Here is an 891317-nt window from a genome sequence, read left to right on the forward strand (position 1 = left end):
AATCACGGCGATCTCGGCATGATTACCCAGGATGATGTCATCATTGCCATCTCCTGGGGCGGCGAGAGCGCCGAGCTGCGCGGCATCATCAGTTATTCCCGCCGTTTCTCGATCCCGATGATCGCGATCACCGCCGGCGAGACTTCTACGCTGGCGCGTGAATCGGATGTTGTGCTGCTGCTCCCCAAGGAGCAGGAAGCCTGCCCGCATGGTCTGGCGCCAACGACATCGACGCTGCTGCAGCTTGCGATCGGCGATGCGCTGACCGTTGCTCTTCTGGAAGCACGCGGCTTTACGGCCGAGGATTTCCGCACCTTCCATCCGGGCGGCAAACTCGGCGCCAGCCTCTCGCATGTGGCCGATATCATGCACAAGGGCGACCGTGTGCCGCTCGTCAAGCTCGGAACCGGTATGCAGGAAGCGGCGATGACGCTATCGAAGATGCGGTTCGGCTGCGTCGGCGTGGTCGATGATGACGGTTGCCTGTGCGGCATCGTCACCGATGGCGATATCGCCCGCAATCTCGGCACCAGCCTCGCGGAGAAGCTGGTGGACGAGGTGATGACCCCCAATCCGAAGACGGTGAAGGAAACGACGCTGGCGACGAGCGCCATGGCCGTGCTCAATCGTCATAATATTTCCGCGCTGATCGTTGTCGACAACGAGCGGCGTCCGATCGGTCTGGTGCACTTCCACGATCTGCTGCGGATCGGCGTTGCCTGATCAGACAGGCTCGACGGTGAGCTCGCGGCCGTTGCTGGCGACCACTTTGACGCGGGTGCCGACCGGCAAGTCCGGTCCGTTGACCGTCCAATAAGTGTCATTGAGGCGAATGCGCCCACGGCCTTCGGCTATCGGCTGGTCGAGCGTTGCCGTGCGCCCGACAAGGCTGGCACCGCGCTGGTTCAGGAACGGCTCGTCGGTCACCTGGTTGTTGTTATAGAGATAGCGGCGGCCGAGCAGGGTGACGATAACAGCCATGGCGGCGAAGACCAGCCCTTGAACCTGCCAGACCCAGAAGCTGCCTTCCCAAAACAGAAGCGACAAGGCGCCGACGATGATCGCGGCGAGCCCGATCCATACCAAGAAGAAGCCGGGCAAGACGAGTTCGGCGGCAAGCAGCGCCAGACCGGCGAGCCACCAGCTCCAGGGGCCGAGTTCGACGATGAGATTGTCGAACATCTCAGCTCTCCTTCGGTGGCAGCGGATTGATCGTTGGCGTTGTACGGACGGGGCCGGAGCGTGGCCGGGCCGGTTGCGTCGCGCCATTGCCATCGCCATTGTCGCCGAAGACTTCGCGCGCGATAGCGCCGATACCGCCAAGAGAGCCGATGATCGAGCTCGCCTCCATCGGCATGAGGACAATCTTCGAATTGCTGGCTGAGCCGATCGCGCTCAGGGCTTCGGTGTATTTCTGGGCAACGAAGTAGTTGATCGCCTGCACGTTACCCTCGGCAATCGCTTCGGATACGACGCGGGTCGCCTTGGCTTCGGCCTCGGCCAGGCGCTCGCGCGCCTCGGCGTTGCGGAAGGCAGCCTCGCGCTGGCCTTCGGCTTGCAACACGGCTGCCTGCTTTGCACCCTCAGCGCGGAGGATCTGCGCGTTGCGCAGGCCTTCCGCCTCCAGGACCTGGGCGCGCTTTTCGCGTTCGGCCTTCATCTGTCGGCCCATGGCGTCAACCAAGTCTTTCGGCGGCTGGATATCCTTGATTTCGACGCGTGTTACCTTGATGCCCCAGGGCTCTACCGCCTCATCGACCACGCGCAGCAGTCGTTCGTTGATGGCATCGCGATTGGACAGAAGCTCGTCCAGATCCATAGAGCCCATGACGGAGCGGATATTGGTCTTGGTGAGATTGAGGATCGCGGTTTCCAGATTGGTGATCTGATAGGCGGCCTGCGCCGCATTCAGCACCTGGAAGAAAGCGACTGCATCAGCGGATACGCTCGCATTGTCCTTGGTGATGACCTCCTGCGTCGGCACGGCCAGCACCTGCTCCATCACGTTCATCCGCACCCCGATTGTTTCGATGAAGGGCACGATCAGGTTGAGTCCCGGTTCCAGCGTCCGGATGTAGCGGCCGAAGCGCTGAACTGTGTACCGATAGCCCTGAGGTACGGTCTTGATGCCCGCAAACAGCACCAGAATGACGAAGACCACCAAGGCAATCACAACGATGCTGAAACCACCCACTACCATCGAACTCCTCCATGGACGCGGCTGTCTGAGCAGGCTCGCGTCGCCTAAACCGCTACTGTTTGGCCTCGCTATGCTCGGTCGAGCTCACGAGGCGGCAGCTCAATCTTATGTGGTGGGTTAGCATGTTCTCAGCAAGTGAGGAATGGGGCTACAGCAGGCGTTTTGCTATGAGGCAGGTCAACCAATCACCGTCTGGGTCTTGCGTCCGGCGATTGATATTCATACTTTATATGGAGATTTCCAGCTCCGCTGCCACGCAGCTTTTCGGGCCAGCCTTAGCGCATTATCAGGGTGAAGCTATGAACTTAGATAGGACCTTGCGGTCGGTTGTGGCCGTGCACGCCTCAATTCCGGAAGACGCCTTCACGGCGGCAACCCTCGGCACACGCAGGGAAGGTAGCGGCGTCGTCATCCGCGGAAACGGCCTGGTATTGACGATCGGCTATCTCATCACCGAAGCCGACGAGGTCTGGCTCACGACCAATAGCGGCCGTGTCGTGCCCGGTCATGCGCTTGCCTACGATCAGGAAACGGGTTTTGGCCTCGTGCAGGCGCTCGGGCCTCTCGATGTGCCCGCCCTCGAATTCGGTGATACCGACAAGGCTGAGATCGGTGATGAAGTCGTCATCGCTGACGGGATCGGCCAGTTTGTCGAGGCGAAGATCGTCGCAAAGCAGGAATTCGCCGGCTATTGGGAATATCTGCTCGACGAGGCGATCTTCACGGCACCCGCCCATCCATCCTGGGGAGGTGCGGCTCTTATCGACGCGGACGGCAAGCTTCTCGGCATCGGCTCGCTGCATCTGCAGATGGCGACCCAGAACGGCGACAGCGCCGATATCAACATGATCGTGCCGATCAACCTTTTGATGCCGATCCTGGACGATCTGATCAAGCGCGGCCGCGTCAACAAGCCGCCGCGGCCTTGGCTCGGTGCCTTCTCGGCCGAAAACAATGGCGAAGTCGTCGTCATGAGCGTCACCGAGGGTGGTCCGGCCGCCAAGGCTGGCTTGCGCCGCGGCGATGTCATTTCCGAAATCCGGGATGGCGAAGTCGATGGGCTCGCGGATTTCTACCGCAAGATCTGGGAGAGCGGTCCGGCTGGTTCCGAGATCCCCATGCGTGTGTTGCGCGATGGCCGCGAGGCTTGGCTGCGCGTCAAATCCGCCGACCGCGGCAGCTTCCTCAAAAAGCCGCAGCTTCAGTAGGCACGTGTCGCCGGGATCAATCCCGGCGATCTCGTCACACCCAGCCGAGCAACTCCCGCCGCACGACCTTTTCCAGCACGTTCATGCCGTCTTCGCTGTCGTTGAGACAGGGAATGTGGGTGAATTTGTCGCCGCCGTTGTGATGGAAGGATTCGGCCGCCTGTTCCGCGATCTCTTCCAGCGTCTCAAGGCAGTCGGAGACGAAGCCGGGATTGAGCACCGCGATACGCTTGGTGCCGTTCCTGGCAAGCTCTTCCACCGTCTTGTCCGTATAGGGCTGCAGCCATTCCTCAGGGCCGAAACGCGATTGGAACGTGACCATGAACTGATCTTCGGAAAGACCCAGTTTCTCGCGCAGCAGGCGACCGGTCTTCTGACAGAAGCAGTAATAGGGATCGCCCAGCTTGAAGTAGGACATGGGAATGCCGTGGAAGGAGGCGATGATCTTTTCAGGCTGCCAGTCCAGCGTCGCGAGGTGACGGGTGACGGAATTGGCAAGCGCCTCGATATAGGTCCCGTCGTCGTGATATTGCGGCACGGTGCGGATCGCCGGCTGCCAGCGCATCTTCTGCAGTTTCTCGAAGGCCTTGTCGTTGACGGTCGCCGTCGTTGCCGCCGCATATTGCGGATAGAGCGGAAAGAGCACGATGCGCTCGCAGCCATCGTCCTTCAGCGCCTGGATGCGATCGGCGATCGAGGGTTCGCCGTACCGCATGGCCCAGTCAACCTTGACGTTGGGCAGGTCGCGCAGCCGCTCGGCCATCAGGTCGGATTGGTTGCGCGTATAGGTGCGCAGGAAGCTCTCGTTCTTGTCCTTGTTCCAGATCGTCTCATAGGCCTTGCCGACCTTTTGCGGCCGGGTGTTGAGCACGATGCCGAACAGGATCGGATACCATTTCCAACGCGACCACTCGATGACGCGCCGGTCTGTCAGGAATTCGCGGAGGTAGCGGCGCATCGAGGAGTAGTCGGTGCCGTCAGGCGTTCCGAGATTGATGAGCAGCACGCCGACCTTGCCGTATTTCACGCTAGGGTGATCGGGCGGAAGCGTGGTCAGGGCTGCTGTCATCGATTGAATTCCTCTCAAGATATGAAGCACTTCACATAAGAACAAAAGCCGGTCCGGGAAAGCCCGGACCGGCTGGAGCAAGCGAGACAAATCGTCTTACTTGGCCGGAATCTTCAACTTTTCGCCAACCACCAGATGATGCGGCTTGATATTGCGATTGGCGGCCACGAGTTTGTGCCATTGTTTGGCATTGCCGTAATAAGTCTTGGCAAGATCCCAGAACGTGTCGCCGGCGACGACGATGTGGGTTGTCGGCGTCTTTGGCGGCTCGTTGACCTTGGCCTCCGGCGTTGCTGTTGCCGGAGCCGTGGTCGCGGGTGAAGACGCAGCCGGCGTTTCAGCCGCTGGAGCTGAGGTGGCGGGTGTCGAGGCTGCCGGATCCGATTTTGCCGGGGCAGACGGCGTAGCCGTCGGGTTTGCCGGCATGGTGGTGCTTGGCGTTGTCACCGTGGGAGGCGAGGAGGCCGGAGGGGTTGTCGTGGACGACGCGCCACCGCTATCTCCAGCGGCCGGTGCGGGCGTCTGCGCTGGTGCTGCCTGCTGGGTGGTGTCCGCCGGCTTTGCGGGTTCCGGCTGCGCAGCTGGCGCCGCCGAGGCTATCTGGGTTATGCGGCCGTCCGTGTAAGGCTTGTACGGATTGTGTGCGCCAAGATAATCGGCGACCACCGATTCCAGATTGGGGCCGAAGTCATAGGCGTTCTTGCCGTCCTTGGCGAAGACGGCGTAGCCGTCGCCGCCGGCGCGCATGTAGTTGTTGCTGACAACGCCGTAGGTCTTTTCGGGATCGATCGGCTTGAACTCGCTGCCTTCCTGTACGTCGACGGAGACGAGGCGACTGCCCGGCGGCTTCGATTTGTCGAAGCTGTATTTGAGGCCGGCGACCTGCGGGAAGCGGCCCGCCCCGTCATCGATCTGGCTAAGGCCGTTTTCGAGTGCCGCCTTCACGTCGGCTCCGGTCAGCTGGAAGGTTGCAACCGTGTTCTGGAAAGGCAGTACGGTCAGCACGTCGCCCATGCTGACATCGCCTGCGGCGATCGAGGCACGCAGGCCGCCGCCGTTCTGGATGGCGATGGAAATGCCCTGCGTCCTGGTGCGGTCAAGCATCGCATCGGCGACAAGATTGCCCATCGAGCATTCCCGAACGCGGCAGACTTCACGCGCGCCTTCGATCGGCCCCTGCGAATTACCGATGACCTTCTTGCGCAGTTCCTCGATCGGCTTTGCCATCTCCTGCACGCGTGACAGGATCGTCGGATCCGGCTTAATGGAGGAATCGAGCAGGATCGGATCGCCTTTGGCGTCCTTGACGGCGCCATTGTCATCGAAGGTGACGACGACGTCGCCGAGATATTTGCTGTAGGACGCGGCCTGTACAACGGGGACCTTATAGCCGGCCGGATTGTCGACCATGGTCGGATAGGGGCCGGCTGCCTTCGGGTCGGTATTCGACAGGAGCGTATGCGAGTGGCCGCCGACAACGACGCTGACGCCGGCGATCTTGGCGATCTTCTCGACATCACGGGGATAGCCAACATGGGTGAGCGCAATGATCTTGTTGACCCCCTGCGATTTCAGCGCGTCGACTTCGGCGCTGATTGCGGCGGCATCGTCGGTGATCTTCACATGCGGGCCGGGGGAGGCGAGTTCAGGCGTTTCGGTGGTCACCGCACCGACGATGCCGATCTTCTGGCCGCCGATATCGAGCACGATCGACTTCTTGATGCGGTTGCCGAGCTTCGATTGGTCGTCGACTACCAGATTGGCCGTTACAACGGGGAACTGCGCCTTGTCGAGGAAGGCGGCCAACGGGCCTTCGCCATCGTCGAATTCGTGATTGCCGACCGTCATGGCGTCGATCTTCATGTCGTTCAGGAATTCGACTTCGGCCGCACCCTTGTAGGTCGTATAGAACAGGGAGCCCTGGAAATTGTCGCCGGCATCGAGGACGACTACGTTCTGGCCGGCAAGGGCGGCACGCCGCTGGTCGATGGCGGCTTTCAGCCGTGCCGCACCGCCGAAGCACTCGTTCTTGGCTTCTTCGGCTGCAGAGCAGGTGGCGTCGAATTTGTTGATCGATTCGACGCGCGAATGGAAATCGTTGAAGTGCAGGATGTTGAGCTGATAGTCCGCGAAGGCGGCGCCGGTACTCAGCGCCAGCAGCGTGGCGGCCAAAAGACCCACTCCGAAGGGCTGCTTCATCTGTCTCTCCTGTTGGTCATTGCAATCCGGCCCGCCAATGCCCCAAGGCGGTCCCCCACAGCGATGTTTTCATCCCGGCGGAGCGAGCGCAAGCAAAAGCTGTTGGCGTTATTAGGATTTTTACAAAGCGGCGAAATGCGCTGCCGGATCAGGCGCATGCCTCGACGGAGGCGGATCCATAGGATTCCCGCAATGCCGCAACGGCATTCCAGCCGACAGAGCAGAAGACGAGCACACAGCAGAGGGCGGTGACAAGATGAAGGCGTCGATTCCGCTTTCGATAGAGCAGAATAGCGCTGGCGCCGTAAATGAGCAAAGCCGGTACGGCGAAAAGGAGGACGCTCGCCGGGCCATCGCAATCAAGGGCGTCGATGCCCTGGGCTTGATAGCTATTTGCAGGGAGGACCGCCGCCAGAATAGCGACGGGCAATGCTGCGATCAGTAACAGATGGAGGATCAGCATTCCGCGCATGATGCCTTGTCCGTCCATCGGGCCTTTATCAGCCCTGGCGATTGAGCGAGAAGTGTCCGCCGGTTTCGGAGGTGCAGTTGAGCTGGCTGGGATTGGCCAGGAAGCAATTGACCTTCGACGAGGTGCGCTTGATGTTCGAATAGAGGTTGATCTGGATCATGCCCGACGGATCGGTCGTGTAGGTTCCAGAGGCCATCTGCTGGTTCGTGCCATCCGTCGTGTGCGTTTCGAACCGGCCGCCGTTAAAGGTCGAATTCAGGCCATTGGAATCGGCCCAGCTGCCTTCCACGGAATTCGTGCGCGGCTGGCCGCCGCCCGGATTCATCGCCATCGGCGGCGGTCTGGAGCCGCCAAAATCCACGCAGGCAGATAAAGCTGCCGCAGCAGCGAGGAGGGCAAGAACGGTTCTCATCTTCATAAATATCTCCCGCGAATAGAGGCGGTCTAAAGGCGTATCGGTTGCAAGGAAGATGGCGCGGCCATCGAGCTAAAGCAAGACTTCACAGGCGATCTGCTTGATTTATCTGGCTTGCGTAACAAAAATGCCCGCACGACCTGTGCGGGCATTCCCTCTTGCATCAAGCTGACACTATACTCTTAGCGAACCAGAATGTTCCGGAACTGCCAGGGATCCTTGGTGTCGATGTCTTCCGGGAAGAGGCCTGGGCGACCATCGAGCGGGGTCCAGTCGGTATAGTGACCTTCGACCGGGCCGAGATAGGGCAGCTGTACTTCGAGGCAGCGCTTGTAGTCGATCTCGTCGGCTTCGACGATGCCGGCCTTCGGATTCTCCAGCGCCCAGACCATGCCGGCGAGAACGGCTGAGGTCACCTGCAGGCCGGTGGCGTTCTGATAGGGGGCAATGCGGCGGGTCTCTTCGAGAGACAGGCGCGAGCCGTACCAGTAGGCGTTCTTGGCATGGCCGTAGAGCAGCACGCCGAGTTCGTCGATGCCGTCTTCCAGCTCGTCCTCGTCGAGAACGTGATGAACCGGCTGCGGCGTGCCGCCATTGCCGAACATTTCGTGCAGCGAAAGCACGGCGTCGTTGGCCGGATGATAGGCGTAGTGGCAGGTCGGACGGAAGGTGACCTCGCCGTCCTTGTCGCGGACGGTGAAATAGTCGGCGATCGAGATCGACTCGTTATGGGTCACCAGGAAGCCGTATTGCGGGCCGGGGGTCGGGCACCAGGTGCGCACACGGGTGTTGGCGCCCGGCTGCTCCAGATAGATGGCGGCCTTGCAGCCCTTCTTGTGCTTCTTGGCGTTCTTCGGCATCCAGTTTTCATGGGTGCCCCAGCCGAGTTCTGCCGGCTGCATGCCTTCGGAGATGAAGCCTTCGACCGACCAGGTGTTCCAGAAGACGTTGAGCGGCTTCGGATGCTTGGTGCGCTGGGTGTCGCGCTCGGCGATGTGAACGCCCTTGACACCGACCTTCTTCATCAGCTTGGCCCAGCCTTCGCGATCGTGCTGATCCGGCTCTTCGAACTTCAGGCCAATATCCTTGGCGAGGTTGACGAGCGCCTGCTTGACGAACCAGGAGACCATGCCCGGATTGGCGCCGCAGGTGGAAACGGCCGTCGTGCCGCCAGGGTTCTTTTCCTTCTCCTTGCGCATGGTTTCGCGCAGCGCATAGTTGGTGCGGTCTGCGTTCTTCAGGCCCTTGTCGAAGTAGAAGCCGAGCCAGGGCTCGACGACGGTGTCGATATAGAGCACGTCGAGCTTGCGGCACAGCTTGACCAGATCGAGCGAGCCGGTGTCGACCGAGAGGTTGATGCAGAAGCCCTGGCCGCCGCCTTCCGTGAGAAGCGGCTTCAGGAGATCCTTGTAATTGTCCTTGGTGACATGGGCCTGGATATGGCGGACGCCATGCTTTTCCAGGATCGCCAAGTGCTCGGCATCCATCTGCGGGTCGATGACGACCATCCGGCTCTTGTCGAATTTGAAATGGCGCTCGATCAGGGGCAGGGTGCCACGGCCAATGGAGCCAAAGCCGATCATTACGATCGGACCGGTAATTTCGGCATATACCGGATAGTTTTGTTTCGTCATTCTTTTCTCCTTCGAAAGGCAGGGCGCCGTTCGGTTCACGAAATCTAGTTAGAGTTGGCGCGAAAGCGCTGGCAGAGTTTGCGCGAAAACGCGAGGTGAGCGGCTCTAATCATAATTTGATGTCACAATAAAGAGCTGTTGAGGGTTAGCCGGGCAAAGTCAAGTCGAGGCCAACATACACGCCATATGCGACGAGTTTGTTGCCCTCAAGGTTGGTTTTCGCTGACATAAACGGAATGCTGCGGAAGGCAAGCGTCTTCCGCCGCTTAGGCCTTCAGGCCTTCCAATCCGTCGACGACGGTGGTGAGGGCGATTTCCTGGACTTCATAAGCGGCGACACCGTGGATCGTGAAGGGGTCTGCGGCGACATAGGCCTCCAGTTCCGCTCGCTCGCCGCGGGCGAAGATGATGCCGCCTGTGCGCGGCACCTTGCGGCCGGAAGCGAGGAACCAGCCCCTGGCATAGCCTTCCTTCACCCAGGCCATGTGCTGCTCCATGTGCTTATCGGCTTCGTCATTGCCCTTGAGATAGGTAAGCGACAGAATGAACATTCAATCAATTCCATAGGAGTTGCGCGCGGATCAGGCCGCGCAGTGAGTTTCCGACATAAAGGGGGCGATCTCTTAGGTCGTCGAGCCGGATGCGGCCGACACGGGCCTTGCGCTGGCAGATGAGTTCGGTGCGCAGGACGCCTGCAAGTAGACCGGATGATATGGGAGGAGTGCGGAGCAGGTCCGCGCTATCCTCGAGGAAGACAGAGGTGATCGTCCCCTCGCAAACCTCATCCTTCTCATTGAGCAGCAGCACTTCGTCTGCCTCGTCTGGCCGGTATTCCGCTCGGGCTGCTTCATAAATGCCTCGTCGCGTGGTTTTGAAACGCAGCAGCTTATCGGAGGAATCGAGCCGGGTCGCAGCGACGCGCAAGCGCCAGACGGTGTCAGGCAAAAGCGGGACGAAGGGAGCGGTCGCCACCTCCGTTTTGCCTTCGCGGTCCAGTGTCAGCCGAACCCTCAAAGGCGCAGCAGTACCGGCCACCGCCTGTTCCAGTTTTCCCAGTACGTTCTTTGGAGCTGAAAAGCCGAGGCGGCGGGCGGATCGTTGTAGGCGGGCAAGATGCAGGCGCAGGCGAACGAAGCCGGTTTCCGGCTCGTAGCGCAATGTCTCGATCAGGGAAAAGTCCTCTACCGGTCGATCCATCGGCCCCCCACGGCGAAGCGCGCCTTAAGGAGGCATTCTTCATATTCCGCTTCCGCCGTCGAATCGAAGACGATGCCTCCGCCGACATTGAACACCGCGCGACCGTCTTCGAAAAGCGTGATCGTGCGGATCGCCACGGAAAAACGCATGGCACCACCAGGCGAGATCATGCCGATCGCGCCGCAATAGGCGTCGCGCGGGCCGTCTTCCAATTCATGCAGGATTTCCATCGCCCGCATTTTCGGCGCACCGGTGATCGAGCCGCAGGGGAAGAGTGCTGCAAGGATATCGCGGATCGATATGCCTGGCAGCAGCTTGGCCTGCACATGGCTGACCATCTGGTGCAGGGTCGGGTAGGTCTCGATCTCGAAGAGTTTCGGCACATCCAGCGTGCCGACCTCAGTGATGCGGGAGATATCGTTGCGAAGCAAGTCGACGATCATGCGGTTTTCGGCCTGCGCCTTCTCGTCGGCGAGCATGGCGGCGATGATGCGGTCGTCCTCGGCAGCATTTGCGCCGCGCCTGGCCGTGCCCTTCATCGGATGCGTCTCGATCCAACCGTCCTCGTCCGTACGGAAGAAAAGCTCCGGTGAACGAGAGAGGATGATCGGGCCGCCGAGATCGACCAACGCGCCGTATTTCACCGGCTGCCGTTCGATCAGAGACCAGAAGGCGGCGCGGGGATCGCCGTTCCATCGCGAATGGATCGGCATGGTCAGGTTTGCCTGATAGCAGTCGCCCTGGCGCAGATGCCGATGCAGCCTGTCAAAGCGCTCCTTATATATCTCGAAACTCCAAGCGGCCTTCGGCTCCGTGAGAAACTCTCGGTTTTCCAGGCGCTGTACCGGCTGGCCCAGCAGATGGCCATCAGCGGCAGGAGCATCGAAAACGCCGAAGCAGAGCAGGGGCGTTTCCCTGTTTTCCTCGGCGAAAGGTGCGAGTTTTTCCTCGAAGAGATGGCCGGCCTCATAGGCCATGTAGCCGGCAAGCCATTGTCCCTGCCGCTTGGCTTTTTCCATCCGATCGAGGGCATCGAAAAATTGCGCACGCGTATGGGCGACAATGATCTCGGCCGGCTCGGCGAAGATCATCATCTGTCCTGTGCTGTCGTCCCTGAAAAGGACGTAGGGTACGGCATCGGCCATGCGCGGATTTCGATCCAGTCTTGATTCAATGATCCCCAGGCATGATTGCATATGCCGTTGCGCTTGGCCCCTCACCCTAGCCCTCTCCCCGCCCGCGGGGAGAGGGGACTGTTTCTGCGTCCACCGCATCATTCTCTGCAAACAACGGTGCAGCAGTTGCGATCGCTCCCTCTCCCCGCATAGGCGAGGAGAGGGTTGGGGTGAGGGGCCATGCGCGAAGCTGCGGCAATGGCGAAGGTGCCTGACCTGCTTCTCCTCAAAGCAGGACCGAGATCTCAGTTCTTATCTAATGCTTCCAGCTCGTCGATCAGCCCTTCGATCATCGACAGGCCCTTGCTCCAGAACGACGGATCAGTTGCGTCGAGGCCGAAAGGCTTCAGGAGTTCGGAATGATGCTTGGTGCCGCCGGCCTTCAGGAGTTCGAAATATTTCTCCTGGAAGCCCTTTTCGGCGTTTTGGTAAACGGCATAGAGCGAGTTTACCAGGCAATCGCCGAAGGCATAGGCATAAACGTAGAAGGGCGAGTGGATGAAATGGGGGATATAGGCCCAATAGGTCTCGTAGCCCTCGGAAATCTTGATCGCGGGACCTAGGCTCTCCTCCTGTACCGAGAGCCACAGTTCGCCGATATTGTCCGATGTCAGCTCGCCATTCTTGCGGGCGGTATGCACCTTGCGCTCGAATTCGTAGAAGGCGATCTGGCGCACGACCGTATTGATCATGTCCTCGACCTTCTGCGCGAGCATCGCCTTGCGTTCGCGCTTGTCGGTGGTCTTGTCGAGGAGCGCGCGGAAGGTCAGCATCTCGCCGAAAACGGAGGCTGTCTCCGCCAGAGTCAAAGGCGTCTGGCACATCAGTGCGCCCTGGCCTCCGGCCAGCACCTGATGCACGCCGTGACCGAGCTCATGCGCCAGCGTCATGACATCGCGCGGCTTGCCCATGTAGTTGACCAGTACGTAAGGATGAGCCGACGGCACGGTCGGATGGGCGAAGGCGCCCGGCGCCTTGCCGGGGCGCACCGGCGCATCGATCCATTCCTCGTCAAAGAAGCGCTTGGCGATATCAGCCATTTCGGGGGCGAAATTACCATAAGCCGATAGAACCGTATCCTTCGCATCGGTCCAGGGGATCAGCGCGTTGGGCGTTTCCGGCAGCGGCGCATTGCGGTCCCAGAAGTTCATCTGGTCCATGCCGAGCCACTTGGCCTTCATCTTGTAATAGCGATGCGAAAGCCGCGGATAGGCCTCTCGCACAGCGGCCGCCAGCGCATCCACTACCTCGCGCTCGACGCGGTTGGCGAGATGCCTGCTGTCGGCAATATCCTCGAAGCCCCGCCAGCGGTCGGCGATTTCCTTGTCCTTGGCGAGCGTATTGGTAATCAGCGTAAAGGTGCGCAGATTGGCCTTGAAGGTTTCGGCAAGCGCCATGGCTGCCTTGCGGCGCACTTCCGGGTCCTGCTCCTGCAGCATGTTCAAGGCGACTTCCAGCGGCTGCTTCTCGCCGTCGATCTCGAAGCGCAGCTCAGCCATCGTCTCGTCGAACAAGCGGTTGAATGCGGCGGCGCTCGTCATGGATTTTTCCAGGAACAGCTGCTCCAGCCTGTCGTCGAGCTGATGCGGCTTGTCCTTGCGCAGGTCGACGATCCAGGGACGATAATGGCCGGCGGCGGGGTCGTTCGTCATGCAGGCGTCCATCATCGTATCGTCGATGCGGTTCAGCTCCAGCGGGAAGAACAAAAGGTGAGAGGAATAGTCCGTGAGCTTTGCCTGGACGTCGCCATAGAGCTTGCCGTTGTTCGGATCGATGGTATTGGAGAAGTAGGTGAGCCCGGCGAATGAGCCGAGACGGCCCATGATATCGTCAAGCGCTTCATACTCCTTGATGGCTGCGCCGATGCCGGCGTCGCCTGTCTTGGCGGCGGCATCGGTAAGCTTCCCCTTCCACTTTTCCTCGAAGGCAATGGCCATCTTGCCGGCCTTTTCCAGATCCCCGACGAACTCGGGGGACGTGGAGGAAGGATAGAGATCGCTTAGCTTCCAGGCTGGCAGGTCTCCAAGCGCCTGGCCGGCTGCCGGGCTTGCCGAGAATTTAATGGCCGAGAAATTAATGAGGGGGTGGAGCGAGGTCGGGCTCATGGGCGAAATTTCCTCTGCTTTTATTTTTCGGATCGTCCGATCCGTATGGTGTCTATTCGGCTGGAAAGCCCGCTGCAAGGCCTGATTTTCCTGCACCGAAGGTTGAATCATAAGCGCTTTTACATTCGTCATAATGATTAAAATGCGATGCTTTGGCAAAACTTCATGTTCAAGCCTTTCTGCGATCTTCGCCTCAGGTTTCGCATGAAGTGAGGCACCAATGACCGTTTACAATAGCGCCAAGGGGGGCGCGCAGATTCTCGTTGTTGAGGATGATCCGATTCAACGCCGTCTGCTGAAGAATGCCATCGAGCGGCACGGACACGTTGCCCATTTGGCAGAAAATGGCCGTCTCGGCCTTGAGTTCCTGAAGCGTGGCAACGATCAGATCAACGTGATCGTGCTCGATCTCATGATGCCGGAAATGAACGGCATCGAGTTCCTGGGCGCGCTGAACGATATGGGCATCGACCTGCCCGTCATCGTGCAGACGGGGCAGGGCGGCATCGATACCGTGGTGCAGGCAATGCGCGCCGGCGCCTTCGATTTCGTCGTCAAGCCGGTATCGCCGGAGCGTATCGCGGCATCGATCGCCAATGCTTTGAAGCTCGACCAGCGCGAGGCGAAGGCCCGCGCCGGGCGCAAGTCGCGCTCGAGCAGCATCACCTTCGACGACATCGTCTCGGCAAGCCCGGCGATGATGCGGGTGATCGATCTCGCCCATCGCGCGGCGCAATCGAACATTCCAGTCGTGCTGGAAGGCGAATCCGGTGTTGGCAAGGAACTGGTGGCCCGTGCCATCCAGGCCGCCAGCGACCGCGCCGGCAAGCCGTTCGTGACCGTCAACTGTGGTGCGATCCCGCACAATCTCGTCGAAAGCATCCTGTTCGGACATGAGAAGGGTGCGTTCACGGGTGCAACCGAGCGCCATGTCGGCAAATTCATGGAAGCCGATGGCGGCACCTTGTTCCTCGACGAAATCGGCGACCTGCCGCTGGAAGTCCAGGTCAAGCTTTTGCGCGCCGTGCAGCAGGGCGAAATCGAGACCGTCGGCGCGCGCGTCGCGCAGAAGGTCAATGTCCGGCTGATTTCGGCGACCAACAAGGATCTGATCGAAGAGGTCAAGGCTGGGCGCTTCCGCGAGGATCTCTATTATCGCTTGAACGTCTTTCCGATCACCATGCCGGCACTGCGTCGCCGCAAGGAAGACATCCCGCATCTTGCACGCGCTTTTGCCGACCGGTTTGCGCTGGAGCAGAAGCTCGATCATCCGCTCGGGATCAGCAACGACGCGCTTGCACTGCTGACCGCCTATGACTGGCCGGGCAATATCCGCCAGCTCGAAAACGCTGTTTTCCGCGCGGTCGTCCTGTCCGAGGGACCAGAGCTGCTCGACACGGATTTTCCGCAGATCGCCGCACAGCTGCCCGGCTATTTCGCTGCCGAGCATCCAACCTTGGTTGTGGATAATTCGCATGCCTCTTCGGCCGAGCTTCTGGCGGCTGAACGAAGCGAACGGGTCCCTTACGGGGTTTCGCACGGATCGGCTGCAACCACTCCGCTTGCCTCAGCCGATGCGTCGGCCGGTACTTCCGACAATGTCATCGTCAGCACAAATACCTCGGGAGATGTCAGGAAACTGGCTGATGTCGAGGAAGAATTGATCCGATTTGCCCTCAAATTCTATCGTGGGCAGATGAGTCAAGTCGCGAGAAAGCTCGGCATCGGCCGCTCAACTCTCTACCGAAAGTTGAAAGATTACGGCATAGACCCGGATGACCCGCAAAAAAACGCAGCATGAAGTAAAGCTTAACGTTTAGGCAAGCATATTTTGTTACCCGTCGTAAAGCACTTGTTAGTGCATCGTTCACCATGTATGAAGGGGTCGACCATGTGTGGCATTTTTGCCATCGTGTCACCGCAATTGACAGCCATTTGGAACACGATGCGACATTGTCTGTCGGACGGGGATCGAATTGCCGAATTTGAGTGCAAATACCAAGCCTAATAGCTTGAGCTGGCATTCTGCGTGCTCTAACCTATTTAGCAAGGTGGCCAAGGTTGTAGCCGTTGGCCTCCTTGCTTTGTCCGTTTCTACCCCTGTTTTCGTCGGCACTCCCTCTCAGGCAGGCGGTGAAACCCGTAGCCTCAAGATTTACTACGTCCATACCGGCGAGAAGGCCGTCATCACCTACAAGCGCAACGGCAAGTTCGATCCGGACGGCCTGGAGAAGCTGAATCGCATTCTGCGCGACTGGCGCAAGAATCAGCCGACCAAGATGAACCCGCGCCTGTTCGACCTGATCTGGGAAGTCTACCGCGAAAGCGGTTCACACGAATTCATCTATGTGATCTGCGGTTTCCGTTCGCCGGGCACCAACGAGATGCTGCGCACGCGCTCCGCCCATACCGGCGTTGCCAAGAAGAGCCAGCACATGCTCGGCAACGCGATGGATTTCTATATTCCTGACGTCAAGCTCACCAAGCTGCGCGAAATCGGCATGAAGCTGCAGGTGGGCGGCGTCGGCTACTATCCGACCTCCGGCTCGCCCTTCGTGCATATGGATGTCGGCGGCGTGCGCGCATGGCCGCGCATGGATCGCCAGGATCTCGTCCGCCTCTTCCCGGATGGCAAGACGATGCATATTCCGGCGGACGGCCGGCCGTTGCCGGGCTACCAGCAGGCAGTCGCCGATTACAAGCGCCGTATGTCGTCCGACGATATCCAGATCGCCAGCTCCTCTTCGCCGCGTCGCGGCTTCTTTGCCCGCCTGTTCGGTGGTGGCGGTGCCGATGAGGAAGAGGATAATGCAGATAGCGGAACGACGGCGGCACCGGTGGCTGTCGCCTCAGCTGCCCGCAAGGGCCAGCCGGCTCCGGCTGCCAGTGATGATGGTGACGAGGGCGCCGCTCCGGCTCCGGCCCAGGTTCAAGTTGCCAGCGTAAACGCGCCCGTTCCGCAGGTTCGCCCGGCATTCGGCAATCAGCCTGCCGGCAGCGATGTGGCTTCCGCTCTCGTCTCACCGTCGCGTAACGCGGCGCAGGATGCTCTTGCCGCCGCCATGCCGGATACGGGCGACCAGCCGCAATATGCCGACCTTCGCTCCTATCATGTGCCCGTGCCGTCCCTGCTTGACCGTCGTTCACCCGGGGATGCCGAAGTGGCATCGGCCGAGGCTGACATGAAAGGCCAGCTGGCTGCCGTTCCGGTGCCGGCGCAGCGTCCGGAATTGGCCGAAAGCCTGCTGGCATCAGCCGATGCCGATCAGGAGGCCGCCGACGACCAAGCTGACGCAAGTGCACTTTCGCCTTCGGTCATTGCGGCTCTCGAGCAAAGCCGTCCTGATCGATCGGACGCCAACAATGCGGTTGCGGTGATGCAGCCGTCGAACAACGTCGCGTCCAAGGATCAACTGGCACCCGCCGGCAACGGCATGGCTGCCGGTAACGATGCGGCGCAGGCAATTGCCGCCGTCCTGCCGCAGCAGAGACCGGCACAGCAAATGCCGATGCAGGTGGCCGCGCTTGCACCGGTCCGCAACGAGGTGAAGGCCAGCAGCCGTCGCTTCAACGACGGGTTCGAGCCGACTACGCCACAGGAACGTCCGATTGCCGCCGGTATCGCGACCAAGGGCGGCCGGCCGAACAAGCAGGACGCCGTGGTGGCCGATTCGGGCCGCGCAACGGTGACGACTGCGCCGACGCTGACGGAGAAGATGATCTCGCAATGGGCGATCGCAAAGGCCCGGGTTGAGATTGTAAACCGCCCGGTCAAGGCGCCGCGCTTCGTGAGCCCGACGCTCCGTGCCCAACCGACTGCCGTTTACACGGATGGTTTCAAGGTACAGACGGCTTCGATCGATCCCGAACGCTTCAGCGGAAGTGCAGTGAATTTCCTTCAGGTGAAGAAGTTCAATTCGGTCGAATAGGCTGCATCCACTTCAGCGTGATTTCAAGGGGCCCGTTTGGGCTCCTTTCTGATTCGGCAGGGTGCTATCCATTTATGATCGCGATCGGGTTTGCGTGGCCTGCGGGCGGCATGCAAATCTGAGCTGAGCCCGGTTTTCAGGCACTGCTGTTGCTCGTAGGTGACATTGCGACGGCTTTCAGGTTCGTGTCAGGATTTATGCATCCTTCCCCGATCCGCCATTCAGTTTGGCTTCATTCGGCTCCGTTAGGTCGGCGACTTCGGACCTGATGGATATTCATATTTGACCCGCAAGACGGCAATCATCATTGGCAATGGCAAGCTGCAGCGTGACCTCTCTGAGGTCGTGGACAATGCAGAATTTGCGATGCGTTTCAACGAGCCGAAGGCTTCGATCGGCATGAGCGGTTCACGCACCGATATTCTCATGCTTGCAGCTTCCAGCAAGCCTATGCAGCGCCGATTGACGGACCCGACCTTCCTGACCAGCGCGACGTTCACGGCAGCCAAGGAGGTCGTGCTTGCCTATCATCCCGATATCATCCGCAAGTATCACCCCAAGCCCAATCTGCTCTCACGCCTGAAGGGCCGAAGAAGCGATTGGACGATGCGGACGATCGAATTGGTCGGTGCTGCCGGCAAGGAAATCCGCATCATGCCGCCGCAGTTTTACATCGAGGGCTGCGAGGAACTCGGTGTGAGCCAATGCCGGATGCATCAGCTCTTTCCGAGCACCGGCTTCTTCGGCATCCGATATGTGCTGTCACGATTGCCTGCAGACGAGTGGGAGGTGAAGCTGTGCGGTTTCAGCTGGGAAGGGTGGAAACGCCATGCCTGGCTGGATGAACGCCGCTGGGTTGAAGACAAGATGGCGAGCGGTCGCATCAGCATGCTCGTCTAGCTTCCTTCAGTTGTTCAGATCCGTTGAAAACAACCATTTTCAGTTTCGCCTCAGGTTTGCCTAAGCTCGCTTTCATTCAGGGTTGCTAGAGCCTCGCGAAATATGACCCCGAGGTATCCCTTCATGCAAGCCCACGAATTCAACCCGTCTTCGGCGATGCCGCTCGAAAGATCTCATACGGGATTCGAGTTCGCTCCAGCGTCCAATTCGGTCGGTACTGTTCTGGACACGCCCGGCCAACCTGTCATTCGTGGCTTCATCATCCATCTGGATCGCGCCCGTGACCGCATGCCGCAGGTCGAAAGGCTTGCTGCAAAGCTTCCGGTGCAAAGCGAGATCGTCGAGGCAGTCGATGGCCGCACTCTGAGTGCCGTCGAGATCGACAGTGTCTATCGTCCGCGGTTGCAGAAGCCTTATTATCCGTTTGCCATGAGCACGGGCGAAATCGCCTGCTTTCTGTCGCATCGCAAGGCTTGGGCTGCCATTGTCGAGCAGGGCATCGATGCTGGTCTTGTCTTTGAGGACGATGTCGAGATCGACGACGCGTTCCACGCAGCCTTTGCTGCTGCCAAGGCCTGCCTGAAGCCAGGTTCTTTCATTCGCTTCCCGTTTCGCATGGGCAAGGAGCATGGCAGATCTGTTCTTTCCCAAGGGGAGACCGATGTCATTCAACCGAAGAGGATAGGTCTCGGCATGGTGGCCCAGCTCGTCAGCCGAGATGCCGCCATCCGCCTACTGGAAGCGACCTCCGTCTTCGACCGGCCCGTCGATACCACCGTGCAGATGAGCTGGTTTACGCGCGTATCGCCGCTCTCGGTCCTGCCTGGCGGCGTGCGTGAAATTTCCCCTCAGCTCGGCGGCAGTACGATCAAGAGTCGCAAGACACTGGCAGAGAGGCTCTCCAGAGAGGTGTTGCGGCCGCTCTATCGCGCCAAGATCGCGCTTCGCTCGCGCCGCATCATCTGAGACGATCCATCGTGGCTGTTCCAATCCTCGCATATCATCAGATTGCGGTGCCGCCGTCGCGCAAGGCGCCGTTCAGAAGCATGGTCGTCCATCCCGAAGCCTTCCGCCGTCAGATGGAATGGCTGAAAAAGCTTGGAATTCAGGGTGTGTCGCTGCGTGAGGCAATGCCTTACATCCGCGGCGAGAAGGCCGGCAAAGTCGCTGCCATCACCTTCGATGACAGTTATGCCAATGTCCATGAGAATGCCTTGCCCGTGCTGCAGGAGTTTGGCTTCACTGCCACGAATTTCGTTGTGGCGAACCAGATCGGCGGCAGCAATGTCTGGGATGTCCCCCTTGGCGTGGCTCAGGCGCCCTGCATGTCGGTCGAACAGCTGAAGCATTGGCACAGCCTCGGGCATGAGGTGGGATCGCATACGCTCGATCACGTTCGCCTGCCGCAATTGCCGATGGAAGAGGCGCGCCGTCAGATCACCCATTCGCGCGAGTTGCTCGAGGATTTGCTCGACGAAGGCGTTTCGTCCTTCTGCTTTCCCTATGGCGACGAAACGCCGCTCGATCGCGTGCTTGCCTATGAAGCCGGTTACAGCGCCGCCACGACGACACGCCGCGGTCGGGCGCGGCCGGGCGACGATCCGTTCGGCCTGCCGCGCGCGACCATCCGGCGCAACGACAGCTGGCTGCATTTCGTCAAGAAGTGCGTCGTCGGATAGTCAGCCCTGTAACTAGGATGCCGCCGTAAAGCTGTAGTTGCCCTTGGTCCTGTGGCCGCCGGCGGAAGGGCCTGCCATTTGATGGTCTATTTGTCAGGTGCGAGCTTATCGCTCACGGGCATGGCCAGCGTTTTTTCGCTATCGGTCGGTGTGGCCGCGGCTACAGCTATGGCTGCTTTTTCGGCGCGGGATCGGCAATCGGACGGCCATTACCGTCGCTGAGTGTGACAGCTCCGCCGACATGGTTCTGTGTTGTCGCCGCCGGCGGCATGAGGGTCCAGGTGAAATAGGCGATGAGTCCGCAGACGCCGAGCAGGAAGACACTGAGGATCGCGGGGATAGACCACTCCTTCGTGAACATCGGTGTTTCCGAATGCGATTTGAAAGAGGCGCGACGTGTGGCCGCCGTCTTATTGAGCTGTGTTGGCACAAGCGCCTCCAATACTACGCGTCGCGGTCGAGAGTGTTGTTCCGAAGGTCCGTTTCCGCACGATCTTCCTCACTATCTGTCTGGATGAAGCACGTACGACATTCGCGGTTTCAGCTCAATGCGGCAATTTGGTATCCCGTCGTCGCGCCCGTTTACAGGCCGCGCCGAGGTCGGCTACACATGATCGACAGGGTTCGCGCCGGCGGATTGGCGAGCCTCATATCACCAAGTCGCGCGGCTGGTTTGTTCTCCAGCGCTTGCGCGAAGAGGAATTGGAATGCCCATCGAATCCTGGAGAGGCGGCGAGATTGACGTTGCCGTGATTGGTGCCGGAGCGGCAGGAGTAAGTGCTGCCCGACAGCTGCAATTGCTTCGGCCGGATCTCTCGATCATCTTGCTCGAAGCGTCCGATCGCGTCGGTGGCCGTGCCCGCTCGATCCATCCATTCGGCACCGATGCCGCCGCGCTCGATCTCGGCTGCGGCTGGCTGCATGGCGCGCGCACCAACGCCTGGACTGATATTGCCGAGGAAATGGGCCTGACCGTCGATCGCACGCCCGCGCCCTGGAGCGACGGCGGCCATCGGTTAGAACAGAACGATCCCGATGCCAAGGCTGCGGCTGCCGCCGTCAACGCCTTCTTCGAGCGGGTCTATGAGTACGAGGGAGATGCAGACGCCGATCTCTCGGCCATGTTGTTGCCTGATGATCCGTGGAATGAAAGGATTTACGCCGTCGGCGCCTTCATGACCGGAGGAGAGCTCGACAAGTCCTCGGTGATCGATCTTGGCCGCTACGATCCCGGCCCTGGTCCTGACTGGCGCGTGCGGCAGGGTTACGGCACTTTGGTTGCGACCTACGGCTTGCCGGTGCCGACCATTCTCGGCGCCGAGGTCAGCCGCATCGACCATAGCGGCGCTGGCCATGTCGTGCTTTCCACGAGCAAGGGCGAGCTGCGGGCGAGGGCCGTCGTCGTCACTGTTTCCACCAATGTGCTTGCGGCTGGACGTATCGCCTTCTGGCCGCCTCTGCCGGAGAAGATCGAAGCAGCTTCCCGCCTGCCGCTCGGTCTGGCAAACAAACTCTTTCTTCGCACAGCCGAACCTCGGATGTTTCCGGAGGATGCGCATGTGATGGGATCGCAGCATAGCCGCCGAACGGGGGCCTATCAGCTGAAGCCGTTCGGTGCTCCGGTTATCGAGGCCTATTTCGCCGCCGACCTTGCGCTCGATCTGGAGAGGCATGGCATCGATGCGATGTTTGATTTTTCGGTGGAACAGTTGAAGCGCGTCTTCGGCGCCGATGTCGGCAAGACGCTGTCGCCGCTGGCGGCGTCGGCCTGGGCGGGAGAGTCCTTCTTTGGCGGCTCCTATTCCTATGCGACACCCGGTGCGTCCGACCTGCGCAGCGTCCTCGCGGCTCCCCATAACGGACGTTTGTTCTTCGCCGGAGAAGCCTGTTCGAAGACGCGTTATTCTACTGCGCACGGTGCCTATGAAACCGGCGTTGTCGCTGCTGAAGCCGTTGCGGAAGCGCTCTGATGGAAAGCCGATGAAACCGATAGCCAGCTTGCAAGCGAGAAATAGCGATTCGCCTCATAATTTTATGCAAATCGCTCTTAAACTTGCGTGAGAACAGGCGTAAACGCAATCAAATACCACCCGATTTGATTTACACCATCCTTCGGGAGATGGGCGGCGAAAGCCGCGACACAAGAAGCATTGGAGGAGCCATGAGCACCGGCGAAAAATTAACCTTCGACATCCAGAAAAACCCTAATCCCGCGACGGCGAGCGAGCGGGAAGCGCTGCTGCAGAACCCGGGATTCGGCCGCATCTTCACCGACCACATGGTGACGATCCGCTATTCGCAGGATCGCGGCTGGCACAGCGCCAAGATCGAGCCGCGCAAGGCGCTTGCTCTCGATCCCGCGACCGTGGTGCTTCACTATGCGCAGGAAATCTTCGAAGGCATGAAGGCTTATCATCTGCCGGACGGCGGTGCGGCCCTTTTCCGCCCGAGCGCCAATGCGCGCCGTTTCCAGAATTCGGCGGAGCGGTTGGCGATGCCGCGCTTGCCGGAAGAGCTCTTCGTCGAGTCTGTCCGCGAGCTGGTCAAGATCGATCGCGAATGGATCCCGACCGCCGAAGGGGCGTCGCTCTATCTCCGGCCGTTCCTGATCGGTACGGAGGTCGCTCTCGGCACAAAGCCGTCGGCGGAATACATCTACTGCGTTATTGCTTCCCCGGTCGCCTCCTTTTTCAAGGGCGGCGGATCTGCCGTCACGCTCTGGGTTTCCGAGAATTTCACCCGCGCCGCTCCGGGCGGCACCGGTGCTGCCAAGTGTGGCGGCAATTATGCCGCAAGCCTCTCAGCGCTTGCCGAAGGCCAGCGTGAAGGCTGCGATCAGGTGGTCTTCCTCGATGCCGTCGAAAAGCGTTGGATCGAGGAGCTTGGCGGCATGAACGTCTTCTTCGTCTTCGACGACGGATCGCTGCAGACACCGCCGCTCACCGGCACGATTCTGCCGGGCATCACCCGCGATTCGCTGATCAAACTCGGGCGCGACATGGGCCTGACGGTGCGCGAGGAACCCTATTCGATCGAGCAGTGGCAGGCGGATGCCGAGAGCGGGCGCCTGCGCGAATCCTTCGCCTGCGGCACGGCGGCCGTCGTGACGCCGATCGGCAAGGTGAAGGGCCGCAAGCACAGCTTCACCATCGGCGACGGCAATGCCGGCGCTACGACGCAACGCCTAAAGGCAGCCCTGACCGACATCCAGTTCGGCCGCGCGCCGGACAAGAACGAGTGGCTGGACCGCCTGTTCTAAGCGAACCGTGAACCCATACCCGGCGGGAAAGGTATATGAGCTCTCGCGCCGGCTCTGACACAAGAAATCGCATAGTCACCCGAACCATCGGAGTTGTTGTGATGACCAGCGTCAGCGAACGTCCCGGCGGCGAGCCGGGCGCGGAGATCGGTTTTATCGGTCTTGGCGTCATGGGCCAGCCGATGGCCCTTAATCTCGCAAAGGCAGGCACCAGGCTGGTGGTCTGGAACCGCTCTGCGGCAGCAGCCGATCCGTTGCGCGAGGCGGGTGCCACGGTGGCGGCGAGCGTCGAGGAGGTGTTTGCGCGCACACGCATCGTCATCCTGATGCTGGTCAACGAAACGGTGCTGGACGAGGTGTTGCGGCGGGGTACTCCGGACTTCGCCAAGCTGGTGTCCGGACATATCGTCGTGTCGATGGGCTCCAATCCGCCCGGATATTCGCGCGGGCTTGCCGCCGATATTCTTAGCGCCGGCGGGCAATATGTCGAAGCCCCGGTTTCGGGGTCGAGGAAGCCTGCCGAGACGGCGCAACTCGTCGCGCTGCTCGGCGGCGATGCGGAGGCGGTTGCCGAGGTGCGGCCGCTGCTTGCGCCTATGTGTCGCGAAACGATCCTGTGCGGCCCGGTCGGCAATGCGCTGCTCATGAAACTGACCGTCAATCTCTATCTTTGCACGATGCTTGCGGGGCTTGCCGAAGCTGCACATTTTGCTGAGAGCAACGGGCTCGATCTTGAAACTTTTCAGGCGGCTATCAATTCCGGTCCTATGGCCAGCGATTTGACACGCGTGAAAATTCCAAAGCTTGTTGCGCGGGATTTTTCGGTGCAGGCGGCGACGGCCGATGCGTTCAACAGCACGAAACTGATTGCGGAGGCAGCTCGCGCCGCGGACATGGCATCGCCCGTCCTCGATCTCTGCCGCACTCTCTATGGTGAAAGCGTCGAACTCGGCAATGGCCGGCTCGACATGGTGTCGGTGATCAAGGCGATCGAGGCCCGCACCGAAGCGCTTGGTCGCTCCTAGTAACTCATCGCGCAACCCCAATGTTGGGTTAAGACTTGGGCAGGTATTTCCGGAAGGACGGTCCTATGGACAGCAATCTTTTTCAACAGCTGGGCTTGAAGTATCCATTGATCGTTGCACCGATGGCCGGTGGTCCTTCGTCGGTAGAACTCGTGGCTGCGGCTTCCGCTGCCGGTGCCCTCGGTGCTATGGGTGGCGCCTATTTAAATGCCGCGACGATCGAAACCTTTACAGCTCAGGTTCGCCAGCGAACCGACAAGCCGTTTTCGATCAATCTCTTCATTCCGCATTCGATCCCGGAGGTTGGCACCGATCGGCTTGAGCGCGCCGTGGCTGCGACCGCAGGATATCGCCAGGAGTTGAAACTGCCGTCGCCGCAGCTTTCTCCTCCCTATGAAGAGGATTTCGATGCACAGTTCGAAGCTGTCTTGCGCATCAAGCCGGCCTGCTTCAGCTTCGTCTTCGGCCTGTTGCCGGCCGACCATGGACGAGAGGCGAAAAAGGCTGGTATCCCGCTGATCGGCACGGCAACGACACTCGACGAGGCGAAGGCGCTGGAAGAGAGCGGCGTGGATGCGATCGTGCTGCAAGGCTTCGAAGCGGGCGGTCATCGCGGCATTTTCGATGCGAGGGCAGTGGATCCGGAAATAGGGATGCGCGACCTCCTGGCGCGATGCGTCGGCACCATTCGCGTGCCGCTGATCGCAGCCGGCGGCATCATGAGCCCAAGCGATATCCGGGCGGCACTGCAGGCGGGTGCACAGGCCGTGCAGATGGGCACGGCTTTCCTTGCCTGCGCTGAAGCCGGGACATCGGCACCCTATCGTAAAAAGCTGCTCGAAACGCCGGAGCGAAAGACGCGAACGACGCGCGCTTTCTCAGGTCGCTTTGCGCGCGGGATCGAGAACCGCTTCATGGACGAGATGGATGGGAAGCCTGACGCCATCCTTCCCTTTCCGGCGCAGAACAAGTTCACGCGGGACATACGCGCTGCGTCGACAGCGAAGGGATCTCCGGATTTCCTGTCTCTCTGGTCGGGAACCGGCAAGGGCGAGCTGTGGCAGGGGAGTGCCGCCGAATTGATCGGTCGTCTTTTTGCAGAGCGACGCTCAAAAAGAAAGGAGCCGGCAAGCCGGCTCCCGATCACCTTTCAAGACTGATAAAGTCTCGATTATTCCATGCCGAGTGCGGCCATGTAGGTCTGCAGGATGGATTCTTCTTCCAGGCGCTCGTTTGCGTCCTTCTTGCGAAGGCGAATGATGGTGCGGATCGCCTTGGTGTCGTAGCCGCGGCCTTTGGCTTCGCCCATGACATCCTTGATGTCGGACTGGATGGCGGCCTTTTCTTCCTCGAGGCGCTCGATGCGCTCGATGAATTGACGCAGTTCCGCCGCGGCCACGTTCTCGACGCTGTTCTCTTCCATGCACTTCTCCTAAAGGGTCTCAAAGGGGTCGCTTGCAGCCCGTCGCAGATGAGATCGGTCGGTCACCGATACGGCACATCGCTTCATGGCTTGCGCGGGATTTCGAATTCGATCGGGCAGTTGACGTGCCGCGAATGGCGCGCAAGGTCAAGCCGAATTGATGAAGGGAGCGTTAATCTTTCGGCTTGTTCTGCTCGAAAGCGGCTTTTTGCACAGGAGAGGCTTCTTTCTGGTGCAGGTTCTTCCAATCCTCGTAGGGCATGCCGTAGATCACCTCGCGCGACTCATCCTTGCTGACCGGCAGCCCGGCCTCTTCGGCCGCTTCGCGATACCAGTTGGAAAGGCAGTTGCGGCAGAAGCCGGCAAGATTCATCAGGTCGATATTCTGAACGTCGCTACGTTCGCGCAAATGCGCAACGAGACGGCGGAAGGCGGCAGCCTCGAGCTCGATCTCTTGTTCCTTGATGAGCGTGGTCATCTCTTTCTCCTCAATTCGCTTGTCGCTTCACGCCTCATAAGGGCCGGTGCGCGAAGGACAGCGCTTATATTCATGGAGCGCCGGATCGGCATTGATCTCTGCGAAGATCGGTGCGAGGCGATCGGCCCATTCGACAATGCCGGCCTCGTCGCCGATCAGATCCTGCCGAACTTCCAGCAGCGCATGCGCAATGCCTTTCATCATGCAATGGCGGAACATGGTGTCGTTGCGCAGGGCACCGTCATAAGGCTCGTTGTCTCCGATAACGAGATCGGTATCGGCGCCGAGCTTTGCAAGGAGCGGCACGACCGCTCGGTCGTCGCTGTCCCAGAGCACGCTGGCATGCCAGGGTCGCGGCACGCCTTTCCATGCCGGGGTGAATGAGTGCATCGAGAAAACCAGGGGCGCCTTGCCCGTCGCCTCGGCTACGGCGGAAATCGTCTCATCCACCGCCTTGTGATAGGGCCGATGGAAGGCTTCTATGCGGTAACTCCATTCCTCATCCGTAATCGGATGATTGCCCGGTATGATGGCTCCGTCCGAGATCTTCATGATGAGCGTCGGATCATCCTCGCCGCGGTTCGGATCGATCAGAAGACGGGAAAAGCCGCCCAGCACGCAGGGCACGCCCAGCCGCGCGCAGAGATGACGGCACAGGCCTTCGATGCCAATGTCATAGGCGATGTGGCGGGAAAAGGCAGTCTCCGGCAGGCCAAGGCTGCCGTAACGCTCGGGCAGGCGCCGCATGGCGTGATCGCCGAGAATGACCATGCCTTTGTCACGATTGCCGGGTATGAATTCAAACGGTCTGAAATCGGTCATGCGGATTGTCGATTATTGAAATTTTCAACTCTTTGTTTGATTGCATGTGCGGATGGAAGGTGCAAGGTTTGCAGCTTCGATCGGATGGAGAGCGGCGCATGGTGCCGTCACCATCCCGTGAAGAAAATATAATCGATTAGAGTTGCGTTGACATTCATGGGATGGCGGCGCAAGAAGACGCAACAACGAATAACCGGGAGCCAATTGGAAGCCGTGTCCAGCCAAGTCGCGCCACGTTTCGTTAAGCGGTCAGGCCCGCTCGCCCGAATCGCCTTCCTCATCCTTGCTGCGGCCGCGCCGTTCTTCTTCATGCCGAATGCCGCCCATGCCGATTTCCGAACGTGCAATGGTACGCAGAACCTTGTCGGCGTTGCGATCGGCTATCGCGCGAAGGACGGCTGGGTGACGGAGGGCTGGTGGCAGATTCCGGCCAATACCTGCGCGACTTTGATCGAGGGGCCGCTTCAATCCCGCTATTATTACCTCTACGCAGAAGACGCGGCCCGCGGCGGCCGCTGGACGGGCGACGTCGAAATGTGCGTGGCGGAAAACGAATTCAAAATCCCAGGCGTCAAGGATTGCTACGCGCGTGGCTACCAGAAGATGGGATTCAAGGAATACGACACCGGGCGCCAGGCGAGCTGGATGGTTCAGCTTTCCGAGCCCTCGGGCAGCCAAGAAAGCCAGAATTGATGAGACGAAACCGAAAAGTCAAAATCCTCGCAACGCTCGGTCCGGCCTCCTCTTCGGAGGAAATGATCCAGAAGCTTCACGAGGCCGGGGCGGATCTGTTCCGCATCAACATGAGCCATGCCAGCCATGATGTGATGCGCACGCTGATCCAGCGCATCCGCGCCGTCGAAGCTCGTTGCGGTCGTCCGATCGGCATTCTCGCTGACTTGCAGGGTCCCAAGCTGCGCGTCGGCAAGTTTGCTGACACCAAGGTCGACCTCAAGCCCGGCCAGACCTTTACGCTCGACAATCAGGATATCCCCGGCGACAACACGCGTGTCTACCTGCCGCACCCGGAAATCCTGGAATCGGTTCAGCCCGGCCACCGCCTGCTGATCGATGACGGCAAGCTGGCGCTGCGCGCCGAAAAGTGCGACGGCAAGAGTATCGTGACAACGGTCATTTCGGGCACGAAGATTTCCGACCGCAAGGGCGTCAGCCTGCCCGATACGCTGCTCGGCGTCGGCGCGCTGACCGACAAGGACCGCGCCGACCTCGACGCCGTTCTCGCGACCAATGAAGTCGACTGGGTTGCGCTCTCCTTCATCCAGCGCCCGGAAGATCTGACGGAAGTCCGCAAGATCTCGCATGGGCGCGTCGGCTTGATGTCGAAGATCGAAAAGCCGCAGGCTGTCGAGCGCATCGAGGAAATCATTGAGCTTTCCGACGCACTGATGGTGGCCCGCGGCGACCTTGGCGTGGAAATGCCGCTGGAAGCCGTTCCCGGCATTCAGAAGCAGCTGATCCGCGCCTGCCGCCGTTCCGGCAAACCGGTGGTCGTTGCTACGCAGATGCTGGAATCGATGATCTCCGCGCCGGTCCCGACCCGCGCCGAAGTCTCAGACGTCGCGACCGCCGTCTTCGAAGGCGCCGATGCCGTTATGCTTTCTGCAGAATCTGCATCCGGCGACTATCCGGTCGAAGCCGTTTCCATGATGGCCTCGATTGCCGGCACCATCGAGCGCGAGCCGCATTATCCGGGCATCATCTATGCCCAGCGCGCGCTGCCTGAGGCAACCGGCGCCGATGCGATCTCGCTCGCCGCCCGCCAGATCGCCGAGACGCTGAAGCTTGCCGCCATCGTCTGCTACACGTCCTCCGGCACCACCGGTCTGCGCGCTTCGCGAGAACGCCCGCAGGTTCCGATCCTGGCGCTATCGCCGATCATTCAGACGGCACGCCGCCTGTCCGTCGTCTGGGGCATGCACTGCGTTGTTACCCACGACGCGACCGACCTCGACGACATGGTCAACAATGCCTGCCGCATCGTTGCCGAGGAAGGCTTCGGCAAGCCGGGCGACCGCATCATCATTTCGGCGGGCGTTCCGCTCGGCACGCCGGGCGCCACCAACATGCTGCGTATTGCCTATATCGGTTCGGACGGTCAGTCCGGCGTGTGATTGCCGACATCTGATTGCGGCAGCACCTGAAACACCCGAAACCCGCTGTCGAAAGACGGCGGGTTTTTTCTTGAAACCGAAGCGTCTGCGATCCCCAAGCAGGCGGATTGAGAAGGAGATATTCCAATGAAAGTCGGATTTATCGGATTGGGCCAGATGGGCAGCGCCATGGCCGTCAATCTCATCAAGGCCGGGCATGAGGTGACTGTGTATAATCGGTCGCGCGACAAGGCCGGGGCTCTGGCCGGCGAGGGCGCCAAGGTTGCCGCGACCGTAGCGGATGCGTGCGGCGGTGAGGCTGTCTTCACCATGCTCGCACATGACGATGCGCTATCGGCCGTCGTCCATGGCGATGGCGGCGTTCTGGCAAGCCTTGGCAAGGGTGCAGTTCATATTTCCGCCAGCACGATCAGCGTCGCCATGTCCGAACGCTTGACCCAGGATCATGCCGCCAAAGGCCAGCGCTTCGTTGCTGCCCCCGTCTTTGGTCGTCCGGAAGCGGCGGCTGCGGCGAAGCTTTTCGTTGCTGCGGCGGGTGCACCCGATGCGATCCAAACGGTCACGCCGCTGTTCGAGGCCATCGGTCAGCGCACCTTCGTCCTCGGCGAAGAGCCGAAGGCGGCCAATCTCGTCAAGCTCAGCGGCAATTTCCTGATCGCCTCGGTCATCGAGTCGCTCGGCGAGGCCATGGCGCTGGTCGAGAAGGGTGGCGTCGACCGGCATGCCTACCTCGATCTCTTGACCTCGACGCTGTTCAACGCGCCTGTCTACAAGACCTATGGCGGGCTGATCGCGGATCGCAAGTTCCAACCAGCCGGTTTCACCGCACCGCTCGGCCAGAAGGATATCCGGCTGGCATTGGCTGCCGGCGAGGCGCTGAACGTGCCGCTGCCGTTGGCGAGCCTGCTGCGCGATCGGTTCCTCAACCTGCTGGCGCATGGCGGCGAGGAGCTGGACTGGTCGGCGATTGGCGCGTTGGCGGCAAAGGATGCGGGGTTGGTAGGATAATTGGCTGACCTTGGGGGTGTCGTCGCCGACGATTGAGTTCGTGGAGGGTGTGCACCCCCTCTGTCACTTCGTGACATCTCCCCGCCGGCGGCAGGGCTATCGCATATGGAGGCGGACGAGCGCCATAAGCTCCTTCTTCCCTTGGGGAGAAGGTGGCCCGAAGGGTCGGATGAGGGGGTTATCGATTTGAATTCATGGATTTTTGTGGTCTTGGCGGGCACCCCGTCATCCGCCTGGCGGCACCTTCTCCCCGCTGGGGAGAAGGGGGACAGCGGCGATATCCGCTCATATGCGATACCCCTGCCCACAAGGGGGGAGATCGTAGGGAGCTTGCTGCTCTTCCTTTCGAACCGACGAATTGCAGTTTCTGCAGATACGATGTGCCTTGGGCTCATGGGTGCCGCCCCAATCTCCCCCCTTGTGGGGGAGATGTACCGAAAGGGACAGAGGGGGGTATCACAGGTGCGGCAAACTGGTGGAAGCCAGGCGAACGAAGCGACCCCTTGCTAACCACCTTCCCACATGCAACCTTCCTCTCTTCAAGAGGAGGGACACCATGCATCTCACCACGCTGCTCGCCTTCGCCGCCGTTTCCTTCATCGGTATTGCAACGCCGGGGCCGACTGTGCTTCTGGCGCTGACCAATGGTTCGCGCTTCGGCGTCAGGCGGGCCCTGCCGGGCATGATCGGTGCCGTTCTTTCTGACGCCGTACTGATCAGCGCTGTTGCCATCGGGCTTGGCGCCCTGCTGGCGGCTTCCGAATTCTGGTTTTCGGTTCTGAAATGGGTCGGCGCGGCCTATCTTGCCTTTCTCGGCATCATGATGCTGCGCTCCAAGGGAAGCATCGACGGCGCTTTGCAGGCGAGCGCGGGCCAGACGAAAGGAACCGCTTTCTCGATTGGGCTGAAGAGCTTCATGGTCGCTGTCACCAATCCGAAGGGTTATCTCTTCTTCTCGGCCTTCCTGCCGCAGTTCATCGATCCCTCGGCGCCGCAGATGCAGCAATATATCGTGCTCGGCGCGATCTTCGCCGCGCTCGATTTCATGATCATGTTCGGCTATGCGGTCTTCGGTTCGCAGGCCGTGCGTGTGCTGAAGTCGGAAGGGGCGAAATGGCTCGAGCGCGCCTGTGGCGGCGCGCTGCTGGCTCTTGCCGGATCGCTGGCGCTCTATCGGCGCGCCGTGAATTAAAGGCCTAGTGGCGGCTTAACGCCGTCTCGAAGACTTCCCTGTCGACATTGCCGCCCGACGTGACCGCGATCACCGTATCGCCGTCGATGTGCTTGCCGTGGAAGAGTGCTGCAGCAAGCGCGACGGCGCCGCCCGGCTCCACCACGATCTTCAAACGGGTGAAGGCAAGCGCCATGGCCTTCTGTGCTTCCTCATCCGTCACGACGAGGCCGAGGCCGCAGAGGCGCTTGAGGATCGGAAAAGTGATGTTGCCGGGCTGCGGTGTGATGATGGCGTCGCAGATCGAGCCCTGCAGTGCGGCATTGCGCTCGATCTTACCCGAGGCCAGCGAGCGCGTGGTGTCATCAAAATTTTCCGGCTCGCATGGATGCACCTTCAGGCCCGGAGCGCGGGATTCGAGCGCCAGTGCAATCCCCGAAGTCAGGCCTCCTCCGCCGCAGGGAACAAGGACGCTGGCCGTCTCGATGCCTTCCTCGGCGGCCTGTTCGGCAATTTCCAGCCCGGTCGTTCCCTGGCCGGCGATCACCTGCGGTTCGTCGAACGGTTTGATGAGCGTCAGACCGCGCTCGCTTGAAATACGTGCGCCGATCTCATCGCGATCTTCCTTTACGCGATCGTAGAGCACAACCTCGGCACCGAAGGCACGGGTATTGGCGATCTTCAGCTTCGGCGCGTCGGTCGGCATGATGATGACAGAGGGAATGCCGTGCAGCTTTGCCGCCAATGCCACGCCCTGGGCATGGTTGCCGGAGGAGAAGGCGATCACGCCTCTGGCCCGCACGTTTGGCTCCAGCGCTGAAACAGCCGACCAGCCGCCGCGAAACTTGAAGGAGCCGGAATGCTGCAGGCATTCGGCTTTCACGAACAGGCGGCGCCCGGCGATTTCATCGAGAAAGGGCGAGGAGAGGAGCGGCGTGCGGCGCGCCCGGCCGCCGAGGCGAGTGCGGGCGGCTTCGATCATTGCGATATCGACCATGGAGGGATCACTCTTCGGATTCAGAAAGACTTCCCTCCATAAAGCGCCCGTCTTTCCTTTAAAACAACGAGATTGTCTCCGTGACACTTCAAGTGACGTCAGGCAGCGAAAGATGCCCAACATCGTAGGTCTGGACCCCTGGCCGGACCGGATCTTTAGGTGGCTCTGCCAAGAGGCGGAAGCGCACCAACGTCCAGTGTGTCGGCTCGAAGGCGGTGACCGAGGCGAGCGCTTCGTCGTTCGAGATGACTTGCGCTGCTGCTTCAATCTCCTTCGCGCGGAGTTCGGCAAGCGATGTCTCGGCATCGATTGCGACCACCTCGCGTGTCGCGAATTTGGTGCGGCGAATATCCCTGGACGTATCGGCGTGCCAGACGATCCAGGTATTGACCTGGGGGCGACCGAAATTCTCCGTCAAGGCTTGGAAGCCTGGGCCGCAGACGAAGTCGCTGAGACCTTCTTCCTGCTGCCAGACGTAGAAGGGCGAGTAGAAATTCTGCCGGCTTTCGGTGACGGCATCGCCCTTTCTCGCCGTCAGGTAGGCCTTGAATTTCAGGCCTGGAAGATTATCGAGCAGCGGACCTTTTTCGCGGATACGGCGATCGATGATCGCCATGTCATAATCCGCTGGGAGGGGAAAGTTATATTGCATGGCGATCATTGGTCATTCCTCCAGCCAGGTCACGGCGCTTCCATTCTGCGCCGCCTGGATACTGATATAGGAGAAGGCGTTCTCCGGCCCCGCGCCGTGCCGGTGGCGCTCGTTCGGGGCGAAGCTGATGCAATCGCCGGCGCGCAGCTCTTCAGCCGGGCCGCCGAAGCGTTCGGCAAGTCCGACGCCGGACAGAACATAGAGGATCTGTCCGTGCGGATGCGTATGCCAGCGTGTCATGACGCCGGGTTCGAGTTCGCAGCGCATGGCTGTGAGGCCGCCGTTTTCGGCGTTCTCCACCAGCGACTCCACCAGGAAGGAGGCCGTGGCGATGCCCTCGGGCGACGGCCGCATATTCGTGCCGGCGCGGTGGATGGCGGGCGATTGCGAAGATGTCGTCTGAGGCATCGCTCTTAGACCTGCTCGATCATCTGCGCGCGGCCGTCAGAGAAGGACCAATCTTCGCGCGTCGCGGTGGTGATGGTAATCATGATGTCTTCGGGGCGGACGCCAGGCGCATCGCCAAGGAGTTCAGCGACGCGTCGATAGAACGCTTTCTTGACCTCCGTGCTGCGCGGCTTGCCGATCGTGACATCGAAAAAGACGTAATCATCCGAGCGCGGCTTGCTGGCGAAATAGGTCCGATCGAAGACGAGTTCATGCGGCTCCAGCTGATGAATGGACTGGAAGCGGTCGGTCGGCGGTACCTCGAAGGCTTCGACCAGAGCGCGGTGGAAATTATCCGAAAGTGCCTTGAGATATTCCGGCGACTTGCCGCGCAGAAGGGTGATGCGGGTGAATGGCATGGGATTGCTCCTGTTTCCGTGTCACTTGACGATCATAGAATGCCAGCGGATAATCATCCTGAAAATCAGATAATTCCGAATAAATAGTCCCGAAAATATGGATGGTTATTCATGCGAAAGGTCATCTTCGATCTCGATGTGCTGCGCAGCTTCGTCACTGGCATGGATCTCGGCAGTTATGCCAAGGCGGCCGACAGGCTGGGGCGTTCGACCTCGGCGATCAGTGCCCAGCTGAAGAAGCTGGAAGAGCAGGCAGGCATGCCGATTTTCCGCAAGGCGGGTAGAGGGTTGGCGTTGACGGAAGCCGGCGAGACGATGCTTGGCTATGCCCGGCGGCTGCTTGATCTCAACGACGAGGCGGCCACGGCGCTGCATGGGACGGAGCTTGAGGGCTGGGTGCGGCTCGGCTTGCAGGAGGATTTCGGCGAGACACTGCTGCCGGACGTATTGGGTCGCTTCGCCCGTGCCAATCCGAAAGTGCGCATCGAGGCGCGTGTCGTGCGCAATGCGGAACTTGTGGAGCGGGTGACATCAGGCAAGCTCGACCTGGCGCTTGCCTGGAGCGACGGCTTTCGCACGGCCTACACAGACCGTATTGCCGAAGTGCCACTGTGCTGGGTCGGTCCGGCAAATGGCGCTGTGCATTGGCATGCCGACAGCGGTGAGGTCATGCCGTTGGCTTCGCTTGAGGCGCCATGCCTGCTGCGCAACATCGCCACGAAGACGCTCGATCGCGCCGGTATCGGCTGGCGGATATCCTTCGTCAGCCCCAGCCTCGGCGGCCTTTGGGCTGCGACGGCGGCGGGTCTCGGCCTGACACTGCGCACGCCGCTCGGCTTGCCGCCAAAGGTGCGGCAATTGACGCCTGGCGAGGCGGGCCTGCCGGCGTTGCCGACGCTCGATCTCGTCCTGCATCGTGCCGAGGCGGAGGGAAGCCCGGCGACGGAGCGGCTGGCATCCATCATGTTGCAGGCAGTGCGGCAGACCATCGAGACCGTGCCGCAGAGCCGCATATTCGAGGATGCGCCTAGTCACGATGTCGTCATGGCCTGAGATACGGCAGCGGATTCCGAAGATTCCTCCGTCAGGCTGGCGATGCGGATTTCAGCCTGTGCGGCAAGCACTTGCAGATCGCGCGGCTGGCCCGCCAGCCTTTCCATGGCGGCGATCGCGACATCCGTCGTTACATAATCCGGCTTGTGGCCGAGATTGCGGATGGTGATGAGTTCGGCGCCTGCGATATCGCGGGCGAGCCCGCGCGAATGCAATTCCTCCAGCACGACATCATCACTGTCGCCGGTGATGATGATGGTGGGCGCCTTGATCTCGCTGTAGCGCGGCGCGTGAGCGGAGACATAGGCAAAGAGATTGACCACGTCGATTGCGTTGTTGCGGAAGGTCTGGGGCCGCAACACCAGTTCCGGTGCCGTCTTCATGATGTAGTCCGCTGGTCGCGCATTTGGGCGGAAGATGCTGAGCGTGCCGGTCTCGACCCGGCGCAAGCCGAGCGGGATGACGAAAAGCTGAGTGAAGAGCCAGCCAAAGACGGGGGTGGCGGCAAGCGTATAATACCAGTCGACGCCGCCCGACCAGGGGTGCGTCGCCGGGGAGAGGAAGAGCAGCCCCTCGGTCTTCTCCGGATGTCGCATGCCGAAAGCGGCCGCGATCGCACCGCCGAAGGAGTGGCCGATGATGATGGCGCTTCTGATGCCGCGCTTCTCCATGAGCTTTGCAATGGCATCGGCCTGACCGGAGGGAAGGGCGTTTTCGGCAGGCCCGCGTTCGGAATAGCCGTGACCGGGGCGGTCGACGAACAGCATTTCAGCGCGGCCGGCCAAAGGTGCGGCAAAGGCTTCGAACTGGTCGCGCAGATTGCCGCTCGCCCCATGGATAAAGACCAAGGCCGGCAGATCAGCTGTTGCCGGGCGTGGCAAATGTACGGCATTGAGGCGATAGCCGCCGATATCGGTAAGCTCGCCAATATTGGGATAGGCCTGCTCGATGGCACGGGTTTTGTAGGCGGAAAAGCCTGCGGCGAAAACGATAAGGATAACGATGACGGCGAACAAAGAATCGATCATTGCGGCACGGATCAAATATCTTAAGACGCTAATCTAGCGCGATATTGCGGCTTTTCATCCCTCCAAATGCGATTTCCGCCGGGAGACCGCCGCATGCAATCAGGTGCGGCTGCCGGCAAGTTTTTCCGAGAGCTTGCCTGCTTCTTCCTGGGCCGATCGATTCGCCGGGTAGACCTCCAGAAAGCGGTCCCAGATCTTCAGGGCCTGTGCGTCGTTGCCGCGCTCGGTCAGCATCGCCGCCATGCCGGCCAGCGCGCCGAAATGGCGCGGCTCGATGCGCAGGACCTGATTTATGTCTTCCATCGACTTGCGATAGTCGCCGATCGCAAAATTGAGCGTGGCGCGTCGGTTCCAGCCTTCGACATAGTCGGGCTTCAGCGAGATCACCTGATCGAGATAATCCATCGCGGCGGCATTACGCTTTTCCTGAATCGCCTTGTCGGCCCATTGCATCAGGAGATTGATGGTGGCGCTGCCGGAATCGCTGAGCTCGGCACTGATCTGATCTGCAATCAAGCTTGCCTGGTCGGGATCGCGCTGCCGCCTGAGCGCTGTGAACAGATTGTCGAGCTGCTGCTTGGGCGACAGGGTGCCGGAGGAATTGCCCTGGTTCTGCTTTTCCACAGGGTTTGGTTCATCAGCCGGCGCCGCATGGGGTGCAGAGGCAGTCAGAGCAAACAGAATCGGCAGGGCTAGATATGACAAAGCAAAAACGCGCATGGCGGGCATAGTAGCCCGCCAATGTCGAAGATCAAAAACAAATTTGATGCGATCAACTAAAACTGAGGCCCGATCCATGGATCGGAGCCGCGCGCTGTATCAGCCCTGACGAGCCTTGTAGCGCGGGTTCAGCTTGTTGATGATGTAGATGCGGCCCTTGCGGCGGACGAGACGGTTGTCACGGTGGCGCGCCTTGAGCGACTTGAGCGAATTCTTGATCTTCATTTTTCTGATCCGCGATCTCTGAGGGGGAATGTCACATTCGCCCGGGTCTTTTAACAATCAAAAGCGCGCTCGGGGCGCGCTCTTTAGGGTGGGGAGCAAATACCCTGTCATACCGGGCCTGTCAACCATGTCAGGGCTTTTTCCCGCTGCTCTTAGCGGAGAAGCTGTGTGACATGGCCCATCTTGCGGCCCGGCCGGGCTTCGGTCTTGCCGTAGAGATGCACGAGCGTGTCGTCAAGGCGCAGCCATTGCGGCAATGCCAGGATGTCGTCGCCGATCAGATTTGTCATGACACAATCCGAATGGCGCTGAGGATTTCCGAGCGGCAGGCCGGCGACGGCGCGGATGTGCTGCTCGAATTGCGAGATGACGCAGGCGGCTTCCGTCCAATGGCCGGAATTATGGACGCGCGGCGCCATTTCATTGGCGATCAGGCTGCCATCGGCAAGTACGAAGAACTCGATACCGATGACGCCGACATAACCAAGCGCCGTCAATATCTTCTCGGCAGCGTCGCGCGCAGCCGCGGCCGTCTCCTGCGAAATGCTCGCCGGCAGCGTCGAGGTGTGGAGAATGCCGTTGCGATGAACGTTCTCCGCCGGATCGTAGCAGGCGACTTTCCCGTCGCTTCCGCGAGCAGCGATGATCGAGATTTCGCGCTCGAAGGATACGAAGCTTTCCAGAATCAGCGGCACGCTGCCCAAGGCTGCATAACCGCCTTCGGCGCTGTCGGCGGCGGAGCGATAAACGCGCTGGCCTTTGCCGTCATAGCCGAGACGGCGCGTCTTTAGCACGCCCTGACCGCCGAAATCGGCGAGTGCCTTTTCGAGATCGTCCTGGCTATCGACGGCATGAAAACGGGCCGTCGGAATGCCGCAACCATTGATGAAGCTCTTTTCGGTCAGCCGGTCCTGCGCCATTTCAAGCGCCTTGGGCGGCGGATAGACCGTTACCTGCAAGGCAAGATCCTCAGCGGCGGTCACGGGCACATTCTCGAATTCATAGGTCACGACATCGCAGCGCTTCGCCAGCTCGGCAAGCGCTGCCGCATCGTCATAGGCGGCCGCTATCTGCGCGTTGGCGACATGGGCGGCCGGGCAATCCGCCTGCGGCTCGAGGATGATGGTGCGAAAATTCAGGCGTGCGGCCGCCATGGCCAGCATGCGGCCGAGCTGGCCACCGCCGATGATGCCGATCGTCTTCGCGTTCATAGGTCGTCCATCGGATATTCGGCGACCGCCGCGCTCTGGCGTGCCCGCCATTCGTCGAGCCGGTCGGCGATCTCTTCATCGCCAAGCGCCAGCACGGCGGCGGCAAGAAGGGCGGCATTGACCGCGCCGGCCTTCCCGATCGCAAGCGTGCCGACGGGAATGCCGGCCGGCATCTGCACGATCGAGAGAAGACTGTCCTGCCCGGAGAGCGCGCGGGATTGCACCGGCACGCCGAAGACCGGCAGCGGCGTCATGGAAGCCGCCATGCCCGGCAGGTGTGCTGCGCCGCCGGCGCCGGCGATGATGACCTTGAAGCCCTCGTCCTTTGCGCCCTTGGCGAAGTTCACCAGCCTGTCCGGCGTACGATGAGCGGAAATGATGCGCGCATCATAGGTGATTTCAAGCGCTTCCAAGGTGTCCGCGGCATTCTTCATGGTTTCCCAGTCGGACTGGCTTCCCATGATGATGGCGACAGGCGGTCTTTCGGTCAGCATCGTTGCGTTGTGCTCCTCAGGCGATGATATCGGGTATGATCTGATCTTCCAGCTTGGTCAGCTTGTCCTTGATGACGAGCTTCTTCTTTTTCATGCGCTGGATACGAAGGGCGTCGCAGCCCGTTTCAATCATGGCATTGATTGCGGCATCATAATCCTCGTGTTCCTGGCGCAAACGCGCCACGATCAGCCTGATTTCCGCCTGTTCCTGATCGGCCATGTTCATTTCCCCAGCATATCGCGGAATCGCATTCGTTCCGCCTCCTGAATTCCGCAAGCTCCTATCACCAAATGACGATAACGGGAAGTTATCCTTCATCACGAATTTGCCGCCTATAGGCCACGTTTTCGCCTTCGACAAAGGCTCGATCTTATGGCACAGTGGGAGGGTTGACACCTAGAGCCTTGGCGAATGGATGGTCAGGGCTCTTAAGAGGAAGGAAGGGTCATATGACTGTTCAAGCTCATCTTGAATCGCTCGAAAAGAAACATGTCGCGCTTGAGGAGGCGCTCCATGCGGCAATGTCATCTCCCTCTAGCAATGATACGGAAATAGCGGACATCAAACGCAGGAAACTGCGCGTCAAGGACGAAATCCAACGTCTGCGTTCCTCAGTCCACTGAGGCAACGTTCCAAAGTTTAAAAGCCATCGATCTTGAGGGCAAGAGAGGCGGATCGAAAGGTCTTAAGGCAAATTCCCAGTCAGGATCGATGAGCATTTCCGTTTAACGGATGCGCCAACTTCATAGCGTCGGAGGTAGGGGTTGGCGCAATTTTCCTGTTTTACGCAGCAACGCTGCCAACGATTATTTTAACTGGAGTAGATTTTGGGTGGTGCCATTGCAACACCTATGTAGACTGCCAGCGCCATATTTCCTTGTCCTGCCAATAGCTCGCAACTGCGTAAATATTGAAGCCTTTGATGGTGCAAATAATTACCCCCGCGAGCGTGTACGCTATTGGCCCCAGGGAATAAAGCTGAATGTATGCCGTCAGAATTTCCCAGAAAATCACGGCTACATAAATGGAGTAGGCAGCCACAAATAACTTCCAAAAGTGTCTTGAGCCAAATGGCAGTCTTAATGAAAACAATAATACAACGATACACTCCGGAAACGAAATCAACCATGGATATATGTCGAGGAATTCCAGAGTAACACCGTCAGTATAGGCGTAATATATGTATGCTGCTTGCAGAAGCAGCGTAAATACTGTTACCGCAATCCACTTGAGCTGGATTGGGGGCTTTTGGGAGTTCTTAAGCTCAGATCGCCTCACCGCGGGCGGGTGGGTGGCGGTCTGCGAAAAACGCGGCGATCCCATTTATGACTCCGAGTTTCATCATGCTGCCCCACGGCGAGTCCCGCAGAGATATTCGCGTATTACGCGTGAATCTTTACTTTCGCGTGAAATTGTTGAAGTGTTTTTTAAAAATCACAGGAGGCTTTGCCGCAATGTCCGCCATTGGTGCATGATGACGCTATTGGTTCCCTTAATTTTCCAGAAGCGGCTAAGCAAAGGTCTCTCTTCAGGACCAGAACTGATCCAGCCACAAATTCAGCTTGTCGAAGCCGCGGCTGTTGACCGCATAGATGCGTTTCGTGCCTTCGTTGGTGACGGAAACGAGGTTGCTGTCGAGCAGCGCCTTGAGATGCTGTGAGACGGCCGGGCGGCTGATCGGCAGGCCCTGCGCCAGTTCGTTGACCGTCTTGGGTGCGCGGCGCAATTCCTCCAGCAGATGACGCCGGTTCGGATCCGCGATGGCTGCGAAAGGGTCCATGGTCGACATGGGCGAAAGCTACGTCAAACACCAAAGGGCGGCAAGTTAATTGTGCGCTGCATGATATATTGTGAGAATGGTCGCTTGCGAAGGTTCGCGTCGTAAGTGTCCTCTGCTGCGAATTGCCGGTTTCGGCCGCTGCCCCTTGTCAGAGAGAGCTAACGGATTTACTCACGATTATCGAACCGGTGCGCCGTCGCTGACGATGGAAGCCGAAACCATGGAAGCTCGCATGACCGTGCCCGAAGATCGTTGCCGCCTTGTTCTCATCGTTCCCGATATTGCCGATATCGAGCAGCGGGCGAAGGCGGTGGCCGATGCCTTGAGGGGCGGAGACGTCGCCTCGGTGATCATTCCTCAATATGGTCTCGATGACAGCACCTTCCAGAAACATGCGGAAAAGCTGGTGCCGGTCATCCAGGCCGCCGGTGCGGCAGCGCTCATCGCCGGGGACAGCCGCGTCGCGGGCCGTGCCAAGGCCGACGGGCTGCACATCGCTGGCAACATTGCCGAGCTTACGGAAGCCGTCGAAAAATTCGTGCCGAAGCTGATCGTTGGCGGTGGCAGCGCGGCCGACAGGCATAGCGCGCTGGAGGTCGGCGAGCTCAGGCCGGACTATATCTTCTTCGGCAAGCTTGACGGCGACATCAAGCCGGAGGCGCATCCGAAGAACCTGGCACTCGGCGAATGGTGGGCCTCGATGATCGAAATTCCCTGCATCGTCATGGGTGGCACCGATCCGAAGTCGGCGCTGGACGTAGCCCTGACGGGTGCCGAGTTCGTCGCGCTGCATCAGGCGGTTTTTGCCGACCCTGCGGCAGCCCCCTCCATCGTCGCGGAAGTGAATGCGCTTCTGGACGAAAAAGCGCCACGGTTTGAGGATTGATAGCGATTCATGTCGTCAGCGCCTCGATTCCGCCATCGATCCTTCCTTGCCGTGCTTGCAGCCGGGCTCGCGGCATTTCCGTTGCTGGCCGCAGCGCAATCAGGCAACAGTGATACGTCGCTGCCCGGTGTTTCGCAGCCGGCGGAGAAGGGCGCGCGTCCCGATGACAACGCACAAACCGACGACGACACAACTGTGCCGGCTGCACCGCAGCATAACGACAATGTCATGACGCGGCCTTTGGGCGCCGATGCCGGCACCTTCAAGACCGAAAAGATTCAGCCGGGCGCGGAGCCGAAAGCTGACAGCGACATCAAGCCATCCCAGGGTGTCGGGGTTTTCGAGCGCATGGGGGCAAACTTGCCCGACCTGCCGCCGGAAAAGCCCTTCACCGGCAAGGTGGACGATGCTTATGGCGCCTTCCAGCGCGGCTATTACCTGACCGCCTTCCAAAAAGCATTGCCGCGGGCGCAGCTTGGCGATCCGGCCGCACAGACCTTGATCGCGGAGCTGATGGCACAGGGCCTGGGCGTTAAACGCGACACGAAGGACGCCGCCTTCTGGTACGGCAAGGCGGCCGAGGGCGGCGATCCCACGGCGATGTTCAAATACGCGCTGATCCTGATGGAAGGGCGCGATGTGCCCCGCGATCAGAAGAAGGCCGACGACTGGATGAAGAAGGCGGCCGATGCGGGTCAGCCTTCGGCGGAATTCAACGTAGCCCAGATGCTGACGGCCGAAAATCCTGGCCCCAAGGGCCTGCAGATGGCGCTTCCCTATTATGAGAAATCTGCCGAGCAGGGCATCGCCGACGCGCAATATGCCGTGTCGCAGCTCTATCTCAACCTTCCCGACCTGCCGCCGGAAAAGAAAGCGCGTGCGCGGGAATGGCTGTCGCGTGCCGCCAATGCCGGCTTCGATACCGCACAGCTCGACATGGGCATCTGGCTGATCAACGGCACCGGCGGCGCACAGGATCTCGAAAACGGCTTCAACTGGATGAGGGTTGCAGCCTATCGCGGCAACGTCGTTGCGCAGAACAAGCTGGCGCATCTTTATATCAACGCCATCGGCACGAAGCAGGATCCGGTGGCGGCCGCTACCTGGTATGTCATTTCCCGCCGTGCCGGCCTGAAAGACCCCGAGCTCGAGGATTTCTATCAAGGAATCGAGGACTATCAGCAGAAGGCAGCCATCGACGCAGCCAACAAGTATCGGCGCGCGCGATAATAAAGGTGTCGGATTGAGCCCTGGTGGGGCTGATCTGAGATCAGTTTGCGTCTGCCATGGTCTCGCCACTTGAAATTCCCCCGATTTTATGGTCTTGAGGCCGCCAATCTTTATTTCCGCTGACGCTCCCGCTCCGTCGGGGCCTGCTTTCAGGCCCGATCAGCGCTTTCTGCATTACCCAAGGAAACCCGATGGCCCGTTCTGCTCTTCTCAATGTCATGGTTCAGGCTGCCCTCAAGGCAGGCAAGTCGCTCAGCCGCGATTTCGGCGAAGTGCAGAACCTGCAGGTTTCGGTGAAGGGACCGGGCGATTTCGTCAGCCAGGCGGATCTGAAGGCGCAGAAGATCATCCGCGACGAGCTGTTGAAGGCACGCCCGACCTACGGTTTCCTCGGCGAGGAAGGTGAAGAGGTCAAGGGCACCGACGGCGCTCATCGCTGGATCGTCGATCCACTCGACGGTACCACCAATTTCCTGCACGGCATTCCGATGTTTGCCGTCTCGATCGCGCTCGAGCGCAACGACGAGATCGTCGCCGGCGTCATCTTCAATCCGGCGACCGACGAACTCTATACGACCGAACGCGGCGGCGGCGCATTCCTCAACGATCGTCGCCTGCGCGTCGCCTCGCGCCGTGTGCTGTCGGACAGCGTCATCGGCTGCGGCGTTCCGCATCTCGGCCGCGGCAATCACGGCAAGTTCCTAGTCGAGCTGCGCCATGTGATGGGCGAAGTCGCGGGCGTGCGCCGTCTCGGTTCCGCATCGCTCGATCTTGCCTATGTCGCTGCCGGCCGCTTCGACGGCTTCTGGGAAACCGGCCTGTCTCCCTGGGATATTGCAGCCGGCATTCTGCTGATCCGCGAAGCCGGCGGTTTCGTCTCGGATTTCCATGGCGGCACGGACATGCTCGGCACCAATTCGATCATCTGCGGCAACGAGCATATCCAGAAAGCACTCGCCGAAGTGGTTAAGCGACCGATCCCGACGAAGTAAGCCATTCCTCCGTTCGCTTTTTCGAATGACAAAACAGTCTGTTGCCAACGGACTGTTTTGTGCTTTCCGTCTCTTCAATTCGGCACAATGTTGCTCTAGTCTCCGCCTGCGGAAGATGCGGTGTCGGAGCGTGTGATGGAAAATGTGAATCTGTCGGATCTCGGATCGACCGACAACGTATCGGGAAATTACGCCTACAAGCTTTCCAGCCCGATGGCTTTCTTCTGGACGATGGTTCTTTTCCTGGTCATCGTCGGCTTCATCGTGGCGATCCTTTTCCGCCAGGCGCAGGTCGCCTTCCTGCATAATCCCGGCCTCAATGGCCTGATCGTCGGCGTTCTGGTCGTCGGCATCCTCCTTGTCTTCAACCATGTGCTAATGCTGAGGCCGGAGGTTCGCTGGTTCAATCATTTCCGTGCCGTCGGCAATGCGGACAAGGTCGGCCGCAATCCGCGGCTGCTGGCGCCGATGCGGGCGCTGCTTGGCAACCGCCGGGCGATGCAGCTCTCCACCGCGACGCTGCGCTCGATCCTTGATTCGATCGCCACACGTCTCGACGAATCGCGCGATACCTCGCGCTATCTCATCGGTCTGCTCGTCTTTCTCGGCCTTCTCGGTACTTTCTGGGGTCTGATCGGCACGATCGGCTCGATCAACGACGTCATCCAGGGCCTCGATGCCGGCACCGGCGACACCGGCGATATTCTGAGCGCCCTGAAGACCGGGCTTTCCGGCCCGCTGGTGGGCATGGGTACGGCCTTCTCGTCGTCCCTGCTCGGTCTTTCCGGCTCGCTGATCCTCGGCTTCCTCGACCTGCAGGCGGGCCGCGCGCAGAACCGTTTCTATACCGAGCTCGAAAACTGGCTTTCCTCCGTCACCGATGTCGGTTCCGACCTCACGCCTGTCATCGAAAGCGCGGCCGGTGCTTCCTCGGAAGATGTGCGGGCGCTGTCGGACTATCTGCGCAAGATCGCGGAGGAGGGCGGCGGCCAGCGTTCGGTGACCGCCATGGCAAACCTTGCCGAAGGCATTCAGGGCCTGGTCAAGAACATGCGCAACGAGCAGCAGATGCTGCGCGATTGGATCGAGGCGCAGCAGGAAGAGGCGAAATCGATGCGCCGCACGCTCGATCGCCTCGCAGACCGGATCAGCCATACCGAGAAGACCGGGAGCAAGTAGGCCATGGCGCTCGCCCGCAACCGACGCCATCAGAGAAGCGTCGACTACTGGCCAGGCTTCGTCGACGCGTTGTCCACGCTGCTGATGGCGATCATGTTCCTGCTGACGGTATTCGTCGTTGGCCAGTTCATCCTCAGCCGTGAGATTTCGGGGCGCGACGAGGTGCTCAATCGTCTCAACAGCCGCATCAACGATCTGGTACAGCAGCTGGCGCTGGAGAAGGGCAGCAAGCAGGATCTGGAGGATGCCGTCGCCAATCTGCAGGCGTCGCTGTCCTCTGCGGAGACAGAGCGCTCGCGGCTGCAGGCCCTGCTTGCAGCAGGCTCGGGCAGCAGCCAGGCCGCGGAAAAGCGGGCCGGATCGCTTTCGCAGGAGCTTGACGAGCAGAAGCAGGTGAGCGCGCGGGCAATGAGCCAGGTCGATCTGCTCAACCAACAGATTGCCGCCCTGCGCAGCCAGATCGCCGCTATCGAAGCTGCCCTTCAGGCATCGGAAGCCAAGGATCAGTCATCGCAGGTGAAGATTGCCGATCTCGGCCGGCGGCTGAATGTGGCACTGGCGCAACGTGTGCAGGAGCTGAACCGCTATCGTTCCGACTTCTTTGGGCGCCTGCGTGAAATCCTTTCCGACCGGGATAATATTCGCATCGTCGGCGACCGCTTTGTGTTCCAATCCGAAGTGCTGTTCCCATCGGGTTCTGCCGATCTCAATCCGGCCGGCCAAACGGAGATGACCAAACTTGCAGCGGCTCTCATCGATCTTTCCAAGGAAATTCCGCCCGAGATCAATTGGGTACTGCGCGTCGATGGCCACACCGACAATGTGCCGCTTTCAGGCAATGGGCGTTATCCGGACAACTGGGCTTTGTCATCCGCGCGCGCCATCGCTGTCGTCAAGTTCCTGATCTCGCAGGGCGTTCCCGCCGACAGGCTGGTCGCGGCGGGCTTCGGCGAGTTCCAGCCGATCGCCCCTGGCGATACGCCGGATGCCCGTGCCACCAACCGCCGCATCGAGCTGAAGCTGACGGAGAAATAATCGGTCATCGCTCCGGCGATGCGACACTATCGAGGCGTGCCTGCAGGAATTGCCGCACGGCTTCGCTGTCACTGAGGCCGATTGCGGTGCGATATGCGTGGGAGGCGTTTTCCATATCGCCAGTCTCGGTCAGCAGATGAGCGCGTACGGCCCAGTAAGGCTGATAGTTGACGATGTCGCGCCCGGCCATTCGGTCAAGAAGAGCCAAGCCCGCAGCAGGGCCTTCCACTCTGCCCGTCACAGCGGCGTGGCTGACGCACGCGCCGGTCGTCGGCTTCATGATCACAAGCGCTTCATAGAGTCTGGCAAGAGCGGCCCAGTCGGTCATGCCCGAGCGTCGCCGATCGGCATGCACGGACTGGATCGCAGCCTGACATTGGAATGGACCGAAACGCCCGAATGCACCGGCCCTTCGCAACAGATTGTCGGCTTCCACGATCATTTCGGCATCCCAAAGGGCCATGTCCTGCTTGTCGAGAGGGACATATCGTCCATTCGCGTCGCGCCGTGCCGCGCGACGGGATTGGCTGTAGAGCATCAACGACAACAAGCCCGCAGCCTCCGGTTCCTCGGGCAAGGTCGCAAGCAGAGTGCGGCCAAGCCAGATCGCCTCATCCGCTAGGGATCCTTGCTTGCCGATCTCTCCGTCGACCCCGTCCCAGCCGAGGCCATAGGCGGCATATATCGCCGAGAGCACGCTTTCCAATCGGTCCGGCAACACGGACCGTTCCGGAACGATAAAAGGAATATGTGCGTCGCGAATCTTGATTTTTGCCCGTACCAGCCGCTGGCTCATGGCTTGCGGCGAAACGAGGAAGGCCTTGGCGATGGTCGCGGCGTCGACGGCCAGCACGGATTGCAGCATCAGCGGGGTGTGAGCCGAGCGATCCAAAGCCGGATGGGCGCAGACGAAGAGGAGTTTCAGACGCTCATCCGGAAAGGCGGAATTGTCGGCATTCATGCGTTCCTCCGCTTCTTCGAAGGCCATCATGATCCTGTCACGCGCTCCGGCCCTGACGCTTTCGTGCCTGACCCGGCGAAGGAGGTTACGCTTGGCTACAACCAGCAGCCAGGCTTCCGGATTGTCGGGAATGCCACGTTCCGGCCAAGTACTCAGCGCTGCAGCGATCGCATCGGACAAAGCATCCTCGGCCGCCGGCACGTCGCGGAAGCGTGTGGCGAGAAAGGCAATCAGCTTGCCGTAGGATTGACGCGCCGTTTGCTCGGCGGCGCGTCCGGCATCCAACGTCATGTGATGGCTACATCTGCAGTCGCGGCCGTATCTCAACCGAACCTTGCTGGGAGATCGGTACGCGTAGCGCCCATTCCAGCGCGGCATCGAGATCCGGCACATCGATCAAATAGAAGCCGCCAAGCTGCTCCTTACCGTCAGGGAAGGGGCCATCCTTTACCTCGTGGTCCTCGCCCTGGCGACGGACGACCGTTGCCGTTTCCGGCGCCGTCAATCCCGCGCCCCCCGTCATGATGCCGGCCTGAATAAGGGCCTGCGTATAGGCGACCCAGCCGTTCTTATAGGTCGGATCGGCACGACGCCCAAAATCCTCGGCTGATTCACGAATAATCAAAGCATATTGCATGAGAAAAGTCTCCCATTTGCAGTTTTGACGATGGCCGGGCGGTGTACGCCGGAAAGCTGAATGCCGGAATATACAACACCGCTGGCAAAACGGCTTCCTGCCGCTTCGATACAATGAGCCGTGAGCCCGCGTGAATTCGACACTCGCGGAAAGATTTTTTGAAATTTGTGGCCGAAAAATCAAACGGCCGGCATGCCCGAAGGGCAGCCAGCCGTTGATGGCTTTGCAGCGAGTGCGTGACGCGAGAATTATGCGGTGGCGGTGGTCTGGTCGTCGATGACGGCGCCGCCGACGTGGGCCTTGATCGATTCGATGGCATGCAGGGCCGAGGCCTTCGCCTTATAGCCTTCCGAACCGAACATGGTTTCGCCGTTCGAGGCCTTGAAGCGGAAGCGAAACTCGCCAGCCTTGTCCTTGTAGACTTCAAATTTATACATGGTTCTCGTCTCCTAGAATCGCGTCAGCGCGGGATAACGCCGAAAATCTAGCTCAACTTTGAAACTATTTCTACAAGGTTGTATTTGGCACGACTTGCCCGATTATCGCTATTTCGCAATGAGCATATGTTCCTCGATGCCGGCATCGAATTGCAGGCGGGCGAGCTTCGCATAGATGCCGCCGTGGCGGATTAGGCTCTGGTGCGTGCCTTCCTCGACGATACGGCCCTGATCCAGCACCAGAATGCGGTCGGCCTTGAGGACGGTCGCTAAGCGATGAGCGATGACGAGGGTCGTGCGCCCCTCCATCAAGCCCTCCAGCGCCTTCTGAACGAGCGTCTCGCTTTCGGCATCGAGAGCGGAGGTTGCTTCATCGAGCAGCAGGATTGGCGCATTCTTCAGGATGGCGCGGGCAATGGCAACGCGCTGGCGCTGGCCGCCTGAAAGGGTGACACCGCGCTCGCCGACCTGCGTATCATAGCCTTGTTCAAGGCGTGAAATGAACTCGTCCGCCTGAGCGGCGATGGCGGCGGCGCGCACCTCGTCGCGCGAGGCGCCAGGGCGGCCGAAGGCGATGTTGTCATGAATGGAGGCTGCGAAGATGGTGGTGTCCTGAGGGACAATTGCGATGCGCTCACGCAGGGCATCTGGCAGCACATCGCGCGCATCGACACCATCCAGGGCGACGCGGCCCTTTTGTGGATCGTAAAAGCGCAGCAGCAGCGAAAAGATGGTGCTTTTGCCGGCACCCGACGCGCCGACGATCGCGACCGTCTCCCCCGGCTTCACGGAGAAGGAGAGCCCATGCAGCGCCGATCTGTTCGGTCGTGACGGGTAGGAGAAGTGGACGTCGGAAAATTCCACGCGACCCTGCGGCGGTTGCGGCAAGGGTAGGGGATTGGCGGGGGCGGCAATGGGAGACACTTCGGCAAGCAACTCGCCCAGGCGATCGGCAGCACCTGCGGCCTGGGAGAGCTCGCCCCAGACTTCCGACAGCGAGCCCAGCGAAGAGCCAGCGATGACGGAATAGAGCAGGAACTGGCCGAGCGTGCCGGCCGACATCGTGCCGGCGAGCACATTCTGCGCACCGACCCAGAGAACCGCGACGATGCTGCCGAAGACCATGGTAATGGCAAAGCCCGTCAGCAGCGAGCGGGATTTGATCGCCGCACGTGCCGCTTGATAGGCATCCTCAACGGCGCTGCCGTAGCGCAGAGCGGCGGCGTTCTCGCCGTTGTAGGCCTGAATGGTGCGGTTGGCCGCGATGGTCTCGTTGGCATAGGCGGATGCCTGCGCCAGTGTCTCCTGCGCGGCTCGCGAGCGCTTGCGCACCGAACGGCCGAAACTGACCAGCGGTAGAACGATGATCGGGATCGCGATCAGCACGATGCTCGAGAGCTTCGGACTGGTGACGATCATCATGATCACGGCCCCGAGACAGAGAATGAGATTGCGCAGCGCGACGGAGGCGGTGGCGCCGACGGCGGACTTGATCTGCGTCGTATCCGCCGTCAGCCGCGAGACGATCTCGCCGGATTGATTGACGTCGAAGAAGGAGGGCGACAGCCGCGTTACGTGGTCGAAGACTTCGCGGCGCATATCGGAGACGATGCGCTCGCCGATGGAGATGACGAAGTAATAGCGCAGCGCGCTTGCAGCCGCGAGCAACAGGGCCATGATCATGATCGCTACGAAGTAGCTGTCGATCAGACCGCGATCGGCCTGATCGAAGCCGTGATCGATCATGCGGCGGACGGCGACCGGCAAGGCGAGCGAGGTAACGGCGGCGATGACGAGCGATATGATCGCGCCTGCCACCATGCCCCGATATCGCCTGAGGTATGGCGTCAGTCGCCCAAGAGGACGGATCGAACGGTTTTTCTTTTCCTCAGCCTGGCCAGTCTCTGACAAGTCGTCTCCAATCCCCATATCAGCAAGGGACTCGACGTTTTCGCCCCTTGTTATCGCCGCTGCCTTCATGTATAGGCACGCCATCTTAATTGGAAGCCGTGGCCTTTAACGGACTGCGGCTTCATTTATTCAATCGGTTCGGTTGCCGCAATGCCTTGCGACAAATGGACCCTGGCATGACAGGAAGATTGTTATGAAGGCCAACATCCATCCCGACTACCACACCATCAAGGTGGTCATGACCGACGGCACCGAATATGAAACCCGCTCGACCTGGGGTTCTGAAGGCGCTGTCATGAACCTCGAAATCGACTCCAAGTCCCATCCGGCTTGGACCGGCGGCAACCAGCAGATGATGGACCGTGCCGGCCGCGTTTCGAAGTTCAACAAGCGCTTCGGCGGTCTCGGCATCTAATCGCATTGCGATTTGCCGCTTGAAAAGAGCCCGGCTTGGCCGGGCTTTTTTGCGTTGATACAGAGCCTCGCACCCTCATCGCACACGTCGCAGGTAATCCGCGCGATCGAACGGATTTGCCGCTGCGCGCTCCCGTACACGGTGCGGACCCGATAAGGGCATATGGTGATCGAAGGCGTGCTCCAGGACGCCGGCTCCGCCCGACAATCCCGGCAATTGCCTTTGGATCGTGTGGATCATCGATGATGCCACCGTGCCCTCCAGTCGTGCGATACCATCGTCGATCAGCGATCTTCTCATCGATGCGCCGGATTTCGCGAGCAGGCTGTGCACGCCAGCCAACGCCGTTGCCGGTATCTCGACGTGAAAATGCTCGATAGGCTCGCATAGGATCGTCTGTGCGGATGAAAGCGCGGATGCGAGCACCAGCGGCGTCAGCTTGCGGAAGTCGACCCCCGTGCTCGCCGGCGAACTTTGCCGCGCCGCCGTCATGGCGACGTGGCAGTCGATGATCTGCCAGCCGAAAAGACCTTCCTTCAACGTCTCGAACGTAGCTTCCTCGACCGCCCGATAGAAGCTTGCCGGCATCTGGCCGACATCCACCTCGAGGGCAAAGCTGTTTCCGCTGCCTTCCGGCCGTGGCTCGACGCGCAATCCGACGGTTGCGAGAAACGGATTGGGCTCCTTGAATATGTGCTCAACCGCGCTTCCCGTTCCAGCCGGCCTTTCGACATAGATGACGGTGCTTTCCTCGAAGGCGATGTCGAGGCCGAACTCGGTCGAGAGGGTTGCCTGGATGACCTCCTTCTGCACTTCGCCATAGAGCGAGACATATATGTCGCCTGTTTCCTCATTGGCGCGCAGGTTGATGAGCGGATCCTGCTCTGCAAGTTGCCCCAGAGCCAGCCAGAGTGCTGCGTTTTCAGACGGGCGCAGGGCGCGAATGCGAGTTTCCAAGGTCGGCGGCGCGAAGTGGCGAAGCGTGCCGGGCGGCCCTTCGATGCCGATCCAATCTCCGATACGGGCATTTGCGAGCCCGCCGACCTTGGCGATCTGCCCCGCGTGAACCTGCGAAACCTTGTCCGCTTTGCCATCGCGGAAAAGCTGAAGACTGCCGATCTTCGCCGAGCCGCGAGGAGTTTCGATATCATCTCGAAGGTTGATCGTGCCCGATGCCAGATAGAGGTAGGCGAGCTTCTCGCCGCCCCACCCGCGTTCAATCTTGAAGATCGTCCCGGAAACCGGGTCGTCATGGTTCGGCTGCCGGCTCGGCAGCAGGGTTTCGATTGCCGAGATCAAGGCAGAGATCCCGAGACCCCGCGTCGCCGCACCGGCAAATGCCGGATGGATAGAGGACTTCGCTACCTGATCGGCCAAGGCTTGTTCCAGCCTCTGTCGTGTCAGGCGCTCGGGAGCCAGAACATAATCTTCCAGCAAAGCCTCGTCGTTGATTGAAAGTGCTTCGCACAGGCGCGAGAAATGCGGATCGCCGCCGAGATCGGCAGCTTCCACAGTGGCGAGCCTGCTGCCGGCAGCATGGACGATCGACATTGCGATGGGGCGGACCGCCAGCTGGGTCGCCATATCCTCAAGCACCTCATCATAGCGTGCGCCGAGGCGGTCGACCTTGTTGACGAAGAATATGAAGGGTATCCCGAGGCGTCGCAATGCTTTCACAAGCACGCGCGTCTGTGGCTGCACGCCCTCGACTGCCGACACGACGACCACGGCCGCATCGAGCAGCTGCAGCACCCGTTCGATCTCGGCAATGAAGTCGGGATGGCCCGGCGTGTCGATGAGGTTCACCATCACATCACCGATGGTAAAGGAAACCACCGCCGCAGCGATGGTGATGCCGCGTTGTCTTTCGAGTTCGAGACTATCGGTCTGCGTGCTGCCGGCGTCGACGCTGCCGAGTTTGTCGATTATGCCGGTGTCAAAAAGGAGCCGTTCCGTAAGGCTAGTCTTGCCCGCGTCTACATGGGCGAGGATGCCCAGATTCAATGTGCGCATGGTTCATCATCTTCTCAGAATTTCGGATTTGATTTTCGTGAGAAGTGAGTCGGCGCATTGGGTCCTCCACGCACATTCGATATCGGCCTGCTCCTCCCTTGAGAGAAGCACGCACTCTTTTTTACAGAGGTTTCACGGAATCCGTCAAGTTAGGCCCAGCTTCAACTTCAGGCCTAACTCTGCGCACGGCTTTTCGGAGCGCTGGATGATTGCTCAAAACAAAACCGGCCACGTCAGGCACGGCCGGTTTGAAATCATTGCGGATTGTCTGAAGCTCAGTTGCCGCCAAATGCGGTCTGCAGCAGGGTTAGCTGTGCCTTGACGCTGTTCTGGTTGTCCGGAACGATAGCAGCTTCCGTCGGGCGGTAGATTTCGCGATCGAGAATGGCAACGCGGTTCTGCAGGCGCAGCGAACGCTCCACGAGGTCACGGAAGGATTCCGGCAGGTCATCCCAGCCCGGCGCGTTGCGGTCGACGTTGAAGCCGTCGAGGCGAACCTTGTTCTTTTCGGCCAATACCTGATCGCGGGACATTTCGCCATTGTTGACGGCGCGCTGGAGGAGCAGCCAGGAGGCCATCTGCATCAGACGGGTGGTCAGTCGCATGGATTCGGCTGCATAAAGCACGGAAGCCATGCGCGGCAGAACCTTCGAAGCGGCGCGGCCCTGGCCGTCGAGATAACCGGCGGTTTCTTCGACCAGCGACATGCCTTCAGAATAAAGCGCCCTGAACTGCGCCGACGATGCGGCGTGGCCAGCAAAGCTGATCGTGTTCAACCCAAGTTCCGACATCGAATAAATCCCTGCGTCACGCAACACTTTTGTTCAGGAAAAGCCGGTCAAGTCCCTAAGAGCTTTCGGCATCCGCTTTTATGACTTTAAGATGGTTGTTTTAACTGAAATTCGCAAGGCGATTCTTAAGAAAGGGTTAATCTCCACAGTTTCGGCGAGGTCCGCGATACAGGACAAAAAAGAAGAGCCGCAAAAGCGGCTCTCAAGGTAAAACAGGGAGAAAAATCAGACCAATTCGCCAAGTGGAGGAACTGTCTGAGTCCAGAGCGAATCTGGATGGTCATAGTAATATGTCGTAAAGCTTAATATTGAGTTGACCATGCCTTGATCCTGGACTCCCCGCACGGATTTCGTGCTATGGCAAGCCACCTTGGAACGGTGCGTCAGAAGCGGAAAAGACTATCCGCCGCCTTTCGGCCGGAGGTCTTGGTGGCGATTTCCTCTTCCAGCCGGGCGATCTCGCCCTGGAGCAATGCGACGCGGCTTTTCAGCTCGTCCACCGACAGTAACGACAGGTCACTACCGATCTCGTGGGCGGACGGCTGCTTGGGACGATCATCATCGAATAGGCTCATTTCGGCTCCTCCTTTCCCTTGTCAGGGGATCAGGTGCCGTAATTTACAGTTATATCGTCCTTTTTTGAAGTCTCGCTGCGTGCGAGCGCCATGCTCTCCGGCGTGATCATCTGCGCATTGGCCGACGGCATGGTCGTATAGGCGTCACGATCGCCCGCCGGCTTTGCGGCACGCATGCGGCTGCGGAAGATCGAATAGGAGGTAATCAGCACATGGGCGATGGCGGTGACGAAGAACAGCGAGTAGGGGCCGATGGAGGACATGACCGGGCCGCTCAGCGTCGGGCCGATGATTGTGCCGATGCCATAGAGCAGTAGCAGGCCGCCCGAAACCTTGACGAAATCCTCCGGCGCGGCGAAGTCGTTGCCATGGGCGACGGCAATCGGATAGAGGGTGTTGGCGACGGCGCCGTAGATGACGACCATGCTGATGAGGAAAGCTGGGCTGCCGGGCTTCAACAGGAAGAGCAGCAGGCCGTCGAGAGCTGCGATTGCAGCCATTCCCGCAAGCACGTAGCGGCGGTCGACGCGATCGGACAGGCGGCCGGCCGGCAGCTGCATGACGGCGCCGGCAAAGATGGTCGAGCTCATCATCAGCGCGATATCGCCTTCAGAAAGGCCGGCCTTGGCGCCGAAGACGGCGCCGAGCGTGCCGTATGCGCCATTGGCGATGCCGACGAGCAGGATGCCGATCGAGGCGACGGGCGAGTTGCGGTAGAGCGCCCTCAGGTCGAGGCTGACGGCCTTCAGCGGCTGCGGCGAGGCGGCGGTCGACAGCGTGGTCGGCAGCATGGCGATACAATAGCAGATGCCGCACACCATGAAGAGGATGGGCGTATGGACATCGGCGAAGGGCACCATCATCTGGCCGGCGACGGCGCCGATGAGGGTGATGCCGATATAGAGCGAGAAGATCGCACCACGGCTTTCATTGGTGGCGCGTTCGTTGAGCCAGCTTTCGATGATCATCGAAGTGCCGGCCGTGCAGAAGCCGGTCACCGCGCGTAGCGCCACCCACCAGATGGGGTCGACGATAATGCCGGTCAAAAGCGCGATAATGGCGATGACGGAGATGAAGCCCGAAAAGGCACGCACATGGCCTATGCGCCGGACCAGTTTCGGCGCCGTCAGGCAGCCGAGCACGAAGCCCGTAGCCCAGGTGGTGCCGAGCAGGCCGAGCGTCGTCGTCGCATAGCCTTCGGCCGTGCCGCGCACGGGCAGCAGCAGGCTGTGCAGACCATTGCCCGTAAACAGGAACAGCGTGCCGAACAGCAGAGCGAGTACCGGCAATATGTTTCTTTTCATGCTCCCCACCTTCATGCCGCTCCTTTTAAGGAGCCGAAAGACAGGATCGCGCCCTGCCTGCATTCGCTATTGATTGTGTCCCGGATTGCCGCTATCGGCCTGTAGAAACAGTCTGTTGGCGCGGAAAAATGTCCGTCCTATGACGATTAGAGCATGATCGCGAAAGGCGTGCAGCGGTTTTTGGTCGCGGCTGCCCTCACTCTTGCATAAACGGGGAAAAATAGCGTGACAAAAGCCATAGCGATGCTGCTTCTGCTCGCCATGGCGGTGCACATCATCAAGCCTTTGGGGCTACCGGGCTTGAGGCGCAGGGCCGATTTCTGGAAGATCGCTATCTTCGCCTTTGCCGTCTGGACGGTGGCGCTTGTCATCAACGAGGTGTTTTAGCGCATTTTAGGCTGGATTCAGGGCTTCAGTGCCGCCACGTGCGGCTGCCTAAAGTTGGATCTCTCCGCGCATGAGGGAGACGCAGCTGCCCGACAGCAAGACTTCGTTTACCGTGCCGGCAGATTTCCTGACATCAACGCCGATAAGGCTGCGTCTTCCCATCTCCACGCCCTGTTCGATGGTGATTTTTATCTCCGCATCCTGTGCCGGCAGCAGGGAAGTCAGATAGGCGCCGATCGCGGCAGAGGCGCTGCCGGTCGCCGGGTCTTCCGTGACGTTGTCGAGCGGGGCAAACATGCGGGCGCGAATAGCCCACGGATTTTCTGCCGAGCGCACATAGAGAAAGAGCGAAAAGCCGGTCTTGTCTTCCTTGTGGCGTGCGGCCGCTTCAGCAAAAACGGCGGCGTTCGGCCATGCCTTGGCGAGCGTTTCGAGGCTATCCAGCTCTGCGAAGGCGAAAGGTAAGCCGACGGACGCGAAAGTCGGCGCATGGGTTGCGTGGCGGATCGTTTGCGGATCGATCTGCACGCAAGCGGCAATCAGTTCGTCGGCAATGGTTTCGCCGATCATAAGCCTGCCCGGTGCGCGAATGCTTGCGCCGGAGACGCTGCCACCGTTGCGCAACAACGTTACCTCGACAAGCCCGGCATCCTCTTCGAAGATCAGCCTGTCGCTTATGGGTTTTCCGAAGATCGCTTGCTGCTGGCCGAGGACGAAGGCGGTGCCGACATTGGGATGGCCGGCAAAAGGGATTTCGGCCGTGGGCGTGAAGATGCGGACGCGGGCCGTATGCTCCGGGTTTTCCGCCGGCAGCACGAAGGTCGTTTCCGAATAGCAGAATTCGGCTGCGATCTTCTGCATGGCGCCGCTGTCGAGACCGCGGGCATCGGGAATGACGGCCAGGGGATTGCCGACGAAGCGTTCGGATGTGAAGACGTCGACGGTGACATAGGCAACGGTGTTCATGACGACTCCCGGCAGCTTTGGTGGAACTGCCAGGATTTAGCCGCTGCTCGGGCAAGCTTGAAAGCCGGAACTTGTGTCCGTGACAAGTTGGCTAACGGTTCTGGCGAAGATAGCCTCTTATCCCAACCCCTTCTCCTCAACGGGAGAACGGGTTTTCTGCAGCACGCGTGAAGATCGCTTCAATTGCTCTGGAACTGTTTGAGCACGCCGGACCAGAGTTCGACGAGCTCGGCACTGCCGACATCGCCGGGCTTCGCACGGACCGCGGTGTGTACGAGAACCAGATGTGTCGTCGGGTCGACCAGGATGCGCTGGCCGGCTTTGCCGTCCAGGAAAAACGTTCGGCGCGGACCGGGCATCAGCCAGGTCTGATAGCCGTAGCCCCAGGGGTTCGTTTCGTGATTGACCGCCAGGAACGAGCCTTGCTTGACCGGCTCCGTGGCATCCAACAGCCATTGGCGGGGTATTATTTGCCGGCCGTTCAAGGCGCCGTCATGCGCGAGCAGCAGGCCAAAGCGGGCATAATCGCGAAGTGTCGCGCTGAAGCAGCAGTAGCCGACCTCTTGGCCGGTGCTGTCGACCTGCCAGTTCGCGCTGGCTTCCGCACCCATCGGCTGCCAGATGCGGGTCTGGAGATAATCCGCCATGCTCATATGGGTGGCGTGGGTCAGGACCAGGCTCAGCCCTTCGGTGTCAAGATTGCTATAGTGCCACACCGTATCGGGAGGAGCGACCCGCTTGTTGAACCGCGATACGGCCGTAATGGGGTCGAGTTTTTCCGGGCCGAGCAATGAATTGCTGAGATGAACGTTGTCGTCGGGGTTGCCGAAGTTTTCGGTGAAGGCAATGCCGGAGGCCATATGCAGCAATGCGCGGATCGGCGTAACGCCCATCTCTGTGCCTTTCAGCTCCGGCACATAGGTCTCAACAGTATCGTCGATCGAATGGATGGCACCCTCGGAAATCGCAATTCCGATCATCATGGCGGTCAAGGTTTTCGCCATGGATTGCGAGACAAGCCGGTCGCGGTCGGTGCGGCCATATTGGTAATGTTCGAACAGAATCGTGTCGTTGTGGGCAATCAGCAGGCCGGTGGTGGGATTGGTGTCGAGATATTTCGACAAAGAGCCGGTTTCCGTGCCGAACGTGAACTTGACCGAAATCTCGGACGGCGCGCGTAAGAGGGGTAGCGGATGCTCGGCGGCGGCGATCATATGCGTTGGCGCAAGCTTATCGGCGTGACTGAAATTGCCGATCATGTTCCGTTGTTCGCTCAGCGGCAGGCCGACGGGATAGCCGAGTTTCTCACCGTAAGCCTCTGCATCCGGTCCTGTCGCGGAAAAGACGGGAACGGCCGTCTGCAATTGTTGGGCGCGAGCAATGTCTATTGGTGCAACTAAGAATACAGAAAGAACAGCAACAAAACTGCGCCAGGCAAGCATATGGCAACCCCTCTATTCGGCCCCTTTTATTATAAGTGGGACAATCCAGTGCCGTGTTTTCGTAACATCCATTTGACACGGATTGTTTTCCGATATCACGGCAAGCCTATTCTTGTCATTGTGACAGATGTGACTTGCTCTGTTCTGAACGCCGAGCTGGCTATTCCCCGAAAGCAAAAAGGCCTCGGTCGCATCGCGACCGAGGCTTTTCGTTCATTCGAATACTCAAGTGGTTCAGCTTTTCACAGCGTCATCGAACCGCTCTATCCCTTTGTTTCCACGCAATTCCGAGGAGATTGCAGTACCCTTTTCCCGGAATTGCTCCAGCTGACATCAGGCAGCCTGTTCGCGATCCTTCGTCCAGCTACCCTTGGCGGCGAGATAGTTCATCTCGGCACGATGGGTGAAAGCACGTTGGCCGGCGGCAACGTTTTCCGGCTTGCCGCCCCATGCCTTCAGCGCGCTGTCCTGCAGGGCGCGACCATAGGAGAAGGTCACTTTCCAGGGCAGTTCATAACCGGAGTTGATGGCGGAGAGATGGGCCGTCGCCTCTTCGGTGGACTGGCCGCCGGAGAGGAAGGCGATGCCGGGAACGGCCGACGGAACGGTTTCCTTCAAAACCTTGACGGTGCGTTCGGCGACCTGCTCGACCGAGGCCTTGCGGACCTTCTTGCCGTCGATGACCATGCTCGGCTTGAGGATCATGCCTTCGAGCTTGATGCGGGCTTCTGCGAGTTCCTGGAAGACGATCTGCAGCGTCCAGCGGGTGACTTCCTCGCTGCGATCGAGGCTCTGCGTGCCGGGTTCGCCATCCATCAGCACTTCCGGTTCAACGATCGGGACGATCTTGGCCTGCTGGCAGAGGGCGGCATAACGGGCAAGCGCGTGGGCGTTGGCCTTGATGGCGCCATAGGTCGGCAGCGTATCGGAAACGGCGATCACGCCACGCCACTTGGCGAAGCGAGCGCCGGCGTCATAATATTTCGCCAGACGATCCGCGAGGCCGTCCAGGCCTTCGGTAACGGTTTCGCCGGGGAAGGCGGCGAGCGGCTTGGCGCCGACATCGACCTTGATGCCGGGAATGCTGTCGGCAGCCTTGATGATATCGACAAAGGGGGTGCCGTCGGCGGCCTTCTGGAAGAGGGTTTCCTCATAGAGGATGACGCCGGAGATGTACTTCTTCATTGCGTCGTCGGAGCGGAAGAGCATTTCGCGATAGTCGCGGCGGCTCTCTTCCGTTGATACGAGAGAGATGGCGTCGAAGCGCTTCTTGATCGTGGCGGTGGATTCATCCGCCGCCAGGAGGCCCTTGCCACCAGCAACCATCTTTACGGCAATGTCTTCAATTCGTTCGCTCATTTTGTTTCTCCAAGGCGATTTCATTCGGCGACAAGAACAATATAGATCGGCGATAACAGAAGTGTAGAAGGAGGGAAATGGCAGGCTAACTAATTGAAACGATTGAAATGATTTCAACCGTTTGAAAGTCTTTCCTGTAATCCTAGCACTCATGGAAAAGCCGCGAAAGCTTTAGCTTTCGCGGCCCGTATCATTCGCGGCGATAAGGCTTGCTGTTTACTTGCCGGCCTGCAGAACTGCGACACCCGGCAGGACCTTGCCTTCCATCCATTCGAGGAAGGCACCGCCCGCCGTCGAGACATAGGTGAAGTCGTCGGCAACGCCCGCATGGTTCAGCGCCGAAACCGTATCGCCGCCGCCGGCGACGGAGGTCAGCTTGCCAGCTTTCGTGCATTCAGCAGCGTATTTGGCGACTGCGACAGTTGCGGCATCGAAGGGCGTGATTTCGAAGGCGCCGAGCGGGCCGTTCCAGACCAACGTCGTCGCGCGGCCGATCCAGTTCTTGACCGCTTCGACCGATTTCGGGCCGACATCGAGCACCATGGCATCGGCGGGGATCGCTTCGATCGCGACGACTTCGTTGTCGGCACCGGCCTTGAACTCACGGGCGACAACGCCGTCTTCCGGCAGCACGATCGCGCAGCCGGAGGCAGCGGCCTCGATCATGATCTGCTTTGCGGTATCGGCGAGATCATGTTCGCAGAGCGACTTGCCGACATTGGTGCCGCGGGCGGCGATAAAGGTGTTGGCCATGCCGCCGCCGATGACAAGCGCATCGACCTTCTTCACGAGGTTCATCAGAAGGTCGATCTTGGTGGAGACCTTGGCACCGCCGACAATGGCGACGACAGGGCGGACCGGATTGCCGAGGCCCTTTTCTAGGGCTTCAAGCTCTGCCTGCATTGTGCGGCCCGCATAGGCCGGCAGCAGGTGGGCAAGGCCTTCCGTGGAAGAGTGGGCGCGATGCGCGGCCGAGAAGGCGTCGTTGACGTAGATATCGCCATTGGCGGCAAGCGCCTTGGTGAAGGCTGCGTCGTTCTTTTCCTCTTCCTTATGGAAGCGAGTGTTTTCCAGCAGCAGGATGTCGCCGTTGTTCATCTTGGCAACGGCGTCGGCCGCCGGAGCGCCGATGCAATCGGAGGCGAAGAGAACGGCATGATCCAGAACTTCTTCGACGGCCGGCACGATGAGACCGAGGGAGAGATCCGGGGAGGGGCCATCCTTCGGGCGGCCGAAATGGGCAAGCAGGATGACCTTGGCGCCCTTTTCGGACAATTCGAGAATCGTCGGGGCGACACGCTCGATGCGCGTCGCATCGGTGACCTTGCCATCCTTGACCGGCACGTTGAGGTCGACGCGCACCAATACGCGCTTGCCGGAGATGTCGGTGAGATCGTCGAGAGTTTTGAAGGCTGCCATGGGAGGATCCAATATTGTTGGTGGCGAAAAGCGCGCCGACCATACTACGGATGATCGCAGACGCAAGGCGTTCAGACGTCGTTTTTGCCCGTCGACGAATCGCTTGAAACAGCTTCATGCGCGCGCTCGCGGCGCTTCTGCAGATAGGCGCGTGCGCTCTTCAAAATATCATGGAGATTGATGAAGATCGGCATGATGACGGGCGGTTCCACCGCCTCGAGCGACATTCCGACGGATTGGATATGATCGTTCTCGTCGAGATCGCGGACGATGAGGATAATCTCGCCCAGACGAACGCGATCCGCATAGTCGGCCTTGCCACCGAGGCGATGGCGCATGAGCTCCGCTATGGTCAGTCCCTTCTCCTGCTCACTCAGCAGGCCCGGCCCATAGGCAGCATCGAGATCGGCGGCAGGGCGAAGCGGTGAGATCGAGAAGGCGCCGAAGAATTCGGCATCCTCAGGATCGACCGGCGCGCGGCTAGCGAAGAGGCGGTCGAGCAGGCGTGAATAATTGGGGGAGACGAAAAGATAGACGATATCGTTTTCGCGCAGGCGGCCGGCATATTGATAGCGCATGGACTTGCCGTCGCGAACGATCAGCGATGGTGTCGCCCAGCGCGGAATGCGCTCGCCGCGCAGGACCGGACTGTCCTTCACGACACGATAGGAGAGGAGTTCGTGGTTGACCGTGCCCGGCAGGTCGACCTCGACCTTGTCGATCGCCCCCATGCGCGGGGGAATGATGAGGCCAAGCCGGCGCGCCATCGGCTTGATGGTCCAGCCTTGTACGAGCAGCGACACCAGCACGACGATGAAGGCGACGTTGAAATAGGTTTGGCCAGCCTGCAGGCCGCCGAGGATCGGCATGATGGCTAGAAGAATGGAGACGGCACCGCGCAGACCGACCCAGGCGACGAAGCCGGTTTCCCGCTGCGTATAATCGAACGGCAGCACACAGAGCCAGACGGCAATCGGCCGGGCAACGAAGATCAGGAATAGTGCCAGCGCGATGGCGGGGATGGCGATCGCCGGAAATTCCGAGGGCGTGGCGAGCAGACCGAGCACGAGGAACATGATGATCTGCGCCAGCCAGGTCATGCCGTCCTGGAAACGCTTGATCGAGGCGGATGCGGGCAGCTTGCGGTTGCCGGCATAGATGCCTGCGACATAGACGGCCAGGAAGCCGCTGCCGCCGACAGCGCCGGTAAACGAGAAGACGAGGAGCGCGAGCGCCAGCACGAAGATGGGCGTCAGGCCGCGATCCGTTTCCAGGCGGCTGACAATGAGGACGATCATCATGCCGCCGAGCAGGCCGAGTATGACACCCAGCCCCATCTGCTGGACAAAGGTGGCAAGCATGGCGAGGTTGATGCCGGCATAGCCTTCGCCATTTGCCAGGAGTTCGACCAAGGCAAGCGTCAGAAAGATCGCCATCGGATCGTTGGTGCCGGATTCGACTTCCAGTGTTGAGCGCACCTTGTCACGGATATTGATGCCGCCAATGCGCAGAAGGAAGAAGACCGCGGCCGCATCCGTCGAGGCGACGATGGAGCCGAGCAGCAGGCCCTGCAGCCAGGTGAAGCCGAGCAGCCAGGTGGCGGCAAGGCCGAACAATGCCGCCGTTACGATGACGCCGACGGAGGCGATGGTCAACGCGGGTGCCGCGGCAAGCTTGAAGGCCTGGATCGGTGTGCCGTAGCCGGAATCGAAGAGGATGATGGCTAGCGCCAGAGAGCCGAGAATATAGGCGAGATAATTGTTGGAGAATTCGATGCCGAGGCCGTCTGTGCCGGCGGCAAGGCCGATCATCAGGAAGAGTAGCAGCAGGGGGGCGCCGAAACGGAAAGCAAGAAGGCTGGAGAAAGCCGCGATGAGAATGAGAACCGTGCTGATCAGCACGATGACGTAAAATGCCTCCACCTTTTCTTCCCCTTTTCCGTGCGCCGCTGCTGGGGCCAAAAAGCCCGGAATGCGGAAATCCCTTCGTCATCCCATCATGCAGTCCTGCCGGCCATATTGGCAAATATGGCCTTAATCAGAGGAGAGCTTTACGACTGAGCCCGCCCTGACGATTGCAACAGCATGGTGTGATGCGCTTTTGCCAGAACGGCGAAGCGGCTTGGAATACACTGGGAGACTTCCTACCCAAAATTTATTGGTAAATCTGGACCATAGCAGGGCAGGGAGAGCAAAGATTGGGGCTTTTGAAGGGCAGTTGCGATGGGGGCTGCTGAGACCTCAGAGTTATCCTACCGTTCGAAACCGAAGGACTTGTGTGGATCCTCGGCTTGATCCGGGGATCCAAGCACAAGCGCGCATGATTTCATGCAAGGCATAAATGGGTGGGAGCCGTCAGCATGGGCGAAGCTCAAACATCCACACGCCTGAAATAGATCGGATAGTCGATCACCAGCCCATCTTCGTCGACCGGAAGATCGACGGTGAAATCACGGTCTTCGGCCGCATAGCGGTAGAGCTTCTCCGGCACGATGCAGGTATAATGCTGTCTGTCGCGCACCGGCTCGAAGGTGTCGAACGGGATATAGAGCATGGAGAGCTTGGCGGTTCCGTCTCGCGGCGTCATTTCCAGCCGGCGGATCGGCAGGCTGTTGGTGAAGGGCGAGCCATAGAGATCGATATCGACGCAACCATCGAATTGCGGCAGGGGCTCGCTATCCTCGGTGCGCCAATGTCCCTTGCCGTCCGAGATCAGCGCGAGGCGGCGTCCGTCGGTGGTTTCGACCGAGAAGGAAAGAACGGCCCAGTCTGCGGAGCAATCGATGCGATAGGAAACGCCATAAGGCGTGCCTCCGCGGGCACCAATGATAATGCCGGCAGCACGGATGGCCGTGCTGCCGGCATTATCGAGAGGGGTGATCGTCAGGTGCTCCAGCCCGTCTCCTTCCAAGGGACGCCAGCGGACTGTCGTCGGAAGGAGCGGGCGGAAGGCCATGATCAGATCGTCTTGGCGAAGGCGACTGCCGTGTCCGACATGCGGCTCGAGAAGCCCCATTCGTTGTCGTACCACGACAGGACGCGCACGAAGTTGCCTTCCATGACCTTGGTCTGGTCGGTCGCGAAGATCGACGAGTGGCTATCATGGTTGAAGTCGCGGGAAACCAGCGGCTCGTCGGTATAGCCGAGGATGCCCTTCAGCTTGCCGTTCGATGCAGCCTTGATGGCTTCGTTGATTTCGCCGACCGTCGTTGCCTTCTTGGCCACGAACTTGAAGTCGACGACCGAGACGTTCGGCGTGGGAACGCGGATCGACGTGCCGTCGAGCTTGCCCTTGAGGTGCGGCAGAACGAGGCCGACAGCCTTTGCGGCGCCCGTCGACGTCGGGATCATGGACAGGGCTGCGGCACGGGCGCGGTACAGGTCCTTGTGCATGGTGTCGAGCGTCGGCTGGTCGCCGGTGTAGGAGTGAATGGTCGTCATGAAGCCGTGGTCGATGCCAACGGCGTCATCGAGAACCTTAACCACCGGAACCAGGCAGTTCGTGGTGCAGGATGCATTGGAGATGACCAGATGCTCCTTGGTGAGCTGGTCATGGTTGACGCCGAAAACGACGGTCAGGTCGGCGCCGTCGGCAGGAGCCGAAACGATGACGCGCTTGGCGCCGGCCGTCAGGTGAGCGGCGGCCTTGTCGCGGGCCGTGAAGATGCCTGTGCATTCCATCGCGATATCGACGCCGAGATCGCGGTGCGGCAGGGTTGCTGGGTCCTTGATCGCCGTGACCTTGATCGGCTTGCCGCCGCCAACGATGATCGTGTCGCCTTCGACCTTCACTTCGGCGGGGAACTTGCCGTGGATGGAATCGTAACGCAGCAGGTGGGCGTTGGTCTCGACCGGCCCAAGGTCGTTGATGGCAACGATCTCGATGTCGGTGCGGCCGGATTCGACGATCGCGCGCAGAACGTTACGGCCGATACGGCCAAAGCCGTTGATAGCAACTTTTACAGTCATTGAATGTCACTCCCGTTCACTCAGGGTGTTTATCTATTGGATTTGAGAGCGCTTGTCAGCGCCCTCAGGAAAGCTTTGCCTCAGCGGCGGCGACAACGGCCTCCGTCGTGATGCCGAAATGCTTGTAGACGTCCTTGTAGGGAGCGGAAGCGCCGAAGCTCTTCATGCCGATGAACGCGCCTTCCGGTCCGATGAAGGCATCCCAGCCTTCGCGAACGCCGGCTTCGACGGCAACCTTGACCGGCGAGTTGCCGATGACTTCCTTGCGGTAGGCGTCCGGCTGCTCGAAGAAGAGTTCGGTGCAGGGAACGGAAACGACGCGCGTGGAGACGCCCTTGCCTTCCAGGACCGCGCGGGCAGCAACGGCGAGTTCAACTTCGGAGCCCGAAGCGAAGATCGTGACCTTGGCGTCGGCATTGCCGGCCAGCGTGTAGGCGCCGAGTTCGCAGAGGTTCTTCTCGCTATATTCCGTACGAGCGGCCAGCAGGTTCTGACGGGTCAGGGCAAGGCCGGACGGGCGGTTGGTCGTCTTGATGGCGATCTGCCAGCATTCGGCCGTTTCCGTTGCGTCTGCCGGGCGGAAGAGCTGGAAGTTCGGGATGGCGCGCAGGCTGGCGACCTGCTCGACCGGCTGGTGGGTCGGGCCATCTTCGCCGACGCCGATGGAATCATGCGTCAGGACGTGGATGGCGCGAATGCCCATCAGGGCAGCGAGGCGGAGCGGCGGGCGGCAATAATCCGAGAAGATCAGGAAGCCGCCGCTATAGGGGATGAGACCGCCGTGGAGCGCGATGCCGTTCATGGCAGCAGCCATGCCGTGTTCGCGGATACCCCAATGCATGTAACGGCCGGAGAAATCGGTCGGGGTGATCGACTTCATCTGGCTGGTCTTGGTGTTGTTCGACGGCGTAAGGTCGGCCGAACCGCCGAGCGTTTCCGGAATGAAGCCGTTGATGACTTCGAGCGCGTCTTCCGAAGCCTTGCGAGTTGCGACGGTCGGCTTGGTTTCCGCGAGCTTCTTCTTGTAGTCGCTGATGGCGGCGTCGAATCCATCAGGCAGCTTGTGATCGAAGCGGCGGGTGAATTCAGCCTTCTTGGCCGGGTCGGCTGCGGCAAGGCGGCCTTCCCAGGCTTCGCGGGTGCCGATGGAGCGTTCGCCGGCAGCGCGCCATTCACCGAGGATGTCGTTCGGGATGACGAAGGGCTCGTAGGGCCAGTTGAGCGCGACGCGGGTCGCGGCGATTTCCTCGGCGCCGAGCGGCGAGCCGTGGACCTTGTGGGTGCCCTGCTTGTTGGGAGCGCCGAAGCCGATGATCGTCTTGCAGGCGATCAGCGTCGGGCGGTCGGACTTGTGGGCGGCTTCGATGGCGGCAGCGATGGCGGCCTGGTCGTGACCGTCGATTTCGATCGTGTTCCAGTGAACAGCCTTGAAGCGAGCGACCTGATCGGTCGAGTCCGAAAGCGAAACGGCACCGTCGATGGTGATGGAATTGTTGTCCCAGAACAGGATCAGCTTGTTGAGCTTGAGGTGGCCGGCCAGCGCGATCGCTTCATGGCTGATACCTTCCATCAGGCAGCCGTCGCCGCACATGACGTAGGTGTAGTGATCCTGAAGCTCGGAGCCGAATTCCTCGCGCAGCTTGCGCTCAGCGATCGCCATGCCGACGGCATTGGCAATGCCCTGGCCGAGCGGGCCGGTCGTCGTTTCGATGCCGGTGGCGTGACCATATTCCGGATGGCCGGCGGTCTTGGAGCCGAGTTGGCGGAAGCGTGTGAGCTCATCGACCGTCATGTCCGGATAGCCGGTGAGGTAGAGAACCGAATAAAGCAGCATCGAGCCGTGGCCAGCCGACAGGACGAAGCGGTCGCGGTCCGGCCACAACGGGTTCTTCGGATCGAAGCGCAGATATTTGCTAAAGAGAACGGTGGCAACATCAGCCATCCCCATCGGCAAACCGGGGTGACCGGAATTGGCCTTCTCGACAGCATCCATGGCAAGGAAACGGATCGCATTCGCCATCCGGTCGTGTTGTTCGCGAGAGTTCATGGGTTTTTCCGCAGTGTTCCGGGTTCGGGGGATGGCCACACGCTTGGGAGGGAGGGCCATCGGTTGAAAGGCGGGTGAAGGGGAGGCGCTCTTCCGAACGCCATTTCCAACGTCGCCTCAGGCGGTCGAGACATAGCAGTTAGGGCGAGCAAGTCAATAAATCGAGGGCTCAATACGAGGCTCTCGGGGCAATTTTTTGACATTTGCCCGTTCACTTTTACAAAAGACGACAATCATGCGACAAGGCCTGTGTAAGCGGCAAAGGCGGCATTCATCCACAGAATAGGGGGGCTGCCACATGACAGCCTTTATTGACGTGCTGTTGCCGAGTTGAATATTGTTGCGAAATCAGACAAGTGGCCGGATGTTTTGATTCGGGCCTTGCGCGGAGATGCGAAGGGTATGACACCTTCAGGCAAAACGGTGGATGCGGCGCTCGCCCAATTGCGCCAGGCGCTTTCGACTTTGGAAAGTGCCGTCGACGGACGGTTCGAGCGGGAACGGGCGCAGAGCGATATAGAAGGCGAGGTCCGTAGGGTTCACGCCGATCGATCCCGCCTTGCCCAGGAACTGGATCAGGCCGAGTTCCGCGCGAACCGGCTGGAAGAGGTCAATCGCGAAGTGTCGCGCCGGCTCGTGACGGCGATGGAAACCATAAGAGCCGTGCTGGACCGCTGATCCCTCGGGAGGCAGCCGTCGCAGTGCGGCAGTGATCGGAAAGTCGAATGGCACAAGTAACGGTAACGATCGACGGCAAAGCCTACCGGATGGCCTGCGAAGAGGGCCAGGAAGACCATCTGACGGATCTCGCCAATCGCTTCGACCGTTATGTCATGCATTTGAAGAGCCAGTTCGGTGAGATCGGCGATCTCCGGGTGACCGTCATGGCCGGCATCATGATCATGGATGAGGTGAGCGAATTGACCCGGCGCGTGTCTTCGCTGGAGGCTGAGCTGGAAACCCTGACCAGCACCCGGGATACGACCGTGGCAGCCAATGCGCGGGCCGAGGAGACGCTGGCAAGCGTCATCGACGAGGTGACGACGCGCATTCACGGCATCACCGAGAAGCTTTTAGAGCGGCCGGGCGTCGAGCAGGCTTGAGTTATTTCTGGGGCTGCCCGTCGCAGCCCTCTGGTAGAAAGCTTCAAAGCTCTTTATATAGTTTAGGCGGTCTGCGCTTCCCGACAGGAACCACAATCCCTGGGGCCATACTCGATCCAAAGGGAGCTGTCCCTGACCAGGCCCGTGGGCCTGGACACACGGTGCCCACCTACGTTTGTAGGCACCCAGGATCGTAAACATCCATCGGTCGTCGTGGATCGCTCTTCAATTTTCGGGCCAATGGCCAAGGAAGGCGTCGCGCAGTTCTTTCGCCGCGCTGACGCCACACCTCCTCTCACTTAACTGCTCGACTGCAGAATGCCGCCGCGCTCGATCTCGGCGCGGCTGACTGAGATTCTCAAGCATCTGCGGGGCATCCAAAACAGCTGAGGACGCCATCGCGTCGTCAGTCGCGATGGCATTTTTCGCAATGGGAAGAAGGCGCAGAGGTTCTGGAAATCATTGACCGAGACGGATGCCGCCGTCGCAGATCAGCGTGTGACCGCTGGTGAAGCCGTTACCGATCAGGAAGGCGATGGCTTCGGCGATCTCCTCAGGGCGGCCGACGCGGCCAACGGGCGTGCGGGCTGCAAATCCGGCGAAGGTCTGCTCCCTCTGCTCCTTGGTGAAATCCCACCAGGGAGTATCGACGACGCCGGGCGACACACAATTTACCCGGATCGGCTTGAGCTCGACCGCGAGGATCGGCGCGAGGGCGGCTATGGCGGCATTGATGGCTCCGAGTCCTGCGGTTCCGGGCATCGCCGCCTGTGCCGAGACGGCAGAGACGAAGGTGATGCTGCCTTGCTTCGAAAGATGCGGAAGGCAAGCCTGGGCACAGGCGAAATGCGCCATGGTCTTCTGTTCGAAGCCTTTCCTGAGATCGGCGAGGTCTACCGTGGCGAAAGGGCCGGCGCCATTGCCGCCACCCAATGTCAGGACGAGATGATCGACCGGTCCGATTGCCTGGAAGACCTCGGCGAGGCCGGCAAAGTCGGCAGCATCCATGGTCACGGTGGCAATATCGCCGGTGAGGCTTTGCCCGGCTGCCTGAAGTTTGGCGGCATCGCGACCCGTGATGGTGACACGATAGCCTTTTTCGAGAAGATGGGCGGCGGTCGCAAGACCGATGCCGGAGGAGCCGCCGATAATAGCGACGTGTTGAGACGACATGCGTGTCTCCTTTCGAGGACAGAGAGTGGTGGGAGTGTGTGGTTCAGGCGAGGCCGGAAAGGCTTTGGCTGAGTGTTCGCAGGCGCTGTCGCGCCGTTGCGTCATAGGCTTGAGCAGAGGCGCGGGATGGACGCAGTCCGTCGTAATAGTGGCCGGAGTGTCCCTCCAGGGCGCCGCCGGCGGCCAGATTGAGGATGGCATCCGCCCCTTGCTCGACGGAGCTTATCGGTGAAACGCCTGCCTGGCGCACCATGGTCGTGTCCATATAGGTCGCGGGGTGCAGGCAGTTGGCGGTGATGCCGGAGCCGGCAAGCTCCTCGGCGAGATCGAAGGTGAACATGATCTGCGCCAGCTTGCTCTGGCAATAGGCGCGCACTCCGCTATAGCCGCGCGTCAGCATGACATCGGAGAAGTCGATCGCCTGCTGGCCAACAGAGGATACATTGACGATGCGGGCGGGAGCACTTGCCTTCAACAGAGGTAGGAGCCGGTGCGTCAGCAGGAAGCCCGCGAGATAATTCACCGCGAAGCGCAGCTCGTATCCGTCTTGGCTTACCTGGCGTCCGCCGCCGCTGGTACCGATGCCCGCATTGTTGATCAGAACATCGAGGCGATCGATGTCGCGCTCGATGGCGTCGGCGAGGATGCGAACCTCTTCCAGCGAGGAAAGGTCGGCGAGATAATAGGTCGCTTTGCCGCCCTTATCCTGGATGCGGGAGACCAATTCTTCCGCGCGGCTCCCGTCGCGGCCGTGAACGATCACCGTCGCACCTGCCGCTGCGAGTCGTTCCGCAACTCGGCGCCCGACACCATCCGTCGAGCCTGTAATCAGGACCGTCTTGCCGCTCATATCCATAGCAACCGCCTTCTCGTTGTCTGCATGATGATATGTGGCAGCTTGTGGACGCGGCAAACAGTTCTGACTTTATCCTAGTATTGATCCTGCTATGATGGGGCATGACCATCAATCAGAGCCAGACCATCCTCGAAGCCAGGCGTCGCGAGTTCGGCGCCTTTCTGCGCTCGCGTCGGGAAAAGCTGACGCCCGCCGGCGTTGGACTTCCGGAAGGGTTCCGGCGGCGCACGCCGGGGCTCAGGCGCGAAGAAGTGGCGCTTCTGGCCGGTGTCGGCACCACCTGGTACACATGGCTGGAACAGGGCCGGGACGTCCGCCCTTCTGCAGAGGTTCTATCGGCGCTGGCCGATGCGCTGCGGCTCGATCCGGTCGAGCGGCGGCATCTCTTCACCCTCAGCGATCGGCCGTCTATTGATATTCCGTCGCGCGGGCCTGAGGAGGTACCGGCCGCGCTGGTTCGCATGCTTGCGAGCCTTACCGGCCAACCGGCCTATGTTCTTGGCAGGCGTTGGGACGTGCTCGCCTGGAATGCGGCCGCCGTCGCGCTTTTCGGCGATTATGCCTTGTTGCAGGGGGATGCGCGCAACAGCGTCCATCGGGTGTTCACCGATCCTGCGCATCGGCAGCTTCTTGTCGATTGGGAGATCGTGGCGGCGAATTCGCTGGCGATGTTTCGCGCCGACAGTGCCCGTTATGCCGGCGATCCCGATTTCGAACGGCTGATCGCCACCTTGACGCAGGCAAGCCCCGAATTTCGTGCGTGGTGGCCGAGACAGGATGTGTTGCGGCCGCTGACAGGTCACAAGCGGCTGCGCCATCCGGAGGGCGGCTTGATGACATTCGAATATACCGCGCTTGCCGTCATGGACCGTGCCGACATGAAGCTGGTGGTTTACACACCGCTCGAGGAGGACGGGACGAGCGACAAGCTGAAACGACTGTTGGGGCCGCGCCGGCGCAGCCTAAATCCAGCTTCCTCCGAACCCAACCATTTCTCTTAGCCTTCCAGATCGTTCTTCAGCCGATCGAGAATGGAGAGGGCATGGCCGGCATAAGCGCTGATCCAGCGATCATGGATTTGCTTGATCGGCAAGCTGTTCAGATGGTTCCAGCGCTCGCGTCCTTCTTTCCTGGCAATCACGAGGTCTGCATCCTCAAGCACTTTCAGGTGCTGCATCACGGTGCAGCGGTCCATATCCGTGAAAGCCTCGCAGAGCATGCCTGTCGTGCGTGGCGCATCCTTGAGCATGTCCAGGATTTCGCGCCGGCGACGATGCGCAAGGGCCTTGAAAATGAGGTCGCTATCCGATTCGTTTGACATGTTATATTTTTATAACATAATAGAGCCATTCGCAATGGAGCGATAACGACAGACAAACAGTGGAGGAGATGCCATGACATTGAATGTTCGGATTTCAGGACGGATCGGCCGCAAGGTGGATGAAGTCTTCGATGCTGTCGTCAACCCGAAGAAGCTTTCGAGCTATTTCACTACCGTCGGCGGGGCCAGCGCGCCCCTGGTGGCGGGAACGACCGTCATCTGGTGGAAGAACGCCCCCGTCGAGGTCAATGAAGTGGAGGCCAACAAGCGCATCGTCCTGCACTGGGAAGGCGGCACCGGCGAGGATGGCGTCCGTTACAGAACCAAGGTGGAGATGACCTTCGACGCGCTTGACGATGGCGGCACGCTTGTCATCATCGAGGAATCGGGCTGGCGGGAGGACGAGGCCGGCCGCCGCGGCACCTATCTGAACTGCGAGGGCTGGACGCAGATGCTCTGCTGCATGAAGGCCTTCGTCGAATACGGCATCAATCTGCGCGAGGGGTTCTTCCTCAGCGAGATGCGCGGCGAACCGGCGGAAGCGCCCGATCGCTGAGTTCCGGCAAATCCTTATCGACGGTCACCGCCGTTCCGATCCCTTTCGCGGCTATCAGTCAGTGGCCCGGTGCCGATTTTGGCGCCGGGCCTATCTGTTTCCGGATTCAGCCACTCGGAAATACGGTTGACGGCATGCGATGGATATCCATCTCACGTTGTAGTAGGCTTCGGATAATCGGAAGAAGGGCAGCGGCGGCGGCGAGGGCGCTCAGGACGCGATGGGAAGATCACTTTTGTGTGTGGATAAGCTCAAAAGCCGAGTGAATGACAAAATCCTTTAAATAATAACAGATTCATTGCAGCAGGGACGGGGCCTGCGCCAAAATTGCCTAAATTCAGAAGGATGGGAGCGCGCGTCACAACGGGCTTGTCGAAAGAAGTGTATACGGCAATTCGAAGACGCGTCGTCGATATTACTGAATATCCGAACAGTCGGAACCGGCGAAGATCACTAAAAACAGGTAGAGCATGTCGAGCCCAATCGATCTGGAAAATGCCGATGAGGAATTGGAAGAACGTGGCGGTATCGTCGGTCTGTTGAACCGCTACCGGGCGCTGATCGTCGCTCTCCTCACTGTGGCCGTCTTCTGCATCGCCGCCTATGCGATCTACGACCTGACGACCGAGGTGCGTTATGATGACGTCGTCCACGCCCTGACGACGACGAAGATCTCCTCGGTGCTGCTGGCGCTGCTGTTTACCGGTCTGAGCTTCGCCTCCCTGATCTTCTACGACCAGAATGCGCTCGAGTATATCGGCAAGCGGCTGCCGTTTCCGCATGTGGCGCTGACCTCCTTCAGCGCCTACGCGGTCGGCAACACGGCTGGTTTCGGCGCGCTCAGCGCCGGTGCGATCCGCTATCGCGCCTATACCCGGCTCGGGCTGTCGCCCGACGACATTACCCGCGTCATTGCTTTCGTCACGCTTGCCTTTGGTCTTGGCCTGGCTGCCGTCGGTGCTATCGCGCTTCTGGTCATCGCCGATGAGATCGGCCCGCTGATCAGCGTCGATGGCCTGTGGCTGCGGTTGATCGCCATCGCCATTCTCGCGGCGCTCGCCTTCGTGATCTATGCCGGCCGCAACGGCCGCGAGGTGCGCATCGGGCCGGTCGAAGTTCGGCTGCCGGATTCGCGCACTTGGTCGCGGCAGTTTCTAGTCACCGCATTCGATATCGCGGCCTCGGCCTCCGTGCTCTATGTGCTGCTGCCGGAAACCTCTATCGGATGGCCCGGCTTCTTCGCCATCTATGCCATCGCTGTCGGCCTCGGCGTGCTCAGCCACGTTCCGGCCGGCTTCGGTGTGTTCGAGACGATCATCATCGCTTGGCTCGGCAGTTCCGTGAATGAGGACGCCGTTTTGAGCTCGCTGGTTCTTTATCGCGTCATTTACAACGTCATCCCGCTCGTTATCGCGATCGCCGCGATCTCGGTGGCGGAGCTGCGTCGTTTCGTCGATCATCCGGTGGCTTCCAGCATGCGCCGCATCGGCGCGCGCGTCATGCCGCAGCTCTTGTCGGCCTTCGCGCTGTTGCTCGGCATGATGCTGGTCTTCTCGAGCGTCACGCCGACGCCGGATCAGAACCTGATCGTGCTGTCCGACTATCTGCCGCTATCGCTGGTCGAGAGCGCGCATTTCCTCTCGAGTCTTCTCGGGCTGACGATCATCGTGGCCGCGCGCGGTCTCAGCCAGCGCCTGGACGGCGCCTGGTGGGTGTCGAGCTTTTCGGCGCTGCTTGCTCTGTTCCTGTCGCTGCTGAAGGCCATCGCCATCGTCGAAGCGGGATTGCTGGCCTTCTTTGTCTTCAGCCTCGTCGTCAGCCGCCGTCTGTTCAAGCGGCCGGCCTCGCTGCTCAACCAGACGCTGACGGCCGGATGGCTGACGGCCATTGCCGTCATCTGCATCGGCGCGATCGTGGTGCTGTTCTTCGTCTATCGCGATGTCGGATACAGCAATCAGCTCTGGTGGCAATTCGAATTTGCCGATGAGGCACCGCGCGGACTTCGCGCGGCTCTCGGTATTTCCATCCTGTCCTCGGCGATCGCGATCTTCAGCCTTCTGCGCCCGGCGACGAAGCGCCTGGAGCCCGTTACGGACGATGCGGTAACGCGTGCCGTCGAAATCGTCCGCAAGCAAGGCGTGGCCGATGCCAATCTGGTGCGCATGGGCGACAAGAACATCATGTTCTCGGAAAAGGGCGATGCCTTCATCATGTACGGCAAGCAGGGCCGTTCGTGGATCGCGTTGTTCGATCCGGTCGGCCCACGTCAGGCGTTGCCCGATCTGATCTGGCGTTTCGTGGAGGCCGCACGCGCGGCAGGTTGCCGCTCGGTGTTCTACCAGATCTCGCCCGCACTTCTGTCCTATTGCGCCGATGCGGGCCTGCGTGCCTACAAGCTCGGTGAATTGGCCGTGGTCAATCTTGCCAATTTCGAGCTCAAGGGCGGCAAATGGGCGAACCTCAGACAGACGGCGAGTCGCGCGGTTCGCGACGGACTAGAATTTGCCGTTATCGAACCTCAAGATATACCTGAAGTCATGGATCAGCTTGCCCATGTGTCCGACACATGGCTTGCCGATCACAATGCCAAGGAAAAGAGCTTCTCGCTTGGCGCGTTCGATCCGGACTACGTGTGCTCGCAGCCGATCGGCGTGTTGAAAAAGGATGGTAATATCGTCGCTTTTGCGAATATCCTGATGACGGAGACCAAGGAGGAGGGATCCGTCGACCTGATGCGTTTTTCGCCCGATGCCCCGAAGGGTTCGATGGATTTTCTGTTCGTGCAGATCCTCGAATACCTCAAAAGCCAGGGCTTTCAGCGTTTCAACCTCGGCATGGCACCGCTATCGGGCATGTCGAGACGGGAATCGGCGCCGGTTTGGGATAGGGTCGGGGGGACTGTCTTCGAACACGGCGAGCGGTTTTATAATTTCAAAGGGCTTCGTGCCTTCAAATCCAAGTTCCATCCCGAATGGCAGCCGCGCTACCTGGCTGTTTCGGGAGGTGTAAGTCCAATAATCGCGTTGATGGATGCCACATTCCTCATCGGGGGCGGACTTAAGGGGGTCGTGAGGAAATGATCTTGAAATACGCAATGTCATTGGCTTTCGCATGCATGGTGTCGATGGGCCTGCTGGTGTCGGGTCCGGCACGCGCGGAAGCCGACGATGCCAAATACGATCTCGGCATGATCCCGGCTCCGCATATCATGCGCCCGCAGGGCAAGGTTTCGAACGAAGTCGTGCTGATTTCCGATCTCGCCGGCTGGGGCGACAAGGAAAAAGCGGTCGCCGACAAGCTGGTCGCCAACGGTTCGCTTGTGATCGGTATCGACTATCCGTCCTTCCTGGCTTCGCTCAACAAATACGATGTCAGCCAGAATGACGGCTGTATCTATATCGTCTCGGATCTGGAGTCGCTCAGCCAGCAGGTGCAGCGGTCCTTTGCCGACAGCACCTACCAGCTGCCTATCATCGCCGGTGTCGGCGCCGGTGGTGCCATGGCGTTGACGATTGCCGCCCAGACGCCGGATGCGACAGTTGCCGGTACGCTGGCCGTCGATCCGACCGCGGGCATCGCGCTGAAGCAGGAGCTTTGCACGCCGGCCGAGAAGAAAACCGATGGCGACATGGTGTCCTTCGGCCTGCAGGAAGGCGCCTTGCCGAACCCGATCCTCGTGACGTTCACGGCCAATGCGCCGAAGGACGGGCGCGACCATGTCGAGGAGATCCAGAAGGACCATCCCGAAGTCCAAACCACGAATTCGGATAATGCCGATACCTATACGACGCTTGAGGCATCGCTCGCCGATCTGATGAAGACGATCGACAGCTCCAAGTCGCCGCTTGGGCTGCCCGTCGACATCATGGAAACGACGCCGACCGAAGACACGCTTGCAATCGTCTATTCGGGCGATGGCGGCTGGCGCGACATCGACAAGGAAGTGGGCAGCTATCTGCAGGACCAGGGCATTCCGGTCGTAGGCGTCGATACCCTGCATTATTTCTGGACCGAGAAGGACCCGCAGCAGACTGCGAACGACCTCGGCCGGATCATCGATTTCTACACCAAGCGCTTCAAGGTCAAGCATGTGGTGCTGGTCGGCTATTCCTTTGGCGCCGATGTGCTGCCGGCGAGCTACAATCGCCTGCCACAGTCTGAAAAAGACAAGATCGTACAGATGTCGCTGCTGTCCCTGTCGCAGAAGGTCGACTACGTGATCTCGGTCATGGGCTGGCTTGGTGCTTCGAGCGAGGGTAAGGGCGGCAATCCCGTCAACGACCTCAAGTCGATCAATCCGAAAATGGTGCAATGCGTCTATGGTAAGGATGACGACGAAGATGTTGCCTGCCCGCTGCTGAAGGGCACTGGCGCGGAAGTCATCGCCATGGATGGCGGTCACCATTTCGACGACGACTATGAGGCGCTGGCGAACCACATCATCAATGGACTGAAGAGCCGCCTCGGCGAGTAATTGCAAGCGGCGCGCGGCATGTATCATTGCCGCGCGCCCTTTCTCATCTTTCCCCACCGTCTCCAGCCGACTTTCTCGAGCGTCCTGCGCAGCATTTATTTGCTTCTTTCGACGGCTGCCGTTAGTCGAGAAGGGCATATCATGAGCGTCGCGTTTGCCGCAGGTGCTCACCGTCTCATCCAGAAAGGTCCGCCCTTGTCCGCCGCAACGAATTCTGCCTTCACCAAGACCTTTTCCGGCTTCCTGTTCGACATGGACGGCACGATCATCAATTCGATTGCCGCCGCCGAGCGCGTCTGGGGCAACTGGGCTCGCGCTCAGGGTCTTGATGTCGAGAAGTTCATGCCGACAATGCATGGCAAGCGCGGTGTCGATACGATCGGCCAGTTGAACCTGCCTGGTGTCGATCCGGTCGCAGAAGCGCTGAAGATCACCGAAGCCGAGATTGCCGATGTCGAGGGCGTGATCGCACTGCCAGGCGCCGTCGATTTTCTTGCATCGCTGCCGCCGGAGCGCTGGGCAATCGTTACTTCGTCGCCCTATCGGCTGGCGCTGGCGCGGCTGGACGCGGCCGGGATCCCGGTTCCACGCTTCATGGTCACCGCCGAAGACGTGAAGGTCGGCAAGCCTGATCCGCAGGGCTATATTCTTGGCGCCCAGCGCCTTGGCCTCAGCCCTTCGGAATGCCTGGTGTTTGAAGACGTCTTGGCCGGTGTCAAGGCTGGCGAAGCGGCCGGTGCCGACGTGGTGGTCATCACTGCGACGCATTCGCATCCGATCGAAACCGATCACACGATGCTGCGAAATTACGAAAATGTCCGCGTGCATGTGGATGGCGACGGAAAATTGTCGATCATCCGCAAGGATTGAAAGAGCGGACTTCCTTCTGCGACGGCTGGATGTCGCTTTCGCGCTTTGCAACGGGCGGTCGGCTCATTATGTTTTCGTGATATCATAGATATTTGCGAAGATCCGATGAGCCTCAAAGAGCTGAAAGCCCAATATCGCAGCGAGCGCCTGGCGGCGCGAGATGCTATTCCAGCGGAAGATCGCATCGAAAAGGCCCTCGCGATGGCGACGCATGGTGGCCAGGCAATCGATGTCGGGCCGGCGGAGATCATCTCCGGTTTCCTGCCGATACGCTCCGAAGTGGATATAAGGCCGTTGATGGCGCGGTTGCGCGAGCGCGGCGCGCGGCTTTGTGTGCCTGTCATTCTTGATCGCAACACCATCGTCTTTCGCGAGCTTGTTGCAGGCGCGCCCTTGGTTCCGGTCGGATTCGGAACTTTTGGACCGGGGCCTGAAGCGGCTGAGCTGGACCCCGATGTCATGCTGGTGCCGCTTTCCGCTTTCGACAGGACCGGTCATCGTATCGGCTACGGAGCGGGTCACTACGACCGCGCAATCGAGCGTTTGCATCAAAAAGGCCTGAATCCGCGGCTGATCGGCATTGCATTCGATTGCCAAGAAGTGCCATCAGTGCCGGCTGAGCCGCATGACGTCCGTCTTGACGCGATTTTGACCGAGAGCGGACTCAATTTCGTTTCGGAAGTGATTGGATAGCGAATGCGGCTGCTTTTTCTGGGAGATATGGTCGGCAAGACGGGACGGACCGCGGTGTGGGAGCGCCTGCCGGGCCTCGTATCCGACCTGAAGCTCGATTTCGTCATCGTCAATGGCGAAAACGCCGCCGGCGGCTTCGGTATCACCGAGGATATCTTCCTGGAAACGATCAATGCCGGCGCCGATGTCGTGACGACCGGCAACCATGTCTGGGACCAGAAGGAAGCTGTCGTTTTCTGCGAGCGCCACGACCAGTTCCTGCGCCCCGCCAACTATCCGGCCGGCACGCCCGGCCGCGGCTCCGGCCTCTATTATGCGCGCAACGGCGCTCGCGTTCTTGTCGCGAACATCATGGGTCGCGTCTTCATGCATCCGGAGCTGGACGATCCCTTCAAGTCGGCCGAGGCCATCCTCGATGCCTGTCCGCTGAAGGAACAGGCCGATGCCATCGTCTTCGATTTCCATGCGGAGGCGACGAGCGAAAAGCAGTGTTTCGGCCACTTCGTCGATGGCCGTGCGAGCTTCGTCGTCGGCACACATACGCATGTGCCGACTGCGGACGCGCAGATCCTGAACGGCGGCACCGCCTATATGTCGGATGCCGGCATGTGCGGCGATTACGATTCATCGCTCGGCATGGAGAAGGAAGAGCCGCTCAACCGCTTCATCTCAAAGATGCCGAAGGGACGTTTCGAGGCGGCTTCGGGGCCCGCCACCATCTGCGGCGTCGGCGTGGAAATTTCCGACGCGACGGGCCTGGCCGAAAAGATCGCACCGCTCCGGCTTGGCCCAAGGCTTGCGGAGACCATTCCGGACTTCTGGCGCTGATCGCTGCACTAGAGCCGGATGATTTTAGGTCAGGTCGACCTAAATCTGAATCCGCTCTAGAATCAAACAAGTAGAGCGTGATGTCGTCCGAAAACCGCATACACTTTTCGGCATCACGCTCTATAATTCATCATCACCATATGATGACGCGATTGTGAGCAATCCTGGCTGATTGCCGCTGGACCTGTTTCCGGTCATGCCGCATCCTTCGGCCACTATCTGGCTTGAGGGGATGGCATGTTACAGCGATTTCCTGTCTTTGCCGCGTTTTTCCTGGCGCTGATTTTTTACTGGAGCGCGGCTGACGCCCAGCAAAAGCCTTCTCGTCCGCAACCCAGCCAATGCCAGGCGATCGCGCAATCTCTTTCGGGAGCAACTTTCGCCAGCTTTTCTTCTCCCGGTCCGACGCTCGCCGATGATCCCGTTGATGGCGAGGTGAAGATCACCTTCCTTGGCCATGCCACGCTCTTCATCGAAACGCCAGGCGGCGTTTCTATCGCCACGGATTATAGCGGCGCCTATCCGCCGCCTTATACGCCTGAGGTCGTGACGATGAACAAGGCGCATCCGAGCCACTACACGCTGACGCCGGACCCGGCGATCAAATATGTGCTGCACGGCTGGAGCGACACGCCGGGGGAGCCGGCAAAGATCCGCATGACCGTTGGCGATACATTGATCCGCAATGTCGTCACCGACATTCGCTCCTGGGGCGGCGGCATCGAAGCCAATGGCAATTCGATCTTCATCTTCGAGGTGGCTGGTCTCTGTATCGGCCATCTTGGGCATCTGCATTTCGAACTCACCGACCAGCAATATGCGGAGATCGGTCGGCTCGACGTGGTGATGGTGCCGGTCGATGGCGGCCTGACCATGGGGGCCGACAGCATGAGCCGCGTGGTGAAAAGGCTGCGTTCCTCGCTGATCCTGCCCATGCATCGCTGGGGTCCACCGGTTGATCAGTTTCTCGCCCTGTTCGGTCCCGATTTCGACGTCGCCTATGCTCCGACCCCGAGCGTCACGGTCTCGGTGAAGAGCTTGCCGCACAAGCCGCTGATCTATGTGCTCAAGGGGCTTTGACCATCGCGATCACTTTTGAGATCTTCTCGATCGCGACCGCTCTCCATCCCCATTATCCGGCTTTTCACTTGAATGAAGGCCGCTTCGCTCTTATAAGGCGGCCATTCCCAACAAAAGACGTGAACAGGGGTGCCATGGCTGGCCATTCACAGTTTAAAAACATCATGCACCGCAAGGGCCGTCAGGACGCGGTGCGCTCGAAAATGTTCTCGAAGCTGGCGCGCGAAATCACGGTCGCTGCCAAGACGGGTCTGCCCGATCCGGCCATGAACGCGAGCCTGCGTCTGGCGATCCAGAACGCCAAGGCGCAGTCGATGCCGAAGGACAACATCGATCGTGCCATCAAGAAGGCTTCCGGTGCCGACACCGAGAATTACGATGCGATCCGTTACGAGGGCTACGGTCCGGGCGGCACCGCGATCATCGTCGAAGCACTGACCGACAACCGCAACCGCACGGCGTCCAACGTCCGCTCGATCTTCACGAAGGCCGGCGGTGCGCTGGGCGAAACCGGTTCGGTTTCCTTCTCCTTCGACCATGTCGGCGAAATCACCTACAAGCCTTCCGCCGGCGATGCCGATAAGGTCATGGAAGCAGCGATCGAAGCGGGTGCCGATGACGTCGAAAGCGACGAAGAAGGCCATGTGATCATCTGCGCCTTCGAATCCCTCGGCGAAGTCGCAAAGGCGCTCGAAGCGACGCTCGGCGAAGCCGAAACCGTCAAGGCGATCTGGCGCGCGCAGAACAACGTGCCGGTCGACGAAGAAAAGGCCCAGTCGCTGATGAAGCTCATCGAAAACCTGGAAGACGATGACGACGTCCAGAACGTCTATTCGAATTTCGAAGTTTCGGACGAAGTTCTGGCCAAGCTCTCAGCCTGATCCTTTGTAGTTATTCAAAAAAGCCGGCTGCAGCGATGCGGCCGGCTTTCTGCGTTATGGGGCTGTCGCGCGGATAAAATCGTCGCGGAAGGTGGAGAGATCCAATGCGGCGACATCGGAGACCGCCCAGAAGACCAGCCCATCCGCATGCCATTCGGCGAAATTATAACCATCCTTCTCGGCATTGGTTTTGGCTCCCGCAGCACCGGGCCAGATGAAGAGATTGATGACATGGCCATGCCGGCGATAGATCAGTGCCGCCACCACCCGCCCGTCGAGATAATCCACCCTGCCGCCCACGAGAGGGAAGCCCTGTGCCGCCAGATCGACCACCGGCGGGGAGAAATCGATCTTGCCGTTGAACCACGGTTTGACCGTGTGCTGGTCTGAGGTCAGCACGTCGGTGAGGTGATCGGCGAGCATCGAGCGCACGTGGCTTGCGAGAAGCTGATCCTCGATCGTCTGGCTCTGCTGCGGCACGTTCAGAACCAGCATGAGGCTGGCGGCGAGAACGGCAAGCGAGGGCACGAAGCTCCATTCGCGCACGAGCCGCCAGACATGCTGCCACGGGCTCTCCGTGTGGCTCGCGGCTCCGGTTGCACGCCTCATCATGGATTGCTCCAGCGTGAGTGCCGCCTGCACGCGGGCATGGACGGTATCAGGCGCTTGCCATTTCACACCCTCGCGCGCGGAAAGACGCTTGACCATCATGGCATTCTCCAACTCGCCCGCGCAGTCCCGGCAGGTCGCCAGATGTGCCTCGAAGCGCGCGGCATTGGCCGCGTCAAGTTCGCCGTCGATGAAGCCGTGCAGCAGGTCGTTCCATTCGCCGTGATCATTATGGTCTCCGCCGCTCATCGTGCCGCCTCCGGTCCTTCGAGGCTACGCCAGACCTCGCCGAAATCGTGGCGGGCGCGGGCAAGGCGCGACATGACGGTGCCGATCGGCGCGTCGATGATCTCGGCGATTTCCTTGTAGGAGAGATCCTCGAGTTCGCGCAGAACCAGAACCTCGCGCATGGCATCAGGCAACCGGTTGATGACCTCGCGCACCCGCTGCGTTTCCGATTTACGTACGAAGGCGGCCTCGGGCGTGTCCTCTTCGGAGGCAGGATCAGGAGAGGACAAGCCCTCATCCGAATCCCGTTCGTCCGTCATCGGCTGCTCATAGCGGCTCTTGCGCCGCCCCTCCTGCAGCCAGGCGTGATAGCAGTTGCGGACGATGGTGAAGGTCCAGGCGCGGGCATCGCCATCGCGAAAGCCGCCAAAGCCGCGATAGGCGCGCAGATATGCCTCCTGCACGATATCCTGCGCGGCATCGGCGTCGCGGCTCAGGAAACGCGCAAAATTATAGGCGGCGTCGAGATGCGGGATGATCGTTTGTTGGAAGCGGCGCATGCTCTCGTCAGGCGAGACGATCACACGTTTCAATGGCGCCGCGCCGGCAGTGGATTGAGCGACCGCCATCTGGACGGCGTGATTGCCGGGCTTCGCCTCGGCAATGAAACGACGCAGGCGAGCCAGAAATCGCGCAAACCTGCTGATCGCGGTGTTTTGCGGCGAGTGCCATGTCCATGGGTGGAGCTGGCCGCCGAGCGTTATCGAACTCACAAGTCGGGCGTCTGTCATCATGATCCCCGCGAAACGCCGATACCGACTGTAAGCTTCGGATAAGGCGCTTGCAATGTTGCCTGAGAGGCTAGATCGCGCTCGCGCGGGTTTTATTCCCGGTCGGATGAAAAAATTCAACGCGAGGGAATGCGGAGTGTCCATCATCCCATCCGTCAATCTCCCGCCGCTAAAATAATCGAATGGATTTCAACGGCTTGCAAGAAATCTTCGGTCGAGGGGGAATAAGCGCTCATCACCATCGATCTTCTTCCTCAGCGGACGGCCGCAGTCGCTTGCGACCTCCGCCTGGCCCGAAAAGCCATAACCCTGAGGAGATATTGCGATGTTTGATATGACCCGCCGCGCCGTGCTCGGCACGGCTGCAGCTGCGGCAGCCTTCGGGCTGTCGTCGAAGCTCGAATTCATACCGCAAGCCTTTGCCGCCACGCCGCTGGAGCCGACGGTCGGCTTCTACAAATACAAGGTCGGTTCGATCGAGGTCACGGCCATCTATGACGGCATCTGGCGCAAGCCGCACGATCCGGCCTTCATCAAGAACGCCTCCGTCGAAGACACCAAGGAAGCGCTTTCCAAGGCCGGTCTCACTACAGACTTCATGCCCATTCCGCTGACCGTCGTCGTTCTCGATATCGGTGGCCGCAAGATCATGATGGATGCCGGCTCCGGTGTCGGACAGTGGCAGACCAATGCCACGCATCTGCCGGCCAACATGGCTGCCGCCGGCATCGACTACAAGAAGATCGATACGATCATGATCTCGCATTTCCATCCCGACCACGTCTGGGGCCTGATGGAAAAGGGAACGAATGCGGCCGTCTTCCCGAATGCCGAGCTGATCGTCAATGCGGCCGAATACAACTGGTGGACCGATCCCGGCCGTGTCGACAAGCTGGCGGAGGGCCGCAAGGAAGCCGGCCGGCGCATCGCCTCCGTCTTTCCGACCTGGAAGAACTGGAAACTGGTCGACGACAATGCCGAAGTCGCGCCCGGCGTGCATATGCTCGCCGCTTATGGTCACACACCCGGCCATTCGGTCTTCCTCATCGACGGCGGCAGCGAACAGCTGATGGTCTCGGCCGACATCATGTATGTGCCGGCGCTGCTTGCACCTCATCCGGAATGGGAAGGCGCCTACGACCAGGACGGCCCGATGGCCGTCGCCACTCGCCGCAGGCTGATCGACCGCGTCATTGCCGACAAGATCAGGATTTGCGGCTCGCACTTCCCATTCCCGGGCTCCGGCACCTTCGTCAAGGACAGCAATGCGTACGGCTTCACCCCCACCATCCAGGCCTGAGCGGCCAGAAAGAGGAGCAACTACCATGTTCAGACATGCCATTTTCGGGATCGCCGGCCTGTGTGCCGTTGCCATTCTTCCGGCCGCAACGGCAAGCGTTGCCTTTGCCGTCGATAATATGGAATCGACCGATGCACCGGACCTGACCTCCGTGCGTGCCAAGATCGACGCGAAGGACTATGCCGGCGCGCTTGCCGAGCTTCGCGATATCGCCGAAGAGCATCAGCAGGCTGATGTCTACAATCTGATGGGCTTCACCCTGCGCAAGACCGGCGACTTCAAGACGTCGCTCACCTACTACACCAAGGCTCTCGAGTTGCAGCCTGATCACAAGGGCGCGCACGAATATCTCGGGGAACTCTATGTCGAGACCGGCGACATGCCCAAGGCTCGCGAGCAGCTGGCAACGTTGACCAAGCTTTGCCCTAGTGGATGCGAGGAGCTTGAGGACCTGACCAAGGCGATATTAGCCAAGGCCAACAACTGAAGCCTGATCTCCATCGTTCCGGCGGCATTTCCCTTTGACCATGTCTTGGAGGTGCTGCCGGGGATGATCGGAGCTTCGGTGAACTTATCACGGGAAGGAGAAAGGTCATGGAATTCGAAGAGGAGAATGCCATTCTGGTCAACTTCGCCGATATGGCGCTGCTGTTCGGCCGTATCCTCTTATCGCTGCTCTTTCTGGAAGAGGGTATCGAACTTGCCAGCAATTTTGACGTTGCATTGGAGGCCATGGCCAAGCTTGGCGTCACGGCTCCCATCGCGATTGCCACCATCATGCTGCAACTTGGCGCCGGGTTTGCCATTGCGTTCGGGTTGATGACCCGCCTGGCGGCATTCGGTTTGGGCCTGTTCTGCTTGTTGACGGCAATGCTCTTTCACACGAATTTCGCCAGCCACAACGAATTGCTGCATTTCGAAAAGGATCTGGCGATCGCGGGCGGTATGTTTGCCCTGATCGTCGCCGGCGCCGGCAAGCTGTCGCTCGACATGCTCATCCGGCGTCATTGGAAGGCGAGGCTCGTGGCTTGAGCGCGTCGATTATCCGGTGAGCCGAACAAAGGGATTTGGCTCACCGGCTGAACTGTTTTCCCCGGAAATCAGGAGACCTTCTTGAAGCTCGGAAGCGTTGCAAAGAGTTCCACGGATTTCAGCCGTGCTTCGATGTCATGGATCGGCATCGAAATGATCACTTCATCGGCTTCGGTGTCCTTAATGAACTGCGAAATCTTCTTTTCGGCCGTCTCAGGCGAACCGACGACGGCATAGCGCAGCGTATTTTCCACATTCAGTTTTTCCATCGGCGTCCAGAAATCGTCCATGTCGCTGCGTGGGCGCGGGAAGGGGCCACGCACGTTGCGGCGGAGATTGACGAATTGCTGCTGTGCGGAGGTGAAGTGATATTGCGCCTCGTCATCCGTATCCGCCACAGCACCCATCGCGCCGACCATGACATAGGGCTTGTCCAATGTGGCCGAAGGCGTGAAGCGCTCGCGATAGATGGCGATGGCGTCCATCAAGGCTTCCGGTGCAAAATGCGAGGCGAAGGCGTAGGGGAGACCGAGCATGGCGGCGAGATGGGCGCTGTAGAGGCTGGAGCCGAGCAGCCAGATGGGGATATTGGCGCCATGGCCGGGAACGGCAAGAATGATCTGGTTGTCGTCGGCTGGACTGAAGAGATGCTGCAGCTCGACGATATCCTGAGGGAAGCTCTGCGCACCGGCCTCGATATTCCGCCGAAGGGCTTGCGCGGTGCGCATGTCGGTGCCCGGTGCGCGCCCAAGGCCGAGATCGACGCGACCGGGGAACAATGCTTCCAGCGTGCCGAACTGTTCGGCAATGACGAGCGGCGAATGGTTCGGCAGCATGACGCCGCCCGAACCGATGCGGATGCGCGAGGTTGCCGCGCCGACATGGCCGATGACGACCGATGTCGCGGCGCTGGCGACACCCGGCATGCCGTGATGCTCGGCTAGCCAGAATCGATTGTAACCAAGTTCTTCCGCCTTCTGCGCCATGCGCTTCGAACTCTCGAAGGACTGGCTGATGGTGCTGCCTTCGGCAACGGGCGAAAGATCGAGGATGGAAAAGGGGACCATGGCAAGAAACCTGCGTGGTGGAAGGGAGGGTCGCTAGCACATGTAGGAGCGCGACTTCCTCATTCCAAACCCTGACGCCGCAATTTCGTCACGATGTTTTCAGCGCGGCTCCGGCAACCCAATCCAGGCCTTGTTTTTGTTTTGTTCACATTTTGCTGGCACATGTGAGGCCTGAAAGATAGGGTGACCCATGCAGAATACGATTCGCATCATCGGCATCGATCCGGGCTTGCGCCGCACCGGCTGGGGTATCATCGATACGCTTGGTAATTCCCTGCGCTTCGTGGCGTCGGGGACCGTGACCTCGGATGGCGATATGGATCTCGCATCCCGCCTTTGCCAGCTTCATGACGGGCTCGCTGATGTCGTTCACAGCTACAAGCCGGACGAGGCTGCCGTCGAACAGACTTTCGTCAACAAGGATGCGGTGGCGACGCTGAAGCTCGGCCAAGCGCGTGGCGTCGTCATGCTGGTGCCGGCACGCGCCGGCCTGCCGGTGTCGGAATATGCGCCAAATGCGGTCAAGAAGGCCGTCATCGGCGTCGGCCACGGTGAGAAGCAGCAGATCCACATGATGCTGAAGATCCTGATGCCCAAGGTCGAGTTCAAGGGTAATGACGCCGCGGATGCGCTCGCCATTGCTGTCTGTCATGCCCACAACCGCAGTGCCAGCCGGCTGCGGCAGGCGGCGTTGGCAGGATAGTTTGTTCTTGACTTGTTCCTATGGTAATGATAATTCTTACTCTGTAATGGGAGAGTAAGAATGCGTGTGACATCCAAAGGACAGGTGACCATCCCCCGCGACTTGCGTCAGTTGGCTGGCATAGAGCTCAATAGCGAGGTCATATTCTCCATCGAGGATGGAAAGCTGGTTGTTTCGCCCAAGAACGGCAAGCGAGAGATCGAGGATCGGCAGCGGCTCGATCGGTTCATGGCAACCCTCAAGCGCCTGGAAGGCACCGGTGATCAGGATATTGACGCCGAAGCGCTGATGTCGATGACGCGTGACCGGTAGGCATGGTCACCATCGTCGACACAAATGTGTTGGTTGACCTGGCGATATCTGGTTCAGCCTGGCACGGCTGGTCCAGTGGGCAGGTTCTTTCCGCTTTCAAGCGAGGACCGGTGGTTATCAATCCCATCATCTATGCGGAATTCTCGGTGCGTTATAGCAGCATGGATCAAGTGGATGAGCTGCTGCCGCAAAGTGAATTTCGCCGTGAAAGCCTTCCCTGGCCAGCAGCATTCGCCGCAGCGGCGGCTTTTAGGGTCTATCGCCAGGCTGGCGGTGGGAAAGAGCACATTCTTCCAGACTTTCTGATCGGAGCACACGCTGCAGTGCGGGGCTACTCTATATTGACGCGAGATCCCAAGGGCTACCGCTCCTACTTCCCCTCCCTCGACCTCATCACCCCAGAAACCCATCCCTGACGGACGTTATCCATGATCGGCAAGCTGAAAGGCACAATCGAAGAGATCGGCGAGGACTATGTGCTCGTGGACGTGCACGGCGTCTGCTACGTCGCCTATTGCTCGGCCCGGACGCTGTCGAAGCTCGGTTCCGTCGGCGAGGCCTGCATTCTCTTCATCGAGACCTATGTGCGCGAAGACCAGATCCGCCTTTTCGGCTTTATGACGGCGCTGGAACGCGAGTGGTTCAATATCGTGCAGACGGTTCAGGGTGTGGGCGCGAAAGTGGCGCTGGCGCTGCTGTCGACGCTGACGCCGGCCGAGCTTGCCAATGCGATCGCCTTGCAGGATCGCGCCGCCGTTTCGCGGGCGCCGGGTGTCGGTCCGAAGGTTGCTATGCGCATCGTGACGGAACTGAAGAACAAGGCTCCGGCTTTTGCCGGTGATGCCGCCAATATCGGGCTCAAGCAGGAGCTTGGGGAGGGTGTTGCCGCAGCACCGGTAGCCGATGCGGTTTCGGCGCTGACCAATCTCGGCTATTCCCGCGATCAGGCAGCCAACGCCATTGCCGCGGCGATGAAAACGGCCGGTGAGGGCGCCGACAGCGCAAAGCTGATCCGCCTCGGCTTGAAGGAACTGTCGCGGTGAGGCTTTGCACCTTCCGCAATCCTGACTATTGTCGCAAAGTCGGGAGATCGACATGGGGTGCTTTGTTGTCGAAGACTATTTTGAGTGCGGCAGAACGAATGCTGCCTTCGGCGCGGGACCTGCGAAACGCATACCGGGAATGGAACCTCTGACATGAGTGAAGCCGCACGTCTGATATCGCCGGAAAAGCGGGGCGAAGACATCGATGCGACGCTCAGGCCGCAATCGCTGGACGAGTTTACCGGCCAGGCGGAAGCGCGCGCCAATCTGAAGGTCTTCATCGAAGCGGCCAAGGGCCGCGGTGAGGCGCTGGATCATGTCCTGTTCGTCGGCCCGCCCGGCCTTGGCAAGACGACGCTGGCGCAGATCATGGCAAAGGAACTCGGCGTCAATTTCCGCTCGACATCCGGCCCGGTCATCGCCAAAGCGGGCGATCTGGCGGCGCTGCTGACCAATCTCGAAGAGCGCGACGTGCTCTTCATCGACGAAATCCATCGTCTCAATCCGGCCGTCGAGGAAATCCTCTATCCGGCCATGGAGGATTTCCAGCTCGATCTGATCATCGGCGAGGGGCCGGCGGCGCGTTCGGTGAAGATCGATCTCGCCAAGTTCACGCTGGTTGCGGCCACGACCCGCCTCGGCCTGCTGACAACGCCGCTGCGCGACCGTTTCGGCATTCCGGTTCGGCTGAGCTTCTATACGGTGGAGGAGCTTGAGCTGATCGTTCGGCGCGGTGCCAGGCTGATGGGCCTCGGCATGACGGATGAAGGCGCGCGGGAAATTGCGCGACGGGCCCGCGGTACGCCGCGCATCGCCGGCCGCCTGCTGCGTCGCGTGCGCGATTTCGCCGAAGTCGCCAAGGTCGAAGCGGTGACGCGCGAGATTGCCGACGAGGCCTTGACACGGCTTCTCGTTGATAATGTTGGTTTCGACCAGCTCGACAAGCGCTACCTCAATATGATCGCGGTCAATTTCGGCGGCGGGCCTGTGGGTATCGAAACTATTGCAGCCGGGCTTTCCGAGCCGCGGGATGCCATCGAGGATATTATCGAGCCCTATATGATCCAGCAGGGCTTTATTCAGCGTACGCCGCGCGGCCGTGTTTTGACCGCGATTGCCTGGAAACATCTCGGCATGCAGCCGCCCAAGGATCTGGAGGCCGCGCAGTTCGGGTTGTTCCGGGAGGAAGATTGAATGCTCGGCCGTCGTGCCTTCCTGAAGCTTTTCGGCGGCAGCATATTCGGATTGATGGCACTCGAGGGATATGCCCTCGGATACGAGCCGGTCGTTCGTCTCAACGTCACCCGCTATGCGCTGACCCCACCGGGATGGACCTCCGGATTGAAACTCAGAATCGTTGCACTCGCCGATTTCCATGCGTGCGAGCCGTGGATGAATGCCGAGCGCATCGCGTCGATCTGTGCCCATGCCAACGAACTCGGTGGCGACATCATCGTGCTGCTCGGCGATTACACGTCAGGAACAGATCTCATTACCAGCCGTGTCGATCATCGCGTCTGGGCGGCAGAGCTTGCGAAGCTGAAGGCGCCGCTCGGTGTCCATGCTATCATCGGTAATCACGACTGGTGGCATGATTCGACTGCGCAAAGAACCGGTCATGGCCCGACATTCAGCCATCGGGCATTGGAAGCTGTCGGTATTGAAGTCTATTCCAATCGCGCGGCGCGCCTGGAGAAGAATGGACAAGGCTTCTGGCTTGCTGGCGTCGAGGACCAGTTGGCCTTGCGTCGCAGCATGCGCTGGAAGAGGCCGCTTACCAAGGGTCTGGACGATCTCGGCGGCACGATGGCGCAGATCGGCGACGACGCGCCGGTGATCCTTATGGCCCATGAGCCCGATATCTTTCCTGCTGTTCCCCAGCGTGTCTCGCTCACTTTGTCAGGACACACCCATGGCGGGCAGGTAAGAATTTTCGGCTGGTCGCCTTATTCGCCCTCGCGTTACGGTGACCGGTATGTTTATGGCCATATCGTCGAGGAGGAGCGCCATATTATCGTGTCCGGCGGCCTTGGCTGCTCCATCGCGCCGGTACGCTTCGGCGTGCCGCCTGAAATCGTCGTGATCGACGTGGGATAGGGATCATGTCGAAACGCAAGCTCATCAGATTGAATGCCGGTTCCCAGCGCTTCCAGATGCGCATCGCGGGGCTTGGATTTCGCGACGGCCATGTCCTGGTGCATCGCGCCGTGCATGAGACGTTCTGGACCTTTCCCGGCGGTCGGGCGGAGATCGGCGAGACCTCGGAGGAGACCCTGCGGCGTGAGATGATGGAAGAGATCGGCGTTAACGTTACGGTCGGGCGTCTGCTCTGGTCGGTCGAGAATTTCTTCCATTACGAAGAGATGGATTGGCATGAGCTCGGCCTCTACTACCTGATGGAGATTCCGGCGGATTTTCCCTTCGATCCTGCGAAGATCGTGCATCGGATCCAGGATGGCGCTGATGAGCTGGAGTTCAAATGGGTGCGAGCGACACGGGAAGCGCTGGTGGCGCTCGATATCCCACCCTACTTCATCGCCGAAGAAATCGAAAACCTGCCGCTGATGTCTCGCCATCTTGTCTGGCGGGATGGTGATCTCGACAAGGCTTGAAGAGGAGGCTTTATGTCCGCTTTCGATCCGGTTCGCAGCTTTCGCAAGCTTGCCTATAACAGCGCATTGGCGAATGTCCGACTGCATCGTGCCTGTGCGGCCCTGCGGCCCGGCGAATTTGAGGCCAAGCGCGTGAGCTTCTTTCCGTCGATCAAGGCAACCCTCAATCATATTCTGACGGTGGACTGGTTCTATGTCGATGCGCTGGAAGGCGGGACTCTGGGCCTCAAAGCTTTTGACATCGAGGAGCCCTATGATCGGCTGGACGAGCTGAGCCAGGAACAGGCCGATGTCGATCGCAGGCTGGTCGCGTTCTGCGAGGCGCTGACGCCGGAGACTGCGATGCGGATCATCGATATCCAACGCGACGGCCGCATCCAGCGCGAGAGGGCGGACGATGTGCTGAACCATCTGTTCCAGCATCAGACGCATCATCGCGGTCAGGTGCATGCGATGCTCGCTGGAACCAGCGTCGCGCCGCCGCAGCTCGACGAGTTCATCGTTTCAGACGATGCGCGCTTCAGGGGCGATGAATTGGCAGCGCTTGGTTGGGACGAAACGAAGCTGATGCGCTGAGATCGACTTGTGGCGACATCGTCTTCGCCAGCGTTTCGATCGTCGGCTGTAGCAACGCCTTTCCGCCGCCCTTCCATCCGAGCGCGCGGATCTTCGACGTATTCATGGCATTGGCTTCGTATGCTGTAGGCGCTGGCAGCGCGTGCGGACAGCCGGTTGCGCTTTGAAGATACCCCAGGATTTCGCGCGTGTCGGTGAGTATATCGGAGAGATTGAAGGCTTGGCCGTCAATGCGGGCAGCTTCCGTCTCCAGCAAAAGACGGATAGCGCGGCCTAGATCGCGGCCATGAACCTCGGTTCCAGAGCGCGCGGGAACCGGCCTGCCGCTCAGATAGTCGTCGAACAACGCGCCCCATTTGTTCGGTCGCAGGTCGCCATAGACGCCTGTCGCTCTCAGGCTCGTGGTCGCAAAGCCAGGCGTGGACAGAGAAAAAAGTGCGTGTTCAGCGTCGCGCTTCACCTCACCGTAGAGCGTGTTTGGCATCGGCTTGATCGCCTCGGTCAGCTCCTCTCCGGAAATCCCGTCTCCATAGACAGCACGGGAGGAGAGAAAGATGCAGCGACGAATGCCGGCCTTCCGCGCCGTCTCGAACAACTTAACCGTCCCATTGAGATTGAGCCGGCGAAAGCCTTCCGGATCTTCCCCTTCGCCACCGCGATATTTACCGGCGACATGGCTAAAGGCGGCGTGCACAAAAAAATAGGCATCGTCGAAAGCGCTGCTCTGATTTCCCGTCGGATCAAGGCTTAAGGGGACAAAAGAGACAGGCTGCGAAAAGAGGCCCGAGGGAGGCGGATTGCGCCCGCCGATCGCAACCTTGTATCCGGCTGATAGCAGCTCTTCGGCGATGTATCGGCCGACGAGGCCTGTTCCGCCCGAGATGAGGACCTTCATGCCGCGGCCTGCGGATTTGTAAGTGTGGCGATATCGGGCAGGTTCCGGCCGGTATGGAAGCTATGCCACAGCTCGATCAGCGGTCTCAGCTGTTCGGCTTTGGGATGGTTTTCCTCCCAGGGCTTTTCATATTGATAGTGCAGGATCGAGACGCTGTTCCAGTTCCAGAGGTCAGGCATGCTGAACCAGACATATTGCAGCATGTTCATGAAGATTGGCAGTCCGTGCCAATCCGGGAAGAAGGCTTCGAGGAAGGTCTGATCCGTGCGGCGCCAGAAGACGTCGGGGCGATCGAGCCGTTCCAGCATGTGCCGAAAGGTCGCAAGCGACGGCTTGGCGACGAAGACGCCGGAATTCAACCGATGGAAATCCGCAAGGCTTTCGTAGACATTCGGTGCTGCCGAAAATTCCGGATAGTCGAAGAGCCTATCGACATTGCGCAGCACCAGCGCGTCTGCATCGATGAAGACACAGGTGTCGTATTCGATCAGCTGCCAGAGCCGCAGTTTGCAGAAATTGTCGAGCGGCGTGTGGAAGGAAGGCTTGCGACCTTTGGTAAAGGGAGCCGCGGTGTGCAGATTGCCGCGGGCATGCCGCTCGTTGAAGGCTTCCGACAAGGGAAGATGCTCGACTTCCACCAGCCGGCAGTCGAATGCTGCCAATGGGGCGAGGTCGTTTTCGCCAACCCCTTCAGTATGCAGCACGACGATATCGGCCTTGGTGCCGCTGTGGACGATCGAGCGCGCCAGCGCAACGGCACCCATGGCATAATCAGCATTCGTGACGAGCGTCACAAACGCCTGGCCGGCGCGGGGCCGGGTTTGCGGGCGCAATCCCTGCAGCATTTCGCTACCCGGCATCATGACACGGATTTCAACCTCTTGCCCTCGGGATCATGGTTGACCGTCGCGGCGAGATCCTTGGTCCAGGCGGAGATGGCCGGGACGCGCGAGCGGTCGACGCGATAGGCATATTTCCTGGCGACATCGACGATTTCGCCGAGAAGACCCGCCTCGAGTGTAATCGGCGCCAGGCCGAGATCGAGGAATTTGTCGTTCTTGACGATCAGCTCGTTCTCCGGAGCCTCCTTGCGCGGATTGGGTAGGCGCACGATTTCCGCGCCGCTCATCTTGGCGATCATCTCGGCGAGATCGCGCACGCGATGCGTTTCCGTCATCTGGTTGAAGATTTCCACGCGGGCGCCGCGGGCCGGCGGGTTCTTTAGCGCCAGTTCGATGCAACGCACCGAGTCCTGGATATGGATGAAGGCGCGGGTCTGGCCGCCGGTGCCGTGTACGGTCAAGGGATAGCCGATCGCCGCCTGGATGAGGAAGCGGTTGAGCACGGTGCCATAGTCGCCGTCATAGTCGAAACGGTTGATCAATTGTTCGTGACGGCGCGTCTGTTCCGTGTGCGTGCCCCAGACGATGCCCTGATGCAGGTCGGTAATCCTCAGCCCGTCATTCTTGGCATAAAACTGAAACAGCAGCTGATCGAGGCACTTCGTCATGTGGTAGATCGAGCCAGGATTGGCCGGATAGAGGATCTCCTGGCTGACGGTGCGGCCATCGGTCGTCTCGATGCCGACGGGTAGATAGCCTTCGGGGATAGCGGCGCCGATCGTCGAATAGCCATAGACGCCCATCGTGCCGAGATGCACGAGATGCGCGTCGAGATTGAGGTCCACCAGCGCGTTCAGAAGGTTATGGGTGGCGTTGACGTTGTTGTTGACCGTGTAGTTCTTGTGGCGGTCGCTCTTCATCGAGTAGGGGGCGGCGCGCTGCTCGGCGAAATGTACGACCGCGTCGGGGCGATGCTCGGCCAGCCACTTCTTCAGGAGCTCATAGTCCTTGGCCAAATCGATCAGGTGGAAATGGATCCGGCGGCCAGTTTCGGCGTGCCATATGCGGGTGCGTTCCTGAATCGAATCCATCGGCGTCAGCGACTGGACACCCAGCTCGGTATCGATCCATCGGCGGGAAAGATTGTCGAGGATATGGATCTCATGACCGGCGTCGGAGAGGTGAAGAGAGGTTGGCCAACCGATGAATCCGTCACCGCCCATAACCGCAATTTTCATAGGATCTTCCTTCTATGCCGATCCGCTAGCCGGTGCGTTCCGGATAGTCGGAGTTTATGACAATTGTTCAAAGCTTGCTTGATGGCAGAACTTCGGCCAAAGAGGTGCCGGACATTCAAGGAGATGCGGCAACGATGAACAGCCCCTTTCTGATTGCTGGGGAACTGGAAGCCGGAAGCCACCGGCTAGTGCAGCGAGTCTACTATGAGGATACGGATTTTTCCGGGCTCGTCTATCACGCGCGCTACCTTCATTTCCTCGAGCGGGGACGCACGGATTATCTGCGTTGTCTCGGCGTGGAACAGCGTGAACTCCTGAATGCCGACGAGGAGGGGCTGGTTTTCGTCGTCCATCGCATGGAGATCGATTTCAAGGGGCCGGCGCGCATGGATGACGTGCTGACGATCCGGACCGTCACCGAAAAGGCTGGCGGCGCCAAGATGGTACTGTCCCAGGAGATCCGGCGCGACGATATGCTGCTGATAGCAGCCAAGGTCATCATCGCTGTCATCAACGCCAAGGGGCGCCCGCGCCGGCTGCCGGAAAAGCTGGCGGCACAGATGCTGACCGCATCGGAAAGTGCCGGTTGAACTCAAGTTCTCCTCGATCGGTGACGACGGTCTCGTCGAGGGCCGACGGTGATTGGCAACTGGCAGCTTGCAATAACTTGAGTTTTATGTGAAGGAATTCGCCGCGCAAGATTTGTCTGCGTTTGCCGCCGGTTTCGTCCGGTCAGTTCTTCCCTGGAGCTAGAATAACCTTCGCCGCCGTTAAATCCTTCATGTTTCGACGCTAACATTCTTTTAACCATAATAGTGTCTTACTGGTTATGTCGGAGTTTGTGCGGTGCACGCCTTCCTTTGACCAAATTTGACGGCAAGAAGGCAGTTGTAAGCTTGGAAGGCTTGACCAGGGCGTTCAGCGGCGGCTGCCAAACAATTCTTGTGAGATCACTTTTAGCCGCCCGGTCTAGCGCCGGGCGTTTGGATTCGGGGATTTTGGATCAATGGAACAAGTAGCACTGGCAGCGGCCACCACACCGGACATCACCCTCTGGTCGCTCTTCATGCAGGCGGGCCTGGTGGTCAAGCTCGTTATGATCGGCCTGCTGGCAGCGTCCGTATGGACCTGGGCGATCGTCATCGACAAATATCTGAGCTACGCGCGGGCACGCCGGCAGTTCGATCATTTCGAGCAGGTCTTCTGGTCTGGCCAGTCGCTCGAAGAACTCTACCGCACGCTTTCGGAGCGCAACAATACGGGCCTCAGCGCCATCTTCGTCGCAGCGATGCGCGAATGGAAGAAATCCTTCGAGCGCGGCGCCCGCTCGCCGATCGGCCTGCAGATGCGTATCGACCGCGCCATGGACGTGACGCTGGCGCGTGAATCGGAACATCTCACGGCCCGTCTCGGGTCCCTTGCGACCATCGGCTCCGCCGGTCCGTTCATCGGTCTCTTCGGTACGGTCGTCGGTATCATGACCTCGTTCCAGGCGATTGCCGGTTCGAAGTCGACCAACCTTGCGGTTGTCGCGCCGGGTATTGCCGAAGCGCTGCTGGCAACAGCGATCGGCCTGGTCGCCGCTATCCCGGCTGTTATCGCCTACAACAAGTTCTCCGGCGATGCCGGCAAGCTTTCGGCGCGTATGGAAGGCTTTGCGGATGAATTCTCTGCCATCCTTTCGCGCCAGATCGATGAGAAGCTGCAGCCGCGCCAGGCTGCGCAGTAAGTCGCGGACAGAACCGGAGTAACTCACATGGCAATGTCTGTTGGAGGCAAGGGCGGCGGCGGTGGCCGCCGTGGCGGTCGTCGCGGCGGAGGCCGAGGTGGCCCGATCGCCGATATCAACGTAACGCCGCTGGTCGACGTCATGCTCGTGCTGCTGATCATCTTCATGGTAGCGGCGCCGATGATGACATCTGGCGTGCCGATCGACCTGCCGCAAACGCAGGCCGGCGCGCTGAACGCCCAGACCCAGCCCATCACCATTTCGATCAAGGCCGACGGTCAGGTCTTCCTGCAGGAGACGCAGATTAACGTGGCCGAGATCGCCGACAAGCTGAAGGCGATCGCGACGACTGGCTATAACGAGCGCATTTTCGTGCGTGGTGACGGCAAGGCGCCTTACGGCGTCATCGCTGATGTCATGTCGCGTATTCAGGAAGCCGGTTACAAGAATATCGGTCTGGTCACGCAGCAGATAACGGATCACTGACGAACCGACATGAAGCGCAGTCTTGCTACATCTGCTGTCATTCACATCCTGGTGCTGATCGGCGCCATGGTGACGCTGAGTGCGCCGGCGCCGTTGGAGACGCCGGAAAGCACGGCAATGGATGTCGATATCGTGCAGGCTGACCAGCTTCAGCAGGGCGAGAAGAAGGCACCGGTGACGGATCACGCCGCGCGCAAGCCGACGACCAAGCAGGATCAGGTCGCCAACGCCCAGAATACCGGCGAGAACAAAGTCGACATCAAGAACCCGGTCGTGCCGACGCAAAGGCCGGAGAGCGAGACTGCGGCCCTGGCGCCGAAGAAGGTGGATGCGCCCGTTCCGCAGGACGATCCGAAGCCGAACGACGTCAAGACGATCGAACAGAAGGATACCGAAGCCGCGCCCAAGGAAGTGGCCGCCATTCCGCAGCAGAAGCCGGATGTAGTGCCGACGCCGAAGCCCGATCCCACGCCGCCGACCCCGAAGGCCGACGCCACGCCGACCCCGCCGACGCCGCAGCCGACGGAACAAGCTGAAATTCAGCTGCCAAACAACGTTCCCGTGCCGGATGTGAAGCCGCAGCCGACGCCGCCGAAGGCTGCCGAGCCGAAGCCGGAAGTAAAGCCGACGCCGAAGCCGGACGTGAAGGTCGCCGACGCCAAGCCGACGGACAAGACGACGACGCAGAGCACAAGCAAGACCACCTCGGCAGACGACGGCAAGAAGGACGCCGACAAGAAGCGCCAGACGCCAAAGGCCTCCAGCAAGGGCCTTGACGATGGTCTCGCCGATCAGATCAACGATCTTCTCAACAACACCTCGTCGAAAGGCGGCGCGAAGCGCTCATCGCAGCAGGCTTCCGCAGGCGCCGATACCCAGGTCGCTTCGCTTGGCGGCAAGAAGTCGCTTGGCGCCGGAAAGCTCAGCCAGAGCCAGCAGGACGGTTTGCGCGATCTGATCCAGAAATACTGGAACCTCCCACCCGGCCTTGAAGGCGCTGGCGACGTGCGAATTAAGGTGCACTTCAAGCTCGATAAATCCGGACAGATCGTCGGTCAGCCGGAAGCCACGACGAATGGCGGACCGGCTTCGACACAAGGTGCCATGCAATCTGCCGCTGTACGCGCGGTTCTTCGCGCGCAATCGGAGTTCATGACGATTCTTCCGGCGGACAAATATGAGGATTGGCAGGAAGTCGTCGTCAACTTCAGCGCAGCGGATCTGGGGATGTGATGCGGGGAGTGCGGCTTTTGACGAACCACTGTCCCCGTCTCGGCATGAGCTTGCTTGCGGCTTTGGGGATGATGTTGGCTAGTTCCATGTCGGTGCAGGCTGCAAGCCCTACGCGGCAGCATGAAAATTCGACCAGGGACAGTATCCGCTACGCTGTCGCGAGAAACTGGAACGTCGCTCCCGGCCTGGAGGGTGTGAAGCATGTCCGCGTCCATGTGCATCTCAAGCTCAGCCGAAGCGGAGAAATCGTGGGCGAGCCAAAGGTTACCGCAACCGGCGGTCCCAAGGCGACACAGCAAGCCATCGCGGCAAGCGCAATGCGAGCCGTGCTCCGGGCTGCCCCGTTCAAGAATCTGCCAACAGATCACTATGACGACTGGAAAGAAGTCACCCTCAACTTCGAACCGGCTCTCTGACGAATTAATGCTGAAAGGCTTGATACATATGATCAGAAACTCCCTCGTTCGTCTCCTGCTGGTGCTAGCAGGCCTGATGGCTGTGGCATCCACTCCGGCCTATGCCGTGGTCGAGCTCAACATCAACAAGGGCAACGTCCAGCCCATGCCGATCGCTATCACCGACCTTCTGTCGAATGATACGCTCGGCCCGCAGATCTCGAGCGTGATCGCCGCCGACCTGCAGCGCTCCGGACTGTTCGCTCCGATCAACAAGCAGGCCTTCATCGAGAAGATCACCAATCCGGATTCGACCCCGCGCTTCCAGGACTGGACCTCGATCAACGCGCAGGCTCTCGTGACCGGCCGCGTCACGCAGGAAGGCGGCCGCCTTCGCGCCGAATTCCGCCTCTGGGATACGTTCGGCAACAGCCAGATGATCGGCCAGCAGTTCTTCGCCCAGCCGGATAACTGGCGCCGTGTCGCGCATATCATCGCCGATGCGATCTATCAGAAGATCACCGGCGAAAAGGGCTATTTCGATACCCGCGTCGTTTTCGTCGCCGAAAGCGGTCCGAAGACGGCCCGCAAGACGCAGCTCGGCATCATGGATCAGGACGGCGCCAATGTGCGCATGCTGACCGACGGCAGTGACCTCGTGCTGACGCCACGCTTCTCGCCGAACCGGCAGGAAGTGACCTACATGTCTTTCGCCAACCAGCAGCCGCGCGTCTATCTGCTGCAGCTGCAGACGGGCCAGCGCGAACTGGTCGGCAACTTCCCCGGCATGACCTTCTCGCCGCGCTTCTCGCCGGACGGGCAGCGCGTGATCATGAGTCTGCAGCAGGAAGGCAATGCCAATATCTACACGATGGACCTGCGCTCGCGCACCACGACACGCCTGACCTCGACGGCCGCGATCGATACCTCGCCGTCCTATTCGCCGGATGGCACGCAGGTTGCCTTCGAAAGCGACCGCGGTGGACAGCCGCAGATCTATGTCATGAATGCCGATGGCTCCAACCAGCGCCGCATCTCGTTTGGTAACGGCTCCTACTCCACGCCGGTTTGGTCGCCGCGCGGCGATCTCATCGCCTTCACCAAGCGTGCCGGCGGCAACTTTTCCATCGGCGTCATGAAACCAGACGGTTCCGGTGAGCGAATCCTGACCTCCGGCTCCTACAGCGAGGGACCGACCTGGGCGCCAAACGGCCGCGTCATCATGTTCTTCCGCGCGCCGTCCGGCGCAAGCGGGCCGCAAATTTATTCGATCGACCTGACCGGTTATAACGAACAGAAGATCCCGACGCCGGGCTTCGCTTCTGACCCGGCATGGTCGCCGCTTCTCGAGTAATGAAGGGCTCGCCACTTTATCGCCGCAAAGTCCTGTGACTGGACCGTTTGGCGACAATTTTAGGACATCATTAACCATACTTGTTGGAATCGGATTAACCGAACCCGGTTACAGTCTGGCAACCCTGATAGAGACTTATAGGAGAGACCGGCCATGAGCCGTACCGCAACCCAGGCCGTCGGCCACATGCAAAACCTCGCACGCAACCCGATCATGATCGCGCTTTTCGTCGGCCTTTCTCTGGCTGGCTGCGCTTCCAAGAAGGGTCTGCCGAACGATGCCAACGGTCTTGGCCTGAACGGTGCCGGCAATGCTACTCCGGGCTCGCCGCAGGACTTCACGGTCAATGTCGGCGACCGCGTTTTCTTCGTTGTTGATAGCTCCTCCATCAGCTCCGAAGCTGCCCAGACGCTCGATCGTCAGGCCCAGTGGCTCGCCCGTTATCCGAACTACTCCATCACGGTCGAAGGTCATGCCGACGAGACCGGCACGCGCGAGTACAATCTTGCTCTTGGCGCACGTCGCGCAGCAGCTGCGAAAAACTACCTCGCTTCGCGCGGTGTTCCCGCGAACCGCATGAAGACGATTTCCTACGGCAAGGAGCGCCCGGTCGCTACTTGCGACAACGAATCCTGCTGGTCGCAGAATCGCCGCGCTGTCACCGTGCTCAACGGCGCCGGCTCCTGATAGGCGAAGAAAGACCGATCGAAATGCAAAAGGCGGCCTCCTGGCCGCCTTTACTTTTTTGACCACACTTTGGCCGAACTCCGTTGCTTTTTGAGAGCAATTGTAAAAATCTCCTGTTCGAGCCCTCCGGCCCGAAGAATCAATAGGACAGGAAGATCCATATGAAAAAACTTGTCGTGGCGAGCATGCTTTGTCTCGCTGCCGTCGTGGGCAGCGAACGCGATGCTTCTGCCTTGTCGTTGTTCGGAATCCATCTCGGGGGCCGCGAGGCTTCCGCGCAATCGGCTTCCGGCAATTCCCAAAGACAAGCACAATACGGCCAGGCGCCGGTCATCAACGTTCAAAACAGCGATGCCGAAGTTCGCCTGCAGCAGCTTGAGGACCAGATGCGCCAGCTGAATGGCCGTGTCGAGGAAATGAGCTATCAGCTGTTGCAGATGCAGGAAACAATCCGCAAGGCGCAGGAAGACAATGAATTCCGCTTCCAGCAGCTTGAAAAGCGCGGCGGCGGTGCTGCGCCGGCTGCCGGTGGGACGATGAAGAAGAGCGAGGCCGATGTGCCTGCCCAGAGCGGTGGCCAGCAGGACGATATTGCCGGCGTCATTACCGATTCGCAGAACGGCAATGCCGCGCCGCGCGGCGCCGGCGGTGGCAAGCCGCCGAGCCAGCTTGGCTCTATCCAGTTCGACCAGAGCGGCGATCAGATCGGTTCCTCGATGACGGGGGCCAACAATGGTTCGGGCGCGCCGCCAAGCGCGGGCTCCGGCTCGCAGACGGCTTCGCTCGGCAGCGAGAACGACCAATACAAGGCTGCCTACGGTCATGTCCTGTCCGGCGACTATAGCGTCGCCGAACAGGAGTTCCGTCAGTATCTCGACAGCTACCCGAGCAGCTCCCGGGCTGCGGATGCGAATTTCTGGCTCGGCGAAGCGCTTTATTCGCAAGGCAAGTATAACGAGGCCGCCAAGACTTTTCTGAATGCGCATCAGAAATATAGCACCTCCGAAAAGGCGCCCGAAATGCTGCTGAAGCTCGGCATGTCGCTTGCGGCGCTCGACAACAAGGACACGGCCTGCGCCACGCTTCGCGAAGTGACCAAGCGTTATCCCAAGGCCTCCAAGGCTGTGACCGGCAAGGTTGCCAGCGAAGAGAAGCGGCTTGCCTGCTGATTGCCATGCCCATTGACGCTGTGACCAGCGGTGCCACAGTCCTGATGCCCGAAGCCGCCGCGACGGAATTTCTTCATTCTCTTTCGAAGCCTGCTCATGTTCTGGTCGCCGTTTCCGGCGGCAGTGATTCCACCGGGCTTCTGATTGCCCTTGCCGAGCGGCTGAAATCTCATCCTCACAAAGATATTACTCTGAGCGCTGCGACCATCGATCATGGTCTGCGCGCCGCAGCAGCAGATGAGGCGCGCGAGGTCGCGGCATTCTGTGCTTCGCGCGGCATTCCGCATTTCGTCCGCCGCTGGGAGGGGGAAAAGCCCGAGACCGGCATCATGGCGGCTGCGCGTGAAGCGCGCTACGGATTGCTCGCAGACCTGGCCTCCGATATTTCGGCCAATGTGATCGTAACAGCCCATACGCTTGATGATCAGCGCGAGACGATGGCGATGCGCAGCGCGCGCCGCGGGCAGGGCGGTCATGGCACAGGCATTGCTGATGCGGTCTTGTTCGATCGGCGCATCTGGATCGTCAGGCCGTTTCTCGCCTGTCGGCGGGCGGATATCAGGACCTTTCTCGGGAGGCATGGCCTATCCTGGTTCGACGACCCAAGCAATGAGGATATAAAATACGAGCGTGTGCGTACGCGCAGAGATCTCCAAGCGGAGCCGATGGCAGGTGTGCCTGTGGATGGCGGCGCCGATCGCGCAGCTCTTTCCGAGAGAGCGGCTGCATGGCTCGATGATTGGGTCACAATTCACGCACAGGCGTCTTGTGTCATCGATCGAGCCGGACTTTCGGCGGATCGGGCAGCTGTCGCTTATGCGCTTTCCTATCTTGCCGCCGTCTTTGGCGGTAAGGCGTATGCGCCTGGACATGTGCAAATGGAGCGCGTTCTCGAATTTGTGAACAGTGCCAGCCCCGGTCGACGTACGGCCGGCGGCGTGGTGTTCGACCTCAGGCGCGATGGACTCTATCTTATGCGGGAAAGCCGCAATATCGCGCCGCTGAGGCTGTTGCCGGGCGCGAAAGGCATTTGGGACGGTCGTTTCGAGATCAGTAATTCGGGCAAGGCCCCGGCTCGGATCGTCGCAGCAGGCACGGAAAATATGATGATTTTTCCAGCGACTATCCCGAAGGGCGTGGTGCTGCGCGCCCGGGCGGCGATGCCGCTCGCGGCGACGGAAGGGGAGGCAAAGGCGGCAGCGGTGACGGTTGTGCCCTATCTTGCGCCCTTCGACCGCTTTTTGACACGATTTGACCTCACATTCGCCAATCGCCTTTCTGCGGCTTTTGGCCGCGAAGCCTATATGCGGCTGCCGCTTTCGGTCCTATAGACGGAAAAAACATGCGGCGATGCGGTTTGCCTTGGCAAGGGCTTGGCGCAACCCTATGTTAGGGATCAAGTAATGCCGTCGCTCAAGCGGCGGAAGTTTCAGTGCTGGGGAGTTCGATGAACCCTAATTTTCGTAATTTCGCTCTGTGGGCAATCATAGCTCTGCTGTTGATTGCCCTGTTCAGCATGTTTCAGAACGCGCCGGCACAAACAGGCTCCAGGGAAATACCGTATTCGCAGTTCCTCCGGGAAGTTGATTCCGGTCGTGTTCGTGACGTGACCGTCACGGGCAACCGCGTTGTCGGCAGCTATGTCGAAAACGGCACGCCCTTCCAGACCTATGCTCCGGTCGTGGATGACAGCCTGCTTGAACGCCTGCAAAGCAAGAACGTCAACATCGTCGGCCGTCCGGAATCGGATGGCTCCTCGAGCTTCCTGAGCTATCTCGGCACGCTGCTGCCGATGCTCCTGATCCTCGGCGTCTGGCTGTTCTTCATGCGGCAGATGCAGGGCGGCTCGCGCGGCGCCATGGGCTTTGGCAAGTCGAAGGCAAAGCTTCTGACGGAGGCGCATGGCCGCGTCACCTTCGATGACGTCGCCGGTGTCGACGAAGCCAAGCAGGATCTGGAAGAAATCGTCGAATTCCTGCGCGATCCGCAGAAGTTCCAGCGCCTCGGCGGTCGTATCCCGCGCGGCGTTCTGCTCGTCGGGCCTCCCGGTACCGGTAAGACGCTTCTGGCGCGCGCCATCGCCGGCGAAGCCAATGTGCCGTTCTTCACCATTTCCGGTTCCGACTTCGTCGAAATGTTCGTCGGCGTCGGTGCAAGCCGTGTCCGTGACATGTTTGAGCAGGCCAAGAAGAATGCGCCTTGCATCATCTTCATTGACGAAATCGATGCCGTCGGCCGTCATCGTGGTGCCGGTCTCGGCGGTGGCAACGACGAACGCGAACAAACGCTCAACCAGCTGCTGGTCGAGATGGACGGCTTCGAAGCCAATGAAGGCATCATCCTGATCGCCGCGACCAACCGTCCCGACGTTCTCGACCCCGCGCTGCTGCGTCCAGGCCGTTTCGACCGTCAGGTTGTGGTGCCGAACCCGGATATCGTCGGCCGCGAGCGCATCCTCAAGGTTCATGCCCGCAACGTGCCGCTGGCTCCGAATGTCGATCTCAAGACGCTCGCCCGCGGTACGCCCGGTTTCTCCGGTGCGGATCTGATGAACCTCGTCAACGAAGCCGCTCTTATGGCCGCCCGCCGCAACAAGCGACTGGTGACGATGCAGGAATTCGAAGACGCCAAGGACAAGATTATGATGGGCGCCGAGCGTCGCTCTTCGGCCATGACCGAGGCGGAAAAGAAGCTCACCGCCTATCACGAAGCCGGTCACGCGATTACGGCGCTCAATGTCGCTGTCGCAGATCCGCTGCACAAGGCGACGATCATTCCGCGCGGCCGTGCGCTTGGCATGGTCATGCAGCTCCCCGAGGGCGACCGCTACTCGATGAGCTACAAGTGGATGGTGTCGCGCCTCTGCATCATGATGGGCGGCCGCGTTGCCGAGGAGCTGACCTTCGGCAAGGAGAACATCACCTCCGGCGCATCCTCCGATATCGAGCAGGCGACCAAGCTTGCCCGTGCGATGGTCACGCAGTGGGGTTTCTCCGACGAGCTCGGCCAGGTCGCCTATGGCGAGAACCAGCAGGAAGTCTTCCTCGGCCACTCCGTTTCGCAATCCAAGAACGTTTCGGAAGCAACGGCTCAGAAGATCGATAACGAGGTTCGCCGTCTGATCGACCAAGCCTATCAGCAGGCCAAGGATATCCTCACCTCCAAGCACGATGAGTTCGTCGCACTGGCGGAAGGCCTGCTCGAATATGAGACGTTGACGGGCGAGGAAATCAAGGCGCTGATCCGCGGCGAAAAGCCGGCGCGCGACCTCGGTGACGATACGCCGCCGAGCCGTGGTTCGGCCGTCCCGAAGACCGGCGCCAAGAAGGACGGTTCAGTCGGTGCCAAGGGCGATGAACCCGAAGGCGGTTTCGAACCACAGCCGCGCTAAAGGCGCGAGGCGTTCAATCTCGGTTGAGAGGCCAGCCACCTGTTTCAGGTGACTGGCCTTTTGTTTCGGAGAGGGCAGAAAGGCGTAACGCTTCCGATGTTGATCAGCCCTTGTGGCAACTGGCGGGTGGGGCAAAGTAATGCGGAGGCAGTAGGCTGTGAATTGGACTATTGTCGGTCTCGACCTGGTACGGTTTTTTAGTGCTTATTAATGGTAACGCGTTGTAATAGGCGTTCTCGGTAATTTAAGTGCCGAGTTTTACAATCTGTGGCATGAGCCACAAGCATCGATGTTTGCAGTGTCGCTTGCTTTGGGGCGGCGATATCGATGCCGCTGCAGTCCCGATGAGGACGCGGCAACGACAGGAGTGCATATGAAACGTCGTTATTTCGGAACTGACGGAATTCGCGGTCAATCCAATATCTATCCGATGACGCCGGATCTTGCCATGCGCGTAGGTATCGCTGCCGGCACGATCTTCCATCGAGGCAGCCATCGCCATCGCGTCGTTATCGGCAAGGATACGCGCCTTTCCGGCTATATGCTGGAAAATGCCATGGTGGCGGGATTTACCGCGGCCGGTGTCGATGCCTTCGTTCTCGGCCCTATCCCGACACCCGCTGTCGCCATGCTGACGCGCTCGCTGCGCGCCGATATCGGCGTGATGATCTCTGCCTCGCACAATCCCTACGAGGATAACGGCATCAAGCTTTTCGGGCCGGATGGTTACAAGCTCTCCGATGATCTGGAAATGAGAATCGAGGAGATGCTCGACAAGGACATGTCGGAGCATCTTGCCAAGTCGGAGAATATCGGTCGCGCCAAGCGTATCGATGGCGTGCATGACCGTTATATCGAACATGCCAAGCGCACGCTGCCGCGCGATGTGACGCTGCAGGGTCTGCGGATCGCCATCGACTGTGCCAACGGCGCCGCCTACAAGGTCGCTCCGGCCGCTCTTTGGGAGCTCGGCGCCGACGTCGTCACCATCGGCAATGAGCCGAATGGCACGAATATCAATCTGAACTGCGGCTCCACCAGCCCCGTTGCCCTGCAGAAAAAGGTGGACGAAGTCCGCGCCGATATCGGTATCGCGCTCGATGGGGATGCCGACCGTGTCATCATCGTCGATGAGACCGGCACGATCATCGACGGCGACCAGCTGATGGCCGTCATTGCCGAAAGCTGGGCCGAGAGCCAGACGCTGCGCGGCAATGGTATTGTCGCAACCGTGATGTCCAATCTCGGCCTCGAGCGCTTCCTGGACGATCGTGGCATGTCGCTTGCGCGCACGGCCGTCGGCGACCGCTATGTCGTCGAGCATATGCGCCAGCACAATTACAATGTCGGCGGCGAGCAGTCCGGCCACATCGTATTGTCCGACTATGGCACGACGGGCGACGGCCTCGTGGCTGCGCTGCAGATCCTTGCTGCGGTGAAGCGCACGGGCAAGCCGGTCAGTGAAGTCTGTCGCCGTTTCGAACCGGTACCGCAGCTGCTGCGCAATGTCCGCATTTCCGGCGGCAAGCCACTGGAGGACATTCAGGTGCGCCAGGCAATTGCCGATGCGGAAAGCGAGCTTTCCCGCAACGGCCGTCTGGTGATCCGCCCTTCCGGCACCGAGCCCCTGATCCGCGTCATGGCGGAAGGCGACGATCGCGGCCAGATCGAACGTATCGTCGGCGGACTGATCGACGTGATCTCGAGTGTGCGTTCGGCCGCTTGAGCAAACGAAAGAAGTAATTCCGGAATAATACTATGGCCGCCTCGTCGAGGCGGCCATAGTATTTTCAGTTTCGGCATGATGGTCAGCCTACTGGAACATTTCTCCGGGATAGGCGCCCCAAAGCTTGTCCTGCCTGACATAGCCTCTGGCGGAATGCTCCCGGACCGAAACACGACACCAGGTCCCAGTGCAGGATTGCAGCGAGACCAGTACGCGCGGCTGCAGCTCCGCGATTGCCTTGGCGGCGGGATTCGGATCGGTGCGCAGCATGGCATTCTTCGTCAGCCACGGGGCGACTACGGCCGTCCGTGTTCCGGAGAGCAGGGCGCTGTGCATCCAGCCGGTCACTCCGGTATCATCGCGCACCTGTCGCCAATGGCCATATTCGTCGATGATTTCCAAGGGAAGACCCGGCTTCATATAGATCCATTTCGTGGCATAGATCGTCGAAGGCCCGACGCGCATGCGCGCCTTATGAGCTCGGAGCGAAACGTAGCGCGGGATCGGCAAGCCCGTCTCGCGCCCTTTGTTCCAAGCAGTGGCCGTGGCTGCCGCCGGCTTGACCGGCATCGTGCCTGCCAGTGTGACGGAGCTCAAGAAGATAAGAGCAAGGCCCAGGCCGGCCCATATTGTTCGACGGTAAGTCAGCGACTTCCTCCTGAATTATCTCCCGGCCGAAGCACTGTAATGGTTTGTTTCTTGCCAATTGGTTTAGAGGGTCGGGCCTGGCTTTGTGCCCGGACGCTGTGTTCCTGTGAGGAAATAGAGGAAGCGGGTAATCGTATCCCATTCTCTTTATTTAAAAATCAATGTTCTCTAATATATAAAATAGAGTATAATTTCTGAATAAACAGGGTAAATATTCGTAGTTAATCAGGTTTTAACTCCTTTTCATCATTATCCCTGTCATGTCTTTTCAATTGGCAAGCATTTGCTGCGCCAAGGGCAAGAAATTTGGAGCCAAAGCCATGATGAAAACCCTGATAGGGGCACTTGCCACTTTGCTTGTTGGCACGTCGGCCTTTTCTGCTGATCTCTATACACCGGAACCGGTTCAGCCGGCGCCGGAAGTGACCGTCGCCCAATCCAGCGGCTGGTATCTGCGCGGCGATGTCGGCTATGCCTTCACGAACCTGCGCGGTGCCAACTACTTCCAGGGCTCCAATTCCAGCCTGGTCGATTTCGATCGTGCGAAGCTGGACGGCAATGTCACGCTCGGCGGCGGTGTCGGTTACCAGATCAACAACTACCTGCGCACGGACTTGACGCTCGACTATCTCTTCAAGTCCGACTTCAAGGGCTCCACGAAGGGCGATTGCGGCGCCTGCGGCCCGGGCTTTACTCCGACCGCGGCGACCTCTCGCGATCTCGCTTCGCTGACGGCCTATAGCTTGCTTGCCAACGCTTATGTCGATCTCGGTACTTACGGCATCTTCACCCCCTATGTCGGTGGCGGTCTCGGCGGCACCTATGTCAAGTGGAGCAATCTGAAGAACACGTCGTGCTCGGACGCCAACCCGGATTCCTGCGACGGGTCTGTGACGCATAATGGCCGCGGCAGCTGGCGCTTCACCTATGCGCTGATGGCCGGTACATCCATCGACCTGAGCTGCAATCTCAAGGCCGATGTTGGCTATCGCTACCGTCACGTTCAGGGCGGCGACATGTTCGGCTACAACGAGAATGGCGGTCCCGGCTACGACAAGGGTCTGAACCTGCACGAAGCCCGCATCGGTGCCCGCTACACCTTCGGCGGCTGCCAGACCGCAAGCTACATGCCGCCGGCCGATATCCCGGTTCAGCCGTCGGTCTACAAGTAAGCAATATCCAATCCACGTTATTAAAAAGCCGTCCGGTTTCTTCCGGGCGGCTTTTTCTTTTTCCCATTCCGTTAAGTAATTCCGCGCTGTTTTAAAGCTTCATTAACCATGAATTCCCTATGGTTAATGAAATGAGAATGGCCGCCTTCCTGCATCGGATCCTCTTTTTGAGGATATTGCGAGGAAGCACAGGCCAGCCGATTCGACGCGCGGGCGTCGGCCCGAGGATGGAAGGCGAGGGGTAATGATCCGTTTTGACGCTTTGGCGCTGGCCGCAGCGATGGCAGGCGCATCGGCGGGTATTGCCTTTGCGGCCGATGCAGCACCACCGGAAATCAAGATGCCGGAGGTCAGCGTCAAGGATGCCAGAGGATGGTATGTGCGCGGCGATGTGGGCTATGCGGTCAACGCCAGCCGCACGGATACGAGACTTCGTGCCTATGATCCTGCGGGTGGCGATTACAGTTCGAGCAGCTTTGATTCCACCCGGTTCGGCGGGGATTTCTCCGGCGGCCTTGGTATCGGCTATCAATTCAACGATCTGTTTCGCGCCGACGTGTCAGGCGATTTCTTCAGCGGTGATTTCAATGGCCGCATTTCGAGCGATTCGCCGTGTTCCGGCGGGTCCGGCGGCACGGGATGCTCCACAAAGGCCCGTTCCTCCTTCAGGGCCGGCAGCCTCATGGTCAACGGCTATGTCGATCTCGGGACGCTTGCGGGTTTCACGCCCTATGTCGGCGCCGGTCTTGGTGCCACGCGGGTTTCCTGGAACAGCGTCAATGTCACCGGCTCCTGTCTTGATGGCGCATCGGGTTGTGGCGGTGCTGCGTCGGTCAGTGCTCGATATCCTGGCGAAAGTGACTGGCGCATGACCTATGCCTTGATGGCGGGTGTCGCCTATGAAGTCGCGCCGAATGTGAAGGTCGATCTCGGCTATCGCTTCTCCCATATCGCCGGCGGTGACATGTTTGGCGATTCTGCGGCCAGCGCCACCACAGGCCGCGACGGGGCATTGTCGCGTCACGAAATTCGTGTCGGCCTGCGGATCACCACTTGGTAAGGCTCATCGCCTATGGCGTCGTCAGCACATAGGCGATGCGGCGAAAGAAATCCAAGGTTCGAAAAATGTGCGCCGGAAAACGCCGCAGGGCAGAAGATTTGGCTGCTCGATAATCGCGGCGCCAGCCGATCATGGTCGTTCTCTGCAGCCGGCTGAAACCGGCAATATTCGCGCGCGTGCTGACGATGGATATATGCATGTCCCAGCCGCGCTCGACGGCTACATCCCAGGGGAGCGACATCACAGAGAGCGATTTCACGATCTTCTCGGCGCCGCGGCGCGTGACGAGATAGCAGGCGGTGGAACCCTGTGGACCGAACAGGCAACGCCCGACGATATCTCCCTTGAGGCTGCGCGCCATGGCGCGAAAGCCGTTCCAACGGTGATTGACAAGCTTGATGAGATCGGCGGCTGGCGCGGCTTCCCTGGCTGCCGCGGCACGTGCCAGAAACTCGGCATCCAAGGCGACATCGTCTTCGATGATGATGGCTATTTCGCCGCCATTTGCCAGAAACTGGCGCAGAGCCGTCAAGTGACTGCGGTAGCAGCCGTATTCGCCGGGCAGAATGGTCCGGCCATGTCGGCGCTGGAAACGGACATGGTCGACATCGATCCATTGGTCGCGCGGGACGAGCGCGCCATCGATGCCATCGATGCGTTCGAATCGGAAGCCGAATTCCTCGCTTTGCCGCTGGATCTCGGCCAACCGCTCTGCCGCGCGATCGATATTGATCAAATAGACCGGCATGGCCTGTACGGGCATCAAAGGGTTTTCGGCGAGTGCAGTTAGGGACATCGGGCACACTTGTTATTTCTATCGGCGCAAAATTGGCGCGCTCACCGTCTTATATGATTGCGCGTCTGCACGGAATCCAGCTTTTATGGAGCCAAATTTGGCTTATTTCCATTGCGCGTAACTTGCATGTCATCACACTTTCTGCACGACTTCGTGAGGGAGTGCCATCCATAATTTTTACTATTGCGCTTGCGGGCGGCTTCCAATATATCCGGCGGCGGGACACCCTTCCCCAACGAAGGGCTTTCTATCTGAGAGGATAGCATCATGACTAAGCTCGCCAAGCCGGACATCCGTCCGAATAATACCCATTTCTCTTCTGGTCCATGCTCGAAGCGTCCCGGTTGGACGCTTAGCGCTCTTTCCGACGCGGCTCTTGGCCGTTCGCACCGCGCGAAAGTCGGCAAGGCAAAGCTGAAGCAGGCCATTGATCTCACTCGCGAAATTCTGGAAGTGCCTGCGGATTACCGCATCGGCATCGTTCCCGCTTCCGACACCGGTGCCGTCGAGATGGCGCTCTGGTCGCTGCTCGGCGAACGCGGCGTCGACATGCTCGCCTGGGAAAGCTTCGGTGCCGGCTGGGTCACCGATGTCGTCAAGCAGCTGAAGCTCAAGGACGTCCGCAAGCTCGAAGCCGGCTATGGCGAGCTGCCCGATCTTTCCGCTGTCGATTTCGACCGCGACGTGGTCTTCACCTGGAACGGTACCACCTCGGGTGTTCGTGTTCCGAATGGCGATTTCATCCCCGCCGATCGCAAGGGCCTGACGATCTGCGACGCCACCTCGGCAGCCTTCGCTCAGAACCTCGATTTTGCCAAGCTCGATGTCGTCACCTTCTCCTGGCAGAAGGTACTTGGCGGCGAGGGCGCCCATGGCGTCATCATCCTGTCGCCGCGCGCCGTCGAGCGCCTGACGACCTATCAGCCGGCCTGGCCGCTGCCGAAGATCTTCCGCATGACCAGCGGTGGCAAGCTGATCGAAGGCATCTTCACCGGTGAGACGATCAATACGCCCTCGATGCTCTGCGTCGAAGACTATATCGATGCTCTCCTCTGGGCGAAGGATCTCGGCGGACTCAAGGCGCTGATCGGCCGCGCCGATGCCAACGCCAAGGTCATCCACGATTTCGTTGCCGCCAACGACTGGATCGCCAATCTCGCCGTCAAGGCCGAGACAGCATCCAACACCTCCGTCTGCCTGAAGATCGTCGACAAGGATGTCGTCGCTCTCGATGCCGATGGCCAGGCGAATTTTGCCAAGGGCCTGGTTGCACTCCTCGAAAAGGAAGGCGTCGCCTATGACGTCGGCCATTACCGCGACGCGCCGTCAGGCCTGCGCATCTGGGCCGGTGCGACGATCGAAGTTTCCGACATGCAGAAGCTGATGCCCTGGCTCGCCTGGGCTTTCGAAACGCAGAAGGCGACGCTCTCCCAGGCTGCTGCCTGAGGTTTGAAGCGTTTATGGCTCCGCCGGTGAGGCGGAGCCCAGCATTCCGAATTCTCATTGTTTTCATGCAATTCTGACCGGAAAGCCGTTTCGCATTTCGTGGGATTGCTCGTCTTAGCTGACTTTTCAGGAGGCCTCCATGGCACCTCGCGTTCTCGTATCCGACGAACTGTCGGAAACCGCCGTCCAGATCTTCCGCGATCGCGGCGTCGAAGTCGATTTCCAGCCGCAGCTTGGCAAGGACAAGGACAGGCTGTTCGAAATCATCGGCAATTACGATGGTCTTGCCATCCGTTCCGCCACCAAGGTGACGGAGAAGATCATCGAAGCGGCCAAGAACCTGAAGGTCGTCGGCCGCGCCGGTATCGGCGTCGACAATGTCGATATTCCTGCTGCCTCGCGCCGCGGTATCATCGTCATGAACACGCCGTTCGGCAATTCGATCACGACCGCCGAACACGCCATCGCACTGATGTTTGCCGTTGCCCGCCAGCTTCCGGCTGCCGATGCCTCGACACAGGCCGGCAAGTGGGAAAAGTCGAAGTTCATGGGTGTCGAAATCACCGGCAAGACCCTCGGCATCATCGGCGCCGGCAATATTGGCTCCATCGTGATTGCCCGCGCCCTCGGCCTGAAGATGCATGTCCTGGCCTACGACCCCTTCCTGTCGAAGGAACGCGCCGAGGAAATGGGCGTGACTAAGGTCGAGCTTGATGAGCTCTTCGCCGGCGCCGACTTCATCACGCTGCATGTGCCGCTGACCGACAAGACCCGCAACATCATCGACGCCTCTGCCATCGCCAAGATGAAGCAGGGCGTGCGCATCATCAACTGCGCCCGCGGTGGTCTCGTCGATGAGGCAGCCCTTGCTGCCGCCATCAAGTCCGGCCACGTCGCCGGTGCCGCTTTCGACGTCTTCGAAGTCGAGCCGGCCAAGGAAAGCCCGCTCTTCGGCCTTCCGAATGTCGTCTGCACGCCGCATCTCGGCGCTTCCACGACCGAAGCCCAGGAAAACGTCGCGCTTCAGGTCGCCGAACAGATGTCGGATTACCTGATGAAGGGTGCCGTCTCCAATGCCATCAACATGCCCTCGATCACGGCGGAAGAAGCGCCCATCCTGAAGCCGTTCATCAAGCTTGCCGATGTTCTCGGCGCTTTCGTCGGCCAGGTCACGGACGATCCGATCAAGGAAATCGAGATCCTTTACGACGGCGTCACCGCCAACATGAACACCAAGGCTCTGACGAGCGCGCTGCTCGCCGGCCTGATCCGCAATCAGGTTGCCGATGTGAACATGGTTTCGGCCCCGATCATGATCAAGGAAAAGGGAATCGTGCTTGCCGAAGTCAAGCGTGACAAGACCGGTGTCTATGACGGCTATATCAAGCTCACGGTGACCACCGACAGCATGACGCGTTCCGTCGCCGGTACCGTCTTCTCGGACGGCAAGCCGCGCTTCATCCAGATCAAGGGTATCAACCTCGATGCCGATGTCGGCAATCACATGGTCTATATCGCCAATACCGACGTTCCCGGCATGATCGGCTTCATCGGCACGACGCTCGGCTCCGCGGGCGTCAACATCGCCAACTTCCAGCTCGGCCGCGACAAGCAGGGTGGCGATGCCATCGCGCTTCTCTATGTCGACGGCCCGATCAGCGATGAGGTGCTCGGTAAGCTGACGGCGCATCAGGCGATCCGCCAGGCAAAGCCGCTGGTCTTCAACGTCGACTGAGCCTGCCCGCCCTGAAGAAGGGTGCAGCTACAGAGTTCGCTCCTCCCAAGAGCCAGTCTGAAAGCCCGGTGCGACGCGAGTTGCGCCGGGCTTTCTTTATGGTTGTGAGGGTTGTGGATAAGCCCGGTGCGCAGACTATCGGGGGCAAGGAAACGCGCCTATCTCTATATTATGGAGGCTTTGCGGAAGAACATCCTCGGGGAAGGAATGGGCACGCCGATCGAATGGCTGGCAAAGCCGGTCTCGGTGGCGATCGTGCTGTTTGCGCGCGCCATCACCGCCGTTCGGGCGATCTGGCCCGAGAGCGGCATGCAAACCCGCCGCTGCATCTATTTCGCCAATCATTCCAGCCATGGCGATTTCATTCTGATCTGGACTGTCCTGCCGCCACGATTGCGCCGACGCGTTCGCCCGGTAGCTGGCGCGGATTATTGGCTGAAATCCCCGCTGAACAGCTTCATCGGCCGGGATGTCTTCAACGCCGTGCTGATCGAGCGCGATCGCGAAGCGCGCAAGGAGGATCCGGTCACGCAGATGACGCAGGCGCTCGACGCCGGTTCCTCGCTGATCCTGTTTCCGGAAGGCACCCGCAATCTGACCGATCAGCCGTTGCAGCCTTTCAAGAGCGGGCTTTTCCATCTTGCCCAGGCTCGCCCCGATATCGATCTCGTGCCCGTCTGGATCGACAATCTTAATCGCGTCATGCCTAAGGGCGAGTTCGTGCCTATTCCGCTGATCTGCACCGTCACCTTCGGTGAGGCGCTGCATATCGGCGAGACCGAGGAAAAGGCGGAGTTCCTGGCAAGAGCCGAAGCGGCCTTATTGGCGCTGGCGCCCAAGCGGGCAGGAGACTGAGCATGAGTGCGGCAAGCGCCGATCTGATCCATCTCGTTCTCGGCATTTTCGGCGTCCTGATCGTCGCCTCCGTCATCGGCTACGTGCTGGAACAGCGCCTGTCGCCCGACGGGTCGAATGCGGCGATCGAAAACCTGAATGCGCGCATCAAGGCGTGGTGGGTGATGGTGGTGCTAATCGGCATTGCCTTCATTGCCGGGCGTGCCGGCGTCATCCTGCTGTTCGCCTTCTGCTCCTTTGCGGCACTGCGTGAATTCGTGACGCTGATCAACACGAAACGGGCGGATCATTGGGCGCTTGCCGCGGCCTTCTTCGTCGCCTTGCCGGTGCAATATTACCTGCTCTGGGCCGAGCAATACGGCATCTATTCGATCTTCATTCCCGTCTACGCCTTCCTCTTCATGCCGATCATCGCCGTGCTGCGTGGCGATACCGAGCGGTTTCTCGTGCGCATCGCCGAGGTGCAATGGGCGCTGATGATCTGCGTTTTCTGCGCCTCGCACGTGCCGGCGCTGCTGACCTTGCATATTCCCGGCTATGAGGGCCGCAATGTGCTGCTGATCGCCTTCCTCGTGATCGTCGTGCAGCTTAGCGACGTCCTGCAATATGTCTGGGGCAAGCTCTTCGGGAAAACCAAGATCGCGCCGCGGCTGTCGCCATCGAAGACGGTGGAGGGTTTTGTCGGCGGCGTCATCAGCGCCTCGTTGATCGGGGCGGCGCTCTGGTGGGTGACGCCATTTACGCCGCTGCAAGCCGGGCTTCTCGCCTTCATCATCACCATCATGGGCTTCTTCGGCGGGCTCGTGATGTCGGCGATCAAACGGGATCGCGGCGTCAAGGATTGGGGGCATCTCATCGAAGGGCATGGCGGGCTGATCGACCGGCTGGACTCGGTCGTCTTTTCCGCGCCGATCTTCTTCCATCTCGTGCGCTTCTGGTGGTCGCTGTCATGAGCGGAAAGGTGAAAGCGCTTGCCGGCAGCAGCATCGTGCACGTGCTTTTCGCCTTCCTTGCCATGGGTGGCTGGGCCGTCTTCGCCAATCGTATGCACCCGATGCCGAGGCCGCTGATTGCAGGCTTCGTGCAGGGCGCGCTTTCCGGCTGCCTGACGCTGTTCCTGAAGTCCGTGGTTGAAGCTTTGTCCGGCCGGTTCGGCGGCGTCACACGCCTTTGGGCGCCGCCGCTGATCGCTTGTTTGGGTTCTGCGACTATCCTGATCATCATCCATGCGCTGAGCGGCACGCCGGAGATCCTAAAGACCATCGCCGTGCCGCTGCTGGTCTCCTCCAGCTATGCGGCGATCTATAATTATTCGATATCGGGCGGGAGGCATCGAAGCCATGAAGGGTGAACGGCGATGACAGGCGAGGGGATAGGCGACAGGCGGCCGCTGGCGAGCCGCAACACGCGATGGGCTAAGGCGCTGGCGCGGCGCATGACCGCTCTATCTGTGACGCCGAACCAGATCTCGCAAGCAAGCATGCTCATGGCAGCGCTGGCAGGGGCTTCGTTCTGGCTCTCCGGCGCCGCGGAAAGCGTCGGGATGCGAGTGGTTCTGCTGATCCTTGCCGCCTTCTTCTGTCAGTTGCGTCTGCTCTGCAATCTGCTCGATGGCATGGTGGCGGTCGAGGGTGGGAAAGGCGAGGCCGACGGGCCGTTCTGGAACGAATTTCCGGATCGCATCGCCGATATCCTCATCTTCGTCGGCATCGGTTATGGCATCGGAGCGCCAGGCCTCGGCTGGGCTGCGGCCGCCTTCGCTGTCCTGACGGCCTATGTGCGCGAGCTTGGCCGCGCCACCGGCAACCCCAGCGATTTCGCCGGCCCGATGGCGAAGCAGCACCGCATGGCGGTCGCGACGGCTGCGGCTTTGCTCTCGCTCGTCGAGGCGCCGTGGAGCGGCGGCAGCTGGGTTTTGACCGTTGCGCTCTGGATCGTCGCCATCGGCTCGGCGGTCACGGTGTTGAGGCGCAGCCGCAATCTGATCCGGCATTTGAAGGCAAAGGGATGATCCGCGATTTCGCTCACCCCTTGCATGGGTTGGCAATCCTTTCTATATCCGTCCACAATTGAGGCAGGCTGCAAAGAGCGGCTGAAGGCCCTTGTGATGAAAATTCGCCGCTTTTGCATGGCATCCGGCGGCAAGAAGCATGATCCCGAAAAGTGTGCAGCGGTTTTTGGATCAGATCGTGCGAAATGAAATCGTGAGAGCGTGACGACGTTTCGAAGAAAGGTCATCCTGCTCGGCAGCATCGAAGATCGTTCAAGACTGGCGGCAACGACCGTGAATACACTGGATTTTGACAAGAGGCCGGAAGATACCCGCGTCGTCGTCGCCATGTCGGGCGGTGTCGACAGCTCCGTCGTTGCCGGCATTTTGAAGCGGCAGGGCTATGATGTGCTCGGCATCACGCTACAGCTCTATGACCATGGCGCCGCCGTGCATCGCGCCGGCTCCTGTTGCGCCGGCCAGGATATCGACGATGCGCGCCGCGTCTGCGAAACGCTCGCCATCCCGCATTACGTACTCGACTATGAAAAGCGCTTCCGCGAGACGGTGATCAATCCCTTTGCCGAGAGCTATGTGGCCGGCGAAACGCCGATCCCTTGCGTTGCCTGCAACCAGACCGTCAAGTTCGCCGATCTGCTGGCGACCGCGAAGGAACTCGGCGCCGATGCGCTGGCAACAGGGCATTATATCCGCTCGCGCCCGAACCCATCGCCAGAGCATCCGCATCGCCGCGCGCTCTATCGTCCGGCCGATGCCGATCGCGATCAGAGCTACTTCCTCTTCGCCACGACGCAGGAACAGATCGACTATCTGCGCTTTCCGCTCGGCGGCATGCCGAAGGCCGAGACCCGTGCGCTTGCCGAAGAGATGGGCTTGGTCGTCGCCAAGAAGGCCGATAGTCAGGACATCTGTTTCGTGCCGCAGGGCAAATATTCCGATGTCATCGCCAAGCTGAAGCCGAACGCGGCGCTTGCCGGCGAGATCGTCCATCTCGATGGCCGCGTACTCGGCCGGCACGAAGGCATCCTGCATTACACGATCGGCCAGCGCCGCGGCATCGGTGTTGCCACAGGCGAGCCGCTCTATGTCGTCTATCTCGACGCCCGCTCGCGCCGCGTCATCGTCGGCCCGAAGGAGGCGCTGGAAACGCATCGCGTCTACCTGCGGGATGTCAACTGGCTGGGCGACAAGCCGCTGATCGAGGCCGCTTCCGGTGAAGGCTTTGCCTGCTTCGCCAAGGTCCGCTCCACCCGCGCGCCGTCGCCGGCCGTGCTGCATGCCGATGCCAGCGGCATCTATGTCGACCTCACCGTCGGCGAGGCCGGCGTGGCTCCCGGCCAGGCTTGCGCGCTCTATTCGGCACCCGGCGACGACGCCCGCGTCTATGGCGGCGGCTTCATCGAACGCTCGGAGCGCGAGCCGATGGCGGAAGCTTCCCTGAAGGCGCTGCTCGCAAGCCCGGTCGCAGCTTGAACGATAGATAAGATCGGTTTGGAGAAACCACTGATTTTTCCAAATCATCCGCTTGACACCAAGCCGAGCCGCACCTTATAAGCCGCTCAACCGACGAGCCAGCGCTTTTCGAGCGGGCGGTTCGTTTGACCTTTGCGTTTGGTGTTCGACATCAAGCGCAGCGTGGCGGAGTAGCTCAGTAGGTCAGAGCAGAGGAATCATAATCCTTGTGTCGGGGGTTCAAATCCCTCCTCCGCTACCATACGTCCCCAACAATTCTGCACGGCTGTCTAAGAAAGCGCTCGTTTGTTATGAGCGCGAAAGCTAAACCCTTTCGACATTTGAAAGGGCCGAATTCAGGAGCCGGCCGCGCCAATCCCCTTGGGGCCATCGAGACGAGCGACTTCGTCATCCAAGGTTCGTACTGCCGCTGCCAAGGTTGCTAGTGCCGACATCATGAGGGCATGGTCTTGGCCTTCCTGGGATTGCGACTGGGCCAGAGCAAGAGCTCGATCATGAAGCTGCTGGCTGATGGTATCGAGCCGATCGATAGTGTCTTGGTTCATAGCCGTCTCCTTCACAAACCAATTCGGCAGAGCGCCATATGTTTGGGAATGCAGGCTGCGGCTTATTTGTTCCGGGCGAACCTGATCGGTAGGGCGGCAACTGCGATTTGGGATATCGTCGGCAACTCCATATCGATCAGATTTGGCTGATAGCTCTTCCGGTACCTATGTTTTGCAAGGCGGCCAGAGGCATTAGCCGCCGAGGGACGGCCTCATACAAATTCGACGCCCATGCTGTTGATTTTTCGCCAGCGCACTGCGCAGGCCAATAATCTCTCGTCCGAAAGTTGCAGTTTGAAGGCGTTGGGTGCGGCGAGTGGGTTTTCGATTTGGATCATGGCGCCGGTATCGGACAGATTTCGGACGAGGCAATCGAACACCGAGTAGCCGTCGTTAAATATGATTTTCGCGCCGAGAAGCGTTCGCTTTCGGGTGGCTACCCGGCCTTCGGGTGAGAATGCCGTCATCGCGCTGGCTCCTTCAGTCCTGTTTTTCACTAATATGGCATGTTCTAATATCGAAGATATTAATGGGAAGTCGCAAATTGAGCGCTTTCCGCCGTCAGATGCAGCGAAGGGGAGTGGCGGGCATTGGCAAGATGCCGGCTGGACGGGGCGGGCCCAGCCTGTGGCGCATCGGCACCGCCATATCTACGAGAGCCTGTCTCTCCGGTTTCATCGCAAGCGGAATATCTCAGCGATGTCGGATGAAGGCAGCCGCCGGCGAACAAGTTGCCGTCAATTGCGTTGTATTTTCAAACGGCCAATGGAAATCCATGCAACATCTCTTGCAAGACGAAACATGCTCTGGCACCGTGCCGCCATAGGGGATCGGGATTTTCAATGAGATTGTTTTTGGCAGCGGCCACCATGCTGGTGATCGCCAATTCCGCGATGGCTGCAGACGATGCCGTGAGCAATGCGTTCCGGGTCTGCAAGATGATCGACAATACCGGCTTGTTTACAGCACCTTGCCAAGTTTCCAGCCGGAGGTACGCCGTCATGGCGACCATAGATCTGCCGAACGCCGATGCCAGGAAGGCCTGCGCGCAGATCACCGGCGTGGTTTCGTCAAAGGGGCTCCATTTTCCCGGGGGAGAATGGACCGTGCAGATCAAGTCACCGACCAGCGGCGACAAATCCATCGCATTTTGCAGATTGCCGAAATAGAGCAACTCCAGGAAAACTGCGTAGCGGTTTTCCGTCCGGAACTGCGAAAAAACAAAGAGATAGAGCGTTCTCGCAATTCAAGGAAGCGGAGAGGCTCTAACGCCGTCAGGCCGAGGCATTCAGTTCCTCTTCGGCATAGGCAAGCTGCAGTTCCATCTGGACCGCATGCATGAAGAGGCCGGCTTGCCGCGAGATTTCGCCGTCTTCCACGCCCTGTTCGCGCAAGGCATTGGCAAAGAGCGCCATTTCCGAGCGCCAGAAGCGGTTTGCCGCCTCACCATGTAGCTGCTGAAGGGCTGTGGCACACCGCCTGACATCACTGGTACGCCTGTCGGCCGGGAATGGTAGAAGCGACATATTCTCTCCGTCATCGGCAGGGGCGAATCGCCTGCCTCTGTTGGCAAAGATCGCCGGCACTCGTTCATAAAAAGTGAATAATGTCAGAGAGATCCCGCGTGGTGCGGGAAGGATGGGTGATTCACTGCATTACGGATATGCCTGCTTCCCGAGCAGCCTTGATCAAGGCCTCTCTTACGGCTTCAGCAGGGACGGCGCCAAGCATAGCTTCGAGGCAGACCCGTACCGCTGCGACATAGTCTTCGCCATTTGCCACCGGCCAATGTTCCAGCAGCAGCTCTGCAACCTGATGCACCGAATTGACGCGGCGGGTTCCGCCATTCTCACCCATGACAAGCGTTACAGCTGGAAATGGTCGTAAAGTGTTTCGTTTCAAAACGCATTACCTCCGAAACGTTCATGCTTCGGTAACACAGCAAGAAGCGTTCCGATTCGGACGCTTTCCGGCCGACGTCAGTGAAACAGGTTCCGCTCTTTTGTATGTGGCGAGCAAATTCACTTCGTAAATTCTCGCAATGATTGTAGAAATGCGGCGAATTATCGTACCTTTCCGGCAGAACTGGATAGGTCTTGGGAGGGCTTGTGGTCATGCACGCATGGTGGCCGACGACCCTATGCCGAGATACCGCATGCAGAGCACGGAAGCTTGCGTACTCAAACACGGATCGGCAACAGGTTCAGTATCGCTATCTAGTCGAGCACGCCGGCTTCGATGCAGGCCTCGATGAACACCTTCCTGGCGTACTCGCAAAGAAAGGGGTCGGTCTCGGCTTCAAGGCAGAGGCTTCTGGCCGAATCGTATTTTTCGCCTCTGACGGTCGGCCAGCGGAAAAGAAGGTGATTGTGGGCTTCCTTCGGGCTTCGGATTGCTTCCGGCATGCCGTGGCCGATGCGCAGATATACGGGCTCAGGCCAGCGGCTTGCGCCGGCCCTAAAAGTCATTTTCATTTCCATGATGCTCCGACATTGCGAGTGAAACTCCCGCCACGGCAAAAAGTTTCGCAATTTCCGGAAAATCGGTCCGCACCATTTCTGTAAGAGCGGTGCGGCGCCCAACAGTGTGGCAACCTACCGGACTATGCGCCAATCAAACCTTGTGAAAACGGTGCGCAGCAGGTCTCGAAACAGGGCAGCAATTCCTACTGAATCACCGGCATCTCAAGGGGGACGCCAGCCTCCGATGCTGCAGCGACAAAGCTATTGCGGGCTTCCAGCGGTTGTCCCTGGCCTCTTTCGACATCGGCACAGACCTGCAGAGCCATCATGAAAGCCTTGCCCTCTGCGACAGGCCATGCGTTCAGCAGCATGTCCAGCGCTTCCTTGGTGTTCGCGACCGTATAGACTTTTCCGGTGCGCTTGCAGATGACCATGATGGGATAATTCCAGTCTTTATTGTTCATGGCAGGAGGCTCCGATCCGACGCCGCCGAAATTAACGCTACGGTGTGCGGAATCTCAAGTTAATTTCAAGACGATATCTGGAGCACTTCGGAACTGTTTCAATCGTCGGGAAATCAATTCGAATGCCGGTGTGATCAACTTTCAAGTCATAACTTTCGACGTCGTGTTTTTCACAGGAAATCATTGCGCGGAGATTACTTGCACTGGGCAATGAGATCATAAAAGACTTGACCCACAGCGTGGCCGACAGGAGAGGGTGATGGGAAGCTTTGCCGAGATCAGGGAGCGGGCCGAGAAGCGCAAGGGAGGCGCCGACGCGTTAAAGGCGCTGATGCCCAAGGCGCCGAACCATGAAGTGCTGCGTGCTCTGCCCGATGATCGGATCTTGTCGGAGATGACGCGCTACATCTTCTATGCGGGTTTTGTGCGCAACGTCATCGATTCGAAATGGGCTGGTTTCGAAACGGCATTCTCCGGCTTCGACCCCGCTTTTCTCAATCTGGCGCCGGATGATTACTGGCATGATCTGACCTCGGACGCACGGGTCATCCGCAACGGCGCCAAGATCATGTCGGTGCGGGCCAATGCACAGTTCATCCGCGCGATTGCAGATGAGCACGGCAGCGCCGGCCGTTTCTTCGCCGATTGGCCGCTGGAGGATCAGATCGGCCTGCTTGCTCTTCTGGACAAGCAGGCGAACCGGCTCGGCGGCATGACCGGGCAGTATCTCCTGCGGGCAATCGGCCGCGACAGCTTCGTCATGAGTCATGACGTTCTCGTCTGCCTGCGGCTTTCCGGCCTTCCTATCTCGGAGAATAAGCCCACCAAGAAGGATCTTCGGCTGATCCAAGGCCAGTTCAATGCCTGGCACGCCGAGACGGGTCTACCGATGACTTATCTCTCGCGCATCTGCGCCTTCTCCGTCGGAATGCCGGGAGAAGAGGATGAGGCCTGATTGATCTCATGCATCGAATGATGTTGGATCGCGCCGCGAGATTGGAGGAGCAGAATGACGAACGATAGCAGACCCTTGGCCATCAGCGCGCCAGAGCCGCGCTCGCTCGAGCTTATCTTCACCAAGGATGCACTGTCGCTCCTTCATTCGAAATATCGCATCGTCGAGGCGGATTCGGACGATATCGCCGGACTGGGCGACGAGGTGCTCGCTGAGGCGCGCTACATCATCGGCCAGCCGCCACTATTGAGGGAAACGCTGGACCGCATGCCGCAACTGCGCTGTATCCTGAATGTCGAGAGCAATCTCATCAACAACATGCCCTATGAAGTGCTTTTCGAGCGCGGCATCCACGTCGTGACCACTGGTCTCGTTTTTGCCGAGCCGGTCGCCGAGATCGGCCTGGGGTTTGCTCTGAGCCTGGCGCGCGGGATCGTCGATGCCGATGTCGATTTCCGCGAGGGCAGGGAACTCTGGGGTGGCGATGGCAATGCGAAGGCGCGGCTCGTTGCCGGCAGCGATGTCGGTATTGTCGGCTTCGGTGATCTCGGCAAGGCGCTGAACCGTGTGCTTTCCGGCTTCCGCGCCAATATCAGGGTGTTCGATCCCTGGATGCCGCCTTCGATCCTCAGAGAGTGCGGTGTGCAGCCGGCCGGGCTGGACGAGGTGCTGTCCACCAGCGACTTCGTATTCGTTGTTGCCGCAGTCACCAGCGAGAACAAGGGATTTCTGGGTGCCGAGGCTTTTGCCAGGATGCGCAAGGGCGCGGCCTTCATCCTGCTCAGCCGGGCCGATGTCGTCGATTTCGATGCACTGATGGCGGCTGTCGCCTCGGGCCATATCGTGGCGGCAAGCGATGTCTACCCCGAGGAGCCGCTCGGCTCCGATCACCCGGTACGCAAGCTCAAGGGCTTCCTCCGCTCCGCCCATCGTGCCGGTGCGCTCGACAGCGCCTTCAAGAAGATGGGCGACATGGTGCTGGAGGATATGGATCTGATGGATCGCGGCCTGCCGCCGATGCGCTGCAAGCGCGCCGAGCGGGAAACGGTATCGCGCATGCGCTCGAGGCCGGTGACGCGCAACTGATCTTTCGTCTTCACTCCCGGAGCAATGTCTTTCTGTACCGGGAGTGGATTCGTATCGACGAAGCTAGCGGCGATCGAGCCGATTGGCGAGGCGATCGCCCAGCCATTGCATGCCCCAGACCAGAATGATCAGGATGATGACAACGGCGATCATGACGCTCGTCTCGTAGCGTTGATAGCCATAGCGGATGGCAAGGTCACCGAGGCCGCCGCCGCCGATCGTGCCGGCCATGGCCGAAGCGCCGATCAGTGTGACCATAGTCACGGTGAAGCCGGCGACGATGCCGGGCATCGCTTCCGGTATCAGCACTTCGCGGACGATCGTCCAGCGATTGCCGCCCATGGCGCGCACGGCGTCGATCAGGCCGCGATCGACGTCGCGGAGCGAGACCTCTGCGACGCGCGCGTAATAGGGGATCGCGGCGATGGTCAACGGCACGATCGCGGCCGTCGTGCCGAGCGCTGTACCAACGATCAGGCGCGTCAGCGGGATCAGGGCGATAAGCAAAATGATGAAAGGCACGGCCCGGAAGCCGTCGACCAGGATGCCCAGGACGCGGTTGATCGCGCCCTGTTCAGCGATGCCGCCGCGGCTGGTTGCGACGAGAGCAAGGCCGAGCGGCAGGCCGATAATGAGGGAAAGAAAGCCGGAGGCGCCCGTCATCCAGACGGTTTGCCAGAAGGAGCGCCAAAGCAGGCCGAGGATTACATCAGTTGTCATAGCCTAGAACCTCCACCCGTGCGGAGCGGGCTTTCAAGAAATCACCGACTTGGGTCGGCAAGGTCGCGTCGCGCGTCGGCACCGCGACGAAGAAGCGGGCAACGGGCTGGTTCTGGATATGGTCGATGCCGCCATGGACCAGCCGGAAGGAGCGGGGAAGAGCGGCCGAGAGTTCGGCAAAGAGCGCACCCTGCGCGGCAGGGCCGGCAAGATCGACGCTGAGGATGGCTTCGGCACCCGATGTCGGGGAAAGGCGGGCGGCAATATGGTCTGGAAGCTGCGGGCGCGCGCCGCTGAGCAGGCTCGCGGTGATGTCCTGCTGGGGATTGGCGAAAACCGTCCATACCGAGCCCTCCTCGACGATCCGGCCGGCATCGATGACCGCGACGCGATCGGCGATCGAGCGGATCACTTCCATCTCGTGGGTGATGAGCAGGATCGTCAGGCCGAGCTTGCGGTTGATGTCCTTCAACAATGCCAGAATGGATCGGGTTGTTTCCGGGTCGAGCGCCGATGTGGCTTCGTCCGACAGGAGAATTGCGGGCCGGGCGGCAAGGGCGCGGGCAATGCCGACGCGCTGCTTCTGGCCGCCGGACAGGGCGGACGGGTAGGCCTTGGCCTTGTCGGCAAGGCCGACGAGTTCGAGCAGTTCGCGGGCGCGCTGTAATCGTTCCGCCTTGGCGACGCCCTCGATTTTCAGCGGCAGTGCGATGTTTTCCTCGACCGTCCTGGAGGACAGCAGATTGAAGTGCTGGAAGACCATGCCGATGCGCCGCCGCAGCGGTTGCAGCTCCTTCTCCGAAAGGCGGGCGATATCGCGGCCCTCGATGTGGATCTCGCCGCTATCGACACGCTCCAGCCCGTTCAGGCAGCGGATTAGCGTCGATTTGCCGGCGCCGCTGCGGCCGATGATGCCGACGATTTCGCCGCGGCGTGCGGTCAGCGATATGCCATCCAGCGCCGGCGTCGCGCCGAACCGGCGGCGGACATCGACCAGGCGGACGATCTCGTCGCCTGTCGCTTCAGGCGGTGCCTGTCCGTCGATCGATGTGGCTGGGGTGAAAGAATTCATAGTGCTTCTCTTTGTATAAAAGCGGCCTCCGAGTTCGTTGAGGCCATTGTACCCCCCTCTGTCACTTCGTGACATCTCCCCCACAAGGGGGGAGATCGTTGGGAGTTTGTTGCGCGCTTAGCAGAACAATCCGCAATGTGTCAGCAGATGCGATGCGTGTTTCTGGCAATGGCTTGCCAAATATTACCAATCTCCCCCCTTGTGGGGGAGATGTCCCGAAAGGGACAGAGGGGGTGCACACTCTCCACGAATTTCTCGGCCAATTTCAGTTACACTTCATCGCATCCTGCCGGGGAAAACATCAAAGGCGGCCCGGGCAAGATGCCCTGGCCGCCCGCCGTTCAGCGCTGTCCCCCGCGCCGTTCTGAGATCAATAGGCGCTCTGACCGGTGCCCTTGTAGACCTTGTCGAACTCGGCCTTGACGGTGTCGTTCTGATAGGAGGCGACCAGCGTTTTGACCCAAGCTTCATTCTCGCTGCCCTGCTTGACGGCGATGAAGTTGCGGTACGGATTGTTTTCGGTCTGCTCCTGCGCGATGCGGTCTTTCGCCGAGAGCCCTGCTTTCAGTGCCCAGTCGGTGTTGACGACGGCTGCATCGAGATCATCGATCGAACGGCCGACGATGCCGGCATCCAGCTCCTTGATGTCGACGTTCTTCGGGTTTTCAGCGATATCGGCAACCGTGGCGAGGATGCCGGTGCCTTCCTTGAGCTTGATGATGCCCTCATGCTGCAGAACGAGCAATGCGCGGCCTTCGTTGGACGGATCGTTTGGCACCCCGATGGCAGCACCCTTCGGAAGGTCGGCTACCGTCTTGTACTTCTTCGTGTAGAGGCCGATCGGCCAGATGCCCGTGTAGCCGGCAATCGCGATGTGATAGCCGTGCTGCTTGATCTGGTTGTCGAGGTAAGGCTTGTGCTGGAAGGCGTTGGCGTCGATTTCGCCGCGCTCGAGTGCTTCGTTGGGCTGGGTATAATCGTTGAAGACGACCGGCTCGACCTTCAGGCCCTTCTTGGCGGCCTCGGCGACCACGACGCGCCAGACATCCTCGTCCTCGCCGCTCATGATGCCGACCTTGATCGTCTTGTCTGCAGCGAAAGACGGCATGGCGGTTGCTGTCAGGCCGAAGACGGCGACAGCGGAAGCGAGGATGGCGGCAAGGCCGGCGCGGCGGGAAAGGCGCAGCGCAGCGAAACCTCTAGAAAGCTTTTCAGTCATGGGAAATCCCTGTTCCAGATGATCGAGATCGTTCTCTCGTTGACAGCAGGATCATTTCAGACGCGTGCTCAATCCGCGAAGCAGGATCATGCGTTGTGCACTGCGGTTCTGAAAAACTCTTTTCAGTGCAACGCAAAAGAGCAAACTTATTTTCTATAATTACTATAGATTACTTATGCGGCAAAATAGGCATTTGCTCAAAAATTGATCGCCTCAGCGATGGATTGGGTCCTTCCAGAGGACCTCTTCCGGCTTTTCGACCGGTTCGATATCCAGATTGACGACGACTGGCTCCTGCCCGGAGCGGACAAGCACGCATTCCAGCGTTTCGTCGCGGCTTGCATTGATCTCCTGGTGGGGCACATAAGGCGGCACGAAGATGAAATCGCCAGGCCCGGCTTCGGCGACGAATTCCAGGTTCTCGCCCCAGCGCATCCGCGCCCGGCCTTTGACCACATAAATGATGCTTTCGAGATCGCCGTGATGATGGGCGCCGGTCTTGGCATTGGCGTGGATCGTCACGGTTCCTGCCCAGATCTTTTCAGCGCCTGCGCGGGCATGATTGATTGCTGTTGCGCGGTTCATGCCCGGCGTCTGCGCCGTATTCGGGTCGAGGGCATTGCCCGGAATGATCTTGACGCCATGTTCACGCCAATCGACCTGTTGGTGGCTATGATCGTGCCCGTGTTGATGCTCGTGTTCATGATCGCCGCACATGGTCGCGTCCTTTCGGCCCTGAATGGAGATTCGCATGCCTTCCACAGATGCGCAGTCATTTCACTCTACGTGAAGCCATTCAAAAATAAAGAGAATTGCAGAAAGTTATCATTGAGGCTTTTCAAGTCGAGATTAATCTATAGACTTGATCAAGTTACATGACCGGTGGGAACATTTCGTGTGCGTCCCGCGTTGCGCCGGTCACAAGATGGTTTGCCGCGCCGCTCCCCCATTTAAGGCGCGCCAAACTGAAGAAGCAGCGCTTGGGTCTCGGAGGAGAGACCATCAACTTTCATATATGCGCCGGACTTCCAATTGAAAGGAGACAGACATGTCGAATGCCTTGCCGCCCCTTCATGAGGGTCATGCCCCCATTACCCTGCAGCAGCTCTTCCGCGAAGCGCTCTATGCCTTCGAGGAATGGGACAGCGAAGTAACCGAACCGATCGTGACGTTCGAGGGACGTATCCATCCCATTAGCGTCGTGTTCGAAGCTATGCGCGAATGCACTGATATCGTGCCCAACAATATCGTCTCGGCCGTGACCGAGCGGCTGACCAAGCCTTGGGAGGGCGAGGGTCCGCTCGACACGATGACCTTTTCGACCGCCGCCCGCGTGATGGGCGTTCTGGTTCGCAAAAGATTGCTGGTCGTGAACAACGGCGTCAACGTCGCTGCCATTGCGGCAGATACCCAGGCGGCGGAAACGTCGGATCGCTAACAGCGAAGATTGTTTATGGAAGGCCCGCCGACATGTGCCCGCGGGCCTTTTGCGTGTCATCGGCCGCCGACATCGAATTCCGGATCGACGGGGATCTGCATCGCCGTCACGAGATGATTGGTCTGTCCGGCAAGTCCGATAACCGCCAGCAGTTCCCCATGCTGGGCGTCAGTCATGCCCTTTGCTCTGGCGGCTGCGGTATGCGAATGGACGCAATAGGTGCAGCCGTTGGCCGTGGAGACGGCTATGTAGATCATCTCGCGCACGAGCGGATCAAGTGCGCCGTCCGCCACCATGACCGCTTTCAGGCCCTCCCAGGTGCGCTTAAGCAATGCAGGATCATTGGCGAGGCCGCGCCAGAAATTATTGACGAAATCGGATTTTCTCACCGCGCGAATGTCGTCGAACACAGCTTTGACCGCCGGAATTGGCTCGGCTTCCGCATCGTCGAGTAACTTGACCGTCGCCATTCCTTATCTCCCTTTCATTTCATCAGCTCTCATTATGTGGAACCATAATCTATTTCCTGACGACATGGGCGCGGGGGCTTCCATTATCCTTCCTCTTTTCGTTTGCAAAAATCATCCATATGTGAAAATACTATTCACATAAGAAGATTGAGGCTGGCGCAGGAACCGGTGACGAGGATAGTCCTTAAGGCGGAGAGGCGCTTTGGGCCGGGGTGATGTCGGGGAGCGGGAATATCAATGACACTGAAGAGGGACTTGCCGCTGGCCGGACTTGTCGTCGTCGACATGAGCCAGTTTCTGTCGGGTCCCTATTGCTCGCTGCGGCTGATGGATCTCGGCGCCAGGGTGATCAAGATCGAGCGTCCCGGTGGCGGCGATCTTTCGCGCGGGCTTTATCTCAGCGACGATGAAAGCGGTGATTCGACGATCTTCCACGCAATTAACCGCTCCAAGGAAAGCCTGGCGGTCGATCTGAAAAACGAGCGCGATATGAGCGCGCTGCGCAAGCTGATCTCCAAGGCCGATGTGCTTATTCAGAACTTTCGCCCCGGCGTGATCGAGCGTCTGGGGCTGGATTACGAGGCCGCAAGCAAGCTCAATCCGCGTCTCGTCTATTGCTCGATCAGCGGCTACGGCGAAGAGGGACCATGGGTCGGGCGGCCGGGGCAGGATCTTCTGGCGCAATCGCGTTCCGGCGTCATGTGGCTGAACGGCGACGAGGGACAGGGGCCCGTGCCTTTTGGTCTCGCGATCGGCGATATGCTGGCGGGTGCGGCTGCCGCCCAGGGTATTTTGGCGGCGCTGGTGCGGCGCGGCGTGACGGGCGAGGGTGGACTGGTGGAGACCAGCCTGCTGGAAGCCCTGGTCGATCTGCAGGTTGAGGTGCTGAGCGTTCACATGAATAATGGCTATAAGCTGCCCGAGCGCTCCCATGTTCGTAGCGCTCATGCCTATCTTTCCGCCCCCTATGGCGTCTATCCCGCCGCCGACGGCTATCTCGCCATCGCTATGACGCCGATTTCCAAACTTGCCGATCTGCTCGGGATAGACGAGCTTGCGGCCTATCGCGATCATGAGAAAAGCTGGTTCACGGCGCGCGATGAAATCAAGGCGCTGATCGCTGCGCGCATCGCCAGCCGCAACGTTGACGACTGGCTAGCGATCCTCGAACCTGCCGACATCTGGTGCGCAAAAGTGCTGAACTGGCCGGAGCTTCTGGGCAGTGAAGGTTTTCGCGTTCTTGACATGCTGCAGACGGTCGGGCGCGATGATGGCGTCAGCCTGCGTACCACCCGCTCGCCTATCCGTATCGATGGGCAGCGACCGAAATTCGAGCGTGCGGCCCCGCACGTTGGCGAGCATAATGCGGCACTCTGGGAGGAGTTCGACCTTGGCTAAAGGGGTCGAGAGGCCGCGATGGATTTAGAAGGAGTTTTCCAATGACGCGCATCACCAATCTTCGCGTTTTCGATTTGCGCTTCCCGACATCGCAGAGCCTCGACGGTTCGGACGCGATGAATCCGGATCCGGATTATTCGGCAGCCTATGTCATCCTCGATACCGACAAGCCGGGCCTTGCCGGTCACGGCCTGACCTTCACCATCGGCCGTGGCAACGACATCTGCTGCATGGCGATCGAGGCGATGCGGCATCTTGTCGTCGGCACGGAGCTTGCGACGGTTCTGGAAAACCCCGGCAAATACTGGCGGCATCTGACCAGCGATAGCCAGCTGCGCTGGATCGGCCCGGAAAAGGGCGCGATGCATCTGGCGACGGGCGCGGTCGTCAATGCTGTCTGGGATCTGCTTGCCAAGGAGGCCGGCAAGCCGGTCTGGCGGCTAGTTTCGGAGATGGATGCCGAGCAGATCGCCGATATCGTCGATTATCGTTACCTGACCGATGTGCTGACCCGCGACGAGGCCGTCGCTATCCTGAAGAAGGCGGAAGCCGGCAAGGCGGACCGCATCGCCACGCTCGAGCGCGAGGGCTATGCCTGCTACACGACATCTGCCGGCTGGCTCGGCTATGACGATGCCAAGCTGCGCCGCCTGTGCCAGGAGGCGATCGACGCCGGTTTCAACCATGTGAAGATGAAGGTCGGCCGCGATCTCGAAGACGATATCCGCCGCCTGACCATTGCCCGCGAAGTGATCGGCCCCGACCGTTATCTCATGATTGACGCCAACCAGGTCTGGGAAGTCAATCAGGCGATCGACTGGGTGAAGAAGCTCGCCTTCGCCAAACCCTTCTTCATCGAAGAACCCACAAGCCCGGATGATGTTGCGGGACACCGCAAGATCCGCCAGGCCATCGGGCCGGTGAAGGTCGCGACCGGCGAGATGTGCCAGAACCGCATCATGTTCAAGCAGTTCATCGCCGAGGGCGCGATCGATATCGTGCAGATCGATTCCTGCCGCATGGGCGGTCTCAACGAAGTGCTGGCGGTGCTGCTGATCGCCGCCAAGTATGGATTGCCGGTCTGGCCGCATGCCGGCGGCGTTGGCCTGTGTGAATATGTGCAGCACCTGTCGATGATCGATTATATCGCCGTCTCGGGCACCAAGGACGGCCGCGTGATCGAGTATGTCGATCATCTGCACGAGCATTTCATCGACCCCTGCATCATCCGCGACGCAGCCTATATGCCGCCGAGCCTGCCGGGTTTCTCGATCGAGATGAAGCCGGAATCGATCGCGGAATATACTTTCAAGGGTTGAAACTGCTGGCTTGCTCGAAGCAGAAGCCCGCCATCCGGCGGGCTTTTGTCGTTTACATTCGGAAGATCCGCCTCAGGCGGATTTGTTCAACCAAGCCTGAATGACGGGCACGTCCGCATCGTCAAACTCGTGACCGCCTGGAACTGTTGCAAGCTCAACCACGGCGCCGCCATTCCGCAGACGTTTGGCCAGCGGTTGAGTATAGGGACCATACAGATCCTTCTCTCCGGCAACCAACAGCACCTGGGCATCCGACATGTCCGCTGCAGGCGGATTTTCGAGGGCCGCCATGGAGCGCAGCAGCACCGCGCGGCGGATAAGGTGCGGGTGCAGCGACAGCATGGCGTTCAGCAGGTTGGCGCCGTTCGAATAGCCGATATAGACGATGCGGTCCGGATCAAGCCCGTAGGCATGGACCGCGCCATCAATGAAGGCGGCAAAGGCTTCGGCCTCGCTGGCGATATCGGCCTGATCGAAGGACATCGGCCCATTGCGGCGGAACCAGCGCGGGGCGCCTTCCTCGAGTGCACGGCCACGTACGCTGAGCAAGGTCGCGTCGGCATCGATCTTGTGACCGAGCGGCAGCATGGTTGTTTCGTTGGCACCCGAGCCGTGCAGCAGGACGAAGATGTTGCCGTTGGGCTCATCGGGCGTGAAGAAGCGATGGATGAAGGGCAGATCGCGATAGATGACGCGGGGCTCGCCGGGCATGGAGAACTGCGGCAGAATCACGTTCAGCTCGGCCAAAAGCTTCGGACTGTCGCCGGGAGCGAAGAGGCACGTGCCAAGCGTTGCCTCGTCCTCGTCAATCAACATGCCCGGCGCGTCCGTCGCGAGTTCGAACAGGATACGGCCGGGCTCGCGAACGTAAAGCGAGCGAAAATATTTGCGGTCATGCACCGTCGTCGGCCCGGAATCGATCGCCTGGAGTGCGGTGTGGACCGACTGCAATTCGGCATTGTCCGCGGCGCGAAAGGCGACGTGATCTACCGTGCCCGTGCCCGGGGCGCTTGCCCAGAAACCGCGGGCATCGCGGATATCGAGGATATCGCCGGGCTCCGAGACGAGCCGGCTGATCGCTCCGCTGGTGGCAAGCGGACGGTAGTCGAAGTAATCGACCAGCATGGCTCGCGTCTCCTCTGGCGTTTCGGTGAATAGCGTTGCGCCGCGGATGCGGGCAATCGCGTGCTCCTGCGGAATGGTGTCGCTCGTCCAAGGAGCTGCGGCCTGCAGCGTGTTCGTTCCCACCAGTTTGACGATGACGCCGTCCGGATCCTTCAGCCGAAGCACAGGCTCGCCGAATTCCTCTGAGGGACCCTCCGGCTTCAGACCGGCGCTCAGGGCGCGTGTCAGCCAGAAGCCGATGCTGGCCGGATCGATGGCGAGCGAGATTTCGCCGACCTGACCGACGCCGGCCCGGCCGGGAGAACCATCTTCCCAAACCAGAAAGGTGATCAGCGAGCCCGGGGAGCCCACGGCATCGCCATAGAGGAGATGAAGCTGCGTGGCATCCTCAAAACCGCCGGTGCGCTTGACGAGGCGCAGGCCGAGGAAGCCGACGTAGAAATCGACATTCGCCTGGACCTTACGTGTGATCAGCGTGATGTGGTGGATGCCGGCGACCATGGGATGCTCCAGACCGTTATTTCGTTCTGGTGGTATTTAGGCTGGCGTCATTGTTCAATGCAATGCGCCGTCCGTGGAGGCACTGTTCACAAAACAGGTTATTGCCTGGCTTGGCAGGCGGCGAGCATCAGTGCTCGCCGAGGCTGTCTTCGGGCGATCTGCGGCGGTGGCCGCTGATTTCCGAACCGGCTGTGCGCGAAAAGCTGGCGTTCCAGATGACTGCGAGAAGCGCAATGGCCGTGACGACAATGAAGGCGACGGAGAAGTCGATCATCTCGGGCTTGGCGTGGCCAAGGAACTGCGTCGAGCCATGCAGGGCAAGGGCGGCGACGCAAATGCCGAGGGACAGCATCAATTGCTGGAAGGTGGAGTAGAAACTCGTGGCAATGCTCATGCGGTCGCGCTCGATCTCGTCATAAGCGATCGTGTTGTAGGCCGTGAACTGGAACGACATGAAGAAGCCGCAGAAGAACAGGATCACGAAAATGACCGGTAGCGGCCAATCCGGCTTGAAGATGGCGCACATGCCGTAACCGAGCGTGCCGATCAGGCCGAAGATGATAAGGGCGGTGCGGAAGCCGAGCGTGCGAAGGATGCGGACCTGCAGCGGCTTCATCGCCATCGAGCCGAGCGCGGTCGCAATGGCGATCTGACCGGCTGCGGCTGCCGAAAGGCCGAAGCCGAGCTGCAGCATCAGCGGAATGAGGAAGGGATGAGCCCCCTGGCTGATACGCGTCAGCGAACCGGCGATGACGGAGGTGCGGAATGTCGGCACCTTCATCAAGGAGAAATCCATGATCGGTGAGGGGTGCTTGCGGGCATGGCGCAAATAGGCGATGCCGAAGAGCAGGCCGATGGAGATCAGGAAGACCGCGAGATAGCCTTCGCCCTCGCGGCTCGACATCTCGAAGCCGAAGAGCAGAGAGCCGAGCGAGATGCCCGAGAGGATGAAGCCCGAGAGATCGAAGCGGCCGGTGCGCGGGCCTTTCACCTCCTCGATGAACATCGTCACCAGGATGAAGCCGATAATGCCGATCGGCACGTTGATGTAGAAGATCCAGCGCCAGTCGAGATAGGTGACGAACATGCCGCCGATCGGCGGGCCGAGAATGGGGCCGACCAGCGCCGGGATCAGCAGCCAGGACATGGCGTTGACCATATCCTTGCGGGCGACGCTGCGCATCAGCACGAGGCGACCCACGGGCAGCATCATCGCGCCGCCGAGACCCTGAAGGAGGCGCGCAATCACGAGGAAGAACAGGTTCGGCGCCTGCGCGCAGAGAAGCGAGCCGACGACGAAGACGGCGATGGCGGATCGGAAGACGGTGCGCGACCCGAAGCGGTCTGCAATCGCGCCGCTGGCGGGAATGAAGATCGCGAGGCTGAGAAGGTATGAAGTCAGCGAGATGCTCATGGCCGGCGCGCTGACGCCGAAGTCTCTCGCCATGGTCGGAAGGGCTGTTGCGAGCACGGTCGCGTCAAGCTGTTCCATGAACATTGCGCTTGCTACGATAAGCGCTACTACACGAAAATTCGGTGCGGCCCGCCTGACGGGGGCGGCCTGGAATATCTGATCCGACATTGTCGGGGATCGCTCTCGATGGTGCGGTGGGGTCCTAAGACAGAACCGCAAGTCTGGTCATGGCGCGAAGGCCTATTTGAACGGCGGCTTGTATACTCCTGCTTGCACGCGATTGCTATATCAGAAATCGCAAATCCCATTCATGGGATGAAAAAAATGACGCACATGCAGGGGCAAACGGCATCAAATGAACGTGAGGTGAATGAATAGGCGCGATATCGCGCCGAAATGCTCACGCTTGGTTTGTTCGCGTAAGATAATGTGCTCGTTTGGCCGGATGCCATAGGCAAAAAGACCGGTGCCAGTTGGTGATGGCACCGATCCGAATCATCGTTTTCAGCAGGCACCGAGGCGATCAGTAGCCTTCGGCCAGCCCCGAGCCGGCGCGGCTGTCCATGGCGCCGTTGTAGCGGGCGCCACCGCCCTTGGCGATGTCGCTGAGGCTCTTGCCGCCCACGAGAATGCCCGCGGCCTGGCCCCAGATCGGCCAGCTATTGTCGACCTGAACCGTATAGCCCATGCCGGTCAAAAGCTTGATCGTATCGGGCGAAAGTGCGCGCGGCTCCATGTAGACTTTATCCGGCAGCCATTGGTGATGGATGCGCGGGGCGTCAATGGCTTCCTGAATGTTCATGCCGAAATCGATGACGTTGATGATCGCTTCCAGCGTGATGGTGATGATGCGCGAGCCGCCGGGGCTGCCGATCACCATGAAGGGCTTGCCGTCCTTGGTGACGATCGTCGGGCTCATGGACGATAGCGGCGTCTTCTTCGGCTGGATGGCATTGGCCTCACCCTGCACCAAGCCGTAAAGGTTGGGCACGCCGGGCTTGGAGGTGAAGTCGTCCATCTCGTTGTTCAAGAGGATGCCCGTGCCGGGCGCAACGACACCGGCGCCGAAGGAGCCGTTCAGCGTGTAGGTGACGGCGACGGCATTGCCGTCATTGTCGATGATCGAATAATGCGTCGTCTCGTGGCTTTCACCGAGGCCTTTCGGCATCAGATCCTTGGAGACGCCGGCCTTATAGGGGGAGATGCCATCGCGGATCTTCTGGGCATAGGCCTTGTCCAGCAGCTTGCTGACGGGGTTGTCGACGAAATCGGGATCGCCGAGCGCCGAGTTGCGATCGACATAGGCGTAGCGCATGGCTTCGACCATGTAATGGACCGTGTCGGCTGAGGCATAACCGGTATAGGAGAGCGGGTAGCCTTCCAGCACGTTGAGGATTTCGCAGATGATGACGCCGCCGGAGGAGGGCGGCGGCGAGGAGATGATCTCGTAGCCGCGATAATTGCACTTCACGGGCTCGAGTTCGCGGACCTTGTATTGTTCGAAATCCTGGTTTGCGAGAATGCCGCCCTTGTCCTGGCTTGCCTTGACGATGGCGTTGGCGACCGGCCCTTTATAGAAGCCATCCGGCCCCTGATCGGAAATGCCTGATAGGGCATTGGCGAGATCCGGCTGCACCAGCTTGTCGCCCGTGACAAAGGGTTTGCCGTCCGACTTGGTAAAGATCGCGGCGGTGGCCGGATCGCGCGACAGCCACTTCTTGCCCTCATTCAGTTCGGCGGCGTCGGCCTGGTTCAGCGTGAAGCCTTCCTTGGCATAGCGAATGGCCGGCGCGATCAGATCCTGGCGGGACTTTGTGCCGTATTTCTCGCGGGCGGTCTCGAAGCCCATGACCGAGCCGGGGACACCCACGGCGAGATAGCCATCCGTGCTGGCGCCTTTGACGATATTGCCCTTGTCGTCGAGATACATGCCTTTGGTCGCCGCCAGGGGTGCGCGTTCGCGAAAATCGAGAAAGGTCGTCTTGCCGTCGCGCATGCGGATGGTCATGAAGCCACCGCCGCCGATATTGCCGGCGGTCGGGTAGACCACCGCCAGCGCATAGCCGACTGCAACGGCGGCATCGACGGCATTGCCGCCATTTTTCAGCACCTCGACGCCAACATCGGTGGCGAGATGTTGAGCGGTGACCACCATGCCATGCTCCGCCTCGACCGGTGGCGGCGCGGCAGCTCTGGCGGTGACGGAAAAGAGAGCAAATGTGACCAGGGTTACCGACGAAATCGCCCGCTGGCGGAAGTGGCGCATGATGAGTATGCCTCCCATTATTATCTTGATGGAAAATCGCCAACGAATGACATGGTGCCACGTGTGAAAATGGCGATATCCGCTGTCACAATTTTTTAATGGAGCGGATCCCGCCATGGGCCGGAATCCGATCAGCTATGTCTTCCATGCACTACTACGGATAATTTTGGTCCTCCTGCCACGCAGAAAAACGCTTCGCACTTGCAATATTCTTTTATTAGTTGAATCTATTTTAGATTGTTGCTTGTCGAGGCGAGTGTTGCGTGGAGGGTAATCATGGCCGTGACGAAGCTCGAGCAAGGGAAGAGCGAGCGTAGGATCAAGAGCAGGCCATTCATCGTTGGCGAAAGGACGCATGTCGTGGAAATCGAATGCGACCATTGCAGCCGACATTTCCTTCGATGGGCATCGACGGCAGCCGCCTACTGGCGCTGTGACGATTGCACCGCACTTGTCTAAGCCATCAGTTCCGGTGGTTACGCGATCAGGATAGCACGGAAGTCGTTGACGTTCGTTCCGGTGGGGCCGGGGACGAAGAGATCACCGATCGCATTGAAAGCAGTCCAGGCATCATTGTTTGCCAGCATCTCGGCCGGTACCATTCCGGCTTTGCGCAAACGCGCCACCGTACCAGCATCGACAAAGGCGCCGGCATTGTCTTCGCTGCCGTCTATGCCGTCTGTATCGGCCGCCATGGCGTGAATGCCGGCGTGGCCGTCGATGTCGATCGCCAGCGACAGCAGGAACTCCGAATTTCGTCCGCCCTTGCCGTTGCCCTTCAAGGTCACCGTCGTTTCGCCGCCTGACAATAGTACGACCGGCTTGGTGAAGGGGCGGTTGCGGTGAAGTACTTCGCGGGCGATGGCAGCGTGGACGTGGGCCGCTTCGCGGGCCTCGCCCTCTATGGCGTCCGAGAGAATGGCGGCTTCAATGCCAGCGGCACGCGCTACCTCGGCGGCGGCTTCCAGCGAGACGCCGGCAGATGCGATAAGATGCACTTCATTGCCGGCAAAGCGCGGATCGTCCGGGCGCGGCGCATCCGCTTCAACTTTCTCGATATGGGCGAGAACGGCCGGCGGCAGGTCGATGCGGTAGAGACGGATGAGGTCGAGTGCGTCCGCGCGCGTGCCCGCGCCCGGTACGGTCGGGCCGGAGGCCACCAGGGCAGGGTCGTCGCCGGGAATGTCCGAGACGACAAGCGAGACGACTTTGGCGGGATGGGCCGCGGCAGCCAGCCGGCCGCCCTTGATGGTCGACAGATGCTTGCGAATGACATTCATCGCAGAGATTGGTGCGCCCGAGGCAAGCAGCGCCTTGTTGACTGCGACTTCATCGGCAAGGCTCAAGCCGCCAGCGGGCGAGGGCAGCAACGCCGAGCCGCCGCCTGATATCAGAGCGATTACCAGATCGTCCTCCGTGAGGCCCTCGACAAGTTTAAGAAGCCGACGAGAAGCGATGAGGCCCGCTTCATCCGGCACAGGATGGGCTGCTTCGACGATCTCGATCTGCCGGCACGGGGCAGAAAATCCGTATCGCGCCACGACAAGACCTTCCAGCGGGCCTTCCCAGCATTGCTCCAGCGCAGCCGCCATCTGGGCAGATCCCTTGCCGGCACCGATGACGATCGTCCGGCCCTTCGGCTTGGCCGGCAGATGCGCGCGAATGCCGGTCAGCGGATCGGCGGCGCGCACGGCTGCATCGAACAGCGAGGTCAGGAAGGCGCGGGGATCGGAAACGGTCATGTCGAACTGCCTGTCTGCGATGTACTTGTAACCATTTGGTGGCTTAACTGGAGGAAAGACGCAAGAGGCAGGAACCGCAATTGTGTCTTGCGCGACGAATCCCTATTTAGAAGGAAAGGGTTTCACGCTTTTATTTCAAGGATTTTCGATATGGCCGAATTGAAAGTGAAGACGAGGCAGACGGGCGCAACCGCTACGGTCGGCCGCACCGGCTTTCCGCATGTGACCTCGGTGACGGGCGGCGAAATCGACATCGTCACCTCGCCGTCGCAGCCCGGTTTCAATCCGCTCGATCTGCTTTACTCGTCGCTCTCGGCCTGCCTGGTCTTGAGCGCCCGCATGGCGGCAAGCAGCCTCGGCGTGCTCGACAAGCTCACCGAAGTCACCGCCGTCGTCACGGGTGAGAAGGCGACCGAAGGCCTCTCTCGCGTGGAGAAGTTCAATATCGCCTTCACCATCAAGGGTGATTTCAGCGATGAAATCCGCAACGCGATCGCGCATGCCGCCGAAGATGAGATTTGTACGGTGAGCAACACGATCCGCGGCAATCCGCAGTTTTCGACAACGATTTCGGGGTGAGTTTTAGCTCTATCCCGCCCCTGGCGGGCGGGAAAGCAAAATCAGCATTTAGCCGCAAGGCTAAGTGCTAGATTTTGCAAGGGAGGGGGTAGGCAGGTGCGTACCGGCTTTCCTAGTGCAATAGCAACAAGTAACGGACCCCCGCTCTTGCGATTTCAATGGCTTAGAAATTGCGCTATCATACTGAATATGTGTGACCTTCCGTGTCGCAATTCCTAAACCAATGAAATTGCTTTCTCGCCCGCCAAGGGCGAGAGGGTTCGGTGTCCGCCGTTGCCCCTCATTCCGCCGGAAACTCAAACCCTTCAAGATAAGGCCCAAGCTCCGGATCGATATCTACCTTTACCGCATTATTGTAGATCGCCGTCGCGATCATGATGCCGGCGAAGGCGACGAGGTTGGCGAGCGTCGGCTCGTCATAGCGCGCTTTCAACCGCGCCCAAATCTCTTCGGGAATGGCGTTGGAATCCTTGACGATCGCCTTGCCGAATTCGATCAGCAGCGCCTCGTCTTCGCTCGGTACGACCGTTTCCGGCGTCAGGCCGGCATTGATCAGCGCGCGCCGGAAGAAGCCGACGGGGATGATCGAGCGGCATTCGAGCGCTATGGCATGGCAGAGCAGCCAGACGGCACGATCGTCCAGCGCCGGGCGCAATTCCTCGCGCAAAGGAAACCATTCCGCATAGATGCGATGCGCCACCGGCGAGTGCAGCAATGTCCGCTTCATGTTCGTCATGCGGCCGCGCAGCTGCATTTCGCGATCATGCTCGGCGCGCACGGCCTCGGAAGCGGTCTCGTAATCGATCGGCGTGATATGACTCATGTTATTCTCTTGTGATGGGCTCTCTTACTGCGCGGCTTCGGCAGCAACTTTGAAGAAGCGGTTTTCCGGGCGCGGCAGGCCGAGGTGTTCGCGCAATGTCGTGCCTTCGTAGTCGCGGCGGAAGATGCCGCGGCGCTGCAGCTCTGGAACGACGCGCGTGGTCACGTCAAGCAGGCCTTGCGGCAGGAAGGGGAAGACGACGTTGAAACCGTCCGAGCCTTCCTCGTACAGCCATTGCTCCATCTCATCGGCGATGCTCTCAGGCGTGCCGACGAAGGCAAGGCCGGCATAGCCGCCGAGGCGCTGGGCAAGCTGGCGCACCGTGAGCTTTTCGGCTTCGGCAAGCGCAATAACGCGCTCTCGGCCGCTCTTGCTGGCATTGGTTTCCGGAATCTCCGGCAACGGGCCATCGGGATCAAACTTGGAAGCGTCATGCCCGAGCGCGATCGATAGGGATGCGATGGCGCTGTCGTAATGGACGAGGCTGTCGAGCTTTGCTCGCTTGGCCTTTGCCTCCTCGATCGTGTCGCCGACGACGATGAAGGCGGCGGGCAGGATCTTCAGATGATCCGGATTGCGGCCGATCGCCTTCATCCGGCCCTTGATATCGGCGAAGATCGACTTGCCGTCGACAAGGTTTCGGGGTGCTGCGAAGACGGCCTCAGCCGTTTCGGCGGCAAGCTGGCGGCCGGCATCCGATTGCCCGGCCTGGACGATGACGGGCCAGCCCTGCGGCGGGCGGGCGATGTTGAGCGGACCACGAACGCTCAGTTCCTCGCCCTTGTGCCCGAGGACATGCATCCGCTCGGGATCGAAGAAGATGCCGCTTTCGGGATCGCGGATGAAGGCGTCATCGGCGAAGCTGTCCCAGAGGCCGGTGACGACGTCGTAGAATTCGCGGGCGCGATGGTAGCGCTCGCCATGTTCCATATGCTCTTCGAGGCCGAAATTAAGGGCGGCATCGGGATTGGACGTGGTGACGATATTCCAGCCGGCGCGGCCGCCGCTGATGTGATCGAGCGAGGCGAAGCGGCGGGCGATGTGATAGGGCAGGTCGAAGGTGGTTGACGCAGTCGCAACGAGGCCGATCCTGTCGGTGACGGCGGCCAGCGCCGAAAGCAGGGTGAAGGGCTCGAACGAGGTAACCGTCTGGCTGCGCTTCAAAGCCTCGATCGGCATGTTGAGGACCGCGAGGTGATCAGCCATGAAGAAGGCGTCGAATTTCGCTTTCTCCAGTTCCTGCGCGAAGCTCTTGATGTGCTGGAAGTTGAAGTTGGCGTCCGGATAGGCGCCGGGATAACGCCAGGCACCGGTATGCAGGCTGACGGGGCGCATGAATGCCCCGAGCTTCAATTGCTTCTGTTCGGTCATCGGCTCTCTCTCGAAAATCGCCAGGCCGTCATGAAGTGGCGACGGCATTGCCCGTAGGGTAATGCACTACGACGTAGGCGTGCTGGCCGCGCATTCAAAGAGCCGATTTCATTTATTTGATCGCTTTCGCGGAATATTCATCCGGCCGCGACTTCGGGGTTGTTCTGTCCGGCAAAAACCTTGACCAGCCAATCTATGAAGACGCGAACTCGCGGCGAAAGCTGGCGGCTGCGTGGATAGAGCATCGAGACGGGCGTCCTTGTCGGTGGATAATCCTTCAGCACATGCAGCAGTTGACCTGATCGTAGGGCTTCCTCGGCGTGATAGCGCGGAACCTGGATCAGGCCGAGGCCGAGCTTTGCCGCGGCGAAATAGCTCTCGGCAGCGTTGACGGAGATGGTGGCCGGCAGGGTGATTTCGCGCACGGCGCCGTCGATCTGGAATTCCAGCGGCAGCAATCCGCCGGTTGCGGAGGAGCGGAAGCCGACCATGCGGTGGCCGTCGAGCTTCTCCGGATGGGCGGGCATGCCGAAGCGCTCAACATAGGCAGGTGCCGCAAGCGTCACTTCTTCCAGCATGGCGACGCGGCGGCCGATCATATCGCTATCCTGCAGCGTGCCAACGCGCAGCACGCAGTCTATCCCCTCGCGAATGAGATCGACGAACCGGTCGCCTTCGGTGATCTGCAATTCGATATCGGGGTAGGTTTCGAGAAAAGAGGGCAGGTTCGGCAGTACGAAGTGCCGCGCGAGCGTTCCATGTACGTCGACGCGCAGGACGCCCTTCGGCTTCACCCCGGCAAAAGCGCCTTCGGCATCCTCGATATCGGAGAGGATGCGCAGGCAGCGCTGGTAATAGGCCTCGCCATCGAGTGTCGGGCTGACATGCCGCGTCGTGCGCTGCAGCAGGCGCACGCCGAGACGCGCCTCGACCTGTTTGATCGCATCCGTCACCGTCGAGCGGGGCAGACCTGTGTCTTCGGCGGCCAGCGTGAAGCTGCGCCGTTCCACGACCCGGCAAAACACCCGCATGGCATCGAATCTGTCCATATTATTTGTTCGCTAAATTCGGATAGTGATGCCGATTAATGGCCGATTATCCGTAGTCTGAAAAGGGGCATCTTCTCCTCATCGAAACGCGCTGCGGCGCAAAGCAACGAAGGATGAGGAAAATGAGCAGCAATTCCAATAAGGTAGCGATCGTAACAGGCGCATCGCGCGGTATCGGCGCCGCGATCGCCGAGCGTCTGGCCGAGGATGGCTTCACTGTCGTCATCAACTATTCCGGCAGCGAGGCGGCAGCCGAGGAACTCGCCCGCAAGATCGAGGAAAAGGGTGGCAAGGCGCTGACCGCGAAAGCCGATGTCTCCGATGTCGAAGCCGTGCGCCGCATGTTCGACGCAGCCGAAGCCGCCTTCGGTGGTGTCGATGTCCTCGTCAACAATGCCGGCATCATGCAGCTTGCGAAGATCGCCGACGCGGACGACGCCCATTTCGACCGTCATATCGCTATCAACCTCAAGGGCACGTTCAATACGTTGCGCGAAGCCGGCAAGCGCCTGCGTGACGGCGGCCGCATCGTCAATTTCTCGACCAGCATCGTCGGCCTCAAGCTCGAAACCTACGGCGTCTACGCAGCAACCAAGGCCGGCGTCGAGCTTTTGACCGGCATCATGGCGAAGGAACTGCGTGGGCGCTCGATCACGGTCAATGCGGTCGCGCCCGGTCCGACGGCGACGGATCTCTTTTTGAACGGAAAGAGCGACGAGCTCATCGACCGCATGGCCAAGATGAACCCGCTGGAGCGCCTCGGCACGCCGCAGGATATCGCCGCCGCTGTTTCCTTCCTCGTCGGCCCGGATGGCGGCTGGATCAACGGTCAGACGCTGCGCGCCAATGGCGGCATGATCTGAGCCAATCAGGCGGCAGGCAATGCCTGCCGCCGGCCTCCCTCTCTCAATCAATCGTCAGCTACAGCCAATTCAGCAAAGGAACAGGACCATGAGCAAGCAGGTCATCGTAATCACTGGCGCATCGAGCGGCTTCGGGGCTCTGACAGCACGCGCGCTCGCTAAGGCAGGCCACACTGTCTATGCAGGCATCCGCGAAACCAAGGGGCGCAATGCGCCGCAGGTCGAAGCAGCTGCGGCATTCGCTGCGGAGAACGGCGTCGATCTCAGGACTGTCGAACTGGATGTCGCCTCGGATGCTTCAGTGGAAGTCGGCATCGCCGCTGTTATCGCCGAGCAGGGCCACATCGACACCATCATGCACAATGCCGGCCATATGTCCTTCGGCCCGGCGGAAGCCTTCACGCCTGAACAGTTCGCCGAGCTCTATGACATCAACGTACTCAGCACTCAGCGGGTCAATCGCGCCGTGCTGCCTCATATGCGCAGGCAAGGAAAGGGGCTGGTCGTTTGGGTCTCCTCGTCCAGCACGCGCGGCGGCACGCCGCCCTATCTCTCACCCTACTTCGCAGCCAAGGCGGCGATGGATTCGCTTGCGGTTTCCTACGCGTCGGAGCTGACACGCTGGGGCATCGAGACCGCCATCATCGTGCCAGGCGCTTTTACGAAGGGCACCAACCATTTTGCCCATTCCGGTTCGCCGGCAGACAAGGCTCGCGCTGCGGAATATGACAATGGTCCTTATGCTGGCGTTCCCGATCAGGCGCTGAAGGGTCTAGCCTCGCTGGAACCGGCGGATGCCGATGCGGCTTCGGTGGCGACGGCAATCGTTGATATTGTCGACATGCCGTTTGGAACGCGGCCGTTCCGTACCCATATAGATCCTTCAGAGGATGGTGCTGAGATCGTCAATGGTGTTGCCGATCGGGTTCGCGCGGAGCTTTTCCGGCGCATCGGTCTGGAAGACCTGCTGAAGCCGCATGCAAAGGCCTAAGGCCCGCAATCATCCTTGGAACGTGTCAAATCGCCGCTTCTGTGCCACAGAAGCGGCGATCTGTTGCGTGCATCGGGGCTATTTTGCGTTGTACAGCATTCCAAGCCTTAGAGTTTCGTACTAAAGCGAATCCTTCAGAGGGTCGGGAGATATCCATGGACGCGAAGGACATTGGCGAAATTGCCAGCTGGCTCATGCAAGCCGGTCTCAAGGGAATGACGGAAGTCGATATCCTCTCGGGTTTCTGCGAGCAGTGCCGTCAGCATGGTCTCAACATCGATCGGGCCATGGCGCTGATGGATACGCTGCATCCGGTCTATGAGGGTCGCGCGTTCCGCTGGGACGGCAATCAGATCATCGAGCGCGAGTTCGAATATGGCCCGACGCAACAGGGGATCGCCTCCGAGAATTGGCAGCGTTCCGCCTTCTATCATATGCTGACGACGGGCGGAGACGAGGTGCGCCGACGTATCGGCTTCGGTGATCCGGTCGATTTCTACGGGCTCGACACGCTGCTGGCCGATGGTCACACCGATTACATTGCCATGATCCACCGTTTTGAAGAGGGCGGCACGATCGGCGAGATGGATTGCTTCTATTCCAACTTCGCCACCGCCGCCGAAATGGGATTCCCGGAAGAGGATTTGCGCGTGCTACGCAAGCTGACACCGGCGCTTGCTCTCGCCATCAAATGCACCGGCATGAGCCGCATCGCCCGTACCATTGCCGAAGTCTATCTCGGCGAAGACGCCGCCCGGCATGTGCTTGAAGGCAAGATCACCCGAGGCAAGACGGAGCGGATTTCGGCGGCACTGTGGTTTTCCGATCTCGCCAACTACACGCGCATCTCCGATACGGCCGAGCCGGATGAAATCATCCCGATGCTGAATGCCTATGCCGATGCGGTTATCTCCTCGATCCATGAGGCGGGCGGCAACGTGCTGAAGCTGATCGGCGACGGCACGCTGGCGATCTTCAAGGCTCGCAATTCCGCTGACGCCTGCACCGCCGCGCTGATGGCGGAATCGCTGCTGCGCCAGCGGCTGCGCGATCTCAATTCGCAGCGGCAGATCGAAGGCCGTCCGGTCACGGACGTCTATCTCGGCTTGCATATAGGGGACGTGTTCTATGGCAATATCGGCAGCATGGACCGGCTGGACTTCACGGTCATCGGGCCGGCCGTCAACGAAGTCAGCCGTATCGCTTCGATGTGCCGATCGGCTGACCGTAACATCCTGATGTCGTCGAATTTCGTCGAGGCGCTGGCAGGCCAGCAAAGCAACGATCTCGTTTCCGTCGGCCGTTATGCACTGCGCGGCGTCAAGCGGCCGCAGGAATTGTTCACGCTGCTCTCTTCGGCGGCTTGATCCCTCTGCCGTGACTGCTTTCAGCGGCGGCCGGCCGCAAACATCGGGCCGCCCTTGCTTGCAGGGAAGCCATAGCCGTTGATCATCACGAGATCGATATCGCTGGCGCGGGCGGCGATGCCTTCCGCAAGCAACACCTCGCCTTCGGTGGCCATGGCTTTCAGCAGGCGCCCGACGATCTCTTCAGCGGTGAAGCTCCTAGGTACAATGCCTTTTTCGGCGCGAGCGGCTTCGATCATGACCGCTACCTCAGGATCAACAGTCCGTTTGCCGTCGGGATAGGCATACCAGCCGCGGCCGGTCTTCTGGCCGAAACGGCCGGCTTCGCAGAGCCGGTCGGCGATGACGACGTAGCGTTCCGCCGGATCGCGTGTTGCGGCCTGCCGCTTGCGGCGCGCCCAGGCGATTTCCAGACCCGCCATGTCGAAGACCGCGAACGGCCCCATCGGAAAGCCGTAGGCTTCCAGTGCCGCGTCGATCTCCTGCGGCGACGCGCCATCCTCGACCATGTATTCCGCTTCGCGGCGATAGGCGGAAAAGATACGGTTACCGATGAAGCCTTCGGTGACGCCCGATACGACAGGCAGTTTGCCGAGCCGCTTTGCCAGGGCAAGGGCTGTCGCCAGCACGTCAGGCGCCGTCTGCTTGCAGTGCACGACTTCGAGGAGCCGCATGATATGGGCGGGCGAGAAGAAGTGCAGTCCCACGACGCGCTCGGGCAGCTTAGTGGCCGAAGCGATCACATCGGGATCGAGATAGCTGGTATTGGTCGCAAGGATTGCATCGGCGCGGACGATGCCATCAAGGCGTTGGAAGAGCTCGGTCTTGACGGCGAGATCGTCGAAAATAGCTTCGATGACGATATCGGCCTGCGCCAGCTGCTGCATGTCCGCCGTCACGGTCAGCCGGCTGAGGCGATCTTCGCGGCCAGCTGTATCGAGGCGACCGGATTGCACGGCCTTGTCGAGTAGGCCGGCGATGCGCTCGCGCCCTTTGTCAGCCGCTTCGGTATTTTGCTCGACGCCGATGACGCGGTAGCCGCCGTTGAGAGCGGAGACCGCGATGCCCGAACCCATCAGGCCTGTGCCGACGATGCCGATGGTTTCGATCTTGCGAGCAGCGACGCCCTCCAGTCCCTCGACCTTGCCAGTGGCACGCTCCGCGAAGAAGACATGGCGCAATGCTGCCGCCTCTTCGCTCTCGCGGAGAGTAATAAAGGTGCGGCGTTCCTCGGCAAGCCCTTCCGATAAAGGGGCGGTCGCCGCCAGGCGCACGAGACGGACGGCTTCGGCCGGTGCACGCTGGCCGCGCGCCTTGCGCAATGCGTCCGATGCCGCCTTATCGATCACATCTGCAGCTTCCGGGGGAACGGTCAGCGATCCCGTGCGGCGTAACGATGCGACGTTGGCCGCCTTGGCGTCGGCGACAGCTTCGGCGATCAGTTCACCGTTGGCCACGCCGTCGACGATACCGAGCTTGAGCGCTTCGGCAGCCGATATAATGCGTGCATTGGCGATCATGTCGATGGCGGCAGCGATGCCGGTGAGGCGCGGCAGGCGCTGCGTGCCGCCGGCGCCGGGTATGATGCCGAGCTTGACTTCCGGCAGGCCGAGCTTCGCGGTCGGCGCGGCAAGGCGGTGATGGCAGGCGAGCGCCACTTCCAGCCCGCCGCCGAGGGCCACGCCATTGATCGCGGCGACAACGGGTTTGGCAAAGGCTTCGATGCGGGCGATGACATCAGGTAGATGCGGCTCGACCGGCGGCTTGCCGAATTCCTTGATATCGGCGCCGCCGATGAAGCTGTTGCCTGCACCGGTGAGCACGATGCCGGCAATATTGCCATCCTTCTCCGCATGGTCGAATGCAGCCATCAGGCCGACCCGGACATCGGCAGAGAGCGCGTTGACGGGCGCATTGTTGATGGTGACGACGAGAATCCCGTCGGTCAGCGCCGCTGAGATGGTGTCCGAAAAGCGCAATGCCGACATGATCTTGACCGCCTATATTATTCCGGAATGACTGCCGTTGCCTGGATCTCGATCTTGGCACGATCTTCGACGAGGGCGACAACCTGCACGGCGGCCATGGCCGGGAAGTGCCGGCCGATGATCTCGCGATAGGCCTGTCCGATCCCCTTCAGATTGCCGAGATATTCCTGCTTGTCGGTGAAATACCAGGTCATCGAGGTGATGTGCTTCGGCTCGGCGCCGCCTTCTGCAAGAATTGCAACGACATTCTTCAGCGTTTGGCGCACCTGCTCGACGAAATCGTCGCTTTCGAATTCGCAGGCGGCATTCCAGCCGACTTGACCGCCGACGAACACCATGCGGCCCGTGGCCGCCATGCCATTGGCATAGCCGATCGGCTTGGCCCAGCCCTCAGGTTGCAGGATGGTGTGCATCGGTCGTCTCCAGATGAGAGGTCAGTACGGCGCGGATATCCTCCGGCCATTCAAGGGATTTATGCGTATCGAGCGAAGTGGCGACGACGCGGTGCTTGGCCGTCCACAGCACATGGCCATTCGCCGAAACCTGATGTTCGAGATCGAGCGAGGAACGGCCGACGCCATGGACTGCAAGGACGAATTCGAGATCGTCACCCTGCAGGCCCGGCTTGATGAAGGTCAGATCGAGCCGCACGGTGGGGACACCGATGCGGCGGTCGTCGATCAGTTTTCGCCAGGAGAAGCCGATCGAGGCGAAATAATCCTCCAACACCCCGACGAGGATGTTCAGATAGGATGGGAAATAGGCGATCCCAGAGGGATCGCAATCTCCGAAGCGCAGGGGTCTGGTGGTTCTGAACGCCACGGCTGCCTCAGTTCGAAAAGGCGGCGATGCCGGTGATGGCGCGACCGAGAATGAGGGCGTGGATGTCGTGCGTACCCTCATAGGTGTTGACCACTTCGAGGTTAACGAGGTGGCGCGCGATGCCGAATTCGTCCGAGATGCCGTTACCTCCCAGCATGTCGCGGGCGGCGCGGGCGATATCCAGCGCCTTGCCACAGCTGTTGCGCTTGAGGATGGAGGTGAGTTCCACCGGCGGATGGCCTTCTTCCTTCATGCGGCCGAGACGCAGGCAGCCCTGCAGGCCGAGCGTGATTTCCGTCACCATGTCGGCAAGCTTCTTCTGTATCAGCTGGTTGGCGGCGAGGGGACGGCCGAACTGTTTGCGGTCGAGCACATATTGGCGTGCCCTGGCATAGCAATCCTCGGCGGCGCCGAGCGCACCCCAAGCGATGCCGAAGCGTGCCGAGTTGAGGCAGGTGAAGGGACCCTTGAGGCCGGATACATTCGGCATCAGGTTTTCCTCGGGCACGAACACATTATCCATCACGACTTCACCCGTTATGGAGGCGCGCAGGCCCACCTTGCCGTGGATGGCGGGTGCGGACAGGCCCTTCCAGCCCTTTTCAAGGATGAAGCCGCGGATAAGACCATCCTCGGTCTTCGCCCAGACGACGAAGACATCGGCGATCGGCGCGTTCGAAATCCAGGTCTTGGCGCCGGTCAGGCTATAGCCGCCATCGACCTTCTTTGCGCGTGTGACCATCGAGCCCGGATCGGAGCCATGGTTCGGCTCGGTGAGGCCGAAGCAGCCGATCCATTCGCCGGTCGCCAGCTTCGGCAGGTATTTCTGCTTCTGCGCTTCCGAACCAAAGGTCTCGATCGGCACCATGACGAGCGAGGACTGCACGCTCATCATCGAGCGGTAGCCGCTGTCGACGCGCTCGACCTCGCGAGCAATCAGGCCGTAGGCGACATAGCTGAGGCCGGCGCCGCCATATTCGGGAGAAATCGTCGGGCCAAGCAGGCCGAGCTCGCCCATTTCGCGGAAAATCGCCGGATCGGTCTTTTCATGGCGGAAGGCTTCGAGGACGCGGGGCGCGAGCTTTTCCTGCGCGTAGGAATGCGCGGTATCCAGCACCATGCGTTCGTCGTCGCTCAGCTGCTCCGTCAGCCGGAACGGGTCGGCCCAGTCGAAAATCTCGCGGCTCATGCTGGTATCTCCCATTAATTGGTCTTCAAAAGTTCGCGCGCGACGATGAGTTTCTGAACTTCTGTTGCACCTTCATAGATGCGAAGCGCGCGGATCTCCCGATAGAGTTTTTCCGTTATCTCGCCCGATTTCACGCCGCGCCCGCCAAAAAGCTGGACGGCGCGGTCGATGACATTTTGCGCGGTTTCCGTCGCCGTCATCTTGGCCATGGCGGCTTCGCGCGTCGTCGGCAAGCGCTGCACGTCGCGGCGCCAGGCCGCCCGGTAGGTAAGCAGTGCCGCCGCGTCGATGCCGGTGGCCATATCGCCGAGGGCGGCCTGCGTCAACTGAAGGTCGGCCAACGCCGCGCCGAACATCGGACGTGACCGCGCATGGGCAAGCGATTCATCGAGCGCGCGGCGGGCAAAACCGAGGCCGGCAGCGGCGACCGAGGCGCGGAAGATATCGAGCGTGCGCATGGCGATCTTGAAACCTTCGCCCGGTGCGCCGAGAAGGCGGGACGCGGGAATGCGGCAATTGTAGAAGCGGATCGTCGCCAGTGGATGCGGCGCGATCACTTCGATGCGTTCGGCAATCGAGAAGCCGGGATCGTCGGCAAAGACGACGAAGGCCGAGATGCCGCGGGTTCCCGGCGCTTCGCCGGTGCGCGCGAAGACGGTGTAAACGTCGGCAATGCCTCCATTGGAAATCCAGGTCTTCTCGCCGTCGAGGACATAGTGATCGCCATCGGGGCGGGCAGCGCAGCTCATCGCGGCTACATCGGAGCCGGCGTCCTTTTCCGACAGCGCAAAGGCGGCGAGCCATTCGCCGGAGCGCACCTTGGGCAAGACGGCTGAACGCAATTCAGGCGAACCGGAAAGGCCGATGGCGCCGGTGCCGAGCCCCTGCATGGCAAAGGCGAAATCGGCAAGGCCGTCATGCCAGGCGAGCGTTTCGCGGGCGAGGCAGACCATGCGGGAATCGATCAGCGGTTCGCTATCGGACGCGCCTGTCGCGGCAGCTAGAAGCCCGGCTTCGCCCAGCGCCTTGACCAGCGTGCGGCATGCGTCGTCGACATCGGCGTGATCGATGGAAGCCATGATGCCCGACCTCGCGAAGGCGTCGACCTCGGCGGCAAAACGGTGATGGCGCTCCTCGAAGAACGGCCAATCCAGATGATCGCGGGTCGGGCCGGGGAGGCTGCTTGCCGTGGACATCAGCTCAATCCCCCTGGAATTCCGGCCGGCGTTTTGCCGCGAAGGCTTCGAAAGCGCGGCGGAAATCTTGCGTCGCCATGCAGATCGCCTGCGCCTGCGCTTCGGATTCGATCATTTCGTCGATGCCCATCGCCCATTCCTGGTTCAGCATGGTCTTGGTCATGCCGTGCGCAAACCATGGGCCGTCGGCCAGCGAGCGGGCGAGTTTGAGCGCTTCGTTTTCGAGCTCGGCGCTAGCGTGCAGGCTGTTATAGAAGCCCCAGACTTGTCCTTCCGCAGATGTCATCGAGCGGCCGGTGAAGAGAAGCTCGGCGGCGCGGCCCTGGCCGATGATGCGGGGTAGGATGCCGCAAGCGCCCATATCGGCACCGGCAAGGCCGACGCGGGTGAAGAGGAAGGCAGTCTTGGCTTCCGGCGTCGCGAGCCTCAGATCAGAGGCCATGGCAAGGATGGCGCCGGCGCCGGCGCAGATGCCGTCGACTGCCGAGATGATCGGCTGCGGGCATTTGCGCATCGCTTTGACGAGATCGCCGGTCATACGTGTGAAGGCCAGAAGCTCGGGCATCGCCATGCGCGTCAGCGGCTCGATGATCTCGAAGACATCGCCACCGGAGGAGAAATTGCCACCCGCGCCTGTCAGCACGATGGCGCGGATATCCGAAGCGTAAACGAGGTCGCGGAACAGATCGCGCAGTTCGGCATAGCTATCGAAGGTCAGCGGGTTCTTACGTTCCGGACGATTCAGGCGGATGGTGGCGACGCGGCCATCTTCGCTGACATCCCAGAGGAAGTGCTCAGGCTTATAATCCTTGAAGGGCTTCAGGTGTCCCTTCATCGTCATGTCCCGATCGCTCATTCCTCAAATCTCCCCACCGGCAACCGCGATTGCCTGTCCATTGATCGATGCTGCGGCCGGCGAAGCCAGCCAGAGCACGGTATCGGCAACCTCTTCCGGCTTGACGAGTCGTCCCTGCGGATTGGATTTCGTGAATTCGCCGAGTGCCTGTTCGGCGGTGCGCCCGGTCTTGGCGACGATGGTTTCGATCGAGCGCTGGATGATCGGCGTGTCGGTGAAGCCGGGGCAGACGGCATTGACCGTGATGCCGGTCTTCGCCAGCTCCAGCGCCAGCGAGCGGGTCAGGCCGACCACGCCGTGCTTGGCGGCGACGTAAGCCGAGACGTACCCATATCCTTTCAAGCCGGCCGTCGAGGCGATGTTGATGATACGCGCGCCGGGACCGTAAGCCTTCAGGTCGGTAAGGGCTGCCTGCGTCACCACGAAGACGCCTGTCAGGTCAACCGAGAGGACGTGGTTCCAGGCCTCGAGGCTCGTCTTCTCGAAGGCTGCGCTCGGTGCCTCGCCGGCATTGTTGACAAGGATATCGACTGGGCCAAATTTTTCGCGGGTTTTGGCAAGGCCCTGGGAGACGGCTTCAGGGCTGGTGACATCGAAGCCATCGACCACGAATGCCTGGGCGCCGATTTCGGCGGCAACTGCTTGCAGCGGCTCGCGGCGGCGACCCGCGAGGCTGACGTGCGCGCCCTCGGCGGCAAGCGCCTTGGCGATCGCGGCACCGATGCCGCTGCCGGCCCCGGTGACGAGGGCGTGATGGCCGGCGAGCTTGCCCGAAATCGTCATTTCATCCTCATTTCGCCGGGGCTGCCGTGGCCGCACGGGCAAGGTTGGTTTCATACTGCGTCTTGCCGGAAAGATATTGCTTCGGCCAGGGAATGGAAGTCAGCCCGATCTTGGCAGCTTCATGCAGTGCCCAGGCCGGATCGGCCAGATGCGGGCGGGCGATGGCGCAGAGATCGGCGCGGCCGGCGGCGATGATCGAATTGGCGTGGTCAGCTTCCGAGATCGCGCCGACGGCGATCGTCGGGATGCCGATCTCGTTACGGATCTTGTCGGAGAAGGGCGTCTGGAACAGGCGGCCATAGACGGGCTTTTCCTGCTTCGACACTTGGCCCGAAGAGCAGTCGATCAGGTCGGCACCGGCTTCCTTGAACATGCGGGCGAAGATCGCCGCATCTTCCGGCGTGTTGCCGCCATCGGTCCAGTCATGGCAGGAGAGGCGAACGGAGATGGGCTTGTTCTCCGGCCAGATGGCGCGCATGGCATGGAAGATTTCTAGCGGATAGCGGGCGCGATTTTCATGGCTGCCGCCATACTCGTCGTCGCGTAGATTGGTCAGCGGCGACAGGAAGCTCGAGAGCAGATAGCCATGCGCGCAATGCAGTTCCAGCCAGTCCGCGCCTGTCTCAATGGCGAGCTCGGTCGAGCGGATGAAGTCGGCCTTGACGCGCTCCATATCGGCGCGATCCATGGCCTTCGGCACTTGGCTGTTCTTAAGGTAGGGGATTGCTGATGCCGAGATCAGCGGCCAGTCGCCTTCGGGGAGCGGCTGATCGATGCCTTCCCAGGCGAGCTTCGTCGCGCCCTTGCGGCCGGCGTGGCCGAGCTGGATGCCGACTTTGGCGGCGCTGTTCGTGTGCACGAAATCGACGAGGCGCTTCCACTGCGCCACCTGCTCGTTATTCCAGAGACCGAGGCAGCCGGGGGTGATGCGGGCGTCCGGTGTCACGCAGGTCATTTCCGCGAAGATCAGCCCTGCGCCTCCAAGCGCGCGAGAGCCGAGATGGACGATGTGGAAATCGTTCATCACGCCATTGTCAGCTGAGTACATCGCCATAGGAGACATGACGATGCGGTTGATAAGTTGGACATCGCGCAGTCGGTAGGGCGTGAACATCGGCGGCAGGCACCGATCGTTGCCGACGTCGAGGCCGGATTTTTCGGCGAACCAGCGCTCATAGCCTTCGAGCCAGGTCTTGTCGCGCAGCCGCAGATTTTCGTGGCTGATGCGCTGCGAGCGAGTCAGCATCGAATACATGAACTGCGGCGGCTCGAGCGTATCGGCATAGCGGCGGCCGACGACTTCGAACCATTCCATCGCATTGCGCGCGGCGTTCTGAATGCGGGCGACATCGACGCGGCGGATTTCCTCGTAGGTTTCGAGGACGGCCAGTATCTTGTCTTTGCCGTGCCCATGAATCTGGAACTGCCGGGTTAGCTCGATGGCATCGTCGATGGCGAGCTTCGTGCCGGAGCCGATGGCGAAATGCGCGGTGTGGGCGGCATCGCCCATCAACACGACGTGGGAATTGCCGTTGAAATGGCTCCACTTGCCGCAGATCAGGCGGTTGAAATTCAGCCAGGCCGAGCCGCGGATATGGCGGGCATTGGTCATCAGCGAAGCGCCTTCGAGCACTTCGGCGAACAGGTTTTCGCAGAAGGCGATGGAGCCGTCCTGGTCCATCTTGTCGAGGCCATGGGCAAGATAGGCCTCTTCCGTCGTCTCGACGATGAAGGTCGAGGTCTTGTCGTCGAACTTATAGATATGCGCCTGGAACCAGCCATGATCGGTGCGGCGGAAATCGAAGGTGAAGGCGTCGAAAAGCTTGTTGGTGCCGAGCCAGATATAGCGGTTCGGCCGGGTGATCATGTCAGGCTGGAAGACTTCCGGATAATGATTGCGGATCTTGGAATTGAGGCCGTCCGAGCCGATGATCAGATCGGCATCGGGATAGTCGAGGTCGGAATTGACCTCCGTCTCGAAGATCAGCTCGACTCCGAGCTCTTCGCAGCGGCGCTGCAGAATATTGAGCAGCTTCTTTCGCCCGATGCCGACAAAGCCGTGGCCGGAGGTGCGCTGGCGGGTGCCCTTGAACAGGACCTCGATATCGTCCCAATGGTTGAAGGCATCCTCAATCTCGGCAGCACTTTCCGGATCCCATTCCCGCATCGAAACCATGGTTGCGTCGGAGAAGACGACGCCCCAGCCGAAGGTGTCATAGGGGCGGTTGCGCTCGACGACGCGGATTGAATGTTCAGGATGGAGCTTCTTCATCAGAAGCGCGAAGTAGAGCCCTGCGGGGCCGCCGCCGATACAGACGATGCGCATCGCTTTCCCTCCTTGTTCGGCTGGAGCCGACCTCAAAATAATTTAAGTTTAAAATATCTTGTTGGAACCATTCGTCAAGGCTTTTCCTGCTCCAATATGCAGCCTGTAGGCACTCATAATAGCGGGAAAATCGAAAATAGCTTTTTTGAATCAACCAGAAGGCAAAAATAGTTTAGGCTTAAAATTTCTTACTTGAACATTGCAGCCTTCGGTGCGATCTTTTTTAGCAATGCCACATGCGCCGCGGGGAAACGGCTGTCGTGGCGATCGATCGATAAGAATGTGGGAGCAAGGCAATGCTGGGACCGACCGGTCATACCGATACATTCACGCGAGACAATCTGCCGCCTTTCGATGAATGGCCGGAACTGCGAATGGAGGGTTTCGACTATCCGGAATGGTTGAATGCCGGCTTCGAACTCAGCGACCGGATGGTCGAAAAGGGGTTCGCCGATCACGTGGCCCTGATCGGTAATGGCCGTCGTCGCACCTACAAGGAACTGGCGGATTGGACCAATCGCATCGCCCACGCGCTTGTCGAGGATTTCGGCGTCAAGCCGGGCAATCGCGTTCTCATCCGCTCCGGCAACAACCCAGCCATGATTGCTTGCTGGCTGGCGGTGACGAAGGTCGGTGCCGTCGCCGTCAATACCATGCCGATGCTGCGGGCCGGAGAGCTTTCGAAGATCATCGACAAGGCGGAGATCTCCTTTGCGCTTTGCGATACGAGGCTGCTGGAGGAACTCGTCACAGCCGCCAAGGACGGTCGGTTCCTGAAGCAGGTGGTCGGTTTCGACGGCACCGCCAACCATGATGCCGAACTCGACCGGATCGCGCTCAACAAGCCCGTTCGCTTCGAGCCGGTCAAAACCGGGCGTGACGATGTGGCGCTGCTCGGCTTCACCTCGGGCTCGACGGGTGTGCCGAAGGCCACCATGCACTTTCATCGGGATATCCTGATCATTGCCGACGCCTATGCCAAGGAAGTCCTGCAGGTGACGCCGGATGACGTCTTCATCGGCTCGCCGCCGATCGCCTTTACCTTCGGGCTCGGCGGACTGGTCGTCTTCCCCTTGCGCTTCGGCGCATCGACGGCGCTGCTCGAAAACGCCTCGCCGAAGAACATGGTCGAGATCATTCAGGAGTACGGCGCGACCATCAGCTTCACGGCGCCGACGGCCTATCGCGCCATGCTGGCAGCGATGGAAGAGGGGGCGGATCTATCTTCACTTCGTCTCGCCGTTTCGGCCGGCGAGACGCTGCCGGGGCCGATTTTCGAGGAATGGACGCGCAAGACCGGCAAGCCCATCCTCGACGGCATCGGCTCGACCGAGATGCTGCATATCTTCATTTCCAACCGCCTGTCCGACGCCAAGCCGAACTGCACGGGCAAGCCGCTGACGGGCTATGAGGCCCGCGTTGTCGATGACGATATGAACGAGGTTCCGCGTGGGGTCATCGGCAAGCTCGTCGTTCGCGGGCCGATCGGCTGCCGTTATCTCGCCGACCACAGACAGGCCGACTACGTGCGAGATGGCTGGAATCTGACGGGCGACAGCTTCATTCAGGATGAGGACGGCTATTTCCATTTTGCCGCCCGTTCCGACGACATCATTCTTTCGGCCGGTTACAATATTGCCGGACCGGAAGTAGAAGCAGCCCTTCTTTCGCATGCCGATGTGCTGGAATGTGCCGTCGTCGGTAAGCCCGACGAAGAAAGGGGCCATATCGTGCAGGCGCATGTCGTGCTGGCACCCGGCATCGTTGCCTCGGATCTGCAGGTTCGCAAGCTGCAGGATCATGTGAAGGCGGTCATCGCGCCCTACAAATATCCGCGTTCCATTATCTTCGTCGAAGCTCTGCCGAAGACGGAATCGGGCAAGATACAGCGTTTCCGCCTGCGCAACTGAACGTCCGAGTGCTTATCAGGCAGCGTTTTCCTGGCCCGTCTCGCGACCGAGCCAATGCGGATCGATTTCCGGCAGGGGAATGGCGTCGAGCAGCATTCGCGTATAGGCGGAAGCCGGCGCCGTGAAGACGCGCTCGCAATCGCCTTCCTCCTCGACACGGCCATGGCGCAGGACATAGACGCGGTCGCAGACGGCGCGGATGACGGAGAGATCGTGGCTGATGAACGCCATCGAGAGGCCGAGATCGCGCGAAAGCTCCTTCAGTAGATTCAGAACCTGGGCCTGGGTCGACACGTCGAGGCCGGAGACGATCTCGTCGGCGAGTACGAAATCCGGCTTCAGCAGAGCGGCACGCGCGATGCCGATGCGCTGGCGCTGGCCACCAGAGAGTTCATGCGGATTGCGGTCGAGGCATGCCTGAGGCAGCGTCACGCGTTCGAGAATTGCGGCAACCTGCCGCTCAGCTTCTTTCCGGTCCGAAGCCAGCCGATGTAGCAGTAACGGCTCGACGAGGATGCGGCGGATCGTGTGGCGCGGATTGAGCGAGGCCATCGGATCTTGAAAGATCATCTGCATGCGGCGGCGTAGCGGCCGCATCTCTGAATCGGGCAGATGCGCGATGTCTCGGCCATCGAAATGAATGCTGCCTGCCGTCACATCGACCAGCCGCAGCAGAGCGCGGCCGAGCGTTGTTTTGCCCGAACCGCTTTCGCCGACGATGCCGACGGTTTCGCCACGGCGGATATCGACATCGACGCCGTGCAGCACCTTGATGCCAAGGCCTGGCGGTCCGAAAAGATGTTTCTTGGCACCATAGGTGACCTCGATACCTTTGGCCGACAGCAGATGCTCGGAAACGCTCATCGACTTCCCTCCGGAATGCCGATCTCGCGGCGCAATTGTTCGAAAACGGCTTGCGGCACCGGCGTCAGCCCGGCATCCGGCCGGTCGTAGCGCGGCCCGGCCGATAGCAATGATTTCGTGTAGATATGCTTGGGATGCGTCAGCACGTCGCTCGTGCGTCCGTCTTCGATCACCTTGCCTGCGTAGAGCAGCGTCACGCTGTCGCAGATCTGGGCGACGACGCCGAGATCGTGGGTGACGAAGATGACGGCAGTGCCATGCGCTTCCTGCAGGCCGCGGATCAGCCGCAGGATCTGCTTCTGCACGGTGACGTCGAGCGCGGTGGTCGGCTCGTCGGCGACCACCAGTTTCGGCTCCAGCGCGAAGGCGGCGGCGATCAGGATGCGCTGCCGCATCCCTCCGGACAATTCGTGGGGATAGGCGCGCAGTACACGCTCGGGATCGCGGATATGCACTTCCTCCAACAGCTTTAGTGCCCGCAGTCGGGCGTCGCCCGATGATAGGCCCCGCTTCAACCGCAGGCCGTCGGTCAGTTGCGCCTCGATGCGCCGGCCGGGATTGAGGGCGGTTTGCGGGTCCTGCGGGATCAGCGAGATTTCGCTGCCCATGATGTCTCGCAATTCCCTGGCGGAGAGCGTGAGCAGGTCGCGGTTCTCGAACAATATCGAGCCGTTTGTGATGCGGACGCTGCGCGGCAGTATGCCGAGCAGGGCCTTGGCGATGGTGGATTTTCCGGCGCCGCTTTCGCCCACAAGACCGCGCACTTCGCCGCGCGTGAGCGTCAGGGAAACATCACGCAGGATCAGTGCGCTGCCGTCGCGGTCGGATATGGCGCTGAGGCCCGTCATGGAGAGAAGTGGAGATGTCATCGGCGCATCACCGGATCGAGGGCGCGGCGCAGACCGTCGCCGAGTTGATTGAAGGCAAGCACCGTTGCGAAGAGCGCGATCAGCGGTACGACCAGTACCCACCAGCCCTGATAGATCATCTGCCGCCCCTCGGCGATCATGCCGCCCCAGGTCGGCGTATCGGAGGCGACCGACAGGCCGACGAAGGACAGGATAGCTTCGACGATGACGGCAATGCCCATTTCCAGGCTGACGAGGGCGATCAGCACCGGCGTCACATTGGGCAGGATTTCGCTGAAGAGGATTCTGGCCCGCGAAAAGCCGATCGTGTGGGCGGCGGTCACATAATCCATCCGCGCCTGCGCCTGCGTTTCCGAGCGCACGACACGGCAGAAGCGCGTCCAGTCGATGATGACGATGGCCGCGATGACCGAGTGCACGCCGGAACCGAAGACCGCAACCAGCAGAATCGACAGCAGCACCGGCGGGAAGGCCATCCAGATATCGACGAGGCGGGAGATCGCCTTGTCGATCCAGCCGCCATACCAGCCGGCGAGAAGGCCGAGCAGCGTGCCGATCAGGGCCGCAAGCCCGGCCGCGACGAAGGCGACCGTGAGAGCGATGCGTGTGCCGAAGATGGCGCGCGACAGCACGTCGCGGCCGAGATCGTCGGTGCCGAATAGGAAGCCCGGATCGGAACCCTCGATCCATGCCGGCGGTAAGGTGCCGGACATCAGATCCTGCTCCAACGGGTCCTTCGGTGCGATATAGGGAGCAAAAATCGCGAGGATGAGGAGGATGAGGATGAAGCCGCCGCCAAAGATCACCTTTGGCTCGGCGAGCAGCGCGCGCAAACGTTTCGCCATTCTGAAGGGTGATTGCGGCATCGCGGGCGAGGTAACGTCAGCCATGAGCGAGCCTCGGATTGAAGGCCGCGACCAGCAGATCGACCGCCAGATTGACGAGAATGAAGAGGGCGCCGAAGACCAGCACCAGCCCCTGGATCAGCGGCAGGTCGCGGTTGATGACGGCATCGATCGCCATGTTGCCGATGCCGGGATAGGCGAAGATGCGCTCGACGATGACGGTACCGCCGATCAGGAAGGTGAATTGCACGCCGGTCAGCGCGATCGTCGGGCCGACGGCATTGCGCAGCGCCTCCTGCAGCACCAGCCGCAGCTCGGACATGCCCTTAAGTTTGGCAAGCAGAATATAGTCCTGCACCATGGCCTCGGAGAGAGCGGCCTTCAACACGCGGGCGATGATGGCGGCGAGCGGCAGGCCGAGCGCCAGGACCGGCATGACCATATGGGCGCAGATATCGGCGAAGATCGCAAACCGAAACGTTACGAGGCTTTCGATGAGATAGAAGGGCGTTGCGAATTGCGCGTCGATGCCCGGATCGATGCGTCCGGAGAGCGGGAAAAGCGGAAAAAGAACGCCGAGGACAAGGACCAGCGCCAGCGCCCAGACAAAATCCGGAACAGCCAGCAAAAGGCCGTTCAGGCTGTCGATCACGGGTTCGAAAATCGTGCGGCGGGCGAGCGTGCCGACAATGGCAACCGCGCCGCCGAGAAGAACCGCCAGGACGAGCGCGGCAAAGGCAAGCTCCAGCGTTGCGGGAAGGCGCTCGCCGAGCAGGGAGAGCACATCGCGCTTCAGGGAGATCGATGTCCCGAAATCGCCTATCAGGACCGATTTCAGCCAGAGCCAGAATTGCGTAGTCAGGCTCGCATCGAGCCCGTAATGGGCGCGCAGCGCGGCGATGTCGGCAGGGCTTGCGCCCGGCGAGATCATCATCGCGATCGGATCGCCCGGCACGACGCGCAGCAGGACGAAGACGATCACCGCCACTCCGAGGAGGGTGATCGCAGCCATGATCAGCCGGTTGAGAATGGAGACTGCTATCATGCGTTATGAGTTCCGATCCACGGCTATGGCGCTGAAGAGTCCTAAGCCCCTCATCCGCCCTCCTGTGCCTGTCGAAGGGCAGGCCCCTTCTCCCCGTATTGACGGGGAGAAGGGGAAAGAGGCACCTGCAGCCTACCCCTAACGACTTGTTCCGGCGAGGATACAAAGGTCGTTCCCTCTCCCCGCCCCTTCGACAAGCTCAGGACCGGGAGAGGGCTAGGGTGAGGGGCAAGGCTGCACGATCAAAGCTTGACGCATCAAGCCTTCGACACCAGCGTCGGCTGCAGGGCGCCGGAAACGTTTGGCGTAACCTTCAGGCTCGATTTATAGATGATCGGCTGGGCATATTGCAGCAACGGGATCACGTAGCCCTGCTCGGCGATATATTTGATCGCCGCTTTCCAGCCGGCGATGCGCTTGGACTCGTCCTTTTCCACCCAGAGCGGCCCCAGCATGTCGTCGACATCCTTGGTTTTCCAGGCTGAGTGCGGCGAGGGGCCGAACATGGCGAAGCCGGTCGAGGTGGTGGGATCGCCGATGGCGTTGCCCCAGTTGTAGAAGGCGGCTGGGCCGAGCTGGTGAGCGGCGCGCAGCTCATAATGCTTGGCGATTTCGTAAACTTCGATCTCAGCCTCGATACCGACCTTGCGCCACATGCCGACGATCGCCTGGATCATCTCGTAATCCTTCGGCTTGAAGCCGCGGGTCGTCTTGATGGTGAATTTCACCGGCTTTTCCGGCGAATAGCCGCTGGCGGCGAGAAGCTTCTTGGCCTGTTCCGGATCATAAGGGATTTTGACCGAGGCGTCGTAGGCTTCGTATTCCGGCGCTTCCAGTGTCGATAGCGGCTTGCCGTAGCCGCGCAGCAGCCGCTTGATGATCGCTTCCTTGTCGATCGCCATATTGGCGGCAAGGCGGACATTCTTGTCGAGCATCGGATCGACATTGCTGATGAAGATCATGCCGATATCGGAGATTGGGGTGGCGACGCCCGCAAGACCGGATTTCTTCTTCAGCCGGTCGAAATCCTCATAGGGGATTTCCAGCGTCACGTCGGACGAACCGGATTCGATTTCGGCGACACGGCTCGTCGTGTCCGGCACGAACTTGAAGATGACGGTATCGAAGGCGGGCTTGCCGCCGAAATAGTTGGGGTTCGCCTTCAGGCGCAGATAGGAATTGCCCTCATAGGCATCGACCATATAGGGGCCTGTGCCGATCGGCTTCTTTTCGAAGCCCTGCGCGCCCACCTTGGTGTAATAGTCCTTGGGCAAGACATAGCCGGTGAGAAAGGCCATCCATTTGAAATAGGTCGGCTCGAAACGGACGACATCGCCGGTGATGCGGTTGCCTTCCACTTTGTAATTGTTGGCGGTCGACCAGATGAACTGGATCGGGTTGCCGGTGTCCTGCTTGGCGGCGCGCTCCAGCGACCAGACGACGTCATCCGGTGTAAACTTGGAGCCGTCGTGCCAGGTCACACCTTCGCGAACGTCCATCCAGACTTTTGTCTTGTCATCGTTCCAGCCCCAGGCCGTCAAAAGGCCCGGCTGGAACTTCAGGTCCGGTCCCTGGCCGATATACTGGTCGAAGATCGAGCGATAGATCGCCTGGATCGTCGGATTAACGGCCGACGGGCCTGTCGTCGGATCGAAAGAGGGCAAATTGACGTTGAAAGCGATGGTCAGTGTGCCGGCTTCCGCTGCTTCCACAGGCGTTCTGCCGGCTAAAATCCCAGTCATGAATGCGGCTGCGCCGAGGCTCAGGGCCTCGCGCCGAGTAAGCGTTGTCATGGTCACTCCGTTCCCCTGTTAAGCGACAGAAAAGCATGACGCCCAACTGCCGCTGGCGATTTATTGTCGGAATGCTTTAATCTTAAAATACATATTTTGGAGCGGCAAGCGCTTTCTCTGGTGCTTCCGTAAAATCCCGGTCCGCAATTCTTACTCGGCTTCACATGTTCGCATAAATTTTATGCATACGCATATATTTGAGTGCAACGGAGATATCCGAGTCAACAATAACGGCTGGCGTCAGCATATTGCTGCCCAGCCGATATTGCAAAATGATGCGGCGATATCGCATAATTGTTCGTTGACAGTTCAAGGAAGTTCAAAATATGATTTTGCAAATGATTTAGAACAAGCCCACAAGGGCAAAGGGGTAACGTCATGGCCGAGCGATCGTTTGCGCGCGAGGTCGAGGATCTGAAGCTCGGGGAAGGCGACATCTTCCGCGGCGAGGGTATTCTCGCGATCACCAAGGCACTTTTGCAGTCCGGTGTTTCCTATGTGGGCGGCTATCAGGGCTCGCCGATCTCCCATCTCATGGACGTGCTGGCTGACGCCAAGGATGTGATGCAGGATCTGGGCGTCCATTTTGAGACCTCGGCCTCGGAGGCCGCCGCCGCCGCCATGCTCTCCGCCTCCGTCATGTATCCGGTGCGCGGCGCCGTCACCTGGAAATCAACGGCGGGCACCAATGTCGCCTCCGATGCGCTTTCCAACCTGTCTTCGGGCGGGGTGACTGGCGGCGCGCTCATCATTATCGGCGAGGATTATGGCGAGGGTTCCTCGATCATGCAGGAGCGCAGCCATGCCTATGCAATGAAATCGCAGATGTGGCTGCTCAATCCGCGCCCTAACCTGCCGTCGATCGTGCAGGCGGTGGAAGAGGGCTTCGAGCTTTCGGAAGTGTCGAACACGCCCGTCATGCTGCAGGTCGGGATCCGTAGCTGTCATGTCCATGGCCAGTTCGTCGCCAAGGACAACAAGCGGCCGGCCTATACGCTGAAGCAGGCGCTGGAAAATCCGGTTCGCGACGTCAACCGTATCGTCCTGCCGCCGGCCTCCTTCCTGCATGAGAAGGAAAAACTGGAGAAGCGCTGGCCGGCTGCCGTTGACTTCATCAAGAAACGCCAGCTCAACGAGTATTTCGGCCCCTCGGAGGGCGATGTCGGCATCATCCTGCTTGGCGGCATGTATAATGGCGTGCTGCGCGCGCTGCAGCAGCTCGGCCTTGCCGATGTCTACGGCAACTCCGCCGTGCCGCTTTATGTCTTGAATGTCGCCTATCCGCTTGTGGATGACCAGATCGCTGAGTTCTGCGCCAGCAAGAAGGCGGTGCTGATGGTGGAGGAGGGGGCGCCCGAATATATCGAGCAATCCCTAAATACCATCCTGCGCCGCCGCGATATCCAGACCAAGGTCGCTGGCAAGGACGTGCTGCCGATGGGCGGCGAATATACCGCGCCGGTGCTGATGAAGGGCATCAAGAACTTTCTGGAAGTTCACCAGCGTGTGCTGCTCGGCAACCAGCCGCCACTGCCGGATCCGACGCCTGTTCTTAACGACCCGAAGATCAAGGCGCTAGCCGAAGTCGTGCCGCCGCGGCCGCCCGGTTTCTGCATCGGCTGTCCGGAGCGGCCGATCTTCGCTGCCATGAAGATAGTCGAGGGCGAACTCGGCCAGCATCATATCTCCGGCGACATCGGCTGCCACCTCTTCTCGATCCTGCCGCCCTTCAATATCGGCAGCACGACCATGGGTTACGGGCTGGGACCGGCCGCGGCCTCAGCCTTCAATGTCGAAGCCGACAAGCGCGTGATCTCCGTCATGGGCGATGGTGGCTTCTGGCACAACGGGCTTGCGACCTCGGTCGGCAATGCCGTCTTCAACAAGCAGGATGGCGTCATCCTCGTCGTAGACAACTATTACTCGGCGGCGACCGGCGGGCAGGACATACCCTCTTCGCGCGCTCTCAATCCGCGCCGCAAGACCAACAATTCCATCGTCAATGCCGTCAAGGGCATCGGCGCGACCTGGGTGCGTCAGATCGATCGGACCTATGATGTCGCGAAGATGCGCGATACGCTGCGCGAGGCTCTGACCTCGAAGGAGCCGGGACCGAAGATCATCGTTGCCTCCTCGGAATGCATGCTCAACAAGCAGCGCCGCGTGAAGCCGCAATTCGCGAAGGCTGTCAAGGACGGCAAGCGCATGGTCAAGGAACGCTTCGGCGTGGACGAGGATGTCTGCACCGGCGATCACGCCTGCATCCGCCTTTCCGGCTGTCCTTCGCTGTCGGTCAAGCATACCGATGATCCGCTGAAGGACGATCCGGTGGCGGCGATCGACAATAATTGCGTGGGATGCGGCAATTGCGGCGAGGTCTCGGAGGCGGCGGTGCTCTGTCCCTCCTTCTACCGGGCCGACATCATTCACAACCCGACGGGTTGGGATCGGTTCGTCGCCCGCATGCGTTCCAGCATCATCGGCTGGCTGCAGGCGCGTCGCCGCGCTGGCCGCATCGTCTTTTCAGATTGAGAGGGCGAGATGAACGAACATGTGAGCATGAATGATCTCGGCGCTGCCAGGCTTTCTACGGATAAGCCGCTGTCGCTCGCCATTCTCGCCATGGGCGGGCAGGGCGGCGGCGTCCTGGCCGACTGGATCGTCGGCCTTGCCGAAGCCGAAGGCTGGATGGCGCAGACGACCTCTGTGCCCGGCGTTGCCCAGCGTACGGGCGCGACGATCTATTATATTGAAATGCTGCCGGCGAAGGATGGCCACGCGCCGATCTTCTCTCTGATGCCGACGCCGGGCGATGTCGATGTCGTCATGGCGGCCGAGTTGATGGAAGCCGGCCGCTCCGTGCTGCGCGGCTTAGTCACGCCGGACAAGACGCTACTGATCGCCTCGACGCATCGCTCCTTTGCGGTTGCCGAAAAGGAAAAGCCGGGCGATGGCATCGGCAATGCCGAGGTGGTGGTCGATGCCACGGATTTCGCCGCCAAGCGCACCATCGCCTTCGATATGGAAACGATGGCTGTCAGGAACGGCAGCGTGATTTCCGCTTCCATGTTCGGCGCATTGGCCGGCTCCGGTGCATTGCCGTTCGGCAAGCAGGCTTTCGAGGCGATGATCCGCGCCGGCGGCAAGGGTATCGAGTCCAGCCTCAAGGCGTTCAATGCCGCCTTCGACCGGGTCAAGGAGAAGCCGCGCGATGCGGTTTCCGCAACGCCGCCGAAGCATTTCGATGCACTGCCTGAAACCGCCGGTCATCCGGCCCTAGATCGCCTCGTCAATCGCATCCGCGCCGAATTTCCCGAAGTTGCCTGGCCGCTGCTCTTTGCCGGGGTCAAGAAGCTGACCGATTATCAGGATCCGGCCTATGCCGATGAGTATCTGAGCCGCGTCGCGGCACTCCAAGCGCTGGATCGCAAGGCCGGCGGCGCGACCAAGGACTTCGCCTTCACCGTACAGGCGGCGAAATATGTGGCCGTTGCCATGGCTTATGACGACGTCATACGCGTTGCCGATCTGAAGGTGCGTGGCTCGCGCTTCGAGCGCGTGCGCAAGGAAGTCGGCGCCAAGGACGACCAGATCGTCTACATGACCGAATACATGCATCCGCGCATGGATGAGGTCTGCGGCACGATGCCGAAGGGTATGGGACTCTGGATTGAAAGCCGGCCGCGCCTGTTTGCCCGGTTCGACCGCTTCATCAACAAGGGACGCCGGGTTCAGACCGCTACGCTGTTTTGGTTCCTCGGCCTCTACTTGGTCTCGGCGCTGCGGCGCTTCCGTCGCGGCACGCTGCGGCATGCGCGCGAGGTGGAGCATCGCGAGGCCTGGCTGGCAGCCGCATCCAATCTGCTGGCTGCGAATTACGATCTTGCCGTCGAGGTGCTCGGCAATCGCCGCCTCGTCAAAGGCTATTCCGATACGCATGCACGCGGTCTTTCCAAGTTCGATCGCGTCATGTCGGCGCTGCCGCTCCTGCGCGAGCGCGAGGATGGAGCCGCGTGGATGCGACGGCTGCGGCAGGCTGCACTTCTGGACGAAAAGGGTACGGCGCTCGACGGAGCGCTCAAAACGGTCGGGACGCTCTGACACGACCACGCCGGACGCAAATAATATCGGCCAAGACCGACAATTCCAAAAGGGAACAGTCGCATGGACACTCTTCGAAATGGCGCTGCGAAGGACCTTTCAAGTCCTCGCGGCGGTGAGATCTCGCATGCCAGAAGCCTCGTCGTCGTGCTCATTTGCTGGCTGGCGATCTTTGCGGAGGGCTACGATGTCGGCGTTCTCGGCGCCATTCTGCCGGCGCTGTCCACCGACAATGTTTGGCACCTCACGCCGCTCCAGCTCGGGGCTATGGGCAGCTACACCGTCTTCGGCATGCTTGTCGGTGGCATTGTCGTCGGTACGCTCAGCGATCTCTACGGCCGCAAGCCGATGTTTCTCGCCTGCCTTTCGCTATTCGCCGTCTGCACGGCTGTCACCGCATGGTCACCGACGCCGACATGGTTCGGTGTCAGCCGTTTTGCCGCCGGTCTTGGCCTCGGCGGCATCATTCCGTTGGCGGCGGCGCTGACCATCGAATATTCGCCGACCGCGAAGAAGAATCTCAATTACGGCATCATGTATTCCGGCTATTCGCTGGGCCTGTTTGCCGCCGCGCTCGTCGGTAGATGGTTATTGCCGGATTATGGATGGCGGCCGGTCGTTCTTATCGGCGCGCTCCCGGTATTGTTCGTGCCTATTATGGCATGGTTGCTGCCCGAGTCGCTTGATTTCCTCGTTGCGAAGGGGCGAGGCGAGAATGCGAGGCGGCTTGCTGCCCGGCTTGGCGTTCCCGTCCCTGCGGGAAGCGCGCCCAGGGAAACCGGCCTCGGCTGGCGCGCAGTGTTGGGCGAGATCTTTTCGCCGAGAAACGCCTTCGCCACCGCCTGCTTCTGGATCGCACTGTTCATGGGGTTGCTCCTCGTCTACGGGCTGGCCCAGTGGCTGCCGCAGATCATGCGCAAGAGTGGTTATGATCTCGGCGACAGCCTGCTCTTCCTCGCCGTCTTCAGCTTCACCTCCGCGATCGGCGGCATCGTGCTTGGCCAATGGGCGGATCGTTTTGGCGTGCGGTTGACCGTGACGCTATCCTATCTGCTTGGTGCCGTCGGTATAGCGCTTCTCGCTTTCAAGGGATCCATCTGGCTGAACTACACGGTCGTCGCCATTGCCGGTTTCGGCACGGTTTCGGCATCGCTGATCCTCACCGGCTATCTTGCCGCTTATCTGCAGCCTTTCGTGCGGGCAGCCGGCACCGGCTGGGCGCTGAGCTTTTCGCGCATCGGCGCGCTTTCCGGCCCCTTGATGGGTGGATACATCGCCAGCCTGAATGTCGGCCCGGAATGGAATTTCTATATTTTCGCCATTGTTGCCGCCATCGCGGCATTGGCAACGGCGCTGATACCGAACAGGCGGTGATCCGAACTGGAGCGGAATCTATCCGGCTGCTCAGATCTCGTGCTTCCTGATATTGTGCAGCACCTTATGCAGGGTCGAGATGAAGGTGCGGTATTCTGCTTCATCGACGCCGTCGAACATCTGCAGGAAGAGGTCGTACATGGTCGGCCACACCTTCTCGAAGGCGGCGCGGCCCTCCTCGGTGATGGAGACATCGCGGATGCGCATGTCTTCGGCGCGCGGCTGGCGGCGGATGTAGCCCTGCTGCTCGAGGGAATCCAAAGTGCGGCTCATCGTCGATTGTTCGGTCACCGCAAAGACGGAGAGCTCGTTGATGGTGACGCTGGACGAGACGCTGAGGACGGCAAGCGCGCGCATCTTGGCGGTCGTCATATCGTATTCACGCAGCTCTTCCGAAAGATTGGCGTTCCAGCGCGCCATCAGCCGGTTCATGAGATAAGGCGCGAAGTGATTGAGGCCGATTTCGCCCATGGTCGGGCGCTTCGCGTTCTCATCCCGCTTGCGCCTCAAAATGGTGCCTGAAAACCGTTCCTCCATCGACGAAACTCCTCCTCCGGAAACGTGTTACTTCAGCGATGATGCGAGCAGGAAGCCGGAGCCCCCACCAAGGCCCGCACCGGGATGCGCCGAAGCGCCGATGTGGTAGAGGCCCGATATGTGGGTGCGGTGGTTAACAGATGACTTGAAAGGACGCCAGATGAAAAGCTGGTCGATGCCGCAATAGCCGCCGTAGGGATCGCCGCCGACAAGGTTCATGTTCATCGCCTCCAGATCGCCAGGAGAATAGGCGCGGCGCGCGAGTTTTATGCCGGAGAAGTTCTCGATATGGCTGGATAGAAGCGCCTCAATACGGTCGGCATAGCGCTCGCGCACCTCTTCCGTCCAGCGGCCGTCCCCTGGTGTTTCGATCTCGCCGGCGGCATCTCCCTTGATGTGGCGCGGCGCTTCGGGAAGCTGCAGCCAGAGGATCGACTTTCCTTCCGGTGCGCGGCTGGGATCGAGCGCGACAGGCTGCCCGACGCAGACCGTAGGTTCGGCCGGCAGAAGCCCGCGCTCACATTCGTTGGCGGCGCGCGAGACGCCGTCGAGGCCGGGGGTGAGGTGCAGCAGTGCCACCTTGCCGAGTTCGGCATTGGCCTTCCAGCGCGGCGGCTCGGAAAGCGCATAGTGGATCTGCATATCGCCCTTGCCGTAGCGGTAGCTGGCAACGCCTGATTTGATCTCCGGCGGCAGCGGATCTGGCCAATCCTTCATCAGCCGCTCGTAAAGCTGATTGGGTGTGACCGAGCAGATCACGCCGGCCTTTGATCTCAAGGTTTCGCCATTCGCAAGACGTATGCCATCGGCACTGCGATTGGCGTCCGGAATGATGGCCTCGACATCGGCACTCACGCGAATCTCGCCGCCATTGTCGGTGATCAACCGTTCGAAGGCGGTCAGCAGTTTTTCGGCGCCACCCTTGACGATCGGCGCGCCGCCCAATTCCAATGCGAAGCCGATCACCTTCAGCATTTCGGCGGAATAGGCGCTTTCGGGCCCAAGGCCGCAATGAAGCACCCACGGCGCCCAGAGCGCATGGATATCCTCGGACCTGTAGCTGGTTTCGAGATAGCCGCGTGCCGGCGTCAAAGCATCGCCAAACCAGGCAGCGAGCTTGCGCAGGCCGCGGTTCCAGCCCTGCTTGCCGATGGTCTTGAGCATCGATCCCGACCACAATGCACCGCCGAGCAGCGAAAACAGGAATGGCGCATCTGCGGCCAGCGCATCCATTTCGCGCGCGAAGGTTTGCCCATCGCCGAGCGACAGTTCATCGAAGGTGGCGATATTGCGCCGCCGGTCCTTCGAAAAGATCACATGCGAACCATCAGGCCTGAGCACGCCCGTGGGGAGGTCGGCATGGGCGAATTCCAGGCCTCGTGCCTCGAGATCCTTACCGATGGCGCCATAGGCCGGTGAGGTGAGGAACAGCACCATGGTCGTTGCCATGACGTCGTGGATGAAGCCGGGCTCGGTGACCTCCTCGGTGCGCAGGCAACCGCCGATGCGGTCGTTGCGCTCAAGGACAAGAACCTTGTGGCCCTTTTTGCCGAGCATGGCGGCTGCGACGAGCGCATTTATGCCGCTGCCGACGATGATGTAGTCATGATCGCCCATTGCTGCCGCCCCTCACTGGCAAGATGAACAGAAAGGAGGAGCCTGCCCCAGGCTCCTGCCTCTCCAGCCTATCATGCAATCAATGCCAGTGCGCGAACCGGCGAGCCGGTGCCCTTGACGAACTTCAACGGCGCAGCGATGAGAACAGCGCCCTTAGCCGGAAGCTGGTCGAGGTTCGAGAGGCTGGCGAGGCCATAGCGATTGGCCTTGTGCATGAGGTTGTGCGCCGGGAAAGGCGGGTTCATGCCGCCGGCGGAACCGGCATCGGTGCCGATGGTCTCCTGGCCCCAGCCGATAATGCCCTTGGTGAGCAGATATTCGATCGCTTCGGCCGTCGGGCCGGGGGAATGCGGGCCGTTTTCATCGGCATTCAGGAAGGTCTCGGTTGAGCCGTTACGCTTGTACCAGTCGGTACGCAGCAGTACCCAGCTGCCGGCTTCGATCGCACCGTTCTGGGCTTCCCATTCCTTGATGCTGTCGACCGTCAGCAAATAATCGGGGTTGGCGGCGGCTTCCTTGGAGCGGTCGATGACATTGACCGGCGCCACAAAATTCTGCGGCGGAATGGTGTCCGTCGTGTTGTTCGGATGGTCCTTGCCGGTGATCCAGTGACAGGGCGCGTCGAAATGCGTGCCGGTATGCTCGCCGAGCTCCAGCCAGTTCCAGGCCCAGAAGGGGCCGTCCTGATTGTATTCGGAGATCGTATGGACCTTGACGTTCGGCGTGTTCTTGCCGAACTGTGGCGGCAGGTAGAGCACCGGAGTGTCCGGACCGAGCGGTGCGGTGAGATCGACGACCTTGACGGAGCCCGAAAGAAGGGCCGAGGCGAGGCTGGCGAGTGTGGTGGCTGTCATATTTTGCGTTCCCCTTGTTGTTGCATGATCCATGCAAAGAGCCTTTTTGTGGGTCTTTTGTTCAGGATCAGGCATGAAGTTGGTATCGCCAGGCGTGGGGTGCCTTTCCTCCTGGCACCGGCTCCGCGCGGCGGCGGAATAAGGAGAGCCTATGTCACAATATATGATATTGCAAGCATTCCGCTGGGGTTCGCGGAGCCAATTTTGACCTGAGATCAGCGGCCGTCATGAGTTTGTAAACTGCTGAAGTAAAACGGAATTCTTCTAGGTAATTCGGTAAAACACTATCATTGGTTGCTTTTGCCTCTTGTGGCTCGCGTCAACAGGTACTTGAAGCTTAAAACTCAAAATGTATGCATGTGATAATAATAATCACAAACCAAAAAGGGGCAGATGATGAGCTACGATGCGATCATAGTCGGGGCCGGCCACAATGGCCTGGCGGCGGCGGTGCATTTGGCCGCCAAGGGCTGGAAGGTTGCCGTTATCGAGGGAAATGCGGAGCCCGGCGGTGCCGTCAAGACTCGTGAGGTGACGCTGCCCGGCTTCCGGCATGATCTTTGTGCCATGAATCTTTCCATGTTCGCCGGCTCGGCCTTCTTTGCGCAATATAAGAACGAGCTTTCGGCCGAAGGGCTGGACTTCATACCTGCAGCGGATTGTTTCGCTAGCGTGTTTCGCGACAACACCTATCTCGGCGTCAGCACCGATCTGGAAAAGACCGCTGGCGCCATCGCCGATATCTCACCGCAGGATGCTGCAGCCTGGCGCAATATGCTCTCTACGTTCGGTGCGGATGCCCCGCATATTTTCGGCCTGCTCGGCTCGCCCATGCCATCCCTGGCCGTCGCCAGGGTTGTCTGGAAGGCTTGGCGCGAAAAGGGAATGGGCTGGATTTATGACACTGCGCGTATGCTCTTTGCCTCGCCGCGCGATTTTCTCGATGCCCGTTTCCAGAATACCAAGCTCAAGACGATGATGGCCGCCTGGGGTCTGCATCTCGACTTTGCGCCCGATGTCGCCGGCGGTGCGCTGTTTCCCTATCTCGAATCTATGGCCAATCAGGCCTTCGGCATGGTGATCGGCAAAGGCGGAGCCGATACGATCATCAAGGCGATGGCGGCCGTGCTGACGAGCAAGGGCGGCGAGTTGATGCTGGGCACGTGCGTCGACAAGATCGTCACGTCAGGCGGAAAGGCGACGGGTGTCGTGCTAGCCGATGGGCGCCGCTACGAGGCGAAGCGGGCCGTTATCGCCAATGTCCATCCGCAGATCCTGTTCGGTAAGCTTCTGGACCAGGACCCGTCACGCCGGGAGTTCGACGGCAAGGTGTCCCGCTTCCGGGCCGGACCCGGCACGATGATGATCCATCTGGCGCTGTCTGGCCTTCCGGATTGGACGGCAGGCCAGGCGCTGCAGAATTTCGCCTATGTGCATGTCGCGCCGGATCTCGAAATGATGTCGCGCGTCTATGCCGAGGCGATGGGCGGGCTTCTGCCGGCGGAGCCTGCGCTTGTGGTCGGGCAGCCGACGGCCATCGACCCGTCGCGCGCGCCGGCCGGACAGCATGTGCTCTGGATACAGGTGCGTGTCCTGCCGGCGGAATTCCGCGGCGATGCCGCCGGCGAGATCACCGGCACAAGCTGGAACGAGATCAAGGATGCTTATGCCGAGCGTGTCCTCGATATCATCGAGCGCTATGCCCCAGGCTTGCATGGCAAGATACTTGGCCGTTCAGTCTTTTCGCCCGTCGATCTCGAACGCGAGAACCCGAACCTCGTCGGCGGCGACAATCTCTCGGGCAGTCATCATCTCGACCAGAATTTCCTGTTCCGCCCCGTTGCCGGCTATTCGCGATACAGGACGCCCGTGGCATCGCTTTACATGTGCGGGGCTTCGACATGGCCGGGCGCCGGAACCGGCGCCGGCTCCGGCTTCATGCTGGGGAAAATGCTGGCAAAGTGACAGTTATGCGACTTGACGGCTAAACCTTTGACATTTCAAATATCGTCCCCTAGATCGCTTAGATTGATGATGCGGAATGATAGGCCGAGGCGACGTCATGACAGAGTCCGAGAGTGCAACCGTTGACCTGGAGATCATTGTTCAGGGAGCGCAGGAAGGCAAAAAACTGGAGCTGCGGCTCTGGCTGCGCATGCTTTCGACGACGAAGCTGATCTCGCAGGAAATCCGCCGCCGCCTGCGCAACGAGTTCGGCGCGACCTTGCCGCAATTCGACCTGATGGCGCAGCTTTATCGCGAGCGGGATGGTCTGCGGCTCGGGGAGCTTTCGAAGCGCACCATGGTCACCAACGGCAATGTCACCGGACTGGTCGAACGGCTGGAAGCGGATGGCCTCGTGCAGCGCGTGACGCCCGATGGCGATCGGCGCGTGACGGTCGCCAAGCTCACGGCGAAGGGCGAGACCCAATTCAGCGCCATGGCCGCCGCCCATGAAGGCTGGCTGCGCGACATGATGGCAGATGTGGAGCCCGCAATCGTTAGCGAGCTGTGGCGGGATATCGGTGCGGTGAAATCATCCGTCAGCAACCATCTTTCGGGTGTCGATTTCGATTGATGCTGGCCCTTATCTGGCACGTTCGCTCTTGAACTTCTTTTCAAGCACGCTGACGAGGCGGACCATCGGCCAGAGCAGGATGATGTAGATCAGCGCGGCCATGATCAGCGGCGATGGGTTGGCGTAGAAGCCTTGGGCGTTCTGCCCCTCTTTCAGCAGTTCCGGCAAAGCCACGGTCGAGGCGAGCGACGTATCCTTGAACATCGACACGCAATTGCTCGTCGTCGGTGGGATGACGATGCGGACCGCTTGCGGCAGCACGACCTTGTAGAGCGTGATCAGGAAGGGAATGCCGAGAGCGGCGGCCGCCTCGAACTGGCCGCGCGGCACGCTTTCGATTCCTGAGCGGAAGACTTCGGCCGAGTAGGCGGCCAGCACGATCGAGAAGCCGAGGATTGCCGACCACCATGCGGAAAAGCTGATGCCGACGAAGGGTAGCGCGTAATAGATCAGGATCAGCACGACCAGCATCGGCATGGCGCGCATGATGTCGATATAGGCGATCATCAGGAGCTGCAGCGGCTTGGGGGCATAGAGGCGCACCAGGCTGACGACGAGGCCGCCGGTTACCCCAATCAGGATGCTGACCACGCCCAGCGCGATGGTCATCCAAAGCCCGCGTAGCAGCTGCGGGAAGGCCGAGATCATGACGTCGGAATTGAAGAAGGTATCGACGAAAGACATTGGCACTCCCGCGTGCGAAACGAAGACGAGGTTTCCTGCATCCACGCCGGTCGTCGCGACCGGCGCAGTCTCATTTCAATAATGATCTTTTGATCACGCTTTGGGGATCGGCAGTTCGGTCACGGTGGAGGAGCCCGCAGGCGCCTTGCTGCCGAACCACTTCTCGTGGATCTTATCCAGCGTGCCGTCCTTCTTCATCGCGGTGATCGCATCGTTGATCTTGGCGACGAGCGGCGAATCCTTGGTCATCATCAGGCCGTATTGTTCGCCGGTCTTGATGCGATCCTTGATGGCGAAGCCCTTGGTCTTGACGAAGAGATACTGCATGCCCGGGATATCGCTGACGACGGCGTCGATGCGGCCTGCGCCGAGATCAAGGAACATGTCCTGCTGCGAATTGTAGCCCTTGACGTCGGCAAAGCCCTGAGCGGCCTTGTTGTCGTTGGCCCATTTTTCGCCCGTCGAACCCGACAGCACGCCGACGACGGTGCCCTTGAGATCGGCAAGCGATTTGATTTTGCTGCCTTCCTTCGTGGCGACGCCCATGTCGGAGTCGTAATAGGGCTGGGTGAAAGACTGCGACTTCAGGCGTTCCGGCGTAATCGTGATGGATGAGATCGCCACGTCGATGCGCTTGGAACTGGTTGCCGCAAACAGGGCCTGAAAGCCGTAGTCGGCGATATTCGTGGTCATACCGGCGCGCTTGGCCGCTTCGTTGACGATGTCGACCTCGAAGCCTTCGAAGCCGCCATTTGCGGTCTTGTATTCGAAGGGCGGGTTGTTGGGATAGGAGCCGACGTTCAGCACATCGGCGGCATAGGCGAAGTGGCTTCCGCCGGCCAGGCCGACGGCGGTCGCAAGGACCAGCAAACTGCGACGAGTAATGGGCATTTTCTTGGTCTCCCTCTGGTTATGGCCGCCGGCTTTTCCTCTCACCAGCGGTATTCCCCGTCCGCCCGATTGGCGGCCGTCTTATGTCATCGCGTTGACCATGCGGTCGAGCGCGATACGCATCTGTTCGGTTTCGCGGAATGTGCACATGCGCAGGAATGCGCGTGATGCCTCGCCGAAGTGATATCCAGGCGCCAGGCCGACGCGGGCCGTTTCAAGAATGCGCTCGCAAAGTGCCGTTGCGTCGGGCTCGCCCTGCAGCGCGAAGAAGGCATACATGCCGCCGCGCGGCTTTTCCGGCAGGATAATGCCGGGTATTTTCGGCAGCTTCTCATAGGCGAGGTCGAGCCCTGCCTTGATCCGGCCCCGGATTTCTGAAACCAGCGGCTCGCCTTCGCGCAGGGCGGCGGCGGCGCCTGCCTGGACCATGGCCGAGGTGCCGCTGTTGATATATTGCGTCATGGCGCCAAGCTGGTCGGCAACCGCAGACGGGTGTGTCAGCCAGCCGACGCGCCAGCCGGTCATCGCCCAGGCTTTCGAGAAGCTGTTGATCGCGATGACGCGATCGCCATCCTCGGCCACTTGCAGGATCGAAGGGGCAATGTCGCCATCGAAATAGAGGCGGGCATAGACCTCATCGGAAATGATCCAGATGCCGGTGCGGCGGCTGAAATCCAGCAGTGCCTGCATTTCCTCGCGCGACGCTGTCCAGCCCGTGGGGTTGGAGGGCGTCGACAGGAAGATGGCGCGGGTGCGGGCATCGCAGCGGGCAAAAAGCCTGTCGAGATCGAGGCGCCAATCGGTATCGAAATCGAGTGACACAGCGCGGGGCTCGCCGCCGATCAGATGGATGGCGTTATGGATGTTCGGCCATTGCGGCGCGACATAGACGACATTGGTGCCGACATCGACGAGCAGTTCAAGCGCCATGTAGAGCGCCTGCATGCCGCCGGGGGCGACCGTCGTGCGTTCGATCGGGATGGGGCGGCCGTGCCAATGCGTCTGATAGTCGGATAAGGCTTCGTTCAGCGTCGCCAACCCGCGCATATTCGGAACGTAGAAAGTTGCGCCGTCGTCGAGCGCTTTCTTCGCAGCATCGCGGATGAACTCCGGCGTCACGATATCGCCTTCGCCGAACCAGAGCGGAATGACGCCGCCGAGTTCGCGGGCGCGCTTGGCAAGCACGGCGATATTGTCGGTGCGCATGTCGCGGATCTGGGCGCGAATGCCTTCAAGAGCATCGCGGCCCGTCATCGCGTTCGGCAGGTTATGCTGCGATAGAGACAAGAAATTTCCCCTGGGAATTCTGTATTGAAGGGTTCAAACGGCTGCGGCAGCTTTCACTTGAGCAACCCCTCGATTTCGAATGGTTATCCAAAAGCCGACGTATTTCAAGGACAAATTTTAAGCTTAAAAAGTCTGGCCTCTTGCTCGATTTTCTATTGCCCCTCGAAGTGGTAACACTCTGAAAGAGATCATCTTTCTTTCGTCTCCTTCACATGCTTGACCTGTTTCGCGGCATCGACACCGGCGGCCAGACTGGCGCCGAGAAACATCGTGTCGCTCGCGAGAATGAAGAAGCTGATACCGGCTTCGAACCATGCGCCGATATCATCGGGCGAGGGGCGGAAGATGCCGACTGCGCGGCCGGCGGCCAAAGTGGTTTCGGTGATGGTTCTGATCGCCGCATCGAGCCTGTCCTTGCCGGTTGGTCCCATGGCGTCGATCGAAACGGAGAGATCGCCAGGGCCGATGAAGAGGAGATCGACGCCATCGACGGCGGCGATCTCGGCGATGTTGGTAAGCCCCTCGGCCGTCTCGACTTGGATGGCGAGCAGCAATTCATCATTCGCCTTGGCGAGGTAATCCGGGATACGGTAGCCATAGGCTGCGGCGCGGCCGGGGCCGACGCCACGGGCACCGAGCGGGGGATAGCGGGTGGCCTTGACGGCGGCGCGCGCCTGTTCCGCCGTCGAAACGCGCGGCACGAGAACGCCTGCGGCGCCGGCATCCAGGACGGTTGCAATATCCTCAGCCGTATGGCCGGGCACGCGGACCATGGCGGGAACGCGATGGACATCGGCGGCGCGGATCAGATCCTCGATGCGTTCGCGGCTGATCTGCGAATGCTCCCAGTCGATGCAGAGGAAATCGACGCCGGAGGCTGCCGTGACTTCGATGGCGACCGGATGCGGAATGGCCGCAAACGTACCGATCAGCAGCTTTTGCTCGATACAGTTCCGGCGGAAATCGCTCATCGTCATCCTCATTTTAGCGGTTTCCCGACGAGGGATAGACCGAAAGCTACAACTGCGAAACGGCAATCTGCTCTGCGTTCAGAACAGTTTTCCGTGCCATCAAGCAGCGGCACGGGGCATTGCGGTGGCGGAGTTGTTCGGGCGCCGCCACCGCTCCGAGGCACGGCTTACCTGCGCCGCGCTATGATCTCAGTCAGGACCGCGTCGAACCGCGCGATCTCCTCGACCTTGTTATAATGCACCAGCGACACGCGGATGGCACCCGTTTCCATCGAAAGGCCAAGGCGCTTCATCAGTCGCGGCGCGAACATGTGACCATCGCGCAGGCCGATGCGCTGCTTGCCCATTTCGTCGGCAAATTCCTGTGGCGTGATGCCAGGCATATTGAAGCAGATCGTGGGAACGCGCTGCTCCAGGCGGTTCTCGTCGGATATGCCGTAGATGATGGCGCTGTGGCGCTTCAGCACCGCGATCATCTCACGGGAGAGCATCAGCTCGTATTGGCGGATTGCGCCCATGGCGGCGGCGAGCGCCTCGCGGCGGCGATGGTCACCGGTCGGCAGGAAACGACGGCCAAGGCCTTCGAGATATTTGACCGCCGCGTTCATGCCAGCGACGTTCTCATAGGTGAAGGTGCCGACCTCGATCTTATAGGGCGGGACGTCTGGAATGAAGTCTTCCTTGAATGTGGGAAGCTTGACCAGCGCGTCGTAGCGGCCCCAGAGGAAGCCCATATGCGGCGAGAAATTCTTGTAGCCGGAGCAGACGAGATAGTCGCAACCCCAGGCCTGCACGTCGATCAGGCCATGCGGGCCGTAATGGACGCAATCGAGGAAGGTTTCGGCGCCGGCAGCTTGTGCCAGTTTGCAGACGGCTGCGACATCGACGATCGTGCCGATGGAATGCGCGGTGACGGTACAGGCGACGAGGCGGGTCTTGTCGTTCAGCAGCGGCTTCAGATCTTCCACATGCAGCGTGCCGTCCTCGCGCATGCGCCACCAGACGATCTTGGCGCCATCGGCTTCGAGTGCCATCCAGGTGGCGATGTTGGCATCATGATCCATGTCGGTGACGACGATCTCGTTGCGCTCCCCGAGCAGCTTGGCAATGCCGAGGCTCACAAGCCGGATGAAGGAGGTGGCGTTCTGGCCGAAGGAGATTTCTTCCGGGCGATAGGCATTGACCAGCATGGCGACACTTTCGCGGGCTTCTTCCAGATTGCGGTCGACACCCTGGCTGTGCTGGTATTTCGCCATGCGCTGCACGTTGAAATCGATGAGGTGATTGGCAACAGCATCGACGACAGACTGCGGCACCTGCGCGCCGCCCGCATTATCGAGAAAGACGAAATCGCCCGCCTTCCGGATGGCCGGGAACATGGCACGAACCTCGTCGACCGGGAAGCTGTTGTGACCGGCGAATTGCGATGCGGAAGCGGCGGAGCTCATGGGGATCTCGCTCTGGATGTTGGGATTGGAACCTCAATTTTGATCATTTGATCACAAAATACTTTAAGGTTCAACCAAATTTCTGAATCTCTTCTGGCAAGCTTAGCGGCGGCCGGAGCCGGAGCCTTTGCGCGGCTCGTCCTGCGTGGCCGGGCAATAATCCTGCAGGATTTCGTGCGTGCGTCTGATATCGGCGACGACGCCGTCGCGAGCTGCGGCGAAGTCTCCCGCCTTCAACGCCTTGACGATGGCAACATGCTCGCCGGCAGGGTCAAGCTCGCCGCTGCGCATCAAAGGTTCGACGGAGGCTGAGAGCATGCGCATATAGGGGCCGAAGCGCAGCCATAAGGTCTCGATCAGCTGCAGCAGTACCTCAGAGCCAGAGGCGCGGTAGATGGTGAAGTGGAACTGCTGGTTCTTGGCCATCAGGTCGTAGATGTTGGCGCCGAGGCCGATCACATGCTGCTCGCCGGCGATGCGTTCCAGTGCGGCGATATCTGTCGGGGTCAGGTTCGGGATGCCGAGCTCGGCGGCGAGCCCTTCCACGGCGATGCGGGCGCGGCAGAGATCGTCCAGGCGGGCAAGCGTGACGATGGGGATGCGGGCCGAGCCGTTGGCGGCAATCTCAAGCGCATTTTCGGCCGCCAGCCGGCGCAGGGCTTCGCGCACCGGCATATTGCTGGTGCCGAAGGTTTCGGCGAGCGAGGCGATGGTCAGCGTCTGGCCGGGATCGAAATTACCTGCCATGAGCGCGTTTCGCAGCTGCTGATAGACGCTCTCCTGGATCGTCGTTCTGGAGGACACCGGTTCCAGGGCTATGCGCACGCTTGTTTCCTCTCCGTCTTTCGGGACTCGTTCATGGTAGAACGAAGGGTGGGCGGAAGGAAAGGGTTCTCTGAGCGGCGGTCAGGCTTCCTCGGTCTCCCAGCCTTCGTCATCGGCCGGGCCATTCTTCGTCCGAGGCTTGTGTAAGCCGAGCCCAACGCCGATGAGGGCGAGTGCCCCGCCGATAGCGTGATAGGAATACAGTTGTTCTCCAAGCAGCGCCCAGGCCAGCACTGCAACGACGATTGGCAGGAGATTGATCAGCAGCGACGTCCGGCCTGCTCCGAGCCTCTGAATGCCGATCATCCAGCAGAGGGGCGCGAGGAGAGAGGTCGGGATCGCGGCATAGAGGATCAGCGGCAGGTTGGCCGTGGTGATCGGCGAGATATCGCCCATCAGGAAGATCGGGATCAGCAACAGGGTTGAAAAGCCGATCTGCCAGAAAAGCTGCTGCCACATCGGAAACGGCATCGCCCACCGTCTCAGCATCACGCCATAAAGCGCATTCGAAAGGACGGCAACGATCATCAGGCCATCGCCGATATGGAAGCCGCCATTCGCAAGACGCATCGGATCGCCCTGCGATGTCAAATAGACGAGTCCGATCAATGAAATGCTGCCGCCCAAAAGGCTTGTCGCAGTCAGTTTTTCAGCGGCCAGCAGGCTTGCGAAAAACGTCGACAGCAACGGCATCAGAGCAACGATGACGCCCATGTTGACGGCGGAGGTGGTCTTGGCGGCCTCGTAGGCAAGGCTCTGGTAGATCACCATGCCGAGTGCGCCGAGAATGGCAAGCTTCAGCCAGTACTCGCGTATCAGCGCGCGGTTGCGCCATGCTGCCCGGCCAACGAAGGGCAGGAGGACGATGAATGCGAGCAGCCAGCGGTAGAAAGAGATGGAACCTGGAGATATCACGCCGGCGGATGCCTTGGTGACAACGGTATTGCCGGACCAGATGAGCACCGTCAGCAGGGGCGCGAGCCCGGCGGTGCTTATTATGGATGTGGAAGCATTCTGCTCGGTGCTCATATGAATAGTCTCTGCGTCTTCTGGCTTCTGGCGAAACAAAGGAAGGCGGATAGGGCTCGCCGTCCCGAAGGTCTTGTACCGCTTGTCCGAATTCCGGTATATAACGAGATTAAGACAAACGGTAGTGAAATGAGGACATGTCCAGCAGGCCTCCACGCATTGAGGGCGACCCGCCGAATCCGGTTTCCTTCCGAACCGAGAATTATGAGGCGGGTACGGTTTTCCCCAAAAAGAGCCAGCCCTGGGGCGAGCTCAATTATGCGCTTATCGGCGTCTGCGAGTTCGATATTCAAGGCAGACGCTATCTGTCGCCGCCACATTATGCTATCTGGCTGCCACCGGACACGATGCATGGTGCTTATAACCAGCACGATCTGCGCTATGTGACCGTCTATATCGAACGCGCCCTTTGCGCCGATCTGCCGGACAAACCTTCCACGCTCAGCATCAGCTCGCTGTTGAAGGCGATCCTGGCGGATTTCGCGGCCCGCGAGGTCACCATACCGGAAACGGCCGAAGATCTCAGGCTTGCACAGGTTCTGGTCGATCAGATTCGCCTGGCGCCGCGCTGCGAGAGCTATCTGCCGCTCTCCGACGATCCGCTACTCGGTCCAGTCCTGAGCGCATTGCAGGCCGATCCCGGCGACCGGCATTCCCTAGCGGAATGGGCGCGCCGGATGGGGACGACCGAGCGTACGCTGTCGCGCCGGTGCCAGGTGGATCTAGGCCTCTCCTTCAATGAGTGGCGGCAGCGATTGAAGCTCGTCGCGGCGCTTTCGCTGATCGAAGCCGGTGAGCCTGTGCACTGGATTGCAACGCAGTTGGGCTACAGCAATGCATCGGCCTTCATCGCCATGTTTCGCAGGCTGACGGGTACGAGCCCGACTCAGATGCGCTAATTTCGGGTTTCAATCAAAACGATCTCCAGCTTGCGCAGTTCTTCCGGATCGGCCATCGCGTCGATGACGTTAATCATGCCATCTGCATTGAAGGTGCAACGAAGAGCGATGCGCAGCTGTCCGTCGATGACAACGATGGCACCCACCGCGCCGTTGATGACCGCCAGCCGCGCTCCCCGCGCACGGCCCTGGAAGGTCTTGGCTACGTCCACGCGCCCGCGGATTTCTCCTGCTGCCCCCATGCGGGCGGCAACGGCATCCGGCCGGAAGACGGCTTGGGGATCGAGGACGGCGAGCAGTGCCTGCAGATCGCCGTCGCGTGAGGCTGTGAAGAAGGCATCGACGACATGGCGCTGGCGGGTAAGGTCAGCCTCCGTCGTTGATGGCGTATCCTGCACACGGCGGCGGGCACGGCTCGCAAGCTGGCGCGTCGCGACCGGCGTGCGTCCCAGAACCGGGGCAATATCATCGAAAGGGACGTCGAACATATCGTGCAGGACGAAGGCAAGCCGTTCGGCGGGGTTCAGCTTTTCCAACACGACCAAAAGGGCGAGGCCGACGGAGTCCGCCAGCAAGGCATCCTGTTCCGGGTCGGTGCCGTTCCCAGCCTCATGCACCACCATCGGCTCGGGAACATGGATCGTCAGCTGCTCCTCGTGGCGGGATTTGCGAGCTCGCAGCAGATCGAGGCAGATACGCGCCGTGACTGTCGTCAGCCAGCCGCTCAGATTTTCGACGTCAGACCTATCGCTCCTCATCAGGCGCAGCCATGCTTCCTGCACTGCATCTTCGGCCTCCGTGCGCGAGCCGAGCATGCGGTAAGCGACGGCGCGCAGATGCGGCCGGTTCGCTTCGAATTTTTCGGCCTGCCACTTTTTTTCGTCCATCGGTCACATCTCCTCATTCTGCTCCGTCAAACCCATGACGAACGAAATCCCGCCGGTGTGACATCGGATCGGCGGGAAAATGCATCGTCGGAAGATGAGCCGCAACAGGGCTCTCACAATCAGAGGAAAGAATTATGCAAGCTCGTATGAAGAACCCAGTCCTCGTTCTGCCCGAAACCTTGCAGGCGCTCTTGGCCGTCAGCAATTCGATTAAAGATCGCGGCTTGTCGGAAAACATCATGGATCTCGTGCATCTGCGGGTCAGCCAGATCAATGGCTGCAGCGTCTGCACCGACATGGGCTTTCGCAAGCTGCAGAAAGATGGCGAGACCATGGAGCGCATCGTCGGTGTCTCCGCGTGGCGCGAAATGCCTTATTTTTCCGATGCCGAACGCGCGGCTCTGGCGCTCGGAGAAGCGGTCACCCGACTTGCCGACCGGCCGGATGCCGTCACCGATGAAATCTGGAACGAGGCCGCAAGACACTACGACGAAAAGGCGCTCTCTGCCCTCATCGTCGCGATTGCGATCGACAACGTCTGGAATCGCTTGAACTCAACGGTCCGCCAGCAGGCTGGTGCTTCCTGGAACTGATTGTTCGCAATCGGCGCCACCTTCTTCCGAAAGAGAGAAGAAGGTGGTCTGCCTCTCAAGCTTCGCCGACCCGCGAGGTTGCCAGCAATTTCGCCAGCCAGTCGACGAAAACGCGCACCTTGTTGCTCAGATGCCGGTTGGGCGGATAAACGATGTGCATGGGCAATGTCGGCCGAGTCCAGCCGGAGAGGACCGGCACGAGGTCGCCCTTGGCAAGGGCGTCCCGCGCCATGAAGCTTGGAACCTGCGCAATGCCGAGGCCGGTCATGGCTGCTTGCAAATAGCTGCGGCTGTCATTGACCGAGAGGATGTAGCGCGGAGTGATTTCCAGCGACTCATTGCCGCGCTCGAAGAGGAAAGGAATCGTGCGGCCGGTTTGCGCACGGAAATAGCTGACTGCGTAGTGACTGGTTTCCAGCTCCTCCGGCCGTTCCGGGATGCCGTGCTTCTCGATGTAAAGCGGAGCGGCGCAGGTGACGAGATGGATCTCGCCGACACGACGGGCGATCAGCGACTGGTCGCTCGGCATGCCGGCTCGCAATGCGCAATCGACATTCTCGGCCAGATAGTCGACCAATCGGTCGCCGACTCCGAGGTCTATATGAATATCCGGATATCGCTGGTGGAAATCGCAAAGCGCCGGCATGACGATCTTTTCGGCGAAGGCGCCGGCCATTTCCACGCGCAGGCGGCCGCTTGGCAGGCTCTGCGAATTGCTGATGCTGCCGTCCAGCTCCTCAATCTCGGAGAGGATCTGGATGGCGCGCTCGTAATAGAGTGCGCCATCCGTCGTCACCATGACGCGTCGGGTCGTACGGTTGAGGAGTTTCGCGTGCAAATGCGCCTCCAGCGACTGGATGAGCGTCGTCACCGTCGCTTTCGGCATGGAGAGGGCGGCTGCGGCGCGGGTAAAATTGCCCGTCTCCACCACACGCGCGAATGCCCGCATTGCTGATAACTGGTCCATTCCATGATGTCCCTCGACCCGATGAAAAAAAGAGGTCGATTGTTTGTAATGGTGAATAGTCTGATCGAATATAGGCTACTTATTCTCGAAGCGGAATAACAATATGTTGTTTCGTAAGTTGTTGCAATGCGGCATGGGGGCGCCAAAGACCGCATTTCGAGAATATGGTCGCAAAGCGTGGTAAACCGCTTTTTGGATTGGAACATATTCGCTCGAGCAGACAGGGATTTGGGTCGATGAGTGCGCCGTGGAAAGATGTTGTGCTGGAAAACGTGCCAACGGGGCCGGTGGAAGCGCGGATCTACAACGGTGAAGGTTTGAAGAAGGCGGCACCCCTTGTGCTCTATCTGCACGGCGGCGCTTTTCTTGATACCTGTCACGCGACCAACAGGCCGGTGGCGGCAAGCCTCGCTGAGGCTGGGGCCATCGTGGTTGCGGCGGATTATACCAGCTGCAATCAGAATGCTTTTCCGAAGGTGCTGGAATGCGCCTACGGGCTTCTCGCCTATCTCAGCAACAAGCGGAACATGCTTGCGCTGGGCGGGGCGAAAAAATCGCTGCTGTTTGTCGCCGGAGAGGAATCGGGTGGCAATGTTGCAGCGGGCGTCGCTTTAAAGGCGCGCGATCAAATACCCGGTTCGTTGGACGGACAGGTTTTGATATCGCCTTTGCTTGATCCCTTCATGGGGTCGAAATCTTTCCTCCAGGCGGAGGAAAGCGGCATGCGCGAGCGCTGGACGGAGGGTTGGAACCGTTACCTGGGTTTCCTGGGCGGTGTCTGTCACCCCTATGCAGCGCCTCGATACTGTTCGCGGCTTTCGGGCCTCGCGCCGGCATTGGTGCTCACGGCCGAGGACGACCCGCTCCGCGACGAGAGCATGGAATACGGCAGTCGGCTGAAAGCGGCTGGCGTCCGTGTTCGCCAGCAAGTCCTTCCCGCCGGGACAGGCTGGCCCACTCTCTATGGCGGGCAGTCGAAGGACAAGCCTTCATGGCAGCAGGATATCTGCTGTTGTTTCAAGGGTTTTGTCGAAGACGTGCAGGCTTGATCGACTAGGGTATGCGGTCCGCGAGGGATGAGCGCGGATTGGACTGATGTCGAAGGCATGAGACCGGAGCGATGGTCACGCGGATGCGCGGTGCTTCGGCCCCTGATTTTATTGAGACGATAGGAATTTGTGGTCCCGTGTCCCAAGCCGGGGCCAAAGGAGAGACTAACATGAAGTCCAACGGTAAGAGCTGGGCCCTGTGGGGCGCCGGCATGGGTATCGCTGCGGCTGTTGCAGGCGCAGCCTTCTATCTGGAGCTGCCGCGCGGCGCTCAGGCAACCGAGGCGGCGAGCCAGGCGGCACCGCCGGCTATCCCCGTTACGGTTGCTGCCGTCGAGCCGCGCGACGTCACATCCTGGCAGGAATTCTCCGGCCGGCTCGAAGCCATTGACCGCGTCGAGATCCGGCCGCGCGTGGCTGGGGCGATCCAGTCCGTGCATTTCCGCGAGGGCGCCTTGGTCAAGCAGGGTGACCTGCTTGTCACGATCGATCCCGCACCTTATGAGGCGGCCGTCGCCCAGGCTCAGGCGCAGGTCGGCGCGGCGAAAGCCACTCTCAACCTGACGAAAGTCGAAGTCGACCGCGGCCAGAAGCTCTTCGACAACAAGACGATCTCGCAGAGCGATATGGACACACGCGCCAGCAACTATGCTGCGGCGGAAGCCAATCTGAAGGCCGCGCAAGCAACCTTGCAGACAGCGCAGCTCAATCTCGACTACACGCAGGTCCGCGCCCCGATCGCTGGCCGCGTCGGCAAGATCGCCGTCACCGTCGGCAACCTCGTTGCAGCCGGCGCGTCCTCTTCAGTACTGACGACGCTCGTTTCGGTCGACCCGATCTATGCGAGCTTTAGTGCCAACGAACAGACCGTGACCCAGGCGCTGTCCGAACTGCCGGCTACCGGCGGCATCGTTCCGCCAGTCGAGCAGATCCCGGTTCAGATCGGTACGGCAAGCGACAACGGCACGCCGATCAAGGGCAAGTTGCAGTTGATCGACAACGAGGTCGATGCGGCGAGCGGCACCGTCAGCGTTCGAGCCGTCTTCGACAATCCGGGCGGCCGTCTCATCCCCGGCCAGTTCGTGCGGGTTCGCATGGGCCAACCGAAGGCCGAGAACAAGATCGTCATCGACGACCGTGCAGTCGGCACCGACCAGGATAAGAAGTTCGTCTTCGTCGTGGATGGCGAGAACAAGGTCAATTACCGGCAGGTCCAGCTCGGATCGGTGGTCGACGGTCAGCGAGTGATCGAGAACGGCCTGAAAGCCGGCGAAAAGATCGTCGTCAACGGGCTGCAGCGCATCCGTCCCGGTGCGGTCGTCGCGCCGCAGTTGGCAGAGAAGGTCGCGACCGCTCAGTAAGACTTCGCCTTCTGCCCGTGGGCAGAAGGCCGACATTCCAAAATCACATGATCCGCCGGCGGCTCTCAAATCGTCGGACGGGAATTTTGCATCCGTTCTTACCCCAGAGGGGGCTTTGATATGAACATCTCCAGATTCTTTGTCGACCGTCCGGTCTTTGCCGGTGTTCTTTCGGTCCTCATCGTGGTCGCCGGCCTGATCGGCCTCAGAGCGCTGCCGATCTCCGAATATCCAGAGGTCGTGCCCCCGTCGATTGTCGTGCGTGCCACCTATCCCGGTGCTAACCCGACCGTCATCGCCGAAACGGTGGCGACGCCGCTTGAAGAGCAGATCAACGGCGTCGAGGGCATGCTCTACATGTCCAGCCAAGCGACATCGGACGGCGTTCTTAATGTGACCGTCACCTTCAAGCTCGGCACCGATCCGGACAAGGCGCAGCAGCTCGTGCAGAATCGCGTTTCGCAGGCCGAGCCGCGCCTACCCACGGAAGTCCGTGCCCTCGGCATCACGACCGTCAAGAGCTCGCCCGACTTCATCATGGTCGTCAACCTCGTCTCGGACGGGGCCGATCACGACATCACCTATCTGCGAAACTATGCGACCCTGAACATCAAGGATCGGCTCGCCCGGATCGAGGGCGTCGGGCAGGTGCAGGTCTTCGGCGCCGGCGATTATTCCATGCGCGTGTGGATCGATCCGCAGAAGGCGGCCGAGCATAATCTTGCCGCCGGCGACATCAGCAATGCGATCAGCTCCCAGAACGTCCAGGCTGCGGCCGGCATCATCGGTGCCTCACCCAGCCGGCCGGGCGTGGATCTGCAGCTCAACGTCAATGCCCAGGGCCGCCTGCGCACGCCCGAGGAGTTCGGCAACATCATCGTCAAGACGGGCACCAATGGCGAGATCACCCGCCTTCGCGACGTCGCTCGCGTCGAGCTGGGTGCGGAAGACTATACGCTACGCTCGCTGCTCGACGGCAAGCCGGCGGTCGCCGTAGCGGTTCTCCAGGCGCCCGGTTCGAACGCGATCGAGATCGCGAACAACGTGCGCTCGACCATGGACGTGCTGCAGCAGGCCATGCCGGCGGGCGTCAAGTATGAGATCGTCTACGACACGACGAAATTCGTCCGCGCCTCGATCGAGAAGGTTATCGACACGCTGCTCGAAGCTATCGCGCTCGTTGTCCTGGTCGTCATTCTGTTCCTGCAGACATGGCGCGCCTCGATCATCCCGCTGATCGCCGTTCCGGTGTCGATCATCGGCACCTTTGCCGTGATGTATGTCTTCGGTTTCTCGATCAACGCGCTCAGCCTCTTCGGCCTGGTGCTGGCGATCGGTATCGTCGTGGACGACGCGATCGTGGTGGTGGAGAACGTCGAACGCAATATCGAGGCCGGGCTCAATCCGCGAGACGCCACCTACAAGGCCATGAAGGAAGTCTCCGGTCCGATCATCGCGATCGCGCTGGTCCTCGTCGCGGTTTTCGTGCCGCTCGCCTTCATCTCCGGCCTGTCCGGCCAGTTCTATCGCCAGTTCGCGCTGACGATCGCCATCTCGACCGTCATCTCGGCCTTCAATTCGCTCACCCTGTCTCCTGCGCTGGCATCCCTGCTCCTGAAGGGCCACCATGCGCCGAAGGATCGGTTGACGCGGATCATGGACGCGGTCTTCGGCTGGTTCTTCCGCGGCTTCAACCGGGCGTTCGGAGCCGGTTCGAAATATTACGGCAAGGGCGTCGGCCGCCTGGTGTCGCGCAAGAGCATCGTCATGGTGGTCTATCTCGCGCTGGTGGGCGCGACCTATAGCCTGTTCACAACGGTTCCAGGCGGTTTCGTGCCGTCGCAGGATAAGCAGTATCTGATCGGCTTTGCACAGTTGCCGGATGCTGCAAGCCTTGACCGTACGGAAAGCGTGATTAAGCGCATGACGGATATCGCGTTGAAGCAGCCTGGCGTTGCCAATGCGATCGCCTTCCCGGGTCTGTCGATCAACGGCTTCACCAATTCCTCGAATGCGGGCATCGTTTTCGTAACGCTGAAGGACTTCGACGAGCGCAAGACGCCGGACCTTTCGGGCGGGGCGATCGCCATGGCACTGAATCACAAGTTCGGCGCCATCCAGGATGCCTTCATCGCCATGTTCCCGCCGCCGCCGGTGAACGGCCTCGGTACGACAGGCGGCTTCAAGCTGCAGATCGAAGATCGCGCCGGCCTCGGCAACCAGGTGCTCGATCAGGCGGCCAAGGCAGTGATCGCCAAAGCCTACCAGACACCGGAACTCACCGGCATTTTCTCGAGCTTCCAGATCAACGTGCCGCAGCTCTTTGCTGATCTCGACCGCGCCAAGGCCGAGCAGCTCGGGGTCTCCGTCACCGACGTCTTCCAGGCACTGCAGATTTATCTCGGTTCGCTCTATGTGAACGACTTCAACGCCTTCGGCCGCACCTACAGCGTCCGTGTGCAGGCCGATGCCAAGTTCCGCGCACAGCCGGAAGATATCGGCCAGTTGAAGGTTCGTTCGGCATCGGGGCAGATGATCCCGCTTTCAGCCCTGCTGAAGGTGGATGCCACGACCGGTCCAGAACGCACGAACCGCTATAACGGCTTCCTGGCGGCTGACATCAATGGCGGCCCGGCGCCCGGTTTCTCGTCGGGCCAGGCACAGGCGGCGATCGAGAAGATCCTGCACGAGACGCTGCCGCCCGGCATCGACTTCGAATGGACTGATTTGACCTACCAGCAGATCCTGGCGGGCAATTCCAGCGTCGTCGTCTTCCCGCTGGCGCTGCTCCTGGTCTTCCTCGTATTGGCTGCCCAATATGAGAGCCTGACCTTGCCGCTCGCCATCATTATGATCGTGCCGATGGGCGTCTTGGCGGCGCTGACCGGCGTCTGGCTCACGGGTGGAGACAACAATATCTTCACCCAGATCGGCCTGGTGGTGCTGGTCGGCCTGTCGGCAAAGAACGCCATCCTGATCGTGGAATTCGCCCGCGAGCTGGAATTCGAGGGCCGCACGCCGGTCCAGGCCGCAATCGAAGCCAGCCGCCTGCGCCTTCGCCCGATCCTGATGACCTCCATGGCCTTCATCATGGGTGTCGTGCCGCTGGTCACCTCGACCGGTGCCGGTGCCGAAATGCGCGCTGCCATGGGTGTCGCGGTGTTTGCCGGCATGATCGGCGTGACCTTCTTCGGCATCTTCATGACGCCCGTGTTCTACGTGCTGACCCGCCGACTGACGGGCAACCGTCCGCTGAAGCAGCATCCGCACAATGACAACGAGCATTCGGCGGAGGTACTCCCGATCGCCGCCGAATAGGGGCCGTGCCGAACCGACCTCCAGTCCTCGACAGGCCAGGGGCGGGACCATAAGGTCCCGCCTTTTCTTATCTACCGGCCTATTGCGAATTCAGTGCCGAAGAATTTTCGGTCGGGCCACCGATTTTCTTTGCATGCTGGCACCATAGGTTTATCAAGCTCTTGGATGATTTGATTGACGTACATCGGGCATGAGGAGCGGCCCGTTGGCGCAAGGACCCAAAGGGCGATAGCATATAGTCTCGGGGCTGGTGCGCCGCATTCGGAGGATAGTTTATGGGCGGCAGGAAGATCGCTTTTCTCGGCACGGGATTGATGGGTGCGCCGATGGCGCGGCGTCTGCTGGCGGCCGGGTTTGCCGTGACCGTCTGGAATCGTGATCGCAGCAAGGCGGAACCTCTGGCTGCCGACGGCGCAACCGTCGCAGATACGGCGGTGGAGGCGGCGCGGGGCGCCGCGGTGCTTTTCACAATGCTGACGAATGGCGGAGCTGTCGGCGAAGTCCTGTTCGGCAGCGGCGTGGGCGATGTGCTGGAGGCTGGCGCGATCGTTATCGACAACAGCTCGATATCGCCGGCTGTTGCCCGCGAACATGCCTTCAAACTCGCCGAGCGCGGTATCCGACACATCGATGCGCCGGTCTCCGGTGGCGTGGTCGGGGCGGCCGCCGGAACGCTCGCGATCATGGCTGGTGGCGATGCCGGCGTCATCGACAGCGTGCGCGATATCATGGCGCCTCTCGGGCGCGTAACCCGTGTCGGTCCGAGCGGGACAGGCCAGCTCGCAAAACTCGGCAATCAGCAGATCGTTGCCGTGACCATCGGGGCCGTCGCGGAAGCGATGCTGCTGGTCGAGGCCGGCGGCGGTTCGCGCGAGGCGTTTCGTGACGCTATTCGCGGCGGGTTCGCCGAAAGCCGGATTCTGGAGCTGCATGGCCAGCGCATGATCGAGCGCAACTTCGAGCCTGGCGGCACCGCCCGCAACCAGCTGAAGGACCTCGATACGGTGCTGGCGGCGGCGCAGAACCTGTCGCTTCATCTGCCGCTGACCGAAGCCGTTCGAGCGGAGTTTGCCGAATTCGTCGAAAACGGCGGTGGCGAGCAGGATCACAGCGGCCTGCTGCAGCATCTGGAAGACAAGAATGCCCGAGGAAAGGCTTGAGGAAGAGATGAGCGATAAGGGTGCATCCAAGCGTCGTCTGCGTTCGCAGGACTGGTTCGACAATCCGGATCATATCGATATGACGGCGCTCTATCTCGAGCGCTTCATGAATTACGGCATCACGCCGGAGGAATTGCGGTCCGGCAAGCCGATCATCGGCATTGCCCAGAGCGGCAGCGATCTGACGCCCTGCAACCGCCATCACCTCGATCTTGCCAAGCGCGTGCGCGACGGGATTCGCGATGCCGGCGGTATTCCGATCGAATTTCCGACCCATCCGATCTTCGAGAACTGCAAGCGGCCGACGGCTGCGCTCGACCGCAATCTCGCCTATCTCGGCCTTGTCGAAGTGCTCTATGGCTATCCGCTCGATGGCGTCGTGCTGACGACCGGCTGCGACAAGACCACGCCATCGGCATTGATGGCGGCCTCGACAGTCAATATTCCGGCGATCGTTCTCTCCGGCGGTCCGATGCTCGATGGCTGGCATGAGGGTGAACTTGCCGGCTCCGGCACGGTGATCTGGCGTTCGCGCCGCAAACTGGCGGCAGGCGAGATCAACGAGGAGGAATTCATGGAGGCCTCGCTCGCCTCGGCGCCCTCGATCGGCCATTGCAACACCATGGGGACTGCCTCGACCATGAACGCTATGGCGGAAGCGCTGGGCATGTCGCTGACCGGCTGTGCCGCCATTCCCGGCGCCTATCGCGAGCGCGGCCAGATGGCCTATCGCACAGGCCGGAGGGCAGTCGAGCTGGTTCTCGCCGATATCAAGCCTTCGGACGTACTGACCCGCGAAGCTTTCCTCAATGCCATAAGGGTCAATTCAGCCATCGGCGGCTCGACCAATGCGCAGCCGCATCTCGCCGCTATGGCCAAGCACGCGGGTGTCGAGCTTTACCCCGACGACTGGCAGGTGCACGGCTTCGACATTCCGCTGCTCGCCAATGTCCAGCCGGCGGGCGCCTATCTCGGCGAGCGCTTCCATCGCGCCGGCGGTGTTCCGGCCATCATGTGGGAGCTGCTGCAGGCCGGCAAGCTGGATGGTAGCTGTCCGACAGTGACAGGCCGGACGATGGCGGAGAATTTGAAGGGCCGAGAGGCGACGGATCGCGAGGTCATCCGTCCCTTCGGCGAGCCGCTGAAGGAGCGCGCCGGCTTCCTGGTGCTCAAAGGCAATCTGTTCGATTTCGCCATCATGAAGATGAGCGTCGTCTCAGAGGAGTTCCGCAGCCGCTATTTGCAGGAGCCTGGCCACGAAGGCGTGTTCGAGGGCAGGGCAGTCGTTTTCGACGGCTCCGAGGATTATCACAAGCGCATCAACGATCCCGCTCTCGGCATCGATGAAAAGACCATTCTCGTCATTCGCGGCGCCGGGCCGATCGGCTGGCCGGGATCGGCCGAAGTTGTCAACATGCAGCCGCCAGATCATCTTCTTAAAAAGGGCATCAAGAGCTTGCCGACGATCGGCGACGGGCGTCAATCTGGCACGGCCGACAGTCCCTCCATTTTGAATGCCTCGCCGGAAAGTGCGGCCGGTGGCGGCCTTGCCTGGCTCAGGACCGGCGATATCATCCGCATTGATTTCAATCAGGGGCGCTGCGACATGCTGGTGGACGAGGCGGAGATTGCGCGTCGTAAAGGCGATGGCATTCCAGTGGTGCCGGCGGATGCGACGCCGTGGCAGCGCATCTATCGTCGTTCGGTCACGCAGCTTTCCGACGGAGCCGTGCTGGATGGCGCCGCCGATTTTCGCGACATCGCTGCCAATCCGCCGCGGCATAACCATTGACAGGCGCCGGCCGCTGGCAAGGATTGCAGTGCTGCTGTTAATTTGGGTAGCTTGCGCAGCCATTAAAGTTCGCGAAAGGGAGTAGTGCAACTATAATTGGCTGCGGTTAGTTAGTTTCTTCAGTTTCCGAACGGGGTGGTGCTCTTTGGCAGAGACGACATCAGGACGAAGCGAAGAAGAGTTCCAGGACCTTTTAAGGAGGCTGGAGCTGGCGCTCGAGGCGTCTCAAATCGGTGTCTGGCAGCATAATGTCAACGAGCAGGAACTGCTCTGGGACTCGCAGATGCACAAGCTCTACGGGACCGGACTTCACGAGCATAGGGTTTCCTCCGACGTCTGGATGAACGCGCTGCATCCGGAGGATATCGAAGGGGCCGTCCACGACTTCGATGTCGCGCTGGCCAGGAAGGGTTTCTATAATTCTCAGTTCCGCATCATCCTGCCCGGAGGCGAGGTGCGTCATCTGCGCTCGCGCGCACATTATTATGAGGATGCCGAAGGGGCGCCTTCTTTCATCGGCGCGGAATGGGACGTCACCGCCGACGTCCTGCTCAATCGCGAGCTGAGTGGTCAAAAAGCTATCGCCGAAGCGCGTGCCGTTGCATTGGAGCACAGTCGGGCGCGAATAGAACATGCTGCCGATCACGATTATCTCACGGGCCTTCCGAACCGCCGCTATTTCGACCGGCGTCTGGCCGAGTTGCGCAACGATGCGTCTATTGGGAATCTTGCAATCCTCCATATCGATCTCGATGGGTTCAAGGAGATCAACGACAAATGGGGCCATGCGGCCGGTGATGCCACATTGCAAAGCGCCGCCGCCCGCATTTCCGGAGCGATAACTGCCAATGACATTGTTGCCCGCATCGGCGGTGACGAGTTCGTGGCCGTGCTGGTCAATATCGCCAGTGTCGAAAGGCTTCAGGCGATCGCCGGCGATATTCTATCGCGATTGCGCCGCGAAGTGCGTTTCGGCAACGAGATGCTGAAGATCGGCGCGTCCATCGGCGTGGCGATGGGCCAGACGAGTGGCGCAGGCAATCTTCTGGCAGAATCCGATGTCGCCCTTTTTCAGGCCAAGAAACTCGGCCGCAACCGGGTGGAGTTCTTCACGCAGCAGCTCCAGTCCGATCTGCATGCAGAACGCCGCCTGGCCGATGAGCTGCGATTGGCGCCGGTGCTGCGGCAGATCGAGCCCTTCTATCAGATTCAAGTGGATGCGCAGAGCCGCCGCATCGTCGGATTGGAGGCGCTGGCACGCTGGCGTCATCCGGGAAGGGGATTGCTAAGCCCAGTAGCCTTCCTCAAGGTCGCCGATGAATATGGATTTACCGCGGAGATCGATGCGGCCGTGCTGAAGCGCGCACTGGCGGATCGGGCAGCCTGGGTTTCGCAGGGTCTTTCACCGCCGCGCATCGCTGTCAATATCTCCGGTCGCCGGCTTGCCGATCCCGACCTGATCGACGGATTGAGGGCGCTCAGAATACCGCGCCACGCCATCGCCTTCGAGCTGGTGGAGACCATTTTCCTGGATGAACCCGACGAGGCGGTGCTTGCCAATATCGCCGGCATCAAGGAGATGGGAATCGATATCGAGATCGACGATTTCGGTTCCGGTCATGCCTCGCTGATTGGCCTCGTCAAACTCAAACCGAAGCGGCTGAAGATAGATCGGCAATTGGTGACTGCGGTTACGGTGTCCGAGGAGCAGCGTCGTCTTGTCGGCTCTATCATCGAAATCGCACGCACATTGAATGTCGAGGTGGTCGCCGAAGGGGTCGAGACCGAGGATCACGCGCTCGTTCTGGCCGAGGTCGGCTGCGATGAACTTCAGGGCTATGCTATCGGCTATCCTTCTTCCGAAAGCGAGACTGCAGCATTGCTGAAATCGGCCGAGGCGTCGAGCTCGGGGCGGTCTTCAGCCAGCGTTGCCGCACATGCTACTGAAGCTGTAGGGCGAGGATCAGACCATAGCTGATGGCGCCCAGCGTCAACAGCGATAGTGTCGCTGCCGCGATCACCCGGCCGCCGGCATGGGCGACGGAGCGGATGCTAACCGACAGGCCCAGCGCTGCCATGGCGATGACGGTCAGAATACCGGAAACAGTTTCCATCGGTGTCACCAGCATATCCGGGATCAGCCCGAAGGAGCGTAGCGTCATCAATCCCAGGAAGCCGCAGATGAACCAGGGGACCAGAGAATGGTGATGGCCGCTGCTTTCATCGCTGCCTGAGGCTTCAGCCTTGGTGAGGATGCCGAGCAGGAAGATAACCGGGCCGAGCATCAGGACACGGACGAGCTTGACGAGCGTGCCGGTCTGGACAGCGAGCAGGCCAACGGGCGCAGTCGCCGCCAAGACCTGCGGCACGGCATAAACCGTCAGTCCAGCAAGTGTCCCGTATTGCGGTACGCTCATGCCGAAGTGGAAATAGAAAAGCGGCAGCAGGAACACGGCGACAATGCCGAGGACGGCGGTGAAGGCAAGTGCTGCGGCAATCTCCTGCGAGTCGGCCTCGATCACGGGCGCAACGGCCACGATCGCCGAATTGCCGCAGATCGAGTTGCCGCAGGCGATCAAGGTTGCGAGCTTCGGCGGCAGGCCGAGCGCCCGACCGATGAGATAGGTGGCGGCGATCGACAGCACGACGACGATGGCGATCCCGGCAATCAGCCAGACGCCGGCGCCGCGGATCGCCGAAAGGCTGATGGAGGCGCCGAGAAGGACGATGGCGATTTCCAGAAGGAACTTGGCGCTGAAATCGACGCCCGGCTTCATGGCCGGCTTCAGCGGCTTGATCGTGCAGACGGCGATGCCGAAGGCGATAGCAAGCACCAGGCTTTCGATCCACCGTCCGCCGAGGAGGCCTACTTCAACATGCTCCGCAGCATAGGCCACAATGGCTACAGCCGAGGTGAGGGCCAAGCCGGGAAGGATCTCGTTTGCGCGTTGAGCGATGGACATGGGTGCCGTCATTCGTGTCTTGTGATTTGGTGACGGCTGGAAAGTCTCATCTGTCGATGTCGACATCCATCGAATATTATCCTATGTTTTATTCGATAAATTAGAATGATTTCCCATGACCTTCGAACAGCTCGCCATTTTCGTCGCCGTCGCGGAGCGAGAGCATCTGACCCATGCCGCAGAAGCCATCAACCTGACACCTTCGGCCGTCAGCTCTGCGATCAAGAACCTTGAGGCCTATTACGGAGTGGAGCTGTTTCATCGCGTCGGCCGTCGGATCGAGCTGACGGAGACGGGACGATCCTTCCTCGGAGAAGCCAAGGCGACGCTCGCACGCGTACGTTCGGCGGAACTGATGCTGTCCGAACTTGGCGGGTTGCAGCGCGGTAGGCTCAGTCTCTGCGCAAGCCAGACCATCGCCAGCTATTGGCTACCGCCCTTGCTGATGCGGTTTCGCCGCGATTATCCCGGTATCGAGCTGGATCTGACGATAGGCAATACCCGTACCGTCACCGAGGCGGTTATCGATGGTGCGGCCGAGCTGGGTTTCATCGAGGGCGAAGTGGATGCCCCGGCGCTGTCGATGAAGATCGTCGCACAGGATGCGCTCGTCATCGTCGTGCCACCGCATCATCCGTGGGCCGACGGCCGGCGATTGTCGGCGGCCGATCTTGCTGCGGACACCTCCTGGGTGATGCGGGAGGAGGGCTCGGGTACGCGTTCCGAATTCGAGAATGCGGTTGCCAAGCTCGGGGCTTCGCCGCAAGCCCTCAGGGTGGCGCTGGTCCTTCCCTCGAATGAAGCTGTGCTGTCCGCAGTCTGCGCCGGGCAAAGTGCTGCCGCCGTTTCCAGTGCTGCGGCCAAAGCCTATCTCGGGCAGGGATTGCTGGTTCAGGCAAAATTCGATCTGCCCGCTCGCAGCTTCCGCCTGCTGCGCCACAAGGAGCGCCATGCGAGCAAAGCCGCGCAGACGCTTGAGGCGATGTGCAAGGGCTGAGAACCCGGCGAACTCGCTATCGCCGTTCATCCCGTTGCCGGTTGGCGATGACGAGCTCGATCTCGTTGCGCTCCAGCATGGCGCGAATGTCTGCCGGCGGCTGTTCGTCCGTAACCAGAACGTTGAAGTTTTCCGGTTCACTCAGAACGATCGGCGCGCTGCGCCCGAACTTGGCGCTGTCGGCAACGACGATGCGGTTTTCGGCGCGGCTAGCTGCCTCCCGCGAATATTCCGCTTCTTCCAGATCGTGCAGCATGAAGCCCGAGGCCGCGTTGATGGCGCCGACCGAAAGGATGGCGTGGCGTACATTGAAGCGCCGCAGGAAATTGGCCGCTTCCATGCCGAAGGCGCCGCCATCATGGCCGCGCAGTTCGCCGCCGGCGAAGAAGACGCGATTGCCGTTGCGGGTCGCGAGCGCATGGGCGACAGCGACCGCATTGGTGACGACGAAGAGGTTCTGATGCTTCTGCAGCGCGACGGCGATGAAGGCGGTGGTCGAGCCGACATCGAGGAAGAGCGCATCGCCATCCTCGATCATCGCGGCGACCGAGGCGGCTATCATCCGCTTGGCTTCGGCATTCTCGTTCATGCGCAGATGCAGCGGCGGCTCGATCATCGAGTCCTTGATATGGACCCCGCCATGCACCTTGGTCACAAGGCCGTTGGCCTCCAGGCTGCGGATGTTGCGGCGGATGGTTTCCTCTGAAACGCCGAGCCGTTCGGCCAGAAACTGGATGCGGCTTGCGCCGCCTGCCAGACGCAGCTCTTCCAGTATTTCGCGCTCGCGATGATTGGAGTGAAGCGGTGGCTGGGATATGCCCGACATGGTTCCTGATCCTGTTATGGGTATTGATCCCAAACTTGCGTGGCTTTCGACTGGCCGGTTCCGTTGCCGCCGGAGGCGTTAATGCACGCAACCTCAATCTGGTTGCTTCGCGCCTGAGTTTTTAAGACAAATCTCACCTACGGTGAAGCGCAGTCTTTGGGATATCCATAGCTCATCTGATTGGAGATGGCGCCTCAATTCCACAAAAAGCCAAATATTCGTTTCATTTTGTGGGGAAGTTCTTGACAGCTTTACGTTTGTGAGGAACTTTTCAGATCGGAAAGATGCTCAGCAGCAGGACCGGAGGGGGAATGACTGCGACGGCGGAAGACAGGATACATTCTCTCAGCATCTGGCGCGGGCCGATCGACATCGAACCGCTGGTGGGCGGCATTACCAATCGCAACTATCTGGTTGGCGATAATGGTCGCCGCTTCGTCGTGCGGCTTGGATCGGACATTCCGGTTCATCACATCAGCCGCACCAACGAGGTGGCCGCAAGCAGGGCGGCCCATGCAGCCGGTCTTTCACCTGCTGTGATCCATCATGAGCCCGGCATACTGGTGCTGGACTATATCGACGCAAGGCCGCTATCGGCCGATGATATAAGAGAGCCGACCACGATGAGCCGGGTCGTGCCGCTCGTCCAGTCCTGTCATCGGGAGGTTGCCAGGCATTTTCGCGGACCGGCGGCTATCTTCTGGGTCTTTCATGTGATCAGGGACTATGCGGCTCTCCTGGAGGCTGGCGGCAGTCGCCACAAGCCGAGGCTGCGTTCCTTTCTTGAGATCGCCGAGCGGCTCGAACGCGAAGCCGGTCCTTTCGAAATCGCCTTCGGACACAACGATCTGCTGGCGGCGAATTTTCTCGACGACGGCAAGCGGCTCTGGCTGATCGATTGGGATTATGCCGGCTTCAACACGCCGCTGTTCGATCTGGGTGGCCTTGCTTCCAACAATGAATTCTCCGAGACACAGGAAGAGGCGATGCTGGAGGCCTATTTCGAGGCTTCTGTCAGCGATGATCTGCGCCAGCGCTATCAGGCGATGAAATGCGCCTCACTCCTGCGCGAGACGATGTGGAGCATGGTTTCGGAAATCCATTCCGACATCGAATTCGATTATTCTTCCTATACAGCTGAAAACCTGCGGCGGTTCGAGAGCGCCTGGCAGGATTTTCGCAACTCCTGAGGTGACATGATGAAGGAACTGCCGGCTACAGCAAAGACCATCGTCATCGGCGGCGGCATCATCGGCTGCTCGACCGCCTACCATCTCGGCAAGCTCGGCTTCACCGATACCGTGCTTCTGGAGCGCAAGAAGCTGACCTCGGGCACGACCTTCCACGCCGCCGGCCTTGTCGGCCAGCTGCGCACCAGCGCCAATATCACGCAGATGCTCGGCTATTCCGTCGATCTCTATAAGAAGCTCGAGGCGGAGACGGGGCTTGCCACCGGCTGGAAGATGAATGGCGGGTTGCGGCTTGCCTGCAATGAGGAGCGCTGGACGGAGGTGAAGCGGCAGGCGACGACGGCGCAATCCTTCGGCCTGCAAATGCACCTGCTGACGCCGCAGGAGGCGCGCGATCTCTGGCCGCTGATGGATGTCGACGACCTCGTCGGCGCCGCCTTCCTGCCGACGGACGGACAGGCCAATCCCTCCGATATCACCCAGGCGCTGGCGAAGGGCGCCCGCATGAGCGGTGTGTCGATCTTCGAGGATACCGAAGTTCTCGATCTGGAGATGGACAAGGGCCGGATCCGTGCCGTCATCACCGAGAAAGGCCGCATCGAATGCGAGCGCGTCGTCGTCTGCGCCGGGCAGTGGACGCGGACCTTTGCCGGCCGCTTCGGCGTCAATGTGCCGCTGGTCTCCGTCGAACATCAATATCTCATCACCGAATCCTTCGGCGTGCCCTCCAACCTGCCGACGCTGCGCGATCCGGACCGGCTGACCTATTACAAGGAGGAGGTCGGCGGGCTTGTCATGGGCGGATATGAGCCTAATCCCATCCCCTGGGCGCTCGACGGCATCCCGAAAGATTTCCACTACACGCTGCTCGACAGCAATTTCGACCATTTTGAGCAGATCATGGAGCAGGCGCTGGTGCGCGTGCCGGCGCTGCAGACGGCCGGCGTCAAGCAGCTGCTATGCGGCCCGGAGAGCTTTACCCCGGACGGCAATTTCATTCTCGGCGAGGCACCGGAGCTGAGGAATTTCTTCGTTGGCGCCGGCTTCAACGCCTTCGGCATCGCTTCTGCCGGCGGGGCCGGCATGGCGCTTGCCGAATGGGTCGCCAAGGGCGAGCCACCTTACGATCTCTGGCCGGTTGATATCAGGCGCTTCGGCCGGCCGCATTTCGACACCGATTGGGTGCGTACCCGCACGCTGGAAGCCTATGGCAAGCATTACACCATGGCCTGGCCTTTCGAGGAGCATTCGAGCGGCCGCCCCTGCCGCAAGTCGCCGCTCTACGATCGGCTGAAGGCGCAGGGTGCCTGCTTCGGCGAAAAGCTCGGCTGGGAGCGGCCGAACTGGTTTGCCGATCTCTTTGCCGGCGAGGAGCCGAAGGATGAGTACACGTATGGACGGCAGAACTGGTTCGATGCCGTCGGCCGGGAGCACAGGGCAGTGCGCGAAGCGGCCGTCATCTTCGACCAGACCTCCTTCGCCAAATTCGTCCTGAAGGGCAGGGATGCCGAGGCGGCAATCTCATGGATCGCTTCCAATGATGTCGCCAAGCCTGTCGGCGCCCTGACCTATACTCAGATGTTGAACGACCGCGGCGGCATCGAATGCGACGTTACCGTTGCCCGCACCGCCGAGAACGAATTCTACATCACGACAGGCACCGGCTTCGCCACCCATGATTTCGATTGGATCGCCCGCAATATTCCATCCGAGATGCATGCGGAGCTGGTGGATGTGACCTCCGCCTATTCCGTGCTGTCGCTGATGGGGCCGAAGTCACGCGAGATATTGCAGGCCGTGACCTCGGCCGACGTTTCGAACGCCGCATTCCCCTTCGGCAAGGTGAAGACCGTCGGCATCGCCGGCTGCCCCGTCCGGGCGCTGCGCATCACCTATGTCGGCGAACTCGGCTATGAGCTGCATGTGCCGGTAGAATATGCCACCACCGTTTATGACGTGCTGATGGCGGCCGGGCGCGAGCACGGGCTTATCAATGCCGGCTATCGCGCTATCGAGAGCTGCCGATTGGAGAAGGGCTATCGCGCCTGGGGCTCGGATATCGGGCCGGATCATACGCCGATCGAAGCCGGGCTTACCTGGGCGGTGAAGACGAAAAAGGACATCGCATTCCGTGGGCGCGAGGCGATCGAGCGGCAGTTAGCCTATGGCGTCAAGAAGATGCTTGCCTGCTTCGTACCCAACGATCCCGAAATCGTGCTTCTCGGCCGCGAGACGATCTATCGCGACGGCCAGCGCGTCGGCTGGCTATCGAGTGGCGGCTATGGCTACACGATCGGCAAGGCGATCGGCTACGGCTATGTCCGCGATCCCATAGGGGTGACCGAGGATTTCGTGCTTTCGGGGCGCTATGAGCTCGATGTCGCGCAGAGCCGCGTGCCTTGCCAGGTGTCGCTGAAGCCGCTTTATGATCCGCAGATGGCGCGGGTTAAGGGGTGATTGATATGAGGCCTATCGCCTGCTCGGCAGATCCCACGCCTGATAAAGGTTATTCAGAGCCTCCGTCGTATGGCATTCTACCGTTGGCAACCCGGATTCCTGTAGGATTTTTGCGTATTTGGCGCCGCTGTTGCGGGTCTTCACGAGTATCCAGTGAATCATCTCCCATTTGATGCTGTCCTTGGCGCCTTCGAGATGCCCTGCTCGATCTGAGCGGTTGATCAGGGTCCGCTTGAGATAGCGGGAAAAGCGCAGCCAATGATTGGAGGTGATGAGGATGGCGCCGGTAGCGCGGGCGAAGCGCTGTGGCATGAGGCGCGTATAGTTGCCTTCCATGATCCACCGGTCGCCAAGAATTGCCGCGTCGTGAAGCGCAGCGAATTCCGCTTCAGGGCGCTGTTGCCAATCGGTATGAGGCAGATGATGGAGCTGATCCAGATGTACCGCCGGAAAACCCAACTTCTTGGAAAGGGAGACCGCCAGGGTTGATTTGCCGGCATTGGAAGGGCCGAGCACAACGATGCGCTCGCCAAGGGAATGCAAGGGAAGCATGAGACACCGGTCGGAAAATTGGGATGGCCTCCATTGGCGCAAGTGAGCGACCTTGTCAACGCTTGCGTGTCCTGCTGCTATTATACGTCATTTACGAGATAAGCCCGGAAGCAGGCTGCGCTATCTCCAAAACCTGTGATCTCTCCACCGCGGCGTCCGCCATTTTCTTGACACGCCGGCTCTTTCATCCTCAATCGACATGCTGACAACAGACGGAGGCCGGAAACGATGGCTGAGGCGAACATCAAGCTTGAGGAGAGCTGGAAAGAGGCGCTGTCGCAGGAGTTCGAAAGCCCCTATATGCAGCAGCTCAAATCTTTCCTCGTCGAGGAAAAGCAGCGCGGCAAGGTGATCTTTCCTCGTGGCAGCGAGTATTTCCGGGCTCTGGATCTGACCCCCCTCGACGAGGTGCAGGTGGTTATCCTCGGGCAGGATCCCTATCATGGTTTCGGGCAGGCGCATGGGCTCTGCTTCAGCGTGCGCCCCGGCGTGCGCATTCCGCCGTCGCTGGTCAATATCTACAAGGAACTGGAAACCGATCTCGGTATTCCGCCGGCTCGCCACGGCTTTCTGGAGAGCTGGGCGAAGCAGGGCGTGCTGCTGCTCAACAGTGTGCTGACGGTGGAGGAATCGCAGGCCGCCTCGCATCAGGGCAAGGGCTGGGAGCGTTTTACGGATGCGGTGATCCGCAGGGTCAACGACGAATGCGACGGCGTCGTCTTCATGCTCTGGGGTTCCTATGCGCAGAAGAAGGCCGCTTTCGTCGATACCGAGCGCCATCTGGTGCTGAAGGCGGCCCATCCGTCGCCGCTCTCGGCCCATAACGGCTTCCTCGGCTGCCGGCATTTCTCCAAGGCCAATGCCTATCTGGTCGCGCACGGCCGGGATCCGATCGATTGGGCGCTGCCGAGCAATCCGGATGCTCAGTAAGGCGTTTGATCCCAGGGGTTGACGATTGAAGCGCCGGTGTCGTCGAAATCGCCGATGTTGCGAGTAACGACGATAAGGTCATGAACGATCGCCGTTGCTGCGATGAGCCCATCGGCGTCACCACGCGGTCGTTGTGCTGCGATACGTCCCCATTCGACCGCAATCTGATCGGTAATGGGAAGAATGCGATTGCGGTGGTCGTGCCGGAGCTTGCGCAACCATTCCTCCAGATGAGTTGCGGTACGCGGGTCCGATCTTCGCTTGAGCGCAATCCCGCGCATGATCTCTCCAAGTGTGATGACACTCAGATAAATGGTGGAGGGATCGACTGAGCGCAGCCACGCAATCGCTTGGGAATTACCGCGCCGGATTTCCGAGACGACATTGGTATCCACGAGATACATCAGAAAAGAACATCCCGGCTTGGCGTTTTATCTCGCTTAGATACGGCTTCGGCCATTTCGTCGTCCCAAACCGGCCCTGACAGCAAGTCATCGGCAAGGCTCGGTTTGCCAGCCAGAAGTGCATCGTAGTCTTCGGCAGACAGAACGACCGCCGCGGGCTCGCCGCGCAAGGTGACGATTTGCGGCCCTTCGCTGCGTGCTTTCTGTACGACTTTGGAAAACTGGTTCTTTGCATCCTGCAATGGCCAATTCATCGAAATCCTCGCTAGCTAGACTGTCTAGCTTATGAGTAATGCTGCTCTTGTTTAGAATCAAGAGATGAGGGCGATATGGTCTTGGTGTGAACGATCAGAATTTATTGTTCACTCATTGAAGACAATCCGTTTGGCTATTCGGGGCTATCGAAACGCGGCCGACAAGACCATCTTCTGCCCATGAGAAACGCCTGCCGGTGCGGGCGAGCAAAGGGGTTAGAGATGCTCAACCAGATCAAAGGTCTTCACCACGTTACCTCGATGGCGGAAGACGCCCGGACCAACAACAAGTTCTTCACCGATACGCTCGGCCTTCGCCGGGTCAAGAAGACCGTGAATTTCGACGCTCCCGATGTCTATCACCTCTACTATGGTGACGAGATCGGCACGCCCGGTACGATCATGACCTACTTCCCGTTCCCGAAGATGGCGCGCGGTCGCCCGGGTACCGGCGAAGTCGGGAATACGGTCTATTCCATTCCCGAAGGTTCCATCGGCTACTGGACCGAACGGCTTGGCCAGCGCGGCGTCGAGGGCCTGAAGACCGACGAATCCTTCGGCCAGAAGCGCCTGCATTTTGCCGGTCCGGATGGCGATGGCTTCGCGCTTGTCGAGGTTAAGGATGACAAGCGTCAGCCCTGGACTCATGGCGGCGTCGATGCCGAGCATGCCATTCGAGGCTTCCACTCCGTCGCCATGCGGCTCAGGGACGACGGTGCCACGGCCGAGTTGTTGAAGTATATGGGCTACGAAGTCGTCGATACCCATGACGGCATCAAGCGGCTTGCCATTCCCGGCGGCAACGGCGCTGATTATGTCGACCTCGAAACCATGCCGAATATCAACCGGGCGCTGCCGGGTGCCGGCTCCGTCCACCATGTCGCCTTCGCGGTCGAAAACCGCGCAAAGCAGCTCGAAGTGCGCAAGGCGCTGATGGATACGGGTTATCAGGTGACGCCGGTCATCGACCGTGACTACTTCTGGGCGATCTATTTCCGCACACCGGGCGGCGTGCTGTTCGAAGTCGCCACCAATGAACCTGGCTTCGATCGTGACGAGGATACGGCACATCTCGGCGAAGCGCTGAAGCTGCCGGAACAGCATGCGCATCTGCGTGGGCTGATCGAGCAGCATCTCGAACCGCTGGAAGGCTAATCCAGGAGAGGACATCATGACGGATACGACTTATGTGCACCGGCTGAAGGCCGGTGCGCCCGGAAAGCCCATCTTCTTCACGTTCCACGGCACCGGCGGCGATGAGAACCAGTTCTTCGATTTCGCTGCCCGGCTGCTGCCGGAAGCCACCATCGTCTCGCCGCGCGGCGATGTCTCGGAATATGGCGCAGCGCGCTTCTTTCGCCGGACGGGCGAGGGCGTCTATGACATGGCCGATCTTACCCGCGCCACTGAAAAGATGGCGACCTATGTCTCGGAGCTGGCGGCGGAATACGGAGCATCGCAGGTACTTGGTCTGGGCTTTTCCAACGGTGCGAACATCCTTGCCAATGTGCTGATCGAGCATGGCGATCTCTTCGATGCGGCCGTGCTGATGCATCCGCTGATCCCGTTCCAGCCGCAGGACAATGCAAGGCTGGAGGGCAAGCGCGTGCTGATTACGGCAGGCGAGCGCGATCCGATCGCACCCGCTCCAGTCACCAAGGCACTCGCCGATTACTTTACGCGGCAGAATGCCGAGGTCACTCTGGATTGGCATCCAGGTGGCCACGATATCAGGCCCAACGAAATCGAGGCAATCCGCAGTTTCCTAGCGCCCTACGCTTAGGACCTGTGCAAAACACCGGCTGCGCGGCAGAGACTTTGCTGCGCAGCCTGCTATTTGCCGATCAGACGCATCATCGCCTTCGCTTGAGAGGCCGCCGCGAGTTTTCCCTTCTGGTCGATATAGTCCGTTCCGCAGAAGCGGTTGAGATTGGCAAAATCCATACTGCCCGGTTGGGCATGCCTTGTTTCGGCAATGACCATGCGCCAGGCGCAGCCGAGCATCCTGTCGGGTTGGATTGCCTGATCGCAGCCTGTGCTCAGGCATAAAGCGACATGTTTCTGTGCTCGGTACCCGCCCGCTATGGCTTCTTCGTAATCGGCCTTCCAGCTATCGCGTGTATGTTCGCAGCGGCCAGGATCGCTGCTCTGGCTGCATTGCACCGTCTTGTCGACATAGGTTTGCGCCGGCGGCCATAGCGGACCGTCGACCAGGCTGACGCAGCCGCACGCAAACAAGGTGGCCGACAGCAGGCGCAATTTGATTCTCCTTCGCCAAAGTCGTCAGAATCGTAGAACGATCGTGAGGATGTGCAAGATCGATATGATCCTACCAATACGAATGGGTAGGTAGATGTCTTTCGATTACGCCGGAGCATGTAGCGTGACCTTCCTGCAACCCTTGCCATCTTCCGGCGTCCGCGACACGCGACGGCGCAAGCTTTGCTTGTAGGCATCATTGCCGCCCGCTAATGCTCTGCCGCTATAGGGCGGGGGGATTCCATCGTGACGCTGGCGGAACAGCAGCAATACAGGCTGGGCGTGGCCTATGTGGCGCTTTCGGCGCTCGCCTGGTCGACGTCCGGTCTCTTCGTGCGGGCGATCCACGCCGATCTGATGACCATTCTCTTTTGCCGTGGCATCGTCTCTGGCCTCGGCGTCTTCGCGCTGTTTTTCTATATCGAGCGCCGCAACGCTTTTCGCATCCTGCGTTCCATGGGTGGTCCTTCGCTGGCGGCGACGATCTTTTCCACCGCATCCATGATCAGCGGCATCGGCTCGATCTATTACACGTCGGTCGCCGATGCCATGGTCATCTATGCAACCGTGCCCTTTGTAACCGCGGGCGTCGCCTTCCTCCTCATCCGCGAGCGTCCAAATTTGCGGACGCTGATTGCGAGTGGCGTTGCTTTTATCGGCGTGCTCGTCATGCTTTCCGGCCATGCGAGCGATGGCGGCAGCTGGCTCGGCAAGGGGCTTGCTGCCATCATGACGCTGACCGTCGCCTGCCTTGCCGTCGTCATGCGCCAGCATCGCGATGTGCCGATGCTACCGGCCATGGCGCTTTCCGCCTGGCTATGTTCCTCCATTACCTTCTGGTTCGCCTCGCCGCTTTCGATCTCCGGTCAGGATCTCGGCCTGATCATCGGGTTCGGCATTGTCCAGAACGCCATGGGCCTCAGCCTCTACACCTTCGGCTCGCGGCTGGTGCCGGCCTCGGATGCCGCCCTGCTGACAGCTCTCGAAGTGCCGCTGACGCCACTCTGGGTCTGGATGGTGTTCGCCGAGCGTCCTTCAACGGCGACGCTCATCGGCGGGCCGATCGTGCTTGCGGCACTTTTCGGACATATCCTGTTGGAAATACGGCGAAATCGAGCGGTGACATTGCCTCAGACCCACTGACCGACTTGCCCCTTCCATCACAAAATGCTGATATCGCTCCGGTCATCTGGAGTCGGAATCGATGAAAAAGGTCTTCAACCCCGCATCCGTCCGCCGCCCTTTCGGCAATTACAATCACGGCCTGCTGGTGCCGCCAGGCGCCAGCCTGCTGGTCACATCCGGCCAGCTCGGCATCGGTGCCGACGATCGCATTCCGCCTGACGTTACCGGTCAGGCCGAGCTGTGTTTCAAGGCGATTGGCGCTATCCTCGAGGAGGCGGGCATGGGGTTTGCCGACGTCATCCGCGTCGGTGGTTTCGTGACCACGCGCGAGGATTTTCCCGCCTACATGGCCGTGCGTGATCGCTATGTCCAAAATCCCGCGCCGGTCTCTACGCTGCTGATCGTCGGCGGATTTACGCGGTCCGAGTTCCTGGTCGAGGTCGAGGTCACGGCAGCCAAGGTGATGTGATGACGATCGGTCATCTCGAGCATTCGGCCGATCCATCAATCCCCCGCATTCTGGGACTTTACGAGACGCATCTAACGGTTGCCGATCTCCAGTGCTCCATCGCCTTCTATCGCGACGTTCTGAAGCTGGAGGTCGGGACCGTCATCGAGAGCAGGAATGTCGCCTTCCTTTGGATCGACGATAAACGGATGGGCATGTTGGGCCTTTGGGAAACGGGCTGCTCCCCGCTCAAGATGCGCCTTCATATTGCCTTCAGAACCTCTCTCGCCGATGTACTCGGCTCCGCAGCCGCATTGAAGGCTCGTGGCATTCAGCCGAAGGGGTTCAATGGCGAGCCGCTCGATGAACCCGTTGTTCTAGGTTGGATGCCGGCCGTCTCGCAATATTTTTCGGATCCCGACGGGCATTCGATCGAATTCATCCATGTGCTTGAGGAGGCGGCCGAACCAGATTTCGGTGTAAAGCCCTATTCGGAATGGTTGTCGCGACCGAAACCGTTAGCATGACAGGCGCTGAACGAGGCTTCCTCATCATCGGCTTCTGCCGGCTCCCTTGTTGTCTATGTGAAGAAATGCCACCGATATTGCCGATCCAAAGCATGTTGCGGAGAGGCAAGGAAGACAAATATGACACAAAATATCTACGACGATCCGGGCTTCTTCGAGGGCTATAGCCGCCTTCAGCGTTCCATCAACGGGTTGACGGGTGCGGCCGAATGGCCGGCGATCCGTGCCTTGATGCCGGACATGAAGGGCCTCGACGTCGTGGATCTCGGCTGTGGTTTCGGATGGTTCTGCCGTTGGGCCGCCGAGCAGGGAGCGGCCAGCGTATTGGGGCTCGATGTCTCGGAAAAAATGCTGGAACGCGCGCGAACGGAAACGGCGGATGCGCGGGTTCGCTACGATCGGGCCGATCTTGAAAGGCTAGAGCTTCCCAAGGCGAGCTTCGATCTGGTCTACAGCTCGCTCGCCTTCCACTATATCGAGGATTTCGCCGGCCTTTTGGCGACCATCCGCCAAGCACTCAAACCGGACGGGCGTCTGATCTTTTCGATCGAGCATCCAATCTATATGGCGCCGCGACGGCCGGAATGGCTCGATGATGCCGAGGGTGGCAAGATCTGGCCGCTCAATGCCTATCAGATCGAGGGACCGCGGGTGACGAACTGGCTCGCCGAGGGCGTCATCAAGCAGCATCGCACGATGGGCACGACGCTCAACCTCCTGATCAAGTCCGGCTTCATCATCGCCCATGTCGAAGAGTGGTCGCCGAGTGATGACGACCTCACCGCGCATCCCGATTGGGCAATCGAGCGCGAGCGGCCGATGTTTCTCCTGATCTCCACCCGGACCTGAGGCATGCTTCAGCATGCCGTGACGGCCTAGAAGGTTGAGCCGATCTATTTTTCTTTTTGTTGATAGATTTTATAGAAAATTAATTGCTCGCAGAGGACTGCTTCCGCAAAATGTCGTTTCTTGAGGCGCATCCTCCCCATCGATAATGTGAGGCTGTCGGCGCGATTTAGGGAAGAGTGCGATGAACATGAAAACGTCCGTGGCAATCGAGAAGGCGGTGCCTGTCGCCGATCCCGACATTGCGCGCACCGAGTTTCGCAATGCCATGGCGCGGATGGCGGCGGCGGTGAACATCGTCACGACCAATGGTCCGGCCGGGCTTGCCGGCTTCGCGGCGACCGCCGTCTGCAGCGTCACGGACAGCCCGCCGACCTTGCTCGTCTGCCTCAATCGCGGCGCTTCCGTTCATCCCGCCGTCACGCAAAACGGCGTGCTCTGTGTCAATGTCCTGTCGGAAGCACATCAGGATCTGTCGCGGCTTTTCGGCGGCAAGACCCCGGTTGCCGAACGCTTTGCTGCGGCCGCATGGTCGGAACTCTCGACCGGCGCTCCGGTGCTGGAAGATGCTCTTGTCTCGTTCGATTGTCGCATCGTCCGTCAGGCCGATGGCGGCACGCATGACATCCTGCTCTGCGAAGTCGATGCCATCCGTCAACGTGACGAGGGGCAGGGGCTTATCTATTTCGACCGGGCCTATCATCCTGCGGGTCAGGCTGAATAGGCTAGTTGTCCAAGCCTTTTCCGAAATTATCCACGCTGCCACGGTCTTCGTCGCCTTGCGGCGAACAGGACCGTTCATGCCAGAAAGTCTTCGATCGCCTTTAAGACCAGAGCAGGATGCTCTCGGTGCGGCACATGCCCGGTATCCGGCATGATATAGACCGGACCACGCCCGGCCGCGATGCGGCACGGATGGGCTTCGGAGCCATATTCGTCGCGGTCTCCATGAATGGCGAGCACCGGACAATAAAGCTTTTCAAGTGCCGGATCGAGCGACCAGCCGGCGCGTTCGGGAGCGAGCCAGGTGTCGATCCAGGCGTGCAGCACCCACTCGGCCTTGCTGTCGTGATATTTGGCAAGCCGGGCGAAGGTTTCGGCCGATTTGAATTCCTGCTGCGCGGTCCGGATGCCCTGAAGGGTCTTTTCCTCCACGAAGGCCTGCGCGGCGATGGTGATGACGGCACGACAACGTTGGCCAAACCTTGCCCCCGTCTCCACCGCCATACCGCCGCCGACGCTGTGTCCGCAGGCGACGAAGTCTCGAATGGACAACTGCTCGCAAAGAAGCGGTACGAAACGCTCGGCCTCCGATGCAATAAAATCCTGCGTCAGAAGATCGTCGCGAGCATCGGACCGGCCAAAGCCCAGCCGATCATAGGCGATGACCCGGCGACCAAGGGAATGGGCGAGTTGCTCCGGGAAATCCCGCCAGAGCGTGATGCATCCGAGGGAATCGTGAAACAGGATGATCGGTTGCTGCGATCTCAGGACGGTTGGCGTCCATGATTTGGCATAGAGGCGCCCGCCGGAGCTCTCGATCCAATGGTCCGTTTCAGCGATCTCTGCCATTTGGTCAGTAATTTTCCTGATACCACTCGACGAAGCGCTTTACGCCTTCATCGACTTCGATCTGCGGCTTGAATCCCGTCAGCGCCACCAAGAGATCCGGCACGGCATAGGTGTTGTGGACGTCTCCGGGCTGCATGGGCAGCATCTTGCGGATCGCCTTCTTGCTGAGCATCGTCTCGATCGTCTCGACGAATGTCATCAGCCCGACGGGCTGGCCGCCGCCGATATTGACGATCCGGAAAGGGGCATTCTTCGACAGGGTGTCGATGACCGTTTCCGACACGATCCGGTTTTCCTCTGACGGCACGACACCGATGAGACGCACGATGCCTTCGACGAGATCGTCGATATAGGTGAAATCGCGACTCATCTTGCCTTCGCCGTAGATCTCGATCGGCCTGTCGTTCCTGATGGCATCGACGAACTTGAACAGCGCCATGTCCGGGCGACCCCAGGGGCCGTAGACAGTGAAGAAGCGGAACGCGGTCGTGGGCACGTTGAAGAGATGGGCGTAGCTATGCGCCATCAGCTCCATGCTCTTCTTGGTCGCCGCATAGATCGTCATCTGCTCGTCGGCCTTGTCGCTTTCGGCAAAGGGGATCTTCTCGTTGGCGCCGTAGACGGAAGAGGTCGATGCCAACAGCAGGTGCTTCGGCTGCAGGTTTCTTGCCAGTTCCAGAATGTTGAACGAACCGACAAGATTGGAATCGACGTAGGAACGCGGATTTTCGAGGCTGTAGCGGACACCTGCCTGGGCGGCGAGGTGGACGATCACGTCGGGTTCGGCGAGTTCGGCGGCATGATCCAGCGCTGCCTTGTCCTCCAGCATGCCTGTCACGGCCTTGAAACCATTGGAACGCGCGAGGATGGCGGTGCGCTTCTCCTTGAGCCGAACATCGTAATAGGGCGTCATCCCGTCGAAGCCGACGACAAAATGGCCCTCGTCGAGCAGGCGCTTGGCAAGGTGGAATCCGATGAAGCCGGCAGTGCCGGTGATGAGATAACGCATGATCCCGCCCTCACTTACAATGTTGCGTCGCTGGAAGGTCTGCCGACACTCGTATAGGCGAAGCCGTGCTTTGTGACCTCGTCATGGCGATAGATGTTTCTAAGGTCGACGAGAACAGGTGCCTTCATGACGGATTTGAGCCGGGCAAAATCCAGCGCACGGAACTGGTTCCATTCCGTCACGATGACGAGCGCGTCGGCATCGCGCGCGGCGCTATAGGCATCTTCGGCATAGGCAATGTTGTCGATGACCAGGCGTGCGTTGTCCATGCCTTCGGGATCGTAGCCCGTCACGGTGGCGCCGGCATCCTGCAGCGTCTGGATGATCGAGATCGCCGGGCTGTCGCGCATATCGTCGGTGTTCGGCTTGAAGGTCAGGCCGAGGACCGCGATCGCCTTGCCCCTGATATCGCCGCCCATGGCCGCGATTACCTTGCGGCCCATGGCGCGCTTGCGGTTGTCGTTGATCGACACGGTGGTTTCGATCAGGCGCACGGGGCTATCGTAATCCTGCGCCGTCTTGGCAAGCGCCAGCGTATCCTTCGGGAAACACGAGCCGCCATAGCCGGGGCCGGCGTGCAGGAACTTCGAGCCGATGCGGCCATCGAGGCCGATGCCGCGCGAGACCTCTTGCACATTGGCGCCGACCTTTTCGCAGAGGTCGGCCATCTCGTTGATGAAGGTGATCTTCATGGCGAGAAAGGCGTTGGCCGCGTATTTGATCAGCTCGGACGTGCGGCGGGAGGTGAAGAGCAGCGGCGCCTGGTTGAGGTAGAGCGGCCGGTAGACTTCGGTCATGACGCCGCGGGCGCGCTCGTCATTGAGGCCGATGACAATGCGGTCGGGACGCTTGAAGTCCTCGATGGCGGCACCTTCGCGCAGAAATTCCGGATTGGAGACGATGGCGATATCTGCTTGCGGATTGGTTTCGCGCACGATGCGCTCCACTTCGTCGCCGGTGCCGACCGGTACGGTCGATTTGGTGACGATGACCGTGAAGCCCTTCACGTGCTCGGCGATCTCGCGGGCGGCGGCATAGACGTAGGAGAGGTCGGCATGGCCGTCGCCGCGCCGCGAAGGGGTGCCGACCGCGATGAAGACGACGTCGCTTGCAGCAACGCTCGCCTCCACTTCCGTCGTGAAGGAGAGACGTCCGGCGCGGACATTGTCTGCCACGAGCTGCTCCAGGCCCGGCTCGAAGATCGGTATTTCGCCGCGCCGCAGTGCCTCGATCTTGCTCGTGTCCTTGTCGACGCAAATGACATCATGGCCGAAATCGGCAAAGCAAACACCTGACACAAGCCCCACATACCCCGAGCCGATCATCGTGATGCGCATGAAATTTCAATCCTTTTGCTGGCGCCGGGCTTCGCATGAAAACGCAAAGGCGGCATGGGCGATTGTCTGCGCTTATACACAGGATCGCAGGTGACGCCTATATGCGATGCTGGGTTTAGGAGGATTGCGACAGAAGTGTCACAAAAGCTTGGTTGATTTCCCGCCGTCCTATTCGCGTAATCGCCTTGTTTTCCAAATGAAACGAAGCCTTTGCACTTTAAGCTTATCCTCCCATTGCTTGTGATTGGCAGCATGTTGTCACATGATGAATTGGGCGCGGTCGTTCCATAGGGGCGGCGGTGTAGTGGGCGGTTCGGGACTATTGCATGAAATCGACTTTTGCCGTGCGGACAATGCGGGCTGGCGAGCTGGAGCTTGCTCTGGAATGGGCACGGCAAGAAGGCTGGAATCCCGGTATTGACGATGCGCTCGCCTTCTGGGAGGCAGACCCTGCCGGTTTTCTGATCGGCGCCATTGGCGAGGTGCCCGTCGGTTGCATATCCGTCGTTCGTTATGGTGAGGCCTTCGCTTTTCTTGGTCTTTACATACTGCATCCGGATTTGCGTGGGCGGGGATACGGCAAGCAGCTCTGGAACAAGGGCATGATGCTCGCCGGCAATCGCATTGTCGGGCTGGATGGGGTCGTCGCGCAGCAGGAAAACTACCGGCGGCACGGTTTCGAGACGGCCTATCGGACGCTCCGCTATGGCGGCATCCCCAAAGTGCCTGAGGTGGACGAACAGCAGGCAAGGCAGGTGATGCCGGTCGTGCACGGCAAGCTTGAAGCGCTGGTGCATTATGATGCGGAAATTTTCCCCGGGCTGCGTCATTCCTTCATCCGGGCCTGGTGCGGTGCTCCCGAAAGGCGTGCATCCTTCATCGTCGGTGGGGGCAGCAGGGTTCGGGGCTACGGCACGATCCGCCGCTGTTTCGAGGGCTACAAGATCGGTCCGCTTTTCGCCAACAAGCCGGAGGTTGCGCTTGCGTTGATGAGCAAGCTGCTTGCCAAGACCAATGGGCAGCCCGTGTATCTTGATGTGCCGGTCGATAATGCCCAGGCGATCATGCTTGCGGAAGATTGCGGTCTGTCTCCGGTGTTCGAGACGGCGCGCATGTATCGCGGCAAGGCACCGGAAATCCCGCTCGATCGCGTGTTCGGTGTCACCACGCTCGAGCTCGGCTAGATCTGGCTCGTCCGACTGCTGGGAGCAGGCGGCAACATTAACGTTAACAAACGAATAACGGTCCCGCCGGAGGTTTAATCAACCTTAACGGCTGCTTCTTCGACCCAGCCGCTATATAAGTCCTGCGGGGGCGCCAAGGGGAAGTTGAACAATGATTGTTCATTTTCTGTTGGAGTCGGCTATGCATGTCATGGAAAGTATTAACCGGCAGACCTGGCGTAATCCCTGGGCCTTGCGCGACTATCGCCGCAGCAGCGGCTATCTCAACGAAGGCGAGCGTGCCGCCTTTGCTATCGCCGCACCGCAGGCGGGCAGAGGGCGCATTCTCGATATCGGTGTCGGCGGGGGCCGCACCGCGCAGCTATTGCGAGATGTTGCAAGCGACTACATAGGCATCGATTATACGCCGGAGATGGTCGCGCTTTGCCGAAAGAACCATCCAGACCTTCGGTTCGAGCATAGGGATGCACGCGATCTCTCGGCATTCCGAGATGCCAGTTTCGATATGGTCGTCTTCAGCTATAACGGCATCGATTCCGTCGATGCGGCAGGGAGGCTAGCCATCCTGAACGAGGTGGCGCGCGTTCTTGTTTCCGGCGGTGCTTTCGTCTTTTCGACGTTCCATCGCGACTGGGGTGGCTTCGATCATCGCATCGACTATCGCCGGCTGGAATGGACATCCAATCCGGTGCGGCTCGGTTTGCGAACCCTGCGCTATGTCGAGGGCCGCATTTCCGGCACGCTGCGCCAGCGTCGGCTCAGACCGCTCGAAGAGCGAGATGGCGAACATGCGATCCTGCTGCATGGCGCCCATGATTTCGGTGTCATGGTCTATGCGACGACGCCGGCGCAGGTCCAGTCGCAATTGGCAGAGGCCGGTTTTGCCATACCGGTGCTGCTCCTCGATCTCGATGGCAAACCGATCGGTGCGGTGGCGTCGTCAGAGCATGAATATTTCCATGTCATCGCTCACAAGCCGGGCCTTTGACAGGCAAGGCAATCGGCCAGATAAGGGTAATCTGGAGGCCCTGTCTGGCCGATGGCCGGGAAAATTCCTGTTGGAGGCGCTGATTCGTCATGCAAAAAGCCGAATCTCCTGAGACAACAGGGTCGCTTTCCCAAAAACAAAGCTTTATAGATGCGCGGGTTTGAGCAAGGCGCGCCGCCGCGCGCAGGAAGCGGGAATGGATAAATGACGAATGTTGTAGTGATCGGCTCGCAATGGGGTGACGAAGGCAAGGGCAAGATTGTCGACTGGCTTTCGGAACGCGCCGATGTGATTGTACGCTTTCAGGGCGGCCATAATGCCGGTCATACGCTTGTCGTCGATGGCGTCAGCTACAAGCTCGCGCTTTTGCCTTCCGGCCTCGTGCGCGGCAAGCTCAGCGTCATCGGCAACGGCGTCGTGGTCGATCCCCATCACTTCGTCGCCGAAGTGGAAAAACTGCGCGCCCAGGGCGTTGCCGTTACGCCTGACGTGCTGCGTATCGCTGAGAACGCGCCTTTGATCCTGTCGCTGCACCGCGATCTGGACGCCATGCGCGAAGATGCCGCTTCCAACAGCGGTACCAAGATCGGCACGACGCGCCGCGGCATCGGCCCGGCCTATGAGGACAAGGTCGGTCGCCGCGCCATTCGCGTCATCGACCTTGCCGAGCCGGAAACGCTGCCGGCCAAGATCGACCGGCTGCTGACGCATCACAATGCGCTGCGCCGCGGCATGGGCGTCGATGAAATCTCCTTCGATGCCTTGCACAACGAGCTGAGCTCTGTTGCCGAGCATATACTTCCCTATATCGACCAGGTTTGGCGCCTGCTCGACGAGCAGCGCAAGGCCGGCGCCCGCATCCTCTTCGAAGGTGCGCAGGGTGCATTGCTGGACAATGACCACGGCACTTATCCGTTCGTGACCTCGTCCAACACGGTTGCCGGCCAGGCGGCCGCCGGTTCGGGCCTCGGTCCGACGGCGCTCGGCTATGTGCTTGGCATCACCAAGGCCTATACGACCCGCGTCGGCGAGGGGCCGTTCCCCTGCGAATTGCATGACGAGATCGGCAAGCACCTGTCGACCGTCGGCCGCGAAGTGGGCGTCAATACCGGCCGTCCGCGCCGTTGCGGTTGGTTCGACGCCGTGCTGGTGCGCCAGACGGTGAAGACCTCGGGGATCACGGGGATTGCGCTCACCAAGCTCGACGTTCTCGATGGCTTGGACGAGCTGAAGATCTGCGTCGGCTACAAGCTCGACGGCAAGGAAATCGATTACCTGCCGGCAAGTCAGGCAGCGCAGGCCCGCGTTGAGCCGGTCTACATCATGCTCGAGGGCTGGAAGGAATCGACCGTCGGCGCTCGTAAGTGGGCCGATCTGCCGGCGCAGGCGATCAAATATGTGCGTCAGGTGGAAGAGCTGATCGGTGCGCCCGTGGCGCTGCTTTCGACCAGCCCGGAGCGCGAGGACACCATACTTGTGACTGACCCCTTTGAGGGCTAAAGTTGCGTATCTATGACGAATCCCGGCCCGGCTGCACACCGGGCATCATGAGAAAGTACTGATGGCGGATTTTGTAGCAGTTATTCGACGGGCCGTTGACGGCCTGACGGACAATACTCCCGAGATGCGGGTCAAGGTTTACGATCGAGCTCGTGGTGCCGTGCAACGGCAGCTCGAGAGCATGAAGCCGCGCCCGCCCGAGGAAATGCTGCGCCGCCAGCTCGACAAGCTTGAGGCAGCGATTGTCGAGGTCGAGGCCGAACATGCAGAGGCCCTGCCGGGCGGCGAGGAGCCGCCGGTTGCCGAAGCGCCCGTGCCGCACGAAGAGGCCGCTGCCGAGTCCGTTCAGGACCATCATGTGACCGAGGAAGTACATGCGGAGCCGCATGCAGAAGAGCCTGCACAGGCTCCTGCCGAGGTGCATGCCCCTGAAGAACCCAGCGTCGCGCAAGCCGAGCAGGAGCAGCATGCCTATGAGGAGCCGACCGCGCCTGCCGAGCCGGATCATGCGCATGAGCACCAGCCGGCAGAGGAATGGCGGGAACCGCATCACGAAGAGGAGCCCTATGCTCCGGCCGCTGAACATGCCGGCGTCGAACACCATGCCGAAGTTCACGAGGAGCCGGCTCCTGAGCCGGTTTATCATGAAGAGCCGAAGGGGCATGGCAACGAGCCCCAGCCAGAAGAGGCACCGGCAGTCACTGCCGAGCCTGCCCCCGCGCCGCGCGTGCCGCTGCCGGCTGACGATGTCATAAGCCAGGTTGAGCAGATCTGGGCGGAGGTGGATGCTCCGGCTTCCCATGCTGCGTCCCAGCCGTCCGCCTCCCGCTACAACGAGCCGGTCATGCCGGCCGCAGCCTTTGCGGAAGCACCCTTCGGTCAGCCCGTCGAGGGACCTGTCAATGCGAAGGCGGCAGCCACCAATACCGGCTTTGCCTGGGACGCGGATGTTTTCGAGGAAATGCAGCCCGCACCGGCTGCTCCCAAGCCGGCGCAGCAGTCGGCTCGGCAGATGCCGGAAAATGCCTTCGACGATGTCGATCTCTTTGCGGATGTGCATCCGTCCAGGAAGCCGGCGTCCGAGGCCGATGCCGCCAATGACGGCTGGCGCGAGCTCAAGGAGCTTGCGGGTTTCGACAAGCGTGCTGAAGACGAACGAGGCGGCGGCGCTGCTGTTTCGCCCGATCTCGATCAGGCGATGGCAGCGAAGCTACAGGGCCGCAGCTTCCGCATGGAGCCGAAGCGCCGTCGTATCAATGTCACCGGCATCATCGTCACGCTCGTCGGCCTCGCAGTCGTCGGAGGTGGCGGTTATGCAGCCTGGCTGAATCGCGATGCGCTCAACAACATGGTGACGAAGCTCGTCAGTTCCGCTCCGAAGAATGCGACACCTGCGACTTCGGATACGGCAAGCAGCAATGCACCGAGCAACGGCAAAGCTGCAGCTCCCGCCCAGCAGGCGGCTGCGCCGCAGCAGACCAACACGGCCGCTCAGCAGCCGGCAGGCGCCGGCAATACGGATGTTGCGGCTTTGGGCAGCGACCCGAATACGGTCAATACGAAGTTCACGCAGCGTCTTCTGGCCAATGGCACGGAAGAGGACGAAGGGCCGGCTCCGAACGGGCAGCCCGGCGTCGTGGAAGGCAAGTCCGTAGCCGAGCAGAATGTTGCCTCTGCAGCACCTGCCACCGCGGCAACGCAGCCGGCCGCCAACAATGCCGGCACCGCTGCTCCGCAGACCCAGGCGCCCGCAACTGCGGCGCCGAATACGCCATCCGCCTCGACGGATCAGCAGGCACCCGCTGCCAACCAGCAGCAACAGGCGACTGCCAACCAGCCGCCTCCCGTGACGCAGCAGACCGCTCCGGCAACCGATGGGCAGAAGGTTTTCCTTTATGAGGAGCGCCTCGGCCAGACGTCGCCCACGGCTTTCCAGGGCACGGTCATCTGGTCGCTGCAGGAAGGCAAGGGGTCTGACGGCCGGCCTGAGCCTTCGGTGCAGGGCCTCATCACAGTCCCGGATCGCGGCCTGACCGCGACGATCACGGTATCGCGGAATTCGGACTCCTCGCTTCCGGCGAGCCATCTGATCGAGCTTGCCTTCCAGGTGCCGCCGAATTTCGAAGGCGGGGCGATCGATAACGTCCAGCGCGTCGCATTGAAGGCGACCGAGCAGGATCGCGGCGATGCGTTGATCGCGGTACCGGCCAAAGTGACCGACGATGTCTACATGGTCGCGCTCAATGATTTCCCGGATGCACGCAAGACCAATCTCGATCTTTTGAAGAGCCGCAACTGGATCGATATTCCGGTGGTCTATCGCAATGGCCGTCGCGCGCTTCTGACCATGGAAAAGGGGCCGACCGGTACGGATGCCTTCAACAAGGCGATTGCGGAGTGGCAGGCTCTCGGCGGCGTTGCCTCAAGCGGCCAGTAAACCAACCGGACATCGATGATATGCAAAAGGCGGGCTCCAGGCCCGCCTTTTTTATCCGTCAAATCTTCTGAGCGGCAGCTGTTAAGCGGTCGCCTCGACGACACGCAACGCCTTGGCGCGTTCCAGCGCATCCTTCTGAACGGCTTCCTGCACCTTTTCGAAGGCGCGAACCTCGATCTGTCGCACGCGTTCGCGGCTGATGTCGAATTCGGACGACAGGTCCTCCAGCGTCACCGGCTCGTCGGCGAGGCGGCGTGCCTCGAAGATGCGGCGTTCGCGGTCGTTCAGGACGCCCATGGCGCGCGCCAGCATGCGGCGGCGCGTGTCGAGCTCATCCTGTTCGATCAGCACGTCTTCCTGGCTATCGTGGTCATCGACGAGCCAATCCTGCCACTGGCCGGAATCGCCTTCGGAAGCCTTGATCGGCGCGTTCAGCGAAGCGTCGCCGGAAAGGCGGCGGTTCATCGAAACGACTTCTTCTTCCGAAACGTTCAGCTTGGTGGCGATCTCGGTGACATGCTCGGGCTTCAGGTCGCCGTCGTCGATGGCCTGGATGCGGCCCTTCAGGCGGCGCAGGTTGAAGAACAAGCGCTTCTGGTTGGCGGTCGTGCCCATCTTTACGAGCGACCACGAGCGCAGGATATATTCCTGGATCGAGGCCTTGATCCACCACATGGCGTATGTTGCTAAACGGAAACCGCGTTCCGGGTCGAACTTCTTTACAGCCTGCATGAGGCCGACATTGCCTTCCGAGACGACTTCGCCGATCGGCAGGCCATAGCCGCGGTAACCCATGGCGATCTTCGCCACGAGGCGCAGATGGCTGGTAACGAGCTTGTGGGCCGCCTGACGGTCGGCATGTTCCGCATAGCGCTTGGCGAGCATGTACTCTTCCTGCGGTTCCAGCATGGGGAACTTGCGGATCTCGTCGAGATAACGATTGAGGCCGGCTTCTCCGGCAGCGATGGACGGTAAGGTATTACGGGCCATGATTGTGCACCCTCCTATTCGAGATTTGGTTCCTTCTGGGGGCGTATTTTGCGCGCCTTCTGCGAAGCGGACCAAGGCGTACGGGTCCTGCGACCCCGCACTTAACCAATGTAAAGATAAGTACGGCGAAACGGTGATTCAAGGATGCGGTCACGCAAGTGTTATATCGGCGTGACCGCAGGTCTCGCCGGAATATTGCCCTTGGGATTACCCTCCCGAATTGTCCGGTGCCATGTGGCGCGGCCATATCGACCTCCCAAACGCGGTCGCGTTTTCGGCCAGCACAGGCGCTCGGACTTCGGTCCTTCATACACGATATTATAGGGCGGGAGGCGGCAAGCGTCCAGTCATTGTGATGTTCGGCGCCTATTCCCTGAGCGCCGCCGCCAATTCTTCCATATCCTCAGGCAAAGGCGCCTCGAAACGCATGATTTCGCCGGTGCGGGGATGCTCGAATTGCAGCATATAGGCATGCAGTGCCTGGCGCGTGAAACGATGGACGGCCTGTTTTGCGGCTTCCGGCAGGAGATTGGCCTTGGTCTTGAAGCCGCCGCCGTAAACGGCGTCGCCCAGCAGCGGGTGGCCGATATGCGCCATGTGCACGCGGATCTGATGCGTTCGGCCGGTTTCCAGATGGCATTCGATCAGAGAGGCGAGGGCGGTTGCGTCCGGTGTCTCGTGAAAACGCTCCAGCACCTCGTAATGCGTGATTGCCTCGTCGGCATCCTGCGAATCCGGACGCTTGACGGCGCGGCGCGTGCGGTCGCTGCTCGATCGGCCGAGAGGGGCATCGATCGTGCCGACAAGCTGGCGGGGACGCCCCCAGACGATCGCCTGATAGGCGCGCTCCAGAGAGGTCGTGCGGCCATGATCGGCAAATTGCAGGGAGAGATGCCGGTGAGCCACATCGTTCTTGGCGACGACCATGACACCGGTCGTATCCTTGTCCAGCCGGTGCACGATGCCTGGGCGGCGAACGCCGCCGATGCCGGAAAGGCTGTTGCCGCAATGGTGGATCAGGGCATTGACCAGGGTTCCGGTCCAATTGCCGGCGGCGGGATGAACGACCAGTCCGGCCGGCTTGGAGATGACGATGACATCGTCGTCCTCGTAAAGCACGTCGAGCGGAATATCCTCGCCCTGAGGCGTCGGATCTTCCGGTTCGGGCAACATGATCTCATAGACGTCGCCGGGGCGCACCTTGCGCTTGGCGTCTGTTACCGCTGCGCCCTTGAGCGTAACGGCGCCGTCCTTGATGAGGCCTTGCACGCGGCTGCGGGAAAATTCCTCGCCGATCTCCGCTGTCAGCCATGAATCCAGCCGTCCTTCGGCATTTTCATCGGCGGTTAGGACTTTTCTATTGTCCGCGGCTTCTTTAAAGGGGTCGCTCAAACATATTCTCCGGCGCACAAAGCGCTCTACTGGAAGCAAGGACGCATCGATGACGAATCTCGAGCCAGATGATCAAGAGGAAAAGCCCCTCGATCCGGCCCTGGAGAAAGTCCGACGCAAGATGATCCGCCTGCAGATCGTCTCCGCGGCCGTCATGGTGGTGAGCCTTATGGCCGTCTTCGGCGCCGTTGTCTACAAGACGATGAAGCCAGCGGCGAAGCCCGCAGGTCAGACGGCTTCCAGCATTCCGTCCGATGCCCCGGTCGCCGTGACGGCATTGCTGCCCGCGGGATTTACCGTCCAATCCACGGCGCTCTCGGGCAATCAGGTGCTGTTCTATGGCACGCTTGCCGGCGGCCAGCGTCAGGCTATCGTCTTCGATTACGGTATCGGCCGCATCGTGGCGACCATAGCGCTGTCCAACTGACGGCATGACGATGACGAGCGCGCGGCTCATCGAGATAACGCATCCCGACGATCCGCGCATCGCCGAATTCCGCAATATCCGTGAACGCGATCTGACCGGTCGAGAGAACCGGTTTATCGCGGAGGGGACTGTCGTGCTGCGGCTTCTCGCCAGTGCGCATGCGGCAGCCGGGGATTTCCTCGCTGAGAAAGTGCTGTTGCTCAAAAACCGCGTGGCCGGGTTGAGCGATATCATCGACACCTTCCCAGCGGATGTCCCGATCTATGTCGCCGAAGCCGAGGTGCTCGATGCTATTGTCGGCTTCCATCTCCATCGCGGTGTTCTGGCGCTGGGGCGAAGAACAGCTGAAGACGGGACGAGCGGCCTATTCGACCGCCTCCCAAAGCAGTCGCTGGTGCTCGTCGGCTGCGGCATTTCCAATCATGACAATATGGGTTCGATGTTCCGCAATGCCGCAGCCTTCGGCGCGGCTGCGGTGCTGCTCGACGAAAGCTGTTGCGATCCGCTTTACCGCAAGGCGCTGCGGGTTTCGGTCGGATCGATCCTGACGGTGCCCTATCGCCGGCAATCAAGCGGCGTTCAGCTGCTTGCGAGGCTTGCCGAGCATGGCTTTGCGATCTGGAGTCTGTCGCCGCGAGGTGCGGTCGATATTCGCGATGTCCCGGTTTCGGAGCGCATGGCGCTCGTGGTCGGCACGGAAGGGGACGGCCTGCCCCAAAGCATTCTTTCCGCCTTCGGCAGCGTGCGGATTCCGCAGGCGCCGGGATTGGATAGCCTCAATGTCGCGACGGCGAGCGGCATCGCCCTTTTCGAGATGGCCGCGAAGAACGGGCGCATCTGAGCGGGTTGCTCCCTGGAGCTTACGGATGCTTCGGCAGTATGGCGGCGACGCGGTCGGCGAGGCTGATGCGCGCGCCGGGTTCGGCGGGCTCCTGATCTTTCGGCAGGAGATCGAAGATCGGCGAGCCGTCGCCTTCCTTGAGTGCCGTCAGCGCCACCATGCTGGCGGCGATCTTGGCAATCTCCTCGCGCATGGCATCGTCATGCGCTGGCGTGCGGGCCTTCAGCAGGCGGTCCGATAGGGCCGCCGCGCGATTGCGAACCTCTTCCGTCATCTGGGCGATTTCGTCTTCCACTTTTCGTTCCGGTTCCGCCATCTGCGGCGGCTCGCTTATGGTTCCTTGCTCACCGGCGCTGCCCGCAATTATCGATGCGGCAGCGAGTTTCGGCGTTCTTGTGGCCCTCTTCGGCGGTGTGAGGCCAGCGGCGCGCAGCGCCTTGCCGGCTTCCTTCGATTCCTTGATGGCAGCCTCCAGCCGCTCCCTCAGGCGAACGACATCCTGGGCGTGGCGTTCGATCGCGGTTTCCTTGTCGGCGCTGCCGGCAATTTCGCGGTTGAGGCGTTCCTCAAGCCGCTTGTTCTTGTCGCTTTCCTGGCGCAGCGATTGTTCGGCATCTGCGGCGCGCAGGCTTGCCGCATTCAGCTCCTGGCGCAGCGTATCGCGCTCGTCGCGTAATGTGTTGATGCGCAGCTTCAGACTCTCGATCTCGGTTTCGCGGGCTGCCAGATCGATCTTGAGATTGTCGGCATCGGCACCCATTTTCGTCATCCGTTTGCGCAGGCTGTCAATATCAGCCTCTTTCTCGGCGCTGGCCTGCTCGGCGGCGTGGATGCTCGATTTCAGCTGGCTGATATAGCTCTCTTCCTGGCGCAGACGCGAGCGCAGTTCGCCTGCCTCCACCTCCAGATCGTCGATGCGCGTCTGCAGCTCCCCGCTTGCGGCGGAGAGCCGGCTCGCTTCCTGCTGAAGTTTGCCATTCTGAATCTGCAGCGCAACGGTCTTGTCACGCTCCTGCGTCAGGGCATGTTCGGTCCGCGCGTTTTCGGCTGCGAAGAGCGCGCGCGCCATGTCTTTCTGCGCGCGCACTTCCTGCGGGCTCAAGGGCATGGTCGCCTTCAAGCGTTTCTCGGTGAACCAGACGATGCGACGATGGATTGCCGGCGCGATGAGAAAGACCAGTAGAGCGGCCGTCAGAAAGCCCAATCCGAACAAGAGAGCAAATTGAATCACGACGCAGCCAGTATTCTGGAGTTATGTTCGATATCGATAAAATGATTAATCATGGGTTAGCCATGCGGGCAAGCGTTTAACGCGGATATGGTTTATCGGCGCGGAGCCGGTTTGGCGGAAAGAAAAGGCCCGCAACTGAAGCGGGCCAAGGCGTGCGCTGCTTGGGAGATCGTATCAGAGGATTGGTTCAGAAAGGATTCCAGGTTGGGTTCGGCGTGACTTTGAGATAGCCCATGTTGATGCCAAGGCGTGCGCCAAGGCCGGTGCGGATCGGAACGAGCACGATGTTGTTGTTCTTCAGGACAGTCATGCCGAAGCCGGCAACCACGAATGCCTGGCCGCTGACGCCGCCGAAGCGGGTGTAGACGCTGTTGATGCTCGGCAGATCATAGACCAGCATCATGACGCGGGTGCCCTGGCCGCCGTAGTCGAAGCCGAGCGATGGTCCCTGCCAGTAGAGCGGATGCTCGCCGGCATTCTTGGTGTTGAGCTGGCCTTCGCCGTAGGTCAGGCCTGCGAGGAACGCGCCGGAACCTTCCTGACCGAGGATGTAGCCATTCGGCAGGCCATACTGCTGGAAGGCGCGCTCGACCACCTTGGCAAGGCCGCCGCTGGTGGAGCCGAAGAAGGAGTGGCCGGCATCGACGATTTCCTGAGCCGAATATTGATTGGTGGGCGCGGCAGCGGCCTGACGGGCCGGCAACGCGAAACTCACAAATGCGACAATGGCCAGAATCAGGCCGAGGCCGAGCGTTCTGGTGCCGGGGCTTGGCATTCTCTTCAGGAATTCATAGCGCATGGAAGTCTTCCGTTCATCATGGTCGGTGCAACAGGGACGAATAGGCGGCGCATTCGCCTGAATGCGCCATGCATGGCACGCCCCCATTTTTTCAGACCATTTCGCCCATCTCTCGCAGGACGAATCGCGTGCGAAAAAGTCTGATGGTGATGAATGCATTTTGCGTCGATGGTCTTAACAATCGGTTTACCAAATATGGTGTCATTATGGCGCGCGGTACACTGGCTGCGAAACCCTCGAGCAACCTTACCGTGGCAAGGTGGAACTACTCGCTTTGCCCTGTCAGCATTCAGGAGACAATGAATGTCGAAAAATCCCAATCTCACTCTGACCGGACCGGATCTGGCCGCGCTGCTGTGCAGCCGCGTCTGCCATGACGTGATCTCGCCGGTCGGGGCGATCAACAATGGCCTGGAGCTGCTCGACGAGGGTGGTGCCGACGCCGATGCGATGGATCTGATCCGCACCAGTGCGCTCAACGCTTCCGTCCGCCTCAAATTCGCGCGTCTTGCCTTTGGCGCGTCCGGTTCGGTCGGCGCGTCGATCGACACCGGCGAGGCGGAGCGGGCCGCCAAGGATTTCGCCGCCGCCGAGAAGAAGACCGAGGTTAGCTGGGTCGGTCCGCGCGCGATCATCGCCAAGAACCGCGTGAAGCTGCTGCTCAATCTCTTCCTCGTTGCCTATGGCGCCATTCCGCGCGGCGGCAATATCGAGGTGACACTCGAAAATCCCGAATTCGAGGCAAAGTTCACGATCACCGCCAAGGGTCGGCTGATGCGAATACCACCGAAGTTCGCCGAGATTTGCTCCGGCACGCTGGAGGAAGCCATCGATGCTCACTCGATCCAGCCCTATTACACGGTGCTGCTGGCCGAGGAGAGCGGCATGGAGCTCTCCTACAATGCGACTCCGGAGGAATTAACCTTCGTAGCGACCATGGCTGCCCAAGCCGCGGAGTAAGCGGGTCGATCCATTGATGTTTTAGCCCGCAGTCGGTCATCGGCTGCGGGCTTATCTTTTCGTGTATCGAAAATTCTGTGCAATCTTGGAGTTGTCCGCTCAATTGATAATGTAGCGGTAACGAATCCTTAGCTTGCTGCTCCTATCGTTTCAATTTGAAGCCGGCATCGATGATGGCGGCTGATGCCAGGGAGCTCACACATGCAGCGGTTCATGATAACGGATACATCGGATGTCGTACGCAAGGTCGGCAAACGAATCCTGTCCGAGCTGGATTTTCTCGTGAGCGAAGCCGGAGATGCGCGCGAAGCGCTGATGCGCTGCCAGGCCGAAATGCCAGATTATCTGATCGTCGATGCCGGCATGGAAGGGGCACTCGAGCTCATCGCCAGCATCCGCGCCATGCCCGATGGCAAGGACGTGAAGATCTATTACTGCGTCATCGAGGCCGACCTTCGCAAGCTGATGGCCGGAAAGCGCGCGGGCGCGACGGATTTTCTGCTGAAGCCATTCGATCGCAAGATCCTGACGGCCATCTTCGGCAATCGTGCCGCCGCCGCCTGATTTCAACGAGACACATAGAAACAGAGATAGCCGCCCTTCGAGGCGGCTATTATTTTGCGCTGCATTGAGGCTAACAAAAAATCCCGCCTCGAAAGACGGGATTTCTGTGTGTCGGCGGTAAAGGCGGGGAGGCGGCTCAGGCGCTTTCGGCGAAATCGCTGCTGTCGGGCTCGCGCAGCACATAGCCGCGGCCCCAGACCGTTTCGATGTAGTTGGCGCCGCCGGCGGCATTTGCCAGCTTCTTGCGGAGCTTGCAGATGAAGACGTCGATGATCTTCAGTTCCGGTTCGTCCATACCGCCATAGAGGTGGTTGAGGAACATTTCCTTGGTGAGCGTCGTGCCCTTGCGCAGCGAGAGCAGCTCCAGCATCTGATATTCCTTGCCGGTCAGATGCACGCGCTGACCGCCGACTTCGACGGTCTTCGCGTCGAGGTTGACGATGAGCTCGCCGGTCATGATCACCGACTGGGCATGGCCCTTGGAACGGCGGACAATGGCGTGGATGCGGGCGACCAGCTCATCCTTGTGGAAAGGCTTGGTCATATAGTCGTCGGCGCCGAAGCCGAGGCCGCGAACCTTGTCCTCGATGCCGGCCATGCCGGAGAGGATGAGGATCGGCGTCTTGACCTTCGAGAGGCGCAGCGTGCGCAGCACTTCGTAGCCGGACATGTCGGGAAGGTTGAGATCGAGAAGGATGATGTCGTAGTCGTAGAGCTTTCCGAGATCGACGCCTTCTTCACCGAGATCGGTGGTATAGACGTTGAAACTTTCGGATTTGAGCATCAGCTCGATGCTCTGCGCTGTCGCGCTATCGTCTTCAATGAGTAGAACCCGCATAATTGTCCCCTTTACCGCCGCCGAAAGGTCGTCAGCCCCTTAACGCGATACCGATCAAATCACTGCTTGATTTGGAAGCTGCCATGCAATGGTTAACAAATTCTGATTCACTCTGGCAAGTCGTATCGAATTTATTAAATAATTTTTCCATTGCACTGTTTTCCAACGACAATCAGTAAAATCGACTCCTAAAGTATTGCATTAACAACCAACGCCAAGTGATTCATCTGACTCACCAATGCCGACATGTCGAATTCCGACCACAACATTTACCGAGCCTTAAATCATTGCGCCTATCATTAACGATGCCCGTAAACGAAAGGTTACCAGCGGTAGGCTTTTATTAAGATCGCTGGAAATTTTTTTAACCAAGCCGTCTCAAAGCGGTTCGGCGAACGGGAATATCGAGAGCCGGGGTCTCGCATCACGGGAGTAATGCGTATGAAGTCACGTGAGAGCCTTGTTCGCCTGAAAGAGTTTCAGGTGAACGAAAAACGCCGTCAGCTGCAGCAGCTGCAGATGATGATGGCGGAATTTGACCGCATGACGAAGGAACTGGAAAGCCAGATCGTCGTCGAGGAGAAGAAGTCCGGCATTTCCGATCCGAGCCATTTTGCCTACCCGACCTTTGCCAAGGCTGCCCGCCAGCGTGCGGACAATCTGCAGGTGTCGATCCGGGAGCTGCAGGTTCAGGAAGAGGCGCTGGAAAATTCGCTTGAGGAAATGCAGGCCGAATATGCCAAGGCCGCAGCGCTTGAAGAGCGTGATGGTTCGGGTCCGGCGCGGGCACGCGCCTGAGATCGCAATTCCGTCTTCTCCTTCGGATCAAGCATGATTGCGTTCCGGTACGGAGCTTATCTTCGGAATGCGAAGAGTATGATGGAAGCGCATGAAGGCTGCGCATGACTGGCCGTGACGGGGCCGGCCATGCGCAGCTTTTGCGTTTTCGAAGATAATCCGACCGATTGGACGGATCTTGTCCCGCTTGGTCATGCAATGCGCGCGTGCGACGCGTGCTGCCGTGCTTAAAGCACCGCGTTTTAGAGATTAACGACGTCGCGCCAGTCATCATGACGTTGCGCCTGAGCCTTGAAGAAGGGACAGAGCGGGATGATTTTCCAGCCGCCACGGCGCGCCTCTTCGACGGCGTGAAGCGCCAGCGCCTGGCCGACTCCCTTGCCACGCAGGGCATCCGGCACGCCGGTATGATCGACGATGATCAGCTTGGGAGACGTGCGGGAAAAGGTCATCTCCGCCTCGTAGCCTTCGACCGTTGCAACATAACGGCCGCCGGATGCATTGTTTTCGTTGCGGATATCCATGATTTTCTCCCTTGTCGCATCTGATGCAACGAGGATTGCATGTGCTCCGGCGTCTGCCAACCATCGAGATTGTTAACGGACCGTCTCCGTTTAGGTTGATGTCGAAAATACGGACCGGCCAAGCCCTTTAGCGTAGGCGAGGCGAGCAATGCGCGGGCGCCTTTCAATAAAATAATTCGGGCCTCTTTCGCAAGAAAAGAGGCCCGAACACAAAATGGAATAAAGGTGGTGTTGTCGCTGCTGTCAGTGGCGATACTGCTGTATGCGGGTCGTCCGGAGGCCGGCAAGGCCATGGGTATTGATGGACGACTGCCAGGAGAGGAACTCTTCGACGGTCAACGTATAACGTTCGCAGGCTTCTTCCAAGCTGAGCAGACCACCACGCACGGCGGCGACAACCTCAGCTTTACGACGAATGACCCAGCGGCGCGTATTCGGCGGCGGAAGGTCTGCTATCGTCAGCGGGCTGCCATCGGGGCCGATGACATACTTCACTCGGGGACGTATCATTTCGGTCATTGGACTCTCTACACACACTCAAGACCACGTGTGGCACTCTAGCTTGCCACATTTAAAAATTGCCTAAGCACATGGTAAGACTTTGCTAATAATTTTAATCAATGTGGCGAAGTGCTGATTTGCATATGTTTCGCCTGAGAAAAATGCGCAAAAGCCCCTGTTATTTCAGGGAAAATCGCATTCATTCTATGATTTTTTGTCAGTAAAAACTTACGCTTTTGGGCCGAAATTAGCCGGTCCGCTCCGCTACTGGCGCGCTCAAGAAAAGCTGCAGGAATTGTTTTTACTTGCAAAAATAAACTTACGCCGAGACGCCGTGCTTCTGTCCGCCCCAGCAGATGAAGTGTGGATTGGCGAAGTCGGCGTCCGCGTACTGGTCGGTCTTGCCGTAGGTCAGAAGGCCACCCTCGACTGTGACGGTCTTGCCGCCCGCCGCCCGCAACACGGCATCGCCGGCTGCCGTATCCCATTCCATGGTCCGGCCGAAACGCGGATAGACATCTGCCTTGCCCTCGGCGAGCAGGCAGAATTTCAGCGACGAACCGATCGATGTACAGCCGGAGACCGCATTGTCGGTGAGAAAGCCTTCGGTTTTCGCATTGCTATTGCAGCGGCTGGCAAGCGCCGTCAGCTTGGCCGGCGGTTCACGCACCGCAATATTGACGCGGCTAGTAATGGCAAAATACTTGTCCACCATCAGCTTGCGCGCCCTGCCGGGCTCGCCAGTAAAGGCGACGCCGAGCGCCGGTGCGTAGACGATGCCGATGAGGGGAATACCGTCTTCGATATAGGCGATGTTGACGGTGAATTCATCGCGATGCTCGATGAACTCTCGGGTGCCATCGAGCGGGTCGACGAGAAAGAAGGCGCGGCCACGCACATCCGGAATCTTGCCGGCTGAAACCTGCTCTTCGGCAATGGCCGGGATATGCGGAAAATCGCGCTCGAGGTGTCTGAGAATGATGTGTTCGGCCCGCTCGTCGGCCAGTGTGACGGGGCTCATGTCCTGCTTTAACGCAACGGAATAGCCGGCACGATAGACCTCCAGGATGGCCTTTCCTGCCTCGAGTGCCGCCTTTTCAAATGTTGCAAGCATGTGCTTCTTCGTCTTCCGCGCGCTGTCCGCGCCTGAACTCTCCGGACATTATATACAAGAATATATAAGAAGTTGCGATTGCGAAGTTTAGACTTCCGATGCCCGGCTTTCCTGGCCATAGCGCTTGCGCGAGGGTTTAGCAACAGCGGCCCGGAAGGCAGGTCTTTTGGCAGGCCGGCCATGTATCCCTTCCGCAGCAGATACCGTCCATCACTGCGCATTCGGAAAAGATCATGTTCTGTTTGCGAAGCTTTTTCGCTCTTTCGGGACTTGTCGTTTTTATTGCATATGCGAATGTGCGGCCGGGTAGTGATCAGGATGAATGCATGCGTTATTCGGCTTATCAGCTTCTAAAACAGGCGGTTTCAGGCAATCGCCATTGGCAGCCGGTGTGGCGGACGCCGGAGCCGAAACCACATTATGACGTGATCATCGTCGGCGGCGGCGGACATGGCCTGGCAACTGCCTATTACCTCGCCAAGGAGTTCGGCATTACCAATGTCGCAGTGCTGGAAAAGAGCTATATTGGCTCCGGCAATGTCGGCCGCAACACGACGATCATCCGTTCCAATTATTTGCTGCCCGGCAACGAACCCTTCTACGAATTCTCGATGAAGCTGTGGGAAGGGCTTGAGCAGGATTTCAATTATAATGCCATGGTGTCCCAGCGCGGCATCGTCAATCTGTTCCATTCCGATGGCCAGCGCGATGCCTATGCCCGGCGCGGCAATGCCATGCGCATGCACGGCGTCGATGCGGAACTGCTCAATCGCGAGCAGGTCCGCCGGATGATGCCCTATCTGAATTTCGATCATGCCCGCTTTCCGATCCTCGGCGGCCTTTTGCAGCGCCGCGGCGGCACGGCGCGGCACGATGCGGTTGCCTGGGGCTATGCGCGCGGCGCCGACAGCCGCGGGGTCGATCTCATCCAGCAATGCGAGGTGATCGGCATTCGCCGCGACGAGGGCGGTGCTGTGACGGGGGTCGAAACCAACCGCGGCTTCATCGGCTGCAACAAGCTGGCGCTTGCGGCCGCAGGTCATACGTCGATTCTCGGCAATATGGCTGACCTGGAGCTGCCGATCGAAACGCATGTGCTGCAGGCTTTCGTTTCCGAAGGGCTGAAGCCTGTTATCGACAATGTCATCACCTATGGCGCGGGACACTTCTATATATCCCAGTCCGACAAGGGCGGGTTGGTCTTCGGCGCCGATATCGATTACTACAGCTCCTATGCGCAGCGCGGCAATCTTGCGACCGTCGAGCATACGATGGAGGAGGGGGTGGCGCTTATCCCCGGTCTGTCGCGCGTCCGTGTGCTGCGCACCTGGGGCGGCGTCATGGATATGAGCATGGACGGCTCGCCGATCATCGATCGCACGCCCATCGAAAATCTCTATCTGAACTGCGGCTGGAACTATGGTGGCTTCAAAGCGACGCCCGCCTCCGGCTTCTGCTTCGCGCATCTGATCGCGAGGGGCGAGAGCCACGATGTCAGCCGCCTTCTGCGGCTTGACCGTTTCGAGCGCGGCTTTGCGATCGACGAAGGCGGCAAGGGTCCGCAGCCGAACCTGCATTGAGGGCACAATACCAATGGCAAGCTTGATCAATTGCCCGCATTGCGGCGTGCGACCCAAGGAAGAATTCTCCATTCGCGGCTCGGCCTCCGTCGTCCGGCCGGTGCCGACCGCGCCGGATGAAGACTGGAACCGCTACGTCTTCATCCGAGACAACGAGCGCGGCCGGATTGAGGAATATTGGCATCATAGCGCCGGATGCCGCCGCTGGCTGGTCGTCGAGCGCAGCAATGTCACGCACGAGGTCTTTTCCGTTACCGATGCCGAGGACAAGGCAAAGGAGGCGGCGCGATGACCTCTTATCGTCTGTCGAGCGGCGGTCTCGTCAATCGCAGCCGCCCACTGTCCTTCCAGTTCGATGGCAAGGAAATGAAGGGTCTGGAAGGCGACACACTCGCCGCTGCCCTGCTTGCCAATGACCAGATACTGGTTGGCCGCAGCTTCAAATATCATCGACCGCGCGGCATCCTGACGGCCGGTTCGGCGGAGCCCAACGCGCTCGTCACCATCGGCAAGGATGGCCGGACCGAGCCGAATACGCGTGCTACCGTCGCCGAGCTCTATCAGGGCATGAGTGCGGTGAGCCAGAACCGCTGGCCGTCGCTGAAGTATGATTTTGGCGCGATCAATGGGTTGTTCTCGCCCTTCCTCGGCGCTGGCTTCTACTACAAGACCTTCATGTGGCCGGCTGCCTTCTGGGAAAAGGTCTACGAGCCGCTGATCCGACGTGCTGCCGGCCTCGGCAAGGCGGTCATGCAGGCCGATCCGGACCGTTACGAGAAGGCCTGGGCGCATTGCGACCTGCTCGTGATCGGCTCCGGTCCGGCGGGCCTGATGGCGGCTCTGACCGCCGCCCGCGCCGGCTTGCGTGTCGTATTGGCCGACGAAGGCTTTAGACTTGGCGGCTCGCTATTGTCGGAAAAGCTGACGATCGGCGGCGCTTCCGCTGACGTTTTCGTGCAGGCAACACTTGAGGAGCTGCAGAGCTTCGAGAACGTCACCTTGATGCCGCGCACCACGGTATTCGGCTGGTATGATGGCAATGTTTTCGGTGCCGTCGAAAAGGTGCAGAAGCATGTGGCGATGCCATCGCCCGACCTGCCGGTGGAGCGGCTCTGGCGCATCGCCGCCAAGCGCGCCATCCTTGCCTCGGGCGCCGAAGAGCGACCGCTGGTGTTCGGCGGCAATGATCGCCCGGGCGTGATGATGGCCAGTGCCATGCGCAGTTATCTCAATCGCTATGGCGTCGTTGCCGGGCAGAAGGTTGCCGTCTTCGCCAATGGCGGCTCCGGATACCGAACTGCCGCCGATCTCGCCGCTGCAGGCGTGGAGATTTCGGCAATCCTCGACACGCGAGCCGCGTCGGCCGATGTTGCTCCTCAAGGCGTGCGCGTGGTTCATGCGGCAAGCGTCCACGCGACCAAAGGCAAATATCGCATCAGTGGCGTCATTGCAGACCGCGGCGGGCTGGATGAGCTGATCGCCTGCGATGCGCTGGCCATGTCGGGTGGCTGGTCACCGATCATCCATCTTGCCTGCCAGCGGGGTGCCAAGCCGGTCTGGTCCGACGAGAAGCAGGCCTTCATCGCACCGATCATCTCTGGCGAGCTGGAGATTGCCGGTTCGGCTGCGGGTATCGAGAGCGTTTCCGGCTGCCTCGCCGATGGCGCGCAGAAGGCGCGAGGGGTCATCGAAAGCCTGGGCCGCACGGCTCATGCGGAAGATTTGCTTGAAGTTGATGGCGAGTACGATCCATCCTTCGCGGCGATCTGGCATGTGCCGGGCGCGAAAGACAAGGCATTCGTCGACTTCCAGAACGACGTCCATACCAAGGATCTTGGCCTCGCGCTGCGCGAAGGCTTCGGCCATGTGGAGCATGCCAAGCGCTATACGACAAGCGGCATGGCGACGGATCAGGGCAAGCTTGGCAATGTCAACGCCGCCGGCATCATCGCCGGCATGCGCGGCGTCAGCCCGGCCGCCGTCGGCACTACGACATTCAGGCCCTTCTACACGCCAGTGTCCTTCGGTGCGCTGGCGGGAACCGCACGCGACAAGCATGCGCAGCCGGTTCGGGAATCGCCGCTGCATGGATGGGCGAAGAAGAATGGCGCGAGCTTCGTCGAGGCCGGCCTCTGGTATCGTTCGTCCTGGTTTGCCCGACCGGGCGAGAAGGGCTGGCGCGACAGTGTGGACCGCGAAGTCCTAAACGTCCGCAACAATGTTGGGATCTGCGACGTGTCGACTCTCGGCAAGATCGAGATTTTCGGCAAGGATGCGGCTGAGTTCCTCAATCGCCTCTATTCCAACGCCTTCCTGAAACTACCGATCGGCAAGGCGCGCTATGGCTTGATGCTGCGCGAAGACGGCATGGTTTTCGATGACGGCACGACGAGCCGGCTGACGCCTGACCATTTCTTCATGACGACCACGACGGCGATGGCCGGCGAGGTGATGACGCATATGGAATTCTGCGCCCAGACGCTTTGGCCGCAGCTCGACGTTCGCTTCGTGTCCTCGTCCGATCAATGGGCGCAGATGGCGATTGCCGGCCCGAAGGCGCGGCTGGTACTGGAGCAGATCGTGGAAGACGATATCTCCGACGCGTTCTTCCCCTTCCTTGCTGCAGCCGAAATCATGCTGAAGGGTGGGCTCAGGGCACGCCTGTTCCGCATTTCTTTCTCGGGCGAGCTCGCCTATGAACTCGCGGTGCCGGCCGGCTATGGCGAGGCGGTGGCTGATGCCATCATGGAGGCCGGCAAGGCGCATGGCATCTGCCCCTATGGCGTCGAAGCGCTCAACGTGCTGCGTATCGAGAAGGGACATGTCACCCATAACGAACTCGATGGCCGCACCACGCCTGACGATGTCGGGCTTGGCCGCATGATGTCGACGCAGAAGCCGGATTTCATTGGCAAGCGGCTATCCACCCGCTTCGGCCTGACTGCCGCCGACCGCGGCCAGCTTGTGGGCTTGAAGCCGATTGACACGGCGAAGGAAATTCACGCCGGCGCGCATATTTTGAAGGAAGGCGCGAGACCTTCGACGGTGAACGATCAGGGGCATGTTTCCTCAGCGTGCTTCTCGCCGACGCTCGGCCATTCCATCGCGCTCGCTTTCCTGAAGTCGGGCCGGGAACGCATCGGCGAGCGCGTGGTCGTCTGGGACGGATTGCGGGGTGAGGAAGTGGCGGCGGAGGTTTGCAGCCCAATTTTCGTTGATCCCGACAACAAGAAGCTTTTGGGGTGATGGATTGATGAGCGTCGCGTTTCAGAACAGGCATGTGCTGGAAGATCATATTTCCGGCTTCGAAGCTGCCGCCAATCCGAATCATCTCGCCGTCGTGCGTCATCCGGCCATCTTCTCTGTGCTCGCCAGGGCCGGCGATCAAGACGGTATTCTGGCAAGCCTGAAGGCATTGAAGGATGTATCGGTTCGCGATGTCGGACCGAGGGAATGGTTCGTGGTATCGGAGACGCTCAGCGCCGATAGCGTCGCGCGGGATCTCTTCACGCTCGATCCCGCCCGGGCCTCTTTCTTCGAGCAGAGTGACGGTCGCGTCATGCTTCGCATTTCTGGTCCCAGCGTTCGCCGTATCCTTGCCAAATGCGTGGCGGTCGACTTGCATCCGCAGGTCTTTGCCGAGGGGCAGTCGGCCAACATGCTGTGCTGTCACGTCAGCGCCAATGTTGCCCGCACCGGTCCGGATCATTTCGAAATCATCGTGCCGCGCTCCTATGCCGGCAGTGTCTTCGAAGAGATTATGGAGATGGGGCGGGAGTTCGCGCTCACGGCCGGTTTCGCCGACTGAAAAGCCTCGTGGCGGCGGAGGTCGAGCGCCTTGCCGACCGGCCTTTGCCGTCGATAGCCGATGGCGCGATCCGAACAATTGCGATGGCGCAAACAGACATATTGGTTTCGCAGTTCGGGCTATTTGGCCTGTCGGATAGTCTCTAGGTTTCCTCTCAAATACGGTCGGTCGCGCGGGAAGACACCCGGCGGCTTCGTGCCGAAAACAGGGGATTCCCAATGAAAAGCCATGCCAAGGTCGTCGTCATCGGTGGCGGTGTCGTCGGATGTTCGGTGCTCTATCACCTGACGAAATTCGGCTGGACCGATGTCGTGCTGCTCGAGCGCTCCGAGCTGACATCCGGCTCGACCTGGCATGCTGCCGGCGGCATGCATACGATCAACGGCGATCCGAACGTTGCCAAGCTGCAGAAATATACGGTCGAGCTCTATAAGGAGATCGAGGAATATTCCGGCCAGGACATCGGCCTGCACCTCACCTCCGGCCTGATGCTGGCGGCCACCCCGCAGCGCTTCGACTGGCTGAAATCCATTCTCGCCAAGGGCCGCTACAATGGTCTGGAAGCGACGCTGCTGACGCCGAAGGAAGCGCATGAAATGATGCCGCTTCTCGATCCCAATCAGTTTGTCGGCGCGCTTTACGACCCCGTCGAAGGCCATCTCGACCCCTATGGCACCACGCATGCCTATGCTCGCTCGGCCAAGAAGAACGGTGCGGAAATCTACCTGCATACCAAGGTGGAAGAGCTGGTACAGCGCGAGGATGGTTCCTGGCGTGTCATCACCAACCAGGGCGAGATTATCGCCGAGCATGTCGTCAACGCCGCCGGTCTCTGGGCGCGCGAAGTCGGCCGTATGGTCGGGCTGGAGCTGCCGGTGCTCGCGATGGAGCATATGTATCTGATCACCGAGGACATGCCCGAGGTCATCGACTTCAACAAGACGACGGGCAAGGAGCTGATGCACTGCGTCGACTTCGACGGCGAGATCTATCTGCGCCAGGAGCGGCAGGGCATGCTGATGGGCACCTATGAAAAGGCCTGTCGCCCATGGTCGCCGGTAACGACGCCCTGGGATTTCGGTCACGAGCTGCTGGCCGAGGATATCGAGCGGATCACGCCGGAACTGGAAGTCGGCTTCCGCCATTTCCCGGCCTTCAACAATGCCGGCATCAAGAAGATCATCAACGGCCCCTTCACCTTTTCGCCTGATGGCAATCCGCTTGTCGGCCCCGTGCGTGGCTTGAGGAACTATTGGTCGGCCTGCGCCGTCATGGCCGGCTTCAGCCAGGGCGGCGGTGTGGGGCTCGCACTCGCCAACTGGATGATTTACGGCGATCCGGGCTTCGACGTCTTCGCCATGGACGTTTCGCGCTATGGCGACTACGCGACGCTCGCCTATACGAATGCCAAGGTACGCGAGAACTATGCTCGCCGCTTCTCGATCCGCTATCCCAACGAGGAGCTGCCGGCAGCACGTCCGCTGCTGACAACGCCGATCTACGACAAGCTGAAGCAGGCCGGCGGCGTATTCGGCGCTTATTATGGTCTCGAGCAGGCCCTGTGGTTCGCGCCGCAGGGCGAGGTCGACCAATTCTCCTGGCGCCGCTCCAACGACTTCGATGTCGTCGGGGCCGAAGCAAAGGCGGTGCGCGAGAGCGTCGGCCTGATGGAGACCTCCGGCTTTGCCAAATATTCGATTAAGGGACCGGGGGCGGAAGCTTTCCTCGATCGGCTGTTGAGCTGCCGCATTCCGGCCATTGGCCGGATGACGCTGGCACCGATGCTGAAGCACGACGGCAAGCTGATCGGCGATTTCACGCTGGCGAAGCTGGGCGAGGGGGATTTCCTTCTCATCGGCTCCGGCATTGCCGAAGCCTATCACATGCGCTGGTTTGAAGGACTGCTGCCGAAGGACGGCTCGGTTCGGCTCGAAGCACTCGGTCTTTCGCTCCTCGGCCTGTCGATCGCCGGTCCGAACGCCCGCAAGCTGCTGCAGAAGCTGACCCATCAGGATCTCTCGACCGCCGCCTTCCCGTTCATGTCCATTTGCCGCATGGATATCGGCATGGCGCCTGCGATCGTCGGCCGCGTTTCCTATACGGGCGACCTCGGCTATGAAATCTGGATGAAGCCGGAGCATCAGCGCTATATCTTTGACCTTCTGATGCAGGAAGGTGCCGAGTTCGGCATCCGGCTCTTTGGGCTGAGAGCGCTGAATGCGCTGCGCCTCGACAAATCCTATGGCAGCTGGGCGCGTGAATACCGACCACTCTATGGGCCGTTCGAGGCCGGCCTCAACCGATTCGTGGCGCTGTCCAAGGAGGCCGATTTCATCGGCAAGGCGGCCGCCGCCAAGGAAAAGGCGCAGGGCGGCACGTTGCGCCTGCGGACCTTCATCCTCTCGGCCAGGGATGCCGATGTCATCGGCGATGAGCCGATCTATCACAACGGGGCGGTCTGTGGCTGGGTGACGTCAGGCGGCTATGCTCATGCTTCCGGTCTTTCCGTCGCTGTGGGTTACGTGCCGAAGGAAATCGCCGACGAGGTGCAAGGCTGGTCGATCGAACTGCTCGGCGAACTCTTGCCGGCAAGGCTGCAGGCCGAGCCGCTGTTCGATGCGGATGGCGCCAGGATGCGGGCGTAAAGTCGCGGTTCAGGCGATCACTATGGCGGGCCTGACGAGGCCTGCCTCTGACAAGAGCTCTTCAGAGTGCAGGCGCCGCTTCACGGTTTTGGCTAATTTTGAGCCATGGCCTGCCGCTTTCGTGTCATTTTTGGTCGGATTCGCATCAGCGCACGGCGATTTGAAAAGAATTTGTCAATTTCTCGCCTTTTTGGCTTCACATTTCCTTCGAAACCAGTATGGAATCGCGCCCATAGGCCTCTAGAAGGAACCTAAAAAAGCAATAAGAGATGCGGTCGTATGACGCCGTATCCAGGGGAAATGATATATGGATTATTTTATCCAGCAGCTCTTAAACGGGCTGACTCTCGGGTCGATCTACGGCCTGATCGCCATTGGTTACACCATGGTTTACGGCATCATCGGCATGATCAACTTTGCCCACGGTGATGTGTTTATGCTCGGCGGTTTCGCCGCTCTTATCACATATCTCGTTCTCATTTCGCTCTTTGCTGGCCTGCCGGTCGCGATCATGCTGCTTGTCATGCTGATCGTCGCCATGCTGATGACGAGCCTGTGGAACTGGGTGATCGAGCGGGTAGCTTATCGGCCGCTGCGCGGATCGTTCCGCCTCGCGCCGCTCATCACGGCAATCGGCATGTCGATCGTTCTGTCGAACTTCATCCAGGTTGCACAGGGCCCGCGCAACAAGCCGATCCCGACGCTGGTGGGCGATGTCTACAATTTCGGCGGCGTCTCGCTGTCCCTGAAGCAGATCATCATCTTCATCATCACCGTCGTGCTGCTCGCCGCCTTCTGGTACATCGTCAACAAGACGGCGCTTGGGCGTGCCCAGCGGGCGACCGAGCAGGATCGCAAGATGGCGGCGCTGCTCGGCATCAATGTCGACCGCACCATCTCCATCACTTTCATCATGGGTGCGGCACTCGCCGCTGTCGCCGGCACGATGTATCTGATGTATTATGGTGTCGCCAACTTCACGGACGGTTTCGTGCCGGGCGTCAAGGCTTTCACGGCGGCGGTTCTGGGCGGCATCGGCTCGCTTCCGGGCGCTGTTCTCGGCGGCCTGATGATCGGCTTCATCGAGTCCTTCTGGTCTGGCAATTTTCCCATCGCGTATAAGGATGTCGCCACGTACGGCATCCTTGCCTACGTGCTGATCTTCAAGCCGACGGGTATTCTCGGTCGGCCGGAAGTCGAAAAGGTATAACGCCATGGCAAATTCAAACTTCGTTGCAGGCAAGACCGCGCCCGGTCTTGTCCAGAAGGGGATTACGGACGCCCTCTGGACCGCTGTCATATCCTTCGGCATGTTCGTCCTCTATATCGGTCTCAAGACCGATCAGAATATGGACAACAAGCTGATTATCGTGCAGCGCTGGGGTCTTCTGGCGATCATCGTCGCGATCGCTACCGTCGGCCGCTTCATCATGACGGTCTTCGTCCAGCCTTATCTGGCAGCGCGAAAGGCAGCCAAGGCCAAGGTCGTGCAGGTAGAGGGCGAACAAAGCTTCGTCTCCAAGCATTTCAACAAGATCGCCCTTGTGTTTCTGCTGATCTATCCGATAGCGGCGGTGGCAATCCTCGGGCCGCAAGGCGCGCTGACCTATGTCGACAATTTTGGCATCCAGATCCTCATCTATGTGATGCTTGCCTGGGGTCTGAACATCGTCGTCGGCCTCGCCGGTCTGCTCGACCTGGGATATGTCGCCTTCTATGCGGTCGGCGCTTATTCCTATGCTCTGCTGTCGATGCATTTCGGCCTATCCTTCTGGCTGCTTCTGCCGATTTCGGGCATTCTGGCAGCGCTTTGGGGGATGGTCCTGGGCTTTCCGGTGCTGCGCCTCAGGGGTGATTACCTGGCGATCGTGACGCTTGCCTTCGGTGAAATCATCCGCATCGTGCTGACCAACTGGACCGATGTGACGCAGGGAAGCTTCGGCATCTCCAACATCACCAAGGCATCGCTTTTTGGCCTGTATACTTTCGATATGAAGGATCCGCACAACTTCGTCCGCAGTTTCGGTCTGCCGATCTCGTCGGCCTGGTACAAGGTTTTCCTGTTCTACGTGATCCTGCTGCTCTGCATGCTGACCGCCTATGTCACCATCAGGCTGCGCCGCATGCCGATCGGACGTGCGTGGGAAGCGTTGCGTGAGGATGAAATCGCCTGCCGTTCGCTCGGCATCAATACGGTGACGACGAAGCTGACGGCTTTTGCCACCGGCGCCATGTTCGGCGGTTTTGCCGGCTCCTTCTTCGCGGCGCGTCAGGGCTTCGTCTCGCCGGAATCCTTCGTGTTCCTCGAATCCGCCGTGATCCTCGCCATCGTCGTTCTCGGCGGCATGGGGTCGCTGAAGGGCATCGCGATTGCCGCGATCGCCATGGTTGGCGGCACCGAATTGCTGCGCAACATGAGCTTCCTCAAGACCGGGCTGGTCTTCGGCGATACCACGATCATTCCCGGTTTCGGCCCGGACTTCACACCGGAACTCTACCGCATGCTGATCTTCGGCCTCGCTATGGTGGTCGTTATGATCTTCAAGCCGCGCGGCTTTGTCGGCACGCGCGAGCCGACCGCTTTCCTCAAGGAGCGAAAAGCGGTTTCAGGCAGCTTTACCAAGGAGGGCCACGGCTGATGAACGCTGTGACCGCAAACCCCAGCGACGTCCTCTTGAAGGTCGACCACCTGTCAATGAAGTTCGGCGGCCTGATGGCGATCAACGACTTCTCGTTCGAGGCCAAGCGTGGCGATATCACCGCGCTGATCGGTCCGAACGGCGCCGGCAAGACGACCGTGTTCAACTGCATCACCGGCTTTTACAAACCGACGATGGGCATGCTGACGCTACAGCAGAAGAGCGGCAAGGAATATCTCCTGGAACGGCTGCCGGATTTCCGGATCACGCGCGAAGCCAAGGTGGCGCGTACCTTCCAGAATATCCGTCTGTTTTCGGGCCTGACCGTGCTCGAAAACCTGCTGGTGGCGCAGCACAACAAGCTGATGCGTGCCTCCGGCTACACGATCCTCGGCCTGCTCGGCATCGGTCCCTATCGAGCCGAAGCGAAGAATGCGATCGAATTGGCGCGCTTCTGGCTCGAAAAGGCCGATCTCATCGATCGCGCCGACGATCCTGCAGGCGATCTTCCTTACGGCGCGCAACGCCGTCTGGAAATCGCTCGTGCCATGTGCACGGGGCCGGAATTGCTTTGTCTGGACGAGCCGGCTGCCGGTCTCAATCCTCGCGAATCTCTGGTTCTCAACGAATTCCTTCGCAGCATCCGCAAGGACACCGGCACATCGATCCTGCTGATCGAACACGACATGTCCGTGGTCATGGAAATTTCCGACCATGTCATCGTGCTCGAATATGGGCAGAAGATCGCCGATGGCACGCCGGATGAGGTCAAGAATGATCCTCGCGTGATTGCCGCCTATCTGGGCGTCGAGGATGAGGAAGTGGAAGAGGTGATTGCCGAAGTCGAGCACCTCCAAGAGGGTGAACATTGATGGCGGGGCAACCACTTCTCAAAGTTGCGGGTGTCGAAACCTATTACGGCAATATCCGCGCCCTTGCCGGCGTCGATATCGAAGTCAATAGCGGCGAGATCGTCAGCCTGATCGGCGCCAACGGCGCCGGCAAATCGACGCTGATGATGACGATCTGCGGCAGCCCGCAGGCGCGCACCGGCTCGGTCACCTTCGACGGCCGCGATATCACGCGCATGCCGACGCATGAGATCGCGCGGCTTCGCATCGCGCAGTCGCCCGAGGGTCGGCGCATCTTTCCGCGCATGACCGTCTATGAAAACCTGCAGATGGGCGCGAGTCTCGACAAGCTCAAATATTTCAACGAGGACGTCGAGAAGATCTTCACGCTCTTCCCGCGTCTGAAGGAGCGCCAGTCGCAGCGCGGCGGAACGCTTTCGGGCGGCGAGCAGCAGATGCTGTCGATCGGCCGCGCACTGATGGCGCGTCCCAAGCTGCTGCTGCTGGACGAACCCTCGCTTGGCCTGGCGCCGCTGATCGTCAAGGGCATCTTCGAGGCGATCAAGGTTCTGAACCAGACCCAGGGGCTGACTGTGTTCCTCGTCGAGCAGAACGCCTTTGCGGCGCTCAAGCTTTCCGACCGCGCCTATGTGATGGTCAACGGCCGGGTGACGATGAGCGGTTCCGGCAAGGAACTGCTCGCCAATCCGGAGGTGCGTGCCGCCTATCTCGAAGGCGGTCACCATTGAGTTTCGTTTCGCGGAGAATTTAAGATGCAGGGACTTCTCTTCGACACCGATACCGGCGGGCGCATGGTCATCCGCGCTGTTATCGTCATTCTCGGTTTCTGGACCGCATGGCGCGCTGGCCGCGCCGTTGCATCCAGCTGGGAAACCTATCCGCTTGTCGTCATCTACAGCTTTCTGATCGGCCTTGGCCTGCAGTTTCTGCACCATGCGCTGTTCAATGGCCCGGTTTTCGACGTCACCATCTACATCATCGATGTCGTGCTTCTGCTTGTTTTTGCGACGGCGGGATACCGGTATCGACGTACCGATCAGATGGTGAATAATTATTACTGGCTCTATGAAAAGACCTCGGCCTTTTCGTGGAAGAAGAAGAATTGACAGTGCGCCTAAACTAGGCACAGTCTGCGTACAACCAAGAGCGTCACCCAGCCCCATAAAAACAGACGGGAACGGGCAGGGGTCATGCTTCCAGAGTTCGGAATGCAAGCGTTACCGGCGTGATGATTGGTGGGTATCGCGCAGGGCAGATCAAACGGAACCCGCTTAAAAATTGGGAGTAATAATATGAAGAAGTATCTTCTGTCGGCGGTGGCCTTGTCGGCGATGATCGCTTTCGGCGGCGTTGCGAAGGCCGACATTATTGTTGGCGTCGGTGGTCCGTTGACGGGCCCGAATGCTGCGTTTGGCGCGCAGCTTCAGAAGGGTGCAGAGCAGGCGGCTGCAGACATCAATGCGGCCGGCGGTATCAATGGCGAAAAGATCAAGATCGAACTCGGCGACGACGTCTCCGATGCCAAGCAGGGCGTTTCGGTCGCAAACAAGTTCGTCGCTGACGGCGTGAAGTTCGTTGTCGGTCACTTCAACTCGGGCGTTTCCATCCCGGCTTCGGAAGTCTACGCCGAAAACGGCATCCTGCAGATCACGCCCGCTTCGACGAACCCGAAGTTCACCGAGCGCGGCCTGTGGAACACGTTCCGTACTTGCGGTCGTGACGACCAGCAGGGCGAAGTTGCCGGCAAGTATATCGCCGACAATTTCAAGGGCGCCAAGGTTGCCGTCGTTCACGACAAGACCCCGTATGGTCAGGGCCTGGCCGATGAAACCAAGAAGAACCTCAACGCCGCCGGCGTGACGGAAGTTCTTTATGAAGGCATCACCCCCGGCGACAAGGACTACTCGGCCCTGATCGCGAAGATGAAGCAGGCTGGCGTCGATTTCGTCTACTACGGCGGTCTGCACACGGAAGCTGGCCTCATCATGCGTCAGATGGCCGACCAGGGCGTGAAGGCTCACTTCATGTCGGGTGACGGTATCGTCTCGAACGAGCTGGCATCGATCGCCGGCGACGCCGTCGACGGCACGCTGATGACCTTCGCGCCGGATCCGCGCAAGAACCCGGCTTCCGCCGATCTCGTCGCCAAGTTCCGCGCTGCCGGCTACGAGCCGGAAGGCTACACGCTGTACTCCTACTCGGCTCTGCAGGTTATCGCTGCCGCCGCCAAGGCTGCCGGTTCCAACGATCCGATGGCTGTTGCCGACGCGCTGAAGGCAAAGGGTCCGTTCAAGACCGCAATCGGCGACCTCGGCTTCAACGCCAAGGGCGACATCACCCGTCCGGACTACGTCATGTACAAGTGGTCCAAGGGCTCCGACGGCAAGTACAACTACGCCGAAATTTCGAAGTAAACTTTGCGACGCCGGTTTCCGGCATCAGCAAGATTTGGGAAGCCCGGCCACTGGTCGGGCTTTTTCATATCTGCGATATCGGTTCGCCATTTCCTTCATGCCGAAGCTGCTTTAAGTCTCCTTGTATCGGCAGGAGGATCACAGCATGAGCAAACCCCGTATTCTCGTGACCCGGCGCTGGCCATCGGCGGTCGAGGCGGTGCTTTCGGAGCGTTTCGACACCACTTTGAACAGGGATGACGCAGCACTCGATGCGGGGCAGCTGCGCGAGGCGCTGCTCACTTATGATGCGGTCCTGCCGACGGTTTCCGACAAGCTTCCGGCCGCGCTTTTCGAGGGGGCGATCCGCTCAAAGGTCCTTGGCAATTTCGGTGTCGGCTTCAACCACATCGATATCGCTGCTGCCAAGGAAAAAGGCATAGCCGTCACCAACACGCCGGGCGTGCTGACGGATTGCACGGCTGATATCGCCATGTTGCTGCTCCTCTCCGTTGCCCGACGCGGCGGCGAAGGCGAGCGCGAGGTTAGGGCTGGCACCTGGGCCGGCTGGCGGCCGACGCATCTCGTCGGCACGAAGGTGACGGGCAAGACTGTCGGCATCATCGGCTTCGGCCGTATCGGTCGTGCCTTCGCGCAGCGCTGTCATTTCGGCTTCGGCATGGATGTCGTTTTCTATAATCGCTCGGCAATAGATCCGATGGAAGCTTCGCGCTATGGCGCCATGCAATTGCAAACCGTCGAAGATGTTCTGGAAGTCTCCGACTTCGTCTCGCTGCACTGTCCGGGCGGCGCCGAGAACCGCCATCTGATGAATGCGGCTCGTCTCGCAGCCATGAAGCCCGGCTCTTTCCTGATCAACACGGCAAGGGGCGATGTGGTCGACGAGGCGGCGCTGATATCGGCATTGGAGCAGGGAACGATCCGCGGTGCCGGTCTTGATGTCTATGAAGCGGAGCCGCATGTTCCCGAACGGTTGCGGGAGTTGGAGAATGTCGTGCTTCTGCCACATCTCGGCAGTGCCACGGAAGAGACGCGCACGGCCATGGGCATGAAAGTCGTCGACAATATCACCGCTTTCTTTGCAGGGCGGGAGCCGCCGGACCGCGTGGTCTAGGCAGAAACCCAGAAACCCAGACTGTGATACGACGTTGCCGGACAGGCGGCGCATCCACGAGGTGGTGGCGTCGATCACTTGAAGTGCTGTCATATGTGCCGTTTTCCGGCAAGGAGGAACAGTGTCTGAGAATGACTATGATGCGTTCGCAGCCGCCTATCAGGCCGACAATGAGAACAATGCCTGGAATGCTTATTACGAGCGACCTGCAATTCTCTCTCTCGCCGGTGACGTTGCCGGACTTCGCGTTCTCGATGCGGGTTGCGGAGGCGGGGCTCACGCCGCCGCCCTCGTCGATCGGGGAGCAGTTCTGACCGGCGTCGATGCGAGCGCGGGCTTGCTCGAAATTGCACGGCGCCGCCTGGAAGGGCGGGCGCGATTATTGCTGGCCGATTTGAACGAGCGATTGCCTTTCGAAGACGGTGCCTTCGATTTGGTCATGGCTTCCTTGGTCATGCATTATCTGCACGATTGGTCGCGGCCTCTTTCGGAATTCAGGCGTGTCTTGTCCGATGGCGGCCGCCTGATTTTTTCGACGCATCATCCGTTCATGGATCATGATCCGGCCAGCGGAGAAAGCTATTTCGAGACCTATAATTTCAGCGAGACGTGGCATCGCGGCGGCAAGGACATCACCATGCGATTTTGGCATCGGCCGCTGCATGCCATGTTCGATGCGTTGAGATCGGCCGGATTTCGGATCGATATCGTGAGCGAGCCGCAGCCAGATCCCAGGGTCAGCACTCTTTTTCCCGGCGCATACAAGAGCCTGACGACCAAGCCGCGCTTCCTCTTCTTCTCGGCAGTGAAGGGCTAGATGCGTTTCGCAGGGAGAGCTTTGTGTCGACCTGCTGCCGATACCTGTTCAGCCCACTGAAGCTCATTGCCTTTCTTTTCGGCGTTTGACGAAAAATGCAGCTGATTTGGCCGGTTTCAGATCGACATTGCGGGAGATCGCATAAGGCACAGGAATTGCTTGCATTTATTCCTTGCCGGGCTTCAATGGCCGGGCTTTGGCATGACGTGATGTGTGGAGAGGCTGATGGCAATGATAGCGGCAGGCACGAGACCGCAGCGGGCGCGGGGTCGCGGCCATCTTGCGGCGAAGTCGCTTGGCGGCCGTACGCGCCTTGCCGAGCTTTTCCAGGAAGGGGCGGCCAAGATCAGGCTGCCGGAAACTTTCGATCATTCGATGGAGGCGGTCATCATCAACACCGCCGGCGGTCTCACCGGCGGCGACCGGATGGATTGGAGTGTCGTTGCCGGGCCGGGCACGCGCATCGACGTGACGACACAGGCTTGCGAGAAGATCTACAAGGCTTCGATGGGCACGGCCCAGGTTGAAACCTCGATCAAGATCGGTAGTGGCGCTCGGGTCGATTGGCTGCCACAGGAAACCATCCTGTTCGATCGCGCCTCGCTTTCCCGTGCATTGAATGTCGAGCTTGACGAAACGGCCGAATTCCTTGCTGTCGAGGCGATCCTGCTCGGGCGGAAAGCCATGGGCGAGGCGATGGAGCAGGGGCTGTTTCGCGATCGCTGGCGCATCCGCCGCGGTGGTCGTCTGGTTCACGCCGAGGAGTTGCGGCTGGACGGCGATGTGGCTGCATTGACGGCGAAAATGGCGGTGCTTGACGATCAGGTGGCCTTTGCGACCTTGCTCTATGTCGGCCCACTGGCCGAGACCTATCTCGGCCGGATCAGGCCGCTCCTCGAAAACCATATGGCAGGCGCCAGCCACTGGGGCGAGAAGCTCGTCGTGCGGCTCGCCGCCGCCGATGGGTTCGCGCTCAGAAAAATTCTCATTCCGATCATTTCCGCCTTGCGCGACGGAGCGCCCGTGCCGAAAGTCTGGAATCTGTAAATTGAGCAAACAGCAATCACATAGGTAGGCGATGAACCTCACTCCGAGAGAAAAAGACAAGCTGCTGATTTCCATGGCGGCGATGGTAGCGCGGCGGCGGCTGGAGCGTGGCGTCAAGCTCAATCATCCCGAAGCCATCGCGCTGATCACGGATTTTGTGGTCGAAGGTGCGCGCGACGGCCGTCCGGTCGCCGAGTTGATGGAGGCTGGTGCCCATGTCATCACACGCGATCAGGTGATGGAGGGAGTGGCCGAGATGATCCATGATGTTCAGGTCGAAGCGACGTTCCCGGACGGCACCAAGCTCGTGACCGTCCACGAGCCCATCCGGTGAGGTTGCCATGCTGGAGCTGAGGCCCAATTGCGAATGCTGCGACAAGAGTTTGCCTCCGGAAAGCAAGGAGGCGATGATCTGCACGTTCGAGTGCACCTTCTGCGCCGATTGTGCCAATACGGTGCTGGATGGCGTCTGCCCGAACTGTGGCGGTGACTTCGCGCGGCGTCCCATCCGCCCGGCGGCGTTGCTCGCCAAATATCCCGCTTCGACCAAGCATGTTCTGAAAGCTGAGGGATGCGCGCCCGTCCGGGCCGCATGAGGAGAGAACCATGATCCCAGGTGAAATCATTGCCGCAGGCGGCGACATTGAACTCAATGCCGGAGCGCCGACCGTGACGCTTGAGGTTTCCAATACAGGCGATCGGCCGGTGCAGGTCGGGAGCCATTATCATTTTGCCGAGACCAATGCCGGGCTTTCTTTCGATCGCGACAAGGCAAGGGGCATGCGGCTCGACATTCCCGCCGGAACAGCCGTGCGCTTCGAGCCGGGGCAGACACGCTCGGTAACGCTGATCCCGCTGTCGGGCAAGCGCGAAGTCTACGGCTTCCGTCAGCAGGTCATGGGCAAGCTGTAGAGTTTCTGGGGAAGCGCAATGTCGATGAAATTGCTTGCATCCGCTGCCGCTCTTGTCGCCGTTCTGGTTTGCGGCCCGGTCTTTGCGCAGAAAACCGCGAAGAAATCTGGGGCCGATTGCGCCAATGCACAGACGCAGACGGACATGAATATCTGTGCTGTGCTTGAATTCGGTGAGGCCGACAAGGCGTTGAATGCGCAATACAAGAAGACGCGCGCGGCGATGGTCGCCATCGACGCGGATCTCGACAACAACATGAAGGGCGCCGAAAAGGCGCTTATCAAGGCGCAGCGAGCCTGGGTGGATTATCGCGACGGCGAATGCGAGGCCCAAGGGTTCCAGGCGCGTGGCGGCTCCATGGAGCCCATGCTCGTCTCCGGCTGCAAGGCGGACCTGACGAAGAAGCGGACCAAGGAATTGAAGGACCTCGCCGATGGACCGGAGGGCAACCAGTGAGTTCCAGGCGTAGCGTAATGATTGTCGGTAATGGTGAGGTTGCGGCAGGTGCCTCAGCCGTCATCGATGCCGCCGATCTTGTGATCCGTTTCAACGATTGCCGCTCGATGGGGGTCGGCGGCAGCCGAACCGACGTCGTTGCGGTGTGCAATACCGGCCGGCCGGCGCGCGCCATGCTCGGCTCGGCCGAATGGCGCAAGAGCCCTGCCGTTGCTTCCGCATCCGAGATCTGGAGCGTGCGCGATCCGGTCAAATTCGCGGCGCTGCGCGCGCCGCTGGCGATCTCGCATCCGGAACTCGACGATTTCTGCGACGACTATACCGACCAGTTCACCGCCTTCTGTCAGGCAACCGGCAAGCGGCATGTCGTGATTGGTCAATCCATTCACGAAGGCGTCGATGCGGCACTCGCAGAGCATGATCCCGGCTCCTACGTTGTGCCGAGCAGCGGCATGATCGTGATTGCCGATGTGATGGCGCGTTATTCCGATGACGATATCGCCATTACCGGTTTCAGCCACACGGGCTGGGAAGAACATCCCTTCGCCGCCGAGAAACGGCTGGTGGACGCCTACATATCCCTCGGCCGCCTGAGGCGACTTGCCGACACGAACCTCCTCTCTGCCTCCCAAGGAGATTGATTGATGCCCTACAGGATTTCCCGCGCGGCCTATGCCAGCATGTTCGGACCGACCGTCGGCGACAAGGTGCGTCTGGCCGACACCGAATTGTTCATCGAAGTGGAGAAGGATTTCACCACCTATGGCGAGGAGGTGAAGTTCGGCGGCGGCAAGGTCATTCGCGACGGCATGGGGCAAAGCCAGGTGACGCGAGCAAATGGCGCGGTCGATACCGTCATCACCAATGCGCTGATCCTCGACCATTGGGGGATCGTCAAGGCAGATATCGGTTTGAAGGACGGCCGCATTGTCGCGATTGGCAAGGCCGGCAATCCGGACATGCAGCCTGGTGTCAACATCATCGTCGGACCCGGCACGGAAGCAATCGCAGGCGAGGGCAAGATCGTCACTGCCGGCGGCATGGACAGCCATATCCATTTCATCTGCCCGCAGCAGATCGAGGAAGCGCTGATGTCGGGTATCACCACCATGCTTGGCGGAGGCACCGGGCCGGCGCATGGAACGCTGGCAACAACTTGCACGCCCGGCCCCTGGCATCTGGCGCGCATGATCGAATCCTTCGACGCTTTTCCGATGAATATCGGCCTCTCGGGCAAAGGCAATGCGTCTTTGCCCGCTGCCTTGGAAGAGATGGTGCTCGGCGGTGCCTGCTCACTCAAGCTGCATGAGGACTGGGGCACGACGCCGGCGGCGATCGACTGCTGCCTCAGCGTTGCCGACGAATACGATGTGCAGGTGATGATCCACACGGATACGTTGAATGAAAGCGGCTTCGTGGAAGATACGATCGGTGCCATCAAGGGTCGCACCATTCACGCCTTCCACACGGAAGGCGCGGGCGGTGGCCATGCGCCCGATATCATCAAGATCTGCGGCCAGTCGAACGTCATTCCGTCTTCGACCAATCCGACGCGGCCCTATACGGTTAATACGATCGCCGAGCATCTGGACATGCTGATGGTCTGCCATCACCTATCGCCGTCGATTCCTGAGGACATTGCCTTTGCCGAAAGCCGTATCCGTAAGGAGACGATCGCCGCGGAGGATATTCTCCACGATATCGGCGCCTTCTCGATCATTTCATCCGACAGCCAGGCCATGGGCCGCGTCGGCGAAGTGGCGATCCGCACCTGGCAGACCGCCGACAAGATGAAGCGCCAGCGCGGCCGCCTGGCGCAGGAGACCGGAGACAACGACAATTTCCGTGCGAAGCGCTACATCGCCAAATATACGATCAATCCGGCGATCGCGCATGGCGTCAGCCACGAGGTCGGTTCTATCGAGGTCGGAAAGCGTGCCGATCTGGTACTCTGGAATCCAGCCTTCTTCGGCGTGAAGCCGGAGATGGTATTGATCGGCGGCTCCATCGCGGCTGCTCCCATGGGCGATCCGAATGCCTCGATCCCGACGCCGCAGCCAATGCATTATCGGCCGATGTTCGGCGCCTATGGCAAGAATCGCACGAATTCGTCGGTGACCTTCGTTTCGCAGGCGGCGTTCGATGCCGGGCTTGCCGGCAAGCTCGGCGTCGCCAAGGCGCTGCTGCCCGTCAAGAACACGCGCGGCGGCATTTCCAAGGCATCGATGATCCACAACAGCCTGACGCCGCATATTGAAGTGGACCCGGAAACCTATGAAGTGCGGGCCGATGGCGAGCTTCTGACCTGCGAGCCGGCAACCGTGCTGCCGATGGCGCAGCGCTATTTCCTTTTCTGAGGATATTTTGGACGCAGATTATCGGCAGATATGAAAACCCCGGTTTTCCGGGGTTTTCTTATGCTGCGCACTGGACGCAGCAATATCAATGACATGGCATGGTGGCTTGCCATTGCGCATTTCTGCCGGCAAACCGGATTTGGTGGATGTACCTTCCCGTCTGTTCACAACTTGGGAAATGCGCCGCATTTTAATCATTCCATTAAAGACCTGGAAGCGTCTTCACCCCTATCTCACATGATTGAAATAGTGGGCTGAGGAAGGTGAATCGCATGAAGCAATGGATTTCGCTGCAGGCCGAGCTCGGTAATTTTCAGCAGCGACGTGCGATTTTTATTTTCGCGCTTAAGATGAGTTTCGTCGCCGTCATCATGTCGCTTGCCATCATCCTGGTGCTGCTTTTTGTGATGCAATGGCTTGATCTTCTGCCATTGCCGATCTTCGAGGCGATGCGTTTTGGCGTTTTGCTGGCATGGATCATCGGGGGCACCGTGTCCGGCGCGCTTGCGGTGCTGGCAGGCTTTTCCATCCACAGGCTCGCGGTCTCCCGTGCTGAGTTCGAGCGGTTGAGCCGCACCGACATGCTGTCCGGCCTGCTCAACCGCCGTGCTTTCACCGAGGCGTTGAGTATGGCCGGAGACGGCGCTTCTCTGGCGATTTTCGATCTGGATCGGTTCAAGGCGATCAACGATCGTTTCGGGCATGCATCCGGTGATGCCGTGATCGTTGCGGTCTCGCGGCTATTTTCCGATGCTTTCACCGGAGAAGACGTGATTGCCCGGCTTGGCGGTGAGGAATTCGGCGTCATCATTCATGGCGGCGATACGGCCGAGCGTATCGCGCGCGTTGAGGAGATCAAGGAGCAGATCGCCGAACACTCGATCGCCATTGAAGGCGGGTCGGTGAAGATCACCATTTCCGTCGGGATTGCCGATATCGGCGCGGATCGCAAGACGGAGACCGTCTACGCCGCCGCCGACAAGGCGCTTTATCTTGCCAAGACGCTCGGCCGCAACCGTGTCATGCACGAGCGCGAGCGCCTGTCGCAGGTCTGGCATCGCTGCGCCACGGAGCAGGAACAGGAGGCAACGACGGATGTCAGGGAACTGCAACGCTATGTGCAGCGGATGTGAGGCTTCCATGCGCCATTGATGCTTGCGCGGGAGGCGACTATTTTGCATGGTCTGACAAAGTATTAAACTGGAACAGTCATGCTACGCGTCACTTCCTATCTGCCGGCCGGCACTCCTTCCTCCAATCCGATCGATCGTGTCGTCCTGCCGCATGATCTCAGGCATCTGCGCCGCAAACTGCTGCATCTCGAAAATGGCGAGATGGTCATGCTCGACCTCAAGGAACCGGTTCTGTTTGCCAGCGGCGATCTGCTGGTGCGCGAGGATGGCGAGCTGATTGAGATCGTTGCAGCTGATGAAAAGCTTTTCGAGATCCGCCCGCGCGATCGCAGGCATCTGATCGAGCTTGCCTGGCATCTCGGCAACCGCCATCTCCCCGCGCAGATCGAGGAGGAGCGTATCCTGATCCTGCGTGACCATGTGATCCGGTCCATGCTTGAGGGGCTGGGGGCTGTCGTGACCGAAGTCAGCGAGCCTTTCCAGCCCGCGCGAGGCGCCTACCACGCCCATGGAGGCCATTCGCACGGCCACGACCATCATCATGGTCAGGGGCATGACCACGGACACGATTATCACAACCATTCGCATGATTGAACCGTGATGACTAACGCGGTGGTTCCAGATGATGGCGACCTGCAGGCGCTGTTGCGGCTGATGGCATGGCTGTCGCCAGCGTTTCCTGTGGGATCGTTTGCCTATTCCGGCGGTTTGGAGCGTGCGGTGCATGACGGCCTGATGCGCGACAGCACCGGCCTCAGCAATTGGATTTCTGCAATCATTGAGCATGGTTCCGCGTGGAATGATGCAGTGCTGCTTGTGGAGGCGCACGGGGCGGGCACAGATGTGCAGCGGCTTGCGACCGTTGCGGAACTTGCCGAGGCGCTGGCTGGCTCGAAGGAGCGGCATAACGAGACCATGCTGCTTGGAGATGCCTTTCTCTCGGCCGCTGCCGCCTGGCCACATGCGATCTTTTCCGGGCTTCCGGCAAGGACGGCCTATCCGGTTGCGGTCGGCGCCGTCGCAGGTGCGCATGGCATTGCCGCCGAGAAGGCGGCTGCCGCCTTCCTGCATGCGCTGGCCTCGCAGATGGTATCTTCCGGCATTCGGCTTGGTGTCAGCGGCCAGAAAGATGGTGTCGCCGTTCTGGCGCGGCTGGAAGGTCTGTTTGCAGATGTCGCGCGCCGCGCCGCTCAATCCAGCCTCGACGATCTTGGTGCTGCGACCATACAGGCCGATATTGCGAGCCTGCGGCATGAGACCCAGGGCACGAGGCTCTTCAGGTCATGATGGGCGTTACAAAGAAGATATTGAAATTGAGGCATCGCCTACGTCATTCGCCTCTGTGCGGCCGCCCGACGCTTAGCTATGCTATCACTTTATCGGAGTTGCGAGCATGAAATCGAGACATGGACCCTTGCGCGTTGGGATCGGTGGCCCGGTCGGTTCCGGCAAGACGGCGCTGACGGAGAAGCTGTGCAAGGCGATGCGCGAGGACTATTCCGTCGCCGTCGTCACCAATGACATCTACACGACCGAAGATGCGGAAGCGCTGGTGCGCATGCAGGCGCTGCCTTCGGATCGCATTGTCGGCGTCGAAACGGGCGGCTGCCCGCACACGGCCATCCGTGAAGATGCGACGATCAATCTGCAGGCCATTGCCGGCCTGAACGAGCGGCTTCCTGACCTCGATGTCGTTTTCATCGAATCCGGCGGCGACAATCTGGCGGCAACCTTTTCGCCCGATCTCGCCGATATCACCATCTACGTGATCTCGGTATGCCAGGGCGAGGAAATCCCGCGCAAGGGCGGCCCCGGCATTACCAAATCCGACCTTCTCGTCATTAACAAGAAGGATCTGGCGCCTTTCGTCGAGGTCGATCTCGAGGTGATGGATCGCGATGCCACCCGCATGCGCCAGGCACGCCCCTTCGTCTTTTCCGACATGAAGCGCGGCGACGGTGTCAGCAAGATCGTCGATTTCCTGAAGGAACAGGGCGGCCTTTGAGCCGCCCTGTCATTATCCAGACATCTGCTGAGGTGTTCTATTCTGCTGCGAAGGGCGGCAGCTTTAGTACATTGGTGCCCACCGACCTGTTTCGTCCATCCTTGTTTTCGATGGCCTCCAGCCGCTCTTCCAGATTGGTGAGCGACTGGCGGTTTTCGTTGACGGCGACGGCCAGGCCTTCCTTGGTCACGACCTCGTCGTCCGCATCTTTCTTGCCGACAAGCCTGCCGAAGAGGTAGCCGAGCAGGCGCGACAGGTCGTCCATGATCAGGAAGAAGGACGGCACGACCACAAGGCTGAGTACCGTCGAGACAATGATGCCGCCGATCACGGCTATCGCCATCGGTGCGCGGAAGGAGCCGCCTTCGCCGACGCCGAGAGCGGACGGTAGCATGCCGGCCGACATGGCAATCGAGGTCATGATGATCGGGCGGGCACGCTTGCGGCCGGCTTCGACGACCGCTTCCAGCCGCGGCATGCCCTGATGCATCATCTCGATCGCGAAATCGACCAGCAGGATGGCGTTCTTCGTCACGATACCCATCAGCATCAGAATGCCGATCATGACGGGCATGGACAGCGCATTGCCTGTCATAATCAAGGCCAGCGCCACGCCGCCGATCGCCAATGGCAGCGACAGCAGAATGGTGAAGGGCTGGATCACATCCTTGAACAGCAGGATCAGCACAGTCAAAACGAGCATGAGGCCGAGAAGCATGGCATTGCCGAAGCTCTGCTGCATTTCCTTCTGGACCTTGGTATCGCCGCTTTCTGCCAGATGCACGGTTGCCGGGATCTTGGCGTTGTTGACGATATTGAGGAAGTGTTCCGATGCCGTATCCAGCGCCACGCCTTGCGGCAGGTCGGCCCCGATCGCGACGACGCGGAAACGGTTGTTGCGCTTGATGGAGGAAAGGCCCTCCGAATAGTCGATGTCGGCCACGCTCGATAGCGGCACGGTGGTGCCGGTGGATGCCTGTCCGGTGGTGCCCATCGATGTCTTGATGCGCAACGCACGGATCGCGGCCAGATCTCGGCGCATGCCGAGTGAGGCCTGAACGCGGATTGGGATCTGGCGATCATCGAGCGAGATCTTCGCAAGTGAAGCGTCGATATCGCCGATGGTCGCCACGCGAATCGTATCCGAAATCATCTGCGGCGTGATGCCAAGGCGTGCCGCCTCGTCCTTGCGCGGGAAGATCTGCAACTCGGGCCGCGGCAGGGCGCCGTCGGCGCTGACATTGGCAAGCGCCGGATCGGCGCGCAGCTTGGCTTCCAGAATACCGACGGCCTGATTGAGGTCCTTTTCGTTGCGCGAGAGGAAGTTATAGGTCAGGTCGCGGTCGCCGCGATCGTTCAGCTTGGTGATGCGGACGTCGGGTATCGAGCGCAGCTTGGCAAAGACTTCCTTTTCGATCTCCCATTGCGGGCGCACGCGGCCATGGACGGTAACCTTCGGCAGGTGGGGGCCGATGACAGGCAGCGAGCCGAGAACGTCGTTCACGACCTTCTTTGTCAGCGACTGATCGAGCTTGCCGAGTGTCAGCGTCACCGTGGCGCGGCGCAGTTCCAGATCGCCCTTCGGCGAGGCGCCGCCGAGTACGAAGACGCTTTCAACGCCATCGATACCCTTCACGCGCCGATAGATCTCGTTGGTTGCCTGTTCCGTATCATCGAGCCGGGCGTTCGGCGGCAGTTCCGCCGACAGAACGATGCGCGAGGAGTCTTCCGGCGGGATGAAGCTGCCGGGGACGAACATGATGAGAGCGAAGACCGAAGCGATCGAGAAAGCGAAAGCGGCAAGCAGCGTCGGATAACGCGTGTACCACTTCTTCGTCGTCAGCCGCACCAGCCAGCTATAGCCCCGCATGAAGCGGCCGTCATTGTCGTGATGGTCATCGACGCCGTCTTCGGCGCGCATCAGATAGGCGGCCATCATCGGCGTGATCAGACGCGCCACCAGCAGCGAGAAGAACACCGAGAAGGCGACGGTCAGGCCGAACTGGATGAAGTATTGCCCCGGAATGCCCGGCATGAAGGAGACGGGCACGAAGACCGCGATGATGGTGAAGGTCGTCGCAATGACGGCCAGGCCGATTTCGTCTGCAGCGTCGATGGCGGCGCGATAGGGCGTCTTGCCCATCTTGATGTGGCGCGCGATGTTCTCGATTTCGACGATGGCATCATCGACGAGAATACCGGTTGCCAGCGTCAGCGCCAGGAAGCTGACGAGGTTCAGCGAGAAGCCGATCTGGTTCATGATCCAGAATGTCGGGATCGCGGAGAGCGGCAAGGCAACCGCCGATATCAGCGTCGCGCGCCAGTTCCGCAGGAACAGGAAGACGACGATGACGGCCAGTATGGCGCCTTCGATCAGCGTATGCATCGCCGATTCGTAGTTGCCATAGGTGTAGTAGACGGAGTCGTCGATCATCTCGATCGAGACGTTCGGGTTCTCCGCGCGCACCTTGTCGAGCGTATCGGCAACGGTCTTGGCGACGGTCACCTCGCTGGCGCCCTTGGCGCGGAATACGCCGAAGGTGACGACAGGGGCACTGTTGAACCGCGAAAAGGACTTCGGCTCCTGATAGGTGTCCTTGATGGCGCCGAGATCGGAGAGTTTTACGAAGCGCCCGTTGGTGAGCGCGATCGTCGTATCGGCGAGCTGGGCGACATTACGGGCGTCGCCGAGCACGCGGATTGCCTGCTCGCTGCCGGCAACCTGGCCGCGGCCGGAACCAAGATCGATATTGGTGCTGCGGAGCTGCTGGCTCACCGAAAGCGCTGTTATGCCATAGGCGTTCAGCTTGTTGGGATCGAGCTCGATGCGCACTTCGCGATCGGCGCCGCCATAGCGGTCCACTCGGCCGATGCCCGCCTTGCCCTGCAGCGCGCGCTTGACCGTATCGTCCACGTACCAGGACAGCTCTTCGAGCGTCATGTTCGGCGAGGACACGGCGAAGCTCTGGATCGCCTGGCCGACGACATCGACCTTGGAGACGATCGGCTCATCGATGGTCGATGGCAGGTTGCCGCGGATGCGGTCGATGGCGTCCTTGGTGTCCTGAACGGCCTGCTCGGTCGGCACCTCCAATCGGAAGACGACGACGGTCTGCGATTGGCCGTCGGTGATCGTCGATTGTATCTCGTCGATGCCGTTGATGCTGGCAACGGCGTCTTCGATCTCCTTCGTCACCTGCATTTCGAGCTCGGCCGGCGAGGCGCCGCTTTGCGTCACGGTGACATTGACAATAGGGACGTCAATGTTCGGGAAGCGGGTGATGGGCAGATTGAAGAAGGCATGCGCGCCCACGACCATCAGCAGGAAGAAGCCGAGGAGCGGGGCGACCGGATTTCGGATGGACCAGGCGGAGAAGTTCATCTTGTCGTTCTCGCTCAGTTGGAGGCTTGCGACGTATCGCGAACCGGCGTGATGTGGTCGCCGTCGCGAACATAGGCACCGGCCTTGGCGACGACATCATCACCGGCTTTCAGGCCCTTGACGATCTCGACATAGCCTGAATCCTGAATGCCGGTTTCGACGCTCACGAACTTGACCACGCCGTTTTCGACCTTGCGGGCGGAAGAACCGTTTTCCTCGCTGTTGACTGCCGTCAGCGGCAGCGCAACGCCATCTTCCTGGCGAATGATGATCTCGGCGCTACCATACATGCCGGCGCGGGCCTTCTCGCCTTCGTCGATCGTGATATGCACCGCGCCGAGGCGGGTGACGGGATCGACGATTGGAGCAACGAGACGGACCGTTCCGGCAAGCTTTTCGCGACGGCCTGAAAGCGCGATCAAGGCCTTCTGTCCGCTCGTGATCTTGGTGATATCGCTCTCGGACACATCGACCACCAATTCGAGCTGGCTGTCGCGGATGATGGTGAAAAGCGGATCGCCATTGCCGTTGGCGATGGCGCCGACGCGGGCATTGCGCGACGCGACGGTGCCGGCGACGGGGGTCTTAATGCCTGTTCTGGCAAGCTTGAGATCGGTATCGGCGATCTGGCTGTCGGTAACCTTCAGATCGGCCTCTGCAACGGCGATCGCCTGCTCGGCGGAAACGACGCGCGCCTTGTTGGCGGCGGCGGCGGCATTCGCCTGTTCCACCGAGGAGGTCGACATCGTGCCCTTGGCGCCCATTGTGACGGCGCGAACACGCTGCAATTCTGCCTCTTCGGCATTGGCGCGGGCTTCGGTGAGCTGGGCGTGCAATTGCGCAAGGCTTGCTTCGCCCTTGGCCCGCGTCGCCTGCATCTGGCTCTTCTGCAGAATAAGAGCATCATCGTTCAGCGTGGCAAGCGTGCTGTTCGCGCTGACCTTGTCGCCGACATCTGCGTTGAGAGAGCGGATGGAGAGGCCATCCACCTGTGGCTGGATGTAAACTTCCTCGACGGCCTTCACCGTGCCGGTCGCGACGACCTTATCGGTCAGGTGGCGCATCGTGGCTGTGGTGATGACGATTGCGGGCAGGTTCTGTTTCGGCGTGGTAACCGGGGGCTCTTCCGCCAGGGCGGCAGACACGCCCAGCAGGGAAAGCAGGATTGCGGTCGTGCTCAGAAGTCTAAACGGCGTAAGGGCCATGCGTCCGGTTCCAGTTCGGCGTTTGATAAAATGGGATTTCGCTGTTTTCCGTCGCGAACACGGGGATGCGATGCATGCGGGCCGGCTTCTCCGGCGGATCAATATCCGTCTGTCATGCCTTGCAGTTCCCTCATCCTAAAATCGCTCATGTAGATGGGATCGATTTTCAATTCTCGCAAGATCACGAGAAAATGATTTCGCGGGCATTTCTATCGTCTACAACCTTGCGAAGCAATCACGGCATTGTGATGTCAGCATTCGAATAGTTGATGGCTGAGGGCTTTTCAGCCAGACGGCGCGACAAAGCCAGCGTTTTGTTGCTGCTGTTACAAAATGAAAAAAACGCGCAAGGCGGAAACCTCGCGCGTTTTAGTCTCTGTGAGTGCTCCGAGCTTATTTCAGAGCAGCGTCCGTGATCTCATGCGTATAGGCGCCATCCGGCTTCTTGTTGATGATCTTCTGATCGAGCAGGGCTTCGACCGTGCGGTTATAGGTCTTCATGTCGAGCTTGCCGCTGCCGATCAGCTTGGCGACTTCGCCCGCCATGCGCTTCTGGTGGTTTTCATCCTGGCCGCCATTGTCCATGACGATTTCGGCGGTTTCATCCGGATGCTCGACGGCATATTTCCAGCCCTTCATCGACGCGCGGACGAATTTCACCATATCGGCCTTGAACTTCGCATCCTTCAGCTTGTCTTCCTTGACGTAGAGACCGTCTTCCAGAAGGTCGTTGCCGAGCTTCGTATAGTTGAAGACGGTCAGGTCTTCGGCCTTGAAGCCGGCATCGATCGCCTGCCAATATTCGTTATAGGTCATGACGGAGATGCAGTCGGCCTGCTTCTGGACGAGGGGCTGCACGTCGAAGCTCTGCTTCAGAACGTTGACTCCATCCTTGCCGCCGTCGGTCTTGAGGCCGAGCTTATGCATCCAGGCAAAGAAGGGATATTCGTTGCCGTAGAACCAAACGCCGAGGGTGTGTCCCTTGAAATCCTTCTCCGTCTTGACCGGTCCATCCTTAGGGCAGATCAGCTCCAGACCGGATTTTTCGAAGGGCTGGGCGATATTGATGAGCGGCACGCCCTTTTCGCGGGCAACCAGTGCGCCGCCCATCCAGTCGACGATCACATCGGCACCGCCGCCGGCGATGACCTGCTCCGGAGCGATATCAGGCCCGCCCGCCTTGATATCGACATCGAGGCCTTCTTCCTTGTAGAAGCCCTTGTCCTTGGCAACGAAGTAGCCGCCGAACTGAGCCTGGGCCACCCATTTCAGCTGCAAGGTCAACTTATCCGCCGCCATCGCGCCCTGGGTGGCGGCAAGCGTCATGGCACTTGCCATCAATGCAAACATTATTTTTTTCATGTCTTCACCCTTTCCCTCTGAAGTTATGCCTTGATCCCTTGGAGGGGATCCTGGATTACGTCTGCCCACCACGGATAGACGGATGCCAGAACGTCACCATTCGTTCGATGATGGCGACGATACCGTAGAAGACCGAGCCGGCAATCGCGGCAACCGCGATCTCAGCCCAGACCATATCGAGGTTCAACCGGCCATTTTCGGTTGAGATGCGGAAGCCCATGCCCGACATGGGCGTACCGAAGAACTCCGCCACGATGGCACCAATCATCGCCAGGGTCGAGTTGATCTTCAGCGCATTGAAAATAAAGGGGGCGGCAGCCGGCAGGCGCAGCTTGAAGAGCGTCTGCCAGTAGCTCGATGCGTAGGTGCGCATCAGGTCGCGTTCCATATTGCCGGCGGCGGCAAGGCCTGTCACCGTATTCACCAGCATCGGGAAGAAGGTCATGATGACGACGACGGCGGCTTTCGACTGCCAATCGAAGCCGAACCACATGACCATGATCGGTGCGACGCCGATGATCGGCAGGGCCGAGACGAAATTGCCGATCGGCAGCAGGCCGCGCCGCAGGAAGGCGAAGCGGTCAGCAAGAATGGCGACGATGAAGCCGCTGGCGCAGCCGATGATATAGCCGATCAGGACGGCGGTGAGGATCGTCTGGCGGACATCGATCCACAATGTCGGAATCGAATTGGCGATCCTGGCGCCGATGGCGCTTGGCGGCGGCAGAAGGACCAGGGAAACGCCGGCGCCGCGAGTGACGGCTTCCCAGATGATCAGTATCCATATGCCAAAGATCGCCGGGATCAGCAGGCGCAGCGTATAGTTGCCGGCGGTCGAGTGCGAACGCATCGACGACAGGACGGAAACGCAGCGCCAGGCCAGCAGCCATGAAGCGGCAATCAGAATGAAGAAGGATAGCTGTGCCTTGCCTTCATTGCCGGAAATTCCGGCAAGCAGCAGCCATGCTGCGGCATGTGCGCCGAAGAAGAGGATCGCTGCGCTTAGCTCATCGGAGAGACGCATGAAGGAGAGGGCGGCCGCCGCAGCAATCAGAATGAAGATGACGAAGGTCGTTCCGCTGCTGACGGGTGCCGCGGCATCCGCTGCGAGCAGCGGCAATGCGGGGATGGCTGCAAGACAGAGAAGAAGTGCAAGAATGCCCTGCCAGGAGAAAAGAAAGGATCTCATGCCGTTCTGCCTCCCATCGAACGGTCGACGATGCGCGCCGCAATGCTGACGATGCCCACGAGAACGGCCGCGAGCACAGAGCCTGCCACGAGAGCGGCCCATATGTCGATTGTCTGGCTGTAGTAGGAGCCTGCGAGCAGTTTTGCGCCGATGCCGGCGACTGCGCCCGTCGGCAGCTCGCCGACAATCGTTCCGACCAGGCTTGCGGCGATCGCGACCTTCATGGAGGTGAAGAGGAAGGGGACCGAAGCCGGCACGCGCAGCTTCCAGAAGGTCTGCCAGCTGCTGGCATTATAGGTGCGCATCAGATCGAGATGCATGATTTCCGGCGAGCGCAGGCCCTTCGTCATGCCGACCGTGACCGGGAAGAACGACAGATAGGTGGAAATCAGCGCCTTCGGGATCAGCCCGTCTATGCCAAGGGCGCTGAAGACGACGATGATCGTCGGTGCGATGGCAAGGATCGGGATCGTCTGGGACGCGATGATCCACGGCATGAGGCTGCGGTCGAGCGCGACGAGATGGACGATACCGACTGCAAAGAGGACGCCGAGAATCGTGCCAAAGGCAAAGCCGACTGCTGTTGGCGCCAGCGTTATCCAAGCGTTGTAGACGAGGCTGCGATTGCTTGTCGGCACTCGCAGGAAAGTGTTTTCAAAGACATTCTGCGCTACCTGGTGCGGCGCGGGCAGGGTCGGTTTCGGCTGCGACAGCGTCTTGCCGATGAATTCTACCATCGTCGGTGTTACGTTGCCGCGCCGGTCGAGATCGCGCTGGAATGGCGCATTGAGAATGACGGCGAAGACATACCAGAGCAGGACAATCGCCAGGATGATCGTCGTGACCGGCAGGAACTTGTGCTTGAAGAACTGTTCCTTTTCCATGCTCATGCCCTTCCTTGCGCGGGAAGCAGCATGAGGATCATGGCGATGATGCCAAGACCCACGCCGGCAAGTTGCTGCAGGCTCAGCCGTTCGCCGAAGACGATGAAGGCGATGACATTGACGACGACGAGCTGCGCGATGGAGGAAGCGGAGATCGCCAGGCCAAGTCCGCCCTCGCGCATCAACCGCACCATCATCAGATTGCCGATACAATAGAGCGCGAGCGACAGGATCAAGACCAACATGTTGTTGTTGGCGATATAGGCACGCGAAGCTGTGGCACCGCCGATAAAGATCGCCATCGCGCCGACAAGCCAGAGGAGGAATTGCGGGTTCATGATATTCCTCCGATTGCGGAGCGGCGTTGTTTTCCCGGCTCCGACAGTACGGCAATTGCATGAGAATGAGGCTGCTTCGGCGCACCTCCTTCTCCCCTCGGGGAGAAGGTGCCGCCAGGCGGATGAGGGGGCTTGCCAAGAAAGCGGAAGCCGATGGCTTTGAAGCGGTTAACCCCCTCATCCGACCCTTCGGGCCACCTTCTCCCCGAGGGGAGAAGGTAAAGACCGCACCGACCTGCTCCTTTATGCGATTGCCTTGGGCTCGGTACGGTGAGGGGCCGTCGCGCGACGGAGCCGTCCATCATCCTATTCCTCATAGCTATGCCCTGCTCTCAGCCCTTCCCGGACGCGGTGGGCGATTTCCAGGAATTCCGGCGTCTCGCGAATGTCGAGCGGCCGCTCCGTCGGTAGCGTCGATTCGATGATATCGGTGACGCGGCCCGGACGCGGTGACATGACGACGATCTTCGTCGAGAGATAGACTGCTTCCGGGATGGAGTGGGTTACGAAGCAGATGGTCTTGTTCGTCTGTTTCCAGAGTTTCAGAAGCTGTTCGTTGAGGTGGTCGCGAACGATTTCGTCCAGTGCGCCGAAGGGCTCGTCCATCAGCAGCAGATCGGCATCGAAAGCCAAGGCGCGGGCAATGGAGGCGCGTTGCTGCATGCCGCCGGACAGCTGCCAGGGAAACTTGTGTTCGAAGCCGTTGAGATTGACGAGTTCCAGCGTCCGGGCGATGCGCTTGGCCTGCTCTTGCTTGTCATAGCCCATGATTTCGAGCGGCAGGGCGATATTCTTCTCGATCGTCCGCCAGGGATAAAGGGCTGCGGCCTGGAAGACATAGCCATAGGCGCGATTTTTTCGGGCATCTTCCGGCGACATGCCGTTGACGCTGATATCGCCCGATGTCTTACGCTCGAGGTCGGCGATGACACGCAGGAAGGTGGTCTTGCCGCAGCCCGAAGGGCCGATGAAGGAGACGAAATCGCCCTTACGAACATCGAGATCGACATTGCTCAGCGCATGCACCGGCCCGTCATTTGTATTGTAGGTGAGACAGAGATTCCGCGCAGAGACGACGGAGGAAGCGGATGACGTCATTAACACCTACCAGTCCTGTTTTCGCCGCATGTTTGAGGCGGATTGCGTGTTATCCTGTTTGGCATTGCCGCAGTCCGGAGAGGCGAGAAGGCCTTGGGGCTGCTGAACAGAGGGGAGCAATGCCGTGAGTGTCTCATCGAAGCCCACCTGCCGTGTCGTGCGGCCCGGCAGTACCTATGCCGGAAAACAGGGTCTCAATTATTTTGAAGGGATTGCCGCCGAGACAGTGGGCTCGACGGGGATTTGCATGCATCTTCTGACCATCCCGCCGGGTGCCCGCGCCAAGGCGCATCTTCACGCCTCGCATGAGACGGCGATCTACGCGATTTCCGGAGAGACGCATTGCTGGTTCGGCGACCAGCTGGAAGAGCATGTCATCGTGCGGGAGGGCGAGATGTTCTATATTCCGGCCGGCGTCCCGCATCTTCCCGCGAACTTGAGCGACCGGCCGGCGACAGCGGTCATCGCCCGCACCGATCCGAACGAGCAGGAAAGCGTCGTCCTGCTGCCGGATCTGGAACGGTATGTGCCGTGCTAGAGCCGTCTCGCTTTTCTTCGAATCGCGAAAATGCTCTATCTTTTTGTTTTTACACAATTCCGGACGGAAAACTGCTACGCACTTTTCCTGGAATTGCTCTAGATGGCCGATGAGCCGAAGCGCCGTGCCCAAGCGTCATACCCCGCTTGCGGGGATGCCGCTGCGCTGCACTTTGCGCGGCGCGGTGACTTCTTTCCAGGTGGAAAGTGCCCGGTTGACGGCGGTGAAGGGCTCGCGCTTGACGAACTCGCCGTGGCCTTCTCGGGTCTTGACCGTGCCTTCCTCGATGGCGACGATGCCGCGCGTCAGCGTATAGCGCGGCAGGCCGGTCACTTCCTTGCCCTCGAAGACGTTGTAATCGATCGCCGACTGCTGCGTCTTGGCGGTGATGGTTTTCGAGCGCTTCGGGTCCCAGACGACGATATCGGCATCGGCGCCCACAAGGATCGCGCCCTTCTTCGGATAGACGTTGAGGATCTTGGCGATGTTGGACGACGTGACCGCAACGAACTCGTTCATCGTCAGCCGGCCGGTGTTGACGCCGTAGGTCCAGAGCATGGGCATACGATCCTCAAGGCCGCCGGTTCCGTTCGGGATCTTTGTGAAGTCGTTGAGGCCGAAGCGCTTCTGCTCGGTCGTAAAGGCGCAGTGGTCGGTCGCGACCACCTGCAGAGAGCCGGAGGCGAGACCGGCCCAGAGGCTATCCTGATGCTGCTTGTTGCGGAAGGGGGGTGACATGACACGGCGGGCGGCATGGTCCCAATCTGCATTGGCATATTCGCTTTCGTCGAGTGTCAGGTGCTGGATCAGCGGTTCGCCATAGACGCGCATGCCCTTCTGGCGGGCGCGGCGGATGGCTTCATGCGCCTGTTCGCAGGAGGTATGGACGATATAGACGGGCGAGCCCGCCATATCGGCGATCATGATGGCGCGGTTCGTTGCCTCGCCTTCGACTTCCGCCGGGCGGGAATAGGCATGCGCTTCCGGGCCGTTATTGCCTTCGGCCAGCAGCTTTGCCTGCATCTGCGCGACCACATCGCCGTTTTCGGCGTGGACGAGCGGCAAAGCGCCAAGCTCGGCGCAGCGCTGGAAGGAAGAGAACATCTCGTCGTCATCCACCATAAGCGCGCCCTTATAGGCCATGAAATGCTTGAATGTGTTGATGCCCTTCTCGCGGACGACGGTTTCCATCTCGTTGAAGACCTGTTCGCCCCACCAGGTGATCGCCATGTGGAAGGAATAGTCGCAGGTCGCGCGGGTGGACTTGTTGTCCCACATGGTCAGCGCTTCGAGCAGCGACTGGCCGGGCGAGGGGAGCGCAAAATCCACCACCATCGTCGTGCCGCCGGCAAGGGCAGCGCGGGTACCGCTCTCGAAATCGTCAGAGGAATAAGTGCCCATGAACGGCATTTCGAGATGCGTGTGCGGGTCGATGCCGCCAGGCATGACATAACAGCCGGATGCATCCAGCACTTCATTACCCGAGAGATTCGGCCCGATTTCGACGATCTTACCGCCTTCGATCTTCACATCCGCCTTATAGGTCAGATCGGCCGTGACGATGGTTCCACCCTTGATGACTGTGCTCATGGTGTCTGTTCCCTGTTTTTAAGAGTCTGGCATCCGTGGCGCCCCCTCATCCGACCCTTCGGGTCACCTTCTCCCCGAGGGGAGAAGGAGAGGTGTGGCGAGCCTTTGGTGCAACACAATTTATGATTGTGTCCGCGGTTTGTTGAGAAAGATGACGCAACGGAGGGAAGCCCCTTCTCCCTTCGGGGAGAAGGGGCCTGAAGGACGGATGAGGGGGTATGATTCGAATACATCATTTACCGCCACGCTCCGTCAGCTGGATCGCAGGATAGAAGCGCAGAACGTCGTCTCTTTCGAAGATCCGTCCCTCGAGAGCAGCGAGAACTGTTTCCAAAACCGCCAGGCGCTCGCTGGTGATCTCATGATTCCAGAATCTCAACACCGAGTAGCCATGTGTATTGAGCCAACGCGTGCGGATCACATCAGACGGAGAAGCGGCATGTTGGAAGCCATCGATTTCGACGATCAGCGATTTATCGCGACAGAGGAAATCAACTACATAGGGACCGAGTGGAATCTGCCTTGCAAATTTATGTCCATTCAGTCGGCGGTCACGCAGATCGCTCCAGAGGCGATATTCTTCCTCGGTGTTGGTTTTTCGAAGACGGCGGGCCTGCTGGGTTTTGCCGGGGCGGCGTTTGGTGATGTCATTGTTGTCCGGCATCGGTAGTGCCCCCTCATCCACCCCTCGGTCACCTTCTCCCCGAAGGGAGAAGAGAATTTCTGTTGCACCTTGCCGATTAGACAACAGCTTTTCAGCCAAAGTCGCGAATCTGAAACCGAAAGCTGCAGCGAATTCCCCCTTCTCCCCTCGGGGAGAAGGTGCCCGAAGGGCGGATGAGGGGGATGGCCGGGCGTGAGCCATGATCAAGCCACGATCTCCGCCGTCTCAACGACTGCGTGGAACAGCACATCCGCGCCGGCGGTCGCCCATTCCTTGGAGATTTCTTCGGCCTCATTGTGGGAGAGGCCGCCGACGCAGGGGCACATGACCATGGTGGCGGGGGCAACCTTGGCGGCCCAGCAGGCATCGTGACCGGCGCCGGAGATGATGTTCATGTGGCTGTAGCCGAGTTTCTCAGCCGCGTTACGCACGGAAGTCACGAGCTTGGGATCGAAGGTGACCGGCTCGAAATGGCCGATGGCTTCGACAGAGCAGCCGACGCCGAGGGCATCGGCTATCTTCTTGCCTTCGGTTTCGATCTTGGTGCGCATGCGATCGAGCTTTTCCTTGTCCGGCGTGCGGATGTCGACGGTGAAGACCACCTTGCCAGGCAGGACATTGCGCGAATTCGGCGAGAAGAAAACCTGGCCGACACCGCCGACGGCCCCCGGCTGGTTTTCCATGGCGACGCTCTGCACCATCTCGATGATCCGCGACATGGCAAGGCCGGCATTGACGCGCATGGCCATCGGCGTCGAGCCTGTATGCGCTTCCTTGCCGGTCAGCGTGAATTCCAGCCACCAAAGGCCCTGACAGTGCGTGACGACGCCGATCGTCTTGTTTTCGGCCTCCAGGATCGGGCCCTGTTCGATATGATATTCGAAATAGGCATGCATCCTGCGAGCACCGACTTCTTCATCGCCGAGCCAGCCGATGCGCTTCAGCTCCTCGCCATAGGTCTTGCCGTCGGGATCCTTGCGGCCATAGGCATAATCAAGTGTGTGCACGCCGGCAAAGACGCCGGAGGCGAGCATGGCGGGCGCGAAACGCGCGCCTTCCTCGTTGGCCCAGTTGGTGACCACGATGGGATGTTTGGTCTTGATGCCGAGGTCATTCATCGTGCGCACAACCTCCAGCGCGGCAAGCACGCCGAGCACGCCGTCATACTTGCCGCCGGTCGGCTGGGTATCGAGATGCGAGCCGACATAGACGGGCAGCGCATCTGGATCGGTGCCGGCGCGGGTCGCGAACATCGTACCCATCTTGTCGACGCCGACGGTCAGGCCGGCCTTGTCGCACCAGGTCTTGAAAAGGCTGCGTCCTTCGGCGTCGGCATCGGTCAGCGTTTGGCGATTGTTGCCGCCGGCAATGCCGGGGCCGATTTTCGCCATGTCCATCAGCGTATCCCAAAGGCGATCGCCATTGATACGCATGTTTTCTCCTGGCGCTGCCACCATGATGCAATCCTCACCTGTTTGTCCTGGGGCACGCAAGGCGCATGCCCGAAATTGTTCCCGTTGGTCTTATTTCAAATTCCGGAGCGCCGTCTTGTTTTTCTTGCCCGGAAATCGCCAGTTGCCTTTAGGAGACATCTGACAGATAATTTGACCGATTGGTAAACATTACAACTTCCGTGGCGCGGCTCAAGACGAAAAGCACGAAAAATTCCGATAAAATTTCAGGCGATTGCCAGATTCGATGCATCGACAGGGTGAATGAGGGAACGGCCGAAAGGCTTGGATTTCAAGGAGAAACAGAGCAGATATGGCCATCCCCAGAGCCGCCAGGACGCAGCGCCGCACCCGTATCCAGGAAGAGAAAGAGGAGATCATATTGGAGGCCGCGCTGGACGTATTTTCCGTCAGCGGTTTCCGGGGCTCGACCATCGACCAGATCGCCGAAGTAGCGGGCATGTCGAAGCCCAATCTGCTCTACTATTTCCGCACCAAGGAGGCGATGCATCGGGCCTTGATCGACCGGGTGCTGTTTACCTGGCTGGAGCCGCTGCGCGCCTTCGATGCCAATGGCAACCCCGAAAGCGAGATCCGCTCCTATATCCGTCGCAAGCTCGAAATGGCGCGCGATTTCCCGCGCGAAAGCCGGCTTTTTGCCAATGAAATGCTGCAGGGCGCGCCGCATGTTGAGGACGAGCTGCGTGGGCCGCTGAAGGCGCTCGTGGACGAGAAGGCCGAGGTCATTCGCGCATGGGCAAAAGCCGGCAAGATCGCCAAATGCGATCCCTATCACCTGATCTTTTCGATCTGGTCGACCACACAGCATTATGCGGATTTCGACGTACAAGTGCGCGCGGTGCTTGGCGACGAGCATTCTGGCGAGGGACGTTTCGAGGATGCTGCCCGCTATCTGGAACAGCTTTTCGTCGACGGGCTTCGGATTCGTCAGGGCTGAGCCGCGGCTGGATCCTTCGGAGGATTGCGCCTAAAATAATAGGCGACCGCAGCAAACTGCTGCGTCCGCCTTTTGAATGCTTGCGGACTTTACCGTTATTCCGCCGCCTGACGCGCCATCGGATTGTTCGGATGGGTCGTCCAGTTGGCGTAGTTCGGGTCGACGACCTTGCCGGTGCGCTTGTCGAGGCTGCCGGCCGGCAGTTCTTCCATGGTGATGCAGTTCTCGACCGGGCAGACATTGACGCAGAGATTGCAGCCGACGCATTCCTCTTCCATCACCTCGAAGCGCCTGACGCCATCGACCATGTTGGTGATCGCCTGATGCGAGGTGTCCTCGCAGGCGATGTGACAGCGGCCGCACTTGATGCAGGCATCCTGGTCGATTTTCGCCTTGGCGATATAGTTGAGGTTGAGATATTGCCAGTCGGAGACGTTCGGCACGGCGCGGGCGATGATATCATCCAGCGTGCGGTGTCCTTTCTCGTCCATCCAGTCGGACAAGCCGGTGATCATCTCTTCGACGATCTTGAACCCATAGGTCATCGCGGCGGTGCAGACCTGCACGTTACCGGCGCCGAGCGCGAGGAATTCCGCTGCATCGCGCCAGGTGGTGATGCCGCCTATGCCCGATATCGGCAGGCCATAGGTTTCCGGATCGCGGGCGATCTCGGCCACCATGTTGAGCGCGATCGGCTTCACCGCGGGGCCGCAATAGCCGCCATGGCTGCCCTTGCCGCCGACAGTCGGGTTCGGAGCGAAATTGTCGAGATCCACCGAGACGATCGAGTTGATCGTATTGATCAGCGACACGGCATCGGTGCCGCCGGCCTTGGCGGAGCGGGCAGGTTTGCGGATATCGGTGATATTGGGCGTCAGCTTGGTGATGACGGGCATGCGCGTGTACTGCTTGCACCAGCGCACGACCATTTCGATATATTCCGGCACTTGTCCGACCGCGGAACCCATGCCGCGCTCGGACATGCCGTGGGGACAGCCGAAGTTGAGTTCGATGCCGTCGGCTTCCGTTTCCTCGACCAGCGGCAGGATCGCCTTCCAGGCATCCTCGACGCAGGGGACCATGATCGAGGCGATCAACGCGCGATCCGGCCAGTTCTTCTTCACCTGCTTCATTTCGCGCAGGTTGGTATAGAGGTCGCGGTCGGTGATCAGTTCGATGTTGTTGAGACCGAGCAGACGTCGGTCGGCGCCCCAGATCGCGCCGTAGCGCGGGCCGTTGACGTTGACGACTGGCGGTCCTTCCTCGCCGAGCGTCTTCCAGACGACGCCGCCCCAGCCCGCCTTGAAGGCGCGCTCGACGTTATAGGCCTTGTCGGTCGGCGGCGCGGAGGCCAGCCAGAACGGGTTCGGAGACTTGATGCCAACGAAATTATTGCGGAGATCAGCCATGTCGGTTCTCCTTTCAGGCGACTGCAGCGGCCGGCGTGGCGGCAGCGAGCGCACGGTTGATGGATTCGGCCGCATCGCGACCCTGTGCCACGGCCGAAACCGTCAGGTCATCGCCGCCAAGCACGCAGTCGCCGCCGGCCCATACGCCTTCGATCGAGGTCCGGCCTTCGCCATCGATGGCGATACGGCCGGATTCCATGCGCAGCGCGCCGAGGCCTGAGGCTTCGAACGTCTGGCCGATCGCCTTGAAGATCTGGTCGGCGGCAATGACGCCGACATCGCCGGTGCCAACGAGCTTGCCGTCACGCAGTTCCGTATATTCGACCTCGATGCCAGCGACCTTGCCGTCCTTGTCAAGGATGCGCTTCGGCGCGAGCCAATGGCGGATGATGACGCCCTTGGAGGCGGCCAGATCCTGCTCGAATTCCGAGGCGTTCATGTGTTCCTTGCCGCGGCGATAGCAGATCGTCACCTCTTCGGCGCCGAGCAGTTTTGCCTGCACGGCTGCGTCGATCGCGGTCATGCCACCGCCGAGAACGACGACGCGACGGCCGATGGCGATATCGGCCTTGTTACCAGCCTGGCGCAGTTCGGCGATGTAGGCGACGGCATCAGCGACGCCCTCGAGATCCTCGCCTTCGGCGCGCAGCGCGTTGACGCCGGCAAGGCCGAGGCCGAGGAAGACGGCGTCATATTGCTGAGAGAGGTCGGAAAGGCTGAAATCGCGGCCGAGCGCCTGGCCGTTCTTCACCTCGATACCGCCGATGGCGAGCACATAGTCGACTTCCTTTTGCGCGAAGTCGTCGACGGCCTTATAGGTTGCGATGCCATATTCATTCAGGCCGCCGGCCTTCTCGCGGGCATCGAAGATGGTAACGTCATGACCCTTGACCGCAAGACGGTGTGCGCAGGCAAGACCGGCCGGACCGGCGCCGATGACGGCGATCTTCTTGCCGGTGGATTCGGCGCGCGTATAGAACTGCTTGTTCTCAGCCATCGCCGTATCGGTTGCATAGCGCTGCAGACGGCCAATCTCGACCGGGCGCTCCTCGGCAGTATTGCGCACGCAAGCCTGCTCACAGAGCTGTTCGGTGGGACAGACGCGGGCGCACATGCCGCCGAGGATGTTCTGATCGAAGATCGTTTTCGCCGAGCCGATGGGATTGCCCGTGGAGATCTGGCGGATGAACATCGGAATGTCGATGGAGGTGGGACAGGCCGTCATGCACGGCGCGTCGTAGCAGAAATAGCAGCGGTCGGATGCGACCAGCGCCTCATGCTTGGTGAGGCGCGGGTGAAGATCGGAAAAGTTTGCATCATATTCGGCGGGCGTGAGCCTGCCTTTATGAATCCCAGTTTCCAGTCGTCCCATTGAAGTTCCCTCTTATAGTAAACGGCTAGTACTGGAACGGTAACTCAGCTTAAAAAATTTATCAAACGGTAAAATTTTGATCGCAAAGCGTGCCTCGATACGCCTTCCTGTGGGAGAACGAGAACGTTTTCGATCACTGGAGCTTTTATCTTAAAGATATGATTTAAATAGTTTTTCTTCTTTTCCGCACGCGGTTCGAAAAGATTTGAGGCACGACAATGACTGCGAGCGCCTGTCTGCGATTGGAGGGACGCCATGTCAGAGGCTGTGCTGAAATGTAAAAAGTTGATGAATTTTTTTGGATCTGGGTGGAACCAAGGCTTTGCAGCATCGTTATGTCGATGTCCTGATGATGATCGCATCTCCTGATGCACGCCCAATACGTCTCAGGACTCTACTCACGGTCCCCTCCCGATGAGTGCAAAGCAGCCAGTGCGCCGCCCTCGCACTGGCTGTTTTATTGTGCTCCCGCCGGCCGCTAGCGGCGTCTTAGGATTTCATATTCAGTTTCGGGAATGGTGAGCCGATAGCCGATGCTGCCGTCGTCAATGGCGAAGTCTGCGCGGCCATTCATGGACGTCGGCACGACGCGTTCAAGCACCGTGCGGCTGAAGCTATTGTCCTCGAATTCATGGTCAGCGGGCGCGTAGAAACGCTCAGACCAGGCGACCTCAATCGCCTTCTTGCCGTCGAGCTCGGCTTCCTTGCAATTCAACGTGATGCTGGTGGCGCCGGTCGAGATGGCGCCATGCGAGGCGGAATTGACGATGAGCTCGTGCAGAGCAAGCCCCAGGTGCACGGCGGCATTGGGCGTCAGATGTGCGTTGATGCCGTAGATCGGCATGGGCACGCCTGCATCGGGCCAATAGGGGGCGAACTGCTTTTCCGCCAGTTCGAACAAATATGCACCGCGCCAGCTGGAATCCGTGATGAGATCCTGCGAATTCGACAGGGATTGCAGACGGCCGCGGAATTTGATGAGGAAATTGTCGACGGAAAGCGTGTGGCGGGCGGTCTGCGTGGCGATACCCTGAATGATGGCGAGCAGGTTCTTGGAGCGATGCGACAGTTCGCGCAGCAGTGACTTCAGCACTTTTTCGCGGTGGCGGCTCTCGGTGATTTCGGAGATGACAGACAGCACGCCTTGCGGCTTGCGCCCGCCGATGCGTTCCATTTTCAGCTCGTAGATCCGTGCGCCGTCGCCGCTGGCGATCTCAACCTCGGCGGTTGCTGGCTTGCCGCTTTCGAGCACGCCCCGTTTCAAACGCAAGAGGTGCTCGCCATCCTTTTCTCCAAAGAGATGCGAGTCATTGCCGCCCATGACGACAGACGACTGCAGATGGTCCGGCAGATTGTCGGCATAACGGATCGAAAGATTTACATCCTGGAACAGGATGGACACACTGGCGCTCGCAAGCGCCCGCTCCATCAGAGCGGCTTTGCCTTCCAAGCTCAAAGGCGCGCCGGGTAATGGTTCAGACGTATTCACCGGCTTGCCTTTCACACGCATTTCGAGAACCCCGCCGATAGGGCATTCTCACTCGTAACAACTTGAACCGACCTATAGAATCGCCCCGGATAACAGTCGGTAAACCGGCCGTTTCGAACCCAAACGCCCGGTTATGGTCTTTGTTCCGCCATGGGGTTTTCACTTGGATCAGGCGGCCACCTTTGTGGTTTCGTTAAAGAAGAGTGCCTGGCTGATGAGGGCCTTCACCATGTCTGGATTGAAAGGCTTGGTCACGAGGAAGGTCGGCTCCGGCCGCTCGCCGGTCAGCAGCCGCTCGGGGAAGGCGGTGATGAAGATGACCGGGATGCTGGCGGTCTTGAGGATATCGTTGACTGCATCGATGCCCGAACTACCGTCGGCGAGCTGGATGTCGGCAAGCACCATGCTCGGCTTCGTCGCATTATAAAGAGCGACGGCTTCGGCGTGGGTGCGGGCAATGCCGGTGACGCGGTGTCCGAGGCTCTCCACCATCTGCTCGATGTCCATTGCGATCAGCGGCTCATCCTCGATGATCATGATATCCGTTGCCACCTGGCGCGAGATTTCCTGGGAGGCGGTATCGAGCAGGTGCATGGCATCGCTTTCAGAGACATCGAGAATATCGGCGATCTCGCCGAGGCGGAAACTTTCGACAGATGCGAGCAGGAAAGCCTGACGCGCAAGTGGCGAGACCTTGGAAAGGTTTACGGATGCGCGCTGTTCCCAGGCGAAAGGTGAGGCCGGTTCAGGAATCTGAAGTGTCACGGAACCGAACAGCTTCGTGAACAGTTTATAGAGTGCGACGCGGTCGCTGTCGGTGTCCGGAAAGATGGATATGTCGGCGATGATGGCTTCCAAAACCGCAGCAACATAGGCGTCCCCCGACGTCTGTGTTCCGGTCAAAGCACGTGAATAACGCCGCAAATACGGAAGATGCGGCGCAATGCGTGTGGAAAGTGTCATCAATGGCTCCCGCCTTTATCAAATTCTAATTAAATACAGCCCAGAGGCCGCAATGACTAACAAACGTCAGTTGAGTAAAAAAGTTCCTCTTTGTCGGAACTTTTTTTAGGCAGTCGCATTACAATGCTTACAATCGGACGACCTCAACCTTTACGATTCGTTAGGCAACTGTTTTGAATGAGGTCAACCGCTCTCCCAAACGGGGAGGCAAGGGCGCGCCTTATCCATGAACGCGAGACAATTGAGAAGCGAGCAGGCCAAATGACCATCCAGAATCATGAGGACGCAGACAAGAAGGCATCGGACCTGCGTGCGATGGATATCCTCGACCCCAACAATCAGATCGGCAACCGGCTCCGTTCGTTCTATGCCGCCATGCAGGACGAAGCCATTCCTGATCGCTTCCTGGATCTCTTGGAGAAGCTCGATCAAGCCGAACGCTTGGCTTCCGCAAAGGTCTCCGAATAGGAGGTGGCGCCATGGAAACGCAAACGAGCTTCAAGCGCGAACTTCTCGCCGCCCTCCCGAGTCTCCGAGCCTTTGCCATTTCTCTGACCGGCCGCCACGATCGAGCCGACGATCTCGTTCAAGATACGATCATGAAGGCCTGGGCGAAGCAGGACCATTTCGAGATGGGCACCAATATGAAGGCCTGGCTCTTCACCATCCTGCGCAACGAACTCTACAGCCAGATGCGCAAGAGCGGCCGTGAAGTGCAGGACAGCGACGGCGTATTCACCGAATCGATGGCGACACATCCCTCGCAATATGGCGCCGTCGACCTGCAGGACTTCCGCAAGGCATTGGACCAGCTGCCGCCCGATCAGCGCGAAGCCATCATCCTGGTGGGCGCATCCGGATTTTCCTATGAGGAGGCGGCCGAGATTTGCGGCTGCGCAGTCGGCACCATCAAGAGCCGTGTCAACCGCGCGCGCCAGCGGCTGCAGGAATTGTTGGATATTTCCGGTGAGGCCGATTTCGGCCCGGACGCCACATCGGCGCCGCTGACTTCCAAGGCATTCGCCTTCTGACAAAAGCCCGGTCCTCTGAACTGACCCCTGAAGGTTGTGTCCAACTTTCGGGGGTCAGTTCACTCCGACCGGGCTTTTCATTTAACAATCCGTGCAGCTTCTCTCTTTTCAGTCGCGGCGCTTCCGTGCGTCACGCGCCCGGCGGCTCAATCGTCTTCGTCGCTCGATGAAAACAGGTTGCCGAGGAGGAGGGCAGCAGCAACGGCGGCGGTCATCAGCGGCTGCTTGCGTACGAGGCCGACGACAGCGGCTGCCATCGATTCCATTGCCAGTCGGCGTTCGCGGACTCTGCGCTGTTCCTGCTTGTCGATGATTGCCATGATGACGAGCACGATCAGGCCAAGCAAGAGCGCGCCTGCCGCTATCAGCAGCGCCGAAACCGCAGCACCGTAGATCGTCGCAAGCCAGATGGCAGCCGCGATCAGGGCGAAGGCATAGGCCGTCAGCAGCAGGAGGACGGCAATGGCAATGAAAATACCGTTGCGCTTGGTCCGCGCAACGGTACGGTTGAACGTGCCTGACAGAAGTAGGCCGAGGATCGGAGCGATCATCCCGCCACCCTAGCGGCGAGACAAAAGCAGGGCGACGGCAAGGCCGAAGGCGGCAGCCGCGCCGATGGTGGCGACGGGATGCTGGCGTACGGTTCTGCGAACTTCACGCGAGCCCCTTGCATAGCCGCGCTGCAAATCGTGCAGCAATTCTTCACCGCGGACCGCGAGATCATCAAGTCCCGACTCGGCATTTGCGCGCCATTTCTTGCTTTGCTTTGCGCCATTCTCGCCGATCAGCTTGGCAAAGGCCGCAACTTCTTCGCGCAGCGAGTCGATCTGTTCTTCGATGGTTGCTTCGACATCATGCAGGCTGCTGCCATTGCGCTTGCCGCGCGTCGAATGGAGGAAGGATGTGGCCATGTTCAGCTCCCTTTCAATTAGGGCGCCCCTGGAGGCACCTGTTTTCGTGATGATCGGAATTTTCCGACACACCAGAACATTCCACGCTCGGAACATCGATTCCGACCGCGTCATCTCAACGCGCGGATGCAACAAAAAGTTCCGGATGTGCGGGCGTCAGTCGGCCAGTGCGCTGTGGGCGAGAACGAAGGGAGCACCGTCGGAGGGAACGCGGTTGACGCGCAGGTTGCAGCCGAAGACTTGCTGCAGGTGCTGGTCCGTCAACACGTTCTTGATCGATCCCGTGGCCTGCAGCCGACCGTTCTTGAGCAGGACCATCCGGTCGGCAAAAAGCGCGGTCAGGTTGAGATCGTGCATGACGGCGATGACGCCGCCGCCACGCCGGCAGAATTGCCGTGCAAGCGTCATGATGGTGAGCTGATGGCTGATGTCGAGGCTGGAAACAGGTTCGTCGAGCAGCAGCCAGCAAGGCTTGCCATCAATGACGGGCTCGGAAATCTGGCAGAGCACGCGCGCGAGCTGGACACGCTGCTGTTCGCCGCCGGAAAGCTCCTGATAGAAGCGGCCTTCGAAGCCGTCGAGATCGACGGCGGCAAGCGCCTCCGTCGCGATACGATCGGCTTGCTCAGGATGGCTATTGCGGCCGCTGGTCAGGCCCATGCGCACGATCTCGCGGACGGTGAAGGGGAAGGATATCGAGCTTGCTTGGGGCAGGACGCCGCGCATTTCAGCAAGCTGCCATGGCTCCAGGGCCTTGATTTCAACACCGTTCATATGGATGTCGCCGCTATAGGCGAGCTCGCCTGAGATGGCTTTCATCGTCGTGGTTTTGCCGGAGCCGTTCGGCCCGCAAATGGCGGTCAGCGTGCCGGCCTCGGCCGTGAAGGATATATCCTGCACGATCGGTTTGCCGGCAAGCCGGACGCTCAGATTGGAGACATCGATCATCGCGAACTCACAGATTGAGGCGCGAGCGCTGCCTGAGCAGCATCCACAGGAAGAAGGGACCGCCAACACCAGCCGTCAGAATGCCGATCGGCAGCTCGGCCGGAGAAACGATGGTGCGGGCGACCACATCGGCAGCGACCAGCAACGAGCCGCCCAGCAGTGCCGAGGCCGGCAGCAGGAAACGATGGTCAGGGCCGATGACCATGCGCAGGATATGCGGGACGACGATGCCGACAAAGCCGATGCCGCCACTGACAGCGACGGAGGCGCCGACCGCCGCAGCGACGCTGACGATGGCGATACTCTTCAGCCGCTGCACCGATATCCCCATGTGGAAAGCGGCCGCCTCGCCGAGCGTCAGCGCATTCAGCCCGCGCGCCATGAAGGGAAGGGGCAGAAGCGAAAGGACGATGATCGGGCCGGCACCTGCGACCTTGCTCCAGGTCGAGCCCGCCAGCGATCCCATGCTCCAGAAGGTCAGGTCGCGCAACTGCCGGTCGTCGGCCATGTAGATGAGGATTCCCGTTGCCGCCAGCGCCAGCGAACCGAGCGCGATGCCGGCCAGCAGCATGGTCGCGATGGAGGTCTGCCCGTACCGGGTTGCGACTTTATAAAGCAATATCGTCGTTGCCAGACCGCTGATGAAGGCGGCGATGGGAAGAGCGAAGACGCCGAGGATATGCGCAACCGGGGCAAGCACGCCGCCGCCGAGGACGATCATGGCAACCGCACCGAGGCTGGAACCGGCAGATACGCCGATCAGGCCGGGATCGGCCAGCGGATTGCGGAAAAGGCCCTGCATGACAGCACCCGAAACCGCCAGCCCGCCGCCGATCAGGAAGCCGAGGACCGCGCGGGGCAGGCGGATCTCGAAAATGACGATGCGGTCGCGGATGCTAAGCGTGCTTTCCGTGCTGCCGGTCAGTATGCCCGTTACGACATCGATGACCGAAGCATTCGATGCGCCTGTCGTGATCGAAAACAGAAAGGCGGCTGCCGAAATCACCAAGAGGCTGGCGACAACGAAGATTGCAAGCGTGCTGCGATCTCCCTCGCGTCGGCGTGCCGGGTTTTGCGACATCTGCTTCAGTCCGGCCATGGCATCGTTGAATGCCACGTCAGCCTCCGTAGATCGCCGCGTTCAGCTCGCGAATGGCGCTGGCCGTGCGTGGTCCGAAGCCGAGGAGGTGCAGGCCGTCCATGCGCACGATCGCCTTGTGGCTCGCGGCCGGCGTCAGCGAAATGGCCGGCTGCTTCAGGAGGTCTTCGTTCGACATCGACAGCGGCCCTTCGCGATCCATGATCAGGATCACGTCCGGCTTGGCTTCGATGATGGCTTCATCCGTCACCGATTTGTAGCCGGAGAAGCCGCTGATCGCGTTGGTGGCGCCGGTAAGCTTGATGATGCCGTCGGCGGCCGTATTGGTGCCTGAGGCCATGATCTTACCGTTCTGGTTGCTGAGCACGAAAAGGACGCGCTTACGCTCGGCCTCCGGGCGCCTGGCTGAATCATTGATGGCCGCATCGAGATCGGCGGCGACCTTGGCTTCCAGGGCCTTGGCCTTGTCCGGCACGCCAAGCAGCGCGCCGACGACTTCGATCTTCTTCAGAATGCCGTCGCGATCGTAGTGTTGCGGCACGGTCTCGAAGGGCAGGCTGGCATTGCGCAACACGGCCAGTGCTTCCGGCGGGCCGGAGCCTTCGACGGCAATGATGGCGGTCGGATTGACGGCCAGAATGCCTTCCGGCGACAGCGCGCGCATATAGCCGACATCGGGAAGCTTGGTCGCTTCCTTCGGATAAAGGCTGGTGGAATCGCGGGCGATGAGCCGCTTTTCCTCGCCGAGCGCATAGACGATCTCCGTCACATCGCCGCCGATGGAGACGAGACGCGAGGTATCCGGCGTCTTGGCCGTTTCGGTGGCGTGCGCATGGCGCACGAAACTGCCAAGGCCCGCGATCGGGTTGGCCGGCACGAGCGGTAGGGCCATTACCATCACGGTCAGAGCGACTTCCCACGGCTTGATGCGCTTGAAGTTCTTGAACATCGTCATGACCATCCTCATGCGGCAACGTTGGTACCGGCCCTTGTCAGGCTTTCGATGATGGCGCGCCAATCGGGGCGCTCATCGAAGCCTTCTTTCCGCTTGCCGAAGAACTGGATAATCATCTCGCCCCTGGCGTTATAGGCTTCGAGCGAGGTGACATGGCCGTCCTTGGTCGGCTTGCGCACGACCCATGCCTCGGCGATGTGATCCAGCCGCAGGTGCAGATGGAAGGTCGGGTCCATGACATTGATCCAGGGACCCATGGTCTGCACGTTGTAGATCGGGCCGGAGTGGATCTGCACCGTTCCTTCATTGGCGACGAAGCACATGATCGGCAGGCCCTCGCGCACGCAGGCGTGCATCATTTCGGCGACCGCGCCAGCGTCAAGCTTCCATGCATAATCGTCGCCGACGGTGCGGATCGCGTCCTGGCGGCCGATTTTCAGCTTCTTCAGCATGCCGAAGAATTCGTGCGTATCGGTCATGCGGCTCCAATGGTCGCGCAGCTCGTCGCGGCTGACGTCACCATCGGTTGCGCCATTGTCATAGCCGGAGAGGTCTTCGATAAATTCCTGTGACTGGTCTTCGATACGCAGCTCGGCGACCATGGCGTGATAGGCCTCGACATTCGATTCTGGCCGCAGATGCACTTTGTGGACGGCGTCGCCGGCCTTGTCGAAGAATTGCAGGCTCAGCCTCTTCTGATCGCCATCGGTCTTGGTCACGGCAAAGCCATGCACCCAGCGCTTCGGGAAGATACGAAGGTCGATGTTCTCGCCAAGCACGATCGCCGCCTGAGCCCCGAACTTCATGTTCTCATAGACGCCGATCTTCTCATGCACGGCACTTTCGTTGCGCGACAGCGCCATGATTTCGCCGAGCGAGGCGATCCGCTCCAGGAAGCGATCGACGCTGGCATCGATGCGGATGGCCGAAATGCCGACCTCGGCGGCCACGAGCGCCGCTTCGGAAATCTCGAGGCGGGCAGCGATGTCGCGCTCGCGCATCTTCGGGTTCTCGGCGCGGAAAGCGCGAATTTCGGCAGGGGTCGGGCGAGTCGTCTTATTCATCTGTCATGCCTATTTGTTGAGTATCAGCTTGCCTTGGCGCGTAATCTTCATGCGGTAGATGACGCCCTCGTGCTTGATCATGATTTCGGTCTGGCCCCGGAAAATATCCGTGCTCTCGACAATTCTTACCTGCGGTGCGGCCGTGCACTGCACCGGCGGCGTAGGGGTCTTCTCAGCAATCATCCTGTTTAGTTTTGCCTGAAAATTCATCGGGGGCCGAACCGTCGTGCGGCCAAATTTATCTTGACTCTCATACTCATGGTTTCATAAAGACGCAATAGGAGACTGCTAAAGTCAAGTTTAAAAATTTCGACGCTACACGCTAGGGCCGTTGGCCGAGCGGACACGCGTCAAACATATTCAGGAGAGATGTCGATGCTGACGAAAACCATCTTGGCGCTCGCTGCTGCGGGTGTGTTCGCCGCGGCATCTTCCGCTCCTGCTTTCGCCCAGGATGCGACAGCGGCGGCGCCTGCTCCAACGGCGTCTCATAAGCTTAATGTCGAGTTGAATGCGCTGGCTCCCTCGCAGAAGGGATGCATGATGACCTTTGTTGCCGAAAACGACATGGCAACCCCGATCAACAAGATCTCCTTCGAACTCGCTTTCTTCAACGACAAGAATGCCGTCGACCGGGTTACCGTGCTTGATTTCCGCGACCTGCCGCTCGGCAAGAAGCGAGTGCGGCAATTCGACATGCCGGGCGTCAAGTGCGAAACGGTCTCCCGCATCATCATCAATGACACGCCGGTCTGTGATGGTCCGGCGGCCGGCGAATGCAAGGCCGCTCTAATCACGCGCTCGCAGACATCTGTTCCTTTCGAAGGCTGAAGCCATGGCGATGCGCTCGGCGAAAGTTTCCATAGCACGCCGCGCGGATGGCGGCATGAATGACAACTATCCGAGCGTGCTGCCCGGCCATGAATTGGCGGGCCTCGAAGGCGTGCCGCGACCGCCGGCTGCCGAAGCCGTGGCGCATTACAGCCGTTTTACGCAGATCAGTTCCTATCCGGAGCATCCGAGCGAGGCTGCCCCGGTTGAGATGGCGGAGCATCTGCCGATCGACGCGCTGCCTGAGAGGACGCGAGAAACAGTTGCCGGGCGCAAGACGTCGCTGGTCTTCTCCGGCGTAGGATCCTGCCTGTTTCATGCCGTTATCATTGTCGTGCTGCTTTTTACCTTCGTCGCCACGCCCGAGGACGCGCAGGAGGAGGCGGGCGATACCGTCAGCGTCATCATGATCGGCAATTCCGATGCCGATCAGATGGCTACTGGCGAGGAAAACCCGCAGACGGAGCCGGAGCAAGTGACCGCCGAGGCCGTACAGCCGCAGATGGTGCAGCCGACGGAGGTGAGGTCCGAGGAGGCGCAGCCGCCGCAGCCTGACGTTGTTCAGCCGCAGACAGAGGAAACGCAACAGGCGCAAGCAGCCGAGCCCGTTGAGCCCGTGGAGCAGGCCCAGCCTATGGCAGTCGCACCCGAGCAGCCGCAGATTTTGGCGACGCAGGTACCGGCCGAGACGACGGTCATCCAGCCCGTCGAACCGGTGCAGCCTGTTGATAGCCAGGTTGCCGAAGTTCAGCCGACAGAGCCTCCGCCGGAGGTTGTGACGCCGGTGGAGAAGCCGAAGCCAGTTGAACGACCAAAGGAAGTGAAGAAGCCTGCCGCAAAGGTCGCGAAGGTGAAGTCGGGATCGCGCGGCGAGAGCGAGCAGGATTCCAAGCGCGGGTCTGTCGATGGTACCGAGGCAGCGCAGTCCGATACCAATTCACAGGTAAATGCTCGTCGGACCGGTGCGGGTAGTGCAGCTGTTGCCAATTATCCTGGTAAGGTGCAATCGCGCATCCGGCGAGCTGTGCGCCTCTCATCCAAGTACGAGCCCGGCATTACTGTGCGTATCCGCCTCACGATTGGTTCGAGCGGTGATCTGACCTCCCTGTCAATCGCGCGGAGCTCGGGCTTCCCGGAGTTGGACGAAGCAGTTACCAGCGGTATCCGCCGGGCGGCACCGTTCCCGCCGTTGCCTTCGGAATGGGGCAAGCCGAGTTGGTCTTTCACGCAAGAAGTGCAAGTGACGGGACGATAGGTCCTGGGCCTGTCGGTTAGGTGTAACCAGATGCCGTTTACCGGTTCTGGAAGGGGCAAATCCCGAACATCCGCCAAGTGCCTTAAAATATGATAAAAATCATCAACTTTATACTTTACTCCAAAACTCATGTTTACTAAGGTCGCCTCACGCTTGGTGGAATCGAGCGTGGAAGAGCAACCAGCAAACGGGTGATGTATGGCGCGTAAGGGGAAGAGGGATTCTGGCCGTGAGAGCCGTGAGACGCAGACAACGGCGCAGGTTTCCGGGAAATCCACTCTCGATGGGCGCAGCTTCCTCTATGTGGGCGGCCGTGATTGCCAGGTGGCGCATCTTCGCCAGATCGCCAGCAATTTCGGTGCCGAACTGATCCACCATGATGGCGGCCTGCGCGAGGCGGTCTCGCGTATCGATACCGTGCTGCCGTCGGTCGACTGTGTGTTCTGCCCGATCGATTGCATCAGCCATGATGCCTGCCTGCGGGTGAAGACGGGCTGTAAGAAGTTTGGCAAGGCCTTCATTCCCTTGCGCAACGGTAGCAAATCCAGCCTCGAGCGGGCGTTGCAGACCATGAAAGAACGAGACGCATCAAGATGATCGATAACGGCCCTGACGGGTTTATGCTGATCGGCCTGCATAAGCTGGCCGCACAGAACGGCGACGGGTTGGTGCCCGAACTTTATGAATTGCTGATGCGTCGCAGCGAGGAACAACGGCGCGCCGCCAATGTCGCGACATTTCCGGCCTGGAGGACGCGGCAGCCGGGAGACGTGCCGGAGCAGCCGCTCGATGAAGCAAGCCGCAATGGCGCAAATGTCGTTGCCTTTGCGCCTGCCGTAGATAAGACTGTTGCCCATCGCAAGAAGGTCTGATCGTCGAACGAGGTTGCCATGTACATCGCCATGAACCGCTTCAAGGTCGTCATCGGTTTGGAGGGCGAATTCGAAGAGGTCTGGAGAGGCCGCGATTCTCGCCTATCGGAAGTGCCTGGTTTTCTCGAGTTCCGTCTCCTGCGCGGGAAATCGAGCTTGGAGGAGGGCTATACGCTATTTTCCTCGCACACGACCTGGCACAGCGAAGAAGCTTTCATCAACTGGACGAAATCCGAGCATTTTCGCATGGCGCACCGCAATGCGGCCGATAACAAGCGCCTCTATTGGGGGCCGCCGCAATTCGAAGGCTTCGCTGTCGTTCCGGGGATTTGAGACAGCGTCACCTACCTCGGTAAAATAGCTTCTTTCAGGCCTTGGTCGCACCGGTTCTGAAGAAAGCGCCGAGCGCTATCGCCGCCCAGCCGGCGATCATGCCCATTCCGCCCGTCGGAGCGGCCATCGGAAACAGCGAGCTGCCGCCGAAATGCCTGTTGATGAGATCACCGGCGAAGATCAGTGTCCCCAATCCTAGCAAGACAGCCGCAATCGGTGCGGTGCGGATACGGTCATAGCCGGCATAAAGCGCCAGGAGGGCAGGGGCGTGGGCAAGGCTCATGGTGGAGGCCGCGCCGAGGAAATGCGTGTCGCCGCCATGAGTCGCTGCTGCGGCCAGCGCCACACCGCCGCCCCCGAGGATGCCGGCGATAAACAGGGTAGCCGGACGGATTATGGCGCCGATGCTCATGTTTTCCTCATTGCCTGTTCTGCATGTGAAAAGCCAGGCGCTCGATCGGCTCCCAGATGATCGCCCGCAGCTTTTCATTCTCGATGGCTTCATCCATGGCTCGGCGGAAGCATAGCAGCCATTCATCGCGCTCTTTCGGGCCGATGGCGGCAACGAAGTGGCGACTGCGCAGGCGAGGATGCCCGCGCTTCTCGATATAGAGCTGCGGCCCGCCGAGATAGCCGGTCAGATATTCGTAGAATTTCTCTTGCGAGCCTTCGAGGCTCGGCGGATGCACGGCACGGCAATTGGCGGCCTCCGGCAGCGTATCCATCAGTTCGTAAAAGCGCGCCGCCAGCGCCCGCACGGTTCGGTCGCCGCCGATCGCTTCGTAAAGTGTGATGGTTTCTTCGCTCAAGCCCAGGCCCCTCTTTGCGATGTCCTAGATGGCAACTCAGAGACGCTGCCGCAACCGTGGAGACGGTCGGTGCGGCGTTTCGGCGCTGGTTATTTTACTGTTGTCAGCTGGAACGCGTCGCTTTCGCCGGGAATGAGTTCGAGCGGCCACACCGTCTGGCGTGCCTTCCCGGGGTATTCCTGACTATAGGCGGGCATGCTGGAAAGCAGGATTTCCGCGAGCTCGACGCCAAGATCATGCACCGAGGTGCGGAAGCAGGTCAGCGCCGGCTGCAGGAATTTGGCGCGCGGCGCCTCGCGGAAGCTGACGACGGCAATGTCGCGGCCCGGAACGATGCCGGCTTCCATGAGGCGGCGATAGAGGCCGATCGCCATCAATTCGTAGATCAGGATCACTGCGGTCGGCCTGTCATGCAGCTTCAGCAGTTCGTCGCCAACCTGGTAACCACCCTGTTCGCTCGATTTGGCGCGAAGGACCAGCGCAGGATCATAAGCGATGCCGTGCCGCTCCAGCGCCCGGCGATAGCCTTCCGCGAAGATGAAGCCAAGATTGATCTCGCTTGCCGGCGCGCTGATAGCGATGCGACGATGCCCGTGCGCCACCAGCCGGTCGACGGCGGCATTGGCGACGCCGGCAAAATCGAGGTCGGCCCAGGCATGCTGCGCGCCGGAAAGACTGCGGCCAAGCGCTGCAAACGGGATCTTTGCCTTGGCGAGCAGATCGAAGCGCTTGTCGACACGCTGCGTCTCCGAAATGATCATCGCATCGGCAATACGCCGCGCAACCATACGTTTCAGATATTCATAAGGGTCTTCGTCATGCGGACAGGGGAGCATGATCAAATCGAGATTGTGTCGCGAGAAGACGCTCTGCAGCCCGCCCGTCACGGTCAGAAAGAAATTGTCGCTGTTCTCGACCGTTTCCCTGCTGGACTGGATCATCAGGCCGATGACATTTGTTGTGCCCTGTCGCAGGCTGCGCCCCGATTGATTGGCGACATAACCCAGTTGCTCGGCGGCGGCGAGAACGCGCTTGCGGGTTTCCTCGTTGACATCGGGCTTGCCGTTCAATGCGCGTGATACTGTGCCGATCGAAATATCGAGATGCTCGGCAAGCTGACGAATTCCCTTCATCGGCCGCAGTTTTCCTCCATGCGCCATTTTCCAGAGTCCTCCTCTATTGACACAGGAAAATCTTTTCGCATAGTATCGTAAACGTTTACGGAGCGCGTGTCATGAGGGGTAATGCACGGCCCGCAGGAGGACATCGTGAAATTTAATGCCATTTTGTGCGGGTGCGGAGCTATGTCCAAGGGCTGGCTCAGGGCTATCACCTCGACGCCGGCGCTTGCCGAATCCATTCAGATTGTCGGTCTGGTCGATCTCAATCGGGTAACCGCCGAAAGCCTTGCGAAAGAATTCTCTCTCGACGGTGCCGTCATCGGCTCCGATCTCGCCGAGGTCATTGCTGCGACCAAGGCGGATCTGGTCTTTGATATCGTTATTCCGGCTGCGCGTTTCGGCGTGGTTTCGACAGCGTTGAAGGCCGGCTGCCATGTGTTGAGCGAAAAGCCGATGGCGACGTCGCTCGCCGAGGGTGCAGCGCTGATCGATCTCGCCGCCAAAGCTGGCAAGGTCCATGCCATCATCCAGAACCGCCGCTTCATCTCCGGCATCCGTCGCATGCGACGCTTTGTGGAGGAGGGGGCGATCGGCGCGCTGACTGGCGTTCATTGCGATTTCTTCCTGGGTCCGCATTTCGGCGGTTTCCGCGAGGAAATGGACAACGTACTGCTGCTCGATATGGCGATCCATACCTTCGATGCCGCCCGCTTCGTCTCAGGTAAGGTGCCGCTCTCAGTCTATTGCATCGAAAAGAATCCGGTGGGCTCCTGGTACAAACATGGCGCCTCGGCGCATGCGCTCTTCGATTTTTCCGATGATGTCGTCTTCAGCTATCGCGGTTCCTGGTGCGCCGAGGGCCGGCGTACGAGCTGGGAGAGCCAATGGCGGCTCACCGGCAGCGAGGGCATGCTGACCTGGGACGGCGAAGAGAATTTCGAAGCCGCTGTCGCCGGCGACGAGCCGGGGCTGTTGCATGGCTTCACGCCGATCGAGGTTCCCGGGCCGAAGCACGAGGAGGAGACGCACGGCCATGCTAGCGTCATTGCCTCCTTCATCGAAGCGATCAAAACGGGCAAGCCGCCGGAAACGGCGAGCTCTGACAACATTCGCAGCCTCGCCATGGTCTTAGGCGCGATCGAGAGCGCCAAGACTGGCCGCCGCGTCGACATTTCAGCACAAGGACAATGACATCATGACAAATCCGGCAAAGGCCATCCGCATCGGCACGATGATCAGGGCGACGAACGAGGATGCCGCAGAGAACATCGCCAAGATCGCCGATCTCGGCTTCGAGAGCTTCGAGCCCTTCTTCTGGCAGACGACCAACGGCCAGAACCTTGCGGATCTCGGCAAGCGCTGCCGCGAGGCCATCGGCGACCGCGACATCACGATCTCGACTCTCGGCATGTTCGGCAATCCGCTCGAAGAGCGCGAGATGGACCTGCAGACTCTCCAGGGCTGGAAGGATTGCATCGACAACGCCCATCATTTTGGCGCGACCTGCGTTGCCGGCTTCACTGGCCGTATTCGCAATCAGCCGCTCACCGACAGCCTGCCGCGCTATAAGCAGATCTGGAGCGAGCTTGCCAAGCGTGCCGCCGACAAGGGCATCAAGATTGCCTTCGAAAACTGCGCCATGGACGGCAACTGGGCGACCGGCGATTGGAACATCGCGCATAATCCGGATGCTTGGGAACTGATGTTCAACGAGACTCCGGACGATAATCTCGGCCTGGAATGGGAGCCTTGCCATCAGATGGTCTATCTGATCGAGCCGCTGCCGCAGATCCGCAAATGGGCGAAAAAGATTTTCCACGTCCATGGCAAGGACGCGACGATCCGTTGGGATGTCATCAAGGAACACGGCATCTTCGGCAAGGAGAAGTTCGTGTTCATGCGCACGCCGGGCTTTGGTGACAGCAACTGGACCGACATCATCTCCGAGCTGCGCTTGGCCGGCTGGTCCGGTTCCATCGATATCGAGGGCTGGCATGACCCGGTTTATCGCGATGCGCTCGAAATGACTGGCCAGGTTCACGGCCTGAACTATCTCAAGAGAAGCCGGGGTGGTGATTTCGTCGAGTAAAGCGCGCATTTGCGAATCTGCATCGATTTAGGAGGCGAGTTGTGCGTTAATGAAGTGCCCGGAGCGTCTGATGTTTCGGGCAGGACGGGTACCCAAACGGAGGAACTGCCGAGCGTCCGCTCCTTGTCCCATGTGACAGGCGGGCGCTTGGTGCAGATAAGAGGAAAACGCCGATGGCAGCGCGGGCCATGTCATCGGACAGATACCGTCACGGTTCGCATGGTGGAGGAGAATATATGAATATTTTTTCGAAGCTGGCGATCACAGCCGGCATGTCGCTTCTGTTGGCTGCCGGTGTAGCGCAAGCCCAGAGCAAGACATTTAACGTCTGGTGGTTCGAACTGCCGGATACTTCGCAGGCCAAGGCATGGACCAAGGCGCTCGAAGAGCTGAAAGCCAAGCATCCCGACGTCACGATCAATTTCGAACAGAAGACATTCGAGCAATTGCAGAAGGCTGGCAGCCTCATCCTCAATTCGGATCAGGCGCCGGATGTGCTTGAATACAACAAGGGTAATGCCACCGCAGGTCTCGTTGCCTCACAGGGGCTGCTGACGCCGCTCGACGATCAATTCAAATCGCGCGGCTGGGACAAGATCCTCAATGAAACCAATAGCCAGCTCAGCAAATACGATGGCAACGGCATCTACGGTTCCGGTCCGATTATTGGCATCCCCGTCTATGGCGAATTCGTTTCGGTTTTCTACAATATCGACATGTTCCAGGCCAACGGCGTGAAAGTGCCGACCACGCTGGACGAGTTCGAAGCAGCGCTGGACACTTTCAAGAAGAAGGGCATCACGCCACTTGCCTATGGTACAGTGGATTCCAACGCACAGCATCTCGTCTATACGCTTGCTCTGACGCAGGCTGACGACACCTGGGTCAAGAACTATCAGGGACTCAAGGCACCGCTCGATACCAAACCCTTCCTGTTTGCTGCTCAGAAGATCGCCGACTGGGTGAGCAAGGGTTACATTTCGAAGGATTCGACCGGCCTCAAGGGTACCGGCGGCGCCGACAATCTCTTCTCGTCCGGCACAGCTCCAATGTTTGTCAGCGGCACCTGGAACAACGGCAATTTCGCGAGCTCGATCAAGACCTTCAAGTGGAGCCAGTTCATCTTCCCGACTCCGAAGTACAGCGTGGGGTCGACTGGTAACCTGTTCATGGTGCCGAAGAGCGCCAAGAACAAGGATCTTTCCTACGAGTTCATCGATCTCGTCCTGAGCAAGGAAAACCAGAACATCCAGGCCAATCTCGGTGGCGTTGCCATTGCCGCCGATCCGGCCTCGGTTACCGATGAGGTCGGCAAGCGCAATGTCGAGCTCTTCAACCAGATCTCCAGCAAGGGCGGTCTTGGCTTCTACCCGGACTGGCCGGTGCCCGGCTATTACGAACTGCTCATCCAGGCTACGACCGGTCTGGTCAACGGTTCGACCACGCCTGATCAGTTCGTGGCGCGCCTGAAGAAGGCCTACGACGACGTGCAGGCAGCGCAGTAACACCATCGGCGACAATCACAACGGCAAGACGGCTTTCATGCCGCCTTGCCGTATCGGACTGGAGGATTTCGATGGATAAGTCGAAGAGCGCCGGCAGGGCGGGGTACTATCTCTATATGATCCCCGGCGTGCTGGGGTTTGTTCTTATCGTGCTTGTACCGCTGATTGCCAATTTCGCGATCAGCTTCACCACGTGGAAGGGCGGCGTCATCCCGCCGCGCTATGTCGGTCTGGAAAACTATGCCAGGCTGCTTCAGGATATCGCTTTCTGGGGCTCCATCCAGCATACGCTTCTGTTCATCATCTCGATGACGATCGTGCCCATCCTTTTGGGGCTGCTGCTGGCGGCAGTGCTGTTCGATTATATCAGTGCGCAATTCGGCGAGACATGGTCGAGCTTCTTTCGCGCAGGCTTCTACCTGCCGCAGATCCTGCCGCTGACCGCTGCCGGCGTGTTGTGGGCCTGGATTCTCAACCCCATCGGCATCATCAATGCCGTGCTGAAGGCGATGGGCCTCGATTTCATGGCGAAGAATTGGCTGGGGGATGCAAGCTATGCGCTCTGGGCGGTTTCGGCCGTCATCGTCTGGGTCCAGGTGGGCTATTGCCTGGTCGTTTTCATGTCCGGATTGGCACGCGTCGATCCTTCGCTCTATGAAGCGGCCGAGCTCGACAATGCGAGCTGGTTCGCGCGTTTCCGCGCCATCACCATTCCGATGCTGATGCCTGAAATTTTCGTCGTCGCGCTGACGACGCTGATTGCAGCCCTCAAGGTCTTCGCGCCGATCTATGTTCTGACGTCAGGCGGACCGGACAATGCGACGACGGTTCCATCCTATCTGTCATATTACCATTTCTTTACGACGAACCGCGTCGGATACGCGGCAGCCATCGCGACGTTGCAGACGGTCATGACCATCATACTCGGCATCGTTTTCCTGCGTATGCAGTCGAAGCAGGCCGAAGGAGGGCATTGAGATGGCAACGGCATCCTCGATTTCCACGCATGTCGCTTCGGCGGAACATCGCTTAAGAAGGGGCTTCGGCCGCTGGGTCGTTCTGGGCATCCTGCTGGTTTTCCTGGCGGGTACCCTCTTTCCGTTCTTTCTCGCAGCAGTCAACGCCATCAAAACGCCCTCCGACTATGCCGCCAATGGTCCGCTTGCACTTCCGCACAGCTTCGATCTGACGGCGCTCAAGAACTTCTGGGCGACCGTCGATTTCCCCCGGAAGCTCTTCAACAGCGTTCTCATCAGCGGATGCACCGCCATTCTGGCCGTCGTTCTCAGTCTCCTGAATGCCTATGCCATCGGCATAGGGCGCGTACGAGGCGGGCAAGGGGTTCTCGTCCTGCTGCTGATTTCAATCATGGCGCCGCAGGAGGCATTGGTCTATCCGCTCTACTATATGTCAAAGCAGGTCGGACTGTTCGACTCGATGCTCTCGGTTATCCTGATCATCGGCGTGCTGCATACCGCATTCGGAACCTATCTTCTGTCTTCGGTGCTGGCGACCTTCCCGCGGGAGATCATCGAGGCGGCGCAGATCGACAATGCCAGCCGCTGGCAGATCCTCTGGATGGTGATCGTGCCGGTGCTCAGGCCGACGCTTGCAGTGCTTGCGACCTTCTTCTTCATCTGGACCTGGAACGAGTTTCTGATCCCGCTGGTATTCCTCGTTTCCAATAACAACCAGACGGTCTCCGTCGCCATGGGCGTGCTGTCGGGCGCCAATACGCAGGATCCGACGGCAATTGCCGCGGCTTCACTGCTCGGCATAACACCTACGATCATCTTCTTCCTGATTTTCCAGCGGACCCTGACGCGCGGTGTCGCGGTAGGTGCCGTCAAATAACCAATGCGGAAGCCCCGATCGGCGACAGCCGCCGGGCGGGGCGCAATGAATGGCAAGTTCGATGAATTCGATTTTTCCGCAGGAGGCGTAAAGTGGCAGGTATCAATATCAAATCCCTCACCAAGCATTTCGGTGCCGTGCAGGTTCTGAACGACATCGATCTCACGATCGAGCGCGGCGAGTTCGTTGTCTTCCTCGGCGGTTCGGGCTGCGGCAAGTCGACCTTGCTGCGCATGATCGCTGGCCTGGAGACGATCACCAGCGGCGAAATCTGGATCGGCGGGAAGCGGGTCGACCAGCTGCCGCCCGGCGAGCGCGGCGTATCGATGGTCTTTCAGTCCTACGCGCTCTATCCGCACATGACGGTTCGCGAGAACATGTCCTTCGGCTTAAAAAATATCAAAACGCCCAAGCACGAGATTGCAAGGCGCATTGAAGAGGCTGCGAAGATCCTGGAAATGCCGCATCTATTGGATCGCAAACCCTCGGCACTCTCCGGCGGTCAGCGCCAGCGCGTCGCGATCGGCCGCGCCATCGTGCGCGAGCCTGACGTCTTCCTTTTCGACGAGCCGCTTTCCAACCTCGATGCCGGCCTACGCACACGTACGCGCGTGGAACTGGCGCAGCTGCATGAGCGGTTGGGCGCGACGATGGTGTTCGTGACGCACGACCAGGTGGAAGCGATGACACTCGCCGACCGTATCGTGTTGCTCAACAACAAGAAGATCGAGCAGGTGGCAACCCCCGTCGAGATCTACACGCGCCCGGCGACGCGCTATGTCGCCCAGTTCGTCGGCTCGCCCGGCATGAACTTTATCAACATAGCCGGCCTGGATGAAGCGGGCGGGCTGGCAACGGCGACCTTGCCGGATGGCTCTGTCATCAAAACGGCTGTCGCGCTTAACGGCCTTGCTAATTCCGGACTGACGCTTGGCATCCGCCCGGAGCATCTGGTCGTGACGACGGCGGAGAAGGGTGATATCGGCGGCCAGGTCGAGACTGTGGAGCGCCTGGGCGACCGTTCGCTCGTTCATGTCCGGCTCAAGGATGGATCGAAGATCATCGGTACCGATCCCGGCATGACGACGATTACGACCGGCTCGCCGATCGCCTTCGCCGTGGAGGCAACCAAGGTCAGCATCTTCGACGAGAAGGATGCGGCACATCATTCCGTAAACTGAGGAGGAAACAACACAAGATCATCCACAAGCAATTAGGCCTAGACACTACCGATTAGAGCGTTGACGAAACCGTCCAACTGGTATGTTATGTCGCCATGTCCACCGCCCACCATAGAAAGAAGCAGCCCTTGTTCGTCCGCCAGCAGTTGCTGGAGGTGGCGGCGCGGCTTGCTTCCGAAAAGGGGATGACGGCGGTGACGCTGGATGCCGTTTCCGGCGCCTCCGGTGTCAGCAAGGGCGGCTTGCTGCATCACTTCCCCAGCAAGAACATGCTTCTGGAAGCACTGTTCGACAGCCTGCTTGAGCGGCTGGATGCGGCGATCGAGGAAGCGATGCGTGCCGATCCGTTGCCGCATGGCCGCTTTACCCGCGCTTATCTGCATGCCTGTCTGGCGCTGCGCGATCAGCCGCAGGGTACGAAGGACTGGGCACAGGTGACGATGGTGTTGCTCACCGAACCGCAATTGCGGCAGCGATGGCATCAGTGGGTGCGCGAGCGCAGCGAGGAATATGTCGGCACGGACTCCTCGGTGGATGCGGCAATCGTCAGATTGGCGGCCGATGGGATCTGGCTTGCCGACCTGCTCGGCAGTCACGACATGGACGAGAGTGCCCGTCAAAGGCTGATCGACCGGCTGATCGAGCTCACGCAGCTCTAGCCCTATCGGAGATAATGGAATGGCGAACGCATCGGTCTATGCAATGCTGCTGGTCGCGATCGTGCTTGAAGTGATCGGCACGACGGCATTGCAGATGTCGCAGCAGTTTACGCGTCTCGGCCCGACGGTCGTTCTCGTGGTCTGCTACGCGGCAGCGTTCTATTGCCTTTCGGTAACGTTGCGGGTCATCCCGGTGGGCATCGCCTACGCCATCTGGAGCGCGCTTGGCATCGTGCTGATTTCGATGGTGGGCGTGGTGCTTTTCCGGCAGAAACTCGATCTCGCCGCGATCATCGGTCTCGCATTGATCATCGTCGGCGTGCTCGTCGTGAACCTCTTTTCAAAATCCGTGTCGCACTGAAAACAGAGGTGTTGTTCATGGTTGTTTTTGGCTTTGTCAAATCGCTTTGAACGCATTATGTCTTGCGCTGGATAGGCTGATGGAGGCTTGAAATACGGCGCTTTTCCAAAGCGCTTTGGATCGCATAACCTATTCAATCCTAATGGTATTAGAGGAGTGCCGTAATGACTATTCGTGCCGTCGTTTGGGGCGAGAACATTCATGAGCAAACAAACAAGGTCGTCGCCGAGATCTATCCGGAAGGCATGCATAACACCATCGCCAAGGCGCTGAATGCCGATGCAGGCATCGAGGCTACCACTGCAACGTTGCAGGAGCCGGAGCATGGTCTCAGCGAAGCCCGCCTGAAAGACACCGACGTCCTTCTGTGGTGGGGGCACAAGGACCACGGCGCCGTCAAGGACGAAATCGTCGAGCGCGTGGCAAAGCGTGTGTGGGAAGGCATGGGCCTCATCGTACTGCATTCGGGCCATTTCTCCAAGGTCTTCAAGCGCCTGATGGGTACGCCCTGCGCGCTGAAGTGGCGCGAAGCCGGTGAGCGTGAGCGCCTCTGGGTCATCAATCCCCGCCACCCGATCGCAGCTGGCCTCGGTGAGCATTTCGAGCTGGAGAATGAGGAAATGTACGGCGAACAGTTCTCCGTTCCGGAGCCCCTGGAAACCGTGTTCATCTCCTGGTTCCAGGGCGGCGAAGTCTTCCGCTCGGGCATGACCTGGCGCCGCGGCGCCGGCAACATCTTCTATTTCCGTCCCGGTCACGAGACCTATCCGACCTATCACAACGGTACGGTTCAGAAGGTTCTGATCAATTCCGTGAAATGGGCTCATAACCCGCTCGGCACCCAGGCCAGCATCCATGATGCGCCAAATGTGCCGGTCGAAAAGGCACTGGAGCCGATCGTCGAACGCGGCCCGAAACTGCACCAGGCCGGCGAAGCCGGTTATCGCTGAGGTATCAGATGCGTCTCATAGTAGTTGGCACGGGCGGCATGGCGAAGAACCATGTGGAGCATTTCGCCCGCATTCCTGGCGTCGAAATCGTCGGCGCCGTCGATACGGATGCGACGAGGCTCACCGCCTTCTGCGATACGTTCGATATCAAGAAGCGCTTTTTGTCTTTGGACGAGGCGCTGGCCTGGGGTGAGTTTGATTCGGTGACCAACGTCACGCCGGACAAGGCTCATAATCCGACGACGCTTCCGCTGCTCGCCGCCGGCAAGCATGTTCTCTGCGAGAAGCCTCTCGCGGAGAATTATGAAAAGGCTCTGGAGATGACGGAAGCTGCCGAAAGGGCAGGGGTCGTCAACATGGTCAATCTGACCTACCGCAATGTCGCGCAGCTGCAGAAGGCGCGCGAGATGGTGATTTCGGGCGAGATCGGCACGGTCAAGCATGTGGAGGCGTCCTACCTCCAGAGTTGGCTCGTGTCCAAGGCCTGGGGCGACTGGCGCAGCGAGTCCAAGTGGCTTTGGCGCCTGTCGACCGGTCATGGCTCGAACGGCGTTCTCGGCGATATCGGCATTCACATCCTCGACTTCGCCGCCTATGGCGCCGCGACCGATATCGATCATGTCTTTGCCCGTCTCAAGACTTTCGCAAAAGCGCCGGGCGAGCGCATCGGCGAATATACGCTCGATGCCAATGACAGCTTCTCGATGTCGGTCGACTTCGCCAACGGCGCGCTCGGCGTCGTGCATGCGAGCCGGTGGGCGACAGGACATCTGAACGAGCTGAAGCTCCGCATCTATGGCGAGCGCGGTGGCCTGGAGGTGTCCCATAGTCCGAACGGTTCGGAACTGCGGGGTTGCCTTGGCGATGACACGGAAACCGCGACGTGGAGGGTGCTTGAAGTACCGCCGGTTCCGACCAACTATCAGCGTTTCGCCGAAGCTGTCATGAACGGCAGCAGCCAGGACCCAAGCTTCCGCCATGCAGCCAACTTGCAGCGCGTGCTGGATCTTGCCATGGTGACTGAAGTTGAACGGCGCGAACTGAAGGTCTGATATCATAGTCAGCCTTCGGGCAACGCCTTGGGAGTGCACGCATGTCTACCGAGGAAAAAGTTGCCAGCCACTATACGCATGGATCGCTGGAAACGGCGATCCTGCAAACGCTTGCTGCGGGCGGCAAGGATATCGATAACTTGCGCATCCGCGACTTGGCTGACGTCGATGAATTCCATTTGGGGCGACATGCCGCAACGGTGGATTTCGCGAGGGATCTCGATCTTTCTGCCGGCCTGCGTCTTGCCGATATCGGTTCCGGCCTCGGCGGGCCGGCCCGCCATTTTGCCGACTCCTACGGATGCATCGTATCGGGCATCGATCTCACCCAGGAATTCGTTCAGGTCGCCAACTCGCTGACGCTTCGCTGCGGCCTGGCGGAGCAGGTCTCCTTCCGGCAGGGAAGTGCTTTGGCATTGCCCTTCGAGAGCGGCAGCTTCGATCGCGTCACGCTCATTCACGTCGGCATGAACATAGAGGACAAGGCGAGACTGTTTGCGGAGGTCCGGCGCATTCTCAAATCGGACGGCCGTTTCGGCCTCTATGAAATCATGCAGATGCGCGACGGCACGCTCCCTTTTCCCATGCCCTGGGCGATGGAGCTGGAAACCAGCTTCGTCCGTAGCCCGGATGTCTATCGTCAGCTGCTGGAGGAAGCCGGTTTCGCGGTGGAGCTGGAACAGGATCGCAGCGCTCTCGCGATCCGGCTCGCGCATGAGGCGCGCGCCAAGGCGGCCGCGGGCGAGCCGCGAGACCAGGGTTTCCGGACGTTGATGGGGCCACGGGCTGGTGAGCGCATGAGCAACGTCAACGTGTCGGTCGAGGGCGGCCTGCTTGCACCGATCGAGATGATTGCCCGGGCGGTGTGACGGCTGCTGCCCGTTGACAGCGATGGGCCTGTTTCTATATTGAAAATCCAACGGCAATGGATTTCTGCCGGGCCTTGGTGGCCGAACCGCTGCTCTGATTTTCCCAGGGAAGCTGATGACTCCTACTCAACACGCCCGAAAGGCGAAGGAGTAGAGTTATGTCTTTTTTCTTGCCGTTATTCCATTCAGCTTTCGTAGTCACCGTCTCGATTGGCCTATGGCCGTGTTGGCGGGCGGATCTTGGCGCCGGCATTTTCGATAGCCGATATCGCAATGCCGCTAATTTGGGTCCTTCGATCGGGAATGTTGCGGATGATGACCAATAAACACAGCGGGAGATTGCCGTGATCTATCTTATTGTTTTTATGGGGGCCGGACTCGGCGGTGCATTCCGTCTTGGCGTGAATGAACTCGCCGCACGCGCGGTCGGTGTCGAGTTCCCGTTTGGTACCCTCATCATCAATATTCTCGGGGCCTTCATCATGGGGCTGCTGACGGGGTATTTCGCCTTTCGCGGCGGTATGTCGCAGGAGATGCGGTTGTTTCTGACAACAGGCCTTCTGGGTGGGTTTACGACGTTTTCGACCTTTGCGCTGGAAAGCGTCGTGCTCTGGGAGCGCGGCCAATGGATGCCGGCTATTGCCTATGTCGCCTTGTCCGTTTTTCTCTCGATTGCAGCCCTGATAGCAGGTCTTGCAATTGTCCGGCTAATAATTCAGGCTCAAACGGCATAGTGATGAAGGGTCGGCAAATTTCGCCGCATTTTTGCCGATTCTGAGGTGAATGCCTCTCGAGAATCGCTGGAGTTTCTGTCCACGACATCCACCGCTCGTTGCGAACGGACTCTCTTGCGAAATTCGACTAATCAACTCATATAATCGCCTATTACGATCACCGTATAACAGAGGAGTCGGGCGTCAATCAGGAAGTGCCGGGCGAATATCCCAAGTTTTTAGCCCGTTGCCACTTCGGGAATTGCATGCAGCTTCCCCCCAGCAAAGACTTCCTCCCTGGACGGCCCTTAATAGATAGACATGACGGAGAGTCCCTTGAGCGCACCTGCTCCCACTTCCAACCAATCTCCTGCTCCGGAACAGACTTTCGGCACGGCTGGCATCGCACCGATGGATCGCCCCAGCGCCATGACGCGCTTTTTCATGGGCATCGTCGCCTGGGCGGAAGGCCTCAATCTGAAATACGCCAAGCTCGGCAATCCGCCGGTCTATGACACCAAGACTTTCCCCTGGGCCGCAGAGATAGAAAAGGATTTTCCGGCCATCCGAGCCGAGCTGGAAAAGGTGCTGCTGCGCCAGAGCGAGCTGCCGACCTTCCAGGACATCTCGACCGACGTGAAGACCATTTCGACCGATACGCGCTGGAAGACCTTCTTCCTCCTCGGTTTCGGTGTGAAGTCGGAGCAGAACATCAAGGCGTGCCCGAACACCTGGGCGGCCGTACAGAAGATCCCCGGCCTGACGACGGCCATGTTCTCGATCTTCGAACCGGGCAAGCATCTTCCGGCTCATCGCGGCCCCTATAACGGCGTGCTGCGCCTGCATCTCGGCCTTATTGTGCCGGAGCCGAACGAGAAGCTCGCCATCCGCGTCGACAAGCAGGTTTGCCATTGGCAGGAAGGCAAGGCGCTGATCTTCGACGACGCCTATGAGCACGAAGCGTGGAACCATTCCGACAAGACGCGCGTCGTGCTCTTCGTCGACTTCGTCAAGCCGCTGAAATTCCCGGCTCGTTTCGTCAACTGGGCCTTGATGAACCTGGCGATCTTCACGCCCTTCATCAAGGAAGGTCTCGACAACCACAAGGAATGGGAAAAGAAGTTCTACGCCGAAGCCGAGGCGTTCAGAAATCGCCCGAAGCCCTGACCCAATCAGCCAGTAAATTCAACAAAACCCCGGAATCCTTGCAGATTCCGGGGTTTTGTTTTGAACGATCAGCCTAACGCTCAGGCAGGCTTATCCGTCTCTTCCGTGTCCTCATAATATTCCTCTTCCACAGGCTGCGTGGCATTGGTCTTGCCATCCAGATTGCCAAGCAGTGCGGAGATGGCATTGTCGCCGTCGAAGCCGGCTTCCTTCAGCAGGCGGTCGAGGATCGGCTTGTTGGCCTGGTAGGAGAGAAGCTGGCCGGCAAGCCCTTCGCCGAGGCCGACGCCGCTGCCGCTATTGGTCCCGTTGCCGTTGCGGCCGAGCATGCCGCCGGTGTCGAAGATACGGATATCCGAGATTTTCTCGATCGGCTTGACCGCTTCGGCAAGGGCGGCCGGCACGATGCGGATGCGCTCGCGGGTAATCTCGAATTCGATGATGGCGGGGCTGAGCTTGTTGCGCGCTTCGTTCAGCAGCGCTTCGCTTTCAGCCGTTGCTTTACCGGTTTCGAGAATACCCTTGGCCTTGATGATCGCAGCGTCGGCTTCTGCCGTTGCCAGTGTCTTGATGGCTTCGGCCTGGTCGGTCGCGGCCTGCTTTTCGGCTTCTGCCGCAATGGTGACGGCGGTTGCCTGGGTCTGTGCGCGCTTCTGTGCGTCGATCACGGCGATCTGCTTCTCACGTTCGGCGATCTCGACCGCCTTGGCGGTGCCGACCTTTTCCTCGGCTGCTATGGCAAGTGCGCGAGCGGCTTCTGCCTTTGCCTTGGCCTCCGACTCCTCGCGGCTCTTGTTGGCGACCGCGATGGCGCTTTCCTGTGCGACGATCTGGATATCGCGGCGGGCTTCGGTATCGCGCTGCTGCACGGCGCGGGTCGAGTCGATGTTGGCGGATTCGCGAGCTTGTTTTGCAGCTGCCTCGCGTTCGGCGATCGCCTGTTCGGCGGCGATGCGGGCTTCCTCTTCCGCACGCTTGGCCGCCTGTTCCTGCTGTGCGGTCTCGGCGCGGGTGGCGGCGGACTTGTTGGCAATGTCGCGCTGTTGGTTCAGTTCGGCCTCGCGCTTCGTCCGCTCAATGGCGAGCGACTGCTGGCGGGCTTCCAGGTCCTTCTGGGCGATCGCGACTTCGGTATCGCGAACGACTTCGTTGCGCTCCTTCTTGCGCGCCTCGGTGACGCGGGTCAGAGCAGCCAGACCATGGGCGTCGAAGAAGTTGTTGGCGTTGAAGTGTTTGATATCGGTCTGGTCGAGGCGCGTCAGTGACACGGATTCCAATTCGAGACCGTTCGACTGCAGGTCGGAACCGACTGCATCCTGCACCGCCTTGACGAAATCCATGCGTTGTTCCTGCAGGGCATCGAGGCTCATCGTGGCCGCCACTGAGCGCAGGCTGTCTACGAACTTAGCTTCGATCAGCTGACGTAGCTGTTCGCTGTCGTTGGTGCGGTTGCCGAGCGTCTGGGCGGCGAGAGCGATCGAGGAGCTGTCCGGCTTGACGCGAACATAGAACTCGGCGCCGATATCGACGCGCATGCGGTCCTTGGTGATCAGCGCGTCGTTCTCGCCGCGCTGGACTTCCAGGCGCAGCGTCTTGAGGTTGACGCGGGCGATCGAGTGGAAAATCGGCAGCACGACGGAACCGCCGTCGAGCACGACTTTCTGGCCGCCGAGGCCGGTGCGAACGTAGGCCTCATCGCGGCTCGAGCGCACATAGAGCGAGGCAAGGACGAAGCCGATCCCGAGGATCAGGACGAGACCTATGCCTGCGGGAAGAATAAGGTCGTAAAGGCCGTTCATGAAGGTTGCTCCGTAGAGGATTTGTCATCGGACCTCACAAGGTCCGAGGGGGCGGAAACTGCGATGAAGATGTCGGCCTTGCGGTCGACAAGCAGAACTTGGGCGCCGATCGGCAAGGGGCTTTCATCCTTGGCGGCGCTGGCGCGCAACTGATGCCAATTGCCATGCGCATCTTTGACGCTGACGCGGCCGGGCAGACCCTGATCCAGAGGACCGATGGAAACCGTGCCGGTACGGCCGACGAAGTCGTCGGCCTCGACGGCATAGGTCTCGTCGCGCGGCACGATCCTGGCGATCATTCGCGTCGAGCCGCGAACGAGAGGGATCGTGATGGCAAGGGCCGGCACTGCGGCAGCGATCGCCGGCAGCGGCACCCGGATCACGTCGGCCACGGTCTGGATGGCAAAGCCCGTCACGGCGAAGATGCCGAGGGCCAGCATGATGAGGATCAACAGCGGCACACCGCCGATATTGATCCAGGACAGCAGGCCGGCGAGCACTCCGTCATGACCTTCGAAATGCGGCTTGCCAATGAGTTCGCTTAGCGAAAAGCCGAGCAGCATCGAAAGGATCTCGATTGCCGTCAGTCCGATCAGGATCATTGCCGCGATGGCAAAGGGCGCACATTCGGGTGCGAGAAACAGGTGCATCGGTTACTGGCCGTTGGCCTTGAAGCGGGCAAGGCGTGCTTCGATAGCCTGCTCCCGGTGCAGGCGATCGAGCTCATCGAGCTCGGCGCTGGTTGCGGGCTCACCCGAGGGTACGCCGGTCAAGCGGGAAACGGCGGCTGCCGCGCGCGCGGCACCGGCGGCCGGTGTCGGCCGTGGATTTCCGCCCGTTGCTTCTTCGGGAGCATGGCGGGCGATGCTACGCTTGAAATCGACAAGCCGCGCTTCCGCCTCGCGACGCGCGGCAAGAACAGCCTGAAGCGCCTTCTGACCCTCGTCGATCCGTGCGTTCGCATCCGCAAGCGCCTTGTCGAGGGCCGCAGTCTGGGCCTCGAGGTCGATCTGGCGCGAGACGCCGGCCTTAGCGAGATCTTCGCGGTCGGCAGAGATCGCAAGCCGGATCTTGGCGTCGAGCGCGTCGAGATCGGCGACGATCTCGCTGCGGCGGCTCTGGATGCGGTATTCCTCGGCGCGCGCCTTGCCGAGATCGGCGCGTGCTTCATCGGCGGCGGCGTCGATCTCGCGCAGCGCCTGCTCGATGACGGCAACCTTGCTGGCGCCTTCTACGGCGTCGACTGCGGCATTGGCGAGGCCTGCAATCAGTCGCCCCATGCGGGAAAGAATGCCTTCATGCATCGTCATGTTATCCTCCGTTCGGGGAGAGTTTGGTGTTACCCCGATGTGAATCGCGTAGTGGCCGCCATCGGCGATCAGATAGGCGGGGATATTGCTGTCCCAGCCTTTGAAATAGCCGGCCACGTCGAAGGGCACGGCAACACGGCCGCGCACCGTCGAGATTGTCAGGTCTGACGGACCCTTGATGGCAAAGAGCTTTTCGTCGAGCGGCAGCCGGTTCCAATCGGCAAGCCCGCCTCGATTGGCCGCAAAATCACGCAAGCCCAGCGTCACGAGGCGCGCGGGTAAAGCAGTGCGTTCGCGGATGGTCTCATAGGCAAGATCATGAAGCGTGACGAGATTTGCTCCGGCTCTGTCCGGAACGATTTCGCCCAGGAGTTTCATCATCTGCCCGTATGCGGCAAAGGTCTCGTCCAGAGCCTGCCGCGCTTCGTCATCGGGAGCGAGATCATATCGCAGACGAGAGCGGTGCGTTGGTGCATGTGTCTTTGCCATGACCTTCAAGTAAAGCACCGCTGCGGTGCTTTTCAAGGGAGTATGACGTCAAATATGAATGAATTGTAATGAATGATGGGCAGCATAGGTTGCAAAAATTTGATACTTCTCTCCGCCTATGGGCGATCGCATACCCTGCAAGCTCGCGTATATGTAGTGATTGGCTGTAAAAAAACCATATGCAAAGCGCGGCCAATCGGCCGCGCTGCGTTGGAATTGTGAGTGGAGCGTTGGGGGCGAAGCCGTGGTTACTTCACGGTCCGCACGATTGCGGCACCTGCCGTCATGCCGCCGCCGAAGGCCACGAGACCGAGGTTGAGCGGTTCGGAACGCTCATTGGCGACATGCAGCATGGCGAGCGGAATGCTTGATGAGCTGGTGTTGCCATAGGTCTCGATGACGCTGAGAGCCGGGCGGCCGCTGCGCTTGGCAATCGTGTCGATGATGCGCTGGTTGGCCTGGTGCGGCACGAGCAGATCGAGATTGGCAAGCTCGATGCCGGCGTCGACGCAGGCGTTTTCGATCGAGCGGGTCATCGAATGCACGGCCTCGGTGAAGACCGAGCGGCCGTTCATGGCAATGACGCCATCATCCGGCAGCGGAACATAGAGTAGATCGCCCGGTTCCGGCCGGCCGCTGACGATCGGGCGGCTTGCGGTGAAGAGCGGGTTGCGCGCCATGTCGCGGCTGGTCACGAGGCTGGCGGTTGCGGCATCGCCGAACAGGATCGCGGTGGAGAAATCGTTCATGTCGAGCAGCGGCGACAGAACTTCCGAGGTAATGATGAGCACCTTGGCATCGTTCTGCTGGGCGATGAAATCATAGGCCTGCTGCAGGGCGTAGAGATAGCCGGAGCAGGCGGCACCCATGTCATAGGCGGCCAGCGATGGCCGCACGCCATCTTCGGCGACGGCAACCGCGACGCGGCTTGCGAGCGACGGCGTGGCGATGTCAGGCGTTCCGGTGGCCGCGATCACCAGATCGACATCGTGGATCGACATCTGGTTCTGCTTGAGAAGATCGCGCGTCGCCTTGGCGGCAAGGCTCAGCGTGCCCTCTTCAGGGCCGACCCAGAAGCGGCTCTTGATGCCCGTCAGCGCCAGGATCTCGTCGGCGCGGCGGTTCGGCCAATTATGGATGATCTCTTCGTTGGTGACGCGGCGGGCGCCGGTGGCGATGCCAATGCCGTTGATGACGACTTCCGAGAAGCTGCCGGTATGGCGACGCAGCGTCGGGATGACATGCGACTTCAGTCGGCGCAGCACGAACTTGTTCTGAATCTCGGACGCCAGCGCAAAATTCTGTTCGCTGAGATCACGGTTGGCGTCGACGGTCAGAAGGGGGCTGTCGGTAGCTATCTGGTCGCCGATCTTGGCGAAAACCTCCTGCACGACGCCGCCGATATTGGCGCAGATTTCGACGGAGGCTTTCGTTGCCTCGACGACAGCGACGAGTTGGCCGACCTCGATCTTGTCGCCGGGCTTGACGAGCATATCGGTCACGAGGACGTTCTCGTCGGCGGGGCCGGAGCCGATTGCCTTGATCGCTGCCGTCGGGCCGCTGTCATCCTCTTCGTGCCAGGTCACCTCGCATTCGAGGACTTCGGCCATCAGATCGACCAGCTTGCGATAGGAGGGCAGTGTCTCGAGCTGATTGCGGAAGTTAAAGGGAATGTGAGCGTCCGAGCGGGCAAGCCGACGCACAACGACTGGTACATCAGTCTTTTCTGTGACGGTCGCGATGATTTCCGCGCCCATGCCGACGGTGCGGTTATCTTCATGGACGACGATCAGGCGGCGGGTGCGCCGTGCGCTCGCCAGCACTTCCTTCTCGTCCCAGGGTGAGATCGAGCGCAGATCGATCACCTCGACGGAGAAGCCCTGTGCCTCGAAGGCGCTTGCAGCATTGGCGCAGAGCGAAACCGTGTTGCCGTAGCTGACGAGCGTGATGTCGCGGCCACGGGCGACATGGCGCGACAGGCCGGGATGGACGAAATGCTTGTCGATATCCTCGGAGGTGCGGCCGTCGGAATTATTGAGCACGGCCTTCGGATAAAGGAAAACCGTGGGGCGCCGCGACTCGAAGGCAGCATTCAGCAGACCGGCCGCATCGCCGGCGCTGGAGGGCATGACGACGTCGATGCCCGGTGTGTGCGCCAGCATCCCCTCGAAGCTCTGGGCGTGGAACGGGCCAAGACCGGGCTTATAGCCGCCGCAGCTCACCATCAGGATGACGGGTGCTTCCCAGGCGCCATTGCTGCGCCAGAACATGCTGCCCATTTCCGAGACGATCTGATTATAGGCCAGCGGCAGGAAATCGGCGAACTGCAGGAAGGCGACGGGGCGCTGGCCGGCCAGCGCGCGGCCAACGGCGGTGCCGACGATTGTCGATTCGGTGAGGGCGGCGTTGTGAACGCGGTCGGGATATTTCGTGCTGAGGCCGCGGGTGACGCCGAAGACATCGCCTTTCGGATCTTCAATATCCTGCCCGAATAGGACGACTTCGGGGTTGGCGGCCAGCTGCTTGTCGAGAACGACATTAAGCGCCTCGCGCATCGTCAGCGTCGAAGCATTCTCGTTGCCGCGATATTCTGCCTTCTTATCGAAGGAAGCGGGGTAGGGAGCCTTTGCTTCCGGCTCAACCTTCGGGGCGTCTTCCTTGCGGGCAAGGGCGGCTTCCGCCTGCACTTCCGCAATCAATTCCCGTTCGATCTCTCGCAGAGCATCGGCATCGATGCCGGCCTTCTGCAGCATCGCCCGCAGATTTGGCAGCGGGTCGCGCGAGGAGCCCGCCTCGATTTCGAGCAGGGTGCGATAGGTCTTCTGATCGTCGGCATTGGTGTGGTCGGAAAGGCGCTCGACATTCAAAAGCACGATGCTAGGCGTGCGGTTGTTGCGGCTATGACGGACGGCCTTGCGGAAAGCGTCGCGCGATGCGGTGAGATCGTCGCCATCCGTGCGGATGATATCGATGCCGTAGAAAGAGGAGGCCGGACCGGCGGGCAGATCGAAGAAGGTCTGTTTGCTTGTGCGTGTCGAGATGGAGAAGCTGTTGTCCTCGATGACGAAGACGACGGGATATTGGCTGCGCACGGCCTCGGCGACCGCTTCGAGGAATTCGCCCTGCTGCGTGGTGCCATCGCCGACACAACAGATGGCGATCGGCATGCCGGGCCTATGCTTCAGGGATGCCGCGACGCCGACGGCGTGCAGGGCATTGTTGCCGACGGGGCCGACGATCGACGTGATGTTGAGCGCGCGGGAAGACAGATGCGCGCTCATCTGCCGGCCGGCGGAATGAGAATTGGCTGTCGCAAGCAGGCTGGAAAAGAACTCACGAATGGGCATGCCGCGCGCCAGCATCAGGGCCTTGTCGCGATAATGCAGATGCAGCCAGTCGTCGTCCTGAAGGAATTCGTTGAGAAGCGCTGTGGACTCGTGGCCGGCGCCGGAAACGTGAAAATGTGCTATGCCCTGCTTGATGAATTCTCGCTCGAGCCGATCTATTTCTCTGGAAATGAAAAATATTCTGTGAAGTTGCTTAAGGTATTCTGTTGCAAACCTCCCTTCCATCTCAATGATTTTCCTGATCTTTCGTCTCAAATAAATGCTGGGAGTTAGGTAAACCCCCAGCCTGCCTTTTTCAATACACGTTAAATGACAAGATCTTCTCGGTTTGAAACCGAAATACGTATATTGCGGGGCTGCAATTTTTCACGATGTTTCTGTTCACAAGGCATGCGCGACAATGCACCCGCCCAAACGCGAAACGGGTGCGCCTTTCGTGCATCTCGTCAGCCTGATTTGCGCATCGAGGCGGCGGCACGTTGTCTTTCGGCGGCGGCCTTTGCGGCCTGTTCTTCCTTGAGAATCAGCTCCTTGGGCTTCTTGCCGATAATCTCCTTACGGCCTTTTCGGGAGAAGGGTTGGATGAGCTGAGCGAGGAAACCCTTGGCCACCTTGCCGGTGATACCGATATCGGTCGAGGACGGACGTGGCGGGTTGTAGAAAGTGCCGAGAAGCTGATCCCAGATCACGAGGTTTTCCCCATAATTCGTATTTCCCTCGGCAAGAATCTTGGAATGATGCCAGCGATGGAGGCGTGGAGTCGAAAATATGAGGTCGAGCGGGCCGGTGCGCATGTCCACGTTACAATGCGTGAGCAGACCAATGAAAGCCGTAACTGCGCCGATCCAGAGGAAGACAGGCAACGGCGCGCCGAGCAGATAGAGCGGAATCTGACCGAGCGCGATCTTGAACAGCGTATCGATGACGTGAAAACGGCCTGTGTTGATGACCCATAGCCGTTCGACGCTGTGATGTAGCGCATGAAAGCGCCAGAGCGACAGATGCTCATGCGCCAGGCGATGCGCCATATAGAGGCCGAACTCCGCAATGACGAGGCCTAGCACGACTTGGAACGCCATGGGCCATTGATCCGGCCAGAAATGCGAATGGTAGCTCAACGCCGGCTGCGCGACCGTCGCGACCGCCATTGGGAAGGAGGTGCCGATCGCGGCGGCGATCTGTACGCCCCCCTTGTTCAGCAGCGTGTGGGCAATATCGTTGAACGTCTCACCATCGCGCTTCTGCCAGGTCTTCTCGTAAGGCATCAGCCGCTCGAAGAGGGCAATCACCGCCACCGTCGACAGATAGACGACGTTGAACCAGAGCAGATGCATATTCGATTCGAAGGCGAAATATGCACCGGTCAATCCGGCACAGAAGATGGCGGGCCACAGCAGGGAGGAAACAGCAGCGTAAAGACGCGAACTGCTTTGAAATGTCATTCCATCATCCTCAGATTCTGATCAGCGAAAAATTTACGCGTGAGTATGCGGGATATGTAGCGCGATGATTGTGGAGTCGAAAGCGAAATTTTTCCGTTCGCCGGCAACAGGCAGTTGGACAGGAGACCGAAACATGCGGATAGAGCAGGCAGCAGACGAATATCTGGAGGAGTGGACGCGATTGCGCGCCGAGCTTTGGCCAGATAGTTCGTACGAACATCATCGCGCGGAGCTGGCACAATTTCGCGCCAATGAAAATGCTGTTGCGTATCTTGCGATCGATTCTGCCGGTCATGTCGCCGGTTTTGCTGAAGCGACATTGCGGCACGATTACGTCAATGGCTGCAAGACTTCGCCGGTCCTGTTTCTGGAAGGCATCTATGTGCGGCCGGAAAATCGACGGGAAGGGGTGGCACAGGCGCTTTGCGAGACTGTCGCCGCCTGGGGGCGGGAGGTCGGCTGCACGGAGTTCGCTTCGGATGCATTGATCGACAATCTCGCAAGCCACGCCTTCCATGCCGCGCTCGGTTTCGTCGAAACCAGGCGCGTTGTCTATTTTCGAAAGCTGCTTTAGGCCGGAGCTACAGGACTGTGCCTAGGCGAACGTCAGCTTGGTCTTCTGCTGGCCAGCCTCATCGAAGTTCTCCAAGGCCAGCCAGCGTTCGTAGCCGGCCTTCAGCCGCGGCCAGTCGGCGTCGATCATGGCAAACCAGGCGGTGTCACGGTTCTTGCCCTTCGCGACCATGTGCTGGCGGAAGATGCCTTCGAAAACGAAACCAAAGCGTTCCGCTGCTCGCTTCGACGGCTCATTGAGATTATTGCACTTCCATTCGAAGCGACGATAGCCAAGGGTATCGAAAACGTATGATGCAAACAGATAGAGCGTTTCGGTCGTCACGCGGCTGCGCGCGATGGCGGGTCCCCAGAGGATACTGCCGATCTCGATAACGCCATGCGTGTTGTCGATGCGCATCAGAGCCTGCCGGCCCTCGGCGCGTCCCGTGCGCTTGTCGATCGTCGCGAAGAAGAGCGGATCGGTGCCGGAAGCGGCTTTCTCGAGCCAGGGAGAGAAGGCGGCGTGATTGGCCGGCGCGTCTTCGAAAAGGTAGCGGAAACGATCTTCGGCGCCGGGGGCTCGAGCTGAAGCGTAAAGGTCCTCGCCGTGTCTGGCCGGCTCGAGCGGCTCGATCCGGGTGTAGCGGCCTTCAAGGGTAATGCGCTCGGGGCGGGCGACGCCCTTCCAGTTCGTGAGATCCATATCAAAGTCCTTTGGTCATCAAATGCGGTTCAGCGAAGCCGGCCCGATTGTATCAGGTCTGCGAGGGATTGTGGCAGCGCTATCCCGTCTGGCATGCCCGGCGCCGGTTGCGGCGGCACAAGGTGGCTTTCGATGGGCAGGATGCCGGCCCAGACGGGATGATCTGCCTCGTCCATGTCGCCGGGCGGGCCGTTGCGGACCTTCGCCGAGGCTTCTTCGATTTTCATCCGCATGACCGAAGTCGCCTTGACCTCCTGCTTTGTCATCGGCCTGAGGCTGTCCCAGCGGCCGGGGAACAGGTCTTCGACGAAGCGACGCAGTGCATCCGTCTTTTCCTCGATGTCGTCGACCAGCCGAGCCGTGCCGAAGACCATGGCTGAGCGATAGTTGACGGAATGGTTAAAAGCCGAGCGGGCGAGCACATAGCCATCGATCATGCTGCAGGTCAGGCAGACCGGCATGTCCTCAGCAGCGCGCAGGAAGCGGCTGGCAGAGGAGCCGTGCCAATAGACGTAGTCGCCCTCGCGCCAATGCAGGGTCGGCGTCACATAGGGGGCGCCGTTGATGACGTAGCCGACGTGACAGAGCGGCGCGGCATCCAGAATGGCGTGAACATCGGCATGAGCGTGGCTGCCACGCTTCGGGCTGCGCCGCACGCGGGTACGCTCGGTGGTCGGGTAGGTGCCGGTATTAGGTGGATAGTGATCGGCCATGTCTTCCTCACAGATCGGGCGTTGATCTGTGTCAGCAAAGAGGTAGGCTATAAACGGCCAGTTTTTTGATTTTTAGCAGACCAGTTGAGGTTTCATGACAGAGGTGGCGCAGTGGCCGGCACTGGACCGGATTTCGGGCGATCTGGAAGGGCAAGTCTATCGCCTGATGCGCGACCGCATTCTTCGTGGTCAGATGCCCGCAGGGCAGCGCGTGCCGTCGACGCGGGCGATGGCCGTCTCGCTCGGCGTTGCGCGGTCGACCGTGGTCAATGCCTATGATCGGCTCAAGGCTGAAGGCTACCTGCGCTCGGCATCGGGTGCGGCGACACGCGTTGCAGCGTTCCCGACGACGCCATTGCCGGGTCAGGTCGCACCGCCGCCGCTAAATCTGCCACGGGTTACGGAATTCAAAAGGGGAGGCTTGTTCGAGCCGGGAGTGCCCGATGTCTCCAGCTTTCCCCATGCCGCCTGGGCGCGTTGTCTCGGTGCCCGTGGTCGTTCGTTGCGGGTGCATGATCTCGGCTATAGCGATCATGGCGGCGTTCGCGAATTGCGGGAGGCGATCCTTGAGCATATCTCGGCAACGCGTGGCGTGGTTGCCCGTCCCGAGCAGATCGTGATCGTGCCATCGACGGGGGCGGCGATCGGGCTGCTTGCGAGTGTGTTGCTTCAGCCGGATCATCCGAGTGATATCGTCTGGATGGAGGACCCCGGCTATGCCAGCGCGCAGGCAATCCTGCGCATGGCCGGAGCCAGCCTCGTGCCGGTGCCCTGCGATACCGAGGGCATCGATATCGCGCAAGGGGCCGGGCCATCGCCGCGGCTGATCTATGTCACGCCCTCGCATCAATATCCGACCGGCGTCACTATGAGCCTGCCACGCCGTCTCGCCTTGCTGGAATTTGCCCGCGCCAATGGCGCGATCGTGCTGGAAGACGATTATGACAGCGAATTTCAATATGCGTCGCGCCCGATTGCCGCCCTGCAAGGCATCGATCACGGCGAGGTGGTCGCTTATATCGGCACCTTCTCGAAGACGCTCGCGCCTGGTCTGCGCGTCGCTTATGCCGTCATTCCCTCACGGCTTCTGGCGGCGATCGAAGCGGCTCAACGGCTGAGAGGCGCCATCGTGCCCGTCCACATCCAGGCCGCCCTTGCCGATTTCATTCGCGAAGGGCGGTTTCGTGCGCATCTGAGGCAGATGAACGGTATTTATGCGGAGCGCATGGCAGCAACCGTCGAGGCGCTTCGTCGCCATTGTGGCGCTGAACTCCAAGTCGGAGCTGGTGGCGGCGGGTTGCAGCTGGTCAGCTGGTTCCGCGATGCAGAGACCGATGATATCGCCGTCACCCGGATCATCAATGCCAATGGCTTTGCTGTGCGGCCGATATCGGCGCTGTATCTCGGCTCCGCGCGACCCGGGCTGCTGCTCGGCATTGCCCGCATGAAGGCGTCCGCGGCGGATGCGGCGGCGGCGAAAATTGCGAGGCTGCTCGAAGTGGCGCTTCTCAGCGCCTGAGGAACATCGCCCGATATTCGCGCGGTGTCATGCCTTTCAGCGCCCTGAACTGCCTGTTGAAATTGGCAAGCGAGGCATAGCCGACGGCATCGCTGATGTGGTGCACGGCCTGATCCGTGGAAGAGAGGCGGGCACAGGCATCGCCGATGCGCATGCGCATGAGATAATCCGATATCGTTCCGCCGGTATGACGGCGAAACATGCGGTGTAGGCCGGAGACGCTGAGCGCCGCGATATCGGCTAGCTCATCGAGGCTGATCGCGCGGGCATAATGAAGATGCATATGCGTCAGTACGCGGTCGATGCGCTCGCGGCTTTCCTTCAGGTCCGGTGCCTGCGCCGGCGCGCTTGCAAGCGGCGTCGCCTGCCGGTCCTCAGCGACCCTCACCAGAATGCCGAGCAGAGCCAAAAGGCGCTCGACGGGCGGCTTTTCGAAAATAGTTTCGAAGGAGGAGCGGACAGCGGCGGAGGTTGTCTGCGAAAAGCGGAGGCCATTATCTCCACGCTGCAGCATCGTTTCGATCGACCGGAATTCGACAGCGCCGCCCGTCATCTGCAAGAGCCAGTCGCGATTGAACCAAAGAACCAACGCAATATGCGGCTTTTCTTCCTCGATCTTGGCGCGCGAAACCCAGCTATGCGGCAGATTGGGGCCGACGAGAACGAGATCGCCGTCACCATAGTCGCCGCTATGGTCGCCGATGAAGCGCTGGCCGATGGAATTCAGCGTCAGCGTCAGTTCGAATTCCGGATGATGATGCCATTGGAACGGAATGCAGTCGTCAAGCCTGCGGTTCAGCATGCTCCAGGATGCTTCCGGCGAATGGGGTAAAACTTCGAGATAAGGCCTCATTGGGCGTCCATAGTGAGATATAAGCCAGAATAGTATCAGATTTGGCCAGAGCCGGGCAACATTGCCTCGCTGATGGAAGCTACATCTTCCCTGTCACCCGAAACCTAAAGGGGCCAGCGATATGGAGGAAACCGATGCAGCCTGCCTTGAAACGAGACGCGCACCCGACCGCATCAGCGGTCACCACGCAATTGAAGAATATTCAGAAGACATTGCCGCTCAGAGTGCTGTCGAAGGACGATTGGCAGCACTGGATCACGAAGGGTTATGTGATCGTGCGGCAGGCTGTGCCGGCTGTCAATGTCGAGCGGCTTGTCGATCTCTTGTGGCGTTTTGACGAGAAGGATGCGAACGACCCTTCCACCTGGTATGCGCCGCAGCGGCGTGAGCACAAGATGAAGGAGCTTAACAATACCGGGATGCTGGAGATCTATAATCACCAGTATCTCTGGGATAACCGCATGGAAAGGCGCATCTACGATGTCTTCGTCGACATATGGGATCGCGAGGACCTCTGGGTCACGATCGATCGCGCCAACCTCAATCCGCCGAAGAAGGTGAAGGGCAATCCGAACGGCTTCATCCACTGGGATGTCGATACCTCGATCCGGCCGCTGCCGATCGGCGTTCAGGGTGTCCTGAGTCTGAAGAAACAGGATGGCGATGTCGGCGGATTCCAGTGCGTGCCGGAACTCTTCGAGCATTTCGAGGAATGGGAAAAGACGCAGCCGGAAGATCGTGATCCTATGCATCCTGACATGACGGGTCTCTCGGTCGTCAATATCGACATGGAGCCCGGCGACCTGATGATCTTCAACTCGCTGCTCGCGCACGGCGTTCGTCCGAACCATTCGGAGAACCGCGTTCGCATGGCGCAATATATCTCCATGCATCCGGCGGAATACGACAATATCGCCGAGGGCGAGGAACGGATCCGCCTGTGGAGGGAACTGGATTCCCCGAAGCGCGACGCCTTTCCGGGCGATCCTCGCGAATGGGAAAAGCACAATGCGACGACGGCCAAATTGACGCCGCTCGGTGAAAAGCTGTTGGGCCTCAAGCCTTGGTAAGCAGCGGAAGGCTGATTTTCTGAAAGACATCGAGCGGCCTTGGGCCGCTCGAAGCGTTTGTGGAGATTGGCGGGCAGGCGCAGGCCGTCAGATTTCGTTCCAGCGGCGGATGACCGGCTCGGTCAGATCATGCTCGTAGCCAAGCACGCTGATGCTCGTGGTGTCGAGGATGAAATGCTCACCGCCTTCCGGCGGCAGGCCAACCCAGCGGGCGGCGAAGACCCGCAGGAAATGGGCGCTGGAAAAGATCAGGATAGAGCCTGCAATCCCCCGAAGTTCGCCGATGATCCGATCGGCACGCGCGCCGACATCGGCGGCTGTTTCTCCATTCGGGCAGCCGTCGCGGAAGACTTGCCAGCCGGGCCGTTCAGCAAGGATCGCCTTGGTGGTGATACCCTCATAGGCGCCGTAATCCCACTCCGCCAGATCCTCCTTGACGACGCGGCGGTCACCGAAGCCGGCCAGCGCGCAGGTGTTTTGTGCGCGCTGCGACGGGCTGGACCAGACGGCGGCGAAATCGATCTGGGATAGGCGAGCGGCGAGCTTGCGGGCAGCTTCCTCGCCGGCAGCGGTCAGGGGAATATCGGTGCGGCCGGTATGCCGGCCGGAGAGGCTCCACTCCGTCTGTCCGTGGCGTACCAAATAGACTTCGGGATAGGCGCTGCTCATGCCGTTTCTCCTTTGCATTTGCCGTGCGAAATTCTTCGCATCTGCGAAAGCGTCTGTCGAGAGCTAAAGCGGATTGGCAGCTGACTCGACAACCCTCTGCAAATCCAAGCTCTTGCAGAGGGTTGTGAATCTCATCGTTTCACGGCGCGGCGAACGCTGTAGAGCAGAATGGCGAGGCAGCCGACCAATAGGAGAAACCCACCCGCGAGCGGTGGCAAGGCGAGAAACTCCACCGCTCCGGCAATCACGAGAATGAGGATGAGGCAGAGCGTGGCGAGGCTGCCGTCATCGATGAACATGCCGATAAGCTCGGATAGGGCGATACGCAGGACATTCATTGGGCTGCCTTTGCTGTTGGATTGCCGCGCAGGCCGCGGATGATGGCGTAGGAGGCAAGCGAGACGATCGCGAAGATGGCGATCAGGGCGAGATCCTCGCCCGGCCAATGCGCGCCAATGCCTTCACCGGTCCAGAAGATGCCGAAGCTTGTCAGCATGAGGCCGACGACGAATTTGAGGGTGTTTTCCGGCACGGTGGCGAGTGGGCGATGCACCATCAGCCCGATCAGCATGACGAGCACGAAGGCGGCGAGCGCACCGAGGCCGGCATAGAGTGTCAGGCCATGCGCGCCGCCGACGGCGATGACGATGAAGACCACTTCGACACCTTCGAGCAGCACCGCCTTGAAGGCGGCAAGTCCGGCGAGATAATCGGCGCGGCGATCGGTCGACTGCGCCTGCAGCGCGGCCGTCTCCTTCGAGAAGGCTGCTTCCTCGTCGTGCAGGGCGATGACGCCGAGCGAGCGGAGAATGGCTTTGCGCAGCCAGCGCATGCCGAACAGAATGAGGAGAACGCCGACGACGAATTGCAAGATTTCGATCGGGATCAGCGCCAGCAGCGGTCCGAAGATGAGAACGAGAGCTGCCAGCACGGCAAGGGCAAGCATGGCACCCGTGAGGGCCGGGCGCCAGCTTCGTGTGACGCCGACGGCAAGGACGATGGTGAAGGCTTCGACGACTTCGACGAATGAGCCGAGGAACGACGCCGTCACCGTAGATAGAATGGGTGTGAGGCTGTTCATGAGATGATTCCCAAAATTCGGTTAGGGCTTTGAATGCGAATGGTATTTTCCGGACGATGATTCTTCATGTCTTGGATGAGCCGAGGCTTGGCCAAATGCCGATATTGCGTGCGCTGAACTTTGGCGTCGTTCACTTGCGTTTCCTCGTGCCGCGTTTGCTCCATGATTTATCAAGCGCGCCACGCAGCTGGCTGAGCTGATCGAGGCTATCGATGGCGGCGTCCTTCCTCTTGGCGGCTAGCGCGACGATCAAGGATTCGATCAGCACCATCGTACTACCATGCATGGCGAGGTGGCCGGCATTGCCGCGCGGCACGGGTAGGATTTCAGTCACCTTGTCGGCAATCTGTAAGCCGAGATCATCGCTGATGAGGATGACGGGCACCTCATACTTGCCGGCGTATTCCAGCAGCACTTCGACCTCACGATAGAGCGGGGCATAAGCCATCATCAGCACGACGTCGCCTTTGCTTATCCCAAGCAGACGGTCCGCCAGGGCAATGCCCGCTGCCGAGAGCGCATTGGTCGGCAGACCGATGCGGTTGAACTGCAGGCTGGCATAATCTGCCATGGCGCCCGACGGGCCGATGCCGAAGACATGACGTCGGGCTGCCTTGGCAAGACTATCGACGCAACGTTCGAAGCTTGCGGCAAATTCCTCGCGTCGCAGAACATCCAAAGCCTGCTCGTGCATACCGATGACATGGTGAAGCGCATCGCCGGCCTGGCTGCCGGTTTCAGCCAGCGTGCGTTGCATCCGCATTCCGGGGGATGGCGCTCCGGTCAACTCCTCAAGCAGAGCGGCCCGCAGCGTCGACAGACTTTCGAAACCGAGGGCGCGGGCGGTGCGGACGACCGTCGCGTCGCTGCTGCCGGCGAGCTGCGCGATCTGGGCGGCCGAATTCAACAGTGCGGCCTGCTTCTGATCGACGAAGAAACGGGCGATGCGTTGCTCGGCCGGTGCCAGCGTTTCCATCACATCGAGAACGCGGTTTTCGAAAGTGCGAGGTTTCCGTGTCGCTTCTGCCATCGGATCCTTTGTAGTAAAGGCTACCAATTGTATTATCTGTAGCATTTACTGCAAAAGAATGACAGCGCAAAACAAAGGGCGCTTCGCACCGTTGCAAAGCGCCCTTTTTGATCGCGTTGAAAGGCAAGCGCGGAGAGCAGGCTGCGACTATTCCTCCAAGGCCGCGCGCACCGCCGGGATCACCTTTTGGCCGTAGAGTTCGATACAACGCAACATCTTGTCATGGCCGAGCGCGCCGGCGCTGTATTTCAGCTGGAAGCGGGTGATGCCGAGCGTCTTGACGACCGGGGCGAGCTTGGCGGCGACCGTTTCCGGCGAGCCGACATAGAGCGAACCCTTTTCGATCTCGTTGTCGAATTCCGCGCGCGTCATGGGCGGCCAGCCGCGCTCGCGGCCGATGCGGTCGCGCATCGCCTTGAAGCAGGGCCACAGCTCCTCGCGTGCCTGTTCGTCCGTCTCGGCGACATAGCCGGGCGAATGGATGCCGATCGGCTTGACGGGTTTGCCGAGCTGCTCGTAGGCGCGGTGATAGAGGTCGACATAGGGCTGGAAGCGATAGGGGCTGCCGCCAATGATCGCCAGCATCAGCGGCAGATCATAGTGAGCCGCACGCACCACCGATTCCGGGCTGCCGCCGACGCCGATCCAGGTCTTCAGCTGGCCGCTCTCGATGGTCGGGAAGACCTTCTGGTTGCGCAGCGGCGGGCGGATGCTGCCCTGCCAGTTTACCGGCTCGTTTTTAAGAAGAGCCGCGAACAGATCGAGCTTTTCCTCGAAGAGCTGCTCGTATTGCGACAGCTCGAAACCGAACAGCGGGAAGGACTCCGTAAACGAGCCACGGCCCAGGATGACCTCGGCACGGCCGTCCGAAACCGCGTTCAGGCTGGAGAAGCGCTGGAACACGCGGATCGGATCGTCCGAGCTTAGCACCGTCACGGCGGAACCCAGATGGATTTTCGATGTACGGCTGGCGATGGCGGCCAGGATCGTTTCGGGCGAGGAGACCGCAAAATCCTCGCGGTGATGCTCGCCGATGCCGAAGAAGTCGATGCCGAGCTGATCGGCAAGGACGCCTTCCTCGACGACATTGCGCAGCACCTGCGCATGCGGCAGCGGTGCGCCCTTATCGTCGAAGGTCACATCGCCGAAAGTATCCAGGCCGAATTCGACATTATTTGTCGTCATGATTTTTCCTGTCATGTGTCGAAATGATAATGTTGAGACAGCATGTAGTGCCGCTCCCGACCATCCACTACCCGGAAAGTTTCGGCTGAAATCTTCGAAGAATTCGATATGCCGATGGCAATAGGCGATATTCGGCAATGCCGGCGTTGCGATCGGTGGCAGTCACGCCAATATTAGCTTCGACTTGAGCGCAGTTGGATTAAGGAGGAAACATATGGTCGCACTGAAAAAGGTGAACCTTACCAAAGCCTTTGCAGCCTTCGATGAGACTTGGAGTCCGCGCATCGGCGGTGATATCAACGATTTCCAGGTCAAGCTCACCAAGCTGGAAGGTGCATTCCATTGGCACCATCATGAGGAAGAGGATGAGCTCTTTCTGGTCGTCAAAGGCACGCTGCGCATGAAGCTGCGCGAGGAAAACGGCGGCGATATCGTCCTTGGCCCTGGCGAATACATCATCGTTCCGCATGGGGTGGAGCATTGTCCGGTCGCCGAGCCGACCTGCGAAGTCGTGCTGTTCGAGCGCAATACGACGCTCAATACCGGCAATGTCGAAAACGAGCGGACGATCCGCGCGCCCAAGCATCTTTAAACGATCCCGATCGTCCGGCCGCCCGTCAAAAAGGGCTGCCGGACATTGCCCAGTCCATCAGTTCAGCGCCAGCTTGTTCGACGGCGTGCGACAGGCCGCGAAAACATCCAGCTTCGGATCATAGACCTTCGTCGAGACGTCCGTCATGCCGAGAACGCTGTGGAAGATGTTGTCGTGAGAGTAGGTACCTTCGGTGGCGTGCTTTGCAAGGCAGGCCATATCGAAACCGGCGGCCTTGGCTAGATCATCGGCCATCCACACCAGCATCGGCACATGCGTCTGCTGTGAAGGGGCGATGAAATAAGGCGTGCCGTGCAGATAGATGCCGTTTTCACCGAGCGACTCGCCGTGATCGGAGAAATAGAGCACGGAGCCGGATATCGAGTTCGAGCGCTGCTTCAGCTTGTCGATCACCATGGCGACGATGTGATCCGTGTAGAGGATCGTATTGTCATAGGCGTTGGTGATTTCCTCCTGTGAGCAGGAGCTGAAGTCGTTGGAGCGGCAATCCGGCCGGAAACGGCGGAATTCTTCCGTGTAGCGCTGATAGTAAGCGGGGCCGTGACTGCCGAGCTGGTGCAGCACCAGTACGCTGTCGCCCTTCACCTTGTCCAGCCAGCCGTCGATCTTGTCGACGAGGATCTCGTCCTTGCATTCGCCGTCCTGGCAGAAGCGCGGATCGGCAGAATGCGGCAGAAAGGTGTAGGAAACGCGATCGGTGACGTTGTAGCTGCCCGTGTCATTGTCGAGCCAGGTTACGTCGACCTTGGCATGGGTCAGGACATCGAGCAGGTTTTCCGTCTCTAGCCCCTTGCGATGGCTGTATTGTTGGCGCGTGTAGACCGAGAAGAGGCAGGGTATGGAGGTTGCTGTCGCCGTACCGCAGCTGGTGGTATTGGGGAAGTAGACGACATTGCGCTTTGCCAGTTCCGGATTGGTCATCTTGGCATAGCCGCCGAGCGAGAAGTTCTGCGCACGCGCCGTTTCCCCGGCCACGATGATCGTGACGCGCGGCTTGCCCTTGTCGACGACGCCGACCCTATGGGCGTCCGTGCCCAATGGCTGTGCGACGACGTTTGCGTTTCTTTGCGTATCTATGACGTAACGCACCGCGCTTGTGATCGGCATCACCGGATTGAGGGTATCCATCAGGTCGCGATGAGCGCGGCCGACGCCAGCATAAGTCTTATAGAAGGTCGTCCCGGCGATGACGAAGATCGCCGAGCAGGCGAGGATGACGGCGGTATTGTAGGCGAGTTTCCTGAAGATCGGGCGATGGACGATCCGGACCCATGCGACGACAAGCGACGGCAAGATGCCTGTCAGCAAAACATAGGTGATGAAGCGCGTCGTAATCAGATGGCCGCTTTCCGCGCCTGTCGAAACAGCCGCATTGCGGATCATCTCCTTGTCGATGATGACGCCGAACTGGTCGTTGAACCAGGACGATACCGATGCCACCAGAATGAAGAAGATCAGGATCGGCTTCGTGACGTATTTGGCGGAGAAGAGCGTGAACAGCGCCATGATGGCTGCGGAAATACCGATGACGAAGGCGGCAAAAGCGGCCGGGTCAGCGATAAAATAGCCATAGGACTTCGTCCAGAACATCTTGTTTGTCACAAGAAGTACATAAAGCGTGGCTATAAGGCACAGTGTGACACTGCCGATTGCTGGCCGGAATATCTGTCGGCCAGATGATGCGTTTTCGCTGGTCAATGGTTGTCTCCGAGGCGTGGGCTATCGGCGGGGTGCCTGTAAACCCATCACTGCAGGATGGCGCTTTGGCTGTTGAAGCCGGCCACCATGGTTACCAATCCTGACATTTACCTGAATGACAAGCTTTTGTGCAGGGCTATTTCGGGCCTGATTCCGATTGTCGTCTTTTTTGCCGGCTTCATATCCGGAGTTCAGGTCGCCGTCAGAAATAGGCATCATAGCTGCTTGATTGCAACTGGGGATGCAATCGTGCGGCTTCTATTGGTCGAAGACAATATACTCATAGGCAATGCCGTACAGGATCATCTGCGTGCGGAGGGGTGGTCGGTCGACTGGTCCATGGATTTGGAATCCGCCAGGGGCGCCGTCGCGGCCGAAGCCCACGACGTGATGCTGCTTGATCTTCGCTTGCCCGATGGCAGCGGCCTCGATCTGCTCAAGCTCATGGAAGCGCGCGGGGAAACGACCCCAGTCATTGTCATGTCGGCCTATGATCAGCTGTCGGACCAGATGACGGCCATGAATATCGGTGCCGTCGACTATCTCGTGAAGCCTTTTGCGCTAAGCGAGATGGCGGTTCGCGTACGCAAGGCGGCAAGACGCCGCCGCTTGATCCGCATGCGCAACGCAGGTTGACCCGGCGGCTTTCAGGCCCGGGCCGTCGTTCCCGACCGCGGGAGATCGATCACAGCGATGGTTGCGGCAAAGACCACCAGGGACAAGAGCCAGCCCAGGACCGCGTCGGACAGATAGTGGGCTCCGGTCATCACGCGCATGACCGGCATCATGATCGAGATGGCAGCCAGGGGAATGCCGAGCGGAAAACGCAGGCGCGGCGGCAGCAGCAAGACGAGGCAAAGCAGCCAGCCGCCGGACGACGCCTCGCCGGAGACGAAAGAACAGTTTCCGAGACAGCGGCCGGTAAACGAGCCTGCCTGGACGAAATCCAGTGAGCCGCCGAAGAGATCCGTGCTGCGCGGTCTCGGCCTGCCGCTGTAGCTCTTGAGCAGCGTGTTGACGATGAGGCCGCAGCCGATGACAAGCGATATCAGTGCAGCGATGTACCGATCCGTTTTCAGCGTCCGCCAGCCTGCACCGGATTTGCGCCAGGACGAAATCAGGTTGGCAATCAGGACGACGACGGCGATATAGGGCAGGGCGAGCGTCACATCTCGCACGATCTCGAAGATACGGTTCTTGGCCAGGGCAAAGGCGCCGCAGACTTCACCCGGAATGACGGCGGATGCGCAGGGCGTAGCAGTGAAGACACTCTTCGCGACGACGAGATCGATATTGGGAAATCGATAGAAGACGAACAGCAGCACCCACCAGAGCACGAAGAGTGCGAGAAACACAAAAAAGGATCTGCTGACAGGAGCGGTCCGTTTTGTGTAAGCAATGGAGTTGTCGTACATCGTAGACGCTGGCCACTGTCTGAACAGGTTCAAAACAAGTGCCCGTTCGCGTTGTGCAAACGCCCAAAGGCCACTATCGGGCGTCTTTTATGACAGAAGCCTGACAGTAACCTGAAAGATCAAACGGTTAAGAAAGTCCCTTGAGGCTCGGTAGCCCGCTAAAGCGACTGCGGCGGTTGACGGTGCCTTTCTCTATTGTGTGCGGTGAGTTATTCGCCGGTCTTGAAATAGGCTTCCAGCCGGTAACCATCGGGATCGATAACGAAGGCGGCATAGTAGAACTGGCTGTAGTCGGGCCGGATGCCCGGCTTGCCATTGTCTTCGCCGCCATTGGCGATGCCGGCGGCATGAAAGGCGTCGACGGCTGCCTGGCTTGGCGCCACGAAACAGAAATGCAGGCCGGAACCGCGATCGGCGGGAACGGGACGTTCCACCTCACTGACCCAGAACTGGGCGCGCTCCGCTCCATATCCAACTGTGCCATCGAAGTTGGTGACGCGCTCGTAGCCAAGCGGAGAAAGGGCTGCGTCATAAAATTTCTGCGCCCGCGCCAGGTCTTTGACGCCGATCGAAATATGGTCGAACATGAAAACGAGCTCCTGCCGTGTTGTCTGCAGAGCTTTGCGGAAAGTACGCCTGGAGAAGCGCCGGCTTTCGAAAGTCCGCAGGTCGAATTCGTCTCACCATCTTGCAACGGTCATGGGAAGTCAACAAAACGAAGCGATGGGCCGTCCGGTCGCTTGCCCCGGGTGTTTCGTCTATAAATGGTCGAAGGATGCCGCTCCCGGTGAGATCAGCAGATTGGGAGCGGGATTTTTCGATTCTCGGCCGCGATGCGAATTTTTCAAAACGACTGTCGATTTCCGGAGAGCAGCTTCGTCGTCAATATGAGCGAGTTTATTGAGCGGCAATGGTGCCGGCGCCTCGCTTCCGGAGGACATTTCCATGCGTTTCATGTCTATCGTCACATCCACCGATTTCATGCATCCAACGCCGGAGCTTGCCGAGGCCATGCACAACCTCGCCGACCGGGAAATCAAGGCCGGCCGCATGATCGATACGGCGGGGCTGATGCCCCTTGCGACGGGCGCCCGCGTCACGATCAAGGATCGCAAGCTGAGTGTCGTCGACGGTCCCTTCGTGGAGGCCAAGGAGGTCGTCGGCGGTTACGCTATCTTCGAATTGCAGAGCAAGGAGGAGGCCGTGGCACTGGCAGTCGAGTTCATGCAATTGCACAAGGATTTTATGCCCGGTTGGGAAGGCACATGTGAGGTGCGCGCTTACTTCGAGCCAAATGCCGAAGGTGTATGCGACCCGCTCGCCGAAGCAAGGGCATGATGCTTTCGGTTCGTGGCCGGGGCGGGCGGCCTTGACAGCCGCCGGCACCCACCGAGCGATCCTTGCCGTCTGGCGGATCGAACAACCGCGACTCATCACCAGCTTGGCGCGATTGTTGCGCGACGTGCCGCTGGCTGAGGATCTGACACAGGAAGCGCTTGTTGTCGCCTTGGAGCGATGGCCGGAAACGGGCATCCCCGAGCGCCCCGGCGCTTGGCTTATGACCACTGCCAGGCGTCGGGCGCTGGACCATTTGCGTCGCCGGCGAATGCTCGACCAGAAGCACGAGATGATCGTTCGAGAGATGGAGGAGGAAGAGCAGATCATGCCCGACCTGGACACCCCTCTCGATGACGACATCGGCGATGAAATGCTGCGCTTGATCTTCACGGCATGCCATCCGCTGATCTCGCGCGAGGCGCGGGTGGCGCTTGCCTTGCGGATGATCTGCGGTCTGACGACCGAGGAAATCGCCAGGGCGTTTCTCGCGTCGGAGGCAACGATCGCGCAGCGCATCGTCCGCGCCAAGAAGACATTGTCGGAATCGGGACTTTCCTATGAAACGCCACACGGTGGGGAGCTGTCGCAGCGTCTCGCCTCGGTGCTGGAGGTGGTTTATCTGATCTTCAACGAGGGATATACGGCCGCGCGCGGCGAGAATTGGATGCGGCTGCAATTGTGCAGCGAAGCGCTACGGCTCGGGCGAATATTGACGTCCGTCGCGCCGCAGGAACCGGAGGCACATGCATTGTTGGCCCTGATGGAGCTGAACGCATCCCGCGCGTCGGCCAGGACGGATGCCGACGGCAATCCGATTTTGCTGCTCGATCAAAATCGCGACCGCTGGGATCGACTGCAGATCCAGCGAGGTCTGCAGGCCTTGCGACGGGTACAGGAACTTGGCGGCGCCGGCGGGGTTTATGCCTTGCAAGCCGCGATCGTCGCCTGTCACGCGAGAGCGAGGACAGCTGATGAAACCGACTGGAGGCGGATTGCCGATCTCTATGCGGAACTTGCCGAGCTTGTTCCTTCCCCGATCGTCGAACTCAATCGCGCTGTCGCCGTGGGCATGGCCGAGGGTCCCGAGGTGGCGTTAGACATCATCGACGGTCTCCGCGATGAACCTGCACTGAAGGACTATCATCTTCTGTCGAGCGTTCGCGGCGATCTTCTCCGCAAGCTTGGCCGATGCGATGAAGCGCGGCAAGCCTTTGAGGCGGCGGCCGCACTTGCTGAAAATCGGAGAGAGCGTGATTTCCTGATGCGCCGTGCTGCCGAAGCCGCCGACGCCGCCGACACAAGGAAGGATTGACCCGCCGGAGAGGCGGGTCATCTTGCTTGGAACTATTCTGCAGCCTGATAATTCGTGGCCCTTGCCGCGGATGAGCGCGGGCCGACGGCGGCGAGCAGCGTGATGGCGGCAGCGAGGATCGTCACGAAACCGATGCCGGCAATATAGGGGTTCCAGCCGAAGCTCGGAGCCGCACTGAAGACGGCCGATGCCGCCGCCAGGATGATGCCGCCGCCGATCTGGAAGGAGGCAAACAGCATGCCCGAAGCCAGGCCGGATTCATCGTCGCCGACGTCTGAGAGGGCTGCAACCTGGATCGACGGATAGGTCATGGCGTAGCCGACGCCGAGCAGGAGCTGCGAAATGGCGACGAGTACCATCGTATCGATATGCCCGGCCGACAGCACCCAGAACAGATAGCTGATGGCCTGCAATCCCACGCCGAAGGTCATCAGCAAGGTCGTACCGCGGTTCTGGCCGATCGTCGCAAAGCGCGGTGCCAGGAACATCACGCAAGTGCCGCCTATGGCGAAGGCGAAACCCGTGGCGAAGGCCGACCAGCCGACGACGGTCTGGTAATAGAGCGTCGCGATGAACTGGAAGCCGACATAGGCTCCCTGGTACAGCGCGGCGAGGGCATTGGCATGGCTGAGCTTGGTGCGGCGGAACATGGCAAGCGGCACCATCGGATCATGATGGCGCGACTCTACGACCAGGAACAGCAGGATCAGGATCAATGCGGCAAGGAGCGAGCCCCAGGTCGCGAAGGCCTGCCAGCCATCGGCGGCGGCATTGGTGACGCCGAAGACGAAGAGCAGCAGGCCGGGGGTGATCGTCAGGGCGCCGGCCCAGTCGAAGCGGGCCCGCGGGCCGCCGCGTTTGTGATCGGCTGGCAGGACGAGCGGAGCAATGATTAGCGCCAGGATGGCGATGGGAGCTCCCATGACGAGGGTCGCGCGCCAGCTGATGAGGGTTGCCGCTCCACCCAGTACCATGCCAAGCACGAAGCCGGCAGCACCGGTGGATGAGAAGACGCCGAGCGCCTTCGCGCGGGCATTGCCGTCTCCGAAGACGGAGAGAAGAAGGGCCAGTGCCGCCGGCGCTGTGAAGGCGGCCGCGATGCCCTTGATCAGGCGAGCAGCGATCAGGGTCGGGGCGCTGTCGACGAAGCCGCCGGCAATGCTGGCGGCGGCGAAGATGCCGAGCGACCAGAGGAAGACGCGACGGTGGCCGAAGAGATCGGCAACGCGGCCGCCGAGCAGCAGAAAGCCGCCGTATCCGAGCACATAGGCACTAACGGCCCATTGCAGCGAGGTCGCCTGCATGCCGAGCTCTTTCTGGATTGCGGGCAGGGCCACCCCAATGGTGGAGACGTCCATGGCGTCGAGGAAATTGGCGGCGCATAGCAGCAGCAACGCCAATCCCGCCCCGCTTCGGGTTTGGGAAGAAGTCATCGGGATCGTTCCTTTCTGTGCTGCCGCCTTTTTGGGAGGTTGAAAACGGCAGGGAACGAGAAAATGTACATCTTCAAACCCTATTGCAAATTGATAGTAACCATGTCAAGTATTACTCATAATGATGAATGATGCCACGCTTCGAAAGATCGATCTCAATCTGCTGCTCGCCTTCTCCGTGCTGATGCAGGAGCGGAACGTGAGCCGCGCGGCCGAGCGGCTGCTGCTCGGCCAGCCTGGTCTTTCCGCAGCCCTTCGCCGGCTGCGCGAGACGCTGGATGATGAATTGTTCGTGCGCGTCGGGCGCGGTTTGCAGCCGACGCCGCGGGCGCTGGCGATTGCGCCGGCGATCGAGGATGCGCTCTCCGGCATCGAACGCGCCATTCGTCCGCCGGCAGCCTTCGATCCGGCAAACTGGCATGGCGAGTTCCGCATCGGGCTTTGCGACAATCTCGAATCCTCCTTCTTCGGGCCGCTGGTGGCGCGGTTGCGCCGGCTTGCGCCGAATGCGCGACTGACCAGCGTGGCGTTCGACCGGCGCGACGCTGTGCGCCTGCTGGACGAAGGCGCCTTTGACTTCAGCATCTCGGTGCATGACGAGCCTGCCTCCTGGCATGTACGCGCGCCGCTGTTCGAGCAGGCTTCGCTCTGCATCTACGATGGCCGGCATCTCAAATGCGCGACACCGCTGAGTCTGAAGCATTTCGCCAGCGCGCCGCACGTGACCGTTTCGCTGGAAGGTGCCACATCTACCGGCGTCGACGTCGCTCTCGCGCGCCTGGGCCATCGCCGGCAGGTTGTCGCGACGGTTCCCCGCTTTTCCGCACTGCCGTCGACGCTGAAAGCCATCCCCGCCATTGCTACGGTTCCCGAGGCGATTGCCCGCTGCATGGCGCAATTGCACGACCTGACGATTTCAGAGCCGCCGTTCGAGCTGCCGGCCGATCCGGTGACGATGCTCTATCGCCGCGTCGATCAGGCTGACGGCCGTTCGGTATGGTTCCGCCGCCTTTTCGTTGATGTCGTCAAGGAAGCTCTCGAGGCCAGCGGGTGCCGCATGGGCGTCTCCACGGATGCCTGCTGCTACGATCCGCCTGAACTTGCCGAGGCGGTATGATGCTTCGAGGAGAGGGACGATGATCCGGCATACGCTGCGCCTGTCCCTGCGCGTGCCGGAGGAGCGGGATCTCGACTTCGTCACGGCTTTGTTTGCGCGGCCGGAGCTGGTCGCCCATCGGCCCGATCCAACGCCGGATTCGCCTGCGGAAAGTGCCCGGCGGCTCGCTCGGGATCAGGCGCACTGGCGCGTGAACGGCTTCGGGCGCTGGGCGATCGAAACGGAAGGGCGGCTGATCGGCTTTGGCGGCGTTACCGTCTCTACGGAATTCGAGGGGCTCAATCTCTCCTATCACCTGCACCCCGATTATTGGGGAAGCGGCTACGCAACGGAACTGGTGACGGAGGCATTGGCCTTCGCCGGACATGATCTGCGGGCGACACGCGTTATCGGGCTGGTTCGGCCCGTCAATGTTGCCTCTCGGCGCGTTCTGGAAAAATGCGGCTTCGGTTTCGAGCGGGAGGTCATGCTGCATGGAGCGCCGACTCATCTCCTGTCCTTCAAGTTGCCGGTGGCGAGCGCCGGCGAACAGGACTAGCCGTCCGGATAGGGCATGCCATCCTTATGCACGAAACGGCCGTCCGTGCTGGAGCTCATCATGTCGACGTCCGAGCAGGTGATGAGATCGGTCGGTGAGCGCGTACCGACCTCGAGATAGATGGCCGTGCTATTCGATTTGTTGATCATATGATGGCCGTTGCCGGAGCCCTTCGGGAAGGCCGCGCAATCGCCGGCGCGCAGCACCGTCTCGCCATCATCCTCGATCAGCGTCAGCTCGCCTTCCAGCACATAGACGAATTCATCCTCCTCTGAATGCCAATGCCGCTGGCTCGACCAGTTGCCTGGCGGCAGCCGCATCAGGTTGACGCCGAAATCCCTGAGGCCGCCGGCATCGCCCAGTCGCTGCCTGACGCGCTCGGTGGAGTGATCATTGAAAGGAGCGGGATAGCGCGTGCCCTTGATCTCCGGCACGGCTGCAACATCGATCTTCGGCATGATGATCCTGCCTGCGATTTGCCAAGGGTGGATATGCTGTTTGTGCGGTTTCAAGTCTAGCAAGACTCAGCGCTGTCAGTCCAGCATCCCATCCCGCATTACATCCTTGCGATATCCCCAGTAAGCGCCTGGCAAACAACCTCTTTTGCCGTTTCTTGTCATGTATCTGTCATCGTCCGTACACATGTGCGTCGTTTGGGCAACAGAGTATATGTACATGCTGTCACATATATCGGGTCCCTCATTTCGATCCTTGTAAAAGCAAAATACTAAATGCAGCTTACTATTCGGAAGCGAGGCCTTGTGCTTCGAGTTAGCCACTGGAACTTGATGTCGGACGGCCCCCCAGGTTCGTATCTCGCGCAAGTTCGTTTGAAGAATGGAGTTACAATGAACATCAAGAGCTTGCTTATCGGCTCGGCTGCGGCCCTCTGCGTCGTATCTGGCGCTCATGCGGCTGATGCTATCGTCGCCGCCGAACCGGAGCCGCTGGAATATGTGCGCATCTGCGACGCGTTCGGCGCCGGCTATTTCTTCATACCCGGCACGGAGACCTGCTTGCGCGTTGGCGGCAAGGTCCGCACCGAAGGCCAGTGGAAAGATCCTTACAATCGCGACAGCAACTTCGGCACCAAGTGGCATACCCGCGCCGAACTCAACCTCAATACCGCGACGGACACCGAATATGGTCCGCTGAAGACCGAAACCATCGTTCGCTGGGACTGGAACGACGGCGGCTCGACCTCCACCAACCTGCTGTGGGCCTACATCACTCTCGGCGGCTTCACCGTCGGTAAGACGGATTCGCAGTACAATCAATTCGTCGGCTATGCCGGCGACGTGATCCAGGACGACGTCATCTATGACGGTCCGTATGAATTGAACCAGCTGACCTATAATTACGACAGCGGCACGGGCTTCACGGGCGTCATCTCGCTCGAAGACAGCAATTCCGGCACGACCACAAGCGCCTATGGCGGCAGCTGGCAGCTTTCGAAGGCTGATCACTACGCTCCGAACGTTGTCGCCGGTCTCGGCTACAAGGCCGGCATGTTCGGCTTCAAGGTCGTCGGCGGCTACGACTCGATCGTCGAGGAAGGCGCCATCAAGGCTCGTGTCGACGCGGACTTCGGTTTCCTCACGGCCTTCCTAATGGGCGGCTGGAACACTGATGGCGACAAGCTCAACCAGTATGCCGGCTCGAACCAGAACGTCTCGGCCTGCACGACCTCCGACGGCGTCGTTCACGGTGCAAAGTGCGGCTGGGGTGACTGGGCAGTCTGGGGCGGTGTCGGCGTTCCGATCAATGACAAGCTGAAGTGGAACGTTCAGCTCGCCTATACCGACTCCAAGATTTTCGAGGCAACGACCAACGTCAAGTTCAACCCGGTCAAGAACCTGCTGGTCGAGCCGGAGTTCACCTACGTTCACTATGATCTGCCGAGCGATGATACCTTCTCGGGTATCCTGCGCTTCGAGCGGACATTCTGAGGCTTTTGGTCTCGGCTGATCTTCACAGAAATGAGGCCCGGTCTTCGTATCGGGCCCCATCTGTCGTGACGGACGATTTCTAAATCTCCGTTCGCATCGCATCCTGCCGACAGACACCATGCGGTGCGTAGTGACCTCCAGCGCAATCGTATCCGAACGGGCGCCGGTCACCCTTGGCAGTGGTCAAACAGCCGATAAAGGGAAGTCGGCTCACTGTCATAAATCCAATGCTAATCAACGACTATCTCATTTTCGATAGCGCCCTTCGGCGCGACCAAAGGAAGCCCCATGAAGACGATCATGATACTTGCCGCAATTGGAATGTTCTCCACGAACGCGATGGCCATGTCGGCCTATAATTCCAAGTCGATGACCTGCGCCAGCGTGCATGAAAAGATGGCCCAGGAAGGGTCGATCGTGCTGAGATATCCCTCACACCATCCGAGCCTGATGATGTACCAACGGACGGTGTCGAATTCGATGGCTTGCCTGGGGCAGGGCGCGATGGCCAGCGCAAGCGTGCCCACCAGCGACGACCCCAGCTGCAAGATCAAGACCTGCAGCTTCGCGACCGGCAAGGGGCCGAATAAGAATCATTGAGGCGGTGGTGTGGAGGAGCTGATCGACGGCTATAGACCGGAACGTCGGAACCAAGCCAGCAAGGCGAGCCACGATTGGATCGTCTTGCTACGGCCAATGCTTCCATCGGCTTGAATCCAATGTCAAGCTTTCATTAACGGCTTCTCAGTCGCAGACGCCGGTGCGATACATGTCGCCGCATGCGTTCTGGTGCCATACCACATGGCGGCGGGACAATAGCTCTTCCAGATTTCCACTAGACATTCATTGAGTTAAACCTTGGTAAGGTGGGACGAGTGGCGCTTGCTCGAAATTTGTCCAATATTTGTGAAGTAGAGTTGCATCCCGGGCATTGGGATGCAGTAAGATCTTGCGACTCAGCTTGAGAGCGTGTTTCTTTCCTCGAATTCTTCGAGGAGTAGCGATGGTAGATTTTCCTTATACGCAGGTAACTGGCAAGGTTAGGAACTTTCTCGAGAAGATTCGCGGTGCCGGAGTGCTGCCAAAAGTCTCGCACGCTTGGCTGAAGACGATCGGTTTTACGTCGAGCAACGATGCAACCTTGATCGGAGTCTTGAAGTTCATCGGATTCATCGATGGATCCAGCATACCTACCCAAGTATGGAGAGATTTCCGCGGCGGGCGCCATAAAGCCGTTCTCGGTGATGCAATTAAGAAAGGCTACTCCGAACTCTACGCGATTTATCCCGATGCGCATTCCCGTTCCAATGGTGACCTGACGCATGTGTTCAGCACCAGTTCTACGGCGGGCCAACAGGTTATTTCGAAGACGGTCGCAACTTTCAAAGCCCTCGTCGCGGAAGCGGAGTTCAGCGCCAGCTCAACGAGCGAAGACAGGGGTGTATTGCACTCAGGTCCACTGCACGCCGCCCCTAGCTCGTTCGCACCTGGCGCGCCGCAGCTCCCGCCCTCTCAGAGCGGACCCGCCGTTCACATTGACATCCAGATTCATATTTCGCCGGAATCTACAGCTGAGCAGATCGACAAGATTTTCGAAAGCATGGCGAAGCATCTATATGGTCGCAAGGAAGACTGATGGATGAGTTCAAAAACATCGTTCTGACTGCCAAGGCGATCCACGCGGAATTGTCTGAAGAAACGAAGCCACCCGAGGAAGGGCTTCTCGCAAAAACGCAGTCAGTGATTAACATATCGCTGGTGCGAGGTACCCGCGGATACATTGAGCGCATTGCGAACCAGGTGAACGGCGCATACGAAAACGGCTGGTACGATGCGGCGGCCGTAATGCTTCGCCGTCTGATGGAGACATTGATCATCGAGGTTTTCGAGAAATATTCTATCGCCGACCGGATCAAGAATCCTGCGGGCGACTTTTTCTTTCTCCGCGATCTCATCACCAGTACTTTGAATGAAACGGCCTGGAACCTGAGCCGAAATACGAAGCAGGCTTTGCCCAAGCTAAAGGACGTCGGCGACAAATCCGCTCACAGCAGACGATACCTCGCACATCGTACCGACCTCGACCAACTCCTTCCGGACATCCGTATGGTTGTCCAAGAGTTACTCTTCCTAGCCGGATTGAAGTGACACGTACCTCTCCATTCCGGTAAGCTGATCGAAGCGATAGCCCTGCATCGGCTTTCTTGAGCTTGGAACGGACAGGGGAGAAATGGCGCACCCGACAGGATTCGAACCTGTGACCTTTGGAATCGGAATCCAACACTCTATCCAGCTGAGCTACGGGTGCATGCCGTGGCGGTTTGAATCGCCTGTCCGATGGCTGGTTCTTAGCCCAGGAAAGGCTTGGCTTCAATGCGGAAAATTCAGGAAAGCGTGAGATCGGACGTTTTGTTGGGATAAGGCCGCGGGCTTTGGGCGCGCGGCCTTGGTGTCATCGGCGGTTCCGGCTCATTCCTTCATCGCGCCGGGGCCGGGGGTGGCCTTTGGCGGCACCTTGCCGAGGATGATCATGCCCAGCACTTCGTCCTTGGTGACGTCTTCGGTGCGGGCATGGCCGACGACCTGGCCGTTCTTCATGACCGACACGCGGTCGGCGAGGTCGAAGACGTCGTGGATGTCGTGGCTGATGAGGAAGATGCCGATGCCTTCCTTCTTCAGCTGCTTGATCAGCTCGCCGACCTGCGCCGTCTCCTGCGGGCCAAGCGCCGCCGTCGGCTCGTCCATGATCAGGATGCGGGCATCGAAGAGGATGGCACGGGCGATCGCGACCGACTGGCGCTGGCCGCCCGAAAGCGCCTTCACAGGCTCCTTGAAGCGCTTGAAGTTGGGGTTGAGGCGCCCCATGACCTCGCGGGCCTTGGCCTCCATCGCGACGTCGTCGAGCGTGCCCCAGCGGGTCTGCAGCTCACGGCCGAGATAGAGATTGGCGGCCGCATCGACATTATCGGCGACGGCGAGCGTCTGATAGATCGTCTCGATGCCGTATTTCTTGGCGTCGCGCGGGCTGCGGATATCGGCAGGCTCGCCGTTGATCAGGATATCGCCGCTGTCGCGCTTGTAGGCGCCCGAGAGAATCTTGATCAGCGTCGACTTGCCGGCGCCGTTATGGCCGAGGAGCGCTACGACTTCGCCGGGGTAGAGATCGACCGAGGCGTTGTCGACCGCGTGGATGCCGCCGAAGGAGATGGAAATGTTCTTCATTTCCACAAGCGGAGTGGTTTGATCCGTCATGGTTCAGAATTCCTTTTACTTGGCGCGCGAGCGATAGACGATGTCGAGCCAGACGGCGATGACGAGCACGACGCCGACGACGACGTTCTGGATCGGCGTATCGACATTGGCGAGCCCCATGCCCGATTGCAGCGACTGCATGACGAGGGCGCCGAGCATGGCGCCGGCGATGGTGCCGCTGCCGCCGGCAAGCGACGTGCCGCCGATGACGGCTGCGGCGATGGTGAAGAGTTCGTAGGTCGTCCCTTGCGAATTGGCGGCGGCGTTCAGACGGGCGGTGGAGATAGCCGCGGCGACCGCCGCAAGCAAGCCCATCAGCGCAAAGATGCGCACCGTCACCCAACGGGTCTTGATGCCGGCGAGTTCCGCTGCTTCCGGGTTGCCGCCGATCGCGAAGACGTAGCGGCCGAAGCGCAGGCGGGTGGCGATGAAGGTCATGATGATACCGATGCCGACGGCGATCAGTACGGGCACGGCGATGCCGTAGGGGATATCGAGCCCCGTTTCCGGCCAGGGGATGTTATGCTCGGTCGCGTATTTCTTCGCGATGCCGGTTGGCCAGTAATAGATGTTGAAGACGTAGATCGTGACGAGGACGAGAGCGGAGCCGAGGATGGCGAGGAAATATTCCGCCCAGAGCGGCCGGCGCGGGAAGTTGAAGCGCTTGCGCTGATGGCGCCCGCCGATAATGCCGAGAACGATGAACACGCAGGCGAGTACGCCAAGGATCCAGCTCCATGTCGCACCGATCGAACCTTCGGCGCCGCCGCCCATGATGCGGAAGGTGGCGTCGAGCGGGGCAACCGTCTGGCCGCTGGTGACGTACCAGGCAAGGCCGCGCCAGGCGAGAAGGCCGCCAAGGGTGACGATGAAGGAGGGGACATTCAGAAAAGCGATGATGACGCCTTGGAAGGTGCCGAGCAGCGTACCGATGACAAGGCCGCAGATCAGCGTGATGACCCAGGTCCAGGAACTGTCGAAGCCGAGATAGGCGGGCAGGTATTTTGCCTGGATGACGCCCATGATCATGGCGATGAAGCCGAGCATGGAACCGACGGAAAGGTCGATATTGCGGGTGACGATGACAAGTACCATGCCCGTCGCCAGCACGGCGATCTCGCAGGTCTGAACGGAAAGGTTCCAGAGGTTTCTGGGGGTCAGGAAAAGGCCGCCGGTATAGACGTCGAAGCCGATCCAGATGATCAACAGAGCGCCGATCATGCCGAGCAGGCGGGTATCGATTTCCGTTGCACGCAGGAAGCGCGTGATGGCGCCTTCTTCCGCATTGCGCGGACCACTCGATGTTGTGGAATGTGTCATGTCGGCCATCGCTTTGCCGTTCTCCCACTTGTTGGGCGCAGGCCCGCGAATGCTCTTTCTTGATCGCTGGGCAGTATCCGCGCTGGTCACAATAGACGTCATCGCTCGCCCATCCGGTTGTCCCGGGTCCACGACCGCCATCCGGCAGGCCGATCGGATATGCGATGACGCAACACATGCGGGAGGCCTTCATTCCCATTCTGGGTTTGGTTGCGGGCCTCTTATCCGCATTCGACGCCGCAATGGAGAGCCCCTTGCGGCGTCGGCATTATCTTCGGGTCAGCTCGTCAAGCCGGTGCTTATTTGCAGGCAGCGACGCTGCCGGCCTTCACGCCCTGGCAGGCTTCAGCCTTGGAGATCCAGCCTGCGTCGATGACGACGTTCAGGTTGTCCTTGGTGATCGGGATCGGGGTCAGGAAGACCGACTTCATGGCGACATGCTTCGGGCCGCCGTTGAAGGTCTGGACGCCTTCGATCTGGTCCTGGGTCTTGCCGCCGGCAAGAGCGAGGGCGATTTCAGCGGCGCGCTTGCCGAGTTCGCGAGAGTCCTTCCAGACCGAAACGGTCTGCGTGCCGAGCGCGATACGGTTCAGAGCGGCCTTGTCGGCATCCTGGCCGGAAACCGGAACGGAACCGGCGAGGCCCTGGGCGTCGAGTGCTGCGACAGCGCCGCCGGCGGTGCCGTCGTTGGAGGCGACGACCGCATCAACCTTGTTGTTGTTAGCGGTCAGGAACTGCTCCATGTTGCGCTGCGCGTTCTGCGGCAGCCAGCCGTCCGTGTAGGCTTCACCGACATTCTTGATCTTGCCGGCGTCGATGGCGGACTTCAGCACTTCGATCTGGCCGGAGAACAGGAAGTCGGCGTTCGGGTCGGACGACGAACCCTTGATGAAGACGTAGTTGCCTTCCGGCTTTGCCTTCAGGACTTCGCGAGCCTGCATGCGGCCCACTTCCTTGTTGTCGAAGGTGATGTAGAAGGCTGCCGGATTTTCGATCAGGCGGTCATAGCCAACAACCGGAATGCCTTCGTCAGCGGCCTTTTCGACGGCCGGGCCGATGGCATCGGAATCCTGAGCGAGAATGATGAGGGCATTAGCACCCTGCGAAATCAGCGACTCGACATCGGTCAGCTGCTTGGAAGCGGACGACTGGGCGTCGGCGGAAATGTACTTGGCGCCGGCGGCTGCCAGAGCCTTCTTGATGGCTGCTTCATCGGTCTTCCAACGCTCTTCCTGGAAATTCGACCAGGAAACGCCGACGACGAGATCCTTGGCGAAGGCGGCCGTCTGCATGGTCAAAACGATGGCCGCGCCCGCAGCCAGCTTGATGAAAGCTTTCATGTGATCCTCCCGAGTGAATGCGACCGCACGTATCCTGAACTCCCGTCGGCCGCGGCGAAAATGCTGACAAGAAAAGCTTTGGACTTTTTTCTCGACAGTCGAGAAATTTAGTGTCAGAGATTTTTTCAGCTGTCAACACCCGCGCCGCCAGGTTTCATCGGTCGTCCGAAAAAGCTATCAGGGGCTGCGGAGGAGGAGGGTTGAATGAGCAGGGAGTTTGCCGATGCTGGCCAAATCGAGCACCGAATTGGTCCGTCAAAAGAACAGCGCCTTGGTCTTGTCGGCGCTGCGCCGGCACGGCCCGCTCGCCCATACCGAGCTCTCTGATTTCACCAGGCTCTCTTCCGCGACCGTATCGGTCATCACGGCCGATCTCGAGCGGGCGCAGATCATTGAAAAGGCCGAGCAGCAGGCGGCCAGCGGCCGCGGGCGTCCGCGCGTTTTGTTTTCGCAGCGGCGTGACTGCGGCTATCTGATCGTCGTCGTCATTTCATCGGATGCCGTGCAATATTCGCTCGTCGATTATACCGGTCGCCTGATCGACCGCTTTACCGAGGACAGGCAGCAGAACGCTACGGGTATCGAGCGCTTCGTGGCCGGATTGCGTGATGCCCTGAACCGGATTGTCACCCGCTCGCAATTACCGCGCGATAAGGTGCTGATGATCTCGATCAGCAGTAAGGGGCTTGTCGATACTTCGGCGCCGGTGCTGCGCTGGTCGCCGATCTTCGGGCGCGAGGAAATCGATTTCGCCGCCGTGCTACGCGACGAATGGTCGGCGCAGATCATTCTCGGCAATGAGACTTTGCTGGTGGCTGCCGCGCTCGGGCGGCAGGAGGAAATCAGCACGCGCGGCGATTTCCGCTCGCTGGCGGCGCTATCGCTCGGCCATAGTATCGGGCTCGGCATCGTGCGCCGAGAACATGAAGGCGAGCATCATATATCGGCGCCCAATTTCGGGCATATGATGCATGTGCCCGGCGGCGCTCTTTGTCGCTGCGGCGCGCGTGGATGCATCGAGGCCTATGCCGGTTTCTACGCCATGCTGCGGACGGCCTTCGACGTGCCGCTCGACACGATTCCGGCGAAGTTCGTGCCGATTGCCGAGCTCGACAAGATCGCTGCGAGCGCGCGCCACGGCGGACGCCGCAATGTACTGGCCTTTCGCCAAGCCGGCCTGGCGCTCGGCAACGGCCTTTCGCGTGTCCTGAGCCTGCACGAGCGGATGCCGATCGTCATCACCGGGCCTGGCGTACGCTACTATGATTTGCTGATCGAGGGCATAACCGAGGGCTTGGCGGAATCGCACGTCGTGCGCATGGAGGGCATGCCGGAGCTGCGTGTTATCGCCGACGAGCCGACGCTCGTCTTCGAAGGGCATCTGAACCGCGCATTTTCGATCATCGACAATGATATCGTGAAGAGGGGAGCCTCGGTCGTGGAGCTGCGCGATCAGGCGGGTTGAGAGGTGAGGGCGGCGCAAGGCTTGGCAATGCGCTTGGCCGCAGGGTCGTCATCCCGATCAATCTGTCAGGCCCAAAGGCTGTTCATCTTCGCGGACCTGAAGAATACGGTCGATCAGCCCCCATTCCAGAGCCTCTTCCGCCGTCATGAAGTGGTCGCGGTCCATGGCGCGTTCGAATTCTTCGTAGGAGCGGCCGCAATGCTCGGCGTAAAGCCGCGTCATGCGATGCTTCGTTCGCCTCATTTCTTCCGCGTGGATAAAGATGTCCGATGCCTGTCCCTGGAAACCGCCCAATGGCTGGTGAATATGGATGCTGGCATTTGGAAGCGCGGAGCGCTCACCCGGCTGGCCCGACATCAAGAGGAAGGAGCCCATCGAACGAGCGGTTCCCATGCATAGCGTATGCACCGGCGCGCGGATGTAACGCATGGTATCGTACATTGCCAGACCGCTGGTCACGACACCGCCGGGCGAATTGATGTAGAGATGGATCGGTCTCCTGGGATTTTCGGCCTCGAGAAACAGCAGTTGCGCGCAGACGAGGGCCGAGACATCGTCGTTTACCTCACCATTCAGGAAGATAATTCTCTCGCGCAGCAGGCGGGAATAGATGTCGAAAGACCGCTCCCCTCTGCTGGACTGCTCGACGACCATAGGAACGAGTTGCATCGCTTCGCGCATCGGCGAACTCCAATGTTATTGAAATTGTTGATCTATTCAGAACGTCAGGCGGCGCGCATGACGGTCAGGCTGTTATTGTTTGCCGCAGCCTTTTCAGTCCCACGAAGCCGAACGTCATCGAGCTCGTGGATGATCCGCAGGCAGGTGCCGCCGTTTGCGTTCGAAGATATCTTGAAAGTCACGATGCTTTCGAGGAAGGGCGGTGTGTCGTCCCGCAGCCTGTAGCTGACTTCTTTGCCCGGCGTGACTGATATCGACTCGGGACTGGCCAAGGCCTCCTGCGGCAGCCAGTTTTGGCGAAGCTCAGGGGTGCTGATTGCACGCCAGACTTTTTGCGGCGGTTCGCTGAGCTGGTATTCCAGCGCGATACCGTTCTTTCGCTCAGGGATCTTGAGATTGTTCATTGATCCATATCCTTCAGCAACAGCTTGAGAGCTTCGATGCGGGCGGGCCAGTATGCGCGGTATTTCGCCAGCCATTGGGCGATGAGAGCAAGTCCCTCCGGATCGACTTCGTAATTCACGAAACGCCCCTGTCGTTCTTCCCTGACCAGCCCGGCACTCCGCAGAACCGCCAAGTGCTGCGATATCGCCGGCTGGCTGATATCCATACCCTGGCGCAGGGCACTGGCATTCATGCCGCCCGTCGCCAGCTTCTCGAAGATGGCGCGGCGGGTCGGATCGGCCAAAGCCCGGAATATCTCATTCTCTATCATGGCAACAGATAAGCATAGGCTTATGTGATTCGCAAGAGGTTTCCATCGAACCTCTTCGAGAGTTCCAGATCGCGCCAAAGAAAAAGTCCGCCGCGAATGGAGATCGCGGAGGACTTTTGGGAGGATCACATTCCTTGAGGAATGGAGGCGGCTTAGTCGATCTTTACCAGGCGGCCTTCCTTGACGGACTGCAGTGCGGCATCCGCCAGCTTCAGTGCGGCAAGGCCATCGGCGCCCGATGGTGTGATGGCCGCGCCCTTTTCGACAGCGGCGATGAAGCTCGCGATCTCGTTGGCATAGGCTTCGGTGTAGCGTGTCATGAAGAAATCATGCAGCGGCGGGCGGGTGTAGCCATCGCCGTTGGCGACTTCGATGGAGAAGGGGCGCTGGTTTTCAGCGGAAACCAAGCCCTTCGAGCCATGGATCTCGATCCGCTGGTCGTAGCCGTAGGTGGCCCGGCGCGAGTTGGAGATAACAGCCTGCTTGCCCGACGCCGTCTGAAGAATGACGGAAACGCTGTCGTAATCGCCGGCTTCGCCGATTGCCTTGTCAACCAGAACGGCGGCAGTTGCAGTGACGGCGACCGGCTCTTCGCCGAGCAGGAAGCGGGCCATGTCGAAATCGTGGATGGTCATGTCGCGGAAAATGCCGCCGGAGCGCTTGATATAATCGACAGGCGGGGCGCCCGGATCGCGCGAGGTGATCGTCACCATCTCCACGATGCCGATGCGGCCTTCGTCGATCGCCTTCTTCACGGCCATGAAATGCGGGTCGAAGCGGCGGTTGAAGCCGACCATCAGCTTGCCCTTGGTTTCCTCGACAACCTTGATGCAAGCCTTGACGCGTGCGACGTCGAGATCGATCGGCTTTTCGCAGAAGACGGCCTTGCCGGCACGTGAAAAGCGCTCGATCAGGTCGGCGTGGGTATCGGTCGGCGTGCAGATGACGACGGCATCGATATCCTTGGCGGCCTCGATCGCTTCGATAGTGCGGACTTCGCAGCCATAGGCGGCGGATATGGCTTCCGCAGCCGCGGGAAACGCATCCGCAACGGCGACGAGCTTGGCGTTGGCATCGCCGCTGACGGCTTTCGCATGCACCTTGCCAATGCGTCCTGCACCGAGCAGGCCAAATCTGACAGTCATTTCTACCTCCCTGAATTCGGAATAAATGGACCGAATATAAATCTCTATGGAATTTTCATTCCATTTTCCGGTGGCGGCGTCAAGCCGCCTGAACTTCACAATTCTCAAAATCACCGTTCGATGCCGGCTTAGCCGAAATCCGCTCAAGGAGTCTTATTTTATCCGGACGGCTTCACAATTTTCCCGATGATGCGCTAAAGACATGTCTTCTTGAACAGGCAAAAGAGACCCATGCAACTGATCGATCCCAGCCATCCGCTCTACAAGCCGCTTTGGGTGCGCATCCTCATCGTGGCCGTCTGCTTTGGCTGGGCAGCCGTCGAAACGCTCGGCTCGCAGCCGTTTTGGGCGATGCTGTCGGGTGCGCTCGGCGCCTATTCGGCCTGGATGTTGCTTCTGAATTTCAAACCACAATCACCCGAAGCGACCAGTGCTGCGCCCGCGCAAGACGAGCCCGCCGAAGATGACGAACCGGCAGACGACAAGAAATAATCACCGCCTGAGGCGGCGTATGGCTTCGTCGATCAGCTGATTGGCGAGTGTCATGCGGGTCGTCGCCTGTTCGCGGAAGAGGGTGGCGACGCTGTCTGGATGATTGGCCTTGGCGAAGTTACGGCGCTTTTCCTGCAGAGTTTCGCGTGTGAGGTCGGAGGTGATTGCGAGTTCGGCTGCAACCTCTTCCCGTGACGTTCGGCTGAGATGCTCGGGCATGACCGGCGGCTCCGGTTCTTGCGGCGCGGGTTCGGGCTTTGGTTCCAATTCAGGCAGGATGACGGGATCGCCAAGATTGTCGCGATAGGCTTCATCGGGCCGTTGGGCCCCGGGGGTCTCGCCGCCCAGAACCGTTGCTGCAAAGCTGACGTTCAGGCCGCGGACGCGATGCGCGGCCTCTTCCTTTTCTGAGCCGTCCTCTTCGCTGTCGAGACGGTCGAGCACGGATTGAAACAATGATTGCTTGAACAGCATGTGTGATCTCCACGCCAAGCTTCATAGGAGTGGAAGTTGGCGCGGAGCTTATGGCTTGCACTTATGTCAGCGAGAGATGCCGGCTCTCTTCCAGGATCATGTCATGCAGCAGACGTGCGCTCGGCGGCATGGCGCGTTCGCGCGCGGTGATAAGGCTATAGGGCCTGACGTCGATATCGAAATCGATCGGCAGGATAGAGGATTCGCCGGCCTGAGATGTCTGCCCGCAGATGAATTGCGCCATGTCGAGCGCGATCGGCGCAATCGCATCCGTCTTGCAGACGACCGCAAGCGTCAGAAGCAGAGACGAAGTGTTGACGACGTTTTCCGGCAAGGGCACGCCTGCGGCAAGGAAGATGTCCTCCACCTTGCGGCGAAGCAACGTGCCCGGAGGCTGGAATACCCAATCGTAACCGGCCAGATCATGCAGGCCGGCAACGCCCTTCTCAAGCAGCGGATGCCCATTGCGGACCACCAGGCAGGCTTTCTCGACGCCGATCTCATGGGCGGTGAACAGACGCGGATCGAGATCATCCGGGATGCGGCTGATAATGAAGTCGTGGCGGGCGGCGAGCAGCTCGCGCGCGAGCACATTACTGTTCTCGACCTCGATATTGATCTCTATGCCAGGATAGGTGCGTGTCACGCGCTGGATCGCCGGGACGACAAGGCTGATCGCCGGCGCGGTTACAGCCCCCAGAAAGACCGAGCCGCCCTTGCCGGTCCGTAAGGCACCAAGCTCCCGGCCTGCCTCGCGCAGCTCCAACAGGATCTTGCGCGCCCGCTTGGCGAGAGCGAGGCCGAAAGGGGTCAACACGACGCCTCTGGCGACACGCTCGTAAAGCGGGCTTTTGACAATCGACTCCATTTCTGAGAGCATGCGTGAAGCTGCAGGTTGTGACATATTCATGGACTCAGCGGCCGCAGAAATTTGCCCGTGATCCTCGATCGTGACGATCATGCGCAGGTGATTGAGCTTCAAACCGGCTTTCAACAACGCATCGTCGCGAAAATTGTCGGAATGAATCTCAATGCCATCGCTCACATAATCGTTATATATTTTCTCCATAACGGCCAATTCTCCCCTTCATCGGCAAAAAAGTACTATTTTTTAACATTATACCAAACTTGGTATATGTTTAGCCAGTTATTCTATTTGACAGTTATACGAAATCGTACGAGTTTGCCGATTGTGCGCTGGGTACAGCTCATAAACCGTGAGAGCGTGGAGGAGACCTACTTCGTTTCTCACAATTAGAAGTAAATCATTCCTTCTACGGAACCTGCCGCAGTTTCGGGCGGGCATTTTTTGTCCGCCGCATTTATCAACAAGGGAGAGAGTAATGAAATCCATTATCTCATTGATGGCCGGCGCTGCGTTCGGCGTCGCTACGCTGGTGGTACCTGCCTTCGCGGCGGACAAGGGCACGGTAGGCATCGCCATGCCGACCAAGGCTTCGGCTCGCTGGATCGATGACGGCAACAACATCGTCAAGCAGCTCCAGGCTGCCGGTTACGGCACCGACCTGCAGTATGGCGACGACGACATTCCGAACCAGCTCTCGCAGATCGAGAACATGGTCACCAAGGGCGACAAGGTCCTCGTCATCGCTTCGATCGACGGCACCACGCTGTCCGACGTTCTGCAGAAGGCTCACGATGCCGGCATCAAGGTCATCGCCTATGACCGTCTGATCCGCAACAGCCCGAATGTCGACTATTATGCGACCTTCGACAACTTCAAGGTTGGCGTCCTGCAGGCAAACTCGATCGTCGACGCTCTCGGCCTCAAGGATGGCAAGGGTCCGTTCAACATCGAGCTGTTCGGCGGTTCTCCGGACGACAACAACGCCTTCTTCTTCTATGACGGCGCTATGTCGGTCCTGAAGCCGTACATCGACAGCGGCAAGCTGGTCGTAAAGTCCGGCCAGATGGGTATGGACAAGGTCGGTACGCTGCGTTGGGACCCGGCAACGGCCCAGGCCCGTATGGACAACCTGCTGTCGGCTTACTACACCGACGCTCATGTCGATGCCGTCCTGTCTCCGTATGACGGTCTGTCGATCGGTATCCTCTCCGCGCTCAAGGGCGTCGGCTACGGTTCCGGCGGCGTGAAGCTTCCGATCGTCACCGGTCAGGACTCCGAAATTCCGTCGGTCAAGTCGATCATTGCCGGCGAACAGCATTCGACGATCTTCAAGGACACCCGTGACCTCGCCAAGGTTACCGTCAACATGGTCAACGCCCTGATGGAAGGCAAGACGCCTGAAGTCAACGACACGAAGACCTACGACAATGGTGTCAAGGTTGTTCCGTCCTACCTGCTGACCCCGGTCGCAGTCGACAAGACCAACTACGAGAAGGTCCTCGTTGAGGGCGGCTACTACAAGGCTGACCAGCTGAAGTAATTTTTCAATAGACCGGTCAGGGCTCGCTGAAAGGCGGGCCCTGGCTTTCATATTTAAGACGATCGCGCGGTCTGCTATGTTCAGTCGCGGCGTTGGATTTGGACAATGGACAATACCATTCTCGAAATGCGGAACATCACCAAGTCGTTCCCCGGTGTGAACGCCTTGGAAAATGTCAATCTGAAAGTCCGTCAGGGCGAGATCCATGCCTTAGTTGGCGAAAACGGAGCCGGCAAATCCACCCTGATGAAGGTGCTGTCAGGCGTTTATCCGGCCGGCACCTATGAAGGCGACATCTACTACGATGGCGGGGTCCGCCAATTCAAGACGATCAGGGATTCCGAAGACATCGGCATCATCATCATCCATCAGGAGCTGGCGCTCGTTCCGCTTCTGTCGATCGCCGAGAACATTTTCCTGGGCAATGAGGTCGTCGCCAATGGCATGATCAATTGGCAGGAGACTTTCAGCCGGACCAAACAGCTTCTTTCCAAAGTGGGCCTCAAGGAATCTCCGAATACGCTCGTGACCGACATCGGCGTCGGCAAGCAGCAGCTCGTCGAGATCGCCAAGGCCCTGTCGAAGAGCGTCAAGCTGCTCATTCTCGACGAGCCGACGGCATCGCTGAATGAAAACGACTCCGATGCACTCCTCAATCTCCTCATGGAGTTCCGCAAGCAAGGCATCACCTCGATCATCATCACACACAAGCTCAACGAAGTGCGCAAGGTGGCCGACCAGATCACTGTGTTGCGCGACGGCATGACGGTGAAGGCGCTGGACTGTCACGAAGAAGAGATCAGCGAAGACATCATCATTCGCAACATGGTCGGGCGCGAGCTTGCCGACCGCTATCCGCCGCGTTCGGTGCCGATCGGCGAAACGATCTTCGAAGTGAAGAACTGGAATGCCTTCCACCAGCAGCATCGCGATCGCCAGGTCCTGCACGATATCAACATCAATGTGCGCAAGGGCGAAGTGGTCGGCATTGCCGGTCTGATGGGCGCGGGCCGTACCGAATTCGCCATGAGCGTCTTCGGCAAGTCCTATGGCCACAAGATCAGCGGCGAGGTCTTCCTGGACGGCAAGCTGGTCGACACCAGCACGGTGCGCAAGGCGATCGATGCCGGTCTTGCCTATGTGACCGAAGACCGCAAGCAGCTCGGCTTGGTTCTGACCAACAGCATCCTGCACAACACGACGCTTGCCAATCTGCTTGGCGTTTCCAAGGCGACCGTCATTGACGACGTGCGCGAGCTGCAGGTGGCGACGAACTATCGCTCCAAGCTGCGTATCCGTTCGGCCGGCGTCTTCCAGGAAGCGGGCAACCTCTCCGGCGGCAACCAGCAGAAAGTGGTGCTGTCGAAATGGCTGTTCTCGGACCCGGACGTCCTGATCCTCGATGAGCCCACACGCGGCATCGACGTCGGCGCCAAATACGAAATCTATTCCATCATCAACCAGCTTGCCGCCGACGGAAAGGGTGTTCTGATGATTTCATCGGAAATGCCCGAGCTTCTCGGTACCTGCGACCGCATCTACGTCATGAACGAGGGTCGAATTGTTGCCGAACTGCCGAAGGCAGAGGCAAGCCAGGAGAGTATCATGCGCGCTATTATGCGCTCAGGGGAGAAGCATCAATGAGTTCGGCCAACCCAGCCACGGAAAGCAGCCACGTCGTTTCAATCGGCGACCATATCCGCAACAACATCCGCGAATACGGCATGTTGATCGCGCTCGTCGTCATCATGCTGCTGTTTCAGTACTTGACCAACGGCGTTCTCTTCAGGCCGCAGAACCTGACCAACATCGTCCTGCAGAATTCGTTCATCGTCATCATGGCGCTCGGCATGCTGTTGGTTATCGTGGCCGGCCATATCGACCTTTCGGTCGGCTCCGTCGTCGGCTTCGTCGGGGCGGTTGCGGGCGTTCTGGTCGTGCAGATGCATATGAATCTTGCGCTCGCGACGGTCATTTGTCTGCTGATGGGGGCCGCGGTCGGCGCCTGGCATGGGTATTTCGTTGCCTACCACCGCATTCCATCATTCATCGTGACGCTGTCAGGCATGCTGGTTTTCCGTGGCCTGACCTACACGATCATCAACACAACCGGTAACGGCAGCAGCATCGGTCCGTTCCCGCCGGCATTCCAGATCGTTGCGACGGGCTTCATTCCGGATTTCGCCGATATGGGCGGTATCCACTCGACGTCGATCTTACTGACCGTCGCCATCCCGATCGTCATGTTCCTGCTGTCATGGCGGCGCCGTACCGTTAACGAGAAGCACGGTATCGATGTCGAGCCGTTCAGCTTCTTCCTTGCCCAGAATCTGGTGGTTGCCGCTGCGACCATCTTCATCGGCTATCAGATCTCTTCCTACAGAGGCCTGCCGAACGTTCTGGTTCTCATGCTGCTTTTGATCGCGCTCTACAGCTTTGCCACGCAGCGCACGACGATCGGCCGCCGCATCTATGCGATGGGCGGCAATGAAAAGGCGACGAAGCTCTCGGGTATCGATACCCGCCGCCTGACCTTCTACACCTTCATCAACATGGGCATCCTGGCGAGCATCGCCGGCATCATCATCGCGACACGCCTGAATTCGGCAACCGCAAAGGGCGGTGACGGTCTCGAGCTTGACGTCATCGCGGCCTGCTTCATCGGCGGCGCTTCGGCCTCCGGCGGCGTCGGCAAGGTGACGGGTGCCGTTATCGGTGCTTTGATCATGGGCGTACTGAACCAGGGCATGTCGATCCTCGGATACCAGACGGACTCCCAGAAGATGATCAAGGGTGCGGTCCTGCTCGCTGCCGTGTTCATCGACGTCTACAACAAGAACAAGGGCTGATCGCTTAAGCGGCCAGCCGAGACTTTAAAAACCAAATCCATGACAGAGTCCGGCTCTCGCTGAGAGCCGGAACGGGAAACTGCATCCAATCTCTGTCTGTTAGGAAAGGATGAAAGACATGCTCATCTCGCAGATCAAGGGTTCGAACGGCGAGATCGTCGTTGCGGTCCGCAACGGACCCGGCGAAGCTGCCAAGGTCGTCGTCAATGGCGGTAGCGTCTACAAACTTGCGATGGAGGCCGCCGATAGCGGCAAGTCGCTGGCATCGGTGATCGAGGCACATGGTCTCGGTGAGGCGATCGATCTCGAAAAAGCCTATGCAGAGGGCCGTTTCCTGCCGCCGATCACGCATCCGGACGCTGCGCACCTGCACCTGACCGGCACCGGTCTGACGCATCTCGGCTCTGCCGCGACGCGTGATTCCATGCACAAGAAGACGACGGAAGCCGCTGAGGAGACGCTGACCGACTCCATGAAGATGTTCAAGATGGGCATCGAGGGTGGCAAGCCGAAGGCGGGCGAGAAGGGCGTTCAGCCCGAGTGGTTCTACAAGGGCAATGGCTATGGCGCTGCGGCCCCGGGTGCGGCACTCGTATCTCCATCCTTCGCGCTCGATGGCGGCGAAGAGCCGGAAATGGCCGGCATCTATGTCATCGCCAAGGACGGCACGCCGTTCCGTATCGGATTTGCGCTGTCGAACGAATTTTCCGATCACGTCACCGAGCGGATCAACTATCTCTATCTCGCCCATTCCAAGCTGCGTCCGGCAAGTTTCGGCCCGGAAATCCGCATCGGAGTGGCGCCGGAAGATATTCGCGGCACGTCCCGCATTAAGCGCGGCGACAAGGTGATTTTCGAGAAGCCTTTCCTCTCCGGCGAAGCGAACATGTCGCATACCTTCGCGAATCTTGAATACCACCACTTCAAATACGGCATCTTCCGCGTTCCAGGCGATGTGCATGTGCATATGTTCGGCACTGCGACGCTTTCGTTTGCGGAAGGCATCAAACCGGAAGTCGGCGATGTCTTCGAAATCGAAGTTGGCGAGTTCGGCCTGCCGCTGCGCAATCCGCTGGCGATCGATGCCGAGGAGAATGTGGCTGTTCGCCAGTTGTAATGCATCGAGCCCGGCCGCAAGGGATCGGCCGGGCGTCTTCAATACGATCCAGGAAGGCATGACGCCATGACCATTCATCAGAACTTGATCGCCGGGGAGTGGACGGGGACTAACGGCACCGAGAACATCAACCCGTCGGATACGAACGAGGTCGTCGGCCTCTATGCGAGCGCAAGCGCGCAGGACGTCACGGATGCGATCGCTGCTGCGAAGGCTGCTTTTCCGGCCTGGTCGCGCTCCGGCATTCTAGAGCGCCACACGATCCTGAAGAAGGCCGGCGAGGAGATCCTGGCGCGCAAGGACGAACTCGGCGCGCTGCTTGCTCGCGAAGAAGGCAAGACGTTGCCCGAGGCGATCGGCGAAACGATCCGCGCCGCCCAGATCTTCGAATTCTTCGCCGGCGAGGCGCTGCGCCTGGCAGGCGAGGTGCTTCCTTCGGTGCGTCCGAACATCGGCGTCGAGATCACCCGCGAGCCGCTCGGCGTCATCGGCATCATCACGCCCTGGAACTTCCCGATCGCTATTCCCGCCTGGAAGATCGCGCCGGCGCTCTGCTACGGCAACACCGTAGTCTTCAAGCCGGCCGATCTAGTGCCCGGCTGCTCATGGGCGATCGTTGATATCCTGAACCGCGCCGGTCTGCCGAAGGGTGTGCTGAACCTCGTTATGGGCAAGGGTTCGGTCGTCGGCCAGGCGATGCTCGACAGCCCGCTTCTTTCGGGCATCACCTTCACCGGCTCGGTCGGCACCGGCAAGCGCGTGGCGCTGTCTTCGGTCGAGCATGGCCGCAAGTATCAGCTTGAGATGGGCGGCAAGAACCCGATGGTGGTGCTTGACGATGCCGATCTGACGGTTGCCGTCGAGGCGGCCACCAATTCTGCCTTCTTCTCGACCGGCCAGCGCTGCACGGCTTCGTCGCGTCTCATCGTCACCGAAGGCATTCACGACAGGTTCGTGGCGGCGCTGACGGAGAAGCTGAAGACGCTCAACGTCGACAATGCCATGAAGTCGGGCACGCATATCGGCCCGGTCGTCGATGCCAAGCAGCTGAAGACGGATACGGACTATATTGAGATTGGTAAACAGGAAGGCGCCAAGCTTGCCTTCGGCGGCGAGCTCGTCAGCCGCGACACGCCCGGCTTCTATCTGCAGCCGACGCTCTTCACGGAAGCGACGAACCAGATGCGCATCAGCCGCGAAGAGATTTTCGGGCCGGTCGCTTCCGTCATCCGGGTGAAGGATTACGAAGAGGCGCTGGCCACGGCCAACGATACGCCGTTTGGCCTTTCTTCCGGCATTGCCACGACCAGCCTCAAGCATGCGACGCATTTCAAGCGCAATGCCGAAGCAGGCATGGTGATGGTCAACCTGCCGACGGCGGGCGTCGATTTCCACGTACCGTTCGGCGGCCGCAAGGGCTCGTCCTTCGGTCCGCGCGAGCAGGGAAAATATGCCGCCGAATTCTTCACCACCGTCAAGACGGCTTACACGCTCGCCTGATCATCGATTTTAAAGCCCAGGCGCGAACGAGGCTGTCTGGGCGACGCAAAGGGTACTGAGACATGAAAAAGAAAGCTGAATGGCCGCGCAAGCTGCGCTCTTACGACTGGTTTGGCGGCACCGGCAAAAATGCGATCATGCATCGCTCCTGGATGAAGAACCAGGGCCTGCCGGCCGATACATTCGACGGTCGTCCGATCATCGGCATCTGTAACACCTGGTCGGAGCTGACGCCCTGCAATGCGCATCTGCGCGATCTCGCAGAGCGCGTGAAGCGTGGCGTCTACGAAGCGGGCGGCTTCCCCGTCGAATTCCCGGTTTTCTCCGTTGGCGAAAGCACGCTGCGCCCGACGGCGATGATGTTCCGCAACCTGGCGGCCATGGACGTGGAAGAAGCGATCCGTGGTAATCCAGTCGATGGTGTGGTGCTGCTCGGCGGCTGCGACAAGACCACGCCGAGCCTGTTGATGGGGGCTGCCTCCGTCGACATCCCGGTGATCCTCGTTTCCGGTGGCCCGATGCTGAACGGCAAGTGGCGTGGCAAGGATGTCGGTTCCGGCACGGCGATCTGGCAATTCTCCGAAATGGTGAAATCTGGCGAGATGTCGCTGGATGAATTCATGGATGCGGAGCAGGGCATGGCCCGTTCGGCCGGTAGCTGCATGACCATGGGTACGGCCTCGACCATGGCGTCGATGGCCGAAGCGCTCGGCATGACGCTGCCCGGCAATGCCGCCATCCCTGCGGTCGATGCTCGCCGTCGTGTTATCTCGCAGCTGTCAGGCCGCCGCATCGTCGACATGGTCAAGGAAGACCTGAAGCCTTCTGACATTCTGACCAAGGAAGCTTTCGAAAACGCCATCCGTGTCAATGGCGCCGTCGGCGGTTCGACCAATGCCGTTCTGCATCTTTTGGCGCTTGCCGGCCGCGTTGGCGTCGATCTGTCGCTGGATGATTGGGATCGTCTCGGCCGCGAAGTGCCGACGATCGTCAACCTGCAGCCGTCGGGCAAGCACCTGATGGAAGAGTTCTACTATGCCGGCGGCCTGCCAGTCGTCATCAAGGCGGTTGGCGAGATGGGCCTGCTGCACAAGGACGCCATCACCGTTACCGGCGACACGATCTGGGCAGGCGTCAAAGATGTCGTCAACTACAATGACGACGTCATTGTTCCCCGTGAGAAGGCGCTGACGCAGTCGGGCGGTATCGCCGTTCTGCGCGGCAATCTCGCGCCGAAGGGTGCTGTCCTGAAGCCGTCGGCTGCATCGCCCCATCTGATGCAGCACAAGGGCCGCGCCGTCGTCTTCGAAAGCATCGAGGACTATCACGCCCGTATCAACCGTGACGATCTCGACATCGACGAGAACTGCATCATGGTGCTGAAGTATTGCGGCCCGAAGGGTTATCCGGGCATGGCCGAAGTCGGTAACATGGGCCTGCCGCCGAAAGTGCTAAAGAAGGGCATCACCGACATGATCCGCATTTCCGATGCGCGCATGTCCGGTACGGCCTACGGCACCGTCATCCTGCACACCGCGCCGGAAGCAGCCGACGGCGGCCCGCTGGCGCTGGTGCAGAACGGCGACATCATCGCCGTCGATGTTCCCGCCCGCACCATCCAGCTCGAAGTGTCGGATGAGGAACTGGCCAAGCGCCGCGCTGCATGGGTTTCTCCGGTCAAGCCGCTCACCGGCGGTTACGGCGGTCTCTATGTCAAGTCGGTCATGCAGGCAGACACCGGCGCCGACCTCGACTTCCTCGTTGGCCCGCGCGGCTCGGAAATCCCGAACAATCGCGATAGCCATTAAAGGCTTATCTTCTGGAATTGGAAAAAGGGGCGGGACGAGGGTTCGGCCCCTTTTTCGTTACTGGAACTTCGAGGCGGCATTGACTATTTTGCACGAAATGACCATGTTTTATGTACATCTGTACAGGAATAGTGTCCATGTCTGTCAAATCTGTCGGTGCAGCCGAATTCAAGGCAAAATGTCTTCATCTGATCGATCAAATGGGCGATGATGGGGAGCCTATTATCATTACGAAGCGTGGAAAGCCGGTCGCTCTGCTGACTCCTGCGTCGGAGAAAACAGATCGCCCCAGCATTATCGGTGCGATGAAGGGTACTGTTCTCCACTATAACGATCCGTTCCTGCCCGCTATCGATGCTGAAGAATGGGACGCGACGCGTTGATCGTCATCGATACGCATATTCTGATCTGGGCTATGCACGACGATTCTAGGCTGAGTGCTCGGGCTCGTAAGCTTATCGATGAAACGACGGCGCGCAGTCGCATTTTGGTCTCCGCGATCACTCCTTGGGAAGTCGCTATGCTTGCAGAGAAAGGGCGCATCGCACTTGGTGATGACGTTGGCCGTTGGCTCGCCACGGCACTGGCTTTGCCTGGTTTGGAGCTAGCTCCCATAGAGCCACAGATCGCGGTGGACAGCGTTCGGCTGCCGGGTGAATTCCATGCCGATCCGGCAGACCGAATTATCGTGGCGACAGCACGCTTTCACCGTATTCCGCTGCTGACAGCCGATGATGCAATCCTTCGCTATGGCGGCAAAGGCCATGTCGAGGTTTTTTCGGCAGAATGAATTTGCCTATCAGCTCTGGCTTTGGCTCTGACTTTGCCCCTGGCTCGCGACCGTCACCTTGACCATAAGGGTTTCGCCCGGCGTGCCGATGCGCATGCCCGAGACAGGTGCCGCATCCCGATAGCATAGGCCGGTCGCGATGCGGACATAACGGGCATCGGGGCAGACGTTGTTGGCCGGGTCGAAGCCGACCCAGCCGAGGCCGGGCACGTGTGCTTCGGCCCAGGCATGCGTCGCAGCCTGCTCGTTTTTGCCTTCCATCATCAGGTAGCCGGAGACGTAACGGGCCGGAATCTGCAACGCACGGGCGCCAGCTAGGAAGATATGGGCGTGGTCTTGGCAGACGCCGCTCTTTGCCTCTAGTGCCTGCTCCGCCGTTGTCTCCGTATTGCTGGTGCCCGGCTTGTATTCCACGGTCTCATGGATCGCTTTCATCAGCGCATGCATCTTACCGAGCTCGTTGTCGCCTGAAACGCTACGCAACAGCTCCTTGGTCAGCTTGCCTGCCTTGGTGCGTGGTGATTCCCGCAGGAAGAGCCAGAGGGGGCTGAAGCCCTGATGCAGCCCGACGACGCCATTGAGATCCTGCGTCTCGACTTCGCCTGAGGCAATGATCTTCGTTGCGTCCTGCTGCCCATCGAGAGACACCAGCGTGGCGCGATTGCCGAACTGGTCGTCGTATTCCACCTCGGGCTTGGCGCCTTCAACCGAGAGCTTCCAGTCGATGACCGTCTGTCCCACGCCGGTCAGTGGCGTCAAATGCAGCCGCTGCAGCGAGAATTGCGCCGGCTCGTCGTAGCGATATTCCGTGATATGGCTGATCGTCAGTCTCATGATACCGCCCGCCTATTCGTAGAACCGGTAGCCGTCGGAGATTTCGGCGCCCAACTGATTGTTGCGTGCGACGAAATCCTCGAGGAACTCATGCAGGCCCTGATCCATGATGCGCTTGATCGTCAGCTTTTGCAGCGACTTGCGGATGGCTTCCGCCGTATCGTGCGCCGGCAGCTTTTTTTCATATTCGGCGCTGAGATAGCCGATATTGCTCACGATCTTCTCATAGCAATAGGCGAGCGAACGCGGCATCTGACCATTGAGGATCAGGAAGTCGGCAATGTTCGCCGGCTTGTATTCCGGATCATAGGCCCATTTATAGGCTCGGTGCGCGGAGACCGATCTGAGGATCGATTCCCATTGCGCATTGTCGAGCGAGGAGCCGACATGCGAGACGGATGGTAGCAGCACGTAATATTTGACATCGAGGATGCGTGCCGTGTTGTCGGCGCGCTCGATGAAGGTACCGATGCGGGCGAAGTTGTAGAGCTCGTTGCGCAGCATCGAGCCGTGGAAGGCGCCGCGGATGAGGCCCGCACGCTGCTTGATGACGTCGATCGTCTCAGGCAGCTCGGCCGTCTTCAGCTTCTTGCCGAGCAGCGACTTCAGCTCGATCCAGCATTCGTTGGTCGCCTCCCACGTGTCGCGGGTCAGCGCCGTGCGCACCATGCGGGCATTGTTGCGGCCATATTCGATGCAGGACATGACGCTCGACGGATTGGAGCGGTCGCGCATCAGATAATCGATCGCGTCGGCGCCGGTCAGTTTGTTATGCACCTCATCGTAGGCTTCGCGCACGCCGGCGCTTTGCAGGACTCCGTCCCAGTCGTCATCGACGGCGTCGCTGCGGGTCAGCGACATGCGCTGGCCGGCGTCGACAAGGCGGGCTATGTTTTCGGCGCGCTCGATGTAACGGAACATCCAGTAGAGGCCATTCGCGGTTCTTCCCAGCATGTCCGATCAGTCCTCCAGAACCCAGGTGTCTTTGGTGCCGCCGCCCTGGCTGGAATTGACCACCAGCGAGCCTTCCTTCAGCGCCACGCGGGTCAGCCCGCCGGGGATGATCCGCACCTTGTCGGAGACGAGGACGTAGGGCCGCAGATCGACGTGCCGCGGCGCAATACCCTTGTTGACGAGGATAGGCACGGTCGAGAGCGAAAGGGTCGGCTGCGCGATGTAGTTGTTCGGCTTGCTCTTGAGCTTCTCGGCAAAGGCCGCCCGCTCCTTTTTCGTGGCCGTCGGTCCCACAAGCATGCCGTAGCCGCCAGAACCGTGGACTTCCTTGACGACGAGATCGGCAAGATTGTCGAGCACATATTGCAGGCTGTCCGGCTCCGAACAGCGCCAGGTCGGCACGTTTTCAAGGATCGGCTTGCGGCCGGTATAGAATTCGACGATCTCAGGCATGTAGGAATAGATCGCCTTGTCGTCGGAAATGCCCGTGCCGGGTGCATTGGCGATGGTGATATTGCCGGCGCGATAGACATCCATGATGCCGGGAATGCCGAGTGCGGAATCCGGGCGGAAGGTGAGGGGATCGAGAAAATCGTCGTCGACGCGGCGGTAGAGCACGTCGATCGCCTCATAGCCGCGCGTCGTGCGCATTTTCACCTTGCCGTCGATGACGCGCAGATCCGAGCCTTCCACCAGTTCCACGCCCATCATGTCGGCCAGGAAAGAATGTTCGTAATAGGCGGAGTTGTAGATGCCGGGCGTGAGCACTGCGACGCGCGGCTTGCCGGTGCAGCCGGGAGGCGCGAGCGATGCCAGGCTCTGGCGCAGCAGCAGTGGATAGTCCTCGACGCGCTGTACCTTGTTCTGGTGAAACAGCTCGGGGAACATCTGCATCATCGTTTCGCGGTTTTCCAGCATGTAGCTGACGCCGGAAGGTGTGCGGGCATTATCCTCGAGCACATAGAACTGGTCTTCGCCGGTACGCACGATATCGGTGCCGACGATATGGGTGTAGACACCGCCCGGCGGGCGGAAACCGATCATTTCAGGCAGGAAGGCGTCGTTCTTCTCGATCAACTCGCGCGGAATGCGGCCGGCGCGGATGATTTCCTGCTTGTGGTAGATGTCGTCGAGGAAGGCGTTGAGGGCGACGACCCGTTGTTCGATGCCCTGGGCGAGCTTGCGCCATTCGCGGCCTGATATGATGCGGGGGATGATATCGAAGGGGATGAGCTTTTCGGAGGAGTCTGCGTGTCCGTAGACCGCGAAGGTAATACCCGTCTTTCGGAAGATGGTTTCCGCATCGCGGGATTTGGCAATGAGGTGGCCCCTGTCCTGGCCTGAGTACCACTCGAAGTATTTCTCGTAAGGCGCGCGCGGACTTTCATCCGCAGTAATCATTTCATCAAATGCCAAAGGTGCGGTCCCCGTGTTTTTACCCATTTGAATACAACGGTTTTTACAATGCAAGAACTATGCGCAGTTGCCATCGCGAATTTCTGAATATCGAAAAATGCCAGATTTACAGGCATTTAAGAGTAATCAGGTTGTTGCCTGCCAGCTCTTGTCGCAATGCTTGGATCAAAATTTGAGCATCTGCTTCTTTTGCGGACTGAGTGCCTGGGTGGTGGCTAAGGTTTCTGAAAGCACGCCGGTGGTTGGCCGGACGTGAAGAAAAATTGATCGCTGTTTTCAGCAGATCGATTTTGACCGCACAGCCGCTATCGGCTATCAGCCTTCAACCCCTCCGCGCGACACCCCGAGTCGACCAGGATTCCGGATCCCAAGCGCCACATATACCGGTCCGATTCCCATGTCCCTCGATAGGCTTGCGCCCGCGATTTTTGTCCTTCTCTGGTCCACCGGCTGGATCGTCGCCAAATATGCTTCGCTGCATGCGGGTCCCTTTACCTTCCTGATGATCCGCTACAGCCTTTCGGCGCTTGCTTTCGTGCTGCTCTGTTCGATCGTCCGCGCCCGATGGCCACGCGACTGGACGAGCGTGTTTCGGGCTGTCTATTCAGGGATTTTCCTGCACGGCATCTATCTCGCGGGCCTTTGGTGGGCGATTGCCGAGGGCGTGCCGGCCGGCATTTCCGGCATCATTGCGGCACTGCAGCCGCTGATGACCGCCATGGCTGCGCCGCTTCTCGTCGGCGAGCGGCTGCGGCCGATCCAGAAGGTCGGTCTGCTTCTCGGTTTCCTCGGCATTGCGATCGCGATCTCGCCCAAACTCCTGGCGACGGATACGGCCAACCTCTGGCAATCGGCGGTGCCGCTCGTTGTCAATCTGTTGGCTATGGTCTCGGTGACTTATGGCACGCTCTATCAGAAGCGGCACCTTCAGACAGGCGACCTCAGAACCATTGCGACCCTGCAATATGTCGGCGCGCTGATCGTGACCGTTCCCTTGGCCTTCATCTTCGAAGATTTGCACTTTGACGGCACGCAGACAGCGATTTTGTCGCTGCTCTGGTCGGTCTTCGGCCTGTCCATGGGCGCCGTCGGTCTGCTGCTCTATCTCATCCGCCGCGGGCAGGTATCGCGCGCCGCATCGCTGATCTACCTGATGCCGCCGGCCGTCGCCATCGAGGCCGCTATCGCATTCGGCGAGCCGCTGACGCTGCCGATTATCGTCGGCACGGTGATTGTGGTGATCGGTGTCTACCTCACCAATCGGCGTCAGGCGGAAGTCGTGCCGGAATAGGCTCTACGATTTCTTCAGGGCATCGCTCCGTTGCCGCCATCGTAAGAGCCTGCCATCGACAACTACCAGGCTGGAGACGATCAGAGCCAATCCGAGGAATTCGTAAGGTTCCAGACGTTCTCCAAGGAATGCGGCGCTCAAGATGATCGCGCTCGCCGGCACGAGCAGCGTCACCAGCGACGCATTTGTCGCCCCGGCGGAGGCGATGAGATTGAAATAGAGAATGAAGGCGAAGGCAGTCGTTACGATTGCAAGAGTCCCAATGGCCAGCCAGATCGAGATATTCGTACTTATGATTTCGCCCGGATCGTAGAGAAGAAGGACGATCGGTATCATAACGATGGTGGAGGCGGTCAACTGGCCGGCGGCAACAACGACCGGCTTGATATCCCGAAATCGCTTCGCGAAAACGGCCGCGAATGCATAGGAAATTGCCGCTCCGATGACCGCAAGCTTTGCCCATGTCGGTCCGCCCAAATTGGCGAAGAGCCCTGGACCGATCATAATGGCAGCGCCGCCAATCCCCAGAGCCACGCCGGCGAGCTTGCTGGCGGAGAGCTTTTCGTCAGCCGTCAGCAGATTTGCGACCAGGACTGTCCAGAGGGGCGTTGTCGCGTAGAGCACCGAGGCAAGGCCTGCTCCGATCTCCGTTTGGCCGCTGAATATCAGAGAAAACGGGATGACGTTGTTGAGCAGTGCGAGACCCAGGAACGAAGCTGATCTGGCAATAGCGGGAGCAAAGGAAATGTTACGCAGGCGCAACCAGACATGCAGAACAAGCGCGGCAATCGAAACCCGATAGAGCACCAGCGCCAGCGGCGGGATTTCTGCCACCGCTATACGGGCAAAGAAAAATGATCCGCCCCACAACGCGCGGAGAAGCAGGAGCTGCCCCCAGTCGTTTGCCGACATCGGCCGCGTTGCCGTCTTTTGCAATGCACCGCCTCCCAATCCTCCCAACACGCTCTAGACTATGCCGGGAAGCGTCTGCAGGCAGGAAACAGTCATCCAAACATTGTTCGCCAAGAGAAATGAGAAAGCCGGGTTGCTTCGAAGTTTCGAATTTACTCTCATGACTGCGTCCGCAGTCTTCATGCAGGCCGTCAACGGAGGAACTATTGATGGCGATTGAGATTCGGCCTGCTGTCGACGGCGATTTGTCGGGCATTGCCCGTGTCGTGGTCGATGTCTGGAGGGCGACTTTTGCCGGGCTGTTGCCGGAGGATTTCCTAAAGGGCATGTCCTATAGACATCAGGAGCAGCGCCATCGCCGCTATCTTGGTCATGCCGGCATTGCTTATTACGTGGCGGAAGACGAGAAAGGCAAGGTTGTCGGATTTGCGAGCGGAGGGTCAAGCCGGCATTCGGGCTTCCCGCAGGAAGCTGAAGTTTACGCGCTTTATCTTCTGCCTCGCTATCAGCGCCGCAAGATCGGTTCGGCTCTCTTTACTAAAGTGGCGCGAGCTCTCAAAGATATGGAACATAAAGGATTGCTGGCGTTGGCATTGGAGAACAATCCAAACAAGGGTTTCTACGAGCGCCTGCGCGGTCGATCAGTGGCGACGGGGTCGCTTACATTCGGCGAAACTGCAATCGGTCAGATCGCATATGTTTGGGATGATCTCCCGGCTTTAATCGAAAGCCTGCAAAGCCAGGCGGAATAACCAAAGAAAAAGGGGCCAATCGGCCCCCTTAACTCCATCAGGCACGCTCGCGGCGCTGGCCGCTATTGCCGCGGCGGCGCATGCGGCCGTTGCCGCCATTGCGTTGTTCGCCCTGGGCGCCACGCTCTTCGTTGTGGCGACCTGCGGGGCGGCCGTGGGAATGGCGCTGGCCGCGATGGGCGCCGCCCTCATGCGCGGCACCGTTGCCATTGGACTGGCCATTGTGCTGCTGCTTGCGAGCGGGACGGAAATCCGAGGTGGAGGCGAGGTCGTTGTCGGGTTCCGGGCGTGGCGTCGGTTCGTTGCGGCGCTGGCCACGGAAATCGGCGTTGCGATTGTTTTCGCGATGCGGGCGATCGTCGCGCGGGCGGCGTTCCTGGCGCTCGCCAGCCTCACCACGAGCCTCGCCGTTTTCCTTGTCGAAGAACGGACGGCGGGCCGGACGTTGCGGGCGGCCTTCGCCGCGCTCGCGTCCCTGGCCATTCTGGCCTCTGCCCTGGCCGCCATTGCCGTGATTACCATTACCCTGGCCGCCACGGCCCTTGCCGCGAACGGGACGGCCGCGATCGGCCGGAGCTTCGCCGCTCGCAACGGCGATCTCGATAGCCATCAGGCGCTCGATGTCACGCAACAGGCGGATTTCGTCGGGCGAGCAGAAGGCGATAGCGATGCCATCGCGGCCGGCGCGCGCGGTGCGGCCGATGCGGTGGACGTAAGCATCCGGCACTTCCGGCAGGTCGTAATTATAGACATGCGAAACGCCGGGAATGTCGATACCGCGTGCGGCGACGTCAGTTGCGACGAGAACGCGGACGTCGCCATCACGGAAGCCCTTCAGAGCGCGCTCGCGCTGGCCCTGGCTCTTGTTGCCATGAATGGAGGCGGCGGCATAGCCGACATGGTCGAGATGCTTCGTCAGTTTCTCGGCACCGTGCTTGGTACGCAGGAAGACGATCGAACGGCCATCCGGGTTGGCGTTCAGCGTTTCCTTGAGGATTTCGGTCTTGTGGTTCTGGCCGGCGACGAAATGCACATACTGTTCCACCTTGTCGGCAGCCTTACCGGGCGGGGTGACTTCCACCTTGACCGGATTGGTCAGGTAATCGGAAGCGAGGTCGGCAATCGCCTTCGGCATGGTCGCCGAGAAGAGCAGGGTCTGGCGCTTGGCCGGGACGAGCTTGGCGATCTTGCGGAGATCGTGGATGAAGCCGAGATCGAGCATCTGGTCGGCTTCGTCGAGGACGAGGTGCGTGACGTGGCCGAGGGAGATGGCGCGACGGTTGATGAGGTCTAGCAGGCGGCCCGGCGTCGCGACGAGAATGTCGGTGCCGCGCTCCAGCTGAAGCTGCTGCTTGTTGATCGAAACACCACCGACGACGATGTTAATGCGCAGCGGCGTCTTGCGAACGAAGAGCTTCAGATTGTCGGCGATCTGGTTGACGAGTTCGCGGGTGGGGGCAAGGATTAGGGTGCGCGTCGTGCGGTTATCCGGGCGCTTGCCTTCCTTGGTCAGCATTTCGATGATCGGCAGGCCGAATGCGGCCGTCTTGCCGGTGCCGGTCTGGGCGAGGCCGATAAGATCGCGGCCCTGGAGAACGAGCGGGATGGCCTGAGCCTGGATCGGCGTCGGCGTAGCGAAGTTGTTCTGCGACAGCGTATCTACGATCTGCTTGGAGAGACCAAGCGAGTGAAAATCGGTCAATTCAATACCTTTCGGGGCGCCACAGAAAATAGGCCGGGTCGCACCATGCGGTCCGGTCTGTCTCTGGCGTCAAGAACCCCGCGTGAAGTGGGAACTTGTAAGTTGGAAATAGCTTTCCCAGCGCATTGGCCGCAGCGCTTGGCGCGGCCTCATTCATAAAAGCGCTTTTATCCTTCTCTTGCGTACAGATTGTCCCGCAGGGCACGCTCACGCGGCGGCCGGAAGGTGAAAGCTGAGGCGCATTTGGTCTTAAATCCGGGGAATGTCAAGAGCTGTAAGCGAAAGCTTTTCATCACGCATACAAAAATGCCGCCGAAATCCGGCGGCATCCCAAATCTGACAAGGGCGCATGCGCTCAATCAGCGATTGCTGATCCTAGCGGCAGACCTCGACACGATAGGGCCGACCCCACCCGTCGTGGCGCCACGCCCAATAGCAGCTGGGATAGGGGCGCACATAGACGCGCTCGTAGACCGGGCCGTCATAGTAGGCCGGATAGGCCGGATAATAAGTCGGATAGGCGGGTCGCGCAGCCCCGGCTACCAAGGCGCCGCCGACGACACCCGCGGCAAGACCGCCGAAGAAGACGCCGCGGTCGGAGGCGCTGGCAGTGGTGGTGGTTACGGCCGTGGCGCTGCCAAGCGTCAGCGCGATCAAACCGGCCGTCGTTAAAGTGCGAAGCACAGACATTGACATCCCTTTCCCAAAACACAGGCTGGCTCCCAGCCAAAGCCGAGTTAGACGTTGCTTGGGAAACGGGGCGAAGTCGCGGCCGAAAAGTGGGTCGCGAGATTAAATTTCGTTCATGATTCCAGGCGTAAAGCCTTTGATTTTTAATTAGAAATCTGTAGGAACACCGCCCTCCGCCTTGCGTCTTGCGACGAAGGCGTCGAGCTCTTCCTCGATTGCTGGATCGAGGGGCGGCCGTTCGTAGCGCGCCAACGTTTCCTTATAGACGCGATTGGCGTGATCGTAGGTTGTAGGTCTTCCGGCTTCCGTCCAGGTTTCATTGTTTCGCCAGTCGGACAGGATTGGCGAATAGAAGGCGGTTTCGTAGCGGGCGAGCGTGTGCGCCGTGCCGAAATAATGGCCGCCGGGGCCAACGTCGCGTACGGCATCCAGCGCCAGGGCATCGGCGCTGACATCGAGCGGCGTCAGGAATTCGGCGACCATCTGCAGCATGTCGACATCCAGGATGAATTTCTCGAAGGAGGCGGTTAGCCCGCCTTCGCTCCAGCCGGCTGCATGCAGGACGAAATTGCCGCCGCCCTGGGTCAGCGCCCAGAGCGACAGCGCTGATTCGTAGGCTGCCTGCGCATCGAGCGTATTGGAAGCGTTCGTGTTGGAAGTGCGGTAGGGGATGCCGTATCGGCGGGCGAGCTGGCCGCCCGCAATGACCGCCTTCATATATTCCGGTGTGCCGAAGGCGGGCGCGCCCGTCTTCATGTCCACGTTCGAGGTGAAGCCGCCATACATGACCGGCGCGCCCTTGCGCACCATCTGGGTGAAGGCGAGGCCGCAGAGCGCCTCGGCATTCTGCTGCACCAGCGCGCCGGCGATCGTCACCGGCGCCATGGCACCCGCTAGCGTGAACGGCGTCACCACGACTACCTGGCCGCGCGAAGACATTTCGATGATCCCCTGCAGCATCGGTCCGTCGAGGCGCAGCGGCGAGGAGGAGTTGATGATGGTGAAGAGTGAGGGCTCGCGCTCCATCTGCTCCATGCTGATGCCGCGGCCGATACGGGCGATTTCGATCGCGTCGAGATTGCGCTGCTTACCGAGCGAATAGCAATGGAAGGCTTTGTCGGTGAGCTTCACGATGTCGGAAAGGCAATCGAGATGGCGCACCGAGGCATGGATGTCGATGGGTTCGACCGGATAGCCGCCGGTCATATGGATGACGTCGAAGGACTGCGCGAGCTTGATGAGCTTGCGGAAGTCCTCCTGGTTGCCGGCTCTCCTGCCGCCGTCTCGGTCGGCGACGAAGGGGGCGGAGGCAACCTGGGCGAAGACAAGATTGCGGCCGCCGATCTCGACGTTTCTAAGGGGATTGCGGGCATGCAGCGTGAAGTTCGAGGGGATCGAAGCGATCAGCTCCATGATCATGTTGCGATCGAAGCGGACGCGTTCCTTGCCCGGCGTGACGTCCGCGCCGGCAGCCTTCATGCGCTCGCGCGCTTCCGGCAGGATGATATCCATGCCGATCTCTTCGAGGATGGTCAGCGATGCCTCATGAATATCGTCAAGCGCTTCAGGCGACAGGAGTTCCGTGTGCGCGAGATTGTTGACGAGGTTGAGATATTTCGTGCCGCTCGGCTTGCGGCTGCGCTCGGCGCCACGCCCTCCGGCCCGCCGCCGCCGTTCGCCCGTCGCCGTTGCGATCTGCGCTTCGTTCAAGGTCAGGCTTTCTTCATCGCTCATGGCGCTCGCTCCCAATGATCCGTTGACGGATTCTTGGCAGAGTTTCCCTCGATGTGCCGCCGTCGTTTGCGACCAAGGCATGACCGTTATAGAACAGTGCATGGTCTGAACGCGACGTCGGCGCGATGGTTAAACATGGTTAACGCCTTGTTAAAGGCATTCATGTTAGAGCGTCGTTTCATGAACTATCATGCGCGGTGAAAAGAGAGGCTCCGTTTGACCTTGGACGGTGAACTGCTCGACATAGCGTGCCGTCGGATCGCCAGTCTGGACCGGCCCGCCTACATCAAGAACAGCGAGCTTCGTTACGTCGCCGTCAATGATGCCTATGCGCGGTTTTTCGGGCGCGATATTTCCGATTTCATAGGCAATCGCAGTCACGATCTTCTCGATGCGAGCGAGAGCGCCGACAGAGAAGACAGGGAGCGCCGTGCGCTGGTCTTCGGCTCCGAAGAAGTGGCGCTGTGCTTCGATGGATCGGGTCGTGAGCGCTCGCGCATCCAGATCGAAAGTTTTTCCCCTGCGGAAGACCGCCTCTATATTTTCGGTGTATTTCTGGAAGCGCCTGCCAGGGGACTGCATCAGGATCTCGACAATATTCTTCGCTCGATGCCGATCGGTGTCTTGATCCACGACAGCGACTACGTCGTCGAATACGTGAATGATGCCTTCTACGACATTTTCGAATTCTCGAAGGATGAGCGCTTCGAAGGCCGCCCCTATCGGGATCTCATCGCCAAACATTACGAACTCGCGCGCTTCGACACCGACGGCCGCAGCATCGACGACATTTATCAGGCGCGTCTGGCAGCACTGCGCAAGGCAGGCGAGCATCTGCAAACAGAAGTGAATTTTGCCGACGGCAAATCCGTCATCATCGATGCGCGCCGCATTGCCAACGGGCGGACGCTGATGTCCTACACGGATATTTCCGCCGTCAAGCAGCAATTCCGCGAGATCACCGAGGCTCGGCTGGCGCTGGAACGCCTCGGCGAGCTGATGGCCGATGCCATGCAAGCCATGTCCCAAGGCCTGCTGATCGTTCAAGACGGTACGATCATACTAGCCAACGACCGGCTGAAGGATATGCTGAAGCTGCCGCCCGAGCTCCTCGAGGTCGGTAAAAACTGGTCTGCGGCGTTCGATTATTGTGCGCAACGCGGAGACTTCGGCGAGGACGCCGAGGCTATGCGGGCATCTTGGGGAGAAAGCGTCGCTGCCGGCAAGCCGATCTCTTGTGTGTTCCAGATTGAAGGCGATCGCTGGATGCAGCTCGAAGCCGCGCTCGGCGAGCATCGCCGCTGGACGGTGGTGCTGACCGACGTTACCGAGATGAAGGAGCGCGAGGCGGATTTGCAGCTGCTCCTGGCGCGCAGCAATGCCGCGGATCGGGCGAAATCCGAATTCCTCACTCATATGAGTCATGAAATCCGCACACCGATGAATGGCGTTCTCGGTATGGCGGAACTGCTTGGCAAGACCGATCTCGATGCGCGCCAGAAGACCTTCGTCGACATCATCGTCAAATCGGGCAACGCGCTGCTGACCATCATCAACGACATTCTCGATTTTTCCCGCATCGATACCGGCGAAATGCATCTGCGCAAGATGGCATTCGATCCCGCCGAGGCCGTCGAGGATATCGCGACCTTGTTGGCTGCGGCCGCATCGGAAAAGAATATCGAGCTGATGGTGCGCATCGCTCCCGGCGTACCGGCGGCGATCCTCGGCGATGCCGGTCGTTTTCGGCAGATCGTGACCAATCTCGTCGGCAATGCGATCAAGTTCACCGAGCGCGGTCATGTGCTGGTGGAGTTGGACAGCCAGCCGGCACCGGGCGACACCATATTGCTTGTCCTCCGTATCGAAGATACAGGCATCGGCATTCCCGAAGAAAAGCTCGATACGATCTTCGACAAATTCTCACTGGCGGATTCATCCTTTGCGCGGCGGCTCGAGGGATCGGGCCTTGGTCTTACCATTACTGCCGGTCTCGTCGATCTTTTCGGCGGTTCGCTGTCGGTGGAGAGCGAATGGGGGAAGGGATCGGTCTTCACGGTCCATCTGCCGATGCCGCTGGTTGCTGCTCGGGGCAAAATCGCGGAGCTGCCGGCCAATGTCAGGGATGCCCGCGTCCTGATCGTGGAAGATGACGCGATCTATCGGCGAATCTTGACCGAACAGCTGGTGCAATGGGGTTTTGACGGGCATGTCGCCGAGGATGGCAGGACCGCACTCGCTATTCTGGATGCCGCCTTCGATATGGGCGTATCGGTCGATGCTGTTATCGTCGATTACAGCATGCCCGGCATGAATGGCTATCAGGTCGCGGCCGCCTTGCGCGCCGATCCGCGTTTCGACACGCTGCCGATCGTGTTCCTGACGTCGATGGGTGTCGCTGGTTGCGACAGGGAATTCGCCGCCGTCAACGGCCAGGCGCATCTGATGAAGCCTGTGCGCGCCAATGTGCTGCGCGGCACGATCATCGATGTCGTGCGTGCATCGCGGCGGAAAAAGCTGGGTGAGCGGTTGGCCTCCGTTGAACGTCGGCTGCCGATAGAGACGGAAGCCGCAGCCGCGATCGAGGCCACGGACCGGATGACGTCGGCCAAATCAGGCAATGCCATCGACGTCCTCGTGGCGGAGGACAACGAGGTGAACCAGATCGTCTTCACGCAGATCCTGCAGGCGACCGGCCTGCGGTTTCTCGTCGTGGAGAACGGCCAGGCTGCCGTGGACGCATGGCGCCAGCTGCGGCCGTCGCTAATCCTCATGGATGTGTCCATGCCGGTTATGAATGGTCATCAGGCGGCCCGCATGATCCGGCAGCTCGAGACACAGGCCGGGCAGGGATATCATGTGCCCATCGTCGGAGTGACGGCGCAGGCGCTGGATGTCGATCGCATCATGTGCATGCAGTCTGGCATGGATGATTGCATGTCCAAGCCGATCAGCCCCGAACTTCTCGAGACGAAGATCCGGCGCTATCTTGGCGATACCGCTCTCATGGCCGATCGCTCGAACAACTAGGGTTCGGATCCAGACTTGCTCGCAGGGCTGGATGGCGGCTTCCCGCCATCGCAACCGTCGCGGCCATCAGCCATCGGTGGAAACGGTAACGGCTTTCCAGGCTTCGATCTCCTGTTTGAGGCGCTCAATCCTATCCGACACAAGTGCAAGGGCATCGCTGCCGAGCAGGAGCTGCGGCGGAGGGGCGTCGGATTCGATCAGGTCCAGGACGGCTGTGGCGAGCTTGTCGGGATCGCCGAGCTGCTTGCCGCTTTTGGATTGCCGCGCCTGCCGGATCGGATCGAACAGCGTGTCATAATCCGCGATTGATCGTTCGGTCCGGACCATCGAGCGTCCGGCCCAGTCTGTCCGGAAGGAGCCGGGGCAGAGGGCAGTGACCCGAACGCCGAAAGGCGCCATCTCTGCTCGCATAACTTCCGAGATGCCCTGAAGCGCAAATTTGCTTCCACAGTAATAGGCGATGCCGGGCATGGTGATCATGCCGCCCATGGAGGTGACGTTGACGATGAAGCCGCGGCGCCTTTCGCGGAAGCGCGGCAGGAAGGCCTTGGCGACCGCAACTGCGCCGAAGACATTCACGTCGAACTGGCGGCGCATTTCTTCAAGAGGCGACTCTTCAAGAACTCCCTCGTGACCGTAGCCGGCATTGTTGATCAGCACGTCGATTGGTCCATGGTCTTCTTCCGCCTGTCGGATAACGTCGCCTATGCGGTCAAATTCCGTCACGTCGCATAGGATGGGCTGCACTGCCGGCAAGCGTTCTGTCAGGGCCGTCCGCGATTGTTCCGAGCGGATGGTGCCGATAACCTTGTGGCCGTTCCGGATCGCGGCGGCTGCGATTGCGAAACCGAAGCCGGAATTCGCTCCGGTGATAAAGAAGGTCTTCTGTGACATGATAGATGTTCTCTTCTTGATTGGTCGATGCTCATGACTGATAATCTTCCAAACTGTTGTCTGCGATCGCGAAAACTATGAACATCTTGCCAAATCCTATGAATACGAAGAGCCAATGGTCGAAGCGTCGGGAATTGGTGGAGCTGGCAGGTCTTCTTGCTCCCAGCCCGGGATACAATCCAACCGCACTTGCCGGTGTTCGGATTCTCAGGACTGAGGCGGTCCTTCACGATGTCCCGGTGCTCTACAAGCCCGGTGCGGTATTCGTCCTGCAAGGCCGAAAGCAGGGTATGCTGGAAGGCGAGGTCTACCTCTACGATGAGGAGCATTATCTGGCCGTGTCGGTGCCCGTTCCGTTTCGGATGGAATCGTCAGCCAGCGCAGAACGCCCCTTGCTTGCTGTCTATGTCGAGTTTGACATGCTTCTGGCTGCCGAAATCGCCTCGGAGGTGGGGGCGAGACGGTCCGTAACAACGATAGGCAAAGTGAGAAGCCTGATATCGAGCAGGATGGAGCCGATGATCGAGGATGTCGTGCTGCGCCTGCTGCGGGCATTGCGTGATCCCATCGAGCTTGCGGTTCTGGGAGCAGGCATACTGCGCGAGCTGCACTACCGAGTTCTCGTCGGCCCGCAGGGCGGAGCGATGATCTCAGCGCTTCAGCAGCAGGGCATTTCCGGTAAGATCGTGCGAAGCCTGGCCCGATTGCGTGAAACCTACAATTCCGAGATTTCGGTTGCCGCGCTGGCGCGTGAGGTGGGGATGAGCGTTCCCTCCTATCACGTCCATTTCAAAGCCCTGACGGGAAGCAGTCCGATACAATATGTGAAGGCAATGCGGCTCCACGAGGCGCGGTTGATGATCGCGCGTCAAAATGGGACGATTGCGGAGGTAGCGGCATCGGTCGGCTATGCCAGCGCTGCGCAGTTCAGCCGGGATTTCAAACGGCACTTCCGGCGGACGGCCTCGGAAGAGGCCAAGTGGGTTCGCCAGCATCTTGGCGAACTCATCTGAGCCCTCGATATGGTTGCCGCCTGACCCGGCATCGGCCCCGGCCTCAGGCGGGCTTGATGCCGCAGAGCATTTCGCGCTTGCCGGCGAAGCCCTTGCGCCGTTCCACGATAAATCCGGCCGCCTGTAGGTTTCGCCTCACGAAGCCGGCAGCCGCATAGGTGGCGAAGGTGCCGTTCGGAACCGTCTTGTCATAAAGCGCCTGCATCAATTCCGGCGACCACATGTCGGCATTGCGCGAGGGTGCGAAACCGTCGAGATACCAGGCATCAAAACCCGGTTCGGCACGGCTGACGCCTTCGAGAGCTGGGGCGCAGACGACGCTGAGGCGCGTATTTGCATCTAGCCTCAGCGACACGAAACCCTGCGGGTTGTCCGGCCACGCTGCGGCAAGAGCCTGGCGCTCCCCATCGATTTCCGGCCAGTGCGAAAGCGCGCGGTCGATCTCCTCCGCTCTCATGGGATAGAGTTCGAAGGATATGAAGTGCAGGTTCGAACCGGGGATGGCCTGCTGCCGCCATTGGCGCCAGGTCTCGCAGAAGTTCAAGCCGGTGCCGAAGCCGAGTTCGCCGACGCGGAAGTCCTGTCGTCCCTGCCAGCGGTCGGGAAGGCCATTGCCGGCCAGGAAGACATGGCCACATTCCAACCTGCCGTCGGTCTGGCAATAAAAATGGTCGCCAAATGCGGTCGAATAGGGCATATCGCCGTCGCGCCATTCGAGCTCCGGGCTTGCCGCATTGGTTTCGGACGCCTTGGTCCGATCGGAAACTGGATCTGTCATGGAAAGAGCCGATAATCCTCCAAGACCTGCGGGTCAATCGTCCGTCGATCTGCTGATCGTGGGTGGTGGGATCATGGGGCTATGGGCCGCCGTTCACGCCGAGCGTCTTGGTATCCGGACATTGCTTGTCGAAGCTGGCCGTTTCGGGCAGGGGGCAAGCGGCGGTCTGCTTGGCGCGCTGATGCCGCATATGCCGGATAAATGGTCCGAGAAGAAGCAGTTTCAGTTCGATGCGCTTGTCGCGCTGGAAGAGGAAATTGCAACCCTGGAAGCGGAGACCGGGCTTTCGGCTGGCTATCGCCGCGCCGGTCGCTTGATCCCGCTGCCGAAGCCGCATCTGAAGCAGATCGCGTTAGGCCATTCCCGAGATGCGGAGGTGCATTGGCGGCATGGGGAGCGCCAGTTTCATTGGCATGTGCTCGATGCGGCGCCAGTCGAGGGCTGGATCGAATCTTCAGCCGGCGAGAGCGGCTTTGTCCACGATACACTAGCGGCCCGCGTCGCACCGCGCGCGTTTCTGGAGGTCCTGCAGAGGTTCCTGGCGACGGCACGACATGTCCGGCTTTGCGAGGGCGTTACCGTCGAGAGTATCGATCCAGAGCGGGGCCTTGCGCGTTCAAGCGATGGCGACATTCGCTTCGGTCGCTGTATCCTTTCTGCCGGTTACTGCTCGTTTCCGATCCTTGATGAATTGACGGAAGGACGCAAAGCCTCACTCGGTCAACCGGTCAAGGGACAGGCGGCCATGTTGAAAGCCGATGTCGACGGCGGCTTGCCCGTCATCTTCCGCGACGGGCTCTATATCGTTCCGCATGAGAATGGATTGGTCGCGGTCGGCAGCACGAGCGAGAACCGATTTGACGATCCTTTATCGACGGATGGGCAGCTCGACGATCTGCTTGCAGCGGCGCGTGCCATGGCGCCGGTGCTCGCCGCCGCGGAAGTCGTCGAGCGTTGGGCGGGCTTGCGCCCGAAGGCCGTGGATCGTGATCCGATGGTGGGTGCCCATCCAGATCACCCCGCGTTGATTGCGCTCACAGGCGGCTTTAAGGTGAGCTTCGGGCTGGCGCATAGGCTGGCGGAGGCGGCGGTACGTGAGGCGGTGGGCGCGCCCGGTCGCTTCAACTTGCCGCAGAGTTTCACTTTAGCGAGTCATATTTCAGTCATATCACATAAAACGTGAATTCACGCCTCTTTCGGGTCGTCAATCTGTCACGCAAATCACCTATCTCCTTGGCCATCGGTGCCGGTTCGGTCTGCCTGACGTTACGCCCTGGAGGAATTTTATGCGGTATGCCATTTGCTTCACACCGTCTGCGAGCGATCCGCTGACGCTTGTGGCGGCGAATTGGCTCGGCCGCAATGTCTATTCCGGCGAGATGGTTGATCCGCCCGCAGTCCGTGGGCTCGGCATTCACGAGATCGCTTTCTACACCGCCGTTCCGCGCCGCTATGGTTTCATGGGAATTCTGAAGGCGCCGTTCCGGTTGGCCGAAGACATGTCCGAAGCCGGGTTACTGCGCGATCTGATGCGGTTCTCCGGCACAGTGGCGCCCTTCGAAATCCCGAGGCTCGAGGTCGCGCGGCTCGGCGGTGCGTTGGGCCTCGTTCCCTCCGCACCAAGCCAGCAGATGCATTTCCTCGCAGCATCGCTGGTACAGACCTTCGATCAATATCGGGCTCCTTTGAGCGAAGCCGAGATCGAACGGATCGATCCGGATGGGCTTTCTGCGACGCAGTTCGCCAATCTGCATCGCTGGGGGCATCCGCACGTCATGGACGAGTTTCGCTTCCAGATGATGCTGACGGGCACCGTGAGCCCTGCCGATATGGCGCGCATCGAGCGTGCGCTGCGCGATTTCTTCGAGCCTGCCTTGGCTGCGCCCATCCCCGTTTCCAACATTGCGCTTATGATGGAAGAAGGCGCTGGCGGTCCCTTCCGTGTGCACTCGCTGCATCCGATGGGAAAGGTCAGCGCCCGCAAGATCGCCTAGATTAGCGGCTGGCGTTCACGCCAATACCCCGCTTTGAAGCGAAAGTGATTTTCCACTTTCCGTCTCGACTTTCGCGGCGTGGATGCTACCGTTCCGCGATCAGAGAAGGTGCTTCAATGTCGGAAATCTATCCCCGTAATCTCATCGGCTACGGCCGCAACACACCGGATCCAAAATGGCCCGGCGATGCCCGCATCGCGGTGCAGTTCGTGATCAACTATGAAGAGGGCGGAGAAAGCTGCATTCTCGACGGTGATCCGGGGTCGGAAAACCTGCTTTCGGAGATCGTCGGCGCGGCCTCCTGGCCGAATCAGCGCAACCTCAATATGGAATCGATCTATGAATATGGTTCGCGCGCCGGCTTCTGGCGGCTGTGGCGCATGTTCACCGAACTCAAGGTTCAGGCGACGGTCTATGGTGTAACGCTGGCCATGGCGCGCAACCCGGAAGCGGTTGCCGCCATGAAGGAAGCGGGCTGGGAAATCGCCAGCCACGGCTACCGCTGGCTGGAATATAAGGATTTCTCCGAGGATCTGGAGCGCAAGCACATTCTCGAAGCCGTTCGGTTGCATACCGAGCTCACCGGTGAGCGGCCCTACGGCATGTATCAGGGCAAGCCGTCGGACAATACGCTGCGGCTCGTCATGGAGGAGGGCGGTTTCCTCTATTCCTCCGATTCCTATGCCGACGATCTGCCCTTCTGGGTCGATGGTCTGAACGGCAAGCCGTTCCTGATCATTCCCTACACGCTCGAAACCAACGACATGCGCTTTGCGACACCACAGGGCTTCAATTCCGGCGACCAGTTCTTCACCTATCTCAAGGATGCTTTCGACACGCTCTATGAAGAGGGCAAGCATGGCAGTCCGAAGATGATGTCTGTCGGTCTGCATTGCCGTCTCGTCGGCCGCCCGGGCCGCGCCGCCGCGCTGCGGCGGTTCATCGAATATGTGCAGAAGCACGACAAGGTCTGGATCCCGAAACGAATCGAAATCGCCAAACACTGGTATGAAAATCACCTTCCCGGGGGCGCGCGCTGATATGATCTCGCGGGATGATTTTGTCGGCCGCTTCGGCGGCGTCTTCGAACATTCGCCCTTCGTTGCCGAGCGTGCTTACGATCAGGGCGCCATTGCCGAGCCGTTGACCTCCGGCGGCGTGCATGCCGCGCTGGTGCGGGTCTTCCGCGCTGCCAGCGAGGCGGAGCGACTTGGCGTGCTGCGGGCACATCCGGATCTCGCCGGCCGGCTGGCGATTGCCGGCCAGCTGACCGAGGATAGCCGCAAGGAGCAGGCCGGTGCAGGGCTCGATCGGCTAAGCTCAGAGGAGCACGCCCGGTTTACCGAGCTCAATGCCGCCTATGTGACGAAATTTGGCTTTCCTTTTATTATCGCGGTGAAGGGGCTCGGCAAGGACGATATCCTTGCCGCCTTCGAAACCCGAATTGGCAACGGCCGGGACACAGAATTTGCGACGGCTGCCGTTCAGGTCGAGAAGATCGCGCTGCTGCGTCTGCAATCCATGCTCCCTGAAGCCTGAGGTTTGGCGTCAGAGCCGCGATCCTCCAGCCCATGTCCCTGGGCTGATTTCTCGTTGAGGTACGCGCTATTTTTCGGTCTACTCATGGCTTAGTATCCGCTTGGCAGGATACTGAGCCATGGGGCCACGGAAAGCATTGGACAGAGATAGAAGCGGACGGATGATTGGCGACGCCAAGAGGCGCGTCATTGCACCGGAATCAGGCATTGCCGGCGGAGGAAAGCCGGCATGAGCTTGGATCGACTGATTACCTACCTCGAACGCATGCAGCAGGCTGCATCCGAAATCGGTCAATTCCTCCGGGACGTCGATCAAGCCGTCTTTTTCAAGAGTGTCGAGAAACAGCGCGCCGTCGGCATGAACCTTCTGCTGATCGGCGAGGCTGCCATACGCATTGCCGAGGAATATCCGGAGTTTGTCGTTGACCATCCAGAGCTGCCTTGGCATGTGATGCAGGACTTTCGGAATCGGATTGCGCAAGGATATGTCAACATCGAGTTGGCGGCCCTGTGGGGCATCGCGCGCAAATCTCTTCCGGAGTTGCTCCTGCAACTGGACTCCATTCGCCATTGGCGAGCGGAAGGCGAATAATCAGTCAATGACACAGCATCTAGACATCAATCCTTTGACAAAGGCCGCGTTTGAGCCATTCGGCGATGTGATCGAGGCCGATCCTGCGACTATGCGGTACATCAACGGTGGCACAACCGAACGTTTCCATGCGTTGTCGAATGCCGAAGCTCTCGGTGACGGGGCGCGGGTTATCCTGAACCTCTTTCGCGGCCAGCCGCGTGCCTTTCCCTTCTCGATCGACATGATGGAGCGCCACCCCTTCGGCAGCCAGTGTTTCGTGCCGCTGAATGGTCGGCCGTTCCTCGTCGTCGTTGCAGAAGATGAGGGCGGCAAGCCGGGCCGGCCGCAAGTCTTCCTTGCGCGCGGCGACCAGGGCGTGAACTATCGGATCAATGTCTGGCATTATCCCCTGATGGCCCTCGACGAGCAGAGCGATTTCCTTATCGTGGATCGTGACGGGTCGGAGAACAACCTCGAGGAATATTTCTTCGACACGCCCTTCATCATCGGAGCATCGACGCTATGACCGGATTGACGACCCATGTGCTCGATACCGCCCTCGGCAAGCCAGCCGAAGGGCTGGTGATCGATCTCTTCAGAATCGAGGGCGATGCCCGCAGGCATGTGAAGACGGTAACGACCAATGCCGACGGACGCGTGGATGGCGGTCCCATCCTGATCGGCGACAGCTTCGTTGCCGGCACCTATGAATTGCTGTTTCGCGCCGGAGACTATCTGCGTGCCAGCGGTATCAAGCTGCCGGAGCCGGCTTTCCTCGATCTGGTGCCGATCCGTTTCGGCATTGCCGATAGCACGGCGCATTATCATGTGCCGCTGTTGATCTCACCCTACGGCTATTCCACCTATCGCGGGAGCTGAGATTGCGTTTTGCAGCCATAGCGGACATCCACGGCAATCATCTGGCGCTTGAAGCCGTGCTTGCGGATATCCGCAGGCAGGGCATTAGCGACATCATCAATCTCGGCGATTGCTTCAGCGGGCCACTGACGGCGGGAAAGACAGCCGACCTGCTGCTGGAACTGAATGCGCCGACGGTGCGCGGTAATCACGACCGCTATCTGATCGAACAGGCGCCCGAGACGATGCATGTTTCAGATCGGGCCGCGCATTCTGAACTGACGGAACGCCATCTCGAATGGCTGCGCACCCTGCCCGTCAGTGAGGTCCATCTGGATGAGGCCTATCTCTGCCACGCGACGCCAGCCGATGATAATGTCTATTGGCTCGAATCCGTCTCGCCAGAGGGTCATGTCTATCTAAAGCCGCTGGAAGAGATCGAGGCGCTGGCTGCCGGCATCGATTTTCCGCTGATCCTGTGCGGGCATAGCCATATTCCGCGCGCCGTTCGTCTTTCCGACGGGCGCCTGATCGTCAATCCCGGGAGCGTCGGCTGCCCCGCCTACGACGATGACCTGCCCTATTATCACAAGGTGGAGGCGGGCCATCCCTTTGCTTCTTACGCCATTCTGGAAAAGATCGGCGATACCTGGCTGCCAGTCTTCCGGCAGGTGGCCTATGACCACATTGCGATGGCCGCACTCGCGGCGCAGAACGGCCGCGAGGAGTGGGCGAGCGGTCTGGCGACAGGCTGGCTGCGCTAGAGCATGCCGCGCAAATGTGTGCAGCGGTTTTGCGGCAACGACATGCGCTATTAAAGGTCAGCGAGTATCGACCGATCTACCGCCTTGATATCGCGCTTGCCGCAGAGTGCCATGGAAATATCCAGCTCCTTGCGGATGATTTCGAGCGCCAGCGTGACACCTTCCTTGCCCATGGCGCCGAGGCCATAGAGGAAGGGGCGGCCGATGAAGGTGCCCTTGGCACCGAGGGCTATGGCTTTCAGTACGTCCTGGCCGGAGCGGATGCCTCCGTCCATATGCACCTCGATCCTGTCGCCGACGGCATCGACGATTCTCGGTAGCATGCTGATGGAAGAATGGGCGCCGTCGAGCTGCCGGCCGCCGTGATTGGAGACGATGATGGCGTCGGCGCCGACATCGACGGCCGCCTTCGCATCCTCGACATCGAGAATGCCCTTGATGATCAGCGGGCCGCCCCATTGTTCCTTGATCCAGGCGACGTCGCTCCAGGACAGCTTGGGATCGAACTGCGAATGGGTCCAATGCGACAGAGTCGTCATGTCGGAAATATCCTTGGCATGACCGATGATGTTGCCGAAGGAGCGGCGCTTGGTCTTCAGCATACCCATGCACCAGCCTGGCCGAGTCGCCATCTGCCAGAGATTTTTGACCGTCATTTTCGGCGGTGCCGACAATCCGTTGCGGATATCGTTGTGGCGCTGCCCGAGGATCTGTAGGTCAGCTGTCAGCACCAGCGCCGAGCATTTTGCCGCCTTGGCGCGCTGGATCAGGTTCAGGACGAAATCGCGGTCCTTCATGACGTAGAGCTGAAACCAGAAGGGCTGCTTCGTCACCGAGGCGATGTCCTCGATTGAGCAGATGCTCATGGTCGAGAGTGTGAAGGGGATACCGAATTCTTCCGCCGCCCGCGCCGCCAGCATCTCGCCATCGGCGTGCTGCATGCCGGTGAGGCCCGTGGGTGCCAGCGCCACCGGCATCGAGGCTTTCTGACCGACCATGGTGGTTGCCAGCGACCGGTCGGACATGTCGACGAGCACGCGCTGACGCAGCTTGATCTTGGCGAAATCAGCCTCGTTTGCCCGGTAGGTCGACTCCGTCCACGATCCGGAATCGGCATATTGGAAGAACATTTTCGGCACGCGCCGCTGCGCAAGCGTTTTCAGTTCGGCGATGGTCAGCGGCGCGGTCATGGCTCTTTGCCTTCTGGATGGTTACATGGAGGTGGGTTGGGATTGCCTCATTGCAGGATCGATTTCATCGGCTTTCCAGCAACATAGGTTTCGACGATCGCCCGGTCGTCGCCCATGGTCTGAAGCAGGAACAGCTCTTCGGTGAGGCTCTTCGTCACCTCCATCTTCAGTGCCATGGCTGGCGTTGCCGCTGCATTCAGGACGATGAGGTCGGCTTCCGTGCCAGCATCGAGCGTGCCGATCTTGTCGACGAGGGAGAGGGACTCGGCATTGCCGCGCGTCATGTAAAAGAAGCTTTCCAGCGGGTTCAGGCGTTCGCCGAGCAGCTGCTGGATCTTGTAGGCCTCGTCCATCGTGCGCAGCATGGAGTAGCTGGAGCCGCCGCCGATATCGGTGGCGACACCGATACGGACGGGTTTCTCGCGACGGGCCAGCGCCTTCAGCGGGAAGAGGCCGGAGCCAAGGAAGAGGTTCGAGGTCGGGCAATGCACGGCGACCGCGCCGGCTTCGCTCATCGCGCCGGCTTCGCGCTCGGAAAGGTGGATCGCATGGCCGAACAGGCTCTTTGGCCCAAGCAGCCCGTAACGCGCATAGATATCGGTATAATCGATCGCTTCCGGATAGAGCTCGCAGGTAAACGCGATCTCTTCGTGGTTTTCGGAAAGATGCGTCTGAATGTGCAGATCCGGAAACTCGCGAGCAAGCGCCGCGGTCGCTTCCATCTGCGCCGGTGTCGAGGTGATGGCGAAGCGCGGGGTGATCGCGACATGGTTGCGGCCCTTGCCGTGCCAGTCAGCAATCACCTGCCGGGTCTCGTCATAGCCCATTTCGGGCGTATCGAGCAGGCCCTGCGGGGCATGGCGATCCATCATCACCTTGCCGCCGACCATGCGCATGTTGCGACGCATGGCTTCGGCAAAATAGGCGTCGGCGGATGTCTTGTGCACGGAGCAGTAGGCGACGGCCGTCGTGGTGCCGTGGCGGATCATCTCGTCGTAGAAATGCGTGGCGATGCGCTCGGCATGCGCGCTTTCGACGAAGCGGCATTCCTCGGGGAATGTATAGGTGTTCAGCCATTCCAAGAGGTTGGCGGCATAGGAGGCGATCACCTGCATCTGCGGGAAATGCAGGTGCATGTCGATGAAACCCGGCAGGATCAGATGCGGGCGGTGGTCGACTTCGGCGACATCTTCCGGTGCCTGCGCCTTGATATCGGCATAAGGCCCGGTCGCGACGATCATGCCGTTCTCGATCAGCAGGCCGCCGTCGCTTTCGTAAGCGTAGCTGCCCGTATCATCGAGGCTTTGCGGCAGGTGCTTGAAGGAAAGCAGTCGGCCGCGCAGAAGGGTGGTCATTGGCTTTTTTCTCCGATGGAGCTTTCGAACCAGGCGACCAGCAATTTGCGTTCCTCGGGCGTCACTTCGGTAACATTGCCCGGAGGCATGGCATGGCTGCGGCCGGCCTGAATATAGATCTCCCGGGCATGCATAGCGATTTGCTCGTCATTTTCCAGCATTACGCCCTTTGGCGGTCGAACAATCCCCTCATAGACGGGTTCGGCCGAATGACACATGGTGCAGCGCGTCGAAACTATCTCTTTGACGGACGAGAAATGTATATCCGAGGCATATTGCTGGAATGCGGGAGGAATCGCATTGGCCTCCTTCTCCTCGGTCAGCACCTTCGGAACGGTCGAAAGCCACATGATGATAATGAAGAGGACGACGGTAACGATCCAGGTCCAGGTTGGATGACCTTTGCGGGCATGTGTCGTGTTGAACCAGTGACGGATGGTGACCCCCATGAGGAAAACCAGCGCCGCGATCACCCAATTATAGGCCGTGCCGAAAGCCAGCGGATAGTGGTTGGACAGCATGAAGAAGATGACAGGCAGCGTCAGGTAGTTGTTGTGCAGCGAGCGCTGCTTGGCGATACGGCCATATTTAGGGTCGGGCGTGCGGCCGGCAATGAGGTCGGCGACAACGATCTTCTGATTGGGAATGATGATCATGAAGACGTTCGCCGACATGATCGTCGCGGTGAAGGCGCCGAGATGCAGGAAGGCGGCGCGGCCGGTGAAGAGATGCGTGTAGCCCCAGGCCATGAAGACCAGGACGGCATAAAGCACGATCATCAGGCCCCAGGTGTTGTTGCCGAGCGGGGACTTGCAAAGCAGGTCGTAGACGATCCAGCCGCCGGCAAGCGAAGCGAGTGAAATCAGGATCGCGACGGGGACGCTGACATCGAGCACATGCCGGTCGATGAGGAAGAGGTTGGCGCCGCCATAATAGACGATGCACAGCATCAGGAAGCCGGAAATCCAGGTGAAATAGCTTTCGTATTTGAACCAGGTCAGATGCTCCGGCATCTGCGCGGGAGCCACGAGATATTTCTGGATATGATAAAAGCCGCCACCATGGACTTGCCATTCTTCGCCATAGGCACCGGGCGGAAGATGCGGGCGCTTCACCAGCCCGAGATCGAGCGCGATGAAGTAGAAAGACGAACCGATCCAGGCAATGGCGGTTATGACGTGGAACCAGCGGGCGGCAAAGGCCAGCCATTCCCACGCTATGGCGTATTCATACATTCAGTTCCCCTTTTTCTTCCTCCGACTCCGCACCTTGCAAAATGTTGGCGACGGAGGGAAGGGGAGAGTTTGCCGCGTCAGCAAAAAGCCACGCTCTTGTCTGGCGCCTAGGGCGCATTAGATCAGATTATGGCAGTTTTTTAATAAAATGCCCTTGGCTGCTTGGAGCGGGCCGTGTCCGCGGTAGCCGTCTATTTTTTCGACGGAGAATTGCCCATGCGAGGTATTCTGGCGTTCGTATTTTTTCTTCTCTCCACAGCCTTCGCCTCGGGGCATGAGGCGCCCTCCGGCTGGTCCTACGACCCCTATTGCTGCAATGGTGACAGCAAGACGGGCGATTGCGAGATGATCCCCTCGCGTACCGTCACCATTGTCCCCGGTGGCTATCGGGTGACGCTCAATCCGGGCGATCATCGCTACATAACCCACGCGCATATCTTCAATCTGCCGCAGCAGAAAACGATGCGTTCTCCCGACGGAGCCTATCATCTCTGCTTGTTTCCGGACGAGAATACGCCGCGCTGTTTTTATGCGCCCGACATGGATTATTGAGCGCTATTCCAGCGGCATGCCGAATTCGCGGAGGAGCCAATCCCTGAAGGCACGGATACGCGGCGTATGACGCCTGTTTTCGGGATAAGCGATCCAGTAGTCCGTATTGTCGGACGAAAGAATATCAAAGGGCTGGATCAGCCGGCCGGAAGCCAGATCGTCCGCATAGAACTCCGGGGTCAGGATGGCGACGCCCTGGCCGGCCAATGCTGCGCTCGCCTCGAAGGACTGGGCACCGAGCCTGCTTCGCGGCCGGCCCTGAAGGCCGGGATCGGGAACGCCGGCCTCTTTGAACCATTGCGCCCACCACGGGTCGCCTGCGTCGATGATGCGGAGCTTCAGCAGATCGGCCGGTTCATGTATGCCGCCGATAGATTCGGCAAGTGCCGGGCTCAGCATCGGCGTGAAATAGACCTTCATCAAAAGATGGGCGCGCAGTCCCGGCCATTGGCCACGCCCGGCGCGGATGGCGATATCGGAGGGCTCCCGGGCGAAGTCGATGATCGAGCCGGAGGTATCCAGCCGGACCGCGATATTGGGATGCTTGAGCTGAAACGACCCGACATGACGAGCCAGCCATTGCGAGGCGAAGGTGGGCGTCGAATGAATGCGCAGCGTCGTTTCGGCATCGCCACTGATCGAGGCCATGGCCTCCTGCAACAGGGCAAAGGCTTCAGCCACTTTCGGCGCGAGCTGTTCTCCGGCTTCCGTCAATAGGATCTGCCGCGGACGACGCAGGAATAGCGGCTCCCCCACCGTCTCCTCCAGTAGCTTGATCTGATAGCTGACCGCCGTCTGCGTCATGCCAAGCTCTTCGCCGGCGCGGGTGAAACTGCCGAGCCGGGCGGCGGCTTCGAAAACGCGCAAGGCATTCAGCGGGAAGCGCTTGGACTGCTTCATGGATAAGTTCTCTTTATGTATGCAGACGATAGTTCGATTGGAATTTCAGCATTTTTCGCGCCAGACTGCAATTCACATCGTTGATTGAATTGAGGTGTTGTCATGGACTATTATGTGATCGAGCCGGTGGAGGCAGCCAAGCCCGCGCTTGTGGCGCGTCTTCTGGAGCCGTTGATGCAGGTCTTCCTGAAGCACGGCGAACCGTCACCGCATCTAGACCTCGATGAGATGCCGGACCGGCTGAAGCGCGACCTTGGATTTCTGGATGGGCGTGAGCCGCGTTATGACGATAGGTCGCTGCTGTAGGTGGTGAGAACCGTCGAGGGGTTGGGTCATGAATTGAGACCCTTCATATATGTGGAGAATGAGTGCTCCCCTCTGTCCTTGTCGGGACATCTCCCTCACAAGGGAGAGATGGGTAACCCGCAGCTTTCTTCGGATATCAAACGAAGATAGTATCTGTGGAAACGACAGTGGCATGTTCTGTTAGGTGGAGCGACACCCCCAACAATCTCCCCCCTTGTGGGAGAGATGTCAGCGAAGCTGACAGGGGGCTGCGTCAAATGCAGTCCTCTCGTTTGGCAGGACGACAATCACATCCCCTTCAGCCGCTCCACCGCCATCAGAACGCGCTCCGGTGTCGCCGGGGCGTCGAGGCGGGGGCAGACGCGGTAATCCGCGACGCTGGCGACCGCCATCGATAGGGCCTCGAGCACGGATATGCTCAGCATGAAGGGCGGCTCGCCCACGGCCTTCGAGCGGCCGATGGTCGCCTCCGTGTTTTCCGACCATTCCGCAAGGCGGACGTTGAAGATTTTCGGGCGGTCGGAGGCGAGGGGGATCTTGTAGGTGGAGGGCGCATGGGTGCGCAGTCGGCCCTTGGCATCCCACCAGAGCTCCTCGGTCGTCAGCCAGCCCATGCCTTGCACGAAGGCACCTTCGACCTGGCCGATATCGATCGCCGGATTAAGCGAGCGACCCACATCGTGAAGGATGTCGGTGCGGTCGATCAGATATTCGCCCGTCAGCGTATCGATCGACACTTCCGAGCAGGCGGCGCCATAGGAGAAGTAGTAGAATGGCGTGCCGCGGCCGGCCTTACGGTCCCAATGGATCTTCGGCGTCTTGTAGAAGCCGGCGGCCGAGAGCTGCACGCGGGCGAAATAGGCCTGCTTGACGAAATCGGGGAAGGGGATTTCCGTTTCTCCGACGCGTACGCGATTGGGGAGGAATTGCACCTCTTCCGCGCCCACTCCCCATTTCTCGGCTGCGAAGGCGATGAGCCTTTCCTTGATCTGCCGCGCGGCGTCGAAGGCAGCCATGCCGTTCAGGTCGGAGCCGGATGAGGCAGCCGTCGCCGATGTATTCGGCACCTTGCCTGTTGTTGTCGCTGTGATCTTCACCCGGTCGATATCGACCTGGAAACTGTCGGCCAGAACCTGCGCCACCTTCGTATAGAGGCCCTGGCCCATCTCGGTGCCGCCATGGTTCAGGTGAATGGAGCCATCCTGATAGATGTGCACCAGCGCGCCGGCCTGATTGAAGGCGGTCATGGTGAAGGAGATGCCGAATTTCACCGGCGTCAGCGCGATGCCCTTGCGGATGAACCGGCTGGAGCGGTTGAATTCGATGATCGCCTTGCGCCGCGCCTGGTAGTCGGAACTCTGTTCGAGCTCGTCGACGACGCGGTTAATGATGTTATCCGTGACCTCCTGATGATAGGGGGTCAGTGTCCGGCCGGAGCCCGGCTGGCCGTAGAAATTGGCACGGCGGATTTCGAGTGGATCCTTGCCGAGCGCGTAGGCGATCTCCTCGATTATGCGCTCGCCACCAACCATGCCCTGTGGGCCACCAAAGCCACGGAAGGCGGTGTTGGAGACGGTATGCGTCTTCAGCGGCTTCGAGACCAGATGCACATGCGGGTAGAAATAGCTGGAATCCGCATGGAACAGCGCGCGGTCGGTCACCGGGCCGGAAAGATCGGAGGAGAAGCCGCAGCGCGCGGCATAGGTGGCGTCGACGGCGTGGATGCGGCCTTCGTCGTCGAAGCCGACCTCGTAATCCACGAGGAAGTCGTGCCGCTTGCCGGTCGCGCTCATGTCTTCGTCGCGGTCGGGCCGGAATTTAACGGCGCGGCCGAGCTTCTTGGCGGCGACGGCGGCAAGAGCCGCAAATTGGTTGCCCTGCGTTTCCTTGCCCCCGAAGCCGCCGCCCATGCGGCGTACGTTGACGGTGACGGCGTTGGACGGGATGCCGAGAACATGGCCGACGATATGCTGGATTTCGCTCGGATGCTGCGTCGAGGACCAGACAGCGACTTCGTCGTCCTCGCCGGGGATCGCCATAGCGATGTGGCTTTCGAGATAGAAGTGCTCCTGTCCGCCGATGCGCATCTGCGCCTTGATGCGGTGCTTGGCGTTGGCCATTTCGGTTTCCGGCTCGCCGCGCTTCAGCGTCATCGGTTCGTAGACGAGCGGTGCGCCATTGGCGAGCGCGCCGTCGATATCGCTCCAATGCGGCAGGTCGCGATAGTCGATCTTGGCAAGGCGGGCAGCACGGCGGGCGGCATCGCGGGTTTCGGCGATGACGGCGAAGATCGGCTGCCCGTGGAATTCGACTTTCGTCTCGGCAAGCAGCGGTTCGTCATGCATGCCGTTGGAGCTGGTGTCGTTGACGCCGGGGATATCCGAGCCAGTGAAGACCCAGACGACACCTGGATAGGCTTTAACGGCCGAGAGATCGATGCCGGTGATCTCGGCATGCGCGCGATCGGAAAGGCCCAGCGCGCCATGCAGCAGCCCGGCCGGTTCGGGAATATCATCAATATAATCGGCGGCTCCGGTGACGTGCTTATGTGCGGAATCATGGCGTAACGAGCCGTGCATCGAGCCGTTGATGAGGACCTTGGCTTCTTCGAACGTAGACTTGTCCATAGCTCAGACCTCCGCGTTTTCCCTTCTCCCCAGCGGGGAGAAGGTGGCCGACAGGCCGGATGAGGGGGATGCATCGCAAAGCGATGCGCGTTCTGAGACCAGATGGAAGGAAGCTTGCCCTTTGCTGCGTGACCCCCTCATCCGCCCTACGGGCACCTTCTCCCCGAGGGGAGAAGGGGAAAGGAAGCGGCTGCAGTCATCCCCCGAAAGATACCGTGCCATGCTCAAGGAATACGGTTGAATAAATCTGAAATCCGTCATCATGCGAGCACCTCGAAGCGCTTCAATTCCTGCGGTGCGCCTGATGTCTCAAGATAGAAGCGGATGAGAAGATTCTTGGCGGTCAGCTGGCGGTATTCGGCGGAGGCACGCCAATCGGTGAGCGGCGTGTAGTCGCTGTCGAAGGCATCGCGTGCGGCCATGACGGTTGCCTCACTCCAGGGTTTGCCGATCAATTCCGCCTCGACCGTGCGAGCGCGCTTCGGCGTACCGGCCATGCCGCCGAAGGCGATACGGATATCTTCGACATTGCCGGCGGCGTCCAGTGACAGATGGAAGGCGCCGCAGGCAGCCGAAATATCCTCGTCGCGGCGCTTGGAGATCTTGTAGACGGCGAAATGCGTACCCTTGGCCGGATAGGGTACGAAGATGCTCTCGACGAACTCACCGGGATGCCGGTCCTGCTTGCCGTAATCGATGAAGAAATCTTCGAGCGGCAGGCTGCGTGTGCCCGCTGTCGAGCGGAGTTTCACCGTTGCGCCGAGCGCGATCAGCGGCGGCGGCGTGTCGCCGATCGGCGAGCCGTTGGCGATATTGCCGCCGATGGTGCCCATGTTGCGCACTTGCTCGCCGCCGATGCGGTTGATGAGGTTGGCAAAGGCCGGGATCTTTTCGCCGATCACAGCAAAAGCGCGGCTGTAGGTGACGCCGGCGCCGATACCAAGCCCATCGTCTTCGACGACGATTTTCTGCAGATCGGTCAGATGATTGATAAAGACGACCGGGTTCAGCCGGCGCATCTGCTTGGTGACCCATAGGCCGACATCGGTTGAGCCGGCGACGACGGTCGCCGTCGGCTCGTCGGCAAGCACCTGTGCCAGCGCCGAGACGGAGCCGGGCACGATGAGGCGATCCTCACCATCGGCAATCTCGATGGTATCGCCACCCTGCATCGCCCAGAGGCGGGCGATGATATCGGCCCTGGTCTTTTCGAGTGGATCGAAGAGAGCGCTCGGCCGCTTCTGGCTGACCTGTTCGGCCGCCTTGACGATCGGCTCGTAGCCCGTGCACCGACAGAGGTTGCCCTGCAGCGATTTTTCGATCTGCTCCCGGCTCGGTTTTTCCGTCGTCAGCCAGAGACCATAGAGCGACATGACGAAACCCGGCGTGCAGAAGCCGCATTGCGAGCCGTGGCAATCGACCATGGCCTGCTGGACCGGGTGAAGCGTGCCGTTCTGGGCGGCGAGATGTTCGACGGTGACGACGTGGGTCGCATGCAGCGAGCCGACGAAGCGGATGCAGGCGTTGACGGATTCATAGTGCAGCCCACCATCGATCAAACGTCCCACAAGCACCGTGCAGGCGCCGCAGTCGCCTTCCGCACATCCTTCCTTCGTGCCCGTCAGTCTCCGGTTGAGACGCAGGAAGTCGAGCAGCGTCTCGGTAGGGCGCAGGCTGGATAGAATGATATCCTCGCCGTTGAGGATAAAGCGGATGCTGTCGCTCATGTCGTTCCCGTTTATGATGTCTTGGCCGGGGCCGGATGCGCGAACGAATCCGGCCCTAACCGCAAATGGTTATTCCGCGGTCCAGCCACCGTCAATCGAGACGTGTGTGCCGGTGACCTGACGTGCCTCGTCGCTGGCAAGGTAGAGCGACAGGGCGCCGATCTCCTCGGCCTTGACGAATTCGTGCGTCGGCTGGGCCTTGAGGATGACTTCGTTCTTGACCTGCTCCTCGGTCATGCCGCGGGCCTTGGCGGTGTCCGGGATCTGCTTCTCGACAAGCGGGGTCAGGACGTAGCCGGGGCAAATGGCGTTCACCGTCACGCCGAACTCGGCAAGCTCGAGCGCTGCCGTCTTGGTCAAGCCCAATATACCATGTTTTGCCGCGACATAGGCGGATTTGAAGGGCGAGGCGACAAGGCCGTGCGCCGAGGCGATGTTGATGATGCGCCCGTATTTCCTAGCCTTCATCAGCGGAATGGCGGCGCGGATGGTGTGGAAAGAGCTGGAGAGATTGATCGCGATGATCTGATCCCATTTCTCGATCGGGAAATCCTCGATCTTCTCGACATGCTGGATGCCGGCATTATTGACGAGAACATCGACGCTGCCGAAGGTGGAGTTGGCAGTCGCGATCAAATCGGCGATCTCGGCAGGCTTCGTCATATCGGCCGGATGATAGATCACCTTGCCGCCGCCGGAGGCTTCGAGCTTCGTCTTGATCGCATCGATTTCCTCGGGCTTTCCGAAGCCGTTGATGACGACGTTATCGCCCTTGGCGGCGAAGGCCGCCGCGATGGCGAGGCCGATACCGCTTGTGGAACCGGTGACGACAACTGTTCTTGCCATGATCATCTCCTTGGACAGCGCAGCTTCCTGCTGCAGTGCAAAACGATCTCAGCCTAGTCCCAAACCTCCGGATATGGCAATCGCAATGCTGGTGGCCCTTCGGCCATGATGCTGTGAATCGAAAAGTATATCCTTTAGCGAAAAAATTTCGTTTTGCTTTCTTTTCACATTCGTTTTGCTCGCGTATCTGTTGTTTCGGGACGCAACAGGCGGGAGGAGTGCATGAGCGGTTATGTCTTGGCGATCGATCAGGGAACGACGTCGACACGGGCTATCGTTTTCGACGGCAAGATGAAGGTTGCCGGTGTCGGGCAGAAGGAATTCACTCAGCATTATCCGAAGCCGGGCTGGGTAGAGCACGATCCGGAGGAAATCTGGTCCTCTGTCCTCGTCACCGTCCGCAAGGCGATCGAGGCTGCCGGCATCACCGCCAAGGATATTGCAGCCCTCGGCATCACAAATCAGCGCGAGACGGTCGTCGTGTGGGATCGCGAGACCGGCAAGCCGATCCACAATGCCATTGTCTGGCAGGATCGTCGCACGGCGAGCTATTGCGAGAAACTGAAGCGGCAGGACCTGGAAAAGCTCTTCACGCGTCGCACCGGCCTGCTGCTCGATCCCTATTTTTCCGGCACCAAACTCTCCTGGCTGCTATCCAACGTGAAAGATGCGCGTGCCCTTGCCGCCAAAGGCAAGCTGTGCTTCGGCACCATCGATACTTTCCTGATCTGGCGGCTGACCGGGGGTAAGAGCTTCGTCACCGATGCGACCAATGCCTCGCGGACGCTGATGTACAATATCGGCGCGAACCAATGGGACGAGGAGCTGCTGGATATCCTGCGCGTTCCCGCTGCCATGCTGCCTGAAGTGAAGGACTGTGCCGCCGATTTCGGCGTCACGGATGCCACGCATTTCGGCACGGAAATCCCGATTCTCGGCGTTGCCGGCGACCAGCAGGCGGCGACGATCGGTCAGGCTTGCTTTGAACGCGGCATGATGAAATCCACCTACGGCACTGGCTGCTTCGCACTGCTCAACACCGGCGCTGATATGGTGCGCTCGAAGAATCGCCTGCTGACCACCATCGCCTATCGGCTGAATGGCGAGACGACCTATGCGCTTGAGGGATCGATCTTCATCGCAGGGGCTGCGGTACAATGGCTGCGCGATGGCCTGAAGGCGATCCAGCGTGCATCGGATTCCGGTGAGCTGGCGGCCAAGGCCGATCCGCTGCAGGAGGTTTATCTGGTGCCGGCCTTCACCGGCCTCGGGGCACCGCATTGGGATCCGGATGCACGCGGCGCGATTTTCGGGCTGACGCGCAATACCGGACCCGAGGAGATCGTCCGGGCGGCACTGGAGGCGGTCTGCTACCAGTCTCGCGATCTCCTGGATGCCATGCATAAGGATTGGCGCAACGGCAACGGACAGGAGACGGTACTACGTGTCGATGGTGGCATGGTTGCTTCCGACTGGACGATGCAGCGGCTTGCAGATCTGCTGAATGCTCCGGTCGACCGTCCGACGATCCTCGAAACGACCGCACTGGGCGCTGCCTGGCTTGCTGGCAGCCGGGCCGAGGTCTGGCCGGATCGCGCCGGCTTCGCCAAGGCCTGGGCACGCGACAGGCGTTTCGAGCCCAGCATGGATGACAAGACCCGAAACGCGAAGCTCAAAGGCTGGAAGAACGCGGTCTCGCGCACCTTGAGTACACGGCAGGGGTGATCGGCCCTCATCGGCTGCTCACCCCAGGTTATGTCGTGTAAGATTTCTTTATTTTGCTTATATAAGTGCGCGCAGCGATACTCGCCTTGTTCGTGGCGCGGGGAGGATTCCGGGCCGCATTTCGCCGGACCGCGCCTTTTGAGGGCGGACGCCTTCTCAAGAGACGATAAAGCGAATAATGGCTGCTCAATTTTCTGAACTGAAAAAACATTACTACCGGCAGATCAAATATCATCTGACCCGGCCGAAGCCACCGATGCTGGCCGAGCGGTTCGATGGGCCTGTTCTCGTCGTCGGCTCGGCGCCGATTTCGAACAGGCCGGTGGATTTCGATGAGAGCTTCAAGGTCATCACCATCAACGGTTCGCAGACTGTGACGAAGGGCTGGGGGATCGAGGCGCCCGATGTGACGCTCGTCCAGTTCAACCAGATCGAAGGCACCAACACCAATGCCGTCGAGGTGCGACGGGTTCTGAACGGCGAACGGACCAAGATGCTCTACGTTCTGCTCTGGCGGAAAGAGCGCGAGCGGCTGGAAGAGGGTCTGCGGAGATTCAACTATAGCTACGACAAGCTGGAGATCGTCGATCGCTACAAGCGCATGGCACTGCTCGACCGGGTCGGCGGGGTGAAGTGCAGCGAACTCGGCGCCGACGACAAATGCTCGAACGGCATCAATGCCGTGCTCTTCGCGATCTATAACGGCGCCACCGAAGTGATCATCACCGGCATCAATCCCGATTCAGGCGGGCATGTCTATAATCAGGAAAATCTCGCCCGGCTGCACGTCCGCAAGGACCGCGAGGTTCTCGAACGGCTTTTAGAACGCGGCTATCCGGTGTTCACAAGTGATCCGGTCGTGTCGCAATCCATCGGCCTGCCGTTATGGGCAGGCAAGGCGAAGGCCGGCCGGACAGTTGAAGCCGATGCCAAGGGCAAGCGACCGGCACCGATAACGGCTGAGGCCGTCATCAATTCTTGAGCTAAGGATCCGCCAACGGTCAATCTGCGGCTGACGCTGGTCGTGATTCCGTGCCAAGATCGCAGCTTAGAATCACTCGATTGCGCAGAGGTCAGTCCAATGCTGATGCCGCCGCCACTACGGCCGGGCGACAGGGTGCGTTTTGTGTCGCCCGCAAGCTCACCCGACAGGGATATGGTTCTGAGAAACGCCGAAATCCTGAAGGGTTGGGGGCTCACCGTCGATTTCGGTGAGTATGCCTTCCGCAAGTGGAATTATCTTGCTGGCACGGACGAAGAGCGGCTGTCGGATCTCAACGCCGCGTTTCGCGATCCCGATGTGCGGGCGATCTTCACCACTCGCGGCGGCAAGGGATCTTATCGCATCGCCGATCAACTGGATTTTGCCGCAGCGCGGCGTGACCCGAAATTTCTTATCGGCTTCAGTGACATCACCGCATTGCATTTGAGCCTGCTGAGACATTGCCACCAGGTCGGTATTCACGGCGCATTTTCCATCGGGCCGAGCGAAGATGGTGTCAGCTCTTATACGCGCGAATCGATGCGTCGAGCGCTGATGACAACCGAGGACATCGTTATCGGCTCGCGCCCGGAAGAGCCGACCTCGAGGCTGACAACAGACGGTATGGCTAAGGGCCGGCTGATCGGCGGCAACCTCGATATGGTGGCGGCATCGGCCGGCTGGGCGCTGCCGGATATGCACGGTGCCATCCTGCTGCTTGAGGCCATCGGTCTGTATCCTGGTCAGGTGGATCGGCAGATGACCATGCTGCGCAAGGCGGGGCATCTGGAAGGTTTGGCAGGGGTCGCTATTGGCCAGTTTACTGACTTCGAGTTCGACCGCCCTTATTCGGTGATCGACATCCTGCGTGAACATCTGACCGAACTGAAAGTGCCGATCCTCGGCGGCCTGCCGCTCGGGCATGGCGATAGCCCGGCAAGCGTTTTTATCGGCGCCGTGGCGGAGCTTGATGCGAAGGCCGGTATGCTGGCGATCCGGCGTGGTAACATCTGAGGTCATCTTCGATATTTTTTGACGCAGTCTGTCGGAGCAGGTGATATTCCTTCGTCTTTAAAGGGAGAAGGGAATCTCAATGCTTTATGCGATCCTATGCTACAACGACGAAGACACCGTGTTTGCCTGGTCCAAGGAGCAGGAAGACGCGACGATGGCACGGTTGATTGCCGTGCAGGAACCGCTGCGGGAGGCTGGAAAGCTCGGCCCCGTCGCACGGTTGATGCCGACGACGGCGGCAACGACCCTGCGCAAGGGCAAGAACGAACCGATCGTGATCGACGGTCCCTTCGCGGAAACGAAGGAGCAGTTGCTCGGTTTCTACGTCGTCGATTTCGAAACTTTAGACGAAGCCATCGGTTTTTCGAAGGAGCTTGCCGCGGCCAATCCCGGCGTCGGCTCCTATGAAATCCGCCCGCTTTATGTCTTCCGGCCGGGAGCCGTTGCAACATGACCGACATTGCCTGGATCGATATTGCGCTTACCAACGCCCGACCCCAGGTGATGGGCGCTCTCTTGCGTTATTTCCGCAACCTCGATACCGCCGAGGAGGCCTTTCAGGAGGCCTGCCTCAGGGCTCTGAAGACCTGGCTCGACAAGGGGCCGCCGCGCGATCCCATTGCCTGGCTGATCTTCGTCGGCCGCAACAGCGGCATCGATACGGCGCGCAAGCAGGCCAAATTGCAGAGCCTGCCGGATGAAGAGGCGATCTCCGATACGAGTGATGTGGAGAGTGATCTGGCCGAACGGCTCGACGGGTCGGGCTATCGTGATGACATCCTTCGGCTGCTGTTTATATGCTGTCATCCGGATCTGCCGGCAACGCAACAGATCGCGCTTGCGCTGCGCATCGTTTCCGGCCTTTCGGTGCAGCAGATCGCTCGCGCCTTCCTCGTCAGCGAAAGCGCGATGGAGCAGCGCATTACAAGAGCCAAGGCGCGTGTCGCTGCAGCTGGCGTTCCCTTCGAAACACCGGGTGCGGTAGAGCGGAGCGAAAGGCTGGCGCTTGTCAGCGCCATGATCTACCTGATCTACAACGAAGGCTATTCGGCCGGCGGAATCCATCGTGAGGCGGCCGCTTTCGCCGACGAGGCGATCCGGCTTGGCCGGTTGCTGTTGCGAATCTTTCCCTCCGAGCCGGAAACCATGGCGCTGCTGGCACTGATGCTCCTGCAGCAATCGCGCAAGGATGCGAGGTTCGATGTCAATGGACAGATCATCCTTCTGGAAGATCAGGATCGTTCGCTCTGGGATCGGACATTGATCGACGAGGCACTGGCGCTGCTCGACAAGGCGATCCGTCACCGCAAGCCTGGTCCCTATCAGGTGCAGGCGGCGATTGCGGCGCTGCATTCAAGGGCGAAGCGCGCCGCCGATACGGATTGGGAAGAGATCGATCTTCTCTACCAGATGCTGGAGCGGCTGACGCCGTCACCGGTCGTCACACTCAACCGCTCGGTCGCGCTCTCGAAGCTCAAGGGGCCGGAGGCGGCTCTGGCGTTGATTGCGCCGCTGGAAGCGCAGCTCGACAGCTATTTCTATTTTCATGGGGTGAGGGGCGGCCTGCTTGCACAGCTCGGCCGCGTTCAGGAAGCGCGCGTCGCCTTCGACAGAGCGATCGCGCTCGCCCGTTCGCCTGCCGAGGCAGCCCATATCCGTTATCAGCTCGATCGTCTGAGCGCGGATGCTGTTGCCGCGGCAAAATAATCGAAAAATCTGCGTCTTCGCTGTCGGGAAATGACCGTCTCGAACGTCATTCGTGTATGGACCGAGCAGGCCGCGTCAAACAATAAAGAGGAGCAAGATATGACTGAACCGAGCCAACGCCACGAGCTTTCCCTGACCCGCGTCATCGACGCACCACGAGACAAGATCTTCCGTTGCTGGACCGAAGTGGAGCTCTTGAAACAATGGTTCGCACCGCTGCCATGGACGATATCGGCAGCCAGCGTCGACGCTCGTGCCGGAGGCTCAAGCTCGATCACCATGCGCAGCCCAGAAGGCGAGGATTATCCGGGCAACGGCGTCTATCTGGAAGTGGTGCCGAATGAGCGGATCGTCTTCACAGATGCCTTCACCAGCGCCTGGGTGCCGTCGGCCAAGCCTTTCATGGTGGTGACGATCCAGCTCGACGAGCTCGACAGTGGCAAGACCCGTTATACCGCCACGGTGCTGCATTGGTCCGCGGAGGATCGCGAGGCGCATGAGAAGATGGGCTTCCATCAGGGATGGGGTCAGTGCGCCGAGCAGCTCGCAGCACTGGCAGCCAAGATCTGAATTTCCGATTCAATTCCGGGGGATGTGACAATGTCTTGTGCTGCTGATTCATCTTTGCCATCGGTCACGCGCGCGCAGCGCGTGACCGGTATGGTCCTGAGCGGACTGGTCATCGCCTTCCTGCTGTTCGATGGCGCGATCAAGCTTGTTCCGCTTTCGGTCGTCACCGAGACGATGGCGGGGCTTGGTTATTCTGCCGATCCGGCACTTGCGCGGCTGCTCGGCATCATCACGCTCGGCTGCGCCATTCTCTATGCGATCCCGAGGACGTCCGTCCTCGGCGCCATCCTGCTGACGGGTCTGCTCGGTGGGGCGATCGCGACGCATCTGAGAGTCGGCAGCCCGATCTTCTCGCATCTGCTGTTCGGCGTTTATCTTGGAGTGATCGCCTGGGGCGGACTTTATCTTCGTTATGAAGCGGTTCGGAAAATGATTCCGTTCTTTCAGCGAAGCTTTTGATTTTGGATTCGATTTGGTAAGGCTCGCTCCTCAATAAGGACGGAGCGAGCCATGCCGCAAGTGATCATCGCGCCGGTCAGGCAATCGGATGCGGACGAGCTGATCGCCGCCAATATCGCGAGCCGCGCGCACCATGTGCCCTGGGCCTATCCCTTCCTTGATCGTGACGGTTTCGACGCGTGGTTCGGTCAGACGGTGACGGGGCCGAATATCGGACTGGTGGCGCGCGACCCCGGTTCGGGCGGCATCGTCGGTGTCGTCAATATCAGCCAGATGGTCTGGGGAGGTTTTCGCAGCGCCTTTCTCGGCTATCACGGCATGGTGGGTTTCGCCGGTCAGGGGTTCATGACTGAAGCGGTTCGTCTGGCCGTCGCGCACGCCTTCGATGCGGTGGGCCTGCATCGCGTGGAGGCCAATATCCAGCCGGGCAACCATGCGTCCATTGCGCTGGTCAAACGGCTCGGCTTCCGCAAGGAAGGGTTCTCGCCCAAATATTTGAAAATCGGCGGCGTCTGGTGTGATCATGAACGCTGGGCATTGCTCGCGGACGATCCTCGTTCCTGACCTCTTTCGGATTTGGAAAGCCGCGCTATCTGGCGGAAAACCTCACAAAGACATTGACTGTGCGGAGGGAAGGGGCGAAAGCGACCTTGAGCCTCTCGCCGCACTTGCCGAGAGTGCGAGGGTGCCGGAAGCCGTAGATGATCGTTTCGACCGAAGAAGAACTGACCAAACTAAAAGATATCGGCCGTATCTGCGCCAATGCGTTGCAGGCTATGGCCGTGGCATTGGAGCCGGGTATCACGACGCTGGAACTCGACGCGATCGGCCGCAAGGCGCTGGAAGATGCCGGCGCGCAATCGGCGCCGGAACTGGTCTACAAGTTCCCCGGCGCGACCTGCATCAGCGTCAACGAGGAAGTGGCTCATGGCATTCCAGGCCCACGTGTTATCAAGGCGGGAGATCTGGTCAATCTCGATGTATCGGCCGAGAAGGATGGTTTCTTCTCCGATACCGGCGCTTCCTTTACCGTGCCGCCGGTCAAGCCGAAGATCGAGCGCCTTTGCCGCGACGGTAAGAGGGCGCTCTGGGTCGGCCTCAATCAGGTGAAGAGCGGTGCGCCGCTTGCGAAGATCGGGCAGGCGGTCGGCGCCTTCGCGCAGAAGAACCGCTATACTTTGATTGCCAATCTCGCCAGTCATGGCATCGGTCGCTCGCTGCACGAAGAGCCCGCCGAGGTTTCCACCTGGGCGGACCCTTCCGAGACCCGGATCATGGAGGATGGCCTGGTTTTTACGGTCGAGCCATTTCTGTCGCTCGGTGCAACCTGGGCAGAGGGCGGCGACGACGCGTGGACGCTCTATGCCGATCCCCAGGCACCCACGGTCCAGTACGAACACACGATCATCGCTACCCGCAACGGGCCGGTCATCCTGACATTGCCGGACGCATGAAGCATGTCGTTATCGCAAAACCGCTACGCAGTTTTGCGCGACATGCCGTAGCTCAATCGCCAGCCTTTGGGCTGTCCTCGTCCTTCGTTTCGCCGCGGATGATATCGGCGGCGGCGCGCTCGAGGATTGCCGCGATGCGTGCGCCTTCGGCCTTGCTCCATGGGAACTTCGAGCGAAGCGCGGAACGCAGTAGGTGGCGGGCGCGATGCACATCGCCGCTGCCATGGCGGTCGAACGGATTGTCACGGCCATCCTCGTCTTCACCGCCGAAAACCTCGCGGACGCGGGCCATTTTCTCGCCGATGGACGTGAGCTTGGCGAGCGTCACTTCGACCAGATCACGGTTGTCGTCGACGCGCTTCTGGCCGCTTTCGGTGATGCGGTAGAGCTTTTTCGTGCCGCTCACCTCGACTTCGGCCTGGCCGGTCTCTTCGAGATAGGTCAGCGCCGGGTAGATGACGCCCGGGCTCGGTACATAAAAGCCTCCGGAGCGCTCCTCGAAGGTCTTGATCAGCTCATAGCCGTGACGCGGCTGCTCGGAGAGCAAAGCGAGGATGATGAGCTGCAGGTCGGCCGCATCGAACTTGCGGCCGGTGCGAAACCCGCCGCCGAACATGCCGCCCTTGAAGCCTCTCATGAAGTCTCTCCTGTGCTCGCCGCGCGAATCACGGCCTCGACCGTGTCGTAGGATATATGCCTCGACGATGTCAAAGCCATCTCCGAACATGTGACGATCTCTAAAACCTCTCATATCGTTTCTCCTTGAAGGGTGAGAGTTTATATCGTTAGTCATGTCGTAAGACATATATCGTAAGATAGTTTTCTGCAAGGGGCGAGCTGCGAGATGGGACGATCGCTTGCAGGTTATCATTCAAAAGCGGGAGAGAGTTCATCCAATGGGTGAAAATCCGTTGCTGAACAACTGCATCACGATCGTGGGATAAGCGATTACATCTATGTAAGAATATGTCTTGGCCGGTTGCCGCTCTTGGCGAACTGTCCTAGGCTCGCCACAAATTAACGTCATTTGCGGTTCCAGTCTGAACCCGATCAAGGAAGCCTATCCACCGTGTTCCACTCCTTCTTTCCGCAGCCGAAACCTTTCTTCACGTCAATGGTGGTCTGGACGCTTGCCTGCATTGCGGCCTGGTATCTGTTCTTTTCGGAGCTGGGGACACGGCTAGGTTTCGTGTTGCCTGGTGAAGGAAAGGAGCCATACGATCTCAGCTATTTTCTGCTGTGGGGAAATCTCTGGTTTTACGGATTCTTTCTTGCCTGCATCGTTATCTTCTGTGGTGCTTGGCACATTCGCGCCTGGAGCCATCCCTGGAAGATTTGGTCGCTTTGGGGTTCTGCGCTCATCATCCTGGTTACCTATTTCGGTGTTCAGGTCACCGTAGTTATCAACAATTTTCGCCGCCCCTTCGGCGATCTGCTACAGGCTGCACTCACGAAGCAGCCGGGTGTGACGACTGACAGTTTCTATTCGTTGATGATCATCTTTGCGCAGATCGCGTTCCTCAGCATGTTCGTCTCGATTCTGACGGATTTCTTTACGAGCCACTACATCTTCCGCTGGCGGACGGCGATGAACGACTTCTACATGTCGAAGTGGGAGAAGCTTCGCCATATCGAGGGTGCCTCGCAGCGTGTGCAGGAAGACACAATGCGCTTTTCCAGTGTGCTGGAAGGCCTCGGCATCAGTCTCATCAATTCCGTTATGACGCTGATTGTTTTCCTGCCAATCCTGCTTGCGCTTTCGACCTACGTAACGGAGCTGCCGATTATTGGCAAAATTCCGCATTCACTTTTCTGGCTGGCGCTTTTCTGGTCGATCTTTGGCACCGTTCTACTGGCGGTCGCTGGCATCAAGCTTCCTGGGCTGAATTTCAAGAACCAGCGCGTAGAGGCGGCTTATCGCAAGGAGCTTGTCTATGGTGAGGATCACGAAGAGCGGGCACAGCCCACGACGGTGAAGGAGCTTTTCGCCAACGTTCGGCGCAATTATTTCCGCATCTACTTCCACTACGTTTATTTCAACGTCGCGCGCTATTTCTATCTGCAGGCCGATACGATGTTCGTATTGTTCATGCTGGTGCCGACCTTCGTTGCCGGTGCGATCACATACGGTATATATCAGCAGATCGCGACTGCCTTCGGTCAGGTCAGCAATTCCTTCCAATACCTCGTCAATTCTTGGACGACGATCATCGAGCTTCTGTCGATTCACAAGCGTCTGAAGGCTTTCGAGGCAGCGATCGACGATGAGCCGTTACCGAAGATCGATCAAACCTATCTGGAACGCGAAGCGGGCGTCATCCACGCCGACGGCTGATGAGAAGGCTCCGTAGACTTTTCGTTGGTTAGAATATTCGGGCCATCCTCGCCTCCGACAAGCTCAGGGTGAGGATGGAGCGCATTGTTGCGTGAAGCCAATTCAATATTCAGCCTTCTGCAGGAGGCGTCCTCATGGTGAGGCCGCCTGAAAGGCCGTCTCGAACCACGAGGGCTTCGTTCGACCGCTCCTCACCCCTGCTGCGGCTTGCCACGCGCCGCAATCAATGGAATCGCTTCGGAATAGCTGACGCAGGCAACATCCTGCTTGTGGCAGACATCGCTGACGAAGCGGTCGAGGGCGCGCCAATAGGCGCCGTCATTCATTTCGACGAAATGGAAACCGAGCTGCAGCGGAATGCGCTCACCGTCATATTGCTTGTTGAAGGCGGCTTCGAAGGCATCGAAGGTGCGGTCTTCATAGATCTTGGCATTGGCCTTGTCCTCGACGCCCTTGGAATGGCGGACATAGAGATTGTAGTCCATGCCGATGACCAGGCGATGTTCGGGACCTTCGGGGATCAATGGCAGACCGAAGCGATAGATGCCGTCGACGACCTGCGGCAGTGCAGGGCCTTTGGTGACCAGACTTGCATCATACTGAAAACCCATCTCCTTTTCCGCTGGCACGAGGCCATCGCTGGTGGAGAGATAGGGCGCGCGAAATCCCTTGACGTCGTTCGTCGCGAAATCTTCCCAACCCTGGGGCTCCTTGTCGGCAAGGCCAACATTCTTCCAGGCGTCCCGAAGCGCGATCCGCGCATTCATGAATTCCTGTTTCCAGTCAGCAGTACTCCAGCCCTTGCCGTCGAAATGGCCGCAGGCGTGGCTTGAGATGTCGTGGCCTTCCTGGTGGGCGCCCCAGATGTTGGCGATGCGGGTGCGGACATCGTCCTCGCTCTTGGCGAAGCCGACATTCGATTTGCCCGGCCGCTGCTTCGGTCCCTGATAGGCCTTGGCCTGCGTCTTGTTCATGAGGAAGGTGCAGGACAGAAAGTAGGTGAAATGCGCGCCATTGCGCGAAGCGATCTCGCGGCTCTTGGTCCAGAGCGCATTGTCATGAGCACCATCGAAGGAGATCATGACGAGTTGCTTGGGCTTGTCATCGGCCCGGCCGGCGACGGGGAGCCCTAAGGAAATGGCGACGGAGAGACAGGTAGCAAAGCGAAACATGGGCACCGAATATTGATTGCGTCGAGCACGGATTGCCAGGAATCGTCCAGCGATATCGGATAGCGCGCTCAGGATCGCTTCCTTCCTTTCGCGCAATTGCGGCGAAGCTGCGGTGATGCTGGCATTTTTTTGCGGCAGCCGATAAGGATGTGACTACAAGACCATAAAGGATTTCATCCATGGCATTGCTCGTTCTCGGCATTGTTCTCTTTCTCGGCCTCCATCTGGTCCGTGTTGTTACCCCCGGCCTCAGAAGCTCGATGATCGCGCGTTTGGGTCAGGGCGGCTGGAAGGGTGCCTATTCGATTGCCAGCATCGTGGCGCTGGTCATTCTGATCTACGGTTTCGGTCAGGCGCGCGACATGACCCCGATCTGGACGCCGCCGTTCTGGATGAGCCACATCACCATTCTGCTGATGCTCTTCGCCCTGATCTGTCTTGTCGCCTCGCTGCTGCCGGCGGGGCATATCGCGGTCAGGACCAAGCATCCGATGGTGCTGTCGGTGAAGATCTGGGCGTTGGCGCATCTCCTGTCGAATGGCGATGGAGCGGCGATATTGCTCTTTGCCGCCTTCCTCGCCTGGGGCGTAATTCTGCGCATTTCGCTGAAACGGCGCGAGCGGGCCGGCGAAATCACCCTGCGTCCGTTCGTTTCGGCGAAATATGATCTTTATGCGATCGTCATCGGCGTCATTGTCTGGGCCTTGATCATTTGGAAGCTTCATGCGTGGATTATCGGGGTTTCGCCGCTCGTTATGTGACGATTTCTGCCATTCCCCCTTACATCAGCCGCAAAATGGAGTAGAAGGCCCCACTAAACCTAAGCTTTGAACTATTTGGCCTGGGCCGGAGACAAGAATGGCATTCAATGACGATAGCTTCATCCGCGAGGTGAACGAGGAACTGCGCTCGGACCAGCTGCGGTTCATATGGCGTCGTTTCGGCAAGCTCATCATCGGTGCTGCCGTGCTCGTCGTCCTTGGCACTGCAGCCTATAGCGGCTATCGCTATTGGGCCGGCAATCAGGCCGGCAGCGGTGGCGATCAGTTCATTGCCGCGCTGACGCTTGCCGATCAGAACAAGACGGATGAAGCGCTGGCCGCATTCGCCGCCATCGAAAAGAACGGCCCTGGCTCCTATCCGGTGCTGGCCCGCCTGCGCGCCGCGACGCTGCAGGCGCAGAAGGGGGACAAGGCCGCTGCCATCGCCACGTTCTCGGCGGTCGGCAAGCAGACGGACCTTCCGGTCGTTATCCGTAATGCGGCCCGCCTGCGTGCTGCCTACCTTCTCGTCGATACCGGCACCTACGATCAGGTCGCCGCCGAAGCCCAGGAACTGGCCGTCCCCGCTGACGCCTTCCGCCATTCGGCGCGCGACGTTCTCGGCCTTGCCGCTTACAAGGCCGGCGATTTCGCCAAGGCCCGGCAGTGGTTCCAGGCGATCGTCGACGATCCGCAGAGCCCGCGCAATGTTGCCAACCGTGCCCAGATGCTGCTCGATCTCATCACTGCATCCGGCAAGGCTCCGGTCGCAAAAGGCTGAAGGATCCCTCAATGAGTTTTACGGTCGCGATCGTCGGTCGCCCGAATGTCGGCAAGTCCACGCTGTTCAACCGGCTGGTTGGCAAGAAGCTGGCGCTCGTCGACGATACGCCGGGCGTCACGCGTGACCGTCGTCCCGGCGATGCCAAGCTGATCGATCTCCGTTTTCGCATCGTCGACACCGCCGGTCTTGAAGAGGCTCAGGATGAATCGCTTCAGGGCCGTATGCGCGCCCAGACGGAAGCCGCGATCGACGAAGCCGACCTGACGCTGTTCGTCGTCGATGCCAAGATGGGCCTGACGCATGTCGACAAGACGCTTGCCGAAATGCTGCGCAAGCGCGGCCGGCCCGTGGTGCTGGTTGCCAACAAATCCGAAGCGCGTGGTTCCGACAGCGGATTCTACGACGCCTATACGCTCGGTCTCGGCGAACCTTGCCCGATCTCGGCCGAACACGGCCAGGGCATGATGGATCTGCGCGACGCGATCGTTGAGGCAATCGGCCCCGAACGCGCCTTCGGGGAAGAGGAAGATGAGGCGGAGACGAATGTCAGCATTCCACGTCCTTCCGTCGGCGAAGATGGCGAAGAGATCGACGAAGAGCCCGCCTATGACGAGACGCGCCCGTTGCGCGTGGCGATCGTCGGCCGTCCGAATGCCGGTAAGTCGACGCTCATCAACCGCTTCCTTGGCGAAGACAGGCTGCTGACCGGCCCGGAAGCCGGCATCACCCGCGATTCCATCTCCGTCGACTGGAGCTGGCGCGGCCGTACCGTCAAAATGTTCGATACCGCCGGAATGCGCCGCAAGGCGAAGGTCACGGAGAAGCTGGAGAAGCTTTCGGTTGCCGACACGCTGCGCGCCATCCGTTTCGCCGAAACCGTCGTTATCGTCTTTGATGCAACCATTTCCTTCGAGAAGCAGGATCTGCAGATCGTCGATCTCGTGATCCGCGAGGGGCGTGCCGCCGTGCTCGCCTTCAACAAGTGGGACATGATCGAGGATCGCCAAGCCGTGCTCGCCGATCTGCGCGAAAAGACCGACCGGTTATTGCCCCAGGCGCGGGGCATTCGCGCCATACCGATTGCCGGCCAGACGGGCGAGGGGCTTGATCGCCTGATGCAAGCGATCGTCGATACCGACAAAGTCTGGAACAAGCGTGTTTCGACCGCGCGCCTCAACCGCTGGCTCGAGACGCAGCAGGTTCAGCATCCGCCACCGGCCGTTTCCGGCCGCCGCATCAAGCTGAAATACATGACGCAGGTAAAGGCGCGGCCGCCGGCCTTCATGATTTCCTGCACCCGTTCGGATGCGCTGCCGGAGTCCTATGTGCGCTATCTGATCAATGGCCTTCGTCAGGACTTCTCCATGCCGGGCGTGCCCATCCGCATTCATTTCCGCTCGTCGGAAAATCCCTACGAAAACAAAAAGAAGCGGTAACTCGCCGAAGCGCCCCATCGAGAGATGGGCGCGCTTCAATCAGGCGGCATTCCTGCTGAGCGCCTCGCGCAACGTCGTGATTTCCGCCTTCAGCCGTGCCAATTCGTCCACTGTCTGCTCGGTGGCGTCGAGAATGCAAGGGGGAACGGTTGCGGCCATCTTCTTCAGGGCCTTGCCTTCACTGGTCAGTTGAATCAGCACCTGGCGCTCGTCTTCCTTGCTGCGGATACGCTTGATGAAGCCGGCTGCTTCCAGGCGCTTCAAGAGCGGTGTCAGCGTGCTTGATTCCAGAAACAGCTTTTCACCGATGCCGCCAACGGTCTGGCCGTCTTCCTCCCATAGTGTCACCATGACGAGATATTGCGGATAGGTAAGATTGAGCGCGTCCAGCATCGGCTTATAGAGACGATTCATCGCATGGTTCGCCGAATAGAGCGCGAAGCAGATGAAGTTATCCAGCTTTAACGGGTCGTCGGTCATCTCAAGTACTCCCTGAGAGGTCTAATGTAGATCGTGCGATAAATAATTGTACACCCAAATTTATGCCTGAGCTACGGGTTTCTTCCGTTTTGGAAAGGCAGCTGCTGAGGCTCTGGCGAGGCACGGTCTTTTCGGGTCGATCAATGCCATAGTGATCGAGTGGCATAAATGGTGGTCCAAAGATAAGAATCAAATGACGTTCTTCGCGCCATTGCTCGATGCGGGCTTCATCGTGCTGGATAAGACGCAGCTATCCAATCCTCATGCAGGGCTATGCTATGCCGTCAGGGCGGCGCGGTGATCGTTGACGGCATGTAAGGCCGGAGCTGCAACTTCACTGATGGTGCCGATCGTTTGGGGACTCAATGCTTGTTGTGGACGTGCAGCCGGCCTCGGTGATTGGCAATTCTGACATTGCCGATAAATTGCGCCGTCGCCGCCTCCCAGGAATAGTTGAGTGCCAGCGTGCGTGCGGCATCGCGGGAGCAAGAGAGTGCGGCGAGGCAGGCCGTTGCTAGATCGGCATCTACAACGCCGGCAGCCCTGTTTCCTCCCAGAATATCCGCGGGGCCGGTGACGGGGTAGGCGGCGACCGGAACGCCGCTTGCGAGCGCTTCCAGAATGGCGTTGCCAAAGGTGTCGGTCTTGGACGGGAAGACGAAGACGTCGGCCTGCGAATAGGCATGCGCCAGTTCCTCGCCGAATTTCGCGCCAAGAAAATGGACATCAGGGTAGAGCTTCTGCAGTTCGGCTCGGGCGGGGCCATCGCCCACTACCACTTTCGATCCAGGCAGGTCGAGATCGAGGAAGGCGGGCAGGTTCTTCTCCAGCGCAACGCGGCCGACAGTCATGAAGATGGGGCGGGGCAAGCCGAAGGGGTTGTCGTCAAGTGGTTGGGGACGGAAGAGGCGGGAATCTATGCCACGGCTCCAGGGCAGCAGATTGCGAATGCCGCGCAGTTTAAGCTCGCTAGCAAGGCTTGGTGTCGCCACCATGCAGCCGTAGCCGGCATTGTGAAACCATTTGATGAAGGCGTAGAGCCAACTCTCCGGTATCGGCAAACGCGCGGCCACATATTCAGGAAAGCGGGTGTGGTAGCTGGTCGAAAACGGCATACCGTTTCTCAGGCACCAGCGCCTGGCCGTAAGCCCGAGGGGACCCTCCGTAGCGATGTGGACATAAGTCGGCCGGAGTGCTTCTATTCTTGCGGCGATCTTGCGGTAGCTGGCGATCGAAAGCCGGATTTCCGGGTAGGTCGGGCAGGGGATATTACGAAAGCCGTCCGGCGTGATCATCGAGACCTCGACGCCCATGCGCGTCAGTTCCCGATTGGTGTTCTCAATGGAGCGGACGACGCCGTTGACCTGTGGATGCCAGGCATCGCTGACGATGAGCAGCCGTTCGGGTACTGCGACAGGTGTCGCCGCCTGCGTCCAGGTGGTTTGATCGATGTCTGACAAGCGTTGCAACATGCCCAAAACAGTCCATCCGCACCGCATCCTCATGATGATGGTGCCAGCGATTGCGGTGTTTCAAACATGATTCCCGCGCCCACTCTATTGTGGGGGGTGTCCATGATGGAAATATTACAGCGTTTAGCGGATGGACTTCAGCTTCTCGGGCGAGACGAGCGCACCGTATTCCTGAATGACCTTTGCCGCGATCTTGGCTGCGAAGCCGACGGCAGCGACCGCATCCTGATGCTGCAGATAGTGAGCCAGAAATGCGCCATTGAAGCTGTCGCCGGCGCTGGTGGTGTCGACGACCTTGGCGACCTTGACCGCCGGGACGAGGGTCTCATCGGTACCATCGCCGATGGTCGCGCCCTCGGCGCCGTTCTTGACGACGATCATCTGGGCTCCGTACTGCCGGTAACGGCGGATGGTGGCGGGAATCGAATCGTCGCCGAAATGCACGGCTTCATCATCGAAGCTCGGCATGACGAGCGTTGCGGCGCGCGCACCTTCCGAAATCATGGTGTGCATGGCGTCGAGGCTGGACCACAGACGAGGGCGCAGGTTCGGATCGAAGGCAACCAGCTTGCCGGCAGCCTTGGCGCGACGCAGTTCTGCGAGCAGCGTGAAGGCGTCTTCGCGCGGCAGGATCGCCAGCGTGATGCCTGAGAAATAAAGGACATCGGAGGCTTCGATTGCAGCGCGCAGGGCATCGCCATCGGCTGCAAGCTGGCGGGCGGCGGAGCTATCGCGCCAGTAACTGAAGGAGCGTTCGCCATCCTTCAAATTGATCATGTAGAGGCCGGGAGTCTTGCCGCGCAGGCGGCGGATGCTCGCCGTGCCGATGCCGGCGCCGCCCATGAAGGCGACCATTTCGTCGGACATGGCATCGTCGCCGAGTGCGGTGAAATAATCGATCGACCAGTCGGCCGGCAAGCAGGCGCGGGCATACCAGGCGGTGTTGAAGGTGTCGCCGGCAAAGCCCTTGCGCAGGTGCCCGTCATCGGCCTGCGACAATTCCACCATGCATTCGCCGATCGATAGAAAACGCCCGCCCAAGACTGCCTCCTGCATTTTGTCTTGGTGCTGCATACGCGCAAGCGGCGGCTGGGGCAAGGTGGACGGCGGCTGTCGCCGTCCACTTTCGCTGGATCTACTTTATGGCCGATCCATGTGATAGCAGGCCGCCGTCTGACCCGGACGGACGTGCTCGGTCGGCGGCATTTTCGTGCGGCAGATATCTGTCGCCTTCCAGCAGCGGGGCGAGAAGACGCAGCCCGGCGGCGGATTAAGCGGCGAGGGCGGATCGCCCTGCAGGCGGATACGCTCGCGGCCACGAGCGAGCTTCGGATCGGGGATTGGCGCAGCGGAGAACAGCGCCTGCGTGTATGGATGAGCCGGATGATCGAAGACCGTCGCGGCTTCGCCTGCTTCCACCACCTTGCCGAGGTAGAGCACCAGCACGTCGTCCGAGATCAGGCGCACGACAGAGAGGTCGTGGCTGATGAAGATCAAGGTGAGGCCGAACTCCTTGCGCAGGCGGCGCAGAAGCGTGATGACCTGTCCTTGGATCGAAACGTCGAGCGCCGAGACCGGCTCGTCGCAGATGATGAGCTTCGGCCGGGTGATAACGGCGCGGGCGATGCCGATGCGCTGCGCTTGGCCGCCCGAGAATTCGTGCGGGTAACGGTTGATCATCTCCGGAACGAGGCCGACGGCAGCCATGATCTCGCGAACGCGATCCTGCCGCTGCGCCCGGGTCAGTTTCGGTTCGAAGACCGTGAGCGGCTCGGCGATGATGTCGCCGACGGTCATGCGCGGATCGAGCGAGGCGATCGGATCCTGGAAGATGATCTGCATGTCGCGGCGGGCGGCACGCATTTCCTCTTCGGTGAGATCGAGCAGATTGCCGCCTTGCCAGAGAATGCGGCCTTTCTGCGCCTTGATCAGCCGCAGGATGGAGCGGCCAAGCGTGGACTTGCCGCAGCCGGATTCGCCGACGATGCCGAGAGTGCGGCCGGTTTTCAGTTCGAAGCTGACATCGTTAACAGCCGTGAGGATCATCGGCGGCTTGAAAAAGGATTTCGACGGCAGTTCGAATTCGGTCGTCAGATGCTCGACCTTCAGAAGCGTTTGCTCAGCCATGGACGAGGCTCCGTTCCTGATTAGCCGAAAGGGGATGGAAGCAGGCCGCACAGCGTCGCGATGAAAGCTGGTCGAGCGGAGGAGCGGCGTCGAGGCAATCGTCCTGCACATGGGCGCAGCGCGGCGAGAAGGCGCAGCCGCGCGGCAGGTGCATCAGGTTCGGCGGCCGTCCAGGGATGACGGTGAGGTCGTCGACATCCTGGTCCGGCCTCGGGATCGCCGAGTGAAGCGCCGCCGTATAGGGATGGGCCGGGCTTTCGAACAGCTCCTCGACCGGCGCCTCCTCGACGATGCGGCCGGCATACATGACGGCAACGCGGTCGGCGAGGCCGGCAACGACGCCGAGATCATGGGTGATCATGACGAGAGCCGTATGCATTTCCGCCGTCAACTCGTTGAAGAGATCGAGGATCTGCGCCTGGATCGTTACGTCGAGCGCCGTCGTCGGCTCGTCGGCGATCAAGAGCTTCGGCTTGGTCAGCAGCGCCATGGCGATGACGATGCGCTGGCGCATGCCGCCCGAAAGCTCGTGCGGGTAGAGGTTGAAGCGGCGGGTCGGGTCGGGGATGCCGACACGCTTCAGCATATCGAGCGCCGCTGCCGAGGCGGCACGCGCTGAAAGCCCGCCATGAACTTCGAGCTGTTCCGTCAACTGCCGCGAGATGCGCAGCGACGGGTTGAGTGCGGTCATCGGGTCCTGGAAGACCATGGCCATGTCCTTGCCGCGCACATGGTCGAGTTCACGCGGCTTCAGCGTCAGTAGATCCTTGCCGTCGAGCAGCGCCTGGCCGCTGGTGCGGCCGTTCTTGGCGAGCAGGCCCATCAGGCCGAGAAAAGTCTGGCTCTTGCCGGAGCCGGATTCACCGACGATAGCGATGCGCTCGCCGCGGCCGATTTTGAGGTTCATCTTGGAGACTGCCGCGACTTCGCCCTCGGGCGTGCGGAAGGTGATCGAGTAGTCTTTGAGTTCGAGAAGTGTGTCTGTCATGTCAGCGATCCTTCGGATCGAATGCGTCGCGCAGACCGTCGCCGATGAAGAGCAGGCTCATCAGCAGCGCGACCAGGAAACCGGCCGGGAAGAACAGCAGCCAGGGCGTCGTCTCCATGCCCGCCGAGCCTTCGGCAATCAGCGTGCCGAGAGACGTCAGCGGCTCCTGGACACCGAAGCCCAGATAGGAGAGGAAGCTCTCCGTCGCGATGATTTCCGGGATGGTGAGCGTCGCATAGATGACCACCGGACCGACGAGGTTCGGCACGATGTGCTTGAGGATGATCTTGAACGATCGTTGCCCGGAGGCGCGCGCAGCTTCGATGAACTCCCGCTGCTTGATCGACAAGGTCTGACCACGCACGATGCGCGCCATAGTGAGCCATTCCAGCGCACCGATCGCCGCAAACAGCAGGTAGACGTTACGGCCGAAGATCACCATCAGCAGGATGACGAAGAGGACGTAGGGCAGGGCGTACATGATATCGACGAAGCGCATCATGATCGCATCGACGCGACCGCCGAAATAACCGGCAACGGCGCCATAGAGCACGCCGATGACGACCGAGACGAGGGTCGCAACAAGTGCGACCGTCAACGAGACGCGGGTGCCGTAGAGCGTGCGCGCCAGCAGGTCGCGGCCATTGCCGTCGGTACCGAAATAGTGGCCGGCGGCGAAGTCTGGAGCGCCGCGGAACGAGGTCCAGTCCGGATCCTCATAGTTGAAGGGCAGGAAATACGGGCCGAATATGGCGACCAGAACCAGCAGGGCCAGTATGACCAGCGAAAGTGCCGCCGCCTTGTTGCGCAGGAGACGACGCATCGCGTCGCCTGTGAGGGAACGCCCCTTGGGCGCGAGCCCTTCTGCCGAAAGCAATTCCGCTTCCAGCAATTCTCTCTTGGCGGAATTGAGGATCATCGCATTCTCACTTTCGGGTCGAGCCAGGCATAGGCGATGTCGACCAGCAGGTTGAGGACCACGATCAGGACCATGTAGAAAATGACCGTGCCGAGGACCATGCCGTAATCGCGGTTCAGCGCCGCGCCGACGAAGTAGCGGCCGACGCCGGGGAGGCCGAAGATGCTTTCGACGACCAGCGAGCCGGTGAGCAGATAGCTTGCCGCCGGTCCAAGATAGGAAACGACAGGCATCATGGCCGGCTTCAGCGCGTGGCGCATGATCGTCAGCCGCGGACCGATGCCCTTGGCCTTGGCGGTTCGGATGAAGTTCTGGCCCATCACCTCGATCATCGAGCCGCGCATCAGGCGTGAGATGCGTGCCGCGTGCGGCAGCGTCAGGACGATGATGGGCAGGATGAGGAATTTGACGGAGCCGTCACCCCAGCCACCGACCGGCAGCCAGCCGAGCGTGTTGCCGAAGATGAGCTGCAGGATCGGCGCGATGAGGAAGCTCGGCATGACCAGGCCGATGAGGAGACCGCCGCCCAGCCAGTAATCGGCCGCGCGGTTTTGATAAAGCGCCCCGAGACAGCCTATGAAGATGCCGACGACAGTTGCAAGCACGAAAGCGGCGCCACCAATGGTCAACGTATAGGGGAAGCCGGACATGATCTGCTGGGTGACGGTGAAGTCCTGATTGGCGAAGGAGGGGCCAAGGTCGCCCTTCATGACGTCGCCGACATAGATCAGGTATTGCTCAACCAGGGGCTTGTCGAGGTTGTAGTGAGCCGCGAGGTTGGCTTTGACTTCCGGCGGCAATGGCCTTTCGCCATCGAAGGGGCCGCCGGGAGCGAGGCGCAGAATGAAAAAACACACTGTCACGGCAATCCACAGAACCGGGATTGTCGACAGCAAACGACGGAGAGCGTAGCCAAACATGGTCTTAGACGGCTCCCTCCCGATCGTGTCCGGGAGGGAGCCTGTTCCCAATTATTCTTTGATCGACAGCCAGCGCGTGCGGTGGATGTCCTGGATGTTGTCGACGAAGCCCTGGACCTTCGGGGCGACGATGTTCTGGGAAACGTAGTAGTAGATCGGGATAGCCGCGCTGTCGTCGAGGGCGAGCTGCTCAGCCTTCTTGTAGATTTCGGCGCGCTTCTTGAGATCGGTTTCTTCATTGCCCTGCTTGATCAGAGCATCATAGTCCTTGTTGCTCCAGCGGCCGTAGTTCATTTCGACGCCGGTGGACAGCAGGTTCAGGAAGTTGATCGGGTCGTTATAGTCGGCGAGCCAGCCGGCACGGCCGATCTGCACCTCGCCACGCTGCATTTCATCGTAATGCACCTTGGTTTCGGTGTTGTAGAGCTCGATATCGACGCCGAGCGGCTTCCACATGGCGGCAATCGCAACGGCAATGCGCTTGTGGTTGTCGTTGGTATTATAGCGCAGCTGAGCCTTCAACGGATGGTCAGGGCCGAAGCCTGCTTCCTTCAGAAGCTTCTTTGCTTCTTCGACCTTCTGCTTGTAGGGCTCATCCTTCCAGCTGACATAGGCCGGCTCGCCGTAATTGGCGGTACCAGGCGGTACCCAGGAATAGGACGGCAGTTCGCCGGTGCCGAGAATCTTCGGCCCGATGACTTCGCGATTGACGGCCATGGAGAGAGCCTGGCGAACGCGCTTGTCGTTGAATGGCGGCTTGGTGGAATTCAGGACGTAGTAGTAGGTGCCAAGGAACGGCACCACATGCGCCTGGCCGGGCAGGTTCTTCTGGATCCAGTCATACTGATCGGCCGGGAACGACGTAAGAATGTCGAATTCGCCGGCGCGATAACGTTTCAGGGCAGCGGCCTGGTCTTCCAGCGTATAGTAGTTGACCTTGTCGATCTTGATGTCCTTGGCGTCGTAATATTGGTCACTCTTGACCATGCTGACATGCGAGCCAGGCACCCACTCCACTGGCTTGTAGGGACCGTTGGTGACGATATTGCCGATCTTGACCCACTCATCGCCCTTGGCTTCCACGACATGCTTCGGCAGCGGATAGGCCGTATAGTGCATCAGAGCATTGAGGAAGTAGGGGGTGGGGTTCTCAAGCGTGATTTCGAGGGTCTTGTCGTCGATCGCCTTGACGCCGAGCTGGGTCGGATCCTTGATCTCGCCCTTGTTGATCTTTTCCGCGTTCAGGATCGTGTACTGCAGATAGGCGTATTGAGCCGCGGTCTTCGGGTCCATCAGACGTTGGAAGGCGAAGACGAAGTCCTGAGCCGTCACCGGTTGTCCATCGGACCACTTGATGCCGTCACGCAGCTTGAAGGTATAGACCTTCTGGTCGGGCGAAATCGTCCAGCTTGCAGCCTGGCCTGGAATTGGGTTGTCCTTGGGGTCCTCGGTCACCAGCCCTTCGAAGATATCGCCGTCGATGCGGTTCTCCCAATCGCCGGAAATTTTTTGCGGATCGAGCGAAGTCGGGTCGCCGCCGTTGTGGATATTGAGGGTCGCGGCATGCGCCGAAACGCTCAATATCGTGCTGACGAAAGCCGCAGCGATAAATTTTCGGGTGATATGCGCCATATGTTTTCCCACCTTTCTGGAGTTATTGTCCTTGTTTTACAAGGGTATTCTTGATCCCGCAGGTAACCTTCACGTACAGGTCAATGCGCGAAATTATCGAAAGCGACGTCGCTTTCAAGTTAAAAAAAGTCGGGCATGCTTAGCATGTGAACTTTCATATTCACAAATCTCTAAAATTGATACAGCGAATTTATCCGCCCGATGGTTGAGTTTCTCAGGCAGCCGATTTGCAGCTTGCCGCCTGCGCCCGACTGTGCAAACTGGTAGGCCTTGTGCGATATCGAGGCGGTTTGATGAAATCGACGAATAAAGCGGCGGGAGCCGATTGGTGGCGCGGGGCAGTGATCTATCAGGTCTATCCGCGGTCGTTTCAGGACACGGATGCCAACGGGCTCGGAGATATCAAGGGGATCACCCGGCGCCTGCCTCACATTGCCGCACTCGGGGTCGACGCAATCTGGCTGGCGCCGTTCTTTACCTCGCCGATGGCCGATATGGGCTATGACGTCGCCGATTACTGCGATGTTGATCCGATCTTCGGCACGCTTGCCGATTTCGACGAGATGATGGCGGCAGCACATGAGCTCGGCCTCAAAGTCATCATCGACCAGGTCATCTCGCACACCTCCGACCGGCATCCCTGGTTTGTTGAAAGCCGCGCAAGCCGCGACAATCCTAAGGCGGATTGGTATGTCTGGGCCGATCCGAAACCGGATGGAACGGCGCCGAACAACTGGCTGTCGATCTTCGGCGGCCCCGGCTGGGAATGGGATGGCGTGCGCCGGCAATATTACCAGCACAACTTCCTGACATCGCAGCCGGATTTGAACTTCCACAATCCGGACGTTCAGGATGCGGTATTGGCGGCCGTCAAATTCTGGCTTGATCGCGGCGTCGATGGTTTCCGCCTGGATACGGTCAACTACTATTTCTGCGACAAGAAGCTTCGCGACAATCCGCCGGCGCTCGTCGCGACCGGCGGGCTCGACGCGCCCGAAACCAACCCCTATGGGATGCAGAACCATCTTTACGACAAGACGCAGCCTGAAAATATCGGCTTCCTGAAGCGGTTGCGTGCATTGCTCGATCAATACGAAAACCGCACGACAGTCGGCGAAGTCGGTGACGGCGTGCGCTCGCTGGAGACGGTTGCGGCCTATACCAGCGGCGGCGACAAGCTGCACATGTGCTACACGTTCGATCTTTTAGGCCCCGATTTTACGCCGGCGCATTTCCGGCGCTGCGTCAGCGATTTCCAGGATAATGTCGTTGATGGCTGGGTCTGCTGGGCCTTTTCCAACCATGACGTTCAGCGACATGTCAGCCGCTTCGCCAAAACGGAAGAAGAGCAGCCGCGCGTTGCGAAGCTCGCAATCTCTCTGCTCTCGGCGTTACGCGGCTCCATTTGCCTGTATCAAGGGGAAGAGCTCGGCCTGCCTGAGGCAGAGCTTGCCTTCGAGGATCTGCGCGATCCCTACGGCATTCGCTTCTGGCCGGCCTTCAAGGGGCGTGACGGATGCCGTACGCCCATGCCCTGGGAAGCGAGCCGCGCCCATGCCGGCTTTACGACCGCCGACAAATCCTGGCTGCCGGTTCCCTATCAGCATGCGGCGCTTGCCGTCGACAAGCAGGAGACGGACGCGGATTCGGTGCTGCATCATTATCAGCGCACGCTGGCCTTCCGTGCCGAACATGCCGCCCTGCGTGACGGCGACATGATCTTTCTTGATACAAAAGAGGACGTTCTCGCCTTCACGCGCTCCAAGGGTGAGGAGACGCTGCTGTTTGTCTTCAATCTCTCCCGCAAGCCTGTGAAGGTTGCCTTGCCGGAGGATATCAAGCTTGGCAAGACGATCGCCATGCCGGGGTTTGACACGGCGGATGCCGGGACAACGCTAACGCTTGCTGCTCTGGATGTTTATTGCGGGTATGTGACGTGATTTAGCGTAAGAGCTTGTCATATTCGGTGTGAGAGCCGATCCAGAACCAGACAAGGGCGTCGCCGTCAGCGACAGCAAGAGCCCGCCAGGACATCCCGACCCGCGCGGACCAGAAGCGGCCTACTTGTTTAAAATGAAGCGAAGGATGCCTTGGGTTCGATTTGAGAAGCTCGAAATTTCGGTCGGCGAGTTCTCGCACATGTTTTGGCAGCTTTTCATATGCCTCCCAAAACGGCTGAGTGGCGTGATGCTTCAAAATGCCCGCGTCTTTCCCACACGAAAATCGGCGAGGGCTTTGTCTGCCAATCTATCCAGTTTACCGGCGCCTATATCAGCTTCGATTTGCCGATCCCACCGGCTTGCCTGCAGAGCTTCGAACCATTCGGCGAATGCCTTGAAGTCTTCCGGCTCCAGTTCGCTGACATTTTTCTCAATCTGCTCAAGCTTTGTCACGATTGTTCTTTCCATGACCAAACGGTTTGATGTCGTGGAACAAAGATAACAATAGGCTTTTATCAATTGAAGTCCCAAGCTTGAATTATTTGTCCGCTGACACCTTCGCAATGCAAGCTATGTTCCTTACGAGGGACGAGCCTGATCAGCCGATCAGCATGAATTTGTCGACATCGACCAGGCCTTTATCCGATATCTTAAGATGCGGGATCACGGGCAGGGGCAGGAACGCAAGCTGCAGGAAGGGCTCTTCCAGGGTCGCGCCAAGGGCGTAGGCCGCCTGGCGCAGGTGGTGCAGCGTGTCGCGCACGCTTTCATAAGGCTCGAGGCTCATCAGGCCAGCGACAGGCAGGGCGATTTCACCGGTCACGACGCCGTCCTCGACGACGACGAAACCGCCATTGATGTCGCTCAAGCGATTGGCGGCGAGCGCCATGTCATCCTCGCTGACGCCGACGACGCAGATATTGTGGCTGTCATGGCCGACGGTCGAGGCGATCGCGCCTTTCTTCAAGCCAAAGCCTTGGACGAAGCCGTTGGCATGGTTGCCGTTCTTGCCGTGCCGCTCGATGACGGCGACCTTGATGATATCGTTGCCGAGGTCGATATCGGTCTGGTTGCCCTTGGCCGGCAGGCGATAGCGGCGATGTTGGGTGATGATCTTGCCAGGCGTCACGCCAATGACGGAGCTTTCGCCCTCCGTCACCGGCACGCCAAAATCGGCTGCGTTGATCGGGCGGGCCTTGACACTGTCGAGGCCGACCGGCTCGACCGAACCGCGGGTCGCGAAGAGTTCGGCGGTGACACGGCGGCCTGCGGAGAAGACGATCTCGGCCTTGCAGCTTTCCAGGCTGTCGACGACGACGAGATCGGCGCGCCATCCGGGTGCCACGAGACCGCGATCACGCAGACCGAAGGCACGGGCTGCCGAGATCGAGGCGGCGCGGTAGATCGCCAGTGGCTCGACGCCATGGGCGATCGCCGTGCGGATCATGTAATCGAGATGGCCCTGTTCGGCGATATCGAGCGGGTTACGGTCATCGGTGCAGAGCGCCAGATGAGGCGACAGGCGTTCGGTGATAACAGGCATCAACGCGTGCAGATCCTTGGAAACGGAGCCTTCGCGCACCAGCACATGCATGCCCTTGCGGATCTTCTCCAGCGCCTCTTCGGCGGTTGTCGATTCATGCTCTGTGCGAATACCAGCCGCGAGATAGCCGTTGAGGTCATTACCGCGCAAAAGCGGCGCGTGGCCATCAATATGACCGCCCTGGAAGGCTTCGAGTTTCGCCATGCAGACGGGGTCCTTGTGGACCACGCCGGGAAAATTCATGAATTCGGCAAGGCCAATCACCTGCGGGTGATTGCGGAAGGGCAAGAGCTTCTCGATCGGCAGATCGGCGCCCGAGGTTTCCAGATGCGTTGCCGGCACGCAGGACGAGAGCTGGACGCGGATATCCATGATGGTTTCCAGCGAACAGTCGAGGAAGTAACGTATGCCTTCGGTGCCGAGCACGTTGGCGATTTCATGCGGATCGCAGATGGCGGTGGTCACGCCATAGGGCAGCACGCAGCGATCGAATTCGAGCGGGGTTACCAGCGAGGATTCGATGTGAAGATGCGTGTCGATGAAGCCCGGTACAACGACGCGGCCGGCAATATCGATCTCTTCGCGCCCCTGATACTCGCCGCAGGTGCCGACGATGCGATCGCCGCAGATGGCGATATCCGAAGCGACCAGCTCGCCCGTCACCAGATCGAAGAACCGGCCGTTCTTCAACACGATATCGGCGGGTTCCCGGCCGACGCCCTGGTCGATATAGCGTTCGAGTTTGGTGGTCATTTCGTCCCTCGCATATGGATCGCCCCTCATGCCGGCTCTCTTGCTCATACAAGAGGAGGCGTGAGGGGCGGAGATTATTTGAGATTATGCCTTAGATATTATTCTGCAAGATCTCGCGGAGCTTGCCGAACAGCTCGTCGATGTGATGCTTTTCGATGATCAGCGGCGGCGATAGTGCGATGATGTCGCCGGTGGTGCGGATGAGGAGGCCCTTTTCATAGGCCTTGAGGAAAGCGGTGAAGGCGCGCTTGGTGGGCTCGCCGGCGATCGGATCGAGCTCGATGGCGCCGATCAGGCCGGTGTTTCTGATATCGATGACGTTCGGGCAGTCCTTCAGGGAATGCAGGGCATCGGCCCAGTAGTCTGAAAGTTCTGCTGCGCGCGTGAGAAGGCCTTCTTCCTTATAGGTGTCGAGCGTTGCCAACGCCGCGGCAGAGGCGATCGGATTGCCGGAATAGGTATAGCCGTGGAAGAACTCGATCATATGCTCGGGTCCCTGCATGAAGGCGTCATGGATCTCCGAGGTGACGAAGACTGCACCCATTGGAATGACGCCGTTGGTCAGGCCTTTGGCGGTCGTGATGATATCCGGCTTCACATCATAATATTGAGCGGCAAAGGGCGCACCGAGGCGGCCGAAGCCGGTGATGACCTCGTCGAAGATCAGCAGGATACCGTGCTTGGTGCAGATGTCGCGCAGCTTCTGCAGATAGCCCTTCGGCGGGATGAGCACGCCGGTGGAGCCGGCAATCGGCTCGACAATGACAGCAGCGATTGTCGAGGCGTCGTGCAGCGTGACGATGCGCTCAAGCTCGGTGGCGATATCGCCGCCATGCTCTGGCTCGCCGCGCGTGAAGGCGTTCTTGCCAGGAATATGCGTGTGCGGCATATGATCGACGCCGGTCAGCAGCGTGCCGAACATTTTGCGGTTGGTGACGATGCCGCCCACGGAAATGCCGCCGAAATTGACGCCGTGATAGCCACGCTCGCGGCCGATGAGGCGGAAGCGCGAGCCATTACCCTTCACGCGATGATAGGCAAGCGCGACCTTGAGCGCGGTTTCGACCGATTCCGAACCGGAATTGGTATAAAGAACGTGGTCCATACCCTCGGGTGCAATATCGACCAGCCTGTTCGCCAGCTCGAAGGCCTTGGGGTGGCCGAGCTGGAAGGCCGGGGCATAGTCGAGCTCGCCTGCCTGCTGGCGGATCGCCTCGGTGATCTTGGGGCGGCAGTGTCCCGCGTTCACGCACCACAGACCCGCAGTTCCGTCCAGTACCTGCCGACCGTCATGGGTGGTGTAGTACATATCCTTGGCGCTGACGAAGAGGCGCGGTTCCTTCTTGAATTGGCGGTTGGCCGTAAACGGCATCCAGAAGGCGCGCAAATCGTTGGGGGTGGCATTCAAACGGTCCGACATGCTGTTCTCCAATGGCCATTCGGGGGCCTGTTACCCGACCGCGGCGCCGCGCCGCGCGATTATATTTACTGCTTGGTCAAATTATCAGCCGGCCTATTTGCGTCAAGGCAAAGATGGGGTCGGGAAAGGAGGCTGGTGTACGGCACGAATTGGATCGCGGCAGGTCGGCGGTGCCGGGCGCGGAATTGTCTGCAGACGTGATGCGAGCTCGTCCAGACATGAAAAAACTGGCAAATCTGAAGATTTGCCAGTTAAAGCAGTAAAACACCTGGTGATGAAAGCAAGTCGATCTTTCAGGGTCTAAAGTGTTCCCCGGAGATCGTCTGTCGACAGGCCTTGAGCTATTGCAAGCTCTTAAGCAGCCGATCTACTTTTTTCCGGCTCGCAATAAATGTCTTCCAGCGTTTCAAGAACACGGATCACGGATTCTGATGTGCTGGAGTAGTAAATCGTTTGAGCATCGCGTCGCGTCTTGACCAGCTTCTGAGCGCGAAGCTTCGAAAGATGCTGAGAAAGTGCTGATTGGCTCAGTCCGACCTGATTGGCAAGAACGCCAACAGGAACTTCACCCTTAACGAGACTGCAAAGGATCAAAAGACGCTTTGGGTTCGCCATTGCTGATAATAATGCTGCCGCAACATTAGAATGTTCGGCCAAATCTCTTGTCTTCATCTGTTAATCTTCCCAATGCGGAGCGTACATCAGAAACTGTGCTATTTCCAAGCCGGTCCAAACCGATATCTAACAATACCAAGAGGGGTCGAAGATTGTATATACCTAAATTTAAGGTATCGAGTATGCTGTTTTAGGTATGTACGTATGATGCCTCAGCGATAATGCTGAGGTCTCCAGCGTCCCATCCAGGGGCTAAATTAAACCAAAATAGGTCGATTTTTATCGTTTCGGAGCCGCAAACATGCCAATTTTGGTCACTGCGGATTTGCAACCTGAGAATATTGGCTGGTTCTACGTCAGGCTGTCCACCTACTAATTCTCGCACTATTGTATGATTTTATTGCCGTCGGATTTTGTTTTCGGTTTAAAGCATCATCAGGTCTTTTGAGGACAAGATGTAAGCCCTTCCAAAGCCGCCGTTCAGGCTGGCATCGAGCGGAACGAGGCGGAAGAAGCAGAAATCCGGAAAGTCGATATAGAGCTTGGATTTCGGGTGGCGATCGAGAAAAAGTGCTCGGATGCGATCGTGTGCCTGGCTTTGCCGATCGATGCGCTCCGCGCTGCAGCGCAAGGTCAGGCGGGGATGGGCGAGAGGGTCGCCCTTGCCGGGCTCGCCAAAGAGCGCCGAAGCGCGGCTGTCCCTCATCAGAGCCTTGGTATGTGAGGAGAGGCCGGAGACCAGGATGACCGGAGCGCCATCGGCATCCATGGCGATCAGGACGCGGCTGACGAAGGGAAAGCCGGTTTCGGGGTCGATGACGGCCAAGGCTGCATGTGCGGCTTTGTGCATGAGGTCGCGCGCCTGACTGCGCGCATCCTCATCCGTTTCCCTGATCACCGATGGTTTGTCATTCATTAACGGCTCCATGAATTGAGGAGCAGTCGCGAACGACTACTCCTTTCGCCGGTGGCTGGTGAGACCCGACACAACGTCTTGCGCCGAGATCGTTCCAATAATCGTGCCATTGTCAACAACGCCGATATTGCCTGGCTGGCGTGTCAGGGCGTCAAGGATATCGATGAGCGGTGTCGCGGCGGTTGCCGTGGCGGTGACGGAACCGGCATTGGCCGAATGTCCGACGCCCTGTTGCATGACGTCCCGTGCCGTCAGCATGCTGATCGGATTCATGTGCTGCACGAAGTCGGCCACATATTGGTCGGCTGGGTTCTTGACGATCTCCTGTGGCGTTCCGCACTGGATGATGTGGCCGCTTTCCATGATGGCGATGCGGTTGCCGATGCGGAATGCCTCGTCCAGATCGTGGCTGACGAAGAGGATCGTCCGCTTCAGGCGGCGCTGGAACTCCAGAAGCTCGTCCTGCAGGCGGGTGCGGATCAGCGGATCCAGCGCCGAGAATGGCTCGTCCATCAGCAGGATCGGCGCGCCGGTTGCAAAGGCACGGGCGAGACCAACGCGCTGCTGCATGCCGCCGGACAGTTCATTGACCTTGCGATTGGCCCATTGCGTCAGGTTGACGAGCTGGAGCTGTTCGTCGACGCGCTTCTTGCGTTCGGCGTCCGGAACGCCGGCAAGCTCGAGCCCGAAGCCGACATTGTCGGCCACCGTTCGCCAGGGCAGAAGCGCGAACTGCTGGAAGACCATGGAGACGGTGTGCATGCGCAGGTTGCGCAGGGCTTTTGGGCTGCAGGAGTAGGGGCTGACGGCGCCGTTCTTGGTGTTGACGGAGACCTCGCCGCGCACTACCGGCGCCAGGCCGTTGACGGCGCGCAGCAGCGTCGATTTGCCGGAGCCGGACAGGCCCATCAGCACGAGGATTTCACCCTCTTCGATTTGCAGCGAGGCATTGGCGACTCCGAGCACCATGCCCGTCGACTTGCCGATGTCGTCGCGCGACTTGCCTTCATCGACAAGTTTCAGCGCGGCATCGGGACGATCGCCGAAGATGATGCTGACATTTTTGAAATCAACGGCGACGGTCATGAGCGGTCTCCTTCGCCGGGCGCGCGGAACATACGGTCGAGAATGATCGCCAGGATGACGATGCAGGCGCCGGAATCGAAGCTCTTGGCGACGTTGACGCTATTCAGCGCGCGCAGAACCGGCACGCCGAGACCGGGGGCGCCGACGAGGGCAGCGATCGAAACCATCGAGAGCGACAGCATGATAGTCTGTGTCAGGCCGGCCATGATCTGCGGCGTGGCAAAGGGAAGCTCGACCTTGCGCAGAACCTGGCGTGGCGTCGCGCCGAAGGATTCGGCCGCTTCCACCAGCGAAGGGGGGGTGGAAATGATGCCAAGGCGCGTCATGCGGATCGGTGCGGGAAGAGCAAAGACGACGGTGGCGACCAGACCGGGGACCATGCCGAGACCGAGCAGGATCATGGCCGGCACCAGATACACGAAGGTCGGGATGGTCTGCATCAGATCGAGGATCGGCCGCATGATGGCGTAGAGCCAGGGACGTCGGGCAGCCGCGATACCGAGGGGGACGCCGACCAGCATACAGACGAAGGTGGAAGCCAGCACCAGCGCCAGCGTCTCGGTCGTCTCTTTCCAGTAACCCTGGTTGATGGTGATCAGCAGGCCGATCAGGGTGAGGACCGTGATCGTGACGCTCCGGCGCATCCAGTAGGCGATTGCCGTGAAGACAACGACGACGATCAGCGGATGCGGTGCCTGCAAGACGAACAACAGTCCGTTGATTCCATGCGCGACAACGAAGGAAAGGCCGTCGAAGAACCATGTGACATTGCTCGTCAGCCAGTCGACGACGGCTTTGGCCCATGGCCCGATGGGGATGCGGTAATCGGTTAACCAGTTCACGTCTTTGCCCATGATTGGGGGCGGCGTTTCCGATTGTAACGTATGAAGCCGGAGGTGCCGCCGAAGAATAACGGTCTGTCACGCCACATGCCCTTCTCGGGTCGTGGCGGGACGCGAAAGCAAGCAGTCCGTTCAAGGAAGAGAAAGGGGCGGTTTGGCCGCCCCTCCATCCATCCTCGTATTACAGGCCGAGCTTGGCCTTGACCGCCGCTAGGCCGTCACCGCCGTCCTTGGTGGTGACGCCGGCAAGCCACGGCGTGATTGCTGCGGGGTTGGCCTTCAGCCATTCCGTCGCTGCGACTTCCGGATCCTTGCCGTCATTCAGGATCTTGCCCATGATTTCGTTTTCCATCGGCAGCGAGAAGACGAGATTTTTAACGAAAGTGCCGACATTCGGGCATTCCTGCAAGTAGCCGGCCCGGACGTTGGTATAGACGGTCGCACCACCGAAATTCGGTCCGAACACGTCGTCACCGCCGGTGAGATAGGTCATTTTGTAGGTGGTGTTCATCGGATGCGGGGCCCAGCCGAGGAAGATGATCGGCTTGCCTTCCTTGTCGGCGCGGGAGACCTGAGCGAGCATGCCCTGCTCGGAGGATTCGACCACTTCGAAGCCCTTGAGGCCGAAGGTGTTCTTGTCGACCATGTCGATCACCAGCCGGTTGCCGTCATTGCCCGGCTCGATGCCGTAGATCTTGCCGTCAAGCTCATCCTTGTGGGCGGCGATGTCTTTGAAGTCCTTGATGCCTAGATCCGCGCCCTTTTGATTGGTCGCCAGCGTGTACTTGGCGCCTTCCAGATTGGCGCGCACGGTTTCGACCGATTTGTCCGCAGCGAAGGGTTTGATGTTCTCGGCCATGGAGGGCATCCAGTTGCCGAGGAAGACATCGATGTCCTTGTTCTTCAGCGACTGGTAGGTCACCGGCACGGCGAGCACCTTGACGTCGGTGTCGTAGCCAAGAGCCTTCAGGAGGATGGAGGCGGTGGCCGTCGTGGAAGTAATGTCGGTCCAGCCTACATCGGCGAAATGTACGGTGCTACAGCTTGCCGGCTCGGCTGCGGAAGCCGCGGTGGCGCCCAATGTCAGTGCGGAGAGAGTTGAGGCGAAAGCGAATGCAGTAAGGGTCATTTTTATCATTGCGTGACTCCCAGTCTAACGTTCCCAAGCAACCATCAATAACTGACATTTTCAAGCGACCACAGTGTATTTGCGGCGGTTTGAGGGGGCTGAATGCGACGCCCGTCTTTTTCTGTCCGCCTGTGACCAAGGCTTTTGCGCCCTAAGCGAAGCACGCCTGAATCCTGTGGTTTTCGCCGCGACCATCTTTCCTTATCGTCCTGCAGCACCCATGAAGCATTCAAGGAGAATGTCATGGCCAAGCTCTACTTCCATTATTCGACGATGAATGCCGGCAAATCGACGATGCTGCTGCAGGCTGCCTATAATTATCAGGAGCGCGGCATGCGCACCGCAGCCTTCATCGCAGCCCTCGACGATCGCGCCGGCCGCGGCACGATCGCCTCGCGCATCGGACTGACGATGGATGCTTTGCCGTTCGAAACGAGCGACGATCTCTATGCGATGGTCGATGAAATGCATGCAAGCGAGCCGCTTGCCTGCGTCTTCGTCGATGAGGCGCAATTTCTGACGCGCGAGCAGGTCTGGCAGCTTGCCCATATCGTCGACCGCCTCGGCCTTCCGGTCATGACTTACGGGCTGCGCACGGATTTCCACGGACGCTTGTTTCCGGGGTCACAGGAACTGCTTACCATCGCCGACGAATTGCGTGAGGTGCGCACCATTTGCCATTGTGGGCGCAAGGCGACGATGGTCGTGCGCCTGGATGCCGCCGGCAAGGTCGTTCACGAAGGGGCACAGATCGAGATCGGCGGCAGCGACAAATATGTCTCGCTCTGTCGTCGTCATTGGGAAGAGGCGATCACCTGCGAGTGAAGCGCCGCCCGCGGGCTTTCAGTAGCGTTGCGGACTTTGCTCGGCATATGACCGTTGGTCGGGATTGAGCTGATCGGGAGGGATGATGAAACTGCTTTGCCTGCTGCCGGCCGCCATCGTGCTTGCCTCGACCTCTTGCGCGCTTGCAGACGGCGATGCGGTCGCTGGCGCCGTCGTTTTCAAGAAATGCGGTGCCTGTCACACTGCGACCGGGCCTGACAATCGGGTTGGCCCCTCGTTGATGGGGGTCGTCGGACGAGCCGTCGCAAGCAAGCCCGATTATGTCTATTCACCGGCGATGCGGGCATTCGGCGCCGACGGCAAGGTCTGGGATGAAGCGTTGCTGCGGAAATATCTGCCGGCGCCGCAATTCCTCGTCAAAGGCACCCGGATGACGTTCCCGGGTCTGAAAAGCGACAAGGACCTCGACAACCTGATTGCCTATCTGAAGAATCCTGCCGCTGCCCAATAGTTTTCGAGCATTTCCTTCGCCTCAGGAAGCGGCTAGTCTCGCGCCAGAGGTAGGGGAGGGAATGCTTTCATGGTCAGGCCTCATTCCTTCGATGGCATGCTCGATAAGGCGCAAGCGACGCTCGATGACGCCATGAACGACGCGAATTCGGCCGTGGCGACGCTCGCCGGCCACGCCAGGGAGGGCGAGCGCGTCGGGGTCGTCAATTTTCCTGTCGAAGAAGCGTCTGTCCGCGAAGCGATCGAACTGCTCGATCGGTGGAAATCAACCGCCCTGTCGCTGGTCAAAGAGCTGGATCATGCGACCGAGGAGGCGGACTTGCAGCATCGCAGATTGTTCAACGAGAAGGTTGGTCTTGAAAATGCAAGCCTGCTCAGCCGGACGCTCGCGCGTGGACCGATGAAGCCGGAGGCTATCATCGCCGATCTCGATACGATCCTTAACGTATCGGCCGAACTCGACCTTCTTTTCAGGCAGGCAAGACCCGTATTCTCCCGATGCTTTCATGACTGCGAACTACAGCTGGAAGGCGTGATCGAACGCCGGCGGAAGCTCGATTTCGATATAGAGGAGATGCAACGCAGGGCCAATGCCTTGGCGGAAAAGCTCATGTATCAGCGGCGCAACCGCCCATCCTCGCGCCATGCCGATCTGCAGTCCGAACTCGAAGGGGACTATCGTGCTCTGTTGCTGGAGCAGGATGATATTCGGCGGCAAGAACAGGAGCTTCAATCCCGCCGGACCGTGCGACAGCGTCTTATAGACATTTATGAAGGGCTGGCGGCTGCTCTGAATAGGCAGATAGCCGCCATCGGTGCTATGGCCGCTAAGCTCACCATCGATATCGAGCAACGGATTGCCTTGCTCAAGGCATTGGCGGCAGAAGCGGCGCCGGCATCGACCACGGTTTCGCGAACGGCAGCGGTTGAGAGCCTGATCCAGGCATTCGAGGCGAATGTGCTGGCGGGGCATGACCTCGCCGTGCGCAAGGCTCATGTCGATGCCGTCTTCAAAAGACGGCTGGAGCCGCATCTGCTCCCCGCATCCACTGACCCGAGCGGAGTGGCGGAAGAGGTGCAACCGGAGGGTTGATTGTCGTCCGTCATGGAAAATTCCAAGCGGACGGTTGTTGTTTTTCCCAAGAACACATATTTGCTGGAACGTGAATGGCGATAAGGACTTAATGATCCGAGGGCCGCGGGGATTTTCGCGACGTCCATTGCGCAGGTTTGGTGTGGTGCGTCCTTTGCGGGTCGGCGGGATGCGCGGTACGGTTTAGGAGGCGTGTCCATGCTTGACTCGATCACGGCGTTCTTCAAGCGGATCTGGGCCGCTATCGCACGCTGGCTAGGATTGGTTTTTGTCGGGCTTAGCTGGCCATTTCTTGCAGCGCATGGCTGGTATCGGCAGCGCAACTGGCTGATCAAGCTGCCGGTCGCCGCCTTCGTGACGCTGATGGCGCTGCTCTATATCTATTTCGTTTGGCAGACGCAGGTCTGGACAGGGTTCAATCCGGCCTATCCGGATGTCTATAAATTTTCCGAGCGCAAATATTCGGCCGGGCAAGAACTGCCTGCAACAGACGGCCAGCAGGCCGCGGCAACGGCGGCCAAGGCCTGCCAAACCTCGGCTGTCGTCGACGTTGCCACCGATCTGATCGATTTCAACGTCAACCAGAATGCCTGGATTTCCTCGATGCTGCTCTACAAGCTCGGCTTCTTCGGCATTTCGTGGGATGACACGCCCTTCCTCGACAACAAGGCTTCCTTCCAGCGGGGCATCAATTCTGTCGTTCGCCGTACCTCGGCGGAGCTGGTCGACACACTCGGCCGCGTGCGCGGAACATCCGGCATCAACAGCGATCTGCAGAAGGCGCGCGGCAACCTGCAATTCGATGAGTCCAGCTGGTATTTCGGCCTGCATCCCTTCGGACCGAAAACCCCGAGCCCAAGCTATTATCGCGCCGCGATGAGCAATCTGCGCAGCTTCAATAGCGACCTCGGCAACTGCAAGGCAATTTTCGACGGGCGCGCAGACAATCTTCTGCAGTTCGTCGACCACATTGCCAACGATCTCGGCAGCACGGCGGATATATTGGCCAAGAGAGCAGGGGATCACAGCTACGGCTGGCTGGATACGCGGGCTGACGATCGTTTCTGGTTTGCTTACGGGCAGCTCTACGCAAGCTACGGTATCCTGATGGCGGCTCGTTCGGATTTCCAGCAGGTGATCGCCGAGCGTAATGTCAGCGCGCTTTGGGCCGACGTCACGACGCAATTGCAGACTGCTTTGCGCATTCAGCCCTTCATCATTTCCAATGGACCCGAAGATAGCTCCTTCATGCCGAGCCATCTCGCGACCATGGGCTTCCATATTCTGCGGGTGCGTTCGAGCCTCGTTGAAATCCGTACGGTTCTGGGCGGTCGCTAAAGAAGAAGTGGACTGCCGTCCGTTCCGGCGCGGCAGGCGCACATAGACGCTTGGCCCGGTCGTCGGGCTCCGTACGGAGGTGCTTGAGTGAGGGCTCGCCTAGCTGATCAGCTTCAGGCGGATGGCTTTTGCGACAAGCTGTGTGCGGTTGACGCAATCGAGCTTCTTGATCGCATTCATCATATAGGCGTTGACCGTATGGTCGGAGAGGGTGAGGATCTGGCCGATCTCCACCGAGGTCTTCCCCTGAGCCGTCCAGCGAACCACTTCCAGCTCACGTGCCGAAAGCGAGTGTGGCGCGGCACTGTCGTTGCGCTTGAGGCAATTATAAGCATCGAGCGCCTGCAGCATGATCAGGGTGAGTTCGTTGATCTCGCTCTGGCCGAGACTGTTGCGATTGCCCATGAACCAGAAGACAAGGCGTTGACCATCCGGGGCGTTGACCGGAATGATGACGTTCATCGGGCAATTGTAGTTGATCAGGAGCGCGCGAAGTTCGCGCGGCAAATCCGCGTCGGGTTCGGCGTCCTTTTCCAGCAGATGCCAGGAGCGTGGCATGACCGAATCGCGCGTGCGCAACAGCATTGGACAACGGCGAACGAGCTGATGGCGATCGAATTCACGTACGAATTGAGCCGGCATCGTGCCTTCGATGAGCAACGGCGTCATCATCGTGTCGTCGGGAACCGGGGCGTTCATGAGAGCCATATGGCTGAAGCCAAAAGCTGACCCGGTCCGTTCCAAGGCCAGTGCAAAGGCCGCTTGTGTCCGAGCAGCAGCCAACTCGGCAGAAAGCAGCAATTGTCTCTCGGCAGTAATGATATAGGACATATGAGTTGAAGCGCCCACAGCGTGTTATCGTTATCAAATACCGGATTTAGGAGTGAATGCTAGACGCAAAAATATCACAGGACCAGAAATAATTTCATTTTCATATATTTTAATATTCAGGCATGCAAAACTACGCAAATCTTCGCCCAAAATGGTCATTAAGCGTAAAAATAGCGTTTCTGTTAGCCTAATTTCGACGGGGCCATACATTTTGCGTCGACCTCGGCAGTTGGGGAGCAACCCGGCGAAGCGCATTTGCCAGGTCAAAATGAGGTCTGAATGTGCGTTTTGAACAGGGCGATCCCGAGCTGGCAAGCAGCCGCGGCTTGATCCAAAACTGTCCCATGCTTCATGTTAGGATTAACCGTTTGTCACAGCATCAGTTCGGTTCCATCTCTCGTTCCTGAGGTCCGCCGGTGCTCAATTTTCTCGTCGCCAACTCTTGCATGGGTGCAAGCGGCCGGGAGTTTCGTCAAATGATGCGTTGCCGCATCGGCGCGCCTTGCGAAGGCCCAAAGCGGTTGCTATCGGTCTTGCCAAGGTAATCGCTTGCAGGCGTATGACTCATGAATTTTCGCTTCTTCCCGCAGCTTGCGGCGCGCTGCTGTCAAACGCTGTTGTGGTTCGTCACCGGCGTTTCGCTTCTGCTTGTTTCGCCTGCGCTTGCCGAAGCGGCTGGCGTTGCCAGCGGCACGCCGATGCGGTTCTTGCTCGTTCACGGCGAGATGGGCCAGTGCCGTGCCGATGATACATGTCCGGACTGGATCTCCGCCGAAGGGCAGATCATGGCAGATACGCCGCGGAAGCTGCAGAAAATCCTGAAACAGGTCGGCGATCGCAAGTTGCCCATAATCGTCAGTTCGCCAGGTGGCGATGTCAAAGCAGCCATGGAGATGGCTCGTATCATTCGGAAGCAGAAGCTTTCGATCGCAGTCGGGCGTACTCGCTCGCGGGCATGCCCCTATGCCGAGCCGATCTGCTCGGCAGCTTTTGCCAAGGACGGCTCGATAACAGGACAGCCATTCTCGGATGGCGCAATCTGCTTTTCGGCCTGCCCGCTGTTTTTTGCAGGCGGTGTCCAGCGCGTTTCCAGCCCCTTCGCGCTGCTGGGCGTTCATCAGATCACAACGACCTACAGCGAGGTGCGTGTCCAGTACCGCACCGAATATGAGATGGTGGATGGCAAGCGCAAGGTCATCTCCAAGAGAGAGATCGGCCGTAAATTCGTCGGCAAGTACGATACGACCAAGCTCGACAAGGCGCAGAGGGCGAGGCTGGTCAGCTTCCTCGATAAGATGGGCGTGGACCGGGGACTTGTCGATCTGATGCTTGGAACCGACCCGAACGGCATTCATCTGATTTCGCAGATGGACGCGTTGAGGCTGAGGCTGACGACGGAGCTCGCCGATGCCGATGCGCTGGTCTCGGCGCGCAACTGCAGGGACAATCAATCGATTTCCGATTGTGCCGCGCCGGCACCGTCGGCAGCTCCTGCGCCGATGACCAGCGCATCGGCAATGGCCGGCAAGTAGCCGCTGGCCCGGCGTCAGCTATCCTTGGCTTTGGCTTTCGCCATGATCTTTTCCAGGAAGCCCAGCAATAGTGCCGAGACGACAAAGGCAAGGTGGATGATCGTGAACCACATCAGCTTGGCGTTGTCGTATTGAGTGGCGTTCAGGAAGATCTGCAGCAGGTGGATCGAGGAAATGGCAACGATCGAGGATGCGACCTTGATCTTGAGGCTGCCTGAATCGAGCTTGCCGAGGAAGGAAACCTCGCCCTCCGCCTCGTCGAAGCGGCTGACGAAATTCTCGTAGCCGGAAATCATCACCATGACGATCAGGCTTGCCACCAGGGCGGCATCGATTAGGCCGAGGATCGCAAGGATCATGTCGGCCTCTTCATAGACCAGCACGTTGATTGCGACCTTGTAGAACTTGTAAGCGAACGAAACGGCGTAGACGGCGAGTGAGGCGGCAAGACCGAGATAGAAGATCACCAGAAGCCAGCGACTGGAGAGAATGATGCGCTCGACCAGCAATTCCAGGGACTTCATATCTTTTCCTTCTTCCGCGGTTTGATTGGACGCCGAAAATAGGCATGCCGGCATCGTGAGACAAGGCGGCGCGTTTCGATAGGGAGGGGCTTCGCCAACTATTCACACCCGAAACATATTGGTTTATCCCGACAGGGAAATGACCGTATGTTTGGGGGCGAGACTTATGGCGACGACAGTGGCATCCGATATCGAGATCGCGCGCGCGGCAAAGAAGCTGCCGATTATGGAGATCGGCGCGAAGCTCGGTATTCCGGCGGAAGATCTCGCACCTTACGGTTACGACAAGGCAAAGATCGGTGCAGCGTTCATTGCGGCACAGGCCGGCAAGAAGGACGGCAAACTGATCCTCGTCACGGCGATCAACCCGACGCCTGCGGGTGAGGGCAAGACCACCACGACGGTCGGCCTCGGCGACGGTCTGAACCGCATCGGCAAGAAGGCGGTGGTCTGCGTACGCGAGGCATCGCTCGGCCCATGCTTCGGCGTGAAGGGCGGGGCGGCCGGCGGCGGCTATGCGCAGGTTATCCCGATGGAAGATATCAACCTCCATTTCACCGGCGATTTCCATGCGATCACCTCTGCCCATAATCTGCTTGCCGCGCTGATCGACAACCATATCTATTGGGGCAACGAGCAGAATATCGATATCAGGCGCATCACCTGGCGCCGCGCAATGGACATGAACGACCGCGCATTGCGCGATATCGTCTCCTCGCTCGGCGGCGTTGCGAACGGCTTTCCGCGCGAAGGTGGCTTCGATATCACCGTCGCCTCCGAGGTGATGGCCATCCTTTGTCTGGCATCCGATCTCAAGGATCTGGAAAAGCGGCTCGGCAACATCATCATCGGCTATCGCCGCGACCGTACACCCGTTTATGCCCGCGACCTGAAGGCCGACGGCGCCATGGCCGTGCTCCTGAAGGACGCTATGCAGCCGAACCTTGTGCAGACGTTGGAGAACAATCCGGCACTGGTGCATGGCGGTCCCTTCGCCAATATCGCCCATGGTTGCAATTCGGTGATCGCGACGCGCACGGCACTGAAGCTTGCCGATTACGTGGTGACGGAAGCCGGATTCGGCGCCGATCTCGGTGCAGAGAAATTCTTCGATATCAAATGCCGCAAGTCCGGGCTCTCGCCGGATGCCGCCGTCATCGTCGCGACCGTGCGGGCCTTGAAGATGAATGGCGGCGTCAAGAAGGACGATCTCGGCAGGGAGAATGTCGAGGCTTTGGTGAAGGGCTGCGCCAATCTCGGCCGGCATGTCGCCAATGTCCGCAAGTTCGGAGTGCCTGTCGTCGTCGCAATCAATCATTTCGTTTCGGACACGGAAGCCGAAATCGAGGCGTTGAAGGATTATGTCGCCCGTCTCGGCGCCGAGGCGATCCTTTGCCGGCACTGGGCCGAGGGCTCGGCGGGCATAACCGATCTCGCGCACAAGGTGGTCGAGCTTGCCGAATCCGGCCAGGCGAAATTCCAGCCGCTCTATCCCGATAATCTTCCTTTGCTGGAGAAGATCGAGATCGTGGCCTCCAAGATCTACCATGCCGGCGAGGTGACGGCTGACAAGGCCGTGCGAGATCAGCTCAGGTCCTGGGAGGATCAGGGTTACGGGCATCTGCCGGTCTGCATGGCGAAGACGCAATATTCCTTCTCGACCGATCCGAATGTTCGGGGAGCACCCGAAGGCCATATCGTACCCGTTCGCGAGGTACGCCTTTCAGCCGGGGCCGGCTTCGTCGTCGTCATCACCGGCGAGATCATGACCATGCCCGGACTGCCGAAATCGCCGGCAGCCGAGAGGATTTTCCTCAATGATCAGGGCTATATCGAAGGACTGTTTTAAGTTCAGAATCCGATTCAACCGAGGCCATTTGAACTCAGAACCTCTGCCGGTTCGGCTCAACCTGCAGCAGAGTGTGATGCGGTTCAAGGGAGAAAAACCGCCCGTTCGCTTGACGCCACCGGCAACAGGATCGACAACGGACACCGACATCATCGGATGGAAGAGTGGAGGCAGATCGTGACTGCAGACAGCCGTGCCAGCTTGGACGATATACGCGCCTTCCATGCGAAAATGATGGCTGCCGCCAGCAACTCGGTGGATGAAAGGCTAGAGCGGGCCTTCCGCCAGGTGCCGCGCGAAGCCTTCATGGGACCGGGGCCTTGGCAGATCGTGGTCAAGGGACGCTATCTCGAAACGCCGAGCAGCGATCCTGCCTTTCTCTATCAGAATGTTCTGGTCTCCCTGGACAGATCGAAGGGCATCAACAATGGCGAGCCGTTTCTCCATGCCGCTTTCCTGGGTGCCGTCGCGCCCAAGCCCGGCGAAACCGTCGTTCAGATCGGCACGGGGACGGGATACTACACCGCCATTCTCTCAACGCTGGTGACACTGGGTGGGCATGTCCATGCCATCGAGATCGATGAGGTATTGGCCGGCCGCACGCGAGACAATCTCACCTCCTATAAAGACGTTTCCGTCATCTGTGCCGATGCGACTTCGTTCGAGCTTCCGGATGCCGATCTGATCTATGTGAGTGCCGGCGTGGTGGCGCCGCCGAAGTCATGGCTGCAGGCGTTGCGACCCGGAGGCCGGCTCATCGTGCCCTGGCAGGCGAATGAGAGGGTCGGGCTTGCCGTCATAATTACCCGCGAGGATACCGGATTCAGCGCTCGTGCTTTGATGCCCGCCTATTTCATCCCCTGCATCGGGGCATCCGATCCCATGCAATCCGCGAAAATTCCGAATGGCGGCGAGGCTCGCTCCATTCAGTCGGTTTGGCTCACTCAGGAGCGAGCGCCGGATGAAACGGCGGTGGCGATCTATAGAGACCTATGGTTCTCGAATGCAGGCCTCGGGGTATGACGAGGTTTAAAGGTCATCGTGGGACCAGGCCCACGACGCGTTTCTAGTGGCAGTAACGAAAGTCGCCATTCCTTTCGATGACGTCGAGATGAAAATGGGTCTCGTGGGCAGCGTCGCTTTCCGGGTCTAGAACCGTCGTGAAATAGAGGCAGGCAGACGCACTGGCTGCACGCTGGAATGCGCCTGTCAGCGTCGGATCTTCGCGGCGTGGCTCGATTGCTATGGTTTTGCCGTTTTCGAAGGTAAAACTCGCGATATCTATGGCGTTGCCGCGGGCATGCTCGGAGATCTTGCCGGTGGAAGCATTGTTGCGCAGCCGGCAGACATAGGTCGACGCCTGATTGATCGTGACGATCTTGCCATTGTCCAATGCCGCCGCTGATGGAATGACGCTTTCCTTCATCCATTGAGCCAAAGCGAGAGCGGCTTCGCAGCGCATTTTCCCTTCGGGCTTGAATTCTATGCCCGGCAGCGGAGAGCTAAGCGCGATCGGCTTGTCGATACCGCAGCCATTGCCATCGTCGATGCGGGCGATCTCTTTGAAAGTCGCTCCGATGGCGGTCAGCGCCTTCAGGCAGGCCTGATGCTGATCATCCGGTTCGGAAGCGATGGTCGGGGGCGGACGGGGAGGGCCTTGCATCTGTTGGCCGTTTGTCTGTTCCTCCGGCGGTGGCGCCGGCTTTTCTTCCGGTTGAGCCGTCGGCTTTTCCGCCGGAACGATAGGGCCGTCCGGTGATGCCGAGGGTTTTTCTGCCGGGATCGGCGCTTTGCCATCCGGCTGAACTTGTTCCTGATCCGGTTTTTGCTCGGGTATCGGGCCGGTCTGCGGGAGAGAGGCGGCCATGAAAAGGACGGCGGCGGAGACTAATGAAACAATTCTAAACAGCATCAAGTAATTCAGCCAATTCTAATGATGATGCCGATAGAACGCATGAGGCTGTCATTTCGTTGCAATTCAGCAACGTTCGCCTCTTGTCTTAAAAGGTGACAATTTTATTCATGATTAAGTGCGCCGAATATATTGACAATAATACTCATGTTTTTTATGCGGCAGAAAGAAGGCGGAATATTTCCGCCCGTTAACAAGATAACCTAGCCAGCCCCTTGCCTGCTTTCGACGCAGCAACCAGCCAGCCCGGTGAAGCAATTCGAAAGGAATGGTTATGGTTGTCCGGCGCTCACGCTCGGCCCTCTTGGCATGCACCGCGTTTCTCGCTCTCGGGCTGGCGACGACGTGTTTTGCGCAAACAGCCGCTCAAAATGAAGAGGCGACGGGCGAGGCCGCCAAGGGCGATCGAGTCACCAATCTGAAACCGATCGTTGTGAAGGGCAAAGGCAAGGCGAACAAGGATGTGCTTGCCGACTCTCCGACCACGAGCGAGACGACGGCCAAGGACATCGACGACCAGCAAATCACACGTATCGAGGATCTCGGCCGCAGCACCGAAGTCGGCGTCGGCTTCAACCGTACGACCGGCGGCGTCAATATTCGCGGCCTTGGCGACGACCGCGTTTTGACCACCGTCGATGGTATCCAAATTCCTTTCCTTCTTGATGCTTCACGCGGCAACGCTAGCGGAGCCAATAATGGTGGCAATGGTGGCGTCAACAGCTTCGATTTCAATGCGCTTTCGAGCGTCGATATCGTGCGCGGTGCAGATTCAAGCCGTGCCGGCTCAGGCGCTCTCGGTGGTGCCTTCGTGCTTCGCACTCTGGAGCCGGAAGATCTGATTGCGCCCGGTTCTACCTGGGGCGGCGTCTTCAAGTTCGGCTATAATGGCGACGACCGGAGCATTGGCGGTTCGGCCGCTGTTGCCAAGCGCATCGACAATACCGCCGTTCTCTTCCAGGGCGGCTACACGCATGGTCATGAGCTTGAGAACAATGGCGATGTCGGCGGCTACTCAACCAAGCGTACCCAGGCAAATCCGGCCGACTACAATCAGAGAAGCGGCCTGTTCAAGATCCGTCAATATACCGACGTCGGTACCTTCGGCATCACGGCCGAGCACTACAACAAGGATAAAACCACCGATCTGATGACGCTGCAGAGCCCGACCGGAAACTTCCGGCCTGGCAATTACAACGGGACAGACAATGTCGAGCGCAATCGCGTATCGCTCGATTACAAATATGAGGCCGAGAGTGCCGATTCGCTGCTTGATACCGCCAATGCCGTTTTCTATTGGCAGAATCTTCTGCGTGAAGGCGGTGTGGAAGGTTATCGCTACACATCCGTCATCGGCGACTATTGGCGCCGCAATGAAATGGAAGATCGCAGCATCGGCTTCGCCGGCAACGCATCGAAGTCTTTCGATACCGGCAGCCTGCATCACCAAATTACTTTTGGACTCGATGTCGCCTTCGACAAGGTTCACCAGTATTCTGCCGGCAAGGATAGTTGCGACAATCCGCGCTGGCGCGCCTCCTGCGCTTTCCTGCACACCAACCAGTCCGATATGCCCGATGTCGACGGCAAGCGCGTCGGCGTCTTCATCGACGACAAGATCGAGTTGGGCTCCAGCAACTTCTATCTGACGCCGGGTCTGCGCTTCGATTGGTATGATTACTCGCCGAAGAACACCGCTGCCTATCGCGACAGCGCCAACTATAATGGCTTGCCCTCCGGGCAATCCGACAGCCGCTTCTCGCCGAAGCTGCGCGCCTCCTATCAGCCGCAGGACAATCTCGAGCTCTATGCACAATGGGCGATGGCCTTCCGTGCGCCCAGCGTCAGCGAACTCTACGTCAACTACGGCGTGCCCGGCGGTTATGTCACCTACGGCAATCCCGACCTGAAGCCCGAGACCAGCAACGGCATCGAAATCGGCACCAACCTCGGCGATGACGATTTCGGCGGCCATATCGGCGCCTTCTACAACAAGTACGAGAACTTCATCGACACGCTAAATTATCGCGACCCCACAGGCACCTATCCGCTCGGGATCACTGAATACTTCAACCGCGCCAATGTCCGCATGTTTGGTGTCGAGGTCAACTCGCACAAGACGTTCGACAATGGCATCCACGTCAAGGGCTCGTTTGCCTATGTCAACGGCAAGGATTCCGATACCGGCCAGTGGATCAACTCCGTCGCTCCGGCCAAGGCGGCCTTCACTGTCGGCTATGCGACCGAAGTCTGGGGAACGGACCTGACTTTCATCACCGCGGCGCGCGAGGCGAAGAAGACAGGCGATACGCTGCAAACCCCTGCCTACGGTATCTTCGATCTCACAGCCTGGTGGGAACCGGAGCAGGTGAAGGGCCTTAGCATTCGCGGCGGCGTCTACAACATCTTCAACAAGACCTATTACGACGCTCTCAACGCACCGTCCTATAGCGGCACGCTGACCCAGCCTGCTTCCTATTATTCCGAACCCGGCCGGACCTTCAAGCTGACGCTGACGCAACGGTTCTAAGCCGTTACATCGATGCAGCAAACTTGGGCGATGCTTCGGCATCGCCTCTTTTTTGCTCTCCCGCGTGGCATCGGGCGATCTGCGCAATTGTAAATGGCAGCGTTCGATGCTATTTGAACAACGCAGTCTTTAACCGTCGAGAAAAGAGAGGAGGACCGTATGACCAAGATAGTCTGGCATATTCGCCAGTTCGGTCCGACTCGTGCCCTGCAGATGCGTTTGCAGGGCTGATCAGAGGCTGTTTCTCACTCAATCCTTCTGGTCTGCCCTTTGGGCGACGCGAGCTCGCGCATCTGTGTGGCCGCGTCATGACATGTTTTCGAGCATTGGCCTGCTTGGGCCATCGGCATCGGCATAACGTGGCAAAAGGAGCCGCCGGCGATGTCTTGAGATGCTCGATCGAGACCGGAAAAGACCATGACTCTGATCAATCTCCGCAATCTGGGCGTCACCATGAGTGCGCCGCTGTTTTCCAATCTTAACTTCACCGTCGATGCCGGTGACCGCGTCGGCATCGTCGCCGCGAATGGACGCGGGAAGACCACGCTGCTCAACTGCATCACGGGCAGGCAAGAGCCGACCACAGGTGAGATCACCCGCGCTCGGGGCTTGCGCGTCGGCTATGTCGAACAGAACGTGCCGGCGAACCTGCTGGACGTCTCCTTCTATGATGCCGTTATGCGCGCTTTGCCCAAGGAGCAAGTCGCGAGCGAGAGCTGGCGTGTCGACGTCACTCTCGATTCGCTTGATGTACCTGATGCGATGCGGGAGAGGACGTTGGCGCAGCTCAGCGGCGGCTGGCAGCGGCTTGCCATGCTTGCCCGGGTCTGGGTGACGGAACCCGACGTGCTGCTGCTCGACGAGCCGACCAACCATCTCGATCTCGCCAAGATCGCACTGCTGGAGGATTGGCTGAATGCCTTGCCGCGCGATGTGCCCGTCATCATCGCCAGCCACGACCGCGCCTTCCTCGATGCCGTCTGCAATCGAACCCTGTTCCTGCGCCAGGATCAGTCGCAAACCTATGCGCTGCCGTATAGCAGGGCGCGTGCGGCGCTGGACGAGGTCGATGCCTCGGATGAGCGCCGTTACCAAAAAGAGATGAAGACGGCGCAGCAGCTGCGCAAGCAGGCGGCCAAGCTCTACAATCTGGGCGTCAATTCCGGCAGCGATCTCCTGACGGTGAAGACGAAGCAATTGAAGGCGCGGGCCGAGAAGCTGGAGGACAGCGCGAGACCGGGCTACCGTGAGCGTTCCTCCGGCTCGATCAAGCTCGCCAATCGTGGCATCCACGCCAAGGTCCTGCTGACGCTGGAGGATGCCTCGGTGACGACGCCTGATGGTACGTTGTTATTCAAGACCGGCCAGCAGTGGATTTGTCAGGGCGACCGCATCGTGTTGCTCGGGCAGAATGGTGCCGGCAAGACGCGGTTTGTCGAGATGATCCGTAGGGCGATCGCCGATCCGTCTGCCGGCGGCCCAATCAAGCCGACGCCGTCTCTAGTGCTGGGTTACAGTGATCAGGCGCTCTCCCATCTCGGTGAAAAGGATACGCCGCTCGGCATGATCACGCGCTTGTTCGAGCTCGGCGAACAACGCGCCCGCACGCTGCTGGTCGGTGTTGGCATCGGTATCGACATGCAGGGGAAGGAGATCGGCCGTCTGTCTGGCGGGCAGAAGGCGCGGCTCGCCATGCTGGCGCTGCGGCTGACCAATCCAAACTTCTACCTGCTGGACGAGCCGACAAACCATCTGGATATCGACGGCCAGGAGGCGCTGGAGGGCGAACTGACGGCAAATGAGGCGAGCTGCCTTCTCGTCTCGCATGACCGTAGTTTCGTGCGATCGGTCGGCAACCGGTTCTGGCTGATCGACCGGAAGCGGCTGGTCGAAGTGGATGGTCCGGAGGAGTTCTTCGAGGCGGCGAGAGGGCAAGCGTGAGGAGGACGGAATCTTCAGGCGGCCGATGGGTGCGAAAACAGATTGGCCGCCATGAAATCCACAAAGGCACGTATCTTCGGGGACAGGTAGCGGCTCGTGGGCCACAATACGCGAAAGATGCCTGTCTTCGCGATATGGTCGTCGAGCAGCGGCACAAGCCGGCCGTCGGCGATTTGCGTGCTGACGGCAAAGGGCGGCAGGCATGTGATGCCGAAGCCGTTTTCGGCTAGGTGGATGAGCGGTTCGATGGCGCTGGCGATCGTCATCGTCGGCAAAGCGAGCCGCAACTCCTCCCCATTGCGCACCAGAGGCCACGGCTCCAGCTTGCCCGTGCTGGGATAGCGATGATGCAGGCATTTGTGCTGAAGCAGGTCTTCAGGTGCAAGCGGGATTCCTTCCGCTTTCAGATAGTTGGGTGCGGCGACGATTTGAAAGCGGAATGTACCGAGCTTGCGGCTCATCAGCCTCGTATCCCTGACATCGCCGGTTCGGATGACCGCATCGAATCCCTCCTCGATCACATCGACCAGCCGATCGGTAAAATCCAGATCCAGCGTGATATCGGGATAGGTGCGCATGAAGGCCGATATCGCCGGCATCAACAGCATTCCGGCTAGGGGGAGGCTGACGCGAAGGTGGCCGCGAGGAGCCGCATGCGATTTCGAAAGCTCCGCCTGAGCCGTATCCAGCTCTGAGATGATGCGCCGACAGGTGTCGAGAAAGACGCTGCCTTCTTCGGTCAAGGTCATGCTGCGGGTCGAGCGGTGAAAGAGGCGAACGCCCATCTCCCGCTCCAGGCGGGCGATTGCCTTGCCGACGGCGGAGCTCGAAAGGCCGAGCCGTCGCGCGCCCTCAACGAAGCTGCCGCCTTCCGCCGTCTGTACGAAGATCCCAAGCGTTCCAAGCCTATCCATCGTCGCTCCGATTACGGAATATAATTCCGATCTTATGAGAATACCGGATCATTTATCCGCTATCTCACTCTCGATATCCAGTGCCGGTGCGGCACATGAAGCCGCTTTTTCGAAAGGAACCGCAATGGATACGATTTCCGCCCATTTCACCGCCCAGCCGCAGCCGACCACCTTCATCGTCAATGTCATCCACGTTCATCCCGGCAAGCAGGAAGAAGCCTTCCGCGTGATCCAGGATGTTGTTCACTATGTCGCCGAACGGAAAGAAGAATTCCTCTGGAGCAATCTTGCCAAGAGCACGGACGGCCTGACGGTTGTGAATATCGAAGCCATCAAGGGCGCCGGCAATGTCGACGAATTCTTCTCCGATCCAGTTTTTGTCGAGAAATTCCGCAGGCTCGATGACGTTTCGACAAGTGAATTCCACACCTACACCGTTGGCGATCTGGTTTTGCCGAAGCTCGGCGGCGGTGAAGGCGCCAGTGTCTAAGGCGTTGTAATCGATAGCAAGCAGATGCCGCCTCTTCGTTGCCGGAAACTTTCCTTCCATCTTCCGCTTGCGCATCGCGGCATCTCACGCTAACAATTCCCGCCATGAACACGTCCTTGAACAACATTGCAGTTTGGTGGTGGGCACGCTGAGGCGGCCTCGACCAATCGTGTTCAAAGACGACGAGTGAGCCGCCCGAGATTTCGAGGCGGCTTTTTTGTTATATTGGCCGCCTGTCATCCGGGCCCGACAACGGAGTGAGGAACAATGGTAACGATCCTTCGGGATGATGGTGCGGAAATCTACGAGACGAAGGGCGGTATCACTGTCACTCGGCAGCGCCGGCCGACGCCCTATGCGGATGCGGTTTCATCCTATATCGACAAGCTCGATGAGCGCCGCGGCGCCGTCTTCTCCTCCAACTACGAATATCCGGGCCGCTATACGCGTTGGGATACCGCCATCGTCGATCCGCCGCTCGGCCTGTCCTGCAACGGGCGCGATGTCTGGATCGAAGCCTATAACGAGCGCGGCGAAGTCATTCTCGGCTTCATCGCGGAGAAGCTGAAGACCGTTTCCGAGGTGGTGCTTGGCGCCTCGGCGCCGCGCCGGCTCGATCTCACGGTCAAGACGCCGGATCGTGTTTTCACCGAGGAAGAGCGCTCGAAGATGCCGACGGTCTTCACCGTACTGCGTGCCGTGACCGATCTCTTCTACTCGCAGGCGGATGCCAGCATCGGCTTCTACGGCGCCTTCGGCTACGATCTGGCCTTCCAGTTCGATGCGATCGATCTGAAGCTCAAGCGCCCGGATGACCAGCGCGACATGGTGCTCTACCTGCCGGACGAAATCCTGGTGGTGGACAACTATTCCGCCAAGGCATGGATCGATCGCTACGACTTCGCCAAGGGCGGCGTGTCGACGGAAGGCAAGTCCGGCGAGATCGCGCCCGAGCCGTTCCGCCATACCGATGCGATCCCGCCGAAGAGCGATCATCGCCCTGGGGAATATGCCGAACTGGTGGTCAAGGCGAAGGAGAGCTTCCGCAAGGGCGATCTTTTCGAGGTCGTGCCCGGCCAGAAGTTTATGGAGCGCTGCGAGAGCAAGCCGTCCGATATTTCCAAGCGCTTGAAGGCGATCAATCCGTCGCCCTATTCCTTCTTCATCAATCTCGGCAATCAGGAATATCTCGTCGGCGCTTCGCCTGAAATGTTCGTGCGTGTATCGGGCCGCCGCATCGAAACCTGCCCGATTTCGGGGACGATCAAGCGCGGCGACGATCCGATCGCCGATAGCGAGCAGATCCTGAAGCTTCTGAATTCCAAGAAAGACGAGTCGGAACTCACCATGTGCTCCGACGTCGACCGCAACGACAAGAGCCGCGTCTGCGAGCCGGGTTCGGTCAAGGTCATCGGCCGCCGGCAGATCGAGATGTATTCGCGCCTGATCCACACGGTCGACCATATCGAGGGACGCCTGCGCGACGACATGGACGCTTTCGACGGCTTCCTCAGCCACGCCTGGGCCGTCACCGTCACCGGCGCGCCGAAGCTCTGGGCCATGCGCTTCATCGAGAACCACGAGAAGAGCCCGCGCGCATGGTATGGCGGCGCGATCGGCATGGTCGGTTTTAATGGCGACATGAACACCGGCCTGACGCTGCGCACCGTCCGCATCAAGGACGGTATTGCCGAGGTGCGGGCCGGCGCGACGCTGCTCAACGACTCGATCCCCGAGGAAGAAGAAGCCGAAACCGAACTGAAGGCCTCCGCCATGCTTTCCGCCATCCGTGACGCCAAGACCGGCAATTCCGGCAAACAGCAACGCGACGTCGCCTCCGTCGGCAAGGGCGTGAAGATCCTGCTCGTCGACCACGAGGACAGCTTCGTTCACACGCTTGCCAACTATTTCCGCCAGACGGGCGCGACGGTCTCGACCGTGCGTACGCCAGTGCCGGAAGAGGTCTTCGACCGGCTCGATCCGGATCTCGTCGTATTGTCGCCGGGTCCCGGCAATCCGAAGGATTTCGATTGCAAGGCGACGATCAAGAAGGCGAGGGCGCGTAATCTGCCGATCTTCGGCGTCTGCCTGGGCCTGCAGGCGCTGGCCGAAGCCTATGGCGGCGAGCTGCGCCACCTGGCGATCCCGATGCATGGCAAGCCCTCGCGCATCCGCGTGCTGGAGCCCGGCCTGGTCTTCTCCGGCCTTGGTCGCGAAGTGACTGTTGGCCGCTACCACTCGATCTTTGCCGATCCGTCGAGCCTGCCGCGCGACTTCATGATTACCGCCGAGAGCGAAGACGGCACGATCATGGGCATCGAGCATGTGAAGGAGCCGATCGCGGCCGTGCAGTTCCACCCGGAATCGATCATGACGCTCGGCGGCGATGCCGGCATGCGGATGATCGAGAATGTCGTGGCGCATCTGGCGCGGCGGGTGAAGACGAAGGCCGCCTGAGGCGAGCATTTAGAATTCTGAAGGTTGATAACCCCATGCACTCGGAAAAAGTGCATGGGGTTATTTTTATGCCTTGAAAGAGCCAACAAACCGCTGAAGAGATTGATTTGTGGTGGGGGCTTTCAGTCGGTGATCCCAAGAATATTCAAGGGCGTTTTCTTCGCCTTCCTTGCCGTCATGCTCCTCGTCGGTCTCGGCATCGTCGTGCCACGTCCGCTCTGGCATGACGAACGGGCTGTGCGCAGCGAGCGTTCACAACAAATCCTCATGCTCAGCAACCCCATCCATACGGATATCGCCATTCCCGCCGATGGCGATCTGCTCACGCGGTTCGCCTTCCTGCGGACGGCCGGGCTGGATATCGGCAATCCCAACCTGCGCTATCTCATTTTTGGCTGGGGCGGCCGGAGTTTCTATACGGAGACGCGGACATGGGCCGATTTGAAAGCGGGTCCCGTCTTGAAGAGCTTTGCGCTCGATCGTTCCGTCATTCATGCGGAGCTCGCGGGCGATATTCCGCTGGACGCGCCTGCGGTGACGGTCATCGACATCGATGCCGAAGGTCTTGAGCGGCTCAAGCAATTCGTTCTCGCCAGCTTTGATCGCTCCGACAGTGGTCCGATACCCTTGCCTGGCAGCAACTATGGGCCGAACGACGCGTTCTTCGAAGCGCGGGGTTATTTCAACGCGCTGATGGGATGCAATACCTGGACGGCAGCTGCGTTGAGGCAGGCGGGATTGACCTCCGGCCTCTGGACGTCATTGCCCTGGATGCTGCGAATGTCCTTGCGGCTGCATAATGACGATGAACGCTTTGCGGCGGGCCATACCTTGCCTTGAGGCGGTTTGACTTGCTTCAGGTTGTATCCTAATCTTTACGTTGTTCCTGTGGGGCACATCGGCATCGGGCCGAAAGGGCTAGGCCTGCCCGCTGATATCACTCAGCAGGAGTCTGCCCATGCCAACCCTCGATACCTATCGTAAACAAGCCAAGCTGTTGATGCGCTGGCACCGAGAGCGCGACTATTCCATTGGCGGAAGAGTGCGAATGCTTGATCGTTTCAAGGCGCTGACGGATCGCGAGATCCTGGCGATGAAGTTTCCCCTAACGCTGGCGCAGGAGATCGTTGCGGTGGAAGCGGGCCACAGGAACTGGGCGGAATTGAAGTCCGTCGCAGCGGACGCGCCGAAGATGCCCGCCGTTACAGCGGAGCCGCCGGTTTTCAAGAGCATCGTTCCCATCCTTTTCGTGCGGGATGTGGTTGTGAGTGCGGCCTTCTTCAGGGAGAAGCTCGGTTTCTCCGAGGATTTCCTGCATGGGTCGCCGCCGTTCTATGGGGCGGTGTCGCGCGACGGTATCTGGATTCACCTGCGGCTCGTCTATGAGCCCTATTTTGCCGCCGCTGCGGCGAAGGAGAAATCGCTTATCCTCGCCTCTATCGAGGTCTCGAATGTCCAGGGATTGTTCGAGGAGTTCAAGCAGAGGGGTGCTGAGTTCGCACAGCCGCTGATGAAGCAAGCCTGGGGCGGCACCGATTTCCATGTGCGCGACCCGGATGGCAATGTGATCTCGTTTGTCACGTTCAGATCATAACTCTTTGATCCATCGAGGTTGCTGCCGAGGGATGACCCTCACAGATCCTCGCAGTTTTGCCAGGCTTCTTCGAAAATGAGCTTGTCTAGCGGCAGTCGCTCGCGCCATCCCTTCACGGCGAGCTCCGGCATGTCGTAGAGCTCGTCGACATAGCCGACGCAGAGCCAGGCGACGATTTTTACATACTCCGGAATGCCGAGGATCGCCTTGATGGCATCCTCATGGAAGATGCTGACCCAGCCGATGCCCACGCCCTCGGCCCTTGCGGCAAGCCAGAGATTCTGGACGGCGCAGACAGTCGAATAGACATCGGTATCCGGATTGTGCGTTCGGCCGAGCACGACCGGTCCGCCACGCTTTGTGTCGCAGGTGATGCAGATGCTGAGCGGCGCCTTGCGGATGCCTTCCAGTTTTAGCCGCTGATACTGCGCGCGACGATCACCCTCGAACATCGCGCAGGCTTCCTCATTGGCCTGATGGAAGGCCTGCCATACGCGCTCACGCGTTTCTGGCTGACGGATCAGGATGAAGTTCCATGGCTGCATGAATCCGACCGACGGTGCCGAATGGGCAGCCTCGAGCAAGCGCCTGACGAGATCGTCTGGCAGGGGATCGGGCCGGAACTGGTCTCGCACGTCGCGCCGTGTCTCGATGGCGCGATAGACGGCGCTGCGTTCCAGCTCCGAAAATGCGCCGGCTGCGACCAGATGATCCGACACACTCGCGCGGGCGTCGATGATGGAAGGTGTAGCATCGGCAGTCTTTTCAGGAGCGGGCATGTTCAACCGTGATTTTCATTAGGAGGCGGCGGCGCGTCGGCCGGTGTCGCCGACCCTTGCACATCAGGCTGAAGCACAGCTTAGTGCTGGATGGCAAGCCAAACTACCAGCAAGATTTTCCACAGGCGTGCGACAATCGCGCCACCGGATGGCGAATACAGGGCGATAATTTGGTGCTAAGAGCGATGATCGACCTATACGCAGTCGACCTGCCCAGCTGCAGTGTAAGCGGCAAGATTGCATGTCACCAGTCCAAGCGTCAAAATCACCCCATGAGACGCTGCCCAAAAGAGTGAATGGGCGCGCATGGTCGGCTGCGAAGCCGCTGCTGCCAGGACGGCAATGCTTGAGATGAAGATTGCGAATAACAAGATGCTTAGCGGCGGAAAATAAAGCGGAATGATCTGCCAGCAACTTGCAAAACGGTAGGGGCCAGCCGTGTTGTATGCCAGCGCGGTAAGCGCTACCCAAACGAGAGCGTGGAATAATATCTTGCGGGTTTCATCTCTCATTCTCAGTTTTTATCCGTGTACATTCTTTTATTACTAACCTACTGCATTAGATGGATATCAACTTCAAGTTTTAAAAAATGGTATTTCTATCATGGTATGCTTCAGTGGCCGACGGGGCTGACTGAAACTGAATGGGCGATCTAGTCACGTTTTGCTTGTTCTGTTCAGCAACGGCCATTTTTGATGTGAGAGCGAAACATCGCCTTTGACAAACTTGGCGTCGTGATCCATATGAGCCGTTAATGAGCCGCCTGCGCGAAAATTCGCGCGGGCGGTTTTGCATTTCAGCGGCGCCTTTTTTGCAATTCATTCGCATAAGCAGGCGTGGGGACATTTGGAGATGGGCATGAGCAGTCAAGGAAACGATACGATCAGGCGGCTTGCCCTCTGGGGCATTCCGCTGTCGCTCGGCGTCATGGGGCTGAAGATGCTGGCCTGGTGGCTGACTGGCTCGGTGGCGCTTCTGTCCGATGGACTTGAATCGCTCGTCAATGTTGTTGCCGCCTTCATCGCCTTCTTCGTCATCCGTTACGCGCAGAAGCCGGCCGATCATGATCATCCCTTCGGGCATCACAAGGCGGAATATCTTTCCGCCGTTACCGAGGGCGTGATGATCGTCGTTGCCGCGCTGATGATCGTGCAGGAGGCGATCGGCCATCTCGCCGATCCGCAGCCCATGCAGGCGCCGGTGCTCGGTCTCGCGATCAACTTTGTCGCCGGCGTCATCAACGGTATCTGGGCTCTGACGCTGATCCGGGCCGGCCGGACATATCGCTCGCCGGCATTGACGGCGGACGGCCAGCACATCATGTCGGATGTCTATACCTCGATCGGTGTCCTTATCGGGCTGTTGCTGGCGCTTGGCACCGGGCATCCGATCTTCGACCCCGTGCTTGCCATTCTCGTTGCCATCAACATTCTCTACCAGGGCTGGAAGGTCATCTCCACTTCGATCGACGGGCTTATGGATAAGGCCGTTCTGCCGGAAGAGGAGAATGTCATCAAGGATGCGATTGCCAGGAATGCCGAGGGTTCGCTCGGCGTGCATGATCTGAAGACGCGCAGGGCAGGGGCCGTGACCTTCGTCGATTTCCATATGGTCGTGCCCGCCGCCATGCCGGTGCGAGAGGCACATCGAATCTGCGACCGCCTTGAAGATGCCATACGGGCGATCCATGCGGGCGCCGAAATAACCATTCACGTGGAGCCGGAGGGCGAAAAAGCCCATGGTATCCGCGTCAAAGTGATCAAGGAGACCTGAGATGCCAAAGACCGATGTGTCCGGCCTGTCGATGCTCGGCAACCAGACAGAAACCGCCAGCAATCCGGAAGAGGCCGTTCTGGAGAAGGTGCCATCCGGCCATGCCGGCACCGATTATGTCGTGCGCTTCACCGCGCCCGAATTCACCTCGCTGTGCCCGATGACCGGACAACCGGATTTCGCCCATATCGTTATCGACTACATTCCCAATGAATGGCTGGTGGAATCGAAGTCGCTGAAGCTCTTCCTGCATTCCTTCCGCAATCACGGCGCATTCCACGAGGATTGCTCGATCTATATCGCCAAGCGCCTGGTGGATCTGCTGCAGCCGAAGTGGCTGCGCATCGGCGCGTATTGGTATCCGCGCGGCGGCATTCCGATCGACGTCTTCTGGCAGACCGGCAAGCCGCCGGAGGGTGTGTGGCTGCCGGATCAGGGTGTGCAGCCCTATCGTGGCCGAGGCTGAATGAAAAAAGCCGCCATCCGGGGATGGCGGCTTTTCAGCTAGATTCGATGCGGCTGCTGCTCAGGCGAATGAGTTGTCGTCGCCATCGTCATAGGACGAGTCGCCATAATCATCGTCCTGAGCGTCTTGGGCAGCGTCCTGGGCGTAATCGGCCGCGCTCTGATCATTCTGATCGCTATTGTCGTCGTTGCCGAAATAGTTGTTATTGATGATCGTTTCCTGCACCGGCTGTTCGGCTGCATTGCCTCCGAAAAGGCCACTACCGGCATTGCCGCCGAAGAGACCGCCGCCAGTTCCGCCCAGATGTGGGCTGAAGAGGCTGGAGAGCGATTCCGCCAGCATCACGCCACCGGCAACGCCGGCTGCCGTGCCAAGGGCGCCGCGCAGAAAACTGCCGCCGGCCGAAGGCGCGGCTGCCTGCTGGCTCCATGGGCCGGATGGCTGGGGTTGCGGCTGGCCAGCCCAGGGGCCGGGCTGAGACGCATTGCGAGCATAGTCGTCATAGAGACGACCCTGCTGCTGCGGGCTGGTTGCCTGCGGCGCTGGCGCACGCTGCTGTTGGCCGCCGCCGAAGAGCGAGCCGATTCCGCCGAGGAAACCGCCGCTCTGGCCCTGCGGGTGATTGTCGGCGCCCTGCTGCTCGAGCTCGTGCACACGGGCTTCGAGCTGCTGGATGCGATCGGCAGCCGCCTTCATGCCCTGTTCCTGCATGATGACGGCCTGCGCTAGGAAATAGGGCGCATAGGGTTGGTCGCGGACCGCCTGGTTGATGAAGGCCTCCGCATCGGCGTCGCGCTGCGTGCTGGCCGCACCGCGCACGCGATCGAAGAGAGAGGCGAGCAATTGACGTTCTTCTGGCGACATGATGGCCTCCTTGGCTATCTGTGCTGCAAATTCGGGGCGCGATCTCTGAGCGCGCTGACCTGACGTAGGATCAAATCTCGGCTTTTCAAAGCCATTCAAGTTACATTTCGGTAATCCGCAACCATAACACCATGTTGTCAGTCGCTATTCCCGCCTTGTCTTTTTCCGGCATTGTTTTACGCATTGAGTCGCACTATGTGCGGTGAACGACGCATCATGCTGGAGAGTTGAATGAACGACGAAGACGAACAGGAAGACAAGAAGACCGAGCAACCCTTGGGCAAGGACGCGGAGGCGAATCTTTTCAAGTCGCGTTCGATCTTCATCTATGGCGGCATCACGCAGGAATTGGCGCAGAAGGTCTGCTCCCAGCTCGTGGCGCTTTCCGCCGCCAGCGACGATGACATCCGCATCTATGTGAATTCGCCCGGCGGTCACGTCGAGTCAGGCGATTCCATTCATGACATGATCAAGTTCATCAAGCCAAAGGTCTGGATGATCGGTACGGGCTGGGTCGCCTCCGCCGGAGCGCTGATTTACGTCTCCGCTCCCAAGGAGCGCCGTATTTGCCTGCCCAACACGCGCTTCCTGCTGCACCAACCGTCCGGCGGTACGCGCGGCATGGCCTCCGACATCGAGATCCAGGCACGCGAGATCATCAAGATGAACGAGCGCCTGAACAAAATCTTCTCGGAAGCCACCGGTCAGCCGGTCGAGCGCATCGCCAAGGATACCGACCGAGACTACTGGCTCTCTGCCGAGGAAGCCAAGGCTTACGGCTTGGTCTCGCGCATCGTGACCTCGCAGGCGGAAATCTGATCTAGCGGGTTTTTCCGATTGAATTGAGCGCCCTCGCTTGCCGGAAGGCTGGCGGGGGCGTTTTGCGATGAATAGGCTTTGATCAAAAGCCAAAAGCTGGCGGCAGAAATCTCCGCCGCCAGCCTTCACCGCTCGGGAGGTTGCAACGTTTCCGGGAGCGGCGAACTCGAAGGTGCAAGTTACAGGCCGAGCGTGTCCCTATATGGTAATCTCCACCGGCGTTCCGTCCGGCATGGTGATGACAGCCTCATAGAAGCCGTCGCCGGTGGTGCGTGGTGCGGATTTCAGGCGATCATCCGCCTTGCATCGTTCCGCCAGCGCATCGACGGCAGCTTTGCTGCCGAGCGATATGGCAATATGGTCCCAGCCGATGCGTTCGCCGTGCGGGTCGGGAGAAAGCCAGGGGCCGGTCATCAGTTCGATCTGATCGTCGCTTTCCGGCAAGGAAATGAAGCGGGAGACGAAGCCAGGCCGTCGCTGGCTTCGATAGAGTTCACCGACGGTTGCGCCGAAATAAGTCTCCCAGAAATTCGCGGCGGCATCGAGATCATGCGTCCATAGAGCGGTATGAGCGATCCGCATCTGTCTCTCCCTGTGCCTGTTCGTGATTGCGGGTAACGATGCTGGCGCAGAGAGGTGCGACGCAGAGGAGTGCGGCGAGCATCCAGAAGGCGCCGGGCAGGCCGAGATGATCCGCCGCGAAACCGACGCCGGCGGGGCCGACGAGCACGCCCGCATATCCGGTCATGGTGATGGCCGCGACGGCCAGGCCGGCCGGCATGACCTTCTGCGAACCGCCTTTGCGGAAGAGCACCGGGACGATGTTGGAGGCGCCAAGACCGATCAGGAGGAAACCGCTCATGGCGAGGATCGCGATCGGGCTGAGAAGGAGGACGCCAAAGCCCACGACCGCGATCACGCCACCCCATAGCATGATTGCCCTGTCACCGACCCTTGCGGTAATGGCATCGCCGCTCAGGCGGCCCACCGTCATCGCAATAGCAAACAGCATGTAGCCGAGGCCGCCATGACTGGTATCGACCTGGCCCTGCGTGGTAAGCAGCAGAGCACTCCAATCGAGGATCGCGCCTTCGACGAGGAAGGTGATTGCTGCCAGCGCGGCCAGCAGCAGCACGATGCCGCGTGGCATGACGAAAAGCGGCGCGTCCTCCGCGGGGACGGTTCGCAGCAGACGGGGCCATGCGATGATCATGGCGATCACCATGACTGCCGAGCTGAGAAGCGTTGCGGCAAGGGGACCGGCCTTGGCGGAGAGGAGCAGGGTGACGAGCAGGGAGCCGATGAAGCCGCCTATGCTGAACAGCGCATGGAAGCCGGACATCAGCGGCCGGTCCGCACCTTTCTCCACTTCGACGGCATGAATGTTCATGGCCACATCGAGCGATCCAAGGCAGGCGCCGAACGCCGCCAGCGCAAGGCCGAGGGTGAATGGCGTGCTCGCTATGGCCAAGGCCGGCAGGAGAAGTGCGAGACCGAGACCGCCTGCGATGATGATCGGCTTGCTGCCATATCGCGCGCTCAACATGCCGGCTGCAAGCATCGCCGCGACCGAACCGAGGCCAAGGCAAAGCAATAGCATGCCCAGCACGCCATCATCGACGCCGAGGCGATCCTTGGCGAAGGGGACGAGGGGAGCCCAGCAGGCGAGGGCGAAGCCTCCAACCAGAAAGGCAAGTCGTGTTGCCAGCCGGGTTTCCGGCCGATCCGTGGATTGCATGGTCATTTCTTATCTTTCGAAATCAGGAGGATGACGTGACGTCGCTTGCCTTCACGAGCGAGAAGCCGGCGTCGGCGGCCGCCTTTTCGTCAGCGGCAGGCAAGTCATCCTCGACAACAAGCCAATCGATATCGTCGGCGCCGCCGATGCGGTGCGGCGCGCGTTCGTGAAACTTCTCCGAGGTAATCAACGCGATCCGTGCTGCGCTTTTCTTGAGCAGCGTCCGCTTGAAGATCGCGTCTGCATGTTCGTACACGCTGATGCCGTTTCTTGCCGAAACGGCGCAGACGCCCAGGAAGCAGCGATCGATGTTCATGGCTTCGATGGCCGCAACGGCCGACGCGTCGACGCTGCCGCCGACGACGGGATCGACCGCACCACCAATCAGGACGAGCGGAATATCGCCGCGCTTCATGACTGCACTGGCGATATCGATGGAGTTCGTCGCGATCGTCACGTCCAGGTTCTTCGGCAGAAGATCGACCATTGCGAGATTGGTGCTGCCGCTGTCGAAAAACAGGAATTCGCCCGGTTCGATCATTGCGACGGCCGCCTTGGCCAGGGCTCTCTTGCGACCGGATTCCTGGCCGACGCGTACGGCCATCGGCTGCGACGGCGTCAGGAGAGGGAGAGCGCCGCCGTAGACGCGGCGGCATTTGCCCTCTGCGGCAAGTGCCCGCAGATCGCGGCGCACAGCATCTTCGGACACATTGAATTCAGCGGCCAGAGATGCGGCAACGATCTGCCGGCCCTCTGCAAGCCGCGCTTCGATGACGTCCCGACGGGATAATGGAAGTGAATTGCTCATCAATTTGCATTAACGTGCACAAACAAGAGAGTCAATATGCACGTTTATACACGGTATGAGTCGACGACGATATATTCCGCGAGTGATTTGCTGAGCGACACTGCCATTTCGCGCGAAAACAGCACTTGCACGCCCGATGCTTGTAATGCTCCATGCGCGTTCCATCGATCCTCATGCGCTCTTCGAGTCTCTATCGCCATGCTCAAAGATTTCTCCGTTCAAAGCCTGTTCATGGGCTGCCTCACGGCCTTCGTCGGCTTTGCCAGTTCCTTCGCTGTCGTCTTTCATGGCCTGCAGGTGGTCGGCGCCTCGGATGCGCAGGCGGCCTCCGGTCTGACGGCGCTTTCGGTTGCGATGGGTCTCTGCGCGATCGTGCTCAGCATGGTGACGAGACTGCCGATAAGCATTGCCTGGTCGACACCGGGAGCCGCGCTGCTGGCGAGCGCCGGAGCGATCGAAGGCGGCTTCCCGGTGGCTGTCGGTGCATTTTTCATTTGCGGCATATTGATCGTCATTGCCGGGCTTTTTCGGCCTTTTGGCCGGGCGGTCGCATCCATTCCGGCGCCGCTTGCAAATGCCATGCTGGCCGGCGTGCTGCTCGGCCTCTGCTTTGCGCCCGTCAAGGCGATCGCCTTCAATCCTGCCTTCGGTTTGCCGATCATCCTTGCCTGGATCGTCGTTGGGTCGTTCAAGCGGCTATGGGCGGTACCGGCGGCGCTTGCGGCCTTTGCCCTGGTGCTGGCCTTCGGCGTAAAGATACCGGATGGTGCCTTCGCCTCGCTCGAGCATTCGCTGTTGCCTACCGTCGAATTCGTGAAGCCGGTCTTTACGCTTGCCGGTATCGTGTCCATCGCGCTGCCGCTGTTCATCGTGACGATGGCGTCACAGAACATTCCCGGCATCGCCGTGCTCAAGGTGCATGATTACGAGCCGAAACCGGGTCCGCTGTTTGCCGTGACCGGCGTGTTCTCGCTGCTTGCTGTCCCGTTTGGCGGCCATGCCGTCAATCTTGCGGCAATCACCGCGGCGATGTGTGCCGGGCAGGACGCTCATGCTGATCCCGCGCGGCGCTACTGGGCCGCGATTGTCGCCGGGATCGGCTATGTGATCCTCGGATTGCTGGCGAGCGCCGTGACGGCTTTCGTGGCGCTGGCGCCGCCGATTCTGATCGAGGCGGTGGCCGGCCTGGCGCTGGTCGGCGCGCTCTCCAATTCCGCCTTGAACGCTTTCCAGCAGCCGGAATCGCGCGAGGCGGCCGCCATCACTTTTCTCGTGACGGCATCGGGTGTTTCCTTCGGCGGCATTTCCGGCGCCTTCTGGGGGCTCATCGCCGGCGGGTTGATGCTGGCGCTGTCGCACGGCGTGCAAATGCTGAAGAAATGAGCAGGGGGTTGCTTCTTGCATATCCTGCGGCTATAAGCGCGGCCATGAAGTTGACTGGCGCAAAGATTTCCGAACAGATTGCACGTGGGCGCGTTGCCCTGCGTGACAACACGCGCGCCCTTACCTCGCTTCTCCTCCTCGGCCTTACGCGCGGTTGCCGGGTCCTTTGAGGAGCGCCCGGCGGCCGAAAAGCCCGCTGGCCATCGCTCCTCGCGACTTACCCTAAAATCGACAGCTTACCCGCAAAGGGTCCGCATTTATCATCGCCAAGCCGCATCCGATCGGCTAAGACGCGGGATAAAATGACGGGAAAGGAAGAGACGAGACCATGGACGCGAACAGCCATTCCCCTAAAGGCATGCCCGAAGCAGCGGTGAAATACCGCGCCTATCCGCAAATCAATATTCCCGACCGGACCTGGCCGTCCAAGGTGATCACCAAGGCGCCGATCTGGTGCTCGGTCGATCTGCGTGACGGCAACCAGGCGCTTGTCGATCCGATGGGTCACGACCGCAAGGCGCGCATGTTCCAGTTGTTGCTGGATATGGGTTTCAAGGAAATCGAGATCGGCTTCCCCTCGGCTTCGCAGACCGACTTCGACTTTGCCCGCTGGTGCATCGAACAGGGCAGTGTGCCTGCCGATGTATCGCTGCAGGTTCTCGTCCAGTGCCGCCCGGAATTGATTACCCGCACCTTCGAAGCGCTGGAAGGCGCCAACAAGCCGATCGTGCATTTCTACAATTCCACCAGCGAATTGCAGCGCCGCGTCGTATTTGCCAAGGACGTGCAGGGCATCAAGCAGATCGCCGTCGACGCGGCCAAGATGATCACCGACATGGCGGCGAAGGCCGGCGGCGGCTATCGCTTCGAATATTCGCCGGAGAGCTTCACCGGCACCGAGCTGGATGTGGCGTTGGAAATCTGCAACGCCGTTATCGGTGTCGTGAAGCCGACGCCTGATAACAAGCTGATCATCAATCTGCCGTCGACCGTCGAAATGGCGACGCCGAACATCTATGCCGACCAGATCGAATGGATGTGCCGCAATCTCGATAACAGAGAAAACCTGATCATTTCGCTTCATCCGCACAATGACCGCGGGACGGGTATTGCCGCCGCCGAGCTGGCATTGATGGCCGGCGCCGATCGTGTGGAAGGCACGCTGTTCGGAAATGGCGAGCGCACCGGCAATGTCGATGTCGTGACCATGGCGTTGAACATGTTCACGCAGGGCGTCGATCCGGAGCTGGATTGCTCCAACATCGAGCGCATGAAGGAAGTTTACGAATATTCCAATCAGATGGCGATCGGCGAGCGTCATCCTTATGTCGGCGAGCTGGTCTACACCGCCTTCTCCGGTTCGCATCAGGATGCGATCAACAAGGGCATGAAGGCCGCCAAGGTCGCCAACGATCCGGTCTGGGAAGTGCCTTACCTGCCGATCGATCCGCAGGATGTCGGTCGTACCTATGAGGCGATCATCCGCATCAACTCGCAGTCCGGCAAGGGCGGCATCGCCTATATCATGCAGCAGGATTACGGGCTGAATCTGCCGCGCAACCTGCAGGTGGAATATCGCGAGGAAATCCAGCGCATCACCGACGAGGAAGGCAAGGAATTGCCCTCCAAGCGCATCTACGAGCATTTTATCGAGCGCTATGTCACGCAGCCGGAGGCGCGGCTCCGCTTCGTCGACCACCACACCTTCGCCGACCCCGAGCATAAGGGGCAGCGCATCGTCGCGGCCGAGATTACCGACAAGGGCGAGGTGAAGCGCATCGAGGGCAGGGGTAACGGCCCCATCGACGGTTTCATCAATGCGCTCTCGATCTATCTCGGCATTCCGATGTCGGTCGAGGATTACTCCGAGCATTCGCTCCAGCACGGTTCGAACGCCTCGGCGATCTCCTATGTCGAGATCTCCTATCCGGGCGGCAAGCTTTTCGGTGCCGGTATCAACACCAATATCGTCGCTGCGTCCCTCGAGGCGATTGTCTCGGCGGCGAACCGCGTGCTCGCCATCAAGTCGGCATAAGGCTCAAGCCTGGTTGCAGCTCTGATTTGAAAGGCCCCCTCGTTTTCGAGGGGGCCACTTTTATTGCACATCAGTCGGCTGGCGGTTCGTCGCCTTCGATGAAGCCGCCGGATTGGTGCGACCACAGCGTTGCGTAGATGCCGTTCCGGGCGATCAGCTCCGCATGCGTGCCGTCCTCGACGATGCGGCCGTGGTCGAGCACGACGATGCGGTCCATGCGCGCGATGGTCGACAGGCGATGCGCGATGGCGATGACGGTCTTGTTTTCCATGATCCCGTAAAGCGTATCCTGGATTTCGGCTTCGACTTCCGAATCGAGGGCAGATGTTGCCTCGTCGAGCACCAGGATCGGGGCATCCTTCAGGATAGCGCGCGCAATCGCGACGCGCTGCCGTTGACCGCCGGAAAGCTGGACGCCACGTTCGCCGGCATGCGCATCGAAACCGATTCTTCCTTCCTGATCCCTGAGGCCCGCGATGAAATCGCTGGCCGCAGCCTTCTCTGCCGCGGCGAGAACCGCATCCTCCGAAAAGCTGAGATTGCCATGGGCGATGTTATCACGGATGGAGCGGTGAAGGAGCGACGCTTCCTGGCCGACCACCGCAATCTGCCGGCGCAAGCTATCTTGCGTCACCTGCCGAATATCCTGGCCATCGATTTCGATGATGCCGGCTTCCGGATCGAAGAAGCGCAGTAGCAGGTTGACCAAGGTCGATTTGCCGGTGCCGGAGCGGCCGACAAGGCCGACTTTTTGGCCTGCCCCAATTCGAAGCGAAATGGCGTCGAGCCCGCCATCTTCCTTGCCGTAGCGATGGGTGACCTCCCGGAAGGCGATCTCGCCATTGATGACGGCAAGCGGCTTGGCGTTCGGCGCATCGGTAATGGCGAGCGGCTGCGAGACGGTCAGCAGTGACTGCCGCATGGCGCCGAGATGGGCAAAGAGCGAGGAAACGGCATCCAGCATCCATTCGGCCATGCCGGTGATGCGGAAGCTCAGCGCCAGGGATGCGGCGATCAGCCCGAGTGGTGCGCCGCCGGACTGCCAGAGGACGACCGCATAGCCGACGAGCGCGACGATGAGGAAGCTGCCAAGGAACAGCATGCTCGAATTGACCAGCACTTCCAATCTCTGCACCCGGACAAATGTTTCGCGGGCTTGAGAGAAACGACGACGGGCCTCCTTATCCTCCGCCCTTGCATCGGCAAAAAGCTTGATGAGGTCGATATTGGCATAGCTGTCCACCAGCATGCCCGTCAGCTCGGCATAGGCTCCCTGATATTGCGCGGAGGCCTTCTGCAGGCGAGGGATGACATAGGCCATCAGTGCGAGATAGCAGAACAGCCACACCGCCAGGGGCCAGATGAGGCGCGGGTCGATCGAGGCCATCAGCCAGAGCGAGCCGGCCACATAGATCGTGACAAAGGAGAGCGTATGCAGGACCTGATAGGCCGCGCCCGTTGCTGCCGTGCCAATGTCGCGCACCTGGCTGGCGATTCGACCGGAAAAGTCCTGACGGAACCAGCCGACCGATTGCCGAAGGACATGACGGTGAGCCCGCCAGCGGAACAGCGTCTCGGCATTCGGCCGGAACGCGATGTCATCCAGGCTTTCGCGGAGATAGCCGGCAAAAGGCCGTCCGATCAGGACGAGGACGGCCGCGGCGAGCAGGCCGAATCCTTCGGATGCCCAGAAATCCTCGCGCCGGGCGGCGGCGAGATCGTCCACCAGCCGGCTCGAATAGCCGATAAGCCAGATCTCGATGATGGCGCCGATCACGGTCAGTCCAAGGCTGATTGCCATGACCGTGCGAAACGGGCGGAGATTGGTTAGGAGATAGCGCCAGGCCTTGGGTGATGGGTGGGGCTCGTCATGATCCTGAAACGGATCGACAAGCTCTTCGAAGCGACGAAACATGAATGCCCTCCACGGGCGAAAGATAGCAATCTGATGGTCGGGCCGATAAAGCAGCCCTTCACGGCACTGCCTTTCAGCGGTGGTTTCCTGTGCCGTGATTTTTCATCAGAGTGCTCTCCTCATTGGTCGCTGCAACCTCTATAGCGTGTATCCGCGCCGATGTCAGCAGCAATTGTATCGCGATCGTTCGACATGGAAGGCCGAGTGCCGTTCTTTCCACGCCTCGCGTCGAACTCGTCCGAGCATATGTGCTTCAATGGTGAGTTTTGCTCAGGCCTTGCCTTTGGCAAGCTCATCGCGCTGCTTCGTCAGACGCTCGAGCTCTTCTTCCTGCTCGGCTATCCGCTCAGATGTCCGTTCTTCGTCGGCGGCGCCGGAAAAGGCTGCTGCCTGCTCGATCAGTTCGCGAAGGTTTTCCTTTATCGCCGCGATACGCCTGTCGATTTCAGGAATGGTCAGCAGAACGTCGGACATGTCGAAACTCCAGCAAGACTATCGGGCTCATGCGGTTATCGCCGCCCATTATCCATCGGCCGGCCGGTAGCCGCAAGGCGCAAAACGGATGGGATATCCGTCAGATTTCCGAGGATACCCGATTGGCGATCTGATCGAGCATTGCATCCGAGGAGGGGCCGACGACCGCATAGGTGGTGCCGTTGCGGTGCCAGGACACGATGCTGATATCGTCCTTGATAGTTTCGCTGAAATCGTCGTCGGCAACGCCGTCCGTCTTGGTAAAGCAGATGGCGACGACATCACCGTCGAGGTTCTTGTAGATCAGCTGGCCGACTGGCTTGCCGGCTGCGATGGACATGCGCGCGCCTTGGAAAACGAGACCATCGGCAGCAAGGTCCGGAAAATTGAATTTGACGCCGACCGTGCTCGCCAGCCACTTGGCGATCTCGTCCAGCTGGCTTGCCTGCAGCTCGACCATACGCTGCGGCTGGCGCGAATAGATGCGGTGATAGGCGGCGATATCATCCAGCCAGTTGCGTGTCATAGCCTGTGTCGGGGTCGGCGGAGGACTCGCTGGGACGTCAGCGGGCTGCATGCCGAAAAGATAACCGATGCCGCCGCCGACGGCGAACAGGATGAGAGCCGCGGCTAGCGATTGCTTGCCCGTGGGCGCCAATTTCAATGATTGCCGGGTGAGACGGGGAGAGGGATCTCGGGTTTTCGGAGGCTGGGCGCTCTTGATGGAGCGAACGAGCGCCAGCGGCACCGGCTCCTTCAAAACCTCGTCAAAAGCCTTGCGGCCAACATCGGAGCCATGCTTCAGCTCATCGAAAATACGCCGCGCGTTCGGATCCGAGGCGATGAGCTTTTCCAACTCTTCTTTTTCTTCGCGGCTCGTCTCGCCATCCATGAAGGCGGACAAGCGGATTTCGAGCGGCGTTTTCTTCATGTCCTGCAATGCTTAAAACCTTCGAGGCGAGCGACTATGACCCTGGGAGGCAAGGTAAAGGCGTGCGCTGGAGAGCCTTGACATCACTGCCGACAAAGGGATGCCGAGGACGTCGGCGGCCTGCTTGTAGCTGTGCCCTTCGACGTCGACCAGCAGGAAGACACTGGCAAGTCCTTCTGGCAAAGATGTGACGAGACGATGCGCTTCGCCGGCTTCTACAAGATTTAAATGGGTGCCGGATATCGGCTCGCCCTGTTCTAGTGCACTGCCCTTTGCGGCGGGGCGTAGTTTGTGGCGTCGCGCTTCATCGACCCATTGATGCCGGGCCATCGTATAGAGCCAGCTTTCCAGCTTGCCGCCGCTGTTCCAGAGATGGAACTTGGCTATGCCGCGCTGACAGACGTTTTGAACAAGCTCGTCCGCCTCGGCGAGATCGCCGGTCAGCGTCACCGCAAAGCGGCGAAGCTTCGGAAGAAGGCCGACCAGATCGCGTCTGATATCAGTGGCTGCTACCGGCGTTGGCATGATCGTTCCAGGAAGGCGTTGGAGGTTGTTACATCGACAATCTGCTTCCGCGATGGACAGCCTTCCCCGTAAGAAAGGTGATGCGAGCGGAATAATTGTCCTGTGCTGGTATGAACCATTTCCGTGCCGTTTCGCAAGTCTTCAAAAGCACCCGCGCGTTTGACTGTCACTCTTACCGCAGTAATCCCACAATGTGTCAGCCGGTCTTGTCCCGGCGCTGGCCTGAGCCCTCCAAGAAGCCGCAACCCACGGGATACAGGCTCCGAAAACCGGCATGCGGTGCTCCTTGTCACGACCTCAAAATCCATCCCGCATTTCAGGATTCCAATGCTTCGATTGTAGCTCCGTATCTTAGAAAACGCTACCGAAACGATGCGCACGATGACGCTAAAAGGCTCACCATGTCGCGAGAATATCGAAGCCTTCGGGATCGACGCCGCTGCCGTTGTCACTGAGGCTGTAACGCTCCGCCTTCAGTTCCCAGGCGCCCGGCCGGCCGGCGATGGTGAAGAGATTATAGGCCGCGCGCGGCTTCAATCCGCCGACCCCTTGCGATGCTGAGGCGATCCCGACGACCGGGACCGGACCCATGTGGCCGCGCAGCCAATGCAAGGTGTTGAGATGTGTGTGGCCATGCAGGACAAGTTCGGCGCCGCCGGTCGAGATGACGGCGGCAAAACGGCGAATGCCGATCATCCGCTTGTAGAAACTGGTTGCACCGCGAATGGGCGGGTGATGGATCATGACGACGCGAAAGAGCCCGGCATCTCCGGCTGCGCGCAGGATATTGACCGTCTCGCGCGCCTGGCGCGAGGAGTAGAAGCCGCTTGCAGCAAAGGGCGGGGTGGCAACGGCTGTGGAGCAGCCCACAAGCGCGACCTGACCGCGGATACGCAGATAGGGGAAAATGCGCTGCTCTTCCTGCCATTCGGCAGGAGCATCGTCGCCGCGGACATAGGGATACCAGGAGCGCATGGCCTTTTCGTAGGCGCCGGGCACATAGGCATCGTGATTGCCGGGAACAACTGAGGTGTGGAGAGGATCGCCGACAGTCTTCAGCCAGGCGGCTGCTGTCTGGATCTCCATGCCGCTCGCAAGGTTGACGAGATCGCCGGTTACGGCCAGATGATCGGCCTGTTTCGCCTTGATGTCGTCAAGAAGGAGATCGAGCGTATCGCCAAAAAGATGCTTGCGCCGGTTCCGGTGCCAGTTCACAAATCCGGTAATGCGTTTGGAGGCGAGTTCTCTGATCGAAAGACGTGGCAGTGGACCAAGGTGAACATCGGAAATATGCGCGAGCTTGAACATGGGATGAGACATAGCCCACTCTATTGTCAAAACAAATACATCCCCAATCCAATTGTAGATCGCGACGCCGGGGTTCAGGCATGAGCGAAGACAATCGACGCGACGAAAGGCAGAGTTTGGCTGTGCGTCTGTTCGGCCGCGCGCTGCATGTCTATTTCGTGCTGACCCGCAGCATGACCATCGGCGTGCGCGCCGCCTGTTTCGATCGCGAAGGGCGGATTTTTCTGGTTCGGCATTCCTATATCGCCGGATGGCATATGCCCGGCGGCGGCGTCGAACGCCATGAGACTGTGGAGCAGGCGCTTGAGAAGGAGCTGCGCGAGGAAGGCAATCTGGCGATCTCAGGCAAGCCACAGCTCTTCCACGTCTATTTCAACAATCACACCAGCAAACGCGACCACGTCGTCTTCTATCGCGTCGAGGTTACCCAGACCTCGCCGCGCAAGCCGGATCGCGAGATCGTCGAATGCGGCTTCTTTCCGGTCGATGCGCTGCCGCCAGGCACGACGAAGGCAACCTATCGCCGCCTGAAGGAATTGGAAGGAGCGGAAGCTCCCTCCAGCTATTGGTAAGTTCCCGAGGCCTGGGTCAGGCGGCTTTTACCAGCTGCTCGCGCCCATGCGGGCGATCGAAATCCAGTTCCGGCCCGATCGGCACGATGCCTGTCGGGTTGATGGTCTTGTGGCTGCGATAATAGTGGTTCTTGATGTGCCCGATGTTAACCGTCTCGGCAACGCCGCCGATCTGATAGAGATCCCGGAGATAGGCCGAGAGGTTGGCATAGTCGGCAATGCGCCGGATATTGCATTTGAAATGTCCGACATAGACGGCGTCGAAACGAACCAATGTCGTGAACAGCCGCCAATCGGCCTCCGTCAAGCGATCGCCGAATAGATAGCGCTGTGTTGCCAGCCGCTCATCGAGCATGTCGAGGGTTTCGAAAAGGCGGAGTGCGTTTTCCTGATAGGCTTCCTGCGTCGTCGCAAAGCCGGCCTTGTAGACGCCGTTGTTGACCGCATCGTAGATGCGCTCGTTCAATGCATCGATATCGGCCTGTAGATCGGTGGGATAGAAATCCGCCGTGGAGCCGGTCAGGTCATCGAAGGCCGTATTGAACATGCGGATGATTTCCGCGGACTCATTGTTGACGATCGTGCCGGTCTGCTTGTCCCAGAGAACGGGAACAGTCACGCGGCCGGAATAATGCGGATCGGCCTTGACATAGACCTCCCAGAGCTTCGTCGCGCCGAAGAGATGGTCGACAGTGCCGCCATCCTGTCCTTTGAATTCCCAGCCATTTTCCAGCATCAGCGGATCGACGATCGAGACGGAGATCAGATCCTCCAGCTTCTTCAGCTTGCGGAAGATCAGGGTTCGATGCGCCCAGGGGCAGGCGAGCGAGACGTAGAGATGATAGCGTCCGGCCTCTGCCTTGAAGCCGCCGGTGCCAGTGGGGCCGGCGCTGCCATCCGCGGTCACCCAGTTTCGAAACTGCGACGCGGCGCGCCTAAAATGGCCTTTCGTCTCCTTGGTATCGTACCAGACGTCATGCCAGACGCCGTCCACCAACATGCCCATTGCTTGATCCTTTCGGGAAACTGCCAAAATATATATATCTAGAGATACGGCATGCGCGCCGGATTTCGAGACGGCAAATGATGAACACTGCGTCATAGGTGCTGTCGGCGAGCTCATGTGGCGGCGTGAAGCTTCAGAAAAGACACGATGGCGGCACGATCCTGCATGAATGAACGGCGGGATGCATTTTGCATTGGACGCGCCGAATATTTCCTGCTATCCGGCTTCTCACACTTTAAGGACCCCTTGTCATGAAAGTAACCAGAAGCCTGCGACGACGCCGATGATCTTGAACGCTCCATGAGCGCTTTCGGGAACAATATCGTCCGTCTATCTGGTTTTCTGGGCTAATGTACAAGCACGATCTGGTCTACCTCACTGAGGATGCGTCGCACGACGCTGCTATCGAACTCATCAACGAAGAAGCTTTCGGTCCGGGACGGTTTACACGCGCCGCTGCTCGCATTCGCGAGCAGGGACCGCATGACCGTTCGCTATCCTTCATCTGCGCCGACGATGGCGAGACGATCGCTTCCGTGCGGATGACGCCGGTGCTGGCCGGATCGGTCAAAGGACATCTGCTCGGCCCGCTTGCGGTGCGTCCGTCCCACAAGAACAAGGGGATCGGCCGCGAGCTCGTGCGGATTGCGGTGGCGGCCGCTCAGCGCAAGGGGTCGGAAGCCGTCATCCTGATCGGCGATCCGCCCTATTATTGCCCGCTCGGTTTCGAGAAGGTCGCCTACAACGCACTGACCTTCCCGGGGCCTGTCGATCCAAACCGGGTGCTGGTCGTGCCGATCGCCGCCGACACGCATGCGCGGCTGCACGGCATGATTGTCTGGCGCGATGATTCCGTTCCGGCTATCGAAGCCGAAGACGAAGACGATCTGGATGATGTCGTACAGTTCACGGCGATCGCTGTCTAAGGCGCCATCAACGAAAAATCGCCCTGCTTGATGTCAGCGGGGCGATAACGTCTTCTTCAGAAAGAATCGGCTGCGACCGGCCGGGAAATCTGGCAGTTCGCCGAAGATGGCATAGCCCTGCCGTTGATAGGCTTTCAGCGCCTGTGGATTGAAGGTATCGATCCATGCGCCGAAGCAACCGCGGGCGCTTGCCTCTGCTTCCGCCGCCTCCAGCAGCTTTCCGGCCATGCCCTGGCCGCGCAGGCTTTCCGGCACGAATAGCCATTGCGTGAACAGCCATCCCCAGGCGGTATAGCCCGAGATGCCACCGATGGTCTTACCGGCATCGTCGCGGATCAGAACGGCGAGGGATTGCCGGCCGGATGGGCCGACGTCGATGGTGTTGAAAGCTGTCAATCCCTCGCTGATGGCCGCAAGCTCGCCTTCGGATGGCGTATCGGTCACTTCGATCTTCATAGTCATCGTCCTTCGCGCCACCATGTAGCAGAGAAAGCGAAGAGGAGAGCGGCGAGACCGGCAAAGCCTGCAAAGAGCGGCAGGGTATTGATCCCCTTCAGCACGGTTTCGTCAGTCATGCGGATGGTCAGGCGCTGACCGTCGGCGACGCGAACGGCGCCGCGCACCGGCAGAACTTGCGGCACCGTCACGCCGCCATTTGCGGCGGCAACGCGGGTGACGAGACCCTTCGTTTTTTGTGCCAGCGGTTTCAGTGTCTCGGTGGTCGAGATCATCGCCTTGAATTCCGGAGCATCGATTGCGCCGATATGAACGAGTGTCGACAGATTGCCGTTGGCGATCTGGTAGAGCCCGATTTCGTTCATATGCTTCTCGGCTTGATAGAGACCCGGCTGGGTCTGCCTCAGCGGCAAGGTTTCCGTCTGGCCGGAAGGCAATTTGATCGTAGCGGGGCCGGGATCGTTGCCGATCGTCTGGCGCGTTACCTGCAGCGTGCGCCCGGCGGCATTGGCCGTCAGCGCTTCTTCTTCCAGCGCCGGCTCTTTCAGCAGCCAATGGGCAATGCGGCGGTAGAGCGACACATGTGGGCCGCCGCCTTCGAAGCCGCGTGCCCAGAGCCAGCCCTCGTCGGAGAGCAGCATGGCGACACGTCCCTGGCCGACGCGGTTCAGCACCAGCAAGGGACTATTGTCAGCGCCGACCATCACGGTCTGCCCTTGCGGCCTCTCCACATCGACGCTGCGGAACCAGCGGCCCCAATGCGGCGGCTCGGTTTCGGAGCCATCCAGCCCGCGCGTGACGGGGTGCTTTTTGCCCTGGTCCGACAGGCGCGGATAGAAGGCTTTCTCGATCATCTGGCCCGTCGGCTCGGCCGGCAGCACCGAGGCGAGCGGCGTCAGCGCAATCGAACTGCCGCCGGCATGTTCTGGGCCGGCTGCAACCAGCAATGCGCCGCCGTTTTCGACATATTGGGCCATGTAATCATAATAGATCGTCGGCAGGACGTTCTGGCGGTCCTGATAGCGGTCAAAGATGATCAGGTCGAAAGAGTTGATCTTGTCGACGAAAAGCTCGCGGGTCGGGAAGGCGATCAGCGACAACTCGTTGATCGGTGTGCCGTCCTGCTTGTCCGGCGGACGCAGAATGGTGAAGTGCACGAGATCGACCGAGGCGTCCGATTTCAACAGGTTGCGCCAGGCGCGCTCGCCGGCATGCGGCTCGCCCGAGACGAGCAGGACGCGCATGTTCTGGCGGATGCCTTCGATCAGCTGGACCGTCTGATTGTTGATGCCGGTGACTTCGCCAGGCACTTCGGCGACTGCGAATTCGAGGACATTGTTGCCGGCGCGGGGCACCTTGAAGCTAAAGGGCGTGTCCTGGCCGGGCGTCGCCTGCAGGGTGGCGATCTCGTCGCCATTCATCTTGACCGTCACTGCTGCCGTGCCGCCGGGGCTCTTGCCATCGTCGACGACACGGAAGACGAGCTGCTGCTCTTCGTTGACAAGACCGAAGCGAGGTGCACGCACGATCTCGATGCGGCGATCGAATTCGTCCGGTTTGCCCGTGATCAGCCCGTGGACGGGTGCGTCAAAGCCGAGCTGCTGATTGACGCCGGGGATATCGTGGATCTGGCCATCCGTCAGGAAGATGGCACCGCCGATACGGGCGGGCGGGACGTCGGCGATTGCCGAGGAGAGGGCAGAGAAAAGCCGTGTCGACGGAGATTCCGATTCCGCCGGATCGCGGAATTCCACGATCCTGGGCTCGATGCGGGGGAATTGCGCCAGCCGATCCTTGAGCATCGCCAGGGCTTCGTCCGTCATCTTCGTACGTTCCGGCGTCTGCTGGCTCAAGCTGCGGTCGACCACGACGGGAACGATCGTCGTCAGTTGATCGCGATCCTCCTGCATCAGCACGGGGTTGGCGAGTGCCGCCAGCAGGGCGATGCCCGCCAGAGCGCGTATCCAGCCGCCGCGCAAACGCCTGTAGATCGCCAGCGCCGCGATGGCGAGCGTCAGCACCGCCAGAGCGGCAAGGATAGGCCAGGGGAGGAAGGGGGCAAAACCGATATTCATACTATTGCCCCAAGCGCTGCAAGATATCGGGAACGTGGACCTGATCGGACTTATAGTTTCCGGTCAGCATGTACATCATGATGTTGACGCCAGTGCGGTAGGCATATTCCCGCTGCGTTTCGTCCGGGGGGACGGTCGGCAGCAGCGGCGAGCCATTGTCACCGATAGCCCAGGCGCCTGCAAAATCATTGCCCGTAATCATGATCGGCGTCACCCCGTCGGAGGTCGCGACGGCGTTCGCATCGCGGCGCGCATCCTGACGCGCTTCCACCCAGAGCGGGCTGTCTGCATAGCGGCCGGGGAAGCTCGACAGCAGGTAGAAGGACTTGGTCAGCACATGGCCGGCGGGCACGGGCTCCAGGGGAGGAATATCGAGGTTGGCGAGGATCTGCTGCAGTCGCTGGCCGTTGGGGCTCGGTGACGAAGTATCGCCCATCGTGTCGATGGCGTCACGCGTGTCGAAGAGCACGGTGCCGCCGTTGCGCATATAGGCGTCGATGCGGTTGATGGCGTCGTTGGACGGCATCGGCGCGGTTGCTGAAATCGGCCAGTAGATCAGCGGGTAAAAGGCGAGTTCATCCTTGGCAGGATCCACCCCTACCGGCGGGCCTGGTTCGAGCGTCGTACGATAGGTGAGATAGTCGGAGAGGCCGGCAAGACCGCGCTCTGAAATGTGATCGACGTCCGTTTCGCCTGTCACCACATAGGCAAGATGTGTCTTGTCCAGCCGCGAGAAGATGGCGTCGTCGCCCGGTTTGGAATCGTCGGCTAGTGCGTTTGCCGGATGCAGGAATATGGCGAGCGAGACGGCCAGCAGCAGCATCGCCGCACCGCCCGCAATCGTCTTGGCCGATCTGCCCAGGCGTGGAAAGGCACCGTTCATGAACAGCACGATGATGCTGTCGGCGAGCAGCAGGAGGAAGGCGAGGGTAAAGAGGATCGGCTTTGCGGACCAGGCCTCGCCCCCGATAAGGCCTTCGCGCGCGACAGCGCCGGCCGCCGAGGTATCCAGCGGCTTGAGCACTGCGCCGCTCGGCAGGGTGTTGAGCGCGCTGAAGCCCTCTTCGGAGCCATAGAGGCCGGGCGGGTTGTCGAAACTTGCGACTGCGGCTCCCTTGGTGCTTGGTTCCAGCGGCCGGGCGCTGCCGATCTCGCTCGTCAGCACGCCCTTGGCGGTCAGGAGCCGGTAGGGTGGCATTGCTTCACTTGCCTTAGAGGCAGCCGCTTGCCCCGGCGCAACGCCGCCGGCACGCGACAGCTGGACGATGCGGCGCAGCATCTCGACGAAATCGCCTGATATCGGCAGATCGGACCATTGTGGCTCGGCGCTGACGTGGAAGAGCACGATACGGCCGGCCTGCATCTGCTTTTCGGTCACCAGCGGCGTGCCATCGGCCAAGCTTGCCCAGGTGCGCTCGGCGAGATCCGGCGTCGGTTCGGCCAGAACCTGCCGCTTGATCAGGACATCATCCGGCTTCGGCATGCCGGCGAAGGGGCCGAAAGAGGGGAAATCGGCAAGCGGCTGCGGCTCGGCCCAGGACAGTGCGCCGCCGAAGGTGCGCTCGCCCTGCCGCAACGTGACCGGGACCAAAGGATCGTCGGCGGGTGCCGCGGCAAGGCGCGGTCCGGCGAAGCGGACGAGCGTGCCGCCATTTTCGATCCACTTCTGCAGCGGTGCATAGGTTTCCTGCGGCAGACGGCCGACATCGGCCATAATGATGACGGAAGGATTGCCCGCGAGCAGTTGCGGGATCGACTTCGCCAGATCAGCGCTGTTCGGCTGCGTCAGATCGGCATAGGGCTGAAGGGCGCGCTGGATATAGTAGAGGGGCGACAGGATCGGCTGGAATTCGTCGGCGGCCTGTCCGGAGAGAAGCGCCACGCGGCGTCGGCGAAAACTGTCATCCAGCAGATAGACGCTGCCGGCGCTAGCCTGGCGGTCGATGCTGATGCGGGCGAAATCATTGCGCATTTCGAAGGGCGCGGCGATGGAGCCGGTCGCAACCGTCCGCCCGGCCGAGAAATCAAGCGAACCGGCGGCGATTGGCCGTCCCTGATTGTCTTGCGCCGTCAGTCCGAGGCGCATCGGGCCACTGCCGTTCAGCCGTGTGGCCGTGACGGTCATGTTGCTGGCGGTATTGGCTGCGCCGGTGAGCGCGACGATATCGCGGCCGTCGCCCTCGATCAGCCGCAGCTCACTCGGCTGCAGCGCGGCAAGGCGGCTGACGATATCGTCCTTGTCCTTGCTCTCGATACCGTCGGAAAGGAAAGCAATAGTACCGGGCTTGCTGCTGTTGAGCGCCGCCTTGACGGCGTCGGCGGCGCGTTGCCGATCCGGCACCAGCGGTCTCGGGTTCATCGCATGCAGTTTGTCTCGGGCCGATGTCGCGGCACCCGGTGTCGCATCATTGCTCTGTTCGGCGGTGAAGGCGATCGAGACCGGAATGCCCTTGGCATCGGCATCGTCGATCAGCGCGTCGGCCGTACGTACGCGGCGTTCCCAGTCGGAGACGCTTGCCCAGCTATTGTCGATTATCAGCACCAATGGACCGCTGCTCGAGAGCGTGTTGGTGCGCGGATTGAACATGGGATTGGCGATGGCAAGAATGACCAGGGCGGCAAGCAGCATGCGCAGCAGCGTCAGCCACCACGGGCTGCGCGCCGGCGTTTCCTCACGTTTGAGGATGCTCGCCAGAATGCGCAGCGGCGGGAACACTTCGGTGCGCGGCTGCGGCGGGGTCAGGCGCAGCAGCCACCAGATCGCAGGAAGCAGAATGAGCGCTGCCAAGATGGCCGGCGAAGCGAATGCAAAGGAGAGACCGCTCATGGCTGGCCTCCAGACGCGACCCTCGCGGGCATGCCTGAGAGATACATGTGCACGGCGACCAGCGCTTCGGAAGCCAGGCGGTCGGTGCGGTGGCTGACGAAGGTCCAGCCGAGATGGCGCAGCGATTGGCCGAGATTTTCGCGCCGCGCCAGATAGGCGCGCTGATAATCTTCACGCAAGTTTTCCGCGCGGCCGGCGATCAGCTTCGAGCCCGTTTCGGGATCGCTGAATTCGGTGCGCCCGCTATAGGGAAATAGTTCTTCGGCGGGGTCGGCAACCTCGATCACATGACCGCGTAAGCCACGGCGGGCCAGCGGTCCGATCCTGCCCATCACGCTATCGGCATCGTCGAGAAAATCGCCGATCAGCACGATATCGCTCCAGCCGCGGATCATTGATGTCTGCGGAAGGCCGCCTTCGAGCGGCGTATGCATCAGCGCTGCGGCCAGGCGTTCGGCAGCGTTGCGGGTCGAAACCGGCTCCATGATGCCGGGGCAGCCGATGCGCTCACCGGAGCGGGACAGGATTTCCGCTAGCGCCAGCATCAGGACGAGCGCGCGGCCTTCCTTGGACACATGGCCATAGGTCGATTTATACATCATGGATGGGGAGAGATCGGCCCAGAGCCAGATCGTGTGAGCGGCTTCCCATTCATGATCGCGGATATAGGTATGATCGTCGCGGGCCGAGCGTCGCCAGTCGATGCGCGACAGGCTTTCGCCTTCGGTATAGGGGCGGAACTGCCAGAAATTCTCGCCGATGCCGCGCTTGCGCCGGCCGTGCCATCCGGCGATGACGGTATTGGCGATGCGCTTGGCTTCGACAAGGCAGTCCGGCACGAGTGCGGCGCGACTACGGGCTCGGGAGAGGGCATCGTTGCCTGAGGTCGGTCTGACGGTCTGTCCGATGGATGCCACGCGCTATACTCTCCTCGACATCCGGGTCACGACTTCGACTGCTTGACCAGCCCTGAAATGACATCGCGTACGGACATGCCTTCGGCGCGGGCTGCGAAAGTCAGCGCCATGCGGTGCTCCAATACTGGCTCGGCGAGTGCATGAATGTCGTCGATCGACGGTGCAAGCCGGCCTTCGTAAAGGGCGCGGGCGCGGGCGCAGAGCATCATCGCTTGGCCGGCACGCGGACCTGGACCCCAGGCGACATGCTTGTCCGTCGAGGCATTGCCCTGGCCCGGGCGGGCCGAACGCACGAGCGACAGGATCGCATCGACGACGCCGTCACTGACGGGCATCTGGCGGATGAGCTGCTGAATTTCCAGCAAGCGTTCGGCGTCGATGACCGCCTGTGGCGTCGCTTCGCTTAAGCCAGTGGTTTCGAGCAGGATGCGGCGTTCATCCGCAAGCTCGGGATAATCGACATCGACCTGCAGCAGGAAACGGTCGAGCTGGGCTTCCGGCAGCGGGTAAGTGCCTTCCTGCTCCAACGGATTCTGTGTTGCGAGAACGTGGAAGGGAGCAGGAAGGTCATAACGTTGGCCGGCGATGGTGACGTGATATTCCTGCATGGACTGCAGCAGGGCGGACTGCGTGCGCGGCGAGGCGCGGTTGATTTCGTCGGCCATCAGCAATTGCGCGAAGACCGGACCCTTGACGAAACGGAAGGAACGGCGGCCGGTTTCGTCCTGGTCCATGACCTCGGAACCGAGAATATCCGAGGGCATGAGGTCCGGCGTGAACTGCACGCGGTTGGAGGCAAGGCCGAGAACGGCGCCGAGTGTCGTCACCAGCTTCGTCTTGGCGAGACCCGGTACGCCCACCAGCAAGGCATGACCGCCGGCGAGCACGGCCAGAAGCGTGTTTTCCACGACGCTTTCCTGACCGAAAATGACCTTCGACACCTCCTGGCGAACGGCGGCGATATCGCCCAGTGCCTTTTCGGCTGAGGCAATGATGGCCTGCTCGTCGAGGCTCGTTTCGGTCGATTTGATCATGCCCATTTGCGTCTCCAATGGCAGAAAAACGGTGCGCGTGATTCGCAGACGTTACACATTTGCCTCATAATCAATACAACTTATCGCCAGCAAGACCGCTGACAAGCACGTTTCAAATGACTATCTCGTGAGAACTGTCATATTCCTGACTAACGACCAACCGGGACAGAAGAATGGCAACCGAGGAAATCAGGACAACGGGCGATGCCGCAAGCCTCGCGGCGCTGATTTCGCGTGCGGCTGGCGATAGCGGTGGCTCCAAGAAGGGTTTGCCGCCCGTCGATCGCTGGAATCCGCCCTTCTGCGGCGATATCGACATGGAGATCCGCGCCGACGGCACCTGGTTCTATCTCGGCACGCCGATCGGTCGCGCGCCGCTGGTGCGGCTGTTTTCCACAGTTCTGCGCAAAGACGAGGATGGGAAGACCTATCTCGTGACGCCTGTGGAAAAGGTGGGTATTCGCGTGGTCGACGCGCCGTTCGTGGCCGTCGAGATGAGCGTGACGGAGCGTGAGGGCAGACGGGTGCTGACCTTCCGCACCAATGTCGGCGATGTCGTCGAGGCGGGCAGGGATCATCCGATCCGTTTCGTCATCAGCGGTGAGAACGATGAATTGAAGCCTTATCTGCATGTCCGCGGCCGGCTTGAGGCTCTGGTGACGCGTGCGGTCATGTACGATCTCATCGAGCTTGGTGAGCCCGTCGTGATTGCCGGGCGAGAGATCTTCTGCGTGCGTTCCGGCAGCTCCATATTTCCCGTCATGCCGGTTGCCGAACTGGATGCACTGACTCGATGAATGAATTTCCCCTTTATTCCGCGGATGAATTCCGCCGTCGCGCCCTCCATCAGAGTGGCGGACCGGTGGAGCTTGCCTGGCGCGATCACGGCGATCATCTTCTCAATCCCGAGACCATTTCACAGGTCGCGGACCTGAAGCTCAAGGATGCCGCCGTGCTTGTGCCCGTCGTTGACAGCGGCGACGATGCCAAGGTGATCTTCACGCTTAGAACTTCGACGCTGCGCAAGCATTCTGGCCAGATCGCCTTTCCGGGTGGTGCCATCGATCCAGAGGACGCGTCGCCGGAAATGGCGGCGGTGCGCGAAGCGGGCGAGGAAATCGGGCTTGCCGATATCTTCATCGAGCCCGTCGCGCGGCTGCCGCACTATCTGGCGGCGACGGGCTTTCGCATCACGCCTGTTCTTGCCGTGGTGAAGCCGGGCTTTCACCTGGCTCTCAACCCGACCGAAGTGGAGGATGCCTTCGAGGTGCCGCTCTCCTTCCTGATGAATCCCGACCATCATGTGACCGACACGATGCACTGGCAGGGGACCGAACGCCATTTCTACCGCATGCCCTATGGGCAGCGCATGATCTGGGGCATTACTGCGGGCATCGTCCGCACGCTTTATGAAAGGCTCTACAGATGACCTCCGTTGCCGATGAAGCCTGGTTTCGCGATGAGGCATTGCAGCGGGTGCTGGCGTTGCTCGATGCCAATGGCGGCGAGGGGCGTGTGGTCGGCGGTGCCGTCCGCAACAGCCTGATGGGACTGCCCGTTGCCGATATCGATATAGCGACGACGCTCCTGCCGGAAACGGTCTTGGAGAGAGCAGAGGCAGCCGGGATCAAGGCGGTACCAACAGGGATCGCGCATGGCACGGTCACCTTGGTCATCGATGGAAAGCCGTACGAAATCACCACCTTGCGGCATGATGTTGAAACGGACGGGCGCCGTGCCGTAGTGGCCTTCAGTCAGGACTGGCAGGCCGATGCCGAGCGGCGAGACCTGACGATCAATGCGCTCTATGCATCCGCCGATGGCGAGGTCGTGGATCTCGTCGGCGGGCTTGCCGATCTGGAGCGCCGCAATATCAGGTTCATCGGCGATGCGGCGACGCGCATTGCCGAGGATTATTTGCGCATTCTCCGCTTCTTCCGCTTCTTCGCCTATTACGGCAGCGGCCGTCCCGATGCCGATGGCTTGCGCGCCTGTGCCGCCGCAAAGTCGAAGATATCAACACTCTCGGCCGAGCGTGTCTGGTCCGAGATGAAGAAGCTGCTGGCAGCCCCGGACCCGGGCAGGGCGCTGCTCTGGATGCGCCAGATCGGCATTTTGACGGAAGTGCTGCCGGAAACCGAAAAATGGGGCATCGACGCCATTCCGGGGCTGATCGCCGCCGAAGAGGCTCTCGGCTGGCCGTCGGAGGCTCTACTTCGTCTTGCAGCCATTGTGCCGCCCGATGCGGCAAGGCTTGCCAAGCTTGCCGAGCGGCTGCGCCTCTCGAAAGCGGAAGGCTCCTATCTGCAGGCCTGGGCGAATGCGCCCATCGTCAAGGACGATATTTCGGAGGCGGCCTTCGATCGCCTGCTTTATCGCCATGATCCGACCGGCGTCGCGGTTCGCCTTAAGTTGGCGCTGGCCGTTGCGCGGAGCAAGGCGGAAGGCGATTTCGAGGAAATGGCCCGCGTGGCGCGGCTCGGGAAATTGTTGGAACGGACGGCAAAATGGAAGAAGCCGGCTTTTCCGCTCAATGGCGCTGATGCGCTTGCCGTGGGCGTCAATGCGGGTCCGCGCGTGGGCGAGCTTCTTGGCAAGATCGAGCAGGAATGGCTCGATGGGAATTTTGCGATGAACCGGGCGAGCCTTCTCGCCCGACTCAAGGACTTAGCCAACGCCTGATAATGAGACCTGCATAGCGGGACTGACTGGCCAGCCTGCCGATCAGGCTGCGTTTGCCTCGTCGCGAATTCGGGCCTTGATATTGTCGACCATGTTTTCGCGGATGATGGTTTCGCCATGCGCTTCGCGCATGTGCTCGACCGCGCGACGAACCACCTCGGCGTCATCCTTGGCGCGAGTATGCCAGGCGCAACCGGGCACGAGCGTACCACATTCGAACAGTCGCATATGTTCCTCCTCATCTTTCAGCGGATTCTCGCCCTACAAAGGACCTGAAGACCTAAACGCAACGAATGAGAAAAGGTTTCTGCCGTCCGGCAAGTCTCCAGCTTGCCGGCGGCTTTCCGGACATTAATCCGGCATCGCCCAGGATTTGAAGCAATCCGACGATTGATAGCGAGTGATAGGCACTTGCTTGGCCGAACGATCGGCCGCGAAGCGGGCGATATCGCTCGGTGATTTGCCCGCCAGCTGCATCCTCACCTGCTCTATGAAGCAGGAAAGGGGCAGATCGGATCCACTGCGGATCCGCATATCCTCCGCCAGTCGGATGATGAACTCCGGACTATCGACTGTGCGCGAAAGTTTCCGTTCTTTCGAAGCTTCCGTGACTTGTTTCTCTGCTGCCATTACAACCTCCTCCGATTGAAACGAGCATTAGATCACTTAGGCACTCCTCCCGCCGATTTCAGGACACCGTCCGATCATTTCATGTTGAACGTCTCAAGCGCATCGCGATCTTTCGGATTCGTTCGCTGCGCTTGAAGTTCGAAGCTTTCCCTGCGTCGTTATCGCAAATCGCCGCCTGCTTTTGCGCGACGTGTCTTAGGGCCAGCGCACCACCGGCGGCAGAGACGATAGGATCGACTCCACGTTGCCGCCTGTCTTCAGTCCGAATATTGTACCCCTATCGTACAGCAAATTGAACTCCACATAACGTCCGCGACGAATTAATTGCTCGTCGCGATCCTCTTCCGTCCATGTTTCGTTGAAATTCGAGCGGACAATGCGCGGGTAAACCATCGCGAAGGCGCGGCCGACGTCGCGCGTGAAGGCGAAATCGGCATTCCAGCCGCCGGATTCTTCCGGCGAATGTAGCCAATCGAAGAAGATGCCGCCGATGCCACGCGGCTCGTTTCGGTGCTTCAGGAAGAAATATTCGTCGCACCAGCTTTTGTAGCGTTGGTAGTCGGCGACGGCATGGCGATCGCAGACGATCTGCATGGCGCGGTGGAAGAGGGCGCTGTCCGGATCCTCCTGCGTGCGTCGGCGATCGAGCACCGGCGTCAGGTCGGCGCCGCCGCCGAACCACTGGCTCGTCGTCACCACCATGCGAGTGTTCATATGCACGGTCGGCACGTTCGGATTGATGGGATGGGCAATCAGCGACAGTCCCGAAGCCCAGAAGCGGGGATCTTCCTCGGCGCCCGGAATCTGGCTGCGGAAATCGGGAGAGAATTCGCCATAGACGGTCGAGGTGTGGACGCCGACCTTCTCGAAGACGCGCCCCTCCATCATCGACATGCGGCCGCCGCCGCCCTGGCCCTTGTCCCTCTGCCAGTCCTTGGCGACGAAGCGGCCTGGTTCCTGGTCGGAAAGGGGGCCGGTCAGCTCGTTCTCCAGCTGCTCGAACTCAGCGCAGATCGTGTCGCGCAGACCCTCGAACCAGTGTCGCGCTGCCTCTTTCTTTTCTTCAATATCCTCGGGTAATCCCTTGGGAAGATTGGGTCGTTCCATTCATGCTCTCCGACGGTGCGAGCAGCCGGCGGCCCGCGATTCGCACCGTATGTATCGTGAGTTGGAATATCAGCAAGATTGCGGCGCAGCCAGTGCAGCAACGTCGCAGGAGAATCGACTCGCAAATTTCACAATGCGGTATTATGTTCCCTCTCTCAAAGGCGAGGTTTTATCATGAAGATACCCGGACCGCCGCCCCTAGACGGGTTGAGAAACAGAATATTCCGTTATCGGCAGGACCATCCCGCCGGTGGAAAGAGCGAATTCGTTCGCGAGACCTTTTGTCTCAGTCGCCCCGAAGCGCGCGAAAAGGCGCGTGAATGGTTCAACGAGTTCCCGAAAGCCGCCTATTGGACCGAGGTCGAAAGCTGGCGTCAGGTCGACGGCGATCGCATCGAATTCACCATGCGGCGCTTGCCATCGGCGGACTGAACTGAACGATACGGCGCTCGCATCGACGGGTGATGGCTCTCGAAGTGTGTTCGCGTTTCTCCGAGGCTGGCTGGCGATTGGTCGTCAGCTCAATGCGGCATGGTCGGTGGCGGATCATCCGACGGGCCGAACGCGGGCGGCTGAGCGCTTGGCATGGGCCTCGCGGAGAAAGCTTTCTTGACCTTCTCGATCGCAGTCGTATTACCGCCGGTCGAAGGCGGCGGAGACTTTGTCTCCTGTATTGCCGCCGGTTCGGCCGCGGCACCGAGCTTTGCAGCTTGGTGTTCTTCAGCTTTCTGATCTTCGGCAATGGGTGATGCCGCGAGAATCTCCATCAGCGTGATGGTCACCGGCAGGTGGCCGCCCAAATCGGTGTTCGTGTGATGCCATGCATGCGCGACGCGCTGATCGGCGTGGATGAACCGTCGGGAATTGATCTCTCCAAACCAGTCCCACTCGCCCATGACATCGATGACATCGTTGAATACCGGAGGCATTGCGATGCGCGCGCCGATCGTCACGATCTTCGTATGCCGCGCCAGCTCAGCAACTCGTCCTTCATCCTGCTTCGAGAGGTTATGCAGGGCGGCAGAAAGGACGAGATTGCCTTTGGAGTGTCCCGCCAGCAGAGGGAAGGAGAGTCGGGGATCGGCGAGAAGCGCCCGTACCGTTCTGGTGTCCAGGCTGGTGCGGGCAGCCGTTTCATTGCGCTGCGCTCCAACCTTGGGCCGGCCGGCAAGATCATCCAGGCTTTCAAGCAACGGCCGCAGCCCCCTCAAATGACCGAAGAAAAACGATCCGCCAAAGGCTTCAGTGATGGCGTCGGCGATGCCGTAGCCTGAGACGACAACGGCGACTGGTGCGTCGATCGCATCGGCCACGTTGCGGGCAAATGCGGCGGCACCGAGCGCGGACCCGCCGATGCCGGCGACTGCGAGCGCCCGGGCATTGCCGCCGCCGCGCAAGACAAATTCATCGATGGTTTCGCAGAGGGTGAGCGCCCCAAGGCCGCTCGGCGGCACGATCAGGATCGCGCCTTCGGCGGCGAGCGAGTCACTGATGTAGAAAGCTTCCTCGGGTGTAATGACCTTGACGTCGTAGAACAGCGCATCGAGAGCGAGGTTCCGCTGGCGAAGGCCCTCAAGCGCAAGGTTGCGCAAAGGGGAGTGCTGGAGCCGTTCGGGGAGGCTCAATGTACGTGCGAACTGCGTCAGGGAAAGCGTGAATGCCGTCTGGAACATGGGTCACCTCGCCAAGGCTGCCTGAGTTAGAGCATTCCAGAGCGAAGCTTCTCACACTTTATCCGGCGTGCCAACGCCTATTCGGGTGCGACATTCAGGCCCGGTGCAGCCCCAGTGCGGTAAGCGGCGGCCATTGCGTTTGCCGCAAGGCTTCCCCCGATATCATGGCGGCCGACATCGCAACATTGATGGAGCGTTGGCCCTCCACCATGGGGATCAGGACGCGGCCATCGGCCTTTTCATGCACATGCTCCGGCACGCCGGCGCTTTCGCGGCCGAAGAGGAGGATATCGTCGTCGCGATAAGCAAAATCCGTGTAGCGCTGGGCCGCCTTCGTTGAAGCCAGCACCAGCCGCCGCCCGCTTTCCTGCCTCCATGCCTCGAAGCGCTCCCAATTGACGTGCCTGGTCAGGGTGACGGCGGCAAGATAATCCATGCCGGCGCGCTTCAGATTGCGGTCCGATATGTCGAAGCCGGCCGGCTCGATAATGTCGACGCCGAGGCCGAGGCAGGCGGCGAGCCGCAGGATCGTGCCGGTGTTGCCGGGAATGTCGGGTTGGTAAAGGGCGATGCGCAGTTTTGTCATACGCTGCAACTAGCGAAATCGCCTGGATTTGTCTCAGATTTTTCGCGCGCCCTCATTTCCGTGATGTCTCCCATAAAGAGAATTGAAGGATTCAGCCCATTTTTCAGGCATATTTCGCTTTTCAAACAGAAAAAGTCGCGCTAAAAGACGAGCGCTCTACAACTTGCGAAAGAAGGAGGCACAGATGGATATCTTGTTTGTGATAATGCGCCTCCAGGCCGTGTACTCACGGATTTGACTGGCGCTACAAGGCGCGTATTCGCAAGTACCCCCCTTCTTTAAGTCATTGCGCGGCCGGCATGGCCTCGTTGTTTTATCACCCGGCCACCATATGAGTCTGCGATCTTTCAGCGCAATGGGTGGTCGAAGGGTCGAGTCTTTGGAGCATTTCAATGTTTAGCTGGTTCGAACGCCGACTAAATCCATTTCCGAGCGAGGTGCCGGACACTCCGCCGCGCGGCCTTTTCGCCTTCTGCTGGCATTATTCCAAGCCGGCTCTGCCATGGCTGATCGCCATGAGCATCCTCACCATGTCGATCGCGATCGGTGAGGTGGCGCTGTTCCAGTTCCTCGGCGATATCGTCGACTGGCTGACACATGCCGATAAGGCGACCTTCCTGCAGACGGAATGGCACAAGCTGTTCTGGATGGGCGCGATGGTGCTGATCGGCTTGCCGGCTGCGGCGATCCTCGACAGCTTCATCATGCACCAGGTACTGCTCGGCAACTATCCGATGATCGCGCGCTGGCAGATGCACCGCTTCCTGCTGCGCCACAGCATGACCTTTTTCGCCAATGAGTTCGCCGGCCGCGTCGCCACCAAGGTGATGCAGACCTCGCTTGCCGTGCGTGAAACGGTCATGAAGATCCTCGACGTCTTTGTCTACGTGTTCACCTATTTCCTGTCGATGATCCTCGTGATCGCGGCAGCCGACTGGCGGCTGATGATTCCGATCCTGGTCTGGCTTGGCGTCTATGTCGCCATCGTCGCCTATTTCGTGCCGGTGCTGCGCAAGATCGCTGCGCAGCAGGCCGATGCGCGTTCGATGATGACGGGCCGTGTGGTCGACAGCTACACCAACATCGCTACAGTGAAGCTGTTCTCCCATGCTGGCCGCGAAGAGAAGTATGCGAGGGCCGGCATGGAGGAATTCCTCGATACCGTGCACAAGCAGATGCGCAAGGTGACGCTGTTCCACGCATCGGTCTATTTCAACAACTGCGCGGCGCTGTTCATCGTCTCGTCTCTGTCGATCTGGTTCTGGCTCAGCGGCTCGATCTCCGTCGGCTCCATCGCCATTGCCATCGGCCTTGCCATGCGCGTCAACGGCATGTCGCAGTGGGTGATGTGGGAAGTTTCGGCGCTCTTCGAAAACATCGGCACCGTCTATGACGGCATGGAGATGATGACGAAGCCGCACGATATCGTCGACAAGCCGGCAGCATCGCCGATCGTGGCCCAGCAGGGTGCGATCCGCTTCGACCACATTCGCTTCCATTACGGCAAGGCGAAGGGTGTCATGGAGGATCTGACCCTCGATATTCGCGCCGGCGAAAAGGTCGGCCTTGTCGGCCGCTCCGGTGCCGGCAAGACGACACTGATGAACCTGCTGCTGCGCTTCTACGATCTGGAGGGCGGCCGCATCACCATCGACGGCCACGATATCGCGGGCGTCACGCAGGACAGCCTTCGCTCGATGATCGGTGTGGTGACGCAGGACACGTCGCTGCTGCACCGATCCATCCGCGACAACATCGCCTACGGCCGTCCGGACGCGACCGACGAGGAAATCATCCAGGCGGCCAAGCGCGCCAATGCCTGGGACTTCATCGAGGGGCTGGTGGATATGCATGGCCGCACTGGGCTCGACGCGCAGGTCGGCGAGCGGGGTGTCAAACTGTCAGGCGGCCAGCGCCAGCGTATTGCGATCGCCCGCGTCTTCCTGAAGGACGCGCCGATCCTGGTGCTCGACGAGGCAACCTCGGCGCTCGATTCCGAAGTGGAAGCAGCGATCCAGGAAAACCTCTTCGCGCTGATGCACGGCAAGACGGTGATTGCCATTGCCCATCGCCTGTCGACGCTGACCGAGATGGACCGCCTCGTCGTTCTCGACAAGGGTCGGATCATCGAGATGGGCACACATCAGGAACTGGTCGAGGAGGGCGGCATCTATGCCGAACTCTGGAGCCGGCAATCGGGTGGATTTTTGGCGGATCACGAGGAGGCCGAGGCGGCGGCGGAGTGATGAAGGGAACATTGGGGTGCTTCGGCACCCCATCATTGTTTCAGCGATCTTCTCGTCCGTGCCATATGCGCAGAATGAAAACAGTCGAGCCTGCAATTTCGTAGCGCATTTCATAAGCGCCTACCAGGATGCGCCTGACGTCGCGAGGCTCGAATTCTTCAAGTCTTTCCCCGATGCGCGGATGCTGAAGGAGCTGCAGCGGAGCGGATGAAAGAGTTTGTGCGGCTCTGATTGCCGCAGGCCTGTTGACCGGTGCCAGAAAGTCGTAGACGCGGATCAAATCGGATTGTGCTTTCGCAGTCCACTTGATTTCGATCAACGGGATTGAGCCTCGTCTTCCGACGTGCCCAAGTCGCGCACCCAATCCCAAATAAGCTGATGGTCGACAACATTCCCGGCATCCACATCGGCCAGTGCTTCAAGTGTCAGCCTGTGACGCTCTTCCTGCAGAGCGACCCAATCATTGAGTGCTTGCTTCACGATCCATCCCCGGGAGCGCTCCAGCCGAGCGGCTATCTGGTCAACTTTTTCCGCCAACGACAGCGGAACATGTGTCGTCAGAACTTTCGTGTCGGCCGTCTTGTTGTTCATTTCGATCGCGTCCTATTCCTTGCTATAAAATAGGCGAATGATGGATTTTGTATAGATTTATCGGATTCAATCTTTCTGATTAAGTTTGATTAAATCACCGATGAAGAACGGAACTTCAAGTGCGCGGCTGAACATGAAGAAAATATAACCTTTTCTGCGGCACGCCGTGAGTTTGCGCGTGTCTCAAAATTCCCTATATCGCTGGCATGTTCATCCGTTCCGTGTTCCGTCTGTTCGAGACCTGGATTGATCCTTACTATCGCAGCGGCGATCTTCGGCCGCCGCGGTCGCTCGGTGCCTTCATCTGGTACTATGTCGGTGAGGCCAAGGGGCCTTTCCTGGCGATGGCGGCACTCGGCGGTGCCGTCGCGATGCTCGAGGCGGCGCTGTTCTGGTTCGTCGGGCATCTCGTCGATATCCTTGACAAGGTGAAGCCGGGCGAGGGGTGGTCGGGGCTGCTTGCCGGCCATGGCGCGGCGCTGCTCGGCATGGTTTTCGTCGTGCTCGTGGTGCGCTTCGTTGTCGTCAGCCTCGGCGCATTGGTCGAGGAACAGGTGGTCGTGCCAGGGTTTCTCAATCTCGTGCGCTGGCAGGCTTATCGCCATGTGGCGAGGCAGTCCGTCGAATTCTTCCAGAACGATTTTTCCGGCCGTGTCGTCACCAAGGTCTGGTCGGCGGGGCAGGCGACGGGTGATCTCGTTGTGTCGCTGCTGCAGGTCGTTTGGTTCATCATCATCTATGCCGCGTCGACCATCGCGCTGGTCGGCGGGCTGGACTGGCGGCTGGCGCTGGTCATCGCGGTCTGGATCGGCGTCTTCTCTCTGCTTGCGCGATATTTCGTGCCGCGCATCCGGCGGCATGCGCGCAACGCGGCCGAAGCGTCCTCAATGCTGAACGGCCGCATGGTCGATGCCTACGCCAATATTCAGACGCTGAAGCTCTTTGGCCGGGAGGAGCAGAACGACCACTACATCCGCAATGGTTTCGACCGCTTCCAGGCCGCCGTCATGCCGTTCACACGATTGTTGACCGGCGTGCGCTCATCGCTGGCGCTGCTGTCAGGCGTCATGATCACCACGATCGGCGCGCTCGCCGTCCATCTCTGGCTGGCGGGTGAAATCTCGACCGGAGGCGTCGCCTTCACGCTCAGCATGGTGCTGCGCCTGAACATGCTCTTCGGCCGAATGATGTCGCAATTCAATGCCATCATGCGCAATCTCGGCACCATTCAGAATTCGGCCGAGATGATCTCCGAGCCCATCGGTCTGGTCGATCGGCCTGATGCCAAGGATCTGGTCGTCACCGGGCCGGAAATTCGTTTCGACGATGTGACGTTTCACTATGGGCGCGGTGGCGGCATCATCGACAATTTCTCTCTCAACGTACGCGCGGGGGAAAAGGTTGGCATCGTCGGCCGCTCGGGAGCGGGCAAGACGACGCTCGTCAATCTGCTGTTGCGTTTCTACGATCTCGAGGGCGGGCGCATCCTGATCGACGGACAGGATATTGCAGCCGTCAGGCAGGAGTCGCTGCGTAGCGCGATCGGCATGGTGACGCAGGACACCGCTCTCCTCAATCGCTCCATCCGCGATAATATCCTCTTCGGTCGGCCTGACGCTACCGACGAGCAGATGGTGGAGGCGGCCCAGCGGGCGGAGGCGGATCGCTTCATCACCGCTCTCGAAGATCAGAAGGGGCGCACCGCTTATGCCGCCCATGTCGGCGAGCGCGGTGTCAAGCTTTCAGGCGGCCAACGCCAGCGCATTGCGATCGCGCGCGTCATGCTGAAGGACGCGCCCATTCTCGTGCTCGACGAGGCGACGTCCGCGCTGGATTCGGAAGCCGAAGCCGTACTGCAGTCCAATCTGGATGGGCTGATGCAGGGCAAGACCGTGCTTGTGATCGCGCATCGGCTGTCGACCATCGCTAAGCTCGACCGGTTGATCGTCATCGACAAGGGCGAGGTCATCGAAGAGGGGACGCATGACGAGCTGATCGCTCGGGGTGGCCTTTATTCCGAACTCTGGGCACGTCAGTCCGGCGGTTTCATTGCGGCGGATGCAGATTGAGCCACTCTGAAACTCGCCGGATCATTTCTGCCGAGGCACGCTGAACTCCGTCATCAGGCCGAAATGGTTCGAGCCCATGGCGTCGCGGATCTGCTTTACGGATATCAGCCGCAACGGCGCGCGAGCGAAGACGTGATCGATGGTGATGCCATAGGCGCCCGCAGCAATCGGCCATGTGGCGGGCTCGGGAAAGGCATGGCGAAGGCCGGTTGCCGCCAGGAAGTCGCGCATATCGGGCGTGATGACCGAGGCGTTGAAATCTCCTGCGAGAATCAACGGCCCTTTCACGTCATTAAGGACCGGAGCGAGGAGGCCAAGCTCGATCTGGTGGAACGCATCGAAATAAGGCTTGCTCAGATGAACGGAGGCGAAGTTCACGGGCTGGCCGTCCATGTCGATGGTGGCGAGAATGAAGCGATTGTCCCAGAGGCTGCCGAGGCTGCGCATGAGTTGGGTTTGGAACGGTCTCTTCGACAGCAGCAGGGAATCACAATCGGTGGTCATCACGCCGCAGCCGATGCGGTTGGGATAGACTTTCAAGATGCGGTCCATCTCGGAAAAGATCGGTCCTGCCTCGAAGATTTCGACGACGTCGGCTTTCGAGGCGATGATGAGATCGGCGATGCGAGGGCCGTTTTCGAAATTGCTGTCCTCTATGTTGAAGGAGAGCAACCTGAAATGCTCGCCGCTCGCCTCAGCCGAAGCGACGAGCGAAGACGTGGTGTATTGCTGCAGCATGAGGACGGAGTGAACCAGCAGGATGATCCCTGCGGCAGTCAGGAAGAGCGCATACCAGTGACGCTTGAAGGCGAATGCGATCAAGGCGAGCAGGATCGCGAACAGGCTTATATGGGTCTGCAGACTTTCGAAAAAGGCCAGCAGCCAGGAATCGGCGACGTAACGCGCGGCTAGGATGCCGACCGCCAGTGTGGCGAGAACGCATAGGACGCAATAAATCGTGTGTCTCATGAGAAGTTCTCGTGCTTCGTTTTCGCTGCAGCGTATGCGCAAGACAACGAGTGCAATCCTCCATAAATCCCGGGGGAAATCCATTTGGATTTAAGTGGTAAAGCGCAGGTCACACTGAGTGGCGGAAGTGGTGATACCGCAGTGCCTTCCGCAATGCAGCATTGAAATCATTGTCTATTTTGCCTTGCAATATAAGAAGATACTACAGAAATCCCCAGATTTTTCATGGGCTTAACTTTTCGCATCGGTGCAGAAAGAGTTCAGGCTCCAGCCTTGCGACGCAATAGCGCAGTTTTGCCGCGACATTGTGCCCTGACCCCTTGCCAAGACTGGACATAATTTGCGATCAAGCTTAGAACGCAGCGGGTTACGGAGGAATCTATGGCGGAATTATGGTCGCATTGATTCGCCGTTAGTGAGAGGGGTACCGCGGTTTTGCCGCGGTTTGCGGGAAGAGGATGTGCAGCTTTGAGCGAGCATAGTACGACAGTTGAGTCCAGCGGCGAGCCGACTCGTCGCGATTTCCTTTATTTGACGACAGGTATGGCCGGTGCGGTGGGTGCAGTTGCCGTCGCATGGCCGTTTATCGACCAGATGCGTCCGGACGCATCGACACTTGCTCTTGCATCCATCGAAGTCGATGTGTCGAGCCTTGAGCCCGGCATGTCGTTGACGGTGAAGTGGCGCGGTAAACCCGTCTTCATCCGTAACCGCACGCAGAAAGAAATCGACGATGCCAAGGGTACGCAGCTTTCGGACTTGAAGGATCCGATCGCCCGCAACGCCAATCTTCCGTCCGATGCACAAGCAACCGACGTTGCCCGTTCGGCCGGGGAGGGCAAGGAAAACTGGCTCGTCATGATCGGCGTCTGCACCCATCTGGGTTGCATTCCACTCGGCCAGGCAGGTGAATATGGCGGGTGGTTCTGTCCCTGCCATGGTTCGGTCTACGATACCGCCGGTCGCATCCGTCACGGGCCTGCGCCGCAGAACCTCTTCATCCCGCAATATGCGTTTACGTCGGAAAAGAAGATCAAGGTCGGTTGAGGGGGAGCTGAATCATGAGTGGTCATTCGTCCTACGAGCCATCGACAGGGCTCGAAAAGTGGGTAGACGCGCGGCTTCCGCTGCCGCGTATGGTCTATGACAGTTTCATCGCCTATCCGGTTCCCCGCAACCTGAACTATGCCTATACGTTCGGCGCCATGCTGGCGGTCATGCTGGTCCTGCAGATCCTGACCGGCGTCGTGCTGGCGATGCATTACGCGGCCAATACGGCGATTGCGTTCAACTCGGTCGAAAAGATCGTCCGCGACGTCAATCACGGCTGGCTGTTGCGGTACATGCACGCCAATGGCGCATCTTTCTTCTTCGTGGCCGTCTACCTGCACATTGCCCGCGGCCTTTACTACGGCTCTTATAAGGCGCCGCGCGAAATCCTCTGGATTCTCGGCGTGATCATCTACCTCCTGATGATGGCGACCGCCTTCATGGGCTACGTTCTGCCCTGGGGCCAGATGTCCTTCTGGGGTGCGACCGTCATCACCGGCTTCTTCTCGGCCTTCCCATGGGTCGGCGACTGGATCCAGACCTTCCTTCTCGGCGGCTTCGCCGTCGATGATCCGACGCTCAACCGCTTCTTCTCGCTGCACTATCTGCTGCCGTTCATGATTGCAGGTGTCGTCATCCTGCATATCTGGGCGCTGCATGTGACCGGCCAGACGAACCCGACCGGCGTCGAAGTGAAGCTGAAGACCGACACTGTCGCCTTCACGCCCTATGCGACGCTGAAGGATGCGCTTGGCGTCTCCATCTTCCTGCTGGTCTTCGCCTATTTCGTCTTCTACCTGCCGAACTTCCTCGGTCATGCCGATAACTACATCCCGGCCAATCCGCTGAAGACGCCGGCTCATATCGTTCCGGAATGGTACTTCCTGCCGTTCTACGCGATGCTGCGCTCGATCACCTTCAACATCGGCCCGATCGACTCCAAGCTCGGTGGCGTTCTGACGATGTTCGGCGCGATCATTGTGCTGTTCTTCCTGCCCTGGCTCGATACGTCGAAGATCCGCTCGGCCGTCTATCGTCCCTGGTACAAGCTGTTCTTCTGGCTGTTCATCGCCGATGCCATCCTGCTCGGCTGGCTGGGCTCGCAGCCCGCGGAAGGCATCTACACCACGGCTGCGCAGTTTGCGACGCTGTTCTACTTCCTCTTCTTCCTCGTCATCATGCCTGTGCTCGGCATTGTCGAGACACCGAGGCGCATTCCAAATTCGATTACGGAAGCGGTTCTTGAGAAACAGGGCGGTAAAGTTGCCGCTTCGGTTCAAGCATAACCGGCGATAGAGGAAGAAAACGATGAAAAAACTTGTTGTCGGCCTTCTATCCTTGACGCTCATCGGCGGCCTCTCGACCGCTGCCGTGATTGCTGCGGAAACGAAGCCTGCCGCGGAAGCAGAGACGCCGCACTATCCGCTGAAGGAGCCGCGCGAGCAGCATTGGACCTTCTCCGGCCCGTTCGGCTATTATGACAAGGCGCAGCTGCAGCGTGGCCTGAAGGTCTACACGGAAGTCTGTTCCGCCTGCCATTCGATGAAGCTGGTGGCTTACCGCACGCTGGAAGACCTCGGCTATACGGAAGCACAGGTGAAGGCCTTCGCTGCCAATTACGAAGTGCAGGACGGCCCGAACCCTCAGGGTGAAATGTTCAGCCGCAAGGCGCTTCCGTCTGACCATTTCAACTCGCCGTTCCCGAATGACGAGGCTGCTGCGGCCTCCAACAACGGGGCCGTGCCGCCCGATATGTCGCTGCTTGCCAAGGCACGCGAAATCGAGCGCGGCTTCCCGCAGTTCATCTTCGACATCTTTACGCAGTATCAGGAAGGTGGGCCGGACTATATCTACTCGCTGCTGACCGGCTACGAAGAGCCGCCGGCCGGGTTCAAGGTGCCGCAGAACTCGCACTATAATCCGTATTTCGATGCGGCTGCGACCTTTGCGATGCCGAAGCCGCTTTCCGACGGCCAAGTGACCTATGACGACGGCTCGCCGCAAACTGTGGACCAGTATGCGCGCGACGTGGCGGCGTTTCTGATGTGGACCTCCGAACCGCATCTGGAAGATCGCAAGCACCTTGGCTTCATGGTCATGGTATTCCTGCTGATCTTCTCAATCTTGATCTATCTCACCAAGCGTTCCGTCTATGCAAAGGCCGGCGCTCACTGAGCATCGCGACAATGATCGAGAAAAGGCGGCCCGGCGAGGCCGCCTTTTTTGTTGGTATAGCGCCTTGGTATTGATAGGGTGCAACCGGCCCTATCACAGCCTGAGAGACTATATTTGATGAACACTATTGCTTCGGAGCTTGCCGCCAGCATCCGCTCCATTCCGGATTATCCCAAGCCCGGCATCATCTTTCGCGATATCACGACGATGCTTGGCGACGCCAGGGCATTCCGCCGTGCCGTCGATGCGCTGGTGCAGCCTTACGCCGGCACGAAGATCGACAAGGTCGCCGGAATGGAAGCACGCGGCTTCATTCTCGGAGGGGCGGTGGCCCACCAGCTTTCGTCCGGCTTCGTGCCGATCCGCAAGAAGGGCAAGTTGCCGCACGACATCGTCCGCATCGCCTACAGCCTGGAATATGGTGTCGACGAAATGGAGATGCACCGTGATGCGGTCAATCCGGGTGAGAGGGTCATCCTCGTCGACGACCTGATCGCGACGGGCGGAACCGCCGTCGGCGCGACGAAGCTTCTGCGCCAGATCGGCGCCGAAGTGGTTGCCGCCTGCTTCGTCATCGACCTGCCTGACCTTGGCGGCCGCAGGAAGCTCGAGGAGCTTGACGTGCCGGTTCACACATTGGTGGAATTTTCCGGTCACTGACCGCGTTCGGAAGATTGGCGAGGGCCGTTATGAACGGCCCCGCAGCTCGCTATTCAGAGGCAAGCACCGTGCTTTCGAACCGTAGGGCCGGCAAGCCATCCTGGTTTATTCCGTCACAAGCGAGTGTGTAGAGCGTCCAGCCCGGGCGCGAGGCCAAAGCGCGGCTACCAAGGATCGCAACGCCATAACTGATGGTATCGCCGGCAAAGACCGGCCGCAGCCATTGCAGCTTCGTGAAGCCGGGCGAGGGGCCGAGAACGGGCGGCGTCTTGCCCTCGGCGGTCAGTCTTGCCGTTTCGGATTTCCAATAATCGACGAAGCTGCGCATCCACATGGAGCAGCTATGCCATCCCGAGGCACAGAGGCCGCCGAACAAGGAATGCTTGGCCGCTTCCGCATCCATATGGAAGATTTGCGGGTCGAAGCGCGAGGCAAAATGGACGATGCCCTCAGGCGTGAAGGTATGGCTGCCGATGTCGATGCGTTCGCCGACAGCGTAGAGGTCGCTCATCTTCATGCCGAAACCTCCGCAACACTGCGCATGCGGATCATGACCGCATTCTCTCCGAGGCAGACCAGTTCGCCGCGTTGATTTTCGACCTCGTGGCGAAACTTGACGATGCCGATGCCGGGGCGAGAACGCATGGCGCGTATCTCCACGACGATGGACCGGCCAGAGAGTGTATCTCCGGCCAGAACGGGCTTTTTCCACTCCATGAAATCGATGCCGGGCGCGCCTTCGGCATCGGTGGCAAGGAGATAGGAGTCGCACATCATGCGCATGAACATGGACGATGTATGCCAGCCGGAAGCGGCAAGGCCGCCGAGAATGCTGGCACGGCCGGCTTCCTCGTCCAGATGCATCGGTTGTGGGTCGAATTCGCTAGCGAACTCGATGATCTCCGCCGCCGTTACATGCTTTTGGCCGAGCGGAAATTCTTGTCCCGGCAGGAAGTCTTCGTAGACGAATTTCGTCATATCTTCTGTCGTCCTCCACGTCTCGTTTATCGGCAATCGCATGGCCCGCGGTGCTGGCGCAAGCATTTTCACGGTCAATACAAAGAAGGGACGACGATGACTGTCTATTGGCCGCCGACAGCCCTTGATTGTATGCCGGCGATATGTTGAGGCTTGGTCGTGGCAAGATGATGTGAGAGCTGGAATGAGCGAACTCAAAGTCGCATTGGAAGAGGCAGCCGGCGCGGGGATCATTTCCTCCAGTCAGGCCGAGAGATTGCTGCCCTATCTGGCGGACAAGAACATCGGTGCGTTGCCGACCGGACAGGGTCTCTCTGCACCGCGTTTTCCAGATGATCCCAACCCTCTGGAGGATACGGAAGCGCCGCGTTTCGTGCGGGGCTTTCACGATGTGCTCATCACTATCGGTCTCGTCGTTTTGCTCATCGGGCTATGGGGGCTGGCGAACCGTTATGCGCCCTTGCTGGCAATCGTCGTCCTGGCCGAGATCCTGGTGCGCCGACAGCGGTTGGCGCTTCCGGCCGTGGTCTTGACCGTCGCGCTCGTTGTCTGGATTTTTTACATGGTGGTCACCTATGTGAGTTCCACACCGGCGCTGAGCGATAATTTTACGATCGGCGCAATCGTGCTTGTGGCGCCATTCCCGCTGTCGCTGGCCTTGTTTTACTGGCGCTACCGCGTGCCGCTGTCGCTGGCCTTATTCCTGTTTTCGCTGTTTGGCCTGTTTCTCGCCGCGGTTTTCTATGTCGCCGGCACGGTAACTGGCTCTTCGAATGTGCCAGCGGATTACCCCATCCAGACGATGATGATCTTGCTGGTGACCGCGCTTGGCAGCTTTGTATTGGCAATGCGTTATGATCTCAGTGATCCGCAGAGAGTTACGCGCCGGTCCGACGTGGCCTTCTGGCTGCATCTCGCAACGGCGCCGGCTCTGCTTTATTCGACGATCCTCTTGGCCTTGCGCCTCGAGCTCGCCAGTAGCGGCATGGTCTTCACCAATCTCACCGATGCCCTCTTCGGGGGCTATCTGCAGGCGGTGACCGTCCTTGTGGCGGTGCTGGTGATGATGCTGATCGGGCTTGTCATCGATCGCCGCGCCTTTGTGACTGCCGGCCTCGTGTCGCTGGGCTTGGCGACGGCAGCCATCCTCAGGCACAATAATGCCGAGCTCGACAAAGTCGGATTCCTGGTGCTGATGATTGTCGGTCTGGTCGTGCTCGTTATCGGCATCGGCTGGGCCGATCTGCGGCGCATCGTCGTGCGACGCCTGCCTGCCGGTCTGCAAGCGAGATTGCCGGCGCTGAGATAGAGCTTTTCCGCTTTTCTTCGAATCGCGAAAACGCTCCATCCTTTTGTTTTAGAGCGGGATGCCGAAAAGTGTGCGCGGTTTTCGGGCGACATCCCGCTCTAACTTTTTAATTTAGAGACGGATTCAGATTTCAGGTCGAACAGACCTGAAATCATCCGGCTCTAATGCATTTCCGGACGGAAAACCGCTTCGCACTTTTCCTGAAATTGCTTAGGCGCCGGCAAGAAAAAAGGCGATCAGGTGTTGAAGCGGAAGTGGATGACGTCGCCGTCTTGGACGACGTATTCTTTGCCTTCGTCGCGTGCCTTGCCGGCTTCCTTGGCACCGGTTTCGCCGTTGTAGGCGATGTAATCGTCATAGGCGATCGTGTTGGCGCGAATGAAGCCGCGCTCGAAATCCGAGTGGATAACGCCGGCGGCCTGCGGAGCCTTCGTGCCCTGTTCGATGGTCCAGGCGCGCGTTTCCTTCGGGCCTACCGTGAAATAGGTGATGAGGTGCAGGAGCTTGTAGCCTGCGCGGATCAGGCGATCGAGGCCAGCTTCGTCGAGGCCGAGCGCGGAAAGGAATTCCTTTGCCTCTTCGTCGGGCAACTGCGCCACTTCCGCCTCGATGGCTGCGGAGATGATGACGACCTCCGAATTCTGCTCCTTGGCCATGGCAGCCACGGCCGCCGTATGCTCATTGCCGGTCGCGGCATCGCCTTCGGCGACGTTGCAGACGTAGAGCACCGGATGCGAGGTCAGCAGGTTCAGGCTCTTGAGGATGCGGATCTCTTCGGCATCGAGCTTCGAGAGCAGCGTGCGAACCGGCTTGCCTTCCTGCAGCAGCTTCAGCGAGGCTTCCATGATCGGCAGCATGGCCATGGATTCCTTGTCCTTGCCGGTGGCGCGCTTGCGCGTCTGCTCGGTGCGGCGCTCAAGGCTCTCGAGATCGGCGAGCATCAGCTCGGTCTCGATCGTTTCGGCATCGGCGACGGGATTGATGCGGCCTTCGACATGGGTGATGTCGCTATCTTCGAAGCAGCGCAGTACATGCACGATGGCATCGACTTCGCGGATGTTGGCGAGGAACTGGTTACCGAGACCTTCACCCTTCGATGCACCGCGCACGAGGCCGGCAATATCGACAAAGGAGATGCGCGTCGGGATTAGTTCCTTCGACTTGGCGATGTCGGCAAGCTTGCGCATGCGCGGATCGGGAACGGCCACTTCACCCGTGTTCGGCTCGATCGTGCAGAACGGATAGTTCGCCGCCTGTGCCGCCGCCGTCTTGGTCAGCGCATTGAACAGAGTGGACTTGCCGACATTCGGCAGCCCGACGATACCGCATTTGAAACCCATGGCACCTTGTCCATATCTTGAAAATCTTTGCTGTGCCTATGGGGGAAGGGCCGTTGCGGGTCAAGTCTTGTGCGGGCAAGGAGGCTTTTTTCTGCCGAAAGAGAGGCAGAAGTCGCGCGAATACTCCTTTGTATTACCTGAGAGGCGCTGTCGTCCTTGAACCGTGTAGTGCGCTGCACTATAATTTCCCTATTAGCCCAAAGCCTCTTTCCCTGTCGTCAACGGTGATGCCGATGAGTGACAATGATGTTGTCCTGAAACCGAAGACTAAAACGAAGCCGAAGGTCGAACGGCCGAAGCTCTACAAGATTATTCTCGTGAACGACGATTATACGCCGCGGGAATTTGTCATCATGGTGTTGAAGGCCGTCTTCCGCATGAGCGAGGAGACCGGCTATCGCGTCATGATGACCGCGCACAAGCTCGGCACTTGCGTCGTCATGGTCTGTGCGCGCGATATTGCCGAGACGAAGGCGCAGGAGGCGGTCGATCTTGCCAAGAGCGCCGGCTTCCCGCTGATGTTTACGACCGAGCCGGAAGAATAGGAACGGCCGCTCTCACTGCGCGGGCCGGCGGATATGGAAGCCGGTCTTGTCCTGCTTGAAGCCGCAATTGGCGTAGAAACGCAGCGTAGCCGGATTTTTCGAGCCGGTCAGCAGCATGACCTTGTAGCAGTTCCTTTCCCAGGCGCTTGCGAACGCCTTATGGATGAGCGTGCCGGCAAGACCGCGCCGACGGTAGTCGGCATGGGTCACCACATTCTCGATCAGGGCATAGGGCGCGCCGCCCCGCGTAAGATTCGGGATGACGGTCAGCGTCACCGAGGAGACGGCCTTGTCGCCGTCAAAGGCGGCCAAGATCGTCATGCCGGAATGCGCGAGGATTTCCGCAAGGCGGCTCTCCGCGAGGCTTAGGTCCAGTATCGGATCTTCCGTGTGCAGGTGCCGATAAAGGGCGAGCAATGTGGGGAGGTCCGCCATCGCGACCGAACGGATGGGGAGATTTGCCGCCCCTGCGATTGCTGCTTCCTGCACTTCAATCGTCCTTCTTGCCGAACATCCTCTTCAGCATTTCTGCCATAGGCCCGGTTTCCGGAACCTTCGGCTTGATCTGGTTGCGTCCCTGATGAATGTGAGACTTAGCAGGCGCCTTCTTTTCCGGCTTGGGCGCGTCGTCTTCCGCCTTGCCGCCGAGGGCAAGCGCAATCTTGTTCATCAGCTGCGAATCCTCGCCGCGCACCAGCATGTCGGCATTATCGGCAAGCGCGTCGAACAGCGGCTCTAGCCAGCTTTGATCCGCTTTGGCGAAATCGCCGAGAACGTGATTGTGCACCAGTTCCTTGGCGCCGGGATGACCGATGCCGAGCCGGAGGCGGCGATAGTCCTTGCCGCAATGGGCGTCGATCGATTTGATACCGTTATGGCCGCCATGGCCGCCGCCGGTCTTCAGCCGCGCCTTGCCGGCTGGCAGATCGAGTTCATCGTAGATGACGACGAGATCGGACGGCTGGAGTTTGTAGAAGCGCATGGCTTCGCCGACGGCTTCGCCCGAGAGGTTCATGAAGGTCTGCGGCTTGATGAGCAGCACCTTCTGGCCGCCGAGTTCGCCTTCGGCAATCTCCGCCTTGAATTTCCTCGACCAGGGCGAAAAGCTATGGCGGCGGTGGATCGCATCCACGGCCATGAAGCCGATATTGTGGCGGTTGCCCTGATATTTAGCGCCCGGATTGCCGAGGCCCGCGATGAGAAGCATACGCTTCATCCCTTCGAAAATGCCGATGTCCTTCACCACAGCGATTTGACGGCAAAGTCAAGGCGGGATGCGGTCAGTCGCCGAGGTGCAGGCCGTACTTCAGGAAAATCCGCTTTTGCGTTCCGTCGGCAATCAGCGCATTCAGAGCCACCTGCATCCTGTTCAGGAGATTACTGGGGAAATCCTTGTGGCAGGCGATCCCCATGGGCTGTTGCGAGAGAGGGGTCACCTTTTCCACGGCGTTGCCCTCTTTCTGCAACTTGTCGAAATAGAATTCCGAGATCGGCATCAGGTCGATACGGTCGCTCATCAGCTTCTTGAGCGCGGCCTTGAAGTCGCTGCCGACGTCGATGCGCGGGAAATCGTTCCGGCGCAGGAGCGCTTCCGTATAATCTTCTCGCCAAGTGCCGACGAGATATTTCCTGGCTTCGGCGATGTTGCCAGCGGTAACACCGGAGCCGCTATGCTTGATTAAAACGTTGCGGTCGATCAGCAGCGGCTGCACCCATTTGAAGAGCTTGTCGCGTTCTTCGTTGTGAGCTGCGACGAATACGCAGGTCATGGGTTCCATCAGCGCCTGATTGTAGGCCCGCGCCCAAGGCATGATGTCGATCGTATAGTCGACGCCGACATTGGTCATCATCTTCTGCACCTGGTCGGTGGTCGCTCCGACAACGGTCTTACCCTCGCGATAGTTGAAGGGCGGATATTCCTCGGTGGTGAAATGGATCGTCTCGGCGTAGACGGAGGAGAAGAGTGTGAGCGAAAACAGGCTGGTAGCAATCATAAGCAGCGGTTTTCGCATGCGGTTCCTCATCGCTATGACGCTTGTGCTACGGGGGAAGGGTGATGTTGGTGCGAGCCGACCAGCGTCCTTACCAGATTGTCCGGATGCAGCGGCCGGTAGAATAGATAGCCCTGGCCATAGTCGATACCCATGGCGCGCAGGGTTGCGCATTCCTCCTCGGTCTCCACGCCCTCGGCAATGACCGTGCAGTTCATCTTGTGCGACAGCGTGGTGATGCTTTCGACCAGCATGCGGCTCTTGGCGCTGACATCGGACGCAGTATCGTTGATCGCGCGGATGAAGGATTGATCGATCTTGATAATGTCGACGGGGAAGCGATTGATATAGCTCAGCGACGAATAACCGGTGCCGAAATCGTCGAGCGCGATGCGGCAGCCGTAGCGGCAGATCTCGTTGATGACCATGCGCGTCTCCGGATTGTCATCCATGAGGACGGCCTCGGTGATTTCCACGACGATGCGCTGGGGTGCGATTTCGTAGCGCGCCAGCAGGGCCGCAATGCGCAGCGGCAATTCCTGCTCGAATTGCAGCGGCGAGAAGTTGATGGCGAGATAGGTGTCCTGCATGCCCTCGATCCGAGAGAGGCGAGCAAAATCGGCGATAGCCTTCTCCATGATGCGGTTGCCGATGCGAATGATGGAACCCGTCTCCTCCGCGACCTCGATGATGCGGCCAGGCGGCAGGATGCCTTTCTGCGGGTGATGCAGGCGCATCAGCGCCTCGAAACCGGCGATCGAGCGGTCGTCTATATTCACGACGGGCTGCAGATAAGCTTCGAACCAGTCTTCGCTGAGGCCGGTTTCGATATAGTTCTCCAGTTCGGCCCGGCGGCGGGAATCGTCCAGCATGCCGTTGTCGAAAATTTGTGCGCCGTTCTTGCCATCGCGTTTCTTGGCATACATGGCGATATCGGATTTCAGCAGCAGTTCGGCCGCGTTTGCGGCCTGACGCGGGTAGATCGCAATGCCGATGCTGGCGCTGAGGCGCGCGTCGCCGATGAAGGGTGCCTCGAAGGCCTCGGCAATAAGGGCCGCCATGTCGATCGCTCTTGCTTCCGCATTCTCGGCCAGCAGCAGCATGGCAAATTCGTCGCCGCCGAGGCGCGCGGCGATATCGCCCGGCGCCAGGCATTTCTGCAGGCGCGATACCAGTTCGCGCAGTGCCGCATCACCGGCAGCATGGCCCATATTGTCGTTGATCCACTTGAAGCGATCGAGATCGATGAAGAGGCAGGCGAGCTCACGCCTGCGCAGGTCGGCTTCATTGATCTTTGCGTCCAGCGCGCTCTCGAAGCCCTGGCGGTTGAGAAGGCCGGTCAGATGGTCGGTAATCGCCTGCCGCAGGTTACGGTCTTCCGACTGCTTGAGTTCGGTGACGTCGGTCATGACGGAGAGCGACAGACCGTCCTGGATCGCAGTTGTTTCGAGGATCAGGACATCCATGATCCGCCCATCCTGGCAAAGGAATTTCACCGTCACGGCGAGGCGGGCGGCACTGTCGGGGTTGCCGCGTTTGCGCTCTATATATTGCATGCGCGAATCCGGCAGAATCAGGCTTGCAAACTCGCGGCCGATCACCTCGGCGCGATCATAGCCTGTCGCCGCGAGCCAGTAGTCGCTGACGGCAGCGATGCAATCATTCTTGTCGAGCGAGAAAAGCATGGCGGGCGTCAGATTATAGGTGTCCGTCGCCCGGCGATGGGCCAGCTTCAGTTCGTTTTCCTCGCGCTGGAGTTTGCTCTGCATATCGTTGAAGCTGCTGGCAAGCCGGCCCATTTCGTCGTTCGACTGCCAGTCGACATGATGACGCGAGCCGAGCCGCCGTGTGGCCTCGATGGCATGCGTCAGCCGCATCAGGGGCTGGATGACAAAGATACGATTGCCGATCAGCGCCGCGCCGAAGACCGTCAACACAGCGAAGATGAAGATGGAGATGAAGACGATCTCTTCGCTCTTCAGACCGTCGAATAGGCCGAGCTGAGGATAATAGACCGTGATGGTGCCAAGCCGCTTCGCACCGTCGACGCCGTTGTAGATGATTGGCCGGTCAACGGACTCCAGATTGCCCTTGTAAGATTTCGGGATGGTCGATTGCGTGACGTCGAGCTGGCCGGAAAGATCGCGGACGTTGACACGGACGATCGCGCCTTCGGCAACGGTGGTCGCGCTGATCTGGGTGACGCTGTCTTCGTCGAGGTCCCATAGCGGCTTTGCGAGGGCCTGGGCATTAGCGACGAGGAGAACCGTTATGTGATCCTTGATTTCCTTTTCGGCGCGTTCGGACGACAGAAAAAGGAAAAGGACGAAGAGCGGCGCTACGAAAACCAGCAGCGCACCGCAAACGATCGCGAAAAACCTGTTTTCGACCGAATGGCTCATAGTTCCGTTAGCTCCCCGGTCATAGACCAGCGGATTTTGGGGGCGCCGCTTTCTACAACTCTTTCGCGCAGATTTTCATGAATCCGTTAAATGTTGCTGAAACTGTGGGGTTAATGGAAATCAACGATAGTATAGATCCAAGACGTTCTTATTTTTACTTTCTCTAATATTTATTCCCAGGCATGAAAAAACCCGCCGTCCCAAAAGGGAGGCGGGTCTCAAATGCTTCAGGTCGAAGATGCCAATCAGGCGCTGGCTTCTTCGCCGCCTTCTGCTTCGTCTTCAGCAAGACCGGCTGCCGGAGCAACGATCGTTGCGATCGTGAAGTCGCGGTCAGCGATGACCGGGGTCACGTTCTTCGGCAGCTTGACAGCCGAGATGTGGATGCTGTCGCCGCTCTTCAGACCGGAGAGGTCAACGGTGAAGAATTCCGGGATCGCATCGGCCGGGCAATGAACTTCGACTTCGTGGCGAACGATGTTCAGCACGCCGCCAGCCTTGAGGCCCGGGGACTTCTCGTGGTTTTCGAAGTGAACCGGGATTTCGACGGTAACCGCCGTGTTGCCGGAAACGCGCAGGAAGTCGACGTGAACCGTGAAGTCACGGACCGGATCGAGCTGGTAGTCCTTCGGCAGAACCTTGATCTTCTTGCCGTCGACGTCGATCGTTGCGATCGTCGTGAGGAAGCCGCCGGCGTGGATGCGCTTCGTCACCTCATTGGTGTTGAGAGCGATAGAAATGGGGGCCTGCTTGTCACCATAGATGACAGCGGGAATGAGACCATTGCGGCGAAGTTCACGGGCGGACCCCTTACCAACCCGTTCGCGCGCCTCGGCCTTGAGCTCGTAGCTTTCGTGGCTCATAGCTAATCCTTTCGAGGTTATTTGGAGAGTTCATTCGCTCGGTCATGCGCCGTATCGATTGAACTGGAGGAGGGCGTACCCTGCCTCATCCGCGTTGCCTCCAAGGGTGTCTACGCGGACGCGTGGCGTATAATACAAAGCGGCCAAAGGTGCAAGCACCCCCGGAATGCGAAGCCTTGTGGTGACATTGCAACTGCCGCGAACAAGCCTGAGGTGGCATGTCTATCAACGCCTTGACATATACCCTCGGCCCCATCAACAGTCGAATCCAATCGATTGGCGTCAGAAGGAGAGGTCGGGCATGCGTTCCAGAGCAATCGCCGCCGCGGTTTTTTCCATGGGTCTTGCTGGCGCATCACAGGCTGCCGACGTCAATGAGCAAGGCGCCAAGGAACTCCGCAACATCCTGACCCATTCGCTTTCGCAGGACCTTGCCCGCAGCGATTTCGTGACCGTCAAGCCGGCCGGCGATCAATATGAGATTACCTACGATCTCGCGAAATTCTTCGACAAGATCAATTCGAATGCGTTTTCGGTCACGGGTTTCAAGCCGCTGTCGCTTTTTGCGCAGCCGGTCGAACAGGGACGGTGGCATCTGACGGGCGACAACAGCCTCGATGTCGCCCTGCATTCGCCGACCTCGGACATTGCCTATTCGATCGCCTCCAGTTCTTTCGACGGCATTTTTGACCCTACCATCGAAATGATGCGGTCGATGGGTATCAAGAGCAGTGGCGTGAAATTTTCGAGTGCCGGCAGCGGCCCGAAAAGCGGGCGCAAGATCGATGCGACAATCGACAGCGCCTCCTTTGCCCATACGGTTACCGACAGCAGCGAAGCCGGTAAGGTCGACCTGCAATTGCAAGGAACGCTGCAGCGCTTGCGTGAGCAATTCACTGTGCGTCCGGACGCTTCGCCCATCATTTTTAGCGCCGATAGCGTCGATACCAATGTCACAGCGACAAGCCTGCCGGTGAAGGATCTGCGCGCGCTCATCCGTTTCTTCGTTCAGCACGTAAAGGCTAAGCAGCTGTCGCAAAGCGGCAGCGAGAAGTTCGAGCAGCTGGTCCATCAGGCCCTGCCGGTTTTCGGTTCGCTCGGCAAGACCGTGACCGTGAACAACGCGCTGGTGGCAACGGAGAGGGGCAAGGTCGGCGTCAAGCGCATCGACTATAGTTTCAAGATGGACGGTCTAACCAGGGCTTCGAACGTCAATCTCGAGCTTAGGGCCGAGCAGTTCACCCCCGATGCCGATCTCGTGCCGGCTGCCTTTACGCCCTTCCTGCCTTCGGCGCTGGACGTTCAGCTCGGCGTGCCCAATATCAACTTTGCCGGTCTCATCGATGCCGGGCTCGATTCGATTGCAACACGGGCGACGCCGGTTTCCGGCGAGGCTCTGAAACGCACGATGTTCCCGAGCGGCTATGGAACGCTGGAGTTCCCGAAGATCAGCGCAAAGTCTGACGTCTATGACGTCGAGGTTTCCGGCGCGCTGAAGGGCTCCACCAAGCCGCATTCCGGCATTTCGCTGCAGGCGACGATCCTGGCGCGCGACTTCGACAAGACGGTTGCAGCACTTCAGGAGGCCGCCAAGGCTCAGCCTCGTTTGAATAGCGTTTCTTTCAGCCTGCTCGCCGCCAAGGGTTTTGCCAAGACCGACCCGGACGGCCGTCTCCGCTGGGACATCACCATGGATGAAGACCGGACGGTGACGGTCAACGGACAGGTGATGAAGAAGCCTTGAGGTTTGAGGACAAGCCCATGTATCAGGGCGATGATAAAGTTCCATGCGAAAGACCGCTCGGCTCTTTCCAGATTTCCACGTTTCTTTTCCATCATATTTGGGGGTGAATTATGCGTTTCAAAGCGGTTGCCACGGCGGCTGTTCTCGCTGCCGGCGTGGCCGGCCTTGTGCAGGCGGCTGACGTCAGCGAGCAAGGTGCCAAGGATCTCTACGGCAATCTGACCTATTTCCTGCCTGATGATATCGCCAAGAGCGGCGCGATTTCGGTCAAGCCGGTCAGCACGCACTATGAAGTCACCTATGATGTGCAGAAGCTGCTCGACAAGTTGAACGTGAGCGATTTCGCCATCAGCGGCCTCAAGCCTTTGATGATGCTGGCGACGCCGCTCGATAGCGGCCTCTGGAACATCGAAGGCAACAATGCCTTCGATATCACGGCGAAGTCCAAGCCCGGCAGCGGTCCCGACACCGAATTTCGCTATGCCCTGGCGTCATCGACCTTCCAGGGCGTGTTCGACCCTGCGCTTCACTATCTGCGTTCCATGGATATGAAGGGCAATGGCATCACCATCGCGACAAAGACCACCGACGCAGATAAGAGCGTCCAGAAGAATGACGCGACGGCCGACAGTATCGTCTATACCCTGTCATCGGCAGACAGCGATGAGCCGGGCCGGCTCGATCTCAAGATGAACGGCAGCCTGCAATCGCTCTACGACAAGATTTCGGCCGACGATGCGACGCTCGGAGAAATCAAGATCGCGGCGATCGACTTCAACGCTGGCGCGACCAGGCTGCCGCTGAAGGCGGTGAATTCCCTGTTGCAGTTCGTCTCCGAACACAAGGATGAGAAGACGCTTTCCGATGCCGACAGCAAGGCGGTCAAGGCCCTGCTGATGGATGCGATGCCGATTGTCGGCTCCTTCGAGGAGTCCGTCGCGATCAGGGACATTGCGGTCACGACGCCATTCGGCAATGGCGGCCTGCAGAAGATGGGCTATTTCTTCAAGGTAGCCGGGCCAGCCAATGCCATGAACGCCGATTTCGGCCTGAATGCCGAGAAGCTTGCCTTGGAAACGGGCCTGATCCCTGAAGACTATGTCGCCTTCATTCCCGATACGGCCGATATACAGGTACAGGTGCCGAACCTGAATTTCTCCGCTCTGGCGGATGTGTTCCAGCAAGCCGATTTGAAGAACCCGGAGAGCGATAAAGCCCTGGACGAGAAGCTGCAGAAGGCCATGTTCCCCGACGGGACGATGACCATCAACTTCCCGAAGATCAGCGCCGTCTCGGGTCTTTATGATGTCGAGGCTTCGGGCAGTATGCGCGGCTGGCTGACCGAAAAGGACCGCGTCGCCATGAAGATGACGGTTCTTGCCCGAGATCTCGACAAGACGATCGCCGCCATCCAGGAGGCCGCAAAGACCAAGGAGGATCTGTCTCAGCTCTCCTTCGGCCTGATGATGGCCAAGGGCTTTGCCAAGACGGATGCCGATGGACGCTCGCGCTGGGATATCGATCTTTCCGACGACGGTCACGTGACGGTCAACGGGCAGGTCATGAAGTAAGCCACTCCGAAGTCAGAATGCGATCATGTTCGTCCTGAAGCCGCTGAGCCAGCGCTCGATCTCTCTCTTATGGGCCGGCCAGGTGCTGGCGGCTACAGGTTCCGAATTCTACATGGTCGCAGTCGTCTGGATTGCGGCCGATTTCATCGGCCGCGATGCGGGATATGTCTCCGCATTGCAGTCCGGCGCGCTGCTGTTCGGCAGCCTGTTCGGCGGCATCGTCACGGATCGCTGGCGGTACAGCACGACGATGATCACTGCCGATCTGCTGCGTGCGGCTCTATTGCTGATGCTGTCCCTGGCAGGTCTTCTGCATCTGATGAGCCTGCCGCTGTTGATCGTGCTTGCCGGAAGCATCGCGTTGTTGACGTCGACGTTCGATCCGTCGCTGCAGGCGACTCTGCCGGTGATTGCCGTCGATGCCGAAGTCCGGCATGCGACCAACGGCTTGTTCGATGCCACCCGCCGCATGGCGCGTATTCTCGGCCCGAGCCTGATCGCGCTTGTGAATGGGCTCCTGCCGAAATCTCAGTTCTTCACGGTCACGGCTGCTACCTTCATATTGTCGGCGCTTGCCGTGTGGCTGGCGGTGGCGAAACTTCCGACGCCGCCGCGGCGCCGGGATTTCTCCGGAATGGCGGCCGTGGTGGACGGCGTTCTTGGTGGCTGGCGCGCAGCGCGGGGCCATGCGTCAATCCTCTATGGCCTCTTCACCAACCTGATGGGAAACGTTGCCTGGGCGATGGGCATCCTGCTCGGCATGATCCTGCATTTGCGCGAAACCAGCGCCAACCCGTTGACCGACTATAGCCTGATGATGACGGCTTACGGCGTCGGCAACCTGACCACCAACCTGATCCTCGGCAGCGTCAAGCCGCGCCGGCCGGTGGTCTGGATCATCGTGGCGAAGCTCATTTTCGGATCTGGCGTTTTCCTGCTGCCGCTGATGCATGATCGGATCGGGTTGATGATCGTTGCCTGCTTTGCGGCGATCAACGGTCCCTTCGAGAACCTTGCCACGCTGCACCTGATGCAGACGCGCTGCGAGCCGCATCGTCTGGCGCAGGTCTATCGTCTATTGATGTGCGCGATATTCACCGGCCTGCTTCTGGCCTACCTGATGTCGCCAACCCTGTTTGCGTGGTTCGGCATCGGGCCTTCGATTATGGGATCGGGCGCGACCGTCTTCATCTCGGGGCTGTTGGGCATTGGCCTGCTCGCATGGAAACAGGCGCATCCTGCGGGAGCAAAGGCCACCTGAGGCGGGCCTCAGGCTCAGTCGAACAGGCTTGAAACCGATTCTTCCTGGCTGGTGCGGTTGATGGCTTCACCGATGAGGGTCGCCGTCGTGATAACGCGGATATTCGGCGCCGAAAGTACGGCGGTCGTCGGCTGGATGGAATCGGTAATTACCAGTTCCTTCAATTTCGAGTTTGCCACGCGGGTCACCGCGCCGCCGGAGAGAACGCCATGAGTGATATAGGCGGTAACGCTTGCCGCACCTTGTGCGAGCAGTGCTTCGGCAGCATTGCAAAGCGTGCCGCCGGAATCGACGATATCGTCGATCAGGATGCAATCCTTCCCGGCCACTTCGCCGATGATGTTCATCACTTCGGACTCACCCGGGCGGTCGCGGCGCTTGTCCACGATCGCCAACAGACAGTCAAGACGTTTTGCCAGGGCGCGGGCGCGCACGACACCGCCGACATCGGGCGAGACAACCATCACGTTGCCAATATCGTAATTCGCCTTGATATCGCGCGTCAGGATCGGAACCGCATAGAGATTGTCCGTGGGAATATCGAAGAAACCCTGGATCTGGCCGGCGTGCAGGTCGAGGGTCAGTACGCGGTCAGCGCCGGCCTCGGTGATCAGATTGGCCACCAGCTTGGCCGAGATCGGGGTGCGCCCCGAGGCGCGACGATCCTGGCGGGCATAGCCGAAATAGGGGATAACCGCGGTTATGCGCCGCGCCGACGAGCGGCGCATCGCATCGATCATGATCAGCAGTTCCATAAGATGATCGTTGGTCGGAAACGACGTCGGCTGCACGAGGAACACATCCTCGCCGCGTACATTTTCCTGGATCTCTACGAAAATCTCTTGGTCGGCGAACCGACGGACGCTAGCTCTTCCCAAGGGAACGTTGAGATAATTGCAGATCGCTTCGGCAAGATGCCGGTTCGAATTGCCTGCGAAAACCTTCATTGTGGCCCGCCTATTACCAACCTGATAGCCGCGCTTTTAACCGCCTTGCTCTCGAATGCAAGAGGGAGAGACACGTTAGCTTCATATTTCTGAAAAGCTTTTAGCTATCCACCGTTGGATTCGCGCCAGGAATTGAATTCCGACATGGTTTTGGTGGCAATTTTCTGCATGACCGTTGGAGGAACGGCCGACCAAGGGTCGCCACGCTTCAGAGGCGCGCTTTCTGAACCCTGGATGCGGTGGACACGGTTGCCGTTGCTATCAAGCACATCCCAAACGTAGGTCACGGAAATCTGCGGCCCGTCTTCAAAGGCGGAAAGATAGCCTTTGAGAATATAGGCGGCACTGGAATCGCTTGAGCTCTTGATCGTCAGGCCAAGCGAACGGGCGTCGGCACCAAGCTGGCGCGACAGCGGAGTGACGGCTTCCACGGGAGCGCCGATGATCGGCAGGAAGCGGACGCTGTTGCCGCCGGCCGCGGCCGTGGGCGGCAGCGACGCCTGTTGATCCGGCTGCTGCTGTTCCGGTTGAGGATCGTCTGCACTCTGTTGCTGCTGCTGTGGCTGTGGGTCGTCCGACAGGCGCCGGTCGGCCTCGCGCTGTTCGTCGGCCTCCGAAAACTGATTGTTAGACGGAGCGATGGAGGCGGTCCGGGAGCCGTCGAGCGGGCGGGAGGCATATGGATTGCTGCCGCTCGACCTCAGCGCCGAGGCCTGCTCGTCGAGCGTGCCGCTCCCGCCGTAACTTTGCGGCTGATAGGCTTGCTGGGAGGTCTGCTGCCGATAACCGTAACTGTCCTGCGTGTCCTGATAGACCTGGCGGCGCTGGGGCGCTGAAGCCATGCGCTCGACGTCGCGCTGCGTGACCGGGCTGGAGCTGACATCACCGATGGCTTCGGGCGGCGTCAGGGCGTCCGTGGTATTGCAGGCGGAGAGCGCGAGGCAAAAGCCGGCGACAGTCAACGTTATCCTGACCAGTCCCATAGACGCGATCCTTTCTCCCGACGGTCTTACCGTCCAGGATCGCTATCTTACGCCCCTAACGGTTAAGAAATTCGAGAGGGTGGCGAGAAAGGGCTTTTGGCGCCTGTGAGGTCGTCAAATAGGTTTGTCCGAGGGTCATGGCGGTGCCGCTGTCGGAATCCATGATGATCATATGGACGAAGAGCGACATGTTCTCCTGGATCTCCAAGGGATTGCCCATATGGAACATTTCGTGCTCCATCCATGACGGCGAGAAGCGGGCGCCGAGAGAGTAGCCGCAGGCGTTCAGCCGGTGGCGGGCAAGGCCGCGCTCGTCCATGATCTTCGCATGAATGTCGAAGATGTCGCCGAAAGTATGCCCCGGCATCAGGATCGTTTCGATCGCCTGCAGGGTTTCCAGGCAGGCGCTGTAGAGCTCACGATGGCGATGGCTGGGAGTGCCGATGACGACCGTGCGCATCATAGCAGCGTGATAATGCGCATCCACACCGGCCCATTCGAGCGTCAACTGGTCATTGGCGTCGAGCTTGCGGCGGCCGGACTTATAGCGGCAGAGCAGGGCTTCCGCACCCGAGCCGATGATGAATGCGTTGGCGGGATAATCGCCTCCACCCGAAAAGACGGCGCCCTGCATGGCCGCGAGAATATCCGACTCGTCCGCGCCGGCCTTGACCACAGACAGGGCTGCGTCGAGGGCATCGTCGGCCAGTGCGGCGGCCCGTTCGATATGGGCGATTTCCGCCGGGCTCTTCGTCAGACGCAGACGACTGATAAGATAAGAGGCATCGATGATCTGTCCAAAGCTTGCAAGCTGATGATCGAGCAGGCGAGCGATGCGACCCGTCATGCCGTGAGTGTCGTATTCGACGCCGATACGGGCACCGAGCAGATCGAGATTGGACAAGAGCTCCTTGAGATCGAGCGTCGGATCGGCGTTGACGCGGTCGACCCATATGCGGATGTCGCTGATGACGGAGGTCAGCTGCGCCTGACGCAGATCGGCCGAGCGCGTCAGGAGCGTCAGCGACCCATCCGCCTTGACAACCAGCGTCTGGAAAAAGCAAAAGCCGAACGTGTCGTAGCCCGTCAGCCAATACATGCTCTCCTGTGCGAAGAGCAGCATGGCATCGAGCTTTTCTTCCTGCATTCTCGCCAGCAACCGTGCCAGACGAGCATCGAATTCGCTGCGTTCGAAATGCACGGCCATATCAAGCTGCCTTTCCGATGGCGATGGCGGAAATCTGCCGTCCGTAATCCGGCTCCTTCGCATGCGTCGTGCGCCGATAGGAGAAGAAGCGCTCAGGATCCGGATAGGTGCACAGGTTCAGGCTTTCGGCGGTGACGCCCGCCTTGTGCAGCCGATCGACCGTGAGGGACGGCAGATCGAACATGGCATGACCGTCGCGTTCCGAAGGGGCGAAATATTTGGCATAATCGGGATCATGAGTGATGAAGCGCTCGACGAATTCGGGACCTACCTCATAGCTCGCCTGGCTGATCGATGGGCCGAGGCAGGCAAGGATCGCTTCACGTCGCGCGCCAAGCGCTTCCATCGCATCGATGGTATTTTCCAGCACACCGGTCAGCGTGCCCTTCCACCCCGCATGAGCGGCGCCAATCACCCGATTTTCCGGATCGGCAAAAAGGATGGGGCCACAATCGGCGGCGAGGACGCCGATTGCGATGCCCGGTGTCGCCGTGACCATAGCATCAGCCTGCGGCCGGCTGCCATCGTAAGATGTGCCGATTGTCACGACATCGGGTGAATGGATCTGATGCACGGTAGCGAGCCGTTCGACGGGCAGACCGAACCAGCCGGCCACGCGGCGGCGGTTTTCCTGCACGTGCTCGCGATCGTCATGTGAGCCCAAGCCCACGTTCAGCCCGCGATAAAGGCCTTCAGAAACGCCGCCGGCGCGGGTGAAATAGCCATGGCGAATGCCGGCAGCCTCGGCGGCGCTCAGCAGCGTGCTTGCAAGTGGTGTCGGCAACTGCAGTGTCCCTTGATGTCTTGGTTCAGCCTGTCGTGCGATGAATAACGCAGCCGCGGCGAAGCAGTTCGATTTGACTGGGATGTTGGCCCAGTCCGGCGCGCACTGTCAATGCGTAGGGATCGATGGTCACGTTTCAGCCGACGGGACGAAAGGGCAGGAGATCGATCGCCGGGCTGGAGACCGCCAGCACCTTGAAGAGCTCTCCCATCTTGCCTTCGCCGGCGCCTGCCAGCCTTTCCACGGCGACACGGATGTTCTCCTGGGTCGCCGCATCCTGGTCTCTGCCAAGGGCTGCCGCCCGCTCCAGCAGGCCGAGACCGACCAGGAAATCGCCCTGATGACAGCAGCCGTTAATGTGCATGCCGGAGGCGAGGGCGGTTTGCGCCAGATGCTGGAAATCGACATGGCTGGTGAGATCCGCTTCGCCCGGATGTTCCAGCGGCGGCTCGTATTCGTGCATGCGCACGGCCTGCAGCGTATCGCCGAAGCCTGTCGCCATGTGGCCGTAGTCGATGGCAAGCGCCGTGCCGCCATGAGCGGCAAGCCTATCGCAGATCGTCGTCATAACGGCCTGACGGGCGGGCGCGATTTCGAAAATCGTACCGATCGGCGGCAGTCCGCCCTCTGGAAGAAGTGCAGGATCGAGCGTGGCGACGCCCGCCGTGAAGCTCAGCTCGTCGTTGGCGTCGAGGCTGACCGTGCGCTCGCGGAAGCCGTTGGCGGTGCGAACAAACTGGCGGATGGGAATGGCGTCGAAGAGTTCGTTGGCAGCGAGCAGGGTGAAACCTTCAGGCACCTCGCCGAAATCCGTATGCCAGGAGATTTTTGCGCCGTAGGCATCAAGGGTCTGGCGCTGGAAGCCCTGCAGGCGCTCGCTGGTTTCGACGAGATGGACCGTCATGGCATCATAGAGCGGCGGGGCCAGCTTGCCGATGACGCGCAGCATGTCGGACATCATCGTGCCACGGCCCGGACCGATTTCGACAAGACGCACCTCGGCAGGAGTTCCATGTCGCTGCCAGGCATGCACCATGAAGACGCCGATCATCTCACCGAATAGCTGACTGACTTCGGGCGCGGTGACAAAGTCGCCGGATTGGCCGAAAGGTTCGCGCGTCTTGTAGTAACCATGCACCGGATCGGCGAGACACAGCGAAAAATAATCGGTGATGCTCAATGGCCCGTTGGTGCGGATGATGGCTTTGATTTTTTCCCCGAGCGCCGTCGTCATTCTATGCTTTCGCTAATGCGTGGCCCAGACAGACTGGGAGCGTCTGTCGAGAAGACCACGCGATATTGAACCCCACCTCAAGCCATCTGCCTTGCCGCTGCCTGACGGGCGCGGATAACGGCCCAAAGCCCTATCGCCACCATCGGAAGCGAAAGCACCATCCCCATCGTCAGCCAGTTCGTGCCGAGCAGATAACCGAGCTGCTCGTCAGGCTGACGGAAGAATTCGACAAAAATACGCGAGAAAGCGTAGCCGATGACAAAAATGCCGCTGACCGTGCCCGGTTTCTTCAGCGTCAGCGCCCAGCGCGTAAGCACAAAGAGGATAAGGAAGAGGATGATGCCTTCGATGCCGGCTTCATAAAGCTGACTCGGGTGCCGCGGGTCTGGGCCTGCAGGGCACACGCCGTTATGGGCGGCGATCACATGTGGGCTGCAGAAGACCATCGCCCAGGGAACATCCGTGACGCGACCCCAGAGCTCGCCATTGATGAAATTGGCGATACGGCCGAAGAAAAGCCCGATCGGGGCGACGGCGGCGACGATATCGAACAGGCTCCAGACGGGAATCTTGTTTCGCCTTGCGAACAAAATCATAGCGATGGTGGTGCCTATTAATCCGCCGTGGAAAGACATGCCGCCGTTCCAGACTTCGATGGCACGGATCGGATTGGCCAGGACCGGATCGAGATCGTAGAAAAGGATATAGCCGATGCGGCCGCCGAGAACGATGCCGAAGGCGACCCAGAGAATGAAGTCATCCAGATGCTGGCGCGTCATCGGTGCTGTATCGTTCAGCCAGAGCTTGCCATTGTCGACCAGCCGCCTGGCATAGAACCAGCCGAGCAGAATGCCGGCGACATAGGCAAGCCCGTACCAATGGACTGAAACCGGGCCGAGAGAAACGGCGACCGGATCGATATCCGGAAAAGGCAGGATAGCGGCGAGATTGGCGGATGTCAGCAAGATCGTCAGGCCCGTTGCAGCATGTTCCCGAAAGCACCGTGCCATTTCGGGGCAGGATCATGCTAAATATCCAAAATGTGCGCGGAACATGGCGTTCGCTGTCGAAACGGTCAAGTCGATTGTTGATCTCGCCGAGATGGCAGGTCCGGTTGTCCAGTCCTATCTCAATTTGCTTGCATCGGCCCCTTGGAAATCCTACCTCAGCACTATCTGGCCCATATCGATGCCTGACCGTTGAGGGCCGACGGCCGCAAGGAGATTGCAATGAGCACTGGACCGAACCGAATCTTGGATGAATTCGCCAAGCTGATGACCGATGCCGCCGGTGCTGCCCAGGGCGTGCGCCGCGAAATCGAGACCGCCTTTAATGCCCATGCCGAGCGCTGGCTGAACAGCATGGATATCGTCAAGCGCGAGGAATTCGAGGCCGTTCGCGAAATGGCGATCAAGGCGCGCGACGAAAACGAGGCACTGCTGGCGAGAATCGAAGCGCTCGAAGCCAAGCTCGCTTCAAAGGGCAAATAAGCCTGGACTTCTGTTTGCTGATCGGCGCGGCACCCGTTTGCCGTGCCTTTTTCCTCTGAAAATTTCCGCCAGTTTTTCCACCTGTGGACATAGGCAAAAAAGCCAATCGCCAGAGTCGGTTATGACTCCCTTCTGAATAGGCGTCGGAAGAGCTTTCCACAGTGCCGTTTCCAAAATCACCGTTCAGGGGCTGGCATGCCGGGCATGCCGCTATACACTGATTTTAAATGATGATTCGAAACGGACTTGGTAAGCCCCGGGCATGGTGGAAGCGTTAGTCTGGCAGCCGTTCAACATCATCCCGAGGATGTTTCCGGAGTAAAATTGTTTGCGTTCTTTCAGTGTCGAGCCACGGGAAAACTGCAACCGATCCGGTCAAGAAGGTGCTGCATGAGCCTTATGGAAATGGAAGCCGAACGACAATCGAATCCGGTCGACATGATCGAATTCGTTGCTGCCAACAACGACTGGTCGTTCGAACGGTCGGGCGAAGACGAAATCGCCATGACCGTCGAAGGGCGATGGACCGACTATCACGTCTCGTTCTCCTGGATGGAGGAATTCGAGGCGCTGCACATAGCCTGCGCATTCGATGTCAAGGTTCCGGACCCGCGCGTCAACGAGGTGATCAAGCTCTTGTCCTGCATCAACGGGCAGGTGCTGATGGGCCACTTCGATCTGTGGCGTCAGGAAGACATCGTCATCTTCCGTCAATCGCTGCTCTTGTCGGGCGGGGCGGAACCCACGAACAGGCAGGTGGAAGTGCTGCTTTCCAACGCGCTTGACACATGCGAGGCTTACTATCAGGCTTTCCAATTTGTCGTATGGTCCGGGCTCGATGCAAACCGCGCCATGGAAGCCGTACTCTTCGAAACGGTAGGCGAAGCGTGACATGACAGGTGAACAATCCGCCAATGCATTTGCATCCTCCGGGCCAATCGTTCTGATCGGCGCGGGCAATATGGGTGGCGCATTGCTGACGGGGTGGCTGAAAAGCGGCGTGCCGGGCTCTTCGGTCGTTGTCGTCGATCCCAATCCGGCCGAAGCGATGCGGAAAATGATTGCGGATGCGGGCGCAAGCCATGTCACCGAAGTTCCGAAAGGCTTGACGGCGGGCGTTCTCTTCATCGCCGTCAAGCCGCAACTCATGGATGCGGTTCTGCCGCCGTTCAAACCGCTCGTCGGAGAGACGACCGTCGTCGTCTCCATCGCGGCCGGTAAGACTCTCTCTGCGCTTGAGAGGCATCTGGGAGACGCGGCCATGGTGCGCGCCATGCCGAATACGCCCGCCATGGTCGGGCGCGGCGTGACCGGCGCTTTTGCCAATGCGCGCGTAAGCGATCGCCAGCGACAGCTGGTCCAGAACCTGTTGAAGGTATCCGGTCCGGTCGAATGGGTGCCTGGCGAAGCCGATATCGATTCGGTGACTGCGGTTTCGGGCAGCGGGCCTGCCTATGTTTTCTATCTCGTGGAATGCATGGCGGAGGCGGGCCGAAAGCTTGGCCTGCAGGCGGACCTCGCCATGCGGCTCGCACGGGAAACCGTCGCGGGGGCTGGTGAATTGTTGCACCAGTCTCCCGACGACGCTTCGCGTCTGCGCCAGAATGTGACGTCTCCCGGCGGAACGACTGCAGCGGCGCTCGGCGTGCTAATGGCGGAAGACGGCATGCAGCCCTTGTTCGATGCGGCTCTGGAAGCAGCGCGCAAGCGGGCGCAGGAGCTGGCAGGCTAACAATTTCAGGAAAAGTGCATAGCGGTTTCCGCCTGAATTGCGTAAAAGCCAAGAGCTGGAACGGTTTAGCCGTTCTGCGAAGCGCTGAAGCGTTCCAGGTTTTCGACAAAGGACAGGGCATGACGGAAGAGATCAGCTATGGCGATTTCGAGCGGGTGGATATCCGCGTCGGAACGATCATCGAAGCGGAGACTTTTCCGGAAGCACGCAAGCCCGCATACAAGCTCAGGATCGATTTCGGGCCGGAGATCGGCATCAAGCGCTCCTCCGCACAGATCACCGTACACTATACGCCGGAAACTCTTATCGGCCGGCAGGTGCTGGCGGTGGTCAATTTCCCGCCACGCCAGATCGGACCGGTGCGTTCCGAAGTGCTGACGCTCGGTTTCGAGGATGAGTCCGGCGCAATCGTTCTCGCTGCGGTGACCCAGCCGGTGCCGAACGGTAAGAAGATGATGTGAGCGGTATCCCTTTCGCAATCGAAGGGAAGTGCCCTCAGTGGATGTCCCTCGATAGCGGGTCGCTCAGGCTGAAATCGAGAAATTCCGCTTCGAAGCCTTCGCGTTGCGGCGAACAGAAGGCGGGACCGACCGACACTTCCTCCAGCATCGGATCGAACCAGGCGAGCCTCGCCATGCGCCACTCGCTCATGCGGTCGGTGCGATACTGGATGAAGAGGGCATCGCCGTTGCGCGTGACCCGTGCCGACATGGCATCGAATTCATGATCGAGCCGGAAGGCCGACCAGTCGGAATTGCCATTGGTGACGACGACGCTGAAATGCCCGGCGCCGTCGGTATATTCGATCCCGCATTTCATCCAGCGCCTGGCATCGTGGCGGATCATCAGGCCGGCCTGATCGTAAAGCTCGCGATAGTGGCCGACAAAGGTGACTGCTGCGGTGAAATCGCCACGGCGCGGCATGCCGAGAAAATGACCGTTGTCGCGATGGAAGCCGTAATAGGTCTCCTGCCAGAAATCGGTCTTGTCGCCGGAACGGACAAACAATCGTCCTTGGTTCACCTCCCACATCGGCGGCGCATTCAGCCAGTGCATGCCATCGATATCGATCGCCATGTGACGCCTCCTCAGGCAGGAATGCGGATAGTGGCGCGCAGGCCGCCGAGCGGGCTGTCGCCAAGCGTGACGTTGCCGCCATGGCTGCGGGCGATGTCGCGCGCTATGGCAAGGCCGAGGCCTGTGCCCGACTTGTCGAGATTGCGGGCCGAATCCAGCCGGAAGAACGGTTTGAAGACGTCATCGCGTGCCGCGGCTGGAATGCCGGGGCCATCATCATCGAAAATGATCGTCAGCCATTTGGCGCTGTGCCTTGCTTCGATGCGAAGGCTGTTGGCATAGCGCCGGGCGTTGGTGGCAAGGTTCGTCACCAGGCGGGTAAAGGCATTCGGCCGGACGGAGATTTGATCGTCACCGTCGATGGAGAAGCTCATGGATTTACCGTGCAGCGTGAAGTCCTGCTGGATCTTCTCGAAGATATCGCTGAGCTTGAACTGACCGACATCTTCTTCTGCCTCGCCGCGTGCGAAGGCCATATAGCCCTCTAGCATGCTTTGCATGTCCTCCACATCTTCGCTAAGGCCGGCAAGATCCGGATTTTCCCCGACAAGGGCAAGCTGCAGCTTGAAGCGGGTCAAAACGGTTCGCAGGTCATGGCTGACGCCGGAGAGCATCGCCGTGCGCTGCTCGATCTGCCGTTCGATGCGCTCGCGCATCAGAATGAAGGCGAGACCGGCGCGGCGTATTTCGTCGGCGCCCCGGGGGGAATAGTTTTCCAGTCGCTGTCCTTTGCCGAAGCTTTCCGCCGCCTGGGCGAGAGCCAGGATCGGACGGATCTGGCCGCGCAGGAACAGGACGGCGATACCGATCAGGACCAGAGACGTGCCGACCATCCACAGAATGAAGATATGGGTATTGGACGCATAAGTCTGGCTGCGCTTAGCGAAGACGCGCAGCACCTTGTCGGGCAGCTTGATGCGGATCTCGACCAGGCTGGAATTGCCGACGGTGTCGATCCAGAATGGCAGATTAATTTGGTCGCGGATCTCGTCGCTCAGAATGCCGTCGAGGATCGAAAAGAACGGTTTTTCGGCGGGCGGCGGCAGCTCGCCACCCGGTTCGATCGAAATGGCGAGATCGAGCTTCTGGCGTGCCATTTGGGTGATGGCGGAATAGTCGGCATCCTGCGGATAGGTCTGGATGATGGTGATGATGGCGGCGATGTCGCGCGTTGTCGCCATCGACAGGCGCTGAGTCACCATCTGCCAGTGGCGCTCCATGAAGACGACGGTAACCACCGCCTGCAGGATGATCATCGGCAGAATGAAAATCAGCAATGAGCGGGCATAGAGGCCGGTCGGCAGGATATAGCGACGCATCCAGCGCGAAAGCCACCGCAATCCGTTGGACGGCGTGTGATCCTGGTCGCGTCTGATCGAATCGAATGTCACCATCACCTGGTCCCGCGGAGCCGATCTCAGTCTATGCTAAGGCGGTAGCCGATGCCACGCACCGTCTGCAGCCAGATAGGGTTGGCCGGGTCGTCTTCAATCTTTCGGCGCAGCCGGTTGATCTGCACATCGATCGTTCGTTCGCCCACCTCCGCGTCATTGCCGATGAGCTCGTGACGCGGGATGGTCTCGCCGGCGCGCTTGGCAAACAACAGCATGATTTCCTGCTCGCGGTCGGTAAGCCGGATGAGTTCCGCCGCCTTCTTCAGCTCCTTGCGGGTGAGCGAAAACGTGTAAGGTCCGAACATCACAAGCTCGATCTTCGGGGAATCGGCGGGCGCATTGCGGCGAAGGATATTGTTGACGCGCAATACCAGCTCACGCGGGTCGAAGGGCTTTGGCAGATAGTCGTCCGCGCCGGCCTCAAGGCCCGCTATACGGGAGTCGGCTTCAGCCAGTGCCGTCAACATGATGATCGGAATGTTCTTGATCGCCCGCAGGCTCGACGTCAGCGCGATGCCGGATTCGCCGGGCATCATCACATCCATGATGATGAGGTCGAAGTCGAGCCCTTCCAGCTTGCGGCGGGCTTCGGCGCCATCGGCAGCAGACGTGACGCGAAAACCTTTCTCCATGAGGTAACGATTGAGGAGGGCACGGATACGTGTGTCGTCGTCCACCACCAAAAGATGTGCTGCGTCATCCGAGATTGCTGCTTTTGTCGTCATTCGGTCCGTCTCGATCCTGTCCTACCCATCGATTGCATTGAGGCACTCCGCACCGGCACCGCGGGCTGAATCGCCGTCATTTCCCCGTCTGCATTCCCCTCAGGAAACGCTTCACGCTTTCGCGCGTCGCTTCCGACGCGCCTTCGAATGCCCTTTCAATGCGGCGCGATTGCGGCTCGGCCAGCGCCAGCGCCAGATCGCGGCCGGCTTGCGTCGGATACAGCTTGCGCTGCCGCCGGTCCTCCGGACCTGCGACCTGGCGAATATAACCCGAATCGATCAATTGTTTGAGAACCCGCGCCAAACTCTGTTTGGTGATCTGCAATGTTTCCAGAAGGTCCGCAACCGTCATGCCGGGTTCCCGGTTAACGAAATGGACGACACGATGATGGGCCCGGCCGAAACCGCTCTTGACGAGGATCTGGTCCGGATCGGAGACAAAATCACGGTAGGCGAAGAAAAGCAGCTCGATAATCTCGAAATCGATGCTTCCCGCGTTCTGCATCGGTGTGCCCAGCAGCTCCGTTTTTGCCGCATTCTGGCTCATCTGTCGTGGCACCGTGACATTTCCTTTCCTATTATGGAGCATCCGGGAAATTTCCGCAAAAATATGTCAGCTCTATTGACGCATTTCTACGTCGTTGCCCGCTTTCGCACAATGCCGTGCGGCCCGAACGGGCTGCCCTATCGGGAAATTAAGCGCGGTCCCGCAAAAACTCCAACATATCCTGTATATTAATCCGTCGCCACAGGGGCAGAATATGGCCGATAGCAATCATGCCTTGAGGTGGCGAGATTGTTAGAGAACAATGGGGCGAGAGGCAGGCGCCCTTGCTGAAGGTCGCGCATGCCCGGCCGTCGAGCGGCAACCATCGTGAAAGCGGGTATCTTTTCCGCGCCATCCGCTTCAAGGCAGGGGCGAGATGCGCCTGTTGCCAAACGGAATTGATGTTGATCCGCACAAGCCGGGTGTTTGTCGGCCCGGCTTGTGCGATCCGATCTAGTTACGACTTACGGCCGAGAACGGCACCGACGATCGCGGAGAGCACGCCGCCGGCGACCAACGAGGATATGCCTTGCGCGATGAGGCCGGTGAGAGCTTCGCTGCCGATCAGGTTCAGGATCAGGCCGCCGCCAAGGCCACCCACGGCTCCGGCAATCGTTCTCGCAATGAGATTGATCCCATCCTGCTTCAAAACGGCGCTCGCGGCGTTGCCACCGATCGCACCGGCAATCAATTGCGTAATGATAGGCCCTAGACTTTCCATGACTGCCCTTCTCCCATAGTTCCGGAGACGCTTCCGGATGCCCTCTCGCGGCGTCCCGGATCGATGCCAGGGAGCGGCGATAATCCTTCATCGATATTAGGATTACATCATGCACGGATCGCTGGAAATAGAAGAACAACTCAAACGGGAGAATTCCCTAATAATTTCAGGGGAAATCCTCGGTTTGGACATGCGGCCGACCCACCGCATGTCAATTTCGCCATCTTATGTGGTCCTGCGAGGCGAATCAGCGGTAGACGTAGACGATGCGGCGTGTACCCGGATCGACCAATACGGGTTGGTGGTTTACCTCGACGTAGCTGTATTGGTAGTCTGGAATACGGTGTACTTCCACGCTTTGCGGAACGGTGGCGCCAACCACCAGATCTCCACGCAACTGAACGGTATCGACCGGATTGTCGTCGATATAGGTGCGGACTTCCTCAGGCGGGGTGATTGCGACTACATCGCCACCGCTCTGATCGACGGGCCCCAGCAATTCGTCGCTCGGATCGGGCTGAACGCGCTGGACGCTGCCGGTCTGGATCGGATCGGTCTGTTCATAGGTGATGGTGGGAATGCCCAGGTCATCCCGGTGGTCCTGAACGACGACCGAGGTGCCATTCTGTTCGACGCTCAGATATTGCGCATAGACCCAGCCGCGCATGCCATTGACGTCGACCCGGCACCAGCGGCTACCTTCGACGCAGCCGTCGAGTGTTGCTTCGGACCCGCGAGTGGCGACACCAACGGTCGGGAATTCCGCGCCTGGACCGGAGCGAACTTCGATATCGGTGGCGGTTGTTGCGGCCATCTCGGCCTGGGCGAGACCCGCACTGCCGAGAAGGACAAAGCCGGTCAGCAACAGATTTCTTTTCAAGGACATTGGTTTTCTCCTTCTGTCTTGAAAGACCTATCTTCAACGTTTTGAGTGCCTGAGTGTTCCGGTTTGCCGGACACCAATAGGTCATCGTTCGATGGGAGGATCAAATAAGCGTTTGAAAACATGGGTATTATCGAATCTTGAGGTTCGGTTGCCGCGTTTGGACCACTTTGAAGCTTCGGGGGCTGCTTTGTCTGATGTTTGCCGTTATACCGGCAGTACGACGATCAAACAGACGAGGCGCTCCATGGGCATGCTCCAGGCCGGCATCATTCCGGTGACCCCTTTCGAACAGAACTGCACCATCCTGTTCGATCCGGAGACCAAGGAAGGCGTGGTGGTCGACCCGGGCGGCGATGTCGATATCATCCTGCAGACGGTGCGCGAGAACGGCATTACCCTCAAGGCCGTCTGGCTGACACACGGCCATATCGATCATGCCGGCGGTGCCGACGAGGTGCGTGAGGCACTCGGCATCGAGGTGATCGGCCCGCATGAGGACGATCGCTTCCTGCTGGAGGATATCGAAGCCAAAGGCAAGATGTTCAACATCAGCGGCGTGCGCAACGTTACGCCGGACCGCTTCCTGAAGGAGGGCGACAAGGTTTCCTTCGGCGAGCATGAATTCGAGGTTTTCCATTGCCCGGGCCATGCGCCCGGCCATGTCATCTATGTCAACAGGAAGCAGGGCTTTGCCCATCTCGGCGACGTGCTGTTCAACGGCTCGATCGGCAGAACGGATCTGCCCGGCGGCAATCATCAGCAGCTTTTGGAATCGATCCGCGACAAGGTTTTCCCGCTTGGCGATGAAGTCGGCTTCATCTGCGGCCATGGGCCAGGCAGCCGGATCGGCGACGAGCGCCGCACCAATCCCTTCCTGCGCGGGTTATAGGCGAAACGTTGCTAGCGGGCCTTTTGCCCCGCAGTTTCGCGGCATCTGGAAAGAATATCGTCGACAACGCTGGCGAGCGGCGCTGTCGCGTCGATGCTTATCGCGTTTTTCGGAATGTCCTCCTGCGTCGCGTGTAATCGCACGATGATGTCTCGCTCGGCGGGCTTGCCGCCAAACTCATCTTCCGGTCTGGCGGCAAGCCGGCGGTTTAACGTGTCCAGATCGACGTTGAGCACGAAGACCTCATCGAACAGATCGATAAAGCGATGAAAATTCCTTGAGCCGCCGCAGAAGAAGGTGGTCGGATGGCTTCGATCGGCGACGAGGGATTTGACCTTGCCGACATCCCAAAGGTGATGTCTGTGCCTGAAAGCCACATCCCCAATGTGCTCCTGAAGGGCAGAGGCATCCAGCGGTTCGCCCGTTTCCGGATCGCCCTTATAGGCCAACTCACGATCGCCATGGATGACATGATAACCGCGCCGCTGCAGCTCTATGGCGACTGCGGTCTTGCCAGCTCCAGAAACGCCGTCGATCAAGTAATTCCTGACGCCCATTCTCCAACCTCTGAAAAGCTTCTTCGCACAGCCAGAAATGATGGCAACACGCATAAAATGCCAGTGTGACCATGGCAGGACATTATCACAGAGTGTTTGGATGAGAGTTTTGGGCGCAATGGGGCCGGCGTTCTTATCAGAGACGTTGTTTCAGAGAAAGCGTGGAGCGTTCAGTGTGCGAGAGACGGCAATGCGGGGACGCTGCCGCAAATCCAGGCGGAAAGACAAACGCTTCCCGATAGGAGCTATTCCGCATCAATCGGGCGCCGCTCGAAAGCGGCGCCCTGGTTCCTCGCATTGTCATTCGGGGCACGTCTGAAATCAATCGGCCGTGCAGAAATGGCGCATGCCGTCAAAGCCGACATAGGTACCGGTGCGGCCATCGAAGCTTCTGTAGCGGTCGTAGCAATAGCGCATCCATGCGGACGACCAAGGACGCAGACCGTATGCCGGCGCTGGCGCATAATAGCTGACGTCGCGTTCGACATAGACGCGGCGCGGTGCTGGGCGATAGTAGTAGCCAGGGGGAGGAGCGTCGTAGCCTGGGTCGACATAGGCCGGGGCCGGTTCGACGTAGCGCGGCTGGCTGGCAATGGCGGAGCCGACGATCAGGCCGGTTGCGAGCCCGGCGGCGCCGAATGCCCAGCCGTCTCGGTTGTGATGGCGCCAGTATTCGTCGGCGGAAGCGGCGCTCATGGAAGTGATCGTCAATGCCGCCGCGACGGCGGACATGACAAGCGTTTTGCCGAGTATGGTCATTGGCCTATCCTCTAACGGAAGCGGGACAAAAGTCATTCCCGCCCTTTCATGGGAGGCAAATTATACGTGGCAAACTGAATGCAGACTGAATGACAAAACCCGGCATTGCTGCCGGGCCTCAACTCGAATTTGAAAGCCGTAAGGTGTCTTAGCCAGCAATCTGCAGATTGACGGCCTTCGGCCCCTTGCCGCGGCGATCCGGTTCCGTGTCGAAGCTTACCTTCTGGTTTTCCGACAATCCTGCCAGACCAGAAGCCTGAACTGCAGAAATGTGTACAAAGATGTCCGCGCCACCCTTGTCCGGTTTGATGAAACCGAAGCCCTTATCGGTATTGAAAAATTTTACAGTGCCAGTCTCGGCCATGCCTCAGGTCCTTTTCTCTCTGCCCACCATCCACACGGGCAGCATTACTTCAGTTGCCCTTGCGGGCGCTTGCAGGCAGTTCTCGAAATTTGAAGGAAAAGGTCCCCGTAACTCGGCATGGTCTCGATGCGATGTTTGCCACCCCGCTTCTCGACCAAGCTGACCGGAATATTAGCGTTTCCGGCTCGCAATTCTATTAGGACTTCCCATGCTCTAAAAATGCCCGAACACTGTTGAGAGTGCTGTGTTTATGGGAAATTGGCAAGCAAAAGTTTTTTAACGTGGCACAACAGGCACAATACCGTAACGCGAATATGTTAAGGCGATTCGCAAATTTTCCCACTTTGAAACAAGTTTCTAAGGGTTTTGCATCGCTCGCGATATAGTTTTGGCGAAATTTCCCCAAATCCGCTGGTGTGAACAGCCGTTTTCGATTGTTCGAAAAATTTTGGCGTGCCATGCCGTCAAGCGCCTAAAAGCGCGCATTTCCGGCGTTTTTTATGCTGTGGCGTCGCGCCGCCGAGTCAATTCCGGCACCAATTCCACGGCCAGCATCGCCGTAAACATCAAGGCGCAGCCGGCATAGCCGAGAGGGCCGATGGTTTCGCCGAGCAGCAAGGCGCCGAGTGAAGCCCCGAACAGTGCTTCCGAAGACAGGAAGATCGCCGCCTGCGACGCGGTCGTATAACGCTGGCCGATGATCTGCAACGCGAAAGCCAGGCCTGAGGAAAATATGCCGACATAGAGGATCTCGCCGAGTGCGGCGCTAATATCGGCGATGGTGATCGGTTCGATGGCGACGGCAACCGCGAGAGCGAGAACGGCGGTGACGGCAAATTGCGTGGCGGAGATGCCAAGCGGCCGGCCGGTGTCGTTAACGGCGGAGCCGGCGAGCGTGATTTGCGCTGCCCAGAAGAGTGCGCAGATCACGGTCAGGAAATCGCCGACGGTGAGGCGCGAGAAGGAGCCACCCGACAGCAGGTAGATGCCGCAAAGCGCCATCAATGCCGCGGGCCAGATGACCCAATGCGGCGAGCGGCGCAGAAAGATAACGGCGATCAGCGGCACGAAGACCACGTAGAGACCGGTGATGAAGCTAGAATTCGTGACCGTCGTTGTCAGTAGGCCGAGCTGCTGCGTTGCCGCTCCGCCGAAGAGAGCGAGGCCAATCAGCAGAAAGAAGAGCCAGTTGCGAGGCGTCAGCGGCTTGGCGGCCTTCCTGTTTTCCATCCACACGAAAGGCAGGACGACCATGGTGGCCACGGCGAATCTGAGGCCGATGAACCAGAAGGGTCCGATCGCCTTCATCGCTGTCGATTGCGCAACGAAACCGCCGCCCCAGATCGCGGCGGCAAGCAACAACAACAAATTCGCCTGTATGCGAGACATCTGCATCCTGCGGGAAGGGGAGGAAAGAATGAGGCCGACCGTTAGCAGCTGCTTTTGCTTGCGGCAAGGCCGAAAGATGCCCCAAGCGGCGCGTTGAGCCTAGCTTGCTGCTCTCGAAATCCTCAGAAGCGCACCGTCGCTTTCATCCGTCGTGATCAGCAACGCACCGTCGGGCGCGACCGTTATGTCGCGCAAGCGGCCGAATTTTCCCTCAAACATGCGTTCCCGCTCGGTGATTTTGCCTTTGCCGTTCTGGCTTAGCCGTGAGAGCAGCTCGAACTTCAGCGCCGTGACGAGGAAATCGCCGTTCCATTCGGGAAACATCTTGCCGCGATAGACGGCAATAGCGCCGGGCGCAATCGAAGGGTCCCAATAGAAGCGGGGCTGTTCCATGCCGGCCTTTGCCGTGCCGATACCGATCTTGGTACCATTGTAATTGACGCCATAGGAAATGACCGGCCAGCCATAGTTCTTGCCGGCTTCGGGCGTGTTGATCTCATCGCCGCCCCGAGCGCCGTGCTCTGCCGTATAGAGTTTGTTCGTCTGGCTGTCGAAGGTGATGCCCTGAGGATTGCGATGGCCCTTCGTCCAGATTTCGGGAAGGGCACGCTTTCCGTCTCTGAACGGATTATAGGCAGGAATGCTGCCATCGGCGCCGATATGGATGATGGAGCCGGCATCGTCTTGAAAATCCTGGGCGCGATCCTGTTGGAAGCGATCGCCAAGGCTGACGAAAAGGCTACCATCGCGGGCGATCGCGATGCGCGAGCCGTATTGGAGATTTCCGCGCGACAGCTTGTTCATCACGAAAATGCGCTTCGCATCGGTCAGCTGCTTTTCGTCAGGAGATAGTGTGGCGCGGAATACGGCCGTACCGCTTCCGCCGTCGCCTGCCACCGAGGCGGTGAAATAAAGGGTGCGGTTGCTGGAGAATTTCGGATCGAGTTCCACATCCAGCAAGCCCCCCTGACCATGCGCATAAACCTTGGGGACGCCTGAGATTGGAGCGGAAATCTTGCCATCACGGATGAGCCGCATGCGGCCTGGCCGTTCGGTCACGAGATAGGCACCATCGGGCAGTACGGCAACCGCCCAGGGATGTTCCAGCCCGGCCGCGATCGTCTCGACCTTGACGTCGACCTTTTGCGTCTGGATGGTCTGTATAGGTTCGGCAAACACCGATGTTGCCGTCAGCAGGGCACAGACCATCAAGGCGATCGCAAATCGGTTTCCGCCTGAATCCGCTTTTGCCTCACGCATCTGTCTGACCTCCCAATAGCCTCGCTTTTGCAAGGTGGGGCCGTTAAGTTGCCATTCAAGGCTGGTTGCGGAGCCGATAACGCCTTTGTGTTCTCGCTTTTGACTGATGGATGCTTTTCGGCTCATTCAAGCCTGCTTGCGAGGGAGGCGTTTTGCACGCAAGAGGCATCCGGCCGGCCCCGTGGGAAGATGATACCGAGGGAAGTATTTGATCTCTATTAGAAATTCCCAGCATCCTCAGAATCCGATTCAGGCGCTTCGCGTAATGATTCAAGTTTGGATCGATCGGCGATGCCTGGCTACGATCCATGCGGTCCGGGCAAAACCGGCAAGCGCGCTCGCGGCCGGGCTTCTAGCCGGATAAGGAAAGCTTATGCACATGGCCCGGAAACCCATGAAATAAAGCCACTGTGACGCCTTTGTGCTTGAAACGTCGGCCCATATTCGACATAGAGCTTAGCGCAGAAATCTGGTCCACAGGCTTTCTGCCATTTTCAACCGAATAGGACCGATCACCATGGCCTTTCTTGCCGACGCTCTTTCCCGTGTAAAGCCTTCTGCCACCATCGCCGTTTCCCAGAAAGCGCGCGAGCTGAAAGCAAAAGGACGCGACGTGATCGGCCTCGGCGCCGGTGAGCCGGATTTCGATACGCCCGATAATATCAAGACGGCGGCCATCGACGCGATCAATCGCGGCGAGACGAAGTACACGCCGGTTGCCGGCATTCCGGAACTGCGCAAGGCGATCGCGGCCAAGTTCAAGCGCGAGAACAATCTGGAATACGCTCCCGAGCAGACCATCGTCGGCACGGGCGGCAAGCAGATCCTGTTCAACGCCTTTATGGCGACGCTGAACCCCGGCGACGAAGTCATCATCCCGACGCCTTACTGGGTTTCCTACCCGGAAATGGTGTCGCTGTGCGGTGGCACGCCGGTTTTCGTCGCCACGACACAGGCCAACAACTTCAAGCTTCAGCCGGCCGATCTTGAGAAGGCGATCACGCCGAAGACCAAGTGGTTCATGTTCAACTCGCCGTCCAACCCGTCGGGCGCGGCCTATTCGCATGCCGAGCTGAAGGCGTTGACGGACGTGCTGGTCAAGCATCCGCATGTCTGGATCCTGACCGACGACATGTACGAGCACCTGACCTATGGCGAGTTCAAGTTTGCCACTCCGGTCGAGGTCGAGCCGAGCCTCTACGACCGCACGCTGACGATGAACGGCGTGTCGAAGGCCTATGCGATGACCGGCTGGCGTATCGGCTATGCTGCCGGCCCGCTGCAGCTCATCAAGGCGATGGACATGATCCAGGGTCAGCAGACCTCGGGTGCGACCTCGATCGCCCAGTGGGCTGCCGTCGAAGCGCTGAACGGTCCGCAGGACTTCATTCCGCGCAACAAGAAGATCTTCGAAGGTCGCCGCGATCTCGTAGTCTCGATGCTGAACCAGGCGAAGGGCATTTCCTGCCCGGTTCCGGAAGGTGCCTTCTACGTCTATCCGTCCTGCGCCGGCCTGATCGGCAAGACGGCTCCGACCGGCAAGGTCATTGAGACGGACGAGGATTTCGTCTCCGAACTGCTGGAATCGGAAGGTGTGGCCGTCGTCCACGGTTCCGCTTTCGGCCTCGGCCCGAACTTCCGCATCTCCTACGCGACTTCGGAGGAGCTGCTCGAGGAAGCTTGCCGCCGCATCCAGCGCTTCTGCGGCGCCTGCAAGTAAGCGGCCATAATCGTTCAATTGAAAAGCCCGCCAGAGATGGCGGGTTTTTTGCATTCAGCTTGCCGGTTTCATCTTCATCAACTGATTCAAGCGTTTCGCAATTTGAATCCGCCAGTCGGCGCAAGTCTTTGAAATCGGAATCAAAGACCGAGCGCTGTCAGCATGATGAAAGTGGCGAAGAGAATGAAATGGGTCATGCCCTCAATGGCGTTGGTTTCGCCGTCGTTGAGGTTGATGGCGGCGACGATCAGGGTGATCATTACCATGACCGTCTGCACTGGCGACATGGCCATCATGAAGGGCTGGCCGGTATAGAGCGCAATCGCCTCCATGACCGGCACCGTCAGGATGACGGTCGAAAGAGAGGCGCCTAAAGCGATATTGACTGTCGCCTGCATGCGATTTCTGAGCGCCGCCCGCAGAGCAGTCAGAATTTCCGGTGCGGCGGAGATGGCGGCAACGACGATCGCGGCGATGGCGGGCGGAGCGCCCGTGCCCTTGAGGCCGGTATCCATGAAGGCCGACATGAATTCCGCCAGCACGCCGATCAGCACGACGCCGATCAAGATCGTGACGATCGAAGTTGTCGTGGATTCTTCTTCATGATGCTCTTCAGCCTCTCCGGCAGCGAGCTTCTTCTCCGTGCGCGGATAGCTGTAGCTGAAGAAATAGCTGTGGCGGCCGACCTGCATGCGTAGGAACAGCGCATAGAGCGCGATCATCGCGACGATGGTGAAGGCCGAATAGTAGTGCCATTTCGCATCCGGGATGAACTCGGGCACGATCATCGAAATGCCCATAGCGGTCAAGATCATAACGCCATAGGTCCGGCTGGAATCGTCATTATAGGGCTGTTCGCCATGTTTCAGACCGCCGAGAAGAGCAGCAAGACCGAGGATGCCGTTGATATCGAGCATGACGGCGGCATAGATGGTATCGCGCACCAGTGTCGGCGAACTCTCGCCGCTCATCATGATGGCGAGGATGATGACTTCGACCGCAACGGCCGAAAGAGTGAGGATCATCGTGCCGTAGGGATCGCCGACCTTGACGGCGAGGGTCTCTGCGTGGTGGGCGACGCGCATGGATGCTAATACAATCGTCGCGATCAATGCCACGGCGGCGACCATCGCAGTGCCTTGGCCCATTTCCAGTATGGAATGCTCGCCGACATAGGCGACGACAGCAATCGCCAGTGCCACTAGCAGGTTTTTCTCCTGCTTAAACCATTTCGTTATGATCACTTTCCCCACCTTTGCGCCGATTCACGGTTGCACTCTAGAGCAAGGATTTCGCACATCAAGCTTGCGGGGAGGAGGGCGAAATTTGCAGTTAACGCGGTTTAATGGAATACTATGCGGACAGGTCTGCCCAATCACAATGTCGCGGCATCCTCGAACCCGTCTCAGATGCACGCGATTCTGCCGGCAACGTCCGGTTCGAAGGTCTTGGCAGATGAGAAGGAGGGTCTGAATGGTCAAGGTCGTTTACGAAATCGTGCCGCATGACGGTGGGTGGGCTTATCGCTTCCGTGACGTTTATTCGGAAGCGTTTCCAACACATTCCGAGGCGGTGGAGGCCGCGAGGATCGTGGCGGCGGAACAGCAAATCGGGGGAGATTCAGCCGAAATCAGCTGGCAGGACGAGAGCGGCAAATGGCATGAGGAATATGCCGACGGCGGTGACCGACCGGAAACGGAAGTCATCGACGGCCAGATGCATTTTCCGCCGGTCGATACAGCTCCAGGCGCCTAGCTCTGCCGCTGGCCGGTTGCCTTTTCGACAATCGCGTCGACGAAGCGACGTTTCTCGGCAGTGTAGCGATCGCTATCATGTCGATGCATTTCGGCGAGTTCCAATTTCAGCGCGGCGTAGGCTGTCGCTTCTGCGGGATGTGCTCGAAGATAATCGCGAAAGATCACCCTGCGCTCATGGGTCCGGTTGTTCGGCGGGCAGAGATAGACGCGCTCCGGCGGCCTGCCGTCGCGCCGCATGAAGGCCCAGACATCGTCGTCATAGCGATTGCCACGCGGTTCGTAATTCTCCCGCAGAAGAATCTGGGTCGCCGCAGGCACATCGGCTGAGCTGTGCAAGATGATATCGATGTCGATGAGCGGTTTTGCGGCGATCCCGGGAATGGATGTGCTGCCGATATGTTCGATCGTCACGACATAGGGCGCCAGCAATCGTTCGAGCTTTTCGCGGATGCGTTCGAAATCCCCTGGCCAGCATGGGTCGTACGGCACAAGTTCCACCGCTGTTCCCATGGTCAAAATCCATTCTCCACGTTGTTTTCCTTGATGTAATCAAGCAAACCCGTCACCAGGGCATCGAATGTCACGCGGCAGCGTGGCGATGTCTTCAGATTTTCATGCATGACGATCCAGGTGTCGATCTCCACCTTTATCTCTGGCAATATCTGCACGAGGTTTGGATCGCGGCTTGCCAAGGGGATCTGATAGAAACCGATGCCGATGCCGGCGCGCAGCGCATTGTGGAGCGCGATGCTGTGATCCGAACGAAAGCTGAAGGAAGCGCCGTCGAGCATCGGATAACGCTTCAGCATCATGCGTATATAGGCAGTCTGGCGATCGAAGCCGATGAGCTTGTGCCGATGCAGTTCCTCGAGGGTTTCGGGCTTGCCGTACCGCTCGATATAGTCGCGATGGGCGAAGAGGCCGAGAGAGATGATGCCGATACGCCGAGCGAGTAGTGCTTCTTGCGCCGGTGCGACCATGCGCACGGCGATATCGGCCTCACGCTGCAGCAGATCTTCCACCGTATCGGAGGCTGAAAGCTCGACGATCAGGTCGGGATAGATTGCCTGCAACTTGGCAAGGATCGGCGGCAGCACTTCCGTGCCGATGACTTCGCTCGCGCTGACGCGCACTGTTCCGCTGACCTTGTCCTTCGAGCCGGAGGCCGCGCGCAACAGTGCGGCGGTCGTGCTCGCCAAAGTCTCGGCATAAGGTTTCAGAACGAGGGCGGTGTCGGTCGGCAACAGCCCCTGTTGCGAACGAGTGAACAGCTCCGCACCCACCGATTGTTCCAAGGCGTCGATATGACGGCCGACCGTCGGCTGTGTCAGGCCGAGTTCGCGGGCAGCGGCCGACAGCGAGCCGTGCTCCAGCACGGCAAGAAAGGTGCGATAGAAATCCCAGCTTGGTTCAGATAGCGACGTCATATATTTATGTATATCATCTGCAGATTTTTCAGCAATTTCGTTTATCGCCGATACCAAGCATAGTCAGCCCATCGAAACCGATGGAGATGACGATGAGCAACAATAAGGAAAGCACGAAGACGGCCCTGATACTCGGCGCGACCGGCGGCATTGGCGGTGCTGTCGCGCAAGGGCTTGCCCTTCGCGGCTGGCGCATCCGGGCGCTGAACCGCAATGCGGCCGAGGCGGCTCGCCGCCAGCCGAAGTTCGACTGGTTCCAGGGCGATGCCATGCAGGCGGATGATGTTCTGAAGGCGGCGCAAGGTGCGGATGTCATCGTGCATGCGGTCAACCCGCCCGGCTATCGCAATTGGGGCAAGGTCGTCCTGCCGATGCTCGATAACACCATTGCCGCCGCTAAGGCGGTCGGTGCGCGGATCGTGCTGCCCGGTACGGTTTACAATTTCGGTCCCGATGTTTTCCCGAATGTCACGGAAGATAGCGCGCAACGGCCGAAGACCCGCAAAGGCGCTATCCGCGTGCAGATGGAACGGCGCCTGCGGGCGGCGGCGGAGCAGGGCGGTACGCCTGTTATCATCGTTCGCGCCGGCGATTTCTTCGGCGGCTCTCGGGCCAATAGCTGGTTTTCGCAGGCCATGGTGACGCCGGGTAAGGCGATTACTTCAATGACCTATCCAGGCAAGCGCGGTGTCGGCCATCAATGGGCCTATCTGCCCGATGTTGCCGAGACCATGATGCGGCTGATCGAGAAGGGCGACGAGCTGCCGGCTTTCGCCGTCTATCATATGCGCGGTCATTGGGATGGCGACGGCAGACAGATGATTGAAGCCGTGCAGCGCGTCGTTGGACACAAGGTGAAGGTGAAATCGTTTCCCTGGTGGATAGTACCGCTAGCCTCTCCGTTCGTGACATTCATGCGGGAACTGCGCGAGATGAGCTATCTCTGGGATGTGCCGCTGCAGATGCGGAACGACAGGCTGGTGGCTGCGCTCGGCGAAGAGCCGCATACGCCGATCGATGAAGCCATTCGCAGCAGCCTAGCGTCGATCGGTTGCCTGCCGGCGGCATCAGCCTAATGTCAGGCATTGAGTTCGGCGAAGGCGATACCGGCGACGGTGAAATCCGAATCCGCATTCTTGGTGTCGCCATCGCTCAAGAACCACGTTGCTGAAAGCCCCGCATAGGCAATGATCCATTGCAGCAGGCGTTTTGGTTCGAGACCCGCTTCGGAACAGACGATCGGCAATTGCCGTTGCAGGCGGCCTGGCTTCGTGACGGTGGGCAGCTCGGGATTGCAGAAGATATTAGCGAAATCGAACCCGCGTTCGCCGTAGACCCGCTTGGGATCGATTGCGAGCCAGCCGCGAGGATCGAAGTCGAGAATGTTCTCGTGATGGATGTCCCCGTGCAAAATCGTCTGGTCGCGTTGATCCGCCAGAAGCCGCGCGGCCACCTCGGCACAGGCAGCGAGCATGCCGCCATGGATGCGCGCCGCCGGTTCAAGCTCCCGAAACCAGCGATCCAGCGGGACGAGATCCGACGGTAGCGGCTTGGCCTTCCGTGCATGCAGCTTCGCAGCCGTACGACACATGATCCGGCTTGCCTCGTCGTCTTCTCCCTGCATCGCCATGGTGAGCAGGGAGCCTGCCCCGGTTGCCCGCTCCATAAGGGCTGCATCGTCATCATGTTCGTAGACGAAGGCGGCGCCTTCGCCATCCCACCAGCGCAGCACGCGATTGCCGAATTTCTCGTCGATATTTTGCGCAACCTTGATCATGGCGGGCTTATCCCGCCAGATGACCGGAAGAAGATGGCTCGAATGGGTGATGATGGGATCGCCGTCCGGCGTCAGCGACCAACGGTCTATATAGAGATCAAACATATGTCGGTTTTGCTATGTGTTGGTATCATGATTTCGCGATTGGTACGCCTAATTATCTCGGTTGTGTCGCCTCTGTTTTCAAGCGCTGGTATAGAAAAGCCCTCGCAACGGTTCGTCGCGAGGGCACTTTGCAGGCGTTGAATATGGTTTTTCGGGCCTGGCCACGCGCGAAGGCGCTGCCTGCGAGATGGATCGCTAATTAAGCCGCTTCGTCGAGCGTCGGATAGTCGGCGTAACCCTTGGCGCCGCCGCCATAGAGCGTTGCCTGGTCCCATTGAGCGAGCGGTGCGTTTTCCTTCAGGCGGCGGACGAGATCCGGATTGGAGATGAACGGCTTGCCGAAGGCAACGACATCGGCCTTGCCGCTGTCGACGGCTTCGATCGCCATCTCGCGGGTATAGGCATTGTTGACCATCCAGCCGGCCTTGCCGCCTGCGGCCTTATAGGCTGCATGCAGGGCATCGTAATCGAAAGGCAGGGAGTCACGCTTGCCGCCGGTCTGGCCCTCGATGACATGGATATAGGCGAGGCCGTACCTTGCCAGGCCTTCGACGACATAGGTGAAGAGCTGCTGCGGGGCCGGATCGCTGGCGTCGCCGGATGACGTGACAGGCGAGATGCGGATCGCCGTGCGGCCGGCACCGACTTCCTTGGTGACGGCATCGACCACTTCGAACAGGAAACGCGCGCGGTTCTCGATTGCGCCGCCATACTGGTCGGTGCGGTCGTTGACATTGCCGCGCAGGAACTGGTCGATCAGGTAGCCGTTGGCGCCATGAATCTCGACACCGTCAAAGCCGGCATCGATCGCGGCGCGGGCCGCCTTGCGGTAATCCTCGATGATGCCCGGGATTTCCGAGGTTTCTAGCGCGCGCGGTTCGGAAACATCGGCAAAGCCGCCGGTGCCGTCACTGTTGACCAGATAGGTCTTCGAATTCTCAGCGCGCTTGGAGGTCGACGAGACCGGCTTGCCACCATTCGGCTGCAGGGTTGTATGGGAGATACGACCGACATGCCACATCTGCACGACGATCTTGCCGCCGTTGGCATGCACGGCGTCGGTCACCTTCTTCCAGCCATCGAGCGCTTCCTTGCTGTAGAGGCCGGGAACGTTGGCGTAGCCCTGACCCTGATGGGTAATCGCCGTTGCTTCGGTGATGATCAGGCCGGCAGTGGCGCGCTGGGCGTAGTATTTGACGTTCAGTTCATTCGGCACTGCATTCGGCGAGCGATTGCGCGTCAGAGGTGCCATGACGATGCGATTGGCGATGGAAATATCACCCAGCTTCGTCGGTTCGAATAATTTGGTCATGGATCGTCCTTTCTATTGGGGGCAGGGAAATCAGGACGAGGCGATCGCCAGGTCCGAAGAACTACGGTGGTTAAGGCAGCAGCTTCTTGGGGAAGATTGCGTCGGTGATGGGGGACATGGGCGCAAATACAGGGAGCGCAGCAGACATTTTCAGAGTTCCTTCTGCATGGCCGCGAGGAATTCGGCGATCGTTTCCTCGTTCCGCTTGTAGAAAATCCACTGGCCAAGGCGCCGCGTCGTCACCAGGCCGGCGCGATGCAGCGTGCCGAGATGCGCTGAGACGGTCGATTGCGACAGGCCACAGCGCTCGAACTGGCTAGCGCAGACGCCGAGCTCCAACGGGTGCTCCTGGGTCGGGAAATGGGTGTGCGGATCTTTGAGGTGATTGAGGATTTCGAGCCGGGCCGGGTGGGCCAGAGCCTTCAATATCTCGTTCTTGTCCATGGCGTTCACCATATGAATATCGAATAATTGCGATTTATGTATCGACGATTTTCGATATATCAAGGGCGACGCTGAAGATTATTTTCGGCAAGGCCGTCGACGTGCGTGCTTAGAAATTAGGCAAAAAAAGAGGGCCACCGGAATGAACCAGGGCCCTTATAGGTGTGAAGGTCAAAACCTCCAGAGGGGAACAGCCAATGCGGTGGAACTGGGAGGAAAAGCCACCGTGTGCATCAGCTGAGTGCGTTATGATGCTAATTTGTGCAGTGCGCAATGCTTTTTTGTGCATGGCAGTTATGCGTTTGCTACGTCGGCGACAAAAGGGCAAAAAAAAGGGCCTCCGGAGTGAACCAGGGCCCTATAGGTATGAAGGTCAAAAACCTCCAGAGGGGAACAGCCAATGCGGTGGAACTGGGAGGAAAAGCCACCGTGTGCATCAGCTATGTCCGATATGGTAGTTAAATGGGCAGGCTTCAACTCTCATTTGTGCATATCAGCTATGCATCATATGCGTGGCTGATATACTAGCCGTAAAAAGAGTTCGTTATCAGTGACTTACTTTCGTCAGAAGTTCCAGTTACGAGCCTTCGCGACAATAAAATCACGAAAAACCTTGAGCTTGGCCGCGTTCTTCATCTCGTCGGGATAGCAGAAATAGGTGTCGAAGGACGGCACGTCGGCATTGATGGCAAGCTGAATGAGGCCGGGGTCGCGGCCGACGATATAGTCAGGCAATACCGCGATGCCGATACCAAGCAGGCAGGCGCGCTTGATCGACGTCTGGCTGTTGATCTGCAGGTGCGGCACGCGCTTGTTGTCCGAAGACCGGCCGGCGATCTCCAGCCAGTTGACGTCGAGCAGGTAGTTTGGTGCCGGCTCGCCGAAGCTGATGATGCGATGTTCGTCCAGATCCTCCACCGACTGCGGCTCGCCGTAGCGGTTGATATAGGAGGGGGCCGCATAGACGTGCATGTGCACGGTGAAGAGCTTGCGCTGGATGAGATCCGATTGCTGCGGCTGGCGCAGACGGATGGCGCAGTCCGCGTGGCGCATGTTCACATCCAGCTCCTCGTTGTCGAGGATCAGCTGGATCTGCATGTCCGGATAGAGCTGCAGGAATTCCTGGATCTTGTCGGTGAGCCAGCCCTGGCCGAGACCGACGGTGGTCGTCACGCGCAGCTTGCCGCTCGGCTTGTCGGTCGTTTCGGTCAATTGCATCTTGACCGTTTCGAGCTTCAGCAAAACGTCATGGGCCGTGCGATAGAGCAGCTCACCCTGTTCGGTCAGGATGAGGCCGCGCGCATGGCGGTGGAAAAGCTTGATGCCAACGTCTTGCTCGAGAGCGCTGACCTGCCGGCTAATGGCGGATTGAGACAAGTGCAACTTGTCGGCCGCATGCGTGAATGAACCCGCTTCGGCAGCCGCGTGAAAGATACGCAGCTTATCCCAATCCAATGGCATGCCGTTTCCCCTCATCGGCTGCATCACTCCGCAGCCACGGCGACGGGCATGTGCCCGGTCAAATAGCGTTCCGCCTCAAGCGCGGCCATGCAGCCCATCCCGGCTGCCGTGATCGCCTGGCGGAATGTATCGTCGGTCACATCACCCGCGGCATAGATGCCTTCGACGCTGGTCGCGGTCGAATCGGGAGCGGTCCAGAGATAGCCATTGTCCTTGAGTTTCAATTTGCCCTTGAAGAGCTCGGTCGCCGGCGCATGGCCGATGGCAACGAAGACACCGTCGATCGGCATTTCCGTGATGGCGCCGGTACGCGCATCGCGCAGGCGTGCGCCCGTGACCGATGGCGGCATCGGCGGCTTGGCGGGCGTGCCGGTGATTTCGGCAACCTCAGTATTCCAGAGGATCTTGACGTTTGCCTTGGCGAACAGGCGCTCCTGCAGGATCTTTTCCGAACGGAAAGTATCGCGGCGATGCACCACGGTCACCGATTTGGCGATGTTGGAGAGATAGAGCGCCTCTTCAACGGCGCTGTTACCGCCGCCGACCACGATCACGTCCTTGTTGCGGTAGAAGAAGCCATCGCAGGTGGCGCAGGCGGAGACGCCGAAGCCCTGGAAATGCTGTTCGCTCTCGATACCCAGCCATTTCGCCTTGGCGCCGGTGGCAATGATGAGCGTGTCGGCGGTCCAGACTTGGCCGCTATCTGTATGGGCAACGAAAGGACGCTTGCTGGTATCGACTTCGGTCACGAGGTCGTTGACGATTTCGGCGCCGACATGCTGTGCCTGCTGAAGCATCTGCTCCATCAGCCATGGTCCCTGGATAGGATCGGCAAAGCCCGGATAGTTCTCGACATCGGTCGTGATCATCAGCTGGCCGCCCTGTTCGAGACCAGCGATCAGAACCGGCTGCAGCATCGCGCGCGCGGCGTAAACCGCCGCGGTGTAACCGGCTGGGCCGGAACCGATGATGAGCACCTTTGTGTGGCGGGCAGGCATAGTCAGTCCTTTCAATTTCGGCGATTGGGAAACCGCGGCTTCAAGCGCGCAAAGCAGGCGATTTCGCGATCCGCGGCTTCATTTATGATTGCCTTATGCATTTATTCAAGGGCAGCCTTGCATTACACACAGAGCAAATCTGCTTTGTGTAAGAATCAACTACGCGAGAGAAACTTTCTTGCGTATTTTCCTGCCTTATATAGAAGCTGGCGAGGGGGAATTAAAGAAAGGCAAGAAAGTGCTTCGCGCTGAGCTCGATGCCATCGATATCAAGATTCTGCGGGAACTCCAGCGGGACGGACGCATGACCAACGTCGAGCTCGCAGACAGGGTCGGCATTTCGGCGCCGCCATGTCTGCGCCGCGTGCGCAAGCTGGAAGAGGCTGGCGTTATCGAAGGCTATCACGCCATGCTGAACAGCCCGAAACTGGGCTTCGATCTCGTGGCTTTCTGCATGGTCGGCCTCAAGCATCAGTCGGAAGCGAACCTCAAGGCTTTTGCCAGCGCAACTTCGGCATGGCCTCTGGTTCGGCAGGCATGGATGGTGTCCGGCGACAGTGATTTCCTGCTGCACTGCGTTGCGGAAAATCTCACTCGTTTCCAGGATTTCGTCATCGAAGTTCTGACGGCGAATGAACATGTCGACACCGTGCGCACCATGCTGACCATTCGGCAAGTCAAAAAGCTCGGCCTGGTGGAGCTCTAGGCGAATGGCGGATCGCCCCTGGCATCGGTCGCTGATCAAATCCGGTGTGCGCCTCTTTCTAGGCGGCTCGCGGGCTCATGTGCAGGACTGGTTCCCGGGGCTCAGCATCGTCCGCAGCCAGAATGTTAGCGAGGTGCTTTACCGGGGCGCCAAGGTTGCGAGCCTTGCCGGCATGGACCGTCTGCGCGAACGCTGCGGCGATGCGATCTACATCGTCGGCTCGGGTCCATCAATTCGCGATTGCGATCTGAGTGGTCTGGAATTCCGCAGTGCCATTCTTTTGAACGGTGCCATCGGCTTGTCTGGCGACCGGATCGGCGAGCCTTTAGCAATTGCCGTCGAGGATGAGCGTTTCGTCTGGCGACATCTCGACATGCTGCGCGAGAAGGTGGCTCCTGGTTCTCTTTGCCTGTTTTCCGTGGCGGTGCTGCGTGCGCTTTGCGAGATCGACAAAAGCTGGCTGGCGGACAAGACCATCATCCTGATCGACGATATCCGCAAGCCCTATGGTGCTCGCCGCCGTTCGGTCGACGACCTCAAGAAACTGCAATATGTACGATTGAATACCGAGGGGTCGGCGGGTTTTTCGCTTTCGCCGGACCGAGGAGTGTTTTTGGGTGGGTCCGTCGCCGTCTCGGCCCTGCAATTTGCCCTTTATTGCGCAAAGCAGCAGGTCGGCTTCCTGGGGATCGATATATCCAATGCCGGCGAGCCGCGCTTTTATGAGACGCCTAGCGACATGGCGTTCTCCGGCATTGCGCGGGCAGAGAGTCGTATCATCGAGCATCTGGTGCTTGCGCGGCAGATCGCAGCCGAGCGCGGCGTCTCTTTCGTCAACTACTCCCGCATTTCGGCATTGCTCAAATATGATTTTGGTTACGACGACAGGTTTGCATTGAAGCCGCGGGCGTGATCTTCGATGGAGTCGGCGAGGCTGCTGTGAAATTAGGGTCGATGGAATGAAGCTTATGCGCTGGCTGAAACCCAAGGCGTCCGACGCCAAGAAGCTGTCCATCGATCCGCCGGAGCCAAGGGCAGGGCGCCATGGCATTGCCATTGCCGCCTGCGTGAAGAACGAGGCCCGTTATATCGAAGAATGGGTGCGCTTCCATCAGGCAGTCGGCATTCGCCACTTCTATATCTATGATAATGACTCGACGGACGAGACCTGCTTGCTTCTTCGAAGCCTGCTCTCTGAAGATGCTTTGACGATTATTCCCTGGGCTGGGCGCATGCGCGATGCGGCGACATCAGCGGTACTGAATGGCCAGGTCATCACCTTCGCCCATGCGATCCTGAATTTTGGCGGCGATTATCGTTGGATGGCGTTCATCGATGTCGACGAATTCCTGCTGCCGAAGGACGCCGCGACGGTCGAGCAGGCGCTGGAGGTCGTCGGCGATTTCCCGAATGTCTCGCTGCCCTGGCATATGTTTGCGACCAGCGGCCATGAGACACCGCCGGACGGACCTTTGACGTTGAATTATACGATGCGCGGCGCCGATCCGATGACAGCAAAGGAAAATGTCAGCAATTTCAAATGCATCGTTGATCCATGCGAAGTCACCGAAGTCAGTGTGCACCAGTTCCAGACGCGTGCCTATGGCGATCTGACAGCCAATGACGCCGGCAAGCGGTTTACTCGGCGTGCACGCAAGTCCCCTGAGTTCTATTCAAACCGATTTCTGCAGCTGAACCACTACTATACAAAATCCCGGCAGGAGCTGATGGAGAAGCTGGCGCGGGGTTGGACCTATGACAGCAGTGTGACCAAATATCGGGACAAGGTCTTGTCCATCGTCAAAAGCATCGAGGAAGACATGATGGAGGATCGTTCGATGATCGAATTCATCGAGCGCAACCATATTGATCTTAGCCGCTGATCGGTCCGTTCACTTGTTGGCGCCAAGCAGCCGCTTGTAGACCTCGCCGATAGCGGTCGCTTCCTTTTCCAAAGCGAACTCGCTGCGCACATGGCGCACGGCATTTTCGCCCTGGCGAAGGGTTTCCTCTGGATTGGCAAGATAGAAGGCGATCGCTCTAGTCAGGGCCTCGCCATCGCCCGCCGGCACCACGGCGCCTGTTTCGCCCGGTACGATCATTTCGGCATAGGCGCCGGCATCAGAGGCGACGACAGCGGTGCGGGAGGCCATGGCTTCCAACGGTGTCAGGCCAAAACCCTCGTTGCGGGAAGGGGCGACGTAGAGGGTGGCGCGGCGATACCAGGGTTTGATATCGTCGACTTCGCCCATGAAGCGGATACGATCGGTGAGACCTGCATCGGCCACCATCTTTTCCAGCTGCTCGCCAAAACTGCGGTGCTCAGCTGTCACGCGGCCGCAGACGACGGCGGTCCAGTCCGGATGGCGCGGCAACAGCTCGATCATCGCCTTGACGAAGAGATCCGTGCCCTTCTGATGGCGGACGCGGCCGAAGCAGCCGATCAGATAGGTGCCGGGCAGGCCGGTTGCGGCCATGCGGTCGTCAGGCTTTTCCGGCGGATGGAAGCTGTTGAGGTCGACGCCGTGCTGGATGACGGTGTGCGGCACTTCGAGAAAGCTGCCCGAGCGCGTGCTGGTGGCGATCACGGCATCCATGCGGCGGATCAACCAGCGTGTGTAGCCAGTGTGGCGGCGCTGGGCTGCGGAGGTGAAGACAAGCTTCAGGCGCATGCGCAGAACGGAGCGCAGCAGCAAACCCACAAGCATTTCGTTGTTGCGGCGGGCATGCCAAACGCGGAGGCGATAGCGGCGCGGCTTCATCCAGAGACCGGGCAGGCGGAGCCAACCGAGCCTTGGCAGGTTTTCCGGCAGGCCAGGGCCGAGTGTGGCGATATGATAGCCGAGCTCGACCTGCTTGGGGATGAGCTGCACGATCGTAGACGTAACGCCGGAAAGCCGGCGTTTGAAATTCGTTGCTATGATTTCGATCTCACGGAGATCGCTCGCATGCGCTGTCTCGCGATCGCGCACGGGCGATCAGCCCCAGGAGACGGAGAGGATTTCGTAAGCCTTGGCGCCACCGGGTGCATTGACCTCGATGGAATCGCCGACTTCCTTGCCGATCAGGGCGCGGGCGATCGGGGAGGAGATGGAGATGCGGCCGGCCTTCACATCGGCTTCCTGATCGCCGACGATCTGGTAGATCTTTTCTTCCTCGGTGTCTTCGTCGACGAGCTTGACCTTGGCGCCGAACTTGATCTTCGAGCCGGACATCTTGGTGAGATCGATGACTTCGGCACGCGCCGTGAGATCTTCCAGCTCTGTGATGCGGCCTTCATTATGGCTCTGAGCTTCCTTGGCGGCATGGTACTCGGCATTTTCAGAGAGATCGCCGTGGGCGCGCGCTTCTGCAATTGCCTCGATGATTCGCGGGCGCTCTTCCTGCTGACGCCAGCGCAGCTCTTCCTGCAGCTTGACGAACCCGTTCTGCGTCATCGGTACCTTTTCAACCATTTTTCTTGTCCTTCACTCCCTGTGTTGCTCTGCTGCAGACACAAAAGAAAACAGGTCCCGAAGGGGTACTTCGGAACCATCCAGAGCCGTTATTCTGTCATCTATAGCAGATTGCGACAGACGAATGCCAGAAAATTCGAAGGTTTAAGGAAAAGCTCCTGTTGAAGCTCCCTCACCATTCGATCGGCTGTCGGGGCCGCAACGAACGTGAGCCGGCTATCCTGCTCACGCTCCTTATTGTCGAATCAGCTGCTTCAGAAATAGCTCTGCAGCGGCTGAACTTCGAGGTTTCCGGCCTTCAGCGCCTTGATCGCCATGGCGGCGGCTTCGGCGCCGGCCATGGTGGTGTAGTAGGGCACTTTCTGCATCAGCGTCGCGCGGCGCAGTGACTTCGAATCCGAGATCGCCTTGTTGCTGTCGGTCGTGTTGATGACGAGCTGGACCTGGCGGTTGCGGATCGCGTCCTCGATATGCGGACGTCCCTCAAGGACCTTGTTGATCTTGGTCGCTTCAATGCCGTTTTCGGCTAGATAGCGCTGGGTTCCGCCGGTTGCGAGCACCTTGAAGCCCTGTTCGGCCAGCATGCGGATGGCGGGTAGCACGCGGGGCTTGTCATCGTCGCGAACCGAGACGAAAACCGTTCCGTCACGCGGCAGTTCCACGCCGGCGCCGAGCTGCGACTTGGCGAAGGCGAGCGCGAAATCCGTATCGAGGCCGATGACTTCGCCGGTCGAGCGCATTTCCGGGCCGAGGAGAGTGTCGACGCCGGGGAAACGCGCGAAGGGGAAGACGGCTTCCTTGACGGCGATATGCTTCAGCTTGCGCGGATCGGGCTTTTCGCCATAGGCGGCAAAGGTCGCATCCAGCTTCTCGCCGGCCATGACGCGCGCGGCGATCTTGGCGATCGGCGCGCCGATGGTCTTGGCGACGAAGGGCACGGTACGCGAGGCGCGCGGGTTCACTTCGAGCACGTAGACCGTGTCGTCCTTGATGGCGAACTGCACGTTCATCAAGCCGCCGACATTCAGAGCCTTGGCCATTGCTTTCGCCTGGCGCTCGAGTTCGTCGATCATGGCTGCGGAGAGCGTGCGAGGGGGCAGCGAGCAGGCGGAGTCGCCCGAATGGATGCCGGCCTCTTCGATATGTTCCATGATGCCGGCGACGTAGACGTCCGTGCCATCGGACAGGCAATCGACGTCGACTTCGATGGCGTTGGTCAGATAGCTGTCGAAGAGCAGCGGGTTCTTGCCGAGCAGCGTGTTGATCTGGCCGGTCTTGTCGTTCGGGTAGCGCTGCTTGATGTCTTCCGGCACCAGTTCTGGGACCGTGTCGAGCAGGTAGCCCTGCAGCTGACCTTCCGAATGGATGATCTGCATGGCGCGGCCGCCGAGAACATAGGACGGACGCACGACCAGCGGGAAGCCGATTTCGGAGGCAATGAGGCGTGCCTGCTCGACGGAGTAGGCAATGCCGTTGTTCGGCTGGTTGAGATCGAGCTTCATCAAGAGCTTCTGGAAGCGGTCGCGGTCTTCGGCAAGGTCGATCGCGTCAGGAGCGGTGCCGAGGATCGGGATACCATTCTTTTCCAGGGCTTCGGCGAGCTTCAGCGGGGTCTGGCCGCCGAACTGGACGATGACGCCGACGACTTCGCCCTTTTCCTGCTCCGCGCGCAAGATTTCGATAACATCTTCCGCGGTCAGCGGCTCGAAATAGAGACGATCCGACGTATCGTAATCGGTCGAAACCGTTTCCGGGTTGCAGTTGATCATGATCGCTTCATAGCCGGCATCCTTCAGCGCGAAGGCGGCATGGCAGCAGCAATAATCGAACTCGATACCCTGTCCGATACGGTTCGGGCCGCCGCCGAGGATGACGACCTTCTTGCGGTCGGAAACCTGCGCTTCGGAACGAGCGGCGCCGACGAAGGGCGTCTCATAGGTCGAGTACATATAGGCCGTCGGTGAGGCGAATTCGGCGGCGCAGGTATCGATGCGCTTGAAGACCGGGCGGACGTTCAGCGAATTGCGGAGTTCGGCTACTTCCTTCGGGCGCTTGCCAGTCAGCGTCGCCAGACGTGCGTCGGAGAAGCCCATGGCTTTCAGCATGCGCAGGTTGGCGGCATCCTGCGGCAGGCCGTGCTCGCGGATGCGCTCTTCCATATCGACGATGTTCTTCAGCTGCTCGAGGAACCATGGGTCGATCTTGCAGCCTTCATGCACCTCTTCGATGCTCATGCCCTGGCGCAGCGCCTGGGCGACCATACGCAGACGGTCCGGCGTCGGCGTGCCGATGGCGGCGCGAATGGCGTTCTGGCTGCCTTCGCCTTCCTCGATGCCGGGGATCTCGATCTCGTCCAGACCGGTCAGGCCGGTTTCGAGGCCGCGTAGCGCCTTCTGCAGCGATTCCGCGAAGGTACGGCCGATTGCCATGACTTCGCCGACCGACTTCATCGCCGTGGTCAGAACCGGGGAGGCGCCGGGGAATTTTTCAAAGGCGAAGCGCGGGATCTTGGTGACAACGTAGTCGATCGACGGCTCGAAGGATGCCGGGGTTGCGCCGCCGGTGATATCGTTTTCGAGTTCGTCCAGGGTGTAGCCGACAGCGAGCTTGGCGGCGACCTTGGCGATCGGGAAGCCGGTGGCCTTCGAGGCAAGCGCGGAGGAACGCGACACGCGCGGGTTCATTTCGATGACGACGAGGCGGCCGTCCTTCGGATTGACGGCAAACTGTACGTTCGAGCCGCCGGTTTCGACGCCGATTTCGCGCAGAACCGCGATCGAGGCGTTGCGCATGATCTGGTATTCTTTGTCCGTCAGCGTCAGCGCGGGAGCGACCGTGATCGAGTCGCCGGTGTGAACGCCCATCGGGTCGATGTTTTCGATCGAGCAGATGATGATACAGTTGTCCGCCTTGTCGCGGACGACTTCCATCTCATACTCCTTCCAGCCGAGCACCGATTCCTCGATCAGGACTTCCGTAGTCGGCGAGGCGTCGAGGCCACCGCCGACGATCTCGAAGAATTCCGAGCGGTTGTATGCAATACCGCCGCCGGTGCCGCCGAGTGTGAAGGAGGGGCGAATGATAGCGGGCAGGCCGACATGATCGAGTGCCTGCGCGGCAATTGCCATTGCGTGGCTCATATAGCGCTGCTTGCGATCGCTTTCGCCGAGGTTCCACTGGTTTTCCAGTTCGTCGAGCGCCTTGTCGAGCTCAGGACCAGAAAGAGATGCCTTCAGCTTGCTCCGCTCGGCCTCATGCGTCTTGCGGTCGGCGTCCTTGATATCGGTGGCGTTTGCCAGCATGGAACGCGGCGTTTCGAGGCCGATGCGGGCCATGGCTTCGCGGAAGAGAGCGCGGTCTTCGGCCATGTCGATGGCGGCTGGCTTGGCGCCGATCATCTCGACATTGTAACGGTCGAGCACGCCCATGCGCTTCAGTGACAGCGCGGTATTGAGTGCAGTCTGGCCGCCCATGGTCGGCAGCAGCGCGTCCGGACGCTCCTTGGCAATGATCTTGGCGGCGACCTCGGGCGTGATGGGTTCGACATAGGTCGCATCCGCCAGACCCGGATCGGTCATGATCGTTGCCGGGTTGGAGTTGACGAGGATGACGCGGTAGCCTTCCTCTCGCAGCGCCTTGCAGGCCTGCGTGCCCGAATAGTCGAATTCGCAAGCCTGTCCGATAACAATCGGTCCTGCACCGATAATGAGGATCGATTTGATATCTTGGCGCTTCGGCATGGGCTCACATCCGTTTTTTCGTTGCGCCAAAAACCGGCCAGGGTGGGAGGTCACCGGCCGGGGGCGCTATGGGCAATATTTTCAGGCTAGAAGCGGCTTATAGGCAAATGTATTTGCAAACGGAACCCCATAAATGGCGGAATCGACATGAATTCTGCCGGCTTCGTCGTCATCAGCCGAAACGGCGCCGAACGGCTTCGGCATAGGAACGGCTGACCGGCATCTCCATTCCGTCGCGGGCGACGACGAAAAGCTTGCCGTTGCCGCGTTTCAGGCCGGCAACATGATCCGTCGCAACCCAGTGCGATCGGTGCAGACGGATACCCTCAGTATTGCCGAGTTCCGTAAGCGCATCGCCAAAGCGCAGCAGGATGAGTTCGCGCCCACGGCTTGTGACGACCTCAGTGTAGTGATCGCGAACGGTAAGCCTTATCAGCGCTCCCCGATTTTCCGGCTTCAGGCGCAGGAGAATCGGCGGCTGCGATGCCAGCGGTTGATGCTCAGCCGCGACGGATCGTGTTTCTGTCTCCTCGAGCTCTGTTCCTCCAGCTGCGATCGCTATCTGCCGATGCATCGTCATGTAGGCGAGAATACAGAAGAGGGCGCAGAGGGGTACCGATCCGAGGGACTGGTGCAGGCTGCCGACTACCGTGGGCATTGTGCCGAAGAATGCAAAGTCGACGAGTGTGATGCCGAAGCCGATCGGCAATGCGGCGGCGATGGAACCGATCATCATTCTTGCGAACATGCTTGCTATTTGTCCGCGCAGCAGAATTTCGGCGACGATGGAGAAGACGATCGCGATCGACCACGCCATGGCATGCAACGCAAGCCAGTAGCACAGTCTTGCTCCCGGCATCAGCCTTTCAAGTGTGCCATACGGTCCGGTCAAGGCAAAGATCAGGACGATCGTAACGAAGGTCGCCCAGAAGCGCGGTGAACGCTGGATGACCTGCAATTCGCGAAGCGTGGATTGCAGAAGGGTGTGATCCACGAAGATGTCTCGTCTTTCGCGCAATTTCGGTTGAGAGAACAGTACTATTGCGAAAAGGCTCGATAAACTCAACCGGATAGAGATCATGACGTTCGAGCCGCTTTTTGATGCCCCAATCGCGATCCAGATCCATGTCGCGGCGGTCGTTCCGGCCGCCTTGCTTGGAGCCTATCTTCTTGTCAGGCCCAAGGGAACGCCAAGACATCGCCTGCTGGGCAAGATTTGGTTGGTCCTGATGGTGGTGACGGCGCTATCGAGCTTTTTCATCCATCAGATCAACATGTTCTACGGCTTCAGTCCCATCCACCTGCTCTCCACATTCGTTCTCTTCGGTTGCTGGGGAGCGATCGCCAATGCCCGCAAGCACAATATTGACGCGCATAAGCGCATCGTCAGAGGCCTTTACTTCGGTGGCATCGTGGGTGCCGGAGCTTTTACCTTTCTTCCGGGGCGGATAATCAACAAGGTGGCCTTCGATGGAGATGAAACAGCGCCATTTCTGGTCGCGGCAGGTATAGCCATCGCGCTTTTATGGCCCATGTCCAAAGAAATATGGCGGCGACGGCGTTTAAACTGATGTTCTGTCGATAGCCAACTGGCTTTGTTACACATCCTGGATATATAAATGCCTCAAGGGACTTTGATTTTAGGCATCGCCAGGAGGTGCACTATGGATTGGAAGGGGCGTCGGCAATCCGACAATATCGAAGACGAACGCGGCTCATCGCCGATGGGCGGCGGGATAGGTGGCGGCGGCTTCCGGTTTCCGGGCGGAGGGATCGGTGGCGGTGGCTTGAGCTTCCGCACCATTATCGTGCTTATCGTGATCTTCCTGATCCTGAGGGCCATGGGCGTCGATGTCATCGGCCTGCTGCAGCAGAGCGGCATGCTGGAAGGTGGCGGCTCCGGATATCAGCAGAGCACCTCCAACAGCGGTGGAGGCGGGCAGCCGGCCAATGACGAGATGAAGCAGTTCGTCGCGACCGTTCTTGCCGATACGGAAGACACCTGGACCGGCATCTTCAAATCAATGGGTCAGACCTATACCGATCCGAAGCTCGTGCTGTTTTCCGGCAGCTTCCCTTCGGCCTGCGGTCAGGCTTCCGCGGCTACCGGTCCGTTCTACTGCCCGAGCGATCAGAAGGTCTATCTCGACATGGCTTTCTTTCAGCAGATGAAGGATCAGTTCGGCGCGTCCGGCGATTTCGCGCAGGCCTATGTGATCGCACATGAGGTCGGCCACCATGTGCAGGACCTGCTCGGAATTCTGCCGAAATTTAATCAGGCCCGCCGCAACATGAGCGAAGTGGATGCCAACAAGATGTCGGTGCGCATCGAGCTGCAGGCCGACTGCTTCGCCGGCATCTGGGGCAAGTTCACCCAGCAGAAGGGCATCCTGCAGGCCGGCGATCTCGAAGAGGCGCTGAATGCGGCGCAGCAGATCGGCGACGACACACTGCAGAAGCGCACGCAAGGCTATGTCGTTCCCGACAGCTTCAACCACGGCACGTCGGCGCAACGCGTGAAGTGGTTCAAACAGGGCTTTGATTCCGGCAAGCTCTCGGATTGCGATACGCTGAATAATCCGGTCTGATCTTGCTTGCCCGCTCCCGTGATACCGGCGAGCGGGCAAGCCTTTGGCGCATTATTTCTCGCTGTCGAGATGCGTCAGCTGTGCTTCCGGATAACGGCCGCCGGCTGCAGCGTCTTTCGGGATCGCGCGTTCGATTGCGGCCATATCGGCTTGTGACAATTCAACCGAGCGCGCGCCCAAGGCTTCCGTCAGGCGATCGCGGCGACGGGCGCCGATGACCGGGACGATGTCTTTGCCCTGAGCTGCGACCCAGGCGATTGCGATCTGTGCAACGCTGGCGCCTTTCGCCTCGGCGATCCCGCGCAAAGCTTCGACCAGTTCCAGGTTCTTTTCGACGTTTCCGGCCTGAAAGCGCGGACTTATCGTGCGGAAATCGCCCTTTTGGACATTATCTTTCTGCCAGTGGCCACTGATGAGACCGCGCGAAAGCACGCCGTAAGCGGTGATGCCGATCCCTAATTCACGGCAGGTCGGCAGGATCTTGTCTTCTATGCCGCGCGATATCAGCGAGTATTCGATCTGCAGGTCAACGATCGGATGGATGGCAGCGGCGCGGCGGATGGTGTCAGCGCCGACTTCCGACAGGCCGATATGCCTGATGTAGCCTGCCTTGATGAGATCCGATATCGCGCCGATCTGATCTTCGATTGGCACGTTCGGGTCGAGACGGGCAGGGCGGTAGATATCGATGTGATCGACCCCGAGCCGCTGCAGCGAATAGGCGACGAAATTCCGGATCGCCGCCGGCCGGGCATCGTAACCGAGCCATGCGCCGGAGGGATCGCGGAGTGCGCCGAACTTGACGCTGAGCAGGAAATCATCCCGCTTCAATTCCTTGATGGCTTCGCCGATCAGCATCTCATTGTGGCCCATGCCGTAGAAATCACCCGTATCCAGCAGGTTGATCCCGGCGTCGAGCGCTGCATGGATGGTGGCGATGCTCTCAGTGCGATCGGACGGGCCATACATGCCGGACATGCCCATGCAGCCGAGGCCCAGAGCCGATACCTGCGGGCCCGTCCTGCCCAGTTGAGTTTTTTCCATCCTGCTTCTCCTTGGCTAAGGCGTGCGCCATCTCACGATGGCTTCTATTGTCATATTTACTCCATCAATCCCTGTGCGATAATCCAGGTAAATCGAAACGGGTTGTTTGGAATTTCGTACAATGGATGATTTGCCGCTGGCCGATCTGGTCGCCTTTACCGCCGTCGCCCGCGAGCGCAGCTTTCGTGAGGCAGCGCGCAGGCGCGGCGTTTCCGCCTCCTCGTTGAGCGAAGCGGTTCGCCGGCTGGAGGAGCGGCTGGCGGTGCGCCTGCTCAATCGCACGACGAGAAGCGTCACGCCGACTGAGGCGGGAGAGCGGCTGATGGAGCGCCTGACGCCGGCCATGAGCGAGATCGCCGTCGCGCTCGACGACATCAACAGCTTTCGCGACAGCGTCGGCGGAACGTTGCGGCTGAATGTTCCGACGGTTGCTGCCATGGTCGTCATGCCCGATATCATCAGCCGTTTCCTGAGGGAATATCCGGCGATCTCGGTCGAAATCGTTGCCGAGGATAGTTTCATCGACGTCGTGGCGGCTGGCTATGATGCCGGTATTCGCTATGATGAGCGGCTGGAAAAGGACATGATCGCCGTGCCGATCGGGCCGCGGCAACAGTATTATGTTACGGCTGCGGCACCGGCCTACCTCGCGGCAAATGGCACGCCGAGGCATCCGCGCGATATATTGGAGCATCGCTGCATCCGTCATCGCTTCCTGAGCGGATCCGTCGTTCCCTGGGAGTTCGAAAGAAACGGCGAGACGATCTTCATCGCCCCGCCGATGGTCGTTGCGACGAATTCGATCGATATCGAACGCAGCGCGGCCGCGGCCGGCTTGGGTATCATCCGAACCTTCAAGGAATTTCTTGAGCCGCAAATTGCCCGCGGGGAGCTGGTGCCGATCCTCGAAGAGTGGGACACGGTCTTTTCCGGTCCGTTTCTCTATTACGCCAGCAGGCGGCACATGCCAGCGCCACTCAGAGCCTTCGTCGATTTCCTGAATCGCGAGCAGAAACGCAGTCGCGACAGATAGTCGCTTTGCGCCGAAGATCAAAAAAACCGGTCAATAAATCAATAAGATTGAAGCGTTCACGGATTGTTTCCGCCAAAATCTTTATGTATGGGGGACGCTCCGGTTTTTCGTTCACGTTCTGTCTCTTTCATCGAGACGGAGCCGCCAGAAGGCACCTCCATGATCGATCAGAAATTCGCCCGTCGGGGCCTGTTCCTCGTCTTCCTCATTCTCTTCCTCGACGTCATCGGCATCGCGATCATCATGCCGGTCATGCCGAAATATCTTGAGGAATTGACCGGTGCCTCGGTCAGCACGGCGGCGACCGAGGGTGGCTGGCTGCTGCTGGCCTATGCCGCCATGCAGTTCCTGTTTTCGCCGTTAATCGGCAATCTGAGCGATCGTTTCGGCCGCCGCCCGCTTCTGCTTGCTTCGGTACTGACATTCGCCATCGACAATTTCATCTGCGCGATTGCCGGCTCCTACTGGATGCTGTTCGTTGGCCGCATTCTTGCCGGCATCAGCGGCGCAAGCTTCTCGACCTGCTCGGCCTATATCGCCGATATCAGCAATGACGAAAACCGCGCGAAGAATTTCGGCCTGATCGGCATGGCTTTCGGCGTCGGCTTCGTGCTCGGGCCTGTTATCGGCGGCTTCCTCGGCGAGTTCGGGCCGCGCGTGCCTTTCTACGGCGCGGCGGCTCTGGCCTTCCTGAATTTCGTCGGCGCCTATTTCCTCTTGCCGGAAACGCTGGATGCCAAGCATCGCCGGCCCTTCGAGATCACACGCGCCAATCCGTTCGGCGCGCTCAGACAGATGCGCCGCTACCAGGGCATCGGCTGGGTCTGCGTCGTGATGTTCCTGAACTGGCTGGCGCACGGCGTCTATCCGGCCGTATGGGCTTTCGTCACCTCCTATCGCTATGACTGGAGCGAAGGGCAGATCGGCTTCTCGCTCGCCGTCTATGGAATCGGTGCCGCCATCGCCATGGGTCTGGTACTGCCGCGGCTCGTGCCTGTGCTCGGTGAGTGGAAGACCGCAGTGCTCGGAATGGTGTTTTCCTGTCTTGGTCTGATCGGTTACGCCTTCTCATGGCAAGGATGGATGGTTTACGCGGTTATCGTCCTGACTGTCATCGAAAACGTGGCGGATGCGCCTTTGCGATCGATTGCAGCCAGCAAGGTTCCGCCTTCCGCACAGGGCGAATTGCAGGGAGCGCTCGGTAGCCTGACGAGTATTACTGCCATCATCGGGCCGGTGCTGTTTCCCTATCTGTTTCAGTATTATACCGCGCCGACCGCACCCGTCGTTTTTGCCGGTGCACCCTTCATCATGAGCGCAATTCTGGTGGTCGGCGGGCTTGTCGTGCTTGTGATGAAGGTTCGCAAGACGGAACCGAAGGCGGTCGCACAATCACAGGCGGGCGAGGCAGCCTAAAAAATCATCAGATATTTTGATGCTCCGATGAATTCTTTAGCATCATGGGCTTGTCTGCTGGCTTTTTAAGCTAAGTTGCGTTAATGCGGCAGGCTCGCGCACGCATGGGTAGGGCGGTCCGCGCGATTCTAAAGATCGAGTCTTCGCTATGGATATGCCGGTACCTGCGCGCCCTTACGCGCATGACAATGATAATTCGTGGTCTGCACATGTTCGCGCAACGCTTGCGCTGGGCATTCCGCTGATCGGCGCGCAATTGGCGCAGCTCGGCATCAACACCACTGACGTGATGATCGTCGGCCGGCTCGGCGCCGAGCAGCTTGCTGCAATGGTGCTTTCCGCGCAGTTCCTGTTCACGATCCTGGTTTTCGGTTCGGGCTTTTCCATCGCGGTCATGCCGCTGGTGGCACAGGCCTATGGCAGAGGCGACGTTACCTCGGTGCGCCGTGCGCTGCGTATGGGCCTGTGGGTCGTAACGGCCTATTGGTTGTTGGTGCAGCCGGCATTTTTCTATTCCGAACAGATTCTGCTGGCGGCCGGACAAAAGCCTGACGTCGCGAAATTGGCGAGCGGCTATATCGATATCGGCCACTTCGCCGTGTTGCCGGGGCTGCTCTACAATGTCATCCGGGCGTTGGTCAGCGCCATCGGCCGTGCCGGCATCATCCTCAAGGTCACCATCGCCATGCTGGTCATGAATGCCGTGCTGGCCTATATCCTGGTGCTCGGACATTTCGGCTTGCCGGCGATGGGGCTGCATGGCGCGGCCATTGTCTCCGTCGCCGTGCAGACGGCCGGATTTCTCTTCATCGTCGGTTACGTGCAGGCCCACCAGGAAACGCGGCGCTACGAGATCTTCGCCCGATTCTGGCGGCCCGACTGGCATGCTTTGTGGGATGTCATCCGGCTTGGTTTTCCGATCGGTGTGACGGTTCTGGCTGAGGTCAGCCTGTTCACCGCGGCATCGCTGCTGATGGGGCAGATCGGCACGATCGAGCTTGCTGCCCACGGTATCGCGCTGCAGTGGGCTTCGATCGCCTTCATGATCCCGCTCGGCCTCAGCCAGGCGGCGACCGTGCGCGTCGGCGTCGCGCACGGCCAGGGCGATCATTTCGGCCTGAAGCGCGCGGCCATCGTGGTGCTCATCGTTTCGAGTTGCATTGCGGTTTGCGGCAGCATCCTGTTTGCAACCGTGCCATCCTGGCTGGCAAGCTGGTTCCTGGACGTCCATTCGGCCGAGGCCTCGCAGGTGCTTGCCTTTGCCGCACCGCTGATTGTCGTCGCCGGCTTCTTCCAGCTCGTCGATGGGCTGCAGGCGATTGCGAGCGGCCTGCTGCGTGGTCTGAAGGATGCGCGCGTGCCTATGATCCTGGCGCTGATCGCCTATTGGCCGATCGGCTTCTTCCTCGCCTGGCTGCTGGCGTTTCCGCTCGGCTTCGGCGGCATCGGCATCTGGTTCGGCTTCCTGCTCGGCCTTGCTTCTGCGGCGGCGATGCTTTGTGCCCGGTTCTACATTCTCGTGCGGGCTGAGAAGGCTGCCGCTTGATAGCGACGGTCTTCGTTGCGTTGCGAGACTACTGACAAAACTTGACAGCATGGTCGTCTATATTGGTGACATACCAAAGACGGGAGACGACCATGTTATTCAAGGCAAGTAATCGTAACGATGTCGCGCTTTTCCCGCGGGACGACCAGATCAATCGGGGGGCAGCTGTACGCCTCCTGCCGCACGCCAACACTTCGTCCCGGCGACCGGAGCCGGAGCAGAAGTCCTATTGGTTGGCTGTGGCCAGTGCTGAGCATGTACGCATTGGGCGCGAACATGGCTTCATGCAAGTGAATCATGGCAAGCGGGCCCCCTTGAAGCGCATCAAGCCGGGCGACGGCATCGTCTACTACTCCCCATCCGTCAAGATGGGCGAGAGGGACGGCTTTCAGAGTTTCACTGCTATCGGCTTTGTCCGTGAGGGTGAGCCTTATCTCGCCGAGATGGGTTGCGGAAAAGCTTATCGCAAGGATGTGGATTGGCTTGATGCGCCCGAACAGCCGCTCCGTCCTCTCCTGGGCTGGCTTGATTTCACCCAGGACAAGAATTGGGGCTATAAGCTGAGATTCGGCTTCGTTGAATTCGGACAATCGGATTTCGAGTTCCTCGAAGAAATCCTGATGAGCGAGCTCGAAGTGGTCAAGCAGCGCCGCCTGCAAGCCTGAGCTCTGGCAAGCATGAACATATGTGACGAAAGACCTCCCAAGTTGATCCACAAAAAGAAAGCCTCGGATTGATACCAATCCGAGGCTTTCTCATGCGATTGGATGGTCGGCTTTATCAGGCGCGTTCGGCCAGGGCTTCTTCGCCCTTCTTCTCGCGCACCAGGTTGATGAAGCGGCGGAAAAGATAGTGGCTATCCTGCGGGCCGGGTGACGCTTCAGGGTGATGCTGCACCGAGAAGACCGGCTTGCCCGATACGCGCAGGCCGCAATTGCTGCCGTCGAAGAGCGAAATATGAGTCTCCTCAACGCCTTCCGGCAGCGAATTGGAGTCGACTGCGAAGCCGTGGTTCATCGAAACGATTTCGACCTTGCCCGTCGTGTGGTCCTTCACCGGATGGTTGGCGCCGTGATGGCCCTGATGCATTTTCGCCGTCTTGGCGCCGAGCGCCAGACCAAGCATCTGATGGCCGAGGCAGATGCCGAAGAGCGGGATTTCGGTCTTCAGCAGGTCCTTGATGACCGGTACGGCATATTCGCCCGTCGCAGCCGGGTCGCCGGGACCGTTGGACAGGAAGATGCCGTCCGGCTTGAGACCAAGCACGTCATCCGTCGAAGCCGTCGCCGGCAGGACGGTGACCTTGCAATCGAGGCCGGCAAACAGGCGCAGAATGTTACGCTTGACGCCGTAATCGAGGCAGACGACATGGTACTTGGCGTCGTCGGCGCCGAGTTCACCATAGCCTTCGTTCCAGACCCAGGGCGTCTGCGACCATTGCGACGACTGACCCGAGGAGGCGACCTTGGCGAGGTCGAGACCTTCGAGACCGCTCCACGCCTTGGCGTCCGCCTTCAGCTGCTCGATATCGAAGACGCCGTTCGGATCGTGAGCGATCACGCCATTCGGCATGCCGTTCTCGCGGATCCAGGCGGTCAGCGCACGCGTGTCGATGCCGCAGAGACCGATGATACCGCGCGCCTTCAGCCACTGGTCGAGGTGCTTGGCGGCACGGTAGTTCGAGGGATCGGTGATATCGGCCTTGAAGATGACGCCGACGGCACCGTGGCGGGCGGCCGGTGTCAGGTCTTCGATATCTTCATCGTTGGTGCCGACATTGCCGATATGCGGGAAGGTGAAGGTGACGATCTGGCCGAGATAGGAGGGGTCGGTCAGGATCTCTTCATAACCCGTCAGCGCCGTGTTGAAGCAGACTTCGGCCTGGACCTTGCCGGTCGCGCCGATACCCTTGCCTTCGATCACGGTGCCATCCGCGAGAACGAGGAGGGCGGTCGGCTTTTCAGTGGTCCATGGGGCTGTGGCGGTCATAGTCATCCCGTTTCCGGCGTCGGGCGCGGCCTTGAAGAGACCGGCGGTTCCGCCATGTTTGTAGCAAGGTGCAGCCGTCGACCGAGGTCGCGGCTTGAGATCTTCCTATCGATCTAATGTGCAGGTGATGGACATAGCTAAACAAGGCGAGCCGGTCAATGCACGCTTTCGCTTTCCTGATGGGGAATTCGGGCTTCCGGGCGCGATTGCGTTGATCGGCACTGTTGGTTTAAGAGACAGCAACATGACATAAGTGGCCGGGGCGATCGTTGCCGGCCTGCTTCAAGGAGTTTAGAGACATGATCCGCGAAACCCTTTCCAATGCCCAGAAGGACGCCATGAAGGCAAAGGATACGGCGAGGCTTTCGACCGTCCGTCTCATCCTTGCTGCGATCAAGGACAAGGACATTGCCAATCGCGGTCTCGGCAAGGAACAGGCGAGCGAGGATGAGATCCTGCAGTTGCTCGCCAAGATGATCAAGCAGCGCGAGGAATCGGTGAAGATCTACATCGACGGCGGCCGCCCGGAGCTCGCCGACAAGGAGCGCGAAGAGATCGCCGTCATCCAGGGCTTCATGCCCGAGCAGCTTTCCGAAGAAAAGGTGCGTGAAATCTGCGTTGCGATTGTCGCAGAACTCGGCGCGCAGAGCCTGAAGGATATGGGCAAGTGTGTGGCCGCCCTGCGCGAGCGCTATGCCGGCCAGATGGATTTCGCAAAAGCCTCGGCCATCCTTAAGGAACTGCTGAAGTAAAACTCTGTTTCACCCTCGGCATGCGGACCGGCCGCGTGCCGAGGACAGTTTGCCAGGCGGCGTCTATGATGGCGAGCTTCCCCGCCTGATAATTCCGATATTCCTCAATGAAAGCGGTGGAGAGCCAAAGCTGGCTCCGCCCCGGCGATCCCGTCCATCCGACGCTTTGCATCTTTATTGCCTTGTTCATGAGTCGCTTTGCATTGGTCCTGGAGATGAGAAACCGGTTGCAGATATCCGTAAAGGCCACCGGCCCGATGACCGCTTTCTGAGTCGTCGTGTTGATCGTGACGATGCGGGAGATCAGATAATCCATGATGATGCCGCCTGAATTTGCCCAGGTGAACAGATCGAACGTTTCTCCCGGATTGCGCAGGTCGTCATTTTCTATGATGCCGACCGAGATCGGGGGCTGTAGCAGACCAATGAGCTCCGGTTTTTTGCTGAACAGGGCGTTGCGCTTGCCGCCATCCAATCGATCCAGCACGGAAAGATGGATGCTCATCCATTTCGCAAGCTGCATTGCTGCCTCTTCCGTGGGCTGCATCGGCCGCGTGCGCCTGTCGCTCGTGACCGGCAGATAGCGCAGAAAACCGAGAGCCAGCATCTCCTGAATGAAGCTGAGCGCGGTGTTGTGGCTGGCGATTTCATGTTCGACGATATAGTTGGCGAAGCGATTGGCATGAATGCCGGGCGGTTCTCCATCGATGCCGCCGCAATAAAGGGCGAAGCCGGCGAGCGCCATCAGCCAGCGTTGCTGCGAAGCAAAGACAGAGCATACGCGCTGATTCTCATCATAAGTGGATATAATCTCTCGTGTATAATCGAGGATTTCCGTGAAAAATTTGGGGTCTTGAACAAGTTCCTTCGCGGATAAAGACATGCAACCGTCTCCGATCAGCTGAACAAAGTTTCAAATTGTCTGACGAGATAATTACTAAGATCGCATATACGTAGATAATAAAAGATATCGATCGAGGTCGTTGCGTCAAGATACTTGCGCCGACGAACCAAAGATGGTCCGCAGCCTATGTTCAATGCTCGTGTTGTCGCGAAATTGAGATGGCCCAAAATTAGAGAAGGCAGGAGCTGGGGGAGCTCCTGCCTTCTTGCGCTTTGCTGACGTTCGATGACGCAGGGTGGGGCCCAAAAATCAAACGTCTTTTGCAAAGGCACTCAGGTGGGGCGGCGCCGGGGGTAGGGATGGTGCCCCACCTGAGTATCTGCTGAACTTATCTGAAGATCCTAATCTGCTGGGGCAAAGCCAATGCCTGCGGCGGCAGTTCGGACATTTGAACCTTTACGCCTGCCGTAAGGGCAGGAACTTTCATATTCGCCGGCAACTGATATCCCGCACCGGCATAGAGCACATTCTTTTCGCTGGCGCCGCTGTCCATCGTGGCCGAGCTGTAGGTCGCTGTGGCGAAGATGGCCGCTGCTGCCAAGGGTACGATCAGAATGCGCATTTCCCTCTCCTAAACTGAAAGCCCGTACCTGGTGGCTTCCGGTTCGTCAGGGCGTCTCGGCATGTCGCGTCGCAAAGAAGTTTCTTCGCCGGCTTGTCTCGCCCTGTGAGAAGAACGCTATTGCGGCGCACACGAACAATCAAATTACAAAAAAATAATGTTTGGCTTACAAACCTGCCGCAAATGCGCCGTCAGAGAGTGTCCCGCGGGCGTCATTGCTTTGCAGCCATTGATTGTCTATTGCAGTGCTCTTATTCGCGTTTATCGACAATAGGCTGCGCAAGCCTTTGCTTTTTGGCGGATTTTCGCGGACGAAATAGTTACTCCTATGGACATAACCCTACCAGTTTCGGTCACGCCGAGGCGATTTTTGAGCGTTTCAGGCCTGTCGAACGCAGCCGTGGATTTCGACACGAATGCGGATAAATGTGTCGCCGTGTTCACGGAGTTGTGATCGAATGGCGAGGATGCAATCGCCGACAAAGGGCTGTGAATAGCGTGGGAGGCGGTCGGGGTCATCGTGGCAATGCCTGGTATTCCTGTTTATATGGGATGAGCCAGAGGTAGCCATGCGATTTTCCAATACGTTTCTCGACGAGATTCGCGACCGCGTCTTGATTTCGGACGTGATCGGTCGTCGTGTGACCTGGGACAGGCGCAAGACGAATGTGCCGCGCGGCGATTACTGGGCTTGCTGCCCCTTCCACGGCGAGAAGTCGCCGAGCTTCCACTGCGAAGATCGCAAGGGGCGTTATCATTGCTTCGGCTGCGGCGTGACGGGCGATCACTTCCGTTTTTTGACCGAGCTGGAGGGCCTGAGCTTTCCAGAAGCAGTGCAGCAGATCGCCGACATGGCCGGCGTTCCCATGCCCGTTGCGGATCCGATGGAGGCGAAGCGCGAGAAGGAACGCACGTCGCTGCTCGATGTCATGGAGATGGCGACTCAGTTTTTCCAAGATCAGCTGCAGACCGCCAATGGTGCACGGGCGAGGGCTTATCTGCGTGATCGCGGCCTCAGCGGCCGCACGATCGAAACCTTCCGCCTAGGATATTCGCCCGATAGCCGCAACGCGCTGAAAGAGCATCTTGCCGGCAAGGGTGTGCTGAAGGAACAGATGGAGGCCTGTGGCCTTGTCGTGCACGAGAATGTGCCGGTTTCCTATGACCGGTTTCGTGACCGCATCATGTTTCCGATTCTCTCTTCCAGAGAAAAGGTGATCGCCTTTGGCGGCCGCGCCATGTCGCCGGATGCACCTGCGAAATATCTGAATTCCAACGAGACAGAGCTCTTTCACAAGGGCAACGTGCTCTACAATTTCACTCGCGCCCGCCGCGCTGCTCAGGGTGCCGACGGCGGTGGCACGATTATAGCAGTCGAAGGTTATATGGATGTCATCGCGCTGCATCAGGCCGGCGTCGAGAATGCGGTTGCGCCGCTCGGCACGGCACTGACGGAGAGCCAGCTCGATCTCCTGTGGAAGATGACGCCGGAGCCGGTGCTCTGCTTCGATGGCGATGGTGCCGGCATCCGTGCCGCCAATCGTGCTGCCGATCTGGCGCTGCCGCACATCAAACCGAACCGCACCGTGCGCTTTGCGCTATTGCCCGATGGCAAGGACCCTGACGATCTCGTGCGGCAGGATGGGCGTGCGCCGTTCGACAAGGTGCTGGCGCAGGCAAAGCCGCTTGCTGAGCTCATCTGGACGAGGGAGGCCGCCAGCGGCACCTTCGAGACGCCGGAGGCGCGTGCGGAGCTGGAAGCGCGATTGCGGCGCATTGTTTCGGTCATCGGCGATGAAGATGTGCGCCGCCATTATCAGCAGAATATGCGCGAGCGGCTGAACGGGCTGTTCCAGCCGCAGTTCCAGCGGGGCGGCCAGCGGGGGCGTGGTTTTTCCCGTGACGGCAATGGCCGCAACTTCGCAGGTCGCGGCGGGCAGGCACGTGTTGGGGCCGCAATGACAACGACGGCATCCGACCGCCTGCAGCGCTCGGCCATGATCAAGGGACATCAGGATATTCCGAGCCTTCGCGAAAGCGTGCTCGCTTTGACCATCGTCAACCATCCGGCACTCCTGCAGGACGAATATGACGAGATTGCCGCGATCGATTATGACAGTCGTGAGTTGCAGCGGCTCTGGTCCGCGGTTCTCGGGGCGGCCGCAACTCTGGTCGGGCCTCAGCTCGTCCGCGAGCGGCTGGTCGAGCAATTGGAAGAACAGGATTTCGGCGCCTTGCTGAAGGGTCTGGAGCAGCAGATTCGCAATGCCCGTCTGTGGACAGCGACCGAGGAGGCCGCCATGGAGGATGCGCGCGAGGGGTATCGCCAGGCGCTCGCGCTCCACAAGCGTTCGAAAGCATTGCGCTGGCATAAGATCGAGCTGGAGGGTGCTATTGCCGAGGCGACGGAAGAAGGCGACGGTGAAGCGATCGAGCCATTGATTCGCGCCTTGCAGGAAGTGCAGCTCGAGGCGCTGCGGCTGGAAAACCAGGAAGCGATCATCGATGGCTTCGGCGTGCTCTCCGGCCGCGTCAAAGGTGCCGCTGGAAAATAGGGAGTAGATGCCTCAGCCTGAAAGACAAGAGCCGCGATTTTCCGCAGACGACGCATTGTTTGGTGAGGGCACACCTGCGCCCACGCCGCTCGATGTGCTGAAACGCGTCTACGGCTATTCCGCCTTTCGCGGCAAGCAGCAGCAGGTTATCGAGCATGTCGTTTCCGGCGGCGATGCGGTCGTGCTGTTTCCGACCGGTGCCGGCAAGTCGCTGTGCTTCCAGATTCCCGCGCTCTGCCGCGATGGCATCGGCATCGTCGTCTCGCCGCTGATTGCGCTGATGCGGGATCAGGTGGAGGCGATGAAGCAGCTCGGCATTCGGGCGGCCGCCTTGAATTCGTCACTGTCGCGCGAGGAGGCGAGCGATGTCTATCGCGCTATTCCCGCCGGCAAGCTCGATCTGCTCTATCTGACGCCGGAACGCATCGTGACGGAAGGCTTCTGTCAGATGCTCGGCAGAGTGAAGATTGCGCTTTTTGCCATCGACGAGGCGCATTGCGTCTCGCAATGGGGGCATGATTTCAGGCCGGAATATCGCGATCTCGGCAGGCTTGCCGAGCTCTTTCCCGGCGTCCCGCGCATCGCCCTGACGGCAACGGCCGATCCGCACACGCGCGACGACATCATCGAACGGCTGTCGCTCGACAATGCCAAGGTCTTCACCACCAGCTTCGACCGTCCGAACATTACCTATGAGATTGTCGAGCGCGATCAGCCGCGCCAGCAATTGCTGCGTTTTCTCGATGGGCATCGTGGCGATAGCGGCATTGTTTATTGCCTCTCGCGCGCAAAGGTCGAGGATACGGCAGAATGGCTGAACGGGCAGGGCATCCGCGCACTTCCCTATCATGCCGGCATGGATCGAGCGCTTCGCGATGCCAATCAGGATGCCTTCTTGAAAGAGGAAGACCTGTGCCTCGTGGCGACGGTTGCCTTCGGCATGGGCATCGACAAGCCGAATGTGCGCTATGTCGCCCATCTCGATCTGCCGGGTTCAGTGGAAGCCTATTATCAGGAGACGGGACGAGCCGGGCGTGATGGCCTTTCCTCGAATGTCTGGATGGCCTATGGCATGGCCGACGTCATCCAGCGTCGGCGGATGATCGATGAAGGCGGGGCATCCGAGGAGATAAAGCGCGTCGAGCGGGCAAAGCTCAATGCGCTGCTCGCCATTTGTGAAACGGCAGGATGCCGGCGGCAGTCGATCCTCGCGCATTTCGGTGAGGCGCACGGCGGCGGCTGCGGCAATTGCGATACCTGCCTCAAGCCTGTCGAGACTTGGGACGGGACGGAAGCGGCGATTAAGGCGCTCGCCGCCGTCTATCGCACCGGCGAGCGTTTCGGCACCGGCCATGTCATCGATGTGCTGATGGGCACCGTCAACGAGAAGACCGAGCGCTTCGGCCATGTCGACATGCCGGTTTTCGGCGCGGGAAAGGATATTCCCGCCCGCACATGGCAATCGATCTTCCGGCAATTGCTGGCGAACGGGTTCATCAGCATCGACCACACGGCCTTCGGCGCCATGAAGCTCGAGGAACAGGCAAGGGCTGTCTTCAAGCGCGAGCGGCAGATCTTCTTCCGCAAGGATCGGCCCGAAACGGGCCGTCGCGGCAAGAAGGCGGGACGACCGGAGAAGCAGGCTCACGGTCTTACCGGCGAAGACCAGCTTCTCTTCGATACGCTACGGGCCGAGCGTACCCGGATCGCCAGGGAATTGGGCGTGCCGCCTTACGTCGTCTTCCCCGACACGACCCTTATCGCCTTTGCGACGGAGCGACCGAAAAACCATAAGGCGCTTCTGGGGATTTCCGGCGTCGGTCAGTCAAAACTCGAACGCTACGGAGATGCGTTCCTTGCTGTCATCTCGGATTTCATCAGTCGTTGATCTCTGGCGGCGGAGCGTGCTGGCCAGGCGGTTTGGCAGCTACATGCGCACCGTCATGCCCCCATCCACGGTCAGGACATGGCCGTTGACGAAGGATGCGGCGTCGCTGGCGAGGAACAGTGTGGCGCCCGCAATCTCGTCCGGACGTCCCCAGCGCTGAACGGGGATGCGTTGGCGCACGATGGGGATCAGGTCTTCGTTCGCGACCATGGCCGCGTTGGTTTCCGTTGCGAACCAGCCTGGCGCGATGGCGTTGCTTGTGATGCCGTGAGGGCCAAATTCCACAGCCATGCTGCGCATGAGGCCCGTCAGGCCCTGCTTGGCGGCGGGATAGACACAGTCACCCGGCATGACGACCTGACCGCTGATCGAAGTGACCGAGATCAGCCGCCCATGATTGTTTCGTTTCATCAAGCGCGCGGCATCGCGGGAGAGCATGATCGAGGCGGCGAGATCCGTGTTGAGCAAGGCGAGAATCGCCTCGTCATCGAAGTCGGCCAGCGGGCGCCTGTCGCGCGCACCGACGTTGTTGATCAATATGTCGAGCCGGCCGTGGTTGTTTTCGATGTCACTTATTGCTGCGTGCTGAGCGTCGCGATCGGAAATATCGAAGGCGGCGGTTTCTGCGGAGCCACCTCTCGCCTGGATGATCCCGACGGCCGTATTCAATGTCGCTGCGGTTCGCCCATTGACGATGACGTGAGCGCCGGCATCGGCAAGAGCCTTCGCGATTTCGAATCCGAGCCCGCGTCCGCCCCCGGTGATGAGGGCAACCCGTCCTGCGAGGGAGAATCTATGGAATATGCTCATGGCTCTCCCTTATTTTCAGAGTAACGCTAATCTGCTGTGAAATATTGGACTGAGTCAAGTAATTTTTGAGATAGTGAGCAATGAAGGCTGGCTGGAAAGTTGCGTGTATTCAGTCCGCTTTGACAGATAATATCGAAACTGCCGCCTATCGCGCAGACGTCACGGCGTTGCGCATTTTTGCCGCTGTCGGATGCAGCAACGGGCCGGATCCTATGTTATTCCTTCATGAATTAGGCCCTTTGACCAGCATCGGAATGCGACCATGACTTCAGCGTTCATATCCCATTTGCGCAACGAGCTTCTCGGCCTGAAAGAAGCCGGCCTCTATAAGGCCGAGCGCGTCATCACCTCCAAGCAGGCCGGCGAAATCGCCGTGCTTGGTGGCGCGCGCGTCCTCAATTTCTGCGCCAACAATTATCTCGGCCTCGCTGACAATGAGGAACTTGCCGAGGCCGCGAAGAAGGCGCTCGATCGCTATGGCTACGGCATGGCCTCGGTACGTTTCATTTGCGGCACGCAGGAAGAGCACAAGCAGCTCGAGGCGCGGATTTCAGCTTTCCTCGGCATGGAGGCGACGATCCTCTATTCCTCTTGCTTCGATGCCAATGGCGGGCTGTTCGAGACGCTGCTTTCGGAAGAAGATGCCATTATCTCGGATGCCCTCAATCATGCCTCGATCATCGATGGCGTCCGGCTCTCCAAGGCAAAGCGTTTCCGCTATGCCAACAACGATATGGCTGCCTTGGAAGAGGAGTTTAAGAAGGCCGAGGGCAGCCGCTTCAAGCTGATCGCGACCGACGGTGTCTTCTCGATGGACGGCATCATCGCCAATCTCGGCGGCGTCTGCGATCTGGCGGAAAAATACGGCGCCATGGTCATGGTCGATGACAGCCATGCGGTGGGCTTCGTCGGCGAGCATGGCCGGGGATCGGCGGAATATTGCGGCGTCGAAGGCCGGGTGGATATCATCACCGGCACGCTCGGCAAGGCGCTCGGCGGGGCATCTGGGGGCTATACGTCTGCGAGAGGCGAGATCGTCGAATGGCTGCGGCAGCGCTCGCGTCCCTATCTGTTTTCCAATACTCTGGCACCGGTCATCGCCGCCACCTCGCTGAAAGTCTTCGATCTGATCGAAAACGGCGGCGAGTTGCGCGCACGCCTTCAAGGCAATGCCGAACTCTTCCGGCGAGAGATGACTAAGCTCGGCTTCACGCTTGCCGGCGCCGATCATCCGATCATTCCCGTCATGCTTGGCGACGCAAAGCTCGCGCAGGACATGGCGGCGCTCATGCTGCAGAAGGGCGTCTACGTCATAGGCTTTTCTTTCCCCGTGGTGCCGAAGGGACAGGCGCGCATCCGCACGCAGATGTCAGCTGCCCATTCGAAGGCCGATGTCGAAAAGGCGATCGCAGCCTTTGCCGAAGCCGGAAAAGAACTCGGAATCATTTGAATTGGTTGGAGAGAACCGATCATGTCGGACATGATGAAAGCGTTGGTCAAATCCAGGCCGGAGGTCGGGCTGTGGATGGAGCATGTGCCGGTTCCCGAAGTCGGGCCGAACGATGTTCTGATTCGGGTCAAGAAGTCGGCGATCTGCGGCACGGATGTCCATATTTGGAACTGGGATCAATGGGCGCAAAAGACCATTCCCGTGCCGATGGTCGTCGGTCACGAATTCTGCGGTGAGATCGCCGAGATCGGTTCCGCCGTGACAAAATATCATGTCGGTGAGCGCGTCTCGGGTGAAGGTCATATCGTTTGCGGCAAATGCCGCAACTGCCGGGCGGGCAGGGGCCATCTCTGCCGCAACACGCTCGGTGTCGGCGTCAACCGTCCCGGCTCCTTTGGTGAGTTCGTCTGTATTCCCGAATCCAATGTCGTGCCGATCCCCGACGATATCCCGGATGAAATTGCCGCGATTTTCGATCCCTTCGGCAATGCCGTGCATACGGCACTCTCCTTCGATCTGGTCGGCGAGGATGTACTGGTGACCGGCGCGGGGCCGATCGGCATCATGGGGGCCATGGTCGCCAAGCGCTCCGGTGCGCGCAAGGTCGTCATCACCGATATCAATCCCATCCGGCTGGCGCTTGCCCGCAAGGTCGGCATCGATCATGTCGTCGACGCTTCCAAGGAAAACCTCGCTGATGTGATGAAGTCCATCGGCATGACCGAGGGGTTTGACGTCGGTCTGGAAATGTCGGGCGCGGCTCCCGCCTTTCGCGACATGATCGATAAGATGAACAATGGCGGCAAGATCGCCATTCTCGGCATTGCGCCGGCAGGCTTCGAGATCGACTGGAACAAGGTCATCTTCAAGATGCTGAACCTCAAGGGCATTTATGGCCGCGAGATGTTCGAGACCTGGTACAAGATGATCGCCTTCGTGCAAGGCGGTCTCGATGTATCGCCCCTCATCACGCATCGTATCGGCATCGATGATTTCCGCGATGGTTTCGAAGCAATGCGCTCGGGCAATTCCGGCAAGGTCGTCATGGACTGGAATTGATGCCATTCGGACACACTTCCGGCCTCGGTAATACCTGCCGATGCTGGAAATGTGAGGCTTTGCTCAGAATGCTCTTGTCATCGCGTGGGGACTTCCTAAATACGGGAAACATTAAATCGCTGCGTGCGGAGCCTGTGGATAAGGCTTTTTCGCGCATTTAACGGGCTTTTTTGCTGGAAAAGCTTGACGAGAACTAAAATTCTGGGAATCACCGTTTGACTTCGGAAAGAACGGTAAAACTGGATCAAGCGGATCACCTGATATCATGGCCGGAAATCCAAACGCAATCCAGCTTTGCACTCCGGTGGCGGTGATCGTGGTTAATTGGGCATTAAAGGTCATTCCGTTAGGTGTTCGTCGGTGAGTCGCGGCTGGTGCAGGGCGCGCCAGTCAGTGTGATTGTTTCACCGCGTGTAAGTTTGCAGCGTCAGGGAAAGCGACGATATAAAGATGGCAACAAAGGTCAAAGAGAACGAAGAAGCTGAAGTCGAGCGCGACGGCACCTCCGACGGCCCACTTCTCGATCTTTCCGACGACGCGGTCAAGAAGATGATCAAGGCCGCGAAGAAGCGCGGCTATGTGACGATGGACGAGCTCAACGCCGTTCTTCCGTCCGAGGAAGTGACGTCCGAACAGATCGAAGACACGATGGCCATGCTTTCGGACATGGGCATCAACGTCATTGAGGACGAAGACGTCGAAGAGGCTGGCGCTGCGGCCAGCGACGACGACGATGCCGGCGGCGATGACGATAGCGAGGGCGGCGAACTCGCTCCCTCCACGGGTTCTGCGCTCGCCACCACCAAGAAGAAAGAGCCGACCGACCGCACGGACGACCCGGTGCGCATGTATCTGCGCGAAATGGGCTCCGTCGAGCTTCTGTCGCGCGAAGGCGAAATCGCGATTGCCAAGCGCATCGAAGCCGGTCGCGAAACCATGATCGGTGGCCTCTGTGAGAGCCCGTTGACGTTCCAGGCGCTGATTATTTGGCGCGACGAACTCAACGAAGGCACGACGCTGCTGCGCGAGATCATCGATCTCGAAACCACCTATTCCGGTCCGGAGGCCAAGGCTGCGCCGCAGTTCCAGAGCCCCGAGAAGATCGAGGCTGACCGCAAGGCTGCCGAAGAAAAGGAAAAGGCACGCCGCGGCCGCGCGCCCTCCGGCGACGACGACATCACCAATGTCGGCGGCGAAGGTCTACCGATCGAGGAGGAGGAAGAGGACGAAGATGAGTCCAACCTCTCCCTCGCTGCGATGGAAGCCGAGCTTCGTCCGCAGGTCATGACGACGCTCGACATCATCGCCGAAACCTACAAGAAGCTGCGCAAGCTGCAGGACCAGCAGGTCGAGCAGCGCCTGTCGGCCTCCGGCACGCTGTCCTCCGCCCAGGAACGCCGCTACAAGGAACTCAAGGATGAGCTGGTCAAGTCGGTCAAGTCTCTGTCGCTGAACCAGAACCGCATCGACGCCCTCGTCGAGCAGCTCTACGACATCAACAAGCGTCTCGTTCAGAACGAAGGCCGCTTGCTGCGTCTTGCCGAATCCTACGGCGTCAAGCGCGACAGCTTCCTGGAGCAGTATCAGGGCGCCGAGCTCGATCCGAACTGGATGAAGTCGATCGGCAATCTGGCTGCGCGCGGCTGGAAGGAATTCGCCAAGAGCGAAAACACGACGATCCGCGACATTCGCCAGGAAATCCAGAATCTTGCGACCGAAACCGGTATTTCGATCTCGGAATTCCGCCGTATCGTTCACATGGTTCAGAAGGGCGAGCGCGAAGCTCGCATCGCCAAGAAGGAAATGGTCGAAGCCAACCTGCGCCTCGTCATCTCCATCGCCAAGAAGTACACGAATCGCGGCCTGCAGTTCCTCGACCTCATTCAGGAAGGCAATATCGGCCTGATGAAGGCGGTCGACAAGTTCGAATATCGCCGCGGTTACAAATTCTCGACCTACGCCACCTGGTGGATTCGTCAGGCGATCACCCGTTCGATCGCCGACCAGGCGCGCACCATCCGCATTCCGGTGCACATGATCGAAACGATCAATAAGATTGTCCGCACGTCGCGCCAGATGCTGCACGAAATCGGCCGTGAGCCGACGCCGGAAGAACTGGCCGAAAAGCTCGCCATGCCGCTCGAAAAGGTGCGCAAGGTTCTGAAGATCGCCAAGGAGCCGATCTCGCTCGAAACCCCGGTGGGTGATGAAGAAGATTCGCATCTCGGCGATTTCATCGAGGACAAGAACGCGCTTCTGCCGATTGACGCCGCCATCCAGGCGAACCTGCGCGAAACGACAACCCGCGTTCTGGCATCGCTGACCCCGCGCGAAGAGCGCGTACTGCGCATGCGCTTTGGCATCGGCATGAACACCGACCACACGCTCGAAGAAGTCGGCCAGCAGTTCTCGGTCACGCGCGAACGTATCCGTCAGATCGAGGCGAAGGCGCTGCGTAAGCTCAAGCATCCGAGCCGCAGCCGCAAGCTCCGGAGCTTCCTCGACAGTTGAGGTCTGGTGCAAGCCGACATCGGTAGTTTACAAAGCCAGGCCCGGTTCGCGAAAGCGAGCCGGGCTTTTCATTGGCGATATCGGACTCAAAGAGGGTGATCATGGCGAGCAAGCCGCAATTCATGGAAACAGCCATCCCAATGCGGCTACGCGATGCATTGGCTGGATATGAATGGCGGCAGGATGCGCTCGGGCGTTCTTCGGCCCATGTCTTCCGACTTGAGGCCGATGGACGCGCGCCTGTTTATCTCAAGACTGAGGTGACCGATCCCTTGGGTGAATTGGCCGGCGAGGTTGCCAGGCTGCGATGGCTCGCCTCGCAGGGCTTTGCGTGCCCTGATATCATTGCCCATGAAAAGGACGGCGAACGCGAATGGCTTTTGATGAGTGCTCTTCCCGGCAGCGATTTCGTCAGCGCCGAGTGGTTACAGCCGCTTGAGCGGGTGCGGCTTTTGGCGGATGCGTTGCGGCGATTGCACGCCATCGATATCGCAGCCTGCCCCTTCGATCATCGGCTGGAGAATAGAATTGCTGCGGCAAGGGCACACTTGATTGCCGGCCGCGTCGATGAGGACGACTTCGATGAGGCCCGGCTCGGAAGGTCGGCGGCGGATCTTTTTCGCGAACTTCAGGCCAAGAGACCGCCGACGGAGGATCTTGTCGTCACTCATGGCGATGCCTGCCTTCCGAATTTTGTAGTCGATGGCGATAGATTCAGCGGTTATATCGATTGCGGCCGCCTCGGCGTGGCTGATCGCCATCAGGATATCGCGCTGGCCTGCGGCAGCATCGCGCACAATTTCGGAGGGGAATTGGTTGGCGAGTTTTTGAAAGCCTATGGCGATTTTGAACTGCAGGCCGAAAAGATGACCTATTATCGGCTACTGGATGAGTTCTTCTAACGGGAGATGCGGCTATCCCGCGCTGCGTGATCACGCAGGTTTGTTTTTGCGCCATTGCGGATCGCGCGGATGCCTGACAAGTTCGATTTCGGCCGATACCTCTTTCCCGGCGTGTGGTCGGCTACCATATGTCAGCGACCGAAAAGTCTTCTGATCTGTTTGCCAGTAAGGATCGAATGAATCGATGTGCAATTTCCTCTTGATTGCTTTCTCTGCGCGAGTCCTCGGCTGAACGATGGAAAAGGGTGCGGAAAAACGGGATAGGGAGATAAGGCCGGGCTTTGTCCTGTCGATCCTTCTGCACGTCCTGTTTGTCGCGCTCTTTTTGCTGCCGCTATTTCCCGCGCCGCCAGAGGCGAAGCCCGAGCAGAGCGTCAATGTTGAGCTGGTGCCGCAGCAGGAGCAAAAACAGGAACTGGCGACGAAGGCGAATGAGAAGCCCGACCAGCCTCCCAAACCGACGCCAAGACCTGACGAGAAGCCGGCAGAACAGACGGCGGACGCTCAACAGGAGCCGCAGCAGCCGGAGGGAAAAAAAGCAGACGAACAGCCACCGAAGCAATCCGATCCCAATGGTAAGAAGCAGGCAGAGAAACCTGCATCTCAGCCTGACGAGACCAAGGCCGATAAGTCGGAGCAGGCGAAATCTGAGCCCAAACCTGATGATCCCGGCGCTGGGAAGCCTGTTGAGAAAGCGGAACAGCAGCCTTCTGCGACCGAAACGCCGCTTCCGGACATGAAGGGCGATCAGAAGGACGCAAATACCACGCAGGAGGCAGACGCGGCGGAACAGTCGAAGGACGATACCCCTCCAACGCCTCCGAACGATGCTGCGGCTGAACAACAAGCGGATGCTCAGGCGGCTGCGCAAGCCGAGGCTCAGGCACAGGCGGCGCAGCAGGAAGCGCAGGAAGCGCAGCAGCCAGCTGACGCTAAGGATCCGCAGACAAATGCGGCCCAACCGCCGGCAAGCGACTCGTCCGCGAAAGTCTCGTCGACCGCACCAGACGTCCTGGCGACCAACGAGCCTTCGGATTCGCAAGTGCAGCCACCGCAGACCCCAGCGGTAGATCAGAATGATCCGCAAGCACAAGCTCCTGCCCCACCATCATCCGATCCGCAGCAGCAGTCTCCTGCCGAGCAGGCCACGGACGAAGCGAAAGACCCGCCGCAGATTGTTGTTCCGGCGGTGAAGCCATCTCCTTCACAGCAGAGTGCTCAAAGCCAGTCTGCTTCGGGAGGCAAAAGTAACCCGGCTGAAGGCGGCACTGCATTGGTTACCGAGCCGCAAGCTCCCAAATCGGTTGCGCCGAAGCGAGCTATTCAGGCCAAGAAGCTTTATTCAAGTGCCGAGATGGCGCGTCTGTCCAAAAGCGAATACGACGCTTGGAAGAAGTTGCCACGGCGCCAACGCGTGGCCTATCTCTGCAATTCGGAGGAAAAACTTCAATACCGCCACGATTTGCAGGCTATTGGCTATGTGAATTCCGCGCTATCGCAGGCGATGGTTTCCGATGCTGCTCTGTTTGGAGACGGCGTCGCCGTGCAGACTCCCAATGGCTGGCAGAGAGTAGCATTCACCTGCGAAGTCGATAGTGATGCATTGAAGGTTACCGCTTTTTCCTACACCGTCAGGGGGCGTGTTTCTCCTAGCCAACTCGACAAGCTGGGCTTTCTTGGAAATTGATTTGGCTGGGTCGCCTCAAGCGTCCGGCTGAAACAATAGTTTATCCCCACCCCAATCGAAATCCACTCCATTTCATCATACAATTGCCTGCATCCCACTGATTCAGTGTTCTTCCATCGCCCTTTTCTCAAGATTCCAATGTCCTCGATTACAGCCGATTCCAGTTCTGCGGCAGCGGGCCGCTCCGCCCTGCGTGGTGTCCTCGTGGCATTCGCGTCCTATGCAGTCTTCGCCTTCAGCGATGCGTCGATCAAGATCCTTCACGGGACGATCCCTTCCTATCAGGTCGCGTTCATCGGTGCGCTGTTCGGCTTTGCCGCCATACCTTTCCTGAAGAAGCGGGAAGACGAGTGGCTCGATATGGTGCGGACGTCAAACCGTCCCTTGTGGCTGCTGCGCTTCGTCTGCGGCGCGGCGGGCGCCATCTGCTCCGTCGTCGCCTTCACCAAACTGCCAATGGCGGAAGCCTTTGCGCTGCTGTTTCTGCTGCCGTCCTTTGTCACCATTCTCTCTGTGATTTTTCTTAAAGAGGATGTGCGCTGGCAGCGCTGGACGGCGGTCATTCTCGGTTTCGTCGGCGTGTTGATCGTCCTGCGTCCGGGTTTTCGCGAGCTCTCGGTCGGGCACCTTTGCGCAGCGATCGGTGGCCTTGCGGCGGCCATCTCCATTGTCATCAACCGCGCGCTCGGTTCGAAGGAGAAGCGCATCTCGCTCTATGGGGCAGGCCTTTTCGGAACGCTTATCGTCAGCGGCCTCCTCATGCTCTCCGAAGTCATCATGCCCACGCCGACGCAGTGGATATTCCTCGCGAGCTATGGCCTGCTTGGCGCGTGCGGCAGTGTCCTGCTCTTGACGGCCGCGCAGATGGCGCCTGCGAATCTGGTTGCGCCGCCGCAATATAGTCAGATGCTCTGGGCGATCGCCTTTGGCTACCTATTGTTCAACGACAGCATCGATATGCCGATGGCCGTCGGCATTGTCCTCATCATCTTTTCCGGCCTGCTGACATTGGCGCGGGAGCGCAAGCGCGGCACGCCGCTGCCGACGGCGGTTGCCGGCAATACGCAGGCCGCATTGGTGACGGCGGAGGAAGACAAGGCTGCAGGCGGCGTTTAATTCTTGTGTCCCGATTGCGGGTAGGCAACATTATCGCTCGTGTTGGATGCTATAGCTGATACAGCGAATAGACGGGATGAGAGGTATCAGCGATGAAGTCCGGTCAATTCAGGATATACCGCTCTCGCCTTGCCGGCATCGAGGCAGTCCGGGCCGAAACAGGCCACAGCTTCCCCAAGCACACGCATGACCAGTTCGGCATCGGAGTCATCGAAACCGGCGCGCAGAGATCACTTAGCGGGCGAGGGATGGTGCAGGCAGAGGCCGGAGACGTCATCAGCGTCAATCCAAATGAGGTGCATGACGGCATGCCCGTCGGCGAGAGCCGCGCATGGTCCATGCTCTATTTCGATCCCAGTCTGATCGGTGATCTGTTTCGCGATATCGGTGAGGGCAGGTTCGGTGTGATGGAATTTCCGTCGCCTGTCATCCGCGACGGGGAGATGGCTGGGCATTTCAGAAGCCTGTTTTCGCTTCTGGTCAAGGATGCGGCTGAAAATGTTCTCCTGCGGGATGGCCTGCTGCTGTCGCTCATCGCCGCTGTGATGCGTGAGGGATCCGGTGCCTTGCGTGAAGATGCCATTTCCACTGATATCAAAAGGGCGCGCGAGCTGATCGATGACGATCCAGCCGCTCCCCTGACCCTTGCCGAGCTTGCGGAGTTGTGCGGTCTAAGCCAATTTCGTTTCCTGCGGGCCTTCACCAAGGCGACGGGGCTGACGCCGCATGCTTACCTCATGCAGCGCCGGATTCATAAAGCGCGCCGACTGATTGCGGTGGGCATGTCTTTAGCCGAAGCGGCCTTTGCCAGCGGTTTTTCCGATCAGAGCCATATGACGCGCCTCTTCGCCCGCAATTTCGGCGTCTCGCCCGGCGCCTATGCGGCGGCGATCGGCTGAAGCTTCTGCAATTTTATTCAAGACCGGAGGACAGCGGCGAGGTTTTCTGCTGCGCCAAGCAGATGCCTATCAGGAGGTGCCATGTTTTTCCGCCATTCGAATGAGATATGGAGCGAGTTTCCCGAGCTGGTTCCCGGCGTGTTGTTTGCTGAAGGGATCACCTCGACTGTCGATGTCGAAGATCGGATTGCCAAATATCATGCGATTGCTGCAGACCGGCTAAAGCAAGCTCCAGAGAGCGAGATGGCTGAAATCCAGGCCTGGCGTCGTGCTTTCTCCAAAATGGGCTTGAAGCCGACACAATATCGGTGCGCATCCGAAGCGCTGCTGCGCCGATTTCGCCAGGAAGGGTCGTTGCCGCGGCTGCATCCGCTTGTCGATCTCTGCAATGCGATTTCGATCGCTTTCGCAATTCCCGTCGCCGTGTTTGATCTTGCGAAAATCTCTGGCGATCTCGAAGTGCGGCATGCGAGTGGCAGCGAAACCTATTTGACCTTTTCCGGCGAAATAGAGCATCCGGCAGTCAGAGAAGTGATCTTTGCCGATGGAGCAGGACGGGCGCATGCCCGGCGCTGGACCAATCGCCAGAGTGGTTTGTCCGCCGTGCGCAATGATACAGGTTCGATGCTGATCGTCGCGGAGGCGCTGCACGAATCGGCAGGCAGCGATGTTCCGAAGCTGATCGATGCGATTGCGTCGGAGTTGACCGCCATCTGGTCGATCGAGGCCACGCAGGGCCTCCTCAGCCTGTCATCACCGCGATTTGATCTATCGGCCGCGATGAATTTGCAACTGCAGCAAAAACGAGATTGACAGAAGGCGCGTTCAGGCAGAGCAGGGACTGTAGAATTTCCGACTGTCGAGAAGCATGTCTGCAAGCGTCCGTGGCGGCAGACTAAGAAGGCTCATGGATACCCTGCAGACTCAAGACCGGCCAAGCGTGCTCGGTCACCCCGGCTATCGTTCATTCGCTGCGTCGCGTGTCTTTTCCTCGATAGGCTTTCAGTCTGTCACGGTTGCCATGGGCTGGATGATCTACGATCAGACCCATAGCGCTTTTTTCCTCGGCCTCGTCGGCTTCTGCCAGTTTCTGCCGATGGTCATCCTGACCTTCGTCGTCGGGCATGTCGCCGATCGGTTCGATCGGCGCCGCATCGGCCTTGCCTGCCAGATCATCGAGGCGCTGACCGCAATGGTCCTTGCCATAGCTGTCTGGTTTCATTGGATAGGACCTGCCGGTATTCTAGCCGCCGTTGCCATCATGGGTGCGGCGACGGCCTTCGAACGTCCGACCATGGCGGCGCTTTTGCCCAATATTGTGCCGTCGTCGCTGCTGCAGGTTGCCATCGCGACCTCCACCTCGATGATGCAGACCGCCTTTATCATCGGGCCGTCGCTCGGCGGTCTGCTTTATGGCGTCAGCCCCGTTGCGCCGTTTGCCGTTTCGGCTGCGCTGTATGTCATCGCCAGCATCAACGTTATCTCGATACGGGTCGAACGCGAGCAGCCGTCGTCGCGCGAGCCGGTGACGCTGAGCTCCGTCTTTGCCGGCGTCTCCTTCATCAAGAGCCGGCCGGTCATGCTGGGGACGATCTCGCTCGATCTCTTCGCGGTGCTGCTCGGTGGCGCCACGGCGCTGCTGCCGATGTTTGCGCGGGATATTCTGCATGCCGGGCCATGGGGACTTGGCCTGCTGCGCGCCGCGCCGGCCATCGGTGCGCTCATTATGTCGATCTGGCTGGCACGCCGGCCGCTGCAGAGCGATGTCGGCAAGAAGATGCTGTTTGCCGTGCTCGTCTTTGGGGTCGCCACCATCGTCTTTTCGCTGTCGAGCAATATCATCCTTTCGGTCGCAGCGCTCTTCGTCGTCGGCGCTTCGGATACGGTCAGCGTCGTCGTGCGCAGCTCGCTCGTGCAGCTCCTGACGCCGGATGCCATGCGCGGCCGCGTCAATGCCGTGAATTCGCTTTTTATCGGCACCTCCAATCAGCTCGGTGAATTCGAGTCCGGCATGCTTGCCACTGCACTTGGGCCTGTCCTCACCGGCATCGTCGGTGGCGTCGGGACCATTGTGGTGGTGCTGCTCTGGATGCGCCTCTTTCCGGACCTGAACAGAGTGAAGACGCTCAAAGGCTAGCGACATTCATCATTGGATTGCTTTTCCGCAAGGTCGCTTAGCCCGATATCTCGCAATAGATGTTGGTTTGCCTGAGGTAGCATATCTCGCTTCCGGGCATTTTCCTTATACGATCGCCATTCCATGCCCCCTCGTCGGGTCAGGAGTTGGACGGCGCATGTTCTCCAGCTTATAATATGAAGAATGTTCATATATCTACGACCTCGAAGTGCCTGGCCAATAGATAGATGCGCTTAGAATATAGTGATGTACAATGAATTCTCAGGCTGCAAAGCATGAGGGATTTTCATGGGAAAGAGGCCGCTGCCACCGCTCTCGGTGCTTCAGACATTCTGTGCCATTGTAGAGACCGGCGGTTTCGGTCGTGCGGCCGAGCGGATCGGGCAGACACAGACCGCCGTCAGCCATCAGCTTGCGCAGCTGGAAGGATGGATCGGCGGGCGCCTGTTCGACCGAGGCCGAAATGGGGCGCGGCTGACGCCGTTGGGTGCGCGCCTGCACCCCGCAATTTCAAGCGTGATCGCCGAGCTGGAAACCGCCTTGTACCAGGCGCGCGCGAGTATTTCGATTCGCAGCGTCGCGATATCCGTCTCGCCGGAGTTTTCCAGCCAGTGGCTGGCGGCGCGGCTGCCGGATTTCTGCCAGCGCTATCCAGACATCGAGGTGAAGCTGGCTGTCGGCTATCAGCGCCCGGATTTTCAGCCTGATGGCACCGATCTTGCCGTCTGGCTCGGCCGTGCCGATGCCGGTCTTACGCATGAAGAACTGTTGACTGACGAGGAGTTCGTCGTCAGTTCGCCGGAACTGTCCAAACGACTGCCGCCGCGCTGGGCTATAAGGGCCGCTCCGCTTTTGCGTTACTCCGGCATGCGGCACACAATTCTGGATTGGCAGCGTTGGCACGAGCAAATTACCAGCGGGTTGGATGATGAGGCAAAACCGCATTTCGACATCGCTCGGGCGGTCGAGGAGGCTCTCCTGTTCGATTCTTTCGCCGAAATGCTGGAGGCCTGCCGGCGGGGCCGCGGCTTCGCCCTGGTGCGAAGCTCGCTGGTGGCACGCGACCTCGCCGAAAAAAAGCTAGTCAGATGCTTCGTCGAGGTGCAGCCGGCTGCTGTCAGCTATAGTCTGGTCTATCCGCCGAATGCCCTGGTGAATCCGGCTGCGGCCCTGTTTCGCAACTGGCTGCTCTCGCAAGCTCATTCGCCGAGCTAGCGGGTGATGGTCTGTTAATCGCGCAGCCGAATGAGGCCGGCCTCAGTGGGAACAAAACCGAGCCCTCGATAAAAGCCGGTGAGATGTGGTTCGAAATCGACATGCAGCCATTCCGCGCCACGTTCGCCGGCCAGGGTTTTCGCCCGCTCGACCAGAGCGCTTGCGATACCTCTTCGCCGAAATTCCGGATCGACGCAGGTGTCGAGAATGAAGGCATGAATGCCGCCATCCCACGCGACATTGACGAAGCCCACCAGTCTTGCAGCCGCGAATGCGCCTACATGCGCGAGGTTTCTGGCGAGAACGGGCTGGAAATCGCGAGGGGAGGAGCTGCCCCATGCGGTTGCCCATAGGGCATTGAGCACCTCATTTTTGAGCTTGGGATCATTCTGGTATTCTATCGTCATTGGCGTCCCTCCGCGGGATCGTTCAGCGAATTCGCGGCCGTTTCCGACCAACCGGCAGGCGTGCGAAAAATATCTGCCGCCAATGTCGGATCTGATTGCCGTCAACCGTCTTTCAAAGGTGAACATAGAACAGAGGAGGCAGAAATGTCCTATGTCGATGGCTTCATCCTTGCCGTGCCGAAAGACAAGATTGAAGCATACAAGGCGCAGGCGCGCAGGGCCGGCGATGTCTGGCGGGAGCATGGCGCGCTCAGCTATGTCGAGGCCATAGGCGACGACGTGCCGTATGGCGAACTTACTTCTTTCCCGCGTGCCGTGCAGGCGAAGGAAGACGAGGTCGTTGTGTTCTCATGGATCACCTACGAATCGCGAGAGAGCCGCGACACAGTATTGGCGAAGGTCATGGCCGACCCGCGTTTGAAGGATGACATGCAAAACATGCCCTTTGACGGCAAACGCCTGATCTATGGTGGTTTCAACATCATCATCTCGCTATAGGCTCAACGCGGTGGCCGGGCTTGACATTCCGGCCACTCGCCCGACCTGATGCGGATCGCTATCGCCATGCCCGGAGGATGCCATGCCGCAAACAGTGATCACGCTTTCGACTCATGGCCAGGGGCTCTATGAATTTACCGATCAGGTGGCGGAATTCGTCCGCACCGCTGCAGGCGGCGGTGAGGGGCTTCTGACCGTCTTCGTCCGCCACACCTCCTGTTCCCTCCTGATCCAGGAAAATGCCGATCCCGATGTGAAGACCGATCTCAAGGCCTTCTTCAGCCGGCTCGTGCCGCCATCCTCGGATCCTTCGATGCGCTGGATCGTGCACACGATGGAGGGGCCGGACGATATGCCGGCGCATATCAAAGCCGCACTGATGCAGGTCTCGATCGGCATTCCGGTGACGCACGGTCGGCTGGCGCTCGGCACCTGGCAGGGCATCTACCTTTTCGAGCATCGCGACCGGCCGCATCGGCGCGAAATCGTGCTGCATTTTTCCGCCTGAGCCGCGTTCCTTATTGCGTCAATAGATTGTTAACCGTCGTGAATACAATCTGAACGGCCAATTCGTGTTCGGTTCAGCTTGGCTGACCTAACGTGGCCCCAATCCCGAGGCATTGCCGATGGCGAGGCCAATAATGGGATTACAACGATCCGCAGCAAGGATTTGAAGGAGAAACACCATGACCAATCTTTTCGCCAAGGCAGGTATTGCAGCTCTCATCGCGCTCGGCGCCATGTCCGCAACGGTCGTCACGGCCTCCGCCAACGACTTCCATCCCGGTATTCAGCAGGCTCGCTATGACCACCCGCGCGGTCGCATGTGCTCGCCGCGCCTCGCCGTCGAGAAAGCACGGGACATGGGTCTGCGCCGCGCCCGCATCGACAATGTCACGCCGCGCCGCGTCGTTGTTGAAGGTTTCGGCCGCCGTGGTCCTGATCGGGTTGTCTTCGCCAACGCACCGGGTTGCCCGCTGATCCGCCGCTAATCGCAGCGCTCCCAAGTTTTCCACATCTATTCGATGGATTCGAAGTCGCCTCCGAAGGGGAGGCGGCTTTATTTTTTATGTTGTGCTATTATCGGCCATCTGGTTTCCCTTTAGCGTTCAATGTAGCTGAATAATGGATGAATGGCTGATTCTGAGCTCATTCAGCATAGCGCCGTTACCTCTTGGGCACTCGCTCAGCAAATATAGCAGGCGTGAGAAAGAAGCCCTCTGCTTCATGGAGAATATAATGAAACAAATGCTGGCAAAATTGGGAGTCGCCGCCTGCGTTGCAGTGACCGCCCTGTCGGGCACGGCGGATTTTGCCTCCGCACAGGGTGTGGATATCTATGTCAATCCGGGCCGTCATCGCCCGCCACCGCCGGATTATGACCGTCCGCCGCCGCGTTTTGACCGCCGCGGCTGCGATCCTCGCCAGGCCGTGGACGTTGCCCGCAGCTATGGCCTGCGTCGCGCCCGTGTCGTGGATGTGACGCCGCGTCGCGTCGTCGTCGACGGTTTCGGCCGCCGCGGTCCGGATACGATGATGTTTGCCAATGTTCGCGGCTGCCCGCTCCTGGGCCGCTGACAAGCAAAGCGGGCGCACGAGGCGCCCGTTTTCACTCTCTGACCTTTTCGCTTTTTTGGCGGGGGCCGCGGAACCGCCCTTTGCTCGCTCCGATCGGATCTGAGCGAAGGGCGGTTTTGTTTTGATTACTGCTGGATCGCGTAGGTGATGCTCACCGATGCGTTGTATTCGTTTTCTCCGGTGGCGACGGGAACTGCCTTGTCCATCGGAGCCGCCGCGGCCATGCTGCGCATATAGGGCTGCGGCGGGGCTGCAATGCCGCCTTCGTGGATCGCGATAACGCGGCCGAGCTTGACGCCGGCGGCATCCGTCAAGGTCTTTGCTTTGGCGGCAGCGTCGGCGACTGCCTTCTTGCGGGCCTCTTCGATCGTGGCGTCGGGCTTGTCGTTGGTGAACTGGATATCGCCGCCCTGATTGATGCCGAGCTTGACCGCCTGGTCGAGCAGCCCGCCGAGCTTGGAGAGATCGCGCACGCGAACGGTCAAGCCGTTCGTCACCTGATAGCCGTTCAGAACCGGCGGCTGGTTGTGGCCGTCCTTGTCGTTCGGATAGGTATATTGCGGCTGAATGGAAAAGCCGGAGGTCTGCAGATCACGCTCTGCAATGCCGCTTTCCTTCAGCGTTGCCAGCACGGCGCCCATGGCCTTGTTGTTCTGATCGAGTGCATCCTGGGCCGCCTTGGCCTGCTGAACGACTGCGAGCGTTACGACAGCCATATCCGGCGCGACGGAAGCATGTCCCTCACCGGTGACGGTGATGACAGCCTCGCGCGGCTTGGCATCTTCGGCAAAGGCTGCAGCCGCAGGCACGAAGAAAGTGGCGCTGACAAGAGCGGCAAGAGCAAAATCTCTGGTTTTCGTCAGAAGCATGATTCGTTCCTTGGTTGATGATCCCTCGAGATCCGCTTTTGCGGATTGATTGTGAAGGTATTACGGCAGTCCCTTGTCGGAAAACAGAAATTGGGTTAGAGCCAAGTCGTCTTCGGGGAACCATTGCTCCGGAGTCGCGAGCGCGGAGTCTCAATCTTGCGCTGGGCCTGTAGCTCAATGGTTAGAGCCGGCGGCTCATAACCGCTTGGTTGGGGGTTCGAGTCCCTCCGGGCCCACCATTTGTTTCCAGCTTGCAAAACTACGATGATCTCTCCGACGCGACTGTCCAAGCGATGCAAGATCGCTTTAACAACCTGGTCAACGCTATTTCCGGCTAGTCTCCGTTCGCGTTAGGTCTTCCCCGCTTCCGGTGCCTGCGGCGGTTGCCAATAGACTGCCGAATCCGGAGCCGCATCTCTTCTGAAGGCTTGGGTTCTCCTACGCTACGTCGAAGCCTGCGTGGAACACAACCGCCCCTTTTGGGGTTGGTCCCTTGAACATGATCCGCTGAAAGTACTCGACCGGTACGTCAGCATAGTGAAGGGTTCCGTCGCTCGTGAAGCCGAAACGGCTGTAGTAGCGTGGATTGCCCAGAACCACGCAGCCATTGGCGCCGCGCTCTCTCAGTTGTGCCAGTCCGTTTTCAATCAGAGCCTTTCCGATGCCTTTGCCCTGTCGGTCGGGGCGGACGGATACCGGGCCAAGGCCGAACCACTCTTCGGCTCCGGATTCGATTGTCACGGGCGAGAAGGCCACGTGACCGACGATCTCATCGTTCTCCACGGCGACGAGGGAAAGGGTCAGCGCACCGGCCGTTCGCAGCGCATCGATTATTGCCGCCTCGGTGCCGGAACTATAGTTCTTTCCTTCGAAGGCAGCAGAGGTGATTGCATGAATAGTGTCGATATCTTTGGCTTCTTCTGCGCGAATGTGGGTCAACGATATTGCCATTTAAACCCCCGACTTTTTCAGACCTTCGCGATATGGATCCCTGTGTCGTTGCTCTTTGCTCGGGATGAGTGACGGCCATCTACCCGCATCGAAATTGGGATTGGCCTCGCGCACGCGTCGTGCGAGCGTGCGCGCCTCGTCCTGATGTCTCAGCATCGCCAAGCTTGCCGCGGCGAGCCTGTCTGCGAGGCTGGGATCGATCGTCCGGCTGATATAGTCGAGCGCACCGACGAGATATTGATGGTCGGCGTCGGGGTTGTCCTCAAAAGAGGCACGCGCCGTCTCGTGCCGCTCGACTTCCGCGGCGGCGGCGAGCACGATCTGCCTTGAGATTTCGCGCTTACTGCGCGCAAGATCAAGCGTGCCGAAATTGAAGCGCTCTGCCCACAGGACCTCGCTACCCGGCAGGGAGACGAGTTGTGTGAAGAGCGAAAGGTCGTCATCCGGCCCGCTCAATCGGGTTTCCAGGACATAGTTGATGTCATATCGCTCGAAAAGCGCGCCTTTATTCTCGGCTTGGTGGCCGATCTGGATAGCGGAGTAGGGGGCAACCACTCGCAGGCTGTGCAAGGCGCAAAAGCCGAGAGTGATGTCTTCTATGAGCGAGGAGGCGATCATGGCCGCAGTACCATCGGGGCCGTCGTTGTCTGGCGGCAGCAAGGCGAGGCGAGGGATGGGCAAGACAGGCTGCGTGGCAGTATCCTGCTCGGATATGGCCGGCGAATGCGCCGGAGCAACTGGTGTCGGAGAGCGGGGCGATGCCGCCAGGGTTGCCAGCCAAGGCGAGACAAGATCCTTGCGACGCGCGAATATGCGCTTTAGCTGGTCGACGCCGCCTTCGGTATCAAACGCCTTCAGCAATATACGGCGTGTGGTCTCGTCTTGCGGTTCGGCTTCAAAAAGAAGGAGGGCGGCCTCCTTGATAAGCGCGATATCGCCGGACGACGCGACTGAAGTCATCACCGCAGCATCCAGCGCTTCCTTTAACATGGCGAGGTGTCGCCTTCTTTCGCTCTCTCGCCAATCGATGAACGCTCGGGTTTGGCAGTTGGCTCTCTCCAGGAATTTTAACTGCGAGCGCTCCATCAAGGTGCGGAGATGCTCGGCTGGATTCCCAGTCGTGCTTACCCGCGTCAAGACAATATCGCTCGTGAACGAGCCATTTGCGATGTGAATGTCGGTATCATCAAAGGTCAGAAGTTCGACGTTCAAGTCCCATTGCCGGCTCTTGATACGGGAAACGAGCTTGCGAAGGTTTGTCAGCGAATTCGCCAAGTCACCTTCACCCCAAAGAAATCGCGCCATGTTTGTTCTGCTGACGGACTTGCTGTCACTCGCGAGCAAATAGGCAATAATCAGAAGCGCCTTCTTCGGAAACGCTATTTGGTGTTCGTCGCTATCCAGAAGAGCGATTTCACCAAAAGTTCTGAGTAAAAATTTCATCGCGCCTTCTATATTGTCTCAGATATATAATGGCCGTCGTCCTTCGGCGACCCGACCGGATAAACGCCGGAACGACAGTGGAGTCGCATATATATTTCTGATGCAAGGCACGAATATTTGCAAATTAACTATTCTCTTGCCTCTATTTTGAAAGTTATTGTTGCACAAAAGCTTGGTTTTCGGCTCCATTTCCGCGGAGCGCCGTAAGGCCGTTTCACATCGGGCCTGCGGAGAGACGCTTCAGCTCGGTTGAGCGATATCTTCCTCGGTGAGGGCTGGGCGATCGGAAAATGGATCGCTGCTGCAAGGCTCGGAGATTTGCGGATTTTCACGTGCTCGCTCGCGGCAGGACCGTTGAATACAGGCTTGGATTGTTGCCGCCGTGCTGTCCGTCATCGAGATCGTGCGCCATATACTTTGGTATAATGGCGGTGCACCATCGCCTGATTGACCGCTCTCGGTGGCTGTGACAATACGGCCATGTCTTCGCAACGCAATGCGAAGGCTAACGAAACCAACAGATCAAGAAACCAATGGACAGCTACCCTAGTCGCTGTCCGGTTGCGGCGTCATGCTGCACCCGGACGGTCATCGCAGCAACCTGGACCGCTACCGGCATTCGCCGGGCGAGCGTCGGTCGGGCCTAGCCTGTCCGGCTCGCCCTTCGGATCTGCCGTCAGGTGGGCCGAAGAGGTGAGCCATGAACAACATCGTTCTTTTCCGCGAACGCAGGTTCGCAGCCAAGTTTTCCGCCCCGAACACTTTCGCGATGTCGGCTGGCAGCCGTCCGGCTGAGCGCTCCGTGCCGCCGCAGCGTCCGCGCCTGATTGCCATCTGGCACATCAATTCCCTTACGGGAAAGCTCGAGTGCTTCTGGACGACAGAAGGCGAGCCGGTCCTCGACGAGGATGGCAGCCGTCACGCGGCCTACGTCTCCTTTCTTAAACAAGCGCACCGGTGGCGTCGCGAATGCGGCGCCATACCGACCGCGCCCTGGCCGATGACATCCTGTTTCAAAGGGTTATGACATGGTTTTTCTTGCAAACGACCGACGCGAGCGTAGCGCCGTTGCTGCGTTGGCCGGTTCGCGTATTCTGCCGAATGGCTATGATCTCGCCGCATTCGCCTTCATTGCCGCTGCCGCCTATCTCACACTTCACGGTGTAGCCGAGATGCGCGCACCGCTGGCGAGCCTGTCCACGGCACCGCTGTCGCTCGACCCGGCCTATCTGCCTGAATATGCGTTGCGGACGACCTTGCGGATGATGGCGGCAATCGTTGCCTCTCTCATCTTCACCTTCGTCGTCGCAACGCTAGCCGCAAAGAGCCGCCGCGCCGCGAAGATCATCATTCCGGCTTTCGACATTCTGCAATCCGTCCCAGTGCTCGGCTTTCTGACCTTCACCGTCACCTTCTTCATGGGACTTTTCCCCGGAAGCCAGCTTGGTGCGGAATGTGCTTCGATCTTTGCGATCTTTACCAGCCAGGCGTGGAACATGGCCTTCTCCTTTTATCAGTCGCTGCGGACGGTTCCGCGCGATCTCGATGAGGTCAGCCGCGGTTTCGGCCTGTCGAGCTGGCAGCGCTTCTGGCGGCTGGAGGCTCCCTTTGCTGCGCCCGGCCTCGTCTGGAACACGATGATGTCGATGTCCGGCGGCTGGTTCTTCGTGGTTGCTTCCGAAGCGATCACGGTCGGCGATACTACCGTGCAGCTTCCCGGGCTCGGCTCATGGCTGGCGGTTGCCATCGACAAGCAGGATTTCGCCGCCGTAAGCTGGGCTGTATTTGCCATGGCGGTCGTCATCCTTCTTTACGATCAGCTGCTTTTCCGCCCGATCGTCGCCTGGGCAGACAAGTTTCGCTTCGAGCAGACAGCCGGGCAGCAGAAGCCGCGCTCCTGGGTCTATTCGCTGATCCGCCGCACGCGTCTCCTGAAGTACGTGATCACACCTTTGGCCGCTGCATGGGGTAGGCTGATGCTCGTGCGGCTGCTGCCGACGTCGCGTACGGTTGCAAAAGAGCGAGGCGGGCAGCAAGCCGTCGGCTGGGCCATCGATATCGCCTGGTATGCGCTGATCGCCGTCGTCGGTGCCTGGAGTATCTGGGATGCGGTTTCCTATCTCAGCCAGACGCTCTCCTGGGGCGATGTCTGGATTGCTTTTGCCGGCGGGTTTGTAACGCTCGTTCGCGTTGTCGTTCTTATTGCGGTCGCCAGTGTCATCTGGGTTCCGATCGGAGTCTGGATCGGCCTGCGGCCTGCGGTTGCTGAGCGTGTTCAGCCTCTGGCACAGTTCCTGGCGGCGTTTCCGGCAAATGTGCTCTTTCCTGTGGCGGTCGTTGCGATCGTTGCGACGGGTGCTAGCCCGAACGTCTGGCTGTCGCCGCTGATGGTCCTCGGCACACAATGGTACATCCTGTTCAACGTGATCGCCGGCGCGAGTGCATTTCCTACCGATCTGCGGGAGGCATCCTCGGTCTATCGGCTGCGCTCATGGACATGGTGGCGGCGCGTGATGCTGCCGGGAATATTCCCTTACTACGTCACGGGAGCGCTGACGGCGTCCGGCGGTTCATGGAACGCCAGCATCGTCGCTGAACTAGCAAGCTGGGGCAACACGAAACTCGAAGCCTTCGGACTTGGATCATACATCGCGAAGGCGACAGAAGCAGGCGATTTTCCGCGGGTCATCCTCGGCATCGTTGTCATGTCGATCTTTGTGACACTCTTCAACAGAACGCTCTGGCGGCCGCTCTACGTTTTCGCCGAACGCCGCATGCGCCTCGATTAATTCAAGATCGGAGAACCGAATATGGAAAACGCTGTCATCTCCAGGAAGATCGATATTGTAAAGAATGCGCCGTTGGTTCTCGCCAAGCAGGTGTGCCAGGCCTACGACAAGGGAGCGTCCGGCTCGCTCGTCGTACTCGAAAATGTCGATCTTCAGCTCTATCCCAATGAAATCGTTGGATTGCTCGGCCGTTCCGGCTCCGGCAAGTCCACGCTGCTGCGTGCGATTGCCGGCCTGATCCGCCCGAGCAGAGGGGACATTACCTTCGAAGGCCGGCCGGTCGTTGGCCCCAACTCCGATGTTGCCGTGGTCTTCCAGAGCTTCGCGCTCTTTCCCTGGCTGACCGTGCTGCAAAACGTTGAGCTAGGTCTGGAAGCGCAAGGTGTTGCGTCGTCCGAGCGGCGCAAGCGAGCGCTCGCTGCCATCGATCTCATCGGCCTCGACGGTTTCGAAAGCGCCTATCCGAAGGAGCTGTCGGGCGGCATGCGCCAGCGTGTCGGTCTTGCGCGGGCACTCGTCGTCCGGCCAAAGGTTCTGCTGATGGACGAACCCTTTTCGGCGCTCGACGTGCTGACGGCGGAAACGCTTCGCACGGATCTGCTCGATCTGTGGTGCGAGGGTCGGATGCCGATCGAGTCGGTTCTGATGGTGACCCACAACATCGAAGAAGCGGTGCTGATGTGCGACCGCATCCTGATCTTCGGATCGAATCCCGGCCGTGTGATTGCGGAGATCCATGTCGATCTGCCGCAGCCGCGCAACCGTCTCGATCCTGCCTTCCGCATGCTGGTCGAAGACATTTATGCGCGGATGACGGTGAAGACCGGTGCACCGACGCGCGAGGGCCTTTTTCCCGGCACCGGCATTGCCATGGCTCTGCCGCGCGTGTCGACCAACCTTATGTCCGGTCTGATCGAAACGGTCGCCGCTGAGCCCTATCGAGGGCAGGCCGATCTGCCGCCGCTGGCCACCCATCTGCATCTCGGCATCGATGACCTCTTTCCGGTCGCGGAAACGCTTCAACTGCTGCGTTTTGCCGATCTGGAAGGGGGCGACATCAAGCTGACGGCGCCGGGCTTGCGCTTCTTCGATAGCGATGTCGACGAACGCAAGAAACTCTTCGAACAGCATCTGGCGACCTATGTGCCGCTGGCTGCACATATTCGCCGCGTGCTCGACGAGCGGCCGACCCACCGCGCGCCTGCCCGGCGCTTCCGCGATGAGCTGGAGGATTACATGTCCGAGGATTATGCCGACACCACCCTCAAGGCTGTTACGAACTGGGCCCGCTATGCGGAATATTTCGCCTATGACGAAAATGCCGATCTGTTCACGCTGGAAAACCCAAGTTGAAACCTTCAGCCGAAGCGAATGTGAAAGGGTTGCCGCCGGCTGAGGCGGTGGCCGGTCCCCTTATATTTCTGGATTTGATAGGCCGCCACGGCAGAGCTTAGCGCATGAGATCCGGCAGATCGCCGCTTTGGCGGTCTGAGGTCGCGCGGCCTGTCTGGCTGCGGGACGGATTGACGTGCGCAGAGACAACGAAGAACTCGGCCGTTTCCTGGAAGCGCTCAACAGGAACAAGCCAAATAGGCCGGACAGGGAAAAGCGCCGCCTATCCCACATTTTCAAGCGCTTCGGCGGGCGGGTAGCACGGCTGAAGGATTTTATCGGTCTCCTATATATGATGGCGCTTCTCTGGGGTGCGCATTGGCTTATGCGGATGGCTACACGCTTGTTCTTCAATGGATTTTTGTCTGCCAGCAGGACGCGCACGCTTCTCCACTGGGCAGCGGGTCTCAACAGGGCGAGCCTTGTCGTTCTTCGGCGCAGCCAGCGCCGGCGTCTCGTCAGCCGCTATGCCGGAAACGATAACAATGACCGCCGCGCTTGATCAGGCCGCCGTCTCCTCGAGTGCGGCACCGGTATCTGACGCTGTTTGCAACGGGCGAACATGTGCGGGCCCAAGCTCTCGTCAGCTGCGGGGAATGTCATGCGAGACGAAAGTCAAAGAGTGCGGCTGTTGTCTTGGCGCTTCGGGTCAGGCAGTTTGCAGCTTCCGCACGCAATGCTGCGGAAATGGTGATGCAGGGATGCAAGGGATGAGGCGCGAATTTCTGAAATACCTCTTCGAAATGCCTTTGCTTTGGCTCAGCATTATGATCCTCGCCGGTCTCATTTTCATCGGCGATACCATCACGGATCTGGAGATCGCCTTTGCCGTTCTTTATGTCTCGGTAATCTTGCTGGCGGTCTATTCCGGTCGACCCGGAGCTATCGCGATGGTCGGGATTGCATGTGCCGCCCTGACCGTCATCAGCTATTTTTTGACGAGCCATGGCGCCTCTCAGGCCGGCCTGATCAACAGTACGCTTAGTCTGGTCGCGATCGGTGCGACCACTTACCTGGCAATCAGGATCGAAATGCTCGATGCCAGGGCGAGGCAGGCACAATCGGAGCTCGCGCGCATGTCGCGTCTCATGATCGTCGGTGAGTTGGGTACGTCGATAGCCCATGAGGTCAGCCAGCCGATCACTGCAATTGCCGCCAACGGCAATGCCGCGCTTCGATGGCTTTCTGCAACACCGGCCGATCACGACGAAGCCCGCCGCGCCATCGAGCGAATTGTCGCGGATGCCGGGCGAGCAGGCGATGTCATTGGCCGTGTCCGTGGACTGGTGGCGCGCTCGTCGCCGTCTAGCGACACGATCGATCTGGTCGAAGCCATCAATGATGTGCTGGAACTCGTCCGCAGCGAGATCCGTCGGAATCAGATCCTGTTCCGTTCGGAATTGGCGGGCGATCTGCCGTTGATGGTTGGCGATCGTGTCCAGCTTCAACAGGTGCTTCTCAATCTCGTCATGAATGCGATCGAAGCTCTGGCTGAGGTCGATGCGGGAACGCGCGAGTTGCTCGTCAGCGCCGCCGCGGATGAACGGAAGGTGACCGTCAGCGTACGCGATACCGGTGGCGGCATGCCGGCCGAAATGCTCGACAGGATATTCGAAGCCTTCTACACGACGAAGCCGAAAGGCATGGGGATGGGGCTTGCTATCAGCCGGTCCATCATCGAGGCGCATGGCGGGGCTATCTATGCCGCGCCGAATTTTCCACGCGGAGCTGTCTTCGGTTTCACTTTGCCGGTCCGCGAAAAGGCAAAGGGATAGGGAATGCAGGGACAGCAGTCGACCGTTTATGTCATCGACGATGATCCATCCGTACGCGATGGACTGGACAGTCTATTGCGTTCCGTCGGCTATGATACGCATGGCTTTGCGTCGCCGCGGGATTTCCTGGCGTCTCCCCGGTTTGAAGGGCCAGCCTGCATCGTCCTGGACGTCAGAATGCCGGATGCGAGTGGGCTTGACTTTCAGGATGAACTTGCCCGGAGGGGTTATGCTATCCCGATCATTTTCCTCACCGGACACGGCGACGTGCCGATGTCCGTCAGGGCGATGAAAGCCGGCGCGGTTGAGTTTCTTCTAAAGCCGTTCCGGGAACAGGATCTGCTCGACGCCATCAGGCAGGCGCTCGAAATCGATCGCGCCCGCCTGCGCAAGCGGGCGGCGGAGGTTGATCTTCACGAGCGGTTTTCAACGCTCACGTCGCGCGAACGAGAGGTGATGGCGCTTGTTGCGCGAGGCCTCCTGAACAAGCAGATCGCCGCCGAGATCGGCCTCAGCGAAATCACCGTAAAGGTCCATCGCGGTCAGGTCATGCGCAAGATGCGGGCCGACTCCATTGCCGATCTCATTCGGATGGCAGACAACCTCGGCCTCACAGACGGTAAAGCCAACGATACAGCGCCTGGGCTCCGCTAACCTTGGCGCATTACAGCAGTCGCAAGGATTTCATGGATTACAAAAGGCGGTGGCACCGGGTTGTGGATTCAATCCTGCGAAACCGTGGGCGTTCCCTGGTGAAAGATCATCTGCCATCGCCCATCGATGCGCTGCCAGATCGAGCTCCGTAAAGTATGCCGCTCCTGGCCATTCTCTCGAGCCTCTCGGATGCTTCGATAAGTGACGAGGACGGCATCCGGTGAGATCGATCGAAAGGCATAGTCGCGGGAAATAATGGGCGGAGCGGCTTCTTCCGATTTTCCTGCGGCCAGACAGGCGATTAGTTCATCTCTATCGTCATAGACCGTTCCGGAGCTGCCGAATTCAACGAAGCCTTCCGCCAATAGTTCCGCCACGATCGCCGGCGATTGCCGGATTTGAGGGAGATGCAGCTTCTGCTCCAGTAGGCGGATCTCTTCAAGCTCGTGTTGGGAGACGTCCATGGTCTCGGCAACCTCCATTGGGTGTTGATGCTCGGCTGCAATGGGCCTCAATGTGTTGGTGCAAGCATCTGCAGGTTTCTTTCCTGTCTGGTTTTGTGGCTTTGGTCATGGTCGGCTTGCCGGGATTGCTCCAATTCGATGGCGAAAAGTTCGGCGGCGTGACGGCCTGCCTGTGTTCTGTCGTCTTCGATGACGGCAGCTATCCGCCGAAACAATTCGGACTCGAAGCCGCCTGCATTGTTCAAGGCATTCGGCCGCGCAAGCCTTGCGCCGCCATCCAATCTGATTGCCGAAACGTAGAACTCATCCTCGTAATCGGCACCTGCCGACGTCAATTCAGCGCACCCATATAATAGCAATCCGGTTTCCCAGCGATCGCATAGACGGATGTTGAGCTCATCAAACGAATATTCGCAGGAAAATTCCCGAGCGTACACCGTCATTCTCCCGTCTTGGCGATCGGGGATATCCCGGCAATACCGGTTCCCCTCAACGCATCGGTCGGTGCGATGATGAAAGCATTCGGCTTTTTCGGCATGAATGGCACTCTCCTTCGATGGCCTTGTAGCCTTTTCAATCGTAGCGCCTGGTACATCCGGTTTCGCTGACTTCGGGCTAGATACTACGCTTGCCCGGGCTCATTCCATTCAGGACCAATGGCTCTTATCGATGAAATTGCCACTCAACACGATACGTGTCAACACCATTTGTGTTCACGTACGTGATTAGGAACATCGAAGGTGTTTTCGGCCTATATTTGCTTTCTATTTTCGAGCAATGTGGCCGCAGATTCTGCCGATAATGGTCAGTCGATCCAGCTGGACGGTGAAGGTCTCCAGAGCTGGATTGTCGGAAATGATCTTGACCTGGCCCGGATGGGTGAAGGGAACTCGCTGCAGGCGCTTGATCTGCGGCTCCGTATAACCGTCGCTGATCGCGTAGACGGTATCAGTGGTCATTTGGTTCTGTGAGAGATCGACGATGACGCGATCGCCCGGCATGTAGGTGGGCTGCATGGAATCGCCGACGACTTCCATGATGATCGTATGATTCGGCGAAGCCTTTGCCTCGTTTCGTAGATAGCCGGTGGGGATAAGCCATTCCGCTACGATCTTATGCCCGGCGACATTGCCAGAGCCGACGGGAAGGTTGATGACTTCGCCGACGATGCCGCTGCCGGCGCCGAGCTTGACGTCCACCTCCGGTGTTGCGCCTTCGATCTGTGGCTTCCAGTGTTCCCGGCTGTAGCTGAGTTCGTCGCCACTCTCGGCAAATCCGTCCTGATCCTGCTCGTCCGGGTCGAATGACATGACGATGTTCGGAGACGGTCGTGCGGCTTTGCGCAGGCCTTCGCCAGTCAGCAGGTAGGCCGCCGTCGTGCCGAATTTCTTCGCATATCGATTGGCGACTTCGGCACTGAATTCGTTCTGGCCGTTTTCATGCGCGCGATAGGTGGACAGGCTGACGCCCAGCGCTTCTGCCGCCTTCGTGGCTGATGGATAATTTGCGGCTTCGCGGGCCGCTCTCAGTCGTTCGCCCATGGATTTCTGCATCGCTAGACCCTTGCAAAATTTTTGACATAAATCATGTTGACATCACCATTATTATCAACATAATTTGTGTCTATCAAGTCGGCAACGGCATAATCCGCGGCTTGGCTGTCAAACGGGTTAACGCTGCATATGGCAGGTAATGTTTGAGGGATGTAGGCATGGTCACAGGCAGCAGGAGGAGAGCGGCGGCTTTTCGCGCAGGATATTTCGATCGCTTCTGGGGATGCCCCGGCTGCCTCGGAATTCTGTCGATCGCGGAGATTATCGAACAGCATTGCGAGGATTGTGATGCAGCTGTCGAGCCGATGGAGATGGTGGAGGCGAAGTCCGCAGTGCAAGCAGCCGAGCAGGAGGTGCTGCCATGATCGAAATGCTTCAGGGCCTTCTCGCTTGCATCGGCGGGGCGTTGTTTTTCGCCGCTCTGGTGATCGCGATAAAGCCGGTCATTTGGAATTCGCCAATGCCATCCCTCAAGGATGAAGACTCTGGTGCCCCGGAAGGAGACCAAATTCACTTCCGCATTGTCGAAGACTCCTCGCTTGAGCCCAGAAAGCCGGCGCAGGCAGCAAAGCTGCGCAGGCGGTAGACGGGCACCAGAACGTCAAAACTCAATCGGAAACCTAGAGATAGACCTGGCCAAGCGAGCCGGGGGAGGTTGCTATGAACGAATTTCAAATCGGAACAGAGGCCGTTGCCGGTGGCCACCTCGGCTGGATTCGCAAGGTTCACCGAGCCACAAATGAGATTCTTCGAGATAGTCGGGGCGAACCGATCGTCTTCGAAACGCAGGATGCCGCCAAGGCTGCAGCCGGCGAGGCGATGGTTGCTTATCTCAACACGCCTATGCTGCGTGATGGGGCGAGAGTGGAGGCAATTTCTAAGGCGGAGGCCTTCTTCAAACCCAAATCGCACAGCCCTATCGCCGTCACTGGAAGCGCTTCATGAGCGGTCCATGGATGAAAAAAGTATCAAATTCACCGACGAAAGGAGTTGAACTTTCATGACCAAAGGCAGGCTAGACCTTCTCCTCGATGGGCTCGGCATTAAGCTGATTCCTGTCCATCGGCGCCGTGCGCCTGCGGAGAGCCATGCGCGCGGTACGATGCAGGAAATCCGAGGCCGCTACGGCGATGGCCATCTGGTCTTCGTTCTACGATGCATCCGGCAAACCGGGAGCAATCGCGATGAACTCTGGTCGGACACGATCGGCGCCGTATCCGATGTTCTAGCGCAACGGCAGGATTGGGCGCTGCAGCGACCCGGCGATCTTCTGGGCGCCTTTGATGATATCGCGCTTGCCACATTGCGCACGGATGCGGTGGCGCGGCGGCCGTGGCCAGTTCGGGCGACATTGCGAACGCTGATTTATCAGGAATTGGAGAAACGACTTGATGCACCGGTCCGCCTTGCAGTTTGATGACCTGTCCCTTCGCGCGGCCGAGATCGCCGATCTGAGCCTGATCATCCGTGCACGTTTCGTCGAAGCTGCCGATACGATGGTTCATCTCGACGTACGCGGCATCCGGCCCGACAGGATGCGGACGCTCTGGCCGGAGGTTTTGCCCGAACCGATGGATCAGGCCGATATCCGCGTTCGCTATCGTCCGAGCGCTGCGGCGATCAGCCGGGCAGAGGAGGTCTTGCAGGAATGGCTTCGGGTTCACGTCAAGGATGGGGAGCGGCGCATCTTGCTTTCGCGATGGTCCATTTGCCTTGCCGCGCCCTATATTGCCGGCTCGTTTCGGGATTTTTGCGGGCGGACGGGGCGCGTCCGGCGCACGGCCGAACGACGTATTCAAAGCGAATTTCAGAGTCTTGCAGGTGCGCTCCTTGTCATCTCTCCGATCTTGCAAGAGCCTGATTGGTGGCGCATTGCACCGATGATGCCCAACTCGCCGGGCGGCATCGAACGAGTGAAACCAGTGGCACCCAGGCATAAGACACACTGGTTGCCGGATGATGCGCGGCCTGTCTTCGATGCGGCAAGTCCCGAACTTGCCGAACTGGCCAAGCGATTGGAGCGGGAAAACCGCAGGCGTGCCAAGATGAAAGCCTGAGCCGTCGTAATGACGCGGTCCGAATCCGCCATCATTGTGATGTGCCAATATCTCCGTTTGGTGACCTTGCTCTCCCAAGCGCAAAAACGCCGGCTGGGCGGGTCTTTGTGGTGACCTCGCCGAAGTCTGGGACGGCGTACTCTGCGAGAAGTCGAAGCCGTGCTGTCGGCAGATGAGCCCGCCAAGGATCGCCGATCAGAATCATGATTTCCCGAGCCAGGCAGCGGTCCAGAAAAGCAATGACGCTCTCCGCAAGCGCTGCCTCATAGAAAAGATCTCCGACGCATATGACGTCGACCTCAGGCGGCTCGCTCTTCGTCAGGTCTGCGAGTAGGCGATCGATCATCACGCCATTGAGTGCGGCATTGAGCTCGATAGCTGCAATTGCATAGGGATCGACATCGGCGGCATAGACTTTTGCTGCGCCTGCCTTTGCAGCGGCAATCCCGACAATTCCCGAGCCGGCACCGAGATCTAATACGCGGTGACCAGCCACGCTTTCGGGCCTGTCGAGAAGATGACGAGCCAGAACCAGACCTCCTCCCCAATAATGCGCCCAGTAAGGTGAGCCGAATTGCGGATCGCGCTCGGCGAGGCGCCGCAGTCCGCTTTGCGGGCCTGCTTTATGCAGGCGCATACCGGGGATACCGGGAACGGGCAGGACCGGGAGATTGGCGGCGATGAACCACCGAACCCAATCCCGGCCCGCGGGACCATCCGGATCGTCATCTGGTGCGGATCTGCTCAAGAGCTTCCCTTGACTGAATTTGATTGCACATGTCTCGGATATTTCGATGCCAACGGGTAAGCGTTGACGGGTATATCGTTCAATTTGTCGGACCGCAAAATTTAATATTTATCTGCAATTTCAATAGCTTGTTTTCTATCTCCGTCAAAGTCCCCATTCCTTGCGCGGCGATCGGCCTTCAAGGGTGTCGCCAACTGCGCCGAAATGCGGTATCTATTTTGGCATGATGAGAACAGTTGCAGCGACGCACTGTCGACCGCAAGCGTTGTTTTGAACCGCTTGTTTTCTTTCAAAATCCCATCGGAAATCTGAAGCATGACCAATGCCGACAAGCCGGTCGCGCCGCGCAAACCGCGTGCGCGCCATCGCAAGGCCGTTTCCGCCGACGACACGCCGCTTGATTACATGTTGAAAGTAATGCGCGATGACGAGGCGGATCAGAAGCGGCGCGATGAAATGGCAAAGATAGCAGCCTCCTATGTTCATCAGAAACCTAGCGAGCGCTCTGGCGCCGGGACCAAAGGAGGCCGCGGCGTCACCATCGACCTAACCCATGCCACGGATGAGCAGCTTGCGATACTCGAATCCCTCTTCGGTCCGCTTGCCGGATCCGGCGACGATGATGGCGGCGATCCAGGAGGAGAGGGCAAAACGGAGAACTGAGCGCGAACAGGCCGAGGTCGCCACCCGGCTTGCCTTGGATGCTGAACGAATTCGAGCCAACTGCCAATCGCTGACGGGGTTCGTTCGGGAGGCCTGGCACGTCGTCGAGCCCTCCGTTGACTATGTTCATGGCTGGCATATCGATGCCATCTGCCAACATCTCGAAGCAGTAACTTCAGGCGAGATTACCCGGCTGCTGATCAACGTGCCGCCAGGTACGATGAAGTCGCTTCTTTGCGGCGTCTTCTGGCCGGCATGGGAATGGGGGCCGAAAGACAAGCCGCAGCTGCGCTATCTCGGCGCCTCCTATTCGGAACATTACGCCAAGCGCGACAATAGGCGCATGCGCGACCTCGTTGCCTCCGAATGGTATCAGGCGCTTTGGGGTGATGTCGTCAAGCTGACGAGAACAGGCGAGATGGCTTTCGCCAACACCCGTATTGGTTCGCGCCAGGGGGTGCCGTTTTCGAGGTTGACCGGTGGTCGCGGCGATCGTGTCATCATCGACGATCCACATTCAGTCGATGGTGCGGAATCCGAAACAGAACGTTTGTCCACGGTTCGCACATTTCGCGAATCCGTGCCGACGCGGCTCAACGATCCTCAACGCTCGGCGATCGTCGTCGTGATGCAGCGGCTGCATGAGGCGGATGTCTCCGGCACTATCCTAGCGCTCGGGCTCGGTTACGAACATCTCATGCTGCCGATGGAATTCGAGCCGGAGCGCCGATGCCGGACCTCGATCGGATTTGTCGATCCCAGGACTGAGGAGGGCGAACTGCTTTTTCCGCAGCGCTTTCCTCGTTCGGTGGTCGAGCGGGACAAGGTCCCGCTTGGCTCCTATGCGGTGGCAGGCCAGTTTCAGCAGCGGCCTGCGCCTCGCTCGGGCGGTTTATTTCAGCGCAACGATTTCGAGATCGTCGAAGCGCTGCCTGCAGGCGCAAAGCGTTGCCGCGCCTGGGATTTCGCGGCTTCGAAAGCGCGTCCCGGTCGCAAGCCGGACTGGACAGTCGGTCTGCGCATGGCTTTGATCGGCGGTGTTTTCTATGTCGAAACCATCGCGCGCGGACGCTGGTCACCCGCCGAGGTGGAGCGCAATCTCAAGAACACTGCATCGCAGGACGGGCCGACGGTGACGATCCGCATGCCGCAAGATCCGGGTGCGGCCGGCAAGGCCGATGCGGAAACCAAGATCAAACTGCTCGCCGGCTTTCCTGTAAAAACCATATCGCCAACCGGTGACAAGGCGACGCGCGCCAAGCCGGCCTCGGCGCAGGCTGAAGCAGGAAATGTCAAGCTTTTGCGCGGGGACTGGAACGAAGCATTTCTGGATGAGGTCTGCGCCTTTCCGAATGGGCAGTTTGACGATCAGGTCGATGCCTTCGCCGACGCTTTGAACGAACTCGCGCTGAGTTCGTCCTTCAGCTTCAGCAACTTCTAGGCTCGCCTCGTGCGTGCCTCTTCATCACATCATATCAAAGGACAATCCATGGGGCAGGTATTCTCGATGGTTCGCGACGGATTGGTGAGCCTTGCATCCCGCATGGGCACCGAACGCGACAAGGCGGCATCCGTTTTCTATACGCAGCCGATCCTGACGGACGAGCAGATCATTGCCGCCTATCGCGGCTCCTGGCTGCCGCGCAAGATCGTCGACATTCCGGCGCTGGATAGCTGCCGGAAATGGCGAAACTGGCAGGCGGCGAGCGATCAAATCGGCTTGCTCGATGCGGAGGAACGACGTCTCAATCTACGCGGCAAAGTGCTGGAAGCAGCGACGAAAGCACGGCTTTTCGGTGGCGCTGCCCTGTTCATTGGCGCGGAAGATGCCGATCCAGCGTTGCCGCTTGAGGCGGATCGGATCGGGAAGGGCGGCCTTAAACACCTGACGGTGCTGACGCGCCGTCAGGTGGCTGCCGGGGACATCGAGAGCGATCCGACCTCGGAATGGTATGGTACGCCGAAATTCTACACGCTGACCGGTGCTAACGGCATTCAGGTGACCATCCATCCGTCTCGGCTCGTCATCTTCAAGGGGGTGATGGCGACCAATGAGGATTTTGGCGGCATGGGTAATCATGCTTGGGGCGAAAGCGTGCTGGCCGCGATCTTCGACGCGATCAAGAATGCCGACAGTACGGCGGCCAACATCGCCAGCCTCGTCTTCGAGGCGAAGATCGACATTATCAAGGTTCCGCAGTTCTCGGCGAATATCGGCAATCAGGCCTATGAGGATGCGGTGCTGCGTCGCTACGCGCTCGCCAACACCATCAAGGGGGTCAACGGCACCCTGATCCTCGATGCCGAAGAGGAATACGACAGCAAGAGCGCACCGCTCTCTGGTCTTACGGATATTCTGATGGCCTTCCTGCAGATCGTCGCCGGCGCGGCCGATATTCCGGTCACGCGATTGCTTGGTCAGTCTCCCGCCGGAATGAACGCGACCGGCACGGCGGATATGAAGAAAACTGGTTCAACCTGTTACCCGGACCGACGGAGGTCAATCGGATTCTCGATGCTTTGCACGGCAAAGTCGGCCTCAACGGTGATTTCGGCAACTGGGAGCGGGACGGCAAATACGAGGATCTCGCAAAGATCATGAGCCGGGCCGAACTTTGTCATGCAAAGGGGCGTTATTCAGCAACGGGTCTTGATGCAGAGGATTATGTCCGCTGCATTAAGCTTTCCAACGCGGCTGGCTATCAAGGTCCTTTCACGCTGATCTACGACTCTACATATTATCAGGATGAATGGTCCGGAATTCTCGAAGAGCGAGACTGTATCGCTAATGCCTTCAAAGAGAATGCGGCGTAAAACAGCGGTCACTACCGCCGCATTTTTTCGATACGTTCCCTGGAGAAATTGTGCTCAGGTTTTAGATGCAAAGCTAGATGTCCAGGCGAGGCATCAATGAAAATCGTAGTCATGCAATGCGCCAAGCAACTGATCTTGTGTTTGATAGCCGGCGTTATAGAGATCAATGGCCAGATTGGCTGCCGACAGACCTTCCTGGCTTTGTAATTTAATACTGCGTTCGGCACACCATGCAAAAAGTGCGCCTGCGAGAACATCGATGTCATCAGGGTAAAGCGGCGCATTGACCATCATAGACATTCGCTACACCATTCATTGCTGGAGCTTGGCATCGGGCGGGTGAAGCGAACACTGCTTGGATTTTGGAAATTTGCAACCGAGTTCATCGCGCGACGTTAACGGCAGCCTGATATGGGACAGACTGCATGTGTCTTAACGTGACACAGGTCTATTCTTGGGCAAATTATTGCCGATTTTGATGCCCGCCGGGCGGTGCGACGGAAGGGACAATCTTCACCGCTGTATCGTGTGGTGCAACAAACAAGAGGACGCCGAGCGTAATTGCCAGCGCCACTAAGAGGGACAAAACCAGCCTTGGCGGAGAAGGCATCATTGATGGATTGGGTGCGACGCCTTAACCGCGGCCTCAATCAATTCCTCGGCGTATAAAAGTGCCGATGCCGTATCGTCGCCGTCAAGTTTCAAGTCCTTGCATTTGCGGTGCATCGCTCTACGGATCTGGGCCAGCAAGGCCGCATCGATATCGACTTCACCTTCGTCGAACACATGTGTCAGCGCAGACTGGGCGACAATTTCCAGGACCGCAACTCGCCCTTCAATTTCACCTAGTGAGGGTATCGCATTCCTCTTCACATGCTGTTTGCAATCGCGATGGGTAGTAAGCATTTCGGTCACCTCCTTCACGAAAGAAGATAACTATCGAGAAAGGAAAAAGTTCGGCCATTTCTCAAAAAAAGCGCACGCTCGGGATGTGGGTCGCTCAATTGATCTAGAGGCACGCATCCTTGGCAACCTTGTCACTTGATAGGACAAAGGCTGGGATCCGATAATACATCGGCGCAGTGGGGTGAGCGGCGAAAATCATCATAGTAAAGCGTCCACACTATTGTATCGGCGGCGCGATAAGGGCCAAACTTGAAGTATTGATTCTTTCCTAATCCGTGATCGGCATGTCCTATGTGACCGGTAACTGTAACGATCCATTTGTTGTTAGCGAATATCTCAATATGGCCAGAACCATCGGGGCCGGGTTTGCTGTAAATGGCAAAATCGATCCAGCCTGATGTCGGCGCTGGTAGCTTGTTTCCACGATTTATTACTTTTATGGCATCTGTGCAGCCTGTAAATTCTTGTCCGTCGGATACGCCCCAGTTGTCGTCGGTGGCCACCAATGCGCGCATTTGATTGGTGTCGGGACGGAACCAGACCGGCGCTTCGTCATCGCTGCAGGCTTTGCCGTTGCTTTCGGGCTTGTGTTTCTTGATGGGAGCAACGTAGTTGGTTTCAACGGTTGCGAAGAGTTTGCCATTATTGAGCCGCAGTGCGAGGAAGGGGCTGAAATCCCCTTTGGCGTTCGGCCCGATTTCTCGCTTCCATTGCGCGATAAGGTAGCGATGGTCGCCTGAGGGTACGGGATCGGCGAATTTTACGGCAAAACCGTACCAAACCCCCTGGTCGTATGGAACGCGATACTTTGTGCGCTCCCATATTTCGGCTCTCTCGCTGCAGTTTGCTTTACCCGGTGGGCAGAATGGTCTGACGCTCAATTTCAATGCGCCGGTTCCAGAATGCTTGACTTCCGATTGAAATTCGATCGTTCCGGCCTTTTGCTCGAAGTTGTCGCGATAATAAAGATGGCCAGAGGGGGCGAAATCTGTGCCGTCGAAACCATCACGCAGCACCATTTGTGAGGGGCTATCGGCCAGAACCGGTGTTGCGGCGCAGGTGCAGGCCAGTATGGCGGGCAGTGCGTACTTTGCATTCATGCTGGGCTATTCCTGTGGCGAGACATTCGTAAAGCATTATCAATGACCTGTTCGCTTCCCACAGGCAAGCGAGAGCCGTGTTACTTTAAAATGCCGGGTTGATGACCCACTGTTCAATTCTGATCAATTCCAGGCGAGCTGCAGCCTATGAATGTGATGATTGATGATACAACTTTAACCGCATGTTAGGCGCTTGCGGTTCATATCCCGCGGAATTGGGCTTTGGTTGCGGCTATCAATGCCCCGGACATGACTGTTCGTCGCTGCGACCTCATCGATGTTTGAATGTCGGTCATGACATAAACCGGCTGAGGGTCGCTGTTGGGGACCGCCTTTGGCAAATGGTGAACTAGAGCTGGGCAGCCGAGAGGCGCAGCTACGACGAAAAATCGTGATCTTGACGTCGCATGCGTTTTTGCGCGGCTACCGCAAGGCGTCAATTCACTTCATTGCATCCCGCTGGGCCGAGCAGGGGCATGAAGTCCATTTTCTCACTATCGGCCACAGCTGGCTCACTTTGCTTAAGGATCGCCGGCGCTTTCGTGCTTTGTCCCAAGATCAGGCAAACCGGTTTCAGACCATCGCTGCTAATTTGAGAGCCGGCGCATATCTCCCTCCACTACATGCTTTCAGTTCCGGTAACCGTTTTATCAATGCAGTTAGCCCCGCGCTATTTTGGCTCTATGGCAGCTTTTTCCCTCCCTTTGCGCGCCGTGCTATAGCCGACGCAGATCTAGTGCTGATTGAGAGCGGTTCCGCTCTGGCTTTCTTGTCCAAGGTCAAGAAAATAAATCCAAGGGCGCGGATTTTGTATTTTTGTCGCGATCTACTGAGAACCATCGGGGCTGCCTCGGCGCTACAGGATATCGAAGTTCGGCAGATCGCCCACTTTGATGCGATTTGCGTTCCTTCACAGCGGCTGGGTGCCATGCTCCCCCCTGGCGGGCGTGTGCGTACTATCCCGCAAGGCGTTGATGCGACTCTGTTCGATCGCGAACTGCCATCCCCCTATACCCCCGGTAGCCGCAATGCAATTTCCATCGGCAATATGCTTTTTGACCAAACTTCCGTCGCCGCGATGGCTGCTGCCGCGCCGGATGTGAATTTTCATGTTTTTGGTGCCACATGGAATGGTTGGGCCCGACCGAATGTCACCATCTACGGCGAAAAGGACTTTGAGAGCATCATCCCTTACGTGCAACATGCTGATTTCGGTATTGCTCCCTATCGCTTGACCGCGGATGAGGTCTATCTCGCGGAATCGAGCCTGAAACTCGCCCAATACAGCTATTGTGGTCTGCCGATCCTGTTACCTGACCTCGTTCCCTTTACCCGTACTAACGGCATTGCTTATCGATTGGATGGCGAGGTCGCCTGGCGAGAAAAGATCGACGCAGCGCTGGCGATGCAGCGTTCGGCGGCTTTCCGCGATGGAATAATGACCTGGGACGAGGTTGCGCGGCAAACTCTGGCTGCCGCATACGAAGCCCAATAATCGCTCAGCCGGGTGCAAGGAAGCTTAGCAATCTGCCAGCGAAAAGACGTGATACGCTCGGCAATCTTCCACCAGCCGTCGTCATCAGAATTTGTACGTCCTCGGTCGTAATCAAGCGTAAGAAACGAATAGCCAACAGATAGGTAATTGCTCCAGCGGGAATGGCGCTTAAAAGTGCCGGTAGCCCATCGAGACTGTAAATGCCGAGGCTTGCTGCACCCGCACAGAGAGCTGCCGCAAGAACCGTTTTCGCCAACGCAGTCAAAGGGACTGTGACGCCGACATATTTCCGGGCCATCCAGCAAAGCAACACAAACGTCAATGTCACGGTCATCGCGCGAGCTAGAGCCGCGCCTTCCAGGCCGAGGGATGGCACGAAAGCGATTAGCAAGAGTATCGTTGCTACAGCGCTTGTAATCTGCACGCGTAGCACAATGGCGCTTCGTCCAGCTGCACTGATGATACTCCAGGGGATCACGGACATGCCGGCAAGCCATACGAAGGCTAGCAGCGTGGTTGCAGCCGGCACGGCGGGCTCGAAAACATCGCCGAAGATCGTCGGCAAAAGCTCAGGCATGATGGCTGCGCCACCCATGCTGATCGGGAGCATGACCAGGGCGACTATGCGGATGACGCGCCTGTAAGCTGCATTGAGAGACTGCGGATCGCTTCTTGCATGAGCTTCGGTGAAGTTGACGATTAATGCCGGCGATATCTGGAGCATGATCTGTTCGATGAGGCCGGCCAGACCGAGTCCGGCAGCGAAGTAGCCGATACTGGTGGGAGAAAGAAAGATGCCGAGAAAAAGGAATTCAATGCGGGAGAGGATGAGGATCTCGATGAGATCGCTGAACCAGATGTACCGGCCATAGCGCAACATTTCCGGCGATAGATTTTTCCGCGAATGTTTTGCGGTGGGGTGGACATAGTCGCGCAATTTCAAGGCTTGCGGTAGGTAGCGGGCGATATAGCCGATTAAAGCTCCTGTCGGACCCAGCAGCCAGGCTCCGATGAATACAAGTGGGACCTGCATAGCCCCACCGAGCAGGGTAGTGCGGGCGGTCTGCCCGAACCGGTTTCTTCCGCGTGCCACGGCTGTGGAAAATGCGTAGAACGCATAACTAAGAAAGAGGAGCCCGGTGACCAGCCAGAAGCACGCATGCCATGCATCGCGATAAGCATAGGTGATCGCGGCAAAGAGAAGAATCCCTATACTGACCATGCTGACCGATATAAGGAAACTGCGGAGCGCAGTGACGACCAACGCCTTCCATGCATCACCATCGTCCGCGTGGCCGCCCGCATTGCGCAGCAGGGTCTGAGGCAGGCCCATGTCGGCCAATGCTGCAGCTGACGTTGCAATCCATAATGCGTAGGCGACGTTGCCAGACCCCGCAGGACCGAGCAGGCGGGCTGCGATGATGCTGCTCGCAAAGCCCGCGGCAAGCGAGATGAACGTCGCCGCCAAGCTAATCAACGAGCTTTTTAGGAGATTGGGTACGAACGCGCTCATGGTTATCTATCTTGAAGGCTTACGCATAACCTTGTGTTAAAGGGCGGCTGATAGTTTTCACTTGCTTTCTAGTTGAAATTCGAGACCGTCACCATGATAGATCGAGCCGCCGATCAAGATGGATTTCTCATCCCGGGATATCTGCAGAAGGGATTGCGCGAGCGCGCGCATAACCTTCTCTGGCGGCTCATGTCGCCTTTGCCCGATAAGACCTATTGTGCGCTTAAGTATCGCGCCATTCGCGGCAAATTCCCTAATTTGTCATCTCCTCAAACCTTTACCGAGAAGGTACAGGCGCGCAAATTATACGATCGCAACCCTCTCTTTCCGCGCCTCGTAGACAAGGCCGATGCGAAAGGGTTGATTGGAGAAAGGGTTGGCAGCCAATATGTTATCCCGACGCTTTGGGTTGGGAACGATCTAGCCTCCGTGGATTGGTCAGGGATTTCATTGCCGGCAGTTGTGAAGCCAACCCATGCGAGCGGTGTGGGGCGATTTCTCTACGGTGAAGCCGACGTCGATCGTCTCCTTAAGAACGATCCGTCCGGCGAGTGGCTGGCAATCAATCATTCCCGTTACAACAGAGAGTGGGCTTACAGCCAATTAAAGCCTCGCATTCTTATTGAAAGCATGCTGCTCATCGATGGGCGAGTTCCGTGGGACTACCGGTTCTTCACATTTGGCGGGAAGGTCTCGCATATCGAGATCGACATACGCGAAAATGGTCGAGGCTATTCGTGCAACTACACTCCCGACTGGCAGAAGCTGCCGTTCTATGACCGGGATTATCTCGGTCTCTATCCAGGCGAAGTAGCCCGCCCGTCGCGGCTCGAGGAGATGATTCACGTCGCTGAAACGGTCGCTCGCGATATCGACTTCGTTCGTGTCGATCTCTATGCGTCGGCAGAGTGGGTCCGCGTCGGGGAGCTGACCTTCTATCCAGGCGGAGGTTTCGAGGCATTCGAGCCGGATGAATATGACTTCTCAATCGGTCAGAAGTGGCAGCTTGGCTTCGAAATACCGAAGAGATAGGTGGACAAATCATTCTCTGCGCGTTTGATAGGCCGATCCATTTTTAAAGAAGGTTTTCCATGACGATCGACCAGGACCTTGCTCGAATCGAGTTGCAAGAGGAAACGCTGCGTTTCGATGCTTTTGACCTTTCGACCGCTTGGGTGCTCGGCAAGCTGTTGCGCGACCTCGCCAGCGAGCGCAACATGGGTGTTGCTATCGATATCACGCTTCATTCCATGCCGGTTTTCTACATAGCTTTGCCCGGTTCGACGCCCGACAACTCCAACTGGATCCGTCGGAAGCGCAACATGGTGCTGCGTTACTTCCGAAGCAGCTACGCCAGCACGTTGCGGCTGCAGCAGCAGGGCAAAACGATCGAAGACAACGGGCTTTCCAGCACCGAATATGCTGCGTCTGGTGGCAGCTTTCCGATCTTCGTCAACGGCACGGGCTGCATCGGCGCCGTCACCGTTTCTGGGCTGCCGCAGCGGGAAGACCATAATCTCGTTGTCGAAGCCTTGGCTCTCACTCTCGGCCACGAGCTTCACAATCTCAGCCTCGCATAGAGCGGCGAGGCGGCGCTCGTCGATCGGGCGCCGCCGCCGATTTTAGATCTTGCCGCCAGCCTCGGCGATGACTTTGGTCAAGCTTCCCGTTGCCGGGAAGAGGGGGATGAGGCATGCCTGCAGGGCGTGATAGATATCGCCCTTGCCCGGGAACAGCGTGTGAGCGGGAACGAGATCTTCCGTCAGTTCCTCATGCCAGCCGCCATTGGCACGATCGATAAAGGCCTGGCCGATTACGCTCCAGATCTTGCGGTAGCTTTCTTCGTGGAAATCGCTCGGGACGTGTTCATTCAGATAGTGAGCCGCACCGGCACCCTCGCATGCAGGCCACCAAAGCTTGTTGCGCTTTGCCGGCACATCTTCCCAGTCGAGCGTATAGAAGAATCCATTCTTCTTGTTGTCCCAGCCGAGTGACATGGATTGGGAGAAGAGACCCTTGGCTGCTTCTGGCATCCAGTCATGACGCTTTTCCCCAAGCGCCCAGAGTTGCAGAATGAGACGCGCCCATTCCAGCCAGTGCCCTGGTGTCGTTCCCGATGGACGGAACATCTCGTTGCCGCGGTAATTCTTGTCGAGCACCCAATCGGCGTTGAAGTGTTCGGCAACGCGCCAGCCGACGGATCCAGCCGAGCGGCGAATGACGAGATCGGCGATGCTTTCTGCTTTTTCGAGATATGTCTTGTCGCCGGTCGCTTCGAATGCGGCCATCAAGGCTTCCGTCAGGTGCATGTTGGAGTTCTGGCCGCGATAGGTGCCTCCGTCGATCAACGACCAATCTCGATTGAATTCCTCGGCAATCGCTCCGTACTTCGCTTCCCAGAACTTAGTATTCAGAATTTCCGTGACATCTGCCAACATGCCATCGGCCAGTGGATGGCCGATCGTCTTTGCGGATGAGGCAGCAAGCAGCACAAAAGCGTGGCCATAGCCCTGCTTGCTGGAATCGACGGGGCCGTCATTGTTCAGCGACCAAAAGTAGCCGCCATGCTCCGTATCGCGATGATGATTCCATAGATAGTTCATGCCGTGGTCGACAATTTCGTTTGCGCCGGGACGACCGAGCAACGACCCGATCGAGAAGCAGTGCACCATGCGGGCGGTCGAATGAATGCCGCGCACGGGATTTGCCTTATCCAACGGCTTGCCGGCATCGTCCATGTCGTAGAAGCCGCCTTTGGGATTGACGGTGCGGTACTGGAAGAAATCGAAAAGCGCGTCCGCTTGATCAAGTAGCCAACGCCGATGGTAGGCGCGCGTGCTCCAGTTTCCGAGCGCTGCGGGTTCAACCTGTATGTTCATGCCGTCCTCCATGGATTCTTTTCCCGACGTCGTATAGCGCCGCCCGAAAGCGCTGTCATGGCGTTATGGACGAAACTGTGTCGTCGGCACTGCGTTGTCCATGGTCGGATCGGCAATTAGCCCATGGTGCGGTTATTTTCCTGAAACGGCCGGAAGGATGGACGCATCGTTCTTGCTATCGAGTGGTTAAAAGCATAGATATGTTGACATAAAGATATCTTTATGTGATCTGATTGTGAAGTCGCAATCAGGCCAGAGGAGTTCGCTTATGTTTGACAATCTTTTTGGTTCGGGAACGGCGAAGCGCGACGGCAGCGAGGTGTTTGAGGCCTTGCGAAAGGCTGCGAGCGAGCGAATCCTCGTGCTTGATGGCGCCATGGGCACGCAGATTCAAGGCCTTGGCTTTGACGAAGATCAGTTTCGCGGTCATCGTTTCGTCGGCTGTGCCTGCCACCAGAAGGGCAACAACGACCTTCTCATTTTGACCCAGCCCGGTGCGATTGAAGAGATACATTATCGCTACGCCAAGGCGGGCGCCGATATTCTGGAGACCAACACTTTCTCATCCACCAGCATCGCGCAGGCGGACTACCAGATGGAAGGTGCGGTCTACGACCTCAACAAGGAGGGCGCGGAAATTGTGCGCCGAGCGGCGATCCGCGCAGAGCGTGAGGATGGCAAGCGCCGCTTCGTTGCGGGCGCCATCGGTCCGACCAATCGGACCGCCTCCATCTCTCCCGATGTCAACAATCCTAGCTATCGTGCGGTTACCTTTGATGATTTGCGTCTTGCCTATGGCGAGCAGATCGATGGCCTGATCGATGGTGGTGCCGATATCATTCTGATCGAGACGATTTTCGATACGCTGAACGCAAAAGCGGCGATCTTTGCCTGCGAAGAGCGTTTCGAGGCCAAGGGCATCCGTTTGCCCGTCATGATTTCAGGCACCATCACCGATCTTTCCGGGCGCACGCTGTCCGGTCAAACGCCGTCAGCCTTCTGGAATTCCGTGCGCCACGCCAGCCCCTTCACGATCGGCCTCAATTGTGCGCTTGGAGCCAATGCCATGCGGCCGCATCTGCAGGAGCTTTCCGCAGCCGCGGACACCTTCATTTGCGCCTATCCTAATGCCGGATTGCCGAACGAATTCGGTCAGTATGACGAGACGCCCGAGATGATGGCCGCTCAGGTCGAGGAATTCGCCCGCGAAGGTCTGGTCAATATCGTTGGTGGCTGCTGTGGCTCCACGCCCGAGCATATTGCGGCGATCGCTCAGGCGGTTTCGAAATATCCGCCGCGCCAGCTTGCCGAACATCGGCCGTTCATGTCGCTCTCCGGTCTCGAGCCGTTCGAGTTGACCAAGGACATCCCGTTCGTCAACGTCGGCGAGCGCACGAATGTCACCGGTTCGGCGAAATTCCGCAAGCTGATCACCAATGCCGATTATACGGCGGCGCTTGCCGTTGCTCGCGACCAGGTCGAGAATGGTGCGCAGGTCATTGACATCAACATGGACGAGGGCCTGATCGATTCTGAAAAGGCGATGGTAGAGTTTCTCAACCTCATCGCCGCCGAACCGGATATTGCCCGCGTTCCGGTCATGATCGACAGTTCGAAGTTCTCGATTATCGAGGCCGGCCTGAAATGCGTTCAAGGCAAGCCGATCGTCAACTCCATTTCGCTGAAGGAAGGCGAGGAGAATTTTCTCAAGCAGGCTCGATTGATGCGCATGTACGGCGCAGCGGTCGTCGTCATGGCCTTCGATGAGACAGGTCAAGCTGATAGCTACGAGCGCAAGGTCGAGATCTGCTCGCGTGCCTATAAACTGTTGACGGAAGTGGCGGGCCTGTCGCCGGAAGACATCATCTTCGATCCGAATATCTTCGCCGTTGCGACGGGTATCGAAGAGCACAACAACTACGGTGTCGACTTCATCGAGGCGACGAGGACGATCCGCCAGACGATGCCGCTCGTTCATATTTCCGGCGGTGTCTCAAACCTGTCCTTCTCGTTCCGCGGCAACGAACCCGTTCGCGAGGCGATGCATGCCGTGTTCCTCTATCACGCCATTCAGGCGGGTATGGACATGGGCATCGTCAATGCCGGGCAGCTTGCCGTCTATGACAATATCGACCCGGAACTGCGGGAAGCCTGCGAGGACGTCGTGCTCAACCGCCGTCCGGACAGCACAGAGCGCCTGCTTGAGATTGCCGAACGCTTCCGCGGTTCCGGCAGTAAGGAGGCCAAGGCACAGGATCTTTCCTGGCGCGAATGGCCGGTGGAGAAGCGGCTCGAACATGCGTTGGTCAACGGCATTACCGAATATATCGAGGCCGATACAGAGGAAGCGCGCCAGGCTGCTGAACGGCCGTTGCATGTCATCGAAGGCCCGCTGATGGCCGGCATGAATGTCGTTGGCGACCTCTTCGGTTCGGGTAAGATGTTCCTACCGCAGGTGGTGAAGTCCGCCCGTGTGATGAAGCAAGCAGTTGCCGTGCTGCTTCCCTACATGGAGGCCGAGAAGCTCGCCAATGGCGGCGACGGAGAGAGGAAGTCGGCCGGTAAGGTGCTGATGGCGACCGTCAAGGGTGATGTCCACGACATCGGCAAGAATATCGTCGGGGTCGTACTCGCCTGCAACAATTATGAGATCATCGATCTTGGCGTCATGGTGCCGGCGACGAAGATTCTCGAAACTGCGATCGCAGAGAAGGTCGATATTATCGGTCTGTCGGGGCTCATCACGCCGTCTCTGGACGAAATGGTGCATGTCGCTTCCGAGATGGAGCGGCAGGGCTTCGATATACCGTTGTTGATCGGTGGCGCTACGACGAGCCGCGTCCATACCGCGGTGAAGATCCATCCCGGTTATCACCGGGGGCAAACCGTCTATGTTACGGATGCGAGCCGTGCCGTTGGCGTCGTATCCGCTCTGCTATCGCAGGATGCGCGGCAGGGCTATATCGATACCGTTCGGGCTGAGTATTCCAAGGTCGCGGCCGCCCACGCGCGCAGCGAGGCGGAGAAGGTGCGCCTGTCGATCGCAAGGGCGCGCGAGAATGCCGAGAAGGTGGAGTGGTCTGATTACAAGCCGGTCAGACCGCAGTTCTTCGGAACCAAGGTGTTCGAGAGCTACGATCTTGCCGAATTGGCGAAATATATCGACTGGACCCCATTCTTCCAGACCTGGGAGCTCAAGGGACGTTTTCCGGCAATTCTCGAAGACGAGAAGCAAGGCGAGGCCGCACGCCAGCTTTACAGCGATGCGCAGGCAATGCTGGAAAAGATCATCGCGGAAAACTGGTTCCGCCCACGCGCCGTCATCGGTTTCTGGCCGGCGGGCGCGGTCGGCGACGATATCAGGCTGTTCACCGACGAAAGCCGTAAAGAGGAGCTTGCAACCTTCTATACGCTGCGGCAGCAGCTGTCGAAGCGGGATGGTCGTCCGAATGTCGCGTTGTCGGACTTCGTCGCGCCGGTTTCCAGCGGTGTTGGTGATTATGTCGGTGGCTTCGTTGTTACGGCTGGTATCGAGGAAGTGGCCATTGCCGAACGCTTCGAGCGCACCAATGACGATTATTCGTCGATCCTCGTCAAGGCACTGGCCGACCGCTTTGCCGAAGCGTTCGCCGAGCGGATGCATGAGCGGGTGCGTCGAGAGTTCTGGGGCTATGCCGCGGATGAGAATTTCACGAGCGAGGAGCTCGTTCAAGAAGCCTATGCGGGCATCCGTCCAGCACCGGGCTATCCGGCGCAGCCTGACCATACCGAGAAGGATACGCTTTTCCGCCTGCTGGATGCCGAAGCGGCAACGGGCGTAAAGCTCACGGAAAGCTATGCGATGTGGCCCGGTTCTTCCGTCTCGGGCATTTATATCGCTCACCCGTCTTCCTACTATTTCGGTGTTGCCAAGATCGAGCGCGATCAGGTCGAGGACTACGCTGCCCGCAAGGGCATGCCCGTGGGCGAGGTGGAGCGCTGGTTGGGTCCGGTTCTCAATTATGTGCCGGAGAAGCGCGAGGCCGCGGTCGACGACGCGGCCTGATCGCGAGTCATGTCAAAGACTTGCCGAGTTTAGCTTAGAATTTGATTCTCTATACAAGCGCCACCTCAGCCATTCGGTTGGGGTGGCGCTTTTTTTGATTCTGGGATTTTTACGGTCTTGCAGACGTGAGCTAATTCGCGCCAATCGTCAGTTCCGCGACGAAATCATAGGCGTCGCCGCGATAGAGCGACCGGGTGAATTCCACTGCGCGGCCGGAACCGAGATAGGAGATGCGCTCGATCGAAAGGCCGGCCGCGCCGACGGGAACGCCGAGCAAGCCCGCATCGGCCTCTTTCATGTTGGTCGCGGATATGCGCTGCACCGCGCGAACAGGGCGCACCTGACGCTTTTCCAGTTCTGCGTAGAGCGATGTGGTCACGACAGACGGATCCGGCAGGAATTCGCCGGAGACGCTGGCATGCTCGATCGCCAGTGGCTGGTCGTCTGCAATGCGGAGACGGCTCAGCCGCGATACCTTGGTGTCGGCGGCAAGGCCGAGGATCATCATCTCATCCGGGGAGGGCGTGTGGATACCCTTATGCAGCCATTCGGAGCGAGCTGTCATCCCGCGCCGCGCCATGTCCTCGGTAAAGGATGTCAGCTGCGACAGCCGCTGCTCCACCTTTGAAACGGGTTTTGCGACGAATGTGCCCGAGCCGTGGCGGCGGACGAGTATGCCTTCGGCGACGAGGTCGTCGATTGCCTTGCGGACAGTGACGCGGCTGACCGCAGCAAATTCGGCAATGTCACGTTCCGGCGGCAGTGCATCCCCATGCTTCAGCCTCCCGACCTTCACTGCCTCCTCGAGCGTGCGGCGCAGCTTGACGTAGAGCGGGCCTGTGCCGCCCACGGAAAGGCGCTCCGGCGAGAAGATTGCACTCAAATCTTCAGTCATGCCCTGTTTTCCTCTCCGCCCCGCAGCAGTTTTGCTGCCAGTTCCACGGCGCCGCGCAAGACATCGCCCTTGGGTTCGGCGAGAATCGCCTTGTGACGTTCGTCGAGCCAGGGACGATAAGCCTGAGCGACGCCGCCGAGAAGGCAGATCGAAGGGCATTCCGGCCAAAGCAGCGCATCCAGGCTTTCGGTTATCGATTTTGCCGCAGTTCTCACGATGTCGATGGCGACCGCATCCTCCATGCCGGCATATTCGAAGATAACAGGCGCATAGCGGGCAAAATCCTTGGGCTTGGAGGCGTGCGCAAATTCGACGATCCGTTCGGGATCATTGCCGTATTCCGCCATGATCGATGCCGTCAGCGCTGAGCCGGGTGTCACCCGGTCATGAGCCAGAAGCGCTTTTTCGAGCAGATCGCGACCAAGGCGCGCGCCGCTTGCCTGATCGCCGACGACAAACCCCCAGCCGCCGATGCCCCAGCTTTTGCCGCCGCGGCGGGCATTGTAGACAGAGCCGGTGCCAAAGGCGCCGATAACGCCATCGGCGTCGCCAAGCGCGCCTTGAAGGGCGATGGTCGCATCGGTGACAACACGTGTGCTCGCAAAGGGCAGGGCGGCTTCGACCTGCTTACCATAATCGCCGACATTGGCCCCGGCGGTTCCGATAATGGCAGGCAATTCCCGCAGCAGTTCAGGGGCGAGGTTCGCATCGATCAAGGCCTGCTTTGCCGAGGCGACGATATGGATCAGCGAGTTTTCCAGATCGGAGAGGATGTTCGCCGCGCCGGCTTTGCCGGTGCCGAGCACCTTTCCCGCAGCGTCTATGACAGCCGCCCTGCAACTCGTGCCACCGCCATCGATACCAATTGCAAACTGCCCCATCACGCCTCCGGATGCCGCCTGTTCCCCGTTTTTTCCATACAATACCAAAAAAATACCATTTACCAATAGGCCAGGCAGGCATTTTTGATTGTTTTTATCTCATTGAATTACCTTATTAAATTAATGAGCTCCAATCTTTTTGTATCCGAAAGTTAAATTCGGCTGGACAATTGGTATTTTTTTGGACTTAATTCGGTCCAAGGGAACAGTGCGAACGGACATCGGCAAAGCCGGCAGAAAAACAACAGCCGGTAAGTGAGGCGGAAGGGCGCGCATCTCGTCGTTGCGCCAGGCCGTTAGGGATCAGGAGGATCCCATTTTGACGTTCGTCATAATTTTCCCGCGTGGTTCTTGCTGTGTCTCCGTCCAGTGGCGGCAACGGCAATTGATTGGGCTGATCGGGCAAAGCCTCTGAAGCCTTTTGCATGGAGGGGTCGGCAATATTGGCGGTCCCTATGGAGCGCTGACCGTCTCCTCGGACAGGCCAGCGGATTTTCAGATCGAGAACAGCGCTTGCCATGGCGCGGAAAACAGGAGAGGGAAATGAAAACCAATGTTCTGAAAGGCTTGCTTCTTGCATCGAGCCTGCTGACTTCTGTCAGCCTGGCGCATGCGGCCGATGTGACGCTGACGGTCGAAAGCTGGCGTAACGACGACCTGCAGATCTGGCAGGAAAAGATCATCCCGGCTTTCGAGGCGAAGAACCCGGGGATCAAGATTGTCTTCTCGCCGACGGCTCCAACCGAATACAATGCATCGCTGAACGCCAAGCTCGATGCCGGTTCAGCGGGCGATATCATCACCTGCCGTCCGTTCGACGCCTCGCTCGACCTCTTCAACAAGAAGCATCTTGTCGATCTGACCAAGCTGAAGGGCATGGAAAACTTCTCGGCTGTCGCCAAGGCTGCCTGGTCGACCGATGATGGCAAGTCGACCTTCTGCGTGCCGATGGCTTCGGTCATCCACGGTTTCATCTACAACAAGGACGCTTTCGACAAGCTCGGCCTGAAGGTACCGACGACGCGTGACGAGTTCTTCGCCGTTCTCGACAAGATCAAGGCTGATGGCACCTACATTCCGATGGCGATGGGCACGAAGGACCTCTGGGAGGCCGCTACCATGGGCTACCAGAACATCGGCCCGAACTACTGGAAGGGTGAGGAAGGCCGCAAGGCCCTGATCGCGGGCAAGGAAAAGCTGACGGACGCTCCGTGGGTCGATCCCTACAAGGAACTGGCCAAGTGGAAGCCCTATCTCGGCGACGGCTTCGAAGCGCAGGGCTATGCCGACAGCCAGAACCTCTTCACGCTCGGCAAGGCTGCGATCTATCCGGCCGGCTCCTGGGAAATTGCTCTCTTCAACACCCAGGCGCAATTCAAGATGGGCGCCTTCCCGCCGCCGGTCGCAAAGGCTGGCGACACCGCCTACATCTCCGACCATCCGGATATCGGTGTCGGCCTGAATACGAAGAGCAAGCACCAGGAAGAAGCCAAGAAGTTCCTCGACTGGGTCGCTTCCGACGAGTTTGCAACCATCTATGCCAACTCGCTGCCGGGCTTCTTCAGCCTGAACTCGCATCCGGTGAAGATGAGCGATGCGCTCGCCCAGGAATTCGTTTCCTGGCGTGACAATCACAAGTCGACGGTTCGTTCCACCTATCAGATCCTGTCGCGCGGCACGCCGAACCTGGAAAATGAGACCTGGACCGAATCCGCAAACGTGATCAACGGCACGGACACTCCGGAACAGGCTGCCGAGAAGCTCCAAAAGGGCCTCGACAGCTGGTACAAGCCAGGCAAGTAAGCATCGCATGATGTGGGCGAGGGGCCATTCAGGCGCCTCGCCCTTTTCGTTATCTTGAGTAATTGGATTGGCGATCATTTCGCCGTTACATTCGACACGCCTGATGTCGCTTCCATCCGGCCAGAGAGCCGGGGCAACGGGCGGATTTGAACCTTTGCACTGCCGTCTCATCAGGCAGCCAAGAAAAACAGGCAGAAAGCCATGAGCGACGCCGCGACATCAGACGCCCTTGACGTAACGCCGATCAGGCGCTCCAAGCGCTGGCACATCCTCGTTTTCCTTTTCCCGGCCTTTGTCGTCTATACGGCGGTCATGATCCTGCCGCTGATCGAGACCTTGCGGCTGTCGCTTTACAACGTCGTCGACAATCAATCTGTCTTCGTCGGCCTGAACAATTTCAAGGTCCTGTTCGGCGATGACCGCTGGTCTCACGATTTCTGGAATGCGCTGCGCAACAACCTGATCTTTTTCGCCATCCATATGTGCGTGCAGAATCCGATCGGTGTGGCGCTGGCTGCACTCCTGTCCTTACCGAAGCTGCGTTTCGTCGCATTCTACCGCACCGCCATCTTTCTGCCGACGCTGCTTTCCTTCGTCGTCGTCGGCTTCATCTGGAAGCTGATCCTCTCGCCGCTCTGGGGTGTTGCGCCTGAGCTTTTGAATGTCATCGGTCTGAAATCGTTCTTCGCCCCGTGGCTCGGCAGGCCGAGCACGGCGCTGGTTACCGTCGCGCTTATCTCGGTCTGGCAATATGTCGGCATTCCGATGATGCTGATCTATGCCGCGTTGCTCAACATCCCCGAAGAGGTGATCGAAGCTGCCGAATGTGACGGCATCACCGGCTGGAGCCAGTTCTGGAAGATCAAGTTGCCGCTGGTATTACCAGCGATCGGCATCATCTCGATCCTGACCTTCGTCGGCAATTTCAATGCGTTCGACCTGGTTTATACCGTACAAGGCGCACTGGCGGGGCCGGATGGCTCGACCGATATCCTGGGTACGCTGCTTTATCGCGTTTTCTTCGGCTTCCAGCTGCAGCTCGGTGACCGCTCTATGGGCGCGACGATCGCGACGGTGATGTTCCTCATCATCCTGGCCGGCGTTTCCTTCTATCTTTTCATCGTACAGCGGCGCATCCGTCGCTACCAGTTCTGAGGAGGGCGACCCATGTCCAAGGCACGCACTTCCACCCTTCGCACCGGCCTCGTGCATCTGGCGCTCATCGCCTATACGCTCGTAGCCATCTTTCCGGTGTTCCTGACCGTCATCAATTCGTTCAAGGATCGCGCCTCGATTTTTCGCGCGCCCTTGAGCGTCCCGACGCCGTCCTCCTTCAGCATGATCGGCTATGACACCGTTCTGAAGCAGGGGGACTTCCTCACCTATTTCCAGAACAGCTTTGTTGTCACGATCGTCTCGATCATCCTGACGCTGCTGTTCGGCGCGATGGCCGCCTTCGCGCTGTCGGAGTATCGCTTCCGTGGCAATACGGTCATGGGCCTTTATCTGGCGATCGGCATCATGATCCCGATCCGCCTCGGCACCGTTGCGATCTTGCAGGGCATGGTGGCCGCCGGCCTCGTCAACACGCTGACGGCGCTGATCCTTGTCTATACCGCACAGGGTCTGCCTCTCGCGATCTTCATCCTGTCCGAGTTCATGCGGACGGTTTCTGACGACCTGAAGAATGCCGGCCGCATCGACGGCCTCAGCGAATATGCGATCTTCTTCCGCCTCGTCCTGCCGCTGGTTCGCCCGGCGATGGCGACGGTTGCCGTCTTCACCATGATCCCGATCTGGAACGATCTTTGGTTCCCGTTGATCCTGGCGCCGAGCGAGGCGACAAAGACGGTGACGCTCGGATCGCAGATCTTCATCGGCCAGTTCGTCACCAACTGGAATGCGGTGCTGGCGGCGCTGACGCTCGCTATCCTGCCGATCCTCATCCTATACGTCATCTTTTCGCGCCAACTCATTCGCGGCATTACCTCCGGAGCAGTCAAGTGAGCCTATCTGAAAAGCCGATCCGCGTTCTCGTTGCCGGCCTTGGCAATATGGGCCGCAGCCATGCACTGGCCTATCACAACAATCCGGGCTTCGAGATCGTCGGCCTCGTCAACCGCTCCAAGCGGGAGCTGCCCGAGGAGTTGCGGGGATATACGGTCCATCCGGATTTCGAGACGGCGTTGAAGGAGCTGAAGCCGGACCTCTGCTCTATCAATACCTATTCCGATAGCCATGCCGATTTCGCCGTCATGGCCTTCGAAGCCGGCTGCCACGTCTTCGTCGAGAAGCCGCTGGCCACGACGGTCGAAGATGCCGAGCGTGTGGTCGCGGCGGCAAAGAAAGCCGGCAAGAAGCTGACGATCGGCTATATCCTGCGCCATCATCCCTCGTGGATGCGGTTGATTGCCGAAGCGCGCAAGCTCGGCGGCCCCTATGTCTTCCGCATGAATCTCAATCAGCAATCGAGCGGTCCGACCTGGGCGACGCACAAGGCGCTGATGCAGATGACGTCGCCGATCGTCGATTGCGGCGTGCATTATGTCGACGTCATGTGTCAGATCACCGATGCCAAGCCCGTCGAGGTGCGCGGCATGGGCCTGCGGCTGACGCAGGAGATCAAGCCGGACATGTATAATTACGGCCATCTGCAGGTGATCTTCGAAGACGGTTCCGTTGGCTGGTACGAGGCCGCCTGGGGTCCCATGATCTCGGAGACGGCCTTCTTCGTGAAGGATGTCATGTCGCCGAACGGCTCGGTTTCGATCGCCATGGATCAGAACGCCAAGTCCGACGATATCGACATGCATACGAAGACATCCGTCATCCGGCTGCATAGCGCTGAAACGGGACCCGACGGCCAGTTCATCCGGCCGGATCAGGACTTGCATATGGACGGCGAACCGGGTCACCAGGAACTGTGCAACTTCGAGCAGGCCTTCATGCTGAAGGCCATCCGCGAGGATCTCGACCTCAATCGTCATATGACTGATGCCGTTCAATCTTTGCGCATATGCCTCGCTGCCGATGAGAGCGTGCGCACCGGCAAGCCCGTTTATCTATAAGGACAAAAGACTGTGGGATCGCTTCAACTGAAATCCATCCGCAAGGCCTATGGTACGCATGACGTGCTGAAGGGCATCGACCTCGAGGTGAAGGATGGTGAGTTCGTCATCTTCGTCGGTCCTTCCGGTTGCGGCAAGTCGACCCTGCTGCGCAGCATCGCAGGTCTCGAAGATGTGACCTCCGGTGCCGTGCTGATCAACGGCCAGGATGTGACTGTGACGCCGCCCGCCAAGCGTGGCATCTCGATGGTCTTCCAGTCCTATGCGCTCTATCCGCATCTGACCGTCAAGGACAATATGGGCCTGGGCCTCAAGCAGGCCGGCACGCCGAAGGCCGAGATCGACAGCCGCGTCGAAAAGGCCTCTGGCATGCTCTCACTTGCGCCTTATCTCGCCCGCCGGCCATCGGAGCTTTCCGGTGGCCAGCGCCAGCGCGTCGCCATCGGCCGCGCCATCGTGCGCGAACCGGAGCTTTTCCTCTTCGACGAGCCGCTGTCGAATCTCGATGCGGCGCTGCGTGTGCAGACGCGCCTCGAAATCGCCCGGCTGCATCGCAGCCTGCAGGCAACGATGATCTACGTGACCCACGATCAGGTCGAAGCGATGACGCTTGCCGATAAGATCGTCGTGCTCAATGCCGGTGCGATCGAGCAGATTGGCTCGCCGATGGAGCTTTATAACCGCCCGGCCAATACTTTCGTTGCCGGCTTCATCGGCTCGCCGCAGATGAATTTCATCGCGGCCGAGCGTCTCGGCGAAAGCGGCGCCAAGACCGTCGGCATCCGCCCCGAGCATATTACGCTATCACGCGATCAGGGCACATGGGCCGCCAAAGTCATCCACGTCGAGCATCTCGGCGCGGACACCATCATCTATCTGGAGTCGGAGGCCACCGGTCTTCTCACGGCGCGTCTCTTCGGTGAACACAAATACGAGCCGGACGAAATGGTTTATGCGACGCCGGATGCGAACCAGATGCATCGTTTCGATGTGAACGACAAGGCGATCCGGGCGTGAATGGCCCCACCGAGAGGAGGCAATAGGCTCCGTCTTGGCTGCATCTCGTCCGCTTGAGTTGCATCGTCATTCGCTTTGCGGCCGCGGAGGATCGCCCGCTGTCAGAGCAGCCCGCTCAATGACTTCGGCTATGTGGACGGAAAGGGCGGGGTCGGAGACGGCGCGGGCAAGCGTCAGACCACCGCTCAGCGTAGCGAGAAGAACAATGGCACGATCCTCTGCCGTTGTTTCACCAGAGCTTGTGTTCTCCGGCAGGCCGGCAGCGACATCGGCGATGAGTTTTTTCAATTCCACCGTATAGGCGCGGCGCGTTTCCTCGTCAGCACGCATGACATCGGGGGAAAGGCTTGGCAGTGTGCAGCTGTCCCCGAGATCGCAAGTCCGCTTGTAGCCGAGGTAAAAGCTGGCGAGCGCCTTCAACCAGTCTTTCGGCTGGTTTTGCCTGAGCGTTAGGATCGCTTGGCGCAGCTCTTCCAATCCTTCCACGACGGCGGTGCGAAACGCTTCGCTCTTGGACTTGAAGTGTCCGTAGAAGGCGCCGTTGGTAACGCCGGCCGCTTTCGTCAGTGCATCAATGCCTGCGCCGCCGTAGCCTTCCCTGCGAAAGACTTGCCCTGCAGCAGCGACCACCCGCGTCCGGGTCTCTTCCTTATGTTCGGCGCTGTAGCGCATTGCTATCTCCATTGAGAGCGATCTCTCTTTATTGCTTGCGTAGAGAGCGATCGGTATGTATCGTTAAAGAGTGATCGGTATATATCAATTGCCGTCATAGGTCCAACAAGGAGATACCCCATGCCCATTACACTTACCGTGTCCGAAGGACTGCTTTCATCCGAAGCGCAGGCGAAAGCTTTTGCCGGACTCACGGATGCAGTCCTCGATGTTGCCGGCTTGACCGGGAATGAATTTATGACGGCCAATGTCATCGGCTCGATCAATGTGCTTCCGGCCGCACATGTGCTGGCAGCCGGAAAGCCCGTCACTGCGGCCTTCATCGAACTCAAGTTGCCCGAAATCGCGCTTGCGACCACCGAAGCCAAGCGCGCTTTCATTGCAAGGGCGACCGATGTCGTCGAGCAGGCGGCCGAAGGGCGGATCAAGCGTGAGCATATCTGGTCGAACATCGTCTATGCGCCTGAGGGTGCTTGGGGCATTGCGGGACAAAGCTACAGCAATGCCGATCTGGTTGGCGCTATTGCGAGCGCCGCAGCGCCTGAGGTTGAAGCTCATCGCGCGTGAGATGAGATAATTGGCATTGATACCGGGCGGCTGCGTGGGCCGCTCGTCCGACAACAAGGGAGGCAGGAGATGCAACTCGCCAATTATCTGTTTTTCACGACGCATTGCGAGGAAGCGCTTGCCTTCTATACAGTCTGCGGGCTCGGCGAAGTGACGCTGTTGGTTCGTCATGATGCTGATGGGGTGCCGCTTGCCAACGAAGCGATGCGGGGCAGGGTTATGCACGCTCGCTTTGAGGGGCCAGGCGTCTCGTTCTTCGCTTCCGACAAGCACGATGCCGAGCCGATGAGAGGTTCCGCTCATATGCTCATGATGGATGACCGAGAGAGCACCGAGAGGATTTTTGCTCGATTGGCTGAGGGCGGCGCGGTGACGACGCCACTCGCCGTTCAGCCTTGGGGCAGCTACTACGGCAAGCTGACGGACCGGTTCGGCGTGCAATGGATGGTAGACTGCCTGCAATAGGAGCTAACTGATCACGCGCGAAAGATTATCATTATTAGTCCAGTCGTCCGGACGAATTCATGCGACTGTCATGAGGTGGAGTTATAAAGGGTTCAGTTCACTCCAACAGCGAGAGCATGATGACAAGCGCAGCAATGACTTACGCGACATGGCACAAGGAGCCGCAGGGCGACGCCGCCATGGCAGAATCGCATAGCCCTTATTGGCGCCACTTCATTGAGACGGTGCCGGAGCGGGATTTCTCCTCGAAGACCGTCCTGGATTTCGGCTGCAACCGTGGCGGCTTTCTACGGCTGCTTTATGCCATGCGGCCGTTCCGACGCGGTGTCGGCATCGATATCGCTTCGGAATCGGTGGCTGCCGCCGTCGAAGCCGCAGGCAACATGCCGCTCCAGTTTCATGTGACGACCGACCTGGCGCCCTTTGCCGACAGCTTCGACGTGGCTTTCAGCTATGAGGTGATCTATCTGCTGCCGGAGTTGAGAGAGCATGCCGAGGGAATGTTCCAGGCCATGCGCAATGGGGGCGTCTATTACGCGGTGACCGGTTGCCACAATGAAATGCCGCTTTGGCCAAAGTGGCTCGAGCTGATCGGCAACAACAGCAACGCGCCCATGCAGGATCGTTCGCCACAGGACTATATCGAAGCCTTCACGGCCGCCGGCTTCGATGTTTCGGTCAGGCGTTTCGGCTATGATGGTTTTGTGCGTGCCACCAAGGATCGGAAATATTATCCGAGCATTCTCGATGCGTTGAGCTATCCAGCCGAATACAAGCTGCTGTTCCGGCTGGAGAAGCGTATCTGATATGGAGACGATCGACCGAAAGGGCGGCAGCGCGCTCTGGCATCAGATCGGCGAGATCCTGGCGGCCGATATTGCCGCCGGGACTTTCGCGCCCGGAGAGAAATTGCCGACCGAGCCCGAGCTGATGCTGCGGTTCGGCGTCAGCCGTTTCACCGTGCGGCAGGCGCTGGGGCACTTGGAGCAGCGTGGATTGGTCCGCGCCGAACAGGGGCGGGGAACCTTCGTTCATAGGGGCGTGCTCGACTATACGCTGTCGAAACGCACCCGCTTCCACAAAAATCTGATCGAGCAAGGTTTTGAACCGGGCGGCGAGCTGCTCGTTCACGAGATCGTGCCGGCGACCGAACGCGTCGCGGCCCATTTAAAGATCGCAATCGGCGCGTCGGTCATCCATCGTCGCGGTGTCATGACGGCCGACGGTATTCCAGTGGAATTGGGGGATTCCTATTATCCGGCCGAACGTTTTCCCGATTTCGATCAGGCTAGATTGAGGCATCCGACAATCTCAGCAGCGCTCGCCAGCTATGACGTCACCGACTATGAGCGCTTGTCGACGGAGATCGAGGCGCGCATGCCGACGGCCGACGAGGCGCGGATCCTGCGCCAGCCGAAATCCGCGCCGCTGCTGGTGACGCGCAAGGTGGATGCGGATACCGACGGAGTGCCGATCACCTATTCGGAATCGGTCTGGCCGGCCGAGCGCACCACATTCAATCTCGATCTGCGGTGAGAGCGCCGGAGAGCCCTTGAGGCTCTTCGCGAGCTTGAACTAGCGGTGGGAGAGGATATTGACCACCTTGCCGAAGGGGTCGCGGACGTAGAAGCGGCGGACACCCCACGGCTCGTCCGTCAGGTCATACAATATGCCGAAGCCCATGGAGGTGGCGCGCTGATAAAGCGTATCGACATCGTCGACTTCGATGGAAAGGTCGGGGACGAGCGTTCCCGAACCGCCCTCGCTGGCGACGCTGATCTGCGGCACTGTTGCCGCTTCAGAGGCGAAGGTCAGGATCCAGCCGTGATCCATGACGATGTCGAGGCCGAGCAGGTCGTGGTAGAAAAGACGGGCCGTGGCGGGATCGGCGGCGGACAGGTTCGGGATGATGCGTAGGACGGTCACTGACGTTTCTCCCTTGTGATGTGGAGGCGAGCTCTAGCCGCGCCTCCACGATGCTGGTTCAGACCGTGACGGCCGGCAGCAACTTGGCGCGCTCCGCGAGGATGTGGCGGCAGGCGCTGGCGACTTCCCGGCCCTTGATGATGAAATGTTCCTTGAAGAACTGGATGTGGGCTTCCGACTCCTGGAAGTGATGCGGGGTCAGGACTGCCGACAGGATCGGCACGCCGGTGTCCAGCTGGACGCGCATCATGGCGTCGAGAACCGTATTTGCAACGAACTCATGGCGATAGATGCCACCGTCGACAACGAAAGCGGTGGCAACGATTGCGGAATAACGGCCGTTGCGGGCAAGCGTCTGAGCATGCAGCGGAATTTCCAAGGCGCCGGGCACGTCGAAGATATCGATCGGCGATGCACCTTCCGTCGTCTGCCATTCGGCAACGAAGGAGTCGACCGAGCGATCGACGATATCGGCATGCCAGCGAGCCCGAATGATCGCGACGCGGCTCGGCTGGGTAGAAATCGAAATGGTCATGAATTTTGCCTTTCAAGGGTTGTTGTCAAATATCCCTTGGGCGAACACGCAACATCGCGGCATCCCTCGCGCGGAGGAGGTGCGATCCTGCTTGCTCTCTTCCATCCGGACTATACCGTCGGCTCCGGCATCTCACCGGATCTGCTGACCCTTCCGAAAGCTCGGAAGGCGCTCGCGGGCTCGAGGAAACTCCCCATACCACCGGTGGGGAATTGCACCCCGCCCTGAGAACGTCCGGACTATAAATGCTTTCTCTCATGAAAATCAAAGAAAAACGCCGGGCTTCTGACCCGGCGTCCGCGAATAATTTTCCAAAATGACCCTGCGACGCAGGGTGCTTTCTCAATCCTGAATCACGAGCAGATCGGAGGAGGCGAAGCGCAGCGTCACCTTCTCGCCGACGCTCGGAGGCATCATCCCGGGGCTGTTGAACATGTCGAAGGAAATCGTGTTGCCAGCAACGTTCATGCGGGTGCGAATGACCGAACCCAGGAAGTGTGCCGAAGAGACTTCGCCCGTGAGAGCGGTATCGCCTTTGGCTGATTCCGCCAGCGAACCGGCTTCCGGACGCAGGGCAAGCGATACGGTATCGCCTGGCTTGTAGGCCGTCACCGACTGCTTCAGGGTCACGCCCTGATCGCCGATCATGATGCGGTTGCTATCGGGATCGACGACCTTGCCTTCGATCAGGTTCAGCGTACCGACGAAGGAAGCGACGAAGCGGGTTGCCGGCGTGTTGTAAATCTCGAAAGGCGTGCCGATCTGATCGGCGCGACCGGCATTCATGACGACGATGCGATCCGAGATCGACAGGGCTTCTTCCTGGTCGTGGGTCACGAAAACGGTGGTGATGCCGAGCTGCTGCTGGATGGCGCGGATTTCTTCGCGCAGCGAGATGCGGATCTTCGCGTCGAGCGCCGAAAGCGGCTCGTCGAGCAGCAGCACCTGCGGCTTGACGGCGATAGCGCGGGCGAGCGCCACGCGCTGCTGCTGGCCGCCGGACATCTGATAGGGATAGCGGCCGGCGAGATGATCGAGCTTGATGAGAGCCAGCATCTCCTTGACGCGCTTATCGATGTCGGGCTTTGCCATGCCGGCCACCTTGAGGCCGAAAGCGACGTTGTCGTGCACCGTCATGTTCGGGAACAGCGCGTAGGCCTGGAACACCATGCCGATATTCCGCTGGTTCGGTTTTAACGCCCGCTGATCCTTGCCGTTGATCGACAGGGTGCCGGCGGTTGGCGTTTCGAAACCGGCGATCATGCGCAGCACGGTCGTCTTGCCGCAGCCCGACGGTCCAAGGAAGGAGATGAATTCTCCCTTCTCGATTTGCATATTGAAATCGTGAACGACCTGAACTTCGCCGAATGATTTCTTGATGTGGGTGAGTTCGAGAAAAGCCATGGTGAGAAGCCTTACGCCTTAACCGGAGCCAGTTTTGAGAAGCGGGAAACGAGCTGCAGCAGACCCATGCTAAGCCAGGTGACAGCAAGCGCAATGATGGCGAGCGCCGAGGATTGATAAGCCTGGTTGGCGCCGACGAGCTGCATGTAAGGGCCGAAAGCCGGACGATTGAGCAGCGAGGCCATCGTGAATTCGCCCATGACGATCGCCAGCGTGATGAATGCGCCGGAGAGGACGCCGCTCATGACATTGGGGAAAATGCAGCGGAGCATGATGGTTGTCCACTTCGCGCCAAGGCTTTCTGCGGCTTCCGTCAGGGTGCCGACATCGATCGTGCGCATCGCCGTGTCGACTGAACGATACATATAGGGGAGCGCCAAGACAATATAGGAGCAGACAAGAAGGAAGTTCGTCGTCTGCTCGAAGCCTGTCAAAGGCAGGATCGATGACGAATTGTAGAGGCGCAGATAGCCGAAGACGATGACGATGGCGGGGATGACCAGCGGCATCAGCGTGATGAACTCGACGATCGGGCGTATTTGGGGCAAACGGAGGCGCACCCAATAAGCCGTAGGCACCACGATCAACATGCCGAAGATGATGGTCAGCAAGGCCATGAGCATCGAATAGCCGAACGCATACAGGAAGTGAGCGTCCGAAAAGACTGATGCATAGGCGTCAAAACTATAGGCGTCGCGACGCATGCGCAGTGAGAATTCCAGCGTACCGATGAGCGGAACGATGAAATAGATAGCGCCGATGACAACAGCGATCCAGGCAAAGAATTTTTGCAGCTTCATTTCTGCCACCGTTCCGCGCGAATACGCATGATGATGTAGATCACATTGGAAATGCCAGTGATGACGATCATGCCGAGCGCCATTGCATAGCCGAGATTGGCGTTGTGCAGCACGTCGCCGCGGATTTGCGCGTAGAGCTGGATCGGGATGATGTTCAGCGAGCTGCCCGTCAGCGCGATGGCCGTTGCGATGGCGCCGAAGGCGTTGGCAAACAGCAGCAGCGTCGTGCCAAGCAGGCTCGGCCAGAGAATGGGGAGCGCCACCATGAGCCAATATTGTCTCGTGGTCGCCCCGAGGATGGATGCGGCTTCACGCCATTCCTTTTTCATGCCGTCCAGCGCCGGCGTGATAATCAGCACCATCAGCGGAATCTGGAAGTACATATAGGTGATGGTCAAGCCGACGAAGCTGTAGAGATTGAAGCCTGTGGAATAGAGATTGAAACCCAACCAATCCCTCATCAGCAGCGTGACGAGGCCCAGGCGACCGATCGTGGCGATGAACGCAAAAGCCAGTGGTACGCCGGCGAAATTCGAGGCGACACCGGAAAAGGTAAGGAAGGCATGGCGCACCCAGGCCGGAAGTCCGCCCATGACCAGCGCCCAGGCCAGATAAAAGCCGATCAACGCGCCGCCGAGCGCCGAGGCGACCGAAACCCTGATGCTGATCCAATAGGAGTCCAAGATGGATTTCGTGAACAGATCGCCGATGTTCTTCAGCGTCAGGCCGCCGTCCGGCGTCAGAAAAGCGCCAGCGATCAGATAGATTGTCGGCAAAATCAGAAACAGCAGCGCGAAAATCAGGAAGGGCGCTATGCCCAGCCAGTCGACAACCACGCGCTTGTTGATCATGGGAGTGGAACTGACTGTCGATGTTGTGACGATGCTCATGATTGACCCAATCCGCGGCGTCAGAAAAATGGAAAACCTCCCCACCGAAGCGGGGAGGTCATGTCAGGTCGGATTACTGTACGTTCGAACCGACGACAGAATCCCACTTGGTTGTGATGGCGGTCTTGCCGGCATCCTGTTCTTCTAGCGTCGGGAAGACGGCCTTTTCGTAAGCGGCGGCCGGCGGCAGCTTGTCGAGAAGTTCCTGCGGAACCTTCTTGTTCTTCGCCAGGTCGTTGAAGCGGATCGGGTGGCAATAGCCCTTCAGCCAGCCGATCTGGCCTTCGTCGGAATAGAGGAATTCCATCCAGAGCTTGGCAGCGTTCGGATGCGGAGCGAAAGCCGAGATCGCCTGGACGTAGACACCAGCGATAACGCCGGAAGCCGGAACAGTGACGTCGACCGGCGGGTTGCCGTTCAGGCTGTCGCGCCAGGAGAGACCGTTGTAGTCCCAGGCGACGACGATCGGGGTTGCACCCTGAGCCAGCGAGGCGGACTTGCCGATGACCGGAACGAAGTTGCCGGCCTTGTTGAGCTTCGCGAAGTAATCGAGACCGGCGGCGCCGATCTTGGCGGCGTCCTTTTCGCCGGCTGCGAGGCCGGCGGCGTAGACGGCCTGAACTGCCTGGTTCGACGTGCGCGGGTCACCAGCGAGCGAAACGGTGTTGGCATATTCCGGCTTCAGGAGGTCAGCCCAGTCCTTCGGCGGGTTCTTCACGACGTCCTTATTGGTGACGAAAGAGAGAACACCGTAGTAGTCGCCGTACCAGTAGCCTTCGGCATCCTTGGCGCTGTCCGGAATGGAATCCCAGGTGGAAACCTTGTACGGCTGCAGCAGGCCTTCCTTTTTGGCCGTCGGGCCGAAAGAGAGACCGACGTCGATCACGTCGGGAGCCTGCGGGCCGGTGTTGCCCTTGTTGGCGCGGATTGCCTCGACTTCATCGCCCGAACCGGCATCCGGATTCAGTTCGTTGACTTCGATGCCGTATTTCGCCTTGAACGCAGCGATCAGGTCGCCATAACCGCACCAGTTGTGGGGCAGGGCGATCGTGGTCAGCGTGCCTTCCTTCTTAGCGGCAGCGATGAGATCGGCGCTCGGTTCTGCGGCCGCGATAGCCGTCGAAGCGACGAGCATCGCCGTAGAAATTGTCAGAAGACGATGAATTTTCGAGATCACTGCATTTCCTCCTTTTGGGTTTTCAGTGTCTGGCGTTGCTGTTAATGACGTTACATGAAGGTTGTGTGACGACTTCAAAGTGTTGCGTTTGCTGAAAACGCAGTCGATTTTTGCTTCTAATCGACAAGTATGACAGTCGCTGTATTTCACACCCTTCACGGACCGTTATTTTCTGTTTTCATTCCCCTTCAACTTAGCTTGCGAAACAGCTTGGTTTGCTCGAAAAGACCTTCCAGTGTCTTCATACGCTCGCTTGTCTCGTCCCATGTCGAGCTTTGTACAGCTTCGATCAGGGCTTCGACGATGAAGAGGGTGACAACCGATGAATCCCAGGCGGACGGCGCCTCGATCTGCACGCGGAACGTGTATTTCGCATGCTTGGCGGCGGGCGTTGCCCACTGGTCGGTGAAGACGATGATTTCCGCGCCACGCCGGCGGGCGGCGGCGGCCAGATTGACCATTTCCTGCTCGTAACGCCTGATATCGAATATGACGAGCAGATCGCCCGGATTCATGTTCAGGACATATTGCGGCCAGGTGCTGGAATTGGAGGAGAGCAGCGTCGTATTGGGGCGGATGACCTGCATATGGGTGAAGAAATATTCCGCAAGCGCCCCTGTAATGCGCCCGCCCACGAAATAAAGGCCGCGTTTTCTTTCCGACAGCAGCGCGGCAACGCCATCGAAGGTCGCCACGTCGATATCCGACAGGGTCTGCCGCAGGTTGCCCATGATGGCGTCGGCGAAACGATTGAGGATATGCGTGCCTGGCGCGTTGGATGCCCAGCGATCGTGCTTTGTCAGGGGGTTGGAGATCGTTGCCTCGACCTCTTGATGAAGATGGGCCTGGAAGTCCGGATAGCCTTTGTATCCGAGTTTCTGCACCATGCGTGCAACTGTCGGGGTCGAAACCCGCGCATTCTCGGCGACGGTGGTAATGCTGCCCAACCCGGAAACGGGATAATTGTCGAGCAGGCTCTTGGCGAGCTGCTTTTCGGCGCGCGTCAGCGTGTCAAAGCGCGCATTGATTACGTCTGAAACTGTTTTCGACGCATTGTTCACTCGATTTTAGCTCCCCGGAACGGTCTGATGCCGCTTTCCTTGCAGGATATAACAACGCTGTCACATTTCGAGTCAATGTCACAAATGAAGAAATAATTTCAGTTTCCAGTTGACAGCGGCGAAAACCTGAAGAATTCTTTTCTTATAAACATTTTATTAATCGGCAATGGGGCGTCTCCGATGCTCGCGCAGCAAGGTATTTTGACGAAGGCAGACGGCGATTGCGTTGCGGTCGAAAGACCGGACGGAAGCAGTGCGGTTTTGCTCGTCTGTGAGCATGCCTCCCGCGCGCTTCCAGAACGGTTCGGCGACCTCGGGCTTTCCGTTGAGGCGCTTTCCAGCCATATCGCGTGGGATCCGGGCGCACTCGCGGTTGCAAGGGGAATTTCCGCCGGCTTGAATGCCACCTTGGTTTTTCAGCGCTTCTCCCGGCTGATCTATGATTGCAACAGGCCCCCCGAAAGCGCCGGTGCCATGCCGGAGACGAGCGAGATCTATACGATCCCTGGAAATCAGCACCTGGGCGAGGCGGATAGAAAAGCGCGTACGGAAGGGCTCTACATCCCGTTTCACGATCGCATTCGGGCGCTCTTGAAGGAGCGGGCGGCGCGCGGACAAAAAAGCGTGATCGTGACAATCCATAGCTTCACGCCGGTCTATAATGGCAAGCCGCGGGCAGTGGAGCTTGGCATTCTGCATGATGAAGACCGTTGGCTGGCCGATCGCATGCTTGATGCAGCAGCTGAGGCACCGCTCTATCAGACAGAGCGCAATCAGCCTTACGGTCCTCAAGACGGTGTCACCCATACGTTGAAGCTGCATGGGCTCGCCAATGGTCTGCATAACGTAATGATCGAGGTCCGCAACGACCTCATTCGAGATGACGTCGGTCAAGGGGTCATGGCCGATTATCTGACGGGGCTTCTCCAGAGCAGTCTGGAAGCCTGAGCATAAAAGAAAAAGACCCCGGGGAGCAGTTCAACTGCGATCGGGCCGCATGGCGAAATGTCAGCGGTCAATGTGACACATGGTTCTCCGCAATCCCGCGGACGACCGGGCTTTAGGGGGAATGGCATGGCTGATTATACAGAGTCAGACAAGAAGCAGGATGTCCAGATCCTGCACTCCATGGGCTACGCTCAGGAGTTGGAACGGCGGATGAGTTCATTCTCGAATTTCGCCGTGTCCTTCTCGATCATCTGCATTCTATCCGGCGGCATCAATTCGCTGGCTCAAGCGACATCGGGTGCGGGCGGTGCCGCTATTGGTATCGGCTGGCCTGTCGGCTGCTTCATATCGCTCGTCTTCGCTGTGGCGATGGCCCAGATCAGTTCGGCCTATCCGACGGCCGGCGGTCTCTACCACTGGGGCTCGATCCTCGGCAATCGCTTCACCGGCTGGCTGACGGCCTGGTTCAACCTGCTCGGCCTCGTCACCGTCCTCGGCGCCATCAATGTCGGCACCTATTACTTCTTCGTCGGCGCATTCGGCGGCTACTTCAACATGACCGACACCACGCTGGTGCGCATCGTGTTCCTGGTGGTCATCACAGGTCTGCAGGCGCTGGTCAATCACATGGGTATCGGCTTGACGGCGAAGCTGACCGACTTCTCCGGTTATCTAATCTTCGCAACCTCGATCCTTCTGGCGGCTGTTTGCCTGATCGCTGCGCCGTCCTATGATTTTGCGCGGCTTTTCACCTTCACCAACTATTCCGGTCTGGCGACGATTGCTGCCGACGGCTCGGCAACCGGTGCCCCGGTCTGGCCGCAGGTTTCGACTTTCTGGGTCTTCGCGCTCGGCCTTCTGCTGCCGATCTACACGATCACCGGCTACGATGCCTCGGCCCATACGTCGGAAGAGACGGTGAAAGCCGCCCATTCCGTTCCGCGCGGCATGGTGTCGTCGGTTCTGTGGTCGGCGCTCTTCGGCTACATCATGCTTTGCTCGTTCGTGCTGATGCTGCCGAATATGGACGATGCCGCCAAGCAGGGCTGGAACGTGTTCTTCTGGGCAATGGACGCACAGGTCAATCCCATCGTGAAGGACATTCTCTATCTGCTGATCTTCATCAGCCAGTGGCTGTGCGGTCTCGCAACGGTAACCTCGGTTTCGCGCATGATCTTCGCCTTCTCGCGTGACGGCGGTCTGCCGGGATCCAAGGCTCTGTCTCGGGTCAGCCCGAAATACCGCACGCCGGTTTCGGCGATCTGGACTGGGTCGATCCTTTCCGTCCTGTTCGTCTGGGGTTCGTCGCTGGTATCGATCGGCGATACGCCGGTTTACACCATCGTCGTCTCATGCACCGTCATCTTCTTGTTCTTCTCCTTTGCGATCCCGATCACGCTCGGCCTTTTCGCATGGGGTACGGCGAAGTGGGACAAGATGGGCCCTTGGAACCTCGGGGAAGGGCTGTTCAAGCTGTTTGCCGTGCTGTCGATCATCGCGATGATCATCATCTTCGTTCTCGGCATTCAGCCGCCGAACGACTGGGCGGGCATTATCACCGTCGGCTTCCTGGTTCTGACGGCCATCGTCTGGTTCGGCTTCGAGCGCCGTCGCTTCAAGGGCCCGCCGATCGGCGATGCCATTGCCAAGCGCAAGGCTGAGATCGCGGCAGCGGAAGCCGCCGTCGGCGAGACGTAAGCGAAGTCCAATCTTTGCAAACAATGGGGTCGCAAACCTGCGACCCTTTTCACCGGTAGCGACACGGCGGCACGCGCGGATTATCCCGCAAGGGGGTATCGTTCGGCAGGCCGACGTTTCAATTCATTGTTCAGGCGGACCAAATTATGAGCAGCAGCTATACGTTCGACGACCTCAAGCGAGATGTGGCCGAAGGGCTCATCGATACGGTTCTGGCATGTCAGGTCGACATGCAGGGCCGGTTGATGGGCAAACGCTTCCAGGCGGAATTTTTCATCGAAAGCGCCTGGAAGGAAACGCATAGCTGCAATTATCTGCAGGCGACCGACATCGAGATGGAAACCGTCTCCGGCTACAAGTCGACGAGCTGGGAGAAGGGCTATGGCGACTATACCATGAAGCCGGACCTTGCCACGCTGCGCCGCATCCCGTGGCTGGAAGGCACGGCGCTCGTCCTTTGCGATGTGCTTGACCATCATACACATGAGGAAGTCGCGCATTCTCCGCGCGCCATCCTCAAGAAGCAGGTGAAGCGATTGGAAGCCATGGGGCTCAAGGCCTACATGGCTTCGGAGCTCGAATTCTTCCTATTCGACCAGAGCTATGACAGCGCGCGCGAAGCCGGCTATCGCAACATGAAGCTCGCCAGCGGCTATAACGAGGACTACCACATCTTCCAGACCACCAAGGAGGAAGAGGTGATGCGGGCGATCCGCACCGGCCTTCAGGGCGCAGGCATCCCGGTGGAGAATTCGAAGGGCGAGGCTTCGGCGGGGCAAGAGGAAATCAACGTCCGCTATGCTGACGCCCTGACCATGGCCGACCGCCATGCCATCATCAAGAATGGTTGCAAGGAGATCGCCTGGTCGAAGGGCAAGGCAATCACCTTCCTCGCGAAGTGGAATTACGGTGCCGCCGGAAGCTCCTCGCATATCCATCAGTCGCTTTGGAGCCTCGACGGAAAGAGCCCGAAGTTCTTCGAAGAAGGCGGCAAATACGGCATGTCGCCGATGATGAAGCACTATGTTGCCGGCCTCCTGACGCATGCCAGCGAAATCACTTATTTCCTGGCGCCCTACATCAACTCTTACAAGCGCTTCATGGCCGGCACCTTCGCGCCGACCAAGGCGATCTGGAGCAAGGACAATCGCACCGCTGGTTATCGCCTTTGCGGCGAGGATACGAAATCGATCCGCATCGAATGCCGCGTTGGCGGCTCGGACCTCAATCCCTATCTGGCTTTTGCTGCCCTGATCGCTGCCGGTATCGATGGTATCGAAAACAAGCTTGAACTCGAGGCGCCGTTTGTCGGCGACGCCTATGGCGCGCGCGAAGTTCGCGAGATACCGCGCACGCTGCGCGATGCCACGACTGCCTTGACGACGTCGAAGATGCTGCGTGCCGCCTTCGGGGATGATGTCATCGATCACTACACCCGCGCCGCCGAATGGGAGCAGGAGGAATACGATCGTCGTGTGACCGATTGGGAAGTGGCGCGCGGATTCGAAAGAGCGTAAGGCTTTTGCGATCTGCCTCCTGCCCGATTTTCATTTTATGATCGGGCAGGGCGCTGGATGTTTTGTCTGTCCGCCGTTTCTCTTTTGAATGCGGCCCTGCTTGCACAACATCCGGGCAATCAACGGATGACCAAGAAAACAGGAATTCGATCATGACCATGATCACATGCGTCTCTCCGGTGAACGGAGAGGTTTATGCCGAGCGTCCGGCACTGTCGCTGGAAGCTGGCAAGGAAGTCGTCGCACGCGCCCGCAAGGCGCAGAAGGATTGGGCGCGTCGTCCGCTGGAGGATCGTGTCCAGCTCGTGCTGAAGGGTGTGGCTCGGCTCAATGAGATGGCCGATGTCGTCGTGCCGGAGCTTGCCTGGCAGATGGGCCGTCCGATTAAGTATGGCGGCGAATATCGCGGCTTCAACGAGCGCTCGAACTATGTAGCCTCGATCGCGGCCGACGCACTGGCACCCTTGGTCGTCGAGGATAGTGCCAATTTCGCCCGCCGCATCGAGCGCGAACCGCATGGCGTGGTCTTTGTCATCGCTCCGTGGAATTATCCCTACATGACGGCCATCAACACGGTCGCCCCGGCGCTGATGGCCGGCAATACCGTCATTCTCAAGCACGCAAGCCAGACGCTGCTCGTTGGCGAGCGGCTGGTGCAGGCTTTCGTCGAGGCCGGCGTTCCCGCCGATGTCTTCCAGAATGTCTTCTTGGATCATGAAACGACCTCGGCGCTTATTGCGGCCGGCAGTTTCAACTTCGTCAATTTCACCGGCTCCGTCGAAGGCGGCCGGTCGATCGAGCGTGCGGCAGCCGGTACCTTTACCAGCCTCGGCCTTGAGCTTGGCGGCAAGGATCCGGGCTATGTCATGGAAGACGCTGATCTCGACGCTGCCGTCGATACGCTGATGGATGGCGCGACCTATAATTCCGGCCAGTGCTGCTGCGGCATCGAGCGCATCTACGTGCATGAATCGCTGTACGACAATTTTGTCGAGAAGTCGGTTGCCTGGGTTTCGAACTATAAGCTCGGTAATCCCCTCGATCCTGAGACGTCGCTCGGGCCGATGGCGCATAAGCGCTTTGCCAAGGTCGTGCGTGAACAGATCGCCGATGCGGTTGCCAAGGGCGCCGAGGCGCTGGTCGATCCGAAGCTGTTCCCGGCCGATGACGGCGGCGCCTATCTTGCGCCGCAGGTCCTCGTCAATGTCGATCATTCCATGGCCTTCATGCGCGAAGAAACCTTCGGTCCAGCGGTCGGCATCATGAAGGTGAAGAGCGATGCGGAAGCGCTGGAACTGATGAACGACAGTCCCTACGGTCTGACGGCTTCGCTCTGGACCAAGGATGTCGAGCGCGCCTCACGTATCGGCCGCGAAATCGAAACCGGCACCGTCTTCATGAACCGCGCCGATTATCTCGATCCGGCTCTGTGCTGGACCGGCGTCAAGGAAACCGGCCGCGGCGGCTCGCTGTCGATCATCGGCTTCCACAATCTGACGCGCCCGAAATCCTATCATCTGAAGAAAGTAACAGCATGAGCACTATCTCAGCCAATTGGAGCTATCCGAACGCCTTCAAGCTCGGTCGTGGCCGTATCAAGGAGCTCGCGGACGCCTGCAAGAGCCTGGGCATGAAGAAGCCGCTCCTGATCACCGACCGGGGACTTGCCTCGATGGCGATCACGGCGACGGCCTTGGATATTCTGGAGGATGCAGGTCTCGGTCGCGCCATCTTCGCTGACGTCGATCCGAATCCGAACGAGAAGAACCTCGAAGCCGGCGTAAAAGCGTTTAAGGAGGGCGGCCATGATGGTGTCGTCGCCTTCGGCGGCGGTTCCGGCCTCGATCTCGGCAAGTGCGTCGCCTTCATGGTCGGCCAGAGCCGGCCGGTCTGGGATTTCGAAGACATCGGTGACTGGTGGACCCGCGCCAGCGTCGAAGGCATTGCACCGATCGTCGCCGTGCCAACGACGGCCGGCACCGGTTCGGAAGTCGGCCGCGCCAGCGTCATCACCAATTCCGCGACGCATGTGAAGAAGATCATCTTCCATCCGAAGTTCCTCCCGGGTGTCGTCATTGCCGATCCGGAGCTGACCGTCGGCATGCCGAAGATCATCACCGCCGGCACTGGCATGGATGCCTTTGCGCATTGCCTGGAAGCCTATTCCTCACCCTTCTACCATCCGATGTCGGCCGGCATCGCGCTGGAAGGCATGCGCCTGGTCAAGGAATTCCTGCCGCGCGCCTATCGTGAGGGAACAGATCTCGAAGCCCGGGCCAACATGATGAGTGCTGCCGCCATGGGCGCCGTCGCCTTCCAGAAGGGGCTCGGCGCCATCCACGCGTTGTCGCATCCGATTGGCGCCGTCTACAACACGCATCACGGCATGACCAATGCTGTCGTCATGCCAGCTGTCCTGCGCTTCAACCGCAAAGCCATCGAAGAAAAGATTGCGTGCGCCGCCGCCTATCTTGGCATTTCGGGTGGTTTCGACGGCTTCTATGATTATGTGCTGAAGCTACGCTCGGAACTCGGCGTGCCGGAAAGCCTCTCGGCTATGGGCATTGCACCTGACCGGATCGACGAACTCTCCGCCATGGCAATCGAAGATCCGAGTGCCGGCGGCAATCCGGTGCCGATGACGCTCGAAAACACGAAGGCTTTGTTCCGCGACTGCTTCTGATACGCCGCCGAACTACCTGACGCGCCGGATGAAAAATAGCGGTGCGTTTGATATTTCAAGACAAAGAAAAAGCCGCCGAGTTTTCCCGGCGGCTTTTTTGTGTAAGCATGTCTGGCAATCAGTCTACGAATTCGACGACGACGCCGGGCTTGACCATTTTCGCGAGCTCAGTCGCATCCCAATTGGTGAGACGGACACAGCCGTGGCTCTGCGACTTGCCGATCCGCGAGGGATCCGGCGTGCCGTGGATGCCATAGGTCGGTTTCGACAGGGCCATCCAGACCGTACCGACCGGGCCGTTCGGGCCAGGCGGAATGTTCAGAACCTTGTCGTTGGCGCCTTGCTGGAAATTGATCTTTGGATTGTAGGTATAGCCAGGATTGAAGGCGACGCGCTCGACTGTGACAGTGCCTGACGGCGAGGGCGTGTCGGCGGAACCAATGCTGGCCGGGTAGGCTGCGATCAGCGTGCCGTTGGCATCATAGGCGAAAACCTGCTTGCGGCCCTTATCAGCCAGGATCTTGGCAACTGTGCCGGTCTTGCCGGGGCCTGTATTGACGACCTTGATGATGCTGCCGGGCACGGTAAAATCGACGCCGGGGTTGAGCGCCTTCAGGTAGCCTTCATCCATATGAAAGCGCTCCGCCAGCATTTCGGTCGTTGACGTATAGCCGAGAGAAGGCATCTGGGACTTCGCGGCATAGTCCTCAGGGATCGAAGCGACATAGGGGCCTGCGGCGTCGGCTGCGGTGATCGTATAGTTGACGATCGGCATGCCGCCGGACATGCGCAGCTGCTCGAGGATCGCGTCGGTATTGTTGGGGTCGAGCGTTTGCCCGGTCATCTGCTGATAGGCATAGATGGCCTTGGTGACGTTTGCGCCCATCCGGCCGTCGATCGCACCAGGCGAAATACCCTGCCGCGCGAGGAAGACCTCCAGCGCGGTAATCTCCATCTTCGACTTGCCCTTGAGCGTGATGACGGGTTCGGCCGGTGCCGGCTTGTTGACGATGTCAGGTGCGCCCTGTTGCGGATCGATTGACGCGTAATCACTGCCGTTCTGGTTCGCCTGGCCTTGGTTCTTGCCTGGCAATGGCTGATTGTCGAGCGGCTGGCGCTGGATATCGCTGTCACGCGGAATGCCGCCGGTGATCACGCCACGATCCTGCTGATCGTAACCATTGTTGGGAGCGCCGTCGTAATTTCCGTAGCTGTCGGTACGATACTGACGATAGTCCTGGTAGTTGCCGTTGTTGGAAAGCTGCGTATCGCCATAGCGGCTGCCGTTATCAGCGTAGCTGTCGCTAGCGGGCGCGCGGGGATAATAGGTGCTGGCCTTCATCTCCGTGGCGACGATATTGCCATAGGCATCGATCAGAACCCGGCGGCCGCGTCCGTCGCGCGCCATGGAATATCCACCACCATAAGGATACTGATCAAGAATCCGGCCGTCGGGAGTGACGAGAACCGTGTTGCCGTTGCCGCTGCGATAATATTGCGCCTGCGCATCGGTGAGGGCGAGCGCAGATACAGCGGCAGTCGTTGCCAGGGCAAAACTCAATTTTACGAACCGGTTCACGTCTGTCGAATCCTCGGGATAGGCGTTCGGTTGACACACACATGGCAATTTTGACGCCAGTATGGAGATTTAGATTATCATGCTGAATAAAATATAAAAATTTATGTGATCAAGGCTTCAAGTTAAGATTTGATAAGCCAAATAACCGTTTATTTCAGTCGCGCGCCACCTTGGGACAGCACCTGCGCTCGGCGCCGATCAGGGAGGACTTTAGGGATGATGGATTTTTCTGCGGCCAAGGGGCCGAAATTGACGCTGGACGAGGGTTCTGTGCTGGATATCGGCGCCTGCATCATCGAGGGCAACAATCTCGCGCCCGGAAGTGCCGTTCCCGACGATGGCGATCCGCGTATCAGTCATTCCGTGGAAGGCTTCCTCTTCACCTGCGGCCCGGATCATATCCGCCATCCAGAGCCGATGTCCGGCGCCTATGAAGGCAAGCGCTATCCGCTGCATGGTTCCTTCTCGTCTCATCCAGCGAAAATTCTCTGGACCAAATTCGAGAATGGTAACGCGGAATGCCGCGCCGATATCGATGTCATCACAGCCGAACGCCGCACCGCAAGGCTGGAACGTCTTTGGCGGATCGATGGCGCAACCGGCGAAGTCTCGCTTGCCGACCGCATCGTCAATACGAGTACCGAGGCGATGCCGGTCTTTTTGATGTACCACATGAATATCGGCGGCAAATGGTTCGATAGCGGCACGCGTCTTGCCGGACAGATGCTGGAAAATGGTGGCTTTCCCTGGACCTTCGGCGAGGAGGGGGGCGATATCTTCTGCGTGCCGGCGCAGGAAAAGGGCGAGGATTGGGCAGAGATCAGCCTCGGACCCATCGCGGCCATTGGTGGGAAGACTCTGAGGGTGCGGTTCGGAACGGACACGCTGCCGTTTCTGCAGGTCTGGCGCAATCAGCGCGCGCCTGCCCATGTGCTTGGCATCGAGCCGGTTTCGCATCGGTGGGTCTCTCGCGCGGAGCTTGAGGAAGCAGGCGAATTCAATATTCTCCAGCCCGGCGAAGCCCGCAATTTCATGCTCAATTTTGCCTTCGTTTGAGAGCGCCCCGCGGTTGACGCTCGCCCTGTGGCGGCGTAGATCAAGGCCACGGTTTTAGAGAGGACATGAACCATGGATATCCGCCCGATCGACGATGAATACTCGGTATCCGGCCAGATCACCGTAGAGGATCTCGACCAGATCAAGGCTCTGGGGTTCAAGTCCATCGTTTGCCATCGCCCCGATGGCGAAAGCCCGGATCAGACGCCGTTCGGAGCCATCGAAGCCCGCGCCAAGGAACTCGGCCTGGAGATCACCCAGGTGCCTGTTGGTCCGATGGGCGTGACCGAAGAGGCAGTGCAGGGAATGGTCGATGCGCTGGACGAGTTTCCGCGCCCGATGCTTGGCTACTGCCGCTCGGGCGCACGCTCGACGGCGATCTATCAGAAGACGCATCACATTCGCGGCTGAACGGGTCCTTCCCCGGCCTTTTGATTGAGGGCAGACCCTGGGTCATGCCTTTTTACCTGCCGAAGAACAACATCAGGAGAAAACCATGAGCATCAAGCGCATCGACGTTGGCGCCCGCATGAGCGGCGCTGTCATCCATGGCAACACCGTCTATCTCGCCGGTCAGGTTGGTGAAGGCGAAAGCGTCACCGATCAGTGCAAGTCGGCACTCGCCGAAGTCGACCGCCTGCTGGGTGCTGCCGGCACCAACAAGTCGAAGATCCTGCAGACGCTCATCTACCTCTCCGACATTTCCTACTTCGCCGAAATGAACGCCGCCTGGGAAGCGTGGGTCGATCCGGCCAACACGCCGGCCCGTGCGACCAGCGAAGCCAAACTCGCTGCCCCGAAGTACAAGGTCGAATTCATCGTAACGGCAGCACTCGATTAAGTCGGGCCGGCGTATTTTTGAAAGACCGGTGGGCTCGCGCTCATCGGCCTTTTGTTTGCGCAATTTCCGTCAGGGTGCGGGAGGGCGTGATCGCTTCCGGGTCGAGTGCGATCTCGATGATGGCCGGTTTGCCGCTCGCTCGCGCCCGCTCGAAGGCCGGGCCAAACTCTTCCGTCGCTTTCACGGTTTCGCCGTGGCCCCCATAGGCGCGGGCAAGGGCCGCGAAATCAGGATTGTCGAGTGTCGTGGCGCTGACACGGCCGGGATATTCCCGCTCCTGATGCATGCGGATGGTGCCGTACATGCCATTATTGATGACCAGGGCGATCAGTGGGAGGCCGTATTGAACGGCGGTCGCAAATTCCTGGCCATGCATCATGAAACAGCCGTCGCCGGCAAAGCAGATCACTTCGCGCTCGGGAAAGAGCTGTTTCGCGGCTACCGCAGCCGGCAGGCCATAGCCCATCGAGCCGGAGGTAGGCGCCGCCTGCGTGTTGAAACGGCGGAAGCGATGGAAGCGGTGCAGCCAGGTCGCGTAGTTGCCGGCACCGTTGGTGAAGATCGCATCATCGGCCGTATTGGCTTCGATCCAATCCATGATGCGGCCCATATGGACGGCGCCGGGGCACTGTTGCGGTGTCTTCGACCAGCCGAGATAGGCCGCGTGCATGTGTTCCGTACGCTCGGCCCATGGTGTCGCGGTTGGCGCATCGAGCTCCGCGAGAGCCTCAACGAAATCCGCCGGGCTGGCACAGATCGCCAGATCCGGGCGATAGACGCGGCCGAGTTCCGAGGGGTCGGGATGGACATGGACAAGCTGCTGGCGTGGGTAGGGAATATCAATAAGCGTGTAGCCGGAAGACGGCATTTCGGAGAGGCGACCGCCGAGAAGGATCAGCAGGTCCGCTTCCTTGATTTCCCTTGCCAGCGCTGGATTGATGCCGATGCCGACATCCCCGGCATAATTGGGGTGCAGATGATCGAACAGCATCTGCCGGCGGAAGGAGCAGCCGACCGGCAGTTTGAAACGCTCGGCGAATTGCTTGATGCTGGCAACCGCTTCTTCGTTCCAGCGCGTGCCGCCGAGAATGACCATCGGTCGCTGCGCAGTCGCAAGGCGCTGGCGGAGATCGGCAAGCTGGTGGCTGCCCGGATGAGCGGCAACAGGGGCATAGGGCAGCGCTTGCGGCGCGTCGACCTCATCGCGCAGCATGTCTTCGGGCAGGGTCAGCACCACGGGACCGGGGCGACCCGATGTTGCTACAGCGAAGGCGCGGGTGACGAATTCCGGAATGCGGGCGGCATCGTCGATCTCGCCGACCCATTTGGCGAATTCGGTAAAGGCTCTCCGAAACTCCACTTCCTGAAAGGCTTCGCGTTCGCGGGCATCGCGCTGGACCTGACCGATGAACAGGATCATCGGGATCGAATCCTGCCGTGCAATATGAAGGCCGGCGGAGGCGTTTGTGGCACCTGGGCCGCGGGTGACCATGCAGATGCCGGGTTCGCCGGTCAGCCGACCCCAGGCATCTGCCATCATCGCCGCGCCGCCCTCCTGGCGGCAGACGAGCACCTTGATATCGCTGTCATGCAGGGCATCAAGCACGGCGAGAAAGCTCTCGCCCGGTACGCAGGAAATGCGCTGCACGCCATTGGCCTTCAAAGCCTCGACGATGAGTTGCCCGCCCGTTCGCTTCATGTCCCCGCCTTTCCCTCCAGTTCGGCCAATTCAGCCAGAACTTCCTCCTGATGTTCGCCGAGGCGCGGGCTCGGCCGCGCATAGGTCAGCGGCGTTTCCGACAGCACGATCGGCGTGCGGACGCTCGGAATGACAGTGCCGGTGCTATCTTCGAGATCGATCCTCAGGCCACGTGCCACAATCTGCGGGTCGGCGAACATATCCTCGATCGTGTTGATGGCGCCGGCCGGAACGGCGTTGGCCTCGCATGCTTTCAAGAGCTCCACCTTGTTCCACTTCAGCGTCTCCGCCGAGATGAAAGCCCGAACCTCGTTGCGGTTGGCGACTCGGGTCTTGTTGGTCGCATAGCGCTCGTCATCGGCATGGGTTTCCACCCCGAGAATGGCGCACAGGCGCCGGAACTGTCCATCATTGCCGACAGCAAGGATGAGATAGCCATCGGCGGTGGGCACGACTTCATAGGGTGAGATATTCGGATGAGCGTTGCCGAGCCGTACGGGCGGCTTGCCGGAGATCAGATAGTTCATGTTCTGGTTGGCGAGCACGGCCGATTGCACATCGAGCAGCGCCATGTCGATGAGTTGTCCTTCCCCTGTCTTCAGAGCGTGGATCAGGGCGGCTTCGATTGCCGAGACGGCATAGATGCCGGTAAAGATATCCGCGATCGCAACACCGGCTTTCATCGGCTGTCCGTCCGGTTCGCCTGTGATCGACATGAAGCCGGACATGCCCTGGACGATATAGTCATAGCCGGCGAGGCTGGCATAGGGTCCGGTCTGGCCGAAGCCGGTGATCGAGCAATAGACGATCCGGGGATTGATCTTCTTCAGGCTTTCATAATCCAGCCCGTACTTTACCAAGCCGCCGAGCTTGAAATTCTCGATCACCACATCTGCCGTCTTCACCAGGCGGCGCACCAGCTCTTGGCCTTCCTCGGTCTTCAGATCGGCGATCACCGAGCGCTTGCCGCGATTGGCAGAGTGATAATAGGCAGCGGAGAGATTTTCACCATCCTTGCCCTCGACGAAGGGCGGCCCCCATTGGCGGGTGTCGTCGCCGCCGTCGGGATTTTCCACCTTGATGACATCCGCGCCGAGATCGGCAAGCATCTGCCCCGCCCAGGGGCCGGCAAGCACGCGGGCAAGCTCAATGACACGAATACCGGAAAGCGGAGGTTTCTTTGTTTTCTGGTCTGTCATATCGATCCACTCGCCTACGGTGTGAATGCCGTTTCAGAGGTATCGGATACCGGCTTGGAAGCAAAGCGCCGCTCGCGCCACAGAATGTAAAGCCCCGAACCGATGATGATGACGATGCCGAGCCATTTGATCGCATCCGGGAAATTGTCGAAGACGAGCCAGCCGAAGATAGTGGCGGAGACGATCTCGAAATATTGCAGCGGCGCGAGCGTCGAGGCCGGCACGGCGCGGTAAGCGTAAACTGTGAGGATACCAGCGGCCGCCGCGGTGGCGCCGACGCCGAGCAGATAAAGCATGGCGGTCAGATCCGGTATGACCGGATCGAGGACTACCGCGCCCGTCGCCCGGCCGATGACAAGCAGGATCAGGCTGAAGCCGGTGCCCCATATGGCGGTCTGGAACTGCATCGACCAAGCATCCTCGCTGTGGGAGACGACGCGCGTGATCATCACGTAGATGGCGATGCAAAGCGCGGTGACGACGGGAAGCAGGGCGATGAAGCCGACTTCCTGAAAGCTTGGCTGGATGATCAGCATCGCGCCGAAAAAGCCGACGGCGCAAGCAGTATAGCGCCGCCAGCCGATGGTTTCCTTCAGGAAGATACTGCTGAGGATTGTCAGCATCATCGGCTCGACGAAGAAGATGGCGATGGCATCGGCGACTTCCATCACCTGCAGCGTGGTCACGAACGACACCATGGACAGCGTGAGCATGGCGGCGCGTATAGCATGAACGCCGCTGCGTCGCCACGTCCAAACGCCCCACTGCCAGCGCATCGCCATTATCGGCAACGCAAAGAGGGCTTGGAAAATGAAACGGGCGGCCGTCACTTCGCCGGGTGGGATGGTGGCTGCGGCAAGCTTGGAGAAGATATCAATGACCGGTGAGAGGATGACGGAGAGAAACATCATCGACAGGCCGAAAGTCAGCTCCGATTGCGGCAATCGGACCGAGGAGCCGCTGGAGGTGCTCATTGCAGAATTTCCTTGAGAATCAGGTCTTTGCCACCGCCGTTCTGCACCAGTCGGCAAAGCGGGAGATGGCGTCCTCGGCACCGATTTCGTTGAGCGTCTCGTGCCGCATGTCGGGATAGATCTCGGTGGTGATACGAGAGAAGCCGGCTTTTTTCAAATGCTTTGCCAGCCAGGAAATCGCTTTCGCATTGTCGGTTGCCGGATCCTTGCCGCCGCCGACGAGATGAATCGGTGTGTCGCGGCGGAGACGATCGAGATGCGCCTTCTGTGGTGCGCGGAAGGTAAGTTCGAACAGGTCGAGCCAGAGCGAGACCGAGGCATCGAAGCCGCAAAGCGGATCAGCGATATATTTGTCCACCTGCCCAGGAATACGCGAGAGCCAGTCGAAATCCGTGCGACGGTTGCTGATCGATTTACCCCAGGTGCCGAAGGTCAGTTTCGGCAGCGGCCCGCTCGGGACGTCCGATCCCTTGAACATGCGCTCCGTTTTCAGGATGAGCTGGGCGGCGCGGCCGGCGAGGCCTGGATTAAAATTGGAATTCCAGACGGTGACCGCATCGAACTTGTCCGGATGCGTGACGGCCGCGTTCAGGCTGATCAATCCACCCATGGAATGCCCGAACAGGATGATCGGCAGGCCGGGATGGGTACTTGCGGCAAGCTCGCGCATGGCGAGCACATCGGTGATCACCTGTTCGACACCATTTCTCAGGGCAAAGCGGCCGATCGGCGCGTCAGGGGCGGTGGTCTCGCCATGGCCGCGATGATCGTGGGCATAGACATGGAAGCCTTGGCCTGCCATCGCATCGGCAAAGGCCTCGTATCGGCGGGAATGCTCGGCAAGACCGTGCGATATCAGCAGGACGCCGCGAGCATCGGTTGCCGCCGGCAAATGATGGTAGGCAAGGGTTGCGCCCGTCGGACTTTTCAGGCGCTTCGTCTCGGCGAACATATATTCGTTCCTCCCCAGTTGGACGAAAGGTCATCATCCGCCCGATTGCAATGGATAGGTGGTAAAGCTCACAGAAATAAATCTTTCCGAGCGCTGCGATTCAGGATTGCGCCCGCTCGCTCAAACTGCTTATTTGTTCCTATAATGTTCTAGTTGGAGGTACGCATGAAGCAGTGGCTTCGGGTATTTACGGTTGTGCTCGTTTCGGTCGGGGCGGCGGCAAGCGCTATGGCGCAGGAGCATAGCCGTGGACGGACGCGCTTTATCCTGGCGGCAAGCTGGGAGCCGGCATTTTGTCAGACGAACCAGAAGAAGGCGGAATGCCGGAACCAATCGTCGAACAATCATGACGCGACGAATTTCTCGCTGCATGGTCTCTGGCCGATGCGGCAGGAATATTGCGATGTTTCCGAGGATCTGAAACAGGCGGATCGTGGCCGTGACTGGAAGGACCTGCCGGTGGTACAGCTTTCCCAAGACGTGAAGGTGAAGCTCGATAAGGTAATGCCGGGCACACAATCGGGCCTGGAACGGCATGAATGGATCAAGCACGGCACCTGCACGAAGCTGAGTGCAGATCAATATTTCTCCATCGCCGCAGGCCTGATCGCCGAGCTCAATACATCTGCTGTGCGCGATCTCTTCGCCCAGAATATCGGCAAGGAGCTGGATGCCGAGAGCATCAAGGCAGCCTTCGACCAGAGTTTCGGCGAGGGCGCCAATGCGCGCATCAAGATGAGCTGCCGCCGTGTCGGCGATGTCAGGATGATTTCAGAGCTGACCATCGGCCTCTCGGAGGATGCGATCGATCCGCAACAAGGCAGTGAGCCGCGGCTCGCCAAACTGATCCAAGGTGCCGGCAGCACCTCCTTCGGCTGCGATCGGGGCGTGGTGGACGCGGCCGGCTTCTGAGAAAATACGGCTTTTCTGACGCGGATAATGCCCTCGGACGAGGTTTCGCCGTTGCCCGAGGGCGGGGTTTCCCCTACATAGCGGCACAACTCGCAACGCTATTCGTCCGTGGAGCAACCCAAGCTATGGCACGTCAGTTCATTTATCATATGGCCGGTCTGAATAAGTCCTATGGCGCCAAGAAAATTCTCGAGAATATCCATCTCTCCTTCTACCCCGATGCCAAGATTGGTATTCTCGGTCCGAACGGTGCAGGTAAGTCGACCGTGCTACGCATCATGGCCGGCCTCGACAAGGAATATACCGGCGAAGCCTGGCTCGCCGAAGGCGCCACCATCGGCTATCTGCCGCAGGAGCCGCAGCTCGATCCCAACAAGACGGTTTTCGAAAACGTCATGGAAGGCGTTGCCAAGAAAACCGAAATCCTCAATCGCTACAACGAATTGATGATGAACTATTCCGACGAGACGGCGGAAGAGGGCGCCAAGCTCCAGGACATCATCGACAGCCAGAACCTCTGGGATCTGGAAAGCCAGGTGGAAATGGCCATGGATGCATTGCGCTGCCCGCCGCGCGATGCCGAAGTCACCAGCCTTTCCGGCGGTGAGCGCCGCCGTATCGCGCTTTGCCGCCTGCTTCTCTCGCAGCCGGACCTGCTGCTGCTCGACGAACCGACCAACCATCTCGACGCTGAGACCATTGCCTGGCTGGAAAAGCACCTGCGCGACTATCCGGGCGCCGTGATGATGATCACCCACGACCGCTACTTCCTCGACAATGTTACCGGCTGGATTCTCGAACTCGACCGCGGCCGCGGCATTCCATACGAAGGCAACTACTCCGCCTATCTGCAGGCCAAGGCCAAGCGCATGCTGCAGGAAGCTCGCGAAGAAGCTGGCCGCCAGAAGGCGATCAGCCGCGAACAGGAATGGATCGCCTCCAGCCCCAAGGCCCGTCAGGCCAAGTCCAAGGCGCGTATCAACGCTTACGAACAGCTGGTCGATGCTGCTGAAAATCAGCGTCCTGGCGATGCGCAGATCATCATTCCGGTCAGCGAGCGTCTCGGCCAGGTGGTGATCGAGATGGAGGGCATCACCAAGGGTTTCGAAGGCCGCACCCTGATCAACGATCTGTCGATCAAGCTGCCGCCCGGCGGCATCGTCGGCATCATCGGCCCGAACGGCGCCGGCAAGACGACCCTGTTCAAGATGATCACCGGCCAGGAAAAGCCGGATTCCGGCTCGATCCGCATCGGCGAGACGGTGCATCTCAGCTATGTCGACCAGAGCCGCGACGCGCTTGATGGCAATAAGACGGTATGGGAGGAAATCTCCGGCGGCGCCGAAATCATCAAGCTCGGCAAGTTCGACATGAACTCGCGCGCCTATTGCGGCGCCTTTAACTTCAAGGGCGGCGACCAGCAGCAGAAGGTCGGCAGTCTCTCTGGCGGTCAGCGCAACCGCGTGCACCTAGCCAAGATGCTGAAGTCCGGCGGCAACGTGCTTCTGCTCGACGAACCGACCAACGACCTCGATACGGAAACGCTGGGAGCGCTGGAAAGCGCACTCGAAAACTTCGCCGGCTGCGCCATCATCATCAGCCACGATCGCATGTTCCTCGACCGCCTGGCCACGCATATCCTGGCCTTTGAAGGTGACGGCCATGTCGAATGGTTCGAAGGCAATTTCGAAGATTACGAACAGGACAAGGTCCGCCGCCTCGGCCCCGATGCTCTCAATCCGGGCAGCCAGGCACACAAGCGTCTGACACGGTAAGTTTGCTATCTTTCCGTCATGGAGAACCCCGGCACGTCCGGGGTTTTTCTTTGTCTTGGGGCAGGACGCATATATTCCCCAGCCGACAAAAACTAACAGATTTCCGACGCCCTGCCGGCGTCTTCGGTGATTAGCCCTTGCAGAGTCCACTCAAATCACATAAAGATATCTTTATATCTTGATTGGGTGTGAAATGACGGATCTGGTTAAACTCGGCTTGGATGACGTAGTAGACGTGCTGAAGGCGGTCGGCGAGCCGACTAGGCTGCGTCTTCTGGCGCTACTGGCAGCCGGTGATCTCACAGTGACCGATCTTACCGAAATTCTCGGTCAGTCGCAGCCTCGCATTTCCCGACATCTCAAACTGCTCGGCGAAGCCGGTCTGATCGATCGTTACCAGGAGGGCGCCTGGGCCTATTTCCGCCTGAAACAGGAGGGCAAGGCCGTGACGCTCGCCCGCAGCCTTCTGCGCCATACCGCCGAAAAGGATACGGTGCTGCTGCGTGACGGGGAACGTCTCGCCTCCGTAAAGCGTATCCGCGCCGAACGCGCGCAGGCCTATTTCAGCCGGAATGCCGCCGAATGGGATGAGTTGCGTCGCCTGCATGTCGCCGACGAGGATGTCGACAAGGCGCTGATCGATCTCATCGGTCCGCAGCCGATCGACTCCTTTCTCGATCTCGGCACGGGTACGGGCCGGATGCTGCAGCTTCTGGCAGGACATTATCGCCGCGCCGTCGGCATCGATGCCAGCCGCGACATGCTGGCCGTTGCGCGCGCCAATCTCGATCGGGCCAATATCACCGCTGCCTCGGTGCGGCATGGCGATATTTTCAACCTGCCGCTCGAGCAGCAGGATTTCGATCTCATTACCATCCATCAGGTGCTGCACTTCCTTGATCAGCCGGAGGTTGCCATTAATGAGGCGGCGCGAATGCTGCGGCCCGGCGGCCGGCTTGTCATCATCGACCTCGCGCCGCATGGGCTTGAATATCTGCGTGACGAACATGCGCATCTGCGTCTCGGCTTCTCGCATCAGGCCATTTCGGATTGGCTGAAACTGGCGGGGCTGGATGTGGAGCGCGTGCAGGATCTTCATTCGGGGAGGGAAGGCGGTCAGGCGCTGACCGTGACCATCTGGCTGGCGCGCGACCCGCGGTTGCTGATTGCGTCCGACCAGGGCCACCAGTCATCCCCCATTCTTGCCGGGAGAGTTTGACATGTCTTCGAGATCAGAAAGCCATAACGCGGGTATCCGCATCTCCTTCGAGTTCTTTCCGCCGAAGTCGGAGGAGGCCGAGCAGCAACTGTGGAACACCGTTGACGAGCTCAGCGATTGGGACGTTGAGTTTGTTTCGGTTACGTATGGGGCAGGCGGTTCGACCAAAGCGCCGACGCTTTCTGCCGTGCGCAAGATGATCCATGAGACGCCGTTCACGACCGCATCGCATTTGACTTGCGTCGGTGCCACGCGTGAGGACACGCATCGGGTGATCGACGAGTTTCTGGCTACCGGCGTTCGCCGTTTCGTCGCGCTGCGCGGCGATCCGCCGGGTGGTGTCGGCGCGGCCTATCAGCCTCATCCGGGCGGCTATGCCAATGCTGCGGAACTGGTGCAGGCTTTGCGCGAGCGCGGCGATTTCGATATTTCCGTCTCTGCCTATCCTGAAAAGCATCCGGAAAGCCGGGATACGGCAGCCGATATCGATATGCTGAAGCGCAAGGCGGACAATGGTGCCGACCGGGCCCTGACGCAGTTCTTCTTCGATAATGACGCCTTCGAGCGTTATCACGATCGCGTTCGCGCCGCCGGCATCAAGATTCCCGTCGTGCCGGGCATCATGCCGATCCAGAACCTGACGCAACTCAAGCGCTTCGCCGGCGCCTGCGGCACGAATATTCCGACCTGGCTCGACGAGCGTTTTGATGGTTTGGACGAGGATGTCGAGGAGCGCGCCAAGGTCGCAGCTGATGTCGCCGCCGAGCAAATCCAGGATCTGGTGCGCCGTGGTATTCACGAGTTTCATCTTTATACAATGAACCGTTCGGCACTGGTTTCCGCCGTGCTTGAACGGCTGGGCCTTGAGCGCAAGGTGGATGCGCGGGCCGGGGCGGCCGCCTAAAGTACGTCGCGCGAACTCATGAAAAAGCGCATGTCCGGCGGGGCATGCGCTTTTCTAATGAAACAGAGGTTTTGTTAGCTTTTCGGAGTTTGGTCGTTTGCGTATTTCGCCGAAGCCGTCAGATGAAGAGCATCGTCACGACGAAAGCGAAGGCCGCACCGACCACTAGGACGTTGATGGATCGCGTTAATCCCATGTCTTCCTCCTCAGTCAGCGGTTAAATTTTATGTCGAAAATGTGTTGCTTGGAAAGAACATTCGATGCTGCGGCGCGGTATCGAATTCGTGGTGTGATTCATGAGCTTTCGGCAACATTTTGATATTGCGTTATAAATGTCGATTGCTGGCTCAATGACGGGCTGTGAATAAATATTAATATGTTGTGACTGCGGACCATCTGAATGGAGCAGGAGATCATATTTCCCGCGTTTTGACGCCGCGTTTCATCCACATGAAAAGCCGCCCATCGAGGACGAGCAGACCTGCGGCGATGAGCAGCATGCCAGCGATTTCGGTCAGCCCCATTCGCTCGCCGAGAAAGAGGAAGCCGAGCAATAACGCGCTCGGCGGCACGAGCAGAGTGACGAGGGAGGTGTTGGTGGCGCCTGCAAGTTCGATGATGCGAAAATAGAGGATGTAGGCGAAAGCAGTCGACAGCAGCGCCAGGCCGAGAATGGCTGCAATTGCCGTCACCGGCGGGGTGGCAAGCGTCCAAGGTTGGTCGATCACCAGCGCAACCGGCAGCATGATGAGCGAGGAGCCTGTCAACTGGCCCGCTGCCACAACCGGCGGCGCGATGCCCTTGAAGCGTTTGGCATAAATCGCTGCAAATCCGTAGGAGATTGCTGCCAAGATCGGCAATATGAGTGCCCAGAAGGGTACCGAGCCGCCGCTGGTAACGCTCGGTCCGAGCAACACGATCGTTCCGAGAAGGCCGGTGAGGCAGCCGACCAGCTTGGCCGATGTCAGGCGCTCATCCGTTGTCAGTTGATTGCCGATCAACACGGTCCACATCGGCGTCGTCGCGTTCAGGATGGATGCGAGCCCGGCACCCATTTGCGTCTGGCCGCAGAAGATCAGCGTATGCGGTATCGCATTGTTGATTAAGCCCAGCAGCAAAAATTGCGGCCAATAACGGCGCAGGGACTGATAGATGTTGAGGCGACCAGCCAGATAGAGATGCAATGCCACGGCTGCCAGCGAAAGGCGCAGAAAGACGAGCGTGAAGGGCGGCACATGATGAACGGCGATACGGGCGAAGAAGAACGAACCACCCCAGATCAATCCGAGCAATAGCAGCAGGCCCCAGGTCGAGGCGTTCATTCGATGTTGGCCGTTCATGGCATTCTCCTCTTTCGATGCATCTAAACCGGAAGAGTGCGGGTTCTCCACCCGTTTCTTGCTATTTTGCTCATGGGCGTGAGGGGAGCAGATACAAAAAAGGCGGCCTGGAGCCGCCTTTTTCGATCGATATATGGAGGAAATCAGAGTGCGTTGAGCAGTGCTGTCGTTGCCCAGCCATCGGCCGGCATACCCAGGCGGAACTGTTCCTTCTGGATCGCGACACGCGTGCCGGAGCCGAGGATGCCATCAATCTTGCCGACGTCGTAGCCGCGGGCCACGAGCTTAGTCTGAAGCGCCTTCATGTCTACATCGTTCAGGCCCGGCTCGGGATTGCCCTTGTTATAGGGCGGAGCGCCGGCAAAGCGCGTCGCGAAATAGGCGGCCGATGTCGTGTAGATAAACGACTGGTTCCAGCCGAGATAGGTATTGTAGTTCGGATAGGTCAGGAAGGCGGGCCCCTTGCGACCCTGTGGCAGGATGAGAGCAGCCGGCAGGGAGCCGAAGCTCGTATTGCCGTCGCGGGGGGTGACGCCGAGCTTGAACCAATCGCCCGCGGTCAGCGGGCCGCCGATGCCGGATTTTTCCCAGGGAAGATTGTCCGGAACCGTCACCTCCTGCAGCCAGGGCTGACCGCGCTGGAAGCCGAGATGCTGGAGGAATCGCGCTGTCGTCAGAATGACGTCAGGTGCGCTGGTCTTGAGGTTGACATGGCCGTCGCCATCGCCATCCGTGCCATAAGCGATGATATCGGGCGGCAGCATTTGTGTCTGGCCGATTTCGCCGGCCCACGCACCCGTCGTCGTTGCCGGGTCGACATCGCCGCGCTGGACGAGCTCGATCAGCGCGATCAGGCGCGGGCGGAAGAAGTCCGGCCGGCGGCAATCATGCGAGAGAGTGACCAGCGCGTTGCGGGTGTTGAAATTGCCCTGGACGGCGCCGAAATCGGTTTCCATCGCCCAGAAGGCGGTGATGACGCCGGGAGGCACGCCATAGTCCTGTTCGGCCTTGGCGAAGACGTCGGCATATTGCTTCATCTTCTGGCGGCCGATGTCGAGGCGACCCTGGCTGACGGTGCGCTGGGAGAATTCGAGGAAGGTTTGACGGAAGACGCCCTGGCTGCGGTCCATGGCAAGAACCTTCTGGTCGATCTGGGCGCCGGCGAGCGTCTTGTCGGCGGCTGCAGCATCCGCGCCGTCCGCAATCGCTTCGGCCTTCACGCCGGCCAGAAATGTCGTGAGATCGCCGCCGCAGGCTACTTTTGGAGTGGCATCGCTGCTCGCGGGCGGCACCGTTGCCGGAGCCGCGCTTTGAGCCAATGCCGTACCGGTCATGGCTGAGGCGAAGAGCAACGCGAGAGCGCCGCGTCGAATGGTGTGACGATCCATGAGCGATCCTTCCTAGTGATAGAATAGGGTCGCTTTCACAGAAGATTGTGACATAAGCAAGAGTGAAATGGGCTCAGTATTAAGAATTTCCCTGCTTCTCTACTGCGGCCACCCAGTTTTGCCAGTTCTGCTCAGAACCGCCGAAAACATTGATGTCTGTCGGGCCTTTGATCCCCGGAATGACCCCCGTAGATGTGTATTGCCAGAAAGCCCAGTTGCGACCTGCGTAAGTCTCTTTCGGGTGCTTGGCGACGGATCGGACCCAGAAATGATAGTCCTGGAAATAGCCGACAAGATTTTCACGATGGAAGTCGACCGAAGTATAGATGATCGGGCGCTTGCCGTAATAGGCCTGCAGGCGATCCATAAAGCGTTTGATCTCGCTGCGTACCGTTTCAGGCGCTGGTCTGGTCTTGCAGGTGGGGGAGCCGGGATTCCATTCGACGTCGACGACGGGCGGAAGCGCCATGGCATCCCTCGGCACGTTACGGATGAACCAATCGGCCTGCTCATCGGCAGTGGAGCAGAAATAGAAGAAATGATAAGGCGCATGCAGAAGTCCCGCGGCGCTCGCTTCATTCCAATATTCAGAGAAACGCGGATCGATCCGGTCCTTGCCTTCTGTCGCCTTGATGAAGACGAAAGCCACGCCAGAACCCTTGACGGCTTTCCAATCGATATCGCCCTGCCACTTGGAAATATCGATGCCATGGATGGGATGGCGCTGCGGGTGATCGCGGCCGAAATCCTGTGGCTTCGTATCGGCGAACCTGGTCTTGGGGAGAGTCGCCGTCGACAGGGCATCGTAGCCCGTCGTGCAGCCGGTCAAGGCAAGAGCGAGCGGCAGTAGGCATGCCAGAAGCCGGCGCATAGATATCCTGTTATGGCGCGAGTGATCTTGCTGCCCCAAGACTTGGCTTCCGTAATATGGTCCCCGATAATCCGAAAGAGCGGCAGACCATACCGTTGCCAGCTGGTCTTGCCACTTTATTCACCATATCAACGTAAAAAATGCGTTATCTTCAAGCAAATTCTTATGCTTGGCGTCTTACGAGGCCGGATTTTGCGCTGGAATCCATCGGCACTCAGGCGCCGTGCCGTGCCGCCACGGCTCGCCAGGCGTAACCGCGGCCGATTCTTTCGGTTTTCACCGACATGCCTCGCGCTGCAGCCTTCTCTTCGAGCACCGTCAGAAGATCGGCGCGCGGAGTGACGTGGAATTTCTTCAGCCAGCCTTTGAGCATGGCGCGGAACCAGCCCGGCAATCCCTCCTGCTGGCCGAAATCGACGATGTGAAGCTCGCCGCCCTGCGCGACTGCGTCGAGCGACGCGTCGATAGCCCTTGTCCAGTCGGGGATCATCGAGAGCGCGTAGGAGATCATCACACGGTCGAAGCCATCGGTGCCGAAATCGGCGGGTGAAAAGGCTGTAGCGTCGGCGACGCGAAAATCCGGCATCTGTTTCAGGCCACGGAAGTTACTGCGTGCCGAGATCAGCATTTCCTGCGAGATATCGAGGCCATAGAGGTGAGCGGACGGGAAGCGCCGATAGGCGAGCAGCATATTGCGGCCTGTGCCGCAGCCCACTTCCAGGAGGGAGCCACCGACGGGCACATTCAGCTGTTCGATGGTCCGATCGCGGCCGAACAGGTAATATTTGCGGGTCAGATCATAGATGTGACGCTGATAGCGGTACATGCCGTCCATCAGCTTGGCGTGGTTGTTCGCGCTGGTTTCTATGCCTGTATCCGCCTGGCTCACGCTTTTTTTCCGTAGATATGGAAGCCGCCGTAGATGGCCGAACGGTCACGGGTGTTGAGTTCCTGTGAGCGTTCTTCGAAATAGACCCACTGATCGCGGATCGCTGGAGAGAGGCGGCCCTCAATGATGCTCTTTTCGGCGGCCGTGCGGAAGATGACGCGGGCGTCTTCGCGCGCCGTGCGGGTAATCTCCGCCCAGAGGCCATTGAGTTGCTCATCGGTCATCCAGTCCTGCGCATCGAGCAGGACATAGCGATCGCGCGAGGCTGCCGGCTTCGAAGCGAGAAGCTCGGTGAAATTGGCGTGATGGACGCTCACACGATCGGCATTGGCGCGAATCGCCGCATAGTGCTCCGGCTTGAGATAGGTGGGTAGGGGGCCTTGGTGCTGGGCAGCGTAGCGTCGCGAGAATGCCTGCCAGGCGAAGTAGTTGTCACGCATCGGGAAGTGACAGGCTAGCTTTTCCAGGCGGTGTTTCAGCACGGCGGAAATGGAATCGTCACCGGCCAGGCTTGCAAGCTCGTCATATTGCTGCGGCGGGATGCCGAGGCCGAAGAGCGAGCTTTTGCGGCCGAGCAGCCAGCGGACCGCTCGCTTGTCAAAGATCGGAGCGATCTCCTCTTCAAAGAACTGACGCTGCTCGCGCATCGTGCGGGCTTCCGTCATCTTGTCGAGGCGGACGCCGTGCAGGCGTGCCAGTATATGGGCGGCGCCAATGAACCGGCCGAGAAGGCCGGTCTTGTAGATATTGCGGTTGAAGACCGTGATGCGGCGGCGGCCATAGAGATCGCGACCATTCCAGTAGTCCGCCGTTGCCGCGTCGAGGCGAGGCGCGATGAACTGATCGTAGGCCTGGCTATTGGCCGCAATGCCGGGCGTTCCGAAGAAGCGCACCAGGTCCGCATGGCCGGGAAGCAGGCGGAAGGCTGCAAGCTTCAGCTTGTTCAGGGCAATGTGGTGGCGATTGAGATCGACGACATCGATGGATGCGGGATTTTGCGAGAGGTAGGCGAGCATGTTGCAGCCGCCCGAACCGATGGTGACGATGCGATGATGCGCCTGCAGCTCCATCGCCTCCATATCGATATCCGGATCCTCCCAGATCTGCGGATAGACAAGGCCGGAAAATAGCATTCCGAACAAGCGCTCGGAGAGACCCGCTTTGGACAATGCCTTGTGCTGCAGCAGAGCGTCCTTGAGTTTCCGGTTCTTTTGGAGACCGGCATCCGGGGCGAATTCCGTCATCTGAGTCTTGTCACCGATTTGTGAAGTTCAGGGCGTGTAACCCGGCAATGCTACAGTCTGATGACGCGGGCTGTTGGCAGATCCGGCGGAAAAGCATCCTTGCACATATTTAAGGAGCCCTGACCATCATAGGTCTTTCATCTTGCTGCGTTTCCTGATTGTCTCCGCCTACCTTTCTGGAGGGTATGTAATATGCGTTTGATATCGAGAGTGATCGCGGCTCTGGTTGTTCTGCTGCTGATCATTGTCGCCGGCGGGGCCGTCTGGCTCTCTCTTTACCCGCCGGAATTGCTGAAGGTTGGCGATGGCTACGCGGCAAAGATCGTCTGCTCCAATACGTTCGTGGCCAAACGGGACCCGGAAAAAGTGATGGAGGAGGATGTGCAGGCTCCCGGCAATCCGGCATTGAAGCTCATTCGCGTCTATGTCGACCGGGACGAGGGCGTCGTCACGGCCCGCTTCCTTGGACTGTTTGCGCCGAACCGTGCGCTCTATCGGGGGGCGCTCGGCTGCGCGCTGGTGCCGGACGGTGATCTGCAGGCGGCCCGCAGCGCCGTCTTCCTCAACAAGGTCAAGGCGCCGAAGAGCGACGCTGTGTGGCCGGATGGGGATACGGTAAACCTCGGTCAGGGCGATGTCGGGAAGAAGCTCGCCGATATCGTATCGAATCTGGATCTCGCCGGGCCTGCCATGCGCGCGATCGTTGTCGTCAAGGACGGGCGCATTGTCGCCGAGTCCTATGGCGATGGCTTCAGCAAGGCAACGCCGCTGATCGGCTGGTCGATGACCAAGACGGTCAATGCCGCCATCATCGGCCGGCTCATGCTGGCCGGGCGTATGTCCTTCGACGATCAGAATCTTCTGCCGCAATGGAGCGTGGACCCACGCAAGGATATCAAGCTCAGCGATCTTCTTGCCATGGAGAGCGGCCTTGCCTTCAACGAATCCTATGGCACTGTATCGGACGTTACACGCATGCTCTATCTCGATCCGGACGTGACCAGTATCGCAGCCAACGCGCATCAGTTGGCTGCGCCCGGCGAGCGTTTCAGCTATTCCAGCGGTACGGCAGCGCTGCTTTCGCGCCTCTGGATGAACCGGCTGCCCAATCTGAGCGCTGCCATCTCCTATCCGCGCGAGGCGCTTTTCGGGCCGCTCGGCATGTACAGCGCCGTTTTCGAGGCCGATGAGCGCGGCACCTTCGTCGGCAGCTCCTATCTCTATGCCAATGCCCGGGACTGGGCGCGCTTTGGTCTCTTTCTGCTGCAGGATGGGGTCTGGAATGGGCATCGCCTGCTGCCGGAAGGCTTTGTCGGCGCCATGCGCACGCCGACAAAGGCTTCCGAGGGCGTTTACTCGCAGGTTCAGGCCTGGCTTGCAGGCCCCGGCGGCTCCAATGCGCAATTTGGCCTGCCTGCGGATACCTTCTGGATGACCGGTCACGACGGCCAAACGATCGCAATCGTCCCGTCGGCCAATCTCGTTGTCGTGCGGATGGGGTTGACGCCGACCTGGGCGTATTATCGACCGCAAATCCTGGTGAAGCGGATCATGGATATAATAAAGCCGGCCACGAACTAGGCCGGCTTCCCATAAGGTTTTGGTAAAATCAGTAATTGCCGTTGGCGACGTCCGTCAGGCCCTTGCGCTTGGCGTCGTAATAATAGCCACGGGCATAGAGCTGCACGGCATTGGCTTCCTTGTTCTGAGCCTTGCTGTCCGCCGTCATCCAGGCACCGCGCAGATATTTGGCGGCGTATTTGATGTTGGTTTCGGCGTCGAGGAGACCGGACGGCGGGCCTTCGTAGCCCATGGACTTGGCCGTATTGTACTTGATCTGCATCAGGCCGAAATATCCGGCGCGATTATAGGCTTTCGGATTGTAACGGCTTTCGCGGTGAACGACGCGATGGATCAGGGATTCCGGAATTTCGTAAAGCTTGGCGTATTTCTGAATGAGCTTCGAAACGTAGCCCTTCTCCGCCGCCGGGACATCGGAATCGTAATTGGGAGTGTTGGTGGTGGTCATGACAGCAGGAACGACCGTCGGGCCGCTGCTGTCGAAATTGAAGTCATAATGCATGCGGTTGTCCGCATAGCGCGGAATACCCATCTGGGCGGGCGTGGCGAAGGCGACCTCTGCCTGTGCCATCGAATCCGGACGCGGCGTCGGCACGGCAACCTGAATGGCCGCCACATCCGATGTCATCGGAATGGTCGGCTCGCTCTGAGCCACGGAGGCGGAAACTGGCGTGAGGGCAGCATCGCCAGGACGTGCCGGATTGGGCATAGGAATCGCGACCACGGAAGGCACCAGGGGCACGTCGGATGCTGCATAGGCCGCTGCGGCTGACGTGCTGCCGGCGGGCGCGCCCGTTGCTGCAGCAATTGCGGCGGTTCCCTGATTGGCAGCGTTCGCCACAGGCGCGCCGAAGCGTCCCTGTGCGGCATCCATCTGCTGCTGGCTTACCGTTGCTGCTGCCACGTTTGCAGTGCCCGGAACAAGACGGCCGGACTTTGCCATTGCCATTTGTTGCGGTTGCTGCGGGCCGATGAAGCCCGGTGCTGCTGCGACCATTGCGGCGCCTGCAGGTGCAGCTGCGCCAGTTGCGGTCAGGGTCGTATTCGGATGCGGCACGTTGGCGTGTGCCGACGGGAGTTCTGCCTGAGACGTCTGCTGCTGCTGAGTGCTTGCGCACCCGGCGAGAGCGCCGCACATCATTGCCGATAAGGCAACGCTGCGCTTCAGGCTGGGAAATCCGATCGTTACCATTCTGTCACTTTCGAAAAAACCAAACCTAATTTCGATGCAATTCGGCCACAGGACCGCCAAATTCGGTCACAGGATCGATAAAATTATGAATCCCCATTAACCTATCCGTGATCGCCTCGCAACCCTGCACCGGCTCAGGCGGCCATCCGGCGGTATCCGGCGGTCACTGCGCCGGCTGCAATCAACAGGGTTCCGCCCGTTCTGTTAACGGCGCGCTGCACGCTTGCCTTGCGAATGAAGCCGCGCGCCAGGTCGGCGACGAACACGTAAATGAGTGAGTTCAGCGCCGCCAAAGTGAGGAAAGTTGCCTCCAGAATAAGCGTTTGCTGAAGAAATGGCTTCCACATGTCGAGAAATTGCGGAACGAATGCAATGAAAAAGACGATGCTCTTCGGGTTGAGAGCCGTTACAACATATGCGTGTAAGAGAATTTTTAACGGTTTTTCCTCTGGGAGATTGTCATTGTCGCCGAGAGGACCCGTCACAATCGGGGCTCTCCAGAGCTTGATTCCGAGGAAAACGAGGTAAGCTGCGCCGATCAGCTTAAGAATCGTGAATAGTGTCGCTGATGTGGCGAGGAGGGCGCCGAGACCGGCTAGCGATGCGGTCATCGCGGTGAAATCGCCAAGCGTCACGCCCGTCACCGTTGCCAGGGCCGTCTTGCGGCCGTGGCCGAGCGCATAGGATATGACAAGGAGAATGGTCGGACCCGGTATGGCCAGCATGATGCAGGATGCGGCGGCGAAAGCGAGCCAGGTTTCGATGGACATAGAATCCTCCTCTATTCCTCTTCCGCCGTCAGCAAAGACATTGGATTTGCGATCCGTCAATCCGCCTGATTGTCAATCAGGCGGATTGACCACCGATTAAGCCGATTGATCGCCGATCGGTCAGGCTTGTGAGTACTTCTGCCCGATATGGCCCATGACTTCGGCGAACCAGGGAGTGGCGATATCGAAGGCCTTGCCGCCCTTGATGCGCGGGAATTCGATGACGCGCAGCTTACCGCCCTGACCTTCATCATGTCCCGTGACGCCGGACACCTTATTGAGGGCACTTTCCACCGCGAGGTCGACCATCCCCTGAATCAGGCGCAGGTCCTCGCCGTTTGCGGGGGCGGAGCGTGCGAAATAGCCCGACTTCTGTACCATGGAGCGTTCGGCGCCGATGATCGCTGCGAACTGTTTCTGAAACCAGCCGCCGACATTGATCGTGTCGATCTTTACGTGGCCGAAGGCATCGCGCTTGACGGTTTCGCCGGAGGCTTCCCGTTCGGCAACGATGGCGTCGAGGCCGGCACCTTCCGATACGAAGAGCGTCACCTGGCCGGTCTTCTCCATGATATTGCGCAGGCGTTCGCCTTCCACCTCGATATCGAATGCCATTTCCGGCAGATAGAGGCCGTCGATACCCTTCATCTCGGCGTTCATCATGAAGCCTTCGACATATTCGTTCGCGCTGCTCTTCTGGATATAGGCGCGCGCGGTTGCCGCCGTCAGCCAGCCACAGTGGCGGCCCATCACTTCATGAATAACGAGCGTTTTCGGCGCTGCGGTCTGTTCGTTGCTGACATTGTCGAAGAAGTGAGCGCCGACTTCGGCGGCTGTCCAGGCCCCGAGGGACTGACGGATCGGCACGATGTCGTTATCAACAGTCTTCGGCAGGCCGACGACGGTCAGATCATAGCCGTTGGCGCCAAGATAGGCAGCAAGATCGGCCGCCGTCGTATTGGTGTCGTCGCCGCCGATCGTGTGAAGGATGGTCACACCGTCGGACGCCAGTCGCTCGGCTGCGACGCGCAGCGGGTTTTCGCCTTCCTTGACCAGGCCGCGCTTGACGCAGTCTGCGATGTTGGTGAGCTTGACGCGGCTGTTGCCAATCGGCGAGCCGCCATAGCGATGCAGCAGATAGGCGCGCTCGCGCATGGACTGCGTCACCTCGATGCTGTCACCCAGCAGAACCCCCTGATAGCCGGAACGATAGGCGATGATGTCGAGATCGGGCGCCACATCGCTATAGCGCTGGATCAGCCCGCCAACGGCAGACGAAAGGCAGGGCGCCAATCCACCGGCAGTGAGCATTGCGACTTTCTGTTTGGCCATGGGGATCCTCCTTGCAGACAAGCTGCTTCATTTCAATGGTTGCGGTGGAATGGATGCGACAGGCAGGCAAGGGTGTAAAGTAAAGAATTTAAGAAAGCGGCGGTTTGTTCCGTCTTCAAAAGCGGGGGCGGGGCGATTGGACGATAGTTCGCATTTGCAGCATCATTACCAAATTGTGAAAAGTGTTTTCGGGCTTGCGACGAATGGACTGCTTGCAATGGCAACCATTATTTGATCAAGGTGTTCTACTGTTTCAGTAGGATATAGAGACCGGCATGTCGTTCTGGGAAAAATTGCTGAATGCTATCGGTAGCACTGCCGGCAATGCCCTGTCGGCGGTGGTCGAGGCTATTCGCACCGTCTTTGAAGGCGATCCGGAAACGCGCCGTAAGGTGGCATTTTCCGTCGCCATAATCGCTCTTTCCGCCAAAATGGCGAAAGCAGACGGTGTGGTGACGGAAAACGAGGTCAACGCGTTCCGCGAGATCTTCGAATTTCCGCCCGATCAGGCGAAAAACGTCGCCCGTCTCTATAATCTGGCGCGCCAGGACGTGGCCGGTTACGAAGCCTATGCGGAACGGCTGTCCTCCCTTTGCGCGACCTGCACGAAGAATTGCCCCGTGCTGGAAGACGTACTCGACGGGCTCTTCCATATCGCCAAGGCAGATGGCCTGATCCATGAGAAGGAAATGGATTTCCTTCAGCATGTGGCCGAAATCTTCCATATGAGCGAAGAGCGGTTCGAGCAGATCATGGCGCGCCATGTGAATGTTGGCGGCCGCGATCCCTACAAGGTGCTCGGCGTCTCGCGCCAGGACGATTTCCCGACGATCCGCCGTCGCTACCATGGCCTCGTCTACGAGAACCATCCGGATCGCCTCGTGTCGCGTGGGGTGCCGGAAGAGTTCCATGCCATTGCGAACGAACGCATGGCGGCTCTGAATGCGGCTTATGCCGAGATCGAGAAAGAACGCCGCGCAGCATGAGTGCATTCAAGGCCGATTTCGCTCGCGCCCATGTGCAGCCTTCGCCGAACAATGGCGAGAGGCGGGATGGACGTCGGCCTGATATCATCCTTCTGCACTATACTGGTATGGGCACGGCTGAGGGCGCTCTCGATTGGCTCTGTCGTCCGGAGAGCCAAGTGTCGAGCCATTATTTCGTCTTCGAGGACGGGCGGATCATGCAGCTTGTTCCCGAAGAGCGCCGAGCGTGGCATGCGGGCAAGAGTTCGTGGCATGGCGAGACCGATATCAATTCATCGTCGATCGGCATCGAGATCGCCAATGCCGGCCATCCCGGCGGACTGCCTGAATTCCCCGATGCGCAGATCGAAGCGGTGATCGAACTGTGTCGCGATTGCGGCCAACGCTGGGCAATCGCGCCTGAACGGGTGCTTGGACACTCCGATGTTGCCCCTGTGCGTAAGGTCGATCCGGGCGAGAAATTCCCCTGGGCGCGGCTGGCTGCGGCCGGTGTCGGGCACTGGGTTGAGCCGGCTTCGATCACCGGCGGTCGCTTCTTCCAGAAGGGCGATGTCGGTCAGCCGATCGAGGCCTTGCAGTCGATGCTCTCGCTCTATGGCTACAGCACTGAAATAAATGGCGAATTCTCGGAAAAACTGAAGGGCGACGTTGAAGCCTTCCAGCGCCATTTCCGGCAGGAGCGAGTGGACGGCATTGCCGATTTTTCGACGATCGATACGCTGCATCGCCTGCTGGCCGCGCTGCCGCGCTATTCCTGAATTTGTTCCGTTCTGTCATCGGTGTTTATAGCCGGCTATAGATGCGAAAACGCGTAACGCCCTGCTGCGCCACAGCTTTTCCCTATTATCTCCGCATTGCATTGGTCTAACGACGCTCGCTGAACGGCGGTCGCGCCGTCTGGGTTTGTGTGTCGCGCGACCGTAGACGACTAATGGGGACTGTGCATTCCGGCGGCTCTTTTTGCCTCCAGCCGGACGTGATGGCTTGCGCTATCCGCGGTCCCGCCCCTGGAGACAAAAGACTACATGAAAAATTTGATTGTTGCGGCTGTGGCATGCGTGGGCGTGCTGCTGGCGGGATATGATTCTGCCTCTGCAGGCGAGCGCCATGCGAAGCAGAAAACGGTTCCTCTCAAGATCGTCAGCCGCACCACCGGCTTTCCGGTTCCCAATGTTCCCGCCGAATTGCGCGACGCCGAGACCTCCTTCGCACGGCAAAATCGCTATTCCGCACTGATTGCCAAATATGCCAAGCAGAACGGCGTTGCAGTTGAACTCGCCACTGCCGTCATTCAGATCGAAAGCAATTTCAATCCGAAAACTCGTGGAAGTGCAGGCGAAATCGGCCTGATGCAGATCAAGCCGGCGACCGCCAAGCTGATGGGCTATACCGGCCGCAGCAAGGGTCTCTACGATCCCGAAACGAACATCAAGTTCGGCATGAAATATCTTGCCATGGCGCAGGACCTTGGCGGCGGGCCGACCTGCAACACCATCCTCAAATACAATGCCGGCCACGGCGCCACGCGCATGAACCCGATCTCGAAGCGTTATTGCGGCAAGGTGCTTGCCCTTCTGGACTGACATTCATGCCAGGATTTCGGATAGGGCGGAATCGTTTTCCGTGCTATCGAAATCGCGGCTATGGATGAGGGTTACAGCATGGCAGCGGATTTCAGGTTCATCGTCGTTGGCCGGGGCATGATGGGGGCAGCCGCTGCCCGTCATCTGGCAAACCAAACGGACGGCGTTGCCGTCATCGGACCGGATGAACCTGAAGATCGCGCCAGCCATCAGGGTGTCTTCGGCAGTCATTACGACGAGGGCCGCATCACCCGCACGATCGATCCGGACACGAACTGGGCCCGTCTCGCAAACCGTTCGATCAGCCGCTATGCGGATATCGAACGGGATAGCGGCATTCAATTCTATGCTCCGGTCGGCTGCCTTGTTGTCGGGCCGGAGCGGGGCGGTGAAATAGCTTATGTCGGCGATGTCGTGGAAGCGGCCAGGCGGCTCGGCGTGCAAACCGATATCCTCGATGATACCGAGCTCAAGGTGAAGTTTCCCTTCTTCTCCTTCGCATCGGGAAGCGAAGGGGTCTTCGAACCGCATGGGGCCGGCCATATCAGCCCGCGCCGGCTGGTCAAGGCACAATCCCTGCTGGCGGAAAAGGCAGGCGCGCGTGTCATCAAGCAGACGGCGCTGTCGATCCGCGACGAGGGCGGCCTAGCTGTCGTGACGACCGCCGAGGGCGAGACATTCAGCGCCGAAAAGATATTGCTCGCTGCCGGCGGTTTCTCCATTGCCGAGAATCTCTTGCCGCGACCTGTTGAGATGAAGGTTTATGGCCGCACGATCACTTTCTTCGAGGTGAGCGAGGCGGAAGCTCAAGCCCTCTCCGGCATGCCATCGCTAATATCGAAGGCGGCTGATGATTTGGACAGCATCTATATGCTGCCGCCGATCCGCTATCCGGACGGCAAATATTACATGAAGATCGGTGGCGATCCCGATGATTTGCAATTCACGACCGAGGCGGAACTGCGTGCCTGGTTCCGCACCGCCGGCCGCGACAAGGCTCGCGAGCATCTGGTGCGGATATTCCATGGGCTCGTTCCCGGCCTGAGGCGGCCACCGGTTTTCACTAATTCCTGTGCCGTCTCCTATTCGCCAACGGGCTATCCCATGATCGGCTATACCTCTTCACCGCGTGTTGCGGTTCTGACGGGTGGCTGCGGTACGGCCGCCAAGAGTTCCGATGAAATCGGACGGCTCGGGGCGGAACTGCTGCTTACAGGCCGAATCAAGGACGAAGGCTACAGCACGGATTTCTCAGCGCATTTCCGCAACTGACATCCGCTCTTCACAAACCAGCATATTTCGGTGGCAATTGCGGGCGGTCTCGGTTAATGAGCCTATGCCAGTTGGCCGGGCAGCCGCGCTTCATCAATGCCGAAAGGCGATGGGGTGAGGAAAGTCCGGGCTCCACGGAAACACGGTGCCGGATAACGTCCGGCGGGGGCAACCTCAGGGAAAGTGCCACAGAAAGCAAACCGCCCGATCTCCGGATCGGGTAAGGGTGAAAGGGTGGGGTAAGAGCCCACCGCGTCTCTGGCAACAGCGACGGCACGGAAAACCCCACCGGGAGCAAAACCGAATAGGGATGACACGGAGCGCGCAAGCGCTCCAGCCTGTTTCCGGGCCGGTCATCCGGGTGGGTTGCACGAGGCGTCGCGCAAGCGGCGTCCCAGATGAATGGCTGCCACGTTCCGGTCTTGGCCGGAGCCATACAGAACCCGGCTTACAGGCCAACTGGCAAATCATCGCGCTACTTCGGGCGGTGCGTTCAACGCTTCCGCCAAATAATTTTTGAAGCTGCCGAATGCCCTGCATTTCAAGGCTTTCAGCCCTCGATAGACGAGGGTTTTAACCTGTGAAAACAATCCGTTTCGGGACGAATCCTGAAGCTGATCCTAACCTTTCGTTAAACTTAACGTCTTATGAATATTCAGGCTGCGGCCACGTCTGACGTGGCTTCATCCCATTGACGCCCATATGGTCCCATGGTATCCCAAAAGAACACTGCACAAGGGCAAATCAGAGCCCAATTATCGCAAAGCCATGATTGCTCCCGTTCTGGGAGTGTCGAAGGGGTGTCGGCTCTTTCGGCTTGCGAAGCTGTGTCCGATTTTGGCTGTGCCTGTAAGCGAGTAGCGGCTTGCGGGTCATGGGGGACGGGTGTTTCGCGTCATGAACCGCTTCCTGTCAAATGCGACCAACCGGATCGATTCCAAAGGGCGGGTTTCCGTGCCGGCGGCGTTTCGTTCTGTGTTGGCCGAGCGCAATATCCAGGAGCTGTACTGCTTTCAGGATTTTGTGTTTCCGGCGATCAGCGTCGGTGGTCTCGATCTGCTCGATCGCTTCGAGCGGCAGATTGCGGCGGACGATCCGTTTTCGTCGGCGGCAAACCAGATGTCGCTCCTCATTCACGGGGGCGGGGTCTTCATGAAGCTCGATGCGGAAGGGCGGCTGATGGTCACGGATTTCATTCGCGACTTCACCGGGATCGCAAGCGAAGTAACCTTCGTCGGTCGGGCGGATCATTTTCAATTGTGGCGACCGGAGGCCTTCTTGGCCTTGCAGTCGCAGGCACGGGAGGAGCGCAGGCTGGCTGGCGGGCGCTCGGAATAAAGCGGGGAAACGGAATGGCGGCGAATTCAGGCGGAGGTTCTTCTGATGCCGGTGGCGGACCGGTTCGTCACATTCCGGTTCTTCTTCGCGAGGTGTTGGAGGCGCTGGCTCCGGCGCCTGGCAAGGTCATCCTCGATGGAACGTTCGGGGCTGGCGGCTATACCTCAGCCATCCTCAAGGCTGGCGCCAATGTGATCGCGCTCGATCGCGATCCGACAGCGATTGCTGCAGGGCAGGCGCTCGTTTCCGCCCATGCTGGCCATCTCAAGCTCATTCAATCGCAGTTTTCTCAGTTGGTCGAGCATGCTCCTGAAGGCGGTCTCGATGGCGTCGTGCTCGATATCGGCGTCTCCTCCATGCAGCTCGATGAGGCCGAGCGCGGTTTTTCCTTCAGCAAAAACGGCCCGCTTGACATGCGTATGTCGGCGAGCGGTGTCTCGGCCGCCGATGTCGTCAATCGCGCCAAGCTTGCTGATCTCATTCGCATCTTCGTGTTTTTGGGCGAGGAAAAGCAGGCGCCGCGCATCGCTCACGCGATCGAGAAACGGCGCGCGGAGGCTCCTTTCGTGACGACGCGCGATCTGGCCGGGTTGATCGAGGTCGTGACGCCGAGAAAGGCGAAGGACAAGATTCATCCGGCGACGCGGGTCTTTCAGGCTCTGCGGATTTTCGTCAATGACGAGCTCGGTGAGCTGGCTCAGGCATTGTTTGCAGCCGAGCGCGCCCTCAAGCCGGGCGGGCGCCTCGTTGTCGTGACCTTCCATTCGCTGGAGGATCGCATCGTCAAGAAGTTCTTCGCCGATCGTTCGGGTCGTGCTGCCGGATCGCGTCACATGCCGATCGTGAATGAGCGGCCCGCCACTTTCGAGCCGGTCGGCAAATCGATGATTTCTGCGAGCGATTCCGAAGCGGAAGCCAATCCGCGCGCTCGTTCGGCCAAGTTGCGTGCGGGGGTTCGCACCTTGGCTCCGGCAGAAGCGGCAGATCTTTCGATCTTCGATCTGCCCAGTCTCGCCAGTCTTGGAAAGCTTGGGGGCTAAAATGCTGAAGACTTTTGACATTGTGCTGATCGGCGTCATGACGGCCATGGCCAGCGTGACCTATACGATCAAGCATCGTGCCGAGCTGAAGCTGGAAGAGGTTCGCCGCCTCGAATCCGAAATCAAGCTTGAGAGGGATACGATCGATCTCCTCAAGGCGGACTGGGCACTGGTTTCTCAGCCGAACCGGCTCGAACGCCTCGTCAACACCTACAACAGCGAACTTCAGCTGCAGCCGACGCTCTCTACGGCGATCGTTCAGCCGAGCGAATTGCCGATGTTGCGCTCGCAGCTTCCGCCGCCGACGGTAACGGCCTCCAACGATCCGAAGGGCGGCAAGGCAGGCGGTGCCAAGAGCGGCGCATCGGTGGCCTCGAGCAACGGCGATACGACGGATGCTCAGATCAGGAAGGCCATCGCCGATGTCGCGGCCGCTCCGGCGCCGCGACCGAAACCGCCTGCTCTTGCCAAGCGCAAGAAGCCGGATGTCGACAACATGGCAACGGGATCGGTGAGGGATTAATGTCTTTTCTTTCGCGCATCATGGTCCTGAAGAGCAAGGCCCACTTCTCCACGGACGGCAACAACCGCCCAAGCGACGGCTTTTCTCGTTCGAGCTTTGAGGGCGTGCGCAAGCGCAAGTCCAGTCAGGCAAAGAGCCGCGTCATCCTTTTGGTCGCAAGCTTCGTCGCCGTCTATTGCGTGATCGGCGGCCGGCTTGTCCAATTCGCCATGACATTGCCTGAGATGACATCAAGCATTCTGCCTCCGGATCGTCTGATGGCTTCGCGTCCTGATATCGTCGACCGTAATGGCGCCCTGCTGGCAACCGACATCCGCACGGTCTCGCTGTTTGCCGAGCCGAACAAGATCATCGACGCGGACGAAGCCGTCGAGGAATTGCGCAAGGTTCTGCCGGATCTCGATACCAAATCCACCTACAAGAAGCTTTCGGCGAAATCCTCGCACTTTGCCTGGCTCCGTCGGCAGCTGACGCCGAAGCAGCAGAACCAGATTTTGGCGCTCGGCATTCCGGGCATCGGCTTTCGTCCGGAGAAGCGCCGCTTCTATCCGGGCGGTACGACTGCCCCCCATATTCTCGGCTATGTCAACATCGACAATCGCGGCGTTGCGGGCATGGAGAAATATATCGACGACCAGGGGCTTGCCGACCTCGCTGCTGCGGGCATGACCAACGATCAGCCGCTGCAGCCGGTGAAGCTTTCGATCGATCTGCGCGTACAAGGCATCGTTCGCGATGCGGTCGTCAATGCCGTCAAGAATTTCCAGGCCAAGGGCGCAGGTGCCGCAGTCCTCGACGTCCACACTGGCGAGGTTCTCGGTATGGCCTCGGCTCCGGACTTCGATCCGAACTATCCGAACGAGGGCGCCACGGAAGGCTGGCTCAACCGCATGACGAATGGCACGTTCGAAATGGGGTCGACCTTCAAGACCTTCACCATGGCCATGGCGCTGGATGATGGCAAGGTGACGTTGCGGGACGCCTTCGACGCAACCAACCCCATTCGCATCGGCGGCTTTACCATCAAGGATTTCCACGGTCAGCGCCGCGTTTTGACGGTTCCCGAAATTTTCCAGTACTCCTCGAACATCGGCACGGCCAAGATCGCCGATCTTGTCGGGATCGAGGGGCATAAGGAGTTCCTTACCCGTATCGGCCTGCTCACGAAGATGCAGACCGAATTGCCCGAGGTGAAGATGCCGTCGCAGCCACGCGTCTGGAAGAAGATCAATTCGATCACCATCTCCTTCGGTCACGGCGTCTCGACGACGCCCTTGCAGACAGCCGTCGCGGGAGCAGCGCTCGTCAATGGCGGCAAGCTGATCGAGCCGACCTTCCTGCCGCGCACGCGTGATCAGGCCGATGCCATCGCCAAGATGGTCGTGAAGAAGAGCACCAGTGATGACGTGCGCTTCCTGCTCGAGTTCAACGGCACCAGGGGCTCGGGTCGCAACGCCCGCGTTCCCGGCTACAATGTCGGCAGCAAGACCGGCACGGCCGACAAGGTGGTCAACGGCCGGTATTCCAATACGCTGAACTTCAACACCTTCATGGCCGTGTTTCCGATCGACAATCCGCAATACATCGTCATGACCTTCATCGACGAGCCGAAGAGCGGCGAGCGTGGCGGCGGGACGATTTCGGCCTTCACGGCGTTGCCGATCGCCCGCGACATCGTCGCCCGCGCGGCGCCAATTCTCGGGGTACAGCCCAGTTTTGGAAAAGATGACTCGGCCTTGCTGGCGTCTTATTAAGCGTGAAAGAATACACACGTCGATTCGCGAGGGGCGGACTGATCGAGAAGGCGAAAAGTACATTCGATGAACTTGCGGGATATTGCCGGAAATGAGTTTCCGGAACTCAACACATATATTGGCGGAGCGCTTGGCGATCTTGAGATAAGCGGGATCTCCGCCGACAGCCGTAAAGTGGCGCCGGGCATGGCCTTTGTCGCCGTTGCCGGCACGAAGGCGGATGGAGCAAGTTTCATCGCCGATGCCGTTTCGCGCGGCGCTTCCGTTATCGTTGCGGGTCACTTGGCTGATGCCGGTAATGTGCCGCTGCTGCAGGTTGACGAGCCGCGCCGGTTCCTCGCTGTCGTCGCTTCCCGTTTTTACGGGCGCCAGCCGGAAACCATGGTGGCGGTGACGGGAACTGCGGGCAAAACTTCGGTTGCTTCCTTTACGCGTCAGATCTGGGCCTATGCCGGCCATCCGGCCGCCATGATCGGCACGACGGGCGTCGTTTCGCCGACCCGCAACGAATATGGTGCGTTGACGACGCCCGATCCGGTGTCGCTGCACAAGTTGCTGGCCGAACTGGCGGACGAGGGCGTTACCCATGCGGCGATGGAAGCATCCAGCCACGGCCTCGATCAGTTCCGGCTCGACGGCGTGAAGCTTGCTGCCGCTGCCTTCACCAATCTCGGCCGCGATCACATGGATTACCATCCGACGGTCGAGGACTATATGGCGGCCAAGATGCGGCTGTTCCGCGATTTGCTGCCGAAGGGTTCACCGGCTGTTATCTTTGCCGATGATGCCTGGTCCGCGCAGGCGATTGCCGCCGCCAGAGACGCTGGGCATGGTGTCCGCACCGTCGGGCGAAAGGGCGATTTCCTGACGCTGAAGCGCGTCGAGCATTTTCGCCACAAGCAGATCGCCGAGGTCCATGTCGGCGACGACATCTTCGAAGTTCATATCCCGCTTGCCGGAGATTTCCAGATCGCCAATGCGCTGGTTGCTGCCGGTCTCGCGATCTCGACGGGTATTGCCGCGCCCATCGCCATGGCAGCGCTCGAAAAGCTCGTCGGTGCGTCCGGCCGCCTGGAGCTGGTCGGTCATACGCATGACGGCGCGCTCGCCTATGTCGACTATGCCCATAAGCCGGATGCGCTGGAAAACGTCCTGAATTCGGTGCGGCCGTTCACGACGGGCCGGGTCATCGTCGTCTTCGGCTGTGGCGGTGACCGCGATCGCGGCAAGCGTCCGATCATGGGTGAGATCGCCTGCCGTCTGGCCGATGTCGTCATTGTCACCGACGACAACCCGCGCTCTGAGGATCCGGCGGCGATCCGCTCGGAGATCATGGCGGCTGCCGCTTGCGCGACGGAGATCGGCGATCGCGCCGAAGCGATCCGCAAGGCTGTCGGCCTGCTGAAATCCGGCGACACGCTGATCGTTGCCGGCAAGGGGCATGAGGAAGGTCAGACGATCGGCGGCGTCACGCTGCCGTTCTCCGACCATGCCGAATTGCGCAAAGCATTGGAGGATTTGAAGTCTTGAGCTGGCTATGGACAACTGAGGATCTGATCGCTGCAATCTCGGGCCGCTTCGTCGGATCGCTGCCCGCTGGTATCACGGGCATTTCCATAGACAGTCGTTCCATCCAGCCGGGCGAGGCCTTTTTCGCCATCAAGGGCGATCGCGTCGATGGTCATGACTATGCCAATATCGCTATGGCGAACGGCGCCGCTTTCATCGTGATCAGTGAGGCACGCTTGCCTGCGATGGGCGGCCTGGCCGTGCCGAAGGTGGTCGTCGATGACGTCTTGGCGGCGCTTGCGCGGCTCGGTGTTGCCGCCCGCAAGCGCACGCAGGCGAAGATCATCGCCGTCACCGGTTCGGTCGGCAAGACGACGACTAAGGAGATGCTGCGCCGCGCGCTGACGCCTTCGGGCAAGGTGCATGCCTCCGTTGCTTCCTTCAACAATCATTGGGGCGTGCCGCTGACATTGGCTCGCATGCCTGAGGATACCGATTTCGGCGTTTTCGAGATCGGCATGAACCATCCCGAAGAGATTAGGCCGCTGGTCAAGATGGTGCAGCCGCATGTCGCGATCATCACCACGATTGCGCCGGCCCATCTCGGCAATTTCAACAGCATCACCGAGATTGCTGCCGCAAAGGCGGAGATATTCGACGGTGTCGTGCCGGGCGGTCATGCCATTCTCAATCACGACAACGATCAGTTCGAGATGCTGGAGAAGGCTGCCATGGCGGCCGGCATCGAGCATATCCATAGCTTCGGCCAGCACGCGAAGGCCGAGGTGCGCCTCGCCGAATTCAATGCTTCGGAAGAGAATTCGACGCTTTGGCTGACGATCGGCGGCGAGACCATGGAAGTGGCGCTTGGCGCACCGGGGCGTCATATCGCGGAAAACGCGCTTGCCGTGCTGGGCGCCGTCATGCTTGTGGAGGCCGATCTGGATCGGGCGGTCGATGCGCTGGCCGACCTGCAGCCGGAAAAGGGCAGGGGCCAACGCCACAAGCGCGCGATCGGCAACGGCTACTTCACGCTGATCGACGAAAGCTACAACGCCAATCCTGCCTCCATGCGCGCGGCCATCGCGTTGCTGGCGACGACATCGCCGCATGCGGGACCAGGCGGACGGCCGGGCAGGCGGATTGCCATGCTCGGCGACATGTTGGAAATGGGGGATTATGCCCAGCGCGTGCATGCCAACCTTGCCGGGCCGCTGCTTGCGGCTGGCATCGAGCATGTCTGGCTGGCTGGTCCGGAGATGGCGGCTTTGCGGGATGAGCTGCCGGAAAGTGTTCACGTCGAATATCACGAGACGACTGAGGAGCTCTCGGAATTCGCGCTCAATTCTGTCGCCCCCGGCGATGTCTTGATGGTGAAATCGTCGCTGGGAATGGGGTTTGGAAAGATCATTGCGGGCTTGCTTGACAAATTTCCCGCATTTTCCGACACGGGCCCCCACACCCATCAGGGGCTTTAGAAAGGGCTCTTATGCTGATCTGGCTTGCCGAACTGTCGGACCATATTCATTTTTTCAGTACCCACTTCAGATTCCTCAATCTGTTCAGATACATCACGTTCCGTACCGGCGGTGCCCTGTTCACGTCAGCGTTGATCGTTTTTCTCTTCGGGCCGCGAATCATCTCCTCCTTGCGTGTGCGTCAGGGCAAAGGGCAGCCGATCCGCGCCGATGGTCCGCAGACCCATTTCAAGAAGGCCGGCACCCCGACCATGGGCGGCCTCATGATCCTGGCCGGTATCGTCGTCTCGTCGCTGCTGTGGGCTGATCTTGCCAATGTCTATGTCGTCGCCACCTTGCTTGTGACGCTCGGTTTCGGTGCCATTGGCTTCTACGACGATTATCTCAAGGTCACGAAGCAGAGCGACAAGGGCTTTTCCGGCCGCGCACGACTCGGCATTGAATTCGTGATTGCCGCGATTGCCGTCTATTTCATGATGACGACAGCGCTGTCCTCCGGTCCCGCCGGCTCTACCTTCGGCTCGTCGATTGCCTTCCCCTTCTTCAAGAATCTGCTGCTCAATCTTGGCATGTTCTTCGTATTTTTTGGCGCTTTCGTCATTGTTGCCGCTGGCAATGCCGTCAACCTGACGGACGGCCTGGATGGGCTGGCGATCGTGCCTGTGATGATTGCCGCGGCCTCCTTCGGCATCATCGCCTACCTCGCCGGTAACTTCGTCTTTGCCGACTATCTGGCGATCAATTTCGTGCCTGGAACGGGCGAACTAGCTGTCGTCCTTGGTGCTGTCATCGGCGCCGGCCTCGGTTTCCTCTGGTTCAACGCGCCGCCAGCCGCAATCTTCATGGGCGATACTGGTTCGCTGGCTCTCGGCGGCATGATCGGCTCCGTTGCCGTCGCCACCAAGCACGAGATTGTCATGGCGATCATCGGCGGTCTCTTCGTGCTTGAGGCGCTTTCCGTCATCATTCAAGTCGGCTTCTTCAAGATGACGAAGCGTCGCGTCTTCCTGATGGCGCCGATCCACCATCACTTCGAAAAGAAGGGCTGGACGGAGAGCCAGGTCGTCGTGCGTTTCTGGATCGTCGCCGTCATTCTCGCGATGATCGGCCTTTCCACCCTGAAGCTGCGGTGAGGCAAGAATGATACCCGTCACCACGCTGAACGGAAAGAAGGTCGCTCTCTTCGGCCTTGGCGGCTCCGGCTTTGCCACGGCACGCGCGCTGGTTGCCGGCGGCGCCGATGTGACGGCCTGGGACGACAATCCGGATAGCGTGGCCAAGGCGGCTGCCGAGGGAATAGCGGTTGCCGATCTGAGGACGATCGACTGGAGCGGCCTGTCGGTTTTCGTTTTGTCGCCCGGCGTGCCGCTGACGCACCCGAAGCCGCACTGGACCGTCGATCTTGCCCATGCCGCCGGTGTTGAGATTATCGGCGATGTCGAGCTTTTCGTGAGGGAGCGGCGGGCGCATGCCCCGGATTGCCCTTTCATCGCGATTACTGGAACGAATGGCAAATCGACGACGACGGCGCTTATCGCCCATATCCTGCAATCGAGCGGGCGGGACACGCAGCTCGGCGGCAATATCGGGACTGCGGTGCTGACGCTCGATCCGCCTAAGTCCGGGCGTTTCTACGTCGGCGAATGTTCCTCCTATCAGATCGATCTGGCGCCGACGCTCAACCCGTCCGCTGGCATCCTGCTGAACCTGACGCCCGATCATCTCGATCGCCATGGCACGATGCAGCATTACGCTGACATCAAGGAGCGGCTTGTCGCGGGCAGCGATGTCGCCGTCGTCGGCGTCGATGACAGCTATTCCTCCCTGATCGCCGACCGTATCGAGCGAGCCGGCGGCAAGGTCACGCGAATTTCGCGCCGGCATGCCCTAGCGGATGGTCTCTATGCCGAGGGCAGCCGCATCCTGCAGGCATCGAACGGCGCGGCAAGCGAGATCGCCGATCTCGACGGTATCCAGACCTTGCGCGGCGGCCATAACGCACAGAACGCAGCCGCGGCGATTGCCGCCTGCCTCGCCGTCGGCATTTCCGCCGAGGAGATCCGGGCCGGACTGAAATCCTTCCCCGGCCTCAAGCATCGCATGCAGCCTGTGGGAAGGCGCGGCCGGGTCGTCTTCGTCAACGATTCCAAGGCGACCAATGCGGATGCAGCCGCGCCCGCGCTTTCGAGCTACGAAAATATCTACTGGATCGCGGGCGGTCTGCCGAAGGAGGGTGGCATCACCAGCCTGGCGCCACTCTTTCCGCGTATCGCCAAGGCCTATCTGATCGGTGAGGCGGCACCCGCTTTTGCGGCGACGCTCGGCGAGCGGGTTCCTTACGAGATTTCCGGCACGCTGGAACGCGCCGTGGCGCATGCTGCCGCGGATGCGGACAGGGATGAACGGGAGTCCGCGGCGGTGATGCTGTCACCGGCTTGCGCAAGCTTCGATCAGTACAAGAATTTCGAGGTCAGGGGCGACGCCTTCGTCAGCCATGTCGCGGCGATCGATGGCGTCACCATGCTGATCGGTTCAGCAACTGGAGGCAAATGATATGGTAAGCCGCGTTGAACGTGGGGCCTTGGCCGAATGGTTCTGGACCATCGACCGCGTGTTTCTCGCCCTTTTCATCCTCTTGATCGGCATCGGCTTCATGCTGTCCTTCGCGGCTTCGCCAGCGGTGGCGGAGCGTATCGGGCTTGAGCCGTTCCACTTCGTCAAGCGCCACGCCCTGTTCCTCATACCGGCGATCGCGGCGATGATCGGCATTTCCTTCATGACGCCCCGACAGGTGCGACGGACCGCCGTCATCCTGCTGATCGTATCGCTGGCGATGATGCTTTTCGCGCTTTTCTTCGGCATCGAGGTCAAGGGCTCGCGGCGCTGGGTGAATATCGCGGCCTTGTCGATCCAGCCTTCGGAATTCATGAAGCCGGCTTTCGTCGTCGTCTGCGCCTGGCTGTTTTCCGAACATGCACGTCAGCCGGAAATTCCGGGTAATCTCTTCGCCATCATCCTCTTTGGCATCGTCGTCGCTTTGCTCGTCGCGCAGCCTGACCTTGGCCAGACGATCCTGACGACCGCCGTCTGGGGCGGCATGTTCTTCATGGCCGGCATGCCCTGGCTGTGGATCATCGTGCTCGGCGGCCTCGGCGCGGGCGGTTTCGTCACCGCCTATTATGTCTTCGATCACGTGGCGCAACGCGTGAACAAATTCCTGACGGGTGAGGGCGATACGTTCCAGGTCGACACCGCCAAGGAAGCGATTGTCCATGGCAACTGGTTCGGCGTCGGTCCTGGCGAGGGCATCGTCAAGCGTATCATTCCGGACGCCCATACCGACTTCATCTTCTCGGTGGCGGCCGAAGAGTTCGGTGCCATCTTCTGCATCGTGCTCGTGCTGATCTTCGCCTTCCTCGTGTTGCGCGGCCTGTCGCATGCCTACAAGGAGAAGAACGACTTCAACCGTTTTGCCGTCGCCGGTCTGGTGCTGCAGATCGGCATTCAATCGATCATCAACATCGGCGTGAACCTGCAGCTGCTGCCGGCCAAGGGCATGACGCTGCCGCTGATTTCCTACGGCGGTTCGTCGATGACCGCGATCTGCGTGACGGCAGGCTTCATTCTGGCGCTGACGCGTCACAGGCCGGAAAAGCGTGCGCAGGACCGGACCATGTTCCGCGTGACGCACGGATTGCCGGCGGAGTGATCGTCTTGGGACTACCGGCCATCCGCTCCTCATATCTCCTGCCCGCTTTTCATTCTCCGGTCGCTTTTCCCGAAACGCCGGTCTATGAGGGGGGCTTGGCCCGCGCCGATGACGCGGTCGGGGCGGCTTCCTATATCAGGGAGATGCCCCGAGTAGTGGGGTATTCGCGGGAGCGAAAATCATGAGTAAAGGCATTGTCCTTCTTGCCGCCGGCGGTACCGGCGGTCACGTATTTCCGGCCGAAGCACTGGCCTATAAGCTGAAGGAGCGCGGCTATTCCGTGCACCTCGTCACCGACAGCCGTGCCGAACGCTATGCCGGCAAATTTCCGGCAGACGATATCCATGTCGTGCCCTCGGCAACGATCGGCTCGAAGAACCCGTTAAAGGTTGCGCAGGCCCTCTGGACGCTATGGACCGGCATGCGTGCAGCGCGCAAGCTGATCCAGCGCATCAAGCCCGTCTGTGTCGTCGGCTTCGGTGGCTATCCGACGGTTCCGCCGCTTCTGGCCGCGACGCGCATGGGCGTGCCGTCCATGCTGCACGAGCAGAACGCGGTCATGGGCCGCGCCAACAAGATGCTGGCGACGCGCGTTCGCGCTATTGCCGGCGGTTTCCTCACCGAAAACGGCGCGTTTGCTGAGAAGACGGTGACCACGGGCAATCCCGTGCGCCCGGCCGTCATCGAAGCGGCAAAACGCCCTTATGTGCCATCTGGTCCGGAAGATCCGTTCAATCTTGTCGTCTTCGGCGGCAGCCAGGGGGCGCAATATTTCTCCAAGGCCGTTCCTACGGCGATCAGCCTGCTTGAGGAGCCGCTGCGCAAGCGGCTGCGCATTACACAGCAGGTGCGCCCTGAGGATATGGAGACGGTCAACAGCTGCACGAGAAAGCTTGACATGGGCGCCGATGTCGCGCCGTTCTTCAACGATATGGCGGAACGCATCGGCGCTGCGCATCTGGTTCTCTGCCGCTCTGGTGCCTCCACGGTCTCCGAGCTTGCGGTTATTGGGCGCCCCGCGATCCTGGTTCCCTATCCGCATGCGCTCGATCACGATCAGGCGGCCAATGCGGCTGCACTGGCGGCAACCGGCGGCGTCAAGGTCATCGTGCAGTCGGAACTGACGCCGGAGAAACTTTCCACTATTTTGCGCGGCGCCATGACCATGCCGGAAAAGCTCGCAAAGATGGCTGCATCAGCCAAGCAGGCGGGCAAACCGGATGCGGCAAACTTGCTTGCCGACATGGTTGAGGCTATTGCCGCGGGACGTTCAATTCAGCAATTCAAGGGGGCAGGCGCATGAAGCTGCCGAAGGCAATCGGCCTTGTGCATTTTATCGGTATCGGTGGCATCGGGATGAGCGGCATTGCCGAGGTTCTGCATAACCTCGGCCATCGCGTGCAGGGTTCCGATCAATCGGAAAGTGCCAACGTGCAGCGGCTGCGCGACAAGGGTATTCCGGTCCATATCGGTCATAAGGCTGGAAACCTCGGCGATGCCGAAGTCGTCGTTGTCTCCACCGCCATCAAGAAGAGCAATCCGGAGCTGGTCGCGGCGCGTGAAAAGCTGCTGCCAGTCGTGCGCCGTGCCGAAATGCTTGCCGAATTGATGCGCTTCCGCAATGCGATTGCCATCGGCGGCACGCATGGCAAGACGACGACGACCTCGCTCGTGGCGACGCTGCTGGAAGCCGGCGGCCTTGATCCCACGGTCATCAATGGCGGTATCATCAATGCCTATGGCACCAATGCGCGCATGGGTGAAGGCGAGTGGATGGTGGTCGAGGCAGACGAGTCGGATGGCACCTTCCTGAAACTGCCGGCGGATGTTGCCGTCGTCACCAATATCGATCCGGAACATCTCGATCATTACGGCAATTTCGATGCCGTGCGCGCCGCTTTCCGGCAGTTTGTGGAGAATGTGCCGTTCTACGGCTTCGGCGTCATGTGCATCGACCATCCGGAAGTGCAGTCACTGGTTAGCCGCATCGAGGACCGTAAGGTCATCACCTATGGTGAGAATCCACAGGCCGACGTGCGTTTCTCGAATGTGCGGATCGATGGCACGCGTTCGCTGTTCGATATCGAAATCCGCAGACGCCGCACCGGCAAGGTGATCCAGATCAAGGATCTCATCATGCCAATGCCGGGCCGCCACAATATTTCCAATGCGACCGCCGCCGTTGCGGTTGCCAACCGGCTGGGGATTTCCAATGAGGCGATCGCCAAGGGCCTTGCATCCTTCGGCGGCGTCAAGCGCCGCTTCACGCTGACCGGCGAATGGAACGGGGTTAAAGTCTTCGACGACTACGGCCATCATCCCGTCGAAATCAAGGCGGTGCTGAAGGCAGCACGCGAAGCCTGCAAGGGCCGCATCATCGCCGTTCATCAACCACATCGCTACACGCGCCTTTCGAGCCTCTTCGAGGAATTCGCGGCTTGCTTCAACGATGCCGACAGTATCTTCCTGGCGCCCGTCTATGCCGCCGGGGAAGATCCGATCGAGGGCGTTGATTCGCAGAGGCTGATTTCGCGCATCAAGGCAGGCGGTCATCGCGATGCACGCTATCTGCCTTCACAGGAAGATCTTGCCGCCATGGTTGCAGAGATTGCGCGACCTGGTGATTTTGTGGTTCTGTTGGGGGCTGGTAGCATCACATATTGGGCAGCATCATTGCCAAAGGAATTGGAAGGCCTCTCGGGTAAGTCCGCATGAAACAAGTAGATGGGGAAAAGCTTCTGGCGTCGCTCGGCGACGGTGTAAAGGACATCAGGGGACGGCTGACGCCGGATGCCCCGATGGATCGTGTGACGTGGTTCCGCGCCGGCGGGCTGGCGGAACTGATGTTCCAGCCGCACGATACGGACGATCTCATCACGTTCCTGAAGATCCTGCCGGAAGAGGTGCCGCTGACGGTCGTCGGCGTGGGTTCGAACATATTGGTGCGGGATGGCGGCATTCCGGGCGTTGTCCTCAGGCTTTCGGCCAAGGGCTTCGGTTCCGTCGAGCTTGCCGGTGAAAACCGCATCCTGGCCGGCGCGATCTGCCCGGACAAGCATGTCGCAGCCATGGCAATGGACAACAGCATCGGCGGTTTCCATTTCTATTACGGCATTCCCGGGAGCATCGGTGGTGCCGCGCGGATGAATGCAGGCGCCAATGGCGCCGAAACCCGCGAGCGCGTCATTGAGGTGCATGCCGTCGACCGCAAGGGCGACAAGCACGTGCTGACCAATGCCGAAATGGGATACAGCTACCGCCATTCCGATGCGTCTGAAGATCTGATCTTCACACATATCCTTTTCGAGGGATATCCGGAGGATCGCGCCAAGATCCGCACCGAGATGGATGCCGTGCGCGCTCATCGCGAAACGGTGCAGCCGGTACGCGAGAAGACGGGTGGCTCAACCTTCAAGAACCCGGATGGTTTCTCCGCCTGGAAGCTGATCGACGAGGCGGGTTGCCGCGGTCTGGTTATCGGTGGCGCGCAGATGTCATCGCTGCATTGCAACTTCATGATCAACATGGAGCAGGCGACGGGTTACGATCTGGAATATCTCGGCGAGCAAGTGCGTCGCGAGGTTTTCGAGAAATCCGGCATCAAGCTGGAGTGGGAAATCAAGCGCCTCGGAAACTTCATGCCGGGCCGTGAAGTCCGCCCGTTCCAGGGTGTGACCACAGAGTAGGTTCGGGCCGGAATCAGTGTCAGCTTCATAAAATGATTCAACAAAAAGGCCGGGTTTTCACCCGGCCTTTTCAATGGTTTATGCCTGTTTTCTCAGACTTCGTCGTTGCCCGAGAGCAGGATGCCGATCAGCGAGAGCACTGCTGCGCCGGCGAGATAGTAGCCGACATAGACAAGGCCGTAATTGGTCGCGAGCGATGTGGCGATGTAGGGTGCCAGGGACGCGCCGACGATGCCGCCGAGATTGAACGTCATGGACGCCCCGGTATAGCGCACGCTGGTCGGGAAGGGGGCGGCCAGAGCCGCGCCGATCGGGCCATAGGTAAAGCCCATCAGGGCAAGACCGATGATCGAGCAGGCGAAGGCACCGGCAAGGCCAGCCGTCAGCAGCGACGAGTAGAACAGGCCGAAGATCAGGATGCCGATCGTCGTCAGGATAAGAACCAGACGGCGCGAATAGCGGTCGGACAAGAGGCCGGAGACCGGGATCATCAGGCCGAAGAAGACGACGCCGACGAGCTGAACGACGAGGAACTGGCCCTGGGAGTAGCCGAGGCCGGCCGGAAGCGGCCCGTTGCCCGGGGGGCGAGTGCCCCAGCTCAGTGTGAATGCCGTCATCAGATAGAACAGCACGAAGGTCGCGACCGCGATAATGGTGCCGAGGATCAGGCTGCGGAAATGCGAGCGGAAGATGACGGCGATCGGAACGGAAACGCGTTCTTCCTTCTCGATGGCCCGCTGGAATTCCGGGGTTTCGGTGATCTTCAGGCGGACATACAGACCGACGGCGACCAGCACGATGCTGATCAGGAACGGAACGCGCCAGCCGTAGTTGAGGAAATCCGCATCCGCCATGCTCTCGCGCAGAATCAGGAACAGACCCGCCGAAAGGATGAAGCCGATCGGTGCGCCGAGCTGCGGGAACATGGCATACCAGCTGCGCTTGCCTTCCGGTGCATTTTCCGTCGCAAGCAAGACAGCGCCGCCCCATTCCCCGCCGAGGCCAAGACCCTGGCCGAGACGGCAAAGTGCCAGCAGAATCGGTGCGAGAACGCCGATCGACTCATAAGTCGGCAGCATGCCGATCACGACGGTCGAGAGGCCCATGGTCATCAGAGCCGCGACCAGTGTCGCCTTGCGGCCGATCCGGTCTCCAAAATGGCCGAAGATCATCGCGCCGATCGGGCGTGCGAAGAAGGCAATGGAGAAGGTCGCGAAGGACTGCAGAGTTGCCGAAGTCGGATCGCTTGCCGGGAAGAACAGCTTCGGGAAGACGATAACCGCCGCCGTCGCATAAACATAGAAATCGAAAAATTCGATCGTTGTGCCGATGAGGCTCGCGATCAGAACACGTGCCGGGGAATTCGCAACAGCATTGTTCGATGACGAGGGGGTCGGCGATAAAGGAGATATCGCGTCAGTCATGTTCCCACCAATTCAGAGGACGCTAAGGAGCGCTTAGCGGATAAAAATTGTCCTTAGCGTAATTTTTGTTCAACGCAAACGTTAACTACGCAAGAAATCAGCGGTTGCGTGCTATTATTTTGCCGTAATTGTTGATTCGTGAGCAATCAGGCGGGCGTTTGTTGTTGGAGAGGCGTGCTCCGGCGAGTCCTTACCGGAATCTTTTTCACCAATGGCCGATTCTCGCTTGGATTGCGGGCTGAGGAGAAAGGTTTCATGCAGAAAAAACTCATCGCTGAGTTTCTTGGGACGTTTTGGCTCGTATTCGGCGGCTGCGGCAGTGCGATCTTCGCAGCAGCCTTTCCGAGCCTCGGTATCGGTTTTCTAGGCGTTGCCTTTGCGTTCGGTCTGACTGTGCTGACTATGGCTTTTGCCGTCGGCGGCATATCAGGAGGGCACTTCAATCCGGCCGTCTCGGTCGGCCTGACGGTGGCTGGCCGCTTTCCCGGCGGGCAGCTCATTCCCTATATTATCGCACAGGTCATCGGCGCCGTTGTCGCCGCGGCCGTGCTCTATCTGATCGCAAGCGGCAAGGCTGATTTCCAGCTCGGTGGCTTTGCGGCGAACGGCTATGGGGAACATTCTCCCGGCGGCTATTCCATGGTGTCGGCACTGGTGGCCGAGATCGTGCTGACGCTGTTCTTCCTGGTCGTGATTCTTGGCTCGACGAGCAGCAAGGTGCCGGCCGGCTTCGCGCCGATCGCCATTGGCTTGGCGCTGACGCTGATCCATCTGATCTCGATCCCGATCACCAACACGTCGGTCAATCCGGCTCGTTCGACAGGGCAGGCTCTCTTCGTCGGCGGCTGGGCTCTGCAGCAGCTTTGGCTGTTCTGGGTCGCCCCCATCGTCGGCGGAGCGTTGGGCGGATTGGTCTGGAAACTGGTCGACGACAGCGAGTGATTTCGGCCTCAATTTAATGCCTGCGGCCCCGCATCGAGCGCTCGATGCGGGGCTTATTATTTAAAAAAATCTAAATGTAGTGATTTCAAAAGTAGCAACTCCATGATTCCAATGGCAGAATTCTTTAAGTCGGTTTGATTCGAAGCATGCGGCCCTCGCCAGGTCGGCGGAAAGTTAACGAAAGTAAACGCTTCATTAACCTTAATGTCGTTCTAATCGGCCTATTGAAAGCGGGGCGAGAATCGCGGCTAGGCGAGGCCCTGCAAACGCAAAGTAGAGACCGTGAAGTCGGGGGTATTGATGGGTGGCAAGCATGTGGCTGTCCTTTTGGGCGGATTTTCCTCGGAGAGGCCGGTCAGCCTTTCCTCGGGGAAGGCATGCGCCGATGCCCTCGAAGCAGAAGGCTTCCAGGTTACCCGTGTTGATGTCGATCATGACGTCGCCAGCCGCTTGGCTGAATTGAAGCCCGATGTCGTCTTCAATGCGCTGCATGGTCCATTCGGCGAAGACGGCACAATCCAGGGCATTCTGGAATATCTGCAAATTCCCTATACGCATTCCGGCGTGCTTGCCTCGGCTCTTGCGATGGACAAGTCACGCGCGAAGACGGTGGCTGCTGCCGCGGGCATCCCGGTTGCCAGCTCGATCGTGATGGATCGTTTCGCCATTGTTGGCGAGCATCCGATGAAGCCGCCCTATGTCGTCAAGCCGGTACGCGAGGGCTCGAGCTTCGGTGTCGTGATCGTCAAGGAAGATCAGGCGCATCCGCCGCAGATCGTTACCTCTGCCGAATGGCGCTATGGTGATGAGGTTCTGGTCGAGCGTTATATCTACGGGCGCGAGCTGACCTGTGGCGTCATGAACGGCAAAGTCCTCGGCGTGACTGAGATCGTGCCGCTCGGTCACAGCTTCTATGATTATGACGCCAAGTACGCCAAGGGTGGCTCAAAACATGTCTTGCCGGCGGAAATTTCACCGAATCTTTACCAAAAGATACAAACATTATCGTTAAGGGCGCATGAAGCTATCGGCTGCCGCGGTGTTAGTCGATCTGACTTCCGTTTTGACGATCGCTTTTCCGAAGAGGGCGAACTTGTCTGGTTGGAGATCAATACCCAGCCGGGCATGACTCCTACCTCCCTGGTGCCTGAAATGGCCGCTCATGCCGGCTACTCTTTTGGTGAATTTCTCCGGTGGATGGTGGAGGACGCGTCTTGTTTGCGCTGACGGTCAAAAATATGAGGCGGTCCCGTCATCGCGTCCCGCTCGCCATCGACGAGGTTGAGGACGCATTCGTTCTGCCGCGTCCGCTGCGCCGCGCTGTTCGCTTCCTAGTCAGTCTCGGTTCGGGTCGCATCAATATTCCGGCTCATACGGGTACTGTTTCGACCCTCGTTCTTCTTGCTGCGACCGGCCTTTATGGCATGTCGGTTGGTGGTCATACCCAGGCGGTCGCGGAAGCGACGACTTCTGCCGCTGGTTTTGCGATCGAGGATGTAAAGGTCTCCGGCAATGACGAGACCTCGGAAATCGAGATCCTGCAGCTGCTCGGCCTCGACGGTACGACCTCGCTCGTTGCCCTTAATGCCGATGCCGCCCGCCAGAAGATTGCCAACTTGCCCTGGGTTCAGAATGTCGAGGTTCGCAAGGTCTATCCGCGGACTGTCGAGGTGAAGCTCAAGGAGCGTAAGGCCTATGCGATCTGGCAGCACGGTTCCGAGCTTTCTCTGATCCAGAAGGACGGCAGCGTGATTGCACCGCTGCGCGACAACAAGTTTGCAAAGCTACCGCTCTTCGTCGGTCGTGATGCCGAAACCGCAGCCGCCTCCATCGACGACCAGTTTGCCAAGTGGCCCGATGTTCGCAGCCATGTGAAGGCTTTCGTGCGTGTCGCCGGTCGTCGCTGGGATCTCTATCTGGACAACGGCGTGATCATCAAATTGCCGGAAGACAATATCGATGATGCGCTCGCGCGGCTGACCAAGCTCGACAAGGAGCAAAATCTTTTGCAGCGCGATATCGCTGCCGTCGATCTCCGTATCGATGATCGTACCGCCATTGAGTTAACTCCGGATGCCGCAATTCGTCGCCAGGCCGCAGTCGATGCAAGAAACAAGGCTTTGAAGAAAGCAGGTCAGGATACATGAGCTTATTTGGTTCGTCCCATTTCGGCCTGCCTCGGTTGAAGCCTTTGTCTTCGAAGCGGTCGCATATCGTGTCGGTCCTTGACATCGGCTCGACGAAGGTCGTCTGCATGATCGGTCGTCTGACGCCGCGCGAGGAGAGCCAAGTTCTCCCGAACCGCACCCACAACATCGAGATCATCGGTATCGGTCATCAGCGTTCCCGCGGCATCAAGACTGGCGTGATCGCCGATCTCGACGCGCTGGAAGGGGTTGTCCGGCTTGCGGTCGATGCCGCCGAGCGTATGGCGGGCCTGACCGTCGACAGCCTAATCGTCAACGTTTCGGCCGGTCGTCTCGGCAGCGATATTTACACCGCGACCATCGATCTCGGTGGTCAGGAAGTCGAGGCCAACGATCTCAAGAAGGTTCTGGCCGCAGCCTGCCAGCAGTCGATCCGTCAGGAGCGTGCCGTGCTGCACTCGCTGGCGACGGGCTACTCCCTTGATGGCGAGCGCGGCATTCGCGATCCGCTGGCCATGTTCGGCGACGCTCTTGGTGTCGACATGCATGTGGTGACGGCCGAGCGCGCGGCGCTTCGCAACCTCGAGCTCTGCATCAACCGTGCGCATCTCTCGGTCGAAGGCATGGTGGCGACACCTTATGCCAGCGGTCTTGCAGCCCTCGTTGACGATGAAGTCGAGCTTGGCTGCGCTGCGATCGACATGGGCGGCGGCACGACGACGATTTCGGTCTTTGCCGAGGGCAAGCTGGTGCACACCGACGCCGTCAGCCTCGGCGGGCATCATGTCACCACCGATCTTGCACGCGGCCTTTCCACCCGCATCGAGGATGCGGAGCGGCTGAAGGTCGTTCATGCTTCCGCTCTCGCGAATTCTTCGGAAGAGCGCGAACTGATTTCCATCCCGCCGATCGGCGAAGACGAGCGTGACCAGCCGACACAGGTGCCGAAGGCGCTCGTGTCGCGCATCGTCAAGGCTCGCATCGAGGAAACTCTCGAGCTCATTCGCGATCGCATCCAGCGTTCGGGCTTCAGCCCGATCGTCGGCAAGCGCGTCGTCCTGACCGGCGGTGCCAGCCAGCTGACCGGTCTGCCCGATGTGGCGCGCCGGGTACTTGCCCGCAATGTCCGCATCGGTCGTCCGATGGGCGTGTCTGGTTTGCCGACGGCAGCCAAGGGGCCGGCTTTTTCGACCGCTGTGGGACTGATGATCTATCCGCAGGTCGCAGACATGGAAACACATGCGCCGAGCAGCGGTCTGCTCTCGTCGTTTGGAGGTAACAACAGCCGGATCGGCCGCGTTGGCCAATGGCTGAAAGAGAGTTTTTGAGTGCCTGATCCCGGAAATCAGTCCGGGGCAAGCGTCAGGCAAGTGAAATCGAGTGAATTGGCCGGCGTGGCGATGCGGCCATAAAGAGAAGGAACGGGTACAATGACTATCAAGCTGCATAAGCCAGATATCACCGAGCTTAAGCCGCGAATCACCGTGTTCGGTGTTGGTGGCGGTGGCGGCAATGCCGTCAACAACATGATCACGGCAGGCCTGCAGGGCGTCGATTTCGTCGTCGCCAACACGGATGCCCAGGCGCTGACCATGACGAAGGCAGAGCGGATCATCCAGCTCGGCGTCAACGTCACGGAAGGTCTCGGCGCCGGCTCGCAGCCGGAAGTTGGCCGTGCAGCTGCCGAAGAGTGCATCGATGAAATCATCGATCATCTGAACGGTACGCATATGTGCTTCGTCACCGCCGGCATGGGCGGTGGTACGGGTACGGGTGCCGCTCCGGTCGTCGCGCAGGCCGCTCGCAATAAGGGCATCCTGACCGTCGGCGTCGTTACCAAGCCGTTCCACTTCGAAGGCGGCCGCCGTATGCGTCTCGCTGAGATGGGCATCCAGGAACTGCAGAAGTCGGTCGACACCCTGATCGTCATTCCGAACCAGAATCTGTTCCGCATCGCCAACGACAAGACGACTTTCGCCGACGCGTTCTCGATGGCCGACCAGGTTCTCTATTCGGGCGTTGCCTGCATCACCGACTTGATGGTGAAGGAAGGTCTCATCAACCTCGACTTCGCCGACGTCCGTTCGGTCATGCGCGAAATGGGCCGCGCGATGATGGGTACCGGCGAGGCTTCCGGCCAGGGCCGTGCAATGCAGGCTGCTGAAGCTGCCATTGCCAACCCGCTGCTCGACGAAACCTCGATGAAGGGCGCACAGGGCCTGCTGATCTCGATCACCGGCGGCCGTGACCTGACCCTGTTCGAAGTCGACGAAGCTGCAACCCGCATCCGCGAAGAAGTCGATCCCGACGCCAATATCATCCTCGGCGCCACCTTCGACGAATCGCTTGAGGGCATCATTCGCGTTTCCGTCGTCGCAACGGGCATCGACCGCGCGATGAACGAGGCTTCCGACAGAGGCATGGAATTCCGCCCCGCCGCAAAGCCTGCTATGCGTCCTTCCGCGGCCGCCGCTCCGGCAGCGGCCGCAGTTCAGCCTGCCCACGTCTCGCAGGCCCAAACCGCACAGGCTGCCGCTCCGGCTCCTCGTACCGTGGATCCGGTCGCCCAGACCATTCGTGCAGCAGAGGCCGATCTGGAGCGCGAACTGGAATTCCAGATGAGCCGGCAGACTCAGGTGCCGCAGCAGCCGGTTATGCAGCAGGCCGCTGCGCCGGAAGATAACTTCCGTCCGCAGAGCCGCATCTTCGCAGCAGCCCCGGAAGCCCAGCCGGTCCGTCAAGCTCCGGTTCAGCCTCAGCAGCAGGCGCCGGTCATGCATCAGCAGCCGGTCATCCGTCAGGCTCCTGAGCAGGTCCGCATGCCGAAGGTCGAGGATTTCCCACCGGTCGTTAAGGCCGAGATGGAACACCGCGCCCAGCCGGCAGCCGCCCAGGCGACCGAAGAGCGTGGCCCAATGGGTCTTCTGAAGCGAATCACCAATTCGCTCGGCCGCCGCGAAGAAGATCCGGCTTTCGACGACATGATGGCTCCGACGAACAACGCCGCTCCGCAGCAGCGTCGTGCGCCGTCGCCGGAAGCGAGCCTTTATGCTCCGCGCCGTGGCAATCTCGACGATCACGGCCGCCAGGCTCCGCAGGCACGCATGGCAAACCATGAGGACGATCAGCTCGAGATTCCGGCCTTCCTGCGCCGCCAGTCGAACTGACCCGCAACAGGCAGCCCTTTAATAGGTTGCTAACCATATTGGAGAAATCCGGGGCCGAAAGGCTCCGGATTTTCTTATTTTATAACCATTGTCTTATTTAAAATTATCCAACGAATTCAATTGGCTGCTTTCGTAACAAAACGAAAGAAACAGTGATTTGGAATGCGATGCCCTGGCGCGTATGTAGATATCAAGCAAGCCCGCTGAATCACATTCGGAGACGAATGTATGTGAGGTGCGTGGCATAGTTAACAGACTGAACCGGCGATAAGGGTAAGCGTCCGAAGATGACCGCCCGGCCTGGATCAGATAGACGAAGGCAGAATTACATGGCAATTGGATTGCTTGGTTTTCAGACCACCATTGCAAACCCTGTGACACTTTCCGGTATTGGCGTTCATTCCGGTGCCAATGTGTCGATCACCTTCTACCCCGCCGAAGCCGGCACCGGTGTCGTTTTTCAGCGTCTGCACGATAATGGCGATGTGACCGAACTGCGCGCCGTTTCCTCGCAGGTCGGCAACACGGATCTCTGCACGGTTCTCGGCTTTTCTCCGGCGCGCTCTGTCGCGACGGTCGAGCACGTCATGGCTGCGATCTACGCGATCGGCCTCGATAACGTCGTCGTCGAGGTGTCAGGTGCGGAAATGCCGATCATGGACGGCAGCTCCTATCCCTTCATCGAGGCGATCGAGCAGGCGGGTGTCGTTTCGCTCGGTGTCAAGCGCCGCTATATCCGCGTTATCAAGCCGGTGCGGATCGAAGCTGGCGGTTCCTGGTGCGAGTTCCGCCCCTATGATGGCACGCGCTTCGAAGTCGAGATCGACTTTGAATGCCCGCTGATCGGCCGTCAGAAGTGGGAAGGCGATCTGACCGCTGAGACCTTCAAGACGGAACTGTCGCGCGCGCGTACCTTCGGCTTCATGCGTGATGTCGAGCCCCTCTGGGCTTCGGGCCATGCGCTGGGTTCGTCGCTGGAAAATTCGGTCGTCATTTCGGACGACAATACCGTCATCAACGTCGAAGGCCTGCGTTATCCCAAGGACGAGTTCGTCCGCCACAAGACGCTCGATGCCGTTGGCGATCTGGCTCTCGCCGGTGCACAATTCATTGGTTGCTATCGCTCCTATCGCGGCGGCCATCGCATGAATGCGAATGCCCTGAAGGCATTGCTCAGCGACGCTTCGGCTTACGAGGTCGTCGAAACCTCGGCACCTCGCCAGCGCGGTCACGGCCGCGAGTTCATTGCGGTCAACGCGCCTGAATTCGCTCCTTGGTCGGCGTGATTTTTTCGGGATCGAAATGAGACAAAGCTGCCGCTCTGATGAAGGGCGGCTCTTTTTTTGACGGACGACTCATCGGGTTTGTCTTCGGTCGCGAAGCGGCGGCAGGATGGTGCGGGCCGATATGAGAAATCCCTGTCAAAACAGTGATTAAAGGCTGCGGATATGCGGTCTTTGCCACAAAAATGCGTTAATGCACCATCAATGCGTTGCCCTGATGGTGTTTTTGCGGCTAGAAACGCCAGCGAGAGAACGCCGTCTCCGCAACGACGGCTATGGGACAGTCATCCGATGGGTTTTGCAAGGTCTGAACGCATGAATATCACAGCACGGGCTTTGCTCGTATCGCTCCTTCTGGCCGGTACCGGTGCGGTGGTGACGGGGTGTAATACGAAAAAAGATATCGACATCACCAAGCTCGGTGTCGAGACCGATCCACCGGAGATGCTCTATAATCAGGGCCTTGCCAACATCAAGGCCGGCAACATGACGGAAGCCGGCAAGAAGTTCGATGCTATCAACCAGCAGCAGCCCTTCTCCGAATGGGCACGCAAGGCATTGGTGATGAGCACCTTCGTGAAGTATCGCACGGGCCGTTATGATGAGGCGGTACAGACCGGCAATACCTATCTCAAGCAATATCCGGGCTCGGAAGATGCCGACTATGTGCAATATCTGGTCGGTTCGTCCTATGCCAAACAGATCGTCGACGTGACGCAGGACCAGCGTGCAGCACAGCAGACGATCGAGGCGATGACCAAGCTCGTCAATACCTATCCGAAGTCGCAATATGTCAGCGACGCTCAGGAAAAGATCCGCTTTGCCCGCGACCAGCTCGCCGGCAAGGAAATGCAGATCGGCCGTTATTATCTGGAGCGCAAGGATTATCTGGCTGCCATCTCCCGCTTCCGCGTGGTGGTGGAGCAGTATCCGACGACGAACCAGATCGAAGAAGCCCTGGCGCGACTCGTCGAAGCTTATTATGCGATGGGTATCGTACCCGAAGCGCAAACGGCAGCTGCCGTTCTCGGCCACAACTATCCGGACAGCCGCTGGTACAAGGATTCCTATCAGCTGCTGCAGAAGGGTGGCGTGGAGCCGAGCGAAAATTCGGGCTCCTGGATTTCCAGAGCGGGCAAGAAACTTCTTCTTGGGACGTGAGATTGAGCGCAGATGCTGATCCAGCTTTCGATCCGCGATATCGTTTTGATCGAGCGGCTGGATCTTGCCTTCGAGTCCGGACTTTCGGTGCTGACCGGCGAGACGGGTGCGGGCAAATCCATCCTGCTTGACAGTCTGTCGCTGGCCCTTGGCGGGCGCGGCGATGGCGGGCTCGTGCGCCATGGCGAGGATCGCGGCCAGGTGACTGCGGTTTTCGATGTCGGTACACAGCATCCGGCCCGCAAGCTCCTGCGCGAAAATGGCATCGACGATGACGGCGATCTGATTTTCCGCCGTGTGCAGTCCGCCGATGGCCGCACCAAGGCCTTTGTCAACGACCAGGCGCTCAGCGTGCAGCTCATGCGCCAGATCGGCCAGCTTCTCGTCGAAATTCACGGTCAGCATGATGACCGAGCGCTCATCGATACCGACGCGCACCGCACCTTGCTGGATGCCTTTGCCGGCCTCGCCGAAGAGGCGCAGGAGGTCGGCAGGCTGCACAAAATCTGGCGCGATACCGAGCGCACCTTGAAGAAGCATCGCGAGCAGGTCGAGAAGGCAGCGCGTGAAGCGGACTATCTTCGCGCCTCCGTCGAGGAGCTGGAGAAGCTCTCGCCGCAGGATGGTGAGGAGGATGAGCTGGCTGAGAAGCGCTCGCGGATGATGAAAGCCGAGCGCATTGCGGGGGATATCGCCGAGGCTTCCGAATTCCTCAATGGCAACGCATCGCCCGTGCCGCATATCGCATCGTTGGTGCGCCGACTGGAGCGAAAAAGCCATGAGGCGCCCGGTCTTCTAGAGGATACAGTGGCGCTGCTGGATGCTGCTCTCGATCAGCTGTCCAACGCGCAGATGGAAGTGGAGGCAGCACTCCGCAAAACGGAATATGATCCGCGCGAACTTGAGCGTGTCGAAGAGCGTCTTTTCGCGTTGCGAGGTGCCTCGCGTAAATATTCCGTCCCGGTGACGGAACTGCCGGCCCTGGCCGCACGCATGATTTCGGATCTAGCCGATCTCGACGCCGGCGAAGAGCGACTGGCGCGCCTTGCTGCCGAGCTTTCCGCCGCCAAGGCGGATTATGATGTCGCCGCACGCAATCTGTCGGAGAAACGTCACCATGCCGGCGAGGCTCTGGCCGCAGCCGTCATGGCCGAACTGCCGGCCTTGAAGCTCGAGCGTGCGCGTTTCATGGTGGAGATATCAAGCGATTCAGAAGCTGGGACGGCCGAGGGTATCGACGTTGTCGAATTCCATGTGCAGACCAACCCTGGCACGCGGCCGGGACCGATCACCAAGGTCGCCTCCGGCGGCGAGCTGTCGCGCTTCCTTCTGGCATTGAAGGTTGCGCTTGCCGATCGCGGCTCGGCGCCGACCCTCGTCTTCGACGAAATCGACACTGGTGTCGGCGGCGCGGTCGCGGATGCGATCGGCCAGCGGCTGAAGCGCCTGTCTGATCGCGTGCAGGTGCTGTCGGTCACCCATGCACCGCAGGTCGCTGCCCGCGCTGCAACCCATCTCCTGATCTCCAAGGGACCCGTCGCGGACGGCTCGGAAAAAATTTCCACACGCGTCGCCACCATGGAGCCGAAGGATCGCACCGAGGAAATCGCCCGCATGCTCGCGGGTGCTTCGGTAACCGAAGAGGCGAGGGCGGCTGCCAAGCGCTTGCTGGCCGGTAACGGGTGATCTCTCCTGTGATGTTGTCGGAGCAGATGCCGGTGGCGACTTGCCCGAGGCGGGCATAGCAGCAAGCTCAGCGACTATAGCGCTGAAACGCACCTGAACCCGTCATCTGCCGTCGGCATCTTGCTTCGGTTTTTCGACGGTCTTGCGTCATATATCCTTCATCGTCCCCGGCTAGGCAGGCCCGGAATCCGGAGACCGTCAATGCACTCAACCACACAGCCCAATCGCCCAAAAATCGCAGAAACCGTCATCCACCCGACGGCGAACATAAGGGATTCGAGCATCGGCAGATGCTGTGAGATTTTGGCGGACACATCTCTGCACACTGCCGAACTCGGAGATTTCTCTTACTTGGGGCCGCGCTGCATTGTCGGTGACGCAACGATTGGAAAGTTCTGCGCCATTGCGGCGGAGGTCAGAATTGGCGCTCCCAATCATCCGATGGACCGACCATCCATGCATCGTTTCACCTATTGTCCGGAATATTACGCGGCGGGCGCCGTGCGGGACCAGGCCTTTTTCGATCGGCGAAAGGAAGACCGCGCTGTCATCGGCAACGATGTCTGGATTGGTCATGGCGTGATTGTTTTGCCGGGCGTAAAGGTTGGAAACGGCGCCGTGCTTGCAGCGGGCGCGGTCGTCAGCAAAGATGTCCAACCATATACTGTCGTCGGTGGTATTCCCGCCAAGTTCATTCGAGAGCGCTTCACGCGAACCATTGCAGAAAGACTGACGTCCATCGCCTGGTGGGATTGGCCTTTCGAAACCATCATGGAGCGGCTTGCCGATTTTCAGTCAAGCGACATCGAGGCCTTCTGCGAGCGCTGGTCTTGATCCGCGTCTGAGCGACATGCATCAGAGCCGGCATTTGGGATCGATCATATCCTCCGCGGAGCCACGGGATTTGTAGGCTTCGTTTATTCTTGCCAGAATATAGAAGCCATGCTGCCCGTCGGGCAATGCAGCGCCAAAGACGCCGACCACGACGTTTTCCATATTTGAACGAGCGCCATCGACACCATCTGCGACGAGCTGCAGCGGGTTCAAATTCGAAAGGTCATCGGCCGTATGGAAAGTTGCCCACCAACCAGCTCGGGTCTTCAAGTCCGTAAACCGGCCGCTTTCAATTTCCGTCGCATGGGCCTTCAAGAGCGCGCGAAAGCGAGGTGTCTCGCACCCCATGTGGATATGAAGCCGATCTTGTGTGCGCCAACTGGCGGCGTTTATCGCCAGAGCAAAATTCTGTCTCGAAGCCTTCGTTGAGCGCGGATCGATTGCTGATAGCTCTTTCCACGCTTCCTCAAAATAGTTCGGCGCTCCCGTGACCAGAAGGCGTGGGTCTTCGATGCCGGGTACATCGGCGAGCGGTGCAAGGATGGTGCGCTCTTTGTCAGCCGGCTCGCGAAGAACAACGTATGAAGACAATGGATCCTGCGACTGGACTATCTTGAGGCACGGATATGGCGACCCTGTCAGGGTGGAGTTGATTTCACAGGCTCTGACGACCAGCCCCAAAGCGGAGCGGCTGACGAATGAGCTCATGATCAAGACTGCAACGACGAGGAAAATAGAGAGAACGGTAAGACGGTGCTTCATGCGTGATTTCGAATTTCTGCCAATGATCCAATCACTTCCAGAGACGTGCTTCTCATAATATAGCCTACCTTAAATCCTCTGCGATAGACGCGGAAGAGCCGCTGCCCCAGGAATTGGATAGGGAATTCCACCTGGGCTAACTGGACGCTGATGCTTCCCGCATCTGTAACACCAAGGACGACAGATCACGGCGTAAAGTTGTCGTGAGCAGCGCCGCCACCTTTATCGGTCCGGCAATTGAATTGCAGATTTTTCCCTTTGTTTTTACGTGCCCCGAGCTGAAAACCGCTTCGCACTTTTCGCGGAAGTGCTCTAAAACATCTTCGAAATCGGGGAGTGTAGATTCATGAGCACCGAACAGAAGCCCGTCGAGGATTTGACCGAGGAGGAAGCGGCCGCGGCGCTTGCCTACCTGGCTGCGGAGATCGCGCGCAACGACGCGCTTTATCATGGCAGGGATGCGCCGGAGATTTCGGATGCCGAATATGATGCGCTGAAGCGGCGCAACGACGAGATCGAGGCGCGGTTTCCCGCATTGATTCGCGCCGACAGCCCGTCGCGACGGGTCGGCGCCGCGCCATCTGAGACGTTTGCTCCCGTTGTCCATGCAAGGCCGATGCTCTCGCTCGACAACACGTTCTCACAGGAGGATGTCGAGGATTTCGTCGCCGGCGTCTATCGTTTCCTCGGTCGCTTGCCGGATAATTCGATCGCCTTTACTGCCGAGCCGAAGATCGACGGACTTTCCATGTCGATCCGTTACGAGAATGGCCGCATGGTCAGCGCGGCGACGCGCGGCGATGGTACGACAGGCGAGAATGTTACGGCCAATATCAGGACCATTAAGGAAATCCCTCAGACTTTGCCAGCAGGCGCTCCCTCCGTCGTCGAAGTGCGGGGTGAGGTCTATATGGCCAAGAGCGATTTCCTGGCGCTCAATGCACAGATGGAGGCCGAGGGCAAGCAGACCTATGTCAATCCCCGCAATACGGCCGCCGGATCGCTGCGTCAGCTCGATGCGAAGGTGACGGCGAGCCGCAAGCTGAAGTTCTTCGCCTATGCCTGGGGCGAGATGTCCGACATGCCGGCGGATACGCAATACGGTATGGTGCAGACCTTCAAATCCTGGGGCTTTCCCGTCAATCCGCTGATGGAGCGGCTAAGTTCGGTCGCCGACATTCTCGGCCACTACGAGGAGATCGGCCTGCAGCGGCCGGATCTCGATTATGATATCGACGGTGTCGTCTATAAGGTCGATAGCCTGGAATTGCAGGCCCGCCTTGGGTTCCGCTCGCGCTCGCCGCGCTGGGCGACTGCGCATAAATTCCCGGCGGAACAGGCCTTCACACGTCTGGTCGGCATCGACATCCAGGTCGGCCGCACTGGTGCGCTGACACCGGTTGCGCGACTGGAGCCGATCACGGTTGGCGGTGTTGTCGTAACCAATGCGACTCTGCACAATGCCGATTACATCAAGGGCATCGGCAACAAGGGCGAGCCGATCCGCGATGGCCGGGATATCCGGGTCGGCGATATGGTGATCGTGCAGCGGGCGGGCGACGTCATTCCGCAGATCGTCGATGTTGTGCTCGAGAAGAGGGAGGCGTCGAGCGCGCCTTACGAGTTCCCCAAAGTCTGTCCGGTCTGCGGCAGCCACGCGGTGCGCGATATCAATGAGAAGACCGGGAAGGTCGATGCCGTCACCCGCTGTACCGGCGGCTTTATCTGCCGCGCGCAGGCGACCGAACATCTCAAGCATTTCGTCTCGCGCAACGCCTTCGATATCGAGGGCCTCGGCTCCAAGCAGATCGATTTCTTTTTCGAGAGCGAGGATCCGGCGCTGCAAATAAAGACCGCGCCTGACATCTTCACCCTGGAAAAGCGTCAGCAGGCGTCACTGACGAAGCTTGAGAATATCGAAGGTTTCGGCAAGGTCAGTGTCGGCAAACTTTACGCCGCGATCAACGAGCGGCGCCAGATCGCCCTGCATCGCTTTATCTTCGCGCTTGGCATCCGCCACGTCGGCGAGACGACGGCCAAGCTTCTGGCACGCTCCTACGGCACCTACGAAGCCTTCGAAACAGCGATGAAGGAAGCCGCGCCGCTTGCCGGCGACGCGTGGAACGATCTTAACAATATCGAGGGCATCGGCGAGGTGGTGGCGCGAGCCATCGTTGAATTCTACAAGGAACCGCGCAATACGCAGGTAATCGCGAAGCTTTTGGAGGAGGTTCAGCCTCAAGAAGCGGAGCAGCCGGTGACCTCAGGCAGTCCCGTCGCCGGCAAGACCGTCGTCTTTACCGGTTCGCTGGAAAAGTTCACCCGCGACGAGGCCAAGGCGAAGGCTGAGAGCCTGGGAGCCAAGGTTTCCGGCTCGGTGTCGAAGAAGACCGATATCGTCGTGGCCGGACCAGGTGCCGGTTCCAAACTCGACAAGGCGCGCGAGTTCAATGTCCGGGTCATGACCGAGGACGAGTGGCTGGATTTGATCGGCTGATGATGGTCGGCGGCGGAATCATATTCGCCGCCGTGTGATTGCTTAGAATCTCAGCCGCGCCATCGTGAACGCATCCACGTATTCGCCATTGCGGAAACCGAAGGCACGTAGACGCCCCTCGGTTTCGAACCCGAATTTCTCGTAGAGGCCGATCGCCCGCGCATTGTCGACATAGACGGTCAATTCCAGACGCTTGATGGCGAGCCAGTTATCGGCGGTATCGATGAGAGCGCCCAACAGCGCGGAGCCGACGCCGCAGCCGGTGAAATCGTCGTGCACGCCCATGCCAATGCTAGCGCTGTGAGCCCGCCGGCCGGCAAGGCGGTTCATGCCGGCATTGCCGACGACCTTTCCGTCCACCTCCGCGACGAGGCGTGTGGCGCTGGGATCGTGCTTGTCCAGCCATCGCTGCGTGTCTTCGACGCTTTGAAACGGCAGGCGAAGCGTGCCGGCGCGGAAACCCGGAAGATTGGCGATGATTGCGATTGCCTCGGCATCGGATGGGCGGGTTGCACGGACCGTTACCGGGCCGACCTTGCCTGATCGTCGTTTGGCGGGTTCTTGCTCTTCGAAAGACATGGGCTCTCCTTGATATTGATGAGGAGAGCAAGGAGGCTTCAACCCTGCTCGCCTCGGCAGGGTTGAGATGGATCGCGGTCAGCTTAGCGCAACACGGCTTCCACTCGCCCTGCAAGGGGAGAGATGGTGTGAAGGTGCATCACGATTGTGCGGTTTGCGATCATGGGTGGATGATCCGACGCGATGCGGAAGTTGTCAATCGTTGCTTGCATAAATCCCTTGATGGAACCGCCGTCGCCCCACGGCGCGATGGGGTTGCTTCGCTTCACATATCACTTGACAGGCAACCATTTGGTTGCCTATAAACAAAGAAAGGCAACCAAATGGTTTCATGTCCGTGGATGATGATGCGATCTTCAAGGCGCTGGCGGATGCCAGCCGGCGACAATTGCTCGACAGGCTCTATGAGCAGAACGGGCAGACATTGAATGCGCTCTGCGAGGATCTGGACATGAGCCGCCAGGCGGTTGCCAAACATCTTGCCATTCTGGAGGAGGCCAATCTGATCTCCACGGAGAAGCAAGGACGCGAGAAGCTGCATTTCATCAACGCCGTCCCAATCAACGGCATCGCCGAACGCTGGATCAACAAGTTCGAACAGCGGCATCTGAATACGCTTTCGGCCTTGAAAAAAGCGCTGGAAGGCGAGGGTGGGCCCTGAGCTCAAGAAGCAATAAAATTCAAACAAGGAGAAATGGCATGACTGGAAGCAAATTCGTCTACGTCACCTTCATCCGCACCACGCCGGAAAAGCTCTGGTCGGCGCTGACCAGGCCGGAATTCATCAAGCAATACTGGTTCGATATGGTCCACGACACCGAGTGGAAGGTTGGATCGCCGTGGAAAATGCTCTTTCCGGATGGCCGGGTTGCCGATGCGGGAGATATTGCCGAGTTCGATCCGCCTCGGCGGCTCGCGATCAACTGGCGCAACGAGTGGCGCCCGGATCTGAAGGCCGAAGGCTGGTCGCGCTGCGTGATGGAGCTGGAGCCGTCGGACGGTGTGGTGAAGCTGACCGTTGCCCACACGATCGAGGTTGAAAACTCCAAGTTTATCGAGGCGGTCTCCGGTGGCTGGCCGAAGATCCTGTCCAACCTCAAGTCGCTGCTGGAAACCGGAACGGTCGCAATCAGCCAGAAGTGAGGTGACGCACTGCCTGCATGTGTTCAGACGCCGTTGCTTTGGCGGCGGCGTCCATTGTGTGGATCGCCGCCTCATCGATCGTGAAGCGTTGCACGCGGATATAGGCGTCCCATCTTGCATCGCTCATGGACCATCTTACCTTAGCCATGCCGCTCTTGCTCCCGGCGCCTGTTGTTAGAGGATGATCGATGCGTTCCCCCAAACTCTTTGCCGCCATTGCCGCGTCATTTCTGGCCGTAACCCCAATTTCCGCTTCCGCCGAAATTGTCGGCAAGGTCGGGGTGGACTGGACGGGCAATGATATTCTGGTCGATGCCGTGCCGGACCCCGAAGTCTCGGGCATCACTTGCCATGTGACCTATTTCGATCGCAGCGTGATCGACCGGTTGCGCAAGGGCAACTGGTTCGAAGATCCTTCCAATAATTCCATCGCTTGCCGTCAAACCGGTCCGATCGAGATCGGTGATATCAACCTGTCTCAGAGCGGTGAGGAGGTATTTCGTGCCGGGCTTTCGCTCATCTGGAAGAAGCTGGTTGTCACCCGCATTTACGATAAGAAGAATGACACGCTCGTCTATCTTATCCATTCGCGCCAGCTGACGGATGGCTCTGCCAAGATGGCCATTTCGACGATCCCCTTGTTCGGCCAGCAGGTTACGTGGAAGAATGGCAAGCCAAAATAACGGTATCGACGTACCTCAAAAATAACCCGTAGAAAGATAATACCAAAAAAAGTCATACTCTTGGGTTGTCGAATTCCTTCTAGTTGCTTTCGGTTTGCACCTTTTTGATGCAATTTCGAAGGCGAACAGGGAGGCGACTCTCGCCCCTGTTCACGGCCTGCAAGACCGTGTGATTGGCTACACCCCTGCCAAAACCGGTTGTATAAAAAGCGATCGCCCTGGAGCTTGGCTCCAGGGCGATCTTCTTTGGGTAAGCTAACTTATTGAAATCAGGCTGCCTGTGCCAACTGATCCGCAATGACCGTATCGAGGTTGAGGAAGCAGACCATGGTCTTTTCTAATGCCACGATACCGCGGCAAAAGGCGCGCTGTGCTTCGGGGATGATTTCCGGAGCTGGCTGCAGATCTTCACTTTTGATCGACATCATATCCGAGACCTGTTCGACCAGCAGGCCGACGAGCTTGCCGGCAATATCCGTGACGATGATTGCGGAACGCTCCGAAGGTTCTGTCATCTTCATGCCGAGGCGGCAGGCCATGTCGATGACCGGGATCACGGCGCCGCGCAGGTTGATGAGGCCGAGCACGTAAGGCGGCGTATGCGGCATCGGCGTCACAGGAGCCCAGCCACGGATTTCGCGGATGGCCATGATGTCGATGCAGAATTCCTGATCGCCAAGGTGAAAGGAGACGATTTCCAGATAGGTGCCCGATTGCTTGATGGCGTTCGTCATATTCGAGAACTTCCCGTTTGGCATCGCCGCGCAAGCGACGCTCGCGATTGAAGAGAGAGATCGGCTGGAGCGGCTTGGGCAGCGGCAGCGTCCGGTGCTTCGGCGAAAGATACGCCTGGCGTTCCGGCGGGCGTCATGCCCTTCTGGAATAAAGAGGTTTGCCGCGCTTTCGGGCGGCGAGTGAAGTCGAATTCGGCCTTTGCTGCAGATGTTGGCGCGGACTGGTTAGGATTGGTTTAACATGAAAACAGATTTTGTTTCTCCGGCCCAAGAAGAGCGGCGAAATGGAGCGATCAAGGCTTGGAAAACCCCGGAACCACGTACTGCGACGATTTCGGCCTCCTCTGAACATCTTCTTGAATTGCGTCCTCCACTTCGAGCCGTTACATCGGCTAGCAGGTCGATTGCACCGTGCTTTCGGCGCAATTGTCCGTATCGGTGAGGAATAGCATTCATGAGAAGCGCGCGGATTGCAGTTTGGGTGGCCGTATTGATCGTGGCCGGACTATTGGGCTGGTTTAGCTTTGGCGGCGGCAAGTCGCCGGAAGTCACGTCATCCGGGCCTTATGGCGTGCCCTTTACCCTCGTTTCGCAGAGCGGCCAGCCGATCAGCGAGCAGGCGTTCCGCGGCAAGCCGTCAGCTGTTTTCTTCGGCTATACCCATTGCCCCGATGTCTGCCCGACGACGCTGTTCGAGCTGAACGCCTGGCTGCAGAAAGTGGATCCCGACGGGAGCAAACTCAATGCCTATTTCGTGACTGTTGATCCCGAGCGCGATACGCCCGCCATCATGGACCAATATGTCTCCAACGTATCGAAGCGCATCACCGGAATTTCTGGAGACCCCGCCAAGGTGATGGATATGGTCAAGGGCTTCCGTGTCTATGCCAAGAAAGTGCCGGTCGATGATAAGCAACCGAATGGCGACTATACGATGGATCACACCGCTTCCGTCTTCCTGCTGGATTCGCAGGGCCGCTTTGCCGGAACCATCGCTTATGAGGAGGATCCGGACGTGGCGGTGAAGAAGCTGGAGAACCTGGTCAAGAAGGGATAGGACCTGCATGGGCGAGGGGACTGGTGGACAGGGAAAATCCAAATCCATCCTGATCGCAGGAGCTGGGCCGGTCGGCCTTGCCGCCGCCCTTGAGCTCGCCCGTCGCGGCTTCTCGCCGCGTATCGTCGATGACAGCACAGGTCCGACGCCGCTGCAGGAAAGCCGGGCGCTCGGCGTCAACGCCCGCACGCTGACGCTGCTATCTCCTTCCGGTGTTGCGGAGCGCATCATCGCCGCCGCGCAGCCGATCGAGCAGTTTCGGGTCCGCTCGAATAGGAAGATTCTGATCCGGCTAGATACACGAGAGGTGAAAGGTCGCTTCAGCGCTGTTTGTGCCCTGCCGCAGGGAAGTACGGAGCGCGAGCTGATGGAGGCGCTTTCGGCCTATGGCATCTCGCCTGAATGGCAGACGGCCGTGGTTGCAGAAGCTATCGCAGACTTTCAAAAGCCGGAGGTTACGCTACGCCGGGCTGACGGAACGTCGGAAACGGTGCGGCCCGACATATTGATCGGCGCCGACGGCGCCCATTCGGCAGTGCGCAAGGCATTAGGTGCCGGCTTCCCGGGCGAGGCGCTGGAGGCTTATTTCTATCTTGCCGATTTTCGCTATGCGGAGCCGGTCGACACGCATTTTGCCGAGATATCGCTCTTCGATCCTGGCATGGTCGGGCGCCTGCCTGTTACGACCGACATCATTCGCTATATCTCGACGCTGGAGGATTTCGAAAGCCGCATCGCTCATCCGGCCGCCATTGCCGAAAAGACATGGGCCTCGCAGTTTCGCATCCACTTCCGGCATGTCGAGCCGATGGCCAAGGGCAATGTCTTTCTTGCCGGCGACGCCGCGCATATCCATTCGCCGGCCGGCGCTCGCGGTATGAATCTCGGCATCGAAGATGCCTGCTGGCTTGCCTGGCTCATTGCGGAAGGCCGCGAACAGGAGTATTCGGCCTTGAGAGTTCCCGCCGTGAAGCAGGTCTTGAAACAGACCTATGGCCTAACGCGATTGGTGACGATGCAAAGCCCGCTGGCAGTTGCGGCGCGTAATTTCCTTGCGCCGCTATTGCTGCGCTTTGGCCCGGTCCGCCGGCAATTGCTTCGGGGTGTGGCCGGCTATGACACGCCGAAACCGCCCTGGATCGACTGGGCTGAATAAGAACGAGAAAGAGCGACGAGTTGAGTGAAATCCGCCTTTATGTGACGACGACCGAGAAGAAGGCCGGTCAGGTTCTGGACCTGATGACGCCGGTGTTCGAAGACGAAGAATTGCCGATCGCAACGACGGAGATCGATGAAAAGAACGATGTCTGGGAAGCGTCGATCTATCTCTATGCCGCAGATGAGGATGGGGTCCGCGGACGTTTCGAAGCGCTCCTGAAGCCTGCCTTTGCTGATCTCGTCATTCAAAAGGAAGTGCTTCCCGATATCGATTGGATCGCCAAGTCGCTGGAAGGATTGAAGCCGGTGCGTGCAGGCCGTTTCCTCGTGCACGGTTCGCATGATCGCGACAAGGTCGGGCCTAGTGACATCGCCATCGAAATCGAAGCCGGGCAGGCCTTCGGCACCGGTCACCATGGGACGACTGCGGGCTGCCTGGAGACGATCGAAAAGGTTGTTGCGAGCCGCCGCGTGCGCAATGCGCTCGATCTCGGTACGGGCAGCGGGGTGCTGGCGATCGCCGTGCGCAAGCTGCGCAACATTCCGGTTCTGGCAACTGATATCGATCCGGTCGCCGTCCGCGTCGCGAAGGAAAATGTCCGCAGCAACGGCATCGCCTCGGGTGTCACGCTGGAGACCGCGCCGGGATTCCATTCCACGGCCTTTTCCCGCCATGGGCCGTTCGACCTGATCATCGCCAATATTCTGGCGCGCCCGCTCATCAAGATGGCGCCGCAGCTCGTGGCGCATCTGGCGCCGGGCGGTTCGGTCATCCTGTCGGGTATCCTTGCCGAGCAGCGGTGGAAGGTTCTCTCCGCCTATAACGGCGCCCACCTGCGCCATGTGCGCACGATCTGGCGCAACGGCTGGGTCACCATCCATCTCGACCGGCCCTAAGCCGGTCACTTCCCGCATCAACAATCGCAAATAAAAAAGGCGGTGCCGAGGCACCGCCTTCAGATCGGTTTTCACCGATCTTGCCCGCGAGCGTGTGGAGGAGGAGTGCTCAAGCGGGCTCTAAGCGTTCTGATCACAATCCGAGAGGGAGGAGGAGAACCGGATTGCGATCGACTTCGAACGCGTAGATCGTAAACTTCTTAACGGCGACCGCCGCGGCTGGCACCGATTGCCTTTGCGGTTTCGACTTCGAGCTGACGAAGCGAGCCGACGGAGTGGCGTACGGTGCGACGCTCGCCAGCCAGCGCCGGGCTAACATATGCGGAGCGAGAGATAGGCATTGTCATAAGTCCTTGGTTTTGAGCTGGTTCTTCGTGAACCCCGTTTGATGCGGCGGATATAGCGACTCGCCCGCCGACGTGGCAGGGGGGAAGCTTCATGGGAGCTATGCGTGATATGCATGTTTCGCGCCGTGAAGTTGTCATATTCGAACTGGCATGCTCACGAAATGGGCGGATTCGTTAACGGCCGCAGTTGGGATGGACTGCTCTCATGTGGTGTGATGTGCCTGTAATCACGCATATCGTCTCAGGGATCGAAAATCACGTCGCACTTCCGATTGTGATGCTCTAACATACTGGCAATATTCGGTTTCACGGAATCTCCACCAGTCTCGGATCAGCTCATGTTTCAGTCTTTCGACGTCACTTCCACCCCGCAATTCGGTCGCGAGCGTGTCGCCGGTTTGCGCGCTGCCTTCGGCGATCTCGGCATTGACGGCTTCCTCGTGCCGCGGGCCGACGAGTATCAAGGCGAGTATGTGCCTAAATGCTCGGAGCGTCTCGCATGGCTCACGGGCTTTACAGGATCGGCGGGTGTTGCGCTTATCACACACTCTCAGGCCGTGGTCTTTGTGGATGGCCGGTATGTGACGCAGCTTGCCGAACAGGTGGACCGCAGCGTCTTTACTGGCGGCAATCTAGTGAATGAGCCGCCGCATGTCTGGCTGCCGCGTCATGCGAAGAAGGGCTTCCGACTCGGTGTCGATCCATGGCTGCATACGGGCGCGGAAGTGCGCCGGCTGGAAAAGGCGCTGGCTGAGATCGACGGCAAGCTCGTCTTCCTGCCCCATAATCCGCTCGACAGGCTCTGGACGGACCGGCCGGCCGAGCCGCTGGGCAATGTTATCATTCAGGACATCGCTCAGGCCGGCATTCTCGCCAAGGACAAGCTTGCAACGATTGCAAGCGGCCTCAAGGAAAAGAATCTCAAGGCGGCGCTGATTACCGATCCGTCTTCTGTCGCCTGGATCTTCAATATCCGCGGCAGCGACGTGCCGCACACGCCGCATCCTCTGGCCCGCGCCATCATCTATGCGGAAGGAGAAGCGGCGCTTTTCCTCGACAAGCGCAAGACCAAGGTCGAGGCTGAAGCTTATCTCGCGCAGATCTGCAAGCAGCTGCCGCCTGCCGAACTTACCAAGCGTCTGGCCGCTGCGGCCGCGAATGGTGGGCGAATCCTGGTTGATCCGGATCTCGCTTCCTTTGCCTTGACCGATATCATTCGTCGTGAAGGTGGAGAGGTCGTCGAGGGCAGTGATCCCGCCAAGCTGCCACGTGCCTGCAAGAATGCCGCCGAAATCAACGGATCGGCCGCGGCGCACCTGCAGGATGGGGCTGCGATGGTCGAATTCCTTTATTGGCTGGAGACGAGCAAGCCGGGAACGGTGACCGAAATCGCCGCGGCAGAAAGGCTGGAAGCCTGCCGTGCCCGCGTCGGCGAAAGCATGCAGAACCCGCTCAAGGACATCTCCTTTGATACGATCTCCGGTGCCGGCGAGCACGCGGCCATCATGCATTACCGCGTGACGACGGCGAGTGACCGGCTGATCCAGGCAGGCGAGTTGTTCCTCATCGATTCAGGCGCGCAATATATCAACGGTACGACCGACATCACCCGCACCGTTGGCATCGGTGCCGTATCGGAAGAGCACAAGCGTCTCTTCACGCTGGTCCTGAAGGGAATGATTGCCATCAGCACAGCGCGCTTCCCGAAGGGTACGCGCGGTTGCGATCTCGATCCGCTGGCGCGGATCGCGCTCTGGAAGGCGGGCGTCGATTTCGCGCATGGCACGGGCCACGGCGTCGGTTCCTATCTCTCCGTCCATGAAGGCCCGCAGCGCATTGCGCGCCTCGCCGTGCAGGAGTTGCTTCCCGGCATGATCCTGTCCAATGAACCCGGCTATTATCGTCCTGGTCACTTCGGCATTCGCATCGAAAACCTGATCTATATCCGTGAGCCGGAGGAGATCGAGGGTGGTGACATGCCGATGTTGGGCTTCGAGACTTTGACCTTTTGCCCGATCGACCGCAGTCTGGTTCTCGTCGAGCTGCTGACACACGAGGAGCTGCATTGGCTGAACGAGTATCACGCCCGGACGCGCGAAGCGCTGATGCCGCTGATCCATGATCATGATGTACGGGCGTGGCTGGAAAATGCCACGCTCGCGCTCAGCCATTGAGAAAGCTCAGCCATTGAGAAATATGGACCTCATCCGATCTCGAAAGGGATGGGGTCCGTCTCAAGCGCCTATGGAATGGCGCCATGCCATGACAACGATCCATCCGGCGACCAGCATATAGGTCGATGGATAGCGCAGGCCGACGAGAAGGGCGGCAAACATTGCCACCTTCGTGTCCCAGCCACCGATGAAGAAGGCGGGTGCGACGAGGGTCGTGAGTACGGCGGCGGGCACGGCATTCAGCGCGGCTTCGACACGCGGTGGAATGCGGGTCATCTTGACGATCAGGATATAGCCGCCGATGCGCGTCAGGAAGGTCACCACCGCTGCAGCCGCAATCAGCAGAACCATATGCGAATTGAAATCGAACATGGTCAGACCTCGTGACTTTCGTGCGCGAGATCGGGTTTGCGGTTCGCTTTCACCGGCGGCAGCAAGGCCGCAAGCGTGACGCCTGCCAATGCGCCGATGCTGACATGCCAGGGCGAGCCGACATAGCGATGGGCGATGGCTGATGCTACGGCACTGACCGCCACGACAGGCAGGAAGTTGTCGCGCGTGCGGAAGCCCATGACGATGCCGAGGAAATAGACCGGCAGCAGAATGTCGAGGCCGATCGCTTTGGGATCGCCGATGAAACCGCCGAGAAGGCCGCCGATCAGGCTCACCACCACCCAGGGAATATAGATTACCGCCGCAAAGCCAATGTACCAGGCGAAGGTTACGGGCTTGCCGCTTTCATGGCGCTTGATCGTCTCGGCGAATTGCGGGTCGACCAGCAGGAAGAAGGTGAAGAATTTCTCCACTGCGGAAAAGTGCCTGATGTAGCGAGCGATCGCCGCCGAATAGAGCACATGGCGGAAGTTCACCGCCAGGATCGACAGCACGATGAGCCAAGCCTGAACATTGTGGCCGAAGAGGTCGATGCCCACCATTTGGCTGGCGCCGGCATAGACGGTGCTGCTCATCAGGGTTAGTTCGCCAAGGGACATGCCCTGATCGCGCGCCAGCGCGCCGAAAAGGGCGCCAAAGGGTGCAGCAGCGAGGCCGACGGGAATGCCGCCCTTCAAGCCTTCAAGAAATTCCGCGCGACTCATGGTCCGCTTTGTCCTTTGTGGGAAATCCGGCGCTCTCGCCAAGATGTCGTGTCGAGGGCGGGCATTCCGCATGGAAGCAACGATGGTTGCACCCTTGCGCATTTGCTGCCGCGCGGTTCAATGGCCGGAGGTGTAAGCCGTGCCTTTAGAGCCAGCAATTGAATTTCCTTGATGGATCAATTGATTTCCTTGATCCAGCACTTGGAGCCGCTCGCAAAAATGGGAGATGGAAAGATGAAGAAGATCACTTTTGCGAAGGAGGAGAAGGCAGCCATGGTCGCCCGCCTTCAGCGCTATTTCGCCGACGAGCTGGATCAGACGCTCGGCTCGTTGCCAGCCGAATTCCTGCTCGATTTCTTCACCGCAGAGATCGGGCCTTACTACTACAATCAGGGCTTGCGGGATGCCCATGCAGCATTGATGAGCAAGATGGAGGATTTCGGCGAAGCGATCTATCTTTTGGAGAAGGAGCCGGCCAAGAGCTGAGGGCGGTTCACTTTTTTGGCTGAAACGTATGCTCAATAGCCGGGAAAGTGCGGGCCTTCACTTCCTCGGCATATGCTTCAGCCGCTTTCGAGATCATGGGCGCCAGCTCTGCGAAATGCTTGACGAAGCGCGGCTTGAAATCGTTGAACAGGCCGAGCATGTCGTCGGAAACGAGGATCTGGCCATCGCAGGCGGCAGATGCACCTATGCCGATGGTGGGAATGGCAACGGCGGCGGTAATCTCGCGGGCGAGCGGCTCGATCGTGCCTTCGATCACCATTGCGAAGGCGCCGGCCTCCGAGATCGCCTTGGCGTCACGCCGGATCTTGTCTGCTTCCTTGTCCGAGCGTCCAAGCGAGCGATAACCGCCGGTCGTATTCACCTGCTGCGGCATCAGGCCGACATGGCCGAAGACCGGAATACCGCGAGAGGTCAGAAAGGCCACGGTTTCAGCCATTTCCTCGCCACCCTCCAGCTTCACGCCATCGCAGCCGGTTTCCTTCAGGATGCGCGCGGCACTGCGGAATGCCTGCTCCTTCGATTCCTGATAGGAGCCGAAAGGCAGGTCGACGGTAACGCAGGCATGATTGGCGCCACGCATGACGGCCTTGCCGTGGGCGATCATCATCTCCAGCGTGACGCCGACGGTCGTTTCCATGCCGTAGAGTACCATGCCGAGAGAATCGCCCACGAGAAGCAGGTCGCAATGCGGATCGAGCAGACGGGCGATCGGTGTCGTATAGGCCGTCAGGCTGACGATCGGGCGCGTGCCCTTCATCGCCTCGATGGCGGCGGGCGTTATGCGCTTGGCATGTCCGACAGTGCTCATCTCAGGCGGCCTTTTCGTTGTTTGATGGCTTGCGGCCGATGACCCGGTTGTCTAGCAGACGAGTGGTACCGATGCGGACGAACAAGGCAATGAGGATTGGCTGCCCCTGCAGTTTGCTCAATGGTTCCAGCGTTTCAGGATGGCGAACGGCGGCGACTTCCACGGTCGCGAGCGGCTCCTTTTCGATGAAAGCGCGCAGCGCCTCTTCGAGTGCGGCGGGGTCATTCACCCCGAGATCATATAGTCGCTCGGCTTCCGCCAATGCCTTGGGAATGATGACGGCAGCGGCACGCTCTTCCTTCGACAGGTAGACATTGCGCGACGAGAGGGCCAGGCCATCCGCATCGCGAACGGTCGGCACCGGTACGACCCGGACAGGCTGGGCCAGATCCTCGACCATGTGGCGGATGATCGTTACTTGCTGATAATCCTTCTCGCCGAAATAGGCACTGTCGGGCAGGACGATATTGAAGAGCTTGGTGACGACGGTGGCAACCCCGGCGAAATGGCCCGGGCGAACCGCGCCTTCCAGCTCCGCGCCAAGTTTCGGCACATCGACCACTGTTTGCATTGGACGCGGATACATATCCGTGACGCCAGGTGCGAAGAGATAGTCAACGCCGGCATCGCGCAACATGGCGCTGTCGCGTTCGAGATCGCGCGGATATTTCGCCAGATCCTCATTGGCGCCGAACTGCAGCGGATTGACGAAAATGGAGGTAACGACGACGTCGTTCTCGGCCTTAGCGCGGGAGACGAGTTCCATGTGGCCGGCATGCAGGTAGCCCATGGTAGGCACCAGGCCGGTGCGCCTGCCGGCTTTGCGGTGTTCGCCAAGCCGTTCGCGTAGAGCGGCTATCGTGTGAACGATCTCCATCGTGGCACTCCTCCCCAAGCAATTCGTTTCCGCATTGCCCGTTTCCATCCCTAAAAATTGCCGGGACTTCTAACGTGTGCAATGCAGAAAGGCAATTCGTCCGCGGCCGGCCAACCAAGGCGATTTAATCTCCGCTATCGCGCTCCAAATAAAATCGCTCTCCCAAGCGGTGCCTGAGAGAGCGAAAACGAGATAATGCTGTCTTGGGTAGGCTAGACGGAGCGCATCAGGCCGCCGTCGACCTTGAGGTTTTGGCCGGTGATGTAACCAGCACCATCCGAGGCGAGGAAGGCGACGGTGGCGGCGATCTCTGCGCTGGTGCCGTAGCGCCGCATCGGCACGCTGTCGCGGCGTTCTTCGGTCGCCGGCAGGCTGTCGATCCAGCCGGGTAGGACGTTATTCATCCGCACATTGTCGGCGGCGTAGGTGTCGGCGAAAATCTTCGTATAGGAGGCAAGGCCAGCCCGGAATACCCCCGAGGTCGGGAACATTGGCGACGGCTCGAATGCCCATGCCGTGGAGATGTTGATGATCGCGCCGGTTTTCTGCTTCTGCATGATGGGGGCGATGAGGCGTGTCGGACGGATGACGTTCATGAGATAGACATCGAGGCCGGTGTGCCATTGCTCGTCGGTAATCTCGAGGAGCGGGGCGCGCGGGCCGTGGCCGGCGCTGTTGACGAGCACATCGATGCGCGCCCATTTTTCCATCGTCGCATCGACCAGGCGCTTGAGATCGTCGTTAGATTGGTTGGAGCCGGTAACGCCGATACCGCCAAGCTCCTGAGCCAGCGCCTCACCCTTTCCGGAGGAGGAGAGGATGGCGACATGGAAGCCATCGGCGGCAAGGCGCCTAGCGCTTGCAGCGCCCATGCCGCTGCCGCCCGCTGTGATAATAGCCACTTTTTCTATCGACATCTGTGCTTCCCTTCTCGTCTGGCTCCCGCAGGATCGATTGCCCTAAATCTACCGATGAAATATCATCTTCTTCGCGTGAGGGCCAAGCAGCTAAACTCTTATCTGTCAGTAGAAAAACTATCGCATGAATGGTTCACCGGGTAAACTTCCCTCCCTGAATGCCTTGAAGGCATTCGAGGTCGCTGCGCGCCATTGCAGTTTCAGGCTGGCGGCCGAAGAGCTCGGAGTTACGCAGGGTGCGGTCGCACAGCAAGTCCGCGGGCTGGAAGCCGAGCTGGGCGTAAAGCTGTTCGAGCGGATGCCGCGGTCTTTGGTGCTAACGGGCGAGGGGCGGGGCTATATCGCCGATATCAGGCGCGCTTTCGAAATCATCGCTCAAGCGACCAGCGATCTCGAGCCGCAACCCGTAAGGCTCACCATCAGCACCACGCCGACATTCGCATCGAAATGGCTGATCCCGCGCCTGCCGGATTTTACGGCTCGTCATCCCGATCTCGATCTTCATATCCTGGCCACGGACCGTATGTCGGGCTTTCAAGCGGATGGAGTGGATCTTGCCGTTCGATATGGGCGACCGCCTTTCGGGCCGGGGTTGGCGACCGAACTGCTTTTCGAGCAAGAGATCATCGCCGTTTGCAGCCCGACGCTGCTGCATCACCGAAAGTCACCGAAGACGGCGGAAGAGCTCGCCGACTATGCACTTCTCCATGACGCCCATAATTCCTGGCCAGAATTTATCGACAAGCATTTCGGGCGGGCAGTCCACGCCTCCTATAAAGGGATCAGCTTCAACCAGACATCGCATGCGATAGAAGCGGCCATTGCGGGGCAGGGAATCGTCCTCGCCAACCGCGATTTCGTGGCGCGAGATATGGTGGAAGGCCGTCTAACACAGGTTATCCGGGGGTCGCTAAGCGGTCCATCCGACTTCTATCTCGTCTGGCCGCGCTATCGCAAATCCGCAGCGCTTGAGACGGTGATCGACTGGATGAGGGGAGAAGCGAGCAGGAAATAGCGGATACCACTTGGTGGTGCGACCGTGGAAGTTTTCATCGCTGGAAGGCCGCAGGCTGGCAAAGTGGCGCATCAAGCGTGATCGCGCTGCCGAGTGCTGCAATTGCCCCTCCGGGGTTAGCGCTTTCCTCAATCTTTTCCTGTTAGCTGCCGCTATGGCAAAGATCGTGGCGTTGGCGGCATATTTCTATCAGGCGGCGGTGGCTTTCGGGCTGCTGATCGCGGTGGCACATCTGCTGGCTCCGGCGGACTATGCGGCCTATTCACTGTTTATCTCGATCAGCCAGTTTGCGGCGATCCTCTGCTTCGAATGGGTTCGCTTTGCCTGCAGTCGCTTCTATCCGGGGCAAGGGCCAGGGAGCGAGGCACTGGAGCGCAAGGCGCTGACGGTAGAATTCGCGGCATGCTCGGCAATCTGCCTGATCGCCGCTTCCGTCTCGATCCTCTTTTCGGTCTCGGCAGAGATGGCCGTGCTTGGCGGCCTGGTTGCGATCTTCCAGGGCGGGAGCGATCTGCATCTCACCATGCTGCGCTTCCGTCAGGAATTTCGCGTTTTTTCGCGGCTGCAGGGGTCGCGCGCGACGATTCTGGCAATCGGCACGCTTGCGGGCGCTGCCGTTGCTCAGACTTTCACGTGCACCGTCATCGGTCTGATGGCCGGCTATCTTGCTTATGGGCTCCTTGCCGCTTTTCTGAGCCGCAACAGTCTTCACGAGGCGGCTTCGTTCGAGAAGGCGCTGGTACGCAAGCATTTCGTCTATGGCAGCGTTGCCGCGAGCGCCTCCATTATCGGCATGTTGACGCCGTTGGGATTGAAATCGATTCTCACGGCCACGCTGGGAGCGGGTGGCGCTGCCGGCGCACTTCTGGCGCTCGATTTGCTGCAGAGACCCTTCGTTCTGATCGTCTCTGCGCTGCAGGCCATTCAATATCCCGATGTCGTCACGACCTATGATCGCGATGAGCGAACCCCTGCCTTTGCCAAGCAGCTTGGGGAATATTACTCGCTGCTGACCGGTTTGACGCTGATGACCGCCGCCGGCATTTTCGCGCTGCTACAGCCGGTCGGGCAATTGGTCATTGCCGCCGGTTTGCGCAAGGAGTTTCTTGCCGTCGCCCCCTTTGTCATCGGCCTTGCGATATGCCGCGCGCTGACGGCCAACATGATGCCCACCCCGGCGCATCTGCAGCATCGGCTATTGACGATCTTCCTGCTCGCGGCGCTGGATTGCGCGCTGCTGAATGCGGGCACGCTCATCGGCGGTTATCTCGGTTCCTTCTGCGATGCTGGCCTCATGGCCGGCGGCATGATTGGCGCGCTTTGTGCCATGACGATTGGCGTCAAGGTGATGATGTCTCTTGCCTTCGATTTCGTCTGGCCGCCCGTCGTTCTGTCGGGCATCGGGCTGGCCCTGCCGGTGCTGGCAACTGCCGGTTTTGGCTATTCGCTCTGGATATCTGTGGCTATCGGCGTTGTCGGGGGCGCGCTCTTCTGCCTGCTCGGCCTCTACAGCTATTTCGTCACCATGTACCGGCCGCAGTCCCGGTCCTGAAATCTCTTAGAGATCTTCCAGAATGGACAGGACGCGATCTGCGCTGCCATCCCAGGAGAAGCGCGTAACGTTCTCATGGCCGCGTCGACGCAGATCCTGGCGCAATGTCTCGTCCGTCGCGATCCGCCGCATGGCGGAGACAAGTTCCTCCTGTCGGAAGGGATCGAAGTAGAGCGCGGCATCGCCCGACGCCTCACGCACGGCAGGAATATCGGCGGCAAGGACTGGGCAGCCCTGGGTCATCGCCTCCAGCGGCGGGATGCCGAACCCTTCGTAAAGGCTCGGGAAAACGAAAGCTGTGGCATGGCGCTCCAGGGCAGCGATTTCTGCATCGGCGAGCCTGCCGGGGAAGAGCATGCTGTCGCTCGATTGCTGGTTGTCCGATTTGAACACGGTCGGTGCGGAGCCGCCGACGACCACGAGCTTCTGATTGATATCCTTGAGCGCCTCGAAAGCGCGAATGGCGAAATCGAGGTTCTTGTTCGGCTTCATCGTGCCGACGAGTAGGAAGAAGCCGTTGGTTTTCAGACCAAGCCGCTGCATGACGGCCTCATCCGGCTCGATGGCGGCATAATGATCGACGGCATTGTAGACGACATCGATACCAGTCGATGGCACCCGGAATACCGAGGCGAGCTCCTGCCGCGAGAATTCGGAGACGGTACCGATCTTAGCGGTGCGCGTCAGCACGGTTCCAAGGGCGCCATGCAGCAGGCGGTAGCTGCGCTTGAAGGACTGCGGATGGCGGAAGATCGTCACGTCATGGATGACGACGGCCTGGCGGCGATGCAGAAGTGGGCCGCTGCCGCCAAAGCCGATCAGGCGGCTGCCGCGCGAGTGCGAAAGCAGCGATGTTTGCTCCCAGAGATGGCCGGGGCCGGAACCGAAACTATCGATTTCTATCGCCGAAAGCCTCATGTCGACAGGCGTATTGCGCGGCACCGCCAGACGCCAGCGCACCTCTTTCAGAGAGGCAGGCAGCGCGCCTGAGGAGATCTTGCGATCAAGCGCCAGGGTCAATTCGCGCGCAAAGCGCTGTACACCGGACAGAGGCTGGCCGAGAAAACGCCCGTTGATGACAATCGACTGCACGCTAAAGATCCCGATATCTTATTGATGGGACATAGCTTGCACCATTTTATTTAGAGAAGGTTTAGCTTGCTTCGCGCGATTTTACGCAAGCGCGTCCTTGCTGCTGGCAATGGTGACGCCGCGGGCTCGCATCTCGTCGATTGCCGATTTGACGCCGGCGGGATCGATGCCTCGGCTGGCATCTTCGATGAAGCGGACTGTGACGCCGGGCAGCATTTCAACGGCATCGAGCGCCGAGAACTTGACGCAATAATCGGTTGCCAGCCCGCAAAGGTCGAGTTCGGTGACGCCTTTGTTGCGTAGATAGGCGGCCAGTCCGGTGAGGGCAGCCTGATCGTTGTCGCGGAAGGCGGAGTAGCTGTCGACGGCGGGATTCTGGCCTTTTTGCTGAATGAAATCGACGGCGGCCATATGGAGGTCGGGATGGAAGGCTGCGTCTTCCGTATTCTGAACGCAGTGGTCGGGCCACATCATTTGCGGCTTGCCTGACAGTGTGCCGATCTCAAAAGGTTTTTTGCCTGGATGAGTGGAAGCGAAGCTGCCGTGACCGGCCGGATGCCAGTCCTGCGAGGCGACGATGAGATCGTATTGGCCGCTGTCGATGAGCTTATTGGCGACGGGCACCACCTGGTGTCCCTCTGGAACTGGAAGGTTGCCGCCAGGGCAGAAGCCGTTCTGGATGTCGATGAGCAGCAGCGCTTTCATGAGACCTGTCCTTCCGTTTTGTTGCGCTGCACGATGCCAAGTGGCGCGCTTCGGATCAAGCCTTTTGCGCCCCGCCGATGAAGGCGGCGAGGCGCGATGGTTTGTGAAGGCTTATGCCGGCTTGTGGCCCTTGAGCCCATAGAAGGCAATGTAGATGTAGCAGATAATCGGCATCAGGAAGGCCAGGTGGATGCCGATCGTATCGGCAAGGCCGCCCTGGATAACAGGCAGGATCGCGCCGCCGACAATGGCAAGGCACAGAATGCCCGAGCCCTGGCTCGTATATTTGCCGAGACCGTGCAGCGCGAGGCTGAAGATCGTCGGGAACATGATCGAGTTGAAGAGGCCGATCGCCAGCACGGCCCACATGGCGACATGGCCTGTCGTCAGCACCGTCACCAGCAGGAGGATGATCGCGGCGACAGCATTGAAGGCAAGCGCCTTGCCGTCATCGATGTGGCGCATGATTGCCGAGCCGACGAAGCGTCCGACCATGGCGCCGCCCCAGAAATAGGAGACGTAATGGGCGGCATCGGCCTCTGAGAGATGAGCGATATCCGGCTGACTCAGGAAGTTGACCAGGAAGCTGCCGACGCTGACTTCCGCACCGACATAAACAAAGATGCCGACAGCGCCGAGCACGAGATGGCGGTATTGCCAGGCAGAGCCGCCGCCGCGCATTGGCTCGATGGTCTCCTCATCCTCGACTTGCGGGAGTTTCAGCGCCGCAAAGACGGCCGCGAGTACCAGGAAAGCGGCGGCAAGGAGCAGATAGGGGAATTTGACCGCGCCGGCTTCCGCAAGCCGCATGGCGTCGAGCTGTTCCGGTGTCGCGTTGGTGGCTGCAACAGTCGCGGCAGACAGGATCAACATCGCGCCGAAGTAGGGGGCAATCGTCGTGCCGAGCGAGTTGAAGGCCTGCGTCAGGTTCAGGCGGCTGGCGGCCGTATCCGGAGGTCCCAATACGGTGACATAGGGGTTTGCGGCAACCTGCAGGATCGTGATGCCGGTGGCGAGCACGAAAAGTGCGCCCAAGAAAAGGGCGTAGACGCGATACGTGGCGGCAGGAATGAACAGGGCGCAGCCGACAGCCGCGATCGCAAGGCCGACGACGATGCCCCATTTATAGGTGATGCGCTTCACGAGTGTGCCGGCAGGCAGCGATATGATGGAGTATGCGCCGAAAAAGCAAAGCTGGATGAGCATTGCCTGCGTGTAATTGAGCTGAAAGACGCTTTTCAGGTGCGGGACCAGAATATCGTTCAGGCAAGTAATGAAGCCCCACATGAAAAAGAGTGAGGTGAGTGCGATAAGCGCGAATTGGTAATTGCCCTGGCCTTGGTGTGCGGATGCACGCGCGCTGGTGGGCGCAGAGCTTGTTGCTGAGCCAGCCACTTTTTTATCCTCGGTTCTTGTTGTTGCCAGGCTTCGAGATTCGAGCCGGACGAAAGCCCGAACGGGCCGAAAGAAGAGCTGGCAGCGGCTTGCCGAGATACCGCGGGAAACGCAGAATCCCGAAGCCGCTTCAATCGATATAATCGATTGGTCCGCTATTGGTAGCTTGCTAGGCATGCGGATTTTGCAATGCTGCAATGCAATCACTTGCAAGAGCGGAATGTCTGCGGATGTCAGTCGAGCCTGTGCAAATAGCCGAGAACGGCGCGTTTCACGCGCAGAGCCAGCTGGTATCTGTCCTGGTCGCCATGCTCCCCGGCGGCATCCACCATTCCCTTGATGATGGCGACCACGTCGCGACTCGCCACATCGATATCGGCCTGCGGCGGCAGATCCGGCCGCAGCAGGGTTGCGCGGGTGAGCTCGAAGAAGCGCCTTTTGACCGCTTCGGTGGCGGCATCCAGCGGCAGGCGCGCTTCCTCGAAATCGAGCAAGCGGGCTAGCGCCGGCCGGCGAAGCTGCTGCTCGACGCAAGGGAGGATGAGCGCCGACAAGGCCTCGCTGCCCGTGGGCTTGTCGGCGGCAATTTCCGCCTCTGCGACGAGACGCGAAGTCTCGCGCAGGATCAAGGCTCCGATCAACGCATCCTTGCGCGGAAAATATTGATAGAGCGAGCCGACACTGACGCCGGCCTTTTCTGCAACGGCATTGGTGGAGAAGGCCTCATGGCCGTGCTCCTCCAAAATGCGAGCTGCAGCCTCCACGATCGCCTCGACTGTTGCGAGCGAGCGGGCTTGTCTTGGCGCTTTTCTCGGCGCGGCGCGGCTATGGAGAGGGCCTTCGGACATGTTCCTGGAATGCGAGTAGCAAAAAGCGAATTATCGCTCATATTACAGTTCGCAACCCAACGAAACAAGCGTTTAAGCGACATGCCGGGATTGAGTGCCCGGGCATGGTCGACAACGCGTGTGCGAACGACAAGGAGATTGACGCATGCCCAACGAAATTAGAACGGCGATCGTAACCGGCGCATCCAAAGGGATTGGGGCAGCCATTGCGAGGCAGCTTGCCGAAGACGGCTTTCAGACCGTCGTCAATTACGCATCGAGTTCCGGAGAGGCCTCCGATGTTGTTGCCGGCATCACGGCGGCAGGCGGCCGCGCGATTGCAATCCGTGCCGATGTTAGCGACGCCGCGGCAATAACGGCATTGTTCGATCGCGCCGAAGCGGAATTCGGAACGGTCGACGTGCTCGTCAACAATGCCGGGATCAGCAAATTCTCGCCGCTGGCTGAGGTCTCGGATGAGGATTTTCAGCAGCAAATCGCCGTCAATCTGACAGGCACTTTCAACGGGATGCGAGAAGGGGCGAAGCGGGTGCGCGATGGTGGCCGCATCATCAATCTTTCCACGAGCATCATCGGTCACTATTCCCCCGGCAACGGCGTCTATGCGGCGACCAAAGCGGCGGTGGAGGCGATGACCCATATCCTAGCCAAGGAACTCGGCACACGCGGTGTCACGGTCAATGCGGTCGCGCCAGGGCCGATCGCTACCGAATTGCTGTTCAAGGGGCGATCCGAGGCATTAATCCAGCGGCTGATAAACGATATTCCGCTCGGGCGCCTCGGGATTCCTGACGACATCGCCCAGATCGTATCGTTTCTGGCCGGCCCGCGGAGCGGCTGGGTCAACGGCCAGATCATCAGGGCAAATGGCGGACGCAACTGAGATCGAGTAGCGCGAGGTGCAGAAGCCTTTGCGGCAGAAGGATCGTTTCTTGCCACAAATCGCGACACCGAATGATGCCACTGCGAGACCGGGACTGTCTCGTAGTGGCTTTCCCGTCGCTCCGTTGCGGGCTCAATCGAATGCCAATCCTTCCTCGGCGATGGACTTCCGGACGGCCTCCCGTTGTCGCACGCGGCCGTACCAAGCCTCGAGATTATGCAGCGCGTCGAAGTGGATGCCGGCTTTGTAATAGGATTTCAACCACGGAGCCTGACCCCATCCTGTCAATGCAAACAGATAAGCGTCGGCAACCGTGAATCTGTCGCCCATCAGGAAGGGACGATCGGCGAGATGCGCGTCGATCCATTGATATCGCTTTTCAAGCTTCGGCCTAGCGGTCTCGACATAGTTTCCCGCAAGCCGCGCATAGAGAAGCGGAATGAACCCCTTGTGGATTTCCGTCGACAAGAAACCGAGCATTTCCTGCAGCTTGTAGCGCTCCATCGTGCCGGCGGCTGGTGCCAATCCAGCCTCAGGTTTCAGGTCGGCCAAATATTGCACGATCGCCGGTCCCTCCCGCAGAAGATTGCCGCCGCCGAGATCGAGCAGGGGGACATAGCCGTGCGGGTTGAGGTTGTAGAAATCGAGGCCCGTTTCGGTCTTGTGGCTGGCGTGGTCGACTTTGATCAGATCCACGTCCAGCCCAAGTTCGTTGATGACGATATGGGGCGAGAGTGAGCAGCTTGCGGGCAGATAGTAGAGCTTCACGAGGGGTCTCCGTGGTGTTTCCGGTGCCAGCTTTCGCTCGGAAAGACTGGCGCGGAACCATGTAATCTCCACGGTATAGAATAGTAAGAACGGAAAAGTTTGACATCTAGGTACAAAAATTATACCATCGTGCACATGAGGTATGCGCGATGAAAAAGACCGTAACTGGCTGCTCCGTCGAGGAAGCGATGCATTTGCTGGGTGGCCGCTGGCGGCTGCTGATTGTGTCCTATCTGGTCGATGGACCCCAGCGCTTCAACGAGCTGAGGCGGCTGATGCCTGGCATTTCGCAGAGGATGCTGACGCTTGATCTGCGCGCGCTGGAGGAGGCGGGCCTGATCCGGCGGACGGTCTATCCGACGATTCCCGTGAAGGTTGAGTACTCGCTGACGGAGGATGGGCGGCGGCTGGAGAAGGTGGTGGCCGTGGTGAAGGAGTTTGGGCTGTGGCTCAAGGATCGGGATGCGCAGGGAATTGAGGAGCCTGCGGCTTCACCAGAGCTCGTGGTATAAATCCCGCCAATCCGGATTTGTCTTTTCAATCAGCTCGATCTTCCATTGGCGATACCAGCGTTTCAGCGATTTTTCGCGTTGTATGGCTGAAACGATGTCGGCGTGGTCTTCATACCAGACGAGCCGTGTGCATCCGTATTTCCAAGCAAAGCCCGGTGTTAGGCCTTCACGATGCTCGTAGATGCGGCGCTCGAGATCAGCGGTGACGCCGATGTATAAAGTGCCGCGTTTGTGGTTGGTGATGCTAGCGGAGAGGATGGGCGTCAAGAGGCTATTGGCGGGAGGTGAGCTGCTTCGCAAAGAATGCGCTTGCGTTTGCCACCCTATTATACCCCACGCTCCGTCATCCTCGGGCTTGACCCGAGGATCCAAGTACAAGCCTTGATGTTTATGCAAATTAGATCGCTGTGCGTGCCGGCAGCGACATCTACATTACATGCTTGCTTGTGAGTGATGCATTCGATGGGAGCGCTTGTGCGTGGATCCTCGGGTCAAGCCCGAGGATGACGGAGTGTGTGGGTGGGAAGGATATCCACAATCAGCCTAACCGTTGATGGCCACCCTCTGGTCCCAAACCAGATAGCCTTGCCGATTAAACCCTCTCCACAAACCCATCCAGCACGCGCTTCTGCCCGGCGCGGTCGAATTCGATCGTCAGCTTATTGCCCTCGATCTCCGACACATTGCCGTTGCCGAACTTGATGTGGAAGACGCGGTCGCCGATGGCGAATTTGGAGGGTTCGGAGGAGGTGGATTTGGCCACCAGTTCGCCGTCGATGGTGCGCACCTTGGGACCGCTTTCGCCGTAGCCGATGCGTTCGACGGCGTGGCCGGAGCGGCTGCCCCAGTTGTCGCGGGTCGCATCGTTGCGGTTGGCCTGGGCGCGCTTCCAGCCGGGGGTGGAATAGGTGTTGGCGAAGGGATCGGCCTTGTCGAAACGGGACTGGCCGTAGCCGCCGCGGCCATATCCGCCATAGGATTGCTCTACTTCGGCGACCTGAACATGCGTTTCCGGCAGTTCGTCGAGGAAACGGGAGGGGATCGTCGATTGCCAGAGGCCGTGAATGCGGCGGTTGGAGACGAACCAGATGTGGCAGCGGCGCTTGGCGCGGGTGATGCCGACATAGGCGAGGCGGCGCTCTTCCTCGAGGCCGGCGCGACCGCTTTCGTCGAGCGAGCGTTGATGCGGAAACAGGCCTTCCTCCCAGCCGGGCAGGAACACGGTGTCGAATTCCAGACCCTTGGCAGAGTGCAGCGTCATGATGGAGACGGCGTCGAGATTTTCGTTCTGCTCGGCATCCATAACAAGGGCGACGTGTTCAAGGAAGCCGCGCATGGATTCGAAGCTGTCCATGGAGCGGATGAGTTCCTTGAGGTTTTCCAGACGTCCCGGCGCTTCTGCCGATTTGTCGTTCTTCCACATGTCCGTATAGCCGGACTCTTCGAGAATCTGCTCGGCAAGCTCAGTATGCGGCGTGTTTTCGAGCAGGCCCTGCCAGCGGCGGAAGGATTGCACGACGTCGAACAGCGCCTTGCGCGCCTTCGGCTTCATCTCATCCGTCTCGATGATGTCGGCCGCTGCCGCCAGCATCGGGATATCGCGCACGCGGGCGTAATCATGCAGCGCACGGACAGTGGTGTCGCCGAGACCGCGTTTTGGCGTATTGATGATGCGTTCGAAGGCGAGATCGTCGGCCGGCTGGCAGACGAGGCGGAAATAGGCCATGGCATCGCGGATTTCGAGGCGCTCGTAGAAGCGCGGGCCACCAACGACGCGATAGTTCAGGCCGAGCGTGACAAAGCGGTCTTCGAACTCGCGCATCTGGAAGGAGGCGCGCACGAGGATGGCGATGTCGTTGAGATTGTGCTTGTTGCGCTGCAGCTGCTCGATCTCTTCGCCGATGGCGCGCGCTTCTTCCTCGGAATCCCAGGAAGCGTGCACCTGCACCTTGATGTCGTCCGGATCGGAGCGGTCGGTGAACAGCGTCTTGCCGAGTCGGCCCTCATTATGGGCGATCAGATGCGCGGCGGCGCCGAGAATATGCTCTGTGGAGCGATAGTTGCGCTCGAGCTTGATGACCTTGGCGCCCGGAAAATCCTTCTCGAAGCGCAGGATATTGTCCACTTCCGCGCCGCGCCAGCCATAGATCGACTGGTCGTCGTCGCCGACGCAGCAGACATTCTGCGACTCGCCTTTCTGCCGCTGCGCCAGCAGGCGCAGCCACATATATTGCGCCGTGTTGGTGTCCTGATACTCATCAACCAGGATGTAGCGGAAGCGCTGGTGATAATCCTTGAGGATATCAGGATTCTGCCGGAACATATTGATCGGATGCAGCAAAAGGTCGCCGAAGTCGCAGGCGTTCAGCGTCTTCAGGCGGTTCTGGTAGGCGGCATAGAGTTCGCGGCCCTTGCCGTTGGCAAAGGCGCGGGCGTCACCTTCCGGAATATCGGTGGGGCTCAGGCCCTTGTTCTTCCATGTGTCGATCATGCCGGCAAACTGCTTGGCCGGCCAGCGCTTGTCGTCGAGCCCTTCGGCCTGGATCAGTTGCTTGATCAGGCGGACGACATCGTCGGTATCGAGAATGGTGAAGCTGGAGGTGAGGCCGACCAGTTCGGCATGGCGGCGCAACAGCTTGACACCGATGGAGTGGAAGGTGCCGAGCCATGGCATGCCTTCGACTGCGCCGCCGACCAGCAGCGCGATACGTTCCTTCATCTCGCGAGCCGCCTTGTTGGTGAAGGTGACGGCGAGGATCTGGCTGGGGAAGGCGCGGTTGGTGGACAGGATATGAGCGATGCGAGTGGTCAATACCCGTGTCTTGCCGGTGCCGGCGCCGGCAAGCACCAGCACGGGGCCGTCGAGCGTTTCCACGGCTTCCGCCTGTTCGGTATTGAGGCCTGAGAGATAATCGGGCCGGCGGCCGCTGTCGCGTGCTGCCATGGCGCGGGCCGCAATGCCGCCGCCAATGCTGCCGGCAGCCGGCGCGGAACGGCGCGGCGCCACGTGCTCCGGCTCCTCGTCAAAGAAGGGAATATCGTCATGTCCAATGGTCATGCCGCCCAATGTAATGATTCTACCCCGAAAGGCAAAAGAAACGGGCCGAAACTAGAACAAAAAGTGCACATTCACAGGGCATAAGACTCGATCGACGGCTGTTTTCATGTGGAAACGGGTCGGCCCATTCACCGGGTAAAACGTCTCGTTGTCCGCACCAAGATTACAACTTTGTCATAATCTGTGGCGAAACTTGCGGCATATGCTCAAAAACACGATATTGCAGCAAATCGGGCACAATCTTGCTTTATAGAGCCGTCCGAGCCGAAATTGGCCCCCGGTTAAGTGCGCTGGGTAGATGAGGGGTCACAAAAACCAACGACGCGATTTCATCGCCTCTGACACAACGAGCCGGAGACGTGCATGACCGCCTGGAAGCAGCTTTCCTTGTCTTTTTTCTTGCTGGCAGCCGGCATCGCCGCTGTCGTGGCCTTCATGCCCAGCGCGGCGGGCCTGCTGCAGAAGGTCGGCGTTCCCGAGACTGTCGTGGCCTGGATTGCTCCGCGCGATGGCGCGGCGGACGGAAAGTCGGAGACGCAGGCAAGCTCCGGTGGACGGCGCGGTCAGAACATACCGCTTGTCGTCACCGAGCCTGTGGTCAGCGGTGTTGTTAACGATCGCCTGAGCGCGATCGGTACCGGCGACGCCATCCGTTCGGTCGTCGTCATGCCGCAAGCGGCGGGTACGATCCGGGAAATTCTCATCAAGTCAGGCGACAGGGTGAAGCAGGGGCAGGTGCTGGCGCGTCTCGACGACGATGAGCAGATCATCGCTCGCGGCCAGGCGGAAGTGGCGCTGAAGAGCGCTGTCGAAAAATCCCAGCTCTACCGCAATATCAAATCCACAGTCTCGCGTATGGATGTTTTCGATGCCGAGATCGTGGAGCAGGGCGCAAAGCTGGCGCTGCAATCGGCCGAGCTGGCGCTGAAGCGCCGCGATGTGGTCGCACCGATCGACGGGATTGTCGGTATCGTGCCTGTGGTCGTCGGCGACAATGTGACGACAACGACCAATATCGTGATGCTGGACGACCGCTCGGAAATCCTGGTGGATTACTGGGTGCCGGAGCGCTTCGCCAACACCGTCAAGGTCGACCAGCCGGTGGAAGCGACGTCGGTGGCATTGCCGGGGCGCGTATTTTCGGGCGTTGTCGAGGCAGTCGACAATCGTGTTGACGGCGCGAGCCGGACGCTGCGCGTGCGCGCCCGCATCGATAACGCCTCCGATGTTCTGCGCGCCGGCATGTCCTTCAATGTCGGCATGCACTTTGCCGGCGAATCCTATCCCTCCGTCGATCCGCTCGCCGTCCAATGGGATGGGGCGGGTGCGCATGTCTGGCGCGTCGTTGACGGTAAGTCCTCGAAGGTGCGCGTCAGCGTCGTGCAGCGCAATCCGGATGCGGTGCTGGTCCGTGGCGATCTCCGCAATGGCGATCTCATCGTCATCGAAGGATTGCAGCGCGTGACCGAAGGTGGCGAGGTTCGCTTTGCCCGCGATGTCGCCCAGGCCAAGGAGGTCATCACCCAATGATGACCGATGGCAACGATGTGGCGGATGCCGGCTCGGCAGCGGCCAAGCAATCCTTTACCGCGCTCTTCGTGCGCCGGCCGATCCTGGCGCTGGTCTTCAACACGCTGATGGTCGTCGCCGGTCTTGCCGCCTATTTCGGCGTCGAAGTGCGAGAACTACCCGATGTCGACCGTCCGGTCGTGACCGTCAGGACGGTATTCGATGGCGCATCGCCGCAGACGGTGGATCAGGAGCTGACGAAGATCATCGAAGGGGCGGTTGCCCGCGTCAGCGGCCTGAAGTCGGTTTCCTCCAGTTCCTCCTTCGGTCAGAGCCGGGTAACGCTCGAATTTTCCGACGCGACCGATCTTTCGGTTGCCGCCAATGATGTCCGCGACGCCATCGGTCGCATCACCGAACAATTGCCCGATCAGGCGGATGCGCCTCAGATCGTCAAGGCGGATTCGGATTCGCAGCCGATCATGCGGCTTGCCGTCACCTCGACCACGTTGACGATGGATGACCTGACACAGCTCGTCGACAAGGAGATCACCGACCGGCTGGCTTCGGTCGAGGGCGTCGCCGATGTCGAGCTTTACGGCGATCAGGAGAAGATCTTCCGCATCGATGTCGATCAGGCCGCCCTTGCGAGCCGAGGTCTCACCATCGGCGACCTGACGACGGCGCTTGCGACCGCAGCACTCGATGTACCGGCCGGATCGCTGAAGAGTGCGCGGCAGGATATCGTCGTGCGCGCCACGGCGGCACTACAGACGCCGGAGGATTTCTCCCGGCTGATCATCAAGAACCGCGTGCGGCTTTCCGATGTCGCCACCGTGACGCTCGGACCGAGGGACGGCACGACCGCGCTGCGTTCGAACGGCGTGCAGGGCGTTGGTCTCGGCATCATCCGTCAGGCGCAGTCGAATACCTTGAATATTTCCGAAGGCGTGAAGGCCGTCGTCGCGCAGCTGTCTAAATCGCTGCCCGAGGGTACGCGCATCGTCGTCACCAGCGACGATGCCCTGTTCATTCAGGGAGCGATCCACGAGGTCGTGCTGGCGCTCGTCCTGTCGGCGTTGATCGTCACCGCAGTCATCTATCTCTTCCTGCGCGACTGGCGGGCGACGCTGATACCGGTCGTCACCATGCCGGTGGCGCTGATCGGCACGCTTGCCGCGCTCTACATGGTCGGTTTCTCGGTCAATATCCTGACGCTGCTGGCAATCGTGCTTGCGACCGGCCTCGTGGTCGATGACGCCATCGTCGTGCTCGAGAATATCGTGCGGCGCAGGGCGGAGAAGATCGGGCCTCGCGCTGCCGCCGTGCTTGGCACGCGCGAAGTTTTCTTCGCCGTCATTGCGACGACGGCCACGCTTGCTGCCGTGTTCATTCCGCTCTCCTTCCTGCCGGGGCAGGTGGGCGGCCTGTTCCGCGAATTCGGCTTCGTGCTTGCCTTCTCCGTCGGCCTGTCGTCGATCGTGGCGCTGACGCTCTGCCCCATGCTTGCCTCGCGCATGCTGACCAAGGAGATGCGCGAGGAGCATGGCGCGCTCGGGCGTTTCGGCGAGCTTTTCTCCGGTGTCTATCGTCGTACCCTCAAGGCCTGTCTCAATGCGCCTTTCGTCGTCATCGTCTTCTGCGCCGTGTTTTCGGCTGCAGCCGTCCTGGCGTTCATAAACGTCAAGAGCGAGCTGACGCCGAGCGAGGATAGGGCGATGGTCATGCTGCGTCTCACCACGCCGCAAGGCGCAGGCCTCGATTATACCAAGGATCAATTACAGCGCGTCGAAGAGCGGCTGCAGCCGCTGATGGACAGCGGCGACATACGAAATATCTACGCGATTTCAGGCATGAACAGCCAGAAGAACAGCGGCTTCATGGTACTGACGCTGGCCCCCTGGAGTGAGCGTCATCGTACGCAGCAGGATATTGTCACCGATATCAACAAGGCCATGGCAGGCGTGCCGGCTCTTCGCGGCAATGTCATCCAGGCCAACAGCCTGCGCATTCGTGGCGCCGGCAGCGGCGTGCAGATGGCGCTCATCGGCAACAATCACGAAGCGCTGACCGATGCAGCGCTGAAACTCGTGCAGGAACTCGACAAAACCGGCCAATTCGATACGCCGCGGCTGAACAACGAGCCGACACAGGCTCAGGTCTCCGTCACCATCGATCGTGAGCGCGCTTCCGATCTCGGGGTCGACATTTCAGGCCTTTCAGTGGCCTTGCAGTCGCTACTTGAGGGCCGCTCCGTCGTCGACGTATTCGTCGCCGGCGAATCCTATCCGGTGCTTCTGACGTCGACGATGCGGCCGATCGATGATCCCACGGATCTTGAAAACGTCTTCCTGAAGACCGGCGACGGCAAGATCGTGCCGATGTCTGTCATCGCGTCGCTCAAGGAGAATGCGGTTGCGCCGCAGCTGACCCGCGAGCAGCAGCTGGCTTCGGTTGCGATCACCGCCGGGCTCAAGAACGGCATGTCGCTCGGGCAGGCGGTCGAGGAGATCACACGGATCGCGACGCCACTCCTGCCGCCTGGTTCGCGGTTGATGCCGCTCGCCGAAGCGGCAACACTGGAGGAAAATTCCAGCGGCATGGCCCTGACCTTCGGTTTTGCCATCGTCATCATCTTCCTGGTGCTTGCCGCGCAGTTCGAAAGCGTGCTGTCGTCGGTCATCATCATGTCGACGGTGCCGCTCGGCCTTGCCTGCGCCGTCTTTGCGCTCGTCATCACCGGATCGAGCCTCAACATCTACAGCCAGATCGGCCTGGTGCTGCTCGTCGGCGTCATGGCCAAGAACGGCATCCTGATCGTCGAGTTCGCCAATCAGCTTCGCGACAAGGGCGAAAGCGTGCGCGAGGCGATCGAAAAGGCCTGCGCACTGCGTCTGCGCCCGGTCATGATGACGATGATCGCGACCATCCTTGGAGGCGTGCCGCTTGTCTTTGCCGAGGGGGCCGGCGCAGAAGCGCGCGTTGCTCTCGGCTGGGTCATTGTGGGCGGCCTTGGGTTTGCGACCCTGGTCACGCTTTACATCACACCCGTCGCCTATCTTTTGATCGCCCGCTTTGCCAAGCCACAGACGCATGAGGAGCAGCGCCTGCATGACGAGATGTCGGATGCGGCGCTGCGCGCGAAGCTCGCCAATCTTCGCGCGGCGGAGTAGATCGGCACCGGCAGGTTGGTCCGTTGCAGGCGTTGCGCTTATTTATGGTAAATCAGGGGTATCGTTTAGCGCTTTTTTAAGCATGTTTGCTAATCATGTCGGTATGTAACCGCTGGAGCGCAGGCGTTGTTTTGCCTCGCTCCCCGTTCGCCGACACGCTCGGCCCGCGCGCATGAGCGCCCGCGGCAAGGTTTCGATGTCTCCTTGTATTTGTTGCGTATTGTTGCGTCCGGAGTTCATGTGCCGTGAGTATTTTTTCGACCTTCATCAGGGTCAGTCCCTCTGTGAATACAGCACTGGAAGTGCTGAGGGACACCCAGACCAAACTGGGTAATGCCGAGCGACAGATGTCGTCAGGCCTGCGGGTTCAGTCGGCCAGAGACAATGCCACCTACTGGAAAATCTCGACTTTGACGCATACCGACATCGGCGCGATTTCGTCGGTTCAGGATGCGCTCGGTCTCGCCGCCTCGACCGTCAGCACCGCTTCCACGGGTGTCAGTAGCGCGATCGATGTCGTGACCGAGATCAGGACGAAGCTCGTCAGCGCCTATGAGACCAGCGTCGACAAAACGACACTCAACGACGAGATCACCGAGCTCAAGCAGCAGTTGCGCAGCGTTGGGGAGTCGGCGACCTTCAACGGCGTCAACTGGACCGTGCTGCAAGACGGCGCGGACCCGACTGACCCCCATGAGATTCCAGGCTCCCTTATCCGGGGTACCAACGGCACCGTAACGATCGGCATGCTGAGCTATGCGGGCGTCAGCTCGACGACGGGGCCAATCACCTCGGCCGATGCGCGTTATCTGATCGACGATCAGTCAAGCGGCACTGGCGGATATGGCGTGCTGACGTCGACATCTTTCGCCACCGAAGCCGGAGCGGCTAAGAATTATGTGCTCATCAGCAGCAAAAACGGCAATACGAGCGGCCAGGTGGAGATTTCGCTCGATGCGAATACGAGTCGGGGCGCTATTGTCGACATGGTCAACACCGTGACGGGAATGCTGAACCAGCTCAAGACGATCGGATCCGCCTTCGGCTCCCTCGAGGCGCGTATCAATCTTCAGACCGAGTTTGCCAGGAATCTCAATGATTCGCTGACCAGCGGGGTCGGCAAACTCGTGGATGCCGATATGGAACAGCAGTCGAGCAAGGTTCTGGCGCTGCAGGCTCAGCAACAACTCGGGCTGCAATCTCTGTCGATTGCCAATGCGAGCTACAATACGGTTCTGCAACTCTTCCAGAACCATTGATTGCAGCGAACGGCTGAAATTGACGGGCTGGCGGGTGGATGGCGCCGCACGTCTGCATGCGCCGGCTTCTGCAAAAGCTCTGCTGACGCTCTATGCACAGGGGACAAGGGTCTGGATAAGATTTCTCTTCATGATATTGCCGCAATGCTTCATATCTGCTGCGGCCATCGAACCGGAGAGCGACAATTCTATGATCAAGAAAATTGCCATTCTTGCCCTTGCGGCAGCCTTTTTGAATGCATGCACCACCACCGACCCCTATACGGGTGAGCAGAAGGTATCGAATACCGCAGGCGGTGCGGCGATCGGTGCCGGCGTCGGTGCCGTTGCCGGTCTTCTGATCGGTCACTCGCCGGCCTCGCGCCGCAATGCCGCGCTGATCGGCGCCGGCGTCGGTGCACTCGCGGGTGCCGGTATCGGCAACTACATGGACCAGCAGGAGTCCGAACTGCGTGCACAGCTGCAGGGCACCGGCGTTTCGGTTACCCGCGTCGGCGACCGCATCATCCTGAACATGCCTTCGGCGATCACCTTCGATATCGACCAGGATGCGATCAAGCCGGAATTCTTCCCGACGCTCAATTCCGTCGCGATCGTTCTGCGCAAGTTCAACCGCACGCTGATCGACGTCAACGGCCATACGGATTCGACCGGCAGCCTGCAGCATAACCAGGATCTGTCCGAGCGCCGCGCCGGATCGGTCGCGTCCTACCTCGGCAGCCAGGGCATCGACCAGCGTCGCATGTCGGCCATCGGCTTCGGTCCGTCGCAGCCGGTCGCATCCAATGCCACCGAGGCTGGCCGCGCGCAGAACCGCCGCGTCGAGATCCAGATCGCACCGATCACGCAGAACGGCTAAGCCTTTTCAACAAAAACGGCCGGGTCTCGCGATCCGGCCGTTTTCTTTGCGCGTCCGATCACGCATGCATGCTTGCGCCCTTGGTTATCTTGTCGACGATTTTCTTGTCGGCGCGCATGGCGATACCGACGACCTTGGCATCTTCCGGCGCGAATTCGGAAAAGACGGTGCGGTTGGCCGCGTCATGGCCGGTTGAAAACATTTCCTCTATGAAGATGGAAGACGTGACGCCTCGCTCCAGCGAGCGGCGGTGGATGGCGGCAATGCTCTCCTTGTCGGCCGAGAGCACGATGATGGGCTGGATCGACAAAGCGTTGTAGACGTTGCCGGTGCGATCGCGATAGGCTTCGCCGATGATATCGGGATGTTGTCCGGCTATGCCTGTGGATAGGAAGGCCGTTACATTCAGCTTTTGCCAGGATTGAAGGTCGTTTCGCAGAACGATCGCGATTTTGGTATCGAACATCGATGGTCACTTTCATGCAGTCTGGAAATGGGACATTGCACGAGGATGTAGCCGGACAGATCTTCGAGGGTCTTGAACGTTTGTGCGTGACACCGGAGGCCAACCGCATCCTGTCTGCACCTGCCTATCCGGGCATCGAACGCATCCAGGCGCAGTTTCGTGGCGATGCCTTCGAACTGCATCGTCACGACACCTATGCGCTTGGCGTCACCATGCGCGGCGTGCAGACATTCCGTTATCGTGGCGAACAGCGCTACAGCTTGCCCGGGCGGGTGATCATTCTTCATCCGGACGAACTGCATGATGGCGGGGCAGCGACCGAGGACGGCCTCGTGTACCGGATGCTGTATCTGGAACCATCAGTGCTGTTTCAATGCCTTGAGGCGGCGCGTGTCGGCCTGCCTTTCGTCGATGACCCCGTGGTGGAAGACAATCGTCTCGCCGGCCTGTTGCTGGCGGCGCTTGGCGAGCTCGATCGCGAGCTGGATGAGCTCTTCGTCGACGATTTCGTTTCGCGACTCACCGACGGACTTGTCCAGCACGCCCGTTTGCCGCAACGGCGCTTGGGCAGCATTGCGTGGGGGCAGGTGAAGACTGCGCGGGACTATCTCGAGGCGCATGTCACACGAGGCGTGCGCTCGCAGGAACTGGAGCGCATCACCGGTCTCGATCGCTTTGCGCTCGCACGGCATTTCCGTGCTGCCTTCGCAACAAGCCCGCACCGGTTCCTGCTGATGCGCCGGCTGCAGCAGGCAAAGGCGATGATCGGCGCGGGGGAGCCGATCGCTGAGGTGGCAGCCGCAACCGGCTTTGCCGATCAGAGCCATCTGACCCGGCATTTTAAGAAGGCGTTCGGCATTGCTCCAGGCGCCTGGAACACTATGGTTCAGAGAGCCGGTTAGCGGGACCTGCCGTCTCTCAATGGACGCCGAGGAACTGTTTGAGCTCCGGGGTTTGCGGATTGGCGAAGACTTCGCCGGGCGGTCCGATTTCGTGCACGCGGCCCTGGTGCATGAAGACGACGCGCGAGCAGACATCGCGGGCGAATTTCATCTCATGGGTCACCATCAGCAGCGTCATGCCTTCGCTTGCCAGCTCGCGCACGACGGCGAGAACTTCCGCGACCAGTTCCGGGTCCAGTGCGGAGGTGATTTCATCGCAGAGCAGCGCGATCGGCTGCATGGCAAGTGCCCTGGCGATGGCGACGCGCTGCTGCTGGCCGCCGGAGAGTTCATCCGGATAGGCGTCGAACTTATGCCCGAGGCCGACACGGTCGAGCATGCGCCGCGCCATGGCTTCGGCTTCGGCCTTGGCGGTCTTCTTGACGACCATCTGTGACAGCATGACGTTGCGTCCCGCGCTCAGATGCGGAAAGAGATTGAATTGCTGGAAGATCATGCCGACCTTCAGCCGGAGCGCCTTCAGATGGAGGTCATCGGGCAGGAGCTGTGCGCCCGCGACTGAGATCGAGCCGTCATTGATCGTTTCCAGGCCGTTGATGCAGCGCAGCAGCGTCGACTTTCCCGAACCACTCTTGCCAATGATGGCAATGACTTCGCCGGGTTCGACATCGAGGTTGATGCCCTTGAGGACTTCGTTGGTGCCGAAGCTCTTGCGGACTTCAGTGATTTCGATGAGCGACATTGAGCTTCCTCTCCAGGATCTGGCTGCTTTTCGACAGCGGCCAGCACAGGGCGAAATAGATGAGCGCGACGAAGCCATAGACGGTGAATGGCTGGAAGGTCGCGTTGGTGATGACGGTGCCTGCTTTGGACAGCTCGACGAAGCCGATGATGGAGGTCAGGGCCGTGCCCTTGACGACCTGCACGGAGAAGCCGACGGTCGGCGGCACGGCGATGCGCAGCGCCTGGGGCAGGATGACGTAGCGCATCTGCTGCAGATAGCCCATGCCGAGACTTGCCGAAGCCTCCCATTGCCCCTTGGCGACAGCCTCGACGCAGCCGCGCCAGATTTCGGTCAGGAAGGCTGATGACCAGAGGGTGAGCGCGACGCCGGCAGCCAGCCAGGCCGGCACGTCGATCCCGAAAAGCCCGAGACCGAAGAAGGCCAGGAAGAGCTGCATCAGCAGCGGCGTGCCCTGGAACAGCTCTACGAAATATCTGACCGCGATGCGGCCTACCTTTGCCTTGCCGATCCGCAGGAACAGCAGGATTGCGCCGACGATGGCACCGCCGGCGAACGAGACGAGCGACAGCAATATCGTCCAGCGCGCGGCCAGCAGCAGGCCCCGCAGGATATCCCATGTGGTGAATTGGATCATTGGCGGACCCTGCGTGGAAAGATCATCTTGCCCACGACCGCGAGTACCTGTCGAAGCAGGATCGCCAGCGCGAGGTAGATCGCCGTGGAGACGAAATAGGCTTCGAAGGCGCGGAAAGAACGCGATTGAATGAAGTTTGCCGCGAAGGTCAGATCTTCGGCGGCGATCTGCGAGACGACCGAAGAGCCGAGCATAACGATGACGACTTGCGACGACAGTGCCGGCCAGATGCGCTGCAGGGACGGAACGAGGACGACATGCCGAAAGGTTTCGAACCGGGTCATGGCAAGGCTGGCGCCGGCTTCGAATTGCCCGCGCGGCGTTGCCTGTATGCCGGCGCGGATGATCTCGCAGCTATAGGCGCCGAGATTGATGACCATGGCGAGATTGGCGGCAGTCATCTCGTTCATCTGAACGCCGATGCCGGGCAGGCCGAAGAAAATGAAAAAGAGCTGGATCAGAAACGGCGTATTGCGGATGAGCTCGACATAGGCGGCGACGAAGGGTTTGAGCCACCATGGACCGAGTGCGCGCGCCCAGGCGCAGGCGATCCCAAGGAGAATGCCAAGCACAGCCCCGATAAGGGTCAGCTCCACCGTGACGAGAACGCCCTTGATCAGCGTGGGATAGTATTCGGCAAGCCAGCCGAAATCGAAATGATAGCGCATCGGAGAAAGCCTCGCTCGGACCGATCACGCCGCCGAATGACGGTACGATCGGTCCTGCGTTGATCAGAAGCCGGTCGGCAGGTCGGCGCCCAGCCACTTCTGCGACATCTTGTTCAGCGTCCCGTCCGCCTTGGCGGCAGCAACGATGTCGTCGACCTTCTTCTGCAGCGCCGGCTCGTTCTTGTTCAGGCCGATGAAGCAGGGGGAGTTGGTGATGAGGAATTTCATCTCGGGCTTCTTCGGCGGGTTCTTGGCGAGAATGGCCGCCGCAACGACATTGCCGGTCGCGACCAGCTGGACCTGTCCGGACAAGAAGGCGGAGATGGTGCCGTTATTGTCCTCGTAGCGCTTGATCGTCGCGTCCTGCGGCGCGATCTTGGTCAATGCCAGATCCTCGATCGCGCCGCGGGTGACGCCGATCGTCTTGCCGGAAAGGTCTTCAGGCTTTGTTGCCGCAACATCGCCGGGGCCGAAGACGCCGTTGAAGAAGGGCGCGTAGGCTTCAGAGAAATCGATGACCTTTTCACGATCCGGATTCTTGCCGAGGCTTGAGATCACCAGATCGACCTTGTTCGTCTGCAGATAGGGAATGCGGTTGGCGCTGGTGACCGGAACGAGTTCCGTTTTCACGCCGAGTTTTTCGCCGATCAGATTGGCCATATCGATGTCATAGCCCATGGGTGCCATGTCCGTGCCGACGCTGCCAAAGGGCGGGAAGTCCTGCGGGACGGCGACGCGGAGTGTGCCGCGCGAGGCTATGTCGCTCAAGGCATCCGCCCGAGCTGCGTTGGGGGCGGAAATTGACCCCATCGCCAGCATCGCAATTCCGAGTGCCATGAGCATTTGTCTGCGCTTCATCGAATGTCCTTCCAATCGTGGCTATGTGAAAGCTGAAAGGCGATAGGCAAGACATATGCCAGTCGACGGAAAACTGCGTCGCGGTGTTATGATTTGGATGAAAGTGAATGCTCGGTGATCGTTGAGTTGGTGTTCTGATTAAAATATAGGCAAAACTCTGCCGCGATGCTTTTCCCTACCAACCGATTGTCGTACCTTTGATCAATCGCACAAAACTTGAACTTATGCGCGATAGCGGCTCACTTTCATCACTGGACAGCGCCGCCCCAAATGCCCCATAGAACCGAGAGGGGTTAACGCCCTGGACGACCGCGATGGGAGATTCGGACTATGGTTTTGGCTGATGCAAAGGCGGGAACACGCAACGAGGCCGGCATATCCGCCGTTCTCGGTATTCTGAAGCAGGCCTTCGGCGAGCGGTTCCAGACCGGCGAAAGTTTTCGCGCCCAGCACGCCCACACGACCACCTATATCCCATCGCAGCTGCCGGACGGCGTGGTCTTTGCCGAAACGAGCGAGGACGTGCGGACTGTCGTCAAGGCATGTGCCGAACATAAGGTTCCGGTCATTCCTTTTGGCACTGGATCTTCGCTGGAGGGACAGGTGAATGCGCCGCAGGGCGGCATTTCCATCGATTTCAGCCGCATGAACCGCATTCTCGAAGTCAATGCCGAGGATCTGGATTGCACGGTCGAGCCCGGCGTCACCCGCGAGCAGCTTAATACCTACTTGCGCGACACCGGCTTATTCTTTCCGATCGATCCCGGCGCCAATGCCTCGATCGGCGGCATGGCATCGACGCGCGCATCGGGCACCAATGCCGTGCGCTACGGCACGATGAAGGACAATGTCTTGTCCGTGACCGTGGTGACTGCCAATGGCGAGGAAATCCGCACCGCCCGCCGCGCCAAGAAATCGTCGGCCGGTTACGATCTGACGCGGCTCTTCGTCGGCGCCGAAGGCACGCTCGGCGTGCTGACCTCGATCACGCTGCGCCTTCAGGGCATTCCGCAGAAGATCGCCGGCGGTGCCTGTGCATTTCCGGATATCAAGGCTGCGTGCGATGCGGTCATCATGACCATCCAGATGGGTGTTCCGGTCGCGCGCATCGAACTGCTCGATGCCATGCAGATGCGGGCCTGCAATCGCTATTCCGGTCTGACCTATGACGAGAAGCCGACGCTCTTCCTCGAATTTCATGGCACCGACGAAACCGTTGCGCTGCAGTCGGCGCAATTTGCCGAGATCGCGGCTGAATGCGGTGGCGGCGAATTCCTTTGGACAAGCAACGCCGAGGAGCGCAACAAGCTCTGGAAGGCTCGCCATGACGCCTATTGGGCTTGCCGCGCGCTGGCGCCGGAACTGGCTGCGCTATCGACAGATGTCTGCGTGCCGATCTCGCGGCTTGCCGAATGCGTCGCAGAAACCCAGGCCGATATCGAGGCGCACGGCCTGCTGGCACCGATCGTCGGCCATGCCGGCGACGGCAATTTCCATGTGCTCGTCTTGTTCGACGACAAGACGCCGGAAGGTATCGCCGTTGTCGAGGAATTCGTCGCGCGCCTCAACGCGCGTGCGCTCGCCATGGATGGCACCTGCACGGGCGAGCATGGCATAGGGCAGGGGAAGATGGCGTTTCTGGAGCAGGAACTCGGCGATGCGGTCGATCTGATGCGTCAGATCAAGGAGTCGCTCGATCCGGATGCCATTTTCAATCCAGGGAAGATATTCCGCAGGCACTGAAAGATGGAATATTTTCATGATCTTGGCTTGCTACGGCCGCGAATGGCGCTAGGCTGCATCCGCACTTTTCCGGTTTTTGCCATGAAAAGCCACCGATATGCGCTAGATGGGGCATATCTCCCGAAAAGAGCTGCTGTGACAGGCGGAGATCGGGTAGAACCATGCATATGCGCTCTGACAAGCGACGCCTGCATGTGTTGGGAATGAAGATTGGAGACGATACGCGTTGTTAGGTAGGGTCCTGGTTTTTCTGGGTGGATTGCTCGTGGTGGTGCTGTTCGTGGCGCTGCTTGCTCCGCTCTTCATAGACTGGACCGATTTTCGCAAGAACTTCGAGGATCAGGCGAGCCGCATCATCGGCAAGAAGGTGACCGTTCACGGCACGGTCGATGCCCGCCTTCTGCCGTTTCCGTCGGTAACGCTGCACGATGTCCGTGTCGGCCAGGAGGCTGATGGCACACCGCTGGTGCAGGTGGCTGAATTCTCAATGGATGCTGAACTTGCGCCTTTCCTTTCCGGTGAAGCGTTGATCTTTGATATGCGGGTGTCCAAGCCCAAGGTACGGCTGCGGCTGCTGAAGGATGGCACGCTTGACTGGATGCGCGGCAGTCAGCCGGAAATTCCCGCAAAATCCGTCGTGCTCGAAAACGTTCATGTCGAAGACGGCGACATTCTCTTCATTGACGAGCAGACGGGCAGGACCCGGCATGTCACGGGCCTGAATGCCCAGATGTCGGCCAGATCGCTTGCCGGCCCCTGGCGTATCGAGGGCGATGCGGCACTCGACAACGAGCATGGCAATTTCACTGTTTCCAGCAGCCAGCCTGACGACAACGGCGTCCTGCGTGTCCGCACTCGGCTGATGCCGGATCGCCATCCGCTGAATGTCGATCTCGACGGCGAATTGAAACTCGTCAACAGCAAGCCCGATTACATGGGCTCCTTCACAGCCGGGATCAACGATAAGCAGACGCGCGATTCCGCCGACCAGAAGGTGCAGCCCCGCATCAAGGGCCGTTTCGAGCTGACGAATGACCGCATTCGCGTTCCCGAATACCGTCTCGAAGTCGGCGCCGATGACGATCCCTATGTCGTCACTGGCGAGGCGACGCTGGATACGGGGTCCAAGCCGGAATTCCTGCTGACGGCCGACGGCCAGCAGATCGACGTCAATCGTCTCGGCAACAATAAGGGCACCAACGGCAAGACCAATCGCAACCCTGCAATCTCGGCGCGTCAGCGCCTCAACACTCTGATTGCGATCGCGGCTGAAATCCCGGTGCCGCAGGTCCCCGGCAAGGCGACCTTCCGCCTGCCGGCGATCGTCGCGGGTGACACGACCATACGCGACGTACAGCTCGATCTCGAACCGGCGGGAACGGGATGGAAGATCGATCATGCGATCGGCACGATGCCCGGTCGCACGCAGGTCGAAGCGCGCGGCAATCTGATGCTGATGGGCGAGCCGAATTTCATCGGCAATCTGGTCGTTGCGTCCAACCAGCCGTCGGGATTGGCCTCTTGGCTTGTCGGGTCCATCGACCCGGCGATACGCCAGCTGCGTCAGGCCGGCTTCTCCGCCGATGTCAGCCTGAAGCATGATGAACAGCGCTTCGAAAATCTTGAGATTGCAATCGGTTCGGCCACGCTGAAAGGCCGGATCGATCGTCAGAGCGGAACAGACAAGGCCCCGCCAAAGCTTGCGGTCGACCTGATCGGCGATGCCCTCGACCTAGACGCACTGAGGGCTCTGACTGGGCTCTTCACAGGTCAGGATACGGGGGAATCCCTCTTCGATCATCGGATCACGGCGCATCTCCAGGCCGGAAAATTCATGGCATTCGGCGTGCCGGCGGAGAATGTTGATACGTCCTTCTCCGTTGCCAACGGCGCTCTGACGATCGATAAGCTCTCGGTGCACAATGTCGCCGGCGCCGAAATTACCGCAACCGGCCGCGCCGACGGCTCGCCTTCCGACTACAAGGGATCGGGCGAGATCACCTTCAAGGCTGCCGATCCCGGGCCGTTCTTTGAAATGCTGCGCCAGCATTTGCCGCATCATCCCGTCATGGACCGGTTGGTGCGCAATGCCGCATGGTATGGAAACACTGCTCTTCGCGGGGCGGTGACGCTCGGCGGGGATCAGGACAATGCGCTGACGGTGACGCTTGCCGGCGTTTCCAACGGTAGCCGCGTCAATTTCGATTATCGCATGTCCGATCTTTCGGCGTTCACGGGCAAGGGCACCACGACGCTCGAGGGAACGCTCGAAAATTCGGTGACGTCGATCCTGTTCGGCCAGGCGGGTCTCGATCCATTGCCTGTCGAAGCCGATGCCAACGGTCGTCTGACGCTGAAAGTGTCCGCAAGCGGCACCGATCCGGCGGATGCCGCACTCACCTTTGCGACCGACAAGACATCGTTTACCGCAAACGGCAAGGTGGATGTCCGTCCCGCCACCTTCCTCAATGGCAACATAACGCTGTCGCTCGAAAGTGCTGATATCGATCCTTATTTCGTGATGAACGGCATCGGCGTTCCACAGATGGGTGCCGGCTTGCCGGTGAAGTTCCAGGCCAATGCCGCACTGAACCTGGACAAGATCGTGTTTTCGGACATGAAAGGGCTGTTTGCCGACAACAACATGTCTGGCACGCTGACCGTTGATCGGAAGGCGCCGAATCTCAAGGCGTCGGGCGAATTGTCGCTCGACAAGGCGGATCTCGACTGGCTGGCGGAAGCCATCTACGGGCCGATAAGCGATCCGAAAACAGGCACTCTGAACCAGGATAAACTTGGGCTGCCTGCCTTCACCGGAATGGATATCGGCGTCAAGCTTTCCGCAAAGCAGGTATGGCCCGGCATATTCGGTCCCATTTCGAATTTCGCCGCCAATGCGACCTACAAGGGCGAAGAATTGCGGCTTAACGATCTGACGGGTGGCTGGAACGGCGGCACGCTGACCGGCAGTGCAACGTTCGCCAATTCCGACGGTACCGGCCTGCTGCAGACGAAGCTTAGCCTGGCCAACGGCGATCTCGCCGCTGTCGCCTGGCAGCGTGACGGTGCGCCGCTTGCCACCGGTCGCTTCGGCCTTGCGATGAATGCCGAAGCGAGCGGCAAGAGCATTGCCGACCTTGCGGCCAATGCCAGCGGTTCGGGTGAAATGAAGCTCGGCGAGACGCATGTACGTGGCCTCAATCTCTCCGTCATGCCGCCGCTCCTCTCGGCGACGGATCAGATTCAGGGTGATATCACCGCTGCCAAGGTGCTGCCGATCGTGCAGACGCTGCTCAACAATGGCGAAGCGGTCCTTCCGGCGACGAGCATTCCTTTCAACATTTCCGCCGGTGTGATGCGGGCGACCAATATTGCCGCCAGCAACGATCTGGCAAAGCTTTCGGGCAATGCCGAAATCAGTTTGCCGGATGAGCGTATGCGCGGCTCTCTCGGCATCGATTTCAACGCCGGCTCAGAAGCGCAGAGCGGGGCGGAACCGGCCTTGCGCCTCGATTTCGCCGGCCCACTGGCCTCGCCGGGCCGGACAATGGACGTGACGGATGTCACCAGCTTCCTCTCGGTTCGGGCATTCGAGCGCGAACGCCGGCGTGTCGAGCGCCTGCAGGCCAATGTGCTTGAAAAGCAGAGGCTGCGGCGTGAGGTGGCGCTGTACAAGTATGTTGCAGGCGTGCGCGAGGCTCTGCGCCAGCGCGATGCCGCTATCGAGCAGCAGCGTCGTGCAGAAGAAGAACGGTTACGCAATTTAGCCCAGCAAGCGGCCACCCAGAAGCAGGCGGAGGAAGAGGCGCGCGCCAAACAGGCGGCGGAGGAAGCGGCCAAGGCCAAGGCGGCGGCCGAAGCGCGAGCGAAGGCCGAAGCGCAGCATGCGCCGGCGGGACCTCTGAATTTCAATGAACTGCCGGGAGTTGCCCAGTAAACAGGGCGGTTGTGGATCGATCCACATCTGGTAGGTGAGGCGCAGCGCTCACGATATCGTCGTGAACTCCTCTGCAGCCATTCAGTTGCGATCCTTCAGCCATCTGAGGACATAGAGGCGAAGTGCCGAGGAGAGATTGCTGCCGGCTTCGCGCCCGTCGTCGATCTCGGAAATCAGTGCTGCGAGCGACATGCCGCGCGCGCTGGCGATAGCCTTCAGTTCTGTCCAGAAGGCATCTTCAAGGGAAAAGCTTGTGCGATGGCCATGCAGCGTCGCGGAATGTTTGCGGATCATCGGCGGATCGATCAAAAATCGGAAATGGCGGGATATTTCTGAAAGTGATTCAAAATGCGGAAGTAAGCAACTGATTTCTGAAGTTTTTTATCTCGGGGTCTAAACTAGTCTTCGGTCTTCTTGGTTTCGATTCGCCCGGCCTCGTGCGTCTTCTCGGCCTTTTCGTTAAGCGCCGACGTCAGCTTCTTCTCTGCCTTGGTTCGCCCGAAGGCGATGCGGTTCTGCTCCGCTTGCTTTTCCTTGTCCGAGCGGGCCTGCTTTTTGCGAAACTGGCGCAGATTGACGATTTCGGCGCTCATCGATCTCTTCCGTTACCGATACGAAAAAGGGAAGCGAATGCTTCCCCTCCAATGCCTACTGCTTCTTGCGGAATGCGTCGAGGGAGACGACCGATCCCGGCTTTTTTTCTTCGCCTTCCTTGGCTGCCGCCGCCGGCGCTTCCTCGCCTTCGGCCGGTACCGGATAGGCCGTAATCTCGCTGGAGGAGGTTTCCTCTTCCTCGTCAGCCAGCGGCACGTCGAACTCCAGCTCGAAATTCACCGATGGGTCATAGAAGCCGCGGATTGCGTTGAAGGGGACGACCAGTTTTTCCGGAACGTCAGAGAAGGAAAGGCCGATCTCGAATTGGCTTTCGCTGATCTTCAGGTCCCAGAACTGGTGCTGGATGACGATGGTCATCTGCTCGGGATACTTCGCCTTCAGGTGCTGCGAAATGCGCACACCCGGAGCGCCGGTCAGAAAAGTGATGAAGAAGTGGTGGTCACCGGGCAGGCGGCCTGTAGCGGCGACCTCGGTCAGCACCTTGCGGATCACTCCACGCAGGGCGTCCTGTGCCAAAATGTCGTAGCGGATATGATCCTGCCCCATGCTTTCCTGTCTTTCGTTGGCCATGTTTTTTATAGGCTTATGCCACGCTGAACGCCGCCGGAAAAGCCCTATGCGCGAGTCACCGCCTGTCGATCTATAATATAGCACTGGAGAAGAAGGTGAAGGCTTCTGTTGCCAGGTGCCTTCGAACCCCGCCTAAGAGTGCGACCCCTTAGGACTTTATTTGAAGTGTCACACCGCGATTAAGCAGCGAGACGAGCTTCCGCATAGTTGTCGTTTGCAACTACAATTTTAGCCCGATAACGGCGGTACAATGCCGAGCGAAAAGTCGATCTTTACACCCTTGTCGATCCTGTTTCGCCCCCATCAAAAGCCGGTCTGAGGCCAGTCTTGCAGGCCGGTTTTTGGTGGAGGCGCCGGGTACCGCCCCCGGGTCCAATAGGTTTATTACACCGCTCATTTATCGCCATAGCCGGCCCGAAGACCAGCAAGGCTGATATAGTGTTTTCCGCCGGCGAAGGGAAGGGCAATTGTCATAATTACGTCGCGGAAACATCGGTTTGTCCGCGAAACTCAGAGATTTACCTGAATTACGTTTCCCTGCGGTTGGTTTCACAGCGGCTTGTCATTAAAATTGCGAAAAAGGAATCGGCGGGCTGCCGTGCGGGCAAGCCTTACGGCCGGAAATTTCAAGCGATTTCGGAGCAGAAGATGGCTCGTCACCCAGAGTATCAATATCTCGACCTGATGGCGCGCCTGCTCGAGCACGGCGATCGCCGAATCGATCGCACCGGCGTCGGCACCTTGAGCGGCCTCGGCGCGATGATGCGATTCGATCTTTCGAAAGGGCAGATCCCGATCTTCACGACGAAGCGCGTTTACTGGAAGCTCGCCGTCAAGGAAATGCTCTGGTTCCTGACCGGCGACACCAATATCCGCAATCTGCTGAAGGAAAATGTGCGGATCTGGACCGACTGGCCGCTCGCCAAATATCGCAAGGCGACGGGCGAAGAGATCGATCAGGTCGCTTTCGAAAAGCGCATTCTGGAGGACGAGGCCTTTGCTCTGCAGTGGGGCGATCTCGGCCCGGTCTATGGTAAGCAGTGGCGGCAATGGCGCGATGCCGAAGGCCGGGTGCATGACCAGCTCGCCGCTGTTATCAAGGATCTCAAGACCAATCCCAGCAGCCGCCGCATGATCTTCCACGCCTGGAATGTCGGCGAGCTTGCCGATATGGCGCTGCATCCTTGCCACATGGTCTATCAGTTCCACGTATCAAACATCTCGGCTGAAGGGGGCAAGCGCCCGCGTCTCAGCCTGATGGTCTTCCAGCGTTCGTGCGATTTGTTCCTCGGCAATCCCTTCAACATCTGCCAGCAGGCGGTTTTGCTCGCCATGGTCGCGCAGCAGGTCGATATGGACATGGGCGAGCTGGTCTGGTCAGGTGGCGATGTTCACCTCTATCTCAATCATCTGGATGCCATTCGCGAGCAGCTCAGCCGTGAGCCGAAGCCATTCCCGACCTTGCGCCTGCTGCGCCATCCGGACAGCATCGATGATTATCATATCGAGGATTTCGAGGTTCTCGGATATGAGCCGCACGCGGCGATCGCGGCTGAAGTTGCGGTTTAGGCGTTTCGGCCGGCAACGCCGGCGAGAATGAGTTTTGCCACCGTGATCGGCATGATCCCCATGCTCTCAGCTTATGGTTTGGGATCGGGATCGACGCGTTCGTCCAGCAAGAGCTGCAGGAAGGCGAGATCCAACCACCGCCCGAACTTCGTGCCGACCTGCGGGAGGAGGCCGACCTGCTGGAAGCCGAGTTTTTCGTGCAGCCGAATGGAGGCGACGTTGCCGGCCTCGATGCCTGCGACCATCGCATGTTTGCCGATCGCCCGGGCACGCCCGATCAGCTCCATCATCAGCGCCTTGCCGATGCCGCCGCGATATTGATCGTTGCGCACATAGACTGAATGCTCGACCGTGTGCCGATAGCCGTCAAAGGCGCGCCAGTCGCCGAAGGAGGCATAGCCGACTACTTCCCCATGCTCATCGGTTGCGACCAGCACGGGATAGCCGAGCTTATGCCGGTCCTGCAGCCATTGTCTGCGATTGGCGATATCGACCTGCGTCTCGTTCCAGATTGCGGCGGTATTGGCGACGGCGTCGTTATAGATCGCGGTTATGCCCGCGAGATCTTCGTCCCCCGCATCGCGAATTTGCATCGGCAGCTCCATAGGGCATCCACTAAATCGGATAGATGTCTTTGTTACTCTATCCTGTCATACATCGATTTCCATATCTGTCCACTATATTATTACATATGTCCGGCGGATAAAAAGCGCGACGCTAATGCTACTGCGAAATCAGGTTTTCGGATGCGCAAGGCGCTAATTGTCAGCTCTGCGGACGTCCACTATAGTAAAACGCATGCCTCACCTTGATGATATCGACAGGCGCATAGGCGCACGCATTCGCATCGAACGGGAAAGCCGCGGTTGGTCGCTGACGGAGCTGGCGGACCGCTCTACCGTATCTCGTGCCATGATCCACAAGATCGAGCGCGGCGAAAGCAGCCCGACGGCGACGTTGCTCGGCAAGCTTTCCGGTGCCTTCAGCCTGAGCATGTCGACCCTGATGGCGCGTGCGGAGATGCAGCAAGGCCGGTTTCTCCGGAAGGAAGAGCAGCCCGTCTGGGTCGATCCGCAGACGGGTTATGAGCGCCGGCACGTTTCCCCGAAGTCGGACCTGCCGCTCGATCTCGTCCGCATCGAATTGCCTGCGGGCGCGGTGGTTCCAATGCCCGCATCGGCTTATGCCTTCATGCGGCAGCTTATCTGGGTGCTGGAGGGGCAGCTGATCTTTCTCGAAGGAGATACGAAGCACTCGATGTCGGCGGGCGATTGCCTTGAGCTCGGTCCGCCGACGGACTGCATCTTCAAAAATGAAAGCGGAGAGCCCTGCATCTATGCCGTCCTCGTGCTTCGCAACGCTTGACGGCCGGCGCTAAACTTAGCGTTACCGCAAGGCATTGCGCTCGTCCGGCCGAGCGATAGGCGATATGCTGCCGTCTTCCTCGATCGGAGAAGGAGTTGGCCGTGGAGATCGCAGTCATCGGAGCCGGCGCCATGGGAAGTGCCATTGGCCGGCGTTTGGTCGAAAGCGGGGCGAGGGTGCTCACCTATCTCGAAGGACGTTCGGCTTCGACCATCGAACGGGCGAAAGCAGCCGGCATGCAACCGGTCGATCTGGCCGAGGTTGCCGCGTCGCGTCTCATTCTTTCTATCGTTCCGCCTGCTGAAGCAGTGGCCGTCGCCAGACACATTGCCGGCGAGCTTCGGCGGAGCGGAAGCAAGACCACGTACATGGACTGCAACGCCATCTCGCCGAAGACCATGGCGGAGGTTGCGGCGATCTTCGGCGGCGATTGTGGCGTAGTTCTCGACGGCTCCATCATCGGCGGTCCGCCGAAACCGGGCCAGAAGGGACCGAAACTCTATGTAAGTGGCGATACAGCGAACGACAGCGGCGTGCTTGCGGATCATGGGCTTCAGGTCCGCCGCATCGATGGGGCAATCGGCGCGGCCTCGGCATTGAAGATGTGCTACGCCGGCATCAACAAGGGTGTGACGGGCCTTGGCACGGCCATGCTGCTTGCGGCGATCCGTTCGGGTGCCGATGCCGCCCTGAAACGCGAACTTCAGGAAAGCTTGCCGGATCTCGATGCGAAATTCGTCCAGGGAATTCCGGACATGTATCCGAAAGCCTATCGCTGGGTCGCGGAGATGGAGGAGATTTCCGAATTCCTCGGCGAGGACGATCCAGCTGCCTTGATATTCAAAGGTATGGCCGGGCTCTATCGGAAGATGGCCAATGATCGGGAAGATGGAGGTATTTTGGCCGGCCAGCTCGATACGTTGAACGGCAGTGGCTGATGCGAGACTACTACGGACGACTTCCATCTGCCGTTGCGGCCATGATGATATAAAGTCGTCGGACCGACTCGCATTGGCGTCGGTGAGGCAGACTGAGGGAGACGCATGACCCAGCCGATCAAAACCATCGTCGTTGCCGTATCGCGCAACGGCATCATCGGGCGCGAAGGCGATATGCCCTGGCGGCTGTCGTCAGATCTCAAGCGCTTCAAGGCGATGACGCTCGGCAAACCTGTAATCATGGGTCGCAGGACGTTCCATTCGATCGGCAAGCCGCTGCCGGGCCGGCCGAATGTCGTCATTACTCGGGATACCGATTTTGTGGCCGAGGGAATAATGGTAGCGCACTCGCTCGATGAAGCGATCTCGGTTGCGTCGCGTCTGGCGAACGAGAGCAATGTCGACGAAATCTGCATCCTCGGCGGTGGCGAAATCTATCGGCAGGCAATCGGTCTGGCAGACCGGCTGCTGATCACACATGTCGAGGCGGACGTGGAGGGCGACACCTCCTTTCCAAAGATCGATCCCGGCATCTGGCAGGCGGATAGCGAGCTTGCCGTTCCGGCTGGAGAAAAGGACACTTATCCGACGCGTTTCGTTCGCTATTTCAGACGAAAAGCATAAGAGCTGCCCCCAAAAAGCAAATATTTTCCAATGAATCCGACGAACTTCCTGAAGTCGCGTTGAAAGCAGGTGCTTCGATACCTATAACGGGAAACAATTGCCGCCACCCGCGAATTTCGTGGGCGTGGCGCGATATCGGGAGTCAACAAACAAAGAGGTTTTGATGCCTTGGAGCAATCAGAATGGCGGCGGCGGTGGCCCATGGGGCGGCGGTGGCGGCGGAAATAATCAGGGGCCTTGGGGGCAGGGACCGAACCGGCCGCGAGGCAGCGGCAGCGGCGGGCCACCCGACCTTGAGGATATTATTCGCCGCGGTCAGGACCGATTGAAAGGTTTCGTACCTGGTGGCTTCAATGCAGGCGTCGTACTCATCATCATCGCAGTGATTGCCGTTTTCTGGCTGATCCAGTGCATCTATACCGTGCAGCCGGACGAACGTGGCGTTGAGCTGCGCTTCGGCAAGCCGCGCGAGGAAGTCTCCATGCCCGGCCTGCATTTCCATTTCTGGCCGATGGACCGCATCGAATTCGTGAAGGTCACCGAACAGCAGCGCAATATTGGCGGCCGCTCCTCGGCCGGTTCGAATGCTGGTCTGATGCTGACGGGCGATCAGAACATCGTCAACGTGCAGTTCTCGATCCTCTATACTGTGACCAACCCGCAATCCTACCTGTTCAATCTCGAGACCCCCGACGAGACTTTGCAGCAGGTTGCGGAGAGCGCTATGCGTGAGGTCGTTGGCCGCCGTCCGGCTCAGGACATCTATCGCGACAAGCGTCAGGAAATCGCGACCGAGGTCAGAAGCATCATCCAGGATACAATGGATCGCTACGGCTCCGGTATCTCCATCAACGCTGTTCCGATCGAGGATGTCTCGCCGCCGCGCGAAGTAGCCGATGCATTCGAAGAAGTGCAGCGTGCGGAGCAGAACGAAGACCAGCAGGTGGAAGAGGCCAATCAATACGCCAACCAGAAGCTCGGTCAGGCCCGCGGTCGCGCGGCTCAGATCCGCGAAGAAGCGGCTGCCTACAAGGACCGTATCGTGAAGGAAGCGCAGGGTGAGGCGCAGCGCTTCATCTCAATCTACGACGAATACGTCAAGGCGCCCGAAGTCACGCGCAAGCGTCTGTTCCTGGAAACCATGGAGTCCGTCATCGGCAATTCCAACAGCATCATCATCGACGACAAGCAGGGCGTCGTGCCTTACCTGCCGCTGAACGAAGTCGGCAAACAGTCCACGACGCCGGCGGGCAAGCCCGCTGCTGCAACTCAGCCGGAGGCCAAATAATGACATCCAGCCGTTTGCCAGCCATTCTTATCGCGCTCGCGGTAGTACTACTGCTTATTTATTCGTCGGTGTTCGTGGTCAACGCGCGTGAACAGGCGATCGTCCTGCGCTTCGGCCAGATTCGTGACGTGAAGACGGAGCCCGGCATCTACTTCAAGCTGCCTTTCGCCTTCATGGATGCCGATCGCGTCCAGTATGTGCAACTGCAGGAACTCCGCTTCGATCTGGATAATATCCGTGTCCAGGTCTCCGGCGGCAAGTTCTACGAAGTCGATGCCTTCGTGGTCTACAAGATCATGGATGCGCGCAAGTTCCGCGAGACCGTCTCGGGTGATCGCGATGCGGCTGAATCGCGTCTCAGGACCCGCCTCGACGCTGCTCTGCGCCGTGTCTATGGTCTGCGCGGTTTCGAGGCGGCGCTTTCCAATGAACGTGCCGCGATGATGACGGAAGTGCGCAACGATCTGCATCGCGATGCGGAATCACTCGGCCTCAACATCGAGGACGTCCGCATTCGTCGCACGGACCTGTCTCAGGAAGTGTCGCAGAACACTTACGACCGCATGAAGGCCGAGCGTCTGGCGGAAGCCGAGCTGATCCGCGCGCGCGGTAACGAAGAGGGCCAGCGCCGCAGGGCGGTCGCTGACCGTCAGGTTGTCGAGATCGTTGCCGATGCGCAGAAGGATTCGGAAGTGCTGCGCGGTGAGGGCGAAGCCGAACGCAACGGCATCTTCGCGGATGCCTCGAAGCGCGATCCGAACTTCTACGAGTTCTATCGCTCGATGGCTGCCTACAACAAGGCGCTTGCCTCCGGCGGCAAGACGCTCGTGCTGCCGCCGAATCAGTCGGACTTCTTCAAGTATTTCGACAGTCCTGCCGGTTCCGCGCCCAATTCGGGCGCGCCGGCACTCGCCAATCCGACGCCGCCTGCGAACTGAGGCGTCATACACTGAAACGACAGGGCTGCCTCAGGGCGGCCCTTTTCTTTATGACGGATTGCATCACCTTTTGCCTGCAAGCATCGGCGGCGAGGAGCTTCGGGGATTTCTCAAAAAGGTGATTTCACGCTTCATCATTCCGCCTTATGTTGATGCTTATACAAGTTTTCCCCTATCGTGATGAGGATGCCTGATGGCTTCGACCAATCGCCTGCCTTTCAGCCGTTCGTTTGCCTTGCTCGCAAGCATCGCATTGATTGCCGGCCCCGTTGCGGGCGTCACCGAACAGGCTTATGCGCAGACGCAGAACAGCGGTGCGACCGAAGGCGCCCAGCCGCCGGCCGCGACCAACAATCAGACGCCGCCGGCAGCATCTCCAACGGTCACGACGAACCCGGCCATGAATGCCGGTCCGGCATCGGTTGCGGATCTGGCTTCCGGATTGCTCGATGCGGTCGTCAATATTTCCACGTCGCAGAAGGTCAAAGATGAGGGGAATGGGCCGGCGACCCCGAAGGTGCCGGACAATTCGCCCTATCAGGATGAGTTCAACGATTTCTTCAATAACAAGAAAGACGACGACAGCAACCGCAAGGTGAGCTCACTCGGCTCCGGCTTCGTCATCGATCCCTCAGGCTATATCGTCACCAACAATCACGTCATTGAAGGCGCTGACGATATCGAGGCGATCTTCCCAAACGGCACGAAGTTGAAGGCCAAGCTGATCGGAACGGATACGAAGACTGACCTTTCGGTCCTCAAGGTCGAGCCGAAGCACCCGCTCACGGCGGTCAAATTCGGCGATTCCTCCAAGATGCGGATCGGCGACTGGGTGATGGCAATCGGCAATCCCTTCGGCCTCGGCGGCTCGGTGACCGTCGGCATCGTCTCGGCGCGTGGCCGCAACATCAACGCCGGCCCCTACGACAATTTCATCCAGACGGATGCGGCGATCAACAAAGGCAATTCCGGCGGTCCGCTCTTCAACATGAAGGGCGAGGTGATCGGCATCAACACCGCCATCATCTCCCCGAGCGGCGGCTCGATCGGTATCGGCTTTGCCGTCCCGTCCGAACTGGCTGAGGGCGTCGTCAATCAGCTCCGTGACTTCGGCGAGACGCGCCGCGGCTGGCTCGGCGTGCGCATCCAACCGGTCACGGACGATGTCGCCAATAGTCTCGGTCTTTCAGAAGCCAAGGGAGCCCTTGTGGCTGGTGTCATCAAGGGTGGCCCTGTCGATAACGGCTCGATCAAGGCGGGCGATGTCATCCTGAAGTTCGACGGCAAGGATGTGGACGAGATGCGCGATTTGCCGCGTGTTGTTGCGGAAAGCCCCGTCGGTAAGGAAGTCGATGTCGTCGTCTATCGCGATGGCAAGCAGCAAACCATCAAGGTGACGCTCGGTCGACTGGAGGACAGCGATCAAGCGGCAGCGGCAAGCGCTGACAAGAACAAGAAGCCGCAGCTTGCGCCTGATGATAAGGGCAACAGTGACGGCGTCATCAATCCCGACCAGGGAGACGATGGTGACGACGACGGCATGGATGGACAGGATCAGGGCGGCGACCCGCAGCAATCACCGCAGGCTCAGCCGCCAGTTCAGGCGACCTCGAATATTCTCGGAGTGAAGCTCTCGACGCTGACTGCCGAAAACCGCAAGAGCTTCGGCATCGCCGACAGTGTCGATGGCGTCGTCATCACCGAAGTGGCACCAGGCTCGGCAGCCGCGGAGAAGGGGCTGAAGCCTGGCGACGTCGTCGTTGAGGTCGCGCAGGAATTTGTCCAGACTCCGAGCGCTGCCTCGGAGAAAGTGGCTTCACTGAAGCGGGAAGGCCGCCGCAATGCGCAGATGATGATTGCGTCTCCGAACGGTGACTTGCGTTTCATCGCCGTCGCGCTTGAGTAGAATTCAGCTCCCGGTCTGCATCGCCTGCTGCGCCCGCCACTCGGCGGCGCTGAGGCGATAGACCACATGACGCTTCAGGCGCGGATGTGTCTCCGGAATTTGCGGATGGTCGAAATCGCAGGCCGGATCTGGATGCATGCCGATCTTGCGCATTACCGCGAGGACGCGGCTGTTGTCATGGACGGCAACCGACAGGATCTCGCGGAGATCCAGGACGGTGAAAGCATGACGCACAAGAGCTATACCGGCCTCGGTTGCGTAGCCTTTGCCCCAATGGCGCGCCGATATCCGCCAGCCGATTTCCACTGCATCGCGGGGCAAATGCGGCTCGAGCTGCACTCTAGACAGGCTGCAGAATCCGGCTGCCGTGCCATTAACCCTCAAGACCATGGTGAGAAGCTCGAAGCCGCGTTCCGGCGTTCCGTTCCGGATCATGGAAAAGATGGTATCGGCATCTTCGCGGCTGCGGGCAAAGGGGAAGAATTCGAGGACGGCTGGGTCCGAGCTGAGTTCATAAAACAACCCACGATCCTCTTCCGCGCAGGGGCGCAGGATCAGTCGAGCCGTTTCGATCGGGGTCATTGCCGGGAGCGCCACTGAGCTGCCGTCAGTCGGTAGAGGACGTGGCGCTGCAGATGTGGATGGGTATCGGGCACATTGGGGTGGTTGAAATCGCCGCCCTCGACGCGATGCATGCCGATCCGCTCCATGACAGCGGTCGACCTGACATTGTTATGCACGGCGAAGGAAACGATCTCGTCAAGGCCGTGCGTTTCGAAGCCGTGAGCAAGAAGCGCCCGCGCCGCCTCGCTGACCAATCCCTTGCCCCAGTGCCGCGCCACCAGCCGCCAGCCGATCTCGACGGTTCCGATCGCGACGAAGGGTTCCAGATGATCGGTGCGCACCAGTCCGCAATAACCGATTGCCTCGCCGCTGGCTTTGAGCTCCAGCACATAAAGACCGAGTCCGGTTTCCGCGATCATTGACTGGACGCGATCGAAGAAGGCGTCCGCTTCCGCGCGATTGCGGCGAAACGGGAAGAATTCCATGACCGCCTCGTCGGAATTGATCTCCAAGGCCAGGTCGCGATCCCCTTCGCGCCAATTGCGAATGATGAGGCGTTCGGTTTCGGTAATGATCATCTGCGGTCCCCGAGCTCGGCGATTTGCGCTGCTCTATGGTTTGACGAAGTCCGTCTTGCGGTAGCCCTGGATATAGAGCAGGGCAGTCAGGTCACCGTGGTCGATGCGCATCCTGGCCTGCGCCGAAACAGTTGGCTTGGCATGGAGCGCGACGCCGGAACCGGCAAGCTGCAGCATACCGAGGTCATTGGCGCCGTCGCCGACGGCCATGGCGTCATCGGTGGATATACCGAGCTTTTCGGCGATATCGTTCAGCGCGTCCACCTTGGCCTGCTTACCGAGGATGGGCTCTTCGACGAGGCCGGTCAGGATACCCTTTTCTTCCAGCAGGACATTTGCCCGATTCTCGTCGAAGCCGAGGGTGGCGCCGATCCTGCTGGTGAAGACGGTGAAGCCGCCGGAAACAAGGGCGGCGTAATAACCCTTCGCCTTCATGGTGGCGATGAGTTCGGGACCGCCCGGCGTCAGCGTGATGTGCTTGGCGATGACATCGTCGACAACGGAGAGCGGCAGTCCCTTCAAGAGAGCAACGCGCTCGCGTAGCGCCGGCTCGAAGGCGATTTCCCCATTCATGGCGCGGGCGGTGATATCGGCAACTTTCTCCTTGAGGCCGACTTCGGCAGCAAGCTCGTCGATGCATTCCTGGCCGATCATCGTAGAATCCATGTCGGCAATCAGCAATTTCTTGCGGCGGGTTTCGGCTTGCTGGATGACGAGATCGATAGGTTCGCTGCCGATCACCGCCAGTATATTGGCCTCTGCTGCCTCGATATCGGTGTCGTCGCGAAGCGCGATATCGCAGGCAATGCCGTCGGCCAGCCAGTAGAGCCCGGATGCCTTGACAGCATCAGCCGCCTGTTCGGCGATGGCCGGAACGAGAACGGGGTTTGACGGATTGGCAATAAGCGTGGCAACGAAGGCCATGAGCAGAAACCCTATAAGCAATATCGACGCGATCCTGATAACCGGGCCGACCGCCAGCGGCAAGTCCGCACTGGCGGTAGAATTGGCCCGTTCGCATGATGGCGTCGTCATAAATGCCGACAGCATGCAAGTCTATGATACCCTGCGCGTGCTGACCGCACGGCCCTCCGAGGCCGATATGGAGGGCATTCCACACCATCTTTACGGCCACGTCCCGGCGGGACAGGCGTATTCGACTGGCGTCTGGCTGCGCGAGGCAGACGCTTTGGTCGAGCGCCTGCGCGTCGAGGGCAGAATGCCTGTCTTCGTCGGTGGTACGGGTCTTTATTTCAAGGCGCTGACGGGCGGACTGTCCGACATGCCGGAAATTCCGCTTGGTATACGAAATCGCCTCCGCAGCCGGCTGGTGGCGGAAGGGGCGGAAGCGCTGTATCGTGAGCTTGCGGAGCGCGACGCCGCCGTTGCCGAAACGCTGAACTCGCAGGACGGGCAGCGTATCGTTCGCGCCCTGGAGGTGATCGAAGCGACGGGCCGGTCCATCGCCGCTTTTCAGGGGAAGACCGGACCATTGGTCATCGATCCCGACCGCGCGCGGAAAATCGTGGTTCTGCCTGAGCGCGCTATTCTGCACGAACGCATCAACAGCCGTTTCGAGAAAATGCTGGCGATGGGAGCGGAAGAGGAGGTGAAGGCTCTGTTGGCATTGGATCTTCCACCGGAAATGCCCGTCATGAAGGCGATCGGGGTCGCGCAGATTGCCGGGATGCTGAAGGGGGAGATGACACGTGCCGAGGTCATCGAAACCGGATCTGCGGCGACGCGGCAATATGCCAAGCGGCAGATGACCTGGTTCCGCAATCAAATGGACGAGAGATGGGAACGTTTGAGCCCGTAGTTCGGGAGTCAGTCTTTGTCGTAAAGGCTGCTGAGTGGCTTTTTCAGAATGCTGTCCCGCAAGGACAGGCCGGATTCCCGCCGCAGGGATGGCGCGGCTTCTCTCGGCGACACCGAGCGCGTGCCTCCTTCATCGCTGCGGAATTCGCGGCGCAGTTCGGCAAGTTTGCTGTCGATCGATGTTTGCGAGGCGGCCGCGGGTTGCGGTGCGGCGGTGCGTGGCAGCATGTCCGGACGATAAGGTTCGATCGGTTGCTGGCTCGATTCCGCGTGGGGCCGTATTGGCTGCTCGACTGCCACTTCGTCGAAATCATCCTTGATATCCGTCATGGGCACAGCATTGTAGCTCTGCTGCAGAGGACTGATATCGGGACCTGTAATCGAGCGCATGCGGCCGATGATCGTGCGCAAATCGACCGTATCCGGCGAATCCTCACTGGTTTTCGCGACGCTGCCGCTGGCTTTTGGCAGCAAATGCCGTTCGACCTGGGAAAAGCGCATCCGCATCGGTACTGCGATGGCCTCGCCGAAGGCGATGGCTTCGCCATTGCCAATCGACGACAGGAAGCTTGTCGTCGAGATCGAGGAGTTCGGGATGGCCGAACGGATGATTTCCTGGTCACGATCATTGGCAAGGCGCATGGCAAAGAGTGTCGAGCACTGCGACAGGATCGTCTGATCCAGTTCGCCCGGTCGCTGCGTGATGATGCCAAGCGATACGCCGTATTTGCGGCCTTCCTTGGCGATGCGGGCAATGGCTTGTCGTGTCGGGAAGAAGCCGAGCGTTGGGTCGGCGGGAATATAGCGGTGGGCTTCCTCGCAGACGACGAGCATGTGGATTGCGCCGTCGCTCCAGAGCGCCAGTTCGAAGGCCATGCGGCAAAGTACAGAAGCGACAGAATTGATGACTTCCGAAGGGATGCCGGCGAGCTGGAAGGTGCAGATCGGCTTGCCGTCACCGGGAATGCGGAAGATCTTGGCGATGGTCTCCATGATCGTATCGGTGATCGTGTTGTTGGAGAACATGAAGTGATAACGGGGATCGTTGATCGCCGAGATGATGCGCATCTTTAGGGAGCGCAGATGGGGCTTTTCCTGACGGCCTTCGAGGCGGCCAATGCGCTCGTCTATTAATGCTAGCAGATCGGCCATGCGGTAGGGAACCGGCGTGTCCGCTGTCACCGAGGCCTTTTCCGTCTGGCGTCGCATCAGAGTGGAATCGCTGCCGCGAAAGGCGCGTCTCGCTTCGGGGATAAGGTCACGCAGCGCATCGAGCTCTTCCGGCACTGCAGGACGGCCGCGGAAAACGACTTCGCTGAACTCCTCCAGCCGCATCAGCCAGAAGGGCAGGTCTAGGGTATCGGTGTCGATGACGACGGCGTGCCTTGGAAAGGCGGCGGCGAATTCGTTGTGCGGATCGAGGATCAGCACGCGCAGTTTCGGATCGGCTGCGATCGCCTTGTGCAGCAGCAGCGAGACCGCAGTGGATTTGCCGACGCCTGTGGAGCCGACGACCGCGAAATGTTTCGACAGCATTGAGGGAATATGGATGGCAGCATCGATGCTTTCGTCTTGCGTCAGCTTGCCGATGACGCAGCTGCTGCCCTTGCCGGCATCGAAAATGCGCATAAGGTCGGCCGCACGGATGCGGTGCGCGATCGCTCCGAGATAGGGATAGGCCGATATGCCGCTCGAAAACTCCTCGCGGCCGTCCGGTCCGACACGGACTTCGCCGAGCAGTTCCACCTCGATGCGGAAGAGATTGTCCTGCCCTTCGCCCCAGCCGACGCTTTGCGTATTCATCGAATAGACGAGGGCTGCGACGCGGTTCTTCCCGACGCTGATGGAGATCAGTCGGCCGACCGACCAGAGTTCGGTCAGGTCCGTGCCGCCGGCCTCGGCCACGGCGGCGATCGTCGCTCTGGAACCGTTGCACGCGACAACGCGACCAAGGAAGCGATTTCCCGGCTTCAGCTTGTCGCGGCGATCAAAATCTCCAGCGTTGCCTGATGTCTGCAGGTCTTTATTCAGCAAATAGTTACCCCAACTAATAGATGCCGGAGCATAGAGACGTGGGCTTAACAAAACCCTGTCTGTCACCCATGCTTTTTATAGGGTTATGATGCGGTCGCGATTTTTTATTGCTTCACGCGTTGACGCTTCGAAATTTTCTGTCTATCACTTCGGCCCATGAAAAACTCGATCGTTCTTATCGTGGTGGGAAGGCGCATGGGCAGGATGGTGTAACCATCCGGCGACAGCCACCCATGCGCTAGATGACAGGCTCCCGAAGGGGCCTTTTTTTATGCCCGAAATCGAGATTTCATTTTTCCAAACCTCCAGCAGACAGCGGAACAAACGTATGACCGGCACAGATAATCAGGCGAGCGGCAATCGAATGACAGGCGCGGAGATCGTGCTGCGGGCGCTCAGGGACAACGGCGTCGAACACATCTTCGGTTATCCGGGCGGCGCTGTGCTTCCGATCTATGACGAGATCTTCCAGCAGGACGATATCAAGCACATTCTCGTCCGCCACGAGCAGGGCGCCGGCCATGCGGCCGAAGGTTATGCCCGCTCCACCGGCAAGGTCGGCGTCATGCTGGTTACCTCCGGTCCCGGCGCGACGAACGCGGTCACGCCGCTGCAGGACGCGTTGATGGATTCGATCCCGCTTGTTTGTCTCAGCGGTCAGGTCCCGACCACGCTGATCGGCTCTGACGCCTTCCAGGAATGCGATACGGTCGGCATCACGCGGCCTTGCACCAAGCACAACTGGCTGGTCAAGGACGTCAATGAGCTGGCAGCGGTCATTCATGAAGCCTTCCGCATCGCCCAGTCGGGTCGTCCGGGTCCCGTCGTCGTCGACATTCCGAAGGACATCCAATTCGCGACCGGCACCTACACGCCGCCGGAAGCGCATCACGTCCAGAAGAGTTATCAGCCGAAGATGCAGGGCGATCTCAACAAGATCACGCAGGCGATCGAGCTGATGAAAAATGCCCGTCGTCCGGTCATCTATTCCGGTGGCGGCGTCGTCAATTCCGGTCCGGAAGCCTGCAAGCTGCTGCGCGAGCTGGTCGAGCTGACCGATTTCCCGATCACCTCGACGCTGATGGGCCTCGGCGCTTACCCGGCTTCCGGCAAGAACTGGCTCGGCATGCTCGGCATGCACGGTTCCTACGAAGCCAACATGGCGATGCATGATTGCGACGTCATGGTCTGCATCGGTGCACGCTTCGACGACCGCATTACCGGCCGCCTGAATGCTTTTTCGCCGAATTCGAAGAAGATCCATATCGATATCGATCCGTCCTCGATCAACAAGAATGTCCGCGTCGATGTCGGCATTCTCGGCGATGTCGGCAATGTTCTGGAAGATATGGTTCGCCTGTGGCGTGCACTGCCGCAGAAGCCTGCCGCAGAGCGTTTGGGCGATTGGTGGGCTGATGTTGCCCGCTGGCGCGCGCGCAACTCGTTCGCCTACAAGCCGAGCGACGATGTCATCATGCCGCAATATGCGATCCAGCGTCTCTATGAGCTGACCAAACATCGCGATACCTACATCACGACGGAAGTCGGTCAGCATCAGATGTGGGCGGCGCAGTTCTACGGTTTCGAACAGCCGAACCGCTGGATGACTTCGGGCGGCCTCGGCACCATGGGCTATGGTTTGCCGGCAGCGCTCGGCGTTCAGATCGCACATCCGGAGAGCCTTGTTATCGACATTGCCGGCGATGCCTCTATTCAGATGTGCATTCAGGAAATGTCGGCGGCCATCCAGCACAATGCGCCGATCAAGATCTTCATCCTGAACAATCAGTATATGGGCATGGTTCGCCAGTGGCAGCAGCTGCTGCATGGCAATCGTCTCTCCAATTCCTATACGGAGGCGATGCCCGATTTCGTCAAGCTGGCGGAAGCCTATGGCGCTGTCGGCCTGCGTTGCGAAAAGCCGGGTGATCTCGATGCCTCCATTCAGGAGATGATCGACGTCAAGAAGCCGGTCATCTTCGATTGCCGCGTCGCCAATCTCGCCAACTGCTTCCCGATGATCCCCTCGGGCAAGGCGCATAATGAAATGCTGCTGCCTGATGAGGCGACCGACGAGGCCGTCGCCAACGCCATCGACGCCAAGGGTCGTCAGCTGGTTTGATCGATAGCTGGGGCGCAGCAGGAGCCGCGCCCCAACGGATCTCGCTGGCATACCGAACAAGAACCGAGGAAACGGAACAAGGATTATGAACGCACACCTTCAACCCACGGGCTCCGCCTATTTCATCTCGCCGGAAACCGCGGCGGCCGAGAGCCATACGCTTTCGGTGCTCGTCGATAACGAGCCGGGCGTTCTCGCCCGCGTCATCGGCCTCTTTTCCGGCCGAGGCTACAACATCGAGAGCCTCACGGTTTCCGAGACGGAACATCAGGCGCATCTGTCGCGTATCACCATCGTGACGCGCGGCACGCCGCAGGTGCTGGAGCAGATCAAGGCGCAGCTTGAGCGCATCGTTCCCGTTCACCGCGTCGTCGATCTGACGGTGCGCGCCCGCGAACTCGGCCAGGAGCGGCCGATCGAGCGCGAAGTGGCGCTGCTGAAGGTGACCGGAAGCGGCGAGACTCGTGCCGAGACGCTGCGGCTGGCCGACGCCTTCCACGCCAAGGTCGTGGATGCGACCGTCGAGCACTTCATTTTCGAGATCACCGGCAAGTCCTCGAAAATCGATCAGTTCATCGCCATCGTCAAGCCACTCGGCCTTATCGAAGTCTGCCGCACCGGCATCGCTGCGATGAACCGCGGCTCGCAGGGAATGTAAGAGCCTGCAGTGTTGAGGGGGTACTCGCATATGAGGCAAATCGGCGCTGCAAATTCCTTCTCCCTTCGGGGAGAAGGTGGCCCGAAGGGTCGGATGAGGGGGGCTTTCCGATTTGAATTCGCGGGTTTTCGCACTCCTGGCAGGCACCCCCTCATCCGCCTGACGGCACCTTCTCCCCGAGGGGAGAAGAGGAAACGCGGCAACAATGGCTGAGATCGGCGACAAGCCGTGGCATCCGCCCGCTGACATGCGCCTCGGTGCGGCGCCTTTCGTACGAAGTGATTTCCCCTGGCTCGGCCATTATTTCCGTTCGCAGAAACTGGCCTCGATCCTTTCTCCTGGAATTGGCGGCGTCCTGTCCTGGGGCGGCCGTGCGCCGGCCAAGGTGGCGGACGGGATTGCGCGGTTTCGCGGATTGCGCCACTGGCACCTCGAGGACGGCTTCCTGCGGTCGATGGGGCTTGGCAAGTCCGGCGCCATTCCGCTGTCCATCGTTATCGACGATCTCGGTCTGCCCGTCGATGTAAGCAGGTCCTCGCGGCTTGAGCGGCTGATTGAGGGAGCGGAAGAGGCTGAAGAGCTTGGCCGCACCATCCGCGAGCAGATCGTTCTGAACAAGCTCTCGAAGTATAATCATCTCCCTCATCGATCGCCCAGCGTTGAGCGGACGATCAAGCGGCGCATTCTGCTGGTCGATCAGGTCGTTGGCGACGTTTCCGTCGGTCGGGCGCTCGGCTCAAAAGTCTCCTTCGAGAAGATGCTTGCCGATGCGCTGGCAACCGATGCGCAATGCCTCATTCGTACTCATCCGGATGTCATGGCCGGTCTTCGTAAGGGGTATCTTACGGATGACGCTTCGAACAGCGATGCAATCCGAGTGGGCGACGAGGTGTCGGTAGCCTCGATCCTCGAAGTCGTCGATGAAGTATGGACTGTTTCCAGCCAGTTTGGCTTTGATGCGCTTCTGCGCGGCATTCCGGTTCGCTGCTATGCCGCACCCTTTTATGCGGGTTGGGGAGTGACCGAGGATCATTTCGGCGTTTACACCAAGGCAGTGCTTGCCGGGCGTCGAACGAAGCGAAGGACCGTCGATCAGATCGCCGCTGCCGCATTTTCACTTTATCCGACCTACCGCGATCCGGCCGACTGGCGAGAGATCGATGTCTTTCGGGCGATCGAGCTGATCGTCGCGCAGCAGAAGGCGGCTGCCTGAACCTACAGCATGTCCAATGACTTCTTTCGCGACGGCGGCGGGAAGGCGGCGTCGAGCACGGCCCAATCCTCGTCGGTGATATCAATATCGACAGAATCACGGTTTTCCTCGATGCGCTGAGGGTTCGAGGACTTCGGGATTGCTATCACGCCGTCGCGTTCCAGCAGAAAGGCAAGCGCGACCTGCGCCGGTGTCGCCTGATAGGTCTTGGCGACGCGGATCAGCTCGGGATGGTGGAGCAGGCGGCCTTGCTCGATCGGAGAATAGGCCATGATCGGAATGCTGCGCTCCTGGCACCAGGGCAAGAGGTCGTATTCGATGCCGCGCCGGGAGAGATTGTAGAGCACCTGGTTGGCGGCGACATTGCCGCCGTTCGGCACGGAAAGCAGCTCGTCCATATCCGCGACATCGAAATTCGACACACCCCAAGCCTCGATCTTGCCCGCCGCCTTGAGGCCTTCGAAGGCTTCCACTGTTTCTTCCAGCGGATAGTTACCGCGCCAATGCAGCAGATAGAGATCGATGCGATCGGTATTCAGGCGCTTCAGGCTGCGTTCGCAGGCTGCAACCGCGCCCTTGCGGCTCGCATTGGCGGGATAGACCTTGCTGACGAGGAAAACCTCGTCGCGGCGGCCCTCAATCGCCTTGCCGACGATCTCCTCCGAGCCGCCGTCTGCGTACATCTCAGCCGTGTCGATCAGCGTCATGCCGAGATCGAGGCCGGTTTTCAGGCTGGCGATCTCATCCCTGGCGGTTGCTGCATTCTCGCCCATGTTCCAGGTGCCCTGGCCAAGCGCCGGAACCTGGATGCCGGAGGGAAGGGCGACGGTTGGAATGGGCTCGCGCATGGTTTTTCCTCGCTACAGAAAACCGAAGCATAGGTGCATTCGACCGGATTTCAATCGGCATCCGTCATGTCACGGTGACAATCATCCTATGGCTTTCGTATGGCCGGCGAACTAATGTCGCACCGTCATGCGCCGTCGCATTTTTTGCGCGCGCGAAGAAGAATTTTGGATGCCGCCTTGTCACGATACGGTGTCCTGGGAGGCATCATGGCGCTGGATACATTTCTGGCTCTTCTACTTTTTGCATTCACGACCTCGATCACGCCCGGACCGAACAACATGATGTTGTTTACCTCCGGTGTGAACTTCGGTTTCCGGCGCACCATTCCACACATGCTCGGCATCGGTGTCGGCTTTTTTGTGCTGCTGATTGCAGTGGGATTGGGGTTGGGTGCGCTTCTGCACACGGTGCCTGTGCTTTACACCGCGCTGAAATTTGCCGGCGGGGCCTATCTCGTCTGGATTGCCTGGAAGATCGGCACCTCGCGCAGCCTGAGCGAGGCGGAAAGCGATGCGAAGCCGATGAGTTTCATCAGCGCTGCTGCGTTCCAATGGGTCAATCCCAAGGCGTGGGTGATGGCAGTCACCGCCATGGCCACTTACACCAACGAACAGCTCTATCTCTTCACGGTCCTTGTCGTCGGATTCGCATTTGCCGCTGTGAACGTCCCGAGCGTATCGACCTGGGCCGGCTTCGGCTCCGTCCTGCGCGATTGGCTCTCCGATCCCATCAGGCTGAAATGGTTCAATATAACCATGGCCGTTCTGCTGGTGCTCAGTCTCTGGCCGATGTTAAAGTAGGTGCAAAGAGACAGGAGACGGCCATGTCCCGCGATCACCCGCATGATGACGACGGTCATCATCACCATCACCACGACAACCACTATTCGGATATGCAGGCGCGCGTGAAGGCGCTGGAGACGCTGCTGACGGAAAAGGGGCTGATCGACCCGGCGGCGATTGACCGCATCGTCGAGACCTACGAGACGAAGGTCGGGCCGCGCAATGGGGCGCAGGTGGTGGCGAAAGCCTGGAGCGATCCCGACTTTGCCGATTGGCTGCGGCGTGACGCGACGGCGGCGATTGCGAGCCTCGGTTTTACAGGCCGGCAGGGCGAGCATATGCGTGCGGTGTTCAATACGCCGGAAACGCATAACCTGATCGTCTGCACGCTTTGCTCCTGCTATCCGTGGGCCGTACTCGGGCTGCCGCCGGTCTGGTATAAGGCGCCGGCCTATCGCTCCCGCGCGGTGATCGATCCGCGTGGCGTGCTCGCCGAATTCGGCCTGACATTGCCGCAGGAGACGAAGATCCGCGTCTGGGATTCGACGGCCGAACTTCGCTACCTGGTAATCCCCGAGCGGCCGGCCGGTTCCGAAGGCATGGACGAGGCGGCGCTTGCGGATCTCGTCAGCCGCGACGCCATGATCGGAACCGCGCTCGCCAAGGCGCCGGAGGCAACGCTATGAATGGTCCACACGATCTCGGCGGTCAGATGGGGTTCGGCCCGGTCGCGCCGGAGCCGAACGAACCCTATTTCCATGCCGAATGGGAAAAGCGGGCGCTCGGCATCACGCTTTCCTGCGGCGCCTTCGGTGCATGGACCATCGACGAAAGCCGGCATGCGCGCGAAAACATTCCGCCGGCGAGCTATCTCGGCGCCAGCTATTATGAGATCTGGACTCGTGCCGTCGATATGCTCCTGGAGCGGCATGGTTTTGCGACGGCCGAGGAGTTGCGCAGCGGTCACTCGCTCGAAGAGGGCAGGGTGCCGAAGCGGGTTCTGACGGCTGACATGGTCGACGGTGTGCTGGCCAAGGGCGGTCCCTGCGATCGACCAGTCGATACTGCACCGCTTTTCGCTGTCGGCGATCATGTTCGCACGAAGAACTTCAACCCGACCGGCCACACAAGATTACCGCGCTATGCCCGCGCAAAGACGGGTGTCATCGAAGCGGTGCAGGGCTCCTTCGTCTTCCCCGACGACAATGCCCATGGCCGCGGCGAAAATCCGCAATGGGTCTATACGGTCGTCTTCGACGGTGCCGAGATCTGGGGCGAGGGCGCCGATCCCTCGTTGACCGTTTCGATCGACGCTTGGGAGAGCTATCTTGAGCGCGTGTGAGGTGACGTCGCCTCTGGCGCAATCGCCCGGACTGCCGAAGTCTGTCGATGGCGAGCCGGTCTTTCCGGAACCTTGGGCGGCAGAGGCTTTCGCCATGACCGTTCACCTGCACGAGAAGGGCCTGTTTGCCTGGAGCGAATGGGCTGAGCAGTTGTCGGCAGAATTGCATAAGCCGGGCCGGGCGCCTGATGGCAGCGATTATTTCGATTGCTGGGTGGCGGCTCTGTCCGGCTTGCTGGTGTCAAAGGGTATCGCGGATGCCAACGCGATCTTGGCCCTGCAACAAAGCTGGCAGCGTGCGGCGGAGGCCACGCCGCATGGTAAGCCGATTGTGCTTGAAAACGATCCTCAATACACGACATAAGCGCGTGGTGGCGGCGACGGCTTTTTACCGCTTGCTTCCATCAACCGAATCCTGCCAAGTCGAACCATGCAATTCGCGCCGCAACAAGATGAAGCGCTCAAGGCCGTCGCAAACTGGCTGAAAGAGGGGCGCTCGCCGTTGTTCCGTCTGTTCGGCTATGCCGGCACGGGCAAGACGACGCTTGCGCGGCATTTCGCCGAGCATGTGGATGGCGAAGTGCTGTTCGCTGCCTTTACCGGCAAGGCGGCGCAGGTGCTGCGCTCACGCGGCGCCTCGAATGCCAAGACCATCCATTCGCTGATCTACCGGCCGCGCGGCGAGGAAGCTGTTGAGGACGAAGAGACAGGCAAGACATCGATTGCCCCGATGTTCACGATCAACCGTCAGAGCCCGGTTGCCAAGGCCGCGCTGATCATCGTCGACGAATGCTCGATGGTGGACGAAGCGCTCGGCAAGGATTTGATGAGCTTCGGCACGCCCATTCTGGTGCTCGGCGATCCCGGCCAGCTCCCGCCCGTTTCCGGCGGCGGTTTCTTCACGAATGAGGAACCGGATTATCTTCTGACGGACATTCACCGCCAGGCACGCGACAATCCGATCATCCAGCTCGCCATGCAGGTGCGTGAGGGCAAGGAAATCATGCATGGCGACTATGGCACCGCACAGGTGATCTCGAAGAACGAGGTCACGCAGCCGCTGGTGCTGGAGGCCGATCAGGTGCTCGTCGGCACCAACAGGACGCGCCGGCGCTACAATCAGCGTCTGCGTGAGCTCAAGGGTTTTACAGCCGATTATCCGCAATCCGGCGACAAGCTGGTCTGCCTGCGCAACGACCCCGCCAAGGGGCTGCTCAACGGCTCGCTCTGGCAGGTGATGACCTCTTCCAGGGAAACGACGAAGCCGGGCATCAATCTGCTGGTGCGTCCGGAAGATGACGACATGGATCGCGGGGCAGCGAAGATCAAGCTCTTGAAGCAGGCCTTCGAGGATGTCGAGGGCGAGATTCCGTGGTCGACGCGCAAACGCTACGACGAATTCGATTACGGCTATGCGCTGACCGTACATAAGGCCCAGGGTTCGCAGTGGAACAATGTCGTGCTGTTCGATGAGAGCTGGGCATTTCGCGATACGCGGGAGCGTTGGCTCTACACGGCGATCACCCGTGCCGCCGAGACGCTGACGATTGTCCGTTAACAGGACATCCTGAGTCTTGGCTCAGTGATGTCGCGCCCCGGTGACTTGGTTCGATCTTCTCCATCAAAGTTTTGCATGGATTGATGTCGGAATCTCGTTGGTTTTGCTGCGCATAATGGCATAAAACGACACTGCCATCCGCTTTGAAAATCAGGGATTTCGATCATGCCCGCCAAGCTTTCCGTGAACCTCAACGCCATCGCGATGCTGCGCAACCGGCGTGATCTTCCCTGGCCGAGCGTCACAGGTTTGGGCCGTATCGCGCTTGCCGCCGGCGCCAGCGGTCTGACCGTTCATCCGCGTCCCGATCAGCGGCATGTCCGCTTTTCCGACCTGCCCGATATCCGCGCGCTGATCGATGACGAGTTTCCGGAAGCGGAATTCAATATCGAGGGCTATCCGAGCGACGAATTCTTCGATCTCTGTGCTTCGGCGGAGCCCGAGCAGGTGACGCTCGTGCCCGACGACCCCGCGCAGGCGACATCGGACCATGGCTGGGATTTTCGCAAGAACCGCGAGCTGCTGGTCGACGTCGTCGCCAAATACAAGACGATCGGCTGCCGCGTGTCCCTGTTTGCCGATGGCGACGGCGATGCCGAGGCGGTGAAGATCGCCAGGGAAGTCGGTGCGGATCGTATCGAGCTTTATACCGGCCCTTACGGCGGCTGCTACGACGATCCGCAGAAGGCCGCCATCATCCTCGAAGCGCTGGGCAAGACCGCCGATGCCGCCTTCGCCAATGGCCTCGACGTCAATGCCGGTCACGACCTGACAGTCGCCAATCTGCCGGCGCTGTTGAAGCGCATTCCTAAGCTTGCGGAGACTTCGATTGGTCATGGGCTGACTGCCGACGCGCTGGAATATGGCATGGCCGAAACAGTGCGGCGTTTTCGCCGGGCTTGCGGTCAGGTGGTTTGATGGGGATGGCTTTGGGCTGGTCAGGCAAGTTTGTTGTTGCCGCGCCTTCTGGCGTGGCCCCTCATCCTAGCCTTCTCCTCGCTTGCGGGGAGAAGGGACGACAGCGCAAAATGGCGGCGGCATCACTCGATTAGAGCTTGCGCGCGAAGCACCAAAACTCCCTCGCCCCGCTTGCAGCAGGGGTATCGCATATGAGCGGAGATCGCCGCTGTCCCCTTCTCCCCAGCGGGGAGAAGGTGCCGCCAGGCGGATGAGGGGGTGCCTGCCAAGACCACCAAAATCCATGAATTCAAATCGATAACCCCCTCATCCGACCCTTCGGGCCACCTTCTCCCCAAGGGGAGAAGGAGCTTATGGTGCTCGTCCGCCTCCATATGCGATAGCCCTGCCGCTTGCGGGGAGAGGGCTGGGGTGAGGGGCCATGCGCAAGGGTGAGGCAAACGAAGCCTCACCTGACCTCTTCCAAAACTCAGCCAGCCAACGCTGCCTTATGTTCCTCGAAGAAGCTGCGCAGCGTCTGCGGCTCCTTGCCTGTGAGCTTGTTGAAGTCGTTGGTGAGGATGTCGAATTTGCCGGCGCGGGTGTTGGCATCGGCAGAGACGAGCATGTCGACGACGAATTTCGGCAGGCCGGCGCCGGCGAGACCGGCAGCGAACTGTTCGTCATTGACTTGCACAACCTCAAGCGGACGGCCGCTGATCCGGCTGACGACGCTTGCGACGTCCTCAATGGTGACGGCGGTCGAGCCCGTCAGCGTATAGGTGGCGCTTTCTGTGTTGTCGGAAGCCAGGGCGGCGGCGATGGCGAGTGCGCAATCTTCGCGGCTGATGTTGCTGATACGGCCGCCGCCGGTTGCTGTATACCATTTGCCGGTTTCGAGGCTGTGCGGCAGGCCCATCAGGTAGTTGTCGAAGTACCAGGCGTCGCGCAGGATCGTGTAGCCGATGCCGCTTGCCTTGATGGCGTTTTCAGTGCCGAGGTGGTCAGGTGCGAAGGTGACGAGGGAACCGTCCGGGGCTGGCATTGAGGTATAGAGAACATGCTTCACGCCCGCCTTCTTCGCGGCTTCGACGGCAGCCGTGTGCTGCTTCAGGCGCAGGCCGGGGACGGCGAGCGCATCAGTACTGATGATCAGCAGCCGGTCGATACCGGCAAAAGCAGCAGGCAAACCAGCGGCATCATCGAAGTCGGCCTTGCGGGTGATGACGCCCTTGGCGGCGAGATCGGCAAGCTTTTCGGGGCTGCGCGTTGCGGCGATGATGCGGCCGGGAGCGACCTTGTATGTCTCCAGCAGGTGATGAATGACGCGCTGGCCAAGCTTACCGGCGGCGCCGGTGACGAGAAGAGTGCTGCTCATATGTTTTCCCTTGTTGGACCGCCGCACATTCGCAGCGGTTTGTCGCTCTCAAAAAGAGACTAGCACTAGAATAGGAATTGACTTCATGGTGTAAAGGAGGCAGTTTTTCGGCTCCAAGTTACCAAAAGGGAACCCGCATGGCAGCCGGCGCCGTCGTCAATCTGCGTGAGAGCATAGATCCGCCTTTACGTGATTTCGATCTCAGCAATCTCGATTTCAGCAATTGCCCCGTGCGGGATCTGATCTCGCAGATCGGCGGAAAATGGTCGGTGCTGCTGCTGGAAACACTGGCCAAGCGGCCGTATCGTTTCGGCGAGTTGCGCCGCTTAGTGCCCGACATCTCCCAAAGAATGCTGACGCAAACGCTGCGCGATCTCCAGCGCGACGGCTATATCGACCGCGAGGTTTTTCCCACCAAGCCGCCGAGCGTCGAATATCGGATGACAGAACTCGGCCATTCGCTGTACGAGCCGCTGGCTCATCTCCTGAATTGGGCAGAAGCCAATCACGAGGCCGTCAAGGCCGCCCGCGCCCGTTTCGATCAATCGCCGGACTGAGCCGCCCATCGTGAAGCCTTTGAAGATTGCTATCGTCGGCGCCGGACCTGCCGGTCTTGCCGCCTCCCTCTTTCTCACTCGCGCCGGTCATACGACAGACATTATCGAACGGTTCGATAGCCCGGCTCCCGTCGGTTCGGCGCTGATGCTGCAGCCGACCGGGTTGACCGTGCTTGAGTCGCTTGGGCTTGGTCCGGCGATCCATGCGGCCGGCAATCGCATCGATCGATTGTTCGGCACGGAGACCACTCGCGGCCGCATCGTCCTCGATGTGCGCTACAACGCGCTGCCGGGTGGGCGCTACGGGCTTGGCGTTCATCGTGCGGCGCTGTTCGATACGCTTTACGATGAAGTCTCTGCGCGGCGACATCCGATCTATACGGGACAGCGTGTTATCGGTGTGATGGAGGAGGGCGGTGAAAGCTATCTCTCCGTCGAAGGCGGTGAGCGGCTGGGACCCTATGATCTCGTCATCGACGCCAGTGGTGCGCGTTCGGAACTGGTCGCAGCCTCGCCTGTCGTGCCGCGTGCCCGCAATCTCGTTTACGGCGCTTTCTGGGCGACGCTCGGTTGCCCCGAAGGGTTGGTGGACCAAGCGGCGCTGACGCAGCGTTATGACAGGGCCAGCGTGATGATCGGCGTTTTGCCGATCGGCAGCAGAAGGCCCGATTTGCCGAAGCAGGCGGCTCTGTTCTGGAGCTTGAAAGTCGCTGACGCCGATGAGGTGCGCAAGCGTGGGCTTGAGCGATGGAAGCAGACGATCCGCGGCTACTGGCCGGAATGCGAGCCCTTACTGGAGCAGATCATCGATTGGGACCAACTGACCCTGGCGCGCTATGCCCACCGCACTGTGATGACGCCCTATAGCGGACGGACTGTCTTCGTCGGCGATGCGGCCCATTCCACCAGCCCGCAGCTGGGGCAGGGTGCCAATATGGCGCTGCTCGATGTCGCGGCTCTGGCGCATGCTCTGGCAGGACATGAAACGATCGAAGCCGCTCTTGCTGCCTATGCCAAGGCACGGCGGACGCATGTGCGGCTGTTCCAACTGCTGTCTGCCGCCTTCACGCCTTTCTATCAATCGGACTCTGCAGCGTTGGCCTGGATCCGAGACCGGCTGGTTGCCACCATCGCCAAGGTGCCTCCCGCGCCTCAGATCCTGGCGGGCATTGTTTCCGGTACGCTGGTCGATCCGTTCCACGGAGCCGGCTTGCGGGAATGTGACTGGCTGCGGCTGGCTCTACCGCAGCCATCGTAATCATTTCTCTCGCTCGAGCCTTTCCGCTTTTCTCCGAATAGCGGAAAGGCTCTACCCCTTTATTTCCAAGCAATTCCGGACGGAAAACCGCTACGCACTTTTCCTGGAATTGCTCTCGGTCAGGAAGGCAAGCAGCGCAATGACCGGGAAGGCGACGCCGATCCAGGAGGCTAGGTTCCAGCCGCCGGTCGCATAGGCCCAGCCGCCAAGCGCCGAACCGAGGGCGCCCCCGGCGAAGAAGGTCGCCATGTAGAGGCCGTTAAGGCGGCTGCGATGTTCGGCGCTGAGCGCGAAGATGGCGCGTTGGCCGAGCACGAGGTTCGTCTGAACGCCGAAGTCCAGCATGATCCCTGACAGCGTCAAGGTGATGAGTGCCAGCAACGAGCCGCTGCCGGAAAAATGGCCGATCAGGAAGGCGACGATGGCGATCGTCAGAGCGAAGGCGGTGGCAAGCTTTGTCCAGCCGCGATCGGCAACACGCCCGGCAATCGGCGAGGCGACTGCCCCCGCCGCGCCGGCAAGCGCGAAAAGGGCGATACCATTTTGCGTCAGACCGAAGGCCGGGCTCGCCAGCAAGAGTGGTGTCGTCGTCCAGAACAGGCTGAAGGCGCCGAACATGCAGGCCTGGTACAGCGCCCGACGCTGGAGGACCGGTGTGCGAAGCGCGAGGTGGCCCATGGAGGACAGCAGCTGCCCATAATGCAGCCTCGTATGGGGCACGCGGGTCGGCAGAACAAGGCGCAGGATGGCGATCAGGCCGACCATGACGCCGGCCGAGATGATATAAACGGCGTGCCAGGATAAAAGCTCGGACAGGAAGCTCGCAGCCGGGCGGGCGAGCATGATGCCGACGAGCAGGCCACTCATGACATTGCCGACGACAGCGCCGCGGCTGGCGTCCGGCGCCATGTGGGCAGCAAAGGGGACAAGGACCTGCACCGCGACGGAAGCCAGGCCGATGCAGAGCGAGGCGAGCAGGAACAGCGACGGCGAGGAGGCAAAAGCTGCGCCTATGAGCGCGATAGCAGATAGCGCTACCAGCGTCAGTACCAGTTTCCGGTTCTCAAGAAGGTCGCCGAGTGGGACGATCAGCAACAAGCCGAGGCCGTAGCCGATCTGCGTCAGGGTGACGATAAGGCCGGTCGCCGCCGGGCTGAAGCCGAGCGACTGGCTGATGGGACCGGCGAGCGGCTGACCATAATAGAGATTGGCGGCTACCAACCCACAGGCGGCGGCGAACATGAATGTGAGAAGCGGCGAAATGGTCTTTTCGGGGAGCGGCGTGCTCTCCCGTCGGGCAGCGGCAGTTGCGGGCATGTTTCGTCCTCGATGTGGGCAGGGAAGCGTGTTCCCCGAAATTTCGATGGAAATCAGTTCAGCAGTTTCATGGCCGTTTCGGCGACGGCGAGCATATGTTCGGCCTTGCGGCCGGTCTTGCCAATCACGCGCATACCCTTGGTCAGGGCAAGCAGAGCGCAAGCGGTACTTTCGGGATCGACATGCTTCGGTATGGAGCCATCCTCATGTCCGAGGCGGATCAGATTGAGGATGCGCCTTTCGTCGAAATCGAAGGCGACGCCGACACGACCGGCGACTTCTTCGTCGAAAAGGGCGAGCTCTGTCGCGCTTCCAACCACGAGGCAGCCGCGGCGACCGATCTCGCCGCACGAGGCCTCCGCGAAGAACCTCACCAAAGTCCGCAGCTTTTCATGAGCATTCGGCGCCTTGGCAAGCGCGTCGTCGATCAGCTGCTGACGGACTTGGCGATACCTGTTGAATGCGGCCAGGAAGACGCCGCGCTTGTCGCCGAAAGCCTTGTAGACGCTGCCTGCGGTCAGCCCCATGGCTTCGGTCAATTCGCTGATCGAGGCTGCATAATAGCCGCGCTCGGAAAAGACGCGCAGTGCTTCATCGAGCGCGGAATCCATGTCGAATTCACGCGGGCGTCCACGAAGCTTCGGTGCGGTATCGAGAGTGTCTATCGTCATGCCACTCTTTTAGGAAATGATCGTTTCCAAATCAAGCGAATTTTGCGCCGCAGCAAGACATTGCGAGAATGGCGGCGGCTGGTTTCGTTATTCGTGGAAAAACGCCATATGGATCGCGTCTTTATAACGTCCGTCTATGCGGACGGAATTGCGTGCGAGACCCTCGCGGACGAAGCCGACTTTTTCGTAGAGCGCGATGGCTCTGTCATTGTCCGCATGGACGCTGAGTTCGATGCGTTCTATTTCCGCGTCACGCGCGGCGCGCAGCGTTGCTTCGATCAAGCGACGACCTAGGCCCTTGCCGCGATAGGCGGGGATGATGCCCATGCCGAGTTTGCCGGCGTGGGCGTGAGAGGGAAACATATGGCGGCTGATATCGCACCAGCCGACCACTTTCCCATCGGCCAAGGCGACGAATTGCGGATTGCCCTTTTCGATCATACCAAGCACGAAAATGCGCGTTTCTTCCAAGGGAAAGGCTTCGAGCAGCGACAGATATTCCCGCTCGCGCGCGACCGTATCAAGCGCCTTGTGAAAGCCTTCGATATGATCGACTGATATGGGCTGTATCCGGATTTCGCTACTTGCGGTCATCACTGGTATCTCAATGCAAATCAGGGAAGCATCGAAGATAAGGGCGAAGCCAAAGTGTGTCTATCCGCGCAGACGGTCAGCGATGTCTTACAGATCGAGCACCCAAGTCTGACCGTTCAATTCCGGACCGAACATGCGATGTCTTTCCTCCGACACAAGTCTGAAGCCCGCCTTGATGTAGATCGCCCGCGCCGTGTCGAGGATATCATTGGTCCAGAGCGAGAGTGTTCTGTAGCCGGCATCGCGCGAGAAGCGGATGCACTCGTCGACCAGCATCTTACCGAGACCGAGGCCGCGTGCGGTCTTGTCGACATAGAGCAGCCGAAGCTTCGCGATGTCGTCACCGCCATCGGTAATCATGACGGAGCCCACGTTCAGGCCGCTTCGCTCGGCAATCCAGCATCGGTCCTTCTGCGGATTGAAATTGGACAGGAATTTGCCGGCGACTTCGGCCACCAATCCCTCGAAGCGGTCGTCCCAGCCGAATTCTTCGGTGTAAAAACGTGCCTGGCTTTGTACGATCCAGCCGATGTCCCCCGCTCGATGGTTGCGGATGATGGCGGGGGGCGCTGCGGTTCGATCAGGGCCTAGCGTGTCCTGGATCGTCCGCATTGCCGCCACGATACGCTCTGGTTCTCCGATCGCGAGCTTTTCGAAATATCCGGCGATCTGCGCGCGTGAGCGGCGGACGAATTCCTCGAATTGCGCCTGTCCCTTATCGGTGACCTTTATGACCTGGCTGCGCGCATCGGTCGGATCGGGCGTCGTCTCGACCAGCCCATCCTCGCGGAAGCGCTTGACGATACGGCTGAGATAGGCGGGGTCGAGATGGAGATCGCGCGTCAGCGCCGAGGCGGCGACGCCGCCGCGGAAGCCGACTTCGAATAGCACGCGCACATCCGTAAGCGTATAGGGGCTGTCGAGATAGGCCTTGTTCAGGACGCCGAGAAAATTCGTATAGAAACGGTTGAAGTCGCGAACGGCATCGATGGTCGCGAATTCGGCAGCAGGACTCATGGCATCGTCTCCTCAGATACAGGAGACGATGTTGGCTATTTATTGGACTCAGTCAAGTAAATTGATTGGACTCAGGCCGCGCAGCTGCTGCGAGCTTTTTCATTCGCGAGAGCAAAATCCACAGCCGCTTCCGCATGGATCGTCGTCGTATCGAAGCCCGGCAGGATCAGCGCCTTCGGATCGAGGATGAGGCAGATCTCGGTGCAGCCGAGAATAACGCTGTCGGCGCCTTCGGCCTTGGCGCGTTCGATGATGGCGTTCAGCTTCCGACGTGACTCGTCCTTGATGATGCCGGCGCAGAGTTCGTTGAATATGATATCGTGCGTGACGGTGCGATCCTCGGAACCGGGGACCAAGATGGAGACGCCGTTTTCAGCCATGCGCTCGGCATAGAAGCCGTGTTCCATCGTGTAGCGCGTGGCGAGCAGTAAAGGCTTGACCCGACCGGCGGCCTTCAAGGCTGCGGCGGTTTCATCGATGATGTGGATGAGTGGTGCGGAAACGCGCTCGGCAACCTGAGGCGCGATCAGATGCATGGTGTTGGTGCAGATGAGCACACATTCGGCGCCGGCCGACTGTAGGCGCTGCGCAGCATCGGCGAGCCGGTCGGCGGCATCGTTCCAGCGCCCGGCCTTCTGCAGCGCGACGATTTCTTCGAAATTGACGGAGTACATCACCAGTTCGGCGGAGGAGAGGCCGCCCAGGCGTTCGCGGACCATTTCGTTGATCAGGCGATAATAGACTGCAGAACTCTCGAAACTCATACCGCCGATCAGGCCAATGGTGCGCATAATGCTGTTCTCCGCTCGTGGATTTTGAATGGAGGAATAGTGCGGTGATTCATCCGCCGTATGTTTGCGTTTTTTGAAGCTTATCAGGATCTCTCTGCAAAAGTTTGCGCATTTTTCGATTTATGTGCAAAATAACGGCGCGCATATAGGGAAATACCGCACATGCTGGACGAACGTGACCGAAAGATTCTCGAATTTCTGCAGGCGGATGCCGGCATCTCCGTCACCGAACTTGCCGATCGTGTGGCCTTATCGGTCTCGGCCTGCTCGCGGCGCATACAGCGGCTCGAGGAGAGCGGGCATATAGCCCGGCGCATCGTTGTGCTCGACCGCGAAAAAATGGGGGTGCCGACTACGGTCTATGCGATGATCAAGACGGCGCATCACGCCGACGAGTGGATCGAATCCTTCCGCAGGGTTATCGGTGACATCCCCGAAATCGTCGAGGCGCATCGGCTTACCGGCAATTATGATTATATCCTGAAGATCGTATTGCCGCGTGTCGAGCATTACGATGTCATCTACAAGCAGCTCGTGCGTAAGGTCGAGCTCTTCGACGTCTCCGCATCGATCTCGATGGAGGAACTTAAAAGCGGCGCCTCCGTTCCTGTCGGGTATGCGCAATAGGCGCCTTGCCGTATCGTAGCCGTGCAGAGGTGCCATGCATAAAAGACGGTTGCTGCATATCCTTCTCAACCCTACGTTTTCGAGCGGACTTAATCGCGAGGTGTTGCCATATGCAGGATCATCATGTCGTCGTGGTCGGAGGTGGCTTTGGCGGGGTACAGCTCGCCAACGATCTGAAGGGTGCCCCCGTCCGGATCACCATGATCGATCGGCGCAATCATCACCTCTTTCAGCCACTCCTCTATCAGGTCGCGACCACTCTGCTTGCGACTTCCGAGATCGCCTGGCCGATCCGCAACTTTTTCCGCGATCGGCCTGAAGTGACGACGCTGCTTGCCGAGGTCGTCGGCGTCGATAGCGCGGCGCATGAGGTGCTCCTGAAGAATGGCCAAAAGGTCCATTACGACACGCTGGTGCTGGCAACCGGCGCTACTCATGCCTATTTCGGCCATGACGAGTGGGAGCCGGTGGCGCCAGGATTGAAGACGCTGGAGGATGCGACCACCATCCGCCGGCGCCTCTTGCTGGCCTTCGAGCAGGCGGAAATGGAAACCGACCCGGCCGTCCGCGAGGCGCTGTTGACCTTCGTAATTGTCGGCGCGGGTCCCACGGGTGTCGAGCTTGCTGGTATCATCTCCGAGCTGGCAAGGACGACACTGCCGAAGGAGTTCCGCAATATCGATACCCGCAAGGCGAAGATCATCCTTGTCGAGGCCGGTCCACGGGTATTGCCCGCTTTCGCGCAAGAGCTCTCCGACTATGCGCACAAGGAACTGGAACTGCTGGGTGTCGACGTCCGGTTCGGCAGACCCGTCACCTCATGCACGGCCGAAGGCGTGACGATCGGCGACGCGTTCGTGCCATGCCGCACCATCGTCTGGGCGGCGGGCGTCGAGGCGTCGCCGGCGGCGAAATGGCTCGGAATTCCAGCCGATCGTGCCGGCCGAGCCATTGTCGATAAGGATCTGAGGGCACCGGGCAAAGACGATGTTTTCGTCATCGGCGATACGGCGGCCGTCATGCGGGACGATGGCAGTCCGGTGCCCGGGATCGCTCCAGCTGCAAAACAGCAGGGCTCTTACGTTGCCAAGGTGATCAGGGCGAAGCTTGCGGGCCGACCAGCGCCGGGGCCATTTCACTATCGCCATCAAGGCAGCCTGGCGACGATCGGTAAAAGTGCCGCGATCATCGATTTCGGCTGGATCAAGCTTAAGGGCTGGCTCGCCTGGTGGGTGTGGGGACTTGCCCATATCTATTTCCTGATCGGCGTGCGCTGGCGCATCGCGGTCGCCTGGAGCTGGCTGTGGATCTATATCAGCCGGCAGCACAGCGCCCGGCTGATCACGCAGCGGGAAAGCATGCGCGAAGAATAAGGGAGGGCGGCGTCCGGATCGGACGCCGCCCTTTTCGGCTTATGCCAGCGAGGCGATGTCGATCACGAAGCGATAGCGGACATCGCTCTTCAGCACGCGCTCGTAAGCTTCGTTGATGTCCTGGATGCTGATCTTCTCGATTTCCGAAACGATATTGTGCTCGCCGCAGAAGTCGAGCATTTCCTGAGTTTCCTTGATCGAGCCGATCATGGAGCCGGAAAGGCTGCGGCGGCCCGGAATGAGCGAGAAGGCATGGACCGGAACGGCATGTTCGGGGACGCCGAGCAACACCATGCTGCCGTCATACTTCAACAGGTTGAGATATGCATTCCAGTCGATGGCAGTTCCAACCGTATTGAGGATAAGGTCGAAGCTGCCGGCGAGCTTCGTGAAGGTCTCGGCATCGCTGGTCGCATAATAATGGTCGGCGCCGAGCTTGAGGCCATCTTCCTTCTTCGACAGCGTCTGGCTGAGAACTGTCACATCGGCGCCCATGGCGTGCGCCAGCTTGACGCCCATATGGCCGAGGCCGCCCATGCCGACGATGGCGACCTTCTTGCCCGGTCCGGCCTTCCAGTGGCGCAGCGGCGAATAGAGCGTAATGCCGGCGCAAAGCAGCGGAGCACCTGCGTCGAGCGGAATGTTGTCGGGGAAGGAGAGGACGTAGCCTTCCTTGACGACGATCGAGTCGGAATAACCACCGTAAGTCGGTGTCTCGCCGTCGGCCTCGACGTCGTTGTAGGTCTGAACGAGGCCGGGCATGTAATGTTCGTAGTCGAGGTCGCGCGTGGCGCAGGTCGTGCAGGAATCGACGAAGCAGCCGACGCCGACGCGGTCGCCGACCTTGAACTTCGAAACCTTGGAGCCGACGGCGGTCACGATGCCGGCGACTTCATGGCCCGGCACCATCGGATATTTCGAGAAACCCCATTCGTTGCGAGCTTGGTGAATGTCGGAATGGCAGACGCCGCAATATTTGACGGAGATGACAACGTCGTCCGCATTCGGGTCGCGGCGTTCGAAGGTGAAGGGGGTGAGCGGCTTGGACGCGTCGGTTGCGGCATAACCCTTTGCGATAGGCATGGGAGATTTCCTTATCTTTTCGGATGGGTGGGGAGTAGAATTTGGATGGCCACCATGCATCAGGATCGGGCCGCAGCGTTAGAGCGATCCTGCAAGCTTTATGTACGATCCTGCGAATCTAAATGTACGGTAGATCTTTCGCGATCGAACGGTGTTACCTAGATAGACATCGATATCTGCTCGAAAACAGTTGGTTGCGCATGACATTGCCTTTCAATCCCAATCAGGAACTCGCATCCATCGTTGCACGTTTCGCTCCGGGGGACGGCGAACACCGCACGCCGATAGGCAGTCTTAATCTCTATCGGCAGTCGGCCGCGACCGTGTGGCAGCATGGGGCTTATCGGCCCTGTTTTGCAATCGTGGTCCAGGGACGCAAGCATCTGACAATCGGCGCCGAGACCTACAGTTACGGAGTCGGCGAGTATATTTTGACTGCGCTCGACCTGCCGGTATCGACGCAGGTTACCAATGTCGGCAGTGATACGCCTTATCTTTGCTTCGGCATGGCGCTCGACAGCGAACGCTTGAAGGAGCTGCTGTCGCGCGTCAGCATTCCGCGTCAGGCACTGACTGCCGAGCCTGTGCGCGGAATTGCGGTCAATGCCGCCTCGCCGGAACTGCTCGATGCCTCGCTGCGCCTGCTCCGATTGCTTGATCGGCCCGAAGATATTCCGGCCATGGCGCCTTTGATCGAGCAGGAAATCCTCTATCGCCTGCTGACCGGCCCGAACGGACCTCGTTTGCTGCAGATAGCCATGGCAGAAAGCCAGACCAATCGAGTGGCGCGTGCCGTCGCGTGGCTCCGCAACAACTATACACAGCCGTTGCGCATCGAAGAGCTCGCCGAGCGTGTCGGCATGAGCGTTTCCTCGCTGCATCACCATTTCAAGACTGTTACGGCCCTCTCGCCGATGCAGTATCAAAAGCAGCTTCGGCTGCATGAGGCGCGGCGGCTGATGATCGTCGAACAGCTCGACGTCGGATCGGCCGGCCACCGCGTCGGCTATCAGAGCCCCTCGCAGTTCAGCCGGGAATATAGCCGCCTTTATGGTCTGCCGCCGCTGAAGGATGTCGAGGCCATGCGCAATAGCGTTGTCGCGGCCGAGTAGGGGATGTTTCCGACCAATCATTTGCGTCAAGTTCTCTTGATCGACTGGCCGACTCGTGGCGACCGCTACCGTTTAGCAACCTGACAAGCACTCTCTTTTAACGCAGTGCAGCAACGAATTCCGCTTGACGACCGCATCGGTGTCCTGCATAAAGTGCCACGAACCGTACCGTACGGTACGCATTTGGGAGTGGCCATCGTGCTGAGCGAAGTAGTACAGTCGAGCGAGTTTTCGCCGCGCCAGAACGCGGTTCTGGAACAGGCGCTGCGTCTGCTTGTCGACGGCGGCGAGAAGGCGCTGACGACCTCGGGTGTCGCGCGCGCCGCCAATTGCTCCAAGGAAAGTTTGTATAAGTGGTTTGGTGATCGCGATGGCCTCCTGTCTGCGATGATCACCTACCAGGCCAGCAAGGTTCGCACCTTCGAGCGCAATGGCGAACGACTGAATACGGCAAGCCTGCATGACCATCTCGTCATTTTCGCCCGCGATCTGCTCGAGGTTTTGGCCGGCGACGTTTCACTTGCGTTGAACCGTCTGGCGATCGGCCAGTCGAACCGCGATGGCTCGAAGCTCGGCAAGCTGCTCCTGGAGCGCGGACGCCGGCAGATCGACCGCCGCGCCATCGGTCTCATCGATGCCGGCAAGCGGGCAGGGCTGCTACGCTTTGCCGATGCAGACGAGGCATATCACACGCTTTATGGGCTCATCGTCTCCGATTTGCATGTGCGCATGCTGCTCGGTGAGCCCGGTTTGAAGGATACGAGCCGTCAGGCTGAGAAAGCGGTCACCGCTTTCCTCAGGCTTTACGGCACGGAAAAGGTATTGGCGGAAGCGGCAGCGACCGTCTGAGACTTAGACGTTTACCCAGACAAGCAAAGGGAAGGACAAACAATGCGCGTCTATTACGATCGTGATGCCGATCTCAACCTCATCAAGTCGAAGAAGGTCGCCGTCATCGGCTACGGTTCTCAGGGCCGCGCGCACGCGCTGAACCTGAAGGACAGCGGCGCACAGAACGTTGTGATCGCGCTCAAGGCCGGTTCCCCGACCGTCAAGAAGGCCGAAGCCGACGGCTTCAAGGTCATGACCGTTGCCGAAGCTGCCGCCTGGGCCGACCTGATGATGATGGCGACCCCGGACGAGCTGCAGGCCGACATCTACAAGTCCGAAATCGCTCCGAACATCCGTGACGGCGCTGCGATCGCTTTCGCCCACGGTCTCAACGTTCACTTCGGCCTCATCGAGCCGAAGGCTTCGGTCGACGTCGTCATGATCGCTCCGAAGGGCCCGGGCCACACGGTTCGCGGCGAATACCAGAAGGGCGGCGGCGTTCCCTGCCTCGTTGCCGTTCACCAGAACGCTTCCGGCAACGCCCTTGAACTCGCGCTTTCCTACGCCTGCGGCGTCGGTGGCGGCCGTTCGGGCATCATCGAAACCAACTTCCGCGAAGAGTGCGAAACCGATCTCTTCGGCGAACAGGTCGTTCTCTGCGGCGGTCTCGTCGAGCTCATCCGCGCCGGCTTCGAAACGCTGGTTGAAGCTGGCTACGCTCCGGAAATGGCCTATTTCGAGTGCCTGCACGAAGTGAAGCTGATCGTCGACCTGATCTATGAAGGCGGCATCGCCAACATGAACTATTCGATCTCGAACACGGCCGAGTGGGGCGAATACGTCACCGGTCCGCGCATCATCACCGAAGAGACCAAGGCTGAGATGAAGCGCGTCCTGAAGGACATCCAGACCGGCAAGTTCACCTCCGAGTGGATGCAGGAATACCGTTCGGGCGCTGCCCGCTTCAAGGGTATCCGCCGCAACAACGACAGCCACCAGATCGAAGAAGTCGGCGCCAAGCTGCGCGGCATGATGCCCTGGATCGGCAAGAACAAGCTGGTCGACAAGTCGGTCAACTAAGCTTTCGGCATTGCCGGAATGGAGGGCCGGGGCGAAAGCTCCGGCCTTTCTACTTATGGGCCGCGACGTAGAGCCACCTTGTCGGCTCGCCATCGAAGCCGCCACCATCGGCTTCGGTCATGGTGATGTTCTTCCATCCTCCGACGCTCAGCATACCCCGAAGCCATGAGGCCGACGGATAGTTGTAATAGCGTCCGAACTTGTCATACCCTTCCGCTTCTCCTGCCTTGAAGCTGGCGTGGAAGATGCCGCCCGTTTTCAGGGCGCGCAAAATGCGATCGAAGATATCCGGCAGGGCAGATCGCGGAACATGCAGGAGGCTGGCCTCCGCCCATATGCCGTCGAAGATTTCGGTGGCATCCAAGTCTTCGAAACGCATGACTCGAACGGGCTTGCCAAGACGCTTTTCCGCCTCTCTCGCAAGCTCTGCTGAACCGTCTGTGGGCGTAACATCGAAGCCGCGCGAGAGCATATAGGCGGCATCCTGGCCAGCGCCGCAACCCAGTTCGAGAATGGCTGCGCCCGTCGGCAGGGCGGCCAGAAAGGCATCCAGCCTCTGGCGCGGCAGCCTGCGTTCACGCGCCGCGTAGACGGCGGCGTTGTCGGTATAGAAGGACGATGTCGGATCGGTGCTCATGCCTGGTTGGCGCCTTTTTCGAGATGTATCGCGTTTAAGCGGAAAAGGACAAATATCTATTGTGCTTTGCCAAAATAGACCACGCGATCCAGGTCCTTGAAATGGGCGTCCAGCGTCAGAATGTCGGCGTCGTGCAGTTCGGCCGTGGCGTAGATGATTGCGTCGGCGAGTGCGAGTTTGTGTTTCGCCGAGACTTCGGCAGCGAGACGGGCGAGGGCGGTATCGAGGGGAGCTATGATGCAGGTGGCGGTATAGGCGAAAAAGGAATCGACTGCGTCCTCGCCGCGCTCGCGCTCCAGCCATTTGGCGAGTTCGAGCTGGACGATGGTGGGGACGATGCATTCGGTTCGCGCAGGTATTTCGCCCTGGAGCCGATCTGCAGCCGGACCTTGGGTTAGCCATTCGATCCACGCCGAGCTATCAACGACGCGCATTAGAACCGGTCTTTCCGGTCGCGGTAATTGCCGGGGTTGGCACCCTTCGCCATGCCCTTAAGGTCGGCAAGTTCGGGTACGGGGATAAGCAGCACGCCCTTGCCCTTGGGAATGAAGATGAACTCCTGACCCGCAGTCCAGTGCTGCTGGTCGCGAACTTCTTTCGGGATCGATATCTGAAATTTCGAGGAGAGGGTTGCTGTGGCCATTCTTACGTTTTTCCGATCGATGGATTGAGCGTAAGAATAGCACCTAGAGAGAGAAATGTGTAGGTCATTTCAGACGCGATCTAGCATCGATGACCGGCAAGGCTGCGATCGTTTCGAGAGTTGTTTGTCACCGTCACAAACAAAATAGGTCAGCATTATTGACTTATCTTTTGTTGCGTGATCTTGTGTCAGAAAGATCAAAAATTACGAGGAAGCCCCATGTTGAATTGGGAAAATATCTTTGCGACGCGCTCGAGCCGTATGCGCGCCTCCGAAATCCGCGAGCTGCTGAAACTCTTGGAGCGGCCGGATATCATCTCTTTCGCAGGCGGCATTCCCGATCCGGCCTTGTTTCCGGACGCCGAATTCAAGCAGGCCTATGCCGATATCTTTTCCGGCTCGACTGTCAATGCAGCGCTGCAGTATTCGGTCAGCGAGGGCTACAAACCGCTGCGCGAATGGCTTGTCGGCCAGATGGGCGCACTCGGTATTCCCTGCGAGCTCGAAAACGTCTTCATCGTTTCCGGCTCGCAGCAGGGTCTCGATTATCTCGGCAAGCTCTTCCTGTCGCCGAAGGATACGGCGCTGGTGACAGCGCCGACCTATCTCGGCGCGCTGCAGGCCTTCAATGCCTATGAGCCGACCTACGACCAGCTGACGCCGAATGGCAATCGCACGCCGGATTCCTATCGCGCCGCGGCTTCCCAGGCCGGCGGTAGGGTGAAGTTCGCCTATCTCTCGGCCGATTTTGCCAACCCAACGGGCGAAACGGTCGATCTCTCCGGTCGCGAGAAGCTGCTCGATCTCGCCGAAGAACTCGATATCGCCGTCATCGAAGACGCTGCGTATCAGTCGCTGCGTTATGACGGCGAGCCGGTCGCGCCGATCCTGGCGCTGGAAATCGCGCGCAAGGGCAGCATCAACGACACGCGCACGATCTATTGCGGCAGCTTCTCGAAGACGCTGGCGCCCGGCCTTCGCGTCGGCTTCATCGTCGCCAATGCGCCCGTCATCCGCAAACTCGTCCTGATGAAGCAGGCGGCAGACCTTCATTCATCGACCATCAACCAAATTGCCATCCACCAGGTCGCCGAGCGTGGGTTCGAAGCGCAGGTCGCCAAGATCCGCAAGGCCTATAGCCATCGCCGCGACTGCATGTTGGCCGCGCTTGCGAAATACATGCCTGATGGTACGAGCTGGACGAAGCCGCAAGGCGGCATGTTCGTCTGGATCACCCTGCCGAAGGGTATGGACGGCGCCAAGCTGCTTGCACGGTCTCTCGAAACGGCGAAGGTCGCCTTCGTGCCCGGTCAGGCCTTCTTTGCCGACGGTAGCGGCGCGAATACCTTCCGCGTCAGCTTCTCCTGCGCGAATGACGAGATGATCGAAGAGGGCATCTCGCGGCTCGGTAAGCTGATTGCCGGTGAGATCGGGGCAATGGCGGCCTAGTTTTTTACCTTCTCCCCGAGGGGAGAAGGGGTTCGTCACAGATGCGGGCCGATCAGCGCCAGATCGGCCTCGCTCAGCCGATCGTTGGCGGTATTGCGCTGGTGCCAATAGGGATACATCAGCGGCTGCAGGCTGACGTCGTCGAGCCGCTTGCGTTCCTCGTCAGTCAGCTTCAGCTCGGCACTCGCAAGATTGTCCTTGAACTGGGCTTTGGTGCGGCCGCCGGTGATGACCGAGGTCACGCCCTTGCGGCCGAGGAGCCAGGCAAGCGCCACCTGAGCGGCCGAAACGCCGCGACTGTCAGCTATCTCGACAAGCGTATCGACGATATTCCACAGGCGGTTTTCATCGCGGATCGGTGGTTCCGTCCAACCGGCGAACTGGCGCGTGCCTTCCGGCGTTGCCTGGTTGCGGCGATGCTTGCCCGAGAGCAGGCCGCCGGCAATCGGGCTCCAGACGAGAATGCCGAGGCCCTGGTCGATACTGATGGGCACCAGCTCGTTTTCCGCGTCGCGTGCTTCGAGCGTGTAATGGATCTGCTGGCTGACGAAGCGTTCGCGCTTGTCGCGCTCGCTGACGCCGAGTGCCTTCATGATGTGCCAGCCGGAAAAGTTCGAGCAGCCGATGTAGCGGACCTTCCCCTGGCGAATCAGGGTGTCGAGCGCTTCCATCGTCTCTTCCAGCGGCGTCTGTCCGTCCCACTCATGCAGCTGGTAGAGATCGATCACATCGGTCTTCATGCGCTTCAGGCTTGCATCGCAAGCCTGGATAAGATGCTGGCGGGATGAGCCGACATCGTTGACGCCCGGCCCCATTGGGAAGCGCGCCTTGGTGGCGATGAGCACGCCGTTTTTGCGCGGGCCGCCGATGATCTCGCCGAGAATTTCTTCCGATGCGCCTTGCGAGTAGACGTCGGCCGTATCGAGCAGATTGACGCCGGCATCCACACACATGTCGACGAGCTTCTTTGCTTCCTTGACGCCGAGATCGCCAACGGTTTTTGCCCAGCCGACTCCACCGAACGTCATGGTGCCCATGGTGATGGTGGAAACTTTAAGGCCGGAGCGGCCAAGCAGGCGATATTCCATAGATCTATCCTCCTCGATCCCGTCTGAAATACGTGCCTCAGCAAATAGCGCCGGAGTGCCGCGGTCAAGATTCAATCATCATACGAACGGCAATCTATTCAAATTCAACTGTCACAATCATGTTAAGCCCTGCGTCTAGACAACCTCCTACAACCTAGCCGAGGACGTTTTCATGAAGACCTTTGTTTCCGCCTTTGCCGGCCTGTTGGCCATTGCCCTTTTCTCCGGCAGCGCCAATGCCGCCGATCTCGTCCTCTATACCAGCCAGCCGAATGCCGATGCGCAGGCGACCGTCGATGGCTTCATGGCCGCCAATCCTGGCATCAAGGTCGATTGGGTGCGCGACGGCACGCCGCAGATCATCGCCAAACTGCAGGCCGAAATGCAGGCCGGCGCTCCGGTTGCCGATGTCCTGCTGATCGCCGATACGGTGACGTTGGAGCGCCTGAAGGAAGCCGGCAAGCTGCTCGCCTACAAGTCACCGGAAGCCAAGAACTACGATGCCTCGCTCTATGACGCCGATGGTTATTATTACTCCACCAAGCTGATCACGACCGGCATCGTCTATAACACGGCGGCCGCAATGAAGCCGGCAAGCTGGCAGGATCTGGTGAAGCCCGAAGCAAAAGGCTTGGTCGCCATGCCGAGCCCGCTTGCCTCGGGCGCCGCTCTCATCCACGCACAGACGCTTGCCGGCGTCAGCAGCCTCGGTTGGGATTACTACAAGAACCTGGCCGACAACGGTGCGATCGCCTCGGGCGGCAATGGTGCCGTGCTCAAGTCGGTTGCTTCTGGCGAGAAGGCCTATGGCATGATTGTCGACTACATGCCGATCCGTGAAAAGGCCAAGGGCGCTCCGCTGGAGTTCGTTTTCCCGAAGGAAGGCGTTTCGGCCGTCACCGAGCCGGTCGGCATTCTTGCCAGCACGCAGCACGCCGATGCGGCCAAGAAGTTTGTCGATTACGTCCTCTCCGAAAAAGGCCAGGAAGGCTTCTTGAAGCTTGGGTATATTCCGGCCCGCAATGGCACGCCGCTGCCGGAAGGTTTTCCGGCACGTGACAGCATCAAGGTTTTGCCGTTGAATGCAGCCGATGCTCTCAAGAACACGGATCAGGACCTGAAGACCTTCTCCACCTACTTCAAGTCGAAGTAATCCGACCCGGATCTGGAATGTACTCATATGTGCGTCGAGGAAACAGCCAGCCGGCCTGGCTGTTTCCTTTTGTTGTTGCCGTCGTGCTTTTGCTCAGCGTCCTGCCGCTGGCGCGGCTGGCGTTCGTCGGCATCGAGGCGCTGCTCAAAGGCGGCACCTATGAACTCGTCACCGATCCCTCGCTCTGGCGCTCGGCCTGGTACACGATAGAAACAGCTGTGCTCGGCACCGTCGTTTCCGTCTTGCTCGGCTGCCTCTTCGCATTCCTGCTGACATTGACAGATTTGTCAGGCAGGGGATTGCTCGGTTTCCTCTTCGTGCTGCCGATGATGATCCCGCCGCAGGTGACGGCGCTCGCCTGGGTACAGATGTCAGGACCGTCGAGTCCCTTGCTGAAAGCGCTGCATATCGCGCCGCCGCTCGGCTCGCCGCAGCCGCTCTATTCCGTTGGCGGTATTGCGCTTCTCTACGGCGTCCAGCATGCGCCGCTCGTCTATCTCGCGTTGCGCGCTGGCCTGATGGTGCTGCCGCGTGATGGTGTCGAGGCCGCGAGGCTTTCTGGCGCGTCCGGCCTGCGTGTCTTTCGTGATATAATCCTGCCCTTGTCTCTGCCCGGTGTCATTGCAGGCGCCGCGATCGCCTTCGTCTCGTCTATCGGCAATTTCGGCATTCCCGCGATCCTCGGCATTCCCGCGTCGATCTACACTCTGTCGACGCTGATCTTCACCAAGTTTTCCAATTTCGGGCCGCGTACATTCGGCGATATTGCGGTGCTGTCGACGATGATCGCGGTCATCGCCGTTGCCGGCCTTGCGGTACAGGGCAGGGCCTTGAAGGGCCGTGACTATCGCGTCATCGGCATTTCCGGCGCGACGGCCGCCTTTTCGCTCGGTCGCTGGCGCTTTCTGGCGCTACCGGTGCTTTACGCCGTCCTGTTCGTCATGCTTGTCGCGCCCTTCCTGGCGCTGGTTGCCGGCGCGCTGGTGCCGGCGTATGGCGTGCCTTTGACCTTCAAGACGGCATCGCTGAACGCCTTCACCGAAATACTGTTTCGGCAGAGCATAACGCGCACAGCCTTTTCCAATTCGCTGTTTCTAGCTGGCATGACAGCTTTTGGTCTCCTGCTGGTGACAGTGCTCGCGGCCTATGCGCTGACGCGGCGGAAGGACATGCTGAGCCGCATCGTCGGTGGCATGATCGAGATCCCCTATTCGCTTCCGGGCATCATCATCGCCGTCTGCTTCATTCTGGTGTTCGCGGCGCCGCTTCCGATCTTGAATGTCACGCTTTACGGGACGATCTGGATCATCCTGCTTGCCTATTTCTCCGCCTATTTCGCCGTCAGTCTGAAGCCGGTCATGAGCGCTTTCCTGCAGCTCGATCCAGCACTGGAAGAGGCGGCACGGCTTTCCGGCGCCGGCTTCTTCCGCCGACTTATGGATATCATCGTGCCACTGATTGCGCCGGCGGCGGGCGCGTCGGTGATCCTGGTCTTCCTTATCGCCTGCAACGAACTCACTGTTTCGGCGCTGTTATGGTCGGCCGGCACCCAGACGCTCGGCGTCGTCATTTACAATCTCGACGATGGCGGCAGTGCCGATCTTGCCTCGGCCATGTCGGTTATCGTCATCGCCATGGTCGTCATCATGATGGTGCTTCTGGAAATCATGGCCAAGCGCCTGCCGAAGGGAGTGGTGCCTTGGCGAAGCTGATCCTCAATCATGTCAGCAAGGATTTCGGCACGGGCGGGCGCTCTGCCGTCAACGCCTTGTCGCTCGATGTGCGTGAAGGCGGCTTCCTGGCGCTTCTCGGCCCCTCGGGCTGCGGCAAGACGACCGTACTCAGAATGATCGCCGGTTTCGAACAGCCAACGGATGGCTCCATTCATCTCGGAGAGCGGCTGCTGGCGGATGCCGCAAACATGTTACCGCCTGAGCGGCGCAACATGGCGATGGTGTTTCAATCCTATGCGCTCTGGCCGCATATGAACGTATCAGACAATGTCGGTTATCCGCTGAAGGTGCGCGGCATTTCCGGCGAGCGTTACCGAGAGAAGGTGCGCGAGGCCTTGGCGACCGTGCGGCTTGACGATTATGCCGAGCGCCGGCCAGCCGATCTCTCCGGTGGTCAGAGGCAGCGCGTGGCGCTTGCTCGCTGCCTAGTGACATCGCCCGATGTCGTGCTGCTCGACGAGCCTCTTGCCAATCTCGATCGCCATCTAAAGAAGGAGATGGAGGAGACGTTTCGCGAGTTTCACCAGCGCTCAGGTGCCACCATGGTTTATGTCACGCACGACCAGAGCGAAGCGATGGCGCTTGCGACCGATGTCGCCGTCATGTCCGAAGGGCGGCTCCTGCAGGTGGCGCCGCCGGCGGAGATCTATGCACGCCCCGAAGGCAAGATGGTCGGCGGATTGGTCGGGCAGGGTGCCATTCTGTCGCTCGCGTTTCCCGATGGCGGTCTGCGCCGTATCGATTGGCCGTCCTTCCGAGGCCTGTGGGAGAATCGGGCAGGCGGCTCGGCCAGTGCGGATATTCTCGTGCGGCCTGAAGACGTGGTTGCCGACGGGGAGGGCATTTCATGCCGCGTCGTTTCCGTTCTCTATGAGGGCGAGCGTTATGCGCTAAGATTGTCTATGCCGGATGGACAGGTGCTGCGTGCCTATAGCCGCGATGCCGTCACCGCTGGCGACGACTACCGGGTCGCCATCCGCTCGGCTTGGCGGCTTTGATCGGGCAAGGGACAAGATGGTTGTTCCCTGTCGCCTCCTATGCTTGATTTGCTCGACGTCACGAAGGGGAGTCGCGCATGTCCGATCATAGCTTTCCGATTTTCGACCTCGGCGCTTTCGAAGCAGCCGGTCACGACGAGAAAAAGCGGCTCGGCGCGGAGGTGGATCGGATATGCCGCTCGACCGGCTTTCTGGCAATTGCCAATCACGGCGTTGCGGATGCCGTCATCGCAGAGGTCTGGAAGAAAACGCAGTCCTTCTTCGATCTGCCGCCCGAAACGAAGCAGCGCGCCAAGACGCTCTATCCCGGCTACCCTTACGGCTATCTCGGGCCGGGCACCGAAGCGCTGGCAAAATCGCGCAATGTCGACACACCGCCGGACCTGAAGGAGAGCTTTAATGGAGGTCCGCTTTCCATTCCCGCAGGCATGAGCGATCCGGAAGCGCTCGGCTTCTGCTATGCCGCCACCATCTGGCCGGAGGCGCCAGAAGGGTTCGTGGAGGCTTGGAAGGCTTATTATCGGGCGATGGAGGATCTGGCGGCGCGCATCATGCGCGTGTTCGCGACGGCGCTCGGCCTCGATGAACACTTCTTCGATCCGCACGTCGATGCGCCGATCAGTGCGCTGAGGGCGTTGAACTATCCCGAGCAGGATGTGCCGCCGCAGCCGGGCCAGCTTCGCGCCGGCGCGCATACCGATTACGGCAGCCTGACGATCCTCCTGCCGCAACCCGGCTCGAAAGGGCTCGAGATCATCGCTCCTGATGGCAACTGGACGCCGGTGCCGCCGGTGGAGGGTGCTTTCGTCATCAACATCGGCGACCTGATGGCGCTCTGGACCAACGATCGCTGGGTCTCGACCGTGCATCGCGTCGTCAATCCGCCGCCGGAGGAGGGCGGCATGCAGCGGCGGCAATCCCTTGCCTTCTTCCATCAGCCGAACTGGTTTGCCGAGATCGCCTGCCTGCCGTCATGCCTCAAGGAAGGCGAGGAGCCGAAATATGCGCCTGTTCTGTCCGGACCGTATCTGATGGGCAAGTTCAAATCGACTGTAACAGCCAAAGCTGGATGATGTGAGTATAATAAGCCGGCTCATATTCTTCTTAAATCGGAATGCTTCATGTCCCTGCGCCTTGCGACCTTCAATGTCGAAAACCTTCTGACCCGTTTTGATTACACTGGTTTTCGCAACCAGTTGCGCCAGGATCGCGTGTTGCAGCTTTTCGATGTTCGCAATGAAGAGGTCTATCAGCAGCTGGAGGCAGCCCGGGTGGTTGCCGCCACCGATGACACAAGGCAGATGACGGCGCTTGCGATCGCGGATGCCGATGCCGACATCATCTGCTTGCAGGAGGTCGACAACATGGCGGCGCTGCAGGCTTTCGAATATGGTTATCTCTATCGCATGGTCGGCAATGGCTACCGCCAGAAGTTCCTCATCGAAGGCAATGACAGCCGTGGCATCGATGTGGCCGTCATGATGCGCGAGGAGACGCGCGACGGCCAGCCGATCATCCTCAACGATATCAAGAGTCACGCCATGGTGACCTATGGCAATTTCGGCCTCTTCAATGACGAGCTTGCGGAGCTCGGCCTTCATTCGGAGGACAAGATCTTCAAGCGCGATTGCCTGGAGCTGCATCTCCATATCGGTGGCGTACCGTTCTCGCTCTACGTCATCCATCTGAAATCGATGGGACCGGCGCGTGAAGGCCTGGATGGACGTCATGCGACCATGCCGATCCGCCGGGCGGAGACCATGGCGGTTCGCCGCATCATCGAAGATCGTTTCGGGGCCGGCCACACGGCGACGAAGAATTTCGCCATCTGCGGCGATATGAACGACTATCAGGAATGGGTTGATGTCATCGGCACGCGCCGCACCGGCTATCGCTTCGAACCGCGCGGCGAGGAGAAGGGGAGCGCACTCGATGTCTTCAGCCATGATGGTTTCGCCGAAAATGTCATGCAGCGGCGCGACGAACTTGACCGCTGGACGCTTTACCACGCCCGCGGACCACAGGAGCAGCGCCTTTGCCAGCTCGATTATATCTGGCTCTCTCCCGCTCTGGCGCGGGCCAATGCGACGCGCATGCCCGATATCATCCGTTCGGGCCAGCCTTTCCGTACGATTTTTCCACCGGGGCAGGAGGTGGAGCGTTATCCGCGCGTCGGCTGGGACAGGCCGAAGGCCTCCGACCATTGCCCCGTCGTCATGACATTGGATTTGATATGACCCTCTCAGAACAGAACGACATGGCCGGCTGGCCGCCGGAAAGCACCGTGTTCCCCGTCTCCAGCATCGACCTTACGGTGTTTCGCGGCGAACATCCGTTTCACATGCACGCGCAAGAGGCGGCGCGGGAAAATTGGGCAAGGGAAATTGCCGCCAATCCATTACTCTATGACGGTCGCATGATCTTGCAGCACAGGCTGTCGCTTACAGGCGGTGCGGTGAAGGGGGAGGCCTATGTAGCACCCTTCTCGACATTTCTCTTTTGGCGAAAGCAGCGGCAGCCGGGAGCGTTTCACCTTTTTGCTTTTCCCGTCATCGTATCGTCGGATGGAGCGATCATCGCGATACGCATGGCCGCCCATACCGCAAATCCCGGTCAGGTCTACTGTGCCTCCGGATCGATGGATGAGAACGATATCGCCGACGGGCGTGCCGATGTGGAAGGCAATATGCGGCGCGAGGTGTTGGAGGAGACTGGTCTCGATCTAAAAGATGCCGCGCCGGTATCCGGATATCACGCAATGCATATAAGGCGTTCGATCACGCTTCTTCGAGTCTTCCGTTTTCCATGGACGGCCGAGGACATGCTTCGGCGGATCGAGGCGCATATGCTCGTTTCCGAAGAGGACGAGGTCGATGGCGTGGTCGCTATTCGATCGGCCGACCCAACGGCGCATCCCTACAATATTGCGATGCTTCCTATTCTCGCCTGGTTCTTCGGCAGCGACAAATAGCTTGGGCTTGCGCTGGAGTCGCTTGCAGTTATGAATATTCAAGTCTGGAAGCATGATGGAGGCCGGATTGGCGCGCAGCTACAGTGTCTATGATGTGTTCACCGACAGCAAACTGGCGGGCAATCCACTCGCGATCATCTTCGATGCCGAAGGGTTGAGCGACGAGGCGATGCAGGCGATCGCCAGGGAGATGAACCTTTCCGAGACCGTATTCGTGCTACCGCCGCAAAATCCCGCCCATACGGCAAATCTGCGGATATTCACGCCTGGTCGCGAACTGCCTTTTGCCGGGCATCCGACCGTTGGCACGGCGATCGCCTTGGCTGAGAAGGCCCATGCCAATCATGGCGGAGATCTCGATCTCGTTTCTGTTCTCGACGAGCGCGTCGGGCCGGTGCGCTGCGCCATCAAGCTGCGACAGAACAAGGCGAGCTTTGCAGAGTTCGACCTGCCGAAAAAGTCGCAGGAGATCCTGCTGCCGCTCGACAGGGCCGATATCGCCAATGCACTCAGCCTGAAGATCACCGAAATCGGCTTCGAGAATCATGTGCCCTCGATCTGGAGTGCCGGAGTACCGTTTCTTCTGGTGCCGGTCCACGATGTCGGCGCGGCGGAAAGGCTGGAATTCGATCAGCAGCTCTGGGAAAAGACGGTGCCGTTCGTCGACGGCGCGCTTGCCTCGGCTTTCATCTATTGTCGCGGCGGCGTCAATCACGTTGCCAAATTCCATGCGCGCATGTTCCCCGTGGGAATGGGTATCGTCGAGGACCCTGCGACAGGTGCTGCGGTGGCGGCGCTATCCGGTGCGATCAATCAATTCGACGCCCTGCCGGATGGACATCATCCGGTCATCATAGAGCAGGGCATCGAGATGGGCCGGCCGTCGCTGATTCATCTTCACCTCGACATCGATGGCGGCCTGATCGCCAATGCACGCATCGGCGGCCAGGCGGTGCGTGTTGCATCAGGAATTCTTGAGCTTTGATTTTATTGAGTTTTCGGCGGCCTCTGAAATTTTTTTGACAAAAAAACAAAGAAAATTCGTCTGGCCGCTGGACAATCAAACCGATCCTATTTATATGCCCGGTCACGCCGCCAGCAAGCGGTACGGGTGATTAGCTCAGTTGGTAGAGCAGCTGACTCTTAATCAGCGGGTCGTAGGTTCGAGCCCTACATCACCCACCAAAAACTCCTTGAAATCGTTGACTAATCTGTAACGTCTCAAGAGTTTTCGGCGGTCCGGTTTCCAACAAATTGGAAACGGTTTCCAATTCACGTTCCGTTCCTGTTCCGAAAGGCAGCCGGTTCGATCTCGCTCCAGCGACTTTCCATGAGCTTCATCGCATCGCGCGCCAAGCTGCGCAGCGCAACTTCCTTGCCGTAATGCTGAACCATCTGGGCTGACATATTGCAGATCGCCCCGACCTGGTTTTCAGTGCAGCCGACCTCAAGGAGATTGATAACGGCATTTTTGCGCAGGCCATGAAAGACGATGCGCTCGTCACGGAAGCGCTTGAATTGGTCTTTGTCCATTAGCTTTTGCCATTCTGTGCGAAAGCCGTCTGCGGTCTTGTAAGACTTGGTGCGAGAACCAGCATGCAATAACACGCTGTCATTGTTTGGAACGCGATCTATCCACTTACGGTAAGCCGAGTGGATCGGTATCCAAACTGTTTTCTTTGTCTTCTGAGCTTTTACGGCGATGGTGGTTTCGCCAACCTTTGGCTTGACCATAGCGATGACATCGCCCTGGCGCTGACCAGTGAAGAAAGCCGACATCGCAATCATCTGCAGATGAAAGGGTGCATGTTCGAAGAGGATTTCGAATGCCCAATTTGGCCACGGCACCCACGGTTCGCCGCCAGGAATCTTTTCCGTCTTTTCGATCGGATTAAAGGTGCAATATCCGCGCGGCACGCCCCAGGACATGAGGCGCGACAGAAAGGCGCGGAATTGGTTGGCGGTGGCCGGCGTATCCCCCAGCGCGTCGATCGCCTCTTGAGCGTCCACCGTCGTTAGATCTGCCGGGAGCTTGTTGCCCCAAACCTCCTTGATCAGCGTCCCCGAAGCCGTATATCCGCGGCGCGTCGATTTGGAGAGCTCAGACCAGATCGGGTTTCGTTCGTCCTGAAACGCCTCAACCATAGCTTTGAAATCTTTTATTCCTTCGCGCCCACGCCGAATGTAGGCTTCCATCGCGGCTGTCGCCTCGGGCCAAAAGTTCTTTTCTCCCAGCTCAGGAAGGCGCTTTCCGTCTAGCAGAAAGCCTTTCTCATCACGATCAAGAGCTTCACATATTGCCAGGCGGTGAGAGAAGTCCTGGTCAAGTGGCTCAGGAAGAGCGATCGACGGCCATGCATGCTTTTGGTTTCGAAACTTCGTGTAGAACGTATAGACCGTTTCCGGTCCCTTTTTGCGGCGTTTCGTCACCCGATGCACGTGTTTAGGCAGTTCCACGATTCCGCTTTTCCCTGATCTTGTCACGGAACAATGCTCCCATACCCGATGGCGTCTCACTTGCGCCGATGTTCATGGCGCGGTCGAGATCATCTCGATACCAAAACTTTCGACGTGTCGTGTCAACAACACGGGGTGCTGGATAGGTCGTGCCGACCCGATCAAGGAAATCCTCGACGTGCTTTTCGCCGCAATAGCCTGCGGCAAGCTCGGCGGTCATGCGAGGCGGCCAGCTTCCGGCTGGAATAGATGATGGGCGCCGTGCGCTCATTTCCCCTCCTTATCGCCGTTGGCCTTTTGTTCTTGCAATAGAGTGGGGGTGGAGTCCGAGAGGGCCGACCGAAGCGCAAATATGGCATATGGAGCGCCAGTAAAATGGGCTGATCCTTGCTCAAGCCACCATTCTTCAACGAGCCTTGCAGCCTGCTCAAGCTCTTCGATCCGGTCAGCGGCTTCGTCCAGCAGCGCATAATCAATGTGCCCGGTTTTCCGCAGGCGTGCTATGATGTCCGTCACTTCCCGCCCTCCTCGTTAAGAGCGGCGCGGCCGGCGTCTGACAAAATATGCCATCCGCCCGGACCAACCTTCAGATAGTCGAGATCGAGCGCGCGATTGACCTGGCGAATATTGAAATCGTACGGTGGATAGGCGTGACGATCAGGGTTGAATTCATTATCGCGATAGTAGACGAGGCACGCACGCATGGCTTTCGTCAGCTTCACCATTACCGCTCCTCCAGCCGAGACAGGAGGGCACGGCCATTTTCGTGGGCAGCATACAGAATGCGATCAATGATCGATGCGCACAGATGCTTGCGGCGCGATGACAAGCCATCCCAGAAATCCATGGAACCGCCGTTCTGCGCACCATATTCTTCGCTCCAGAGAGCCATGGCGAGTGCCGCTTCGGCGTGTGGTTTAAGATTGCGGTCAGACATTGGCTTTCTCCAGCTTCGAGAGGAGGGCGCGGATTTCCTTTGCGATCACCTCAGCGATCCAAGTTTCACCGGGCCAGTCGTCTTCATTGTTTCTGCCGGTGCGCTCGGCGATCCTGGCCGCTTCTTCAAGAGCAGCCTTCCTCACCTCTGCATGGCGCTGGCGTTCGGATTCGAGCGTAGCTTTCAGCCGCGCATTTTCGTGCTTGTCGGCGAACTCTGGCTTGCTGACATGAATGTGGTTCATGAAGCCCCATGCACCAGACGGTTTCCCCTGTTCTGTCCCATAGGTGCACTCGTCACATAAAGGCATCCCGCAGACGAATTGTCCGCAGAAATCGCACCCATGCGTAGCCGGTTGTCCACAACTCGCACACTTCGCCGAGGCATGTTCTTCGCAGAGATATCGGCCATGCTCGACTGGCTTACCGCAGGCGTACCCATAAGTTGAGAATTTGCAGGTGTCGCTCACTGTTGGAAATCCTTGTTCTTGCGAATGGCGTTCCGGCTCGTGATCATGGTGTAGCCATCGGGGAAACGGACGCAGCAGCTATTCATGGTGCCGCGTGCCAAGACTTCGCATGGCTGACCTTTTCGGCCTTGGCGATCCCAGCGGTAGATGTATGGAAGGAGGAGCGGGTAGAGGACGCCAATGGGAGAAAGCTCCTTCGTGATACGCAAGGCCATCATGCGTATGCCAAACCCAAGGGGCGCTTTCTGTCGGTTCGTATGAAGCGACTTCGTAGTGGCTGGTTCCATGGGCATCAACACCAAAGACCAGAATATCTTTGCCGCTCTTGGCTTCGTCATCGATCGGCAGCCACCCCTCTCCGCCGTTTCCGGCTTCTATCGGGGCGTGGAGGGCGGCAATTATCTCATCGGTATTGTCGATGATCCACTTCAAGCAGTTCGCTGTCGCGCCGTATACGGTCAGTTCCTCGGTGTGCTGCCAATTATAGAGCTGCCAGGATATGCCTCGATCAGATTTCGGTAACTTTTCGAGACGATTTCTCAGTTCGGCCAGAGCCTTATCATGCGGTGTCGTCATTGAGAGGGGCCTTTCACAAGGAGGGCGATTTCTTCATCGCTAAGGCCGAGAGCCTTTGCTTTTTTGAGCGCGAGCTTTCTGGCGTCAATCATGCGTTGACGAGCCTCGTCTTCCGGAGATGGCGGCACGATGTTCAAGATCGAGGTGGGGAGGAAGTATTTGCCATCGACACAAAAGGCGTCGACCGGCTCGACGGGGCAGTCAGTTCCTTGGACGTAGCCCTTTTTCGCAAGCCGAATCGCAGTGGATTCCATCTTGCAAAAGTGCTTCACGAACTGGCGGCCTCGGCCTTCGGTCAAGTCGTCGTTAGTATAGACGGCCCAAAGCGTAAGTTTCTCTGCCATCACTCCCCTCCCTTATCGAGAGGGGCGGCGCGATCGAGGGCATAGTGCCGGAATAGGACATTGACGGTAGCCTTGACCTTCAGTGTTTCCGTTAAATTCCAGAACGAAAACATCATCGTCATGACCACGAGCATGAAAATGAGAAACTGGCGCGTCTCGCTCATCCTCTGCTCTCCTCTTGCTGGGAGAGGGCGGAACGGCCTTCAGGGGTGAGCCCATAGCCGGCGCCGTGCGGAATGCCGTCGTCGGTCCACGAGACGCGGACGAAGCGCGTCAGTCCCTTTGAAGCAAGACCGCGAACAGCGCGCCGCACCTTCGACAGATCGATTTCTGCTCGGGAAGCGATGGTCGCGAAGTTCAGAACGTCGAAATCTTCGTCTGTACCTTTCCATGCCAGAAAGGCTTTTGCTTCATAGCCAGTAAGCTTCATTCCCGCTCTCCCTTAGCTACATGCTGGAGGGCGGAACGATTGTGATCAGCCAAATCTTTTTCGAGCTGACGCCGTTTGCGCTCGTGGTCGATTTCGTCGGCACGCTCGTACCACCATTCCCCCGGAGAGCCTCCGCCTTCTCCAAACCCTCCTGCCATGACCTCGTCAATTGCTGCCGCTTCGTCGTCGAGCTGGCCATCTGTTAGCGCGCGGGCTGGGACTTTATTGCGCAAACGCCGGTTCTCCTCCCTCAGCGCGGCGATATCGGAGGCGAGCTGCTTTGCCTTGTCGTTCCAGAAACGCCACAGGCTTTCGTTCATCTCGTCGTTTGCTGTCCCTCCTACCGGAGAGGAGAGAGCGGAGCGGATTCGAGCCTCGTAATCGGCTTGGGCGGCGGATCGTGCAGCCTCTAGCGTGTGATACCTGGAATAGTCCATGCGACTGCCGCAAAGCAGAAACGGAGGGCGTCCTTTAAGTTCGCTATCCGAGACGCCCCGCTGATCGTTGATCTCATACCAGCCGAATGGAGTTTCGGCACGATACGGGTTCCACTCCAGCGCCTTCACCGCCACAGGCAGCGGCGCGGGAGCGGCGTCTTTCAATGCCTCAAAAATGCGAACGACGATATCGTTGGCAATGGGGGTACCGTCGAGGCGCTTTACCCACTTTTTGTTGTGCGGTTGTGCGGCCCAATCGTCATAGCCGCGTTGAACGTCCATAAGGCTGATCATAGTTTGCCCTCGTAGGCATCAAGGAAGAGATGAAGCCAGCGTTCCGGCATCCACTGCCCGTAAGCGTGGTTCGCCTTTACGGCGGCATCGGCGGCTTTCTGACGATCGATCGAGCTCGGCTTCCCGGGCAGGAGCGCAATGGCTGCTTCGAGGGCATCACGCACATATTCCCGCATCCGCTCATGTTCATCGGGGCGTGATTCCGCTCCATGGCGATATCCGGCTTTGGAAAGCTCTACGCCGTCCTGTTTGGCAACTTTGATCGCCATGGCTTCGCAGGCGGCTTCTACCATTTCAGGCGTTATCATGGTATTTTTCCTTGGAGAGGGCGCGGGCATTGTGGAGCGCTGCCGCGATGTCGCAGGTCATTTCCTCGGGGTGGTATTCACAGAAGGTCGCGAGGTGCTGCGTTACATGCGCAAGGGCGTCCCGAAGTGGCTGGATCGTGTCTTGGTTGACCGCGACAAGCACTTGCTCAAGAAAGCGAGCGTGCGCCTTGGTGACGATGCTGCCTGCGACCAGATCGTGGGCCATCTGCCGAAATCTTGGATCTGGCGCTGTAAGCGGTTGAAGTTTCGTTTTCACCGTCCACCCTCCCTTGCATGGATAGCGCGGAGGGCGCAGATGAGCAGGGCGCAACAGACTGTTGCTTTCCCACCCGTGTAGCCAAATTCGTTCACGCCGGGGCTCGTGTGGTCGGGATGCCCTTCAGAAATGAATGCCCAGCCTTTTGGAAACAATGATGTCTGGCCACAACGCCAGTACCACCCCGGCAGGAGCCGATTTACCAGAGCAACGGCGGCGTCGAGAGTAGCGCCGCACTCCACAAGCTTCAGGACACGATGAAAGACCGTCTCGTAATCGCGAATGCCGCATACCGACATGATTTCTTGTGCAAGGCCGGTTCCGAAGTCTTTAGAACGCTCTAGCTTGGAGAGGAGGGTGGAGAGGGTCATGGAGCAATCTCCATGTAGGCGCCAATTACTTCGGCCGCGACTTGCGGGACAATTGCGTTGCCGTATCCCTTGGCCGCATCTCGTTCCACTGCCACGGATATCCCATCGCAAGGCAGTAGACCGCTGTAATCACCGTCCAAGGCGCTCCACGCTCTAGCAATCGGGTCGCCATAGACGGGGAATGCCGCTGTCGTTGAGACATAAGGGCGTTTGAGGTGCTGATGTCCTTCCCATCTCGCGCTGTTGGCGTGGGCCACCCAATAAAGCCGCTTTCTTTCATGTGCCGCCTCGACGGCAAGAGCTGGAAGAACCGACGCCGCGCAGGCGTAGTCTTCATCTTCCAAATCCCTGAAAACTTGGTCGATCCATCCCCACTTAATCGCGTCTGCAACCTGTTCGCCAAAGATGACTGCAGGCGATCGCTTTCGGATGATGGCGGAGAAACTCGGCCAAAGGTGGCGTTTATCGTTTTGGCCCTTCGCTCCTCCATGCGCAACGGAGCCGACGCTGAATGGCTGGCAGGGGCAAGAGCCAGTCCAAACAGGTCTGTTATCGGGCCATCCTGCGAGACGGAGAGCAAATGACCATCCGCCGATTCCCGCGAAGAAATGGCACTGCGTATAGCCTTTGAGGTCATCAGGTTGGACATCCACGATTGAACGTTCATCGACATCGCCGGGAGCGATATGGCCGGCGGCGATCAGGTTCCGAAGCCATTGGGCGGCATACGGGTCTATCTCATTATAGTAGGCCGTCATTCTCCCTCTCCCTTCACAGAGGAGAGGAACGACCGGGCCGAAAAGCTCACGTCACGTCGATCGAACGCAGGACCGTGCGGGTGGGGCTTATAGATGTCCGGGTTCGCGTAGAACTCGATCACCTTCACGGCCTCGGCAAGCTTGTCCCGCAGTTCGTTGCGCTCTCTCTCCGCATCTTCCAGAGCGGAAAGGATGAGGAGCATGTTGGCTGGTTGGGTGAGGGCGGCATAGGCACCGTTGGCCTCCCACTCGTCTTGCGCGGTCACCGGATCTTCGGCATTTCCAAATTCAGCAATAAGCTTGCCGTCATCGCCTTCGCTATAAAGGCGCGGCTTCGTGCCGAATGAACCGTCGGTATCGACACTCCATTCTCCCTGCGTCACGCCCTCCATGGCCTTCTTGATCTGTTCGGAGAGGGATTTGGCGGTGGGGGTCATCGTGAGATTACCTCGCCGGTTCTGACGTCAACGACGTCGCCGTTCATCTTGCGCTTGAATTTGGATTGGAAGCCGCCGCGCTTTTTTGCGGTGCCGTCGTGCTTGGCCTTGACGCGCTTCACTTTCGAAATGATCTTCTGGTCAGCAGCTGTCTTGGCACCGACGCCGCGATGGCACGGAACGCAAAGAACCTGGCAATTCGAGAGCGTCGAATCCTGCGTCAGGAAATATGCGATTATGTGATCGTATTCGCCTTCACCGACCTTGAGACGCATGCCGCAGAGCTCGCACTTGCCGCCACAACGAAGAAAGGCTTCGGCTCGGACTTTCTCGGAGAACTCTTCCCGCTTCATCCGCGCCTCCATATCCAAGACAGAAGGCGAGCGAAGAACTTCCGGCGTCGAGCCGCGGCGATTTCTGCCTGCAACTGAGCTGTCTTCTCGGCTTTCATCTGTTGGTAGGCGAGGCTCGTCGATCGAGCGTGTGGATATTTCAGAAGATGCTTGCGGATAGCGTCGGTCATCAGAAGTCCTCGTCATACCAAGGCTCCGGCGGCTCGAAGTCGTAGTTGTCGCAAAGCCAACTATCGACAGCGTCAGAGAGCGTCTGAAATTCAGGGTTTGGGATTGTCGGATCGGAGAGCAAGATTTCGCTCTTGAGGGCAGACCACCAAGGCTTATAGACGCGGGTAGGAACACGATCGCCGTTGATGTCGATGCTCTCGACATACCATTCAGGTGCTTCGCCCGGATCGCCAGCATAACCCCAGCTCGGCATTGTTGGGCCGCAGCCGTAATAGGTGATGACGATTTCAGCTTCGATGAAGCGACCATCAGGAAGATCGAAATCGATGAAGCGGGTATCATGGCTCATGCGGACCTCCGATCGCGGTAGTCGCGCCACCTGATGTATTCCATGAAGGTCATGGAGCCGTCGTAGGCAAGGAAGTCGAGATAGCGCTGCTTGCTGCGCGATAGCTTCGGAGGGGCCGGGCTCTCGGCTACGGCGGCGCGTTTGCCCTCTTCGGTGACGATGAATGCATCGCTTCCGCCGAACAACTCGACGGCGGGATAGCGTTTCATATAGCCGAGACCGACGAGCTCCATGCAGAGCGGGTGGTCGACACTGCCTTCGCCAGTTACGAAGCGGTTTCGGTAAAAGGTGCCGCGTCCGTACTCGTCGAGGCCCAGCGAGTGTTGCAGGATGTGGAGAAGCTTCGGGTTCATGCCGCGCTCCTGTCACGAGCATCACCAGCTACCCTGGCGACTAATTCAACAATCTGATCCGGCCAAATCCACCATACCGGGAATGCCCCTTCCTCTTCTGCGCGCCGGAAGTCGCCACCGTTGGTGACACGACGCCCGAAGCTATCGAAGCACATGGCGGTGAAGTGGTGGCCGCGCCAGCCCTTGATCTCGCCGTGCTCGGTATTGTTGTATTGCGGGTGGCGAGTTAGCCATGAACTAGCCTTGTTCACCCATTCCTGATGGCTGGTGAACTGCTGGCCTTCGAATGGAGGGGCAATACGTGGATTGGTCATGCGGCCCTCCGATTTTTCAAATCTTCAGGATTGGTGAGGATGACGCCCTGCTCGGAGAAATGCCGGTGGACGGCGTCGAGGTAGGCCGTCTTCTGACGCGTCGTCATGATCCGGGTGACGCCAAAATCAAACGGCACCATCATGAGCTTCAGCTTGTGCTCGTACGGAAGCGGCATGATCACGGCGTCATATTCGGCCTTGAACACGTTGTTCTCGTTTCGAAGGATCGGAACGCCGAAATGAAGCTTGCAATATCCGCGCACCTCTTCCGGCGTCTGGTCGCCAAGCTGGGCCGAGATCTCCAAGACCCATTTACGCTGAAGGGCGTTTTGATCACTGGTCCGATGCTTCCCGTCGGTGATCGAGCAGGTGAATGGAAGCTTCTTGCCGGTGATGAACTTCACCAGCATATCTCGCGCCTGCTCGGTCTCGACTATGCGATTGTTGGTCGACATCGTCAGAAAGCCTCGGCGTTGTGAAGCTCGCGTCCGGCGGGATTACGGACTCCGGTACCGCTCTTACGGTCGCCGGGGAAATCGTCGCTGGCCTCTTCAAGCTCCTTCTTTCGCCGAGCGAAGCGGCGTCGAGCTTCGTCCCAATAGTCTTTCGACCATCCAGCCTTTTGTGCATCTTCGGCCCAAGCATTCAGAAGCTTTACGACATCACCTGGCGTTCGGCAGTCGACCAATTCGCGTTCGATTTCCTCAAGGCCTCGCTTTTGATCTGCGGCCGTGGCTTTTGGCGGTTTCGTGCTTTCGCCACCGGGTGTGGTGTCATCGTTCTCGCCGTTGGGATCGACAGGATGAAGATCACCCTTATGCCAAAGGTCCAGGGCAGCCCCGAAGCGCATTGCCGCGTTCCTGAGCGCATCGCCGATGACTTCCTTCACCGCATCGCCGCCGTTCTTGCCGTCAGCGTGACCGTACCCGAGGCGTGTATGTCCGCAGATCGTGAGTTTTATCCACATCCCACCCATGCGGTCGAAGGCTGGCTGGCCGTCTTGCGTGAACGAAACAGGCTCCCAATTCCAAAGCGGATCTACATCAAGGAGCCGGTCCGTAAGTGCTGCGTGGCCGACGTAATCCAGGTGGATAGTTTCTTTATGATGCCACTGTCCACAAAGCTGGCAGCGGATACCGAGGCGTCGATCACGCTCCCGCTCTTCCTTTTGCTGCTTGGTTTCCTTTGGCTTTTTACTGATCTGGTTATCGGGGAAAGGTGCGCGCAGCGCCTTCAATGCGTCGTCTGTGGACATCATGCGGCCTCCCGCATATCGGCGATTGCGACTTGAAGCTGCTTCGGCACGTCGAAAAAGCCTCCGTCCGAAAGCTTCGGGTTCATCAACCAGTTGAGATAGCTATCGGGAAGCTCGGAAATGTGCTTGCCGGAATGCTTGCCGAAGGTGACATATCCTTGAGCGGCTAGATCTTCGGTGCCTGGTCCGACGAGAAGCTTCAGCTTGCCTTCGAGCGCGTCTTCATAGGCGACACGCATTTCGTCATCCCAATAGAAGCTCTCGACGTTGAGCGAGAGGGAGCGGAGCAACTGTTCGCCGTCTTCTGTCTTGGCGAGGGCCTTCTGTAGGCTAAGGGCGGCGCGTCGAAAAAGAAGCAGCGAGGAATCATCCGGCAACACTTCGAATGTCGCAGATTTCTTATCGGTGACGTAGACTAGGTTGACCGGGACGCCGCGGGCCTTGGCATAGAAGGCGGCTTGCCAGCGATGTGACATCGACACGTTTTCGAGCTTCGATGGGCAACGCGTCGTCGTCTTGAGTTCGATGATCGACTTGTCTTCGAAGAGGAAATCGATCTTGCCGTAGATCGGCACGTCTACGTCATCCAGAAAAGCTTCGACGCCGAACTGCGTGCCCATAAGCGGTACCGTCTTATCCGATGCGGCCATAACGGCTTGCTCGACCATCGCGGGCACCATCGCGGCGGCAGCCTCAATTTCGTCAGACACTTCGCCTTCTGCGCGCTGCCAGAAGGTATCAACGGCGAGGGCCTTGGCGTTTGCCATGCTGTCTTCGCGCGTCCGGTTATGAAGCCAGAACTGCAGTCCGGCTTCGACGGCATCGCCTCGCCACATTTTTTCGTTGGCTTTGCCTTTGATGCCATATAGGCGCCGGAGGATCAGAGTGGCCGGAGCGGCGTCCCACTGAGCGATCATGGTGGGCGACAGGGATCGGATATTGAAGCGTTCGAAAGCGTTCATTGCATCATCCTCGCGTGGGTTTCGTACCAATCAGCCCGCTCGTCGGCGCGCTTGGCGTCGGCTAGCCATTTGTCTCTGAGGGCAGGTGGAATTTCATTGCTCTGGGCATCGCGGCGGTAGTCGGCCGCAAGCCGGCGAGCCATTTCCGCACCGCGAACGAAATTCTCAGCGGCGTGCGACATGGATGGAACTCTCCTGATTTCTGAGCTGCTGGACGCGATAGGATTCGTTGGCGCTGTAGAGCGCGGCCCAGCCGATCACGGTGAAGAAGGTGATGAGCATCAGCATGCCGGCGAACTGCTGGCGTGCCGTGAACCGGATAACCGGCGTATCCCGAAGGTCGAGCATCGGCTTCATCTGGTCGCATTCGCCGGGGCGGCAAGCGCATTCATTGTGGGAGCGGAGATCGCAGCGGGTCATGACTGCACCTCAACTTCCCAGTCGTCGGCGCAAGCCTTGATGCCCATGTCCTTGATCGGGCCATATCCTTCGGTGAAATCGTCTAGCAGACCGCGCGCTTCGAGCTGGGCGATGTGCTTGATGTGATCCTCGATGTCATAGAAGGGGTAGAAGCTATCGCGGAACTCGGCCATGAACGCTTCATCGAATTTGGAATCATCGATCTCGACTTCAACCTCGATCGAGACGATTGCCTTGTGCTTGCTCATTCCGCAGCCTCCATACGATAGGAGGGCGTAGGGGCGATCTCGGGGATGCGGGCGAAGCGCCAAGCGTCGAATGATTGGTCCTCGACCGCCGCAGCCCATTCAAGCGCGGCCTGCCGACCGACTTCGGTCTTGTCGTCTTCGATCTGCTTCACGATTTCGGTGAAGAGAAAGGCGCCGACCGGATCGGCATTGTTGATCCGGCTCGGGCGCGTCAGAACGGCCTTATTGCCCAACTGGATCGACGACACATAAAACTCGCTGTCATCCTCGCAGGAGCTTTCAAGTGTGGCCTCTCCGTAAAAGAGCGCGCCTTCGCCGTAGAGCGGGATCGTCGCTTGTTCGAATGTGAATTGGTGGCTGGTCATCGTACCGTCCTCGGTTGATCACTTTCGATATCCGCCGCAGTGAAGGGCGGATGCCGAAGGCGATCAGGCGTCGTAGACGTCCCCCATTTCCAGAGCGGTCTGGTGATCGATCACGCGGCCTTTGAAGGCGTTATTGGATTTCCAATAGGCGAGCATCTTTTCGGCTTTCGCCTTAGTGCGGAAACGGTCGGCGTAGTCACGAGCGCCGTTCATGCAGAGCGAGGACGGCTGGCCGAACCGGCCAGAGCGCTGGAAGTCCGCATTGTTGTCGATGATGTAAAACATTACCCGTTCCTCATCTTGCGCTCCGTTTCGCTGCTTCGCCGGGTGGCGGGCTCAGTCGGTGCGCTGTGTTGATGAGGAGACTATGCGATAATCGCACAAATAAAGCAAGAACAAAAGTGCTATAATCGCACAATTAATTTTTGGCCTGCCGTTAACGAATCAGACTCGACTCTTTTCTCTCGTTCTGGCTTCATAAGAACGAAAGGAGAACAAAAATGCATCTAGCGGTTTTGAGAACGGCAGCTTGCTTCACGCTTCAGATCAGGTGCGACAACTGCCTCCGGGAGAGTGAGAAGATTGTAGATGTGCCGATCGGTGACGACGTGCCACGCGACGCAGACGAGCTGGTCGGAAGCGCATTTCTGGAAAAGCTGTCATTCCGATGCCAGCCGTGCGGCGGTGTTATCGGGCTGATCGTCGGTATCGAAGGAGGATACGAATATGGGTATTGAGCGCGAGGTTTTGGAATTCATCATCGTGCCGCCGTTCGAGCAGCGCGCCGCTGTTGCAGCCGCCAAGGATCGGCTAGAGAACTACCTCAGCCAGCGGTTCCCTGGTTATGGCTTCCAGGTCGGGCCGTTCGCGCCGATCGGGGATGACGATGAGTTTTGTGTTTTGCCGCTCATGAACTTCATAGGCGACGATGGGCGATCCTATATGTGCATCCCGCCAAAGCGATGGTTGCTGCGGGAGATTGCGGAAGCTTGCGCTCAGTTTGATTTAGTTGGCAAACGAAGCTTTGCAGCTTGAAATTGTTAGGTGAGTATAAATGATCAGCAGCTATCTTGATCTCATGAGAGAGAGCCCTGTTCACCTGACCTACACGCTTGATACGGAGGAGCCTGTCGAATTGGGTGACTTCGTCTCGCAATTCGTCGCAATCGGCAATGAGTTTGAGCGCTTCGTTAAAGAGCAGCACAAAGACTTGGCAGCCGATGCAACCTTCTTTGTGAAGGAAGTGCGCAAAGGATCGACGATCGTTGACATGATTCCGGGCATGTCGATCGCTGCGCCATTCATTGCAAATGCAGACCAGATCATGATTGTCGAAGACTTCGTCCGCCGGTGGGGAAGTCGCATAATGGCGCTCGTTGACGATAAAACGCAAGGCTCTCCGCAAACGAAGTCCGAGCTGAAGGATTTTTCGAAAGCGATGCTGGCAGTAGCTCGCGATCCAAATGCGAGCTCGACGCTTGAAGCGGCAACATTCGAAGATGGTATCAGGCAGGTTAAGGTAGCTTTCAAGTTCAATACTCAACAAGCCAGGGCGGCTGAAAAGGTAATTGAACACCGGCAAAATGAATTAGAAAAACCTTCGCAAGACCCACACGAGCGCGTGCTAATGGTATTCACTCGCAGCGATGTCCATGCGGCGGCGATCGGCAAGCCATCTGGCGAAAAGGTGCTGATCGAAGAAATATCGGACAAACCGCTAAGCCTTACCTACGGGTCCGATCTCGCTGAACGACGATTGAAGCACGAGATCCGAGAAGCCGATGAGAACGTATACAAAAAAGGCTTTATCGTTGACGTTCATACCAAACTTAGTAGCGGGAAGCCGGTGGCCTACGCCGTTACACACGTCCATGACGTGATTGATATCGACCCAGACGCCTAGAATCCGGGCATTTCATTCATGACGCGCCGCACGAGCGCGATTACCTGGACCGTCATGCCTTCATCAGCTTCGTGATCTCGCTTCACGATAATTGGCTTGTGCTTCGGGTTGGTCGATCGCGGATGGAATTCGGCCCGATCTGTAAAGAGCTCAAGCTGCTTCACTGACCATTCCCTGAAATGACCGCCGTCGCGCTCCCGCTGGACGACTACGATCATTCCCGACCGCAGCTCGACGAGGTGTTCAACATCATCGTAGGCGATGCAGACCAACCGGCTTCCGGGAAAGATCGGAAGCGGCCGCAAATCGTTCATACTGTCGCCGGCTACATCGAAAACGAGCTGCCTAGCATTCGGGAACAGCTCGTCCCGAGGCAACATGATTTCCACCGGCTCGGATTGATCGAACTCGTCGACTTCCCGGAAAGCTCCCGCCTCGACGAGGCCGGCCACTCGACCAGCCACTAATCCAGAAGTGACTGGAATCAACTCCCCAGATGGAGCCTCTTCTCCGAAGTAGCGCGCCGCGCCGGCGACTTCATGTGACTTCAGCTGCCTTTTGCCATTGACGAGCTTGTTTATCGCCGATGGATGGAGGCCGAGTGCTTTGGCTAGGCCGGTCTGCGACATTCCGGGTTTCTCGAGATTTTCGATTACCCATTTTTTGTAAGGATCTTCAAGCATATGGCATTTTCGCACACCGAAAATGCGCGGTCTCGTGCGATTGAAGCACAATTCCTCTTGCGCTTTTTGTGCGATTATCGCATAGTCGCGTCATGGAAACGAACGCACCTGAAAAGCTTGAGCCGGCCGCATCGATCATTGATCGCTTTGGCGGACCCGAAGCCGTCCAAGAGATCACTGGCGCCGATCGGACGCGGGTGTATCGCTGGACCCAGTCCAAAGAGAAGGGCGGTACAGACGGTTTTATCCCCTTGAAACCAGCCCAAAAGCTGTGGGCGTACGCGAAGGCAAACGGGATCGAGATCCCAGGCGATATGTTCCTTTCGGCCAAGTCTGGCGCAGAGGTGGCAGCATGACCGCCGACGGCCAGATCATTCCCGGTGATATTCACGATACTGCCATGCATGCCGTTGACGGCGCGCGAGAAGATTTTCTGCTCGCGAAGGCCTCTGACAATCAGGCGAACCTCCGAAAGGTAGCTATTGCTTGCGTCGAAAAGGCGATCCTCGCCGAGCGCGAGAGATGCGCCGCGGCTGTCGAGGCGATGTTCGATGATGATGGCTTCCCGCTTCCGAATGCCCGTCGAATAGCGTCTTCTATTCGGAAAGGCGGTGTGTGAATGATCACCCGCACCTCTCTCGCCAACGAGATCGACGAATACGATCAGCAGATTGCCGACATGAATAGCGGCAAAAAGGATTGCTTTGATGCATATCGCGCGCAGCTCATCGCCGGCGGTATGGACAAGGCAAACATCAAGACCGAGATCGAGGCCGTTAAGGCTGCGATCAAGCGCCGCCGTGCCGCCAAGAAAGACCCGATGGCCGTCGAAGAGAAAGACGCGCTTATCGATGAGATTTTCGAGGAGATCACGACGTCGCCTCGCGCGCCGCGCGCCACGCGAGAAAAGATTGAGAAATTTGACCCGGAAACGGGCGAAATCCTCGAAGACATCAACCCCCATCTCGCAAAGCAGATCGTTGACGGAATGCAGACCGAAGCCGGTCGCGCCGCGCTGATGACTGCAGTCGATATCCTGATCGAGCGGGACGAGGCGGAAGAGCAGAATGCACCGAGGCCCTCGATCAACGATGAGCCATCCCCAGAGGCAGGTCCGCAAGCCGAAGCCTCTCCAGCCGGGACAGGATCCGGCACGCTTGCGGATCGTGATGGCCGCCACGAAGGGGAGGCGGTTTCTGCCGGCCTCCCCACCAATTCCGAAATTGCTCCGGCCTCTCAAGGCGAAGCCGAAGCCCCCAGCGCCGAGCGCGTAAGTCCGACACACGACACGAGCAGCGCCGTCGCCAACACAGGAGGCGATCATGTAACCGCATCCAGCAATCACGCCGCTAGTCAGGCCGGAGCCATCGTCAACCCCGCTCCGGCCATCAAGCACCGGTTCCGACCGAATTGCCAGCATCGAGATCACTGCAAATCTGGAACGGTCGATCATTGCCATTCCTGCAAAGTCGCGATGCGAGAAGGGGATGCGGCGTGATCACGATCATCACTCAAGACGGCACCTTCATCATCGCTGATCCGAAAACAGGGAAATCGGCTTCCGGCCGCACGCGCGGAGAAGCCTTGGCAAATTTCGAGAGGGCAGCATGAGCTTTTGGGAAAAATCGACCGACGAGCAGAAGCTGGCTCAGATCGACGGCGGCATTGAATTGGGGATGACGGTTCGTCAGATCGCCACGAATTGCGGCACGACGCGATCTGCGCTCTCCTACTTTGGCCGGAAAAATGGTCGCGTCTTCCCAGCCAAAACCTCGGCGATTGCATTGGCGATTGCAGGCGGAGCCGCCAGGGGCGGGAAAGTCGCCGCTATCATAGCCGCTCGGTCCGCGCGCGTTCCAAATGTCTACATGAAAGACGCCTTCTTCATTTTCGACGGAACTGGCGATCAGGCCGGAGCCATCTTCGACTTCGGAGGCGAACGCTGATGGATTCGATGCTTCTCGGCTTTGAATATTTTGTCGCATTGGTCGGCACATGCCTTGTGGCTGTTGTCGCTGCGAAGATTGGCGATCTTGCATTTCGTCGCATCTCTCGAAGGCGCTCCGACGCTGCGTCACACGCGGGAGCTGCCGAATGCGACGATCGACACTTCCGAAAACACTGAACTTCGAATGGGCGCGGGTCACCTCTACCGCGCTCAAGACTCGTCGCGGGTGCTCCCCTCTCTCCCGGCTTCCGCGACGAGGACCTTTATCCGGAGCCGCTTATTCGCCAGTCGCATGACGACGGCTTGAGTAGCGGAACCGAGGCTTTCGAAAGGTGAGGGGACCGATGCGGCTTCGGTCCCCTCGTTGGCAAGACCGGCGGCGGATCGGTCTCGCGGAAACGGAATTACGGTTGGCCCGAGCGGCGGACCAGACGACGGGATTGAAGTCCCTGCAAGGATATCGGTTCCGTCGTCATCAATGTCGGTCCTGTGCATCTGAAGTCTCCATGAACAAGAGCCAAGATGACACAAGGAGACGACAAGGTGTCGGGTTTCGAAAACAAGAATTTGGGTTCTCGCCCCAAGGATGAAGCTGACAGGAAGAAGGTAATGAGTCCAACTTTGACGGCTAGGGACTTGATGAGAGATGCGTGGCCCCTTCGGCGCTACGTCAAGCTCGATAACGTTTTCTACGAGGCGGTGCGTTTCATTTCGCCGCGCGTCACCAAGAAATTCACTACCCGCCGCGCCCGCTCGATTTGGGAGGGCACCGCGCGCCGGATTGACAGCGATGAAATGGACGCCTTGCGGGCGGCTCTGATCGAGGAGAGCAAAATTGAAGCACGAGAATTACGCGCCCATCTGGCTTCGCTGGATCAAAAGATTGCCTCCTTTGAGGCGGCTGCGCATCGCCAAGCGATGGCGCGCCAAGGCCAAGAAATGGGCCGATAGAGCTGACTGGATACTGAGGGACTGACATGCAGCAGCTTTCCATGCTCGATCTGATGATGCCGCCACCGCCTCCGGTCGTCGATGCTCCCATCTGGCTGCAGACGAACCTCGACAAGAGCGGCTGGAGCTGGGGCAAGATTGGCATAATGGCCAATGGCGACAGTACATGGTCCATCAATACCGGTGACAGCGTCGGCGGCTATTGTGGGCATGGCGGTCCTTTCTGGGGCAATCACGCCTCGTTCAAGGATGCGCTGACAGCCGCCGTGAAAATTATGCACGGTCGCTGGGCCGATATCTCCGTCCGTATGAACGATAGCTGCTGCCAAGAAAGCCACAGGCGCGTTGCGCGCAAGGGGTTGGATTGGCTTGCCAGTATCGAGGCTGAATATGGAGTGTCGCACTGATGACAGAAGCCGACCTCCTCCGTGAAGAAATAGCCGAGCTTGATGCCCAGATCTTCCGTCTCAAGGGAAGCATGAACAAGGGCGACAATGGCGTGAAGCTTTCGAAGCTCGCGATCATCACCCGGCTTCGCGACCGATGCCAACGTTCTTTGAAGGCGCTCGACCGCCGGAATCAAGAAGGAGCGGCGGCATGATCTCACTCTTCAAAAATATAGATGCCGCCCTCGCGCAGCGCTGCGATAAACGCGGTCTTGGCTTTGTCAGCGGATCGGGTTCCTTCAAGCGCTTCAAGAAGAGCTCCCTGCGCTCGGTTGAATGCCTTACCTCGCGCGCTGGACGGCCATTCCTGCAGCATGAACTCTGCAGCTCGCTCGACGCTGGTAATCGCCAGCCGCTGACCGACCTTCTGTGTCTCGACCGTTACAGGCTTTCCCCACCAGTTTTGTGGCATTGTCTCGTTCCTCCGGCGGAAGAACTTGCCGGCGTGGCAATAGTTCCGGGGAGGGCGGCATGAACGCAATCCCATCCGCTCGCGGTCTTTTTCGCGCCACCGGCAAGAAATCTAAGCCGGTTATCATCCGTGACCTTGAGGGCAACCTCGTCAAAGCAGATGAGCTGCAGCGCGAAGAAAACGAATTCTATCCAACGCCGGTCGACCCGATCCGGTCATTTATCCATGCCGAAATGGAAGCTTTGCGCGCCTTCCCGACTATCTGGGGACCGGCTTGCGGTACCGGCGTTATCGGTCGCGAGCTTCGCGTCCATGGCTTCGATACGATCGACAGCGATATCGTCGACCGCGGCTGCGGAGCGGAGATCAGAAGCTTCTACGATTTCAAATCGGCGCCGGCAAAGGCGATCGTCGAAAACCCGCCATTCATCGATTGCGGGTGGGGAACGCCTGCGCATCACAAGCTCGGCAAGGGCCGCGCCCGATGGCTTTACCACGCGATTGAGACGCTTGATGTCGACTATATGGCTCTCCTGCTGAACTGGGGCTTTCCTGGCGCCGGTGGGCTTGGACCGTTCTGGGAAAAGCACCCTCCCGCCCGCGTCTATCTGATGCGTTGGAAGATCGACTTCACGGGGCAGGGCGCACCGCCGATGCTCAATGGTTGGTTCGTCTGGGATAAGCGCCACGTCGGCGAAACTGTTCTTCGCATGCTTGATCGTCGTGATGCTCGGCAAGGGGAGATGGACCTATGACCTTTTCGGAAGCCTATGCCTCTATCGGTCCTGACGTCGAGGCAATCGCCGAGCTCCTTGGTATTCCCGCAGCAGAAGCCGACAAGCAAATCAATGCCGAGATGAATCGCGCCCATGCGGAAAAGGCAAGGAAGGATGCCCGCAGGGAATATCAGCGCGCATGGGCGGAGAAAAGACGTGCTTCCATGCGGGATAGCCGATTGGCGGTGTCAGCATGACCGTCACGATGACACGGCAAGAATATCAGGCCGCAATCGCGAAGCCGAAGCGCGGCAACAAGTTCAAGGCGGAGCGCACACTCGTCGATGGCATTTGCTTCGATAGCAAAGCCGAAGCGTCCTACTACGCCCATCTCAAGCTTCGCGAGCGCGCCGGAGAGGTGACGGACGTTGAAATGCAGCGTCCTTATGCTTTGACCGTCAACGGCGTCTTGGTAGGCACCTATAAGGCGGATTTTGTCTTTTGGGATAACCTTGCCCGTCGGCGTCGGGTCATCGATGTGAAAGGCGTTTCTACGCCCGTATTCCGCCTCAAGCAGAAGCTCATGCGCGCTTGCCATGGCATCACGATCGAGGTGGTGAAATGAGCGAGATCCGCGAGCTGATTGAGAAACTCGTTGCCGCCGGCGTCGATCCTGTCGAAGCTGCAGAGGTTGTTTCGCGCGCCGCCATCCATGGTGCTGCCAGTGCTCCGAAGGCTCGTAGCGCGGGGGCAATTCGTCAAGAGCGTTACAGACGTAACAAAGCGTCACATGTGACGGAAAGTAACGATGGTGACGCCCTTTCTTCCCCCTCAGGTTCTTCCCCCAAACCCCTATCTCCTAACCCCCATCAATCCATACCCCCTTCGCCCCCTAAAGGGGGCTCTTCCCCCGCCGGCTTCGACGACTTTTGGTCGATTTACCCGAACAAGGTCGGCAAGCGCGATGCTGAGAAATCGTTCGCCAGGGCACTTTCGCGAGCCACGCTGCCGGAAATCATCAACGGCCTTCGCCGCTATGTCGCCAAGACCGACGACAGGCCGTGGTGCAATCCGGCCACTTGGCTGAACCAGGACCGCTGGACTGATGCTCCCGCCGCTCCTGTGCCTCGACAGCAGGCGCCCCCCCGAGAACGAACGATCTTCGACGCCATAGACGATTTCACCGGAAGACACGACCATGAACTTTCAGCAGGAACAACGATCGACCTTGATGGCGGAGATTATTCGCCCAATGTTCACCTCCTTGCCCCTTCCACGCGGCGTTGATGCAGATGAGCTTCTACGGGGATATCTGGTCGCCTTGGAAGGCTTGCTGCCGAGTGCGCTCAAAAGCGTCGTGCTGCATCTTGTTCGCGGGACATGGCACGAGGAGGTGAAATTTTGCCCCCGTCCTCCTGAGCTGGCGAACATGGTCCGCTTCGAGCAGCGGCGCGTCGATGCCATCAATCGCCCGCGGCTACCAGCTCCGGCGCATATCCAGCAGCCTTTCAAGGATATCAGGATCACGCATCGCCATCGTGCCGATGAACTGCAAGCCGCTGGCTACTACTTCCATTCGAATTGCGAAAGCTTGGACAAGTTCAAGAGCGGTGCCAAAAGCGGCCAATATCCGGCAGGTTCAATTCACCTTTGGGCAATCGATGAGGTTTGGACGCCTCGACAGGTTTCGCAGCAGCCAGACACCGAGAGGACGGCAGCATGAAGCCGTCCGATATTCGCAGGGTCGGTCTAAAGGACGAGGTGATCCGACTTCACTTCGAGAACCCGGAAGCCACAACAGACGATATTGCAGCGGCACTTGGCGCTGGCCCAGAATATGTGCGCTGCACTTTCCGGCGCAATGGGCTTACCGCTGTCAAGAAGAAAGACAGGCAGACGGCGGCGATCGAGGCAAAGCAAGTGCTTTATAGCGCCTCCACAGCAGCGCGGCTGCGGCCATTTGCAGAGCGACGGGGAATAACCGTCGAGCGGCTCATCTACATGCTTCTTCAGGTTGTCGCGACCGATCGCATGGTCGATGCGATCCTTGATGACATCGAGGCGGCATAACTGAAATTTCAATAACCGAGCGGCGGCTCGACGAACGAGGGCAATGAAATGGCGGCAAAAGAAGAATGGTACGCAATCCGAACGGCGCCTGGCAGTCAGCGGATGGCGCGAGCGATCGAAGGCCTTCCGGCAAATCGGATCGGCGAAAGCATAATCGAGCGCAATCTGCGCAATGAGGGGATCGATGTCTACATGCCGGCCTATTGGCATGAGATCGTCCATCATCGCACAAACAAGATCATCGATCGTCGATTGCCGCTGCTTGTCGGATATGCCTTCGTTCATCTGCCGCGCCTCAATTTCGAAGAGGTGAGGGCAGTGGATGGCGTTATCTGCTTCCTCCGCGGCAACCATGATTTCGGCCCGGTGCGGTTCCGCGTCGACGACATCGCCGTTATGGCCGCAGAGGAGCTTCGCCGGCGTCAGGAGATCCGCCGTGAGAAGATCAGTCGCTTCGAAAAGGAGAAGTCCAGCCAGATCATGCATCTGAGGGGCAATCTGCGCAAAATCCTCAAGAAGGGCAGGTCGATCCGCTTCAACCTCAAAGAACAGGCTATGCTCGCCATCCAAAGCATGGACGAACAATCCAAGAACACTATTCTGGGGATACTGGCGGAGCTCGACAGCCTTGAGGCCTACGATGGACTTGCGGCAATCGACCGAGTTGCGTAGAATCACGCGTGAAAGTGATTTGCGTGGCTGTTCTGATCGCGGACCTCATGTCCTCCTTGGACGAGGGAATACTCGCCGGGCCATCTGCCTGACCATGCATCAGGCGCGATGGCAGAATTGCGCCTATTCGATTTCATCGATGCTAATGATGTTATTGGCAAGGAATTCCCTTATTTCCTTTGCGCGACCCACACTTGTACCGGTAGGGAGTCGCAGACGAATAGTCTTGTCGAACATCGACAAGCTGTCTCCAGTATACCGTTCGAGCGCTATGAACGGCGTTCCGTCGTCGAGGCCATTGGTCCGAAAGTGGGGCGTTGCGTTTTTTATTGTAGGCATCTCAATCCTCGTTCTGATCTTTATCGAGATAATCGTAAGGACAGATGCCGCAAGCATTCAATGTTTACGATGCTTTATCCCCGTTTCGATTTAGATCGGCGCCCCGAGAAGCTGCAATTCGGCGATACAGTCATATGCTTGAAGCGCGGGCCATCGCTGTTCGGTCTTACATAGCGCCCGCATTCAGGGCAAACATAGACAGAGCTCATCCGATGGATCGCATCATTAATGTGGCACTCTTCAAGCTCGCCCATCAGGTTCCGTCGCCTTGCCATAACCAATTTGGCCACCGGCATCTCCTTAGGGTGTTACCGCCATAAGATATGTTTGCGCGCCAATCGAAATGGCAGCGAAAACGGCACCCATTGCGTTGAGGGCAGAACCTAGCTTCATCCGTCGCACTAATGGAGCAGGAGGGCCATCCCAATACGTGGCGCTTAAAACGGGAGTCGTAATTGCAGAGGCAACCCAGGCCAATGCTGACAGAATGCCAAACCCGATTGAGACCCACGCCATCGTATTCGCTCCCCAAGATTAAGCTATGCCAGTCATGAAAAACGCCCGGCATGAGAAGTTCGCCCGCAACCGGCGATAAGGCAAGCCAGAATATGCGCCCATTGCCACCTGAGGACATTATCGATGACCCGAGCATTCGCTTCGAGCCTGCTCATGATCTTCTGGAATGGGCGCGCGCGATCTTCATCGACGAGACGGCTAGTCTCGTAAACAAGGATCACGCTCATCTCCGGGCAGCAACGATTGGCATGCTGTGGACCAACGTCGAGAATGGCAGGAACGGCCGTCGCATCATCGGTCAATGCGAGATGGGACTACCGCCGGCCAGCAAATGGTCGCGCGCCAGGATCGAACTTCAGCTCACCCAATGGTTCGGCCATGTGCCTGACTTCGTCCTCACCTTCGATGCGCATTATGCGTCCATCTGTTCGGATGCGGAGTTCTGCGCCTTGGTTGAGCATGAGCTTTATCACGCTGGCCAAGAGCGAGATGCCTTCGGCGCTCCCAAGTTCCGCAAGACCACCGGTCTGCCCGCATTCACCCTGAGAGGCCATGATGTCGAAGAATTCGTCGGCGTCGTTCGTCGCTATGGTGCAGATGCCGCCGGCGTCCGCGCGATGGTCGATGCTGCCAATCAAGAACCCGAGATCGCCAGAGTGCGGATCGCACATGCATGCGGCACCTGTCAGCTTAGGGTCGCGTAACTGACCGGAGCCTGACAATCGCATGGCCAAGGGCACGCTCAAGGATGAGGTGAAGACATTCATTGTCCAAAGCCTCGCATGTTTCGACACGCCTTCCGTTGTTGTGGAAGCGGTCAGGAAGGAATTCGGCGCGACAATCACTCGCCAGTCGGTGGAAGGCTACGATCCGACGAAGAAGGCCGGCAGCAACCTCGCAGAGAAGTGGCGGCTGTTGTTCGAAGAGACCCGCAAGACCTTCCTCGAAGACACCGCTTCGATTGCCATCAGCCACCGCGCCGTTCGCCTCCGCGCTCTTCAGCGCATGGCAGAAAAGGCCGAAGGGCAGGGCAATATGGTTCTGGCCTCCTCGCTCCTGAAGCAGGCGGCCGAAGAAGTCGGCGGCGCATACACCAATCGGCGCGAGATCACTGGCAAGGACGGCAAAGATCTGCCGACGCCTGTCTCTCCGGTGACCATCTTCCAGTTGCCCGACAATGGCAGGGGATGAGAAGGGCGCGGCAGCCCAGACGATTATCCGGCCGCAGCCCGGGCCACAGACGACCTTTCTGTCATCGCCGGCTGATATCGCCATCTATGGCGGAGCTGCCGGAGGTGGAAAAACGTGGGCGCTTCTCATGGAGCCGCTGCGTCATGTCAGCAATCCCGGGTTTGGCGCGGTCTTCTTCCGGCGCAACCTGACGCAGGTCCGAAACGAAGGTGGCCTCTGGGATGAAAGCGAGAAGCTCTACCCGCACCTGAGCGCTACTCCGCGGTCGGCGCCGGATTTGAGCTGGACCTTCCCGTCAGGGGCAGGCGTTGCCTTCGCTCACCTTGAGCATGAGAAGACGATCTACAACTGGCAGGGGTCACAGATCCCGCTCATCTGCTTCGACGAGTTGACGCATTTCTCGGCAAAGCAGTTCTGGTACATGCTTTCGCGAAACCGCTCCATGTGTGGGGTTCGCCCGTATGTACGAGCGACCTGCAACCCGGATGCGGATAGCTGGGTCGCGGAATTCATTTCGTGGTGGATCGATCAGGAAACCGGCATTGCGATCCCGGAGCGATCCGGCGTCCTGCGTTGGTTCATCCGCATCGGCGACACCATCATATGGGCCGATACTCCGGCAGAGCTTGCCCATCACGTCAATCCGTTGACGGGCGAGCCGATTCCGCCGAAGTCGGTAACGTTCATCCCAGCCAAGTTGAGCGACAATGCTCTCTTGCTGGCTGCGGATCCTGGCTACCTCGCAAACCTGATGGCCCAGCCGACGGTCGAGCGCGAACGTCTTCTTGGCGGTAACTGGAAGATCAGGCCTGCAGCCGGCCTCCTGTTCCGCCGCGGCTGGTGCGAAGTGGTCGATGCAATCCCGGCCGGCGCGCGATGGATGCGCGGCTGGGACTTCGGCGCCACGCCAAAGACCGAGAGCAACGATCCGGACTGGACGGCAGGAACGAAGATCGGAAAGCTGCCTGACGGCCGTTTTATCGTTGCGCATCACGTCAGGGACCGCTTGTCACCGTCCGGTGTCGAGCGCCTGCTCAAGAATACCGCGGATGCCGATGGCAAAGAGGTGCAAATCTCCCTGCCGCAAGATCCAGGGCAGGCTGGTAAATCGCAGGTAACGAACCTGACGAAGCTGCTCGTTGGATTCAATGTCAGGGCAACACCGGAATCCGGGGACAAGATCACGCGCTTCTCGCCGTTCTCGGCTCAAGCCGAAGCGGGAAATGTTCTGGTCTTGCGTGGACCATGGAATGAGGACTGGTTTTCATCGCTCGAAAGCTTCCCCGAAGCGACACACGATGACGACGCAGACAGCACGAGCCGCGCCTTCAATGCGCTCCTGAGTGCAAGCACCTTCACGCTTGCGAACGTTTGAGGTCTTATGGGAAACGTCATCACGCTCATGCGCGACAGCCTGACGAGCTTGGTTTCCCGTATGGGCACCAGCCGGGATAAGGCAGCAACCACATTCTATACCCATCCGATCCTGACCGATGAGCAGATCGTGGCGGCCTATCGCGGCTCTTGGCTGCCTCGGAAGATCGTCGATATCCCGGCGCTGGATAGCTGTCGCAAGTGGCGGAACTGGCAGGCCGATGACAAGCAGATCGAAGCCATCGAGGCGGAAGAGAAGCGGCTCAACGTCAAGGGGAAGGTGCTTGAGGCATCCAAAAAGGCCCGTCTCTGGGGCGGCGCGGCGCTTCTGATCGGTACCGGCGATGCTGACCCGTCGCTGCCGTTGGAGCCGGAGCGCGTCGGCAAGGAGGGGCTTCAATACCTCACGGTCATCACCCGACGCCATTTGGCGGCGGGCGAGATCGATCGTGATGTCTCGTCGGAGTGGTACGGCAAGCCGAAGGTCTATATGGTCAGCACGGCCAGCGGGACGCAGATCAATGTCCATCCGTCACGGCTGGTCATCTTCAGCGGTGCCATGGCCCCAGATCAGGATCTCGACGCCGCCATTGCCCAAGGCTGGGGCGAGAGCGTTCTGACGGCCACGCTCGACGCCATCAAGAATGCGGATGCTACGGCCGGCAACATCGCGTCGCTGATCTTCGAGGCGAAGATTGACATCATCAAGGTACCGAACTTCTCGGATAGCATCGGCAACCAAGCCTATGAGGATGCAGTGCTGCGCCGGTATCAACTGGCAAACACCGTGAAGGGCATCAACGGCACCCTGATCCTCGATGCTGAGGAAGACTATCAGAGCAAGACCGCTTCGCTCACCGGCCTGACCGACATCCTCATGGGCTTCATGCAGATCGTCTCTGGTGCCGCCGATATCCCGGTGACGCGCCTTCTCGGTCAGTCCCCGGCCGGCATGAACGCCACAGGCGAGAGCGACATGAAAAATTACCACGATCGCATCCAGTCCATGCAGGAGCTCGATTACACGCCTGCCATGAGCCGCCTGGACGAATGCATCATCCGATCGGCCACCGGTTCGCGAGACGAGAGCATCTATTATTCGTGGGCGCCGCTCGAACAAATGAGCGAGAAGGACAAGGCCGACATCTTCAAGACCAAGGCCGATGCGGCTCGGCAGCTCGTCGGTACCGCAAGCGGGCAGGAGATCATTCCGCGCGAGGCCCTTTCCGACGCTCTGGTCAACGCCCTCGTCGAGGATGGCTCATTGCCAGGCCTTGAAGCCGCCATTGAGGAATATGGCACGCTTGCCGAGAACCAGCCGAGCGAGGAAGAGATTGCAGCCGCCGCAGCAGCGCAGCAGGGCAACCAGCAACAGCAGAACGGGCAGCCGCGCCAGCAGCAGCAAGACGCCGAGCCAAAGTCGCTCTATGTGTCCCGCAACGTGCTCAACGCCGCCGATATCATCGCATGGGCAAAGGGCCAGGGCTTCGCTACCACGCTGCCCGCCGACAATCTGCATGTCACGGTCATGTATTCTCCCACGGCCGTCGATTGGATGGCGGCTGGACAGGATGCTTGGAACGACGAAGGCACGCTGACAATCCCGCCCGGTGGCCCGCGTGTCGTCTCGCAGTTCGGGCAGGGCGCGATCGTGATCGAGTTCTCCTCCGCTGCGCTGCAATGGAGGCATGAGGAGCTGAAGCGGATCGGTGCCGAGCCGACATATCCGAATTACAGCCCGCACATCACGTTCACGTATCAGCCTGGCGAAGTCGATATCGAGAAGGTCGAGCCCTACCGTGGCGTCATCGAGCTAGGGCCGGAGATCTTTGCAGAAGTGAGATCCGATTGGAACGCAACAATGAGCCAGGAGTAGCTTATTTTCTGACCTTCATAGGCTGACCCTTGAAGGTCTTGCGAAACATCTCCAGAACCTCTCTCTCCGCGCTCTCGTGGCTTGCATAAATCGGTTTCGTTTTTTCAAATGGCTCCTTAGCGTCGCCTGGCGAATAAACCTCGGCAAAATAGAGGCCTGTTTTGTCGTCAAATACTGTTTCGATGCGGAAAGTCGCGGTCATCTTTTCCCCCTTCTGTTTACTTCCCAAAATCTATTAGCCAATCAAAGCAGGTGCAACTATGAACTTCACCGACGCTGTAACCGTCGCGGGAACGCGCCGGCGCGATGACGGCTACCTCGTTGCCGATGCTCGCATCGCCCGCACTGGCATTCAGACCTATCTCGGCTCCGAAGTCGGCAAGCCGGAAATGAGCACTGTTCGCGTCCTCCGCCCCGGCTCCGAGGTCTTCGCCGAGGATACGATGAAGAGCGCCGCGCACCGGCCGGTGACGAATGATCATCCACCCGAGATGGTCACCTCCGACAACTGGAAGAAGTACGCCGTTGGGCAGACAGGCGACGAGGTTGCGGGCGAGGACATCTATATCCGCGTCCCCCTCATGGTCAGCGATGAATCGACCATCAAGGATATCGAGGCCGGAAAGCAAGAGCTGTCTGCCGGCTATACCTGCGATCTCGATTTCACGGCAGGAAAAACGCTCGCAGGCGAGGCCTACGACGCCGTTCAGCGCAACATCCGCATCAACCACGTTGCCGTTGTGCAGCGTGGCCGAGCGGGTTCGAAAGTCCGCATCGGAGATGGTGCGGCAGCATGGGGCATCGCCCCGATCGTAACTGACCATCGTCCCGAAAAGGAGAAGGACATGACCCTGAAGACGGTAACCGTCGATGGAATCCCGGTCGAGGTGACCGACCAGGGCGCCACGGTCATCGCCACGCTGCAGACGCGGCTTGCCGATGCCAACAAGAAGATCACCGATGCCGAAACCGCGCATCAGACTGCCATTGCGGCCAAGGATGCCGAACTGGCGAAGAAGGATGCTCAGATCGACGACCTGAACAAGAAGGTTCTGTCGGACGCCGATCTCGACAAGCGCGTCCAGGCTCGCGCCGATCTGGTCAACGTCGCCAAGGCAATCGCCAAGGACGTGAAGACCGAAGGCCTGTCGGATGCCGATATCCGCAAGGCAGTGGTGGTTGCCAAGGTCGGTGATGCAGCCATCGCCGGCAAAACCGCCGCCTACATCGATGCCCGCTTCGATCTCCTCGTCGAGGACGCGAAGAAGACGGCCGGCACCGATCCGCTCGCCAAGGCTCTTGCCGATGGCATCCAGCCCACCGCCGACGCCGACAAGGCCGCAACCGAAGCCTACCAGCAGATGGTTGCGGACATGAAGGCAGGCAAGGCCAACTAAGGAGACGCCTACCATGGCAACCTACCAGACCACTTACACGAACGCTCCTGCCAAGGGTCTGCACGGTCAGATCTCCTCGGAGGAGAAGTGCAACAAGATCAGCCGCACCGTCGAGGATGCGGCCGGGATCAAGTTCGGCGTCCCCGTCCAGCGCGGCGCCGGCGATCACGGCGTTGTCGCGATGTCGACGGGCAAGTTCCTCGGCATCGCGGTTCTCAACCCGGCCGTCCCGCCGAGCGCGACCAATCCGGATGCCTATCCGCAGTACTTCACCGGCGCCTTCATGACCATGGGCACGATGTATGTCACGGCCGGCGGTGCAGTCGCAGATGGTGGCGACGTCTACTACAACACCTCGACGGGCCGTTACGTCGGCGCGGCGGGAACCAACATCATCGGCCCCCTGCCGGATACCTTCTTCGAATCCACCGGCGCGAACGGTGACATCGTTGAAATCTCCGTCGGCCTCCGCCCGCTCACGCCTGCCGCGTAACCGAACACGAAAGGACACCAGACAATGAACCAGATCGTGCGCCAGCATTTTGCCGATGCTCAGGCTGCGATGCCCTTCGTGATCGCGCAGGGCCGCAACATCGAAACCCGCATCTACCAGCGGCGTTATCCGACCTTCAACTACGGCGCTCACGTGCCCGTCGTGACGGAAGGAAACGAATGGGCGATCGGCACCACGTTCTTCACCGTCGATACCGCGGGCGAGGCGAAGTTCCTCTCCGGCGCCGGTACCGACATGCCGTTCAATCAAGCAACGAAGGACATGGCAAGCCATGACTTCGCCATGATCGGCTCCGGCTGGGAATGGAACCTGGAAGAGGTCAATCAGGCGGCGCTCTACGGCATCGACCTGAATGGCACCAAGGCTCTTTCTGCCGCCGACAAGGTCGAGCGCCTGCTCAACTCCATTGCCATGATCGGCTCTACGGAGAAGAACTGGACCGGCTTCGTCAACGCCCCGGGCGTCTCCCGCGGCGACGTAGCGGCCGATGGTACCGGCAACGTCACGTTCTGGTCGGCTAAGACGCCGGATCAGATCCTCCGCGACGTCAACGATCTGCTTTCTAGCGTGCGCACCAATACGCTGGAAGTGGAGTGGGCTGATAGCTTGCGCCTGCCGCCTGCTGCCTTCCGTATGATCGCCACGGCCCGCATGGGTGCAGGCGACGGCACCTTGACCGTGCTGGAATATCTGCGGAAGAACAATATCTACACGGCAGAAACAGGCCAGCCGCTCGATATCCAGCCGCTGCGCGAGCTTGCAACCGCATCGCAGGATGGCGGCGGCCGTATGGTCGTCTATCGGCGTGATCCGGAAGTACTGCGTTTCCACCTGCCGATGCCCCGCCGCGTGCTGCAGCCGCGCCAGAAGTCCATCATGGGCTTCGAGACCGGCATCATCGCCCGTACGGGCGGTACCGAAGTTCGTCTCCCCGGCGCGATGGCCTACGGCGACGAAATCACCCCGGCACCGTAACGGAGGGATTGGCCCATGAAGGTCACCAACACCAGCAAAGCCCCGCAAGGTGTGTGGGCAAAGAGCGGTACCGTCTACATCGCGCCTGGCGAAACGAAGGATGTCGATCTTTCGGATGACGGCCTGAAGCGGGCCAAGGCTCTTCCCTTTCTGGAAGTGGAAGAGGCGAAGCCTGCAAAGGCGGCGGACAAGTAAATAATTGCCCGGCGGGCGACTGCCGGGCACCAACCCACCGGAGAATGACATGGCTGGATACGGCGATAATCAAGGCTTCCGCGACTATGCGGCCGGCGCTGGCTATGTCATCCCCGATGATACGACCGATGACCAGATTGCCGCAGCACGCCAGCGCGGCGCTCTCGTGATCGATCGGTATGAGATGCGGTTCAGCGGTACCCGCACCGGTGGATACGCACAGGAACGAGCATGGCCGCGCACCGGCGCCGTTACCTACTACGGTGATGCGATCCCTTCGGATGTCATTCCGGTGGCGATCATCAACGCCTCGTACGAAGCAGCCTTTCTTGAGCTGACAAACCCCGGCAGCCTGTCGCCCGTCGTCACCGCCTCGGAGAACGTCAAGCGCGAGAAGGTCGGGCAGTTGGAGGTTGAATATCAGCAGGCATCGTCCAGCGCGACCCCGGCTGATCTCGTGGCTTTGGCAACGCCGGTCGTCACCGCCATCGAAACGCTGCTGTGGCTCTACCTGCGCCCATGCCTGCCGGGGATATTGGCTGTCTGATGGCAAACGCTCTCTACACCCGCCTGCAGGCGACGGCCAAGCGCCTGATCGAGAAGTATGGGCAGAATGGCGTCGTCAAGCGCGTGACGCCTCCAGACCCGATCTTAGGCGGCGACGGTACCGTGACGCCGTACGCGGCCAAGCTCGTGCCGATGAGCTACGAACAGCGCTATGTCGACGGTACCACGATACTCGCCAATGACCGGCAGATCTATATCTCGTCGGTCGGGCTCGCCGTCGTACCTCAAGTCGGCGACATCGTTTCGGCCGGTGACGTGGACTATCACGTCGTCGATGCCGATCCGAATAACTATGACGGCGTGACGAATGTCGTATTCATTGTGCAGGGGAGAATAGTATGAGCGCCGTCGAACCGAAGAAGTTCTACAAGGTGCAGAACGCCGATCCCATGCGGATCATGGCATTTCTCATCGATCTCTACGGCATCAAGATTGCCGATGATATCGCCAAGCATGTGGCATCGGACGAGCCGACGCCCTCAGTCGTTTACCCGCGCTACTAGGAGAAAGCCTATGCTGACACGTCGAGGCCTTTTCGGCTTCGCAGCTGGCGGCGCAGTTGCCGCGCCAACGCTGCTCAAAGGTGAACAAGCAAGGGCGACGGCCATATCTCTGGCGAGAGCCATGCCGCTCATACAAGGCGAGGCTCTGCTTGAGCCTCCGAAATCTCTCTCGGTTTCTATTCAGGGTGCCGAAGGTGACGCCCACGTCCGCCAGTTCATCCGCCAAGCCGTCGCGCAGGCGCTAGCGGAATACAGCGATCAGCAGCGCCGTGGGGGCTTCAGTACAAGTTTCGGAGGCTCGGCCCATCGTTCCAGCTATGGGAGCCGGAAGGCCTGATGCCAACTCTTCGCCAACAGCTTGACGACCTGATCGAAAAGCTGTCGCCGGACATGGAGAAGGCCTTCCATGCGGCGATAGCCAATCTCAAGGATGAGATCATCCTTCGCGAGCTGGTCGACCGCTTGGAGCGCCACGATATCCAAGGCGCGCTTGAGGCCTTGCATATCGAACCGGCGGCATTTCAGCCGCTCGCTGAAGCGGTCCGCACGGCTTACAATAGCGGCGGCTCGCTGGTTTCTAGCACGTTCCCACAACTGTTCACACCTCAAGGCTCGCGTGTCGTGTTTCGATGGGACGTCCGCAACCAAGGCGCCGAAGCGAATATCCGTGATCTGTCATCTACGATGATCACGAATGTTTCGGAAGGCACGATCGAGGCGGCTCGTCAGACCATCGTCGAGGGATATTCGCGCGGGCAGGGGCCAAACACGATTGCTCTCGATCTGGTCGGCCGGAAGAATGCCGTCACCGGCAAGCGAGAAGGCGGCGTCATCGGCCTCAATGCCCCGCAAGCGGAGCTGATCGAGCGGACGCGGACCAATCTCGCCTCGGGCGATCCGGCCTTGATGGCGAAATATCTCGGATTGCAGACGCGCGACAAACGCCTCGATGGCGCCGTGAAGAAGGCCATCGCTGCCGAAAAACCTTTGGACAAGGCAACGCTCGACAAGGTGTTGATGCGCCTTCGGGATAATAATCTTCGCCTTCGTGGTGAGATGATTGCCCGAACCGAGACGCTGACATCTGTCATGGCAGCGAAGCATGAGAGCTTCCGCCAGGCAACGGCAAAGGCCAATCGGGATGAAAGCCTGATCACCCGGAAGTGGCGATCGGCCGGTGATAACCGGGTGCGGCATACGCATCAGATTCTCAACGGCCAGGAGGTCAAGGGACTGGACTTGCCATTCCATTCGCCGTCGGGCGCTCTCATGCGCTATCCCGGTGATACCTCGCTCGGAGCTGGTGCAAACGAGATTGTCGCTTGCCGGTGCGACTGCGAATACAGTTTCAACTTCGCCGAGGCTTATGCCCGCTCGCGAGGACGCTGATGGCAAACGAGGGCCAATCTTTCGCTGCTCAGGTCAGTGCTTGGGCATCGGCGGAAATGGAGCGCGCGGAAGCAGTCTATCAGACCGCAGCTCAGACCGTCGCCAATGAGGTGAGAACGCCAGTCGCCGCCGGCGGCCGGATGCCCGTGAAGACTGGCAATCTTCGTCGCTCGCTGATGGCGTCAACGTCCGCGATGCCTACGATTATCGAAGGCAAGCAGGAGTTCACGGACAATCCGGTTGAACTGGTGATTGCCGGCGCTCAGTTGGGCGGCACTATCTATCTCGGGTTTCAGGCGGCTTACGCGGCCCGCATGAATTATGGGTTCGTGGGCCAGGATAGCTTAGGCCGGTCATACAATCAGGCTGGGTTTGGTTTTGTTGATGCCGTGGCGCAGCGCTGGCCGCAGATCGTGGCCGAAGCCGAAACTACGGTTCGCGGTCGCTTCGAGGGCGGTTCTCAGCCAGCATAATTAGCATCGCGCGCTGGATCAGGTCCGTGTTGCGCAGGAAGAGGTCAATCACCGCCTGGCCGCCTTCGGTCGCGCCTTTCTCGCGCTTGAATAGGCCGTGAGCCTGGTCGAGCAGGGCATATATCTCGCGATCGGTCAGCGGTTCATCGGCCATGCGCCAAGGGTTATCAGATGGCCGACAGCATTGAAAAGAAAATCTATCAGGCGTTGCTCTTGAAGGTGCAGGCGCTGCCATTGCCAACGGGCATGACGCAGGCGGCAAACGTCGTGCTTCCGGGCGTGACATTCACGCCGACGGCTACCACGAAGTTCATCAGCGTCGAGGTCCACTTCAACCGCTCGATCGAGACAGATCTCTCGCTCGTGCTCGATCCGATCCGCCAGGGCTTCATGCGCTGCAATGTTATGTGGCCGAAAGGTACGGCACTTGTCGATGGCGTCGATCTCGCCGGCAGCATCGCCGCGTTCTTCAAGCGCGGGACGAAGCTTCTGCGCACCGACACGCAAGTCCGCATCGATGAGGCGCCCGAGGTTGGCGTCGTCGTGACCGGCGACACGCATCAGACGATCCCGGTCACCATACGGTGGACGTGCTATCCGCAAGCTCCGGCCTGATTGGCCTGCCGTCCTTCCGCGCCTTCGGCAAGCGCAATCAGACACTTGAAAGGAAACTCTCATGCAACTTTATCCTGTTGCAGGCGCGAAGATTTATATCGGGCCGGCTGGCACTGTCCCGGACGATGATGTCGACGCCTCCGATTTCGCTTCCATCACTTGGACCGAAATCAAGGGCTGGCAGACAATGGGTTCGGTTGGCGATACCGCAACGCTGATCACCGAAGCCGTCATTTCCGCAAAACGCGACCTGAAGGCGAAGGGCACCCGCAACGCCGGTTCGATGCAGAACAACTTCATCATTCTGCCGACCGATCCGGGCCAGATCGCCCTCATCGCCGCCGAAGCGACCGAGCACAACTATCCCTTCAAGATCGAGTTCGATGACGCGCCGGCCGGCACCGCCCCGACGCCGACGATCAAGTATTTCTACGGGATCGTCATGTCTGCGAACGAGCAGGGCGGCGGCGCCAACACCGGGCGCCTCCTCCAGGGCAACATCGAAGTCAATTCCAACGTCGTCACCGTCGCTCCGACGGCCGGCCCGTAAGAGGAGCTTTCATGGCTGAGAAGGTCAAAGAGGTGCAGGAAGCACAAGGCGCTGATTTCGGCGTTTTCGACGCGTTCCTCAAGGCCCAGGAAGACGGAATATCAGTTGATATCGTGGCGCCCAACAATAAGCCAATCGGCTTGCAGATCGTGGTCTGCGGACCCGACAGCGACAGAATGCAGAAGGCGATGATCGAGGTAGCGTCGGAATTCGCCGCAGAGGCCGCTAAGCGGGACGATCTCGGTGATGAGCCGCCTGACGCTGCCGATAAGCGGATGATCGCAATCCTCGCCAAGGCCTCTATATCTTGGGGGCCGAAGGATCCTATCGTTGACGGCGTGCCGCTGGCTTTCAACGAAGCGAATGTGAAGCTGCTGCTGACAAAATATCGCTTCGTCCGCGATCAGCTTGAGTTCAAGGCCAAGCGCCGCACGTCTTTTATGCAAGGCTGATCGTTCGGCTCTGCCGCTGCATCCGCGATCAGCACCAAGGCAAGAAAGTCCGCGTCCCGGCTGCCGGGGCGCATATATGGGCATGGTTCAGGGAACTGGACCGAGCCCGTGCCTCCAACGGGTACGGGCTTAACCCGCTTTCCTATTCAGACATCGACGCATGGGCCAGGCTGCGGCGCATATCGCTGCTGTCCTGGCACCTCGACGCGCTGATCTCAATGGATGGGCAGCGGCTGAAGCTGCTCTACGAGAAGACGGAAGCCGAAACCGAGGACAAGCCCAAGGTTTCGGAACGGCCACTGACAGCGCGATTGTTCGACGCGCTGTTCCCCATGAAAAGCAAGAGGAAATAGGATGACCGAGGCGAGGCTTGGCTTTGCGATCGACAGCTCACAGGCTGCCGGCGCTGCTTCCGATCTCGACAGGCTTACTGCATCTGCAGGCAAGGCAGAACAGGCGGCCAATAAGGTCAGCCTCGCCGCCACCAAGGCAAGCCGCGGCTTCACTGATGTTTCGCCAGCGCTTGAGCGGGTCATCGCGGGGATTTCGCGTCTCGAAGCCGTGGCGAATTCAATCGATCAGCGCCTCGCAGCAATGGCAAAGGGAGCCCAGAGCGCCGCTGCAGCAAACCGTATGCTTGCCGATAGCACCAATAGCGTTCAGGCAGCACAGTCGAAGGGAAGCAATGCTTCGGCCTTGGCAACAGCCGCTATCACTCGCCAGACCCAAGCCGTTGAAAAGCTTGCTGCCGCGAACAAGCGCGCCGCTCAGTCTGCGGCAAATAACAACGAGCTGTCCGAGGGCAATCGGCGGTTCATTGGCCGCGACATCGCCTTTCAGGCGCAAGACGTCATCACCACAGCATTCGGCGGCATGAGCCCGAAAATGATCGCCCTGCAGCAGGGAACGCAGATCGCCGGCGCTGTGCAGGGGCTGACTTTAAAGCAAACCGGCGCGGCTTTGGCTGGGGCTTTCGGAAATCTGCTCAACCCGATCTCGCTCGCGGCGATCGCTTTGACCGGCCTTTCTGCTACTGCAATTCAGTTCTTCATCAACGGCGCGAACAAGGCAAAGTCGCTCGACGACGCGATGAAGGACACCGCCGCAACGCTCGACCTTTTGAAGGACAAGTATGGCGACCTCGCAAAGGTATCGGCGAGCGTTACCAGTGTCGGCGGCAATTCCTTCGTGCTTTCCGATGCGCGGACGCAGCAGATCGCGCTCAATGCGACGCTGCGGCAGCAGTTGGGCGGCTTTCTCGGCGCTACCAACGACACGTCCCTGACGGGCTATGCGTTCAGCGCCAATAGCATGGAGAACGTCAAGAGCCTGCAGAACCTTTCAGGGAGCCTGAAGCAGTTTTCCGGACCGGTTCAGGCTCTCCTGAACACCGTCAAAACCGGCACGACGCCGCTCGACGAGTTCAATAGGCAGGTCGAGGATCTCTATGCCAATCTGGTGAAGACGTCGAGCGATCCTCAGGGATTGCGCGGCGCGGCTGATGCGGTCGAATCCTTGGCCGATGCTGCGTTCTCCGTTACCGGCAAGTTCAAGCCGTTTCAGGATGCCATCAACGTCTTGAAGGTTCAGGGCGTCGATGGTCTTGCAGCGTTTGCAGATCAGGTTCATCGGATCGGCGAAGAGAAGGGCATCTCCAAGCTCGCCGACGAGCTGATTTCGAAGGGCGGCGATATCGTCAAGCTTGCCCAGCAGGCCGAAACGCTGCGCCGCACGCTGCAGGCGATCGATCGAGAAGATACCCGGCCCGGCTTGCGCGACCGCGACAATCTGCAGGCCTATGTTGCCCGTCGTGCCGTTGATCTACGCCGTCTCAATGAGCAGTTCAGCGCAGATCAACAGCAGCAGGACGCGAGAACCTTTTCCGAACGGCTGGCGGCTGCCGAACGTGTGTCTAGGGCACAGCGTCCGGCGAACGCGGATGAAGGCGGCGGCGCCGATGCGCGAGCCGCGCGTGCGGTCGAAGCAGAAAGGAACCGGCAGGCTCGTGAGCTTCGAGATGCGGCATTCAACCGTTCGCTTTCCATGCAATCGGCCCTTGCCGATCAGCAGCAGGAAATCGACCTCATCGGCAAGACAGGTGCCGAACAGGCAGCCCTACAGAAGCAATACGAGCTGACATCACAGATCCGTCAGGAGGCTATCAAGAACGGCATCGAGGCCGAGGGCCGGATCAACGAGGTTTACGGCGAGGAACTGAAGAACATCCAGGCGGTCGCGGCTGAATATGGCCGCTATGTCGCAATGCGCAATCAGGCAACCTTTGATTTCGAGTTCGGGCGGTCCAAAGCCGATGCCCGCCTTTCGGATCGAGATCGCCAGATCGTGCAGACGCAGCGGCAATATGGCCTGCCAGAGAACCCGAACGACGCGAATGGCCGTGCCATCGGCTCGCAGCTCGATTGGCAGGATGCCAAGAATACCGCAAAGCAGTTCGGCTCCGCTTTCAGTAATGAGCTGATCTCCGGCAGCCATAACCTCGGTAAGGCCTTCCTCAAAGGCTTCCAGACCTCCATTGAAAATGAGGCTCAGAAGCTATGGAGCAAGCTGTTCGACAGCCTTGGAAATGTGTTCGCTGATTGGCTTACCGGCTCGAAAGGATCGGGCGGAACGCAAGCGAGCGCGGCAAACGGCATTGAAGCTATTGGGGCAAAAATACTTGGCGGTGGTACCTCCGGCGCTGCGGCAGTCGCGGCTCCGACGACACAAACTGGTGTAGCAGCGCAGGCTTGGAACTTCTTCGCCTCAAAGGGACTGCAACCGCATCAGATTGCGGGCGTTCTGGGAAATATTAGTGCTGAAAGCGGCTTCAATCCGAATGCGGTCGGTGATGCTGGAAAGGCTTTCGGCTTGTTCCAGAACCATGCCGCTCGCGGCGGCGGAAGCAGCCTTCTCGCCAGTGGTGCAACGGGTCAGCTAGAGCATGCTTGGTCGGAACTGCAGGGACCAGAGAATAGGGCCTTCCAGGCATTGATGAAGTCGACCGACGTTCGTGGCGCGACTGCCGCGTTTGCTGGCTTCGAACGTCCGCGCGGCTTTTCTTGGGGCAATCCGGAGGGTGCCGACAATTTCTCGGGCCGGCTGAATGCGGCGAACGACGCATTGAACAGGTTCGGGAGTACAACCAACCAAGCTGCTCAGGGTCTCGGAACGCTTGGCAATGGCCTCGGGCAGCTTGGCACTTCGCTCGGAAGCAGCGCAGCGAGCGCCGCGTCAGGCGGCGGTGGCGGCCTGTTCGAATGGCTCGGCAATTTGTTCAAGCCTGCCGCATCTATGGCTGGGTTTGACATCGGATCGAACATGGTGCCCTTCAAGGGCTTCGCCACCGGCACGAACTACGCCCCCGGCGGCCCTGCTATCGTGGGCGAAAACGGCCCGGAGCTTCTGGACCTGCCGCAAGGATCTCAGGTCACCAGCAGCCATAAATTGATGTCGGCACTTGCTGCGAACGCCAACCAGCCACGCCAAAACCAGACGCTCATGGTGAATGTCGAGGGCGCCAACGGCGATGAGCATGTCCGCTCGCTCGTTCAGCAAGGCGTCGGTGCGGCTCTCAGCGAATACAACACTCAGCAGCGCCGGGGCGGCTTTGGCGTTCTGCAGGCTCGATACGGAAATCAGAAGGGGTAACGATGGGCAGCTTTATCAACCAGCCCACCGTCCCCATTCTGTATCTGCGGCCGACGAGGGCGAGCTTTGATGTCGTCGGTTCATCGATCGATGGCGGAACGAACTCGACCGGCGAATCCATCTCGATTGAGATTGGCGGCGGCGGCCGGGTAACAGCGACATACGAGCGCTGCGTTCTACAAGGTGACGACACCGAACGGCACGAGGTCATCAACTGGCTCGGAGCGCGAGGAAATGGAGGCTTTCGGTTCTTCAATGTCCCGATCATCAATGATGGTATCGGGCCGTTTCCGGTGATCAACGGCAAGCGCCGGCCGATCATCGACCATATCCCGCATTCCGATGGCTCGCTGTTTTCGGATACATCAGGCTATTCGCAGGCATCTGTCTATGCCGTAGTGACCGCGAACGCCGTGGTAGGCGCCGGCGTGATCCAGATGCAGGTTTTCGGTGCTGCGCGGCCGCTGCGCTGGTCCGACTGGTTCTCGATCTATCATCCTACCAAGGGATGGAGAGCCTATCGCTACTGGGAGGTCCAATCGGTCAGCAGCGATGCAAATCCGATTTATACTCTGGCAATCGGGCCTGCGCTCAGGGAAGCGATCACGGTAGGGACGCGGGTCGAGCTCGCCCGTCCGATGTGTGTGATGAAATTTCCCAAGGGTTTCTCACTCCCATGGGACTATGAGGCTTGGTACCAGTCCCGGCCTACGCTGCAGTTTACCGAGGCCTTCTAATGGGTTGGATACCGGACAACATCATTGCGGCGATGAGGCAAAGCCATGCGCTGGGCATCTTCCTGCGCATCGATACAGATCCCGGCTTGCACGTCTGGTTTGGCGTCGAAGATAAGACCGCTCGTTTCGATAGCATCGATCCCGAGGGAACGGTCTACATCGGCGGCGGCTATCTGATTGGCGTCCCGACTCTCGAAATGCTGATCAACGGCACCGCGGATAACGTCGATTTCACACTCTCCGGTCTTACGCCTGGCATGGCAGCGAAGACCTTAGACAGCATACCGGCGGTTCGCGGTGCCGCGGTGCAACTCGGGCTTATGGTGCTGGATGATTGTTATCAACCGATGGGGCCAATCATTCCGATCTGGAACGGCACGGCGTCCCATCCCTCCGAGGTCGGCCAATCGTCGGAAAATGGCGATACCAGTGTCACCCTGACACTTTCCGTGGTCGCTGGTAGCAACACGCGATCACGCGCAGCATTGACGCTTTGGTCCGACGCGCAGCAGAAAGCCCGATCGCCGACAGACGATTTTTGTAAGCAGGTCCAGCGCCTAGCGCGCGGCATCGCTCCGGTTTGGCCGAACTACTGAGGCATCCATGAAATTGCGAGATTGGCTTGAAGGCCCGCACCGGTTTCGCTGGGGCGGGCAGGGCGGTGACGATTGCCTGATGTTCTGCGCGTCGTGGGTAGCGCATGTGACCGGCGTTGATCCCGTCGAAGAGTTCCGCGGCACCTATTCGACCGAACAGGAGGCAAAGGCCCTTATAATGTCGCACGGCGGGATCATTGCGCTCGTCGATAGCGTTGCTGCTCGTGCCGGTATTCGGCGCACCAGCGACCCCCGCAATGGCGACATCGGAATCATCCGAGCACCCACGAGCCTTGATGGCGACTTCAAGGATATCGGCGCCATCAAGTTCGGTCCGCTTTGGGCATGCCTTGGCCCAGCTGGGGTTGTGGGCAAGCCTGCGGAATGGATCGCAGCCTGGGAAGTGCCTCAATGAGCCTGCGCATCCTCTATGAAAATGTGTCGTCGGAAGAGGCTCTCCGGCGCGGCTGGGAATATTCACTTTATTCAAGCTCATCGCTCGTGCGAGCGCCTCCGGTCTACGATCCGATCTTCACGCCGCTCTTTACCGCCGTCTTTGGTACCGCTGGGATCACGATCGGAGCGCAAACGATCACGTTCGCCTCGATCGCGTCGGCTCTCGCCACGACGGCGCTTGCCGTCGGCATTCAGGCGCTCATGGCGCCGAAGCCCCCAGATCCGGAAAGCGGACGCGTCCCGAAGACACAGAGCACGCCGTTCCGCGTCTGGTCTATTGGACGGAACCGGCTTGCAGGCGCGTACATGCTTTGGGAGGCCAGCGGCGATTACCTTTATGCCGTCCAAGCGCTGGTCGGCCATCAGGTGAAATCGATCAACCGCTACTGGCTTCACGATGACGAGGTATTTCTCGACGCCAACGGCTATACGACCAATGACGACAATGGGCGGTATGGAAATAATGTTCGGTTGCTGACCCGGACGGGGCTTCCAACTGAAACCGCCTATGCGCCTTTGGTCGACAAGTTGGCGGCATCAGGTGTTTGGACCAACAATCATCGCGGCGACGGGCAAGCTTCGATCGCAATGATTGCCGAATCTACGGCGGCAAAAAACCAGAATAAGCGCTTTCCTTATGGCGCGCCTCAGGTATCCGCTGAAGTCGATGGCGCCTATTGTTGGGACTTCCGCATCAGTTCCGATCCATCGAACCCGTCCGCATGGGTCTGGACCCGCAACAGCGCCTTGGCGCTTTGCTGGCACGAATGTTTCAACGAGTTCGGCAATCATCGCGATTACCGCAAAGCCATCCTGCCTGTCCTCGACATGTGGATCGAAGAGGCGAATGTCTGTGATGAGGACGTTCCGCGTGCCTCAGGAGGCACTGAAAAGCGGTATGAGTGCAATATCTGGGACACGACGGAAAATGGTCCCAAGGTCGGCACCAATGCAATCCTTGCCTCGTGCGATGGCTGGACATGCGAGCGTGGCGACGGCGCGTTGCTGTTCACCGTTGGCAAATTTCGAGAGAGCCGGGTCGAGACGCTGACAGATGCCGACTTGATCGGCCATCAGATCCAATATGATGTGCTCTTCGAGGATGAGTGCAATCGGCTGGTGCCAAAGTTCACCTATCCTGATACCGGCTATTCGTCCTGCGATACTGATTATTTCGAAGATGCGGCAGCTCAGATAGAGGCTGGCCGCGTCCTTTCCCAAACTGGAGACTATCGCGCCTGCCAGCAATGGCGCCAAGCGCGGCGGCTCGGGATACGCGACTGGCGTCGTCTTAGGCAGAAGGTCAAAGGGACGATCGATGTTCGCCTTTCTGGGATGAACGCGATGTATAGCCGATGGGTCAGGTTATCCTCTCCCGTTCGCCTGCCGCGCCTCGACGGGAAGCTCTTCGAAAATCGCCGATCGACGATCGCGATCACGCGTGGCGGCTATACAATGGAGATCATCCAGCACCCCGACGATATCGATGATTGGAACCCGGCGACGGACGAGGGCATGCAGCCGCCAGTCCCCAACACACTCGGCACTGCCGAAATCTCTCCCGGTGTCATCAATACCGTGCAGGCTGTTGCCAACGGCGGTTCCGTTTATCTCCGTGTCGTTCTGCTCGATCCGGGCTCGGATAGCTGGACGCCCGTCGTTTTCTATCGCCTGACTGATGCTGGCGGTGGCGTTCCAGGCGCATGGGTCGAACAGCAGTTCCCAGATTGGAATCTTTCCGGCGGCTATATCGAGCTGAATACTGGCGCGGTGCCGGTGGATGTCGATCTTGATGTGGAGGCCGGATACATCGGTTCAAACGGATCATATGGCCCGCGCTCGCCGACAGAAGAGGTCCATACCACCGCTGATCCAACCCCAGCCGCCGCAGTAGTCAACGTTTCTGTTTCGCCTGGCACCGGAAACGCAACGATCAACTGGACCGGCCCGAACAGCGGCAACTATGCCGGTGCGCGCATCTATTGGAATACGAGCAATAACTTCGGAACTGCGAGCGCAATAAATCCATCAACAAGTGGCGCTCCAAACGCATTTTCGAGCACGACAATAACCCTGACCGCAGGCGTCAAGTACGCGTGGGTCGTATCGCTCAACCGTTCTGGCGTGGAGGGAACGCCGGTCGCAACCGGCGCATTCACGGTCGCCTGACTTCTTTCACAGTTTCACACAATCACCCTTGGCCACCAGCCGAGGCGAAAACGTATGGAGATCAATATGGCTGGCGAAATCCAGGCTGCTTTTGATGCTATCTATTCGGATGGTCCAACAACAGAGCCTGATAAACCAAGCAAGCCGCTAATTCGCACTCAAATCGGTGGTTTGCTGGAAAGCAAGATTACCGGGCTTGAGGCTGTCGTTGATGACCTTCAGGCATCCGGATCGCTCATAAATGTTGAGGATCTGCCAAGTGTTGGTGAAAGGTTCGATGACTGCAAGGCGCTCAATCTCAGTTTTCCGGTGACTGGCGTTACGACGACCCTGTCCAGTGAGGGGTATCCAATCGGCTTCACCATCCCTGCAAATGTGGATGGACGTTCAGCGAACATTTCGACCTACCCGCTTTCGGATGCGAAGGAGATTGCCGCGCTGGCGGGCAGAACCATTTACATCACTGCAGTTTTCGACGCGACTGCAGGTTTTTTTGATCGTGCTCCGCTGAGTACGGCTTATGTGGATATTGGTCGCGGACTAGGCAATAACGGTGGTATACTAGTTTCAGACAAGCAAGTCGGCGGCACGGTGACAAGGACGGTCGGCTATACCGTGATCGGCAATGAGCCGGCGATCGGTTTGATTGCGCAGGTCTCTCTTGCGGCAGTCGCCGCACCGTCAATTGCATCGTTGACACTGCGCTCTGTCACCTATCGTGTAGTCAGCACCCCGGACGCTTCGTCCGGTGCGGAGAACATTGGTCTTGCCCTACGCGGTCTTGCCCAGGCTCGCTTTGGGGTGTCACTTGCTGCTGAGAAATATGAGGGCATCGGCACGCTCGCAAGCGGGCTCTCGTGGCTTCGCGACCCTGAGACGAACAATATTGTCGGCTGGTATATTCCGGCCGGTACTCCTGGTGGGTTCACCTACATCAACTGGATCTGGTATCCACAGGATGACGACGCTCGTTATCTGGGTGGCGCAAATATCCGGGTGACGATTTTGCTTGAGACATCGCCGGATTATGCGCGCGTGATTACGCCGCTGGTCGGAGCATTTCTGCGCCCGACGGGCGGCGACTTTCTGACCAATTACCGAGTTCTCTCGCAGCAACGATCTAGCACGGTCCGGGCATATATCGTCGAGGGTACGACAATCGCAGGGATTGAGCAGCTAGTCGTCACTCTTCAGAATGGTAGACAGTCCGGCGGCTCCGTCAGTGGCGATATGACGACCTTGACGACGGACACCATGAAGATCCTTGATATCATCGTTGAGGTTCTGGATGCGCCTATAGCCGGTATCACAGGTGCGGCAGCGACTGCCCGCCTGCGCCACAATCTGTCAACCAGGCTGTCGGCCCGCAAGACCCGTCTTCGCTCGAGAGAAAAAGGTGCGACAGTCAAGATCGCCCCGGCTGGCGGCGATTTCACCACGATTGCCAGTGCCATCGCCGGTTCGCCGGCCGGTGTACGCTTTACGATCGATGGTGCCGGCAGCTATAGCGGATCGAACTATCCATTCTTTTATCCGAGCATCGACAATCTGGAATTTGCGGGTGTCGGCCTGCAGAGGCCTATCCTTGCCTTCGCGCTGCCTGCCAACGCATCACTCTCCGACATTGCCAACGATTCGACAGTGGATCTTCATCACGAGATCACTCTCAGAAATCTTCGTCTGACCGGGCAGAATTGCCGCTACGTCATCCACGCGGACAGCTCCAATACACTCTTTGGCCGTCGTCAGGTGATTGAGGATTGCCACCTGGAGCATTTGGGCAACGACACTGCCAAGGCCTATCAGGATGCAAACGGCGGCAGCGGTTCTTCTGTTTGGAGCAATTGCAGTGCGATCGGCGCTGGTATTAGCGATGGAGGTGGCTTTGAGCTGCGACGTTCGACACTGCTCGGCTACAATTTCGATGCTCTGCACTGCCACAATTGGGGATTGGCTGCAGCGCCGATCACGGTCGATATTGAGGGCAACGACCTCGATCCGCGCGCGACGACGCCAGGCTCTAGCTTCGCCTCATTCTATTGGGCAAACATCGGCTCACTTCAGAATGATGTCGTACGCCTTGTCGGCAACCGCCTTGGCGGCCCGGTAGTTTTAGGTTCATGGCCGTGGATCCCGACCGATCCGGCAAAGGTGCCCGCCAACAAGATGCTGGCGACGGTGACGGGTTACGGTAATACACCTGCGCCATATGTCCTCGACGATGATCTTTCTCGCGCACTGCGGATCACGAGTGCAACAACTGGCACGAGTTCGTCAGTAACCGTTTCCGGAACCGGAGCGGATGCGCTGTTTGGTGGCACGACGACCATCGCCGGCGCCGTCGGTCTTGCCGGCGGCGTCTATGGCTTCCTTGACGTGGGCGATCACTTGATCGGGCCGAATGCGGATCAGGCGGTGACGCAGATCGGCAAGCGCCTTGGCGACTGCTCGACCACAGCGAAGACGCTGACCGTGCTGATTGACGGTGCAACGACAAAGACGGTCACCTTCAATAGCGACTATCGCGCCGTTGCCAATGCCACGATCCTTGCGTCGATCAACACTGCGCTCGGCAGCTCGGCCGTCGCTGACCTGTTCAATGTCAATGAGTTGTTTCGGCCGCGCTTCACAGACGAAGAGGAGCGCGTCTATAACTCCAGTGCGACCACGATCCTGCGCAAGACGGCCGTCGCATGGGCAACGACCGGTCGGCCTGGCGTGCGCACCATGACGAGCACCGACGCCGCCCGCCTATTTGCCGGTATCGCGTATGAGGACATCCGGCCGGGTCAGTGGGGCCGTGTGAAGTCAAAGGGCGCCGTTCGCGTGTCGATGGACCTATTACGGAGCGACAGCATAGCGTTCGCGCACGGCGATATGTTCGGTGTCAGCGATGCGTCCGGCAGGTTTGCCGTTGGCGCGACAATCCCGCTGCTGATGGCGTTCAATCCAGCCGACGTCAAGTTTATCGATTGGTCTCGATCGGATCCAGCGACGGACAATGCCGCGGCCGCATGGATTTCTTTTACTCCCACCATTCGAGCGCAGACAGGCGCGCTTACGACGGCAAGCGTCAACGGCAAGTATAAGAAAATTGGTCGCCAAGTTCACTTTCAAATCGCCGGCAGCATAACGACGAACGGTACCGGATCTGGTGCGGTTGTTGTTGGCAATATGCCGGTAGCAACCGGCCCCGAAATTTTCACGTACGTTGGGAGAGAAATAGCGCTTAATGGCAAGGCATTGCTGGGATACCAGAACAATGGCACTACCGACGTGTTGATCACCTACTATGATTCAACCTATCCCGGCGCCAATGGTATGGCATTTATAATGAACGGAACATATGAGGCCGTTTCTTAGACGCCTAATTTTGCGGAGTATTTGGCCCGGGAATGCCTTGTGTGAAGTCCATGTGGCGAGTTATCGATGGATCACTCGCCACACTCTGCTTTGTCAATGAGGATAACGCATATAGGTCGGGCAATGGATGATTGGAAGTTTGAGATCACTCTCAGCCAAACCATTCTCAGCGGCGATACGTTTGGCCTCCTCTGGTTGCCCATTAGCCCTCAGTGCAGCAACGAGGAAAACTATCACACGACGGTTGCCAGGGGCGGTGCTCAGTGCTTCTTTTAGGAGATCGACAGCCCTGGGAATATTCACTTTGTAGGTCATGAGGAATTCTGCGTAGCGAAGCAACGCATAGCGATACTGCTCTACACCATGTTCTGCTCGCACCCTGAGTTGTTGTTCGAAAAATGGAACATGGAGAGACCAATCTTTGTGCGCCCGCTTTTTGACAATCAACATCCCTCCGGCAACTGTAATCTCGTCGATCTCAGCGTAGATCGTGTTCAATTTGTCGCCTGCATCGCGAAGGGATGTGACGTGTGCAGCTTTTGCTGCCAATAGGCGGGTAAAATAATGGAATACAGGTTCTCCGGTACCGTGCGTTGATGGCTCGACCTTTGCTCCATTGTCCTCGAAGTGGAACGCAAGATCCTCGACCACGTAAAGGCCGCCGCTTAACAATGAAGGAAATAGCACCTCAAAAGATTTGATGATGTGTTGCGCTTGGTGCGAGCCATCGTCAATGATAATCGTGGGCGGGAACTCCTTAACGACGTCGGTCAGGAATTGTTCGTCATCCTGTGATCCAATTCGAACTTTGAGCGGACCTCTTTCGAGTTTTGCGCACGCCGGATCTATATCAATTCCGACCAATGTGGCGGATCGAAAATAGCCGCCCCAAGTTTTAAGAGATGATCCTCCGGCCACGCCGATTTCGATTACGTTTATGCTAGCATCGCGAAACCGGCTAAATGCTTGTGCATAATGGCGATAATAATCCCATGAGCACGGTATATCGCCACGAACCGAGGATTTATCCCCCCCATCCAGAACCCCTCTAACATCAAGATCAAGAGCATCGATCTCATCAGGTGTTAGAGTAGTGGAGGGCTTTACATCCATCCTAATTTCTTGCTCGGGTTTCGAGCTCATAAGCTCGTCTAAATGTCTTGCTTCAATCATTTGCGGGCATCTTTGAATTGATGTTGGATGGCAGAACTGCGCACCCGTGAGTTGATTGAGAATGCCATCCCCATATGAATCAGGATTGGCGTGAATTGCGCTTATTGCTTCAAGCCAAAATCCAAAAAGTTGTCCCAATTATCGAGACCGATAACAGGGAAAAGCTTGCTGCGAAGCGCTAAATCTTGATTGTAACAGCGCCTGGCAAGTTGCTCTGACTGGAAGTGTTTAATCCTGAAATAGGTAGGAAAATCGGTCTTCCTGACAGATAGGCATCGTCTTGCGAACGCAGCTATAATTTCTTCTCGGCTTGGTTGTGCGGGCCGATCTTGAACAGGTCGAGAATAAATTTCCTCCGCTGACATTCCGGGTTTTTCGATCCGAACTTTGTAATGCTCCATCGGGTGCAAATGGTTCTGTTTCAGAACCGGGTTAGAGGCCGTTGGCGACAGTGATATCGTTATCTCGGCGCCTGCCATAAATGTTTCGATGTTCATCGTGCAATCGCTACTCAGGTTAAAGGCGAGCACCTTCCGGTACCGTCTGCCGCTTGCGGGCACCAAAGACCGCCTTCTGCTGAATAGAGCACGCACCCCATCTCTGAATCAAGCGCTCAGGTTGTGAAATATTTCGCAAGTTTTCCAATTGTTGCTGAGCCGCTCTCTTTATTGAACACACTATTGCTCCTGCGAATGTCTTCGCGGTGGCGCGTCGATCCATCTCTAAGGACATCCCATGAAACCGAAACTCGTCCCGCATGCGGGCCGGGTGCTTAAGCGTTCGCTCAGTCTGCGGATGATCGAGGCCTTCCTCGCCATCACTCTGCTGGAACTGGCGGCGGCGCTGGCGCCTGCGCTTGCCTCATACCTTCCATTCAATCCGATCTGGCTTCTCGCCCTCGCGTCCGTCTGCGGCTCGCTGGCGTGGGTTTTCCGGTTCGTCCTTCAAACCAAGATATCAGGAGATCGCAATGCCGATCAGTAAGCTCCGCGCCACGCCGCGGGCAAAGGCTCTCATTGCTTCGATCGTGGCGGCTTCTGTCGCGGGGTATGTCGCCATCTTCCCTGGTCAGCCGAAGGTTCACGACGACGTCGCCTTGGCGATCAAGACAGCCATGCCATGGGAGGGGCGGCAGCTCGTCGCCTACCTCGATCGCATCGCCAAGCCGCCGGTCTGGACCGGCTGTGACGGGGATACCGATGACGTAAATCCCTATCAGGTTTTCACGCCGGCTGAGTGTGATCAGCGAACTGCAATGAAGATGGAAAAGCGGTATCGGCCAGCGCTGGTCGCCTGCGTAGCCAATTGGGACAGGCAGCCGCTTTCCTGGCGCGGCATGATGCTCTCGCTCTCTTGGAACATAGGGACCGGCGGGGCATGTGGATCGAGCGCGGCGAAGATCGTCAACGAGGCGACGCGCCAGGGTAGGCGTCCCGACTATATCGCGAGCTGCAATGCGGCCACGGCTTTCAATAAGGCTGGCGGCCGTATGGTCGTCGGCCTCGCCAAACGCCGCGAGATGGGTGACGCCTCCCGTATCGGCGAAGGCGAGCTTTGCGTGAGTGGCCTGTGATGTTCGGTCTACTAGATTACCTCAAGCTCGCCGCCGGCGCCGTTGTCGGTGGTTTCCTCGTCTATGTCTTCATGAGCCTCATCACCGTGCCGGCCGCAGAACATCGCGCTCGGGCGGGATATGTCGAGCTCGCCGAAAAGACGACAGCGGAAGCCAAAGCGGCCGAACTGGAACGCCAGCGCAACGCCGCGTCTCAGGCCCTCGAAGAGGCCCGCAAGCGCCAGGCGGCCGATGATGCCGCCCAGCAAGCCAAAGACGCTCAAACCGATATCGAGATCGCCGACTATGAAAAGAAGCTCGCTGCTGCAAATCGCCAGTGCCTTGCTGATCCTGCTGACGTTCAGTTCCTGCAGTCTCACTGATCGGCTGGAAAAGGCGTCATCCGCAAAGGGTGTCATCGCGGCTGGGATCAATCTGCCGCCGCTTCCCGACGACTGCCGGAAGAAAGAGCCGCACGCCGCCGTCAGGGTAGGGGACGAGCTGCGTTCCGTGCTTGTGCGGGAGCGTGGCGCCCTCGACCGCGCAAACGAGCGTGGCGAGCGCTGCGCGGCGTTCTACGACGATACGAAGGCCAACTTCGGCGCTGCATCGAAATGAGGGTAGCCGCGAACCTTCTCGGCTTCCTCACATTCTCTTTCACGCTGGCGGCGCTTCTGCTGCTGGCGTGGCATTCCATCTGAAATTTCATAGGGCGGGCGCAGGATAAATGGGCACAGGCAAAGAGGATACGGCTATGAACAAGCCCCGGATAATCTTCGATTTCAATCTCGGCACTCTTCTCCCGCTCCTCGCCTTGGCGCTGGCGGGATGGGATCGTTATGCGGCTCTTGAGGCGAAAGTTCAGGTCATCGATCAGCGCGGCCTCGCACGGATGCAGATCTCCGATACCTTTCAGGCAGAGACCAAGAAGGCGCTTGCCGATGTCGCCAGCGCGCCCAAGGATATTGTCGAGCTAAAGAAGGGGCAGGAAGCCGCCAACGGTCGCATGGACCGGCTGGCTGATTTAATGATTACCGGCCAGGATGCGATGCGGCAGACGATGCAAACCGGCTTCGATCTTCTCCGCAAGGATATGTCCGCGATCTCCACGAAGGTCGAGGTCGTCGGATCGAAGGTGGACATGATGACCGGAAAACCGTCGCCCGGAGTGTACCGCCCGAGGTGACGAAATGCCGACTATCCCTTAGGCCGATCGCCATATCGCGGCTGGCGATAGTCCAGCCAGCGATGCTCGAAGCAAAACCACTTCGTCTCGCCCTTGCCGATATCATAGCCGAAGCCGCCCCATGCCTTGCAGCCGGGGTGCTCGCAATAGTGATTGACGTGGACGGTATCCATCGGGCGTTCGAGTTCTTCGGGCATTTCAGTTCAGATTGCCCTTCGGAATGCCCCCGAGCGACCCCGCCATATTCCCCGCGAAGTTCTCCAGTGTCTTCATGGCGTAGGCAAAGCGTCTCTCTTGCGCAGCGCCTGCAGCTTTCGAGGCGGATTGGAGATCGCGTGCGACGTTGCCGAGCACGCTTCCGACGAAACCCTTTATGTCACCTGTGCTTGAGCCAACCGTGCCCAACAATTGCGCGATAAGCAGCTCGTGCATCACGCATCGGCCATCGAGCTCGGCAACTCGTATTTCCAGTTTCTCTATTCTATCTTCGGTCATTGTTCTTCTCCTGCGGTTTTCTTCGGTGGCAACAGCACCAGTTCGTCATCCGGCAACGGCCGCTGAAGCGCCTTCGCTTCCTCCCAAGGCGCTGTAAGCCAGGTCTCGACTTCATCCTGGTTGCGAAGGATGGCAGGCATTGCCTTGTAGTGGATAGGTTCGACGATGGCGTTCGGCTTGCAGGTCAGGAATCCATAGAGATCGACCGTGATCTCTCCCTCCTTGACCTTCCTCACAGAACGCCATTGCGGCACCCATAGGCCCGCAAAGAACATCAGCGGTTCATCCGCGCTGCCCGCGAACCAGGCGTTGGGCGTCCTGCCTCCCTCGACCTTGCTTGCCGGATCTGGCTCGGCGAACCGCGTGAATGGCACCACGCAGCGGTTTTCCACTCCCAGCCATCGCGCCCAATGCTTGCTCGATGTGTTGCGGACGTTCGTCGTTCCGCCATCCGGCTCCATCCTCAAAAGCTCATCGAAGTTCACTTGCTTACCCTTGGCGCGCAGCTTATCAGCACGCTTCGTGGCGGCATCGAGTTGCGCCTTTTGAGAGGACGGCAAGCCCCAGCGAACCTTCGCCAGCTCTCGGCCGGCCGGTGTGTTCCGCACGATTGGCCCCATCTGATCCGGATAGAGATCCAGCTCCGGCTCAAGGTTGCCGATGCTGTCGATCATCGCCCTCGTGAGCTGCCGAATGGCTTCCTGGTTGGTTGTCACATTATAAAGGTTGCACATGGTCTTCCCCCCTAATCCCGCGGCGGCGAGCGGACGATGATCTTTGCCGAACCTTTGACGCCGCATTTTTTGCAGACAAGCTTGCCGGCTGCGGCAGAAATCAAGGCATCCTTTCCCAACGATTTCTCAAGTCGCTCTCGATCCAGCTCGTTTTTTCGTCCGCAGCTGCAATGCACGTAGAGCCTATGCCATCGGCTCAGATCGGAAAAGCGAAGTTCTCCACGCTTCTGCTCTCGGGGATCGATGTACCCCATGCGCTTCGCCCATTCGTCCGGCGAGAAATGAAAATGCATCTTGCATCGGTCATAGAAGGCATTCTCGGTACGCTTGCACCCCAGCGATTTCGCGACCAGCTCAGGAAGCGACGGCATCGTCTGATTGCCATATTCCTCCAAGAGAGCCGACGGCTTCAGCCGCTTCAGGATCTCGCAATCCTCGCAGATGAAATCGACCGTTTCCCCCTTATGATCTGCGAGCATGTTGGAAGAGGATTCTACAAGCCTAAGATCTGGCATCGGACCGCATATGCTCAATGACGCTTCGGGCATCTGTGATTTTTTGTAGGAACTTGTCCGACTTGGCGATGGCGCCGTCTCTTCGGCGCTGATCAAAAACGTCTTCGCCTAGAAATGCTATGAGATCTCGAATGATCTCCGCATCGCGGGGTGTGATCGTATAGCCGGTCGTTTGCATGGCGCACGTCTCCGTTCCGCCGATATGGCGGTTCCTTTCAGCAAATTTTGTGTAAACCGAGGCTCTCGGCCTCGTTTGTTCTCAAAATGTTCTCATTTTGGAGAAGAGTCAAGCACCCCTTAAAATGCTATGGGAAAGAGATGAGAATCGCCATCGCCGCCATATCCGCCCTGATGTTTGCGAGCCCAACCCACGCGGGCCAGTCTGTCGAGGCGAAGATCTCCGTCTGCTTCACGCCTGGCGAACAGTGTGAGGCCAAGATCATCGAAGCGATCGACCGGGCTCGGTCATTCATCCGCGTCCAGGCCTACGGCTTCACATCGCTTCCCATCATCCACGCGCTGCAACGAGCCGCGGGCAGGGGCGTCGAGGTATTAGCAATCCTCGATAAGACCAACGAGCGGAAATATTCGGGCGCGACACTGCTCGAAGCCGCCGGCGTTGCGGTGTGGATCGATTTCGAGCCTGCGATCGCGCACAACAAGATCATAGTGATCGACGGACACCTGACGATCGGCGGCTCTTACAATTATACGGCTGCGGCGCAGAAGCGGAATGCGGAGAACGTGACTTTTACCGAGAGCCGGGAGATCGCGCGTCAGTTCATGGCGAATTGGGATAGCCGCCTGAAGGTGTCGAGAGCTTTCGAAGGGGCGACGAACTAGCGCCGCTTGAAAAACCGAGCTAGGCTTTCGTCAAGAGCCATATCCTCGATCAGGGCAAGCATCTGGGCATCTACAAGCTCGACAAGGGCTGTGGCGACTTCCTCTTGATCCCATCCGGCCTTTACGGCTGCCTGAGCCACTTCCTGTAAAGCGACGTCCATGGCTTCCTGGCATTTCAGGTGCCGGTCAGGATCGCCACGGGGCAATGTAGGCGCTGGGATATAAGCCATAGGCGTAGGATGAACCTGATCGACGGAAAATCAAGAGTGGGAAATGCCGGTTTCCAATTCTTGTTATGTTCACGTGGTTTCTGGGGTGAAGCTATGCCGCCATTGGAAACCGATATCCTTCCAATGCAGTCTCTTCCGAAAAAATTTGATTACTCTTAATCAGCGGGTCGTAGGTTCGAGCCCTACATCACCCACCAAAAACTCCTTGAAATCGTTAGGCAATTTGTGACGCGTTAGGGTTTTCGGCTGTTGAGGCCGTCGGTCAATCGGAGAGCCTGCCCAGCAGAAGGCCGGTAAATAGACCGAGTAACGCTGTCACGATCAGGACCGAGCCCGTGGCTGTCGGATTTTCCCTTGCGGCCTGCACCACATTCCTGCCCTCGGAGCGGGCATGGTCCGAGATGCTTGCAACTTTTCCCCTTGTCGAAGAAAGAGCCTCGTCGGCGCGATCCGAGGCGCTGTCGATGCGCCTTGCCAATTCGGTGGAGAGCTTATCGATCTGGCTGCGGAGCTCGTTGATCTGAGCGTTGATATCCTTGTCCAGCGAGACGTCGGCCATGATGTTCTCCTTGATAGGGGGAAGTGCCTTTAGGAACGAACGGAGGCTTGCTTTGGTTCCCACCCATCGTGGATTGGTATCTGGATGCTGAAGTCTGTTAAACGGGAATGGAATTGATGATCCGCTGCCGGAAGAGAAGGCCCGGTTCAGCGCAGATGCAACAGAAATGCCGTTGGCGCGGCTAGCGACATCGTGAAGAGAAATAGGGACAGCCCGTATTTCAACCTTCTCATGCGGCGTGTCTTTACGCCCTCCCAGTCGTAACTCATAAGTATATCCTCTCTGCTTCATGTCTTATCGACGTCGAGAAATATCCCAGGAATTGTTTGCGCGAAGCTTGCGGAACATTTTTCTTAGATCGATGAATAGACGTGTCGGATTATACAATCCAGCGCTGCATATTTGCCTTGATTTTTGCAAGTATAATCATAAAGCCTCACCCTCAAAGCAAACGGACTTTGATCCGGTTCTTTTGGGATGTCTTGTTAGATCAATGCTCTTTGGTTTGACGATTACGAAGATGAAGAGCTTGAGTTGGGGTGCAAAAGCGGCTCGTCGATCGCTATATCCGGGTGATCGCGATCGGAGATTGCATGCGGACTGCAACATCGGAAATTCCGGCAGAAGCCCGAGCGGCTTTGGCAATTGCCAAGGGAGTTTTCGGCGATCACCTTCAAGCCGTCTATCTGCACGGATCGGCGGTCGCGGGAGGACTGCGTCCGCAAAGCGATGTGGATGTTTTGGCAATCATCGATCTCCCGATGACCGATTCCATGCGCAAACGCCTGCTTGCTCGTCTACTGGCGACTTCGGGTCGTCACCCAGTCCGGCCCGGTGCTTCACGCTGCATCGAGCTCATGGTGTTTCTGAAGGATCATCTTTCCGCACCATCTTTTCCGGCATGTAGTGAGTTTGTCTATGGTGAATGGTTGCGCGACGACTTCGAGGCCGGCGGAATCCCCGAGCCTCTTTGTGATCCGGACATCACGCTCGTCCTGGCTCAGGCGCGGCAGCAGGCCCTAACGCTATTTGGCCCGGCCCTTGATGATCTTCTTGTTGAAATTCCGCCCGGAGATATAGGGCGCGCTATACGGGAGGCGCTGCCGGCGTTGCTTGCCAATCTATATGGAGACGAGCGGAATGTTCTGCTGACACTGGCCCGTATGTGGAGAACGGCGGCGACTGGGGAATTCGTCAGCAAGGACATCGCCGCCGAATGGGTCATGCCGCGCTTGTCCGAACACGTAGCCCGAACGACCATGCAGCTCGCTCGCAATGCCTATTTGGGGGAAATACAGGATGATTGGAGGTTTCGACGGGGAGAGGCTCGCCACGCGGCGACCTGTCTGCATCGGCAGATACTGTCGCTGCTATAGGCGGCTGCCCATATAAGTCGACCACGTCGGATTGATGGCTTTGCCAGCTGGTTCAGCTGCGCGCTTCAAGCCACGTCAGACATGTCCGCCTGACGGCAACGGCCATCGCTTTCGACCGTATGCGGTCAGTGCTTCTTATGCACGCCTTCCATGACGCTGAACACAAAGATCGCAGCCAGAATCAGCATCAACGTATAGTCGAATGCGGTGAGCAGACGAAGTAGTTCCATGATGTTTCTCCTCCCACAGAGAACACGAACCAGAACAACCATTAGTATGTTCCTCGAACAGGTGTATGCCAAGTTTTTTACATCTTGCGATGCAAAAACAATGTTGTGCGCGGCACAAATAACCGTTTGTTTGTAAAGGCATATCAGCACTGTATTGACTGCCGTTGGTTGCAGAGAGGGCAGGCACGCGCTGCAATCGTATTGTCAACAAATTTTATAGAGTATATCACTGCCTCAACGATAATTGGGTTGCCGGCGGATGTAGAATTCGCGTGGCGATCGATCTGGAGGAAGTTGGCTATTGACCATCGGCTCGGACCACCAGGCGTCTGATCTGCCTGTTATTGTCATAGTTGGCGGCGGCGTTTCCGGGACGGCGGTTGCCTTCCATTTGCTACAGAATCAGTCTGGGCGGGGCTGTCAGCTCTTTATATTCGAGCCAAGAGAGCGTTTGGGGGCAGGGCTTGCCTACGACACGCAAGATCCTGCCCACCGCATCAATGTGCCGGCAGCGAAAATGAGCCTGTTGCCCGACGACATCGAGCATTTTCAGCGCTGGCTGCTGGAGAATGACGCGCTTGCCAATGATGATGCGGCGGTCGCCGTGAATGGCGGTTTTTTTCCGCGACGCTCCGTTTTTGGAAACTATATCAATAGCATGATCCGTCCTTTCGTCGAGAATGGGCGGCTCCTCCATGTCAGGCAAAGTGTCGAGCGTATTCAAAGGACGGGCAACCGCTGGACGGTCACCGGTACTGATGGACAGCGCGTGGATGCTAACATTCTCGTCATCGCCACCAGTCATCCGTCGCCCTTGCCGCCGCAAGTGCTGCAGGATGCGCTTGCCGATCACCCGCGCTTCATTCCCGATCCGACACGACCGGATGCGCTTGCGGCCATTCGCTCCGAGGATCGCGTTCTGATCGTCGGCAATGGTTTGACCTCGGCCGACGTCATTGCCTCGCTCGGGCTCAGAGGCCATAAGGGGCCGATTACTGCCATATCCCGACGCGGCCTGCGCTCGCGCGGCCATGCGGCAGTCAGGCAGGAGCCATTCGGCGATTTCGCCACTCAGCCGTCGAAGACGGCAGTCGAGCTGCTGCGCAACGTACGTACCGCCATCCGCAAGGCGCAGGACGAAGGCCGCAGCTGGCATGCTGTCATCGACCAGGTGAGGGCGCAAGGCCGGCATGTCTGGCACGCGCTGCCGATCGCGGAACGGCGACGTCTCGTCCGGCATTTGAGGCCATTCTGGGATGTGCATCGGTTTCGCGTTGCGCCGCAGGTGGAGGCTGTCAGCGAAGGGGCGCTTGCAAGCGGCCGGCTGGAAATACTGGCGGCTTCGGTCGCGGCGGTCGGCGTTGCAGATGACGTGGTCGACTGCACCCTACGCCTCAGCCGTTCGGAGCGATCCGTTGAAAGGCAATTCGATGCGGTCGTGGTCACCACCGGACCAGGGCACCGCGGGATCCTGCAATCGCAGGGCTGGATCGACGAGCTATCGAAGGCCGGATATCTCGCAATGGATCCCGCACGGCTGGGGTTTTCCTGCGATATGCGATCACGGGCGCTTGCCGGCGATGGAACGGTGGTTCCATCCTTGTTTATCTCCGGACCGCTTGCGCGCGGAACCTTCGGCGAATTGATGGGATTGCCCGAGGTGGTCGAGCATGCCGTTCTGGTGGCCGACCAGGTGGCGGGTGCGGTTGCCGACTTCAGGCGTGGGCAAAAGAAGGCATATTTGGACAGTAGCGCCGCCTAAATCCAAGAAAAGCCGCAAATTCGTTGCTTAGGCGATACAATTGCCTAAATTTACTCATATAAACTATACAATTTGTGAGTTACTGTCTTGTTCGTAAGGGGCTGCGGGGTTACTTCCGCAATCTGTGCTGACAGAACCGGCCCGTTGAGTCTCTTTTGAGCCACGCCGGGTTTTCAACAATCGACTTTGCAGTAAAGCGGACGGCGATGCTTACGAAAAAAGGAAAATACGGACTGAAGGCGCTGGTGGATCTCGCACGCCTTGGTCCGGGTGAAACCGCGTTCATCAACGATATCGCGTTACGCAACAATATTCCGAAGAAGTTTCTCGATACCATTCTCCTCGAATTGCGAAATGCCGGCGTATTGCGTTCGAAGAAAGGCCCAGGCGGCGGTTATTCGCTGTCGCGCCCCGCATCGGAAATCCGTATCGGCCATGTCATTCGTACCCTGGACGGCCCGTTGGCGCCTATCCGTTGCGCCAGCCGTACGGCTTACGAAGCCTGCGACGACTGTTCCGATCCGGAACGCTGTCAGGTCCGGCGCTCGATGACCGAGGTGCGTGACGCGATTGCCGAGATTCTCGACAACATGTCGCTGGAGGAATTCGTTGCCGGTGGCGCTGACGCCGATATCCCGGAACGGGAAAACCACCGGGCCTCACATATCGGCTGACCTTGTCGATTCTCCCGCGCCCATTAAGGCAATGAGGTCTTCGATGGCTTTACGCCGTTGAGATGGTAGTTGCCGACGATGTGGTATTTCCGGCGGGCCGGTTCATGCAGGGTGTGAATGCGGGCGTTGCGCCAGTGGCGGTCAAGGTTGAGTCCGATGCGCGCAGACTCCGTGCCCGCAAGCTCAAACAGCGCGTCGGCTGCTTCCATCGCGATATCGGCAGTAATCGTCTGGGCCGCCGCAACGGAGAGTGCGGCGTCGATAACATGATCTTCGGTGAGATTGATCTGTGCGGCATCGATCCTGCCGCCGGCGCGCTCCACCATCGCCGTCGCCGCCTCAATGCGGATGGCAATCTCGCCGATCCTTGTCACGATCAGCGGATCGTTGACGGCTCGCTCATCCCCGTTGCCTGAGTGAGAGCGGGTCCGCACGAATTCCATCGTCGCCGTCAGCGTGGAGCGGGCAATGCCGAGATTGATGCCGGCACCGGTGAGCTGGTTCACACTATCGATCACTGTAGGCTCAGCCAGCTTTTCTCGGTGCAGAAGAAGGGCGTCGGCATTGAGATAGACATTATGCAATATGATCGTGCCGTTTCCGGAGGTGCGCTGACCAAAGCCATCCCAGTCGTCGATGATCTGGATGCCCTCCATATCTCTGGACAGGACAGCGGCGATCAGCCCCTTGCGTTTGTCGGTCGTGAATAGCGCGATCCAGTCCGAAAACAGAATGCTGGCGGAAGGCTGGCTCCGTCCGCTGAGGCGGAAGCCGAGCCCGTCCGCTGTCAGATGCCAGGGATGCTGGTCGGTGCCGCTTGCACCGGATTGGGAAAAGATGCCGCCGAAACGATCGCCGATAATGGCGCGGTCGAAAAGGGATGCCCGTTGGTCCTCGCCGCCCCCAATTCTCACCGCTTCCAGCACATGAAAATGCGTTTGCAATATCTGTGCTATGGAAGGATCTGCCTCGGCGAGGATCGCAACGACCTCGGCGAGAACGCAGTTCGAAATGTCGATACCGCCATGTTCCGAAGGAACGGAAATCCCCAGCAGGCCTGACTGCGACAGGGCTTCGACCTCGTCATAGGGCAGGATGCGATTGATATCGCGATCGCTTGCATGCTGAGCGAAACCGGCGGCGAGCGAACGTGCGATGTCGAGCGCTTCCTCTTCGCTCTGGACGCGATGGGCGGGCGGCCTGACACGTTCGTGCAACTGCGAAACAGTCCCCATTCACCACTCCTCGGCCAGCGCCAAGTCGGTTTCTCAGGCGCAGCAAATCCCTGCGATCTTAATTTCGATAGATGGAGTGTACAACGGATTTTCCTGGCGCATTCATGTTGCGCCCTTGGGCACGATAGGCGCCGACCACGAAAATTGTAAGCGAGCGGCCCGATATAATGCGTTGAGGATGGCGGGTTGCGAACCCTCTTCTCTGGGGCCAACGAATAGCGAAAGCTGCTTCATAAGCTGATCCTAGGGCTTGGAATTGCTTTCCCTTTTTGCCGATCGACGCAGGTGCCGGATACGAAGGAGGTGTCCGGTCGCCCGCCGTTTTCTGTACCGCAGCTTCGTCGACCCTATTCCGCCCGGACAAGAAAGCACTTGCTAGCGGAGCGTTTTCGCGCTTTCATATACGACTAAATAAGTAGACAATGGCAATAATCCTGCTGCCTGATGGCTTTTGACGAAGTAATCATATGGCGGCTGATTGCAGGCATCTGGTGTTGGATCAGAGTTGGACCTGTCTGTCGCATCTTTCATTTTGGAAGGGTCCTGATTGAAGAAGCGCGACGCGTATTGAGAACGGAAGCGGCTTTCGTGCGTTCTGTCGGCCGCAGTCCCAAGGTTGCCGAGGCCCGGATATCGGCTCTGTGTTTCCGGACCTGTGAAGTCAGCAAGCCCAAGAAAGGCATGATCGACCACCTCTCGCCCCAGGAGTTGATATGACGGTTCAGGGATTCTTTTCCGCCAGGACGAACGCGACAGCGCGGCCTTATGCGATGCCTCGCATTGCCGTGATCGGGCGCGGTTTTTCCGGCATGATGATGGCGATCGCCCTGATGAAGACGGTTCGCTTTCCCTTCCATCTGCAGCTTTTCGATCCTAATTCCACCGTCAGCGGCGGACAGGCGCTCGCCTCCGGACATAGCAGTGAAATTCTCAACAGCCGTGTTCGCGATCTTTCCGTTTCCGCGGGAGATCCCGACGACTTCAATCAATGGCTTTGCGGTAATGCGCCTTTCCGCAGCGCCGTCCCCGCCGCCATACCCGGTTTTTTGCAGATCTTCGTACCGAAGAGCATTTTCAGCGACTACGTCTATCAGCGCTTTTCGGAAGCCTTCTCGTCACGGCGGGATGTGGCGGTGCAGGTCAGCAGCGAGACGGTCTTCGGCCTCCGGCGTGTTCGTGGCGGCCGTTTCGTAGTGGAAAGCGATGGCGCCGCCAATGCGCCTTTCGACATGGTGGTGCTGGCGACAGGCTATGGCATTAGCGATCACGAATTCCAGGCCAGCGATCTCGTGACTGTGCCGACGACGGTACGGGCGCGCCGTCTCGTGTCGCGACCGCATACGATCCTGCTCGGAAGCGGCCTGCGCGTCGTCGATCGGCTGCTGCAGATGCGTGAGAACGGCTATACGGGACAGATCACCATCGTTTCGCGGCGAGGCTTTCTGCCGCAGAGCCACACGCGCAACAATGCCGATCCGGTTTTCCCTGCCGACGAGATGCCCGGCAAACTCAGCGAGATCGTCCGCTTCGTCCGCAAGGCTTGCGTCGAGGCGGAGGCGAACGGCCAGAGCTGGCAATCCGTCATGAACGGCTTGCGCAAGCATGCGCGCTCGCTTTGGCGATCTCTGCCGGCGGGGCAGAAGCAGCAATTCAACCGCCATTTGCGGGCGCTTTATGACAGCCATCGCAATCGGCTTCCCGAGGCGCTGCATGTACGCCTCAATCAGGAGCTTGCCGAGGGCAATACGCTGCTGCGGCGCGGTCATTTTATCCGCCGCACGCCGACCGGGCTGGTTTTGAAGCCGGCTGGCCGGCAGGAGACCGACCAGCTCTATGCCGACGACGTAATCGATTGTCGGTGCCAGGCGCCGGATCTGAATGCACCCTTGCTGCGTAGCCTCATCGATGCCGGTCTCGCGGTGCCGGACGAGCTTGGCCTCGGTCTCGCCGTGGACGCGACAGGCTCGCTTGAGGTCAACGGGCGTACGACAGACGGGCTTTTTGCGATTGGTCCCCTGGGACTTGGAAGTCTCCCCGACATCGATCTGGTGCCTGAGATCGTGACGCAGGCCTATGCGGCGGCAGAGAGCGTCGCGGAGCGTTTTCATCCTCAGTGCAAGGCGGTCTGACAGCCCTGCGGTTTCTTTCATTCTGGATCGCGATTGAGTGCTTCCGCATATGCATATCGCAGTTGCGGCCTCGAGCGGAGATAATGGCTTGTCATTTGTTATGTAATAACGTAACGATTGCCTACCCAGGCCGAAGCTCCAGGACAGATGAAAGCGCATATGACATCCCCGTTGCCCGCATCCGCTTTCTATGACATGAATACCGCCGATGGTGCTGCTTTCGGATCGATCCGGATGGCGGCTGAAAAGGGAACACGGTGCGGATTACCCATCAGGGGCCAAGACCGTGGCTGCCCCCGCAACTGTAAGCGGAGAGCGCGTTCGCAACATGCCACTGGCTTCAAGCCGGGAAGGCGCGAACGAGTTGTGACCCGCGAGCCAGGAGACCTGCCATCGACGATATCAACCGCAACGGACGGGGTGTTCCGATGGAAAATCAGTGGTTGGGCGAGGGCGCCGCTGCGCCCGCTGGCCCTATCTTGACTGTGCCTCCGGCGAAATCTCCGGGAGGCATCTCATGGATAATACAAAAGAGGCGACGCACCGGATCACCGTGTGCACCAGTTGCCGTCATGTCGGCAAACCGTGCCGGCCGGGCCTCGAACTCCTGAAACATCTGCAGATGGCGATCTCCCAGGCTGACGCCGCACTCGCAGATGATTTCAGCCTGGAGGGCAGCGTCTGCATGGCGGGCTGCGAACGGCCGTGCACGGTCGCTTTCCAGGCCACGGCAAAGTCGACGTACCTCTTCGGTGACATCGAGGATGCGAGCGATATCGGTGCGCTCATCTCCTTCGCGAAGCTTTATCGGGATCGCCCCGATGGGCTGACCCGCGAAAGCGAACGCCCGAGAGCGCTGGCAGGCAAGACCCTCGCGCGCATTCCCGCCGCCATCGTATCAGCCGAACGCCAGCTGGTCGTGTTGCAATAGGAGCCGGTCATGTCCGAACGAAGCGCACGACTGGAAGCCGACGGCATCAGCTGGGGTCCCCAGAAGGGAATGCCGATCATCAGTAGCATCACGCTATCAGTCGAGGCCGGCGCCCGGCTTGCGATCATCGGTCCGAATGGAGCCGGCAAGTCGACCTTGCTGCGCTGCCTCTATCGCGGCCTCAAGCCGCAGCGAGGTTCGGTGCGTCTCGACGGCATCGATCTTTGGTCCATAGGTCCGCGGGAGGCGGCGCAGCGCATCGCCGTCGTGCCGCAGGAGACGCCAGGTGATTTTCCCTTCAGCGTGCGGGACGTGGTGTTGATGGGCCGCATCCCGCACCGCAAGGGCATGGCACGCTGGAGCGATCGCGACCATGAGGTCACGACCAAGGCGCTCGCCCGTCTGGAACTGGAGTCTTTGGCACAGCGGCAATTCGCGTCGCTGTCGGGTGGTGAGAAGCAACGGACGCTGATCGCCCGCGCCTTGGCACAGGAGCCGGAACTCATCATCCTCGACGAGCCGACCAATCACCTCGACATCCGCCATCAGCTCGAGATTCTTGAGCTACTCAAGAGACTCGGCCCGACGATCATCACGACGCTGCACGATATCAATCTCGCTGCTGACTTTGCGACGCAGATCGCCGTCATGGATTGCGGGCGGCTTATGGGCCACGGCGAACCTGCCGAAGTCCTGACTGTGGAGCATGTCTCGAACGCTTTCAGGGTTGGTACGCGGCTGCATCGCACCGACGGCGGCCCGCAGCGCTTTTCCTTTTCCCTTCGATAATACGATCATTGGAGTTATTCATGTTTTCTCGCATATCCCTGTCTGCCGCGGCCTTGCTTATCGGAAGCCTGTTTGCGGGCACGACGCTCGCCGAGCCTGTCACCGTGCGCAGCTGCAATCGCGATGTGACCTTCGACAAAGCGCCGGAGCGGGCCGTTTCCAACGACGTCAACCTGACCGAGATGATGTTGGCGCTGAAGCTCCAGGACCGCATGGTCGGCTATACCGGCATTTCCGGCTGGAAGACGCTGGATGAGAAGCTGCGTGACGGCGTGAAGGAACTGCCGGAGCTGTCGCCGAAATATCCGAGCAAAGAGGTGCTGCTCGGCGCCAATGCGGATTTCTTCTTTGCCGGCTGGAATTATGGCATGAAGGTCGGCGGCGAGGTAACTCCGGAAACGCTCGCCCCCTTCGGCATCAAGGTCTATGAGCTGACCGAATCCTGCATCTTCGTCATGCAGAAGAACAAGCCGACCATGGACGACATGTTCGTGGATCTCCTTAATCTCGGCAGGATCTTCCGCGTCGAGGACAGGGCGGAAGCGCTCGTCGCCAGCTATCGCAAGCAGCTTGGCGAGGTCCAGGCGAGGATCGGTCATGTCGCCAAGCCGACCAGCGTTTTCGTCTATGACTCCGGTGAGGAAAAGCCGTTCACATCGGGGCGCTACGGCATTCCGACTGCCTTGATCGAGGCTGCCGGCGGCGTCAATGTGATGGACGACGTCGAGAAGAGCTGGACTGAAGTGTCCTGGGAGCCGGTCATCGAGAAGAACCCTGACGTGATCGTCATCGTCGATTACGGCCAGGTCACCGCCGCCCAGAAGATCGCCTTTCTCAAGGGCAATCCGGCCTTCAGGAATATCGATGCCGTGAAGAATGACCGCTTCGTCGTGCTGCCCTATGTGGAGGCGACGCCGGGGCCGCGCAACATCGAGGCCATCGCCACGCTGGCCAAGGCCTTTCACCCGAGCGCCATGTAATCGTCTGCAATGCCGATCCGCACCAGTCGATCATGGGGCGGATCCTTTCCTCAAGATTCAAGCATGCGCCTCAATCTCTCCATCCTCATCCCCTTGCTCGCCGTAGGCTTCATTCTGTCGATCACCGCCGGTGTGTCGCTCGGTTCGGCATCCATTCCGTTCTCCACCGTCTGGTCGATTGTCGGCAACAGACTGCATGTTGGTGCCTTTCCGGTCACCTGGTCCAGCGGGCAGGAAAGCATCGTCTGGGACGTCCGTTTCCCGCGCGTCGTTCTGGCGGCGCTCGTCGGGGCGGGGCTTGCCATCACCGGCGCCGTCCTGCAGGCGCTGACGCGAAATCCATTGGCGGACCCGCATCTCCTCGGCGTCTCCTCCGGGGCGGCATTCGGCGCCATTCTGGCGCTATTGCATACCGGGCTGATCCTCGGCCTGTTGACGGTGCCGTTGTTCGCTTTTGCCGGCGCCTTGCTCGCAACCGCGGCCGTCGGGCTGACGGCGCGGCTGACGCGCTCGCATTCGGCCGATCGGCTCGTCCTGTCGGGCGTGGCGGTAGCCTTCGTGTTCACGGCGCTTGGCAACCTCCTGATCTTTCTGGGCGATCCGAGAGCCGCCAACACCGTTGTCTTCTGGATGCTGGGCGGGTTAGGACTGGCGCAATGGCAACATCTTATCTATCCCGCCGGCATCCTGCTGTTCTGCCTCGTTTCACTTCTTCCGAAGACGAGGGAGCTCAATGCACTTGCGATGGGCGATGAAACGGCCGTCACGCTTGGCATTGCCGTTGCACGATTTCGCTTGCTACTCTTCGTCATCACGGCGCTGCTGACCGGCGTGATGGTCGCCTTTTCAGGCGCAATCGGTTTCGTCGGGTTGATGGTGCCGCATTTCGTGCGGCTGATCGTGGGCGGCGACAATGTGCGCGTGGTGCCGCTGAGCGCCGCTTTCGGCGCACTGACGTTGATCTGGGCTGATGTCATCGCGCGCCTGGTGATGGCTCCGGAGGACATGCCGATCGGCGTGGTCACCGGGCTTGCTGGAGGCGTCGCCTTCATCTTGATATTGCGGAGCGGGCGCGCATAGATCGACCCATTGCCAAGGTGTTTTCCTGGCCTATTTCCGGGCGGGCGATGATCGGCGCGGCAGGTCGTCGTCAAGATGAGAGCGGCCGATATCCGATTTTGAAGGAGAGTCCGGACGGGATAACGGCATGGAATGCCTTCGTGTCGCCTTTCTTTGTCTTACAAGGCGTACGCGTAAAGACTATGGAATTCGCAATCCTACTATAGGACGACTCAGGTCTCCATTTTTGCGGCGATTTCGGTCATCCACTGCCTGCGACTTCATGTGCAACGAGGAGCTCTGCTTGCGCCCGCTGAAATCTCGTCTTTTTCTATTGTCCCTTTTGTTGCTGGGATTGGGTGTGTTTACCGCCATCATCCCGCTGGCGGGGGCTGCCCTTGCGCAGGATCAGCAGCCGGCCCAAGCGTCGCAGCAAACGGACCAACAGCCCGGGCAGCTTGCCAATGGGCTGCTCGACGCAGCTGTCACCGATCTTGGCAAAGCGAAGAAGACTTATGCGTCGCTTCAGGACGCGGCGAAACAGGCAACATCGGATGACGAGACGCTCGTGGCGCTATCCGGCCAGGTCGACGAGCTCAACCGCACCACAGCTGCTATTTCCGCACGCCTGAAACCCCGTACCGCCGAAATCGATGCACGCCTGACCCAACTCGGTGCTGCGCCCAAGGAAGGGCAGCCGCCTGAAGCTCCAATCGTCACGCAGGAGCGCGACCGGCTCAACGCCGAACGCTCCCAGATCAGCGCCGCGATTCTCGATGCCGACAATCTGACCGCAGAGACCAATCGGCTTGCGATGCAGTTCATGGAGATGCGCCGAAGGCTGTTTGCCGAGACGCTATTCAAGCGGACGGAGATTTCCACGGCGACATTCGACGATGCGGGGGCGGCTCTGGTCGACGAGGGCGTCAAGTTCAGTACCGCCGTGACGAGCTGGATCGGCTTCGTGCTTAAGGCAAAGCTTGCTTCATTCCTGGCCGCTGTCTGCCTGTCGATTGGCGCAGCTCTGATCTTTCTTTTCGGTGGTTATCGGCTATTCCGCCGCTATTACGTGCAGGACGAGGCCGTCGAGAATCCGCCCTATATCAGCCGGCTCTCCGTCGCATTCTGGTCGACCTTGATCCGCACGCTGTCGCTGGCTGCCTTTCTCGTTACGTCTTTCTTCTTCCTCTCGAATTTCAATGTGCTGCGGCCTGACATCGCACCGATACTGGCTGCGGTTTTCGCTTTTATTGGACTCGTCTATTTTGTCGGTCGCCTGAGCAATGCTGTCTTCGCGCCCTTCCGGCCCCATTGGCGGCTGGTCAAGCTGTCGAACAAGGGGGCACATTCGCTGACCTGGTGCCTGCAGGCCATGGCTGTGGTCAACGGGCTGGATTACGTCTTCGACCGCATCAGCGAGTCCATGGGATCGCCGGTCGTCGTTACCGTGGCCAAGAGCTTTCTGGCGGCACTGCTGATCGGCCTCATTCTGATTGCAGCCTCCTTCGGCTCGCCGATGCTTGCCAAAAACGGCAATCCGGATGCGCCAGGCCGCCATTGGCCGCATGGCATGGCCATCATTCTTCGCGTTCTCGGTATATTGGTGATCTTCACCTCGTTCATCGGCTATGTCGGGTTGGCCCGCTTCATGGCAACGCAGATGATCGTGACGAGCGCCGTCATCGCGACCATGTATCTCGGTTTTCAGCTCGGCAAAGCGGTATCCAAGCAGGGTGTCTTTGCCGAAACGATCATCGGACGCTTTCTGGAAAATCGCCTGAAGCTGCGTGAAGTGGCGCTCGATCAGGCCGGTCTTGCAGCTGGGCTTGCGACCTACGCCGTCGCGCTGCTGACCGGCATTCCGCTGATCCTGCTCTCCTGGGGCTTTCACATTCAGGATCTGGAAACCTTTGCCTATAGGCTCTTTACCGAGATCAAGATCGGCAACATGTCCATCTCGCTGCTCGGCATTTTCGTCGGCATCCTGCTGTTTGCGGGCGGCTATCTGGTCACGCGCTGGTTCCAGCGCTGGCTTGACAGCAATGTCATGGCGCGCGGGCAGGTGGATCTGGGTGTCCGCAACTCGGTGAGAACCGGCATCGGCTATCTGGGCATAGCGTTGGCGGCGATCTTTGCCATTTCCGCTGCCGGCATCGATTTATCCAGCCTGGCCCTCGTCGCCAGTGCCCTCTCGGTCGGTATCGGTTTCGGCCTGCAGAATATCGTGTCGAACTTCGTGTCCGGCCTGATCCTGCTGGTCGAGCGGCCGTTCAAGGTCGGCGATTGGATCGTCTCGGGCACATCGGAAGGCATCGTCAAGCGCATCTCGGTGCGTGCGACCGAGATCGAGACCTTCCGCAAGCAATCGATCATCGTGCCGAATTCCGAGCTTATCAATGCGTCCGTCGGCAACTGGACGCACCGCAACAGGCTCGCCCGCTCCGAAATCCCGGTATCCGTCAGCTATGATGCCGATCCGCGCAAGGTGATGGATATCCTGCTGGAGCTGGTACGCTCGATTCCGAAGGTGCTCAGGAATCCGGAGCCGCATGTAGAGTTCCTGCGTTTTGGTCCGTCATCGCTCGATTTCGAGATGCGTTTCTATCTTTCCGATCTCTCCGACGGCATGGAGATCCGCAACAATCTGCGCATCGAAATCCTGAAGCGCTTCAAGGAGGAGGGGATTTCCATTCCCTATCCGCATCAAGAGTTGCATATCGTTCGCGAGGGCAGACGAGGCAGGCAGTCGGATATCGCAGCCGATGCCTTGACGGATTTTGCAGACGGGCCTGAAGCTGAGGATGACGTAAAAGAAGATTCCGCTTTGTCGGCCGAAGGCAAGGTATCGGAAGCGAAGAGCACAGGCCGGCGCCGTGGCAGGACCGCGGCGGAGTGATCCCATTACCGGCAGAGCCCGGTGAAACAGAGCCATGTTGTTGCGGCTGGGAATGATGTCAGTCATCGTTCCCGCTGGTTCCGCTCGGAGGTTGCTAGTTTGCGCTCCTCGACGGGAGCGCGTGTCGCACTCTTTCGGATTGTTTCTTTCGGTCTGGTTTGGGATCTCGCGCATGTCGTTGCCGCGAGAATTCTGGCGATAGCACGCCTGGAAAGCCGCGAATGGGGCAATTTTCTTCACCTCCGGGAAACCAGTCGGCTTAACAAATCCGCAAAGGCTTTGTTCTAAAAAAATACAGAGGGGATCATTTTCAAAAACAGGTTTTCATTATGCCATTTCTGGGTGTTTCGGGGATGCAATATTCCGGTGCGTCTCTTGCCGGCTCGCGCATTCTTCTCGTCGAGGATTCCAATCTCTTTACATCGATGGTCCGGGCTAAGCTGAAGGAGCTTCTGGACATCGACGTCGAGATTTGCCGCAATTTCGAAGAGCTTCAGCTTGCCTACGACAAGTCGTCGGAGCCGATCAAACTGGCAATCTCCAATATGAATCTCCCAGGGGCCGAGAAGGGCGAAGCCCTGGCCTACCTGCTTGATCTCAGCATTCCGACGATCGCCTTCACGGGTACTTTTCTCGAAGGCACGCGCGACGAGCTGATCGCCAAGGATGTGGTGGATTACATTCTTAAGGACAATGTCTTTGCAGTGGATATGCTGGCGGAATCGATCTGCCGTTTTCTGACAAACCACCGTCACCATGTTCTCATCGTCGATGACAGCGCGACGGCGCGCGCTTTGCTCTCCAGCCGGCTGAAGCGCTATAATTTCCGCGTCAGCGTTGCTGAGAATGGTGCCAAGGCGCTCCAAATCCTCAAGGCCAGCCCGGATATCGGCCTTATGGTCACGGACTATAATATGCCTGACATGGACGGCTTCGAGCTGACGCGCCGTATTCGCGCGACCACCGGCTCCCATGAGCTGCGCATTATCGGCGTCTCCTCATCTAACAACCGGCTGCTTTCCGCTCGTTTCCTCAAAGCGGGCGGCAATGATTTCATCTTGCGGCCATTCATCGATGAGGAGTTCTACTGCCGCGTGAATCAGAATCTCGACACGCTGTTGCAGATTCAGTCGGCTCAGCCGCCCGCCAGGGAGATACGGGCTGGATAAATCGGCTGAAATAATCCCAAGAAAAGTGAGGAAAAATCACTTTTATGTAAATCTCCGCAATCAGCAGTTCCAAATTTTTCACGAATCCTGTTCAGGATACGTGCAACACGGTTTGGCAGACCTGCAATTGACTGACTATTCATACACCTGGCGGTGTGGGAGGAATTGACGGGAAATGGTACTGCATGCGGGAAACATTGGCGGCGGCATCGGTCACCGCGATGGCAGCCAGAAAATACTTCTGGTTGAGGATTCGCGCATGTTTTCCGCAGTGCTGTCGCATCGGTTCGAAACCGAACTCGGTCTTGCTGTCATCCATTGCTCTTCATTGAAAGTGCTGAACGAGGTGCTGGCAGAGGCGGATCGCAGCTTCACAATGGCGGTGATCGACCTGAACCTTCCGGATGCTGCCCATGGAGAAGCCCTGGACGTTGCCGTTGCCCATGACATTCCCACCATCGTCTTCACGGCGTCTTTTGACATGGCGACGCGCAATCGCATCATGGAGCGCAATGTCGTCGACTATGTGCTCAAGGATGGCGAGTTCGCCCTCGACAATCTCGTCTCCTCCGTCCGGCGCGCCATCGCCAATCGGTCTGTCCGCGTTATGGTTGTCGACGATGTGCCTTCGGCACGGAAGATGCTGACGGATTTGCTGCACGCTCAGCAATTCAAGGTCGCCGAAGCCGGCACGGGTGTCGAAGCCCTGGCAATGCTTGAGACATTCGACGACATCGAAATCGTCGTCACCGACTACAATATGCCCGACATGAACGGTCATGAACTGACCCGCCGCATCCGCCACCGCTATGGCTCAGATCGGATGCGGATCATCGGCATTTCGTCTTCGAACGATCGTTTGCTGTCTGCGACATTCCTGAAGGCGGGCGCCAGCGATTTCATCTACCGCCCCTTCGTTCAGGAGGAGCTGCAATGCCGTATCGCGTTGAATGTCGAGACACTGTCGCAGCTGAAGCAATTGCGAGCGGCAGCGGCGAGCGATTATCTGACCGGGCTCTATAACAGGCGCTATTTCTATGATCATGGTCCGCGTCTGGTCAATGAATGCCTGCGGCGCCAACGTCCAAGCTCCGTCGCCATTCTCGACATTGATCACTTCAAGAATCTGAACGACACCTATGGTCACGAGATCGGCGATCAGGTGCTGAAGGCCGTTGCCGGGAGGCTTCACGGGTTACTGGAAGGCACCGACAATCTGCTCTCCCGCCTTGGGGGCGAAGAGTTTGCCATTCTGTTTGCGGAAATGAACTCGCGCGCGGCGACCGCGCTATGCGACGAGGTCCGCCTCAGCCTTGCCAGCCTGAAGGTTCATGCCGACGACGAAGAGCTTTCGGTGACTGTTTCCATCGGCGTAGCGGAGATTGCCGGCTATGAGTCTTTCGACAACTATCTCAACGCCGCGGACCAGTTTCTCTATATGGCGAAGCACAATGGCCGAAACCAGGTCTATTCCGATTTCAAGATGGCCCAAGAGGCGGCCCAGTAGGCCGCCTGCCTGATCGCTTGCTTTGATTTCCACCGCTCTCAGACGACGATGCCGGTCCGGTTCGTCGACATAGTCAGCTTGCGCTCGGCGCGCTCCTGCTGTGGCGAGCGATTGTAGAGTTCGCGATAACACTTGGAGAAGTGCGAGGCGGAGACGAAGCCGCAGGCGACCGCCACTTCTACCACCGGCATGGAGGACTGCACCAGCAGATGCCGGGCGCGATCCAGGCGGATCTCGAGATAGTAGCGGGCCGGCGAGCGGCCCATTTCCTGGCGGAACAGGCGCTCGATCTGGCGGCGCGACAAGCCGGCATCGTCGGCGATTTCCAGAAGCGACAACGGCTCGGCGAGGTTGCTTTCCATCAGCTCGATGATCGATAGGACCTTGGAGTTCTGCACGCCGAGACGCGCACGCAGCGGCAGGCGCTGCCGGTCGTGCGGGCTGCGCACCCGATCGGTCAGCTGCTGCTCGCAGACGCGGTTGACGAGGTTCTCGCCGAAATCCTGGCCGATGAGGTTCAGCATCATGTCGAGCGAGGCGGTGCCGCCGGCGCAGGTGTAGAGATTGCTGTCAACCTCGTAGAGATCTGCATAGACTTCCGCCTGAGGGAAAGTTTCCGAAAAGCCCGGCAGGTTCTCCCAGTGGATCGCGCAGCGCTTGCCGTTCAACAGGCCCGCCTGGGCAAGCACATGGGCGCCCGTACAGAGGCTGCCGACGGCGACGCCGCGATTGTACGTCTCGCGCAGCCAGGCATTGACCGACTTGTTGTGGAATTCCTCGACATAGATGCCGGAACAGACCAGCACCATGTTCGGGCGGTTCTCTCCGCCAAGATAGCGACGCTCGTCGGTAAGGGAGGAATTGACCTCCAGCCCGATGCCGCTGGAGGAATAGACTTTCTGCCCGTCCGTCGAGGCGAGCCGCCATGTGTAAGCGGGATAGCCCAGCATGCGATTGGCAATCCGCAGCGTCTCGATCGCAGCGGAAAACGGCAGCATGGTGAAATGCGGAACAAGGAAGAAAACCAGGGAACGCGTCTTGATCGGGGTCTTGCTCATGTCGTGAAAATCCATGCTCCAGGGCCGTTACGTATTCCTTGCGTCAAATACGTCGGCCCGATGGTCTATAAGCGACATTGGCATGGATAATCGCGGCCGCAAAGGGATATTTGCGTCTACCATGAAAAATAGGGGAGCTGCAGGAGGGAAGCGAAGCGGAGCCGAGCGATATGCTCAAGGGGCAAAATATATTTGCGGGTAATTCTCGAGATTAAAGTGCAGTTCGCATCTGGATGTGCAAATGTTCAAAAGGCGACGCGTTCGGGTTAAGCGTCGCCTTTAGTTGTTATGCTCTTTCATTATCATCGGGTGGCTTTCGGCTTCTTGATTTCGTTTGCGGCCGGCCAGCCTAAGTCCTTGCGCATGTCATCGGATAGAGATTCGAGCTCGCGAAGGGAGCGCCACTGCTGCCAGCGATTAGCGAGGCGAGAAAAGAAAAGCATGTAACTTCCGCCTGACGGAAACGGGTTCCGTGCGCCGGTTTGTCTATAGCTGATGGTCGTCATTTTCAGGGTCCTTTCAGTGTCAACCGCTCAAAATGTCACGGGTTTAATATGGGCTCGGCAGATCCATCAATCAAACGAATAGATCTTATAGCTGCCATTAGTATTCTTGAACGAACGCAGCTTGCCGGGTTTGCGCTCCAGCACGGACAACGTACGATCCGGCGGGAGGCCGCGCGCATTGACGTCATCGATCAGGTGAGCGGGAAAGCGGGTGGCAATCTCGTCGAGTGTGTGCTGTGCCATCCGCTGAATTTTGCGGAGGCGTATGAGAGAGAGAAGGCGAGAGGCCTCGTCCAATGCCATGCCAGCCATGATTTTACTCCTTCGAGGCTGTCTGCGATGAATTTCCATTAGGTCTAATATGGTGCTTCGTTGACATTCAGACAAATGAAATGATATGGTGTTTAGGATCAGAAAAATTGAAAGGTAATCGATATGACCGTACCGTTCCGCCGGCCCATACCGTTGCTTGACAATGAAGTTCTGCGTACCTTTGTCGCGATTGCCGAAACGGGTAATTTTTCGACTGCGGCCGATGCTGTCTTTCGCACGCCGTCAGCTGTTTCGATGCAGATCAAGAAGCTGGAAGAGCAGCTCGGCGTGACGCTGTTCCTGCGCGATGCGCGCTCGGTCAGTCTGACGCAGCACGGCGAGATGCTGCTTTCCTATGCGCGCAATATACTGGCACTCTCCAACGAGGCGGTTTCGCGCTTCATCATGCCCGAGCTCAGCGGTGTGGTGCGGCTTGGCGCACCTGACGATATTGGCGAGCGCTTGCTGCCGACTATCCTTAAGAGCTTTTCCGAGACTTATCCGGGCATCATGGTCGATGTCGTTGTCGATATGAGCATCCAGCTGAAGAAGCGCATCGAGGAGCAGCGGCTGGATCTCGCCCTGATCAATTGCGCCACGCGGCCTTTCCCAACGGAAGGGGAGGTTATCTTTACGGAGCGCCTCGTCTGGGCCGGCGCCAAGTGCGGCACGGCCTACCGCCGCGATCCGCTGCCGATTTCCATCTGGGAGGAAGGCTGCATCTGGCGTTCGGAAGCCATGGCGCAGCTGGAGCGGCAGAAACGCGCCTATCGCGTTTCCTATCTCAGTGCCCATACGATGGCGCAGCGCGCCGCAATCGTCTCCGATCTTGCCGTCGCGCCATTCCCGCGCTCCTACATCACGGATGATATGGAAATCCTCGGACCGAATGAAGGACTGCCGGAGCTGACGTCCTTTGACATTCGTCTGCTGACGGCATCGCAGATGACCGGGCCTATGAAGGCGGTGGCAGACAGCATTCGCCAGGCTTTTGTCGAGATAGGGCGCAAGATGGCCGCGTAGCGCGCGGCCAGCCATTTCCTACTCGCGGCTGCGGCGGCGTCTGCGGCCTCCGCCTTCTCCGCCATCGTCGGAGATTTGCTTGCGCTCCGGCAGGGTCACGACCTTGGACAGTTCCGGGAAGCTGTCGACCTTGTTCGGCAGGGCCATGGCGTAGACGAAATGCTCCTGAAACTTTGATTCAAGCGCCGTCTCTATCTTCTCGATTTTCCTGACGGTTTCCTCGATCTCGCGGCGGTGGCCGCGATTGAGCAGTGCCATGCGCGCGCCAGTGCCGGCGGCGTTGCCGACGGCCTTGACCTTGTCGAGTTCACAGTCGGGAATGAGCCCCAGCACCATTGCATATTTCGGATCGATGAAAGTGCCGAAGGCGCCGGCAAGGCCGATGCGGTCGACGTGATCGATGCCTTGCTTGTCCATCAGCAGCTTGACGCCGGCATAAAGCGCTGCCTTGGCAAGCTGGATGGCGCGGATATCGTTCTGTGTCACCGTGATGCGCGGTTCGCCATCGCGCAGCAGATAGGAATAGGTGCGGCCGTTCTGCAGGATGCGCGGCGAGCGCGCCGCCATCGAGCCATCGACCACGCCATCTTCCGAGATGATGCCGGTGAGGAACATTTCGGCGACGACCTCGATGATCGCGGAGCCGCAGATGCCGGTGACCCCGACCTTGGCGGCGGCTTCTTCGAAGCCTGGCTCGTCCGACCAAGGATCAATGCCGATGACGCGGTAGCGCGGCTCCAGCGTGACAGGATCGATGCGCACGCGTTCGATCGCGCCGGGGGCAGCGCGCTGACCGCTGGAAATCTCGGCACCCTCGAAGGCCGGGCCGGTCGGCGAGGAGGCGGCGACGACGCGATGACGATTGCCGAGCACGATCTCAGCATTGGTGCCGATGTCGACCAGCAGCATCATCTCGTCCTGGCGATGCGGCCCTTCGGCAAGTGTCGCGGCGGCCGCATCGGCGCCGACATGGCCGGCGATGCAGGGCAGCATGTAGATGCGCGTGCCGGCATTCATCGGCAGGCCGATCTCGGCCGATTTCAGATGCACGGCCCCGGATACGGCAAGCGCAAAGGGCGCGCCACCAAGCTCTGTCGGATCGATGCCGAGGAAAAGGTGATGCATGATCGGGTTGCCGACGAAGACGGCGTTCAGAATATCCTGTCGCGACACGCCGCCATCGGCGCAGACCTTGTCGATCAAGCCGTTCAAGGCTTCGCGAACGGCATTGGTCATGGCCTCGCGGCCGTCAGGATTCATCATCACATAGGAGACGCGGCTCATCAGATCCTCTCCGAAGCGGATCTGCGGGTTGGAGGCGCCGGCCGAAGCGACGGTTCTGCCCGATAGCAGCGACGACAGATGCATGGCGATCGTCGTCGAGCCGATATCACAGGCAATGCCGTAGGCTTCGTTCTTCAGGCCGGGATAGAGCGCGATAAGGCGAGGGCGCTCGCTGTCCTGATCGCGATGAATGGCGGCCGTCACCTTCCATTCGCCCTTGCGCAGGATCGACTGCACTTGCGGGATGAGGTGAAAATCCACTTCGAGATTGTCGTATTTCCAATCCGCCGTGATTGCCGCCTTCAGGCGATCCAGATCGCCAAGCGGCTTGTGCATGTCGGGTTCCTCGACCTCGACGTAGCACATATGCACGGCCGCGTCGCGAGCAATGACGCGTTCGTCGGCCGCCTTGCGCACGACCTGTGCGTTGATGACGGTATCCTGCGGCACGTCGATGACCAGATCGCCCTGGATCAGCGCGGAGCAGGAGAGGCGGCGTCCTTCAGGCAGTTCGCGCACCTCTGCATAGCGCTTTTCCTTCGGCCCGATCGGCGAAAGATGGTCGTTGGAGGAGACGATCTTGTGCTTGGCGAAATTGCCTTCCTGCACGGAGACCTGGCAACGCCCGCAGGTCGCACGGCCGCCACAGACGCTCTCGACATAGACGCCGAGCTGACGGGCTGCCTCCAGCACGGGCGTTCCCACGGGGAAGTGGCCGCGCTTGCCGGATGGCATGAAAAGGACAAGAGGTTTGGCGCTGTCGCTGGCTTCGGCCACGGATCAGCCTTTCTATTTGCTAAGGCGGCGCACGTTCGAGCGAACACGCCTGCTATAGGGTTTTATCGCGGCGTGAGCGACCGCATCGGCGATGCTGCGCTGGCTTGTCGCGCCTGCGGCCGTCAGAGCGGCGAAACCCTGTTGCACCATTGCTGCGTTTACGGCAACGGCGCTTTCCGCCGCTGCCATCATCTTCTCCGAGATCATCCGGTTCATTTCGGCCGCGTTCACGCTGCCGGCCAGCGCGTCCATCCACATCTGCTGCAGCCGTATGCCGATCACGACGGGCGCCTGCAGCCAGAGCGTGGCAAGATCATTGGAGAGGCCGCGACCGGATGCCATCTTATTCCCTCGCTGCTCCCGCACCGGCGCGCGCGGCACGGCCGCCACGGCGCCCACCGCCGGCTGGGGCAGCCGTTGCTGCGGCGGCTGCGACGCCGCCTTCTGCAGGCTTGTAGTCACGATAGGTCATGATCCAGTTGGTGCAATTGGCATCCGTGCCGTTCAGCACGTTGGCGGCGCGCACGGCTTCCATTTCCTGCGGGCGGCAGGGGTTCATGATGGCGGAGGTCATGCCTGCACCGATGACCATCGGGATGAAGCCGGCATTGATGCCATGGCGATGCGGCAGGCCGAAGGAGATATTGGAGAGGCCGCAGGTGGTGTTGACCTTCAGCTCGTTGCGCAGCCGGTGCAGCAGCGCGAAAACCTGACGGCCGGCATCGCCAAGCGCGCCGATCGGCATGACGAGCGGGTCGACGACGATGTCCTCAGGCTTGATGCCGTGATCCATGGCGCGCTCGACGATCTTCTTGGCGACGGCGAAACGAACGTCAGGGTCCATGGAAATCCCGGTCTCATCGTTCGAGATGGCGACGACGGGCACATCGTATTTCTTGACCAGCGGCAGGATGGCTTCGAGCTTTTCCTCTTCGCCCGTCACCGAATTGACCAGCGGCCGGCCCTTGGCGACCTTGAGGGCAGCTTCGATTGCCGCCGTCACCGAGCTGTCGATCGAAAGCGGTACATCGACCAGACCCTGGACGATCTCAAGCGTCTGTACCAGCAGGCCCGGTTCGGTTTCGTTCGGGTTGACCGAAGTAACGCCTGCGTTGACGTCGAGCATGGTCGCACCGGCAGCGACCTGTTCCAGCGCGTCCTTGATGACGGTGTCGAAGTTGCCTTCGATCATCTCGGCGGCGAGTTTCTTGCGCCCCGTCGGATTGATGCGCTCGCCGATCACGCAGAAGGGCTGATCGAAGCCTATGATGATCTCGCGGGTGGCGGAGGCAACGATGGTACGCGTCATGTCTGATCCTCTGGTCAGTTGGCCCGATAGCTGGTCTATCGTGCGGTGATCTGGGTTACAAGCCGACCGGTTCCTCTCCCGGCCTGCTGCTATCGTCTCGAATTCAATGTGCCTGCGGCGGCGTATGGTGGGCTGCAATCTCCGCCATCGCCTGCTGGTTTTCTTCCCTGCCTTCGCTGATCTGGTGCAGCCGCTCGGCGACAAGCGCATCGGTGCGGCTTGCCTCGCGTTTCCATGGCTGACGGCCCTTCAACACGCCGGAATCATGCACCATTTCGGCAACATATTCTTCCTGGCGGTAGGCCATGACGTGAATGCCGGAAACGCCCTCGATCTCCTTCACCTCGTTGATGATGTCGATGCAGAGCTGCTTGCCTTCCTTCTTCTGATCCTGAGCCCCCTCAATGCGCTTGATGACCTCATCGGGAATATGAACGCCCGGCACGTTGGAGCGCATCCAGCGGGCCGTCTTTGCCGATGCCAGCGGGCCGACGCCGACGAGAATGAAGCATTTCTCGTGCAGGCCGAGGTCGCGCACCTTCTTCATATATTCGCGGAACATCGGCACGTCGTAGCAATACTGGCTTTGGACGAACTGCGCGCCGGCCTCGATCTTCTTTGCCAGCCGATAGGGGCGGAAGTCGTAAGGCGGCGCGAAGGGATTGATGGCGGCGCCAAGAAAAACCTTCGGCGGCGACGTCAGCTTGCGGCCGGAGAGGAATTTGGCGTTGTCTCGCATGATGCGCACGGTTTCGAGCAGTGACATGCAATCGAGATCGAAGACCGGCTTGGCGCCCGGCTGATCGCCGGCCTGCACGCCGTCACCGGTCAGGCACATGATGTTGCAAACACCCATGGCAGCCGCACCCAGCACGTCGCCCTGGATGGCGATGCGGTTCTTGTCGCGGCAGGCAATCTGCATGATCGGCGCATAGCCCATCCGCGTCAGCAGTGCGCAGATGCCGACCGAGGACATGTGGCAGTTGGCGCCGGAGGCATCGACGGCGTTGATGCCATCGACCCAGCCTTCGAAGATGGCGGCGCGTTCATAAACGTCTTCGGCATTGGCGCTATCGGGCGGGTTCAGCTCGGCGGTGACGGCGAACTCGCCGCGGCGGAGCACGCGTTCCAGCCGTCCCAGCGAAGAATGGCCGGGCAGGGGATCGAGCGGCAGATGGACGCCAAGCGGGTTTTCATCGATATGCGACATCGCTCAGGCTTCCTTTTTCGCCGCTTCTCGGGCTGCGGCCGCCTCTGCCGTGACGCGAAGCCACGATGACGTCTCGCGCAGCGACTGATTGACGGGCTTCTGCACCTTCAAGATTGCATCGCCCTGGATCATGTTCCGCGAGCCGTTCCAGGCCTGCACCCAGACGCAGGGCATGTCGGGCTCGACTTCGCAATTGCCGTTGGCGCGAACGCCGCCGCAGGGGCCGTTGCGCAGCTGCTTGGGACAGTTCATCGGGCAGGACATGCCCGTCGACGACAGCGCGCACTGGCCGCACATGCGGCAATCGAACAGGAAGCCCTTCACATTGCGTTCGATGAAGGTAATCGGGCGCTCCACGCGCTCATAGCCGAACGCTTTCCACAGCGGATGAAGCAGCAGGAATGTGTCGGCGAAACGACGGTAGAACCATTCCAGAAACCGCGAGTGACGGACGGCCCAGAGGCGGACCGTATATTTGCGTCTGGCACGGCGGTTAGGAGAGACGCCGGCCGGCGTGTAGGCGCCGCTGGCCGCTTTTGCGCCCGCAGCCGCATTGCCAGGCTTCTGGACGGCATCAGCCATTGTCGCGGCCTCCAGCCTTCACCAGCGCCACCAGCCGCTCGCGATCATAGGCGGCCTCAAGCTCGCCTGCCGCCTTGTCTGCCTCGGCTTCGAGATCATCGGAGACCGGCACGGGATCCGCCTTGCGCCATTCAGCCAGGTAGTCGTCGGTTTCGGCTGCGCCGGTGCGCATTGCGCACATGTCGATTGCTTCGGTAAAGCGCAGCGAAAGCTCGCGTTTTGCCGTCTGCCTGCCCTTCTTGATGATGACCTGGGCTGGAATGTCCCGCCAGTAAACGACAATGCGATCTGCCATGCGCAAAATCTCCTCTTCACGCCAGAATGCACGCCGGCAGACCTCGGGACTGCGCTCGCCACGACGCGGCACATGCCGAAAAGCGACGCGATATCGAAACCTCGCCTGCAAGCATCCCCAAAGCTTATTATCCTTTGAAACGGACGGGTTCGAACTGTGATTGAATGTCTTTGACTCGTCCAGCATGTCGGTCTCGGCAAAGAAGAGGAAGATCGAAAACCGACGCAGATGTCGTAATCAGACGGCCAATAATTCGCGGGCAAGATCGCCGTAGCCGGTATAGCGATATTCGTATTCCAGGCCGAGAAAGGCGGCAGCGTCCCTTGCCTTTGCCTGTAGCGCCGGATCTTCTTCCTGCGAGAGATAGACGACCTTGCGGTAGTTGCCGAAATAAATGTCCCGCAGCTCTGGATGGCGGTCGAGGCCGAGCGGAACCACGACAAAGGCTTCGAACTGGCGGGCGAGAAAATCTGTCAGGAAAAACGATGTGATGTTATCGTCGCGCGCGGCGAAAGCCTCGTTGCCGGTGAAGAAGGAATAACAGTGCGGACCGGAAAGGCGCTCTATTCCTTCACGCTGGCAGATCCTGTCGATATCGCCGCCGGTGCCGCAATCGGCATAGCCGATAAAGATCTTCTCGAAGCCGCGCGCGCGGGCATCGGCGATAGCCTCTTCCAGGGCTGGTGCGATCTTCTGCGGATAGGAATGATAGATCGCGGGAAGACAGTGAAGGTCGATGTGATCGAGCCCGTTTATTCTGGTGACCGCTAGTATTTCGCGCGCGATTGCGCCGCACGCAATCACATGAACTTTTTGGGTTTGTGTGCGTTTATCGCGCGGAGGGTTCTTCTCCGCATTTTTTTTATCGATATCCACTCAGAGGGGGTTCCCAATCATGACTGCACCGACACTCACGAAAATTGCCACCGCCTGCGTCGTTCTCATGGTGCTTGCCTCTTGCGCCAATACTATACGTGGCATGGGCAGAGATACCGCAAATGCGGTGAACGCAACCGAGGACGCCGGTCATACCGTCAAGAAGGCGGCTCAATAGCTAATCTGGGATACCAATGTGCCGGCGGCAACCCGTTGATTGTCGCCGGCACTCAGTTTCTTGCAATCAAGCGCCGGCAGCCAAGCTGTTGTGCTTGCGCTTCATGAATTCCTTGGCAGTCTCCACCGCCACGGCAGCGTCACGGCAATAGGCGTCAGCACCCACGGCCTTGCCGAATTCCTCGTTCAGTGGCGCGCCGCCGACCAGTACGACATAGTCGTCACGCAGGCCCTTTTCCTTCAGCGTATCGATAACGACCTTCATGTAGGGCATGGTCGTGGTCAGCAGTGCCGACATGCCAAGAATATCGGGCTGCTCGCGCTCGATGGCGTCGAGGTAGTTTTCGACCGGATTGTTGATCCCGAGGTCGATGACGTCGAAACCGGCGCCCTCCATCATCATGCCGACGAGGTTCTTGCCGATGTCGTGAATGTCGCCCTTGACGGTGCCGATCACCATCTTGCCGAGCTTGGGTGCACCGGTCTGTGCCAGCAGCGGCCGCAGGATCGCCATGCCGGCCTTCATCGCATTGGCCGAAAGCAGCACCTCCGGAACGAAGAGAATGCCGTCGCGGAAGTCGATGCCGACAATACGCATGCCCTCGACCAGCGCCTGGGTCAGAACATCGTAAGGAGCCCAGCCGCGCTCCAAGAGGATATTGGTCGCTTCCTCGATTTCTTCCTTCAAGCCGTCATACAGGTCGTCATGCATCTGCTGCACGAGCTCTTCATCAGAAAGTTCCGAGAGAATGATTTCGTCGTCAGACATGCGCTCCATCCCATTTTCGTGCAGCATCAGAGACTTGTATAAAACACTGCCGCCATTACGGATAGACCGGAAGGCCGCTAAAACTCTTTTTGAATGCGACGTCGCACGGAACAATCGCGACGGACGAGGAACAGTTGATATTGTCAGCCGATGTCTGTCCTATGCTAATTGCTGGCGCATTAAGGAACGTCCGCTTGTCGGAATCAGGTAGCATGGGGCCTGATAGACGCATCCATGCGCAGGAGTGAGGAAACATCATGGACGATATGATTGAGCAACCGGCTGCAGGCAATGATGGCGGCGGACGGCGTTCGCGCAGTGAGGGCAGGGGTGCGGCAGCGCGGCGCGCTTCGCGCAGCGGCGGCGGGCCGGGTCCTTCGCTCCCCTATATCACCCGTAAGATCGGCGTCTATGAAGTGCTTGACGAAGAGGGCCTGCAGCTCATCGAACGCAATGCCGATACGGTTTTGGAGGAAATCGGCATCGAATTTCGCGACGATGCGGAAGCTCTGGCGCTCTGGAAGGAAGCCGGTGCCGATGTACGCGGTCAGCGCGTGCATTTTCCGAAGGGACTTTGCCGCGAACTTCTGAAGACCGCGCCGAAGGAATTCACCTGGCATGCGCGCAACAGCGCCCGCAATGCCCATGTCGGCGGCAAGGCGACGATCTTCGCGCCAGTCTACGGCCCGCCTTTCGTGCGCGATCTTGAGGGCAACCGCCGTTATGCGACGATCGAGGATTTCCGCAATTTCGTGAAGCTCGCCTATATGGCGCCGTCGATGCATTCGTCCGGCGGCACGGTCTGCGAACCTGTCGATATCCCGGTCAACAAGCGCCATCTCGATATGGTCTATAGCCATATCAAATATTCCGATAAGCCATTCATGGGCTCAGTCACCGCGCCGGAGCGTGCAGAAGATACGATCGCTATGGCGAAGATCGTCTTTGGCGACGATTTCGTTGAAAACAACTGTGTGACGCTGAACCTCATCAACGCCAATTCGCCGATGGTCTTCGACGAGACCATGCTCGGCGCTTTGAAGGTCTATGCGCGGCACAATCAGGCTTCGGTCGTTTCGCCCTTCATCCTTTCGGGCGCCATGAGCCCGGTGACGGTCGCAGGCACGCTAACGCAGATTCTGGCCGAAGTACTGGCTGGCGCTTCCTTCACGCAGCTGATCCGCAAGGGCTCGCCGGTCCTGTTCGGCACCTTCGCGGCATCCATCTCGATGCAGTCGGGCGCGCCGACCTTCGGCACGCCGGAGCCATCGCTTGTTTCCTATGGCGCAGCACAGCTCGCGCGTCGCCTCGGTCTGCCGTTCCGTACCGGCGGCTCGCTCTGCGCTTCCAAGGTGCCGGATGCGCAAGCCGCGCATGAATCCGCCAATACGCTCAACATGACGCTGCTGGCCGGCACGAATTTCGTGCTGCATGCGGCGGGATGGCTCGAGGGTGGTCTCGTCTCCTCCTACGAGAAGTTCATGATCGACCAGGACCAGCTCGGCATGATGCAGAAGATGGCTGAAGGCGTGGATCTCTCGGAAAATGGCCAGGCGCTCGATGCCATCCGTGAAGTCGGCCCCGGTAGCCATTATCTGGGTTGCGGCCATACGCAGGCGAATTTCCAGTCCGCCTTCTATCGCTCGCCGCTCGCCGACAACAACTCCTTCGAGCAGTGGGAGATCGAAGGTCAGAAACGCATCGAGCAGCGCGCCAACGCGCTTTGCCGTTCCTGGCTCGATCATTACGAAGCGCCGTCGCTCGATCCGGCCATCGACGAGGCTCTTCTCGCCTATATCCAGAAGCGCAAGGACTCGATGCCGGACGCCTTCACCTGAAGAGAGCCCGAGGCCGCCAGGGAGCAAGGCGGTGCGACACGCGTTGCCGATCTCATCCAGAAGGAAGTCTGGCGGCCGCACTATGAATATAAGGGGCCACGGTGAGCCGCGGCCCTGCCATCTTCGAACAGCTCCGTGCGGCGCTCCGCGTTCACGGAGTTTTCGTTCGTGGCAGCTTGTCCTTCCATGAAGGCGAGGGGCCGTTGCTGACGGATGGCACGCCTGCACGCAGCGTCATCCTGCTCGGCAATATCGGCGGCTCGATCTGGCCGGCGTTTTCGAAATGGCTGGATATGCCCGTCAACAGGACGCGCAAAAATCCCCTTGATGACTGGTCGAAGGCGATTATCCGGCCGGTGGCAAGCAGGTTGGGGGCCACGGCCTATTTCCCCTCGGATACTCCTTGGCAACCGTTCCAGCGGTGGGCCATGCAGGCCGAGGGCTTGAAAACGTCGCCGCTCGGCATCTTGATCCATCCGAACTATGGTTTGTGGCACGGATATCGCGGCGCATTGGGATTTGCCGATGCGCTGGAAGGAATGGAGGTGTCGCCGTTTTCTCCGCATCCATGCGATCTATGCGTTGAGAAACCTTGTCTTGCAGCCTGTCCCGTTGGGGCGATAGCGGCAGCCGGCTTTGATCTTTCAGGCTGCCGGTCGCACTTGCGCACACCGCAAGGGCAGGTCGGCTGCATGGCCGGCGGCTGCCTTGCACGCAATGCCTGCCCGGTCGGAGCCAACTATCGTTATCCGGCCGAACAGCTTGCATTCCATATGGCTGCACTCCAGCTTTAGGTCTCACGCCTTCCTTGTTTCGCCGCATTGCGATGCGTTCTGAAGCCTGTGTTATTGATACGAGGCTATGCGCTTGATTCGATTGATGGTCATTCTTGCCGTTCTTGCCTTTGCCGCCACCGCGTCGGCCGGCGAAGCCTGCCGCAAGGTCCAGCATCTCGGGGACGGCTATACGGTCTGCACTTTCGATGCGGTCAGCGACGACATTCAGATTTTTCAGAACGATCGCAACGGCAAGCCTTATGGCTCTTTCCGTGCCCTGGAAAATGATCTGCGTCAGGATCGCATCTATGTGCGCTTCGCCATGAATGGCGGCATGTATCTCGACGACCAGTCTCCCGTGGGTCTCTTCGTCGAGAATGGACGTGAGGTGAAGGCGATCAACACCAACAAGGGCTGGGGCAACTTTCATCTCCTGCCGAACGGGGTCTTCTATCTCGGGGCGGACAAGGCCGGGATCATGGAAAGCAAGGCCTTCGCCGCTTCCGGCATCAAACCTTTTTATGCGACGCAGTCCGGCCCGATGCTGGTCATCAGCGGCAGGCTTCATCCGTCATTTCTGGCGGATAGTCCGAGCTTGAAGACACGAAACGGCGTGGGCGTTACCTCAGACGGCAAGGTCGTCTTCGCCATTTCCAATGGCGCGGTGCGTTTCCACGACTTTGCGACGCTATTTCGCGACGAGTTGAAATGTCCGAATGCGCTGTTTCTCGATGGCAGCATCTCCAGCCTCGATATCCCGGAATGGCAAAGGCGCGATAGCCTGTTTCCGCTCGGGCCGATCATTGCAGTGACGGAAATGCTGCCGGGCTAAGGCGCGCCGGAAATGCCAAGAGCTCCGCAGTGCGTTGCGGAGCCCTTGGCTATAGCTATCAAATCTCAGACGAACTGATCGATATAGGTCATAATGCTGAACAGGCCGTCCTTCGGACCCGGATTGGCCGGGAAATCCTCGGTGAAGCGGAGATAGGCCCTTGGCTTACCGCCATAGCTGCCGGTCTGCGGCGCTTCCCTCGAGAGATGCTGCCGGATCGACTGCGGGAGAAGGTTGATCGTGGCGTCGTCGATGATCGGTTCGATGATGACGGGCTCTCCATTGAAAGCGATCGCTTCCGTCGCGGCGGTGGAGATGCCTGCCAGTTTGCGGATCTGATCATAGGATTCGGGCGGCAATGGCGTCGGCAGGTAGGCCGCCATGCGGTGATACATGATATAGGCTTCGACCCAGTTCTGCGCGTTGACATGCAGGCGCATGGCGACCGCCTGACGCTGCAGCATGAATTCGGTGATGCGAGGCATCAGCGAGCCGCGATAATCAGGCGGATAGCGGTTGTCGCGCAGTGCCTGCGAGGCGAGGTATTCGAGGCCGCCTCTGTAGGTATCCCACTGGAACATGCATTCCTTGTTGCCCTGCTGCAGGCGTGGATCGTCTGAAACGGCGGTCACGCGCGCGAAAGGCTCCGGCATAAACAGCACGTCGGCCTTGTCCAATGCGCGGGTCGTATACAGGAATGCCCAGAAGATGAACGGCGTCGGGCTGGAAATTGATTTCAACAAAACGTCGCGCCGGATGATCATGAATTCGGGGAAGATGTGACGGTCGAGAATGAATTCCAGCATCGAGCGGAAATCACCCTTGGCGTGACGCGTCGGATAGGAGAGGTGATAGAAGGGTTCCATATCGCCGCCGCCAGGCCGGCCATCGACGAGGAGCCACGGCGCCTGGATCATGCCGATATTCTTGTCGTCCACCATGATACGAAGATATTCGACGACCTTTTCCGGGATCAGCAAATCGTCGTCGCCGAGGAAAACCGCGTAATGGCCGCGGGCTCTCTGCATCGCAAAAGCGTAGTTGCTGATGAAACCGGAATTGCGCGCCCTGCGATAGGCGCTGATTTCGGGATGATGCGAGATCGACTGAATGTAGGCTGCGGTCTCATCCGTCGAACAATCGTCGACAATGACGATTTCGAAAGGGAGGCCTAGTCGGCGAAACTCTTCCAGGTGGAAATTGACGTTCCGCTCGAGCATGAACTGACGGTTATAGGTCGGAACGCAGACCGAAAGGACGGGGACTTGGGCAGAAGACATCGATATTCTCCACGAGGCATCAGCGCGATTCTATGCACGGACTTTGATCCATGAATAAGCGGGATTGCTTTCGCGGGGCTGGAGAGTTTTGAGCGATCTGATTGTGGGAATTGCCTATGCTCCAGTTCAGTGCAAGTTCCGCTCTTTATGCTCCTGCCAGCGCATCCTGCAATCCCGGCAGGAAGCGATTGCCGTTTTCGAGGTTGCCTCTTCCTCGAAAATGGCCGGATAGCCCGAGGCACATGGATCACCGATACCTCCAGGGTTTGGCGTCCATGTCAGTATCAGGAGACCCTGTGAGCAAAGTCAGTGTCATCATTCCCGCCTATAAGGCGCAGGAATCCATCGGTGAAACGATTGCCGCGGTTCTGGAAAATCGTGACGTCCTGGAGGTGATCGTCATCGACGACATGTCTCCCGATGCCACCGCGATGATTGTCGAGCGACATGCTCAGCGCGATCAGCGGGTGCGCCTGCTGCGCAATCCACAAAATGGCGGGGCGGGATACAGCCGGAATGCCGGCATGGCCGCCGCCTGCGGCGACTATTATTACTTTCTCGACGCCGACGACATGGTAGCGCATCGCTCGATCGATGAAGTCGTGTATCACATGGAAGCCAATGCCTGCGATGTGATGGTGTTTCGCTATCGCTACGTCACCGAGAGGAACGGTCGTCTCGATCCGATGCTGCCGATCGACAATGATGCCTGGCGGGAGCTGGTCGGCGATACCGACATAGGCGTTTTTACGCTCGACCAGTGCGGGCGATTGCTGTTCACCGTGAATTTCCCCTGGAACAAGATCGTGAGCGCCAGGCTATGTCGGGAAACGGGTCTCCGCTTCTCGGAGACCCGCGTCCATAACGATATCTATGCTCACTGGCATATCTATCTGCACGCCCGGAAGATCGGCATGATGAATCGTTATCTCATCGGCCACCGCGTCTATCAGGACAGGGCGCAGCTGACCAATGTCTTCACCGAAAAGCGGTTCGAGGTCTTCAAGGCTTTTGCGGAGGTGGAAGCGCTGTTTGCGCGCCTGCCGCGGATGAAAGAGGCATATTACCAGTGGTTCCTTCGCAGCAAGTTCGATTTGCTCGATTGGATCTACCCGCAATTGCCGTTCGATCTCAGGGAGCGTTTCTTCGCGCTGGTTCGGCAATGCTATGAAGACTATGGCCAGGCTGACTATGAGAACGTGCGCAGGCAGTCGTTCGAGACTGCGGATATCGCGCTCAGGCTGAAACAGGCCCCTCATTTGATACTCGGCAAGACGCCGAGATAGCCGGCTAAGATAACTTTCTTCACCTGCCGTATTCGCAATAAAAAGAGAGAGGCGCCGCGGTACGACCGCGGCGCCTCTTCCATTTCAGGCTGGTTCATCTGATGGCGTCGAGTTCGTTGAGATCCAACGCGTTCTCGAATTCGTCGCGACTGTAGATTGCAAAATCCGCTTCAGTTGATTCCTTGAACTTGTATGGGTTCTCCACCAGCTTCAGCAGGCTCCATTGCGGGAACCGGTTTGCGATGTCCGTCGTGAATTTGCGGTGCCGGACATGCGACGCGCCGCGAATATCCGGGCCGTCGAAATTGGAGGCGTAGATAATCACATAGCGCTGCGGCAGAGAGAAAAGCTGGTCGAGGTAATTGACGTAAATATTGTCGTCAACCAAATGGTAGAGGACGTCGAGCGACAAGGCGCAGTCATAGGCGTCCTCGTGCATTTCCCAGTCAAGCGACTGATCGCCCAGCCAGACGAAATTGTAGTTCGGCTTATCCCTGTACATCATCATCGTGCGTTCGATGACCGTCTTGGAGACATCGAAGCCGGTATAGCGGTCGAACGAGAAGTATTTCAGCTGATTGCCGTCGCCGGAGCCCATCTCCGCGAAGGATTTCAGCCCTTTCTTCCGGGCGAAGCTATTCAGAAACTGTCCCTTGTATTTGGCGAGCACATCATAAGAGCCGGCACCCGAATTGCCGCCACTGCGGTAACGGCCTTCCCAATAGCCGGTGGAGTCAAAGGAAGGCGCAGCTTCCGATCGACGCATCGGCTGTTCCAGCGGTGTAACGGGAGCAAGTCGCTCCACAGATGGCGTCGGGATGGGCTGCGGCTGTGTCGGATAGGGCTGCTGCATCGGCTGCATCGCCACCTCGGCAACCGGCACGGCTTCGCGAACCTGCTGCACCGATATGGCCTGCGGAATAGGTGCGGGTTGCTGGGCCTGATGTGTGGCAGCCGGCCGCTGCGCCAGCCAGAGTGGAACGGGCCGCTTCATAGGCGAGCCGGCCTGCTGTTCCAGGGATGCCCAATTCAAGGTTTTGGGTGCTTCGGCTACCTGGTCGCCCATGACGATATCGAGTTCGCGCAGCTGCTTGGCGAGCGGGAATTTGTCGTGGACATATTGCGTCCATTGATGGGTCTGACCGGCAATGATCTTTTCGACGGCCTCATCCACCGATGAGAAGCGGATTTCGTCGGGCCAGAATTCTTCCGCACCGGGATAGTCATGGATCACCGGCAGGGCGCCGACAGCCATGGCTTCGGCGATGTTATAACCAAAGCTCTCGTGCACCGAGGTCGACAGTATCACGCCCTTGTCGGCGAGGAACGCCGGCATGTTGCGCTGCCAGCCATGGAAGAAGACGTTGCGGGTAAGGCCGAGCTTTTCCGTCGTGCGCTTCAGGTACGGCATCATGACGTACTCCTCCTGTTCGCCGGCCACATGCAGCGTGTAGGAAGGATCGCGCTTCACCAGCGAGTGCATGATTTGCAGGAACAGCGGCTGGTTCTTGCGCATGAAGGGCTTGGCGGCCCAGGCGATCTTCTTCTTATCGAGCGAAGGGATCGGCTTGAACTTGTCGAGATTGAGGCCGTTCCACACGACGTGGGTACGGGTTTTCTGGGTGACCTGAGGTGCCCTGAGTTTCAGGACACGCAGCATGTCATGGGACACCAGAATCAGATCATCGATGGCGCCGAAATCGATACGATCGGGAAAATTCGATTCGACGATCTCGAAGCGATGCCAGCGCGCGATGACACGCTTGCCGCGCCGCTTGATGTTCTGGTTGATCGCGTGGACGAAGAGTTCGTTGCAGAATTCGAACCAGACGATGTCGGCCCATTCCACAGCCGTCTCGATCTCCTTGAAAGTCTTCGGCTGTATGGCCATAACTTTGTAGGTCTTCGACAGATGTTGGAATATGTCGCCGATGAAGCTATCGACTTCGATGATTATGGCCAGCTTTTTCTTCTGATGCATCTTCTGCTACCGTAAAAGAGACGAGTGGTTCTTAGTCTCGACCTGACGGACGACACGACCGACCTTCGTGTCCGCCGAGCACCGACGTTCTTGGCAATATTCTGAACGCGCGATTGTCCCCCGCACAGAAATCCCAGCCCCGAGATTATGCCGACCAACTTTCGCGAGGCTGGATTGCTCGAAATGCGTTCTGGGCGACGGTGTTCCGGGCGGCAGGCGGCCTTTGATTTCCTGCACAAGCTTCGCAAAAGGAATGGTGGCCAAAGTGCCGATCAAACGAGCTCGATCGCGAGCGAATCTCCGGGAGCCATGTCGTCTGACTGCTTTCCTCGGATCGGGCCGTTACTTGGGGTTCGGAATTAGGGAACAGTCCACATGTCATTGGCAGCGAACAGCTTGCATAAGCCCGCCTACGAAGTGCATCCGGCGAGCCAGATACAATGGTCCGATGCGCCGCCGCTGACCCAGGACATGTTGAACGGCACATTTTGGAGCCTTGGCGACGTCAACCGCGGGATGTTCTCTCGCTTCATGGTTTTGGCGCCTGAGGGCATGATCGGCAATTATTTCGATCCCGCCGTCGATTTCTGGCATGTGATGGCCGGTCGGCTTTGCCTGATCGACAGAGATGGGCTGCCGTCGGTCATTTTCGATTCTGCCCATATCGAGGACGGCAATCTCATGGCATTGGCGGGCCGGGGCGTTATTGGAGGTGTCGATAGCACCTATCTGCTGGTGCCGGCCGATCACCCACCGCATCCGCTGTTTTCAACGCCCGTAGGTGTCGAGCGCAAGGCCAAGTTCCTCGTGCAGCCGCAGGAAGGGCTTAGGCGTCCCAATCTCGTTGTCGTGCCCGCCGGTTCGAAGTCGCTCCATCCGCGCTGGTTTGAGAAGATCAATGATGCCTCGCGCAACTGGGATCTCTGCATCGGCTATTATGGTGCCGAGACGCCGGAAGTATCCAATAGCCCCTACGAATATCTGGCGCATCTGCCGAAGACCAAGAAGTTCAAGATCATCTACGACCTCTTCCATCAAGGCAGCCCGCTTTGGAATTATGAGCGAATCTGGCTGCCGGATGACGATCTGCTGTGCGACGGCGAGGACATCAACAGGATGTTCCACCTGTCGCACAAGCATGGTCTGGATCTGGCACAGCCGTCCCTCAAAAAAGGACCGGGCTCTTATCCCAATCATCCTTTGACGGTTCAGCGACCCAACAGCGTCGTGCGTTTCGAGGGTTTCGTCGAAATCATGTGCCCGGTCTTCTCGCGGCGTGCGCTGCAAATCTGCATCGAGTCCATGAAGGATGTCGAATCCGGATACGGTCTCGATCATCTTTGGCCGTCATTCCTCGGACGGCCGGCGGCGCGCATGGCGATTATCGATGCCATTTCCGTCGCTCACACGCGGCCGCTAGGCGCGACCTACAACGTCAATGCAGCGGTGGAAGAACAGGCTGCACTCTTCAGGACGTATCAATATACGCCGCTGAAATATGCTGGCGTCTGGTAGCGTGCCTGGATTTTCCAAGCGCCGCCGACAGATCCGCGCCGTCACCCGCATATATCCAATTCCGTTTGGCACCTTCGATTGCAGCCGCGACCGAGATTTGGTGGTAGCGAGAGTTTTAGAGCATGATTGATTTTTCCAAGGTAGATTTATTGATCGTCGGTGCCGGCTTCTACGGCGCGACGATCGCGGAGCGGGTCGCGAACGAACTCCAGAAGAACGTGCTTCTGATCGACCGGCGCAGCCATATCGGCGGCAATGCCTATAGCGAGTTCGACGGCGAGACCGGGATCGAGGTTCACCGCTATGGTGCGCATCTCTTCCATACACCGAACGAAGTGGTCTGGACCTATCTCAACAGATTTACCGCTTTCACCGACTATAAGCATCGCGTCTATTCGACCTACCGCGATCAGGTCTATTCAATGCCGATCAATCTCGGAACGATCTCGCAGTTCTTTAACCGGCGCCTTTCGCCCGACCAGGCGAAGGCCCTGATTGCGGATCAGGCGGCAGAAATGGCGGGCCGTCATCCGGCCAATCTGGAAGAGAAGGCGATTTCGCTGATCGGCCGGCCCTTGTACGAGGCGTTCATCCGTGGCTATACGGCCAAGCAGTGGCAGACGGATCCGCGCGACCTGCCCGAACATATCATCACGCGCCTGCCGGTCCGCTACACTTTCGACAACCGCTACTTCAACGACAAATATGAAGGCCTGCCGGTCGACGGCTATACCGCGATCTTCGAGAGGATGCTGAAGCATCCGAAAATCCAGATCGCCCTCGATGTCGATTTCTTTTCGTTGAAATCCTCGCTGCCGGCCGATCTGCCGATCGTCTATACCGGCCCGATCGATCGCTACTTCGACTATTCCGAGGGTGAGTTGGGCTGGCGTACCATCGACTTCGAGAGGGAGACGCTGAATACCGGCGATTTCCAGGGGATGGCGGTCATGAATTATGCCGACGAGACGATCCCCTACACCCGTATCCTGGAGTTTCGCCACTTCAATCCGGAGCGCAGCTATCAGAATGAGAAGACGGTCGTGGTGCGGGAATATTCGCGCTCGGCCAAGCGCGCCGACGAGCCTTACTATCCAATCGATACGCGTCAGGACAAGGAGGTCTTCCTGCGCTATCGCGACCGCGCCGAGGCAGAGACCAATGTCCATTTCGGCGGGCGGCTCGGCACCTACCGTTATCTAGACATGCACCAGGCGATCGGCGCGGCCTTGAAGGCGTTCGAAAGCCGCATCGTCCCGCATTTCACCGAGGGGCGTGCTATCGGTGGTGAGAAATAGAGGGCTGCAGGCGCCGGCTCACTTTCGGCATGCTTTGAAGACGCGGCCGAGGGAAGATCCCTGTGGAAGCACTTGAATGATAAAAGAAAGCCCGGCAACCGGGCTTTCTTTTTCCTTAGGATCGTCTGCGACGTTCGCGTGCCGGGGCCGCGCCGCCTTCGTTGGCGGTCTTGTTGCGCAGGGGACCGATCCGTTCGATGATCGTCTCCAGCGTCGGGCGAGGCCCGGCTACGTAGCTGTCCAGCGCCTCCCGCATGGCGGCGAGATGGCCGCAGGAGGTGCCGCAGCAGCCGCCGATGATCTTGGCGCCGGCATCGCGGGCAAGGCGGGCATAATCGGCCATCAGCGGCGGCGTGCCGGAATAATGGATTTCGGCGCCGCGATATTCGGGAATGCCGCAATTGCCCTTGACGATGACGATCGCGGAAGCATCCGCTTCAGTCATGTCGAGAAGGCTGGAGAGGATGTCGGAAGCGCCGACGCCGCAATTGGCGCCGACGGCGAGCGGCCCTTCGCCGATATCGGTGGCGACGGCATGAATGTCCTTCGGATGCAGGCCCATCATGGTCTTGCCGGCCGTGTCGAACGAGCCGGTATAGGTATAGGGCAGGCCGACCTTGGCAGCGGCTTCTGCTGCAGCCCGGATTTCTTCCGGCGATGACATGGTTTCGATCCAGGCGACATCGGCACCACCCGCCTGCAGGCCTTCCATCTGCTCGACGAAAGCGGCGACGGCATCTTCATAGGTCAGGGCGCCGAGCGGCATGAGCAACTCGCCGGTCGGCCCGACGGAGCCGCCGACGATGACCTTGCGGTCGGCCTTGTCAGCGACGGCGCGGGCGATCTCGGCGGCTGTCTTGTTGAGGCTATGCACGCGATCCTGCGCATGATGGAGCTTCAAGCGATGACGGGTGCCGCCGAAGGTGTTGGTGAGGATGATATCGGCGCCGGCATCGACGAAATCCTGATGCAGCTTCGTGATCCGGTCCGGATGCTGTTCGTTCCAGAGCTCGGGCGCTTCACCTGCCTCCAAGCCCATGGCAAAGAGGTTGGTGCCGGTTGCGCCGTCGGCAAGCAGTACGCCCTTTTCGGCGAGAAGATCGGTCAGCGGATTGGTGGCGACGGTCATAGTGCGTCCTCGGATACGTCAGATGTTCGGATATCAAATGCAGATATAAACATTTCTTTATGTGAACACAACGACAAGATGGCTACCCATATGTCGACACGGCCATGGCGGCAGAAAAAAGCGCCCCGGTGAGGGCGCTCTATCGTTTGGGATGAAGATCAGCCGCTAGGCTGCCGCCATCTCTGCCGTCTCGTGCGATGTCGGCGTGACCATGGCGGCGATGATGCTTTGCAGATCGATCGTGCCGATAGGCTTGCCACCCGCATCCATGACGACGGCGCCGGTCTGGCCCGCCTCGGTGATCTGTTTGGCGGCGACTTCCAGTGTCATGTCGCCGGGTACGCGTGCGCCGCCCGGCTCGCCGGCAAGCGGCTTCATGATGGTCTGGGCTTGGATGACGCGACCGCGGTTCACCTCCTTCACGAAGGCTGTGATATAGTCGTCGGCCGGCTGCAGCACGATCTCCTGGCCAGTGCCCTGCTGCACGACCTTGCCGTCGCGCAGGATCGCGATCTTGTCGCCAAGGCGCAGCGCCTCGTCGAGATCGTGGGTAATGAAGACGACGGTCTTTTTCAGCTCCTTCTGCAGATCGAGGAGGACGGTCTGCATATCGACGCGGATCAACGGATCGAGCGCCGAATAAGCTTCGTCCATCAGAAGGATATCGGCATCGTTCGTCAGTGCGCGGGCAAGTCCGACGCGCTGCTGCATGCCGCCGGAAAGCTGGTTCGGAAAGTGCCTTTCGAAGCCCTTGAGCCCGACACGCTCGATCCAGTACTGACCCTTCTTCTCGCTCTCGGAGCGCGGCACGCCCTGGATATCCAGGCCGTAGACCGTGTTCTCGATGACGGTGCGGTGCGGCAGCAGCGCGAATTTCTGGAACACCATCGCCGTTTTGTGGCGGCGGAATTCGCGCAGGTCGTTTTCGCTCATCTTGCAGACGTCAACGCCGTCATAGAGCACTTCGCCGACCGTCGGCTCGATCAGCCGGTTGATATGGCGGATCAGCGTCGACTTGCCCGAGCCGGACAGGCCCATGACGACGGTGATGGCGCCGGCCGGCATGTCGATGTTGATATCCTGCAGGCCGAGCACATGGCCATGCGTTTCATTGAGCTCGGCCTTGCCCAAGCCGTTCTTGACCTGATCGATATAATCGCGTCCGCGAGGACCGAAAATCTTATAGAGGCTTTTGATCTGGATCGCGTGACTAGCCATGAATGACCTCCGAGTGCTTCTGGAGCCTTCTGCCATAGGCTTGGCTCGTACGGTCGAAAATGATGGCAATGGCAACCAGCGCGAAACCGTTGAGGAAGCCGACGGTGAAGAACTGGTTGTTGATCGCCTGCAGCGTGTTCTTGCCGAGACCGCCGACCCCAACCATGGAGGCGACGACGACCATGGCCAGCGACATCATGATGGTCTGGTTGATACCGGCCATGATGGTGGGCAGCGCAAGTGGGATCTGCACGTTGAACAGCTTCTGGCGATGCGACGACCCGAAGGCGTCGGCGGCTTCCAGCACCTCCTTGTCCACGAGGCGGATGCCGAGATTGGTCAGACGGATCATGGGCGGAACGGCGTAGATGACGACGGCGATGAGACCCGGCACCTTGCCGATGCCGAAGATGACGACGACCGGAATGAGATAGACGAAGCTCGGCATGGTCTGCATGACGTCGAGGATCGGATTGACGATCGACTGCAGGCGGTCCGAACGCGCCATCAGGATGCCGATCGGCAGGCCGATGACGATGGCGATGAGCGTACAGACGGTGACCATGGCAAGCGTGACCATCGTGTCGGTCCAGAGGCCGAAGATGCCGATGAGGATCATGGAGATCGCTGTGCCGGCAACGATTCTAAGGTTGCGGCTTGCCGCATAGACCACGAGCATCATCACGATGAGCACGATGAACCAGGGCGTGTTGGTGAAAGCCCATTCGAGATAGTTCAGAAACCATTGCAGCGGCTGCACGATGGCGTCGATGAGCGTGCCGTAGGCGCGTACGGACGCCCTGAAGCCGTCATCGATATTCTTGCGTGCGAGACGGATGATTGACTCGTCTATTGCCGGAAAGTTGCAGAGCACATTCGGCAGGATCGTACACTGGATAGCCATGTATTTCCCCTTCTTAGTCCGGTTTTGTCCCGCTCCACGCGTGTGGCCTTCACGCGTGGATGGCTTGCAGCGCTGCGACCGGTTCTTCAGGCTGCCCCTGCATTCTTACTATATTCGCCACCATCAATCTGCACTCGTTGCGACCTTGCGCCATGTCACTCTGTCGGTATGAGGGTCATTCGGGTTGCACTGTGCGAATGTAAAATCGGCGGCAGGCACAAGGCCGCCGCCGATTCCGCAGCATGGATTAGAGCGAAGCCTTGATCTTGGTGGCAACGTCCGGGGCAACCCACTTGGTCCACATATCGGGGTAGGTCTTGAGGAAGTACTTGGCGCCGTCCTCGTTCGTGCCCTGATTGTCGGTCATCCAGGCGAGAACCTTGCCAACCGTGGCATTATCCCATTTGCGGGTCTTCATATAGTCCATGGCAATGCCGGCCTTGGCCGCAAAGTCCTTGGTGACGACGGTGTAGACATCCGAAACCGGATAGGAGTTCACCTTCGGATTGGCGCAGTCCTGTTGCGACGTGCAGGCATCCCATTCCTTCTTGTCATGCGGCACGTTGAAGCTCAGACGAACCATGTCGTACTTGCCGAGGATCGCGGTCGGCGCCCAGTAGTAACCGAGCCAGCCGGTCTTCTTTTCGAAGGCGTTGGCGATCGAACCGTCCAAACCTGCGGCCGAGCCGGTGTCGACGAGAGTAAAGCCAAGCTTGTCGGCGCCGAGAGCCTTGTAAAGGTTGGTCGTGGAGATCTGGCAGTTCCAGCCTGCCGGGCAGTCATAGACGGCGCCCTTGGATGGATCTTCCGGGGCCGGGAAAAGTTCAGGATGCTTCAGCGCGTCCTGAACGGTCTTGATGTCGGGATGCGCGTCGGCGACGAACTTCGGAATCCACCAGCCTTCGACGCCGCCATCGCTCAAAAGCGGTGCAGCCACGATCAGACGGCCTTCCGATACGGCCTTGTCGAGCGCGGTGCGCACGGCATTGACCCAAAGCTCGGGTGCGACGTCAGGCTGACCTTTTTCGTTCATGGAGGTAAAGGTCGGCTGTGTATCGCCGGTTACCAGGGTGACATTGCAGCCGTAACCGTTCTGCAGGATGATCTTGTCGACCTGCGCGGCAACGCCTGCGGATGCCCAGTTCATTTCAGCGATGGATACGCTGCCGCAATCTGCGGCCTGCGCCGAGCCAGCCAAAGCATAGGCGCCGAATGCAAAAATGGCTGAAGCGAGAAGCTTCTTCATTGATATCGTCTCCCAATTTTTCGTTACGTTGCGGAAATCGACTCCAACGCGTTCGATTTCTGTCGATCCCCTGTCAGCGCGGTCTGATTGCAACCGTTCATACGCCGCTGACGACGCCCGTACGGTCCCCTTTGCTGCTGTCGTGCATTTGGTCTTTTTGCGACCGCCGAATTCTGTCGCGGCCGGGCATTCTTTGCATCGACATCAATCAGCGTAAGGATTTGGATGAAGAAATCAACAGCCCATCGGGTAATGGACGTTATCGTGCCTCTTGGAGAAGCTTAAATAAGCGCCTGAATTAGCCTGTTTTCTGCCATTCGTGGCTGCAAAACGTCCATTACATGGCTTCCTCAAAGCTCTGTTGCTCAGACGGATTTGAATGGCGCTTAAATCTCGCGTCCCTGGAAGACGTTTTATATCTTATTTGCGCCGTTTACGCTTTCTCAACGCAAAGAGGAAAATTTTCAAAAAATTTTCAGATTCACTCTAATTTAAGCACTTAATAACCCTCCAGTAACGATGTCCGTTTATCAATCGATGCGTGGCGGGGGACATACCGCTGCTTCCCTGGATCAGGTATTGCGTACCGGGGAAAGCGAACCTTGCGGTGTATGTGCAGGGAAGCCGGCGTTTTTGGCAAACCGCGTCGATCTCCGGATCGCGCGGTTTTCGCGCTTTAGAGGGTGCCTTTACGAGGCAGTTTGATCTGCCCGAAGCGGCACCCGTTCCATCTCGATAACGATCAAAAATAAAGCCGCCGATGCTATCGCATGGCGGCTTCTCATGTGTCGGCTAGCGGCTTGACGCGCTATTAGCCAACATTATAGGTGCGGATGAAGCCAACCGTACCGAAGCGCGTATCGAGCTGCTGCAGGCGGCTCTCCGGGCGGCGAACCGGAAGCTTGCCATTCCAGGCGATCTGAATGGAATTCTGTCTGTTGAAGATGAAGAGCATTGGGGTATCCTCCGACCCGGACCGGCCGGTTTCGTTGTTTGTTTTCGCGATGGAGATAATCCTCTTCCGCGTAACTCACAATGGATGAAATCGTCATCCAATGTCGCAAACAGAGCATGTTTGAGGGTGGTGCATTTTTGTATCGTGCTCGCTCTTTCCGGAGGCTCGGGATCGCGGCAGAATCAAGGCGGAATCTAGCGTTTTCAGTGGCTGTGGCGCATCGAGGTGGTGGGGAATGACAAGAGCGATCATGCTGCAGGGAACCGGCTCCGATGTCGGAAAAACGGTATTAGTCGCAGGTCTGTGTCGGCTGTTCGCAAACAGAGGCGTGAGGGTGCGCCCGTTCAAGCCGCAGAATATGTCCAACAATGCCGCCGTTGCGGAGGATGGCGGCGAGATCGGGCGCGCCCAATGGCTGCAGTCGCTTGCGGCGCGGGTGCCATCATCGGTTCACATGAATCCGGTGCTGTTGAAGCCGCAATCGGAAACCGGCAGCCAGATCATCGTACAGGGCAAGGTCTGGGGCCATGCCAAGGGCAGGGACTATCAGGCGCTGAAGCCGCAGCTGCTTGGTGCCGTACTCGAAAGCTTCGCCACGATGCGGGCAGGAACCGATCTCGTTGTCGTCGAGGGAGCTGGTTCGCCTGCCGAGATCAATCTTCGACGCGGCGATATCGCCAATATGGGCTTTGCGACACGCGCCAATGTCCCCGTCGTGCTGGTCGGTGACATAGACCGCGGCGGCGTAATCGCGTCACTGGTCGGCACGTATCATATATTGCCGGAGGAAGACCGGCGAATGATCCGTGGCTATCTGATCAACAAGTTCCGTGGCGATGTCTCCTTGTTCGGTGAGGGCATAGAGGCCATCGGCGGCTTCACTGGCTGGCAATGCCATGGCGTCGTGCCGTGGCTGAAGGCGGCGGCGCGTCTGCCGGCGGAGGATTCCGTTGTGCTGGAGCGGCTTGCTCGTGGCTCGTCCGGCGCGCTCAAGGTCGCCGTGCCGGTGCTGTCGCGGATTGCCAATTTCGACGATCTTGACCCGCTGCGAGCCGAGCCCGATGTCGATCTGGTTTTCGTTCGCGCTGGAGAGCGTTTGCCCGCCGATGCAGGGCTTGTGGTGCTACCTGGCTCGAAGTCTACGATCGGTGACCTTCTCGATCTGCGTGAGCATGGGTGGGATCGCGATATTGCTGCCCATGTGCGCCGCGGCGGTCGCGTCATCGGCATTTGCGGCGGCTATCAGATGCTCGGTCATACCGTTTACGATCCGCTCGGTATCGAGGGATCGGTGACCGAGACGCCCGGATTGGGTCTTTTGGATATCGAGACGGAAATGGCTCCAGAAAAGACGGTACGGAATAGCACTGCCGTTTCCAAGGAATATGATGTGCCGCTATCGGGCTATGAAATCCATCTTGGCGTCACGCGGGGTCCGGACTGCGAGCGGCCATCGACCATGATCGACGGGCGGCCCGATGGAGCCATATCGCCGGATGGCCGTGTTATGGGCACTTACCTGCATGGTCTTTTCGGCAGCGATGCTTACCGGGCGAAGCTGCTGGCAAGCTTCGGTCTTTCCGGCGAGCGCATGAACTATCGCGCCAGCGTCGATGCGGCGCTGGACGAAGTTGCGGCAGAGCTGGAAAGTGTACTCGATCCCGCCTGGCTCGACGGTCTGGTCGCCTAAAGTTCCCCCGACACTTCCCGCCGCCGGCGGTCGAGTTCTTCGCTGTAGCGGCGCAGCGTATAGCTCTCCGTCAGCAGACCGATGACTTTACGCTCGATCAAATCGTTGACCACAACGAGCGCTTCGCTCTTGGTCTGGTCGAACATCGCGGCTGCCTGCTTGGCGTTCATTTGCGGCTGCAGGAATTCGTTACGCAGCCGGATGAAATCGGAAAGGCCGTGCTCCTCGTCGTCTTTTTCGATCGGGCTCGCATAGACGTCGGGCACGAGAACCATTCCGGAATATTTCTCGTTCTTGTCGATCAGGATGACGCGCTGCGCCGAGCCGATCGGAAAATTCTTGCGGAATTCCTCGATGCTCATGTCGATGCTGCCCGTGTGCACGTCGGGGCGCATCATGCGGGCGACAGTGAGATTGCGGATCCACCCGACGTCGTGGGCGCTGCGGATGCTCTCGCCACGCAAATGGAAGCGCCATGTGGCGAAGGAGTAGCCGAAGGTCGTGCGCACCACGAGCGACGAGGTGATGACGGCGGCCAGCACCAGGGCAGTGATCGGAAAGTCCCCGGTGATTTCAAGCGCCAGGAAGGTCATGGTCAGCGGGCCGCCGATGATGGCAACGGCCAGCGAGCTCATGCCGACGACGGCATAGACGACCGGCGTCAGCGTGGCATGATCGAAATAGGGTGCACAATAAGCGAAGATCTTGCCGAGCAGCGCGCCCATGAACAGCGAAGCGAAGAAGAGGCCGCCTCTGAAGCCGGAGCCGATCGATATTGCGGAGGCGAGCGATTTCAGCAGGAATAGACCCAGCAAGGCGCCCAGCGTCACGTCCGTAGACAGATTGAGATGCAGCGCGCCATGGCCGGCAGACAGGACCTGCGGCGAAATCAGCGCCAGTGTTCCGACGACCAGCCCGCCGAGCGCGGGCCGGAAAGGCGGCGCGATGGAACTCTTGCGTGCCAATTCTTCGACCCAGGCGACGCCCTGCATGATCAGGATGCCGATACCGGCGCAGAAGGCGCCGAGCAGGATGGCAGGAAGATAATCCGCCGGAACGATCGCCCCGAAATGATCGATATCGATGGCAAAATCGTCGCCGGCGAGCAGTCTTGCTATCATGGTTGATATCAGCGCCGAGACGACGACGGGTGTGAGCGTCACGATCGAATAGCTGCCGATGATCAGCTCGAAGGCGTAAAAGGCGCCCGTCAGCGGCGCATTGAAAGCTGCGGCGATGGCGCCAGCCGCGCCGCAGCCGACGAGCATGCGCAGGTCCGCGCGGCGCATCTGCATCTTGTAGCCGAATTTGGAGGCAATGCCGGCAGCGAGCTGCGTGTAGCCTGCTTCGAGCCCGACAGAGGCGCCGAATCCGTTCGAGATCAGGTTCTGCACGGCGACGATGATGCTGTCGGTCAGCGACATGCGGCCGCCATGCAGCGCATTGGCTTCGATCGGGTCGACCATCGGCTTCTTGCGCGTGCGCGACAATACGTAAAGGAGAATGCCGAGAATGATGCCGCCGGCGATCGGCGCGATGAACAACACCGATTTGTCGGGAATCGCCATTGCTGCCGAACTCAAGCGTTCGTAGTCGGTTATACCGTAGATGACGCTGTGAAGCTTGCGCGAGATATAGCTCATCGCGGTGACGGCACAGCCGGACGCTATTCCCACCAGCGCGCCGGCAAAAACAAGTCCCAGCTCGCCACGGCGCAGCAATGCCCTGAAGCGACCGAGATCGAATAGGACCGAGAAGACGCCGAGACGTCGCGGTTGGAATTTCTGCAGCATTGGAAGCGGACGATACGTTTTGCTCGAATGTGAGGGCTTACCCTCTATAAACTCCTAACATCAAAGAAATACGGCAAAAAAGCCGCTGGTTTTATGGGAATTTTCAACCGAATTCGCAATCAGGATGGCGCAGGTCGCATCCATGCCCTTGATTGACTTGAACTCAGTGAAAGCCTAATCATTGCGGCATAACGAATGGTTCCTGAGCGGCGATCTGCCGCATGGGATGAAAAGGGAATGTGAAGGGGCGGACCCAATCCGGGCGTTCTCATCACAGCCGACCCCGCGACTGTAGAGCGGTCAGGGTCTTTCGTTCGGTTTGAAGTCTATTTCGTCGATGGTTCGCATGGGGCGAACGGGGCGGGGCAGGCGCAAATCGAAAAAGCCACTGGTGTGGCATCATGATTAACCGGGGCTGGACGCCTCTTATTCTACGAATCGTCCGCCTTTTCATGATGCATTGCCGGGAAGGTGAGAAAGATCCGCTGGCGCACGATCGGGGGCGACCGGTTTCGGTCCGCCCCCGTCGCGGCGCCTCATCCGCGAGCCAGGAGACCTGCCATGCGTGCCGGGCGCAGAGCCTGTTTTGGGACGCGAGTTCCGCTGCCAGCACGGAGGTTGTCATGGCGCAAGACGAGTTTTCGGCGTGTAGGCGCCTGTTTCCCGGTTCCAGCGACGTGCTGCCGACCCTCGCTTTTGCTCGAGAGCGGGCATAACGCATGTCGTCTTCGATTTCCCAAGCGATCTTCGTCCTTGGCGGCGCGCGTTCCGGCAAATCCAGGTTTGCCGAATCTCTGGTTTCGGACACTGGTCTTGAACGTCACTATGTGGCGACAGGGCAGGCGTGGGATGACGAGATGCGCGAGCGCATCGCCAAGCATCGTGCCGATCGCGGCGATCTATGGCAGACGCATGAGGAGCCGATGGATCTCGTCGGACAGCTTGCCGCTATCGACGCGGAGGGGCGGGCGGTGCTTATCGACTGCCTGACGCTCTGGGTGACGAATCTGATGATGGCCGAGCGGGATATGGCGGCAGAATTTGCCGCTCTCACTGCATTTCTGTCGACTGCACGATCGAGACTCGTTCTCGTTTCCAACGAGGTGGGCTTGGGAATCGTACCAGAAAATCGCATGGCGCGCGAATTTCGCGACCATGCCGGCCGCCTGCACCAGATGGTCGCGGCGGCAAGTGCCGAAGTTTATTTTATCGCAGCGGGCCTGCCGCTGAAAATGAAGGGCTGATCCATATGAACCAGGAAAAGATTCCCGCCACCGTCATCACCGGCTTCCTGGGAGCCGGCAAGACGACGATGATCCGCAACCTCCTGCAGAATGCCGGCGGCAAGAAGATCGCGCTGATCATCAACGAATTCGGCGATCTTGGCGTCGATGGCGATGTGCTGAAGGGCTGCGGAGCGGAGAACTGCACGGAAGATGACATCATCGAGCTGACCAATGGCTGCATCTGCTGCACTGTCGCCGATGATTTCATTCCCACCATGACGAAGCTTCTGGAGCGCGATGCGCGCCCGGATCATATCGTTATCGAGACCTCGGGCCTCGCGCTGCCGCAGCCGCTGGTCGCCGCCTTCAACTGGCCTGATATTCGTACGCACGTTACCGTCGACGGCGTCATCACGGTGGTCGACAGCGCGGCTGTTGCCGCCGGCCGTTTCGCCGACGATCACGACGCCGTAGAGGCTGCTCGCGTCGAGGATGACTCGCTCGATCACGAAAGCCCGATCGAGGAGCTGTTCGAGGATCAGCTGACCTGCGCCGATCTGATCGTGCTCAACAAGACCGATCTGATCGACACCGACGGACTCGGCCGCGTGCGCGCCGAAGTTGCCTCGCGCACGGCCCGCAAGCCGACGATCATCGAGGCGAAGAACGGCGACGTGCCGGCCGCCGTCCTGCTCGGCCTCGGGATCGGCACGGAAGACGATATCGTCAACCGCAAATCTCATCACGAGCTGGAGCACGAGGATGGCACGCCACATGACCACGACGAGTTCGACAGCTTCGTCGTCGAACTCGGCCCGATTGCTGATCCCGCTACTTTCGTCGAGGCGCTGAAGGGCGTGATTGCGGAGCATGATGTGCTGCGCCTCAAGGGCTTCGTCGATGTCCCCGGCAAGCCCATGCGCCTGCAGCTTCAGGCCGTCGGCAGCCGCATCGACACCTATTTCGATCGCGCCTGGACGCCGGGTGAAGCCCGCGCGACCCGGCTTGTCGTGATCGGCCTGCACGAGATGGACGAGACGATCGTTCGCAAGGCGATCGAAGCATTGGTCTAAGGGAAATCCATGCACCTTCTCCTGGCTCAAAAGGGAACCATCAGCGACGGAGAGGAGGCGATCGATCTCGGGCAGTCGCCCGGCGATATCCTCTTTCTGTCGGCTGCCGATACCGAGCTTGCGGCTATTGCCGCGGCCCACGGAGAGGGCGGCCGTTCCCTTCGGCTTGCAAGCCTGATGAGCCTCAAGCATCCGATGTCCGTCGATACCTATATCGAGAGAACGGCGCGGCATGCGAAGCTCATCATCGTGCGGGCGCTCGGAGGAGCAAGCTACTTCCACTATGCGCTGGAAGCGCTGCATGCCTGTGCAGCGCGCCAGGGTGCCTTGATCGCGGTGCTGCCGGGAGATTCGAAACCCGATCCCGGGCTAACGCCATTTTCCAACGTCGCACTCGATGATCTCAATGCGCTCTGGTCCTATCTGATCGAGGGCGGCGAGGCGAATTCGCGGGCGTTTCTCGCCTATGCCGAGGCGATGCTCTCAGGCGCCGAGAAGCCGATGCCCGCCGTACCCTTGATGAAGGCCGGGATCTGGTGGCCAGGGCGGGGCGTGATCGGCGTCGAAGAGTGGCGGAGAGTCTCCAAAGCGGAGATGGTGATCCCTGCAGGATTCGAACCTCCGACGGTCGCGATTTCCTTCTATCGCGCGTTGGTTCAGAGCGGCGAAACCAAACCGATCGAAGCCATGATAGAGGCGCTCATTGCCGAGGGCATGCGGCCGTTGCCGGTTTTTGCCTATAGCCTAAAGGACGCCGTGTCCGTCGGCATTCTTGAAAGCGTCTTTACCGAGCTGAAGCCCGGCGTGGTCATCAATGCGACAGGCTTTGCCGTTTCGGCGCCCGGTGCAGATCGTCAGGCGACGGTGCTGGAAACGGGCGACGCCGTCGTTCTGCAGGCCATCTTCTCGGCTTCATCGAAGGAGGCATGGGAAGCATCCTCGCAGGGGCTTTCGGCGCGCGATCTCGGCATGAACGTGGCGCTCCCCGAGGTTGACGGGCGCGTTCTCGCCCGCGCCGTGTCCTTCAAGGCTGCGGCCCGCTATGATGAAAGGGTCGAGGCCAATATCGTTGCCAGCGAGCCACTTCAGGATCGCATGCGCTATACGGCGCGGCTTGCAGCCAATTGGGCGCGGCTGCGCAATACGCTGCCCGGCGATCGCCGTGTTGCGCTTGTCATGGCGAACTATCCCAATCGCGATGGTCGCCTGGGCAATGGCGTCGGGCTCGATACGCCGGCCGGCACGATCGAAGTGCTGAAGGCGATGCGGGCGGCCGGCTACGGCGTTGCCGATCTGCCTGCCGACGGCGATGCGCTGATGCGGCACTTGGCGGAAGGGCCGACAAATTCGGGGTACGATGGCCGCGTGGTCCGCGAGAGGCTTTCCTTCAGCGACTACAAGCATTTTTTCTCGTCGCTTCCCAAACAGATTCAGGATGAGATTACGGCGCGGTGGGGCGGACCGGCGGCGGATCCTTACGCGATTGGTGACGGCTTTGCCCTGCCGTTCGCCCGCTTCGGGGATGTGCTCGTTGGTATCCAGCCGGCGCGCGGCTACAATATCGATCCGAAGGAGAGCTACCATTCTCCCGATCTCGTGCCGCCGCACGGCTATCTTGCCTTCTATGCCTTCCTGCGCCGCTCTTTCGATGCGCATGCGGTCATTCACATGGGCAAGCACGGCAATCTCGAATGGCTGCCGGGCAAGGCGTTGGCGCTGTCGGAAAATTGCTATCCGGAAGCAATCCTCGGACCACTGCCGAACCTCTATCCCTTCATCGTCAACGATCCCGGCGAGGGCACGCAGGCCAAGCGCCGCACGAGCGCCGTCATCATCGATCACCTGACGCCGCCGCTGACGCGTGCCGAAAGCTATGGCCCGCTGAAGGATCTGGAAGCGCTGGTTGACGAATATTACGAGGCTTCCGGCGGCGATCCCCGCCGCATCCGTCTGCTGCGTAAACAGATCCTCGATCTCGTCGCCGATATCGGGCTAGATCAGGATGCCGGCATCGCCAAGGGCGAGGGCGAGGACGAGGCCTTGCGCAAGCTCGATGCCTATCTCTGCGACCTCAAGGAAATGCAGATCCGCGATGGGTTGCACATTTTCGGCGTCTCGCCCGCTGGGCGGTTGTTGACGGATTTGACGGTGGCGCTGGCAAGGGTGCCGCGCGGGCTGGGCGAGGGTGGCGATCAGAGTCTGCAGCGGGCGATTGCTCGGGATGCTTTTGAGGGTGCAGAGCATAGGGAGGGTGCGGCACCCCCCTCTGTCGCTTTCGCGACATCTCCCCCACAAGGGGGGAGATCGGTGGTCCGCGGAGCTTCCTCGGATCAAACCAAGATCGAATCCGCTGATGTTGTCGATAAAGGGGCAGGAGAGACGGGCGGCATACTCCCACCAATCTCCCCCCTTGTGGGGGAGATGTCAGCGAAGCTGACAGAGGGGGGTATCCCTCCGAACAAGCCATTCGACCCGCTAGACTGTGACATGGCCGCCGAATGGACCGGCCCGCGCCCCACAATTCTCCAAGACATCTCCGACGCCTCCTGGCGCACACAGGGCGATACCGTCGAGCGCATCGAACTCCTGGCCGCAGAACTCGTGAATGGCGAAACGGCCTGCCCGGAGAACTGGCCCAACACTCGCATGGTTCTCGGCGAGATTGGCTCGAAGCTCCAGCCTTCCATTCTCGCTTGCGGCGACGCGGAAATCGCAGCTCTGCTCAAGGGCCTCGACGGTCGTTTCGTACCTCCCGGCCCATCCGGCGCACCGACTCGTGGCCGGCCGGATGTTCTGCCGACGGGGCGCAATTTCTATTCGGTCGACAGCCGTGCGGTTCCGACGCCGGCTGCCTATGAGCTTGGCAAGAAATCGGCCGAATTGCTCATCCGCCGCTATGTTCAGGATCATGGCGAATGGCCCGTTTCCTTCGGCCTGACAGCCTGGGGCACATCGAACATGCGCACGGGTGGCGACGATATCGCGCAGGCGCTGGCGTTGATTGGTGTCAAGCCGGTCTGGGACATGACCTCACGCCGCGTCACCGGCTATGAGATCATCCCGCCTGCCATGCTCCGGCGGCCGCGAGTCGATGTCACACTGCGCATCTCCGGCTTTTTCCGTGATGCGTTTCCCGAGCAGATCGCCTTGTTCGATAGGGCGGTCCGCGCGGTCGGCATGCTCGATGAGGATGCAACGGATAATCCGATTGCGGCGCGTATGCGCGGCGAGATCGCGCGGCTTGAGGTCGCCGGGTTGGACACCGCGTCTGCCAGTCGTCGTGCGGGCTATCGCATCTTCGGGTCGAAACCCGGCGCTTATGGAGCTGGTTTACAGGCGCTGATCGATGAGAAAGGCTGGGAGCGGCGCGCGGATCTGGCGGAGGCCTATCTCGTCTGGGGCAGCTATGCCTATGGCGCCGGCGAGGAGGGCAGGGTGGAGCGGGGCGTCTTCGAAGAGCGTTTGCGTTCGATCCAGGCGGTCGTGCAGAACCAGGACAATCGCGAGCACGATCTGCTCGACAGCGACGATTACTATCAGTTCGAGGGCGGCATGGCGGCAGCGGCCGAGCAGCTTGGCGGCGCGCGTCCCTCGATCTATCATAACGACCATTCGAGGCCGGAAAAGCCTGTAATCCGCTCGCTTGAAGAGGAGATCGGTCGGGTCGTGCGCGGGCGCGTCGTCAACCCCAAGTGGATCGAGGGCATCATGCGCCATGGCTACAAGGGCGCCTTCGAAATTGCGGCAACGGTAGATTATCTCTTTGCCTTCGCAGCGACGACCGGTGCGGTCCGCAATCATCATTTCGAGGCCGTCTATCAGGCCTTCGTTATTGATCAGCGCGTGCGTGATTTCATGGCAGAGAAGAATCCGGCTGCACTCAGGGAGATGCGAGAACGTCTGCTCGAGGCGATCGATCGCCAGCTTTGGACACCGAGAAGCAATTCGGCGCGGTTCGATTTGGAAAGCCTGAAGGAGGGCCGGGAGGCGGCGGTATGAGTACGGTCGACGAGCTTCTGACCGCCTTTCGGGATTATCTGCAATCGCGCAGTGATCCAGTGCTACGGCATTTCATTGAAGGCTTCGACTGGTCGATGAAGAAGCGCTTGCTCGTGCCGCAGGACTTGCCCGTCGTCGATTATCTTCGAAAACATGATCGGTCTCGCGATGGGGCGGAAGGCGTGCTGCTTGGCAGGCTCTTTCAAGCCGCGGACGAATTGCATTGGGCACAGACCTACAGCATCACCGATTTCGGCGCGGATTTCCTCGAGAGATACGGCTGGGTCGAGCTTTTTGGCACGCGCGGGCATTTCACAAACAAAGAAATGGCCGGCGGTTTTCTCTTGCTTGGTCCCGGCGTGCACTATCCGGATCATCATCACGAGGCGGAGGAAATCTATATTCCTCTGACCGACGGCTCGCTATGGAGCAAGGATGCCCAACCGTTCCTGCCGCGCTGGTCGGGTGAGATCATCCATCACCCCTCGAACATTCGCCACGCGATGCGCACGGAAGATCAGCCGCTTGTCGCGCTCTACCTCTGGCGCGGCGGGCCGCTGGCACAGAAATCGATCATATCAGGGAGAATGCAATGAGCGACGAATTGGCCGAAACCGGCGCGGGCGTGCCGAAGAACGACGATGCCCGTCACGCCGACAAGATGGCCAAGAAGAAGGCCGCGCGCGACAAAATCATGGCGACCAAGACCGACGAGAAGGGCTTGATCATTGTCCATACAGGCAAGGGCAAGGGAAAATCCTCCTCCGCCTTCGGTATGATCTTCCGCCACATCGCCCATGGAAAGCCGAGCGCGGTGGTGCAGTTCATCAAGGGCGCCATGTGGACCGGCGAGCGCGACCTGATCGAGAAGCATTTCTCCGACCTCTGCCAGTTCCATACGATGGGCGAGGGCTTTACCTGGGAGACGCAGGACCGTGCCCGCGACGTGGCGGCGGCCACGGCTGCCTGGGAAAAGGCCAAGGAACTGATCCGCGATGAGCGCAACTCCATGGTGCTGCTGGATGAGATCAATATCGCGCTTCGTTACGATTACCTCGACATCAACGAGGTGCTGGAGTTCCTCAAGAACGAAAAGCCTTACATGACCCATGTCGTCTTGACGGGCCGCAACGCCAAGGAAGAGCTGATCGAGATTGCCGATCTCGTAACCGAGATGGAATTGATCAAGCACCCTTTCCGCTCGGGTATCAAAGGGCAGCCGGGCGTCGAGTTCTGATCGCGGGCGGCTGTCAACCGCCCGGCAGCATCGTCTTCAGTTTTTCCGCCGTCTGCGGGTTTGCGGGAAAGAAGGATTCGATCGCCAGCTCCGACAGGGTGACATCGACAGGCGTTCCGAAGACGGTCGTTGTGGACAGAAACGAGAGATGTCCCGTATCGGTGACAAGCTCCAGCGGCACGACAATGCCGGCGAAATCCCGTTCCGGAGCCGTCGATTTTGGCGCAGCCGGTGCGGGATAGGCGGATAATTCCGCCAGCAGTTTTGTCAACACGGGATCGCCGGTTGCCGATATCTGCTGGCGCAGGCGCTCCAGCAGATGCGCACGCCATTCGGAGAGATTGGCGATCCGCGGCGCCAAGCCATGTGGATGCAGGCTCAGCCGCAGGACATTGATCGACCCTTCGGTCAGCGAGGCATCCGTCACGCCGGCAAGCAATGGTGCGACGGCGGCATTGGCAGCGATCAACGTCCAGTGACGGTCAACAGCCAGGGCTGGGAAGGGCTCGTGTCCTTTCAGAAGCATGTCGATGGCATGGCGTGCCGGAGCAAGCGACGGATCGTCCAGTTTGCGCTCTGGAAAGACCGGCGCAAATCCAGCCGCCAGGAGCATCGGATTGCGTTCGCGCAAGGGAACGCCGAGCCGTTCGGCGAGATGCATCAGCATCTCGCGGCTTGGAAGCGCCCGCCCGCTCTCGATGAAGCTCAGATGCCGTTGCGATATATCGGCTTCAAGGGCAAATTCGAGCTGGCTCAGGCGACGGCGCTGCCGCCATTCGCGCAGGTGGTCGCCGAGAGAGCGGGCCGGGTTCATCATGCGGCGGCCGGCAGCTGGTCGATGAAGCCGTGAACGGACTTCAGCTGTTCGCCTTCTAGAATTGCGAAATCCGTGCCCTTGATCAGCGGCTCGGCATCGGCCGGGCCGAAACCCCACGAGAAGCGGAGATGGTCGCCGTAGCGATCACCGTTCGTGAGGAGGGTGAAGCGAAAGCCTGGGAAGCGCTCGTGCGCCGCCGTGACCAGCGCGTGAATCTCTTCGCGATTGCGCGCGCGCATCATCGGGTCGACATAGCTGCAGTCTTCCGTCCATACCTCGGCGATGAGCGCACGCCGGCGGTCGGTATCGGCCTCGTTCCAGATGGCGATATAGCGGTCTGCAATGGTGTTCGCATCAGTCATCGGTCAACTCCTTTGGATCGCCTGAACCGTTCAAGCAGGGCGATCATCGGCGCGTACCGAAGCACTATCAATTACGTCGGAGGTAATCAAAGGCGCGTTTTCTTACAGTCCCAGCCAGATCCTGACGGGATGGGTGGGATCCGCAAGCAACTTGATTGCAAAGGCTATGCAGACGATCACGAGCAGCGGCTTGATCAGTTTCGCACCGATGCGCATGGCGAGTCGCGAACCGAGCTGGGCGCCGAGGAATTGGCCGAGCCCCATCGTCAGACCGACTTTCCAAAGGATAGCGCCGGAGGAGATGAAGACGATCAGGCCGCCGAGATTCGAGCCGAAATTGAGCAGCTTCGTATGCGCCGTCGCCTTCAAGAGGCCGAAGCCGGCGAGCGTGACGAAGGCGAGCATCAGGAACGAGCCGGTTCCGGGGCCGAAGGCGCCGTCATAGAAGCCGATCAGCGGCACAAACGTTACGCCGAAGAGTCCGGCGCTCATGCGCCGATGCTTTTCGATATCGCCGAGATTGGGTTTCAGGGCGAAATAGAGCGCAATCGCGATCAGAAGGAAGGGCAGGATGATGCGCAGAACCTGGCTTGGCATGATGGTTGCCAGCAATGCACCGAGCATGCCTCCGATCACAGCCATCGCCGCCATCGGAAGCTGTTCGCGAAGTTGCACGTGTCCTTGCCGGGCATAGGCGATCGTTGCGGAGGCTGCGCCGCAGATGGACTGCACCTTGTTCGTGCCGAGGGTCTGCAGCGGCGGAATACCGGCCAGCAGCATGGCAGGCACGGTAATCAGCCCACCGCCGCCGGCGATCGAATCGACGAAACCAGCGAAGAACGCGGCGGCAAAGAGCAAAAGCAGCAGTTGAAATGTGATGTCTGGCAAGGTGGGGAACTCTGAGGCGGGAATTAAACGGCCTTCTGGCACTTCGATCGCCGCAAGGCAAATGTTATCAGGGCACATCAGGCGAAATTGACGCGTCGAAACGTGCCCGCTACAGCTGTCATCTCGGTCGATGCTGTTGGGAGCGACTATGACGATCTACGCCAATACCACCCGCCGCTATCTTTTGGGTCTTGGCTGTGAGCGCGGCACGGACTGGAATGAGGTGCGGATGCTTGCGGAAAGAGCCTTTCAGGAGGCTGGGATCGTAAGCGAGCAGGTTCTGGCCGTCGTGTCGATCGACACGCGCATGGATGAACCGGCGATCCTGGAGACCGCCACGCATTTTCGCCTCCCGGCGCGCTTCTTCAAGGCAGCTGCACTGGAGCGGGAGACACCCAGGCTGAAGAACCCGTCCGAGATTGTTTTTGCGCATGTCGGTTGCCACGGTGTTGCCGAGGCTGCTGCGCTTGCGGCCGCCGGCCCCGATTCCGAGCTCGTGCTTCCCAAAATTAAGTCCGGCCTTGCGACTGCGGCGATCGCCAGGATCGCCTGAGCAGCGAATTCATCCCGCAAATCTCGCAAATGATCCGCAGAGGAGATGCCGACGGCATTTCACCGTCAGCTGTTCTCGTGTATGCCGATGGGTCAAGCATGATCCGCGACGGGAGGAAATTTCCGGAAGATCAAGCTTATTCAGTATGTTGATAAGGAAAAATCATGCAAAAGGTCATTTATGATACGGATCCGGGCGTTGACGACGCCATGGCGCTTCTCTTCCTGCATCGTCACCCGAATATCGACCTTCTTGGCGTGACGACGGTTTTCGGCAATGCTTCGGTCGACACGACGACCCGCAACGCGCTGTTCCTGAAGCGCGAGTGGAATATTCCGTGCCCGGTTGCGCGCGGCGCCAGCGTCACTTTCGATCCTTCGCGGCATGAGCGGCCATGGCCGACAATGGTTCACGGCCATAACGGTCTCGGCGACATCGACGTGCCTGACATGATCGATCTGCCGACCGATCCCCGGCCAGCCTATCAGTTCATCATCGACACGGTTCGCGCGCATCCGGGGGAGGTTACCCTAGTTGCCGTCGGCCGCATGACCAATCTGGCTCTGGCGCTGAAGCATGATCCAGATATCGCCAAGCTCGTGAAAGGTGTCGTCATCATGGGCGGCAATTTTTACGTACCAGGCAATGTCTCCCCGGTCGCGGAGGCCAATATTCACGGCGATCCGGAAGCTGCGGATTTCGTCATGACAGCAGCCTGGAAAGTCGTCGTGGTCGGTCTGGACGTGACCTCGGTGACGACCATGAGCCGCGGCTATCTGGCAGACATGGCCAAGGCAGGCGGCCCTTCGGTGCAGCTTCTGGCCGACCTCTCGCAGTCCTACATCGATTTCTACAAGCATGCGGTCGAAGACGGCATGATGGTCCATGATAGCTGCGCTTGCGTCTACGTCGTGGCACCAGAGCTGTTCGACACGATCGAGGGGGCGATCCGCGTCGTCTGCGGCGGTATTGCCGACGGCCAGACGATTATCAAGCAGGACGGCCGCCGCTTCCCGCCCGGCGATTGGGACAATCTGCCGAGCCAGATCGCCTGCACCGGCATCCGCTCGCAGCAGGTTCTCGATCTGATCCGCGACGTGATTCTGGGCAAGGTGAAGCATTAAACCCCGTGAAGGGGGCGTGGCGCCCCCTTCACAATTCGCTGAAGACCATTCTCCAGCCCTATCAAGAGCCTATCTGAGTGTCCGGATATATCGAGTCTGGGACGCAGTGATTGATCGACGTGTTTTCTGTGCCCTGTCGCCGTTGGAAAAGCTCATAGCGTGCTGTCGCTCATGTCGGGGAGATGCGTGACGTAATGTCCGCAATGGGAGCGATGTCGAACGGAGATAGCCTTATCCCGTTCTCAACGTTGCAATTTCGCCCATCCGGGCATAGGACACATGGGATGAACGATACCGCCTTTTCCAATCTGCCGGCCCTGGAGCCGGGGTCCGTCTGGCTCGTCGGTGCCGGGCCGGGCGATCCGGGGCTTTTGACCCTGCTGGCCGCCAAGGGATTGGCCGAGGCTGACATCATCGTGCATGATGCGCTCGTCAATGAAGATTGCCTCAAACTAGCCCGATCGGGCGCGGTGCTGGAATATGCCGGCAAGCGCGGCGGCAAGCCTTCCGCCAAGCAGCGGGATATCTCGCTGCGCCTAGTGGAATTGGCGCGGGCCGGCAAGCGCGTTCTGCGTTTGAAAGGGGGCGATCCCTTCGTTTTCGGGCGCGGCGGCGAGGAAGCGCTGACGCTTGTCCAGCACGGCATTCCCTTCCGCATCGTGCCCGGCATCACGGCTGGGATCGGTGGTCTGGCCTATGCCGGCATTCCCGTTACCCATCGCGACGTCAACCATGCCGTCACCTTCCTGACTGGTCATGACTCCTCCGGCGTCGTGCCGGACGCGATCGATTGGGACGCGATCGGCAAGGGATCGCCCGTTATCGTCATGTATATGGCGATGAAGCACATTGCTCAGATCAGCGCGAATCTTATTGCCGCCGGCCGATCGGCGGACGAACCTGTTGCCTTCGTCTGCAATGCCGCGACATCCTCGCAGCAGGTTTTGGAGACGACGCTCGGGCGCGCGCCCGACGATGTCGAAGCCTCGGGCCTCGAGCCGCCCGCCATAGTCGTCGTCGGCGAGGTGGTGAAATTGCGGCCGTCGCTCGATTGGCTGGGCGCGCTTTCCGGCCGCATATTGCTGCCAGCAACTGAAAGCCCGGGGGAAAACGGACGCAAGGTGTCGGCATGAGCGGGCTTCTGATCGCGGCACCCTCATCAGGCTCCGGCAAGACCACATTCACGCTCGGTCTGCTGCGGGCACTGCGAAACAGGGATGTTGCGGTCGCGTCCGGCAAGGCCGGGCCGGATTATATCGATCCTGCCTTTCACGCAGCAGCGCTCGGATCCTCCTGTCTCAACTTCGATCCCTGGGCCATGCGCGCCGAACTGATTTCCGCCAATGCCGCGCTTCATCGTGCCGGCGGACGGATGCTCGTGATCGAGGGGATGATGGGCCTGTTCGACGGTGCTGCCGATGGCACTGGAACTCCGGCCGATCTTGCCGCCCTGCTTGGCCTTTCCGTCGTGCTCGTCGTCGACTGCTCTCGCATGTCGCAATCGGTTGCAGCGGTCGTCAGCGGCTTTGCCAATTTCCGGGCCGATATCCGCATTGCCGGCGTCGTGCTCAATCGCGTCGCCAGTGACAGGCATGAGACCATGTTGCGCCAGGCGCTGAATGCGGTGCGCATGCCCGTCGTCGCCGTTATCCGCAGTGACGCAAGTCTGGCCTTGCCGGAGCGGCATCTCGGTCTGGTGCAGGCGGGCGAGCATGGGGCACTCGAGCAATTTATCGAGGCGGCTGCCGAGGTCATTTCGAAAGCCTGCGATTTCGATCTGCTCCTGCGGGCAGCGCAGCAGCATCTCGTTCGCACCTCGGCGGCCAATATTGCGCGGCTTATGCCGTTCGGTCAGCGCATTGCGGTGGCGCGGGATATCGCATTCGCCTTCTGCTATGAGCATATGCTGCTCGGCTGGAAGCGTCGTGGCGCGGAAATATCCTTCTTTTCTCCGCTCGCGGATGAAGCTCCATCAGCTGATGCCGATGCCATCTATCTGCCGGGCGGCTATCCGGAGTTGCACGCCGGAAAGCTTTCCGCTGCCCAGCATTTCCGGGGTGGCATGAACGCGGCGGCCTCGCGCGGGGTGCGCATTTATGGCGAATGCGGCGGGTATATGGTGCTTGGCGAAGGTCTTGTGGATGCGGCGGGTGCGCGCCACGAAATGCTGGGCCTATTACCCGTCGTTACCAGCTACGAGAAACGACAGCGCCATCTTGGCTATCGGCGTGTGGTGCCGCTTGCCGGCTCCTTCTTCGACAAGCCGATGACGGCGCACGAGTTTCATTATTCGACCATCGTATCGGAAGGTGAGGCGGACCGTCTGTTTGCGGTGAGGGATGCGCTCAATAACGATCTTGGTGCCGCTGGCTTGCAGCGTGCCAATGTTGCCGGCTCCTACATGCATTTGATCGATCTCGCCGGTGACGCCGTATGACCAGCAGGATTGTCCATGGAGGCGGCATCACGGCTGCGGCACGCCAATATGGCGGGCGTCCGGAGGAATGGCTGGATCTGTCGACCGGCATCAATCCCAATCCGGTGACGCTGCCGGAAATCCCCGTTGCGGCATGGCATAGGCTGCCTGACCAGCATTTGCAGGAGCGGGCGCGGGAAGCGGCGAGGAACTATTACCGGAGCGGCGATATTCTGCCGTTGCCGGTTCCCGGCACGCAGTCCGTCATTCAATTGCTTCCGAGGCTGGTGCCCGGTGGCAGCGTCGCAATCCTCTCGCCGACCTATGGCGAATATGCAAGAGCCTTCACACTGGCGGGGCTGCAGGTCCGCCAGGTTTCGACGCCTGCCGAACTTACCGCCGACGACAGGCTCGTGGTTGCCGTCAATCCCAACAATCCTGATGGGCGGAGGTTACCCATTGAGCAGTTGCGGGACTTGCACGACAGGTTACGGAGCCAAGGTGGGATCCTTCTTGTCGACGAGGCCTTTGGCGATATGGAGCCGGCAGCGAGCGTGGCGCCCTTTGCCGCCTCGATGCCCAACCTCGTCATCTTCCGTTCGTTCGGAAAGTTTTTCGGACTGGCCGGCCTTCGGCTTGGGTTCGTGATTGCTGAGGCCGCGATCCTAACCCGTTTCGAGGATTGGCTCGGTCCATGGGCGGTTTCCGGACCGGCTCTCTCGATTGCCGCGTCGCTCATGGAAGGCGACACAAGCGCCATCCGAAACCGCATTCTTCAACGACATTCGGCGCTGCAGACGGTTCTTCGCCGCTCGAGCCTGCATATTGCGGGAGGCACGGCCCTGTTTGCACTGGTTGCGGACGACCGCGCCGAGGGCATATATACGCATCTCTGCCGTCATCATATTCTGGTCCGCAAGTTCGATTACGCCCGCAATTGGCTGCGCTTCGGGCTCGCTCCAGATGAAGAAGCGGATCAAAGGCTCGCCGGGGTATTAGAGGATTATTCGACATGACCGCCGACGAACATTTGCTCATTCTGGTCCTGGCCTTGTTGCTTGACCGCCTCGTCGGCGATCCCGACTGGTTGTGGCAGCGCTTTCCGCATCCGGTCGTGCTGTTCGGCAAGGCGATTTCATCCTTCGACCAGCGGTTCAATGCAAAGCATCTGCCCGGCGTGCTTCGCCGCCGCAACGGGGTGATGTCGATCGTCGCGCTGCTCATGGGCGCCGTTATCGCCGGCTGGGCCATTCATGGATTTCTCGCCTTCTTCGGCTGGCTCGGCATCCTGGTCGAGGCGGGGCTTGTGGCGGTTTTCATGGCGCAGAAGAGCCTGGCCGACCATGTCGAGCAAGTTTCGCGGGCATTGCGTGCCGATGGTCTGGAAGGCGGGCGTCTCGCCGTATCGCGCATCGTCGGTCGGGATCCCGAGACGCTGGATGAGCCGGGTATCTGCCGTGCGGCCATCGAAAGCCTTGCCGAGAATTTTTCCGACGGTGTCGTCGCACCGGCGCTGTGGTACGGCGTTTTCGGCTTGCCAGGCCTTTTCTTCTACAAGATGCTCAACACTGCCGATTCGATGATCGGCCATAAATCCGAGACCTATGTCGATTTTGGTCGCGCTGCTGCGCGCCTCGACGATATAGCCAACTGGCCGGCCGCGCGCCTGTCCATCTTGTTGATTGCTGCCGGCGCTCTGATCAAACGTGGCATCTCCGCGCTTGGAAATGCGATCCGCATCGCCGTCCGCGATGGCGGGCTGCACCGTTCACCAAACTCCGGCCGGCCCGAGGCGGCTATGGCCGGCGCGCTCGATATCCAGCTCGCAGGTCCGCGAATCTATGGCGGTGAGCTCGTGCGTGAGCCGATGATCAACGGCTCCGGCCGCGACACTGCTACGGTCAACGACATCGAAGCCGGCATTTCCATATTCTATTCCGCCTGCACGATGCTGACGCTTCTCGCTTTCCTGGGTTTTCTGCTGCTCTTGTGAGCGTTCCGAAATTAAGCAATCGCTCACTATATGTATTAATTTGGTATAATCAGCATAGCGATAGACTCTCCCATCGTCTGAATTGCTTCATAAGGAAGCAAACAGTCGGAGGGGCAAGATGAGGCGTATCGCGTTCGCAGTAACGGCATGCCTGTGCATGCAATTCCACACCGTTTCGGCCCATGCCGGGACTGTTCTTGCAGTGGTCGATCTTCGATCGCAAACAATGACCGTTTCGGAGGATGGAGCTCTGAAGTATCGCTGGCGAGTGTCGACGGCGCGCAGGGGGTATGTGACGCCGACCGGCTCCTACACGGCCAAATGGCTGTCCAGGGATCACCGCTCGAAAAAATATGACGATGCGCCGATGCCTTATGCCGTGTTCTTCAACGGCGGCTATGCCATTCACGGCACCTATGAGGTGCGGCGGCTCGGCCGGCCGGCGTCGCATGGTTGCGTGCGGCTCGATACCCGCAATGCCGCTACTTTCTTTGCGATGACATCGGATGCCGGGCTCCACAACACCCGCATCGTGATCAGCGAGTGATCTTTCGCCAACAAGCGCTTTGTCATGCGGTTCGGCCGCAATGCTGCCGCATCTCGCGTCCATGTCGCGCGTGATTTCACAGGTATGACGCGGCAGTCATTTTGCTGTTTGCGCAACACTGTCTTGCCAAATTGCCGGGGTTTCTGGTGGAAACCATTGGCTTTTGGAATGGATTTCCCTATGAGGGGGATGAATTATTATTTCAAGAGGTATGGGCAGTGACTGCTACATTTGACAAAGTTGCCGACATCATCGCTGAAACCAGCGAAATCGACCGTGACACCATCACCCCGGATAGCCACACGATCGACGACCTCGGCATCGACAGCCTGGACTTCCTGGATATCGTTTTCGCGATCGACAAGGAATTCGGCATCAAGATCCCGCTCGAGCAGTGGACGCAGGAAGTCAACGAAGGCAAGGTCTCGACCGAGGAATACTTCGTCCTGAAGAATCTCTGTGCCAAGATCGATGAGTTGCGCGCCGCCAAGGGCTGAGCGACATCCTTGCATTTTTTGACGCCCAGCCGCCTTTGAATATGGCGGCCGGGCGGTTTCATTCTTAAATAGCGTATCCCGCCCGGCGCGTCCTGCATTGCCGGGTTGGATCGGAGGCGTTGATGCTGCTGGAATATTTCCAGATGATCGACAGGGTCGAGTCCGTCGATCTGTCCAAGGGCCAGTTGAAGGCTCATTCCGTCGTTCCGGCGAAAAGCCCTGTTTTCGAAGGCCATTTCCCGGGCATGCCCCTGGTGCCTGGCGTTCTTCTTATCGAAACCATGGCGCAGGCCTCGGGCATGCTGGTGCTTGCTGCGACGAATTTTGCCTATATGCCGTTCCTGATGTCGGTCGATGGCGCGAAGATGCGAACCTTTGTCGAGCCGGAAGCCGAACTCGATATCGAAGCAGATTTGGAACACGAGGGTTCGGGCTTCGCCGTCACCAAGGCGCGTATTACCATTGCCGGAAAGAAGGTTTGCGATGCGCAGTTGAAGCTGCGCACCATGCCGTTTAATGAGGTGCCGCTCGGCGATATCGTGCGCAAGCGGGCAGGCGAGGTCGGGCTTCTCGACGCCATCGCCGCCAACGGTTGATGCTGCCGGCTTGTTCGGCGCCGCATTCGAAGAGGATTGATGAATGAGCAAGGCTCAGAATGATGTGGTGATCACAGGTATCGGCATCGTTACCTGCCAGGGCGTTGGCAAGGACGCGCATGTCGCCTTGCTGACCGCGGACAAGGCGCCGGCGACCATCGTCGAAACCGAGAAGTTCAAGCCCTATCCCGTGCATCCACTGCCCGAAATAGATTGGTCGCAACAGATCCCGAAGCGTGGTGATCAGCGCCAGATGGAAAACTGGCAGCGCATCGGCGTGTTCACCGCCGGCTTGGCGCTCGACGATGCCGGCTTCAAGGATGATCTGGAAGCCTGCGGCACCATGGACATGATCGTGGCGGCCGGCGGCGGCGAGCGCGACATCAATGTCGATACGCTGATTGTCAATGAGGGTCTGAAGCGCAACGACCGCGAGCTGCTGCTGAACGAGAAGCTGACGACCGAATTGCGGCCGACGCTGTTCCTGGCGCAGCTTTCGAACCTACTCGCCGGCAATATCTCGATCGTGCACAAGGTCACGGGCTCGTCGCGCACTTTCATGGGCGAAGAGGCTTCCGGCATTTCGGCAGTGGAGACCGCGTTCCACCGTATCAAGTCCGGTGAATCGAGCCATGCTCTCGTAGGCGGCGCATTTTCCGCCGAGCGGCTCGACATGATCCTGCTGATCGAATCGATCAACGCGCATGCCACTGGTGACTGGCATCCCATCTGGTCGCGCAAGCCGGAAGATGGCGGCGGCATGATCATGGGTTCGCTCAGCGCCTTCCTCGTTCTTGAATCGCGTGCGCATGCCGAAGGTCGCGGCGCCCGTATCTATGCGATCATCGATGCCGTCGAGGGCGATCGCGGCCGGCGCGACGAGGGCAAGTTCGAGACGCGACTGGAGCGCATGCTCGCGCCAGCCAAGCAGATGTCCGGCGATGCGACCGTCGTCTTTTCCGGCACGACAGCGATCCCCGATCTTGCCCAGCGCGAAAAGGCAGTGCTCGATGCGCAGCTTCCGGGCTCGGCCATTCGCGCTTATTCCGGTGTTTCCGGGCATGGGTTGGAAAGCCAATTCCCGCTCGGGCTCGCCTTCGCGGCATTGGCTGTCGCAAGCCAGGCCAAGGTGCCGCCTTTCGATGCTGCGCATGAAAAGCCAATGACTACGGGTGCCCGCAAAGCCGTGGTCACGACCGTCGGCCATGTGCGCGGCGAAGGCATTGCCGTATTGTCAGCTGAAGCGTGAGGAACAGGATATGACCGCTTACAAGGATCATCTCGGACGCCCGATCGTTGCCGTTACCGGCATGGGGATCATCACGTCGCTGGGGCAGGGCCTGCAGGACAATTGGAATGCATTGTCGTCTGGCACTTCCGGCATTCACGGCATTACCCGCTTTCCGACGGACGGCCTTTCGACGCGCATTGCCGGCACCGTGGACTTCATCGATATTCCCGCTCCGAACGCGGTCGAGCGCTCCTATGCTTTCGCCCGCGAAACAACCATTGAAGCTCTGGCTCAAGCCGGGATTTCTGGCGATTTCGACGCGCCGCTGTTCCTGGCTGCGCCGCCGATCGAACCCGAATGGAGCGCCCGTTTCGAACTGGCCGACCGCTCTCCTCCGGCAGATCATGAGGGCGATGCATATGAGCGCTTTCTCGCCGCCATGCGCCAACGTCCCGATCCGGCCTTCCATGAAGCGGCTCTTTTCGGCGCCATTTCCGAGCGCCTTGCCGACCGTTTTGGCACGCGCGGCCTGCCGGTGACGCTGTCGACTGCCTGTGCATCGGGCGTCACTGCTATTCAGTTGGGCATTGAAGCTATCCGTCAGGGACGCACCACGCGAGCACTGACCGTTGCTACCGACGGTTCGCTTAGCGCCGAGGCGCTGATCCGCTTCTCGCTGTTGTCGGCGCTGTCGACACAGAACGATCCGCCGACCAAGGCTTCCAAGCCCTTCAGCAAGGACCGTGACGGTTTCGTCATCGCGGAAGGCGCTGCGACGCTGGTGCTGGAATCGCTGGAGGCAGCGGTCGCACGCGGCGCCAAGATCCTCGGCATCATGAAGGGTGCGGGGGACAAGGCCGATTCCTTCCATCGCACCCGGTCTTCACCGGACGGCGGCCCGGCGATCGCGACGATCCGCGCGGCACTGGCCGATGCCGGCATGGCCGAAACCGATATCGGCTATATCAATGCGCACGGCACCTCGACGCCGGAAAACGACAAGATGGAATATGGCGCGATGTCGGCCGTCTTCGGCGAGCGGCTTCCGACCATTCCGGTTTCCTCGAACAAGTCGATGATCGGCCATACGCTGACGGCTGCGGGTGCGGTCGAAGCGGTGTTCTCGCTGCAGACGATGCTGACCGGCACGCTGCCGCCGACCATCAACTACAACAATCCCGATCCGTCGATCATCCTCGACGTGGTGCCGAACAAGAAGCGTGAAAAGCAGGTAAGTGCCGTTCTTTCGAACTCTTTCGGGTTCGGCGGCCAGAATGCCAGCCTTGTCATGGCGCTTGAACCGGCTTAATCGGACTTCTGAAAAACAGGATACAACTGCGCCCGAGAGGCGAGGGACTTTGCCATGCGTGCTTTGCAACTGATCGACGACCGCAAACTTGAGATCACCGATCTGCCGGAGCCGGATGCGCCGGGCGCGGGTGAGGTGACCTTGCGCGTCAAGGCCGTCGCTCTCAATCACATCGATGTGTGGGGCTGGCGCGGCATGGCCTTTGCCAAGCGCAAGATGCCGCTGGTCATCGGCGCGGAGGCTGCCGGCGTGGTCGAAGCGATCGGCCCAGGTGTTGCCAATGTCCTGCCGGGCCAGCTCGTATCGATCTACGGCGCGCGCACCTGCGGTCTTTGCCGCCATTGCCGCGAAGGACGTGACAATCTGTGCGAACATGTCGGTGGCGTCCACGGTTTCCATCTCGATGGTTTCGCGCAGGAGAAGGTCAATCTTCCGGCTCGCCTGCTCGTTCCGGCGCCTCCCGGCGTCGATGCGGTGGGTGCCGCGCTTGCTCCGGTGACTTTCGGTACCGTCGAGCACATGCTGTTCGACAATGCCAAGCTTGAACCGGGCGAAACGATCCTCGTTCACGCGGGCGGCTCGGGTATCGGTACCGCCGCGATCCAGCTTGCCAAGAAGATCGGCTGCACCGTGATCACGACGGTCGGTTCCGACGACAAGATCGAGAAGGCCAAAGCGCTCGGCGCCGATCACGTCATCAATTATCGCACCGACCGCTTCGAGGGCGTTGTGCGCAAGCTGACGAAGAAAAAGGGTGTCGATGTGGTCTTCGAACATGTCGGCAAGGACACCTGGGCCGGCTCCATGCTCTGCATGAAGCGCGGCGGCCGTCTCGTCACCTGCGGTTCGACTTCGGGCGTTTCGACCGAAATGAACCTGATGATGCTGTTCCAGCAGCAGTTGAAGCTGCTTGGCTCCTTCGGCTGCCGCATGGAGAACATGGCCAATGCGATGCAGAAGATGGCGCGCGGACTGGTTCATCCCGTGATCGATACCGAAGTCGGCTTCAATGACATCGACCGGGCGCTGGAGCGGATGGAATCGCGCCAGATCTTCGGCAAGATCATCCTGAAGATGGACTGAGCAGCGTGAAGCTCTTCATCACCCGGATCGTCCTCGCGCTCAGAAATTTCCGGCAGTGGCGGGTGGCGCAGGTCATTTTCGGCTTCCTGAATTTCCTGAAGCTGTTTCCGGCGGATGCAGGCATCAACTTTGCCGATTGGCTAACCCGCAAGATCGGTCCGCGCATGCGCCGGCATCAATTGATGCTGACCAATCTGCGCAACGCCTTTCCCGAAAAGAGCGAGGCGGAGATCGAGGAAATTGCGCGTGCAAGCTGGGGCAATATGGGGCGCCTGGCAGCAGAATATGTGTTTCTCGACCGGCTTTTCGATTTCGATCCCTTCAGCGACAAGCCTGGCCGCATCGAAGTTTCCGGTATTCCGATCTTTCTCGATCTGAGGGACAATCCGCGCCCGTTCATCGTTTTTACCGGACATACCGGCAATTTCGAACTACTGCCGGTCGCGGGAGCGGCCTTTGGCCTGACCGTGACCGTACTCTTCCGACCGCCGAACAATCCCTATGTCGCTCAGAAGGTTTTCGACTTCCGGGCTAAACGTATGGGCAACCTCGTTCCCTCCCACGCCGGCTCCTCGTTCAGCCTTGCGCGGGAGCTGGAAGCGGGTCGCGGCGTCGGCGTACTGGTCGACCAGAAATTCCGCAAGGGTTTGAAGACGTCGTTCTTCGGCAGGGACGTAAAGACGAATCCGCTGTTGCCGAAGCTGGTGCGTCAGTTCAATTGCGAGGTCTATCCGGCCCGCTGCATCCGCCTGCCCGGCAATCGCTACCGGCTGGAGATCGAGCCGAAGCTCGAGATGCCGCGCAACGAAGCCGGCGGTCTCGATCTGACCGCAACGGCGCAGATGCTGAACGACAAGGTTGAGAGCTGGGTGCGGGAAAACCCTGAGCAATGGCTCTGGTATCATGATCGCTGGAATATCAAGAAGAGCGTTTTCTAGGCATCCATTGCGGCCCGTTAGCGACAGTTTTGCATTGTATATTTGCATCCGGTCTTCATGCAGTCATTACGCCAGGTAAGCCTTGCATTTCAGAAAGTTCTCCTTTCCCGAGAACTTCCGCTCATCCGGATTGAAAGTAGGGATAAGTCATGTTAATTCACAATGCAGAAAGTTTGGTGAGAATGCGGACACCAAGCTGAATATCCTTGGGCATGGTAACGCCGGGAAACGAGGCCCCTGCGTCCTGCTGTGTGCGGGGACAGGAGGGCAATTTTGCTGGCACTCTTTCATGCCTTCTCCACGAAATGTAACCAGATTCAGCGTGCGATAAAACTTGGCGATGATGAGCTTGTAGCGTCACTGGATCGCGAATTGGAGCCACTTATCGCGGCTATCCTGGCCTATAAGGCTACGAGTCTGCTTGAAATTTACATGCAGCTCCAGTTCATGAACAATCTCATCCGAGAAGAATCGGACGATCGCTCGCGCGTCATGCGCAACTCCGCATCGCTGTCGGTATTGATCGATCGCTACTTCGGCGGTGCAAGCGAAGCAGCAGGCGAAGTTCTTCGGGCGTTTTCAAGCGAGAAAATCGATCGGGACGATGCGTTCGGCTTCGAAGAAAGCAGCGTTCTCAATGATGTCATTCTGGACAGCCTGCCGGATCGCGTTGCCGTCGTGACGCGGGACTATCGCTACCTCTACAGCAACGCCGCCAATTCGGAGTTTCTGAAGTCGAAGCCGATGGAACTCGTGGGACGTCATATCTCGGAATTTGTCGGTGCGGAAGATTTCGAAAACAGCCTCAAGGCGAAGCTTGATGCTTGCTTTACCGGGGAGAAGGTGGAGTGCCTTTATCCCTCCTATCGCCAGATCGAACCCGGCAAGGTATTTCACTGCACGATGACGCCGTTGCGGGCAAAGGCGGAAGTGATCGGCGCATTGCTCGTCATGCACGAGATCATCGCCGTTCCTGCAGGCATGCTGGTGGCTTGAACTCGCGTTCAGGCCCCAAACAGCGGTTTTCCAATCACGTCCGGTATCAGGCGAAGATTGTGTTCGCTTGATCTGGTGCTGTCTCGATCCACTTCGACCGTATCGGACCGCGATCGATCGCTCGCCTCTTCGTTATCGCCGCTGCATTCGAAGCAGTAGCAGCGGAACCGGATCACTTTCGGCTGTTTCATGCCGGTAACCTGTTCCAGCTTGCAAAGGGATCGGGCAGATTGCGCCAACGCTCGGGCGTGAAGCGGTCCGCCTTGACGAGGCAGGCATCCAGTTCGGCGGTAATCTGTTTTTCGCTCATCGGGTCGGCGCCGATGAACACCAGCTCCTGGCGGCGGTCCCCCCAGATCGGATCGAGATAGGGTGCCAGCGCTCGCTGGAAGCCGGGATCGCGCGGCCATTGGTCCTGCGGCACGGCAGCCCACCAGAGGCCCATCTTGCCCGTGCGGACGAGCGCACCCGCCTGGCTCATTTCGCCGACATAATAGGGCCGCGTCGCCAGCCAGAAGAAGCCCTTGGCTCTGACAACGCCCGGCCACGAGCGGTTGAGGAAGGCTTGGAATTTCGCGGGGTCGAATGGTTTCTTCGCGCGGTAGACGAAGGAGCGAATGCCATATTCTTCCGTTTCGGGAACATGATCCTTGAAACCGTGCAATTCCTTGTACCAGAGCGGATGCGTTTCGGCGCGATCGATATCGAAGCGTCCGGTGCCGAGAACCTCCGCCGGTTCGACCGCACCGAAATCCGCTTCGATGAGACGCGCATCGGGGTTGAGGCCGACGATGATCTTGCGGGCGGCGTCGCGTTGTTCAACCGTTGCCGAACCGACCTTGTTGAGAATGACGACATCGGCAAATTCGATCTGCTCGACCAGCAGGTCGACAATGGTCCGGTTGTCGCCTTCACCTGCGGTTTCGCCGCGATCGGCCAGGAAATCGGTCGACCCGTAGTCGGCGAGAAGATTGGCCGCATCGACGACCGTCACCATCGTATCTAGCCGGGCAACGTCGGAAAGACTGCGTCCGTCTTCGTCACGGAATTCGAAAGTGGTTGCAACGGGCAGGGGCTCGGCAACGCCTGTAGATTCGATTAGGAGGTAATCGAAGCGATCCTGCTCCGCGAGCTGACGGACTTCCTTCAGCAGGTCGTCGCGCAGCGTGCAACAGATGCAGCCATTGGTCATCTCGACGAGCTGTTCCTCGGTGCGGGAGAGATTGGCGCCGCCATCGCGCACCAGAGCCGCATCGATATTCACTTCGCTCATGTCGTTGACGATGACAGCGACGCGCAGGCCCTCGCGATTGTTGAGGATATGATTGAGCAGCGTCGTCTTGCCGGCGCCGAGAAAACCGGAGAGGACGGTAACCGGGAGCTTCTTGTTCATGACAACCTCTTTTGTAATGTAATATCATTACATTTACTGTGGTGAAAAAAGCGAGCCATGCGCTCGCTTCCTTCGGCGATGTTCAGCCTTGTGCTGAAAGGCAAGTTTTCAGGGAGCTTGCGATGCCGCGCATCAGGTCGAAATAGAGATCCGGTCCTTGCGGCAGCGTTGCGGCTTCCGGGTCCAGAACACCAGATTTTGCCGCCGTGCCTTCCAGGACCACATTGACCAGCTTCGGTTCGAATTGCGGCTCGGCGAAGACGCAGGTTGCGCCGAGATCGGCGACCTTGCTATGGATCTCTGCGACGCGCTGTGCGCCCGGGATGGTTTCCGGGCTGACCGTGATGGAGCCAGAGACACGCACGCCATAGCGATGCTCGAAATACTGGTAGGCATCATGGAAGACGATGAAAGGTTTGTCCTTCACGGGGGCGAGCGTCGAAGCGATTTCCGTATCGAGCGCATCGAGCTTGTCGTCCAAGATATTCTGATTTGCCTCGTAGGTGAGGGCGTTGGCGGGGTCGGCCGCGACCAGTGACGTCGTGATTTCGGCGACCATCGCCTTGGCATTGTGCGGATCGAGCCAAAGGTGAGTGTCGAACTCGCCATGATCGTGGTCGTGATCATGTGCATGATCATCGCTGGCTTCGTGTTCGTCGCCATCGTCATGCGGTTCGAAGGCGCCGCCTTCGCGGAACTTCAGTTTGGCGATGCCGGGTGCGTCGTCAAGCTCAACGACGGTGGCATTGGTACCAAGTGCGGCAAGCGGCTTCTGCAGAAAAGCTTCCATGCCCGGCCCAACCCAGAAGACTACTTTCGCCTCCTGAAGGCTGCGCGCATTCGACGGCTTGAGCGCATAGGTATGCGGCGAAGCTGCACCATCGACGATCAGATCCGGGGTGCCGACGCCCTGCATGACAGCTGCGACCAGCGAGTGGATCGGCTTGATGGAGACGACGACTTTCGGCGCATCGGCTGCAGTTGCGGTTGTGCTGACGAGCAGGCCGGAAAGGAGAAGGGAGGCGGCGAGGGGAAGAAGAGTTTTTGCTGCGTTCATGCCAGAAATGCCCTTGAATGGGTCTGTTATGTTATTACATCAATTGCGTTATGCTATAACGTGTGCGATAGCATGGCGCAATAGTGCAATTGGAAATTTCATGCTTTCTTCCATCGACAGCAAGTGCCGGCCGCTGGTGTCGCTTCATGATGTCGGCGTCCGCCGCGACGGACGCTGGCTGGTGCGTGGCGTCGATTTCTCCGTCAGTCGCGGCGAGATCGTCACCCTGATCGGCCCGAACGGTTCCGGTAAATCGACCAGCGCCAAGACGGCGATCGGCGTGCTGAAGCCGGACGAAGGACGTGTCGACCGCATAGCCAATCTGAAGGTCGGCTACGTGCCGCAGAAGCTTGCCATCGACTGGACCTTGCCGCTTAGCGTGCAGCGGTTGATGACGCTGACCGGGCCTTTGCCGGAGCGCGAGCTGGTTGCTGCTCTTGAAGCCGTCGGCATCGCGCATCTCGCGAAAGCCGAGGTGCAGCATCTTTCCGGCGGCGAATTCCAGCGGGCGCTGCTGGCGCGCTCCATCGCCCGCAAGCCCGATCTGCTTGTGCTGGACGAGCCCGTGCAGGGCGTCGATTTCAGCGGTGAGATCGCGCTTTACGATCTCATCAAGTCGATCCGCAATTCGCAGGGCTGCGGTATCCTGCTGATCTCGCATGATCTGCATGTCGTGATGGCGGCGACGGATACTGTGGTCTGCCTGAATGGCCACGTCTGCTGCCGCGGCACGCCACAGACCGTCAGCCAGAGCCCGGAATATGTGAAGCTGTTCGGTACGCGGGCGGCACAATCCCTGGCGATCTACAGCCACCATCACGATCATACGCATCTGCCTGACGGTCGCGTGCAGCATGCGGACGGTTCGATTACGGACCATTGCCATGCCGATGATGGCCATCATCATGGCCACGATCACGATGATCATCATCACGGCCATGACCATGCCGAGGGGGAGCGTCATGTTTGACGATTTCTTCCTGCGCGCCGTCGTCGCCGGCGTCGGGCTGGCGCTGACGACCGGGCCGCTCGGCTGCTTCATCATCTGGCGACGTATGGCCTATTTCGGCGACACGATCTCGCATTCGGCATTGCTCGGCGTGGCCCTCTCGCTACTTTTTCAGCTCAATCTAACACTCTCTGTCTTCGCGGTTGCGGCTCTCGTATCGATCCTGCTTCTGTTCCTGCAGCGGCGGCAGGCGCTGTCGGCGGATGCGCTGCTCGGCATTCTCTCGCATGCGACACTGGCCATCGGCCTTGTCATCGTCGCCTTCATGAGCTGGGTGCGGATCGATCTCATCGCCTTCCTCTTCGGCGACATACTGGCCGTCAGCCAGTCCGATATCGCGGTGATCTGGGGCGGCGGCATCCTCGTTCTGGCGGCGATTGCCTGGCTCTGGCGGCCGCTTTTGGCCTCGACAGTCAATCCCGAGCTTGCCGAGGCAGAAGGATTGCGGCCGGAGCGCGCGCGGCTGCTCTTCATGCTGCTGATGGCCGTGGTGATCGCAATCGCCATGAAGATCGTCGGAATTTTGCTCATCACTGCATTGCTGATCATTCCCGCGGCCACTGCACGCCGCTTTGCCTCGACGCCGGAAACAATGGCGATCTTTGCTTCGCTGCTTGGCGCCATCGCCGTTGTCGGCGGGCTTTTCGGATCGCTGCGCTATGATACGCCGTCCGGCCCGTCGATCGTGGTTGCAGCACTCGTTCTATTTATCATCAGTCTGCTGCCCCTCGTTCGCAGGAGCGGCACGCCAGCGGCGCAACAGAGAGGACAGTCATCATGACCACTCCGATGCTCACCAAGAACCAGTCTCTCGTTTTCGATATCCTGACCAAGGCGGAAGCGCCGCTCAGCGCCTATACCATCCTGGACAAGCTGCGCGATCAAGGTTTTCGGGCGCCGCTGCAGGTTTACCGGGCGCTCGACAAGCTGCTGGAATATGGCGTCGTGCATCGGCTCGAGAGCATCAACTCCTTCGTCGCCTGCGCACATCCGCACGAGGATTGCCATAGCCATGGCCTCGTCGCCTTCGCTATCTGCGAAAGCTGCGGCCAGGTGATCGAGTTCCACGATCACGAGGTGGATCACCGGCTGATGGATTGGCTGAAGTCGCAGAAGTTCAAGGCGGAGAAGTCGACCATCGAAATTCGCGGTCATTGCGCCAATTGCGCGGCTTGAGCTACGGGCCGCAACGTATTCAGCGTTCCATCAATTGCTTATAAGAAAATTCTAATCCAATCTTTTAAGATCACGCGCGAAGCGCTGCCAGTTGGCGATGTAATGCTGAGCTGAGCGGCGCAGGCCTTCGATCGCAGCTTCGTCCAGGGTGCGGATGGCTCTTGCCGGTGCGCCGACGATTAGCGAGCCATCTGGAAATTCCTTGCCTTCCGTGACGAGCGCATTGGCGCCGACGAGGCAATTATTGCCGATCTTCGCGCCGTTCAGAATGGTTGCGCCCATGCCGATCAGCGAATTGTTGCCGATGGTGCAGCCATGGATGATGGCGTGATGGCCAATGGTGCAGCCTTCGCCAATGGAAACCGGAAAGGCCGGATCGGTGTGGATCATCGTGCCTTCCTGAATATTCGTCGCCTTGCCTATGGCGATCAGCTCATTGTCGCCGCGCAGGACCGAGCCGAACCAGATGCCGACATCCTCGCCGATCTCGACCTTGCCGATCACGCTTGCGTCTGGCGCGATCCAGTATCGGTCGGGGCCTGGCGTTTTCGGTGTGAGGCCGGCAAGGGCGTAGAGCGGCATGGTCGATCCTCCTCGATCAGACGACGTTCAGTACCAGGTTTGCGACGCCATCGACGGCGCAGCTGATCCGGTCGCCGCGGACAACGGGACCGACGCCGGCGGGCGTACCGGTCATGATGATATCGCCCGGGGCCAGTGTGAACAGCTTGGAGAGCTCGGCGATGATTTCCGGCACCTTCCAGATCATCTGAGAGAGATCGCCTCTCTGGGCGGACTCGCCATTGCGCATCAGCCAGATGCCGCCCTTGTCGGGATGGCCGACGCGGGTGGCTGGAACCAATGCGGAAACCGGAGCCGAGTGATCGAAGGCCTTGCCGATTTCCCAGGGGCGGCCGAGCTTCTTGGCTTCACCCTGCAGGTCACGGCGGGTGAAATCGATGCCGACGCCGTAACCATAGACGCAATCCAGTGCCTGTTCGACCGGGATGTCCGCGCCACCGCCGCGCAGCGCCACGATAAGCTCCACTTCGTGATGCACGTCCGCTGACAGCGAAGGATAGGGGAAATCGCTCGAGACTAGCAGATTGTCCGGGTTCTTCTGGAAGAAGAAAGGTGGTTCGCGGGTGGGGTCATGACCCATCTCTATGGCGTGGTCGGCATAGTTGCGGCCGACGCAATAGACGCGACGCACAGGAAAAAACTCGGTCTCACCTTCGATCGGCAGAAGGACAGGGGCAGGTAATGGAATGACTGTCGTTAGTGGGGCGTTCATATGCGCTTTCGAAACTCTCATCTTTTTCAGAGGGCTGCTGCCGTTTCAGAGGGCTGCTGCCGTTTCAGAGGGCTGCTGCCGTCCGACTCCTTCGGGCAAGCTAGCATTATTGTTACAGCCGCGAAAACTGGCGTTTTTGAGGGATTTGGTGTAGAGCGCGGATCAGAAAGGTTTCCCATGTATAGCGACGCACTGAAAACTGGCCGCAAGATCTTTGCGGTTGCCCCCATGATCGACTGGACTGACCGCCATTGCAGATACCTGCATCGGCAGATCAGCCGGCATGCGCTGCTCTATACCGAGATGGTGGTGGCCGACGCGATCATTCATGGGCCGCGCGACCGACTGCTCGGGCATGACGCTGCCGAACATCCCGTCGCGCTGCAGCTTGGCGGCTCCGATCCGGCCAAGCTTGCCGAGGCGCTGCGGATTGCCGAAGCGTATCATTATGACGAGATCAATCTCAATGTCGGCTGCCCCTCGGATCGCGTGCAGTCCGGCACCTTCGGCGCCTGCCTGATGCTGACGCCGGAGACGGTCGCATCCTGCATTGCGGCGATGAAGGCGATCTCGAAGGCACCCGTCACGGTAAAATGCCGCATCGGCGTCGATGAGCAGGAACCCGAAGAGGCGCTGCCCGAACTGATGACGCGCGTGCTCGATGCCGGCGTCGATGCGATCTGGATCCATGCCCGTAAGGCCTGGTTGAAGGGCCTGTCGCCGAAGGAGAACCGCGAGATCCCGCCGCTGGATTATGACATCGTCTATCGCATGAAGCAGCGTTGGCCTGAGGTTTTCATCGGCATCAATGGCGGCATCCAGACGTTGGATCAAGCCGAGGTGCATCTTGCCCACGTCGATGGCGTGATGCTCGGCCGCGCCGCCTATCAGAATGCCGCCATTCTCGCCGACGTTGACCATCGCTTCTTTGGCGAACCGGCCGCCGAGGTTGACTGGAACGGGCTGCGCGACCGCATGATGGATTATGCGGAGCGCCACATCGAAAATGGCGGCCGCCTGCAGCATGTCGCGCGCCATATGGTTGGCCTCTTCACTGGCCTGCCGGGCTCACGCCGTTACCGCCAGATCCTTTCCACCGACGCCAACAAACCGGGCGCGGGGCCGGAGGTGATTGCCGCCGCCTTCGCAGCGGTGGAATTTGCGGGTGAACGTGAGCGGGTGAGTGCTTGAGGCAGCGGTGCCTTATCTCGCCCCTGGCGGGCGAGAAAGCAAAATCAGCATTTAGCTTTAGCTAAGTGCTAGATTTTGCAAGAGAGGGGGTAGGTGTGGGAGCACTGAATCCTGAACTATTTCTCTCAAGAAGATGACCCACGCTCTTGCAATTTC

At 59.5% G+C, this 891317-nt stretch carries 902 protein-coding genes, 4 tRNA genes, 3 other RNA genes, 4 pseudogenes and 4 riboswitches (1 of these 917 running past the window's edge); of the genes and pseudogenes, 491 read left to right on the forward strand and 422 right to left on the reverse strand.

The genetic code is table 11. From position 1 onward, the window contains the following. Positions 1 to 723, forward strand: partial view of a KpsF/GutQ family sugar-phosphate isomerase gene (locus tag FBZ97_RS01055; RefSeq protein ID WP_145316068.1) — the 3' portion only. It extends 273 nt beyond the left edge of the window; the window shows 723 of its 996 coding nt (coding positions 274-996); its start codon lies beyond the left edge, outside the window; it ends in the stop codon at positions 721 to 723. On the opposite strand, the gene FBZ97_RS01060 is transcribed toward FBZ97_RS01055, so the two are convergent. Then, positions 724 to 1182 carry an NfeD family protein gene (locus FBZ97_RS01060; protein ID WP_145316070.1) on the reverse strand — a complete coding sequence of 153 codons (459 nt, stop codon included), beginning with the start codon at positions 1180 to 1182 and terminating at the stop codon, positions 724 to 726. It abuts the gene before it with no gap. Between the two features lies 1 nt (position 1183). Continuing rightward, positions 1184 to 2200, reverse strand: a complete 1017-nt coding sequence (locus FBZ97_RS01065; RefSeq protein WP_145316072.1) for an SPFH domain-containing protein — start codon at positions 2198 to 2200, stop codon at positions 1184 to 1186. A gap of 299 nt (positions 2201 to 2499) precedes the next feature. Here FBZ97_RS01065 and FBZ97_RS01070 point away from each other — a divergent pair, with 299 nt between their 5' ends. Next, positions 2500 to 3408 carry a S1C family serine protease gene (locus tag FBZ97_RS01070; RefSeq protein ID WP_145316074.1) on the forward strand — a complete coding sequence of 303 codons (909 nt, stop codon included), beginning with the start codon at positions 2500 to 2502 and terminating at the stop codon, positions 3406 to 3408. 34 nt (positions 3409 to 3442) lie between these two features. On the opposite strand, the gene hemH is transcribed toward FBZ97_RS01070, so the two are convergent. From hemH to FBZ97_RS01115, 9 genes are all read right to left on the reverse strand, one after another. Next, positions 3443 to 4477, reverse strand: a complete 1035-nt coding sequence (gene hemH, locus FBZ97_RS01075; RefSeq protein ID WP_145316076.1) for a ferrochelatase — start codon at positions 4475 to 4477, stop codon at positions 3443 to 3445. Positions 4478 to 4573: 96 nt separating this feature from the next. Continuing rightward, on the reverse strand, positions 4574 to 6676 hold the full coding sequence (locus tag FBZ97_RS01080) for a 5'-nucleotidase C-terminal domain-containing protein (RefSeq protein WP_145316079.1): 2103 nt from the start codon (positions 6674 to 6676) through the stop codon (positions 4574 to 4576). A gap of 148 nt (positions 6677 to 6824) precedes the next feature. Continuing rightward, positions 6825 to 7148 (reverse strand): hypothetical protein, encoded by a 324-nt coding sequence (locus FBZ97_RS01085; RefSeq protein ID WP_145316081.1) that lies wholly within the window; start codon positions 7146 to 7148, stop codon positions 6825 to 6827. Positions 7149 to 7176: 28 nt separating this feature from the next. Next, positions 7177 to 7566, reverse strand: a complete 390-nt coding sequence (locus tag FBZ97_RS01090) for a hypothetical protein (RefSeq protein ID WP_113355044.1) — start codon at positions 7564 to 7566, stop codon at positions 7177 to 7179. Between the two features lie 179 nt (positions 7567 to 7745). After that, on the reverse strand, positions 7746 to 9197 hold the full coding sequence (locus FBZ97_RS01095) for a homospermidine synthase (RefSeq protein ID WP_145316083.1): 1452 nt from the start codon (positions 9195 to 9197) through the stop codon (positions 7746 to 7748). Positions 9198 to 9463: 266 nt separating this feature from the next. Continuing rightward, a complete protein-coding gene (locus FBZ97_RS01100) occupies positions 9464 to 9748 on the reverse strand; it encodes a YciI family protein (RefSeq protein WP_145316085.1) in 285 nt (94 codons plus the stop codon). A gap of 4 nt (positions 9749 to 9752) precedes the next feature. Further along, on the reverse strand, positions 9753 to 10394 hold the full coding sequence (locus tag FBZ97_RS01105) for an aminotransferase class IV family protein (protein ID WP_145316087.1): 642 nt from the start codon (positions 10392 to 10394) through the stop codon (positions 9753 to 9755). Beyond that, positions 10379 to 11539: an aminodeoxychorismate synthase component I gene (locus tag FBZ97_RS01110; RefSeq protein WP_145316089.1), complete on the reverse strand. Its 1161-nt coding sequence runs from the start codon at positions 11537 to 11539 to the stop codon at positions 10379 to 10381. The genes FBZ97_RS01105 and FBZ97_RS01110 overlap by 16 nt, the downstream gene beginning before the upstream one ends. A gap of 275 nt (positions 11540 to 11814) precedes the next feature. Further along, the gene (locus FBZ97_RS01115; protein WP_145316091.1) at positions 11815 to 13674 is read right to left on the reverse strand and encodes a M3 family oligoendopeptidase; all 1860 of its coding nucleotides are present in this window, start codon (positions 13672 to 13674) and stop codon (positions 11815 to 11817) included. 220 nt (positions 13675 to 13894) lie between these two features. Here FBZ97_RS01115 and FBZ97_RS01120 point away from each other — a divergent pair, with 220 nt between their 5' ends. The 5 genes from FBZ97_RS01120 to FBZ97_RS01140 all read left to right on the forward strand — a co-directional run bounded on the left by FBZ97_RS01120 (position 13895) and on the right by FBZ97_RS01140 (position 20182). Further along, positions 13895 to 15475 (forward strand): sigma-54 dependent transcriptional regulator, encoded by a 1581-nt coding sequence (locus FBZ97_RS01120; RefSeq protein WP_145316093.1) that lies wholly within the window; start codon positions 13895 to 13897, stop codon positions 15473 to 15475. Positions 15476 to 15650: 175 nt separating this feature from the next. After that, positions 15651 to 17603 carry a DUF882 domain-containing protein gene (locus FBZ97_RS01125; RefSeq protein ID WP_113330403.1) on the forward strand — a complete coding sequence of 651 codons (1953 nt, stop codon included), beginning with the start codon at positions 15651 to 15653 and terminating at the stop codon, positions 17601 to 17603. Between the two features lie 282 nt (positions 17604 to 17885). Further along, positions 17886 to 18503, forward strand: coding sequence for a hypothetical protein (locus tag FBZ97_RS01130; protein ID WP_113389177.1), 618 nt, complete (start codon positions 17886 to 17888; stop codon positions 18501 to 18503). Positions 18504 to 18626: 123 nt separating this feature from the next. After that, complete coding sequence (locus FBZ97_RS01135; RefSeq protein ID WP_145316094.1) at positions 18627 to 19469, forward strand: glycosyltransferase family 25 protein; 843 nt, start codon at positions 18627 to 18629, stop codon at positions 19467 to 19469. A gap of 11 nt (positions 19470 to 19480) precedes the next feature. Next, positions 19481 to 20182 (forward strand): polysaccharide deacetylase family protein, encoded by a 702-nt coding sequence (locus FBZ97_RS01140; RefSeq protein WP_113355068.1) that lies wholly within the window; start codon positions 19481 to 19483, stop codon positions 20180 to 20182. A 166-nt stretch (positions 20183 to 20348) separates the two neighbouring features. Here the strand turns inward: FBZ97_RS01140 and FBZ97_RS01145 are convergent, their stop codons facing one another. Next, complete coding sequence (locus tag FBZ97_RS01145; RefSeq protein WP_113355070.1) at positions 20349 to 20543, reverse strand: hypothetical protein; 195 nt, start codon at positions 20541 to 20543, stop codon at positions 20349 to 20351. Between the two features lie 346 nt (positions 20544 to 20889). Between FBZ97_RS01145 and FBZ97_RS01150 the strand changes: the two genes are divergently transcribed. From FBZ97_RS01150 to FBZ97_RS01165, 4 genes are all read left to right on the forward strand, one after another. Next, a complete protein-coding gene (locus FBZ97_RS01150; RefSeq protein ID WP_145316096.1) occupies positions 20890 to 22152 on the forward strand; it encodes an NAD(P)/FAD-dependent oxidoreductase in 1263 nt (420 codons plus the stop codon). A gap of 191 nt (positions 22153 to 22343) precedes the next feature. After that, positions 22344 to 23441, forward strand: coding sequence for a branched-chain amino acid aminotransferase (locus FBZ97_RS01155; protein ID WP_145316098.1), 1098 nt, complete (start codon positions 22344 to 22346; stop codon positions 23439 to 23441). Positions 23442 to 23542: 101 nt separating this feature from the next. Then, the gene (locus tag FBZ97_RS01160) at positions 23543 to 24466 is read left to right on the forward strand and encodes an NAD(P)-dependent oxidoreductase (protein WP_145316100.1); all 924 of its coding nucleotides are present in this window, start codon (positions 23543 to 23545) and stop codon (positions 24464 to 24466) included. Positions 24467 to 24531: 65 nt separating this feature from the next. Beyond that, positions 24532 to 25626, forward strand: coding sequence for a nitronate monooxygenase (locus FBZ97_RS01165; protein WP_145316101.1), 1095 nt, complete (start codon positions 24532 to 24534; stop codon positions 25624 to 25626). A gap of 11 nt (positions 25627 to 25637) precedes the next feature. Here FBZ97_RS01165 and FBZ97_RS01170 read toward each other — a convergent pair whose 3' ends face one another. The 3 genes from FBZ97_RS01170 to FBZ97_RS01180 form a co-directional block, all read right to left on the reverse strand. Further along, positions 25638 to 25889: a DUF2312 domain-containing protein gene (locus FBZ97_RS01170; RefSeq protein WP_069613239.1), complete on the reverse strand. Its 252-nt coding sequence runs from the start codon at positions 25887 to 25889 to the stop codon at positions 25638 to 25640. A gap of 172 nt (positions 25890 to 26061) precedes the next feature. After that, entirely contained in the window at positions 26062 to 26367 is a 306-nt protein-coding gene (locus FBZ97_RS01175) for a DUF1244 domain-containing protein (RefSeq protein WP_145316102.1), read from the reverse strand. A 27-nt stretch (positions 26368 to 26394) separates the two neighbouring features. Continuing rightward, entirely contained in the window at positions 26395 to 27189 is a 795-nt protein-coding gene (locus tag FBZ97_RS01180; RefSeq protein WP_145316103.1) for an N-formylglutamate amidohydrolase, read from the reverse strand. A 204-nt stretch (positions 27190 to 27393) separates the two neighbouring features. Between FBZ97_RS01180 and FBZ97_RS01185 the strand changes: the two genes are divergently transcribed. The 4 genes from FBZ97_RS01185 (at position 27394) to FBZ97_RS01200 (ending at position 31521) form a co-directional block, all read left to right on the forward strand. Then, complete coding sequence (locus FBZ97_RS01185) at positions 27394 to 27882, forward strand: DUF1036 domain-containing protein (RefSeq protein WP_069613236.1); 489 nt, start codon at positions 27394 to 27396, stop codon at positions 27880 to 27882. After that, complete coding sequence (pyk, locus tag FBZ97_RS01190; protein WP_015341054.1) at positions 27882 to 29321, forward strand: pyruvate kinase; 1440 nt, start codon at positions 27882 to 27884, stop codon at positions 29319 to 29321. The genes FBZ97_RS01185 and pyk overlap by 1 nt, the downstream gene beginning before the upstream one ends. A 126-nt stretch (positions 29322 to 29447) precedes the next feature. Then, positions 29448 to 30329 carry an NAD(P)-dependent oxidoreductase gene (locus FBZ97_RS01195; protein ID WP_145316104.1) on the forward strand — a complete coding sequence of 294 codons (882 nt, stop codon included), beginning with the start codon at positions 29448 to 29450 and terminating at the stop codon, positions 30327 to 30329. A gap of 556 nt (positions 30330 to 30885) precedes the next feature. Next, on the forward strand, positions 30886 to 31521 hold the full coding sequence (locus tag FBZ97_RS01200) for a LysE family translocator (protein WP_145316105.1): 636 nt from the start codon (positions 30886 to 30888) through the stop codon (positions 31519 to 31521). 4 nt (positions 31522 to 31525) lie between these two features. Here the strand turns inward: FBZ97_RS01200 and FBZ97_RS01205 are convergent, their stop codons facing one another. The 4 genes from FBZ97_RS01205 to FBZ97_RS01220 all read right to left on the reverse strand — a co-directional run bounded on the left by FBZ97_RS01205 (position 31526) and on the right by FBZ97_RS01220 (position 33955). Continuing rightward, complete coding sequence (locus tag FBZ97_RS01205; RefSeq protein WP_145316106.1) at positions 31526 to 32497, reverse strand: threonine/serine dehydratase; 972 nt, start codon at positions 32495 to 32497, stop codon at positions 31526 to 31528. 88 nt (positions 32498 to 32585) lie between these two features. Then, complete coding sequence (locus FBZ97_RS01210) at positions 32586 to 33158, reverse strand: DUF4865 family protein (RefSeq protein ID WP_145316107.1); 573 nt, start codon at positions 33156 to 33158, stop codon at positions 32586 to 32588. 3 nt (positions 33159 to 33161) lie between these two features. Further along, a complete protein-coding gene (locus FBZ97_RS01215; protein ID WP_113355218.1) occupies positions 33162 to 33557 on the reverse strand; it encodes a cupin domain-containing protein in 396 nt (131 codons plus the stop codon). Positions 33558 to 33562: 5 nt separating this feature from the next. Then, complete coding sequence (locus tag FBZ97_RS01220; protein WP_113355216.1) at positions 33563 to 33955, reverse strand: tautomerase family protein; 393 nt, start codon at positions 33953 to 33955, stop codon at positions 33563 to 33565. A gap of 111 nt (positions 33956 to 34066) precedes the next feature. Between FBZ97_RS01220 and FBZ97_RS01225 the strand changes: the two genes are divergently transcribed. Continuing rightward, complete coding sequence (locus tag FBZ97_RS01225) at positions 34067 to 35008, forward strand: LysR substrate-binding domain-containing protein (protein WP_145316108.1); 942 nt, start codon at positions 34067 to 34069, stop codon at positions 35006 to 35008. On the opposite strand, the gene FBZ97_RS01230 is transcribed toward FBZ97_RS01225, so the two are convergent. The 6 genes from FBZ97_RS01230 to FBZ97_RS01255 form a co-directional block, all read right to left on the reverse strand. After that, entirely contained in the window at positions 34987 to 36036 is a 1050-nt protein-coding gene (locus FBZ97_RS01230; protein WP_113330448.1) for an alpha/beta hydrolase, read from the reverse strand. The genes FBZ97_RS01225 and FBZ97_RS01230 overlap by 22 nt on opposite strands. 99 nt (positions 36037 to 36135) lie before the next feature. After that, positions 36136 to 36765, reverse strand: a complete 630-nt coding sequence (locus FBZ97_RS01235) for a hypothetical protein (RefSeq protein ID WP_145316109.1) — start codon at positions 36763 to 36765, stop codon at positions 36136 to 36138. 90 nt (positions 36766 to 36855) lie between these two features. Beyond that, positions 36856 to 36981, reverse strand: coding sequence for a type B 50S ribosomal protein L36 (gene ykgO / locus FBZ97_RS01240; RefSeq protein WP_003582204.1), 126 nt, complete (start codon positions 36979 to 36981; stop codon positions 36856 to 36858). 152 nt (positions 36982 to 37133) lie between these two features. Then, positions 37134 to 38192, reverse strand: coding sequence for a 5-(carboxyamino)imidazole ribonucleotide synthase (locus tag FBZ97_RS01245; RefSeq protein WP_145316110.1), 1059 nt, complete (start codon positions 38190 to 38192; stop codon positions 37134 to 37136). Then, positions 38189 to 38686 carry a 5-(carboxyamino)imidazole ribonucleotide mutase gene (gene purE, locus FBZ97_RS01250; protein WP_173002428.1) on the reverse strand — a complete coding sequence of 166 codons (498 nt, stop codon included), beginning with the start codon at positions 38684 to 38686 and terminating at the stop codon, positions 38189 to 38191. The genes FBZ97_RS01245 and purE overlap by 4 nt, the downstream gene beginning before the upstream one ends. A gap of 16 nt (positions 38687 to 38702) precedes the next feature. Next, positions 38703 to 38906 (reverse strand): DUF465 domain-containing protein, encoded by a 204-nt coding sequence (locus FBZ97_RS01255; RefSeq protein ID WP_015341042.1) that lies wholly within the window; start codon positions 38904 to 38906, stop codon positions 38703 to 38705. 230 nt (positions 38907 to 39136) lie between these two features. Here FBZ97_RS01255 and FBZ97_RS01260 point away from each other — a divergent pair, with 230 nt between their 5' ends. Further along, positions 39137 to 39310: a DUF465 domain-containing protein gene (locus FBZ97_RS01260; protein ID WP_069613224.1), complete on the forward strand. Its 174-nt coding sequence runs from the start codon at positions 39137 to 39139 to the stop codon at positions 39308 to 39310. 226 nt (positions 39311 to 39536) lie between these two features. Here the strand turns inward: FBZ97_RS01260 and FBZ97_RS01265 are convergent, their stop codons facing one another. Continuing rightward, a complete protein-coding gene (locus FBZ97_RS01265; RefSeq protein WP_145316111.1) occupies positions 39537 to 40010 on the reverse strand; it encodes a hypothetical protein in 474 nt (157 codons plus the stop codon). Between the two features lie 205 nt (positions 40011 to 40215). Further along, on the reverse strand, positions 40216 to 40476 hold the full coding sequence (locus FBZ97_RS01270) for a metalloregulator ArsR/SmtB family transcription factor (RefSeq protein ID WP_015341040.1): 261 nt from the start codon (positions 40474 to 40476) through the stop codon (positions 40216 to 40218). A gap of 223 nt (positions 40477 to 40699) precedes the next feature. Here FBZ97_RS01270 and FBZ97_RS01275 point away from each other — a divergent pair, with 223 nt between their 5' ends. The 5 genes from FBZ97_RS01275 (at position 40700) to FBZ97_RS01295 (ending at position 45789) form a co-directional block, all read left to right on the forward strand. Continuing rightward, positions 40700 to 41353, forward strand: coding sequence for a thiamine phosphate synthase (locus FBZ97_RS01275; RefSeq protein WP_145316112.1), 654 nt, complete (start codon positions 40700 to 40702; stop codon positions 41351 to 41353). Positions 41354 to 41362: 9 nt separating this feature from the next. Continuing rightward, positions 41363 to 42583 carry a tetratricopeptide repeat protein gene (locus FBZ97_RS01280; RefSeq protein ID WP_113330381.1) on the forward strand — a complete coding sequence of 407 codons (1221 nt, stop codon included), beginning with the start codon at positions 41363 to 41365 and terminating at the stop codon, positions 42581 to 42583. A gap of 191 nt (positions 42584 to 42774) precedes the next feature. After that, positions 42775 to 43575, forward strand: coding sequence for an inositol monophosphatase family protein (locus FBZ97_RS01285; RefSeq protein ID WP_112503102.1), 801 nt, complete (start codon positions 42775 to 42777; stop codon positions 43573 to 43575). A gap of 135 nt (positions 43576 to 43710) precedes the next feature. Continuing rightward, a complete protein-coding gene (locus FBZ97_RS01290) occupies positions 43711 to 44754 on the forward strand; it encodes a MotA/TolQ/ExbB proton channel family protein (RefSeq protein WP_113355205.1) in 1044 nt (347 codons plus the stop codon). Positions 44755 to 44757: 3 nt separating this feature from the next. Continuing rightward, positions 44758 to 45789 (forward strand): peptidoglycan -binding protein, encoded by a 1032-nt coding sequence (locus tag FBZ97_RS01295; RefSeq protein ID WP_113421520.1) that lies wholly within the window; start codon positions 44758 to 44760, stop codon positions 45787 to 45789. Positions 45790 to 45793: 4 nt separating this feature from the next. Here the strand turns inward: FBZ97_RS01295 and FBZ97_RS01300 are convergent, their stop codons facing one another. The 4 genes from FBZ97_RS01300 to FBZ97_RS01315 form a co-directional block, all read right to left on the reverse strand. Further along, positions 45794 to 47041, reverse strand: coding sequence for a DUF6596 domain-containing protein (locus tag FBZ97_RS01300; RefSeq protein ID WP_145316113.1), 1248 nt, complete (start codon positions 47039 to 47041; stop codon positions 45794 to 45796). Positions 47042 to 47048: 7 nt separating this feature from the next. Beyond that, the gene (locus tag FBZ97_RS01305; RefSeq protein ID WP_113355243.1) at positions 47049 to 47387 is read right to left on the reverse strand and encodes a YciI family protein; all 339 of its coding nucleotides are present in this window, start codon (positions 47385 to 47387) and stop codon (positions 47049 to 47051) included. Between the two features lie 248 nt (positions 47388 to 47635). Then, complete coding sequence (locus tag FBZ97_RS01310) at positions 47636 to 47824, reverse strand: YegP family protein (RefSeq protein WP_015341032.1); 189 nt, start codon at positions 47822 to 47824, stop codon at positions 47636 to 47638. A gap of 108 nt (positions 47825 to 47932) precedes the next feature. Then, positions 47933 to 49735 (reverse strand): ABC transporter transmembrane domain-containing protein, encoded by a 1803-nt coding sequence (locus tag FBZ97_RS01315; protein ID WP_145316114.1) that lies wholly within the window; start codon positions 49733 to 49735, stop codon positions 47933 to 47935. Positions 49736 to 49928: 193 nt separating this feature from the next. Here FBZ97_RS01315 and rpmE point away from each other — a divergent pair, with 193 nt between their 5' ends. Further along, positions 49929 to 50150 carry a 50S ribosomal protein L31 gene (rpmE, locus tag FBZ97_RS01320; RefSeq protein ID WP_034503571.1) on the forward strand — a complete coding sequence of 74 codons (222 nt, stop codon included), beginning with the start codon at positions 49929 to 49931 and terminating at the stop codon, positions 50148 to 50150. A 75-nt stretch (positions 50151 to 50225) separates the two neighbouring features. On the opposite strand, the gene FBZ97_RS01325 is transcribed toward rpmE, so the two are convergent. The 4 genes from FBZ97_RS01325 to FBZ97_RS01340 all read right to left on the reverse strand — a co-directional run bounded on the left by FBZ97_RS01325 (position 50226) and on the right by FBZ97_RS01340 (position 54833). Then, entirely contained in the window at positions 50226 to 52163 is a 1938-nt protein-coding gene (locus tag FBZ97_RS01325) for a TetM/TetW/TetO/TetS family tetracycline resistance ribosomal protection protein (protein ID WP_145316115.1), read from the reverse strand. A 275-nt stretch (positions 52164 to 52438) separates the two neighbouring features. Continuing rightward, positions 52439 to 52954, reverse strand: coding sequence for a DUF1465 family protein (locus tag FBZ97_RS01330; protein WP_145316116.1), 516 nt, complete (start codon positions 52952 to 52954; stop codon positions 52439 to 52441). Between the two features lie 383 nt (positions 52955 to 53337). After that, positions 53338 to 53529 carry a DUF1192 domain-containing protein gene (locus FBZ97_RS01335; RefSeq protein ID WP_069611864.1) on the reverse strand — a complete coding sequence of 64 codons (192 nt, stop codon included), beginning with the start codon at positions 53527 to 53529 and terminating at the stop codon, positions 53338 to 53340. 29 nt (positions 53530 to 53558) lie between these two features. Further along, complete coding sequence (locus FBZ97_RS01340; RefSeq protein ID WP_145316117.1) at positions 53559 to 54833, reverse strand: MFS transporter; 1275 nt, start codon at positions 54831 to 54833, stop codon at positions 53559 to 53561. 225 nt (positions 54834 to 55058) lie between these two features. Between FBZ97_RS01340 and FBZ97_RS34255 the strand changes: the two genes are divergently transcribed. Continuing rightward, positions 55059 to 55220 (forward strand): hypothetical protein, encoded by a 162-nt coding sequence (locus tag FBZ97_RS34255; RefSeq protein WP_173002429.1) that lies wholly within the window; start codon positions 55059 to 55061, stop codon positions 55218 to 55220. 48 nt (positions 55221 to 55268) lie between these two features. On the opposite strand, the gene FBZ97_RS01345 is transcribed toward FBZ97_RS34255, so the two are convergent. The 8 genes from FBZ97_RS01345 to tkt form a co-directional block, all read right to left on the reverse strand. Next, on the reverse strand, positions 55269 to 56186 hold the full coding sequence (locus FBZ97_RS01345; RefSeq protein ID WP_145316118.1) for a PhzF family phenazine biosynthesis protein: 918 nt from the start codon (positions 56184 to 56186) through the stop codon (positions 55269 to 55271). Between the two features lie 179 nt (positions 56187 to 56365). Further along, complete coding sequence (locus FBZ97_RS01350) at positions 56366 to 57550, reverse strand: serine hydrolase (protein ID WP_246661678.1); 1185 nt, start codon at positions 57548 to 57550, stop codon at positions 56366 to 56368. 411 nt (positions 57551 to 57961) lie between these two features. Then, complete coding sequence (locus FBZ97_RS01355; RefSeq protein ID WP_113355191.1) at positions 57962 to 58987, reverse strand: class I fructose-bisphosphate aldolase; 1026 nt, start codon at positions 58985 to 58987, stop codon at positions 57962 to 57964. A 216-nt stretch (positions 58988 to 59203) separates the two neighbouring features. Then, positions 59204 to 60406 carry a phosphoglycerate kinase gene (locus FBZ97_RS01360; protein ID WP_145316120.1) on the reverse strand — a complete coding sequence of 401 codons (1203 nt, stop codon included), beginning with the start codon at positions 60404 to 60406 and terminating at the stop codon, positions 59204 to 59206. Positions 60407 to 60477: 71 nt separating this feature from the next. Further along, positions 60478 to 62328 (reverse strand): potassium/proton antiporter, encoded by a 1851-nt coding sequence (locus FBZ97_RS01365; RefSeq protein WP_145316121.1) that lies wholly within the window; start codon positions 62326 to 62328, stop codon positions 60478 to 60480. Positions 62329 to 62776: 448 nt separating this feature from the next. Continuing rightward, positions 62777 to 63361, reverse strand: coding sequence for a putative glycolipid-binding domain-containing protein (locus FBZ97_RS01370; protein WP_145317510.1), 585 nt, complete (start codon positions 63359 to 63361; stop codon positions 62777 to 62779). A 2-nt stretch (positions 63362 to 63363) separates the two neighbouring features. Next, a complete protein-coding gene (gene gap, locus FBZ97_RS01375; protein ID WP_112343380.1) occupies positions 63364 to 64374 on the reverse strand; it encodes a type I glyceraldehyde-3-phosphate dehydrogenase in 1011 nt (336 codons plus the stop codon). Between the two features lie 64 nt (positions 64375 to 64438). Then, on the reverse strand, positions 64439 to 66421 hold the full coding sequence (gene tkt, locus FBZ97_RS01380; RefSeq protein WP_145316123.1) for a transketolase: 1983 nt from the start codon (positions 66419 to 66421) through the stop codon (positions 64439 to 64441). A 402-nt stretch (positions 66422 to 66823) separates the two neighbouring features. Between tkt and FBZ97_RS01385 the strand changes: the two genes are divergently transcribed. From FBZ97_RS01385 to ssrS, 3 genes are all read left to right on the forward strand, one after another. Further along, positions 66824 to 67099 (forward strand): DUF4164 domain-containing protein, encoded by a 276-nt coding sequence (locus FBZ97_RS01385; protein WP_015341018.1) that lies wholly within the window; start codon positions 66824 to 66826, stop codon positions 67097 to 67099. Between the two features lie 47 nt (positions 67100 to 67146). Beyond that, a complete protein-coding gene (locus tag FBZ97_RS01390; RefSeq protein WP_113230704.1) occupies positions 67147 to 67524 on the forward strand; it encodes a cell division protein ZapA in 378 nt (125 codons plus the stop codon). A 65-nt stretch (positions 67525 to 67589) separates the two neighbouring features. Beyond that, positions 67590 to 67748, forward strand: a non-coding RNA gene (gene ssrS / locus FBZ97_RS01395) — 6S RNA. Positions 67749 to 67983: 235 nt separating this feature from the next. Here ssrS and FBZ97_RS01400 read toward each other — a convergent pair. Beyond that, the gene (locus FBZ97_RS01400) at positions 67984 to 68697 is read right to left on the reverse strand and encodes an SDR family oxidoreductase (RefSeq protein WP_145316124.1); all 714 of its coding nucleotides are present in this window, start codon (positions 68695 to 68697) and stop codon (positions 67984 to 67986) included. Between the two features lie 43 nt (positions 68698 to 68740). After that, positions 68741 to 69553, reverse strand: a complete 813-nt coding sequence (locus FBZ97_RS01405) for an SDR family NAD(P)-dependent oxidoreductase (RefSeq protein ID WP_145316125.1) — start codon at positions 69551 to 69553, stop codon at positions 68741 to 68743. Between the two features lie 101 nt (positions 69554 to 69654). On the opposite strand from FBZ97_RS01405, the gene FBZ97_RS01410 reads away from it, so the two are divergent. Then, positions 69655 to 70554 (forward strand): helix-turn-helix transcriptional regulator, encoded by a 900-nt coding sequence (locus FBZ97_RS01410; protein ID WP_145316126.1) that lies wholly within the window; start codon positions 69655 to 69657, stop codon positions 70552 to 70554. Here FBZ97_RS01410 and FBZ97_RS01415 read toward each other — a convergent pair. Further along, on the reverse strand, positions 70551 to 70874 hold the full coding sequence (locus FBZ97_RS01415) for a metalloregulator ArsR/SmtB family transcription factor (RefSeq protein WP_145316127.1): 324 nt from the start codon (positions 70872 to 70874) through the stop codon (positions 70551 to 70553). The genes FBZ97_RS01410 and FBZ97_RS01415 overlap by 4 nt on opposite strands. Before the next feature lie 73 nt (positions 70875 to 70947). On the opposite strand from FBZ97_RS01415, the gene FBZ97_RS01420 reads away from it, so the two are divergent. From FBZ97_RS01420 to FBZ97_RS01455, 8 genes are all read left to right on the forward strand, one after another. Then, entirely contained in the window at positions 70948 to 71430 is a 483-nt protein-coding gene (locus FBZ97_RS01420) for an SRPBCC domain-containing protein (RefSeq protein WP_069611848.1), read from the forward strand. A 470-nt stretch (positions 71431 to 71900) separates the two neighbouring features. Continuing rightward, the gene (gene mprF / locus FBZ97_RS01425; RefSeq protein WP_145316128.1) at positions 71901 to 74510 is read left to right on the forward strand and encodes a bifunctional lysylphosphatidylglycerol flippase/synthetase MprF; all 2610 of its coding nucleotides are present in this window, start codon (positions 71901 to 71903) and stop codon (positions 74508 to 74510) included. Next, positions 74507 to 75904 carry an AcvB/VirJ family lysyl-phosphatidylglycerol hydrolase gene (locus FBZ97_RS01430; protein ID WP_145316129.1) on the forward strand — a complete coding sequence of 466 codons (1398 nt, stop codon included), beginning with the start codon at positions 74507 to 74509 and terminating at the stop codon, positions 75902 to 75904. Before mprF ends, FBZ97_RS01430 begins: the two co-directional genes overlap by 4 nt. Before the next feature lie 141 nt (positions 75905 to 76045). Further along, positions 76046 to 76774: an HAD family hydrolase gene (locus FBZ97_RS01435; RefSeq protein ID WP_246661679.1), complete on the forward strand. Its 729-nt coding sequence runs from the start codon at positions 76046 to 76048 to the stop codon at positions 76772 to 76774. 105 nt (positions 76775 to 76879) lie between these two features. Beyond that, a complete protein-coding gene (locus FBZ97_RS01440; RefSeq protein ID WP_145316130.1) occupies positions 76880 to 77467 on the forward strand; it encodes a 5-formyltetrahydrofolate cyclo-ligase in 588 nt (195 codons plus the stop codon). Between the two features lie 3 nt (positions 77468 to 77470). Beyond that, positions 77471 to 78295, forward strand: coding sequence for a TIGR00282 family metallophosphoesterase (locus tag FBZ97_RS01445; protein WP_069611843.1), 825 nt, complete (start codon positions 77471 to 77473; stop codon positions 78293 to 78295). A gap of 237 nt (positions 78296 to 78532) precedes the next feature. Beyond that, positions 78533 to 79375: an MBL fold metallo-hydrolase gene (locus FBZ97_RS01450; protein WP_145316131.1), complete on the forward strand. Its 843-nt coding sequence runs from the start codon at positions 78533 to 78535 to the stop codon at positions 79373 to 79375. A 134-nt stretch (positions 79376 to 79509) separates the two neighbouring features. Next, the gene (locus tag FBZ97_RS01455; RefSeq protein WP_069611841.1) at positions 79510 to 80256 is read left to right on the forward strand and encodes a YebC/PmpR family DNA-binding transcriptional regulator; all 747 of its coding nucleotides are present in this window, start codon (positions 79510 to 79512) and stop codon (positions 80254 to 80256) included. A 54-nt stretch (positions 80257 to 80310) separates the two neighbouring features. On the opposite strand, the gene FBZ97_RS01460 is transcribed toward FBZ97_RS01455, so the two are convergent. Together FBZ97_RS01460 and FBZ97_RS01465 are read right to left on the reverse strand one after the other, a co-directional pair. Beyond that, the gene (locus tag FBZ97_RS01460) at positions 80311 to 81114 is read right to left on the reverse strand and encodes an anti-sigma factor (RefSeq protein ID WP_145316132.1); all 804 of its coding nucleotides are present in this window, start codon (positions 81112 to 81114) and stop codon (positions 80311 to 80313) included. Beyond that, a complete protein-coding gene (locus tag FBZ97_RS01465) occupies positions 81111 to 81884 on the reverse strand; it encodes a sigma-70 family RNA polymerase sigma factor (protein ID WP_246661680.1) in 774 nt (257 codons plus the stop codon). Before FBZ97_RS01465 ends, FBZ97_RS01460 begins: the two co-directional genes overlap by 4 nt. A gap of 325 nt (positions 81885 to 82209) precedes the next feature. On the opposite strand from FBZ97_RS01465, the gene FBZ97_RS01470 reads away from it, so the two are divergent. The 3 genes from FBZ97_RS01470 (at position 82210) to FBZ97_RS01480 (ending at position 84216) form a co-directional block, all read left to right on the forward strand. Then, complete coding sequence (locus tag FBZ97_RS01470) at positions 82210 to 83184, forward strand: MBL fold metallo-hydrolase (RefSeq protein ID WP_145316133.1); 975 nt, start codon at positions 82210 to 82212, stop codon at positions 83182 to 83184. Positions 83185 to 83209: 25 nt separating this feature from the next. After that, positions 83210 to 83671, forward strand: coding sequence for a tetratricopeptide repeat protein (locus tag FBZ97_RS01475; protein ID WP_145316135.1), 462 nt, complete (start codon positions 83210 to 83212; stop codon positions 83669 to 83671). Between the two features lie 107 nt (positions 83672 to 83778). Continuing rightward, positions 83779 to 84216 (forward strand): DoxX family protein, encoded by a 438-nt coding sequence (locus FBZ97_RS01480; RefSeq protein ID WP_145316137.1) that lies wholly within the window; start codon positions 83779 to 83781, stop codon positions 84214 to 84216. A 68-nt stretch (positions 84217 to 84284) separates the two neighbouring features. Here FBZ97_RS01480 and FBZ97_RS01485 read toward each other — a convergent pair whose 3' ends face one another. After that, positions 84285 to 85283: an LLM class flavin-dependent oxidoreductase gene (locus FBZ97_RS01485; protein WP_113395231.1), complete on the reverse strand. Its 999-nt coding sequence runs from the start codon at positions 85281 to 85283 to the stop codon at positions 84285 to 84287. A gap of 190 nt (positions 85284 to 85473) precedes the next feature. On the opposite strand from FBZ97_RS01485, the gene ruvC reads away from it, so the two are divergent. From ruvC to FBZ97_RS01525, 8 genes are all read left to right on the forward strand, one after another. After that, positions 85474 to 85986, forward strand: coding sequence for a crossover junction endodeoxyribonuclease RuvC (ruvC, locus tag FBZ97_RS01490; RefSeq protein ID WP_145316139.1), 513 nt, complete (start codon positions 85474 to 85476; stop codon positions 85984 to 85986). A gap of 60 nt (positions 85987 to 86046) precedes the next feature. Further along, positions 86047 to 86298, forward strand: coding sequence for an AbrB/MazE/SpoVT family DNA-binding domain-containing protein (locus tag FBZ97_RS01495; RefSeq protein ID WP_069611835.1), 252 nt, complete (start codon positions 86047 to 86049; stop codon positions 86296 to 86298). A 2-nt stretch (positions 86299 to 86300) separates the two neighbouring features. Continuing rightward, positions 86301 to 86714 (forward strand): type II toxin-antitoxin system VapC family toxin, encoded by a 414-nt coding sequence (locus tag FBZ97_RS01500; RefSeq protein WP_113330351.1) that lies wholly within the window; start codon positions 86301 to 86303, stop codon positions 86712 to 86714. Positions 86715 to 86726: 12 nt separating this feature from the next. Continuing rightward, complete coding sequence (gene ruvA, locus FBZ97_RS01505) at positions 86727 to 87341, forward strand: Holliday junction branch migration protein RuvA (RefSeq protein ID WP_113421501.1); 615 nt, start codon at positions 86727 to 86729, stop codon at positions 87339 to 87341. A 153-nt stretch (positions 87342 to 87494) separates the two neighbouring features. Beyond that, positions 87495 to 88535, forward strand: a complete 1041-nt coding sequence (gene ruvB, locus FBZ97_RS01510; protein WP_113250509.1) for a Holliday junction branch migration DNA helicase RuvB — start codon at positions 87495 to 87497, stop codon at positions 88533 to 88535. Then, on the forward strand, positions 88536 to 89438 hold the full coding sequence (locus FBZ97_RS01515) for a metallophosphoesterase (protein ID WP_145316142.1): 903 nt from the start codon (positions 88536 to 88538) through the stop codon (positions 89436 to 89438). It abuts the gene before it with no gap. A 5-nt stretch (positions 89439 to 89443) separates the two neighbouring features. Then, positions 89444 to 89953 carry an NUDIX hydrolase gene (locus FBZ97_RS01520; protein ID WP_186449433.1) on the forward strand — a complete coding sequence of 170 codons (510 nt, stop codon included), beginning with the start codon at positions 89444 to 89446 and terminating at the stop codon, positions 89951 to 89953. Positions 89954 to 89965: 12 nt separating this feature from the next. Beyond that, positions 89966 to 90529, forward strand: a complete 564-nt coding sequence (locus tag FBZ97_RS01525) for a DinB family protein (RefSeq protein WP_145316144.1) — start codon at positions 89966 to 89968, stop codon at positions 90527 to 90529. On the opposite strand, the gene FBZ97_RS01530 is transcribed toward FBZ97_RS01525, so the two are convergent. Genes FBZ97_RS01530 through FBZ97_RS01540 form a run of 3 tightly spaced genes read right to left on the reverse strand, consistent with a single transcriptional unit; the run spans position 90474 to position 93504 of the window. Beyond that, complete coding sequence (locus tag FBZ97_RS01530) at positions 90474 to 91424, reverse strand: NAD(P)-dependent oxidoreductase (RefSeq protein ID WP_145316146.1); 951 nt, start codon at positions 91422 to 91424, stop codon at positions 90474 to 90476. The two genes, FBZ97_RS01525 and FBZ97_RS01530, sit on opposite strands and share 56 nt — an antisense overlap. Then, the gene (locus FBZ97_RS01535; RefSeq protein WP_246661701.1) at positions 91421 to 92284 is read right to left on the reverse strand and encodes a glycosyltransferase; all 864 of its coding nucleotides are present in this window, start codon (positions 92282 to 92284) and stop codon (positions 91421 to 91423) included. The genes FBZ97_RS01530 and FBZ97_RS01535 overlap by 4 nt, the downstream gene beginning before the upstream one ends. Further along, positions 92284 to 93504: an NAD-dependent epimerase/dehydratase family protein gene (locus tag FBZ97_RS01540; protein ID WP_145316148.1), complete on the reverse strand. Its 1221-nt coding sequence runs from the start codon at positions 93502 to 93504 to the stop codon at positions 92284 to 92286. The genes FBZ97_RS01535 and FBZ97_RS01540 overlap by 1 nt, the downstream gene beginning before the upstream one ends. 134 nt (positions 93505 to 93638) lie before the next feature. On the opposite strand from FBZ97_RS01540, the gene ybgC reads away from it, so the two are divergent. The 11 genes from ybgC (at position 93639) to glmM (ending at position 105674) form a co-directional block, all read left to right on the forward strand. Continuing rightward, positions 93639 to 94094, forward strand: coding sequence for a tol-pal system-associated acyl-CoA thioesterase (gene ybgC / locus FBZ97_RS01545; RefSeq protein ID WP_069611881.1), 456 nt, complete (start codon positions 93639 to 93641; stop codon positions 94092 to 94094). Between the two features lie 416 nt (positions 94095 to 94510). Next, on the forward strand, positions 94511 to 95233 hold the full coding sequence (tolQ, locus tag FBZ97_RS01550) for a protein TolQ (RefSeq protein WP_145316150.1): 723 nt from the start codon (positions 94511 to 94513) through the stop codon (positions 95231 to 95233). A 27-nt stretch (positions 95234 to 95260) separates the two neighbouring features. Then, positions 95261 to 95719: a protein TolR gene (gene tolR / locus FBZ97_RS01555; RefSeq protein WP_145316152.1), complete on the forward strand. Its 459-nt coding sequence runs from the start codon at positions 95261 to 95263 to the stop codon at positions 95717 to 95719. Positions 95720 to 95728: 9 nt separating this feature from the next. Further along, the gene (locus FBZ97_RS01560; protein WP_145316155.1) at positions 95729 to 96952 is read left to right on the forward strand and encodes a hypothetical protein; all 1224 of its coding nucleotides are present in this window, start codon (positions 95729 to 95731) and stop codon (positions 96950 to 96952) included. A gap of 86 nt (positions 96953 to 97038) precedes the next feature. Then, the gene (locus FBZ97_RS01565) at positions 97039 to 97368 is read left to right on the forward strand and encodes a cell envelope integrity protein TolA (RefSeq protein WP_145316157.1); all 330 of its coding nucleotides are present in this window, start codon (positions 97039 to 97041) and stop codon (positions 97366 to 97368) included. Between the two features lie 28 nt (positions 97369 to 97396). Further along, positions 97397 to 98701, forward strand: coding sequence for a Tol-Pal system beta propeller repeat protein TolB (gene tolB / locus FBZ97_RS01570; protein WP_069611824.1), 1305 nt, complete (start codon positions 97397 to 97399; stop codon positions 98699 to 98701). Between the two features lie 153 nt (positions 98702 to 98854). Then, positions 98855 to 99388, forward strand: a complete 534-nt coding sequence (gene pal, locus FBZ97_RS01575) for a peptidoglycan-associated lipoprotein Pal (RefSeq protein WP_069611823.1) — start codon at positions 98855 to 98857, stop codon at positions 99386 to 99388. Positions 99389 to 99549: 161 nt separating this feature from the next. Beyond that, the gene (ybgF, locus tag FBZ97_RS01580; protein ID WP_145316159.1) at positions 99550 to 100557 is read left to right on the forward strand and encodes a tol-pal system protein YbgF; all 1008 of its coding nucleotides are present in this window, start codon (positions 99550 to 99552) and stop codon (positions 100555 to 100557) included. A gap of 5 nt (positions 100558 to 100562) precedes the next feature. Further along, positions 100563 to 101888: a tRNA lysidine(34) synthetase TilS gene (gene tilS, locus FBZ97_RS01585; protein WP_145316161.1), complete on the forward strand. Its 1326-nt coding sequence runs from the start codon at positions 100563 to 100565 to the stop codon at positions 101886 to 101888. Positions 101889 to 102004: 116 nt separating this feature from the next. Continuing rightward, positions 102005 to 103948: an ATP-dependent zinc metalloprotease FtsH gene (gene ftsH, locus FBZ97_RS01590; protein ID WP_113330342.1), complete on the forward strand. Its 1944-nt coding sequence runs from the start codon at positions 102005 to 102007 to the stop codon at positions 103946 to 103948. Positions 103949 to 104321: 373 nt separating this feature from the next. Then, the gene (gene glmM / locus FBZ97_RS01595; RefSeq protein WP_113330341.1) at positions 104322 to 105674 is read left to right on the forward strand and encodes a phosphoglucosamine mutase; all 1353 of its coding nucleotides are present in this window, start codon (positions 104322 to 104324) and stop codon (positions 105672 to 105674) included. An 87-nt stretch (positions 105675 to 105761) separates the two neighbouring features. On the opposite strand, the gene FBZ97_RS01600 is transcribed toward glmM, so the two are convergent. Beyond that, positions 105762 to 106244, reverse strand: a complete 483-nt coding sequence (locus tag FBZ97_RS01600) for an SH3 domain-containing protein (RefSeq protein WP_233788675.1) — start codon at positions 106242 to 106244, stop codon at positions 105762 to 105764. Positions 106245 to 106642: 398 nt separating this feature from the next. On the opposite strand from FBZ97_RS01600, the gene FBZ97_RS01605 reads away from it, so the two are divergent. Beyond that, positions 106643 to 107494, forward strand: a complete 852-nt coding sequence (locus tag FBZ97_RS01605; RefSeq protein WP_069611818.1) for an outer membrane protein — start codon at positions 106643 to 106645, stop codon at positions 107492 to 107494. 244 nt (positions 107495 to 107738) lie between these two features. Continuing rightward, on the forward strand, positions 107739 to 108554 hold the full coding sequence (locus tag FBZ97_RS01610) for an outer membrane protein (protein WP_145316163.1): 816 nt from the start codon (positions 107739 to 107741) through the stop codon (positions 108552 to 108554). A 10-nt stretch (positions 108555 to 108564) separates the two neighbouring features. Here FBZ97_RS01610 and FBZ97_RS01615 read toward each other — a convergent pair whose 3' ends face one another. Continuing rightward, positions 108565 to 109350: a glycosyltransferase family 25 protein gene (locus FBZ97_RS01615; RefSeq protein ID WP_229002024.1), complete on the reverse strand. Its 786-nt coding sequence runs from the start codon at positions 109348 to 109350 to the stop codon at positions 108565 to 108567. Positions 109351 to 109617: 267 nt separating this feature from the next. On the opposite strand from FBZ97_RS01615, the gene FBZ97_RS01625 reads away from it, so the two are divergent. The 8 genes from FBZ97_RS01625 (at position 109618) to FBZ97_RS01660 (ending at position 117111) form a co-directional block, all read left to right on the forward strand. After that, positions 109618 to 110796 carry a phosphoserine transaminase gene (locus FBZ97_RS01625; RefSeq protein ID WP_145316165.1) on the forward strand — a complete coding sequence of 393 codons (1179 nt, stop codon included), beginning with the start codon at positions 109618 to 109620 and terminating at the stop codon, positions 110794 to 110796. Between the two features lie 139 nt (positions 110797 to 110935). Then, a complete protein-coding gene (gene serA, locus FBZ97_RS01630; RefSeq protein WP_145316167.1) occupies positions 110936 to 112531 on the forward strand; it encodes a phosphoglycerate dehydrogenase in 1596 nt (531 codons plus the stop codon). A gap of 207 nt (positions 112532 to 112738) precedes the next feature. Further along, positions 112739 to 113386: a lysophospholipid acyltransferase family protein gene (locus FBZ97_RS01635; RefSeq protein WP_145317519.1), complete on the forward strand. Its 648-nt coding sequence runs from the start codon at positions 112739 to 112741 to the stop codon at positions 113384 to 113386. A 2-nt stretch (positions 113387 to 113388) separates the two neighbouring features. Then, positions 113389 to 114339 carry a phosphatidate cytidylyltransferase gene (locus tag FBZ97_RS01640; RefSeq protein ID WP_145316169.1) on the forward strand — a complete coding sequence of 317 codons (951 nt, stop codon included), beginning with the start codon at positions 113389 to 113391 and terminating at the stop codon, positions 114337 to 114339. After that, a complete protein-coding gene (locus FBZ97_RS01645; protein ID WP_145316172.1) occupies positions 114336 to 114737 on the forward strand; it encodes a hypothetical protein in 402 nt (133 codons plus the stop codon). The genes FBZ97_RS01640 and FBZ97_RS01645 overlap by 4 nt, the downstream gene beginning before the upstream one ends. Positions 114738 to 114743: 6 nt before the next feature. Beyond that, the gene (locus FBZ97_RS01650) at positions 114744 to 115397 is read left to right on the forward strand and encodes a CDP-alcohol phosphatidyltransferase family protein (protein ID WP_145316173.1); all 654 of its coding nucleotides are present in this window, start codon (positions 114744 to 114746) and stop codon (positions 115395 to 115397) included. A gap of 273 nt (positions 115398 to 115670) precedes the next feature. Beyond that, a complete protein-coding gene (gene mnmA, locus FBZ97_RS01655; protein WP_145317522.1) occupies positions 115671 to 116870 on the forward strand; it encodes a tRNA 2-thiouridine(34) synthase MnmA in 1200 nt (399 codons plus the stop codon). Positions 116871 to 117034: 164 nt separating this feature from the next. Next, positions 117035 to 117111 (forward strand) — tRNA-Met (locus tag FBZ97_RS01660). Between the two features lie 94 nt (positions 117112 to 117205). Here FBZ97_RS01660 and FBZ97_RS01665 read toward each other — a convergent pair. The 7 genes from FBZ97_RS01665 to FBZ97_RS01695 form a co-directional block, all read right to left on the reverse strand. Further along, positions 117206 to 117415 (reverse strand): hypothetical protein, encoded by a 210-nt coding sequence (locus FBZ97_RS01665; RefSeq protein WP_113421169.1) that lies wholly within the window; start codon positions 117413 to 117415, stop codon positions 117206 to 117208. A gap of 212 nt (positions 117416 to 117627) precedes the next feature. Beyond that, on the reverse strand, positions 117628 to 117882 hold the full coding sequence (locus FBZ97_RS01670) for a PilZ domain-containing protein (RefSeq protein WP_145316175.1): 255 nt from the start codon (positions 117880 to 117882) through the stop codon (positions 117628 to 117630). A 287-nt stretch (positions 117883 to 118169) separates the two neighbouring features. Beyond that, positions 118170 to 118589, reverse strand: coding sequence for a hypothetical protein (locus tag FBZ97_RS34260; RefSeq protein ID WP_156090738.1), 420 nt, complete (start codon positions 118587 to 118589; stop codon positions 118170 to 118172). A gap of 100 nt (positions 118590 to 118689) precedes the next feature. Then, positions 118690 to 118941, reverse strand: a complete 252-nt coding sequence (locus tag FBZ97_RS01680) for a DUF6074 family protein (RefSeq protein WP_069611806.1) — start codon at positions 118939 to 118941, stop codon at positions 118690 to 118692. Between the two features lie 121 nt (positions 118942 to 119062). Next, positions 119063 to 119272 (reverse strand): DUF982 domain-containing protein, encoded by a 210-nt coding sequence (locus tag FBZ97_RS01685; protein WP_173002450.1) that lies wholly within the window; start codon positions 119270 to 119272, stop codon positions 119063 to 119065. A 359-nt stretch (positions 119273 to 119631) separates the two neighbouring features. After that, the gene (locus FBZ97_RS01690) at positions 119632 to 119883 is read right to left on the reverse strand and encodes a DUF982 domain-containing protein (protein WP_186449434.1); all 252 of its coding nucleotides are present in this window, start codon (positions 119881 to 119883) and stop codon (positions 119632 to 119634) included. 197 nt (positions 119884 to 120080) lie between these two features. After that, complete coding sequence (locus tag FBZ97_RS01695) at positions 120081 to 120341, reverse strand: DUF982 domain-containing protein (protein ID WP_092712227.1); 261 nt, start codon at positions 120339 to 120341, stop codon at positions 120081 to 120083. Between the two features lie 259 nt (positions 120342 to 120600). Between FBZ97_RS01695 and FBZ97_RS01700 the strand changes: the two genes are divergently transcribed. Both FBZ97_RS01700 and FBZ97_RS01705 read left to right on the forward strand, forming a co-directional pair. Continuing rightward, positions 120601 to 121296, forward strand: a complete 696-nt coding sequence (locus FBZ97_RS01700) for a DNA-3-methyladenine glycosylase I (RefSeq protein WP_145316179.1) — start codon at positions 120601 to 120603, stop codon at positions 121294 to 121296. Positions 121297 to 121350: 54 nt separating this feature from the next. Next, entirely contained in the window at positions 121351 to 122382 is a 1032-nt protein-coding gene (locus tag FBZ97_RS01705; protein WP_145316181.1) for a hydroxyacid dehydrogenase, read from the forward strand. 63 nt (positions 122383 to 122445) lie between these two features. Here FBZ97_RS01705 and FBZ97_RS01710 read toward each other — a convergent pair whose 3' ends face one another. The 4 genes from FBZ97_RS01710 to FBZ97_RS01725 all read right to left on the reverse strand — a co-directional run bounded on the left by FBZ97_RS01710 (position 122446) and on the right by FBZ97_RS01725 (position 126110). Further along, entirely contained in the window at positions 122446 to 123102 is a 657-nt protein-coding gene (locus tag FBZ97_RS01710; RefSeq protein WP_069611800.1) for a methionine ABC transporter permease, read from the reverse strand. Further along, complete coding sequence (locus FBZ97_RS01715; RefSeq protein WP_145316183.1) at positions 123092 to 124174, reverse strand: methionine ABC transporter ATP-binding protein; 1083 nt, start codon at positions 124172 to 124174, stop codon at positions 123092 to 123094. The genes FBZ97_RS01710 and FBZ97_RS01715 overlap by 11 nt, the downstream gene beginning before the upstream one ends. Positions 124175 to 124544: 370 nt before the next feature. After that, complete coding sequence (locus FBZ97_RS01720; RefSeq protein ID WP_113330324.1) at positions 124545 to 125393, reverse strand: MetQ/NlpA family lipoprotein; 849 nt, start codon at positions 125391 to 125393, stop codon at positions 124545 to 124547. Between the two features lie 213 nt (positions 125394 to 125606). After that, positions 125607 to 126110, reverse strand: coding sequence for a cupin domain-containing protein (locus tag FBZ97_RS01725; protein WP_113355231.1), 504 nt, complete (start codon positions 126108 to 126110; stop codon positions 125607 to 125609). 331 nt (positions 126111 to 126441) lie between these two features. On the opposite strand from FBZ97_RS01725, the gene FBZ97_RS01730 reads away from it, so the two are divergent. After that, a complete protein-coding gene (locus tag FBZ97_RS01730) occupies positions 126442 to 126831 on the forward strand; it encodes a hypothetical protein (RefSeq protein ID WP_069611796.1) in 390 nt (129 codons plus the stop codon). Between the two features lie 56 nt (positions 126832 to 126887). Here FBZ97_RS01730 and FBZ97_RS01735 read toward each other — a convergent pair whose 3' ends face one another. Further along, positions 126888 to 127301, reverse strand: coding sequence for a carboxymuconolactone decarboxylase family protein (locus FBZ97_RS01735; protein WP_145316185.1), 414 nt, complete (start codon positions 127299 to 127301; stop codon positions 126888 to 126890). A gap of 237 nt (positions 127302 to 127538) precedes the next feature. On the opposite strand from FBZ97_RS01735, the gene FBZ97_RS01740 reads away from it, so the two are divergent. Further along, entirely contained in the window at positions 127539 to 128699 is a 1161-nt protein-coding gene (locus tag FBZ97_RS01740; RefSeq protein ID WP_145316188.1) for a CaiB/BaiF CoA-transferase family protein, read from the forward strand. Positions 128700 to 128740: 41 nt separating this feature from the next. Next, positions 128741 to 130018: an L-fuconate dehydratase gene (locus FBZ97_RS01745; RefSeq protein WP_145316190.1), complete on the forward strand. Its 1278-nt coding sequence runs from the start codon at positions 128741 to 128743 to the stop codon at positions 130016 to 130018. A 72-nt stretch (positions 130019 to 130090) separates the two neighbouring features. Here the strand turns inward: FBZ97_RS01745 and FBZ97_RS01750 are convergent, their stop codons facing one another. From FBZ97_RS01750 to ggt, 3 genes are all read right to left on the reverse strand, one after another. Beyond that, positions 130091 to 131644 (reverse strand): VOC family protein, encoded by a 1554-nt coding sequence (locus tag FBZ97_RS01750; RefSeq protein WP_145316192.1) that lies wholly within the window; start codon positions 131642 to 131644, stop codon positions 130091 to 130093. Between the two features lie 127 nt (positions 131645 to 131771). Then, positions 131772 to 133226, reverse strand: coding sequence for an MFS transporter (locus tag FBZ97_RS01755; RefSeq protein ID WP_113330319.1), 1455 nt, complete (start codon positions 133224 to 133226; stop codon positions 131772 to 131774). A 355-nt stretch (positions 133227 to 133581) separates the two neighbouring features. After that, positions 133582 to 135324, reverse strand: a complete 1743-nt coding sequence (gene ggt, locus FBZ97_RS01760) for a gamma-glutamyltransferase (protein ID WP_113355229.1) — start codon at positions 135322 to 135324, stop codon at positions 133582 to 133584. Between the two features lie 276 nt (positions 135325 to 135600). Between ggt and FBZ97_RS01765 the strand changes: the two genes are divergently transcribed. Further along, positions 135601 to 135783 carry a hypothetical protein gene (locus FBZ97_RS01765; protein ID WP_145316194.1) on the forward strand — a complete coding sequence of 61 codons (183 nt, stop codon included), beginning with the start codon at positions 135601 to 135603 and terminating at the stop codon, positions 135781 to 135783. A 17-nt stretch (positions 135784 to 135800) separates the two neighbouring features. Here FBZ97_RS01765 and FBZ97_RS01770 read toward each other — a convergent pair whose 3' ends face one another. Beyond that, positions 135801 to 137066: a glycerate kinase gene (locus FBZ97_RS01770; RefSeq protein ID WP_145316196.1), complete on the reverse strand. Its 1266-nt coding sequence runs from the start codon at positions 137064 to 137066 to the stop codon at positions 135801 to 135803. Between the two features lie 150 nt (positions 137067 to 137216). Between FBZ97_RS01770 and FBZ97_RS01775 the strand changes: the two genes are divergently transcribed. Further along, on the forward strand, positions 137217 to 137645 hold the full coding sequence (locus tag FBZ97_RS01775; protein WP_145316198.1) for an OsmC family protein: 429 nt from the start codon (positions 137217 to 137219) through the stop codon (positions 137643 to 137645). A gap of 280 nt (positions 137646 to 137925) precedes the next feature. On the opposite strand, the gene FBZ97_RS01780 is transcribed toward FBZ97_RS01775, so the two are convergent. The 3 genes from FBZ97_RS01780 to FBZ97_RS01790 all read right to left on the reverse strand — a co-directional run bounded on the left by FBZ97_RS01780 (position 137926) and on the right by FBZ97_RS01790 (position 140888). Continuing rightward, entirely contained in the window at positions 137926 to 138468 is a 543-nt protein-coding gene (locus tag FBZ97_RS01780) for a hypothetical protein (RefSeq protein ID WP_145316200.1), read from the reverse strand. A 24-nt stretch (positions 138469 to 138492) separates the two neighbouring features. Next, on the reverse strand, positions 138493 to 139839 hold the full coding sequence (locus tag FBZ97_RS01785) for an LLM class flavin-dependent oxidoreductase (RefSeq protein WP_145316202.1): 1347 nt from the start codon (positions 139837 to 139839) through the stop codon (positions 138493 to 138495). 137 nt (positions 139840 to 139976) lie between these two features. After that, complete coding sequence (locus FBZ97_RS01790; protein WP_113421183.1) at positions 139977 to 140888, reverse strand: LysR family transcriptional regulator; 912 nt, start codon at positions 140886 to 140888, stop codon at positions 139977 to 139979. A 122-nt stretch (positions 140889 to 141010) separates the two neighbouring features. On the opposite strand from FBZ97_RS01790, the gene FBZ97_RS01795 reads away from it, so the two are divergent. From FBZ97_RS01795 to FBZ97_RS01805, 3 genes are all read left to right on the forward strand, one after another. Beyond that, a complete protein-coding gene (locus FBZ97_RS01795; protein ID WP_113421184.1) occupies positions 141011 to 141751 on the forward strand; it encodes an SDR family oxidoreductase in 741 nt (246 codons plus the stop codon). Between the two features lie 88 nt (positions 141752 to 141839). Further along, entirely contained in the window at positions 141840 to 142742 is a 903-nt protein-coding gene (locus FBZ97_RS01800) for an SDR family oxidoreductase (RefSeq protein ID WP_145316204.1), read from the forward strand. Positions 142743 to 142897: 155 nt separating this feature from the next. Further along, the gene (locus FBZ97_RS01805; RefSeq protein WP_145316206.1) at positions 142898 to 144109 is read left to right on the forward strand and encodes an adenylate/guanylate cyclase domain-containing protein; all 1212 of its coding nucleotides are present in this window, start codon (positions 142898 to 142900) and stop codon (positions 144107 to 144109) included. Positions 144110 to 144129: 20 nt separating this feature from the next. Here the strand turns inward: FBZ97_RS01805 and FBZ97_RS01810 are convergent, their stop codons facing one another. Genes FBZ97_RS01810 through FBZ97_RS01845 form a run of 8 tightly spaced genes read right to left on the reverse strand, consistent with a single transcriptional unit; the run spans position 144130 to position 153269 of the window. Further along, positions 144130 to 146097 carry a 3-hydroxyacyl-CoA dehydrogenase NAD-binding domain-containing protein gene (locus FBZ97_RS01810; RefSeq protein ID WP_145316208.1) on the reverse strand — a complete coding sequence of 656 codons (1968 nt, stop codon included), beginning with the start codon at positions 146095 to 146097 and terminating at the stop codon, positions 144130 to 144132. Positions 146098 to 146114: 17 nt separating this feature from the next. Further along, positions 146115 to 146510, reverse strand: a complete 396-nt coding sequence (locus FBZ97_RS01815) for a RidA family protein (RefSeq protein WP_069611780.1) — start codon at positions 146508 to 146510, stop codon at positions 146115 to 146117. Further along, positions 146488 to 146919, reverse strand: coding sequence for a thioesterase family protein (locus FBZ97_RS01820; RefSeq protein ID WP_145316210.1), 432 nt, complete (start codon positions 146917 to 146919; stop codon positions 146488 to 146490). Before FBZ97_RS01820 ends, FBZ97_RS01815 begins: the two co-directional genes overlap by 23 nt. A 7-nt stretch (positions 146920 to 146926) precedes the next feature. Then, complete coding sequence (locus tag FBZ97_RS01825) at positions 146927 to 148108, reverse strand: acyl-CoA dehydrogenase (protein WP_113351660.1); 1182 nt, start codon at positions 148106 to 148108, stop codon at positions 146927 to 146929. Positions 148109 to 148122: 14 nt separating this feature from the next. After that, a complete protein-coding gene (locus FBZ97_RS01830) occupies positions 148123 to 149304 on the reverse strand; it encodes an acyl-CoA dehydrogenase family protein (protein ID WP_145316212.1) in 1182 nt (393 codons plus the stop codon). A gap of 4 nt (positions 149305 to 149308) precedes the next feature. Beyond that, positions 149309 to 150160 carry an enoyl-CoA hydratase family protein gene (locus tag FBZ97_RS01835; protein ID WP_145316214.1) on the reverse strand — a complete coding sequence of 284 codons (852 nt, stop codon included), beginning with the start codon at positions 150158 to 150160 and terminating at the stop codon, positions 149309 to 149311. 3 nt (positions 150161 to 150163) lie between these two features. Then, positions 150164 to 150943: an SDR family NAD(P)-dependent oxidoreductase gene (locus FBZ97_RS01840; RefSeq protein ID WP_145316216.1), complete on the reverse strand. Its 780-nt coding sequence runs from the start codon at positions 150941 to 150943 to the stop codon at positions 150164 to 150166. A gap of 7 nt (positions 150944 to 150950) precedes the next feature. Continuing rightward, complete coding sequence (locus FBZ97_RS01845; protein ID WP_145316218.1) at positions 150951 to 153269, reverse strand: bifunctional salicylyl-CoA 5-hydroxylase/oxidoreductase; 2319 nt, start codon at positions 153267 to 153269, stop codon at positions 150951 to 150953. Between the two features lie 296 nt (positions 153270 to 153565). On the opposite strand from FBZ97_RS01845, the gene FBZ97_RS01850 reads away from it, so the two are divergent. Beyond that, complete coding sequence (locus FBZ97_RS01850) at positions 153566 to 155179, forward strand: AMP-binding protein (protein WP_145316220.1); 1614 nt, start codon at positions 153566 to 153568, stop codon at positions 155177 to 155179. A 15-nt stretch (positions 155180 to 155194) separates the two neighbouring features. On the opposite strand, the gene FBZ97_RS01855 is transcribed toward FBZ97_RS01850, so the two are convergent. From FBZ97_RS01855 to FBZ97_RS01875, 5 genes are all read right to left on the reverse strand, one after another. Further along, entirely contained in the window at positions 155195 to 156043 is an 849-nt protein-coding gene (locus FBZ97_RS01855; protein WP_145316222.1) for an ABC transporter ATP-binding protein, read from the reverse strand. Next, positions 156040 to 156912: an ABC transporter ATP-binding protein gene (locus FBZ97_RS01860; RefSeq protein ID WP_145316224.1), complete on the reverse strand. Its 873-nt coding sequence runs from the start codon at positions 156910 to 156912 to the stop codon at positions 156040 to 156042. Before FBZ97_RS01860 ends, FBZ97_RS01855 begins: the two co-directional genes overlap by 4 nt. Beyond that, the gene (locus FBZ97_RS01865; protein ID WP_145316226.1) at positions 156909 to 157802 is read right to left on the reverse strand and encodes an ABC transporter permease; all 894 of its coding nucleotides are present in this window, start codon (positions 157800 to 157802) and stop codon (positions 156909 to 156911) included. Before FBZ97_RS01865 ends, FBZ97_RS01860 begins: the two co-directional genes overlap by 4 nt. After that, on the reverse strand, positions 157795 to 158802 hold the full coding sequence (locus FBZ97_RS01870; RefSeq protein WP_145316228.1) for an ABC transporter permease: 1008 nt from the start codon (positions 158800 to 158802) through the stop codon (positions 157795 to 157797). The genes FBZ97_RS01865 and FBZ97_RS01870 overlap by 8 nt, the downstream gene beginning before the upstream one ends. Before the next feature lie 257 nt (positions 158803 to 159059). Beyond that, on the reverse strand, positions 159060 to 160595 hold the full coding sequence (locus FBZ97_RS01875) for an ABC transporter substrate-binding protein (protein WP_113351645.1): 1536 nt from the start codon (positions 160593 to 160595) through the stop codon (positions 159060 to 159062). A 378-nt stretch (positions 160596 to 160973) separates the two neighbouring features. Between FBZ97_RS01875 and FBZ97_RS01880 the strand changes: the two genes are divergently transcribed. The 3 genes from FBZ97_RS01880 to FBZ97_RS01890 all read left to right on the forward strand — a co-directional run bounded on the left by FBZ97_RS01880 (position 160974) and on the right by FBZ97_RS01890 (position 166070). Next, the gene (locus FBZ97_RS01880; protein ID WP_145316230.1) at positions 160974 to 163127 is read left to right on the forward strand and encodes an indolepyruvate ferredoxin oxidoreductase subunit alpha; all 2154 of its coding nucleotides are present in this window, start codon (positions 160974 to 160976) and stop codon (positions 163125 to 163127) included. A gap of 9 nt (positions 163128 to 163136) precedes the next feature. After that, entirely contained in the window at positions 163137 to 164696 is a 1560-nt protein-coding gene (locus FBZ97_RS01885; protein ID WP_145316232.1) for an indolepyruvate oxidoreductase subunit beta family protein, read from the forward strand. A gap of 63 nt (positions 164697 to 164759) precedes the next feature. Continuing rightward, positions 164760 to 166070, forward strand: coding sequence for an MFS transporter (locus FBZ97_RS01890; RefSeq protein ID WP_113420415.1), 1311 nt, complete (start codon positions 164760 to 164762; stop codon positions 166068 to 166070). A gap of 30 nt (positions 166071 to 166100) precedes the next feature. Here the strand turns inward: FBZ97_RS01890 and FBZ97_RS01895 are convergent, their stop codons facing one another. From FBZ97_RS01895 to FBZ97_RS01905, 3 genes are all read right to left on the reverse strand, one after another. Further along, entirely contained in the window at positions 166101 to 166607 is a 507-nt protein-coding gene (locus tag FBZ97_RS01895; protein ID WP_113231756.1) for a MarR family transcriptional regulator, read from the reverse strand. Between the two features lie 27 nt (positions 166608 to 166634). Further along, on the reverse strand, positions 166635 to 168224 hold the full coding sequence (locus FBZ97_RS01900; RefSeq protein ID WP_145316234.1) for an NAD(P)/FAD-dependent oxidoreductase: 1590 nt from the start codon (positions 168222 to 168224) through the stop codon (positions 166635 to 166637). Positions 168225 to 168295: 71 nt separating this feature from the next. Continuing rightward, positions 168296 to 169078: a cyclase family protein gene (locus FBZ97_RS01905; protein WP_113330294.1), complete on the reverse strand. Its 783-nt coding sequence runs from the start codon at positions 169076 to 169078 to the stop codon at positions 168296 to 168298. 393 nt (positions 169079 to 169471) lie between these two features. Between FBZ97_RS01905 and FBZ97_RS01910 the strand changes: the two genes are divergently transcribed. Continuing rightward, the gene (locus FBZ97_RS01910; protein ID WP_145316236.1) at positions 169472 to 171043 is read left to right on the forward strand and encodes an NAD(P)/FAD-dependent oxidoreductase; all 1572 of its coding nucleotides are present in this window, start codon (positions 169472 to 169474) and stop codon (positions 171041 to 171043) included. Between the two features lie 97 nt (positions 171044 to 171140). Beyond that, positions 171141 to 171656, forward strand: coding sequence for a MarR family transcriptional regulator (locus tag FBZ97_RS01915; protein ID WP_145316239.1), 516 nt, complete (start codon positions 171141 to 171143; stop codon positions 171654 to 171656). Positions 171657 to 171665: 9 nt separating this feature from the next. Here the strand turns inward: FBZ97_RS01915 and FBZ97_RS01920 are convergent, their stop codons facing one another. From FBZ97_RS01920 to FBZ97_RS01950, 7 genes are all read right to left on the reverse strand, one after another. Continuing rightward, positions 171666 to 172340 carry an amino acid ABC transporter permease gene (locus FBZ97_RS01920; RefSeq protein ID WP_113330292.1) on the reverse strand — a complete coding sequence of 225 codons (675 nt, stop codon included), beginning with the start codon at positions 172338 to 172340 and terminating at the stop codon, positions 171666 to 171668. Between the two features lie 93 nt (positions 172341 to 172433). Beyond that, positions 172434 to 173231 carry an ABC transporter substrate-binding protein gene (locus FBZ97_RS01925; RefSeq protein WP_145316241.1) on the reverse strand — a complete coding sequence of 266 codons (798 nt, stop codon included), beginning with the start codon at positions 173229 to 173231 and terminating at the stop codon, positions 172434 to 172436. Between the two features lie 81 nt (positions 173232 to 173312). After that, the gene (locus tag FBZ97_RS01930; protein WP_246661681.1) at positions 173313 to 174518 is read right to left on the reverse strand and encodes a pyridoxal phosphate-dependent aminotransferase; all 1206 of its coding nucleotides are present in this window, start codon (positions 174516 to 174518) and stop codon (positions 173313 to 173315) included. Between the two features lie 188 nt (positions 174519 to 174706). Continuing rightward, a complete protein-coding gene (locus FBZ97_RS01935) occupies positions 174707 to 175489 on the reverse strand; it encodes an aldolase/citrate lyase family protein (RefSeq protein ID WP_145316243.1) in 783 nt (260 codons plus the stop codon). Between the two features lie 167 nt (positions 175490 to 175656). Beyond that, positions 175657 to 176937: a cysteine desulfurase-like protein gene (locus FBZ97_RS01940; RefSeq protein WP_145316245.1), complete on the reverse strand. Its 1281-nt coding sequence runs from the start codon at positions 176935 to 176937 to the stop codon at positions 175657 to 175659. Positions 176938 to 177039: 102 nt separating this feature from the next. Then, positions 177040 to 177762, reverse strand: coding sequence for a GntR family transcriptional regulator (locus FBZ97_RS01945; protein WP_069611759.1), 723 nt, complete (start codon positions 177760 to 177762; stop codon positions 177040 to 177042). An 81-nt stretch (positions 177763 to 177843) separates the two neighbouring features. After that, positions 177844 to 178791, reverse strand: coding sequence for a DMT family transporter (locus FBZ97_RS01950; protein WP_145316247.1), 948 nt, complete (start codon positions 178789 to 178791; stop codon positions 177844 to 177846). A 137-nt stretch (positions 178792 to 178928) separates the two neighbouring features. Between FBZ97_RS01950 and FBZ97_RS01955 the strand changes: the two genes are divergently transcribed. Continuing rightward, positions 178929 to 179690, forward strand: coding sequence for a helix-turn-helix transcriptional regulator (locus tag FBZ97_RS01955; protein WP_113351636.1), 762 nt, complete (start codon positions 178929 to 178931; stop codon positions 179688 to 179690). On the opposite strand, the gene FBZ97_RS01960 is transcribed toward FBZ97_RS01955, so the two are convergent. Further along, complete coding sequence (locus FBZ97_RS01960) at positions 179687 to 180577, reverse strand: sigma-70 family RNA polymerase sigma factor (protein ID WP_113351635.1); 891 nt, start codon at positions 180575 to 180577, stop codon at positions 179687 to 179689. The two genes, FBZ97_RS01955 and FBZ97_RS01960, sit on opposite strands and share 4 nt — an antisense overlap. A 134-nt stretch (positions 180578 to 180711) precedes the next feature. Between FBZ97_RS01960 and FBZ97_RS01965 the strand changes: the two genes are divergently transcribed. Further along, the gene (locus tag FBZ97_RS01965) at positions 180712 to 181170 is read left to right on the forward strand and encodes a carboxymuconolactone decarboxylase family protein (protein WP_113330284.1); all 459 of its coding nucleotides are present in this window, start codon (positions 180712 to 180714) and stop codon (positions 181168 to 181170) included. Between the two features lie 55 nt (positions 181171 to 181225). On the opposite strand, the gene FBZ97_RS01970 is transcribed toward FBZ97_RS01965, so the two are convergent. Further along, complete coding sequence (locus FBZ97_RS01970) at positions 181226 to 182137, reverse strand: LysR family transcriptional regulator (protein ID WP_095435644.1); 912 nt, start codon at positions 182135 to 182137, stop codon at positions 181226 to 181228. Positions 182138 to 182373: 236 nt separating this feature from the next. Here FBZ97_RS01970 and FBZ97_RS01975 point away from each other — a divergent pair, with 236 nt between their 5' ends. The 6 genes from FBZ97_RS01975 (at position 182374) to FBZ97_RS02000 (ending at position 192795) form a co-directional block, all read left to right on the forward strand. Beyond that, complete coding sequence (locus FBZ97_RS01975; RefSeq protein WP_069611753.1) at positions 182374 to 183186, forward strand: alpha/beta hydrolase; 813 nt, start codon at positions 182374 to 182376, stop codon at positions 183184 to 183186. A 170-nt stretch (positions 183187 to 183356) separates the two neighbouring features. Then, positions 183357 to 184547, forward strand: coding sequence for an efflux RND transporter periplasmic adaptor subunit (locus FBZ97_RS01980; protein WP_145316249.1), 1191 nt, complete (start codon positions 183357 to 183359; stop codon positions 184545 to 184547). 120 nt (positions 184548 to 184667) lie between these two features. After that, positions 184668 to 187865 carry an efflux RND transporter permease subunit gene (locus tag FBZ97_RS01985; RefSeq protein ID WP_145316251.1) on the forward strand — a complete coding sequence of 1066 codons (3198 nt, stop codon included), beginning with the start codon at positions 184668 to 184670 and terminating at the stop codon, positions 187863 to 187865. Positions 187866 to 188140: 275 nt separating this feature from the next. After that, complete coding sequence (locus tag FBZ97_RS01990) at positions 188141 to 189025, forward strand: NAD(P)-dependent oxidoreductase (protein ID WP_113420425.1); 885 nt, start codon at positions 188141 to 188143, stop codon at positions 189023 to 189025. Between the two features lie 7 nt (positions 189026 to 189032). Further along, positions 189033 to 190817 carry an IlvD/Edd family dehydratase gene (locus tag FBZ97_RS01995; RefSeq protein WP_145317528.1) on the forward strand — a complete coding sequence of 595 codons (1785 nt, stop codon included), beginning with the start codon at positions 189033 to 189035 and terminating at the stop codon, positions 190815 to 190817. Between the two features lie 145 nt (positions 190818 to 190962). Continuing rightward, complete coding sequence (locus tag FBZ97_RS02000) at positions 190963 to 192795, forward strand: GGDEF domain-containing phosphodiesterase (protein WP_246661682.1); 1833 nt, start codon at positions 190963 to 190965, stop codon at positions 192793 to 192795. Here the strand turns inward: FBZ97_RS02000 and FBZ97_RS02005 are convergent. Beyond that, entirely contained in the window at positions 192758 to 193780 is a 1023-nt protein-coding gene (locus FBZ97_RS02005; protein ID WP_145316253.1) for a YeiH family protein, read from the reverse strand. The two genes, FBZ97_RS02000 and FBZ97_RS02005, sit on opposite strands and share 38 nt — an antisense overlap. A 115-nt stretch (positions 193781 to 193895) precedes the next feature. Between FBZ97_RS02005 and FBZ97_RS02010 the strand changes: the two genes are divergently transcribed. After that, on the forward strand, positions 193896 to 194777 hold the full coding sequence (locus tag FBZ97_RS02010; protein WP_145316255.1) for a LysR family transcriptional regulator: 882 nt from the start codon (positions 193896 to 193898) through the stop codon (positions 194775 to 194777). 16 nt (positions 194778 to 194793) lie between these two features. Here FBZ97_RS02010 and FBZ97_RS02015 read toward each other — a convergent pair whose 3' ends face one another. Beyond that, positions 194794 to 195603 carry a DeoR/GlpR family DNA-binding transcription regulator gene (locus FBZ97_RS02015; RefSeq protein WP_145316257.1) on the reverse strand — a complete coding sequence of 270 codons (810 nt, stop codon included), beginning with the start codon at positions 195601 to 195603 and terminating at the stop codon, positions 194794 to 194796. Positions 195604 to 195914: 311 nt separating this feature from the next. On the opposite strand from FBZ97_RS02015, the gene FBZ97_RS02020 reads away from it, so the two are divergent. Together FBZ97_RS02020 and FBZ97_RS02025 are read left to right on the forward strand one after the other, a co-directional pair. Continuing rightward, positions 195915 to 196793 carry a choline/ethanolamine kinase family protein gene (locus tag FBZ97_RS02020; RefSeq protein ID WP_145316259.1) on the forward strand — a complete coding sequence of 293 codons (879 nt, stop codon included), beginning with the start codon at positions 195915 to 195917 and terminating at the stop codon, positions 196791 to 196793. 6 nt (positions 196794 to 196799) lie between these two features. After that, complete coding sequence (locus tag FBZ97_RS02025; protein WP_145316261.1) at positions 196800 to 199250, forward strand: FAD-dependent oxidoreductase; 2451 nt, start codon at positions 196800 to 196802, stop codon at positions 199248 to 199250. A gap of 12 nt (positions 199251 to 199262) precedes the next feature. Here the strand turns inward: FBZ97_RS02025 and FBZ97_RS02030 are convergent, their stop codons facing one another. Then, a complete protein-coding gene (locus FBZ97_RS02030; RefSeq protein ID WP_145316263.1) occupies positions 199263 to 199802 on the reverse strand; it encodes an AAA family ATPase in 540 nt (179 codons plus the stop codon). 228 nt (positions 199803 to 200030) lie between these two features. Here FBZ97_RS02030 and ung point away from each other — a divergent pair, with 228 nt between their 5' ends. Beyond that, a complete protein-coding gene (gene ung / locus FBZ97_RS02035; RefSeq protein ID WP_113351624.1) occupies positions 200031 to 200732 on the forward strand; it encodes a uracil-DNA glycosylase in 702 nt (233 codons plus the stop codon). On the opposite strand, the gene FBZ97_RS02040 is transcribed toward ung, so the two are convergent. Together FBZ97_RS02040 and FBZ97_RS02045 are read right to left on the reverse strand one after the other, a co-directional pair. After that, entirely contained in the window at positions 200726 to 201136 is a 411-nt protein-coding gene (locus FBZ97_RS02040) for a type II toxin-antitoxin system VapC family toxin (RefSeq protein ID WP_113351623.1), read from the reverse strand. The two genes, ung and FBZ97_RS02040, sit on opposite strands and share 7 nt — an antisense overlap. After that, positions 201136 to 201390: a type II toxin-antitoxin system Phd/YefM family antitoxin gene (locus tag FBZ97_RS02045; protein WP_113351622.1), complete on the reverse strand. Its 255-nt coding sequence runs from the start codon at positions 201388 to 201390 to the stop codon at positions 201136 to 201138. Before FBZ97_RS02045 ends, FBZ97_RS02040 begins: the two co-directional genes overlap by 1 nt. A 222-nt stretch (positions 201391 to 201612) precedes the next feature. Between FBZ97_RS02045 and FBZ97_RS02050 the strand changes: the two genes are divergently transcribed. Beyond that, the gene (locus tag FBZ97_RS02050; protein ID WP_145316265.1) at positions 201613 to 202545 is read left to right on the forward strand and encodes a VOC family protein; all 933 of its coding nucleotides are present in this window, start codon (positions 201613 to 201615) and stop codon (positions 202543 to 202545) included. 16 nt (positions 202546 to 202561) lie between these two features. Next, complete coding sequence (locus FBZ97_RS02055; RefSeq protein WP_145316267.1) at positions 202562 to 203173, forward strand: alpha/beta hydrolase; 612 nt, start codon at positions 202562 to 202564, stop codon at positions 203171 to 203173. Positions 203174 to 203223: 50 nt separating this feature from the next. Here the strand turns inward: FBZ97_RS02055 and FBZ97_RS02060 are convergent, their stop codons facing one another. Further along, a complete protein-coding gene (locus FBZ97_RS02060) occupies positions 203224 to 203649 on the reverse strand; it encodes a hypothetical protein (RefSeq protein ID WP_145316269.1) in 426 nt (141 codons plus the stop codon). A 246-nt stretch (positions 203650 to 203895) separates the two neighbouring features. Here FBZ97_RS02060 and FBZ97_RS02065 point away from each other — a divergent pair, with 246 nt between their 5' ends. The 5 genes from FBZ97_RS02065 to rutF all read left to right on the forward strand — a co-directional run bounded on the left by FBZ97_RS02065 (position 203896) and on the right by rutF (position 207319). Beyond that, the gene (locus tag FBZ97_RS02065) at positions 203896 to 204792 is read left to right on the forward strand and encodes a DMT family transporter (RefSeq protein WP_145316271.1); all 897 of its coding nucleotides are present in this window, start codon (positions 203896 to 203898) and stop codon (positions 204790 to 204792) included. A 61-nt stretch (positions 204793 to 204853) separates the two neighbouring features. Continuing rightward, positions 204854 to 205243 (forward strand): RidA family protein, encoded by a 390-nt coding sequence (locus tag FBZ97_RS02070; RefSeq protein ID WP_113330270.1) that lies wholly within the window; start codon positions 204854 to 204856, stop codon positions 205241 to 205243. Continuing rightward, positions 205243 to 205749 carry a VOC family protein gene (locus FBZ97_RS02075; RefSeq protein ID WP_145316273.1) on the forward strand — a complete coding sequence of 169 codons (507 nt, stop codon included), beginning with the start codon at positions 205243 to 205245 and terminating at the stop codon, positions 205747 to 205749. The genes FBZ97_RS02070 and FBZ97_RS02075 overlap by 1 nt, the downstream gene beginning before the upstream one ends. A gap of 120 nt (positions 205750 to 205869) precedes the next feature. Further along, the gene (locus FBZ97_RS02080) at positions 205870 to 206598 is read left to right on the forward strand and encodes a class I SAM-dependent methyltransferase (RefSeq protein WP_145316275.1); all 729 of its coding nucleotides are present in this window, start codon (positions 205870 to 205872) and stop codon (positions 206596 to 206598) included. Positions 206599 to 206779: 181 nt separating this feature from the next. Further along, on the forward strand, positions 206780 to 207319 hold the full coding sequence (rutF, locus tag FBZ97_RS02085; RefSeq protein WP_113330267.1) for an NADH-dependent FMN reductase RutF: 540 nt from the start codon (positions 206780 to 206782) through the stop codon (positions 207317 to 207319). Between the two features lie 74 nt (positions 207320 to 207393). Here rutF and FBZ97_RS02090 read toward each other — a convergent pair whose 3' ends face one another. Genes FBZ97_RS02090 through FBZ97_RS02100 form a run of 3 tightly spaced genes read right to left on the reverse strand, consistent with a single transcriptional unit; the run spans position 207394 to position 210513 of the window. Then, entirely contained in the window at positions 207394 to 208167 is a 774-nt protein-coding gene (locus FBZ97_RS02090) for an alpha/beta hydrolase (protein WP_145316277.1), read from the reverse strand. 4 nt (positions 208168 to 208171) lie between these two features. Then, positions 208172 to 209176 carry an NAD-dependent epimerase gene (locus FBZ97_RS02095; RefSeq protein WP_113395478.1) on the reverse strand — a complete coding sequence of 335 codons (1005 nt, stop codon included), beginning with the start codon at positions 209174 to 209176 and terminating at the stop codon, positions 208172 to 208174. Positions 209177 to 209190: 14 nt separating this feature from the next. Next, positions 209191 to 210513, reverse strand: coding sequence for a UDP-glucose/GDP-mannose dehydrogenase family protein (locus FBZ97_RS02100; protein ID WP_113330264.1), 1323 nt, complete (start codon positions 210511 to 210513; stop codon positions 209191 to 209193). Between the two features lie 326 nt (positions 210514 to 210839). On the opposite strand from FBZ97_RS02100, the gene FBZ97_RS02105 reads away from it, so the two are divergent. From FBZ97_RS02105 to FBZ97_RS02120, 4 genes are all read left to right on the forward strand, one after another. Beyond that, positions 210840 to 211697, forward strand: a complete 858-nt coding sequence (locus FBZ97_RS02105) for a GNAT family N-acetyltransferase (protein ID WP_145316279.1) — start codon at positions 210840 to 210842, stop codon at positions 211695 to 211697. A gap of 190 nt (positions 211698 to 211887) precedes the next feature. Then, positions 211888 to 212685: a class I SAM-dependent methyltransferase gene (locus FBZ97_RS02110; RefSeq protein WP_246661683.1), complete on the forward strand. Its 798-nt coding sequence runs from the start codon at positions 211888 to 211890 to the stop codon at positions 212683 to 212685. Between the two features lie 204 nt (positions 212686 to 212889). Further along, positions 212890 to 214185, forward strand: coding sequence for an adenylosuccinate synthase (locus FBZ97_RS02115; protein ID WP_145316283.1), 1296 nt, complete (start codon positions 212890 to 212892; stop codon positions 214183 to 214185). 61 nt (positions 214186 to 214246) lie between these two features. Next, positions 214247 to 216622, forward strand: coding sequence for a hypothetical protein (locus FBZ97_RS02120; RefSeq protein WP_145316285.1), 2376 nt, complete (start codon positions 214247 to 214249; stop codon positions 216620 to 216622). A gap of 81 nt (positions 216623 to 216703) precedes the next feature. Here FBZ97_RS02120 and rpoH read toward each other — a convergent pair whose 3' ends face one another. Both rpoH and FBZ97_RS02130 read right to left on the reverse strand, forming a co-directional pair. Further along, positions 216704 to 217612 (reverse strand): RNA polymerase sigma factor RpoH, encoded by a 909-nt coding sequence (gene rpoH, locus FBZ97_RS02125; RefSeq protein ID WP_069611726.1) that lies wholly within the window; start codon positions 217610 to 217612, stop codon positions 216704 to 216706. 366 nt (positions 217613 to 217978) lie between these two features. Further along, positions 217979 to 219004: an RluA family pseudouridine synthase gene (locus FBZ97_RS02130; RefSeq protein WP_145316287.1), complete on the reverse strand. Its 1026-nt coding sequence runs from the start codon at positions 219002 to 219004 to the stop codon at positions 217979 to 217981. 49 nt (positions 219005 to 219053) lie between these two features. On the opposite strand from FBZ97_RS02130, the gene FBZ97_RS02135 reads away from it, so the two are divergent. Beyond that, positions 219054 to 219431, forward strand: coding sequence for a hypothetical protein (locus tag FBZ97_RS02135; protein WP_145316288.1), 378 nt, complete (start codon positions 219054 to 219056; stop codon positions 219429 to 219431). 10 nt (positions 219432 to 219441) lie between these two features. Continuing rightward, positions 219442 to 220272 carry an RNA methyltransferase gene (locus FBZ97_RS02140; protein ID WP_145317531.1) on the forward strand — a complete coding sequence of 277 codons (831 nt, stop codon included), beginning with the start codon at positions 219442 to 219444 and terminating at the stop codon, positions 220270 to 220272. A 19-nt stretch (positions 220273 to 220291) separates the two neighbouring features. Here FBZ97_RS02140 and FBZ97_RS02145 read toward each other — a convergent pair whose 3' ends face one another. Together FBZ97_RS02145 and FBZ97_RS02150 are read right to left on the reverse strand one after the other, a co-directional pair. Further along, positions 220292 to 221503, reverse strand: coding sequence for a hypothetical protein (locus FBZ97_RS02145; RefSeq protein WP_145316290.1), 1212 nt, complete (start codon positions 221501 to 221503; stop codon positions 220292 to 220294). A 187-nt stretch (positions 221504 to 221690) separates the two neighbouring features. Next, a complete protein-coding gene (locus tag FBZ97_RS02150) occupies positions 221691 to 222302 on the reverse strand; it encodes an EipA family protein (protein WP_113330258.1) in 612 nt (203 codons plus the stop codon). A 303-nt stretch (positions 222303 to 222605) separates the two neighbouring features. On the opposite strand from FBZ97_RS02150, the gene FBZ97_RS02155 reads away from it, so the two are divergent. Then, a complete protein-coding gene (locus tag FBZ97_RS02155) occupies positions 222606 to 223262 on the forward strand; it encodes a histidine phosphotransferase family protein (protein ID WP_113351612.1) in 657 nt (218 codons plus the stop codon). Positions 223263 to 223463: 201 nt separating this feature from the next. Continuing rightward, positions 223464 to 223826 (forward strand): response regulator, encoded by a 363-nt coding sequence (locus FBZ97_RS02160; RefSeq protein ID WP_112334930.1) that lies wholly within the window; start codon positions 223464 to 223466, stop codon positions 223824 to 223826. Positions 223827 to 223962: 136 nt separating this feature from the next. On the opposite strand, the gene ctrA is transcribed toward FBZ97_RS02160, so the two are convergent. Further along, the gene (gene ctrA / locus FBZ97_RS02165; protein WP_069611718.1) at positions 223963 to 224664 is read right to left on the reverse strand and encodes a cell cycle two-component system response regulator CtrA; all 702 of its coding nucleotides are present in this window, start codon (positions 224662 to 224664) and stop codon (positions 223963 to 223965) included. 441 nt (positions 224665 to 225105) lie between these two features. Between ctrA and FBZ97_RS02170 the strand changes: the two genes are divergently transcribed. Next, positions 225106 to 225462 carry a flagellar export protein FliJ gene (locus tag FBZ97_RS02170; protein ID WP_075851407.1) on the forward strand — a complete coding sequence of 119 codons (357 nt, stop codon included), beginning with the start codon at positions 225106 to 225108 and terminating at the stop codon, positions 225460 to 225462. Between the two features lie 242 nt (positions 225463 to 225704). Here the strand turns inward: FBZ97_RS02170 and FBZ97_RS02175 are convergent, their stop codons facing one another. The 3 genes from FBZ97_RS02175 to cysQ all read right to left on the reverse strand — a co-directional run bounded on the left by FBZ97_RS02175 (position 225705) and on the right by cysQ (position 227601). Beyond that, complete coding sequence (locus tag FBZ97_RS02175; protein ID WP_113395470.1) at positions 225705 to 225986, reverse strand: GNAT family N-acetyltransferase; 282 nt, start codon at positions 225984 to 225986, stop codon at positions 225705 to 225707. Positions 225987 to 226229: 243 nt separating this feature from the next. Further along, the gene (locus FBZ97_RS02180) at positions 226230 to 226505 is read right to left on the reverse strand and encodes a DUF1153 domain-containing protein (RefSeq protein ID WP_004107124.1); all 276 of its coding nucleotides are present in this window, start codon (positions 226503 to 226505) and stop codon (positions 226230 to 226232) included. Positions 226506 to 226806: 301 nt separating this feature from the next. Continuing rightward, the gene (gene cysQ, locus FBZ97_RS02185) at positions 226807 to 227601 is read right to left on the reverse strand and encodes a 3'(2'),5'-bisphosphate nucleotidase CysQ (RefSeq protein WP_113330255.1); all 795 of its coding nucleotides are present in this window, start codon (positions 227599 to 227601) and stop codon (positions 226807 to 226809) included. 326 nt (positions 227602 to 227927) lie between these two features. Here cysQ and FBZ97_RS02190 point away from each other — a divergent pair, with 326 nt between their 5' ends. From FBZ97_RS02190 to ureG, 24 genes are all read left to right on the forward strand, one after another. Next, on the forward strand, positions 227928 to 229181 hold the full coding sequence (locus FBZ97_RS02190; RefSeq protein ID WP_145316292.1) for a sarcosine oxidase subunit beta family protein: 1254 nt from the start codon (positions 227928 to 227930) through the stop codon (positions 229179 to 229181). 13 nt (positions 229182 to 229194) lie between these two features. Further along, entirely contained in the window at positions 229195 to 229473 is a 279-nt protein-coding gene (locus tag FBZ97_RS02195; RefSeq protein WP_069611715.1) for a sarcosine oxidase subunit delta, read from the forward strand. Continuing rightward, complete coding sequence (locus FBZ97_RS02200; RefSeq protein ID WP_145316294.1) at positions 229470 to 232427, forward strand: sarcosine oxidase subunit alpha family protein; 2958 nt, start codon at positions 229470 to 229472, stop codon at positions 232425 to 232427. Before FBZ97_RS02195 ends, FBZ97_RS02200 begins: the two co-directional genes overlap by 4 nt. 7 nt (positions 232428 to 232434) lie before the next feature. Next, positions 232435 to 232989 carry a sarcosine oxidase subunit gamma family protein gene (locus FBZ97_RS02205; protein ID WP_113330253.1) on the forward strand — a complete coding sequence of 185 codons (555 nt, stop codon included), beginning with the start codon at positions 232435 to 232437 and terminating at the stop codon, positions 232987 to 232989. A 218-nt stretch (positions 232990 to 233207) separates the two neighbouring features. Then, positions 233208 to 235634 carry an FAD-dependent oxidoreductase gene (locus FBZ97_RS02210; RefSeq protein ID WP_145316295.1) on the forward strand — a complete coding sequence of 809 codons (2427 nt, stop codon included), beginning with the start codon at positions 233208 to 233210 and terminating at the stop codon, positions 235632 to 235634. Positions 235635 to 235941: 307 nt separating this feature from the next. Then, complete coding sequence (locus FBZ97_RS02215; RefSeq protein WP_069611711.1) at positions 235942 to 236844, forward strand: branched-chain amino acid ABC transporter permease; 903 nt, start codon at positions 235942 to 235944, stop codon at positions 236842 to 236844. A 4-nt stretch (positions 236845 to 236848) separates the two neighbouring features. Then, the gene (gene livM, locus FBZ97_RS02220) at positions 236849 to 238273 is read left to right on the forward strand and encodes a high-affinity branched-chain amino acid ABC transporter permease LivM (protein WP_113330250.1); all 1425 of its coding nucleotides are present in this window, start codon (positions 236849 to 236851) and stop codon (positions 238271 to 238273) included. Beyond that, positions 238273 to 239145, forward strand: a complete 873-nt coding sequence (locus tag FBZ97_RS02225; RefSeq protein ID WP_069611709.1) for an ABC transporter ATP-binding protein — start codon at positions 238273 to 238275, stop codon at positions 239143 to 239145. Before livM ends, FBZ97_RS02225 begins: the two co-directional genes overlap by 1 nt. Next, positions 239145 to 239873 (forward strand): ABC transporter ATP-binding protein, encoded by a 729-nt coding sequence (locus FBZ97_RS02230; protein ID WP_069611708.1) that lies wholly within the window; start codon positions 239145 to 239147, stop codon positions 239871 to 239873. The genes FBZ97_RS02225 and FBZ97_RS02230 overlap by 1 nt, the downstream gene beginning before the upstream one ends. 24 nt (positions 239874 to 239897) lie before the next feature. Continuing rightward, positions 239898 to 240251, forward strand: a complete 354-nt coding sequence (locus tag FBZ97_RS02235) for a DUF6867 family protein (protein ID WP_095435603.1) — start codon at positions 239898 to 239900, stop codon at positions 240249 to 240251. Positions 240252 to 240437: 186 nt separating this feature from the next. Further along, the gene (locus tag FBZ97_RS02240) at positions 240438 to 241559 is read left to right on the forward strand and encodes a branched-chain amino acid ABC transporter substrate-binding protein (RefSeq protein WP_095435602.1); all 1122 of its coding nucleotides are present in this window, start codon (positions 240438 to 240440) and stop codon (positions 241557 to 241559) included. A 145-nt stretch (positions 241560 to 241704) separates the two neighbouring features. After that, positions 241705 to 242673, forward strand: a complete 969-nt coding sequence (locus tag FBZ97_RS02245) for a D-glycerate dehydrogenase (protein ID WP_145316297.1) — start codon at positions 241705 to 241707, stop codon at positions 242671 to 242673. Between the two features lie 121 nt (positions 242674 to 242794). Further along, the gene (locus FBZ97_RS02250; RefSeq protein WP_145316299.1) at positions 242795 to 243490 is read left to right on the forward strand and encodes a class I SAM-dependent methyltransferase; all 696 of its coding nucleotides are present in this window, start codon (positions 242795 to 242797) and stop codon (positions 243488 to 243490) included. Positions 243491 to 243715: 225 nt separating this feature from the next. Then, positions 243716 to 244537, forward strand: a complete 822-nt coding sequence (locus FBZ97_RS02255; protein ID WP_145316301.1) for an urease accessory protein UreD — start codon at positions 243716 to 243718, stop codon at positions 244535 to 244537. 31 nt (positions 244538 to 244568) lie between these two features. Further along, positions 244569 to 244871, forward strand: a complete 303-nt coding sequence (locus FBZ97_RS02260) for an urease subunit gamma (protein ID WP_092712060.1) — start codon at positions 244569 to 244571, stop codon at positions 244869 to 244871. A 7-nt stretch (positions 244872 to 244878) separates the two neighbouring features. Then, entirely contained in the window at positions 244879 to 245133 is a 255-nt protein-coding gene (locus tag FBZ97_RS02265) for a DUF1272 domain-containing protein (RefSeq protein ID WP_113351605.1), read from the forward strand. A gap of 10 nt (positions 245134 to 245143) precedes the next feature. Further along, on the forward strand, positions 245144 to 245449 hold the full coding sequence (locus FBZ97_RS02270; RefSeq protein ID WP_069611701.1) for an urease subunit beta: 306 nt from the start codon (positions 245144 to 245146) through the stop codon (positions 245447 to 245449). A gap of 18 nt (positions 245450 to 245467) precedes the next feature. Beyond that, positions 245468 to 245905, forward strand: a complete 438-nt coding sequence (locus FBZ97_RS02275) for a lysozyme inhibitor LprI family protein (protein WP_183813741.1) — start codon at positions 245468 to 245470, stop codon at positions 245903 to 245905. Positions 245906 to 245922: 17 nt separating this feature from the next. Beyond that, positions 245923 to 246546, forward strand: coding sequence for a Urease operon accessory protein (locus FBZ97_RS02280; RefSeq protein WP_145317534.1), 624 nt, complete (start codon positions 245923 to 245925; stop codon positions 246544 to 246546). 3 nt (positions 246547 to 246549) lie between these two features. After that, positions 246550 to 248262 (forward strand): urease subunit alpha, encoded by a 1713-nt coding sequence (ureC, locus tag FBZ97_RS02285; protein WP_145316303.1) that lies wholly within the window; start codon positions 246550 to 246552, stop codon positions 248260 to 248262. A 272-nt stretch (positions 248263 to 248534) separates the two neighbouring features. Further along, a complete protein-coding gene (locus FBZ97_RS02290) occupies positions 248535 to 249395 on the forward strand; it encodes a GGDEF domain-containing protein (protein WP_145316305.1) in 861 nt (286 codons plus the stop codon). A 78-nt stretch (positions 249396 to 249473) separates the two neighbouring features. Next, positions 249474 to 249989, forward strand: coding sequence for an urease accessory protein UreE (gene ureE, locus FBZ97_RS02295; protein ID WP_145316308.1), 516 nt, complete (start codon positions 249474 to 249476; stop codon positions 249987 to 249989). A 6-nt stretch (positions 249990 to 249995) separates the two neighbouring features. Beyond that, positions 249996 to 250682, forward strand: coding sequence for an urease accessory protein UreF (locus FBZ97_RS02300; RefSeq protein ID WP_145316309.1), 687 nt, complete (start codon positions 249996 to 249998; stop codon positions 250680 to 250682). Between the two features lie 106 nt (positions 250683 to 250788). Further along, on the forward strand, positions 250789 to 251400 hold the full coding sequence (gene ureG, locus FBZ97_RS02305) for an urease accessory protein UreG (protein ID WP_145316311.1): 612 nt from the start codon (positions 250789 to 250791) through the stop codon (positions 251398 to 251400). 37 nt (positions 251401 to 251437) lie between these two features. Here the strand turns inward: ureG and FBZ97_RS02310 are convergent, their stop codons facing one another. The 7 genes from FBZ97_RS02310 to FBZ97_RS02340 form a co-directional block, all read right to left on the reverse strand. Beyond that, a complete protein-coding gene (locus tag FBZ97_RS02310; RefSeq protein WP_145316313.1) occupies positions 251438 to 254782 on the reverse strand; it encodes an efflux RND transporter permease subunit in 3345 nt (1114 codons plus the stop codon). Between the two features lie 14 nt (positions 254783 to 254796). Further along, a complete protein-coding gene (locus FBZ97_RS02315) occupies positions 254797 to 255987 on the reverse strand; it encodes an efflux RND transporter periplasmic adaptor subunit (protein WP_113389052.1) in 1191 nt (396 codons plus the stop codon). 393 nt (positions 255988 to 256380) lie between these two features. After that, entirely contained in the window at positions 256381 to 257349 is a 969-nt protein-coding gene (locus FBZ97_RS02320; RefSeq protein ID WP_145316315.1) for an ABC transporter substrate-binding protein, read from the reverse strand. A gap of 55 nt (positions 257350 to 257404) precedes the next feature. Further along, entirely contained in the window at positions 257405 to 258538 is a 1134-nt protein-coding gene (locus FBZ97_RS02325; protein WP_113330236.1) for an ABC transporter permease, read from the reverse strand. Next, a complete protein-coding gene (locus tag FBZ97_RS02330; protein WP_113330235.1) occupies positions 258535 to 259422 on the reverse strand; it encodes an ABC transporter permease in 888 nt (295 codons plus the stop codon). The genes FBZ97_RS02325 and FBZ97_RS02330 overlap by 4 nt, the downstream gene beginning before the upstream one ends. Positions 259423 to 259424: 2 nt before the next feature. Then, on the reverse strand, positions 259425 to 259760 hold the full coding sequence (locus FBZ97_RS02335; RefSeq protein ID WP_113351598.1) for a hypothetical protein: 336 nt from the start codon (positions 259758 to 259760) through the stop codon (positions 259425 to 259427). Positions 259761 to 260066: 306 nt separating this feature from the next. After that, positions 260067 to 260858 carry an ABC transporter ATP-binding protein gene (locus FBZ97_RS02340; RefSeq protein WP_113420447.1) on the reverse strand — a complete coding sequence of 264 codons (792 nt, stop codon included), beginning with the start codon at positions 260856 to 260858 and terminating at the stop codon, positions 260067 to 260069. Between the two features lie 124 nt (positions 260859 to 260982). On the opposite strand from FBZ97_RS02340, the gene FBZ97_RS02345 reads away from it, so the two are divergent. Continuing rightward, positions 260983 to 261396 carry a cupin domain-containing protein gene (locus tag FBZ97_RS02345; RefSeq protein ID WP_113330232.1) on the forward strand — a complete coding sequence of 138 codons (414 nt, stop codon included), beginning with the start codon at positions 260983 to 260985 and terminating at the stop codon, positions 261394 to 261396. A 135-nt stretch (positions 261397 to 261531) separates the two neighbouring features. Here FBZ97_RS02345 and hydA read toward each other — a convergent pair whose 3' ends face one another. From hydA to FBZ97_RS02360, 3 genes and pseudogenes are all read right to left on the reverse strand, one after another. Then, positions 261532 to 262986, reverse strand: a complete 1455-nt coding sequence (gene hydA / locus FBZ97_RS02350; protein ID WP_145316317.1) for a dihydropyrimidinase — start codon at positions 262984 to 262986, stop codon at positions 261532 to 261534. Positions 262987 to 263218: 232 nt separating this feature from the next. Continuing rightward, positions 263219 to 263778, reverse strand: a pseudogene (locus FBZ97_RS02355) (DUF559 domain-containing protein). 75 nt (positions 263779 to 263853) lie between these two features. Then, positions 263854 to 265107 carry a Zn-dependent hydrolase gene (locus tag FBZ97_RS02360; RefSeq protein WP_113389047.1) on the reverse strand — a complete coding sequence of 418 codons (1254 nt, stop codon included), beginning with the start codon at positions 265105 to 265107 and terminating at the stop codon, positions 263854 to 263856. Positions 265108 to 265414: 307 nt separating this feature from the next. On the opposite strand from FBZ97_RS02360, the gene FBZ97_RS02365 reads away from it, so the two are divergent. Beyond that, positions 265415 to 266059, forward strand: coding sequence for a TetR family transcriptional regulator C-terminal domain-containing protein (locus FBZ97_RS02365; RefSeq protein WP_113330229.1), 645 nt, complete (start codon positions 265415 to 265417; stop codon positions 266057 to 266059). A gap of 95 nt (positions 266060 to 266154) precedes the next feature. Here FBZ97_RS02365 and preA read toward each other — a convergent pair whose 3' ends face one another. From preA to FBZ97_RS02385, 4 genes are all read right to left on the reverse strand, one after another. Further along, complete coding sequence (gene preA / locus FBZ97_RS02370) at positions 266155 to 267468, reverse strand: NAD-dependent dihydropyrimidine dehydrogenase subunit PreA (protein ID WP_145316319.1); 1314 nt, start codon at positions 267466 to 267468, stop codon at positions 266155 to 266157. Between the two features lie 13 nt (positions 267469 to 267481). Further along, the gene (locus FBZ97_RS02375; RefSeq protein WP_113351715.1) at positions 267482 to 268840 is read right to left on the reverse strand and encodes an NAD(P)-dependent oxidoreductase; all 1359 of its coding nucleotides are present in this window, start codon (positions 268838 to 268840) and stop codon (positions 267482 to 267484) included. 478 nt (positions 268841 to 269318) lie between these two features. After that, positions 269319 to 270350 carry a sensor histidine kinase gene (locus FBZ97_RS02380; protein ID WP_113395452.1) on the reverse strand — a complete coding sequence of 344 codons (1032 nt, stop codon included), beginning with the start codon at positions 270348 to 270350 and terminating at the stop codon, positions 269319 to 269321. Between the two features lie 147 nt (positions 270351 to 270497). Beyond that, entirely contained in the window at positions 270498 to 271292 is a 795-nt protein-coding gene (locus FBZ97_RS02385) for a response regulator (RefSeq protein ID WP_069611680.1), read from the reverse strand. Between the two features lie 261 nt (positions 271293 to 271553). Between FBZ97_RS02385 and FBZ97_RS02390 the strand changes: the two genes are divergently transcribed. Then, positions 271554 to 271760 carry a NepR family anti-sigma factor gene (locus tag FBZ97_RS02390; RefSeq protein WP_069611679.1) on the forward strand — a complete coding sequence of 69 codons (207 nt, stop codon included), beginning with the start codon at positions 271554 to 271556 and terminating at the stop codon, positions 271758 to 271760. 11 nt (positions 271761 to 271771) lie between these two features. Beyond that, positions 271772 to 272323: an RNA polymerase sigma factor gene (locus tag FBZ97_RS02395; protein ID WP_004107036.1), complete on the forward strand. Its 552-nt coding sequence runs from the start codon at positions 271772 to 271774 to the stop codon at positions 272321 to 272323. A 146-nt stretch (positions 272324 to 272469) separates the two neighbouring features. Here FBZ97_RS02395 and FBZ97_RS02400 read toward each other — a convergent pair whose 3' ends face one another. The 7 genes from FBZ97_RS02400 to FBZ97_RS02430 all read right to left on the reverse strand — a co-directional run bounded on the left by FBZ97_RS02400 (position 272470) and on the right by FBZ97_RS02430 (position 277483). Beyond that, on the reverse strand, positions 272470 to 272874 hold the full coding sequence (locus FBZ97_RS02400) for a hypothetical protein (protein ID WP_113330224.1): 405 nt from the start codon (positions 272872 to 272874) through the stop codon (positions 272470 to 272472). Positions 272875 to 272883: 9 nt separating this feature from the next. Beyond that, positions 272884 to 273234, reverse strand: a complete 351-nt coding sequence (locus tag FBZ97_RS02405; RefSeq protein WP_113330223.1) for a DUF883 family protein — start codon at positions 273232 to 273234, stop codon at positions 272884 to 272886. A gap of 156 nt (positions 273235 to 273390) precedes the next feature. Next, the gene (locus FBZ97_RS02410) at positions 273391 to 274182 is read right to left on the reverse strand and encodes a heme ABC transporter ATP-binding protein (RefSeq protein WP_145316321.1); all 792 of its coding nucleotides are present in this window, start codon (positions 274180 to 274182) and stop codon (positions 273391 to 273393) included. A 7-nt stretch (positions 274183 to 274189) separates the two neighbouring features. Further along, positions 274190 to 275263 carry an iron ABC transporter permease gene (locus FBZ97_RS02415; RefSeq protein ID WP_186449460.1) on the reverse strand — a complete coding sequence of 358 codons (1074 nt, stop codon included), beginning with the start codon at positions 275261 to 275263 and terminating at the stop codon, positions 274190 to 274192. Between the two features lie 37 nt (positions 275264 to 275300). Beyond that, positions 275301 to 276236 carry a hemin ABC transporter substrate-binding protein gene (locus FBZ97_RS02420; protein WP_145316324.1) on the reverse strand — a complete coding sequence of 312 codons (936 nt, stop codon included), beginning with the start codon at positions 276234 to 276236 and terminating at the stop codon, positions 275301 to 275303. A gap of 8 nt (positions 276237 to 276244) precedes the next feature. Further along, a complete protein-coding gene (locus tag FBZ97_RS02425; protein ID WP_145316326.1) occupies positions 276245 to 277300 on the reverse strand; it encodes a ChuX/HutX family heme-like substrate-binding protein in 1056 nt (351 codons plus the stop codon). Positions 277301 to 277309: 9 nt separating this feature from the next. Next, positions 277310 to 277483: a hemin uptake protein HemP gene (locus FBZ97_RS02430; protein ID WP_047629363.1), complete on the reverse strand. Its 174-nt coding sequence runs from the start codon at positions 277481 to 277483 to the stop codon at positions 277310 to 277312. A gap of 192 nt (positions 277484 to 277675) precedes the next feature. Here FBZ97_RS02430 and FBZ97_RS02435 point away from each other — a divergent pair, with 192 nt between their 5' ends. From FBZ97_RS02435 to FBZ97_RS02455, 5 genes are all read left to right on the forward strand, one after another. Further along, positions 277676 to 278131 (forward strand): hypothetical protein, encoded by a 456-nt coding sequence (locus tag FBZ97_RS02435; RefSeq protein ID WP_113352021.1) that lies wholly within the window; start codon positions 277676 to 277678, stop codon positions 278129 to 278131. Positions 278132 to 278186: 55 nt separating this feature from the next. Further along, positions 278187 to 279386 carry an energy transducer TonB gene (locus FBZ97_RS02440; protein WP_246661685.1) on the forward strand — a complete coding sequence of 400 codons (1200 nt, stop codon included), beginning with the start codon at positions 278187 to 278189 and terminating at the stop codon, positions 279384 to 279386. Between the two features lie 198 nt (positions 279387 to 279584). Continuing rightward, entirely contained in the window at positions 279585 to 279983 is a 399-nt protein-coding gene (locus FBZ97_RS02445) for a DUF2325 domain-containing protein (RefSeq protein WP_113330217.1), read from the forward strand. Next, positions 279980 to 280258 carry a hypothetical protein gene (locus FBZ97_RS02450; RefSeq protein WP_113420458.1) on the forward strand — a complete coding sequence of 93 codons (279 nt, stop codon included), beginning with the start codon at positions 279980 to 279982 and terminating at the stop codon, positions 280256 to 280258. Before FBZ97_RS02445 ends, FBZ97_RS02450 begins: the two co-directional genes overlap by 4 nt. 18 nt (positions 280259 to 280276) lie before the next feature. Beyond that, entirely contained in the window at positions 280277 to 280591 is a 315-nt protein-coding gene (locus tag FBZ97_RS02455; protein WP_113395443.1) for an antibiotic biosynthesis monooxygenase, read from the forward strand. A gap of 34 nt (positions 280592 to 280625) precedes the next feature. On the opposite strand, the gene FBZ97_RS02460 is transcribed toward FBZ97_RS02455, so the two are convergent. The 3 genes from FBZ97_RS02460 to FBZ97_RS02470 all read right to left on the reverse strand — a co-directional run bounded on the left by FBZ97_RS02460 (position 280626) and on the right by FBZ97_RS02470 (position 282533). After that, a complete protein-coding gene (locus FBZ97_RS02460; RefSeq protein WP_113351720.1) occupies positions 280626 to 281003 on the reverse strand; it encodes a DUF423 domain-containing protein in 378 nt (125 codons plus the stop codon). Positions 281004 to 281010: 7 nt separating this feature from the next. Then, on the reverse strand, positions 281011 to 281400 hold the full coding sequence (locus FBZ97_RS02465) for a group II truncated hemoglobin (protein WP_113420460.1): 390 nt from the start codon (positions 281398 to 281400) through the stop codon (positions 281011 to 281013). 89 nt (positions 281401 to 281489) lie between these two features. Beyond that, on the reverse strand, positions 281490 to 282533 hold the full coding sequence (locus tag FBZ97_RS02470; protein ID WP_113330212.1) for a substrate-binding domain-containing protein: 1044 nt from the start codon (positions 282531 to 282533) through the stop codon (positions 281490 to 281492). Between the two features lie 135 nt (positions 282534 to 282668). Here FBZ97_RS02470 and FBZ97_RS02475 point away from each other — a divergent pair, with 135 nt between their 5' ends. From FBZ97_RS02475 to FBZ97_RS02535, 13 genes are all read left to right on the forward strand, one after another. Continuing rightward, the gene (locus FBZ97_RS02475; protein ID WP_113330423.1) at positions 282669 to 283712 is read left to right on the forward strand and encodes a Gfo/Idh/MocA family oxidoreductase; all 1044 of its coding nucleotides are present in this window, start codon (positions 282669 to 282671) and stop codon (positions 283710 to 283712) included. A gap of 4 nt (positions 283713 to 283716) precedes the next feature. Further along, on the forward strand, positions 283717 to 284610 hold the full coding sequence (locus FBZ97_RS02480; RefSeq protein ID WP_145316328.1) for a sugar phosphate isomerase/epimerase: 894 nt from the start codon (positions 283717 to 283719) through the stop codon (positions 284608 to 284610). Between the two features lie 236 nt (positions 284611 to 284846). Then, on the forward strand, positions 284847 to 286115 hold the full coding sequence (locus FBZ97_RS02485; RefSeq protein WP_145316330.1) for an extracellular solute-binding protein: 1269 nt from the start codon (positions 284847 to 284849) through the stop codon (positions 286113 to 286115). A gap of 71 nt (positions 286116 to 286186) precedes the next feature. After that, positions 286187 to 287092 (forward strand): sugar ABC transporter permease, encoded by a 906-nt coding sequence (locus FBZ97_RS02490; RefSeq protein WP_145316332.1) that lies wholly within the window; start codon positions 286187 to 286189, stop codon positions 287090 to 287092. Between the two features lies 1 nt (position 287093). Continuing rightward, positions 287094 to 287969, forward strand: coding sequence for a carbohydrate ABC transporter permease (locus FBZ97_RS02495; RefSeq protein WP_145316334.1), 876 nt, complete (start codon positions 287094 to 287096; stop codon positions 287967 to 287969). Positions 287970 to 288061: 92 nt separating this feature from the next. Beyond that, positions 288062 to 289150, forward strand: a complete 1089-nt coding sequence (gene ugpC / locus FBZ97_RS02500; RefSeq protein WP_113330207.1) for a sn-glycerol-3-phosphate ABC transporter ATP-binding protein UgpC — start codon at positions 288062 to 288064, stop codon at positions 289148 to 289150. A gap of 95 nt (positions 289151 to 289245) precedes the next feature. Beyond that, complete coding sequence (locus FBZ97_RS02505; protein ID WP_113330206.1) at positions 289246 to 289809, forward strand: TetR/AcrR family transcriptional regulator; 564 nt, start codon at positions 289246 to 289248, stop codon at positions 289807 to 289809. 19 nt (positions 289810 to 289828) lie between these two features. Then, positions 289829 to 290170 (forward strand): SMR family transporter, encoded by a 342-nt coding sequence (locus FBZ97_RS02510; protein WP_113330205.1) that lies wholly within the window; start codon positions 289829 to 289831, stop codon positions 290168 to 290170. 164 nt (positions 290171 to 290334) lie between these two features. Beyond that, entirely contained in the window at positions 290335 to 291120 is a 786-nt protein-coding gene (locus FBZ97_RS02515) for a ThuA domain-containing protein (RefSeq protein ID WP_113330204.1), read from the forward strand. Between the two features lie 8 nt (positions 291121 to 291128). Continuing rightward, complete coding sequence (locus FBZ97_RS02520) at positions 291129 to 292172, forward strand: Gfo/Idh/MocA family oxidoreductase (RefSeq protein WP_113330203.1); 1044 nt, start codon at positions 291129 to 291131, stop codon at positions 292170 to 292172. Positions 292173 to 292213: 41 nt separating this feature from the next. Further along, the gene (locus tag FBZ97_RS02525; protein ID WP_113389032.1) at positions 292214 to 293041 is read left to right on the forward strand and encodes a class I SAM-dependent methyltransferase; all 828 of its coding nucleotides are present in this window, start codon (positions 292214 to 292216) and stop codon (positions 293039 to 293041) included. A gap of 43 nt (positions 293042 to 293084) precedes the next feature. Beyond that, positions 293085 to 293173, forward strand: a riboswitch (Fluoride riboswitch). 212 nt (positions 293174 to 293385) lie between these two features. Beyond that, positions 293386 to 293775 carry a fluoride efflux transporter CrcB gene (crcB, locus tag FBZ97_RS02530; RefSeq protein WP_145316336.1) on the forward strand — a complete coding sequence of 130 codons (390 nt, stop codon included), beginning with the start codon at positions 293386 to 293388 and terminating at the stop codon, positions 293773 to 293775. Between the two features lie 300 nt (positions 293776 to 294075). Further along, positions 294076 to 294921 carry an aspartyl/asparaginyl beta-hydroxylase domain-containing protein gene (locus FBZ97_RS02535; RefSeq protein WP_113330200.1) on the forward strand — a complete coding sequence of 282 codons (846 nt, stop codon included), beginning with the start codon at positions 294076 to 294078 and terminating at the stop codon, positions 294919 to 294921. An 80-nt stretch (positions 294922 to 295001) separates the two neighbouring features. On the opposite strand, the gene FBZ97_RS02540 is transcribed toward FBZ97_RS02535, so the two are convergent. The 5 genes from FBZ97_RS02540 to FBZ97_RS02560 all read right to left on the reverse strand — a co-directional run bounded on the left by FBZ97_RS02540 (position 295002) and on the right by FBZ97_RS02560 (position 303308). After that, positions 295002 to 296720 (reverse strand): flotillin domain-containing protein, encoded by a 1719-nt coding sequence (locus tag FBZ97_RS02540; protein ID WP_145316338.1) that lies wholly within the window; start codon positions 296718 to 296720, stop codon positions 295002 to 295004. Continuing rightward, positions 296717 to 297370 (reverse strand): OB-fold-containig protein, encoded by a 654-nt coding sequence (locus FBZ97_RS02545; RefSeq protein ID WP_145316340.1) that lies wholly within the window; start codon positions 297368 to 297370, stop codon positions 296717 to 296719. The genes FBZ97_RS02540 and FBZ97_RS02545 overlap by 4 nt, the downstream gene beginning before the upstream one ends. A 3-nt stretch (positions 297371 to 297373) precedes the next feature. Then, a complete protein-coding gene (locus tag FBZ97_RS02550; RefSeq protein WP_145316342.1) occupies positions 297374 to 298519 on the reverse strand; it encodes a PspA/IM30 family protein in 1146 nt (381 codons plus the stop codon). A gap of 248 nt (positions 298520 to 298767) precedes the next feature. Continuing rightward, positions 298768 to 302091, reverse strand: a complete 3324-nt coding sequence (locus FBZ97_RS02555) for a thiamine pyrophosphate-dependent enzyme (protein WP_145316344.1) — start codon at positions 302089 to 302091, stop codon at positions 298768 to 298770. Positions 302092 to 302312: 221 nt separating this feature from the next. Then, positions 302313 to 303308, reverse strand: coding sequence for a sterol desaturase family protein (locus FBZ97_RS02560; RefSeq protein ID WP_145316346.1), 996 nt, complete (start codon positions 303306 to 303308; stop codon positions 302313 to 302315). 133 nt (positions 303309 to 303441) lie between these two features. Here FBZ97_RS02560 and aac(6') point away from each other — a divergent pair, with 133 nt between their 5' ends. Beyond that, the gene (gene aac(6'), locus FBZ97_RS02565; protein ID WP_145316348.1) at positions 303442 to 303882 is read left to right on the forward strand and encodes an aminoglycoside 6'-N-acetyltransferase; all 441 of its coding nucleotides are present in this window, start codon (positions 303442 to 303444) and stop codon (positions 303880 to 303882) included. A 21-nt stretch (positions 303883 to 303903) separates the two neighbouring features. On the opposite strand, the gene FBZ97_RS02570 is transcribed toward aac(6'), so the two are convergent. Further along, positions 303904 to 304566 carry a GNAT family protein gene (locus FBZ97_RS02570; RefSeq protein WP_113330422.1) on the reverse strand — a complete coding sequence of 221 codons (663 nt, stop codon included), beginning with the start codon at positions 304564 to 304566 and terminating at the stop codon, positions 303904 to 303906. Between the two features lie 29 nt (positions 304567 to 304595). Beyond that, positions 304596 to 305279 (reverse strand): pyridoxamine 5'-phosphate oxidase family protein, encoded by a 684-nt coding sequence (locus FBZ97_RS02575; RefSeq protein ID WP_145316350.1) that lies wholly within the window; start codon positions 305277 to 305279, stop codon positions 304596 to 304598. A gap of 94 nt (positions 305280 to 305373) precedes the next feature. Here FBZ97_RS02575 and FBZ97_RS02580 point away from each other — a divergent pair, with 94 nt between their 5' ends. After that, positions 305374 to 306798, forward strand: a complete 1425-nt coding sequence (locus tag FBZ97_RS02580; protein ID WP_145316352.1) for a PLP-dependent aminotransferase family protein — start codon at positions 305374 to 305376, stop codon at positions 306796 to 306798. On the opposite strand, the gene FBZ97_RS02585 is transcribed toward FBZ97_RS02580, so the two are convergent. Beyond that, entirely contained in the window at positions 306788 to 307651 is an 864-nt protein-coding gene (locus tag FBZ97_RS02585) for an AraC family transcriptional regulator (RefSeq protein WP_145316354.1), read from the reverse strand. The genes FBZ97_RS02580 and FBZ97_RS02585 overlap by 11 nt on opposite strands. Before the next feature lie 134 nt (positions 307652 to 307785). On the opposite strand from FBZ97_RS02585, the gene FBZ97_RS02590 reads away from it, so the two are divergent. Continuing rightward, entirely contained in the window at positions 307786 to 308721 is a 936-nt protein-coding gene (locus FBZ97_RS02590) for a phytanoyl-CoA dioxygenase family protein (protein ID WP_145316356.1), read from the forward strand. A gap of 87 nt (positions 308722 to 308808) precedes the next feature. Here the strand turns inward: FBZ97_RS02590 and FBZ97_RS02595 are convergent, their stop codons facing one another. From FBZ97_RS02595 to FBZ97_RS02615, 5 genes are all read right to left on the reverse strand, one after another. Continuing rightward, complete coding sequence (locus FBZ97_RS02595; protein ID WP_145316358.1) at positions 308809 to 309390, reverse strand: histidine phosphatase family protein; 582 nt, start codon at positions 309388 to 309390, stop codon at positions 308809 to 308811. Between the two features lie 131 nt (positions 309391 to 309521). Next, on the reverse strand, positions 309522 to 309728 hold the full coding sequence (locus FBZ97_RS02600) for a hypothetical protein (RefSeq protein ID WP_113395429.1): 207 nt from the start codon (positions 309726 to 309728) through the stop codon (positions 309522 to 309524). Then, positions 309725 to 310471, reverse strand: a complete 747-nt coding sequence (locus tag FBZ97_RS02605; RefSeq protein WP_113330187.1) for a COG4280 domain-containing protein — start codon at positions 310469 to 310471, stop codon at positions 309725 to 309727. Before FBZ97_RS02605 ends, FBZ97_RS02600 begins: the two co-directional genes overlap by 4 nt. 130 nt (positions 310472 to 310601) lie before the next feature. Next, positions 310602 to 311501, reverse strand: a complete 900-nt coding sequence (locus FBZ97_RS02610) for a MurR/RpiR family transcriptional regulator (RefSeq protein ID WP_145316360.1) — start codon at positions 311499 to 311501, stop codon at positions 310602 to 310604. A 147-nt stretch (positions 311502 to 311648) separates the two neighbouring features. Next, positions 311649 to 312686: an LLM class flavin-dependent oxidoreductase gene (locus FBZ97_RS02615; RefSeq protein ID WP_145316362.1), complete on the reverse strand. Its 1038-nt coding sequence runs from the start codon at positions 312684 to 312686 to the stop codon at positions 311649 to 311651. Positions 312687 to 312900: 214 nt separating this feature from the next. On the opposite strand from FBZ97_RS02615, the gene FBZ97_RS02620 reads away from it, so the two are divergent. Next, positions 312901 to 313278 (forward strand): cupin domain-containing protein, encoded by a 378-nt coding sequence (locus tag FBZ97_RS02620; RefSeq protein WP_113330184.1) that lies wholly within the window; start codon positions 312901 to 312903, stop codon positions 313276 to 313278. A 57-nt stretch (positions 313279 to 313335) separates the two neighbouring features. Here the strand turns inward: FBZ97_RS02620 and FBZ97_RS02625 are convergent, their stop codons facing one another. After that, positions 313336 to 314997 (reverse strand): phosphoethanolamine--lipid A transferase, encoded by a 1662-nt coding sequence (locus tag FBZ97_RS02625; protein WP_145316364.1) that lies wholly within the window; start codon positions 314995 to 314997, stop codon positions 313336 to 313338. 249 nt (positions 314998 to 315246) lie between these two features. Here FBZ97_RS02625 and FBZ97_RS02630 point away from each other — a divergent pair, with 249 nt between their 5' ends. Next, a complete protein-coding gene (locus FBZ97_RS02630) occupies positions 315247 to 315633 on the forward strand; it encodes a response regulator (RefSeq protein WP_113330421.1) in 387 nt (128 codons plus the stop codon). Between the two features lie 11 nt (positions 315634 to 315644). Here the strand turns inward: FBZ97_RS02630 and FBZ97_RS02635 are convergent, their stop codons facing one another. Beyond that, positions 315645 to 316352 carry a phosphatase PAP2 family protein gene (locus FBZ97_RS02635; RefSeq protein WP_246661687.1) on the reverse strand — a complete coding sequence of 236 codons (708 nt, stop codon included), beginning with the start codon at positions 316350 to 316352 and terminating at the stop codon, positions 315645 to 315647. A gap of 269 nt (positions 316353 to 316621) precedes the next feature. Next, positions 316622 to 316999, reverse strand: a complete 378-nt coding sequence (locus FBZ97_RS02640; protein ID WP_145316368.1) for a VOC family protein — start codon at positions 316997 to 316999, stop codon at positions 316622 to 316624. A gap of 358 nt (positions 317000 to 317357) precedes the next feature. On the opposite strand from FBZ97_RS02640, the gene FBZ97_RS02645 reads away from it, so the two are divergent. Beyond that, complete coding sequence (locus FBZ97_RS02645) at positions 317358 to 317750, forward strand: YciI family protein (RefSeq protein ID WP_145316370.1); 393 nt, start codon at positions 317358 to 317360, stop codon at positions 317748 to 317750. Between the two features lie 31 nt (positions 317751 to 317781). Then, positions 317782 to 319062 carry an RNA polymerase sigma factor gene (locus FBZ97_RS02650; RefSeq protein ID WP_145316372.1) on the forward strand — a complete coding sequence of 427 codons (1281 nt, stop codon included), beginning with the start codon at positions 317782 to 317784 and terminating at the stop codon, positions 319060 to 319062. Between the two features lie 32 nt (positions 319063 to 319094). On the opposite strand, the gene FBZ97_RS02655 is transcribed toward FBZ97_RS02650, so the two are convergent. After that, complete coding sequence (locus tag FBZ97_RS02655) at positions 319095 to 320495, reverse strand: MFS transporter (protein WP_145316374.1); 1401 nt, start codon at positions 320493 to 320495, stop codon at positions 319095 to 319097. Positions 320496 to 320616: 121 nt separating this feature from the next. Here FBZ97_RS02655 and FBZ97_RS02660 point away from each other — a divergent pair, with 121 nt between their 5' ends. Together FBZ97_RS02660 and FBZ97_RS02665 are read left to right on the forward strand one after the other, a co-directional pair. Next, complete coding sequence (locus tag FBZ97_RS02660) at positions 320617 to 321612, forward strand: LysR family transcriptional regulator (protein WP_145316376.1); 996 nt, start codon at positions 320617 to 320619, stop codon at positions 321610 to 321612. A gap of 19 nt (positions 321613 to 321631) precedes the next feature. Continuing rightward, positions 321632 to 322150 carry a GNAT family N-acetyltransferase gene (locus FBZ97_RS02665; RefSeq protein ID WP_145316378.1) on the forward strand — a complete coding sequence of 173 codons (519 nt, stop codon included), beginning with the start codon at positions 321632 to 321634 and terminating at the stop codon, positions 322148 to 322150. Here the strand turns inward: FBZ97_RS02665 and FBZ97_RS02670 are convergent. Further along, a complete protein-coding gene (locus FBZ97_RS02670; protein WP_145316380.1) occupies positions 322147 to 322608 on the reverse strand; it encodes a cupin domain-containing protein in 462 nt (153 codons plus the stop codon). The genes FBZ97_RS02665 and FBZ97_RS02670 overlap by 4 nt on opposite strands. Positions 322609 to 322998: 390 nt before the next feature. Between FBZ97_RS02670 and FBZ97_RS02675 the strand changes: the two genes are divergently transcribed. From FBZ97_RS02675 to FBZ97_RS02690, 4 genes are all read left to right on the forward strand, one after another. Continuing rightward, the gene (locus FBZ97_RS02675) at positions 322999 to 324099 is read left to right on the forward strand and encodes a porin (RefSeq protein WP_075851272.1); all 1101 of its coding nucleotides are present in this window, start codon (positions 322999 to 323001) and stop codon (positions 324097 to 324099) included. Positions 324100 to 324387: 288 nt separating this feature from the next. Next, positions 324388 to 324699, forward strand: a complete 312-nt coding sequence (locus FBZ97_RS02680) for a hypothetical protein (protein WP_145316381.1) — start codon at positions 324388 to 324390, stop codon at positions 324697 to 324699. A 403-nt stretch (positions 324700 to 325102) separates the two neighbouring features. Next, positions 325103 to 325735, forward strand: coding sequence for a DUF5343 domain-containing protein (locus FBZ97_RS02685; protein WP_145316383.1), 633 nt, complete (start codon positions 325103 to 325105; stop codon positions 325733 to 325735). After that, entirely contained in the window at positions 325735 to 326247 is a 513-nt protein-coding gene (locus tag FBZ97_RS02690; RefSeq protein WP_197044197.1) for a hypothetical protein, read from the forward strand. The genes FBZ97_RS02685 and FBZ97_RS02690 overlap by 1 nt, the downstream gene beginning before the upstream one ends. 83 nt (positions 326248 to 326330) lie before the next feature. Here FBZ97_RS02690 and FBZ97_RS02695 read toward each other — a convergent pair. The 4 genes from FBZ97_RS02695 to xylF all read right to left on the reverse strand — a co-directional run bounded on the left by FBZ97_RS02695 (position 326331) and on the right by xylF (position 330011). Further along, positions 326331 to 326407: transfer RNA gene (locus tag FBZ97_RS02695), tRNA-Arg, on the reverse strand. A 161-nt stretch (positions 326408 to 326568) separates the two neighbouring features. Further along, positions 326569 to 327351, reverse strand: a complete 783-nt coding sequence (locus FBZ97_RS02700) for an ATP-binding cassette domain-containing protein (protein WP_069612788.1) — start codon at positions 327349 to 327351, stop codon at positions 326569 to 326571. Positions 327352 to 327366: 15 nt separating this feature from the next. Beyond that, complete coding sequence (locus FBZ97_RS02705; protein WP_113332139.1) at positions 327367 to 328680, reverse strand: sugar ABC transporter permease; 1314 nt, start codon at positions 328678 to 328680, stop codon at positions 327367 to 327369. A 290-nt stretch (positions 328681 to 328970) separates the two neighbouring features. After that, positions 328971 to 330011, reverse strand: coding sequence for a D-xylose ABC transporter substrate-binding protein (gene xylF / locus FBZ97_RS02710; RefSeq protein WP_113332140.1), 1041 nt, complete (start codon positions 330009 to 330011; stop codon positions 328971 to 328973). A gap of 223 nt (positions 330012 to 330234) precedes the next feature. Between xylF and FBZ97_RS02715 the strand changes: the two genes are divergently transcribed. Next, entirely contained in the window at positions 330235 to 331476 is a 1242-nt protein-coding gene (locus tag FBZ97_RS02715) for an ROK family transcriptional regulator (protein WP_145316386.1), read from the forward strand. A gap of 57 nt (positions 331477 to 331533) precedes the next feature. Here the strand turns inward: FBZ97_RS02715 and FBZ97_RS02720 are convergent, their stop codons facing one another. From FBZ97_RS02720 to iolG, 4 genes are all read right to left on the reverse strand, one after another. Continuing rightward, the gene (locus FBZ97_RS02720) at positions 331534 to 332157 is read right to left on the reverse strand and encodes an ATP-dependent Clp protease proteolytic subunit (protein ID WP_113332142.1); all 624 of its coding nucleotides are present in this window, start codon (positions 332155 to 332157) and stop codon (positions 331534 to 331536) included. A gap of 44 nt (positions 332158 to 332201) precedes the next feature. Continuing rightward, on the reverse strand, positions 332202 to 332561 hold the full coding sequence (locus FBZ97_RS02725) for a hypothetical protein (protein ID WP_113389011.1): 360 nt from the start codon (positions 332559 to 332561) through the stop codon (positions 332202 to 332204). Further along, positions 332558 to 332872, reverse strand: a complete 315-nt coding sequence (locus FBZ97_RS02730) for a metalloregulator ArsR/SmtB family transcription factor (protein ID WP_113389010.1) — start codon at positions 332870 to 332872, stop codon at positions 332558 to 332560. The genes FBZ97_RS02725 and FBZ97_RS02730 overlap by 4 nt, the downstream gene beginning before the upstream one ends. Positions 332873 to 333024: 152 nt before the next feature. Continuing rightward, positions 333025 to 334017 (reverse strand): inositol 2-dehydrogenase, encoded by a 993-nt coding sequence (gene iolG / locus FBZ97_RS02735; RefSeq protein ID WP_145316388.1) that lies wholly within the window; start codon positions 334015 to 334017, stop codon positions 333025 to 333027. 231 nt (positions 334018 to 334248) lie between these two features. Here iolG and FBZ97_RS02740 point away from each other — a divergent pair, with 231 nt between their 5' ends. Next, positions 334249 to 334509 (forward strand): hypothetical protein, encoded by a 261-nt coding sequence (locus tag FBZ97_RS02740; protein WP_113395412.1) that lies wholly within the window; start codon positions 334249 to 334251, stop codon positions 334507 to 334509. Here the strand turns inward: FBZ97_RS02740 and FBZ97_RS02745 are convergent, their stop codons facing one another. Then, entirely contained in the window at positions 334510 to 334983 is a 474-nt protein-coding gene (locus tag FBZ97_RS02745; protein WP_113351777.1) for a hypothetical protein, read from the reverse strand. Between the two features lie 61 nt (positions 334984 to 335044). After that, positions 335045 to 336052 (reverse strand): LysR family transcriptional regulator, encoded by a 1008-nt coding sequence (locus tag FBZ97_RS02750; protein ID WP_113332147.1) that lies wholly within the window; start codon positions 336050 to 336052, stop codon positions 335045 to 335047. Positions 336053 to 336326: 274 nt separating this feature from the next. Here FBZ97_RS02750 and chvE point away from each other — a divergent pair, with 274 nt between their 5' ends. The 8 genes from chvE to FBZ97_RS02790 all read left to right on the forward strand — a co-directional run bounded on the left by chvE (position 336327) and on the right by FBZ97_RS02790 (position 345455). Then, positions 336327 to 337391 (forward strand): multiple monosaccharide ABC transporter substrate-binding protein, encoded by a 1065-nt coding sequence (gene chvE, locus FBZ97_RS02755; RefSeq protein ID WP_069612777.1) that lies wholly within the window; start codon positions 336327 to 336329, stop codon positions 337389 to 337391. A 105-nt stretch (positions 337392 to 337496) separates the two neighbouring features. After that, the gene (gene mmsA, locus FBZ97_RS02760; RefSeq protein ID WP_145316390.1) at positions 337497 to 339035 is read left to right on the forward strand and encodes a multiple monosaccharide ABC transporter ATP-binding protein; all 1539 of its coding nucleotides are present in this window, start codon (positions 337497 to 337499) and stop codon (positions 339033 to 339035) included. Beyond that, on the forward strand, positions 339032 to 340240 hold the full coding sequence (gene mmsB / locus FBZ97_RS02765) for a multiple monosaccharide ABC transporter permease (protein ID WP_145316392.1): 1209 nt from the start codon (positions 339032 to 339034) through the stop codon (positions 340238 to 340240). The genes mmsA and mmsB overlap by 4 nt, the downstream gene beginning before the upstream one ends. Positions 340241 to 340358: 118 nt before the next feature. After that, the gene (gene araD1, locus FBZ97_RS02770; RefSeq protein ID WP_145317543.1) at positions 340359 to 341357 is read left to right on the forward strand and encodes an AraD1 family protein; all 999 of its coding nucleotides are present in this window, start codon (positions 340359 to 340361) and stop codon (positions 341355 to 341357) included. Between the two features lie 66 nt (positions 341358 to 341423). Then, positions 341424 to 342857, forward strand: coding sequence for an aldehyde dehydrogenase family protein (locus FBZ97_RS02775; protein ID WP_145316394.1), 1434 nt, complete (start codon positions 341424 to 341426; stop codon positions 342855 to 342857). 62 nt (positions 342858 to 342919) lie between these two features. After that, positions 342920 to 344665 (forward strand): L-arabinonate dehydratase, encoded by a 1746-nt coding sequence (gene araD, locus FBZ97_RS02780; protein ID WP_069612773.1) that lies wholly within the window; start codon positions 342920 to 342922, stop codon positions 344663 to 344665. A 137-nt stretch (positions 344666 to 344802) separates the two neighbouring features. Beyond that, entirely contained in the window at positions 344803 to 345048 is a 246-nt protein-coding gene (locus FBZ97_RS02785; RefSeq protein ID WP_145316396.1) for a type II toxin-antitoxin system Phd/YefM family antitoxin, read from the forward strand. Then, positions 345045 to 345455, forward strand: coding sequence for a type II toxin-antitoxin system VapC family toxin (locus FBZ97_RS02790; RefSeq protein WP_145316398.1), 411 nt, complete (start codon positions 345045 to 345047; stop codon positions 345453 to 345455). Before FBZ97_RS02785 ends, FBZ97_RS02790 begins: the two co-directional genes overlap by 4 nt. 9 nt (positions 345456 to 345464) lie before the next feature. Here the strand turns inward: FBZ97_RS02790 and FBZ97_RS02795 are convergent, their stop codons facing one another. From FBZ97_RS02795 to FBZ97_RS02805, 3 genes are read right to left on the reverse strand one after another with little or no spacing between them, the layout of a single operon-like run. Further along, on the reverse strand, positions 345465 to 346289 hold the full coding sequence (locus FBZ97_RS02795; RefSeq protein WP_145316400.1) for a transglutaminase family protein: 825 nt from the start codon (positions 346287 to 346289) through the stop codon (positions 345465 to 345467). 12 nt (positions 346290 to 346301) lie between these two features. Then, positions 346302 to 347243, reverse strand: a complete 942-nt coding sequence (locus FBZ97_RS02800) for an alpha-E domain-containing protein (RefSeq protein ID WP_113389007.1) — start codon at positions 347241 to 347243, stop codon at positions 346302 to 346304. A 6-nt stretch (positions 347244 to 347249) separates the two neighbouring features. After that, a complete protein-coding gene (locus FBZ97_RS02805) occupies positions 347250 to 348659 on the reverse strand; it encodes a circularly permuted type 2 ATP-grasp protein (protein ID WP_113351783.1) in 1410 nt (469 codons plus the stop codon). A 397-nt stretch (positions 348660 to 349056) separates the two neighbouring features. Between FBZ97_RS02805 and FBZ97_RS02810 the strand changes: the two genes are divergently transcribed. Further along, complete coding sequence (locus FBZ97_RS02810; protein ID WP_145316402.1) at positions 349057 to 349950, forward strand: DMT family transporter; 894 nt, start codon at positions 349057 to 349059, stop codon at positions 349948 to 349950. Positions 349951 to 349953: 3 nt separating this feature from the next. On the opposite strand, the gene FBZ97_RS02815 is transcribed toward FBZ97_RS02810, so the two are convergent. Next, a complete protein-coding gene (locus tag FBZ97_RS02815) occupies positions 349954 to 350862 on the reverse strand; it encodes a DMT family transporter (protein WP_145317546.1) in 909 nt (302 codons plus the stop codon). Between the two features lie 266 nt (positions 350863 to 351128). On the opposite strand from FBZ97_RS02815, the gene FBZ97_RS02820 reads away from it, so the two are divergent. Next, positions 351129 to 351614 carry a GNAT family N-acetyltransferase gene (locus tag FBZ97_RS02820; protein WP_186449435.1) on the forward strand — a complete coding sequence of 162 codons (486 nt, stop codon included), beginning with the start codon at positions 351129 to 351131 and terminating at the stop codon, positions 351612 to 351614. Between the two features lie 37 nt (positions 351615 to 351651). On the opposite strand, the gene FBZ97_RS02825 is transcribed toward FBZ97_RS02820, so the two are convergent. From FBZ97_RS02825 to FBZ97_RS02835, 3 genes are all read right to left on the reverse strand, one after another. Next, a complete protein-coding gene (locus FBZ97_RS02825) occupies positions 351652 to 353316 on the reverse strand; it encodes a DEAD/DEAH box helicase (RefSeq protein WP_145316406.1) in 1665 nt (554 codons plus the stop codon). 375 nt (positions 353317 to 353691) lie between these two features. After that, positions 353692 to 354006 carry a hypothetical protein gene (locus tag FBZ97_RS02830; RefSeq protein WP_145316408.1) on the reverse strand — a complete coding sequence of 105 codons (315 nt, stop codon included), beginning with the start codon at positions 354004 to 354006 and terminating at the stop codon, positions 353692 to 353694. A gap of 147 nt (positions 354007 to 354153) precedes the next feature. After that, positions 354154 to 355740 carry a trimethylamine methyltransferase family protein gene (locus tag FBZ97_RS02835; RefSeq protein ID WP_145316410.1) on the reverse strand — a complete coding sequence of 529 codons (1587 nt, stop codon included), beginning with the start codon at positions 355738 to 355740 and terminating at the stop codon, positions 354154 to 354156. 216 nt (positions 355741 to 355956) lie between these two features. On the opposite strand from FBZ97_RS02835, the gene FBZ97_RS02840 reads away from it, so the two are divergent. Then, complete coding sequence (locus FBZ97_RS02840; RefSeq protein ID WP_145316412.1) at positions 355957 to 358770, forward strand: response regulator; 2814 nt, start codon at positions 355957 to 355959, stop codon at positions 358768 to 358770. Positions 358771 to 358836: 66 nt separating this feature from the next. On the opposite strand, the gene FBZ97_RS02845 is transcribed toward FBZ97_RS02840, so the two are convergent. After that, positions 358837 to 359664, reverse strand: a complete 828-nt coding sequence (locus FBZ97_RS02845) for an oxidoreductase (RefSeq protein WP_145316414.1) — start codon at positions 359662 to 359664, stop codon at positions 358837 to 358839. An 83-nt stretch (positions 359665 to 359747) separates the two neighbouring features. Between FBZ97_RS02845 and FBZ97_RS02850 the strand changes: the two genes are divergently transcribed. Then, positions 359748 to 360677 (forward strand): AraC family transcriptional regulator, encoded by a 930-nt coding sequence (locus FBZ97_RS02850; protein ID WP_145317549.1) that lies wholly within the window; start codon positions 359748 to 359750, stop codon positions 360675 to 360677. A gap of 43 nt (positions 360678 to 360720) precedes the next feature. Here the strand turns inward: FBZ97_RS02850 and mnmD are convergent, their stop codons facing one another. Beyond that, complete coding sequence (gene mnmD / locus FBZ97_RS02855) at positions 360721 to 361455, reverse strand: tRNA (5-methylaminomethyl-2-thiouridine)(34)-methyltransferase MnmD (RefSeq protein WP_145316416.1); 735 nt, start codon at positions 361453 to 361455, stop codon at positions 360721 to 360723. Between mnmD and FBZ97_RS02860 the strand changes: the two genes are divergently transcribed. The 8 genes from FBZ97_RS02860 (at position 361454) to FBZ97_RS02895 (ending at position 367183) form a co-directional block, all read left to right on the forward strand. Then, positions 361454 to 362638: an FAD-binding oxidoreductase gene (locus tag FBZ97_RS02860; protein ID WP_145316417.1), complete on the forward strand. Its 1185-nt coding sequence runs from the start codon at positions 361454 to 361456 to the stop codon at positions 362636 to 362638. The two genes, mnmD and FBZ97_RS02860, sit on opposite strands and share 2 nt — an antisense overlap. A gap of 103 nt (positions 362639 to 362741) precedes the next feature. Further along, entirely contained in the window at positions 362742 to 363449 is a 708-nt protein-coding gene (locus FBZ97_RS02865) for a DUF1045 domain-containing protein (RefSeq protein ID WP_112334229.1), read from the forward strand. A 116-nt stretch (positions 363450 to 363565) separates the two neighbouring features. Beyond that, positions 363566 to 364489 carry an allantoinase PuuE gene (gene puuE / locus FBZ97_RS02870; RefSeq protein WP_145316419.1) on the forward strand — a complete coding sequence of 308 codons (924 nt, stop codon included), beginning with the start codon at positions 363566 to 363568 and terminating at the stop codon, positions 364487 to 364489. Position 364490: 1 nt separating this feature from the next. Continuing rightward, on the forward strand, positions 364491 to 364988 hold the full coding sequence (gene uraD, locus FBZ97_RS02875; protein WP_145316421.1) for a 2-oxo-4-hydroxy-4-carboxy-5-ureidoimidazoline decarboxylase: 498 nt from the start codon (positions 364491 to 364493) through the stop codon (positions 364986 to 364988). 228 nt (positions 364989 to 365216) lie between these two features. Beyond that, the gene (locus FBZ97_RS02880; protein ID WP_145316422.1) at positions 365217 to 365579 is read left to right on the forward strand and encodes a HepT-like ribonuclease domain-containing protein; all 363 of its coding nucleotides are present in this window, start codon (positions 365217 to 365219) and stop codon (positions 365577 to 365579) included. 7 nt (positions 365580 to 365586) lie between these two features. Beyond that, positions 365587 to 366087, forward strand: a complete 501-nt coding sequence (locus FBZ97_RS02885) for an ureidoglycolate lyase (RefSeq protein ID WP_145316424.1) — start codon at positions 365587 to 365589, stop codon at positions 366085 to 366087. Continuing rightward, on the forward strand, positions 366084 to 366440 hold the full coding sequence (gene uraH, locus FBZ97_RS02890) for a hydroxyisourate hydrolase (protein WP_113351798.1): 357 nt from the start codon (positions 366084 to 366086) through the stop codon (positions 366438 to 366440). The genes FBZ97_RS02885 and uraH overlap by 4 nt, the downstream gene beginning before the upstream one ends. A 2-nt stretch (positions 366441 to 366442) precedes the next feature. Further along, entirely contained in the window at positions 366443 to 367183 is a 741-nt protein-coding gene (locus FBZ97_RS02895; RefSeq protein WP_145316426.1) for a metallophosphoesterase family protein, read from the forward strand. Positions 367184 to 367233: 50 nt separating this feature from the next. Here the strand turns inward: FBZ97_RS02895 and FBZ97_RS02900 are convergent, their stop codons facing one another. From FBZ97_RS02900 to FBZ97_RS02910, 3 genes are read right to left on the reverse strand one after another with little or no spacing between them, the layout of a single operon-like run. Continuing rightward, positions 367234 to 368373, reverse strand: coding sequence for an alpha-hydroxy acid oxidase (locus FBZ97_RS02900; protein ID WP_113388994.1), 1140 nt, complete (start codon positions 368371 to 368373; stop codon positions 367234 to 367236). A gap of 47 nt (positions 368374 to 368420) precedes the next feature. Then, the gene (guaD, locus tag FBZ97_RS02905) at positions 368421 to 369728 is read right to left on the reverse strand and encodes a guanine deaminase (RefSeq protein WP_145316428.1); all 1308 of its coding nucleotides are present in this window, start codon (positions 369726 to 369728) and stop codon (positions 368421 to 368423) included. After that, positions 369725 to 370963 carry a urate hydroxylase PuuD gene (locus FBZ97_RS02910; RefSeq protein WP_113332173.1) on the reverse strand — a complete coding sequence of 413 codons (1239 nt, stop codon included), beginning with the start codon at positions 370961 to 370963 and terminating at the stop codon, positions 369725 to 369727. Before FBZ97_RS02910 ends, guaD begins: the two co-directional genes overlap by 4 nt. Positions 370964 to 371179: 216 nt before the next feature. On the opposite strand from FBZ97_RS02910, the gene FBZ97_RS02915 reads away from it, so the two are divergent. Beyond that, positions 371180 to 371515 (forward strand): hypothetical protein, encoded by a 336-nt coding sequence (locus FBZ97_RS02915; RefSeq protein ID WP_145316430.1) that lies wholly within the window; start codon positions 371180 to 371182, stop codon positions 371513 to 371515. A gap of 3 nt (positions 371516 to 371518) precedes the next feature. Here the strand turns inward: FBZ97_RS02915 and FBZ97_RS02920 are convergent, their stop codons facing one another. Beyond that, complete coding sequence (locus FBZ97_RS02920) at positions 371519 to 372415, reverse strand: LysR substrate-binding domain-containing protein (RefSeq protein WP_113332174.1); 897 nt, start codon at positions 372413 to 372415, stop codon at positions 371519 to 371521. A gap of 102 nt (positions 372416 to 372517) precedes the next feature. Here FBZ97_RS02920 and FBZ97_RS02925 point away from each other — a divergent pair, with 102 nt between their 5' ends. Beyond that, positions 372518 to 372721, forward strand: coding sequence for a hypothetical protein (locus tag FBZ97_RS02925; RefSeq protein ID WP_145316432.1), 204 nt, complete (start codon positions 372518 to 372520; stop codon positions 372719 to 372721). A gap of 287 nt (positions 372722 to 373008) precedes the next feature. Here the strand turns inward: FBZ97_RS02925 and xdhB are convergent, their stop codons facing one another. From xdhB to FBZ97_RS02940, 3 genes are all read right to left on the reverse strand, one after another. Next, on the reverse strand, positions 373009 to 375348 hold the full coding sequence (gene xdhB / locus FBZ97_RS02930) for a xanthine dehydrogenase molybdopterin binding subunit (RefSeq protein WP_145316434.1): 2340 nt from the start codon (positions 375346 to 375348) through the stop codon (positions 373009 to 373011). Between the two features lie 260 nt (positions 375349 to 375608). After that, entirely contained in the window at positions 375609 to 377075 is a 1467-nt protein-coding gene (xdhA, locus tag FBZ97_RS02935) for a xanthine dehydrogenase small subunit (protein WP_145316436.1), read from the reverse strand. A 69-nt stretch (positions 377076 to 377144) separates the two neighbouring features. After that, positions 377145 to 377921 carry a 3-hydroxybutyrate dehydrogenase gene (locus tag FBZ97_RS02940; RefSeq protein WP_113351804.1) on the reverse strand — a complete coding sequence of 259 codons (777 nt, stop codon included), beginning with the start codon at positions 377919 to 377921 and terminating at the stop codon, positions 377145 to 377147. Positions 377922 to 378143: 222 nt separating this feature from the next. Here FBZ97_RS02940 and glpK point away from each other — a divergent pair, with 222 nt between their 5' ends. The 9 genes from glpK to map all read left to right on the forward strand — a co-directional run bounded on the left by glpK (position 378144) and on the right by map (position 385832). Beyond that, positions 378144 to 379646 carry a glycerol kinase GlpK gene (glpK, locus tag FBZ97_RS02945; RefSeq protein WP_145316438.1) on the forward strand — a complete coding sequence of 501 codons (1503 nt, stop codon included), beginning with the start codon at positions 378144 to 378146 and terminating at the stop codon, positions 379644 to 379646. Positions 379647 to 379824: 178 nt separating this feature from the next. Further along, entirely contained in the window at positions 379825 to 380628 is an 804-nt protein-coding gene (locus FBZ97_RS02950; protein WP_145316440.1) for a membrane-anchored protein, read from the forward strand. A gap of 99 nt (positions 380629 to 380727) precedes the next feature. Then, on the forward strand, positions 380728 to 381642 hold the full coding sequence (locus tag FBZ97_RS02955; RefSeq protein WP_246661688.1) for an LD-carboxypeptidase: 915 nt from the start codon (positions 380728 to 380730) through the stop codon (positions 381640 to 381642). A 79-nt stretch (positions 381643 to 381721) separates the two neighbouring features. Then, complete coding sequence (locus FBZ97_RS02960) at positions 381722 to 382096, forward strand: YciI family protein (protein WP_112340622.1); 375 nt, start codon at positions 381722 to 381724, stop codon at positions 382094 to 382096. Next, entirely contained in the window at positions 382093 to 383349 is a 1257-nt protein-coding gene (locus FBZ97_RS02965) for an RNA polymerase sigma factor (RefSeq protein ID WP_145316442.1), read from the forward strand. Before FBZ97_RS02960 ends, FBZ97_RS02965 begins: the two co-directional genes overlap by 4 nt. A gap of 99 nt (positions 383350 to 383448) precedes the next feature. Then, positions 383449 to 383919, forward strand: coding sequence for an SRPBCC family protein (locus FBZ97_RS02970; RefSeq protein ID WP_145316444.1), 471 nt, complete (start codon positions 383449 to 383451; stop codon positions 383917 to 383919). A 30-nt stretch (positions 383920 to 383949) separates the two neighbouring features. Further along, positions 383950 to 384378, forward strand: coding sequence for a DoxX family protein (locus tag FBZ97_RS02975; protein WP_145316446.1), 429 nt, complete (start codon positions 383950 to 383952; stop codon positions 384376 to 384378). Between the two features lie 51 nt (positions 384379 to 384429). After that, positions 384430 to 384942, forward strand: a complete 513-nt coding sequence (locus FBZ97_RS02980) for a GNAT family protein (protein WP_113388984.1) — start codon at positions 384430 to 384432, stop codon at positions 384940 to 384942. Between the two features lie 137 nt (positions 384943 to 385079). Further along, positions 385080 to 385832, forward strand: coding sequence for a type I methionyl aminopeptidase (gene map / locus FBZ97_RS02985; protein ID WP_145316448.1), 753 nt, complete (start codon positions 385080 to 385082; stop codon positions 385830 to 385832). A gap of 52 nt (positions 385833 to 385884) precedes the next feature. On the opposite strand, the gene FBZ97_RS02990 is transcribed toward map, so the two are convergent. Then, entirely contained in the window at positions 385885 to 386469 is a 585-nt protein-coding gene (locus tag FBZ97_RS02990; RefSeq protein WP_113388982.1) for a PadR family transcriptional regulator, read from the reverse strand. 432 nt (positions 386470 to 386901) lie between these two features. On the opposite strand from FBZ97_RS02990, the gene sbmA reads away from it, so the two are divergent. Then, positions 386902 to 388167, forward strand: a complete 1266-nt coding sequence (gene sbmA, locus FBZ97_RS02995; protein ID WP_145316450.1) for a peptide antibiotic transporter SbmA — start codon at positions 386902 to 386904, stop codon at positions 388165 to 388167. Positions 388168 to 388358: 191 nt separating this feature from the next. On the opposite strand, the gene FBZ97_RS03000 is transcribed toward sbmA, so the two are convergent. Beyond that, positions 388359 to 389339: a polysaccharide deacetylase gene (locus tag FBZ97_RS03000; protein ID WP_145316451.1), complete on the reverse strand. Its 981-nt coding sequence runs from the start codon at positions 389337 to 389339 to the stop codon at positions 388359 to 388361. Positions 389340 to 389518: 179 nt separating this feature from the next. Here FBZ97_RS03000 and FBZ97_RS03005 point away from each other — a divergent pair, with 179 nt between their 5' ends. From FBZ97_RS03005 to der, 3 genes are all read left to right on the forward strand, one after another. Further along, positions 389519 to 390100, forward strand: a complete 582-nt coding sequence (locus FBZ97_RS03005) for an NnrU family protein (protein WP_145316453.1) — start codon at positions 389519 to 389521, stop codon at positions 390098 to 390100. A 97-nt stretch (positions 390101 to 390197) separates the two neighbouring features. Continuing rightward, on the forward strand, positions 390198 to 390881 hold the full coding sequence (locus FBZ97_RS03010) for a tetratricopeptide repeat protein (RefSeq protein ID WP_113388979.1): 684 nt from the start codon (positions 390198 to 390200) through the stop codon (positions 390879 to 390881). Between the two features lie 11 nt (positions 390882 to 390892). Then, positions 390893 to 392320 (forward strand): ribosome biogenesis GTPase Der, encoded by a 1428-nt coding sequence (gene der, locus FBZ97_RS03015; protein ID WP_145316455.1) that lies wholly within the window; start codon positions 390893 to 390895, stop codon positions 392318 to 392320. Positions 392321 to 392359: 39 nt separating this feature from the next. Here der and FBZ97_RS03020 read toward each other — a convergent pair whose 3' ends face one another. The 8 genes from FBZ97_RS03020 to FBZ97_RS03060 form a co-directional block, all read right to left on the reverse strand. After that, positions 392360 to 392800: a MarR family transcriptional regulator gene (locus tag FBZ97_RS03020; RefSeq protein WP_145316457.1), complete on the reverse strand. Its 441-nt coding sequence runs from the start codon at positions 392798 to 392800 to the stop codon at positions 392360 to 392362. A 362-nt stretch (positions 392801 to 393162) separates the two neighbouring features. Beyond that, positions 393163 to 394272: a glycosyltransferase family 1 protein gene (locus tag FBZ97_RS03030; RefSeq protein WP_145316460.1), complete on the reverse strand. Its 1110-nt coding sequence runs from the start codon at positions 394270 to 394272 to the stop codon at positions 393163 to 393165. A 123-nt stretch (positions 394273 to 394395) separates the two neighbouring features. Next, positions 394396 to 395313, reverse strand: a complete 918-nt coding sequence (locus tag FBZ97_RS03035; protein ID WP_113332313.1) for a sugar kinase — start codon at positions 395311 to 395313, stop codon at positions 394396 to 394398. Between the two features lie 99 nt (positions 395314 to 395412). Then, the gene (locus FBZ97_RS03040; protein WP_113332187.1) at positions 395413 to 396399 is read right to left on the reverse strand and encodes an oligopeptide/dipeptide ABC transporter ATP-binding protein; all 987 of its coding nucleotides are present in this window, start codon (positions 396397 to 396399) and stop codon (positions 395413 to 395415) included. Beyond that, positions 396392 to 397387, reverse strand: coding sequence for an ABC transporter ATP-binding protein (locus tag FBZ97_RS03045; RefSeq protein WP_113332188.1), 996 nt, complete (start codon positions 397385 to 397387; stop codon positions 396392 to 396394). The genes FBZ97_RS03040 and FBZ97_RS03045 overlap by 8 nt, the downstream gene beginning before the upstream one ends. A gap of 1 nt (position 397388) precedes the next feature. Beyond that, positions 397389 to 398306, reverse strand: a complete 918-nt coding sequence (locus FBZ97_RS03050; RefSeq protein ID WP_145316462.1) for an ABC transporter permease subunit — start codon at positions 398304 to 398306, stop codon at positions 397389 to 397391. Next, on the reverse strand, positions 398303 to 399226 hold the full coding sequence (locus tag FBZ97_RS03055; RefSeq protein ID WP_113332189.1) for an ABC transporter permease subunit: 924 nt from the start codon (positions 399224 to 399226) through the stop codon (positions 398303 to 398305). The genes FBZ97_RS03050 and FBZ97_RS03055 overlap by 4 nt, the downstream gene beginning before the upstream one ends. A 51-nt stretch (positions 399227 to 399277) precedes the next feature. Further along, positions 399278 to 400858, reverse strand: a complete 1581-nt coding sequence (locus tag FBZ97_RS03060; protein WP_069612723.1) for a peptide ABC transporter substrate-binding protein — start codon at positions 400856 to 400858, stop codon at positions 399278 to 399280. A 293-nt stretch (positions 400859 to 401151) separates the two neighbouring features. Between FBZ97_RS03060 and FBZ97_RS03065 the strand changes: the two genes are divergently transcribed. Continuing rightward, positions 401152 to 402798 carry an alpha-glucosidase family protein gene (locus tag FBZ97_RS03065; RefSeq protein ID WP_145316464.1) on the forward strand — a complete coding sequence of 549 codons (1647 nt, stop codon included), beginning with the start codon at positions 401152 to 401154 and terminating at the stop codon, positions 402796 to 402798. A 1-nt stretch (position 402799) separates the two neighbouring features. On the opposite strand, the gene FBZ97_RS34655 is transcribed toward FBZ97_RS03065, so the two are convergent. The 9 genes and pseudogenes from FBZ97_RS34655 to FBZ97_RS03110 form a co-directional block, all read right to left on the reverse strand. Further along, positions 402800 to 403054, reverse strand: a complete 255-nt coding sequence (locus tag FBZ97_RS34655) for a hypothetical protein (RefSeq protein WP_145316466.1) — start codon at positions 403052 to 403054, stop codon at positions 402800 to 402802. Continuing rightward, on the reverse strand, positions 403051 to 403251 hold the full coding sequence (locus FBZ97_RS03075) for a hypothetical protein (RefSeq protein ID WP_069612720.1): 201 nt from the start codon (positions 403249 to 403251) through the stop codon (positions 403051 to 403053). The genes FBZ97_RS34655 and FBZ97_RS03075 overlap by 4 nt, the downstream gene beginning before the upstream one ends. Positions 403252 to 403396: 145 nt before the next feature. Beyond that, positions 403397 to 405094, reverse strand: a complete 1698-nt coding sequence (gene ade, locus FBZ97_RS03080) for an adenine deaminase (protein WP_145316468.1) — start codon at positions 405092 to 405094, stop codon at positions 403397 to 403399. Between the two features lie 91 nt (positions 405095 to 405185). Further along, complete coding sequence (locus FBZ97_RS03085) at positions 405186 to 406514, reverse strand: aspartate aminotransferase family protein (protein ID WP_113332192.1); 1329 nt, start codon at positions 406512 to 406514, stop codon at positions 405186 to 405188. A gap of 354 nt (positions 406515 to 406868) precedes the next feature. Further along, positions 406869 to 407186, reverse strand: coding sequence for a metalloregulator ArsR/SmtB family transcription factor (locus FBZ97_RS03090; protein WP_015340680.1), 318 nt, complete (start codon positions 407184 to 407186; stop codon positions 406869 to 406871). 373 nt (positions 407187 to 407559) lie between these two features. Beyond that, positions 407560 to 408045, reverse strand: a pseudogene (locus tag FBZ97_RS03095) (pyridoxamine 5'-phosphate oxidase family protein); the annotation flags it as partial. Positions 408046 to 408081: 36 nt separating this feature from the next. Beyond that, complete coding sequence (gene choV / locus FBZ97_RS03100; protein WP_145316472.1) at positions 408082 to 409131, reverse strand: choline ABC transporter ATP-binding protein; 1050 nt, start codon at positions 409129 to 409131, stop codon at positions 408082 to 408084. Next, positions 409128 to 409985 (reverse strand): choline ABC transporter permease subunit, encoded by an 858-nt coding sequence (gene choW / locus FBZ97_RS03105; protein WP_069612714.1) that lies wholly within the window; start codon positions 409983 to 409985, stop codon positions 409128 to 409130. Before choW ends, choV begins: the two co-directional genes overlap by 4 nt. 169 nt (positions 409986 to 410154) lie before the next feature. After that, on the reverse strand, positions 410155 to 411111 hold the full coding sequence (locus FBZ97_RS03110; protein ID WP_145316474.1) for a choline ABC transporter substrate-binding protein: 957 nt from the start codon (positions 411109 to 411111) through the stop codon (positions 410155 to 410157). 234 nt (positions 411112 to 411345) lie between these two features. Here FBZ97_RS03110 and FBZ97_RS03115 point away from each other — a divergent pair, with 234 nt between their 5' ends. The 4 genes from FBZ97_RS03115 (at position 411346) to FBZ97_RS03130 (ending at position 414829) form a co-directional block, all read left to right on the forward strand. After that, on the forward strand, positions 411346 to 411927 hold the full coding sequence (locus tag FBZ97_RS03115) for a thymidine kinase (RefSeq protein ID WP_075851140.1): 582 nt from the start codon (positions 411346 to 411348) through the stop codon (positions 411925 to 411927). Between the two features lie 85 nt (positions 411928 to 412012). Beyond that, the gene (locus FBZ97_RS03120) at positions 412013 to 412399 is read left to right on the forward strand and encodes a cytochrome c family protein (RefSeq protein WP_145317555.1); all 387 of its coding nucleotides are present in this window, start codon (positions 412013 to 412015) and stop codon (positions 412397 to 412399) included. A gap of 69 nt (positions 412400 to 412468) precedes the next feature. Continuing rightward, the gene (locus FBZ97_RS03125) at positions 412469 to 413491 is read left to right on the forward strand and encodes a hypothetical protein (protein WP_145316476.1); all 1023 of its coding nucleotides are present in this window, start codon (positions 412469 to 412471) and stop codon (positions 413489 to 413491) included. Positions 413492 to 413689: 198 nt separating this feature from the next. Beyond that, positions 413690 to 414829 carry a DUF2333 family protein gene (locus FBZ97_RS03130; protein WP_113332198.1) on the forward strand — a complete coding sequence of 380 codons (1140 nt, stop codon included), beginning with the start codon at positions 413690 to 413692 and terminating at the stop codon, positions 414827 to 414829. Between the two features lie 99 nt (positions 414830 to 414928). On the opposite strand, the gene FBZ97_RS03135 is transcribed toward FBZ97_RS03130, so the two are convergent. Beyond that, a complete protein-coding gene (locus FBZ97_RS03135) occupies positions 414929 to 415660 on the reverse strand; it encodes a LuxR C-terminal-related transcriptional regulator (protein WP_145316478.1) in 732 nt (243 codons plus the stop codon). Positions 415661 to 416226: 566 nt separating this feature from the next. Here FBZ97_RS03135 and FBZ97_RS03140 point away from each other — a divergent pair. Continuing rightward, entirely contained in the window at positions 416227 to 417192 is a 966-nt protein-coding gene (locus FBZ97_RS03140) for a hypothetical protein (protein ID WP_145316480.1), read from the forward strand. A gap of 14 nt (positions 417193 to 417206) precedes the next feature. On the opposite strand, the gene FBZ97_RS03145 is transcribed toward FBZ97_RS03140, so the two are convergent. Continuing rightward, on the reverse strand, positions 417207 to 417716 hold the full coding sequence (locus FBZ97_RS03145) for a TIGR00645 family protein (protein ID WP_113332201.1): 510 nt from the start codon (positions 417714 to 417716) through the stop codon (positions 417207 to 417209). 166 nt (positions 417717 to 417882) lie between these two features. Here FBZ97_RS03145 and FBZ97_RS03150 point away from each other — a divergent pair, with 166 nt between their 5' ends. After that, on the forward strand, positions 417883 to 419565 hold the full coding sequence (locus tag FBZ97_RS03150) for a formate--tetrahydrofolate ligase (RefSeq protein WP_145316482.1): 1683 nt from the start codon (positions 417883 to 417885) through the stop codon (positions 419563 to 419565). A gap of 177 nt (positions 419566 to 419742) precedes the next feature. Next, positions 419743 to 420588, forward strand: a complete 846-nt coding sequence (locus tag FBZ97_RS03155) for a protein-L-isoaspartate O-methyltransferase (RefSeq protein WP_145316484.1) — start codon at positions 419743 to 419745, stop codon at positions 420586 to 420588. A gap of 43 nt (positions 420589 to 420631) precedes the next feature. Here FBZ97_RS03155 and FBZ97_RS03160 read toward each other — a convergent pair whose 3' ends face one another. Continuing rightward, positions 420632 to 421477: an extensin family protein gene (locus FBZ97_RS03160; RefSeq protein WP_186449437.1), complete on the reverse strand. Its 846-nt coding sequence runs from the start codon at positions 421475 to 421477 to the stop codon at positions 420632 to 420634. Positions 421478 to 421751: 274 nt separating this feature from the next. Between FBZ97_RS03160 and FBZ97_RS03165 the strand changes: the two genes are divergently transcribed. Together FBZ97_RS03165 and FBZ97_RS03170 are read left to right on the forward strand one after the other, a co-directional pair. Continuing rightward, the gene (locus FBZ97_RS03165) at positions 421752 to 424007 is read left to right on the forward strand and encodes a TonB-dependent hemoglobin/transferrin/lactoferrin family receptor (protein WP_145316488.1); all 2256 of its coding nucleotides are present in this window, start codon (positions 421752 to 421754) and stop codon (positions 424005 to 424007) included. Positions 424008 to 424424: 417 nt separating this feature from the next. After that, entirely contained in the window at positions 424425 to 425948 is a 1524-nt protein-coding gene (locus tag FBZ97_RS03170; protein ID WP_145316490.1) for an ABC-F family ATP-binding cassette domain-containing protein, read from the forward strand. Between the two features lie 14 nt (positions 425949 to 425962). Here the strand turns inward: FBZ97_RS03170 and FBZ97_RS03175 are convergent, their stop codons facing one another. Beyond that, positions 425963 to 426862: a LysR family transcriptional regulator gene (locus FBZ97_RS03175; RefSeq protein WP_145316492.1), complete on the reverse strand. Its 900-nt coding sequence runs from the start codon at positions 426860 to 426862 to the stop codon at positions 425963 to 425965. Between the two features lie 124 nt (positions 426863 to 426986). On the opposite strand from FBZ97_RS03175, the gene FBZ97_RS03180 reads away from it, so the two are divergent. The 4 genes from FBZ97_RS03180 to FBZ97_RS03195 all read left to right on the forward strand — a co-directional run bounded on the left by FBZ97_RS03180 (position 426987) and on the right by FBZ97_RS03195 (position 431403). Continuing rightward, complete coding sequence (locus FBZ97_RS03180; RefSeq protein ID WP_145316494.1) at positions 426987 to 427352, forward strand: antibiotic biosynthesis monooxygenase; 366 nt, start codon at positions 426987 to 426989, stop codon at positions 427350 to 427352. Positions 427353 to 427619: 267 nt separating this feature from the next. Beyond that, positions 427620 to 429809 carry an anthranilate synthase gene (locus tag FBZ97_RS03185; RefSeq protein WP_113351827.1) on the forward strand — a complete coding sequence of 730 codons (2190 nt, stop codon included), beginning with the start codon at positions 427620 to 427622 and terminating at the stop codon, positions 429807 to 429809. 129 nt (positions 429810 to 429938) lie between these two features. Then, positions 429939 to 430649, forward strand: a complete 711-nt coding sequence (locus tag FBZ97_RS03190) for a TIGR02117 family protein (protein ID WP_348642345.1) — start codon at positions 429939 to 429941, stop codon at positions 430647 to 430649. Positions 430650 to 430767: 118 nt separating this feature from the next. After that, a complete protein-coding gene (locus FBZ97_RS03195; protein WP_113332208.1) occupies positions 430768 to 431403 on the forward strand; it encodes a glyoxalase superfamily protein in 636 nt (211 codons plus the stop codon). 38 nt (positions 431404 to 431441) lie between these two features. On the opposite strand, the gene bluB is transcribed toward FBZ97_RS03195, so the two are convergent. Together bluB and FBZ97_RS03205 are read right to left on the reverse strand one after the other, a co-directional pair. Then, positions 431442 to 432182, reverse strand: a complete 741-nt coding sequence (gene bluB, locus FBZ97_RS03200; RefSeq protein WP_246661689.1) for a 5,6-dimethylbenzimidazole synthase — start codon at positions 432180 to 432182, stop codon at positions 431442 to 431444. Between the two features lie 194 nt (positions 432183 to 432376). Further along, positions 432377 to 432694, reverse strand: a complete 318-nt coding sequence (locus FBZ97_RS03205) for a hypothetical protein (RefSeq protein WP_145316496.1) — start codon at positions 432692 to 432694, stop codon at positions 432377 to 432379. Between the two features lie 346 nt (positions 432695 to 433040). Between FBZ97_RS03205 and FBZ97_RS03210 the strand changes: the two genes are divergently transcribed. Both FBZ97_RS03210 and queF read left to right on the forward strand, forming a co-directional pair. After that, complete coding sequence (locus FBZ97_RS03210; RefSeq protein ID WP_145316498.1) at positions 433041 to 433955, forward strand: cation diffusion facilitator family transporter; 915 nt, start codon at positions 433041 to 433043, stop codon at positions 433953 to 433955. Position 433956: 1 nt separating this feature from the next. Next, complete coding sequence (queF, locus tag FBZ97_RS03215) at positions 433957 to 434421, forward strand: preQ(1) synthase (protein ID WP_015340658.1); 465 nt, start codon at positions 433957 to 433959, stop codon at positions 434419 to 434421. Positions 434422 to 434481: 60 nt separating this feature from the next. On the opposite strand, the gene FBZ97_RS03220 is transcribed toward queF, so the two are convergent. After that, the gene (locus FBZ97_RS03220; RefSeq protein WP_145316500.1) at positions 434482 to 435285 is read right to left on the reverse strand and encodes a DUF2076 domain-containing protein; all 804 of its coding nucleotides are present in this window, start codon (positions 435283 to 435285) and stop codon (positions 434482 to 434484) included. A 231-nt stretch (positions 435286 to 435516) separates the two neighbouring features. Between FBZ97_RS03220 and FBZ97_RS03225 the strand changes: the two genes are divergently transcribed. Then, positions 435517 to 436104 (forward strand): ATP-dependent Clp protease proteolytic subunit, encoded by a 588-nt coding sequence (locus FBZ97_RS03225; protein WP_047632158.1) that lies wholly within the window; start codon positions 435517 to 435519, stop codon positions 436102 to 436104. Positions 436105 to 436302: 198 nt separating this feature from the next. Here the strand turns inward: FBZ97_RS03225 and FBZ97_RS03230 are convergent, their stop codons facing one another. Genes FBZ97_RS03230 through FBZ97_RS03240 form a run of 3 tightly spaced genes read right to left on the reverse strand, consistent with a single transcriptional unit; the run spans position 436303 to position 438650 of the window. Then, a complete protein-coding gene (locus FBZ97_RS03230) occupies positions 436303 to 436686 on the reverse strand; it encodes a VOC family protein (protein ID WP_145316503.1) in 384 nt (127 codons plus the stop codon). After that, on the reverse strand, positions 436652 to 437842 hold the full coding sequence (locus tag FBZ97_RS03235) for an MFS transporter (protein WP_113352037.1): 1191 nt from the start codon (positions 437840 to 437842) through the stop codon (positions 436652 to 436654). Before FBZ97_RS03235 ends, FBZ97_RS03230 begins: the two co-directional genes overlap by 35 nt. A gap of 22 nt (positions 437843 to 437864) precedes the next feature. Continuing rightward, positions 437865 to 438650 carry a DeoR/GlpR family DNA-binding transcription regulator gene (locus FBZ97_RS03240; RefSeq protein WP_145316505.1) on the reverse strand — a complete coding sequence of 262 codons (786 nt, stop codon included), beginning with the start codon at positions 438648 to 438650 and terminating at the stop codon, positions 437865 to 437867. Between the two features lie 198 nt (positions 438651 to 438848). On the opposite strand from FBZ97_RS03240, the gene FBZ97_RS03245 reads away from it, so the two are divergent. Together FBZ97_RS03245 and leuA are read left to right on the forward strand one after the other, a co-directional pair. After that, positions 438849 to 440033, forward strand: coding sequence for a benzoate/H(+) symporter BenE family transporter (locus FBZ97_RS03245; protein WP_145316507.1), 1185 nt, complete (start codon positions 438849 to 438851; stop codon positions 440031 to 440033). Between the two features lie 328 nt (positions 440034 to 440361). Beyond that, complete coding sequence (leuA, locus tag FBZ97_RS03255; protein WP_145316509.1) at positions 440362 to 442068, forward strand: 2-isopropylmalate synthase; 1707 nt, start codon at positions 440362 to 440364, stop codon at positions 442066 to 442068. 70 nt (positions 442069 to 442138) lie between these two features. On the opposite strand, the gene FBZ97_RS03260 is transcribed toward leuA, so the two are convergent. The 5 genes from FBZ97_RS03260 to FBZ97_RS03280 form a co-directional block, all read right to left on the reverse strand. After that, positions 442139 to 443983: an ABC transporter ATP-binding protein gene (locus FBZ97_RS03260; protein WP_145316511.1), complete on the reverse strand. Its 1845-nt coding sequence runs from the start codon at positions 443981 to 443983 to the stop codon at positions 442139 to 442141. A 270-nt stretch (positions 443984 to 444253) separates the two neighbouring features. Beyond that, entirely contained in the window at positions 444254 to 444457 is a 204-nt protein-coding gene (locus tag FBZ97_RS03265; RefSeq protein WP_113332216.1) for a hypothetical protein, read from the reverse strand. Positions 444458 to 444557: 100 nt separating this feature from the next. Next, positions 444558 to 445397 carry an anti-sigma factor gene (locus FBZ97_RS03270; RefSeq protein ID WP_173002435.1) on the reverse strand — a complete coding sequence of 280 codons (840 nt, stop codon included), beginning with the start codon at positions 445395 to 445397 and terminating at the stop codon, positions 444558 to 444560. 3 nt (positions 445398 to 445400) lie between these two features. Next, positions 445401 to 445913, reverse strand: a complete 513-nt coding sequence (locus FBZ97_RS03275) for an RNA polymerase sigma factor (RefSeq protein WP_112720912.1) — start codon at positions 445911 to 445913, stop codon at positions 445401 to 445403. Positions 445914 to 446309: 396 nt separating this feature from the next. Further along, positions 446310 to 447251, reverse strand: a complete 942-nt coding sequence (locus tag FBZ97_RS03280) for a metallophosphoesterase (protein ID WP_113395378.1) — start codon at positions 447249 to 447251, stop codon at positions 446310 to 446312. 50 nt (positions 447252 to 447301) lie between these two features. On the opposite strand from FBZ97_RS03280, the gene FBZ97_RS03285 reads away from it, so the two are divergent. Then, positions 447302 to 447793, forward strand: coding sequence for an NUDIX domain-containing protein (locus FBZ97_RS03285; protein ID WP_113332220.1), 492 nt, complete (start codon positions 447302 to 447304; stop codon positions 447791 to 447793). A gap of 16 nt (positions 447794 to 447809) precedes the next feature. Here the strand turns inward: FBZ97_RS03285 and FBZ97_RS03290 are convergent, their stop codons facing one another. After that, positions 447810 to 448799, reverse strand: coding sequence for a glutathione S-transferase family protein (locus FBZ97_RS03290; RefSeq protein WP_145316513.1), 990 nt, complete (start codon positions 448797 to 448799; stop codon positions 447810 to 447812). Between the two features lie 350 nt (positions 448800 to 449149). Between FBZ97_RS03290 and FBZ97_RS03295 the strand changes: the two genes are divergently transcribed. After that, positions 449150 to 449725, forward strand: coding sequence for an N-acetyltransferase (locus FBZ97_RS03295; protein ID WP_113332222.1), 576 nt, complete (start codon positions 449150 to 449152; stop codon positions 449723 to 449725). Between the two features lie 33 nt (positions 449726 to 449758). Here the strand turns inward: FBZ97_RS03295 and FBZ97_RS03300 are convergent, their stop codons facing one another. Genes FBZ97_RS03300 through FBZ97_RS03320 form a run of 5 tightly spaced genes read right to left on the reverse strand, consistent with a single transcriptional unit; the run spans position 449759 to position 457040 of the window. Continuing rightward, a complete protein-coding gene (locus FBZ97_RS03300) occupies positions 449759 to 450187 on the reverse strand; it encodes a GNAT family N-acetyltransferase (protein WP_186449438.1) in 429 nt (142 codons plus the stop codon). After that, positions 450184 to 452256 carry a hypothetical protein gene (locus tag FBZ97_RS03305; RefSeq protein WP_145316517.1) on the reverse strand — a complete coding sequence of 691 codons (2073 nt, stop codon included), beginning with the start codon at positions 452254 to 452256 and terminating at the stop codon, positions 450184 to 450186. The genes FBZ97_RS03300 and FBZ97_RS03305 overlap by 4 nt, the downstream gene beginning before the upstream one ends. Before the next feature lies 1 nt (position 452257). Then, positions 452258 to 455083 (reverse strand): DUF4159 domain-containing protein, encoded by a 2826-nt coding sequence (locus FBZ97_RS03310; RefSeq protein WP_145316519.1) that lies wholly within the window; start codon positions 455081 to 455083, stop codon positions 452258 to 452260. Beyond that, complete coding sequence (locus FBZ97_RS03315; RefSeq protein WP_145316521.1) at positions 455080 to 456000, reverse strand: DUF58 domain-containing protein; 921 nt, start codon at positions 455998 to 456000, stop codon at positions 455080 to 455082. The genes FBZ97_RS03310 and FBZ97_RS03315 overlap by 4 nt, the downstream gene beginning before the upstream one ends. Before the next feature lie 26 nt (positions 456001 to 456026). After that, the gene (locus tag FBZ97_RS03320) at positions 456027 to 457040 is read right to left on the reverse strand and encodes a MoxR family ATPase (protein ID WP_113420497.1); all 1014 of its coding nucleotides are present in this window, start codon (positions 457038 to 457040) and stop codon (positions 456027 to 456029) included. 167 nt (positions 457041 to 457207) lie between these two features. On the opposite strand from FBZ97_RS03320, the gene FBZ97_RS03325 reads away from it, so the two are divergent. The 3 genes from FBZ97_RS03325 to FBZ97_RS03335 are packed head-to-tail and all read left to right on the forward strand — an operon-like array spanning position 457208 to position 459716. Then, positions 457208 to 457831 (forward strand): DUF1285 domain-containing protein, encoded by a 624-nt coding sequence (locus tag FBZ97_RS03325; RefSeq protein ID WP_069612680.1) that lies wholly within the window; start codon positions 457208 to 457210, stop codon positions 457829 to 457831. Beyond that, positions 457828 to 458463, forward strand: a complete 636-nt coding sequence (locus FBZ97_RS03330) for a CoA pyrophosphatase (RefSeq protein ID WP_113388948.1) — start codon at positions 457828 to 457830, stop codon at positions 458461 to 458463. The genes FBZ97_RS03325 and FBZ97_RS03330 overlap by 4 nt, the downstream gene beginning before the upstream one ends. After that, positions 458460 to 459716, forward strand: a complete 1257-nt coding sequence (locus FBZ97_RS03335) for a CCA tRNA nucleotidyltransferase (RefSeq protein WP_145316523.1) — start codon at positions 458460 to 458462, stop codon at positions 459714 to 459716. The genes FBZ97_RS03330 and FBZ97_RS03335 overlap by 4 nt, the downstream gene beginning before the upstream one ends. Before the next feature lie 42 nt (positions 459717 to 459758). Here FBZ97_RS03335 and FBZ97_RS03340 read toward each other — a convergent pair whose 3' ends face one another. The 3 genes from FBZ97_RS03340 to hemF all read right to left on the reverse strand — a co-directional run bounded on the left by FBZ97_RS03340 (position 459759) and on the right by hemF (position 461453). Then, positions 459759 to 459944 carry a DUF1059 domain-containing protein gene (locus FBZ97_RS03340; protein ID WP_075851104.1) on the reverse strand — a complete coding sequence of 62 codons (186 nt, stop codon included), beginning with the start codon at positions 459942 to 459944 and terminating at the stop codon, positions 459759 to 459761. A gap of 123 nt (positions 459945 to 460067) precedes the next feature. Next, the gene (locus tag FBZ97_RS03345; RefSeq protein ID WP_113332230.1) at positions 460068 to 460346 is read right to left on the reverse strand and encodes a hypothetical protein; all 279 of its coding nucleotides are present in this window, start codon (positions 460344 to 460346) and stop codon (positions 460068 to 460070) included. A 195-nt stretch (positions 460347 to 460541) separates the two neighbouring features. Beyond that, positions 460542 to 461453: an oxygen-dependent coproporphyrinogen oxidase gene (gene hemF, locus FBZ97_RS03350; protein ID WP_145316525.1), complete on the reverse strand. Its 912-nt coding sequence runs from the start codon at positions 461451 to 461453 to the stop codon at positions 460542 to 460544. A 171-nt stretch (positions 461454 to 461624) separates the two neighbouring features. On the opposite strand from hemF, the gene FBZ97_RS03355 reads away from it, so the two are divergent. Continuing rightward, positions 461625 to 461885 (forward strand): hypothetical protein, encoded by a 261-nt coding sequence (locus FBZ97_RS03355; RefSeq protein ID WP_041677939.1) that lies wholly within the window; start codon positions 461625 to 461627, stop codon positions 461883 to 461885. 89 nt (positions 461886 to 461974) lie between these two features. Here FBZ97_RS03355 and FBZ97_RS03360 read toward each other — a convergent pair whose 3' ends face one another. Both FBZ97_RS03360 and FBZ97_RS03365 read right to left on the reverse strand, forming a co-directional pair. Further along, positions 461975 to 463126, reverse strand: a complete 1152-nt coding sequence (locus FBZ97_RS03360) for a hypothetical protein (RefSeq protein ID WP_145316527.1) — start codon at positions 463124 to 463126, stop codon at positions 461975 to 461977. Positions 463127 to 463220: 94 nt separating this feature from the next. Beyond that, positions 463221 to 463712, reverse strand: a complete 492-nt coding sequence (locus FBZ97_RS03365; protein WP_113332321.1) for a tRNA (cytidine(34)-2'-O)-methyltransferase — start codon at positions 463710 to 463712, stop codon at positions 463221 to 463223. Between the two features lie 392 nt (positions 463713 to 464104). Here FBZ97_RS03365 and FBZ97_RS03370 point away from each other — a divergent pair, with 392 nt between their 5' ends. Next, the gene (locus tag FBZ97_RS03370; RefSeq protein ID WP_145316529.1) at positions 464105 to 465958 is read left to right on the forward strand and encodes an ABC transporter ATP-binding protein; all 1854 of its coding nucleotides are present in this window, start codon (positions 464105 to 464107) and stop codon (positions 465956 to 465958) included. Positions 465959 to 465998: 40 nt separating this feature from the next. On the opposite strand, the gene FBZ97_RS03375 is transcribed toward FBZ97_RS03370, so the two are convergent. Then, the gene (locus FBZ97_RS03375; protein ID WP_112721478.1) at positions 465999 to 466274 is read right to left on the reverse strand and encodes a type II toxin-antitoxin system RelE/ParE family toxin; all 276 of its coding nucleotides are present in this window, start codon (positions 466272 to 466274) and stop codon (positions 465999 to 466001) included. After that, positions 466274 to 466549 (reverse strand): ribbon-helix-helix domain-containing protein, encoded by a 276-nt coding sequence (locus FBZ97_RS03380; RefSeq protein WP_113332235.1) that lies wholly within the window; start codon positions 466547 to 466549, stop codon positions 466274 to 466276. Before FBZ97_RS03380 ends, FBZ97_RS03375 begins: the two co-directional genes overlap by 1 nt. 206 nt (positions 466550 to 466755) lie before the next feature. Here FBZ97_RS03380 and FBZ97_RS03385 point away from each other — a divergent pair, with 206 nt between their 5' ends. Then, positions 466756 to 468618: an ABC transporter ATP-binding protein gene (locus FBZ97_RS03385; RefSeq protein WP_145316531.1), complete on the forward strand. Its 1863-nt coding sequence runs from the start codon at positions 466756 to 466758 to the stop codon at positions 468616 to 468618. 21 nt (positions 468619 to 468639) lie between these two features. Here FBZ97_RS03385 and FBZ97_RS03390 read toward each other — a convergent pair whose 3' ends face one another. Next, complete coding sequence (locus FBZ97_RS03390) at positions 468640 to 469587, reverse strand: endonuclease/exonuclease/phosphatase family protein (RefSeq protein WP_113332237.1); 948 nt, start codon at positions 469585 to 469587, stop codon at positions 468640 to 468642. Positions 469588 to 470055: 468 nt separating this feature from the next. On the opposite strand from FBZ97_RS03390, the gene petA reads away from it, so the two are divergent. The 4 genes from petA to FBZ97_RS03410 all read left to right on the forward strand — a co-directional run bounded on the left by petA (position 470056) and on the right by FBZ97_RS03410 (position 473472). Next, positions 470056 to 470634 (forward strand): ubiquinol-cytochrome c reductase iron-sulfur subunit, encoded by a 579-nt coding sequence (gene petA / locus FBZ97_RS03395; RefSeq protein ID WP_069612671.1) that lies wholly within the window; start codon positions 470056 to 470058, stop codon positions 470632 to 470634. 14 nt (positions 470635 to 470648) lie between these two features. Continuing rightward, the gene (locus FBZ97_RS03400; RefSeq protein ID WP_112413580.1) at positions 470649 to 471923 is read left to right on the forward strand and encodes a cytochrome b N-terminal domain-containing protein; all 1275 of its coding nucleotides are present in this window, start codon (positions 470649 to 470651) and stop codon (positions 471921 to 471923) included. 22 nt (positions 471924 to 471945) lie between these two features. Continuing rightward, entirely contained in the window at positions 471946 to 472812 is an 867-nt protein-coding gene (locus FBZ97_RS03405; RefSeq protein ID WP_069612669.1) for a cytochrome c1, read from the forward strand. 117 nt (positions 472813 to 472929) lie between these two features. Further along, positions 472930 to 473472 (forward strand): adenine phosphoribosyltransferase, encoded by a 543-nt coding sequence (locus FBZ97_RS03410; RefSeq protein WP_095435409.1) that lies wholly within the window; start codon positions 472930 to 472932, stop codon positions 473470 to 473472. A gap of 49 nt (positions 473473 to 473521) precedes the next feature. On the opposite strand, the gene FBZ97_RS03415 is transcribed toward FBZ97_RS03410, so the two are convergent. Next, complete coding sequence (locus tag FBZ97_RS03415) at positions 473522 to 473989, reverse strand: MaoC family dehydratase (protein WP_113388937.1); 468 nt, start codon at positions 473987 to 473989, stop codon at positions 473522 to 473524. Next, positions 473986 to 474450 (reverse strand): MaoC family dehydratase, encoded by a 465-nt coding sequence (locus FBZ97_RS03420; protein WP_145316533.1) that lies wholly within the window; start codon positions 474448 to 474450, stop codon positions 473986 to 473988. The genes FBZ97_RS03415 and FBZ97_RS03420 overlap by 4 nt, the downstream gene beginning before the upstream one ends. A 184-nt stretch (positions 474451 to 474634) precedes the next feature. On the opposite strand from FBZ97_RS03420, the gene FBZ97_RS03425 reads away from it, so the two are divergent. Further along, complete coding sequence (locus tag FBZ97_RS03425) at positions 474635 to 475759, forward strand: hypothetical protein (RefSeq protein ID WP_145316535.1); 1125 nt, start codon at positions 474635 to 474637, stop codon at positions 475757 to 475759. A 236-nt stretch (positions 475760 to 475995) separates the two neighbouring features. Here the strand turns inward: FBZ97_RS03425 and ychF are convergent, their stop codons facing one another. After that, positions 475996 to 477099, reverse strand: a complete 1104-nt coding sequence (ychF, locus tag FBZ97_RS03430; protein ID WP_069612665.1) for a redox-regulated ATPase YchF — start codon at positions 477097 to 477099, stop codon at positions 475996 to 475998. A 233-nt stretch (positions 477100 to 477332) separates the two neighbouring features. On the opposite strand from ychF, the gene clpS reads away from it, so the two are divergent. Further along, positions 477333 to 477644, forward strand: coding sequence for an ATP-dependent Clp protease adapter ClpS (gene clpS / locus FBZ97_RS03435; RefSeq protein WP_069612856.1), 312 nt, complete (start codon positions 477333 to 477335; stop codon positions 477642 to 477644). A gap of 12 nt (positions 477645 to 477656) precedes the next feature. On the opposite strand, the gene FBZ97_RS03440 is transcribed toward clpS, so the two are convergent. The 5 genes from FBZ97_RS03440 to FBZ97_RS03460 form a co-directional block, all read right to left on the reverse strand. Next, a complete protein-coding gene (locus FBZ97_RS03440; protein ID WP_145317564.1) occupies positions 477657 to 478079 on the reverse strand; it encodes a GNAT family N-acetyltransferase in 423 nt (140 codons plus the stop codon). A 55-nt stretch (positions 478080 to 478134) separates the two neighbouring features. Next, positions 478135 to 478851, reverse strand: coding sequence for an aminoacyl-tRNA hydrolase (gene pth, locus FBZ97_RS03445; RefSeq protein ID WP_145316537.1), 717 nt, complete (start codon positions 478849 to 478851; stop codon positions 478135 to 478137). A 73-nt stretch (positions 478852 to 478924) separates the two neighbouring features. Next, on the reverse strand, positions 478925 to 479656 hold the full coding sequence (locus tag FBZ97_RS03450; protein ID WP_145316539.1) for a transporter substrate-binding domain-containing protein: 732 nt from the start codon (positions 479654 to 479656) through the stop codon (positions 478925 to 478927). 14 nt (positions 479657 to 479670) lie between these two features. Beyond that, positions 479671 to 482037, reverse strand: coding sequence for an EAL domain-containing protein (locus FBZ97_RS03455; protein ID WP_113332244.1), 2367 nt, complete (start codon positions 482035 to 482037; stop codon positions 479671 to 479673). 245 nt (positions 482038 to 482282) lie between these two features. Further along, positions 482283 to 482900, reverse strand: a complete 618-nt coding sequence (locus FBZ97_RS03460; protein ID WP_113332245.1) for a 50S ribosomal protein L25/general stress protein Ctc — start codon at positions 482898 to 482900, stop codon at positions 482283 to 482285. Between the two features lie 301 nt (positions 482901 to 483201). On the opposite strand from FBZ97_RS03460, the gene FBZ97_RS03465 reads away from it, so the two are divergent. The 3 genes from FBZ97_RS03465 to FBZ97_RS03475 all read left to right on the forward strand — a co-directional run bounded on the left by FBZ97_RS03465 (position 483202) and on the right by FBZ97_RS03475 (position 487476). Continuing rightward, positions 483202 to 484644: a hypothetical protein gene (locus FBZ97_RS03465; protein WP_145316541.1), complete on the forward strand. Its 1443-nt coding sequence runs from the start codon at positions 483202 to 483204 to the stop codon at positions 484642 to 484644. Between the two features lie 110 nt (positions 484645 to 484754). After that, entirely contained in the window at positions 484755 to 486215 is a 1461-nt protein-coding gene (locus FBZ97_RS03470; RefSeq protein ID WP_145316543.1) for a hypothetical protein, read from the forward strand. A gap of 25 nt (positions 486216 to 486240) precedes the next feature. Further along, positions 486241 to 487476, forward strand: a complete 1236-nt coding sequence (locus FBZ97_RS03475; protein ID WP_145316545.1) for an MFS transporter — start codon at positions 486241 to 486243, stop codon at positions 487474 to 487476. A gap of 14 nt (positions 487477 to 487490) precedes the next feature. Here FBZ97_RS03475 and FBZ97_RS03480 read toward each other — a convergent pair whose 3' ends face one another. The 6 genes from FBZ97_RS03480 to lgt form a co-directional block, all read right to left on the reverse strand. Then, positions 487491 to 488423, reverse strand: coding sequence for a ribose-phosphate pyrophosphokinase (locus FBZ97_RS03480; RefSeq protein WP_069612657.1), 933 nt, complete (start codon positions 488421 to 488423; stop codon positions 487491 to 487493). 104 nt (positions 488424 to 488527) lie between these two features. Then, positions 488528 to 489406, reverse strand: coding sequence for a hypothetical protein (locus FBZ97_RS03485; protein WP_113332249.1), 879 nt, complete (start codon positions 489404 to 489406; stop codon positions 488528 to 488530). Positions 489407 to 489461: 55 nt separating this feature from the next. Continuing rightward, on the reverse strand, positions 489462 to 490613 hold the full coding sequence (locus FBZ97_RS03490; protein ID WP_145316547.1) for a Xaa-Pro peptidase family protein: 1152 nt from the start codon (positions 490611 to 490613) through the stop codon (positions 489462 to 489464). Position 490614: 1 nt separating this feature from the next. Further along, positions 490615 to 491397, reverse strand: a complete 783-nt coding sequence (gene pgeF, locus FBZ97_RS03495; protein WP_113332251.1) for a peptidoglycan editing factor PgeF — start codon at positions 491395 to 491397, stop codon at positions 490615 to 490617. Between the two features lie 136 nt (positions 491398 to 491533). Further along, a complete protein-coding gene (locus FBZ97_RS03500; RefSeq protein WP_145316548.1) occupies positions 491534 to 492631 on the reverse strand; it encodes a class I SAM-dependent methyltransferase in 1098 nt (365 codons plus the stop codon). A 77-nt stretch (positions 492632 to 492708) separates the two neighbouring features. Next, a complete protein-coding gene (gene lgt, locus FBZ97_RS03505) occupies positions 492709 to 493596 on the reverse strand; it encodes a prolipoprotein diacylglyceryl transferase (protein WP_069612854.1) in 888 nt (295 codons plus the stop codon). Positions 493597 to 493860: 264 nt separating this feature from the next. Here lgt and FBZ97_RS03510 point away from each other — a divergent pair, with 264 nt between their 5' ends. The 4 genes from FBZ97_RS03510 (at position 493861) to FBZ97_RS03525 (ending at position 496314) form a co-directional block, all read left to right on the forward strand. Next, the gene (locus tag FBZ97_RS03510) at positions 493861 to 494121 is read left to right on the forward strand and encodes an accessory factor UbiK family protein (protein WP_069612652.1); all 261 of its coding nucleotides are present in this window, start codon (positions 493861 to 493863) and stop codon (positions 494119 to 494121) included. Between the two features lie 390 nt (positions 494122 to 494511). Beyond that, the gene (locus FBZ97_RS03515) at positions 494512 to 495012 is read left to right on the forward strand and encodes a YbjN domain-containing protein (RefSeq protein ID WP_069612651.1); all 501 of its coding nucleotides are present in this window, start codon (positions 494512 to 494514) and stop codon (positions 495010 to 495012) included. Between the two features lies 1 nt (position 495013). After that, complete coding sequence (gene proC / locus FBZ97_RS03520; RefSeq protein ID WP_145316550.1) at positions 495014 to 495853, forward strand: pyrroline-5-carboxylate reductase; 840 nt, start codon at positions 495014 to 495016, stop codon at positions 495851 to 495853. A 119-nt stretch (positions 495854 to 495972) separates the two neighbouring features. Beyond that, positions 495973 to 496314: a tRNA-binding protein gene (locus FBZ97_RS03525; protein ID WP_145316552.1), complete on the forward strand. Its 342-nt coding sequence runs from the start codon at positions 495973 to 495975 to the stop codon at positions 496312 to 496314. Positions 496315 to 496348: 34 nt separating this feature from the next. Here FBZ97_RS03525 and FBZ97_RS03530 read toward each other — a convergent pair whose 3' ends face one another. The 6 genes from FBZ97_RS03530 to FBZ97_RS03555 all read right to left on the reverse strand — a co-directional run bounded on the left by FBZ97_RS03530 (position 496349) and on the right by FBZ97_RS03555 (position 501203). Next, entirely contained in the window at positions 496349 to 496930 is a 582-nt protein-coding gene (locus FBZ97_RS03530) for a DUF1349 domain-containing protein (protein ID WP_145316554.1), read from the reverse strand. An 11-nt stretch (positions 496931 to 496941) separates the two neighbouring features. Further along, positions 496942 to 498324, reverse strand: coding sequence for an ATP-binding protein (locus tag FBZ97_RS03535; protein ID WP_069612647.1), 1383 nt, complete (start codon positions 498322 to 498324; stop codon positions 496942 to 496944). Between the two features lie 23 nt (positions 498325 to 498347). After that, positions 498348 to 499049 (reverse strand): response regulator, encoded by a 702-nt coding sequence (locus tag FBZ97_RS03540; protein ID WP_069612646.1) that lies wholly within the window; start codon positions 499047 to 499049, stop codon positions 498348 to 498350. A 76-nt stretch (positions 499050 to 499125) separates the two neighbouring features. Continuing rightward, positions 499126 to 499596: a MarR family transcriptional regulator gene (locus FBZ97_RS03545; RefSeq protein WP_173004631.1), complete on the reverse strand. Its 471-nt coding sequence runs from the start codon at positions 499594 to 499596 to the stop codon at positions 499126 to 499128. Between the two features lie 457 nt (positions 499597 to 500053). Next, positions 500054 to 500317, reverse strand: a complete 264-nt coding sequence (locus FBZ97_RS03550) for a hypothetical protein (protein WP_092711633.1) — start codon at positions 500315 to 500317, stop codon at positions 500054 to 500056. 247 nt (positions 500318 to 500564) lie between these two features. Continuing rightward, on the reverse strand, positions 500565 to 501203 hold the full coding sequence (locus FBZ97_RS03555) for a DUF1236 domain-containing protein (RefSeq protein ID WP_145316556.1): 639 nt from the start codon (positions 501201 to 501203) through the stop codon (positions 500565 to 500567). 244 nt (positions 501204 to 501447) lie between these two features. On the opposite strand from FBZ97_RS03555, the gene FBZ97_RS03560 reads away from it, so the two are divergent. Beyond that, on the forward strand, positions 501448 to 502092 hold the full coding sequence (locus FBZ97_RS03560; RefSeq protein WP_145316558.1) for an MBL fold metallo-hydrolase: 645 nt from the start codon (positions 501448 to 501450) through the stop codon (positions 502090 to 502092). An 11-nt stretch (positions 502093 to 502103) separates the two neighbouring features. Here the strand turns inward: FBZ97_RS03560 and FBZ97_RS03565 are convergent, their stop codons facing one another. The 5 genes from FBZ97_RS03565 to FBZ97_RS03585 form a co-directional block, all read right to left on the reverse strand. Continuing rightward, on the reverse strand, positions 502104 to 502649 hold the full coding sequence (locus FBZ97_RS03565) for a nucleoside kinase (RefSeq protein WP_145316560.1): 546 nt from the start codon (positions 502647 to 502649) through the stop codon (positions 502104 to 502106). Between the two features lie 321 nt (positions 502650 to 502970). Next, positions 502971 to 503408 carry a BA14K family protein gene (locus FBZ97_RS03570; protein ID WP_095435387.1) on the reverse strand — a complete coding sequence of 146 codons (438 nt, stop codon included), beginning with the start codon at positions 503406 to 503408 and terminating at the stop codon, positions 502971 to 502973. Between the two features lie 148 nt (positions 503409 to 503556). Then, positions 503557 to 503772 (reverse strand): cold-shock protein, encoded by a 216-nt coding sequence (locus FBZ97_RS03575; protein WP_004116423.1) that lies wholly within the window; start codon positions 503770 to 503772, stop codon positions 503557 to 503559. Positions 503773 to 504270: 498 nt separating this feature from the next. Further along, a complete protein-coding gene (locus FBZ97_RS03580) occupies positions 504271 to 505161 on the reverse strand; it encodes a DMT family transporter (RefSeq protein ID WP_145316562.1) in 891 nt (296 codons plus the stop codon). Between the two features lie 99 nt (positions 505162 to 505260). Next, positions 505261 to 506421 (reverse strand): PQQ-dependent sugar dehydrogenase, encoded by a 1161-nt coding sequence (locus tag FBZ97_RS03585; RefSeq protein ID WP_145316564.1) that lies wholly within the window; start codon positions 506419 to 506421, stop codon positions 505261 to 505263. A 517-nt stretch (positions 506422 to 506938) separates the two neighbouring features. Here FBZ97_RS03585 and FBZ97_RS03590 point away from each other — a divergent pair. Next, positions 506939 to 508141 carry a pyridoxal phosphate-dependent aminotransferase gene (locus FBZ97_RS03590; RefSeq protein ID WP_113388916.1) on the forward strand — a complete coding sequence of 401 codons (1203 nt, stop codon included), beginning with the start codon at positions 506939 to 506941 and terminating at the stop codon, positions 508139 to 508141. Between the two features lie 140 nt (positions 508142 to 508281). On the opposite strand, the gene FBZ97_RS03595 is transcribed toward FBZ97_RS03590, so the two are convergent. Beyond that, on the reverse strand, positions 508282 to 509385 hold the full coding sequence (locus FBZ97_RS03595; protein ID WP_113332261.1) for a calcium:proton antiporter: 1104 nt from the start codon (positions 509383 to 509385) through the stop codon (positions 508282 to 508284). 229 nt (positions 509386 to 509614) lie between these two features. Between FBZ97_RS03595 and FBZ97_RS03600 the strand changes: the two genes are divergently transcribed. Next, entirely contained in the window at positions 509615 to 509896 is a 282-nt protein-coding gene (locus tag FBZ97_RS03600) for a DUF2188 domain-containing protein (protein ID WP_092711617.1), read from the forward strand. On the opposite strand, the gene FBZ97_RS03605 is transcribed toward FBZ97_RS03600, so the two are convergent. After that, the gene (locus tag FBZ97_RS03605) at positions 509893 to 510408 is read right to left on the reverse strand and encodes a GrpB family protein (RefSeq protein WP_145317567.1); all 516 of its coding nucleotides are present in this window, start codon (positions 510406 to 510408) and stop codon (positions 509893 to 509895) included. The genes FBZ97_RS03600 and FBZ97_RS03605 overlap by 4 nt on opposite strands. A 2-nt stretch (positions 510409 to 510410) precedes the next feature. Next, positions 510411 to 511325, reverse strand: a complete 915-nt coding sequence (locus tag FBZ97_RS03610; RefSeq protein WP_145316566.1) for a LysR family transcriptional regulator — start codon at positions 511323 to 511325, stop codon at positions 510411 to 510413. A gap of 92 nt (positions 511326 to 511417) precedes the next feature. Here FBZ97_RS03610 and FBZ97_RS03615 point away from each other — a divergent pair, with 92 nt between their 5' ends. After that, entirely contained in the window at positions 511418 to 512401 is a 984-nt protein-coding gene (locus tag FBZ97_RS03615; protein ID WP_246661690.1) for an SDR family oxidoreductase, read from the forward strand. A gap of 2 nt (positions 512402 to 512403) precedes the next feature. Here FBZ97_RS03615 and FBZ97_RS03620 read toward each other — a convergent pair whose 3' ends face one another. The 5 genes from FBZ97_RS03620 to trxB all read right to left on the reverse strand — a co-directional run bounded on the left by FBZ97_RS03620 (position 512404) and on the right by trxB (position 517422). Beyond that, the gene (locus tag FBZ97_RS03620; RefSeq protein ID WP_145316570.1) at positions 512404 to 513207 is read right to left on the reverse strand and encodes an aminoglycoside phosphotransferase family protein; all 804 of its coding nucleotides are present in this window, start codon (positions 513205 to 513207) and stop codon (positions 512404 to 512406) included. Between the two features lie 199 nt (positions 513208 to 513406). After that, positions 513407 to 514519, reverse strand: a complete 1113-nt coding sequence (locus tag FBZ97_RS03625; RefSeq protein WP_145316572.1) for an alkene reductase — start codon at positions 514517 to 514519, stop codon at positions 513407 to 513409. 150 nt (positions 514520 to 514669) lie between these two features. Then, positions 514670 to 514963, reverse strand: a complete 294-nt coding sequence (locus tag FBZ97_RS03630) for a metalloregulator ArsR/SmtB family transcription factor (RefSeq protein WP_069612851.1) — start codon at positions 514961 to 514963, stop codon at positions 514670 to 514672. A 564-nt stretch (positions 514964 to 515527) separates the two neighbouring features. Further along, positions 515528 to 516424, reverse strand: coding sequence for a LysR family transcriptional regulator VtlR (locus FBZ97_RS03635; protein WP_092711607.1), 897 nt, complete (start codon positions 516422 to 516424; stop codon positions 515528 to 515530). A gap of 23 nt (positions 516425 to 516447) precedes the next feature. Next, complete coding sequence (gene trxB / locus FBZ97_RS03640) at positions 516448 to 517422, reverse strand: thioredoxin-disulfide reductase (RefSeq protein WP_095435379.1); 975 nt, start codon at positions 517420 to 517422, stop codon at positions 516448 to 516450. A 238-nt stretch (positions 517423 to 517660) separates the two neighbouring features. On the opposite strand from trxB, the gene FBZ97_RS03645 reads away from it, so the two are divergent. Genes FBZ97_RS03645 through FBZ97_RS03655 form a run of 3 tightly spaced genes read left to right on the forward strand, consistent with a single transcriptional unit; the run spans position 517661 to position 520011 of the window. Beyond that, the gene (locus tag FBZ97_RS03645; RefSeq protein ID WP_015340578.1) at positions 517661 to 518128 is read left to right on the forward strand and encodes an Lrp/AsnC family transcriptional regulator; all 468 of its coding nucleotides are present in this window, start codon (positions 517661 to 517663) and stop codon (positions 518126 to 518128) included. A 4-nt stretch (positions 518129 to 518132) separates the two neighbouring features. After that, positions 518133 to 519041 carry a glycosyl transferase gene (locus FBZ97_RS03650; RefSeq protein WP_145316574.1) on the forward strand — a complete coding sequence of 303 codons (909 nt, stop codon included), beginning with the start codon at positions 518133 to 518135 and terminating at the stop codon, positions 519039 to 519041. A gap of 55 nt (positions 519042 to 519096) precedes the next feature. Continuing rightward, entirely contained in the window at positions 519097 to 520011 is a 915-nt protein-coding gene (locus FBZ97_RS03655) for a glycosyltransferase family 92 protein (RefSeq protein WP_145317570.1), read from the forward strand. 9 nt (positions 520012 to 520020) lie between these two features. Here FBZ97_RS03655 and FBZ97_RS03660 read toward each other — a convergent pair whose 3' ends face one another. The 4 genes from FBZ97_RS03660 to FBZ97_RS03675 form a co-directional block, all read right to left on the reverse strand. Beyond that, positions 520021 to 521100, reverse strand: coding sequence for a glycosyltransferase family 4 protein (locus FBZ97_RS03660; RefSeq protein ID WP_113351871.1), 1080 nt, complete (start codon positions 521098 to 521100; stop codon positions 520021 to 520023). Between the two features lie 6 nt (positions 521101 to 521106). Beyond that, positions 521107 to 521583, reverse strand: coding sequence for a transcription elongation factor GreA (greA, locus tag FBZ97_RS03665; protein ID WP_069612629.1), 477 nt, complete (start codon positions 521581 to 521583; stop codon positions 521107 to 521109). 254 nt (positions 521584 to 521837) lie between these two features. Continuing rightward, positions 521838 to 525323 (reverse strand): carbamoyl-phosphate synthase large subunit, encoded by a 3486-nt coding sequence (carB, locus tag FBZ97_RS03670; protein WP_145316576.1) that lies wholly within the window; start codon positions 525321 to 525323, stop codon positions 521838 to 521840. A 172-nt stretch (positions 525324 to 525495) separates the two neighbouring features. Then, the gene (locus FBZ97_RS03675; RefSeq protein ID WP_145316578.1) at positions 525496 to 526317 is read right to left on the reverse strand and encodes a LytTR family DNA-binding domain-containing protein; all 822 of its coding nucleotides are present in this window, start codon (positions 526315 to 526317) and stop codon (positions 525496 to 525498) included. A gap of 85 nt (positions 526318 to 526402) precedes the next feature. Here FBZ97_RS03675 and FBZ97_RS03680 point away from each other — a divergent pair, with 85 nt between their 5' ends. Continuing rightward, complete coding sequence (locus tag FBZ97_RS03680; protein ID WP_145316579.1) at positions 526403 to 526894, forward strand: DUF2306 domain-containing protein; 492 nt, start codon at positions 526403 to 526405, stop codon at positions 526892 to 526894. A 93-nt stretch (positions 526895 to 526987) separates the two neighbouring features. Further along, positions 526988 to 527911: a neutral zinc metallopeptidase gene (locus FBZ97_RS03685; protein ID WP_145316581.1), complete on the forward strand. Its 924-nt coding sequence runs from the start codon at positions 526988 to 526990 to the stop codon at positions 527909 to 527911. Between the two features lie 51 nt (positions 527912 to 527962). Here the strand turns inward: FBZ97_RS03685 and FBZ97_RS03690 are convergent, their stop codons facing one another. Then, the gene (locus FBZ97_RS03690; RefSeq protein ID WP_145316583.1) at positions 527963 to 528955 is read right to left on the reverse strand and encodes an aldo/keto reductase; all 993 of its coding nucleotides are present in this window, start codon (positions 528953 to 528955) and stop codon (positions 527963 to 527965) included. Between the two features lie 121 nt (positions 528956 to 529076). On the opposite strand from FBZ97_RS03690, the gene FBZ97_RS03695 reads away from it, so the two are divergent. From FBZ97_RS03695 to FBZ97_RS03710, 4 genes are all read left to right on the forward strand, one after another. Next, positions 529077 to 529988 carry a LysR family transcriptional regulator gene (locus tag FBZ97_RS03695; RefSeq protein ID WP_113332273.1) on the forward strand — a complete coding sequence of 304 codons (912 nt, stop codon included), beginning with the start codon at positions 529077 to 529079 and terminating at the stop codon, positions 529986 to 529988. A 159-nt stretch (positions 529989 to 530147) separates the two neighbouring features. Next, positions 530148 to 531404, forward strand: a complete 1257-nt coding sequence (locus FBZ97_RS03700) for a TCR/Tet family MFS transporter (protein ID WP_113332327.1) — start codon at positions 530148 to 530150, stop codon at positions 531402 to 531404. A 148-nt stretch (positions 531405 to 531552) separates the two neighbouring features. Further along, a complete protein-coding gene (locus FBZ97_RS03705; RefSeq protein WP_113388901.1) occupies positions 531553 to 532950 on the forward strand; it encodes an MATE family efflux transporter in 1398 nt (465 codons plus the stop codon). A 92-nt stretch (positions 532951 to 533042) separates the two neighbouring features. Beyond that, the gene (locus FBZ97_RS03710) at positions 533043 to 533615 is read left to right on the forward strand and encodes an EVE domain-containing protein (RefSeq protein WP_113351878.1); all 573 of its coding nucleotides are present in this window, start codon (positions 533043 to 533045) and stop codon (positions 533613 to 533615) included. Positions 533616 to 533730: 115 nt separating this feature from the next. Here the strand turns inward: FBZ97_RS03710 and carA are convergent, their stop codons facing one another. Continuing rightward, positions 533731 to 534939 (reverse strand): glutamine-hydrolyzing carbamoyl-phosphate synthase small subunit, encoded by a 1209-nt coding sequence (gene carA / locus FBZ97_RS03715; protein WP_145317573.1) that lies wholly within the window; start codon positions 534937 to 534939, stop codon positions 533731 to 533733. Positions 534940 to 535238: 299 nt separating this feature from the next. Between carA and FBZ97_RS03720 the strand changes: the two genes are divergently transcribed. Then, positions 535239 to 535691, forward strand: a complete 453-nt coding sequence (locus FBZ97_RS03720) for a GatB/YqeY domain-containing protein (protein ID WP_095435367.1) — start codon at positions 535239 to 535241, stop codon at positions 535689 to 535691. On the opposite strand, the gene FBZ97_RS03725 is transcribed toward FBZ97_RS03720, so the two are convergent. Next, on the reverse strand, positions 535672 to 536574 hold the full coding sequence (locus tag FBZ97_RS03725) for a hypothetical protein (protein ID WP_113388899.1): 903 nt from the start codon (positions 536572 to 536574) through the stop codon (positions 535672 to 535674). The genes FBZ97_RS03720 and FBZ97_RS03725 overlap by 20 nt on opposite strands. Before the next feature lie 349 nt (positions 536575 to 536923). Beyond that, on the reverse strand, positions 536924 to 537157 hold the full coding sequence (locus FBZ97_RS03730; RefSeq protein WP_092711581.1) for a hypothetical protein: 234 nt from the start codon (positions 537155 to 537157) through the stop codon (positions 536924 to 536926). Positions 537158 to 537726: 569 nt separating this feature from the next. Between FBZ97_RS03730 and dnaG the strand changes: the two genes are divergently transcribed. Together dnaG and recQ are read left to right on the forward strand one after the other, a co-directional pair. Next, positions 537727 to 539712, forward strand: a complete 1986-nt coding sequence (gene dnaG / locus FBZ97_RS03735) for a DNA primase (protein ID WP_145316585.1) — start codon at positions 537727 to 537729, stop codon at positions 539710 to 539712. A gap of 7 nt (positions 539713 to 539719) precedes the next feature. Beyond that, on the forward strand, positions 539720 to 541600 hold the full coding sequence (recQ, locus tag FBZ97_RS03740; RefSeq protein WP_145316587.1) for a DNA helicase RecQ: 1881 nt from the start codon (positions 539720 to 539722) through the stop codon (positions 541598 to 541600). A 39-nt stretch (positions 541601 to 541639) separates the two neighbouring features. On the opposite strand, the gene FBZ97_RS03745 is transcribed toward recQ, so the two are convergent. Continuing rightward, on the reverse strand, positions 541640 to 542410 hold the full coding sequence (locus FBZ97_RS03745) for an SDR family oxidoreductase (RefSeq protein ID WP_145316589.1): 771 nt from the start codon (positions 542408 to 542410) through the stop codon (positions 541640 to 541642). A gap of 262 nt (positions 542411 to 542672) precedes the next feature. On the opposite strand from FBZ97_RS03745, the gene FBZ97_RS03750 reads away from it, so the two are divergent. Beyond that, entirely contained in the window at positions 542673 to 543860 is a 1188-nt protein-coding gene (locus FBZ97_RS03750; protein ID WP_145316591.1) for a glycine C-acetyltransferase, read from the forward strand. A gap of 21 nt (positions 543861 to 543881) precedes the next feature. After that, a complete protein-coding gene (gene tdh, locus FBZ97_RS03755; protein WP_145316593.1) occupies positions 543882 to 544919 on the forward strand; it encodes an L-threonine 3-dehydrogenase in 1038 nt (345 codons plus the stop codon). 111 nt (positions 544920 to 545030) lie between these two features. On the opposite strand, the gene FBZ97_RS03760 is transcribed toward tdh, so the two are convergent. Further along, positions 545031 to 545261 carry a hypothetical protein gene (locus FBZ97_RS03760; protein WP_145316595.1) on the reverse strand — a complete coding sequence of 77 codons (231 nt, stop codon included), beginning with the start codon at positions 545259 to 545261 and terminating at the stop codon, positions 545031 to 545033. A gap of 108 nt (positions 545262 to 545369) precedes the next feature. Here FBZ97_RS03760 and rpoD point away from each other — a divergent pair, with 108 nt between their 5' ends. From rpoD to FBZ97_RS03800, 8 genes are all read left to right on the forward strand, one after another. Next, a complete protein-coding gene (rpoD, locus tag FBZ97_RS03765; protein WP_145316597.1) occupies positions 545370 to 547430 on the forward strand; it encodes an RNA polymerase sigma factor RpoD in 2061 nt (686 codons plus the stop codon). Between the two features lie 101 nt (positions 547431 to 547531). After that, on the forward strand, positions 547532 to 548332 hold the full coding sequence (locus tag FBZ97_RS03770) for an APH(3')-II family aminoglycoside O-phosphotransferase (protein ID WP_186449439.1): 801 nt from the start codon (positions 547532 to 547534) through the stop codon (positions 548330 to 548332). Between the two features lie 235 nt (positions 548333 to 548567). Next, a complete protein-coding gene (locus FBZ97_RS03775; RefSeq protein ID WP_145316599.1) occupies positions 548568 to 550019 on the forward strand; it encodes a DUF930 domain-containing protein in 1452 nt (483 codons plus the stop codon). A gap of 138 nt (positions 550020 to 550157) precedes the next feature. Continuing rightward, complete coding sequence (locus tag FBZ97_RS03780; RefSeq protein WP_145316601.1) at positions 550158 to 551135, forward strand: DMT family transporter; 978 nt, start codon at positions 550158 to 550160, stop codon at positions 551133 to 551135. A 92-nt stretch (positions 551136 to 551227) separates the two neighbouring features. Continuing rightward, positions 551228 to 552034 carry an AraC family transcriptional regulator gene (locus FBZ97_RS03785; RefSeq protein WP_145316603.1) on the forward strand — a complete coding sequence of 269 codons (807 nt, stop codon included), beginning with the start codon at positions 551228 to 551230 and terminating at the stop codon, positions 552032 to 552034. Between the two features lie 81 nt (positions 552035 to 552115). Beyond that, positions 552116 to 552847, forward strand: coding sequence for a phenylalanine--tRNA ligase beta subunit-related protein (locus FBZ97_RS03790; protein ID WP_145316605.1), 732 nt, complete (start codon positions 552116 to 552118; stop codon positions 552845 to 552847). Between the two features lie 94 nt (positions 552848 to 552941). Next, positions 552942 to 554171: an MFS transporter gene (locus FBZ97_RS03795; RefSeq protein ID WP_145316607.1), complete on the forward strand. Its 1230-nt coding sequence runs from the start codon at positions 552942 to 552944 to the stop codon at positions 554169 to 554171. A 288-nt stretch (positions 554172 to 554459) separates the two neighbouring features. Further along, positions 554460 to 555386 carry a LysR substrate-binding domain-containing protein gene (locus tag FBZ97_RS03800; RefSeq protein WP_145316609.1) on the forward strand — a complete coding sequence of 309 codons (927 nt, stop codon included), beginning with the start codon at positions 554460 to 554462 and terminating at the stop codon, positions 555384 to 555386. A 14-nt stretch (positions 555387 to 555400) separates the two neighbouring features. Here FBZ97_RS03800 and FBZ97_RS03805 read toward each other — a convergent pair whose 3' ends face one another. Then, complete coding sequence (locus FBZ97_RS03805) at positions 555401 to 555793, reverse strand: GNAT family N-acetyltransferase (protein WP_145316611.1); 393 nt, start codon at positions 555791 to 555793, stop codon at positions 555401 to 555403. Between the two features lie 144 nt (positions 555794 to 555937). Here FBZ97_RS03805 and FBZ97_RS03810 point away from each other — a divergent pair, with 144 nt between their 5' ends. The 4 genes from FBZ97_RS03810 (at position 555938) to FBZ97_RS03825 (ending at position 557869) form a co-directional block, all read left to right on the forward strand. Continuing rightward, a complete protein-coding gene (locus FBZ97_RS03810; protein ID WP_113388888.1) occupies positions 555938 to 556291 on the forward strand; it encodes a DUF1428 family protein in 354 nt (117 codons plus the stop codon). An 82-nt stretch (positions 556292 to 556373) separates the two neighbouring features. Continuing rightward, positions 556374 to 556799, forward strand: coding sequence for a secondary thiamine-phosphate synthase enzyme YjbQ (locus tag FBZ97_RS03815; RefSeq protein ID WP_113351890.1), 426 nt, complete (start codon positions 556374 to 556376; stop codon positions 556797 to 556799). 178 nt (positions 556800 to 556977) lie between these two features. Beyond that, positions 556978 to 557283: a hypothetical protein gene (locus FBZ97_RS03820; RefSeq protein ID WP_069612602.1), complete on the forward strand. Its 306-nt coding sequence runs from the start codon at positions 556978 to 556980 to the stop codon at positions 557281 to 557283. A 247-nt stretch (positions 557284 to 557530) separates the two neighbouring features. Next, positions 557531 to 557869 carry a hypothetical protein gene (locus FBZ97_RS03825; RefSeq protein ID WP_092711544.1) on the forward strand — a complete coding sequence of 113 codons (339 nt, stop codon included), beginning with the start codon at positions 557531 to 557533 and terminating at the stop codon, positions 557867 to 557869. Positions 557870 to 557994: 125 nt separating this feature from the next. Here FBZ97_RS03825 and FBZ97_RS03830 read toward each other — a convergent pair whose 3' ends face one another. After that, positions 557995 to 558738 carry an SIMPL domain-containing protein gene (locus FBZ97_RS03830; protein WP_092711542.1) on the reverse strand — a complete coding sequence of 248 codons (744 nt, stop codon included), beginning with the start codon at positions 558736 to 558738 and terminating at the stop codon, positions 557995 to 557997. 163 nt (positions 558739 to 558901) lie between these two features. On the opposite strand from FBZ97_RS03830, the gene FBZ97_RS03835 reads away from it, so the two are divergent. Further along, positions 558902 to 558977 (forward strand) — tRNA-Ile (locus tag FBZ97_RS03835). Between the two features lie 199 nt (positions 558978 to 559176). Here FBZ97_RS03835 and FBZ97_RS03840 read toward each other — a convergent pair. Both FBZ97_RS03840 and FBZ97_RS03845 read right to left on the reverse strand, forming a co-directional pair. Beyond that, a complete protein-coding gene (locus FBZ97_RS03840) occupies positions 559177 to 559689 on the reverse strand; it encodes an N-acetyltransferase (protein ID WP_113388886.1) in 513 nt (170 codons plus the stop codon). Then, positions 559690 to 560679 (reverse strand): hypothetical protein, encoded by a 990-nt coding sequence (locus tag FBZ97_RS03845; protein WP_145316613.1) that lies wholly within the window; start codon positions 560677 to 560679, stop codon positions 559690 to 559692. A gap of 108 nt (positions 560680 to 560787) precedes the next feature. Between FBZ97_RS03845 and FBZ97_RS03850 the strand changes: the two genes are divergently transcribed. From FBZ97_RS03850 to FBZ97_RS03880, 7 genes are all read left to right on the forward strand, one after another. After that, entirely contained in the window at positions 560788 to 561123 is a 336-nt protein-coding gene (locus tag FBZ97_RS03850; protein ID WP_145316615.1) for a hypothetical protein, read from the forward strand. A gap of 709 nt (positions 561124 to 561832) precedes the next feature. After that, positions 561833 to 562159: a hypothetical protein gene (locus tag FBZ97_RS03855; RefSeq protein WP_145316617.1), complete on the forward strand. Its 327-nt coding sequence runs from the start codon at positions 561833 to 561835 to the stop codon at positions 562157 to 562159. 1 nt (position 562160) lies between these two features. Next, entirely contained in the window at positions 562161 to 563921 is a 1761-nt protein-coding gene (locus FBZ97_RS03860) for an ABC transporter permease subunit (protein WP_145316619.1), read from the forward strand. Between the two features lie 21 nt (positions 563922 to 563942). Further along, a complete protein-coding gene (locus FBZ97_RS03865) occupies positions 563943 to 565274 on the forward strand; it encodes a nitrate/sulfonate/bicarbonate ABC transporter ATP-binding protein (RefSeq protein ID WP_145316621.1) in 1332 nt (443 codons plus the stop codon). A 175-nt stretch (positions 565275 to 565449) separates the two neighbouring features. Continuing rightward, positions 565450 to 565815 carry a hypothetical protein gene (locus FBZ97_RS03870; protein ID WP_145316623.1) on the forward strand — a complete coding sequence of 122 codons (366 nt, stop codon included), beginning with the start codon at positions 565450 to 565452 and terminating at the stop codon, positions 565813 to 565815. A gap of 208 nt (positions 565816 to 566023) precedes the next feature. Then, positions 566024 to 567088: an ATP-binding protein gene (locus FBZ97_RS03875; protein ID WP_145316625.1), complete on the forward strand. Its 1065-nt coding sequence runs from the start codon at positions 566024 to 566026 to the stop codon at positions 567086 to 567088. A gap of 3 nt (positions 567089 to 567091) precedes the next feature. Then, positions 567092 to 567742 (forward strand): response regulator transcription factor, encoded by a 651-nt coding sequence (locus FBZ97_RS03880; RefSeq protein WP_145316627.1) that lies wholly within the window; start codon positions 567092 to 567094, stop codon positions 567740 to 567742. A 68-nt stretch (positions 567743 to 567810) separates the two neighbouring features. Here FBZ97_RS03880 and FBZ97_RS03885 read toward each other — a convergent pair whose 3' ends face one another. Next, positions 567811 to 568206, reverse strand: coding sequence for a DUF4440 domain-containing protein (locus FBZ97_RS03885; RefSeq protein ID WP_186449440.1), 396 nt, complete (start codon positions 568204 to 568206; stop codon positions 567811 to 567813). Between the two features lie 17 nt (positions 568207 to 568223). Here FBZ97_RS03885 and FBZ97_RS34265 point away from each other — a divergent pair, with 17 nt between their 5' ends. Further along, entirely contained in the window at positions 568224 to 568559 is a 336-nt protein-coding gene (locus FBZ97_RS34265; protein ID WP_156090739.1) for a hypothetical protein, read from the forward strand. A 411-nt stretch (positions 568560 to 568970) separates the two neighbouring features. Here the strand turns inward: FBZ97_RS34265 and FBZ97_RS03895 are convergent, their stop codons facing one another. Then, positions 568971 to 569759 carry a LexA family transcriptional regulator gene (locus FBZ97_RS03895; protein WP_145316633.1) on the reverse strand — a complete coding sequence of 263 codons (789 nt, stop codon included), beginning with the start codon at positions 569757 to 569759 and terminating at the stop codon, positions 568971 to 568973. A 158-nt stretch (positions 569760 to 569917) separates the two neighbouring features. Between FBZ97_RS03895 and FBZ97_RS03900 the strand changes: the two genes are divergently transcribed. From FBZ97_RS03900 to FBZ97_RS03920, 5 genes are all read left to right on the forward strand, one after another. Beyond that, the gene (locus FBZ97_RS03900) at positions 569918 to 570124 is read left to right on the forward strand and encodes a hypothetical protein (RefSeq protein WP_113332826.1); all 207 of its coding nucleotides are present in this window, start codon (positions 569918 to 569920) and stop codon (positions 570122 to 570124) included. After that, positions 570121 to 570345 carry a hypothetical protein gene (locus FBZ97_RS03905; RefSeq protein ID WP_113388877.1) on the forward strand — a complete coding sequence of 75 codons (225 nt, stop codon included), beginning with the start codon at positions 570121 to 570123 and terminating at the stop codon, positions 570343 to 570345. Before FBZ97_RS03900 ends, FBZ97_RS03905 begins: the two co-directional genes overlap by 4 nt. A 74-nt stretch (positions 570346 to 570419) precedes the next feature. Next, positions 570420 to 570704: a hypothetical protein gene (locus tag FBZ97_RS03910; protein ID WP_145316635.1), complete on the forward strand. Its 285-nt coding sequence runs from the start codon at positions 570420 to 570422 to the stop codon at positions 570702 to 570704. A 55-nt stretch (positions 570705 to 570759) separates the two neighbouring features. Further along, a complete protein-coding gene (locus FBZ97_RS03915) occupies positions 570760 to 571176 on the forward strand; it encodes a hypothetical protein (protein WP_145316637.1) in 417 nt (138 codons plus the stop codon). Continuing rightward, on the forward strand, positions 571151 to 571816 hold the full coding sequence (locus FBZ97_RS03920) for a DUF6362 family protein (protein ID WP_145316639.1): 666 nt from the start codon (positions 571151 to 571153) through the stop codon (positions 571814 to 571816). The genes FBZ97_RS03915 and FBZ97_RS03920 overlap by 26 nt, the downstream gene beginning before the upstream one ends. Positions 571817 to 571847: 31 nt before the next feature. Here FBZ97_RS03920 and FBZ97_RS03925 read toward each other — a convergent pair whose 3' ends face one another. Beyond that, positions 571848 to 572498 (reverse strand): 50S ribosomal protein L11 methyltransferase, encoded by a 651-nt coding sequence (locus FBZ97_RS03925; protein WP_246661702.1) that lies wholly within the window; start codon positions 572496 to 572498, stop codon positions 571848 to 571850. 167 nt (positions 572499 to 572665) lie between these two features. Further along, on the reverse strand, positions 572666 to 572881 hold the full coding sequence (locus FBZ97_RS03930; RefSeq protein ID WP_145316642.1) for a hypothetical protein: 216 nt from the start codon (positions 572879 to 572881) through the stop codon (positions 572666 to 572668). On the opposite strand from FBZ97_RS03930, the gene FBZ97_RS03935 reads away from it, so the two are divergent. From FBZ97_RS03935 to FBZ97_RS03950, 4 genes and pseudogenes are all read left to right on the forward strand, one after another. Continuing rightward, positions 572880 to 573227 (forward strand): hypothetical protein, encoded by a 348-nt coding sequence (locus tag FBZ97_RS03935; protein ID WP_145316644.1) that lies wholly within the window; start codon positions 572880 to 572882, stop codon positions 573225 to 573227. The two genes, FBZ97_RS03930 and FBZ97_RS03935, sit on opposite strands and share 2 nt — an antisense overlap. Next, positions 573184 to 574668 (forward strand): phage terminase large subunit, encoded by a 1485-nt coding sequence (terL, locus tag FBZ97_RS03940; protein ID WP_186449441.1) that lies wholly within the window; start codon positions 573184 to 573186, stop codon positions 574666 to 574668. The genes FBZ97_RS03935 and terL (FBZ97_RS03940) overlap by 44 nt, the downstream gene beginning before the upstream one ends. A 102-nt stretch (positions 574669 to 574770) precedes the next feature. After that, positions 574771 to 575631, forward strand: a pseudogene (locus FBZ97_RS03945) (phage portal protein); the annotation flags it as partial. Between the two features lie 59 nt (positions 575632 to 575690). Next, positions 575691 to 576041, forward strand: a pseudogene (locus FBZ97_RS03950) (sugar phosphate isomerase/epimerase); the annotation flags it as partial. A 93-nt stretch (positions 576042 to 576134) separates the two neighbouring features. On the opposite strand, the gene FBZ97_RS03955 reads toward FBZ97_RS03950, so the two are convergent. From FBZ97_RS03955 to FBZ97_RS03965, 3 genes are all read right to left on the reverse strand, one after another. Beyond that, positions 576135 to 576341: a hypothetical protein gene (locus FBZ97_RS03955; protein ID WP_069612588.1), complete on the reverse strand. Its 207-nt coding sequence runs from the start codon at positions 576339 to 576341 to the stop codon at positions 576135 to 576137. A 309-nt stretch (positions 576342 to 576650) separates the two neighbouring features. Then, entirely contained in the window at positions 576651 to 576947 is a 297-nt protein-coding gene (locus tag FBZ97_RS03960) for a hypothetical protein (protein WP_069612587.1), read from the reverse strand. Between the two features lie 131 nt (positions 576948 to 577078). Continuing rightward, positions 577079 to 578047, reverse strand: a complete 969-nt coding sequence (locus tag FBZ97_RS03965) for a polysaccharide lyase (RefSeq protein WP_145316646.1) — start codon at positions 578045 to 578047, stop codon at positions 577079 to 577081. A 334-nt stretch (positions 578048 to 578381) separates the two neighbouring features. Between FBZ97_RS03965 and FBZ97_RS03970 the strand changes: the two genes are divergently transcribed. Then, on the forward strand, positions 578382 to 579542 hold the full coding sequence (locus FBZ97_RS03970; RefSeq protein WP_186449442.1) for a polysaccharide biosynthesis protein GumK: 1161 nt from the start codon (positions 578382 to 578384) through the stop codon (positions 579540 to 579542). A 4-nt stretch (positions 579543 to 579546) separates the two neighbouring features. Here FBZ97_RS03970 and FBZ97_RS03975 read toward each other — a convergent pair whose 3' ends face one another. Beyond that, complete coding sequence (locus FBZ97_RS03975; protein WP_145316648.1) at positions 579547 to 581055, reverse strand: oligosaccharide flippase family protein; 1509 nt, start codon at positions 581053 to 581055, stop codon at positions 579547 to 579549. A gap of 93 nt (positions 581056 to 581148) precedes the next feature. On the opposite strand from FBZ97_RS03975, the gene FBZ97_RS03980 reads away from it, so the two are divergent. Further along, complete coding sequence (locus tag FBZ97_RS03980) at positions 581149 to 582087, forward strand: ATP-grasp fold amidoligase family protein (protein WP_113332859.1); 939 nt, start codon at positions 581149 to 581151, stop codon at positions 582085 to 582087. Between the two features lie 59 nt (positions 582088 to 582146). Beyond that, positions 582147 to 582635: a heme-degrading domain-containing protein gene (locus FBZ97_RS03985; RefSeq protein ID WP_113332860.1), complete on the forward strand. Its 489-nt coding sequence runs from the start codon at positions 582147 to 582149 to the stop codon at positions 582633 to 582635. A 42-nt stretch (positions 582636 to 582677) separates the two neighbouring features. On the opposite strand, the gene FBZ97_RS03990 is transcribed toward FBZ97_RS03985, so the two are convergent. Next, entirely contained in the window at positions 582678 to 583934 is a 1257-nt protein-coding gene (locus tag FBZ97_RS03990) for an AGE family epimerase/isomerase (protein WP_145316650.1), read from the reverse strand. A gap of 268 nt (positions 583935 to 584202) precedes the next feature. Between FBZ97_RS03990 and metH the strand changes: the two genes are divergently transcribed. Then, on the forward strand, positions 584203 to 587979 hold the full coding sequence (gene metH, locus FBZ97_RS03995; protein ID WP_145316652.1) for a methionine synthase: 3777 nt from the start codon (positions 584203 to 584205) through the stop codon (positions 587977 to 587979). Between the two features lie 130 nt (positions 587980 to 588109). Here the strand turns inward: metH and FBZ97_RS04000 are convergent, their stop codons facing one another. The 3 genes from FBZ97_RS04000 to FBZ97_RS04010 form a co-directional block, all read right to left on the reverse strand. Further along, on the reverse strand, positions 588110 to 588874 hold the full coding sequence (locus FBZ97_RS04000) for a GntR family transcriptional regulator (RefSeq protein WP_069612582.1): 765 nt from the start codon (positions 588872 to 588874) through the stop codon (positions 588110 to 588112). Then, a complete protein-coding gene (locus FBZ97_RS04005; protein WP_145316654.1) occupies positions 588871 to 589755 on the reverse strand; it encodes a BadF/BadG/BcrA/BcrD ATPase family protein in 885 nt (294 codons plus the stop codon). Before FBZ97_RS04005 ends, FBZ97_RS04000 begins: the two co-directional genes overlap by 4 nt. A 187-nt stretch (positions 589756 to 589942) precedes the next feature. Next, positions 589943 to 590335, reverse strand: coding sequence for a hypothetical protein (locus FBZ97_RS04010; RefSeq protein WP_145316656.1), 393 nt, complete (start codon positions 590333 to 590335; stop codon positions 589943 to 589945). On the opposite strand from FBZ97_RS04010, the gene FBZ97_RS04015 reads away from it, so the two are divergent. The 5 genes from FBZ97_RS04015 to FBZ97_RS04035 all read left to right on the forward strand — a co-directional run bounded on the left by FBZ97_RS04015 (position 590299) and on the right by FBZ97_RS04035 (position 595643). Beyond that, entirely contained in the window at positions 590299 to 591558 is a 1260-nt protein-coding gene (locus FBZ97_RS04015; protein WP_113351930.1) for an ABC transporter substrate-binding protein, read from the forward strand. The genes FBZ97_RS04010 and FBZ97_RS04015 overlap by 37 nt on opposite strands. A 201-nt stretch (positions 591559 to 591759) precedes the next feature. After that, a complete protein-coding gene (locus FBZ97_RS04020; protein ID WP_145316658.1) occupies positions 591760 to 592713 on the forward strand; it encodes a sugar ABC transporter permease in 954 nt (317 codons plus the stop codon). Positions 592714 to 592725: 12 nt separating this feature from the next. Further along, positions 592726 to 593565, forward strand: a complete 840-nt coding sequence (locus FBZ97_RS04025; RefSeq protein WP_015340408.1) for a carbohydrate ABC transporter permease — start codon at positions 592726 to 592728, stop codon at positions 593563 to 593565. Then, on the forward strand, positions 593562 to 594626 hold the full coding sequence (locus tag FBZ97_RS04030; RefSeq protein ID WP_113351932.1) for a Gfo/Idh/MocA family oxidoreductase: 1065 nt from the start codon (positions 593562 to 593564) through the stop codon (positions 594624 to 594626). Before FBZ97_RS04025 ends, FBZ97_RS04030 begins: the two co-directional genes overlap by 4 nt. A 12-nt stretch (positions 594627 to 594638) precedes the next feature. Further along, complete coding sequence (locus FBZ97_RS04035) at positions 594639 to 595643, forward strand: ABC transporter ATP-binding protein (RefSeq protein ID WP_113390572.1); 1005 nt, start codon at positions 594639 to 594641, stop codon at positions 595641 to 595643. Positions 595644 to 595709: 66 nt separating this feature from the next. Here the strand turns inward: FBZ97_RS04035 and FBZ97_RS04040 are convergent, their stop codons facing one another. Further along, on the reverse strand, positions 595710 to 596315 hold the full coding sequence (locus FBZ97_RS04040) for a TetR/AcrR family transcriptional regulator (protein ID WP_113332868.1): 606 nt from the start codon (positions 596313 to 596315) through the stop codon (positions 595710 to 595712). 120 nt (positions 596316 to 596435) lie between these two features. On the opposite strand from FBZ97_RS04040, the gene FBZ97_RS04045 reads away from it, so the two are divergent. The 4 genes from FBZ97_RS04045 (at position 596436) to phnF (ending at position 598883) form a co-directional block, all read left to right on the forward strand. Beyond that, positions 596436 to 596882, forward strand: coding sequence for a Tautomerase enzyme (locus tag FBZ97_RS04045; RefSeq protein WP_145316660.1), 447 nt, complete (start codon positions 596436 to 596438; stop codon positions 596880 to 596882). A gap of 69 nt (positions 596883 to 596951) precedes the next feature. Further along, positions 596952 to 597347, forward strand: a complete 396-nt coding sequence (locus tag FBZ97_RS04050; RefSeq protein ID WP_145316662.1) for a VOC family protein — start codon at positions 596952 to 596954, stop codon at positions 597345 to 597347. A 119-nt stretch (positions 597348 to 597466) separates the two neighbouring features. Further along, a complete protein-coding gene (locus tag FBZ97_RS04055; RefSeq protein ID WP_145317581.1) occupies positions 597467 to 598153 on the forward strand; it encodes a methyltransferase domain-containing protein in 687 nt (228 codons plus the stop codon). Between the two features lies 1 nt (position 598154). After that, positions 598155 to 598883: a phosphonate metabolism transcriptional regulator PhnF gene (phnF, locus tag FBZ97_RS04060; protein WP_145316664.1), complete on the forward strand. Its 729-nt coding sequence runs from the start codon at positions 598155 to 598157 to the stop codon at positions 598881 to 598883. 39 nt (positions 598884 to 598922) lie between these two features. Here the strand turns inward: phnF and FBZ97_RS04065 are convergent, their stop codons facing one another. The 7 genes from FBZ97_RS04065 to FBZ97_RS04095 form a co-directional block, all read right to left on the reverse strand. Beyond that, positions 598923 to 599273: a VOC family protein gene (locus FBZ97_RS04065; protein WP_113332873.1), complete on the reverse strand. Its 351-nt coding sequence runs from the start codon at positions 599271 to 599273 to the stop codon at positions 598923 to 598925. A gap of 58 nt (positions 599274 to 599331) precedes the next feature. Continuing rightward, complete coding sequence (locus FBZ97_RS04070; protein ID WP_113332874.1) at positions 599332 to 599808, reverse strand: 6,7-dimethyl-8-ribityllumazine synthase; 477 nt, start codon at positions 599806 to 599808, stop codon at positions 599332 to 599334. Between the two features lie 89 nt (positions 599809 to 599897). After that, positions 599898 to 600044, reverse strand: a riboswitch (FMN riboswitch). A gap of 106 nt (positions 600045 to 600150) precedes the next feature. Next, complete coding sequence (locus FBZ97_RS04075) at positions 600151 to 601212, reverse strand: ABC transporter ATP-binding protein (RefSeq protein WP_069612572.1); 1062 nt, start codon at positions 601210 to 601212, stop codon at positions 600151 to 600153. A gap of 11 nt (positions 601213 to 601223) precedes the next feature. Beyond that, a complete protein-coding gene (locus FBZ97_RS04080; RefSeq protein ID WP_113351938.1) occupies positions 601224 to 602012 on the reverse strand; it encodes an ABC transporter permease in 789 nt (262 codons plus the stop codon). Next, on the reverse strand, positions 602009 to 602902 hold the full coding sequence (locus FBZ97_RS04085) for an ABC transporter permease subunit (RefSeq protein WP_145316666.1): 894 nt from the start codon (positions 602900 to 602902) through the stop codon (positions 602009 to 602011). The genes FBZ97_RS04080 and FBZ97_RS04085 overlap by 4 nt, the downstream gene beginning before the upstream one ends. A gap of 73 nt (positions 602903 to 602975) precedes the next feature. Next, entirely contained in the window at positions 602976 to 604079 is a 1104-nt protein-coding gene (locus tag FBZ97_RS04090; protein ID WP_113332877.1) for an ABC transporter substrate-binding protein, read from the reverse strand. A gap of 188 nt (positions 604080 to 604267) precedes the next feature. Beyond that, on the reverse strand, positions 604268 to 605140 hold the full coding sequence (locus FBZ97_RS04095; protein WP_095435308.1) for a MurR/RpiR family transcriptional regulator: 873 nt from the start codon (positions 605138 to 605140) through the stop codon (positions 604268 to 604270). Between the two features lie 180 nt (positions 605141 to 605320). On the opposite strand from FBZ97_RS04095, the gene FBZ97_RS04100 reads away from it, so the two are divergent. The 5 genes from FBZ97_RS04100 (at position 605321) to FBZ97_RS04120 (ending at position 611986) form a co-directional block, all read left to right on the forward strand. Further along, positions 605321 to 606088: an N-formylglutamate amidohydrolase gene (locus tag FBZ97_RS04100; RefSeq protein WP_113390581.1), complete on the forward strand. Its 768-nt coding sequence runs from the start codon at positions 605321 to 605323 to the stop codon at positions 606086 to 606088. Between the two features lie 126 nt (positions 606089 to 606214). After that, positions 606215 to 607786, forward strand: coding sequence for an amino acid permease (locus tag FBZ97_RS04105; RefSeq protein WP_113332878.1), 1572 nt, complete (start codon positions 606215 to 606217; stop codon positions 607784 to 607786). A 146-nt stretch (positions 607787 to 607932) separates the two neighbouring features. Then, the gene (locus FBZ97_RS04110) at positions 607933 to 609303 is read left to right on the forward strand and encodes a glutamine synthetase family protein (RefSeq protein WP_145316668.1); all 1371 of its coding nucleotides are present in this window, start codon (positions 607933 to 607935) and stop codon (positions 609301 to 609303) included. Between the two features lie 152 nt (positions 609304 to 609455). Next, the gene (locus FBZ97_RS04115; protein WP_145316670.1) at positions 609456 to 610841 is read left to right on the forward strand and encodes an aldehyde dehydrogenase family protein; all 1386 of its coding nucleotides are present in this window, start codon (positions 609456 to 609458) and stop codon (positions 610839 to 610841) included. Further along, positions 610838 to 611986, forward strand: a complete 1149-nt coding sequence (locus FBZ97_RS04120) for an iron-containing alcohol dehydrogenase (protein ID WP_145316672.1) — start codon at positions 610838 to 610840, stop codon at positions 611984 to 611986. The genes FBZ97_RS04115 and FBZ97_RS04120 overlap by 4 nt, the downstream gene beginning before the upstream one ends. 118 nt (positions 611987 to 612104) lie before the next feature. On the opposite strand, the gene FBZ97_RS04125 is transcribed toward FBZ97_RS04120, so the two are convergent. Next, complete coding sequence (locus FBZ97_RS04125) at positions 612105 to 613565, reverse strand: L,D-transpeptidase (RefSeq protein WP_145316674.1); 1461 nt, start codon at positions 613563 to 613565, stop codon at positions 612105 to 612107. A gap of 216 nt (positions 613566 to 613781) precedes the next feature. Between FBZ97_RS04125 and FBZ97_RS04130 the strand changes: the two genes are divergently transcribed. From FBZ97_RS04130 to FBZ97_RS04140, 3 genes are all read left to right on the forward strand, one after another. Continuing rightward, complete coding sequence (locus FBZ97_RS04130) at positions 613782 to 614621, forward strand: DUF4432 family protein (RefSeq protein WP_145316676.1); 840 nt, start codon at positions 613782 to 613784, stop codon at positions 614619 to 614621. A 72-nt stretch (positions 614622 to 614693) separates the two neighbouring features. Further along, the gene (locus tag FBZ97_RS04135) at positions 614694 to 615032 is read left to right on the forward strand and encodes a TIGR01244 family sulfur transferase (RefSeq protein WP_145316678.1); all 339 of its coding nucleotides are present in this window, start codon (positions 614694 to 614696) and stop codon (positions 615030 to 615032) included. Between the two features lie 85 nt (positions 615033 to 615117). Then, complete coding sequence (locus tag FBZ97_RS04140; RefSeq protein ID WP_113332882.1) at positions 615118 to 615462, forward strand: RidA family protein; 345 nt, start codon at positions 615118 to 615120, stop codon at positions 615460 to 615462. A 40-nt stretch (positions 615463 to 615502) separates the two neighbouring features. Here FBZ97_RS04140 and FBZ97_RS04145 read toward each other — a convergent pair whose 3' ends face one another. From FBZ97_RS04145 to FBZ97_RS04160, 4 genes are read right to left on the reverse strand one after another with little or no spacing between them, the layout of a single operon-like run. Further along, complete coding sequence (locus tag FBZ97_RS04145; protein WP_145316680.1) at positions 615503 to 617161, reverse strand: thiamine pyrophosphate-binding protein; 1659 nt, start codon at positions 617159 to 617161, stop codon at positions 615503 to 615505. Continuing rightward, a complete protein-coding gene (locus FBZ97_RS04150) occupies positions 617158 to 618360 on the reverse strand; it encodes a CaiB/BaiF CoA-transferase family protein (protein ID WP_145316682.1) in 1203 nt (400 codons plus the stop codon). Before FBZ97_RS04150 ends, FBZ97_RS04145 begins: the two co-directional genes overlap by 4 nt. 14 nt (positions 618361 to 618374) lie before the next feature. After that, positions 618375 to 619334, reverse strand: coding sequence for a DMT family transporter (locus tag FBZ97_RS04155; RefSeq protein WP_145316684.1), 960 nt, complete (start codon positions 619332 to 619334; stop codon positions 618375 to 618377). Between the two features lie 19 nt (positions 619335 to 619353). Beyond that, on the reverse strand, positions 619354 to 620286 hold the full coding sequence (locus FBZ97_RS04160; RefSeq protein WP_145316685.1) for an alpha/beta hydrolase: 933 nt from the start codon (positions 620284 to 620286) through the stop codon (positions 619354 to 619356). 165 nt (positions 620287 to 620451) lie between these two features. Here FBZ97_RS04160 and FBZ97_RS04165 point away from each other — a divergent pair, with 165 nt between their 5' ends. The 4 genes from FBZ97_RS04165 to metF all read left to right on the forward strand — a co-directional run bounded on the left by FBZ97_RS04165 (position 620452) and on the right by metF (position 625096). After that, positions 620452 to 621198 (forward strand): ribonuclease, encoded by a 747-nt coding sequence (locus FBZ97_RS04165; RefSeq protein ID WP_145316687.1) that lies wholly within the window; start codon positions 620452 to 620454, stop codon positions 621196 to 621198. Positions 621199 to 621323: 125 nt separating this feature from the next. Beyond that, a complete protein-coding gene (gene ettA, locus FBZ97_RS04170) occupies positions 621324 to 622973 on the forward strand; it encodes an energy-dependent translational throttle protein EttA (RefSeq protein ID WP_069612556.1) in 1650 nt (549 codons plus the stop codon). A gap of 193 nt (positions 622974 to 623166) precedes the next feature. Next, positions 623167 to 624192: a metalloregulator ArsR/SmtB family transcription factor gene (locus tag FBZ97_RS04175; RefSeq protein WP_145316689.1), complete on the forward strand. Its 1026-nt coding sequence runs from the start codon at positions 623167 to 623169 to the stop codon at positions 624190 to 624192. 1 nt (position 624193) lies between these two features. After that, positions 624194 to 625096 (forward strand): methylenetetrahydrofolate reductase [NAD(P)H], encoded by a 903-nt coding sequence (gene metF, locus FBZ97_RS04180; RefSeq protein ID WP_145316691.1) that lies wholly within the window; start codon positions 624194 to 624196, stop codon positions 625094 to 625096. A gap of 413 nt (positions 625097 to 625509) precedes the next feature. Here metF and FBZ97_RS04185 read toward each other — a convergent pair whose 3' ends face one another. The 5 genes from FBZ97_RS04185 to FBZ97_RS04205 all read right to left on the reverse strand — a co-directional run bounded on the left by FBZ97_RS04185 (position 625510) and on the right by FBZ97_RS04205 (position 630828). Next, positions 625510 to 626436: a DMT family transporter gene (locus FBZ97_RS04185; protein ID WP_145316693.1), complete on the reverse strand. Its 927-nt coding sequence runs from the start codon at positions 626434 to 626436 to the stop codon at positions 625510 to 625512. A gap of 143 nt (positions 626437 to 626579) precedes the next feature. Next, positions 626580 to 627824 (reverse strand): lytic murein transglycosylase, encoded by a 1245-nt coding sequence (locus FBZ97_RS04190; RefSeq protein ID WP_069612552.1) that lies wholly within the window; start codon positions 627822 to 627824, stop codon positions 626580 to 626582. Between the two features lie 79 nt (positions 627825 to 627903). Continuing rightward, positions 627904 to 628695: a GH25 family lysozyme gene (locus FBZ97_RS04195; protein WP_145316695.1), complete on the reverse strand. Its 792-nt coding sequence runs from the start codon at positions 628693 to 628695 to the stop codon at positions 627904 to 627906. A gap of 214 nt (positions 628696 to 628909) precedes the next feature. Then, positions 628910 to 629530: a class I SAM-dependent methyltransferase gene (locus FBZ97_RS04200; RefSeq protein ID WP_186449462.1), complete on the reverse strand. Its 621-nt coding sequence runs from the start codon at positions 629528 to 629530 to the stop codon at positions 628910 to 628912. A gap of 50 nt (positions 629531 to 629580) precedes the next feature. Beyond that, positions 629581 to 630828, reverse strand: a complete 1248-nt coding sequence (locus FBZ97_RS04205) for a DUF3419 family protein (RefSeq protein WP_113390594.1) — start codon at positions 630826 to 630828, stop codon at positions 629581 to 629583. Positions 630829 to 631020: 192 nt separating this feature from the next. On the opposite strand from FBZ97_RS04205, the gene FBZ97_RS04210 reads away from it, so the two are divergent. Then, positions 631021 to 632409, forward strand: coding sequence for a serine hydrolase (locus FBZ97_RS04210; protein WP_145316699.1), 1389 nt, complete (start codon positions 631021 to 631023; stop codon positions 632407 to 632409). A gap of 28 nt (positions 632410 to 632437) precedes the next feature. On the opposite strand, the gene FBZ97_RS04215 is transcribed toward FBZ97_RS04210, so the two are convergent. The 3 genes from FBZ97_RS04215 to FBZ97_RS04225 form a co-directional block, all read right to left on the reverse strand. Then, complete coding sequence (locus FBZ97_RS04215) at positions 632438 to 633601, reverse strand: lytic transglycosylase domain-containing protein (protein ID WP_145316701.1); 1164 nt, start codon at positions 633599 to 633601, stop codon at positions 632438 to 632440. Positions 633602 to 633735: 134 nt separating this feature from the next. After that, positions 633736 to 634371 (reverse strand): LysE family translocator, encoded by a 636-nt coding sequence (locus FBZ97_RS04220; RefSeq protein ID WP_145316703.1) that lies wholly within the window; start codon positions 634369 to 634371, stop codon positions 633736 to 633738. A gap of 120 nt (positions 634372 to 634491) precedes the next feature. Then, positions 634492 to 635703: a pyrophosphate--fructose-6-phosphate 1-phosphotransferase gene (locus tag FBZ97_RS04225; protein ID WP_145316705.1), complete on the reverse strand. Its 1212-nt coding sequence runs from the start codon at positions 635701 to 635703 to the stop codon at positions 634492 to 634494. 275 nt (positions 635704 to 635978) lie between these two features. Here FBZ97_RS04225 and FBZ97_RS04230 point away from each other — a divergent pair, with 275 nt between their 5' ends. The 17 genes from FBZ97_RS04230 to murB all read left to right on the forward strand — a co-directional run bounded on the left by FBZ97_RS04230 (position 635979) and on the right by murB (position 654581). Further along, on the forward strand, positions 635979 to 636689 hold the full coding sequence (locus FBZ97_RS04230; RefSeq protein WP_113332898.1) for a DnaJ family molecular chaperone: 711 nt from the start codon (positions 635979 to 635981) through the stop codon (positions 636687 to 636689). Next, positions 636686 to 637447, forward strand: coding sequence for an N-acetylmuramoyl-L-alanine amidase (locus FBZ97_RS04235; protein ID WP_145316708.1), 762 nt, complete (start codon positions 636686 to 636688; stop codon positions 637445 to 637447). Before FBZ97_RS04230 ends, FBZ97_RS04235 begins: the two co-directional genes overlap by 4 nt. 267 nt (positions 637448 to 637714) lie before the next feature. Further along, positions 637715 to 638272, forward strand: a complete 558-nt coding sequence (locus FBZ97_RS04240) for a transglycosylase SLT domain-containing protein (protein WP_145316710.1) — start codon at positions 637715 to 637717, stop codon at positions 638270 to 638272. Positions 638273 to 638350: 78 nt separating this feature from the next. Then, the gene (locus FBZ97_RS04245; RefSeq protein ID WP_145316712.1) at positions 638351 to 639544 is read left to right on the forward strand and encodes an FAD-binding oxidoreductase; all 1194 of its coding nucleotides are present in this window, start codon (positions 638351 to 638353) and stop codon (positions 639542 to 639544) included. Between the two features lie 67 nt (positions 639545 to 639611). After that, positions 639612 to 640011, forward strand: an RNA gene (gene rnpB / locus FBZ97_RS04250) — RNase P RNA component class A. Positions 640012 to 640441: 430 nt separating this feature from the next. Continuing rightward, complete coding sequence (mraZ, locus tag FBZ97_RS04255) at positions 640442 to 640882, forward strand: division/cell wall cluster transcriptional repressor MraZ (protein WP_210296559.1); 441 nt, start codon at positions 640442 to 640444, stop codon at positions 640880 to 640882. 14 nt (positions 640883 to 640896) lie between these two features. After that, entirely contained in the window at positions 640897 to 641922 is a 1026-nt protein-coding gene (rsmH, locus tag FBZ97_RS04260) for a 16S rRNA (cytosine(1402)-N(4))-methyltransferase RsmH (protein WP_145316717.1), read from the forward strand. Between the two features lies 1 nt (position 641923). Beyond that, positions 641924 to 642445: a hypothetical protein gene (locus tag FBZ97_RS04265; RefSeq protein ID WP_145316719.1), complete on the forward strand. Its 522-nt coding sequence runs from the start codon at positions 641924 to 641926 to the stop codon at positions 642443 to 642445. Beyond that, positions 642445 to 644199, forward strand: a complete 1755-nt coding sequence (locus FBZ97_RS04270) for a penicillin-binding protein 2 (RefSeq protein ID WP_145316721.1) — start codon at positions 642445 to 642447, stop codon at positions 644197 to 644199. The genes FBZ97_RS04265 and FBZ97_RS04270 overlap by 1 nt, the downstream gene beginning before the upstream one ends. A 66-nt stretch (positions 644200 to 644265) precedes the next feature. After that, the gene (locus FBZ97_RS04275) at positions 644266 to 645729 is read left to right on the forward strand and encodes a UDP-N-acetylmuramoyl-L-alanyl-D-glutamate--2,6-diaminopimelate ligase (protein WP_145316723.1); all 1464 of its coding nucleotides are present in this window, start codon (positions 644266 to 644268) and stop codon (positions 645727 to 645729) included. After that, positions 645726 to 647186, forward strand: coding sequence for a UDP-N-acetylmuramoylalanyl-D-glutamyl-2,6-diaminopimelate--D-alanyl-D-alanine ligase (locus FBZ97_RS04280; RefSeq protein ID WP_145316725.1), 1461 nt, complete (start codon positions 645726 to 645728; stop codon positions 647184 to 647186). Before FBZ97_RS04275 ends, FBZ97_RS04280 begins: the two co-directional genes overlap by 4 nt. An 11-nt stretch (positions 647187 to 647197) precedes the next feature. Beyond that, positions 647198 to 648319, forward strand: a complete 1122-nt coding sequence (gene mraY, locus FBZ97_RS04285; RefSeq protein ID WP_145316727.1) for a phospho-N-acetylmuramoyl-pentapeptide-transferase — start codon at positions 647198 to 647200, stop codon at positions 648317 to 648319. A 7-nt stretch (positions 648320 to 648326) separates the two neighbouring features. Then, entirely contained in the window at positions 648327 to 649739 is a 1413-nt protein-coding gene (gene murD, locus FBZ97_RS04290) for a UDP-N-acetylmuramoyl-L-alanine--D-glutamate ligase (protein ID WP_145316729.1), read from the forward strand. Between the two features lies 1 nt (position 649740). Beyond that, a complete protein-coding gene (gene ftsW, locus FBZ97_RS04295) occupies positions 649741 to 650895 on the forward strand; it encodes a putative lipid II flippase FtsW (protein WP_069612536.1) in 1155 nt (384 codons plus the stop codon). Between the two features lie 181 nt (positions 650896 to 651076). Continuing rightward, positions 651077 to 652198: an undecaprenyldiphospho-muramoylpentapeptide beta-N-acetylglucosaminyltransferase gene (gene murG / locus FBZ97_RS04300; protein WP_113351965.1), complete on the forward strand. Its 1122-nt coding sequence runs from the start codon at positions 651077 to 651079 to the stop codon at positions 652196 to 652198. Beyond that, on the forward strand, positions 652195 to 653610 hold the full coding sequence (gene murC, locus FBZ97_RS04305) for a UDP-N-acetylmuramate--L-alanine ligase (RefSeq protein WP_145316731.1): 1416 nt from the start codon (positions 652195 to 652197) through the stop codon (positions 653608 to 653610). The genes murG and murC overlap by 4 nt, the downstream gene beginning before the upstream one ends. Continuing rightward, positions 653607 to 654581, forward strand: coding sequence for a UDP-N-acetylmuramate dehydrogenase (gene murB, locus FBZ97_RS04310; RefSeq protein ID WP_145316733.1), 975 nt, complete (start codon positions 653607 to 653609; stop codon positions 654579 to 654581). Before murC ends, murB begins: the two co-directional genes overlap by 4 nt. Before the next feature lie 92 nt (positions 654582 to 654673). Here the strand turns inward: murB and FBZ97_RS04315 are convergent, their stop codons facing one another. Further along, complete coding sequence (locus tag FBZ97_RS04315; RefSeq protein WP_106998269.1) at positions 654674 to 656005, reverse strand: MFS transporter; 1332 nt, start codon at positions 656003 to 656005, stop codon at positions 654674 to 654676. Positions 656006 to 656260: 255 nt separating this feature from the next. Here FBZ97_RS04315 and aqpZ point away from each other — a divergent pair, with 255 nt between their 5' ends. The 9 genes from aqpZ (at position 656261) to FBZ97_RS04360 (ending at position 667225) form a co-directional block, all read left to right on the forward strand. After that, entirely contained in the window at positions 656261 to 656947 is a 687-nt protein-coding gene (gene aqpZ, locus FBZ97_RS04320) for an aquaporin Z (RefSeq protein ID WP_113332911.1), read from the forward strand. Between the two features lie 300 nt (positions 656948 to 657247). Continuing rightward, positions 657248 to 658174: a D-alanine--D-alanine ligase gene (locus FBZ97_RS04325; RefSeq protein WP_145316735.1), complete on the forward strand. Its 927-nt coding sequence runs from the start codon at positions 657248 to 657250 to the stop codon at positions 658172 to 658174. An 11-nt stretch (positions 658175 to 658185) separates the two neighbouring features. Beyond that, complete coding sequence (locus FBZ97_RS04330; RefSeq protein WP_186449443.1) at positions 658186 to 659094, forward strand: cell division protein FtsQ/DivIB; 909 nt, start codon at positions 658186 to 658188, stop codon at positions 659092 to 659094. Continuing rightward, a complete protein-coding gene (gene ftsA, locus FBZ97_RS04335; protein WP_069612528.1) occupies positions 659091 to 660422 on the forward strand; it encodes a cell division protein FtsA in 1332 nt (443 codons plus the stop codon). Before FBZ97_RS04330 ends, ftsA begins: the two co-directional genes overlap by 4 nt. A gap of 102 nt (positions 660423 to 660524) precedes the next feature. Further along, a complete protein-coding gene (gene ftsZ, locus FBZ97_RS04340; RefSeq protein WP_113351968.1) occupies positions 660525 to 662261 on the forward strand; it encodes a cell division protein FtsZ in 1737 nt (578 codons plus the stop codon). A 329-nt stretch (positions 662262 to 662590) separates the two neighbouring features. Next, positions 662591 to 663547 carry a UDP-3-O-acyl-N-acetylglucosamine deacetylase gene (lpxC, locus tag FBZ97_RS04345; protein WP_069612526.1) on the forward strand — a complete coding sequence of 319 codons (957 nt, stop codon included), beginning with the start codon at positions 662591 to 662593 and terminating at the stop codon, positions 663545 to 663547. 288 nt (positions 663548 to 663835) lie between these two features. Continuing rightward, complete coding sequence (locus FBZ97_RS04350; protein ID WP_173002438.1) at positions 663836 to 664705, forward strand: outer membrane protein assembly factor BamD; 870 nt, start codon at positions 663836 to 663838, stop codon at positions 664703 to 664705. 12 nt (positions 664706 to 664717) lie between these two features. Further along, a complete protein-coding gene (gene recN, locus FBZ97_RS04355) occupies positions 664718 to 666391 on the forward strand; it encodes a DNA repair protein RecN (protein ID WP_145316737.1) in 1674 nt (557 codons plus the stop codon). Between the two features lie 201 nt (positions 666392 to 666592). Next, positions 666593 to 667225, forward strand: coding sequence for an acetyltransferase (locus tag FBZ97_RS04360; RefSeq protein WP_145317584.1), 633 nt, complete (start codon positions 666593 to 666595; stop codon positions 667223 to 667225). Between the two features lie 21 nt (positions 667226 to 667246). On the opposite strand, the gene FBZ97_RS04365 is transcribed toward FBZ97_RS04360, so the two are convergent. Beyond that, positions 667247 to 667987 carry a CDP-diacylglycerol diphosphatase gene (locus FBZ97_RS04365; RefSeq protein WP_113332918.1) on the reverse strand — a complete coding sequence of 247 codons (741 nt, stop codon included), beginning with the start codon at positions 667985 to 667987 and terminating at the stop codon, positions 667247 to 667249. Between the two features lie 346 nt (positions 667988 to 668333). On the opposite strand from FBZ97_RS04365, the gene ligA reads away from it, so the two are divergent. After that, positions 668334 to 670484, forward strand: a complete 2151-nt coding sequence (gene ligA / locus FBZ97_RS04370; protein ID WP_145316739.1) for an NAD-dependent DNA ligase LigA — start codon at positions 668334 to 668336, stop codon at positions 670482 to 670484. A gap of 42 nt (positions 670485 to 670526) precedes the next feature. Here the strand turns inward: ligA and FBZ97_RS04375 are convergent, their stop codons facing one another. Next, complete coding sequence (locus tag FBZ97_RS04375; RefSeq protein WP_113332920.1) at positions 670527 to 671063, reverse strand: GNAT family N-acetyltransferase; 537 nt, start codon at positions 671061 to 671063, stop codon at positions 670527 to 670529. A gap of 331 nt (positions 671064 to 671394) precedes the next feature. On the opposite strand from FBZ97_RS04375, the gene FBZ97_RS04380 reads away from it, so the two are divergent. Both FBZ97_RS04380 and FBZ97_RS04385 read left to right on the forward strand, forming a co-directional pair. Then, positions 671395 to 671724, forward strand: coding sequence for a metalloregulator ArsR/SmtB family transcription factor (locus tag FBZ97_RS04380; protein ID WP_197044198.1), 330 nt, complete (start codon positions 671395 to 671397; stop codon positions 671722 to 671724). A 38-nt stretch (positions 671725 to 671762) separates the two neighbouring features. Continuing rightward, on the forward strand, positions 671763 to 672206 hold the full coding sequence (locus tag FBZ97_RS04385) for an SRPBCC family protein (RefSeq protein ID WP_145316742.1): 444 nt from the start codon (positions 671763 to 671765) through the stop codon (positions 672204 to 672206). Here the strand turns inward: FBZ97_RS04385 and FBZ97_RS34270 are convergent. Further along, the gene (locus FBZ97_RS34270; protein ID WP_156090740.1) at positions 672193 to 672333 is read right to left on the reverse strand and encodes a hypothetical protein; all 141 of its coding nucleotides are present in this window, start codon (positions 672331 to 672333) and stop codon (positions 672193 to 672195) included. The two genes, FBZ97_RS04385 and FBZ97_RS34270, sit on opposite strands and share 14 nt — an antisense overlap. A gap of 61 nt (positions 672334 to 672394) precedes the next feature. Here FBZ97_RS34270 and FBZ97_RS04390 point away from each other — a divergent pair, with 61 nt between their 5' ends. Then, positions 672395 to 672889, forward strand: a complete 495-nt coding sequence (locus FBZ97_RS04390; protein ID WP_113332922.1) for a CreA family protein — start codon at positions 672395 to 672397, stop codon at positions 672887 to 672889. A gap of 269 nt (positions 672890 to 673158) precedes the next feature. Here FBZ97_RS04390 and FBZ97_RS04395 read toward each other — a convergent pair whose 3' ends face one another. Further along, positions 673159 to 673623: a chemotaxis protein CheW gene (locus FBZ97_RS04395; RefSeq protein WP_069612836.1), complete on the reverse strand. Its 465-nt coding sequence runs from the start codon at positions 673621 to 673623 to the stop codon at positions 673159 to 673161. A 454-nt stretch (positions 673624 to 674077) separates the two neighbouring features. On the opposite strand from FBZ97_RS04395, the gene FBZ97_RS04400 reads away from it, so the two are divergent. The 3 genes from FBZ97_RS04400 to FBZ97_RS04410 are packed head-to-tail and all read left to right on the forward strand — an operon-like array spanning position 674078 to position 676735. Further along, positions 674078 to 674680, forward strand: a complete 603-nt coding sequence (locus FBZ97_RS04400; protein WP_145316744.1) for an SCO family protein — start codon at positions 674078 to 674080, stop codon at positions 674678 to 674680. A gap of 7 nt (positions 674681 to 674687) precedes the next feature. After that, the gene (locus tag FBZ97_RS04405) at positions 674688 to 675836 is read left to right on the forward strand and encodes an NAD(P)/FAD-dependent oxidoreductase (RefSeq protein WP_145316746.1); all 1149 of its coding nucleotides are present in this window, start codon (positions 674688 to 674690) and stop codon (positions 675834 to 675836) included. A gap of 20 nt (positions 675837 to 675856) precedes the next feature. Next, positions 675857 to 676735, forward strand: coding sequence for a 50S ribosomal protein L11 methyltransferase (locus tag FBZ97_RS04410; RefSeq protein ID WP_145316748.1), 879 nt, complete (start codon positions 675857 to 675859; stop codon positions 676733 to 676735). Between the two features lie 200 nt (positions 676736 to 676935). Here the strand turns inward: FBZ97_RS04410 and FBZ97_RS34275 are convergent, their stop codons facing one another. Further along, complete coding sequence (locus FBZ97_RS34275) at positions 676936 to 677076, reverse strand: hypothetical protein (RefSeq protein ID WP_162711788.1); 141 nt, start codon at positions 677074 to 677076, stop codon at positions 676936 to 676938. A 344-nt stretch (positions 677077 to 677420) separates the two neighbouring features. Between FBZ97_RS34275 and FBZ97_RS04415 the strand changes: the two genes are divergently transcribed. Then, positions 677421 to 679256, forward strand: a complete 1836-nt coding sequence (locus FBZ97_RS04415) for an aminopeptidase P family protein (protein ID WP_145316749.1) — start codon at positions 677421 to 677423, stop codon at positions 679254 to 679256. Between the two features lie 60 nt (positions 679257 to 679316). Here FBZ97_RS04415 and FBZ97_RS04420 read toward each other — a convergent pair whose 3' ends face one another. After that, positions 679317 to 679628 carry an AzlD family protein gene (locus FBZ97_RS04420; protein WP_113390616.1) on the reverse strand — a complete coding sequence of 104 codons (312 nt, stop codon included), beginning with the start codon at positions 679626 to 679628 and terminating at the stop codon, positions 679317 to 679319. Between the two features lie 2 nt (positions 679629 to 679630). Continuing rightward, positions 679631 to 680353, reverse strand: a complete 723-nt coding sequence (locus FBZ97_RS04425) for an AzlC family ABC transporter permease (protein ID WP_145316751.1) — start codon at positions 680351 to 680353, stop codon at positions 679631 to 679633. Between the two features lie 234 nt (positions 680354 to 680587). Between FBZ97_RS04425 and FBZ97_RS04430 the strand changes: the two genes are divergently transcribed. Then, positions 680588 to 680839 (forward strand): DUF2164 domain-containing protein, encoded by a 252-nt coding sequence (locus tag FBZ97_RS04430; RefSeq protein ID WP_145316753.1) that lies wholly within the window; start codon positions 680588 to 680590, stop codon positions 680837 to 680839. Positions 680840 to 680846: 7 nt separating this feature from the next. Here FBZ97_RS04430 and panB read toward each other — a convergent pair whose 3' ends face one another. The 3 genes from panB to FBZ97_RS04445 all read right to left on the reverse strand — a co-directional run bounded on the left by panB (position 680847) and on the right by FBZ97_RS04445 (position 683462). Next, entirely contained in the window at positions 680847 to 681668 is an 822-nt protein-coding gene (panB, locus tag FBZ97_RS04435; RefSeq protein WP_113351981.1) for a 3-methyl-2-oxobutanoate hydroxymethyltransferase, read from the reverse strand. Position 681669: 1 nt separating this feature from the next. Then, positions 681670 to 682545, reverse strand: a complete 876-nt coding sequence (panC, locus tag FBZ97_RS04440) for a pantoate--beta-alanine ligase (protein WP_145316755.1) — start codon at positions 682543 to 682545, stop codon at positions 681670 to 681672. Between the two features lie 212 nt (positions 682546 to 682757). Then, positions 682758 to 683462, reverse strand: coding sequence for an SDR family oxidoreductase (locus FBZ97_RS04445; RefSeq protein WP_145316757.1), 705 nt, complete (start codon positions 683460 to 683462; stop codon positions 682758 to 682760). Between the two features lie 124 nt (positions 683463 to 683586). Between FBZ97_RS04445 and gcvA the strand changes: the two genes are divergently transcribed. Together gcvA and FBZ97_RS04455 are read left to right on the forward strand one after the other, a co-directional pair. Then, positions 683587 to 684477: a transcriptional regulator GcvA gene (gcvA, locus tag FBZ97_RS04450; protein ID WP_145316759.1), complete on the forward strand. Its 891-nt coding sequence runs from the start codon at positions 683587 to 683589 to the stop codon at positions 684475 to 684477. A 13-nt stretch (positions 684478 to 684490) separates the two neighbouring features. Continuing rightward, on the forward strand, positions 684491 to 686029 hold the full coding sequence (locus tag FBZ97_RS04455) for a hypothetical protein (protein WP_246661691.1): 1539 nt from the start codon (positions 684491 to 684493) through the stop codon (positions 686027 to 686029). Between the two features lie 6 nt (positions 686030 to 686035). Here the strand turns inward: FBZ97_RS04455 and FBZ97_RS04460 are convergent, their stop codons facing one another. The 4 genes from FBZ97_RS04460 to FBZ97_RS04475 all read right to left on the reverse strand — a co-directional run bounded on the left by FBZ97_RS04460 (position 686036) and on the right by FBZ97_RS04475 (position 690069). Further along, positions 686036 to 687121, reverse strand: a complete 1086-nt coding sequence (locus tag FBZ97_RS04460) for a glycosyltransferase family 1 protein (RefSeq protein WP_145316761.1) — start codon at positions 687119 to 687121, stop codon at positions 686036 to 686038. Positions 687122 to 687202: 81 nt separating this feature from the next. Continuing rightward, positions 687203 to 687826 (reverse strand): bifunctional nicotinamidase/pyrazinamidase, encoded by a 624-nt coding sequence (pncA, locus tag FBZ97_RS04465; RefSeq protein ID WP_113390620.1) that lies wholly within the window; start codon positions 687824 to 687826, stop codon positions 687203 to 687205. Between the two features lie 111 nt (positions 687827 to 687937). Continuing rightward, the gene (locus FBZ97_RS04470; protein WP_145316763.1) at positions 687938 to 689221 is read right to left on the reverse strand and encodes a sugar MFS transporter; all 1284 of its coding nucleotides are present in this window, start codon (positions 689219 to 689221) and stop codon (positions 687938 to 687940) included. 233 nt (positions 689222 to 689454) lie between these two features. Next, complete coding sequence (locus FBZ97_RS04475; protein WP_145316765.1) at positions 689455 to 690069, reverse strand: TetR/AcrR family transcriptional regulator; 615 nt, start codon at positions 690067 to 690069, stop codon at positions 689455 to 689457. Between the two features lie 145 nt (positions 690070 to 690214). On the opposite strand from FBZ97_RS04475, the gene FBZ97_RS04480 reads away from it, so the two are divergent. Then, the gene (locus FBZ97_RS04480; protein WP_145316767.1) at positions 690215 to 690952 is read left to right on the forward strand and encodes an SDR family oxidoreductase; all 738 of its coding nucleotides are present in this window, start codon (positions 690215 to 690217) and stop codon (positions 690950 to 690952) included. Positions 690953 to 691084: 132 nt separating this feature from the next. On the opposite strand, the gene FBZ97_RS04485 is transcribed toward FBZ97_RS04480, so the two are convergent. Then, positions 691085 to 691720, reverse strand: coding sequence for a glutathione binding-like protein (locus tag FBZ97_RS04485; protein ID WP_145316769.1), 636 nt, complete (start codon positions 691718 to 691720; stop codon positions 691085 to 691087). 149 nt (positions 691721 to 691869) lie between these two features. Between FBZ97_RS04485 and FBZ97_RS04490 the strand changes: the two genes are divergently transcribed. Beyond that, the gene (locus tag FBZ97_RS04490) at positions 691870 to 692232 is read left to right on the forward strand and encodes a helix-turn-helix domain-containing protein (RefSeq protein WP_145316771.1); all 363 of its coding nucleotides are present in this window, start codon (positions 691870 to 691872) and stop codon (positions 692230 to 692232) included. On the opposite strand, the gene FBZ97_RS04495 is transcribed toward FBZ97_RS04490, so the two are convergent. Together FBZ97_RS04495 and FBZ97_RS04500 are read right to left on the reverse strand one after the other, a co-directional pair. Continuing rightward, entirely contained in the window at positions 692212 to 692490 is a 279-nt protein-coding gene (locus tag FBZ97_RS04495; RefSeq protein ID WP_145317594.1) for a GIY-YIG nuclease family protein, read from the reverse strand. The two genes, FBZ97_RS04490 and FBZ97_RS04495, sit on opposite strands and share 21 nt — an antisense overlap. Before the next feature lie 334 nt (positions 692491 to 692824). Further along, positions 692825 to 695290: a UvrD-helicase domain-containing protein gene (locus FBZ97_RS04500; RefSeq protein WP_145316773.1), complete on the reverse strand. Its 2466-nt coding sequence runs from the start codon at positions 695288 to 695290 to the stop codon at positions 692825 to 692827. 363 nt (positions 695291 to 695653) lie between these two features. Between FBZ97_RS04500 and FBZ97_RS04505 the strand changes: the two genes are divergently transcribed. The 4 genes from FBZ97_RS04505 to FBZ97_RS04520 all read left to right on the forward strand — a co-directional run bounded on the left by FBZ97_RS04505 (position 695654) and on the right by FBZ97_RS04520 (position 702090). Next, a complete protein-coding gene (locus FBZ97_RS04505; protein WP_145316775.1) occupies positions 695654 to 696820 on the forward strand; it encodes an efflux RND transporter periplasmic adaptor subunit in 1167 nt (388 codons plus the stop codon). Continuing rightward, complete coding sequence (locus FBZ97_RS04510) at positions 696820 to 699972, forward strand: efflux RND transporter permease subunit (protein ID WP_145317598.1); 3153 nt, start codon at positions 696820 to 696822, stop codon at positions 699970 to 699972. Before FBZ97_RS04505 ends, FBZ97_RS04510 begins: the two co-directional genes overlap by 1 nt. Positions 699973 to 700217: 245 nt before the next feature. Next, positions 700218 to 701231 (forward strand): flagellin, encoded by a 1014-nt coding sequence (locus FBZ97_RS04515; protein ID WP_145316777.1) that lies wholly within the window; start codon positions 700218 to 700220, stop codon positions 701229 to 701231. Positions 701232 to 701421: 190 nt separating this feature from the next. Continuing rightward, positions 701422 to 702090, forward strand: a complete 669-nt coding sequence (locus tag FBZ97_RS04520) for an OmpA family protein (RefSeq protein WP_112343884.1) — start codon at positions 701422 to 701424, stop codon at positions 702088 to 702090. Between the two features lie 58 nt (positions 702091 to 702148). Here FBZ97_RS04520 and FBZ97_RS04525 read toward each other — a convergent pair whose 3' ends face one another. Continuing rightward, positions 702149 to 702556, reverse strand: coding sequence for a DUF2000 family protein (locus tag FBZ97_RS04525; RefSeq protein WP_145316779.1), 408 nt, complete (start codon positions 702554 to 702556; stop codon positions 702149 to 702151). A 35-nt stretch (positions 702557 to 702591) separates the two neighbouring features. On the opposite strand from FBZ97_RS04525, the gene FBZ97_RS04530 reads away from it, so the two are divergent. Further along, a complete protein-coding gene (locus FBZ97_RS04530; RefSeq protein WP_145316781.1) occupies positions 702592 to 703458 on the forward strand; it encodes an AraC family transcriptional regulator in 867 nt (288 codons plus the stop codon). 16 nt (positions 703459 to 703474) lie between these two features. On the opposite strand, the gene FBZ97_RS04535 is transcribed toward FBZ97_RS04530, so the two are convergent. The 4 genes from FBZ97_RS04535 to FBZ97_RS04550 form a co-directional block, all read right to left on the reverse strand. Next, positions 703475 to 704200, reverse strand: coding sequence for an amino acid ABC transporter ATP-binding protein (locus tag FBZ97_RS04535; protein WP_113351995.1), 726 nt, complete (start codon positions 704198 to 704200; stop codon positions 703475 to 703477). Beyond that, entirely contained in the window at positions 704178 to 704837 is a 660-nt protein-coding gene (locus FBZ97_RS04540; RefSeq protein WP_145316783.1) for an amino acid ABC transporter permease, read from the reverse strand. The genes FBZ97_RS04535 and FBZ97_RS04540 overlap by 23 nt, the downstream gene beginning before the upstream one ends. Further along, complete coding sequence (locus FBZ97_RS04545) at positions 704834 to 705505, reverse strand: amino acid ABC transporter permease (RefSeq protein ID WP_145316785.1); 672 nt, start codon at positions 705503 to 705505, stop codon at positions 704834 to 704836. The genes FBZ97_RS04540 and FBZ97_RS04545 overlap by 4 nt, the downstream gene beginning before the upstream one ends. Before the next feature lie 63 nt (positions 705506 to 705568). Further along, positions 705569 to 706348 (reverse strand): transporter substrate-binding domain-containing protein, encoded by a 780-nt coding sequence (locus FBZ97_RS04550; RefSeq protein WP_186449463.1) that lies wholly within the window; start codon positions 706346 to 706348, stop codon positions 705569 to 705571. A gap of 345 nt (positions 706349 to 706693) precedes the next feature. Here FBZ97_RS04550 and FBZ97_RS04555 point away from each other — a divergent pair, with 345 nt between their 5' ends. Both FBZ97_RS04555 and FBZ97_RS04560 read left to right on the forward strand, forming a co-directional pair. After that, the gene (locus FBZ97_RS04555; protein ID WP_113332948.1) at positions 706694 to 708106 is read left to right on the forward strand and encodes an FAD-linked oxidase C-terminal domain-containing protein; all 1413 of its coding nucleotides are present in this window, start codon (positions 706694 to 706696) and stop codon (positions 708104 to 708106) included. 226 nt (positions 708107 to 708332) lie between these two features. Further along, complete coding sequence (locus FBZ97_RS04560) at positions 708333 to 712043, forward strand: AsmA family protein (protein WP_145316789.1); 3711 nt, start codon at positions 708333 to 708335, stop codon at positions 712041 to 712043. 81 nt (positions 712044 to 712124) lie between these two features. On the opposite strand, the gene FBZ97_RS04565 is transcribed toward FBZ97_RS04560, so the two are convergent. The 4 genes from FBZ97_RS04565 to ssrA form a co-directional block, all read right to left on the reverse strand. Continuing rightward, complete coding sequence (locus tag FBZ97_RS04565; RefSeq protein WP_069612828.1) at positions 712125 to 712337, reverse strand: ribbon-helix-helix domain-containing protein; 213 nt, start codon at positions 712335 to 712337, stop codon at positions 712125 to 712127. Positions 712338 to 712441: 104 nt separating this feature from the next. After that, positions 712442 to 712636 carry a DUF4169 family protein gene (locus tag FBZ97_RS04570; protein ID WP_113332950.1) on the reverse strand — a complete coding sequence of 65 codons (195 nt, stop codon included), beginning with the start codon at positions 712634 to 712636 and terminating at the stop codon, positions 712442 to 712444. Positions 712637 to 712691: 55 nt separating this feature from the next. Further along, on the reverse strand, positions 712692 to 713204 hold the full coding sequence (locus FBZ97_RS04575) for an SspB family protein (protein WP_113333137.1): 513 nt from the start codon (positions 713202 to 713204) through the stop codon (positions 712692 to 712694). A 118-nt stretch (positions 713205 to 713322) separates the two neighbouring features. After that, positions 713323 to 713693: a transfer-messenger RNA gene (gene ssrA / locus FBZ97_RS04580) on the reverse strand. 183 nt (positions 713694 to 713876) lie between these two features. On the opposite strand from ssrA, the gene thyA reads away from it, so the two are divergent. Continuing rightward, positions 713877 to 714797, forward strand: coding sequence for a thymidylate synthase (gene thyA, locus FBZ97_RS04585; RefSeq protein ID WP_145316791.1), 921 nt, complete (start codon positions 713877 to 713879; stop codon positions 714795 to 714797). A 71-nt stretch (positions 714798 to 714868) separates the two neighbouring features. On the opposite strand, the gene FBZ97_RS04590 is transcribed toward thyA, so the two are convergent. Beyond that, complete coding sequence (locus tag FBZ97_RS04590) at positions 714869 to 715390, reverse strand: GNAT family N-acetyltransferase (RefSeq protein ID WP_145316793.1); 522 nt, start codon at positions 715388 to 715390, stop codon at positions 714869 to 714871. A gap of 205 nt (positions 715391 to 715595) precedes the next feature. Between FBZ97_RS04590 and FBZ97_RS04595 the strand changes: the two genes are divergently transcribed. The 6 genes from FBZ97_RS04595 (at position 715596) to FBZ97_RS04620 (ending at position 721856) form a co-directional block, all read left to right on the forward strand. Further along, entirely contained in the window at positions 715596 to 716162 is a 567-nt protein-coding gene (locus FBZ97_RS04595) for an XRE family transcriptional regulator (RefSeq protein ID WP_145316795.1), read from the forward strand. Positions 716163 to 716263: 101 nt separating this feature from the next. After that, positions 716264 to 717100: an NAD(P)-dependent oxidoreductase gene (locus tag FBZ97_RS04600; protein ID WP_145316797.1), complete on the forward strand. Its 837-nt coding sequence runs from the start codon at positions 716264 to 716266 to the stop codon at positions 717098 to 717100. Positions 717101 to 717205: 105 nt separating this feature from the next. After that, on the forward strand, positions 717206 to 717724 hold the full coding sequence (locus tag FBZ97_RS04605) for a dihydrofolate reductase (RefSeq protein WP_145316799.1): 519 nt from the start codon (positions 717206 to 717208) through the stop codon (positions 717722 to 717724). A gap of 163 nt (positions 717725 to 717887) precedes the next feature. Continuing rightward, positions 717888 to 719012, forward strand: a complete 1125-nt coding sequence (gene hflK / locus FBZ97_RS04610) for an FtsH protease activity modulator HflK (protein ID WP_113332954.1) — start codon at positions 717888 to 717890, stop codon at positions 719010 to 719012. Continuing rightward, positions 719012 to 719950: a protease modulator HflC gene (locus FBZ97_RS04615; RefSeq protein WP_145316801.1), complete on the forward strand. Its 939-nt coding sequence runs from the start codon at positions 719012 to 719014 to the stop codon at positions 719948 to 719950. The genes hflK and FBZ97_RS04615 overlap by 1 nt, the downstream gene beginning before the upstream one ends. Positions 719951 to 720143: 193 nt before the next feature. Beyond that, the gene (locus FBZ97_RS04620; protein WP_145316803.1) at positions 720144 to 721856 is read left to right on the forward strand and encodes a DegQ family serine endoprotease; all 1713 of its coding nucleotides are present in this window, start codon (positions 720144 to 720146) and stop codon (positions 721854 to 721856) included. 3 nt (positions 721857 to 721859) lie between these two features. Here the strand turns inward: FBZ97_RS04620 and FBZ97_RS04625 are convergent, their stop codons facing one another. Genes FBZ97_RS04625 through serB form a run of 3 tightly spaced genes read right to left on the reverse strand, consistent with a single transcriptional unit; the run spans position 721860 to position 723922 of the window. Further along, positions 721860 to 722438 (reverse strand): GNAT family N-acetyltransferase, encoded by a 579-nt coding sequence (locus FBZ97_RS04625; RefSeq protein ID WP_145316805.1) that lies wholly within the window; start codon positions 722436 to 722438, stop codon positions 721860 to 721862. Next, positions 722435 to 722998, reverse strand: a complete 564-nt coding sequence (locus FBZ97_RS04630; protein ID WP_145316807.1) for a GNAT family N-acetyltransferase — start codon at positions 722996 to 722998, stop codon at positions 722435 to 722437. Before FBZ97_RS04630 ends, FBZ97_RS04625 begins: the two co-directional genes overlap by 4 nt. A gap of 33 nt (positions 722999 to 723031) precedes the next feature. Next, positions 723032 to 723922: a phosphoserine phosphatase SerB gene (serB, locus tag FBZ97_RS04635; RefSeq protein WP_145316809.1), complete on the reverse strand. Its 891-nt coding sequence runs from the start codon at positions 723920 to 723922 to the stop codon at positions 723032 to 723034. Here serB and miaA point away from each other — a divergent pair. Next, positions 723921 to 724817 (forward strand): tRNA (adenosine(37)-N6)-dimethylallyltransferase MiaA, encoded by an 897-nt coding sequence (gene miaA / locus FBZ97_RS04640; protein WP_145316811.1) that lies wholly within the window; start codon positions 723921 to 723923, stop codon positions 724815 to 724817. The genes serB and miaA overlap by 2 nt on opposite strands. Positions 724818 to 724825: 8 nt before the next feature. On the opposite strand, the gene FBZ97_RS04645 is transcribed toward miaA, so the two are convergent. Continuing rightward, positions 724826 to 726850: an ATP-binding protein gene (locus tag FBZ97_RS04645; RefSeq protein ID WP_145316813.1), complete on the reverse strand. Its 2025-nt coding sequence runs from the start codon at positions 726848 to 726850 to the stop codon at positions 724826 to 724828. Positions 726851 to 727178: 328 nt separating this feature from the next. Between FBZ97_RS04645 and FBZ97_RS04650 the strand changes: the two genes are divergently transcribed. From FBZ97_RS04650 to FBZ97_RS04660, 3 genes are all read left to right on the forward strand, one after another. Beyond that, positions 727179 to 728972, forward strand: a complete 1794-nt coding sequence (locus FBZ97_RS04650) for an acetolactate synthase 3 large subunit (RefSeq protein WP_145316814.1) — start codon at positions 727179 to 727181, stop codon at positions 728970 to 728972. An 85-nt stretch (positions 728973 to 729057) separates the two neighbouring features. Then, positions 729058 to 729630 (forward strand): acetolactate synthase small subunit, encoded by a 573-nt coding sequence (gene ilvN / locus FBZ97_RS04655; protein ID WP_113332962.1) that lies wholly within the window; start codon positions 729058 to 729060, stop codon positions 729628 to 729630. Positions 729631 to 729835: 205 nt separating this feature from the next. Then, positions 729836 to 730843 (forward strand): capsular biosynthesis protein, encoded by a 1008-nt coding sequence (locus tag FBZ97_RS04660; protein ID WP_246661692.1) that lies wholly within the window; start codon positions 729836 to 729838, stop codon positions 730841 to 730843. Positions 730844 to 730845: 2 nt separating this feature from the next. Here FBZ97_RS04660 and FBZ97_RS04665 read toward each other — a convergent pair whose 3' ends face one another. After that, positions 730846 to 731691, reverse strand: a complete 846-nt coding sequence (locus FBZ97_RS04665) for an aldo/keto reductase (RefSeq protein ID WP_145316816.1) — start codon at positions 731689 to 731691, stop codon at positions 730846 to 730848. A gap of 207 nt (positions 731692 to 731898) precedes the next feature. Here FBZ97_RS04665 and FBZ97_RS04670 point away from each other — a divergent pair, with 207 nt between their 5' ends. The 6 genes from FBZ97_RS04670 to FBZ97_RS04695 all read left to right on the forward strand — a co-directional run bounded on the left by FBZ97_RS04670 (position 731899) and on the right by FBZ97_RS04695 (position 736292). After that, complete coding sequence (locus tag FBZ97_RS04670) at positions 731899 to 732492, forward strand: LysE family translocator (protein WP_145316818.1); 594 nt, start codon at positions 731899 to 731901, stop codon at positions 732490 to 732492. A gap of 23 nt (positions 732493 to 732515) precedes the next feature. Then, a complete protein-coding gene (gene nthA, locus FBZ97_RS04675) occupies positions 732516 to 733160 on the forward strand; it encodes a nitrile hydratase subunit alpha (RefSeq protein WP_145316820.1) in 645 nt (214 codons plus the stop codon). After that, the gene (gene nthB, locus FBZ97_RS04680) at positions 733157 to 733816 is read left to right on the forward strand and encodes a nitrile hydratase subunit beta (RefSeq protein ID WP_145316822.1); all 660 of its coding nucleotides are present in this window, start codon (positions 733157 to 733159) and stop codon (positions 733814 to 733816) included. Before nthA ends, nthB begins: the two co-directional genes overlap by 4 nt. Further along, positions 733803 to 734180, forward strand: a complete 378-nt coding sequence (locus tag FBZ97_RS04685; RefSeq protein ID WP_145316824.1) for a nitrile hydratase accessory protein — start codon at positions 733803 to 733805, stop codon at positions 734178 to 734180. Before nthB ends, FBZ97_RS04685 begins: the two co-directional genes overlap by 14 nt. Positions 734181 to 734246: 66 nt before the next feature. Then, the gene (locus FBZ97_RS04690) at positions 734247 to 735374 is read left to right on the forward strand and encodes an ATP-dependent RecD-like DNA helicase (protein ID WP_095435208.1); all 1128 of its coding nucleotides are present in this window, start codon (positions 734247 to 734249) and stop codon (positions 735372 to 735374) included. 165 nt (positions 735375 to 735539) lie between these two features. Next, a complete protein-coding gene (locus FBZ97_RS04695) occupies positions 735540 to 736292 on the forward strand; it encodes a pyridoxine 5'-phosphate synthase (RefSeq protein ID WP_113391297.1) in 753 nt (250 codons plus the stop codon). A 469-nt stretch (positions 736293 to 736761) separates the two neighbouring features. Here the strand turns inward: FBZ97_RS04695 and FBZ97_RS04700 are convergent, their stop codons facing one another. Continuing rightward, entirely contained in the window at positions 736762 to 737649 is an 888-nt protein-coding gene (locus FBZ97_RS04700; RefSeq protein WP_145316826.1) for an SDR family oxidoreductase, read from the reverse strand. Between the two features lie 137 nt (positions 737650 to 737786). On the opposite strand from FBZ97_RS04700, the gene FBZ97_RS04705 reads away from it, so the two are divergent. Both FBZ97_RS04705 and FBZ97_RS04710 read left to right on the forward strand, forming a co-directional pair. Next, positions 737787 to 738206 carry a helix-turn-helix domain-containing protein gene (locus tag FBZ97_RS04705; protein WP_145316828.1) on the forward strand — a complete coding sequence of 140 codons (420 nt, stop codon included), beginning with the start codon at positions 737787 to 737789 and terminating at the stop codon, positions 738204 to 738206. A 10-nt stretch (positions 738207 to 738216) separates the two neighbouring features. Next, positions 738217 to 739464, forward strand: coding sequence for an NAD(P)/FAD-dependent oxidoreductase (locus FBZ97_RS04710; protein WP_145316830.1), 1248 nt, complete (start codon positions 738217 to 738219; stop codon positions 739462 to 739464). Between the two features lie 90 nt (positions 739465 to 739554). Here the strand turns inward: FBZ97_RS04710 and FBZ97_RS04720 are convergent, their stop codons facing one another. The 5 genes from FBZ97_RS04720 to FBZ97_RS04740 form a co-directional block, all read right to left on the reverse strand. Continuing rightward, positions 739555 to 740781 (reverse strand): MFS transporter, encoded by a 1227-nt coding sequence (locus FBZ97_RS04720; protein WP_145316834.1) that lies wholly within the window; start codon positions 740779 to 740781, stop codon positions 739555 to 739557. 53 nt (positions 740782 to 740834) lie between these two features. Beyond that, complete coding sequence (locus FBZ97_RS04725) at positions 740835 to 741452, reverse strand: TetR/AcrR family transcriptional regulator (RefSeq protein WP_113332976.1); 618 nt, start codon at positions 741450 to 741452, stop codon at positions 740835 to 740837. A gap of 87 nt (positions 741453 to 741539) precedes the next feature. Then, positions 741540 to 742046, reverse strand: a complete 507-nt coding sequence (locus FBZ97_RS04730; protein WP_113391301.1) for a GNAT family N-acetyltransferase — start codon at positions 742044 to 742046, stop codon at positions 741540 to 741542. Between the two features lie 87 nt (positions 742047 to 742133). After that, positions 742134 to 743063: a bifunctional helix-turn-helix transcriptional regulator/GNAT family N-acetyltransferase gene (locus FBZ97_RS04735; protein ID WP_145316835.1), complete on the reverse strand. Its 930-nt coding sequence runs from the start codon at positions 743061 to 743063 to the stop codon at positions 742134 to 742136. 71 nt (positions 743064 to 743134) lie between these two features. Then, entirely contained in the window at positions 743135 to 743854 is a 720-nt protein-coding gene (locus tag FBZ97_RS04740; protein ID WP_145316838.1) for an aspartate/glutamate racemase family protein, read from the reverse strand. Positions 743855 to 744016: 162 nt separating this feature from the next. On the opposite strand from FBZ97_RS04740, the gene FBZ97_RS04745 reads away from it, so the two are divergent. Both FBZ97_RS04745 and FBZ97_RS04750 read left to right on the forward strand, forming a co-directional pair. Continuing rightward, entirely contained in the window at positions 744017 to 744481 is a 465-nt protein-coding gene (locus FBZ97_RS04745) for an Lrp/AsnC family transcriptional regulator (RefSeq protein WP_112721097.1), read from the forward strand. Positions 744482 to 744591: 110 nt separating this feature from the next. Next, entirely contained in the window at positions 744592 to 745854 is a 1263-nt protein-coding gene (locus FBZ97_RS04750) for an NAD(P)/FAD-dependent oxidoreductase (protein ID WP_113391303.1), read from the forward strand. Between the two features lie 39 nt (positions 745855 to 745893). Here the strand turns inward: FBZ97_RS04750 and FBZ97_RS04755 are convergent, their stop codons facing one another. Further along, positions 745894 to 746937, reverse strand: a complete 1044-nt coding sequence (locus tag FBZ97_RS04755) for an NAD(P)-dependent alcohol dehydrogenase (protein ID WP_113391304.1) — start codon at positions 746935 to 746937, stop codon at positions 745894 to 745896. 200 nt (positions 746938 to 747137) lie between these two features. Between FBZ97_RS04755 and FBZ97_RS04760 the strand changes: the two genes are divergently transcribed. The 3 genes from FBZ97_RS04760 (at position 747138) to ilvC (ending at position 749960) form a co-directional block, all read left to right on the forward strand. Continuing rightward, positions 747138 to 748049, forward strand: coding sequence for an AraC family transcriptional regulator (locus FBZ97_RS04760; protein ID WP_113391305.1), 912 nt, complete (start codon positions 747138 to 747140; stop codon positions 748047 to 748049). Between the two features lie 198 nt (positions 748050 to 748247). Beyond that, positions 748248 to 748898: a TetR/AcrR family transcriptional regulator C-terminal domain-containing protein gene (locus FBZ97_RS04765; protein ID WP_145316840.1), complete on the forward strand. Its 651-nt coding sequence runs from the start codon at positions 748248 to 748250 to the stop codon at positions 748896 to 748898. Between the two features lie 42 nt (positions 748899 to 748940). Next, the gene (gene ilvC / locus FBZ97_RS04770) at positions 748941 to 749960 is read left to right on the forward strand and encodes a ketol-acid reductoisomerase (protein WP_069612460.1); all 1020 of its coding nucleotides are present in this window, start codon (positions 748941 to 748943) and stop codon (positions 749958 to 749960) included. A 49-nt stretch (positions 749961 to 750009) separates the two neighbouring features. Here ilvC and FBZ97_RS04775 read toward each other — a convergent pair whose 3' ends face one another. Genes FBZ97_RS04775 through FBZ97_RS04785 form a run of 3 tightly spaced genes read right to left on the reverse strand, consistent with a single transcriptional unit; the run spans position 750010 to position 751240 of the window. Beyond that, complete coding sequence (locus FBZ97_RS04775) at positions 750010 to 750597, reverse strand: class I SAM-dependent methyltransferase (RefSeq protein ID WP_145316842.1); 588 nt, start codon at positions 750595 to 750597, stop codon at positions 750010 to 750012. A 56-nt stretch (positions 750598 to 750653) separates the two neighbouring features. Then, entirely contained in the window at positions 750654 to 751031 is a 378-nt protein-coding gene (locus FBZ97_RS04780) for a type II toxin-antitoxin system VapC family toxin (RefSeq protein WP_145316844.1), read from the reverse strand. Beyond that, positions 751031 to 751240, reverse strand: a complete 210-nt coding sequence (locus FBZ97_RS04785; protein ID WP_112721102.1) for an AbrB/MazE/SpoVT family DNA-binding domain-containing protein — start codon at positions 751238 to 751240, stop codon at positions 751031 to 751033. The genes FBZ97_RS04780 and FBZ97_RS04785 overlap by 1 nt, the downstream gene beginning before the upstream one ends. A 219-nt stretch (positions 751241 to 751459) precedes the next feature. Between FBZ97_RS04785 and FBZ97_RS04790 the strand changes: the two genes are divergently transcribed. Beyond that, positions 751460 to 752689 (forward strand): PLP-dependent aminotransferase family protein, encoded by a 1230-nt coding sequence (locus FBZ97_RS04790; protein ID WP_145316846.1) that lies wholly within the window; start codon positions 751460 to 751462, stop codon positions 752687 to 752689. Positions 752690 to 752724: 35 nt separating this feature from the next. Here FBZ97_RS04790 and FBZ97_RS04795 read toward each other — a convergent pair whose 3' ends face one another. After that, positions 752725 to 753777, reverse strand: a complete 1053-nt coding sequence (locus tag FBZ97_RS04795; protein WP_145316848.1) for an aldo/keto reductase — start codon at positions 753775 to 753777, stop codon at positions 752725 to 752727. 172 nt (positions 753778 to 753949) lie between these two features. On the opposite strand from FBZ97_RS04795, the gene FBZ97_RS04800 reads away from it, so the two are divergent. From FBZ97_RS04800 to FBZ97_RS04835, 8 genes are all read left to right on the forward strand, one after another. Next, positions 753950 to 754930: an ABC transporter substrate-binding protein gene (locus FBZ97_RS04800; RefSeq protein ID WP_113354520.1), complete on the forward strand. Its 981-nt coding sequence runs from the start codon at positions 753950 to 753952 to the stop codon at positions 754928 to 754930. Positions 754931 to 754947: 17 nt separating this feature from the next. Then, positions 754948 to 756642, forward strand: coding sequence for an iron ABC transporter permease (locus FBZ97_RS04805; protein WP_145316850.1), 1695 nt, complete (start codon positions 754948 to 754950; stop codon positions 756640 to 756642). Continuing rightward, complete coding sequence (locus tag FBZ97_RS04810; RefSeq protein ID WP_145316852.1) at positions 756630 to 757661, forward strand: ABC transporter ATP-binding protein; 1032 nt, start codon at positions 756630 to 756632, stop codon at positions 757659 to 757661. The genes FBZ97_RS04805 and FBZ97_RS04810 overlap by 13 nt, the downstream gene beginning before the upstream one ends. Positions 757662 to 757738: 77 nt before the next feature. Next, a complete protein-coding gene (locus FBZ97_RS04815; protein ID WP_145316854.1) occupies positions 757739 to 758734 on the forward strand; it encodes a 2OG-Fe(II) oxygenase family protein in 996 nt (331 codons plus the stop codon). A 48-nt stretch (positions 758735 to 758782) separates the two neighbouring features. Further along, entirely contained in the window at positions 758783 to 759898 is a 1116-nt protein-coding gene (locus FBZ97_RS04820) for an endonuclease/exonuclease/phosphatase family protein (RefSeq protein WP_113332991.1), read from the forward strand. Then, positions 759895 to 760632: an NUDIX hydrolase gene (locus tag FBZ97_RS04825; RefSeq protein WP_145316856.1), complete on the forward strand. Its 738-nt coding sequence runs from the start codon at positions 759895 to 759897 to the stop codon at positions 760630 to 760632. Before FBZ97_RS04820 ends, FBZ97_RS04825 begins: the two co-directional genes overlap by 4 nt. Positions 760633 to 760699: 67 nt before the next feature. Continuing rightward, positions 760700 to 761617 carry a PhzF family phenazine biosynthesis protein gene (locus tag FBZ97_RS04830; protein ID WP_173004625.1) on the forward strand — a complete coding sequence of 306 codons (918 nt, stop codon included), beginning with the start codon at positions 760700 to 760702 and terminating at the stop codon, positions 761615 to 761617. Between the two features lie 124 nt (positions 761618 to 761741). Then, a tRNA-Lys gene (locus tag FBZ97_RS04835) sits at positions 761742 to 761817 on the forward strand. 87 nt (positions 761818 to 761904) lie between these two features. Here FBZ97_RS04835 and FBZ97_RS04840 read toward each other — a convergent pair. The 6 genes from FBZ97_RS04840 to FBZ97_RS04865 are packed head-to-tail and all read right to left on the reverse strand — an operon-like array spanning position 761905 to position 764495. Beyond that, on the reverse strand, positions 761905 to 763089 hold the full coding sequence (locus tag FBZ97_RS04840) for a tyrosine-type recombinase/integrase (RefSeq protein ID WP_186449444.1): 1185 nt from the start codon (positions 763087 to 763089) through the stop codon (positions 761905 to 761907). Continuing rightward, positions 763076 to 763309 (reverse strand): hypothetical protein, encoded by a 234-nt coding sequence (locus tag FBZ97_RS04845; protein WP_186449445.1) that lies wholly within the window; start codon positions 763307 to 763309, stop codon positions 763076 to 763078. Before FBZ97_RS04845 ends, FBZ97_RS04840 begins: the two co-directional genes overlap by 14 nt. Positions 763310 to 763356: 47 nt before the next feature. Further along, positions 763357 to 763605, reverse strand: a complete 249-nt coding sequence (locus FBZ97_RS04850; protein WP_145316860.1) for a hypothetical protein — start codon at positions 763603 to 763605, stop codon at positions 763357 to 763359. Then, positions 763602 to 763814, reverse strand: a complete 213-nt coding sequence (locus tag FBZ97_RS04855) for a hypothetical protein (RefSeq protein WP_145316862.1) — start codon at positions 763812 to 763814, stop codon at positions 763602 to 763604. Before FBZ97_RS04855 ends, FBZ97_RS04850 begins: the two co-directional genes overlap by 4 nt. Beyond that, positions 763814 to 764026, reverse strand: a complete 213-nt coding sequence (locus FBZ97_RS04860; RefSeq protein ID WP_145316863.1) for a hypothetical protein — start codon at positions 764024 to 764026, stop codon at positions 763814 to 763816. Before FBZ97_RS04860 ends, FBZ97_RS04855 begins: the two co-directional genes overlap by 1 nt. Then, positions 764019 to 764495: a hypothetical protein gene (locus FBZ97_RS04865; RefSeq protein ID WP_145316865.1), complete on the reverse strand. Its 477-nt coding sequence runs from the start codon at positions 764493 to 764495 to the stop codon at positions 764019 to 764021. The genes FBZ97_RS04860 and FBZ97_RS04865 overlap by 8 nt, the downstream gene beginning before the upstream one ends. 285 nt (positions 764496 to 764780) lie before the next feature. Here FBZ97_RS04865 and FBZ97_RS34280 point away from each other — a divergent pair, with 285 nt between their 5' ends. Next, positions 764781 to 765017 (forward strand): hypothetical protein, encoded by a 237-nt coding sequence (locus tag FBZ97_RS34280; protein WP_186449446.1) that lies wholly within the window; start codon positions 764781 to 764783, stop codon positions 765015 to 765017. 50 nt (positions 765018 to 765067) lie between these two features. Here the strand turns inward: FBZ97_RS34280 and FBZ97_RS04875 are convergent, their stop codons facing one another. From FBZ97_RS04875 to FBZ97_RS04970, 21 genes are all read right to left on the reverse strand, one after another. Beyond that, positions 765068 to 765415, reverse strand: a complete 348-nt coding sequence (locus FBZ97_RS04875) for a hypothetical protein (protein ID WP_145316869.1) — start codon at positions 765413 to 765415, stop codon at positions 765068 to 765070. After that, complete coding sequence (locus tag FBZ97_RS34285; RefSeq protein WP_156090741.1) at positions 765415 to 765579, reverse strand: hypothetical protein; 165 nt, start codon at positions 765577 to 765579, stop codon at positions 765415 to 765417. The genes FBZ97_RS04875 and FBZ97_RS34285 overlap by 1 nt, the downstream gene beginning before the upstream one ends. Further along, positions 765576 to 765845 carry a TrmB family transcriptional regulator gene (locus tag FBZ97_RS04880; RefSeq protein WP_145316871.1) on the reverse strand — a complete coding sequence of 90 codons (270 nt, stop codon included), beginning with the start codon at positions 765843 to 765845 and terminating at the stop codon, positions 765576 to 765578. The genes FBZ97_RS34285 and FBZ97_RS04880 overlap by 4 nt, the downstream gene beginning before the upstream one ends. Then, positions 765842 to 766576 (reverse strand): hypothetical protein, encoded by a 735-nt coding sequence (locus FBZ97_RS04885; RefSeq protein ID WP_145316873.1) that lies wholly within the window; start codon positions 766574 to 766576, stop codon positions 765842 to 765844. Before FBZ97_RS04885 ends, FBZ97_RS04880 begins: the two co-directional genes overlap by 4 nt. Next, positions 766573 to 766884 (reverse strand): hypothetical protein, encoded by a 312-nt coding sequence (locus FBZ97_RS04890; RefSeq protein WP_145316875.1) that lies wholly within the window; start codon positions 766882 to 766884, stop codon positions 766573 to 766575. Before FBZ97_RS04890 ends, FBZ97_RS04885 begins: the two co-directional genes overlap by 4 nt. After that, positions 766871 to 767110, reverse strand: coding sequence for a hypothetical protein (locus tag FBZ97_RS04895; RefSeq protein WP_145316877.1), 240 nt, complete (start codon positions 767108 to 767110; stop codon positions 766871 to 766873). The genes FBZ97_RS04890 and FBZ97_RS04895 overlap by 14 nt, the downstream gene beginning before the upstream one ends. 47 nt (positions 767111 to 767157) lie before the next feature. Continuing rightward, positions 767158 to 767532, reverse strand: coding sequence for a hypothetical protein (locus tag FBZ97_RS04900; RefSeq protein WP_145316879.1), 375 nt, complete (start codon positions 767530 to 767532; stop codon positions 767158 to 767160). After that, on the reverse strand, positions 767529 to 768290 hold the full coding sequence (locus tag FBZ97_RS04905; RefSeq protein ID WP_145316881.1) for a DNA cytosine methyltransferase: 762 nt from the start codon (positions 768288 to 768290) through the stop codon (positions 767529 to 767531). The genes FBZ97_RS04900 and FBZ97_RS04905 overlap by 4 nt, the downstream gene beginning before the upstream one ends. Beyond that, a complete protein-coding gene (locus FBZ97_RS04910; RefSeq protein WP_145316883.1) occupies positions 768287 to 768727 on the reverse strand; it encodes a hypothetical protein in 441 nt (146 codons plus the stop codon). The genes FBZ97_RS04905 and FBZ97_RS04910 overlap by 4 nt, the downstream gene beginning before the upstream one ends. After that, positions 768724 to 769080, reverse strand: coding sequence for an HNH endonuclease signature motif containing protein (locus FBZ97_RS04915; RefSeq protein ID WP_145316885.1), 357 nt, complete (start codon positions 769078 to 769080; stop codon positions 768724 to 768726). The genes FBZ97_RS04910 and FBZ97_RS04915 overlap by 4 nt, the downstream gene beginning before the upstream one ends. A gap of 169 nt (positions 769081 to 769249) precedes the next feature. Further along, positions 769250 to 769600 (reverse strand): hypothetical protein, encoded by a 351-nt coding sequence (locus tag FBZ97_RS04920; RefSeq protein ID WP_145316887.1) that lies wholly within the window; start codon positions 769598 to 769600, stop codon positions 769250 to 769252. Then, positions 769597 to 769953: a hypothetical protein gene (locus tag FBZ97_RS04925; RefSeq protein WP_145316889.1), complete on the reverse strand. Its 357-nt coding sequence runs from the start codon at positions 769951 to 769953 to the stop codon at positions 769597 to 769599. Before FBZ97_RS04925 ends, FBZ97_RS04920 begins: the two co-directional genes overlap by 4 nt. Further along, on the reverse strand, positions 769950 to 770267 hold the full coding sequence (locus FBZ97_RS04930) for a hypothetical protein (protein WP_145316891.1): 318 nt from the start codon (positions 770265 to 770267) through the stop codon (positions 769950 to 769952). Before FBZ97_RS04930 ends, FBZ97_RS04925 begins: the two co-directional genes overlap by 4 nt. Then, positions 770264 to 770722 (reverse strand): hypothetical protein, encoded by a 459-nt coding sequence (locus FBZ97_RS04935; RefSeq protein WP_145316893.1) that lies wholly within the window; start codon positions 770720 to 770722, stop codon positions 770264 to 770266. Before FBZ97_RS04935 ends, FBZ97_RS04930 begins: the two co-directional genes overlap by 4 nt. A 2-nt stretch (positions 770723 to 770724) precedes the next feature. Further along, the gene (locus FBZ97_RS34290) at positions 770725 to 771525 is read right to left on the reverse strand and encodes a hypothetical protein (protein ID WP_186449447.1); all 801 of its coding nucleotides are present in this window, start codon (positions 771523 to 771525) and stop codon (positions 770725 to 770727) included. Further along, on the reverse strand, positions 771522 to 772484 hold the full coding sequence (locus tag FBZ97_RS04945; RefSeq protein ID WP_145316895.1) for a PD-(D/E)XK nuclease family protein: 963 nt from the start codon (positions 772482 to 772484) through the stop codon (positions 771522 to 771524). The genes FBZ97_RS34290 and FBZ97_RS04945 overlap by 4 nt, the downstream gene beginning before the upstream one ends. Continuing rightward, complete coding sequence (locus FBZ97_RS04950; RefSeq protein WP_145316897.1) at positions 772481 to 772666, reverse strand: hypothetical protein; 186 nt, start codon at positions 772664 to 772666, stop codon at positions 772481 to 772483. Before FBZ97_RS04950 ends, FBZ97_RS04945 begins: the two co-directional genes overlap by 4 nt. Further along, on the reverse strand, positions 772650 to 772904 hold the full coding sequence (locus FBZ97_RS04955) for a hypothetical protein (RefSeq protein ID WP_145316899.1): 255 nt from the start codon (positions 772902 to 772904) through the stop codon (positions 772650 to 772652). Before FBZ97_RS04955 ends, FBZ97_RS04950 begins: the two co-directional genes overlap by 17 nt. Continuing rightward, positions 772901 to 773152 (reverse strand): hypothetical protein, encoded by a 252-nt coding sequence (locus FBZ97_RS04960; RefSeq protein WP_145316901.1) that lies wholly within the window; start codon positions 773150 to 773152, stop codon positions 772901 to 772903. Before FBZ97_RS04960 ends, FBZ97_RS04955 begins: the two co-directional genes overlap by 4 nt. Continuing rightward, positions 773149 to 773517: a hypothetical protein gene (locus tag FBZ97_RS04965; protein ID WP_145316903.1), complete on the reverse strand. Its 369-nt coding sequence runs from the start codon at positions 773515 to 773517 to the stop codon at positions 773149 to 773151. The genes FBZ97_RS04960 and FBZ97_RS04965 overlap by 4 nt, the downstream gene beginning before the upstream one ends. 63 nt (positions 773518 to 773580) lie before the next feature. Beyond that, positions 773581 to 773802: a hypothetical protein gene (locus FBZ97_RS04970; protein WP_145316905.1), complete on the reverse strand. Its 222-nt coding sequence runs from the start codon at positions 773800 to 773802 to the stop codon at positions 773581 to 773583. Positions 773803 to 774017: 215 nt separating this feature from the next. Here FBZ97_RS04970 and FBZ97_RS04975 point away from each other — a divergent pair, with 215 nt between their 5' ends. From FBZ97_RS04975 to FBZ97_RS04985, 3 genes are read left to right on the forward strand one after another with little or no spacing between them, the layout of a single operon-like run. Beyond that, positions 774018 to 774254, forward strand: a complete 237-nt coding sequence (locus tag FBZ97_RS04975) for a hypothetical protein (RefSeq protein WP_145316907.1) — start codon at positions 774018 to 774020, stop codon at positions 774252 to 774254. Then, on the forward strand, positions 774244 to 774552 hold the full coding sequence (locus tag FBZ97_RS04980) for a hypothetical protein (RefSeq protein WP_186449448.1): 309 nt from the start codon (positions 774244 to 774246) through the stop codon (positions 774550 to 774552). The genes FBZ97_RS04975 and FBZ97_RS04980 overlap by 11 nt, the downstream gene beginning before the upstream one ends. 19 nt (positions 774553 to 774571) lie before the next feature. Further along, positions 774572 to 775420, forward strand: a complete 849-nt coding sequence (locus FBZ97_RS04985; protein ID WP_145316909.1) for a hypothetical protein — start codon at positions 774572 to 774574, stop codon at positions 775418 to 775420. Here the strand turns inward: FBZ97_RS04985 and FBZ97_RS04990 are convergent. After that, complete coding sequence (locus FBZ97_RS04990) at positions 775417 to 776103, reverse strand: helix-turn-helix domain-containing protein (protein ID WP_145316911.1); 687 nt, start codon at positions 776101 to 776103, stop codon at positions 775417 to 775419. The two genes, FBZ97_RS04985 and FBZ97_RS04990, sit on opposite strands and share 4 nt — an antisense overlap. A 92-nt stretch (positions 776104 to 776195) precedes the next feature. On the opposite strand from FBZ97_RS04990, the gene FBZ97_RS04995 reads away from it, so the two are divergent. From FBZ97_RS04995 to FBZ97_RS05025, 7 genes are all read left to right on the forward strand, one after another. Next, positions 776196 to 776459: a hypothetical protein gene (locus FBZ97_RS04995; protein WP_186449449.1), complete on the forward strand. Its 264-nt coding sequence runs from the start codon at positions 776196 to 776198 to the stop codon at positions 776457 to 776459. Beyond that, positions 776456 to 776722, forward strand: a complete 267-nt coding sequence (locus FBZ97_RS05000; protein WP_145316913.1) for a hypothetical protein — start codon at positions 776456 to 776458, stop codon at positions 776720 to 776722. Before FBZ97_RS04995 ends, FBZ97_RS05000 begins: the two co-directional genes overlap by 4 nt. Then, on the forward strand, positions 776723 to 777601 hold the full coding sequence (locus FBZ97_RS05005; RefSeq protein WP_145316915.1) for a DUF2312 domain-containing protein: 879 nt from the start codon (positions 776723 to 776725) through the stop codon (positions 777599 to 777601). It abuts the gene before it with no gap. Positions 777602 to 777710: 109 nt separating this feature from the next. Further along, positions 777711 to 778049 carry a hypothetical protein gene (locus tag FBZ97_RS05010; protein ID WP_145316917.1) on the forward strand — a complete coding sequence of 113 codons (339 nt, stop codon included), beginning with the start codon at positions 777711 to 777713 and terminating at the stop codon, positions 778047 to 778049. Between the two features lie 524 nt (positions 778050 to 778573). Then, the gene (locus tag FBZ97_RS05015; RefSeq protein ID WP_246661693.1) at positions 778574 to 779002 is read left to right on the forward strand and encodes a hypothetical protein; all 429 of its coding nucleotides are present in this window, start codon (positions 778574 to 778576) and stop codon (positions 779000 to 779002) included. A 26-nt stretch (positions 779003 to 779028) separates the two neighbouring features. After that, positions 779029 to 779409 carry a hypothetical protein gene (locus FBZ97_RS05020; protein WP_145316919.1) on the forward strand — a complete coding sequence of 127 codons (381 nt, stop codon included), beginning with the start codon at positions 779029 to 779031 and terminating at the stop codon, positions 779407 to 779409. Next, positions 779409 to 779603, forward strand: a complete 195-nt coding sequence (locus FBZ97_RS05025; protein WP_145316921.1) for a hypothetical protein — start codon at positions 779409 to 779411, stop codon at positions 779601 to 779603. Before FBZ97_RS05020 ends, FBZ97_RS05025 begins: the two co-directional genes overlap by 1 nt. A gap of 2 nt (positions 779604 to 779605) precedes the next feature. Here FBZ97_RS05025 and FBZ97_RS05030 read toward each other — a convergent pair whose 3' ends face one another. Then, positions 779606 to 779860 carry a DUF982 domain-containing protein gene (locus FBZ97_RS05030; RefSeq protein ID WP_186449450.1) on the reverse strand — a complete coding sequence of 85 codons (255 nt, stop codon included), beginning with the start codon at positions 779858 to 779860 and terminating at the stop codon, positions 779606 to 779608. Between the two features lie 59 nt (positions 779861 to 779919). Here FBZ97_RS05030 and FBZ97_RS05035 point away from each other — a divergent pair, with 59 nt between their 5' ends. From FBZ97_RS05035 to FBZ97_RS05085, 11 genes are all read left to right on the forward strand, one after another. After that, positions 779920 to 780615 carry a hypothetical protein gene (locus FBZ97_RS05035; RefSeq protein ID WP_145316926.1) on the forward strand — a complete coding sequence of 232 codons (696 nt, stop codon included), beginning with the start codon at positions 779920 to 779922 and terminating at the stop codon, positions 780613 to 780615. Further along, positions 780612 to 780833 carry a hypothetical protein gene (locus FBZ97_RS05040; protein WP_145316927.1) on the forward strand — a complete coding sequence of 74 codons (222 nt, stop codon included), beginning with the start codon at positions 780612 to 780614 and terminating at the stop codon, positions 780831 to 780833. Before FBZ97_RS05035 ends, FBZ97_RS05040 begins: the two co-directional genes overlap by 4 nt. After that, positions 780830 to 781201, forward strand: coding sequence for a DUF1064 domain-containing protein (locus FBZ97_RS05045; protein WP_145316929.1), 372 nt, complete (start codon positions 780830 to 780832; stop codon positions 781199 to 781201). The genes FBZ97_RS05040 and FBZ97_RS05045 overlap by 4 nt, the downstream gene beginning before the upstream one ends. Then, positions 781198 to 781863 (forward strand): DNA replication protein, encoded by a 666-nt coding sequence (locus FBZ97_RS05050; protein WP_145316931.1) that lies wholly within the window; start codon positions 781198 to 781200, stop codon positions 781861 to 781863. The genes FBZ97_RS05045 and FBZ97_RS05050 overlap by 4 nt, the downstream gene beginning before the upstream one ends. After that, on the forward strand, positions 781829 to 782299 hold the full coding sequence (locus FBZ97_RS05055; protein ID WP_145316933.1) for a hypothetical protein: 471 nt from the start codon (positions 781829 to 781831) through the stop codon (positions 782297 to 782299). The genes FBZ97_RS05050 and FBZ97_RS05055 overlap by 35 nt, the downstream gene beginning before the upstream one ends. Continuing rightward, on the forward strand, positions 782296 to 782646 hold the full coding sequence (locus FBZ97_RS05060) for a hypothetical protein (RefSeq protein WP_145316935.1): 351 nt from the start codon (positions 782296 to 782298) through the stop codon (positions 782644 to 782646). Before FBZ97_RS05055 ends, FBZ97_RS05060 begins: the two co-directional genes overlap by 4 nt. A gap of 48 nt (positions 782647 to 782694) precedes the next feature. Beyond that, the gene (locus FBZ97_RS05065) at positions 782695 to 783318 is read left to right on the forward strand and encodes a transcription termination/antitermination NusG family protein (protein WP_145316937.1); all 624 of its coding nucleotides are present in this window, start codon (positions 782695 to 782697) and stop codon (positions 783316 to 783318) included. A 905-nt stretch (positions 783319 to 784223) separates the two neighbouring features. Further along, positions 784224 to 784877 carry a putative metallopeptidase gene (locus FBZ97_RS05070; protein ID WP_246661694.1) on the forward strand — a complete coding sequence of 218 codons (654 nt, stop codon included), beginning with the start codon at positions 784224 to 784226 and terminating at the stop codon, positions 784875 to 784877. A 22-nt stretch (positions 784878 to 784899) separates the two neighbouring features. Then, positions 784900 to 785364 (forward strand): DUF2280 domain-containing protein, encoded by a 465-nt coding sequence (locus FBZ97_RS05075; protein ID WP_145316939.1) that lies wholly within the window; start codon positions 784900 to 784902, stop codon positions 785362 to 785364. Next, entirely contained in the window at positions 785351 to 786739 is a 1389-nt protein-coding gene (terL, locus tag FBZ97_RS05080) for a phage terminase large subunit (protein WP_145316941.1), read from the forward strand. The genes FBZ97_RS05075 and terL (FBZ97_RS05080) overlap by 14 nt, the downstream gene beginning before the upstream one ends. 6 nt (positions 786740 to 786745) lie before the next feature. Next, complete coding sequence (locus FBZ97_RS05085; protein ID WP_145316943.1) at positions 786746 to 788614, forward strand: phage portal protein; 1869 nt, start codon at positions 786746 to 786748, stop codon at positions 788612 to 788614. A 1-nt stretch (position 788615) separates the two neighbouring features. Here the strand turns inward: FBZ97_RS05085 and FBZ97_RS05090 are convergent, their stop codons facing one another. After that, positions 788616 to 788816, reverse strand: a complete 201-nt coding sequence (locus FBZ97_RS05090) for a hypothetical protein (protein WP_145316945.1) — start codon at positions 788814 to 788816, stop codon at positions 788616 to 788618. Between the two features lie 58 nt (positions 788817 to 788874). Here FBZ97_RS05090 and FBZ97_RS05095 point away from each other — a divergent pair, with 58 nt between their 5' ends. Genes FBZ97_RS05095 through FBZ97_RS05135 form a run of 10 tightly spaced genes read left to right on the forward strand, consistent with a single transcriptional unit; the run spans position 788875 to position 794627 of the window. Then, positions 788875 to 790011: a DUF2213 domain-containing protein gene (locus FBZ97_RS05095; RefSeq protein ID WP_145316947.1), complete on the forward strand. Its 1137-nt coding sequence runs from the start codon at positions 788875 to 788877 to the stop codon at positions 790009 to 790011. 13 nt (positions 790012 to 790024) lie between these two features. Then, positions 790025 to 790504 (forward strand): hypothetical protein, encoded by a 480-nt coding sequence (locus tag FBZ97_RS05100; protein WP_145316949.1) that lies wholly within the window; start codon positions 790025 to 790027, stop codon positions 790502 to 790504. A gap of 24 nt (positions 790505 to 790528) precedes the next feature. Beyond that, on the forward strand, positions 790529 to 791500 hold the full coding sequence (locus tag FBZ97_RS05105; RefSeq protein ID WP_145316951.1) for a DUF2184 domain-containing protein: 972 nt from the start codon (positions 790529 to 790531) through the stop codon (positions 791498 to 791500). A gap of 15 nt (positions 791501 to 791515) precedes the next feature. Next, positions 791516 to 791695: a hypothetical protein gene (locus FBZ97_RS05110; RefSeq protein WP_145316953.1), complete on the forward strand. Its 180-nt coding sequence runs from the start codon at positions 791516 to 791518 to the stop codon at positions 791693 to 791695. A gap of 49 nt (positions 791696 to 791744) precedes the next feature. Continuing rightward, positions 791745 to 792242 (forward strand): DnaT-like ssDNA-binding protein, encoded by a 498-nt coding sequence (locus FBZ97_RS05115; protein ID WP_145316955.1) that lies wholly within the window; start codon positions 791745 to 791747, stop codon positions 792240 to 792242. Continuing rightward, the gene (locus FBZ97_RS05120) at positions 792242 to 792604 is read left to right on the forward strand and encodes a hypothetical protein (protein ID WP_145316957.1); all 363 of its coding nucleotides are present in this window, start codon (positions 792242 to 792244) and stop codon (positions 792602 to 792604) included. The genes FBZ97_RS05115 and FBZ97_RS05120 overlap by 1 nt, the downstream gene beginning before the upstream one ends. After that, entirely contained in the window at positions 792601 to 792765 is a 165-nt protein-coding gene (locus FBZ97_RS34295) for a hypothetical protein (RefSeq protein WP_156090742.1), read from the forward strand. Before FBZ97_RS05120 ends, FBZ97_RS34295 begins: the two co-directional genes overlap by 4 nt. Positions 792766 to 792775: 10 nt before the next feature. After that, positions 792776 to 793102, forward strand: a complete 327-nt coding sequence (locus tag FBZ97_RS05125) for a hypothetical protein (RefSeq protein WP_145316960.1) — start codon at positions 792776 to 792778, stop codon at positions 793100 to 793102. Next, the gene (locus FBZ97_RS05130; protein WP_145316962.1) at positions 793102 to 794154 is read left to right on the forward strand and encodes a phage minor head protein; all 1053 of its coding nucleotides are present in this window, start codon (positions 793102 to 793104) and stop codon (positions 794152 to 794154) included. Before FBZ97_RS05125 ends, FBZ97_RS05130 begins: the two co-directional genes overlap by 1 nt. After that, positions 794154 to 794627, forward strand: a complete 474-nt coding sequence (locus FBZ97_RS05135; RefSeq protein ID WP_246661695.1) for a hypothetical protein — start codon at positions 794154 to 794156, stop codon at positions 794625 to 794627. Before FBZ97_RS05130 ends, FBZ97_RS05135 begins: the two co-directional genes overlap by 1 nt. Here FBZ97_RS05135 and FBZ97_RS05140 read toward each other — a convergent pair. Then, positions 794584 to 794781, reverse strand: coding sequence for a hypothetical protein (locus tag FBZ97_RS05140; RefSeq protein WP_145316964.1), 198 nt, complete (start codon positions 794779 to 794781; stop codon positions 794584 to 794586). The genes FBZ97_RS05135 and FBZ97_RS05140 overlap by 44 nt on opposite strands. A 17-nt stretch (positions 794782 to 794798) precedes the next feature. Here FBZ97_RS05140 and FBZ97_RS05145 point away from each other — a divergent pair, with 17 nt between their 5' ends. The 9 genes from FBZ97_RS05145 (at position 794799) to FBZ97_RS05185 (ending at position 807213) form a co-directional block, all read left to right on the forward strand. After that, positions 794799 to 795242 carry a phage tail terminator-like protein gene (locus tag FBZ97_RS05145; RefSeq protein WP_145316966.1) on the forward strand — a complete coding sequence of 148 codons (444 nt, stop codon included), beginning with the start codon at positions 794799 to 794801 and terminating at the stop codon, positions 795240 to 795242. Between the two features lie 61 nt (positions 795243 to 795303). Continuing rightward, complete coding sequence (locus FBZ97_RS05150) at positions 795304 to 795792, forward strand: hypothetical protein (protein ID WP_145316968.1); 489 nt, start codon at positions 795304 to 795306, stop codon at positions 795790 to 795792. Between the two features lie 11 nt (positions 795793 to 795803). Next, positions 795804 to 796244 carry a hypothetical protein gene (locus tag FBZ97_RS05155; RefSeq protein ID WP_145316970.1) on the forward strand — a complete coding sequence of 147 codons (441 nt, stop codon included), beginning with the start codon at positions 795804 to 795806 and terminating at the stop codon, positions 796242 to 796244. Between the two features lie 354 nt (positions 796245 to 796598). After that, positions 796599 to 799892: a phage tail tip lysozyme gene (locus FBZ97_RS05160; RefSeq protein ID WP_145316972.1), complete on the forward strand. Its 3294-nt coding sequence runs from the start codon at positions 796599 to 796601 to the stop codon at positions 799890 to 799892. A 2-nt stretch (positions 799893 to 799894) separates the two neighbouring features. Then, entirely contained in the window at positions 799895 to 800629 is a 735-nt protein-coding gene (locus tag FBZ97_RS05165) for a hypothetical protein (RefSeq protein ID WP_145316974.1), read from the forward strand. After that, positions 800629 to 801225, forward strand: a complete 597-nt coding sequence (locus tag FBZ97_RS05170; RefSeq protein WP_145316976.1) for a hypothetical protein — start codon at positions 800629 to 800631, stop codon at positions 801223 to 801225. The genes FBZ97_RS05165 and FBZ97_RS05170 overlap by 1 nt, the downstream gene beginning before the upstream one ends. A 7-nt stretch (positions 801226 to 801232) precedes the next feature. Beyond that, entirely contained in the window at positions 801233 to 801640 is a 408-nt protein-coding gene (locus tag FBZ97_RS05175; RefSeq protein ID WP_145316978.1) for a hypothetical protein, read from the forward strand. Next, complete coding sequence (locus FBZ97_RS05180) at positions 801637 to 803850, forward strand: hypothetical protein (protein WP_246661696.1); 2214 nt, start codon at positions 801637 to 801639, stop codon at positions 803848 to 803850. Before FBZ97_RS05175 ends, FBZ97_RS05180 begins: the two co-directional genes overlap by 4 nt. A 66-nt stretch (positions 803851 to 803916) precedes the next feature. Next, positions 803917 to 807213, forward strand: a complete 3297-nt coding sequence (locus FBZ97_RS05185; RefSeq protein ID WP_145316982.1) for a hypothetical protein — start codon at positions 803917 to 803919, stop codon at positions 807211 to 807213. Between the two features lie 93 nt (positions 807214 to 807306). On the opposite strand, the gene FBZ97_RS05190 is transcribed toward FBZ97_RS05185, so the two are convergent. Together FBZ97_RS05190 and FBZ97_RS05195 are read right to left on the reverse strand one after the other, a co-directional pair. Beyond that, positions 807307 to 808386, reverse strand: a complete 1080-nt coding sequence (locus FBZ97_RS05190) for a tetratricopeptide repeat protein (RefSeq protein ID WP_145316984.1) — start codon at positions 808384 to 808386, stop codon at positions 807307 to 807309. Positions 808387 to 808487: 101 nt separating this feature from the next. Next, on the reverse strand, positions 808488 to 808883 hold the full coding sequence (locus tag FBZ97_RS05195; RefSeq protein WP_145316986.1) for a hypothetical protein: 396 nt from the start codon (positions 808881 to 808883) through the stop codon (positions 808488 to 808490). 238 nt (positions 808884 to 809121) lie between these two features. Here FBZ97_RS05195 and FBZ97_RS05200 point away from each other — a divergent pair, with 238 nt between their 5' ends. The 5 genes from FBZ97_RS05200 to FBZ97_RS05220 all read left to right on the forward strand — a co-directional run bounded on the left by FBZ97_RS05200 (position 809122) and on the right by FBZ97_RS05220 (position 811124). After that, on the forward strand, positions 809122 to 809370 hold the full coding sequence (locus tag FBZ97_RS05200; protein ID WP_145316988.1) for a hypothetical protein: 249 nt from the start codon (positions 809122 to 809124) through the stop codon (positions 809368 to 809370). Next, positions 809357 to 809959, forward strand: a complete 603-nt coding sequence (locus FBZ97_RS05205; RefSeq protein WP_145316990.1) for a lysozyme — start codon at positions 809357 to 809359, stop codon at positions 809957 to 809959. Before FBZ97_RS05200 ends, FBZ97_RS05205 begins: the two co-directional genes overlap by 14 nt. Continuing rightward, entirely contained in the window at positions 809959 to 810321 is a 363-nt protein-coding gene (locus tag FBZ97_RS05210; RefSeq protein WP_145316991.1) for a hypothetical protein, read from the forward strand. The genes FBZ97_RS05205 and FBZ97_RS05210 overlap by 1 nt, the downstream gene beginning before the upstream one ends. Beyond that, positions 810281 to 810556 carry a hypothetical protein gene (locus FBZ97_RS05215; RefSeq protein ID WP_348642350.1) on the forward strand — a complete coding sequence of 92 codons (276 nt, stop codon included), beginning with the start codon at positions 810281 to 810283 and terminating at the stop codon, positions 810554 to 810556. The genes FBZ97_RS05210 and FBZ97_RS05215 overlap by 41 nt, the downstream gene beginning before the upstream one ends. Positions 810557 to 810692: 136 nt before the next feature. Further along, positions 810693 to 811124 (forward strand): hypothetical protein, encoded by a 432-nt coding sequence (locus tag FBZ97_RS05220; protein WP_145316993.1) that lies wholly within the window; start codon positions 810693 to 810695, stop codon positions 811122 to 811124. 11 nt (positions 811125 to 811135) lie between these two features. On the opposite strand, the gene FBZ97_RS05225 is transcribed toward FBZ97_RS05220, so the two are convergent. From FBZ97_RS05225 to FBZ97_RS05240, 4 genes are read right to left on the reverse strand one after another with little or no spacing between them, the layout of a single operon-like run. Next, positions 811136 to 811321: a hypothetical protein gene (locus FBZ97_RS05225; protein ID WP_145316995.1), complete on the reverse strand. Its 186-nt coding sequence runs from the start codon at positions 811319 to 811321 to the stop codon at positions 811136 to 811138. 1 nt (position 811322) lies between these two features. Then, positions 811323 to 811619 carry a hypothetical protein gene (locus tag FBZ97_RS05230; protein WP_145316997.1) on the reverse strand — a complete coding sequence of 99 codons (297 nt, stop codon included), beginning with the start codon at positions 811617 to 811619 and terminating at the stop codon, positions 811323 to 811325. Beyond that, on the reverse strand, positions 811616 to 812353 hold the full coding sequence (locus FBZ97_RS05235) for an SOS response-associated peptidase (RefSeq protein WP_145316999.1): 738 nt from the start codon (positions 812351 to 812353) through the stop codon (positions 811616 to 811618). Before FBZ97_RS05235 ends, FBZ97_RS05230 begins: the two co-directional genes overlap by 4 nt. A gap of 11 nt (positions 812354 to 812364) precedes the next feature. Further along, positions 812365 to 812832, reverse strand: a complete 468-nt coding sequence (locus FBZ97_RS05240; protein ID WP_145317001.1) for a hypothetical protein — start codon at positions 812830 to 812832, stop codon at positions 812365 to 812367. Between the two features lie 354 nt (positions 812833 to 813186). On the opposite strand from FBZ97_RS05240, the gene FBZ97_RS05245 reads away from it, so the two are divergent. Then, the gene (locus tag FBZ97_RS05245) at positions 813187 to 813711 is read left to right on the forward strand and encodes a phospholipase D family protein (RefSeq protein WP_197044199.1); all 525 of its coding nucleotides are present in this window, start codon (positions 813187 to 813189) and stop codon (positions 813709 to 813711) included. On the opposite strand, the gene FBZ97_RS34300 is transcribed toward FBZ97_RS05245, so the two are convergent. Both FBZ97_RS34300 and FBZ97_RS34305 read right to left on the reverse strand, forming a co-directional pair. Beyond that, positions 813708 to 813872 carry a hypothetical protein gene (locus tag FBZ97_RS34300; RefSeq protein ID WP_156090743.1) on the reverse strand — a complete coding sequence of 55 codons (165 nt, stop codon included), beginning with the start codon at positions 813870 to 813872 and terminating at the stop codon, positions 813708 to 813710. The two genes, FBZ97_RS05245 and FBZ97_RS34300, sit on opposite strands and share 4 nt — an antisense overlap. Before the next feature lie 331 nt (positions 813873 to 814203). Then, the gene (locus tag FBZ97_RS34305; RefSeq protein WP_156090744.1) at positions 814204 to 814791 is read right to left on the reverse strand and encodes a hypothetical protein; all 588 of its coding nucleotides are present in this window, start codon (positions 814789 to 814791) and stop codon (positions 814204 to 814206) included. A 302-nt stretch (positions 814792 to 815093) separates the two neighbouring features. Between FBZ97_RS34305 and FBZ97_RS05255 the strand changes: the two genes are divergently transcribed. The 3 genes from FBZ97_RS05255 (at position 815094) to FBZ97_RS05265 (ending at position 818542) form a co-directional block, all read left to right on the forward strand. Next, complete coding sequence (locus FBZ97_RS05255; RefSeq protein ID WP_145317006.1) at positions 815094 to 815876, forward strand: aminoglycoside adenylyltransferase family protein; 783 nt, start codon at positions 815094 to 815096, stop codon at positions 815874 to 815876. Positions 815877 to 816407: 531 nt separating this feature from the next. Beyond that, positions 816408 to 817868, forward strand: coding sequence for an FAD/NAD(P)-binding protein (locus FBZ97_RS05260; protein WP_145317008.1), 1461 nt, complete (start codon positions 816408 to 816410; stop codon positions 817866 to 817868). Positions 817869 to 818074: 206 nt separating this feature from the next. Then, the gene (locus FBZ97_RS05265; RefSeq protein ID WP_069613185.1) at positions 818075 to 818542 is read left to right on the forward strand and encodes an Rrf2 family transcriptional regulator; all 468 of its coding nucleotides are present in this window, start codon (positions 818075 to 818077) and stop codon (positions 818540 to 818542) included. Positions 818543 to 818565: 23 nt separating this feature from the next. Here the strand turns inward: FBZ97_RS05265 and FBZ97_RS05270 are convergent, their stop codons facing one another. Both FBZ97_RS05270 and FBZ97_RS05275 read right to left on the reverse strand, forming a co-directional pair. Further along, complete coding sequence (locus FBZ97_RS05270; RefSeq protein ID WP_145317010.1) at positions 818566 to 819777, reverse strand: SfnB family sulfur acquisition oxidoreductase; 1212 nt, start codon at positions 819775 to 819777, stop codon at positions 818566 to 818568. A gap of 375 nt (positions 819778 to 820152) precedes the next feature. After that, complete coding sequence (locus tag FBZ97_RS05275; protein WP_145317012.1) at positions 820153 to 820470, reverse strand: hypothetical protein; 318 nt, start codon at positions 820468 to 820470, stop codon at positions 820153 to 820155. Between the two features lie 20 nt (positions 820471 to 820490). Here FBZ97_RS05275 and FBZ97_RS05280 point away from each other — a divergent pair, with 20 nt between their 5' ends. From FBZ97_RS05280 to FBZ97_RS05315, 8 genes are all read left to right on the forward strand, one after another. Continuing rightward, positions 820491 to 821906: an FAD/NAD(P)-binding protein gene (locus FBZ97_RS05280; RefSeq protein ID WP_145317014.1), complete on the forward strand. Its 1416-nt coding sequence runs from the start codon at positions 820491 to 820493 to the stop codon at positions 821904 to 821906. Between the two features lie 192 nt (positions 821907 to 822098). Next, a riboswitch (cobalamin riboswitch) is annotated at positions 822099 to 822316 on the forward strand. A 107-nt stretch (positions 822317 to 822423) separates the two neighbouring features. Continuing rightward, complete coding sequence (locus FBZ97_RS05285) at positions 822424 to 822837, forward strand: DUF1636 domain-containing protein (protein ID WP_145317016.1); 414 nt, start codon at positions 822424 to 822426, stop codon at positions 822835 to 822837. A 9-nt stretch (positions 822838 to 822846) separates the two neighbouring features. Beyond that, complete coding sequence (locus FBZ97_RS05290) at positions 822847 to 823626, forward strand: ABC transporter ATP-binding protein (RefSeq protein ID WP_145317017.1); 780 nt, start codon at positions 822847 to 822849, stop codon at positions 823624 to 823626. Positions 823627 to 823646: 20 nt separating this feature from the next. Continuing rightward, positions 823647 to 824606 (forward strand): ABC transporter substrate-binding protein, encoded by a 960-nt coding sequence (locus tag FBZ97_RS05295; protein ID WP_145317019.1) that lies wholly within the window; start codon positions 823647 to 823649, stop codon positions 824604 to 824606. A 63-nt stretch (positions 824607 to 824669) separates the two neighbouring features. Continuing rightward, entirely contained in the window at positions 824670 to 825686 is a 1017-nt protein-coding gene (locus FBZ97_RS05300) for an iron ABC transporter permease (RefSeq protein ID WP_145317021.1), read from the forward strand. 283 nt (positions 825687 to 825969) lie between these two features. Then, the gene (locus tag FBZ97_RS05305; RefSeq protein ID WP_145317023.1) at positions 825970 to 828561 is read left to right on the forward strand and encodes a mechanosensitive ion channel family protein; all 2592 of its coding nucleotides are present in this window, start codon (positions 825970 to 825972) and stop codon (positions 828559 to 828561) included. A gap of 329 nt (positions 828562 to 828890) precedes the next feature. Further along, positions 828891 to 829730 carry a response regulator gene (locus tag FBZ97_RS05310; RefSeq protein WP_113354536.1) on the forward strand — a complete coding sequence of 280 codons (840 nt, stop codon included), beginning with the start codon at positions 828891 to 828893 and terminating at the stop codon, positions 829728 to 829730. Positions 829731 to 829905: 175 nt separating this feature from the next. Beyond that, entirely contained in the window at positions 829906 to 831237 is a 1332-nt protein-coding gene (locus FBZ97_RS05315; protein ID WP_145317025.1) for a diguanylate cyclase, read from the forward strand. Positions 831238 to 831275: 38 nt separating this feature from the next. On the opposite strand, the gene FBZ97_RS05320 is transcribed toward FBZ97_RS05315, so the two are convergent. The 3 genes from FBZ97_RS05320 to FBZ97_RS05330 all read right to left on the reverse strand — a co-directional run bounded on the left by FBZ97_RS05320 (position 831276) and on the right by FBZ97_RS05330 (position 833113). Further along, the gene (locus FBZ97_RS05320) at positions 831276 to 832295 is read right to left on the reverse strand and encodes a GlxA family transcriptional regulator (protein ID WP_348627044.1); all 1020 of its coding nucleotides are present in this window, start codon (positions 832293 to 832295) and stop codon (positions 831276 to 831278) included. Positions 832296 to 832597: 302 nt separating this feature from the next. After that, the gene (locus FBZ97_RS05325) at positions 832598 to 832801 is read right to left on the reverse strand and encodes a DUF1127 domain-containing protein (protein ID WP_145317027.1); all 204 of its coding nucleotides are present in this window, start codon (positions 832799 to 832801) and stop codon (positions 832598 to 832600) included. 66 nt (positions 832802 to 832867) lie between these two features. Further along, positions 832868 to 833113: a hypothetical protein gene (locus tag FBZ97_RS05330; protein WP_145317029.1), complete on the reverse strand. Its 246-nt coding sequence runs from the start codon at positions 833111 to 833113 to the stop codon at positions 832868 to 832870. Between the two features lie 123 nt (positions 833114 to 833236). Between FBZ97_RS05330 and FBZ97_RS05335 the strand changes: the two genes are divergently transcribed. Next, positions 833237 to 834136 carry a LysR family transcriptional regulator gene (locus FBZ97_RS05335; RefSeq protein ID WP_113333007.1) on the forward strand — a complete coding sequence of 300 codons (900 nt, stop codon included), beginning with the start codon at positions 833237 to 833239 and terminating at the stop codon, positions 834134 to 834136. Positions 834137 to 834154: 18 nt separating this feature from the next. Here FBZ97_RS05335 and FBZ97_RS05340 read toward each other — a convergent pair whose 3' ends face one another. The 7 genes from FBZ97_RS05340 to FBZ97_RS05370 form a co-directional block, all read right to left on the reverse strand. Continuing rightward, on the reverse strand, positions 834155 to 836155 hold the full coding sequence (locus tag FBZ97_RS05340) for an ASKHA domain-containing protein (RefSeq protein WP_145317627.1): 2001 nt from the start codon (positions 836153 to 836155) through the stop codon (positions 834155 to 834157). 54 nt (positions 836156 to 836209) lie between these two features. Then, a complete protein-coding gene (locus FBZ97_RS05345; RefSeq protein WP_113354539.1) occupies positions 836210 to 836539 on the reverse strand; it encodes a hypothetical protein in 330 nt (109 codons plus the stop codon). A gap of 1 nt (position 836540) precedes the next feature. After that, complete coding sequence (locus tag FBZ97_RS05350; RefSeq protein ID WP_113354540.1) at positions 836541 to 837506, reverse strand: methyltetrahydrofolate cobalamin methyltransferase; 966 nt, start codon at positions 837504 to 837506, stop codon at positions 836541 to 836543. Between the two features lie 103 nt (positions 837507 to 837609). Beyond that, positions 837610 to 838716 carry a methylenetetrahydrofolate reductase gene (locus FBZ97_RS05355; RefSeq protein WP_113390296.1) on the reverse strand — a complete coding sequence of 369 codons (1107 nt, stop codon included), beginning with the start codon at positions 838714 to 838716 and terminating at the stop codon, positions 837610 to 837612. A gap of 3 nt (positions 838717 to 838719) precedes the next feature. Continuing rightward, positions 838720 to 839298: a methylenetetrahydrofolate reductase C-terminal domain-containing protein gene (locus tag FBZ97_RS05360; protein ID WP_113354542.1), complete on the reverse strand. Its 579-nt coding sequence runs from the start codon at positions 839296 to 839298 to the stop codon at positions 838720 to 838722. Continuing rightward, positions 839291 to 839593: a virulence factor gene (locus FBZ97_RS05365; RefSeq protein ID WP_069613169.1), complete on the reverse strand. Its 303-nt coding sequence runs from the start codon at positions 839591 to 839593 to the stop codon at positions 839291 to 839293. Before FBZ97_RS05365 ends, FBZ97_RS05360 begins: the two co-directional genes overlap by 8 nt. Before the next feature lie 237 nt (positions 839594 to 839830). Further along, complete coding sequence (locus FBZ97_RS05370) at positions 839831 to 840469, reverse strand: DUF1638 domain-containing protein (RefSeq protein WP_145317031.1); 639 nt, start codon at positions 840467 to 840469, stop codon at positions 839831 to 839833. 19 nt (positions 840470 to 840488) lie between these two features. Between FBZ97_RS05370 and FBZ97_RS05375 the strand changes: the two genes are divergently transcribed. Further along, complete coding sequence (locus FBZ97_RS05375) at positions 840489 to 840647, forward strand: entericidin A/B family lipoprotein (protein WP_047632875.1); 159 nt, start codon at positions 840489 to 840491, stop codon at positions 840645 to 840647. Between the two features lie 66 nt (positions 840648 to 840713). Here the strand turns inward: FBZ97_RS05375 and FBZ97_RS05380 are convergent, their stop codons facing one another. Continuing rightward, positions 840714 to 841415, reverse strand: coding sequence for a B12-binding domain-containing protein (locus FBZ97_RS05380; protein WP_069613213.1), 702 nt, complete (start codon positions 841413 to 841415; stop codon positions 840714 to 840716). A gap of 257 nt (positions 841416 to 841672) precedes the next feature. Between FBZ97_RS05380 and FBZ97_RS05385 the strand changes: the two genes are divergently transcribed. The 3 genes from FBZ97_RS05385 (at position 841673) to FBZ97_RS05395 (ending at position 844861) form a co-directional block, all read left to right on the forward strand. After that, positions 841673 to 843253, forward strand: coding sequence for a trimethylamine methyltransferase family protein (locus FBZ97_RS05385; RefSeq protein WP_145317033.1), 1581 nt, complete (start codon positions 841673 to 841675; stop codon positions 843251 to 843253). A 101-nt stretch (positions 843254 to 843354) separates the two neighbouring features. Then, positions 843355 to 844047 carry a 4Fe-4S dicluster domain-containing protein gene (locus FBZ97_RS05390; protein ID WP_145317035.1) on the forward strand — a complete coding sequence of 231 codons (693 nt, stop codon included), beginning with the start codon at positions 843355 to 843357 and terminating at the stop codon, positions 844045 to 844047. 85 nt (positions 844048 to 844132) lie between these two features. Beyond that, a complete protein-coding gene (locus FBZ97_RS05395; RefSeq protein ID WP_186449464.1) occupies positions 844133 to 844861 on the forward strand; it encodes a phosphodiester glycosidase family protein in 729 nt (242 codons plus the stop codon). Between the two features lie 65 nt (positions 844862 to 844926). Here FBZ97_RS05395 and FBZ97_RS05400 read toward each other — a convergent pair whose 3' ends face one another. Continuing rightward, positions 844927 to 846141 (reverse strand): glycosyltransferase family 2 protein, encoded by a 1215-nt coding sequence (locus tag FBZ97_RS05400; protein WP_113333015.1) that lies wholly within the window; start codon positions 846139 to 846141, stop codon positions 844927 to 844929. A gap of 296 nt (positions 846142 to 846437) precedes the next feature. On the opposite strand from FBZ97_RS05400, the gene FBZ97_RS05405 reads away from it, so the two are divergent. Beyond that, positions 846438 to 847427 (forward strand): glycosyltransferase family 2 protein, encoded by a 990-nt coding sequence (locus FBZ97_RS05405; protein ID WP_186449451.1) that lies wholly within the window; start codon positions 846438 to 846440, stop codon positions 847425 to 847427. Positions 847428 to 847521: 94 nt separating this feature from the next. Here the strand turns inward: FBZ97_RS05405 and FBZ97_RS05410 are convergent, their stop codons facing one another. After that, a complete protein-coding gene (locus FBZ97_RS05410) occupies positions 847522 to 849408 on the reverse strand; it encodes a glycosyltransferase (RefSeq protein ID WP_145317039.1) in 1887 nt (628 codons plus the stop codon). Positions 849409 to 849783: 375 nt separating this feature from the next. Between FBZ97_RS05410 and FBZ97_RS05415 the strand changes: the two genes are divergently transcribed. Further along, the gene (locus FBZ97_RS05415) at positions 849784 to 850923 is read left to right on the forward strand and encodes a hypothetical protein (RefSeq protein WP_145317042.1); all 1140 of its coding nucleotides are present in this window, start codon (positions 849784 to 849786) and stop codon (positions 850921 to 850923) included. A gap of 122 nt (positions 850924 to 851045) precedes the next feature. Beyond that, positions 851046 to 852221: a UDP-galactopyranose mutase gene (glf, locus tag FBZ97_RS05420; protein WP_145317043.1), complete on the forward strand. Its 1176-nt coding sequence runs from the start codon at positions 851046 to 851048 to the stop codon at positions 852219 to 852221. A gap of 115 nt (positions 852222 to 852336) precedes the next feature. Here glf and bmt read toward each other — a convergent pair whose 3' ends face one another. From bmt to FBZ97_RS34310, 5 genes are all read right to left on the reverse strand, one after another. After that, entirely contained in the window at positions 852337 to 853350 is a 1014-nt protein-coding gene (gene bmt, locus FBZ97_RS05425) for a betaine--homocysteine S-methyltransferase (protein ID WP_112721137.1), read from the reverse strand. Between the two features lie 165 nt (positions 853351 to 853515). Further along, positions 853516 to 854568, reverse strand: coding sequence for a glycine betaine/L-proline ABC transporter ATP-binding protein (locus FBZ97_RS05430; RefSeq protein ID WP_113390290.1), 1053 nt, complete (start codon positions 854566 to 854568; stop codon positions 853516 to 853518). Next, the gene (locus FBZ97_RS05435) at positions 854561 to 855472 is read right to left on the reverse strand and encodes a proline/glycine betaine ABC transporter permease (RefSeq protein WP_069613158.1); all 912 of its coding nucleotides are present in this window, start codon (positions 855470 to 855472) and stop codon (positions 854561 to 854563) included. The genes FBZ97_RS05430 and FBZ97_RS05435 overlap by 8 nt, the downstream gene beginning before the upstream one ends. 247 nt (positions 855473 to 855719) lie before the next feature. After that, on the reverse strand, positions 855720 to 856718 hold the full coding sequence (locus FBZ97_RS05440; protein ID WP_069613157.1) for an ABC transporter substrate-binding protein: 999 nt from the start codon (positions 856716 to 856718) through the stop codon (positions 855720 to 855722). 811 nt (positions 856719 to 857529) lie between these two features. Beyond that, positions 857530 to 857673: a hypothetical protein gene (locus FBZ97_RS34310; RefSeq protein WP_173002442.1), complete on the reverse strand. Its 144-nt coding sequence runs from the start codon at positions 857671 to 857673 to the stop codon at positions 857530 to 857532. A gap of 235 nt (positions 857674 to 857908) precedes the next feature. Between FBZ97_RS34310 and FBZ97_RS05445 the strand changes: the two genes are divergently transcribed. Further along, complete coding sequence (locus FBZ97_RS05445) at positions 857909 to 859363, forward strand: cobyric acid synthase (protein WP_145317045.1); 1455 nt, start codon at positions 857909 to 857911, stop codon at positions 859361 to 859363. Here the strand turns inward: FBZ97_RS05445 and FBZ97_RS05450 are convergent. After that, positions 859360 to 861156, reverse strand: coding sequence for a chloride channel protein (locus FBZ97_RS05450; RefSeq protein ID WP_145317047.1), 1797 nt, complete (start codon positions 861154 to 861156; stop codon positions 859360 to 859362). The genes FBZ97_RS05445 and FBZ97_RS05450 overlap by 4 nt on opposite strands. Before the next feature lie 179 nt (positions 861157 to 861335). Then, positions 861336 to 861735, forward strand: a riboswitch (cobalamin riboswitch). A gap of 140 nt (positions 861736 to 861875) precedes the next feature. On the opposite strand from FBZ97_RS05450, the gene cobU reads away from it, so the two are divergent. The 5 genes from cobU to cobO are packed head-to-tail and all read left to right on the forward strand — an operon-like array spanning position 861876 to position 868691. Continuing rightward, on the forward strand, positions 861876 to 862400 hold the full coding sequence (cobU, locus tag FBZ97_RS05455) for a bifunctional adenosylcobinamide kinase/adenosylcobinamide-phosphate guanylyltransferase (protein ID WP_145317049.1): 525 nt from the start codon (positions 861876 to 861878) through the stop codon (positions 862398 to 862400). Positions 862401 to 862405: 5 nt separating this feature from the next. Then, on the forward strand, positions 862406 to 863455 hold the full coding sequence (gene cobW / locus FBZ97_RS05460; RefSeq protein ID WP_145317051.1) for a cobalamin biosynthesis protein CobW: 1050 nt from the start codon (positions 862406 to 862408) through the stop codon (positions 863453 to 863455). Positions 863456 to 863464: 9 nt separating this feature from the next. Beyond that, complete coding sequence (gene cobN / locus FBZ97_RS05465; RefSeq protein WP_145317053.1) at positions 863465 to 867454, forward strand: cobaltochelatase subunit CobN; 3990 nt, start codon at positions 863465 to 863467, stop codon at positions 867452 to 867454. Beyond that, positions 867451 to 868050, forward strand: coding sequence for a dimethylsulfonioproprionate lyase family protein (locus FBZ97_RS05470; protein WP_145317055.1), 600 nt, complete (start codon positions 867451 to 867453; stop codon positions 868048 to 868050). Before cobN ends, FBZ97_RS05470 begins: the two co-directional genes overlap by 4 nt. Continuing rightward, positions 868047 to 868691 (forward strand): cob(I)yrinic acid a,c-diamide adenosyltransferase, encoded by a 645-nt coding sequence (cobO, locus tag FBZ97_RS05475; RefSeq protein ID WP_113333029.1) that lies wholly within the window; start codon positions 868047 to 868049, stop codon positions 868689 to 868691. Before FBZ97_RS05470 ends, cobO begins: the two co-directional genes overlap by 4 nt. Positions 868692 to 868704: 13 nt before the next feature. On the opposite strand, the gene FBZ97_RS05480 is transcribed toward cobO, so the two are convergent. From FBZ97_RS05480 to FBZ97_RS05490, 3 genes are all read right to left on the reverse strand, one after another. Beyond that, positions 868705 to 869508, reverse strand: a complete 804-nt coding sequence (locus tag FBZ97_RS05480) for a helix-turn-helix transcriptional regulator (protein WP_145317057.1) — start codon at positions 869506 to 869508, stop codon at positions 868705 to 868707. Next, the gene (locus FBZ97_RS05485) at positions 869505 to 869870 is read right to left on the reverse strand and encodes a nuclear transport factor 2 family protein (RefSeq protein WP_113390281.1); all 366 of its coding nucleotides are present in this window, start codon (positions 869868 to 869870) and stop codon (positions 869505 to 869507) included. The genes FBZ97_RS05480 and FBZ97_RS05485 overlap by 4 nt, the downstream gene beginning before the upstream one ends. 102 nt (positions 869871 to 869972) lie before the next feature. Continuing rightward, positions 869973 to 870758, reverse strand: a complete 786-nt coding sequence (locus tag FBZ97_RS05490) for a TSUP family transporter (protein WP_145317059.1) — start codon at positions 870756 to 870758, stop codon at positions 869973 to 869975. A 148-nt stretch (positions 870759 to 870906) separates the two neighbouring features. On the opposite strand from FBZ97_RS05490, the gene FBZ97_RS05495 reads away from it, so the two are divergent. From FBZ97_RS05495 to FBZ97_RS05560, 14 genes are all read left to right on the forward strand, one after another. Further along, a complete protein-coding gene (locus FBZ97_RS05495; RefSeq protein ID WP_145317061.1) occupies positions 870907 to 871311 on the forward strand; it encodes a cobalamin biosynthesis protein in 405 nt (134 codons plus the stop codon). Between the two features lie 164 nt (positions 871312 to 871475). Next, a complete protein-coding gene (locus FBZ97_RS05500; RefSeq protein WP_145317062.1) occupies positions 871476 to 872435 on the forward strand; it encodes a nucleoside hydrolase in 960 nt (319 codons plus the stop codon). 284 nt (positions 872436 to 872719) lie between these two features. Further along, a complete protein-coding gene (cobA, locus tag FBZ97_RS05505; protein WP_145317064.1) occupies positions 872720 to 873568 on the forward strand; it encodes a uroporphyrinogen-III C-methyltransferase in 849 nt (282 codons plus the stop codon). Then, positions 873565 to 874872, forward strand: coding sequence for a cobyrinate a,c-diamide synthase (locus FBZ97_RS05510; protein WP_145317066.1), 1308 nt, complete (start codon positions 873565 to 873567; stop codon positions 874870 to 874872). Before cobA ends, FBZ97_RS05510 begins: the two co-directional genes overlap by 4 nt. Continuing rightward, positions 874869 to 875867, forward strand: coding sequence for a threonine-phosphate decarboxylase CobD (cobD, locus tag FBZ97_RS05515; RefSeq protein WP_145317068.1), 999 nt, complete (start codon positions 874869 to 874871; stop codon positions 875865 to 875867). The genes FBZ97_RS05510 and cobD overlap by 4 nt, the downstream gene beginning before the upstream one ends. Then, entirely contained in the window at positions 875864 to 876844 is a 981-nt protein-coding gene (gene cbiB / locus FBZ97_RS05520; RefSeq protein ID WP_145317071.1) for an adenosylcobinamide-phosphate synthase CbiB, read from the forward strand. Before cobD ends, cbiB begins: the two co-directional genes overlap by 4 nt. Positions 876845 to 876962: 118 nt before the next feature. Further along, positions 876963 to 877391: a L,D-transpeptidase gene (locus FBZ97_RS05525; RefSeq protein ID WP_069613140.1), complete on the forward strand. Its 429-nt coding sequence runs from the start codon at positions 876963 to 876965 to the stop codon at positions 877389 to 877391. Positions 877392 to 877609: 218 nt separating this feature from the next. Then, positions 877610 to 877888, forward strand: coding sequence for an acyl carrier protein (locus FBZ97_RS05530; protein ID WP_069613139.1), 279 nt, complete (start codon positions 877610 to 877612; stop codon positions 877886 to 877888). Between the two features lie 122 nt (positions 877889 to 878010). Continuing rightward, positions 878011 to 878484, forward strand: coding sequence for a 3-hydroxyacyl-ACP dehydratase FabZ family protein (locus FBZ97_RS05535; protein ID WP_095435134.1), 474 nt, complete (start codon positions 878011 to 878013; stop codon positions 878482 to 878484). A gap of 43 nt (positions 878485 to 878527) precedes the next feature. Then, positions 878528 to 879733 carry a beta-ketoacyl-ACP synthase gene (locus FBZ97_RS05540; protein WP_145317073.1) on the forward strand — a complete coding sequence of 402 codons (1206 nt, stop codon included), beginning with the start codon at positions 878528 to 878530 and terminating at the stop codon, positions 879731 to 879733. Positions 879734 to 879743: 10 nt separating this feature from the next. Next, on the forward strand, positions 879744 to 881024 hold the full coding sequence (locus tag FBZ97_RS05545; protein WP_113333042.1) for a beta-ketoacyl-ACP synthase: 1281 nt from the start codon (positions 879744 to 879746) through the stop codon (positions 881022 to 881024). 54 nt (positions 881025 to 881078) lie between these two features. Continuing rightward, the gene (locus tag FBZ97_RS05550) at positions 881079 to 882107 is read left to right on the forward strand and encodes a zinc-binding dehydrogenase (RefSeq protein ID WP_112721150.1); all 1029 of its coding nucleotides are present in this window, start codon (positions 881079 to 881081) and stop codon (positions 882105 to 882107) included. A gap of 5 nt (positions 882108 to 882112) precedes the next feature. Next, complete coding sequence (locus tag FBZ97_RS05555; RefSeq protein ID WP_145317075.1) at positions 882113 to 883045, forward strand: lipid A biosynthesis lauroyl acyltransferase; 933 nt, start codon at positions 882113 to 882115, stop codon at positions 883043 to 883045. Between the two features lie 273 nt (positions 883046 to 883318). Further along, entirely contained in the window at positions 883319 to 884041 is a 723-nt protein-coding gene (locus FBZ97_RS05560; RefSeq protein WP_113333045.1) for a PAS domain-containing protein, read from the forward strand. A gap of 187 nt (positions 884042 to 884228) precedes the next feature. On the opposite strand, the gene zigA is transcribed toward FBZ97_RS05560, so the two are convergent. Next, on the reverse strand, positions 884229 to 885434 hold the full coding sequence (zigA, locus tag FBZ97_RS05565) for a zinc metallochaperone GTPase ZigA (RefSeq protein WP_145317077.1): 1206 nt from the start codon (positions 885432 to 885434) through the stop codon (positions 884229 to 884231). Positions 885435 to 885516: 82 nt separating this feature from the next. Further along, the gene (gene znuA / locus FBZ97_RS05570; RefSeq protein ID WP_145317079.1) at positions 885517 to 886491 is read right to left on the reverse strand and encodes a zinc ABC transporter substrate-binding protein ZnuA; all 975 of its coding nucleotides are present in this window, start codon (positions 886489 to 886491) and stop codon (positions 885517 to 885519) included. A 100-nt stretch (positions 886492 to 886591) separates the two neighbouring features. On the opposite strand from znuA, the gene FBZ97_RS05575 reads away from it, so the two are divergent. The 3 genes from FBZ97_RS05575 to FBZ97_RS05585 are packed head-to-tail and all read left to right on the forward strand — an operon-like array spanning position 886592 to position 888676. Continuing rightward, positions 886592 to 887461: a metal ABC transporter ATP-binding protein gene (locus FBZ97_RS05575; RefSeq protein ID WP_145317081.1), complete on the forward strand. Its 870-nt coding sequence runs from the start codon at positions 886592 to 886594 to the stop codon at positions 887459 to 887461. Next, positions 887454 to 888281 carry a zinc ABC transporter permease subunit ZnuB gene (gene znuB, locus FBZ97_RS05580; RefSeq protein ID WP_112721157.1) on the forward strand — a complete coding sequence of 276 codons (828 nt, stop codon included), beginning with the start codon at positions 887454 to 887456 and terminating at the stop codon, positions 888279 to 888281. Before FBZ97_RS05575 ends, znuB begins: the two co-directional genes overlap by 8 nt. Next, positions 888278 to 888676, forward strand: coding sequence for a Fur family transcriptional regulator (locus FBZ97_RS05585; protein WP_112334637.1), 399 nt, complete (start codon positions 888278 to 888280; stop codon positions 888674 to 888676). Before znuB ends, FBZ97_RS05585 begins: the two co-directional genes overlap by 4 nt. A gap of 51 nt (positions 888677 to 888727) precedes the next feature. Here the strand turns inward: FBZ97_RS05585 and FBZ97_RS05590 are convergent, their stop codons facing one another. Both FBZ97_RS05590 and FBZ97_RS05595 read right to left on the reverse strand, forming a co-directional pair. After that, the gene (locus FBZ97_RS05590) at positions 888728 to 889258 is read right to left on the reverse strand and encodes a gamma carbonic anhydrase family protein (protein WP_145317082.1); all 531 of its coding nucleotides are present in this window, start codon (positions 889256 to 889258) and stop codon (positions 888728 to 888730) included. Between the two features lie 16 nt (positions 889259 to 889274). Next, positions 889275 to 889970 (reverse strand): fumarylacetoacetate hydrolase family protein, encoded by a 696-nt coding sequence (locus tag FBZ97_RS05595; protein ID WP_145317084.1) that lies wholly within the window; start codon positions 889968 to 889970, stop codon positions 889275 to 889277. Positions 889971 to 890147: 177 nt separating this feature from the next. On the opposite strand from FBZ97_RS05595, the gene dusA reads away from it, so the two are divergent. Next, positions 890148 to 891161, forward strand: coding sequence for a tRNA dihydrouridine(20/20a) synthase DusA (gene dusA, locus FBZ97_RS05600; protein ID WP_145317086.1), 1014 nt, complete (start codon positions 890148 to 890150; stop codon positions 891159 to 891161). Positions 891162 to 891317: the final 156 nt, after the last annotated feature.

The organism is Rhizobium sp. ERR 942 (genome assembly GCF_007828395.1).
In the GTDB taxonomy this organism is placed as follows: Bacteria; Pseudomonadota; Alphaproteobacteria; order Rhizobiales; family Rhizobiaceae; genus Rhizobium; species Rhizobium dioscoreae.

Coding starts and splice junctions, on each gene's coding strand:
- FBZ97_RS01060 (WP_145316070.1), bottom strand. CDS start 1,182: ATGTTCGACAATCTCATCGTCGAACTCGGCCCCTGGAGCTGGTGGCTC.
- FBZ97_RS01065 (WP_145316072.1), bottom strand. CDS start 2,200: ATGGTAGTGGGTGGTTTCAGCATCGTTGTGATTGCCTTGGTGGTCTTC.
- FBZ97_RS01070 (WP_145316074.1), top strand. CDS start 2,500: ATGAACTTAGATAGGACCTTGCGGTCGGTTGTGGCCGTGCACGCCTCA.
- hemH (WP_145316076.1), bottom strand. CDS start 4,477: ATGACAGCAGCCCTGACCACGCTTCCGCCCGATCACCCTAGCGTGAAA.
- FBZ97_RS01080 (WP_145316079.1), bottom strand. CDS start 6,676: ATGAAGCAGCCCTTCGGAGTGGGTCTTTTGGCCGCCACGCTGCTGGCG.
- FBZ97_RS01085 (WP_145316081.1), bottom strand. CDS start 7,148: ATGCGCGGAATGCTGATCCTCCATCTGTTACTGATCGCAGCATTGCCC.
- FBZ97_RS01090 (WP_113355044.1), bottom strand. CDS start 7,566: ATGAAGATGAGAACCGTTCTTGCCCTCCTCGCTGCTGCGGCAGCTTTA.
- FBZ97_RS01095 (WP_145316083.1), bottom strand. CDS start 9,197: ATGACGAAACAAAACTATCCGGTATATGCCGAAATTACCGGTCCGATC.
- FBZ97_RS01100 (WP_145316085.1), bottom strand. CDS start 9,748: ATGTTCATTCTGTCGCTTACCTATCTCAAGGGCAATGACGAAGCCGAT.
- FBZ97_RS01105 (WP_145316087.1), bottom strand. CDS start 10,394: ATGGATCGACCGGTAGAGGACTTTTCCCTGATCGAGACATTGCGCTAC.
- FBZ97_RS01110 (WP_145316089.1), bottom strand. CDS start 11,539: ATGGCCGATGCCGTACCCTACGTCCTTTTCAGGGACGACAGCACAGGA.
- FBZ97_RS01115 (WP_145316091.1), bottom strand. CDS start 13,674: ATGAGCCCGACCTCGCTCCACCCCCTCATTAATTTCTCGGCCATTAAA.
- FBZ97_RS01120 (WP_145316093.1), top strand. CDS start 13,895: ATGACCGTTTACAATAGCGCCAAGGGGGGCGCGCAGATTCTCGTTGTT.
- FBZ97_RS01135 (WP_145316094.1), top strand. CDS start 18,627: ATGCAAGCCCACGAATTCAACCCGTCTTCGGCGATGCCGCTCGAAAGA.
- FBZ97_RS01145 (WP_113355070.1), bottom strand. CDS start 20,543: ATGTTCACGAAGGAGTGGTCTATCCCCGCGATCCTCAGTGTCTTCCTG.
- FBZ97_RS01150 (WP_145316096.1), top strand. CDS start 20,890: ATGCCCATCGAATCCTGGAGAGGCGGCGAGATTGACGTTGCCGTGATT.
- FBZ97_RS01155 (WP_145316098.1), top strand. CDS start 22,344: ATGAGCACCGGCGAAAAATTAACCTTCGACATCCAGAAAAACCCTAAT.
- FBZ97_RS01160 (WP_145316100.1), top strand. CDS start 23,543: ATGACCAGCGTCAGCGAACGTCCCGGCGGCGAGCCGGGCGCGGAGATC.
- FBZ97_RS01165 (WP_145316101.1), top strand. CDS start 24,532: ATGGACAGCAATCTTTTTCAACAGCTGGGCTTGAAGTATCCATTGATC.
- FBZ97_RS01170 (WP_069613239.1), bottom strand. CDS start 25,889: ATGGAAGAGAACAGCGTCGAGAACGTGGCCGCGGCGGAACTGCGTCAA.
- FBZ97_RS01175 (WP_145316102.1), bottom strand. CDS start 26,367: ATGACCACGCTCATCAAGGAACAAGAGATCGAGCTCGAGGCTGCCGCC.
- FBZ97_RS01180 (WP_145316103.1), bottom strand. CDS start 27,189: ATGACCGATTTCAGACCGTTTGAATTCATACCCGGCAATCGTGACAAA.
- pyk (WP_015341054.1), top strand. CDS start 27,882: ATGAGACGAAACCGAAAAGTCAAAATCCTCGCAACGCTCGGTCCGGCC.
- FBZ97_RS01195 (WP_145316104.1), top strand. CDS start 29,448: ATGAAAGTCGGATTTATCGGATTGGGCCAGATGGGCAGCGCCATGGCC.
- FBZ97_RS01200 (WP_145316105.1), top strand. CDS start 30,886: ATGCATCTCACCACGCTGCTCGCCTTCGCCGCCGTTTCCTTCATCGGT.
- FBZ97_RS01205 (WP_145316106.1), bottom strand. CDS start 32,497: ATGGTCGATATCGCAATGATCGAAGCCGCCCGCACTCGCCTCGGCGGC.
- FBZ97_RS01210 (WP_145316107.1), bottom strand. CDS start 33,158: ATGATCGCCATGCAATATAACTTTCCCCTCCCAGCGGATTATGACATG.
- FBZ97_RS01215 (WP_113355218.1), bottom strand. CDS start 33,557: ATGCCTCAGACGACATCTTCGCAATCGCCCGCCATCCACCGCGCCGGC.
- FBZ97_RS01220 (WP_113355216.1), bottom strand. CDS start 33,955: ATGCCATTCACCCGCATCACCCTTCTGCGCGGCAAGTCGCCGGAATAT.
- FBZ97_RS01225 (WP_145316108.1), top strand. CDS start 34,067: ATGCGAAAGGTCATCTTCGATCTCGATGTGCTGCGCAGCTTCGTCACT.
- FBZ97_RS01230 (WP_113330448.1), bottom strand. CDS start 36,036: ATGATCGATTCTTTGTTCGCCGTCATCGTTATCCTTATCGTTTTCGCC.
- FBZ97_RS01235 (WP_145316109.1), bottom strand. CDS start 36,765: ATGCCCGCCATGCGCGTTTTTGCTTTGTCATATCTAGCCCTGCCGATT.
- ykgO (WP_003582204.1), bottom strand. CDS start 36,981: ATGAAGATCAAGAATTCGCTCAAGTCGCTCAAGGCGCGCCACCGTGAC.
- FBZ97_RS01245 (WP_145316110.1), bottom strand. CDS start 38,192: ATGAACGCGAAGACGATCGGCATCATCGGCGGTGGCCAGCTCGGCCGC.
- purE (WP_173002428.1), bottom strand. CDS start 38,686: ATGCTGACCGAAAGACCGCCTGTCGCCATCATCATGGGAAGCCAGTCC.
- FBZ97_RS01255 (WP_015341042.1), bottom strand. CDS start 38,906: ATGGCCGATCAGGAACAGGCGGAAATCAGGCTGATCGTGGCGCGTTTG.
- FBZ97_RS01260 (WP_069613224.1), top strand. CDS start 39,137: ATGACTGTTCAAGCTCATCTTGAATCGCTCGAAAAGAAACATGTCGCG.
- FBZ97_RS01265 (WP_145316111.1), bottom strand. CDS start 40,010: ATGGGATCGCCGCGTTTTTCGCAGACCGCCACCCACCCGCCCGCGGTG.
- FBZ97_RS01270 (WP_015341040.1), bottom strand. CDS start 40,476: ATGTCGACCATGGACCCTTTCGCAGCCATCGCGGATCCGAACCGGCGT.
- FBZ97_RS01275 (WP_145316112.1), top strand. CDS start 40,700: ATGACCGTGCCCGAAGATCGTTGCCGCCTTGTTCTCATCGTTCCCGAT.
- FBZ97_RS01280 (WP_113330381.1), top strand. CDS start 41,363: ATGTCGTCAGCGCCTCGATTCCGCCATCGATCCTTCCTTGCCGTGCTT.
- FBZ97_RS01285 (WP_112503102.1), top strand. CDS start 42,775: ATGGCCCGTTCTGCTCTTCTCAATGTCATGGTTCAGGCTGCCCTCAAG.
- FBZ97_RS01290 (WP_113355205.1), top strand. CDS start 43,711: ATGGAAAATGTGAATCTGTCGGATCTCGGATCGACCGACAACGTATCG.
- FBZ97_RS01295 (WP_113421520.1), top strand. CDS start 44,758: ATGGCGCTCGCCCGCAACCGACGCCATCAGAGAAGCGTCGACTACTGG.
- FBZ97_RS01300 (WP_145316113.1), bottom strand. CDS start 47,041: ATGACGTTGGATGCCGGACGCGCCGCCGAGCAAACGGCGCGTCAATCC.
- FBZ97_RS01305 (WP_113355243.1), bottom strand. CDS start 47,387: ATGCAATATGCTTTGATTATTCGTGAATCAGCCGAGGATTTTGGGCGT.
- FBZ97_RS01310 (WP_015341032.1), bottom strand. CDS start 47,824: ATGTATAAATTTGAAGTCTACAAGGACAAGGCTGGCGAGTTTCGCTTC.
- rpmE (WP_034503571.1), top strand. CDS start 49,929: ATGAAGGCCAACATCCATCCCGACTACCACACCATCAAGGTGGTCATG.
- FBZ97_RS01325 (WP_145316115.1), bottom strand. CDS start 52,163: ATGCGCACATTGAATCTGGGCATCCTCGCCCATGTAGACGCGGGCAAG.
- FBZ97_RS01330 (WP_145316116.1), bottom strand. CDS start 52,954: ATGTCGGAACTTGGGTTGAACACGATCAGCTTTGCTGGCCACGCCGCA.
- FBZ97_RS01335 (WP_069611864.1), bottom strand. CDS start 53,529: ATGAGCCTATTCGATGATGATCGTCCCAAGCAGCCGTCCGCCCACGAG.
- FBZ97_RS01340 (WP_145316117.1), bottom strand. CDS start 54,833: ATGAAAAGAAACATATTGCCGGTACTCGCTCTGCTGTTCGGCACGCTG.
- FBZ97_RS01345 (WP_145316118.1), bottom strand. CDS start 56,186: ATGAACACCGTTGCCTATGTCACCGTCGACGTCTTCACATCCGAACGC.
- FBZ97_RS01355 (WP_113355191.1), bottom strand. CDS start 58,987: ATGAGCGAACGAATTGAAGACATTGCCGTAAAGATGGTTGCTGGTGGC.
- FBZ97_RS01360 (WP_145316120.1), bottom strand. CDS start 60,406: ATGGCAGCCTTCAAAACTCTCGACGATCTCACCGACATCTCCGGCAAG.
- FBZ97_RS01370 (WP_145317510.1), bottom strand. CDS start 63,361: ATGGCCTTCCGCCCGCTCCTTCCGACGACAGTCCGCTGGCGTCCCTTG.
- gap (WP_112343380.1), bottom strand. CDS start 64,374: ATGACTGTAAAAGTTGCTATCAACGGCTTTGGCCGTATCGGCCGTAAC.
- tkt (WP_145316123.1), bottom strand. CDS start 66,421: ATGAACTCTCGCGAACAACACGACCGGATGGCGAATGCGATCCGTTTC.
- FBZ97_RS01385 (WP_015341018.1), top strand. CDS start 66,824: ATGACACCTTCAGGCAAAACGGTGGATGCGGCGCTCGCCCAATTGCGC.
- FBZ97_RS01390 (WP_113230704.1), top strand. CDS start 67,147: ATGGCACAAGTAACGGTAACGATCGACGGCAAAGCCTACCGGATGGCC.
- FBZ97_RS01400 (WP_145316124.1), bottom strand. CDS start 68,697: ATGTCGTCTCAACACGTCGCTATTATCGGCGGCTCCTCCGGCATCGGT.
- FBZ97_RS01405 (WP_145316125.1), bottom strand. CDS start 69,553: ATGGATATGAGCGGCAAGACGGTCCTGATTACAGGCTCGACGGATGGT.
- FBZ97_RS01410 (WP_145316126.1), top strand. CDS start 69,655: ATGACCATCAATCAGAGCCAGACCATCCTCGAAGCCAGGCGTCGCGAG.
- FBZ97_RS01415 (WP_145316127.1), bottom strand. CDS start 70,874: ATGTCAAACGAATCGGATAGCGACCTCATTTTCAAGGCCCTTGCGCAT.
- FBZ97_RS01420 (WP_069611848.1), top strand. CDS start 70,948: ATGACATTGAATGTTCGGATTTCAGGACGGATCGGCCGCAAGGTGGAT.
- mprF (WP_145316128.1), top strand. CDS start 71,901: ATGTCGAGCCCAATCGATCTGGAAAATGCCGATGAGGAATTGGAAGAA.
- FBZ97_RS01430 (WP_145316129.1), top strand. CDS start 74,507: ATGATCTTGAAATACGCAATGTCATTGGCTTTCGCATGCATGGTGTCG.
- FBZ97_RS01435 (WP_246661679.1), top strand. CDS start 76,046: ATGAGCGTCGCGTTTGCCGCAGGTGCTCACCGTCTCATCCAGAAAGGT.
- FBZ97_RS01440 (WP_145316130.1), top strand. CDS start 76,880: ATGAGCCTCAAAGAGCTGAAAGCCCAATATCGCAGCGAGCGCCTGGCG.
- FBZ97_RS01445 (WP_069611843.1), top strand. CDS start 77,471: ATGCGGCTGCTTTTTCTGGGAGATATGGTCGGCAAGACGGGACGGACC.
- FBZ97_RS01450 (WP_145316131.1), top strand. CDS start 78,533: ATGTTACAGCGATTTCCTGTCTTTGCCGCGTTTTTCCTGGCGCTGATT.
- FBZ97_RS01455 (WP_069611841.1), top strand. CDS start 79,510: ATGGCTGGCCATTCACAGTTTAAAAACATCATGCACCGCAAGGGCCGT.
- FBZ97_RS01460 (WP_145316132.1), bottom strand. CDS start 81,114: ATGAGCGGCGGAGACCATAATGATCACGGCGAATGGAACGACCTGCTG.
- FBZ97_RS01465 (WP_246661680.1), bottom strand. CDS start 81,884: ATGACAGACGCCCGACTTGTGAGTTCGATAACGCTCGGCGGCCAGCTC.
- FBZ97_RS01470 (WP_145316133.1), top strand. CDS start 82,210: ATGTTTGATATGACCCGCCGCGCCGTGCTCGGCACGGCTGCAGCTGCG.
- FBZ97_RS01475 (WP_145316135.1), top strand. CDS start 83,210: ATGTTCAGACATGCCATTTTCGGGATCGCCGGCCTGTGTGCCGTTGCC.
- FBZ97_RS01480 (WP_145316137.1), top strand. CDS start 83,779: ATGGAATTCGAAGAGGAGAATGCCATTCTGGTCAACTTCGCCGATATG.
- FBZ97_RS01485 (WP_113395231.1), bottom strand. CDS start 85,283: ATGGTCCCCTTTTCCATCCTCGATCTTTCGCCCGTTGCCGAAGGCAGC.
- ruvC (WP_145316139.1), top strand. CDS start 85,474: ATGCAGAATACGATTCGCATCATCGGCATCGATCCGGGCTTGCGCCGC.
- FBZ97_RS01495 (WP_069611835.1), top strand. CDS start 86,047: ATGCGTGTGACATCCAAAGGACAGGTGACCATCCCCCGCGACTTGCGT.
- FBZ97_RS01500 (WP_113330351.1), top strand. CDS start 86,301: ATGGTCACCATCGTCGACACAAATGTGTTGGTTGACCTGGCGATATCT.
- ruvA (WP_113421501.1), top strand. CDS start 86,727: ATGATCGGCAAGCTGAAAGGCACAATCGAAGAGATCGGCGAGGACTAT.
- ruvB (WP_113250509.1), top strand. CDS start 87,495: ATGAGTGAAGCCGCACGTCTGATATCGCCGGAAAAGCGGGGCGAAGAC.
- FBZ97_RS01515 (WP_145316142.1), top strand. CDS start 88,536: ATGCTCGGCCGTCGTGCCTTCCTGAAGCTTTTCGGCGGCAGCATATTC.
- FBZ97_RS01520 (WP_186449433.1), top strand. CDS start 89,444: ATGTCGAAACGCAAGCTCATCAGATTGAATGCCGGTTCCCAGCGCTTC.
- FBZ97_RS01525 (WP_145316144.1), top strand. CDS start 89,966: ATGTCCGCTTTCGATCCGGTTCGCAGCTTTCGCAAGCTTGCCTATAAC.
- FBZ97_RS01530 (WP_145316146.1), bottom strand. CDS start 91,424: ATGAAGGTCCTCATCTCGGGCGGAACAGGCCTCGTCGGCCGATACATC.
- FBZ97_RS01535 (WP_246661701.1), bottom strand. CDS start 92,284: ATGCCGGGTAGCGAAATGCTGCAGGGATTGCGCCCGCAAACCCGGCCC.
- FBZ97_RS01540 (WP_145316148.1), bottom strand. CDS start 93,504: ATGAAAATTGCGGTTATGGGCGGTGACGGATTCATCGGTTGGCCAACC.
- ybgC (WP_069611881.1), top strand. CDS start 93,639: ATGAACAGCCCCTTTCTGATTGCTGGGGAACTGGAAGCCGGAAGCCAC.
- tolQ (WP_145316150.1), top strand. CDS start 94,511: ATGGAACAAGTAGCACTGGCAGCGGCCACCACACCGGACATCACCCTC.
- tolR (WP_145316152.1), top strand. CDS start 95,261: ATGGCAATGTCTGTTGGAGGCAAGGGCGGCGGCGGTGGCCGCCGTGGC.
- FBZ97_RS01560 (WP_145316155.1), top strand. CDS start 95,729: ATGAAGCGCAGTCTTGCTACATCTGCTGTCATTCACATCCTGGTGCTG.
- FBZ97_RS01565 (WP_145316157.1), top strand. CDS start 97,039: ATGTCGGTGCAGGCTGCAAGCCCTACGCGGCAGCATGAAAATTCGACC.
- tolB (WP_069611824.1), top strand. CDS start 97,397: ATGATCAGAAACTCCCTCGTTCGTCTCCTGCTGGTGCTAGCAGGCCTG.
- pal (WP_069611823.1), top strand. CDS start 98,855: ATGAGCCGTACCGCAACCCAGGCCGTCGGCCACATGCAAAACCTCGCA.
- ybgF (WP_145316159.1), top strand. CDS start 99,550: ATGAAAAAACTTGTCGTGGCGAGCATGCTTTGTCTCGCTGCCGTCGTG.
- tilS (WP_145316161.1), top strand. CDS start 100,563: ATGCCCATTGACGCTGTGACCAGCGGTGCCACAGTCCTGATGCCCGAA.
- ftsH (WP_113330342.1), top strand. CDS start 102,005: ATGAACCCTAATTTTCGTAATTTCGCTCTGTGGGCAATCATAGCTCTG.
- glmM (WP_113330341.1), top strand. CDS start 104,322: ATGAAACGTCGTTATTTCGGAACTGACGGAATTCGCGGTCAATCCAAT.
- FBZ97_RS01600 (WP_233788675.1), bottom strand. CDS start 106,244: ATGCCGGTCAAGCCGGCGGCAGCCACGGCCACTGCTTGGAACAAAGGG.
- FBZ97_RS01605 (WP_069611818.1), top strand. CDS start 106,643: ATGATGAAAACCCTGATAGGGGCACTTGCCACTTTGCTTGTTGGCACG.
- FBZ97_RS01610 (WP_145316163.1), top strand. CDS start 107,739: ATGATCCGTTTTGACGCTTTGGCGCTGGCCGCAGCGATGGCAGGCGCA.
- FBZ97_RS01615 (WP_229002024.1), bottom strand. CDS start 109,350: ATGTCCCTAACTGCACTCGCCGAAAACCCTTTGATGCCCGTACAGGCC.
- FBZ97_RS01625 (WP_145316165.1), top strand. CDS start 109,618: ATGACTAAGCTCGCCAAGCCGGACATCCGTCCGAATAATACCCATTTC.
- serA (WP_145316167.1), top strand. CDS start 110,936: ATGGCACCTCGCGTTCTCGTATCCGACGAACTGTCGGAAACCGCCGTC.
- FBZ97_RS01635 (WP_145317519.1), top strand. CDS start 112,739: ATGGGCACGCCGATCGAATGGCTGGCAAAGCCGGTCTCGGTGGCGATC.
- FBZ97_RS01640 (WP_145316169.1), top strand. CDS start 113,389: ATGAGTGCGGCAAGCGCCGATCTGATCCATCTCGTTCTCGGCATTTTC.
- FBZ97_RS01645 (WP_145316172.1), top strand. CDS start 114,336: ATGAGCGGAAAGGTGAAAGCGCTTGCCGGCAGCAGCATCGTGCACGTG.
- FBZ97_RS01650 (WP_145316173.1), top strand. CDS start 114,744: ATGACAGGCGAGGGGATAGGCGACAGGCGGCCGCTGGCGAGCCGCAAC.
- FBZ97_RS01665 (WP_113421169.1), bottom strand. CDS start 117,415: ATGAACCAAGACACTATCGATCGGCTCGATACCATCAGCCAGCAGCTT.
- FBZ97_RS01670 (WP_145316175.1), bottom strand. CDS start 117,882: ATGACGGCATTCTCACCCGAAGGCCGGGTAGCCACCCGAAAGCGAACG.
- FBZ97_RS01680 (WP_069611806.1), bottom strand. CDS start 118,941: ATGTCGCTTCTACCATTCCCGGCCGACAGGCGTACCAGTGATGTCAGG.
- FBZ97_RS01685 (WP_173002450.1), bottom strand. CDS start 119,272: ATGGGTGAGAATGGCGGAACCCGCCGCGTCAATTCGGTGCATCAGGTT.
- FBZ97_RS01690 (WP_186449434.1), bottom strand. CDS start 119,883: ATGACTTTTAGGGCCGGCGCAAGCCGCTGGCCTGAGCCCGTATATCTG.
- FBZ97_RS01695 (WP_092712227.1), bottom strand. CDS start 120,341: ATGAACAATAAAGACTGGAATTATCCCATCATGGTCATCTGCAAGCGC.
- FBZ97_RS01700 (WP_145316179.1), top strand. CDS start 120,601: ATGGGAAGCTTTGCCGAGATCAGGGAGCGGGCCGAGAAGCGCAAGGGA.
- FBZ97_RS01705 (WP_145316181.1), top strand. CDS start 121,351: ATGACGAACGATAGCAGACCCTTGGCCATCAGCGCGCCAGAGCCGCGC.
- FBZ97_RS01710 (WP_069611800.1), bottom strand. CDS start 123,102: ATGACAACTGATGTAATCCTCGGCCTGCTTTGGCGCTCCTTCTGGCAA.
- FBZ97_RS01715 (WP_145316183.1), bottom strand. CDS start 124,174: ATGAATTCTTTCACCCCAGCCACATCGATCGACGGACAGGCACCGCCT.
- FBZ97_RS01720 (WP_113330324.1), bottom strand. CDS start 125,393: ATGACTGAAAAGCTTTCTAGAGGTTTCGCTGCGCTGCGCCTTTCCCGC.
- FBZ97_RS01725 (WP_113355231.1), bottom strand. CDS start 126,110: ATGTGCGGCGATCATGAACACGAGCATCAACACGGGCACGATCATAGC.
- FBZ97_RS01730 (WP_069611796.1), top strand. CDS start 126,442: ATGTCGAATGCCTTGCCGCCCCTTCATGAGGGTCATGCCCCCATTACC.
- FBZ97_RS01735 (WP_145316185.1), bottom strand. CDS start 127,301: ATGGCGACGGTCAAGTTACTCGACGATGCGGAAGCCGAGCCAATTCCG.
- FBZ97_RS01740 (WP_145316188.1), top strand. CDS start 127,539: ATGACACTGAAGAGGGACTTGCCGCTGGCCGGACTTGTCGTCGTCGAC.
- FBZ97_RS01745 (WP_145316190.1), top strand. CDS start 128,741: ATGACGCGCATCACCAATCTTCGCGTTTTCGATTTGCGCTTCCCGACA.
- FBZ97_RS01750 (WP_145316192.1), bottom strand. CDS start 131,644: ATGGTCGCCGGCATCCACCACATCACGCTGATCACACGTAAGGTCCAG.
- FBZ97_RS01755 (WP_113330319.1), bottom strand. CDS start 133,226: ATGTCGGATCAGATATTCCAGGCCGCCCCCGTCAGGCGGGCCGCACCG.
- ggt (WP_113355229.1), bottom strand. CDS start 135,324: ATGCGCCACTTCCGCCAGCGGGCGATTTCGTCGGTAACCCTGGTCACA.
- FBZ97_RS01765 (WP_145316194.1), top strand. CDS start 135,601: ATGGCCGTGACGAAGCTCGAGCAAGGGAAGAGCGAGCGTAGGATCAAG.
- FBZ97_RS01770 (WP_145316196.1), bottom strand. CDS start 137,066: ATGACCGTTTCCGATCCCCGCGCCTTCCTGACCTCGCTGTTCGATGCA.
- FBZ97_RS01775 (WP_145316198.1), top strand. CDS start 137,217: ATGGCCGAATTGAAAGTGAAGACGAGGCAGACGGGCGCAACCGCTACG.
- FBZ97_RS01780 (WP_145316200.1), bottom strand. CDS start 138,468: ATGAGTCATATCACGCCGATCGATTACGAGACCGCTTCCGAGGCCGTG.
- FBZ97_RS01785 (WP_145316202.1), bottom strand. CDS start 139,839: ATGACCGAACAGAAGCAATTGAAGCTCGGGGCATTCATGCGCCCCGTC.
- FBZ97_RS01790 (WP_113421183.1), bottom strand. CDS start 140,888: ATGGACAGATTCGATGCCATGCGGGTGTTTTGCCGGGTCGTGGAACGG.
- FBZ97_RS01795 (WP_113421184.1), top strand. CDS start 141,011: ATGAGCAGCAATTCCAATAAGGTAGCGATCGTAACAGGCGCATCGCGC.
- FBZ97_RS01800 (WP_145316204.1), top strand. CDS start 141,840: ATGAGCAAGCAGGTCATCGTAATCACTGGCGCATCGAGCGGCTTCGGG.
- FBZ97_RS01805 (WP_145316206.1), top strand. CDS start 142,898: ATGGACGCGAAGGACATTGGCGAAATTGCCAGCTGGCTCATGCAAGCC.
- FBZ97_RS01810 (WP_145316208.1), bottom strand. CDS start 146,097: ATGTCGGCATTGCGCTTTTCGGACACCATCTCAGCGGCGCTGACCGAC.
- FBZ97_RS01815 (WP_069611780.1), bottom strand. CDS start 146,510: ATGCACACCATCCTGCAACCTGAGGGCTGGGCCAAGCCGATCGGCTAT.
- FBZ97_RS01825 (WP_113351660.1), bottom strand. CDS start 148,108: ATGAGCCGCGAGATTTTCGACTGGGCCGACCCGTTCCGGCTGACGGAG.
- FBZ97_RS01830 (WP_145316212.1), bottom strand. CDS start 149,304: ATGTCCACGGCAAGCAGCCTCCCCGGCCCGACCCGCGATCATCTGGAT.
- FBZ97_RS01835 (WP_145316214.1), bottom strand. CDS start 150,160: ATGAGCGATCGGGACATGACGATGAAGGGACACCTGAAGCCCTTCAAG.
- FBZ97_RS01840 (WP_145316216.1), bottom strand. CDS start 150,943: ATGACGATTTCGGGCAAGCTCGCCGGCCATCACGCCCTCGTCACCGGG.
- FBZ97_RS01845 (WP_145316218.1), bottom strand. CDS start 153,269: ATGCGCATCGTCTGTATCGGCGGCGGCCCCGCAGGGCTCTACTTCGCG.
- FBZ97_RS01850 (WP_145316220.1), top strand. CDS start 153,566: ATGCTGGGACCGACCGGTCATACCGATACATTCACGCGAGACAATCTG.
- FBZ97_RS01855 (WP_145316222.1), bottom strand. CDS start 156,043: ATGAGCGTTTCCGAGCATCTGCTGTCGGCCAAAGGTATCGAGGTCACC.
- FBZ97_RS01860 (WP_145316224.1), bottom strand. CDS start 156,912: ATGACATCTCCACTTCTCTCCATGACGGGCCTCAGCGCCATATCCGAC.
- FBZ97_RS01865 (WP_145316226.1), bottom strand. CDS start 157,802: ATGGCTGACGTTACCTCGCCCGCGATGCCGCAATCACCCTTCAGAATG.
- FBZ97_RS01870 (WP_145316228.1), bottom strand. CDS start 158,802: ATGATAGCAGTCTCCATTCTCAACCGGCTGATCATGGCTGCGATCACC.
- FBZ97_RS01875 (WP_113351645.1), bottom strand. CDS start 160,595: ATGACAACGCTTACTCGGCGCGAGGCCCTGAGCCTCGGCGCAGCCGCA.
- FBZ97_RS01880 (WP_145316230.1), top strand. CDS start 160,974: ATGGCCGAGCGATCGTTTGCGCGCGAGGTCGAGGATCTGAAGCTCGGG.
- FBZ97_RS01885 (WP_145316232.1), top strand. CDS start 163,137: ATGAACGAACATGTGAGCATGAATGATCTCGGCGCTGCCAGGCTTTCT.
- FBZ97_RS01890 (WP_113420415.1), top strand. CDS start 164,760: ATGGACACTCTTCGAAATGGCGCTGCGAAGGACCTTTCAAGTCCTCGC.
- FBZ97_RS01895 (WP_113231756.1), bottom strand. CDS start 166,607: ATGGAGGAACGGTTTTCAGGCACCATTTTGAGGCGCAAGCGGGATGAG.
- FBZ97_RS01900 (WP_145316234.1), bottom strand. CDS start 168,224: ATGGGCGATCATGACTACATCATCGTCGGCAGCGGCATAAATGCGCTC.
- FBZ97_RS01905 (WP_113330294.1), bottom strand. CDS start 169,078: ATGACAGCCACCACACTCGCCAGCCTCGCCTCGGCCCTTCTTTCGGGC.
- FBZ97_RS01910 (WP_145316236.1), top strand. CDS start 169,472: ATGATGAGCTACGATGCGATCATAGTCGGGGCCGGCCACAATGGCCTG.
- FBZ97_RS01915 (WP_145316239.1), top strand. CDS start 171,141: ATGACAGAGTCCGAGAGTGCAACCGTTGACCTGGAGATCATTGTTCAG.
- FBZ97_RS01920 (WP_113330292.1), bottom strand. CDS start 172,340: ATGTCTTTCGTCGATACCTTCTTCAATTCCGACGTCATGATCTCGGCC.
- FBZ97_RS01925 (WP_145316241.1), bottom strand. CDS start 173,231: ATGCCCATTACTCGTCGCAGTTTGCTGGTCCTTGCGACCGCCGTCGGC.
- FBZ97_RS01935 (WP_145316243.1), bottom strand. CDS start 175,489: ATGAGCGATTTCCGCCGGAACTGTATCGAGCAAAAGCTGCTGATCGGT.
- FBZ97_RS01940 (WP_145316245.1), bottom strand. CDS start 176,937: ATGAGCTCCGCCGCTTCCGCATCGCAATTCGCCGGTCACAACAGCTTC.
- FBZ97_RS01950 (WP_145316247.1), bottom strand. CDS start 178,791: ATGAGCACCGAGCAGAATGCTTCCACATCCATAATAAGCACCGCCGGG.
- FBZ97_RS01955 (WP_113351636.1), top strand. CDS start 178,929: ATGTCCAGCAGGCCTCCACGCATTGAGGGCGACCCGCCGAATCCGGTT.
- FBZ97_RS01960 (WP_113351635.1), bottom strand. CDS start 180,577: ATGGACGAAAAAAAGTGGCAGGCCGAAAAATTCGAAGCGAACCGGCCG.
- FBZ97_RS01965 (WP_113330284.1), top strand. CDS start 180,712: ATGCAAGCTCGTATGAAGAACCCAGTCCTCGTTCTGCCCGAAACCTTG.
- FBZ97_RS01970 (WP_095435644.1), bottom strand. CDS start 182,137: ATGGACCAGTTATCAGCAATGCGGGCATTCGCGCGTGTGGTGGAGACG.
- FBZ97_RS01975 (WP_069611753.1), top strand. CDS start 182,374: ATGAGTGCGCCGTGGAAAGATGTTGTGCTGGAAAACGTGCCAACGGGG.
- FBZ97_RS01980 (WP_145316249.1), top strand. CDS start 183,357: ATGAAGTCCAACGGTAAGAGCTGGGCCCTGTGGGGCGCCGGCATGGGT.
- FBZ97_RS01985 (WP_145316251.1), top strand. CDS start 184,668: ATGAACATCTCCAGATTCTTTGTCGACCGTCCGGTCTTTGCCGGTGTT.
- FBZ97_RS01990 (WP_113420425.1), top strand. CDS start 188,141: ATGGGCGGCAGGAAGATCGCTTTTCTCGGCACGGGATTGATGGGTGCG.
- FBZ97_RS01995 (WP_145317528.1), top strand. CDS start 189,033: ATGAGCGATAAGGGTGCATCCAAGCGTCGTCTGCGTTCGCAGGACTGG.
- FBZ97_RS02005 (WP_145316253.1), bottom strand. CDS start 193,780: ATGTCCATCGCTCAACGCGCAAACGAGATCCTTCCCGGCTTGGCCCTC.
- FBZ97_RS02010 (WP_145316255.1), top strand. CDS start 193,896: ATGACCTTCGAACAGCTCGCCATTTTCGTCGCCGTCGCGGAGCGAGAG.
- FBZ97_RS02015 (WP_145316257.1), bottom strand. CDS start 195,603: ATGTCGGGCATATCCCAGCCACCGCTTCACTCCAATCATCGCGAGCGC.
- FBZ97_RS02020 (WP_145316259.1), top strand. CDS start 195,915: ATGACTGCGACGGCGGAAGACAGGATACATTCTCTCAGCATCTGGCGC.
- FBZ97_RS02025 (WP_145316261.1), top strand. CDS start 196,800: ATGATGAAGGAACTGCCGGCTACAGCAAAGACCATCGTCATCGGCGGC.
- FBZ97_RS02030 (WP_145316263.1), bottom strand. CDS start 199,802: ATGCTTCCCTTGCATTCCCTTGGCGAGCGCATCGTTGTGCTCGGCCCT.
- ung (WP_113351624.1), top strand. CDS start 200,031: ATGGCTGAGGCGAACATCAAGCTTGAGGAGAGCTGGAAAGAGGCGCTG.
- FBZ97_RS02040 (WP_113351623.1), bottom strand. CDS start 201,136: ATGTATCTCGTGGATACCAATGTCGTCTCGGAAATCCGGCGCGGTAAT.
- FBZ97_RS02045 (WP_113351622.1), bottom strand. CDS start 201,390: ATGAATTGGCCATTGCAGGATGCAAAGAACCAGTTTTCCAAAGTCGTA.
- FBZ97_RS02050 (WP_145316265.1), top strand. CDS start 201,613: ATGCTCAACCAGATCAAAGGTCTTCACCACGTTACCTCGATGGCGGAA.
- FBZ97_RS02055 (WP_145316267.1), top strand. CDS start 202,562: ATGACGGATACGACTTATGTGCACCGGCTGAAGGCCGGTGCGCCCGGA.
- FBZ97_RS02070 (WP_113330270.1), top strand. CDS start 204,854: ATGAAAAAGGTCTTCAACCCCGCATCCGTCCGCCGCCCTTTCGGCAAT.
- FBZ97_RS02075 (WP_145316273.1), top strand. CDS start 205,243: ATGACGATCGGTCATCTCGAGCATTCGGCCGATCCATCAATCCCCCGC.
- FBZ97_RS02080 (WP_145316275.1), top strand. CDS start 205,870: ATGACACAAAATATCTACGACGATCCGGGCTTCTTCGAGGGCTATAGC.
- rutF (WP_113330267.1), top strand. CDS start 206,780: ATGAACATGAAAACGTCCGTGGCAATCGAGAAGGCGGTGCCTGTCGCC.
- FBZ97_RS02090 (WP_145316277.1), bottom strand. CDS start 208,167: ATGGCAGAGATCGCTGAAACGGACCATTGGATCGAGAGCTCCGGCGGG.
- FBZ97_RS02095 (WP_113395478.1), bottom strand. CDS start 209,176: ATGCGTTATCTCATCACCGGCACTGCCGGCTTCATCGGATTCCACCTT.
- FBZ97_RS02100 (WP_113330264.1), bottom strand. CDS start 210,513: ATGCGCATCACGATGATCGGCTCGGGGTATGTGGGGCTTGTGTCAGGT.
- FBZ97_RS02105 (WP_145316279.1), top strand. CDS start 210,840: ATGAAATCGACTTTTGCCGTGCGGACAATGCGGGCTGGCGAGCTGGAG.
- FBZ97_RS02110 (WP_246661683.1), top strand. CDS start 211,888: ATGGAAAGTATTAACCGGCAGACCTGGCGTAATCCCTGGGCCTTGCGC.
- FBZ97_RS02115 (WP_145316283.1), top strand. CDS start 212,890: ATGACGAATGTTGTAGTGATCGGCTCGCAATGGGGTGACGAAGGCAAG.
- FBZ97_RS02120 (WP_145316285.1), top strand. CDS start 214,247: ATGGCGGATTTTGTAGCAGTTATTCGACGGGCCGTTGACGGCCTGACG.
- rpoH (WP_069611726.1), bottom strand. CDS start 217,612: ATGGCCCGTAATACCTTACCGTCCATCGCTGCCGGAGAAGCCGGCCTC.
- FBZ97_RS02135 (WP_145316288.1), top strand. CDS start 219,054: ATGACGAATCTCGAGCCAGATGATCAAGAGGAAAAGCCCCTCGATCCG.
- FBZ97_RS02140 (WP_145317531.1), top strand. CDS start 219,442: ATGACGAGCGCGCGGCTCATCGAGATAACGCATCCCGACGATCCGCGC.
- FBZ97_RS02150 (WP_113330258.1), bottom strand. CDS start 222,302: ATGCGCTATGAATTCCTGAAGAGAATGCCAAGCCCCGGCACCAGAACG.
- FBZ97_RS02155 (WP_113351612.1), top strand. CDS start 222,606: ATGTCGAAAAATCCCAATCTCACTCTGACCGGACCGGATCTGGCCGCG.
- FBZ97_RS02160 (WP_112334930.1), top strand. CDS start 223,464: ATGCAGCGGTTCATGATAACGGATACATCGGATGTCGTACGCAAGGTC.
- ctrA (WP_069611718.1), bottom strand. CDS start 224,664: ATGCGGGTTCTACTCATTGAAGACGATAGCGCGACAGCGCAGAGCATC.
- FBZ97_RS02170 (WP_075851407.1), top strand. CDS start 225,106: ATGAAGTCACGTGAGAGCCTTGTTCGCCTGAAAGAGTTTCAGGTGAAC.
- FBZ97_RS02175 (WP_113395470.1), bottom strand. CDS start 225,986: ATGGATATCCGCAACGAAAACAATGCATCCGGCGGCCGTTATGTTGCA.
- FBZ97_RS02180 (WP_004107124.1), bottom strand. CDS start 226,505: ATGACCGAAATGATACGTCCCCGAGTGAAGTATGTCATCGGCCCCGAT.
- cysQ (WP_113330255.1), bottom strand. CDS start 227,601: ATGCTTGCAACATTTGAAAAGGCGGCACTCGAGGCAGGAAAGGCCATC.
- FBZ97_RS02190 (WP_145316292.1), top strand. CDS start 227,928: ATGCGTTATTCGGCTTATCAGCTTCTAAAACAGGCGGTTTCAGGCAAT.
- FBZ97_RS02195 (WP_069611715.1), top strand. CDS start 229,195: ATGGCAAGCTTGATCAATTGCCCGCATTGCGGCGTGCGACCCAAGGAA.
- FBZ97_RS02200 (WP_145316294.1), top strand. CDS start 229,470: ATGACCTCTTATCGTCTGTCGAGCGGCGGTCTCGTCAATCGCAGCCGC.
- FBZ97_RS02205 (WP_113330253.1), top strand. CDS start 232,435: ATGAGCGTCGCGTTTCAGAACAGGCATGTGCTGGAAGATCATATTTCC.
- FBZ97_RS02210 (WP_145316295.1), top strand. CDS start 233,208: ATGAAAAGCCATGCCAAGGTCGTCGTCATCGGTGGCGGTGTCGTCGGA.
- FBZ97_RS02215 (WP_069611711.1), top strand. CDS start 235,942: ATGGATTATTTTATCCAGCAGCTCTTAAACGGGCTGACTCTCGGGTCG.
- livM (WP_113330250.1), top strand. CDS start 236,849: ATGGCAAATTCAAACTTCGTTGCAGGCAAGACCGCGCCCGGTCTTGTC.
- FBZ97_RS02225 (WP_069611709.1), top strand. CDS start 238,273: ATGAACGCTGTGACCGCAAACCCCAGCGACGTCCTCTTGAAGGTCGAC.
- FBZ97_RS02230 (WP_069611708.1), top strand. CDS start 239,145: ATGGCGGGGCAACCACTTCTCAAAGTTGCGGGTGTCGAAACCTATTAC.
- FBZ97_RS02235 (WP_095435603.1), top strand. CDS start 239,898: ATGCAGGGACTTCTCTTCGACACCGATACCGGCGGGCGCATGGTCATC.
- FBZ97_RS02240 (WP_095435602.1), top strand. CDS start 240,438: ATGAAGAAGTATCTTCTGTCGGCGGTGGCCTTGTCGGCGATGATCGCT.
- FBZ97_RS02245 (WP_145316297.1), top strand. CDS start 241,705: ATGAGCAAACCCCGTATTCTCGTGACCCGGCGCTGGCCATCGGCGGTC.
- FBZ97_RS02255 (WP_145316301.1), top strand. CDS start 243,716: ATGGCAATGATAGCGGCAGGCACGAGACCGCAGCGGGCGCGGGGTCGC.
- FBZ97_RS02260 (WP_092712060.1), top strand. CDS start 244,569: ATGAACCTCACTCCGAGAGAAAAAGACAAGCTGCTGATTTCCATGGCG.
- FBZ97_RS02265 (WP_113351605.1), top strand. CDS start 244,879: ATGCTGGAGCTGAGGCCCAATTGCGAATGCTGCGACAAGAGTTTGCCT.
- FBZ97_RS02270 (WP_069611701.1), top strand. CDS start 245,144: ATGATCCCAGGTGAAATCATTGCCGCAGGCGGCGACATTGAACTCAAT.
- FBZ97_RS02275 (WP_183813741.1), top strand. CDS start 245,468: ATGTCGATGAAATTGCTTGCATCCGCTGCCGCTCTTGTCGCCGTTCTG.
- FBZ97_RS02280 (WP_145317534.1), top strand. CDS start 245,923: ATGATTGTCGGTAATGGTGAGGTTGCGGCAGGTGCCTCAGCCGTCATC.
- ureC (WP_145316303.1), top strand. CDS start 246,550: ATGCCCTACAGGATTTCCCGCGCGGCCTATGCCAGCATGTTCGGACCG.
- FBZ97_RS02290 (WP_145316305.1), top strand. CDS start 248,535: ATGAAGCAATGGATTTCGCTGCAGGCCGAGCTCGGTAATTTTCAGCAG.
- ureE (WP_145316308.1), top strand. CDS start 249,474: ATGCTACGCGTCACTTCCTATCTGCCGGCCGGCACTCCTTCCTCCAAT.
- FBZ97_RS02300 (WP_145316309.1), top strand. CDS start 249,996: ATGACTAACGCGGTGGTTCCAGATGATGGCGACCTGCAGGCGCTGTTG.
- ureG (WP_145316311.1), top strand. CDS start 250,789: ATGAAATCGAGACATGGACCCTTGCGCGTTGGGATCGGTGGCCCGGTC.
- FBZ97_RS02310 (WP_145316313.1), bottom strand. CDS start 254,782: ATGAACTTCTCCGCCTGGTCCATCCGAAATCCGGTCGCCCCGCTCCTC.
- FBZ97_RS02315 (WP_113389052.1), bottom strand. CDS start 255,987: ATGGCCCTTACGCCGTTTAGACTTCTGAGCACGACCGCAATCCTGCTT.
- FBZ97_RS02320 (WP_145316315.1), bottom strand. CDS start 257,349: ATGAAAAAAATAATGTTTGCATTGATGGCAAGTGCCATGACGCTTGCC.
- FBZ97_RS02325 (WP_113330236.1), bottom strand. CDS start 258,538: ATGAGATCCTTTCTTTTCTCCTGGCAGGGCATTCTTGCACTTCTTCTC.
- FBZ97_RS02330 (WP_113330235.1), bottom strand. CDS start 259,422: ATGGAAAAGGAACAGTTCTTCAAGCACAAGTTCCTGCCGGTCACGACG.
- FBZ97_RS02335 (WP_113351598.1), bottom strand. CDS start 259,760: ATGAACCCGCAATTCCTCCTCTGGCTTGTCGGCGCGATGGCGATCTTT.
- FBZ97_RS02340 (WP_113420447.1), bottom strand. CDS start 260,858: ATGACGTCATCCGCTTCCTCCGTCGTCTCTGCGCGGAATCTCTGTCTC.
- hydA (WP_145316317.1), bottom strand. CDS start 262,986: ATGAGCACAGTCATCAAGGGTGGAACCATCGTCACGGCCGATCTGACC.
- FBZ97_RS02360 (WP_113389047.1), bottom strand. CDS start 265,107: ATGGTGGCAGCGCCAGGAGAAAACATGCGTATCAATGGCGATCGCCTT.
- FBZ97_RS02365 (WP_113330229.1), top strand. CDS start 265,415: ATGGCCATCCCCAGAGCCGCCAGGACGCAGCGCCGCACCCGTATCCAG.
- preA (WP_145316319.1), bottom strand. CDS start 267,468: ATGGCTGATCTCCGCAATAATTTCGTTGGCATCAAGTCTCCGAACCCG.
- FBZ97_RS02375 (WP_113351715.1), bottom strand. CDS start 268,840: ATGGGACGACTGGAAACTGGGATTCATAAAGGCAGGCTCACGCCCGCC.
- FBZ97_RS02380 (WP_113395452.1), bottom strand. CDS start 270,350: ATGCGTGTGAAAGGCAAGCCGGTGAATACGTCTGAACCATTACCCGGC.
- FBZ97_RS02385 (WP_069611680.1), bottom strand. CDS start 271,292: ATGACACTTTCCACACGCATTGCGCCGCATCTTCCGTATTTGCGGCGT.
- FBZ97_RS02390 (WP_069611679.1), top strand. CDS start 271,554: ATGACCATCCAGAATCATGAGGACGCAGACAAGAAGGCATCGGACCTG.
- FBZ97_RS02395 (WP_004107036.1), top strand. CDS start 271,772: ATGGAAACGCAAACGAGCTTCAAGCGCGAACTTCTCGCCGCCCTCCCG.
- FBZ97_RS02400 (WP_113330224.1), bottom strand. CDS start 272,874: ATGATCGCTCCGATCCTCGGCCTACTTCTGTCAGGCACGTTCAACCGT.
- FBZ97_RS02405 (WP_113330223.1), bottom strand. CDS start 273,234: ATGGCCACATCCTTCCTCCATTCGACGCGCGGCAAGCGCAATGGCAGC.
- FBZ97_RS02410 (WP_145316321.1), bottom strand. CDS start 274,182: ATGATCGATGTCTCCAATCTGAGCGTCCGGCTTGCCGGCAAACCGATC.
- FBZ97_RS02415 (WP_186449460.1), bottom strand. CDS start 275,263: ATGTCGCAAAACCCGGCACGCCGACGCGAGGGAGATCGCAGCACGCTT.
- FBZ97_RS02420 (WP_145316324.1), bottom strand. CDS start 276,236: ATGACGATGTTCAAGAACTTCAAGCGCATCAAGCCGTGGGAAGTCGCT.
- FBZ97_RS02425 (WP_145316326.1), bottom strand. CDS start 277,300: ATGAATAAGACGACTCGCCCGACCCCTGCCGAAATTCGCGCTTTCCGC.
- FBZ97_RS02430 (WP_047629363.1), bottom strand. CDS start 277,483: ATGATTGCTGAGAAGACCCCTACGCCGCCGGTGCAGTGCACGGCCGCA.
- FBZ97_RS02435 (WP_113352021.1), top strand. CDS start 277,676: ATGCTGACGAAAACCATCTTGGCGCTCGCTGCTGCGGGTGTGTTCGCC.
- FBZ97_RS02440 (WP_246661685.1), top strand. CDS start 278,187: ATGAATGACAACTATCCGAGCGTGCTGCCCGGCCATGAATTGGCGGGC.
- FBZ97_RS02445 (WP_113330217.1), top strand. CDS start 279,585: ATGGCGCGTAAGGGGAAGAGGGATTCTGGCCGTGAGAGCCGTGAGACG.
- FBZ97_RS02450 (WP_113420458.1), top strand. CDS start 279,980: ATGATCGATAACGGCCCTGACGGGTTTATGCTGATCGGCCTGCATAAG.
- FBZ97_RS02455 (WP_113395443.1), top strand. CDS start 280,277: ATGTACATCGCCATGAACCGCTTCAAGGTCGTCATCGGTTTGGAGGGC.
- FBZ97_RS02460 (WP_113351720.1), bottom strand. CDS start 281,003: ATGAGCATCGGCGCCATAATCCGTCCGGCTACCCTGTTTATCGCCGGC.
- FBZ97_RS02470 (WP_113330212.1), bottom strand. CDS start 282,533: ATGAAGGGAATTCGTCAGCTTGCCGAGCATCTCGATATTTCGATCGGC.
- FBZ97_RS02480 (WP_145316328.1), top strand. CDS start 283,717: ATGACAAATCCGGCAAAGGCCATCCGCATCGGCACGATGATCAGGGCG.
- FBZ97_RS02485 (WP_145316330.1), top strand. CDS start 284,847: ATGAATATTTTTTCGAAGCTGGCGATCACAGCCGGCATGTCGCTTCTG.
- FBZ97_RS02490 (WP_145316332.1), top strand. CDS start 286,187: ATGGATAAGTCGAAGAGCGCCGGCAGGGCGGGGTACTATCTCTATATG.
- FBZ97_RS02495 (WP_145316334.1), top strand. CDS start 287,094: ATGGCAACGGCATCCTCGATTTCCACGCATGTCGCTTCGGCGGAACAT.
- FBZ97_RS02505 (WP_113330206.1), top strand. CDS start 289,246: ATGTCCACCGCCCACCATAGAAAGAAGCAGCCCTTGTTCGTCCGCCAG.
- FBZ97_RS02510 (WP_113330205.1), top strand. CDS start 289,829: ATGGCGAACGCATCGGTCTATGCAATGCTGCTGGTCGCGATCGTGCTT.
- FBZ97_RS02515 (WP_113330204.1), top strand. CDS start 290,335: ATGACTATTCGTGCCGTCGTTTGGGGCGAGAACATTCATGAGCAAACA.
- FBZ97_RS02520 (WP_113330203.1), top strand. CDS start 291,129: ATGCGTCTCATAGTAGTTGGCACGGGCGGCATGGCGAAGAACCATGTG.
- FBZ97_RS02525 (WP_113389032.1), top strand. CDS start 292,214: ATGTCTACCGAGGAAAAAGTTGCCAGCCACTATACGCATGGATCGCTG.
- FBZ97_RS02535 (WP_113330200.1), top strand. CDS start 294,076: ATGACGGAGAGTCCCTTGAGCGCACCTGCTCCCACTTCCAACCAATCT.
- FBZ97_RS02540 (WP_145316338.1), bottom strand. CDS start 296,720: ATGAACGGCCTTTACGACCTTATTCTTCCCGCAGGCATAGGTCTCGTC.
- FBZ97_RS02545 (WP_145316340.1), bottom strand. CDS start 297,370: ATGCACCTGTTTCTCGCACCCGAATGTGCGCCCTTTGCCATCGCGGCA.
- FBZ97_RS02550 (WP_145316342.1), bottom strand. CDS start 298,519: ATGGCAAAGACACATGCACCAACGCACCGCTCTCGTCTGCGATATGAT.
- FBZ97_RS02555 (WP_145316344.1), bottom strand. CDS start 302,091: ATGGAAGGGAGGTTTGCAACAGAATACCTTAAGCAACTTCACAGAATA.
- FBZ97_RS02560 (WP_145316346.1), bottom strand. CDS start 303,308: ATGACATTTCAAAGCAGTTCGCGTCTTTACGCTGCTGTTTCCTCCCTG.
- FBZ97_RS02570 (WP_113330422.1), bottom strand. CDS start 304,566: ATGGATCTCACGAACTGGAAGGGCGTCGCCCGCCCCGAGCGCATTACC.
- FBZ97_RS02575 (WP_145316350.1), bottom strand. CDS start 305,279: ATGGCCGATCACTATCCACCTAATACCGGCACCTACCCGACCACCGAG.
- FBZ97_RS02580 (WP_145316352.1), top strand. CDS start 305,374: ATGACAGAGGTGGCGCAGTGGCCGGCACTGGACCGGATTTCGGGCGAT.
- FBZ97_RS02585 (WP_145316354.1), bottom strand. CDS start 307,651: ATGAGGCCTTATCTCGAAGTTTTACCCCATTCGCCGGAAGCATCCTGG.
- FBZ97_RS02590 (WP_145316356.1), top strand. CDS start 307,786: ATGCAGCCTGCCTTGAAACGAGACGCGCACCCGACCGCATCAGCGGTC.
- FBZ97_RS02595 (WP_145316358.1), bottom strand. CDS start 309,390: ATGAGCAGCGCCTATCCCGAAGTCTATTTGGTACGCCACGGACAGACG.
- FBZ97_RS02600 (WP_113395429.1), bottom strand. CDS start 309,728: ATGAATGTCCTGCGTATCGCCCTATCCGAGCTTATCGGCATGTTCATC.
- FBZ97_RS02605 (WP_113330187.1), bottom strand. CDS start 310,471: ATGAACAGCCTCACACCCATTCTATCTACGGTGACGGCGTCGTTCCTC.
- FBZ97_RS02610 (WP_145316360.1), bottom strand. CDS start 311,501: ATGGCAGAAGCGACACGGAAACCTCGCACTTTCGAAAACCGCGTTCTC.
- FBZ97_RS02615 (WP_145316362.1), bottom strand. CDS start 312,686: ATGACGACAAATAATGTCGAATTCGGCCTGGATACTTTCGGCGATGTG.
- FBZ97_RS02620 (WP_113330184.1), top strand. CDS start 312,901: ATGGTCGCACTGAAAAAGGTGAACCTTACCAAAGCCTTTGCAGCCTTC.
- FBZ97_RS02640 (WP_145316368.1), bottom strand. CDS start 316,999: ATGTTCGACCATATTTCGATCGGCGTCAAAGACCTGGCGCGGGCGCAG.
- FBZ97_RS02645 (WP_145316370.1), top strand. CDS start 317,358: ATGCGTTTCATGTCTATCGTCACATCCACCGATTTCATGCATCCAACG.
- FBZ97_RS02655 (WP_145316374.1), bottom strand. CDS start 320,495: ATGACTTCTTCCCAAACCCGAAGCGGGGCGGGATTGGCGTTGCTGCTG.
- FBZ97_RS02660 (WP_145316376.1), top strand. CDS start 320,617: ATGATGAATGATGCCACGCTTCGAAAGATCGATCTCAATCTGCTGCTC.
- FBZ97_RS02665 (WP_145316378.1), top strand. CDS start 321,632: ATGATCCGGCATACGCTGCGCCTGTCCCTGCGCGTGCCGGAGGAGCGG.
- FBZ97_RS02670 (WP_145316380.1), bottom strand. CDS start 322,608: ATGCCGAAGATCGATGTTGCAGCCGTGCCGGAGATCAAGGGCACGCGC.
- FBZ97_RS02675 (WP_075851272.1), top strand. CDS start 322,999: ATGAACATCAAGAGCTTGCTTATCGGCTCGGCTGCGGCCCTCTGCGTC.
- FBZ97_RS02680 (WP_145316381.1), top strand. CDS start 324,388: ATGAAGACGATCATGATACTTGCCGCAATTGGAATGTTCTCCACGAAC.
- FBZ97_RS02685 (WP_145316383.1), top strand. CDS start 325,103: ATGGTAGATTTTCCTTATACGCAGGTAACTGGCAAGGTTAGGAACTTT.
- FBZ97_RS02690 (WP_197044197.1), top strand. CDS start 325,735: ATGGATGAGTTCAAAAACATCGTTCTGACTGCCAAGGCGATCCACGCG.
- FBZ97_RS02700 (WP_069612788.1), bottom strand. CDS start 327,351: ATGACGGATCAAACCACTCCGCTTGTGGAAATGAAGAACATTTCCATC.
- FBZ97_RS02705 (WP_113332139.1), bottom strand. CDS start 328,680: ATGGCCGACATGACACATTCCACAACATCGAGTGGTCCGCGCAATGCG.
- xylF (WP_113332140.1), bottom strand. CDS start 330,011: ATGAAAGCTTTCATCAAGCTGGCTGCGGGCGCGGCCATCGTTTTGACC.
- FBZ97_RS02715 (WP_145316386.1), top strand. CDS start 330,235: ATGCTGGCCAAATCGAGCACCGAATTGGTCCGTCAAAAGAACAGCGCC.
- FBZ97_RS02720 (WP_113332142.1), bottom strand. CDS start 332,157: ATGCGCGAAGCGATGCAACTCGTTCCTATGGTCGTCGAGCAGTCCAGC.
- FBZ97_RS02725 (WP_113389011.1), bottom strand. CDS start 332,561: ATGAACAATCTCAAGATCCCTGAGCGAAAGAACGGTATCGCGCTGGAA.
- FBZ97_RS02730 (WP_113389010.1), bottom strand. CDS start 332,872: ATGATAGAGAATGAGATATTCCGGGCTTTGGCCGATCCGACCCGCCGC.
- iolG (WP_145316388.1), bottom strand. CDS start 334,017: ATGACTGTCAGATTTGGCCTGCTCGGTGCAGGACGCATTGGCAAGGTG.
- FBZ97_RS02740 (WP_113395412.1), top strand. CDS start 334,249: ATGCAACTGATCGATCCCAGCCATCCGCTCTACAAGCCGCTTTGGGTG.
- FBZ97_RS02745 (WP_113351777.1), bottom strand. CDS start 334,983: ATGCTGTTCAAGCAATCATTGTTTCAATCCGTGCTCGACCGTCTCGAC.
- FBZ97_RS02750 (WP_113332147.1), bottom strand. CDS start 336,052: ATGGAGAAAATATATAACGATTATGTGAGCGATGGCATTGAGATTCAT.
- chvE (WP_069612777.1), top strand. CDS start 336,327: ATGAAATCCATTATCTCATTGATGGCCGGCGCTGCGTTCGGCGTCGCT.
- mmsA (WP_145316390.1), top strand. CDS start 337,497: ATGGACAATACCATTCTCGAAATGCGGAACATCACCAAGTCGTTCCCC.
- mmsB (WP_145316392.1), top strand. CDS start 339,032: ATGAGTTCGGCCAACCCAGCCACGGAAAGCAGCCACGTCGTTTCAATC.
- araD1 (WP_145317543.1), top strand. CDS start 340,359: ATGCTCATCTCGCAGATCAAGGGTTCGAACGGCGAGATCGTCGTTGCG.
- FBZ97_RS02775 (WP_145316394.1), top strand. CDS start 341,424: ATGACCATTCATCAGAACTTGATCGCCGGGGAGTGGACGGGGACTAAC.
- araD (WP_069612773.1), top strand. CDS start 342,920: ATGAAAAAGAAAGCTGAATGGCCGCGCAAGCTGCGCTCTTACGACTGG.
- FBZ97_RS02785 (WP_145316396.1), top strand. CDS start 344,803: ATGTCTGTCAAATCTGTCGGTGCAGCCGAATTCAAGGCAAAATGTCTT.
- FBZ97_RS02795 (WP_145316400.1), bottom strand. CDS start 346,289: ATGAGACTGACGATCAGCCATATCACGGAATATCGCTACGACGAGCCG.
- FBZ97_RS02800 (WP_113389007.1), bottom strand. CDS start 347,243: ATGCTGGGAAGAACCGCGAATGGCCTCTACTGGATGTTCCGTTACATC.
- FBZ97_RS02810 (WP_145316402.1), top strand. CDS start 349,057: ATGTCCCTCGATAGGCTTGCGCCCGCGATTTTTGTCCTTCTCTGGTCC.
- FBZ97_RS02815 (WP_145317546.1), bottom strand. CDS start 350,862: ATGTCGGCAAACGACTGGGGGCAGCTCCTGCTTCTCCGCGCGTTGTGG.
- FBZ97_RS02830 (WP_145316408.1), bottom strand. CDS start 354,006: ATGTCTGTGCTTCGCACTTTAACGACGGCCGGTTTGATCGCGCTGACG.
- FBZ97_RS02835 (WP_145316410.1), bottom strand. CDS start 355,740: ATGAGCGATGAAGAAAGCCTGACCTTGAACGAAGCGCAGATCGCAACG.
- FBZ97_RS02845 (WP_145316414.1), bottom strand. CDS start 359,664: ATGTCACAGAAGACCTTCTTTATCACCGGAGCGAATTCCGGCTTCGGT.
- FBZ97_RS02860 (WP_145316417.1), top strand. CDS start 361,454: ATGGAAAGAGCCGATAATCCTCCAAGACCTGCGGGTCAATCGTCCGTC.
- mnmD (WP_145316416.1), bottom strand. CDS start 361,455: ATGACAGATCCAGTTTCCGATCGGACCAAGGCGTCCGAAACCAATGCG.
- FBZ97_RS02865 (WP_112334229.1), top strand. CDS start 362,742: ATGCGGTATGCCATTTGCTTCACACCGTCTGCGAGCGATCCGCTGACG.
- puuE (WP_145316419.1), top strand. CDS start 363,566: ATGTCGGAAATCTATCCCCGTAATCTCATCGGCTACGGCCGCAACACA.
- uraD (WP_145316421.1), top strand. CDS start 364,491: ATGATCTCGCGGGATGATTTTGTCGGCCGCTTCGGCGGCGTCTTCGAA.
- FBZ97_RS02880 (WP_145316422.1), top strand. CDS start 365,217: ATGAGCTTGGATCGACTGATTACCTACCTCGAACGCATGCAGCAGGCT.
- FBZ97_RS02885 (WP_145316424.1), top strand. CDS start 365,587: ATGACACAGCATCTAGACATCAATCCTTTGACAAAGGCCGCGTTTGAG.
- uraH (WP_113351798.1), top strand. CDS start 366,084: ATGACCGGATTGACGACCCATGTGCTCGATACCGCCCTCGGCAAGCCA.
- FBZ97_RS02900 (WP_113388994.1), bottom strand. CDS start 368,373: ATGACCGCGCCGCTGACCATCGCCGAACTGAAAACGCTTGCGCAGCGG.
- guaD (WP_145316428.1), bottom strand. CDS start 369,728: ATGACCACCCTTCTGCGCGGCCGACTGCTTTCCTTCAAGCACCTGCCG.
- FBZ97_RS02910 (WP_113332173.1), bottom strand. CDS start 370,963: ATGTATGAATACGCCATAGCGTGGGAATGGCTGGCCTTTGCCGCCCGC.
- FBZ97_RS02915 (WP_145316430.1), top strand. CDS start 371,180: ATGCGAGGTATTCTGGCGTTCGTATTTTTTCTTCTCTCCACAGCCTTC.
- FBZ97_RS02920 (WP_113332174.1), bottom strand. CDS start 372,415: ATGAAGCAGTCCAAGCGCTTCCCGCTGAATGCCTTGCGCGTTTTCGAA.
- FBZ97_RS02925 (WP_145316432.1), top strand. CDS start 372,518: ATGGACTATTATGTGATCGAGCCGGTGGAGGCAGCCAAGCCCGCGCTT.
- xdhB (WP_145316434.1), bottom strand. CDS start 375,348: ATGGACAAGTCTACGTTCGAAGAAGCCAAGGTCCTCATCAACGGCTCG.
- xdhA (WP_145316436.1), bottom strand. CDS start 377,075: ATGAGCGACAGCATCCGCTTTATCCTCAACGGCGAGGATATCATTCTA.
- FBZ97_RS02940 (WP_113351804.1), bottom strand. CDS start 377,921: ATGGCAAGAACAGTTGTCGTCACCGGTTCCACAAGCGGTATCGGCCTC.
- glpK (WP_145316438.1), top strand. CDS start 378,144: ATGAGCGGTTATGTCTTGGCGATCGATCAGGGAACGACGTCGACACGG.
- FBZ97_RS02950 (WP_145316440.1), top strand. CDS start 379,825: ATGGCTGCTCAATTTTCTGAACTGAAAAAACATTACTACCGGCAGATC.
- FBZ97_RS02955 (WP_246661688.1), top strand. CDS start 380,728: ATGCTGATGCCGCCGCCACTACGGCCGGGCGACAGGGTGCGTTTTGTG.
- FBZ97_RS02960 (WP_112340622.1), top strand. CDS start 381,722: ATGCTTTATGCGATCCTATGCTACAACGACGAAGACACCGTGTTTGCC.
- FBZ97_RS02965 (WP_145316442.1), top strand. CDS start 382,093: ATGACCGACATTGCCTGGATCGATATTGCGCTTACCAACGCCCGACCC.
- FBZ97_RS02970 (WP_145316444.1), top strand. CDS start 383,449: ATGACTGAACCGAGCCAACGCCACGAGCTTTCCCTGACCCGCGTCATC.
- FBZ97_RS02975 (WP_145316446.1), top strand. CDS start 383,950: ATGTCTTGTGCTGCTGATTCATCTTTGCCATCGGTCACGCGCGCGCAG.
- FBZ97_RS02980 (WP_113388984.1), top strand. CDS start 384,430: ATGCCGCAAGTGATCATCGCGCCGGTCAGGCAATCGGATGCGGACGAG.
- map (WP_145316448.1), top strand. CDS start 385,080: ATGATCGTTTCGACCGAAGAAGAACTGACCAAACTAAAAGATATCGGC.
- FBZ97_RS02990 (WP_113388982.1), bottom strand. CDS start 386,469: ATGAGAGGCTTCAAGGGCGGCATGTTCGGCGGCGGGTTTCGCACCGGC.
- FBZ97_RS03000 (WP_145316451.1), bottom strand. CDS start 389,339: ATGTTTCGCTTTGCTACCTGTCTCTCCGTCGCCATTTCCTTAGGGCTC.
- FBZ97_RS03005 (WP_145316453.1), top strand. CDS start 389,519: ATGGCATTGCTCGTTCTCGGCATTGTTCTCTTTCTCGGCCTCCATCTG.
- FBZ97_RS03010 (WP_113388979.1), top strand. CDS start 390,198: ATGGCATTCAATGACGATAGCTTCATCCGCGAGGTGAACGAGGAACTG.
- der (WP_145316455.1), top strand. CDS start 390,893: ATGAGTTTTACGGTCGCGATCGTCGGTCGCCCGAATGTCGGCAAGTCC.
- FBZ97_RS03020 (WP_145316457.1), bottom strand. CDS start 392,800: ATGACCGACGACCCGTTAAAGCTGGATAACTTCATCTGCTTCGCGCTC.
- FBZ97_RS03030 (WP_145316460.1), bottom strand. CDS start 394,272: ATGTTGCAACGCTTGTCAGACATCGATCAAACCACCTGGACGCAGGCG.
- FBZ97_RS03040 (WP_113332187.1), bottom strand. CDS start 396,399: ATGGCTGAGCAAACGCTTCTGAAGGTCGAGCATCTGACGACCGAATTC.
- FBZ97_RS03045 (WP_113332188.1), bottom strand. CDS start 397,387: ATGACAGACACACTTCTCGAACTCAAAGACTACTCGATCACCTTCCGC.
- FBZ97_RS03050 (WP_145316462.1), bottom strand. CDS start 398,306: ATGATCCTCAATTCCGCCAAGAGAGAATTGCTGGAAGCGGAATTGCTT.
- FBZ97_RS03055 (WP_113332189.1), bottom strand. CDS start 399,226: ATGTTTGGCTACGCTCTCCGTCGTTTGCTGTCGACAATCCCGGTTCTG.
- FBZ97_RS03060 (WP_069612723.1), bottom strand. CDS start 400,858: ATGGCGCATATCACCCGAAAATTTATCGCTGCGGCTTTCGTCAGCACG.
- FBZ97_RS03065 (WP_145316464.1), top strand. CDS start 401,152: ATGAAATCGACGAATAAAGCGGCGGGAGCCGATTGGTGGCGCGGGGCA.
- ade (WP_145316468.1), bottom strand. CDS start 405,094: ATGACCACCAAACTCGAACGCTATATCGACCAGGGCGTCGGCCGGGAA.
- FBZ97_RS03085 (WP_113332192.1), bottom strand. CDS start 406,514: ATGTCGGACCGTTTGAATGCCACCCCCAACGATTTGCGCGCCTTCTGG.
- FBZ97_RS03090 (WP_015340680.1), bottom strand. CDS start 407,186: ATGAAGACAAGAGATTTGGCCGAACATTCTAATGTTGCGGCAGCATTA.
- choV (WP_145316472.1), bottom strand. CDS start 409,131: ATGACCGTCGCCGTTGATTTCAAAAATGTCAGCATCATCTTCGGCGAT.
- choW (WP_069612714.1), bottom strand. CDS start 409,985: ATGGGCAAAGACGTGAACTGGTTAACCGATTACCGCATCCCCATCGGG.
- FBZ97_RS03110 (WP_145316474.1), bottom strand. CDS start 411,111: ATGATAAAAATGACCCTTACTGCATTCGCTTTCGCCTCAACTCTCTCC.
- FBZ97_RS03115 (WP_075851140.1), top strand. CDS start 411,346: ATGGCCAAGCTCTACTTCCATTATTCGACGATGAATGCCGGCAAATCG.
- FBZ97_RS03120 (WP_145317555.1), top strand. CDS start 412,013: ATGAAACTGCTTTGCCTGCTGCCGGCCGCCATCGTGCTTGCCTCGACC.
- FBZ97_RS03125 (WP_145316476.1), top strand. CDS start 412,469: ATGGTCAGGCCTCATTCCTTCGATGGCATGCTCGATAAGGCGCAAGCG.
- FBZ97_RS03130 (WP_113332198.1), top strand. CDS start 413,690: ATGCTTGACTCGATCACGGCGTTCTTCAAGCGGATCTGGGCCGCTATC.
- FBZ97_RS03135 (WP_145316478.1), bottom strand. CDS start 415,660: ATGTCCTATATCATTACTGCCGAGAGACAATTGCTGCTTTCTGCCGAG.
- FBZ97_RS03140 (WP_145316480.1), top strand. CDS start 416,227: ATGAATTTTCGCTTCTTCCCGCAGCTTGCGGCGCGCTGCTGTCAAACG.
- FBZ97_RS03145 (WP_113332201.1), bottom strand. CDS start 417,716: ATGAAGTCCCTGGAATTGCTGGTCGAGCGCATCATTCTCTCCAGTCGC.
- FBZ97_RS03150 (WP_145316482.1), top strand. CDS start 417,883: ATGGCGACGACAGTGGCATCCGATATCGAGATCGCGCGCGCGGCAAAG.
- FBZ97_RS03160 (WP_186449437.1), bottom strand. CDS start 421,477: ATGCTGTTTAGAATTGTTTCATTAGTCTCCGCCGCCGTCCTTTTCATG.
- FBZ97_RS03165 (WP_145316488.1), top strand. CDS start 421,752: ATGGTTGTCCGGCGCTCACGCTCGGCCCTCTTGGCATGCACCGCGTTT.
- FBZ97_RS03170 (WP_145316490.1), top strand. CDS start 424,425: ATGACTCTGATCAATCTCCGCAATCTGGGCGTCACCATGAGTGCGCCG.
- FBZ97_RS03175 (WP_145316492.1), bottom strand. CDS start 426,862: ATGGATAGGCTTGGAACGCTTGGGATCTTCGTACAGACGGCGGAAGGC.
- FBZ97_RS03180 (WP_145316494.1), top strand. CDS start 426,987: ATGGATACGATTTCCGCCCATTTCACCGCCCAGCCGCAGCCGACCACC.
- FBZ97_RS03185 (WP_113351827.1), top strand. CDS start 427,620: ATGGTAACGATCCTTCGGGATGATGGTGCGGAAATCTACGAGACGAAG.
- FBZ97_RS03195 (WP_113332208.1), top strand. CDS start 430,768: ATGCCAACCCTCGATACCTATCGTAAACAAGCCAAGCTGTTGATGCGC.
- bluB (WP_246661689.1), bottom strand. CDS start 432,182: ATGCCCGCTCCTGAAAAGACTGCCGATGCTACACCTTCCATCATCGAC.
- FBZ97_RS03205 (WP_145316496.1), bottom strand. CDS start 432,694: ATGAGAGATGAAACCCGCAAGATATTATTCCACGCTCTCGTTTGGGTA.
- FBZ97_RS03210 (WP_145316498.1), top strand. CDS start 433,041: ATGAGCAGTCAAGGAAACGATACGATCAGGCGGCTTGCCCTCTGGGGC.
- queF (WP_015340658.1), top strand. CDS start 433,957: ATGCCAAAGACCGATGTGTCCGGCCTGTCGATGCTCGGCAACCAGACA.
- FBZ97_RS03220 (WP_145316500.1), bottom strand. CDS start 435,285: ATGTCGCCAGAAGAACGTCAATTGCTCGCCTCTCTCTTCGATCGCGTG.
- FBZ97_RS03225 (WP_047632158.1), top strand. CDS start 435,517: ATGAACGACGAAGACGAACAGGAAGACAAGAAGACCGAGCAACCCTTG.
- FBZ97_RS03230 (WP_145316503.1), bottom strand. CDS start 436,686: ATGCGGATCGCTCATACCGCTCTATGGACGCATGATCTCGATGCCGCC.
- FBZ97_RS03235 (WP_113352037.1), bottom strand. CDS start 437,842: ATGCAATCCACGGATCGGCCGGAAACCCGGCTGGCAACACGACTTGCC.
- FBZ97_RS03240 (WP_145316505.1), bottom strand. CDS start 438,650: ATGAGCAATTCACTTCCATTATCCCGTCGGGACGTCATCGAAGCGCGG.
- FBZ97_RS03245 (WP_145316507.1), top strand. CDS start 438,849: ATGCTCAAAGATTTCTCCGTTCAAAGCCTGTTCATGGGCTGCCTCACG.
- leuA (WP_145316509.1), top strand. CDS start 440,362: ATGGACGCGAACAGCCATTCCCCTAAAGGCATGCCCGAAGCAGCGGTG.
- FBZ97_RS03260 (WP_145316511.1), bottom strand. CDS start 443,983: ATGTTTCGTCGCTTCGAAGAGCTTGTCGATCCGTTTCAGGATCATGAC.
- FBZ97_RS03265 (WP_113332216.1), bottom strand. CDS start 444,457: ATGTCCGACGTTCTGCTGACCATTCCTGAAATCGACAGGCGTATCGCG.
- FBZ97_RS03275 (WP_112720912.1), bottom strand. CDS start 445,913: ATGCCAACGCCGGTAGCAGCCACTGATATCAGACGCGATCTGGTCGGC.
- FBZ97_RS03285 (WP_113332220.1), top strand. CDS start 447,302: ATGAGCGAAGACAATCGACGCGACGAAAGGCAGAGTTTGGCTGTGCGT.
- FBZ97_RS03290 (WP_145316513.1), bottom strand. CDS start 448,799: ATGGGCATGTTGGTGGACGGCGTCTGGCATGACGTCTGGTACGATACC.
- FBZ97_RS03295 (WP_113332222.1), top strand. CDS start 449,150: ATGTACAAGCACGATCTGGTCTACCTCACTGAGGATGCGTCGCACGAC.
- FBZ97_RS03300 (WP_186449438.1), bottom strand. CDS start 450,187: ATGACTATGAAGATCGAAGTGACCGATACGCCATCCGAAGGCGAGCTT.
- FBZ97_RS03305 (WP_145316517.1), bottom strand. CDS start 452,256: ATGAATATCGGTTTTGCCCCCTTCCTCCCCTGGCCTATCCTTGCCGCT.
- FBZ97_RS03310 (WP_145316519.1), bottom strand. CDS start 455,083: ATGAGCGGTCTCTCCTTTGCATTCGCTTCGCCGGCCATCTTGGCAGCG.
- FBZ97_RS03320 (WP_113420497.1), bottom strand. CDS start 457,040: ATGGGCATGATCAAATCGACCGAAACGAGCCTCGACGAGCAGGCCATC.
- FBZ97_RS03325 (WP_069612680.1), top strand. CDS start 457,208: ATGGCAACCGAGGAAATCAGGACAACGGGCGATGCCGCAAGCCTCGCG.
- FBZ97_RS03330 (WP_113388948.1), top strand. CDS start 457,828: ATGAATGAATTTCCCCTTTATTCCGCGGATGAATTCCGCCGTCGCGCC.
- FBZ97_RS03335 (WP_145316523.1), top strand. CDS start 458,460: ATGACCTCCGTTGCCGATGAAGCCTGGTTTCGCGATGAGGCATTGCAG.
- FBZ97_RS03340 (WP_075851104.1), bottom strand. CDS start 459,944: ATGCGACTGTTCGAATGTGGTACGCTCGTGCCCGGTTGCGCCTGGCAT.
- FBZ97_RS03345 (WP_113332230.1), bottom strand. CDS start 460,346: ATGGCAGCAGAGAAACAAGTCACGGAAGCTTCGAAAGAACGGAAACTT.
- hemF (WP_145316525.1), bottom strand. CDS start 461,453: ATGGAACGACCCAATCTTCCCAAGGGATTACCCGAGGATATTGAAGAA.
- FBZ97_RS03360 (WP_145316527.1), bottom strand. CDS start 463,126: ATGTTCCAGACGGCATTCACGCTTTCCCTGACGCAGTTCGCACGTACA.
- FBZ97_RS03365 (WP_113332321.1), bottom strand. CDS start 463,712: ATGACAAAACTGCGCATCGCCCTTTACCAACCCGACATTCCCGGCAAC.
- FBZ97_RS03370 (WP_145316529.1), top strand. CDS start 464,105: ATGTTTAGCTGGTTCGAACGCCGACTAAATCCATTTCCGAGCGAGGTG.
- FBZ97_RS03380 (WP_113332235.1), bottom strand. CDS start 466,549: ATGAACAACAAGACGGCCGACACGAAAGTTCTGACGACACATGTTCCG.
- FBZ97_RS03385 (WP_145316531.1), top strand. CDS start 466,756: ATGTTCATCCGTTCCGTGTTCCGTCTGTTCGAGACCTGGATTGATCCT.
- FBZ97_RS03390 (WP_113332237.1), bottom strand. CDS start 469,587: ATGAGACACACGATTTATTGCGTCCTATGCGTTCTCGCCACACTGGCG.
- FBZ97_RS03400 (WP_112413580.1), top strand. CDS start 470,649: ATGAGTGGTCATTCGTCCTACGAGCCATCGACAGGGCTCGAAAAGTGG.
- FBZ97_RS03405 (WP_069612669.1), top strand. CDS start 471,946: ATGAAAAAACTTGTTGTCGGCCTTCTATCCTTGACGCTCATCGGCGGC.
- FBZ97_RS03410 (WP_095435409.1), top strand. CDS start 472,930: ATGAACACTATTGCTTCGGAGCTTGCCGCCAGCATCCGCTCCATTCCG.
- FBZ97_RS03415 (WP_113388937.1), bottom strand. CDS start 473,989: ATGAAGATGAGCGACCTCTACGCTGTCGGCGAACGCATCGACATCGGC.
- FBZ97_RS03420 (WP_145316533.1), bottom strand. CDS start 474,450: ATGACGAAATTCGTCTACGAAGACTTCCTGCCGGGACAAGAATTTCCG.
- FBZ97_RS03425 (WP_145316535.1), top strand. CDS start 474,635: ATGAGCGAACTCAAAGTCGCATTGGAAGAGGCAGCCGGCGCGGGGATC.
- ychF (WP_069612665.1), bottom strand. CDS start 477,099: ATGGGTTTCAAATGCGGTATCGTCGGGCTGCCGAATGTCGGCAAGTCC.
- clpS (WP_069612856.1), top strand. CDS start 477,333: ATGAGTGACAATGATGTTGTCCTGAAACCGAAGACTAAAACGAAGCCG.
- FBZ97_RS03440 (WP_145317564.1), bottom strand. CDS start 478,079: ATGGCGGACCTCCCCACATTGCTCGCCCTTTATCGGCACCTGCACACG.
- pth (WP_145316537.1), bottom strand. CDS start 478,851: ATGCTTCTCATCGCGGGCCTCGGCAATCCGGGCGCTAAATATCAGGGC.
- FBZ97_RS03450 (WP_145316539.1), bottom strand. CDS start 479,656: ATGCGAAAACCGCTGCTTATGATTGCTACCAGCCTGTTTTCGCTCACA.
- FBZ97_RS03455 (WP_113332244.1), bottom strand. CDS start 482,037: ATGAGCCATTCGGTCGAAAACAGGTTTTTCGCGATCGTTTGCGGTGCG.
- FBZ97_RS03460 (WP_113332245.1), bottom strand. CDS start 482,900: ATGAGCCACGAAAGCTACGAGCTCAAGGCCGAGGCGCGCGAACGGGTT.
- FBZ97_RS03465 (WP_145316541.1), top strand. CDS start 483,202: ATGCGTTCCAGAGCAATCGCCGCCGCGGTTTTTTCCATGGGTCTTGCT.
- FBZ97_RS03470 (WP_145316543.1), top strand. CDS start 484,755: ATGCGTTTCAAAGCGGTTGCCACGGCGGCTGTTCTCGCTGCCGGCGTG.
- FBZ97_RS03475 (WP_145316545.1), top strand. CDS start 486,241: ATGTTCGTCCTGAAGCCGCTGAGCCAGCGCTCGATCTCTCTCTTATGG.
- FBZ97_RS03480 (WP_069612657.1), bottom strand. CDS start 488,423: ATGAAGGTTTTCGCAGGCAATTCGAACCGGCATCTTGCCGAAGCGATC.
- FBZ97_RS03485 (WP_113332249.1), bottom strand. CDS start 489,406: ATGGGACTGGTCAGGATAACGTTGACTGTCGCCGGCTTTTGCCTCGCG.
- FBZ97_RS03490 (WP_145316547.1), bottom strand. CDS start 490,613: ATGGCCGTGCATTTCGAACGCAGCGAATTCGATGCTCGTCTGGCACGG.
- FBZ97_RS03500 (WP_145316548.1), bottom strand. CDS start 492,631: ATGACGACGGCGCTCGGGGAAAAAATCAAAGCCATCATCCGCACCAAC.
- FBZ97_RS03510 (WP_069612652.1), top strand. CDS start 493,861: ATGAGCACTGGACCGAACCGAATCTTGGATGAATTCGCCAAGCTGATG.
- FBZ97_RS03515 (WP_069612651.1), top strand. CDS start 494,512: ATGAGCCTTATGGAAATGGAAGCCGAACGACAATCGAATCCGGTCGAC.
- proC (WP_145316550.1), top strand. CDS start 495,014: ATGACAGGTGAACAATCCGCCAATGCATTTGCATCCTCCGGGCCAATC.
- FBZ97_RS03525 (WP_145316552.1), top strand. CDS start 495,973: ATGACGGAAGAGATCAGCTATGGCGATTTCGAGCGGGTGGATATCCGC.
- FBZ97_RS03530 (WP_145316554.1), bottom strand. CDS start 496,930: ATGGCGATCGATATCGATGGCATGCACTGGCTGAATGCGCCGCCGATG.
- FBZ97_RS03535 (WP_069612647.1), bottom strand. CDS start 498,324: ATGGTGACATTCGATTCGATCAGACGCGACCAGGATCACACGCCGTCC.
- FBZ97_RS03540 (WP_069612646.1), bottom strand. CDS start 499,049: ATGACGACAAAAGCAGCAATCTCGGATGACGCAGCACATCTTTTGGTG.
- FBZ97_RS03545 (WP_173004631.1), bottom strand. CDS start 499,596: ATGAGCCAGAATGCGGCAAAAACGGAGCTGCTGGGCACACCGATGCAG.
- FBZ97_RS03550 (WP_092711633.1), bottom strand. CDS start 500,317: ATGGAAAGTCTAGGGCCTATCATTACGCAATTGATTGCCGGTGCGATC.
- FBZ97_RS03555 (WP_145316556.1), bottom strand. CDS start 501,203: ATGTCCTTGAAAAGAAATCTGTTGCTGACCGGCTTTGTCCTTCTCGGC.
- FBZ97_RS03560 (WP_145316558.1), top strand. CDS start 501,448: ATGGGCATGCTCCAGGCCGGCATCATTCCGGTGACCCCTTTCGAACAG.
- FBZ97_RS03565 (WP_145316560.1), bottom strand. CDS start 502,649: ATGGGCGTCAGGAATTACTTGATCGACGGCGTTTCTGGAGCTGGCAAG.
- FBZ97_RS03570 (WP_095435387.1), bottom strand. CDS start 503,408: ATGACCATACTCGGCAAAACGCTTGTCATGTCCGCCGTCGCGGCGGCA.
- FBZ97_RS03575 (WP_004116423.1), bottom strand. CDS start 503,772: ATGGCCGAGACTGGCACTGTAAAATTTTTCAATACCGATAAGGGCTTC.
- FBZ97_RS03580 (WP_145316562.1), bottom strand. CDS start 505,161: ATGTCTCGCATACAGGCGAATTTGTTGTTGTTGCTTGCCGCCGCGATC.
- FBZ97_RS03585 (WP_145316564.1), bottom strand. CDS start 506,421: ATGCGTGAGGCAAAAGCGGATTCAGGCGGAAACCGATTTGCGATCGCC.
- FBZ97_RS03590 (WP_113388916.1), top strand. CDS start 506,939: ATGGCCTTTCTTGCCGACGCTCTTTCCCGTGTAAAGCCTTCTGCCACC.
- FBZ97_RS03600 (WP_092711617.1), top strand. CDS start 509,615: ATGGTCAAGGTCGTTTACGAAATCGTGCCGCATGACGGTGGGTGGGCT.
- FBZ97_RS03605 (WP_145317567.1), bottom strand. CDS start 510,408: ATGGGAACAGCGGTGGAACTTGTGCCGTACGACCCATGCTGGCCAGGG.
- FBZ97_RS03610 (WP_145316566.1), bottom strand. CDS start 511,325: ATGACGTCGCTATCTGAACCAAGCTGGGATTTCTATCGCACCTTTCTT.
- FBZ97_RS03615 (WP_246661690.1), top strand. CDS start 511,418: ATGAGCAACAATAAGGAAAGCACGAAGACGGCCCTGATACTCGGCGCG.
- FBZ97_RS03620 (WP_145316570.1), bottom strand. CDS start 513,207: ATGTTTGATCTCTATATAGACCGTTGGTCGCTGACGCCGGACGGCGAT.
- FBZ97_RS03625 (WP_145316572.1), bottom strand. CDS start 514,519: ATGACCAAATTATTCGAACCGACGAAGCTGGGTGATATTTCCATCGCC.
- FBZ97_RS03630 (WP_069612851.1), bottom strand. CDS start 514,963: ATGGACAAGAACGAGATATTGAAGGCTCTGGCCCACCCGGCCCGGCTC.
- FBZ97_RS03635 (WP_092711607.1), bottom strand. CDS start 516,424: ATGCCATTGGATTGGGATAAGCTGCGTATCTTTCACGCGGCTGCCGAA.
- trxB (WP_095435379.1), bottom strand. CDS start 517,422: ATGCCTGCCCGCCACACAAAGGTGCTCATCATCGGTTCCGGCCCAGCC.
- FBZ97_RS03650 (WP_145316574.1), top strand. CDS start 518,133: ATGGCGGATCGCCCCTGGCATCGGTCGCTGATCAAATCCGGTGTGCGC.
- FBZ97_RS03655 (WP_145317570.1), top strand. CDS start 519,097: ATGCGCTGGCTGAAACCCAAGGCGTCCGACGCCAAGAAGCTGTCCATC.
- greA (WP_069612629.1), bottom strand. CDS start 521,583: ATGGTTGAAAAGGTACCGATGACGCAGAACGGGTTCGTCAAGCTGCAG.
- carB (WP_145316576.1), bottom strand. CDS start 525,323: ATGCCGAAGCGCCAAGATATCAAATCGATCCTCATTATCGGTGCAGGA.
- FBZ97_RS03680 (WP_145316579.1), top strand. CDS start 526,403: ATGACGTTCGAGCCGCTTTTTGATGCCCCAATCGCGATCCAGATCCAT.
- FBZ97_RS03685 (WP_145316581.1), top strand. CDS start 526,988: ATGGATTGGAAGGGGCGTCGGCAATCCGACAATATCGAAGACGAACGC.
- FBZ97_RS03690 (WP_145316583.1), bottom strand. CDS start 528,955: ATGGAAAAAACTCAACTGGGCAGGACGGGCCCGCAGGTATCGGCTCTG.
- FBZ97_RS03695 (WP_113332273.1), top strand. CDS start 529,077: ATGGATGATTTGCCGCTGGCCGATCTGGTCGCCTTTACCGCCGTCGCC.
- FBZ97_RS03700 (WP_113332327.1), top strand. CDS start 530,148: ATGATCGATCAGAAATTCGCCCGTCGGGGCCTGTTCCTCGTCTTCCTC.
- FBZ97_RS03705 (WP_113388901.1), top strand. CDS start 531,553: ATGGATATGCCGGTACCTGCGCGCCCTTACGCGCATGACAATGATAAT.
- FBZ97_RS03710 (WP_113351878.1), top strand. CDS start 533,043: ATGTTATTCAAGGCAAGTAATCGTAACGATGTCGCGCTTTTCCCGCGG.
- carA (WP_145317573.1), bottom strand. CDS start 534,939: ATGACCGCCACAGCCCCATGGACCACTGAAAAGCCGACCGCCCTCCTC.
- FBZ97_RS03720 (WP_095435367.1), top strand. CDS start 535,239: ATGATCCGCGAAACCCTTTCCAATGCCCAGAAGGACGCCATGAAGGCA.
- FBZ97_RS03725 (WP_113388899.1), bottom strand. CDS start 536,574: ATGTCTTTATCCGCGAAGGAACTTGTTCAAGACCCCAAATTTTTCACG.
- FBZ97_RS03730 (WP_092711581.1), bottom strand. CDS start 537,157: ATGCGCATTCTGATCGTACCCTTGGCAGCAGCGGCCATCTTCGCCACA.
- dnaG (WP_145316585.1), top strand. CDS start 537,727: ATGCGATTTTCCAATACGTTTCTCGACGAGATTCGCGACCGCGTCTTG.
- recQ (WP_145316587.1), top strand. CDS start 539,720: ATGCCTCAGCCTGAAAGACAAGAGCCGCGATTTTCCGCAGACGACGCA.
- FBZ97_RS03745 (WP_145316589.1), bottom strand. CDS start 542,410: ATGAGCATATTCCATAGATTCTCCCTCGCAGGACGGGTTGCCCTCATC.
- FBZ97_RS03750 (WP_145316591.1), top strand. CDS start 542,673: ATGACTTCAGCGTTCATATCCCATTTGCGCAACGAGCTTCTCGGCCTG.
- tdh (WP_145316593.1), top strand. CDS start 543,882: ATGTCGGACATGATGAAAGCGTTGGTCAAATCCAGGCCGGAGGTCGGG.
- FBZ97_RS03760 (WP_145316595.1), bottom strand. CDS start 545,261: ATGACCTTTAATGCCCAATTAACCACGATCACCGCCACCGGAGTGCAA.
- rpoD (WP_145316597.1), top strand. CDS start 545,370: ATGGCAACAAAGGTCAAAGAGAACGAAGAAGCTGAAGTCGAGCGCGAC.
- FBZ97_RS03770 (WP_186449439.1), top strand. CDS start 547,532: ATGGCGAGCAAGCCGCAATTCATGGAAACAGCCATCCCAATGCGGCTA.
- FBZ97_RS03775 (WP_145316599.1), top strand. CDS start 548,568: ATGGAAAAGGGTGCGGAAAAACGGGATAGGGAGATAAGGCCGGGCTTT.
- FBZ97_RS03780 (WP_145316601.1), top strand. CDS start 550,158: ATGTCCTCGATTACAGCCGATTCCAGTTCTGCGGCAGCGGGCCGCTCC.
- FBZ97_RS03785 (WP_145316603.1), top strand. CDS start 551,228: ATGAAGTCCGGTCAATTCAGGATATACCGCTCTCGCCTTGCCGGCATC.
- FBZ97_RS03790 (WP_145316605.1), top strand. CDS start 552,116: ATGTTTTTCCGCCATTCGAATGAGATATGGAGCGAGTTTCCCGAGCTG.
- FBZ97_RS03795 (WP_145316607.1), top strand. CDS start 552,942: ATGGATACCCTGCAGACTCAAGACCGGCCAAGCGTGCTCGGTCACCCC.
- FBZ97_RS03800 (WP_145316609.1), top strand. CDS start 554,460: ATGGGAAAGAGGCCGCTGCCACCGCTCTCGGTGCTTCAGACATTCTGT.
- FBZ97_RS03805 (WP_145316611.1), bottom strand. CDS start 555,793: ATGACGATAGAATACCAGAATGATCCCAAGCTCAAAAATGAGGTGCTC.
- FBZ97_RS03810 (WP_113388888.1), top strand. CDS start 555,938: ATGTCCTATGTCGATGGCTTCATCCTTGCCGTGCCGAAAGACAAGATT.
- FBZ97_RS03815 (WP_113351890.1), top strand. CDS start 556,374: ATGCCGCAAACAGTGATCACGCTTTCGACTCATGGCCAGGGGCTCTAT.
- FBZ97_RS03820 (WP_069612602.1), top strand. CDS start 556,978: ATGACCAATCTTTTCGCCAAGGCAGGTATTGCAGCTCTCATCGCGCTC.
- FBZ97_RS03825 (WP_092711544.1), top strand. CDS start 557,531: ATGAAACAAATGCTGGCAAAATTGGGAGTCGCCGCCTGCGTTGCAGTG.
- FBZ97_RS03830 (WP_092711542.1), bottom strand. CDS start 558,738: ATGCTTCTGACGAAAACCAGAGATTTTGCTCTTGCCGCTCTTGTCAGC.
- FBZ97_RS03840 (WP_113388886.1), bottom strand. CDS start 559,689: ATGGCAATATCGTTGACCCACATTCGCGCAGAAGAAGCCAAAGATATC.
- FBZ97_RS03845 (WP_145316613.1), bottom strand. CDS start 560,679: ATGTTAAAGGAAGCGCTGGATGCTGCGGTGATGACTTCAGTCGCGTCG.
- FBZ97_RS03850 (WP_145316615.1), top strand. CDS start 560,788: ATGCTCGGCTGGATTCCCAGTCGTGCTTACCCGCGTCAAGACAATATC.
- FBZ97_RS03855 (WP_145316617.1), top strand. CDS start 561,833: ATGAACAACATCGTTCTTTTCCGCGAACGCAGGTTCGCAGCCAAGTTT.
- FBZ97_RS03860 (WP_145316619.1), top strand. CDS start 562,161: ATGGTTTTTCTTGCAAACGACCGACGCGAGCGTAGCGCCGTTGCTGCG.
- FBZ97_RS03865 (WP_145316621.1), top strand. CDS start 563,943: ATGGAAAACGCTGTCATCTCCAGGAAGATCGATATTGTAAAGAATGCG.
- FBZ97_RS03875 (WP_145316625.1), top strand. CDS start 566,024: ATGAGGCGCGAATTTCTGAAATACCTCTTCGAAATGCCTTTGCTTTGG.
- FBZ97_RS03880 (WP_145316627.1), top strand. CDS start 567,092: ATGCAGGGACAGCAGTCGACCGTTTATGTCATCGACGATGATCCATCC.
- FBZ97_RS03885 (WP_186449440.1), bottom strand. CDS start 568,206: ATGGACGTCTCCCAACACGAGCTTGAAGAGATCCGCCTACTGGAGCAG.
- FBZ97_RS03895 (WP_145316633.1), bottom strand. CDS start 569,759: ATGCAGAAATCCATGGGCGAACGACTGAGAGCGGCCCGCGAAGCCGCA.
- FBZ97_RS03900 (WP_113332826.1), top strand. CDS start 569,918: ATGGTCACAGGCAGCAGGAGGAGAGCGGCGGCTTTTCGCGCAGGATAT.
- FBZ97_RS03905 (WP_113388877.1), top strand. CDS start 570,121: ATGATCGAAATGCTTCAGGGCCTTCTCGCTTGCATCGGCGGGGCGTTG.
- FBZ97_RS03910 (WP_145316635.1), top strand. CDS start 570,420: ATGAACGAATTTCAAATCGGAACAGAGGCCGTTGCCGGTGGCCACCTC.
- FBZ97_RS03915 (WP_145316637.1), top strand. CDS start 570,760: ATGACCAAAGGCAGGCTAGACCTTCTCCTCGATGGGCTCGGCATTAAG.
- FBZ97_RS03920 (WP_145316639.1), top strand. CDS start 571,151: ATGCACCGGTCCGCCTTGCAGTTTGATGACCTGTCCCTTCGCGCGGCC.
- FBZ97_RS03935 (WP_145316644.1), top strand. CDS start 572,880: ATGACCAATGCCGACAAGCCGGTCGCGCCGCGCAAACCGCGTGCGCGC.
- FBZ97_RS03930 (WP_145316642.1), bottom strand. CDS start 572,881: ATGCTTCAGATTTCCGATGGGATTTTGAAAGAAAACAAGCGGTTCAAA.
- terL (WP_186449441.1), top strand. CDS start 573,184: ATGATGGCGGCGATCCAGGAGGAGAGGGCAAAACGGAGAACTGAGCGC.
- FBZ97_RS03955 (WP_069612588.1), bottom strand. CDS start 576,341: ATGTCTATGATGGTCAATGCGCCGCTTTACCCTGATGACATCGATGTT.
- FBZ97_RS03960 (WP_069612587.1), bottom strand. CDS start 576,947: ATGCTTACTACCCATCGCGATTGCAAACAGCATGTGAAGAGGAATGCG.
- FBZ97_RS03965 (WP_145316646.1), bottom strand. CDS start 578,047: ATGAATGCAAAGTACGCACTGCCCGCCATACTGGCCTGCACCTGCGCC.
- FBZ97_RS03975 (WP_145316648.1), bottom strand. CDS start 581,055: ATGAGCGCGTTCGTACCCAATCTCCTAAAAAGCTCGTTGATTAGCTTG.
- FBZ97_RS03980 (WP_113332859.1), top strand. CDS start 581,149: ATGATAGATCGAGCCGCCGATCAAGATGGATTTCTCATCCCGGGATAT.
- FBZ97_RS03985 (WP_113332860.1), top strand. CDS start 582,147: ATGACGATCGACCAGGACCTTGCTCGAATCGAGTTGCAAGAGGAAACG.
- FBZ97_RS03990 (WP_145316650.1), bottom strand. CDS start 583,934: ATGAACATACAGGTTGAACCCGCAGCGCTCGGAAACTGGAGCACGCGC.
- metH (WP_145316652.1), top strand. CDS start 584,203: ATGTTTGACAATCTTTTTGGTTCGGGAACGGCGAAGCGCGACGGCAGC.
- FBZ97_RS04000 (WP_069612582.1), bottom strand. CDS start 588,874: ATGACTGAAGATTTGAGTGCAATCTTCTCGCCGGAGCGCCTTTCCGTG.
- FBZ97_RS04005 (WP_145316654.1), bottom strand. CDS start 589,755: ATGGGGCAGTTTGCAATTGGTATCGATGGCGGTGGCACGAGTTGCAGG.
- FBZ97_RS04015 (WP_113351930.1), top strand. CDS start 590,299: ATGAAAACCAATGTTCTGAAAGGCTTGCTTCTTGCATCGAGCCTGCTG.
- FBZ97_RS04010 (WP_145316656.1), bottom strand. CDS start 590,335: ATGCAAGAAGCAAGCCTTTCAGAACATTGGTTTTCATTTCCCTCTCCT.
- FBZ97_RS04020 (WP_145316658.1), top strand. CDS start 591,760: ATGAGCGACGCCGCGACATCAGACGCCCTTGACGTAACGCCGATCAGG.
- FBZ97_RS04025 (WP_015340408.1), top strand. CDS start 592,726: ATGTCCAAGGCACGCACTTCCACCCTTCGCACCGGCCTCGTGCATCTG.
- FBZ97_RS04040 (WP_113332868.1), bottom strand. CDS start 596,315: ATGCGCTACAGCGCCGAACATAAGGAAGAGACCCGGACGCGGGTGGTC.
- FBZ97_RS04045 (WP_145316660.1), top strand. CDS start 596,436: ATGCCCATTACACTTACCGTGTCCGAAGGACTGCTTTCATCCGAAGCG.
- FBZ97_RS04050 (WP_145316662.1), top strand. CDS start 596,952: ATGCAACTCGCCAATTATCTGTTTTTCACGACGCATTGCGAGGAAGCG.
- FBZ97_RS04055 (WP_145317581.1), top strand. CDS start 597,467: ATGACAAGCGCAGCAATGACTTACGCGACATGGCACAAGGAGCCGCAG.
- phnF (WP_145316664.1), top strand. CDS start 598,155: ATGGAGACGATCGACCGAAAGGGCGGCAGCGCGCTCTGGCATCAGATC.
- FBZ97_RS04070 (WP_113332874.1), bottom strand. CDS start 599,808: ATGACCATTTCGATTTCTACCCAGCCGAGCCGCGTCGCGATCATTCGG.
- FBZ97_RS04075 (WP_069612572.1), bottom strand. CDS start 601,212: ATGGCTTTTCTCGAACTCACCCACATCAAGAAATCATTCGGCGAAGTT.
- FBZ97_RS04080 (WP_113351938.1), bottom strand. CDS start 602,012: ATGAAGCTGCAAAAATTCTTTGCCTGGATCGCTGTTGTCATCGGCGCT.
- FBZ97_RS04085 (WP_145316666.1), bottom strand. CDS start 602,902: ATGAGCATCGTCACAACATCGACAGTCAGTTCCACTCCCATGATCAAC.
- FBZ97_RS04100 (WP_113390581.1), top strand. CDS start 605,321: ATGCTCGCGCAGCAAGGTATTTTGACGAAGGCAGACGGCGATTGCGTT.
- FBZ97_RS04105 (WP_113332878.1), top strand. CDS start 606,215: ATGGCTGATTATACAGAGTCAGACAAGAAGCAGGATGTCCAGATCCTG.
- FBZ97_RS04110 (WP_145316668.1), top strand. CDS start 607,933: ATGAGCAGCAGCTATACGTTCGACGACCTCAAGCGAGATGTGGCCGAA.
- FBZ97_RS04115 (WP_145316670.1), top strand. CDS start 609,456: ATGACCATGATCACATGCGTCTCTCCGGTGAACGGAGAGGTTTATGCC.
- FBZ97_RS04120 (WP_145316672.1), top strand. CDS start 610,838: ATGAGCACTATCTCAGCCAATTGGAGCTATCCGAACGCCTTCAAGCTC.
- FBZ97_RS04130 (WP_145316676.1), top strand. CDS start 613,782: ATGATGGATTTTTCTGCGGCCAAGGGGCCGAAATTGACGCTGGACGAG.
- FBZ97_RS04135 (WP_145316678.1), top strand. CDS start 614,694: ATGGATATCCGCCCGATCGACGATGAATACTCGGTATCCGGCCAGATC.
- FBZ97_RS04140 (WP_113332882.1), top strand. CDS start 615,118: ATGAGCATCAAGCGCATCGACGTTGGCGCCCGCATGAGCGGCGCTGTC.
- FBZ97_RS04145 (WP_145316680.1), bottom strand. CDS start 617,161: ATGAAGCGAACGGGCGGGCAACTCATCGTCGAGGCTTTGAAGGCCAAT.
- FBZ97_RS04150 (WP_145316682.1), bottom strand. CDS start 618,360: ATGACAGACCAGAAAACAAAGAAACCTCCGCTTTCCGGTATTCGTGTC.
- FBZ97_RS04155 (WP_145316684.1), bottom strand. CDS start 619,334: ATGAGCACCTCCAGCGGCTCCTCGGTCCGATTGCCGCAATCGGAGCTG.
- FBZ97_RS04160 (WP_145316685.1), bottom strand. CDS start 620,286: ATGTTCGCCGAGACGAAGCGCCTGAAAAGTCCGACGGGCGCAACCCTT.
- FBZ97_RS04165 (WP_145316687.1), top strand. CDS start 620,452: ATGAAGCAGTGGCTTCGGGTATTTACGGTTGTGCTCGTTTCGGTCGGG.
- ettA (WP_069612556.1), top strand. CDS start 621,324: ATGGCACGTCAGTTCATTTATCATATGGCCGGTCTGAATAAGTCCTAT.
- FBZ97_RS04175 (WP_145316689.1), top strand. CDS start 623,167: ATGACGGATCTGGTTAAACTCGGCTTGGATGACGTAGTAGACGTGCTG.
- metF (WP_145316691.1), top strand. CDS start 624,194: ATGTCTTCGAGATCAGAAAGCCATAACGCGGGTATCCGCATCTCCTTC.
- FBZ97_RS04185 (WP_145316693.1), bottom strand. CDS start 626,436: ATGAACGGCCAACATCGAATGAACGCCTCGACCTGGGGCCTGCTGCTA.
- FBZ97_RS04190 (WP_069612552.1), bottom strand. CDS start 627,824: ATGGATCGTCACACCATTCGACGCGGCGCTCTCGCGTTGCTCTTCGCC.
- FBZ97_RS04195 (WP_145316695.1), bottom strand. CDS start 628,695: ATGCGCCGGCTTCTGGCATGCCTACTGCCGCTCGCTCTTGCCTTGACC.
- FBZ97_RS04200 (WP_186449462.1), bottom strand. CDS start 629,530: ATGGACGGCATGTACCGCTATCAGCGTCACATCTATGATCTGACCCGC.
- FBZ97_RS04205 (WP_113390594.1), bottom strand. CDS start 630,828: ATGACGGAATTCGCCCCGGATGCCGGTCTCCAAAAGAACCGGAAACTC.
- FBZ97_RS04210 (WP_145316699.1), top strand. CDS start 631,021: ATGCGTTTGATATCGAGAGTGATCGCGGCTCTGGTTGTTCTGCTGCTG.
- FBZ97_RS04215 (WP_145316701.1), bottom strand. CDS start 633,601: ATGGTAACGATCGGATTTCCCAGCCTGAAGCGCAGCGTTGCCTTATCG.
- FBZ97_RS04220 (WP_145316703.1), bottom strand. CDS start 634,371: ATGTCCATCGAAACCTGGCTCGCTTTCGCCGCCGCATCCTGCATCATG.
- FBZ97_RS04225 (WP_145316705.1), bottom strand. CDS start 635,703: ATGGCCAAACAGAAAGTCGCAATGCTCACTGCCGGTGGATTGGCGCCC.
- FBZ97_RS04230 (WP_113332898.1), top strand. CDS start 635,979: ATGTCGTTCTGGGAAAAATTGCTGAATGCTATCGGTAGCACTGCCGGC.
- FBZ97_RS04235 (WP_145316708.1), top strand. CDS start 636,686: ATGAGTGCATTCAAGGCCGATTTCGCTCGCGCCCATGTGCAGCCTTCG.
- FBZ97_RS04240 (WP_145316710.1), top strand. CDS start 637,715: ATGAAAAATTTGATTGTTGCGGCTGTGGCATGCGTGGGCGTGCTGCTG.
- FBZ97_RS04245 (WP_145316712.1), top strand. CDS start 638,351: ATGGCAGCGGATTTCAGGTTCATCGTCGTTGGCCGGGGCATGATGGGG.
- mraZ (WP_210296559.1), top strand. CDS start 640,442: ATGAACCGCTTCCTGTCAAATGCGACCAACCGGATCGATTCCAAAGGG.
- rsmH (WP_145316717.1), top strand. CDS start 640,897: ATGGCGGCGAATTCAGGCGGAGGTTCTTCTGATGCCGGTGGCGGACCG.
- FBZ97_RS04265 (WP_145316719.1), top strand. CDS start 641,924: ATGCTGAAGACTTTTGACATTGTGCTGATCGGCGTCATGACGGCCATG.
- FBZ97_RS04270 (WP_145316721.1), top strand. CDS start 642,445: ATGTCTTTTCTTTCGCGCATCATGGTCCTGAAGAGCAAGGCCCACTTC.
- FBZ97_RS04275 (WP_145316723.1), top strand. CDS start 644,266: ATGAACTTGCGGGATATTGCCGGAAATGAGTTTCCGGAACTCAACACA.
- mraY (WP_145316727.1), top strand. CDS start 647,198: ATGCTGATCTGGCTTGCCGAACTGTCGGACCATATTCATTTTTTCAGT.
- murD (WP_145316729.1), top strand. CDS start 648,327: ATGATACCCGTCACCACGCTGAACGGAAAGAAGGTCGCTCTCTTCGGC.
- ftsW (WP_069612536.1), top strand. CDS start 649,741: ATGGTAAGCCGCGTTGAACGTGGGGCCTTGGCCGAATGGTTCTGGACC.
- murG (WP_113351965.1), top strand. CDS start 651,077: ATGAGTAAAGGCATTGTCCTTCTTGCCGCCGGCGGTACCGGCGGTCAC.
- murC (WP_145316731.1), top strand. CDS start 652,195: ATGAAGCTGCCGAAGGCAATCGGCCTTGTGCATTTTATCGGTATCGGT.
- murB (WP_145316733.1), top strand. CDS start 653,607: ATGAAACAAGTAGATGGGGAAAAGCTTCTGGCGTCGCTCGGCGACGGT.
- FBZ97_RS04315 (WP_106998269.1), bottom strand. CDS start 656,005: ATGACTGACGCGATATCTCCTTTATCGCCGACCCCCTCGTCATCGAAC.
- aqpZ (WP_113332911.1), top strand. CDS start 656,261: ATGCAGAAAAAACTCATCGCTGAGTTTCTTGGGACGTTTTGGCTCGTA.
- FBZ97_RS04325 (WP_145316735.1), top strand. CDS start 657,248: ATGGGTGGCAAGCATGTGGCTGTCCTTTTGGGCGGATTTTCCTCGGAG.
- FBZ97_RS04330 (WP_186449443.1), top strand. CDS start 658,186: ATGAGGCGGTCCCGTCATCGCGTCCCGCTCGCCATCGACGAGGTTGAG.
- ftsA (WP_069612528.1), top strand. CDS start 659,091: ATGAGCTTATTTGGTTCGTCCCATTTCGGCCTGCCTCGGTTGAAGCCT.
- ftsZ (WP_113351968.1), top strand. CDS start 660,525: ATGACTATCAAGCTGCATAAGCCAGATATCACCGAGCTTAAGCCGCGA.
- lpxC (WP_069612526.1), top strand. CDS start 662,591: ATGGCAATTGGATTGCTTGGTTTTCAGACCACCATTGCAAACCCTGTG.
- FBZ97_RS04350 (WP_173002438.1), top strand. CDS start 663,836: ATGGGTTTTGCAAGGTCTGAACGCATGAATATCACAGCACGGGCTTTG.
- recN (WP_145316737.1), top strand. CDS start 664,718: ATGCTGATCCAGCTTTCGATCCGCGATATCGTTTTGATCGAGCGGCTG.
- FBZ97_RS04360 (WP_145317584.1), top strand. CDS start 666,593: ATGCACTCAACCACACAGCCCAATCGCCCAAAAATCGCAGAAACCGTC.
- FBZ97_RS04365 (WP_113332918.1), bottom strand. CDS start 667,987: ATGAAGCACCGTCTTACCGTTCTCTCTATTTTCCTCGTCGTTGCAGTC.
- ligA (WP_145316739.1), top strand. CDS start 668,334: ATGAGCACCGAACAGAAGCCCGTCGAGGATTTGACCGAGGAGGAAGCG.
- FBZ97_RS04375 (WP_113332920.1), bottom strand. CDS start 671,063: ATGTCTTTCGAAGAGCAAGAACCCGCCAAACGACGATCAGGCAAGGTC.
- FBZ97_RS04380 (WP_197044198.1), top strand. CDS start 671,395: ATGTCCGTGGATGATGATGCGATCTTCAAGGCGCTGGCGGATGCCAGC.
- FBZ97_RS04385 (WP_145316742.1), top strand. CDS start 671,763: ATGACTGGAAGCAAATTCGTCTACGTCACCTTCATCCGCACCACGCCG.
- FBZ97_RS34270 (WP_156090740.1), bottom strand. CDS start 672,333: ATGAGCGATGCAAGATGGGACGCCTATATCCGCGTGCAACGCTTCACG.
- FBZ97_RS04390 (WP_113332922.1), top strand. CDS start 672,395: ATGCGTTCCCCCAAACTCTTTGCCGCCATTGCCGCGTCATTTCTGGCC.
- FBZ97_RS04395 (WP_069612836.1), bottom strand. CDS start 673,623: ATGACGAACGCCATCAAGCAATCGGGCACCTATCTGGAAATCGTCTCC.
- FBZ97_RS04400 (WP_145316744.1), top strand. CDS start 674,078: ATGAGAAGCGCGCGGATTGCAGTTTGGGTGGCCGTATTGATCGTGGCC.
- FBZ97_RS04405 (WP_145316746.1), top strand. CDS start 674,688: ATGGGCGAGGGGACTGGTGGACAGGGAAAATCCAAATCCATCCTGATC.
- FBZ97_RS34275 (WP_162711788.1), bottom strand. CDS start 677,076: ATGCCTATCTCTCGCTCCGCATATGTTAGCCCGGCGCTGGCTGGCGAG.
- FBZ97_RS04415 (WP_145316749.1), top strand. CDS start 677,421: ATGTTTCAGTCTTTCGACGTCACTTCCACCCCGCAATTCGGTCGCGAG.
- FBZ97_RS04420 (WP_113390616.1), bottom strand. CDS start 679,628: ATGTTCGATTTCAATTCGCATATGGTTCTGCTGATTGCGGCTGCAGCG.
- FBZ97_RS04425 (WP_145316751.1), bottom strand. CDS start 680,353: ATGAGTCGCGCGGAATTTCTTGAAGGCTTGAAGGGCGGCATTCCCGTC.
- FBZ97_RS04430 (WP_145316753.1), top strand. CDS start 680,588: ATGAAGAAGATCACTTTTGCGAAGGAGGAGAAGGCAGCCATGGTCGCC.
- panB (WP_113351981.1), bottom strand. CDS start 681,668: ATGAGCACTGTCGGACATGCCAAGCGCATAACGCCCGCCGCCATCGAG.
- panC (WP_145316755.1), bottom strand. CDS start 682,545: ATGGAGATCGTTCACACGATAGCCGCTCTACGCGAACGGCTTGGCGAA.
- FBZ97_RS04445 (WP_145316757.1), bottom strand. CDS start 683,462: ATGTCGATAGAAAAAGTGGCTATTATCACAGCGGGCGGCAGCGGCATG.
- gcvA (WP_145316759.1), top strand. CDS start 683,587: ATGAATGGTTCACCGGGTAAACTTCCCTCCCTGAATGCCTTGAAGGCA.
- pncA (WP_113390620.1), bottom strand. CDS start 687,826: ATGAAAGCGCTGCTGCTCATCGACATCCAGAACGGCTTCTGCCCTGGC.
- FBZ97_RS04475 (WP_145316765.1), bottom strand. CDS start 690,069: ATGTCCGAAGGCCCTCTCCATAGCCGCGCCGCGCCGAGAAAAGCGCCA.
- FBZ97_RS04480 (WP_145316767.1), top strand. CDS start 690,215: ATGCCCAACGAAATTAGAACGGCGATCGTAACCGGCGCATCCAAAGGG.
- FBZ97_RS04490 (WP_145316771.1), top strand. CDS start 691,870: ATGAAAAAGACCGTAACTGGCTGCTCCGTCGAGGAAGCGATGCATTTG.
- FBZ97_RS04500 (WP_145316773.1), bottom strand. CDS start 695,290: ATGACCATTGGACATGACGATATTCCCTTCTTTGACGAGGAGCCGGAG.
- FBZ97_RS04505 (WP_145316775.1), top strand. CDS start 695,654: ATGACCGCCTGGAAGCAGCTTTCCTTGTCTTTTTTCTTGCTGGCAGCC.
- FBZ97_RS04510 (WP_145317598.1), top strand. CDS start 696,820: ATGACCGATGGCAACGATGTGGCGGATGCCGGCTCGGCAGCGGCCAAG.
- FBZ97_RS04520 (WP_112343884.1), top strand. CDS start 701,422: ATGATCAAGAAAATTGCCATTCTTGCCCTTGCGGCAGCCTTTTTGAAT.
- FBZ97_RS04525 (WP_145316779.1), bottom strand. CDS start 702,556: ATGTTCGATACCAAAATCGCGATCGTTCTGCGAAACGACCTTCAATCC.
- FBZ97_RS04535 (WP_113351995.1), bottom strand. CDS start 704,200: ATGTCGCTCATCGAAATCACTGAAGTCCGCAAGAGCTTCGGCACCAAC.
- FBZ97_RS04540 (WP_145316783.1), bottom strand. CDS start 704,837: ATGATCCAATTCACCACATGGGATATCCTGCGGGGCCTGCTGCTGGCC.
- FBZ97_RS04545 (WP_145316785.1), bottom strand. CDS start 705,505: ATGCGCTATCATTTCGATTTCGGCTGGCTTGCCGAATACTATCCCACG.
- FBZ97_RS04550 (WP_186449463.1), bottom strand. CDS start 706,348: ATGCTCATGGCACTCGGAATTGCGATGCTGGCGATGGGGTCAATTTCC.
- FBZ97_RS04555 (WP_113332948.1), top strand. CDS start 706,694: ATGGTTTTGGCTGATGCAAAGGCGGGAACACGCAACGAGGCCGGCATA.
- FBZ97_RS04565 (WP_069612828.1), bottom strand. CDS start 712,337: ATGATCCGCAAACATTCCGCGACGCTGCATGGCCATCGCACAAGCTTT.
- FBZ97_RS04570 (WP_113332950.1), bottom strand. CDS start 712,636: ATGAGCGCCGAAATCGTCAATCTGCGCCAGTTTCGCAAAAAGCAGGCC.
- FBZ97_RS04575 (WP_113333137.1), bottom strand. CDS start 713,204: ATGGGGCAGGATCATATCCGCTACGACATTTTGGCACAGGACGCCCTG.
- thyA (WP_145316791.1), top strand. CDS start 713,877: ATGGCTCGTCACCCAGAGTATCAATATCTCGACCTGATGGCGCGCCTG.
- FBZ97_RS04590 (WP_145316793.1), bottom strand. CDS start 715,390: ATGCAAATTCGCGATGCGGGGGACGAAGATCTCGCGGGCATAACCGCG.
- FBZ97_RS04595 (WP_145316795.1), top strand. CDS start 715,596: ATGCCTCACCTTGATGATATCGACAGGCGCATAGGCGCACGCATTCGC.
- FBZ97_RS04605 (WP_145316799.1), top strand. CDS start 717,206: ATGACCCAGCCGATCAAAACCATCGTCGTTGCCGTATCGCGCAACGGC.
- hflK (WP_113332954.1), top strand. CDS start 717,888: ATGCCTTGGAGCAATCAGAATGGCGGCGGCGGTGGCCCATGGGGCGGC.
- FBZ97_RS04615 (WP_145316801.1), top strand. CDS start 719,012: ATGACATCCAGCCGTTTGCCAGCCATTCTTATCGCGCTCGCGGTAGTA.
- FBZ97_RS04620 (WP_145316803.1), top strand. CDS start 720,144: ATGGCTTCGACCAATCGCCTGCCTTTCAGCCGTTCGTTTGCCTTGCTC.
- FBZ97_RS04625 (WP_145316805.1), bottom strand. CDS start 722,438: ATGACCCCGATCGAAACGGCTCGACTGATCCTGCGCCCCTGCGCGGAA.
- FBZ97_RS04630 (WP_145316807.1), bottom strand. CDS start 722,998: ATGATCATTACCGAAACCGAACGCCTCATCATTCGCAATTGGCGCGAA.
- miaA (WP_145316811.1), top strand. CDS start 723,921: ATGAGCAGAAACCCTATAAGCAATATCGACGCGATCCTGATAACCGGG.
- serB (WP_145316809.1), bottom strand. CDS start 723,922: ATGGCCTTCGTTGCCACGCTTATTGCCAATCCGTCAAACCCCGTTCTC.
- FBZ97_RS04650 (WP_145316814.1), top strand. CDS start 727,179: ATGACCGGCACAGATAATCAGGCGAGCGGCAATCGAATGACAGGCGCG.
- ilvN (WP_113332962.1), top strand. CDS start 729,058: ATGAACGCACACCTTCAACCCACGGGCTCCGCCTATTTCATCTCGCCG.
- FBZ97_RS04660 (WP_246661692.1), top strand. CDS start 729,836: ATGGCTGAGATCGGCGACAAGCCGTGGCATCCGCCCGCTGACATGCGC.
- FBZ97_RS04665 (WP_145316816.1), bottom strand. CDS start 731,691: ATGCGCGAGCCCATTCCAACCGTCGCCCTTCCCTCCGGCATCCAGGTT.
- FBZ97_RS04670 (WP_145316818.1), top strand. CDS start 731,899: ATGGCGCTGGATACATTTCTGGCTCTTCTACTTTTTGCATTCACGACC.
- nthA (WP_145316820.1), top strand. CDS start 732,516: ATGTCCCGCGATCACCCGCATGATGACGACGGTCATCATCACCATCAC.
- nthB (WP_145316822.1), top strand. CDS start 733,157: ATGAATGGTCCACACGATCTCGGCGGTCAGATGGGGTTCGGCCCGGTC.
- FBZ97_RS04690 (WP_095435208.1), top strand. CDS start 734,247: ATGCAATTCGCGCCGCAACAAGATGAAGCGCTCAAGGCCGTCGCAAAC.
- FBZ97_RS04695 (WP_113391297.1), top strand. CDS start 735,540: ATGCCCGCCAAGCTTTCCGTGAACCTCAACGCCATCGCGATGCTGCGC.
- FBZ97_RS04700 (WP_145316826.1), bottom strand. CDS start 737,649: ATGAGCAGCACTCTTCTCGTCACCGGCGCCGCCGGTAAGCTTGGCCAG.
- FBZ97_RS04705 (WP_145316828.1), top strand. CDS start 737,787: ATGGCAGCCGGCGCCGTCGTCAATCTGCGTGAGAGCATAGATCCGCCT.
- FBZ97_RS04720 (WP_145316834.1), bottom strand. CDS start 740,781: ATGCCCGCAACTGCCGCTGCCCGACGGGAGAGCACGCCGCTCCCCGAA.
- FBZ97_RS04725 (WP_113332976.1), bottom strand. CDS start 741,452: ATGACGATAGACACTCTCGATACCGCACCGAAGCTTCGTGGACGCCCG.
- FBZ97_RS04730 (WP_113391301.1), bottom strand. CDS start 742,046: ATGACCGCAAGTAGCGAAATCCGGATACAGCCCATATCAGTCGATCAT.
- FBZ97_RS04735 (WP_145316835.1), bottom strand. CDS start 743,063: ATGAGTCCTGCTGCCGAATTCGCGACCATCGATGCCGTTCGCGACTTC.
- FBZ97_RS04740 (WP_145316838.1), bottom strand. CDS start 743,854: ATGCGCACCATTGGCCTGATCGGCGGTATGAGTTTCGAGAGTTCTGCA.
- FBZ97_RS04745 (WP_112721097.1), top strand. CDS start 744,017: ATGCTGGACGAACGTGACCGAAAGATTCTCGAATTTCTGCAGGCGGAT.
- FBZ97_RS04750 (WP_113391303.1), top strand. CDS start 744,592: ATGCAGGATCATCATGTCGTCGTGGTCGGAGGTGGCTTTGGCGGGGTA.
- FBZ97_RS04755 (WP_113391304.1), bottom strand. CDS start 746,937: ATGCCTATCGCAAAGGGTTATGCCGCAACCGACGCGTCCAAGCCGCTC.
- FBZ97_RS04760 (WP_113391305.1), top strand. CDS start 747,138: ATGACATTGCCTTTCAATCCCAATCAGGAACTCGCATCCATCGTTGCA.
- ilvC (WP_069612460.1), top strand. CDS start 748,941: ATGCGCGTCTATTACGATCGTGATGCCGATCTCAACCTCATCAAGTCG.
- FBZ97_RS04775 (WP_145316842.1), bottom strand. CDS start 750,597: ATGAGCACCGATCCGACATCGTCCTTCTATACCGACAACGCCGCCGTC.
- FBZ97_RS04780 (WP_145316844.1), bottom strand. CDS start 751,031: ATGCGCGTCGTTGATAGCTCGGCGTGGATCGAATGGCTAACCCAAGGT.
- FBZ97_RS04785 (WP_112721102.1), bottom strand. CDS start 751,240: ATGGCCACAGCAACCCTCTCCTCGAAATTTCAGATATCGATCCCGAAA.
- FBZ97_RS04790 (WP_145316846.1), top strand. CDS start 751,460: ATGTTGAATTGGGAAAATATCTTTGCGACGCGCTCGAGCCGTATGCGC.
- FBZ97_RS04795 (WP_145316848.1), bottom strand. CDS start 753,777: ATGGAATATCGCCTGCTTGGCCGCTCCGGCCTTAAAGTTTCCACCATC.
- FBZ97_RS04800 (WP_113354520.1), top strand. CDS start 753,950: ATGAAGACCTTTGTTTCCGCCTTTGCCGGCCTGTTGGCCATTGCCCTT.
- FBZ97_RS04805 (WP_145316850.1), top strand. CDS start 754,948: ATGTACTCATATGTGCGTCGAGGAAACAGCCAGCCGGCCTGGCTGTTT.
- FBZ97_RS04815 (WP_145316854.1), top strand. CDS start 757,739: ATGTCCGATCATAGCTTTCCGATTTTCGACCTCGGCGCTTTCGAAGCA.
- FBZ97_RS04820 (WP_113332991.1), top strand. CDS start 758,783: ATGTCCCTGCGCCTTGCGACCTTCAATGTCGAAAACCTTCTGACCCGT.
- FBZ97_RS04825 (WP_145316856.1), top strand. CDS start 759,895: ATGACCCTCTCAGAACAGAACGACATGGCCGGCTGGCCGCCGGAAAGC.
- FBZ97_RS04845 (WP_186449445.1), bottom strand. CDS start 763,309: ATGACCGCCGAGCTTGCCGCAGGCTATTGCGGCGAAAAGCACGTCGAG.
- FBZ97_RS04855 (WP_145316862.1), bottom strand. CDS start 763,814: ATGGTGAAGCTGACGAAAGCCATGCGTGCGTGCCTCGTCTACTATCGC.
- FBZ97_RS04860 (WP_145316863.1), bottom strand. CDS start 764,026: ATGTCTGACCGCAATCTTAAACCACACGCCGAAGCGGCACTCGCCATG.
- FBZ97_RS34280 (WP_186449446.1), top strand. CDS start 764,781: ATGGGCATCAACACCAAAGACCAGAATATCTTTGCCGCTCTTGGCTTC.
- FBZ97_RS04875 (WP_145316869.1), bottom strand. CDS start 765,415: ATGGCAGAGAAACTTACGCTTTGGGCCGTCTATACTAACGACGACTTG.
- FBZ97_RS34285 (WP_156090741.1), bottom strand. CDS start 765,579: ATGAGCGAGACGCGCCAGTTTCTCATTTTCATGCTCGTGGTCATGACG.
- FBZ97_RS04880 (WP_145316871.1), bottom strand. CDS start 765,845: ATGAAGCTTACTGGCTATGAAGCAAAAGCCTTTCTGGCATGGAAAGGT.
- FBZ97_RS04885 (WP_145316873.1), bottom strand. CDS start 766,576: ATGATCAGCCTTATGGACGTTCAACGCGGCTATGACGATTGGGCCGCA.
- FBZ97_RS04890 (WP_145316875.1), bottom strand. CDS start 766,884: ATGATAACGCCTGAAATGGTAGAAGCCGCCTGCGAAGCCATGGCGATC.
- FBZ97_RS04895 (WP_145316877.1), bottom strand. CDS start 767,110: ATGGCCCACGATCTGGTCGCAGGCAGCATCGTCACCAAGGCGCACGCT.
- FBZ97_RS04900 (WP_145316879.1), bottom strand. CDS start 767,532: ATGACCCTCTCCACCCTCCTCTCCAAGCTAGAGCGTTCTAAAGACTTC.
- FBZ97_RS04905 (WP_145316881.1), bottom strand. CDS start 768,290: ATGACGGCCTACTATAATGAGATAGACCCGTATGCCGCCCAATGGCTT.
- FBZ97_RS04910 (WP_145316883.1), bottom strand. CDS start 768,727: ATGACCCCCACCGCCAAATCCCTCTCCGAACAGATCAAGAAGGCCATG.
- FBZ97_RS04915 (WP_145316885.1), bottom strand. CDS start 769,080: ATGAAGCGGGAAGAGTTCTCCGAGAAAGTCCGAGCCGAAGCCTTTCTT.
- FBZ97_RS04920 (WP_145316887.1), bottom strand. CDS start 769,600: ATGAGCCATGATACCCGCTTCATCGATTTCGATCTTCCTGATGGTCGC.
- FBZ97_RS04925 (WP_145316889.1), bottom strand. CDS start 769,953: ATGAACCCGAAGCTTCTCCACATCCTGCAACACTCGCTGGGCCTCGAC.
- FBZ97_RS04930 (WP_145316891.1), bottom strand. CDS start 770,267: ATGACCAATCCACGTATTGCCCCTCCATTCGAAGGCCAGCAGTTCACC.
- FBZ97_RS04935 (WP_145316893.1), bottom strand. CDS start 770,722: ATGTCGACCAACAATCGCATAGTCGAGACCGAGCAGGCGCGAGATATG.
- FBZ97_RS34290 (WP_186449447.1), bottom strand. CDS start 771,525: ATGATGTCCACAGACGACGCATTGAAGGCGCTGCGCGCACCTTTCCCC.
- FBZ97_RS04945 (WP_145316895.1), bottom strand. CDS start 772,484: ATGAACGCTTTCGAACGCTTCAATATCCGATCCCTGTCGCCCACCATG.
- FBZ97_RS04950 (WP_145316897.1), bottom strand. CDS start 772,666: ATGTCGCACGCCGCTGAGAATTTCGTTCGCGGTGCGGAAATGGCTCGC.
- FBZ97_RS04955 (WP_145316899.1), bottom strand. CDS start 772,904: ATGACCCGCTGCGATCTCCGCTCCCACAATGAATGCGCTTGCCGCCCC.
- FBZ97_RS04960 (WP_145316901.1), bottom strand. CDS start 773,152: ATGAGCAAGCACAAGGCAATCGTCTCGATCGAGGTTGAAGTCGAGATC.
- FBZ97_RS04965 (WP_145316903.1), bottom strand. CDS start 773,517: ATGACCAGCCACCAATTCACATTCGAACAAGCGACGATCCCGCTCTAC.
- FBZ97_RS04970 (WP_145316905.1), bottom strand. CDS start 773,802: ATGTTTTACATCATCGACAACAATGCGGACTTCCAGCGCTCTGGCCGG.
- FBZ97_RS04975 (WP_145316907.1), top strand. CDS start 774,018: ATGCATCTAGCGGTTTTGAGAACGGCAGCTTGCTTCACGCTTCAGATC.
- FBZ97_RS04980 (WP_186449448.1), top strand. CDS start 774,244: ATGGGTATTGAGCGCGAGGTTTTGGAATTCATCATCGTGCCGCCGTTC.
- FBZ97_RS04985 (WP_145316909.1), top strand. CDS start 774,572: ATGATCAGCAGCTATCTTGATCTCATGAGAGAGAGCCCTGTTCACCTG.
- FBZ97_RS04990 (WP_145316911.1), bottom strand. CDS start 776,103: ATGCTTGAAGATCCTTACAAAAAATGGGTAATCGAAAATCTCGAGAAA.
- FBZ97_RS04995 (WP_186449449.1), top strand. CDS start 776,196: ATGGAAACGAACGCACCTGAAAAGCTTGAGCCGGCCGCATCGATCATT.
- FBZ97_RS05000 (WP_145316913.1), top strand. CDS start 776,456: ATGACCGCCGACGGCCAGATCATTCCCGGTGATATTCACGATACTGCC.
- FBZ97_RS05005 (WP_145316915.1), top strand. CDS start 776,723: ATGATCACCCGCACCTCTCTCGCCAACGAGATCGACGAATACGATCAG.
- FBZ97_RS05010 (WP_145316917.1), top strand. CDS start 777,711: ATGAGCTTTTGGGAAAAATCGACCGACGAGCAGAAGCTGGCTCAGATC.
- FBZ97_RS05015 (WP_246661693.1), top strand. CDS start 778,574: ATGACACAAGGAGACGACAAGGTGTCGGGTTTCGAAAACAAGAATTTG.
- FBZ97_RS05020 (WP_145316919.1), top strand. CDS start 779,029: ATGCAGCAGCTTTCCATGCTCGATCTGATGATGCCGCCACCGCCTCCG.
- FBZ97_RS05025 (WP_145316921.1), top strand. CDS start 779,409: ATGACAGAAGCCGACCTCCTCCGTGAAGAAATAGCCGAGCTTGATGCC.
- FBZ97_RS05030 (WP_186449450.1), bottom strand. CDS start 779,860: ATGCCACAAAACTGGTGGGGAAAGCCTGTAACGGTCGAGACACAGAAG.
- FBZ97_RS05035 (WP_145316926.1), top strand. CDS start 779,920: ATGAACGCAATCCCATCCGCTCGCGGTCTTTTTCGCGCCACCGGCAAG.
- FBZ97_RS05040 (WP_145316927.1), top strand. CDS start 780,612: ATGACCTTTTCGGAAGCCTATGCCTCTATCGGTCCTGACGTCGAGGCA.
- FBZ97_RS05045 (WP_145316929.1), top strand. CDS start 780,830: ATGACCGTCACGATGACACGGCAAGAATATCAGGCCGCAATCGCGAAG.
- FBZ97_RS05050 (WP_145316931.1), top strand. CDS start 781,198: ATGAGCGAGATCCGCGAGCTGATTGAGAAACTCGTTGCCGCCGGCGTC.
- FBZ97_RS05055 (WP_145316933.1), top strand. CDS start 781,829: ATGTTCACCTCCTTGCCCCTTCCACGCGGCGTTGATGCAGATGAGCTT.
- FBZ97_RS05060 (WP_145316935.1), top strand. CDS start 782,296: ATGAAGCCGTCCGATATTCGCAGGGTCGGTCTAAAGGACGAGGTGATC.
- FBZ97_RS05065 (WP_145316937.1), top strand. CDS start 782,695: ATGGCGGCAAAAGAAGAATGGTACGCAATCCGAACGGCGCCTGGCAGT.
- FBZ97_RS05070 (WP_246661694.1), top strand. CDS start 784,224: ATGAGAAGTTCGCCCGCAACCGGCGATAAGGCAAGCCAGAATATGCGC.
- FBZ97_RS05075 (WP_145316939.1), top strand. CDS start 784,900: ATGGCCAAGGGCACGCTCAAGGATGAGGTGAAGACATTCATTGTCCAA.
- terL (WP_145316941.1), top strand. CDS start 785,351: ATGGCAGGGGATGAGAAGGGCGCGGCAGCCCAGACGATTATCCGGCCG.
- FBZ97_RS05085 (WP_145316943.1), top strand. CDS start 786,746: ATGGGAAACGTCATCACGCTCATGCGCGACAGCCTGACGAGCTTGGTT.
- FBZ97_RS05090 (WP_145316945.1), bottom strand. CDS start 788,816: ATGACCGCGACTTTCCGCATCGAAACAGTATTTGACGACAAAACAGGC.
- FBZ97_RS05095 (WP_145316947.1), top strand. CDS start 788,875: ATGAACTTCACCGACGCTGTAACCGTCGCGGGAACGCGCCGGCGCGAT.
- FBZ97_RS05100 (WP_145316949.1), top strand. CDS start 790,025: ATGGCAACCTACCAGACCACTTACACGAACGCTCCTGCCAAGGGTCTG.
- FBZ97_RS05105 (WP_145316951.1), top strand. CDS start 790,529: ATGAACCAGATCGTGCGCCAGCATTTTGCCGATGCTCAGGCTGCGATG.
- FBZ97_RS05110 (WP_145316953.1), top strand. CDS start 791,516: ATGAAGGTCACCAACACCAGCAAAGCCCCGCAAGGTGTGTGGGCAAAG.
- FBZ97_RS05115 (WP_145316955.1), top strand. CDS start 791,745: ATGGCTGGATACGGCGATAATCAAGGCTTCCGCGACTATGCGGCCGGC.
- FBZ97_RS05120 (WP_145316957.1), top strand. CDS start 792,242: ATGGCAAACGCTCTCTACACCCGCCTGCAGGCGACGGCCAAGCGCCTG.
- FBZ97_RS34295 (WP_156090742.1), top strand. CDS start 792,601: ATGAGCGCCGTCGAACCGAAGAAGTTCTACAAGGTGCAGAACGCCGAT.
- FBZ97_RS05125 (WP_145316960.1), top strand. CDS start 792,776: ATGCTGACACGTCGAGGCCTTTTCGGCTTCGCAGCTGGCGGCGCAGTT.
- FBZ97_RS05130 (WP_145316962.1), top strand. CDS start 793,102: ATGCCAACTCTTCGCCAACAGCTTGACGACCTGATCGAAAAGCTGTCG.
- FBZ97_RS05135 (WP_246661695.1), top strand. CDS start 794,154: ATGGCAAACGAGGGCCAATCTTTCGCTGCTCAGGTCAGTGCTTGGGCA.
- FBZ97_RS05140 (WP_145316964.1), bottom strand. CDS start 794,781: ATGGCCGATGAACCGCTGACCGATCGCGAGATATATGCCCTGCTCGAC.
- FBZ97_RS05145 (WP_145316966.1), top strand. CDS start 794,799: ATGGCCGACAGCATTGAAAAGAAAATCTATCAGGCGTTGCTCTTGAAG.
- FBZ97_RS05150 (WP_145316968.1), top strand. CDS start 795,304: ATGCAACTTTATCCTGTTGCAGGCGCGAAGATTTATATCGGGCCGGCT.
- FBZ97_RS05155 (WP_145316970.1), top strand. CDS start 795,804: ATGGCTGAGAAGGTCAAAGAGGTGCAGGAAGCACAAGGCGCTGATTTC.
- FBZ97_RS05160 (WP_145316972.1), top strand. CDS start 796,599: ATGACCGAGGCGAGGCTTGGCTTTGCGATCGACAGCTCACAGGCTGCC.
- FBZ97_RS05165 (WP_145316974.1), top strand. CDS start 799,895: ATGGGCAGCTTTATCAACCAGCCCACCGTCCCCATTCTGTATCTGCGG.
- FBZ97_RS05170 (WP_145316976.1), top strand. CDS start 800,629: ATGGGTTGGATACCGGACAACATCATTGCGGCGATGAGGCAAAGCCAT.
- FBZ97_RS05175 (WP_145316978.1), top strand. CDS start 801,233: ATGAAATTGCGAGATTGGCTTGAAGGCCCGCACCGGTTTCGCTGGGGC.
- FBZ97_RS05180 (WP_246661696.1), top strand. CDS start 801,637: ATGAGCCTGCGCATCCTCTATGAAAATGTGTCGTCGGAAGAGGCTCTC.
- FBZ97_RS05185 (WP_145316982.1), top strand. CDS start 803,917: ATGGCTGGCGAAATCCAGGCTGCTTTTGATGCTATCTATTCGGATGGT.
- FBZ97_RS05190 (WP_145316984.1), bottom strand. CDS start 808,386: ATGATTGAAGCAAGACATTTAGACGAGCTTATGAGCTCGAAACCCGAG.
- FBZ97_RS05195 (WP_145316986.1), bottom strand. CDS start 808,883: ATGAACATCGAAACATTTATGGCAGGCGCCGAGATAACGATATCACTG.
- FBZ97_RS05200 (WP_145316988.1), top strand. CDS start 809,122: ATGAAACCGAAACTCGTCCCGCATGCGGGCCGGGTGCTTAAGCGTTCG.
- FBZ97_RS05205 (WP_145316990.1), top strand. CDS start 809,357: ATGCCGATCAGTAAGCTCCGCGCCACGCCGCGGGCAAAGGCTCTCATT.
- FBZ97_RS05210 (WP_145316991.1), top strand. CDS start 809,959: ATGTTCGGTCTACTAGATTACCTCAAGCTCGCCGCCGGCGCCGTTGTC.
- FBZ97_RS05220 (WP_145316993.1), top strand. CDS start 810,693: ATGAACAAGCCCCGGATAATCTTCGATTTCAATCTCGGCACTCTTCTC.
- FBZ97_RS05225 (WP_145316995.1), bottom strand. CDS start 811,321: ATGCCCGAAGAACTCGAACGCCCGATGGATACCGTCCACGTCAATCAC.
- FBZ97_RS05230 (WP_145316997.1), bottom strand. CDS start 811,619: ATGACCGAAGATAGAATAGAGAAACTGGAAATACGAGTTGCCGAGCTC.
- FBZ97_RS05235 (WP_145316999.1), bottom strand. CDS start 812,353: ATGTGCAACCTTTATAATGTGACAACCAACCAGGAAGCCATTCGGCAG.
- FBZ97_RS05240 (WP_145317001.1), bottom strand. CDS start 812,832: ATGCTCGCAGATCATAAGGGGGAAACGGTCGATTTCATCTGCGAGGAT.
- FBZ97_RS05245 (WP_197044199.1), top strand. CDS start 813,187: ATGAGAATCGCCATCGCCGCCATATCCGCCCTGATGTTTGCGAGCCCA.
- FBZ97_RS34300 (WP_156090743.1), bottom strand. CDS start 813,872: ATGGACGTCGCTTTACAGGAAGTGGCTCAGGCAGCCGTAAAGGCCGGA.
- FBZ97_RS34305 (WP_156090744.1), bottom strand. CDS start 814,791: ATGAAGCAGAGAGGATATACTTATGAGTTACGACTGGGAGGGCGTAAA.
- FBZ97_RS05255 (WP_145317006.1), top strand. CDS start 815,094: ATGCGGACTGCAACATCGGAAATTCCGGCAGAAGCCCGAGCGGCTTTG.
- FBZ97_RS05265 (WP_069613185.1), top strand. CDS start 818,075: ATGCTTACGAAAAAAGGAAAATACGGACTGAAGGCGCTGGTGGATCTC.
- FBZ97_RS05270 (WP_145317010.1), bottom strand. CDS start 819,777: ATGGGGACTGTTTCGCAGTTGCACGAACGTGTCAGGCCGCCCGCCCAT.
- FBZ97_RS05280 (WP_145317014.1), top strand. CDS start 820,491: ATGACGGTTCAGGGATTCTTTTCCGCCAGGACGAACGCGACAGCGCGG.
- FBZ97_RS05285 (WP_145317016.1), top strand. CDS start 822,424: ATGGATAATACAAAAGAGGCGACGCACCGGATCACCGTGTGCACCAGT.
- FBZ97_RS05290 (WP_145317017.1), top strand. CDS start 822,847: ATGTCCGAACGAAGCGCACGACTGGAAGCCGACGGCATCAGCTGGGGT.
- FBZ97_RS05295 (WP_145317019.1), top strand. CDS start 823,647: ATGTTTTCTCGCATATCCCTGTCTGCCGCGGCCTTGCTTATCGGAAGC.
- FBZ97_RS05300 (WP_145317021.1), top strand. CDS start 824,670: ATGCGCCTCAATCTCTCCATCCTCATCCCCTTGCTCGCCGTAGGCTTC.
- FBZ97_RS05310 (WP_113354536.1), top strand. CDS start 828,891: ATGCCATTTCTGGGTGTTTCGGGGATGCAATATTCCGGTGCGTCTCTT.
- FBZ97_RS05315 (WP_145317025.1), top strand. CDS start 829,906: ATGGTACTGCATGCGGGAAACATTGGCGGCGGCATCGGTCACCGCGAT.
- FBZ97_RS05320 (WP_348627044.1), bottom strand. CDS start 832,295: ATGAGCAAGACCCCGATCAAGACGCGTTCCCTGGTTTTCTTCCTTGTT.
- FBZ97_RS05325 (WP_145317027.1), bottom strand. CDS start 832,801: ATGACGACCATCAGCTATAGACAAACCGGCGCACGGAACCCGTTTCCG.
- FBZ97_RS05330 (WP_145317029.1), bottom strand. CDS start 833,113: ATGGCTGGCATGGCATTGGACGAGGCCTCTCGCCTTCTCTCTCTCATA.
- FBZ97_RS05335 (WP_113333007.1), top strand. CDS start 833,237: ATGACCGTACCGTTCCGCCGGCCCATACCGTTGCTTGACAATGAAGTT.
- FBZ97_RS05340 (WP_145317627.1), bottom strand. CDS start 836,155: ATGCCATCCGGCAAGCGCGGCCACTTCCCCGTGGGAACGCCCGTGCTG.
- FBZ97_RS05345 (WP_113354539.1), bottom strand. CDS start 836,539: ATGGCATCCGGTCGCGGCCTCTCCAATGATCTTGCCACGCTCTGGCTG.
- FBZ97_RS05350 (WP_113354540.1), bottom strand. CDS start 837,506: ATGACGCGTACCATCGTTGCCTCCGCCACCCGCGAGATCATCATAGGC.
- FBZ97_RS05355 (WP_113390296.1), bottom strand. CDS start 838,716: ATGTCGCATATCGATGAAAACCCGCTTGGCGTCCATCTGCCGCTCGAT.
- FBZ97_RS05360 (WP_113354542.1), bottom strand. CDS start 839,298: ATGGCTGATGCCGTCCAGAAGCCTGGCAATGCGGCTGCGGGCGCAAAA.
- FBZ97_RS05365 (WP_069613169.1), bottom strand. CDS start 839,593: ATGGCAGATCGCATTGTCGTTTACTGGCGGGACATTCCAGCCCAGGTC.
- FBZ97_RS05375 (WP_047632875.1), top strand. CDS start 840,489: ATGACTGCACCGACACTCACGAAAATTGCCACCGCCTGCGTCGTTCTC.
- FBZ97_RS05380 (WP_069613213.1), bottom strand. CDS start 841,415: ATGTCTGACGACGAAATCATTCTCTCGGAACTTTCTGATGAAGAGCTC.
- FBZ97_RS05385 (WP_145317033.1), top strand. CDS start 841,673: ATGGACGATATGATTGAGCAACCGGCTGCAGGCAATGATGGCGGCGGA.
- FBZ97_RS05395 (WP_186449464.1), top strand. CDS start 844,133: ATGGTCATTCTTGCCGTTCTTGCCTTTGCCGCCACCGCGTCGGCCGGC.
- FBZ97_RS05400 (WP_113333015.1), bottom strand. CDS start 846,141: ATGTCTTCTGCCCAAGTCCCCGTCCTTTCGGTCTGCGTTCCGACCTAT.
- FBZ97_RS05410 (WP_145317039.1), bottom strand. CDS start 849,408: ATGCATCAGAAGAAAAAGCTGGCCATAATCATCGAAGTCGATAGCTTC.
- FBZ97_RS05415 (WP_145317042.1), top strand. CDS start 849,784: ATGTCATTGGCAGCGAACAGCTTGCATAAGCCCGCCTACGAAGTGCAT.
- glf (WP_145317043.1), top strand. CDS start 851,046: ATGATTGATTTTTCCAAGGTAGATTTATTGATCGTCGGTGCCGGCTTC.
- bmt (WP_112721137.1), bottom strand. CDS start 853,350: ATGACCGTCGCCACCAATCCGCTGACCGATCTTCTCGCCGAAAAGGGC.
- FBZ97_RS05430 (WP_113390290.1), bottom strand. CDS start 854,568: ATGGCTAGTCACGCGATCCAGATCAAAAGCCTCTATAAGATTTTCGGT.
- FBZ97_RS05435 (WP_069613158.1), bottom strand. CDS start 855,472: ATGGCTATCCAGTGTACGATCCTGCCGAATGTGCTCTGCAACTTTCCG.
- FBZ97_RS05440 (WP_069613157.1), bottom strand. CDS start 856,718: ATGAAGAAGCTTCTCGCTTCAGCCATTTTTGCATTCGGCGCCTATGCT.
- FBZ97_RS34310 (WP_173002442.1), bottom strand. CDS start 857,673: ATGCTCTTCATCTTCAACAGACAGAATTCCATTCAGATCGCCTGGAAT.
- FBZ97_RS05445 (WP_145317045.1), top strand. CDS start 857,909: ATGACAAGAGCGATCATGCTGCAGGGAACCGGCTCCGATGTCGGAAAA.
- FBZ97_RS05450 (WP_145317047.1), bottom strand. CDS start 861,156: ATGCTGCAGAAATTCCAACCGCGACGTCTCGGCGTCTTCTCGGTCCTA.
- cobU (WP_145317049.1), top strand. CDS start 861,876: ATGTCGTCTTCGATTTCCCAAGCGATCTTCGTCCTTGGCGGCGCGCGT.
- cobW (WP_145317051.1), top strand. CDS start 862,406: ATGAACCAGGAAAAGATTCCCGCCACCGTCATCACCGGCTTCCTGGGA.
- cobN (WP_145317053.1), top strand. CDS start 863,465: ATGCACCTTCTCCTGGCTCAAAAGGGAACCATCAGCGACGGAGAGGAG.
- FBZ97_RS05470 (WP_145317055.1), top strand. CDS start 867,451: ATGAGTACGGTCGACGAGCTTCTGACCGCCTTTCGGGATTATCTGCAA.
- cobO (WP_113333029.1), top strand. CDS start 868,047: ATGAGCGACGAATTGGCCGAAACCGGCGCGGGCGTGCCGAAGAACGAC.
- FBZ97_RS05480 (WP_145317057.1), bottom strand. CDS start 869,508: ATGATGAACCCGGCCCGCTCTCTCGGCGACCACCTGCGCGAATGGCGG.
- FBZ97_RS05485 (WP_113390281.1), bottom strand. CDS start 869,870: ATGACTGATGCGAACACCATTGCAGACCGCTATATCGCCATCTGGAAC.
- FBZ97_RS05495 (WP_145317061.1), top strand. CDS start 870,907: ATGACGATCTACGCCAATACCACCCGCCGCTATCTTTTGGGTCTTGGC.
- FBZ97_RS05500 (WP_145317062.1), top strand. CDS start 871,476: ATGCAAAAGGTCATTTATGATACGGATCCGGGCGTTGACGACGCCATG.
- cobA (WP_145317064.1), top strand. CDS start 872,720: ATGAACGATACCGCCTTTTCCAATCTGCCGGCCCTGGAGCCGGGGTCC.
- FBZ97_RS05510 (WP_145317066.1), top strand. CDS start 873,565: ATGAGCGGGCTTCTGATCGCGGCACCCTCATCAGGCTCCGGCAAGACC.
- cobD (WP_145317068.1), top strand. CDS start 874,869: ATGACCAGCAGGATTGTCCATGGAGGCGGCATCACGGCTGCGGCACGC.
- cbiB (WP_145317071.1), top strand. CDS start 875,864: ATGACCGCCGACGAACATTTGCTCATTCTGGTCCTGGCCTTGTTGCTT.
- FBZ97_RS05525 (WP_069613140.1), top strand. CDS start 876,963: ATGAGGCGTATCGCGTTCGCAGTAACGGCATGCCTGTGCATGCAATTC.
- FBZ97_RS05535 (WP_095435134.1), top strand. CDS start 878,011: ATGCTGCTGGAATATTTCCAGATGATCGACAGGGTCGAGTCCGTCGAT.
- FBZ97_RS05540 (WP_145317073.1), top strand. CDS start 878,528: ATGAGCAAGGCTCAGAATGATGTGGTGATCACAGGTATCGGCATCGTT.
- FBZ97_RS05545 (WP_113333042.1), top strand. CDS start 879,744: ATGACCGCTTACAAGGATCATCTCGGACGCCCGATCGTTGCCGTTACC.
- FBZ97_RS05550 (WP_112721150.1), top strand. CDS start 881,079: ATGCGTGCTTTGCAACTGATCGACGACCGCAAACTTGAGATCACCGAT.
- zigA (WP_145317077.1), bottom strand. CDS start 885,434: ATGAACAAGAAGCTCCCGGTTACCGTCCTCTCCGGTTTTCTCGGCGCC.
- znuA (WP_145317079.1), bottom strand. CDS start 886,491: ATGAACGCAGCAAAAACTCTTCTTCCCCTCGCCGCCTCCCTTCTCCTT.
- FBZ97_RS05575 (WP_145317081.1), top strand. CDS start 886,592: ATGCTTTCTTCCATCGACAGCAAGTGCCGGCCGCTGGTGTCGCTTCAT.
- znuB (WP_112721157.1), top strand. CDS start 887,454: ATGTTTGACGATTTCTTCCTGCGCGCCGTCGTCGCCGGCGTCGGGCTG.
- FBZ97_RS05585 (WP_112334637.1), top strand. CDS start 888,278: ATGACCACTCCGATGCTCACCAAGAACCAGTCTCTCGTTTTCGATATC.
- FBZ97_RS05590 (WP_145317082.1), bottom strand. CDS start 889,258: ATGCCGCTCTACGCCCTTGCCGGCCTCACACCGAAAACGCCAGGCCCC.
- FBZ97_RS05595 (WP_145317084.1), bottom strand. CDS start 889,970: ATGAACGCCCCACTAACGACAGTCATTCCATTACCTGCCCCTGTCCTT.
- dusA (WP_145317086.1), top strand. CDS start 890,148: ATGTATAGCGACGCACTGAAAACTGGCCGCAAGATCTTTGCGGTTGCC.